This window comes from Glutamicibacter soli (assembly GCF_052322135.1).
GTDB lineage: Bacteria > Actinomycetota > Actinomycetes > Actinomycetales > Micrococcaceae > Glutamicibacter > Glutamicibacter soli.
Window position 1 is genome coordinate 2963997 of record NZ_CM125969.1, and the last position, 892740, is coordinate 3856736.

At 63.9% G+C, this 892740-nt stretch carries 838 protein-coding genes, 1 tRNA gene, 7 pseudogenes and 6 riboswitches (1 of these 852 cut by a window edge); of the genes and pseudogenes, 338 read left to right on the plus strand and 508 right to left on the minus strand.

Annotated features, from left to right (window positions below):
• Positions 1–261, plus strand: the 3' portion of a protein-coding gene (locus ACTX90_RS14055; protein ID WP_443444060.1) for an RNA-binding S4 domain-containing protein. 12 nt of this gene lie to the left of the window's left edge; only the last 261 of its 273 coding nucleotides appear in the window; its start codon lies off the left edge, out of view; it ends in the stop codon at positions 259–261.
• A gap of 18 nt (positions 262–279) precedes the next feature.
• On the opposite strand, the gene ACTX90_RS14060 is transcribed toward ACTX90_RS14055, so the two are convergent.
• Entirely contained in the window at positions 280–2235 is a 1956-nt protein-coding gene (locus ACTX90_RS14060; protein WP_443442270.1) for a S9 family peptidase, read from the minus strand.
• A 74-nt stretch (positions 2236–2309) separates the two neighbouring features.
• Here ACTX90_RS14060 and ACTX90_RS14065 point away from each other — a divergent pair, with 74 nt between their 5' ends.
• Both ACTX90_RS14065 and ACTX90_RS14070 read left to right on the plus strand, forming a co-directional pair.
• Positions 2310–2849, plus strand: coding sequence for a DUF1697 domain-containing protein (locus tag ACTX90_RS14065; protein WP_424572838.1), 540 nt, complete (start codon positions 2310–2312; stop codon positions 2847–2849).
• Between the two features lie 67 nt (positions 2850–2916).
• Positions 2917–3573 (plus strand): trimeric intracellular cation channel family protein, encoded by a 657-nt coding sequence (locus tag ACTX90_RS14070; RefSeq protein WP_053798706.1) that lies wholly within the window; start codon positions 2917–2919, stop codon positions 3571–3573.
• A gap of 19 nt (positions 3574–3592) precedes the next feature.
• Here ACTX90_RS14070 and ACTX90_RS14075 read toward each other — a convergent pair whose 3' ends face one another.
• On the minus strand, positions 3593–4849 hold the full coding sequence (locus ACTX90_RS14075) for an MFS transporter (RefSeq protein ID WP_047119990.1): 1257 nt from the start codon (positions 4847–4849) through the stop codon (positions 3593–3595).
• Positions 4850–4867: 18 nt separating this feature from the next.
• Entirely contained in the window at positions 4868–5422 is a 555-nt protein-coding gene (locus tag ACTX90_RS14080; protein ID WP_047119991.1) for a TetR/AcrR family transcriptional regulator, read from the minus strand.
• A 129-nt stretch (positions 5423–5551) separates the two neighbouring features.
• On the opposite strand from ACTX90_RS14080, the gene ACTX90_RS14085 reads away from it, so the two are divergent.
• The 3 genes from ACTX90_RS14085 (at position 5552) to ACTX90_RS14095 (ending at position 8683) form a co-directional block, all read left to right on the plus strand.
• A complete protein-coding gene (locus ACTX90_RS14085; RefSeq protein WP_443442271.1) occupies positions 5552–7069 on the plus strand; it encodes an MFS transporter in 1518 nt (505 codons plus the stop codon).
• Positions 7070–7362: 293 nt separating this feature from the next.
• Positions 7363–7566 carry a cold-shock protein gene (locus tag ACTX90_RS14090; RefSeq protein WP_028268826.1) on the plus strand — a complete coding sequence of 68 codons (204 nt, stop codon included), beginning with the start codon at positions 7363–7365 and terminating at the stop codon, positions 7564–7566.
• 115 nt (positions 7567–7681) lie between these two features.
• Entirely contained in the window at positions 7682–8683 is a 1002-nt protein-coding gene (locus ACTX90_RS14095; protein ID WP_443444026.1) for an LLM class flavin-dependent oxidoreductase, read from the plus strand.
• Here ACTX90_RS14095 and ACTX90_RS14100 read toward each other — a convergent pair.
• On the minus strand, positions 8670–8963 hold the full coding sequence (locus ACTX90_RS14100; protein ID WP_286163663.1) for a hypothetical protein: 294 nt from the start codon (positions 8961–8963) through the stop codon (positions 8670–8672). The genes ACTX90_RS14095 and ACTX90_RS14100 overlap by 14 nt on opposite strands.
• Before the next feature lie 193 nt (positions 8964–9156).
• A complete protein-coding gene (locus tag ACTX90_RS14105) occupies positions 9157–10413 on the minus strand; it encodes an MFS transporter (RefSeq protein WP_047119994.1) in 1257 nt (418 codons plus the stop codon).
• A 221-nt stretch (positions 10414–10634) separates the two neighbouring features.
• Between ACTX90_RS14105 and ACTX90_RS14110 the strand changes: the two genes are divergently transcribed.
• The 4 genes from ACTX90_RS14110 to ACTX90_RS14125 all read left to right on the plus strand — a co-directional run bounded on the left by ACTX90_RS14110 (position 10635) and on the right by ACTX90_RS14125 (position 13568).
• Positions 10635–11111: an Lrp/AsnC family transcriptional regulator gene (locus ACTX90_RS14110; protein WP_047119995.1), complete on the plus strand. Its 477-nt coding sequence runs from the start codon at positions 10635–10637 to the stop codon at positions 11109–11111.
• 131 nt (positions 11112–11242) lie between these two features.
• Entirely contained in the window at positions 11243–11506 is a 264-nt protein-coding gene (locus tag ACTX90_RS14115) for a hypothetical protein (protein ID WP_047119996.1), read from the plus strand.
• A gap of 46 nt (positions 11507–11552) precedes the next feature.
• Positions 11553–12458, plus strand: coding sequence for a LysR family transcriptional regulator (locus tag ACTX90_RS14120; RefSeq protein ID WP_113606932.1), 906 nt, complete (start codon positions 11553–11555; stop codon positions 12456–12458).
• Positions 12459–12506: 48 nt separating this feature from the next.
• Entirely contained in the window at positions 12507–13568 is a 1062-nt protein-coding gene (locus ACTX90_RS14125) for an enoyl-CoA hydratase/isomerase family protein (protein ID WP_443442272.1), read from the plus strand.
• On the opposite strand, the gene ACTX90_RS14130 is transcribed toward ACTX90_RS14125, so the two are convergent.
• The 3 genes from ACTX90_RS14130 to ACTX90_RS14140 all read right to left on the minus strand — a co-directional run bounded on the left by ACTX90_RS14130 (position 13565) and on the right by ACTX90_RS14140 (position 18945).
• Positions 13565–15364, minus strand: coding sequence for an FMN-binding glutamate synthase family protein (locus tag ACTX90_RS14130; RefSeq protein ID WP_424572832.1), 1800 nt, complete (start codon positions 15362–15364; stop codon positions 13565–13567). The two genes, ACTX90_RS14125 and ACTX90_RS14130, sit on opposite strands and share 4 nt — an antisense overlap.
• A 68-nt stretch (positions 15365–15432) precedes the next feature.
• Positions 15433–17211 (minus strand): amino acid ABC transporter ATP-binding/permease protein, encoded by a 1779-nt coding sequence (locus tag ACTX90_RS14135; protein WP_443442275.1) that lies wholly within the window; start codon positions 17209–17211, stop codon positions 15433–15435.
• Positions 17212–18945 carry an ABC transporter ATP-binding protein/permease gene (locus ACTX90_RS14140; protein ID WP_161447324.1) on the minus strand — a complete coding sequence of 578 codons (1734 nt, stop codon included), beginning with the start codon at positions 18943–18945 and terminating at the stop codon, positions 17212–17214.
• A gap of 85 nt (positions 18946–19030) precedes the next feature.
• Here ACTX90_RS14140 and ACTX90_RS14145 point away from each other — a divergent pair, with 85 nt between their 5' ends.
• Together ACTX90_RS14145 and ACTX90_RS14150 are read left to right on the plus strand one after the other, a co-directional pair.
• Complete coding sequence (locus ACTX90_RS14145; RefSeq protein WP_237562179.1) at positions 19031–20044, plus strand: acyl-CoA thioesterase; 1014 nt, start codon at positions 19031–19033, stop codon at positions 20042–20044.
• Positions 20041–20655, plus strand: a complete 615-nt coding sequence (locus ACTX90_RS14150; RefSeq protein ID WP_113606937.1) for a phosphoribosylanthranilate isomerase — start codon at positions 20041–20043, stop codon at positions 20653–20655. The genes ACTX90_RS14145 and ACTX90_RS14150 overlap by 4 nt, the downstream gene beginning before the upstream one ends.
• On the opposite strand, the gene ACTX90_RS14155 is transcribed toward ACTX90_RS14150, so the two are convergent.
• Positions 20652–21203, minus strand: coding sequence for an acyl-CoA thioesterase (locus tag ACTX90_RS14155; RefSeq protein ID WP_047120003.1), 552 nt, complete (start codon positions 21201–21203; stop codon positions 20652–20654). The genes ACTX90_RS14150 and ACTX90_RS14155 overlap by 4 nt on opposite strands.
• Before the next feature lie 151 nt (positions 21204–21354).
• Between ACTX90_RS14155 and ACTX90_RS14160 the strand changes: the two genes are divergently transcribed.
• The 5 genes from ACTX90_RS14160 (at position 21355) to ACTX90_RS14180 (ending at position 26183) form a co-directional block, all read left to right on the plus strand.
• Entirely contained in the window at positions 21355–22722 is a 1368-nt protein-coding gene (locus ACTX90_RS14160; protein ID WP_047120004.1) for a sensor histidine kinase, read from the plus strand.
• Positions 22719–23375, plus strand: a complete 657-nt coding sequence (locus ACTX90_RS14165; RefSeq protein ID WP_047120005.1) for a response regulator — start codon at positions 22719–22721, stop codon at positions 23373–23375. The genes ACTX90_RS14160 and ACTX90_RS14165 overlap by 4 nt, the downstream gene beginning before the upstream one ends.
• Before the next feature lie 82 nt (positions 23376–23457).
• A complete protein-coding gene (locus tag ACTX90_RS14170; protein ID WP_424572830.1) occupies positions 23458–24339 on the plus strand; it encodes an ABC transporter ATP-binding protein in 882 nt (293 codons plus the stop codon).
• A complete protein-coding gene (locus tag ACTX90_RS14175) occupies positions 24336–25508 on the plus strand; it encodes an ABC transporter permease (RefSeq protein WP_161447323.1) in 1173 nt (390 codons plus the stop codon). The genes ACTX90_RS14170 and ACTX90_RS14175 overlap by 4 nt, the downstream gene beginning before the upstream one ends.
• A 90-nt stretch (positions 25509–25598) precedes the next feature.
• Positions 25599–26183 carry a hypothetical protein gene (locus ACTX90_RS14180; protein ID WP_443442276.1) on the plus strand — a complete coding sequence of 195 codons (585 nt, stop codon included), beginning with the start codon at positions 25599–25601 and terminating at the stop codon, positions 26181–26183.
• 1298 nt (positions 26184–27481) lie between these two features.
• On the opposite strand, the gene ACTX90_RS14185 is transcribed toward ACTX90_RS14180, so the two are convergent.
• Positions 27482–27805 carry a MerR family transcriptional regulator gene (locus tag ACTX90_RS14185; protein ID WP_113606940.1) on the minus strand — a complete coding sequence of 108 codons (324 nt, stop codon included), beginning with the start codon at positions 27803–27805 and terminating at the stop codon, positions 27482–27484.
• A gap of 127 nt (positions 27806–27932) precedes the next feature.
• Between ACTX90_RS14185 and ACTX90_RS14190 the strand changes: the two genes are divergently transcribed.
• Both ACTX90_RS14190 and ACTX90_RS14195 read left to right on the plus strand, forming a co-directional pair.
• Positions 27933–28367 (plus strand): Hsp20/alpha crystallin family protein, encoded by a 435-nt coding sequence (locus ACTX90_RS14190; protein ID WP_443442277.1) that lies wholly within the window; start codon positions 27933–27935, stop codon positions 28365–28367.
• A 934-nt stretch (positions 28368–29301) separates the two neighbouring features.
• Positions 29302–29805: a hypothetical protein gene (locus ACTX90_RS14195; protein WP_120990871.1), complete on the plus strand. Its 504-nt coding sequence runs from the start codon at positions 29302–29304 to the stop codon at positions 29803–29805.
• 273 nt (positions 29806–30078) lie between these two features.
• On the opposite strand, the gene ACTX90_RS14200 is transcribed toward ACTX90_RS14195, so the two are convergent.
• Positions 30079–33537 (minus strand): proline dehydrogenase family protein, encoded by a 3459-nt coding sequence (locus tag ACTX90_RS14200; RefSeq protein ID WP_113607221.1) that lies wholly within the window; start codon positions 33535–33537, stop codon positions 30079–30081.
• Positions 33538–33835: 298 nt separating this feature from the next.
• Here ACTX90_RS14200 and ACTX90_RS14205 point away from each other — a divergent pair, with 298 nt between their 5' ends.
• The 5 genes from ACTX90_RS14205 (at position 33836) to ACTX90_RS14225 (ending at position 41138) form a co-directional block, all read left to right on the plus strand.
• Positions 33836–34792, plus strand: a complete 957-nt coding sequence (locus ACTX90_RS14205) for a LysR substrate-binding domain-containing protein (protein WP_047120012.1) — start codon at positions 33836–33838, stop codon at positions 34790–34792.
• A gap of 141 nt (positions 34793–34933) precedes the next feature.
• Positions 34934–36439 carry a sodium/proline symporter PutP gene (gene putP / locus ACTX90_RS14210; protein WP_424572827.1) on the plus strand — a complete coding sequence of 502 codons (1506 nt, stop codon included), beginning with the start codon at positions 34934–34936 and terminating at the stop codon, positions 36437–36439.
• A 190-nt stretch (positions 36440–36629) separates the two neighbouring features.
• Entirely contained in the window at positions 36630–38030 is a 1401-nt protein-coding gene (locus ACTX90_RS14215; RefSeq protein ID WP_052772480.1) for an NAD-dependent epimerase/dehydratase family protein, read from the plus strand.
• Positions 38031–38293: 263 nt separating this feature from the next.
• The gene (locus tag ACTX90_RS14220; RefSeq protein WP_424572826.1) at positions 38294–39916 is read left to right on the plus strand and encodes a biotin carboxylase; all 1623 of its coding nucleotides are present in this window, start codon (positions 38294–38296) and stop codon (positions 39914–39916) included.
• The gene (locus tag ACTX90_RS14225) at positions 39900–41138 is read left to right on the plus strand and encodes a serine hydrolase domain-containing protein (protein ID WP_443442278.1); all 1239 of its coding nucleotides are present in this window, start codon (positions 39900–39902) and stop codon (positions 41136–41138) included. The genes ACTX90_RS14220 and ACTX90_RS14225 overlap by 17 nt, the downstream gene beginning before the upstream one ends.
• A 71-nt stretch (positions 41139–41209) precedes the next feature.
• Here the strand turns inward: ACTX90_RS14225 and ACTX90_RS14230 are convergent, their stop codons facing one another.
• On the minus strand, positions 41210–43945 hold the full coding sequence (locus ACTX90_RS14230) for an aminotransferase class I/II-fold pyridoxal phosphate-dependent enzyme (protein WP_443444028.1): 2736 nt from the start codon (positions 43943–43945) through the stop codon (positions 41210–41212).
• A 267-nt stretch (positions 43946–44212) separates the two neighbouring features.
• Positions 44213–45178, minus strand: coding sequence for an Lrp/AsnC family transcriptional regulator (locus tag ACTX90_RS14235; RefSeq protein WP_047120016.1), 966 nt, complete (start codon positions 45176–45178; stop codon positions 44213–44215).
• A gap of 240 nt (positions 45179–45418) precedes the next feature.
• On the opposite strand from ACTX90_RS14235, the gene ACTX90_RS14240 reads away from it, so the two are divergent.
• Genes ACTX90_RS14240 through ACTX90_RS14250 form a run of 3 tightly spaced genes read left to right on the plus strand, consistent with a single transcriptional unit; the run spans position 45419 to position 48147 of the window.
• Positions 45419–46165, plus strand: a complete 747-nt coding sequence (locus ACTX90_RS14240; RefSeq protein WP_443442279.1) for a DUF5058 family protein — start codon at positions 45419–45421, stop codon at positions 46163–46165.
• Positions 46166–46174: 9 nt separating this feature from the next.
• Complete coding sequence (locus tag ACTX90_RS14245) at positions 46175–46894, plus strand: hypothetical protein (RefSeq protein WP_120990881.1); 720 nt, start codon at positions 46175–46177, stop codon at positions 46892–46894.
• 44 nt (positions 46895–46938) lie between these two features.
• Positions 46939–48147 carry an amidohydrolase gene (locus ACTX90_RS14250; RefSeq protein WP_047120019.1) on the plus strand — a complete coding sequence of 403 codons (1209 nt, stop codon included), beginning with the start codon at positions 46939–46941 and terminating at the stop codon, positions 48145–48147.
• A 6-nt stretch (positions 48148–48153) separates the two neighbouring features.
• Here the strand turns inward: ACTX90_RS14250 and ACTX90_RS14255 are convergent, their stop codons facing one another.
• From ACTX90_RS14255 to ACTX90_RS14270, 4 genes are all read right to left on the minus strand, one after another.
• Positions 48154–48969, minus strand: coding sequence for an HAD family hydrolase (locus ACTX90_RS14255; RefSeq protein WP_443442280.1), 816 nt, complete (start codon positions 48967–48969; stop codon positions 48154–48156).
• Positions 48970–48997: 28 nt separating this feature from the next.
• Positions 48998–49786, minus strand: a complete 789-nt coding sequence (ppgK, locus tag ACTX90_RS14260; RefSeq protein ID WP_443442281.1) for a polyphosphate--glucose phosphotransferase — start codon at positions 49784–49786, stop codon at positions 48998–49000.
• 78 nt (positions 49787–49864) lie between these two features.
• Complete coding sequence (locus ACTX90_RS14265) at positions 49865–50935, minus strand: ROK family transcriptional regulator (RefSeq protein WP_082123975.1); 1071 nt, start codon at positions 50933–50935, stop codon at positions 49865–49867.
• Positions 50932–51624 carry a tyrosine-protein phosphatase gene (locus tag ACTX90_RS14270; protein ID WP_047120023.1) on the minus strand — a complete coding sequence of 231 codons (693 nt, stop codon included), beginning with the start codon at positions 51622–51624 and terminating at the stop codon, positions 50932–50934. The genes ACTX90_RS14265 and ACTX90_RS14270 overlap by 4 nt, the downstream gene beginning before the upstream one ends.
• A 50-nt stretch (positions 51625–51674) precedes the next feature.
• Between ACTX90_RS14270 and ACTX90_RS14275 the strand changes: the two genes are divergently transcribed.
• Positions 51675–52706 carry an alcohol dehydrogenase catalytic domain-containing protein gene (locus ACTX90_RS14275; RefSeq protein ID WP_443442282.1) on the plus strand — a complete coding sequence of 344 codons (1032 nt, stop codon included), beginning with the start codon at positions 51675–51677 and terminating at the stop codon, positions 52704–52706.
• Positions 52699–53037, plus strand: coding sequence for a CHY zinc finger protein (locus ACTX90_RS14280; protein WP_342352849.1), 339 nt, complete (start codon positions 52699–52701; stop codon positions 53035–53037). Before ACTX90_RS14275 ends, ACTX90_RS14280 begins: the two co-directional genes overlap by 8 nt.
• Here ACTX90_RS14280 and ACTX90_RS14285 read toward each other — a convergent pair.
• From ACTX90_RS14285 to ACTX90_RS14305, 5 genes are all read right to left on the minus strand, one after another.
• Positions 53034–54398 (minus strand): mycothione reductase, encoded by a 1365-nt coding sequence (locus tag ACTX90_RS14285; RefSeq protein ID WP_443442283.1) that lies wholly within the window; start codon positions 54396–54398, stop codon positions 53034–53036. The genes ACTX90_RS14280 and ACTX90_RS14285 overlap by 4 nt on opposite strands.
• A gap of 3 nt (positions 54399–54401) precedes the next feature.
• Complete coding sequence (locus ACTX90_RS14290; protein ID WP_053798736.1) at positions 54402–54845, minus strand: universal stress protein; 444 nt, start codon at positions 54843–54845, stop codon at positions 54402–54404.
• A 45-nt stretch (positions 54846–54890) separates the two neighbouring features.
• On the minus strand, positions 54891–55796 hold the full coding sequence (locus ACTX90_RS14295) for a P1 family peptidase (RefSeq protein ID WP_443442284.1): 906 nt from the start codon (positions 55794–55796) through the stop codon (positions 54891–54893).
• Between the two features lie 2 nt (positions 55797–55798).
• The gene (locus tag ACTX90_RS14300) at positions 55799–57007 is read right to left on the minus strand and encodes an NAD(P)/FAD-dependent oxidoreductase (protein ID WP_424572818.1); all 1209 of its coding nucleotides are present in this window, start codon (positions 57005–57007) and stop codon (positions 55799–55801) included.
• A 93-nt stretch (positions 57008–57100) separates the two neighbouring features.
• Positions 57101–58690: a sialidase family protein gene (locus ACTX90_RS14305; protein ID WP_047120028.1), complete on the minus strand. Its 1590-nt coding sequence runs from the start codon at positions 58688–58690 to the stop codon at positions 57101–57103.
• Between the two features lie 164 nt (positions 58691–58854).
• Here ACTX90_RS14305 and ACTX90_RS14310 point away from each other — a divergent pair, with 164 nt between their 5' ends.
• Together ACTX90_RS14310 and ACTX90_RS14315 are read left to right on the plus strand one after the other, a co-directional pair.
• Positions 58855–60039, plus strand: coding sequence for a S8 family serine peptidase (locus ACTX90_RS14310; protein ID WP_047120029.1), 1185 nt, complete (start codon positions 58855–58857; stop codon positions 60037–60039).
• Between the two features lie 4 nt (positions 60040–60043).
• A complete protein-coding gene (locus tag ACTX90_RS14315) occupies positions 60044–60265 on the plus strand; it encodes a hypothetical protein (RefSeq protein WP_443442285.1) in 222 nt (73 codons plus the stop codon).
• Positions 60266–60371: 106 nt separating this feature from the next.
• On the opposite strand, the gene ACTX90_RS14320 is transcribed toward ACTX90_RS14315, so the two are convergent.
• Both ACTX90_RS14320 and ACTX90_RS14325 read right to left on the minus strand, forming a co-directional pair.
• Complete coding sequence (locus ACTX90_RS14320) at positions 60372–61418, minus strand: L-idonate 5-dehydrogenase (protein ID WP_047120031.1); 1047 nt, start codon at positions 61416–61418, stop codon at positions 60372–60374.
• Positions 61408–62178, minus strand: coding sequence for an SDR family oxidoreductase (locus ACTX90_RS14325; protein ID WP_047120032.1), 771 nt, complete (start codon positions 62176–62178; stop codon positions 61408–61410). The genes ACTX90_RS14320 and ACTX90_RS14325 overlap by 11 nt, the downstream gene beginning before the upstream one ends.
• A gap of 739 nt (positions 62179–62917) precedes the next feature.
• Here ACTX90_RS14325 and ACTX90_RS14330 point away from each other — a divergent pair.
• Positions 62918–64276 (plus strand): trimethylamine monooxygenase, encoded by a 1359-nt coding sequence (locus ACTX90_RS14330; RefSeq protein WP_047120033.1) that lies wholly within the window; start codon positions 62918–62920, stop codon positions 64274–64276.
• Positions 64277–64721: 445 nt separating this feature from the next.
• Here the strand turns inward: ACTX90_RS14330 and ACTX90_RS14335 are convergent.
• Positions 64722–64794 (minus strand) — tRNA-Ala (locus ACTX90_RS14335).
• A gap of 192 nt (positions 64795–64986) precedes the next feature.
• Here ACTX90_RS14335 and ACTX90_RS14340 point away from each other — a divergent pair.
• Positions 64987–65412 carry a VOC family protein gene (locus ACTX90_RS14340; RefSeq protein WP_047120034.1) on the plus strand — a complete coding sequence of 142 codons (426 nt, stop codon included), beginning with the start codon at positions 64987–64989 and terminating at the stop codon, positions 65410–65412.
• Here ACTX90_RS14340 and ACTX90_RS14345 read toward each other — a convergent pair whose 3' ends face one another.
• Complete coding sequence (locus ACTX90_RS14345; protein WP_443442286.1) at positions 65413–66693, minus strand: MFS transporter; 1281 nt, start codon at positions 66691–66693, stop codon at positions 65413–65415. It abuts the gene before it with no gap.
• An 84-nt stretch (positions 66694–66777) separates the two neighbouring features.
• Between ACTX90_RS14345 and ACTX90_RS14350 the strand changes: the two genes are divergently transcribed.
• On the plus strand, positions 66778–67719 hold the full coding sequence (locus ACTX90_RS14350; RefSeq protein ID WP_147407272.1) for an endonuclease/exonuclease/phosphatase family protein: 942 nt from the start codon (positions 66778–66780) through the stop codon (positions 67717–67719).
• On the opposite strand, the gene ACTX90_RS14355 is transcribed toward ACTX90_RS14350, so the two are convergent.
• Positions 67716–68384 carry an alpha-ketoglutarate-dependent dioxygenase AlkB family protein gene (locus ACTX90_RS14355; protein WP_047120036.1) on the minus strand — a complete coding sequence of 223 codons (669 nt, stop codon included), beginning with the start codon at positions 68382–68384 and terminating at the stop codon, positions 67716–67718. The two genes, ACTX90_RS14350 and ACTX90_RS14355, sit on opposite strands and share 4 nt — an antisense overlap.
• A 182-nt stretch (positions 68385–68566) precedes the next feature.
• Here ACTX90_RS14355 and ACTX90_RS14360 point away from each other — a divergent pair, with 182 nt between their 5' ends.
• Both ACTX90_RS14360 and ACTX90_RS14365 read left to right on the plus strand, forming a co-directional pair.
• A complete protein-coding gene (locus ACTX90_RS14360; protein ID WP_047120037.1) occupies positions 68567–69475 on the plus strand; it encodes a carbohydrate kinase family protein in 909 nt (302 codons plus the stop codon).
• 93 nt (positions 69476–69568) lie between these two features.
• A complete protein-coding gene (locus ACTX90_RS14365; protein ID WP_047120038.1) occupies positions 69569–70243 on the plus strand; it encodes a FadR/GntR family transcriptional regulator in 675 nt (224 codons plus the stop codon).
• A gap of 119 nt (positions 70244–70362) precedes the next feature.
• On the opposite strand, the gene ACTX90_RS14370 is transcribed toward ACTX90_RS14365, so the two are convergent.
• From ACTX90_RS14370 to ACTX90_RS14400, 7 genes are all read right to left on the minus strand, one after another.
• Positions 70363–71346 carry an ABC transporter substrate-binding protein gene (locus tag ACTX90_RS14370; RefSeq protein ID WP_047120039.1) on the minus strand — a complete coding sequence of 328 codons (984 nt, stop codon included), beginning with the start codon at positions 71344–71346 and terminating at the stop codon, positions 70363–70365.
• A gap of 80 nt (positions 71347–71426) precedes the next feature.
• Entirely contained in the window at positions 71427–72470 is a 1044-nt protein-coding gene (locus ACTX90_RS14375; protein ID WP_443442287.1) for an ABC transporter permease, read from the minus strand.
• Positions 72467–73975 (minus strand): sugar ABC transporter ATP-binding protein, encoded by a 1509-nt coding sequence (locus ACTX90_RS14380; protein ID WP_047120040.1) that lies wholly within the window; start codon positions 73973–73975, stop codon positions 72467–72469. The genes ACTX90_RS14375 and ACTX90_RS14380 overlap by 4 nt, the downstream gene beginning before the upstream one ends.
• A gap of 89 nt (positions 73976–74064) precedes the next feature.
• On the minus strand, positions 74065–74925 hold the full coding sequence (locus ACTX90_RS14385; RefSeq protein ID WP_443442288.1) for an amidohydrolase family protein: 861 nt from the start codon (positions 74923–74925) through the stop codon (positions 74065–74067).
• On the minus strand, positions 74922–75929 hold the full coding sequence (locus ACTX90_RS14390; protein ID WP_047120042.1) for an aldo/keto reductase: 1008 nt from the start codon (positions 75927–75929) through the stop codon (positions 74922–74924). Before ACTX90_RS14390 ends, ACTX90_RS14385 begins: the two co-directional genes overlap by 4 nt.
• Positions 75922–76260, minus strand: coding sequence for an L-rhamnose mutarotase (locus ACTX90_RS14395; protein ID WP_047120043.1), 339 nt, complete (start codon positions 76258–76260; stop codon positions 75922–75924). Before ACTX90_RS14395 ends, ACTX90_RS14390 begins: the two co-directional genes overlap by 8 nt.
• A 5-nt stretch (positions 76261–76265) precedes the next feature.
• The gene (locus ACTX90_RS14400) at positions 76266–77579 is read right to left on the minus strand and encodes an L-fuconate dehydratase (RefSeq protein ID WP_047120044.1); all 1314 of its coding nucleotides are present in this window, start codon (positions 77577–77579) and stop codon (positions 76266–76268) included.
• 174 nt (positions 77580–77753) lie between these two features.
• Between ACTX90_RS14400 and ACTX90_RS14405 the strand changes: the two genes are divergently transcribed.
• From ACTX90_RS14405 to ACTX90_RS14415, 3 genes are read left to right on the plus strand one after another with little or no spacing between them, the layout of a single operon-like run.
• On the plus strand, positions 77754–78644 hold the full coding sequence (locus tag ACTX90_RS14405) for a fumarylacetoacetate hydrolase family protein (RefSeq protein WP_047120045.1): 891 nt from the start codon (positions 77754–77756) through the stop codon (positions 78642–78644).
• 8 nt (positions 78645–78652) lie between these two features.
• Entirely contained in the window at positions 78653–79417 is a 765-nt protein-coding gene (locus ACTX90_RS14410; RefSeq protein WP_220124889.1) for an SDR family NAD(P)-dependent oxidoreductase, read from the plus strand.
• A 52-nt stretch (positions 79418–79469) separates the two neighbouring features.
• Positions 79470–80255, plus strand: coding sequence for an IclR family transcriptional regulator (locus ACTX90_RS14415; RefSeq protein WP_047120046.1), 786 nt, complete (start codon positions 79470–79472; stop codon positions 80253–80255).
• Between the two features lie 109 nt (positions 80256–80364).
• Here the strand turns inward: ACTX90_RS14415 and ACTX90_RS14420 are convergent, their stop codons facing one another.
• Together ACTX90_RS14420 and ACTX90_RS14425 are read right to left on the minus strand one after the other, a co-directional pair.
• Positions 80365–80874, minus strand: a complete 510-nt coding sequence (locus ACTX90_RS14420) for a Dps family protein (protein ID WP_047120047.1) — start codon at positions 80872–80874, stop codon at positions 80365–80367.
• A gap of 217 nt (positions 80875–81091) precedes the next feature.
• Positions 81092–81322: a hypothetical protein gene (locus ACTX90_RS14425; protein WP_047120048.1), complete on the minus strand. Its 231-nt coding sequence runs from the start codon at positions 81320–81322 to the stop codon at positions 81092–81094.
• Between the two features lie 335 nt (positions 81323–81657).
• Here ACTX90_RS14425 and ACTX90_RS14430 point away from each other — a divergent pair, with 335 nt between their 5' ends.
• From ACTX90_RS14430 to panD, 3 genes are all read left to right on the plus strand, one after another.
• Positions 81658–82230, plus strand: a complete 573-nt coding sequence (locus ACTX90_RS14430) for a DUF3060 domain-containing protein (RefSeq protein ID WP_047120049.1) — start codon at positions 81658–81660, stop codon at positions 82228–82230.
• A gap of 107 nt (positions 82231–82337) precedes the next feature.
• Entirely contained in the window at positions 82338–83888 is a 1551-nt protein-coding gene (gene hutH / locus ACTX90_RS14435) for a histidine ammonia-lyase (RefSeq protein WP_443442289.1), read from the plus strand.
• A gap of 100 nt (positions 83889–83988) precedes the next feature.
• Entirely contained in the window at positions 83989–84411 is a 423-nt protein-coding gene (panD, locus tag ACTX90_RS14440) for an aspartate 1-decarboxylase (protein WP_120990905.1), read from the plus strand.
• A gap of 72 nt (positions 84412–84483) precedes the next feature.
• On the opposite strand, the gene ACTX90_RS14445 is transcribed toward panD, so the two are convergent.
• Positions 84484–84879, minus strand: coding sequence for a hypothetical protein (locus ACTX90_RS14445; protein WP_047120052.1), 396 nt, complete (start codon positions 84877–84879; stop codon positions 84484–84486).
• Positions 84880–85185: 306 nt separating this feature from the next.
• Between ACTX90_RS14445 and ACTX90_RS14450 the strand changes: the two genes are divergently transcribed.
• Positions 85186–85677 carry a DUF6328 family protein gene (locus ACTX90_RS14450; RefSeq protein ID WP_047120053.1) on the plus strand — a complete coding sequence of 164 codons (492 nt, stop codon included), beginning with the start codon at positions 85186–85188 and terminating at the stop codon, positions 85675–85677.
• Here ACTX90_RS14450 and ACTX90_RS14455 read toward each other — a convergent pair.
• Together ACTX90_RS14455 and ACTX90_RS14460 are read right to left on the minus strand one after the other, a co-directional pair.
• Positions 85662–86507: an oxygenase MpaB family protein gene (locus ACTX90_RS14455; RefSeq protein WP_120990909.1), complete on the minus strand. Its 846-nt coding sequence runs from the start codon at positions 86505–86507 to the stop codon at positions 85662–85664. The two genes, ACTX90_RS14450 and ACTX90_RS14455, sit on opposite strands and share 16 nt — an antisense overlap.
• A gap of 68 nt (positions 86508–86575) precedes the next feature.
• A complete protein-coding gene (locus ACTX90_RS14460) occupies positions 86576–87472 on the minus strand; it encodes a ribokinase (protein WP_047120054.1) in 897 nt (298 codons plus the stop codon).
• Positions 87473–87660: 188 nt separating this feature from the next.
• Between ACTX90_RS14460 and ACTX90_RS14465 the strand changes: the two genes are divergently transcribed.
• Entirely contained in the window at positions 87661–88344 is a 684-nt protein-coding gene (locus tag ACTX90_RS14465) for a metal-dependent transcriptional regulator (RefSeq protein ID WP_047120905.1), read from the plus strand.
• 61 nt (positions 88345–88405) lie between these two features.
• On the opposite strand, the gene ACTX90_RS14470 is transcribed toward ACTX90_RS14465, so the two are convergent.
• Both ACTX90_RS14470 and ACTX90_RS14475 read right to left on the minus strand, forming a co-directional pair.
• Positions 88406–89095 carry a phosphonatase-like hydrolase gene (locus tag ACTX90_RS14470; protein WP_443442290.1) on the minus strand — a complete coding sequence of 230 codons (690 nt, stop codon included), beginning with the start codon at positions 89093–89095 and terminating at the stop codon, positions 88406–88408.
• A gap of 21 nt (positions 89096–89116) precedes the next feature.
• A complete protein-coding gene (locus ACTX90_RS14475) occupies positions 89117–89887 on the minus strand; it encodes a GntR family transcriptional regulator (RefSeq protein ID WP_047120906.1) in 771 nt (256 codons plus the stop codon).
• 168 nt (positions 89888–90055) lie between these two features.
• On the opposite strand from ACTX90_RS14475, the gene ACTX90_RS14480 reads away from it, so the two are divergent.
• Genes ACTX90_RS14480 through phnE form a run of 4 tightly spaced genes read left to right on the plus strand, consistent with a single transcriptional unit; the run spans position 90056 to position 93862 of the window.
• The gene (locus ACTX90_RS14480) at positions 90056–91252 is read left to right on the plus strand and encodes a TIGR03364 family FAD-dependent oxidoreductase (RefSeq protein ID WP_047120907.1); all 1197 of its coding nucleotides are present in this window, start codon (positions 90056–90058) and stop codon (positions 91250–91252) included.
• Positions 91253–91298: 46 nt separating this feature from the next.
• Positions 91299–92228, plus strand: a complete 930-nt coding sequence (locus ACTX90_RS14485) for a phosphate/phosphite/phosphonate ABC transporter substrate-binding protein (protein ID WP_047120056.1) — start codon at positions 91299–91301, stop codon at positions 92226–92228.
• Positions 92229–92990: a phosphonate ABC transporter ATP-binding protein gene (locus ACTX90_RS14490; RefSeq protein ID WP_047120057.1), complete on the plus strand. Its 762-nt coding sequence runs from the start codon at positions 92229–92231 to the stop codon at positions 92988–92990.
• Positions 92987–93862 carry a phosphonate ABC transporter, permease protein PhnE gene (gene phnE / locus ACTX90_RS14495; RefSeq protein ID WP_082123979.1) on the plus strand — a complete coding sequence of 292 codons (876 nt, stop codon included), beginning with the start codon at positions 92987–92989 and terminating at the stop codon, positions 93860–93862. Before ACTX90_RS14490 ends, phnE begins: the two co-directional genes overlap by 4 nt.
• Before the next feature lie 110 nt (positions 93863–93972).
• On the opposite strand, the gene ACTX90_RS14500 is transcribed toward phnE, so the two are convergent.
• The 7 genes from ACTX90_RS14500 to ACTX90_RS14530 all read right to left on the minus strand — a co-directional run bounded on the left by ACTX90_RS14500 (position 93973) and on the right by ACTX90_RS14530 (position 101479).
• Complete coding sequence (locus tag ACTX90_RS14500; protein WP_438590683.1) at positions 93973–94839, minus strand: metal ABC transporter permease; 867 nt, start codon at positions 94837–94839, stop codon at positions 93973–93975.
• Positions 94840–94844: 5 nt separating this feature from the next.
• Complete coding sequence (locus ACTX90_RS14505) at positions 94845–95600, minus strand: metal ABC transporter ATP-binding protein (protein ID WP_443442291.1); 756 nt, start codon at positions 95598–95600, stop codon at positions 94845–94847.
• Positions 95597–96487 carry a metal ABC transporter substrate-binding protein gene (locus ACTX90_RS14510; RefSeq protein ID WP_161447518.1) on the minus strand — a complete coding sequence of 297 codons (891 nt, stop codon included), beginning with the start codon at positions 96485–96487 and terminating at the stop codon, positions 95597–95599. Before ACTX90_RS14510 ends, ACTX90_RS14505 begins: the two co-directional genes overlap by 4 nt.
• Positions 96488–96816: 329 nt before the next feature.
• Positions 96817–99381 (minus strand): SH3 domain-containing protein, encoded by a 2565-nt coding sequence (locus ACTX90_RS14515; RefSeq protein ID WP_443442292.1) that lies wholly within the window; start codon positions 99379–99381, stop codon positions 96817–96819.
• Between the two features lie 140 nt (positions 99382–99521).
• Positions 99522–100178: an aminoacyl-tRNA hydrolase gene (locus ACTX90_RS14520; RefSeq protein ID WP_053798759.1), complete on the minus strand. Its 657-nt coding sequence runs from the start codon at positions 100176–100178 to the stop codon at positions 99522–99524.
• Positions 100179–100240: 62 nt separating this feature from the next.
• Positions 100241–100591 carry a cupin domain-containing protein gene (locus ACTX90_RS14525; protein ID WP_052772483.1) on the minus strand — a complete coding sequence of 117 codons (351 nt, stop codon included), beginning with the start codon at positions 100589–100591 and terminating at the stop codon, positions 100241–100243.
• Between the two features lie 57 nt (positions 100592–100648).
• Positions 100649–101479 (minus strand): hypothetical protein, encoded by an 831-nt coding sequence (locus tag ACTX90_RS14530; protein ID WP_120990924.1) that lies wholly within the window; start codon positions 101477–101479, stop codon positions 100649–100651.
• A 475-nt stretch (positions 101480–101954) separates the two neighbouring features.
• Between ACTX90_RS14530 and ACTX90_RS14535 the strand changes: the two genes are divergently transcribed.
• Positions 101955–102743: a MerR family transcriptional regulator gene (locus ACTX90_RS14535; RefSeq protein ID WP_047120063.1), complete on the plus strand. Its 789-nt coding sequence runs from the start codon at positions 101955–101957 to the stop codon at positions 102741–102743.
• A 48-nt stretch (positions 102744–102791) separates the two neighbouring features.
• On the opposite strand, the gene ACTX90_RS14540 is transcribed toward ACTX90_RS14535, so the two are convergent.
• Positions 102792–102992 carry a helix-turn-helix domain-containing protein gene (locus ACTX90_RS14540; protein ID WP_047120064.1) on the minus strand — a complete coding sequence of 67 codons (201 nt, stop codon included), beginning with the start codon at positions 102990–102992 and terminating at the stop codon, positions 102792–102794.
• A 225-nt stretch (positions 102993–103217) separates the two neighbouring features.
• Between ACTX90_RS14540 and ACTX90_RS14545 the strand changes: the two genes are divergently transcribed.
• Positions 103218–103706: an Lrp/AsnC family transcriptional regulator gene (locus tag ACTX90_RS14545; protein WP_047120065.1), complete on the plus strand. Its 489-nt coding sequence runs from the start codon at positions 103218–103220 to the stop codon at positions 103704–103706.
• A gap of 42 nt (positions 103707–103748) precedes the next feature.
• Here ACTX90_RS14545 and ACTX90_RS14550 read toward each other — a convergent pair whose 3' ends face one another.
• The 5 genes from ACTX90_RS14550 to ACTX90_RS14570 all read right to left on the minus strand — a co-directional run bounded on the left by ACTX90_RS14550 (position 103749) and on the right by ACTX90_RS14570 (position 109435).
• Entirely contained in the window at positions 103749–104984 is a 1236-nt protein-coding gene (locus tag ACTX90_RS14550) for an MFS transporter (RefSeq protein WP_443444031.1), read from the minus strand.
• Positions 104972–105379: an arsenate-mycothiol transferase ArsC gene (locus ACTX90_RS14555; protein ID WP_047120911.1), complete on the minus strand. Its 408-nt coding sequence runs from the start codon at positions 105377–105379 to the stop codon at positions 104972–104974. Before ACTX90_RS14555 ends, ACTX90_RS14550 begins: the two co-directional genes overlap by 13 nt.
• A 74-nt stretch (positions 105380–105453) precedes the next feature.
• Positions 105454–106968, minus strand: a complete 1515-nt coding sequence (locus ACTX90_RS14560) for an APC family permease (protein ID WP_244910839.1) — start codon at positions 106966–106968, stop codon at positions 105454–105456.
• A 156-nt stretch (positions 106969–107124) separates the two neighbouring features.
• Positions 107125–107997: a universal stress protein gene (locus ACTX90_RS14565; RefSeq protein WP_047120068.1), complete on the minus strand. Its 873-nt coding sequence runs from the start codon at positions 107995–107997 to the stop codon at positions 107125–107127.
• A 4-nt stretch (positions 107998–108001) separates the two neighbouring features.
• Positions 108002–109435: a flavin monoamine oxidase family protein gene (locus ACTX90_RS14570; RefSeq protein ID WP_113606970.1), complete on the minus strand. Its 1434-nt coding sequence runs from the start codon at positions 109433–109435 to the stop codon at positions 108002–108004.
• 108 nt (positions 109436–109543) lie between these two features.
• Between ACTX90_RS14570 and ACTX90_RS14575 the strand changes: the two genes are divergently transcribed.
• Positions 109544–110197: a TetR/AcrR family transcriptional regulator gene (locus tag ACTX90_RS14575; RefSeq protein ID WP_082344834.1), complete on the plus strand. Its 654-nt coding sequence runs from the start codon at positions 109544–109546 to the stop codon at positions 110195–110197.
• A complete protein-coding gene (locus tag ACTX90_RS14580; protein ID WP_047120070.1) occupies positions 110194–110433 on the plus strand; it encodes a LapA family protein in 240 nt (79 codons plus the stop codon). Before ACTX90_RS14575 ends, ACTX90_RS14580 begins: the two co-directional genes overlap by 4 nt.
• Here ACTX90_RS14580 and ACTX90_RS14585 read toward each other — a convergent pair.
• From ACTX90_RS14585 to ACTX90_RS14635, 11 genes are all read right to left on the minus strand, one after another.
• Complete coding sequence (locus ACTX90_RS14585) at positions 110430–110618, minus strand: hypothetical protein (RefSeq protein WP_047120071.1); 189 nt, start codon at positions 110616–110618, stop codon at positions 110430–110432. The genes ACTX90_RS14580 and ACTX90_RS14585 overlap by 4 nt on opposite strands.
• A 168-nt stretch (positions 110619–110786) precedes the next feature.
• Positions 110787–111215 (minus strand): hypothetical protein, encoded by a 429-nt coding sequence (locus ACTX90_RS14590; protein WP_113606972.1) that lies wholly within the window; start codon positions 111213–111215, stop codon positions 110787–110789.
• 201 nt (positions 111216–111416) lie between these two features.
• Positions 111417–112115 carry a potassium channel family protein gene (locus tag ACTX90_RS14595; protein ID WP_244910840.1) on the minus strand — a complete coding sequence of 233 codons (699 nt, stop codon included), beginning with the start codon at positions 112113–112115 and terminating at the stop codon, positions 111417–111419.
• A complete protein-coding gene (locus ACTX90_RS14600; protein ID WP_113606973.1) occupies positions 112108–113478 on the minus strand; it encodes a TrkH family potassium uptake protein in 1371 nt (456 codons plus the stop codon). The genes ACTX90_RS14595 and ACTX90_RS14600 overlap by 8 nt, the downstream gene beginning before the upstream one ends.
• A gap of 281 nt (positions 113479–113759) precedes the next feature.
• Entirely contained in the window at positions 113760–113993 is a 234-nt protein-coding gene (locus ACTX90_RS14605) for a hypothetical protein (RefSeq protein ID WP_152666887.1), read from the minus strand.
• A 206-nt stretch (positions 113994–114199) separates the two neighbouring features.
• On the minus strand, positions 114200–114688 hold the full coding sequence (locus ACTX90_RS14610) for an Lrp/AsnC family transcriptional regulator (RefSeq protein WP_047120075.1): 489 nt from the start codon (positions 114686–114688) through the stop codon (positions 114200–114202).
• Between the two features lie 67 nt (positions 114689–114755).
• Positions 114756–115256: a DedA family protein gene (locus tag ACTX90_RS14615; RefSeq protein ID WP_113606974.1), complete on the minus strand. Its 501-nt coding sequence runs from the start codon at positions 115254–115256 to the stop codon at positions 114756–114758.
• Between the two features lie 2 nt (positions 115257–115258).
• On the minus strand, positions 115259–116515 hold the full coding sequence (locus tag ACTX90_RS14620; RefSeq protein ID WP_113606975.1) for an MFS transporter: 1257 nt from the start codon (positions 116513–116515) through the stop codon (positions 115259–115261).
• Entirely contained in the window at positions 116512–117654 is a 1143-nt protein-coding gene (locus ACTX90_RS14625; RefSeq protein WP_113606976.1) for an NAD(P)/FAD-dependent oxidoreductase, read from the minus strand. The genes ACTX90_RS14620 and ACTX90_RS14625 overlap by 4 nt, the downstream gene beginning before the upstream one ends.
• Positions 117655–117972 (minus strand): bifunctional 3-phenylpropionate/cinnamic acid dioxygenase ferredoxin subunit, encoded by a 318-nt coding sequence (locus ACTX90_RS14630; RefSeq protein ID WP_047120077.1) that lies wholly within the window; start codon positions 117970–117972, stop codon positions 117655–117657. It abuts the gene before it with no gap.
• Positions 117973–118070: 98 nt separating this feature from the next.
• Positions 118071–118985, minus strand: coding sequence for an N-acetylglucosamine kinase (locus ACTX90_RS14635; protein WP_047120078.1), 915 nt, complete (start codon positions 118983–118985; stop codon positions 118071–118073).
• Positions 118986–119242: 257 nt separating this feature from the next.
• Between ACTX90_RS14635 and ACTX90_RS14640 the strand changes: the two genes are divergently transcribed.
• Complete coding sequence (locus tag ACTX90_RS14640; protein ID WP_047120079.1) at positions 119243–119686, plus strand: MarR family winged helix-turn-helix transcriptional regulator; 444 nt, start codon at positions 119243–119245, stop codon at positions 119684–119686.
• A gap of 90 nt (positions 119687–119776) precedes the next feature.
• Here the strand turns inward: ACTX90_RS14640 and ACTX90_RS14645 are convergent, their stop codons facing one another.
• Positions 119777–123001, minus strand: a complete 3225-nt coding sequence (locus ACTX90_RS14645) for a DEAD/DEAH box helicase (protein ID WP_443442293.1) — start codon at positions 122999–123001, stop codon at positions 119777–119779.
• A 149-nt stretch (positions 123002–123150) separates the two neighbouring features.
• Positions 123151–123272: riboswitch (SAM riboswitch) on the plus strand.
• Between the two features lie 32 nt (positions 123273–123304).
• Between ACTX90_RS14645 and ACTX90_RS14650 the strand changes: the two genes are divergently transcribed.
• From ACTX90_RS14650 to ACTX90_RS14660, 3 genes are all read left to right on the plus strand, one after another.
• On the plus strand, positions 123305–123856 hold the full coding sequence (locus tag ACTX90_RS14650) for an OsmC family protein (protein WP_113606978.1): 552 nt from the start codon (positions 123305–123307) through the stop codon (positions 123854–123856).
• Between the two features lie 544 nt (positions 123857–124400).
• Positions 124401–124673 carry a cytochrome P450 family protein gene (locus ACTX90_RS14655; protein WP_231735896.1) on the plus strand — a complete coding sequence of 91 codons (273 nt, stop codon included), beginning with the start codon at positions 124401–124403 and terminating at the stop codon, positions 124671–124673.
• A 77-nt stretch (positions 124674–124750) separates the two neighbouring features.
• Positions 124751–125815 (plus strand): hypothetical protein, encoded by a 1065-nt coding sequence (locus tag ACTX90_RS14660; protein WP_113606980.1) that lies wholly within the window; start codon positions 124751–124753, stop codon positions 125813–125815.
• An 86-nt stretch (positions 125816–125901) separates the two neighbouring features.
• Here ACTX90_RS14660 and ACTX90_RS14665 read toward each other — a convergent pair whose 3' ends face one another.
• The gene (locus ACTX90_RS14665; protein WP_047120081.1) at positions 125902–126609 is read right to left on the minus strand and encodes a FadR/GntR family transcriptional regulator; all 708 of its coding nucleotides are present in this window, start codon (positions 126607–126609) and stop codon (positions 125902–125904) included.
• Between the two features lie 28 nt (positions 126610–126637).
• Positions 126638–128314: an L-lactate permease gene (locus ACTX90_RS14670; RefSeq protein WP_113606981.1), complete on the minus strand. Its 1677-nt coding sequence runs from the start codon at positions 128312–128314 to the stop codon at positions 126638–126640.
• A gap of 146 nt (positions 128315–128460) precedes the next feature.
• On the opposite strand from ACTX90_RS14670, the gene ACTX90_RS14675 reads away from it, so the two are divergent.
• The 5 genes from ACTX90_RS14675 (at position 128461) to ACTX90_RS14695 (ending at position 133180) form a co-directional block, all read left to right on the plus strand.
• Positions 128461–129225, plus strand: coding sequence for a (Fe-S)-binding protein (locus tag ACTX90_RS14675; protein ID WP_047120083.1), 765 nt, complete (start codon positions 128461–128463; stop codon positions 129223–129225).
• Between the two features lie 17 nt (positions 129226–129242).
• Positions 129243–130694: a LutB/LldF family L-lactate oxidation iron-sulfur protein gene (locus ACTX90_RS14680; RefSeq protein WP_113607227.1), complete on the plus strand. Its 1452-nt coding sequence runs from the start codon at positions 129243–129245 to the stop codon at positions 130692–130694.
• Positions 130691–131323 (plus strand): LutC/YkgG family protein, encoded by a 633-nt coding sequence (locus ACTX90_RS14685; protein WP_047120084.1) that lies wholly within the window; start codon positions 130691–130693, stop codon positions 131321–131323. The genes ACTX90_RS14680 and ACTX90_RS14685 overlap by 4 nt, the downstream gene beginning before the upstream one ends.
• 144 nt (positions 131324–131467) lie before the next feature.
• Positions 131468–132637 carry an MFS transporter gene (locus ACTX90_RS14690; protein ID WP_244910841.1) on the plus strand — a complete coding sequence of 390 codons (1170 nt, stop codon included), beginning with the start codon at positions 131468–131470 and terminating at the stop codon, positions 132635–132637.
• A 117-nt stretch (positions 132638–132754) separates the two neighbouring features.
• Complete coding sequence (locus ACTX90_RS14695) at positions 132755–133180, plus strand: DUF4190 domain-containing protein (protein WP_113606983.1); 426 nt, start codon at positions 132755–132757, stop codon at positions 133178–133180.
• Between the two features lie 120 nt (positions 133181–133300).
• Here the strand turns inward: ACTX90_RS14695 and ACTX90_RS14700 are convergent, their stop codons facing one another.
• The 5 genes from ACTX90_RS14700 to ACTX90_RS14720 all read right to left on the minus strand — a co-directional run bounded on the left by ACTX90_RS14700 (position 133301) and on the right by ACTX90_RS14720 (position 137953).
• Positions 133301–133858, minus strand: coding sequence for a YceI family protein (locus ACTX90_RS14700; protein ID WP_047120086.1), 558 nt, complete (start codon positions 133856–133858; stop codon positions 133301–133303).
• Positions 133859–134354: 496 nt separating this feature from the next.
• Positions 134355–135332, minus strand: coding sequence for a glycine betaine ABC transporter substrate-binding protein (locus ACTX90_RS14705; RefSeq protein ID WP_443442294.1), 978 nt, complete (start codon positions 135330–135332; stop codon positions 134355–134357).
• Complete coding sequence (locus ACTX90_RS14710) at positions 135329–136057, minus strand: ABC transporter permease (RefSeq protein WP_047120088.1); 729 nt, start codon at positions 136055–136057, stop codon at positions 135329–135331. Before ACTX90_RS14710 ends, ACTX90_RS14705 begins: the two co-directional genes overlap by 4 nt.
• On the minus strand, positions 136054–137256 hold the full coding sequence (locus ACTX90_RS14715) for an ABC transporter ATP-binding protein (RefSeq protein ID WP_053799472.1): 1203 nt from the start codon (positions 137254–137256) through the stop codon (positions 136054–136056). Before ACTX90_RS14715 ends, ACTX90_RS14710 begins: the two co-directional genes overlap by 4 nt.
• Positions 137257–137311: 55 nt before the next feature.
• Positions 137312–137953, minus strand: coding sequence for an ABC transporter permease (locus ACTX90_RS14720; protein WP_053798780.1), 642 nt, complete (start codon positions 137951–137953; stop codon positions 137312–137314).
• A 214-nt stretch (positions 137954–138167) separates the two neighbouring features.
• Here ACTX90_RS14720 and ACTX90_RS14725 point away from each other — a divergent pair, with 214 nt between their 5' ends.
• On the plus strand, positions 138168–139028 hold the full coding sequence (locus ACTX90_RS14725) for a fumarylacetoacetate hydrolase family protein (protein WP_113606985.1): 861 nt from the start codon (positions 138168–138170) through the stop codon (positions 139026–139028).
• A 423-nt stretch (positions 139029–139451) separates the two neighbouring features.
• Positions 139452–140960 (plus strand): alanine/glycine:cation symporter family protein, encoded by a 1509-nt coding sequence (locus ACTX90_RS14730; protein ID WP_053798782.1) that lies wholly within the window; start codon positions 139452–139454, stop codon positions 140958–140960.
• A 175-nt stretch (positions 140961–141135) separates the two neighbouring features.
• Here the strand turns inward: ACTX90_RS14730 and ACTX90_RS14735 are convergent, their stop codons facing one another.
• Positions 141136–141981: an HpcH/HpaI aldolase/citrate lyase family protein gene (locus ACTX90_RS14735; protein WP_047120092.1), complete on the minus strand. Its 846-nt coding sequence runs from the start codon at positions 141979–141981 to the stop codon at positions 141136–141138.
• A 203-nt stretch (positions 141982–142184) separates the two neighbouring features.
• Here ACTX90_RS14735 and ACTX90_RS14740 point away from each other — a divergent pair, with 203 nt between their 5' ends.
• Positions 142185–143672 carry an amino acid permease gene (locus ACTX90_RS14740; RefSeq protein ID WP_424678251.1) on the plus strand — a complete coding sequence of 496 codons (1488 nt, stop codon included), beginning with the start codon at positions 142185–142187 and terminating at the stop codon, positions 143670–143672.
• 323 nt (positions 143673–143995) lie between these two features.
• Entirely contained in the window at positions 143996–144763 is a 768-nt protein-coding gene (locus ACTX90_RS14745; RefSeq protein WP_113606986.1) for a 2-keto-4-pentenoate hydratase, read from the plus strand.
• Between the two features lie 212 nt (positions 144764–144975).
• Here ACTX90_RS14745 and ACTX90_RS14750 read toward each other — a convergent pair whose 3' ends face one another.
• The 3 genes from ACTX90_RS14750 to ACTX90_RS14760 form a co-directional block, all read right to left on the minus strand.
• A complete protein-coding gene (locus ACTX90_RS14750) occupies positions 144976–145383 on the minus strand; it encodes a DUF4262 domain-containing protein (RefSeq protein WP_161447255.1) in 408 nt (135 codons plus the stop codon).
• Between the two features lie 39 nt (positions 145384–145422).
• On the minus strand, positions 145423–145866 hold the full coding sequence (locus ACTX90_RS14755; protein WP_146955948.1) for a hypothetical protein: 444 nt from the start codon (positions 145864–145866) through the stop codon (positions 145423–145425).
• A gap of 230 nt (positions 145867–146096) precedes the next feature.
• Positions 146097–147278 carry an NAD(P)-dependent malic enzyme gene (locus tag ACTX90_RS14760; protein ID WP_113606988.1) on the minus strand — a complete coding sequence of 394 codons (1182 nt, stop codon included), beginning with the start codon at positions 147276–147278 and terminating at the stop codon, positions 146097–146099.
• 380 nt (positions 147279–147658) lie between these two features.
• On the opposite strand from ACTX90_RS14760, the gene ACTX90_RS14765 reads away from it, so the two are divergent.
• The 3 genes from ACTX90_RS14765 to ACTX90_RS14775 all read left to right on the plus strand — a co-directional run bounded on the left by ACTX90_RS14765 (position 147659) and on the right by ACTX90_RS14775 (position 150573).
• On the plus strand, positions 147659–148057 hold the full coding sequence (locus ACTX90_RS14765) for a helix-turn-helix domain-containing protein (RefSeq protein WP_443442295.1): 399 nt from the start codon (positions 147659–147661) through the stop codon (positions 148055–148057).
• Positions 148058–148212: 155 nt separating this feature from the next.
• Complete coding sequence (locus ACTX90_RS14770; protein ID WP_113606990.1) at positions 148213–149454, plus strand: aminotransferase-like domain-containing protein; 1242 nt, start codon at positions 148213–148215, stop codon at positions 149452–149454.
• 114 nt (positions 149455–149568) lie between these two features.
• Complete coding sequence (locus tag ACTX90_RS14775) at positions 149569–150573, plus strand: intradiol ring-cleavage dioxygenase (protein ID WP_443442296.1); 1005 nt, start codon at positions 149569–149571, stop codon at positions 150571–150573.
• Between the two features lie 71 nt (positions 150574–150644).
• Here the strand turns inward: ACTX90_RS14775 and ACTX90_RS14780 are convergent, their stop codons facing one another.
• From ACTX90_RS14780 to ACTX90_RS14795, 4 genes are read right to left on the minus strand one after another with little or no spacing between them, the layout of a single operon-like run.
• Positions 150645–151088 carry a hotdog fold thioesterase gene (locus ACTX90_RS14780; protein ID WP_443442297.1) on the minus strand — a complete coding sequence of 148 codons (444 nt, stop codon included), beginning with the start codon at positions 151086–151088 and terminating at the stop codon, positions 150645–150647.
• Positions 151089–151129: 41 nt separating this feature from the next.
• On the minus strand, positions 151130–151900 hold the full coding sequence (locus tag ACTX90_RS14785; protein WP_443442298.1) for an IclR family transcriptional regulator domain-containing protein: 771 nt from the start codon (positions 151898–151900) through the stop codon (positions 151130–151132).
• 18 nt (positions 151901–151918) lie between these two features.
• Complete coding sequence (locus tag ACTX90_RS14790; protein WP_443442299.1) at positions 151919–153769, minus strand: bifunctional sugar phosphate isomerase/epimerase/4-hydroxyphenylpyruvate dioxygenase family protein; 1851 nt, start codon at positions 153767–153769, stop codon at positions 151919–151921.
• Positions 153769–154641, minus strand: a complete 873-nt coding sequence (locus ACTX90_RS14795) for a shikimate dehydrogenase (RefSeq protein ID WP_443442300.1) — start codon at positions 154639–154641, stop codon at positions 153769–153771. Before ACTX90_RS14795 ends, ACTX90_RS14790 begins: the two co-directional genes overlap by 1 nt.
• A gap of 157 nt (positions 154642–154798) precedes the next feature.
• On the opposite strand from ACTX90_RS14795, the gene ACTX90_RS14800 reads away from it, so the two are divergent.
• Complete coding sequence (locus ACTX90_RS14800; RefSeq protein ID WP_113606993.1) at positions 154799–156133, plus strand: MFS transporter; 1335 nt, start codon at positions 154799–154801, stop codon at positions 156131–156133.
• Positions 156134–156217: 84 nt separating this feature from the next.
• On the opposite strand, the gene ACTX90_RS14805 is transcribed toward ACTX90_RS14800, so the two are convergent.
• Positions 156218–156976, minus strand: a complete 759-nt coding sequence (locus tag ACTX90_RS14805; RefSeq protein ID WP_047120105.1) for a 3-hydroxybutyrate dehydrogenase — start codon at positions 156974–156976, stop codon at positions 156218–156220.
• Positions 156963–157892 carry a 3-hydroxyisobutyrate dehydrogenase gene (gene mmsB, locus ACTX90_RS14810; protein ID WP_053798794.1) on the minus strand — a complete coding sequence of 310 codons (930 nt, stop codon included), beginning with the start codon at positions 157890–157892 and terminating at the stop codon, positions 156963–156965. Before mmsB (ACTX90_RS14810) ends, ACTX90_RS14805 begins: the two co-directional genes overlap by 14 nt.
• A 146-nt stretch (positions 157893–158038) precedes the next feature.
• Here mmsB (ACTX90_RS14810) and ACTX90_RS14815 point away from each other — a divergent pair, with 146 nt between their 5' ends.
• Positions 158039–158971, plus strand: a complete 933-nt coding sequence (locus ACTX90_RS14815; RefSeq protein WP_053798795.1) for a LysR family transcriptional regulator — start codon at positions 158039–158041, stop codon at positions 158969–158971.
• 91 nt (positions 158972–159062) lie between these two features.
• Here ACTX90_RS14815 and ACTX90_RS14820 read toward each other — a convergent pair whose 3' ends face one another.
• Positions 159063–160451: an MFS transporter gene (locus tag ACTX90_RS14820; protein ID WP_425323562.1), complete on the minus strand. Its 1389-nt coding sequence runs from the start codon at positions 160449–160451 to the stop codon at positions 159063–159065.
• Between the two features lie 233 nt (positions 160452–160684).
• The gene (locus ACTX90_RS14825; protein ID WP_443442301.1) at positions 160685–161608 is read right to left on the minus strand and encodes a LysR substrate-binding domain-containing protein; all 924 of its coding nucleotides are present in this window, start codon (positions 161606–161608) and stop codon (positions 160685–160687) included.
• 71 nt (positions 161609–161679) lie between these two features.
• Between ACTX90_RS14825 and ACTX90_RS14830 the strand changes: the two genes are divergently transcribed.
• On the plus strand, positions 161680–162711 hold the full coding sequence (locus ACTX90_RS14830) for a YeiH family protein (RefSeq protein ID WP_443442302.1): 1032 nt from the start codon (positions 161680–161682) through the stop codon (positions 162709–162711).
• Between the two features lie 9 nt (positions 162712–162720).
• Here the strand turns inward: ACTX90_RS14830 and ACTX90_RS14835 are convergent, their stop codons facing one another.
• A complete protein-coding gene (locus ACTX90_RS14835) occupies positions 162721–163125 on the minus strand; it encodes a VOC family protein (RefSeq protein ID WP_443442303.1) in 405 nt (134 codons plus the stop codon).
• 198 nt (positions 163126–163323) lie between these two features.
• Here ACTX90_RS14835 and ACTX90_RS14840 point away from each other — a divergent pair, with 198 nt between their 5' ends.
• A complete protein-coding gene (locus tag ACTX90_RS14840) occupies positions 163324–164031 on the plus strand; it encodes an NUDIX hydrolase (RefSeq protein WP_443442304.1) in 708 nt (235 codons plus the stop codon).
• Between the two features lie 18 nt (positions 164032–164049).
• Here ACTX90_RS14840 and ACTX90_RS14845 read toward each other — a convergent pair whose 3' ends face one another.
• Positions 164050–165186, minus strand: coding sequence for an acyl-CoA dehydrogenase family protein (locus ACTX90_RS14845; RefSeq protein WP_443442305.1), 1137 nt, complete (start codon positions 165184–165186; stop codon positions 164050–164052).
• Between the two features lie 316 nt (positions 165187–165502).
• Here ACTX90_RS14845 and ACTX90_RS14850 point away from each other — a divergent pair, with 316 nt between their 5' ends.
• From ACTX90_RS14850 to ACTX90_RS14860, 3 genes are read left to right on the plus strand one after another with little or no spacing between them, the layout of a single operon-like run.
• Complete coding sequence (locus tag ACTX90_RS14850; RefSeq protein ID WP_053798801.1) at positions 165503–165880, plus strand: YidH family protein; 378 nt, start codon at positions 165503–165505, stop codon at positions 165878–165880.
• A gap of 4 nt (positions 165881–165884) precedes the next feature.
• Entirely contained in the window at positions 165885–166214 is a 330-nt protein-coding gene (locus tag ACTX90_RS14855) for a DUF202 domain-containing protein (RefSeq protein ID WP_120990972.1), read from the plus strand.
• A 1-nt stretch (position 166215) separates the two neighbouring features.
• On the plus strand, positions 166216–167145 hold the full coding sequence (locus tag ACTX90_RS14860; RefSeq protein WP_424572789.1) for a LysR substrate-binding domain-containing protein: 930 nt from the start codon (positions 166216–166218) through the stop codon (positions 167143–167145).
• Between the two features lie 57 nt (positions 167146–167202).
• On the opposite strand, the gene ACTX90_RS14865 is transcribed toward ACTX90_RS14860, so the two are convergent.
• The 3 genes from ACTX90_RS14865 to ACTX90_RS14875 all read right to left on the minus strand — a co-directional run bounded on the left by ACTX90_RS14865 (position 167203) and on the right by ACTX90_RS14875 (position 170104).
• A complete protein-coding gene (locus ACTX90_RS14865; RefSeq protein ID WP_443442306.1) occupies positions 167203–168540 on the minus strand; it encodes an MFS transporter in 1338 nt (445 codons plus the stop codon).
• A complete protein-coding gene (locus tag ACTX90_RS14870) occupies positions 168537–169577 on the minus strand; it encodes an MBL fold metallo-hydrolase (protein WP_120990977.1) in 1041 nt (346 codons plus the stop codon). The genes ACTX90_RS14865 and ACTX90_RS14870 overlap by 4 nt, the downstream gene beginning before the upstream one ends.
• Positions 169578–169720: 143 nt before the next feature.
• Positions 169721–170104, minus strand: a complete 384-nt coding sequence (locus ACTX90_RS14875) for a winged helix-turn-helix transcriptional regulator (protein WP_047120119.1) — start codon at positions 170102–170104, stop codon at positions 169721–169723.
• A gap of 81 nt (positions 170105–170185) precedes the next feature.
• Here ACTX90_RS14875 and ACTX90_RS14880 point away from each other — a divergent pair, with 81 nt between their 5' ends.
• From ACTX90_RS14880 to ACTX90_RS14910, 7 genes are all read left to right on the plus strand, one after another.
• Positions 170186–170794, plus strand: a complete 609-nt coding sequence (locus ACTX90_RS14880) for an NAD(P)-dependent oxidoreductase (protein WP_047120120.1) — start codon at positions 170186–170188, stop codon at positions 170792–170794.
• Positions 170795–170942: 148 nt separating this feature from the next.
• Positions 170943–172604 (plus strand): ABC transporter substrate-binding protein, encoded by a 1662-nt coding sequence (locus tag ACTX90_RS14885; RefSeq protein ID WP_113606999.1) that lies wholly within the window; start codon positions 170943–170945, stop codon positions 172602–172604.
• A gap of 7 nt (positions 172605–172611) precedes the next feature.
• Positions 172612–173544, plus strand: a complete 933-nt coding sequence (locus tag ACTX90_RS14890; RefSeq protein WP_424572786.1) for an ABC transporter permease — start codon at positions 172612–172614, stop codon at positions 173542–173544.
• Positions 173541–174338 carry an ABC transporter permease gene (locus tag ACTX90_RS14895; protein WP_424572785.1) on the plus strand — a complete coding sequence of 266 codons (798 nt, stop codon included), beginning with the start codon at positions 173541–173543 and terminating at the stop codon, positions 174336–174338. The genes ACTX90_RS14890 and ACTX90_RS14895 overlap by 4 nt, the downstream gene beginning before the upstream one ends.
• Positions 174335–175945 (plus strand): dipeptide ABC transporter ATP-binding protein, encoded by a 1611-nt coding sequence (locus tag ACTX90_RS14900; RefSeq protein ID WP_443442307.1) that lies wholly within the window; start codon positions 174335–174337, stop codon positions 175943–175945. The genes ACTX90_RS14895 and ACTX90_RS14900 overlap by 4 nt, the downstream gene beginning before the upstream one ends.
• A gap of 105 nt (positions 175946–176050) precedes the next feature.
• A complete protein-coding gene (locus ACTX90_RS14905) occupies positions 176051–176356 on the plus strand; it encodes a hypothetical protein (RefSeq protein ID WP_047120125.1) in 306 nt (101 codons plus the stop codon).
• Positions 176357–176390: 34 nt separating this feature from the next.
• Positions 176391–176780: a hypothetical protein gene (locus ACTX90_RS14910; protein ID WP_424678263.1), complete on the plus strand. Its 390-nt coding sequence runs from the start codon at positions 176391–176393 to the stop codon at positions 176778–176780.
• 88 nt (positions 176781–176868) lie between these two features.
• Here the strand turns inward: ACTX90_RS14910 and ACTX90_RS14915 are convergent, their stop codons facing one another.
• On the minus strand, positions 176869–178557 hold the full coding sequence (locus ACTX90_RS14915) for a long-chain-fatty-acid--CoA ligase (RefSeq protein WP_047120127.1): 1689 nt from the start codon (positions 178555–178557) through the stop codon (positions 176869–176871).
• A gap of 153 nt (positions 178558–178710) precedes the next feature.
• Between ACTX90_RS14915 and ACTX90_RS14920 the strand changes: the two genes are divergently transcribed.
• On the plus strand, positions 178711–179697 hold the full coding sequence (locus ACTX90_RS14920; protein ID WP_443442308.1) for a DNA topoisomerase IB: 987 nt from the start codon (positions 178711–178713) through the stop codon (positions 179695–179697).
• 28 nt (positions 179698–179725) lie between these two features.
• On the opposite strand, the gene ACTX90_RS14925 is transcribed toward ACTX90_RS14920, so the two are convergent.
• Positions 179726–180721 (minus strand): Lrp/AsnC family transcriptional regulator, encoded by a 996-nt coding sequence (locus ACTX90_RS14925; protein ID WP_443442309.1) that lies wholly within the window; start codon positions 180719–180721, stop codon positions 179726–179728.
• 111 nt (positions 180722–180832) lie between these two features.
• Here ACTX90_RS14925 and ACTX90_RS14930 point away from each other — a divergent pair, with 111 nt between their 5' ends.
• Both ACTX90_RS14930 and ACTX90_RS14935 read left to right on the plus strand, forming a co-directional pair.
• Positions 180833–182302, plus strand: a complete 1470-nt coding sequence (locus tag ACTX90_RS14930; protein WP_443442310.1) for an MFS transporter — start codon at positions 180833–180835, stop codon at positions 182300–182302.
• 3 nt (positions 182303–182305) lie between these two features.
• A complete protein-coding gene (locus ACTX90_RS14935) occupies positions 182306–183508 on the plus strand; it encodes an amidohydrolase (protein WP_443442311.1) in 1203 nt (400 codons plus the stop codon).
• 143 nt (positions 183509–183651) lie between these two features.
• On the opposite strand, the gene ACTX90_RS14940 is transcribed toward ACTX90_RS14935, so the two are convergent.
• From ACTX90_RS14940 to ACTX90_RS14955, 4 genes are all read right to left on the minus strand, one after another.
• The gene (locus tag ACTX90_RS14940) at positions 183652–183882 is read right to left on the minus strand and encodes a hypothetical protein (protein WP_443442312.1); all 231 of its coding nucleotides are present in this window, start codon (positions 183880–183882) and stop codon (positions 183652–183654) included.
• Between the two features lie 306 nt (positions 183883–184188).
• Entirely contained in the window at positions 184189–184494 is a 306-nt protein-coding gene (locus tag ACTX90_RS14945) for a nuclear transport factor 2 family protein (RefSeq protein ID WP_047120131.1), read from the minus strand.
• A 135-nt stretch (positions 184495–184629) separates the two neighbouring features.
• Positions 184630–185010 (minus strand): cupin domain-containing protein, encoded by a 381-nt coding sequence (locus tag ACTX90_RS14950; protein ID WP_047120132.1) that lies wholly within the window; start codon positions 185008–185010, stop codon positions 184630–184632.
• The gene (locus tag ACTX90_RS14955) at positions 185007–185279 is read right to left on the minus strand and encodes a hypothetical protein (protein WP_443442313.1); all 273 of its coding nucleotides are present in this window, start codon (positions 185277–185279) and stop codon (positions 185007–185009) included. Before ACTX90_RS14955 ends, ACTX90_RS14950 begins: the two co-directional genes overlap by 4 nt.
• Positions 185280–185352: 73 nt before the next feature.
• Between ACTX90_RS14955 and ACTX90_RS14960 the strand changes: the two genes are divergently transcribed.
• A complete protein-coding gene (locus ACTX90_RS14960) occupies positions 185353–185646 on the plus strand; it encodes an immunity protein CdiI family protein (RefSeq protein ID WP_161447228.1) in 294 nt (97 codons plus the stop codon).
• 106 nt (positions 185647–185752) lie between these two features.
• Here the strand turns inward: ACTX90_RS14960 and ACTX90_RS14965 are convergent, their stop codons facing one another.
• Together ACTX90_RS14965 and ACTX90_RS14970 are read right to left on the minus strand one after the other, a co-directional pair.
• A complete protein-coding gene (locus ACTX90_RS14965; RefSeq protein ID WP_443442314.1) occupies positions 185753–185947 on the minus strand; it encodes a hypothetical protein in 195 nt (64 codons plus the stop codon).
• A 71-nt stretch (positions 185948–186018) separates the two neighbouring features.
• Positions 186019–186339 (minus strand): hypothetical protein, encoded by a 321-nt coding sequence (locus tag ACTX90_RS14970; RefSeq protein ID WP_443442315.1) that lies wholly within the window; start codon positions 186337–186339, stop codon positions 186019–186021.
• Here ACTX90_RS14970 and ACTX90_RS14975 point away from each other — a divergent pair.
• A complete protein-coding gene (locus ACTX90_RS14975; RefSeq protein ID WP_443442316.1) occupies positions 186339–186647 on the plus strand; it encodes a hypothetical protein in 309 nt (102 codons plus the stop codon). The two genes, ACTX90_RS14970 and ACTX90_RS14975, sit on opposite strands and share 1 nt — an antisense overlap.
• A gap of 76 nt (positions 186648–186723) precedes the next feature.
• The gene (locus ACTX90_RS14980) at positions 186724–188448 is read left to right on the plus strand and encodes a nuclease-related domain-containing DEAD/DEAH box helicase (RefSeq protein ID WP_424572774.1); all 1725 of its coding nucleotides are present in this window, start codon (positions 186724–186726) and stop codon (positions 188446–188448) included.
• 32 nt (positions 188449–188480) lie between these two features.
• On the opposite strand, the gene ACTX90_RS14985 is transcribed toward ACTX90_RS14980, so the two are convergent.
• Positions 188481–189581, minus strand: a complete 1101-nt coding sequence (locus ACTX90_RS14985; protein WP_443442317.1) for an alanine racemase — start codon at positions 189579–189581, stop codon at positions 188481–188483.
• Positions 189582–189691: 110 nt separating this feature from the next.
• Positions 189692–190480: an IclR family transcriptional regulator gene (locus ACTX90_RS14990; RefSeq protein ID WP_161447223.1), complete on the minus strand. Its 789-nt coding sequence runs from the start codon at positions 190478–190480 to the stop codon at positions 189692–189694.
• Positions 190481–190595: 115 nt separating this feature from the next.
• Between ACTX90_RS14990 and ACTX90_RS14995 the strand changes: the two genes are divergently transcribed.
• From ACTX90_RS14995 to ACTX90_RS15015, 5 genes are all read left to right on the plus strand, one after another.
• Entirely contained in the window at positions 190596–191063 is a 468-nt protein-coding gene (locus tag ACTX90_RS14995) for a VOC family protein (protein ID WP_443442318.1), read from the plus strand.
• Positions 191064–191229: 166 nt separating this feature from the next.
• Positions 191230–191934: a CoA transferase subunit A gene (locus tag ACTX90_RS15000; protein WP_443442319.1), complete on the plus strand. Its 705-nt coding sequence runs from the start codon at positions 191230–191232 to the stop codon at positions 191932–191934.
• Between the two features lie 2 nt (positions 191935–191936).
• Positions 191937–192581, plus strand: a complete 645-nt coding sequence (locus ACTX90_RS15005; protein ID WP_113607013.1) for a CoA transferase subunit B — start codon at positions 191937–191939, stop codon at positions 192579–192581.
• 2 nt (positions 192582–192583) lie between these two features.
• Positions 192584–193753, plus strand: coding sequence for an acetyl-CoA C-acyltransferase (locus tag ACTX90_RS15010; RefSeq protein WP_113607014.1), 1170 nt, complete (start codon positions 192584–192586; stop codon positions 193751–193753).
• Positions 193754–193917: 164 nt separating this feature from the next.
• Positions 193918–195639, plus strand: coding sequence for an alpha/beta-hydrolase family protein (locus tag ACTX90_RS15015; protein WP_443442320.1), 1722 nt, complete (start codon positions 193918–193920; stop codon positions 195637–195639).
• Between the two features lie 82 nt (positions 195640–195721).
• Here the strand turns inward: ACTX90_RS15015 and ACTX90_RS15020 are convergent, their stop codons facing one another.
• Positions 195722–196282, minus strand: coding sequence for a histidine phosphatase family protein (locus ACTX90_RS15020; protein WP_120991045.1), 561 nt, complete (start codon positions 196280–196282; stop codon positions 195722–195724).
• 48 nt (positions 196283–196330) lie between these two features.
• Positions 196331–197149, minus strand: coding sequence for a metallophosphoesterase family protein (locus ACTX90_RS15025; RefSeq protein ID WP_113607017.1), 819 nt, complete (start codon positions 197147–197149; stop codon positions 196331–196333).
• A gap of 248 nt (positions 197150–197397) precedes the next feature.
• Here ACTX90_RS15025 and ACTX90_RS15030 point away from each other — a divergent pair, with 248 nt between their 5' ends.
• A complete protein-coding gene (locus ACTX90_RS15030; RefSeq protein ID WP_047120146.1) occupies positions 197398–198348 on the plus strand; it encodes a beta-ketoacyl-ACP synthase III in 951 nt (316 codons plus the stop codon).
• A 269-nt stretch (positions 198349–198617) separates the two neighbouring features.
• Entirely contained in the window at positions 198618–200339 is a 1722-nt protein-coding gene (locus ACTX90_RS15035) for a thiamine pyrophosphate-dependent enzyme (protein WP_443442321.1), read from the plus strand.
• A gap of 250 nt (positions 200340–200589) precedes the next feature.
• Here the strand turns inward: ACTX90_RS15035 and ACTX90_RS15040 are convergent, their stop codons facing one another.
• Positions 200590–200793 (minus strand): DUF6480 family protein, encoded by a 204-nt coding sequence (locus tag ACTX90_RS15040; RefSeq protein WP_047120148.1) that lies wholly within the window; start codon positions 200791–200793, stop codon positions 200590–200592.
• A gap of 55 nt (positions 200794–200848) precedes the next feature.
• The gene (locus tag ACTX90_RS15045; RefSeq protein ID WP_047120149.1) at positions 200849–201403 is read right to left on the minus strand and encodes a type 1 glutamine amidotransferase domain-containing protein; all 555 of its coding nucleotides are present in this window, start codon (positions 201401–201403) and stop codon (positions 200849–200851) included.
• Between the two features lie 527 nt (positions 201404–201930).
• Between ACTX90_RS15045 and ACTX90_RS15050 the strand changes: the two genes are divergently transcribed.
• From ACTX90_RS15050 to ACTX90_RS15070, 5 genes are all read left to right on the plus strand, one after another.
• Positions 201931–202635, plus strand: coding sequence for a FadR/GntR family transcriptional regulator (locus ACTX90_RS15050; protein ID WP_047120150.1), 705 nt, complete (start codon positions 201931–201933; stop codon positions 202633–202635).
• A complete protein-coding gene (locus tag ACTX90_RS15055) occupies positions 202632–203618 on the plus strand; it encodes an asparaginase (RefSeq protein ID WP_443442322.1) in 987 nt (328 codons plus the stop codon). Before ACTX90_RS15050 ends, ACTX90_RS15055 begins: the two co-directional genes overlap by 4 nt.
• Positions 203619–203650: 32 nt before the next feature.
• Positions 203651–205063: an aspartate ammonia-lyase gene (locus tag ACTX90_RS15060; RefSeq protein WP_047120151.1), complete on the plus strand. Its 1413-nt coding sequence runs from the start codon at positions 203651–203653 to the stop codon at positions 205061–205063.
• Positions 205064–205074: 11 nt separating this feature from the next.
• Entirely contained in the window at positions 205075–206529 is a 1455-nt protein-coding gene (locus ACTX90_RS15065) for an amino acid permease (RefSeq protein ID WP_443442323.1), read from the plus strand.
• Between the two features lie 147 nt (positions 206530–206676).
• Complete coding sequence (locus ACTX90_RS15070; RefSeq protein ID WP_443442324.1) at positions 206677–208734, plus strand: S9 family peptidase; 2058 nt, start codon at positions 206677–206679, stop codon at positions 208732–208734.
• Positions 208735–208936: 202 nt separating this feature from the next.
• On the opposite strand, the gene ACTX90_RS15075 is transcribed toward ACTX90_RS15070, so the two are convergent.
• The 8 genes from ACTX90_RS15075 to ACTX90_RS15110 all read right to left on the minus strand — a co-directional run bounded on the left by ACTX90_RS15075 (position 208937) and on the right by ACTX90_RS15110 (position 220355).
• A complete protein-coding gene (locus ACTX90_RS15075) occupies positions 208937–209482 on the minus strand; it encodes a hypothetical protein (protein WP_113607023.1) in 546 nt (181 codons plus the stop codon).
• A gap of 317 nt (positions 209483–209799) precedes the next feature.
• Entirely contained in the window at positions 209800–211200 is a 1401-nt protein-coding gene (locus ACTX90_RS15080; RefSeq protein ID WP_443442325.1) for an FAD-binding oxidoreductase, read from the minus strand.
• Between the two features lie 191 nt (positions 211201–211391).
• Positions 211392–213947, minus strand: coding sequence for a DUF5129 domain-containing protein (locus ACTX90_RS15085; protein ID WP_443442326.1), 2556 nt, complete (start codon positions 213945–213947; stop codon positions 211392–211394).
• On the minus strand, positions 213944–215491 hold the full coding sequence (locus ACTX90_RS15090; RefSeq protein ID WP_443442327.1) for a hypothetical protein: 1548 nt from the start codon (positions 215489–215491) through the stop codon (positions 213944–213946). The genes ACTX90_RS15085 and ACTX90_RS15090 overlap by 4 nt, the downstream gene beginning before the upstream one ends.
• Positions 215492–215584: 93 nt before the next feature.
• Positions 215585–216997, minus strand: coding sequence for a dihydrolipoamide acetyltransferase family protein (locus ACTX90_RS15095; protein WP_443442328.1), 1413 nt, complete (start codon positions 216995–216997; stop codon positions 215585–215587).
• 9 nt (positions 216998–217006) lie between these two features.
• Positions 217007–217981, minus strand: a complete 975-nt coding sequence (locus ACTX90_RS15100; RefSeq protein WP_443442329.1) for an alpha-ketoacid dehydrogenase subunit beta — start codon at positions 217979–217981, stop codon at positions 217007–217009.
• Positions 217978–219117 carry a thiamine pyrophosphate-dependent dehydrogenase E1 component subunit alpha gene (locus tag ACTX90_RS15105; protein ID WP_053798836.1) on the minus strand — a complete coding sequence of 380 codons (1140 nt, stop codon included), beginning with the start codon at positions 219115–219117 and terminating at the stop codon, positions 217978–217980. The genes ACTX90_RS15100 and ACTX90_RS15105 overlap by 4 nt, the downstream gene beginning before the upstream one ends.
• 122 nt (positions 219118–219239) lie before the next feature.
• Positions 219240–220355 (minus strand): histidinol-phosphate transaminase, encoded by a 1116-nt coding sequence (locus ACTX90_RS15110; RefSeq protein WP_120991075.1) that lies wholly within the window; start codon positions 220353–220355, stop codon positions 219240–219242.
• Positions 220356–220436: 81 nt separating this feature from the next.
• Between ACTX90_RS15110 and ACTX90_RS15115 the strand changes: the two genes are divergently transcribed.
• Entirely contained in the window at positions 220437–220823 is a 387-nt protein-coding gene (locus ACTX90_RS15115; RefSeq protein ID WP_443442330.1) for a phage holin family protein, read from the plus strand.
• A 22-nt stretch (positions 220824–220845) separates the two neighbouring features.
• On the opposite strand, the gene ACTX90_RS15120 is transcribed toward ACTX90_RS15115, so the two are convergent.
• Together ACTX90_RS15120 and ACTX90_RS15125 are read right to left on the minus strand one after the other, a co-directional pair.
• Positions 220846–222213: a hypothetical protein gene (locus tag ACTX90_RS15120; protein WP_443442331.1), complete on the minus strand. Its 1368-nt coding sequence runs from the start codon at positions 222211–222213 to the stop codon at positions 220846–220848.
• Positions 222214–222215: 2 nt separating this feature from the next.
• Positions 222216–222488 carry a hypothetical protein gene (locus ACTX90_RS15125; RefSeq protein WP_047120159.1) on the minus strand — a complete coding sequence of 91 codons (273 nt, stop codon included), beginning with the start codon at positions 222486–222488 and terminating at the stop codon, positions 222216–222218.
• Between the two features lie 160 nt (positions 222489–222648).
• Here ACTX90_RS15125 and purB point away from each other — a divergent pair, with 160 nt between their 5' ends.
• Positions 222649–224058 (plus strand): adenylosuccinate lyase, encoded by a 1410-nt coding sequence (gene purB / locus ACTX90_RS15130; protein WP_047120160.1) that lies wholly within the window; start codon positions 222649–222651, stop codon positions 224056–224058.
• A 130-nt stretch (positions 224059–224188) separates the two neighbouring features.
• Here the strand turns inward: purB and ACTX90_RS15135 are convergent, their stop codons facing one another.
• Complete coding sequence (locus tag ACTX90_RS15135) at positions 224189–224548, minus strand: nuclear transport factor 2 family protein (protein ID WP_052772495.1); 360 nt, start codon at positions 224546–224548, stop codon at positions 224189–224191.
• A gap of 202 nt (positions 224549–224750) precedes the next feature.
• On the opposite strand from ACTX90_RS15135, the gene ACTX90_RS15140 reads away from it, so the two are divergent.
• The 3 genes from ACTX90_RS15140 to ACTX90_RS15150 are packed head-to-tail and all read left to right on the plus strand — an operon-like array spanning position 224751 to position 229732.
• Positions 224751–226127 carry an MFS transporter gene (locus ACTX90_RS15140; protein ID WP_113607031.1) on the plus strand — a complete coding sequence of 459 codons (1377 nt, stop codon included), beginning with the start codon at positions 224751–224753 and terminating at the stop codon, positions 226125–226127.
• A 1-nt stretch (position 226128) separates the two neighbouring features.
• Positions 226129–228252, plus strand: coding sequence for a molybdopterin oxidoreductase family protein (locus ACTX90_RS15145; RefSeq protein ID WP_443442332.1), 2124 nt, complete (start codon positions 226129–226131; stop codon positions 228250–228252).
• Positions 228245–229732: an FAD-dependent oxidoreductase gene (locus ACTX90_RS15150; RefSeq protein ID WP_047120163.1), complete on the plus strand. Its 1488-nt coding sequence runs from the start codon at positions 228245–228247 to the stop codon at positions 229730–229732. The genes ACTX90_RS15145 and ACTX90_RS15150 overlap by 8 nt, the downstream gene beginning before the upstream one ends.
• A gap of 265 nt (positions 229733–229997) precedes the next feature.
• Here the strand turns inward: ACTX90_RS15150 and nirD are convergent, their stop codons facing one another.
• Positions 229998–230363 carry a nitrite reductase small subunit NirD gene (gene nirD / locus ACTX90_RS15155; RefSeq protein ID WP_113607034.1) on the minus strand — a complete coding sequence of 122 codons (366 nt, stop codon included), beginning with the start codon at positions 230361–230363 and terminating at the stop codon, positions 229998–230000.
• A gap of 274 nt (positions 230364–230637) precedes the next feature.
• On the opposite strand from nirD, the gene nirB reads away from it, so the two are divergent.
• The 3 genes from nirB to ACTX90_RS15170 all read left to right on the plus strand — a co-directional run bounded on the left by nirB (position 230638) and on the right by ACTX90_RS15170 (position 235548).
• Positions 230638–233220, plus strand: coding sequence for a nitrite reductase large subunit NirB (gene nirB, locus ACTX90_RS15160; protein WP_443442333.1), 2583 nt, complete (start codon positions 230638–230640; stop codon positions 233218–233220).
• A gap of 214 nt (positions 233221–233434) precedes the next feature.
• Positions 233435–234451 (plus strand): uroporphyrinogen-III C-methyltransferase, encoded by a 1017-nt coding sequence (gene cobA / locus ACTX90_RS15165; protein WP_047120166.1) that lies wholly within the window; start codon positions 233435–233437, stop codon positions 234449–234451.
• Positions 234448–235548 (plus strand): uroporphyrinogen-III synthase, encoded by a 1101-nt coding sequence (locus ACTX90_RS15170; protein ID WP_047120167.1) that lies wholly within the window; start codon positions 234448–234450, stop codon positions 235546–235548. The genes cobA and ACTX90_RS15170 overlap by 4 nt, the downstream gene beginning before the upstream one ends.
• 4 nt (positions 235549–235552) lie before the next feature.
• Here ACTX90_RS15170 and ACTX90_RS15175 read toward each other — a convergent pair whose 3' ends face one another.
• Both ACTX90_RS15175 and ACTX90_RS15180 read right to left on the minus strand, forming a co-directional pair.
• Positions 235553–236542, minus strand: a complete 990-nt coding sequence (locus tag ACTX90_RS15175; RefSeq protein ID WP_113607037.1) for an aldo/keto reductase — start codon at positions 236540–236542, stop codon at positions 235553–235555.
• A 66-nt stretch (positions 236543–236608) separates the two neighbouring features.
• Complete coding sequence (locus tag ACTX90_RS15180) at positions 236609–237289, minus strand: GntR family transcriptional regulator (RefSeq protein WP_424678293.1); 681 nt, start codon at positions 237287–237289, stop codon at positions 236609–236611.
• A 169-nt stretch (positions 237290–237458) separates the two neighbouring features.
• On the opposite strand from ACTX90_RS15180, the gene ACTX90_RS15185 reads away from it, so the two are divergent.
• Complete coding sequence (locus ACTX90_RS15185) at positions 237459–238826, plus strand: FAD-binding oxidoreductase (RefSeq protein WP_443442334.1); 1368 nt, start codon at positions 237459–237461, stop codon at positions 238824–238826.
• Here the strand turns inward: ACTX90_RS15185 and xdhC are convergent.
• From xdhC to fdhD, 6 genes are all read right to left on the minus strand, one after another.
• The gene (gene xdhC, locus ACTX90_RS15190) at positions 238785–239612 is read right to left on the minus strand and encodes a xanthine dehydrogenase accessory protein XdhC (protein ID WP_443442335.1); all 828 of its coding nucleotides are present in this window, start codon (positions 239610–239612) and stop codon (positions 238785–238787) included. The two genes, ACTX90_RS15185 and xdhC, sit on opposite strands and share 42 nt — an antisense overlap.
• The gene (gene xdhB / locus ACTX90_RS15195) at positions 239602–241950 is read right to left on the minus strand and encodes a xanthine dehydrogenase molybdopterin binding subunit (protein WP_443442336.1); all 2349 of its coding nucleotides are present in this window, start codon (positions 241948–241950) and stop codon (positions 239602–239604) included. The genes xdhC and xdhB overlap by 11 nt, the downstream gene beginning before the upstream one ends.
• Positions 241947–243422 (minus strand): xanthine dehydrogenase small subunit, encoded by a 1476-nt coding sequence (locus ACTX90_RS15200; RefSeq protein WP_443442337.1) that lies wholly within the window; start codon positions 243420–243422, stop codon positions 241947–241949. The genes xdhB and ACTX90_RS15200 overlap by 4 nt, the downstream gene beginning before the upstream one ends.
• 388 nt (positions 243423–243810) lie before the next feature.
• On the minus strand, positions 243811–245289 hold the full coding sequence (locus tag ACTX90_RS15205; RefSeq protein ID WP_443442338.1) for a nucleobase:cation symporter-2 family protein: 1479 nt from the start codon (positions 245287–245289) through the stop codon (positions 243811–243813).
• Between the two features lie 220 nt (positions 245290–245509).
• A complete protein-coding gene (locus ACTX90_RS15210; protein ID WP_443442339.1) occupies positions 245510–247831 on the minus strand; it encodes an FdhF/YdeP family oxidoreductase in 2322 nt (773 codons plus the stop codon).
• 59 nt (positions 247832–247890) lie between these two features.
• Positions 247891–248721, minus strand: a complete 831-nt coding sequence (gene fdhD / locus ACTX90_RS15215) for a formate dehydrogenase accessory sulfurtransferase FdhD (protein ID WP_443442340.1) — start codon at positions 248719–248721, stop codon at positions 247891–247893.
• Between the two features lie 104 nt (positions 248722–248825).
• Here fdhD and ACTX90_RS15220 point away from each other — a divergent pair, with 104 nt between their 5' ends.
• Positions 248826–249623: a GNAT family N-acetyltransferase gene (locus ACTX90_RS15220; protein WP_443442341.1), complete on the plus strand. Its 798-nt coding sequence runs from the start codon at positions 248826–248828 to the stop codon at positions 249621–249623.
• A gap of 1 nt (position 249624) precedes the next feature.
• Here the strand turns inward: ACTX90_RS15220 and ACTX90_RS15225 are convergent, their stop codons facing one another.
• Positions 249625–250335: a VOC family protein gene (locus tag ACTX90_RS15225; RefSeq protein ID WP_052772497.1), complete on the minus strand. Its 711-nt coding sequence runs from the start codon at positions 250333–250335 to the stop codon at positions 249625–249627.
• A gap of 277 nt (positions 250336–250612) precedes the next feature.
• Here ACTX90_RS15225 and ACTX90_RS15230 point away from each other — a divergent pair, with 277 nt between their 5' ends.
• Positions 250613–252154, plus strand: a complete 1542-nt coding sequence (locus tag ACTX90_RS15230) for a long-chain-fatty-acid--CoA ligase (RefSeq protein ID WP_244910844.1) — start codon at positions 250613–250615, stop codon at positions 252152–252154.
• Here the strand turns inward: ACTX90_RS15230 and ACTX90_RS15235 are convergent.
• A complete protein-coding gene (locus ACTX90_RS15235) occupies positions 252151–252990 on the minus strand; it encodes an enoyl-CoA hydratase/isomerase family protein (protein WP_146955958.1) in 840 nt (279 codons plus the stop codon). The genes ACTX90_RS15230 and ACTX90_RS15235 overlap by 4 nt on opposite strands.
• 17 nt (positions 252991–253007) lie before the next feature.
• On the opposite strand from ACTX90_RS15235, the gene ACTX90_RS15240 reads away from it, so the two are divergent.
• Positions 253008–253508, plus strand: a complete 501-nt coding sequence (locus tag ACTX90_RS15240; protein ID WP_113607046.1) for a DUF456 domain-containing protein — start codon at positions 253008–253010, stop codon at positions 253506–253508.
• Here the strand turns inward: ACTX90_RS15240 and ACTX90_RS15245 are convergent.
• The 4 genes from ACTX90_RS15245 to ACTX90_RS15260 are packed head-to-tail and all read right to left on the minus strand — an operon-like array spanning position 253505 to position 256927.
• Positions 253505–254110: a response regulator transcription factor gene (locus ACTX90_RS15245; RefSeq protein ID WP_443442342.1), complete on the minus strand. Its 606-nt coding sequence runs from the start codon at positions 254108–254110 to the stop codon at positions 253505–253507. The genes ACTX90_RS15240 and ACTX90_RS15245 overlap by 4 nt on opposite strands.
• Positions 254107–255261 carry a sensor histidine kinase gene (locus tag ACTX90_RS15250; RefSeq protein ID WP_181728073.1) on the minus strand — a complete coding sequence of 385 codons (1155 nt, stop codon included), beginning with the start codon at positions 255259–255261 and terminating at the stop codon, positions 254107–254109. Before ACTX90_RS15250 ends, ACTX90_RS15245 begins: the two co-directional genes overlap by 4 nt.
• Complete coding sequence (locus ACTX90_RS15255) at positions 255258–256013, minus strand: ABC transporter permease (RefSeq protein WP_113607049.1); 756 nt, start codon at positions 256011–256013, stop codon at positions 255258–255260. Before ACTX90_RS15255 ends, ACTX90_RS15250 begins: the two co-directional genes overlap by 4 nt.
• Positions 256010–256927, minus strand: coding sequence for an ABC transporter ATP-binding protein (locus ACTX90_RS15260; RefSeq protein ID WP_113607050.1), 918 nt, complete (start codon positions 256925–256927; stop codon positions 256010–256012). The genes ACTX90_RS15255 and ACTX90_RS15260 overlap by 4 nt, the downstream gene beginning before the upstream one ends.
• 367 nt (positions 256928–257294) lie before the next feature.
• On the opposite strand from ACTX90_RS15260, the gene ACTX90_RS15265 reads away from it, so the two are divergent.
• The gene (locus ACTX90_RS15265) at positions 257295–257966 is read left to right on the plus strand and encodes a DedA family protein (RefSeq protein ID WP_113607051.1); all 672 of its coding nucleotides are present in this window, start codon (positions 257295–257297) and stop codon (positions 257964–257966) included.
• A 5-nt stretch (positions 257967–257971) separates the two neighbouring features.
• Here the strand turns inward: ACTX90_RS15265 and ACTX90_RS15270 are convergent, their stop codons facing one another.
• Positions 257972–258328: a DUF2695 domain-containing protein gene (locus tag ACTX90_RS15270; protein ID WP_082344844.1), complete on the minus strand. Its 357-nt coding sequence runs from the start codon at positions 258326–258328 to the stop codon at positions 257972–257974.
• 235 nt (positions 258329–258563) lie between these two features.
• Here ACTX90_RS15270 and ACTX90_RS15275 point away from each other — a divergent pair, with 235 nt between their 5' ends.
• The 4 genes from ACTX90_RS15275 (at position 258564) to ACTX90_RS15290 (ending at position 263474) form a co-directional block, all read left to right on the plus strand.
• Positions 258564–259331 (plus strand): helix-turn-helix transcriptional regulator, encoded by a 768-nt coding sequence (locus ACTX90_RS15275; protein ID WP_053798863.1) that lies wholly within the window; start codon positions 258564–258566, stop codon positions 259329–259331.
• 143 nt (positions 259332–259474) lie between these two features.
• Entirely contained in the window at positions 259475–260929 is a 1455-nt protein-coding gene (locus tag ACTX90_RS15280; RefSeq protein ID WP_244910845.1) for an aminopeptidase P family protein, read from the plus strand.
• The gene (locus ACTX90_RS15285) at positions 260926–262143 is read left to right on the plus strand and encodes a metal-dependent hydrolase family protein (protein ID WP_443442343.1); all 1218 of its coding nucleotides are present in this window, start codon (positions 260926–260928) and stop codon (positions 262141–262143) included. Before ACTX90_RS15280 ends, ACTX90_RS15285 begins: the two co-directional genes overlap by 4 nt.
• Positions 262140–263474 (plus strand): alpha/beta fold hydrolase, encoded by a 1335-nt coding sequence (locus ACTX90_RS15290; RefSeq protein WP_443442344.1) that lies wholly within the window; start codon positions 262140–262142, stop codon positions 263472–263474. Before ACTX90_RS15285 ends, ACTX90_RS15290 begins: the two co-directional genes overlap by 4 nt.
• Before the next feature lie 250 nt (positions 263475–263724).
• Here the strand turns inward: ACTX90_RS15290 and ACTX90_RS15295 are convergent, their stop codons facing one another.
• The 4 genes from ACTX90_RS15295 to ACTX90_RS15310 form a co-directional block, all read right to left on the minus strand.
• A complete protein-coding gene (locus ACTX90_RS15295) occupies positions 263725–264480 on the minus strand; it encodes an RES family NAD+ phosphorylase (RefSeq protein WP_443442345.1) in 756 nt (251 codons plus the stop codon).
• Positions 264477–264875 (minus strand): hypothetical protein, encoded by a 399-nt coding sequence (locus tag ACTX90_RS15300; protein ID WP_082344847.1) that lies wholly within the window; start codon positions 264873–264875, stop codon positions 264477–264479. The genes ACTX90_RS15295 and ACTX90_RS15300 overlap by 4 nt, the downstream gene beginning before the upstream one ends.
• A gap of 440 nt (positions 264876–265315) precedes the next feature.
• On the minus strand, positions 265316–266512 hold the full coding sequence (locus ACTX90_RS15305; RefSeq protein WP_443442346.1) for a pyridoxal phosphate-dependent aminotransferase: 1197 nt from the start codon (positions 266510–266512) through the stop codon (positions 265316–265318).
• A complete protein-coding gene (locus ACTX90_RS15310; protein WP_424678308.1) occupies positions 266512–266952 on the minus strand; it encodes a carboxymuconolactone decarboxylase family protein in 441 nt (146 codons plus the stop codon). Before ACTX90_RS15310 ends, ACTX90_RS15305 begins: the two co-directional genes overlap by 1 nt.
• 318 nt (positions 266953–267270) lie before the next feature.
• On the opposite strand from ACTX90_RS15310, the gene ACTX90_RS15315 reads away from it, so the two are divergent.
• Complete coding sequence (locus tag ACTX90_RS15315; RefSeq protein WP_113607057.1) at positions 267271–267789, plus strand: hypothetical protein; 519 nt, start codon at positions 267271–267273, stop codon at positions 267787–267789.
• Here the strand turns inward: ACTX90_RS15315 and ACTX90_RS15320 are convergent.
• The 5 genes from ACTX90_RS15320 to ACTX90_RS15340 all read right to left on the minus strand — a co-directional run bounded on the left by ACTX90_RS15320 (position 267786) and on the right by ACTX90_RS15340 (position 272466).
• Positions 267786–268061 carry a hypothetical protein gene (locus ACTX90_RS15320; protein ID WP_047120192.1) on the minus strand — a complete coding sequence of 92 codons (276 nt, stop codon included), beginning with the start codon at positions 268059–268061 and terminating at the stop codon, positions 267786–267788. The two genes, ACTX90_RS15315 and ACTX90_RS15320, sit on opposite strands and share 4 nt — an antisense overlap.
• A 65-nt stretch (positions 268062–268126) precedes the next feature.
• On the minus strand, positions 268127–269425 hold the full coding sequence (gene rlmN, locus ACTX90_RS15325; RefSeq protein ID WP_231735894.1) for a dual-specificity RNA methyltransferase RlmN: 1299 nt from the start codon (positions 269423–269425) through the stop codon (positions 268127–268129).
• 61 nt (positions 269426–269486) lie between these two features.
• The gene (locus ACTX90_RS15330; protein WP_443442347.1) at positions 269487–270641 is read right to left on the minus strand and encodes an FAD-dependent oxidoreductase; all 1155 of its coding nucleotides are present in this window, start codon (positions 270639–270641) and stop codon (positions 269487–269489) included.
• The gene (locus tag ACTX90_RS15335; RefSeq protein WP_120991131.1) at positions 270638–271339 is read right to left on the minus strand and encodes a methyltransferase domain-containing protein; all 702 of its coding nucleotides are present in this window, start codon (positions 271337–271339) and stop codon (positions 270638–270640) included. The genes ACTX90_RS15330 and ACTX90_RS15335 overlap by 4 nt, the downstream gene beginning before the upstream one ends.
• Positions 271339–272466 (minus strand): type III polyketide synthase, encoded by a 1128-nt coding sequence (locus tag ACTX90_RS15340; RefSeq protein ID WP_443442348.1) that lies wholly within the window; start codon positions 272464–272466, stop codon positions 271339–271341. Before ACTX90_RS15340 ends, ACTX90_RS15335 begins: the two co-directional genes overlap by 1 nt.
• Before the next feature lie 249 nt (positions 272467–272715).
• Between ACTX90_RS15340 and ACTX90_RS15345 the strand changes: the two genes are divergently transcribed.
• Positions 272716–273228, plus strand: a complete 513-nt coding sequence (locus ACTX90_RS15345) for a DUF3253 domain-containing protein (RefSeq protein WP_120991134.1) — start codon at positions 272716–272718, stop codon at positions 273226–273228.
• 96 nt (positions 273229–273324) lie between these two features.
• On the opposite strand, the gene ACTX90_RS15350 is transcribed toward ACTX90_RS15345, so the two are convergent.
• The 3 genes from ACTX90_RS15350 to ACTX90_RS15360 all read right to left on the minus strand — a co-directional run bounded on the left by ACTX90_RS15350 (position 273325) and on the right by ACTX90_RS15360 (position 275680).
• Positions 273325–273513: a CsbD family protein gene (locus tag ACTX90_RS15350; RefSeq protein WP_047120197.1), complete on the minus strand. Its 189-nt coding sequence runs from the start codon at positions 273511–273513 to the stop codon at positions 273325–273327.
• A 192-nt stretch (positions 273514–273705) separates the two neighbouring features.
• Positions 273706–274890 (minus strand): hypothetical protein, encoded by a 1185-nt coding sequence (locus tag ACTX90_RS15355; RefSeq protein ID WP_146955960.1) that lies wholly within the window; start codon positions 274888–274890, stop codon positions 273706–273708.
• A 46-nt stretch (positions 274891–274936) separates the two neighbouring features.
• Entirely contained in the window at positions 274937–275680 is a 744-nt protein-coding gene (locus tag ACTX90_RS15360; RefSeq protein ID WP_082123997.1) for a sulfite exporter TauE/SafE family protein, read from the minus strand.
• 237 nt (positions 275681–275917) lie between these two features.
• Here ACTX90_RS15360 and ACTX90_RS15365 point away from each other — a divergent pair, with 237 nt between their 5' ends.
• A complete protein-coding gene (locus ACTX90_RS15365; protein ID WP_443442349.1) occupies positions 275918–277093 on the plus strand; it encodes an FAD-dependent oxidoreductase in 1176 nt (391 codons plus the stop codon).
• A gap of 56 nt (positions 277094–277149) precedes the next feature.
• Here ACTX90_RS15365 and ACTX90_RS15370 read toward each other — a convergent pair whose 3' ends face one another.
• From ACTX90_RS15370 to ACTX90_RS15380, 3 genes are read right to left on the minus strand one after another with little or no spacing between them, the layout of a single operon-like run.
• Positions 277150–278670, minus strand: coding sequence for an APC family permease (locus ACTX90_RS15370; RefSeq protein ID WP_443442350.1), 1521 nt, complete (start codon positions 278668–278670; stop codon positions 277150–277152).
• Between the two features lie 30 nt (positions 278671–278700).
• Positions 278701–279723, minus strand: coding sequence for an agmatine deiminase family protein (locus tag ACTX90_RS15375; protein WP_443442351.1), 1023 nt, complete (start codon positions 279721–279723; stop codon positions 278701–278703).
• Complete coding sequence (locus tag ACTX90_RS15380) at positions 279716–280693, minus strand: nitrilase-related carbon-nitrogen hydrolase (RefSeq protein WP_443442352.1); 978 nt, start codon at positions 280691–280693, stop codon at positions 279716–279718. The genes ACTX90_RS15375 and ACTX90_RS15380 overlap by 8 nt, the downstream gene beginning before the upstream one ends.
• A gap of 141 nt (positions 280694–280834) precedes the next feature.
• Between ACTX90_RS15380 and ACTX90_RS15385 the strand changes: the two genes are divergently transcribed.
• On the plus strand, positions 280835–281443 hold the full coding sequence (locus ACTX90_RS15385; RefSeq protein WP_443442353.1) for a TetR/AcrR family transcriptional regulator: 609 nt from the start codon (positions 280835–280837) through the stop codon (positions 281441–281443).
• 38 nt (positions 281444–281481) lie between these two features.
• Here ACTX90_RS15385 and ACTX90_RS15390 read toward each other — a convergent pair whose 3' ends face one another.
• The 7 genes from ACTX90_RS15390 to glsA all read right to left on the minus strand — a co-directional run bounded on the left by ACTX90_RS15390 (position 281482) and on the right by glsA (position 286929).
• Positions 281482–282609, minus strand: a complete 1128-nt coding sequence (locus tag ACTX90_RS15390) for a signal peptidase I (protein ID WP_443442354.1) — start codon at positions 282607–282609, stop codon at positions 281482–281484.
• A gap of 1 nt (position 282610) precedes the next feature.
• Positions 282611–283186, minus strand: a complete 576-nt coding sequence (locus ACTX90_RS15395; RefSeq protein ID WP_047120204.1) for a SipW-dependent-type signal peptide-containing protein — start codon at positions 283184–283186, stop codon at positions 282611–282613.
• The gene (locus ACTX90_RS15400) at positions 283183–283848 is read right to left on the minus strand and encodes a hypothetical protein (RefSeq protein WP_047120205.1); all 666 of its coding nucleotides are present in this window, start codon (positions 283846–283848) and stop codon (positions 283183–283185) included. The genes ACTX90_RS15395 and ACTX90_RS15400 overlap by 4 nt, the downstream gene beginning before the upstream one ends.
• Complete coding sequence (locus tag ACTX90_RS15405) at positions 283845–284414, minus strand: signal peptidase I (protein WP_047120206.1); 570 nt, start codon at positions 284412–284414, stop codon at positions 283845–283847. The genes ACTX90_RS15400 and ACTX90_RS15405 overlap by 4 nt, the downstream gene beginning before the upstream one ends.
• A complete protein-coding gene (locus ACTX90_RS15410; protein WP_443442355.1) occupies positions 284411–285001 on the minus strand; it encodes a hypothetical protein in 591 nt (196 codons plus the stop codon). Before ACTX90_RS15410 ends, ACTX90_RS15405 begins: the two co-directional genes overlap by 4 nt.
• 24 nt (positions 285002–285025) lie before the next feature.
• Positions 285026–285577, minus strand: coding sequence for an alternate-type signal peptide domain-containing protein (locus ACTX90_RS15415; RefSeq protein WP_052772504.1), 552 nt, complete (start codon positions 285575–285577; stop codon positions 285026–285028).
• 326 nt (positions 285578–285903) lie between these two features.
• A complete protein-coding gene (glsA, locus tag ACTX90_RS15420) occupies positions 285904–286929 on the minus strand; it encodes a glutaminase A (protein ID WP_047120938.1) in 1026 nt (341 codons plus the stop codon).
• A gap of 266 nt (positions 286930–287195) precedes the next feature.
• Between glsA and ACTX90_RS15425 the strand changes: the two genes are divergently transcribed.
• Positions 287196–287618: an acyl-CoA thioesterase gene (locus ACTX90_RS15425; protein WP_082123998.1), complete on the plus strand. Its 423-nt coding sequence runs from the start codon at positions 287196–287198 to the stop codon at positions 287616–287618.
• A gap of 189 nt (positions 287619–287807) precedes the next feature.
• Here the strand turns inward: ACTX90_RS15425 and ACTX90_RS15430 are convergent, their stop codons facing one another.
• On the minus strand, positions 287808–288014 hold the full coding sequence (locus tag ACTX90_RS15430) for a hypothetical protein (protein ID WP_443442356.1): 207 nt from the start codon (positions 288012–288014) through the stop codon (positions 287808–287810).
• A gap of 70 nt (positions 288015–288084) precedes the next feature.
• Here ACTX90_RS15430 and ACTX90_RS15435 point away from each other — a divergent pair, with 70 nt between their 5' ends.
• The gene (locus ACTX90_RS15435; RefSeq protein WP_443442357.1) at positions 288085–288507 is read left to right on the plus strand and encodes a VOC family protein; all 423 of its coding nucleotides are present in this window, start codon (positions 288085–288087) and stop codon (positions 288505–288507) included.
• Here the strand turns inward: ACTX90_RS15435 and ACTX90_RS15440 are convergent, their stop codons facing one another.
• Positions 288508–289353, minus strand: a complete 846-nt coding sequence (locus ACTX90_RS15440; protein WP_443442358.1) for an SGNH/GDSL hydrolase family protein — start codon at positions 289351–289353, stop codon at positions 288508–288510. It abuts the gene before it with no gap.
• Positions 289354–289467: 114 nt separating this feature from the next.
• On the minus strand, positions 289468–289953 hold the full coding sequence (locus ACTX90_RS15445; RefSeq protein ID WP_113607070.1) for a 2'-5' RNA ligase family protein: 486 nt from the start codon (positions 289951–289953) through the stop codon (positions 289468–289470).
• Positions 289954–290058: 105 nt separating this feature from the next.
• On the opposite strand from ACTX90_RS15445, the gene ACTX90_RS15450 reads away from it, so the two are divergent.
• The 3 genes from ACTX90_RS15450 to ACTX90_RS15460 are packed head-to-tail and all read left to right on the plus strand — an operon-like array spanning position 290059 to position 292864.
• On the plus strand, positions 290059–291336 hold the full coding sequence (locus ACTX90_RS15450) for a sensor histidine kinase (protein ID WP_047120211.1): 1278 nt from the start codon (positions 290059–290061) through the stop codon (positions 291334–291336).
• Positions 291324–292013, plus strand: a complete 690-nt coding sequence (locus ACTX90_RS15455) for a response regulator transcription factor (protein ID WP_047120212.1) — start codon at positions 291324–291326, stop codon at positions 292011–292013. Before ACTX90_RS15450 ends, ACTX90_RS15455 begins: the two co-directional genes overlap by 13 nt.
• The gene (locus ACTX90_RS15460) at positions 292010–292864 is read left to right on the plus strand and encodes a hypothetical protein (protein ID WP_443442359.1); all 855 of its coding nucleotides are present in this window, start codon (positions 292010–292012) and stop codon (positions 292862–292864) included. Before ACTX90_RS15455 ends, ACTX90_RS15460 begins: the two co-directional genes overlap by 4 nt.
• Before the next feature lie 68 nt (positions 292865–292932).
• Here ACTX90_RS15460 and ACTX90_RS15465 read toward each other — a convergent pair whose 3' ends face one another.
• Together ACTX90_RS15465 and ACTX90_RS15470 are read right to left on the minus strand one after the other, a co-directional pair.
• A complete protein-coding gene (locus ACTX90_RS15465) occupies positions 292933–293184 on the minus strand; it encodes an alpha/beta fold hydrolase (RefSeq protein ID WP_443442360.1) in 252 nt (83 codons plus the stop codon).
• A gap of 266 nt (positions 293185–293450) precedes the next feature.
• Entirely contained in the window at positions 293451–294281 is an 831-nt protein-coding gene (locus ACTX90_RS15470; RefSeq protein WP_443442361.1) for a PspA/IM30 family protein, read from the minus strand.
• Between the two features lie 217 nt (positions 294282–294498).
• On the opposite strand from ACTX90_RS15470, the pseudogene ACTX90_RS15475 reads away from it, so the two are divergent.
• Positions 294499–295515: pseudogene (locus tag ACTX90_RS15475) on the plus strand (proline racemase family protein).
• The gene (locus ACTX90_RS15480; RefSeq protein WP_443442362.1) at positions 295512–296453 is read left to right on the plus strand and encodes an ornithine cyclodeaminase family protein; all 942 of its coding nucleotides are present in this window, start codon (positions 295512–295514) and stop codon (positions 296451–296453) included. The pseudogene ACTX90_RS15475 and the gene ACTX90_RS15480 overlap by 4 nt, the downstream one beginning before the upstream one ends.
• A 1-nt stretch (position 296454) precedes the next feature.
• Here the strand turns inward: ACTX90_RS15480 and ACTX90_RS15485 are convergent, their stop codons facing one another.
• Positions 296455–297174 carry an AAA family ATPase gene (locus tag ACTX90_RS15485; RefSeq protein ID WP_443442363.1) on the minus strand — a complete coding sequence of 240 codons (720 nt, stop codon included), beginning with the start codon at positions 297172–297174 and terminating at the stop codon, positions 296455–296457.
• Positions 297175–297288: 114 nt separating this feature from the next.
• The gene (locus ACTX90_RS15490; RefSeq protein ID WP_047120216.1) at positions 297289–299199 is read right to left on the minus strand and encodes an FAD-dependent monooxygenase; all 1911 of its coding nucleotides are present in this window, start codon (positions 299197–299199) and stop codon (positions 297289–297291) included.
• 188 nt (positions 299200–299387) lie between these two features.
• Here ACTX90_RS15490 and ACTX90_RS15495 point away from each other — a divergent pair, with 188 nt between their 5' ends.
• Positions 299388–300065, plus strand: a complete 678-nt coding sequence (locus ACTX90_RS15495) for an IclR family transcriptional regulator (protein WP_047120217.1) — start codon at positions 299388–299390, stop codon at positions 300063–300065.
• 82 nt (positions 300066–300147) lie between these two features.
• Here the strand turns inward: ACTX90_RS15495 and ACTX90_RS15500 are convergent, their stop codons facing one another.
• On the minus strand, positions 300148–300288 hold the full coding sequence (locus ACTX90_RS15500) for a hypothetical protein (protein ID WP_181728092.1): 141 nt from the start codon (positions 300286–300288) through the stop codon (positions 300148–300150).
• Between the two features lie 262 nt (positions 300289–300550).
• Between ACTX90_RS15500 and ACTX90_RS15505 the strand changes: the two genes are divergently transcribed.
• Complete coding sequence (locus ACTX90_RS15505; protein WP_113607076.1) at positions 300551–301321, plus strand: DUF2786 domain-containing protein; 771 nt, start codon at positions 300551–300553, stop codon at positions 301319–301321.
• Positions 301322–301450: 129 nt separating this feature from the next.
• Here ACTX90_RS15505 and ACTX90_RS15510 read toward each other — a convergent pair whose 3' ends face one another.
• From ACTX90_RS15510 to ACTX90_RS15525, 4 genes are all read right to left on the minus strand, one after another.
• Positions 301451–301981, minus strand: a complete 531-nt coding sequence (locus ACTX90_RS15510) for a type II toxin-antitoxin system RelE family toxin (RefSeq protein WP_443442364.1) — start codon at positions 301979–301981, stop codon at positions 301451–301453.
• Between the two features lie 32 nt (positions 301982–302013).
• A complete protein-coding gene (locus ACTX90_RS15515; protein ID WP_160309102.1) occupies positions 302014–302322 on the minus strand; it encodes a type II toxin-antitoxin system Phd/YefM family antitoxin in 309 nt (102 codons plus the stop codon).
• A 174-nt stretch (positions 302323–302496) separates the two neighbouring features.
• Positions 302497–303744: a CynX/NimT family MFS transporter gene (locus ACTX90_RS15520; RefSeq protein WP_443442365.1), complete on the minus strand. Its 1248-nt coding sequence runs from the start codon at positions 303742–303744 to the stop codon at positions 302497–302499.
• Positions 303745–303828: 84 nt separating this feature from the next.
• Entirely contained in the window at positions 303829–304287 is a 459-nt protein-coding gene (locus ACTX90_RS15525) for a GatB/YqeY domain-containing protein (protein WP_113607078.1), read from the minus strand.
• A gap of 101 nt (positions 304288–304388) precedes the next feature.
• Here ACTX90_RS15525 and ACTX90_RS15530 point away from each other — a divergent pair, with 101 nt between their 5' ends.
• Complete coding sequence (locus tag ACTX90_RS15530; RefSeq protein WP_443442366.1) at positions 304389–305780, plus strand: DUF4232 domain-containing protein; 1392 nt, start codon at positions 304389–304391, stop codon at positions 305778–305780.
• Here the strand turns inward: ACTX90_RS15530 and ACTX90_RS15535 are convergent.
• Together ACTX90_RS15535 and ACTX90_RS15540 are read right to left on the minus strand one after the other, a co-directional pair.
• On the minus strand, positions 305777–307051 hold the full coding sequence (locus tag ACTX90_RS15535; protein ID WP_113607080.1) for a carboxylate--amine ligase: 1275 nt from the start codon (positions 307049–307051) through the stop codon (positions 305777–305779). The genes ACTX90_RS15530 and ACTX90_RS15535 overlap by 4 nt on opposite strands.
• Before the next feature lie 14 nt (positions 307052–307065).
• Positions 307066–308208, minus strand: coding sequence for a lipid II:glycine glycyltransferase FemX (locus tag ACTX90_RS15540; RefSeq protein WP_047120225.1), 1143 nt, complete (start codon positions 308206–308208; stop codon positions 307066–307068).
• 96 nt (positions 308209–308304) lie between these two features.
• On the opposite strand from ACTX90_RS15540, the gene ACTX90_RS15545 reads away from it, so the two are divergent.
• The 3 genes from ACTX90_RS15545 to ACTX90_RS15555 all read left to right on the plus strand — a co-directional run bounded on the left by ACTX90_RS15545 (position 308305) and on the right by ACTX90_RS15555 (position 311334).
• Positions 308305–308634: a metal-sensitive transcriptional regulator gene (locus tag ACTX90_RS15545; RefSeq protein ID WP_047120226.1), complete on the plus strand. Its 330-nt coding sequence runs from the start codon at positions 308305–308307 to the stop codon at positions 308632–308634.
• Positions 308635–308695: 61 nt separating this feature from the next.
• Complete coding sequence (locus ACTX90_RS15550) at positions 308696–309016, plus strand: heavy-metal-associated domain-containing protein (RefSeq protein WP_047120227.1); 321 nt, start codon at positions 308696–308698, stop codon at positions 309014–309016.
• A 38-nt stretch (positions 309017–309054) separates the two neighbouring features.
• Positions 309055–311334: a heavy metal translocating P-type ATPase gene (locus ACTX90_RS15555; RefSeq protein ID WP_443442367.1), complete on the plus strand. Its 2280-nt coding sequence runs from the start codon at positions 309055–309057 to the stop codon at positions 311332–311334.
• Between the two features lie 88 nt (positions 311335–311422).
• Here the strand turns inward: ACTX90_RS15555 and ACTX90_RS15560 are convergent, their stop codons facing one another.
• Positions 311423–312577: an RsbRD N-terminal domain-containing protein gene (locus tag ACTX90_RS15560; RefSeq protein ID WP_161448789.1), complete on the minus strand. Its 1155-nt coding sequence runs from the start codon at positions 312575–312577 to the stop codon at positions 311423–311425.
• A gap of 190 nt (positions 312578–312767) precedes the next feature.
• On the opposite strand from ACTX90_RS15560, the gene ACTX90_RS15565 reads away from it, so the two are divergent.
• The 4 genes from ACTX90_RS15565 to ACTX90_RS15580 are packed head-to-tail and all read left to right on the plus strand — an operon-like array spanning position 312768 to position 318759.
• Entirely contained in the window at positions 312768–314090 is a 1323-nt protein-coding gene (locus ACTX90_RS15565; RefSeq protein WP_374189840.1) for an MFS transporter, read from the plus strand.
• Positions 314091–314136: 46 nt separating this feature from the next.
• Positions 314137–315777, plus strand: coding sequence for a thiamine pyrophosphate-dependent enzyme (locus ACTX90_RS15570; RefSeq protein ID WP_113607084.1), 1641 nt, complete (start codon positions 314137–314139; stop codon positions 315775–315777).
• Positions 315774–317435: an amidohydrolase gene (locus tag ACTX90_RS15575; protein WP_120991192.1), complete on the plus strand. Its 1662-nt coding sequence runs from the start codon at positions 315774–315776 to the stop codon at positions 317433–317435. Before ACTX90_RS15570 ends, ACTX90_RS15575 begins: the two co-directional genes overlap by 4 nt.
• Before the next feature lie 43 nt (positions 317436–317478).
• Positions 317479–318759 (plus strand): M20 family metallo-hydrolase, encoded by a 1281-nt coding sequence (locus ACTX90_RS15580; RefSeq protein WP_443442368.1) that lies wholly within the window; start codon positions 317479–317481, stop codon positions 318757–318759.
• A gap of 78 nt (positions 318760–318837) precedes the next feature.
• On the opposite strand, the gene ACTX90_RS15585 is transcribed toward ACTX90_RS15580, so the two are convergent.
• The gene (locus ACTX90_RS15585; RefSeq protein ID WP_113607087.1) at positions 318838–319881 is read right to left on the minus strand and encodes an FUSC family protein; all 1044 of its coding nucleotides are present in this window, start codon (positions 319879–319881) and stop codon (positions 318838–318840) included.
• Positions 319878–320330, minus strand: a complete 453-nt coding sequence (locus ACTX90_RS15590) for a MarR family winged helix-turn-helix transcriptional regulator (RefSeq protein ID WP_047120230.1) — start codon at positions 320328–320330, stop codon at positions 319878–319880. The genes ACTX90_RS15585 and ACTX90_RS15590 overlap by 4 nt, the downstream gene beginning before the upstream one ends.
• 266 nt (positions 320331–320596) lie before the next feature.
• Positions 320597–320695, plus strand: a riboswitch (glycine riboswitch).
• A riboswitch (glycine riboswitch) is annotated at positions 320696–320804 on the plus strand.
• Between the two features lie 213 nt (positions 320805–321017).
• On the opposite strand from ACTX90_RS15590, the gene cycA reads away from it, so the two are divergent.
• On the plus strand, positions 321018–322511 hold the full coding sequence (gene cycA, locus ACTX90_RS15595) for a D-serine/D-alanine/glycine transporter (RefSeq protein WP_424572723.1): 1494 nt from the start codon (positions 321018–321020) through the stop codon (positions 322509–322511).
• 88 nt (positions 322512–322599) lie between these two features.
• On the opposite strand, the gene ACTX90_RS15600 is transcribed toward cycA, so the two are convergent.
• A complete protein-coding gene (locus ACTX90_RS15600) occupies positions 322600–324129 on the minus strand; it encodes a GMC family oxidoreductase (RefSeq protein ID WP_443442369.1) in 1530 nt (509 codons plus the stop codon).
• 231 nt (positions 324130–324360) lie between these two features.
• Here ACTX90_RS15600 and ACTX90_RS15605 point away from each other — a divergent pair, with 231 nt between their 5' ends.
• The gene (locus ACTX90_RS15605) at positions 324361–324924 is read left to right on the plus strand and encodes a dihydrofolate reductase family protein (protein WP_443442370.1); all 564 of its coding nucleotides are present in this window, start codon (positions 324361–324363) and stop codon (positions 324922–324924) included.
• A 95-nt stretch (positions 324925–325019) separates the two neighbouring features.
• Here ACTX90_RS15605 and ACTX90_RS15610 read toward each other — a convergent pair whose 3' ends face one another.
• A complete protein-coding gene (locus ACTX90_RS15610; RefSeq protein ID WP_443442371.1) occupies positions 325020–326468 on the minus strand; it encodes an APC family permease in 1449 nt (482 codons plus the stop codon).
• A 420-nt stretch (positions 326469–326888) separates the two neighbouring features.
• Between ACTX90_RS15610 and ACTX90_RS15615 the strand changes: the two genes are divergently transcribed.
• Positions 326889–327215 (plus strand): 4a-hydroxytetrahydrobiopterin dehydratase, encoded by a 327-nt coding sequence (locus ACTX90_RS15615; protein ID WP_053798906.1) that lies wholly within the window; start codon positions 326889–326891, stop codon positions 327213–327215.
• A 9-nt stretch (positions 327216–327224) separates the two neighbouring features.
• On the opposite strand, the gene ACTX90_RS15620 is transcribed toward ACTX90_RS15615, so the two are convergent.
• Complete coding sequence (locus ACTX90_RS15620; protein ID WP_443442372.1) at positions 327225–328196, minus strand: EamA family transporter; 972 nt, start codon at positions 328194–328196, stop codon at positions 327225–327227.
• 129 nt (positions 328197–328325) lie between these two features.
• Between ACTX90_RS15620 and ACTX90_RS15625 the strand changes: the two genes are divergently transcribed.
• Together ACTX90_RS15625 and ACTX90_RS15630 are read left to right on the plus strand one after the other, a co-directional pair.
• Positions 328326–328874 (plus strand): CGNR zinc finger domain-containing protein, encoded by a 549-nt coding sequence (locus ACTX90_RS15625; protein WP_443442373.1) that lies wholly within the window; start codon positions 328326–328328, stop codon positions 328872–328874.
• Between the two features lie 97 nt (positions 328875–328971).
• The gene (locus ACTX90_RS15630; protein ID WP_146955966.1) at positions 328972–329280 is read left to right on the plus strand and encodes a hypothetical protein; all 309 of its coding nucleotides are present in this window, start codon (positions 328972–328974) and stop codon (positions 329278–329280) included.
• Positions 329281–329296: 16 nt separating this feature from the next.
• Here ACTX90_RS15630 and rraA read toward each other — a convergent pair whose 3' ends face one another.
• The 6 genes from rraA to ACTX90_RS15660 all read right to left on the minus strand — a co-directional run bounded on the left by rraA (position 329297) and on the right by ACTX90_RS15660 (position 335136).
• On the minus strand, positions 329297–329773 hold the full coding sequence (rraA, locus tag ACTX90_RS15635; RefSeq protein WP_047120237.1) for a ribonuclease E activity regulator RraA: 477 nt from the start codon (positions 329771–329773) through the stop codon (positions 329297–329299).
• A gap of 88 nt (positions 329774–329861) precedes the next feature.
• A complete protein-coding gene (locus ACTX90_RS15640) occupies positions 329862–331283 on the minus strand; it encodes an amino acid permease (protein WP_161448917.1) in 1422 nt (473 codons plus the stop codon).
• A 181-nt stretch (positions 331284–331464) separates the two neighbouring features.
• Complete coding sequence (locus tag ACTX90_RS15645; protein ID WP_047120238.1) at positions 331465–331764, minus strand: hypothetical protein; 300 nt, start codon at positions 331762–331764, stop codon at positions 331465–331467.
• A 38-nt stretch (positions 331765–331802) separates the two neighbouring features.
• On the minus strand, positions 331803–332417 hold the full coding sequence (locus ACTX90_RS15650) for an HdeD family acid-resistance protein (protein ID WP_160309103.1): 615 nt from the start codon (positions 332415–332417) through the stop codon (positions 331803–331805).
• Positions 332418–332536: 119 nt separating this feature from the next.
• Positions 332537–333766 carry an alpha-hydroxy acid oxidase gene (locus tag ACTX90_RS15655; protein WP_113607093.1) on the minus strand — a complete coding sequence of 410 codons (1230 nt, stop codon included), beginning with the start codon at positions 333764–333766 and terminating at the stop codon, positions 332537–332539.
• A 56-nt stretch (positions 333767–333822) separates the two neighbouring features.
• Positions 333823–335136, minus strand: coding sequence for an MFS transporter (locus ACTX90_RS15660; protein ID WP_443442374.1), 1314 nt, complete (start codon positions 335134–335136; stop codon positions 333823–333825).
• Between the two features lie 150 nt (positions 335137–335286).
• Here ACTX90_RS15660 and ACTX90_RS15665 point away from each other — a divergent pair, with 150 nt between their 5' ends.
• Positions 335287–335985 (plus strand): GntR family transcriptional regulator, encoded by a 699-nt coding sequence (locus tag ACTX90_RS15665; protein ID WP_443442375.1) that lies wholly within the window; start codon positions 335287–335289, stop codon positions 335983–335985.
• Here ACTX90_RS15665 and ACTX90_RS15670 read toward each other — a convergent pair.
• A complete protein-coding gene (locus ACTX90_RS15670) occupies positions 335938–337287 on the minus strand; it encodes an MATE family efflux transporter (RefSeq protein WP_443442376.1) in 1350 nt (449 codons plus the stop codon). The two genes, ACTX90_RS15665 and ACTX90_RS15670, sit on opposite strands and share 48 nt — an antisense overlap.
• A gap of 298 nt (positions 337288–337585) precedes the next feature.
• On the opposite strand from ACTX90_RS15670, the gene ACTX90_RS15675 reads away from it, so the two are divergent.
• Positions 337586–338284, plus strand: coding sequence for an MBL fold metallo-hydrolase (locus ACTX90_RS15675; protein ID WP_443442377.1), 699 nt, complete (start codon positions 337586–337588; stop codon positions 338282–338284).
• Between the two features lie 50 nt (positions 338285–338334).
• Here the strand turns inward: ACTX90_RS15675 and ACTX90_RS15680 are convergent, their stop codons facing one another.
• Positions 338335–339522, minus strand: coding sequence for an MFS transporter (locus ACTX90_RS15680; protein ID WP_443444034.1), 1188 nt, complete (start codon positions 339520–339522; stop codon positions 338335–338337).
• Positions 339523–339528: 6 nt separating this feature from the next.
• Positions 339529–340299, minus strand: a complete 771-nt coding sequence (locus ACTX90_RS15685; RefSeq protein WP_047120245.1) for a CPBP family intramembrane glutamic endopeptidase — start codon at positions 340297–340299, stop codon at positions 339529–339531.
• 231 nt (positions 340300–340530) lie between these two features.
• Between ACTX90_RS15685 and ACTX90_RS15690 the strand changes: the two genes are divergently transcribed.
• From ACTX90_RS15690 to ACTX90_RS15710, 5 genes are all read left to right on the plus strand, one after another.
• Complete coding sequence (locus tag ACTX90_RS15690; protein ID WP_053798911.1) at positions 340531–341814, plus strand: MFS transporter; 1284 nt, start codon at positions 340531–340533, stop codon at positions 341812–341814.
• 379 nt (positions 341815–342193) lie between these two features.
• Positions 342194–343576: an ABC transporter substrate-binding protein gene (locus ACTX90_RS15695; RefSeq protein ID WP_443442378.1), complete on the plus strand. Its 1383-nt coding sequence runs from the start codon at positions 342194–342196 to the stop codon at positions 343574–343576.
• 4 nt (positions 343577–343580) lie between these two features.
• Entirely contained in the window at positions 343581–344531 is a 951-nt protein-coding gene (locus tag ACTX90_RS15700) for an ABC transporter permease (protein WP_231736047.1), read from the plus strand.
• The gene (locus ACTX90_RS15705; RefSeq protein WP_443442379.1) at positions 344524–345375 is read left to right on the plus strand and encodes an ABC transporter permease; all 852 of its coding nucleotides are present in this window, start codon (positions 344524–344526) and stop codon (positions 345373–345375) included. The genes ACTX90_RS15700 and ACTX90_RS15705 overlap by 8 nt, the downstream gene beginning before the upstream one ends.
• Positions 345368–346909: an ABC transporter ATP-binding protein gene (locus ACTX90_RS15710; protein ID WP_443442380.1), complete on the plus strand. Its 1542-nt coding sequence runs from the start codon at positions 345368–345370 to the stop codon at positions 346907–346909. Before ACTX90_RS15705 ends, ACTX90_RS15710 begins: the two co-directional genes overlap by 8 nt.
• 163 nt (positions 346910–347072) lie before the next feature.
• Here the strand turns inward: ACTX90_RS15710 and aqpZ are convergent, their stop codons facing one another.
• The 18 genes from aqpZ to ACTX90_RS15800 all read right to left on the minus strand — a co-directional run bounded on the left by aqpZ (position 347073) and on the right by ACTX90_RS15800 (position 365793).
• Complete coding sequence (aqpZ, locus tag ACTX90_RS15715) at positions 347073–347837, minus strand: aquaporin Z (protein WP_443442381.1); 765 nt, start codon at positions 347835–347837, stop codon at positions 347073–347075.
• A 141-nt stretch (positions 347838–347978) separates the two neighbouring features.
• Entirely contained in the window at positions 347979–349265 is a 1287-nt protein-coding gene (locus ACTX90_RS15720) for an SH3 domain-containing protein (protein ID WP_443442382.1), read from the minus strand.
• Between the two features lie 169 nt (positions 349266–349434).
• The gene (locus tag ACTX90_RS15725) at positions 349435–350493 is read right to left on the minus strand and encodes an FUSC family protein (RefSeq protein WP_443442383.1); all 1059 of its coding nucleotides are present in this window, start codon (positions 350491–350493) and stop codon (positions 349435–349437) included.
• 120 nt (positions 350494–350613) lie between these two features.
• The gene (locus ACTX90_RS15730; protein WP_047120252.1) at positions 350614–351525 is read right to left on the minus strand and encodes a LysR family transcriptional regulator; all 912 of its coding nucleotides are present in this window, start codon (positions 351523–351525) and stop codon (positions 350614–350616) included.
• A gap of 126 nt (positions 351526–351651) precedes the next feature.
• Positions 351652–352590, minus strand: coding sequence for a cytochrome b/b6 domain-containing protein (locus ACTX90_RS15735; RefSeq protein ID WP_443442384.1), 939 nt, complete (start codon positions 352588–352590; stop codon positions 351652–351654).
• 17 nt (positions 352591–352607) lie between these two features.
• A complete protein-coding gene (locus tag ACTX90_RS15740; protein WP_443442385.1) occupies positions 352608–353582 on the minus strand; it encodes an electron transfer flavoprotein subunit alpha/FixB family protein in 975 nt (324 codons plus the stop codon).
• A 12-nt stretch (positions 353583–353594) separates the two neighbouring features.
• Positions 353595–354365 carry an electron transfer flavoprotein subunit beta/FixA family protein gene (locus tag ACTX90_RS15745; protein ID WP_443442386.1) on the minus strand — a complete coding sequence of 257 codons (771 nt, stop codon included), beginning with the start codon at positions 354363–354365 and terminating at the stop codon, positions 353595–353597.
• A gap of 214 nt (positions 354366–354579) precedes the next feature.
• Entirely contained in the window at positions 354580–355224 is a 645-nt protein-coding gene (locus tag ACTX90_RS15750) for a PaaI family thioesterase (protein WP_113607103.1), read from the minus strand.
• Positions 355217–356392 (minus strand): lipid-transfer protein, encoded by a 1176-nt coding sequence (locus tag ACTX90_RS15755; protein ID WP_053798923.1) that lies wholly within the window; start codon positions 356390–356392, stop codon positions 355217–355219. The genes ACTX90_RS15750 and ACTX90_RS15755 overlap by 8 nt, the downstream gene beginning before the upstream one ends.
• Positions 356389–356838, minus strand: a complete 450-nt coding sequence (locus ACTX90_RS15760; RefSeq protein ID WP_443442387.1) for a MaoC family dehydratase — start codon at positions 356836–356838, stop codon at positions 356389–356391. The genes ACTX90_RS15755 and ACTX90_RS15760 overlap by 4 nt, the downstream gene beginning before the upstream one ends.
• Positions 356835–357287, minus strand: coding sequence for a Zn-ribbon domain-containing OB-fold protein (locus ACTX90_RS15765; protein WP_052772516.1), 453 nt, complete (start codon positions 357285–357287; stop codon positions 356835–356837). The genes ACTX90_RS15760 and ACTX90_RS15765 overlap by 4 nt, the downstream gene beginning before the upstream one ends.
• Positions 357287–357805 carry an FAS1-like dehydratase domain-containing protein gene (locus tag ACTX90_RS15770; protein ID WP_052772517.1) on the minus strand — a complete coding sequence of 173 codons (519 nt, stop codon included), beginning with the start codon at positions 357803–357805 and terminating at the stop codon, positions 357287–357289. Before ACTX90_RS15770 ends, ACTX90_RS15765 begins: the two co-directional genes overlap by 1 nt.
• Positions 357802–359514, minus strand: a complete 1713-nt coding sequence (locus ACTX90_RS15775; RefSeq protein WP_443442388.1) for an AMP-binding protein — start codon at positions 359512–359514, stop codon at positions 357802–357804. Before ACTX90_RS15775 ends, ACTX90_RS15770 begins: the two co-directional genes overlap by 4 nt.
• Positions 359515–359516: 2 nt before the next feature.
• The gene (locus ACTX90_RS15780; RefSeq protein WP_053798927.1) at positions 359517–361025 is read right to left on the minus strand and encodes an MFS transporter; all 1509 of its coding nucleotides are present in this window, start codon (positions 361023–361025) and stop codon (positions 359517–359519) included.
• On the minus strand, positions 361022–362158 hold the full coding sequence (locus ACTX90_RS15785; RefSeq protein ID WP_443442389.1) for an acyl-CoA dehydrogenase family protein: 1137 nt from the start codon (positions 362156–362158) through the stop codon (positions 361022–361024). Before ACTX90_RS15785 ends, ACTX90_RS15780 begins: the two co-directional genes overlap by 4 nt.
• Positions 362155–363336: an acyl-CoA dehydrogenase family protein gene (locus tag ACTX90_RS15790; protein WP_443442390.1), complete on the minus strand. Its 1182-nt coding sequence runs from the start codon at positions 363334–363336 to the stop codon at positions 362155–362157. Before ACTX90_RS15790 ends, ACTX90_RS15785 begins: the two co-directional genes overlap by 4 nt.
• A gap of 813 nt (positions 363337–364149) precedes the next feature.
• Positions 364150–364755 carry a TetR/AcrR family transcriptional regulator gene (locus ACTX90_RS15795; protein ID WP_424572712.1) on the minus strand — a complete coding sequence of 202 codons (606 nt, stop codon included), beginning with the start codon at positions 364753–364755 and terminating at the stop codon, positions 364150–364152.
• Between the two features lie 150 nt (positions 364756–364905).
• The gene (locus tag ACTX90_RS15800) at positions 364906–365793 is read right to left on the minus strand and encodes a MaoC family dehydratase (protein WP_443442391.1); all 888 of its coding nucleotides are present in this window, start codon (positions 365791–365793) and stop codon (positions 364906–364908) included.
• Between the two features lie 369 nt (positions 365794–366162).
• On the opposite strand from ACTX90_RS15800, the gene ACTX90_RS15805 reads away from it, so the two are divergent.
• The 3 genes from ACTX90_RS15805 (at position 366163) to ACTX90_RS15815 (ending at position 368084) form a co-directional block, all read left to right on the plus strand.
• The gene (locus ACTX90_RS15805; RefSeq protein ID WP_443442392.1) at positions 366163–367044 is read left to right on the plus strand and encodes a hypothetical protein; all 882 of its coding nucleotides are present in this window, start codon (positions 366163–366165) and stop codon (positions 367042–367044) included.
• A gap of 78 nt (positions 367045–367122) precedes the next feature.
• On the plus strand, positions 367123–367509 hold the full coding sequence (locus ACTX90_RS15810) for a phage holin family protein (protein WP_060616989.1): 387 nt from the start codon (positions 367123–367125) through the stop codon (positions 367507–367509).
• Positions 367506–368084: a DUF3618 domain-containing protein gene (locus ACTX90_RS15815; protein WP_424572708.1), complete on the plus strand. Its 579-nt coding sequence runs from the start codon at positions 367506–367508 to the stop codon at positions 368082–368084. Before ACTX90_RS15810 ends, ACTX90_RS15815 begins: the two co-directional genes overlap by 4 nt.
• 69 nt (positions 368085–368153) lie before the next feature.
• On the opposite strand, the gene ACTX90_RS15820 is transcribed toward ACTX90_RS15815, so the two are convergent.
• The 14 genes from ACTX90_RS15820 to ACTX90_RS15885 form a co-directional block, all read right to left on the minus strand.
• Positions 368154–368441, minus strand: a complete 288-nt coding sequence (locus ACTX90_RS15820) for a hypothetical protein (protein WP_047120262.1) — start codon at positions 368439–368441, stop codon at positions 368154–368156.
• A gap of 387 nt (positions 368442–368828) precedes the next feature.
• Positions 368829–369263: an Hsp20/alpha crystallin family protein gene (locus ACTX90_RS15825; RefSeq protein WP_443442393.1), complete on the minus strand. Its 435-nt coding sequence runs from the start codon at positions 369261–369263 to the stop codon at positions 368829–368831.
• Between the two features lie 825 nt (positions 369264–370088).
• A complete protein-coding gene (locus ACTX90_RS15830; RefSeq protein WP_443442394.1) occupies positions 370089–371576 on the minus strand; it encodes an MFS transporter in 1488 nt (495 codons plus the stop codon).
• Between the two features lie 116 nt (positions 371577–371692).
• Entirely contained in the window at positions 371693–373159 is a 1467-nt protein-coding gene (locus ACTX90_RS15835) for an aldehyde dehydrogenase family protein (RefSeq protein ID WP_443442395.1), read from the minus strand.
• Positions 373156–373590 carry a Zn-ribbon domain-containing OB-fold protein gene (locus ACTX90_RS15840; RefSeq protein WP_047120267.1) on the minus strand — a complete coding sequence of 145 codons (435 nt, stop codon included), beginning with the start codon at positions 373588–373590 and terminating at the stop codon, positions 373156–373158. Before ACTX90_RS15840 ends, ACTX90_RS15835 begins: the two co-directional genes overlap by 4 nt.
• Before the next feature lie 17 nt (positions 373591–373607).
• Positions 373608–374813, minus strand: a complete 1206-nt coding sequence (locus ACTX90_RS15845; protein WP_047120268.1) for a thiolase family protein — start codon at positions 374811–374813, stop codon at positions 373608–373610.
• 45 nt (positions 374814–374858) lie between these two features.
• Positions 374859–375671 (minus strand): VOC family protein, encoded by an 813-nt coding sequence (locus ACTX90_RS15850; protein ID WP_443442396.1) that lies wholly within the window; start codon positions 375669–375671, stop codon positions 374859–374861.
• Between the two features lie 49 nt (positions 375672–375720).
• Positions 375721–376326, minus strand: coding sequence for a TetR/AcrR family transcriptional regulator (locus ACTX90_RS15855; protein WP_443442397.1), 606 nt, complete (start codon positions 376324–376326; stop codon positions 375721–375723).
• Between the two features lie 82 nt (positions 376327–376408).
• Positions 376409–378562, minus strand: a complete 2154-nt coding sequence (locus ACTX90_RS15860) for an acetate--CoA ligase family protein (protein WP_443442398.1) — start codon at positions 378560–378562, stop codon at positions 376409–376411.
• Between the two features lie 109 nt (positions 378563–378671).
• Positions 378672–380879, minus strand: coding sequence for an acyl-CoA dehydrogenase family protein (locus tag ACTX90_RS15865; RefSeq protein ID WP_443442399.1), 2208 nt, complete (start codon positions 380877–380879; stop codon positions 378672–378674).
• Between the two features lie 287 nt (positions 380880–381166).
• On the minus strand, positions 381167–383275 hold the full coding sequence (locus tag ACTX90_RS15870) for an ABC transporter ATP-binding protein (RefSeq protein ID WP_443442400.1): 2109 nt from the start codon (positions 383273–383275) through the stop codon (positions 381167–381169).
• Positions 383276–385009, minus strand: a complete 1734-nt coding sequence (locus ACTX90_RS15875; RefSeq protein ID WP_424572700.1) for an ABC transporter ATP-binding protein — start codon at positions 385007–385009, stop codon at positions 383276–383278.
• A 203-nt stretch (positions 385010–385212) separates the two neighbouring features.
• On the minus strand, positions 385213–386103 hold the full coding sequence (locus ACTX90_RS15880; protein ID WP_443442401.1) for a cytochrome c biogenesis CcdA family protein: 891 nt from the start codon (positions 386101–386103) through the stop codon (positions 385213–385215).
• Positions 386103–386852 carry a DsbA family protein gene (locus tag ACTX90_RS15885; protein ID WP_443442402.1) on the minus strand — a complete coding sequence of 250 codons (750 nt, stop codon included), beginning with the start codon at positions 386850–386852 and terminating at the stop codon, positions 386103–386105. The genes ACTX90_RS15880 and ACTX90_RS15885 overlap by 1 nt, the downstream gene beginning before the upstream one ends.
• 167 nt (positions 386853–387019) lie before the next feature.
• Here ACTX90_RS15885 and ACTX90_RS15890 point away from each other — a divergent pair, with 167 nt between their 5' ends.
• The 5 genes from ACTX90_RS15890 (at position 387020) to ACTX90_RS15910 (ending at position 393109) form a co-directional block, all read left to right on the plus strand.
• Positions 387020–387394: a BlaI/MecI/CopY family transcriptional regulator gene (locus ACTX90_RS15890; protein WP_424572697.1), complete on the plus strand. Its 375-nt coding sequence runs from the start codon at positions 387020–387022 to the stop codon at positions 387392–387394.
• Positions 387391–388374 carry a M56 family metallopeptidase gene (locus ACTX90_RS15895; protein ID WP_120991261.1) on the plus strand — a complete coding sequence of 328 codons (984 nt, stop codon included), beginning with the start codon at positions 387391–387393 and terminating at the stop codon, positions 388372–388374. The genes ACTX90_RS15890 and ACTX90_RS15895 overlap by 4 nt, the downstream gene beginning before the upstream one ends.
• Before the next feature lie 225 nt (positions 388375–388599).
• Positions 388600–390150: an alkaline phosphatase family protein gene (locus ACTX90_RS15900; RefSeq protein WP_443442403.1), complete on the plus strand. Its 1551-nt coding sequence runs from the start codon at positions 388600–388602 to the stop codon at positions 390148–390150.
• 114 nt (positions 390151–390264) lie between these two features.
• On the plus strand, positions 390265–391506 hold the full coding sequence (locus ACTX90_RS15905) for a Fic family protein (RefSeq protein ID WP_443442404.1): 1242 nt from the start codon (positions 390265–390267) through the stop codon (positions 391504–391506).
• A 97-nt stretch (positions 391507–391603) separates the two neighbouring features.
• Positions 391604–393109: an AAA family ATPase gene (locus ACTX90_RS15910; protein WP_424572695.1), complete on the plus strand. Its 1506-nt coding sequence runs from the start codon at positions 391604–391606 to the stop codon at positions 393107–393109.
• Positions 393110–393203: 94 nt separating this feature from the next.
• On the opposite strand, the gene ACTX90_RS15915 is transcribed toward ACTX90_RS15910, so the two are convergent.
• Together ACTX90_RS15915 and ACTX90_RS15920 are read right to left on the minus strand one after the other, a co-directional pair.
• Positions 393204–393764 (minus strand): hypothetical protein, encoded by a 561-nt coding sequence (locus tag ACTX90_RS15915; protein ID WP_113607125.1) that lies wholly within the window; start codon positions 393762–393764, stop codon positions 393204–393206.
• A gap of 53 nt (positions 393765–393817) precedes the next feature.
• A riboswitch (SAM riboswitch) is annotated at positions 393818–393931 on the minus strand.
• 149 nt (positions 393932–394080) lie between these two features.
• Positions 394081–394731 (minus strand): 4a-hydroxytetrahydrobiopterin dehydratase, encoded by a 651-nt coding sequence (locus ACTX90_RS15920; protein ID WP_443442405.1) that lies wholly within the window; start codon positions 394729–394731, stop codon positions 394081–394083.
• 181 nt (positions 394732–394912) lie between these two features.
• Between ACTX90_RS15920 and ACTX90_RS15925 the strand changes: the two genes are divergently transcribed.
• From ACTX90_RS15925 to ACTX90_RS15935, 3 genes are read left to right on the plus strand one after another with little or no spacing between them, the layout of a single operon-like run.
• The gene (locus ACTX90_RS15925; RefSeq protein WP_047120282.1) at positions 394913–395449 is read left to right on the plus strand and encodes a hypothetical protein; all 537 of its coding nucleotides are present in this window, start codon (positions 394913–394915) and stop codon (positions 395447–395449) included.
• Positions 395449–395904, plus strand: coding sequence for a DUF421 domain-containing protein (locus ACTX90_RS15930; RefSeq protein ID WP_443442406.1), 456 nt, complete (start codon positions 395449–395451; stop codon positions 395902–395904). The genes ACTX90_RS15925 and ACTX90_RS15930 overlap by 1 nt, the downstream gene beginning before the upstream one ends.
• Positions 395901–397217, plus strand: a complete 1317-nt coding sequence (locus ACTX90_RS15935) for an APC family permease (RefSeq protein ID WP_424572690.1) — start codon at positions 395901–395903, stop codon at positions 397215–397217. The genes ACTX90_RS15930 and ACTX90_RS15935 overlap by 4 nt, the downstream gene beginning before the upstream one ends.
• 106 nt (positions 397218–397323) lie before the next feature.
• On the opposite strand, the gene ACTX90_RS15940 is transcribed toward ACTX90_RS15935, so the two are convergent.
• The 4 genes from ACTX90_RS15940 to ACTX90_RS15950 are packed head-to-tail and all read right to left on the minus strand — an operon-like array spanning position 397324 to position 398745.
• Positions 397324–397656 (minus strand): hypothetical protein, encoded by a 333-nt coding sequence (locus ACTX90_RS15940; RefSeq protein WP_443442407.1) that lies wholly within the window; start codon positions 397654–397656, stop codon positions 397324–397326.
• A 10-nt stretch (positions 397657–397666) separates the two neighbouring features.
• The gene (locus ACTX90_RS15945; RefSeq protein WP_443442408.1) at positions 397667–398263 is read right to left on the minus strand and encodes a cysteine hydrolase family protein; all 597 of its coding nucleotides are present in this window, start codon (positions 398261–398263) and stop codon (positions 397667–397669) included.
• 3 nt (positions 398264–398266) lie between these two features.
• Positions 398267–398473, minus strand: a complete 207-nt coding sequence (locus ACTX90_RS18655) for a metallothionein (protein ID WP_082124008.1) — start codon at positions 398471–398473, stop codon at positions 398267–398269.
• Between the two features lie 47 nt (positions 398474–398520).
• The gene (locus ACTX90_RS15950; protein WP_047120287.1) at positions 398521–398745 is read right to left on the minus strand and encodes a hypothetical protein; all 225 of its coding nucleotides are present in this window, start codon (positions 398743–398745) and stop codon (positions 398521–398523) included.
• Positions 398746–398886: 141 nt separating this feature from the next.
• On the opposite strand from ACTX90_RS15950, the gene ACTX90_RS15955 reads away from it, so the two are divergent.
• A complete protein-coding gene (locus tag ACTX90_RS15955) occupies positions 398887–399186 on the plus strand; it encodes a CBS domain-containing protein (RefSeq protein WP_443442409.1) in 300 nt (99 codons plus the stop codon).
• Between the two features lie 76 nt (positions 399187–399262).
• Here the strand turns inward: ACTX90_RS15955 and ACTX90_RS15960 are convergent, their stop codons facing one another.
• From ACTX90_RS15960 to ACTX90_RS15970, 3 genes are read right to left on the minus strand one after another with little or no spacing between them, the layout of a single operon-like run.
• Positions 399263–399508 carry a hypothetical protein gene (locus ACTX90_RS15960; RefSeq protein ID WP_443442410.1) on the minus strand — a complete coding sequence of 82 codons (246 nt, stop codon included), beginning with the start codon at positions 399506–399508 and terminating at the stop codon, positions 399263–399265.
• A gap of 34 nt (positions 399509–399542) precedes the next feature.
• Entirely contained in the window at positions 399543–399716 is a 174-nt protein-coding gene (locus ACTX90_RS15965) for a hypothetical protein (RefSeq protein ID WP_157359272.1), read from the minus strand.
• Between the two features lie 18 nt (positions 399717–399734).
• On the minus strand, positions 399735–400001 hold the full coding sequence (locus ACTX90_RS15970; protein WP_047120290.1) for a Rho termination factor N-terminal domain-containing protein: 267 nt from the start codon (positions 399999–400001) through the stop codon (positions 399735–399737).
• 317 nt (positions 400002–400318) lie between these two features.
• Between ACTX90_RS15970 and ACTX90_RS15975 the strand changes: the two genes are divergently transcribed.
• Positions 400319–401215, plus strand: a complete 897-nt coding sequence (locus ACTX90_RS15975) for an SDR family oxidoreductase (protein ID WP_443442411.1) — start codon at positions 400319–400321, stop codon at positions 401213–401215.
• 68 nt (positions 401216–401283) lie between these two features.
• Here the strand turns inward: ACTX90_RS15975 and ACTX90_RS15980 are convergent, their stop codons facing one another.
• The gene (locus ACTX90_RS15980) at positions 401284–402306 is read right to left on the minus strand and encodes a hypothetical protein (RefSeq protein WP_235359945.1); all 1023 of its coding nucleotides are present in this window, start codon (positions 402304–402306) and stop codon (positions 401284–401286) included.
• A gap of 325 nt (positions 402307–402631) precedes the next feature.
• On the opposite strand from ACTX90_RS15980, the gene ACTX90_RS15985 reads away from it, so the two are divergent.
• Together ACTX90_RS15985 and ACTX90_RS15990 are read left to right on the plus strand one after the other, a co-directional pair.
• Positions 402632–402796 (plus strand): hypothetical protein, encoded by a 165-nt coding sequence (locus ACTX90_RS15985; protein WP_157359271.1) that lies wholly within the window; start codon positions 402632–402634, stop codon positions 402794–402796.
• Between the two features lie 55 nt (positions 402797–402851).
• Positions 402852–404024, plus strand: a complete 1173-nt coding sequence (locus ACTX90_RS15990; RefSeq protein ID WP_047120292.1) for a zinc-dependent alcohol dehydrogenase — start codon at positions 402852–402854, stop codon at positions 404022–404024.
• 7 nt (positions 404025–404031) lie between these two features.
• Here the strand turns inward: ACTX90_RS15990 and ku are convergent, their stop codons facing one another.
• Complete coding sequence (gene ku / locus ACTX90_RS15995; RefSeq protein ID WP_047120293.1) at positions 404032–404994, minus strand: non-homologous end joining protein Ku; 963 nt, start codon at positions 404992–404994, stop codon at positions 404032–404034.
• A 7-nt stretch (positions 404995–405001) separates the two neighbouring features.
• On the opposite strand from ku, the gene ACTX90_RS16000 reads away from it, so the two are divergent.
• Positions 405002–407626 carry an ATP-dependent DNA ligase gene (locus tag ACTX90_RS16000; RefSeq protein WP_443442412.1) on the plus strand — a complete coding sequence of 875 codons (2625 nt, stop codon included), beginning with the start codon at positions 405002–405004 and terminating at the stop codon, positions 407624–407626.
• Between the two features lie 37 nt (positions 407627–407663).
• Complete coding sequence (locus ACTX90_RS16005; protein WP_047120295.1) at positions 407664–407921, plus strand: DUF4235 domain-containing protein; 258 nt, start codon at positions 407664–407666, stop codon at positions 407919–407921.
• Between the two features lie 68 nt (positions 407922–407989).
• On the opposite strand, the gene ACTX90_RS16010 is transcribed toward ACTX90_RS16005, so the two are convergent.
• The 4 genes from ACTX90_RS16010 to ACTX90_RS16025 form a co-directional block, all read right to left on the minus strand.
• Positions 407990–409366 carry an NAD-dependent succinate-semialdehyde dehydrogenase gene (locus tag ACTX90_RS16010; RefSeq protein ID WP_047120296.1) on the minus strand — a complete coding sequence of 459 codons (1377 nt, stop codon included), beginning with the start codon at positions 409364–409366 and terminating at the stop codon, positions 407990–407992.
• Positions 409367–409506: 140 nt separating this feature from the next.
• Entirely contained in the window at positions 409507–410271 is a 765-nt protein-coding gene (locus ACTX90_RS16015) for a glycosyltransferase family 2 protein (RefSeq protein ID WP_181728082.1), read from the minus strand.
• Positions 410264–411637 carry a PIG-L family deacetylase gene (locus ACTX90_RS16020; RefSeq protein ID WP_443442413.1) on the minus strand — a complete coding sequence of 458 codons (1374 nt, stop codon included), beginning with the start codon at positions 411635–411637 and terminating at the stop codon, positions 410264–410266. Before ACTX90_RS16020 ends, ACTX90_RS16015 begins: the two co-directional genes overlap by 8 nt.
• Positions 411631–412686, minus strand: a complete 1056-nt coding sequence (locus tag ACTX90_RS16025; RefSeq protein ID WP_146955974.1) for an acyl-CoA dehydrogenase family protein — start codon at positions 412684–412686, stop codon at positions 411631–411633. The genes ACTX90_RS16020 and ACTX90_RS16025 overlap by 7 nt, the downstream gene beginning before the upstream one ends.
• Before the next feature lie 190 nt (positions 412687–412876).
• Between ACTX90_RS16025 and bcp the strand changes: the two genes are divergently transcribed.
• Positions 412877–413389: a thioredoxin-dependent thiol peroxidase gene (gene bcp, locus ACTX90_RS16030; protein ID WP_082124010.1), complete on the plus strand. Its 513-nt coding sequence runs from the start codon at positions 412877–412879 to the stop codon at positions 413387–413389.
• Between the two features lie 178 nt (positions 413390–413567).
• Positions 413568–414953 carry a cryptochrome/photolyase family protein gene (locus ACTX90_RS16035; RefSeq protein WP_047120301.1) on the plus strand — a complete coding sequence of 462 codons (1386 nt, stop codon included), beginning with the start codon at positions 413568–413570 and terminating at the stop codon, positions 414951–414953.
• Here ACTX90_RS16035 and ACTX90_RS16040 read toward each other — a convergent pair.
• Positions 414950–415606, minus strand: a complete 657-nt coding sequence (locus ACTX90_RS16040) for a cyclodeaminase/cyclohydrolase family protein (RefSeq protein WP_443442414.1) — start codon at positions 415604–415606, stop codon at positions 414950–414952. The genes ACTX90_RS16035 and ACTX90_RS16040 overlap by 4 nt on opposite strands.
• Before the next feature lie 693 nt (positions 415607–416299).
• On the opposite strand from ACTX90_RS16040, the gene ACTX90_RS16045 reads away from it, so the two are divergent.
• Positions 416300–416629: a hypothetical protein gene (locus ACTX90_RS16045; protein ID WP_231735887.1), complete on the plus strand. Its 330-nt coding sequence runs from the start codon at positions 416300–416302 to the stop codon at positions 416627–416629.
• A gap of 165 nt (positions 416630–416794) precedes the next feature.
• Here the strand turns inward: ACTX90_RS16045 and ACTX90_RS16050 are convergent, their stop codons facing one another.
• The gene (locus tag ACTX90_RS16050; protein ID WP_443442415.1) at positions 416795–417040 is read right to left on the minus strand and encodes a hypothetical protein; all 246 of its coding nucleotides are present in this window, start codon (positions 417038–417040) and stop codon (positions 416795–416797) included.
• Positions 417041–417197: 157 nt separating this feature from the next.
• Between ACTX90_RS16050 and ACTX90_RS16055 the strand changes: the two genes are divergently transcribed.
• Complete coding sequence (locus ACTX90_RS16055; protein ID WP_113607136.1) at positions 417198–417674, plus strand: pyridoxamine 5'-phosphate oxidase family protein; 477 nt, start codon at positions 417198–417200, stop codon at positions 417672–417674.
• A 314-nt stretch (positions 417675–417988) separates the two neighbouring features.
• On the opposite strand, the gene ACTX90_RS16060 is transcribed toward ACTX90_RS16055, so the two are convergent.
• The 4 genes from ACTX90_RS16060 to ACTX90_RS16075 all read right to left on the minus strand — a co-directional run bounded on the left by ACTX90_RS16060 (position 417989) and on the right by ACTX90_RS16075 (position 423817).
• On the minus strand, positions 417989–419362 hold the full coding sequence (locus ACTX90_RS16060; RefSeq protein WP_424572677.1) for an NAD-dependent succinate-semialdehyde dehydrogenase: 1374 nt from the start codon (positions 419360–419362) through the stop codon (positions 417989–417991).
• A 49-nt stretch (positions 419363–419411) separates the two neighbouring features.
• Positions 419412–421070 carry a thiamine pyrophosphate-dependent enzyme gene (locus ACTX90_RS16065; protein WP_047120306.1) on the minus strand — a complete coding sequence of 553 codons (1659 nt, stop codon included), beginning with the start codon at positions 421068–421070 and terminating at the stop codon, positions 419412–419414.
• A gap of 85 nt (positions 421071–421155) precedes the next feature.
• Entirely contained in the window at positions 421156–422796 is a 1641-nt protein-coding gene (locus tag ACTX90_RS16070; protein ID WP_443442416.1) for an amidohydrolase, read from the minus strand.
• A gap of 100 nt (positions 422797–422896) precedes the next feature.
• The gene (locus tag ACTX90_RS16075; protein ID WP_160309106.1) at positions 422897–423817 is read right to left on the minus strand and encodes a LysR family transcriptional regulator; all 921 of its coding nucleotides are present in this window, start codon (positions 423815–423817) and stop codon (positions 422897–422899) included.
• 185 nt (positions 423818–424002) lie between these two features.
• Between ACTX90_RS16075 and ACTX90_RS16080 the strand changes: the two genes are divergently transcribed.
• Positions 424003–425331: an MFS transporter gene (locus ACTX90_RS16080; protein WP_443442417.1), complete on the plus strand. Its 1329-nt coding sequence runs from the start codon at positions 424003–424005 to the stop codon at positions 425329–425331.
• 888 nt (positions 425332–426219) lie between these two features.
• On the opposite strand, the gene ACTX90_RS16085 is transcribed toward ACTX90_RS16080, so the two are convergent.
• Positions 426220–427764: a helix-turn-helix domain-containing protein gene (locus ACTX90_RS16085; protein WP_443442418.1), complete on the minus strand. Its 1545-nt coding sequence runs from the start codon at positions 427762–427764 to the stop codon at positions 426220–426222.
• 210 nt (positions 427765–427974) lie between these two features.
• On the opposite strand from ACTX90_RS16085, the gene ACTX90_RS16090 reads away from it, so the two are divergent.
• The 3 genes from ACTX90_RS16090 to ACTX90_RS16100 all read left to right on the plus strand — a co-directional run bounded on the left by ACTX90_RS16090 (position 427975) and on the right by ACTX90_RS16100 (position 433668).
• Positions 427975–430029 carry a hydantoinase/oxoprolinase family protein gene (locus tag ACTX90_RS16090; protein WP_443442419.1) on the plus strand — a complete coding sequence of 685 codons (2055 nt, stop codon included), beginning with the start codon at positions 427975–427977 and terminating at the stop codon, positions 430027–430029.
• A gap of 1 nt (position 430030) precedes the next feature.
• Complete coding sequence (locus ACTX90_RS16095; RefSeq protein ID WP_443442420.1) at positions 430031–432022, plus strand: hydantoinase B/oxoprolinase family protein; 1992 nt, start codon at positions 430031–430033, stop codon at positions 432020–432022.
• Positions 432023–432306: 284 nt separating this feature from the next.
• Positions 432307–433668, plus strand: a complete 1362-nt coding sequence (locus tag ACTX90_RS16100; RefSeq protein ID WP_443442421.1) for a purine-cytosine permease family protein — start codon at positions 432307–432309, stop codon at positions 433666–433668.
• Between the two features lie 92 nt (positions 433669–433760).
• Here the strand turns inward: ACTX90_RS16100 and ACTX90_RS16105 are convergent, their stop codons facing one another.
• The 6 genes and pseudogenes from ACTX90_RS16105 to ACTX90_RS16130 all read right to left on the minus strand — a co-directional run.
• Complete coding sequence (locus ACTX90_RS16105) at positions 433761–436913, minus strand: DEAD/DEAH box helicase (RefSeq protein ID WP_443442422.1); 3153 nt, start codon at positions 436911–436913, stop codon at positions 433761–433763.
• 235 nt (positions 436914–437148) lie between these two features.
• Positions 437149–438441, minus strand: a complete 1293-nt coding sequence (locus ACTX90_RS16110; RefSeq protein WP_443442423.1) for a 5-methylcytosine restriction system specificity protein McrC — start codon at positions 438439–438441, stop codon at positions 437149–437151.
• A complete protein-coding gene (locus ACTX90_RS16115) occupies positions 438438–439550 on the minus strand; it encodes an AAA family ATPase (protein ID WP_443442424.1) in 1113 nt (370 codons plus the stop codon). The genes ACTX90_RS16110 and ACTX90_RS16115 overlap by 4 nt, the downstream gene beginning before the upstream one ends.
• Before the next feature lie 580 nt (positions 439551–440130).
• On the minus strand, positions 440131–442269 hold the full coding sequence (locus tag ACTX90_RS16120; protein WP_443442425.1) for an Eco57I restriction-modification methylase domain-containing protein: 2139 nt from the start codon (positions 442267–442269) through the stop codon (positions 440131–440133).
• The gene (locus ACTX90_RS16125; RefSeq protein ID WP_443442426.1) at positions 442266–443423 is read right to left on the minus strand and encodes a DNA adenine methylase; all 1158 of its coding nucleotides are present in this window, start codon (positions 443421–443423) and stop codon (positions 442266–442268) included. Before ACTX90_RS16125 ends, ACTX90_RS16120 begins: the two co-directional genes overlap by 4 nt.
• Positions 443424–443723: 300 nt before the next feature.
• Positions 443724–444751, minus strand: a pseudogene (locus tag ACTX90_RS16130) (IS256 family transposase); the annotation flags it as partial.
• Positions 444752–445009: 258 nt separating this feature from the next.
• On the opposite strand from ACTX90_RS16130, the gene ACTX90_RS16135 reads away from it, so the two are divergent.
• On the plus strand, positions 445010–445636 hold the full coding sequence (locus tag ACTX90_RS16135) for a helicase associated domain-containing protein (protein WP_443442427.1): 627 nt from the start codon (positions 445010–445012) through the stop codon (positions 445634–445636).
• A 489-nt stretch (positions 445637–446125) separates the two neighbouring features.
• On the opposite strand, the gene ACTX90_RS16140 is transcribed toward ACTX90_RS16135, so the two are convergent.
• A complete protein-coding gene (locus tag ACTX90_RS16140) occupies positions 446126–446269 on the minus strand; it encodes a hypothetical protein (RefSeq protein ID WP_443442428.1) in 144 nt (47 codons plus the stop codon).
• A gap of 644 nt (positions 446270–446913) precedes the next feature.
• Between ACTX90_RS16140 and ACTX90_RS16145 the strand changes: the two genes are divergently transcribed.
• Both ACTX90_RS16145 and ACTX90_RS16150 read left to right on the plus strand, forming a co-directional pair.
• Positions 446914–447171, plus strand: a complete 258-nt coding sequence (locus ACTX90_RS16145; RefSeq protein ID WP_047120321.1) for a hypothetical protein — start codon at positions 446914–446916, stop codon at positions 447169–447171.
• A 12-nt stretch (positions 447172–447183) separates the two neighbouring features.
• Positions 447184–448047: an FHA domain-containing protein gene (locus tag ACTX90_RS16150; protein WP_443442429.1), complete on the plus strand. Its 864-nt coding sequence runs from the start codon at positions 447184–447186 to the stop codon at positions 448045–448047.
• Positions 448048–448650: 603 nt separating this feature from the next.
• Here the strand turns inward: ACTX90_RS16150 and ACTX90_RS16155 are convergent.
• Positions 448651–450312 carry a formate--tetrahydrofolate ligase gene (locus tag ACTX90_RS16155; RefSeq protein WP_443442430.1) on the minus strand — a complete coding sequence of 554 codons (1662 nt, stop codon included), beginning with the start codon at positions 450310–450312 and terminating at the stop codon, positions 448651–448653.
• Between the two features lie 291 nt (positions 450313–450603).
• Here ACTX90_RS16155 and ACTX90_RS16160 point away from each other — a divergent pair, with 291 nt between their 5' ends.
• Positions 450604–451521, plus strand: coding sequence for an LLM class flavin-dependent oxidoreductase (locus ACTX90_RS16160; protein WP_443442431.1), 918 nt, complete (start codon positions 450604–450606; stop codon positions 451519–451521).
• Between the two features lie 76 nt (positions 451522–451597).
• Positions 451598–452278, plus strand: a complete 681-nt coding sequence (locus ACTX90_RS16165; RefSeq protein ID WP_443442432.1) for an HD domain-containing protein — start codon at positions 451598–451600, stop codon at positions 452276–452278.
• A 10-nt stretch (positions 452279–452288) separates the two neighbouring features.
• Here ACTX90_RS16165 and ACTX90_RS16170 read toward each other — a convergent pair whose 3' ends face one another.
• Entirely contained in the window at positions 452289–452756 is a 468-nt protein-coding gene (locus ACTX90_RS16170; protein ID WP_113607154.1) for a hypothetical protein, read from the minus strand.
• A gap of 238 nt (positions 452757–452994) precedes the next feature.
• Between ACTX90_RS16170 and ACTX90_RS16175 the strand changes: the two genes are divergently transcribed.
• From ACTX90_RS16175 to ACTX90_RS16230, 12 genes are all read left to right on the plus strand, one after another.
• Positions 452995–453810 (plus strand): IclR family transcriptional regulator, encoded by an 816-nt coding sequence (locus ACTX90_RS16175; RefSeq protein ID WP_443442433.1) that lies wholly within the window; start codon positions 452995–452997, stop codon positions 453808–453810.
• Between the two features lie 135 nt (positions 453811–453945).
• Positions 453946–455247: a cytochrome P450 gene (locus ACTX90_RS16180; protein ID WP_443442434.1), complete on the plus strand. Its 1302-nt coding sequence runs from the start codon at positions 453946–453948 to the stop codon at positions 455245–455247.
• 2 nt (positions 455248–455249) lie between these two features.
• Positions 455250–456338, plus strand: coding sequence for a PEP/pyruvate-binding domain-containing protein (locus ACTX90_RS16185; protein ID WP_120991315.1), 1089 nt, complete (start codon positions 455250–455252; stop codon positions 456336–456338).
• A gap of 86 nt (positions 456339–456424) precedes the next feature.
• The gene (locus tag ACTX90_RS16190; protein WP_443442435.1) at positions 456425–458290 is read left to right on the plus strand and encodes a PEP-utilizing enzyme; all 1866 of its coding nucleotides are present in this window, start codon (positions 456425–456427) and stop codon (positions 458288–458290) included.
• A gap of 138 nt (positions 458291–458428) precedes the next feature.
• Positions 458429–459175 (plus strand): SDR family NAD(P)-dependent oxidoreductase, encoded by a 747-nt coding sequence (locus tag ACTX90_RS16195; RefSeq protein ID WP_053799003.1) that lies wholly within the window; start codon positions 458429–458431, stop codon positions 459173–459175.
• A 36-nt stretch (positions 459176–459211) separates the two neighbouring features.
• The gene (locus tag ACTX90_RS16200; protein WP_443442436.1) at positions 459212–459532 is read left to right on the plus strand and encodes a 2Fe-2S iron-sulfur cluster-binding protein; all 321 of its coding nucleotides are present in this window, start codon (positions 459212–459214) and stop codon (positions 459530–459532) included.
• Positions 459533–459534: 2 nt separating this feature from the next.
• Positions 459535–460827 carry an NAD(P)/FAD-dependent oxidoreductase gene (locus ACTX90_RS16205; protein ID WP_443442437.1) on the plus strand — a complete coding sequence of 431 codons (1293 nt, stop codon included), beginning with the start codon at positions 459535–459537 and terminating at the stop codon, positions 460825–460827.
• A 29-nt stretch (positions 460828–460856) separates the two neighbouring features.
• Entirely contained in the window at positions 460857–461525 is a 669-nt protein-coding gene (locus tag ACTX90_RS16210; RefSeq protein WP_443442438.1) for an HD domain-containing protein, read from the plus strand.
• A complete protein-coding gene (locus ACTX90_RS16215; protein WP_443442439.1) occupies positions 461522–463024 on the plus strand; it encodes an aldehyde dehydrogenase family protein in 1503 nt (500 codons plus the stop codon). The genes ACTX90_RS16210 and ACTX90_RS16215 overlap by 4 nt, the downstream gene beginning before the upstream one ends.
• A 178-nt stretch (positions 463025–463202) precedes the next feature.
• A complete protein-coding gene (locus ACTX90_RS16220) occupies positions 463203–464435 on the plus strand; it encodes a glutaminase (RefSeq protein WP_443442440.1) in 1233 nt (410 codons plus the stop codon).
• A 251-nt stretch (positions 464436–464686) separates the two neighbouring features.
• A complete protein-coding gene (locus ACTX90_RS16225) occupies positions 464687–465535 on the plus strand; it encodes an excalibur calcium-binding domain-containing protein (RefSeq protein ID WP_286163597.1) in 849 nt (282 codons plus the stop codon).
• A gap of 269 nt (positions 465536–465804) precedes the next feature.
• Positions 465805–466347 (plus strand): HNH endonuclease family protein, encoded by a 543-nt coding sequence (locus tag ACTX90_RS16230; RefSeq protein ID WP_424573487.1) that lies wholly within the window; start codon positions 465805–465807, stop codon positions 466345–466347.
• Between the two features lie 104 nt (positions 466348–466451).
• Here ACTX90_RS16230 and ACTX90_RS16235 read toward each other — a convergent pair whose 3' ends face one another.
• The 6 genes from ACTX90_RS16235 to ACTX90_RS16260 form a co-directional block, all read right to left on the minus strand.
• Positions 466452–466847, minus strand: a complete 396-nt coding sequence (locus ACTX90_RS16235; RefSeq protein ID WP_047120335.1) for a hypothetical protein — start codon at positions 466845–466847, stop codon at positions 466452–466454.
• Between the two features lie 390 nt (positions 466848–467237).
• Positions 467238–468287 carry a hemolysin family protein gene (locus tag ACTX90_RS16240; protein WP_120991331.1) on the minus strand — a complete coding sequence of 350 codons (1050 nt, stop codon included), beginning with the start codon at positions 468285–468287 and terminating at the stop codon, positions 467238–467240.
• Entirely contained in the window at positions 468284–469630 is a 1347-nt protein-coding gene (locus ACTX90_RS16245) for a hemolysin family protein (protein ID WP_053799010.1), read from the minus strand. Before ACTX90_RS16245 ends, ACTX90_RS16240 begins: the two co-directional genes overlap by 4 nt.
• 290 nt (positions 469631–469920) lie before the next feature.
• On the minus strand, positions 469921–471102 hold the full coding sequence (locus ACTX90_RS16250; protein ID WP_443442441.1) for an NAD(P)/FAD-dependent oxidoreductase: 1182 nt from the start codon (positions 471100–471102) through the stop codon (positions 469921–469923).
• 202 nt (positions 471103–471304) lie between these two features.
• On the minus strand, positions 471305–471601 hold the full coding sequence (locus ACTX90_RS16255) for an antibiotic biosynthesis monooxygenase family protein (RefSeq protein WP_161449838.1): 297 nt from the start codon (positions 471599–471601) through the stop codon (positions 471305–471307).
• A 117-nt stretch (positions 471602–471718) separates the two neighbouring features.
• On the minus strand, positions 471719–473620 hold the full coding sequence (locus ACTX90_RS16260; protein ID WP_443442442.1) for an acyltransferase family protein: 1902 nt from the start codon (positions 473618–473620) through the stop codon (positions 471719–471721).
• A 188-nt stretch (positions 473621–473808) separates the two neighbouring features.
• On the opposite strand from ACTX90_RS16260, the gene ACTX90_RS16265 reads away from it, so the two are divergent.
• The 7 genes from ACTX90_RS16265 to ACTX90_RS16295 all read left to right on the plus strand — a co-directional run bounded on the left by ACTX90_RS16265 (position 473809) and on the right by ACTX90_RS16295 (position 480412).
• Positions 473809–474432 (plus strand): hypothetical protein, encoded by a 624-nt coding sequence (locus tag ACTX90_RS16265; RefSeq protein WP_443442443.1) that lies wholly within the window; start codon positions 473809–473811, stop codon positions 474430–474432.
• Positions 474429–475139: a response regulator transcription factor gene (locus ACTX90_RS16270; protein WP_443442444.1), complete on the plus strand. Its 711-nt coding sequence runs from the start codon at positions 474429–474431 to the stop codon at positions 475137–475139. The genes ACTX90_RS16265 and ACTX90_RS16270 overlap by 4 nt, the downstream gene beginning before the upstream one ends.
• Positions 475140–475162: 23 nt before the next feature.
• Complete coding sequence (locus tag ACTX90_RS16275; protein ID WP_443442445.1) at positions 475163–476404, plus strand: ATP-binding protein; 1242 nt, start codon at positions 475163–475165, stop codon at positions 476402–476404.
• A 302-nt stretch (positions 476405–476706) separates the two neighbouring features.
• Positions 476707–477246, plus strand: a complete 540-nt coding sequence (locus ACTX90_RS16280) for a hypothetical protein (protein WP_443442446.1) — start codon at positions 476707–476709, stop codon at positions 477244–477246.
• 21 nt (positions 477247–477267) lie between these two features.
• The gene (locus ACTX90_RS16285) at positions 477268–477750 is read left to right on the plus strand and encodes a hypothetical protein (protein ID WP_443442447.1); all 483 of its coding nucleotides are present in this window, start codon (positions 477268–477270) and stop codon (positions 477748–477750) included.
• Positions 477751–478046: 296 nt separating this feature from the next.
• Complete coding sequence (locus tag ACTX90_RS16290; protein WP_443442448.1) at positions 478047–479033, plus strand: YeiH family protein; 987 nt, start codon at positions 478047–478049, stop codon at positions 479031–479033.
• 1217 nt (positions 479034–480250) lie between these two features.
• On the plus strand, positions 480251–480412 hold the full coding sequence (locus ACTX90_RS16295) for a hypothetical protein (protein ID WP_443442449.1): 162 nt from the start codon (positions 480251–480253) through the stop codon (positions 480410–480412).
• A gap of 218 nt (positions 480413–480630) precedes the next feature.
• Here the strand turns inward: ACTX90_RS16295 and ACTX90_RS16300 are convergent, their stop codons facing one another.
• The 9 genes from ACTX90_RS16300 to ACTX90_RS16340 form a co-directional block, all read right to left on the minus strand.
• A complete protein-coding gene (locus ACTX90_RS16300) occupies positions 480631–481005 on the minus strand; it encodes a hypothetical protein (RefSeq protein WP_443442450.1) in 375 nt (124 codons plus the stop codon).
• Positions 481006–481491: 486 nt separating this feature from the next.
• Positions 481492–482370, minus strand: a complete 879-nt coding sequence (locus tag ACTX90_RS16305; protein ID WP_443442451.1) for a hypothetical protein — start codon at positions 482368–482370, stop codon at positions 481492–481494.
• Between the two features lie 78 nt (positions 482371–482448).
• Positions 482449–482847, minus strand: coding sequence for a hypothetical protein (locus tag ACTX90_RS16310; protein ID WP_443442452.1), 399 nt, complete (start codon positions 482845–482847; stop codon positions 482449–482451).
• Positions 482848–482953: 106 nt separating this feature from the next.
• Positions 482954–483481, minus strand: coding sequence for an ASCH domain-containing protein (locus ACTX90_RS16315; protein ID WP_443442453.1), 528 nt, complete (start codon positions 483479–483481; stop codon positions 482954–482956).
• A gap of 12 nt (positions 483482–483493) precedes the next feature.
• Positions 483494–485386 carry a sigma-70 family RNA polymerase sigma factor gene (locus ACTX90_RS16320; RefSeq protein WP_443442454.1) on the minus strand — a complete coding sequence of 631 codons (1893 nt, stop codon included), beginning with the start codon at positions 485384–485386 and terminating at the stop codon, positions 483494–483496.
• Positions 485387–485851: 465 nt separating this feature from the next.
• On the minus strand, positions 485852–487636 hold the full coding sequence (locus tag ACTX90_RS16325) for an SdrD B-like domain-containing protein (protein WP_443442455.1): 1785 nt from the start codon (positions 487634–487636) through the stop codon (positions 485852–485854).
• Between the two features lie 4 nt (positions 487637–487640).
• Positions 487641–487793, minus strand: a complete 153-nt coding sequence (locus ACTX90_RS16330; RefSeq protein WP_443442456.1) for an SdrD B-like domain-containing protein — start codon at positions 487791–487793, stop codon at positions 487641–487643.
• Positions 487794–488028: 235 nt separating this feature from the next.
• Complete coding sequence (locus tag ACTX90_RS16335; protein ID WP_443442457.1) at positions 488029–488523, minus strand: hypothetical protein; 495 nt, start codon at positions 488521–488523, stop codon at positions 488029–488031.
• Positions 488516–490063, minus strand: coding sequence for a sodium/proline symporter (locus ACTX90_RS16340; protein WP_443442458.1), 1548 nt, complete (start codon positions 490061–490063; stop codon positions 488516–488518). Before ACTX90_RS16340 ends, ACTX90_RS16335 begins: the two co-directional genes overlap by 8 nt.
• Positions 490064–490291: 228 nt before the next feature.
• Between ACTX90_RS16340 and ACTX90_RS16345 the strand changes: the two genes are divergently transcribed.
• Positions 490292–491896, plus strand: a complete 1605-nt coding sequence (locus ACTX90_RS16345; RefSeq protein ID WP_443442459.1) for a PucR family transcriptional regulator — start codon at positions 490292–490294, stop codon at positions 491894–491896.
• A 198-nt stretch (positions 491897–492094) separates the two neighbouring features.
• On the opposite strand, the gene ACTX90_RS16350 is transcribed toward ACTX90_RS16345, so the two are convergent.
• From ACTX90_RS16350 to ACTX90_RS16400, 11 genes are all read right to left on the minus strand, one after another.
• Entirely contained in the window at positions 492095–492961 is an 867-nt protein-coding gene (locus tag ACTX90_RS16350) for a hypothetical protein (protein ID WP_443442460.1), read from the minus strand.
• The gene (locus ACTX90_RS16355; protein ID WP_443442461.1) at positions 492958–493710 is read right to left on the minus strand and encodes a hypothetical protein; all 753 of its coding nucleotides are present in this window, start codon (positions 493708–493710) and stop codon (positions 492958–492960) included. Before ACTX90_RS16355 ends, ACTX90_RS16350 begins: the two co-directional genes overlap by 4 nt.
• Positions 493711–493796: 86 nt before the next feature.
• Positions 493797–494459 (minus strand): zeta toxin family protein, encoded by a 663-nt coding sequence (locus ACTX90_RS16360; RefSeq protein WP_443442462.1) that lies wholly within the window; start codon positions 494457–494459, stop codon positions 493797–493799.
• Positions 494460–495152: 693 nt separating this feature from the next.
• Positions 495153–495953 carry a cytochrome c oxidase assembly protein gene (locus ACTX90_RS16365; protein WP_443442463.1) on the minus strand — a complete coding sequence of 267 codons (801 nt, stop codon included), beginning with the start codon at positions 495951–495953 and terminating at the stop codon, positions 495153–495155.
• The gene (locus ACTX90_RS16370) at positions 495950–496411 is read right to left on the minus strand and encodes a DUF2243 domain-containing protein (RefSeq protein WP_443442464.1); all 462 of its coding nucleotides are present in this window, start codon (positions 496409–496411) and stop codon (positions 495950–495952) included. Before ACTX90_RS16370 ends, ACTX90_RS16365 begins: the two co-directional genes overlap by 4 nt.
• Before the next feature lie 6 nt (positions 496412–496417).
• Positions 496418–497542, minus strand: coding sequence for a YihY/virulence factor BrkB family protein (locus ACTX90_RS16375; protein ID WP_443442465.1), 1125 nt, complete (start codon positions 497540–497542; stop codon positions 496418–496420).
• 165 nt (positions 497543–497707) lie between these two features.
• The gene (locus ACTX90_RS16380) at positions 497708–498649 is read right to left on the minus strand and encodes a zeta toxin family protein (RefSeq protein ID WP_443442466.1); all 942 of its coding nucleotides are present in this window, start codon (positions 498647–498649) and stop codon (positions 497708–497710) included.
• 149 nt (positions 498650–498798) lie between these two features.
• Positions 498799–500181 carry an allantoinase AllB gene (gene allB / locus ACTX90_RS16385; RefSeq protein ID WP_047120347.1) on the minus strand — a complete coding sequence of 461 codons (1383 nt, stop codon included), beginning with the start codon at positions 500179–500181 and terminating at the stop codon, positions 498799–498801.
• A 143-nt stretch (positions 500182–500324) separates the two neighbouring features.
• Positions 500325–502118 (minus strand): glyoxylate carboligase, encoded by a 1794-nt coding sequence (gene gcl, locus ACTX90_RS16390; RefSeq protein WP_443442467.1) that lies wholly within the window; start codon positions 502116–502118, stop codon positions 500325–500327.
• 322 nt (positions 502119–502440) lie between these two features.
• Entirely contained in the window at positions 502441–503340 is a 900-nt protein-coding gene (locus tag ACTX90_RS16395) for a 2-hydroxy-3-oxopropionate reductase (protein WP_113607217.1), read from the minus strand.
• Between the two features lie 39 nt (positions 503341–503379).
• Positions 503380–504177, minus strand: a complete 798-nt coding sequence (locus tag ACTX90_RS16400) for a hydroxypyruvate isomerase family protein (protein WP_161449862.1) — start codon at positions 504175–504177, stop codon at positions 503380–503382.
• Between the two features lie 480 nt (positions 504178–504657).
• Here ACTX90_RS16400 and ACTX90_RS16405 point away from each other — a divergent pair, with 480 nt between their 5' ends.
• From ACTX90_RS16405 to ACTX90_RS16415, 3 genes are all read left to right on the plus strand, one after another.
• A complete protein-coding gene (locus tag ACTX90_RS16405; protein WP_272926293.1) occupies positions 504658–504783 on the plus strand; it encodes a hypothetical protein in 126 nt (41 codons plus the stop codon).
• 131 nt (positions 504784–504914) lie between these two features.
• Positions 504915–506444: an NCS1 family nucleobase:cation symporter-1 gene (locus ACTX90_RS16410; protein ID WP_443442468.1), complete on the plus strand. Its 1530-nt coding sequence runs from the start codon at positions 504915–504917 to the stop codon at positions 506442–506444.
• A gap of 9 nt (positions 506445–506453) precedes the next feature.
• Complete coding sequence (locus ACTX90_RS16415; RefSeq protein ID WP_047120352.1) at positions 506454–507203, plus strand: aspartate/glutamate racemase family protein; 750 nt, start codon at positions 506454–506456, stop codon at positions 507201–507203.
• 815 nt (positions 507204–508018) lie between these two features.
• Here the strand turns inward: ACTX90_RS16415 and ACTX90_RS16420 are convergent.
• The gene (locus ACTX90_RS16420; RefSeq protein ID WP_443442469.1) at positions 508019–508312 is read right to left on the minus strand and encodes a hypothetical protein; all 294 of its coding nucleotides are present in this window, start codon (positions 508310–508312) and stop codon (positions 508019–508021) included.
• A gap of 184 nt (positions 508313–508496) precedes the next feature.
• Between ACTX90_RS16420 and ACTX90_RS16425 the strand changes: the two genes are divergently transcribed.
• The 3 genes from ACTX90_RS16425 to ACTX90_RS16435 all read left to right on the plus strand — a co-directional run bounded on the left by ACTX90_RS16425 (position 508497) and on the right by ACTX90_RS16435 (position 510745).
• On the plus strand, positions 508497–508733 hold the full coding sequence (locus ACTX90_RS16425) for a hypothetical protein (protein WP_146955994.1): 237 nt from the start codon (positions 508497–508499) through the stop codon (positions 508731–508733).
• 243 nt (positions 508734–508976) lie between these two features.
• Positions 508977–510074: a fatty acid desaturase family protein gene (locus tag ACTX90_RS16430; protein WP_443442470.1), complete on the plus strand. Its 1098-nt coding sequence runs from the start codon at positions 508977–508979 to the stop codon at positions 510072–510074.
• 467 nt (positions 510075–510541) lie between these two features.
• On the plus strand, positions 510542–510745 hold the full coding sequence (locus ACTX90_RS16435) for a cold-shock protein (RefSeq protein WP_047120355.1): 204 nt from the start codon (positions 510542–510544) through the stop codon (positions 510743–510745).
• A gap of 180 nt (positions 510746–510925) precedes the next feature.
• Here the strand turns inward: ACTX90_RS16435 and ACTX90_RS16440 are convergent, their stop codons facing one another.
• Positions 510926–511606 (minus strand): SDR family oxidoreductase, encoded by a 681-nt coding sequence (locus ACTX90_RS16440; protein ID WP_047120356.1) that lies wholly within the window; start codon positions 511604–511606, stop codon positions 510926–510928.
• Positions 511607–511802: 196 nt separating this feature from the next.
• Between ACTX90_RS16440 and ACTX90_RS16445 the strand changes: the two genes are divergently transcribed.
• A complete protein-coding gene (locus ACTX90_RS16445) occupies positions 511803–512018 on the plus strand; it encodes a hypervirulence associated TUDOR domain-containing protein (RefSeq protein WP_047120975.1) in 216 nt (71 codons plus the stop codon).
• Between the two features lie 3 nt (positions 512019–512021).
• Positions 512022–512552 carry a DUF488 domain-containing protein gene (locus ACTX90_RS16450; protein WP_053799028.1) on the plus strand — a complete coding sequence of 177 codons (531 nt, stop codon included), beginning with the start codon at positions 512022–512024 and terminating at the stop codon, positions 512550–512552.
• Here the strand turns inward: ACTX90_RS16450 and ACTX90_RS16455 are convergent.
• Entirely contained in the window at positions 512542–513138 is a 597-nt protein-coding gene (locus ACTX90_RS16455) for a GNAT family N-acetyltransferase (RefSeq protein WP_113608096.1), read from the minus strand. The two genes, ACTX90_RS16450 and ACTX90_RS16455, sit on opposite strands and share 11 nt — an antisense overlap.
• 301 nt (positions 513139–513439) lie before the next feature.
• On the opposite strand from ACTX90_RS16455, the gene ACTX90_RS16460 reads away from it, so the two are divergent.
• The 4 genes from ACTX90_RS16460 to ACTX90_RS16475 all read left to right on the plus strand — a co-directional run bounded on the left by ACTX90_RS16460 (position 513440) and on the right by ACTX90_RS16475 (position 517285).
• On the plus strand, positions 513440–514426 hold the full coding sequence (locus ACTX90_RS16460) for a siderophore ABC transporter substrate-binding protein (protein ID WP_443442471.1): 987 nt from the start codon (positions 513440–513442) through the stop codon (positions 514424–514426).
• 87 nt (positions 514427–514513) lie between these two features.
• Positions 514514–515494: an ABC transporter permease gene (locus ACTX90_RS16465; RefSeq protein WP_443442472.1), complete on the plus strand. Its 981-nt coding sequence runs from the start codon at positions 514514–514516 to the stop codon at positions 515492–515494.
• 55 nt (positions 515495–515549) lie between these two features.
• Positions 515550–516533 carry an iron chelate uptake ABC transporter family permease subunit gene (locus ACTX90_RS16470; RefSeq protein ID WP_443444036.1) on the plus strand — a complete coding sequence of 328 codons (984 nt, stop codon included), beginning with the start codon at positions 515550–515552 and terminating at the stop codon, positions 516531–516533.
• On the plus strand, positions 516530–517285 hold the full coding sequence (locus tag ACTX90_RS16475) for an iron ABC transporter ATP-binding protein (protein WP_113608098.1): 756 nt from the start codon (positions 516530–516532) through the stop codon (positions 517283–517285). Before ACTX90_RS16470 ends, ACTX90_RS16475 begins: the two co-directional genes overlap by 4 nt.
• 3 nt (positions 517286–517288) lie before the next feature.
• Here the strand turns inward: ACTX90_RS16475 and ACTX90_RS16480 are convergent, their stop codons facing one another.
• The 3 genes from ACTX90_RS16480 to ACTX90_RS16490 form a co-directional block, all read right to left on the minus strand.
• Complete coding sequence (locus tag ACTX90_RS16480; protein ID WP_231735879.1) at positions 517289–518473, minus strand: ATP-binding protein; 1185 nt, start codon at positions 518471–518473, stop codon at positions 517289–517291.
• Positions 518474–518746: 273 nt separating this feature from the next.
• Entirely contained in the window at positions 518747–519949 is a 1203-nt protein-coding gene (locus tag ACTX90_RS16485) for an MFS transporter (RefSeq protein WP_443442473.1), read from the minus strand.
• Entirely contained in the window at positions 519946–521124 is a 1179-nt protein-coding gene (locus ACTX90_RS16490) for an ROK family transcriptional regulator (protein WP_443442474.1), read from the minus strand. Before ACTX90_RS16490 ends, ACTX90_RS16485 begins: the two co-directional genes overlap by 4 nt.
• Before the next feature lie 87 nt (positions 521125–521211).
• Here ACTX90_RS16490 and ACTX90_RS16495 point away from each other — a divergent pair, with 87 nt between their 5' ends.
• The 4 genes from ACTX90_RS16495 to ACTX90_RS16510 are packed head-to-tail and all read left to right on the plus strand — an operon-like array spanning position 521212 to position 525930.
• Positions 521212–522474, plus strand: a complete 1263-nt coding sequence (locus ACTX90_RS16495; protein ID WP_047120361.1) for an ABC transporter substrate-binding protein — start codon at positions 521212–521214, stop codon at positions 522472–522474.
• A 9-nt stretch (positions 522475–522483) separates the two neighbouring features.
• Complete coding sequence (locus tag ACTX90_RS16500; protein WP_047120362.1) at positions 522484–523407, plus strand: carbohydrate ABC transporter permease; 924 nt, start codon at positions 522484–522486, stop codon at positions 523405–523407.
• A 5-nt stretch (positions 523408–523412) separates the two neighbouring features.
• Positions 523413–524273 (plus strand): carbohydrate ABC transporter permease, encoded by an 861-nt coding sequence (locus ACTX90_RS16505; RefSeq protein ID WP_443444038.1) that lies wholly within the window; start codon positions 523413–523415, stop codon positions 524271–524273.
• Positions 524274–524283: 10 nt separating this feature from the next.
• Positions 524284–525930, plus strand: a complete 1647-nt coding sequence (locus tag ACTX90_RS16510) for a glycoside hydrolase family 13 protein (protein ID WP_113608101.1) — start codon at positions 524284–524286, stop codon at positions 525928–525930.
• Positions 525931–525977: 47 nt separating this feature from the next.
• On the opposite strand, the gene ACTX90_RS16515 is transcribed toward ACTX90_RS16510, so the two are convergent.
• The gene (locus tag ACTX90_RS16515; protein ID WP_443442475.1) at positions 525978–526427 is read right to left on the minus strand and encodes a hypothetical protein; all 450 of its coding nucleotides are present in this window, start codon (positions 526425–526427) and stop codon (positions 525978–525980) included.
• Positions 526388–526633: a hypothetical protein gene (locus ACTX90_RS16520; RefSeq protein ID WP_443442476.1), complete on the minus strand. Its 246-nt coding sequence runs from the start codon at positions 526631–526633 to the stop codon at positions 526388–526390. The genes ACTX90_RS16515 and ACTX90_RS16520 overlap by 40 nt, the downstream gene beginning before the upstream one ends.
• A gap of 66 nt (positions 526634–526699) precedes the next feature.
• Between ACTX90_RS16520 and ACTX90_RS16525 the strand changes: the two genes are divergently transcribed.
• The 6 genes from ACTX90_RS16525 (at position 526700) to ACTX90_RS16550 (ending at position 532592) form a co-directional block, all read left to right on the plus strand.
• Positions 526700–527332: a TetR/AcrR family transcriptional regulator gene (locus ACTX90_RS16525; RefSeq protein ID WP_113608103.1), complete on the plus strand. Its 633-nt coding sequence runs from the start codon at positions 526700–526702 to the stop codon at positions 527330–527332.
• Positions 527329–528924: a carboxyl transferase domain-containing protein gene (locus tag ACTX90_RS16530; RefSeq protein ID WP_443442477.1), complete on the plus strand. Its 1596-nt coding sequence runs from the start codon at positions 527329–527331 to the stop codon at positions 528922–528924. Before ACTX90_RS16525 ends, ACTX90_RS16530 begins: the two co-directional genes overlap by 4 nt.
• Before the next feature lie 2 nt (positions 528925–528926).
• Positions 528927–530900: an acetyl/propionyl/methylcrotonyl-CoA carboxylase subunit alpha gene (locus tag ACTX90_RS16535; RefSeq protein ID WP_443442478.1), complete on the plus strand. Its 1974-nt coding sequence runs from the start codon at positions 528927–528929 to the stop codon at positions 530898–530900.
• Positions 530893–531393, plus strand: coding sequence for a MaoC family dehydratase (locus tag ACTX90_RS16540; RefSeq protein ID WP_120991378.1), 501 nt, complete (start codon positions 530893–530895; stop codon positions 531391–531393). The genes ACTX90_RS16535 and ACTX90_RS16540 overlap by 8 nt, the downstream gene beginning before the upstream one ends.
• Positions 531390–532187 (plus strand): HpcH/HpaI aldolase/citrate lyase family protein, encoded by a 798-nt coding sequence (locus ACTX90_RS16545; protein WP_443442479.1) that lies wholly within the window; start codon positions 531390–531392, stop codon positions 532185–532187. Before ACTX90_RS16540 ends, ACTX90_RS16545 begins: the two co-directional genes overlap by 4 nt.
• A gap of 249 nt (positions 532188–532436) precedes the next feature.
• Positions 532437–532592 carry a hypothetical protein gene (locus tag ACTX90_RS16550; RefSeq protein ID WP_181728191.1) on the plus strand — a complete coding sequence of 52 codons (156 nt, stop codon included), beginning with the start codon at positions 532437–532439 and terminating at the stop codon, positions 532590–532592.
• Positions 532593–532655: 63 nt separating this feature from the next.
• Here the strand turns inward: ACTX90_RS16550 and ACTX90_RS16555 are convergent, their stop codons facing one another.
• From ACTX90_RS16555 to ACTX90_RS16595, 9 genes are all read right to left on the minus strand, one after another.
• Positions 532656–533093 (minus strand): DUF6069 family protein, encoded by a 438-nt coding sequence (locus tag ACTX90_RS16555; RefSeq protein ID WP_113608108.1) that lies wholly within the window; start codon positions 533091–533093, stop codon positions 532656–532658.
• Positions 533094–533243: 150 nt separating this feature from the next.
• Complete coding sequence (locus ACTX90_RS16560; RefSeq protein ID WP_047120374.1) at positions 533244–533672, minus strand: DUF6069 family protein; 429 nt, start codon at positions 533670–533672, stop codon at positions 533244–533246.
• Positions 533673–533789: 117 nt separating this feature from the next.
• Entirely contained in the window at positions 533790–535520 is a 1731-nt protein-coding gene (locus ACTX90_RS16565) for an HNH endonuclease signature motif containing protein (protein WP_443442480.1), read from the minus strand.
• A gap of 57 nt (positions 535521–535577) precedes the next feature.
• Entirely contained in the window at positions 535578–536795 is a 1218-nt protein-coding gene (locus ACTX90_RS16570; protein ID WP_443442481.1) for an acyl-CoA dehydrogenase family protein, read from the minus strand.
• A 49-nt stretch (positions 536796–536844) separates the two neighbouring features.
• The gene (locus ACTX90_RS16575) at positions 536845–538050 is read right to left on the minus strand and encodes an acyl-CoA dehydrogenase family protein (protein ID WP_443442482.1); all 1206 of its coding nucleotides are present in this window, start codon (positions 538048–538050) and stop codon (positions 536845–536847) included.
• A gap of 51 nt (positions 538051–538101) precedes the next feature.
• Positions 538102–538192: riboswitch (SAM riboswitch) on the minus strand.
• A gap of 192 nt (positions 538193–538384) precedes the next feature.
• Positions 538385–539218 (minus strand): alpha/beta fold hydrolase, encoded by an 834-nt coding sequence (locus ACTX90_RS16580; RefSeq protein WP_113608112.1) that lies wholly within the window; start codon positions 539216–539218, stop codon positions 538385–538387.
• A gap of 108 nt (positions 539219–539326) precedes the next feature.
• Positions 539327–540493, minus strand: coding sequence for a glycerate kinase (locus ACTX90_RS16585; RefSeq protein ID WP_047120378.1), 1167 nt, complete (start codon positions 540491–540493; stop codon positions 539327–539329).
• A 9-nt stretch (positions 540494–540502) separates the two neighbouring features.
• Positions 540503–541579, minus strand: coding sequence for a sugar diacid recognition domain-containing protein (locus ACTX90_RS16590; protein ID WP_424573517.1), 1077 nt, complete (start codon positions 541577–541579; stop codon positions 540503–540505).
• Between the two features lie 640 nt (positions 541580–542219).
• Entirely contained in the window at positions 542220–542408 is a 189-nt protein-coding gene (locus ACTX90_RS16595; protein WP_443442483.1) for a hypothetical protein, read from the minus strand.
• A 94-nt stretch (positions 542409–542502) separates the two neighbouring features.
• Between ACTX90_RS16595 and ACTX90_RS16600 the strand changes: the two genes are divergently transcribed.
• Positions 542503–543987 (plus strand): SulP family inorganic anion transporter, encoded by a 1485-nt coding sequence (locus ACTX90_RS16600; RefSeq protein ID WP_053799046.1) that lies wholly within the window; start codon positions 542503–542505, stop codon positions 543985–543987.
• On the opposite strand, the gene ACTX90_RS16605 is transcribed toward ACTX90_RS16600, so the two are convergent.
• Complete coding sequence (locus ACTX90_RS16605; protein WP_443442484.1) at positions 543984–544907, minus strand: GGDEF domain-containing protein; 924 nt, start codon at positions 544905–544907, stop codon at positions 543984–543986. The two genes, ACTX90_RS16600 and ACTX90_RS16605, sit on opposite strands and share 4 nt — an antisense overlap.
• A 239-nt stretch (positions 544908–545146) precedes the next feature.
• Between ACTX90_RS16605 and ACTX90_RS16610 the strand changes: the two genes are divergently transcribed.
• The gene (locus tag ACTX90_RS16610) at positions 545147–545842 is read left to right on the plus strand and encodes an EAL domain-containing protein (protein ID WP_443442485.1); all 696 of its coding nucleotides are present in this window, start codon (positions 545147–545149) and stop codon (positions 545840–545842) included.
• On the opposite strand, the gene ACTX90_RS16615 is transcribed toward ACTX90_RS16610, so the two are convergent.
• The 4 genes from ACTX90_RS16615 to ACTX90_RS16630 form a co-directional block, all read right to left on the minus strand.
• Positions 545804–546025, minus strand: coding sequence for a hypothetical protein (locus tag ACTX90_RS16615; protein WP_244910938.1), 222 nt, complete (start codon positions 546023–546025; stop codon positions 545804–545806). The two genes, ACTX90_RS16610 and ACTX90_RS16615, sit on opposite strands and share 39 nt — an antisense overlap.
• Before the next feature lie 2 nt (positions 546026–546027).
• Positions 546028–547458 carry a glycosyltransferase family 2 protein gene (locus ACTX90_RS16620; RefSeq protein WP_047120383.1) on the minus strand — a complete coding sequence of 477 codons (1431 nt, stop codon included), beginning with the start codon at positions 547456–547458 and terminating at the stop codon, positions 546028–546030.
• Between the two features lie 123 nt (positions 547459–547581).
• Positions 547582–549198: an AMP-binding protein gene (locus tag ACTX90_RS16625; RefSeq protein ID WP_113608116.1), complete on the minus strand. Its 1617-nt coding sequence runs from the start codon at positions 549196–549198 to the stop codon at positions 547582–547584.
• Between the two features lie 151 nt (positions 549199–549349).
• On the minus strand, positions 549350–549691 hold the full coding sequence (locus tag ACTX90_RS16630) for a DUF1801 domain-containing protein (protein WP_244910939.1): 342 nt from the start codon (positions 549689–549691) through the stop codon (positions 549350–549352).
• 294 nt (positions 549692–549985) lie between these two features.
• On the opposite strand from ACTX90_RS16630, the gene ACTX90_RS16635 reads away from it, so the two are divergent.
• Both ACTX90_RS16635 and ACTX90_RS16640 read left to right on the plus strand, forming a co-directional pair.
• On the plus strand, positions 549986–551374 hold the full coding sequence (locus tag ACTX90_RS16635; protein ID WP_425323575.1) for an MFS transporter: 1389 nt from the start codon (positions 549986–549988) through the stop codon (positions 551372–551374).
• A gap of 15 nt (positions 551375–551389) precedes the next feature.
• On the plus strand, positions 551390–551806 hold the full coding sequence (locus ACTX90_RS16640; RefSeq protein ID WP_113608117.1) for a DUF1801 domain-containing protein: 417 nt from the start codon (positions 551390–551392) through the stop codon (positions 551804–551806).
• On the opposite strand, the gene ACTX90_RS16645 is transcribed toward ACTX90_RS16640, so the two are convergent.
• From ACTX90_RS16645 to glyA, 7 genes are all read right to left on the minus strand, one after another.
• Positions 551803–552912, minus strand: a complete 1110-nt coding sequence (locus ACTX90_RS16645) for a hypothetical protein (RefSeq protein WP_424573522.1) — start codon at positions 552910–552912, stop codon at positions 551803–551805. The two genes, ACTX90_RS16640 and ACTX90_RS16645, sit on opposite strands and share 4 nt — an antisense overlap.
• A 73-nt stretch (positions 552913–552985) precedes the next feature.
• A complete protein-coding gene (purU, locus tag ACTX90_RS16650; RefSeq protein WP_047120388.1) occupies positions 552986–553846 on the minus strand; it encodes a formyltetrahydrofolate deformylase in 861 nt (286 codons plus the stop codon).
• Positions 553847–554185: 339 nt separating this feature from the next.
• Positions 554186–554797 (minus strand): sarcosine oxidase subunit gamma, encoded by a 612-nt coding sequence (locus ACTX90_RS16655; RefSeq protein WP_047120389.1) that lies wholly within the window; start codon positions 554795–554797, stop codon positions 554186–554188.
• A complete protein-coding gene (locus ACTX90_RS16660) occupies positions 554790–557693 on the minus strand; it encodes a sarcosine oxidase subunit alpha (RefSeq protein WP_424573523.1) in 2904 nt (967 codons plus the stop codon). Before ACTX90_RS16660 ends, ACTX90_RS16655 begins: the two co-directional genes overlap by 8 nt.
• Positions 557690–557986: a sarcosine oxidase subunit delta gene (locus ACTX90_RS16665; protein ID WP_047120391.1), complete on the minus strand. Its 297-nt coding sequence runs from the start codon at positions 557984–557986 to the stop codon at positions 557690–557692. The genes ACTX90_RS16660 and ACTX90_RS16665 overlap by 4 nt, the downstream gene beginning before the upstream one ends.
• 11 nt (positions 557987–557997) lie before the next feature.
• Positions 557998–559215 (minus strand): sarcosine oxidase subunit beta family protein, encoded by a 1218-nt coding sequence (locus ACTX90_RS16670; protein ID WP_443442486.1) that lies wholly within the window; start codon positions 559213–559215, stop codon positions 557998–558000.
• A gap of 2 nt (positions 559216–559217) precedes the next feature.
• Positions 559218–560534, minus strand: a complete 1317-nt coding sequence (gene glyA, locus ACTX90_RS16675) for a serine hydroxymethyltransferase (RefSeq protein WP_443442487.1) — start codon at positions 560532–560534, stop codon at positions 559218–559220.
• 154 nt (positions 560535–560688) lie between these two features.
• Here glyA and ACTX90_RS16680 point away from each other — a divergent pair, with 154 nt between their 5' ends.
• Positions 560689–561348: a GntR family transcriptional regulator gene (locus ACTX90_RS16680; RefSeq protein ID WP_443442488.1), complete on the plus strand. Its 660-nt coding sequence runs from the start codon at positions 560689–560691 to the stop codon at positions 561346–561348.
• Positions 561349–561363: 15 nt separating this feature from the next.
• Here ACTX90_RS16680 and ACTX90_RS16685 read toward each other — a convergent pair whose 3' ends face one another.
• On the minus strand, positions 561364–562869 hold the full coding sequence (locus ACTX90_RS16685; protein WP_053799057.1) for a PucR family transcriptional regulator: 1506 nt from the start codon (positions 562867–562869) through the stop codon (positions 561364–561366).
• Positions 562870–563336: 467 nt separating this feature from the next.
• Here ACTX90_RS16685 and ACTX90_RS16690 point away from each other — a divergent pair, with 467 nt between their 5' ends.
• From ACTX90_RS16690 to ACTX90_RS16715, 6 genes are all read left to right on the plus strand, one after another.
• A complete protein-coding gene (locus ACTX90_RS16690) occupies positions 563337–564071 on the plus strand; it encodes a creatininase (protein ID WP_244910883.1) in 735 nt (244 codons plus the stop codon).
• A gap of 1 nt (position 564072) precedes the next feature.
• Entirely contained in the window at positions 564073–565785 is a 1713-nt protein-coding gene (locus ACTX90_RS16695) for a BCCT family transporter (RefSeq protein ID WP_443442489.1), read from the plus strand.
• 230 nt (positions 565786–566015) lie between these two features.
• Positions 566016–567272 (plus strand): aminopeptidase P family protein, encoded by a 1257-nt coding sequence (locus tag ACTX90_RS16700; protein ID WP_047120397.1) that lies wholly within the window; start codon positions 566016–566018, stop codon positions 567270–567272.
• A gap of 337 nt (positions 567273–567609) precedes the next feature.
• A complete protein-coding gene (locus ACTX90_RS16705; RefSeq protein ID WP_047120398.1) occupies positions 567610–568974 on the plus strand; it encodes an MFS transporter in 1365 nt (454 codons plus the stop codon).
• A 246-nt stretch (positions 568975–569220) separates the two neighbouring features.
• Complete coding sequence (locus ACTX90_RS16710) at positions 569221–570564, plus strand: MFS transporter (protein ID WP_047120399.1); 1344 nt, start codon at positions 569221–569223, stop codon at positions 570562–570564.
• 76 nt (positions 570565–570640) lie between these two features.
• A complete protein-coding gene (locus tag ACTX90_RS16715; RefSeq protein ID WP_053799059.1) occupies positions 570641–571453 on the plus strand; it encodes an IclR family transcriptional regulator in 813 nt (270 codons plus the stop codon).
• Between the two features lie 75 nt (positions 571454–571528).
• On the opposite strand, the gene ACTX90_RS16720 is transcribed toward ACTX90_RS16715, so the two are convergent.
• From ACTX90_RS16720 to ACTX90_RS16755, 8 genes are all read right to left on the minus strand, one after another.
• Positions 571529–574396, minus strand: coding sequence for an exo-alpha-sialidase (locus ACTX90_RS16720; RefSeq protein WP_443442490.1), 2868 nt, complete (start codon positions 574394–574396; stop codon positions 571529–571531).
• Between the two features lie 241 nt (positions 574397–574637).
• On the minus strand, positions 574638–575327 hold the full coding sequence (locus ACTX90_RS16725; RefSeq protein ID WP_443442491.1) for an N-acetylmannosamine-6-phosphate 2-epimerase: 690 nt from the start codon (positions 575325–575327) through the stop codon (positions 574638–574640).
• A complete protein-coding gene (locus ACTX90_RS16730) occupies positions 575327–576274 on the minus strand; it encodes an ROK family protein (RefSeq protein WP_443442492.1) in 948 nt (315 codons plus the stop codon). The genes ACTX90_RS16725 and ACTX90_RS16730 overlap by 1 nt, the downstream gene beginning before the upstream one ends.
• An 11-nt stretch (positions 576275–576285) precedes the next feature.
• On the minus strand, positions 576286–577227 hold the full coding sequence (locus ACTX90_RS16735) for a dihydrodipicolinate synthase family protein (protein WP_443442493.1): 942 nt from the start codon (positions 577225–577227) through the stop codon (positions 576286–576288).
• A 74-nt stretch (positions 577228–577301) separates the two neighbouring features.
• A complete protein-coding gene (locus tag ACTX90_RS16740; protein ID WP_443442494.1) occupies positions 577302–578108 on the minus strand; it encodes an ATP-binding cassette domain-containing protein in 807 nt (268 codons plus the stop codon).
• Positions 578105–580123 (minus strand): dipeptide/oligopeptide/nickel ABC transporter permease/ATP-binding protein, encoded by a 2019-nt coding sequence (locus ACTX90_RS16745; protein WP_424573258.1) that lies wholly within the window; start codon positions 580121–580123, stop codon positions 578105–578107. The genes ACTX90_RS16740 and ACTX90_RS16745 overlap by 4 nt, the downstream gene beginning before the upstream one ends.
• A 12-nt stretch (positions 580124–580135) precedes the next feature.
• A complete protein-coding gene (locus ACTX90_RS16750; RefSeq protein ID WP_443444041.1) occupies positions 580136–581041 on the minus strand; it encodes an ABC transporter permease in 906 nt (301 codons plus the stop codon).
• Positions 581042–581207: 166 nt separating this feature from the next.
• Positions 581208–582827, minus strand: coding sequence for an ABC transporter substrate-binding protein (locus tag ACTX90_RS16755; protein WP_443442495.1), 1620 nt, complete (start codon positions 582825–582827; stop codon positions 581208–581210).
• 246 nt (positions 582828–583073) lie between these two features.
• Here ACTX90_RS16755 and ACTX90_RS16760 point away from each other — a divergent pair, with 246 nt between their 5' ends.
• The 5 genes from ACTX90_RS16760 to ACTX90_RS16780 all read left to right on the plus strand — a co-directional run bounded on the left by ACTX90_RS16760 (position 583074) and on the right by ACTX90_RS16780 (position 588301).
• Positions 583074–583697, plus strand: coding sequence for a FadR/GntR family transcriptional regulator (locus ACTX90_RS16760; RefSeq protein ID WP_237562386.1), 624 nt, complete (start codon positions 583074–583076; stop codon positions 583695–583697).
• A 243-nt stretch (positions 583698–583940) separates the two neighbouring features.
• Complete coding sequence (locus tag ACTX90_RS16765; RefSeq protein WP_047120414.1) at positions 583941–584717, plus strand: electron transfer flavoprotein subunit beta/FixA family protein; 777 nt, start codon at positions 583941–583943, stop codon at positions 584715–584717.
• 13 nt (positions 584718–584730) lie between these two features.
• The gene (locus tag ACTX90_RS16770) at positions 584731–585711 is read left to right on the plus strand and encodes an electron transfer flavoprotein subunit alpha/FixB family protein (protein ID WP_047120415.1); all 981 of its coding nucleotides are present in this window, start codon (positions 584731–584733) and stop codon (positions 585709–585711) included.
• Positions 585712–585713: 2 nt separating this feature from the next.
• Positions 585714–587540, plus strand: a complete 1827-nt coding sequence (locus ACTX90_RS16775) for a cytochrome b/b6 domain-containing protein (protein WP_443442496.1) — start codon at positions 585714–585716, stop codon at positions 587538–587540.
• A gap of 110 nt (positions 587541–587650) precedes the next feature.
• Positions 587651–588301, plus strand: a complete 651-nt coding sequence (locus ACTX90_RS16780) for a class I SAM-dependent methyltransferase (RefSeq protein WP_443442497.1) — start codon at positions 587651–587653, stop codon at positions 588299–588301.
• A 132-nt stretch (positions 588302–588433) separates the two neighbouring features.
• Here ACTX90_RS16780 and ACTX90_RS16785 read toward each other — a convergent pair whose 3' ends face one another.
• Complete coding sequence (locus tag ACTX90_RS16785; RefSeq protein WP_443442498.1) at positions 588434–590200, minus strand: plasmid pRiA4b ORF-3 family protein; 1767 nt, start codon at positions 590198–590200, stop codon at positions 588434–588436.
• A gap of 183 nt (positions 590201–590383) precedes the next feature.
• Entirely contained in the window at positions 590384–591184 is an 801-nt protein-coding gene (locus ACTX90_RS16790) for an IclR family transcriptional regulator (protein WP_443442499.1), read from the minus strand.
• 254 nt (positions 591185–591438) lie between these two features.
• Between ACTX90_RS16790 and mhpD the strand changes: the two genes are divergently transcribed.
• From mhpD to ACTX90_RS16815, 5 genes are all read left to right on the plus strand, one after another.
• A complete protein-coding gene (mhpD, locus tag ACTX90_RS16795; protein ID WP_047120418.1) occupies positions 591439–592254 on the plus strand; it encodes a 2-keto-4-pentenoate hydratase in 816 nt (271 codons plus the stop codon).
• Positions 592254–593228: an acetaldehyde dehydrogenase (acetylating) gene (locus ACTX90_RS16800; protein WP_183043248.1), complete on the plus strand. Its 975-nt coding sequence runs from the start codon at positions 592254–592256 to the stop codon at positions 593226–593228. Before mhpD ends, ACTX90_RS16800 begins: the two co-directional genes overlap by 1 nt.
• Positions 593225–594232, plus strand: coding sequence for a 4-hydroxy-2-oxovalerate aldolase (gene dmpG / locus ACTX90_RS16805; protein ID WP_443442500.1), 1008 nt, complete (start codon positions 593225–593227; stop codon positions 594230–594232). The genes ACTX90_RS16800 and dmpG overlap by 4 nt, the downstream gene beginning before the upstream one ends.
• 32 nt (positions 594233–594264) lie before the next feature.
• Positions 594265–595446, plus strand: coding sequence for a flavin reductase (locus tag ACTX90_RS16810; protein ID WP_443442501.1), 1182 nt, complete (start codon positions 594265–594267; stop codon positions 595444–595446).
• Between the two features lie 355 nt (positions 595447–595801).
• The gene (locus ACTX90_RS16815) at positions 595802–596242 is read left to right on the plus strand and encodes a hypothetical protein (protein WP_047120420.1); all 441 of its coding nucleotides are present in this window, start codon (positions 595802–595804) and stop codon (positions 596240–596242) included.
• Between the two features lie 28 nt (positions 596243–596270).
• Here the strand turns inward: ACTX90_RS16815 and ACTX90_RS16820 are convergent, their stop codons facing one another.
• From ACTX90_RS16820 to ACTX90_RS16850, 7 genes are all read right to left on the minus strand, one after another.
• Positions 596271–596519, minus strand: a complete 249-nt coding sequence (locus tag ACTX90_RS16820) for a hypothetical protein (RefSeq protein WP_047120421.1) — start codon at positions 596517–596519, stop codon at positions 596271–596273.
• Positions 596520–597170: 651 nt separating this feature from the next.
• Positions 597171–598472: a TetR/AcrR family transcriptional regulator gene (locus tag ACTX90_RS16825; protein WP_047120422.1), complete on the minus strand. Its 1302-nt coding sequence runs from the start codon at positions 598470–598472 to the stop codon at positions 597171–597173.
• A 209-nt stretch (positions 598473–598681) separates the two neighbouring features.
• Positions 598682–600040, minus strand: a complete 1359-nt coding sequence (locus ACTX90_RS16830; protein ID WP_082124023.1) for a cytochrome b/b6 domain-containing protein — start codon at positions 600038–600040, stop codon at positions 598682–598684.
• Positions 600040–601029 (minus strand): electron transfer flavoprotein subunit alpha/FixB family protein, encoded by a 990-nt coding sequence (locus tag ACTX90_RS16835; protein ID WP_424573166.1) that lies wholly within the window; start codon positions 601027–601029, stop codon positions 600040–600042. Before ACTX90_RS16835 ends, ACTX90_RS16830 begins: the two co-directional genes overlap by 1 nt.
• Position 601030: 1 nt before the next feature.
• A complete protein-coding gene (locus ACTX90_RS16840; RefSeq protein WP_443442502.1) occupies positions 601031–601816 on the minus strand; it encodes an electron transfer flavoprotein subunit beta/FixA family protein in 786 nt (261 codons plus the stop codon).
• A gap of 55 nt (positions 601817–601871) precedes the next feature.
• Complete coding sequence (locus ACTX90_RS16845) at positions 601872–602678, minus strand: MaoC/PaaZ C-terminal domain-containing protein (protein WP_053799075.1); 807 nt, start codon at positions 602676–602678, stop codon at positions 601872–601874.
• Positions 602675–603577, minus strand: a complete 903-nt coding sequence (locus ACTX90_RS16850; RefSeq protein ID WP_047120426.1) for an SDR family oxidoreductase — start codon at positions 603575–603577, stop codon at positions 602675–602677. Before ACTX90_RS16850 ends, ACTX90_RS16845 begins: the two co-directional genes overlap by 4 nt.
• 107 nt (positions 603578–603684) lie before the next feature.
• Between ACTX90_RS16850 and ACTX90_RS16855 the strand changes: the two genes are divergently transcribed.
• The 5 genes from ACTX90_RS16855 (at position 603685) to ACTX90_RS16875 (ending at position 608111) form a co-directional block, all read left to right on the plus strand.
• A complete protein-coding gene (locus ACTX90_RS16855) occupies positions 603685–604431 on the plus strand; it encodes an enoyl-CoA hydratase family protein (protein WP_113607375.1) in 747 nt (248 codons plus the stop codon).
• 2 nt (positions 604432–604433) lie between these two features.
• A complete protein-coding gene (locus tag ACTX90_RS16860) occupies positions 604434–605279 on the plus strand; it encodes a CoA transferase subunit A (RefSeq protein WP_047120428.1) in 846 nt (281 codons plus the stop codon).
• A complete protein-coding gene (locus tag ACTX90_RS16865; RefSeq protein ID WP_443442503.1) occupies positions 605272–606039 on the plus strand; it encodes a CoA-transferase subunit beta in 768 nt (255 codons plus the stop codon). Before ACTX90_RS16860 ends, ACTX90_RS16865 begins: the two co-directional genes overlap by 8 nt.
• Complete coding sequence (locus ACTX90_RS16870) at positions 606036–607127, plus strand: NAD(P)H-dependent flavin oxidoreductase (RefSeq protein WP_113607373.1); 1092 nt, start codon at positions 606036–606038, stop codon at positions 607125–607127. Before ACTX90_RS16865 ends, ACTX90_RS16870 begins: the two co-directional genes overlap by 4 nt.
• Before the next feature lie 567 nt (positions 607128–607694).
• Positions 607695–608111 (plus strand): hypothetical protein, encoded by a 417-nt coding sequence (locus tag ACTX90_RS16875; RefSeq protein WP_146956025.1) that lies wholly within the window; start codon positions 607695–607697, stop codon positions 608109–608111.
• A gap of 8 nt (positions 608112–608119) precedes the next feature.
• Here the strand turns inward: ACTX90_RS16875 and ACTX90_RS16880 are convergent, their stop codons facing one another.
• Together ACTX90_RS16880 and ACTX90_RS16885 are read right to left on the minus strand one after the other, a co-directional pair.
• On the minus strand, positions 608120–608398 hold the full coding sequence (locus ACTX90_RS16880) for a hypothetical protein (protein WP_443442504.1): 279 nt from the start codon (positions 608396–608398) through the stop codon (positions 608120–608122).
• 159 nt (positions 608399–608557) lie between these two features.
• Positions 608558–609007 (minus strand): MarR family winged helix-turn-helix transcriptional regulator, encoded by a 450-nt coding sequence (locus ACTX90_RS16885; RefSeq protein ID WP_443442505.1) that lies wholly within the window; start codon positions 609005–609007, stop codon positions 608558–608560.
• A gap of 82 nt (positions 609008–609089) precedes the next feature.
• Here ACTX90_RS16885 and ACTX90_RS16890 point away from each other — a divergent pair, with 82 nt between their 5' ends.
• On the plus strand, positions 609090–610538 hold the full coding sequence (locus ACTX90_RS16890; RefSeq protein WP_443442506.1) for an MFS transporter: 1449 nt from the start codon (positions 609090–609092) through the stop codon (positions 610536–610538).
• A 153-nt stretch (positions 610539–610691) separates the two neighbouring features.
• Here the strand turns inward: ACTX90_RS16890 and ACTX90_RS16895 are convergent, their stop codons facing one another.
• From ACTX90_RS16895 to ACTX90_RS16905, 3 genes are read right to left on the minus strand one after another with little or no spacing between them, the layout of a single operon-like run.
• Positions 610692–611843: an acetyl-CoA C-acetyltransferase gene (locus ACTX90_RS16895; protein ID WP_053799081.1), complete on the minus strand. Its 1152-nt coding sequence runs from the start codon at positions 611841–611843 to the stop codon at positions 610692–610694.
• Positions 611844–611855: 12 nt separating this feature from the next.
• Entirely contained in the window at positions 611856–612659 is an 804-nt protein-coding gene (locus tag ACTX90_RS16900; protein ID WP_443442507.1) for an SDR family oxidoreductase, read from the minus strand.
• The gene (locus ACTX90_RS16905; protein ID WP_443442508.1) at positions 612656–613825 is read right to left on the minus strand and encodes an acyl-CoA dehydrogenase family protein; all 1170 of its coding nucleotides are present in this window, start codon (positions 613823–613825) and stop codon (positions 612656–612658) included. Before ACTX90_RS16905 ends, ACTX90_RS16900 begins: the two co-directional genes overlap by 4 nt.
• Before the next feature lie 151 nt (positions 613826–613976).
• Between ACTX90_RS16905 and ACTX90_RS16910 the strand changes: the two genes are divergently transcribed.
• The 5 genes from ACTX90_RS16910 to ACTX90_RS16930 all read left to right on the plus strand — a co-directional run bounded on the left by ACTX90_RS16910 (position 613977) and on the right by ACTX90_RS16930 (position 618770).
• Entirely contained in the window at positions 613977–614828 is an 852-nt protein-coding gene (locus ACTX90_RS16910; RefSeq protein WP_047120435.1) for an enoyl-CoA hydratase, read from the plus strand.
• Positions 614829–616007: an acyl-CoA dehydrogenase family protein gene (locus tag ACTX90_RS16915; protein ID WP_113607371.1), complete on the plus strand. Its 1179-nt coding sequence runs from the start codon at positions 614829–614831 to the stop codon at positions 616005–616007.
• The gene (locus tag ACTX90_RS16920) at positions 616004–616990 is read left to right on the plus strand and encodes an acyl-CoA dehydrogenase family protein (protein ID WP_443442509.1); all 987 of its coding nucleotides are present in this window, start codon (positions 616004–616006) and stop codon (positions 616988–616990) included. Before ACTX90_RS16915 ends, ACTX90_RS16920 begins: the two co-directional genes overlap by 4 nt.
• Positions 616991–616998: 8 nt before the next feature.
• Positions 616999–618114, plus strand: coding sequence for an acyl-CoA dehydrogenase family protein (locus ACTX90_RS16925; RefSeq protein ID WP_443442510.1), 1116 nt, complete (start codon positions 616999–617001; stop codon positions 618112–618114).
• Between the two features lie 194 nt (positions 618115–618308).
• A complete protein-coding gene (locus ACTX90_RS16930) occupies positions 618309–618770 on the plus strand; it encodes a DUF3817 domain-containing protein (RefSeq protein WP_443442511.1) in 462 nt (153 codons plus the stop codon).
• Positions 618771–619030: 260 nt separating this feature from the next.
• Here the strand turns inward: ACTX90_RS16930 and ACTX90_RS16935 are convergent, their stop codons facing one another.
• Positions 619031–619762, minus strand: coding sequence for a hypothetical protein (locus ACTX90_RS16935; RefSeq protein WP_146956022.1), 732 nt, complete (start codon positions 619760–619762; stop codon positions 619031–619033).
• A 615-nt stretch (positions 619763–620377) separates the two neighbouring features.
• Between ACTX90_RS16935 and ACTX90_RS16940 the strand changes: the two genes are divergently transcribed.
• Positions 620378–621250 carry a CoA transferase subunit A gene (locus ACTX90_RS16940; RefSeq protein WP_047120441.1) on the plus strand — a complete coding sequence of 291 codons (873 nt, stop codon included), beginning with the start codon at positions 620378–620380 and terminating at the stop codon, positions 621248–621250.
• The gene (locus ACTX90_RS16945) at positions 621243–622010 is read left to right on the plus strand and encodes a CoA-transferase subunit beta (RefSeq protein ID WP_443442512.1); all 768 of its coding nucleotides are present in this window, start codon (positions 621243–621245) and stop codon (positions 622008–622010) included. Before ACTX90_RS16940 ends, ACTX90_RS16945 begins: the two co-directional genes overlap by 8 nt.
• A gap of 55 nt (positions 622011–622065) precedes the next feature.
• On the opposite strand, the gene ACTX90_RS16950 is transcribed toward ACTX90_RS16945, so the two are convergent.
• From ACTX90_RS16950 to ACTX90_RS16960, 3 genes are all read right to left on the minus strand, one after another.
• Positions 622066–622608 carry a DUF1016 N-terminal domain-containing protein gene (locus tag ACTX90_RS16950; protein WP_443442513.1) on the minus strand — a complete coding sequence of 181 codons (543 nt, stop codon included), beginning with the start codon at positions 622606–622608 and terminating at the stop codon, positions 622066–622068.
• 274 nt (positions 622609–622882) lie between these two features.
• A complete protein-coding gene (locus ACTX90_RS16955) occupies positions 622883–624103 on the minus strand; it encodes an acetyl-CoA C-acetyltransferase (RefSeq protein ID WP_443442514.1) in 1221 nt (406 codons plus the stop codon).
• Positions 624103–624918, minus strand: coding sequence for an SDR family oxidoreductase (locus tag ACTX90_RS16960; RefSeq protein ID WP_190264262.1), 816 nt, complete (start codon positions 624916–624918; stop codon positions 624103–624105). Before ACTX90_RS16960 ends, ACTX90_RS16955 begins: the two co-directional genes overlap by 1 nt.
• Positions 624919–625249: 331 nt before the next feature.
• Between ACTX90_RS16960 and ACTX90_RS16965 the strand changes: the two genes are divergently transcribed.
• The 3 genes from ACTX90_RS16965 to ACTX90_RS16975 all read left to right on the plus strand — a co-directional run bounded on the left by ACTX90_RS16965 (position 625250) and on the right by ACTX90_RS16975 (position 628461).
• Positions 625250–625699 carry an acyl-CoA thioesterase gene (locus ACTX90_RS16965; protein ID WP_443442515.1) on the plus strand — a complete coding sequence of 150 codons (450 nt, stop codon included), beginning with the start codon at positions 625250–625252 and terminating at the stop codon, positions 625697–625699.
• Positions 625700–625748: 49 nt separating this feature from the next.
• On the plus strand, positions 625749–627185 hold the full coding sequence (locus ACTX90_RS16970; protein WP_443442516.1) for an MFS transporter: 1437 nt from the start codon (positions 625749–625751) through the stop codon (positions 627183–627185).
• Between the two features lie 64 nt (positions 627186–627249).
• Positions 627250–628461: an NADH:flavin oxidoreductase/NADH oxidase gene (locus ACTX90_RS16975; RefSeq protein ID WP_443442517.1), complete on the plus strand. Its 1212-nt coding sequence runs from the start codon at positions 627250–627252 to the stop codon at positions 628459–628461.
• Positions 628462–628685: 224 nt separating this feature from the next.
• On the opposite strand, the pseudogene ACTX90_RS16980 reads toward ACTX90_RS16975, so the two are convergent.
• Positions 628686–630158: pseudogene (locus ACTX90_RS16980) on the minus strand (IS3 family transposase).
• A 553-nt stretch (positions 630159–630711) separates the two neighbouring features.
• Positions 630712–631485 carry a DUF4184 family protein gene (locus tag ACTX90_RS16985; RefSeq protein ID WP_443444043.1) on the minus strand — a complete coding sequence of 258 codons (774 nt, stop codon included), beginning with the start codon at positions 631483–631485 and terminating at the stop codon, positions 630712–630714.
• On the opposite strand from ACTX90_RS16985, the gene ACTX90_RS16990 reads away from it, so the two are divergent.
• A complete protein-coding gene (locus ACTX90_RS16990; RefSeq protein WP_285675599.1) occupies positions 631434–631598 on the plus strand; it encodes a hypothetical protein in 165 nt (54 codons plus the stop codon). The two genes, ACTX90_RS16985 and ACTX90_RS16990, sit on opposite strands and share 52 nt — an antisense overlap.
• A gap of 538 nt (positions 631599–632136) precedes the next feature.
• On the opposite strand, the gene ACTX90_RS16995 is transcribed toward ACTX90_RS16990, so the two are convergent.
• The gene (locus tag ACTX90_RS16995) at positions 632137–632562 is read right to left on the minus strand and encodes a MarR family winged helix-turn-helix transcriptional regulator (protein ID WP_443442518.1); all 426 of its coding nucleotides are present in this window, start codon (positions 632560–632562) and stop codon (positions 632137–632139) included.
• 58 nt (positions 632563–632620) lie between these two features.
• Here ACTX90_RS16995 and ACTX90_RS17000 point away from each other — a divergent pair, with 58 nt between their 5' ends.
• Complete coding sequence (locus tag ACTX90_RS17000; RefSeq protein WP_053799095.1) at positions 632621–632992, plus strand: VOC family protein; 372 nt, start codon at positions 632621–632623, stop codon at positions 632990–632992.
• 446 nt (positions 632993–633438) lie between these two features.
• Here the strand turns inward: ACTX90_RS17000 and ACTX90_RS17005 are convergent, their stop codons facing one another.
• The 3 genes from ACTX90_RS17005 to ACTX90_RS17015 are packed head-to-tail and all read right to left on the minus strand — an operon-like array spanning position 633439 to position 636316.
• Positions 633439–634248, minus strand: coding sequence for an AAA family ATPase (locus ACTX90_RS17005; protein WP_430267896.1), 810 nt, complete (start codon positions 634246–634248; stop codon positions 633439–633441).
• A 2-nt stretch (positions 634249–634250) separates the two neighbouring features.
• On the minus strand, positions 634251–635708 hold the full coding sequence (locus tag ACTX90_RS17010) for a TnsB C-terminal domain-containing protein (protein WP_443442519.1): 1458 nt from the start codon (positions 635706–635708) through the stop codon (positions 634251–634253).
• Between the two features lie 41 nt (positions 635709–635749).
• Positions 635750–636316, minus strand: a complete 567-nt coding sequence (locus ACTX90_RS17015; RefSeq protein ID WP_443442520.1) for a recombinase family protein — start codon at positions 636314–636316, stop codon at positions 635750–635752.
• Positions 636317–636582: 266 nt separating this feature from the next.
• Between ACTX90_RS17015 and ACTX90_RS17020 the strand changes: the two genes are divergently transcribed.
• Positions 636583–637452, plus strand: a complete 870-nt coding sequence (locus ACTX90_RS17020; RefSeq protein ID WP_443442521.1) for a DUF6602 domain-containing protein — start codon at positions 636583–636585, stop codon at positions 637450–637452.
• On the opposite strand, the gene ACTX90_RS17025 is transcribed toward ACTX90_RS17020, so the two are convergent.
• The 3 genes from ACTX90_RS17025 to ACTX90_RS17035 form a co-directional block, all read right to left on the minus strand.
• The gene (locus ACTX90_RS17025; protein WP_443442522.1) at positions 637436–637948 is read right to left on the minus strand and encodes a DUF4411 family protein; all 513 of its coding nucleotides are present in this window, start codon (positions 637946–637948) and stop codon (positions 637436–637438) included. The two genes, ACTX90_RS17020 and ACTX90_RS17025, sit on opposite strands and share 17 nt — an antisense overlap.
• Positions 637949–637950: 2 nt before the next feature.
• Positions 637951–639120 carry an ImmA/IrrE family metallo-endopeptidase gene (locus tag ACTX90_RS17030; protein ID WP_443442523.1) on the minus strand — a complete coding sequence of 390 codons (1170 nt, stop codon included), beginning with the start codon at positions 639118–639120 and terminating at the stop codon, positions 637951–637953.
• A 473-nt stretch (positions 639121–639593) separates the two neighbouring features.
• Positions 639594–639752 (minus strand): type II toxin-antitoxin system YoeB family toxin, encoded by a 159-nt coding sequence (locus ACTX90_RS17035; protein ID WP_443442524.1) that lies wholly within the window; start codon positions 639750–639752, stop codon positions 639594–639596.
• Between the two features lie 320 nt (positions 639753–640072).
• On the opposite strand from ACTX90_RS17035, the pseudogene ACTX90_RS17040 reads away from it, so the two are divergent.
• Positions 640073–640326 (plus strand): annotated as a pseudogene (locus tag ACTX90_RS17040) (transposase); the annotation flags it as partial.
• Between the two features lie 385 nt (positions 640327–640711).
• On the opposite strand, the gene ACTX90_RS17045 reads toward ACTX90_RS17040, so the two are convergent.
• The 3 genes from ACTX90_RS17045 to ACTX90_RS17055 form a co-directional block, all read right to left on the minus strand.
• Positions 640712–641023, minus strand: a complete 312-nt coding sequence (locus ACTX90_RS17045) for a putative quinol monooxygenase (protein ID WP_443442525.1) — start codon at positions 641021–641023, stop codon at positions 640712–640714.
• Positions 641016–641579 carry a type 1 glutamine amidotransferase domain-containing protein gene (locus tag ACTX90_RS17050; protein WP_443442526.1) on the minus strand — a complete coding sequence of 188 codons (564 nt, stop codon included), beginning with the start codon at positions 641577–641579 and terminating at the stop codon, positions 641016–641018. The genes ACTX90_RS17045 and ACTX90_RS17050 overlap by 8 nt, the downstream gene beginning before the upstream one ends.
• 566 nt (positions 641580–642145) lie before the next feature.
• Complete coding sequence (locus ACTX90_RS17055) at positions 642146–644791, minus strand: excinuclease ABC subunit UvrA (RefSeq protein ID WP_443442527.1); 2646 nt, start codon at positions 644789–644791, stop codon at positions 642146–642148.
• A gap of 551 nt (positions 644792–645342) precedes the next feature.
• Between ACTX90_RS17055 and ACTX90_RS17060 the strand changes: the two genes are divergently transcribed.
• Entirely contained in the window at positions 645343–646536 is a 1194-nt protein-coding gene (locus ACTX90_RS17060; protein WP_443442528.1) for an alcohol dehydrogenase catalytic domain-containing protein, read from the plus strand.
• A gap of 916 nt (positions 646537–647452) precedes the next feature.
• Here ACTX90_RS17060 and ACTX90_RS17065 read toward each other — a convergent pair.
• A complete protein-coding gene (locus ACTX90_RS17065; protein WP_443442529.1) occupies positions 647453–648448 on the minus strand; it encodes a DsbA family protein in 996 nt (331 codons plus the stop codon).
• An 8-nt stretch (positions 648449–648456) separates the two neighbouring features.
• Between ACTX90_RS17065 and ACTX90_RS17070 the strand changes: the two genes are divergently transcribed.
• A complete protein-coding gene (locus tag ACTX90_RS17070; protein ID WP_443442530.1) occupies positions 648457–649923 on the plus strand; it encodes a type IV secretory system conjugative DNA transfer family protein in 1467 nt (488 codons plus the stop codon).
• Between the two features lie 200 nt (positions 649924–650123).
• Here ACTX90_RS17070 and ACTX90_RS17075 read toward each other — a convergent pair whose 3' ends face one another.
• The 11 genes from ACTX90_RS17075 to ACTX90_RS17125 all read right to left on the minus strand — a co-directional run bounded on the left by ACTX90_RS17075 (position 650124) and on the right by ACTX90_RS17125 (position 662340).
• Positions 650124–651233 (minus strand): 1-phosphofructokinase family hexose kinase, encoded by a 1110-nt coding sequence (locus ACTX90_RS17075; protein ID WP_443442531.1) that lies wholly within the window; start codon positions 651231–651233, stop codon positions 650124–650126.
• The gene (gene tal / locus ACTX90_RS17080) at positions 651230–652444 is read right to left on the minus strand and encodes a transaldolase (protein ID WP_443442532.1); all 1215 of its coding nucleotides are present in this window, start codon (positions 652442–652444) and stop codon (positions 651230–651232) included. The genes ACTX90_RS17075 and tal overlap by 4 nt, the downstream gene beginning before the upstream one ends.
• A 78-nt stretch (positions 652445–652522) precedes the next feature.
• Complete coding sequence (locus ACTX90_RS17085; RefSeq protein WP_443442533.1) at positions 652523–654010, minus strand: aldehyde dehydrogenase family protein; 1488 nt, start codon at positions 654008–654010, stop codon at positions 652523–652525.
• 31 nt (positions 654011–654041) lie between these two features.
• Entirely contained in the window at positions 654042–654923 is an 882-nt protein-coding gene (locus tag ACTX90_RS17090; RefSeq protein ID WP_443442534.1) for a sugar phosphate isomerase/epimerase family protein, read from the minus strand.
• A gap of 10 nt (positions 654924–654933) precedes the next feature.
• On the minus strand, positions 654934–655716 hold the full coding sequence (locus ACTX90_RS17095) for an SDR family NAD(P)-dependent oxidoreductase (RefSeq protein WP_443442535.1): 783 nt from the start codon (positions 655714–655716) through the stop codon (positions 654934–654936).
• A gap of 102 nt (positions 655717–655818) precedes the next feature.
• Entirely contained in the window at positions 655819–656796 is a 978-nt protein-coding gene (locus ACTX90_RS17100) for a sugar ABC transporter substrate-binding protein (RefSeq protein WP_443442536.1), read from the minus strand.
• 71 nt (positions 656797–656867) lie between these two features.
• Entirely contained in the window at positions 656868–657797 is a 930-nt protein-coding gene (locus ACTX90_RS17105) for an ABC transporter permease (protein ID WP_443442537.1), read from the minus strand.
• A 61-nt stretch (positions 657798–657858) separates the two neighbouring features.
• Entirely contained in the window at positions 657859–659394 is a 1536-nt protein-coding gene (locus tag ACTX90_RS17110) for a sugar ABC transporter ATP-binding protein (protein WP_443442538.1), read from the minus strand.
• Entirely contained in the window at positions 659391–660461 is a 1071-nt protein-coding gene (locus ACTX90_RS17115; protein WP_443442539.1) for a zinc-dependent alcohol dehydrogenase, read from the minus strand. The genes ACTX90_RS17110 and ACTX90_RS17115 overlap by 4 nt, the downstream gene beginning before the upstream one ends.
• A gap of 35 nt (positions 660462–660496) precedes the next feature.
• On the minus strand, positions 660497–661462 hold the full coding sequence (locus ACTX90_RS17120; protein WP_443442540.1) for a transketolase family protein: 966 nt from the start codon (positions 661460–661462) through the stop codon (positions 660497–660499).
• A complete protein-coding gene (locus tag ACTX90_RS17125; RefSeq protein WP_443442541.1) occupies positions 661462–662340 on the minus strand; it encodes a transketolase in 879 nt (292 codons plus the stop codon). The genes ACTX90_RS17120 and ACTX90_RS17125 overlap by 1 nt, the downstream gene beginning before the upstream one ends.
• Positions 662341–662847: 507 nt before the next feature.
• On the opposite strand from ACTX90_RS17125, the gene ACTX90_RS17130 reads away from it, so the two are divergent.
• On the plus strand, positions 662848–663360 hold the full coding sequence (locus ACTX90_RS17130) for a MarR family winged helix-turn-helix transcriptional regulator (protein WP_443442542.1): 513 nt from the start codon (positions 662848–662850) through the stop codon (positions 663358–663360).
• A 2-nt stretch (positions 663361–663362) separates the two neighbouring features.
• Here ACTX90_RS17130 and ACTX90_RS17135 read toward each other — a convergent pair whose 3' ends face one another.
• The 3 genes from ACTX90_RS17135 to ACTX90_RS17145 form a co-directional block, all read right to left on the minus strand.
• The gene (locus tag ACTX90_RS17135; protein ID WP_443442543.1) at positions 663363–663590 is read right to left on the minus strand and encodes an MFS transporter; all 228 of its coding nucleotides are present in this window, start codon (positions 663588–663590) and stop codon (positions 663363–663365) included.
• A 193-nt stretch (positions 663591–663783) separates the two neighbouring features.
• A complete protein-coding gene (locus tag ACTX90_RS17140; protein ID WP_443442544.1) occupies positions 663784–664797 on the minus strand; it encodes a PDR/VanB family oxidoreductase in 1014 nt (337 codons plus the stop codon).
• Between the two features lie 39 nt (positions 664798–664836).
• Positions 664837–665931 (minus strand): aromatic ring-hydroxylating dioxygenase subunit alpha, encoded by a 1095-nt coding sequence (locus ACTX90_RS17145; RefSeq protein WP_149597683.1) that lies wholly within the window; start codon positions 665929–665931, stop codon positions 664837–664839.
• A 164-nt stretch (positions 665932–666095) separates the two neighbouring features.
• Between ACTX90_RS17145 and ACTX90_RS17150 the strand changes: the two genes are divergently transcribed.
• Positions 666096–666677: a PadR family transcriptional regulator gene (locus ACTX90_RS17150; protein WP_443442545.1), complete on the plus strand. Its 582-nt coding sequence runs from the start codon at positions 666096–666098 to the stop codon at positions 666675–666677.
• A gap of 509 nt (positions 666678–667186) precedes the next feature.
• Entirely contained in the window at positions 667187–667699 is a 513-nt protein-coding gene (locus tag ACTX90_RS17155; protein ID WP_443442546.1) for a hypothetical protein, read from the plus strand.
• A 242-nt stretch (positions 667700–667941) separates the two neighbouring features.
• Here ACTX90_RS17155 and ACTX90_RS17160 read toward each other — a convergent pair whose 3' ends face one another.
• From ACTX90_RS17160 to ACTX90_RS17220, 13 genes are all read right to left on the minus strand, one after another.
• The gene (locus ACTX90_RS17160; protein WP_443442547.1) at positions 667942–668379 is read right to left on the minus strand and encodes a DUF4913 domain-containing protein; all 438 of its coding nucleotides are present in this window, start codon (positions 668377–668379) and stop codon (positions 667942–667944) included.
• Positions 668376–669467 carry a hypothetical protein gene (locus tag ACTX90_RS17165; protein ID WP_443442548.1) on the minus strand — a complete coding sequence of 364 codons (1092 nt, stop codon included), beginning with the start codon at positions 669465–669467 and terminating at the stop codon, positions 668376–668378. Before ACTX90_RS17165 ends, ACTX90_RS17160 begins: the two co-directional genes overlap by 4 nt.
• A 15-nt stretch (positions 669468–669482) precedes the next feature.
• Complete coding sequence (locus ACTX90_RS17170) at positions 669483–670961, minus strand: relaxase/mobilization nuclease domain-containing protein (protein ID WP_443442549.1); 1479 nt, start codon at positions 670959–670961, stop codon at positions 669483–669485.
• Positions 670958–671350 carry a plasmid mobilization relaxosome protein MobC gene (gene mobC / locus ACTX90_RS17175; protein ID WP_443442550.1) on the minus strand — a complete coding sequence of 131 codons (393 nt, stop codon included), beginning with the start codon at positions 671348–671350 and terminating at the stop codon, positions 670958–670960. Before mobC ends, ACTX90_RS17170 begins: the two co-directional genes overlap by 4 nt.
• 403 nt (positions 671351–671753) lie before the next feature.
• Complete coding sequence (locus ACTX90_RS17180) at positions 671754–672020, minus strand: hypothetical protein (RefSeq protein ID WP_443444045.1); 267 nt, start codon at positions 672018–672020, stop codon at positions 671754–671756.
• Positions 672021–672345: 325 nt separating this feature from the next.
• Positions 672346–673653 (minus strand): NAD-dependent succinate-semialdehyde dehydrogenase, encoded by a 1308-nt coding sequence (locus ACTX90_RS17185; protein ID WP_443442551.1) that lies wholly within the window; start codon positions 673651–673653, stop codon positions 672346–672348.
• Between the two features lie 75 nt (positions 673654–673728).
• Positions 673729–674907 carry a fumarylacetoacetate hydrolase family protein gene (locus ACTX90_RS17190; RefSeq protein WP_443442552.1) on the minus strand — a complete coding sequence of 393 codons (1179 nt, stop codon included), beginning with the start codon at positions 674905–674907 and terminating at the stop codon, positions 673729–673731.
• Positions 674907–675356 carry a VOC family protein gene (locus ACTX90_RS17195; protein WP_443442553.1) on the minus strand — a complete coding sequence of 150 codons (450 nt, stop codon included), beginning with the start codon at positions 675354–675356 and terminating at the stop codon, positions 674907–674909. The genes ACTX90_RS17190 and ACTX90_RS17195 overlap by 1 nt, the downstream gene beginning before the upstream one ends.
• On the minus strand, positions 675356–675811 hold the full coding sequence (locus ACTX90_RS17200) for a cytidine/deoxycytidylate deaminase family protein (protein ID WP_443442554.1): 456 nt from the start codon (positions 675809–675811) through the stop codon (positions 675356–675358). Before ACTX90_RS17200 ends, ACTX90_RS17195 begins: the two co-directional genes overlap by 1 nt.
• 2 nt (positions 675812–675813) lie before the next feature.
• Positions 675814–676734, minus strand: coding sequence for an ABC transporter permease (locus ACTX90_RS17205; protein WP_443442555.1), 921 nt, complete (start codon positions 676732–676734; stop codon positions 675814–675816).
• A 3-nt stretch (positions 676735–676737) separates the two neighbouring features.
• A complete protein-coding gene (locus ACTX90_RS17210; protein WP_443442556.1) occupies positions 676738–677856 on the minus strand; it encodes an ABC transporter permease in 1119 nt (372 codons plus the stop codon).
• Entirely contained in the window at positions 677853–679397 is a 1545-nt protein-coding gene (locus ACTX90_RS17215) for an ABC transporter ATP-binding protein (RefSeq protein WP_443442557.1), read from the minus strand. The genes ACTX90_RS17210 and ACTX90_RS17215 overlap by 4 nt, the downstream gene beginning before the upstream one ends.
• A 4-nt stretch (positions 679398–679401) precedes the next feature.
• The gene (locus ACTX90_RS17220; protein WP_443442558.1) at positions 679402–680433 is read right to left on the minus strand and encodes a BMP family lipoprotein; all 1032 of its coding nucleotides are present in this window, start codon (positions 680431–680433) and stop codon (positions 679402–679404) included.
• A gap of 230 nt (positions 680434–680663) precedes the next feature.
• Here ACTX90_RS17220 and ACTX90_RS17225 point away from each other — a divergent pair, with 230 nt between their 5' ends.
• From ACTX90_RS17225 to ACTX90_RS17240, 4 genes are read left to right on the plus strand one after another with little or no spacing between them, the layout of a single operon-like run.
• On the plus strand, positions 680664–681620 hold the full coding sequence (locus ACTX90_RS17225; RefSeq protein ID WP_443442559.1) for a C-terminal binding protein: 957 nt from the start codon (positions 680664–680666) through the stop codon (positions 681618–681620).
• 19 nt (positions 681621–681639) lie between these two features.
• On the plus strand, positions 681640–682386 hold the full coding sequence (locus tag ACTX90_RS17230) for a FadR/GntR family transcriptional regulator (RefSeq protein WP_443442560.1): 747 nt from the start codon (positions 681640–681642) through the stop codon (positions 682384–682386).
• Positions 682383–683192, plus strand: coding sequence for an SDR family NAD(P)-dependent oxidoreductase (locus ACTX90_RS17235; RefSeq protein WP_443442561.1), 810 nt, complete (start codon positions 682383–682385; stop codon positions 683190–683192). The genes ACTX90_RS17230 and ACTX90_RS17235 overlap by 4 nt, the downstream gene beginning before the upstream one ends.
• Before the next feature lie 58 nt (positions 683193–683250).
• On the plus strand, positions 683251–684822 hold the full coding sequence (locus ACTX90_RS17240; RefSeq protein WP_443442562.1) for an aldehyde dehydrogenase (NADP(+)): 1572 nt from the start codon (positions 683251–683253) through the stop codon (positions 684820–684822).
• A gap of 221 nt (positions 684823–685043) precedes the next feature.
• On the opposite strand, the pseudogene ACTX90_RS17245 reads toward ACTX90_RS17240, so the two are convergent.
• From ACTX90_RS17245 to ACTX90_RS17255, 3 genes and pseudogenes are all read right to left on the minus strand, one after another.
• Positions 685044–685618, minus strand: a pseudogene (locus ACTX90_RS17245) (transposase); the annotation flags it as partial.
• Between the two features lie 516 nt (positions 685619–686134).
• Positions 686135–687406: a hypothetical protein gene (locus ACTX90_RS17250; RefSeq protein ID WP_443442563.1), complete on the minus strand. Its 1272-nt coding sequence runs from the start codon at positions 687404–687406 to the stop codon at positions 686135–686137.
• 391 nt (positions 687407–687797) lie between these two features.
• A complete protein-coding gene (locus ACTX90_RS17255) occupies positions 687798–688607 on the minus strand; it encodes an NADP-dependent oxidoreductase (protein WP_443442564.1) in 810 nt (269 codons plus the stop codon).
• A 392-nt stretch (positions 688608–688999) separates the two neighbouring features.
• Here ACTX90_RS17255 and ACTX90_RS17260 point away from each other — a divergent pair, with 392 nt between their 5' ends.
• A complete protein-coding gene (locus ACTX90_RS17260) occupies positions 689000–689413 on the plus strand; it encodes a winged helix-turn-helix transcriptional regulator (protein WP_443442565.1) in 414 nt (137 codons plus the stop codon).
• An 835-nt stretch (positions 689414–690248) separates the two neighbouring features.
• Positions 690249–691446 (plus strand): annotated as a pseudogene (locus ACTX90_RS17265) (IS110 family RNA-guided transposase).
• Positions 691447–691477: 31 nt separating this feature from the next.
• Here the strand turns inward: ACTX90_RS17265 and ACTX90_RS17270 are convergent.
• From ACTX90_RS17270 to ACTX90_RS17280, 3 genes are all read right to left on the minus strand, one after another.
• Positions 691478–691921: a hypothetical protein gene (locus ACTX90_RS17270; protein ID WP_147407324.1), complete on the minus strand. Its 444-nt coding sequence runs from the start codon at positions 691919–691921 to the stop codon at positions 691478–691480.
• A 211-nt stretch (positions 691922–692132) separates the two neighbouring features.
• The gene (locus ACTX90_RS17275; protein ID WP_443442566.1) at positions 692133–692594 is read right to left on the minus strand and encodes a DUF4913 domain-containing protein; all 462 of its coding nucleotides are present in this window, start codon (positions 692592–692594) and stop codon (positions 692133–692135) included.
• The gene (locus ACTX90_RS17280; RefSeq protein WP_443442567.1) at positions 692591–693379 is read right to left on the minus strand and encodes a hypothetical protein; all 789 of its coding nucleotides are present in this window, start codon (positions 693377–693379) and stop codon (positions 692591–692593) included. Before ACTX90_RS17280 ends, ACTX90_RS17275 begins: the two co-directional genes overlap by 4 nt.
• Before the next feature lie 483 nt (positions 693380–693862).
• On the opposite strand from ACTX90_RS17280, the gene ACTX90_RS17285 reads away from it, so the two are divergent.
• Positions 693863–694984, plus strand: a complete 1122-nt coding sequence (locus ACTX90_RS17285) for an IS110 family RNA-guided transposase (protein ID WP_443442568.1) — start codon at positions 693863–693865, stop codon at positions 694982–694984.
• 346 nt (positions 694985–695330) lie between these two features.
• Here ACTX90_RS17285 and ACTX90_RS17290 read toward each other — a convergent pair whose 3' ends face one another.
• Both ACTX90_RS17290 and ACTX90_RS17295 read right to left on the minus strand, forming a co-directional pair.
• Complete coding sequence (locus ACTX90_RS17290) at positions 695331–695777, minus strand: nuclear transport factor 2 family protein (protein WP_443442569.1); 447 nt, start codon at positions 695775–695777, stop codon at positions 695331–695333.
• Entirely contained in the window at positions 695774–696541 is a 768-nt protein-coding gene (locus tag ACTX90_RS17295) for a hypothetical protein (protein ID WP_443442570.1), read from the minus strand. The genes ACTX90_RS17290 and ACTX90_RS17295 overlap by 4 nt, the downstream gene beginning before the upstream one ends.
• A 210-nt stretch (positions 696542–696751) precedes the next feature.
• Here ACTX90_RS17295 and ACTX90_RS17300 point away from each other — a divergent pair, with 210 nt between their 5' ends.
• Complete coding sequence (locus ACTX90_RS17300) at positions 696752–697936, plus strand: thiolase family protein (protein ID WP_443442571.1); 1185 nt, start codon at positions 696752–696754, stop codon at positions 697934–697936.
• Positions 697937–698036: 100 nt separating this feature from the next.
• On the opposite strand, the gene ACTX90_RS17305 is transcribed toward ACTX90_RS17300, so the two are convergent.
• Together ACTX90_RS17305 and ACTX90_RS17310 are read right to left on the minus strand one after the other, a co-directional pair.
• The gene (locus ACTX90_RS17305; RefSeq protein WP_443442572.1) at positions 698037–699515 is read right to left on the minus strand and encodes an MFS transporter; all 1479 of its coding nucleotides are present in this window, start codon (positions 699513–699515) and stop codon (positions 698037–698039) included.
• A 218-nt stretch (positions 699516–699733) separates the two neighbouring features.
• Positions 699734–701200, minus strand: coding sequence for an MFS transporter (locus ACTX90_RS17310; RefSeq protein ID WP_443442573.1), 1467 nt, complete (start codon positions 701198–701200; stop codon positions 699734–699736).
• 287 nt (positions 701201–701487) lie between these two features.
• Between ACTX90_RS17310 and ACTX90_RS17315 the strand changes: the two genes are divergently transcribed.
• The 4 genes from ACTX90_RS17315 to ACTX90_RS17330 all read left to right on the plus strand — a co-directional run bounded on the left by ACTX90_RS17315 (position 701488) and on the right by ACTX90_RS17330 (position 705313).
• The gene (locus tag ACTX90_RS17315; protein ID WP_113607357.1) at positions 701488–702246 is read left to right on the plus strand and encodes an SDR family NAD(P)-dependent oxidoreductase; all 759 of its coding nucleotides are present in this window, start codon (positions 701488–701490) and stop codon (positions 702244–702246) included.
• A 132-nt stretch (positions 702247–702378) separates the two neighbouring features.
• Entirely contained in the window at positions 702379–703566 is a 1188-nt protein-coding gene (locus ACTX90_RS17320) for a 3-ketosteroid-9-alpha-monooxygenase, oxygenase component (protein WP_197413501.1), read from the plus strand.
• 85 nt (positions 703567–703651) lie between these two features.
• Positions 703652–703930 (plus strand): hypothetical protein, encoded by a 279-nt coding sequence (locus ACTX90_RS17325; protein WP_047120458.1) that lies wholly within the window; start codon positions 703652–703654, stop codon positions 703928–703930.
• 123 nt (positions 703931–704053) lie between these two features.
• Positions 704054–705313: an NADH:flavin oxidoreductase gene (locus tag ACTX90_RS17330; protein WP_443442574.1), complete on the plus strand. Its 1260-nt coding sequence runs from the start codon at positions 704054–704056 to the stop codon at positions 705311–705313.
• Between the two features lie 40 nt (positions 705314–705353).
• Here the strand turns inward: ACTX90_RS17330 and ACTX90_RS17335 are convergent, their stop codons facing one another.
• Positions 705354–706469 (minus strand): PrpF domain-containing protein, encoded by a 1116-nt coding sequence (locus tag ACTX90_RS17335; RefSeq protein WP_443442575.1) that lies wholly within the window; start codon positions 706467–706469, stop codon positions 705354–705356.
• Positions 706470–706539: 70 nt separating this feature from the next.
• Positions 706540–707520: an alpha/beta hydrolase gene (locus tag ACTX90_RS17340; RefSeq protein ID WP_113607354.1), complete on the minus strand. Its 981-nt coding sequence runs from the start codon at positions 707518–707520 to the stop codon at positions 706540–706542.
• 227 nt (positions 707521–707747) lie between these two features.
• Between ACTX90_RS17340 and ACTX90_RS17345 the strand changes: the two genes are divergently transcribed.
• Positions 707748–708335, plus strand: coding sequence for a TetR/AcrR family transcriptional regulator (locus tag ACTX90_RS17345; RefSeq protein WP_204676051.1), 588 nt, complete (start codon positions 707748–707750; stop codon positions 708333–708335).
• Here the strand turns inward: ACTX90_RS17345 and ACTX90_RS17350 are convergent.
• Together ACTX90_RS17350 and ACTX90_RS17355 are read right to left on the minus strand one after the other, a co-directional pair.
• Positions 708332–708832 carry a GNAT family N-acetyltransferase gene (locus ACTX90_RS17350; protein WP_443444047.1) on the minus strand — a complete coding sequence of 167 codons (501 nt, stop codon included), beginning with the start codon at positions 708830–708832 and terminating at the stop codon, positions 708332–708334. The genes ACTX90_RS17345 and ACTX90_RS17350 overlap by 4 nt on opposite strands.
• Before the next feature lie 35 nt (positions 708833–708867).
• The gene (locus ACTX90_RS17355) at positions 708868–709218 is read right to left on the minus strand and encodes an ArsR/SmtB family transcription factor (protein ID WP_204676052.1); all 351 of its coding nucleotides are present in this window, start codon (positions 709216–709218) and stop codon (positions 708868–708870) included.
• 188 nt (positions 709219–709406) lie between these two features.
• Here ACTX90_RS17355 and arsB point away from each other — a divergent pair, with 188 nt between their 5' ends.
• The 5 genes from arsB (at position 709407) to ACTX90_RS17380 (ending at position 714825) form a co-directional block, all read left to right on the plus strand.
• Positions 709407–710402, plus strand: a complete 996-nt coding sequence (arsB, locus tag ACTX90_RS17360; RefSeq protein WP_443444048.1) for an ACR3 family arsenite efflux transporter — start codon at positions 709407–709409, stop codon at positions 710400–710402.
• Positions 710403–710405: 3 nt separating this feature from the next.
• Positions 710406–710813, plus strand: coding sequence for an arsenate reductase ArsC (locus ACTX90_RS17365; RefSeq protein WP_047120465.1), 408 nt, complete (start codon positions 710406–710408; stop codon positions 710811–710813).
• A gap of 8 nt (positions 710814–710821) precedes the next feature.
• The gene (locus tag ACTX90_RS17370; RefSeq protein WP_443442576.1) at positions 710822–712246 is read left to right on the plus strand and encodes an FAD-dependent oxidoreductase; all 1425 of its coding nucleotides are present in this window, start codon (positions 710822–710824) and stop codon (positions 712244–712246) included.
• 250 nt (positions 712247–712496) lie between these two features.
• Positions 712497–714152, plus strand: a complete 1656-nt coding sequence (locus ACTX90_RS17375; protein WP_443442577.1) for an AMP-binding protein — start codon at positions 712497–712499, stop codon at positions 714150–714152.
• Complete coding sequence (locus ACTX90_RS17380; RefSeq protein WP_047120468.1) at positions 714145–714825, plus strand: enoyl-CoA hydratase/isomerase family protein; 681 nt, start codon at positions 714145–714147, stop codon at positions 714823–714825. The genes ACTX90_RS17375 and ACTX90_RS17380 overlap by 8 nt, the downstream gene beginning before the upstream one ends.
• Before the next feature lie 190 nt (positions 714826–715015).
• Here ACTX90_RS17380 and ACTX90_RS17385 read toward each other — a convergent pair whose 3' ends face one another.
• On the minus strand, positions 715016–716572 hold the full coding sequence (locus tag ACTX90_RS17385; protein ID WP_443442578.1) for an FAD-dependent oxidoreductase: 1557 nt from the start codon (positions 716570–716572) through the stop codon (positions 715016–715018).
• A 253-nt stretch (positions 716573–716825) separates the two neighbouring features.
• On the opposite strand from ACTX90_RS17385, the gene ACTX90_RS17390 reads away from it, so the two are divergent.
• Positions 716826–717866: a 3-ketosteroid-9-alpha-monooxygenase, oxygenase component gene (locus ACTX90_RS17390; RefSeq protein WP_152666914.1), complete on the plus strand. Its 1041-nt coding sequence runs from the start codon at positions 716826–716828 to the stop codon at positions 717864–717866.
• Positions 717866–718138, plus strand: a complete 273-nt coding sequence (locus ACTX90_RS17395; protein WP_047120471.1) for a hypothetical protein — start codon at positions 717866–717868, stop codon at positions 718136–718138. Before ACTX90_RS17390 ends, ACTX90_RS17395 begins: the two co-directional genes overlap by 1 nt.
• A gap of 644 nt (positions 718139–718782) precedes the next feature.
• Here the strand turns inward: ACTX90_RS17395 and ACTX90_RS17400 are convergent.
• Together ACTX90_RS17400 and ACTX90_RS17405 are read right to left on the minus strand one after the other, a co-directional pair.
• Entirely contained in the window at positions 718783–719838 is a 1056-nt protein-coding gene (locus ACTX90_RS17400) for a ferredoxin--NADP reductase (protein WP_047120473.1), read from the minus strand.
• Positions 719835–720737 carry an alpha/beta fold hydrolase gene (locus tag ACTX90_RS17405; protein WP_047120474.1) on the minus strand — a complete coding sequence of 301 codons (903 nt, stop codon included), beginning with the start codon at positions 720735–720737 and terminating at the stop codon, positions 719835–719837. The genes ACTX90_RS17400 and ACTX90_RS17405 overlap by 4 nt, the downstream gene beginning before the upstream one ends.
• A gap of 233 nt (positions 720738–720970) precedes the next feature.
• On the opposite strand from ACTX90_RS17405, the gene ACTX90_RS17410 reads away from it, so the two are divergent.
• The 4 genes from ACTX90_RS17410 (at position 720971) to ACTX90_RS17425 (ending at position 724293) form a co-directional block, all read left to right on the plus strand.
• On the plus strand, positions 720971–722155 hold the full coding sequence (locus ACTX90_RS17410; protein WP_113607344.1) for an acyl-CoA dehydrogenase family protein: 1185 nt from the start codon (positions 720971–720973) through the stop codon (positions 722153–722155).
• Positions 722156–722185: 30 nt separating this feature from the next.
• Entirely contained in the window at positions 722186–722416 is a 231-nt protein-coding gene (locus ACTX90_RS17415; protein ID WP_047120476.1) for a hypothetical protein, read from the plus strand.
• 65 nt (positions 722417–722481) lie between these two features.
• Positions 722482–723411, plus strand: coding sequence for a VOC family protein (locus ACTX90_RS17420; protein ID WP_047120477.1), 930 nt, complete (start codon positions 722482–722484; stop codon positions 723409–723411).
• A gap of 126 nt (positions 723412–723537) precedes the next feature.
• The gene (locus ACTX90_RS17425; RefSeq protein ID WP_231735871.1) at positions 723538–724293 is read left to right on the plus strand and encodes an ankyrin repeat domain-containing protein; all 756 of its coding nucleotides are present in this window, start codon (positions 723538–723540) and stop codon (positions 724291–724293) included.
• Between the two features lie 4 nt (positions 724294–724297).
• Here ACTX90_RS17425 and ACTX90_RS17430 read toward each other — a convergent pair whose 3' ends face one another.
• The 5 genes from ACTX90_RS17430 to ACTX90_RS17450 form a co-directional block, all read right to left on the minus strand.
• A complete protein-coding gene (locus ACTX90_RS17430) occupies positions 724298–724849 on the minus strand; it encodes a hypothetical protein (protein WP_443442579.1) in 552 nt (183 codons plus the stop codon).
• Positions 724850–725188: 339 nt separating this feature from the next.
• Positions 725189–726022: a bifunctional allantoicase/(S)-ureidoglycine aminohydrolase gene (locus ACTX90_RS17435; protein WP_047120479.1), complete on the minus strand. Its 834-nt coding sequence runs from the start codon at positions 726020–726022 to the stop codon at positions 725189–725191.
• Positions 726023–726033: 11 nt separating this feature from the next.
• A complete protein-coding gene (locus ACTX90_RS17440; protein WP_047120480.1) occupies positions 726034–727290 on the minus strand; it encodes a DUF6986 family protein in 1257 nt (418 codons plus the stop codon).
• Positions 727287–728918: a malate synthase A gene (gene aceB, locus ACTX90_RS17445; RefSeq protein ID WP_443442580.1), complete on the minus strand. Its 1632-nt coding sequence runs from the start codon at positions 728916–728918 to the stop codon at positions 727287–727289. Before aceB ends, ACTX90_RS17440 begins: the two co-directional genes overlap by 4 nt.
• Positions 728919–728998: 80 nt before the next feature.
• Positions 728999–730384, minus strand: coding sequence for an NAD-dependent malic enzyme (locus ACTX90_RS17450; RefSeq protein WP_047120482.1), 1386 nt, complete (start codon positions 730382–730384; stop codon positions 728999–729001).
• A 217-nt stretch (positions 730385–730601) separates the two neighbouring features.
• On the opposite strand from ACTX90_RS17450, the gene ACTX90_RS17455 reads away from it, so the two are divergent.
• Positions 730602–731375, plus strand: a complete 774-nt coding sequence (locus ACTX90_RS17455) for an IclR family transcriptional regulator (RefSeq protein ID WP_424573230.1) — start codon at positions 730602–730604, stop codon at positions 731373–731375.
• Positions 731376–731465: 90 nt separating this feature from the next.
• Here ACTX90_RS17455 and ACTX90_RS17460 read toward each other — a convergent pair whose 3' ends face one another.
• Positions 731466–732626 carry a hypothetical protein gene (locus ACTX90_RS17460; protein WP_060616985.1) on the minus strand — a complete coding sequence of 387 codons (1161 nt, stop codon included), beginning with the start codon at positions 732624–732626 and terminating at the stop codon, positions 731466–731468.
• Positions 732627–733025: 399 nt separating this feature from the next.
• Between ACTX90_RS17460 and ACTX90_RS17465 the strand changes: the two genes are divergently transcribed.
• Entirely contained in the window at positions 733026–734747 is a 1722-nt protein-coding gene (locus tag ACTX90_RS17465; protein ID WP_047120485.1) for a 3-ketosteroid-delta-1-dehydrogenase, read from the plus strand.
• A 152-nt stretch (positions 734748–734899) separates the two neighbouring features.
• Here ACTX90_RS17465 and ACTX90_RS17470 read toward each other — a convergent pair whose 3' ends face one another.
• Positions 734900–736753: an ABC transporter ATP-binding protein gene (locus ACTX90_RS17470; RefSeq protein ID WP_443442581.1), complete on the minus strand. Its 1854-nt coding sequence runs from the start codon at positions 736751–736753 to the stop codon at positions 734900–734902.
• A gap of 455 nt (positions 736754–737208) precedes the next feature.
• Here ACTX90_RS17470 and ACTX90_RS17475 point away from each other — a divergent pair, with 455 nt between their 5' ends.
• On the plus strand, positions 737209–739380 hold the full coding sequence (locus ACTX90_RS17475; RefSeq protein WP_443442582.1) for a copper-translocating P-type ATPase: 2172 nt from the start codon (positions 737209–737211) through the stop codon (positions 739378–739380).
• A gap of 35 nt (positions 739381–739415) precedes the next feature.
• Positions 739416–740039, plus strand: a complete 624-nt coding sequence (locus ACTX90_RS17480; RefSeq protein ID WP_160309110.1) for a TetR/AcrR family transcriptional regulator — start codon at positions 739416–739418, stop codon at positions 740037–740039.
• Positions 740040–740146: 107 nt separating this feature from the next.
• On the opposite strand, the gene ACTX90_RS17485 is transcribed toward ACTX90_RS17480, so the two are convergent.
• Together ACTX90_RS17485 and ACTX90_RS17490 are read right to left on the minus strand one after the other, a co-directional pair.
• Positions 740147–741112, minus strand: coding sequence for an ROK family protein (locus ACTX90_RS17485; protein ID WP_443444050.1), 966 nt, complete (start codon positions 741110–741112; stop codon positions 740147–740149).
• A 60-nt stretch (positions 741113–741172) separates the two neighbouring features.
• Positions 741173–742423 (minus strand): low temperature requirement protein A, encoded by a 1251-nt coding sequence (locus ACTX90_RS17490; protein WP_443442583.1) that lies wholly within the window; start codon positions 742421–742423, stop codon positions 741173–741175.
• A gap of 549 nt (positions 742424–742972) precedes the next feature.
• Between ACTX90_RS17490 and ACTX90_RS17495 the strand changes: the two genes are divergently transcribed.
• On the plus strand, positions 742973–744442 hold the full coding sequence (locus ACTX90_RS17495; RefSeq protein WP_443442584.1) for an amino acid permease: 1470 nt from the start codon (positions 742973–742975) through the stop codon (positions 744440–744442).
• A 253-nt stretch (positions 744443–744695) separates the two neighbouring features.
• Here ACTX90_RS17495 and ACTX90_RS17500 read toward each other — a convergent pair whose 3' ends face one another.
• The gene (locus ACTX90_RS17500) at positions 744696–745958 is read right to left on the minus strand and encodes an MFS transporter (protein ID WP_047120490.1); all 1263 of its coding nucleotides are present in this window, start codon (positions 745956–745958) and stop codon (positions 744696–744698) included.
• A gap of 353 nt (positions 745959–746311) precedes the next feature.
• On the opposite strand from ACTX90_RS17500, the gene ACTX90_RS17505 reads away from it, so the two are divergent.
• The 4 genes from ACTX90_RS17505 (at position 746312) to ACTX90_RS17520 (ending at position 750190) form a co-directional block, all read left to right on the plus strand.
• The gene (locus ACTX90_RS17505) at positions 746312–746926 is read left to right on the plus strand and encodes a helix-turn-helix domain-containing protein (protein ID WP_047120491.1); all 615 of its coding nucleotides are present in this window, start codon (positions 746312–746314) and stop codon (positions 746924–746926) included.
• Between the two features lie 42 nt (positions 746927–746968).
• Complete coding sequence (locus ACTX90_RS17510) at positions 746969–747871, plus strand: EamA family transporter (protein ID WP_237562314.1); 903 nt, start codon at positions 746969–746971, stop codon at positions 747869–747871.
• A gap of 53 nt (positions 747872–747924) precedes the next feature.
• Positions 747925–748611 carry an SDR family oxidoreductase gene (locus ACTX90_RS17515; protein WP_120991714.1) on the plus strand — a complete coding sequence of 229 codons (687 nt, stop codon included), beginning with the start codon at positions 747925–747927 and terminating at the stop codon, positions 748609–748611.
• A gap of 553 nt (positions 748612–749164) precedes the next feature.
• Positions 749165–750190, plus strand: coding sequence for a DNA-3-methyladenine glycosylase 2 (locus tag ACTX90_RS17520; RefSeq protein WP_443442585.1), 1026 nt, complete (start codon positions 749165–749167; stop codon positions 750188–750190).
• Between the two features lie 170 nt (positions 750191–750360).
• On the opposite strand, the gene ACTX90_RS17525 is transcribed toward ACTX90_RS17520, so the two are convergent.
• Positions 750361–751308 (minus strand): patatin-like phospholipase family protein, encoded by a 948-nt coding sequence (locus tag ACTX90_RS17525; protein ID WP_443442586.1) that lies wholly within the window; start codon positions 751306–751308, stop codon positions 750361–750363.
• A 267-nt stretch (positions 751309–751575) separates the two neighbouring features.
• On the opposite strand from ACTX90_RS17525, the gene ACTX90_RS17530 reads away from it, so the two are divergent.
• The gene (locus ACTX90_RS17530; RefSeq protein ID WP_047120494.1) at positions 751576–752370 is read left to right on the plus strand and encodes a carbon-nitrogen hydrolase family protein; all 795 of its coding nucleotides are present in this window, start codon (positions 751576–751578) and stop codon (positions 752368–752370) included.
• 123 nt (positions 752371–752493) lie between these two features.
• Here the strand turns inward: ACTX90_RS17530 and ACTX90_RS17535 are convergent, their stop codons facing one another.
• Positions 752494–754074 carry an APC family permease gene (locus ACTX90_RS17535; RefSeq protein ID WP_443442587.1) on the minus strand — a complete coding sequence of 527 codons (1581 nt, stop codon included), beginning with the start codon at positions 754072–754074 and terminating at the stop codon, positions 752494–752496.
• A 107-nt stretch (positions 754075–754181) separates the two neighbouring features.
• The gene (locus ACTX90_RS17540) at positions 754182–754871 is read right to left on the minus strand and encodes a TetR/AcrR family transcriptional regulator (RefSeq protein ID WP_053799122.1); all 690 of its coding nucleotides are present in this window, start codon (positions 754869–754871) and stop codon (positions 754182–754184) included.
• 101 nt (positions 754872–754972) lie between these two features.
• Between ACTX90_RS17540 and ACTX90_RS17545 the strand changes: the two genes are divergently transcribed.
• A complete protein-coding gene (locus ACTX90_RS17545; RefSeq protein ID WP_443442588.1) occupies positions 754973–756589 on the plus strand; it encodes an amidohydrolase in 1617 nt (538 codons plus the stop codon).
• Positions 756590–756656: 67 nt separating this feature from the next.
• The gene (locus ACTX90_RS17550) at positions 756657–757130 is read left to right on the plus strand and encodes a hypothetical protein (protein WP_443442589.1); all 474 of its coding nucleotides are present in this window, start codon (positions 756657–756659) and stop codon (positions 757128–757130) included.
• A gap of 85 nt (positions 757131–757215) precedes the next feature.
• Here the strand turns inward: ACTX90_RS17550 and galE are convergent, their stop codons facing one another.
• The 15 genes from galE to uraD all read right to left on the minus strand — a co-directional run bounded on the left by galE (position 757216) and on the right by uraD (position 774335).
• Complete coding sequence (gene galE / locus ACTX90_RS17555) at positions 757216–758175, minus strand: UDP-glucose 4-epimerase GalE (RefSeq protein ID WP_047120498.1); 960 nt, start codon at positions 758173–758175, stop codon at positions 757216–757218.
• Positions 758172–759356: a galactokinase gene (gene galK, locus ACTX90_RS17560; protein WP_443442590.1), complete on the minus strand. Its 1185-nt coding sequence runs from the start codon at positions 759354–759356 to the stop codon at positions 758172–758174. The genes galE and galK overlap by 4 nt, the downstream gene beginning before the upstream one ends.
• Complete coding sequence (gene galT / locus ACTX90_RS17565; protein ID WP_047120500.1) at positions 759356–760462, minus strand: galactose-1-phosphate uridylyltransferase; 1107 nt, start codon at positions 760460–760462, stop codon at positions 759356–759358. Before galT ends, galK begins: the two co-directional genes overlap by 1 nt.
• A 42-nt stretch (positions 760463–760504) precedes the next feature.
• Positions 760505–761434: an aldose 1-epimerase family protein gene (locus ACTX90_RS17570; RefSeq protein WP_047120501.1), complete on the minus strand. Its 930-nt coding sequence runs from the start codon at positions 761432–761434 to the stop codon at positions 760505–760507.
• Positions 761435–761445: 11 nt separating this feature from the next.
• On the minus strand, positions 761446–762627 hold the full coding sequence (mmsB, locus tag ACTX90_RS17575; protein ID WP_047120502.1) for a multiple monosaccharide ABC transporter permease: 1182 nt from the start codon (positions 762625–762627) through the stop codon (positions 761446–761448).
• Positions 762624–764162, minus strand: coding sequence for a multiple monosaccharide ABC transporter ATP-binding protein (gene mmsA / locus ACTX90_RS17580; RefSeq protein WP_047120503.1), 1539 nt, complete (start codon positions 764160–764162; stop codon positions 762624–762626). The genes mmsB (ACTX90_RS17575) and mmsA overlap by 4 nt, the downstream gene beginning before the upstream one ends.
• Before the next feature lie 87 nt (positions 764163–764249).
• Positions 764250–765419: a multiple monosaccharide ABC transporter substrate-binding protein gene (gene chvE / locus ACTX90_RS17585; protein WP_047120504.1), complete on the minus strand. Its 1170-nt coding sequence runs from the start codon at positions 765417–765419 to the stop codon at positions 764250–764252.
• Positions 765420–765663: 244 nt separating this feature from the next.
• Complete coding sequence (araA, locus tag ACTX90_RS17590) at positions 765664–767175, minus strand: L-arabinose isomerase (RefSeq protein WP_047120505.1); 1512 nt, start codon at positions 767173–767175, stop codon at positions 765664–765666.
• A 7-nt stretch (positions 767176–767182) separates the two neighbouring features.
• Positions 767183–767899 (minus strand): L-ribulose-5-phosphate 4-epimerase, encoded by a 717-nt coding sequence (locus ACTX90_RS17595; RefSeq protein ID WP_113607326.1) that lies wholly within the window; start codon positions 767897–767899, stop codon positions 767183–767185.
• An 11-nt stretch (positions 767900–767910) separates the two neighbouring features.
• Positions 767911–769524 (minus strand): xylulokinase, encoded by a 1614-nt coding sequence (locus tag ACTX90_RS17600; RefSeq protein WP_443442591.1) that lies wholly within the window; start codon positions 769522–769524, stop codon positions 767911–767913.
• A 164-nt stretch (positions 769525–769688) separates the two neighbouring features.
• Positions 769689–770750 (minus strand): LacI family DNA-binding transcriptional regulator, encoded by a 1062-nt coding sequence (locus ACTX90_RS17605; RefSeq protein WP_443442592.1) that lies wholly within the window; start codon positions 770748–770750, stop codon positions 769689–769691.
• A 139-nt stretch (positions 770751–770889) separates the two neighbouring features.
• Positions 770890–772425 carry a nucleobase:cation symporter-2 family protein gene (locus ACTX90_RS17610; protein WP_161448966.1) on the minus strand — a complete coding sequence of 512 codons (1536 nt, stop codon included), beginning with the start codon at positions 772423–772425 and terminating at the stop codon, positions 770890–770892.
• Between the two features lie 77 nt (positions 772426–772502).
• Positions 772503–773426 (minus strand): factor-independent urate hydroxylase, encoded by a 924-nt coding sequence (gene pucL / locus ACTX90_RS17615; protein ID WP_047120510.1) that lies wholly within the window; start codon positions 773424–773426, stop codon positions 772503–772505.
• A 4-nt stretch (positions 773427–773430) separates the two neighbouring features.
• Positions 773431–773787: a hydroxyisourate hydrolase gene (gene uraH, locus ACTX90_RS17620; protein ID WP_047120511.1), complete on the minus strand. Its 357-nt coding sequence runs from the start codon at positions 773785–773787 to the stop codon at positions 773431–773433.
• 53 nt (positions 773788–773840) lie between these two features.
• Entirely contained in the window at positions 773841–774335 is a 495-nt protein-coding gene (gene uraD, locus ACTX90_RS17625) for a 2-oxo-4-hydroxy-4-carboxy-5-ureidoimidazoline decarboxylase (RefSeq protein ID WP_047120512.1), read from the minus strand.
• Between the two features lie 320 nt (positions 774336–774655).
• Here uraD and ACTX90_RS17630 point away from each other — a divergent pair, with 320 nt between their 5' ends.
• Entirely contained in the window at positions 774656–774838 is a 183-nt protein-coding gene (locus ACTX90_RS17630; RefSeq protein WP_047120513.1) for a hypothetical protein, read from the plus strand.
• Between the two features lie 89 nt (positions 774839–774927).
• Here the strand turns inward: ACTX90_RS17630 and ACTX90_RS17635 are convergent, their stop codons facing one another.
• From ACTX90_RS17635 to ACTX90_RS17645, 3 genes are all read right to left on the minus strand, one after another.
• Positions 774928–775263 carry a cupin domain-containing protein gene (locus ACTX90_RS17635; RefSeq protein WP_047120514.1) on the minus strand — a complete coding sequence of 112 codons (336 nt, stop codon included), beginning with the start codon at positions 775261–775263 and terminating at the stop codon, positions 774928–774930.
• Between the two features lie 159 nt (positions 775264–775422).
• A complete protein-coding gene (locus ACTX90_RS17640; protein WP_052772551.1) occupies positions 775423–775947 on the minus strand; it encodes a hypothetical protein in 525 nt (174 codons plus the stop codon).
• A 45-nt stretch (positions 775948–775992) separates the two neighbouring features.
• Positions 775993–776652, minus strand: coding sequence for a TetR/AcrR family transcriptional regulator (locus tag ACTX90_RS17645; protein ID WP_047120516.1), 660 nt, complete (start codon positions 776650–776652; stop codon positions 775993–775995).
• A gap of 125 nt (positions 776653–776777) precedes the next feature.
• Between ACTX90_RS17645 and ACTX90_RS17650 the strand changes: the two genes are divergently transcribed.
• The gene (locus ACTX90_RS17650; protein WP_443442593.1) at positions 776778–779063 is read left to right on the plus strand and encodes an ABC transporter permease; all 2286 of its coding nucleotides are present in this window, start codon (positions 776778–776780) and stop codon (positions 779061–779063) included.
• A 161-nt stretch (positions 779064–779224) separates the two neighbouring features.
• The gene (locus tag ACTX90_RS17655; RefSeq protein WP_047120518.1) at positions 779225–779989 is read left to right on the plus strand and encodes an SDR family oxidoreductase; all 765 of its coding nucleotides are present in this window, start codon (positions 779225–779227) and stop codon (positions 779987–779989) included.
• 33 nt (positions 779990–780022) lie between these two features.
• Here the strand turns inward: ACTX90_RS17655 and ACTX90_RS17660 are convergent, their stop codons facing one another.
• From ACTX90_RS17660 to ACTX90_RS17670, 3 genes are all read right to left on the minus strand, one after another.
• Positions 780023–780463: an SRPBCC family protein gene (locus tag ACTX90_RS17660; RefSeq protein ID WP_047120519.1), complete on the minus strand. Its 441-nt coding sequence runs from the start codon at positions 780461–780463 to the stop codon at positions 780023–780025.
• 54 nt (positions 780464–780517) lie between these two features.
• The gene (locus ACTX90_RS17665; protein ID WP_047120520.1) at positions 780518–780778 is read right to left on the minus strand and encodes a hypothetical protein; all 261 of its coding nucleotides are present in this window, start codon (positions 780776–780778) and stop codon (positions 780518–780520) included.
• A 97-nt stretch (positions 780779–780875) separates the two neighbouring features.
• The gene (locus tag ACTX90_RS17670; protein WP_443442594.1) at positions 780876–781328 is read right to left on the minus strand and encodes a MarR family winged helix-turn-helix transcriptional regulator; all 453 of its coding nucleotides are present in this window, start codon (positions 781326–781328) and stop codon (positions 780876–780878) included.
• Between the two features lie 169 nt (positions 781329–781497).
• Here ACTX90_RS17670 and ACTX90_RS17675 point away from each other — a divergent pair, with 169 nt between their 5' ends.
• Positions 781498–782499, plus strand: a complete 1002-nt coding sequence (locus ACTX90_RS17675) for a pirin family protein (RefSeq protein WP_443442595.1) — start codon at positions 781498–781500, stop codon at positions 782497–782499.
• Positions 782500–782523: 24 nt separating this feature from the next.
• Positions 782524–782856 (plus strand): GNAT family N-acetyltransferase, encoded by a 333-nt coding sequence (locus ACTX90_RS17680; RefSeq protein WP_053799510.1) that lies wholly within the window; start codon positions 782524–782526, stop codon positions 782854–782856.
• Positions 782857–782866: 10 nt separating this feature from the next.
• On the opposite strand, the gene ACTX90_RS17685 is transcribed toward ACTX90_RS17680, so the two are convergent.
• Together ACTX90_RS17685 and ACTX90_RS17690 are read right to left on the minus strand one after the other, a co-directional pair.
• Positions 782867–783055, minus strand: a complete 189-nt coding sequence (locus tag ACTX90_RS17685; RefSeq protein ID WP_047120523.1) for a helix-hairpin-helix domain-containing protein — start codon at positions 783053–783055, stop codon at positions 782867–782869.
• 13 nt (positions 783056–783068) lie between these two features.
• Entirely contained in the window at positions 783069–784313 is a 1245-nt protein-coding gene (locus ACTX90_RS17690; protein ID WP_443444052.1) for an MFS transporter, read from the minus strand.
• A 144-nt stretch (positions 784314–784457) separates the two neighbouring features.
• On the opposite strand from ACTX90_RS17690, the gene ACTX90_RS17695 reads away from it, so the two are divergent.
• On the plus strand, positions 784458–785165 hold the full coding sequence (locus tag ACTX90_RS17695; protein ID WP_443442596.1) for a hypothetical protein: 708 nt from the start codon (positions 784458–784460) through the stop codon (positions 785163–785165).
• 128 nt (positions 785166–785293) lie between these two features.
• Here ACTX90_RS17695 and ACTX90_RS17700 read toward each other — a convergent pair whose 3' ends face one another.
• The 50 genes and pseudogenes from ACTX90_RS17700 to ACTX90_RS17945 form a co-directional block, all read right to left on the minus strand.
• Positions 785294–785632 carry a hypothetical protein gene (locus ACTX90_RS17700; RefSeq protein WP_147407318.1) on the minus strand — a complete coding sequence of 113 codons (339 nt, stop codon included), beginning with the start codon at positions 785630–785632 and terminating at the stop codon, positions 785294–785296.
• Positions 785633–785634: 2 nt separating this feature from the next.
• A complete protein-coding gene (locus tag ACTX90_RS17705; RefSeq protein WP_443442597.1) occupies positions 785635–786972 on the minus strand; it encodes an N-acetylmuramoyl-L-alanine amidase in 1338 nt (445 codons plus the stop codon).
• 83 nt (positions 786973–787055) lie between these two features.
• Positions 787056–787472 (minus strand): hypothetical protein, encoded by a 417-nt coding sequence (locus ACTX90_RS17710; protein WP_188947685.1) that lies wholly within the window; start codon positions 787470–787472, stop codon positions 787056–787058.
• Positions 787465–787947 (minus strand): hypothetical protein, encoded by a 483-nt coding sequence (locus ACTX90_RS17715; protein WP_188947684.1) that lies wholly within the window; start codon positions 787945–787947, stop codon positions 787465–787467. The genes ACTX90_RS17710 and ACTX90_RS17715 overlap by 8 nt, the downstream gene beginning before the upstream one ends.
• A gap of 5 nt (positions 787948–787952) precedes the next feature.
• The gene (locus tag ACTX90_RS17720) at positions 787953–788291 is read right to left on the minus strand and encodes a hypothetical protein (protein WP_443442598.1); all 339 of its coding nucleotides are present in this window, start codon (positions 788289–788291) and stop codon (positions 787953–787955) included.
• A gap of 75 nt (positions 788292–788366) precedes the next feature.
• Positions 788367–791741 carry a hypothetical protein gene (locus ACTX90_RS17725; RefSeq protein ID WP_443442599.1) on the minus strand — a complete coding sequence of 1125 codons (3375 nt, stop codon included), beginning with the start codon at positions 791739–791741 and terminating at the stop codon, positions 788367–788369.
• A 5-nt stretch (positions 791742–791746) separates the two neighbouring features.
• Complete coding sequence (locus ACTX90_RS17730) at positions 791747–793222, minus strand: hypothetical protein (RefSeq protein WP_443442600.1); 1476 nt, start codon at positions 793220–793222, stop codon at positions 791747–791749.
• An 8-nt stretch (positions 793223–793230) separates the two neighbouring features.
• Positions 793231–794232 carry a hypothetical protein gene (locus ACTX90_RS17735; RefSeq protein ID WP_443442601.1) on the minus strand — a complete coding sequence of 334 codons (1002 nt, stop codon included), beginning with the start codon at positions 794230–794232 and terminating at the stop codon, positions 793231–793233.
• Between the two features lie 10 nt (positions 794233–794242).
• Complete coding sequence (locus ACTX90_RS17740; protein ID WP_120991691.1) at positions 794243–795097, minus strand: hypothetical protein; 855 nt, start codon at positions 795095–795097, stop codon at positions 794243–794245.
• On the minus strand, positions 795094–798705 hold the full coding sequence (locus ACTX90_RS17745; RefSeq protein ID WP_443442602.1) for a peptidoglycan DD-metalloendopeptidase family protein: 3612 nt from the start codon (positions 798703–798705) through the stop codon (positions 795094–795096). Before ACTX90_RS17745 ends, ACTX90_RS17740 begins: the two co-directional genes overlap by 4 nt.
• A gap of 27 nt (positions 798706–798732) precedes the next feature.
• Positions 798733–799086 (minus strand): hypothetical protein, encoded by a 354-nt coding sequence (locus ACTX90_RS17750; protein WP_120991689.1) that lies wholly within the window; start codon positions 799084–799086, stop codon positions 798733–798735.
• Positions 799087–799127: 41 nt separating this feature from the next.
• A complete protein-coding gene (locus ACTX90_RS17755) occupies positions 799128–799490 on the minus strand; it encodes a hypothetical protein (protein WP_120991688.1) in 363 nt (120 codons plus the stop codon).
• Between the two features lie 102 nt (positions 799491–799592).
• Positions 799593–800216, minus strand: coding sequence for a hypothetical protein (locus ACTX90_RS17760; protein WP_120991687.1), 624 nt, complete (start codon positions 800214–800216; stop codon positions 799593–799595).
• A 58-nt stretch (positions 800217–800274) separates the two neighbouring features.
• A complete protein-coding gene (locus ACTX90_RS17765; RefSeq protein ID WP_443442603.1) occupies positions 800275–800655 on the minus strand; it encodes a hypothetical protein in 381 nt (126 codons plus the stop codon).
• Between the two features lies 1 nt (position 800656).
• On the minus strand, positions 800657–800968 hold the full coding sequence (locus tag ACTX90_RS17770; protein WP_120991685.1) for a hypothetical protein: 312 nt from the start codon (positions 800966–800968) through the stop codon (positions 800657–800659).
• A 123-nt stretch (positions 800969–801091) separates the two neighbouring features.
• Positions 801092–801421 (minus strand): hypothetical protein, encoded by a 330-nt coding sequence (locus ACTX90_RS17775; RefSeq protein WP_443442604.1) that lies wholly within the window; start codon positions 801419–801421, stop codon positions 801092–801094.
• Complete coding sequence (locus tag ACTX90_RS17780; protein ID WP_443442605.1) at positions 801418–801852, minus strand: Gp19/Gp15/Gp42 family protein; 435 nt, start codon at positions 801850–801852, stop codon at positions 801418–801420. Before ACTX90_RS17780 ends, ACTX90_RS17775 begins: the two co-directional genes overlap by 4 nt.
• Positions 801853–801866: 14 nt before the next feature.
• A complete protein-coding gene (locus ACTX90_RS17785) occupies positions 801867–802244 on the minus strand; it encodes a hypothetical protein (protein ID WP_443442606.1) in 378 nt (125 codons plus the stop codon).
• Positions 802245–802247: 3 nt separating this feature from the next.
• Positions 802248–803156, minus strand: coding sequence for a phage major capsid protein (locus ACTX90_RS17790; protein ID WP_120991681.1), 909 nt, complete (start codon positions 803154–803156; stop codon positions 802248–802250).
• 20 nt (positions 803157–803176) lie between these two features.
• Positions 803177–803536 carry a capsid cement protein gene (locus tag ACTX90_RS17795; protein WP_443442607.1) on the minus strand — a complete coding sequence of 120 codons (360 nt, stop codon included), beginning with the start codon at positions 803534–803536 and terminating at the stop codon, positions 803177–803179.
• Positions 803537–803538: 2 nt separating this feature from the next.
• On the minus strand, positions 803539–804837 hold the full coding sequence (locus ACTX90_RS17800; protein ID WP_443442608.1) for a head maturation protease, ClpP-related: 1299 nt from the start codon (positions 804835–804837) through the stop codon (positions 803539–803541).
• The gene (locus ACTX90_RS17805) at positions 804794–806104 is read right to left on the minus strand and encodes a phage portal protein family protein (protein WP_443442609.1); all 1311 of its coding nucleotides are present in this window, start codon (positions 806102–806104) and stop codon (positions 804794–804796) included. The genes ACTX90_RS17800 and ACTX90_RS17805 overlap by 44 nt, the downstream gene beginning before the upstream one ends.
• Before the next feature lie 11 nt (positions 806105–806115).
• Complete coding sequence (locus ACTX90_RS17810) at positions 806116–807951, minus strand: terminase large subunit domain-containing protein (protein WP_443442610.1); 1836 nt, start codon at positions 807949–807951, stop codon at positions 806116–806118.
• Positions 807893–808546 carry a phage terminase small subunit P27 family gene (locus ACTX90_RS17815; protein WP_443442611.1) on the minus strand — a complete coding sequence of 218 codons (654 nt, stop codon included), beginning with the start codon at positions 808544–808546 and terminating at the stop codon, positions 807893–807895. Before ACTX90_RS17815 ends, ACTX90_RS17810 begins: the two co-directional genes overlap by 59 nt.
• On the minus strand, positions 808513–808980 hold the full coding sequence (locus ACTX90_RS17820; protein ID WP_443442612.1) for a hypothetical protein: 468 nt from the start codon (positions 808978–808980) through the stop codon (positions 808513–808515). Before ACTX90_RS17820 ends, ACTX90_RS17815 begins: the two co-directional genes overlap by 34 nt.
• Before the next feature lie 8 nt (positions 808981–808988).
• Positions 808989–809342 (minus strand): hypothetical protein, encoded by a 354-nt coding sequence (locus ACTX90_RS17825; protein WP_424679098.1) that lies wholly within the window; start codon positions 809340–809342, stop codon positions 808989–808991.
• Between the two features lie 162 nt (positions 809343–809504).
• The gene (locus ACTX90_RS17830) at positions 809505–809804 is read right to left on the minus strand and encodes an HNH endonuclease (RefSeq protein WP_443442613.1); all 300 of its coding nucleotides are present in this window, start codon (positions 809802–809804) and stop codon (positions 809505–809507) included.
• 124 nt (positions 809805–809928) lie between these two features.
• Positions 809929–810504, minus strand: a complete 576-nt coding sequence (locus tag ACTX90_RS17835) for a hypothetical protein (RefSeq protein WP_443442614.1) — start codon at positions 810502–810504, stop codon at positions 809929–809931.
• A gap of 148 nt (positions 810505–810652) precedes the next feature.
• Positions 810653–810994, minus strand: coding sequence for a VRR-NUC domain-containing protein (locus ACTX90_RS17840; protein WP_443442615.1), 342 nt, complete (start codon positions 810992–810994; stop codon positions 810653–810655).
• Positions 810991–812244 (minus strand): HNH endonuclease, encoded by a 1254-nt coding sequence (locus ACTX90_RS17845; RefSeq protein WP_443442616.1) that lies wholly within the window; start codon positions 812242–812244, stop codon positions 810991–810993. Before ACTX90_RS17845 ends, ACTX90_RS17840 begins: the two co-directional genes overlap by 4 nt.
• Before the next feature lie 84 nt (positions 812245–812328).
• Positions 812329–812649, minus strand: a complete 321-nt coding sequence (locus ACTX90_RS17850; protein ID WP_443442617.1) for a DUF7352 domain-containing protein — start codon at positions 812647–812649, stop codon at positions 812329–812331.
• A complete protein-coding gene (locus ACTX90_RS17855; RefSeq protein ID WP_443442618.1) occupies positions 812646–812912 on the minus strand; it encodes a hypothetical protein in 267 nt (88 codons plus the stop codon). Before ACTX90_RS17855 ends, ACTX90_RS17850 begins: the two co-directional genes overlap by 4 nt.
• Positions 812909–813349, minus strand: a complete 441-nt coding sequence (locus ACTX90_RS17860) for a hypothetical protein (RefSeq protein WP_443442619.1) — start codon at positions 813347–813349, stop codon at positions 812909–812911. The genes ACTX90_RS17855 and ACTX90_RS17860 overlap by 4 nt, the downstream gene beginning before the upstream one ends.
• Positions 813342–813659: a hypothetical protein gene (locus tag ACTX90_RS17865; protein WP_443442620.1), complete on the minus strand. Its 318-nt coding sequence runs from the start codon at positions 813657–813659 to the stop codon at positions 813342–813344. Before ACTX90_RS17865 ends, ACTX90_RS17860 begins: the two co-directional genes overlap by 8 nt.
• 12 nt (positions 813660–813671) lie before the next feature.
• Entirely contained in the window at positions 813672–814292 is a 621-nt protein-coding gene (locus ACTX90_RS17870) for an HAD domain-containing protein (RefSeq protein ID WP_443442621.1), read from the minus strand.
• A 6-nt stretch (positions 814293–814298) separates the two neighbouring features.
• Positions 814299–814610 carry a hypothetical protein gene (locus tag ACTX90_RS17875; RefSeq protein ID WP_424679088.1) on the minus strand — a complete coding sequence of 104 codons (312 nt, stop codon included), beginning with the start codon at positions 814608–814610 and terminating at the stop codon, positions 814299–814301.
• A complete protein-coding gene (locus tag ACTX90_RS17880) occupies positions 814588–814731 on the minus strand; it encodes a hypothetical protein (RefSeq protein ID WP_183043231.1) in 144 nt (47 codons plus the stop codon). Before ACTX90_RS17880 ends, ACTX90_RS17875 begins: the two co-directional genes overlap by 23 nt.
• On the minus strand, positions 814728–814973 hold the full coding sequence (locus tag ACTX90_RS17885; protein ID WP_443442622.1) for a hypothetical protein: 246 nt from the start codon (positions 814971–814973) through the stop codon (positions 814728–814730). The genes ACTX90_RS17880 and ACTX90_RS17885 overlap by 4 nt, the downstream gene beginning before the upstream one ends.
• Entirely contained in the window at positions 814970–815275 is a 306-nt protein-coding gene (locus tag ACTX90_RS17890) for a hypothetical protein (protein WP_443442623.1), read from the minus strand. The genes ACTX90_RS17885 and ACTX90_RS17890 overlap by 4 nt, the downstream gene beginning before the upstream one ends.
• Positions 815272–815607, minus strand: coding sequence for a glutaredoxin family protein (locus ACTX90_RS17895; RefSeq protein WP_443442624.1), 336 nt, complete (start codon positions 815605–815607; stop codon positions 815272–815274). Before ACTX90_RS17895 ends, ACTX90_RS17890 begins: the two co-directional genes overlap by 4 nt.
• Positions 815604–816389, minus strand: a complete 786-nt coding sequence (locus ACTX90_RS17900; protein ID WP_443442625.1) for a BRO family protein — start codon at positions 816387–816389, stop codon at positions 815604–815606. Before ACTX90_RS17900 ends, ACTX90_RS17895 begins: the two co-directional genes overlap by 4 nt.
• A 94-nt stretch (positions 816390–816483) precedes the next feature.
• A pseudogene (locus ACTX90_RS17905) lies at positions 816484–816657 on the minus strand (DNA translocase FtsK); the annotation flags it as partial.
• A gap of 884 nt (positions 816658–817541) precedes the next feature.
• Positions 817542–817871: a WhiB family transcriptional regulator gene (locus tag ACTX90_RS17910; protein ID WP_443442626.1), complete on the minus strand. Its 330-nt coding sequence runs from the start codon at positions 817869–817871 to the stop codon at positions 817542–817544.
• On the minus strand, positions 817865–818320 hold the full coding sequence (locus tag ACTX90_RS17915) for a hypothetical protein (RefSeq protein ID WP_443442627.1): 456 nt from the start codon (positions 818318–818320) through the stop codon (positions 817865–817867). Before ACTX90_RS17915 ends, ACTX90_RS17910 begins: the two co-directional genes overlap by 7 nt.
• Positions 818320–819792, minus strand: coding sequence for a ParB/RepB/Spo0J family partition protein (locus ACTX90_RS17920; RefSeq protein ID WP_443442628.1), 1473 nt, complete (start codon positions 819790–819792; stop codon positions 818320–818322). Before ACTX90_RS17920 ends, ACTX90_RS17915 begins: the two co-directional genes overlap by 1 nt.
• Before the next feature lie 94 nt (positions 819793–819886).
• The gene (locus ACTX90_RS17925) at positions 819887–820114 is read right to left on the minus strand and encodes a hypothetical protein (protein ID WP_443442629.1); all 228 of its coding nucleotides are present in this window, start codon (positions 820112–820114) and stop codon (positions 819887–819889) included.
• On the minus strand, positions 820114–820422 hold the full coding sequence (locus ACTX90_RS17930; protein ID WP_443442630.1) for a hypothetical protein: 309 nt from the start codon (positions 820420–820422) through the stop codon (positions 820114–820116). The genes ACTX90_RS17925 and ACTX90_RS17930 overlap by 1 nt, the downstream gene beginning before the upstream one ends.
• A 10-nt stretch (positions 820423–820432) precedes the next feature.
• Entirely contained in the window at positions 820433–820735 is a 303-nt protein-coding gene (locus ACTX90_RS17935) for a hypothetical protein (protein WP_443442631.1), read from the minus strand.
• A gap of 147 nt (positions 820736–820882) precedes the next feature.
• Entirely contained in the window at positions 820883–821269 is a 387-nt protein-coding gene (locus tag ACTX90_RS17940) for a hypothetical protein (RefSeq protein WP_443442632.1), read from the minus strand.
• On the minus strand, positions 821266–821562 hold the full coding sequence (locus ACTX90_RS17945; RefSeq protein WP_443442633.1) for a helix-turn-helix domain-containing protein: 297 nt from the start codon (positions 821560–821562) through the stop codon (positions 821266–821268). The genes ACTX90_RS17940 and ACTX90_RS17945 overlap by 4 nt, the downstream gene beginning before the upstream one ends.
• Before the next feature lie 207 nt (positions 821563–821769).
• Between ACTX90_RS17945 and ACTX90_RS17950 the strand changes: the two genes are divergently transcribed.
• From ACTX90_RS17950 to ACTX90_RS17965, 4 genes are all read left to right on the plus strand, one after another.
• Complete coding sequence (locus ACTX90_RS17950; protein WP_443442634.1) at positions 821770–822384, plus strand: hypothetical protein; 615 nt, start codon at positions 821770–821772, stop codon at positions 822382–822384.
• 70 nt (positions 822385–822454) lie between these two features.
• The gene (locus ACTX90_RS17955; RefSeq protein ID WP_443442635.1) at positions 822455–822856 is read left to right on the plus strand and encodes an ImmA/IrrE family metallo-endopeptidase; all 402 of its coding nucleotides are present in this window, start codon (positions 822455–822457) and stop codon (positions 822854–822856) included.
• A 91-nt stretch (positions 822857–822947) separates the two neighbouring features.
• Positions 822948–823115, plus strand: a complete 168-nt coding sequence (locus tag ACTX90_RS17960) for a hypothetical protein (RefSeq protein ID WP_443442636.1) — start codon at positions 822948–822950, stop codon at positions 823113–823115.
• Positions 823112–824521: a recombinase family protein gene (locus ACTX90_RS17965; RefSeq protein WP_443442637.1), complete on the plus strand. Its 1410-nt coding sequence runs from the start codon at positions 823112–823114 to the stop codon at positions 824519–824521. The genes ACTX90_RS17960 and ACTX90_RS17965 overlap by 4 nt, the downstream gene beginning before the upstream one ends.
• Here the strand turns inward: ACTX90_RS17965 and ACTX90_RS17970 are convergent.
• The 7 genes from ACTX90_RS17970 to ACTX90_RS18000 all read right to left on the minus strand — a co-directional run bounded on the left by ACTX90_RS17970 (position 824502) and on the right by ACTX90_RS18000 (position 830330).
• Positions 824502–824996 (minus strand): hypothetical protein, encoded by a 495-nt coding sequence (locus ACTX90_RS17970; protein WP_120991649.1) that lies wholly within the window; start codon positions 824994–824996, stop codon positions 824502–824504. The two genes, ACTX90_RS17965 and ACTX90_RS17970, sit on opposite strands and share 20 nt — an antisense overlap.
• A gap of 49 nt (positions 824997–825045) precedes the next feature.
• The gene (locus tag ACTX90_RS17975) at positions 825046–825525 is read right to left on the minus strand and encodes an ImmA/IrrE family metallo-endopeptidase (protein ID WP_443442638.1); all 480 of its coding nucleotides are present in this window, start codon (positions 825523–825525) and stop codon (positions 825046–825048) included.
• A 195-nt stretch (positions 825526–825720) separates the two neighbouring features.
• Positions 825721–825897 (minus strand): hypothetical protein, encoded by a 177-nt coding sequence (locus ACTX90_RS17980; protein ID WP_443442639.1) that lies wholly within the window; start codon positions 825895–825897, stop codon positions 825721–825723.
• Between the two features lie 53 nt (positions 825898–825950).
• Entirely contained in the window at positions 825951–826691 is a 741-nt protein-coding gene (locus ACTX90_RS17985; RefSeq protein WP_047120524.1) for a ZIP family metal transporter, read from the minus strand.
• 61 nt (positions 826692–826752) lie between these two features.
• Positions 826753–828108 (minus strand): replicative DNA helicase, encoded by a 1356-nt coding sequence (gene dnaB / locus ACTX90_RS17990; protein ID WP_113607317.1) that lies wholly within the window; start codon positions 828106–828108, stop codon positions 826753–826755.
• Positions 828109–828709: 601 nt separating this feature from the next.
• A complete protein-coding gene (locus ACTX90_RS17995) occupies positions 828710–829210 on the minus strand; it encodes a flavin reductase family protein (RefSeq protein WP_047120525.1) in 501 nt (166 codons plus the stop codon).
• A 97-nt stretch (positions 829211–829307) separates the two neighbouring features.
• Positions 829308–829424: riboswitch (SAM riboswitch) on the minus strand.
• Between the two features lie 351 nt (positions 829425–829775).
• Positions 829776–830330 (minus strand): helix-turn-helix domain-containing protein, encoded by a 555-nt coding sequence (locus ACTX90_RS18000; protein ID WP_047120526.1) that lies wholly within the window; start codon positions 830328–830330, stop codon positions 829776–829778.
• Between the two features lie 142 nt (positions 830331–830472).
• Between ACTX90_RS18000 and ACTX90_RS18005 the strand changes: the two genes are divergently transcribed.
• A complete protein-coding gene (locus ACTX90_RS18005; RefSeq protein WP_443442640.1) occupies positions 830473–831297 on the plus strand; it encodes a DMT family transporter in 825 nt (274 codons plus the stop codon).
• Positions 831298–831386: 89 nt separating this feature from the next.
• Here the strand turns inward: ACTX90_RS18005 and ACTX90_RS18010 are convergent, their stop codons facing one another.
• Positions 831387–833177 (minus strand): NAD(P)-binding domain-containing protein, encoded by a 1791-nt coding sequence (locus tag ACTX90_RS18010; RefSeq protein WP_443442641.1) that lies wholly within the window; start codon positions 833175–833177, stop codon positions 831387–831389.
• Between the two features lie 1028 nt (positions 833178–834205).
• Here ACTX90_RS18010 and ACTX90_RS18015 point away from each other — a divergent pair.
• Complete coding sequence (locus ACTX90_RS18015) at positions 834206–834715, plus strand: protein kinase family protein (protein ID WP_047120528.1); 510 nt, start codon at positions 834206–834208, stop codon at positions 834713–834715.
• 410 nt (positions 834716–835125) lie between these two features.
• Positions 835126–835560: a hypothetical protein gene (locus ACTX90_RS18020; protein WP_047120529.1), complete on the plus strand. Its 435-nt coding sequence runs from the start codon at positions 835126–835128 to the stop codon at positions 835558–835560.
• A 979-nt stretch (positions 835561–836539) separates the two neighbouring features.
• Here the strand turns inward: ACTX90_RS18020 and ACTX90_RS18025 are convergent.
• Entirely contained in the window at positions 836540–837712 is a 1173-nt protein-coding gene (locus ACTX90_RS18025; RefSeq protein WP_047120531.1) for a helix-turn-helix domain-containing protein, read from the minus strand.
• A gap of 243 nt (positions 837713–837955) precedes the next feature.
• Here ACTX90_RS18025 and ACTX90_RS18030 point away from each other — a divergent pair, with 243 nt between their 5' ends.
• The 3 genes from ACTX90_RS18030 (at position 837956) to ACTX90_RS18040 (ending at position 841398) form a co-directional block, all read left to right on the plus strand.
• On the plus strand, positions 837956–839560 hold the full coding sequence (locus tag ACTX90_RS18030) for an AMP-binding protein (protein ID WP_047120532.1): 1605 nt from the start codon (positions 837956–837958) through the stop codon (positions 839558–839560).
• A 78-nt stretch (positions 839561–839638) separates the two neighbouring features.
• On the plus strand, positions 839639–840217 hold the full coding sequence (locus tag ACTX90_RS18035; protein WP_053799233.1) for a dihydrofolate reductase family protein: 579 nt from the start codon (positions 839639–839641) through the stop codon (positions 840215–840217).
• Between the two features lie 29 nt (positions 840218–840246).
• Positions 840247–841398 carry a PQQ-dependent sugar dehydrogenase gene (locus ACTX90_RS18040; RefSeq protein ID WP_443442642.1) on the plus strand — a complete coding sequence of 384 codons (1152 nt, stop codon included), beginning with the start codon at positions 840247–840249 and terminating at the stop codon, positions 841396–841398.
• 79 nt (positions 841399–841477) lie between these two features.
• On the opposite strand, the gene scpC is transcribed toward ACTX90_RS18040, so the two are convergent.
• Positions 841478–842953 carry a succinyl-CoA:acetate CoA-transferase ScpC gene (gene scpC / locus ACTX90_RS18045; protein WP_113607399.1) on the minus strand — a complete coding sequence of 492 codons (1476 nt, stop codon included), beginning with the start codon at positions 842951–842953 and terminating at the stop codon, positions 841478–841480.
• A gap of 309 nt (positions 842954–843262) precedes the next feature.
• On the opposite strand from scpC, the gene ACTX90_RS18050 reads away from it, so the two are divergent.
• The 4 genes from ACTX90_RS18050 to ACTX90_RS18065 all read left to right on the plus strand — a co-directional run bounded on the left by ACTX90_RS18050 (position 843263) and on the right by ACTX90_RS18065 (position 845724).
• Positions 843263–843736, plus strand: coding sequence for a hypothetical protein (locus ACTX90_RS18050; protein WP_120991637.1), 474 nt, complete (start codon positions 843263–843265; stop codon positions 843734–843736).
• Between the two features lie 99 nt (positions 843737–843835).
• Positions 843836–844441 carry a DUF305 domain-containing protein gene (locus tag ACTX90_RS18055; RefSeq protein ID WP_053799236.1) on the plus strand — a complete coding sequence of 202 codons (606 nt, stop codon included), beginning with the start codon at positions 843836–843838 and terminating at the stop codon, positions 844439–844441.
• Positions 844442–844455: 14 nt separating this feature from the next.
• Positions 844456–845097: a CueP family metal-binding protein gene (locus ACTX90_RS18060; protein ID WP_443442643.1), complete on the plus strand. Its 642-nt coding sequence runs from the start codon at positions 844456–844458 to the stop codon at positions 845095–845097.
• 261 nt (positions 845098–845358) lie between these two features.
• Positions 845359–845724, plus strand: a complete 366-nt coding sequence (locus ACTX90_RS18065) for an SPW repeat domain-containing protein (protein ID WP_047120537.1) — start codon at positions 845359–845361, stop codon at positions 845722–845724.
• An 86-nt stretch (positions 845725–845810) separates the two neighbouring features.
• On the opposite strand, the gene ACTX90_RS18070 is transcribed toward ACTX90_RS18065, so the two are convergent.
• From ACTX90_RS18070 to ACTX90_RS18100, 7 genes are all read right to left on the minus strand, one after another.
• Positions 845811–846065: a helix-turn-helix domain-containing protein gene (locus ACTX90_RS18070; protein WP_443442644.1), complete on the minus strand. Its 255-nt coding sequence runs from the start codon at positions 846063–846065 to the stop codon at positions 845811–845813.
• Positions 846066–846287: 222 nt separating this feature from the next.
• The gene (locus tag ACTX90_RS18075; RefSeq protein ID WP_443442645.1) at positions 846288–847130 is read right to left on the minus strand and encodes a bifunctional hydroxymethylpyrimidine kinase/phosphomethylpyrimidine kinase; all 843 of its coding nucleotides are present in this window, start codon (positions 847128–847130) and stop codon (positions 846288–846290) included.
• Positions 847131–847256: 126 nt separating this feature from the next.
• Positions 847257–847715, minus strand: coding sequence for a 50S ribosomal protein L9 (gene rplI / locus ACTX90_RS18080; protein WP_047120539.1), 459 nt, complete (start codon positions 847713–847715; stop codon positions 847257–847259).
• Positions 847716–847733: 18 nt separating this feature from the next.
• On the minus strand, positions 847734–847973 hold the full coding sequence (rpsR, locus tag ACTX90_RS18085) for a 30S ribosomal protein S18 (protein ID WP_013350683.1): 240 nt from the start codon (positions 847971–847973) through the stop codon (positions 847734–847736).
• Positions 847974–848035: 62 nt separating this feature from the next.
• Positions 848036–848596, minus strand: a complete 561-nt coding sequence (locus ACTX90_RS18090) for a single-stranded DNA-binding protein (RefSeq protein ID WP_047120540.1) — start codon at positions 848594–848596, stop codon at positions 848036–848038.
• A 55-nt stretch (positions 848597–848651) separates the two neighbouring features.
• Positions 848652–848948 (minus strand): 30S ribosomal protein S6, encoded by a 297-nt coding sequence (gene rpsF, locus ACTX90_RS18095; protein ID WP_047120541.1) that lies wholly within the window; start codon positions 848946–848948, stop codon positions 848652–848654.
• Between the two features lie 199 nt (positions 848949–849147).
• A complete protein-coding gene (locus ACTX90_RS18100; protein WP_052772554.1) occupies positions 849148–851214 on the minus strand; it encodes an acyltransferase family protein in 2067 nt (688 codons plus the stop codon).
• A gap of 180 nt (positions 851215–851394) precedes the next feature.
• Between ACTX90_RS18100 and lhgD the strand changes: the two genes are divergently transcribed.
• The gene (gene lhgD / locus ACTX90_RS18105; RefSeq protein WP_113607311.1) at positions 851395–852603 is read left to right on the plus strand and encodes an L-2-hydroxyglutarate dehydrogenase; all 1209 of its coding nucleotides are present in this window, start codon (positions 851395–851397) and stop codon (positions 852601–852603) included.
• On the opposite strand, the gene ACTX90_RS18110 is transcribed toward lhgD, so the two are convergent.
• From ACTX90_RS18110 to ACTX90_RS18120, 3 genes are all read right to left on the minus strand, one after another.
• The gene (locus tag ACTX90_RS18110) at positions 852600–853148 is read right to left on the minus strand and encodes an LURP-one-related/scramblase family protein (protein ID WP_052772555.1); all 549 of its coding nucleotides are present in this window, start codon (positions 853146–853148) and stop codon (positions 852600–852602) included. The two genes, lhgD and ACTX90_RS18110, sit on opposite strands and share 4 nt — an antisense overlap.
• A 94-nt stretch (positions 853149–853242) precedes the next feature.
• Positions 853243–853581, minus strand: coding sequence for a hypothetical protein (locus ACTX90_RS18115; protein ID WP_443442646.1), 339 nt, complete (start codon positions 853579–853581; stop codon positions 853243–853245).
• 364 nt (positions 853582–853945) lie between these two features.
• On the minus strand, positions 853946–855208 hold the full coding sequence (locus tag ACTX90_RS18120; protein WP_443442647.1) for a M18 family aminopeptidase: 1263 nt from the start codon (positions 855206–855208) through the stop codon (positions 853946–853948).
• 247 nt (positions 855209–855455) lie between these two features.
• On the opposite strand from ACTX90_RS18120, the gene ACTX90_RS18125 reads away from it, so the two are divergent.
• A complete protein-coding gene (locus ACTX90_RS18125; protein WP_443442648.1) occupies positions 855456–855941 on the plus strand; it encodes a LapA family protein in 486 nt (161 codons plus the stop codon).
• Here the strand turns inward: ACTX90_RS18125 and ACTX90_RS18130 are convergent, their stop codons facing one another.
• The 7 genes from ACTX90_RS18130 to ACTX90_RS18160 all read right to left on the minus strand — a co-directional run bounded on the left by ACTX90_RS18130 (position 855942) and on the right by ACTX90_RS18160 (position 863847).
• Positions 855942–856637 carry a response regulator gene (locus tag ACTX90_RS18130; protein ID WP_047120544.1) on the minus strand — a complete coding sequence of 232 codons (696 nt, stop codon included), beginning with the start codon at positions 856635–856637 and terminating at the stop codon, positions 855942–855944. It abuts the gene before it with no gap.
• A 3-nt stretch (positions 856638–856640) separates the two neighbouring features.
• A complete protein-coding gene (locus ACTX90_RS18135; protein ID WP_443442649.1) occupies positions 856641–857936 on the minus strand; it encodes a sensor histidine kinase in 1296 nt (431 codons plus the stop codon).
• A gap of 25 nt (positions 857937–857961) precedes the next feature.
• Complete coding sequence (locus ACTX90_RS18140) at positions 857962–858816, minus strand: ABC transporter permease (protein ID WP_424678574.1); 855 nt, start codon at positions 858814–858816, stop codon at positions 857962–857964.
• Positions 858817–858822: 6 nt separating this feature from the next.
• Complete coding sequence (locus ACTX90_RS18145) at positions 858823–859749, minus strand: ABC transporter ATP-binding protein (RefSeq protein WP_047120547.1); 927 nt, start codon at positions 859747–859749, stop codon at positions 858823–858825.
• Positions 859750–859904: 155 nt separating this feature from the next.
• Positions 859905–860930: a YdcF family protein gene (locus ACTX90_RS18150; protein ID WP_443442650.1), complete on the minus strand. Its 1026-nt coding sequence runs from the start codon at positions 860928–860930 to the stop codon at positions 859905–859907.
• Positions 860931–860941: 11 nt separating this feature from the next.
• The gene (locus tag ACTX90_RS18155; protein WP_047120548.1) at positions 860942–862369 is read right to left on the minus strand and encodes a phytoene desaturase family protein; all 1428 of its coding nucleotides are present in this window, start codon (positions 862367–862369) and stop codon (positions 860942–860944) included.
• The gene (locus tag ACTX90_RS18160) at positions 862366–863847 is read right to left on the minus strand and encodes a glycosyltransferase family 87 protein (RefSeq protein ID WP_443442651.1); all 1482 of its coding nucleotides are present in this window, start codon (positions 863845–863847) and stop codon (positions 862366–862368) included. The genes ACTX90_RS18155 and ACTX90_RS18160 overlap by 4 nt, the downstream gene beginning before the upstream one ends.
• A 286-nt stretch (positions 863848–864133) precedes the next feature.
• Between ACTX90_RS18160 and ACTX90_RS18165 the strand changes: the two genes are divergently transcribed.
• The 7 genes from ACTX90_RS18165 (at position 864134) to ACTX90_RS18195 (ending at position 872358) form a co-directional block, all read left to right on the plus strand.
• The gene (locus ACTX90_RS18165; RefSeq protein ID WP_443442652.1) at positions 864134–865330 is read left to right on the plus strand and encodes a cytidylyltransferase domain-containing protein; all 1197 of its coding nucleotides are present in this window, start codon (positions 864134–864136) and stop codon (positions 865328–865330) included.
• Positions 865331–865341: 11 nt separating this feature from the next.
• Positions 865342–866235 (plus strand): N-acetylneuraminate synthase family protein, encoded by an 894-nt coding sequence (locus ACTX90_RS18170; RefSeq protein WP_443442653.1) that lies wholly within the window; start codon positions 865342–865344, stop codon positions 866233–866235.
• A gap of 102 nt (positions 866236–866337) precedes the next feature.
• Positions 866338–867336: a glycosyltransferase family 2 protein gene (locus ACTX90_RS18175; protein WP_424678579.1), complete on the plus strand. Its 999-nt coding sequence runs from the start codon at positions 866338–866340 to the stop codon at positions 867334–867336.
• Positions 867333–868685: a polysialyltransferase family glycosyltransferase gene (locus ACTX90_RS18180; RefSeq protein WP_113607279.1), complete on the plus strand. Its 1353-nt coding sequence runs from the start codon at positions 867333–867335 to the stop codon at positions 868683–868685. Before ACTX90_RS18175 ends, ACTX90_RS18180 begins: the two co-directional genes overlap by 4 nt.
• A 35-nt stretch (positions 868686–868720) precedes the next feature.
• A complete protein-coding gene (locus tag ACTX90_RS18185) occupies positions 868721–869737 on the plus strand; it encodes a hypothetical protein (RefSeq protein WP_113607396.1) in 1017 nt (338 codons plus the stop codon).
• 1 nt (position 869738) lies between these two features.
• Positions 869739–870977 (plus strand): DUF6716 putative glycosyltransferase, encoded by a 1239-nt coding sequence (locus tag ACTX90_RS18190; protein ID WP_113607278.1) that lies wholly within the window; start codon positions 869739–869741, stop codon positions 870975–870977.
• 295 nt (positions 870978–871272) lie between these two features.
• The gene (locus tag ACTX90_RS18195) at positions 871273–872358 is read left to right on the plus strand and encodes an inositol-3-phosphate synthase (RefSeq protein WP_053799275.1); all 1086 of its coding nucleotides are present in this window, start codon (positions 871273–871275) and stop codon (positions 872356–872358) included.
• Positions 872359–872607: 249 nt separating this feature from the next.
• Here the strand turns inward: ACTX90_RS18195 and ACTX90_RS18200 are convergent, their stop codons facing one another.
• On the minus strand, positions 872608–872730 hold the full coding sequence (locus ACTX90_RS18200) for a hypothetical protein (protein WP_272926284.1): 123 nt from the start codon (positions 872728–872730) through the stop codon (positions 872608–872610).
• Between the two features lie 585 nt (positions 872731–873315).
• On the minus strand, positions 873316–874764 hold the full coding sequence (locus ACTX90_RS18205; RefSeq protein WP_443442654.1) for a CCA tRNA nucleotidyltransferase: 1449 nt from the start codon (positions 874762–874764) through the stop codon (positions 873316–873318).
• Positions 874765–874888: 124 nt separating this feature from the next.
• Between ACTX90_RS18205 and ACTX90_RS18210 the strand changes: the two genes are divergently transcribed.
• From ACTX90_RS18210 to trxA, 5 genes are all read left to right on the plus strand, one after another.
• Positions 874889–875428, plus strand: coding sequence for an NUDIX domain-containing protein (locus ACTX90_RS18210; protein ID WP_047120557.1), 540 nt, complete (start codon positions 874889–874891; stop codon positions 875426–875428).
• Positions 875412–877169 carry a murein biosynthesis integral membrane protein MurJ gene (gene murJ / locus ACTX90_RS18215; RefSeq protein WP_443442655.1) on the plus strand — a complete coding sequence of 586 codons (1758 nt, stop codon included), beginning with the start codon at positions 875412–875414 and terminating at the stop codon, positions 877167–877169. The genes ACTX90_RS18210 and murJ overlap by 17 nt, the downstream gene beginning before the upstream one ends.
• A 129-nt stretch (positions 877170–877298) precedes the next feature.
• Complete coding sequence (locus ACTX90_RS18220) at positions 877299–878963, plus strand: hypothetical protein (protein WP_443442656.1); 1665 nt, start codon at positions 877299–877301, stop codon at positions 878961–878963.
• Positions 878964–879063: 100 nt separating this feature from the next.
• Positions 879064–880032, plus strand: a complete 969-nt coding sequence (gene trxB, locus ACTX90_RS18225; protein ID WP_047120560.1) for a thioredoxin-disulfide reductase — start codon at positions 879064–879066, stop codon at positions 880030–880032.
• Between the two features lie 24 nt (positions 880033–880056).
• Positions 880057–880380: a thioredoxin gene (gene trxA, locus ACTX90_RS18230; protein ID WP_047120561.1), complete on the plus strand. Its 324-nt coding sequence runs from the start codon at positions 880057–880059 to the stop codon at positions 880378–880380.
• Positions 880381–880513: 133 nt separating this feature from the next.
• On the opposite strand, the gene ACTX90_RS18235 is transcribed toward trxA, so the two are convergent.
• The 9 genes from ACTX90_RS18235 to rpmH all read right to left on the minus strand — a co-directional run bounded on the left by ACTX90_RS18235 (position 880514) and on the right by rpmH (position 892221).
• Complete coding sequence (locus ACTX90_RS18235; RefSeq protein ID WP_443442657.1) at positions 880514–880927, minus strand: hypothetical protein; 414 nt, start codon at positions 880925–880927, stop codon at positions 880514–880516.
• A gap of 5740 nt (positions 880928–886667) precedes the next feature.
• On the minus strand, positions 886668–887816 hold the full coding sequence (locus tag ACTX90_RS18240) for a ParB/RepB/Spo0J family partition protein (RefSeq protein WP_443442658.1): 1149 nt from the start codon (positions 887814–887816) through the stop codon (positions 886668–886670).
• A gap of 187 nt (positions 887817–888003) precedes the next feature.
• Positions 888004–888933 carry a ParA family protein gene (locus tag ACTX90_RS18245; RefSeq protein ID WP_082124035.1) on the minus strand — a complete coding sequence of 310 codons (930 nt, stop codon included), beginning with the start codon at positions 888931–888933 and terminating at the stop codon, positions 888004–888006.
• A 175-nt stretch (positions 888934–889108) separates the two neighbouring features.
• Positions 889109–889750, minus strand: a complete 642-nt coding sequence (gene rsmG / locus ACTX90_RS18250; RefSeq protein ID WP_053799281.1) for a 16S rRNA (guanine(527)-N(7))-methyltransferase RsmG — start codon at positions 889748–889750, stop codon at positions 889109–889111.
• Between the two features lie 45 nt (positions 889751–889795).
• Positions 889796–890323, minus strand: a complete 528-nt coding sequence (locus ACTX90_RS18255) for a Jag family protein (protein WP_443442659.1) — start codon at positions 890321–890323, stop codon at positions 889796–889798.
• A 2-nt stretch (positions 890324–890325) separates the two neighbouring features.
• On the minus strand, positions 890326–891291 hold the full coding sequence (yidC, locus tag ACTX90_RS18260; protein WP_047120567.1) for a membrane protein insertase YidC: 966 nt from the start codon (positions 891289–891291) through the stop codon (positions 890326–890328).
• On the minus strand, positions 891291–891668 hold the full coding sequence (gene yidD, locus ACTX90_RS18265) for a membrane protein insertion efficiency factor YidD (protein WP_047120568.1): 378 nt from the start codon (positions 891666–891668) through the stop codon (positions 891291–891293). The genes yidC and yidD overlap by 1 nt, the downstream gene beginning before the upstream one ends.
• The gene (gene rnpA / locus ACTX90_RS18270; RefSeq protein ID WP_443442660.1) at positions 891668–892018 is read right to left on the minus strand and encodes a ribonuclease P protein component; all 351 of its coding nucleotides are present in this window, start codon (positions 892016–892018) and stop codon (positions 891668–891670) included. Before rnpA ends, yidD begins: the two co-directional genes overlap by 1 nt.
• Positions 892019–892083: 65 nt before the next feature.
• Positions 892084–892221, minus strand: a complete 138-nt coding sequence (rpmH, locus tag ACTX90_RS18275) for a 50S ribosomal protein L34 (RefSeq protein ID WP_082124037.1) — start codon at positions 892219–892221, stop codon at positions 892084–892086.
• Positions 892222–892740 lie beyond the last annotated feature (519 nt).

Sequence of the window (892740 nt, forward strand, 5' to 3'; positions counted from 1 at the left end):
GCCGCGCAGCCGGTGGTTCCGGGCGACCGCGTGCGTGTGCGCAAGAACGGCTTCGATCGCGAGCTGGAAGTCGTCGGCCTGATATCCAAGCGCATGAGCGCCTCCGTGGCCGTGAAATGCTACATCGACCACAGCGAACCGCGCGAGAAAATCATCGTCCCGCAGGTTCCGATGCGCGAACGCGGTGCAGGCCGCCCCACCAAGAAGGACCGCCGCGAAATGGATCGCCTGAGGGCCTCCTGGATCGACCCCGAAGACTAGGCCGGGTCATCCGCCGCGCTACGACAGCTCGATGGCCGGGGCATCGGTTTCGAAGCCGAAGATCTGCGCGTAGAAGGCCAGCGAGCTTTCCAGGGCGCTGATGATGTTCTCCGATTGGCGGAAACCGTGCTGCTCCCCGGCAAACAGGATGTAGGCATGGGGAATGCCGCGGGCGGCGAGCGCGTCAGCCACGACCTGCGACTGCGACGGCGGAACCACCAGGTCCTCGTCCCCCTGCAGCAACAGGACCGGACAGGAAATCTTTGACACGTGGTTGATCGGCGCGCGCTTCTCATACAGCTCCGCGGCTTCGGGGTATGGCCCGACCAGCGAGAACATGTACTGGGACTCGAAATCATGGGTGTCCTGCACCAGGGCGACCAGGTCCGAGACGCCGTAGCGGCTGATCCCGGCGCGGAACACCTCGGAGTTGGTCAACGCGCTGAGCACCGTCCATCCGCCGGCACTGCCGCCTTCGATGCCCACGCGCGCCGGATCCGCGATCCCGCGGGCCACCAGCGCCTTGATCACCGAGACGGTATCCGCAACATCCACGACGCCCCACTGGCCGCGCAGGCGGTTGCGGTAGTCGCGGCCATATCCGGTGGAGCCGCCGTAGTTCACGTCCACCACGCCGATGCCGCGCGAGGTGTAGTAGGCGATGGTTGCATTGAGCGTGGCCGCGGCCTGCGCGGTGGGCCCGCCGTGCACGAAGGTGACATAGGGCGGCAGCTCGCCGTCCAGGCCGGTCAAGCCGTCCTGGCGCGGGCGGTACAGCAGCGCGTGGACCGATTGGCCGGCCACGTTCGTGCACTCGAATTCCTCGACCTGCGGCAGCATGGCCGGATCAGGAAGCCGCGCGATGGAACCGGCCACAGCGCGGTGCTCCAGGGTGTCAAGGTTGACCAGCGTGATCTGCTCGCCCTGGGTCATCGAGGAGGTTCCGGCCAGCAGCCAGCCGTCGCGCACCTGCAGCGGGCGCACCCGGGTGAAGGGCAGCGGCAGGTCCTCCAGTCCCCCGGTCAGCGCATGGACCCGTGCCAGCTTGGTGGTACCGGTGCCGTAGGAGCACAGCAGGGTGCGCTGGTCCTCCAGCACGTACCAGGCACTTCCGACCTGCCACAGCGGTCCGGCGAATTCCGCGGCGCGGTCCACCAGCCGGGTGGCGCGGGCGGAGCTGACCTGGTGGATGTAGGGATTCCACCAGCCGGATTCGTCGCTGACGTACGCGATGCGGTCCTCGTCCACCCATTCGGGCTGCATGATCGAGATGTCTTGGGCCCCGGCGATCACGGTGTCTTCCAGCTGCCCGTTGCCTGCCACCTCGGCCAGGTGGAGTTTGGTGCCGTCCCATGGCATGTTCGGGTGTTCCCAGCTGATCCAGGTCAGCATCTTTCCCGAGGGGCTCAGCCGGGGCGCGGCCACGAAGCGGGCCGGCGCGGTGAGCACCCGGATACGGGTGGCGTCCTGGGCCGCGGAGCCGTCCAGCGGGATCTGCACGATGTGGCGCACCGGCTCGGAGCGCAGGTCTTCCATGATGGCCAGCACGCTGCGGTTGGGTCCGTCGATGAACTCCGCGAAGCGCAGCTGCGGGTTCCCGCCGGACATCGAGTCCGGGGTCAGTGCGATCGGGGTAACCTGCCCGAGCTGCTGCAGGTACACCCGCTGGTCGGCGAAGTTGGTGAAGACGATGGCGTCCTGCAGGCGCCCGGTGACCAGCTTCCAGCTGGCACCGCCGTACTCGTGGACCCGTGAGCGGACGTTGTAGGGCTTGCTGATCAACTCGATTGGTTCACCCGGCTGATCCAGCGGGTAGCTGACCAGGGTGATGCGTCCGCCTTCTGCGGGGCGGCCTTCCTGGACGATGACGTTCTGCCCGTGGAAGCATGCACCGCCTAGTGGTTTGGTCCCCGCGGCGACGTCGTTCGCGGAAATAGTCGAGGGCCAGGATCCGTAGGGCAGTTTCGAAGGCATGATTCGATCCTAACCAGATTTTTGATGCCAAACGACCCTCGACAAGTACAAAGATGTTCGGCTTGGATTAACTCATGACAACTTTTGCGGTCTTTCTGCGCGGCGTGAACGTGGGCGGGGTCAAGGTCCTGATGAAGGATTTGGCCTCGTTGCTGACCGACGGCGGCTTCACCGAGGTGCGCACGCTGCTGGCCAGCGGCAACGTGGTCCTCGAATCCGAGCTCTCCGAGGCGCAGGCGGTGCAGCGGCGGTGCAACGAGCTGCTGGAGGAGCGCTACGGCCGGAGCATTCCCACACTGGTCTATACCCGAGAGGAGATCCTCCAGCTGGCGCAGCCCTTCGTCCTGGAACTGCCCGAGCCCGCGGCCGAGCACCACGGATACCTCACCCTGTGCGAATCCGCCGCCGATGCGGCGGAGCTCTGCGAGCTGGCCCGCGGCCTTGATCCGCAGCCGGCGGTGGACGTGCTGGGCAGGGCTCTGTGCTGGATCGTGCGCAAGGGGCAGAGCACCACCGATCCGCTGGCCAAGCTCACCACCGCCCAGGCCCGCAAGCGGGTGATCACGACCCGGAACCACAACACCTTGGTGAAGCTGGCGGCGATTATTCGCTGAGCGCCTTCACGGGCAATAATTGAGCGTTGCGCTTTTTTGCCGTTGGATCCTCAGTGAAAGTCCGTGAATGCTGACCCTTATCGAACTCGTTGGTATTTTCTTTTTTGCCGTCTCAGGATCGCTGATGGCGGCGCGGCGAGGATTCGACATGCTCGGATCGGCGTTCCTCGGCGGCGTCACCGGCCTGGGCGGTGGCGTGGTCCGCGACCTGATCCTGAACCAGTCCCCCGCCACCTTCGCGCATCCGGTGTATTTCCTGCCGCCGGTGCTGGCAGCGCTGTGCGTGTACGCCTTCACTCCTGCGGTACAGAAGCTGCACCGGCTGGTGCAGATCTTCGACGCGGCGGGATTGGGGCTGTTCTGCATGACCGGCACCATGAAGGCGCTGGAGAACGACGTGAACCCGGTGACCGCGGTGCTGCTCGGGGTGATCACTGGCGTGGGCGGCGGCATGCTGCGCGATGTCATCTCGAACGTCACCCCGGATTTGTTCAACCCCCGCGACGTCTACGCCCTCCCGGCCATCCTCGGCGCCACCGCCACCGCGTTCGCCTGGCACTTCGATGTGCTGAATATCGCGGTTGGCACTGGCATCGCCGGATTGACCTTCGTCTTGCGGCTGGCCTCGATCCGGTTCGGCTGGAGCGTCCCGCTGGCGGCCGGCCATTGGCACCGGCAGCCGAACATCCCGAACCACGGCGACGGGCCACGCCGGAACTTCTAGGCCACGGGCGCCCGGGAACCTACCCGATGCGTTCGAGCCGGCCGGCTTTCTCGGAGCCTTCCACGCTGTCCTCGATGGTGCGCGACGGGTTGATGATGATCGCGCCGATGAGCATCACCAGCACACAGGCCCCGAGCATCGCGAAGGCAGGGCCCCACGAGCCGGTGGACTTCTGCACCACGCCGAACAGCAGCGGAACGATGCCCGCGCCGGCGTAACCCAGGCCCTGGGCGAATCCCGAAAGCACGCCGGATCCGTACGTGGTGCGCGAGCGCAGATTCATCATGAGCAGGGCGATGGCAAAGGTTCCCTGGCCCAGACCGGCCAGGCAGACCCACAGCACGGTGCCTTCGGTGGGAGACAGGTAGATGCCAAGGTGCCCCGAAACCCAGCAGGCGGTGAAGATCAGCACAGCGATGATCGGATTCTTCAGGCGCGGAACCCACAGCGGCACCAGGAGGGAGACCGGCAGGCCGAGGATCGCGAACAGGGCCAGCATGTTGCCGGCGGACAGCTCGCTCAGCCCGCGGTCCTGCAGGTACGGCGGCAGCCAGGTGAAGTACACGTAGGTCTGCGCGGAATTGCCGGCCAGGAAGATGGCCAAGCCCCAGGCGACCTTGGACTTCCACGGATTGATCTTCGCGATTGGCTGCGCCGCGCCGACCGCCTGCACCGGCTGGTCCGGGCGGTCCACATTGCGGTCGGCCACCAGCTGGATGATCCACGGCACCAGGACGATCATCGACAGCAGCGCCCAGGAACCGATGGAGATCTTCCAGTCGCTGGCGTTGGCCAGCGGCACCGAGAACTGCGGGGCCATCCAAGTGCCTACCGCAAGCATCGTGACGTAGCCGCTGGTCACCAGTCCGATGCGGTCGGGGAAGTATTTCTTGACCAGCGGCGGGAGCACCACGTTGCCCATGCCGTATCCGGCCAGCGCGATGATCGACAGCGCCAGGAAGGAATAGACCTCGGGCATGAAGACGCGGGCCACCTGCCCGACCACGGCCAGCGCGATGGCGGTGATGAGGGTCTTCTCAAGCCCGAAGGAGCGGATCAGGCGCGGCGTCAGCAGGCCGAAGCAAGCGAAGACGATGGGCGCCAGGGTGGCGAGCAGGCCGATGGTGAACTCGGTGAATTCGATGTCGACCTGGATCCGGGCCAGCAGCGGCGGCACGGAAACGACCGCTGCGCGCAGGGACAGGGCCATCAGCAGAATGCCCAGCAGTGCCCCGATTCTTCCCTTGAGTGAGGTTTTCGGGCTGGCATTCGACATCGATTGGTTCTCCGCTGACTACTGGTTGTTAGTTCCCAACTTTTTCAGTTGCGGAACCAACTCTAGTAAGTGAGACAGGTTACCTTCAAAATGGCGGGCGTACCAGGTGCCCGGAGTACCGGAGAAAGCATAAAGCCCCTCGCTGACCAGCATCACCAGATGGGCGATATCCTTGTCGCCGATTTCCTCCATGAGCGCGGCCAGCCAGCGCTCGTTGATGCTTTCCATCTGCGCGGTGGCCGCTTCAACCCCCGAATGCGCAAGCCTATGCAGGGCCACCAGCAGGCGGTCCAGTTCGGTGTTCACCTCGGCGCTGGTCCGGATGAAGTAGGCGGCGGGCCCCTCTTCGGCCTGGGCCATGTCCTTCAGGTCGATCAGGATCAGTTCTTCACTTAACTTAATAACCGCATCGGCCAGGGCTTCCTTCGAGGCGAAGTGGTACAGCAGCCCGCCCTTGGACACCCCGGCCAGCGCGGCGGTCGCTTCCAGGGTTGCTGCACGCTCGCCTTCCTCGCAGAGCAATGAGATGTATGCGTCCAGAACCTTGACGCGCGCTGCCGCCGGCCTTGCCATTGGACTCCATTCGATTAGTTGAAGTGATGGATACAACCATACCCAAGAATTGTAACTATACCGTCCAGACGGTATAGTTACGAATTGTTCAGGCATTCAGCCCCGTTAACGATCATCAGGATGATACCCATGAGCCCACTGCTCTCCGACCACACCTCAACGCTGTCCAAGCCGCGACGTTGGGCGGCGCTGGTAGCGCTCCTCTTCCCGGTGCTGCTGATTTCGGTGGACAACACCGTGCTCACCTTCGCGGTTCCGGCGATTTCCGAAGCCCTCTCCCCCAGCGGCGCGCAGCTGCTGTGGATCATCGACATCTACCCGCTGATCCTCGCCGGTTTGCTGGTGCCGTTCGGCTCGCTGGGCGACCGCATCGGACGCCGCCGGCTGCTGCTGATCGGCGCCTCGGGTTTCGCCATTGTCTCCGCGCTGGCCTCGTTCGCCACCGACGCGAGCCAGCTGATCGGCGCCCGCGCCCTGCTGGGCATCTTCGGCGCGATGCTGATGCCTGCCACGCTGTCGCTGATCCGCAATATCTTCACCGAGGACACCGAACGCCGCACCGCGATCGCTGTCTGGGCCTCTGCCTTCTCCGGCGGCTCGGTGCTCGGCCCGATCGTCGGCGGCCTGCTGCTGGAACACTTCTGGTGGGGCTCGGTCTTCCTGATCGCCGTCCCGATGCTGCTGCCGCTGCTGATCGGCGGGCTGATCCTGGTTCCGGAGTCCAAGGACCCGAACCCGGGACGCGTGGATCCGGTCTCGATCCTGCTGATCGTGATGACCCTGCTGCCATTCACCTACGCCATCAAGTCCTTCTCGAGCAGCCCGTGGTACATCCCGCTGGGCGCCCTGGCACTGGCGGTGGTGTGCGGCGTGACCTTCGTGCGGCGCCAGCTGGGCTCCGACAAGCCGATGATCGACGTCCGCCTGTTCAACAACGGCCGCTTCTCCGGCTCGCTGATCGTGAACCTCATCGGCGTGTTCTCGCTGGTCGGCTTCATCTACTTCGTCTCCCAGCACCTGCAGCTGATCGCCGGCTACAGCCCGATCGAGGCCGGACTGTTGATGACTCCGGGCCTGATCCTGACCATGGGCTTCGGCCTGCTCTCCGTCCCGCTGTCCAAGCGCTTCGGTTCGCCGAACATCATGATCCTGGGCCTGCTGTTCTCGGCCACGGCCTACACCATGGTGATCGTGGCGGGCAGCAACCCGAACGTCGTGCTGCTCATGGCAGCCTTCTGCGTGCTGGGCATCGGCATCGGCATGACCGAAACGCTGTCCAACGACATGGCGCTGGCCGCGGTGCCGGCTTCCAAGGCCGGGGCTGCCTCGGCCATTTCCGAGACCGCGTACGAGGTCGGCGCCGTGCTGGGCACCGCCGTGCTGGGCACCATCCTGAACACTGTCTACAGCTCGAACCTCAAGGTGCCGGGCAGCATCTCCCCCGATGCGGCGGCCCAGGCGGGCGAAACCCTCAGCGGCGCTCACCACGTGGCTGCGGGTCTGGACCCGGCCTCGGCGCAGGCCCTGATCGAATCCGCCGCGCAGGCTTTCGACCACGGCGTGCTGTTCACCTCGGGCATCGCCGCGGTGCTTTCGCTGATCGCTGCGGTCATGGTCGTGAAAATCATCAAACCAGCCGTGAAGTGAAGCTTTCGCGACGATATCTCAAATTTTCGATAAATTGCTGCAAAGTTATTCAAAAGTCGACTTTGACCACGTAGGCTAGGCAGTGTAGTTCCAAAGTAATTCGCGAAGTACCCTTTAGAAGTTTGTGAATGTCGGACCATCCTTGGTTGGCGCGAACCCCTTCTAGACGTGAAGTGAATGACTTGGCTGCTTCGCAAGTTCACCTCGCGCAACCAGCGTGGAACTTGCGTGGATACAACCAAGCTCGCCGCACAAACCATGGCGAGAAACGTCTGAAAGGACCAAATAAGAATATGGCAACCGGAATCGTCAAGTGGTTCAACGCTGAAAAGGGCTTCGGCTTCATCGCTCCAGACAGCGGCGATCCAGACGTCTTCGCACACTTCACCGCAATCCAGACCCAGGGCTTCCGCACCCTGGACGAGGGCCAGAAGGTTGAGTTCGAAGTAGTTGAGGGTCCAAAGGGTCTGCAGGCTGCAGACATCCGTGCTCTCTAAAGAAGGTCTTTGGCACTAACGCCTGACTTCACCCGATGGGTGGCTATCCGCAATGGATAGCCACCCATCGGTTTTTCCGTGCCCGCCACGGAATAGACGCAGCCGGCCCATGGTTATGCACAAGGTGAAGCTATCGATTTTGGACCTCGCCCCGGTGTCTCCCGGCGGCTCAATTGCAGACTCATTCAAATCATCCGTCAGGCTTGCGCAAACTGCTGAACGCCACGGCTACGAACGCATCTGGTACGCCGAACACCACAACATGCCGAATATCGCCTCCAGCGCGACTTCCGTGCTGATTGGCCACATCGCCCACCACACCGAGCGCATCCGTTTGGGTTCCGGCGGCGTCATGCTCCCGAACCACTCGCCGTTGGTGATCGCGGAGCAGTTTGGCACCCTGGCCACGATTTTCGGCGACCGCATCGACCTGGGCCTGGGCCGCGCCCCGGGCACCGACATGACGACCCTGCGCGCGTTGCGCCGCGATCCGTCGGCAGCGGACTCCTTCCCGCACGACGTGCTGGAACTGCAGGCGTACCTCGCCGGCAAATCCCGCATCCCCACGGTGCAGGCCATCCCCGGCGCCGGAACGAACGTCCCGCTGTACATCCTGGGTTCCTCCTTGTTCGGGGCGAAGCTGGCAGCCCAGCTGGGCCTGCCGTATTCCTTCGCATCGCACTTCGCCCCCGCGGCCCTGCACCAGGCGGTGAAGCTGTACCGCGAGGAATTTACCCCCTCCGAGCAGCTCTCCGAGCCATACGTCATCGCAGGCGTCGGCGTGCTGGCGGCGCAGACCAGCGAACGGGCCCATGAACTGTTCAATGTCGCACGCCGCCACCGCGTGGCCAGTTTCCTGGGCCGCGGAGCGAACAAGGAGTTCACCGAGGCGGAAATCGACATGCTCATGGGCACACCGCAGGCCCAGCAGATCCTGGACATGATGCGGTATTCGGCGGTCGGCACCGGCGAACAGGTCACCGAGTACCTCGCGCATTTCGCGCAGACAGCCCAGGCTGATGAATTGATCACCGTGCACTACCCGACCGACGAGCAGGCCCGCCTGGAATCGGTCATGATCACCGCCGACGCCGCCGAACTGGTCAGCGCGCGCTGATCGTCACCCAGCGCCTGACCGCCATGACCAGCAGCACCGCCAGCGTCACGGTCAGCACCCCTTCGGCTCCGATATAGGCGCAGTGCCACAGCGATCCGCCCCCGAAGTTCCCGGACAGCACCGCATCGGTGCGGCGGGACGAGCCGGGGCGGATCGCTGCCTTCTTCAGCAGCAGCACGAGGCCGGCAATCCCCACGCCCCCTTTCCAGGCCGTGTCGGTGCCGCGCCTGGGCGTGCCGAGCAGCAGGGCGATGAACAGCAGGATTCCAACGATGTTCACTCGCAAAGAAGACCAGGCGCCCGATGCCCGACCCCAGCGGAATGGTGATCCCCGGGGCGGTGAATTTCAGCGGTGCCTCGATGAAGGAAATACCGGTCACCAAGCCCAGCCGCAGCGCGGGAGCAAGGACCTGGCTGCTGCGGCCCACAGGGCGGCGCGGTCGGTGCACGTAGGGCCGAAGCGCTCATGCCCCCTACACTACGCGCGAGGGGCCGCCAGTCCTGCGCAGGGACAGCGCCGACCATACCAGCATCAGCAAGGCAGCCGCCGCACCGGCAATGCAGAACACCATGATGCTCGGCAGCTGCCCGAAGCGCCCCGCGGCCCAACCCAGCACGATCACCGGCAGCGCGCTGCCCAGATAGGTGACCAGGTAGATGCTGGAGACGGTCTGCGCATGGGACGCAGGGCTGACAGCATCCACGCACAGGCCGAATGCCGTGCGGAAGGCGATGCCCTGGCCCAAGCCGAGGACCACCATGGCCAGCACCCCGAGCCAGAGCCAGCCCAGGGTGGCGCCAACGAGCAAGGCAAGGGTCCCGGCGGCCATCAGCCCCAAGCCCAGCGGCAGCAGGATCTTTCCGCCGCGCACCACGATCTGCGACAGCGCGGCGATACCCAGCGGCAGCCCGGCAACCAGCCCGACGGCCCACAGGGACTGCAGCTCGAAGGCGCCGGCCAGGTAGCCCGGTGCCAAGGACAGCACGAAACCGAAGATCGCGAAGCTGAGGAAACCGACAAGCGAAGCCATCCAGAACTCGGTGCGGGCGTTGGACGGAATGCCCACGCGGCGCGGAGCCAGCGCGCGGCTTCTTTCACCGCGGTTCGCCATGGCAATGGCCGGGCGCGCTTGCAGTGTGCCCAGTGGAACCAGGACGACCAGCAGCAGGACGGCCTGGATCAGGAACACCGTGGAGCGGCCTCCCGGAAGGCCCGCCAGCGCGCCGCCGATCAGTGGTCCGAATGCCACGCCTCCCGACGAAGCCAGGAGGGTGAAACGCGAAGCCCATTCGGGTTTGCTCGGCAGCAGTTCGCGCAGCGCCGCGGCGCTGGCCCCGGTGGCCAGGGCGACTCCAGCGCCCTGCAGCCCTCGTCCGAGGCACAGCTGCCACAGGTTCCCGGCCGCTCCGAACGCCAGCGTACCGAGCAGCGAGACCCCGACGGCCAGCACCAGGGCGGCGCGGCGGCCCACATGGTCCGACCAATGCCCGACCACCAGCAGGAAGAACATCAGGGAGCAGACATAGGAGGCGAAGGCGATCGTGGTGCCCATGGCGCCCAGGTGCAGGTCGGCCTGCAGCTGGGGATACAGCGGCGTTGCCAGGTTCGCGCCGACCAGCAGCGTGAAGCTGACCAGGATGGTAATGGCCAAGCGGGTGGCGGTGCCGGGGTTCCATGACATCATGCGCGGCGTGCCGTGCTGCATACGCAGCTCACTGATGACGGACATTGGCGCTCCCGCGGAAATAGCTGTCGGCAGGGGAAAAATTTTTACCGGTGGGGCCACTCGCTGCCCCACCGGTTGTTTGAGCGTTCTGCTTGCGTTTGTCTACTACAACAGATCGTTCTCTCACAAATATCCGCCCTCTGATCTCACCAAGGATTGTTTATTGATAGAATTTGAGCAATATGGTCAAATTTAGGGCCTATGGCGGTATCGGGAGTGAGCAAATGGTGCGGTTGGACGACGTTGACCTGAAGATTCTTCTGGCCCTGATCCGGGATCCACGCATCCAGGTTTCAGAGCTTGCCGACGAAGCCGGGGTCGCCCGCAACACCGCGCAGTCCCGCCTGCGCCGGCTGCAGCGCTCCGAGGTGCTGCGCGAAGGCGGGCGCGACATCGACCTGGGTGTGCTGGGCTACGACGTGCTGGCCTTCGTCACCCTGGAGGTGAACCACCGGGAGCTGGACGCGGTCATCACCGCGCTGCGCCAGATCCCGAACGTGCTGGAAATCCACGAGACCTCCGGGCGCGGAGACGTCTGGGTCCGCCTCATCGCCACCGACACCCACCAGCTGCAGTCGGTGCTGCGCCAAATCCTGCGCATCAAGGGCGTGACCCGCTCGGAAACGACCTTCGCGCTGCACTCCCACCTGGCCTATCGCACCGCTCCGCTGCTGGAGCACTACGCCGAGCACGACCACTGATCGCAACCACCCGCGACACGCAATTACAAGTCTTTTGTTCAGGTCATAAGGGTTCTAGGCTGGAGCCAAGAGAAGTCACGAGGTATGTGCCCGACTTCCGGCAGATCCTCGTCCAATCGAAGGAGCACGCCATGAGCCGGGACTTTGAACCCACCGACTTCGCCCCCGAATACGGCAACGACATCTACGAGCCGGACGACGGCCGCGACTCGCAGGCCTACGAGGGATCCAGCGACATGCCCGAAACCATGCGCAACATCGACCCGTTGGCCCAGCGCCACTACCTCTATGACGATGACCTGGAAACCGAAGACGAGCTGGACAACGAGTTCAGCGAGGACGGCCAGGACGACGACGAGGATTCGGAGGACGGCGAGCGCGAAGATGAGGACTAGCTCACTGACTAAGCGAAGGTTGGGCTGAAGGTCTTAGACTTTAGAAGTGATTAATCCAGTTCACTTGCGTACCCTGCTCGAGGTGGTTGCACACCGTTCATTCGCGACCGCCGCGACCCGCTTGGGCTATACCGCCAGCGCCGTCTCCCAGCAGATGACCGCCCTGGAACGCAGCACGGGCACCACCCTGTTCGTCCGCGGCGCCCGTTCCATCACCCCGACCGCCGGAGCGCTGCGCATGGTGCGCCACGCGAAACGTGTCCTCACGGATCTCGACGCCCTCATGGCGGACGTCGCGACCATCTCCACCGATTCGGCGGAGAACGAGGAAATCAAGCTCGGCATCTTCCCGTCGCTGGCGACCTTCGCGCTGCCGCAGATCCTCACCGCCGAGGACTGGCCCTCGCTGGGCATCAACCTGCGCCTGTGGATCGGCGAACCACAGCAGACCGTGGCCGGGCTGGGCAGCGGCGGCGACCTGGACCTGGCGCTCATCTTCCAGGTGGGCCCCGGCGGCCTGTCCTGGCCAGCCTCCCTGGAACGCACCTGGCTGGGCGACGACCAGTTCCGCGTGGTCATCCCTTCCTCCTGGCCGATCGCCGAGGACGCCCGGCTGACCGTGGACCAGCTGGCCGAATGGCCCTGGATCTTCCACCACCCCGGCACCTCGGACGCGACGCTGATCTCGCGGCTGTTCGCCTCCTACAACATTCATCCGCAGGTCTCGGCCTACTGCGACGACTTCAACGCCTCGCTGAGCCTGGTCGCCTCCGGGCTGGGCGCGGCGCTGGTGCCCGACCTGGCCATGGCCAACGCCCCTGAAGGCATCCGCATCGTCGACGCCCCGGAAATCCGGCTGGCCCGCTCCATCTTCGCGCTGAAACCGGAGAATTCGAAGAAGCCGAAGGCTGACCTGGTTTTGGACCGCCTCGCCCAGGTGCTGGCCCACTAGGCTTAAGCCAACAACACTCGTTCAAGAACTCAGCAGGGCAGGTACTTCGTGGCGCACGACAGCAATACTCCGGCAGAACCATTGGTCATTTCGACGGTCTACGGCGCATTGGGCCATCTGGAACTGAACCGCCCCGCGAAGCTGAACGCACTGAACCTCCAGATGCTGCTGGAGCTGCACCGCGTGCTCAAGGCCTGGGCCGAGGACCCGAAGATCTCCACGGTGCTGCTCACCGGGCGCGGATCGCGCGGATTCTGCGCCGGCGGGGACATCGCCGACTTCCACGCCGCGGTGACCACCGGACGCCACGAGGACTTCCTCAACCTGCTGTCCAACGAGTTCGACACCGACCAGCTCATCGCCTCCTACCCCAAGCCGCTGGTCACCCTGGCGCACGGCATCACCATGGGCGGCGGCATCGGCCTGGCCAGCCATGCGCCGGTGCGTCTGGTGACCGCCGGGGCCCGCATGGGCATGCCGGAGGCCAAGATCGGCTACACCCCGGATGTCGGCGGCAGCCACCTGCTGGCCAACATGCCCGGCCACTTCGGCGAATACTTCGCCATGACCGCGGACTCCTTCACCGGCGCGGACGCCGTCTACCTGGGCTTCGCCGACGTCGTGGTCTCGGAGGAGTTCGCCGCAAACATCCTTGACCACCTCGACGAATACATGGGCCTGAACGCCGGGGACCTGGCCGCGGCGATCGAGGTGATGCACGGCGCGGCGGAATCCCACCGGCTTGAACTGGACCAGGGCTGGGTGGACCACGCCTTCAGCGCCGCCAGCCCGGAGGACGTCGTGCAGCGTCTGGAGCAGATGGTGCACCCGCATGCCAAGCAGGCGGCCGCTCTGATCGCCCAGAACTCCCCCACCTCCGTCGCCTCGGCGTTCCATGCGGTGCGCGCCGCCCGCGCCGAGGACAACCTGCGTTCGGCGCTGGACCGCGAGCTGCGGCTGGCCGCGCACCTAATGCACCGGCCCGACCTGGCCGAGGGAATCCGCGCCCAGGTCATCGACAAGGACCGCAACCCCTCGTGGACCCCGGGCACCCTGGAAGCCGTCGACCAGGACGCGCTGCTGGAGCTGATGGACCCGGCCGACGCCTAGGGCTGCTGCGGCTCGTGCTGCTGGTCCACGATCTGGTTCCCGGGCTGCCCTTCGGGACGCGTGACGTCCTGGTGCACCGGATGCACTTTCGTGGAGTTGCGCGGCTCCACGCGCGGTGCGCTGACCGCGTCGGCCGGTTCCTCTTCCCGCCGGGGCGGTTCGATGCCCACCCCGCGCGGCACCCCGTAGGGCACCGGTACGAATTCGCCGAAGTGGTCCGGATCCGCTTCCTGCCAGTCCTGGACCCAGGAAGCCGGCGGATTCTCCAGCAGCTCGTTGGGGCGCAGCCAGTGGAACAGCTCCGCATAGGAACGGGTTGATTGCAGGTTCACCCGGCGGCGCAGCATCCGCGTGTTCAGCTGCTCCGGACTGGTCAGTCCCATGGAGGCCATCAGCTGGCCGGCTTCCGTGACCGTGAGCCGGTGGTAGTTGTACACGCGGTGCCCCTTGTCCTGGACGTCCAGCGCGCGTTCCAGGCGCTTGTTCTGCGTGGTCACGCCCACCGGGCAATGGTTGGTGTGGCACTGCTGGGCCTGGATGCAGCCGGTGGCCATCATCATGGAGCGGGCGGCGAAGGTGAAGTCGGCGCCCTGGATCAGCCGCTTGACGATATCCGAGCCGCTGGCCACCTTGCCGGCGGCCGCAAGCCGGATCTCCTCGCGCAACCCGGTGCCCACCAGGATCGTGTGCACCAGCATCAGCGCCTCCGTCAGCGGGGTGCCTACATGGTCCTCGTACTCGATCGGCGCCGCACCGGTGCCGCCTTCGGCGCCGTCCACGGTGATGAAGTCGACCAGGGTCCCGGTCTCCAGCATCGCCTTGCAGATCGCCATCACGTCGGTGCGCGAGCCCACGCAGAACTTGATGCCCACCGGCTTGCCGCCGCTGAGCTCGCGCAGCAGGGCCACGAACTCCAGCAGCTCGCGCGGGGTGGAGAATTCAGGGTGGCTCGCCGGGGAGATACAGTCCTGCCCCATGGGGACGCCGCGCGCCTCGGCGATCTCTTCGTTGATCTTCGCCGCCGGCAGCACGCCGCCCAAACCGGGCTTGGCGCCCTGGGAGATCTTGATGGTGATGCCCTTGACTTCCTCGCGGCTGGCCTTGGCGCGGAAGGTTTCCGGCGCGAAGCGCCCCTCCTCGGTGCGGCAGCCGAAGTACCCGGAGCCGATCTCCCAGAAAAGGTCTGCGCCGTACTCCAGATGGTATTTGGTCAGCCCGCCTTCGCCGGTCTCCTGCACGAATCCGCCCATGGAAGCGCCCTTGTTCATCGCCATGACCGCGTGGGAGGACAGCGCACCGAAACTCATCGAGGAGATATTCAGCAGCGAGATGTCATAGGGACGGGTGCATTGGCTGGAGCCGATACGGACCTTGTGCTGCTCGGAGGGCGGCGCCACCGGCGCGGTGGAGTGCACCAGGTACTCGTGCCCCACCCGGTTCACGTCAAGCTCGGTGCCGAAGGCCTTGTGGCTGTCCACCCCCTTGGCGCGGGCGTAGACCACCGAACGGGTATCCCGGCTGAATGGCTTCCCATCGGTGTTTCGCTCGATGAAGTACTGCTGGATCTCTGGCCGGATGAACTCGAACAGGTAGCGTGCATGGCCGACGATCGGGAAATTGCGCAGGATCGCGTGGCGTTTCTGCACCAGATCGTGGATGCCCAGGGCCACCAGCAGGCCGGTCAGCCCCACTAGGATCCACCAGACCCACTCCCCGGAGGTTCCCGCGAGGATTGCCGTGATGACGAAGCCCGCCACCAGCACAGCTAAAAACAGGAGGACAACTATGCGCATCATGTGGCGAGCCTAACCCCGCACGGGGTTCCCTGTCAGGTGCGCCGGGGAAATAGTCGCCTTGCGCCAAGCTAGTTCGCAGGTTCGATCCGGTCGGCTTCGCGCACTGCCATGCGGCTGAACAGCGAATCCGGCTGGGCCAGCAGCTGCTCAGGGGTGCCGGATTCGGCAACCTGCCCCTCGCGCAGCACCACGATCCGGTCGGCCCCGTGCAGGATGGAGATCCGGTGGCTGATCATCAGCACCGCCATTCCCGCGGTGCGCCGGGCTTCGACCGCCGCGAGCACCAGCTGCTCGCTGGCGGCGTCCAGCGCGCTGGTCGACTCGTCGAGGATCAGCACCTTCGGGCGGCGGATCAGCGCGCGGGCCAGAGCCAGACGCTGGCGCTGCCCGCCGGAGAGCCGGGTGGCACGGTCCCCCAGCCTGGTGTCCAGGCCCTGCTTCTGGCTTGCCAGCCAGGTTCCCAGGCCCAGCTCTTCGAGCACGGCGACCAGCTCGTCGTCCTCGATGTGCTCCAGGCCCAGCAGCAGGTTCTCGCGCAGCGTGCCGCGCACCATGACCGCCTCCTGGGACACCAGCAGCAGGTGAGAGCGCACCTCGCGCAGCGGCGCGCTCTCCAGCGGGATTCCGCCATAGGAGCATTCACCGGTGCTGGGCACCGCGCGGACCAGCGCGGAAGCCGCGGTGGACTTGCCCGATCCGCTGTCTCCCACCAGCGCCACCAGCTGCCCGGGAGCCAGCTGAAGGTCCAGGCCGGAAAGCACGGTGTCCTTCCCGTAGGCCACGGAAAGGCCCCTGACCGACAGCGTGCCTGATTCAGGCAGCAGCCGCGGCATATCAGGTTCGGCCACCTGCGGCTCTCCCAGCGCCATGGCATGCAGCCGCTTGGCGCTGGCCAGCGAGTCCTGCAGCCCCAGTACGAAGCCGTCCACCGCGCGCACCGCCTCATAGGAAGGCACCGCGATCACCGTGAGCACCAGCAGCGCCCCCAGTTCGTGGTCCCGGGCCGCGACCACCAGCAGCGCGAGCAGGCTGCCCCAGATGACCGCCTGGGACAGCGCGGCGCGCAGGCCGGTGATGCGTCCGGCGCGCAGGGTGTCCGCCGTGGAGGGCTTGGCCGTTCCGTTGAAGCGGGCGAGCATCCGCGGCCCCGCCTCGTAGCCGTGGACCACGTCGATGCCGTTGAGCAGCTCGGCCAGCTGCTGGTTCTGGATGCCGCGCACACGCGCCTGCCCAGCGGCGGCCCGGCGCAGCGTCGGGATGCCCAGCGCCGGGATCACCAGGCCCAGCAGCACGTAGCTTGCCAGCAGGACCACCGCAGCAGCGCTGCCGAAGGACGACCAGGTCCACCAGGTGACGGCGCCGCTGACCACCACGGCTGAGACCGCCGGCGGCAGGGTGTGGGCGAAGAACACCTCGACCCGGTCCACATCGCGGGTGGCGACGGCCAGCAGGCCGCCGGAATTCCGGCTCCGCGCGGCGAAGGGCGCCTGGTGCTCGGCGGCCGCATACAGCGTGTTGCGCAGCCGCGACAGCGACAGGAACGCCACCTTGTGCCCGACGTACTGCTCGCCGTAGCGCAGCGCCCCCTTGGCCAGGCCGAGCGCGAGGATGCCCAGCGCCAGTGCGGTCCAGGACGCGGAGATGCCGAGCACCTGGATCCCGGCGGCCTTGGCCACGCCCAGCGCGGCGACCAGGTAGATGCCCAGCGAGGCGAAGCGGGTCAGGCAGGAAAGCAGGCAGGCCAGGGCCAGCGGCGGCAGCAGGTCGGAGGTGGCCCCGACAAGCCAGCGCAGCGTGGCGGCGGTCCCGGGCTTCGGCGCGGCGGGGGCGGTTGGCTGGGGCCTCATCTACTTGTCCCTTCCGCTGTGGGCGGTGCGCAGCCCGCGGGCGCGCTGCGTGAAATGTTCCATGGCGCGTTTCAGGTAGCCGTCTTGGGCCAGCAGGGCCTGCCGGTCCCCGGATTGGATGATCCGCCCGCCGTCCATCACGATGACCCGGTCGTAGTCGGCCAGCAGGCCCAGCCGGTGGGTGACGGTGACGGTGGTGATGGAGCGATCCAGGCTGCGCAGGGTCGCCAGCACCTCTGCCTCGGTCTGCACGTCCAGCGAGCTGGTGGGCTCGTCGAGCAGCAGCAGCGGGCGGCCGGCCAGCAGCGCCCGGGCCAGCGCCAGGCGCTGGGCCTGGCCGCCGGACAGCCGCGCCCCGGATTCGCCCAGCGGCTCGTCGAGCCTCCTGGTCGCCTGATCGCCCAGCCAGCCGCCGAGCCCTGCCTGCTCCAGCGCGTGGATCATCTGGGCATTGGTGGCCAGCGGGGCGGCCAGCTGCAGGTTCTCGCGCAGCGTCAGGGCGAAGAGCGTCGCGTGCTGCTCCACCACCGCCGCGTTGTGCTTCAGCGTGGCGGGCCCCATGCCGTGGCGGCCGTCGTGGATGATGCCCTCGTCCGGTTCCAGCTGCCCCTGCAGCACTCGCAGCAGCGTGGTCTTGCCGCTGCCCGAAGGGCCGATCACCGCGGTGCGCGAGCCGGCCGGGAACACCGCGTTGACGCCACGCAGCGTGCGGTGCTCGCCGTCGTAGCTCGCGCCGACGTTCTCCAGCACCAGATCCCCGGTGTGCAGGTCGATATCCAGCGGCCGGGCGACTGACTGGTGCACCGGAATCTCTTCGATCTCGGCGATCTTCTTCTCCGCGCTGCGCCCGGTCAGGCCGATGTAGAAGAAGCTGCCCACGTAGTTCACCGGGGCGAGCATCAGGAAGCTGAGGATGACCAGCGCGGCCGCTTCGCCGGTGGTGAAGGCCCCGCTGCCCAAACGCCACCAGGCCAGGATCGAGGCGGTGGACAGCAGCAGGATGGCGAAGCTGGCGTCGATGACCAGCAGCACGATCTGGTTGCGGGCCAGCAGCTTCATGACCTGCCGGCGCACCCGCTCGGAGGCCCTGGCCACCCGGCGCCCCATCCAGCCTCCGGCGCCGTTGAGCTTGAGCATGCCCAGCGAGCGCAGCGCGTCGAGGAAGGTCGCCGTCAGGATGCCCTGCGCCCGGCGGTATTCGCCGGAGGAGGCGCTGAACAGCTTCTGGAATCCGAGCACGATCAGCGGGACCAGGGCGGTGGGCAGCAGCATCAGCCCCGCGGAGAGCGGGTCGATGAACAGCGCGATGAACACCAGCACCAGCACCGGGGTGGACACCGCGGCGATCGCCGGGCCCATGAAGGCGGTGCGGTACTTGACCGAGCGGTCCACCGAGTCCATGGCCGCCTGCACCAGCTCGCCTTCCCCGGCGCGCCGCACGGCCAGCGGGCCGATGGCCAGGTAGTGCTGCAGCAGCCGGGTGCGGTGGTGCTCGGTCAGCTGACGGCCCGCCTGCGCGGCGAGCACCGGAACCAGCCAGGCGCACACCGCGACGGTGAGCAGTTCGCCGACGGCGCCGAGGTACCAGCCGGCATCCGGCATGCCGCCGGCGGCGACGACGTCGATGGCGCGGCCGATGAGGACCGCCAGCCCCGCGGTGCCGGCCGCTCCGAGCAGGCTGAGCGCGACCACCAGTGCCGTGGACGCCGAGAAAAGACCAAAGACCCTATGCACAGCTTCAATCCTAGGCCAGCGCCCGCGGCGGGGCCGGGATGTCACAGATTGCCCGCAGGGTTTCGCATCAGTCAGACTTGAACGCATGATGAGTCCTGCACCTGCCACCCGACCGAATTCGGTGACCCTTCGCTTCCTGGCGGCCCCGATGGATGTCGGGGTGGCCGGCACGGTCTCCGCCGGCACCGTGCTGGAATGGGTCGACAAGGCCGCCTACGCCGCGGCCGTGGGCTGGTCCTCCAGCTACTGCGTCACCGCCTACGTGGGGAACATCCGCTTCGAGGATCCCATCAGCTCCGGCGACCTGGTGGAGGTCACCGCTTCGGTGGTCTACACCGGCAGCACCTCCATGCACATCCGCACCGAGGTCTCCTTCTCGGATCCGCGCGAGCTGCGCCCCACCATGTCCACCACCTGCCTGGTGATCTTCGTGGCGGTGGACGGCAACGGCAAGCCCACCGCGGTGCCGAACTACGTTCCCGAATCCCTGCGGGAGATCGAGCTGCGCAACAACGCGCTGGCCCGCATCGAGGTCCGCAACCAGATCGTCGCCTCGATGAAGGACCAGGTCTACTCGAACGCCGGCACCGCCGAGCGCGTAGTCCTGCGCTTCATGGCCTCGCCCACCGACGTGAACTGGGGCGGCAAGGTGCACGGCGGCATCGTGATGAAGTGGATCGACGAGGCCGCGGCACTGTGCGCCTCGCGCTACTGCGGGCTGGACACCGTCGCGGTGTTCTCCGGCGGCATCCGCTTCTACCGCCCGTTGTTCATCGGGGACCTGGTGGAGGTCGAGGCCCGCCTGGTCTACACCGGCACCAAGGGCATGCACATCGCGGTGCACGTGCGCTCGGGCAACCCGAAGACCCGCGAAATGAACCTGACCACCTACTGCCTGACCATCATGGTCACCCGCGACGAGACCGGCACCGCGGTGCCGGTCAAGCCATGGATCCCGGTCACCGAGGAGGACCACCGCCTGCACGACCACGCGCTGGAGCTGCTGACCATCCGCGCCAACGCCCCCGGCGGCTACACCCCGACCCACCTGGCGCACGATCCGGGGCAGGCCGGCGCAGCCCAGGAGCAGTCCAAGTGAGCGCTTCGCCCTTCGTGAAGGTCTGCGGGCTGTCCACCGCACAGGACGTCGCGGCCGCCGTGGCCCACGGCGCCGACGCCCTGGGCTTCGTGCTGACCCCCAGCCCGCGCGAGGTCTCCCCCGCCCTGGCCGCCGAACTGCTCTCCGCTGTTCCCGCCGCGGTGGCCACGGTGGCGGTATTCCGCTCCGAGGACGCGGACACCGCGATCCGGCTCTCCCGGCAGGCCGGCGTCGGCTGGATCCAGCTGCACGGACGGCGCACCCCTGAGGACATCGCCGCGGTCAAGGCTGCTGGATTCCATGCGATCCGCGCCGTGCGCATGGATGCCGGAGCAAGCGAGTTCGAGGACTGGGGCGAGGACTTCCTGCTGATCGACGCAGCCGTTCCCGGCAGCGGCGAAAGCTGGGACTACGCCGCGGTGCGCGAGCTGGCGGCGGGGCGCCGCTGGCTGGTGGCCGGGGGGCTGCATTCCGGCAACGTGGCCGGCGCGCTGGAGCAATCGCAGGCCTCCGGCGCGGATGTCTCCTCCGGGGTGGAATCCTCGCGCGGGGTCAAGGACCCGCAGCTGATCGCCGCGTTTCTCGACGCCGCGAAGACCATAGCCGGCTAGCCCAGCCAGTTGTGCGGCGCGGGCTTGCGGGAGCCTGGCAGCGCGCCGTTTTCGCGCCAGTCGTGCAGCCACTGCGGGACCACACGGTCCGCGGGAACCTCCAGCCCCACCGCCTGCATGATCTCCTCGTTGGACACCGCGCCCTTCTTCGAGGTCATGCGGGTCGCGATGTAGGCGCGGGCGTAGATCTCCCCGTCGACCACGATGCGCTGCTCGAAGTAGATGCATTTCTCGTCCAGCCCCAGCAAGCGGGTTTCCTGGGAGAACTTCTTGCCCAGCTCGACGGATTTGCGGAAGGTGATGGTTTCGCACTGCACCACCGGGGTCCACTTCTTCTTGCGCAGGATGTCCCAGACGCCCGAGCGGAACATCAGGTCGAAGCGGCCCAGGTCGAAGATCGAGAAGTACATGCCGTTGTTGATGTGGCCTGCGAAGTCGATGTCGGTCAGCGTGGCCCGCATGCTCACCGAGCCGGTGTCGAACATCGACAGCTTCGGTGCTTTCTTGCTTTTGAAGAACACCATCAGGATTCGAAAAATCATGTGCATACCATCACATTACCGTTCGGTAACTTGTTTTCCCAGTTGTTTCCTCCGCTCTCAACCTTTGGCCTAATCCTGCCGGATCACGCGTTTTCCCCTCGCCGCCCGCTAAAGTCGAAAGCGACTTTTGAACGACGCACTTGTCCAAGGAGCCGCCATGCGCCGACTGACCGACTACGTCCACCGGCGGCTTCCTTCCCTCCCGCCCGCCGACTGGGAACGCCCGGCCCCCGACAAGGCCGGCCTGCGCCGCGACATGTTCGCCGCGCTGGGGCTGCTGGCCTTCGCCATCGTGATGCAGCAGCTGAGCCTCTCGCTGACCGAGGTCGAGCACGCCCCATCTCAGGGGGCGTCGCTGGCAGTGCTGTCGGCGATGATCCTGCCGCTGATGTTCCGCAGGCGCTGGCCGATTTCCATGATGCTTCTGGGCTCCGCCGCCTTCATGGTCAGCGGCACCTCGGAGGCCTACATGGTCACCATGCAGATCTGCGCGCAGCTTGCCTACTTCCTGGGCCTGTACACTGCCGTCACCTGGTCGCGGAACCGCCGCGCGCTGTGGAGCATCTTGAGCATCGTGCTGCTGGCCATGGCCGTCTGGATCATCATCGACCTGTTCACCTCGGACCTGATGAAATCCATGGACGTCAGCATGGTGGACAACCCCGCCGGCGACATCCCGGCGGATATCGCCTTCCCGCTGTACACCTTCCTGATCAACCTGCTGTTCTTCGGCGGCTCCATCTTCCTCGGGCTGGTCAGCTGGTCCAATGCCTACGCCAACGAACTGGTCAAGACCCAAGCGCAGCGCATCGCCGACCAGTCCCAGCAACTGGCGGACCGCGCGGTGAACGAGGAGCGCCTGCGCATCGCCCGCGAGCTGCACGACGTGATCGCCCACCACATCGCCTCGGTCGGGGTCCAGGCCGGCGCCGCGCGCATGGTCCAGCGGCGCGACCCGGAAAAAGCCGCCGAGCTCATGAAGGGCATCGAGGACTCGGCGCGCAGCGCCGTGGGCGAGACCCGCGCGCTGCTCGGCGTGCTGCGCGAAAGCGGGGGCGACATGCTGCCTGATTCCGGCGGCGACGCGCGCCGGCCTGAACCGTCGATGAAGCAGCTGCCGACGCTGCTGGCGGAGAACCGCGCGCAAGGCCTGGCCGTCGAGCTCTCCCGCGCCGAGCACACCCCCGGCTACCTGGACTCGCTGCCCGCCGGCGTGTCCCTGGCCCTCTACCGGATTTGCGGCGAGGCCCTGGCCAATGTCCGCCGGCACTCCACCGCCCGCCGCGCCACCCTGAGCCTGCGCTCGGGCGTCGACGAGCAGGGCCCGTGGGTCGAAGCAGAGATCACCGACGAGGGAACTACGCTCCCTGACAGCTCCGGCAGCGGCTTCGGCTTGCGCGGCATCCGAGAGCGGGCCAATCTGCACCACGGTCTGGTGGAGATCGGCCCGCGCGTCCCGCACGGCTGGCGCACCCGGGCGCGGCTGCGGGTGGTGGCCGGCGCGGAAACTACACTGGTGCCATGAGCAAGATATCCGTCGTGATCTGCGACGACCAGCCTCTGATCGTCTCCTCGCTGAAGCTGATCCTGGAAACCGACCCGCAGATCAGCGTGGTGGGCACCGCTGAGAACGGCGAACAGGGGGTGGCGCTGGTCACCGAGCTGAATCCAAGCGTGGTCCTGATGGACATCCAGATGCCGCAGCTGGACGGCATCGCCGCCACCTCCCGGATCAGCCGGGACACCGACACCAAGGTCGTGGTGCTGACCACGTTCAACCGCGACGACTACCTCTTCGACGCCCTGGACGCCGGGGCCAGCGGCTTCCTGCTGAAGAACACCGACCCGGAAACGCTGATCACCGCAGTGCACCAGGTCGCCGCGGGCCACGGCCTGCTCTCCCCCGAGGTCACCCTCAAGCTCATCCGCCACCGCTCCGCCCCGGCCGAGGCGGCGCCGGACGCGGACGGGCAGGACCTGCTCTCCGCCCTGACCGAACGCGAGCTGCAGGTGCTCACCGAGCTGGCCAAGGGCAAGAACAACCAGGAGATCGCCGCGGTGCTCTCCCTGTCGGAGGCGACGGTGAAGACCCACCTGTCGAACCTGCTGGCGAAACTGCATCTGAGGGACCGGGTCCAGGGTGTGCTCTTCGCCCACCGCGTCGGACTCATCCAATAGTTTCAGCCTGCAGAGTGAGCCCCGCCGCCGCCTGGATTCCTAGGCTAGGAGGTAGACAAGGCACAGCAGCTAAAGGATGACCATGCTAGAGGTACACAACGTGTCGCGTTCCTTCGCGGAGCGGCTTGTGTTGGACGACGTCAATTTCACCGTGCCGCGCGGCGCGCTGACCGGCTTCGTCGGCGCCAACGGGGCCGGCAAGACCACCACGATGCGCATCATCATGGGGCTGCTGAAGGCCAGTTCGGGCACCGTGAGCCTGGACGGGAAGCCGCTGGAGGGCGATACCCGCCCCCACTTCGGCTACATGCCCGAGGAGCGCGGACTGTATCCCAAGCAGCCGATCATGGACCAGCTGGTGTACCTCGGCCAGCTGCATTCGCTCTCCCGGTCCGAGGCCCGCCGCCGCGCCATGGAGCTGCTGGCCCGCTTCGGCCTGGACGACCGCGCCAAGTCCAAGCTCGAATCCCTCTCGCTGGGCAACCAGCAGCGCGTCCAGGTCGCCGCGGCGCTGCTGCATGAGCCGGAGGTGTTGATCCTCGACGAACCCTTCAGCGGCTTGGACCCCATTGCGGTGGACTCCATGAGCTCCATCCTGCGCGACTACGCTTCCCGCGGCGTCCCGGTGCTGTTCTCCTCCCACCAGCTGGACCTGCTCGACGTGCTGGTCGACCACCTGGTCATCATCCAGGACGGCCGCATCCTGGCCAACGCCTCCGCCGAGGACCTGCGAGCATCGCAGGCCACCCGCCACAAGCTCTCGCTCGGCGCGGACGCCGGATGGCTGCGCGACGAGCCCGGGGTCGAGGTGATCGACATCTCCGGCTCCCGGGCACTGGTGAACTTCCAGACCGAGACCGACTCCCAGCGCGTGCTGCGCGAGGCCCTGTCGCTGGGCACCGTCACCGAGTTCGCGATCCACCGCCCCGCCCTGGCCGACATCTACCGGGAGATCATCAAATGAACACCACCTCCGCCCCCTGGCTGATCGTGGCTCTGCGCGAAGTCGAGACGAAGCTCAAGGACAAGGCCTTCGTCATCTCCACCCTCGGCACCCTGGCGCTGATCATCGGCGCCGTCGCGCTCACCGGATTCCTGGGCAGCAAGTCCGCGGACTACTCCGTGGCCGCCACCGACCCGCTCAGCTACCAGGTTCTCACCGAGGCCCAGGACCAGCGCCCGGAGAACATGAGCCTTGCCATCTCCCAGCTCGACCCCGGACAGGCCCGTGACCAGGTTCAGTCGCAGGACATCGACGCGATGCTGGCCTCCTCCGCCGACCAGCGCAGCATGACGCTCACCGGCTTCGACGAGCTCGACGCCGATCTGGAACAGCTGGTCTCCACCGCGATGCGCACGGTGCTCACCGACCAGCTATTGTCCGCCCAAGGGCTGGACGCCTCCGCGCTGCCGACGGCGGATGACCTGGAAACCGAGCAGTTGCAGGGAGATTCCGAACGCAGCTCGATGATCCGCGCGATGGCCTTCATCTTCTCCTTCCTCTTCTACATGGCGGCGCTGATCTTCGGCATGCCGATCGCCAACTCGGTGATCGAGGAGAAGCAGAACCGCGTGGTCGAGATCCTTGCCAGCACCGTCAGGCTGCGCCAGCTGCTGGCCGGCAAGATCATCGGCAACGTCATCCTGGCCATGGTCCAGCTGCTCCTGTTCCTCGGTGTCGGCCTGCTGGCGGCCTACCTGGCGCCCGGCGAGATCCCGTTCCTCGGCGTGGTCTCCACCGTGGCCGGATGGTTCGTTGTCTTCTTCCTCGGCGGGTTCATGCTGCTCGCGGGCATCTGGGCAGCGCTGGGCGCACTGGCCACCCGCACCGAGGACCTGCAGCAGTCCAGCGGCCCGATCATCGGCGCGCTGGTGGCGGTGATGTTCATTGGCATCTACGCCAAGGGCGGCTTCCTGGTCCTCGCCTCGTATATCCCGATCGCCTCTTCGGTGGCGATGCCCATCCGCATGCTGTCCGGGGACGTGGCCCTGTGGGAACCGCTGCTGTCGCTGGCCGTGCTGCTGGCCGCGTGCTGGGCCGTGCTGCTCTTCTCCGAACGCATCTACCGCCGCGCGGTCATGCACACCGGCGGGGCACTGACCCTTCGCAGGGCCATGAAGCTCGAGCTCTAGCGCCAGCTGCCGGAAAACCGCACGTCGCGGATCAGCCGGTGCACAGGCGGGGTCGCTAAAATCATTCGGGTGCGAGAAGAGAAACCCCTTGTGAATTTGTCCGCCCGGCTGATCGTCGTTTGGCTGGTGGCCCTGAGCGGAATCATCGGCTCAACCATCCTGGCCACCGCGCACTACGTCTTCGATACCGGCGTGCTGTCGGTCATCGCCCTGTGGGCCCTCCGGGTTCTCGTGCTCGCAAGCTTCTGGCTGCTGCCGCTGCCGCGGGACACGAAGATCTTCGGCATCGGGCTGGTGCTGCTGTCTTTGGTCCTCGACGTGCTGCTCAAGTTTCCGGTGCTAGGTTCGGTGCAATACGCGGACTGGTTCCTGGTCTCGGCACTGGACCTCACCGGCGCGTACGCCGGCTACTTCACCGTCTGGGGCCTGCTGCTGCCGGTGCTGAGCATGACCGGTTGGTTCATCCTGCGCCAGCGCCGGCTGGCTGGCTGGCTGGTCGGACTGGCTTCCACCCTGGGCATGGGCTTCGCGGTGCAGGCTGTCTCCCGATCCGGGGACGGAACCTTCACCCTCTTCGCCGTGGTCACCGTCGCCCGCTACATCGTGCCTGCCGCACTGGCGGCTCTGGCCGATTTCGCTGTGGCACGCTATTCGGCGCGGGTGCTCCCGCGCTGATTGCCGAACATGCCGGATCGCTGGCAACGGATCCCGGGGAATCCCGGCAGGCGGCGAGGGCGCAAGACAGGCCCTTATGGAACTGGCCAAGCAGGCTGCGGACGGCACCGCCAGCGCTGCGAGAATCTTTACCCGCCCTGCCATTTGCCAGGCCCCGGAATCCGGGCTTTTCCACGACTTCAAGGGTTCAACGACCGGCGCGTTATTGCGCAGCTGGCATGCGGGAACGAGAACTACCTGCCGGGGGTTCGCAGCCGAACGCAGTTGCCTCCCAAGCTAGGGCGAGACGGAGGGCACTGTAGTTTCACTTCCTTCCCCGCTGGTTGATGCCTGCACGCCGCCTTCGTCTGCTTGAGATGTGCTTGCTGGCGCGTGGAACCGGCTGTCCCATCCCGCCACCGGGATCCAGGGGAACGCGCTGCACGGAGCCTACGGGTCGAAGAGCCGTCAGCCGCCAAGGCCAGGGCATGCCAGAGGGCTGGCTCGTGCCGCAGGCGGACCCGCGATTCGCAGAGGCTGCCGCGCAATTATTTGCGGACGAATCGTCAACGAGGTGATTCAGGGATTCCCAAGAAGGCAGGGAACAAGATGAACCGAGATCGAGTGGACGCTAGTCCCGAAGAAAAATGAAGTACTTAGCAAGGAGACCAAAGAGGAAGAGGAGGCCCTGGCCCGCGAGTGGGAGAAGGAATCGTTCCCGGCCTCGGATCCACCGGCAGATTACTAAGAGTGCGGAACTCTTGCCCATGTCCTTCGAGTGGATACTCCCAGATAGCGTCAAAACGCTCGTGAGGTGCCCTTTGCGGATGCGTGCTTTCGTCGAGTAATTTTCCACGCATTTGCGTATGCAGATCTGGAAGGGCAGTACCGTGGGCAACGGATCCCGCGCTGCGGTAACTTTTGCGAGGAAGCATCCCATTGCCCAATGGGATGTTCCTCCTTTTAAGAGGCTTCGTCCGCTTGCTCTGTCTCTGCTGCTTCCTCTCCAATGCCGGCAAGCAGGCATGGCAGTCACGTTGCCTGGCGGAGCACAGCACCGGCAGATCTTGGCCAACGGTCCGCCCTGCCCTTTTTCGAGCTGCTGGTGAATCTGCGCGCAGAGTCCGGAAGACCATCGGGACACAGGACGCGCATGGCCCGGTCATCTCGATCGCCGCTCAAGCTCGACGTCCCAGCGTTCTTGGCGATGGCTCTCTCGTTGATGCACGGCCACGGCAGCAAACCCCCGACTGCACATTCTCCCACGCAGGAGAAACGCATCCCTGGCCTCCGGGCCTTGGCGGATGGCGGATCAAGGCTCATTCCCTGATGCGCTCATTCGTCCCCTCGGCAGACTGTTCGGCAAGCTGCTCCCGTAGGCCGATATTTTCAGCTTCCAGCTCCAAGATGATGCCGATGCCGGCCAGATTCACGCCCTGCTCGATCAGCTCAGATATCTGCTTCAGCCGGGCCAAATCTTCCGCGTGGTACCTGCGCGTGCCCCCGCTGGTCCGTGCTGGGGTGATCAAGCCTCGCACTTCATAAAGCCTGACAGTTTGCACGCTCACCCCCACGCTCTGCGCAGCGGTGGCAATGGAATGCGTTCGAGAGGCACCTTCTGGGTGTGCAGAATTTTTTGACATTTTTTACCTTGCGTAGCTTGCGTGATCTCTGATTCCCATGCTATAAAATCTACATCGTTAGGTATAGATCTAACGGAAAGTGAATTGCACCATCATAGAGTGTCACACCAGAAAGGAATGAGTTCAGATGATGCAGACCGAGGTACTTCGCGATTTCGACCGCTTGGTACAGCGAGCTTTCAACACCCAACTCAGCTCTGAGCCCGTCCACCCGATGCCAATGGAGGCATGGCGGGACGAAGACGGATTCCATGCTGAATTCGATCTACCAGGCATCGATGCCGAGCAGATCGACATGGCCGTGGAAAAGAACATCTTGACCATCCGCGCCGAGCGCACCAAGCCGGAAGGCCGTCAGTACGTGACCGGTTCGGAAAGACTGTGGGGCCACTTCACCCGCGAACTGGTGCTGGGGGATCATTTGGATACCGAGAGCATCCAAGCCTCCTATGTCGATGGCGTGCTGAGGCTGGATATTGCTGTGGCCGAAAGTGCCAAGCCCCGCCGTATCCAGGTTGCGGTCAACGGCGGCGGGAAAGACCCCAAGGAATTAACCAGCTAGTCAAGGATGCCCCTGAGGGGCATGCGCGGAGATGATGTGTCATGTCTGCCTTCATTGATCCGGTGTTCCACCCGTTGGTCATTGATGACGAGTTGCTTCTGGCCATATACGAGCTCGAGCTATCCACGGCACCACGTCAGGACCAGCCGCCGCGAGCGCGCCGACGAACCGCGCTCGACGGTGTTCCGCGGCCCAGTCAGCGGTGTCCGGAAGCAGAGAACGATACCCGAGTGAGTGAAAGGTCAGTACGCGCCATCGGACCTGCAAGGGTTTATTCGCGTTCACCACCGGTAGCCGGTGAGCCTGGCCGAAGAACCTGAACAGAGTGGTCGACAGGGGTGCGTCCGAACCGAAGACCGGGCGCACCCCTTCGGAACGAGCAGCAACGGTTCGCACCAAGAACGACCCGTTGGCCAGAATTCGTTCAGCGGCGCGCAGATGCCTGAACCGACCCAGGACCGCGAGAAGCGAAGCGGCCTCGTCCGGCTTCCTTGGCCTATGGCCAAGAAGGACGCATCCACACCGGGGACACTGGATCAACCCCAAAGACCGATCCGAGTTGAACGAACTGATCGTACGGGAGGACGGCTCCGGGTGCCGACCGCGACCAGGGCGCATTGCAGTGCCGATCCCCAGCGGCATGCAGTCATCGTCCTAGGCCGGCATAGTGCCCCGCTGGCGGCTCCAGCCCACCTTGAGCGGTACCGGAGAAGCAATCGATTTGCTGCCGGCGAGCGGATGTCCCGACCCCGCCCGCCGCCCGCTAAATGGTTGGAAGCTGTGAATCAGGCGGAATCGCCGCGACAAGAATACGCAGGGCCTATGATTCGTGGTGACTCAGCTACCGACATAGAACACAGATTAGCTCTCGCACTTGGCGAATACCTGAGATTGCAAGGACTTGCTGCGGACATGAACGACAGGAGCACATGCGATGTTTCACCAAGAATTGCGGACCCACACGGCCGAAGAACTTAGGAATCTGTTGACGTCACCCCATGCGCAGGAGCACCTTCGCCGCTATGGTTGGCAGCCTGCGATGCCCATAGTCATCACTGCACCCTACGAAACGCTGGACACCGCGATGGGGCTGGTATCCACCTACAACTCGGCGGTCCTTATCGGATGTTATGACCCGTATTCGGACGAGCTCACCCTGTGGCAAGTTTCCGGGCCGGAATCCACCGAGCATCCCGAAGACGGCGTTGAACTCAAGCGCAATGAAGCGTACACCTTCCGGGAAATGTGTCAGAAAGCGATGCAGAGCCCCGCAGTGCGCTTCCGGCCCAAGGGATGGAACCATGATGTCCGCGTTCGAGAAATTCCGCTGTTTGCCCGCAGTGACCGCCTAACGTGCAGCCGCGAACAGATGATCCATTCCTCCCGGAAGCACACGCGCCCACTCGAACATATCCCCCTGGGCACTTCTGGTACCTAGCTTCGAGCGTTCCGCTCCTTCCGCGTGGCCTCCCAGAGGCGGCACGGGAAGATCGGCATCGAGGATATGGGACAACACGACGTGCCCTGCTCCGAGGCCCCATGCTTGCCGGCCAAACCAGCAATGCTCGGCCAGGCATCGCCGTGGCCTTGGCAGCGCATCGCGCGTTCATGCCCACTGGTCAGTGGACCTCGATTAAACCCGCAGGCCGCGGCGAGCTCCCCTTGTCGGGGAACTCACCGCGGCCTGTCTTCGACCTGGTGCTGACGGCGCCTAGATCAACGAGTCGCTCAGGTGGTTCGGAGTGCCGAAGCGGTGGGCGGTGATGGACACTGCCTGCTCGTGCAGGAACGGGAGCAGCTCCACACGACCGGCGCCGGTGACGTTCGAGGCGTAGATCGCCACGTCAGGCTTGCCGTTGGTGGCCTCTGCAACTTCGGAGAGCGACCCGCCGATCAGGCGGATGCGGGCCGAGGACTGCGGACCGGTCTTGGCTGCCAGCTTGGCGGCGCGGGCCGCGAAGCCCGCTGCGTCTTCGCGCACCACGGTGACCGAGTGCTCGGCCAGCAGGTTGCGCACGCCGCGCGGCAGCTCGACGTCAGCGGAGAACACCACGCGCGATCCCGCGGTCACGCCGGCGGCCAGCACGCGCAGCGCCTCGGCAATGCCGTGGCCGCTGGTCTCGTTCTCGTAGCGCACGGTCACGTCCACCGGGCGGTAGCGGAACACGTTGCGCTCGGCCTGCAGACCTGAACGGTCCTTGGCCTGGTTGAACTCGGTGTTCCACCACAGCTTGTCGCTGCCCAGGGCTGCGGACAGCCACTGGGTGTCGGCCTCGTCCAGACCCGCGGTGATCAGCAGGCGCTCATCGAAGGTGGACAGCGCGGCGGTCTCGGTGACCGGCGCATCGGTCCACGAACCCATGCCGACCAGGTAGTTCGGGCCGCCAGCCTTGGTGCCGGCGCCGATGGCCGACTTCTTCCATCCGCCGAACGGCTGGCGCTGCACGATGGCGCCAGTGATGCCGCGGTTCACGTAGATGTTGCCGGCCTGGATGTTCTCCAGCCAGTAGGCCAGTTCGTCCTGGTCCAGCGAGTGCAGGCCCGAGGTCAGGCCGTAGTCGATCTCATTGACCATGGCCACTGCTTCTTCCAGGGTCTCGGCAGTCATCACGCCGAGGATCGGGCCGAAGTACTCGGTCAGGTGGTACTCGCTGCCGCGCTTCACGCCGTAGCGCACGCCCGGGGAGTACAGCTTGCCCGAGTCGTCGAGCTGCTCGGGCTTCAGTTCCCAGCGCTCTCCGGCGCCCAGGGTGGTCAGGCCGCGCTTGAGCTTCTCGCCCGGCTCGCCGATCAGCGGGCCCATCTGCGACTCGGGGTTCCACGGGTAGCCGACCTTCAGCGACTTGACCGCGTCGATCAGCTGGCTGTTGAAGCGGCGCGAGGTGGCCACCGAGCCGACCAGCACGACCAGCGAGGAGGCCGAGCACTTCTGGCCTGCGTGGCCGAAGGCCGACTGCACCACATCCTTGGCCGCCAGGTCGAGGTCCGCATGCGGGGTGACGATGATGGCGTTCTTGCCCGAGGTCTCCGCAAGCAGCGGCAGGTCCTTGCGGAAGGAGCGGAACAGCTCGGCGGTCTCGTAGCCGCCGGTCAGGATCAGGCGGTCGACGCGGGCGTCGGAGACCAGCTGGGTGCCCAGCTCGCGCTCACCGACGAAGACCAGCTGCAGCACGTCCTTCGGCACGCCGGCGTCCCACAGGGCCTTGACCATGACGGCGCCGATGCGCGCGGCCTGGCTGGCAGGCTTGATGATGACGGCGGAACCCGCGGCGAGGGCCGACAGGGTGGAGCCGGCAGGGATCGCCATCGGGAAGTTCCACGGCGGGGTGACCACGGTCAGCTTGGACGGCACAAAGGTCGCACCGTCGACGGAGTCCAGGTCGCGGCCGCGCTGGGCGTAGTAGTGGGCGAAGTCGATCGCCTCGGAGACTTCCACGTCGCCCTGGTCGATGGTCTTCCCGCACTCGGAGCCGAGCACCTCGAGCATGGTGGCGCGGCGCTCTTCGAAGAGCTGGCCGGCGCGGTGCAGGATCTCGGCGCGCTTGGCCGAGCCCAGTGCCTGCCAGCCGGCGGCGGCGTCCACGCCCATGGCGATGGCCTCATCCAGTTCCGAGGAGGAGTGGATGGTGTGCGAGGAGACCAGGTCCTTGCCCAGCGACGAGTCCTGCATCTTGGCCAGGATCTCGCGGCCCCAGGCGCGGTTCTGGGCCAGGTCCGGATCGGTGTCCGGGGTGTTGAAGAACCCGGTGGTGCCCTCGATCAGGCCCTGGACCTTCCCGGCCAGCGCCTCGTCCTGGATCTGGCGGTTCTGCACGCGGTGCGGAGCCGGGACCTGCTCGCTCATGGCCTCCAGGGAAGCCAGGAAGCGGTCCTTCTCGCGCTGGAACAGCGCCTCGTTCTTCTCCAGCTCGAAGACCGCGGACATGAAGTTCTCCTGGCTGGCGCCCTCTTCGAGGCGGCGGATCAGGTAGGCGATCGCCACGTCGAATTCTTCCGGGTGCACCACCGGGGTGTAGAGCAGCAACTCGCCGACCTCGCGGCGCACCGCCTCGGCCTGGCCGGTGGCCATGCCCAGCAGCATCTCGAACTCGATGCCCTTGGTGACGCCGCGGGACTTGGCCAGCAGCCAGGCCAGGGCCACGTCGAACAGGTTGTGGCCGGCCACGCCGATGCGCACGTTCTTCACGTGCTCCGGGCGCAGCGCGTAGTCGATGACCATCTTGTAGCTGGTGTCGGAGTCCTGCTTGGTGTGCCAGGTGGCCAGCGGCCAGCCGTGGATGTCGGCTTCCATGGTTTCCATCGGCAGGTTCGCGCCCTTGACCACACGCACCTTGATCGGTGCGCCGCCATCGGCCACGCGGGCCGAGGCGAAGTCCTGCAGCTGGATCATGGCGCCCAGGGCATCCGGCAGGTAGGCCTGCAGCACGATGCCGGCTTCCAGGTTCTTGAACTCGTCCATGGACAGGATCCTGGTGAAGACCGCGATGGTCAGCTCCAGGTCCTTGTACTCTTCCATGTCCAGGTTGATGAATTTCTTCTTGGAGCCGCGGTTGGCCAGCTCGTAGAGCGGCTTGAGCTTCTCGATGATGTGCTCCACCGCCTCGTCGAAGGCCCAGTGGTTGTGCGGGGCCACGGTGGCGGAGACCTTGATGGACACGTAGTCCACGTCGTCGCGGGCCAGCAGCTTGGTGGTGCCCTCCAGGCGGCGGGCTGCTTCGCCCTCGCCCAGGATGGCCTCGCCCAGCAGGTTGACGTTCAGGTTGACGCCTTCGCGCTTGATCTTGGAGATCGCGCCGCCCAGCTTGGCGTCGGAGGCGTCGATGATCAAGTGGCCGACCATCTCGCGCAGCACCTTGCGGGCCGCCGGTACCACGATCTGCGGCACGATCGGCGCCATGACGCCGCCCAGGCCAACTGCCTTGCGCATGTACCACGGCAGGAAGGCCGGCACCTTCGGGGCCAGGGCCTTGAGGTTGGCGGCGGCGACGTTCAGGTCCTCGGGACGGATCACGCCGTCGACGAAGCCGACGGTGAAGTCCAGGCCGTTGGGGTCCTTGAGCACTCCGGCCAGGCGGGCGGCGGAGGCGTCGGTCGGGAACTGCGCGGCTTCGGTGAGCCAGCGGCGGACCAGCTTGATGGCGTCGTCGGCCAGTTCGGCCGGGGTGGTCATGGTGTTGCCGGCGGCGTCGACGGCCGGCGGCACGAGGTGCTGGGTGTTGGTGGAAGACACTTGTGGTCCCTTCGATGCGGTTCGTACATGGGGGTTCGGCACCGAACGCTCAGGTCGTTTTTGGGCTGTGCTGGCCGCCTGCTCCGGTCAGGAACCACGCGCCACGCGAAGCTGTGTGCAAGATTGAGTATGACCCTTTTGCGGGTTAAGCAAAAGTGAACAAAACCGAAGGATTTCATTCGGGTTTGCTAATGTTTCCACAGGGTCTGAAATTCACCGGAAAACGCGGGGGTAAACCATGCTTGAACTGCGCCGATTGCGGCTGCTTCGGGAATTGAGCATCCGCGGCACCATCGCGGAGGTCGCCGACGTGCTCAGCTACTCCCCTTCCTCGGTTTCGCAGCAGCTCACCCAGCTGGAGGCGGAAGCGGGCGTGGAGCTGCTGCGCCGCACCGGACGCACGCTGCAGCTGACCCCGCAGGCCCAGGTCCTGGTGGCCCACACCGAGGAACTGCTTGGCTCCATGGAGCGGGCCGAAGCGGCGCTGGCCGCCACCTTGTCCACGGTCACCGGTACCGTGCGCCTGGCCGTGTTCCAAACCGCCATGCTGGCCCTGATGCCGCCGGTACTGCGCGAGCTGCGCACCACCTACCCGCGCCTGCGGGTGGAGATGAGCCAGCAGGAGCCGGCCGAGGCGCTGCACGAAACCAGCAGCCGCAACTTCGACCTGGTGGTCGCCGAGCAGTACCCCGGGCACGCCGCCCCGCACTATGAAAACCTCGACCGACGAGTGCTGACGCACGACGCCATCCGGTTGGCGCTGCCGGCCCGGGGTGCGGCGGGCAATGCCGAATTCGACCGGGTCGCCACCTTGGAGCACGCCGCGCACCTGCCCTGGGTGATGGAGCCGGAGGGTGCGGCCAGCCGCCACTGGGCCGAGCAGTCCTGCCGGCTGGCCGGCTTCGAGCCGGACGTGCGCTACGAAACCGCGGACCTACAGGCCCATCTGCAGCTGGTGGCGTCCGGCAACGCGGTGGCGCTGCTGCCCGCACTGGTGCTGCGCACCGATTCCGGGACGCTGCGCGCGGTCGAGCTGCCGGGCGCGCCGATGCGCACCATCTTCACCGCCATGCGGCATTCCTCGACCCAGTCCCCGGCCATGCAGGCGGTGCGCTCGCTGCTGCACCGGCAGCCTGGAATGATCGACGAGCAGGGTTCGGCCGACCCGCCGCCGACCAAACGGCTCCTTCGATGAGTTGGGTCACATTTCAGTAACAACGCTCCGGGCGGAACGCGACAAACCGTCCAATTGGTGCCATAGTGGTGACTCGCACCACAAGACCCGCGTCCTGCCCCGGTACATCATCGCGGCGGGCAGAACAGGTTATGAGGAAACATGTCCGACCAGACTTTTCAGATGATCGCGATCGCGATCTACATGGCCGCCATGCTTGGCATCGGCTATATCGCGTATCGCCGCACCAACAACATCGATGACTACATGCTGGCCGACCGCGGCCTGAAGCCCTGGGTGGCCGCGCTGTCGGCTGGCGCCTCGGACATGTCCGGCTGGCTGCTCATGGGCCTGCCCGGTGCCATCTACCTGGGCGGCATGCACGAAGCCTGGATCGCCATCGGCCTGCTCATCGGCGCCTGGCTGAACTGGAAGTTCGTGGCCCCGCGCCTGCGCTCCTACACCGCCATCGCGCAGAACGCGATCACCATCCCGAGCTACTTCGAGAAGCGCCTGAAGGACGGCACGCACATGCTGCGCATTGCCTCCTCGATCATCATCCTGGGCTTCTTCACCTTCTATGTCTCCTCGGGCATGGTGGCCGCCGGCAAGTTCTTCGACTCCACCTTCAACTGGCCGTACATGACCGGCCTGCTATTCGTCGCCGGCATCACCCTGCTGTACACGCTGTTCGGCGGCTTCCTGGGCGCCTCGCTGACCGACATGGTCCAGGGCCTGCTGATGTTCGCGGCCCTGGTCGCGGTGCCTATCGTGGCAGTCCTGCAGGTCGGAGACATCAATACCCTGGGCCAGCGCATCACCGACGCCAACCCCGTGGCCTTCAACCTGTTCTCCTCCTTCGACGGCAACGGCACCTTCCTTGCCATCGTCGCGATCTTCTCCACCGCAGCCTGGGGCTTCGGCTACTTCGGCCAGCCGCACATCCTGGTGCGCTTCATGGCGCTGCGCACCCCGGCCGAGGCCAAGAGCGCACGCCGCATCGGCATCGGCTGGATGTTCCTGACCACCCTGGGCGCGGTGTGCACCGCACTGATCGGCATCGCCTACTTCGCCGACACTCCGCTGGACAAGTCCAGCAGCGAGACCGTCTTCCTGCTGCTCAGCCAGGTCTTCTTCCACCCGCTGATCGCCGGCCTGGTGCTGGCGGCGGTGCTGGCGGCGATTATGTCCACCATGTCCTCGCAGCTGATCGTCTGCTCCTCCGCGCTGGTGGAGGACCTGTACAACATCGCCGGCCGCAAGGCCTCCCCGAAGGCCCTGGTGAATCTGGGCCGCGCCGGCGTGCTGGTTATCGCGGTCATCGCCGTGCTGCTGGCGCTGGACCCGAATTCATCGATCCTCAAGCTCGTATCGTTTGCCTGGGCTGGCTTCGGCGGCGCCTTCGGCCCGATTGTGCTGCTGAGCCTGTACTGGCGCAAGCTGACCGCCATAGGCGCCTTCGCCGGCATGGTCTCCGGCGCCGTGGTCGTCTTCGTCTGGGGCAACATCCCAGATCTTTCGAATGCAATGTATGAAATCGTTCCTGGCTTCGCCATCAACCTGCTGGTTGCCTGGCTGGTGTCCCTGGGCACCTACCGCCACAACGAGCAGGTGCAGGAAGAATTCACCGAAATGGAGAACGAGCTCGGCGTCAAGGTCACCGCCTAAGCGCCGCCCGCGCCAACCTGCATATGGCTCCCGCCATCCCCGGACCCAGGGGACGGCGGGAGCCTTTGTTTTCCTCGAACAGCAGATCGCGTAACAGTCCGAGCACACGTCCGGTTCCTGCCCACCGAACAGCCTTCCACCAAGTAGCCTTGGGATAAGCCGCAAGCTCCACGACGCAGGGGGAATCTCGATGAGCAGCACCAAGAAGTTCACGCACTGGCAGCGCACTGAGTCGCAGTTCCTGGCGGCGGGCGCCGACGCCGTGTATTCGATCGTCGGAAACCTCTCGCAGACCGGGCACTGGATGAAGCAGCTGGGCTTCACGGTGCATGACGACCAGCGCGGAGTCGGCACCAAGGTGGACCTGCTGCCTCCGGGCAAGGTCTTCGGCCCGTTGCACCGGGCCACCGCGCCGTCCGGCTCCATCACCCGCCGCAACCAGGCCGCACGCATGGTCGAGTTCACCCAGCCTCAGCCCGGCGGTTCCATGGTGCTGCGCTGGCGCGTCGACGAGCACGAAGGCGGCTGCATGCTGCACTTCACCGTCGAGCTGCACGGACCGGGCACCACCGCCTTCAAGTTCACCGTGGGCAAGGACCTGTGCGAGGACTTCGCCGTGTCCGCAGCCCGGCTCTACCGGCTGATCGCCCACACCGCGCACATCAAGCTCAACGCCCATGTGGTCATTGCCGGCGGGCGCGGGTTCCTGGGCCGCAACCTCGCCGCGGACCTGGTCTGCCGAGGTGCCTCGGTGGCGGTGCTTTCGCGCACCCGCGAGGCTGATTTCCCCGCCGAACAGTACATCTGGGATGGGCAGCACCAGGGCCCGTGGACCGGTGCCTTCGCCAGCGACCGACCGGTGCACCTGGTCAACCTGGCCGGCGAGCGCGTGGACAAGCGCAACACCGCCCAGAATATCGCCGAACTGACAGATTCGAGGGTGCGCACCACCCGTACGCTGGCCGAGGCCACCGCCAAGGGCTCGAAGCTGGCCACCTGGATCCAGTCCAGCACCACCGCGATCTTCTCCGATGCCGGCGAAACGGAACTCACCGAGTCCAGCCCCATCCCCACCGGCGAGCAGGCGCTGCCCGAGATGACCGGTGTTGCCGCCGCGTGGGAGAAAGCGTTCACCCAGGCTCAGGTCAATGCGAAGCACCGCTACATCCTGCGCACCTCCCTGGTCATGCATCCGGACGCCCCGTTGCTCGGCCCGCTGAATCTGCTGGCGAACACCGGGCTGGGCGGAAAGCTGGGCCACGGCAAGCAGTGGTTCAGCTGGATCGGCATGGAAGATTGGCTGCACGTCATCCGTTGCCTGCTGCGCCTTGAAGCACCTGAAATCCCCGACGGAATCGTGCACGCCACGGCCCCGAATCCGCTGCGCAACGAGGAAGTGATGACAGCCCTGCGCTCGCTGGCCGGGATGCCCGGTGTGCCGACCGGGAGCCTAATTCCCACGGTGGGCGCGGCGGTCATGGGCACCAATGCCCGGGTCATCCTGACAGGACGCAAGGCGACCAGCACTGTCCTTCGCGACGCAGGTTTCGAATTCAAGGAGCTGGATTTCGCGGCGACCGTTGGTCGCTAGCCGGATCCGGGATAGGTCGGTGGATCTTTCGTAGATCCTCCGGCCTTCGCCATGTCATTTTGGGTCACAAAAGCTCAGGCCGAAGCGCTGCCCGCAGCTTCGCGCCATGTCACCGGGCGGCAGTGGGCGACACCGGCCAATGTTCATCGGCCGTTCACCGCCCGGTGTTCCGGCGCTCACCGCAAGCGCTGAGCATGAAACTGTCACACCCCGTGCGCGCAGTGACCTGCCTCTTGACCGTTTGAGAAGGACCGACTACCGACATGGCCAATATTCTCGAAGCTTCATCCCACATCACACGTCCACGAATCCCGAAGCCCAGCGAGCTGTCCAAGCTGCGCCATCAGGTCCAGGCCACCGAAGGCTTGAACGCCAATGTCGCTACCGACGCCGCCTACAACGACGAGCCCCATCCCGAAGCGGCCCCGCGGGTGCTGCCTTTCGGACGGCAGCTGAAGAACATGAGCGAGGTGCGCCATTTCTTCCGGACCAATCAGACGCCGATCTATTTCATTGGCGCGACCCCGGTGAACCTGCTGGGGCTGGACCGCTGGGTTCGAAAGTTCAGCTACATCACCTATTACGACGGGTGGGACGGACAACATCCGCGCGTCTTCACCCCCAGTGAGAAACCCTATGTCGAATTCGACAGCGCCGAGGAGATCAACAACTGGCTGCTGGAGAACTCGGAGGTCCGCGAATTCATCGACTCCCAGCGCACCGTCGGCGGGCCGAAGCCCAAGGTCGCCATGGTGTTTTTCAACGAAGAGACCGAATCCATCTGCGAAGAGCTAGGCTACGACCTGATCCTTCCCCCGGCTGCGCTGCGCACCGAACTTGATTCAAAAATCGTCACTACCAAGCTGGGCAACGCCGCCGGAGCTCCCTCGGTGCCCAATGTGCTGGGCACCGCTTCCAGCTACCACGAGCTGATGGCCTTGGCGCGCAAGGGCAAGCTCGGAAACGACCTGGTGGTGCAAACCCCCTACGGCGATTCGGGCAAGACAACATTCTTCATCGCCAACGAAGAGAACTGGAACCAGTATTCGAAGTACATTCTCGGCGAAGACCTTAAGGTCATGAAGCGCATCAACAACCAGCCGGTGGCCGTCGAGGCGGTCCTGACCCGCTGCGGCACCGTGGTGGGACCGATCCTCACCGAACTGGCCGGTTACAAGGAGCTCACTCCCTACAAGGGAGGGTGGTGCGGCAATGAAATGCACCCAGATATCCTCACGGACTCGCAGCGAGCGCGGGCCATTGAGCTGGTGCGAAACGTCGGCAGCGGCCTGCAGAATACCGGGTACCGCGGCTTCTTCGAAGTCGACGTGCTGGTGGACACCGACACCGATGAGGTGTACCTGGGCGAATTGAATCCGCGCATCTCAGGGGCCAGCGCAATCACCAATGTCACCGCCGGCGCCTACGCGGACGTTCCGCTGTTCCTCTTTCACCTGCTGGAGTACCTCGACGTGGACTTCAAGCTGGACGTGGACGAGATCAACGAACGCTGGCAGGAGATGTCCGGGGCTGACGTATGGAGCCACATGATCATCAAGGAAACCGACGACATCCTCCAGTACCTGACCCACGCGCCGCGCACGGGCAACTACTACCTCGATTCCCGCGGCAAACTGCAATTCTCCCGCTCGGCCCTGGACTGGCACCAGCTTCAGAACCACAAGGAAGCGTTTTTCCTGCGCATCTACGGCGAGCACGACTACCGTTGGAAGGGAGCCGATCTTGGGGTCCTGGTCACCAAGGCCAAGCTTCAGTACGAAGGCAAAAAGAAAACCAAACTCACCATCGATGCCAAGCATTTCATTTCCTCCATCCGCTCCCAGTACAAGGGCATCGACGTTCCTCCCAATGACAATGGACATTGATTCGGCGGGCCCTCCCGGCGATGGCGTCCTTCCCGCCCGGCCTGAACCCGCAGGCGCCCTGTCCATCGCCAACTGGCAGGCCCCGCAGAACGTCAAGCGCTCGTTCCAGAACATCGCACGCATCCACCCGACCGTACGGGTCTCCCGCGGCGATGGGCCGATCGTCAAGCTGCCGCTGGCCGAGGAGAAGCTCGGCAAGCTCGAGGTCGCCAAATCCAGCTTCACCGATCCAGCCCTGACGGTGCGAGGAGTCATCCACGCGACGAATACCGACGCGGTGCTCGTCATCCACAACGGACGGATCCTATGGGAGAAGTACTACAACACGATGACCGCGCAGAGCGACCATCTGCTGATGTCGGTGAGCAAGACGCTGGTGGGCACCTTGGCCGGCGCACTCGCCGATGCCGGGCTGCTGGATGTGTCCCGGCAGGTGTGCAGCTACGTTCCGTCGCTGGCGCGCAGCGGTTATGCCGGGGCCAGCGTGCGCGACATCCTCGATATGCGCTCGGGCATCCAGTTTTCGGAGGAGTATCTGGATCCCAACGCCGAGGTGCGTCTGCTGGAAGAGGCCATCGGCTGGGCGCCGGAGCGCGGATCAATCGGCCCGGTCGGGATGTACGACTTCCTGCTGACGCTCAAGGCCAAGGGACCCCATGGCGGACCGTTTGAGTACCGGTCCTGTGAAACCGACGTGCTGGGCTGGGTCTGCGAGGCTGCTGGCGGAGCTCCGATGCAGCAGCTGCTCTCCGAATACGTGTGGTCGAAGCTCGGCGCCCAGCAGGATCTGCTGATGGGTGTGGACCAATTCGGGACCGGAATGTTCGACGGCGGCTTCAACACCACGCTGCGGGATCTGGCCCGCTTCGGGCACCTCTACGTCAACGGCGGCCGCGCACTGACCGGGAAAGCGGTGCTTTCTCCGGCGTGGATTGAGGATACCTTCCGGCAAAGCGATGAGCTGTTCCAGGCGTTCGCCCAGTCGCCGGGAGAGAACCTGATGCCCGGTGGCCGGTACCGCAACCAGATCTGGTTCCCCAATCCCGCCACGAATGCGGCGGTGGCGCTGGGCATCCACGGGCAGATGATCTACATGGATCCCGCGGTGAAGCTGGTGGCGGTCAAGCTCTCCAGCTGGCCCTTGCCGCAGGATGCTTCCAAGCTCTTCCCCACCCTGCGGGCGTTCGAGGCCGTGGCACGGCACTTGGGATGCCCGGCCTGAACCCGTAGGCCGCAAAGCAACGCCCCGGCCGCTCTCTGGCAGCGTCCGGGGCGTTGCGGCGGGCTGCGCCGCTAGCTGTCGGCGGCGAATTCGCGCAGCGCGCGGTTCGTAAAGACCTGGTAGCCCAGGTCCGGATGGTATCCGTGGATCTCGCGGGTATCGAGCACGTCCATGTAGCGCATGATCTCCATGGTGACGACCTGCCCCGGCACCAGCACCGGGAAGCCCGGCGGGTACGGCGTGACGAACACCGCGGAAACCACCCGTTGCCCGGCGCCGATGCGCTCCTTGATCTGGGCCGAGGAGAGGAACTGGGTGGCCGGGTCCTGATACGTCAGGTAGTAGGCGGCGCGCATGTTGCCGCTGCCGCCACCACCGGCGAACTGCGGGGCAAATGAGCTGAAATCGGGAAGCGGGATCTGTCCCGGCCCCTCCACGGTGCCCATGGCCAGCACGCGGCCGTCGATCCGGCTCTGGCGTTCCAGGCCCTCGGCGATCTTCACCAGCACCTCGATCAGGTGCGCCGCGGCCGAACGGGTCGTGCCGATATTGGTCATCAGCAGCACCGAGCTGCGGCTGGTCTTGTTGACCTGAATCGAATGCCCGTCCATCAGGTAGGTGTGCTTGAACGTGTCCCCGTCCACTCCGGTCCGGCTGATGTCCAGCGTCAACCGCGACGGGTCGACCACCAGCTCGTCCTGCTGCCAGGATTCGTCCCAGACCGCCAGCCCGTCCCGCACCGGATTCGCCGTCCGCGTGCAGCGGTATTCCTCCGGGATCAGGTCCGCGGTGTTCAGGATGCGGAAGTACTTGCTCAGCAGCTTGTTCCGGCTGACTGCCCTGGCGATCGACTGGGCGAGGTCCACCTGCCGCTGGACCAGCGCGTAGCCTTCAAGTTCCGCCTGCCGGCGCCCGATATCCAGCGAAGCGAGGATCTGGTAGTTCGGCGAGGTCGAGATGTAGGTCATGTAGGCTTCGCGGAACGTATTCAGGTTCCTGGCCGCGAAATCCTGGTCGTAGATGTGGATCATGGATCCCTGGCGCAGGGAGGTCAGGGTCTTGTGCGTCGATTGGGTTGAATACACCCGCAGGCGGACGGCCTCGGGATCCGGAATCAGCCGGGTGCGCAACCAGGCTTCGTCGTTGGCTGGATCCTGCGCGGTACCGGGCTCGGGCAGCGCGGCGGCCTGGGCCGCGTAGCGCTCCTGGTACTCTACGGTCTCCATTTGCGCTTCCATACGGGCCGCGGCGGTCATGCCGGTGCGCTGGCGGTAGACCGGATGGAAGCCGGCGAAGGCGAACCAGGCCTCGTCCCAGAGGAACACGAGGTCGGGCTTGATGGCGAGGCATTCCTCCATGACCCGGCGCGGATCGTAGATGATGCCGTCGAAGGTGCAGTTGGTCAGCGTCAGCATCTTGACCTTGTGCAGCAGCCCCTCGCGGCGCAGCTGCAGCAGCCGGCCCTTGATTTCCTGAAGCGGCACCGCGCCGTACATGGAGTGCTCGTTGAGCGGGTAGGCCTCCAGATAGCTCACGTTCGCCCCGGCCAGCACCAGCGAATAGTGGTGCGACTTGTGGCAGTTGCGGTCCACCAGCACGATGTCCCCCGGGGCGAGGATCGACTGGTGCACGATCTTGTTTGCGGTCGAGGTCCCGTTGGTGACGAAGTAGGTGCGGTGGCTCCGGAAGGCCCGGGCCGCCAGTTCGTGGGCCTTCTTGATGGAGCTCTGCGGGTCCAGCAGCGAGTCCAGCCCGCCGGAAGTCGCCGAGGTCTCGGCCAGCAGCAGGTTCTTGCCGTAGAAGTCCACCAGGTCGCGCGCCCACGGCGAATTCTTCACCGAGGCGGCCCGGGAGATCGGCAGCGCGTGGAAGACCCCGCCCGGGCGCTTGGCGTACTTCTGCAGCGCGGCGAAGAACGGGGTGTCGTAGCGGTCGGTGATCTCGGCGAGGATCGACAGATGCAAATCCATGCGGTCATTGCGCGAGAAAATGCGGCGGAAGCGCCCGGTGATCTCATGGGCGATGGATTCAAGCGCAACCCCGGCGATCAGGTACACCGGCAGCTCGGGGCGCAGCTTCTCCAGGATCTGTTCCAGGTCCAGCAGCCCCTGGATCTGGCGCCGGGAGGTGAAGTATCCCGCCATCCGCCCGGCGATGAAGTTCTGCAGCGTGGAACTGAGCCGGCGGCTGGATTCCAGCGAATACCTGGCCGAAAGCACCACCGACTGGATCGAGGGGTTGATGACGATCGCCGCCAGCGCGTCCTCGACGCTGGGAACCACCACGAAGTTGTAGTGGAACGGATCGGTGCGCTGGCGCTGCTCGAGGATTTCCTCCTTGAAGCGTTCGATTTCCTCCGCCGGGCCATTGTCCACCAGCAGGATCTCGACCTGCGGAACCGTGCGCGCGCCGTGCTGCTGGGGGCTGCCATGGGAGGCGCCTCGTTCAGCAGGCTCGGGCGCGACGCTGTCATGGCCATCGGCATCGAAGTACTGGGTCTGGGTCCGGAAGGTCTGGTTGGCCTGGTAGACCAGATGCATGGCGTCCTCGTAGTGCCCGTCGGACATCAGGGCGGCCACGCGGTTGAAGTATTCAAGCCCCGGATTGGCCCAATAGGGTTCGATCGCGGACAGCAGCCCGAGCAGCCGCCCGGCTTCCTGTTCGTTCTCCCGTCGTCCGGCTTCGTCGACCGGGATGGAGGCGATCTCGCTGAGTACGTAGCCCAGGTGTTCCCACGCGTCTTTGCGTTTTCTCCACGCGCTCTCCGGCGTCGCGATTGCCTGCTTGTTGCTCTTGGCTAACCTCATCGTCACGGTTGCCGTTGTCCTCTCAGCTCTGCAGCACGAACCGATGCTCGATCGGTGACGGAAGCGTCCTGCGCTGCCTTCTAATCGAGACAATAGGCGAAATCTTGCGCCCTTTTGAGGCGCAGAAGCGCATATGACGGATTATGATCGGCTATCAGCCAAGAATTCTCCTGCCGTTAACCGGCTTCGCGTTCGCCGCAGCCGGGCTACTGCGCTGGCCTCGCCAACGGGACCTATCGGGTCCTGTCGGCTGCCGGGTGCGTCAGGCTACCGTCCGCTGGCCGTGGAGACGAGCCGTCCTCCGCGCTTGCGGGCACCGAGCACCACCGAGGTGCGCAGCTGTACCATCTGCCCCCAGTCGGTCTGCGCGATGAAGCGGTACAAGTCCTGCTGGGAAGGCACCGTCACGTCGACCAGCAATTGCGCGTCCCCGGCGATGGCCGCCAGATAGCGCACCTGCGGCAGCTGGCTCAGGCGCTGGCCCAACTCGTCGATGCGCTCCGGGGAGACCTGCACCCATAGCAGCGCTTCGACCGGAAGTCCCAGCAAGGCAGGCTCCACCAGCGTGCGGATGCTGATGTGCTCCCCGCGCAGCAGCGCCTCCACCCGGCGCGATACCGACGATTCCCCGAGTTTCACCTGGCGGGAGATCGCCTCGATGCTCGCCCTGCCGTCGCGGCGCAGCGCATCGATGATCGTCAGGTCCGTTGCGTCCAGCGCCTCGGTCGGATGCCATTCGGTGCGTTCGCCCCCGACCTCCGGCTCCAGCATCCGCAACTGCGCGGTGCTCAGGTTCCCGGCCCTCCAGCCCCTGATGGTCTTGAAGAATTTCAGGATCGGATACACCTGGATCTGGCTCAGCCCCGGGGTCGCCGGCAGCTGGAGGGTCAGGATGTCTTCCAGTCCCCCGTCGTAGTGCAGTTCGCTGACCACGTCGCTCTGCCCCGTCACCATATAGGTGAAGCTCGTGTCAGCTCGGGCCGACAGTGCCTCGCTGGCCACCGGAACCGTGCCCGGAACGCAGTTCAAGGCCGCGATCACCGCTCCGGCACGATGGCGGATGGCGGCGATGTTCACCTTGCCGTCCTCCAGCAACGCGGCCCCGTGCCGCGCCACCGTGCGTTCTGGCTCGTCCAGGACCTTGGCGATCTTGCGCCAGGTGGCCCGGCCGTCGACCTGGAGGGCCATGACTATGCGTTGCTCGAGTTCGCCCAACTCCTGAAAATCAACCATGACTTCAACTTTCGGGCTAATGCGACCGGGGCGCAACATTCGTCCGTCGGCTGACCGGCAGATGACGAATTCAGTTGCCAATTGCCCTATTGAACGCCATCTGGACCCTCGAAATGCGGGAAATCGTCAGAAACTTGGCAAGAATCCCCATTTCTTGCCATCGATGGGCATGCTCGGTCACCGTTAAAGCTACGAGATCCACCTCACACCGCACCTCGACCTCCCCCGCAAGGAACCACCATGCAAACGCCTTTAGCAGTGGCAGCCGCCGACCCGAGCTCGACGAACATCTGGGCCATCGCCAACACGCCGTTCCTCTGGATCTGTATCCTGGGCGTCTTCGCCGTCATCTTCGTCCAGACAGTGCTCTACGCCAAGGCCGCCACGGCCGCCGCACCGCACATTGAGATGCCGGTCCGCGAGTTGAAGGAGGCGTTCCGCGCTGGCGCGGTGGCCTCCATCGGCCCGTCGCTGGCAGTGGTGCTGGTCGCCATCGCGCTGCTGGCGCTGTTCGGCACCCCGGCGGTGCTGGTGCGCATCGGCCTGATCGGCTCGGCCGCCGCCGAAACCGCCTCGGCCAGCATCGCCGCCGGAACCATGGGCGCCTCGCTGGGCGGGGACAGCTACACCCAGCAGGTCTTCGCCGTCGCGTTCATGACCATGAGCCTATCCGGCGCGATGTGGATGCTTTGCACGCTGATCATGACCCCGCTGCTGAAGAAGGGCGGCAAGTCGCTGGCCAAGCGCAACCCGGCGGTCATGGCCCTGATTCCCACCGCCGCGCTGCTCGGCGCGTTCTCCGCGCTGACCATCGCCGAACTGCCGAAATCCAACGTGCACCTGTTCCTGGTCGGGATTTCAGCCGCCGCTATGGGCCTGTGCCTGTACCTGGCCAAGGCCCTGCACCAGAAATGGCTCAAGGAATGGGCGCTGGGAATCTCTATCGTCATCGCCCTCGTATCCGCCTACTACCTGCACACCGCCTAAGGATTGACCATGAGCGCAACCTCGCTTTCCGCCAATGCCGCAGCCTCCATGGAGCGCTTCGACCGGCAGACCAGCCGCTACGGCTCCATCACCATGGCTCTGGGGTTGATCCTCTCGCTGGCCGGCCCGATCTACATCGCGTTCTTCAGCGGCATGGAAGTGACCGCCAGCATGGTCTGGGTGGCGCTGCTGGCAGTGGCCGCCACCTTCGGGGTGCTGTGGGTGGTCGAGCCGCTGACCTACTTCCCGATCCTCGGTTCCGCCGCCATGTACCAGGCGTTCATGATCGGCAACATTTCCAACAAGCTGCTGCCGGCGGCCATCGTGGCCCAGTCTGCCATTGACGCGAAGCCGGGCACCAAGCGCGGCGACCTTGCCGCGGTGATGGCCATCTGCGGCGCCGCCACCGTGCACCTGACCAGCCTGCTGCTGTTCGTGGGCGTGCTGGGCACCTGGCTGGTGCACAACATCCCCGCCGAGGTCATCGAGGTCGCCCGCCTGTACATCCTGCCTTCGCTGATGGGCGCGGTGCTGGTGCAGTGCATCGTCTCCATGAAGGCGCTGCGCCCGACCATCGTCGCGGTCGTCGCAGCCCTGCTGGTGAACTTCGTGGTGGTCCCGCTGGCCCCGGCCACCGGCGCCTTCGCCACCGCTTTGGTCGTCATCGCCTCCATTGTCTTCTCCTGGGTGCTGCGCAAGCGCACCACCCAGGCTTCCTCCGAGCACTAGCTGCCTTCCGCGAACCAGCCACTACAAGGAACCAGGACCCCGCCATGAGCCACTCCCTCAAACCGACCGCCGACATCCAGGCCGCCGTCCACGCTGACTACCTTCACCTGCACGCAAACCCCGAGTTGTCCATGCAGGAGCACCAGACCGCCGCCTACATCGAATCGAGGCTGGCCGCGCTGGGCATCGAGCACTTCCGCTGCGGCGGCACCGGGGTGGTCGGCGTGCTGCGCAACGGGCCAGGCCCGGTCATCGCCTTCCGCGCCGACTCCGACGGGCTGCCGATCAAGGAAGCCACCGGCGCGGAGTACGCCTCCACCGCGGTAGGCCAGCTGGCTGATGGCACCGAGGTGCCGCTGATGCACGGCTGCGGGCACGACACCCACGTGGCCAGCGCGCTGGGCGCCGCGGCGGTGCTGGCGCAGGGCACCGAAGGCTGGTCGGGCACCGTGGTCTTGGTGTTCCAGCCCGGCGAGGAGACCGGCGCCGGGGCGGCGGCCATGCTGGCCGACGGGCTGTGGGACAAGGCCCCGGTGCCCGAGGTGGTGCTGGGACAGCACGTTTTCCCCTTCGCCGCAGGCACCATCCACTTAACCCCTGAATCTGCCATGGCGCTGGCCGATTCGCTGGAGATCACGCTGCACGGCACCCAGGCCCACGGCTCCCAACCGCAGGACTCGATCGACCCGATCGTGCTCGGTGCGCACATCATCACCCGGCTGCAGACCATTACCTCGCGCGAGCTGGATCCGCGGGACGCCGCGGTGGTCACCTGCGGCTCCTTCCACGCGGGCCTGAAGGAGAACATCATTCCCGACCGGGCGGTGTTCACGCTGAACATCCGCACGCTCACCGAGGCGGTGCGCGAGAAGGTGCTGGCGGCGGTGACCCGCATCGTCACCGCGGAGGCGGCCGCCTCCGCCGCGCCACAGCCCGAGATCACCACGCTGTACCGCTTCCCGCGCCTGTTCAACGACCCGGAGCAGACCGGCAATGTCGCCACCGCGCTGGCCAGCGAGTTCGGCGAGGACCGGGTCAAGCTCGTGGCCCCGCTGATGGGCTCCGAGGACTTCGGCGCGCTGGGAGACGCCATCGGGGTGCCGAACGTGTTCTGGATGTTCGGCGGCGCGGATCCGTCGGACCCGGCGCCGGCTGGCAACCATTCGCCATTCTTCCTGCCCGAGTACCGCGGCGCCTTGGACACCGGCGTACGCGCGGCACTGGCGGGCATCGGGCACTACGTGGGCTGCTAAGGGCGGCTACAGGCTGCTGCGCCCCTCCAGGTAGGCGCGCAGCACCTGCAGCACCCCGTGTTCGGTGTTGGCCGGGGCGGTGAAGTTCGCCGCCTGCGCCACCTGCGGGTGCGCATTGGCCATGGCGAAGGAATAGCGCGCCCGGCCCATCATCTCCAGGTCGTTCGGGTAGTCCCCGAACACCGCGGTCTGCTCGGCGCTGATCTGCAGCGACTCCTGCAGCCGGCCCAGGGCCAGGCCCTTGTGCACGCCCTGGTTCATGGCATCCACCCAATGGCTTCCGGAAACCACGACCTGAAGCGGGACATCCAGCGCCGCGGCCATCTGCGCGACCTTGCCGGTGCCCACGTTCACCGCCATCTTGATGATGTCATCCTGCACCAGGTGCAGGTCCTGGACCACTTCCACCGCGCGGTAGTAGGGGGCGATGGCCCGGGCGAAGGCCGCATCGCAGCGCTCCACGTAGGCGGTGCGCCGTCCGCACAGCACCAGTCCCGCATCCAGCTCCCGCTGGCCGCGCACCGCGTCGACGACCGCCGCCACCGGCTGCGGGTCGATGATGTTCGAATACACCTCGGTCTGCCCGCGCATCACCACGGTGCCGTTCTCCGCGATGATCGGGATCGCGCCCAGCCGGGCGAACTGCTCGCTGAGGGTCGCGTACTGGCGGCCCGAGGCGGGTACGAAATGCACTCCGCGCTCCTGCAGGTCGGCAATGACCTGCCAGGCCTCGTCGGGGATCATCCCTGCCCCGTCCAGGAAGGTGCCGTCCATGTCGACGGCGACGAGCTTGAGGCGGGCGTCGGGGTCAATGGTATGCATCGGTTCCTATTTCGGCGGCGGGTGGCCGCTAGTGGTTCATCGCCCGGTGCGCGGCTCCAAGCACTCCGGCGGCGTTGTTGTACTGCGCCGGCACGATGCGTGCGCGCAGTTTCAGCTGCGGCATGAATTTCTCGTGGTCCGCCGAGACCGCCCCGCCGATCACGATCAGGTCGGGGCTGCACAGGAATTCCACGTGGGCCAGGTAGCGCTGCAGGCGCTGGACGTACTGCTCCCAACTCAGGTTCTCCTCGCGGATCACCCGGGCCGCGGCGCGGGATTCGGCATCCGCCCCGTCGATTTCCAGGTGGCCGAATTCGACGTTGGGGAACAGCAGTCCGTCGCGGAAGAACGCCGAGCCGATGCCGGTGCCCAGGGTCAGCACCAGGGTGCTGCCGGCGCGCGGCCTCCCGTCGAGGCTGCCTGCGCCGGCGAAGACCTCGGCCATGCCGGCGGCGTCCGCGTCGTTCAGCACGCTCACCTCGCGGCCCAGCACGCTGCCGATCAGGGCGACCGCATCCAGCCCGATCCATGCGCTGTCGATGTTCGCTGCGGAGTGCACCACCCCGCCGATCACGATGCCCGGCACCGTGACGCCCACCGGCACGCCGGCCAGGTCGCTGCCTGCCTGCTCCTGCAGGCCGGTCACAATGTCCGCCATCGCCTGGGCGACGGCGTCCGGATGCGCGCCGGCAGGGGTGGGCGCGTGGCTGAAGGTGCTCTCGACGAGTTTTCCTTCGGAGTCCACCATGCCGTACTTGATGGACGAGCCGCCCATATCCAGGCCGATGGCTGCATAGGGCGAGGCGGAAGCTGGCATGAGAACTCCATTCAAAATATTTAGGACTCTTTACAATATCTAGCGCCCGGCCTGCGGTCAATGGTGCGACGTGGCGGCTCACGCGTGGCGGTAGGCGCTCCACAGCTCGGCCAGCGCGCGGCGGCGCGCGGCGGCCAGGGCCCCGTCCAACGCCCCGGTCCCGCCCTGCGGCGAATACTCGATGTCGGGACCTGCCAGCGGCACGATGCCGCGCAGCCGCTCCGCCAGCTTCTCGGTCAGCGCGGCGCTGGCCCCGGGGCCGGTGACCACCAGCGCGTCGGGATCCAGGTAGCCGAGCAGGTTGCCCAGCACCTGCCCCAGCGGCTCAAGCAGCGCCGGCCACATCTGCGGGTCGCTCAGCTTCTCGAACAGGACCCTGGTTCCCACCAATCCCCCGGAGTCCAGGTGCTCCAGCAGGGTGCGTCCCTGCAGCCGCTGGGTTTCCAGCTCGCCGACCAGGCCATGGCGCCCGCGGTACACCCGGCCCTCGATCACCAGCGCGGAGCCGAGACCCGCGCCCAGGTAGAGCAGCAGCATGGAGCCGGCGCGCCGGGAGTATTCGGCCACCGCCATCCAGTTCACGTCGTTGTCCAGCAGCGTGGCAGGCGAATCGAACAGCCCGGCCAGATCGGCGCCGGACGCCGCGAAGATCGGGGTGGGCACCACCCGCGTGGTGCCGTCCTCGCCGTGCAGCACCGGGGCGGCCTGGCTGATGCCCGCGGCCAGCCGCGGCGAGCCGAGCTCGGCCTGCAGCTCGTCGCGCAGCGCCCGGGCGGTGTCCAGCAGCTGCTCTGCGCCGGTGGAGGTCTGCACCGGGCTGATGCGCTCGGCCAGCACGGTGCCGGTCACGTCGCTCGCACGCAGCGCCAGCCGCTCGGCGCTCAGATCCACCCCCAGCACGTGCCCGTAGGCGGTGCGCAGGGCGTAGCGTTCGGGAATGCGACCGCGCTTGCCCTCGGCGCTGGAACGACCCTCGGACACCAGCCCGAACTCCTGCAGGCGCAGGATCGACTGCGACGCGGTGGGCTTGGAGATGCCAAGCCGCGCGGAGATCTCGGTGCGCGTGGCAGGGGCCTGGGCCAGCAGCCCGAACACCCGTTCGTCGGTCAGCGCCGCCAAGGCCCGTGGACCCGCGTTCTCAGCGCTCAACTGGCCACCACCAGCTTCTCGCCCAGGGTTTCGAGCTGCGCGCGGCCAAGCCCGTGCAAGAGCAGGTAGTCGGCGATCGACCCGGTGCGCCGGGCCGCGTCCAGCGCCTTGTCCAGTCCGGCCACGGAGGTGCCGACCAGCAGCGTGCGCATCTGCTCGGTCATCGCCACCCCGTGCTCGCCCATGCGCCGGGTCATGGCCGCCAGCCAGTCCCCGGACAGCGCCGCGGTGGAGGCGGCGTAGTCTTCCATGACCGCGTCCTTGTCCGCGCCCACCGCCATCAGCACCATGGCCACGCCCACGCCGGTGCGGTCCTTGCCGGCGGTGCAGTGCACCAGGGTGGCGCCGGATTCGGCGATGCCCGCGGCCAGCGTGGCCCAGGTGGGGCCGTGCAGCTCGACCAGCGGCTCGTAGATCTCATCCAGCGTGGACAGGTGGCCCACCGCGCCTTCCAGCAGCGGCAGGTGGGTGCGGATGGTGCCGGCGAAGCTGGCAGGGAAACCGGGCAGGTATGCGGTCTCCTGGGTGCTGCGCAGGTCGTAGATGCGCTCGATGCGCTGCTGCGCCACCCAGTCGGCCAGCTGCTGGTCGACCAGATGCGGGGCGGCGGAGCGGAAGAGCACCCCGGCGGCGATGCGCCCGCCCGCGGCGGGCATTCCCCCTGCTTCACGGAGGTTGGAAAGGAACATGCTCACATCCTAGGCTTGAACCAGCAACCCATGCCAACGCAAGGAGCATCATGCGCGCCACCTATCTGCTCGGAGACTACACGGTTGAACTGCGCGAGGTGCCGGATCCGGTGCTGCTGGAGCCGACCGACGCCCTGGTCGACATCACCGCAAGCTGCATCTGCGGCTCGGACCTGCACCACTACCACGGCCCGGCGGTCGCCGCCCGCCCGATCGGCCACGAATTCGTCGGCCGGGTCGCCGAGGTAGGCTCCGCAGTGTCCACTCTCAAGCCCGGCGACTTCGTGATCGCCCCCTTCACCATCAACTGCGGCAGCTGCGAATTCTGCCTGCAGGGGCTGACCACTTCCTGCCTGCGCGCCGGCTCCTGGGGCCGCACCAACTCCCGGGACTCCGCCTGCCAGGCCGAGGCCATCCGTGTCCCGCTGGCCGACGGCACGCTGTTCAAGGTCGACGCCGCCGTCGACGACGCGCTGCTTCCCAGCCTGCTGGCGCTGTCCGACGTCTACGGCACCGGCTACCATGCAGCGCGCAGCGCCGGGGTCCGCGAAGGCGACACCGTGGCGGTCATCGGCGACGGCGCGGTGGGGCTGCTGGCGGTGCTCGCTGCCAGCCAGCTGGGCGCCGAGCGCATCATCCTCATGGGCCGGCACGCGGACCGCACGGATCTGGGCCGCGAGTTCGGGGCCACCGACGTGGTCTCCGAGCGCGGCGAGGAAGGCATCGCCACGGTGCGCGAGATGACCGGCCACGGCGCGGGCAAGGTGCTGGAGGCCGTGGGGCTGCTGCCGGCCTTCGAGCAGGCCATCGGCATCGTGCGCCCGGGCGGGACGATCTCCCGGGTGGGTGTGCCGCAGTACGCCACCGGGCCGGTGGGCCGCGAGTTCTTCGGCCCCAACGTGACCCTGACCGGCGGGGTGGCCCCGGTGCGCAGCTACATCGGCGACCTGCTGCCCGGGGTGCTGGAAGGGCGGGCCAACCCCGGCCGTGTCTTCGACAGCGTGCTGCCGCTGGCCCGGGTGGCCGAGGGCTATGCGGCCATGGAGGCGCGCACCTGCCTGAAGGTCATGCTGCGTGGCTAGCGGATCCCGGCAGGTGCGCGGGGTGGACATGGATTCGCAGACCCGCTGCGCGCACTACCGCCAGCTCATCGACGTCATCGCGCTGCGCCATGCCTGCTGCGATGCCTGGTACCCCTGCCACCTGTGCCACCGGGAGCTGGCCGACCACCCGGCGGTGCCGTGGCCGGCGGCGCGCGGGACCGAACCGGCGGTGCTCTGCGGGGTGTGCGGGCACGAGATGACAGCGGCCGAATACCTGGGCACCGGGTCCTGCCCGGCCTGCCAGGCGTTGTTCAACCCCGGGTGCAAGGCGCACGCCCCGCTGTACTTCGAGCCGCCGCTGCGGCCCTAGAGCCTTCCTGACTCCGGGACCTCCAGCCCCAGCAACGCGTTCTCCGCGACTTCCATGAGCGCCGGGTGGATCCAGTACTGCCCGCGCGCCAGGGTGTGCGCGTCGATGCCCAGGTTCATGGCGGTGATCAGCGGTTGGATCAGGTTCGCCGCCTCGTAGCCGAGCACGTGGGCGCCCAGGATGCGTCCGTCGCGCTTGTCCGCGACGACCTTGAACAAGCCCTGCTCGTCCTCCATGGCCCAGCCGTAGGCGGTGTCCGCGTACTTCTGGGTCTTGGCCGTGGCATGCTCGCCGATTTCGGCGCGGGCCTGGGCCTCGGTCAGCCCGATATGCGCGATTTCCGGGTGGGTGAAGACCGCGGCGGGGATGTCGGCTTCCGAGACTTCGCGCAGGTCCCCGGGGTGCTCCAGGTTGTGGGCGACCACGCGCGCCTGGTGGTTGGCCGCGTGCTTCAGCTGCTGCTCGCTGCTGATATCTCCCAGCGCGTAGAGGCCGGGGACCGGTTCCCCACTGCGCATCACCCGCTGGAACTGGTCCACCTGCAGCCGGCCGTCCGGGTGCAAGTCAAGGCCCGCCGGCGCGGTGAACTCGGTGTTCGGGCGGCGTCCGGTGGCGACCAGCACGGCGTCCGCGGTGAAGGTCCCGGCCTCGGTGCGCACGCTCAGCCCTTGCGGCCCGGCGGCAATTGACCGCGGCTCCGCATGCAGCTTCACGTCCCAGTCAACCTGGGTATTAAAAGCCTCGCAGATTTCCTCGTCCAGGTATTTGAGCAGCTTGTCCCCGCGCACCAGCTGGGTCACCTCGGTGCCCAGCCCGGCGAAGATCGACGCGAATTCGCAGGCGATGAATCCGGCGCCGATCACCAGCAACCGCCGGGGCTGCTCGATGCGCATGATGGTGTCCGAGGTGTGCACCCCGGGAAGGTCGATGCCCTCGATGTCCGGCAGCACCGGGGAGGATCCGGCAGCCAGCACGATCTGCTCCGCGTGGATTTTTTCGCCCTCCTCGGTGAGCAGGGTGTGCTCGTCGAGCAGCTGCACGCGGCCCAGCAGCCGGACGTTGTCCGCCTGCTGGCGGTAGTCCAGCCCGCCGGCGGAGATCGGGTCGATGCGCGCGAAGATGCGGTCGCGGATGGCGGCGAAGTCGGCACGTCCCGGGGGCAGCTGGATCCCGAGCTTCTCGGCTTCCTGCCAGGTGCGCGCCAGCTGGGCGGGCCTGACGAACATCTTGGTGGGGATGCATCCCACGTTCAGGCAGGTGCCGCCGAAGACGCCGGATTCGGCGATCGCGACCTGCTTGCCGTCCCAGAAGGGGGTGAGCAACGAGTTGCCCGAGCCGGAGCCCACGATCGCCAAATCCACGGCCTAGGCCTCCGGCAGGTTGATGATCTGCTGCGGGACGACCAGCACCGGGCGGGTCTGCTTCTGCGCCAGCGCCACCGCGATCGAGCCGTCGATGAACTGGGCCAGCTTGTTGCGGATGCCCGGGCGGCGGGTGCCGATCACGATCATGCGGGCGTCGACCTCCTCGGCCACTGCCATCAGCACCTTGGCGGGATCGCCTGGCACGTTGTGCAGCTCGTAGTCCACGCCGGCCAGGTGCTCGGCGACCAGTTCGGCCAGCTCGGCCGGGAAGTCGGCTTCTGCGGTGCCCAGCACGTTGCTTTCCGGAAGGCGTTCGGTGACGTACCGGCCGGAATCCGCGTAGATCACCTGGACCTTGGCCCTCAGGTCCGCGGCGATCGACGCGGCGGTGGTCAGGACGGATGGGGCTTGGCCGGGTTCGATGCCGACTACAACAGTGCTCATTGGCGCTCCTTCGTTCTGACTACCAAATTACCCTGTTCCCCGCCATCAGGCATCTTTGCGCGCCGCGCAGGCGATGGCGCGGGCGGTGGCAGAAAGGGCCAGCAGGCGCACCGTGTCCACGTCCGCGTCCACCCGTCCGGTGGCGGCGGCGATGAACGCGTCCCCGTCCAGCCTGGTGTGCGGCGGCTGCAGGGCGCGGGCCAGGCCGTCATGGGCGCCCTGGGCGATCAGGTGGCAGCCGGTTTTGTCCAGCTTCGCATTGGTGAACACCACCCCGATGGTGGTGTTGGTGCGCGGGGGCTGCGCCCCGCCGCTGCGGGCCGCCGCGGCCAGCGCCTCGAACACCGCTACGGAGTCCAGGGACGGCTCCTCGCCCGGAGCCAGCACGTCGCCGAAGGCGTTGACCGCGCACAGCGCGCCGACGACCAGCTCGCCGAGGCGCTGCTCCGCGTAGACCAGCCCGCCCGGGTAGGAGTCCTCCCGGCGCCAGCGTCCGGCGCGGGCCCCGGTGCCGGCGCCCAGCGCCCCGACGGCGACCCTCCCGGCGGATTCGGGCGCGGCGGCGGCCGCGGCGGCCAGGTAGCCGGACTCGGCATCCGGCCGCGCGGTGCCCTCGGCCAGGTCGAACAGGCCCAAGGTGGGCACAATGGGCACCCGCCCGGCGGGGGTCTGCACCCCGCGCCCCTGTTCCTGCAGGAAGCGCATGACCCCGTCCGCGCTGGCCAGCCCGAAGGCCGACCCGCCGGTGAGCAGCGCCGCGTCGACCTGCTGCACGGTCATCAGCGGGCCCAGCACATCCAGCTCGCGGGAGGCAGGGGCCCCGCCGCGCACCTCCACGGAGGCGACGGTGCCTTGGTCGAACAACACGACCGTGCACCCGGTGCCCTCGGTGCTCCAGTGCCCGATCGACACCCCGGGGACGGTGACCTCCAGGTCGCCTGGGGCCGGCACGCCTACAGGTCCCCCAGCTCGATGGCCGTGTCTTCCAGCCGCGCCGGATCGATCTGCCGGCCCACCAGCCCGCGCAGCGTGTCGTTCACATCCCAGATGTTCACGTTCGCGGCGGCGGTGATCCGGCCTTCGCGCAGCCAGAAGATGATGAACTCGTTCTCGGAGCCGCGCAGCACGGTCTCGTCCCCCGGCGCGGCGTCCCCGACGTACTCCATGCCCAGGTCGTACTGGTCGGTGAAGAAGTAGGGCAGCCAGTCGTAGGCCTGGTCGGCCCCGGTGAGCGTGGCGGCCGCGAGCTTGCCTTGGCGGATCGCGTTGTCCCAGTGCTCCACCTGCAGCTGGCGGCGCAGCCGGGTATTGAACGCCTGGGCGACGTCCCCGATGGCCAGGATCTTCGAGTCGCTGCTGCGCAGCGAGGCGTCCACCACCACGCCGCGGTCGACGTCCAGCCCCGCGGTTTCGGCCAGCTCCACGTTGGGCACCGCGCCGATGGCCAGCAGCACCACGTCGGCGCGGCTGCTGCCGATGTCGGAGATGACCTGCAGGTGCCCGTCGGCCAGCTCGATGCCTTGCACCCGGGTGCCGGTGCGCACATCCACGCCGTGGCCCTGGTGCAGCTCCAGCAGGTGGTGGCCGAAGCGTTCGCCGAAGACCTTGGCCAGCGGCACCTCGTCCGGGGAGTAGACGGTCACCCGCGCCCCGAGCGAGCGGGCGCTGGCGGCGACTTCCATGCCGATCCAGCCCGAGCCGACCACCGCGACCTGCTTGCCCTGGGTGATCTCGGTTTTCAGCGCGTCCGCGTCCGCCAGGCTGCGCAGCGTATGCACCCCGGGCAGGTCGTGCCCGGCCATCGGCTCCTCCCCGCCCAGCCGCGAGCGCGCGCCGGTGGCCAGCACCAGCGCGTCGTAGTCCAAGGTGGTGCCGTCGGCCAGCACCACGTGCTGGTGCTTGCGGTCGATGCTGATGGCGTGCGTGTCAAGGCGCAGATCCACATGGTTTTCCGCGTACCAGGCGGCGGTATTCACGGTGAAGTCCTCCACCGTGTCGCTGCCCTGCAGGTAGCCCTTGGACAGCGGCGGGCGTTCGTAGGGCAGCGAGGCTTCGTCCCCGATCAGCCGCAGCACCCCGTCGTACCCGCGGGAGCGCAGCTCGGAGACCAGGGTGGCCGCGGCCAGCCCCGCGCCAATGACAACAATCGTTTCCGGATTCATCGATCGCCTTTCACGCGTAGGTGTCCTTCGATCCTCACATGTCGGCGCACCGCTGGCAATCACTGCGGCCGGCTCCCAGCGAAGCTCCGGTGCTCAGCGCGCCGGAAGCGACCGGATGGTGCCGGCGGCGGTGTCCACCTCGAACTCCTGGCTCCAGCTTCCTGAGCCGCCGCGGACCTCGAAGCCCACTCTGGCGCGGCCGGCGCGCAGGTCCTCGGCGGTCACGGTGTAAGTGGGGGTGAAGAACAGCCGCTGGCCGCCGGCCGGTACGCTGGCGGGCCCGAATCCTGTGCCGGGGGCACGGTCGTAGTTCCCGAGCAGTTCCACCTCCAGAGCCCGCTCGGAGGAATTGACGAACCGCCCGGTGAATGCCAGCATGTCCCCGGCGCGCAACCCCGGCAGCACCGGGCCATAGTTGGTCAGTTGCGCTTCGCGGGATCCCAGGACCTGCACTCCGTCCTGGTACCCCTGGCCGATTTCCTTCCAGGTGTGCCCTGCCCAGTCCCCCGCCGTGGCGCTGATGACGTGCTCCTCGCCGATGCTGGTCCAGCGCTCGGGCCGTGCCGGGGTGATGGAGCGCAGCACCATGGTGAACTCGCTGCCCGGATCCTCCCGGTACCGCGCGGCGGCCTCGGCGAGCGCGGTCGGGGCAAGACTCCCGGGTTCGAGCTTGGTGAAGACGATGTCCTGGTAGCCGTCGCGTTCGAACAGCACCCCCAGCGAGCCGTCGGCCAGCAGCGCGGCGGTGGAGTAGGCGCTGCTGCCGGGGCAGATCGACTGGACCGGGCTCCAGTGGTCTCCGTTGTCGAAGGACACACTCAACACCGTGTTGCGGCGCAGGGCCGCGTCGCGGTTGTTCGTCAGCAGCAGCAGCTGCCCTCCGTCGGAGGGAAGGGCGCAGATGCTTCCGTTGTCCCCGGGATCCGGCAGGTCAGTCACGGGCGCAAGCTCGCCGTAGCGGTGCCCGCCGTCGGTGGACACCGCTTGGAGCCGCTGGTCCGGAGCCCGGGAATTCATCAGCACCCGCCCGTCGGGCAGCTGGACCGCTTTGTTCTCGTTCGCTTCGGCGCTTGTAAGCTCGCCGAGCCGCCAGCTCTCGCCGTGGTCGTCGGAGTAGGCCGAGGCGGCGCGGATCCGCCCGTGGTACAGCACCACCATCTGCTGCAGCAGGCGTCCGGCGTGCCGGCCGGTGCGCAGCTGGATCCCCGCGCCGGCGGCGGCGAAGATGCCGGTGATGCCCGGCCGCTTCAGCTGCGCGGTCAGTCGGCGATGCGACCAGGTCCTCCCGTCGTCGTCCGAGTAGGAGAGGTCCACGTGCTGCACCTCGTCCACGGGCTGCGCCCCTTCGGCGGATTCGAAGAATCCCGCGCGGGTGCCGGCGGCGTGGAAGCAGAAAATTCGCGAGGTGTCGGCGTCAACCAGCAGGCTGGGATCACCGAAGCCTTCAAGGCCGGAACCGGTGCGGATCACCTGCTGGTTTTCCCAGGTTTGTCCGTGATCGGTGCTGCGTCGCAGCAGCAGGTCGATGGTGTTGGGCAGGTCGTCCAGGTTGGGGCGGCCGTCATAGGCGGCCAATACGGTGCCGGCGGTCGTGACCGCCAAAGCTGGAATGCGGTACTGGCGGTAACCGTGGTGGCCTCGGCGTGCGAGCGTCTGGAAGCTCAGGTTTTCTGCGGCGGTCATGGGATCAAGTATTCCCGATTCTGGAGCTTTCGTTGTTTCCGCGCCAGACCATGCCGATGGTTATCCGATGGCCTTGATCGGCTGGACCAGCGAGCGTGGGCCAACCCCTTTATCTGTCGGTGCACTGGGGCTACAGTGCTAAGTACCCGAGCGAGGAGTGCGTCATGATTACCCCAGAAAGCCAACCCACCGCGGAAGTTCCCGGCCGCTACGTCCTGATTTTCGATTCGCCGACAACTGCCCATTCATCCACCCTTGGTATTGCAGCCCTTGAAGACAAGGTGCCCAACTTGCTGTCGGCCGCCGGCTACGAGACAACGGAATATTTTCCGCGTCTGGGCATCGCCGTAGTGGATTCTCCCCCGGAGCAATTGGATGATTTTTCAGCCCGAGTGGCAGGCGAGCACATGCCTGCCCGCGTGGTCCCGGAGCGGATCTACCGGATCCTCGCTGAAGCCGATGACGAACCCACGAGTTATGCGGACAACGACGAGTTCACCTGGGGGCTGCAAGCGGTCCAGGCCGCGAATTCGCAGTACACCGGCGCCGGCATCAAGGTTGCGGTGCTGGATACCGGCTTCGACACCCAGCACCCCGATTTCGCCGGGCGCAGCGTCACCACCAAGTCCTTCGCGGCCGGCGAGGACGCCGCGGACGGCCACGGCCATGGTACCCACTGCATCGGCACCGCTTGCGGGCCGCGCGCAGTCGAAGGCGGCCGCGGCTACGGGGTCGCCTCCGGCGCGGAAATCTTCGCTGGCAAGGTGCTGGGTTCCAATGGGTCCGGCACCGACTCGATGATCCTGGCCGGCATCGACTGGGCGTTGCAGAATGAATGCCACGTCATTTCCATGTCCCTCGGCGCGGACGTGCGCGAGGTGCATCCGCCTTATGTCACCGCCGGGCGCCGCGCGCTGGAACAGGGAACCCTGATCATCGCCGCGGCGGGCAACAACGCGAAACGCGCTTCCAACGATCCCGGATTCGTGGGTGCGCCGGCGAACAGCCCGTACATCATGGCGGTCGGCGCGCTGGACTCCGGCCTGCAGATCGCGCCGTTCTCCGCGAGGACACTTCCGGGCCGCGGCGGACAGGTGGACATTTCCGGTCCCGGCGTCAAGGTCTATTCCTCGTGGCCGGGCGCGCAGCGCTACAACACGATCAGCGGCACGTCGATGGCCACCCCGCACGTGGCCGGCGTGGCCGCGCTGCTGGCCGAGGCGACCGGGTACCGCGCCCGCGAGCTGTGGGCCGAGCTGGTGCAGCAGGCCCGGCGTTTGGAGCAGTTCTCCGTTGACGTGGGAGCGGGCCTGACCAGGTCGCCGGAACCGGCGCAGGAGAAGGCCTAGCATCATGGCTTCCCAGCGCACGTTCATCGTGACGATTTCCGAGACCTACACCAGCAACATGCCCGCCGCGGTGACCCAGCTGGAGTCCCATGGGCTGCAAGTCCACCAGGTACTGGGCATGCTGGGGCAGGTGATCGGCCAGGCTGCGGATGAACGGGTTAAGGAGCTCAAGGGACTTGACTGCGTGCAGTCGGTTGATTCCGAACAGCAGTACAAGGCGCTCTAGGCACGGGGCAGGGCCGGCGGCGAAGCAACCGCTGGCACTGGCAGGCTGACTGGGATACGCGATGGCCCGCGGCAGGATCATGTCGCGGACCGTTGCGTTGCGATGTCTACCGGAAGTCCAGCAGCACCTTGCCGGAGACGGAAGCATCCTTGGCAGTTTCGAAGGCGGCCAAGGCCTCGGACGCGGGGAACTCATGGGTGACCGCGGCGCCGATCTGCAGCGATCCATCGGCCAGCGCCTGCAGCACCTCGTCGATTTCATCGTTGAAACGGAAGGATCCGACCAATTCCAGTTCCCGGGTGATGGCCAGCGAAATGAGCGCCGGCTGCTCGCCGGAAGGCAGCAGCCCCACCATGACCACTCGCCCGCCGCGGACCGCGCCGCGCACGGCCGAGGCCAGCCCGCGGTAGTTCCCGGTCGCTTCGATGACCACGTCCGCGTGGATGCCGGCGATGTCCCCGGCTTCCGGGGCACGCAGAGTGCGGGTCGCGCCAAGCTCGGCGGCGACGTGCAGCGGCGCATCGTACATGTCCACCGCGATGATGTCCCCCGCGCCGGCGCGCTTGAGCACGGCGACGGCCAGCGCGCCGATGGGGCCTGCCCCGATCACCAGGACGCGTTTACCGGCCACCTCCCCTGCCCGGGAGACTGCATGCCAGGCCACCGCGGCCGGCTCGGCCAGTGCAGCGTCGCGCAGGGACAGCCCGGCGGGAAGTTCGCGCAGCATGCGCGCGGGCAGGTTCACTTCGGTGGCGAAAGCTCCCTCGGTGTGCGGGAAGCGGGCGGCCGAACCCAGGTAGGTGCACCCCGGGGACAGGTTAGGGCGGCCCTCCGGATAGGGTTCCCCGGTGCCCGCAGGGGTCGCTGGATGGACTGCTACCTGGGCACCGGCCTGCGGACCGGTGCCGTCGGCGGCGGCCTGCACCACGGTGCCGACGATTTCATGCCCGAGCACCATGGGCGCCTTCAGGATGGATTCGCCGGCGGCGCCGTGGCTCCAGTAGTGCAGGTCCGAGCCGCAGATGCCGCCGTAGGCAATGGCGACGCGCGCCTGGTCCGCGGTGGGAGCGGGCAGGTGGATCTGCTCCACCCGGAGGTCTCCGGCGGCGTGGGCCACCACTGCCAAGGTTTGTTCGTTCAGGTTAGACGACAACGCTCATGCCTCCATCGATGAAAATAGTTTGCCCGTTGACGTAGTTGGATCCCTCGGACGCCAACCAGACCGCCGGCCCGGCCAAGTCCGCGACCGTGCCCCAGCGCCCGGCGGGGGTGCGGCCCAGGATCCAGGAGTTGAATTGCTCGTCGTCCACCAGGTTCTGCGTCATTTCGGTATGAATGTAGCCCGGGGCGATGCCGTTGATCTGCAGCCCGGAGCCGGCCCATTCAGCGGTCATAGCGCGGGTGAGGTTGCGCAGTCCGCCCTTGGCCGCGGTGTAGGCGGCAATCGTCGGTCGCGCCAAATCGGTCTGGACGGAGCAGATATTGATGATTTTCCCGGCGCCTCGCTGCACCATGCCGCGGGCAACGGCCCGGCCGACCAGGAAGGCGCTGGTGAGGTTGGTGTCGATGACTCGTTGCCAGTCCGCGACCTCGAGCTCAAGCAAGGGGACGCGGTGCTGGATTCCGGCGTTGTTCACCAGGATGTCCAGAGTGCCGATGCCTTTCTCAATGTCCTCGATATTGGCACTGACCGACTCGTCATCCGTCACGTCGAAGCAAGCAGAGTGGATACGCTCTCGCCCATAGAGCTCGGTGAATTCGGCGACCGTGGTTGCCAGCCGGTCGGCGTCGCGGCCATGCAGGACGATGTCGGCACCCGCGTCTGCCAAGGCCCGGGCCAGTTCCCTGCCGATACCCCGTGATGATCCGGTGACCAAGGCCAGTTTGCCCGTGAGGTCGAATAGATTGCTCATGCTTGCCCGCTTCCCTGTTCTGACGGCAGCAAGCTGCCATCATATGTCAGATGTCGTCGGCGGACGCTCCCGCCGACCAGCAAGCAGCTGCGTCACAGAGGGCCTCGTCGCCACGCCCAATATAACAGACTTAACAAGCTAAACGCGATAATAAATATGTTTTTAAAGATCCGATCTCGCCATCTTTGCTACGTTGCACCCGCCCAGGGGCAACCCTCCAGAAGCAACGGCGCACGAAAGGTGCAACCAGCAAGGCGCGCCCCTCCGCGCGTGAGGTGAATCCAGGTGTATTTCAGCGGAATATCACGTCGGGAAAAATGCGAATTGATCCACAAAACAAGGGGCTTTTCAGGCTTGAATAGACCGCAATTCGACCCGGTGCACAAGGGTGCCAGTTGGACAGCGGATGCCACCCTGAGCTTGTCATCTTATTTCACTCCATAAGTTTTATTCGCAGCAAAATACTCGTTGATTTGGGACTTTACGATCCAGTGCATCGACGATCTGCTATACTTGATCCATCGCACTCGATTCCTGACGAGATTTACACCCGGCGCGTGGGAGCTTTTTCAGCGTGACCCGCCGGGTTTCGGCTGGTGCTTATTTGGGGTTCAGCGTGGCGCAGCCCAGTCGATTTTGAACATTTTTTCGCCGCGCAAGGAGTAACTTATTAGGCTGAAATGCCGGAGAGGTACGCTTGTCACAACGCGTTGCAATCATCGGAGCAGGACCCAGCGGAATGGCTCAACTGCGAGCCTTCGAGTCGGCGCGCACAGCCGGTCGTTCGGTCCCGGAAATCGTCTGCTACGAAAAACAGGATGACTGGGGTGGCCAATGGAATTTCAGCTGGCGCACGGGCATCGACAAGTATGGTGAGACAGTCCATTCGAGCATGTACCGCAATTTATGGTCCAATGGTCCCAAGGAGGCCTTGGAGTTCGCCGAATACACTTTTGATGAGCACTTCGGCCGTCCGATTTCCTCATATCCACCTCGTGCGGTGCTGTGGGACTACATCAACGGCCGCGCCGAGAAGTCGAATGTCAAGAAGTACGTCCAATTCTCGACCGTCGTGCGCTGGGTCCAGTTCGATGAAGGTACCCAGAAGTTCACCGTCACGATTGAAAACCTGAAAACCGGTCAGACGGAAAGCAGCGAATTCGATAAGGTCGTCGTCGGGTCCGGCCACTTCAGCTTCCCGAATGTTCCGGACTTCGCCGGAATCGAAACCTTCCCGGGAACGCTGATCCACGCCCATGATTTCCGCGGTGCGGAACGGCTGGCCGGCCGCAACGTCCTGTTGATCGGCGCCAGCTACTCCGCCGAGGACATCGGCATCCAGGCATTCAAGATGGGCGCCAGCTCGGTGACCATGAGCTACCGTACTGCCCCGATGGGCTACGACTGGCCCGAGGGCATCCAGGAACGCCCGCTGGTCCAGCGGTTCGAAGGGAGCACCGCCCACTTCGCCGACGGAACCGAGCGACAGTTCGACGCAGTCATCCTGTGCACCGGATACCTGCACCACTACCCGTTCCTGCCATCGGATTTGGCGCTGTCCTCTCCCAACAACTTGTACCCCAAGTCCCTGTACCGCGGCGTTGTCAGCGAAGCGAACAACAACTTGTTCTACCTGGGCGCCCAGGACCAGTGGTTCACCTTCAACATGTTCGATGCCCAGGCCTGGTACGTCCGCGATGTCATCCTCGGCGATGCGAAGCTTCCTTCTGAAGCCGAGCAGAAACTTGACATGGCGCAATGGACACAGCGCTTGGAGAATCTAGGCAGCGCAGCAGATGAAGTCCGTTTCCAGGCCGACTACATTCGAGACCTCATAGAGCAGACCGACTACCCGATGTTCGATCTGGACGAGGTAACCCGCATCTTCTTGGCGTGGAAGAACGACAAACAGCACAACATCTTGAACTACCGCGACCAGGTCTATCGTTCGGTCATGACCGGCACCATGGCCTGCGAGCACCACACCCCGTGGCTTCGCGAGCTGGATGATTCATTGGAGCGCTACCTGTCCCAGCCAGAAGAGGACGAGCTGGAGCGTATGGTCCGCGGCAAGGACAGCTCCGCCAGCCCGGCCTAGTTGTAATACACCTAGTTGCCGGAGCAAACCGCGTAAGCAGCCTCACGACTGATAACCACGCGGACAGCGGGTCGAGATCCGGAATCTCGACCCGCTGTTCCACTAAAGCCCCATCGGAAAGCAGAGGCACCTGCATAGAAAGCGCAGAGTCTACTCCGAGCAGGTAGCGCACGAATGCCTTCACGGCGCGATTAATGCTGACGCCGGCCGTCCACGTGGCGTATTCCTGGACTCCATGCGGCAGAGGCGGCATCACGGCTCCACGCGTGCTTGATACCGCAAGAACCTTCTACGGAACAAGAATTTTTGGTGCTGGCGTCGTTTACAACGGCGCGGGTCAGAGAACATCCTGGAGTTTCGCACGTTCAGTCGTGGGTTGGCGTCAGAAGTGCAACCGGAAAGAAAAATCTCGGGCGCCATAAGTCACCCGAGATTATTTATCTTGTGGAGGTAAGGGGATTCGAACCCCTGACCTTCTGCATGCCATGCAGACGCGCTACCAACTGCGCCATACCCCCAAAAGGATGCGGTTTCTTCGGTTTTTTCGACCTCTGAACCGAGATAAAACTCTACCGGACGTGTTTAGAAAACACCAAATCGGCGTCCGGAGACGCTGGTCACAGGATGCTATTCACTTTGTCGGTTGCGGGTGGCAGAATCTTCCACGTGGATCGATCGGTCCCGAGAACATAGTCGAAAGGCGCACTTCCATGAGCATTGGACTGACCCCGTACCTGCGTTTCGCCGGCGATGCCCGCGCAGCCATGGAGTTCTACCACTCCGTATTTGGTGGAGAACTGTCGATGATGACCTTCAAAGAAGGAATGAATGACGATCGCCCGGCAACCACCGACCAAATCATGCATTCATCGCTGTTCGTGAGTCGCGGCGTGCACCTGATGGCCTCGGACACCCCGCCCGAAATGAATCTCATGCCCAATGGCACCGTGTCCTTCAGCAGCGACGGCACGGACGATGCGGACTCGGTGCCGCTGCAGAAGTGGTGGGATGGACTATCTGCAGGCGCGCGCATCGATGTTCCGTTGGCAACAGCTCCTTGGGGAGACTCTTTCGGTCAGCTCACCGATAAGTTCGGCGTCACCTGGATGTTCAATATCTCTGCGGTGCGCACGTAGCTATTTCAGCTCGGCCTGTTCGCGGGAAGCGACCGCTTCGCTGCCCACGAGCAGGCCGATCTTCTTTGCCCGGATTTGGGTTGCCCAAGCCAGCAGGAAGCCGAGTACCGCGAGCCCCGCTCCGACGATGGACGGCGCACGGTAGCCGAAGCCCGCGGAAATCACCGCAGCACCCAGGGCGGCCCCCAACGCGTTGGCCACGTTGAGCGCGGAATGGTTCAAGGAGGAGGCCAGCGACTGGGCGTGGGGTGCCGAATCCATCAGCAAGGTTTGCAAGCTCGGGATCAATAGCGAGCCCACCGCGCCCAGCACGAAGACCATGACGAGCGTGGGGATAATCCAGCTGGTCACGGCGGCGAAAATCAGCATGGCCGCCACCATGATCAGGTTGGTCAGCTTGATGGAACCGAAAATCGACCAGTCGGCCAAGCGTCCGCCGGCCAGCGAACCGACGACCATGCCCAAGCCATAGAGCGCCAGAGCCCAGGGAACAAGATTGATGTCGAGCCCTGCTTCTTCGGTCAAGGTCGGTGAAATGTAGGAGTACACGGCGAAGAAGCCGCCAAACCCCACGATGCCCGTCCCCATGGCCATCCAAACCTGGATATTCTTCAGCGCCGAGAGTTCGCGGCGCATGCTCGCTCCGGGTTCAGCCTTGTGCCACGGAACGAACAAGCTGATCATCAGCATCGTGATCAGGCCAACCACAGCGACAACAACGAACATCGCTCGCCATCCAGTCAGCTGCCCCAAACGGGTGACCAGCGGAACACCGGCGACGTTGGCCACCGAGAGCCCGAGCATCACCCATGCGATGGCGCGCCCGCGCATGCTTCCGGGCACCAGCGAACCAGCCAGGACTCCGGCCAAGCCGAAGTAGGCGCCATGCGGCAGGCCGGCGAGGAATCGGGTAGCCAGCATGGTTCCGTAATCCGGGGCAAAGGCCGATGACAAGTTTGCGACAGTGAAGAACAGCATCAGCAGCAAGACCGCGCGCTTGCGCGGAATCTTGGCGGCAAGTGCGGTCAGCACCGGGGCGCCAACCACGACGCCGATGGCATAGGCGCTGATCATCAGGCCCATCTGGGAATTGCTCACCGAAAGGTCGGCGGCGCCCTCCTGGAGCAGCCCCATCAGGGTGAATTCGGTGACACCGATGCCGAATCCGCCCATGGACAGGGCGAGAATCGCCAACAGCAGCCGGCCGCCGGACAAGTATTTGCTGGGCGCAGAAGTAGTCACGTTTGGATCCTCGGGAGTTTGGAGATGGCACGGCTTCATCGACGCCTGACTTCCATCGTAGTTGCAGGCACGGCTGAGGAAAATTACGATTCCCACAGTTTTCTGTGGCACTGTGGAAGTCCAATGTCCAAAGCATCACCTCGCCGGTTGTCGGCATCACGAATCCTGGCACGAATCACGGTCATCCTCTTGTGCCTTGGCCTTGCCGTGCTCATGGCTTTCCACCAGCAGATTCCCGACGTCGCGGGACTGGGGCTCATACTTGACAATTTAACCCCTTGGCTCGGCCTGGGCATACCACTGCTGCTGCTCTTGACCATCGTCCTCGGCGGCCGCGCAACCTACGTTGCGCTGCTGGTGCCAACTGTTGTCTGGGGTGTTCTTTTCGGGTCTGCGGCCTTGCCCTCCGCGCCCGTCGATAGCCAGGATCCCTTGGTAGTCGCTTCGCAGAACGTCCACCAGGATGCGGTGACCTCGGCCCGCTCCCTGGCCGAATCGGGAGCCGAAGTCATCACGCTCCAGGAACTGGGCGAGGGCCAGATTGATCTGGTGACGGACGCCCTGAAGCGGAGCCATCCGTACTACTACTCAGTGAGCACCGTGGGCCTATGGAGCAGCTACCCGCTGTCCAACCCCGAACCGCTGGACTTGGGTCTGGGCTGGGACCGCGCACTGCGCGCCGACGTCGACACCGAATCCGGGCCGGTCCGCGTGTACGCGGTCCACGCCGCTTCGGCGCGCCCGACGGGCCATGATGAGCGCGACACCATGCTCGCGTCCCTGGCGGACTACGTGGCCAAGGATCCTTCGTCCAAGGTCATTGCCGCCGGCGACTTCAACGCCACCTCGACGGACCGCCACTTCGCCCCGGTCGCTGACCAGCTGGACGATGTGCACTATAGCGCCTGGGGTCTGGCGATGACCTGGCCGCGCACGCCATTCGCCATGCTCGGCATCGACCACGTCATGGTCCGCGGCGTCACCGGCACCTCTCTCGACCGCATTCCTGCCGGCGATTCCGACCACTACGCCCTGCGGGCGTCCGTGGACCTGGCCGGCGGCTAGGACAGGCCGGTCTGGCGCAGGGTGATATTGATGCGTCCGCCGCCCAGCTCGCATTCTTGCGGTGCCGTCCCCGGATGGATCTTCGTTACCGCGTGATAGGCGAAGCGCGCCGGCCCGTCGAAGACGAACAGGTCTCCCGAGGCGAGGCGCACCTCCTGCCAAGGCTTGTTGCGATGCTCCGTGTTACCCAGTCGAAAGGTCGCGGAATCGCCCAGGGACAGCGAGACCACCGGCGCATTGATCCGTTCTTCGGCATCCTGGTGCATACCCATCGTGGCATTGACGTTGTAGTAGTTCACGATGGCCGCGTCCGGTAGATAAGACTGCGCCTTGGCCTGGTCCCCCGTCGCGTCGTTGACCGCACGGCGCCCGAGCTCCACCAGCCAAGGTTCCATGGGCGCCACCGGCTCCCCATTGATGTCGTCGGCCGTGCGCGAATAGCTGTGGGGGCTCCAATGCCAGCCCAGACACAGGCTCTGCACGCTCATCGGGTGCCCGTTGACCAATGTCTGATGCGGCGGAACCGGCCCGTTTCCCCATTCGAAGAACCGGTTGATGATCCAGGACTGCATTTCAGGCGAAAGCCAGCCGGGCACATGCCAGGCGCCGGGACGCAGTAGCCTCGGCTCGCGCGGCAGCGCGCTGTCATCGAAGAGAAAGTCCATGGGTTCCCTGCCTCTAGTCTGCGAATTATCCGTCCCGCGGCGGCTGTCGTGCCGCCACCGACTGTAGCATCCGGCCCCGGCAAGCCGGACGAACACGGTTTATATGTGCTCTGGACAACCTTCTCCCACGCCAAGGCGGAGTTAAGAGGACTTTCGAAGCATCCGTACGTAGGATCATTGGCATGGCATCAATACAGGTTGCAGGCGAGGCATTGGTCGACATCGTCAATGGGCTCGCATATCCAGGCGGATCCCCACTGAACGTGGCCGTGGGACTGGGACGTCTGGGGCATGAAGTGACACTCCAGACCGGAATCGGCGGCGATGAGCACGGCCGCGCCATCATCGAGCACTTAAATGCGTCAGATGTCCTGCTCGGCCCTGATTCGGTCACGGAATCGGCCACCAGCACCGCCACCGTGTCCCTGGATTCCACCGGCCAGGCCACCTACGACTTCCAGCTCGATTGGAACTTAGAATCTGTGGTCCCCACCGATGCGCAGATCCTCCACACCGGTTCCATCGCCGCCTTTGCCGAGCCGGGCTGCTCGCGGATCCATGAAGTCTTCGCGGCCTCTCCGGCGCATCAGCTGCGCAGCTATGACCCCAATCTCCGTCCCGCCTTGGTGGACAAGCGCCGTGCCGTGATTTCCCGCATCGAGAAGCTGTGCGCCTTGAGCCATGTGGTCAAGCTCAGCGACGAAGATGCCCTGTGGCTCTACCCAGGTTGGGATACCGCACGGGTGCTCGGGCACCTGCTGGCGCGCGGCGCCAAGCTCGCGGTCATGACCTTCGGGGTGCGCGGCTGCGAAGCACGCACCGACCAGCTTGAAGTCTCCATGCCGTCTTTGCAGGTCAGCGTCGCAGACACCGTGGGCGCCGGAGACGCCTTCATGTCCGGGCTGCTCCATGCAATCGGCAACGGCCCGCTACTGCAGGCGCTGGTGTCCAACGAGAATCTGGACGAAGACGCATTGGAGTCAGCGCTGCGCACCGCTTCGCTGTCCGCGGCGCTGACGGTCCAGAAAATCGGAGCCAATCCCCCAACTCTCGTCGAGCTCGAGAGCTGCCTGTCGTCCGTCGAGTTCTAACGACCGGTTGATGCTCCACACGCCCAGCGGATATGCCACGTTGTGTGCCACAACATATTCCCCCACAAACATCGGATGTCTATGATGGTAAGTATGGCTGTTACAGACGCGGCGATCACGCACATCAAAGAGATGATCCTCAACGGGGAGCTCTCCCCCGGCGATCGTTTGCCGCCCGAGAAGGAACTTTCGGAGAAGCTCGGACTATCGCGCTCTTCGCTGCGCGAAGCTGTCAAGGCCTTGGAACTGATCCGGGTGCTGGATGTTCGCCGCGGCGACGGTACCTATGTTACGAGCCTGGAGCCGGGATTGCTGGCGGAGGCCATGGGGTTCGTGGTGGATCTGCACCGGGACAGCTCCGTGCTGGAGCTGCTGGAGGTCCGGCGGATCCTGGAGCCTTCGGCTGCGGGTCTGGCTGCCCAGCGTCGGGACGAGGAGCATCTGGCAGCCCTTGAGGAATCCATTTCCCATGTCAATGCCGGAACAGAGCTTCCGGAACTGATCGAGCATGATCTGCAGTTCCATTCGATCATCGCCCAGTCAGCCAAGAACTCGTATCTGGAGACCCTGCTGGATGCCCTGTCCAGCAAGACCGTACGCGCCCGCGTGTGGCGTGGACTCACTCAGGACAACGCCGTGCAGCGCACGCTGGACGAGCACCAGGCCATCCTGGCCGCGATCCGCAACGCCGATGCCGACCTGGCCCGAGCCCTGGTGACCGCTCACATCTCCGGGGTCGAAACCTGGCTGCGCCGCGCAACGACCTAGTCTTCCGAACGACCATCGGAGCACAGCCGAAACCCCCGGGCATCATTTGATCTCCGGGGGCTGTTTGTACCACCTCCCGATGCCAAGCCCACACGGTTGGCATCGGGAGATGGAAGCTTCTACTCGTAGAGGTTCGCGGCGATTTCCTCGTCATCGATGTTCTTGGCGTCGTACCACATGGCGCCGGTATCGATGACCTTCTCCACGCTTTCGCCCTTGATCGCCTGGGCGGCAGCCTTCACGGTCTGGTAGCCGATGTCCACCGGACTCTGGGTCACGGCTCCCGCCTCGACCCCGGAGCGGATGGCGTCCAGCTGGGCCTTGCCCGAGTCGAAGCCGACCACGGTCAGCTTGTCCTTCATGCCCAGCTCCTCGACCGCCTTGACCACGCCGATGGCAGAGCCCTCATTGGTCCCGTAGATGCCCTTCAGATCCGGGTTGCCGTTGATGATGGTTTTGGCCAGGTTCGCGGACTCGAGCTGGTCGCCGCCGCCGTACTGCACGGTGACGATCTCGATGTCCGGGTACTTCTGCTCGATGGCTTCGACAAAGCCGTCGCGGCGGTCCTTGCCGGAGGTCGAGGTCTGGTCGTGGGCCACGATGGCGACCTTGCCCTTGCCCCCGATCAGCTCTGCCATGTGCTCGGCGGCAATGGCCGCGGCGCCCTTGTTGTCCGTGGCTGCGGTGGCGATCGGGATGTCCGAATCCACGCCGGAATCGAAGGCGATCACCGGGATGTTGCGGGACTTCGCTTCCTCCAGAGCAGGCGTCGCTGCCTGGGAATCCAGGGCCGCGAAACCGATTGCATCGGGATTCTTGGACAGCGCAGTGGTCAGCATCTCGATCTGCTGGGCCACGTCCTTTTCGGTGTCCGGGCCTTCGAAAGTGACCTCGACGCCGAATTCCTCGCCCGCCCGCTCGGCGCCGGCCTTGACCGACTGCCAGAACTGATGCTGGAAGCCCTTGGAGACCACCGCGACGTAGGGCTTCTCCCCGCTGTCCGCGTTGGCGTCCCCGGCCGGAGCCGTGGATTCGCAGGCGGTCAGTGACAGGGCCATCAGCGCGGCTGCGGCGGACAGTGCGAGTGCTTTCTTGCGGAACATCAGAGTACTCCTTGTGGGGTGATTGCGAGTTGATAGTGCAGAGGTTGGTGGTGCGAAGACACGTCCGGCAGCCGAACGGGTCATTTTCCTTCGGAGGTGTCCTTTCGACGGAGCATGTCGACGTAGACGGCCAGCAGGATGACGCAGCCGATAGCCACGGACTGCCACTCCTGCGGAACATTGATGATGCGCAGGCCGCTGGTGAGCACGGACATGATCAGCGCACCGATCACGGTTCCGGCGATCGATCCCTTGCCGCCCTGCAATGAGGTGCCGCCGATGACCACCGCAGCGATTGCCTGCAGCTCGTAGCCCGCGCCCTGCCCCGGCTGTGCCGAGTTCAGCCGCGAGGCGATGATGACGCCGGCCAGGCCGGTGAACGAACCGGCCAGGGTGTAGATCCACATCTTCCAGCGGCGCACGTTGATGCCCGACAAAGCGGTGGCCTGCTCGTTGGAGCCGATCGAGTAGGTGTAGCGGCCGATGAGGGTCTTGCTCAGGATCACTCCCGCGATCACCGCGGCGATGAAGAAGATGAACACGGCATTCGGGATGATCAGCCCCGGGATGCTCTTGCCCAAGGCCAAGTTGGAGAATCCAGGAGTTTCGTTGAAGTAGATCGGCTTGGTTCCCGAAATCACCAGCGCCAGCCCCTGGGCCACCATTATCATTGCCAACGTGGCGATGAAGGACGGGATACGCAGGTAGGACACCAGCAGGCCGTTGACCAGGCCCATGACGGCGCCGGCCAGCACACCGGCCAGTACGCCGACCGCCAGCGGAAGGCCCAGGTAAGTCAGGGTCACGCCGACCATCACGGAAGTCAGCGACATTCCGGTGCCCACCGACAGGTCGATGCCGCCGGTGATGATCACGAAGGTGGCGCCAAGGGCCAGCAGGCCGATCACCACTGTTGACAGGAGAATGTCGGACAGGTTGTTCGGCGTCAGGAACAAGGGGTTAATAAGACCGAAGATGATCACCAGCACCACCAGGGATGCCAAGGCCATCAGCTGCTGCATGCGCGAGCGCAGGCGCAGTACGAACTCCGAGGAAGCGGTCCCGCCGGAGTCCGGCTTCGGAGCCAGGTCCTTGGTTGGACGCTCTGTGGTCGTGTTGCTCATACTGATACCGCTCCTCGATTGCTGCGGGTGGCAAGGTCCATAATTTTTTCTTGGGTGGCTTCGTGTCTTTCCAGGAAACCGGTGATGCGCCCTTCGGACATGACCGCGATGCGGTGCGACATACGCAGCACTTCGGGCAGTTCTGAGGAGATCATGATGATCGATTTGCCGCTGGCGGCCAGCTCGTCGAGCAGGTCGTAGATTTCTTCCTTGGCGCCCACATCGATGCCGCGCGTGGGCTCGTCGAAGATCAGCACGTCGCAGTCCTTGACCAGCCACTTGGCAATCACGATCTTCTGCTGGTTGCCGCCGGACAGGTTCTTCGCGGCCTGGTGCATGGACGGGGTCTTGATGCGCAAGCGCTGGATCTGCTCCCCGGCGATGTAGTTGAGCATCTTGTCCCGCATGAAGCCGAACTTGTTCAGCTTTCCCAGCGTGGAGAGCATGATGTTCTGGGAAATATCCGCTTCAAGCATCAACCCCAGATGCTTTCGGTCTTCGGAGAGGTAGCCGATCCCCAGTTCCGCAGCCGTGGCCGGGTTGGAAATCTTCACTCCCGCGCCGTCCAGGGTGATCGTGCCTGCGCTGATTCGGTCCGCCCCGACGATGGCCCGGGCGACCTCGGTTCGCCCGGCACCCATCAGGCCGGCGAAGCCGAGGATCTCCCCGCGGCGGAGATCGAATCCTACGTCCTTCAGCAGCGCCTTGGTCGACAGGTCTCGCACCGACAGCCGTACCTCGCCCAGTTTCGGAACCGGCTTCATCTGTATCTGCGCTGCCACCTTGCGGCCCACCATCCGCGAAATGACCTCCGGCATGGTGGTCTGCTCGGTGTCCAGGGTGTCGACGTACTCGCCGTCGCGGATCACGGTGATGCGGTCGGAAATGGCCTTCAGCTCGTCCATGCGATGGGAAATGTAGATCGCGGCGGTTTCATCGGTGATGAAGCGGCGGATGATGGCGTGCAGCGTGGCCACCTCGGAATCGTTTAGCGCCGCGGTCGGCTCATCCAGGATCAGCAGCTTCGCGTCGAAGCTCAGCGCTTTGGCAATCTCCACCATTTGCTGCCGGGCAACGGTCAGCTCGCCGACTTTCTGTGCCGGGTCGAGGTTAACACCGATTTTCTCGAACAGTGCGCTGGCCTGGCGGTTCAGCGCTGCGTCGTTGATGAACGGACCGAGCATCGGCTCGCGGCCGATGTAGATGTTCTGCGCGACGGTCAGGTCCTGCATCAGGTTGAATTCCTGATGAATGATGCTGATCCCCAGTTCCTGGGCGATTTTGGGTCCCGTGATGTCGACGTTGCTGCCGTCGAACCGGAAGGATCCCGAGTCGGGGGCGTAGATGCCCGACAGCAGTTTCATGAGTGTTGACTTTCCCGCGCCGTTCTCGCCCACCAGGGCCAGAACTTCGCCGTGGCGCACGGTCAACTGCATATCGGCCAATGCCCGGACTCCCGGGAAGCTCTTGTTGACCCCATCTACTTCAAGCAGCAAATTCTCCACGCCACACCTCCTAACATCGGATGTTTAGATTGAAATTACCCGTCTTTGGGTTGCTCTGCAAGACTTTTTCGCGGAATTGTTCAGATCAGTCAGATGATTTCTGCGTTGCTCCGGTTGCGGCCATAAACCCGTTTCCAGGTCCCCGACCAGATGCTTTCCCGCTCAGCCAGCGAAAGCTCGTCCACGGCAGAGGAAATGGCCCGCAGATTTTGCCCATAGCCGTGACCGGCCACGGTCATGGGCCAGTCTCCGCCATACATCAGACGTTCCGCGCCGAAGCAGTCAAGCGCCACCTCGATGGCGACGCGCACCGACTCGGCGCTGAATCCGGGGCCGAAGTCAAGGCCGGAGACTTTCGATGTCACCGCCGGATACGCTGCTATCAGGCGCAGCATCCGTTCCCAGTCCGCCATGGCTTCAGCCCCTCGGATGAACGGTGGCTTAGCGAGGTGGTCGATGACAAGACGCAGCCCGGGGACAGCGTCCAGCAGAACCGGCGCCTGGTGCAGGTGCCGCGGGTACGCATCGGGGATGTCCAGTGGGACCCCTGCCTCGGCCAGCAGGCCCAGCGAATCACGCACCGCCGGGCGCAGGATGAAGGCCGGATCAGGCTCATCGTGGATCAGATGGCGCACCCCAACCAGCATTCCTCCGGGAAGCCAGCGCTCCAATTGAGCTTCCGCGGCACGCGGATCCGACAAGTCGACCCATCCGACCACACCGGCTACCCAGGCATGGGTTGCGGCGGCGGCCAGCAGGTATTCGGTCTCAGCCTCCGAATCGGAGGCCTGCACAAGAACTGCTCCGTCGATCCCGTGCTCGCGCAGCACGTCGCCGGCCTGAACGGCCGGGAAATCCGCATGCAGCTTGCCCAGTTGCGGGCCGAGCCACGGGTGCGGCACCGGCCCGTCCAGTTCCCACAGATGCAGGTGCGCGTTGATTCGCATCATGGGGCGCACATTTCCAGCGCGCTGGCATCGAGCAGGCCACGGGCTGCCAGCGCGTCCCATACCGCAGGGTCAACGCTTCGCTCGTAGCGCCGGGCATTTTCCACTGCCTGGCCTGCGCTGGAGGCCCCCAAAACCAGGGCGACGACCGCCGGATGCGATGCGGCAAACCGCACCGCCACGGTGGGCAGGTCGGTGCCGAAGTCGCTGGCGACCGATGCGATGGCCCGCGCGCGGTCCAGCAGTTCCTGCGGCGCCTGCGAGTAGTTGTAGTTGGCGTGCTCCGGCACCTGGGCCCGGGCCAGCAGGCCCGAGTTGTAGACTCCGACGTTGACCACGCCCACCTCGCGACGGGCGCAGTCGGCCAGCAGCTCCGCTCCTGGCTGTTCCAGCAACGTGTAGCGTCCGGCCAGCATGACCAGATCGATATCTGCGGCGGCAAGGCAAACGCCTGCGGCCTGCGCGCTGTTGGTTCCCACGCCGACCGCCGCGACGAGCCCCTCGTCGCGCAGCTTCAACAGCGCGGGCAGCCCCTGCTCGATCCCCTCCCGCAGGTCATAGGCATCGGGGTCGTGCAGGTAGGCGATATCCAGCTGCTCGATGCCCAGCCGCTCGAGGCTCGATTCGACGCTCCGGCGAATCCCGGCTTCGCTGGGATCCCAGCGGCGCACGGTGTCTGCCAGCACCGCGAATCCCTGGTCATCCAGCGCACCCTGCGGGTTGTCCCGCGGTTCGAGCAGACGGCCGACCTTGCTGGAAATCACCAGTTCCCCGCGCGCGCCGCTCTCCCGCAGCCACGCGCCGAGCCGACGTTCGGAGAGTCCCAGCCCGTAGTGCGGGGCGGTGTCGTAGTGCCGGGCGCCGGCGTCGTAGGCCGCCTGCAGGGTATCGAAAGCTTGGAAGTCGGAGACCTCACGGTACAGGTTTCCGATTCCTGCCGCGCCGAAGCCGAGTCCGCGGCCCGTTCCCGGGTCCGCGAAACCCAGCGCGGTCAGTGCCTCACGCATCGATGCTCCGTTCGTAGTCGGTGGCGAAGTCCCACACCTGGCCAAGGCCCCGGTCGTCTCCCGAATAGTCGTCCTGGACCTCGAGGTATTGATTGATTTCTTCCTGCCACGCCAGGTTGTGCGGATCCTGCGCCAGCTGGCGCCGCATCCGGGCATAGTCGTCGACCTCGATGAGGTGGAACAGCTCCCGTCCGCTGCGCCAGATCCGCCAGTTGCACACCCCGGCTTTGGCCATCGCCGCGTTCAGCCGCGGCGCCAGGCTTGCATGCGCGGCGTCGTAGCCGGTCTCGCAACCGGGCTTAATCCTCGTGTGCAGGGCAATTTCTTCCATCGGTCTCAAGCCTCGACGCTCTGCGGCTGCCAGACCATGCCAATGGGAAACTCGTAGTCGCTCAGGGTCCCGGCAGTGATTTCGTAGCCGGCTCCCGGCAGCTTGGGCGGCCAGTAGGCGCCGTCATGCACGTCGATCGGTTCCAGGAAGTGCTCGTGCAGGTGGTCCACGAATTCGATATAGCGGTCTTTGCGCTGCCCGGAGACTGCAAGGAAGTCGAACATCGACAGGTGCTGCACCGCTTCGCACAGCCCGACGCCGCCGGCATGCGGGCAGACCCGGACACCGAACTTCGCGGCGAGCAGCAGGATGGAGATGTTCTCATTCACCCCGGCCACCCGCGACGCATCAAGCTGCAGCACCTGCAGCGCATCAGCCTGGAGGAATTGCTTGAACAGGATGCGATTCTGGCAGTGCTCGCCGGTCGCCACCGGAATGGGGGCGATGGCCTTGGCAATGCGGGCATGGGCCAAGACGTCGTCCGGGCTCGTCGGCTCCTCGACCCAGGCGATGTCGAATTCGGCCAGGGCCTTGACCCACTCAACGGCCTGCTCCACGTCCCAGCGCTGGTTGGCGTCGATGGCGATCTTGATGTCGGGCCCTACCACCGCGCGGGCAGTGCGCAGGCGCCGGATGTCGTCGTGCAGATCCGCACCCACCTTCAGCTTGATCTGGCTGAACCCCTGTTCCACCGCTTCGGTGGCCAGGCGCGTGAGTTTGGCATCGGAGTATCCCAACCAGCCCGGCGTGGTGGTGTAGGCGGGGTAGCCCTGTTCCAGCAGCAGGGCACGGCGCCCCTGCTTGCCCGGTTCTGCGGCGCGCAGGATCTCCAGCGCCTCCTCGCGGGTCAGCGCGTCACTCAGGTACCGGAAATCAACCAAGTCGACAAGTTCCTCCGGGGTCATCGCGGAGAGCAGTTCCCACAGCGGCAGCCCTGCGCGTTTGGCCTTCAGGTCCCACAGCGCATTGACAGCGGCGCCGATTGCCATGTGCATGACGCCCTTTTCCGGGCCGAGCCAGCGCAGCTGCGAATCATGCACAAGATCGCGCCAGGTCTTCCCCATATCCCCCAGCACCTGCTCGACATCCAGCCCGACCAGAAAGGGCTCCAGCGCCTGGATCGCGGCGGCCTGCACGTCGTTGCCGCGCCCGATGGTGAACACGAAACCGTGTCCCTCCAGGCCATCGGCGTCATCGGTACTGATCACCAGGTAGGCGGCCGAGTAATCCGGGTCGGGATTCATGGCATCCGACCCATCCAGCTCCCGTGACGTGGGGAATCGAACGTCAATCGTCTTCAAGCCGGTGATTAGGCTCATGGGTCCTCCCGAAGGCTAAGTCCAGATATCTCATCTGTCGAGCTGTGATGCAACCGGTGCATCAATGTATCTTCGATCACAGCGTAAACATCATATGTTTATCTTGTCAAAGTCTATTTTTTGACTAAAGTTGTGAACCACAACGCATGAATGATCGGATGCTTGGAGGCATTGATGAAGTTTTTGAGAGTGGGAAACCCCGGGGAAGAACGACCGGTAGTGCTCGATGAGTCACTGCGCGCCTACGACCTGGCATCCCTGACGGCGCAGATCGACGGGGCGTTCTTGGCCTCCGGAGGCATCGAGCGCACCCGTGCCGCACTGGCCGCCGGCGACTTGGAGGACCTGGGCTGGAAACTTGAGGACCCCGGAGCCGAAACCACCCCGAACGGCGAGCGCATCGGCACGCCGATCAGCCGGCCTGGAAACATCATCTGCATCGGCATGAACTACGCGGCGCATGCACGTGAATCAGGCGCCGAACCGCCGCAGATTCCGGTGGTGTTCCTCAAGCCCGCCAACACCTTCGCAGGCCCGTACGACAGCGCCCCGATTCCGCCGGACGCGCAGAAGTACGATTGGGAAGTCGAGCTTGGTTTCGTGATTGGGCGGGAAACCAGCTATGCGGCTTCCCGGGAGGAAGCAGCGGCAGCGATTGCCGGCTATGTCGTGGCCAACGACCTCTCCGAACGCGCCTACCAGCTGCCGGGCGAAGCCGGCCAGTGGACCAAGGGCAAGTCGTTGCCGGCTTCCACGCCGGTGGGCCCTTTCTTCGTCCCCGCCGATGAGGTGGACGGGCACGATCTGGCCTGCAGGTCCTGGATCAACGGCGAGGTGCGACAGGATTCCAGCACCTCGGATTTCATCTTCGATCTGCCCTCCATCGTGGAACACCTGAGCCAGTACATGCTGCTTGAGCCCGGGGACCTGGTCCTCACCGGCACCCCTGAGGGCGTCGCCCTGTCCGGACGGTTCGACTATCTCAGCCACGGAGACATCGGGGAATTCGAGATCGAGCACCTGGGCCGCCAGCGCCAGGACTACTTCCAGAAAACCGCACGCTAAGGAGCGCGATGAATCAGCATATTCAAGACTTGCAGGGCCTGCGGGCCATCGTGACCGGAGGGGCCTCGGGTATCGGGGCCGCGGTCGTGGAGGAACTGGCTGGCCGCGGCGCGTCGACTGCCATCCTCGACCTGGATATTTCCTCGGTACCGGAGGGGCAGCTGGCCTTCCAGTGCGATGTCGGCGAGCGCGCCTCGGTGGACGCAGCGGTCCAGGCCGCAGCGGCCGCGCTGGGCGGCATTGACCTAGTGGTCAACAACGCCGGCATCGGTGCCCAGGGCACCGTGGAGGCGAACGACGATGACGAATGGGCCCGGGTGCTGAATATCAACGTCACCGGCATCGCCCGCGTCACCTCGGCGGCCTTGCCGTTCCTGCGGGATTCGCAGGCGGCCGCCGTGGTCAACACCTGCTCGATCGCGGCTACTGCGGGCCTGCCGGAACGGGCACTGTACTCCGCCTCGAAGGGCGCCGTGTACTCGCTGACGTTGGCTATGGCCGCGGACCACATCCGCGAAGGCATCCGCGTCAATGCGGTCAACCCGGGTACCGTCGACACCCCCTGGGTGGGCCGGCTGCTGGATTCGGCGGCCAATCCCCAGGCCGAACGCCAGGCGCTCAACGCCCGGCAGCCGCACGGACGACTGGTCTCCGCGAAGGAAGTCGCCACCTCGGTGGCCTACCTGTGCAGCCCGCTGTCCTCCTCGACCAATGGCGTTGCCCTGGCGGTTGACGGCGGAATGCAGGCATTGCGCCTTCGCCCGGTGGGTTGAGCCCGGCATAGGTTGCTAGAGTTCGGATGCAGGCATTTCGCATCATTCGACCATGGAGGCAGTAGTGGGCAGCAAGGTCCCGGCAGCGGACAACACCTTGAGGATTCTGGGTTTGCTGGCGTCCCGCAAGGCCCCGACGCCCGCGGCGATGATCGCCAGGTTGTTGGACTTGCCGCGTTCCAGCGTCTACCAGCTGCTGACGGTCATGCACGAACACGGCTTCATCGCGCACTATCCGGAGGACAAGTCCTACGGACTGGGGGTTGCGGCTTTCGAGCTCTCCAGCGCCTACACACGGCAAGAGCCGCTGGCCCGGCTGGGCGCGCCACTGGTGGCCCAGCTGGTGGACAAGGTCGGCGAAAGCGCCCATCTGGCGGTGCTGCACGGCTCGGACGTGCTGTATATCGTGGAGGAACGAGCCAAGGGCCGGCCCTCGCTGGTGACCGATGTCGGCGTGCGCTTGCCCTCGCACTTGGTCGCCTCCGGACGCGCCATCCTAGCCGCCCTGCCCAAGTCCCAGGTGCGGGCGTTGTATCCGACCCCTGCGAGTTTTTCGGGCCGCGAGACGCAGAGCACGATTTCAAGCTATGCACAGCTGAGGCGCGAATTGGACCAGAGCGCGCAACGCGGTTACGCGATTGAACGCGGGGACCTCACCGCCGATTTCAATTCGCTCGCGGTGGAGATCCGCGACGCGAGCGGATGGCCGGTGGCTGCCGTCGCGGTGACGTTCCTGGGCGACCGGATACCGGAAGACCAGTGGGAAAAACTGCTAGAGCCCATCCGCGCCACCGCGGCCCAGCTGACTGCCCGGCTGCATGGGCACCGCAAGCAGTAGCGGTCCGGTCCATGCTCCCCCGTAGACAGCAGCGGGCCGGCCGAATACCACACGATTCGACCGGCCCGCTGGCCTGGTTTCCCGGCATATTCCTCCGGGTCGCTGCGCGCTAGGGGCGGCGCGTTTCAGCACTCAGGAACCACGCCTGCTGCTCCAGCTCTGCGATGTACTGGTGCAGGATGTCTGCGGTGGTCGGGTCATCCTCATCCACCGGGTCATGGACTTCGCGCATGACATCCACGGTGGCTTGGACAGCCTTGACCATGATGTCCACGCCGTCAGTGGTCAGCACCTCGGTGTTGACCGGCTGCTCGATGCGCGTGTACTTGGCAATGGTGGACGCGAGGCCGTCGGGAGTGGCGTGCAAGGCGCGCATACGTTCGGCGATTTCGTCCGAACCTCGGCGGGCAATGGCCACCACTTCATCGATGTTCAGGTGCAGGTCGCGGAAATTCGGTCCCACGACGTTCCAGTGGATCTGCTTGCCGACCAACTGCAGGTCCAGCATGTTCACCAGAACAAGCTGCAGCGAATCACGCAGCACCTCCGTTGCCACAAATCCATGTTCCGCATTCTCCAGCGAAGTCTTGCTTGCAGGCGTACTCTTCTTGCTCGACATACATGATCTCCTTTGCAGACTCAAGGGTCAATCCTGCCGGGTTTCCCCAGCTTACATTCCGCACGCTACCCTCATTGCCTTCAGCACTGAAGCCCGGCCTGGAAGCACACGGGAGACATTCAGGATTCATGAAGAAAGGGTGACGGAAAACTCCGCCACCCTTCATTCAGTTGTATGGGGCGTCCGGGTCGGACGCGCCGCGCTTCGTGCTCCGCGTCTAGGAGCCGGCATCGGTTCCGCCGTGAAGATGGTCCAGCTTGCTGGGTCCGGCGGCCAGCCGGAAGATTCCCCAGAGCATGGTCAGCATTGCCCAGATCGCTCCGAGCCAAAGGGGTGCAACATCCGCGGAAGATCCGTGGGGCACCACATAGATAAACGAGAGGAATAGTGCTGCCACCAGCGCTCCGCCGACGACCAGCCCGATTCCCAAGTGCTTCTTGTGCGGCATGGCTTCTCCTTCGTTGGTGCTGCCCGCCGTACGTGGGCAGATTCAGTGAGCGGTGATTGGGTACCTGTCCAAATGTCCTCCCCTGCATTGCTGCGTTCGGCCACGGGCTTCCCCATGGTGCAAACAGCATAGTCCCTTGCCTCCGAATTGTCCCGGATGCACCGTAAACCCCGGGGCCTCACCTAGGAAACAGGAGCCATTGATCCTATCGGTTCCCGTAGGCAAGACCGCTGCCCCAAGCCACGGGCTGGAAGCTTCCGTGCAGTGGAACAGGACATGAGCCAGCGAATCGGCCAAGATGGAAGAAACGACCATTCAACCGAACAAGGAACAGCATGCCAGCGCCACGTACCAAACGCACCGTTTCGACCCTCGCCGCGCTCATGCTGGCAATCCCGCTGGCCGGCTGTGTGAGCATCCAGCCGCAGGAGGAAAGCCCCGCGCCGACCGCCTCGGCCGTTCCCACCGCGACAGCCTCCATCCAGGGCACCGCGACCCCGCTGCCCAAGGATCCCACCAGCACCGAAGGCAGCCTGGGCACCGTGCCCAAGGAAACCGCCGGCGACAGCTTCCAAGCGGGATTCGACAAGATCCTGGAACACGCGCAGAAGAAGAAATGCTCGCAGGATACCGATATTTCCGAGGACGGCCAGATTCTGCTGCTCGTCGGAGACTGCAAGGATGTTGCGATCACTGGCACTGGCAATATGATCGTGGCCAACAACGCCCGTTCCGTTGCCATCAGCGGGGCGGGGAACATTGTTGCGATCAAGAGCCTGCGCCAGGTGGAGGTCAGCGGCGTCGGCAACGTGGTGGCATGGCGCAGCGGCGACACCCACGTCACCGACAGCGGCCAGAGCAACTCGCTGGGCCGCAACGCGCTGGACGGCGTGGAGCTGGCCTTCTAGACGGCTTGTCCGGCATTTCAGACAGTACGGGTGGATTCGCGGCCTTGCGCCGCTGAAACTGGCGAACAATGGGAAACAAGAACACTCCTCCCACCGATTGGATTCCCATGACCGTGAAGCTTTCGACCACTGTCACCCTGCAGCGCTTCGGCGCCACCGCCGCCGATGTCATCGCCGTGGCCCGCCACGACGCCCGCATCGAGATCTCCCCCGAGGTCCTCGACGAGCTGGCCAACGTCCGCGCCCACATTGATGCCCTGGCTTCTTCGGATACCCCCGTCTACGGAATTTCCACCGGCTTCGGCGCCCTGGCCACCCGCCATATCGCGCCCGAGGACCGCGCCAAGCTGCAGCGTTCGCTGATCCGCTCGCACGCCGCCGGAATGGGCGCTCCGGTGGAGCGCGAGGTCGTGCGCGCACTGATGTTCCTGCGCGCCAAGACCCTGGCTTCGGGACGCACCGGCGTGCGCCCGGTCGTGCTGCAGACCATGATCGACCTGCTCAACGCCGGTATCACCCCTCTCGTGCGCGAATACGGCTCGCTGGGCTGCTCGGGCGACCTCGCTCCGCTGTCCCACTGCGCCCTGGTGCTCATGGGCGAGGGCGAGGCCACCGATGCCCAGGGCAACTTGCGCCCGGTCCCCGAGTTGCTCGCCGAAGCCGGCATCACCCCGGTCCAGCTGGCTGAGAAGGAAGGCCTGGCGCTGGTCAACGGCACCGATGGCATGCTCGGTCAGCTGCTCATGGCGCTGGCGGACCTGGACGAGCTGGCGGACATCGCCGATGCCACCGCGGCCATGAGCGTCGAGGCCCAGATGGGCACCGACCAGGTCTTCCGCCCCGAGCTGCACGAGCCGCTGCGCCCGCATCCGGGACAGGCGCGCAGCTCTGCAAACATGTTCGCTTTCCTCTCCGACTCCCCCGTGGTCGCCTCGCACAAGGAAGGCGACGGGCGGGTGCAGGATGCCTACTCGCTGCGCTGCTCCCCTCAGGTCACCGGCGCGGTGCGCGACACGATCGCGCATGCCCGCATGGTCGCAACCCGAGAACTGGCCGCGGCCATCGACAACCCGGTGGTGCTGCCCAGCGGCGAGGTGACCTCCAACGGCAACTTCCACGGCGCCCCGGTGGCCTACGTGCTGGACTTCCTGGCCATTGCAGTCGCTGACTTGGGCTCGATTGCCGAGCGCCGCACCGACCGCATGCTGGATCCAGCCCGCTCGCGGGAGCTGCCGGCGTTCCTGGCCGATGACCCGGGAGTGGATTCGGGCATGATGATCGCCCAGTACACGCAGGCCGGGTTGGTTGCCGAGAACAAGCGGCTGGCCGTGCCGGCCAGCGTAGACTCGATTCCTTCCTCGGCCATGCAGGAAGACCACGTGTCCCTGGGGTGGCACGCGGCACGCAAGCTGCGCACCGCGGTCGCGAACCTGCGCCGCATCCTGGCCGTGGAGATGCTCATCGCCGGCCGCGCGCTGGATCTGCGCGCGCCGCTGCAGCCTGGCCCGGCCACCGGTGCCGTCTTGGAACTGCTGCGCACCAAGGTCGCCGGCCCCGGCGAAGACCGCTTCCTGTCGGCTGAATTGGAGGCCGCGTGCGAGCTGCTGGAATCCGGTGCCGTGCACGAGGCGCTGCAGCCTTATCTTTCCCGGGGATAGCCGAAGCTGTTGGTTTCCCGACATTTCCGCCCGAACGGCCCGGATTGAGCGTAAACTTGATTGTCGGGAAACGGCATCCAAACCACGAAAGAAACATCGTATGCAACGGACCATGTTCAAATCCAAGATCCACCGGGCCACGGTCACCCAGGCGGACCTGCACTATGTCGGGTCGGTCACGGTTGATTCCGAGCTGCTTGCGGCCTCGGACATCCTCCCGGGCGAACTGGTCAGCATCGTGGACATCACTAACGGCGCTCGGCTGGAAACCTACACCATTGCCGGCGAGCCGGGCAGTGGCGTCATCGGCATCAACGGCGCGGCGGCGCATCTAGTCCACCCGGGCGATCTGGTCATCTTGATCAGCTACGCGCAGATGGAAGACGCAGAAGCCCGCAGCTACGTACCTAGCGTGGTGCACGTCGACGCGGACAACAAGATCATCCACCTGGGCGACGACCCGGCGGTGGCCTTGGGCGATGACGTCCAGACTCCGCCGTTCGCGCTGGTCACCGGGCGCTGACCCCCGGGGATCGCTTCAGGCACCAAGCAGGCCGCCGGCATCAGCCGGCGGCCTGCTGCGCGTTCCGGGAGCCTACGAACCGTCGCAGTCGAATTCGGGGCAACCCTGCCAGCGCTTGGAGAAGTAGCCGATGATGTCCAGGGCGCTGACCATCGGATACCGCCTGGCATGCCGGCCGTACACGCGGTCGATGGCGTCATCGACGGCCATCCTGAAGAAGCTGCACACCTCGTCGTAGCGCCAGACTTCCATGACCAGCTCGAAGAGCTCCGCGTAGCTCAGCTCGCGGCGGCGCTCCAGGCCTAGCTGGCGCGAGATGCTCCAGATGATTTCCCGGTTCAGCTCGTGCCCCTCGCCGCACTCGCACCACCTCATGCCGGTGGCCGGCATGGCCCACACCCACGAGGAATCTCCGGGCGGGCCGCCGCCCACATCGTTGAATCCGATCTCATTGCCTGCTGCGCTCATGAGGCTCCCCGCTCCCTTCCGCTCTGCTCAGATCCAGGCCCGGTGGATTCCGCAGCCTGCCGGGCTTTCCGCCAGCCCGTCCGCGCCGAATCCCTTCCCCAGCACTCCGCGAAGCAATTCGAACATATCTAGACTCTACTCTATTTATTAGTACATATGTTCTATTCTTTAGAACTTCCTGCCGCCGGCAACGATCGTAATTCCGAAGCCTGCGGTGCGGATCCCGCCGCGGCAAACAGTCGCTGAGTAGAATCAAACGCTAGGTGGCCGATCTCAAAATGCTCGGGTGCGAGAGAAGGAGAAGCAATGTCCAATAACGTCCATCCGGATGACTCCCCCGAGGCTCCGCATCGCCAATGGAACGAAATCCTCCAAGAAACCCGCGTCATGCAGACCGGGGTTCAGATTCTGGCCGCGTTCCTGGTGATCCTGCCGTTCCAGGCGCGATTCACCATGCTCACCGATGTGGAGGAAATCCTCTACGTCATACTGCTCGTGTTCTCAGCCTTGCTGATCGTGCTGATGCTGGTGCCGGTGCTGGTCCACCGCTACCTCTTCGGCCAGCGCCTGAAAGCGACGACCGTGCTGCTGGGCCACCGCGTGGTCAAGGTCGTGGGTATCAGTGCCGGACTGCTCGTGGCGGGCAGCGTCTGGTTCGTTATCCAGGTGCTGGTCGGATGGCCGGTCTCGGTGTATGTCGGGGGCGGCCTGATGCTCGCAACATTGTTCCTGCTGGTACTGCTGCCACGGCTGCTCACTCCCCGCGGCAGCATGCCGGAATCCTACGACGAGGGCTGAGACCGAGTCTTCATGCTGGCCGCCATGCGGTCCACATGGCGCAGCATGAGCTTCATGGGCAGGTGCCGAATGGCCTTGGGGAGGACGCGGGAGGCCGCCCAGGCGGCTCGCACCATCATCCGGTTGCGCAGCTCGACCTTGCGGGTCAGCTCGTATCCGAACTGCTCGCGCACCGGGGGCGGCAGCTGCGCGATGGTCACGTCGCGCATCAGCGGCAGCGCCACCCTGATCCACCACGGTGCGCGGGAACCGGCAAACAGCTCATCGGCCAGCGTGCGGATCTGCTCCGTCACCTGGAGGTCCGCCGTGATCCCGGCGAAATAGTCGTTGAACCGGGCTTCGCTGCGCGGCCAGAAGTCGGTGGGCATCTGCAGCGCATCACCCAGCCGGGCGTACTGCAGGTACAACTCCGCGCTCGCGTTCTTATCCCACGCGGGAAGGACCTGCGCGCCGATCACCCGAGCCGAGTCGAACAGCGTGGCGGCAACCCACAGCTGCAGCCGCGGATCCAGCGCCGAGTAGGCGGGCGCGCCGGTGGTTTTGTCCCGCGTCCCGTGCACGGGACGGTGCGCCTCATCCACATAGTCGATGATGGTGCGCTGCTGCTCGGCGGTACCGTTGCTCAGCGCGTAGATGTAGCCCAGGGTGTGCAGCAGCCGGGAGAGCGGGTTGGAGGCGAAGTCCGAATGCTCCGCGATGGCCCGGCCGATCTGCGGATGCGCCAGCTGCAGCAGGATCGCCCGGCCGGCGCCCAGCAGCAGCGCGGATTCGGGGGCGGCCTTGGCCAGCTGGTCGCGAGGAAGCGGCTGCGGCTCGGGTTGGGGATTCACCCTTCGAGCCTACGGGGCTCACCTGTCAGCGTCCTGATAACACCCTCCGCTTCACGTCGGTGCCAAGCCTAGAGGTTCTCCAGGCTGCGCGGGTATGAGGACTGCGCGCCATGGGCTTGCACCGTCAGCGCGGCGAACTTGCCAGCGAATTCGGCCGCTTTCACCAGGTCGTCGCCTTGGGAAATCCTGGCGGCGAGCGCACCGGTGAAGGCATCTCCGGCTCCGGTGGTGTCGACCGCATCCGCCTTGACTGCGGCAAGCTGCTCAATCCCTTGTCCCTGCGCAACCAGGCACCCCTGGGCGCCGAGGGTCACCACCACGGAGGAGACCCCGTGGTCGATCAGTTTCCGGGCAATCACCGGTTCGCTCTCGGTGCTTACTTCGCTGGTGCCGTCAAGCAGTGCCAGCACCAGCGCCGCCTCGTGCTCGTTGACTACCAGCGGGTCCGCGGCCAGCAGGTACTCGCGCGGCAGCTCGATGACCGGTGCAAGGTTCAGCACCACGCGGTCGCTGGCGGCATCCATGGCCGCGGTGATGCCGCTGGCAGGGATTTCACCCTGGAGCACGAGGATTCCGCGCAGCTCGCCGAGGGAGGATACGGCATCGCCGGTGACCTGGGCATTGGCCCCTGGCACCACGGCGATGGAGTTCTCCGCGGCAGCGTCGACCTGGATGATGGCCACCCCGGTCGGGTGGGTCGTGCGGGCCACGCGGTCCAGCAGCACACCGGCCTCTGCCAGTTGGCTCAGCGCCACCTCGGCATGGGCATCACGGCCGACGGCACCGATGAATTCCGTGGTCGCGCCGGCCAGCCGGGCGGCGAGCGCCTGGTTGGCTCCCTTGCCGCCGGGGGTGAGCTGGTAGGAATCCGCCAGTACCGTTTCCCCCGGCCCGGGCAGTCGAGCCATCAGCGCGGTGATGTCCACATTGCTTGAACCGACGATCGTGACCTGTGGATGTTGCATGGTTGCCTTGCTCTTTCAGCCGTTCCCGGGGGCCGTCGTGGGCCCCGCCACCAGAAAAATTCGCCGCCAGGATGCAGCATGTGACACTCAAGCCTATGACCGGTCCGCGGCGGTGTCGAACCGGACCGCGCGAATGGCTGCCCTAGGATCTTGGCCGTGACGGCCGAGCGTTGACTATCATGGGAAGCGTGTCGGTAAATCAGCTTTCGGACAGCGCGCAGAACTATCTCAAAATCATCTACGGCCTGGCCGAGTGGTCCCAGGAGCCGGTGACCGCCAGCGTCATCGCCGGCAAGGCGGGCATGAAGCTCTCGACGGTCTCCGGGGCCCTGTCCAAGCTGCGCCAGCAGGGGCTGCTGGACCACGCCCCCTACGGCGCGGTGAACCTCACCGATCTGGGGCGCGACTACGCGGTGACCATGGTGCGCAGGCACCGCCTGATCGAGACCTTCCTGGTGCAGATGCTCGGCTACCGCTGGGACCAGGTCCACGACGAGGCAGAACAGCTGGAGCACGCGGTCTCCGACTTCATGATCGCGCGGATCGACGAGCTGCTCGGCCATCCATCCCGCGACCCCCACGGGGATCCCATCCCCACCGCGGAAGGGCAGATCAGCATCCCGAAGGCGGTCTCGCTCACGGAAATCACCGATGGTTCGCAGGTGCAGGTCGAGCGGATCTCGGATGACGATTCCCAGCTGCTGCAGTACTTCTCCGACCACGGGATCACCGTTGGCGCACGGCTGTCCATCCAGCCGGGAGACGCCTTCTCCGACACCGTCGAGGTGGCCTCCCCCAAGACCGGGGCCCCGCTGCGCCTGGGCCAGCGGGCCACCAGCGCCGTCTGGGTCTCGGTGATCGGTCGAGCTTAGCGGAGCGGCGGCCGGGGAACCGCAGATGGTTCCCCGGCCGCCGCGCTCCGGCTGGCGAAGTCTAGGCCTTGACCTCCAGCTGGGCGATGAACTGCGGAAGCTGGGCCACGCCGTCCAGGATCACATCGTGCTCGTGGACCTCGAGGTCCTCGCGCCCCAGCTTGCCGGTCAGCACGCCCACGGCGATGACGCCGGCGTTCTTGGCTGCCTGCAGGTCGTTGACGGTGTCGCCGGCGGCGATTACCTTGCGCACGTCGCGGATTCCAGTCAGTTCCATCACGCGGTGGATCATGTACGGTGCCGGACGGCCGGCGGCCACTTCGTCCGCGGTGACCACTGCGTCCAGCAGTTCGCCCTCGCCTGCGGCCCAGCCCAGCTGCGGCAGGATCACCGATGCGACGTCGCGGGAGAACCCGGTAGTCAAGGCGATCTTGACGCCCTGGGCGGAGAGCTTCCGGAAGGCTTCGACAACACCCGGCAGCGCGACCGGCGGATTCTGCTCGTAGTAGGAGAACAGCAGCTCGCGGAAACGCTCGAAGGTGGCGTCGACCAGCTGCTTCTCGGGCACGCCGCCGCCCAGGGTGATCAACGCGGTGATGGCTTCGCGCTTCTCGGCGCCCATCCAGGTCTGCAGGTTCTGCGCAGTGACCTCCGCCCCGGTTTCGCGCACGCTGTTCTCCAGCGCACGGTAGACATCGGCGTGCTCATCGATGGTGGTTCCGGCCATGTCGCAAACGATCAGTTCAATCACGGTGTTTCTCCTTGGGTTGGGTTAGAAGCTCTGGAAAGCCATGCTTGGCGCGCGGGTGAATGCCGCGCGTTCCTCGCTGGTGTTTTCTATGGTGAAATTTGCAAGGTGGGGCAGGTAGCGGTCATCGGAATATTCCTTGACCTCGCCTGACCCGGATGAGGTGATGCGCCGTTCGCGCAGCAGCGGCGTACCGGCAGGCACTTCCAACAGCCTGCTGTCCTCGCCGTCGGCGGCCACCGCATCGATGATGTGCTTGCCGCGGCTCAGGTCCACACCCTGCCCGCGCAGGTAGTTGAAGATCGACCCGGAATCCGTGTCGAAGTCGAAAAGCAGCCGTCCGGCGTCGGGGGCGAAGCTGGTGCGTTCGATCATTGCCGGGGTGCCGTCCAGCAGGCGCAGGCGCAGCACCTGGACGATCATCGTGCCCGGGGCGAGCCCCAGCTGCCCGGCCGCTTCGTCCCCGGCGGGGCGGCGCGCCAGTTCCAGCGTGCGCTGGCCGGGAACGCGTCCCACCGAATGCGCCCATTCGGTGAAGGACATGAAGGTGCTGAAGGACTGCGAGCGCACCGCATGGGCAACGACCGGGGGCTTGCCCTGGCCGCCTGCGATCAAACCTTCGGAACGCAGCGTAGCCAGGGCGTGGCGCACGGTGCCCCGTGAAGCGTTCGCCAGGGCGCACAGCTCCGTCTCGCTGGGAATCGGGTCCCCTTCCAGCCATTGCCCGCAGGCGATCCGCTCACGCAGATCCGCGGCCAGCACCTGGTGCTTGGGTTGGTTCTTTTTCTGGATCACCACTTGATCATACAAGTGGATCCGGCGTGAAATCAGTGGTTTTTCCGGCTTCGGGGTGAAGCTTAGGTTAACGAAAATTAACCAAGTTGAACACTCGGGAAACTTGTCTGAACAAGTGCCAATCTGGCTTGAAATCGCCCGGCCAGGCCACGGATGATCAATTCCGTGATGAACGAAAACACTTCCCTCCCCACCGCTTCCCAGCCGATCCAGACCGACGTCCTGGTGGTCGGCGCAGGCATCATCGGCCTGGCCCACGCAGCCCGCGCACTGGACGCCGGCTACACCGTCACCGTCATCGACCGCGACCACCGCTCCGTCGGCGCTTCGGTGCGCAACTTCGGGCACGCCTGCATCACCGCGCAGTCCGGCGACCTCTACGACATCGCGCAGGCGGGCCGTCCGCTATGGCTCGACTACTCCCGGCGCGCAGGCTTCTGGGCCGCCGAGGCCGGGGCCGTCGTGGTGGCCGCGACCTACACCGAGCTGCAGGTGCTCAGCGAGCTGGCCGCGGTGCGCGAGTCCGGGCAGATCACCCTGCTCTCCGCCGACGAGGTCGCCGGCGTGCTCGGCCGAGACACCACCGAGGGAATCGCCGGCGGCGCCCGGCTGCGCGACGACCTGCGCGTCGACCCGCGCACCACCGTGGCGAAGCTGGCCGCCTGGCTGGATGCTCAGGAGCGCGGATCGGTGCTGTGGAACACCGCGGCACTGGGCTTCGGCGCCGGCTCCGCCCGCCGCGCCCGCATCGAGACCAGCCGCGGCCCCATCGAGGCGGACCAGGTGTTCGTCTGCGTCGGCCATGACGTCGACTACCTCTTCCCGCAGCTGGCCGAAGACCACAAGGTCCGCCGCTGCGCCCTGCAAATGGCACGTTCGACCCCGGACCAGCCGCTGGACCTCGGCCCGGCGGTGCTGACCGCCACCTCGATGCTGCGCTACGAGGCGTTCACCGAGGTCCCCTCCGCCGCCAAGCTGCGCGCGGAAGTCCGCGAGAACCAGCCCCACCTGCTGGAGGTGGAAGCCAACGTCATGTTCACCCAGCGGCCGGACGGCTCGCTGCTGCTGGGCGACTCGCACACCTACGACCTGACCCAACCCCCGTTCCTGAAGGAGACCACTTCGACCTCACTGCTGCAGAGCATCGAGAAGATCCTGAACACCCCACTGGAAATCGAAGAGCGCTGGCAGGGCGTCTACGCCTCCAGCGAAGTCGGCCCGCTGCTGATCGCGGACGTCGTCCCCGGCGTCACCGTGGTCTCGGTGACCGCAGGCGTGGGCATGACCCTGTCCTTCGGCCTGGCGGACCGCAATGTCACCGACCGTCTCACCGCCCGACAGCCGCTGGCTGCCGCGGCCCGCTAAGCACCACCCCACTCGCAACAGACTTTTCTTATACAGGAGCATCCCCATGAAGCTTTCCCGCGCACTTCCCCTGGCAGTTGTCGCCGTCGGTCTGCTGGCCACCACCGCCTGCGGCGCTTCCGAGGCCAACGGCAGCACCAGTACCGAGGCCTCCGGCGCCCCGGCCTACTGCGCCGACGGCCCGATCAACTTCGGCATCGAGCCGTTCGAGGATCCGGCCAAGCTGGAACCGGCCTACGGAGTGCTGGCCGACGCCATGGAACGCGAACTCGGCTGCGAGGTCGAGGTCCAGGTTGTGGAGGACTACTCCGCAGAAGTCCTGGCCATGCGCAACGGCAAGCTGGACCTGGGCCAGTTCGGCCCGGTCGGCTACGTGTTCGCCAGCGAGCAGGCAGGCGCCGAGCCGATGGTCTCCTTCGGCACCGCCGACGGCAAGCTGAGCACCTACACCGCGGGCATCTGGGTCCCGAAGGACTCCGACATCAAGACCGTGGACGACCTGCGCGGCAAGGACCTGGCCCTGGGCGGGGTCGGTTCCACCTCCGGCGACGTGCTCCCGCGCTACGCGCTGAAGACCGCGGGCATTCCGGAAGACGAGCTGAACATCAACTACGCCGGCGGCCACCCCGAGGCGCTGCTGGCCCTGGTCAACGGGACCGTGGATGCGGCCCAGATCAACACCCAGACGCTGGCCACCGCCAAGGCCGAAGGCACCTTCAACCCGGAGGACTTCCGCCAGGTCTGGACCTCCGAGCCGATCCCGAACGACCCGATCACCGTGCGCCCGGACGCCGATCCGGAACTGAAGAAGGCAGTCAAGGACGCCCTGCTGAACCTGCCGAAGGAAGACATCGAGCAGGTCGGCAAGTTCCTGGACGTGGACCCGGCCGGACCGCTGCTGGAAGTCACCAAGGAAACCTACAAGCCGTTGTTCGACCTGGCCTCCGAAATGGGCCTGACCGAGAAGGACATCTAAATGGAACAGGCAGCACTGAAGGTCAGCTCGCTGGCCAAGTCCTACAACGGGCGCCGCGTCCTGGACGACGTGGACTTCGAGGTCAAGCGCGGCGAGCTGGTTGCCTTCCTCGGCGCCAACGGCTCGGGCAAGTCAACCACGCTCAAATGCGTGGCAGGGCTGGCCGAACCGGATGCCGGGCGCATAGAGCTGGAGGGCGCCCAGCTCTCCGAGTTCAGCGGACGCCAGCTGCAGCTGGCCCGCAGCAAGGCCGCCATGGTCTTCCAGAAGATCCATCTGGTCCCGCGCCGCACCGCGCTGGACAACGTCTGCGCCGGAGCGCTGGCGCGCGTCAACTCGCTGGCCTCGGTCTCCCCGCTGTTCTTCTCCCGCGAACTGCGTGAGGAAGCCATGGGCTGCCTAGAACGCGTAGGCATGGCAGACCGTGCGCTGGACCGCGTGGGACGCCTCTCCGGCGGACAGCAGCAGCGCGTTGCAGTGGCCCGGGCCCTGTGCCAGCGCGCCAGCGTGCTGCTGGCCGACGAGCCGGTCTCCGCGCTGGATCCGAACGCCGCCGAGCACGTCATGGAGCTGCTCGCCGAGCTGGCCCACAACGAGAACCTGGCGGTGGCCGCGGTGCTGCACCAGCCGGATTTGGCGCTGCGCCACGCTGACCGCGCGATCGGCCTAATGCACGGGCGCATCACCTTCGACGGCCCGGTCGCCTCCCTGAACCAGAATGTGCTCGACACCCTCTACTCCCCCGAAAGGAACGCGGCATGAGCATCCAGACTCCTCCCCGCCCGCTGGACACCGCCTTGGAGTCCGCTTCCGTCCGCACGCCGGCCCCGGCCAAGCTGCCAGTTCCCGCCGACCCGCACCGCGGGCGCAAGGCCATGCTGTGGGGCACGGCCACCGCCGTGATCGTGGTGCTGCACCTGCTCGCGGTGGCCGGCACCGACTTCGACCCGACGCTGCTGGTCGACGGCTGGCAGGGCATGGCCCGCTTCGTCTCCGGCGCCTTCCCGCCGAACCTCGACTGGGAAGAAGTCATCAAGCCCGGCCTGGACGCCACGCTGGTGACCCTGTGGATCGGCCTGCTGGGCACCACGCTGTCCATCCCGAGCGCGCTGCTGCTGGCGGTGCTGGCTTCGCGCACCACCTCCCCGCACCCGGTGGCCTACCAGATCTCCCGCGCCATCCTCTCCTTCTTCCGCGCGGTGCCGGACATCGTGTTCGCGCTGATCTTCGTGACCGCCGTGGGCCTGGGCCCGTTCGCCGGCGTGCTGGCGCTGATCTGCCACAACACCGGCGTGATGGGCAAGCTCTGGGCGGAGTCCATGGAGGAAACCGACCAGGGCCCGCAGGACGCGCTGGCCACCGCGGGCGCCTCGCGCCTGCAGCAGATCACCCACGGCTCGCTGCCGCTGGTCATCCCGCAGTTCGTCGGCCTGCTGCTCTACCGCTTTGACGTCAACGTCCGCTCCTCGCTGGTCCTGGGCCTCGTCGGCGCCGGCGGCATCGGCCTGCTGATCAACCAGGCCATCAAGTCCTTCCAGTTCGACACCATGCTGACCCACATCATCATCGTGCTGATCCTGATCATCGTGGTCGACCAGGCCTCCGGTTTCATCCGCCGCAAGCTGGCCGTCTAACCGTCGGCACCTGCCGGAACAACGCAGCGCCGCCCCCGAACTGGAACGAGTTCGGGGGCGGTGCTGCGTTGTGCTGGGCGGGAGTAGACACCCGCAGTGCGTTTGCCGAACTAGCCGGCCGTCGACAGCGCCTTGCGCCGGCGCAGGATCGCCAGCCGCGAGGCGACCAGGCCCTGGCGCGGGCTGAAGAGGTAGACCGCAACAAAGATCAGACCCTGCGCCAGCACCACCATGCCGCCGGTGGAGGCGTCCAGGTAGTAGCTCACGTAGACGCCGAGCACCCCGCCGGACGCGGCCAGCACGGGAGCGATCACCAGCATGGTGCCGAAGCGGTCGGTGAGCAGGTACGCGGTGGCACCCGGGATGATGAGCATGGCGACCACCAGGATCACCCCGACTGCCTGCAGCGCCACCACCGAGGTCATGGCCAGCAGGCCCAGCAGCACCGCGCCCATGAGCTTCGGGTTCATGCCCAGAGCGTGCACATGGGTGGGGTCGAACGCATAGAGAGTGAAGTCCTTGCGCTTGAGGAGCAGGATCATGAAGGTGATGGCACCGATAATCAGCACCTGCCACAGGTCCGCAGCTGAAACGCCCAGCAGGTTGCCGAAGATGATGTGGTTCAGATCCACCTGGCTCGGCGTCACAGAGATCAGCACCAGGCCGAAGGAGAACAGCGTGGTGAACACGATGCCGATGGCGGCGTCCTCCTTGAGCCTGGAGGTATCGCGCACTCCTCCGATCAGGGCGACGGCGAGGAAGCCGAACACCAGGGCGCCCAGCGCGAAGGGAGCCCCGACGATGTAGGCCAGCACGACGCCTGGGAGCACCGCATGGGAGACGGCGTCGCCCATCAGCGACCAGCCGATGAGCACCAGCCAGCAGGACAGGATGGCGCACAGCACCGCGGCGATGATCGTAACGGCCAGCGCGCGGAGCATGAAAGTGTAGGTCAGCGGTTCGACCAGCAGTTCAATCAGGTTCACTGTCCGCCTCGTTTCATCGGGTCCAGGCCGAAGGCCATGGCCAGGTTTTCGGGTTGCAGCACGCGGGTGGGGTCCCCGTGCATGAGCACCCTGCGCATCAGCAGGATGGCTTCGTCGGCCAGCTGGGGCAGCGCGTGCAGGTCATGGGTGGAGACCAGCACCGTTCCGCCGTCGTCCGCGACGTCCCGCAGCAGCTTGGTGATGGTCGCCTCGCTGCGCTTGTCCACGCCGGCGAACGGCTCGTCAAGCAGCACGATGCTGGCTTCCTGGGCGATGCCGCGGGCCACGAACGCGCGTTTCTTCTGCCCGCCGGAGAGCTGGCCGATCTGCCGCCCGGCGTAGGCTGTCAGCTCGACGCGATCCAGCGCTTCGTCGACCGCCCGCTGGTCGGCCTTGCGCGGACGGCGGGTGAAGCCCATGTGCCCGTAGCGGCCGGTCATCACCACCTCCCGCACGGAGATGGGAAAGTCCCAGTCCACCGCCTCGTTCTGCGGGACGTAGCCGATTATGCCCTTCTTCCGCGCCTGCTGCAGATCCTGTCCATTGATCTGGACGCTGCCGGTATCCGGCTTGATCTGGCCCATGATCGTCTTGAAAAGCGTGGACTTGCCGGAGCCGTTCATGCCCACCAGCCCGCAGACCATACCCCGTCCCAGCTGCACGGTGGCGTGGTCGAGCGCCTGGACCGGGCCGTAGTGGACGGTGGCGTTCTGGACGTCGATGGCCCATGGATGCTCCGCTTGGCTGCTCATGGCAACTCTCCCTTCAATGCGCGGGCGATGGTGCGGGTGTCGTGGGTGATCAAGTCGAGGTAGGTCGGCACGGGCCCGTCGGCGGCCGACAGCGAGTCGACGTAGAGTGTCCCGCCGTAGACGGCGTCGGTGGACTCCACCACCCGCTGCATGGCGGCGTCCGACACCGTGGATTCGCAGAACACCGCTGGCACCTGCCGTTCGCGCACGGCGTCGATGGCCGCGGCCACCTTGCGCGGAGTGGCCTGCGATTCCGCATTGACCGCCCACAGGTACTTCTCCGTCAGCCCGACATCGCGGGCCAGATAGCTGAAGGCGCCTTCGCAGGTCACCAGGGTCCGGTGGGATTCGGGGATCTGCGCGAGCGAGGCGGCCAGCTCGTCATGCACAGCCTGGAGCTTGTTCTGGTACTGCGCGGCGTTGGCGCGGTAGTCAGAGGCGTGTTCCGGGTCCAGCTCGCTGAACGCCTCGGCAATGCGCCCGGCGTACTTCTGCACGTTCAGCGGACTCATCCAGGCGTGCGGGTTCGGTTTCCCCGAGCCTTCCTCGTCCGCGATGTCGATGACCTCGACGCCGTCACTGACCGTGACGTGCGGGGCGGGGTTGTCGGCCACGAATTGCGCGAACCACGCTTCGAGGTTCAGCCCGTTGTCAAGGATCAGGTCAGCGCGCGAGGCCCGGCGCAGGTCGTCCGGGGTCGGTTCGTAGCCGTGGATCTCGGCGCCCAGCCGGGTCACCGATTCCACCCGCAGGTGCTCCCCTGCCACGTTCTGCGCGATATCTGCCAGCACCGTGAACGTCGTCAAGACCACCGGTCGGTCATCGGGCTCCACTGGCTGCGGTTCGGCGGCGGTGCCGCCGGAGCAGCCCGCGAGAAACAGCAGCATCAGCGGCACAATCCCGAGGCGCCGCAGCAGGCCCTGGCCCCGCCGCCGGCGCGAGTGAGTTTTCACCAACAACCCTCGAATCCTTTTCCCTGCGCTCGCACGGCCTCGTTGCCGCGAAAGAGGGGCTCACGTTCCACCCCCTCATAGGATAATGTTTGAGGGGTCAAACATTCAATTCGACTGCGCTGACTGGCAACCCTCCACGCGAACCGAGGCCACCCGGGCAAGGGAGCCAGAGAAGAAAAACAGGCCCCGGAACGCGCGGCTGAAGCGGCGTCGTTCCGGGACCTGTTCACGTTCCATCCCCAGCGTGCGGGCTGCGAGGCCCGCTAACGCAGGGCGCTGAGGTCCAGTGGCTTGTTGTTCGCGGCGTTGCCGTAGACCTCGACATGGACGTGGTCCATGTGGCGGGTGGTGTCGTTCCAGTTGCCGGTGAACTGGTTTCCGTACTTGCCGGAGGTCGAGTAGGCAGTCCATCCGGTGGTTGGAAGCCAGATCTCGTCCTGCCAGATCAGGTAGGAGACGCCCAGCTGGTCGCGGTTATCGAGCAGGAACTGCGCGATCTTGTCGCCGTTGGCCACACCCGCGGCGGTCTTGTAGTTGCGGATCATCAAATCGGCGGCCTTGCCGCTGCTGTGCCCGATCGAGCCGCTGCGCAACGTATAGATGGCGCTGATGCTGTCTGCGAAGCGGTCCTTGACCGCGTTGATGACCTTCTGGGTGTCGGGCTGCACCGAAACGGTGGCCTTGGTGCTCAGGTAGTCGTCCTTGATCCATCCGCTGCCCAGGCTGGTGACCACGTTGGCCCAGCCGTTCGAGGTCTTCAGGTAGGTGACCTTTTCGCCCAGCGCCACGACGCCCTTGGACGCGTACTGGGTGCCCGCACCGGTGCGCAGGTTGACGCTGGCGGTGGTCCAGCGGTAGCTGGCGTCGGGAGTGGCTGGCGGGTCCGATGGCAGCGGCAGGCTCGGCTTGGATGCCGAGAGGTAGGCTCCCGACACCCAGCCGGTTCCGAGCCGGCTCTTCACGCGGATCCAGCCGTTGGCCGAACCCAGGGCGGTGACCTTTTCATTCGTGGACAGCACACCCAATGACTTGGTGTTCACCGAGTTTCCGACGCGCTGGTTCACGTTGGTGGTGGCCCAGTACGGCTTGCTGGCGATCACGGCGTAGGCCGAGTTCGTCAGCGTGGAGGTTGGAACCCATCCGGTGCCCTTGGAGGTCTTGACCTTCGACCACGAGCCGCTGGTTGCGTAGAGGCTGAGCTTCTGGCCGGCAGGTATGGTGCCCAGCGACTTCGCGGAGGACGAGGCCGTGGTGCGCACCGCCGTTGCGTCCATGCTCCAGCGGGTGCCGATGACCTTGTCCACGACCGGGGCCTTGGAGCTCAGGTGTTTTGCCGGAACCCAGCCGGTCCCCTTAGAGGAATTGACGCGGGTCCAGCCGTTGGCGGAGCCGATGGCGGTGACCTTCTGGCCCTTTGCCAGGGAGCCCAGCGACTTCGAGCTGCCGGTGTTCGACGCGCGCAGCGTGGTGCCGGAGGTGGCCCAGTAGGACTTGCTGGAGATCGGCGTGTAGGCCGTGGTGACGAGCGAGGAGGTGGGAACCCATCCGGCGCCCTTGGCGGTCTTGACCTTCGACCACGAGCCGCTGGTCGAATACAGGCTCATCTTCTGGCCGGCGTAGGCGGTACCCAGGGACTTGGCCTTGGTCGAGGCGGTGGCGCGGACGACGGTCTTGTCGATGGTCCAGCGCGAGCCGATGACCTTTTCGACCACCGGGGCCTTGGCCAGCAGGTTCTTCGACGGCACCCAGCCGGTGCCCTTGGAGGACTTGATCCGGGTCCAGCCGTTGGAGGTGCCGATGGCGGTGACCTTCTGCCCCTTGGCGATGCTGCCCATACTCTTGCTGCCAGAGGAGTTCGCCGACTTTAAGGCGAGATTCGCCCCGGCCCAGTAGGACTTGCTGGCGATCGGCTTGTAGGCGGTGGCCACCAACGCGGAGACCGGCACCCAACCGATTCCCTTGGAGGTCTTGACCTTGGCCCACGAGCCGCTGGTCGAGTACAGACTCAGTTTCTGGCCAGCCGGGATGCTTCCCAGCGACTTCGCCTTGGACGACGGGGTCGCGCGGACAACGGTGGTATCGATGCTCCAGCGCGAACCGATCACCTTCAGCGGTGCGGTGGCGCCCAGGTGCTTGCTCTGGATCCATCCGGTCTTACCCGAGACCGACACCGAGCTCCAGCTGCCGTAGTTGCGCAGCCACTGGACCTTTGCGCCGGCGGCGAGGGTGGCGACCTTGGCGGAACTGGTCGAGGTGCTCTTGTAGATCGGCTGCTTGGTCTTGGCCCAGCGGTAGGCAACAGCCGGCGCGCTGCTCTTGAGCTGGTTCGTGGGGACGAATCCGGTCTTGCTGCCGGACTTGATCTTGGTCCAGGAGCCTGAGGTGCCCAGGCGCTCGACCTTGGTCCGGCGCTGCAGCGCTCCGAGCGACTTCGCCTTGGACGACGGGCTCTGCCGCAGCACCTGGTAGGAGCTCAGGTAGCGGTAGGTCTTGGTCTTCGAGGTGGAAGCTGCTGGAACGTTGGTGAGGAACTTTGCCGAGACCCAGCCGGTTTTGTTGCCGTAGCTGGTTTTCGACCATCCGTTGCTCGTGGCGCTGACCTTGACAGTGGCGTTCTTGGGAATCACCAGCAGCGATTTGGACGAAGCGCTGGCGCTCTGCCGCAGGTTCAGGTTCTGGATTGTTTTCTTGCTGACGGTTTTGACCGCGGCGGCAAGTGCTACTTCCTGGGCGGGAGCGATGCTCGGCGCGGCGGCGGCCGGGATCACGGGGCTCAGGCATAGTGACAGCGCCAAGGCAAGGCCTAGCGCGCGAGTGCGACGGGGCATCTGGGTTCTTTCGGTCAGATCCTCACTGATCGGTGAGGTCGGAAACTGGACGACAGCTGCCCGTCGGTAGTCCTCCAGTTACGGCTGCCACTCCTAGAATGACATACCCAGAGAAAATACAGTATTTGCACACTCGAAATTCACTTAGTTGTTTTGATGTATACAAACGCGGTTTCCGAACCGGGCTCGATTTCCGTTCGCCCTGCATCCTGGATCACCGGTCCCGCGGCTTGTACGCGGAGCCGCTCGAAGTCTTCATCGGACAGGTGCTGGATCCCGACCGGCGCATGGGCGGACAACCAGCGTTCGATGCGCTCGCCTTGTTCCTCGGTCAGCCAGGCGAACAGCGCGTGCGCGCTCTGCGCCGCAGCCTTGCCGGTGGACATCTGCAGTGATTTTCTGATGCCGATATTGACCTCCGCGACCAGCACCTCGTTGCTCTTGGGCAGTTGCGTGCCGGACACCTGTAGTTTGGCGATGAGTTTCGGCAGGTCGTTCGCCGGCAGCGGCGGCAGGCCCACGGCTTGGGCCTTGCCGACCTGGCTCACCATCGCTTCGGGGAACACCTCCAGCACCTTGGAGAACATCTTGGGATTGGCGCGCCGCACCGATTTGGCAAATGCCTGCTCCGACCAGGTCTGCCATTCAGGTTCATGCGGCGAGCGGAGGTAGGCGATGACAGCTGCGCGGGCAACTGCTGAGAGGCCCTCGTCCTCGGTGGACGGATCTTCCTTGTCGATCCGCAGGATGATCGCTTGGACCAGTTCATCCGGATCGCGTTCGCGCAACTCACTCATGGAATCATTCTATTCAAAGCGCGCGGGGCCTCTCACCGTCACCGGTTGCAGGGTCCCCGACCCTAGCTGCTCAGGAACGTGACCGTAATGCGCGCCTGCTGCGCGGCGTAGACCGCATGCAGGACGTTGGCTTCAACGAAAATGGAGCCTCCGATGCCCAACGTGGAGGTTGCGCCGCCAACGGTGAAATCAACTTCGCCGCTGATCACCTGGACGATGATCGGTGTGCGCGCCATGTGGTCCGGAAGCTCCACCCCTGCATCGAAGGCGATTTCGGTGATCTGGGCCTTCTCCCCCGCGAAAATGCGCTTGGCGGCGTACTTGCCGGGCTTGATCGGATTCCGTTCGGCATAGTCCTGGATTGTCCGGGCGATCAGCACCGAATCGCTCGCATCCGACGTATTCTGGCTCATGGCTAGTTCCTTCCGTAATTCATGGTGCGCAGGGAGATAATCATCCGACGAGATCGGCTAGTACCTTCGTCCCCTGACCTTGTGGACAATCAGCAAGACGACGCTCGTCAGCATGGCAGTAGCGAGGCTGACCAGAACAGGGATCTGCCATTCTTGCTTAACTAGGGCATCGGAAGTGCCGCTCACGAGCGCGCCGAGAATGCTCCCGACACCGCGCTCCGCGCCTTGGCCGACCGCGGCGACACTCTCGAACAGCGCGGGCGTGATCCACTGGATCACGAGCGAGAGAATCCAGATCAGCAAATTGGCGGCCTTCAGGAACCCCAGGACTCCCAGCACCAGGCCGAGGACTACCGGCCCGGCATACCAGAGATATTGCGCGTAGGACTGCGCTCCGGAAACCAGGGAAGCCACGACCTGCAGCCAGTAGCTGACGCCCACGGCGATCAGCGCAACCAGCGGGGCCGCTCCAATGAGCTTGAGCTTGACGATCAGGTAGTACAGCGCTTGGAACACGGCAAACAGGGTGCCAAGGAAATACAGGTGGCGCACCGAGTCCGCAGAGATCTCCCCGTCGAATAGTCCCGGTTCGAGCACGTACGTCGCTTGGAACGCCAGCGCGATAAACCCGAGCACCACGCCGACATCGGTCACCACGGCGAATTTAGTACCGCCGTGCCCAACCCTACGGGCGAAGAATGCGCTGAGCAGGGTCGCCATGGAGAAGACGAGCAGCAATCCGAGTGCGTCGTTCGAATTGTAGGGAAGAATTGCTTGGTCTTCGTAGCCGATCCACAGCCACGGAAGGACGGCGAACGCCACGATCAGCAGCCCGGCCACCAGCTGCATCCACCAGCTTTGCCAGACGCCTGCGGTTGATCTCAACATTGCTCCTTCGAGTCCCCAAGTGTTCCTCTGGACTCATTCTTCCAGAGCTCAGGGCAACCTGTAGGGCTTCAGGCCAGCGTTTCGCGAGCCCCGGAGCAGGAATGGCAGGACAAACGAGCGGCTCGGAGGCATTCCCTCAAGGGTGGAATACCTGCGAGCCGCTCGCGAATTCTATTCACCATGGTTCGATACGGGTGGTCGAAGCGCACGACAACGTTACAGATGACTTTGGTCTGGAACGTGCCGGTGAAAGTCGTTCTCGGCGGTAGCTCTTGACGACTTCAACTACGTTTATTCAACTACAGACCAGTCAGGGTGTGCAATACGCATCATCATGGTTGATCAATATGATCAATCTCGGCCCATCTCGTTTGCGTCGATCCGTCACTTTGCCGGCACTGCTCGAAAACCCTCCCGGAAGGTGCGTTCCGAACGGTGTTGACCTTGACGTAACGTCAACCTATAGCGTTTCCATATGGATAAGATTCGCCGAGAGAAACACCCGGACACGAGTTACAGCATCTCCGAGGTAGCCAAGTCGACCGGGGTGACCAGCAGAACCTTGCGGCACTACGACCACATCGGCCTGCTTCGTCCGGCATTCGTGGCTGACAACGGCTACCGGCATTATGGCCAGCACGAGCTGGTCCGCTTGCAACGGATCCTGCTGCTGCGCCAATTGGGCCTGCGGCTGGACACCATCTCCGAGGTGCTCGATTCCAAAACGGAACAGATCCAGGCGCTGGAAATCCATGTCAAAGACCTGGATCGGCAGCGGGAAAACATAGACCGTCAGATCAAGGCCCTGCGCCACAGCATTAGCGCACTATCGAAAGGGGAAACAGTGAATCTCGATTCGGCCTTCGAAGGGTTCAACGAGCAATACAAGGAAGAAGTCGTCGCCCGGTGGGGCTCGGAAGCCTACGAGCGTTCCGATCAATGGTGGCGCTCGAAGAGCGGCGCCGAGCGAGCCGACATGATGGAACAGGTCAAGGAGCTGAACCACGCGTGGGTACAGGCTGGCGAAGACGGAATCTCCGCCGACAGCGACGCCGCACGCCTGCTGGCTTCCCGGCACGTGCAGTGGCTGGCGTCCATACCGGGCACCCCGGCCGCTTCCGGCGACCCGGCGCAGTTGCGCGCGTACGTGCTGGGACTTGCCGACATGTACGTCGCTGATGAACGCTTCGCCAAGAACTATCAGGGGCACGCACCGTTCGTCCGCGATGCCCTGCATTCGTTCATGAATGAAGAGGAGCACTAGCAATCAGGTGCTTCGGCATACGTCTCGAAGACTCTGCCGGAGCGCCCGCTATGATTCCCTCTCGATTTCCTCGCGCGCTTGGGCATAGCGAGTCTGGATGTATTCCTCCAGCTTTTCGCGTTCCACGCGCCACACTCCCCTGCCTCCGATTTGGATGGCTGGCAGCTCTCCACTCTTGATCAACGCGCGGATCTGCGGAAGCTTGACGTTCAGCTCCTCGGCAACGTCTTCTAATCGCAAGAACCTCATGGCATCAGATTACTGTCATTTGCTGAAGTTAGATCTGATTCGACGCAACCTGTGCATAACGTGTTCCCTACGCCACAATTTATGCCGTTGCTGCCCCTGCGAGCACCGCGCACGCAACAAACCGGTCAGTCCGTGCAACACGCTTGGGAGATACTGGTCATTTTGACTAAAATCTATTTGTAGCACTCGCGATCTTCACGCACACGCCGTCATAGGAGACCACAGATGAATTCGGATACGTATCAGCTCGATGAAACCGACCGACGTATCCTTCTGGCCCTCGATGCCGATCCGCGTGTTCCCATCATGATGCTCGCCCAGCAGCTTGGACTGGCCCGAGGCACCGTGCAGTCCCGTTTGGAGCGGCTGGCGAACTCCGGCGCCCTGCGTCCGAATACTGCGCGTATTCTGCCGGCGGCCATGGGCCGCGGCGTCAGCGCGTTCGTCAGCGCGGAGCTGGACCAGGCCCGCCTGAACGAGGCGATCGCGGGACTGCGGCAAATCCCAGAAGTCCTCGAGTGCGTGGCTCCTGCCGGCGATACCGACCTGCTGATCCGCGTAGCCGCCACGGACCCCGACGACTTGTACCGGGTCAGCGAGGAAATTCGCCTCTGCCCGGGCATCACCCGCACCTCGACGTCAATGATCCTGCGCGACGTCATTCCGTTCCGCACCACCGAGCTGCTCAAGAAGTTGAGCGGCGAAAAGCACTAAGCCCGCATCTTTCACAACGGCCAGGCACCGCGTGCCTGGCCGTTAGTCTGTTACATGCTGGGGGATTCGTCCGGGCAGGTATTTCCGGGCCCTGAATACCTGGACCATGGAGGCGGCGCAGCAGATGGCGAGCAGCCCGATGAACAGCGCCGGGTGGGCCATCGGCCGCCACAGGGCGAACAGCGTGGGGAACGTGAAGCCGATGAAGCAGCACATGTAGAACCGTCCGGTCAGCTTGCCCAGATCCGCGGGACCTGCCAGATCCAGCACCTGGCTCAGCCCTGCGACCAGCAGGATTCCGTTCGCGGCGCCAGACACGACCGATGCCGCCATGCCCACGGCTTCGGAGCCGGTCAGCGAAACCACCAGCATCAGCAACAGGCCCGCCAAGGCGACGCCCAGCCCCCAGAGCAGCAGGCCGACCCGGCTGACATCGTTGAAACGGCGGATCAGCGGCTGGATTGCTGCGCCCATGCCCATCGTGACCACCACGGTGATCGTGGAATACAGCAGGCTGGATTGGCCCGGTTCGGCGGTCAGGGCGGGGACCACCGCGAACCCCGTGGCTGCCATCCCGAAGACCCAGGGGGCTGCGGGCAGCACCAGCCGGGTGAACCGCTTCATGTTCGCCATGCTGGTCCGCATCTGGTGCGCGGCAGGGGCAGCATCCGCCGGATCCACCTGGCGCAGGACGGCTGGCTGTTCCTCCTTGGCGGTGAGCATCAGCAGCAACCAGGCCAGCGTGGCGACCGCGTGGACAGCGTAGGCGAGTTCCGGGCTTTGGCTGGATCCGACAATCGCGCCGGAGATCGCAGGGCCGATGGCGAAGCCGGCCGAGGTGCACAGCGCCGCCCGGGTGGCGCCTGCCGGCCCGGGGCTGATCAGCTTGACCCAGCTGGTGACTGCCACCATGGCGAGCCCTATGCCCAGCCCGGTGAAGACGCGTCCGAGGTACAGGCCCGCTTCGGTGTACCAGCCGCCCATCAGGGCCAGGGATCCGAGCACCGAGAATGCCAGGGCCGCCAGCGTGAAGGGCTTTCGCCCGAAGCGGTCAGTCAGCGGGCCGCCGAACATCAGCGCAGGGATCATGCCGAGCAGATAGCTGCCCATGACCAGCATGGCTTCGAATTCGCTCAGCAGCCGTTGCTGCTGGTACCAGCTGATCAGGGAGACATACTGGTTGGCGCACCAGCCGGTGAGGATCAGGCAGATGCCGGGAAGCCACCACGAGGTGGTGCGGCGTGCGGTCTTGGAAAGTGCGATGCCTACTTCTCCAATTCGTGGAAAAGGCTGCGTACCCGGTCGGCGATTTCATCGCGGATCATGTTCATCCGTTCGGCGCCGGTGATGCCATCCTCGCTCGGCTCGTAGGTGACCCAGCGTTCGGTCTTCACCTGCGGATCGAAGCTCGGATTGGCGTCGGTGCCGAGGATAACCACCCGGTCCACCGAGGCGGCCAGCGACGGATCGATGGGCTTGGGTTCGCCCTGGGCCATGTCCGCGCCGCACTCGGCCAGCGAGGCGACCGCTTCGTGATTGATCGAGGCACCGGGGTTGGTGCCGGCCGAATAGCTGGTGACCTTGCCGTCTGACACGTAATCCATCAGTGCCGCGGCCATCTGCGACTTGCCGGCATTGCGTGAGCAAATGAAGAGAACCGAAGGTGTAGTCATGAAAACAATTGAACCACCCAAAGCGCGCTTTGGGTGGTTCAATGTGCAACAGTGACGCCGGGGCGCCTGGATTCTCAGAGGGTCAGGTTCTTGCCGGTCTTGATTGTCTCGCCCTTGAAGAACGCCGGGTGGCGGATGCGGCTGTAGAGCATGACCAGCACGCCCAGCAGCAGCACGCCGACACCGAGGATGAAGACCATGCCGATGCCGCCGATCTCCGAGCCCGAACCGTACTCCGGGTTCATCGAGTCGACCGCGGTGACGAAGAACATCACCAGCAGGATGACACCGCCCACCAGTGGAGCCAGGAACTTGAAGAAGAAGTTCCGGGCGTTGGAGAACAGCTCGCTGCGGAAGTACCAGACGCAGGCCAGCGCGGTCAGGCCGTAGTAGAAGCAGATCATCAGGCCGAGGGCGGTGATGGTGTCCCACAGGGCGTTTTCCGACAGCAGGCGGGTGACGACGTAGAACGCCGCGGCGGCTGCCGCCGAGACCACGGTGGCCACCGACGGCGACATGTAGCGCGGGGAGATCTTGGCGAAGCTGCTTGGCAGCGCCTTGTAGTAGCCCATGGCCAGGATGGTGCGCGCCGGGGAGACCATGGTCGACTGCAGCGACGCCGCAGAGGAGGACATGATGGCCAGCGACATCAAGATGGCCAGCGGGCCCATGACCGGTCCGGCCAGCACCGCGAAGATGGATTCCTGGTTGTCCGGGTTGCCGGCGCCCAGTCCGGTGGTTCCGACGCCGGCGAAGTACAGCACGGCGGTGGCGACGGCCAGGTACAGCGCTATGATGATCAGCACCGTCCAGGTGGCGCCGCGGCCCGGGACCTTGTTGGGGTCGGTGGTTTCCTCGTTCATGGTCAGGGTGACGTCCCAGCCCCAGAACACGAAGATGGACAGCGAGATGCCGGCGGCGAAGGCGGTGAAGGATTCCACGCCCGCCGGGTTGAACATGTCCCAGGTGATCTGGGTCGGATCGTAGGGAGTATCCGAGGTGAACGCCATGATGGCGAACAGCAGCAGCACACCCACCTGGAAGCCCACCAGCACGTACTGGAAGACCTTGGTCGCATTCATGCCCCGGTAGGAGATGTAGGCGGCGATGGCGATGAACACCAGCGTGGTGGGGATGTTGATCCACAGGTTCTTGGTCAGCGCCGCGATCCATTCCTGGCCGGTGAGCTGTGCGATGAGGATGTAGAAGAAGTCCACCGCCACCGCGGCCAGGTTGGAGAGCACGATCACCGTGGCGGCGATCAGGCCCCAGCCGCCCATCCAGCCGATCATGGGCCCGAAGGCCCGGGTCGCCCAGGTGAAGGAGGTGCCCGAGTCGGGCATGGCGTTGTTCAGTTCCCGGTAGCCGAGGGCTACGAGAAGCATGGGGATGAAGCCGGCGATCAGGATGGCCGGAAGGCTGGTGCCCACCTCGGCGACGGTCGCGCCGAGCCCGGCGGTCAAGGTGTACGCCGGGGCAATGCAGGAGATGCCGATAACGATCAGGCCCAGGACACCGACGGTGCCCTTGGACAGACCTTTTTCATGAAGTCCCGAATCGTTCGTTTCGGGAAGGCTATCCCGCCTCATTTCTTGTGACATTGTCAAAAACCTTTGGGAGTGTGCTCACCGTTGAGCCGCGGCAGTGCGCGCCGCCCTGGACGCTGTGTCAGGTATGCGGCAGGGCGGTCGACGGTGAGTGCGTTTTGGAGAGGATCCAAGGGATACGAATTTTTGATCGGCTTTCTACCGTGTTGATGGCAAGTGGGGAATGACGCCCATGGGGACGTTGAGGTGGCCGAGGATGCGATGCGCCTTCGGGCCGATGAACAGGCGGCGATGCGCCGCCAGGCGGGCCGAGCCGAGCAGGGCCAGATCTCCGGGCTGCCAGGACAGCTCGTTGATCGCGGTGTCGATGCTGCCGCTGGCGATGACCTCGACGCTCGCTTCGATGCCCAGTTCCTTCACCAGTTCATCGAGGTATTCGCGGATCCCGCGCACGTGGTCGTCGATTCCGGCGGAGCCTTCGGACACGTCGGCGTGGGCCACGAAATTTGCCACACGCAGCTTGATATTGCGCGCGTTGGCGACGCGGGCGGCCAGGGAGATGATCTCCTCGGCCCCGGGGCGGTCTCCGACGAACGCGGTCAGCCGGGTGATCTGCCCGCCTGCTTCGCGCAGGTTCTCCAGAGAGGCCGGTGAGGTCATGAAGACCGGCAGCGGCGAGGAGTGCAGCAGGGCGTTGGCGATGGCCCCGGGCATGAAGAAGCCGCCCAGATGGCGCTTGCGCCCTCCGAGCACGATTCCGTGGACTTCGAACTCTTCGCCGAGTTCGATCAGCCCTTCAGCGATGGACGACACGGAGCGCGCCACAACGCTGGCGCCGATTCCCTCGGGAACCAGCGCCAGTGCTTCGGCGGCCCACCGGTCCACCTGGGCGGAGAGAATGGTTTCATAACCATGGTCTCCGCCCGGGTAGACGGCGGTAAAGGGTGCGGCGGCCGGAAGAACGATGGCAATCTGCACGAATGCATCCTTCGTTCCGGCCACCACTGCGCTGGCCAACTCAATGGCCTCCGCGCCGCGTTCGTCGGCGGTGTAACCTACGAGCAGTTTCATCGTCTTAGACGGTGATCTTCGAGTCGGCCGGAGCGGTCAGGGTAGCCACGCCGTCGTAGGACTCGTCGTAGGAGGTTCCGTCGAGTTCCGCGAGAATGCGGGCCGCGTTGCGGCGGCCCATGCGTACTGCGCCGTCAACGTGCTGGTAGCCTTCGCCGGCCAGGTCCGAGGAGGAGAAGTAGATCGGGCCGACGTTCTCGTTCTGGCTCGGGCCGAAGCGGTACAGGCCGCCCAAATCGTAGCTGGTGGCGTAGGCGCCACGGGTCCACTCTTCGGAGCCGAAGTCGGAGAGGTAGAAGACCTTCGGATCCAGGGTCTTCTCGCCCAGGAACTCGGCCATGGCCTTCAGGATGGCTTCCTTGCGCTCGGCGTCGGTGTCCATGGCCCAGATCTTGTCGGCTTCCAGATCCGAAATGAAGCCGACGAGGGTGCCGGTGGATTCGCCGTCGAAGGTGTTGTCGTAGATTTCCTGGACCAGGTGGTTCGGGCCGAAGCAGGTGCCGGACAGGCCCTCTTCACGCCAGAACGGGGTGTCATAGACCGCGTGCACCTTGATGACCAGGCCCATGGACTGGTGCTGGTGGGTGACGTGCTGCCAGCGAGGCAGCGGCGGGAAGTAGCTGATGCGGTTGTACAGGTTCGGCGGAACTGCCAGCACGGCCTTCTGGGCCTTAACGGTGACGTCGGCACCGTGGGCCACCACGCCGTCTTCGGACCATTCGAGCTTGAGCACCGGGTTCTCCAGGAACAGGGTGTCTTCCGGCAGACGGCCGGCCACGGCGATGGACACGCCCTGCATGGAGGTCTTCATGCGGCGGTCCAGGATGAAGTCTTCGTCGACCAGGTTGTCGAAGGAGCCTGCGGAGGAGGCCATGAGCACTGCCTGCAGCGCGGAGAAGGTGTGGGCCGGCTTGGTCAGCATGCCGCCTGCGATGAACAGGCCGATGTTGTTGCACGCCACCTCGTCGGAGGAGTTCTCGCGCAGGAAGTGGTGGAAGGAGATCTTGTCCAGCTCCTCGGCCTGCGGGTGCTCCCACGGCTTGTCCGGGTTCATGCCGGCGGCCAGCTCGTTCATGATCGAGATGAGCTTGTTCATCTCGGCCACGGTGGCTTCGCCGACCGGGAAGTCCTCGCCTTCGTAGATGATGGCTTCGCCGGCCTCGGTGCGGTAGACGCTCTTGCCCTGCTTGTAGCGCTCGAAGGTCTCGATGCCCAGTTCCTCGATCAGCGAGTACAGGCCGGTCTGGTCCGGGCTGATCCACTGGCCGCCGATCTCGATGGTGGCGCCGTCCATGGTGTCGGTCCAGGTGCGGCCGCCCACGCGGTCGCGTGCTTCGAGCACCGCTACGGACTTACCGGCCTTGACCAGCTCGTAGGCGGCGGTCAGGCCGGAAGGACCTGCACCAATGACAACGACATCGCGTTCGAGATGTTTCATGACTGCTCTCCTAGAACAATAAAATGAATTCAGTTCATTTATCTTTCCTATAGCATAGGGTACGAACACGATCTTGTGAAGTAACCCACGTCAGCTAGGGGATCATCAATGAGCGAAGAGGCGCCTCGCCGTGCGGGCAGACCGCGCAGAGCCGTGCTCACCCGGGAACGCATCACCAGCCACGCGCTGGAGCTGGCTTCTGCAGACGGCTACGAGGCCCTGACGATGCAGCGCCTGGCCAAATCCCTGGGCGTTGCCGCCTCGGCCCTGTACAACCACGTGTCCTCTAAGCACGACCTGCTGCAGTGGGTCCAGGAACTGGTGATGACCGACGTGGACACCTCGGTCTTCGACACCCTGGAGATCTCCGAGGCGCTGGTTGAATGGGCCACGAGCTACCGGAATGTCTTCGCCCAGCACATTCCCCTGGTTCCGGTCATTGCGGTGCTCCCGGTGTCCGATTCCCCGCGCACCTTGAAGATGTATGAACGGGTCGCCGAGGCTTTGCGCGACTACGGGTTGAAGGACGAGGCAATCATCCCCACCATCGTGGCGCTGGAATCATTCATTTTCGGCTCGGCCATGGATACCGCCGCCCCGCACGACATCTTCGACGCGCGGGACCACAAGGATGCCACCCCGAACTTCACCCAAGCAGTGTCCGATCAGCGTGCCACCGGGCGGAACACCAGCGACGACTCGTTCCAGCGCGGCCTGCAGGCCATGGTCGCAGGCCTCCTGGCGGCAGGGAGCAAAAAATGACTCAAGCCCACGACGCCGACGGGCCGCAGAAGAAGTCATGGCTGGCACGTATCACCGGCAAGCAGTGGACCTCGGTGGCGCTGGTCATCGTGGCCTTGGTGTTCATCTTGCAGAACCTGAATATCGTGCGCGTCGAATTCTTCCTGTTCCACACCGCCGCTCCGTTGTGGGCGATCCTGCTCATCACGCTGGCGGCAGGCTATGTGATCGGAAGATTCTCCAAGCGCCGGGACTAGTCGTCCAGGATCGCCCACTCCCCGACTTCCTCGTTGTCGGAGTCGAAGACGTCTTCCTGGGCTCCGGGAACGAGCGGATACATGGTGATCTTGGTGGACCAGTCACGCAGAATCTTCTGCAGCTCCTCCAACGGCTTCAGCTGCATGTTCTCGGTGTCGAAGTTGACTTCCAAAACAAAGCGCATGGTGCACTCCCATCCCTCGCGTTGCGGCAATCCTATGCCCTGATTCGCTGAAATACGAGACTTGACAAGGGCTGGACAATGACTGACCCGCAATGGGTGAAATCTGCACGTTAATGGCAGAAGCGGGGCCCCAAAGGGACCCCGCTTCGCACGGTGAAAGTTATCCGATTACTGCATCGTGGTCATCGTCGCGATGGAGTCAAAGGCTTCGGGGCCGCCGACCTTGTACAGGGCCAGCAGCAGGCCGCCGAAGACGGTGCCCATGATCGCGCTGAAGCCCAACGAGATCTTGGCCAGCGAGCGGACCTCGTCACGGCTGATGGCGCTTTCGTTGTTCAGGTACCGGGCTGCGCCGGCGCTGATGCTTGCCGCCGGGGTTGCAGGCTTCTCCGTTGCGGACTGGGCCTGCGCCGATGCAGTCTGGGAGATGGCAGGGGCTACTGCCGGTGCCGCCATCAGGATGTTCGATGCGGTGTCGATCTCTCCGCCACGCAGGTAGGCGACGGTCGAACGGTGCTTGCGGTCCTGGCGGAGCTTGACAATGTTCGAGCCATGTCGTGCCAACAGAATATCTTCGCCAAGTGGGATCGTGCCCATCGATAACCGCTCTCCTAAGTAAATTCAAACACCGTACTTCCAGTAAACCCCACGAATTTTCGCTACCTGTTAAATACTTGTCTATTTGTTCACAAACACACATGCCCCTGTGATGCAAACGGCATGATTTCAGCGTTAAACGCGCCTACGTCACACCTGGGTGGGCCTCCGGGCGGCGTTCAGCCGCCTGTGGGAACCCGTTCAATCGGGCAGCTGGCCGAAGGCTTCGGTATCCGAAATCGGGCCGAGCACCAGGATGCGGTCACCGGGCTTGAGCACCGTCTGGGCATCGGCATGCTGCCAGCGGCCCTCGTCATTGGTGCGGGCCGCCACTGTTACCCCGTAGTGCTTGCGCAGGTTGCTGTCGCCGAGTTTCAGCCCCTGCAGCACCTTCGGCGTCGTCATTTTCACCATGGCGAATCCACGATCGATTTCGAGGTAGTCCATCATCGATCCGCGCACCAGGTGGGCTACCCTTCGGCCCATGTCCTTCTCCGGGTAGATGATGTGGTGCACGCCGAGCTGTTCGAGAATCAGGCCGTGCTGGTCATCCAGCGCCTTGGCCCAGACATGGGGAATGTCCATGCTCAACAGCTTTGAACAGGTGAGGATCGACGCCTGGAGGTGGTTTCCGATGGCCACCACAACCCTGTCGAATTCGTTGAGCGAGAGCTGTTCAAGAGCTTCGCGCTTGGTGGCGTCGGCCCGGACCACTTGGGTGAGTTCCCCGTTGAGGGACTGGACGATATCTTCGTCCAGGTCGATTCCCAGCACGCTGGTTCCCGAGCTCATCAGCTCCAGAGCCAGCGAAGCTCCGAAACGTCCCAAGCCGATGACTGCGACGGAATTTGCATGGGCAATTTTCTTGGCCGCACCGCGGCCGCCGGAGAAGTTAACCAATTGCTGGCCTTTCCTTAGGAAGTTCGAATACTGCTTTCTTGTCGCGCAGGGCAAGCGCCGATCCGAGCGACAGGACGCCGACGCGTCCCAGGTACATCAGCGCGATCAGCACCGCTTCGCCGGTCGCGGGCAGCTCGGGGGTGATGCCGGTCGACAGCCCCACCGTGGCGAACGCCGAGGTCGCTTCGAACAGGCATTCATCCAGGGTGAATTCGGTGATCACCAGCAACGCCATAGTTCCGGTGAAGACCGCGGCCACCGCGACGAGCGCCACCGTGATCGCTTGGCGGTGCACCGAGCGGGACAGCCGCTTGCCGAAGATGTTCACTGCGGCTTCCCCGCGAAGTTCGGTGAGGATGATGAAGAACAGGACCGCGAAGGTCGTGATCTTGATGCCGCCACCGGTGCCTGCCGGGCCAGCGCCGATGAACATGAGCAGATCCATGCCCAGCCAGGTGGCCGAATGCATGTCCCCGATATTGATCGAGTTGAACCCTGCGGTACGCGTCTGCACGGATTGGAAGAATCCTGCCAGCAGCTTGTCCTGGACGGACATGGGCCCCAATGTGTCCGGGTTGGCCCACTCCATGGCGGTGATGAATACGGTGCCCAACAGCAGCAAGGCAACGGTGCCTACCAGAACGATCTTCGTATTCATGGACCATTTCAGCCTGTTCCGCGCGTATCGGCGGATCTGCAGGATGACGGGGAATCCCAGGCCGCCGAGGATGATCGCCGCGGCAATAGGAATGCAGATCCACGGGTCGGATGCGAACCCCACCAAGTTGTCGGAAAAGAGTGCGAATCCTGCATTGTTGAAAGCGGAGATCGCGTGGAACCCTCCGTAGGCCAGACCTTCCCCGAACGAATAGCCGTACCCGAGGATGAATCGGGCAGCCAGCAGCACCGCGATGATGCCCTCGATCGTGAACGTCACCTTCACGATCGACAGGGCGGCGTTCTTCACGTTTGGGCCTTCGACGGCCTTGGCCTCGGTCTGCGCAGTGATTTTTGCGCGCAGGCTGAGTTTTCCCAAGATGCTCAGCGAGAACAGGGACGCGACGAGCATGATGCCCAGACCGCCGGCCTGGATCAAGGCGATGATCACGATTTTCCCGAAAACGCTGAAGTGCGTCGCGGTATCGAGCACCGCGAGGCCCGTGACGCAGACTGCTGAAGTTGCGGTGAACAGCGCATCGATGAAAGGCGTCCACTGCCCGGTGGAAGAGGAAAGAGGGGACGCGAGAAGCAACCCGCCGGTCAGGATCGTGATGGCGAATCCCGTAGCCACCGTGCGGGCCGGCCGCGCCACCACGGTTGATCCGGAAACATGAAAACGGTGCTTTCGCTGGAGTTTGCTCATAGAATCCGAATTCGTAGTGCCTGCCGTCTACATGTTGTAGAAAAGCCTTACGAATGGAAAACAGTACACCTGCTTCACCGGCTTGCCAAGAGGGCAATTTTCCCGCGGCCGATCCCCCGCTGTCTGGTGGGTGACCAGCGACAACGAGGTAGCTCGGGCATCCCCGCGTGCGCGGATTCGTTGGTGCCGAGGGCATTTGTTTCGGCGTTAACGGACAGGGCGCAAAAAAGCGGAGGCAGGATCCTGCCTCCGCTTTTCATTCGGATCGTAATCCGAAGCCGCTATGCGGTTTTGATGTTCCGATGCTTGCGCGCGCGCTTGGCCGCGCGGATCTGCACCGTCAATTCATTGTTCGTCATGTCATCGGGTGATGCGATGTCGTAGTCATGCGCCTGCTTGAGCAGACCCTGACGAATTTCCGCGTGATGGTTGCGGTTGTATTTGCGCACCATGACGACCGTTACGATTGCCAGCACCGCCAGGGTGACCAGGGCAGTGAGCATTGTGGTTTCCACGTTCATTGTCTTCTCGACCCCCTTTGTCTTCAAGTTGAGGATTCCGCAGCCCGCGATCCCAGCTAGGAGCTGTGTTCAATTCAAACTTCCCGGACGCTTCATTCTCCTGTACAGAGGAACAACAAGTTTAGCAGATTTATTCGAATTACTGAATTGGGGTATCGAATCGACGCGTAATTGTCACTCGGTTCCGCCGCTTGGATCCGCTAGAACTCGCCGGTACCATGGCTGTGCTCGAAGACCAGCGACGTCTGCGTGGTCGCCACGGCTGGATTGGCTGACAAGTTGTCCAGTACGAACTGGCGTACATCTGACGAGTTGCGCACGGCCACGTGCAGCACGAAGTCGTCAGCGCCGCCCAGGAAGAAAAGCTGGCGCACCCCGGGTTTGTCGCGCATCTGCGTGGCGAAATTCGCCATCAGGTGGCGGGCTCCCGGGCGGATGCGCACGAAGATCAGGGCTTCGAGCTCCCTGCCGAGCACCTGCGGGTCCACCTCGATGGTGAACCGGGAAATCACTCCGGAATCGCGCAGGGCGTTGAGCCGTGCCAGGCACGTCGATGCAGCGATGCCCAGCTCTTCGGCCAGCGAATTATTCGTCCGCCGGGAGTTCTTGGAGAGCAGCTCCAGCAGCTTGCGGTCTAGTTCATCAAGCTGCGCCGTGGGGCCGCCCGAGGCGTTGGTTCCATTGAGCATCGTTTGCACACCTGCTTTCAATGAGTCGTGGTGCTTCCATTGATCTTACGGAGGGCCGCTGCCGGCGTTACTGCGGCGGGATATTGTCCGGGGCGTCGTGCGCTATGCGGCGCTTGCGCATCCGGAGAATGACTACGGCGGCCAGCGCGATCACCAGCGCCCCGCCGACGAGCCACGGCCAGTCCAGGGCCAACCACGCATAGAATACCGCCAAGCCGATCGTGGTGTAGAGCAGCGCCCAGGCCATGGCGCCCACCGCCACCGCCGGCAGGTAACGGCGCACTGGCATCCGGCTGACGCCTGCCGACGTATTCACCGCGGACTGGATGCCCACCGTCAGGAAGCTCAGTGGAACCGCCAGCATGCCCCACCGGGCGATGAAGCGCTGGGCGCGCTGGTAGGCCCGACCATGCAGGTGCCGCTCAAACCTCGTATGCTCCACGCCCTTGGCGATGCCGCGACCGACCCAATAGGTGGCATTCCCGCGGGCGAACGCCAGGCAGAAGAAGAATACGAAGGTGATGGCAAATGGTGCGTCGTTGGTGAGCCATGAGATGGTTTCGGACATGCTTACGGAACGCTCTTGATCTGGCGGACCAGCGCTGCGCCGACCAGGCTGATCACGGCCGAAATGAGGAACAGGGTCGGGTAGCCGCCGAACCAGGTCACCGACAGCCAGGCCACCAGCGGTGCAACCACCTGCGGCAGCGAGTTGGCAATGTTGATCATGCCCAGGTCCTTGCCGCGCGAATCGGCGTGCGGCAGCACCTGGGTCAGCAGAGCGAAGTCGACGGCCAGGTAGGCGCCGAACCCAATGCCCAGCAGCACCGCGGCGATGACGGCGGTCGTGAAGTTGGAGGCGAAGGCCAGCACCCCGGCGGCAAGGGCCACGATGACCGAGGAAATGATCACGAATTTCTTTCGCTTGCCGTCGCGGTCGGAGATCTTTCCGGAGATCACCGAGGAGAAGATCACGCAGAATGCGTAGATAGCGGTCAGCACCAGCACGCCCTGGGCCGGGTCCGGATGGCCCAGCTGGTCCTGCAGGAAGAACAAAAGGTACACCAGGCACAACTGGCAGCCGAGATACAGCATGAAACGGGTCAGCCACGCCCAGCCGAAGTCCTTGTGCTTGACCGGGTTGATCCAGAAGCTCTTGAGGAATTCGCCCGCTTTCAGCGCCGGCAGCGCACCCTTGGGCAGCGGAACATCCTGGCGCATCATGACGTACGGGATGGAGCACAGCGCCACTGCCACCGCGACGATGGCATAGCCGAAGACCAGATCCTGCGCGGCATACATGCCGATGACCGCGCCGATCAGCGAACCGCAGGTCTGGCCCAGCGCCACCAGGCCGCCCACCATGCCGCGCTGCTCCACCGGGACCTTGTCCGGAATGGCAGCGAAGATCGCGGCCAGCGCGGCATTGCCGGCCGCCTGCATCAGCGCCCAGCCAAGCACCAGCAGGCTCACCGTCTGGGCCGTGGACATCAGCAACAGCGAGAGCGCGCCGGCGAGCGTGCCGAAGAAGACCCATGGGATGCGCCGGCCGAACTTCGAGGTGCTGCGGTCGCTCAGCGCTCCGAACAGCGGATTGGCCACCAGCGAGACGGCCGCGCCCACGCCGGTGACCAGCGAGAGGATCGCATTCTTCTGGCTGGCATCCAGCTGCTGGGCATGCAGTCCCAGCAGCACCTGGATGGGCGCGAAGAAACCGACGTTGATGCCGATATGCACGATCACCAGGGCAGTGATCCAGGCGGCGCCTACGCGCCGGGTGGGAACCTGCAATGCGGCAGGGATGCTTCCCGGGGCTCCAGGGCTCATGGGGCGGGTCGTCCTAACTCGCGGGGACCGATCTGCGGGTCCTCAAGCTGTTCAATGCCGGGGGTGATGCCGCGGGTGATCAGCTTGCGCACTGCCTTGGACATCAGTCCCCCATCGATCATGGAGGCCGCCACCAGCGTGCCGGATTCGTCCAGGCCGAATACCGTCTGGATCTTGCCGCGGCGGCTGTACCGCTTCACGACGCTGGCAACCTTGGAGAAGTCCCCCACGGTTTCCACGTGGGCATCGTGGCGGTCGGACCAGAACCACGGGACCGACCGGCCGGGCGCCGGGGTGCCGAGAATGGTGGAGGCGGCAATGGCCGCGTCCTCCATCGCTGCTTCCCAGTGCACCGCACGGGGGCGCCCTGCTTCGCGGGCCGCGTCGCCCAGGGCCAGCACCTGCCGATGGCTTGTCGAGCGCTGTCCGGCATCGACCAGGATTCCGTTCTCCACGTCCAGGCCTGAGCGTTCGGCGAGCGCGGTATCCGCTTCGACGCCGATGGCCGAGACAATGATGTCCGCGTCGTGGCGCTCGCCGGAGACGATAGCGTAGCCGGGGCCCAGCTCGGTCACCGTGCCGGTGATCGTGGTGACGCCGTGGGACTGGTGCTCCGCATGCAGCTGCTCGGCCAGATCCTCGCCCAGCACGTGCGCCAGCGGGGCGTTGGAGCTGGAGACCAGAGTGACCTGGGCACCGAACATCCGGGCGGTGGAGGCGAATTCGGCGCCGACCAGGCCTGCCCCGATGACCAGCACACGCTGGCCGAACATCCCGTCTTCCAGCTCGCGGGCCAGATGCTGGGCGTCGGCCGCGGTGTGCAGGCTGCGCGCGAATTCCGCGCCGGGCACGTCCAGGGTGCGCGGGATGGTGCCAGTGGCCAAGACTACCCAGTCGTCCTCGGCCGTCGGCACCTGCAGTTCCGTGATTTCTTCCTGGACCAGGTTGATACGGTTCTCGCGGTACCAGGAGACCGGCGCGAAGGGCTCGACTTGCAGGGCCTTGCTCAACGGCGGTCGGTCGTAGGGAAGCCCCTGCGTATCGCTGATGCTGATGGTTCCCGCATAGTTCCGGCTGACCAGTTCACGGGCCAGGGTGTAGCCGGCGACTCCTGCCCCGATGATGTGTACGGAGGACATCTAGATGTCGAGCTCCAGGTTGCCGTCCACCACGTTGACCTTATAGGTGCGGGCGTCCTTGGTGGCTGGCATGCACAGCACCTTGCCGGTGCGCAGGTCGAAGCTGGAGGAGTGCAACGGGCACTCTACTTCGCAGCCGTCGATCCAGCCTTCGGAGAGCGACGCGACTTCGTGGGTGCATTCGTCCTGCAGCGCATAGAAGTTACCGTCTTCGGCGTGGAACACCGCGATGTCCTCGATGGCTCCACTGTCTTTTGCCTCTACCAGCAACGCTTCGCCTTCTGGCAACTGGTCTGCTGGACCGACACGGTAACTCACAATGACTCCTTTGGTGCGCAAATAGTTCTGAACCTATCTTGTCACCTAATTAGGCGATGCACATATTAGCGGTGTCACCTCCAAGCCCTCTGGATGGTTCAAACAGAAGAAATCATGGATCTCAGCGGATGGTTCGCCGTCAGCCCGCCCATCAGCCGGATGCCGTCCAGCCCGTTGCCGGCCGGTTCGACCAGCCGCGCTCCGGGAACCAGCGAGGCCAGCTCTGCCGTGAAGGCCGAGCGTACCCGGGCACCGGCGAATACTCCTCCGAGGCAGGCAACACTTGCCTGCGAGGCATCGGCTTGGCCTGTCCGGCGCAATGCGGCGGCCGCCGAATGGGCCAGCTCTTTGCCCGCGAGATCGCAGATCAGGGCAGCGACCGGATCGGTCTGGGCGTAGCGGGAGACTTCCTTCCCGAAGGAGGCCACCACGGCGATCTTGTCGGGCGCGGCCTGGAGCTGGATGTAGGCTTCTTCTAGCTCCGGCCAACGTTCTTGGACCGGGCCGGTCAACGCTGTCTGCGGTCCGCGGCCATCGTGCGCGCGCATCACCGCGGATAATGCCTGCTGCCCCATCCAGTAGGCGCTGCCGGCATCCCCCATGATGTTGCCCCAGCCGTCCACGCGGGCCGTGTTGTTGGTTCCGACGGCGAGGGTGACCACGCCGGTTCCGGCGGCAACGACCGCCCCGGGCCGGTCTCCCAGCGCGCCCAGATAACTGGAAACTGAGTCATGGGCAAGGTTGAGACCCGAGGCCACGCCTGGCTGCAGCATCGCCCTGAGCGCCCCGGCGTCATGCTCGGCCTTGGTCAGCCCGGTGGTGCCGATGGAAACGACGTCGAATCCGGTACCGCGGATACTTGCTGCGTGCCCGATAGCGGCCGCCAACTGCGGCAGTACCGGCAGATGCGTCTGGACCCCAGGCAGGCGACGTTCCGCGACGTAGCCCTTGTCGATAATCCTGAGTTTTATTTCGGTTTGACCGCCGTCGACCGCCAGTTGCGTGTGGAACATGATGATTAGATCTCCCTGTCGTCATTCATAGGCTATGTTCAACCTGCGGATCGATTCCCCGTGACATGCGGCCGTGATGACGGACGGTTTTTCAGCCTGGTCGGAGTTCTGGGCCTCAATGGCTCCGTGGAAAACCCGGCAATTGGCGAAAAAACAGAATCGGCCGAATGCAATTTACGAATGGCGCGCGATTAGTTCTTTGAGCGAATTGTGCCCAATCACGTCATGGAACCGCAAAAAATCTTAGAATAGAAAACATGCAAGAAGAACAGCTGATGCAAAAGGTGGAAGACGAATTCACCGCCCTGTTGTTTCGTGCGCGCCAGATGCTGGTTCGCCGCGCCAAAATCATCCATCCTGAACTCCAGGACCAGGGTTACCGGCTTCTCGCAGTCGTCATCCGCGAAGACGCCCAGCAGCAGGGTGTGCTCGCCGAAAAGCTCCGCCTCGACAAGGCCACAGTGTCGCGGTTAGTGCAGCACCTGCAGTCCATCGGGCTGGTCTCCCGGGTTCCGGATCCGCGGGACGGCCGGGCTCAGCTGGTCTCCGCCACCGATGAGGCCCGCGAGAAATGGAGTTCCAGTGGCGACATGCTGCGCCAGCAATTACGAAACCACCTCAGCGACTGGAACCACGACGATCTGGAAGAATTCGGCATTCTCATGCACCGGCTCAACTCGACCTTTGACGACATCGTGTAGGCGCTCCGGACCCTGAACACGCGAAAGGCGGATTTCTGATCAAATTTTTTGATCAGAAATCCGCCTTTCGCTGTACAGCAGCAAAACGACCTACTGCATCAAAGCCAGGAAGTCATCCGCGCTCAGCACCGAGGACTGTGCCGCATCCGTCTGCTCGCCCAGTACGTCGTTGAATAGTGCTGTCTTTTTTGCCTGCAGGGCCAGCACCTTGGATTCGATGGTGTCCTTGGCAACCAGCCTGTAGACGTACACCGGCTTGGTCTGGCCGATGCGGTGCGCACGGTCGATGGCCTGCGCTTCGGCCGCCGGGTTCCACCAGGGATCCAGCAAGATGCAGTAGTCGGCGGTGGTCAGATTGATGCCGAAGCCGCCGGACTTCAGCGATATGAAGAAGACCGGGAATTGCCCGTCGGTGAACCCGTCAATCATGTCCTTGCGATTGGGACCGCTGGTCGCGCCGTCCAGGTAACCGTGGTCGATTCCGAGTTCCACCGCAATGTCTTTCGCCTTGCCCAAGAAGCTGGTGAACTGGCTGAAGACCAAGATCTTGTGCCCCTCGGCGACTGCGTCCGCCATGAGCTCGCGCAACATCTCCAACTTGGCGCTGGGAGCATTTCCCTCATCAACCAGGGAAGGGTCAAGCGCCAGTTGCCGGAGCAGGGTCAATGACTGCAGGATCTTGAACCGGTTGGAATCCACGTCATCCACCAGTCCCAGCACTTCCTGGCGCACCCGCTGGAAACGGCGGTCATAGGCCTTGCGGTGCGCCGGTTCCAGCTCGACTTCCAGTACTTGCTCGGTCTTGGCGGGAAGCTCCGGGACTACCTGTTCCTTGGTACGGCGCAGCACAAACGGGCGCAACCTCTTCTTCAGCCGTTCCAGCCGTTCCGAGTCGCCGTCGGAAATCTGCTTCTGGTAGTTGTCCTTGAATGCCTTCTGGCCGCCAAGCAGACCGGGCGCAGCCAGCGAGACCAGGGCCCACAGCTCCATCAGGTTATTCTCCATCGGGGTACCGGTCACCACCAGCTTGCACGGAACCGACAGCTGGCGCGTCTGCTTGTATCCCTTGGACGTGTGGTTCTTCAGCTGCTGCGCCTCATCGAGAATCAGCACGGAGAACCCTGCCTCCTCGAATTCTTCGAATGACAACCGGAAAATGGCGTAGCTGGTGACCACCAGTTGGGCATCGCCGATTTGCTCGACAATGCTCTTCCCTGCCTTTTTGGCCGTGGAGGTGATGGACTGGACCCGCATCTGCGGGGTGAAACGATGCGCTTCGTTAACCCAGTTGCCAACAACAGAGGTCGGAGCGATCACCAGGAACTTCTGCTCCGGGTTCTCGGTGCGGGCCTGTTCGAGGCCTGCCAGCAGCTGGACGGTCTTACCCAGGCCCATGTCGTCCGCCAGCACCCCGCCCAGCGAATGCGTGCGCAGGAAGTTCAGCCAGGCGGCGCCTTGCTCCTGGTACGGTCGCAGTTGCGCCGTGAACGAGTCGGGGAGGTCGATCTTCTCCAGCTGCGCGCCATTGGTCAGTTCAGACATGGTCTGGAACCACTGGTTTTCCTGGGCTTCGATGATGCCCAAGTCCACCAATTCCTGCCACCAGTCGATGCTCAAGCGGTGGATTCGGATGCTGTTGCCGGACACGGTGCCCAGTTCCCCGGCTTCCTGGACCAGCTGGCGCAGCTGGTGGAATTCCGGTCCGTCAATCGGAATCACCGTCATGTCCTCAAGGACCAGATACTCGTCCCCCATGGTCAGTGCGGAAAGCAGTTCGGCGAACGGCACCTTCAGCCCGTTGATGGACACCTCGACGGCCAGATCGAACCAGTCTCCGGTGCTCTCCCCCGCTTCGATGCTCACCGTGGCCGGTTCGGAATTCAGTGAATAGCTCGGCAACTGCTCGTGGCCGGTGATGAGGATATCCGGGTGTTCCTCAAGCAACGGAAGGAGGTACATGACGAATTCAATGGCTTGGCTCTTGGAGAGTTCTTGTTCTGGGAAGACACCGTTCTTGGTCGTCTGGCCCAGTGGTTGGTCCCCGCCGAGCTTGTCGTTCACCGAGCTGATGATCTCGCGTTCAACCGACTTCTGGCGTGGCGATTTGGGCGGATATTTCCACGCAAAGCTCATGGTCAAACCAGTGCCAGTTTCAGTCAGCTGAAGCTGGAGCACCGGGCGTGCCGGCTGGGGAACCCTGTAGCTGGCATCTTCGCTGCGCACCGGTGCCACCTGCCGAAGGGAGTTCAGGTACCCACTTTCGAAGTCCTCGATGTCTTTGGTCGGAACCATCATTGCGCCGGCGCTGATGAGATCCCTCAGCTCCGGCCCTACCGCGTCTTCCAGCGGTGCCAGTGAAAGATTTTTCGCCTTGTCCAGCGGTTTGTCGGCAAAGGCAATCATGGACGGCGGGTTGCCCAATGCCAAGACGTTATCCGTTTCGCCGTTCGGACCGCGGAAAATGCCTTCAATGGTCAGGCCGCTGTCGTTTCGCCGCAAGTCGAGAAAGGCTGAACCGGAAAGATCCGCAAAAGACACCTCGCTGCGGTTGCTGGCGTTGCCGTTGACAATGTGAATTCCGGTTTCATGGATCAGGTCGAAGGCTTCGCGCAGGTCTTTTCCGGGCAAGTTGTTCAGGATGATCCAGTCGGTCGCATCCCAGACATGGCCATATTGGTCATGCTGGGATCGTTCGTTGAGCATGACCAATTCGTTGGCGGCGCGGCGCTGCTCCTTGGCGAACCTGTCGTCAAATGGCAGCTTACGCCAAGATACTCCGGTCTGGACCCAGGGGCTGCGGGTTCCCCTGCGGGCCGGACGCGCGTTGAGGTTCAAGGTCGGCCGGCCAAATCGAGTGGCGGGGATGACTTTGAGGATCAGTCCCAGTGGTTCCTCTTCAAGGTCGTTTTCGTGCTCAGCACCGGCAGGCACCTGCGGAAGCAGCCGCTTCAGGGTCCGTTCCCATTGCGGGGCCTGCGGAGCTTTCCAGGTGTCTTCTGCCCTGACTACATCCGAAACTGCGAAGCCGCCGCTGCCGATCTGGGTTGCTTCCACGAGCAACGCTGCGACATCCGCGCAGGAATATTCTTCCGGATGCGCATCGCAACGGCTGCTGAAGCTGATGCTCGTGCCCTCGATGGAAAGCTGGACCACGACGAAGGCCCGGAGAACCCAGCCGGAAACGATCGAACGACCGGGCATCTGCCGACGGTCTGAAATGGTCACCTGCCCGGAATTGGCCATCAGCCACCCTTGGCTGTACTCGCCTTCGGTGACCAGGGTTTGAGCGGCGACGGGGGTCAGCTGGTATTCCATGCTCACAACTTCTCGGGTAGGAGGCCGCGCCGTAACTGCGCGGAGTTCGTGATCAATTCTATCGACGCAATGGACAGTTCTTCCTGTGACGAAACATGAAGAAAGCTATTTACCAACCACGAAGAAACCCGGTAGAAAAGTAACTACTGAATCACGAGTTCCAATCACACAAGCCCTGGCTGGTTGGACGGCAACCCTATTCGCGTCATTGTGCGGGGTGCTCCAGGTGATGATTCGACGGATCTGAAAGACAGGTTCGTAAGCGATGGCGCCCCTTTGCGCCAGAAAGGGGATTATTTCCTCATGTCTACCGCAGCTTCCACCCTTTCCGTTGCCGAAGATCGTTCAGCCCGCCTACAGCAGGCCGGCACCGGCTGGGGAGAACGCATCTCCGCTGCTCCGGACAGCGCCAAACTGACCTTCACCGTTCAGGGCGAGGGCTTCGGCTCGGTGGCCAGCAACATCGTTTCGGGCCAACACACCTTTACCGTCGACGAGCCAGCTGCTCTGGGCGGCGACGATCTGGCAGCGAGCCCGGTCGAATACGCGCTGGGCGCATTGATCTCCTGCCAGGTCGTTGTCTACCGTCTTTATGCAGAGCAGCTGAACATCCAGGTCGACGACGTGAAGATCGTGGCCAACGGAAACCTGGACGTGCGCGGCCTGTTCGGCATCGACAAGTCGATCCGCCCCGGCTTCACCTCGGTGGATCTCGATGTGCAGATCACCGGCCCGGAAACCGCTGAGCGCTACGACGAATTGCGCCAGGCAGTCGACGCCCACTGCCCGGTTCTGGATCTGTTCGCCAATCCGGTGCCGGTGAGCACAAAGATCTCGCTGGTTTCCAACAACTAGCTGATCAGCATGGCGTTGCCCGCTTCACGGGCGACGCCATGCTTTACACAGAGCCTTGTTTCCACGGCGTGGCACTCATAGGCTGACTGCGAAGGCTAAGGACCGGAAGAAGCTGCCATGTCTGCGCCGAAAATTGTCCAGTGGGACCCAAGGATCCCGAGGCGTCTCGGCAGTGTTGCGACCGGAGAGCAGAACCGCACGGCCATGAAGCAAAACGCCATCGAGATCGGCGGCTACATCCCGCTGAGGGACTGGTGCTGTGCTGGGGAAACGCGTCAACGGATCTGACCACCTGTCTGATGAATGAGTGGGTCTACGACCGCAAGATGACCGATGAAGGAACTGGTCAGCCTGCTGAGCAATTGGACAGTAAGCGAACTAACCACAATTACGACCAGACTCGGCATCCCTGCGAGTCTGCTTCACGCCTGGTCGATGCCGTTTCCGACGGATACTGTGCTCCCCTGCACCGCTAGTTTCCGACCGGCTGGTCGCTATAAAGGATGTAGAGATTTCTAGGGTACGTATTCCTGCCGGCAAACGTGTGAGCACCATGGGGGCGTCGGCCAACCGCGACGAAAGCGCTTTCGGAGATCCCGACGACATCCTCCTCGACCGGCATCCCAGCCTGAACTCGCTTTACGGGGCAGGGATCCACAACTGCCCCGGTGCGCCCCTGGCACGGCTGGAACTGCGGGTATTGATCGAAGAACTGATCTTGCGCGTCCACCGGCTGGTGTCCATCGAGAACGATCCGCCGGTCCGCGCCCACTTCCCCGGCAGTGGATTCAGCAAGCTTCCGCTGATCATCTGGTAGTTGGTCGCCAATTTGTCGGAAGAACCGGATAGATTCTAGTCAACAATTAGCTCATCGCACCGGGGAGTCCTGACCTAATGACCGACTACCGCTCTTTCGACCGCACACAACTGATTTCCCGCTACGGCCAGTTGACGTCACCCGAGCAGGCTTGGGCCTGCATGGATATGACTCGTCAGAAACTAATCGACATGATTCACCAGCATGAGCCATTCGAGGAACAGCTTAGGCCCCATTTCCCACCAAACGCGCTGCTGAACCGCCAGCGCAACGAAATCGGTGCCGAGATGCCCTTCACGCTGGGATCCGAAAAGAAGTTGTACTTCTGCTGGGAGCCTGACGCGATCGGTGCCGCAGCCTACCTCGATGTGTCCAGGATGGATCAACGCGTCTGGAATATCGGGGAAGAAATTTCGGCAGGCACCATGGTACTTACCGTCCTTGCCACGACGCCGCCGTTGGTTATGGCATTGGAAACTGTGAAATCATTAGAAGGGCGAACCTACGATGTCCGCCGTGAGGCAACATTCGCCCAGCCGATTTCGTTGCTGGACCTCGAACAGCTGTGCGATTCCGGGCTGCCTCGATCTTCGCAGGCGCTCAATCCCCAGCTCGCGGAGCGCGTTCTCAACGCGTTGACCGGGCTCGTTGAAAATCCGCGCCCGTTGTACCTCGATGCGGGAGCCTGCGGGGTCGATAGCGAGTCGGAAGCTACAGCCACGGTGCATGCCTTGGCCCTCGCGCAGCGACATGATTCAGAAACCGACTACTGCGACGGCTGCCAGACTAATATCAAGGGCAGGAGTACGGTTCACTTCTTCCGCGATCGTCATGTCGATCTGCATTGGGACATCCAGGACCATGTTGATGACGCAGCGTTGCTATGCGCCGATTGCCACCGGCTGATGCACGCACCCACGCTCAAGCATCTCCAGAGAATGCTCGTTGCCTGCCCGGGCTGCGGAGCCCGGAATCCGAAGGAATATTTCTGGGGTATGCCGGCCTTCCCGCCTGATGAAGAGGAATACGTCGTTGGCGGCTGCGCCATTCCGAACCCTCCGGTGCCGAGGTATTCCTGCCGCAACTGCGAACTGAGCTTCGGTGAGCATCCCCATTGGGTGTCGGAACGATTGGCCGACTGATTCCTAGTCTTGCCCAGTGACATGCAGACGCAAAAAGCCGAGGCCTTCAATCCATTCTTGGATCGAAGGCCTCGGCTTTGGTCTTGCTATCGGGTTTGCGAGTAGAACCAGTTGATGTGTTCTTCGAGCAGCTGGGCCGCGCGCTCGCGCTGGTCCGTGGCGAACGCGTGGTGGATCGCCTTGTGCTGGCGGCGCAGCGTGCGCACGATCGGCTGCCAGGACTCGTCATCCGGGATCGACGCGGCCACGTAGTCGCTGATCGAGTTGCGCAGCGACTCCATCATGGATTCGACCACCGCATTGCCTGCCGTGGAAGCCAGCAGCACGTGGAACTCCGCATCGATGCGGTGGAACTCGTCGCGCGAAAGCTGCGGGTCGTCCATGCGCATGATCAGCACGGCGGTGCGGTCCAGGACCTGCTGCGCGTACACGGTGTCCCGCGGGTGCATCTGCGCGGCCCAGGTTTCCAGCAGGATGCGTGATTCCACGATCTCGCGCACATTGATCCCCTTGGCCGCCACGTGCAGTCGCAGCGCCTGGGAGATCCCGGCCGACGGCTCGGAAATGATCACCGCGCCGGAGTTCGGGCCCGAACCGGTAGAGGTCCGCACGATCCCCATCACGTCGAGGATGCGGATCGCGTCGCGCACCGAAGCGCGGGAGATACCGTGCTGCTCGGCCAGGGCCCTCTCACCGGGGAGTTGGTCCCCCAGTGTGAGGACTCCTGACCGCAGGTCGTTCTCAATTGCGGTGAGAACTACTTGGTAGGCACGTGGAGCTGGATTTACTGACATCTAGACCCAATTTTAGCCCGGATTCGGGCTACGGCAGCATCCAGGAGAGGACCGGGGTGGACTGCAGGTAAACCAGCACGCACAGCACCATCAGCATGCCCACGGACCAGCCGGCAACCTTCTTCAGGATGACCGACTCCTGGCCTTCCATCTTCACCGCGGTGGCGGCGATGGCCAGGTTCTGCGGGGAGATCAGCTTGCCGACCACGCCGCCGGAAGTATTAGCGGCCACCAGCAGGGTCGGATCGATGCCGGCGTTCATGCCGGCGGTCTGCTGCAGCTTGGCGAACAGCGCGTTGGCCGAGGTGTCCGAACCGGTCACCGCGGTGCCGATCCAGCCCAGGATTGGCGACAGGAAGGCGAAGAACGCTCCGGTGCCGGCAAGCCAGGTGCCCACGGTGATGGTCTGGCCGGACAGGTTCATCACGTAGGCCAGGCCCAGCACCGACAGGATGGTCAGCGCGGCGTAGCGCATGTTGTAGACGGTGTGCCAGACTTCGGCCATGCCGCGGCCGAAGGTCATCTTGTACTTGCCGCCGCCGTCGTTCATCGAGTAGACCAGCGCCACGATGGTGCCGGTGATCAGCAGCAGGGTGCCCGGGGAGGACAGCCAGGAGAAGTTGTAGATGGTGGAGGACACTGCCTCGCCGTTGGCGTTGACCACAGCTCCATGCAGTCCCGGCCAGCCGAACTTAATGTCGGTGCTGGCAAGCCATGCGGGAATGTCCACGCCCAGCTTCCAGAGCTTGGCCACGCCGAAGATCAGGATGACCAGCAGGTAGGGGAACAGCGCCATCCAGGTGTTGGAAGGGTTCAGCTTCTTGCCGTGCTCGATCGGCAGCGCGGCGGCCTCGGCGGTCAGGATGCGGCCGCGGGCCTCGCCGGCGCCCTTAGGGGTCCAGAAGCGAAGCAGGATCACGGCGGCGGCCAGGCCGACCAGCGAGGCGACGATGTCGGTCAGCTCGTAGGAGAAGTAGGTGGCGCACAGCCACTGGGCCACGGCGAAGGAGAAACCGATGAACAAGGTGGCCGGCAGGGTCTGGCGCATGCCGCGCCAGCCGTCGATGACCAGAACCAGGATGGAAGGAACGAACAGTGCCAGGATTGGCGACTGGTGGCCCACCACGGCGCCGATCTCGGCTGACGGGATGCCGGTCAGCGCACCGGCGGTGGTGATCGGGATGGCCACGGCGCCGAAGGCGACCGGGGCGGTGTTGGCGATCAGCACGGCGCAGGCGGCGCGCAGCGGGGACAGGCCCAGGGCCAGCAGCATGGTGGCGGTGATGGCCACGGGGGCGCCGAATCCGGCCAGCGCTTCAAGCAGGCCGCCGAAGCAGAAGGCGATCAGCACTGCCTGGATGCGGACATCGCCGCCGCCAATTACGTCGAAGACGCGGCGCAGGTCGTCGAAGCGCCCTGAGACCACAGTGACCTGGTAGAGGAAGATCGCCATGACGACGATCCAGACGATCGGGAAGGCACCGAACACCATGCCCATGACGCCGGAGTTCAGCGCCATGCCCACCGGCATATGCCAACCGAAGATGGCAACCAGGATTGCGACGGCCAACGAGCCGAGACCCGCCACGTGGGCCTTGGTTTTAATAACCGCAAGGAGGATGAAAAATGTCAGCAATGGCACGAGAGCGACCAGAGCCGAGATGGCAACGCTGCCAGCTATGGGATCTGTTGTGGGGGTAAACACGGTGTGGGCGTCCTTACTTGTGATGGTCTGACCATACGTGGTCCGACCACCAAGTGTACGAGGTGAGAGCCATCACAACAAGTCTTGACTATCGAGAAAGTTCCGACGTAGTATGGTCAGACCACACTTCGAAAGAGATATTTAGTATGCGGATCGCTCTCTTTGCCACATGCATCGTCGATGCCATGTACCCCGAAACAGCCAAGTCCACGGTGAAAATCCTGGAACGCTTGGGTCATGAGGTCATTTTCCCCAAGGCGCAGGCCTGCTGTGGGCAAATGCACATGAATTCCGGATACATGCCCGAAGCCCTGCCGGTGGTTGAAAACCATATCAATGCCTTTGACACCGACGACTACGACGTTGCCGTGGCCCCTTCCGGCTCCTGCGTCGCCTCGGTCAAGCACCAGCACCCCTACCTCGCCGAGCGCTTGGGCAAGCCGGAGCTGAAGGAACGCGCAGTGGCCGTTGGCAAGCGCACCTACGAGCTCTCGCAGCTGCTGGTCGACGTCCTGGGAATCACCGATGCCGCGAAGCAGCTGGGCAGCTACTTCCCCGAGACCATCACCTACCACCCGTCCTGCCACGGCATGCGCTCGCTGCAGCTCGGCGACCGCCAGCTCGACCTGCTCAAGACCGTCGGCGGCATCACCGTGAACGAGCTTCCGGAGGCCGACCAGTGCTGCGGCTTCGGCGGCACCTTCTCGATCAAGAACGCCGACGTCTCCTCCGCCATGCTCGAGGACAAGGTGAAGAACATCTGCTCCACCGGCGCTTCGGCCTGCTCGGGCGGCGACGCTTCCTGCCTGATGCACATCGGCGGCGGCCTGTCCCGCACCGGCGCCAAGCCAAAGACCCTGCACCTGGCCGACATCTTGGCCAGCACCATGGAAGAGACGGTGAAACTGTGAGCCAGGTATTCCTCGGCATGCCGGCCCCGGGAATGGGCAACCTGTTCGAGCAGGAGCCGTTCCCCCAGGCCGCGCACCGCGAACTGGGCAACACCCAGATGCGCAAGAACCTGCGCCACGCGACGCACACCATCCGCGACAAGCGCCTGCGCGTGGTCGGCGAACTGCCCGACTGGGAGCAGCTGCGCGATGCCGGCAGCGCCATCAAGAACTCCTCGATGATCAATCTTGAAGAGCGCCTGCTGGAATTCGAGAAGAACTTCACCGCCCGCGGCGGCGTGGTCCACTGGGCCCGCGACGCGGATGAGGCGAACAAGATCGTCACCGACCTGATCAAGGAAACCGGCTCCACCGAGGTCGTCAAGGTCAAGTCCATGGCGACGCAGGAAATCGGCCTGAACGAGCACCTGGAAACCCAGGGCATCGAAGCCTTCGAGACCGACCTGGCCGAGCTGATCGTCCAGCTGGGCCACGACAAGCCGAGCCACATCCTGGTCCCGGCCATCCACAAGAACCGCACCGAGGTGCGCGACATCTTCCTGAAGGAGATGCCGGTCGTGGATCCGGACCTGACCGACGAGCCGGCCCGGCTCGCGGAGGCCGCCCGCAAGCACCTGCGCAAGAAGTTCCTGGCCGCCAAGGTCGCCATCTCCGGCGCGAACTTCGCGCTGGCTGACACCGGAACCCTGGGCGTCGTGGAGTCCGAGGGCAACGGCCGCATGTGCCTGACCCTTCCCGAAACCCTGATCACCGTCATGGGCATCGAAAAGGTTCTCCCGAAGTGGGAGGACATCGAGGTGTTCATGCAGCTGCTGCCGCGCTCCTCCACCGGCGAGCGCATGAACCCGTACACCTCGCTGTGGACCGGCGTGAGCGAAGACGACGGACCGCAGAACGTGCACATCGTGCTGCTGGACAACGGCCGCTCCCGCGTGCTGGCCGACAAGTTCGGGCGCTCCGCGCTGAACTGCATCCGCTGTTCGGCCTGCATGAACGTCTGCCCGGTCTACGAGCGCACCGGCGGCCACGCCTACGGCTCGACCTACCCTGGTCCGATCGGCGCGATCCTCTCGCCGCTGATGACCGGCATCGAGGCCGAGGACAACGGCTCGCTGCCGTATGCCTCCTCGCTGTGCGGCGCCTGCTACGAGGCCTGCCCGGTGAAGATCAACATCCCGGAGATCCTGGTGCACCTGCGCGGGGACGACGTGGACGCGAACCGTGGCAAGCGCAAGATCCCGACCCAGATGGACCTGCTCATGAAGGGCGGCTCCTGGGCGCTGGGCAAGGGCAAGAACATCGGCCTGCTGGAGAAGGCGCTGCCGCTGGGCCGTCTGGCCGCCGGCAAGAGCAAGAAGATCAAGAAGCTTCCGGGCATCGCCGCCGGCTGGACCCAGTCCCGCGACATCCCTGCCCCGCCAAACAAGTCCTTCCGCGACTGGTGGAGCGACGAGAAGGAATCCAAGTGAGCGCCAAAGAAGAAATCCTCGGACGCATCCGTTCGGCCCTGGCCGACGCCCCGGCCGCCGAAGACATCCCGCGCGAGTACCGCACCAGCTCGGAGATGAGCGAAGAGCAACTCATCGAGATGCTCGTCGACCGCTTGGTCGACTACAAGGCCGGCGTGGACGTCATCGACGCCGCGCAGATCCCCGCCCTCGTGGCCGCGAAGCTGGGCCAGGCATCCTCGGTGGTCTACCCGCATGGGCTGGACACCGGCTGGCTGTCCGCGCTGCCGCAGGGCATCGCCCGGCGCATCGACGAGCCGGGCGCCCGGCTGAGTGTCGCCGAGCTGGACGAGACCAGCGCGGTGGTGACCTCCTCGGCGGTGTCCATCGCCGAATCCGGCACCATCATCCTTGACGGCGAGCCGGACCAGGGCCGCCGCGCGATTTCGCTGGTTCCCGATCACCACGTGTGCATCGTGCCGGTCTCCACGATCGTGCAGCTGCTGCCCGAGGCCATGCCCCGCCTGACCGTGACCCGGCCGTTGACGTGGATTTCCGGCCCGTCGGCCACCAGCGACATCGAGCTCGAACGCGTCGAGGGCGTGCACGGCCCGCGTGTGCTGGACGTTTTGCTGGTGCGCGGTCTGTAGCCGAATCGTACAAGGCCATCGCAGCCGGTTCCCACTCCTAACCTCCAGGGAACCGGCTGCGAATTTTTATGCCCGCGGGCTATCTGTTTTGATTGACGAGAAGCTTTTCGCGGCACCAAGCGCAGCACGATGGAGGACCGGCACGTGGGCACCAAGGACACACAGCGGGCGGCCCCGCGCGGACTGCCTGACGCCGCCCTGCGGTTCATCGGCTTCCTGTCCTTCTTCGACCGCTACGGCACCGCACCGATGCTGCTCATGCTGTCGGCCGGAACCGAGCTCTCCTTCGCCCAGGCCGTTGAGCTGATTGCCGCCTATGCCTTGCTCTACGCGGTGGGCCAGCCCTTCTGGGGATTGGTCAGCGACAAGTTCGGCAGGCTCACGGTACTGCGCTGCTCGCTGGTCGGCGCCGCGCTCGGCTCCATTGCCAGCGTGCTGTTCACCGCCTACCTGCCGTTGCTGCTGGCCCGGTCCTTCACCGGCCTGATGTTCGGGGCCATGTATCCCACGCTGCTGACCCTGCTCGGAGATACGCGCAAGGGCATTGAACGCGCCCGTGGCCTGTCGGACCTGCAGATCTATTCGTCCCTGGGCACCACGCTGGCGACCCTGGCCGCGGGACTGCTGGCCGCCTACCTCGATTGGCGGGTGGTCTTCATCCTTCCCGCCCTGGGCGCGGTTGCCGCGCTTGTGTCGCTGCGCGGGGTGCTGGAGCCGGCCCGCGCACACGCCACGATGAAGCTCGGGGCCGCAGTGCGGCCGTCCAACCTGCTGCTTTATGCGATAGTTTTCGTTGAAGGCGCGCTGCTAATGGGGTTGCTGACCTATATTGTTCCCGCCTTGCAGCAGTCAGGGGTAGGCGTCGGGCTCTCCGGTCTGCTCGGCTGCGGCTTCGCGCTGGGCGTGATCCTCGGGGCCCGACTGATGCGGCGGCTGGTGGCCCGATTCTCGCGCACCTGGCTAATCGGTATCGGCGGGGCGGTGCTGTTCCTGAGCTTCGTTCCCTCAGCATTCATCCCCTCCCCCGCCTCCTTCACCTTCACCGGGTTTTTCCTCGGTGCGGCGAACGCGATCATGCATTCATCCATGCAGGGCTGGGCCACCGACATTGCCCCTGAGGCCCGTGCGACAACCGTCTCGCTGTTCGTGTTCTCCCTGTTTTTCGGAGCCTCCACAATGACCTACCTGACCGCGGATCTTGCGGCCGCTGCCGGCTACGCACAGATTTTCGGCTACGGGCTTTGGCTCGGGATCGCGCTGGCAATCATCGCCACGCTGGCGCATGCCAGGTGGAGAGCCGCGAATCCCGCCTAGCTGTGCGTGATGAACTTCTCCGGCTCGTGGCGTATTTCCTCGCGTCTGTACGGTGCATCCTCCGGATTTCTTGGTTCAATAGACTTATCAATCGCTTTGAGGAAAGGCATCGGCCAGATGACCACGCCAAATAACGAACCCAACAATCCCTATTCTTCGGGCGGCAACCAGAACTGGTCGCAGCCAAGTTCCTCGTACCAGCCGCCGCAATACCAGGCCCCGCAGTACCATGGCCAGAACCAGCAGCATTTGGGCAACCAGCCGGGCTACGGCTATCCCATGGTGCATCCGGAAGGTGCGCAGCTGGCCCAGACCTCCATGATCCTGGGCATCATTTCCCTGTTCGTCGTGGGGATCGTCCTCGGCCCGATCGCAATTGTTAAGGCGAACAGGGCGGAGCGCGAATTCAACACTTCAGCCACCGTCGGCAAGGTCACCGGGTGGATTGGCACCATCTTTGGAGCGCTGGGGTTCTTGTACATAATCTTCATAATTCTCGCGGTCTTCGTATCCTTCCCCGTCGCCGGCGGTTTCGACTACTGATCTCATTCGGCCCGCGCAACCCGATCTAACGACAAAACCTCCGACCCACGCAGTGCGTGATTCGGAGGTTTTGCCGGTATCGGCCCCGTGCCGCCTTCCCCAAGGCGGCAGTCGAGAAAACTATTCTGCGGTCGGCAGGACGAACGAGGCGTCGATCTCGATCTTGACCTTGTCGCTGACCAGTACGCCGCCGGCTTCCAAAGCGGCATTCCAGGTGATGCCGAATTCCTTGCGGGAGATGGTGGTCGAGGCAGAGAAGCCTACGCGGGTGGCGCCGAAGGCATCCACAGCCTGGCCGCCCAGTTCGGTTTCCAGCTCAACCTGCTTGGTGACGCCGCGGATGGTCAGGTCGCCGATGAGCACGAACTCGTCTGCGTCGCCCTTGGTTCCGGTCGACTTGAAGGTCATGGTCGGGAACTGCTCGGCATCGAAGAAGTCGGCACTCTTCAAGTGGGCGTCTCGATTGGCATCCTTGGTGGAAACCGAAGCGATCTGGACGGTGGCCTCCACCGAGGAATCAGCCAGGCTCTCGCCGATGGTCAGGGTTGCATCGAATTCGGTGAAGCTGCCGCGGACCTTGGAGATGCCTGCGTGGCGAACCGAGAAGCCCACCTCGGAGTGCGAGGCGTCCAGGTTCCAGGTACCTGCGGTCAATGGCGAAGTTGCTGCTGCAGTCATGATCAATTCCTTCCGTCAGCACCTACTGGATTAGTTGATGCTTCAATTTGTTTTGCTGATATCAGTATTGCACCAATCAAGTTGAACCGTCAACCACTTATCGGTGAAATGTTGTCAAACTTCGACACGCAAACCATAAAAAACGCTATTGACTAGTCCATTCATTTTTCAAACTTTTTTGCCAGCCATGTTGCGCCAAGCAGGATTCATGGACAGGCGGGTCGCGTGAGTATCGAGACCCAGGAAACCCGTTATCGCGGAACAGGAAGATGAACTCGCTGCCGACCTGGAAGAAATCTGGCAGGAGGGGTCCACCACCACGGCCGCGAGCACCGAAGCCGCAGACGAGGTTGATGGACAACTTGAAACCCGAAACCAAGTCTGAACCCTCGTTGCGGTGGCCTTGGACGCTATCAATGATTAATACACAAGAGGTGTGTTCAGGGAACGTGCTGTTCCCGGAACACACCTCCGGTGCGTTGGATGGCGCCCAGCCCTATGGCTTGGTCACCAGCCCTTGGTCGACCATCCATTCGAAGGCGACATCCGAAGGTTCGCGTCCAACGACGTCCACCTGGTAGTTCATATCCATGAGAGCTTCATCAGTCAGCAGCGGAGCGATCTGCTCCATGATGTCCATTGCCTGCGGGAACTCGCGGATGAAATCACCGTTGAACGCCGGAGCGGCGTTATAGCTCGGGAAGTACTTCAGGTCGTCTTCCAGCACCGTCAGATCCAGCGCCTTGATGCGGCCGTCGGTCGTGAAGACTTCGCCGAAGTTGCAGGCCCCGTCGGCTGTGGCCTGGTAGATCGCACCGACATCGTACAGGCCGATGTTGTCTTCAGAGACGCCCTTGCCGCGGTCGATGTCATAATGCTTGAGCATCGGGGTCAAGCCGTCGCGGCGGGAGTTGAACTCGGGGTCAACGCAGAAGCTAAGTTCCTTCTTGTCCAGCTCTTTGAGCTGCGACAATTTGGTGATGCCCAGACGGTCCGCAGTCTCACGGTTCATGGCCATCGCATAGGTGTTGTTCAGCGGTGCCGGGTTTCCCCATACGATATTGTTCGCCACGTCCTCATCATGCACGGCCTGCCACTGCTTCTGCTCACCGGCAACCGGTTCTTCGTGACCGAGATAGGTCAGCCAGGCGGTGCCGGTATATTCCCAGAGCGCGCTGGCATCGCCGGAGAGCAGCAACTGGCGTGCGGGCTGCGAGCCGGGCACGTTGGTCAGGTCGGTGACGTTGAACCCTGCGACTTCCAGAGCAATCACGGTGATCTTGCCGAGCAGCAGCTGCTCGGTGAAGGACTTCGAGGTCACGGTGGCCTTGGCATCCTCCGGAAGGTCCGGGATGGGCTGGATGCTTCCCGGCGCCGATTCCGGCACATTGCCGGTGGAAGGGCTCAGTCCGCAACCGGTCAGGCCGATCAACGCGGCGAAGGACAAAGCGATGAGTTTCGATGTTCTTTTCATGAAAGTCCCTTCGGTCGTGCCAGCTGTTCAACCAGGCGACCTATCCAGTCGACGGTCAAAGCCAGCAGCGCCACCAGCAGCGAGCCGGCAATCAGCACGACGTTCAGGTTCAGGTTCACGCCAGTGGTGATCAAGATGCCCAGGCCGCCGCCGTTGATGAACGTCGCCAGCGTCGCGGTGCCCACGAGAAGCACCAAGGCGGTGCGGATTCCGGACAGCATCACGGGTACGGCCAGCGGCAGCTCGACCTTGAACAAGACGGCCAGCTGGCTCATGCCGATGCCGCGTCCGGCTTCCACCAGCCGCTGATCGACCTGTTGCAGGCCAACGATGGTATTGGACAGCACCGGCAGGATGGCGTAGATCACCAGCGAGATCACGGCGGTTTTCGGACCGAATCCCAGCCAGAAGGCCAGCAGGACGATCACGCCGATGGCCGGTGCGGCTTGGCCGAAGTTCGCGATGGCCCGGACGGCGGGAGCCGCCTTGCGCAGCGACGGGCGGGTGAGCAGGATCCCCAGCGGGATGGCAATCAGCAGCACGATCACGGTGGAAATCAGCGTGATCTGCAGATGCTCCTGCGTATATTTCCAGATCGTTGCCGGATCCAGGGTCTGGCGTTCGGTCTCGGTCAGGTCAGCGGTCACAAGCCAGATGACCAGCGCGGCGAATGCCGCGCCGATCGCCACCAGCTGATAAATCAGCCCCTTGGTCTCTTTGCTCATGCCGGCTCCCCACCGCGCTCCGCGGGCTCGACCTCGATATCCACCACGTTGATGGCGCCGGAATTCAAACCCACCGGAGCTTCGTGGTGATCGTCGGACGCGGAATTCGCCGCGGCGATCGCCTCCATCACCGTCTGCACCGTAATGATGCCCTTGAAGACATCGCGGCGGCCGGTCACCAGGGCGTATTCGGCACTGGCCACCAACATGGTGTCCAGTGCGTCGTTCAGCGTGGCCTGCTCGCCAACCACCGGAAGACCAGGGTCATAGGTGCCCTCGATGATCTCCATGCGGGAGAGCTGGCGGCGGCCAAGTCGGCGCAGCGGACGGCCCCTGGAGTCGAGCACCACGGCCAGTTTCCGCCCTGCGCCCTGCAGCTGCGAGAGCACATCCGAGGCCCGCTTGCCCGGGGTGGTGGTAATTGCATCCACCAGATCCACCTCGTTCACACGGGTCAACGTGAGCTGCTTCAGCCCTGCGCCGGAGCCGATGAAGTTCTCCACGAATTCGCTGGCCGGGTTGGCCAGGATGCGTTCAGGAGAATCGTACTGCTCCAGCTGCGCGCCCTCGTTGAAGATGGCGATCCAGTCCCCCAGCTTCACCGCTTCGTCGAAATCGTGGGTCACGCAGACAATGGTCTTCTGTACCTCGGACTGGATGTTCAGCAGCTCGTCCTGCAGGCGTTGGCGGGTGATCGGGTCCACCGCGCCGAAGGGCTCGTCCATGAGCAGCACCGGAGGATCGGCGGCCAGCGCGCGGGCCACGCCCACGCGCTGCTGCTGCCCGCCGGAGAGCTCCTTGGGGAAGCGGTCGCGGTACAGCTCGGGATCCAGCGAGACCAGTTCGAGCAGCTCGTCGACGCGGGCTGCGATCTTCGCCTTGTCCCAGCCGAGCATCTTGGGAACCATGGCAATGTTGGCCGCCACGGTCATATGCGGGAACAGGCCGCCGGCCTGGATCACGTAGCCGATGCGGCGGCGCAGCTCGTCGCCGTTCATCGTGGTGACGTCTTCGCCGTTGATGACGATCTGCCCGCTGGTCGGCTCGATCAGGCGGTTGATCATCTTCAGCGTCGTGGTCTTGCCGCAACCCGAAGGGCCGACGAACATGACGATGGATCCCGCCGGGATCTCAAGGGTCAGGCCACCCACGGCGGACTTCTTCTGCCCGGGGTAGGTCTTGGTTACTTCTTCGAGCATGATGGAAGCGCCGGAGACGGTGTGCTCCGAGACGCCGGATGCGGAATTTTTTGAATCAGACACGGATACCTCGCGGGGTAGTCAGTCGGCCGATGCCGAGCAAGATCAGGTCAAGAATGAGTGCCAGGATGACGACGCCGACTACTCCGACGACCACCGACTCAAGCGCATTGGCGCCGCCAAGCCGGGAGAGTCCGGAGAAGATGAATCCGCCGAGTCCAGGGCCCAGGGCGTATGAAACGACCGCGGCCACACCCATCACCATCTGGGCTGAGATGCGCACGCCGGTGAGGATGACCGGCCAGGCGATGGGGATTTCAACGGATACGAGCGTCTTGAGCCGGCTCATGCCAATCCCGCGAGCGGATTCGACGATGGTCGGCTCAATATTGTTCAGGCCCACGATCGCATTGCGCAGGATGGGCAGGGCGGCAAAGAATGTCACCACGATAACGGCGGGCGTCACGCCGAAGCCGAAAGGCACGATCAACAGACCGATGAGCGCAAAGGATGGAACGGTCAGGCCGACGGCACTGACTCCGTTGGCAATTCCCGCTAATGCTTTGTTCCGATACACCAGAACGGCGATCAAAACCGCGATGAACGTCGCCAGGATCAGGCACTGCGCGACCAGCGAGAAGTGCTGCCAGGAGGCGAAAAGTATTTGGCGAGATCGCTCGCCAATGAAATCTCCCACATTAAAACCTACTTCACTTTAGTTTCGTATTTAGCAGTGCAACCGAGTGCTGAGCCAGCCTCAGTTTCTTCCCACTTTAGTCCCGCTTTCAGGGCGAAACTAGTTGGGTTTCCCGTATACAGCATTTGACTAGGTTGTATTTATTGAGGCAGGCCTTGTTTCGAATGTCCGGATTACGGGTGCGCAGTCGCGGGAAATGTAGTTCGATAGGTATATGAAACTAGCTACCCTTCGCCTGGCCAGCGACCCCGGCCATACGACCGCAGCAGTCATCGAGGACGACCGGATTTACTACCTGGAAAATCTGGACACCGTGCAGCGCTTTCTGCGCCTGAACGATGCCATCCAGCAGGAAGTTCTGGCCCGCGCCTTGGTCGGCGATTCGATCGCCGAGGGTGAAGCCGACTACGCCCCGGTCATCCCGAATCCCAGCAAGGTGTACTGCATCGGGCTCAACTACAAGGCGCACGCAGCGGAGGTTGGCAAGGAGCTGCCGGAGTACCCTTCGGTGTTCGCGAAGTTCGCTTCCACGCTGTGCGGCGCAAACGACGACATCGAAGTCCCACCGGAGGACCACCGCCTGGACTACGAAGCCGAGCTGGCCATCATCATCGGCAAGCCCGGGCGACGCATCGCCGCCGAGCAGGCAGAAGAGCATATCGCGGGATACGCGGTCAGCAGCGACGTGTCGCTGCGCGGCTACCAAGGACGCACCTCCGAATGGCTGCAGGGCAAGGTCTGGGACAGAACCACTCCGTTGGGCCCCTGGCTCGTGACCCCAGACGAGCTCAAGCCCGACGCGCGCATCACCAGTGTCGTGAACGGCGAGACCGTCCAGGACAGCACCATTGACGACTTGATCTTCTCCGCGGCGGAACTTGTTGCCTATCTGTCGGTCATGAACGAGCTGCAGCCTGGCGACGTCATCCTCACCGGCACCCCCGCGGGTGTTGCCCTGGGCCGGCGCAACGAGCACAACCGCCACCCCTGGCTCAAGGCCGGCGATGTCCTGGAAACCAGCATCGAGGGGCTTGGCACGTCCCGGGTGACCTTCAAGGCAGCCGCCCCGGAATAGCGCGCTCCACGGACGATTCCACTCCCGCATTCATCACGTCGAATGCGGGAGCGGAGTTGTCCGGAGACGAGAATTTTCGACATAAACGTGACAGTTATTGCCGTTCATCGAAAATTCCCACGCCTCTGGCGCACGTTGCTGGATCGGAATTTTCTTCACTGGGATCTTATTTTCACCGCAGAAGAATCCGATCTCAGGCACTTTTCGCCTGCTTGAATGTCGAAAATTCGGCTGGATCCCCGCGAAATCCCATAGTCCAACCCGCGCATCCGACCCTCACCTGACAAGGCGGCACATCGGGGAACCCTGGCCAAGGTTACCGTTTGTGACATCCGTCTCAGCTTCCTATAAAGTGAGTCACAGCAAGCAATCCGTCTACATCAACGGACTGCATACTCTTCACTCGCACGAAGGAACTTTTCTATGGATGCCTTGGCCACCACACTTGGTGACATCTCCTCGGTAATTTGGGGACCGTTTGTCCTCATCCCGCTTTTGCTGGGTACCGGTTTATACCTGACCATCCGCCTGGGCGGCCTGCAGCTAGTCAAGCTTGGGGCCTCCCTGCGCTTGGGATTGCTCAAGCGCAAGGACGCGGGAGCCGAAGGCGACATCTCGCAGTTCCAGGCCCTGACCACGGCGCTGGCCGCAACCGTCGGCACCGGCAACATCGTTGGTGTTGCCACCGCCATCGGCATTGGCGGCCCTGGCGCCCTGTTCTGGATGTGGGTTACCGGCCTGCTGGGCATGGCCTCGAAATACTCCGAAGCTTTCCTCGGCGTCCGCTACCGCGGCACCGACGCTGCCGGCGAAAAGTCCGGTGGTCCGCAGTACTATCTTGAACGCGGCATCAAGGGCCCGTTCGGCAAGTTCCTGGCTTTGTTCTTCGCCATTGCGGCAACTCTTGCCTGCTTCGGCATCGGCAACATGACCCAGGGCAACTCGATTTCCGCCAACATGGAAAACTCCTTCAACGTGGCTCCGTGGGTCACCGGCCTGGTCCTGACTGTGCTGGCCATGGCCGTGCTGGTCGGCGGCATCAAGTCCATCGGCAAGGTCACCGCCGGCTTCGTCCCGGTCATGATCATCTTCTACGTTGCCGCAGCGCTGTACATCCTGATCGCCAACGTCGGTGGAATTCCCGCCGCTTTCGCGCAGATCTTCACCGATGCTTTCACCGGCACCTCGGCAGTCGGCGGCTTCGCCGGTTCGGCCATCATCATCGCCGTGCAGTTCGGTGTGGCCCGCGGTATCTTCTCGAACGAGTCGGGCATGGGTTCGGCAGCTATCGCAGCAGCGGCTGCGCAGACCACCCACCCGGTACGCCAGGGCTTGGTCTCCATGACCCAGACCTTCATCGATACCATCATCGTGGTCACCTGCACCGGCCTGGTCATCATCACTACCGGGGTGTGGAACATGACCGATCCGGAAACCGGGGAGCAGATCTCCGCAGCACTGATGACCGGCCAGGCATTCAGCTACGGCTTGCCGGGCCAGTGGGGCCACTGGATCGTGACCCTCGGCCTGGTCATGTTCGCCTTCTCGACCATCCTCGGCTGGTCCTACTACGGTGAGCGCAATATCGAACGCCTCATCGGCCGCCGCGCCGTCATGCCGTTCCGCGTGGTCTTCTCGCTGATCGTGTTCGTCGGCTGCACCACCGAGCTGACCGCGGTCTGGAACTTCTCCGACATGATGAATGGCCTGATGGCTCTGCCGAACCTCATCGGCTTGCTGATCATGTCCGGACTCATCGCCCGCGAAACCAAGTGGTACCTCAAGAACGACCCGAAGCTGGAAGCCGACAAGGCCCAGATCGAGGACTTCATGGCAGGCCGCCCAGGCTGGGCCGAGTGGAAGTCCGGCGATGTCGTGGGCTCGTCGCACAAGTACGGCGGCGACGTCCAGGAACCGGATCCAATCCGCTAATTCGAAACGCGGACTCCGTCCCTGCGCCCTCCCTGATTCACGGATCAGGGAGGGCGCTGTTTTATTCTCCGAAACGCAGTCCAACCCAGTCGGCGGCCCAGGCCACCAGCACACCAAAAAGCATCCCTCCCGGCGAGCCGCCGGGAGGGATGCAACGGTGCTGTGTATCAGATGCCTAGGCGTTCCACAGGCCGTAGGAATCGGCCAGATCGGCGATTTTCTGTGCTCGGGCCAGTCGTGGCAGGTAGGAACCGTCGCCCACCGAGGCGCCCGCCGCGTGGGCTTCGAGCAGCTCCATGGCCCAGGACAGCTCGTCCTCGCTCGGTGCAAGCCCTGCGTTGATGCCGTCCACGTGGTCGCGCGAAAGCGACAGCTTTCCGGTCATGCCCATCGATGCGGTCACCAGGGTCTCCTCGGTGACCTTGGCTCCGTCGGAGCCTGCAGGAGGCGGGCCGTCGATGGCGCCAGGCAGCTTGCCCACGCGGGATGCGACCACGAGCTTGCCGCGGGCGTAGGCCAAGGCCAGCGGGTCGTCGGAGACGCCGGTGTCCTTGCGGAAGTCGTTCACGCCGAAGGCCAGGCGGAAGGTGCCGGGAGCCGAGGCAATGGCAGTAGCATTCTCGATGCCGACTGCTGATTCGATCAGCGCCAGCACCGGGGTTCCGGCACGAAGGCGCATCGCGGTGTAGGTGACCTGTTCAGGTTTTTCGGTCATGGCCAGCATGACGCCGCGCAGGCCGGGAGTGGCCGACAGAGCTGCCAAGTCATCGGACCAGTAGTCGGTGTCGATGCCGTTGACACGCACCCAGGCGGTCATGCCGTTGGAAAGCGCGTGGACCACCTTGTCACGGGCTTCTGCCTTCTTGTCATCGGGCACCGCGGCTTCCATGTCGAAGATGACTGAGTCCGCTTCCGAGGCCAGGGCCGGGGCAAAATCTTCGTCCTTGGCCGCATTAACCAATAGCCAGGATCGGGACAACTTTGCCGGGAGAGCCGCTGCTCGACGATTTCGAAATGCCATGATCCAAGACTACTCATTGACCCGTCATCGGCACTAATGAGCTCGAACACAATTAACTCTATTCCCACCTCTGGCATTGCACTTCCCGCGGAAATTCGACTATTGAACGAGATTCGGATGCTGTAATGTCACTCACTGGGCTCGTATGAGCTCGCACCAGTACGACCGGCGTCCCGCGGGGCGATGCACGAAAGGGGCACCACGTGGCGCACGAATCCACGGATACTGCCAGCGAGAACGGACCGGAGCTCCAACGCGCCCTGTCCAACCGACATATCCAGCTGCTTGCGATTGGCGGTGCCATCGGCACCGGCCTGTTCATGGGCTCCGGCAAAACCATCTCAGTGGCCGGCCCATCGGTCATCCTCGTCTACATGATCATCGGCTTCATGCTGTACTTCGTCATGCGGGCCATGGGCGAACTGCTGCTCAGCCGCAGCAGCTACCGCAACTTCTCCGACTTCGCTGGAGACATCCTCGGTCCCTGGGCCGCGTTCTTCACCGGCTGGACCTACTGGTTCTGCTGGATCGTCACCGGCGTGGCCGACGTGATCGTGATTGCCTCGGTCTACGTAACCTTCTGGCTGCCGCTGATCCCGACCTGGATTCCTGCACTGGTTGTCATCGTGGCGCTTATCGCGCTGAACCTCCCCTCGGTGCGGGGATTCGGCGAAACCGAATTCTGGTTCGCGCTGATCAAGATCGCGGCCATCGTGCTGCTGATCGTGATCGGCCTGGTCATGGTGTTCACCGGCTTCGAGCACGACGGCGCCCGGGCTTCCTTCCTTAACCTGTTCAACGTGGGTGGTGGCTTCTTCGGAGGCGGGCTCATGGGCTTCATCATGGGCTTCCAAATCGCGGTCTTCGCGTTCGTGGGCATCGAGCTGGTGGGCACGGCGGCGGCGGAAACCAAGAACCCCGAGCACAACCTCCCCAAGGCCGTTAACGCCATTCCGGTCCGCGTACTGCTGTTCTACGTCGGCTCGCTGGCTGTGCTGATGTCAGTGGTTCCGTGGGACCGCTTCGATGCGGACAACTCCCCGTTCGTGATGCTGTTCTCCCTGGCCGGGTTGGGCGCCGCTGCGCACATCGTCAACATGGTGGTGCTGACCTCTGCCATGTCCTCCGCGAACTCCGGCATCTATTCCACCTCGCGCATGGTGTTCGGCCTGTCCACGGACGGCAACGCCCCCAAGGCGTTCTCCAAGCTGACCAGCCGCCAGGTTCCGCGCAACGCGCTGTTCCTCTCCGGCGTGGTGCTGCTCAGCGCGATCGTCCTGCTGGTCTTCGGGCTGGGCGAGTCCAAGGGCTTCACCATCGTCACCACGATTTCCTCGCTGTGCTTCATCTTCGTCTGGAGCATCATCCTGATCAGCTACATCGTCTACCGCAAGCGCCGCCCGCAGGCCCACGACGAGTCGATCTTCAAGGTCCCCGGCGGCACGTTCATGCCGTGGGTAGTTTTGGCCTTCTTCGTGTTCCTGCTGTGGGCCTTCACCCAGGACCCGGACACCCTGTTGGGGATGTACGCGGCCCCGATCTGGTTCGCGCTGGTCGGTCTCGGATACCTGCTGCTGCGCAAGAATCCGAAGCACCAGCAGCTGCGCCGGGACCACGAGGTGCGCATCGCCCAGGAGAAGCGCGATGCAGCCGCCTATCTCGAGGCCAAGGGCTCGCGCTTGTCGCACTAGGCGAGGTGCGCCAGGGACGATCCCCCATACGGAGAGGGCCGTTGGAACCAGTTCTGATTCCAGCGGCCCTCTCGTTCTTTCGCTGCGGCATGGGCCGCCGAAAGGGCCTTCGACCTCTCACCGAAATATGACTTTTTTTCGTGTAATGAAATTTATTTTCCACTATGCGATTTGCCATGCTGGTACTGTAGCTCGGAAAAATCCCGACGAAGACGCCTCGCCGGATCCGTAAACCCAACGGTCCCCTCAGTGCCCCAACGAAAGATCCAACAGGCTGCTAAAGCTCCGCAGCCAGTGGATTGTTCGTCCTATCGGAGGAAGATATGGAAGCGTCAAACATTCATGCCGTCGCCCGCGATCTGCGCCACGCCACACGCTGCGGCTCACCACTCACGCCTGCCGGATTCGAAGCCCTGGATCTCGAGCTCGCCTGCGAAATCGCTGCCTTGGGCCGCGAACTTGCACTAGCTGACGGCGACCGCGTCGCGGGCTACAAAATCGGCCTGACCGCAGCGTCCGCGCGCGCCTCATACAGGTACGAATCCCCGGTCCACGGATACGTTTTGGAAAGCACGCTGTCGCCCTCCGGTAGTTTCGTCGAGACACAACAGCTCAGCAATCCGATGGTGGAGGCGGAAATCGCGTTCACCATCGGTTCGCCGCTCGACGACCCCGCCACTTCGGTGCAAGACGTCATCGAGGCCACCGAGTCCGTGGCCCCTGCGTTGGAAATCATCGACAGCCGCTGGTCCGGAGGAGCTGCAAGTCTCCCGCTGCTCGTCGCCGACAACACGAATGCGGCCGCGGCCGTGGTTGGCGAACCGGTCCGGCTACCTGCCGATATCGCCGACGCGACGAGCCTGCTGACAGTCGGCGGGGCGCAGCATCCCGGCTCCACCGACTCCGTCCTGGGCAACCCGCTCGAATCCGTCGCATGGTTGGCCCGCCACCTCGCAGCGCTGGGTTCGGGATTGAAGCCGGGCGACGTCGTGCTCAGCGGCTCCATGAACGTACCGGTGTCGCTGGGCAATGCTGCCGCAGCGTCCGCCCAAATCAGCAGGCTGGGTACCGTGCATGCCTCATTCCGCTAATCCCGGGTGCAATTCCGGCCGGAGCCCCGGCGAAGAGTCGCTCCGAACAGGAGCGCAGCAACCGAATCCCGGTACTCGCTGCCCGGGCCTGTTCCATTCTGGTAGCGCAGGTCCATCAGTCTCGTAGTGGTAAGCCCAAACCGGCTCTTCAGGATTCAGAGTGTAACCGCCTAAAACCAACACCCCGGAGCAGTTCCCGTCCGGCCTCCAGCTTAGTTCTTTCGCGCGGCGAGCACGCTGTACGGAACGTCCTCCCCGACGAAGCTGATCTCCAGCAGCCGGGTCCGCTGCGCGTACCGCGAGTAGGCTGCCGGAATCAGCAGATGGAGGCGGCCGGACACCGTGCTGAAGAACAGCAGGCTGCCATCCTTCCAATTTGCGGTGTGCCCCTGCCCGAACTTCTCGCCGCGCGACAAAACGCTTTCCGAGAAGCCGTTGAGCATCTGCATGGTGTCCTCCGGGCCCATGCCCCGAACCAGGAATTCTGGATGGCCAACCTTGCTCAGCCCAACTGTGTAACCGTAGGATCCGCTGGTTGCATCTGCTTCGACGTAGACAATGGATCTGCCGTATTCCTGGATGTGGCGGTTCGTTTTGGCATTGACTTGTTCCCTGGTCATGCCATTGCACATATCGCACATGTCATTTCCTCTCCGTGCTCAGCGCACCGAAGTGCTGTCGGCAGGGGCGCTATCGAGTGCGTGTTTCGGTCGTACTCCGAACACCCGCAAATCCTCGGCGTCGAGCAATTCATCGTAGATACGCAGCCCAGCCAAGGGGTCGGTGATGTCCACGACCTCCAGCGAGGGGAAGAACGGCGTCGACGTGATCCCTTCCCGGAAGGCCTTGCCGCGACGGAGCACCTGCTCGATCAGGTGGAGCAGGAAACAGCGCGCGGACTCTTCGCAGTCCGCGGTGACCACGAGTTCCGGATGCCCGTAGCTGCTGAGCCCGATGGAAAATGCCGCGAAGGTCCGGCCGTCGTCGGGAAGGTACGCCACCACCGCGAATCCCGCCTCGTCCAGTTCCCGCGCGATCCTGTACATGAAATCTTCATCGGGTGTGCTGCTTATGAAACTTAAGGTTCCTCCGGACGTTTCCATAAGTGTCCTCCCTAGGTAGTGAGCCGAGATATTCCCAGTCTCAGCGCGCTTCCGGGGGACCAGCGCGGTGCGGTGCGACATGTGGACAACGGATGCCGCCCATTCCGGATCATCGCGGTGAATCCCGCGGCAACGAAAAACGCCGTCCCGAATCGAATGATTCGGAACGGCGAATTCCGGTGGCGGCAGCTCTCCAACTGCCGCCTATGAGCTCCCTCGCAGGGGAATCTTTACAGCGCGCCCGACGCCTTGGCAGCGGCGCCAACGGCTGCAGCAACGGCCGGCATCACACGGTCGTCCAGCGCCGAAGGAATGATGTAGTCGGCGGCCAGGTCGTCGCCGGTGAGTTCGGCGATGGCGTGGGCGGCTGCGACCTTCATTTCCTCGGTGATCTTCTTGGCGCCAGAATCCAGCGCGCCGCGGAAGATGCCCGGGAATGCGAGCACGTTGTTGATCTGGTTCGGGAAGTCGCTGCGGCCGGTGGCGACCACTGCCGCGTACTTGGCGGCGACATCCGGCATGACTTCCGGGGACGGGTTAGACAGGGCGAAGATGATCGCGTCCTTGTTCATCTTGGCCAGCGCTTCCTCCGGGAAGGTCGAGGAAGACAGGCCGACCACGACGTCCGCGCCGTCCAGCGCCTCGGCCAGTCCGCCCATCACGTCGTCGCGGTTGGTGCGGGCGGCCAGGTCTGCCTTGAACTGGTTCAGGTCGTTGCGCTCGCGGTGGATGGTGCCGCGCGAGTCGAGCACGATCACGTCGTCGACGCCGGCGGACAGCAGCAGGTTGGTCACGGCGACGCCGGCCGAACCGGCACCGGAGACGACAACCTTCATGGAGCTGATGTCCCGCTTGACCTGGCGTGCTGCACCGATCAGGGCCGCGAGGACCACCACGGCGGTTCCATGCTGGTCATCGTGCATGACCGGAACGTCGAGTTCCTCGATCAGTCGGCGCTCGATCTCGAAGCAGCGTGGGGCGGAGATGTCTTCCAGATTCACTGCGCCGAAGCTTGGCTGCAGGCGGACGATCGTCTCGACGATTTCATCGACGTTCTTGGTATCCAGCACCAACGGGATGGAATCCAGGCCGCCGAATTCCTTGAACAGGGCGCTCTTTCCTTCCATAACCGGAAGCGAGGCGGCGGCGCCGATGTCGCCAAGGCCCAGCACCGCGGTGCCGTCGGAGACCACGGCGACCAAGCGGGAGGCCCAGGTGTGGGTGGCGTGTTTTGCCGGATCATCCGCGATGGCCTGCGATACCTTGGCGACACCCGGGGTGTAGGCAATGGACAGATCGCGCTTGGAGGTCAGCGGCATCTTGGACTGGACGCTCAGCTTGCCGCCGAGGTGGGAGTCGAAGATTTCGGTGTCGGTGATGGTGGACAGGTCTTTAGTGGATTCAACAGACATTGAATAGCTCTACTTTCAAGAAAGTTCTGAATGACGAAAACGCAGTACCCACGAAACTTGTGGAATAGCGTAGGAACGCGCATGACCATTCATCCGACCGCAATGGATCTTGAGGCTGCGCAGTTAAGGCAGGTATCAAGCGTCCATGTGCACAGTTCCCCGAGCGAAGCAGCCTGGTAAGGCGAAGCGTTCCCCACGGTGTGCCGGAAGATGGCTGGTCAGTACTTTCTTTAGACCTACGATTTCCACCATACGGGAACCGCTGGTCGCTAGACAACCCCCATTCGTCGCATCACCGTCATAAAGTTTCATAATCGGCATCTGGAAGGCCTCGGTCACCAACCGTGCGGCCAGGGCGGTTCTCAGGCAAAATGAGACCTATGGCAACTCCGACTTCCGCGCTGGGCAAGGTGCGCACCTTCGAGGCACTCGATGAAAAAACCACCGCGAGGCTGCGCCGCGCGCTGGCCGAATCCAGCGACACGACGGTATTCGTCAACGGCACCGCCCTGCAGATCCCCAAGGATGCCCACGACGCGTTGATCGAAGTGCTCTCGCGCTTCGCCGCCGGGGACTCGGTCACCATCGGCACCGCCGAACTGCTGCTGAACACCTCACAGGCGGCCCAGATGGCGGGGATTTCCAACAGCTATCTTCGCAAGCTCGCGGACTCCGGAATCATTCCGGTGGAATACCGGGGCACGCATCGCCGCATCCGCCCCAGCGCCATCCAGGCTTGGCTGGACTCCCGCGAGAGCCCGTCATCCAGGGCGAACTGACAGCGAAATTGCGGTTTTCGGGGCCTAGGATCTTGCCAAGCACCTGTTTTCCTGTTGGAATACCAAAGTATTCTATTTGAAAACTTTTCTGCGCCACTGAACGTCGCAGTCGCCGCGCTCCCGCTACCGTGGGGCCGGCCGATCCAGGAGGACCCATGTCAACCGATCAGCGTTCCATCCAGGACGTGCAGGAAGCGCTCTTCTCCCGGCGCGCCGCCGGAATCAAGCAGTCGGCGGTCCGCGACGTGTTCGAGCTGTCGCTGGATCCTTCGCTGGTTTCGCTGGCCGGCGGCAACCCGTACCTACAGCTGCTGCCGCTTCAGAAAGTCGGCGAGCTGGCCCAGCGCATCATCGTCGAGCAGGGGCCGGTGGCCCTGCAATACGGCTCCGGTCTGGGAACCCCCGAGCTACGCGCGCAGATCATCGAAGTCATGGCTGCCGAGGGCATCACGAACGTGGGTATCGAGGACGTGGTGGTCACCAACGGCTCGCAGTCAGCCCAGGACATGGCCTGCAAGGTTTTCTGCGACCCTGGCGACACCGTCCTGTGCGAAGATCCCACCTATGTGGGCGCGCTGAACACCTTCGAGGCCTACCAGGTCAAGGCCCGCCCGGTGGGCACCGATGAGAACGGGCTCATCCCCGACGCGCTGCGCGCCCGCATCGCCGAGCTGCGCGCCGCCGGCGAGCGAATCAAGTTCCTCTACACCATTCCGAACTTCAACAACCCCTCGGGAATCACGCTGGCCGCCGAGCGCCGGAGCGAAATCGTCGAGATCTGCCGCGAGGCCGGCATCCTGATCCTCGAGGACAACCCGTACGGCATGCTGCGCTACGAGGGCGAGGCTGCCCCGACGCTGCGCAGTCTGGATGCGCAGAACGTCATCTACATGGGTTCCTTCTCCAAGATCTTCGCCCCGGGCCTGCGCATCGGCTGGGCTGCGGTGCCCACCAACCTGTTCCGCCGCTTCTACCTGGCCGGCGAGGCCGTGGCGCTGTGCCCGCCGACGTTGAACCAGATGATCATCAGCGCCTACTTGGACGAGCATGACTGGAAGGGCCAGATTGCCAAGTACAACGATTTGTATCGTTCGCGCCGCGACGCCATGCTGGCCGCGCTGGGCGAGCATTTGCCGGCGGGGATCACCCATACCCATCCGGAGGGCGGATTCTTCATCTGGCTGACGCTGCCCGAGGGCATCGACACCTACGAGCTACTGCAGCAGGGTGTGAAGGCCGGGGTCATCTTCATTCCGGGGGCGGCGTTCAGCCCTTCGGGAGAGGCCAGCAACAAGCTGCGGCTGGCGTTCTGCTCGGTGGACGAGGAAACCATCGCCGAGGGCGTGCGCCGTCTCTCGCTGCTGCTCGAGCAGGCCATCGCCTCCAAGGGAAGCTAGCCGCCAGCCCTTCTCAGAAAACCCACAGTGCCTCCTGTGATGGGCCATGATCCGTGCGTCTACGGTAGTGAACACGGCAATCAATCCCATGTCACCTGCTTCAAGGAGCGCGCTATGAATCCCCCACCACGCTGGTTCGGACACCGACAGTTGCCCCGGCCCGAAGAAGATCTTGAGGACCAGGGTCTGTCCTTCGACGTCGGCACCCTGATCGAGCGGCGCAAGGTCCTGGCCGGGATGGGAGTGGGCACGCTCGCGTTCGCCCTGGCGGCCTGTTCCCCCACCGGCACCCAGGGTTCCCCTTCCCCGTCCACCGCCGCAGAGATCCCTGACGAGACCGCCGGCCCGTACCCGGGCGACGGGTCCAATGGGCCCGATGTGCTGGAGCAAAGCGGAATCGTCCGCAGCGACATCCGCTCCAGCTTCGGCACCAGCACCACCACGGCTGAGGGCATCCCGATGACCCTTGAACTGAAGATCGTGGACATGGCCAACAACAACCAGCCCTTCGAGGGTGTGGCCGTGTACGTGTGGCACTGCGACCGGTCCGGGGAATACTCCATGTACTCCAGCGGTCTGGAAAATGAGAACTACCTGCGCGGGGTCCAGGTGGCCGATGCCGAGGGTCTGGTGCGCTACACCAGCATCTTCCCTGCATGTTATGCCGGGCGCTGGCCGCACATCCACTTCGAGGTGTACCCGGATACCGGGTCGATTACCGACCACACCACGGCGATCGCCACCTCGCAGGTCGCCTTGCCGCAGGAAACCTGTACCGCGGTGTACGCCACCACCGGCTACGAGCAGTCGGTGAAGAACCTGCAGGGCGTGAGTCTGGACTCGGACAATGTCTTCGGCGATGATTCGGGGGCCACCCAGCTGGCGACCGTCACCGGAGATACAAGCGCCGGCTACACCGTGCGCCTCACGGTCAATGTGAATACGAACACCGAGGCTACCGGCGGAGGAGCCCCGGGAGGCGGCGGTGCTCCAGGCGGCGCAGGGGCCCCAGGCGGCGGAGGGGCCCCAGGAGGCATGCCTAGCGGGCGTCCTCCTGCACTGCCCGATGGGCAGCAACCTGGCACCGACCCGACTGCTTCAGCGCCGGCCGGCTCGTAGTGGCCGAGGGCCGCAATGGCTCGGGCGCAGGGCCCTGTCGGACTCCGAGTTGGGCAGGCGATCGCCCGGACCTAGCTGCGGTTGGGGATGGTGCGCGAACGCCCGCGCATATGGATCAGGTGGGTGGTGCTGCCGTCCTGGTTGTCGCGGGTGACCTCGATGTCGAACAGCCCGCTGCGCCCGGCATGGCCCACCAGCTTGGCGGTGGCGGTGGTGGTATCCCCGGAGAATCCCGGATTCATGAAGTTCACGTCCACCCTGGAGGCCACGGTGATGGTGCTTGCATCGCTGTGGGGGTCGTTGCAGACCAGGGCGAAGGCGGTATCCGCGAAGGCGACGATCATGCCGCCCTGCGCGATGCCGTAGCCGTTGAGCATGTCATCGCGCAGCCGCATCTTGATCACCACGTCGCCGTAGTCAGCGCGCAGCACCCCTGCGCCCAGCCACTGGGCGGACTTGTCGTTGGCGAATGCCGGGTGCTCGTGCGGCGCCACGGCCGCCTTGCCTGTGCTCATGCAGGACAGCCTACGCCGTCGCGGCGCAACCGAGCGGCTTGTCAGGCCAGCCGTCCCCCGAAGTCGTCGGCGATGTCCTGCGCGGCCCGGCGCAGGCGCGGCACCAGCTGCTCGGTGATGCTCTGCAGGTCCGCGCGCCCGCGCTGCACCGAAATGTTCAGCGCGCCCAGCAGCTGGTCTCCCCGGTACACCGGCACGGCCAGCCCGCGCAGGCCCTCGTCCAGTTCCTGGTTCACCAGCGACCAGCCCTGCTCCTTCACCTGGGCCAGCTCCGCGCGCAGCTGCTCCAGGTTCGCCACGGTGTGCTCGGTGTAGCGCTGCAGGTCGATCTGCGCCAAGAACTCCTTCTGCTCTGCGTCGCCCAGCTCGGCGATCAGCACACGGCCCATCGAGGTGACCCAGGCAGGAAGCCGGTTGCCGATGGACACGTTCATCGAATACAGCCGCGGCGAGGACACCCGCTCGATGTACAGGATGTCCTGGCCTTCCAAGACGCACAGTGCGGCACTTTCCTCCAGCTCGCGGGCCAGGCTTTCCAGGTGTAAGGTGGCGGCCTTGGGCAGCGTCAGCCCGGAAAGGTAGGAGGCTCCCAGGTCCAGCACGCGCGGGGTCAGGCGGAAGTTCGCTCCGTTGGCTTCCAGGTAGCCCAGGTCGGTGAGGGTCAGCAGGAAGCGGCGGGCGGAGGCGCGGGTCTGTTCGGTGGCGGCGGCGACCTGGCTGACGGTCATCTCCGGGTTTCCGCCGTTGAAGGCGAGCAGGACGGCCAGGGTCTTCTCCGTGGATTTAACAAAGTAGTCCGGCCGCTGCGTCACAGTCGATTCTCCCCGTGGCTAGTGTCTGCTCCAGCGGTTGCGCTCGAATTGCGCGGCCAGCCGGATCGGGGCATTGGGCGCCCCGTACCCATCGTAACCATCGCGGCGCTCAACTACTTCAAAGAACATGTTTCCAATGGTCTCGGTGTAGAAATGCAGGAACTCCCCGTGCTCGTCCCGGTCGTACAGCAGGTTCAGCTCCTGCAAAGTCTGGAGCAGCTGCGGCTCCAGGTCGAAGCGCGCGGCGAGGTCCTCGTAGTAGTTGGCCGGGATGTGCAGGAATTCCATGCCGTCGGCCACCGCGTTGCGGGCCAGGGTGATGATGTCCCCAGTGCGCACCGCGATGTGCTCGGGGTACTCGTGGTTCCTGTCGATGGCCTCTTCCAGCCCGTGCGGAACGATGTTCAGCGCCAACCTGACCGCATGGTCCCCGGTGGCCAGCACCTGCGAGCGGACCAGCCCCATGGGGCTGGGAACCTCGGTGCCGGGCAGCGCCTGGAGGTTCAGCGCGCTGGTGTAGAACAGCACGGATTCGTCGAATGACTGCCAAGGCTGGGCGAGGTTCAGGTGGTCGATGCACTGGATCAGCGCGGGGTGCCCCGCCGCGGCTCCGGACTCGTGGACCCCGAATTCGGCTTCCCAGCCCCCGGCGTCCCCGGTGGCTCCGAAGAAGACCTCGGTGTTGTCCGGGGCGTTGAAGCCGGGCAGGTCCGCCTCGTTGCGCAGGTGCTGGCGCGGGACCGGGCGGGCCAGCAGCTGCACGGCGCGCTCGCCGGCCGCGGCGGGGTCCGGGACCTGCACCCCGAAGCCTGACACCGCGGCGGTGACCCCGCGGCTGCGCTGCGAGTTGATGATGATCCGCGCCCCGCCGGCGCTGAACAGCTGCACCGGCTTGCGCCGGTGCTGGCCGCGGAATTCGAAGCCCAGCTGGGCCAGCAGCCGGGCCACCGGTTCGGGGTCCTCGGTGCGGATTTCGGTGAAGTCGAAACCGTTGGCCTTCTGCCCGCCGGGCAGCGCCTGCAGTGCAAGAGCGGAGCCGATGCCCTGCGCATCGAGCAGCGCGGCGGTTTGGGACTGCAACAGGTTCAGCGAGCGCAGCCCGTCCACCGCGGTGCGCTCGACATTCGACTGGCGGAAGACGTCGTTGAAGATTTCCAGCGAAATGATGCCGGCATAGCCCGAACGGGCGATGGCGCCGAGGAACTCGTCCAGCTTGAATCCGCCCTGCCCCGGGAACACCCGGTAGTGCCGCGACCAGGACAGGATGTCCATGGACAGCACCGGGGCGTCGGCCAGCTGCACGAAGAAGATCTTCTCCCCCGGGATCTGCGCGATCGCCTCGGGGTCGTCCCCGCGCGAGAGGATGTGGAAGCTGTCCAGGCAGATGCCCACGTTCTCGCGGTCCGCCTGGCGGGCGATCTCCCAGGAGTGCTGGTAGGTGTTCACGTATGTGCCCCAGGCCAGCGCCTCGTAGGCGATGCGGATCCCGTATCCGGCGGCCAGGTCCGCGAGCTGGCGGATCTGGGAGACGAACAGCTCGTCGTCGTTGATCGTGGCGGTGCCGACATTTGAGCACAGCAGCATCACGTCCATGCCCAGGCGCGTCATGAGCTTGAACTTCGCCTCCGCCCGGTGCAGATTCGCCTGCAGCAGCTGCGGCTCGACGCCTTCGAAGTCGCGGAAGGGCTGGAACAGGTCCAAGGTGAGCCCCAGTCGCGCGGCCAGCGCCCGGACCTCCTCCGGGGACATCGGGCTGACCAGAAGGTCCTGCTCGAAGATCTCGATGCCGTCGAATCCGGCCTTGGCGCAGGCGAGCATCTTCTCTTCCAGCGTGCCCGAGAGGCATACGGTGGCAATGGAGGTACGCATTACAGGCCCGCCTCCAGCATTTCCAGCAGGTGTGCGCGCATGCGCGCGGCATCGGGCTTGATGCCGGTGAAGATCTCGAAGGAGTCCACGGCCTGGCCCACCGCCATGTGCCCGCCGTCAAGCACCCGGCAGCCGCGGTCGCGGGCTGCGAGGATCAGTTCGGTGTCGACCGGGCGGTAGATGCAGTCGGCTACCCAGTGGCGGGATTCGAGCCCGGCCAAATCCAGCGGCAGGCCCGGGTGGTGGTGCATGCCGATCGGGGTGGCGTTCAGCAGCCCGTCCACCGCAGGCAGCAGCTCGGGAACCTGGTCAGGGGACGCCGCGGTGACCGTGGCTTCAGGGAAAAGCCGGTTCAATTCCGCGGCCCGCTGCCCGGCGCGCTGCGCGTCCGGGTCCACCAGGAACAGCTGCTCGGTTCCGGACGCCAGCAGCGCATAGGCCACGGCGGATCCGGCGCCGCCGGCTCCCAGCTGCAGGACCTGTTGCTGGTTGGCTCCGGGCAGCCCTTCGGCGAAGCCGCGGCCGAATCCTGAGGCGTCGGTGTTGTAGCCGTGGAACTTCCCGTCGCGGATGACCACCGTATTCACCGCGCCGATGTCCCGCGCGTTCTGGGAGATCTCATCAAGGTGCTCCAGGACCAGCTGCTTGCACGGATGGGTGATGTTGAAGGCATTGAATCCGAGCTGCTCACCGGCCTTTAATAGAGCACCCACATCGCTGCCCGGGCGCTCCAGCACGGTGAGGTCGATGGGACGGTACAGGTAGCGCAGGCCCTGCGCATCAGCCTCCTGCTCGTGCATTCCGGGAGTCAGCGACGGCATCACCCCGTCGCCGATCAAGCCCACCAAATAGGATTCGGTAGTTGTACTCATCGCAGGTCCTCGCATTCAGTCATCGATGCAACAGGTATTGCTTCGTCTGTGATTTGCATCTACTCTAAACCAATGAACACATTCCGAACAAGTGGTCGCATAGCGAACATTTGAAGGAATGAGGCCAGAACATCGCCACCATCTAGGGAGTAACCCGATGACCACGACACCGAAGCCGTCGGCATCTGAAGACAACGGAGCCGGGCAGCGCACGCCGGTCAAAGCCGCGCTGGCCAGCTTCATGGGCAGCGCCGTCGAATACTACGACTTCTTCATCTTCGGCTCCGCCGCAGCCCTGATCTTCCCGCACATCTTCTTCCCCGACGCCGACACCAACGCCGCGGTCATGTCTCTGGCGACCTTCGGCTTCGCCTACATCGCCCGCCCCATCGGCGCGATCATCCTGGGCCACTTCGGCGACCGGATCGGGCGCCAGAAGGTCTTGATGTTCACCCTGGTGCTCATGGGAGCCTCGACCTTCGCCATCGGCTGCCTGCCCACCTTCGACCAGGTCGGCTGGCTGGCCCCGATCCTGCTGGTGGTCGCCCGCCTGATGCAGGGCCTGTCCGCCGCCGGCGAGCAGGCCGGAGCCTCCTCCATGTCCCTGGAGCACGCCCCGGATCACCGGCGCAGCTTCTTCACCTCCTGGACCCTGACCGGCACCCAGGGCGGCCAGATCCTGGCGGCCTTGATCTTCATTCCGGTAGTGGCACTGCCGGACGAGATCAAGTTCGGCATCGGCTGGCGCATCCCGTTTTGGCTGTCCGCCGTGGTTGTTGTGGTCACCTTCTTCATCCGCCGCTCGCTGCATGAGACCCCTGAATTCGAGAAGGCCAAGAAGAACAACGAGATCGCCAAGCTGCCGCTGGCGGTGCTGCTGCGCTTCCATTGGAAGGACGTGCTGCGCGTGGTGCTGTGCGCGTTCATCGCCGCGGTGTCCACCGTGTATGGAACCCTGGCCATCTCCTACGGCAAGACCATTGGCAACATGGACGAGTCCATCACCCTGTGGCTGGTCGTGGCAGGCAATATCGGAGCGCTGCTCACCCAGCCGCTCTTCGGCATGCTGGCCGACAAGATCGGCCGCAAACCGGTCTTCATCTACGGCGCGCTGGCTTCCGCCGCGGTCATGCCCTTCTACCTGCGATCCATGGAAACCAGCAACACGCTGCTGCAGTTCGGGCTCTCGCTGCTGGTCTTCTCCTGCGCCTACGCGGCGGCCAACGCCGTATGGCCGAGCTTCTACGCGGAGATGTTCTCCTCCCAGGTGCGCTTCTCCGGCCTGGCCATCGGCACCCAGTTGGGCTTCCTGATGGCTGGCTTCGCCCCGTCCATCGTCGCCGCCCTGGGCGGACTGCAGCCCGGCGGCTGGGTGCAGATCAGCCTGTTCACCGCGGCCATCGCCCTGATCGCCTCGCTCTCCGCGCTGACCGCCCGCGAAACCTACCGCGTGCCGACCAGCCAGCTGGGGCACCACGTAGCAAAGGCATAAATACGGCCGAGAAACGACGGCGGGCAGGCGCCGGGAAGTCCATTCCCGGCACCTGCCCGCTGTTTGCCGCGGCGGGTTCAATGGCTATTGCGCCGTCCAGCCTCCGTCGATGGCGTAGCTGGCTCCGGTGGCCATCGCAGCACTGTCCCCCGCAAGCCAACCGGCCAGCGAAGCGACTTCCTCCGGCTCGATGAGCCGCTTGACCGCCATCTCGGTCAGCATGATCTTTTCCATCACTTCGGATTCGTCGATGCCGTGGGCCCTCGCCTGGTCGGCGATCTGCGCTTCGACCAGCGGGGTGCGCACATATCCGGGATTGATGCAGTTGCTCGTCACCCCGCGCTCCGCTCCTTCCAGCGCGGTCGCCTTCGACAGGCCCTCCAGTCCGTGCTTGGCCGACACGTAGGCGCTCTTGAACGCGCTGGCGCGCAGGCCATGGGCGGAGGAGATGTTGATGATGCGCCCGAACCCCCGCTCATACATCCCCGGCAGCGCCGCGCGGATCAGCAGGAACGGCGCTTCGAGCATCAATCGGTGGATCAGGCGCCAATGATCGGGTTGGTATTCATGGATCGGTCCCACCCGCTGCACCCCGGCATTGTTGACCAGGATGTCGGCGTCGAGGGACAGCTCCTCCAGACCCGAGGTGTCGGACAGGTCCACCACCCAGGCTTCCCCTCCGACCTCGGCCGCCGCATTCCGCGCCGCCTGCTCATCCAGGTCCGCCACCACGACGCGGACTCCCTGGGCGGAGAGCTCGCGGGCGCAGGCCAGCCCGATGCCTCCCGCGCCGCCGGTGACTACCGCCCGGCGCACGGTGCGCCGGGTGTCACCGGCTTGCATGCTCTGCCGCTCCGTAGCCGCGCACCTGCCCGCCTGGCACCAGGTTCTTAACGATCAGCGAGCAGTCCTTGTCTTCCAGTCCTTCGGAGATCAGCTCGTCGAAGTGCTTGCTGACCAGTTCCGCGGCGGGAAGCGAGATGCCTGACGTGGTTCCCGCATCCAGCGCCAGCCCTACGTCCTTGCGCGCCAGGTCCACGCGGAAGGTCGCGTCAAAGTTGTTGTTCGCCGCGGCGGTCTCGACGATGCCGGGAACCGGGTACCAGGTCTGCTGCGCCCACGAACGGCCTGAGGATACCGACACGATCTCCCAGAACACTTGCGGATCGAGCCCCAGCTTCTCGGCCAGCTGCGATCCCTCGGCGCTGGCCATGAGGTCGATGAACAGCATCATGTTGTTGCAGATCTTCGCCGCGATGCCCATGGACGGGCCGCCGGCGACGATGGCTCGCGCTGACATCGGCGCCACCAGTTCGCTGGCCCGTTCCATAAGTTCCGGCGCCCCGCCCAGCATGATGGCCAGAGATCCGGCCGCCGCTCCCGAGATGCCTCCGGAAACCGGGGCGTCGACGAACTTCAGGCCGCGGGCCGCGGATTGCTCGTGGATGTAGCGGGAGGTCTCGATGTCCACGGTGGAACAGTCAAGCAGCATCATCGAGTCGGTGGCATGGGCCCAGATGCCTTCGGGGCCCTCGTAAACCGCGCGGACGTGCTGGCCCTTGGGCAGCATGGTGATCACCGCATCCGCCCCCTCCAGTGCCTTGGCCACGGAATCGACGAGGAGCACACCGGCTCCCGCCGCCGCGGCGCGGGCCTGCTCGTTCAGGTCGACGCCGCGCACCTCGTGCCCGGCGGCGACCAGGTTCGCCGACATGGGTCCGCCCATGTTACCCAGTCCGATCCATGCATATACGCTCATTGTGCTGTTCCTTCCACGCGCCGACAGGTGCTTGATACTTCGGGTAATCCCGGATATGGCCAGCGTAGGTGCGCCACATCACTTCCTCAATGCACAAAGACCCGAGAAAATTGCAACACCGCTGTGCGCTGGCGCACACTGGGAGCATGCAGCGTCCCATCGATTACCACCATCTCGAGTCCCTGATCGCCTTCCTGACCGTCGCCCGGCTGGGCAGGTACACGGCGGCCGCCAACGTGCTCGGGGTGAACCACTCCACGATTTCCCGGCGCATCGCCTCGCTGCAGCAGGCCATGGGCGGACGGCTGCTGACCCGCTCGGCGCAGGGGTGGGAACTGACCGACCTCGGGCGGCGCGCCATGGCCTCGGCCGAGGCCATCGAACGGGCCGTCGCCGCCATCGGCTCCGCTGACGAGCCTGGACAGGTGACCGGCCACGTGCGCGTCGCCGCACCGGACGCCTTCAGCGCCCATCTGGCCGCGCCGACCCTCGCGAAGCTGCACGAGATCCACCCGCAGCTACTGTTCGACCTGGTCTCGGAAACCACGCGGGCACGCCAGGGCCGCACCGGCATGGACCTGGAAATCGTCATCGGCCAGCCCCAGGTGCGACGCGCGGTCTCCCATCTGCTGCTGAAATACGAGCTGCGGCTCTACGCCACTAAAAGGTACCTGGACCTGCATGGGACCCCCGGGAAACTGGAAGACCTGCGCGAGCATGCGCTGAACTACTACATCGACACCGCGCTGACGGTGGACAAGCTCGACGATGCCACCAGCGGGCTGCCGCCCATGCGCCGAGCCATCTCGTCCAACAGCATCGCGGTGCAGTACTCGGCGACCATGGGCCATGGCGGCATCGGCCTGCTGCCGACATTCCTCAGCCGGCACTACGAGGCACTGGTTCCGGTGCTCCACGACCAGTTCACCTACGAATCGGAATACTGGCTGGTCGGGCGTGAGGAAGCGCTGCGCAATCCGGCGGTGCAGCTCACCGCCACGGCGCTGCACGAAGCCGCCGAGCGCGGGGACTGGCATTTGGCGCCCTTCGCCCCGGTGTCCTCCGCGGCCAATTCCTGAAGGGACACCACAGCCGGGCCGGTGCCGTTTAACTGCCAGAGTGCCGCTCCCCGGTGCGGGATGCGGCACTCTGGCAGTAGCGGCCTGACAGCTAGCGCGTCAGCTTGCTTTCGGAGTCCAGCACCTCGGTGGACAGGCCGTTGCTGATGCGGTCCTGCTCGTCGATGTCGCCGAGGTCCACTCCCTTGGATTCACGAAGGAAGTAGACGGCAACCAGCGTCACCAGCGCGGCGAAGACGATGTATCCGGCTACCGGCACCCAGCTTCCGGACGCCCGCAGCAGGGCCGCCGCGATGATCGGAGCCATCGACCCGGCGACGATGGAGGTGACCTGGTAGCCGAGCGACACCCCGGAGTAGCGCATGCGGGTCGGGAACATCTCAGCCATGATCGCCGGCTGCCCCGCGTACATCAGCGCATGCACTGCGAGTCCTGCAACGATGGCCAGCAGGATGATCGCGTCGTTGCGGGTGTTGAACATCGGGAAGGCGACCACAGCCCAAACGATCATCAATCCGGCGCCGGCGGCGTAGACCGGGCGGCGGCCCAGGGTATCGGTGAAGCGTCCAACCAGCGGAACCACGATGGCGTGGAAGACGTGGGCCAGCAGCATCAGGGTGAGGATGTTGGAGGTCTGCATGTCCAGCTGCACGCTCATGTAGGTGATGGAGAAGGTCACCACCATGTAATAGAGGATGTTTTCCGCGAAGCGCAGGCCCATGGCGGTGAACACCCCGCGTGGGTAGCGCTTGAACACTTCGGCCACGCCGTAGCCTGCCGCGGCATTGGCTTCCATTTCGGCCTTGGCCTCGTGGAAGATCGGCGCGTCGGAGACCTTCGTGCGGATGTAGTAACCAACGCCCACGATCACTACAGAGAGCCAGAAACCCACGCGCCAGCCCCATGCGAGGAATGCCTCGTCGCTGAGGGTGAAGGACAGCACCAGCAGCACAATGGTCGCCAGCAGGTTGCCGATCGGCACCGCTGCCTGCGGCCATGAAGCCCAGAATCCTCGCTCGCGGTTGGGCGCGTGCTCGGCCACCAGGAGCACGGCGCCGCCCCACTCGCCGCCAACGGCGAAGCCCTGCAGGAAGCGCAGGACGATCAACAGGATCGGGGCCGCGTAGCCGATCATGTCGTAGGTGGGCAGGCAGCCCATGAGGAACGTGGTCACGCCGACCAGGATGATGGCCACCTGGAGCAGGTGCTTGCGACCGTACTTGTCGCCGAAGTGGCCGAAGACGATGCCGCCGATCGGCCGGGCGATGAATCCCACCGCATAGGTGAGGAATGCCTTGATGATGTTGTCCAGGTCGTTGCCCGAGTCGGGGAAGAAGACCTTGTTGAACACCAAGGTGGCCGCGGTCGCGTAGAGGAAGAATTCGTACCACTCGACGATAGTGCCCGCCATCGATGCCGCGACGACCCGTCGCAGCCCCTTGCGTTCGGTTTTATCAGAAATTCCCGATGCCACTGCCAATCCTTCCGATGCCGCAGGTCCCCCATTGGACCCGTCCCGTAGCACCCGAGTATGTCGCAGCTCACACTGCTTTGAAAGGTTTACCAGTCTTGTTCGAGGGGCCGATTGCGCACACCAAGCGTGCATTGTTGCACAGCGGACCCCGCAGCATGCGCCCGTCACTGCACGGGCTTGCTTCCATCGAACAGCGGCTGCGGCCGAGGTTATCCGAGGTCAGCCTCCCTCTTGGAGGGTTAGGACGCGGATTCCGCGGCGATTTCCAGCAGCGCCTGCTCGGCGGCGCCGGGGACGTGGTCCACCGACCAGATCGCCCGCAGCTCGCGGACCAGCGCCGGGCCGTCGAAGGGGATCTCCACCAGCGTCCCGAGCTTCAGCTGGCTTTCCACGGCCAGCTGGCTGAGCACCGCCGGGCCCATGCCGGCGGCCGCGCATTGGCATATGGTGGCGTTGCTGTTGAACTCGGCCAACGGCTTGGGGCGGTCGGCATGTGAAATGTAGTCGAGGAAGGCCCGGGTCCCGGAGCCCGCCTCTCGCTCAATCAACGCGGTGTTCTGCAGCTCGTGCAGGGTCAGTGCGCCGCCTCGTTGCGCCCACGGGTGATCCGGCGCGGTGACGATCAGCATTTCGTCGCTGTAGACCTGCTGGCTTCTGAGCCCCATGGGGATGTGCGGCGTCTCGACGAAACCAAATTCCAGCTCGCCCTCCCGGACCGACTGGATCACGTCCTGCGAGTTCATGATCCGCATCCTCGGCTTCACCAACGGCATCTTGCGGTGCAGCGCCCCGATCCAGCTGGGCGCCAGGTACTCCGCCACGGTCATGCTGGCCCCGAAATCCAGCTCGCTCTGGCCCGGGTCTGCCAGGGACCGCGCGCCGGCGGCGAAGGTCTGCAGGCATTCGAGCACTTCGCGCGCCCACTGGACGGTGAGCACGCCTTCCGAAGTCAGAGTCGACCCCGTGGTCTTGCGATCCACCAGCTGGTATCCGAGCCGGCGTTCGAGGGTTTTCAAGGCGCGCGAGGCATTCGGTTGGGCGATGCCGGCTGCCCGGGCTCCGGCGCTGAGGCTGCCGTGGTCGGCGATGCCGACCAGCAGGGAAAGCGAGGAGAACTGGATCCAGTGCGCAATGCTGTTCAGTGATGACGGGTCTTGATCCATATCAAGAGCATATGCCTCCAATAGCTACGGGACGAATACCGCCGAAACCGTGACGGGAGAAGACTGAAAACATGCAATCGACAGACCAGACACAAACAACTTCCCCGACATCAACCCGCGCAACGCTGCGCACCCTGTTCCCCGGACTGGCGGTCTGCCTACTGGCCGGGGCCCTGTGCATGGTCATCAGCCGATTCCTCGACGGAGTCAGCGCACTGCTGCTGGCCATCGTGCTCGGCGCGCTGTGGCGAAACATCGTTCCGGTTCCCACGGCCCTGGAACCAGGCATCGCCGTCTCCGGCAAAAAGCTGCTGCGCCTGGGCATCGTCCTGCTCGGTCTGCAGCTGTCCCTGGGTACCATCCTGGGGCTGGGCCCCGGGGTGCTGCTGGTGGTTTTCCTCTCCGTCGGAGTGACCTTCTTCGCCACCTTGTGGATCGGCTCCCGGCTGGGCATGGATCTGCAGCAACGGCTGCTGATCGCCGCCGGGTTCTCCATCTGCGGCGCGGCCGCGGTGGCTGGGGCAGAGAACGTGGTGCGGGCCAAGCAGAGCGAAGTCGCCACGGCCGTCGGACTGGTGGTGCTCTTCGGAACCCTCATGATCCCTGCCATGCCTGCGCTCGGCGCGCTGCTGCAAATGGATGAGCGCAGCATCGGCATGCTGGTGGGCGCCTCGACCCACGAGGTCGCGCACGTCGTGGCGGCCGGCGGGTCGGTGGGAGCGGCCGCCCTCGAGGTGGCGGTGACCGTCAAGCTCGCCCGCGTGGTGCTTCTGGCGCCGATCATCGCCGGCGTGGGCATGTTCATGCGCCGCCGCCACGCGGTAACCGGCGGCAAGAACCCGCCGCTGGTGCCGCTGTTCGTGCTCGGATTCATCGCGGCGATGCTGCTGCGCACCAGCGGAATTGTTCCCGTCTGGGCCCTTGACGCAGGCCAGATGCTGCAGACCCTGCTGCTCTCGTCAGCCATGTTCGCTTTGGGGCTCGGAGTCCACCTGCGCAGTATCGTGAAAACCGGCGGCAAGTCGTTGCTGCTGGGACTGCTGGCCACGATAGTCATCACGGTTGTTTCGGTGCTCGGACCCCTCGCCTTCCCGCCGCAGTAGTCCCGCCGCTCACTGGGATGGTTGTTCGTAGCCGATCAGCCAGATCAGCCCGAAGCGGTCGAGGACCTGGCCGTCGCAGGCGCCCCAGGGCTTGGCGGCCGGCGGGTCGAGCACCCGGCCTCCCTCAGCCAGCGCCTCGAACCACCCGTACAGCACGGGTGGTTCCGCCGCGCCCAGCAAGGAAAGCATGGCGCCCTGGATCTGCACCGGGTTCTCGCCCGGCGCCGCATCGGCCGCACCCAGCGTCACGTCCCCGCTGAGCATTCCATGGGCGATCGCCGTGGGCGGCCCGTCGCTCCGGTTGAACTCCGCATAGGAGTACAGGGCCAGGTCGCCGCCGAACACCCCTGCATAGAAATTCAAGGCTTCCCGCGCCGTACCGGGGAAAAGGACATAGAGCTGCGGACCCTTCACGCGAGTTCCTTCTTTCAGCAGACGTCAGGCCACCGAGGCCCCGAGGTACGCCGGGAACGCAGAGGCCCTAGCGTGCGTCACACTCTATGCAGGCAGCTGCGTACTGGCAAGGAATCCTGCAGCGATAGCTGGGCTCGATGACGCCTGAAAGTCCGTGCCGTTGGCTCCGCGCGGCAAATACAGGACATACTGGGGTTCATGACGACGAAGCCCATTTTCGATCCGGCCGTAGAAGTTCCCATCCGACGCGCCGCCAGCGTGCTGTTGCTACGCGCAGCGGACACCGGGTTCGAGGTGTTCATCCAGCACCGGGTCAGCACCATGGACTTTGCCGCGGGTATGGTCGTCTACCCCGGAGGCCGGGTCGACGCGCAGGACGCTCAGCTGGTGCGCAGCGGAGCCCTCGATGCGCGGCTGCTCGCCGAACAGGCTCAGCGCTGGAAGCACTCCACCGTCTGGGACGAGGGTGAGCAGCAGGCCTCCTTCCACGCCGGGGAAATGCTGGCGGCCGCCCGCCGCGAGGTATTCGAGGAAACCGGTCTGCTGCTGGATCCCGAACAGCTGCTTCCCTGGGCGAACTGGGTCACCCCGGTGGGCTATCCCAAGCGCTTCGATACCTACTTCTTCATCGCGGTGCTGCGCGAGGACCAGGAACCACGCCACCAGACCTCCGAAGCGGCGATCTCCAATTGGATCCATCCCGAAGCGCTGTTCGCGGCGCTGGAGCGCAAGGAAATCAAGATGATGCGCCCCACCCAGCGCACCTTGCTGGATGCCATGGAGCTGGGGTCCATCGCTGCGTTGCGGAGTTTCGACCGGGAGATCATCCCGGTGCATCCCACCGGGAAGGACACCAATACCTCCACCCCGGTTCTCGATGTCGAGCTGCGCCCGCGGCACGGCTGAGCCGCGGGCGCCCGGCAGCTACTTGTCGACCAGGCCGCGGCCCACGATCAGCGACATGATCTCGTTGGTGCCTTCCAGGATCTGGTGCACCCGCAGGTCGCGGACGATCTTCTCCAGACCGTAGTCGCTGAGGTAGCCGTAGCCGCCGTGCAGCTGGATGGCGCTGTTCGCGGCCTCGAAACCTGCATCCGTGGCGACCTTCTTGGCCATGGCGCACAGCCTGACCCGGTCAGGCGCCTTCGCGTCCAGCGCGGCGGCGGCCCTGCGCAGCAGCGACCTGGCGGCTTCCAGCCCCATGTCCATCTCGGCCAGCTTGAAGACCAGCGCCTCCTGGCGGGTCAGCGGCCCGCCGAAAGCCTGGCGTTCCTTGAGGTATGCCGCGGACTGCTCCAGCGCATGCTGCCCGCCGCCCAGCGAACAGGCAGCGATATTCAGCCGTCCGCCGTTCAGCGCCTGCATGGCCATGGAGAATCCCTGGCCTTCGGCGCCGAGCAGGTTGCCGGCCGGGATGCGCACGCCGTCCATGATGACCTGCCGGGTGGGCTGCGCCTTCCAGCCCATCTTCTTCTCGTTCGGGCCGAAGCTCAGCCCTGCGCTGTCCCCCGGAACCAGGAAGGCGCTGATGCCGCGCGAGCCGGTGTCCTCGGTGCGCGCCATGACGATGTAGAGCGCCGAGGTGCCGGCTCCTGAAATGAACTGCTTGACCCCGCTGAGCACGTACTCATCCCCGTCCCGGCGCGCGCGGGTGGTCAGCGCCGCGGCGTCCGAACCGATCCCGGGTTCGGTCAGGCAATAGGATCCAAGGTTCTGCATGGTGGTCATCTCGGGCAGCCAGTGGGCGCGCTGCTCGGTGGTTCCAAAACTGTCGATCATCCACACCACCATGTTGTGGATGGAAATGTACGCTGAAATCGTCGGGCAGGCCTTGGCCAGTTCCTCGAACACCAGGATCGCGTCGCTGCGGGTCAGCGCCGAACCGCCGTACTCCTCGCCGGCGTAGATTCCGCCCATGCCCAGCTGGCCTGCTTCGGCCAGCACGTCGACGGGGAAATGCTGGCGCTCATCCCAGTCCAGTGCATTCGGGGCGATCCGGGTGGTGGCGAAATCGCGGACCATTTCCGCGAGCGCCTTCTGGTCTTCAGTAAGTTCGAGCATGTTTGGCTCCTGACTCAAGCAGGCGTCATCGGTGTGGACGCCCGACCGCTACATATGTGACTCACACTACACCGATTCGGGTTCTCGGCGCGGGCTGGCGCCCACGGTTTCGCGCACCGCCGAACACACGGGAATTCCGCGGAATTCCACGGCCCGGCAAGCCGTCGCAAACATGATTTCGAAGGGGTTTTGGACGTAGTCTTGGAAGAGCAGTAAACCCCGCGGCGGCCAGTGTCGGCACGGGGTCGGATCTGAAGATTTTCCGCGGCCAGCACCGGCGTTTTCCGGTCGGAGGCCGCCGCGCGCAAGGATGCCCATGACCCAGAATGACCGCAGCAAACTCGCCCGGACGCTGTTGCCCGAAGGCAGCGAGCCCGATCCGCGGTTCACGCTGGCCAACGAACGCACCTTTCTGGCCTGGATCCGCACCTCGCTGGCATTCCTGGCCGGAGGCATCGCCCTGGAGGCGTTCACCGCCGGGGCGTTCCCGGGGCCGGTGCGCACCGTGCTGGCGTTTTTCGTCATCGGGGTGGGCATGCTCATCGCCCTGGGCGCCGGTGTGCGCTGGGTCCGGGTCGAACGCAGCATGCGCACCGGGAAGCCGCTGCCGCTGCCCGCCATCGTGCCGCTGCTCAGCCTGGGCGCGATTGCCGGGGCCATTGCCGCGCTCGCCATGGTCCTGGTGGGAAAGTAGCGGAATGAAACAGGATTTCCCGGTCACCGACCCGGGCCTGCAGCCCGAACGCACCGTCATGGCCTGGGCGCGCACGCTGGTGTCATTCCTCGTGGTCAGCGGCGTGTTCCTGCGCTGGGCTCCGCACTACGGCACCGGGGTGCTGGTCCTGGTGGGCATCGCGGTCTGCGCCGCCGGCGGCATCTACCTCTCGCAGCGCCGCCGCTATTCGAGGATGGCCCACGGCGTGCAGAACGAACGCATCCACGCGGACGTGGTGGCGGTGCTGGTGATGACCGGCGCGATGCTCGCCCTGGGCGGCAGCGCCATCGTGCTGGTGGCGGCGGGGCTCTGAGATGGTCAACTACACGCTGCGCCAGCTGCAGTACTTCGTCGCGGTCGCCGAGGCCGGCTCGCTGTCCGCGGCGGCCGTGGCCTGCCACATCTCCCAGGCCGCGATGAGCCAGTCCATGGCTGATCTGGAACGCGTGGTCGGCAGCCAGCTGCTGGTGCGCAGCCGGGCCCGCGGCGTGGTGCTCACCGCGGTGGGCACCGAGTTCCTGCACGATGCCCGCTCGCTGGTGCGCCATGCCGAGGAGATCCAGGGCCAGATCATGGAGCGCCAGTCGGCGCTCGCCGGCCCGTTGGTCATCGGCTGCTATTCCTCGCTGGCCGCCTTCTGGGTCCCGGTGATCTGCGAGCGGTTCACCGCACCGAACCCGGGGCTGCAGGTGAAGATCATCGAGGGCGATGCCGCGCAGCTGCAGCAACGCATGCTGCAGGGGCACCTGGATGTCGTGCTGACCCACACCCGGCACCTGCTGGAGGACGTGGAGCACCGGGTGGTGATGTCCGGGCGCCCCTACGTGCTGGTCGCCGCCTCGCATCGCTTCGCCGAGCGCGGTTCGGTGAAGCTGGCCGAACTGGCCGAGGACGACTTCGTCTCCCTGGATCTGCCTACGGTGCGCGACAACCAGCTGGTGAACCTGCGTTTATCTGGCTTGGATCCGAAGATCCGCTGGAGCTCGCAGAGCTTCGAGGCGGTGCGCGGCATGGTGGCCCGCGGGCTGGGCTACACCGTGCTGGTGCAGCGCCCGCCGGTGAACGTGAGCTACGACGGGCTGCCGCTGGCGATGCTGGAGATCGACGGACCGGTGGGCTACAGCGACATCTGCGTGGCCTACACCGCGACCAAGCGCCCCAGCCTGCGGCTTCGTGCATTCCTGGATTTCTGCGAGCAGGTCGGCGCCGAACGCGACAGCCGGGCCGCCCAGGAGAATTCCTGAACGACCCGGCTGATTCGGGGTGCTGGCGGCGATGTCCCTTGACGGGGCGCCGCGCCCCTAGATGTCCTGCGCTTCCAGGTCGGCGTCCTTGCCTTCCTTCATGCCACGCATGGCCAGCGCGGCGATGATGAATGTCGCGGCCCAGACCACGCCGACCAGCCACAGGTTGCCTCCGGCGACCAGCACCAGGCCCGCCACGATCATCGGGGTGAAGCCGGCGCCCACGGTGGAGGAGAGCTGGTAGACCAGCGAGGCTCCGGTGTAGCGGATGCGGGTCGGGAACAGCTCGGCGGTGAATGCGCCGAAGGGTCCGAAGATGCTGGCCTGGATAATGCCGTTGGCGATGAACAGGGCAATGGCGAAGATCCACAGCTGCCCCAGTTCCAGCATGAACATGATCGGCAGGGCCAGCAGCGCACCGGCCAGGATGCCGACCATCATGACCGGGCGGCGGCCGTACTTGTCCGAGTAGCGGGCGGCGAACCAGATGCCCACCACGGTCAGCGCGGCGCCAATCGCCTTGATGTTCAGCACGCTGGTGCGGTCCATGCCCAGGTCGTCGACCACGAAGGAGATGGCCCAGACGGTCATCAGGCCCTGCACGGTGTAGGAGCTCATGCCCACCAAGGTGTCGCGGACGACGGACTTCGGGTATCGGGTGAGCACTTCGCGGATCGGGGTCTTGCGCTCCTCGGCCTTCTGCTCCAGGGACAGGAACAGCGGGGACTCAGTGACCTTCAAGCGGATGACCAGGCCGATGCCGACCAGCGCGATGCTCAGGATGAACGGAATGCGCCAGCCCCAGGCCAGGAACTGCTCGTTGGGCAGCAGCGAGACCGCGGAGACAGCCAGGGTGGCCAGGACCGCGCCGGCCGGGCCGCCCATGTTGGCGAAGCTCGCCGCGAAGCCGCGGCGCTCCTTCGGCGCGTGCTCCAGGGCCATGAGCATCGCTCCGCCCCATTCGCCGCCGACCGCCAGGCCTTGCACCACACGCAGGATGATCAGCGCGATGGGGGCGAGCATGCCCACCTGCGCGGTGGGAGGAAGCAGGCCGATGAGGGTCGAAGTGCCGCCCATCATGGCCATCGAGGTGATCAGCACGCCCTTGCGGCCGATCTTGTCGCCGAAGTGGCCGAACACGATGCCGCCCAGCGGGCGGGCCAGGTAGCCCACGGCCAGCGTGGCGAAGGAGGCGAAGATCGCGACGCCCGGGGTGAGGTTGGTGAAGAAGATCTTGTTGAACACCAGCGACGCCGCGGTGGCATACAAGATGAAATCGTAGAATTCGATGGCGCTGCCCAAAAAGCTCGAAGCCAGGATGCGCCGCATTTCAGGCGACGAAAGGCTGGGAACTCGCAGGCCCGGGTCTTGCTCGTGCTTCACAGTGTTACTCATGCTACTGCCATTTCAGAGGTCTTGCGGGCGAAGGAGATGACGTCCAGATCATTGGGGATGAGGAATCTGCCGGAGAACTGGCCGGCGTGTGCATGCCAGACCGAATCCGGGGTGGTTCCGGGAACCAGGTGGTGCAGCGCGAGGGTGGCCGCGCCGGCGCGTTCGGCGATGTCGATCGCCTGCAGCGCCGAGGTGTGGGACCGGCGGTGGTGGTCCATGGAGGCCTCGGCCTCCTCGGTGCCCAGCGAGCCGTAGGCGCGCTCGACCCAGTCGAAGTCGATGGCTTCGTGCAGCAGCAGGTCGGTGCCGCGGGCCAGCCGCACCAGGTTCTCGCAGGGCGCGGTGTCCCCGGAGATGGTCACCGAGCCTTCGGCCGTGTCGAAGCGGAAGGCGAAAGCCGGAGCGATCGGCGGGTGCTCGACCAGCGTGGCGGTCACCGTGACCAGCTCGTCCCGGTAGATCTCGAAGGGCTCGAAGTCCTGCGGGGTCGGGTTCTGGTTCGGGTGGTATCCTCCGGCGGCAGGGATCTTGATGTCGCTGGCCTGGAAGTAGTCCAGCGGCGAGGGACGCAGGGCGTCGATCACGCGGTCGTTCAGGTCCGTGGCATAGGCCTGCATCAGCGCGGAGAACATCGACGCGGTGCCGGGGGTGGGGTTTGCCGGGAACAGCGGCTGCGGGGCCACGACGGCGCGCGGCGAGACCGGTGGAAGCTCGCCGCGGTCGCCGGGGCCGATGATCCGCACCGGCTGCTTGTCGCGGGCCATGGTGAACAGGCCGAAGATCGCCAGCGACGCCAGGTCGATGGTGTGGTCCGAGTGCAGGTGGGTGAGGAAGATGCCGCGTAGGTCCCCGGGGGTGAACCCCGCCTTCATCAGCTGGCTGCCCACGCCGGTTCCCGCGTCGACCAGGTATACCGCGGAGCCGACGACCACAGCGGTGGCGATGCCCGAGCGGCGTCCGGCGTTCTCGCCGGTCCACCAGCGCGGTCCGCCGGCGGTCCCCAGGGTGACAACGCGGGGGGAGAGATGTTCGGACACGGGATTCGCCCTTTCACGATCTGACTGCTGACTCTTTCAATCATCGTGAGGACGGTTACATTCGTAAAACTGTTTTTATCTACCAAGAACCATAGTTTTACTTATGAAGTGGGCTGTGGGTCCGAAATTGCGGCGATCCTGGGCTACAGGGTGGCATCGTCCCGGGTGCGGTCGAACTCCTCGCGGGCGCGCAGGACGCTGGGCACATGTTCCTGCGACCAGAGCCGGATGGTCTCCATGGGACCCAGCAGGCTGCGGCCCAGGTCACTGAGTTCGTAGTCCACGCGCACCGGCACCTGGGCGGTGACGGTGCGCAGCAGCAGGCCGTCGCGCTCGAGGGTGCGCAGCGTGCTGGTCAGCACCTTGGGGGTCACCGAACCGATGCGTTGGCGTAACGCGGAGAAACGTTGCGGCCCTCCGGCGAGCGCGAGCAGCACCAGCGGAGTCCACTTGTCGCCCAGTCGCTGCATGATTTCACGCGAGGGGCAGCCCTGCACGAACACGTTGAAATCCCGGTCGCTTTCCATGGGGAAACCTAGTTTCGTTGTAGTAGCCAGTATCTAAAAGATACCATTGAGCTGAATTCACCAGCAACGAAAGGACTCTCCATGAAGATCGCAGTCTACGGAGCCACCGGCATGGTCGGCAGCCAGATCATCGCCGAGGCCGCCACCCGCGGCCACGAGCTCACCGCGGTCACCCGCTCGGGCAAGGAAGTTGACGGAGCCACCGCCGTGGCCGCCGACCTTGGCAACACCTCGACCTACCGCCAGCTGGGCAAGGAAAACGACGTCATCGTCATTGCCGTGCCGCCATCGCGCACCGGCGGGGACCACCAGGACTACCTGGACGCCTTCGAGGAAATCACCGAGACCCTGACCGACGCCCGGCTGATCGTGGTCGGCGGCGCCGGCGCGACCGAGGTCGACGGCGTGCGTCTGGTCGACACCGACGGCTTCCCGGAAGAGTACAAGGCCGAGGCCCTGACCTGCGCGGAGGTCTACGACATGTTCACCTCGGTCTCCGGCATCACCTGGACCGTGGCCGCCCCGGCACCGGTTATCGCCCCGGGCTCCCGCACCGGCAGCTACACCCTGGGCACCGATTCGCCGGCCGGCGACTTCGTCTCCACTCAGGACTTCGCCGTGGCGATCTTGGACGAGATCGAGACCCCGGCGCATGCTAACCGCCGCATGACCGTGGCCAGCGAAAAGTAGTTCGCGGCCGCGACCGCCTGCCGCCCCGGGGTGTGAACTGGATCGCATTGGCCGGTTCACCCGTCACCAGAAGTGTCGCCGATAGGCCCGGGTGGCTAGGGTGGTAGATGGTCATCTCCCATCCACTTAATGAGGTAAGTTTCAGCCCATGCAAAGAAACCAGCGCGCCCGCCGCCTGCTCTCCAGCGCCGCGGCCCTCGGCATCGCATCGATCGTCCTGGCCGGATGCTCCTCCACAGCGGGAACCGAGTCCACCCAGGACGCCACCCCGGTGGCCGGCGGCACCCTGGTCTACGCCTCCGGCGACGCGGAGCCAAGCTGCCTGGACCCTCACGTCGGCGGAAACTACCCGCAGGCCCTGGTGGCCAGCCAATACTTGGAGTCCCTGTTCACCAAGGACTCCGAAGGCAAGATCATCCCATGGCTGGCCGAATCCACCGAGGTCTCCGAGGACGGGCTGACCCGCACCATCACCCTGCGCGAGGGCATCAGCTTCACCGACGGCACCAAGCTGACCGCCGAGGCCATCAAGGCCAATATCGAGCACCTGCAGGACCCGGACACCGCCTCCTCCACCGGCTACCTGGCCGTGGGCAAGGTGGACCAGATCAAGGTCGTCGACGAGCGCACCGCCGAGCTGAAGCTCTCCGCCCCGGACAACGCGCTGCTCGAATCGCTGTCCATGCCGTGGACCGCCATCCAATCCCCCACCGCGCTGGAGCGCGACCAGGCCACCAACTGCGCCTCCCCGGTGGGCACCGGACCGTTCAAGGTCGAATCCTGGGAGCACCAGCAGGCCGTGAACCTGGTGCGCAACGAGGACTACGTGCCGCCGGTGGCCGATGCTTCCCGCACGCAGCCCACCGCCTACCTAGACGGCATCACCTGGCGCTTCATCCCCGAAGCCGCCACCCGCTACGCGGCGCTGGCCTCCGGCGAGGTCGACGTGATCGACAACGCCCAGCCTGACACCATCGCCACCGCCGCGCAGGGCGGCCCGCTGGGCCATCTGGACGCCCCGCGTCCGGGCGCCTCCAACCGCATCGAGCTGAACAGCTCCAAGGCCCCGTTCAACGATGCCAAGGTGCGCGAGGCGTTCATCCGCTCGGTGGACGTCAACGCCGGCATCACCTCGCTGTTCTTCGACACCGCCAAGCGCAGCTACTCGCTGCTCTCCAGCGTGGAACCACTGGGCATCTCCGATCAATCGCTATTCACCACGGATCCGGCCAAGGCCAACTCCCTGCTCGACGAGGCAGGCTGGACCGAGCGCGACTCGGCCGGCTACCGCTCCAAGGACGGCAAGCGCCTGTCAGTGGTCTTCCCGGTATCCACCAACCAGTCGGTCCCGGCCGAGCAGTCGCTCTTCGAGCAGTTCCAGGCTTCGGCGAAGGCCGTGGGCTTCGAAGTGAAGATTCAGCTGCTGGACCTGTCCAGCTGGTACGGCGCGCTGGCCGAGCACAACTACGACCTGGTCTCCGCCCCGTACACCAAGGTCGGCCCGTCCGTGCTGCGCATCCTCTACCACTCCGACTCCACCGTCCCGGCTCCCTCCGGCTACTTCGCCAACAACGCCCAGGTCAAGAACCCTGCACTGGACAAGCTGCTGACCGACGCCGAGCAGACCAACGACGAGGCGCAGCGCGCGGACCTCTACGCCCAGGCGCAGAAGATGGTGCTGGAAGGCTACTACGTGCTGCCGCTGTACGACCAGCAGAACCACTTCCTGTACGGTGCGCAGGTCAAGAACATGGGAGCCACCACTTCGGTGTCATCCCCGGTCTACACCGACGTGTTCCTGGCCGAGTAGCACGCGAATGGGAACACTCGGCTGGGCCGTCCGGAAGATCGGCGGGGCGCTGGTGGTGCTGTGGCTGGTGGCCACCGCCATCTTCATCGGCATCCGCCTGATCCCCGGCGACCCGGCCGAAGCCATCATGGGCGGGCCCGGCTCCCAGGCCTCGGCCGAGGCGCTGGCCGCCGCCCGCGCCGAGTTCGGCCTGGACCAACCGGTGCCCGTGCAGTACCTGATGTTCCTGGGCAAGCTGGCCCAGCTGGACTTCGGCACCTCCTACGCACTCAAGCGCCCGGTGCTCGACGTGATGGCCGAGGTGCTGCCCAAGACCATCACCCTGGCCCTGCTGGCGCTGGCAGCCGCCTGGCTGCTGGCGCTGCTCTTCGCCGCGCTGGCCATGCGGGCCAACCGCTTCGGCGCCTGGCTTGGCAGCATGGTGGAGATCGTAGCAGCCGCCGTCCCGCACTTCTGGCTCGGCGCGGTGCTGATCATGGTTTTCTCCTCCGCCCTGAGCTGGCTGCCTGCAGTGGACAACGGCACCAGCGCCGGACTGGTGCTGCCGGTGCTGACCCTGGCGCTGCCGCTAGCCGGATTCCTCACCCAGCTGATGCGCGACTCCCTGGCCACTGCGATGTCCAGCCAGTTCGCGCTGGCGGCCCGGGCCCGCGGCGAAAGCCGGCTGGCGGTCTTCTGGCGCCACGGTCTGCGCCATGCCTCGCTGCCGGCGCTGAACCTGACAGGATGGGCGTTTTCCTCCCTGCTGTCCGGCGCGGTGGTGGTCGAGGTGATCTTCGCCCGCCCCGGGCTGGGACGCTCGCTGCTCTCCGCGGTGCTGGCCCGCGACATCCCCATGGTCACCGGCCTGGCGCTGTTCTCCGCGCTGGTCTACATCCTGGTCATGGCACTCACCGAAGCAGTGGAGCGCGCCATCGACCCGGCGGGAGCCGCCTCATGAGCCGGCCGTCAAAGATCCTCGCCTGGCTGTTCATCGCGTTCTGGGCGCTGACCGCCTTGGCCCCGCAGCTGATCGCTCCGGGCGACCCGCTGGCCATCAACCCGGCGCAGGCATTCCAGGCTCCGGGCTCCGAGCACGTGTTCGGCACCGACGAATCCGGGCGGGACATCTACACCCGCGTCATCCACGGCGCCGGAGACTCGCTGTTCATCGGTCTGGCCGCCACCGCCGTGGGTATGGGTCTGGCCATCGTGCTGGGCACCCTGGCCGCCATGGCGCCGCGCTGGCTGGACGGCATCATCCTGCGGGTGCTCGAAGCACTGTACTCCATCCCCTCGCTGCTGCTGGCGCTGCTGATCATCGCGTTCACCGGCCCCGGCGTGGGACCTGCCATCATTGCGGTGGGCTTGTCCACCGCACCGGGCTACGCGCGGCTGGTGCGCAGCCAGATCCGTACGCTGAAGAATTCCGAAATGCTCGAAGCTGCCACCGTGCTGGGCCGCGGCACCTGGCTGAAGATCCGCAACCACCTGGTGCCCAACGCACTCAAGCCGCTGCTCGCCCTGGTCACCCTGGGTATCGGCCAGGCCGTCATCTGGGCCGCGGCGTTGTCCTTCCTGGGGCTGGGAACTCCCCCGCCGGCACCCGAATGGGGCGCGATGCTCTCGGCGGGGCGCACCTACCTGCACCTGGCGTGGTGGATGAGCTTGTTCCCGGGTCTGGCCATCGTGGTAGTGGCCGCCGGCGCCACCCTGATCGGCCGAGCCCTGGGCGGAAAGGCCAGAACCATATGAGCACCCGTGATTCCGCACCGCTGATCACCGTATCCAACCTCTCGGTCAGCTTCGGCGCCGACGGTGCGGTGCAGGACGTCTCCTTCACCCTGTCCGCGGGACGCGCCCTGGCGCTGGTCGGCGAGTCCGGGTCGGGCAAGTCAGTGACCGCGCGCAGCCTGCTGGGGCTGTCCGGCGGAACCGTCACCGCCAAGACGCTGCGGATCTGCGGCCACGACGGCCTGGCGCTGCGCGACCGGGAATGGCAGGGCATTCGCGGCAACGCGGTGTCCATGATCCTGCAGGACGCGCTGACGGCGCTGGACCCGTTGCGCCCGGTGGGCCGGGAAATCGGCGACGCGTTGAAGGTCCACGGCTCGAACTCCCGCGCCGAGCGCCACGCCAGGGTCATCGAGATCCTTCAGCGGGTGCATATGCCGGATCCCGAACTGCGCGCGCGGCAGCGTTCCACCGAACTGTCCGGCGGCATGCGCCAACGCGCGCTGATCGCCCAGGCGCTGATCGGCAACCCGCAGGTGGTCATTGCCGATGAGGCGACCACCGCGCTGGATTCGAAACTGGCCGCCCTGGTGCTGGAGCAGCTGCGCGAGCTGAAGGAACAGGGCCGCGCGGTGCTGATGATCAGCCACGACCTGGCCCAGGTCGCTCACCTTGCCGATGAGATCGCGGTGATGCGCCGCGGGAAGATCGTGGAGCACGGGCCCGCCGCCCGGGTGCTGGAAGATCCGCAGCACGAGTACACGCGCACGCTGCTGCGGGCGGTTCCCTCTGGAATCCCGCGCTTTGTCCCGCTCTCCGCTTCCTCGGCTCACGCCGCGCCCGCGGCCGCTGCCGTCAATGCCGAGGACCCGACGCTGGCGTTGCGCGCGCACAATCTGGGTAAGTCCTTCGGCAGCCACCAGGCCGTGGACTCGGTGTCCTTCGAGCTGCCCCGCGGCACCACGCTGGGCATCGTGGGAGAATCCGGGTCCGGGAAAACCACCACCGCACGCATCGTGCTGGGACTGCAAAAACCCGACTCCGGGCAGGTCCAGCTGCTGGGCCGGGACTTCGCCCCGGGCAAGGAATCCGAGCGCCGGGAGCTGCGCCGTGCCATGGGCGCGATCTACCAGAACCCGCTGGGCTCCTTCGACCCCCGCTACACGGCAGGCCAGCTGCTTACCGATGCCCTGAGCGAGGGCAAGTCCAAGCGCGCGGACGGCGGATACCGCGATGGGGTGGAGCAGCTGCTGGAGCAGGTGGAACTTGATCCCGCGCTCGCCTCGCGCAACCCGCGCGAGTTGTCCGGCGGCCAGCGCCAGCGCCTGGCCATCGCCCGGGCGTTGGCTCCCAAACCCGCGGTGCTGGTGCTCGACGAGCCGGTATCCGCCCTGGACGTGTCGATCCAGGCGACGGTGCTTGACCTGCTGGACCGCATCCAGCAGGAAACGGGAACCAGCTACCTGTTCATTTCCCACGACCTGTCGGTCATCGAGCACATGAGCGACCGGGTCGCGGTGATGACCCGGGGGCGGATCGTGGAGCAGGCAGATACCGCGCAGATCTTCGGGGACCCTCAGCATGAGTACACCAAGTCACTGCTCTCGGCAATGCCGCGGCTTCGCTAGCGGGTTTCCGGCCGCCCACTTGCGCGGCGGCATGTGGAGCTAGCCATAGGAGAGACATGAGTTCTAGCTGCTTGGCTTCGGCCAATCAGGAAAGGAGATCGAACGATGAACGATTCAATCGCAATCAAATTCTGCGTCACGGCCCTGCGCACAGATCAGGAACAGCTGGACGTCGCAAGACGCCTGATCGATTTGGTGCAGCGTTCCGACCTGGATGACCATGTGGGAGTCTGGATGCAGGGCACCGCGCCACAGCTTAGCGTGCATGCCCATTCCGAGCCCGGATACACCCCCGAAATCCACCGAGACTGGATTGACGACATCGAAGAACAGCTCAGCGAGCTGACAAGGAGCCATATTCCACATGCTGAATTCGTTGCGCACATTGCTCCGGAAAGCCTCATCTGCTGAATACCCTTCCCCCACAGCTCGGATCGAAACAACCATGCACACCTCCACCAGCGCTGATGGAACGACGATCTATCGAGGGTTGGACATCAGTTCTTCCTCGTACCGCTGGGACAGCATCACCGCCGAGCACTTGGGCTATTGGATCAATCGATTGCCCCACCTGCGAACCCCGTTCCTGACCATTGCTAAGCCCCGGCCGGGAGTGGAGCACCCGGAATTCGTGCAAACCTACTGGGAGTCCGGTCAGGAATTCACCTTCGAGTGGTGGAACTACTCCCGACCCGGCCTGCATCGCGTGTGCACCGTAATATCGGCACAACGGCTGGTCCAGCTGATCCACAGCTGGCTGGATGGCGATGACAGCCAGCTGGAGAGCGAGCAGTGGGCCGAAGAATACTTCAAGGTCAAGATCCGTAAGCGCTGAGCTGCCAAACCAGCCTGCGGCTGCTGGAGGGATAGCGCAGCAGGACCGCAGGGTTGCTGCTCTTGGCTATCCCCTCGATGGGCCTGCCTCAGATGGAATCGACCAGACCGTCCTTGACCTGCTTGCGCAGGATCTTGCCCAGCATCGAGCGTGGCATCTCGTCGATGGCGAGGATGCGCTTGGGAACCTTGTAGGCGGCCAGCAGCTCGCGGCAGTGCTCGCGCAGCGCGTCCTCGTCCAGGGCCGCGCCCTCTTCCAGCTGGACGGCGGCAACTACCATCTCGCCACCGCGGGCCAGCGGCTTTCCGAAGGCGGCGGCGTCGGCGACGTCCGCATGCTGGCGCAGCGCGATTTCAACCTCGGTCGGCGACACGTTGAAACCGCCGGTGATGATCAGTTCCTTGGCGCGGTCCACCATTGTGGCGAAGCCCGCCTCGTCCACCGCGACCACGTCGCCGGTGTGCAGCCAGCCGTCCGCCGTCAGGGTTTTCGCGGTTTCCTCCGGGTTGTTCCAGTAGCCCCGGAAGACCTGCGGCCCCTTGATCAGCAGCTCGCCAGGCTCGCCCTGCGCCACTTCGCGGCTCGGGTCGTCCACGTCGACAACCTTCATCAAGGTGGAGGGGAACGGCACCCCGATGGTGCCGGCATGACGGCTGGGGTGGAACGGGTTGCCCATGGCCACCGGCGAGGACTCGGTCATTCCGTAGCCCTCGACCAGCAGGCCGCCGGACATCGATTCCCACAGCTCCACCACGTGGTCCGGGAGGTTCATCGCGCCGGAAATGCAGTACTTGGCGCTGGCCAAGGACATGCCGCGCTCCTTGGCGGCCAGAGCGGTGCGCTCGTAGATCGGCGGCACCGCGCAGTACACGCTGGCCGGGGACTTCTTCCACGCGTCCAGGATCATGTCCGGGTCGAACTTCGGGAAGAGCACCAGCAGGCCCTGCTTCTTGATGCCGAAGGTCAGGTACAGGGTCATCCCGAAGGCATGGAACATCGGCAGGATGGCATAGAGGATTTCCTTGCGCTCCTGCGCCCCGTGCATCCAGGCTTCGCCCTGCAGGGCGTTGGAGTACAGGTTGAAGTGGGTGAGCATGGCGCCCTTGGGACGCCCGGTGGTGCCCGAGGTGTACTGGATGACCGCGAGGTCCTGGACCTGCGGGTACGGATGCGCCGAATCCAGCGGCGAGGCCTTGAGCAGCTCCTTGAAGGCGAGGGTGCCGCGGGTGCGGGTGGTCAGCGAGTTCCTGGTGTCGCGCAACTTCTTCACCGGAAGGTGCAGCGCCAGGCGCTTGACGGCAGGGAAGGCCTCCAGCAGGTTCACCGCGACGATCGCGTCGATCTGGATGTCCTTCGGGAATTCCTGGACATGCTCGACCACCTTGTCCCAGGCGATGACCACGCGCGCCTGGTGGTCCTCGAACTGGTGGCGCAGTTCGCGCGAGGTGTACAGCGGGTTGTGTTCGACCACCACGGCTCCCAGGCGGAGCACCGCATAGAATGCGATGACGTGCTGCGGGCAGTTGGGCAGGATCAGCGCCACCCGGTCCCCGGCGCGCACGCCGAGATTCCGCAGCCCTTCGGCGGCCCGCTGGACCTGCTCTCCGAGTTCCTTGTAGCTCATCCGCCGGCCGAAGAACTCGGTGGCCGGGCTGGACCCGGCTTCGAGCACCGAGTGTTCGAACATGTGGCTCAGCGATTCGGTGGGCAGCTTGATTTCGGCGGGAACGCCGGGCTGGTAGTTGGCGGTCCAGGCAGGTGCGGATGAATTCTCCATGCTCCCATCATGCCTTGTCCCGCATCCGCCGGAAACTTCGGCAGCGGACGCAGTCCCCGTCCCGCCTTGGAATTCGCCGAGCCGCGTACCGCCGGCATTCGTGATTTTCCTAGGGTAGTGCCAAGTGCAGGAACAACATTGAGGACGGGGCGCATGGCACGCAAGGATCGGCTCCCGATCATCCGCAAGGGTGCAGGCCGCGGCTTCTACTACGAGCTGGACTCGCAGAGGATTACGGACCAGCAGGAGCTGGACCGCATCAAGGGATTGGCCATTCCACCGGCGTGGAAGCAGGTGCGGATTGCACGCAGCACGCGGGCCAAGGTGCAGGCCGTCGGTGTGGATGCGGCAGGACGCACCCAGTCGATCTACAACCCGGTGTTCAGGGCTCGTCAAGACGAAGCGAAATTCGCCCGGATGCTGGAGTTCGGTACCGCCCTGCCGCAACTGCGCGCCCAAGTGCGCAAGGACCTCCGTCGGCGTTCGGCCAACGAGCAGAAGGTTGCGGCGGCGGTCATCGCGCTCATCGACGAGCATCTGCTGCGGGTCGGAACGCCGGCCCGCTCCGGTGCAGGCGTCTCCTTCGGAGCCACGACCCTGCGCCGCAAGCACGTCAAGCCGGCCCGCGCATCCTTGAAGCTGGAGTTCACCGGAAAATCGGGGCAGCCCCAGTCCATTCGCGTGAGCAATCCCAAGTTGATGCGCATCCTCGAGGAATTGAAGAACATGCCAGGCCACGAGCTCTTCCGATTTCTCGATGAGAACAACCATGCGCACCGCATGGATGCCGATCGGGTGAACAGCTACCTGCGCCAGGCCATGGACGGGCCTTTCACGGCCAAGGACTTCAGGACCTGGGGCGGCACGAGCTGCGCACTGCAGGCGCTGCTCGAGGTCCCGGGCGCCGATGCCCAGGCACCGGAGCAGCTGGCCAAGCACGCGGTGGAAACAGCGGCCGCGAAGCTCGGCAATACGCCGACGATCGCCCGGGAATCCTATATCGACCCAAGGGTCCTGCTGTTGTGCGAGGAACCCGAGCGGCTGGACCGGCTGCGCCGTTCGTACCGGCAGCTGAAGACCCGACATCACCTGGATCCTGCCGAACGCTGCCTGCTGCGGGTGCTGCGCACGGAGCCCTGAGCGATCTGCAGCTGCCCGAGGTCCCGCGCTAAAGACGACTGCGCCCCATCGAGCGGCCCTGGTCGTCGAGAATCTGGCCCATCTGCTTGACGGTGCGCAGCACCACCGACCGGTCGCTGATGGCCAAACCGGACAGGCGGATTTCCAGGGCCTGCTCCAGCCGCTGCACTTCGCCCAGGTCCTTGAGCCAGACGTCCATGATCACATCGTGCGGCCCCACGGTGTGGGACACCAGACGGACCTCAGGGAGGTTTTCCAGCCTGCCGGCGATTCCCTCCAGCTTGGTGGCCGGGACGCGCATGAAATGCCAGGCGCTGACCGGCCATCCCGAGCGTGACCTGGCCAAATCCGTGCGTTGGATAAGCGATCCGCTGCGTTGCATCAAGGCCAGCAGCTCACGGATATGCCGCGGGTTCTGGTCCAGTTCGGAGGCGATCCTGGTGGCGCTGGCTCGGCCGTCCCGATTCAGCAGGGCCAGCATTGCCCGTTCGAGCTCCGGGTTGCGGGTCGCGGAACGGCTGGTGGCAGGCAGCGGAAGGCCCGCAATGCGCGCGCTTTCGTGGGCGTCCAGTGCGCGCACCCGCCATGATCTTCCGTCGATGAGGGTGCGGGCGATGGGGTGGCTGCGCACCGAGGCCACGGAGGGTACCTTGGGCAGCTCGTCGAGCAGGTACTTTCCCAGCGCGTGCGAATCACGCGCCGCGACGGTTGCCACGATGTCGCGACCGCCGGCGGTCAGGTCGACCGCGATGGCTTCCGGGGATTCGGCCAGCGCGAGCGCGACCTGGGTGTTGGCTCCGGAGTGGCAGTTGATCTCCACCAGCGCCGCCGCTTCCCAGGCGTTCCAGTCGAAGGTGGTGATCCAGGCGAGGCCATGGTCGGCCAGCTGCTGCCAGCGCCGGTTCAGCGTCGCGGCATCCGCGCCGAGGATCGGGGCAAGCTGGGTCCACGGGGCTCGCGGGCGGATTTGCAGGGCGTTAATAATCCGCAGATCGAGGGCATCAACCAAATAATCCTGCAACATGACTCCTATATCGTCTACTTTCAAGCATAGTGCTTAGAAATTCGGCAGGTATTTATAGCTTTATCTCGGCTCGAACAACTCGCTGCCTTCATTGAAGTATCGGATCATCAGATGTCATCAACAACTCGCACCACCAGGAAGGTGGCCGGCGGAGCCGTCGGCTTCCTGATCGTCATGGAATTCGGTTCCGGCCTGCTGCAAGACTGGTTCCCTCCCCTGCTCTCCCGTATCGGCTCGGATTTCGGTGTGGAAGCCGCGGCCCTGAACTGGGTCATGGTCATCTACTTGCTGATGACTGTTGCGTTCGTGCCCATCATCGGCAAGCTCGGGGATCTGTACGGGCACAAGAAGATGCTGCTGATCACGGTCTGCCTGGTCGCGGCCGGTTCGTTGCTGGTGGCTTTTGCTCCGAGCTTCACCTGGCTGTTGGTTGGCCGCGCGCTGCAGGCCCCGCTGGGCGCCTTCCTCCCGCTGGAATTCGCGATTGTGCGCAGCCGCGACGAGGAGTCGGCCGGGCGCTGCATCGGCAAGCTCGTGGGCGCTTTGACCCTGGGCGGCGCGCTGGGCGCCATGTTCTCCGGCGTACTGCTGTCCGCTTTTGACGACTTGACCCTGGTGCTGCTGGCGCCGGCGCTGTTCCTGGTGTTGTGCATCCCGGTGGTGGCCTGGCTGGTTCCCGAGTCCAGCACCCGCACGGCCGGAACGATCGACTGGGCCGGCGCCGTGCTGCTGACCGCGGGCCTGCTGTCCGCCCTGTTGGGCATTTCCAACGCCGCGACCTGGGGCAGGGATTCGGCCGCCACGTGGGGCACCATTATCGGCGGCCTGGTCTTGCTGGTGCTCTGGGTGCGCGTGGAAGGCCGCGTGGCCTACCCGCTGATCGACCTGAAGGTGCTCACCGGCACCGGCATCGGCCTGCCGATTGTCGCCGCGGCGTTCTTCGGCGCCCAGATGTTCGGTTCGCAGACCGCCGGGTCGCTGTTCATCATGACCGACCCGAACACCTACGGTTTCGGCCTGGGGCTGGGCAGCTCGGCCATCGGCCTGCTGTTCCTGGTGCTGGCGCTGATGACGTTCATCGGCACCACCCAAGCCGACCGCATCGGCTCGAAGATCGGTGCGCGTGCCGCGATCATCGCCGGCTCGGTGCTTTCCGCATTGTCCTTCGGCGGCATGATCCTGATGGCGGACAACGCCACGGCCTTCATGGTGTCCATGGCCATCGGCGCCTTCGGCAACGGCCTGATCCTCGGCCTGCTGCCGGCCATCGTGGTGCGCAAGTCCCCGGCTGATTCGGTGGCTATCGCCTCCGCGCTGTACAACACCACCCGCACCGCCTCCGGCTCGGTCTCCGGCGCCGTGTTCGCCCTGGTGATGTCCTCGGCACTGGTGACCGTCACGGTGGACGGCACCTCGAGCACGGTGTCGGCCGACAGCACCTACGTGGCCGTCTGGATCATCTGCGCCGTGCTGTCCCTGGGAGTGGCCCTGCTGGCCCTGCGCTTCCGCGACACCCCCACGCCCGCTGGCGCCCCGGCGGAGTCGACCCCCGTAGCGGCCGCAGCGGCCGAAGGAGAATAACCCATGGAACTGGCCCCCGCTTCATCCACCGCACAGCGCCTGCAGCAGGCCGTGGCAACACACAGCCAAACCCTGCTGGGCCTGTCCGCGGCCCTGCATGCCGACCCGGAAATCGCGTTCAACGAACACCGCTCCGTGGCCCGCGTCGCTGCCCCGCTGGAACAGGCTGGCTTCAATGTGCAGCTCGGCGGCTTCGATCTGGAGACCAGCCTGCGCGCTGAATTCGGCAGCGGTTCGCTGACGGTGGGCATCTGCGCGGAATACGATGCGCTGCCTGGCATCGGGCACGCCTGCGGGCACAACATCATCGCCTCCGGCGCCGTCGGAGCCGCGCTGGCGCTGGCGCAGGTGGCCGAGGAGCTGGACCTGCGTGTGGTGCTGCTGGGCACCCCGGCCGAGGAAGACGGCGGCGGCAAGGAACTGATGCTGCGCGCCGGGGCCTTCGACGACGTGGACTTCGCCATCATGGTGCACCCGACCCCGGGCATGGACATCGACTGCACCGGCACCTCCTCGCAGGGCTGCGACCGCTTCAAGGTCCACTTCACCGGCACCGCCTCCCATGCAGCGGCCGCACCCTCGCACGGGGTTAACGCCTCCAATGCCGCGACCCTCGCCCAGGTGGCCATCGGCCTGCTGCGCCAGCAGCTGCCCGACGGCATCCGCATCAACGCAGTGGTACTACCCACCAAGGCCGTGACCAACGTGATCCAGGCGCAGGCCAGCCTGGAGATCGAGGTCCGCGCCCACGACGCCGCGCTGCAGCAGGAGGTCAAGGACAAGGTGCTGCGCGCCTGCCACGGCGCGGCGCTGGCCAGCGGCTGCGAGATGGACTGGGAGCAGTCCTGCCCCGCCTACCTTCCGGTGCTGCAGGACGAGCGCATCCTTTCCCGCTGGAACAACTCCCTTCGTGCCACCGGCAGGAACCTGCTGCAGCTTCCGGCAGGCAGCACCGGCGGAGGCTCCACCGACATGGGCAACGTGTCCCAGTACCTGCCGGCGATCCACCCGGTGATTGCCGTGCTGGACGCGGTCGGCATGCCGCACACCGCCGCGTTCGCCGCGGAGACCTGCTCGGCCGGCGCCGACCAGGCGGTGCTTGACGCCGCGGTGGCGCTGGCCGGCACGGCAGCGGATGTCGCTGCCGATACCGAGCTGCGCCAGGCGCTGCTCCAGGAACGTCGGGAGCGCAAGCCCCGCGCCTGATCTTCCCCGCATGTGCCCCACCATCGTAGACCCCCAACTGCCGTGGTGGGGCACTTTTTGGTCGCCCCACCCTCGGCATGTTTCAGCAACAACTCAACAGGATTGACAATATCGCTGTCCTGGAAGTCGATGGGAGCCTAGCCTCAGGCAGAAAGGACTTGATTCTCCGCTTTTCCCCGCGAATTCGACTGCACCATCTGACCGCAGCCATGGCCGCCGAGCCCTTCCGCATCAAGGAACTGTCTCCTGTTGAACTGCTGGATGCCGTGGTGCAGCGTACCGTCGAGGTCGAGCCGACCATCAATCTGGGCGGATACCCGTGCGGCGGCAAACGCCCTGCGCAATTCCGGTGTCGTGCCCGAAGAAGTGTCCACCGGCGTGCAGATCGGGGGACGCACCTACTATGAGTCATGGTCTTCGCCCTGGGCTTCGCACTGGAAGCCGAGCTTGATTTGTGGACCCAGCCTTCATGGTGGCCGCAGGTGGTGGCGGCTAACGCCTAGAGCACCCCATGAGTCTGACCGGGCTGTTGTCTCCTCCGACGGCCCGGGCATCTCATTGTCCGCAGTAGTCCGCAGCGAATGAAGTGCGCGTCCTACTCCTGCACAGCATTTCAAGAGCCATTTGTAGTCGTTCTCCTCAAGGTTGATCACGAACGCACGGCGCTCGCAGATCAGCCCCTAGCGCATGACGAAGACCTCTCCCATGGCCCTGCGCAACTGCTCTCCATTGGCTCGGTGGGTTTCACCGTGGATCTCCGCCATGGCTGTGTCGTCCTCCTCGACCAGGCGCACGATGCGCAGCACCGGATATCCGGTGAAGTCCTCGTTCTCTATGGCGGCGTCATCGGCTTGTTTGCCGGTGAGTCGGAAATGCCCGAAGACGGTCCAGACGATGTCCTCGGTCAGACAGGCCAGGATCTGGGTATGGTCGTTCTTGTTGAATCCGTCGATGTATTTTTGGACCGTTTCCTTGTTCACTGACATTTTCCCGCTCCTCAACACCGGCAGGGATTTCAGGCTAGATCCGTCGGCCGCGTTTGGGAATGCCGAAAAAGCAGCAGGCGGTGAAATGAACAAAATTTTTGTTCATTTCACCGCCTGCTGCGGGTCTGGCGGAGGTTACTTCGCCAGGTACATCTTGCGCAGCGGTGCCTCAAGCACCCAGGTGGTGTTCATTCCCTCGCGCAGGTGGCAGATGCTGCCCGGAACCAGGTTCACGGTCTGTTCCTCGAAGCCATTGACCGGATGGATCGTGACGCTCGCGGTGCCCGACAGCACGATGAACAATTCTTCGGCCTCGACATCGCTCATCGTGCCGGCGCTCATCTCCCACAGGCCGAACTCGGCGCCGAAGATCTCGCCCAGCGATTCGGCGGCGGTGGTCGGGTCCCCGGCCAGCGACTGCTCCGCAGGCACCGGCTCGTGGGCCAGTTCAACGGACAGTGCGTCGACGCTGCGGGTGTTCGCCCCGATCTCGAAGACGGTGGTGTTTTCGCTCATGAATCAAATCCCATTCCAATAGCATCCATGGTTCGCAGGAGCAGTCCCCGCTTGCCTTCGCGGCGATCAGCGCGCAACATGGCCCAAGTCATCATCTTAACCCCTAGCCAAGCCGCCGGTTCCGGAGGGAACGGCAGCGGCTTCTTCTTGGCCATTTCCAGGACGGTCAACTCGGGCAGCTTGTGCAGCATATCCCAGCCGATGGCCTCGCGCTGCTTTTCGGTCAGGGCGTGGCCGGCGCAAGGGTGATCCTCGAGAGCGCCAAGCATCTTGCCTCAGCATCCCCCTGACCGGGAGCATTCTGTCACTCCTAGTCACTGTCGGCCAGCGTACGCTTTGGAGATGAGTAACCAAATACCCTGCGAGGACCAAAGGCTCCTCCGGATCTTTTGCGATTACGGTGCCGAATGGCCGCTGTGGGAATGCGGCATGCAGGTCCCGGAGGACTACGGCCTGTCCGACACCCTCTGCGCCAGGCTTTCGCAGTGGAATACCCAATTCCAGGAGCACATGCATTGGGATCACGGCTGGCGCATGGGATTCGACGTTCGGCGGTGGACACAGACCGGCCATCGACTGGCCAAAGACGTTCAACGCGAAGTCGGGCCCTCTATCACCGTCCGCTACTGGCAGTGACCCGCAATCCGACTCGCATCGAAAGCAGCAGCCTGCCGGATTCGTGCGGATCCGGAGGCTGTTGCTAATCCATTTCCTATCGGTGCCCGATGCTGCTTGGCGACGACTACCACGGCATCCAGGGAATGTACGCGTAGGTGGTTTTCTGCGCTTCTACTGCCCTAATGAAACGCTCCCAGAATCCATCGCGCCCAGAATCCATCGCGCCCAGCGGCTTGTTGACGATGCCATCTAATTCAGGGACCGACCGGTTGCCGTAGTTCGAGAGGTTATCGGTGCGCAGGATCGAGAACGTCCCCATCGGGTTCCCACTCGACACGTACCAGCTGGTGTAGAACAGATTGCTTCCCTTGCGGGCACCCGGGTCGGAGATCAGCGCGGGTAAGGCGCCCCGGGGTGGCGGTGTTGGTCTTGGTCTTCAGCCCTATTTATTCGGCCGCCGCTGCAGTTGCCTGAGATCAACGCGAATTCGTTTCCCATCGGCCCGGTGGTGACGGCGATTTCCTCGCGCTTCATGCTGTGCTCTTCGATAAGTTTGGTCATCGCTTCCAAGGCGTACGGGTAGGCCGGCAGGTTCGCGGAGGCGTCTTTGCAGGTGGTCTCGCCGTCCGGCCCCACGCCGACTCGATGGTGAATGAATCGTTTGGCTTGCCATAGCCCGGACAGCCGCCAGCACCACACCGTCGCGATCAATGGCCATCAGCAGCGACTTGTCCGAGGAATGCAGCCCATCGATTGCGTTGGCCGGAACCACCCAACCGTCGTCGACCTCGCCTAGCTTCATAGCGTTGCTGCGGGCCACGGGGACGGGCATGGCGGCCGCTGTGGTCGCAGGCTGGGGCAAGCCGGTCGCGGCGTTCCTGATCATCATCCTCTTCGTCACCGGCGCGCCGATCCTGGCGGTGCTTATCGGGGTCGGGATCGGCTGGGTGGCCATCACGCTGCTGCCGCTGCCGGAACCCGAAGCGGACCCGGAGCCCGCCGCGGCGACATCTGAATGACAAATCTCCACTGATCTGCCTAAACTTCCCGTAGGACGGCCGTCTTCGCGCCGTAGAACATCACACGGGGGAATCAATGGCACGGTGTTATCCGCAGGATCCGGAGTTCACGGACAAGGGCGGAGCGGAGAAGGCGGTGTTCGAGGCGCTGCGCGACGCGCTGCCCGAGGATGCCCTGCTCTTCCACTCGGTGCAGCTGCGCGATGGCAGCGCCGAGCACGAGATCGACCTGCTGGTGCTCTGGCCCGAGGTGGGCATCGCCGCCATCGAGGTCAAGGGCGGCCTGGTCTCCAGCTCGGAGGGCTGCTGGTACCAGTCGGATGCCAAGGGAAAACACCGGCTCAAGCAGAGCCCCATGGCGCAGGTGCAAAGCTCCGCCCACGCCTTGAAGGAGGTGCTCTACCCGCTGATGGGCACCCGCGTCACCAGCCGCATGGCGCACATCGTAGTCCTGCCCTACACCCCGTGGCCTGCTGACTACACCTCGGTGGGATTCCCCCGCGAGCTGATCATCGACCGCGGCCAGATGCCGCAGATCGCCCAGCACGTGCGCAGCGCCATCGAGAACCAGGGCGGAGGCCTGGCCGGGCTGACCCTGGACTTCGCCGAACGCATGGTCAAGCACCTGACCTCCTCCACCGGCCCGCTGGGCGGGGACCAGGCCGAGGTCGACTACGCCCAGGCGCTGGGCAACGAGCAGGTCCAGGAGACCCTGACCGCCCGCCAGCAGATCCTGCTCTCGGCCACCCGCTCGCTGCCGCGGGTGCGCTTCATCGGCGGCGCCGGCAGCGGCAAGACCTGGATGGCCCTGGCCAAGGCGCGCGAGCTGTCCAAGCAGGGGCTGCGGGTTGGCCTGTTCTGCTACAACAAGGGCCTGGGCCACTACCTGAAATCCGAGGTCGGCACTTGGCGGCAGAACAAGCCGGTGCACACCGGCGAATTCCACGAATACGCGCGCAGCCTGGGGGTGCCCGACGGCAGCGGACAGGAATACTTCGACGTGGCCATGCCCGCGATGCTGCGCGAGATCGGCCCGGGGCTGGACGCCGGACTGAAGCTGGATGCGGTGATCGTGGACGAAGCCCAGGACTTCGCCCCGGACTGGTGGGAGGCGCTGCTTTCCTGCACTGTGGATCCCACCGGCGGCCGGGTCTACGCCTTCATGGACAGCCGGCAGGATGTCTACCGCCGCTGGGATGGCGAGGCAGTGGGCGAGAGCTTCGGCCCGGCCGCCGCGCTGGTTCCCATCCATGTCGACGACAACCTGCGCAACACGCGCAGCATCGCGCAGACCTTCAAGGGATTCATCGACCAGGCCAGCAAGCTGCGCGGCGGCGACGGGATCCCGGTGCGCTTCGTGGCAAGCAGCACCGAGGACAGCATCGACACCGCCTCGGACTGCGTGGACGCGCTGCTTGACGAGGGCTGGGCGAACAACCAGATCGCGCTGCTGACCACGAACAAACGCCACCCCGTCCACCAGGGGCATTTCGAGGACGGCACCGTGGACAGCGAGTACTGGCCCGAGTTCCACCGCCGCGACGGCGAGTTCTACGGGCACGTGCTCGGCTTCAAGGGCCTGGAGCGCAGCGTGGTGATCCTGTGCGTGAACGGCTTCAAGGACATGGGCCGCGCCGCGGAGATGCTCTACGTCGGCTTCTCCCGCGCCCGCAGCCTGCTGGTGGTGGTCGGCGACCCCGACCTGCTCGACGAGGCCTGCGGCCACGAGCTGCCGCAGGCGCTGTCCAAGGCGCAGCTATGGGACCCGCACGCCACCCAGCAGCTGGAGCCGGCGCCCTGAGCCGCTGGCCATAAGCCGTCAGCCTTGGGCCCTTAGTAGTTCAGCCCGCGGGCGTTGACGTCCCAGCGCTCGACGGCGCCATCCGGGTGGATCGCCAGCACGGAGTCCACCAGGTTCACCGCCACGCAGACGTGGTTCGGGATGATGCGCAACTGCTCGCCGTAGCCGGGCAGTTCCCGGTCCTCGGGCCAGTCGACGGTTGCATGGTGTTCGGACAGCGCGGTGATCGAGGCTTCGGGGCATTCCATGACCCGGCCGTAGCCGCTGGCCCAGGCCGGGCGGTCCGAGCCGAGAACCTTGCTGCCGGCGTCCACCACGATGCGCCGCGGGATGTCCGCGGAGCCCTCGTGGCGGCTGATGACGGTGGAGGCCACGCTCAGCGCGATGTCGTTCCATCCGGTGCGCCCCAGCTCGAACTGCTGGGCGTCGCCGAAGACGTAGACCCCGGGGCGGACCTCGGTCAGCACCGAGTTGTCGCTCAGTTCTGCGGTGGGAGTGGAGCCTCCGCTGATCCGCTTGACCTGGTGCCCGGCCTTGCGCAGCAGGCAGGCTGCCTCGGCGAGCGCCTTGTGCTCCTGGTTGACTGCCTCGTCGATGGCGTTCGGGGCGTAGCTGTGGCCGGGGAAGGTGAACACGCCATGCACGCGCAGTCCGGCGTCGCGGGCGGCGTCGGCGATCTCCACGGCCTGAGCCGGGGCGACGCCGCTGCGGTGGTGGCCGCTGTCGATCTCGATCATGAGCTTGACCTTGGGCGCCTTCTCCCCCAGCATTTTCGCCATCTGCTGCACGGCGGCGACCGAGTCGGTGCCGATGCTCAGCTTGGCCCGCTTCATCAGTTCAAGGATGCGCTCGGCCTGGGATTCGTTGATCCACAGGGGGTAAGCGATGAACAGCTTCGGCACCCCGTGCAAGGCGAAGTTCAGCGCCTCGCCGACGGTGGCGACGGTCAGGCCCGCGGCCCCCGCGGTGAGCTGGCGGTCGGCGACCTCCAGCATCTTGTGGGTCTTGGCGTGGGGGCGCAGCTTCAGCCCCTGGCTGGATACCCGCTGGGCCACCCGGGCGATATTCCGCTCCAGTTTTTCCACGTCCACCAAGATCTCAGGCGTGTTGATGCCTGACGGAATATTGCCCACAAATACCTTCCAGAGCTCGAGCCGACGTCTTCGCCGCGAACACGTCCGGAGCACAGACTACCGCAGGAAGTTGTGATCATGTGAGTCGCCGGATGCCGGGAACAGGAGGTCTACCGGGTGATCGCTCCGGGACTGCGGCGCAGCTGCGTGGACAGTTCATGCGCGTGGTGCAGCAGCAGTTGCCCCAGCTCCTTGCGGCGGGCCTCCTCGAAACGGCTCTGGATGCCGGTCAGGCTCAGCGCCCAGGCCGGCTGGCCTGTGGCGTCGAAGACCGCCGCTCCCATGCCCCAGCTGCCCTCGACGATCAGCCCCGGGTTCACCGAATATCCCAGCGTCCTGGTTTCGGCGACCTTGGCGCGCAGTGCCTCGGCCGAATGGGCCTGCCCGTATTCGGGTACCAGATCGTGGGACTGCAGATAGTTCTCCACCGTGGATTCGGACAGGAACGCGAGGATCGCGATCCCCGCCGAGGCAACACCCAGCGGGAAGCGCCGCCCCTCGTAGAGGACGAAGGAGCGGATGGGAAAAGCCCCGTCCTGGCGCAGCAGGCAGACCGTCTCATCCCCGCGCCGGGCGGAGAGGAACGCGCTCTCGCCGGTCGCCTCCGCGAGCGCCGCGACATGCACCCGGGCCAGTTCGCTGATGTCGTAGCGTTCGGCGGCCACCGCGCCCATCAGGTAGAGCTCCGGGCCCAGCAGCCAATGTCCGGTGGCGTTGTCGTGGTCGCAAAAGCCTTCGGCCACCAATGCGGTCAGCAACCGGTGCACCGTGGGCCTCGGCAGCCCCGCCTGCCGTGCGGCCTCCGTGGTGGTGATGCCCTGCGGCATGGAGGTGCTCACGGTGCGCAATACGGCTGCCAGGCGTCCGACAACCTGTGCCCCGGCAGGTGTTGTACTCATGCCCACATTATGGACGATCGGCGCACACGGCCGGAACTTGTGACGGTGCACCAGCCTCCTGGATGGCAGCCGCCAGGCCGGCGCCTTCGCACCGCGTCTCTGCCATACTGCTGGCATGGAGACGACACCGGAGATGACCATGCAGCTGACCATCGACTGCGCGCACCCGCAACGCATGGTGGAGTTCTGGGCCGAAGCGCTGGGCTACGTGCCGGAACCTCCGCCCGCCGGCCACGCCAGCTGGCGCGCCTACTGGCAGGACATGGGAGTTCCCGACGTCGAACTGCCTCCAGGCTCTGGCGACCTCCCCGAGTCCATCATCAATCCCACCGGCCGAGGGCCTCGCATCTGGTTCCAGCAGGTTCCCGAGTCGAAAACCATGAAGAACCGCTGGCACTTCGACCTGCAAGTCGGCGGTGGACGGGGTGTTCCGCTGGAGACCCGCGTCGAGCGTGTGCGTGCCACCGCCGAGCGCTTGGCCTCCCGCGGAGCGGCCATCCTGGGCATCCACGACGAGCCGTCCATGGGCCATTATGCGATCGCCATGCAGGATCCGGAAGGCAATGAATTCGGCGTCGTCTAATCTCGTGCAACATTCGTCCATATTATGAACGCTGTGTCCACGATTCCCCATGATCTGAGCAATACCGCTCCAATGCGGCACCGCCTATTGATTGCCTACCTGCGACTACGTAGGTTTGGAGGTAATCAGAACTGCACTCCACATCGTGGACGGCATGGAGGAATCGATGACAACGAAGTATCGCGACGACGCGGCGGCCGCGCTGGCCGAGGTCGTCAAGGACGGCATGACCATCGCCGTGGGAGGCTTTGGCCTGAGCGGGAATCCCACCCGGCTCATCAAGGCGCTGCGGGACTCGGGCGCGACGAACCTGACCATCGTCTCCAACAACATGGGAGTCGACGGCAAGGGCCTTGGCCTTTTGCTGGAGAACAAGCAGGTCTCCAAGGTCCTCGCCTCCTACGTCGGGGAGAACAAGCTCTTCGCCCAGCAGTTCCTCGACGGGGATCTTGAGGTCGAATTCTGCCCCCAGGGCACGCTGGCCGAGCGCCTGCGCGCCGGAGGCGTGGGCATCCCGGCCTTCTTCACCCCCACCGGCGTCGGCACCCCGGTGGCCGAGGGCAAGGAAGTCATGGAGTTCAACGGCAAGCCGGCCATCCTTGAACTCGGCATCTTCGCTGACATCGCCTTGGTCAAGGCCTACGAGGCGGATGCCGAAGGCAACCTGCGCTACCGCATGACCTCCAAGAACTTCAATCCGCTGGCGGCCATGTCCGGCCGCCACACCTTCGCCGAAGCCGAGCATATCCGCGAAGACTTCCTCGACCCGTCGCTGGTGGAAACCCCGGGCATCTTCGTGCAGACGCTCGTCCAAGCCGACAGCACCAAGGACATCGAACAGCGCACCGTGCGCAGCAGGCAGGAGGGCTAGCCATGTGGACCCGCGACGAAATGGCGGCCATCGCCGCCAGCGAGCTGACCGACGGCCAGTACGTGAACTTGGGCATCGGCATTCCGACCATGGTGGCCAACCACCTGCCCGAGGGCGTCTCGGTCAAGCTGCAAAGCGAGAACGGGCTGCTGGGCATGGGGCCGTTCCCCTACGAGGGAGAAGAAGACGCAGACCTGATCAATGCCGGCAAGCAGACCGTGACCATCCTGCCCGGCGGCAGCTTCTTCGACTCGGCCACCAGCTTCGGGATGATCCGCGGCGGGCACGTGGCCACCGCCATCCTCGGCGCGCTGCAGGTCGCCGCCAACGGCGACCTGGCCAACTGGACCATCCCCGGCAAGCTCGTGAAGGGCATGGGCGGAGCCATGGACCTGGTGGCCGGCACCCCGCGCGTCATCGTGCTCACCGACCACGTGGCCAAGGACGGCACCAGCAAAATCGTTGAAAAATGCGACCTGCCGCTGACCGGCGTCGGGGTCGTCAACCGCATCATCACCGACCGCGCCGTCTTCGACATCGAAGACGGGGCACTCATCCTGCGGGCCTGCGCCCCGGGCGAGAGTGCAGCAAGCATTCAAGAAATCACCGCGGCGAACTTCGCCGTGGACATCCAGGAGGACCAGTAAGAATGACCGTCAAGATCGTAGGCTACGCCCGCACCCCGTTCATGAAGTTCAACGGAGCCCTGGCCTCCGTGCCGGGAACCGCGCTGGGCGCCCATGCCGCCAAGGCCGCGCTGGAGCGTGCAGGCGTTGACCCCGCCGAGGTCCAGCGCGTCGTCGCAGGCCAGGTGCTGCAGGGCGGTGCCGGCCAGAACCCGGCCCGCCAGTCCGCCGTCGGAGCCGGCGTCCCGCTGAACGTCCCGGCCATCGCGGTCAACGCGGTGTGCCTCTCCGGCGCCGAGGCCGTGGTGGCCGGCGAGCGCCTGATTGCCAGCGGCGAGGTGGACGTGGTGCTGGCCATCGGCCAGGAGTCCATGTCGCTGGCCCCGCACGTGCAGCGCGCCCGCGCCGGCACCAAGTACGGCGCGATCGAGCTGATCGACACCCTGGAGTACGACGGCTTGACCGATGCCGCCGAGCAGCGCTCCATGGGCGCCTCCACCGAGGAGCACAATGCCAAGCTGTCCATGACCCGCGAGTCCCAGGACGCCGTGGCCGCCGCATCGCATCAGCGTGCCGCCGCCTCCCGCGAGTTCCTGGCCGGGGAGATCGCTCCGTTCACCATCTCCACCCGCAAGGGCGACACCGTGTATTCCGAGGACGACGGCGTGCGCGAGTCCACCACCATCGAGTCCCTGGGCGGGCTGCGCCCGGCCTTCGCCAAGGATGGCACCATCACCGCCGGGAACTCCTCGCAGATCACCGACGGCGCCGCGGCCGTGGTGCTGGCCAGCGACGCCGCAGTCGAGCGCCTGGGCCTGACCCCGATGGCGGAGATCGTTTCCCACGCGTTTGTCGCCGGACCTGACCGCACGCTGCACGAGCAGCCGTCGAACGCCATCCGCGCCGCGCTGCAGCGTGCCGGCGAAAAGGCCGAGGACTTGAAGGTCGTGGAAATCAACGAGGCCTTCGCGGCCGTAGCGGTGCAGTCCACCGCGGCGCTGGGCATCGACCCCGAGATCGTGAACCCGCACGGCGGCGCGATTGCACTGGGCCACCCGATCGGCGCCTCCGGCGCCCGCATCGTGGGCACCCTGGCACGCCAGCTGCAGGAATTGCCGGCCGGTTCGCTGGGTGCCGTGGGCATCTGCGGCGGCGGCGGCCAGGGCACCGCGGTGCTGCTGCGCTCGCTGTAGCCCCTAAAAATCAACGAATGCCGGCGGCGGGAGATGAGACCCGTCCGCCGGATTTCGTGCATCACAAGTCATACTCGCACGAAATACGCCGAAGCCCCCTAGACTTCAATTCCAGGAGCTGGACGGCAACACCGCAGGCCGGCCCGGACCTACGGAGGCACCACATGGCCGAGCGGCTGGCGGTTCTCAAACCCTGGCGCATGCACTGGATCCCTGCGTTGGGCGCGCTGGCACTGGCGCTGCTTTCGCTAACCCCGTCCATGCTGCCGCGCACCGCGGTATTCCAGGGAGTGCTCTGCGCCCTGGCCGCGCTGCTGGGATATGCGGCAGGAGCGCTGATCCGGTGGCTCTTGGTCTCTTCGAAGAGCGCGTCGCAGGAACCCCGGGCCGCTGGGCAGCAGGATGCCTCGTCGCCGGAGATTCATTCCGAAGCGCCGCAAGCGAATCCTGCCCCGCGTACCGCAGGGAAGGCCGCCGCAGTGCTCGGCGTGGTGCTGTCGGCCGCCGGGCTGGTGTTCTACCATCTCTGGCAGAACGACCAGCGAGAGCAGTTGGCGATGCCGCACCAATCTGCGTGGTCGCTGGTGTACGTCGTGCTGGTGGGTGTGGTTCTCCTGGCGCTGCTGCTGATCATCTGCCGATTCATTCGCAAGATTTCCCTGGCACTCATTGAAATCGTGGACAAGGTATTGCCACGGCGCGTCGCGGCGGTCATCGTCGTGGCGGCCATGGTGCTGGGGTTGGCGATGGTCGGCAACCGGGCAGTGGTGCAGCGCGTCGCCGGATCGTTGGACAACCTGTTCCTGTCGATCAATGACGAATTCCTCACCGACCTGCAACCGCCCCATAATCCCGAACTGTCTGCGGGGCCCGGGTCTTCGGTCAGCTGGGCCGATTTGGGACGCCAAGGGCGCCTATTCATTTCCAACACCCCCAACAGCTCGTCGGTGGCGGCGTTCTCCGGCAAGGATGCCAAACAGCCCATCCGTGTCTATGCCGGGGCCGGAAAGGACGGCAACACGGAGCTCGCGGCCCAGGCCGCGCTGGCGGTTGAGGAGCTGCGGCGCACCGGCGCATTCAACCGCGCGGTGCTCAACGTGGCCACCGGCACGGGACGCGGCTGGGTGAACGAGAACCAGATCCAGGCGCTGGAGTACATGTGGGGCGGCGATACAGCGACGGTCAGCATGCAGTATTCCTACCTTCCCAGCTGGATGTCATTCCTCATGGACTCCTCACGGGCACAAGACGCCGGACGCCTGCTGTTCGACGCCGTGTATCGGCACTGGGTGCAGCTGCCGACCAAGGAACGCCCAAAACTGGTGGTCAGCGGGGAATCGCTGGGGTCCTTCGGTGCGGAGGCTGCCTTCAGCGGCGCTCAGGATTTCGCGACGCGCACCGATGGTGCGCTCTTTGTCGGCCCAGCCGCCGGCAACCGGCTCTGGCAGCGCTTCACCGATGAACGCGATCCGGGCAGCCCCGCGGTCCTCCCTGTCTACGAAAACGGGGACATTGTCAGGTTCTCCGCCGACGGGGTCCACTGGCCGGGTTCTGGCACGTGGGGCGAGAGCCGGATCGGCTATCTCCAGCATTCCAACGACCCCATCAGCTGGGGAGATGTCGAAGTCTTCATTTCCAAGCCGGACTGGCTGCGTGCCGGCCAGCGGCCGGGGAATATTCCATCGGCAATGGTTTGGATTCCCGTGGTGACCGGTCTCCAGCTATTGCTGGACCAGGTGGCCTCCGGGATACCCGATGGCCAGGGACACGAATTCGGGCAGGTGCCGGTCCGAGCATGGGCGCAGATCCTTCCCTCTGGCCAGTGGACCGACGGGGACACCGAACGCTTGGTGGAACTCTTGAAACAAAGCCAGCCAGCACGATAGCAAAGCCTGCAGAGCATTCATGCAGAGCGGCAAAGAACGATCCGAACCGAGTTCGAGAACCCGAACCCGTTGAGTCCGGCAGCTAGTGCCACAACGGCTCTCGCGCGACAAAGTTGCCCAACAGCGCAGGATCGAGCTCGATCATCTGCGCATTGGCCAGCGGCGGATGCGCTTCACCGCTCAGCGCGGTCAGCACCGAGCCGATCCAGGCCCCGTGGCTGACCACCAGCACCCGCTGCTGCGGATGCTGCACTGAAATCTTGAACAGGGCGTTCACCCCGCGCTGCACCAGATGGTCCTCGGGTTCGCCCACCTCCATGAGCAGGCGGCGCTGTTCATCATCCAGGCCCTTCACCAGGCGGCCCTCGGACTCGCCGAAGTCGCGTTCCATCAGTTCCGGGTTCTCCTGGACCTTGGCGATCCCCAGCGCATCGGCCAGGATCTGCGCGCTTTGGCAGGCCCGGAACAACGGCGACGAATAGACGGCATCCCACGGACCATCGCAGGACAATTCGGCCGCCAGCGAGTGGGCCTGGGCGATGCCGGTGGCATTCAACGGCAAGTCGCTGCGGCCGTGCAGCCGCTGCGCGCGGTTCCATTCGGTTTGGCCATGGCGGATCAAGACGATCGTTGTTGCAGTCATTGTTCTTCCTTCGTGGGCGCTTTCGGGGCAACGCGGTTTGTCGTAGGTTCAGCGGCCCCGCAGGGCGAGATAGGTTTCGGTTCGTTCCTGCGACGGGCGCATCTGCTCGGTGGACGCAGGCACCGACACCACGCATTGGGCACTGATGCGCAGCACCGAGAACCAAGCGCAGTCCTCCTGGACGACCTCCGTCGGGGCGAAGGGGTTCATGTTGTAGGAGGTTGCCGGCGCCATGAACACCGGGGTGTTCAGCAGCTGGCTGGCTCCACTCTGGTGGTAGTGCCCGCACAGGATCGCGCGCACGTCGCTTCCCGCGACCAGTGCTGCCAATGCTTCGGGATTCTCCAGCCCGCGCCCGGCCAGGGCGGCGGAGAAGGATTCCAGTGGCGGATGGTGGAGCAGCACAACCGTTCCCTTGGGTGCGGCGACGGACAGCAGCCGATCGAGCCAGGCCCGCTGGGAGGCATCGATCCGGCCTTGGGCCTGCTGGAATCCGCCGCTGTCCAGTCCGATGATGCGCAGCCCGTCGATGTCGTGCACGGTATTGGCCGGATGCGGTCCGGTGGACAACCTCGTGGTGTTGAACAGCGGGCCGATCGATCCGGCGGGATCGTGGTTCCCGGGAATCGTGATGATCGGGCAGCCCAGCAGGTACTGCGCCTCGGCCAGGATCCTGGCCGCATCCGAGTGGATCGCGGCTCCGCGGTCGGCCACGTCCCCGGTCAGCACCAGCGCGTCGGGTTTCAGCTGCTCCGCGGCGCCAAGTGCCCGGGCCAGCCGGCGCCACGGATCGATTGTCCCGTACAGCAGCCGGGCATTCCCGGTGAGATGGGTGTCGCTCAGGTGCACAATTGTCAGTTGATCCATTTTTCTACCCTCCCTCCGTACTGCTTTCCCTCCATTGCAGCGGCCGCCGCTGACATCCGGGTGAACTCCACGTCGACGACATATGAAGAGGCCCGGAATGCTTGGATTCTCGTATAACGAACGATAAGCGCCAATTTCCCGCGAATTTTCGCAAAATATATGCCATCTTGAGCATGTGAACGGCAAGTAGCGTGCAAAACGACTAACCTTAATGGAGGCAGCATTTAATCCACCAAGGAGCAACATCCATGACCGGCAGCAAAGTCGTCGCTTTTGGCCACTTCCAGCCAGAGCGCATCGTGCCAAACACCGAGCTGGAAAAGCTCGTGGAGACCAGCGACGAATGGATTGTGCGCCGCGTAGGCATCGAGGAACGCCGTTGGGGCACCGGAGTCGAGACCGTCGATTCCATGGCCGTCAAGGCCGCCAAAATGGCGCTGGATAATGCCGAGGGCATCACCGCCCAGGACATCGACATGATCGTGCTGGCGACGTGCACCGCGACCGACCGTTCGCCGAACATGGCCGCCCGCGTCGCCAACGCCCTTGAGATGAACCAGGGTCCAGCCACGATGGACATCAATGCTGCCTGCTCGGGCTTCACGCACGCTGTGGGTCTGGCCCAGGGTGCCATCGCCGCAGGCACCGCGACCAACGTCCTGGTCATCGGCGCGGAAATGCTGACCGATTACACCGACTTCACCGACCGCACCACCTGCGTGCTGACCGCCGACGGCGCCGGCGCGTTTGTCGTGACAGCTTCCGAGGAGAATGCGATTTCCCCTGCGGTATGGGGTTCGGTGCCTTCGCTGTCGGATGCCGTGCGCATCGAAGCCGAGAACGACATGAAGTTCGCGCAGAACGGCCAGAGCGTCTACCGCTGGACCGTGACCCAGCTGCCGAAGATTGCCTCGCAGATCATCGAGCGCGCCGGACTGCAGCCCGAGGAAATCGACGGCATCATCCTGCACCAGGCCAACTTGCGGATCATCGAGCCGCTGGCCGAGAAGATCGGTGCGCCGAATGCCCGCGTAGCCACCGACATCGTCTACTCCGGCAACACCTCGGCCGCTTCGGTGCCGCTGGCGCTGTCCAAGCTGATGGCTTCGGACGAGCCGCTGCCTTCGGGGTCCAAGGCCCTGTTGTTCGCCTTCGGCGGCGGTCTGGCCTACGCCGGCCAGGTCATCACCATTCCATAATCGACGCCTAAATCAGAAAGCCTGTCGCCATCGGCGGCAGGCTTTTTTGTACCTTCCGCAGCTTTCGCCCGGCCAGTATGTGGAAAGGCTGAACGCACCTGCGACCCGCGGATCGTTGTGCCACGATGAAATTGGTGGATACAGCACAGCTTCCCTGAAAAAGAGGTCTTCGGTCCGTCGGGAAGCAGACAAGAATCGGAGTTTTCCGAATCTGTCCCAGACTGCGGCTATCCATTGTCCACGTTGTCCTTGTTGCGGAAAGGAAAGACATGAAGACAGTCAGTAAAGCTATTGTCGAGTCCCTCGCGGAATACGGTGTCACCCACGCCTGGGGTGTTGTCGGCGATGCTCTTAACCCGCTGACCGACGCAATCCGTGAAGAACCTTCCATGGAGTGGGTTGGCGTACGACACGAGGAAGCCGCTGCGTTTGCAGCCGGTGCGCAAGCCCAGCTGACAGGGCGTCTTGGGCTGTGTATGGGAACGGTGGGCCCGGGATCGATCCATCTGCTCAACGGCCTCTATGATGCCAAGAAGTCCCATGCCCCGGTCCTGGCCATTTGCGGCCAGGTACCTACCTCGGAAATTGGCAGCAGTTTCTTCCAGGAGGTCAACAACGATCTTCTATTCAGCGACGTAGCGGTCTTCGCGCAGACAGTCACCTCGGCCGACCAAATGCCGCAGCTTCTGGAACAGGCTGTCAACGCCGCCATCTCGAACCGCGGTGTGGCCGTGCTGACCGTGCCGGGGAACGTGGGCGGCATGAAGCTCGAAAAGAACGTCCGCCCGGCCAAGTTCACCCCGCAGGCGGCGCAAGCCGCTGCGCCACTGCGACAGATTGATGAGGCCGCCCAGGTATTGCAGGATGCCCAGAAAGTCACCTTGCTGGTCGGGATGGGTGCGCGCGAAGCACGCGCCGAGATCCTCGAACTTGCCGAACGCTTGCAAGCTCCCATGGTGCTGACGCTCAAGGCCAAGGAAAGCTTGGAATCGGAGAACAAATATCAGGTAGGGCAGACCGGCCTGATCGGCAACCCCGCAGCGGCCGCTGCATTGGACGAAGCAGATGTAGTATTCATGATCGGAACCGATTTTCCGTACAGGGACTGGTACCCCAGCGGGAAGACGGTCATCCAGCTGGATATGCGTGCCGAGCACATTGGCCGTCGCACCCAGGTTTCGCACGCGATGGTCGGGCATGTCGAGCCGTCCTTGAAACAACTGTTGCCGAAACTACCAGCCGGACGCGCGGACAAGCATCTGGCATCGATCCGCAAGCAATACGAGCGCTGGTTGGAACGCCAGGGCAGGATCACCGACCCGGATCGCGACCGCGGTCTGGTGGGAAAAGTCCGTAGCCTGGTGGAGAACCCGGAGGAGTTCATTCGTCCGGAAGCAGTCGCTGCCCAGCTGGACCAGAAAGCAGCCCGCGACGCGATATTCACCGTCGACACGGGAATGTCGACGGTTTGGTTGTCGCGGTTCATAGAGATGCGGGGCGAACGGCGCCTGCTTGGGTCCTTCAATTTGGGCTCCATGGCCAACGCCATGCCTCAAGCTCTAGGGGCGCAGGCGTTGGATCGTTCGCGGCAGGTCATCGCCAACTGCGGCGACGGCGGACTGATGATGCTGCTCGGAGATCTGCGGACAGCCGTGACCTACAAGCTCCCGGTGAAGTTCATCGTCTACAACAACGGCCGTCTGGGAATGGTCAAGCTTGAGCAGGAACAGGGCGGTCTCGAGGAATTCGGCACGGAGCTGGACAATCCCGATCTCTCCCAAGTCGCACGTGCAATGGGCATTAATTCCCAGCTGGTCACGAAGCCCGAAGACATCGCGGCTTCCATTGATGCAGCGCTTGCCAGCGATGGACCGTATCTGCTCGACATCCGTACCAATCCTCAGGAGATATCCTTGCCGCCGAAGACGACTGCGTCTGATGCCTGGGGGTTTGCGATCGCCAAGTCGAAGGAAGCAATCGAAAGCCCTTGAACCGGCACTGCCCATAATCGCATCTGGTCTGGATAGCTCGAACGCATCCCTTGGCAGACTGAGCCTCGGGGCAAGTCTTGACTTGCCCCGAGGCGCAGTCTGCAATCTCGAAGTCTGCCTCGTCACTGCCACTCAGAGACACAACGGACTTCCGCAGGAGAAACACCCCTGCGTTCGGGGAAGCGTTTTCTCCTGGCAACCGGACCGTGAGGTGTCCGAAGCTGCTGGAAGGTCGCAGTCCCCGAAGTGTCTACTCTTCGTGCCCTTGGTCCCCGCTCATCGATCCTTCTGCCGGCGGTGTTTCTCCGGGCGGCACTCCGCCACCCGGTTCCAAGCCAGTGATCGTCTGTTCCAGAGGGTCGGGGTTAGAGGAAGCCGCCTTTTCCTGACTTGCTGCCTCACCCGCGGCGTCCTTCTCTGTTTCGCTTTGTTTGTCGAACTTGTTGTTCTTCATTGAAAAGTTCCTTCGGGATTTCTATACCTTGCTCGCGTTAGTTGTCCAGGGCCGATTAAGCACCGAGCTCCTCGATGATCGCGGCATTGAACGCTTCCAGATCTCCAGGGTTGCGCGAAGTGATGAGAACGAAATTTTGAGCCGAGCACCGGAAAACTTCCTCGTCCACCCACTGTCCGCCAGCGTTGACCACGTCTGTCTTAATTGACTTATACGAAGTCAACGTCTTGTCCCGGACAAGCCCGGTTTCCACAAGCAGCCACGGACCGTGGCAGATCGAAGCCACCGGCCGTCCGGTGGCGGCGAAGGACTGGACAATGCGCTGCGCCTCGTCGTCAAGACGCAGATTATCCGCATTGAGCGTTCCCCCAGGGATCAGCAGCAGGTCGAATTCCTGCTCGTCCACGGTCTCCAAAGCCATGTCAGCTTCGAGAATCTTGCCCTGGTCCCAATCTCCCACCAAGGTTTGGATCTTCTCCTTCCTGGGAGCAGCGACCTTGACGTTTGCTCCGGCAGACCGAAGCGATTCGACCGGACTGGTCAATTCGTCTTGCTCAGCGCCACGATTGGAGACCAGAACGAGAACCTTTTTACTGGACAAATCAGCCATCGGCTTTTCCTTTCCTCTAGGTGTTCACAGCCAACACTGCTCTGCCAGCACGGGTGGCACAAGAAGCGGTCAGGAAGTCCTCAGGCGCGGTCCCCAGCGAGAGTGCTTCACTTGTCTCGCCCTTCGTTTGATTTGCCCAGCTCTCTCCGCGGCGCGAAGATCCTCACCGGCGTCTGTCCGGAACGCGGTACGGAGCACTTAGCTTATGGTCACGGCATTGCAACACCGGTCTTCGACGTGCGGTGTGATGTCCATCAATGCTCATCGGACAAAACGCAAGTCAGGGCGGTGGACCCGTTTCCTCCGGATAGAACATCCGTACGGGTATCCCAAAAGCTGCTCGAAGATACTAAGCTGTAGATGCCCGAGCGCCTCGAACGTGAGGGACGAGGACCGGTGTCCCCCAAGTACCGATCCACGTCGGCGATGCTGCAGTCCCCCATGCGCAACATCGCCCCTCGGGTATTCAGCAGCCCGCCAAGAGCGGCTCCTTGACTCACGAGCTCTACACTGCAAGACTCGTACTCGTGAACCTGTCAGACAGCTGGACACCCGGACAGCAACCCATTGAACGCCGCTCCGCTGCGGAAGCAGTTTTCCTCTCCCTGCGCGCGGCCATCGAAGCCCAGGAAATCCCGCTCGGCACCAAGCTGGGATCCGAGGCGAGCCTCGCCGCGGACTACGGCGTGAGCCGATCGGTCATCCGCGAAGCCCTGCGGTCCTGCGCCACCCTGGGACTCACCCGCACGGAGACCGGGCGCGGCACCTTCGTGATCTCCCACCGCCCCACCCGCGAGCTCAAGCTAGGCACCTTCTCCTCGGACGACCTGCATGAGGCCCGCCCGCACATCGAGATCCCCGCCGCGTCCCTGGCCGCCAGCCGGCGCACCGCCGAAGACCTCGAACGGCTGCGCGGGCTGCTGGACCAGATGGAGCACGAAGACGATCCGGCAGCCTGGGTCGAGCTGGACGCGGCGTTCCACGCCGCCATCGCCTTGGCCAGCGACAACTCGGTGTTCACCAAAATCGTCAGCGACATCCGCGAAGCCATGTCGCGCCAGTCCGAGACCGTCAACCTGGTTGCCGGCCGCACCGGCCCGTCCAACGAGGAGCACCGCCTCATCGTCCAGGCCATCGCCGACCAGGATCCGGACGCCGCCGCGCAAGCCATGAACGGACACCTCAGCGCCGTGCACCACGCCATCACCACCATCGTCAGGAGCAGCAAGTGACCCGCATCGAAACCCAACTGCCGGACCTGCATGCGCTGGCCGCCCACGGCCTGCCGCAGCACGTCCCCCTGGTAGCTGCCACCCGCGGGGACGCCATCGAATCCATCCACTACGGCTCGGCCGTGGTGCTGGGCCCCGACGGCTCGGTGCTTGAAAGCCGCGGCGACACCCAGGCGCTGTACTATCCGCGCTCGGCGCTCAAGCCGCTGTTCGCCGTGGGCCTGCTGCGTGCCGGCCTGGAGTTGAGCGACGAGCAGATCGCCCTGGCCGCCGCCAGCCACTCGGGCTCGCAGCGCCACCAGGACGTCGCCCGCTCCACCCTCGAAGCGGCCGGGCTGTCCCTCCAGGCCCTGGGCAACTCCACCGACCTGCCCTACGGCACCGCCGAGCAAGCCGCTTGGCTGGCCGCCGGCGGCTCCGCCACCCAGCTGGCGCAGAACTGCTCCGGCAAGCACGCGGCGCTGCTGGCGCTGTGCAAGCTCAAGGGCTGGGATCTGGAAAGCTACCTCTGCGAAGGCCACCCGCTGCTGCAGCTGTTGCGCGAAACCGTCGAGGAGCTCACCGGCGAGGACATCACCGGGCAGAGCACCGACGGCTGCGGCACCCCGGTCTACCTGCTCTCACTGCCGGCGCTGGCCCGCGGCTTCGCCCGGATCGCCACCGCCGCGCAGGGCACCCCGGAGGGCCGCGTCGCCGCCGCCATGCGCGCCTACCCGGAGCTGGTGGCCGGCGAGGGCCGCGACGTCACCGCGCTGATGCGCGAGGTTCCCGGCGCCATCGCCAAGGACGGGTTCGAGGGCATCCAGGCCGTCGCCCTGCCCGACGGCACCGCGCTGGCAGTGAAGATCGCCGACGGCGGCGACCGCGCCCGCATGCCGGTTACCGCGGCCCTGCTCGCAGCGCACGTTCGCGTGCCCGAAGATCTGCTTTCAAGCCCCGCCCTGGGCGGGGGAAAGCCCGTCGGCCGCCTGGCCGCACTCTAGAAACACCCATCCATCACAGGAGAAATATCCCCATGATCCAGTCTCAGCTCGCCGCCACCCGCGTAGAGCATGATCTGATCGGCGACCTCGACATCCCAGCCGAGGCCTATTGGGGCGTGCACACCCTGCGCGCCAAGCACAACTTCGACATCACCGGGACCCAGCTCTCCGGCAACCCGTACCTGATCCGCGCACTGGCGCGCGTGAAGCAGGCAGCGGCCCGCGCGAACCACGAGCTGGGGCTGCTGGACGCCGAGCGCGCCGCGGCCATCGACGCCGCCTGCGAGCGCATCGTGGCCGGCGAGCTGCACGAGCAGTTCATCATCGACCCGATCCAGGGCGGCGCCGGCACCAGCACCAACATGAACGCCAACGAGGTCATCGCCAACCTGGCGCTGGAAATCATGGGCCATGCCAAGGGCGAGTACCAGTACCTGCACCCGAACGACCACGTGAACCTCTCGCAGTCGACCAATGACGCGTACCCGACTGCTGTCAATATCGCCACCCACTTCGCCACCCAGCCGCTGCTGGAAGCCATGAAGGTGCTGCAGGATTCCTGCCTGGCCAAGGCCGAGGAATTCCGCACCGTGGTCAAGATGGGCCGCACCCAGCTGCAGGACGCGGTGCCGATGACGGTGGGCCAGGAGTTCGGCGGCTGGGCCGTCACCCTGGGCGAGGACCGGGCCCGCCTGGCCGAATCGCTGTCGCTGGTCACCGAGATCAACCTGGGCGCCACCGCGATCGGCACCGGGCTGAACGCCCCGGCCGGCTATGCCGAGGCCGCCTGCCGCCACCTGCGCGAGCTGACCGGCCTGCCGCTGACCACCAGCCCGGATTTAATCGAGGCCACCAGCGACGTGGGAGCCTTCGTGCACCTGTCAGGCGTGCTCAAGCGCGTGGCGCTGAAGATCTCCAAGATCTGCAACGATCTGCGCTTGCTCTCCTCCGGTCCGCGCGCGGGCCTGAACGACCTGCACCTGCCGGCTGTGCAGTCCGGCTCCTCGATCATGCCCGGTAAGGTCAACCCGGTGATCCCGGAGGTCGTGAACCAGATCGCCTACCAGGTGGTGGGCCACGATTTGACCGTGACCATGGCGGCCGAGGGCGGCCAGCTGCAGCTGAACGCCTTCGAACCGGTGATCGCGCATTCGATCGGCCTGTCGCTCAAGCACCTGACCAACGGCTGCCTGACCTTGGCCACCCGCTGCATCGACGGCATCACCGTGGACGAGGACGCGCTGCGCCGCGAGGTGGAGAACTCCATCGGCCTGGTCACCGCGCTGAACCCGCGCCTGGGCTACTCCGCATCCACCGCCATCGCCATGGAGGCGCTGCACACCGGCCGCGGCGTGGCCGAGCTGGTGCTTGAACGCGGCCTGCTGTCCGCCGAAGACCTGAACGAGCTGCTCTCCCCAGAGCGTTTGGCCAACCTCTCCGACTAAAAAGGAACCCTATGGAGAAAACCACCCCCGAGGCGGCGCTGACTGCCGGCGACTCCGACTACCACAAGGGCTTGTCCCCGCGGCAGATGCAGATGATCGCCATTGGCGGCGCCATCGGCACCGGCCTGTTCATGGGCGCCGGAGGGCGCCTGGCCCAGGCCGGTCCCGGCATCGTCATCAGCTACGCGGTCTGCGGCTTTTTCGCCTTCCTGATCCTGCGTGCGCTGGGCGAGCTGGTCATGCACCGGCCGTCCACCGGATCGTTTGTGTCCTACGCCCGCGAGTTCTACGGCGAGAAGGCGGCCTTCGCCACCGGCTGGCTATACTGGCTGAACTGGGTCATGACCGCCATCGTGGACATCACCGCCGTCGCGCTGTACATGGCGTTCTTCGGCAAGTACGTGGAATGGATCGGTTCGGTCCCGCAGTGGCTGTGGGCGCTGGCCGCCCTGGCCTTGGTGCTGACCATGAACCTGATCTCGGTCAAGGTCTTCGGCGAGATGGAGTTCTGGTTTGCCCTGATCAAGGTGGTCGCGCTGGTCTCCTTCCTGGTCATCGGCTGCTACTTCGTCTTCTTCGGCACCCCGGTCGACGGCCACGAGGTCGGCTTCTCGATCATCTCCGAGAACGGCGGGCTGCTGCCCAACGGGCTGCTGCCGGTGCTGGTGCTGATGCAGGGTGTGGTTTTCTCCTACGCGTCCATCGAGCTGATCGGCACCGCGGCCGGCGAAACCGCCAACCCGGAGAAGGTCATGCCCAAGGCGATCAACACCGTGATCATCCGCATCGCAGTGTTCTACGTCGGTTCGCTGGTGCTGCTCTCGCTGCTGCTGCCGTACACCGCCTACTCGGCCGGGGAGTCGCCGTTCGTGACGTTCTTCGGCTCCATCGGGGTGAAGGGCATGGACGTGGTGATGAACCTGGTGGTGCTCACCGCGGCTTTGTCCTCGCTGAATGCCGGCCTGTATTCCACCGGCCGCATCATGCGCTCGATGTCTCTGAACGGCTCGGCTCCGCGCTTCGCCGGACGCATGAACCGTTCCGGCGTCCCGTACGGCGGCATCGTGATCACCGCTGCGGTGGCAGTGCTCGGCGTGGTGCTGAACGCTGTGGTTCCGGCCGCGGCATTCGAGATCGTGCTGAACTTCGCCGCCGTCGGCATCATCGCCTCCTGGGGCATGATCGTGCTGTGCCAAATGGCGCTGGTGAAAAAGGTCCGCGCCGGCGAAATGCAGCGCCCGAGCTTCCGCATGCCATTCGCTCCGGTCTCCGGCTGGGTGACGCTGGCGTTCCTTGCCGCGGTGCTGGTCATGATGGCCTTCGACAACCCCGTGGGCACCTGGACCATCGCTTCGCTGGTTGTCATCATTCCGATGCTGATCGGCGGCTGGTACCTGTGCCGCGGCCGCATCAACCAGCTGGCTTCCGCCCGGCTGAACGCCGAGGCGCAGTCCGAAAAGGTCTAGCCGCTTCGCAGCTGTTCCACCACCGATGGCCCGGGATTCTTCCCGGGCCATCGGTCGTCCCCTCGCATCGGGCGCGCCGATCAAGGGTAGTTGGCCTCCGACATGATCTGGGTTTCCAGTAGTGTAAAGGGCACAGATAGTGGCATGATGTGTGAGGTGAAACACTCTAAGCATTCATTTCAGGAATTGGACTCCTACGTCGCCATGCCGCGGATCAGCGGCATGGCGCTCTCCCCCGACGGGCGCCGGCTGGTCACCACGCTGAGCACCTTGAGCGAGGACGCCACCAAATACACCAACGCGCTGTGGGAAATCGACCCGGCCGGCAAGAACCCGGCCCGCCGGCTGACCTACTCGGAGCACGGGGAGTCGAGCCCCGTCTTCACCGCCGACGGCGACCTGCTGTTCACTGCCAAGCGCTCTTCCAAGGACGACGCTGTGGCCGAAGGCTGGCTGCTGCCCGCCGCCGGCGGCGAAGCCCGCTCGGTCATCACCCACCCGGCAGGCGTCGAATCGCTGGCCACCTGCGCCAAATCCCCGCAGACCGTGCTGGTGCGCTCCTCGGCACTCAGCCGGGCCACCGACCTGGAGCACGAGGCCAAGCTGCGCGCGGCCCGCAAGGAGAAGAAGGTCTCCGCCATCCTGCACACCGGCTACCCGGTGCGCTACTGGGACCACGACCTGGGTCCGGCCACCCCGCACCTGTACGCAACCAGCCTGCCTGCCGGGCAAGAGCACAGCGAGCTGACCGACCTGACACCCGGGATCGGCGGCAGCCTCGTGGAGGCAGCCTCTGATGTCGCGCCCAATGGCGACTTCCTGATCACCGAATGGATCGTCCCGGAAGGCCACGGCGACCAGGCCGTCGGCCTGATGCGCATCGACATGCATACCGGCGCCCGGGAAATGCTGCTGGCCCCCGACGAGACCTACGAATACGCCATGGGCAAGATCAGCCCGAATTCAGCCAAGCTCGCCTACGCGCGCTGGCGCCGCTCGACTCCGGATTCAGCTCCGGCCTGCGAGCTGTTCGTCATGCACCTGGCCAGCGGCGAGTCCTACCAGATCGCCGTGGGCTGGGACCGCTGGGCCACGGAGATCGTGTGGGTCCCCAACAGCATGTCGCTGCTGCTGGTCGCCGACGAGGACGGGCACGGCCCGGTCTTCCACCTGCGTCTGGAAAACGACCGCGTCACCCGGCTCACCGACTCCGGCGCCTTCACCAACGTGCTGGTGAGCCCGGATTCCCGTGCCGCCTATGCGCTGCGCGCAAGCTATGAGCACCCTGCCGAGCCGGTCGCACTGGACCTGACCCACATCGGCGACCTGGAAGCCGGCGACTACGTCCAGGTCACCGAGCTGCCCTCCCCCGCACCGCGTCCGCAGCTGCCGGGCACCCTGGAAGAGATCAGCACCGAGGTCGACGGGGCAACGGTCCGCGCCTGGCTGGCGCTGCCCGAAGGCGCCAGCGCGCAGAACAAGGCTCCGTTGCTGCTGTGGATCCACGGCGGACCGCTGAACTCCTGGAATGCGTGGAGCTGGCGCTGGAACCCTTGGCTGCTGGTCGCGCAGGGCTACGCGGTGCTGCTGCCGGATCCTGCCCTGTCCACCGGCTACGGCCAGGACTTCATCCAGCGCGGCTGGGGCAACTGGGGCCAGGCGCCGTACACGGACCTGATGGCGATCACCGACGCGGCCGAGGCGCGCGCCGACATCGACGAAACCCGCACTGCGGCCATGGGCGGATCCTTCGGCGGCTACATGGCCAACTGGGTGGCAGGTCATACCGACCGCTTCAAGGCGATCGTCACCCACGCCAGCCTCTGGGCACTGGACGGCTTCGGGAAGACCACCGACGCCTCGTTCTACTGGACCCGCGAGATGAGCCCGGAGATGATCGAGGCGAATTCGCCGCATCATTCGGTGGACAAGATCGTCACCCCGATGCTGGTCATCCACGGCGACAAGGACTACCGGGTGCCGATCGGCGAAGGACTGCGCCTGTGGTACGAGCTGCTGTCTTCCTCGGGTCTGCCGCAGCAGGCGGACGGTACCACCGCCCACCGTTTCTTGTACTTCCCGGACGAGAACCACTGGGTGCTCGCCCCGCAACACGCGAAGATCTGGTACCAGGTGGTCACCGGATTCCTGGCCGAGAACGTGCTGGGACAGGAGCCGGGCGAACTGCCTGAGCTGCTGGGATAGCCCAGCTTCTTGATGGCGGTATTGAAACCCACCAGCGCCCGGCGTGAGCCAAAGGGCTGGTGGGTTTCCCCGTTGATGGGCACGATAAACAGCGCCACCACTGACGCAGGTGCCGGCCATGACACACCGATCCGGTACTGCTGTTGTTGGAACCAAGGACCAGCCGAGTGCGCCGCTTGCAGCTTTCTAATGCACGAGGCGTCTAGTGACGAGCAGACCATTCAACGAACAAGTCGCGAACTTCGTTGATTGCCCCAAGGTCACCGGACTCGTCAGTGCCGATATTCTCCTGAATCCATTCGAAGTAGCGCTGGGCTTCATCCAGCATCCCCGGGATGAAATCCTTCGGATCCACCACGTTCGTCTGCTCATCTACGGTGAACAGTGTCGAACGGCCTTTTGAACGCAAGTGAATCGGCACTGGAGAACCGGGGAATAGTCCTTCGCCCTCGCCCGTTTGAAGGAACGAATCGATGACTTCGACCAGATCCATCCACAGGCTTGCAACGTTATCCCAGAGGGACGCTGAAATCAGGTCGATTCCATAGTAGGCCACCTGGAGCAATCCTTCTCCGCCATAGGGGTTTCGCTTGAGCCGATTGCGCCAAATGTCGGCAGCGCGTTCTGGTGCCTCGTACATGTCCACCAGATACTTGTCGGGGTTCTCCACGAAATCATCGAGGTCCTCCACGGTGTGTGGAACCAGAATGTAGGCTTCGCTGTGCACCGCTTTTGGCGTATCTTCCATCCGTGGATCCTGACTCTAAGCGCGGGCAGAGCCTAACGACTCGACCCTTGTCAAAGGTTATTTTGTATTTGAACCTATGATAGCTTCCAGCTCAGCGGGTGCTCTTCGCATCTTTCACGGACGTGTTCTGATCGAGCAAAGTCTGCTTATCCGTTAGTGACTTCCATCTTCAACAAATACCCGGGGCAGACGCTGCCCGCGACGGCCTTCAAGGCGCTGGTACCCCCCGGCACGGCTGGCGCGTGTCAACGCCCCGGGCCGTGCCCGGACAGTGGGGCATCTTGAGCCGGCTTCCCGTGATGCGCCACGGGCTGGGGTCAACCCGTGACCTTGATGTTGTGGTTCAGGCGCAGCTCATTGTGCGGATCATAGCGCCGCTTCAGTGCCGCCAGCCGAGCATACTTTTGCTCCCCATACACTGCCAAGGCGTCGAAGCCGCCGGTCGTCGGGGCATCGGTGCTGGAGAAGTTGAGGTATTCGCCGCCTTCGGCCACTGCACTCATGTCCCGATGGAATCCGCGGATGAATTCCCGATGGTGTGCGTCTTGAGCCTGCTCCTTCCAAAATCCATAGATGTTGATCCAGAAGGCCGAGGAGCGGTCGGGAAACGCGGTGGCTTCCTCCGCTACCCGTCCCATGGCCCCGCCCATGACATGCAGATCAAAGGCCGTGCCCGGCCATGTGAGCTGAGTGGCCTTGTCTACCAGCAGTGCGATGGTGTCGTCGTCGAGGGAATCAAAACCGGTGTTCTTCCAATAGGCGCGAACGCCCTTGGGAAAGACGTCATCCATGGATGATTGCCATTCAGGCCAGGAGATTGCCGCGACATCCTGGACATCCGGCGGTGCAAGTTCCGTAAACCGCTCCACGCATGCGCTTCCGGCGGCATGATCCGGATCGGCCCAGACGAAGCCGACCGCGAGGATCGTGTCAGTGCCCAGTTCCCATTCCTCCGGCGGGACCAGAGCTGTCGCAATGACCGTCATTGCATCAGGCAGGTTCGCGGCCCAGTCCCGCAGTGCATGTAATGCTCCACGCCAATGCGCTGCCCGGTAGATCAGGTTTCCGGCCAGCACCGTTTCCGGAAGCGTATGCGCGGAGAAGGTAAAGTCGGCCACGATCCCGAAGTTGCCGCCCCCGCCGCGCAGGCCCCACAGCAGCTCGGGATTTTCCCGGGCATCGGCACGGACTTTTTCGCCGCTCGGCGTGTACATCTCCGCGGCAATGAGGTTGTCGACGGTCAGGCCATGGGCTCTGGTTAGCCAGCCGAATCCTCCGCCCAGGCAAAGTCCTGCGATTCCTGTCCGCGAGATCACCCCGACGGGAACGGCAAGTCCGTGGGCGCTCGTGGCTTGGTCGAGTTCGCCAAGGAGGGTTCCCGGGCCGGTGCTCACCTGTCGCAGAGACGGATTGACCATTATTTTGTTGCAAGCACGCAAGTCGAGGACGAGGCCCCGGTCAACGGTGCCGTGCCCTGCCACGTTGTGCCCGCCTCCGCGAACGGCGAGCGGCAGGTGATGGCTTCGGGCGAAGTCAAGGGCGAGCGGAATGTCTGTGAGCTCTCCGGCCCTGATAATCAGCTCGGGCCGGCGGTCGATCATGGCGTTCCACAGGGCGCGGGCATCGTCGTACTCGTGGTCTGCTGCCGTGACAAGGGTTCCGCTGAGGGAAGCACCCAGCGATCTGAGATCGGCTATTGAGATTAGTGGATTGTTCATGATGCGCGCGCTCCTTCGGACAGATCGCATCGGAACTTGGGTGTGGGTAATTCTCCTCCCGCATTTTGCATGGAGCAATGGGCATGATCGTGCGATTTTCGGCTCAATTTCATGGTTCAAGCCCCAAAACCAGAGGACAGGACTGAGGCATCCGCAAAGCTTTCACGCCCAGTCGGACTTGTCATCCCTCGCTAGGCTTTCATCGGGTGCAGTCCCGGCAACTTCACCCCGCCAGGAGTATCTCCACCGGCTCCGCGTGTGGCCTCGATCAATCTCTGGGCACGGCGAGCGACATCTGCGTCGCGCTCGGCCAAGACATCGGCCAGGTGGTCCAGGTGCTCAACGCGGGCGCTGAACTCACGGCGCAGTCGTTCGTTCAACGGCGTGGCGTCCAGTTCCCGTTCTTCCCGCAGCGCCATGGCCAGAGCACGTTCAAAGAGCCTCTGGCCTGCATCGTCGGCGCGGCCGTTGCTGCCGCTTGACCCAAGAACCGCCACGGCGTTGATCTGGGATTCGTCCAGTCCCAGGAGCAGGCGCGCCAATTTCTTCTTGGCCGAGCGCAACGAGGCGGTCCCGCGCCCGAAACGTCCCAGACTTGACATGGCGGTGAGCAGGAACCGGATGACCAGGACGATGTTCACCACGGTGAAGAAGAACAACATGGTCAGCAGCCAGAACAGTCCCCCGAAGCTGATCGAGGTATCTTCTTCGAAGCCGTTGCGTTGGATGCCTTCGGCATAGTCGTCCACCACGTTGGCGATGGTGATATCCGGATACGTGCTTTCGTGGATGCTCCCGTGCTCCCAGTTCGAAGTGCCGCCGAGGGTGTATTGACCCGTGCTGATTTCCGGGCTGATCAGGCCGGGGGCGATGGTTGTCCCTTCGTCCGTGGAGAACACCGGGATGATGGCTTTGCCGTCCTTCAATTCCTTCGTCATCGGGTCGAGCAGTTCTGGAAATTCCTGCTTGATGCGGTACAGGGACGTCAGCAGGCTCAGGGGCTCTGCCGAGCGGTATTCAGATCCGGGAGGATCAGTCCTCAGGTCCAGGTAGGCTTCGGCGTCGCGGACGGCGATCACCATGCTGGTCGGCACCGGGAAATCGGTGTCCATGTAGCGGATGATTTCGGTATCGGACAGCTCTCCGCTGGGGTCGTCGATCTCCAGCTGCGCACCGCGGCCGGTGCCTTCCCTGTCGGGGAACGGGTCCTCAACCACGTTTGCGGCAGTGATGCCGGCCGGAATCATGCCGACCAGCAGCAGGGCGGTGAGCATCACGGCCAGCCGCGGCCCACTGGGCCGGTAGGCCGATTCAGTGCGCTGCCTTGCCGTCGTCTTCCGGTCTGACTCAAGGGTTTCACCGGTGATGGATTTCGCCAGCGCATCCAGGTAGGCCGCGTTCGCGTAGCCGTCCCTGCCGGTCGAGGCGTCCAGTCCCAGCGAGGTTTTCAGCTCCCGGTATTCCTGGGGCGCGCCAGCTGGTGCGGCGACCTTGCCGTGCGGGTACCGGGAGATCTTCTTTTTCTGCTTGGTCAAAAGCTCGACCAGATGCTGCTCGGCCCGCTGCCACTTTTCGACGGCCTGCAGGTTCTTCGGATCCCCGGCGGCTGCGTCCAGCAGCTGTCCGAGGGCCGAACGCAGCTGTTCGATGTCGCCGTTGGCGACCATTCGGCCGGGTGCCTGCTCCAAGCGGATCAGCAGCGTCGTCATGGCATCGTTGATCGGCGCGCTGAGCCGGTCGAAGGTCGTCCCGGTCCCGACCAAGCGCGCGTGCACGGAGCCTGCGCCCATCAACGCGTCGGACAAGCTGGTCAGCTTGCGGGCGGACGCCTCGAATTCGACGAGTTGCTGCGCGGTTTGCGCCCTGAAGGCGGTTTTGCGCGAATAGACCCGCTCGGTCAGCGAACTTTCGGACCTGGCCAAGTCCAGAGACAGTTTCTGCAGCTGGAGCCAGGATTTCCGGAAGCCCTGTGGGCGCTCGGTCTCCGGCGCCGCGTAGAAGGTCGCTTCGAGCGCTTCGAGGTCCAGCACGACGCGGGCCAGCTTGCGCTGCGCCGCGACGAGACGGCGGTGTTTTGCTTCCCATCGCAGGTTGTAGCGCAGGGCCATCAGCAGGAAAACCGTGCTCGCCGTGGCGGCCAGGGCGATCAGCGAGATCCAGAAAACCGGGTTGGTGTTGGGCGGGTCGTAGAGCACCACTGCCGCGCGTTGGGCGGCGGCCACAACGGATTTCGGTCCGTGGCCCAAACCCAGATTGTCACGGAACGCATTGTCGATCTCGAAACGGATATCTGTTTCGTCGTACGCCTTGCGGTCCCGTCCCTCCAGCAGGTCCGCGCGTACCGCGGTGCCTTCGAAACGCTGCTGGATCTTGTGGTCGTCGGTTTCGAGGTTCTCCAGCTGGGTGCTGAGCAGGATGTCATGATCCGGGACCACGCCGCGCAGCAGCTCGTCGCCGGTCAGGAATCGATCCGTAACGGTCAAGGTGAGCGGTCGGTGCGCGAGGATCGGACCTCCGGCGGCGGCATCCACGGTTTCCTGACTGATGTTCCAGTCGTGTGTGCCTTCCACCACGATCTTCACCTCGTGCTGGGGAGTGTTCTCCTGCCCGTACGCGACGTAGGTGGACAGACCCATCCCGGCAATCACTGTGGTGGCCAGGGCCATGAGCACTGCCGGGATCAGCGCCAGCGAGTGCGGACGGCGCAGCTTGCGCCCGTGCGAGTCGAAGGCCGTGAACCGGCTCATGCCTTGTCCCCCGGGTGGTCATCCATCCAGCGCTGCACCTGCCGCGACGCCTGTTCCAGGGTGGCCAGGTCATCAAGCCTCCGTGTGCCGCCCTCTGGACGGTCGGCGCGGTGGACGGCAAGCTCGTGCGGGACCTTGATCCGCTTTCTCGTTGCCTGTTCCAGCAGCTGATCCAGATCCGAAGCCAGCGCGAGCCGCAGTTCCCAGAGCCGTTCCAGCATGTCAACCGGCTCTGCTCTTCTGGACATCGGCTTATCCAGCCACTGCTGGGCTTCATCCAGGGCGTCCGTATCGGTCACCAAATGCGCACGCACGCTCGAGGCGGCCTTCAGTGGCGCGACGTCCACGCGGTCGAGGAACTGCGCGCATTCATCCAGCAGCTGCCGGTGCGCGGAGATAATCGAGCCCCAGCGCTGGCGGCTTGGATTCGAGTTGCCGAGCAGCCCGTTGAGCGCGGTGCATGCCGACACCAGTTCTTTCTGGCACCGGCTGATCACTTCCAGCCGTTCAAGTTCCGCGCGGCTGACTGCAGTTGCCGCCGAGACCCGGTGCACCGCTTCCTGCCCTGCCTTCGCGAGCGGTGCGATGGCCCGTTCCAGCAGTTCGGCGCGCTGCTGGATGACGCCCCCGGCATCCGCGCTGAGGGCTGGCAGCTTGCAGGATTCAAGGTCGCGCAGTTGTTGCGGCAGCTGCTGGACCAGCTGTGCTGCGCGTGCGCTGCGCTCCGTGGTTGCCTGACGCTGGCGCTTGCGGATGCCGCGGAAAACAACGTAGGTGGTGAGCGATGCGCCCAGCACACCCAGGACCACGAAAAGCACAGTCCGATTGCCCTCTGAACTGGCCGGCAGCAACGTGCCGAGGGTGTTCTTGGGCGCTTTCAATTCCTCGGTGGTGATGCGCACCGATTCGATAACTGCCTGGGTGTAGTCTTCCTTGTCCATCATCGGCCGCAACGCGGCAACGCTGTTGGACAGGGCCGCTGAGCGGTCCCCGGTCACATTCCAGGCCTTGTCGATCGCGATCTCCGCGCCCTTGCCGTCCTTGTCCGGAAGCATCAGGCCGATGACGATCCAGCCGTCTTGGATGTAGCCCTTGGTGTCGGTGCTGTCTGGCCAGTCGTCGTGCAGGAGCAGGTAAGAGGTGGGACCGAACAGGGTCAAGGCACGGATGAACTGGGCTGCCCCGCCTTCCATCGCATTGTCGGCGGCATCGACACCCACCACGATGTTGGCGTTGGTCTGGCCCATGGTCTCGCGGACCGCGTCCAGGACTTCCTGGTTGTCGATCTGCGACTGCACCGAGTCGATGACCGCCAGGTGGAAGTCCCCTTCTTCGGCGACCAGGTCCGGGACGCGGATCGTGCCTTTGCCCTTGTCTTCGTCTTGGCCTTTCGACGGTGCGTCGCTGGGGCCCACCGGGTAGATCGGCTCGTAAATCTGTTCGTCCGCCATCACGGGCGCCGCAAGAAATCCCCCGAGCACCAGCAGAAGAAGCACCAGCAGGGCCGTCGCGATTCGCCGGGCGGTCGAAAGCAGATAACTCATAATCCAACGATTGTATCAACAGCTGCTTTTCTTAACTGCCAAGGCCCCTTTGAATCAAGAGGATTCAAAGGGGCCCTGGCTGCGGGCCGGGAACTAGTCCAACAGCATCGCAGGTTCCTGCAGGATCGAGGCGACGTCGGCCATGAAGCGGGCCGACAGGTCCCCGTCCACCACGCGGTGGTCGAAGGATCCGCCCAGCGTGGTGATCCAGCGCGGGACGACCTCCCCGTCCACAACCCACGGCTTCTGGCGGATCGTGCCGAAGGCGACGATCGCGACCTCTCCCGGGTTGATGATCGGGGTGCCGGTGTCGATGCCCAGCGCACCGATGTTGGTGATCGACAGGGTGCCGCCGCGCATGTCCTCCGGGGAGGTCTTGCCGGCACGGGCGGTGGTGGCCAGGTCGTTCAACGCGACCGCCAGTTCCTTCATGTTCAGGTTCTGGGCGTCCTTGATGTTCGGTACCAGCAGGCCGCGCGGGGTGGCGGCCGCGATGCCCAGGTTCATGAAACGCTTCTGGTGGATCTCGGCGCCCTGCGGGGTTTCCACCCAGCTGGCGTTCACGCTCGGGTTGCGGGCCGCGGCCCAGATCACGGCGCGGGCCAGCACCAGCAGCGGGGAGACCTTGATGCCCTCGAAGTCCCGGGACTTCTTCAGGCGGGCCACGTACTCCATGGTGCGGCTTGCATCCACGTCCACGAAAATCGACACGTGCGGGGCGGTGAAGGCGGAGTCCACCATGGCCTTGGCGGTGGCCTTGCGCACGCCGCGCACCGCGGTGCGGTCCACGCGGGCGTCGGCCAGCTGGCCATGGGCCCAGTAGGTCGGCGCCGCCGCGTGCTCGGCCTCGCGCTGGGCCTGGTAGCTGTTGACGTCCTCGCGGGTGATTTCGCCCTGGGTTCCGGTGCCCACGACATCGTTGATGTCGATGCCCAGTTCCTTGGCCAGGCGGCGCACCGGCGGCTTGGCGAGCACGCGGTCGACGAAGCTTGCCATGGCAGGCTTGGCGCGGTCGACCTCGCGGGTCACCGCGCTTCCCAGCGAGGCGGCGCGGCGGGAGATGGTGTCGGCAATGGCCGAAGCGCGCACGGCCGGACGGGCCGCCGCCGGCGGAGCGGAGGGCGCCGGGCGGTTGGTGCGCGCGCGGCGCACCGAGGAGTCTGCGGTCGGGCCCGAGCCCACCAGCGGGCCGGGCTCCTCGCTGGCCACGGGCGCCGCAGTGGCCAGCGCCTCGGCCGGTTCCGGGGTTCCGATCGGGGCCGGCTTGTTACCCTCCTGGTCGATGGTGATCAGCGGGTTGTCCACCAGCACGGTCTCGCCCTCGGCGGCGTGCAGGGCGGTGACCACCCCGGCGAACGGGCTGGGCAGCTCCACCAGGGACTTGGCGGTTTCGATTTCCACGAAGACCTGGTTGACCTCGACGGTGTCGCCCACGGCGACCTTCCACGAGGCGATGTCGGCTTCGGTCAGGCCTTCGCCCACATCGGGCAGGTTAAAGACGGTCATGTTCGGCTCCTAGTAGGCGAAGGAACGGTCGAGCGCTTCGAGCAGCTTGTCGATGTCTGGCAGGTACTGCGATTCGACCTTGGAGATCGGGTACGGCATGTGGAATCCGCCCACGCGCAGCACCGGGGCCTCCAGGGACAGGAAGGCGCGTTCGGAGATGCGCGCGGCGATCTCCCCGCCCAGCCCGCCGAAGGTCGGCGCTTCATGGGTGACAATCAGCCGGCCGGTCTTCTGCACGGACTCGGTGATGGTGTCGAAGTCGATCGGCGAGAGCGAGCGCAGGTCGATGACCTCGATGGAGCGGCCCTCCTCGCGGGCGGCCTCCGCGGCGGCCAGCGCCACCGGCACCAGCGGGCCGTAGGCCACGATGGTGGCGTCGTCGCCGCTGCGCACCACCTGCGCCTTGAACGCGTCAAGGGCCGGGGTCTCGGTGTCCACCTCGCCCTTGAGCCAGTAGCGGCGCTTGGGTTCGAAGTAGATCACCGGGTCCTGGCACGCCGTCGCCTGCTGGATCATCCAGTAGGCGTCGTTCGCGTTGGACGGGGTGATGATCCGCAGGCCCGCGGTGTGCGCGAACAGGGCTTCGGGTGATTCGGAGTGGTGCTCGATGGAGCCGATGCCGCCGCCGTACGGGATGCGGATGACCACCGGGACGGTCAGCCGGCCCTCGGAACGGGCGTGCATCTTGGCAAGCTGCGTGGTGATCTGGCTGTAGGCCGGGAACACGAAGCCGTCGAACTGGATCTCCACCAGCGGGCAGAAGCCGCGCAGGGCCATGCCCACCGCGCTGCCCACGATGCCGGCCTCGCCCAGCGGCGAGTCGATCACGCGGTGCGCGCCGTATTTGTTCTGCAGTCCGTCGGTCACGCGGTACACGCCGCCGAGCTTGCCGATGTCCTCGCCCATCAGCAGCGCCTTGTCGTTGGACTCCAGCACCTTGTCCAGGCCGGAGGTGATGGCCTTGGCCAGTGTCATGGTGCTCATGCGTTCTCTCCCGAATCTGCGAATCCTGCTTCGTACTGCAGGTGCCAGGCCAGTTCTTCCTGGATCAGCGGGTGCGCCTCGGCGTACACCTGCTCGAAGGACTTGGCCAGCGGCGGCACCGGGAAGGCCATGGCGTCCTCGCGCACGGTGGCGGCCATCTGGTCCGCGTCCTTGGCCAGCTGCTCGAAGAAGGCGTCGTCCACGATGTTGTTCTCGCGCAGGTAGGTCTCCAGGCGGATCAGCGGATCGAGCGGCGCCCAGGCGGCTTCTTCCTCGGTCATGCGGTACTTGGTGGGATCGTCCGCCGTGGTGTGCGCACCCAGCCGGTAGGTGTCAGCTTCGATGAACACCGGGCCCTTGCCGCTGCGGGCGTGTTCCAGCGCCCAGCGGGTCACTGCCAGCACTGCCAGCACGTCGTTGCCGTCCACGCGGATGCCAGGCATGCCGTAGCCTGCGGCACGCTCGACCAGCGGCACCTTGGACTGGACCTCGAAAGGCACCGAGATGGCCCACTGGTTGTTCTGGCAGAAGTAGACCACCGGGGCGTTGAAGGAGTTGGCGAAGACCATCGACTCGTGGGTCTCGCCCTCGGTGGACGAGCCATCGCCGAAGTAGGCGAGAACCGCGTTGCCCTCGGCGGCGAGCTTTTCCTCGTCCCAGCCGCGCTGCTCCATGCTCAGCGCCATGCCGTAGCCGGCCGCGTGCGGCAGCTGGGCTGCGAGCACCATGGTGTACATGTGGAAGTTGTTTTCCCGCGGGTCCCATCCGCCGCCGGAGATGCCGCGGAACAGACGCAACATCTCGGAGAAGGAGACGTTGCGGGTCAGCGCGACGCCGTGTTCGCGGTAGGTCGGGAAGATGTAGTCGCTGGGGCGGGTAGCGCGTCCCGAACCGATCTGCGCCGCTTCCTGGCCGCGCAACGGAACCCAGAGGCACAGCTGGCCCTGGCGTTGAAGGGCGGTCGCCTCCTGGTCGAACCGGCGGGTCAACGCCATGTCGCGGTAGAAGCCGCGCAGCATGTCCTCGTCCACGTCGCCCAAATAGGCGTCATAGATCTCGTGGGGCAGGCGCTGGCCGTCGGGGGTCAGGATCTGCACCGGATCCTTCGGCCCGACCTCGGTCGCAGCAGGCGTCATAAATCTTCCTCCGGTAATAAATATGCCCCACACGGAATACATTCCGCATGGGACATATAGCGGCTTGTCTAATTTCCAAGCCTATAGCGTTTGCCTGTAAAAACGCGAGAAAACAGCGCCGCTCAGCTCTGCGCCAAATCGAGAGACTCTGCACAAAGCTCGATGAAGCGGTCGTTGGCTTCCGGCTCCGCAATCGAGATGCGCACGCCTTCGTGAGCGAAGCCGCGCACCGACAATGCCCTGGCTTCAGCACGTTCAACGAACTGCGTGGTCTTCTCGCCCAGTGGCAGCCAGACGAAGTTCGCCTGCGTGGCCGGGAACTTCCATCCCTGCTCCACCAGCGCAGCCACCACGCGTTCGCGCTCAGCGACGAGTGAATCCACCCGTTCGTACACCGCATCGATATGCTTCAGCGAGGCGATCGCCGCGTCCTGGGCCACCGAGGAGACCGCAAACGGGGTTGCGATGACCCGCAGGTTGTTGGTGATTTCCGGATGGGCCACCGAGTAGCCCACACGTAGGTTCGCCAGGCCATGGGCCTTGGAGAAGGTGCGCAGCAGGACCACGTTCTGGTTGGCCTTGTAGGTCTTCACCCCATCCACGGACTGCGGATCGCGCACGAACTCGATGTAGGCCTCGTCCAGCACAATCAGCACATTGCGCGGCACCCGGGAAATGAAGTCGTCAACCTCGGCCTGCGTGAGGATCGGGCCGGTCGGGTTGTTAGGAGTGCACAGCAGGATCACCGAGGTGTTCTCGTTGATGGCCTCGATCATGGCTTCAAGGTCATGCCGCCCATCGGCAAGCACCGGAACCGGCACGGGAAGCGCGCCGGCAGTCTGCACGAGGATCGGATAGGCCTCGAAGGAACGCCAGGCGAAAATGACCTCGTCCTGGATGCCGTCCTCGTTCTGCCCGGCGAAGGTGTTCAGGATCTGGACCAGCGCACCGAGCGAGCCCGCGCCGGTGACGATGTCATCGGCCGGGACGTCGAGGTAGTCCGCCAATGCCTCGCGCAGCTTGGTGCTCAGCGGGTCCGGATAACGGTTCAGCGCATCCTGGTCGAGGACCGCCTGGCGCACCTGCGGCAGCGGGCCGAAGGGAATCTCGTTGGAGGAGAGTTTGAAGGAGCTCAGCCCCTGAATCTGTACCGGCGGTTTTCCGGCGGCGTACTTGGGCAGGCGGGCAACGATCGATCGCGGCTGCACCTGGTCTTGGGGCACAGAATTCTCAGTCATAAATCCCAGCGTAGCCCCGGAAGTGGTGAAAGGTGATTTAGTTTTCATCTACGACCCAGCTTTATGTGCGAAGGTTTTATCATGAGTTTCCTGATTCGAGTCATCGTAAATGCGCTGGCACTAGCAGTTGCCGTCTGGATTGTGCCCGGAATCCATATCTACGCCGTTGGCGATGACACCTTGGGCCTCGTGGTGTCATACCTGGTGGTCGGCCTGATCTTCGGTTTGGTCAACGCGCTGGTCCGCCCGATAGTCAGCCTGCTGTCGCTGCCCATCACCTGCCTGACCTTGGGGTTGTTCACCATCGTCGTGAATGCGCTGATGCTTGCGCTGACCGGCTGGCTCACCCGGTTCATCCCGGCGGAGCTGATCATCGACCGCTTCTGGTGGGACGCGATCGCGGGCACCATCATCATCTCCATCGTCTCCGCGGTGCTCGGATTGTTCGTCAGCAGCGACCGCCGGTAGCACCCGTCCGTCGTCCCGCCATTTAGTGCGGCGGGGCGATCTCGTGGTCCAGCGGCTTGCGCTGTTTCCCACTGCCGCGCGGCTCCTGGCCGCGCGGTTTTTGTTTTGGAAGGGATTTCCGTTCCAGCTTGAATCGGCGGAACGTCAACGGACCGGGAGGCAGCATGAATGCTTCCAATTGCTTGCGCACGTCTGGAGCTGGATTTCGTTGAAGTTCACGCAGGTGGTCTTCGTAGTTCGGAAGGGAATGCGGAGGCCCGAAAACGCCGCCCTGGGGCAGGGCGTCCTCGACGTCCTTGCGCGGCCCGTCAAAGGTCACCGTCATCTGCCTGGGCGAGGTTCGGTTCTGCCGTCCATCGGTTCCGGGAACCATGTCCTTGGAATCTTCCACCGACAAGGTTCTCACTTCTGATGGCACCGGAATGCCGCCAATCGGCGAGCCCAAGGTCAGCGCACGGGTCATGGTGAATTTCTTGCGCATCAACTTGTTCTTCAACAGGTTGGCAACATGGATGCCGCCCTGGGAGTAGCCGGTGAGAATCACCTCGTCACCGGGCCCCGCCCCCGAGTATTCCAAAGCCTGGGCAATCGGTTCGGCAAAGTTTTCCGAATCGCGGCCGAATCCGTCGACGATGCCCATCGAGTCGAAGGGATTGGCTCCCCCGAAACCGTCCTGGGTTCCCGGCAGCACCAGAACAAAGGTCTTCGAATCAAGCTGCGCGATGACGAATTTGCCCTGTTCCTCGGCCCCGCCGTCGTATAGCAAACGGTGCAAGGTGGCGTAGTCGTCCAGATTTCCATTGGCCTGCAGTTGCTCGGGCGGCTGCTCCCCTGTCAGTTCCAGCCGGCCGTCGGGGTCCATGGTGCCGACCGCTTCGCCCAGCTGCTTGGTGGTTTCGGTGACCAGTGCATCCATGCCGGCTTCGGGCCGCAAGATATTCCACGGGTTGGCGAGCATCAGCAATTGCAGCATGGTTTCCATCTGCTGCGTCGGTGGCCTGTTGCCGTTGCCCGATGTCTCTTGGAGAAATCTCGTCACGACATGCAGCCAATTCGCCGCGAGCAGCATTTTCTCCGTCACTTGCTCTGCTGACTCGTAATTCTCGATGGCCGCACGCACCCGTTCATCCAGGCGCCGCCCGGCGATAACTGCCTCGGTCGCATGCAGGTAGCCGTTGCGCAGGTGCTCCGCGAGCAGCGCAAGATTGTAGCCACGGGCCGCCACTCCCGCGATGCTGCATTGGAGGTTGACGTCGTCCTGGCACTGCGCAGCCTGCTGCGCGGCGCGCAGCAGGCTCAATTCCATCTGCTGCAGCCGGGTATAGACATCGACGCAGATGGCTCGGGAATCCGCGTAATCCACGGCGTTGTAATTGACGTCATATCCCATGCTCAGGACGCCATCCGCTGCTCGTTGATCTGGGCTTCCAACGCATGGATTTCGTTCGTGGCCACTGCCAGATAGGCCTCGGCATCCACCAGCACCCCGGCCAGCACCTGGAGCCGTCCGCTCAGCTCCCCCACCTGCGCAGCGAAAGCCCTGCCCGCTTCAGATCTCCAAGTCAGCCCGCTGATCTGGGACAACTGGCCAATAGCGAACCGGGTGGTGTCCTTGGCATCGGAAAGCTGGAATGCCACCGAATCCAGCGTTGCCTGAAACATCATCGCGCTACTCCCGCCTCGTGGGCCGTCCTCTGCACGGCAGGCCCGTGAGCCTTCAGGATGCCCGTATCCGCCGTCCCGGGCAGGCGCTGGCCCGCGGAATGTGGATTAGGCCCGAGCGTAAAAAGTATGCCGCGGTGCCAAGGGATGAAAGAATAAGAGCATGGTTGAGATTGCGCGCACTTCCCTTGCTAATGAACCCCTGGCGTTGACCGCCCTCGACGGACGCTACCGCGCGGCCGTCGCCCCGCTGGTGGACTACCTGTCCGAGGCGGCTTTGAACCGCGATCGCATTCACGTTGAAGTTGAATGGCTGATCCACCTGACCGACAACTCCGTGCTTCCGGGCACCTCGCCGCTCACCGCTGAGCAGAAGGCTGCGCTGCGAAAGATCGTCACCGACTTCAACGCCGATTCCGTGCAGGAACTGGCCGAGATCGAGGCAGTGACCGTCCACGACGTGAAGGCCGTCGAGTACTACATCGCCAATCGCCTTGAAGGCATCGGCATTGCCCAGCTCAAGCCGCTGGTCCACTTCGGCTGCACCTCTGAAGACATCAACAACCTGTCCTACGCGCTGGGCGTGCAGGGTGGCGTGCAGCAGGTCTGGCTGCCGGCAGCCCGCGACCTGGTCGCGCAGCTGACCAAGATGGCCGAGGAGTCCCGCGACGTGCCGATGCTCTCGCGCACCCACGGCCAGCCAGCCACCCCGACCACCCTGGGCAAGGAACTGGCCGTGCTTGCATGGCGCCTGACCCGCCAGCTGGACCGCGTCGAGAAGACCGAGTACCTGGGCAAGATCAACGGCGCCACCGGCACCTACGCCGCCCACTACGCTTCGGTTCCAAACGCCGACTGGCAGCAGATCTCCCAGGGCTTCGTCGAGCACCTGGGACTGACCTGGAACCCGCTGACCACCCAGATCGAGTCGCACGACTGGCAAGCAGAGGTGTACGCGGACATCGCCCGCTTCAACCGCATCCTGCACAACCTGTGCACCGACGTGTGGAGCTACATCTCCATCGGCTACTTCGCGCAGATCCCGGTGGCCGGTGCCACCGGCTCCTCGACCATGCCGCACAAGGTCAACCCGATCCGCTTCGAGAACGCCGAAGCGAACCTGGAAATCTCCAACGGCCTGCTGGACACCCTGGGCGCAACCCTGGTCACCAGCCGCTGGCAGCGCGACCTGACCGATTCCTCCTCGCAGCGCAACATCGGTTCGGCTATCGGCCACTCGGTGCTGGCCATCTCCAACGTCGCCAAGGGCCTTGACCGCCTGGACGTTGCCGAGGCAGTGCTGGCCGACGACTTGGACCACAACTGGGAGGTCCTCGCCGAGGCCATCCAGATGGTCATGCGTGCCGAGGCCATCGCCGGTGTCGAGGGCATGGACAACCCGTACGAGCGCCTGAAGGACCTGACCCGCGGCCATCGCGTGGACGCGACCCGCCTGAAGGAATTCGTCGGAGAGCTGGGCCTGTCGGCCGAAGCCGAGCAGCGCCTGCAGTCGCTGACCCCTGGCACCTACAACGGCATTGCTTCCCAGCTGGTGGATCACCTGAAGAAGTAGTCGTTTTACCTTTCCGGCTTGGTCCCGTCACCCTATGGTGACGGGACCAGCTTCGTTAATGGACGCGGTGGAACAGCGGCACCGTTAACGGACAATTACGCAATGCTTGGACTCCAATGAATCAACTGGATCATTCCTTGGCGATGGGAGTGCCCTGGTGATATCTCAGTACGGGCCCCTCCAGCTCCCATAACGAGGAATGCCTGCTGGCCGTCGCGTGCTTCTGAATCCGATAGGTCACCAGCACCAGTCCGGGACCTACGGGGTTGAAAAGCCATTCAGAAGTCTGCGGCAAAATGCCCGCAGGCTCCGACTGCAGCGCGGCCACGAGGTCCTTGCGCACCCACCGACGACCTGACCTGCCGATCTCGGCGAAGTCGGGTGCGAGGTAGGACTCTGTCAGCTGGCTGTCATGTCGCACCTCAGAGGAAAGCAGCGCCAACTCGGCCTCATACACATCCCGATATTTTGAGATATCCGATTCCCACATGCATCAAGCCTACGGTCCGGATCCTTCAACTTCCCCTGTGGAACGTTCAGTCCGCTCTCGTTTCCAACAGGTTACCGGCCCCTCTCGCCACGGCCTTGGAGAAGTGACCCCGAATTGCCACCGAGGCAACAACAAACGCATGCCGCTGAAACCTCGCTCTGGAATGCTCAACAGCATCCACAAGTGAAAGGCATCGAGTCGCATGAGCACGCAATCCCGCCAACTACGTCCCGCCGTTGACCAGCTGGAAATCACCCGGGGTCGTTGGGTCCACAACTGGGACGCGGAGAATCCTGACTTCTGGCAGTCCGTGGGCCGGCGCACGGCCGGGATAAACCTGCGCTGGTCGATCTTCGCGGAATTCCTCGGCTTCGCTGTCTGGCAATTGTGCGCGATCCTCGCCGTGTACCTGCCGGCCGCCGGATTCGATTACAGCACGAGCCAGCTATTCTGGCTGATCTCCATGCCCAGCCTGGTAGGTGCCACCCTGCGCATCCCGTACACGTTTATGGTCGCCCGCTTCGGCGGGCGGAACTGGACCATCATCTCCGCGCTGCTGCTCCTGATCCCGGTCACCGGACTGGCGCTGGCCACGGCGAACCCCGAGACGCCTTTCTGGATCATGCTGACCCTGGCCGGGCTTTCGGGTTTCGGCGGCGGCAACTTCGCCTCCTCGATGGCCAACATCACCTACTTCTATCCCGCGGCCCAGAAAGGCTGGGCCCTCGGGCTTAACGCGGCCGGAGGCAACCTGGGTGCGGCCATCGCCCAGCTGCTGGTACCGATCGCAATCACGATCTTCGCTGCGGGAACACTGCAGCTTCCCATGGCCGGCCTGATCTGGATCCCGCTGATCCTGGCCGCAGCGGCCGGCGCGGCCAAGTACATGCACAATCTCTCCAACGCCCGCAGCGACGTGCGCGGTGCGCTGGCCTGCCTGCGCGAGAAGCACCTGTGGATCATCGCCGGGCTCTACATCGGCACCTTCGGCTCGTTCATCGGTTTCTGCGCGGTATTCCCCAAACTGCTGGCCGATACCTTCACCGAGTACTCCTCGCTTCAATTGGGCACCGCAGTCGTTTCCCTGGCCTTCCTCGGACCGCTGGTCGGGTCGCTGGCACGACCCTACGGAGGACAGCTGGCCGACCGCTTCGGCGGGGCCCGCATCACCCTGGCAGCCTTCGCGGTAATGGCCGCGCTGACTCTCGCGCTGATGCTGAGCCTGGGACAGGTGGACTTCCCGGTCTTCCTGGGATTGTTCCTCGCCCTGTTCACCGCGGCAGGCCTCGGCAACGGCTCCACCTACCGCATGATCCCGGCAGTCTTCGCCCTCTCGGGACGTCGCAGCGGCCGTACCCGAGCCGAGCAGGCGCGCAGCGCCGCCGCGGCCCTGGGCCTGGTTTCGGCCATCGGCGCCTACGGCGGATTCCTGATTCCGCAGGTGCTGGGCTTGTCCCTGTCGAAGCTGGGTTCCTACGTGCCAGCCTTCGGAGTGTTTGTGGGACTCTACGTGCTGCTGCTGGCGGCGACCTGGTTCTGCTACGTACGCCGCGGTTCGGGTTTCGCGGGGAAGGCCTGAGATGGCGGTCGCGACGCACTGCCCCTACTGCGCGCTGCAGTGCGGGATCACCCTTGATGCAGGCACCACGCCGGTGGGCTTGAGCGGACGGAACTTCGAAACCAACGGCGGGGCGCTGTGCCGCAAGGGATACAGCGCCGCGCAGCTGCTGGACCACCCCGAACGACTGCATTCCCCGCTGGAACGCGGGGCCGACGGCGTGCTGCGCCCGGTGAGCTGGGAGCGGGCGCTGGAACTGGTGGTGCACCAGGTGCGCACTGTGCAGAAGGCCCACGGGAAGGACGCGGTGGCGGTATTCGGCTCCGGCTCGCTGACCAATGAAAAGGCCTACCAGCTGGGCAAGTTCGCGCGGCTGGCACTGGGCACCTCGCGCATCGACTACAACGGGCGATTCTGCATGTCCTCGGCCGCGGCAGCCGGCAACAAGGCTTTCGGACTGGACCGCGGGCTGCCCTTTCCGCTGGCGGACCTGGACCGGGCAGGCACCATCATGCTGCTGGGCTCCAATGTCGCTGACACCATGCCGCCCTTCGTCAGGCATCTGGAATCCGCGCGGGAGAACGGCGGGCTGATTGTCTCCGACCCGCGCTGCTCGGCCACGGCGGAATTGGCGGACATCCATGTGCAGCCGGCGCCCGGCACGGACCTGCAGCTGCTGCTCGGCCTGGCCCACGTGCTGCTGGCCGAGGACCTGGCCGATACCGGCTACCTGGCAGCCCGCGTTTCCGGGCTGGACCCGCTGCGTACTTCGCTAGCGGCCTGGTGGCCCGAACGGGTGCAGTCGCTCACCGGAGTCCCGGCCAGCGTGATCCGGCAGACCGCGCGCGCTCTGGCTTCCGCGGCCCAAGCAGCCCATGCCGGCGGCAAACCCGTGTACATCCTCACCGGGCGCGGGGTGGAACAGCATGCCAACGGCACCGCCACGGTGTCCGCTGCGATCAATCTGGCCCTGCTGCTGGGATTGCCAGGAACCCTGGCCGGGGGTTTTGGCACCATCACCGGACAGGGCAACGGGCAGGGCGGGCGCGAACATGGGCAGAAGGCCGACCAGCTGCCCGGCTACCGCAAGATCACCGACCCGGCGGCACGCAGGCATGTGGCGGGCGTCTGGGGCGTGGATCCTGACATCATCCCCGGGCCGGGCATCCCGGCGGCGCAGCTGCTGGCAACCCTGGGAGAACCTGGCGGGGCCCGGATGCTGCTGATGCACGGCTCCAACCCGGTCATCTCCTCCCCCAATGCCAACCGCACCGCCGCGGCGCTGCGCCGGCTGGACTACCTGGTCGTGTCCGACTTCTTCCTCTCGGAGACCGCCGCGCAGGCGGACCTGGTGCTGCCGGTGCTGCAGTGGGCCGAGGAAGAAGGCACCATGACGAACCTGGAGGGCAGGGTGCTGCGCCGCCGCGCCGCCTTGGCCGCCCCGGCCGGGGCGCGCAGCGAGCTGTGGCTGCTGGCCGAACTGGCCGACCGGCTGCAGGCCCCGGCCTCCTTCAGCGCGGACCCGCGGGAGGTCTTCGCGGAACTGGGCCGGGCCTCGGCCGGAGGCATCGCCGACTACTCTGGGGTGGACTACAACAGCCTCGATGCGGGTGCGGCGGTCTATTGGCCCTGTCCCGCCGGCACACCGATCAGCCAGCTGCCCGGCGAACGCTCGGGCACCCCGCGGCTGTTCCTTCAGCGCTTCGCCCACCCCGACGGCAAGGCGCGGCTGGAACCGGTCTACCCGCAACCGGCTGCCGGCGTTCACGCCGGCAGGAAGCCCGGGAGCATTTCGCTGGTCACCGGGCGGCTGCTGGAACACTACCAATCCGGGGCGCAGACCCGCCGGGTGGCCGAGCTGCACCGGGCCGCGCCGGCCGCCCTGGCGGTGATCCATCCGGACACCGCGCTGGCCCGCGGCATCAGCGACGGGCAGGACGTGCTGCTGGAAAACACGCACGGACGCGTCGAGGCGAGGGCCCGCCTGGATGCGGGAATCCGGCTGGACACCGTGTTCCTGCCCTTCCACTTCCCCGAAACCCAGAACGCCAACCTGCTCACCGGCGACGCGGTGGACCCGGACAGTTCAATGCCCGAGTTCAAGCACGCGTCGGTGCTGCTGTCCCGATCGGAGCGAGATGAGTGAACGACTGGTAGTCATCGGCTTCGGGCCCGTGGCCTCAAGCCTGGTCGAGGGCCTGCTGCCCGCGGTCAGGTCGAAGGAACTTGATCTGACGGTGCTGGGCGCGGAAGAGCGCGCCGCCTACAACCGCGTGCTGCTGGCCGAAGTCGCCATCGGGGCTGCCAAGCCCGAGCACCTGGGCATGGCCGACGAACCCCGGCTGCGCGCGGCGGGTGTGGACTTGCGGCTGGGCACGGCCGCCACCGGGGTGGACCGGGCCCGGCGCGTGGTGCACACCGCCGACGGCCCGGTCCCCTACGACCGGCTGGTCTTCGCCACCGGCGCCCGCCCGGTGATCCCCTCGCTGGCCGGGCTGAATTTCGACCCGCATGCGGACACCGAGCTGCCTTCCGGCGTGCTGGTATTGCGCACCCTAGATGATGCGCTGCAGCTGCAATCGGTGCTTCGAGAAGATGGAAGGGTGCTGGTGCTCGGCGGTGGCATCCTGGGTTTGGAGGCGGCGCTGGCCATGGCATCCGCCGGGTACCGGCCGGTGCTGGTGCACCACGGCCCGGCGCCGCTGGGACGCGTGGTGGATGCCGACGGCGGCACCCTGCTCATCCGGCAGCTGGAAGCAGCCGGGGTTCAGGTGTTCTCCGGGGTGCGCGCCACCGGCGTGCAAAAGCAGAACGGACGCTTCCATGCGCTGGCCACCGAAACCCACGGGCTGCTGCATGCCGATGCCCTGCTGGTGTCCACCGGGGTGCGTCCCCGCACCGAACTGGCCGAAGGCTGCGGCTTGGCCGTCGGGAGCGGGATCGCGGTTAACGAGCAGCTGATGGCGGATTCCAGCGGGCGCCTCTTCGCCGTGGGCGACTGCGCCGAGGTGGCCGGGCGTCGTCCCGCGGGATTGCTTGCCCCGGGCTGGGCGCAGGCCGGTTGGCTGGCGGACTACCTGCTCAGCCATCCGGCGCCGCACCCTTCCGCTCCCGCCCCGGACCTGGGGTGCATGCAAGGTCCCCAGGCCCAGGGCGGCGAGATCCTGATGCTCAAGGGGCAGGGGCTGGAACTCACTGCTGCCGGCACGGTGCAGGCCGGATTCTTCGACGACCCCGCACAGCAGGTCACCGTGTATGCGGATCCAGCCTCCGGACGCTATCTGAAGATCGTGGCGCGCCACGGCGTACCCACCGGTTTCCTGACCCTGGGCCTGCCGCGCACCGGGGCCGAGCTGGCCTTGGGTTTTGAGCGCGGCAGCGCGCTGCCGGTTGACCCTTCACTGTTGTTGCGGCTGGATGCGCCATTCGAGGATGCGCAGGCACCCGCCGGGGCCGACGACCAGTTGTGCCGCTGCTCGGGCGCCACCTACGGCCAGGTGGCCCAGGCGGTCCAGGCTGGTTGTTCCACCGTCCAAGAGGTGGGCGCGAACTGCCGTGCCGGCACCGGCTGCGGCGGCTGCAAGGAGCGTATCGAGGAAATGCTCAGGCTCCCGGCCCGGATCTAGCCCGGCGGCGGGAGCCTGCCGGTTCCCGCCGAAGCCCGGCCCGGTCATTGAACCAGCACATTAAGCCAGCACACGCCGCCAGGTTTTCCTAGCGGCGTGTGCTGTGTTGCGTCGATCTGCGTATTGACTTGAAGCTGGACTTGTTGGAGCGTGACTGGTCATCTGGGGCTGCTGGCCAGTGGATCCGTGTTCACCTCCTACCAGCCGAACCATGCGCTGTGTTCAAGGTCAGCCACGTCCTCGCCCTTGATGTCAGCGTGCCTGCTCATTTCGAAGCCTCGATCCATAGCCGACCGTCGAGTTCCTGCACCCCGAACACCTGCAGCGCGGTGCCCTGCGCGCTCAGGCAATCTCCGGTGTCCAAGCGGTAGATCTCCTTGTGCAGCGGGCAGGCGATGGTGGCCACGCGGTGGCCGTCCACGGTGGCATCCCCCAGGATGCCGCGGGCCATGACCTTGGCCCCGGTGGAAGGGCAGCGGTGGGAGCTGGCGTAGAAGCCGGAGTGCTCCGTGCGGTATACGGCGATCTGCTTACCTTCCAGCCAGGCGGCTTCGCCCCAGCCCGTTTCCAGGTCGTCTGCGAAGCAGAGTTCGGACAGTGCGGCCGGTGCGTCAATCAGTTGCGTGGTCATCGGTGGGTCCTTTCGCTGGTGTTCCGATGCTTCGAGCCTAAAAGCGCAATGTTTCAGCCGCCGTCCCACCCCGTTGCCGGTCGGTAAAGCCCGATTCACAGCCCCGCGGCGGAACTGTGCTACGAACATGTTTCAAATCCCTCACCGCCGTAGGGCGCGGCTGCTGGAGAAAATTGCGCCCGGTGAAACACCGGGGTAACTGCGGGGCAAAATCCGTTTCCTAGGCTGGTGCCAGACGCTCCACACCCCGTGGGTCCGCCAGCGAAAGGGCATCATGAATACCTCCAGCGAACAGCGACACATCCTCGTGATCGGCGGCGGTCCGGCCGCGCACCGCTTTGCCGAAGCCATGGCCACCCGCCGGCCGGCAGGCACCCGACTGACAGTGCTCACCGAAGAGGCCCACCTGCCCTACGACAGGGTGGCCCTGTCCAAGGCGCTGACGGATCCCGGCGTGGACCTGACCCTGGGCGAGGCGGAACTATGGGAGCAGGAGCACCTCACCCTTGAAACCGGGGCCCGCGCGGTGGCCTTGGACAGCGCCGCCCGCGTGGTGCGCACCGAGGACGGGCGCGAATTCGGCTACGACGAGCTGGTGCTGGCCACCGGCTCCAACGCCGCAACCCTGCCGATCCCCGGCGCCGAACTGACCCATGTCTACCGCACTCTGGAGGACGTGCGGGGCATCGCCAAGCAGGTGCGCACCCTGGCCGCAACGCTGGGACGCACCCCGGTGGTTGCCACCATCGGCGGGGGCCTGCTGGGGCTGGAAGCCGCAGCCGGGGTGCAGGCCCTGGGCGCGCAAGCGCTGATCATCGACGGCGGGAACTGGCTCATGGGCACCCAGCTGGACCAGGGGGCCGGGCAGGCGCTGGGGCGCCTGATCGCCCAGAAGGACCTCACGGTGCACGGCGGGGTGTACCCGGAAAAGATCCTCTCCGAGAACGGGCAGGTGACCGGCGTGCACATGGCAGACGGCAAGGTCATCGCGGCTGACATGGTGATCGTCTCCATCGGCGTGCGCCCGCGCGACGAACTGGCCCGCACCCACAACGAGGCCCAACCGGAGGACGGCGCGCGCTTCGGCATGGGACCGCGCGGCGGCATCGTGATCGACAGCGGCTGCGCCACCGAGGTAGAGCACGTCTGGGCCATCGGCGAGGTCGCCAACTTCGGCGGGCTGTGCGTGGGTCTGGTCGCCCCGGCCAATGCGATGGCGGAAGTAGCCGCCGACCGGCTGACCGGCGGGCAGGGGGAATTCACCGGGTTCGACACCGCCACCAAACTCAAGCTCTCCGGGGTGGACGTCGCCTCCTTCGGCGATGCCTTCGCCCGCTCCGAAGGCGCGCTGGAAGTTGTCTACGCGGATGCGGCCCGCGGGCTGTACCAGAAGCTGGTGGTCTCCGAGGATGCCACCACCTTGCTCGGTGGCATCTTCGTGGGCGACGCGAGCCCGTACCAGGCGCTGCGCCCATTGCTGGGACGCGAGCTGCCCGCGGAGCCCGGCGCTTATCTCGCCGCCGCTGGCGGGCAGGCGCCGGACACCGAGCTGCCCGATGACGCGGTGGTGTGCTCCTGCAACAACGTGGACGCCGGGACGGTCCGCGGCGCGGTGGGTGGCGCTTGCGCCGGCTGCGGCCCGGCTACCACGGTGTCTGGGCTGAAGTCCTGCACCAGGGCCGGTACCCAGTGCGGATCCTGTGTGCCGATGCTCAAGAAACTGCTGGAAACGGAAATGGCCAACAACGGCATGGAAGTCTCCACTGCCCTGTGTGAGCACTTCAGCCTCTCCCGCCCGCAGCTTTTCGAGGCCGTGCGCCTGGCTGGGCTGGGCACCTACCCGCAGATCATGGCGCGTTTCGGCACCGGCAGCGGCTGCGACATCTGCAAGCCGACCATCGCTTCCATCCTGGCCAGCCAGACCAACGTGCACCCGATGGACGCCGGTCTGGCAGGGGCACAGGACACCAACGACCGCGTCATGGCCAATATGCAGAAGGACGGCACCTATTCGGTGGTGCCGCGTATCCCCGGCGGGGAGATCACCCCGGAAAAGCTGGGGGTCATCGCCAGTGTGGCGCAGAAGTACGGGCTGTACACCAAGCTGACCGGCGGGCTGCGCATCGACATGTTCGGCGCCCGGCTGGAGCAGCTGCCCCAGATCTGGCGCGAGCTGGTGGACGCCGGGTTCGAGTCCGGCCAGGCCTACGGCAAGTCGCTGCGCAATGTGAAAACCTGTGTCGGCTCCACCTGGTGCCGCTACGGCATGCTGGATTCGGTGGGCATGGGCATCGACATCGAGCTGCGCTACCGCGGGCTGCGCGCGCCGCACAAGTTCAAGATGGGTGTCTCCGGCTGCGCCCGCGAATGCGCGGAGGCCCGCGCCAAGGACGTCGGGGTCATCGCCACCGCGGAAGGCTGGAACCTGTACGTGGGCGGCAACGGCGGAGCCAACCCGGCCCACGCCCAGTTGCTGGCCGGCGGCGTGGATGACCGGACGCTGCTGCGGTACATCGACCGATTCCTGATGTACTACATCCGCAGCGCCGAACGCCTGCAGCGCACCGCCCACTGGATCCAGGAACTGCCCGGCGGCATGGACACCGTGCACAGCGTGGTGGTCGAGGACTCGCTCGGGCTGGGAGCGGAGCTCGAGCAGGCTATGGAACGCCATGTCTCCAGCTACCAGGACGAATGGGCGGCCACGCTGGCGGATCCTGAGAAGCTCAAGCGTTTCCGTTCCTTCGTGAACGCACCCCAGATCTCCGACACCGAGCTGGAATACGCCAGCGAACGCGGCCAGCGCCACCCGGTGGACCTGGGCGCGAGCATCCCCGTGCGCCCGGCAGCCAACTGAGAAACGAATGAATCGACAAGTTATTGCCGGTGAAACAATTGCGAAATTTCCAGGCAAAAAGACCTGGATAGCATGTGAATCAAGCCGAAACAGCGAGCACCCTGGAGCGTATCCCCATGTCACAGAATCATCCACGCAGTCTTGCAGCAACTCTGGGCACCGTGTGCCTCCACGCCGAGGGCCGCACCGCCCTGTTGGCCCGGGAGAGTGAAAAATGATCGGGGCGCACATCGAGCTGGGCGGCTGCACGGTCCTGCTGGCGGCGGCTCCGGGAACCTCCGCCCGCGCCGCGCGGTACCTGCAGGCGCAGTTCGTCGACACCCTGCTGCAGGCCAGCACGCCGTTGGGGGCCGCGGCACTGCTGGGACAGGCAGACATCCTGGCCCTGTGTTCCGGGCAGTCCCTGAAATTCGCCGCGCTGCGCCAACAGGCTGTGGCCCAAGGCATTCCGGTGGTCGAGCTGGACCCCGGCGCAATGGGCGGCCGCATCACCCTGGTCGGCGGAGGACCCGGCGCCCTGGACCTGCTGACGCTGCGCGCGGCCGCCGCGCTGGCCAGCGCGGACGTGGTTTTCTGCGACCGGCTGGCGCCCGGTGAATTCCTGGACCGCCTCGCGCCGCAGGCCCGCGTCGTCGACGTGGGCAAGCGGCCCGGGCACCACAAGATCGCCCAGGAGCGCATTGAGGACCTGATGCTGCAGGAGGCGCTGCGCGGCCGCCACGTGGTGCGGCTCAAGGGCGGGGATCCCTACGTGTTCGGCCGCGGATTCGAGGAACTGCGCACCGCCAGCGCCGCCGGGATCCCGGTCGAGGTGGTTCCCGGGCTGTCCTCCTGCATCACGGTGCCGGCCGCGGCCGGCATCCCGGTCACCGCTCGCGGGGTCACCCGCGCCTTCACCGTGATCTCGGGCCATGATCCCCTGGAGGAGCACCAGCTGCGCCAGCTGGCAGGCCTGGGCGGAACCATCGTGGTGCTGATGGGCATGGGAACCCTGGAGCATACCGCGGCGGGGCTGCGCCGCTGCGGGCTGGCGGCCGACACGCCCTGCGCCGTCATCGAGTCGGGAACCACCGGCACCCAGCGCACCACCCACGCCACCTTGTCCACGCTGGCCGCGGCGTCCCGGGCGGCCGGCTGCGCGAACCCCGCGGTGATCGTCATCGGACAGGTCGCGGCGCTGCCGCTGGCCCTGGACGCGATGCCGCCGCTGAGCCTGGGAGCCACCGCATGAACGGCGCGCAGCAGCTGGCAGGATTCCGCATCGCGGTGACCAGTGACCGGCGCTCCAACGAACTCATCGAGGCCCTGGAACGCCGCGGGGCCGAAACCGCCCACACCCCGCTGCTGCGGCTCGCTCCGCTGGAGGACGAGCAGTTCCTGCTCGGCCAAACACGCAGGGTCATCGCCGAACGCCCCTCAGTGCTGGTGGTGACCACCGCCTACGGGCTGCGCCGCTGGTTCGACACGGCGGAGGCCGCCGGCCTGGGCGACCAGCTGGGACGGGCGCTGGAGACCTGCCGGATCTTCACCCGCGGGGCCAAGGCGCTCGGCGCGGTGCGGGCGCTGGGCCTGCCGGTGGCTGGAAGCGCCGCGGCAGGAACCAGCGAAGCGCTGCTGCAGCTGCTGCACGGCGAGGTGCAGGGGGCCAGCGTGGCGGTGCAGATGCACGCGGACAACGACCGCCCGCTGGCCCGCGACATCAGGGCGCTCGGCGCCGCGCACGTGCTGAAGATCGAACCCTACCGCTGGCTGGAGAGCAGCGGCGCCCCGCACATCCTCACCCTGCTGGACGGCATCTGCGCCGGCCGCTTCGACGCGGTGACCTTCACCAGCGCCCCCAGCGTGCACTCCTTGCTGACCGCCGCGGCCTCCCGCGGCATGCTGCCCACGCTGATCCGCTCATTCAACGAACGCGTGCTGGCCGCGACGGTGGGGCCGGTGACCGCCGAACCCCTGATCCAGGCCGGGGTGCGCAGCCCGCTGGTTCCGCAGCGCCACCGCATGGGCGCCATGGTGCTGCAGCTGGCCACCGCCCTGGCCGACCAGGGCACGCTGAGCGTGGATACCTCCCGCGGCCTGTGCCAGCTGCGCGGGCGTACGCTGTCGCTGAATGACGAGGACTGCACGCTCACCCCGCTGCACGCCGAGATCCTGCGCTGCCTGCTCCAGGCCGGCGGCAATGTGGTCTCCCGCGATGAGCTGGCCACCTCGCTGAGCACCCTGCCTTCACGCCATGCGCTGGACATGACGCTCAGCCGGCTGCGCAAGAACCTGCCCGATCCGCAGCTGATCACCACGGTCATCAAGCGCGGCTACCGCATCGCCTGAGCCTTCACCAGCGCGGGTGGATCTGGGCGCGCAGCTTCCGGTCGTAGAGATCGCGCACGGAAGCGGAGAATTCCCCGGAGATCCGCAACGACCCTGCGGCGGCGTTGGCCAGTGCCTGCGCCGTGGAGCGGGCTCCGGGGATGACGGTGCTGATCCCGTCCTGCGCGGCCAGCCAGGCCAGGGCGACCTGGGCGCTGGAGGCGCCGGGCGCCTCGGCGGCGGCCAGTTCCGCGAATTCCCGTGCGGCCTGCAGCCCGGTGGCGTAGTCGACCCCGGAGAAGGTCTCGCCCACGTCGAAGGCTGACCCGTCGCGGTTGAAGTTCCGGTGGTCGTCGGCCGCGAACCGGGTGTCCTCGGTGTAGCGGTTGGCCAGCAGGCCGCTGGCCAACGGGACGCGGGCGATGACGCCCACGCCTGCCTCGCGCGCGGCGGGCAGCACCTGCTCGATGGGCTTGTGCCGGAAGGCGTTGACGATGATTTGCACCGTGGCCACGTTCGGCCGCGCGATGGCGGTCAGCGCTTCGTCCACGGTTTCCACCGACACGCCGTAATTGGCGATGCGCCCCTCGGCGACCAGGGTGTCCAGCGCATCGTAGACGGCGTCGTTGGAGTAGACGGCGGTGGGCGGGCAGTGCAGCTGCACCAGGTCTAGGGTGTCCATTCCGAGGTTCTCGCGCGAGCGGTCGTTCCAGGCGCGGAATGCTTCAAGCGTGTAGGCCTCGGGTACCTGCTCCACACGGCGGCCCATCTTGGTGGCGACGGTGACGCCCGCCTCCGGGTTGGCCTTGAGCCAGCGGCCGATCAGCTGCTCGCTGCGTCCGTCCCCGTAGACGTCGGCGGTGTCGAAGAAGTCCACACCCCCTGCGTGGGCGGCGTCCAGCACGGCCAGCGCGTCGTTCTCGTCCACCGAGCCCCAGTCGGCGCCGAGCTGCCAGGTGCCCAGCCCGATCACGGAGACGCTGCGCTGTGTTCTTCCTAGTTCACGATGTTCCATAATCCGAGTCTAGTCCGCGACCGGGTGCCGGCCGGGGGCACCCGCCGGCGCTCCCACCGTGCAGTGCTACAGCAGCCGGCTGCGGTGCCCGGTCCTCGCTTCGAGGGATTTCAGCACATGCCGGCGGGCGGCCTGCTCGATCTGCGCGCTGGGCACCGAGCCCCGGATGAGATCCAGCAGTTCCCCGTGCTCTTCAACGGATTCGCGCGCGCGGTCCCGGTCCACGGCGGCGCCGGGCCCGCGGATGCTGGAGAACTTCTTCCATTCGGACCGGGCCAGTTCCAGGATCCTCTCGTTGGGGCAGGCCGAATACAGCACCTCGTGGAATTGCGTGTTGAGCTCCTCGAAGAGTGCGGGATCGAAGTCATCGAGCATTGACAGGATGCTGCCGTTGATCTCTTCGGCCCGCTCGATGTCGGCCGCGCCCAGCTGGCCGGCGGCCAGCGACGTGGCAGTGCCGTCGAGGACGGCGAGCGCTTCCATGCCTGCCCGGTAGGCATGGTCGTCGATGACCGCGACGCGGGCCCCGACGTTGTGCACGATCTGCAGCAGCCCCTCGGCGGCCAGGCGCTGGATGGCTTCGCGCACCGGCACCCCGCTCACTCCGAGCTCTGCCGCGATGGGAGCTGCCAGCACCCGCTGGTAGGGCTCGAAAGCTCCCCGCTCGATCTGCTCCTTGATGTGGGCGTATGCGGTGTCCGCCTTACTTTGCGCACCGCGCCGCCGTGGCTCCGAAGTAGGCACCATCCCCCGCTTCCGTCGTCGCACCGCTGGCCTCGAGTATCGCGGAAGATGTTTGCTCCCACCCCTGAAGACTATCGCACCGGCGGGGATCGGCCCGTTTCCTTGACCCGCAGATTTTATAATATAAAGTAAGTTGCGTAGCTCACTCACTCGCACCAGATCGAAGGACCCCATGCACGCAAGCACCCCGACCGCCCCTGCGACCAATGAACTCCAGGACCTCTTCGGCGACCGGTTCATAGCCGGAGGCTCCGAGCTGGACCGCGTTTCGCGGGACGAGTCGCGCTACGAGCCCCAGGGCCCCGCGCTGGCTGCGGTGTTCCCCGAATCCACGCAGGAGGTCTCCGCCGCGCTGCGCTGGGCCAACCGGTACGGGGTGAAGGTCTCGGTGCGCGGCACCGGAACCGGTCTGAGCGGCGGGGCGCTGGCCTATGCCGGCGGGCTGGTGGTGTCGCTGGAGCGGATGAACAAGATCGTGCGGATCGACCCGGTCAACCGGCTGGCAGAGGTCCAAGCCGGCGTCATCAACGCGGAGCTGAACCGGGCGGCCGCGGAGCTCGGGCTGTTCTTCGCCCCGGATCCGGCCAGCGCCGAGATCTCCAGCATCGGCGGGAACATCGCCACGAACGCCGGCGGGCTGCGCTGCATCAGCCACGGGGTCACCCGCGACTCGGTGGCGGCCCTAGAAGTGGTGCTGGCCGACGGCAGCATCCTGCACACCGGCGCCCGCACCCTGAAGAACGTCGTGGGCCTGGACCTGACCAGCCTGTTCGTCGGATCGGAGGGGACCCTGGGGGTCATCACCGCCGCCACGGTCAGGCTCAAGGCGATCGCCCCGGGCACCCCGCGCACCTTCCGCGCCAGCTTCACCTCCATCGAGGACGCCGGGCGCGCGGTGACGGCGATCGTGAACGGCGCGCAGACCCCCGAGGTGCTGGAGCTGCTCGATGCCCGCAGCGTGCAGATCATCGAGGCCTACAAGCCCTCCGGCCTGCCCTCGGACGGCTGCGCCCTGCTGATCGGCCAGTTCACCGGGCTGCAGGCGGAGCAGGCCGCCAACGACACCGCAGAACTGTGCCGCGGCTACGGCGCCGCGCAGGTGGTGATTGCGCAGGACGACAGCCTGCTCGAAGCACGCCGCCTGGCCAATCCCGCGTTGAACGCCCAGGGGCTGCGGGTCTCCTGCGACGTCGCGGTGCCCGTCGGGGAACTGGCGGAGGTGTTCCGCGGCATCGAGCGGATCGCCGAAGCCCACGGGCGCACCATCTCCGTGGTGGCCCATGCAGGCGATGGCAACCTGCACCCGACGGTCGAGGCCGAGGACACCCCGGAGGGCTACGCCGCCGCGGAGGTCGTCATCGGCGACATCACCAGGCTGGCCCTCAAGCTGGGCGGAACCATCAGCGGCGAGCACGGCATCGGCCTGGTCAAGCAGGCCGAGCTGCCCTGGCAGCTGGACGAGGCCACCTTGCACACCCAGCAGATGATCAAGTACGCGCTAGATCGGAAGAACATCCTGACTCCGGGGCGCGGCATCTAGGGCAAGCCGGACCAGCAGGTCCGCGGCCACGGACACCGCGATGGCCGCGGGCTGCTTGCCGGGAATGCCCGGCAGCCCGATGGGGCAGGTGATCCGCGCGATATCCTGCCGCTCGTGGCCGGAATCGGCCAGCTTCTTGGTGAAGCGCGCATATTTGGCGGCCGAGCCGATCAGCCCCACATAGCCAAGGCCCGGGCGGCGCAGCGCCGCGTCGCACAGGTGGAAGTCCTCCGCGTGGTCGTGGGTCATGATCAGCACCAGCGACCCGTCGGGCAGCTCGGCCATGACCTGTTCGCCGAGCACCGCGTGCTGCCGGCGGATCATCGCCGGCGGGGCAGAGGCCGCCAGCGCATCCAGCTGCGCGAGCTGCTCGGCGCGCGCGTCGCAGAGCACCAGTTCCACGTCGTGGCGGGCCAGGATGTGCGCCAGTTCCAGGCCCACATGGCCGATGCCGAAAACGGCGATGACCGGCCGCGCCGGCACCGGTTCGAGCAGCACCACCGCTTCTCCCCCGCAGCACTGCCTGCCGAAGTCCGCCGCGGCCTTGTCGTTCAGCCGCAGCACCAGCTGTTCCGGCGACCTGGCCGAGGAGGCGAGCATCTGCCTGGCGCGGGCGGCCACCAGCATCTCCATGTTCCCGCCGCCGATGGTGCCCAGTAGCTCGCGGTCGGTGACCACGAATTTCGCGCCGGCTTCCCGCGGGGTGTGCCCGCGCACCGACACCACGGTGGCCAGCACCGCAGGTGTGCGCTGGGCGCGCAACCTGGCCAGGTCCTCAATCCACACGTCCGGCGCCTTCCCAGGCGTCCCGGGCTTCCTGCACCGCCCAGAACACCGCTTCCGGGGTGGCGGGGGACGCCAGCTTCACGCGGTGCCCGGCCGGGCCGAAGGCGGCCACCGCCTGGCGCAGCGCCTCGCGCACGCTGAAGGCCAGCATCAGCGGCGGCTCGCCGACCGCCTTGGAGCCGTAGACCACGCCGTCCTCGTGCGCGTCGTCCAGGAACTCGACGTTGAACACCGGCGGCATCTCGGAGAAGCTGGGCAGCTTGTAGGTGCTGGCGCTGGCGGTGGCCAGCCGGCCCCGGTGCGGTCCCTTGGTTTCCCAGCGCAGGTCCTCCAGGGTGAGCCAGCCGGCGCCCTGGATGAAGCCGCCCTCGATCTGCCCGCGGTCCACCAGCGGGGACAGGGATTCGCCCACGTCGTGCACGATATCCACGCGGCGCAGCTGGTAGGAGCCGTCGAAGCGGCTGACTTGCACCTCCGAGACGGCCGCCCCGTAGGCGAAGTACTTGAACGGCTCCCCGCGCATGGTTTCCAAATCCCAGTGCAGGCCGGGTGTGCTGTAGAACCCCGCGGCCGAGAGCTGAATCCGGCCGAAGTAGGCCTTGGACACCAGCGTTTTCCAGTCCAGCCACCGGCCGCGGGCATGGGCCGCCCCGTCCCGGAAAACCACATCCGAGGCTTCGGCGTCCAGCTCCGCGGCGGCCAGCACCGCCAGCCTGGCAAGGATTTGCTCGCAGGCGTCTTTCACGGCGGCGCCGTTCAGGTCGCTGCCGGTGCTCGCCGCGGTGGCTGAGGTGTTGGGCACCTTGTCCGTCCGGGTCGGAGCCAGGCGCAGGAAGGACAGCGGCAGGCCCAGCGCCGTGGCGGCCACCTGCAGCACCTTGGTGTGCACCCCTTGGCCCATTTCCGTGCCGCCGTGGGTGACCAGTACCGACCCGTCCTTGTAGACCAGCACCAGGGCGCCGGCCTGGTTGAAGGCGGTGAAGTTGAATGAGATGCCGAACTTCACCGGGGTGATGGCCAGGGCGCGTTTTGCGTGCGGGTGCGCGGCATTGAAGGCCTCGATCTGTTCCCGGCGGGTCGCGAACTGCGAGGAGTCCAGCACCTGCTCCCACACCCGGTGCAGCCGTTCGGCATGGCGCACCGGCTGGTAGTACGGGGTGTCCTGGCCGGGGACGTAGAAGTTGCGGCGGCGCAGCTCCTGCGCGCTGAGCCCCAGCTTCGGGGCCACCTCACCCAGGATGTTCTCGATCACCAGCATGCCCTGCGGCCCGCCGAAGCCGCGGAAGGCGGTCTGCGAGGTCTTGTGGCATTTGGCCACCCGGCCGCGCACCTGGATGTTGGGGATCCAGTAGGCGTTGTCGATGTGGCACATGGCGCGGGTCAGCACCGGCTCGGAGAGATCCAGGCTCCACCCGCCGTCGCTGGTCAGCTGCGCGGCCAGGGCCACAATCTTCCCATGCTCGTCGAAACCGATCTTCCAGGAGGCGTGGAAGCCGTGGCGCTTGCCCGTCATGGTCAGATCCCGGGCTCGTTCAAGCCGCACGCGCACCGGCCTGCCGGTGAGCACCGCTCCGAGGGCGGCGACCGCTGCATAACCGTGCGGTTGCATTTCCTTGCCGCCGAACGCCCCGCCCATGCGCAGCGCCTGCACGGTCACCCGGTGGGCGTCGACCCCCAGCACGTGGGCTACGATGTCCTGGGTTTCGCTGGGGTGCTGGGTGGATGCATGCACCATGATCTGCCCATCGGATTCGACCTGCGCCAGCGAGCTCTGGGTTTCCAGGTAGAAGTGCTCCTGGCCGGCGAATTCGAATTCCCCGGAGAACACGTGGGGCGCGGCGGCCAGGCCCGCGGCTGCCTCGCCCTTGTCGATCACCGGCTGGATGCCGTGGAAGCTGTTGGCGGCGATGGCCTCGCCCAGGGTCACCAGCGCGTCCAGCGGCTCATAGTCCACCTCCACCGCGGCTGCCCCGGCCTTGGCAGCTTCCAGGTCCTCGCCCAGCACCCAGGCCACCGGCTGGCCGTGGAACATGACCTCGCCCACCGGGAGCATCGGCTCGTCGTGCTTCGCGCCCTGGTCATTGACCCCGGGGATGTCCTGGGCGGTCAGCACCAGCCGCACTCCCGGAACCTGCAGCGCGGCGGAGGTGTCGAGCCTCAGCAGCTTGGCATGGGCGTGCGTCGACTGCACGGGATAGGCGTGCAGCACCCCGGTCAGGGCCCCTGCCAGGTCTTCGGTATAGTGCGCTTGGCCGGTGACATGGGCGTAGGCCGATTCATGCGGGATGGCCCGCCCCACCACTGAACCCTGCGGGCGCTGGTTGTGCTGGATGCTCATGCTCCTGCCCCCGTTCCGCTGTCCTGCTGCGCGAAGAACCGCTCAAGCGCGGAGCCCAGCATCGCCTGCCGGTAGGCGGCGCTGGCGCGGTGGTCGTCCAGGGGCGTCCCCTCGGCGGCCAGGATCCCGCCGGCACCCCTCATGGTTTCCTCGCTCCAGGCCTGTCCGACCAGTGCCTGTTCGGCGGCGGTAGCCCGCAGCGGGATCGCCGCCACCCCGCCCAGCCCGATCCGCGCGCGGGAGATCAGCCCGGCGTCGACCTCGAAGGCCAGCGCGACGGCGGTGCTTGAAATATCGTCGAAGCGGCGCTTGGCGACCTTCTGGAAGGACACCAGCCCAGCCAGCGGCAGCGGGATGCGGACCGCGGTGATCAGTTCCTCGGGCCGGCGCACGGTCTGCCGGTAGCCGGTGAAGTATTCATCCAGCGGCACCACGCGCTCCCCGGCACTGCAGGCCAGCACCAGCTGCGCGTCCAGGGCCAGCAAAACCGGTGGCGAATCCCCGATGGGCGAACCGGTGCCGAGATTCCCTCCGAGCGTCGCCGAGTTGCGGATCAGCCGGGAGGCGAAGTTCGGCCAGAGCAGCGACAACAGCGGAACCCTCCCGGCCAGCACGCGCTCAAGTTCGCTCAGCGTGCAGGCGGCCCCCAGTTCCAGGCAGTCATCGGTCTCCACCACCCGGCGCAGCTCCTGAAGCCGGTCGATGGCCAGCACCGACTGGGCCCGCGCGAACCTCATATTCACCTCGACGCCCCAGTCGGTCGCCCCGGCCACCACCCGGGTTCCCGGTTCTTCGGCCAGGATCCGCAGCGCTTCGGCCAGCGAGGCGGGCCGGCGGTAGCGTCCGGGATCTCCTGCCGGGGTATCCGCCCTGCCGTAGTCGGTGGCCGCGGGGGCCGTCGCCGGCGCTTGGGCCAGCTGGTCCTCAGGCTCTGGCATCCCGAGCGCGAAGGCGGCATCCCTGATGGGCCGGTAGCCGGTGCAGCGGCACAGGTTTCCCGACAGCGCATGCAGGTCGAAGCCGTTGGGCCCTCCGGCATGGTGGCCCGGGGCCTCGGCGACCTGCTCCTCGGCGCGTTCCGGGCGGTAGTATTCAGCGGCCATGGCGCAGATGAACCCAGGGGTGCAGTAGCCGCACTGGGATCCGCCGCGCTCGGCCATTTCGCGTTGCACCGGGTGCGGCTCCCGAACGGTGCCCAGCCCCTCGGCGGTCAGCACGTGCTGGCCGTCCAAGGCGGCGGCCGGCAGCAGGCACGCATTCACCGCGGTCCAGCGCGGGCGCTCTCCGTCGGGACGCGCCACCAGGATGGCGCAGGCGCCACATTCGCCTTCGGCGCAGCCTTCCTTGCACGAGGTCAGCCCGAGCCCGCGCAAGAAGTCCAAGGCGTTGGTATGCGGCGGCCCGGTGAATTCGCGGGCTTGCTGGTTGACGGTGACGGTGCACCCGGGCGTTCCCGCAGCTTCCGAAACCACAGTGCCTCACCTCCTGCGCCCTGCGCGGGCGCATAGTGAAAGAAGTTGAACGATTTGTGCATGCTCGGCCGGGAGCTGGCGGACTCAGCCTCGGGGCGGGAGAAATTCCCGCCCGGAGCGGAACTGAGCACCATGCAGCCGCGGCCCGCGGTTAACACCCGTGGGCGATCTGGCCCTTCCCCCAAGCCAAGGACCCGCCCATGACGCGCCTCCCGTGGTTGTTGCACCGAACTTCATTCAATTATTGAAACTACCACACTTAGTGTGCTCCAGCTCACACCCGGGCGCATCGAGTGCTTCCCACTGCGCGGGATTCCGCCGTATAGCCACGGAAAAAAGAACGCGCGAACCGGATGCGGTTCACGCGTTCTGCAGAATTCTCACCGAATCAGAGCGGCATAGGCCTGTCGCCCGCTTCGCCCTGCTCCTCGGAGATCACCTTGATTTCCAGGCCCTTGCTGTCATAGAGCTTGCCGTCGATCAGCCGGTCGCCGTCCTGCAAGCCGGTCAGCTGGTACTTGTAGACGGTGCGGCCCGAATCCTCCTTCTTGCGCCAGGTCAGTTCGTTGAAGATGATGTTCAGCAGCACAGCCATGATGGTGGCCGAGGAAATGCTTGACTGGAAGATGGTGCCGACCCAGGTCGGGAAGTGCTCGTAGAAGTCGGGCTTCACCATCGGGATGCAGCCGAAGGCCAGCGAAGTCGCGATGATCAGCATGTTCATGTTGTCGTCCTTGGCCTTGGCCAGGGTGCGGATGCCGGCTGCCGCCACGGATCCGAACAGCACGATGCCGGCGCCGCCGAGCACCGGGGTCGGGATGGAAGCCACGACGCGCCCGAGCACCGGCAGCAGGCCCAGGATCACCAGGATGCCGCCGCCGGCGGCCACCACGAAGCGGCTCTTGACGCCGGTGATCGCCACCAGGCCCACGTTTTGCGCGAAGGCGGACTGGGTGAAGGTGTTGAACACCGGGGCGACGGTGGAGGAAAGCATGTCGGCACGCAGGCCGTTGGCGATGCGCTTGGCATCGACCTTGGAGCCGGTGACCTCGGCAACCGCGAGCATGTCGGCGGTGGTTTCGGTGTAGGTCACCAGGATCACGATCATCATGGAGATGATCGCGCCGAGTTCGAAAACCGGCAGGCCGAAGGCGAAAGGCGTCGGGAACGCGAAGATGTCCCCGTCCAGCACGGTGGAGAAATCGGCCAGCCCCATGAAGGCGGCCACGACGGTGCCCAGCACGATGGACAGCAGGATCGACAGGCGCGAGAGCGCAGGGACTCCGGACTTCGACAGGGCCAGCAGGATCACAAGGGTGATGGCGGCCAGCGCGATGTTCTTCAGCGACCCGTAGTCCTCGCCCGCGGTGGCGCCGCCCATGGCCCAGTCGGCGGTGACCGGGAACAGCGACATGCCGATGATGGTGATGACCACGCCGGTGACCACCGGCGGGAAGAATCTGAGCAGCTTGGCGAAGAACGGGGCGATGACGATGCCGATGGCGCCGGCCGCCAGCACCGCACCGAATACCGCAGGCATGCCTCCGCCGCCGTTGAGGATGGCGATCATGGTGGCCACGCCGGAGAAGGAGGTGCCCTGCACCAGCGGCAGCTGGGCGCCGAAGAACGGGATGCCCAGGGTCTGCAGGATCGTTGCCAGGCCTCCGATGAACAGGCAGCTGGCCACGAGCACGCCGATTTGCGCGGTGTCCATGCCAGCGGCTCCGCCCATCACCAGCGGCGGCGCGATAATTCCGCCGTACATGGTCAAGACGTGCTGGAAACCGTAGGCGATGGTGCGCCCCGGGGGCAGGCGTTCGTCTTCGGGTCGGGTGCTGGTGGCTGCGTTGCTGCGGGCCGCGCTCATAGGAAGATCCTCATCGATGGACTGTAGCGGCTCCTCTGACCCGGGAGCCGGACACCTTATATTGTGTCGCAACAATACAGCCTCTTCCGGGGGCAAGCGCTTGACGTGATGCACTTTGCATCATCCAGTCCCTGCCCGCGCGGCCCGTTTTCCGCGGGAACGAGCACAGCCCACGGACGGAATTCAGTTCGAATCCCGTCCGTGGGCTGTTGTTTAGCGCTCAGCTGTCCAATGTCGGACCCGGATCCTCGGTGTGCTCCACAAAGCGCACCATCATTGCCTTGAATCCCGGGGTGTTGGACTCGCGGGCCACCAGGTCGCGGTGCACCAGCGCGTTGGCCTCCGGGAAGTAGGCGGCGACGCAGCCCTTGGCCGTCGGGTAGGACACCAGCCGGAAGCGGTTCGCCCGGCGTTCGGTCCCGCGGAAGGTGGAGATGACGTCCACCAGGTCGCGGTCCTTGAAACCGGCTTCCTGGAGGTCCTCGGGATGGATCAGGATGACGCGGCGCCCGTCCTTGATCCCGCGGTAGCGGTCATCCAGCCCGTAGAACGTGGTGTTGTACTGGTCGTGCGAGCGCATGGTCTGCAGGATCAGGTGGCCTTCCGGGGCTTCGAGCGCCTCGAATTCGGAGACCGTGAAGCGGCCCTTGCCGATGTCGGTGGCGAAGGAGCGCGAATCGCGCGGCGGGTTGGGCAGCACGAACCCGTTTTTCTCGCGCACCCGGCGGTTGAAGTCCTCGAAGCCGGGCAGCACCCGGGAGATGTGGTCGCGGACCACGTCGTAGTCCTCGGCCATCGCACGCCAGTCCACCGCATGGTCGTCGCCCAGGATGGCCTGGGCCATGCGCGCGACGATCACCGGCTCGGAGAGCAGGTGGTCGGACACCGGGTTCAGCCGGCCCTGGGTGGAGTGGATGACCGACATGGAGTCCTCCACCGACAGGAACTGGGCGCCGCCGGGGTGCTTGTCGTCCTTGTCGGTGCGGCCCAGGGTGGGCAGGATCAGCGAGGTCTGCCCGTGCACCACGTGCGAGCGGTTGGGTTTGGTGGAGATGTGCACGGTCAGCTTGGCGCGCTGCATGCCGGCTTCCAGCGCTTCGGTCTCCGAGTTGGCCAGCGCGAAGTTGCCGCCCATGGAGACGAACACATCGATCTCGTCCTTCTCGAAGGCGTGCAGCGCCTCGGTGGAGTCGTAGCCGTGCTTGCGTGGCGACTCGATGCCGAATTCCTCATCCAGCGAGGCCAGCAGCTTCTCGGTTGGCTTCTCCCAGATGCCCATGGTGCGGTCGCCCTGCACGTTGGAGTGGCCGCGCACCGGGCAGGCGCCGGCGCCGGGTTTGCCGAAGTTGCCCTGGAGCAGCAGCAGGTTGATGATTTCCTTCAGCGTCGGCACCGAGTGCGGCTGCTGGGTCAGGCCCAGCGCCCAGCAGATGATGGTCGCCTTGGACTTGGCCAGCAGCCGGGCGACATCCGTGATTTCGGCGCGGGTCAGCCCGGTGGCCTTTTCGGTGGCGTCCCAGTCGATGGAGGAGCGGGCCTGCTGGTAGGCCTCGAACCCGTCGGTCACCGAGGCGATGAACTCGTGGTCCACCACGGAGCCCGGGTTCTCGCCCTCGAACTGCAGCAGCAGGTGGCCGAAGGCCTGGAACAGGGCCAGGTCGCCGCCGACCTTGATCTGCAGGAAGTCGGTGCAGATCGGCTCCGCCTTGCCCAGCATGCCCTTGACCGTCTGCGGATCCTTGAATCCGAAGAATCCTGCTTCAGGCAGCGGGTTGACCGCCACGATGCGCGCCCCGCGCTTGCGGGCGTCGGCCAGCGCGGAGAGCATGCGCGGGTGGTTGGTGCCGGGGTTCTGGCCGACCACGAAGATCGCCTCGGCATGCTCGAAGTCCTCCAGCGAGACGGTGCCCTTGCCGATGCCGATGGTCGGGTTCAGCGCCGTGCCCGAGGATTCGTGGCACATGTTGGAGCAGTCAGGCAGGTTGTTGGTGCCCAGCGAGCGGGCCAGCAGCTGGTACATGAACGCGGTTTCGTTCGCCGTGCGCCCGGAGGTGTAGAACACGCAGCGGTCCGGGGCGGTGGCGTTGACGTGCTCGGCGATCGTGGAGAACGCTTCGGGCCAGCTGATCGGGCGGTAGTGGGTCTCCCCCGCGTGGATGATCATCGGGTTGGTGATGCGGCCCTGGGAGCCGAGCCAGTACTCGGTTTTGTCCTGCAGCACGGAGATCGGGTGCTGGGCGAACCACTCGGGGGTCACCGTGCGGGCGCTGGCTTCCTCGGCGATCGCCTTGGCGCCGTTCTCGCAGAATTCCGCGGGCTTGCGGGCGCCGGTAATCGATTCGGGCCAGGCGCAGCCCGGGCAGTCGAAGCCGCCGCGCTGGTTGATGCGCAGCATGGAACGCAGGGTCCGCGAAGGGCCGGCTTCGGAGAAGCCGCGTTCCATGGACACCATGACGGCCTTGAGTCCCGCGGCCGCGTGTTCGGGCTCGGTGACCTTCAGGTCGTCCTCGTTGATGTCTTCCTTGGGAGCCGGGCGATGCATGTCAATCCTCCGTCTGATGCCTGCCGAAATGCTGTGGCGCCAGCCACACACCTACCACGCTACGCGTTCAGGACGCGATGCGCATGCGTATAAAGATTTACGCTGTGCCCGCGCGAGAAGGCGGCCAGCGTCAGCCCCGCATCCTGGGCCAGGTCCACGGCCAGGGAGGAGGGCGCGCTCACCGCGGTGAGCACGGGGATGCCGGCCATGGCCGCCTTCTGCACCAGCTCGAAGGAGGCGCGGCCGGAGACCTGCAGCACGGTGTCGGACAGCGGCATGCGACCTTCGCGCAGGGCCGCCCCGATTACCTTGTCCACCGCGTTGTGGCGGCCCACATCCTCACGCAGAATCAGCAGATCCCCGCGGGTGGAGAACAGGCCTGCCGCGTGCACGCCGCCGGTGGAGGAGAACAGCTTCTGCGATTCGCGCAGCGTGTCCGGCATGGACAACAACACGTCCAGGTCCACATGGCCGCAGTCCTCGCGCAGCTCGAAGGTGGACTTCTTGCGCACCTCGTCGATCGAGTTGGTGCCGCAGATGCCGCAGGCCGAACTGGTCACCACGTTGCGCGCGGCGCTCAGCTGAGGGGGTACGGCGCCGAAACCCAGCTGCACCTCTATGACGTTATATGTCTGGTTTCCGTCCTCGTCGGTGCCCAGGCAGTAGCGCATCGCCACCAGGTGCTCGGACTTGGTGACGATTCCCTCTGCCAACAGGAACCCTGCCACGAGGTCGAAGTCGTCCCCGGGGGTGCGCATCGAGGTCGTGAAGGAGGTGTGCCCGAAGCGGATTTCCAGCGGCTCTTCGCCGGCCAGCTTCTCCTCGCGCACCCGGGTGGTCCCATCCGACATGGCTCGGATGACGCGGCGCCGGATGATCTTGCGTCCCATGGTGCTCCCTGTTTGTTCTTTGGCTGCCTCGTCCGAGTGTGCCACCGACCCGCGGCTCAGGGCAAAGCGCCGCGCGCCGGGCCGGTTGACCCTAGAATTTTCACATGGCCAACCCCGCCGGCAGGCTCTTGGATATCTACGATTCGCAGCTGCGCACCGACGCGGAGATGCAGGGCGCCCTCCGGGTTGGCCGGCTGGGTCCGCTGTATCTGGCGGTCTTCCCCGGCGGCCAGGGCTTCATCACCTCGCCGCGGTTCACCGGCGGCGAACCGGCACCGCTGTCCGCGTTGGTTGGCCCGGCGCTGGAGTATTTCACGGCGCGCTCCGGAATCACCGAGGTGGAGTTCAAGACCCGCGGCCACGACCACGCCCCGGGACTGCACGAGGCCCTGCTGTCCTGCGGATTCAGCGCCGGACAGCCGGAATCAGTGATGCTCGGCCGGCTTGAACACCTGATCAGCGGCCTTCCTGCTCCGCAGGGTGTGCAGGTCCGCCGAATCAGCACCCCCTTGGAGGTTGAGCAGATGTGCGCCATGTCCGCCGAGGCATTCGGCCAGCCGCCTTCCCCGGGCCTGGCCCGGGAGCTGGCCGCGCGCATGGACCTCGCCAACGGCCTCGAGCTGTGGGTGGCCTGGGCCGGGGCCCGCATGGTCGGTGCCGGCAGGCTGGAGCCCGTAGCCGGCACGGAGGTGGTCGGCCTGTGGGGCGGCGGCGTGCTCCCCGCCTACCGAGGCCGCGGAATCTACCGGGCGTTGACCGACGCCCGCGCCCGGTCGGCGAGGGCCGCCGGGCACATTTTTGCGCACAGCGATTCCACCGAGTACTCCCGCCCGATCCTGGAGCGCCAGGGCATGGTCAAGGTGACGACCACAACCCCGTACACCTGGAAGCGTTCCGGATAACTCAGGCCGGTACGGTTTGGATGATGGAGAACTCCGCCCCGGTGGGATCGGCGAGCACCGCCATCCTCCCGAAGGGCGAATCCTGCGCCTGCTTGAGGACTTTCGCCCCCAGATTCTTCGCTAGCGCGAGCGCCTTGTCCGTATCCGTCACCGCGAAGTAGGTCCGCCACCCGGGCTTCGGATCCGGTTGGCCGGAAATGTCGAAGATGCCCGCTTTGGCGTTCGGCCCCTGCCCGTAGCTCTGGTACCGGAACTCGTCGGTGTCAGACAAGCTGAGCAGATCCCATTCCAGCGCATCGCGGTAGAAGTGGGTGACCTTCTCGAATTTGGTGGTGTGCAATTCATTCCAGATCCGGGTCCCGTGTCGCCCGGAGGCCTTGGTCAGCCCCCTGACAGTGGAGGACTGCCAGAGCCCCACACCGATACCGGTGGGGTCGCCAATCATGGCCAAGGTGCCCTGCCCCTGGATTTCCAGCGGCTGCAGGAAAACGCAGCCGCCGTACATCCCGGCCGAGTAGCTGGCCGCGTGGGCGTCTGCCACATTCAGGTAGGTGACCCATGCATCGCTGCATTCGGAGCCTGAATCGTTGTTCAGGAATCCGGCTACGAGTTCGTCCCCCAAGTACATGTCGATCGAGTCTTCCGTGCCGGAATTCCCGCCGCTCGTTTTCCATCCGAAAAGCCGCCCATAGAAGTCGACGCTTCGTTTCATATCACCGGTCAGTAAATCTACCCGGCACGGTTCCGCGCCGGGCTGCCCAAGTTCCTGCATCATTTCCCCATTTCAAACATGATCCAGTTGCTAGGGCGAGTCTAGGCTTCGGGCCGCCTCGCGGCAACGATATGACTTTCAGGCTCCAGAAGCTTGGCACCGGGTACCTGCTCCCGGTTTCCAGTTCCATTATGTTAGGTTGTGACACAGCACACACTCGCATTTCGCGCTGATCTCCGGGAGCCTTTCCATGCTTTCTTCCTCGCCAAACGCCACCATGTCCGTTGCAGCAATCCCCGCCGAGGGCGCCGCCCGCCATGGCGAGTTGAACGCGATCACCGTCAACGGGCAGAGCACCAGCTACCGGCAGCTCTGGGACGAAACCCGCGCCTACGCAGGGGCTTTGCGGGAGCGCGGCATCGGCGAAGGCGACCGGGTCGCGGTGCTGATTCCGAACGTCACGGACTTCGCCCGCGTCTACTACGCGGTGCTGGCACTCGGCGCGGTTGTCGTGCCGATCCACGCGCTGCTTAAACGCCACGAGATCGCCTATGTGCTGGAGGATTCCGGAGCACGCCTGCTGGTGTGCGCGGCTCCGCTGCTGGGCGAGGGCGCCGCTGGCGCAGAGCTCAGCGGCGTCGAGACGATCAGCGTGCTGGCTCCTGAAGAGCTGGGAAGCATCCGTCTGGAGGACCTCGCCGCGGCGGCCACCCCCATCGACACCTACTTGCCGCGCCGTCCCGAGGACATCGCCACGATCCTCTACACCTCCGGCACCACCGGCAAGCCCAAGGGCGCGCTGGGCACCCACGTTGCGCTACTGGAGCAGGCGAACACCCTGCTGCTGGACACCATCGACATGCGCCGCGGCGACAAGGTCTTCGGCGGCTTGCCGCTGTTCCACACCTTCGGGCAGACCACGGTGCTGAACACCGGGCTGCGCATCGGCGCGGAAATCATGCTGCTGCCCAAGTTCACCGCCGTCGGCGCGCTGGACCTGGTGCTGGATGAAGACATCGACCTGTTCTTCGGAGTACCCACGATGTACGTCGCCATGCTGGAGGCGGGCAAGCAGCGCGAGGGCAAGCCATCCCGCCTGCGCTTCGGCGTCTCGGGCGGAGCCTCGCTGCCGGTGTCGGTGCTCACCGCCTTCGAAGAGCGTTTCAGCGCGCCCATCTACGAGGGCTACGGCCTGACCGAGACCTCGCCGGTGGCCTGCTTCAACCATGTGGGACGCAAACCGCGGCCGGGAACCATCGGCACCCCGGTGTGGGGCGTCGAGGTGGAGATTGCCGACCCGGCGCATCTGGACGAAATCAGGCTGCTGCCGCGCGGGGAGATCGGCGAGCTGGTGGTCCGCGGGCACAACCTGTTCGCCGGCTACCTGAACCGTCCCGAGGCCACGGCCGAGGCGATGGTCGACGGCTGGTTCCGCACCGGGGATTTGGGCACCAAGGACGAGGACGACTACCTGCGCATCCTGGACCGGACCAAGGACATGATCCTGCGCAACGGCTACAACGTCTACCCGCGCGAGGTCGAGGAGGTGCTCATCAGCCATCCGGAGATCTCCAACGCCGCGGTGTACGGCGTGCCGCACGAAACCCACGGCCAGGAGATCGCCGCGGCCATCACACTGGAAGCAGGCTCCACCTTGGACGCCGAGTCCATCGGAGCCTGGGCCAGCGAGCAGATGGCGGCCTACAAGTTCCCGCGCCACATCGAGATCGTGCAGGAATTCCCGCTGGGCCCCAGCGGGAAGATCCTCAAGCGCGAGCTGGTGGCGCAGTACGCCGAACAGTCAGGGCAGCCCTCCTAGGCATCGCCGTAGCGCGGCGCGCGGCGCTCGAGGAACGCCCGCCGCCCCTCGGCGAGCTCGGGATTCTCCCCGTTCTCTTCCCAGAGCCGCGCCCACCAGGATTCGTAGTCAGCTGCCGCCGGCTCCTGCCCATGGGCGGCGATGGCCTCGCGGGTCCGCGCGATGGAGTACGGGGAGTTGCCCTGCAGCGCCTGCAGCAGCGATTCGACTTCCCCGTCCAGCTGCGCGGCCGGGTGCATCCGGGTGAACATGCCCCAGTCCAGCGCTTCGGCCGCCGGGATGCGGGCTCCGGAATACAGCAGGTACTTGGCCCGGCTTTCGCCCACCGTGCGCACCAGCCGCTCGATGCCCGGACGCGGGAACACCAGCCCGATCTTCGCCGGGGTGATCGCCAGCTTCACGTCATCGGCCGCCAGCTGGATCTCGCAGGCCGAAGCCAATTGCCAGGCCCCGCCGAAGCAGTTGCCCTCCACCACCGCGATCGTGGTCTTGGGGCAGCCGGTGATCGCCCGGTCCACCAGATCGAAGTGGTTCAGCAGCTGCCCGTCGGCGTCCTTGTCGAAGAGCACCTGGTCCATCTGGTCGATGGCGATCCCGGCGCAGAAGTTCCCGCCGGCGCCGCGGATCACGATCGCGGACACCGCCGGATCCGCGGACAGCACGGCGAAGGCGCCCAGCAGCTGCAGGCACATGTCCTTGGTCAGGGCGTTGAACTGGCGCTCGTTTTCCAGCAGCACCACGGCGGTGGAACCCTGGATCTGCACGCCGACCCGTGCCTTGTTTTCCCCGGACATGAGGACCTCCTGTTTTCCGGTCTGCGCTGCCGTCTTGCTCACCGTGCCACACTAGGCATGTGGATCTACAAATTCTTTACACGATTCTTGCCGGCCTGCTGCTGGTGGTTTCAGCGCTGGGAACCATCTTCCCGATTCTTCCGGGATCACTGCTGGCCATCGGAACGCTGCTGGCCTGGGGCTGGCTGCTGGGCAGCGGCGCTTCCTGGTGGGCCGCGGGGTTGGGCATCGCCATCGCGTTCCTCGGCTGGTCCGCATCAGCGGTGCTCACCGGCCGCAAGCTCAAGCAACACGCAATCCCGAAGGGGTCCATCCTCACGGCCCTGATCGGCGCGATCGCAGGGGCCTTCCTGATCCCGGTGGTCGGCTTGTTCGTGGGCTTCGCGGTGGGCTTGTTCATCGGCGAGGCGCTCCGCCGCGGCGAAACCTCCGGTGCCCTAACCTCATCCTGGGCGGCGCTGAAGGCCATGGGGCTGGGCATCGTGATCGAGCTGGGCTGCGTGCTGCTGGCGTCCTCGGTGTGGATGATCGGGGTCATCACCCACTTCGCCACCCGCTAGATCCAGCCCATTTCCCGCGCGGTGCGGGCCGCCTCGATCCGGTTCGAGGTATTGGTTTTGCCGATGGCGTTGGACAGGTGGTTGCGCACCGTTCCGGCCGACAGGTGCAGGGAGGCGGCGATCTGCGACACAGGTCCCCCGCCGGCGGCCAGCGCGAGGATTTCCCGTTCCCTCTCGGTCAGCGGGTTGGAGCGGGTTTCCACGCTGAGCATGGCGCGCTGCGGGTCGACGACCTTCCCGCCCGAATGCACCCGGCGGATGGCGGCGACCAGTTCCGCCGGCGGGGAATCCTTGACCAGGAATCCGCTGGCCCCGGCTTCGAAGGCCTGGCGGAAGTATCCGGGGCGGTCGAAGGTGGTCACGATCAGGATCTTGACCTCGGGATGGCTGTCGCGCAACAGCTGCGCGGTGCGCAGCCCGTCCAACCGGGGCATCTGCACGTCCAGCAGCGCGACCTGCGCCCCGCTGTCATCCAGCGCCTGCGCGACTTCGTCGCCGTCGGCGCATTCGGCGACCACCTGGATGTCGTCCTCAAGATTGAGCAGGGCGGCCAGTGCGCCGCGCACCAGGTGCTGGTCGTCCGCGATCAGCACCTTGATCATGTGTCCCCGTTTCCCGCGCCGAATGCCACCTGCAGGCTGGTTCCTCCCAGCCTGGATGCTCCCACTGTACAACTGGCGCCGAACAGCCGGGCGCGTTCCTGCATGCCGCGGATGCCGTGGCCGCTCTCACCGCCCTGGATGCCGTCGCCGTCGTCGTCCACGCTGACCCCTGCGGCGCCCAGCCGCACCGCGACGGATCCGGCGTGGGCGTGGCGCAGCACGTTGGTGACCGCCTCGCGCAGGATCCACGCAATGTGCGACCGCCAGGCCACGGGGACGTCCTCCACCGTGCCCAGCACCGTGAATTCCAGGCCGTTATCCGTGCAGGCCTGGTGCAGTTCCTGCAATTCGGCCTCAAGGTTCTGCCGGTTGAGCCCGTGCACCGTGGTGCGGACCGAATCCAGCGCGGTGACTGCCAGGTCGCTGAGCTGCTCAAGCTCCCGGCGGGCTTCCTTGTAGCTGCCGGCGTCCATGAGCCGCAACGCCAGCTGGGCCTTGAGGTTCAGCGCGGTCAGCGAATGGCCGATGCCGTCGTGCACGTCGCGGGCCATGCGTTCCTGTTCCGCCACCACCAGGTAGTCGGCGCGGATCTGTTCCGAGACCACCGAGCGGGTGATCGCGGCGACCGTGATGGCGTACACGACCATCAGCACCAGGTTCAGGCCGATCAGGAACAGCAGGTCGATGAATTCCCCGTAGATGATCGGCAGGACGAAACACAGCACGGCGACGGCGACATAGGTGGCGATCGTGTAGCGCTTGGTGAGCAGGAAGGCGGAGTAGGAGGTCAGGAACGGGAAGATTCCCATGACTGTCAGCCCGATGACCGGCAGCCCCGCCAGCACGATGACCCACAGGATGGCGAAGTAGGCATAGGCCCGCGGGTGCCTGGTTCCGCCCTCGCCGACCACCCTGCTGAATTCCGCGTAGGCCCTGAGGTAGACCACCGCGAAGACGACCACCAGGATCAGTCCGATGATCCTGGTGGGCAGCGAATAGTCTTCCAACAGCAGGTCCAGGATCGGGAAGATCAGGAAGATGATCCAGACCCCGGCAACCAGCCAGCCCCACTTGTCCCAGAAGGCAGTGCCTTCGTCGACTTCGCAGCCGGCCTGGCTCATTGCCGTGGGATTGCTCCCTGAATTATTCACTGGCGCGCCTTGGCCTTCCGGGTTGCGAAGACCGCGAAGAGCGCGAAGATGATTGCCCATGCAACCACACTAGTCACTGGAATCCACAATGGATCCGGCGCCATGTCGCCTCCTGCGGGAATTGAGTGCAGCATCGGGTAGCGGGCTAAGGCCACATAGCCGAACATCGGGGTGAAACGGGCTGCGTCGAGCATGCCGCCTTCCAGAGGCATGAACACGTTGCCGAAGAAGGCGAAGAACACCATCAGGCCCGAGGCCAGCCCCAGCGCGGATTCCGACTTGAACAGCATGCCCACGCCGATGCCGTAGCAGGCGAAGATCATCGCTCCGGCCAGGATGATCAAGTAGCTGACCACCCACATCCAGCCGTCGGTGACCCGCGCTCCGGTACCTGCGCCCAGGGCGAAGACCAGCGCCGCCGAGGCTGCCGCCACCGTGGCCGCGACAATCATCTTGCTGGTGACGAAGGAAGCCGGTGTCATCCGGGTCAAGGCGATCTGCCGGCCCCAGCCCTGCATGGTTTCGGTGGCCACCGTGCCGGCAATGGCCACGGTGCTGACGGCCGCGCCGTAGGCTGCCATGGAAACCATCAGGTAGAACTTGACGTTGCCGCTGCCGACCTCGGCATCCGTGTAGCTGGGGATGTTGCCGAACAGGAAGTACATGGCTGCCGGCAGCAGCAGCGCGAAGACCAGGTTGTAGCCGTCGCGGAAGTGCCGGGCGAATTCAACGCGGATATAGGTGGCAATCATTGGGCGTCCTCGGTCAGTTGGATGAATGCGTCTTCCAGGCTTGGCGCAGAGATTTCAAGGTCCCAGGCGCCCAGATCGGTCAACAGGGTTTGGGCGAAGCGGTCGGAATCGGCGCATTTGAAGGAGATGCGCTGTCCATTGCGTTCGGCAATGCTCACCGAGGCGTCGAAGGCTTCCGCCTGGGAGATCGCCTGCTCGGTGGGCAGCGTGGCGCTGACGGTGCGTCCGGAAATCAGCTTGCGCAGTTCCTCGGTCGCCCCGTCCGCCACGATGCGCCCGTGGCTCATCAGCACGGTGCGCTCAGCGAAGTTCTGCGCTTCTTCCAGATAGTGGGTGGCAAAAATGATGGTGCGTCCGCTGGATGCCTCCGAGCGCATGTTTTCCCAGAAGTCGCGGCGGGCCATCACATCCATGCCGGCGGTGGGCTCGTCGAGGATCAGCACGTCGGGGTCCGGGAGCAGGGCCAACGCGAATTTGATGCGCTGCTGCTCGCCGCCGGAGCACTTTCCGACCCTCCGCTTGGCGATGGCGGTCAGCCCGGTACGGTCCATGACTTGCGTAACACGGCCGGCCTGCCCGTGCATGGTGGCAATCACCGTGATGGTTTCGCGAACGGTCATGTCGCGCAACAGCCCTCCGGTCTGGAGCACCGCCGAAACCCTGCCGGAGGTCACTGCCCGGTGCGGGCTTAGGCCCAGGACCTCGACCGAGCCGGAACTCGGCTGGGTCAGACCCAGGATCATGTCCACGGTGGTGGTCTTGCCTGCGCCGTTAGGGCCGAGCAGGGCAACGATTTGGCCGGCTTGGATGCTCAGGTCGACTCCGCGCACGGCTTCGACCTTGGTGCGTGGTGTCGTGAAGGTCTTGCGCAGACCCGTCAGCGATACTGCTTCGGTTCGGTTCAGCGTTTCCATAGTTCAATTTTTCGCGGAAAAGGCCCGCCGGCGAAGAGCAGAATGTCATGACTTGAACATGACCGTTGTCATGGGTCGACAGCGAGAATTTAGTTGCCGCATTTCAACTGTCGTTTCGGGGACGCGTCAGCGGATGTGAGCTTGGCTACTCCGGCGGGTTCATTCGTCACCGCGCCCGCACAGTACAGCAAGATCCCGGCATCGAAGTCTTTACCGGTCAGCCCGGCCAAAATGCCATTCCCACATCGATTTACCGCAGTGATCTGCATCTATGCACGGGCAAACTCACAGCGAAATCCCGTAGGCTTTTCTCGTGCTAGATCATTCTTCATTTCTTTCGATAGTGACCGAACTTGGGTCGCCCACCATGGGTGCGGCTTTCCTGCCAGACTGGCTGAATCCCGCGGTCTTCCTTAACGACCCGGCTTTGGCGCCATGGGTCGTCCTGATCGTTTGCGGCATCGTTTTCGCGGAAACCGGCCTGCTGGTCGGTTTCTTCCTGCCCGGCGACTCAATGCTCTTCACCGTGGGCATGCTCATCGCCACCGGCACCATCCATGTCCCGCTGTGGCTGTTTGCCCTGTGCATTTTCGTCTGCGCCTTCGCAGGCGACCAAACCGGTTACATGATCGGGAAAAAGACCGGTCCCGCGATTTTCAAGAAGCCGGATTCACGCTTCTTCTCGCAGAAGAATGTCGAGCACGCCCACAGCTTCTTCGAGCGTTTCGGCGGCCGCGCGGTCATCCTGGCCCGCTTCGTTCCCGTGGTCCGCACCTTCGTTCCGGTGATCGCCGGTGTTGCCAAGATGAACCACAAGACCTTCGTCTTCTACAATCTGATTGGCGCTCTGTTGTGGGGTGTCGGCGTCACCTTGCTGGGCTTCTGGCTCGGACAGTTCAGCTGGATCGAAGAGAACATCGACCTCATCTTCATCCTGATTGTTTTCATCTCCGTGATTCCGATCGGCGTGGAACTGCTGAAGGCTTTCATGTCCGGGAAGAAGAACAAATCCACTTCCAACGGGAGCTTGGAAGACTAGATAATCTAAGCACTCCGGGAGCGGAACTGGCCTCCGCCCCACTGCACGCCGCGGCGCATCATCCACTGTTCGCAGGGTTGAATGCTGCCGCGGCGTGTTCCTTTGCAGACCATGTCCAGCCCCTCGTCCACCGCGCGCGCAGCCTCATCGGTAATGGGCCGGAAAACGTTCAGCAGCACCTCGCAGTCGCAGAAGCCGCCCAGCAGCTTGATCTTCCGCTCCAGGGCGGTAGCCCGCGGGGCCGAATAATCGCGGTAGTGCATCAGCGCGCGCAGGTTCGCGGCACAAGGTTCGGCGCCTGCGACTCGATATAGATAGCACGGCAGGCATTCACGGTCGACGGGATCCGGCAGTGACGGCATGGTTTTCTCCTCAACTCTGGGATGCGGTTCCGGCGGCCCGTTGCGGCTGCCTGCTCCCACTGTCAGTCACGATCCGCAAGGCTTCGCAACTGCCTGGCGAACTGTGGAGAACTGCTAACGCCCACCGGCATCCGGGATCCTGTCCGATGAAATGTGCCATGATTCAACTGTCCCCGTGCTGCCTTGTCCGGGGCACGGACTGTACCCCGTCACACATCACTAAGGTCGTACACGCATGGATGCCGATACGCTCACCTCGATTTCGCAGCAGCTGGCCGCATTGGCCGACGACATGCGCCGCACCGGGGTACCGACGGACGGAGCCCACGTGCATCGGGACGGCCTGTCCATGCGACTGATCTACTCGCGCCAGGATCTGGTGGACACCTTCAACGACTTCCAGGACCGGGCGGTGCATTCGATCGATGCGCTGGACCGAGGCGGCAGACCCGCGCATGCAGAGTCCCAATCGAAGTCCCAGCCCGCCGCGCTGGCCCGCGGGGTGCGCTTCCGGGTGGTCTACGACCCCTCGGTATTCGAGCGCGGAGACCTCACCCGGGCCATGCTGAACTCGGTCCGCCAAGGCGAGGAAGCCCGGGTCTCCACGAATGTCTCGACGCGGCTGCTGATCCGCGACCGCGAGGAGTTCATCATCCACACTTCGGAAGCCTCCGCCGCATCGCATCTGGCCGTGCAGCTCACCTCCCCGGTGCTGGCAGATTTCATCAACGATTCATTCACCAAGGTCTGGGAAACCGCCCTGCAGGTCAGCAACCGGAAGTTCGAGTCCGGAACGCTGCTGGAGGATGACGAGATCCAGATCCTGCGACTGCTGGCCGCCGGGCAGAAGGACGAGTCGGTGGCCCGTGCGCTGGGAGTCAGCGTGCGCACGGTGCAGCGCAAAATCCAGACCCTGCAGCGCGGATTCGGCGCAGCCAGCAGGTTCCAGCTCGGCGCCATCAGCGCCAGGCACCTGATCGTGGACCGCGAATCCGCAGACTGAATCAGCAGAGACTGATTAACGACGTGTCGGTTTTACGACACCGTTTTATGTCGTAGGCGCGGCGGATCCGTGAAAAGCTTGAATGACCGGGGCGCTAAGCCCTGCCATCCCAACAGTTCTCGTTTCACAGGAGCACCACGTCGATGAGTGAGAAACTCCCCAAGTCAATGCCGGTACCAAGCAGCGGGGAGAATGTAATTCCCCGGCTGGCGAACAGCCAGCCCTTCGTGGACTTCATGGCCAAGGGCTGGGAATCACCCCAATTGCCTGCCCCTGTCGATGCCGCGGCGTCGCAGGCCGCAGCCAACCACCGCGAGAACCTCTCGGCGGCCTTCGCCGGCCAGGGCATCATGGTGTTCGCCGGCCACGCACCGGTGCGGGCCAACGACAACTTCCACGAGTTCCGCGCCCACTCCGATTTCATGTACCTGGTCAATGCCCAGATCGAGACCGCCGTGCTGCTGGGCCACCCGACCAGCGACGGACATGACTTCGAACTGTTCCTGCCAGTCCCCTACGCGCCGGGCACCGCTGACTTCTTTTCCAATGCCATCCACGGCGAACTCTGGGTCGGCCCTAGCCACAAGCCGCTTGACTGGCAGCGCGCGTTGGGCATCCCGGTTCGCCCGATCCAGGAACTCGAGTCCGCCGTGCGTGCGGGCCGGTTCCAGGCCGCCGGCGCCGTGGACTCCAGCGAGCTGGACAAGCTGAACGCCCAGGATTCCCCCGCCTTGAAGCGGGTCCTCTCCCAGCTGCGCATGGTCAAGGACGCGTGGGAAATCGCCGAGCTGCGCGCTTCGGTGGACCACACCATTGACGGTTTCCGCCAGGTGCTGGCCGAGATCCCGCAGGCCATCACCTCCGGCGGCGAGCGCTGGCTGCAGGGCACCTTCGACCGCGCCGCCCGCACCTACGGCAACGGCCCGGGCTACGCCACCATCATCGGCGCCGGCATCCACGCGCCCACCCTGCACTGGACCCGCTGCGACGGCCCGGTTCGCGAAGACCAGCTGCTGCTGCTGGACATGGGTGTGGAGGAACGCTCCTGCTACACCGCAGATGTCACCCGCACCTTCCCGGTGGCCGGAGCCTTCACCGACGCCCAGCGCCAGGTCCACGACCTGGTGGAGAAGTCCCACCGCGCCGGACTGGCCGCGCTGGCTCCGGGCAAGCCGTACAGCGACTTCCACTTCGCCTGCATGGAGGAAATCGCCAAGGGCCTGCACGACTGGGACCTGCTGCCGGTCTCGGTGGACGAGGCGCTGTCCCCCATCGGCCAGCAGCACCGCCGTTGGCTGGTGTGCGGTGTGGGCCACCACCTGGGCCTGGACGTGCATGACTGCTCGCACTCGCACTACGAGGACTACCAGGGCGCGCTGTTGGAGGAAAACATGGTGCTGACCGTGGAACCTGGCCTCTACTTCCACGCCCACGACGCCATGGTCCCGCCGGAGCTGCGCGGCCTGGGCGTACGCATCGAGGACGACCTGCTGATCACCGCCACCGGCTACGAGAACCTCTCCGGCGAACTGCCGCTGGACGCCACCGGCCTGGAGCAGTGGATGGCCCAGGCGATGAACCTGGCGGTGCGCGCATGAGCACCCTGACCCTGTGCAACGCCACGGTTTTCGACGGCGAACGCTTCCTGGACGAGCCGGCGAACATCACCCTGGTCGACGGGACCATCACCGCTGTGGGCGCCCAGCGCGAGGGAATCCTGGTCGACGCCGCCGGGCGCACCGTGCTGCCCGGGCTGATCGACGCGCACTTCCACGCCTACGCCGTGGCCCTGCAGGGCCTGGACAACGAGCTGGGCCCGCTCTCCTACTCCGCGCTGGCCGGCTCCCACCGCCTGGCAGCCGCGCTGCGCCGCGGCTTCACCACCGTGCGCGACGTAGCCGGCGGCGACTTGGGCCTGGCCCGCGCCATCGAGGAGAAGCTGTTCGACTCGCCGCGCTACTACTTCACCGGCCCCGCCTTCAGCCAGACCGGCGGGCACGGCGACCCGCGCGAGGCGCACCTGGACACCTGCTTCAGCCACGGGCACATGTGCCAAATTGTCGACGGGCCCGACAACCTGCGCGTGGCAGTGCGCAATGCCTTCCGCACCGGGGCACACGCCATCAAGATCATGACCAGCGGCGGGGTCATCTCGCTGACCGACCCGCTGGAAATCCCGCAATACTCCCCCGAGGAAATCCGCATCATCACCTCCGAGGCGGCCCGCCGCGGCTCCTATGTCTGCGCGCACGCCTACTCGGTGCCGGCGATCCGCCACTCGGTGGAAAACGGGGTGCGCAGCATCGAGCACGGCAACCTGCTGGATGCCGACACCGCCAAGCTCATGGCGCAGCACGACGCCTTCCTGGTCCCCACCCTGGCCGCCTATGCGGCCATGGATTCGCGCGGCGAGGAACTTGGCCTGGCTGCGGTGTCCCAGGAGAAGAACCGGATTGTGCTCGAGCGCGGGCAACAGGCGGTGCGCCATGCGCTGGATGCCGGGGCCAAGGTTGGATTCGGCAGCGATTTGATGGGCGAGTTGGGCGACGAGCAGCTCAATGGGCTGGCCCTGCAGGCGGCGGCTTCCACCGTGGAAGACCTGCTGCGCTCGGCCACCAGCGTGAATGCGCAGCTGATTGGCAACGAGTCCATCGGTTCGCTGGCCGCCGGCAAGACCGCGGACCTGCTGGTGCTTGACGGCGATCCGCGCCAGGATGTGGACTTCCTGGTGTCCGAGGCCAAGGGCCGCACCGTCATCCAGGCCGGAGCCCCGGTCTTCGATTCGCTGGGACTGCTGGAGGGCGCTAAATGACCGCGCTGGCACAGGCCGTGCAGAACCTGGATGCGGCCCCGCGGCTGCTGGAAACCTACGTGGCCGGCGGACGCCGCTTCCGCGACTACGTGCTTCAGGTGCCGCTGGACTGGAACAATCCGGGCGGCCCCGCCATCGAGTTGTTCTACCGCGAAATGGTGCGTGCGCACCTGGACGGGCAGCAGCTGCCGCTGATGGTCTATCTGCAGGGCGGGCCCGGCGGGCAGGGACCGCGCCCGGTGGGCGGTTCCGACCGGTTGGATACGGCGCTGGAACGCTACCGCGTGATCCTCATGGACCAGCGCGGCACCGGCCGCTCCACCCCGGTCACCGCCCAGGTGATCTCCGGATTCCCGGACGGCGGCAGCGGCGCGGCGTACCTGGAGAACTTCCGCGCGGACTCCATCGTGGCCGATGCTGAGGCGATCCGCCGGCGCGGCTACCAAGGCCGCAAATGGGCCACGCTGGGCCAGAGCTACGGCGGGTTCCTGACCCTGAGCTACCTGAGCTACTTCGATAACGCGCTGACCGCCTGCTTCATCACCGGCGGGCTGCCGAGCCTTGAGCCGAGCGCCGCCGGGGTCTACGCCCGCACCATCCACCGGGTGCGTGCCAAGAACGAGCAGTTCTACCGCATGTACCCGCAGGACCGCGCCCGTGCCGCCAATCTGGCCCGCACGCTGGCCGAACGTGAGGTGCTGCTGCCCGACGGCGACCGCTTCACGGTCCGCCGGCTGCAGTCGCTGGGCATCGACTTCGGCATGGGTCCGGGCTTCGAACGCCTGCACTGGCTGCTGGAGCAATCCGGCGACGGCACCGAGCTCAGCGACTGCCTGCTGCAGGAGGTCCAGGCGCGCACCAGCTTTGCCGGGAACCCGTTGTTCGCGGTGCTGCAGGAGGACATCTACGGCAACGGGGCCAACGGCCCCAGCGCCTTCGCCGCCCAGGCGGAGCTGGAGCAGCACGCGGATTTCGCCACGGATGCGCCCACCTTGCTGTTTACCGGCGAAATGATGTTCCGCTGGACTTTCGAGGAGACCCGGCTGCTGCGCCCGTATATCCCGGCAGTCGAGGTGCTGGCAGCGCGCGGCACCCACCGGAAGATCTACGACCTTCAGAAGATCGCGGCGAACCGGGTTCCGATGGCCGCCGCCGTCTACTACGACGACATGTATGTGGATGCCGGCCTGTCGCTGGACACCGCGAAAAAGGTCGGCGGCCTGCAGGCCTGGGTCACCAATGAGCACGAGCACGACGGGATCAACGACCCAGCGGTGCTGCGCAGGCTCTTCGCCATGGTGGACGAGGTCGGCGGTCCGCTGGCCAGTTGAATCATCACAAAACCGTATTGACCATGCGTGAAGAGAGGCGGGCACGGATCATTCCGTGCCCGCTTCTTCGCATACCGCGAGTTCCAGTCCTAAGGAGTTCGAACCTGCAGGAACGAATTTGGGATCATGCGCAATGACTCAGAAGGTTGAATCAGGGATTCGGCTTATTGGCCTTTCCGATTCACCGAAGCCGCCACGGCACACCGTTCCTTTTGCTGGACGCGTGGTGCCGTGCGCACGTTCTGGGCAATCAGCCTTCATGCCATTGCAGACCAAAGCGGGCAAATGCCTCTTGCAGCTCGGGAAGGTCGGGCGGCACCGGGAGAGGCTCCATCACAGGTTGGATCCGAGGACTGACAGCCAAGTCATCGGCACGTTGGGACACCGCCCAGACACGGATCTCATCACCGTGGCGGGAATTAAACCTCACACCATCGACGACAGGCTCGCCCGCTGTCTCTTCGTGCAGGTCGTAAAGCCATCTGGCGATGGATCTAGTGAGCACGCGGTCTCGGGCGTCCTTCAACAGGGCAGTATCGACGTCGGCGAGGGAAATATCATATCGGTCGAAGGGGTAGTGGATGCTCAACGCGGCAATACTGCGTGAGTGGGTGACGTAGCAGTATTTGCCGCTTTGGCGTGCAGAACCGTACCGCCGGTCTTCCAACCATGAGTAGCCAATGGCGCATTGGGGAGCTTCGGGGTAGCTGCCAATGCTGCCGTCGTCGTCGATAATCTGGTCAAGCCCGGCGACCAGCTCGGGACTGGGACGGAAGAGGGCAAGCAGCTCGAGGAAGCATCCAAGAAGGCTTTCGGCAGTGTAGATGGTACGAAACTCGCCAAGCTGGTCATCCCAACGTCCACTGAAAAGTCCGTCGTCACCGGCGAACGTCCAAGGCGTCCAAGCCCAAAGTTCGGGTGAGAATCCGACGCGCCAAACATGGAGGGGTTCATCTGGGCACTCTATTTCAAGGTCCACGCTGTTTCCATGTTCGGGATTCATCATCGGCCGTAAGCGAATGATTTAGCGGCGACGATCACGTCCCGAGAACCAACTATCGGGTCAGACTCGCGCAGGACCTGGGCGGGTGCGTCATCATTCAAGCCGGGATTCATCCCCTTGAACCAGGACTGCACAGTTATAGCGTCGTAGCGATCCCGCAGAAGTGCCGCGGCATGAAAAGCATGACGAAGTCGTTCTTGGTCGACTTCGCCGGGAACGGATGAGCCATCTGCCCAAGTCGATACCGATCTGGAGGACTTCACCCCACCGATATAGGCAACCAGGCGCACACCCAATATCTCCCGCAACTGCGAAATGAGCTCATGAAACGGAAGACCGACGGAATCCTCGTACGCGCGAAGTCCCGGACGCTGATCAGGTGACACTGCTGCTTTCATGATTCGATTGTACTCTGGAATGCATGCTCAACCCATAGTAAAAATGCACCCAAAAACGCACCACAAAGCCTCATCAAGCAGCTCGAAAGGCGCAGATTTCAGCTATCGGAGTGTGCACGTTTCCGGGGTTTTGCCACACCGGACACAACAAGATCTACCCATCCTGATAAGGGAGAATACGGCCCGCATTATGTGGAACAGCAGGCGTTCCCCGGCCCGAACTCCGACGTCGTGCACACGCATCGCCATAGTGGATGCCCAAAGGCAGGCGGATCAGGACGCGGCGGTCCTGAAAGCGCCTAATATGTCATCGGCCGCTTGGCGTCACGACTGTCGCAGGATGGTTGGTTTCAAGAAGCTCAACATCGAAATTGACCACAAGGTTCGTGCGGAACCGGCGGTGCAGATCACCCAAGTTTCTCACCACCGATCCACGAGTCCTATACCCCGGACAGCGTCTGGCGCAAAAACGCTTCCACCCGCTCCAGCGCCTCGGCCACCCGTTCGTAACCGGCGGCGAACGACAGCCTGATGAACAGGTGCCCCTCGAACGGGTCGAAGTCGCCGCCCGGGGTCAGCGCCACCTGTGCATGTTCCAGCACCTGCCGGCAGTACTCTCCGGCGGTGCCGAAGCGGTCGAGCACACGCTCGCTGAGCCGCCCGTAGAGATAGAACGCGCCGTCGGCCGGCGCTGCCTGCTCGATGCCCAGCTTTCTGTAGTTGGCCAGCACCAGGTCGCGGGTCTTCGCGAACTCGGCGACCCGCTGCTCCGCCTCGGCAAGGCTCGACGGCTCGAAGGCGGCGATGACCGCACGCTGGGCCGGAGCCGGCGCGCACAAGGCGAGGTTCGAGGCCAGGGCGTCCACCGCGGCCAACATGTCGTCGGGGACGATCATCCAGCCCAGGCGCCACCCTGTCATGCCCCAGTACTTGGAGAAGGATGAAACCACGATCGAGGAGCGGGAGAACTCCCAGGAGGTGCGCCCCTTGCGCTCCGGGACGAATTCGATGCCATGGTAGATCTCGTCGCTGACCAGCCGCACGCCATGGGCGTCGCACCAGCTGCACAGCTCTTCGAGTTCCTCGGCGCTGAACATGGTGCCGGTCGGGTTGTTCGGCGAGGCGATGACCAGGCCGTCGAGCCTTCCGTGCTCGGCCAGGGCCTGCTCCAGCAGCTGCGCGGTCGGCTGGAAACGTTCGGCTTCCCCGGTGGGGAGGTCCACCACCTGCAGGCCCAAGGCTCCGAGGATGTTGGCGTAGGCAGGATAGCCTGGACGGGCCAGAGCCACCACGTCCCCGGCGTCGAAGGCCGCGAGGAAGGCCAGCTGGAACGCCCCGGAGGATCCGGTGGTCATGACGAAGTTCCGCGCCGGGATCTGGACGCCGTAGCGGGCCAGGTAGTGCGCGGCCAAGGCCTCGCGGGTCTCGGCCAGCCCGGCGGTCGGGGTGTAGCCGAAATCCGCGTTCTGCGCATGCAGCTGCGCGGCGAGCTCATTGACCGCGGCGGGCGCTCCCCCACCGGGTTCCCCGACGCACAATGAGATCACGTCGCGGCCGGCGGCACGCAGGTGCGCGACTTCCTCGACGATCTGCATGACTTCGAACGGCGGGACTTCTCCGCGCTTCGACACCTTCACTACTTTGCGCCTTCAGCCAGGGTGCGTTCCTTGACCGGATGCCGGGAGAGCACCGAGATGCGATTGAACGCGTTCATCGCCACGGCGATCCACTGGATGGCCGCCACCTGCTCATCGGAGAACACCAGACGGGCCGAGGCCACAGCTGCAATGCGTTCCTCGGGGGTGGGCAGGTTGGTTGCTGCTTCGGCGATGGCCAGCGCCGCGCACTCTTCCTCGTCGAACAGTCCGCCGCATTCGTTCCACGTGGACAGCAAGTTGATACGCTGCATCGTCTCCCCTGCGTCGATGGCCTTGCGGGCATGGAGGTCAAGGCAGTAGGCGCAGCCGTTGATCTGCGAGACCCGCAGGTTCACCAGTTCGGCCAGCCGGTCGCTGATGCCTGCGTCCTGGTAGGACTTGGTCAGCTGATTGGCGAACTTCCCAATAGAGTTCCACAACTCCGGATTGGATTTATCAAGGAAAAGAGGATCTGAGACAGCCATATCTGAACCATACCGCCCGGCGCTTGCAACCTCCTAGTTCGCTTCGGGCGCTCAGCCACCGACTATGGGACAAGACCCTCAAGTCCCTGTTCGTGCCCTTCAGGACAATATATTGCGATGTAGCAACAAAAGCTGCAGGTTACGTGACGGCGGCGGCGAGACTGCCGCATTCGATAGCAACCCATCAGGATGCTTGCCCGTTGCCCTACTGGCCTGCTGGATTCGCGCATAGAATACCGGCATGATCTGGATAGGCGGCGGCGAGGTGGCGTGATGCAGATTCAAACGTGCGGGCAACTGGATTCCAAGGACCTGGTCCAGCTATGCGATTTCATGCGCGAGAACATTTCCTCGCTGAGCCTGACCCCGTGGACCACCGCGATTCTCGGCCTGCTCACGGGTCTGGCCATCACCTGGGTGACGGTGCTGGGCAACCGCAGGGCGCAGCGCACCGAACGCCGGAACACCGCGCAGCTGCGTGCGCTGATCGCGGTCCAGGATGTGGCCTTGGAGCTTCGCAGCAAATGGACGGCGCATCTGGACCACCTGCAGTCGGGCTCCGGAGGTCCCGATCCCTTTCCGGCGCTGGCCCAGGCCGCGTTGCAGGGAGAATTCCGCACCGCGGCCAGCCGCATCGACAACAACGAACTGCGGGAAGAGTACGCCCGCTGGGAGACGTACGCGGAGTTGTTCTTCAACAACTCGGGCAGGCAGCAGGGTTATGAGGAGCAGAAGCTCTGGGACACCGTGCTGGAGCGCTCGGGGAAGAACATCCGCTGGATCGACGCCTAGTCCAGCGACTGCACGTTGATCTGCACGTCATGGGTGGCCCCGGCGGCCCGAATGGCGTCCTGCCATTCGGGGCTGCCACCGAGCACCTCGAAGTGCACGATGTTCCGGTTGCGCAGCTCGGTGGCGAGCTGGCTGGCGAAGTCCTCGTTGTTCACGACCATCCAGCGCCCGTCGAGCACCACCGGCTCGTCGGCTTTCACCTCGTCGGCCCAGACCAGGTCCTTGGCCAGGTCCCGGGAGACGGCAATCCTCGGAAGCCGAATCGTGCTCATGAGCAGTCCTCCCTCTACTTAGGTCTTAGCCAAAGTATAGGCTTCTCTGCCCGGGGTAGCGGTGGCTACTTGTCGCCGTCGGCGGCCAGCTGGCCGCAGGCGCCGTCGATTTCCTTGCCGCGGGTATCGCGCAGGGTGGTCGGCACACCCAGCTCGTCCAGGCGGCGCACGAACTTCGAGGTGATGTCCGGCTCGCTGCGGGTCCAGATGGAGCCCGGCACCGGGTTCAGCGGGATCGGGTTCACGTGCACCCAGCCGCGGCCGCGGGCGTTGAGCTTCTTCGCCAGCATTTCGGCGCGCCACTCGTGGTCGTTCATGTCCTTGATCAGCGCGTACTCGATGGAGACGCGGCGTCCGGTCTTCACGTAGTAGTCGTAGGCGGCATCCAGCGCCTCGTCGACCTTCCAGCGCGAGTTCACCGGGATCAGCTCGTCGCGCAGCTCGTCATCCGGTGCGTGCAGCGATAGCGCGAAGGTGACCGGCACGTCCTCGTTGGCCAGCTTGCGGATGGCAGGAACCAGGCCGACGGTGGAGACGGTGATGCCGCGAGCGCTCATGCCCAGGCCCTCCGGGGCTTCGGCGACCATGCGGTGCACGGCGTTCATGACGCGCTTGTAGTTGGCCAGCGGTTCGCCCATGCCCATGAACACGATGTTGCCCACGCGCTCGTCGGGGTGCTTCTGGCCGCCCAGTCCGCCTTCGGCGATGACGCGGTTGGCCTGGACGATCTGGTCCAGGATCTCTGCGGTGGACATGTTGCGGGTCAGGCCTGCCTGGCCGGTGGCGCAGAACGGGCAGTTCATGCCGCAGCCGCACTGCGAGGAGATGCACAGGGTGATGCGGTTCGGGTAGCGCATCAGCACGGACTCGACCAGCGAGCCGTCGAACAGGCGCCACAGGAACTTGATGGTCTTGCCGTCGTCGGTGGTCAGCCGCTTGACCTCGGTCAGCAGCTTCGGGAACATCGCGTCGACCAGTTCCTCGCGGCGGTCCTTGGGCAGGTCGCTCATCTTGGCAGGGTCGGTGGTGTAGTGCTGGAAGTAGTGCACCGAGAGCTGCTTGGCGCGGAATGCCGGCAGCCCCAGTTCCTTCAGCTTCTCCTGGCGCTCGGCCAGGGTGAGGTCAGCCAGGTGGGTCGGCGGCTGGGAGACGCGGCGCTTGGTGGCGAACTGCAGTTCGGGGCGGCCGTCGGCGCCCATCTCCTGCTTCCATCCCTCGGCGGTCGGAATGACCTGCGCACGGCCTTCGGCCTGGGCGCGGGAGGTGGAGATACGCAGCTGCTGGGCACGCTGGGCGGCGGCCTGCTCCTGGCGCAGGGCCTTGCGCTCGTCAGCGGAAAGTGTGGTGGGGTTGCTCGAAGTCATCACCATCCATTGTTTCACGTATCAGCTGGGTGCAGGCGGTGAGTTTGGGCACGCGCGGCATTCAGGTCATGGTGAAGCTGCGGGCCACCGTATCGCGCACCGTGCGGTTCCCCGCCGCGGCGCTGAACAGCAGGTTGCGCGCCGGCAGCAGCCACGGCGCCACCGGCCGGCCCAGCGCCATGTTCAGGTGCGCTTTCAGGCCAGCCTGCCGGGCGGCTTTCAGCTGCCGCGCCTGGAACTGCTGCAGCTGCCCGTCCTCCGGGCCGGCGCCGGAGGCCAACAGCTCCGCGAGCTGCGCCGCACCGATCAGGCCCAGGCACATGCCCTGCCCGCCGATGGGGCTGATCTGGTGCGCGGCATCGCCCAGCAGCACCGCCCGGCCTTCCACCATGCGGGTTGCCCTGCGGTTGGCGGTGGCGAAGCTGCTGCGCATGGTGCAGGCTTGGGCGTCCAGCCGGTGGCCGGTGCGTGCGCGGATCAGCGTCGGCAGGTCCGTGTCCACCGACTGCCGGCGTCCGAGTCTGGCCACCCAGCGGCGCAGGCCTTGCGGCAGCGGGAAGGACTCGACGATGCCCTGCGACTCGATGAACAGCGCGGCGGTCTGCGACCAGCCGGTGGATTCGGGGAAGTCGCCCATGAGGTAGCGGTCCGGCAGCTGCCTGCCGCGAAACCCCGCTCCGAGCTCGGCGCGCACCGCCGACTGCACCCCGTCGGCGCCGATCAGCCAGGAGGCTTCCCGGGTCTGCACTCCCCCGGGCCCGGCCACGGTGAAGCGGATGGATTCGCGCGACTGTCCCTCGATGCCATGGAATTCATGGCCTTCGGCCAGGGCCTGCGGATCCAGTTCGCGCAGCCGGTCCCGCAGCAGCGTCATGGTCTGGTGTTCCGGCAGCGCCAGCACGTACGGGTAGGGGCCGGGCAGCGAGGAGAAGTCCAGCTCGGCGATCTGCCGGCCGTTGCTGATTCCCACTCCCCGGCGGATTGCGGTGCCCTGCTCTGCGAGCTGCGCCGCCAGCCCGGCGCGGGCCAGCACCTGCTGGGCCGGAGGGTGCAGGCCGATGGCCCGGGAGTGCGCGGAGATTCCGCGGCGGCGCTCGAAGACCCGCACGGTCCACCCCTGCTGGGCCAGGAGCACCGCCAGACCCAGCCCCACCGGCCCGCCGCCGATGATCGCCGCGCCATCCATGATTTTCGCCCCCTTTGCCTTTGCGGTCATGCCCAGGCCGGCCGGTAGGCCAGCAGGTTCCTGAACGGCTTGGCGGTATGCACCTGCCATCCGGCAGGCACGCGGCGGACAAGTTCCACCGGGGTGTAGCTGCGGCGGATGGAGGCCAGCCCGTCGCGGCGGATCAGCGAGGTCCTTGCCAGTGGCAGCGTCGCCGCGCCGAACAGCAGCGAAGCGATTCGGGAGCGCCGGATGTCCGCGTGCAGCCCCAGCCCGGTGGCCAGGGCTTCGGTGTCGGCCAGGATCCCGCGCAGCTGGGCATCGTCCAGGTGGTGCAACAGATGATTGGAGATGACCACGTCGAAGACCTCTCCGCCGCGCACCAGGTCCGCGCTGGTGCAGCGCAAGAATTCGATCTTCCCGGCCGGCAGGACGCTTTTCGCCGCGGCCTGCCGGGCGAAGGCGATGGCCCGCTCATCCGGGTCGATGCCCAGCACGCCCAGCTCGTAGCCGTCGCGCAGTGCCCAGCGGGCCAGCTGCAGGGCGATGTCTCCCCCGCCGCAGCCGATGTCCAGCAGGCGGGCCGGTTCGCCGGAGGCCAGCAGCGGGGCGATCTGCTGCGCGTAGATCCCCTTCCATCCGCCGACCGCCCTGTTTACCAGCGGGAACTGGGCGTAGGTCCGGTTCAGCAGCACGGGGTCGCAGTCCGGATGGTCCATGGCCTCCAGCTCGTCGGGACGCCGCCGCATCAGCTGGTTCCGGAAACCGTCGCCACCGTGAACAGGCCGGTTTCCACCGTGAGCCCGGGGCCGAAGGCCATGGCGCAGATGCGTTCTCCGGCGCCGGTGCTGCCGGCTTCGAGGATTTCCTTGAGCACGAACAGCACGGTGGAGCTGGACATGTTGCCGTAGTCCTTGAGGATCCGGCGGGCCGGGTGCAGCTGCGTTTCGGAGAGCTGCAGCCGGTTCTGGATCCGGTCCAGGATGGCGCGGCCTCCCGGGTGGATGCCCCAGTGGGTGATCTGCCCGATCTCCAGCGGTCCCTCCGCGTCGGCGTCCAGCAGCGGCGTGAGCGCGTCGGTGATGTGGTCGTCGATGATGTGCGGGACGTAGGTTCCCAGCACCATTTCGAACCCGTGGTCCCCGATGTTCCAGGCCATCGATTCCTCGCCCACCGGGGTCAGCGTGGTCTTCAGGTCGTCGATCTGCAGCCCCTCGCCGCCCCGGGCCACCACCGCGGCGGCGGCGCCATCGGCGAAGATGGCCGAGCCCATGATGGTGTCCGGGTCGTTGGAGCTGTGCACGTGCAACGTGCACAGCTCCACGCAGACCACCAGCACGGTGGCGTTCTCGTCGGCCAGGCAGAAATCCCGGGCCGCGCGCAGCGCCGGGAATGCTGCATAGCAGCCCATGAATCCCAGATGGTGGCGGACGGTCGAGGGATTCAGCCCGAGGCTGCGCACGATCTGGTAGTCCGGGCCGGGGTTGTAGAAGCCGGTGCAGGACACCGTGATCACGTGGGTGATATCCGCAGGTTCGAGCCCCGGGCAGGCGTCCAGCGCCCGCCGCGCGGCCTCGATGAACAGTTCGCCTGCGTGCTCCACGTAGACCCGGTTCCGCTCGGCGGTGCTCGGCGACTTGAGCAGGCCGGAAGAACGGTCATAGAACATCGGTTCAGCCGGTTCGGGCAGCTCGGTGTTGAATTCCGAAACGCAGCTGTAGCGGGTGTCGATGTCCGCGGAGTTGAAGGAGGTCGCCACCAGCCGCTGTCCCAGCCGGCTGAGGTCGGGCTGTGCGGCGAAGACGTCCCTGACGTCGTCCTGCTTCAAGACTGTCGAAGGTACGGCGGTCTGGATCGTTCTGATCATCACTGGCATGACCCGAGCCTAGGACCTGCGCGCGACCGGTGTAAACCATCGCGCGCAACTGCCAGGAAACCAGGATCGGCCGCCAGCGCCGCGGGAGCACGTGCCAGCTCTCCACTCGTCGTCGCGTGCCACGACGGCTGGCAGCCGTCTGGAACCCCTCGCAACGGCAGCGTGAAATGTCCTACCCTGAAACCCCGTCATGCATGCACCGCAGGCAGCATGGGAACAAGTTATGGGTGAGGCGGAATAAAGGCAACCATGAGCAATGAAGACGCAGTGGAGCGAACGGAAGACGGCAGATATCTGGTCATTTCCGGCCGGAAGTGGCGTGCGAGCGATCCCGGGATCCCGCCGAAGCTCCGACAGGAGCTCGTCGACGAACTGATGAACGCCCGCCGTGAGATAGGACGCGGGGACGAAGAAGCCCGCGCCAGGGTCCACGAGGCGAAGCTGGCTCTGGGCGAGCGCGGACAGCCGTGGTGGGAAGAAGCCCGCGAGGACAAGCTGGATGAACGCATCCGGGCGGCGATCTTCACCCTGCTGCGCAAGAGGCAGGGGTCCTCGATCTGCCCCAGCGATGTCGCACGCATCGTCGACGGCGGTGGCGAACGCTGGCGGTCCCGGATGGAACGCGTCCGGCAGGTGGCCGCTTCCCTGGCCGCAGACGGCGCGATTAGGGTGACCCAGAAAGGGCATGACGTCGATGCGCACAATGTCCGTGGTCCCGTGCGACTGCAACTGGCCCGAATGGACCCGCGGGAGCAAGATTAGGCCGAACGGACAATGGCTTGCACGAAACTGGAGGAGCGGCCCTTGGACAGGCCAGTGGCCCCGTCGCAACGACGGGGCCACTGGCGTGATCGACTTCTACTTGTTGTCGGTTGCGTCCTTGAACGCGTCCTTGGCCTTTTCGCCAGCCTGCTTGGCATTCGCGGCAGCCTGATCCTTGACGCCTTCGGCCTGCAACGACCTGTCGTTCGTCGCCTTGCCCGTGGCTTCCTTGGCCTTGCCAACAACTTCTTCTGACTTGTTCTGAATCTTGTCTCCGAGACCCATCTTGCCCTCCTCAGTTATTCGGTTGAAACGACACCCATTACGCTACAGAAAATGTTGTCCGCTGGTCTCGCCGCTGGATAATTCCAAGGAAACGTCAAGGATGCATGTCAGGCAAGTGCAGGAACACTGCCCGGAACGGGGCACTACGAACCGGGCCCATGCGCGGCTACCGGCCGAGCAGCGCGGCACATTTCAGACGGCAGGCTTTTCAGTCCTTGGCGCCGGATCGCGGTGGACGCTGCGTGTGCCCGGGCCATGCGTGCTGCGCGGCTGCTGCCGATCGCGGATCATCGCCGCGGTGGTGCGGATGAACACGGAGATCCACGTGAAAAGGATCGCCACGGCCGACAGCTCGAAACCGGTCAGGTTGTAGTAGGACCATGAATCCCAGAGCAGGAACGCCACCCACAGCGCACCCACGGCAGAGAGGGACATCATGTGGAAGACCGCCGGATACCCCGGCAGCAGGACCATCGTTCCCAGCAGCAGGATGATCATGGCGGCGGAGGCCAGCTGGACGAACGCCGAATGCACCCCGAGGGACAGGTTCATCGGGACGCTGCCCACGCCGATGATTCCCACGGACACCGCGACCAGGCACCAGCCCACCACCCGGGGGCGCGGGCGCAGCTTGCGAATCAGCGGGTAGCGTTCGAGGTTCGGACGGCAGCGGTAGGTCCGCGACAGCACGTCCAGGTCCCTGGTCAGGAACTCGGTGAACGAGATCAGCACCAGTCCGGAGATGATCATGGTCGTGTTGAACGTCCAGAAGGAGCCCATACCGGATTGCGAGGTCCCCAGCCGGGAGAACATCCCCTGCCACCAGCCTTGGTCCTCGGCCAGCAGCATGCTGATCAGCACGCCGGCGGCCATGTAGATGCCCAGGACCACCGACAGGTTCTCGGCACTGGTGCGCGCCGTAGCCACCAGCGCCAAATAGGCGCTCAGCCCGGTGATGCCGCTGACGGCCAGCGACCCGGCCAGCACATCGAGGCGCAGGCCGATGAACGCTTGCTGGAACAGGTGCGTGGCCACCAGGATCATCATCACGGTGCTGGCCACGTGGACCAGTACCAGGCCGAGGGCGGCAACATACTGGCGCCAGGCCGGGATGCGGCGCAGCCACGGTTCACGCTGGCGCAGCAGGCTCCGGAACGCATAGGCGCTGGACAGCCCCGCCGAGACGCCGCCGGTCACCGAAGCCACGGAACCCACCGACAGTCCGCCGAACAGCGCGGGGCGCTCGCCGGCGAAGATGATCAAGGCCGTGGCCATCCCGAACAGCGCGCAGAACAGTCCCGACCACAGCGCGTTCCGCTCGATTTCGAGTTCGGTCACGCGCTTGGGATTCGTCGGTTCGGGGAAGTGGAGAGGCACGACATCCATTGTTCCATGAACAATTCAGGCAGTGCCGGGCAGGCCGTTAGACCAGTTCCGTGATGCCGTTGACCAGCAGGCCGACCGCTCCGGCAAGCGCGACTAGCACCACGAAGGCACGGCTGACTTTCGCCGGGATCTTCGGCGCCAGGAAATTGCCCAGCACGATACCCAGCACCATGGCCACCAGGCAGGCGGTCCACTGGATCCAGTCAAGCTGCGGCATGCCGCCCTTGGCGACCAGCGAGGACACCGCAAGGACCAGGAAGTAGAGCTGCACGGAAATCGCGAATTTCGCCTGCGGCCAGCGGCTGGCCACCGCGTAGCCGGCGATGGCCGGGCCGGAGACGCCGGCGGTGACCGACATGAATCCGGAGATGGCGCCGGCGCCGATGGCCAGCCCCTTGCTTTGCGCGGCCGGCAGATTGCGGACCAGGAAGCTGGCGCCCAGCGCGAGGATCACCATGATCGAGATACCGATGGTCAGCCAAGGACCGCCGAGCAGCGTGGCCACCCACGCACCGGGGAAGGTCATGATCACCGCGGGCACCAGCAGCAGCGCGATCTTCTTGTATTCGACCTGCCGGAAGACCTGGGCGAAGATCAGCAAGCTGCTGCACGCTCCAAGGAAGTTCACCAGCATGATGCCTTCGAACGGCCCGAGCACCAAGACCAGGAATGGAGAGGCTACCAGCGCAAAACCCATACCGGAGATGCGTTGCGTGGATGCCCCGGCGAACACCGCTGCCGCCAAGCCGATCAACGCACCGAGTTGCACTGTTTGCTCCACGCGGACTCCGCTCCTGGTTGCTTGTCATGGTTTGCCGAGGCGCGGCGTTCTTGGGAAGGTGCGGGAAGACCAGTCCCCGAAAATGCACATTCGACCTCTGTATTCGACGATACACGTCAACAAGGCCTGACTTGAACCATTCCCGGCCTCCGCACCAATCCGGTAACGGCGCCGTCCGACCCGCAATATTACGACCCCGGCGTCGGCCCGGCGAGTCACCGGGCCTAGGCTGAAGAGATGAGCACCGACGTCGATTTCCTGGTCATCGGGGGCGGAGCCATGGGCTCGGCCGCCGCTTTCTCCCTTGCCGGCCAGGGACACCAGGTCCTGTTGCTGGAGCGTTTCGCCCGCGGACACCATGAGGGCGCGTCCCACGGCAGCACACGCAACTTCAACCCCGCCTACGCGGATCCTGCCTATGTCGGGCTCCTGCGCCGCGCGAACCAACTGTGGGAAGACCTTTCGCAGGCCGGCAAGGTCAAGCTGCTGAACCGGACCGGGCTGGTCAATCACGGCGACGAACCCGGCCAGCAGTCGATCCACAGGACGCTTACGGCCGCCGGCATCCAAAGCGAACTGCTGGACGCAGCCGAGGCCGGCGAGCGCTTTGCCGGCATGAGGTTCCAGACGCAGGCTTTGCATATTCCCAGCGGCGGGCAGCTGAATGCCGACCTGGCCGTGGCCACCCTGCAGCGGCTGGCAGCCGCCGCCGGAGCCGAGATCCGCCACCGGCACCGGGTGCTCCAGCTGGAGGTCGTCTCGGATGAGCTGGTCAAGATCCACGTGGATGACGGCCGGCGCACCGGCACGCTGTCCGCACGCCATGTCATCCTCACCGCTGGTGCGTGGACCCGCACGCTGCTGGGACCGGGCTTCGAGCTGCCGCGCCTGCACGTCACCGAGGAGCACCCGGTGCACTTCGCCCGGCGCGGGGAATCCGCCCACTGGCCCGGCTTCAACCACACCCTCGCCCCGGGAGACCACGACGGCCTGAGGATTTTCGCTCCGGTGTACGGCATGCACACCCCGGGCGAGGGCATCAAGGTCGGCTGGCACGGATCGGGCGAAGTCATCGATCCGGACCGCCGCCCGCACCGGCCGGTCGCCGAGCAGCTCGACGCCCTGCAGGCCTATGCCCGCCGCTGGCTTCCGGGCACCGATCCTGACAGCTTCGAGCCGGTGTCCTGCACCTACGCCAACACGGAGGACGAGCATTTCATCCTCGACCGGCTGGGGCCGGTCACCGTGGGCGCAGGGTTCAGCGGCCACGGCTTCAAGTTCGTGCCCGCCATCGGCGAGCACCTGGCCCAGCTGGCCACCGGGGCGGCCGGAACGATCCCGCGGTTCGCGGCCAGCCGTCTAATCGACACCCCGGTGTTCCTCGAACGCCGGAGCCGGGCCGGAGTGTCCTAGCCCCAGCGCACGCGCAGCCCGGCCCTGCGGAAGGGCCGGGCTGCGCGCTGCGGGAGCTAGGAAGTTTCCTGCTTCACGTACCTGGTTTCCGGACGGGATTCGTAGAACGCCGCACGGCGCTTGCGGGCCCCGATCAGGAACACCGCGCCGAGCACCAGGATTCCCACCCCGACCACGAACACCAGGCCCATGCCCGCCACGTGCGTCCCGGAACCGTACTCCGGGTCCAGCGAGTCCACGGTGGTCTGCAGGAACACCGCCACCAGCGCCAGCCCGCCCAGCAGCGGAGCCAGCCCGCGGATGAGGAAGTTGCGCGCCGAGGCGAGAAGCGTGTGGCGGAAGAACCAGACGCAGGCGAATGCAGTGACCCCGTAGTAGAAGCAGATCATCATGCCCAGCGCCAGGATGGTGTCGTTCAAGACGTTGGTGGAGACAAAACGCATCATCGCGTAGAAGCCGGTGGAGACCACCGCCGCCACGATGGTGGAGAAGGCAGGAGTGCCGAACTTCAGGTGGATCCGGGTGAACGCCTGCGGCAGCGCCCCGTGGTGCCCCATGGCCAGCATCGAGCGGGCCGGGGAAATCATGGTGGACTGCAGCGAAGCCGCGCAGGACGCCAGGGTCGCCAGCGACAGCAGGATGGCTGCCGGCCCCATGACCGGGCCGGCCAGGGCCGCGAACACGTTGCCGATGTTCTCCGGATTCGCCAGGCCCAGACCTGAATCCCCCACCCCGGCGAACACCGTGGCCGCCACGGAGGTCAGCAGGTACACGGCCAGCACGATCACCGCGGTGAACCCGGCGGCCAGACCGGAGGTGCGCTCGCCGTTCTTGGTTTCCTCGTTCATGGACAGGCAGACGTCCCAGCCCCAGAAGGCGAAAATGGACAGGCTCAGTCCCACCGCCATGGCGGAGAAGGAATCGATGCCCAGCGGGTTGAACCACTCGGCGGAGAACTGCACCGCCGGGGCCGCCTTGTCCAGGGCCGCGATGGTGAACCAAAGCAGCACCACCACCTGGAAGCCGACCAGCAGGTACTGCACCAGCGAGGCGGCGTGCAGCCCGCGCACCGAGATCCAGGTGGCGCCCAGCATGAACACCAAGCAGGTGGCCACGTTGATCCACGGGTTGGACGCCAGCTCGGCCAGCTGTTCCTGCCCGGTGGCCTGGGCGAGGAAGAGGTAGAAGAAGTCCACCGCCACCCCGGCCAGGTTGGAGAGCACGATGATGTTCGCCGCGAGCATGCCCCAGCCGCCCATCCACCCGGCACGCGGCCCGAAGGCCTTCCACACCCAGGTGAAGGTGGTGCCGTTGTCCGGCATGGCCCGGTTCAGCTCGCGGTAGCCCAGGGCCACCAGGAACATCGGGATGAACCCGACGATGAAGATGGCCGGCAGGTGCGTGCCCACCGCTTCGGCGGTGGGGCCGAGCGTGCTGGCCACCACGTAGCTGGGCGCAATGGTGGATACGCCGATCACGATGGCCGTGAACAGGCCGATCTGGCCTGCAGTCAGGCCCTTGCCTGTTTCGGTGACCGGGCTGGTGCTCAGCCGGCTGGGTTTCGTCTTGTCTTTCATCGCACTGGATCCTTTACCGGGCGGGGTGTTCTATCGCTTCGGAACCTGCTGGGTGATGCAGTGGATTCCTCCGCCGCGGGCATACAGCTCGGTGGCGTCCACCGCGACGACCTCGCGGCCCGGGTAGGCCTGGGCGAGGATCCGCGCGGCCTGCGCATCGTTTTCATCGTTGAAGCAGCAGGCGATGACTCCCCCGTTGGTGACCAGGTGGTTGATGTAGGAGTAGTCCACCCAGCCTTCCTCGTCCTTCAGCGTCTTGGGCGCCGGGACGGGGACCAGGCGCAGCTTGCGACCCTTGGCGTCGGTGGCCGCCTCCAAGAGGCTGCGCACCTCGGCGGAAATCGCATGGTCCGGATGGGCCGGGTCTTGCTGGTCGTGGTAGAGCACCACACCGGGTTCTGCGAAGCAGGCGACGATGTCCACGTGGCCGCGGGTGCCGAACTCCTTATTGTCCCGGGTCAGCCCGCGCTCCAGCCAGATGACCTTCTGCGCGCCGAGCTGCTTGGCGAACTCGGCCTCGATGTCCGCGGCGCTGGCTTCCGGGTTGCGTCCCGGGTCCAGCTGGACGCTGCGGGTGGCGAGCATGGTGCCCTCGCCGTCCACGTGGATTCCGCCACCCTCGTTGGTGATCGAGGACTGCACCCGGGCGGTCTGCTCCAGCTGCGCGACCTGGGCGGCGATCTTCGAGTCCTTGCCCCAGGAGGCCCAGGACTGGGCACCCCAGCCGTTGAAGTTCCAGTCGATGGCGGCCAGTTCGCCGGAGGCGTCGCGCACGAAGGTCGGCCCGATGTCCCGCATCCAGGCGTCGTCCAGCTCGCGCAGCGCGTAGCTGACCTCCTCGCCCAGGTGGCGGCGGGCGTCCGATTCGGCCTGCGGGTCCACGACCATGGTCACCGGGGTGAAGCGGGCGACGGCCTTGGCCACCGCGGCCCAGGTGCTGCGCGCGGCTTCGGCCTCCTCGGCGGTGTCGCCCAGGGTGTAGCCGCCGGAGGGGAAGGCCATGTAGATGCGTTCGTGCGGACCGGTTTCCGCGGGCATGAGGAACTCAGACATGGGAGCTCCCCATCTCTCCCAGACCGGACTCGGCACGGGCTTCGGTCAGCGCGCCGTAGGTTTCCGGGCGGCGGGTGCGCAGGAACGGGAAGAGCGTCAGCCAGTCGCGGCGGGCGTCCAAATCCAGGGTTGCCACCAGGACGGCGGATTCGTCGCGCGGAGCGCGCGCCAGGATGCGGCCATACGGATCCGAGATGAAGGAGGAACCGTAGAAGGTCAGTGCGCCTTCGTCGCCCCAGCGGTTGGGGACCACCATGAACAGCCCGTTGGCGATGCCGTTGCCGATGATGGTCTGGCGCCACAGCGGTTCGGTGTCGAAGTCCGGGTGGTCCGGTTCGGAGCCGATAGCCGTCGGGTAGGCCACCAGGTCCGCGCCGGCCAGCGAGTAGATGCGCGGCGGCTCGCTGAACCATTCGTCCCAGCAGGTGGGCAAGCCCATGGCCAGGCCATTCAGCTCCTCGAGGCGGTGCACCGGGTAGGGATCCTCGCTCGGGCCTTCGCGGAAGTACTTGTCCTCGTAGTAGCCGGCGGTGCGCGGAATGTGCAGTTTGTTGGTCAGCGCGACGATTTCGCCTTGCGGCGACACGACCACGGCGGTGTTCAGTCCCAGGCCGTCCTCGGCCGGGGCCTTGCGGAACAGCGAAATGTGCACATGAATGGAGTATCGCGCGGCCATGTCGCGGGCGAAGGCGACGGTCGGCCCGCTCTCCAGGTCCTCGGCGGACTCGTCGGCAGCGTCCGGGTTCGGCACCACGAAGGCCGGGTACTTGCTCAGCGTCAGCTCCGGCAGGTACACGATCTTGGCCCCTCGGGAGGCCGCGCGGCGGATGCCGTCTTCCAGTTCGTCGCGCAGTGCCTGCGGGCTTTCGTGCCAGCGGTGCTGGACCAACGCGACCGTCAGTTCCCCGCGCTCGGCGGCGTCCACGCGGGCCGGAGAGGCCGGCGGGGTGAGGGCGAGTATTTCTTTCATGGCTATGCTCCATCGCTAAAACGAATGTGATTCGTTTACAGGATAAGCAGTGCCCGCGTCACACGCAAGGGGTAACGAATGATTTTCGTTTAACTCGGATATGCTCGGGTGGAAGGCCCCGACAGGAAGGCAGTAGACGCCATGGCACGCCCCTCCAAGCCCAAGCTCAGCCCGGATGCGATTGCCTCCGCGGCGTTGGAACTGGTCGACAAACACGGCGAGTTCACGCTCCCGCAACTGGCCAAGGCCCTGTCAGTGACGGCGTCCTCGCTCTACAACCACGTGGCGGGCAAGGACGAGATCATCGAGCTGATGCGCGGCCGCGCCATGTCGGCGATCAGCCTGCCGGACGGCGATTCGGGCCGCTGGCAGGAAACCGTGCGGCAGATCGCCACGTCCTACTGGGAATCGTATTCAAAGCACCCGCGGCTGATCCCGTTGCTGACCAGCCATACCGTGCGGGACCGCACCACCTTGCGGGTCTACGATGCGTTGGCGCAAACTCTCGCGCAGGCGGGGTTCCCGCCGACGGACCGATTGCACGCGATCACCATCATCGATTCATTTGTGCTCGGCTCGGCGCTTGATGCGGCTGCGCCGGAAATTGTCTGGGAAGCTAATGATTCTTCGGGGCATGAATTCAAGGAGGCGCTGGACGCCGGTCTCCAGCTGGAACAGCGAGCGCGACTGACCTTTCACAAGGGACTTGAGCTGATTCTCCTCGGCTTAGGCAATATTCGTTCCAGTTAGCCTGCCGGCACGGATCGTTGCATCGTGCTCGATAGTACTCACGAGCAGTGCAGCGATCTGACCACTCCAAGTAATCCGATAGAGCCCTTCGCTTTCGAATGGACGATGGGAGCGGCGGTCCATCCGTTGTCATACATCGCATACACGCGGAAGTTCACGTCAAATTTCGACCCAAAGAGGTTGCCCAGAAGGTCTATCAGGAGCGACAGCAACCCGCCCGAAGGGGAAATATCGACAGAGTATGTGGTGGTAGACACAGGCAGGGGGTCGGAGAATTTCTCTTCACTGTCGTTGACTTGGACAGATACCTTGTATCCCGTTAATTTCGAACCCTGGGCTGCTGGAGCTTGCCATGCGAAGTTGATGACATTGTTACCGGATAGCGAGGATTTATCTTTGCATGAAAGATTCTTGGCCGGTTGCATAACGGCGCCGTGCAACGTACCCCCGGCTTTCGCCGTGGAAGTGAAAGCAGCCTGCGTCGATTCGACCGCAGGGCGAAGTTGCAACGAAGCGACCGCCGTCGAAAGAACAAGCACCATGCACAAAAGGCGGGATATGCCAGCACGAGGCAAGTCCACCCGCCCAGGGGATCCTGCACAAGCATCGGCATCAGTCTCCGAATTGCGTTTCTGGGTAGAACTTCTCGGGACGGATTCACCAACTGCTGGCTGCGGGCTACGCGAGAATGCGAGATAGAGCAGGTAGGCGCACAACAACCCGCCTAGGAAATACGCCCATGGCTGGGACAGCCACGTCATCAGGTACCCCAAGCCCGGAAAGCTGACCAGAAGCTTGTCGGCGCTGTCCACCGCATACGGTTGCAGGTCCGCGACGGGATTGGCATCCCCCTTGAGGATCAGGCCTGCTTCGGTCTTGTCGGCTACCCGGTGCGTCACCCGAACTTCGTTGCTGGTGACCACCGAAACCACGTCGCCTATGGCAACTTCCACAATCGGGGTGGGAACAGCCAGTCCCAACGATCCGGTGGGGATGCCGGGTCCCATCGAGCCGCTGGCAAAAACCAGCGGTTTCACCCCAAACAGCACAGCCGCAAGCGTCATGAGCAGGCACAAGGATCCGAGGATCGCCCCGGCATTCAGCGCAAGGCGCTGGAGCGGGTTGCCGTTGCGTGCATCGGATTTGATCCGTTCCTGGTTTCCCACCTTATGACCCCACCGTTCCGGTGAAGACCAGGTCCAGCTTCGTGGTGGCGCCTTGCAGGTTGTTGGCCGCGGTCACGGGCAGCGAGTACTGCACGCAGAGTGTTTCCGAAGCGCCTGCGGCCAGTGTCGATACTTCAACTGACCCGCCGAAAGCTGATCCAGCTTTCTTATCTACGATGGCCGCTGTGCCGGAACAAGTCGCGCTCGGTGCGGTGCCGCTGACCGTGGATCCGGTCTTCACCTGTACCTGCATGGCCTTGCCCAATTCGACGCCGCCGCTGTCGGTGATGCTGCCCCTGATGGAATACGGCAGCTCGACCGTGCTGGTGTTCTTCACGACAACTACCGCTGCGGCGCTGGCTCCCGGGTACCAGTTCACCGACGAGACCGGCACGGTGTAGCTTTCGGAGGTCGCGCTGGAGGCCGTTGCTCCGACCCCGAGCGATACCTTTGCGGCGGTGATGCTGGTGGTCGCCGTGGCGGTTCCGGTCCAGGCCGCCAAGGTGGACACCGAGCCGAGGCCTACCAGGATTCCCATCGACAGGATCGCCTTGACCTGTACAGATCGTCTGCTCATTGAGATGCTCCTTGGGGTGCCTGCGCCTGGGCGCCGTGTTGCTTCGAACGTAGATATAGCGTTGCGCCGGCCCCGGCCATGCCTAGCGCCAGCGGGATCGCCCAGCCGCTGAAGCCGGTGGATCCCAGCTCGTCCGGCGGACGCTCCCCTTCCACGTCAGGAGAATGGGGACTGCCCGGCGGCTGCGGGGCCTCCGGCGATTCGGGTTCCTGCGGGATCCCGCCGGCGACCTCGATCGCGCTGATGTCCAGGCTCAGCGACCGCTCCCGGTCCTGCGAGGAATTTCCGGCAGAAACCGGCAGGCTTGCCTCCAAGGCGAAGTTTGCGCGCTGCTGCGGATCCAGCCGCATCGTGGGGTTTCCCGCCACCGCGAACTTCAGCCCGGCGGCGGGGGCCGAAACCACTGGTTTTACCGTGACTTCGATGGGATGGGGCCGGTCATTGCGGATGGAGAGCTCTCCGGTCAGCCGGTCTCCGGGAACGAGCCGGATTTCTCCGCCGAACAGTTCGCCCGGGCTTTCCCGGAATTCGCCGCCGTCCACGCTGTAGCTCAGGCCCCGCGGGTCATCTCCGTCCCCGTGCGCTCCGGGGGTCCCCGCGCCCAGCAGGCTGCCCGCGAGCACCACTGACAGCATGGCCCTGGTTGGCGCCGCGAACTTCATGACGCCTTCTTCCCGCGGTGCTCCCGCCATGCCCCGGTGAACATCACCAGCGAATAGGACAGCAGTCCCCCGATGGCCAGCCAAGTCAGCCAGGTCCGCTGCGAAGCGCTGAGCGCTGAATTCAGGTAGCCGAGCCATGGCAGCGAATACCAGAGCTTGCCGCGCACCTGTTCCGCGACGATCGGCGCATCGTCGGTGTTGTTGGCGTCTCCGCGCAGCACGAACTGCCGCTCGCCGGAAAGCGACGAGGCCACCGAGACAACGCGATGGGTCACCACGCCGGGTTCCCCGGATTCAAGCTGGTAGGTGAGCACGTCTCCCACCTCGATGGCTTCAACCGGAACCGGTTTGACCACGACCAGCCGGCCCGGAGGGAAGTCCGGCCGCATGGATCCGGTCAGCACGGTGTAGGCGGTGGCCCCGCCGAGCCGGGGAATGACCACCATGACGGCAAGCAGGCAGAGCACGATGAAGAGCGCCAGCCAGGACAAGACCTGGCCGGCCCACCAGAACGGCCCGGTTTTCTGTTCTTCCCGACGCCGTTGCGCCCGCGTCAGCACCGTCATTTCTGCTGTCCCGTGAAGCTGAGGGTGGGCGCCATCCTGCCTCCGGCCGCGGCCTGCGAGGTGCCGGCCGGAAGGCTGAGCCTGACGCACAGCGCTTCGGAGGCCGACGGGGTTCCTGCGGCCGAAAACTCGCGCGGGCTGGCGAAGGCCGCGCTCGCGTTAAGCGGGCCCGAATAGAGCAGCTGTCCGCTGATCTGCTGCGTTCCCGTGCAGCTTGCAGGCGGCACTGCCGCATAGATGCTGATGGTTCCTGCACCCGCCAGCGCCTGGTCCTTGGCGCTGCCTGATGCGGTTCCCGTGGTGATTCCCGCCAGCCCGTAAACCAGCGGCGTCGTTCCGGCGTTGGAGATGGTCAACGGAGCCTGCACGAATGACCCCGGCAGCAGATTCTGGGAATTAAGCTCGGCGAAGACGTAGTCTTTCGCCGCCGAGCTGCCGTTGCCCGCCAGCAGGCTCAGCGAACCGGTCCGGACTTGCCCGGCATCGATCTGCCCTTCGGCACGCCAAGCAGCGACCGTGGTCTGGGTGCTGAGTCCCAGCACCAGCACCACGGCCGCCGCCGCAGCGAACTTCAGGGGTTTCGGCATGCCGGTTCGTGAGTCCACCAACCGCTAGCTGCGAACCTGGTCCAGCGTCAGCGTCAGTGCGTCCAGATCGATTGGCTTGTCCATGGTGTCGGTTGGCGTGGATGCAGCAGTTCCGGCTGGGAAGGTCACGGTGATTTTAACCGGCACCTGGTATACACCCTGCTCCGCAAAGGAAATCACGTTGCCGGCCTGGGTCAGGCCTTCGGCCGTGGCATCGATTTCAAGGCCGAGATCGATTTCGTCTTGCAGCTCCGGCGGCAGCGCCTGAAGCGTGCCCACCGACAGCGCGCCTTCGATGTTCTTGCCCTTAGCGTCAATCCGCACGGTCTGCGTGTAGGCCACTACGTCGCCGGGAACGATTTGCTCGGTGGTCGGATCGAACGGCACGCCTGCTCCGCCGTCGCTGATGTCGGTCCAGACGCCGTTGTCGTCCACGGTGAGCGTCAGGTGGCCGGTTTCAACGGTTCCCGCGTCGACGGTTTCGGTCTGTTGCCACAGCGCGGCGGTTCCCGCTCCGGTCACCAGCAGGACGCCGGCGGCGGCTGCGGCAATGGTCGCCTTGGTTGTCTTCTTCATGATTCAAATCCTCAAAATTTCCGAGCGCTCCCCGCGCACTTACTTTCGAGTGAATCCGGATTCCCACACGGGCACAACATGCACTCGGTCACCACCCAAAGCACCATGGCATCGACAGCCCACCCGTTCGCCAACCGGCTATTTCGAGAACTCCCAAACAGGCATATAAAGCCACCTTGACTAGCCCGTATGGGAATGCCGATGGATGCCGTAAAAGATTACGCCAGTCGTTTTTCCAGTTGGCCAAGCACGGGCTGCGGGTCGACAAAAAAGACTGGCCGACCGGCCAAGGTACATGGCCGATCAGCCATGCGGAATCGTGGCGGCTACCTGGCGGAGTCAGGCGCCGAGGCGAAGAGGTTCAGACCCAGCGCACGGGAAAGGTGGCCGATGGCCAGCTGGCCGCGGACGGAGTTGCCCGCCATGTCGAGGCGCGGCGAAAACGCGCCGATGGCGCCCTTGCCCGGAGCCACCGCGACAATGCCTCCCGAAACCCCGGACTTGGCGGGGATACCGATCTCGAACAGCCAGTCCCCGGAACGCTCATACAGCCCGTTGGTGGCGACGGTGGCCAAGGTGTCACGGCAGACATCCGCGCTGACCACCTGCTGGCCGGTCACGGGGTTGATGCCGCCGTCGGCCAGGGTCGCACCCATGACCGCCAAATCGTGCGCCGTGACGTTCAGCGAACACTGCTTGGTGTAGATGTCCACCGCGTTGTTCGGGTCTCCGTCCAGCTGACCGTAGCTCTTGAGCAGCCGCCCCAGCGCCTTGTTGCGTTCGTTTGCCTCGGATTCGGATTCGTACACTTCGTCGTCCAGCGTCAGCGGGCGGCCTGCAAAAGCCGAAAGCCCTTCGCGCACGTTCTCCCATTTCTTGGCGGCGCTCTTGCCTGCGATCATTTCGGTCGTCGCGATGGCCCCGGCGTTCACCATCGGATTCATCGGGTGCCCGTTGTTCAGCTCGACCGCCATCACCGAATTGAATGGCATGCCGGTATTGTTGACGCCGATCTTCTCATGGACAACTTCGTGCCCGTGCTCTTGCAGCACCAGGGCGTAAACGAACATCTTGGAGATGGACTGGATGGAGAATTGGTGGTGGCAATCGCCCACCCCGTGCACGGTGCCGCCGACGTGCGACATGGAAATGGCGAAGGTTTCCGGCTCGACCTGCCCCAGGACTGGTATGTAGTGGGCGAGCAGGCCCTCGTCAACGTCCGAATAACGTTCATGTGCTTCGAGCAGCAGCTCGTCGATGCGTTGATGGGCGAGAGTACCGGTGGATACCTGCTGGACAACGTCATCAAAATCGGTAGGAATGCTCTCATTCCCGTCCGAGGTATAGGTCATGATCACCTTGCTCTTCGTCGAAGAAATCGAATTCTGGCTTCGTTCAGAGACTATCAACAGCTCAGGTTGTTGGCACGTGGCACCCTGAAGACCTCCAGCCGGCGCGTTCGACGTACTTTGGCATTCCCGGCATGACGCCCGCGGCGTTTCCCCCAGGTGGTCCGCGTCTCCATCGTCTTGCCGCACGCCGCAAATGCGTGTGTTTTCACCTACATTGTGCAGCAACTTACAGCGAACAGCCCCCGACCTGACCTAGCATTTTGAGTATGGCTAAGGGTATTACTTTTCATACGCGCAAGTGGGTTCGCCCAGAAGACTTGAACGCAAACGGCACGCTCTTCGGCGGCAGCCTACTGCGCTGGATCGACGAGGAAGCGGCGATCTACTCGATCATCCAGCTCGGCAACAAGCACGTGGTCACCAAGTTCATGTCTGAAATCAACTTCATCGCTTCCGCCAAGGAAGGCGACCTGATCGAGATGGGCCTGACCGCCATCGATTTCGGACGCACCTCGATCACCCTGCGTGCAGAGGTCCGCAACATCTTCACCCAGGAATCGATCCTGACCATCGAAAAGCTGGTGTTCGTGAACATGGGCTCGGACGGCAAGCCCGAACCCCACGGCTACGACCAGATCACCTACACCCGCGATCGTATCCCGCTGGAAATCACCAAGGCTCTCATCTAGGTTTCCGCACGATACCCGCAGCCATTTCCAGGTTGTTGGTCCACGAATCCGCCGTGGCTTCCGCGCTCCACCAGCGCCGGGGCCGCGGCGTTTTCCATTGCCCGAATTGTCGCCCGGGAACCGGCTAACGATCCGTTTTCCGGGCTTGGCGCATGGCTACCGCCATCCAGACCGCCGCCAACGCAAACATTACTCCGCCCTGCCAAGGCTGTGCATCGAGCGCACGCCAGATTCGATGCTGGCGAAGAGCGCGGCAACAATCAACGCCGCCCCTGGTGAGATGCTGGTTTTCCACATGATCCCAGTCTCGTGCCTGGCCACTTTGAGGACCGGGATCGACATGCCAAATTCATGGTTTCCCGTTTGCCCGGGATATTCGCCAAAACCATTGCGCATGGGCCTGTCATGCGGAAGAGTACTGTGACGGAATTGCCTTGATCCCATCCAATATCGAAGAGAGACTCCCATGAGCCGGATGATATTCGTCAACCTTCCAACCTCGGACCTGACGCGGGCCGACAAGTTCTACGCAGCCTTGGGCTTCACCAAGAACGACACTTTCTCGGACGAGAATGCCACCTCATGGATCATCGCAGAGAACATTCTGGTGATGGTGCTGCAAGAAGAGTTCTTTTCGAGCTTCTTGGTGGGCGAGGACAAGCTTGCCCTAGGGCCGGGCCATCGCGAATGCCTCAACGCGTTGTCGGCGGATACCCGCGAAGAAGTCGATGAGTTCGTCGCCAATGCTCAGGCCGGCGGCGGTGCCATCTACCGGCCCGCAGATGAGCCGTTCCCCGGGATGTACCAGGCCGCGGTGCAGGATCCCGATGGCCATGTCTGGGAAATCGCGTGGATGAGCCCCGAAGCCATGGAGAATCCGGGAACCTAGTCAGCGCACAGACCCTTCGGCATCGCCGTGCAGCAGTTCCGCAGCCGCCCGTTGGCGTCTGCGGAACTGTTTTTTCATGCCTTTCGCCGGATAGATCGGTGTTTCCCAGCGCGGTTCGAGGCTGTCGCCCAAGGTGATTCCACGCAGCCGTCTGCCGAACATCGGCAGCACCCACTGGCGTATCCATTCGATGTCCCGCTGTAGAAGCTGGACCTGGCTCAAACACCTTATGTCTTCCAGCGGTTGGAATTCGAGCTGGTGCTGGGATCCGAGGATCTCCAGGATCCTGATGGCCATGTAGCGGTGCCCCGCACGGTTCATGTGCAGCTTGTCGGTGTCCCACATGCGCTGGTCGTGGTAGATGTCCCAGGCCCAGTAGTCGACTAAGGTCACGGTATCCGGATGCTTGCGGGCCAGCTGCCGGACCCTGTCGTTGAACTTCCAGTTCCGGTGCTTGAACGGGACCAACGCAGGATGCACCGGGATATCGAATCCGGTGAACAGCAGGATCTGCGCCCCGGATGAGGCCAGGCGGTCCACCGCCGCTTCGTAGCGGTCGAGCAAACAGTCCATGTCCTGCCGCAGTTCCAGGATGTCGTTGCCGCCGGCGTAGAAGCTGATGACGTCCGGCTTCAACGCGATGGCGGCGTCGATCTGCTCGTTAATGATCCGGTCCAGCCGCCGGCTTCGAATGGCCAGGTTGGCGTATCGCCAGCTGGGGTCCGCCTTGGACAGCTGTTTGGCCACGCGGTCCGCCCAGCCGCGAACCCCGTTGGGCAGCCGGGGTTCCCAGTCCCCTACCCCTTCGGTGAATGAGTCGCCCACCGCAATAAATAACCTGCCCATGGGAGCCAATCTAGGTTCGGCGGTTGGCCGGTTGGTGGAGCCGGCGCTAACACCAGATTAATTCCCCGCCGCGAAGTACGCAGGAACGGTGCGGGGGCGCCTACCGTGCCCTGCTCAGCTGTTCTGCTGCACCAGATGCAGCACCTGGCGCCACGCGTGGTCTGCGCCCGGGGCCATGTCCACCAGAGCGATCCGTTCCAGCGCAACGGCATCCCCTTGCGCGCGGCTGCGCCCGTGGTGATGGGTGATGTGCGGACGATAGCCCGGGCCGGTGAAGCGGACCGAGGCAATGCGCCCCCGGTTTTCCAGCACGATTTCGCACAGCCGCTCGTGCAGCAGCTGCAGGGCCGGATCGGGCTCCACCAGCGACACCAGCAGGTTCTCCTGGCGGCCGAACCAGGCCTGTCCGGCGACTTCCAGCCCGACGCCCAGCGCGGGACGGGCGGCCTCCGACAGCTGTTCGGCAAAGCGGTCCAGGACTCCTGGAGCCTCGGGCAGGTCGAAACGCAGCAGGGTGATGTGCAGCGGCCAGTCCTCGCGCCGGAAGTACTGGTCGGGGGCCACCGGTTCAACGAATACTGCTGCCACCAGATTGTGCATGGCATCAGTCTGTCATCTTCGGCGGGCACGCATTCGGGTTTTCCCTACCAATGTTCTCCGGTTCCCTCGGTGTTGCAGCAAAACCCTGCTCAATAGGATTGAGTCATGACTTCAACACTGCAGACCCAATCGGGCGTGCTTCCTGCTCGTCCCCCGTTGCGACTTGGCTTGACGCTGTTGCATCTGGCAGCCCTCGGAACCCTCGGCGTGGTTGTCCTCCCGCTGGTCATTGCCTGGTTTGCCGCGGGCGTTGGGCTGACGTTCCTGCTCGGCTTCGGGCTCCTTGTGCTGACAGGTTTGCTCTACGCGCTCTTCGGCCTGGCACGGTTCGAGATTCGTCGGGTTTCCGACCTCTACGACCTTCGGGTCGAGCCGCTGGTTTGGCGCCCCCGCCAGCACCCCGGATTCGGAGCCTATGTCCGCTCGCTGGGACACAATCTGGCCAGTGGCCGGATGTGGGCGGCCTTCGGTAGCTTCGTGATTTCATGCTTCGCCGGCGCCACCATGCTCAGTGGATTGGAATGGATGATCCGACTGTGCGTCACCGCTTTCGCCCCGCTGACCCAGGCTGAAATCGTCCCCGGTCCCTTCGGCATGGATATCCCCGCCGGCCAGGCTCCCTGGATGCTGGTCGTCGCGTTGCTCGGCGCGGCGCTGGCCGTGGCCATGATCTTCATGCACCGCGCGGTCACCGTGGGAATCATCGGATCCACCGCTCGGGAAACCGAACTGACCGAACGCGTGCGCACCACCGCGGTGCAGCGCGAAGGCGCGATGCGCGCCGCGGAGCTTGAGCGCACCCGCATCGAACGCGACCTGCACGACGGGGTCCAGCCCCGCTTGGTCTCCGTGGCCATGACCCTCGGCCTGGCGCACCAGCAGATCGACAGCAACCCCGAGCAGGCCAAGGCCCTGGTGGCCGAGGCGCATGCCTCCACCAAGTCGGCCATCACCGAGCTGCGGCAACTGACCCGGGGCATCTACGCCTCGGTGCTCGATGACCGCGGGCTGGACGCGGCGCTGTCCGCCATCGCCGGACGCTCGCACATCCCTGTACAGCTCGATGTCCAGCTCACCGGGCGTTACGCCCGGCATGCGGAGGCGGCGGTGTATTTCGCCATCGCCGAAGCGTTGACCAACGCGGCCAAGCACTCGCGGGCCTCGAACTGCCGGGTCACGGTGCGCGAACGCGCCATCGGACAGGAGCAGCCGATGCTGTGGGCCCGCATCGAGGACAACGGCACCGGCGGCGCCCGCATCATCCCGGGCGGCGGACTGGACGGCATCTCGAACCGCGTGGTCGCGGCAGGGGGAACCATTACGCTGGACAGCCCGCAGGGCGGTCCCACCGCGCTGGAGGTGAACGTGCCATGCGCGTCTTGATCTGCGAAGACTCGGTCCTGTTGCGCGAGGGCCTGGTCCGCCTGCTGGCCCACTCGGGCCACGAGGTCGTGGCCGACCTGCCGGACACCACCGGACTCATGGGCTTCCTTCAGACTGCGGAACCGGAGAACTTCCCGCAGATCTGCATCCTGGACGTCAGGCTTCCGCCCACCTACACGGACGAGGGCATCCGGGCGGCGCTGGCAGTCCGCGGCCGCTACCCCAACCTCCCGCTGCTGGTGCTTTCCCAATACGTGGAGGAGCGTTACGCCTCGGATCTGATCGCCACGCAGTCCGGCGCCCTGGGCTACCTGCTCAAGGACCGGGTGGCGGATGTCGCGGACTTCATCGCCTCCCTGGAGCAGATCGCCTCCGGCGGCACCGTACTGGACCAGGAAGTGGTGGCACAGCTGTTGACCCGGCGAAACCATGATTCAAAAATGCAGCAGCTGACCGACCGTGAACGCACCGTGCTCGCAGCCTTGGCCGAGGGCAAGTCCAACCAAGCCATTGCCGCGCTGCTGTTCCTCTCCGAGGCCAGCGTCGAAAAATACATCACCTCCATCTTCCAGAAGCTCGGACTGGAAGCCGACGGAATGGGCAACCGGCGTGTGCTGGCCGCCCTGGCCCACATCGAAACCCTGGGCACCAACCGCACAGACAGGACGAACCCATGAGCACCCAGACCCTGAACCCCCTGCCCCCGCAGGAACCCGCGCCGCGGGGGTCCGCCACGGCGCTGAACATCATCCTGGCCGTGATCGGCGTGCTGGCGCTGCTGACCGTCGGAATCGGTGCGGCACGCAGCGCGATGGCCACGCTGAACAGCAGCCACGTCGTGCAGACCGCGGATGCCAAAGGCATTACGGCGCTGGATATCCAGGCGAACTCCGGCAGCTTCGAGCTGCAGTTCACCGACATGACCGAAGCGGTGCTGGAGGTCCGCAGCACCTCGGGAAGCGCTTGGGCGCTGAACCGGTCGGGATCGACGTTGCAAGTCCGCCCACCGGCGGGCTGGAACGACTTCTGCTTCTTCGGCTGCACCAAGGCCGACAATGAGATCAAGCTGACGCTGCCGGAAGAACTGAACAACGGAACCCTGGATGCGAAGTTCGAGCTCGGAGCCGGCGAATTCCGGGCCAACGGCAACTTCAACGATCTCGGGCTGGACGTCAGCGCAGGCGAACTGAATATGCTGGGATCGGCGCATACGGTGGATGCAAAGCTCGGTGCAGGATTCGCCGGCCTGGTGCTCAGCGACGTGGACACCGCGACCCTGGAAGTTTCGGCCGGGCGCATGTCGGCCGAGCTCGACGGGACCGCGCCAAGCTCCGTCAATGCCCGGGTCAGCGCCGGCTGGATGGACTTGGTTGTCCCGGACACCAGCTACCACGTGGTGTCGGATGCGTCAGCGGGATCCTTGGAGAACAACCTGGATAATTCCAGCAGCTCCAAGCATCAGATCAGCGTGGAAGTATCGGCTGGCTCCGCGGTGCTGACCCCGGGAACTGAAGCCAGCGGCGAATAGAAAAAAGAAGCAGCCAGGGAGTGCGCCGGCAGAAGCCGGTGCACTCCCTTTGCGGGTCCCTTGCAGCGTTAAACGTGGTCGAGATGCACGCGGACGAGCCGTACGAACCCTTCCGGGTCGGTGGCATGCACCAGATGTCCGGTGTCCAGGGATTCCACACGGCAGTCAGGCATGATGCGGCCGAGTTGTTCAACGTGTTCGGAGGGGACGAAGCTTTGCGGCCCGCCTCCGATGGCAAGCGTGGGGATGGCAATACCCGCGAAGGTGCTCGGCCACGCTGGATCCGGCTGGTCGATCTGCGGACGGATCTGTTCAACCATGGCCCAATCGAATTCCAGCGACTCATCCTTAATGCCGGGCACTCTGAATGCGGCAAACCCACGTTTGCGAGCAGCACGCGGGATATTCGGCGAAATCAGCGCTCGGGCACGGCGACCGTCACCTCCAACGGCGCGCACCGTGGAGCCCTGCTTCTCGATTTCCCTTCGAAACGATTGAACCACCGAGCATCATTGCCTGCGTCCGCCGGGACACCCCGCACGATATGCAGACCCGTTGCCCGGGTTTTCGTGCGTTCGGTGAGGTTTTAGGCCTGGTTTTTCTTCATGGCAGCCAGCCGCGCCTCGATTTCCGACATTTCAGGGGCGGAGGCCTCCAGCTGCGCCGCGCCGTCCGCTTCTTCCAGGATCTCGGCGGCCGGGGCATTGGCAGCCTTCATCGCGGCCAAGCGCGCGTCGACTTCAGTGGCGGCACCCAGATCCTCGAGCTGCGCGAACTGGGAATCCAGGGAGGACGCCGCGAGCTCGGCCGCACCGCGGACTTTCGCTTCGTCCTGGCGGATCTTCTGCTCGAAGCGGCTGATCTCGCTGCTCGGGTCGTTGATATCCAGAGCCTTGATGGTGTCCATCATCTGGTTCTGGGTCTTGGCGTTGCGGGCGCGGGCCACCAGCTCGTCGCGCTTGGAAACCAGCTCCTGGCGCTTGGTCTGCATGGTGTTCAGGCCAGCCTTGAGCTTGTCAACGACCTCGCTCTGGGTTTCCACGGTGGAAGCCAGCGCACCGGCCTTCTTCTCCGAGGCCATCTGGCGTTGGATCGCTACAGTAGCCAGCTGGTTGAACTTCTGCTGGTTGGCGGCATCGCCTGCGGCGGCGAATTCCTCGGCCTTGTTCGAGGCGGCCAGGGCCTTGGAACCCCACTCTTTCACTTCGTTCCGCGCCTTGGCCAGGTCTTCCTCGGCCATGCGCAGGTTGCCGATGGTCTGGGCCACCGCCTGCTCAGCTTCGGCAATGTTGTTCGTGTAGTCGCGGACGGTCTGGTCCAGCATCTTCTTGGGGTCTTCCAGCGCGTCGATTGCCGCGTTAGCGTTCGCCTTGCCGATACCGAAAATTCGAGCCCAAATTGATTGTTTCTTGGCCACGTGCCATCCCTTCGTCTACCTCTTTAACCTTAGGGGAAGCATGGATGGTTCCCGAATCTGCGAATTGTTTCAGCGATGCCGCCCACCCTGTCAAGGGATTGGCCGCTCCCCGCGACGCCACAGGAGAAGTAATATATTACATAGCACTGGTCTTCCTGTACTGGAATCAGAGATCACGCACGATTCCATTTCATCCAGACCCCGACGGAGAGCCTGAATGCCACCCGAAAAGTACACCAGCATCGACTACCACACCGCGGGCGAGCCGTTCCGCATCGTAGCGAACTTGCCCGTGGCCCTCGAAGGTCCCGATGTTCCCTCCAAGCGGGTCTTCGCCATGAATTCACCCCAGGTGGAGCGGATCCGCCAGATCCTGTGCTTCGAGCCGCGCGGGCATGCAGACATGTACGGCGGCTTCGTCACCGCCCCGAACGACGACGGCGCGCACTTCGGCGTGCTGTTCTGGCACAAGGACGGGTTCTCCACCGCCTGCGGCCACGGCACCATCGCGCTGGGCGTCTGGGCCCTGGAACACGGCATCGTGCAGCCGGATCCAACCGGCGTGACCGACGTGGTCATCGACGAGCCGTCCGGCCGGGTCGTCTCCCGCGTCCACACCGATGCCCACGGTGCGGTCACCCACGCGGATTTCATCAACGTGGCCAGCTACGTCATCTCCAAGGACGTCGCAGTGCAGACCGCGCGCGGGGAAGTCACCGTGGACGTCAGCTTCGGCGGCGCCATCTACGCCCAGCTTGATGCGGCCTCGGTCGGACTGAGCGTCACGCCCGAGAACTATGGCGAGATCATCGCGATCGGCCGCGAAATCAAGTGGGCCCTGAACGATTCACCCCACGCCCAGCACCCGAGCGATGCACGACTCAGCGGCATCTACGGGACGATCGTGTTCGAGGATCTCTCGACCGGTGACGAGGTGATCCAGCGCAACGCCACGGTCTTCGCCGACGGAGAGGTGGACCGCTCCCCCTGCGGGTCGTGAACCAGCGCACGCATCGCTACGCTCACCAACCGCGGCATCCTCGCCGAAGGCCAGCTGCTGGAGCACGGCTCGATTGTCGGATCGCAGTTCCGGGCCGTGGTGCTGGAGCACCAGCAGGTCGACGGGTATTCCGCGGTCATCCCGCAGGTCACCGGCACCGCCTACCAGGCCGGCGAGCACACCTTCATCGTGGACGCGAGCGATGAGCTGACTCCGGGATTCGTGCTGCGATGAGCATCTCGATCCCGTTTCTCACCGCCCAAGAATTCTACGACCGCGTCAGCCCGGTCCGCGCCGTGCGCGCACTGCGCGACACACTGCGCGCGGGCTTCGACCCCGCCGCAGACCACCAGCGGATCAGCAACAAGTTGAGCTCCGGCGAGTTCCTGCTCATGCCCTCGGAAGCCGGAGAGATCGCCGGCATCAAGGTGCTGTCCGTCGCCCCGGACAATCCGGCGCGCAACCTGCCGCGCATCCAGGGAACCTACATCCTCTTCGACTCCGAAACGCTGACCCCGCGCCAGCTGATCGACGGGGTCGCGCTGACCAATGTGCGAACCGCCGCGGTCTCGCTGGCCGCCGTCGAAGATGCCCTGCTTGAGCGTGAAGGCCCGCTGCGCGTGGTGCTCTACGGCGCAGGGCAGCAGGGCATGTCCCACCTGTTGACCCTGCGCGCGGTGCTGGAAGGCCGCCGGGAGATCGAGTCGGTGACCGCCGTGGTGCGGTCGACGCGGAGCTACGCGCACCTAGAGGACATTGAGGTGGCGGCAGCCGGCAGCGCCAGGGCTGAAGAAGCCACCGCGGCAGCCGGGCTGGTCATCTGCACCACCACCGCCCGCCAGCCGCTGTTCGATGCGCAGCTGATCAACCCCTGCGCCGTGGTGGTGGCCGTGGGCTCCCACGAGCCGGACGCCCGCGAGCTGCCCGCGGCCCTGCTGGGACGCTCCACCGTGGTGGTCGAGGATATCGCCACCGCGCTGCGCGAATGCGGGGACGTCGTCATGGCCATCGCCGAGGGCGAGCTGTCAGCGCAGGACCTGGTGCCGATGGCCCGCGCGGTCCGGGAGCCGCAGCTGCTGCGCGGGAACGGGCCGGTGGTCTTCAAGAGCTCGGGCATGGCCTGGGAGGACCTGGTTCTGGCCGGGGCGGCGGTTGAGGCCGAGTCGGAATGACTCAGTTCTCGAAGTGCCGCAGGTAGCGCCCCGGCGCATCGAGGAACAGCCGCCAGTTGCGCACCATCTCCAGGTCGTCGTAGGTGCTTTCGCGCAGCCCCCACTCGCCGATCTCGTAGAGCCTTGCCTGGGGCAGGGAGGCGAGGATCGGCGAGTGGGTGGACATGATGACCTGGGATCCGGACCTGAGCAGGTCGCTGATGTGCGAGAGCAGCATCAGGCAGCCGTTGAAGGACAGGGCCGACTCCGCTTCATCGAAGATCCATAAGCCGTTGATCCGCGAGCGGTCGGTGAAGAACTCGATGAAGGATTCGCCGTGGCTCTGGAAGTTGTGCATCCCGGCGGAGCCGATGGAATCCAGGTAGGCGAAGTGCCCGTGCATGGTTTCGGCACGCAGGAACACCCCTGCCCGCGAAGCCCCCGCGCTGCGCACCAGCTGCAGATGCCCTGAAAGCCGCGATTCGGTGGGCTGGGTCTGGTGGCGCGCGTTGATGGTGCCGCCCTCCGCGTTCAGCCCGTAGGCGGCGGCGATGGCTTCAACGATGGTGGATTTCCCCGAGCCGTTCTCCCCCACCAGCACCGTCAGCGGCGCCAGCTCCAGGCCGTCGTCGAGCAGCTGCGCCACGGCGGGGATGGTGGCCGGCCAAGCACCGCGCGGCATCGGGGCCAGGGAATGCTCGGCCACGCGCCGCACCGGTTGGAAGTCAAGGAATCCGCTCATGCCCCGACGCTACCAAACCCACCCCCCCGGAACAGGCTCCCGCACGCAACACGGCGGCAGCCGGCGGCCCCGAGGGACCGCCGGCTGCCGCCGATCTGTGTTCAAGCGGCCAGGCTAGGCCTTGATGCTGTTCTTGACCGGAACCATGTTCCCGGCGAAGAAGTCAGCGATCTCCGCGCGGGCGGTCAGTGGGAAGATGCCTGCCACGTACTGGTCCGGGCGGACCACCACGATGGCGCCGTCGGTGCTGATCTCGCGGTCGCGGAAGATGTCGCGGCCGTGGCCGGCGCAGAACACCTGGTTGATGTCGTGCAGGCCGAAGGGAACCTTGACCGGCTGGAACGCCTTGGGCACGTCGTGCAGCTCCACCTCGGTGTAGTCCTGCTGGTAGACCGCCTTGAGGTCGAAGACAGCATCCTCATCGCCCCCGGCCGGGGTGTACAGGTTGCGCGGCGAGGCTTCATCCTGGCTCCACCAGGCGGCGAAGTCAGCCATGGCGGTGCCTTCCAGCGCCGGGGCGGCCTGGTCGGCAAAGGCGTAGACGCGCCAGCGGCCGTCCGCCTCGTGCAGGTGGCCCAGGTGGCGCCAGCGGTTATCCGAGCGGCGGATGACCTCGGCGGATTTGAAGCGCTTGCCCACCGGGAAGCCCGCGGCCAGCGCCTGGTGCTCGGTGCCGGTGGTGATGGAGGATTTGGTGTACTGGGTCATGAAGCCGGCGGGGAACTCCATGGTCTTGGTGTAGTACTTCTCCAGCTCGTCCGGATCTTCCCAGTCGTCCACGGACTTGGCCATCAGGGTGGACCATTCCTTGTCGAAGTCGATCAGGTTCTGGGCGATGACCTTGCGCTCTTCGGCGTAGGAATCCAGCAGGGATTCCGGGGCGCGGCCTTCGAGCACCGCGGCCAGCTTCCAACCGAGGTTGAAGCCGTCCTGGATGGAAACGTTCATGCCCTGGCCGGCCTTGGCCGAGTGGGTGTGGCAGGCGTCGCCCATGATGAAGGCGTGCGGGGTGCGGGAGCCGCGCTCGTCCTCGGAGACGTCGTCGAAGCCGTCGGTGATGCGGTGGGCCACCTCGTACACGGAGAACCAGGCGACGTTCTTCACGTCCATGGTGTACGGGTGGATGATGCGGTTTGCGGTCGCAACGATCTCTTCCACCGGGGTTTTGCGGATGGCGCCGGCGTCCTCGGCAGTCAGTTCGCCCAGGTCCACGTAGAAGCGCACCAGGTAGCCGCCCTCGCGAGGGATGAGCAGGATGTTGCCCGCGTCGTGGGACTGGATGGAGCACTTGACCTGGATGTCCGGGAAGTCGGTGTTGACCATGACGTCCATGACGCCCCAGGCGTGCATCGAGGCGTCGCCGTGCAGCTTGTGGCCCAGGGAGCGGCGCACGGAGCTGCGGGCGCCGTCGCCGCCGACCAGGTACTTGGCCTTGACGGTGCGCTCCTCGCCGGAACGCTCGCCGGCGCAGTACTTGATGCGCGCGGTGACCGGGTACTCGGCTTCCGGGTCGATGTCGCAGTCGAGGAACTCGACTCCGTAGTCCGGGACGATCTTGCCCGGGGCGCGCTCGGCGTCACGCAGGAAGTAGTCCAGGATGCGCGACTGGTTCACGTAGATATGCGGGAATTCGCTCATGCCGGTGGAGTCATCGGCCGCGCGGGAGTGGCGCTTGATGTTGGCTGGATTCTCCGGATCGGGGGTCCAGAAGCACATTTCAACGTTGCGGTAGGCCTCCTCGACAACCTCGTTGGCGAAACCGAAGGCTTGGAAGGTCTCCACCGAACGAGCCTGGATGCCGTCAGCCTGGCCGACGTCCAGACGGCCCGGACGCAGCTCGATGGCGCGGGCGTTGATGCTTGGGAAGCGGGACAGCTGCGCGGTGACCACTGCGGCGGCCGGGCCGGTGCCGACAATCAGCACATCCATCTCATCAGGGATTTCCATGGAACGGTCAATGCCATAGCCCTCGGCAGGCTTGACGCGTGGATCTCCGGAGACGTAGCCCCTGTGGTGAATCTGCATTATTTGGCTCCTCGAGGTGTCACACAAACATCTTTGTCTCTATATTTGCGACACGGTTGTAACTATAGATACAAGAGTAGCTTTCAAGTACGCTGTCTTCAAGACGTAGGTCACAAGCGTTGTCGACCTGCGTCACTTCCGATACGTGAAAATGCGGTGCTCCACGCCCGCAATGAAAAGATTGTTCAATGACCAAAACCTCCAAGGGCAGCATTGAAGGCGGATCCCAGACCCTGGGACGCGGGCTGGAAGCACTGACCCTGATCGGTGAATCCACGCGGCCGCTCAGCGTTCCCGAACTCGCCGAGGCACTGGGCATCCACCGATCGATGGCCTACCGCTTGGTGAAGACCTTCGAGCAGTACGGGTTCGTCGAGCGTATGCCCTCCGGAGACCTGGAACTCGGCGCCCGGCTGGGCGCCCTGGCCCGCAACGTCGCCAAGTCCCTGCAAGCCGCCGCCGCCCCGCATCTAGCCACGGTGTCGGACCAGCTGCAGATGACCGCCCTGCTGGTGGTTTTCGACGGCGAAGCCGCCGTCACACTGAGCACCGCCGAACCCCGGCTGGCCGATGCCACCGTGGCCCAGCGCCCGGGCACCCGGCACCCCATCGACAACGGGGCTCCGGGACGCGTCATCCGTTCCCAGCTCCATCCCGAGCAATACCCCGCCAAGGACTTCGAATTCAGCCACGACGAGGTGATCCCGGGACTGACATCGATCGCCGTGCCGCTGTTGCTGCCACAGGGCAAGCCGGCCGCCATCGCGGTCATCTATCCCCCGCGCGATCTGGACGAACAGCATATCGCCTCGGTGCTCGCCGAAGCCTCCGTGCGCATCTCCTCCACGCTGGGCCTGCGGATCTAGGACGATTCCGCTCAGACGGCAAGAGCCGGGAAAACTGCGTGAACAGTTTTCCCGGCTCTTGCCATTGCCGCAGCTCCTCGAGCTAGGCGGTGCAGGCTTCGTTGGAGCAACCGGCATCGCGCGGCTTGTAGCCGTTGGTGCCTTCGACCTTTTCCCAGACCACATGGCGGTGCTGCCCGCAGCGTTCGCAGGGCGGAGCAAGGTAGGTGGCGCGTTCTTCCATGGTGTATGTCCGAAAATCTCCCATGACAACCTCTCGGAGTTCACTTGGGGTCCCTGAACCAAAAACCACAGGACCAGTTGGGTGCCTTCACTCTACGCGCGGTTCCGCAAACCGGCTAGAGGCGATTTATGTCCGTTTCAACTGGTACAAAGTAGTTATCCACATCCCTGTCAGCCGACTTTCCTCCGTCGTGCCACACTGGGCCTGAGAACGCCCCGCCGGCTTCATCCGAAGCCTGCTCGCCACCGCCAAGGAAAGCATCATGAAGAATTCAGAACACAAGCTCCAGCGCCTGAAGGAGCGCATCACGCTCCTGCTGAACAAGGCTGAAAACACCAGCTACCCGCACGAGGCCCAGGCCTTCCAGGAACATGCCGAGCGGCTGATGGTGCGCTACGGCATCGGCAGGGCGGAACTCGATGCGCAATCCGCGCACCAGGGCAAGAAGCAAGAAGCCATCATCGAGGAACACTTCGAGATGCACGGCGTTTATCGGCTGGGACAGCGCGACGGCCTGTCGCAAGTTGGGCGAGCGTTCCGCACCGTCACGCTCCTCCAGACCAACTACTCGAATTCATGCAGGCTCTACATCATCGGCCACGAATCCGATGTGGCAACCGTAAAGACGCTCTTTTCATCGCTGGTCATCCAAGCAACCCTTGCCATGACCCATTGGTGGGATACCGAGGGGAAATTCCAGTCAGCGCTTTGGACCGATTCGGCAAAGCAGATCGAGCGGCGGGAATTCCAGCGCAGCTTCTACGTGCAGGTCGCCATGAGGATCCAGGGGCTCTACCAGGAGGAAAGCGCCCAAGCCGGAACGGGAACCGACTTGGTCTTGGTGGACCGCAAACACCAGGTCGACGAGTTTGTCAGCGACAACTACCCGTACCTGCGCGCTTCCAGAAACCGGGCGAGCAGGGGCAGCATGGGAGCCGTGCTCGCCGGGCAAGCGGCCGGGCGACGGGCGGACTTGGGAATCGGCAAACACGTGGACGGGTCCAATGAGGCTCCGGATGCCATTGCCGGCTAAATCGTGGATCCGCTCATTCCGCTTGCGAAGCCGTCAAATTGCTTGCCCGCCGATCTCAGACGGGTCCGGGTTCCCGGTCCGTTAGCCAACAGCAACTGGAATTCTTGAGCACCATGTTCGACACGCTGGCTAGTTGCCTCGATTCTGGGACCAGTGCTCCATCAGCTTTTGCTGCGCTTGATGTTCGGTAAGTAGCGAGATGGCTTGCTTCGAAAGATGCAACTGTTCCTTCAATGCGGTTTCCATCCATTCCGGGAGACCAGTTCCTTGCTGGGGTTCGGGCGTAGCTTCGATCGATTCATAGAGTCTGCCCATTTGAACAATGACGTCTTTGAGTGGCTGAACCCGAGGATCATCGCCCATGCGTGCGACCCGCCGGGTCAGCTCGTCATGCACTTCTCCGTCCGAGCGGACACCGACTGCCCACACTTCAGAAATATCGAGCACTGGTACGCCGGACGCATCTTCGGTGACGCGCCAAACAATTCTCCAGTCCCTGTCTCCCACGACGAGTTTACGAAAACCAATCAGGGCACCAAGCAAGGGCTCCCCCGCACCGGGTGACTTTTCCAATAGGAGCATCTTCTTGAAAACGGCGCGTACGATCCTGGGATCTTTCCTATGCAGTCGATAGAGGTCAGCTACCGCGTCTTCGGTCAACCGGACGATGCACAACCGTTCCCCGGGCTGATTCACGAATTCTCAGGATCGGCTTCGCGAGCGTTCTCCGCTTCGAGCTCCGCACGATTCAAGTTGAAGAACTCCATGGCTTGATCCAGATCGGTACGCACCCCGCTATCTGTTGCGAAGCGCGCCATTACCAGAGCAGCATCCCGAAGGGTTTCGCGATCACGGCGTAATTGCGCGATCTCCCTAGCTGACACGATTTCAGCCACAACCTTTCCGTGGCGTGACAAAGACGTATCTTTGCCTTCTTCAGCAGCGGTTACCAATGCCGAAATTCCCGCACGGGATGCGTCTGTAATACTCATGGTGGCCATAAAAAAACTATATAGATTTCTGCCTAGATTTTCTAGGCATGGTCGACGCTACCCGTTCGGGCTAGGCTGACAGCGAGCTGGAGGTACGCCAAGCAGCTCGCACTCGTTTGCTTGGGTGCAACCGTTTCATGGGCCGCTAAACGCGTTGCACGAGATGCCAACGGCAAATTGGTATCAACGCACCTGCGTGCGCTGCTGGTCTTCGATATAGCGCGGGCGCCCGGCCATGATTCCGGTGTAGGTCTGGAACACGATCAACGCCGCGATAAGCCAGATGGGGGAGGTCCATGACCCGGTGACCTCATACAGCGCCCCGACGGCGAACGGACCGGGGAACGCGATCAAGTAGCCGGCCGACTGTCCGAAGGCCGAAAGCTTCGCTACCCCGGCGGCGCTGTGGGCTTTCAGCCCGATCATGGTCAGGGCGAGCGGGAAATTCGATCCGCAGATGCCCAACAGGATCACCCAGAGATAGGCGCCTTCCAGCGGGAAAGTGAGCATGCCGGCCACCGCGATCAGCCCGGCCACGCCGTTGATGATCACCAACGGCCCTTGGTGGGTGAACCGCGCGGCCAGCGCTGGCATCACAAATGACAACGGGACACCCACGCCTAGCAGGATCGCCAGCAGCGCACCGGCTTCGATGGGATCCATGCCCAAATCGGCGAAGATCTTCGGAGCCCAACCCATGAAGATATAGGCGACCGAGGACTGCCCGGCGAAGAACAAGGCAACCCACCAGGCCGTCGGATTTTTGTACATGGGGCCTATGGTTGCGGCCTGGACATGGTTCCGTCCGAATTCGCCATGCTGCGCGGCGATCTGGGAGCGCAAGCCGAGATAGACAACAAGCCAGACCGCCAGGGCCAGCAGCGCGGGCAGCGCCCACACCGCCAAACCGATGCGCCAGTGGCCGCCGAGCATGTCATTGACCGGGACGGCCACTCCTGCCACAGCCGAGGCGCCCAGCGCCACCGCCGTGGTGTATGCCCCGGTGACCACGCCGATCTTGTGCGGGAACCACCGCTTGACCAGCACCGGCATCAGGATGTTGCCCACCGCGATTCCGGCCAGCGCCAACGCGGTGCACAGGAGGAATGTCCAGGTTTCCGGCGCGGCCGACCGAAGCAGGATTCCGGCGAGGATGGCGCCCATGGCGGCGATCACGACCAGTTCCGGCCCGCGCTTGCCTGTCAGGCGCGGGGCCAGCGGTCCCAGCAGCGCGAAGCACAGCGGAGGGACTCCGGTGATCATGCCTGCGATGAATCCGTTCATATGCAGGTCCTCGATGGCCGGATCCAGCAGCGTCCCGAGCGAGGTGACTGCAGGGCGCAAGTTGATCGACGCCAAGATGATGGCCAGGACCAGCAGGACGCCGAATCCTTTGGGCAGCGCAAGGCGGGGCGGGGAAAAATCAGACATAGTAGGCACAGACTATCGGGCCGGGCGCTCCCGGCCTATCCGGCGCCGCTTGGTCCCCGCGCCGCCCACAGGCAACGCCGTTGGCTAGCCGAGTTTCGCGCGCACCATCTGCGAAACGGCCTTGCCGTCGAAGCGGCCGGCGATCTCGGCACCGACCAGCTTCATGGCGTTGCCCATGTCCTTCATGGTCAGCTCGTGGTCGGCCGCGAGCTCGGCCATGATCCGGTCCACAATGCCCTGGGCTTCGGTCTCGTCGAGCATCTTCGGCAGGTAGGTGGAGATGAAAGCCGCCTCGGCCAGTTCCCGTTCGGCCAAATCTGCGCGCCCGTCCTTGGCGGCGAGCGCGGCGGTTTCCTCGCGGTTGGCGACCTCCTTGCGCAGCAAGTTCTCCACGTCCTGGTCGCTCAGCTCGGTGGGGTTCTTCCCGGACTTCTCACGGGTCCCGATGGTGCTGATGATATTGCGCAGCGTGGTTTTCTCCATCTCGTTGCCCGCCTTCAGGTGGGTGATGCTGTCCTCGTGCAGGCGCTCTTTCAAAGTCATGTGATTCTCCTTCGTCGTACGTCTTCTCATCCACCCCCGACTTTACTCGCTTGCGGCATGGTGGCCGCGGGCCGTGAACGGCGTTTGGTAGCTTGAGCCTTATGAAACGCAGATTGCTGATCGCCGTGCTGGCAGCTCTTGCCGTCACGGCGGCGGCAGTGGCGCTGTGGGACCCGTGGGATCGCTGCGACGCACCCGAACCGGTGTGCACCGCGCTGGGCGAGATCGGTGAGCTGGACAATGTCCTGGACACCGAGGTGGATTACGATGCGGGGTCGTCCGCCGCCAACGGCTCGGGGCCGGTGCTGGTCCTGTGGACGTTCCGCCTGCCTGAAACGCTCAGCCCACAGCAGGCGGCAGAACTTGCGGCCAGCGCTGCCGAACAGGCCCAGGCCGTCGTGGTTGGCAATGTCGAACTCCAGCATGCAGTCAGCATCGTAGCCGGTATCCCGCAGGAATCCCAGGTTCCCGGCATGGAAACCTACCCGCTGCAGTTGATGCTGGGAGACCGTCCGAGGCAAGAGACGGCGCAGGCTTTCAGCTTCTGGCAGCAAGGAGCAACGCAAGTGGGCAACGGATCGGTGTCCGCCCCGAACACCGAAGCACTGCTTGAATTGGCGCAGCTCGCGCGGAGGCTGGACTACGAACCCACGCTTGAACTCCCCGACGGCTCGATTCGCTACACCCCCAACGGGGAATTCAAGCTGGAGCAGGTGCAACTGGCAGTCGAAGCCGCGCAGCAGCCGAACGTTGCGAACGCCATTTTCGGTTCGGGCTCGTTGTCCGTGTATTCGAGCGCTGCGGACGACTCCGAGCAGACGGCCGACATCAAGCGGTGGCTCGACGCGCATGAACCCCTGTCGGAGCCGACAGCCTATACCCTGTCCAGCCCGGACGTCGGAACGATCTTCGACGGCTGGATCGGCCGGGAGCTGCCCGATCATCTCATGGCCAAGCCGCCGGTGCTGCCCGAGGGCGTCACGGCCTGGCCTGGCGATGCGAACGCCCCGACCTGCACCCAGGACGACCTCAAGCTCTCGTTGAGCAGCCCGGATGCGGCGCTCGGTTCACGATTCCTGTCTCTCTACGCGCACAATGTTTCCGCAAGCGCCTGCTCCCTGCAGGGCTATGCGCAGATCACGTTCCTGAATGCCGACGGCGACGTGCAGGATGATGCGGTCACCCGCCCGGAAACCCATGTGAGCGCGGAGCGGATCGTGGTTCCTTCCGGGGAATACGCCATCTCCACCCTGAATTGGAAAGCCATGTCCACCAGCCAGGATCCCGATGAGACCACCGACCTGAGCGTGGCCGCACTGCCAAACCTGGAACCAGTGGTCTTGACCCCGATGCATCAGGAACGTCCGACGTCCTTGGATATCCTCGACGGGGCACGGGTCGATCTGGGCCCCTGGGTGCAGGCCGCCGAGGGCTGGTCGAAGCCCGGGGAGTCCAGCGGATCGGGCGAACGCCCCGGCAGCCGGGCACCCTAGATGCTGCGCGGAGGGAACTTCTTGTACTTCACGTAGTGGTTGACCGCATTTAGCACCAGGTAGACCCGGCGGCGCGGGTGCTTTTCCGGGGCGAACTTCAGCGGGTTGGAGACCTTGCCGGATTTCAGCAGCACGGCCGCCTTGCGTCCGGTACCGCTGTCCAGGAAGCGGCGCAGCAGGTGGTGCGGCAGCACGGTGAACAGGTGCTCGCGACTCAGTTGCAGCACTCCCGCCTCGGTTTCCACCACTGCGGTGGTTTCCACGCTGGCCGAGTCGAACTCGGCGCCCAGGAATTCGGTGACGTAGAAGCGGGCGGGGTTCACCCCGGCGGCGGTGAGGTAGAAGTGGTTGCGGCCCAGGCGCGGATTGATCTCGAAGAACTTGATCTGCCCGTCGCGGTGGTCGTACTTGGCGTCGATCATGGCAATGCCGCGCCAGCCCAGTTCCTCCAGCATGCGCGCCCCGTCGGCGGCCATCGCATCATTGCGGCCGGTGACGATGGCGGCGGAGTTGCCCAACACCAACGGCGCGTGCTCCTCGATGACCACCTCGCCGTAGCCGGCGAAAATGACCTTGCCCTCCTTCGTTGCGAAGTAGGTGCACAGGCGCATCACGTCGTCGCCGCCGGGTACGTATTCCTGCAGGATGTAGCCCGAGGTGTAGCCGCTGGCATCGATCTTGGACACCAGCTCGGCCAGCTGCGCGAAGTCCTGGATCGTGTGGATCTTCTGCTTGCCCTCGAACTTCGCGGCGATCCAGTCTCCCGAGCTGGACGGTTTGCCGATCAGCGGGAAGGTGAAATTGCCGGCGAGGGCTTCGAGGTCGGCTCCCGGGCGGTACACGGCGGTGCGCGGGTGGGCGATGCCCAGCCGGTCGGCGAGCGCGTAGAAGTTCTCCTTCAGCGCCGCGGCCTCGATGACCTCGAGTTCCGGGTACGGGATCACGTAGTGCTCTTCGAGCGCCGCACGGTGCTTGGCGATGAGCATGATGTGGAAATCCAGCGAGCCGAAGAGCATCAGCGGCCGGTCCCCGGAGGCCTTCAGCTCCGCGGCGAGTTCCAGCAGCGCCTCCACGACGCGTCCTTCGTCGGCCATGGAGCCGATGGGGCGCAGGTCGATGGCCACCGAGTGCTCGATGACGCCGTTGCCGGCGGCCGGCAGCACCACGGAGCGGACCTGGTAGGCCTCGTAGAATTCGCGGGCGAGCGTGTAGGTGCCGATGTCTCCGCCCAGGATCACCGGGACGAAGCGCTGGGTTGGATCAATTTCCATGGGGGTTGCGGTTCCTACTTCTTGCGCCAGTTCATGTACTTTTCAAAGGCCCACGCCAACGGCTTGTTCAGCGCCAGGTCCCATTCGCCGTTGGTCTGCACGATATCGCAGCCGGTGTTGGTCTTGAACTTGGTCAGCCCCGAAAGGTGGTGGTCCTTGTCCAGGGTTGCGCTCACGCCGCCCTGGTCCAGGTAGCGGCAACCGGCCTCGATGGAGTCGCTGATCATATGGTGCATGATGGCCTTCGGCGCGAAGAGCTTGCGCTGCTCGGAGGACGAGGCGCCGTAGAGGTACCAGGCCAGGTTGGAGGAGCGGATCATGATGGACGCTGCCAGGTCCACGCCCTCGTTGCTGGCGATGTACAGGGTGCAGGAGCCGGGAACTGCCTCGTTGAGCACGGTGTGCATCTTCTCGAAGTAGCTCAGCGGGCGGCCGGTGAAATCCTGGCGGTCGGCGGTGTGGTTGTACAGGGCATGGAATCGCGCCATGTCCTTGCACTCGCCCACCTCGACCTGCAGGGTGCTCTTCAGCGCCTTGCGGGTTTCGTTGCGGGTTGTGGAGGAATAGGAAGCCATGACCTTCTCGGTGTCCAGCTGGTTGCCCTCGGCATCCTGCAGGGCCACGCGGGCCACGTACTCGGGCTGGCCGGCGGCGAAGTCCAGGCCGACGTCTTCCTTGGTGAAGCCCAGGGCGCCCAGCGCGTCGTTCAGCGCGAGCGCACTGTCGGACTGCGACTGCACATCGAGGTCGGAGAGCTGGGCGAAGCCTTCCTTGCCCAGGTTCTTGCGCACGGCGGCGGCGCCCCAGGTGCGCACCGCACGTCCCGGGCCCATCTTCAGCTGGAAGGAGCCGCGGTTCTTCAGGTAGGCGGCCAGCGGCTTCAGCACCGCGTCGGCCCCGTAGGCTTCGAAGTCGATGACCGGCCCGTCCGGTACATAGGCGAGGGTCTTCTTGATGACCGGCGCGCTGCGGTGAAGCACCAGCGCAGTGCCGACCAGCGAGTCGTTGTCGAACCAGCCCAGCGATTCGCCGCGCCAGCCGCCCTTGACGCGCGCCCATTCGGGACGCTGCAGGAAGCTGACGTCTTGGGCGGTAGCGAGGAAGGATGAGTGTTCGGTGCTGGAAATAGGACGCACGTGAAGTTCGTTGTGGCTCACGAATGAAATCCTATCGCGACCAAGCTGGGAATTACGTGACCAATCATACCCCTGGAGGGTATTTGACTTCATACCCCTGAGGGGTATTATCTAAATATGAACACGACACCAGCCCCTGCTGCAGACGCCCAGCACCACGGTTACCACGCGGACAAGGATGCCCTGGCCCGGCGCTTGAAGCGCATCGAGGGACAGGTGCGCGGCGTGGCGAAGATGATCGACGAGGACAAGTACTGCATCGACATCCTCACCCAGGTTTCCGCCATCAATGCCGCATTGCACAAGGTCAGTGTGCAATTGGTCGAGGACCACATCGGCCACTGCGTGGTGGACGCTGCCAAGACCTCCATCGAGACCGGCGATGAAAGCTACGTCAACGACAAGGTGACCGAGGCTTCCGCGGCCATCGCCCGCCTGGTGCGCTAGTTCAATGGATTTTTCCCATTCCCGGGGCGCTGTCCCCGGATACCCGAAAGAGAGCAAGATCATGAGCCACAACTGCAACTGCGGATGCTCCTCCAACAAGGCCGAGAACGGCAACGACCTGCTGCAGATCGTGCCCCGCCCGGACGCCGCGCCGGCCATCGCCCGCACCGAGATCCAGATTTCTGGCATGACCTGCGGCCACTGCGTGGCATCGGTGACCGAAGAGCTCAAGGAGATCGACGGCGTCAACGACGTCGAAGTCATCCTGAACGCCACGGGCATCTCCACCGCCACCGTCAGCTCCTCTGCGGCCTTGAGCGAAGAGACCATCAAGAACGCCATCGACGAAGCCGGATACACCGTCGAGGCAATCAACGCGTAATTGCCCGATCTCGGGCAGGAAAGTACAGGGTTACCCCCATGACTTCCGAAACCGACACCCCCTCTCCCCTGGACCTGCGCACTGTCGACCTTGAGATCCAGGGCATGACCTGCGCGTCCTGCGTGAACCGCGTGGAACGCAAGCTCGGCAAGCTGCCCGGCGTGAGCGCCGTGGTCAACCTTCCGCTGGAAAGCGCCAAGGTCCAGGTCCCGGCCGAGGTCACCGACGAGACGCTGATCGAAACCGTCAAGGCCGCCGGCTACTCGGCGAATCTCAAGGCCCCGCTGCACCCGGAGCCCCGCTCCCCCGGGAACACCCCGGAGCATTCGGGGCACGACGAAGGCTCCGGCGGAGGGCACGAGCACTTGGTCCCCAACCACCTGCTGCGCCGCCTGGTCGTCTCCGCGATCTTCACGATCCCGCTGTTCGTCATCTCCATGATCCCCGCAGCGCAGTTCCCGCACTGGGGCTGGGTCACGTTCGCGCTGGCCACCCCTGTCGTGCTCTACGGCGCTTGGCCGTTCCACAAGGCCGCCGCCGTCAACGCCCGGCATCTGGCCTCCACCATGGACACCCTGGTGTCCCTGGGCGTGCTGGCCGCCTACCTGTTCTCCGCTATCCAGCTGATCCTCGATCCGATGATGACCGCCCATGTGGGCATGAAGATGAGCGAGCATGCGCTGTACTTCGAGACCGCCGGCGTGGTCGCCACGCTGCTGCTGCTCGGACGCTACCTTGAGCACCGGGCCAAGTCCTCGGCCAGCGATGCGCTCAAATCCCTGCTGAATCTCGGCGCCAAGGAAGCCGTCGTGCTGCGCGACGGCGCCGAGGTGAAGATCCCGGCCGACCAGGTGCAGGTGGGAGACCAGTTCGTGGTCCGTCCCGGCGAGAAGATCGCCACTGACGGCGTGGTGGTCGACGGGGCCAGCGCCATCGACACCTCGCTGCTCACCGGTGAATCCGTGCCGCAGAAGGTGGCCGAAGGCGACGAGGTCACCGGAGCCACGCTGAACACCTCCGGCCGCCTGGTCATCCGCGCCACCCGCGTGGGCGCCGATACCACCTTGGCCCAGATGGGCCGTCTGGTCTCAGAGGCGCAGTCAGGCAAGGCCCCGATCGCCCGGCTGGCAGACCGCATTTCCGCGGTCTTCGTGCCGATCGTGCTGGGTATCGCGGTGCTCACCTTCCTGGTCTGGTGGTTGGCCACCGGCGACAGCTACGCGGCGTTCACCGCCTCGGTGGCAGTTCTGGTCATCGCCTGCCCGTGCGCCCTGGGCTTGGCCACCCCGATCGGACTGCTGGTCGGCACCGGCCGCGGCGCCCAGCTGGGCATCCTGATCCGCGGACCGCAGGTCCTGGAGGACACCCGCAAGCTGGACACCATCGTGCTGGACAAGACCGGCACCGTCACTACCGGCGTGATGACCCACGTCGGCACCCGTGCCGTCCACGGCGTGCACCCGGATGAGGCACTGGCCCTGGCCGGCGCCGTGGAGCACCATTCCGAGCACCCGATTGCCCAGGCCATCGCCGCCGCGGCCGCGCAGCTCGGCCCGCTGGCCCAGGTGTCGGACTTCGATTCCGATCCCGGCGGCGGCGTGAAGGGCGTGATCGACGGCCGCACCGTGGTTGTGGGACGCTACAGCTGGCTGCAGTCCCAGGGCACCGAACTGGACCAGGCAGCGCTGGACATGCTGGCGGAGGCCGAGCAGGCCGGAGCCACCGCCATCCTGGTCTCGGTGGACCACCAGTTCCAAGCAGTGATCTCCGTGGCCGACAAGGTCAAGGAGACTAGCACCAAGGCGATCTCCGAGCTGCAGCAGCGCGGGCTGCGCGTGGTGCTGCTGACCGGGGACAACAAGTCCGTGGCGGCCAAGGTGGCCGCGCAGGTGGGCATCAAGCCCGAGGACGTCTTCGCCGGGGTCTTCCCGGCGGACAAGGTCAAGGCGATCTCCGGCCTGCAGGCCGAAGGCAAGGTCGTGGCCATGGTGGGCGACGGCGTCAACGACGCCCCGGCTCTGGCACAGGCGGACCTGGGCATCGCCATGGGCTCGGGCACGGATGTGGCCATCGAGGCTGCGGACATTACTCTGATGGGCAACGACCTGTATCAGGTCGCCCAGGCCATCGCGCTGTCGGAGAAGACGCTGTCCACGATCAAGATGAACCTGTTCTGGGCCTTCGCCTACAACACCGCGGGCATCCCGATCGCGGCGCTGGGCCTGCTGAACCCGATGATCGCCGGCGCGGCCATGGCCGCCAGCTCGGTGCTGGTGGTGCTGAACTCGCTGCGGCTGCGCAACTTCGGCAAGAAGTAGCCCAAAGCACCAAGCCGCCGGGTGGGAATCCATGAACTGAATTCCCACCCGGCGGCCAATTTTCATTCCACAAACTAGGCGATCTCGATTACGACCAACCGACAACCAATCTAGCGGCCTGTACCGGGATCGTTGGATCTACACCAGTCAACTGCGCGAACCGCTTTAATCTGTTCATCAAGGTATTTCGGTGACAATAAAGTTCATCGGCAGATCGCGCTATGCTACCGGTCCGCATGTAGGACTGCACAGCCTCTCGTAACCGACGCTGTTCCGCAGCCGCACAGGTACTCAAGGCCCGATCAACTTCTTCAATGCCAGGAGCACCCACCTTGCTCATTTCTCGCCTAGCCATGCGAGCCCACCCTCGTGCCCATGTCATGGCACCTTGTTCCCCGTCAACCAGAAGCTCCGCCAGAATAGTTGCGACATCAGCACTATGTGGCACATGCTCCAATGTGCATCCTTCGGCGAGCAAGCCGCAGTTGAGATTTCCGAGCCGAACGGTGAGCTTGTGAAAATTAGAACCAGGCGAAGCGTCCAGTGGATAAAAAACGACTAAGGCATCAGCAGTCGCAAACGTAACCACTCCGGTAGCTTCGTGAAAATTGGCCAAGATGAGCCTCAGGGAAGGTATATGTTCCCAAAGTGCTACTGCCACCACGAATTCAGTGTCTGGACGGTGCCCAAGAACAACGGAAATTCCTTCTAGAGCAGCCGGGGTCAAATTGCGCCCGCTGAATAAGGTCGCGAGGTGGCTTTGGCGCAAACCTGCGGTTTCGGCTTGAACGCGCGCCAGCTCTTCGACGTAGATACTTTCCGTCGCGCCGGCATACCCATCCACGACTTCCCAGACTCGAGCCGTGCGTTGCACGATAAGTTGAGCGTCCCCAGGCTCAGCAATTTCGGCAATCGCCTGCCAGATTATCGAGAAGTCCAAACGTATCGCAGTCATCAAGGCTTCGACGGGAACTTGCGCTCTCGCTCTAGAAACCCCAACTTCCAAAGCAATTGCGTCTCGCTCGCGAAGATAGCCCGGGTCATCATCATCTGTTCTCATAGCAAGAATCAACGCTTCGAATGATGCCTGGCCAGTGCGCCTAATTTCACTGTTTGGAAGTGGCGACTCAGCATAAATGGGAATCGATTCCAGACGTTTCAAGAACTTGTCAGTGAGTTCCAACGTATCTAGTTGATCCAGCAACTCATTCCAACGGCGTGAATCAACATCCTGAGAATTCATTAGGTTCCTATCCAGTTTTTTCAGCCAACTCGTACATTTTATGTGCTTTTGCACTGTTTGTGATCTGGAACGCGTTGCAAATCGTTGGTCACCAAACTCCGCTTTATTGAAAAGATGGACTACATCATGACAACCGAATGAGCCTTACGCATAACCGGCTCATCCCTTTCCGATCAGGATGATGTTTCCCATGACACACACCGCAACCCAAGAAGCCGGTGCTACCCATCAGCTTTCCGATAAGGAAGCAAACAAGGTAGCAATCGGCGCACTCATCGGCACCGCCATGGAATGGTACGATTTCTTCCTTTTCAGTGCTGCCGCTGCGCTTGTATTCAATGTCCAGTATTTTGATAGCCAGAATGCGACAGCTGCCGCCATGGCTGCCTTCGCGACATTTGGCGTGGGCTTAGTCGCCCGCCCTGTCGGTGGCATGATCTTCGGAGTCATGGGCGACAAGATCGGCCGACGCAAGACATTGATGATCACCATCGTCGGCATCGGTCTGATCACAGGACTCATCGGAATGTTGCCAACTTACGCAGCCATCGGTATCGCGGCACCAATTCTTCTAGTACTTCTCCGTGTAGCTCAGGGGCTCTTCGTGGGTGGTGAATGGTCCGGTGCGATGACGATTGTCGTAGAAAATGCGCCACTGCATCGACGGGCTCGCTACGCTGCGCTGCCACAGATCGGCTCCCCTATCGGCACTATCCTTTCATCAGGTGGATTCTTCTTGATGACCGTGTTCGTTTCGCAGGAAAGCTTCGATGCCTGGGGCTGGCGCGTACCGTTCCTTGCAGCAATTCCAATGCTTCTGATCGCTCTTTACATTCGAAGCCGCTTGGATGAATCACCGGTTTTCAAGGAGCTGGTAGAAAACGGAGAAACCGAGAAAACTCCGATCCGCACTACGCTGATCCAGTCGTGGAAGCACATCATCATCGGCATGGCGGCAGGTCTACTCGGTGTAGGTGGCTTCTACCTGGTGACCGCATTCATGGTTTGGTACGGAGTAAACGTACTTAATTACGAGCCCTCACTGATGCTACTTGGTGGGATCGTTGCAGCGGTCCTGGAGATTCCAACATTGATTCTCGGTGGCCGTCTTGGCGAGCGCTTCGGAGCGTCAAAGGTGATTACCTACGGTGGCCTGCTATCTGCAGCAGTCGCATGGCCAGCATTCCTGCTCGTTGAATCCGGAGACCCTGTAGTCGTAATTCTCGGTATGTCTCTGGCTGTGTGCACCCTGTCTTTGCCTTACGCGGCCTCCGGCACTGTGCTTACCGGATTATTCCCTGCGGCAACTCGCTACACCGGAGTCGGATTTGCTCAGAACGCTGCCGGAATGATTTCCGGTTTTATCCCGCTGGTTGCCACCGCATTGGTCGCTTCCGCAGCGAATCACTGGTGGCCCGCAGCAGCCATGTTGGTCTTCTTGTCATTGTTCACCGCAGTAGCTGGCATTCTGGCCCCTAGGATGAGCGTCAGCCTCCCCGGCTTCAAGCACTAGTTTCATCGCTGATCTGATTTTTTCACCACAAAGGACCAACCGAACCATGACTATGTCTGCCGGACATCTGATCGTAAAAACTCTCGAAGCACATGGAGTGGAACGCGTATTCGCAGTTCCCGGCGAAAGCTACCTAGACGTATTGGACGGATTGCATGACTCGCCTATCAATACGGTAGTCACCCGTCACGAAGGCGGAGCCGGATTCATGGCTTTGGCCGAAGGAAGGCTAAGTAGTACTCCAGGAATCGCCATGGTAACCCGTGGCCCCGGAGCCGCGAATGCGATGATCGCAGTTCACACGGCTTGGCAAGATGCCACGGCTCTTGTCTTGTTCGTAGGCTTGGTTCCGTTGTCTGACCGAGGTCGTGGTGCATTCCAAGAATTCAGCCTGGAAGGTTGGTTTTCCACTACTTCCAAAGCCGTCTACCAGTTGGACGATGAGAATCAGGCTGGCCAAGTCGTAGCCAGAGCCCTGCGGCTGGCATCGTCTGGACGGCCAGGACCGGTAGTCGTGGGTCTTCCAGAAGATGTACTGGTTCGACTCACATCGTCTCCGGTGCCAACACCACAACCCCTGCCGACCGCGGCACCTGATTCCGAGTCGCTTTCCATCATCACGAGCTTGATTGCAGACGCAGACCGGCCTGCCATCGTCGTCGGTGGTGACGGTTGGGATACGAACTCCTCTGCGATACTAGGTGAGTTCGCTGTGGCCGCCAGGATCCCGTTGTTTGCTGATTGGCGAGCCTACGATGCAGTCGATCACGACTGCGAAGCTTACGCCGGCTGGCTCGGGTACGGCAGGTCTGACCATGCAGCTGTGGCACTTGGCGAAGCCGACCTGTTAGTTTTCTTGGGATGCAGCCGAACCGATGTTCTATCTGAGGGCTACACCGCCGCGATGAATACCCCGACAATTGTCGTGACTCCGGATGCTTCATTGGAAGGGCATGCAGGTCGTCTAGACATACATGTAGGAGTTTCGCCTATATCTTTCATCTCGGCCCTGCCCTCTTCCGATTCCGTCCGCGGAAAACGCGAAGCTACGTGGATGCAAAGGCTTCGTGCGGAACAGGTGGCCTTCACCAGGCCTGGCCGCGATGGTGGAGTTGGTGTTGATTTGGCGGCAGCATTCGAGACCCTTGAAGAGGTTTTAGACAGCAACCGGATCATTTCTTATGGTGCAGGAAACGCGACTCTTTGGGGCCATCGGTATCTCAGCCACCACGGTCCAGGAACTTTGGTTGGACCCCGCAACGGGGCAATGGGCTTGGCAGTACCGGCGGCGGTAGCCGCTAGCATCAGCAATCCAGGACGCCAGGTGGTGGCGATCTGCGGGGATGGAGATTTCTTCATGAATGCTCAGGAGCTTGCTGTCGCTTTTGCCCAAGGCGCTTCGCCAATAGTCATCGTTGTCGACAATGGGATCTACGGAACGATTGTGCAACATCAAAAACTTCACTACCCAGGCCGGCCGTCTGGAACAGACATGGTGAACCCGAACTTCGCACGGTGGATCGAGGCATTTTCCGGACATGGTGAGTACGTGGATCAAACAGAGGATTTCGCTCCAGCTTTGCGCCGCGCGTTGGCCCATGGTGGTCCTGCATTGTTGCACTTGAAAACTGATCCCGAAACTATGGGGCCAGGAACCGTTGCGCACAGCCAGGAGGTCTCGGCATGATGCTCGATCTTCTGGTGCGAGCCAAGACCATCCTAACCATGGATGAGGACCGTCCTACAGCACAATGCATGGGTATCTTCGCTGGACGCATTCTAGGATTCGACGAGCAGATTCAGGGCCTCTCAGCCACGCAAACCATTGATTTTGGTTCCGCCGTCATTACTCCAGGATTCATTGATGCCCATTGCCACACCGCATGGTGGGGCTTGGGGTTATCCGCCGTGGATCTGTCCGGAGCTCGTGGTTTGGAGGAGCTTTATGCCCTATTAGAAGCGCAGATGCACGAGTTAAAGGATCAGCCAGGTGTCTGGCTCAACGGCACTGGTTTCAATCAGAAAGACCATGACGGTCAGTTTCCCGACCTCCGCCGCTTAGACGAGATCACGGGCGACCGACCAATGTACTTGCGACATGTTTCCGGACATGCGTCTATAACCAATAGTGCCACTTTGAAACTCGCAGGTGCTTTTGAATCCGATTTCCAAAATCCTATCGGTGGTGCCATCGTCCGGGATGCCTCTGGACAGTTCACCGGTGTGGTGGAGGAATCAGCACAATCGTTGGTGCAGCGCTTGGTCCTGCCCTATTCGATCGAACAGCTGACGGCGGCTATTGATGAAGCAACCTCCCGATATGCGGCCTGCGGAATTACTTCATTTACCGAAGCGGGTGTTGGAGGAGGTTGGATTGGTCATTCTCCTATTGAGGTCACCGCGTATCAACAAGCACTAGCAGAAAAGCGTCTTCATGCCCGCGCACAGCTGATGCCCGCGCTGGATGCTCTGCGTGAGCAGGATTCTCATGTCTCGGACGCACATGGCACAGGGCGTGGACGAGGGCTGGACCTAGGCGTCTTAGCCGGATTCGGAAATGAATTCGTCTCCTTCGGTCCAGTGAAAGTATTCATGGATGGTTCTCTGCTTGGTGCTACGGCTGCGGTGACAGAGGACTACTGCGGGCATTCGCATAACACTGGATACCTGTTGAACACTCCCGAGGAATACCGAGAAAGCGTTTCCGCGGCGTACCGGGCCGGCTGGCCTGTAGCGCTTCATGCAATTGGCGATGCGGCCATCGATCTGGGCATAGAAATCATTGCGGAGCTACAGGAACGCTATGGCCTTAACGCATTGCCGAATCGCATCGAACATTTCGGCATTGCTAGGCCCGATCAAGTCTCTGCTGTAGCTAGCCACGGAATCGTAGTGACACCGCAGGCATCATTCATCGGGCCGCTGGGCGACCAGTTCGCAGCATTAGTCGGACCGGATCGCGAGAATTGGCTATATCGCGGCCAGTCGTTGTTGGACGCTGGTGTACTGGTTGCCGGCAGTTCAGACCTTCCTGTTGCAGATAACAACGTGCTTCGAGCAATTGATTCCGCAGTGACGCGGCGAACCGACAAGGGACTGGTCCTCGGAGGATCCGACGAATGTCTCTCGCCTCTGGAGGCCTTGCGCCTGTATACCGTCAATGCTGCAAAAGGTACTGGACAGTTCGAGGATCGAGGATCGCTTTCCCGAGGCAAGCTGGCCGACTTTGTCGTGCTCTCGGAATCGCCGCTGGAGGCTGACGAAATCGCAGCCATTGAGGTACTCGGGACTTACGTCGGAGGCCGATCAAGCTTCACCAAGTCAGAAATTCCCGCCCATGTGTAGACCCACAGGGTGCAGGTCAATAGATTAAAATTCAGGAGAGAAGATGAAAATCCATCACGAATCGTTCTTGGCAGACTTCGCTTCAATGAGCCGCAACGGTGCCACACCTGGTGGTGGCGTTGACCGACAGGCAGCTACGACGGCAGACGGACAAAATCGAAACTGGTTCCGTGGGCTAGTGGAGGGCCACGGGTTCTCCGTCCACTATGACAACGTGGGCAACCAGTTTTCCCTACTGGAACTATCTCCAGGAGCTCCATGGATCGCTGTGGGATCGCACCTTGATTCACAGCCATTGGCAGGGCGTTTCGACGGCGCGTATGGCGTTTTGGCAGGGGCCCACGCTGCATTACGCGTGCGTGAAACCATACAAGACAACGAATCAGCGAAATTCAATATTGTTGTCGTCAACTGGTTTAACGAAGAAGGCTGTCGTTTCAAGCCATCCATGATGGGTAGCGCAGTTTTTACGGGTAAGCTTCCAGCCCCGCAGGTTCTGGCAACAACTGATCCTCACGGTGTGAGTGTTCGCGAAGCTCTCGAATCAATTGGAACCATAGGTGATTTTGAGATCGAGGTGGTTGCATACGTAGAGATCCACATTGAGCAAGGACGCTCTATGGAAGACCAGGGGCTAGACATAGGGCTGGTCGAATCGACCTGGGGTGCAAACAAGTACGAATTCATAGTTCACGGGGAGCAAGCGCATACCGGAGCTACCATCATTGCAGACCGACAAGATGCCTTGCTTGGTGCCAGCGCGCTCGTCGTCGCTGCGCGAGAGGTCGCTTTGGAACATTCCACCGATGAACACATGGTAATCACCTCCTGCGGCGAATTCTCCGTGTACCCCAACTCGCCCGTGGTTGTAGCTAGTCGTGTAAATCTTCTGGTGGATCTTCGATCTACCGATGCTGACGTACTAGCCGCAGCGGATGCGGATCTGCGCTCCCGTGTGAAGCGAATCGAAAAGCTGGCAAATGTCAGCATCGAACGGGGTGCTGAGCATGTCTGGGCTGCAAAAGCCTACGATCAGGCGGGACTCAAGCTGGCTGCCGACGCAGCGCAATCCCTGGGCCTCCGGCATGGGGTAGTCCGGACACTGGCCGGGCACGACTCAACGAATATGAAAGACATTGTCCCAACCATCATGTTGTTCGTCCCCAGCGTGGAGGGTATCAGCCACAATGAACGCGAGCTGACACACGACAAGGACATGCTAGCTGGACTAGATCTTCTCGCCGAAGTACTTCATCGCGTTGTACAAGGCCAATTCGTTCCAGCGGATGCGCTCCTTGTCTCTGCAACCGGGCAGTCTCAGTAGATCATGCTCGGCGACGAATATTGGCGCCCTTAAACTCGTTTTTGGGGCGCCAATTGGAATGGCTTCTCCCACGCGGTCTTAGTTCTGCTTTTGCTCGACGTGCTTCTGCTGACCCACGACGATGCCGATCGCCACGCTCAGCGCCGCACCGGTGGCCGCCCCGAGCACCGTCATGGTGACCCGGTCAACCAGCAGCACCATGGGATCCTCGGGGCTGGCGAGGTGCACCATGAGCAGCGCGACCATGGTCATGAAGACCATGCCCACCGCGTAATTGCGCAGGATGACGACCTCGATGCAGAACTGGCCGACCAGCGCCACCGCAAGCAGCACCCAGAGATTGGGTTCGAAGACGAACACCGCCCAGGTCAGCAGCACGCCGATGCAGGTTCCGACGCAGCGTTGCAGGGCCCGGGCAACCCGGCTGTGGACGGTTGCCCCCATCACCCCGGAAATTGCGCCAAGGCTCGCCCAGTACCAGTGGTCTCCCCCAAGAAGATAGGCCACGACACCGGCCAACAAGACGGCGATGCCCATGCGCACGGATTCATGGACCGATTTCTCGGTCGGCGCCCAGGTGGGTTCCGCCTTCAGCGCGGCCGCCAGTCGGCCGCGTCGGGCCGACAGCCCGAGCATGACCAGCAGGCTGAACAATGCGGTGCCCGCACCGACCAGCAGCACCCCGATGAAGCTTTCGCCGCTTGCCGGAACCGAGAGGCAGGCACCGCCGGCGAACACCGCGAAGATCGGTCCCGGCGGAAGCCAGCGCACCCCGCGCGACACCAGATTGGAGCCGAAGGCGATCACGGCCAAGACAAGTGCATCGACGATGAACGGCGTCTGGAGAAAGGAGAACAGCGTGCCCAGCAGCATGGATGCTACCTGCACCGCGCCGCAGCTGAGCTGCTGCCAGAAGCGGACCGCGTAGTTGTCGTAGCGGCCGAAGACTGCGCAGAAGGCGCCGAACCCTGCATACATCGCCCAATCCATCCGTCCCAGGCTGGCGAGGATGAGCAGCGGCACCGCCAAGCAGAACGTGGCCCGGGCCGCGGGCCGCAACGCCGGCATGCGCGGGGCGACGGCAACGCTGTGCTTCCAGATCTGTTGTGCGTGGGCAATCACGGGCGAGCTTCCTCCTCGCTGGCGACTACCAGCTGCAGCAGGCCGCGCAGCTGGTCGCGCTGGGCCGCATCCAGCACGCTGTAGATCTTCTCCTCGCCTTCGCGGGCCGCTTCGACGGCACGGTCCGCAAAACGACGCCCTTCAGCGGTCAGCTCGATGAGCCGGCGGCGGCGATCCGCCGGGTCCACGGTGCGCTGCAGCGTACCGTGCGCTTCCAGCCGGTCGAGGTAGGCGACCATATGGCCGCGGTTGATATTGGCCCGGTCGGCCAGGTCGTTCTGGTACATCGCGCCGGACTCTTCCAGTGCGCTGATGATCGTGAAGTGGTGGCGCGTCAGCCCCTCGGCGTCCATGAGCGCACCGAGCGCCGTGGTACCCACGCGCCCAACCCGGGTCGCCAGATAACTCAAGGAGTTCCATTGGAATTGGGGCGGTTTCTGTTCATTCACCCACCGAGAATATCATTTCACGATGAAATGATTTCATAGCGGTACAGATTGCCGCCCCGAACGCGACCCAGGGGCGGGAACCTGGGGTCTCATATTAAGCGTTGCGCCGTTTCAAACTTTAAGCCACAAGACGGAATTGAAACGCACTTGTCAATAAGGATTTTCGAAAGGACCTTTTGAGGCTTTACGACGATTTTCCGGCAGATTCAATTTGCATCGCTTCACGTTTCCAAGGCATACTGTGATGGCAGTCACCAAACAGCCATTGATGCGTGGCGGGAGAGCCCCGTCCTGAACCAAGGGCGGGCGCCGTAGGAGCAATTCCTCCCCGGGAAACTCTCAGGCCCCCGTACCGCCACGAACAGGCACATCTGGAAAGTAGCGCGATGAAGGTCGCGCTCACCGAAGGAGCAGGCTTCGCCCAGTATTCGGCGCGAAGTGAAAACTCTCAGGTACGCAAACAGATTGGGGAGGAACATCAGAACAGTGCCGCACTCGCGGGCACGCCCATGATGCTCCCCCGTGGTCGCGGCAGGCACTTGCTTTGAGCGCTTGAGCCTTATGCGGCCGAAAACAGGAGAACACCACGATGCGCGTGTTCGAAGGTAGCGCTGTCCGCGGACAGGCCCACCGGCTTGTCCCGGATTGCGTCGGGTGCGGGATCCCCCACTCCCGGAAGGCGCCTGAATGAGCTCAACCAGCTCTGCCCCCAAGCTCGAACGCGGACTCTCCAATCGCCATATCCAGCTCATCGCAATCGGCGGCGCCATCGGCACCGGCCTGTTCATGGGCTCCGGCAAGACCATCGCCGTCGCCGGCCCCTCGGTCATCTTCGTGTACATGATCATCGGCTTCATGCTCTTCTTCGTCATGCGCGCCATGGGCGAGCTGCTGCTGAGCAACCTCAACTACAAGACCTTCGCCGACTTCGCCGGCGACCTGCTCGGCCCCTGGGCCGCCTTCTTCACAGGCTGGACCTACTGGTTCTGCTGGGTTGTCACCGGCATCGCGGATGTCGTGGCCATCGCGCACTACGTCGCCTTCTGGTGGGGCGACCTGCCCCTGTGGATCCCGGGCCTGGCCTGCATCGTCCTGCTGCTGGTGCTGAACCTGAGCACCGTGAAGGCCTTCGGCGAAACCGAATTCTGGTTCGCCCTGGTCAAGATCATCGCCATCGGTGCGCTGATCGTGGTGGGTCTGGCCATGGTCATCACTGGATTCCAGCACAACGGCATCAGCTCTTCCTTCTCCAACCTCTGGGCGCATGGAGGTATGTTCCCGAACGGCGCCATGGGCTTCGTGGCCGGCTTCCAGATCGCAGTGTTCGCCTTCGTGGGCATCGAACTGGTCGGCACCACCGCGGCCGAGACCAAGGACCCGGAGAAGACCCTGCCCAAGGCGATCAACTCGATCCCGCTGCGCATCCTGTTCTTCTACGTCGGCGCGCTGCTGGTGTTGATGATGGTCGAGCCGTGGACGCTGTTCTCCGCCGAGGAATCCCCGTTCGTCGGCATGTTTACCCTGGCCGGGCTGGCCGGCGCCGCGGGCATCATCAACTTCGTGGTGCTCACCTCCGCCACCTCCAGCGCCAACTCGGGCATCTACTCGACCTCGCGCATGCTGCGCGGCCTGGCATTGGAAGGCGACGCCCCGAAGAAGTTCGAGCGGCTCTCCTCCCGCAAGGTGCCGCGCAACGCGCTGATGTTCTCATGCATGTTCCTGCTGGCAGGCGTCGCGCTGCTCTACAGCGGCGACTCGGTGATGGCGGTGTTCACGCTGGTGACCACCATTTCAGCCCTCTGCTTCATGTTCGTCTGGTCGATCATCCTGCTCAGCTACCTAGCTTACCGGGCCCGCCGCCCGCAGCTGCATGACGCCAGCGCCTTCAAGATGCCCGGCGGACGGTTCATGCCGTACGTCGTGCTGGCATTCTTCGTCTTCATCCTGTGGGCTTTGACCACCCAGGCCGACACGCTGGTCGCGCTGATCGCCACCCCGCTCTGGTTCATCGGGCTGGGCATCGGCTACCTGGGGGTCCGCCGCGATCCGAAGCACGAGGCGCTGCGCCTGGCCCACGCCGGCAAGGTCGCCCACGAGCGCCGCGAGGCGGCCGCCTACCGCAGCACCGTGTCAGCCGGCGCAGCCCAGGCCGAGAAGGCCAAGGAAAGCATCGACAGCTAGCGCCTTTGGGCAACCATCGAGGGCCTCGCAACGTCACGGGATGACGGTGCGAGGCCCTTGGCGTCAGCACGGGAGAACAGGCCGGCGGCTACCGGCTCGCGGCCAGGTCTTCCAGCAGGAACTTCGCGCCGAGCTCACCGATCAGCACCGCCGGGGCGTTGGTGTTGCCGGTGGTGATGCGCGGCATAATGGACGCGTCGATGACCCGCAGGCCCTTCAGCCCGTTGAGCTTCAGCCGCGGATCCACCACCGCCTGCGCGTCGACGCCCATACGGCAGGTGCCCACCTGGTGGTGGTAGGTCACCACGTTGTTGCGGATGTAGTCCTCCAGCGCCGCGTCGTCCTGCACCTCGGCGCCCGGATAGACCTCCACCGCTCCCCAGTCCCCAGCCAGCGCCGGCTGCGCCATGATGTCGCGGCACTGCTTGATGGAGAACAGGAACGCGTCCATGTCCCGCCGGTCATCCAGCGCGTTGAGGTCGATGCGCACCGGGTCGTCCAGCGACGGCCCGGACAGCGTCAGCTCGCCGCGGCTGTGAGGGGCAATGATGCCCGAGTGCAGGGTGAATGCCGTGCCTTGAACCGGTTCCATGCCCGGCGAGTACATCGGCACGGAGAAGAAGATCGGCTGGGTGTCGGGCACGTCCAGATCCTCCCGCGACTTGGCGAACAGGTGGGTCTGCGACACCGAGATGCCGGTGCGCGGCGCCGGGATGTCCTTGGCAGTGGTCTGCCCGATCACCGGGGCCAGCAGGTGGTCGTGCAGGTTCTTGCCGACCTGCGGGGCATCCAGCAGCGGAGCGACGCCGGCGGCCTCCAACTCCGCCGAGGGGCCGATGCCCGAACGCAACAGGATCTGCGGGGAGCCCAGCGCGCCGGCGCTGAGCACCACCTCGTCCGCGCGCAGCTCGTGCAGCTGCCCGCCGCTGCGGTAGCGCACGCCCACCGCCGCGCCGTCCTCGACCAGCAGCGAGTGCACCTGTGCGCCGGTGATGATCCGCAGCTTCTCGCGCACCGGCTTCAGGTAGGCCTTCCAGGTGTTGATGCGTTCGCCGTTGACGATGTTCACCTGCTCCTGGGAGACGCCTTCCAGGGATTGGCCGTTGTAGTCCTGGTTGTGCTCGACGCCGGATTGCACTGCGGCCTCGATGATCGACTGGTGGATCTCGTCCAGCGGGTACTTGTCGACCACGGGAAGCAGGCCCGCGCCGCCGCGCAGCTCGCTGGCGCCTCCGGAGAAGTTCTCGATGTCCTTGTAGACCGGCAGGACGTTCTCCCAGGCCCAGTCGGGGCTGCTGACGCTGGCCCAGTGGTCGAAGTCCTGCGGGGCGCAGCGCACCCAGATGGTGGCGTTCAGCGCATGCGAGCCGCCCATGACCTTGCCGCGCGGCAGGTGCATCGGCTTGCTGGCGGTGCCGTTCATGGGCGCGGTGTAGTAGTCCCAGTCGTCCTCGCTGTGCCACAGCTCCCCCATGCGCGAGAGGTCGTGGATGGCGGGGTTGGTGTCCTCGTTGCCTGCCTCGAACAGGGTGACGCTGGCTCCGGCGTCCACGAGCCGGCGCGCGACCACCGATCCGGCCGAACCTGCGCCTACGACAATGACGGTTTTGTTCTCCACAATTCCCCTTTTCTCCCGTGTAGGCCAGCGCCGATGTCGGCTCCAGGTGTTGGCCGTGTCACACATATCGAACCTAGTCTGCTACGGATTCGGGATTTAGGGATTGGCCTGCAGCGCACGCGGGTTGGCTTCCAGCGCAGGACGGGTCCCATGCTGGCAGTGCGCTGCAGGCCCTTTCCAGCGCGCCCAGCGGTGCGTACCGTGGAAGCAACTTCGAAAGAGGCGGCGGCAATGCGCAAGGTTACCTATTCAATGTCCATGTCCATGGACGGATTCATCACCGGTCCGGATGGCGGAATCGACTGGAGCGTTCCGGGTGACGACATCTACCAGGCCTCCATCGACGAGGCGAAGAATCTCGGTGTCCAGCTCATGGGGCGCAAGCTCTACGAGGTCATGCTGTACTGGGAGACCGCCGCGGACAACCCGGAAAGCACAAAGCTGGATCTGGACTGGATCGCACTGTGGAACCCTCTGCCCAAGGTCGTGTTCTCCCGCACGCTGAATGAAGTGCAGGGCAACGCCCGGCTGGCCACCAGGTCCCTGGGCGAGGAGATCCAGTCGCTGAAGGCGCAGGGAGGCGACACGGAGATCGCCATCGGCGGGGCGGCCCTGGCCGCCCAGGCGGCGCGGCTGGGACTGATCGACGAATACCGGATCAACCTGTTCCCGATAGTGTTGGGCGGCGGGACCCCCTACTTCGCCCCGGGCCTCGCCCGCACCAATCTGGAACTGCTCTCCGCCCAGGAGCTCAGCGGCGGGGTCATGCGTCTGTGCTACGAGGTCAAGCGCTAGGAGCCGCGCACACCCGAGCGCCGGGAACTGCGCATGAAATACGTGCAGGGCGCGTCCGCGAACGGACGCGCCCTGCACGCAGTGCCAGACAAACGCTACTTCTTGCGTCGTGCCCTGACGACTTCGAGCACCTTTTCTTCGGCGTCGACACCAGCGGGGATGCCGCCGGGGACCTTGAAGAAGAACAGCGCGCCCATGGCCCACCAGATCGCGAAGATCAGCCACGGCTGCCAGGTCAGCTGCGCCGGCATGCCGGGCATGTAGAGGCTGAATAGGCCGAAGGTCAGCAGCACCGAGGCCCAGCCGATGACCTCGCCAAAGCGGCCTTCGCCGCCCACGCGCAGCGGGCGGTCCATCTGCGGTTCCCGGCGGCGCAGCAGCAGGAAGGTCACGGACACCAGGAAGTAGGCGATGATGATGCTCGGGGCACCCGAGTCCACCAGCCAGCCCAGCATGCGTTCGCCGAAGAACGGGGCAACCAGCGAGATGCCGCCGATGAACAGCAGCGCATTGTGCGGGGTCTTGTACTTCGGGTGCAGGCGGGCGAACCAGTCGGGCAGCATGCCGGAGCGGGCCAGCGAGAACACGAGACGGGACGCGCCCAGCAGCAGGGAGTTCCAGGAGGTCAGGATGCCCGCGATGCCGCCGGCGATCAGGATCTTGGCCATCAAATCCGAGTTGAACAGCGCGCCGAAGGCGTCGGCGGTGGCGATGTTGGTGTTCGCCAGATCCGCGGCCGGCATCGCCGAGGCGGTGGTCAGCACCACCATGACGTACCACAGGGTCGCCATGATGACAGCAATGACCACGAGCTTGCCGATCTGGCGCGAAGGGATCTTGACCTCTTCGGCGGACTGGGGGATCACGTCGAAGCCGATGAACAGGAACGGCACGGCCATCAGCACCGTGAAGAAGCCCTTCATGCCCGGGGTGAACCATGGCTCCATGTTGGCGGTTTCGCCGCCGGTGACCGAGCCGAAGATCATCAGCAGGCCGATGGCCAGCAGGAAGATCACGGTGAAGGTCTGGACCACGCCGGCCTGCTTCACGCCGCGGATGTTGATCCAGGTGATCAGGATGCCGGCCAGGACGCCGACCAGCGCCCAGGTCAAGTGGACCTCGAAACCTGCAATGGTCCACAGCGGGATCTGGCTCATGCCGGGGAAGATGTATTCAACGGTGCGCGGGAACGCCACGGCTTCGAAGGCCACGATCGTGACATAGCCGCCGGTGATCGCCCAGGAGCCGATGAAGGATGGACGCGGGCCAAGCGCACGCAGGATGAAGTTGTGCTCGCCGCCGGCCTTGGGCATGGAAGCGGTCAGCTCGGCGTAGGTCAGGCCGACCACGGCCATGATGCCGCCGCCGACCAGCACAGCGACGATGGTTCCCAGGGTTCCGGCGCTCGAAAGCCAGCCGCCGGTGAGGACCACCCAGCCGAATCCGATCATTGCGCCGAAGCCAAGGGCCAGGGCATCCCAGTTGCCTAGGGTCTTGGCCAGGGACACCTGTCCCGGATCCTTATTTGTACGTGTTGTGGACAACTTCGTCCCTTTCAGTCAAGCATGTGATGGCGTTGGAACACCGCCAAGAATCATCCCGTGGCCGATACACCCCAATCGGCCGAAGTCACGGATTATTCGCCACCAAGCGACCAGCGGTACAAAAGAATCGGTGAGCGGGCCGATGTATTGGCCATGGAACGACACCAGAATTGGCCAGCCGTCGATCTCATGAGAGAATATTCGTCACTCATTTGTACTCATCCTGAGTCAGGCCCGGCGCGCCGGCCCCGGACGGCGGCAGCAGCCGTGGTTTTCCGGCACCCGAATCCCGGTGCACCCGCTTCGTCCTGTGCAATGTCTGACACCTGTTGGCTTCCGGGGTGGACCCATGCCACGATGACCCGAAAAAGGGGCGTCGCGGCTCCTTGGATCAGCGACATTGTTTTCGGAAGGATCGCCATGACGGAAACCGGGCCGTTGCCACGCGTGCAGGTGTGGCAATTGATGGATGAACTGCAGGATTGGGAACTGGGCGAAAGCTCGCTGGCTGTCAGCTATCGGTTCGACACAACCGCCACCGCGCTGGAATTCATCGCGGTCATCGGGCTGGCCGCCGAACAGCTCAACCACCACCCGACCGTCGACTGGCGCTACGAGTCCGTCCACGTGGGGATCTCGCTGCGCAGCGTCCACGGCATCGCGAAGCGGGACTTCGACCTGGCCGCCCGGATTTCCGAGGAAGCCGCAAAGCTCGAGGGGCTGGCGGTCGACGCCGCCTCCCGCTGACGGTTCGGGCTACAGCCGGGCGCTGCGCAGCTCGTCGACGCGAACCAGCACCACGCCGCCGACAATCAGCAACCCGCCCATCAGCTGCACCGGGCCGGGAAGCTCAGAGAGCAGCAGCCAGGCCCACAGCACCGCGAATAGCACCTCAGTCAGCGAGATGAAGCTGGCGACCTTCGAACCCAGCGCCCGCGCCGCCATCACGCCGGTGGTGTAGGAGAAGACCGTGGAGATCAGGATCAGGCCGGTGAGCGCGAGCCACCACGGGGTTTCGTAGCCGGCGAATGAACCGGTGCCGGTGGAGAACTCCATGGGCAGGATGCCGAAGGCGGCCACCGCGACCATGGACAGGGCCCCGATCGCCATGCCTCCGGCGGAGAGCATGATCGGCGGCAACGCTCCATCCACCCGGGCGCTGATGAAGAAGTACACGGTCAGCCCAACCGCCGCGCCCAGCCCCCACAGGACGCCGATCGGGTCGATGTCCGAGGTGCCGGTCAGGTCCAGCACCGCCACCAGGCCGCCCAAGGCGAGCAAGGTGCCGGCAATCGTGGCCACCGACGGGCGCTTCTTGTGGCGCACCCACAGCACCAGCACGATCAGCACCGGAGCCAGGTACTCCAGCAGCAGTGCCACGCCGACATCCAGTCGCTGCACCGCCAGGAAGTAGCACAACTGGCAGGCGCCCACGCCGAACAGGCCGAACAGCAAGATCGACACCCAGTTGGTGCGCAGCAGGGTCCAGCGGCCGCGCATAGCCAGCATGGCCGGGATCGCCAGCACCAGTGCCGCGCCCGCCATGCGCGCGGTCACCGCGGCGACCGGCGACCATCCAGCTTCGAAGAGCCCGCGGGCGAAAGTTCCGGAAATGCCGAACGCCGCCGAGGACGCCAGCGCAATCCAGACTCCGCGGGCGGAGTTGGAAACGCGCGGGGCAGCCGTGCGCAGGGCAGGGGAATCCAGCGGTTCCTCAGGGTGAGTCATCAAGTGTGCGGTGCTTTCAAAGAACTTCCGCCGGCTCGATGTCGATCCGGCGGAGATGGGACATATGTTCCAGACGATACGGTTAGGCTTGAAGCACAGTCAATCCGCTAGCTCGTTCAGGACTGAATTATGACTTTTACGCCCGATATCGAAGCCTCGTTGAAGGTCATCGTGAACCTCTTGAACACCGAGGTGCAGATCGTTGACATGCTTTCCAGCGTGGCTGACCTGGACGAATTCCTGGACTCGCAGCATTTCACCGCGGACCGCGCCCACAACCAAGCGGAGCTGCGTTCCATCCGGCAACTGCGCTCGCAGCTCAAGAGCATCTGGACGGCCTCCGAGGAAGATGCGGTGTTCCGCGTCAACCAGATTCTGCGTACCGCTAACGCCCAGCCGCAGCTGATCAAGTCCCCTAGGCGCGGCTACAAGCTGCATGCGACCACCATGAGCAGCCCGCTCTACGACCGCTTCGCGGTGAACGCCGCCATGGCCTTGGCCGAGGTCATTCTCGCCGGCGGGCTGGAGCGCCTGCGCATCTGCGCTTCCACCGACTGCAAGAACGCCTTGCTGGATCTCTCGCGGAACCGTTCAAAGCTGTACTGCGATGCGGGAAACTGCGCCAACCGGGAGCACGTGCGGGCCTACCGCGCCCGCAAGGCTTCCGTCGGCAAATAACTTCGAAATTTGGGGATCCCTATTCGCCTTTGGCGATGCCGAACTCTAAGATGAAGACATACCCGGCACGCCGAGTGTCATGTCGAAAGGACAGGTCATGACCGAAGAAACACATGCATCCTCCGGCTTCGAGGCACGTTTGGAAGCCGTCAAGACCGGCCCGTTGCGGGCCGCAGGACGCTGGGTCGTGGCCCTGGCCTCCGCCACCTTGGGCGACGCCGAATTCGAAGCCAATGAACCGCAGGTAGTTGTGCATTCCCGGTTGGATGATTCCGTGCTGCTCAGCCTGCATACCTCAAGCCTAGAGGAAGCCGAACGGCTGATCGTCCAGATCCGCGAGGACCTGGATTCGATGACCATCGAGGAGTTCAAGAACGAGTGGCTCCCGGCCAACGACGACCACTGATCGGCCCGGCCACGTCCTAGTGCTGGACGAGGATTCCGTCGATGTCGGCGTAGACCATGGCTCCGGGGCGGATCTTCACGTCCCCGATGCTGATGGTCTCGTCCACGGTACCGTGGCCGCGCTTCACGGTCTTGCGCGGGTTGCTCCCGATCGCCTTGATACCCAGCTGCAGGCCGGCCAGTTCGGCGCGGTCGCGCACTGCGCCGTGGATGATGATGCCCGCCCAGTCGTTCGCCTCGGCGTTCTTGGCGATCATGTCGCCCAGCAGCGCAAAACGCAGCGACCCTCCGCCGTCCACCACGAGCACCGCGCCGTTGCCCGGGAAGCTCAGGGTTTCCTTGATCAGCCCGTTGTCCTCATGGCATTTGATGGTGCGGGCCGGGCCGTGGAATGACAGTCTGCCGCCGAAATCCTGGAACTGGACAGAGATCGACTGCAGGTCGTCCCCGTGCTGGTCGTAGAGGTCTGCGGTGCTGACTGGATCTTGATGCATGGGGTCCTCCCGGGCAAGGAAACGTAGGTATCCGACACCTGACAGCCTAGCCGCAGTTGCCCCGAAGCGCGGGGGCGGCCCCTGCGTGTTACTTCAGGCGGTGTTCCGCCTTGTAGTCGACCTCGGTCAGTCCGCCGAGCCGCGAATGGCGGCGTCCGTAGGCCAGGTAGATCAGCGCGCCGATGAGCATCCAGATGCCGAAGACCACCCAGGTAATGCCGGCCAGATTGAACATCAGGTAGAGGCAGGCCGCAATGCCCAGCAACGGAACCACCGGGTACAGAGGCACCCGGAAGGTGCGCGGGGCGTCCGGCTGGGTGCGGCGCAGGTACATGACCGAGACGCCCACCAGGGCGAAGGCGAACAGTGTGCCGATGCTGGTCGCTTCGGCCAGCTGGCCCAGCGGAATCAGCGCCGCGGTCACCGCGACCACCGAACCGGTCACCAGGGTGCCGACCACCGGGGTGCGGGTTTCGGCGGACACCTTGCCGAAGAAGCGCGGGATCAGCCCGTCGCGGGCCATGGACAGCAGGATGCGGGTCTGGCCGTAGAGCACGGTCAGCACCACCGAGACGATCGCGACCACCGAGGCGAGCGCGAAGAAGAACGCAAGCCACGGCCGGCCGGTGATCTCGGAGACGATCTGCACCAGGGCGGCTTCGGATTCGCCGAACCATTCCCAGTTGCGCGCGCCCACTGCGGCCACGGCCACCAGCACGTAGATGGCGGTCACCAGGGCCATGGCGATCAGGATGGCGCGCGGCAGGTCGCGCTGCGGGTTCTTCGCTTCCTCGCCTGCGGTGGAAGCGGCGTCGAAGCCGATGTAGGAGAAGAACACCATCGAGGCGGCGCCGCTGACGCCGGCGATGCCCATGGGCAGCAGCGGTTCGAAGTTTCCCGAGTCGAAGGCGGTGAAGGCGACGATGACGAAGAAGATCAGGATGGCGATCTTGATCATCACCATGACGGTGTTGGCCAGGGCCGACTCGCGAGCGCCGCGCACCAGCAGGAAGGTCGCAAGCACGACAACCAGCAGGGCTGGCAGGTTGACCAGCCCGCCATCGGCCGCACCGGCGGAGAGGTAGTCGGGCAGGGACAGGCCGAAGATCTCCAGCGTCTGGTTGACGTAGGCTCCGGCGCCGACCGCGACCGCCGCGGCGGAGACCGCGTATTCGAGCACCAGGCACCAGCCGCAAATCCAGGCGATGCCCTCGCCGAGCGTCACGTAGGAATAGGAATAGCTGGATCCCGAGACCGGGACCATGCCTGCCAACTCAGCGTAGGACACGGCCGAGAGCAGTGCGGTGAGCCCGGCGATCACGAATGCGATCCAGGTGGCAGGACCGGCCTTGGGCACCGCATCTCCCAGGATCACCAGGATGCCGGTGCCGAGGGTCGCTCCCACGGAGATCATGACCAGCTGGAAGACGCCAAAGGTGCGTTTGAGCTGACCCATGCCTGCGTTGTCCGCCGCGTCTCTGGTCATTGCGGCAATGGACTTGCGTCGCATCAACTGGCGCCCCAGTGGGGTGCCGTCTTCGGACGTGCTCTTGCTGGTACTGCTCACTTGATTCCTTAGTTAGTGCACTGCACGTGCGCCGGGGCACGCTCGGCTCCACCAAACGACAAAGCGCCGGGACTTCCTCAGACGGACAGTCCCAGCGCGTCGCGACGCTTGGTCAAGTTTATTATCAGTCTTTTTTAAACTTCTTGTCCGGGTTGGCCGAGGATCGATTCACCCCGGTGCCCTTGCCCAATTCCGGGTCGTTTTCCTTCGACGCCATGGTCAAGACGGAAATGACCAGCAGGCTGGCGACAAAGGCGATGCCGAAGCAGGCCAGTCCGACATCCAGTCGGATCTCGTTCTGCGATCCACCGGTCGAGGTGATCATGCCGACGCCGCCGGCGACGAGGGCCAAAATCAAAGAGAAGCTCAGCGGGCCCTTGATGGACTGGCTCCACGGCTGCTTCTTCTTCGGGTTGTTTCCCACCGGGAACTCCGTTTCTACTTTTGCTGAGGTCGTCAAGGCTAGTTGGTCCCGTCGGTGCCGGGATTCGAGGTGCCGCCGGTTTCCAGGCCGTCAGCGGCCTCGGGGGCTTTCATTTCATGTCGATGGCCGAAACCGGCGATCAGGACGAACACGGCGAGCACGATGGCGCCGCCGCCAATGACGCCGAACATTGCGTGGGCGTCCATGTTGAAACCAAAAATCGTCGCAGCGGCCAGAATCAATCCGACCACGCCGGTGACCAGCTGGTTGCGGAATGGCGGGAACTGGGCGCGCAGGGTGAAGAAGACGTACAGCTCGACCAGGCCGGTGACCAGGAAGGCGAAGGCGGCCAGGAGGCCGATCCACATGGTGGTGGTGGCGAAGATGGTGGCGATGCCTGCCATCAGCATCAAGCCGGCGCCCAGCGCGTAGGGGCCGCGCGACTTCTCGGGAGCGCTGTCCACGGTGACGTACTGCCACATGAACACGCCGGTGACCACAAGGAACGCCGCCGTCGAGTAGGACAAGACCTTCTCGTCGGCGCCCACCCAGAAGATGGACAGCAGCGCGTAGATCGCCGCAGTCAGGCCACGCAGCAATACGGGGCGGAAAACATCTTGGGCTTGAACTTGAGTGGTTTTTGGTGCTGGCACGCTTTCCATTCTACCGCCGATAGAACTATCCGCCACTTTGGCCGGGCTTAATCACACCGGCCCGCGAACCGTCCTTCCAAGGGGAGGTTCGCGGGCCGGCGACGCCGAGGCAATGCCCGCTAGCCGACGGTGGTGCGCCGGCGAATCAATTCGGGGGTGAGGTCCTTGATGCTTGCAGCTCCCATCAACTGCATGTTGACCTCTACTTCCTTGGCCAGCATCTCAATGGCGCGGGTGACACCCTGTTCGCCGCCGGCCATCAGGCCGTACAGGTAGGCGCGTCCGATGAGTACAAAATCCGCTCCGGCGCACAGGCTGGCCACGATATCGGCACCGGACATGATGCCGGAGTCCATGATGATCTCCATCTCCTCGCCGACTTCTGCGCGCACCTCGCTCAGGGCTTCGAAAGCGATCGGCGCCCGGTCCAACTGGCGTCCGCCGTGGTTGGAAACAACCAGGCCGTCCGCGCCGGCGGCTTTCGCCTTGGCGGCGTCCTCGGCGGTGAGCACTCCTTTGACGAAGAGCTTGCCTTTCCACAGCTCGCGGATCCACTTCAGGTCCTCGAAGTCCAAGGAAGAGTCGAACATCGAGTTGATGATGGTCGGCAAGTCCGCCGAGGTATCGGACAGCGAGGCGAATTTCAGCGAATCGGTGGTCAGGAAGTTGAACCACCACTCCGGACGGTAGGAGGCATCCAGCACGGTTTTCAGGGTCAGCTCCGGCGGAATCTTCATGCCGTTGCGGGTGTCGCGGAAGCGCTGCCCCGCCACCGGGGTGTCCACGGTGACCAGCAGGGTGTCGAATCCTTCGGCGGCGGCGCGCTCGACCAGCGCTTTCGACTTCTCGCGGTCCTTCCACAGGTACAGCTGGAACCACTTGCGCCCCTCAGGGGCCGCGTGGGCGACCTCCTCGATGGAGCGGGTGCCCATGGTGGAGAGGCTGAAGGGGATCCCCGCCTTCATCGCCGCACGCGAACCACCGATTTCGCCTTCGGAGTGCATGAACCGGGTGAAGCCAGTCGGGGCGATGCCGAAGGGCAGGGCCGAGTGCCCGCCGGCGATAGTGGTGGACAGGTCCGAATGTGCGGTGCCGTGCAGGATGCGCGGCAGCAGTTCCACCGAGTCGAAGACCCGGCGGGCCCGGTCCGCGGTGATCTCGCGGCCGGCTGCGCCATCCACGTAGTCGAAGGCCGCGGTGGGCGTGCGGCGCTTGGCGATCTTGCGCAGGTCCCAGAGGTCGGCGGCCGCTGCCAGGCGGACCGCGCGGCGGTCGGTGGATGGAACCTTGAACCTCATCAGGCTCACCAGTTCACCCAGATCCGGCAGTTGGCGCTTGAGGTTTCCCATGTCGTTGTTCCTTAGGTAGTACTCGTGGTTGGCAATGGTGGCGCGCGGGCGCCAGCCTAGTACAGCTGGCGTTTGGCCGCGCGGGTCCCCAGGTAGATGGCGATGACCGAAGACAGGCAGCAGGCGGCCAGGTAGGTGGCGGGCAGGGTGATCGAGCCGTTGCCCAGTTCCAGCAGCGCCGCGGCGATCAGCGGGGAGAGCCCGGCAACCAGTGCCCCGTTCAGCTCACGGGCGATGGCGATGCCGGAGAAGCGCACCTTGACCGGGAAGAGTTCGGTCAGGAACGCGCCCTGCGCACCGGAGGTGCACGGGATGATCAAGGCGTAGCCGGCGGCCACGGCCAGCAGGCCGAGCACGAACTGGTCGGTTGAGAACATCCAGAAGATCGGGAACGTCAGCAGCACACCGGAGATGTTGCCGGCCGCCAGCACCTTGGAGGCCCCGAAGCGGTCGGCCAGCCAGCCGCCCACCGGGGTCAGCAGCACCGAGACCAGCGAGCCGAGGGTGACTGCCAGGAGGGCCGACGAGCGATCCATGCCGGAGGAGACCATCAGACTGATCGAGAAGACCGCGATGATGTAGTTGACCGCGTTGTGCCCGGTGATGGCGAAGAACCCAAGGACGACCCGCGGGGTGTGGGATTCGAAGACCTCGCGCACCGGCAGCTTGGCGCTGTCGGCGTTCGCCTTCGCCGCGGCCATCGTCTTGGCGTATTCAGGGGTTTCCTCGAGCTTGTTGCGGATGTAGATGGCCACCACGAACAGCAGGGCTGAGATCAGGAACGGGATGCGCCAGGCCCAGCCCAGCAGCACCTCTTCGCCGGGAAGCGACACCGCGAAGAAGCAGATGGTGGCCAGCGCGATGCCCAGCGGAGGGGTCGAGAGGACCAACGAGGTGTAGAAGCCGCGCTTCTTGGGTTCGGCGTATTCGGCGACCAGCGTCATGGCGCCGGTCAGCTCTGCGCCCGCGCCGAATCCCTGGACCAGGCGGAAGAACACCAGCAGCCCCACGGCCCAGGCGCCCCAGGTCTGCGCAGTGGGCAGCAGCCCGATGCCCACGGTCGCGACGCCCATCAGGATGATCGACAGCAGCATCGCCGGGCGGCGCCCGTAGCGGTCGCCCAGGTGCCCGATGACCACACCGCCCAGCGGGCGGGCGACGAAGCCCACGGCGAAAGTGGCAAAGGCCGCAATGGACGCGGCGGATTCGCCGGCCCCGGAGAAGAAGAGTGGGCCGATCACCACGGAGGCGGCGGCGCCGTACAGCGCATAGTCGTACCACTCGATGGCGGTTCCGAACACCGAAGCGAAAAGTGCCCTGCGGCGGTTTCGCTGCGTCTGGGCGCTTGCAACGTGCTGAAGTGTGGTCACGGAAGTGGTCTCCTTCGTCCGGATTTCAGCTGTGAGATTCCTGAAATATATTTCAATCCAGACTAAGGTGTTCTCGGGATCAAAAGTGAACTGGATCCCAAACATTACAAAAATTCCGGTCGCTGCGGGCACCGAGAAAAATGGGGACTCATGGCAGGTTCTATCTCCGAGCGACTGACCGTCACCTTGCGCGAGCGTATCAACAGCGGCGTCCTGGCTCCCGGCTCCATGCTCATCGAACCCGCGCTCGCCCAGGAATTCAACGTTTCCAAGACCCCGGTGCGCGAATCGCTGCGCCAGCTGACCAGCGAGGGACTGCTGCAGATCCTGCCGAAGAAGGGCTATCTGGTCCGCGCCATCTCGATGAACGACGTCTACGAAGTGCTCGAAATGCGCCTGCTGCTCGAACCGCATGTGTGCAGCCAGGTGGCCCGGATGCACAGCGCCCAGTTGATCCAGAGCCTGCAGGGGCTCCTGGACGACCAGGAGCGGCTCGCGGTCAGCGACCCGATCGCCTCGATGCATGCCGCCCGGCTCTTCCACAGCGAACTGAGCCATGCGGCGCGCAACTCCCGGATCCTCGCGGCGCTGGACACCTGCTTCGCGCAGACAGCCCGCGCCCATTACGTCCTGCCGGCCATGCAGCCCTACATGTCCCAGTCGGAAGAAATCGCCGAGCACCGCGCGATCCTGGCCGCGCTGGCCCGGGCCGATGCCGACGGCGCGGCGCAGGCCATGCGCTCGCACCTGGCTTCGATCCGCTCCGCCATGCTGGGCCTGCCCAGATCTGAAACCGCGGGATCAGGCGCCCAGGCGCATCCATGCGGTGCCGCGCGAACGCACGAATAGCGTCACGCCGCGCGACGCCATGTAGCCCAGCGAGAAGGCGATCCAGATCCAGACCAGCGCGCTGTGCGGGCCTTGGGCAAAGCGGTGCACCGCCCAGAGCATCGGCGCGTAGACGGCGAGGTTCAGCGCGCCGACCAGTCCCAGGTAGCGGGCGTCCCCCGCGCCGATCAGCACGCCGTCCAGCACGAAGACCAGCCCGCACAAAGGCTGCGCGAGCGCCAGCACCCACAGCCCGACGGTGGTCAGCGAGCGGATCTGCTCGTCTGCGGTGAAGACCATCGGGAACACCCATGAGGTCGCCAGCAGGAATACCCCGGTAGCGAGGCCGAAGTAGATGCCCCAGCGGCTCATGATCCCGGTCAGCTTGCGCACCTGCTGCGCGTCCCCGCGGCCCAGCTCCTTGCCGATCATCGCCTGCGCGGCGATGGCCAGCGCGTCCAGCGCGAAGGCCAGGAACGAGAAGACCGTGAAGACCAGCTGGTGGGCGGCCAGGGTCTGCTCCCCGGCACTGGTCGCCACCACCACGGTGAGCAGCAGGGCGGCGCGCATGGTCAGGTTGCGCAGCATCAGCCACGAGCCGACCTGCCCGGTGGAGATGAAGCCGGACCAGCTCGGGGCCAGGGGCACGTTTTCCCGGCGGATCCTCGGCATGATCATCCACAGGTACACCAGCGCCATGATCCACTGGGCGATGGAGGTGCCCAGCGCGGCGCCGGCCACGGACAGGTCCGCGCCGTAGACCAGGGCGAAGTTCAGCACGATGTTCAGGCCGAAGCCCGCGGTGGCGACCACCAACGGCGTTTTGGTGTCCTGCATGCCGCGCAGGATGCCGGTGGCCGCGAAGACCAGCAGCATGGCGGTCAGCCCGGGCAGCGAATAGCGGATGTAGTCGACGGCGAACTGCGCGGTCGCCCCTTCGGCGCCCATGCCGCGGACCACCGCCTCGGCACCGAGATACCCGGCAATCGTCAGCAGCACACCCAGCGCAACAGCGAACCACATGCCGTCGCGGCCCGCGGCCATGGCCCGGGCAGGCTGCCCCGCACCGAGCGCCCGCGCCACGGCTGGGGTGGTGGCGTAGGCCAGGAAAATCATCAGGCCCACCGCGGTTTGCAGCACCGTGGTGCCCAGCGCGGCGCCGGCCAGCTCGGCGACACCCAAGTGCCCCACGATGGCCGAATCGGCAATCAGGAACAGCGGTTCGGCGATCAGCGCGCCCAAGGCGGGCACTGCCAGCGCCAGGATCTGGCGGGAAATGCTGCGGTTGGGTTCAACGGGCGTAGGTGAGCTCACCTGCTCCACTCTACGAAGCCCCACCCCCAAGTCGCCATTCGGCGTCGCGACGCTACGCGATTCCCGCGGCATGGCTATTCCGCCGGCGTCCGTCGCTGGGCATACTGGGGAGCACCGAACACTGCACCTGGCGAAAGGCAACCCGGTGATCCGAGATATTCCAGCGAGCGCTGCGCCCAGCGGTTCCGTACGGCATTGGCAGTGCGCAGGCTGCGCCGTCGAGTTCCCGCCCGGTCGCGAACCTGCCGGCCAATGCCCCATCTGCGCCGATGAACGCCAGTACATCCCGGGCGGAACCCAACGCTGGGTGAGCACCGAGGATCTCGTCGCGGCGGGCCACGACCTTGAGTTCACCACGCTGGAACCTGGCCTGACCGCGGTGACGGCGCCGGAGGTGGGCATCGGCCAGAGTGGCCTGCTGCTGGAAACGGCAGCGGGGTCGCTGCTTTTCGACGTCCCGGGAATCATCACCGACGAGGCGGTCCGGCGGATCTCGGAGCGCGGTCCGCTGCGGGCCATCGTCGCCAGCCACCCGCACATGTACGGGGTGCAGCAGCAGTACAGCCAAGCCCTAGGCGACCCGCCGATCTATGTGGCCCGCAAGGACGCCGGGTGGGTCCAGTATTCCTCGAACGCAGTTGTCGAATGGGACGAACCCTTCGAAGTGCTGCCTGGAGTCTGGCTGCACCAGGTCGGCGGGCACTTCCCCGGAAGCACGGTGGCCCTGTGGCCGGCGGGAGCCGGAGGCCGGGGCGTCCTGCTGGCGGGAGACGCGATTTTCCCCGTGGCCGATGGCAACGTGACGTTCCTGCGCAGCTACCCCAACCGCATCCCGCTTTCCGCCGCGGTGGTGCGCCGGCTGGCGGCCAAGGTCGGCGAGCTGGAGTTCGACCGGCTGTACAACAACTTCTCCAGCGTGGTGCCGCGCGATGCCCACCGCATCGTCCAGTTTTCAGCCGAACGCTACGCGCGCTGGGTTGGCGGGCACTTCGACCACCTGACCTGAGCGGGAAGAATTTTATATTCTTTTCATGGAATATAATGGATTCCTGCTGGTCACCGCGATCTCGCGGGCCTCAGGAAGGAGGCCAGGAGCATTGCCGCCAGCTGCAGTCCGCCGACGCAGAGCACAACCAACGGCCAGCCGTGGCCTATGAATGGGATGCCGATCAGCCAGCCGAGCAGCGAGGATCCGATGTAGTAGAAGAGGTTGTACAGGCTGGCTGCCTGCGCTCGGGCCTGCGACGCGAGAACCGGCACCCAGCCGCTGGCCACCGCATGGGCGGCGAAGAAACCCGCGGTGAAGACCAGCAGCCCGGCGATGATCACGACCAGACTCCCGCTCAGCGTGGCGATCAGGCCGAGGACGCTGGTGAAGATGCTGCCCAGCAGGGTGTTTTTCCTGCCGAACTTGATGACCAGCTTCCCGCTGGCCACCGAGGTGTAGGTGCCGGAGAGATAGGCCAGGAACACCAGGGCGGCCAGCGAGGTTGGGATCAGGAACGGCGGGGCTTCAAGCCGGAATGCCAGGTAGTTGTACACGGCGACGAAGCCGCCCATGAGCAGGAAGCCCTGCGCGTAGAGCAGCACCATCCGTCCCCGCAGCGCTTGGGCGAACTTCGCTCCGATGGACCGCAGGTTCCGGTTGCGGATCGGTGTGAAGCCCCGGGCCGCGGGCGCCTTGGCCAGGAAGAAGAGTGTCGCCAGCGCAGCCATCAGGCTGACCGCCGCGACGCCCCAGCGCCACCCGGCAGGTTCGCCCGCGAATCCGGCCAGCAGGCGCCCGGCCAAGCCTCCGAGGGTCGTGCCGGAAATATAGGTGCCGCTGGCCACCGCCACGGTTTTCGCGCTGACCTCGTCCACCAGATAGGCCAGGGCGCTGCCGGGCACCCCGGCCAGCGCGATCCCTTCGAGGAAGCGGATGGCCACCAGCCACTGAAAGCTCGGAGCCGCGGAGCTGAGCAGCCCCAGGACCACCGAGGCCACCAACGCGATGGCGATGACCCTGCGGCGCCCGATGCCGTCGGAAATGATGGCCCAGGGGGTGACTGCCAGCGCAAGGCCGAGGGTCGCGGCCGAGACCGTGAGCGCCGCGTCCGAGGAGGAGACCGCAAAGTACTCGGCGATAACCGGGAGCAGCCCCTGCACCGCGTACAGCTGGGAGAAGGTGGCGACACCGCTGGCAAAGAGCGCCAGCAGCATGCCCCGATAGGCGGGGGTGCCGGGTTCGTGGCCGCTGAACACCAAGAGCTAGATTCCCTGCGGCAGCAGCGGGTAGACCAGGTAGACCATCAGCAACGCGATGGCGTTGTTGATGACATGCAGCATGTAGGAGTAGGCCATTGATTTCCCGGACAGGATATAGGCCACCGACATCATCACGCCCAGCATGATGTAGGGAAGGATCTCGGTCCAATTCCCGATGCCGGAACCGACGAAGTGGATGCTGGCGAAAGCCACCACGGAAATGACCGCGCAGACCCAGACATTGAGCTTGCGCGAGAGCTTGCCGATCAGCAGATGCCTGAACAGGTATTCCTCCACGAACGGACCGAACAGCGCCGTCACCACCAGCATGACCGGCAGCGGCACCGCGTTGGACATCTCTTCGAGCATCGCCTGGTTCTCGCTCGTGGCCATCTGTCCTACGAACAGCGAGACGATCGCGGTGGAGAAGATGGTGATGATCCAGCCTCCGGGCAGCATCAGCCACTTGGCCCACGGGTAGTACCGCATGGTCTTGAACGAGTCGAAGAACTGCGGCCCGCACTGGATCATCGCCAGCACGAAGAATGACACGTAGAGGATCAGGTTGATGCCGAAGAGCGCCTGCTGCTCGGTTTCGAAGGCGCCGATGTAGCCGGGGATCAGCCCGATCAGGCTCGCCCCGCCGAGCACGAAGAACACGATGTAGGCCAGCACGGTGAACAGATCGCCGCGGGTGAACCGCCCTGCGTCGAATACACGCTGTCTGCGTCGGGGAACAACAGGATAGTTCGGGTAGTCAGGCAGCTGGTGCATGTTTCCTAGCCTATCCGCCCCTGCTGTGGATCCGCAGTGTTCGAGCAGGCCGCCGTGATCCCGATAGGCCGCGGATGGCACGTCCGAGCCATCAGGAATCCACGCAGGCACGTGCGAATGAGCTCGTGCCCACCGAAGAGTTCCGAAGAATCAGGACCCTACCCTTGGCGCGTCATTTGGCTAGAATCTAAGAAGCCTGCGTTGCAGGAGAGATCACTGTTATCGAGGTCCATGAAAACCAGCTCCTCCCGTTTCGAGGTTTCGGTGCTTCTTGGCACCCAAACACTCTTCAATATCGGTTTCTACGCAGTAGTTCCCTTTCTCGCGGTAGTTCTGGCCAAGGACTTCTTGCTTGCCTCTGCCGCGGTAGGGCTGATTCTCGGTATCAGGACCTTTGCCCAGCAAGGCCTCTTTTTAGCCGGCGGCAGCCTCGCGGACCGCTTCGGCGCCCGGATCATGATTTTGATTGGCTGCGCGGTGCGCGCTTCGGGCTTCCTCATGTTGGCGGCTTCCCTCTGGGGTAGCAGCCCAATACTCTGGCTGTTCATCCTGGGGACCTTGTGCACCGGATTCGGCGGGGCACTTTTCTCCCCGGGTCTGAATATTCTGGTGGCGAATGCCCAGAAGGCACTCGATCAGCAGCGGGCCGCCGAAGCCAAACGCGCTACGCTCTTCGCCTGGTTGAGCATCACCGGCGAAATAGGCGCCGTCACCGGACCGCTGGTCGGTGCCGCTCTGTGGGGATGGGGTTTTTCGACGGTTGCCGGTTTTGGATCTGCCTTTTTTGTCGCCATCGGCATCTTCCTTGCCGTGGCCCTGCGCAAGCCGGCAACCACCGACGTCCCGAACCAATCCGCCAATTATGTCCCCGTGCCGCCTCCTCGCAGCGGAAGCCTGCGGCAGTGCCTCAAGGACCGGAGGTTCCTGGCATTCTGCGGACTGCACGCGGCAGACCTTCTGGCCTACAATCAGCTCTACCTCGCCATCCCGCTCGAGCTCGAACGGCTGAATCATCCGGCCCAGTGGCTGGGGGTGCTCTTCGCGTGGATTTCCATCCTGACCTTGGCCCTCCAGCTTCCAGTTTCATGGGTTGCCGCTCGCATCGGCGCCGAGGCCACCTTGCGCTGCGGATATTTGCTCAGCGCCTTGGGATTCGGCGTGCTCGCATTTGTTCCAGCCTCGGCCTTCGAACCAGACGCGGGGTTGCTGCGGATTCTCTGTGCCATCACCTTGCTGACGTTGGGGCATATGAGCGTGCATCCGACAGCGCTCTCGCTGGTTCCCCAATTTGCCGGCGAACGGCCGACCGGTTCCTACTTCGGATTGCTCGCCAGCTGCGGAGGTCTGGCGGTGCTGCTGGGAAATGTCCTCATCGGATGGTTGGCGACCCAGGCGGGCCAGCTGGTAGTGCCAGGCTTCCTGCCGTGGATGGTGCTGATCCTGCCTTTGCTGCTGGCTTCCTGGCGGGCCGCCGGCATTGCCCGCGGCGTGGGCACAGCGCCAGACAGGACGTGAACTGCAGCACACTTGGTCAACGGTGTACAGAACTTCCAAATTCCATAGCAACTCCCCCCTACTCAATGTGATTTTTGAGCGAACCCGTGATGGAAGCATGTTTTCCCAGGAGCCTCGCTCGCGGTCACACCGCCAAATATTCCAGGCGATTAGGATACGCTTACCAAGGCTCTATTGCATTAGAAGCTAATTCATCACGTAATGCCGAAGGACTTCCATGAACCTTGGACGACTGAGCGCAACCGCAGTATTTGCGGCTACTGCCCTCGCCTTGACTGCCTGCAGCGCTTCCACCCCGAGCCCTACTTCGGCACCGTCCGTGGACCGAGAGGCCCGCGCGGTGGTAGCTAATTTCCGGGCCCCGGTTTCGAACTGGGCCTTGGAAAGCGATGACGCCTATGTGCTTTCCATCGCCGGCTGCTTGGAGACCTTGGTCAAGTACGACTCCACCACGCAAAATATCGAGCCGATGCTCGCCGAGTCATGGAAGCAGTCCTCGGACACCGCCTGGGATTTCACCCTGCGTCAGAACGTCAAGTTCCAAGATGGCACCGCCCTGGACGCCAAGGCCGCTGCCGCTTCGCTGAACCACGTGCTCAAGGCGACCGCTCCGGCCCGTGCCGTCAATCCCAAGACCATCTCCAAGGTGAGTGCAGTTGACGCCGACACCCTGCGCGTCACCACCCCTGCCGCCGATCCGCTGCTGCCCTACCGCATGGCCAGTGTGAACGCCGGCATTCTGGCGCCTGCGGCCTACGGTGCCGACGGCATCGACCCCTTCGGCCACTGCACCGGCCCGTTCATCCCAGTCTCCGAAAAGGCCGGGCAGTCCCTGAGCCTGGACCGCAACGAGAACTACTGGGGCGGTGACGTCCAGCTCGCCGGCGGCGAAATCCGCTACATCACCGAAGGTCCTACCCGCGCCACCCAGGTGCAGACCGGCGAGGCGGACATCTCCATGTCCATCCCCGCCACCAGCCTGGCCACCCTCGAAGCCGACAACTCGGTGAAGGTGCTCAAGGCCGATTCCCCGCGCACCGCAACCCTCTACCTGAACAACTCGCGGGCGCCTTTCGACAACTTGAAGCTGCGCCAGGCCGCCACCATGGCGCTGGATCTGCCGGCCATCGCCGCCAGCGTCTACGAAGGTGCCGCGCAGCCAGCCACCGGCCCCTTTGCTCCGAGCGAGAGCTGGGCCAACCCGGACCTGCAGGTACCGCAGGTGAATCTCGAAGAGGCCAAGAAGCTGGTGGCCGATTCCGGCTACCAGCAGGACAAGCCGCTGGAAATCATCGCCATCACCGAGCGCGCGGAGTTCGCAGGGGTGGGCGCCATCATCCAGGAGCAGTTCAAGCAGATTGGCCTGCAGGCAAATGTTGTCACGAAATCCTACGGCTCGGTGGAGCCCGAGGTGCTGGCAGGCAACTACGACATGATCCTCAGCCAGCGCAACCGCATGATCGACATTGCCGATCCCATCGGCTTCCTGCAGTCCGACTACACCTGCGACGGCGGCTACAACCTGAGCCACTACTGCAACAAGGACTTCGACGCACTGATCGAGAAGGCGCTGCCGGAAACCGACCAGGCCACGCGCCATGATCTCTACCGCCAGGCAGGCGACGTCCTGGCCGCGGACGCAGCCAATGTCTGGCTGGTCAACGAGCAGGCCATCGACGCGCTCGGCAGCACCGTTCAGGGGTACGTCCAGGACCCGCTGACCCGATACGTGCTGACCAAGGACCTGGCGAAGACCAAGTAAATTGGTGCACTTCGCCACCGCGCTGCGCCGGGTCCTCGGGCTCGGCGCAGCCGTCCTGCTTTCATCCTTCGCGGTCTTTTTGGTTCCCTTCGTCTCCCCCGGGGATCCGGTGCGATCCATGTTGCGCGCCCGCATGGACGTCGGCGCCATGGACGAGGCCACCGTGCAGGCCTATGCCGAGCAGTTCGGGCTCTACGACCCGCTGTTGCTGCAATTCGGCCGCTGGCTCGGCCGCTTCTTCCGCGGAGACATGGGAATCTCCTATATCAGCGGCACTCCGGTCGCCGACCTGGTGCTGCCCGCCATCGGCGTTACCCTCTCGCTGGCCGGAACCGCCTTGCTGGTGGCGGTGCTGGTCTCCATCATGCTGGGAGTTGTCGCCGCGGTGCGGGCCGAAGGATGGCCGGATCGGGTGATCACCTCGGCCACCCATGCCCTGATCGCCATCCCTGAATACGCGTTGGCGCCGTTGCTGGTGCTGCTCTTCGCCGTGCGCCTGTCCTGGCTGCCTTCGGCGGGCTTCGACTCCCCCGCCTCCATGGTGCTGCCGGTGCTGGTCCTCTCGCTGCGCCCCATCAGCTTCTTCACCATCGCCGTGCGCTCGGGCATCCTGCAGGCGCTGGACTCCGAACATGTGCTGGCTGCCCGCGCCCGCGGGTTGGGCGCCACCCGCACCCTGGTTCGCCATGTCATCCCGCACGGGCTGCTGCCGCTGTGGACCATGGTGGGTGTGTGGTTCGCCGGCCTGCTGGGCGGCTCGGTCATCGTCGAGGTCATTTTCGCCATCCCGGGCATGGGCCGACTGATCTTCGACGCCATTGTCGACGCGGACATCCCGGTAGCCCAAGGCGGGGTGGTGGTAGCGGTGGCCTGCGCGGTGCTGGCTACCGGCATCATCGACCTCCTGCACCGCCGGTCAGATCCAAGGGTACGGATAGGAGCCAGCCGTGGCTAGGAAAATGCTGCGTTCGATCTTCGTCAGCTGGCCGGCGGCCATCTTGCTGCTGGTGCTGCTCATGACCCTGCTGGCTCCGTGGATTTCCCCCTACGACCCGGATGCCCAGTCCCTGGCGGACAGGTTGCAGCAGCCCAGTTGGGCGCACCTGCTGGGCACCGACGCCCTGGGCCGCGACACCTTCAGCCGCGTCCTGCACGGCGGACGCTTCTCCTTGTCGGTAGCGTTCATCACCACGCTGTTTTCGCTGCTGGTGGGCACCGTTCTCGGCCTGCTCAGCGCGCTGCGCGGAGGCTGGCTGGATGAACTGTTCCTGCGCGCCAACGACCTGCTGCTGGCGCTGCCGGAGATCGTGATTGCGCTGCTGATCATCGCCGTGATGGGGCCGGGATTTTCCACCATGGTGCTTTCCGTGGGAGTGGTGGCATGGACGCCTACCGCCCGTCTGGTGCGTTCCATGGCGTCCCAGGCCCTGTCGACCCACCATGTCGAGGCTTCCAGGCATGCTGGCGCCTCGCGCTGGTTCGTTCTCCGCCACCATGTTCTGCCCTATCTGGCGGGGCCGGTACTGGCCCAGACGGCCCTGCGTTTCGGCCTGTTGCTGGTGCTGCTGGGTTCGCTGTCTTACCTGGGCATCGGTGTCCAGCCCCCGCAGTCGGATTGGGGCTCCATGCTGGCCGAGGCGCAGCCGCACGCGTTGCGTGCTCCCTGGGGCCTGGTCGCTCCCGGCGCCGCGATCTTCCTGGTGAGCTTCTGCGTCACCCTGTTGGGCAACCGCATCACCCGTGCGCTGAACGGGCAAGACGTGCTGGCCACCGAGACCAAGGCGGAAGCCAATGACTGAATCACTTGAATTCATCGATCTGTCGGTGCGCAGCAGCGGGAAAACCCTGCTCACTGCCATGTCCGGGGCTATCCGCTCCGGCGAGCTGGTAGCCGTGGTGGGCCGTTCCGGCTCTGGAAAGACGTTGCTGACCAAGGCAATTATCGGGTTGCTCCCGCCGCAGCTGCAGGCCGAGGGACAGATACTGCTGGATGGCGAACGCATCGACCAGCTGGAAGGAAAGGCCATGGATACGGTGCGCGGGCGGCGCATCGGCATGCTCTTCCAACAGCCCAAGCGGGTGCTGAATCCGCGCATGAGCATTCGCTCCCACCTCTTGGAAGCACTGGGAGTCTTCGGCCCGGGCAAGGCCAAGAAACACGAGGCAAAAGTCCAGTCCCTGTTGGAAGAGGTCGGGCTCTCTCCCGCCGCCGATATCGCCGGCAAGCGCCCGGACCAGCTCTCGGGCGGAATGGCGCAGCGGGCCATGCTTGCCATCGCCCTGGCAGCCGACCCGGAATTCATCCTCGCCGACGAACCGACCTCCTCGCTGGACTCCATTCTGAAAGCGGAAACGCTGCAGCTGCTGCGCAGCAAGCAGCTTGAACGCGGCCTAGGCGTCCTATTGATCATCCACGACATTGCCAGCATCCAGCACATCGCCGACCGCGTGCTGGTGGTCAGCGATGGGGCGATTGTCGACCATTGCCTGACATCCCAGCTTTTCGCCAAGGACAGCCACGCCAAGCGGCGTGAATTGATCGAGGCCGCGTTGCCGGCCGCGCACGCGCCAAGGGAATTTGCCGCCGGTTCCCTGCTTCAAGTTGTGGGCGCGGGAAAGAATTACACACGCAAGGCCAAGGGGCCCGCCGCGCTGCAGGCCACCACCGTGAGCTTGCATGGTGGCGAAGTCCTGGGCGTCGTCGGGCGTTCGGGCTCGGGGAAGAGCACTTTCGCCAGATTGCTCGCAGGCTTGGAAAAACCCACGGAAGGGCAGATCCTGAGCCCCGAACGCGACGGGAAATCTGCCGCCGTCCAGCTGATCGCTCAGGAGCCCTTCTCTTCCTTTGATCCGAGGCTGCCGTTGCGTACGAGCTTGCTTGCTGCCGTGCACCGGCTGCCTGCCGACCAAGCCTCGGCGGAGATAGATGCGGCGCTGGACCAGGTGGGGCTGCAGGTCGAACTACTGGATCGAAAACCAGGCCAGTGCTCCGGCGGCCAGCTGCAACGCGCGGCCATCGCCCGGGCATTGCTGGCCAAGCCGCAGGTGCTTGTCTGCGATGAATCGACATCGGCGTTGGATTCGGTAGCGCAGCGCCATATTCTCGATCTCTTGCTGGGGCTGCGCACCCGCCTGGGTCTGTCCTTGGTAGTGATCTCCCATGACATGGGCGTAATCCGCTACGTCAGCGACAATGTCGCGGTGTTCTACGAGGGGCGGCTGGTGGAACACCGACGGCTCGACGATTTCCTGTCCAGCCCGAAGCACCAGCACAGCAAGGACCTGGTGGCCGCACTGGACATTCCCGCCCCGGTGAAAGCCGTGCTGAACTAGGTCTTTCCACCGCCGGCAGGCTCCCAGCCTCGGCTCGCGCTGAGCGCCCTCACCCTGAATGCCCTGGTGAAGCCCGTCATCACAGACGGCAAAGGGCCTTGGAAGATCCACACAGGTGTGAAATATTCCAAGGCCCCATGAGGCCGCCTGGGCTATGGCCGGTTTACTTCGGGTCGAAGCCCTCGCGGGTTGCGGCCTTCACGGATGGCTCAAGCATCTTGTAGCTGGCGCCGGCGATGATGGCGCCGATGAGCGGCGCCACGATGAACAGCCAGACCTGGCCCAGCGCCTCGCCGCCGGCGAACCAGGCGACGCCCAGCGAGCGGGCCGGGTTGACCGAGGTGTTGGTGATCGGGATGGCGACCAGGTGGATCAGGGTCAGCGACAGGCCGATGGCCAGCGGGGCGAAGCCCTTCGGAGCACGGCGGTCGGTGGCTCCCAGGATCACGTACAGGAAGATGGCGGTCAGCACGATCTCGGCCACCAGCGCGGCCAGCATGGAGTATCCGTCCGGTGAACGGTCGCCGTAGCCGTTGCTGGCGAAACCTGATTCGACGGCGTCGAAGCCGTCCTTGCCGCTGGCGATCCAGTACAGCACCGCGCCGGCGGCCGAAGCCGCGACGATCTGGGTGATGATGTAGGTCGGGACGTCCTTCCATGCGGTGCGGCCCGCGACGGCGGTACCCATGGTGACGGCCGGGTTGAAGTGGCCGCCCGAGATGTGGCCCACGGCGTACGCCATGATCAGCACGGTCAAGCCGAAGGCCAGGGCAACACCCAGGAAGCCGATGCCCATATTGACCGTTTCATCGGAAATCACCTTGACTGCGAAAATCGCCGAGCCGCAGCCGCCGAAGACGAGAACGAAGGTCCCCAGGAATTCGGCAGCAATCTTGGCGCCGGTTGTCGGCGCGGACGTATCTGACATGTCTTGTTCCATTCCTCAAAAGATGAAGCGAGTTCCACGACAGCGTGAGCCGTGCCCTAAGGCTACTGGGAGATCTCTCTATTGAAAAGATTTCCGACATTCATTCTCAAGAAAGATTTGTTGCCTGTCATGACATGGGAATTATTTGCCGACGTATTCGAAGTGCCATGCTTCGGCGTACGGATTTCGGCTTCCGTTGGACCGGAATTCTTCCAGATTTTTCCGGTGGATCCAGTTGTACTTCTTCGAATTGGCCTTCAGCCACTTGTAGTACTTGCCCTTGAACGAGTAGTTGTAGGTCTCCGGGACGTCGATGGCCAATCCCCAGCCGTGGTTCGAGGTTCCCGGCTTGGCCGCGATGTAGGAGCCGAGCTCCTGGTAGAGGAATTTCTGCGTGTCCAGGGTGCGGTAGACCAGATCGATGTCCAGGTTCTTCCCGAACTTCTTCTTGAAGGCCGAATTCAGCCGCCCCAGATCCGCGGCGGCCGGGGCGGCGATGAGGGTTTTTTCCTTGTCCCAGCTCAGGGCCACCAGCATCGACTCGGGCAGCTTCCCGTTGGCCTGCTTTTGCACCTTGCTGCGGGTGATCTTGCTCGTGTTGCTGGTTTTGGCGCTGGTGCTGCGCTTCAGCGCCGAAGCCTTCATCCAGCCGTCCGCTCCCTGGGTGCGCACGTAGTACCAGCCGGAGACCGGGCCGGCCTTCTTTTCCCATGCGGCGTCCCGGTAGACGATCGAATTCTTCGGGATGTCGCCGATGCGCTTCTTGCCGTTGACCGAAGCATGCAGGTCTGCGCCGGAAGACTTGGTGAAGTAGCGGTCCGACAGGCCAGCGCGGTTGGTGGTGTACGGGCCTGCGTCAATGGCGCAGCCCTTGGAGCAGGTGGTGACGTAGGCGCCGGAGACCCATCCGGTTTTGCCCTGGGTGGAAATCTTGTACCAGCCGTTGGCGGTCTTGGAGCTTGCGTAGGCCGGTTGCCCCTTGCTGAGCTTGCCGACGACCGCATGCCCGGTTCCCGCGCCCTTGCGGATGTTCATCGTGGATTTCGGGGTGACCCACAGCTTCACGCTCTTCGCACTGCTCGTCGTTCCGCCGGTGGCGGCGGTTTTGGTGACCTTGGCGTATTTATTCGAGATCCACCCGGTCTTCTTGTTGTACGTGACCTGGTACCAGCCGTTGGAGGCTTGGGACTTGACCGCTACTGTCTTGTTCTTCGGGATGGTCAGGATCACGCGGGAGGCGGTGCTGGAACCGGAGCGCATGTTCAGGTTGCTGGTGGTCTTGATCTGGGTCACCCGCTTGGCGGCGGCCGCCTGCAGTGTTCCGGGTGCCGCGGCAGGCGCGGCAGCCGGGAGCGGCTGCGCCGCGCTGGCCGGCACCAAACCGCCCAGGGCCAGCGAACCGGCCAGCAGCACGCCGGCGGTTGACACGGCGAATCGTCGAGATGAACTGAAATGTGTTTTCACGGCAGTGGAATCTTCCGAGAGGCGCGGGCTTGACTGGTGTCCTGCGCAAAGCCGTTCCCGGTGCGAGCGAGATTGCCGATTCGACGCCTGACATAGTTAATCATGCTACGTCCAGGCCGAATCCGGGGCATCGTCAGCGGGGTTTGCGATCGAAGAGCAGCGCTCCGAGGATTCCTGCCAGCACGCCCAGCAGGTTCCCCGCGGCGCGTTCCCACAGCACGTCCGCGTTGACGCTCGGGTCGGCGAGCTCCAGCATCAGCATTATCAGCGGGGTGAAGAAGCTCAGCGCCAGCCCGTAGTTGCGCGTCATGTAGCCCTCGGCGGGGAACATCAGCGCGATGATCACCATGCCCAGGGCCAGCTCCGGCAGCTGCAGATAGTAGATGCCCAGCAGGACAACCAGCCCCGCCACGGTGCCTGCCACGCGGTGCACACCCCTGCGCAGCCTTCCGCGGGCGTTGCCGGCCGCCAGCGGCACCACCGCTCCGGCCATGACCCATTGCAGGTGCTCCAGTTGCAGGCCGATGGCCAAGGTGCCGGCCAGCAGCACCACGCTGGCGTAGCAGGCCGAGCGGCGCAGCGCGTCGGGCCAGCCGATCGGCTCGTGTCCGGGAAATCCCCGGGCCGCGGCACCGAAGCGGGCGGTCTGCCCCAGAACGATGCAGAACAGCGCGGTGAGCACAAATGCAGCCAGCCCCGCCGTGGACGGCGATTGCCCCACCGGGAGGCTGGCCAGCGCCCCGAAGGCGAAGACCGGGAAAAACGAGCCGCCGGGCTTCAGGCCGTAGCGGTCGGTGGTCAGCGAGCTGGCGCAGGCCCAGAAGATGCCCCCGGCGACCAATGCCCAGCCGTCCGGCCCCCACGGCGCGATGACGATGCCTGAAATTCCGGCGCATAGCATCATGGTTCCAGCCAGGACCTGGTCCTTGAGGCGCTGCAGCCGGTGCGGGCTGCGTCCGTACATCCCGACCACCGAACCGAAGACCGCGTAGACCATGAGGTCCACGTGCCCCAGGAGCATCAGTGCCGCACCGGGGATCGCCAGCCCGAAGCCCACGCGCAGGGCGGGGCGGATCTCGGGGCTGTGGGAGAGCACCAGGCGCTGCCACGCCGCGGCGGCCAGCGCCGGGGTTGGGATTCGGGATGTCGGGGCGCTGGCCTGCTCGGTTGGCGCATTCTGGAAGTTGGCCATGATCGCTCCTCTGGTTCGCGCAGCTTCCTGCGGAAAGGAACGGTTCTGCCTTTTCAGAGTTGCATCGAGAGCTTGATCATGTCCAAGTATTATTTTTGATGTTTCAATCGGAAAAACATATCAAGCCAAGTCAAAATCGTTTGTGACGGACGGATATACGTCGCCCGTCGCAGAGAGTAATGCGCGTAATAAGAGCGGCAGCGGCTGGTGCTCGGGGATGACCAAGCTGATCTGGCTGGTGATCCGCGGACTGACAAGGGGCGTTTGGACCACGCCGGGCAACTCGCCCAGGGGCGCGAGCCACTGCTTCGGGACCACGCTCGCCCAGCGGCCGGTGGCCACCTGCGCCAGCAGCGTGATCATCGAGTCGCACTCGATGCGCGGCTCGGCGCTGCGCCCATGGGAGGCCAGCACCTCGTCCAGCAGCTGGCGGCCGCGCATGGAGGAATCCAGCAGGCACAGCGGCAGCGAGAGCACCTCGTCCACGGCGGTCGGCTCCCCCGCACTGGCGAACATGCCCTCCTTGGTGAGCAGCACGTGCTCCTCGCGGTACAGCGGCAGCGCGAGCAGTCCGCCAAGTTCCGCCGGGTCCGCATAGACCAGCCCCGCATCGAGTTCGAAGCTGCGGATCTGGGCAATGATCTCGGTGGAGCGCAGGCTGCCTTGGACATGGACCCGGGCCTTCGGGTTGGCGCGGGCGAAGGCGTCACAGAGCTGGGCCACCGTGGAGGACGCGGCGGGCACCACACCCAGGCGCAGCGTGCCGGTCAGTCCGGACTGCAGCGCCGCCACCTCCTGGGTCAGCGCATCGCGGTCCGCCAGCAGGCGTTGGGCCCAGCGCAGCACCGTCTCGCCTTCCGGGGTCAGCCCCTGGAACGCGTGGCCGCGTCGCACCAGCGGCACCCCGAGACCGGTTTCAAGTTTCCTGATGGATTCGGAGAGCGCCGGCTGGGAAATATTGCATTCCTCGGCGGCCCGCGCGAAATGCTGTTCCCTGGCCAGCGCCACGAAGTATTCCAACTGCCTTAACATCACCTGTCCATTGCACCACGCGCCGCGGGTCACCACGTCGGGGCATGCGAAAACCGGCGCACCGCGGGATCGCAATCCTGCGGTGCGCCGGTTCCGGCGAGCGAGCGCACGGCCCGGGGCGGGCAGCTACTTGGAGATCTTGCCCGACATTCCCGCCAGGGCCCGGATGACCACCGGCTTGCAGGCGAACCAAGCTCCGGCGGTGACCGCGACGGCCACCACGAACATGATGACGCCCAGCCAGCCGTCGTCGCTGCGGGCGGCGAACATGTGGTTCAGGTTCGCCCGCGCTCCGGTGAGCAGCACCAGCAGCACGTGCATCACCAAGAAGCCGACAAAGAACAGCATGGCCGGGAAGTGCACCTTGCGGGCCGCTTCCATGGGCAATGCCTTGTCCAGCTTGGCAGGCCAAGCCGGGGACATGCGCAGCCCGGTGATGGCGGAGACCGGGGCGGCCAGGAACACGATCGCGAAGTAGGCCAAAACCTGCAGCGCGTTGTAGTTCAGCCAGCCGTTCTCGGCAGGCCAGTCCAGCGACAGGTACTGCACGCCGGCGCTGAGCGCGTTCGGGAAGATGTCCCAGCTGGTCGGCACGATACGCATCCACGCGCCGGTGGCGAACAGCAGCACGATGAACACCACGCCATTGACGATCCACAGCACGTCCAGGCTCAGGTGCAGCCAGATTTCCAGGCTGATCTTCTTGGGCTTGGTTTTGGTTTTGAACAGCCCGGTGTTGTTCCGGGTCCAGTAGGCCTTCGGCCGGGCGGTGGTGCGGATCAGCCAGCCGGAGCGGATGATCAGCACCATGAAGAAGGCGTTCAGGAAGTGCTGCCAGCCCAGCCAGGCCGGGATGCCGGTGGGCGCGTTCTGCGGCAGCGCGGAGTGCCCCGGATAGGCGGCCAGGAACTGCTCCCCCGCCGCGGTTCCGCGCCACCAGCGGGCGGCCAGCACCAGCAGGCCCAGGACAAGCACCACGCCGACGGCGATCCAGATCTTCTTCAGGGCCGGGTTTCCCGCCGCCTTGTCGGCGGTGCGGGCACCCTCCTTGGTTGTCAGCGACATGGAAATGACCCCCTGATCTAGCCGGCGGTGACTGGCTGCTTGGCCTCCAGCAGCTGCGTGAGCTGCGGGAGGATCTCGAACAGGTCGCCCACGATGCCGAAGTCGGCGATGTCGAAGATCGGCGCGTCCTCGTCCTTGTTGATAGCCACGATGCGCTTGGCGGTCTGCATGCCGGCCAGGTGCTGGATGGCGCCGGAGATGCCCACTGCAACATAGAGGTCGGGTGAGACGCTGACGCCGGTCTGGCCTACCTGGTGGCTCTGCGGGATGTAGCCGGAATCCACGGCGGCGCGCGAAGCGCCAAGGCCTGCGCCCAGCGAGTCGGCGAGCGCCTCGACCAGCGAGAAGTTCTCCTTCGAGGCCAGGCCGCGGCCGCCGGAGACCACGATCTTGGCGGCGCGCAGCTCCGGGCGGGAGGACGCGGCGGCCAGCGGGGTCACGGATTCGATTTCAGCCGAGGCGGCGGTGGCCACCTCGATGGCGGCGGTGGCCAGCTGCGGGGTTGCTGCAGACAGCGGCTCGGCACCGCTGGAGGCCACGGTGACCAGCGGGATGCCGGCGCCCGCGGTGGATTCGGTGACGTAGGTGCCGCCGAAGACCGAGTGCGAGGCGGCGATGCGGCCGTCGCGCTGCTCAAGCTCAACGGCTTCGAGCACCACCGGGTTGCCGGTGCGCGCCGACAGGCGGCCGATGACCTCGCGGGCCACGGCGCTGTTGGAAGCGAGCACGGCGGCCGGGGCGTAGGCCTCGATGGCAGCCTGCAGGGCGGCGACGGCGCTGGCCGCCGGGTGGGCGGCGGCCTGGGCGGTTTCGCCGATGAATACCTGCTCGGCGCCCTGCCCGCCGATGGCGGCGGCAGTGGCGGCGGAGTCGGCTGCGGTGGCGACGGCCACCGGGGTGCCCAGCTTGGAGGCCAGGGCCAGCAGGTGCGCGCCGCTGGCGGTCGGGGTGCCGTCTTCGGCCAGTTCGATGTGTACCAGGATGTTAGTCATGTCATTCGTTCCTTAGATCAGCTTCTCGGCGGCCAGGTACGCGGCAAGTTCCTGCGCGGCCTGTCCCTCGTCGATGATTTTGACGCCGGCGGTGCGGGCGGGGCGGGCGGCGGAGGCCAGCACCCGGTTGCCCGCGGCGTGATCCGGCGCGCCCAGGCCCAGTTCTGCGGCGCTCTGCACGGCGACAGGCTTGCGCTTGGCGGCCAGGATGCCCTTGAACTTCGGGAAGCGGGCCTCGCCCATGGCCTCGGCCACGGAGATGACTGCCGGGATGGAAGCGCGCAGCGCGGTGGCGCCCGAGGCGTCCGAGCGGGTGCCGCGCACGGTGCCGCCGGAGATCTCCAGGGTGCCCAGCGGGCCGAGGAACGGAAGGTGCAGCAGTTCGGCGACCATGGCGGGGACCACGCCGCCGCGGCCGTCGGTGGACTCGTTGCCTGCGACGATCAGGTCGGTCTGCAGGCCCGAGAGCGCCTGGGCCAGCGCCCGGGCGGTGGCCAGCGCGTCGGATCCGGCCAGTGCGTCGTCCTGGACGTGCACCGCCTTGTCGGCGCCCATGCTCAGTGCCTTGCGCAGCGCTTCATTGGCGGCGGCCGGACCCATGGTCACCACGGTGATCTCCACCGACTTGTCAGCGTCCTTCTGCTTCAGCGCGGCTTCCAGCGCACGTTCGGTGATCTCGTCGATCACGCGGTCGCTGGCGTCGCGGTCTGCGCGTCCGTCGGAGGTGAGGTGGCGGCCTTCTTCGGTGTCCGGCACCTGCTTGATCAGCACTGCAATCTTCATGGTTTGCTCTTTTCTTGGTTCGGTTCCGCACCGCCCGGCTCCTCCGCCGGGTTGGGTGCGTTCACGGTGTGGCCGCGGGCGCTGCCCGTGCGCCGCCGCGCTTTCGCGTGGCGCGGGTCACGTTTCTGAAATACTATAACTAGATTCTAGTTTTTGTCTAGGGCAGGGAGTGGACGAAGTTCCGCTTCGCCCGCACCCCGCCCTGCCCGGCCGCTCAGTCCTGCGGCGCCGGGCGGTTGCGCGGCGGCAGCCACAGCCCGCGGGCCTGGGCCACGACCTTGCCGCCGGCCTCGATCTGGCCCCTGACCCAGATCTTGCGGCCGTCGATTTCCTCGACCCACGCGGTCAACTCCAGCTCTTCGAACAGCGGGACCGCGTGGTCGTAGTCCACGGTCAGCGACCGGGTGAAGATCCACTGGTCCACGGTTCCAGCGGCGAAGCCCATCACGTGGTCCAGCAGCGTGGCCACCCAGCCTCCGTGCACCCGGCCCGGAGGACCCTGGTAGGGCAGGCCCAGCCGGGTGGAGGTGCGCACGCCGTTCTCCCCGTCCATGCGCAACGACACCGGCGGGGCCATCGGGTTCAGCGCCCCGGAGACCGGCGAGCGGTCCATGTAATCGCCCTTGCGGTCCTTGAAGAGGTCGGGAACCATCGCGCTCTCCGGAGCGATTTCCACGCGCAGCAGCTCAAGCACCTCGTCCAGGCGCTCGACCAGTTCAGGGGCGGCCGGGGTGCGCACATCCAGCCGGACCATGGCATCCAGCAGCTCGCGCACCTGACCGGCGGCTTCCAGCAGCTTCTCCCCGCCGGCCGCGCGGACCTTCTCCCCGCCGTCCGGCAGGGCCACCTGCCTAGTCATTGCCCAGGATCAATGCGCTCGTCGGTACGCCGGTGCCGGCGGTGACCAGCACGTTGCGGGCGTTTTCCACCTGGTTCACCGCGGTGCCGCGCAGCTGGCGCACACCCTCGGCGATGCCGTTCATGCCGTGGATATAGGCCTCGCCCAGCTGGCCGCCGTTGGTGTTGATCGGCAGGCGGCCACCCAGCTCGATGGCGCCGTTCTTGATGAAGTCCTTGGCCTCGCCGCGGCCGCAGAAGCCGAATTCCTCCAGCTGGGCCAGCACGAACGGGGTGAAGTGGTCGTAGAGCACCGCGGTGTCGATGTCCTCCGGGCGCAGCCCGGTGTCGTTCCACAGCTGGCGTGCCACGTTGCCCATCTCCGGCAGCGGGCGGTCGCCGTCCTTGCGGTAGTAGCTGACCATGGTGTGCTGGTCGTAGGCAGCGCCCTGGGCGGCGGCGCGGATGGTCACTGCCTTGCCCGGCAGGTCCTTGGCGCGTTCCGGGGTGGTGATGACAAACGCCTGGCCGCCGTCGGATTCCTGGCAGCAGTCCAGCAGGTGCAGCGGATCGGCGATCCAGCGCGAGTTCTGGTGGTCTTCCAGGGTGATCGGCTTCTCGTAGAACCAGGCCTTCGGGTTGGTGGCCGCGTGCTTGCGGTCGGCCACCGCCACGCGGCCGAAGTCCTCCGAGGTGGCGCCAGTCAGGTGCATGTAGCGCTGGGCGAACATGCCCACCCAGGAGGCCGGGGTCATCAGGCCGAAGGGCAGGGTCCAGGCGTAGGCGGCGGCGCGGGCGTCCGGGGCCATGCCCGCGGTGCTCATCGCCTGCCCGAAGCGGGCGCCGGAGCGCTCGTTGAAGGCGCGGTAGCAGACCACGGTCTTGGCCACGCCGGTGGCCACGGCCATCGCCGCGTGCAGGATGGTGCCGGCGGCGGCGCCTCCCCCGTAGTCCACGTGGCTGAAGAAGTTCAGCTCCTTGCAGCCCAGGCCGCGGGCGACCTCGATGGCGGGGTTGGTGTCCATGGAGTAGGTGACCATGCCGTCCACGTCCTGCGGGTTCACCCCGGCGTCGCGGCAGGCGGCCAGGGCGGCCTCCTGGGCCAGCTGCAGCTCGGAGCGGCCGGAATTCTTGGAGAACTCGGTGGCGCCGATGCCTACGATGACTGCCTTATTCAGCAGGTTGCTCATGCCGATTCCCCTTTCGATGGGATCACGATGCCTACGGTGCCCGTCACGTGCGGGCCCAGAGAGTTGGTGCCGACCACCTTCACCACGACGTTTTCCCCGTCCACGGAGTCCACGGTGCCGGTGAAGACCATCTCGTCGCCCGGGAAGTTGGTGGCACCCAGGCGGATGTTGATGCGGCCCACGCGGGCGGCCGGGCCGGCCCATTCGCCCACGTAGCGGTTGACCAGCGCATTGGTGGTCAGGATGTTCATGAAGACGTTCGGGGTGCCGGCGGCCTGGGCGACGTCCTTGTCGTGGTGCACCTTCTGGAAGTCGCGGGTGGCGATGGCCCCGGTGACGATCAGCGTGGCGGTGATCGGGATGCGCAGCTCGGGCAGCGCCTCCCCGGCCTGCACCTGCTCGGCGGTCAGCTGCCCGGCGCGGGCGGCGGTGTCGACGGTGCTCATGCGGCGCCCCCTGCCGGACGGGCTACCGGGAGGACCAGCTCGGCGTCCATGCGCTCTGCGGCGATGTGCAGCGGCATGCCGATCTGCACGTCTTCGCGGGCCACGCCCTCCAGGTTCATGACCACGCGGACGCCCTCTTCAAGCTCCACCACTGCCACGATGTAGCCCGGCTCGAACGGCGGGACGATCGGGTGGTACATGACCACGTAGCTGTGCAGGATGCCGCGGCCCGACATGGTCTTCGGCGACCAGTGCAGCGAGTTGCACTCGGGGCACATCGGCACCGGCGGGTGGCGCAGCTCGTTGCAGTCGTCGCAGTGCTGGATGCTCAGCTCGCCGCGCTCGTTCAGGGACTCGAAGAAGAAGGCGTTGTCCAGGTTGATGGCCGGGCGGGGACGCAGGGCCTGGCTCTTGGCCGTGGCCGGGGTCTCGGTCAGCGTTTCGCTCATTACGAGTTCCTCTTTTCAGGGTTGTACCACAGGGTGCGGAAGCGCATGGTGCCCACGCGGTCGCCCTGCTGGTCGGTGTAGGTGGTCAAGGTGGTGATGAAGTAGCCTTCGCCCAGGCCCGTCTGCTTGGGGCCGACGAAGGATTCGACCTTCTCGCTGGCGGTCAGCAGGTCGCCCGGGACCAGGTAGCGGTCGTATTCCTGGTCGCAGTTCACTGCCACGACCTTCGGGTAGCCGCACTCGGCCAGGTGGGCATAGGCGCGGTCCACGTCGGATTCGATCTCCGGGTCCGAGGGGTTGATCATGTTCCAGACCTGCAGCGCCGAGGGCGGGGCCACGACGTCCGGGTGGCCGGCGGCGCGGGCGGCCTCCGGATCCAGGTAGATCGGGTTGGTTTCCTCCATCGCGTCGCACAGGTGGTGGATCATGGGCCGGTTGACCTCGTCGCGGGCGACGCTGATCCTCTCGTTGCCGGCGGCGATCATCTCGCCGATCAGGACATTGGGATCCTGGCTCATACTGTCTCCTTAATGGTGGTTTCGGCGGGCTTCAGCGGCAGCAGGTGGGCGCGGCCGTTCTGCTCGAACAGGGCTTCCAGCTGCGCCAGGGCGGATTCGTCCAGCACCTCGAAGGCGATCTCCCGCCCCGGGCGGTGGAAAACGTTCTCGTTGACCAGCCAGGCCTCGCGGCGCAGGCTGGGCTTGTTGATCTTCTGGGTGGCGGTCACCGGCACGTCGGAGACCACCGAGAGGAAGCGCGGGGCCCACTTGGTGCCCAAGTCCGGCTGGGACTCCAGGAACCGCGCGAAGTCGACCGGGTCGAAGGACTGCGGGTCATCGAACTGCAGCGTGGCCATGACCTGGTCGCCGGTGCGGGCGTCGGGCACCGGGTAGACGGCGGCCAGGGTGACCCCCGGGTAGCGGGAGAGCACACGCTCCACCGGGGCGGCGGAGAAGTTCTCGCTGTCCACGCGCAGCCGGTCCGAGGTGCGGCCGGCGAAGTAGAAGTAGCCCGCCTCGTCGCGGTAGGCCAAATCGCCGGTGAGGAACGCGGTGCCGCGCACGCGCTCGGCCACGGCTTCCGGGTTCTTATAGTAGCCCTCGAACAGGGCCGCGCCGGTGAGGTTCACCAGTTCGCCGATGGCCTCGTCCGCGTTCAGGATGCGCCCGTTCTCGGAGAAGATCGCCCGCGGGCACTGCTCCATGGTGTCCGGGTTGACCACCGCGGCGTCCATGCCCTCGGGGGCTGTGCCCAGCGCGCCCGCCGGGCTGTCGTCCGAACGCTTCAGGGTCAGCCCGCCCTCGGAGGCCCCGTAGCTTTCGGTGGGCCAGACGCCGTAGCGGCGGTGGAACTCGGCCAGGTCGAACTCGCTGGCCTCGGTGCCGAAGCAGGAGCGCAGGTAGGTGTCGGCCTCCGCGGCCTTCTCCGGCTGGGCCAGCACGTAGGACAGCGAGCGTCCCACGTAGTTGAAGTAGGTGGCCTTGTAGCGCATCAGATCCGGCAGGAAGCCGGAGGCGGAGAACTTGCGGGCCAGCGCGAAGGTGCCGCCGGTGTACAGCGGGTTGGCCCAGCAGGCGAAGATGCCGTTGCCGTGGAACAGCGGCATGGAGTTGTAGCTGACATCTTGGCGGCCCAGGCCCATGTGCTGGAATTCCGCAGTGCGGAACAGCCGCCCGGTGGTGCAGATGACCGCCTTCGGGTCCCCGGTGGAGCCGGAGGTGAACAGCAGCAGCAGCGTGGTGTCCGGGTCCCCGGCCGCCGGAGCCTCCGGGCGCGGCAGGTGGCGCAGCGAATCCAGCTCGCGGGCGTACTCCGCGCTCTCGATGTAGCGGGTCTGCGCGGCCGGCACCCCGGAGTCCACCCCGTTGAAGTAGCCTTCCAGCTCGTGGGTGGTCAGCAGGATCTCCACGTCGGTGTACGCGATGTCGCGGGCCAGCTCCTCGCCGCGGCGGGTGAGGTTGATGCCCACCACGGTGGCGCCGGCGTAGGCCGCGCCGCCGATGGCGAAGATGTATTCGGGGTCGTTTTCAAGCATCACGCCCACGTGGAAGGGCTTGCCTTCGTCGTGCATCGAGAGCAGCAGATGCGCGCGGACCTTGCATTCTGCCACGACTTCCGCCCAGGTCCAGATGCGCCCTTCGAAGAGCAGGCCGGGGTGGTGGTCCTCGGCTCGCAGGTCAAGTAGATCTCTGGTAGTTTGAAGTTTCGTTTCGAGAACGGTGTTCATTGTCAATCCTTAAGGGTGAGGTTGGAGACCTGTGGCTTGCCGCTGGCCGCGCCTGCCGGCTTCGTCGCTGGAATGAAAAGGACCACGACGATGGTCAGCAGGCAGGTGGCGATGAGCACACCCACGACGAGCAGGAAGCCGGTCATCGAGACGAACGTGTTCTCGCCTGCTGCAACAGGCGAGAACACGAGCAACAGGCCCACGACCGAGGCGGCAACCGCCTGGAAGGCCGTACGGGTCACTGCATTGACGCCCGTGGCGGTGCTGGTCTGTTCCGGCAGCACGCATTCGACGATCACTGTCGGCATTCCCGAGTAGAGGAAGCCGGTTCCGAAGATCACCACCACCATGCCGGAGATGACCACCGCGATGCTGGTCGGGTCGATGCACACGATCAGCAGGCCGATGATGGTCAGCAGCGAGCCGATCATCAGGCCCATGCGGGCCCCGAAGCGGCTGGAGATCCGGCCGATCAGCGGCGAGATCGCAAACGCCGCGGCGGCGGTGATGAAGCCGAGCAGGCCGGTCACGGAGGCGCTCAGCCCCAGGCCCACCGGCAGCTCCATGACGCTGCCGTCCGCCAGCGGGATGCTGTTCGGATTGCGGTACAGGGTCACGGTGAGGATATTCGTGGTGCCGATCGGGCCGATAGCGATCAGCGCGGTGGCCAGCATGCCCAGGGCGAACTTGCGCTGGGCGAACATCCGCACGTCGATCATCGGCTCGCGGGTGCGCAGCTCCCAGCGGACCCACAGCGCCAGCAGCACCAGTCCGCCGACCAGGAAGAGCAGCACCTGCGGGTTGGTGAAGCCCAGGGACTTGCTCAGGGTCAGGCCGTACAGCGCGCCGGCGATGCCGATGCCGAACATCAGGCCGCCCGCCCAGTCCACGTGCACCGCGGAGGCCAGCGAGGACTTCGGTTCGCGGGTGATGCCGAAGTGCACCAGCGCCGCGGCCACGCAGGCGAAGATCGCCGCGGTCCAGAAGATCCAGTGCCAGGTGGCGTAGTCGAGGAACAGTCCGCCGCCGAGCATGCCGCCCGCGCCGGCGATCAGCGCGGAGGTGGAGACCACCGCGATGCCGGTGCCGATCTTGTGCTCCGGGAAGGTGGAGCGCACCATGCCGATGGCCAGCGGCAGCACCGCGCCGGACACGCCCTGCAAGGCGCGGCCGGCAACCAGGATGCCGAAGGTCGGGGCGATCGCGCTGATGACCGAGCCCAGTGCCGAGAGCAGCAGCACCCAGACCAGGATCTTGCGGCGGCCGAACTGGTCGCCCAGGCGTCCGACGAAGCTGGTGGCCAGCGCCGCGACCAGCGAGTAGGAGGTGACCACCCAGACCAGCTGGGAGAGGTCGGAGGTGAAGAACTCGCCCGGCGTGTACAGCAGCTGCACCGCCATGGAGGTTTCGAAGGCCGCGACGACCTCCGCGATCACCAGGATCGCCAGTACTGCCGCCACGCTCTGTCCGGCGTGGGTGCGGGCCTTGCCCGCTGCTGCTGGCGTGCTCACGCGGTGTCTCCGTCCAGGATTGCTGCTGCGAGTTCTTCGGATACCTGCCCTGCGGTGCCCCAGAGCACGTCGAGTTCGCGCATCCACAGGAAGAAGCGGTGGATGTGGTTGTCCAGGTCGGCGCCCATGCCGCCATGCAGGTGCTGGGTGGTGTGGACCACGCGGAAGCCGGCCTCGCGGGCCAGCCAGGACGCGCCGAAGGCAGCTTCCACGCCGTCGCCGTCGTTGTCCAGCTGCCAGGCGGCGTCGATGGTGGACAGCCAGGTGGTTTCGGTGTCGATGAACGCGTCCGCCGCACGCAGGGCCACCCCCTGGTTAGTGGCGATGGCGCGCCCGAACTGCTTGCGCTCGTTCGTGTAGGCGGCGGTGCGGCGCAGCGCCTCGGCTCCCACGCCGGAGATCAGCGCGGCGGCTGCGGTGAGCAGGCGCGGGCGGATCCAAGCGGAGACCGCGTCGGCCGGCTGGTCGGCGCCGATCAGGTCGGCTGCCTCGATCTGCACGCCGGTGAAGGACAGCTCGGCGTGCTGCTGGCGGGACAGGCCGCGGTACTCGTCCACCGCGATGCCTGCGCGGTCAGCCTCGATGAGCGCGGTCAGCTGGCCGGATGCGGTGTGGAACTGCACCATCAGGTGGGTGGCCGAAGGGACCAGGTAGCCCAGCTCGATGCCGCCGTCCAGCACCCAGCCGGTGCCGGCGGCGGTGCCGTTGACGCGGCGGCGCACCTCCGGCTGCAGCGCGGCGATGCGCACCGACCCTTCGGAAATGCCTTCGAGCAGCTGCTCGTGGCCGCCGAATTCGGCGATGGCCAAGGCGGCGACTGCGGTGGTGATGAACGGGATGCGGCCCAGGGTGCGGCCCTGTTCACGGGCGACAAGCGCCAGCCCGGCCATGCCCAGTCCCGGCTCCTCCTCGTCCATCGGCAGCAGTGCGTCGATCAGTCCGGATTCAACGACCTGGCCCCACAGGGCCTCGTCGAAGGCGGCGCCGGCCTTTTCGCCGGCGGTGTACAGCTCGTCGGTGCTCAGCGAGGAGAAGATCTGCGCGGCCAGGTCGGTCAGGCCCTGCTGCTCCTCGTCCAGCGAGAACTCCATGCTCGGGGCCTCGATGGTGTTGTTAATGCTCGCGGTGCTCAACGTGCGCTCCTTGCCATGCCGAGGGTGGTCCAGGCGACGATTTCGCGCTGGATTTCGGCGACTCCCCCGCCGAAGGTGTTGATCTGGGCGCCCAGGTTCATCAGGGCCAGGCGTCCGGTGTCGAAAGTCCATGGGGCGTCCGAGATGCGGGTGGCGGTGCCGCCCACGATCTCCAGCAGCGACCGGTACACGTCGATCACGGTTTCGGTGGCGAAGACCTTGGCGGCGGAAGCCGAACCCGGATCCAGCGATCCCTGGGCGGTGGTCTCCACGAGCTTCCAGTTCAGCAGGCGCATGGCGCGCAGCCGGGCGGTGGAGGTGGCCAGCAGCGAGCGGACCCAGGGCTCGTCGCCCAGCGGGGTGCCGTCGGCGGTGACCTGGTCCTTGAGCCATTCGCGGACCTCGTCCAGCTGGGCTTCGCAGATGCCGCTGAAGGCGGCCAGGCCCACACGTTCGTGGTTCAGCTGGGTGGTGATCAGCTTCCAGCCTTCGTTTTCCTTGCCCACGACGTTGGTGACCGGAACGCGGATGTTGTCGTAGTAGGTGGCGGTGGTGCTGAAGCCGCCCACGGTGTGGATCGGGGTGGCGGAGAAGCCGGGGTCGGTGGTCGGCACCAGGATCAGCGAGATGCCCTTGTGCTTCGGGGCATCCGGGTCGGTGCGGGCGGCCAGCCAGATCCAGTCGGCGCCGTCGCCGCCGGAGGTGAAGACCTTGGAGCCGTTGACGACGTACTCGTCGCCGTCGCGCACCGCGCGGGTGGTCAGCGAGGCCAGGTCGGTGCCCGCCTCCGGCTCGGTGTAGCCGATGGACACGACCAGCTCGCCGGCCAGGATCTTGGGAAGGAAGTAGTCCTTCTGCTCCTGGCTGCCGTGGCTCATCAGGGTCGGGCCCACGGTGGTCATGGTGATCATCGGGATCGGGGCGTCGGCGCGGTAGGCCTCGTCGTAGAAGACGAACTGCGCGGCTGGGCCGCGGCCTTGGCCTCCGTACTCGACGGGCCATCCGATGCCGAGCCATCCGTCCTGGCCCATCTGTCGCTGCACTGCGGAGTGGACCGGGCCCCCGGCCTCACCTTCTTGCTTCAAGCCCGCGCGCACCTCGTCGGTGAGGAGCGTTGCGAAATAGGAGCGAAGCTCCTCGCGGAGAGACTGGATCTCCGTGGAAGAACGTAAATGCATTACGTTGCCTTTCGTCTTTGACTAGGCGTTTACCGAAAATAACGGTGGAATGTGATTCAGATTACTTACCGGCCGGCAAGTAGTCAACGCCTTGCGCGCTGAACGTTGTTCGGCTACCCGGAGGAATTCCCTAGGGATAAATATTTCTTTTCGCAAAGCCCTCTTCGCGGGGCGCAACGACCCCCGCTGCGAAGAAATGCGTTTCTTTCCACCGAACCAGAGCCCACCGGCGCCGAACCGTCATCCGCGAATCTGTTAGCCAGGCTCCGCGTCGCAAAGTGGCAATGGATCCTGGCTGAACAAAAATTGGAATCTTATTGCAGTTCAACGGGGGGGATCCAGCGGATGCAGGTGACCCAAGCGGCACTGGGCGCCGGACGGCACAGGGACCCGGGCCGCAGTGGGCCGGTGAAGCCGCCCCCGGACGGCCACGAATGCCGTCCGCAGCAAGAAATGATGATTTTTCATTCCCGCTGCATCGCGGAGCTTCGGTAGCGAGCAGCCAATGGCTCCTGTGAAAATCCAGCAGTCCCGGCCACTGGGACGAAAAATCCCCCGGAAATTTTTCCGGGGGAAGATCGGTGGCAGAAAACTGCCGAAATCAAGCAATCGACGGGGGCTCTCCTCGTAATAAACCCGTCGATTCGAGCCTTCGGAAGGTGGTCCGTATTGCTCCTCGGACGAACGCCTGCCGCTGGTTCCCGCTGGTCGATCAAGCGCGGTGCCCTGGACTCATAGTCCGCGCGCCGGCCAGCGGTTCGGCAGTTTCATTCCAGCGGAAACCCGGACGCGCAACGCAGCCCTGGCATGGAGTCAGTGGGCGGAGCTGGTCGCGTCGAGCACCTCGTGGATGAACGCATAGACGATCTCGCGGCGGCGTTCGGGCGTCATCCCCGGAACCACCATGCGGTCATCGGTGAAAACGATCTCCCGGTGCAGCATGTCCATGATCAGGATGGCCTTGACCTGGTCCTCGTCGCTCATGTCCGGGAGCATTGCCAATTCCATGGTGCGGCGGCGGTGGTACTCGATCCGTTCCTTGATCTCATCCGGCAGCCAGGTATTGCTGCTGTTGATGGCCAGCACTTCCACCGCGCGCGAGTGCGAGAGCAGGACTTGCGAATAGGTGTAGAGGAATTCCCAGCGCTGCTGCGCGTCGGGGAAACGCTCGGGAGCCTGCTCCAGCAGCTCGTCAATGGTGTCCAGTAGGGGCGAGAGGATTCCGGAGAGGATATCGACCTTGCTCTTGAAGTGGTAGTACAGCGCGGCCTTGGTGAAATCCAGTTGCGCGGCGATGGCGCTGAGCGGGGTTCCTGCATAGCCGTGCTCGACAAACAGATCGGTAGCGACATCGAGGATCTTTTCGCGGCTGCCCTGCTTCTCTCCGGACGGCTTCATGGGGCGTTGCTCAGTCTTCACGTTCTTGATTCCTTAGCTGTGGACGCTAAACCCGATCATATCCGGTGCGCGGGAATGACACTGAGTCGCCGTTTGCCTGCAAAATAATTCGCCGCACCCGGCTGGCCTTTTCGGCAGCCCGGTGCGGCGCATGGGTCGATCAATTGCCGGCTACTTCACGGCAGCGTCCTGGAGCTCAACGGAACCTTTCGCGGCAGCCGCGGCCGTGGCGACTCCGCGGTCCAGCACGATCTTCCCGTCGGCGAGCACCTGGAACAGGGCGCCGTCGCTGGTGTTCCAGATGCGGGTTTCCAGCATTTGCCCCGGGAAGACCGGAGCGGCGAAGCGGGCGTTGATCGAGCCCAGGCCTCGTTCGGCCAGCAGCCGCGAGTTGCGCACCAGCGCAAGGGCCGCCATGCCGTAGGTGCACAGGCCATGCAGCACCGGGCGAGGGAAGCCGACCTTGCTGGCCATCACGGGGTCGGAGTGCAGCGGGTTGCGGTCGCCGTTCAGGCGGTACAGCAGCGCCTGGTCGACGCTGGTCGCCTGCGTGATGACTGCGTCAGGTTCGGTTGCCGGATCGGTCCAACCGCCAGCTCCTTCCGGTCGCGGCCCATAGCCGGTTTCGTCGCGGATGATCATGGAGGTCACTGTCGTGGCGACCAGCTGGTCTTCAGGGTCCACCAGATCGGTGGTCAGCTCGATGATTGCGTTCTTGCCTTGGTCGTAGACGGCGCTCATGTAGCTGCGCGGGGTGAGGGAACCCTGCGGGGCGAGTTGCCGGTGCAGTACGAGCGACTGGCCTCCGTGCAGGATCTGGTGCAGCTTGAAGTCTCCGAGGTGATCCATGGAACCGCCACTGCCGCCGAGGACGACAGGGAAGGTCGGGAAGACCTTTTGGCGGACCCCAAAGGAATTCTCGGTAGTGTATTCGATGCCTTCGGCTGCATCGGGACGCCCGGCGCCGATGCTCAGCGCATAGAGCAGGGCTGCATCGCTGTCCCAAGTGACGGGTTCTCCTACGGTGACCTTGCCGATATTCTCAGTAAAAATTGCCATGATCTTGCCCTTCCATCCCGCAATCTTATGATGCGAGTCACTTATCTCCACCAAGACTATAACTAGATTCTAATTTTCGTCTAGGGCTTCCCCGCGCAAAATCTGCTTTGGGTCCTTGCCTCAGGGATTGCCCAGATCAAGAACGGGAAGCTGCCTGCCCATAGCAGAGCCATAGGCCAGCTTTTGGCATTGCTGGCAATGAACACCCCTCGAACCTGAGAGAAACCTCTTGATTCTCGAAGATGCCTCCTTGCCCGAAGACCCACTTCTAAGCTCAAGGGCATACAGGGTCGCTCTGTATAGATCCATGGCAACCGAACGTCGGAATGCGCATCCGACTTCACGTACGTCCCTAGAGAAAGGCGTGACATGAGCAACGAGAACTTTCCCAACACCAGCCCGTCTCCCGATCTGTCCGAGCCGGCCAACGGGACGGGAGTCCCTCCCCAGCCACGGGTGGCCCCGGCTCCGCCAGTTCCTCCAATGAATGACCAGTTCCTCCCTGAGCACGTGGAAACCGACTCTGCATCGCGCGTCGGCGCTGCCCACGGCGGGGAGGACGAATCCAAGCTAGCCCAGGCCGGCGAGGCGACCAAGGACCTTGCCGCCGAGAGCCAGCATTCGGCAGCCGAAGTCATGGACACCGCGAAGCAGGAAGCCACCCTGGTCGCTGGCCAGGCCAAGGAACAAGCTGCCCACCTCTTTGAAGAGCTCGGCGCGGATTTGCGCGAGCAAACTTCGCTGCAGCAACGCAAGGTTGCCGAGAACCTTCGAGATATCAGCAACGAGTTCCGCTCAATGCTCGACCAATCGCAGGCCACCGGCACCGCGGCTACGCTGGTGGATCAGGCGTCCCATCACAGTGGCCGCGTCGCGGACTGGTTGGACCAACGCGAACCCGGCGATCTGGTGGACGAGGTCAAGGATTTCGCCCGCAAACGCCCCGGCGCGTTCTTGGGCATCGCCCTGGGCGCTGGCTTGCTGGCGGGTCGAATCACGCGCAACGCCAGCGCCTCGAAAGAACGTCAGCGGCAGTCGCCAGAGGCAACCGCCAATGCCCCGGCGGGCACCAGCTATCCTTCCGAGCGACCGCACGCCGAACCGCTGAAGACCGCTCCCCGTGTCACGCCGCCACCGGTGGGGCAGGCCGATCCATCGGCGCTTCGCACCGGCACGACCGAGGACGAGCTGAACGACAATCCACTTCAGAAATACCCAGGGCTGAACCCGCGCCCTGAAGACTACCGGTAGGAGGCACCGATGAGTCATTCTGCTCCAGACTACGAACCTCATCCAGAGAACCCCGATACCCGCCCCCATAACCCCCGGATGGAAGAACCAAACACTCTGGGAACCCTCTTCAGCGACCTGACGCAGAACGTTTCGGTCCTGGTCCGGCAGGAAGTGGAGCTGGCCAAGACAGAGCTGAAGGAGTCCGCGAGCAATGCGGGCAAGGGGGCCGGGATGTACGCCGGAGCCGGGATCGCAGCGCATTTCGTCCTGCTTTTCCTCTCCGTAGCCGCATGGGTAGGAATCGGCCAGTGGACTGGCCATGGCTGGTCCGCGGTGATCGTCGCGGTGATCTGGGCAGTCATTGCCGCGATTCTCGCGGTCGTGGCGCGCAAGCAGCTCAAGTCAGTCAAGGGCATGCCGAAGACCGCCCAAACAGTGAAGAAGATCCCGTCAGCTTTCAATCCGAAAGAGGAAACCCGATGAGCAAGGATTCAAATGAACTTCGAGCAGACATCGCGCAGACCCGCGATGAGCTGCGCAACGATGTCGATGCGATTGTCGACAAGGTCAGCCCCAGCCACATCGCACACCGGCAAACCGCCAGAATCAAGGATTCGGTGAGCAGGGTCAAGGAAACAGTCATGGGACGGAGTGAAGACGTGAGCGAACGAACCCAGCAAGCAGCGCACGATGCCAGCGACGCAGTCCATGAAGCACCGCAGAAGGTCGCAGAGCAGACCCGCGGCAACCCCCTGGCCGCCGGGCTCATCGCTTTCGGTGCGGGGCTGCTCGCCTCGTCCCTTATTCCGGGAAGCCGCCAGGAGGAAGAGATGGTTCAACGCTTGAAGGACAAGGCCGAGCCGTTGACGACTGAGCTTAGCGATGCGGCCAAGCAGGTGGCTGAAGACATGAAAGAGCCGGTGTCGGCCGTAGTGGATGACCTCAAGGACACCGCTCAGCAGTCCGTGGATCGGGTGAAAGCGGAGGCCGTGAGCGAATCCGAGCATCTGAAGCAAGAAGCCAAGAGCAGCGTCCAGGACTACAAGGACCAAGCCTGACGAAAACCGATTAGCGCCAGGGCCGGCATCCCTCACAGGATGCCGGCCCTGGTGCGCGACGCGAGCGAGTCACGACAGGAGCATCGGCGTCCCCTGCTGAGCGGGCAGGGTCTGCTCCGATACGCTGGGCGCATGGGGTTGGATCCCGTATAACGATCGATTGATCTGGTCGATGAGATCTTGGAGCGATGCGACTTTCCCGCGCCAGAACGCATCATTCTCCCGAGCCCGGAATCCCTCGTACCCGTCATTCGACTCAATCAGCTCAACAAAGTGATCGCGATAAGCGCAAAGCGCAGCATTCAGCTCGGCGATTTGATCATCGTCGAGGTGGATGTTCAATAACGACCCTGACATTTCAGACCTTCCTTGCATCCCGGGGTGGGCCTGACGGCTTTGCCAGGCACACACTTCGAACAACTACTTAGGCCCTACCAGAAATTTCCCGCTACGACAGCGGAAATCGTGAATAAGGCCGCCACTGCATATCTCTCCGCTTCGCTGTTTCGCGCAACTGCGAAGCACCTTGTGCTTCTTGGCAGCGCATACCGAGCCTCGAAGCTTACCGCGGCGAAATGGACCCGTGTGGGGAAAGTGCCTGATCTCGACATGCCTCAGCGGCCAATCCAAGCCCGCACATTACCGAGAACAACGCGCCATCGACAACCAGCGGTTCATGAATCAGGCCAGCGGCACTGCGATGGCCGCTCGCCTCGGCTCTCGTCCCAATTGCTGTGGCTAGGGTCAACTCGCTAGTTCCTTGGGAGCCTCGCCCTTTGCCGCCGTTGAAATCTTGATGCGACGCGGCTTCGCGGCCTCAGCCACCGCGATGTCAAGGCGCAGGACACCGTCTGCGTAACGAGCTTGGATGGATGCCGGATCGAGATGGTCGCCAAGCACCAGCTCTCGGCTGAACTGGCCCCAAAGGCGCTCGGAGCCCGCGATATATTGACGGCCTTCCGGCTTGGCGCGTTCGGCACGAATCGTGAGAATGCTTTTTTCCACAACCATCTCGATTTGCTGGGCGTCCACGCCCGGGAGGTCGAACACCGCGTGGAAGCCCTCCTCGTCCCGCCACGCCTCCATCGGCATGGCGTGGACTGGCTCGGAGCTGAGCTGGGTGTTGAAAGCGCGTTGGACCAAGCGGTCGAAATCACGAAGAACGTCGGTTTGCATCATCGAAACTCATTCCTTTCGAAGCTGACATACGGTGATGGTGCAATTCACATTCCGCCAGATCTATGTCTGACGATGTAGATTTTATAACACGGCCTCGTGGCGGTACGCAAGATGCCTCGGGGAGTGTTTTTCGGGAAATGCGGAGAAACTTGGGCAGGCGCAGGCCTCGCCTTCGACGGCTGCCGATGCCCCGGCATGACCCCACAGTGAATAGTAGAAGCCGCATCCGTTGCCATCCGGCAAAGCAGCGGCACTGGAGTTCAAGCTTCACGGAATGCAGGCAGCTGCTTCACCACCGGCTCCGAGGCGTCGATGTTCCTGGAGCATAGTTCCCCGCTGTCCACCGGGCCTCGGCAACCGGGCGTCGTGATATCGGTGCACCCGGTTCAGGGGAAGCCCCGGTTTGTCCCAGCGGCCCTGGGCTCCTACGCATCCCGTACCCTTCCGCTGGGCGGGAGGAGCCCTTTGCCGACCAGAACCTGCAGGTGCCTCCGCGCGGGGGCACTGAGATGCCCTGGATAATTCTTGAGCTGTTCCGCCGTGGGACGTGATACTGGTGGGTTCCCGGCAATGGCGTAATCGCACGACATCAGGAATCCAAATGCGCAAGAAGGCAACGCCGCTGGCGGGATGCTTCCTTGCTGCATCCCGCACCTTGTCCGCGCGGGCACGCGAACCTGAGCCAGCTTTTCTTGGAAATGATTCTTGCCCAGCGCCGATTCGAGGGGAGTTTGCGCAGGATGTCCGCAGGGACAGTTCACACGCCAAAGGGTGCAGCACCCCCCGGCGGGCTCCGGGGAGTGCTGCACCCTTTGGCGTGTTGCCCTAAATCAAGTCGCCAGCCGGTTCGGCCTTGACCGGCGTCACCATGGCGGCATCCTGCGGTACCCAGACCTTCGGGGTGCGGCTGAGCATGAATGCGATCACCAGGGCGGCGAGGCCGAAGACCGCGACGAAGCCGAAGGCCTCGAAGACGCCCTGCTCCCCCACCGCGGTGGTGACCGGGTCCTGGTGGCGGGCCAGCAGGTAGGCGCCCACGGCGGTGGCCACGGACTGGCCGATATTGCGGACCATGGTGTTGGTTCCGGCGCTCTCCGAGGTATGCGTCTCGGGAACCGCCTCGATCAGCACGTTCGGCAGGGCGCCGAAGGTCAGGGCGATGCCCACCGCGTTGACCGACATGGCCACCAGGAAGACCAGCATGTTGCCCAGGGTGAACATGATTGTTGCGACAGCGGCGAGCATCAGCAGCAGGCCGGTGATGAACACGAAGCGCGCGTTGAACACCTGGGCGAGCTTGCCGCCCAGCGGGGAGAAGAAGTAGCCAAGCAGCGCGGTGCCCCCGCTGAAAAGGCCCGCGGCCGCGGCGGAGAAGCCCAGGCCGAAGCCCATTTCCACCGGGTACTGCAGTACGTACTGGCTCGGCACCGACATGCCGCCGATCGGCCCGACCGCAGCCAGGAAGGTGGCGGTCATGACCAGGGCGATCTGGCGGTTCTTGAACATCTTCAGGTTCACGATCGGGCGTTGGGAATGCAGTTCCCACCAGACCCATACGGCGACGATTACCAGACCGGCGATCAGCAGTCCGCCGCCGCCCAGCGAGGCCCAGCCGGCCTTGGCGCTGTTGGACAGGCCCAGCAGGATGCCGGAAGCACCCAGCGGCAGCAGCAGCGCGCCGGCGACATCCAGCCGGCCGGAAGTGGTTTCGCGGGGCTTGTCCTTCGGAAGCACCACGAGCACGGCGATGACCGCCAGCACTGCCAGCACGCCGGCGAATAGGAAGATTCCATGCCAGGAGAAGGAGTCGATCATCAGGCCGGCAATCAGGGCGCCGCCGGCGCCGGCGATCAGCGCGGAGGCGCCGATCATGGAGACGCCCACGGGCAGGCGCTTCTCGTCGAGGTGCTCGCGGGCCAGGCCGAATGCCAGACCCATGACGGCACCGGCCGCACCTTGGATGCCGCGGCCGAGGATGATCATTTCAAGGCTGCTGCCGACCAGGGAGATCAGCGAGCCGATGGCGGCCAGGGCTAGCACCACCACCATGACCCGGCGCCTGCCGTACAGGTCGCCGAAGCGTCCGCCGAGCAGCGCCGCCGACGCGGACACCAGAAGGTAGATGGTGACCACCCAGGCCACGGCATTCGCATCCACGTGGAAGTCCGCCATGAGCGTCGGGAGGGTTACGTACATCATTGAAAGCTCGAACGCTGAAACAATCTCTGTCAGCACCAAGACCGCGACTACCGCCACGAATCCCGGAGCCGATGCACGCGTCGCACTCAGCTTTGGGGGTCTAGCCTGAGACATCTTTGTCCTGCCTTACCGCGCCGTTTCGGCGCTCTGAGGGGTCACCTAGGCACCCTCCGGACAGGACGCCCGGGCAAGGCCATGCGGTGATGTTCTTGCCCGAGCGGGCAGCTGTTCTAGTGGGTTGCGATACCCACCGACTTGGTCCAGAAGAACTCTTCCAGACCTTCAAGTCCGCCTTCGTTTCCGATGCCTGAGTGGCCGATGCCGCCGAAGGGGCGTTCGGCCGTGGCATTGAAGGCGCCGTTGACTGCGATCTCGCCGGTCTCCATCGACTCGGCCAGCCGCAGCCCGCGTCCCAGATCAGAGGTCCAGATGTACCCCGAAAGTCCGTAATCCGTGCCGTTCGCGATGTCCAGCGCATGCGCTTCATCGCGGAACGGAATCACCGCCAGCACCGGGCCGAATACCTCGTTCTGCGCCAGCGATCCATCCGGCTCCACGTCGGCCACGATGGTCGGCGGGTAGTAGAAGCCCTCGGCCAGATCCCCGCCCAGGCGCTGCCCGCCGGTGACCAGGCGTCCACCTTCTTCCAGCGCGTCGCCGAGCATCGAGTCGATGCGGTCGATCGCGGCCTGGTTGATGACCGGTCCGCACATGGTGTATTCGCCGGCCGGATCCCCGATGGGGAACTGCGCCGCGGCCTGCGCGACCTTTTCGATGAACTGCTCGTACACCGATTCCTGCACCAGCAGGCGGGTCGGCAGCGCGCAGGCCTGGCCGCTCATCATGCCGAAGGCGAAGAATGCCGCGTGGCCGGCGGCCTTGTCCAGGTCGGCGTCTTCGAAGACCAGGTTGGCGGACTTGCCGCCCAGTTCCAGGATCATCGGCTTGAAGGTCTTGGCGCAGGAGGCGGCGATGATTTGCGCGGTGGCCGGTCCCCCGGTGAAGGTGATCTTCTTGACCAGGCGGTGCTCGACCAGTGCGGCGCCGGCCTGCGGGCCGCCGGGAACGATGTTGATCACGCCGTCCGGGATCCCCGCCTCGCGGGCCAGGTCCGCGAAGACGGTCGGGGTGAACGGGGTCAGCTCGCTGGGCTTGATGACCACGGTGTTGCCGGCGGCCAGGGCCGCCGGGACCTTCATGGCCAGGGACATCAGCGGCGCGTTCCAGGTGATGATGGCGCCGATGACGCCGTAGGGCTGGCGCAGCGTGTGGCCGAAGGATCCGCCGGCCCCGCCGTTGCTGGTGATGCGGCCCAGCGGCAGCTTGTCCGCCCAGCCTGCGTAGTAGCGGGTCCATTCCACTGCGGCGCCGACCATGTTCCCCGCGGTGATGCGCGGGGCGCCGTTGTCCGCCATGCCTGCGGCGGCCAGCAGCTCGGTGTTCTCCTCCATGAGCTCGGCGAGCTTCATCAGCTTGCGCGAGCGCTGGCTGGCGGGCAACGCGCGCCATTCCAGGAAGGCGGAGTGGGCTGACTGCACGGCCTGGTCGATCTGTTCCGTGGAGGCCATGGGCACCAGGCCGTTGACCTTCCCGGTGGCAGGGTCGATGTGCTCGTGGGTGGTGTCGCCCTGAAGGATCACCTGCGCACCGATGCGCAGGGACGGGGCAGGCAGCTGGATGCCAGTTTCGACGCTCATGAGTTGGTCTCCGGTTCGTAGCGAAGCATGGTGATGTCTCCCTCGGGGTGGTCGCAGAAGACCGGGCGGACGCGCATGCCGATCTCCAGCTGCGCCGGATCGGCGTTGACGATTTCGGTGGAGAACTTCGGTCCCTCGTCCCACTGGACGATGGCCAGGATCATTTCCCCGGCCGAGGCGAAATGGGCGGCTGGCGGGCGGGTGGCCACGGTGTAGGTGTACAGCGTGCCGGCGCCGGAGATCTCGCGCCATTCAAGGTCGTCGGCCAGGGTGCGCGGGGCCAGCGGGCGCGGGTAGAAGATGTACTCCCCCAGGGACGGCGAGTACTGGATGCGGATCTTGCGCTCGGCAAGGGCGTCCCAGAACGGGCGGGTCAACGGGGTCGGAACCGGCAGCGGCCGGGACAGGGTTTCCGGGGTGTAGGTGGTCATTTTCTGGTTTTCCCTTTCTAGTCGCCCTGCAGGATCAGCGCGGTCTGCTCGCTCATGATGCCGCCGTTGCCGCTGACGAACGCGCGGTTGCAGTCGGCCACCTGGGCGGCGTTGGCGCGGCCCATGATCTGGCGCGCCCCGTCGATGACGTGGTGCATGCCGCCTGCCACACCGGCCTGGCCGAAGGACAGCTGCCCGCCGGCGGTGTTCATCGGGAAGTCCCCGCGGAAGGTCAGATCGTGGTTGGTCACGAAGTCCATGCCCTTGCCCTTTTCCGCGAAGCCCGCGTCTTCCAGGCTCATCAGCACGGTGATGGAGTAGCAGTCGTAGATGGAGACCATGTCCACCTCGGAGCGGGTGATGCCTGCCATGGAGAACGCCTGCTCGGCGGCGTGCACCATCGGCGAGGTCATCAGGTCGCGGGCGTAGGTCGGGGTCTTGTAGGGCACGCGTTCACCGAAGCCGGTGATCCACACCGGGCGGTTCTTGGACTTGCGGGCCAGATCCGCGTTGCCCACCACCACTGCCGCGCCGCCCTGGCAGGGCATGACGATTTCAAGCATGTGCAGCGGGTCGGCGATCATCGGCGAGTTCAACACGTCGGCCACGGTGATCGGCTGGCCGTGGAACACCGCCTCCGGGGTGGCACAGGCGTTGGTGCGCTGGTCCACGGCGATCTTGGCCATGGCCCGCTCGTCGTAGCCGAACTCGTAGCCGTAGCGCTTGGCGATCTGCCCGTAGGGGCCGTTCTGGCCCAAGTTGCCGTAGGGGATCTCGAACTCGGCCTGTGGGGAGCCGAAGGCGTTGGAGGAAGCCCCGAAGTGCATCTTGTCGTCCATCACGAACGGCTTGCGGTCGTCCATCGGGAAGTGGTGGGTGCCGGGGAAGGTCACCAGCACCGCGTCGCACAGGCCCAGCTCCACGGCGGCCGCGGCGCGCCAGATGCCGGCCGCGGATCCCGCGCCGCCCAGGTCGACGATCTCCGCGAAGTTCGCGTCGATGCCCAGGTATTCGGTGACGGTGGATGGAACGAACATGTCCGCCTCCCCGATCAGCGGGGTGATCACGCCGTTGACGTCCGTGGCGGACAGTCCGGCGTCATCCAGCGCGGCCTTGGACAGCCGGGCCCACTGCTCCAGGTTGAACGACGGTTCGCGGGTGAGCTTTCGCTGCGGTGGAAGTTCGCAGTAGCCGAGGATGGCGGCTTCGCCTCTCAGTCCCATGGGGTGACTCCTTAATGCTAATTCTTTGATGGTGAAGTTCGTGTGTCAGGCGGCGGGCGCGTGCTGGCCGGCGAGGATGTCCAGGCCCAGGGCCTCGAACCTGCTCCCGGATTCGCGCAGCGCCTGCAGCTGGCCGGCGTCCATGATCGGTGCGGGCAGCGCGGGGTCGGTGAAGGACAGGGCCTGCAGTCCCGGTTCGGCCTGCTCGTCGACCTGGAGCACCAGGCTGGAGCCCAGCGGCCAGGAGAACATGAGGGTCTGCGGGTCGTCTTCCAGGTTCATCACCTGGGCGCCGAGCACCGTGCCCAGCACCAGCCGGGCCTGGGCCGCGGAACGGATGCGGCCGGCGATGAAGTCCAGCCGCTGCGGCGGATTCTGCGCCCGGGGCTGTTCGTCCCAGGGGCAGTCGACCGCACCGGGCGCGGTGATCTCGTCCTGGCCGTCCAGGGTCAGCTCGGTCTGCACCAGCTGAACCAGGAAACCCAGTCCGGTGTCCTTGGGGTGGAGGAACAGCTCCTTCCACCACTGGTTGTCCAGGTTTTCAAGGATGGTGCGCACCCCGGCCGCGCGGGCGAGGGTCATCGAGGCATGGATGTCCGCCACCTTGAAGGTGATGTGGTGCGGGTTGGCTGCGCCGTGGCTGCGGGCCAGGTGCTCGGCGACGAAACCGCCGCCGTCTGCCGGAGGCTGCAGCAGTTCCAGGCGCATGCCCTCGGCCAGTTCCAGCTGGCAGGGGCTGAAGGCACCCTGGTGGAATCCCGAGACCCAGCGGGCGCCGAGCGCGCGGTGCACGCTGTCCCCGGCAGTGCGCCAGGAAGGCACGGCGAAGGCCACATGGTCCAGTTCGAGGGCGCTCATGAGACACCCCCGAGACGGGAGATGGAACTGGAAGGGAAAGGGCTGCGGCCTAGGCTTCGGCCTGCTCCAGACGGTGCTGGATCAGCGCCACGAAGCGGTCGAGCACCCCGTAGGCCTGTTCCATGGTCTTGTCCTTCAGAATCACCCGCGAGACGACGTCCAGCAGCAGCGCCCACACCATCACGGTGATGTCCGCGGCTTCCGCATCGTCCAGAGCGCTCATTGCCTCGCGGATCGGTGCTTCCAGCACCTCGCCGAGCCGGGCCATGACCGGGGCGACGTCCTCCGCGGTGCTGCTGCGCAGCTGCAGGATCGCTTTGTAGAAGTACGGGTGCTTCTCGAAGCTGCTCAAGGCATTGCGCAGCCTGCGGGAGATCACTTCCGTGGTGCTCAGCCCGGCATCCGGAGCCGCCGTCCGCTGGGCGAAGGGCAACGCCCAGTCGTAGACCACGTTCGCGTACAGGTGTTCCTTGGAATTGAAGTACCGGTACAGCGTGCCCAGCGCGACGTTCGCTTCGGAGGCCACGTCGCGGATCTGGATCGAGTCGTAGTCCTGCACCCGCAGCAGGTCCTTGCCCGCATCGATGATGCGCTGGCGCCTGACGACCTGGTAGGCCGGGAGCTCTACCTGCTCCGTGGAAATGGTTCCTGCCATGATGTGCCTCGTAAGTGGTGTGTGCCGTGGATTCCCACGGTATCACCAAGTTTTGGGCGAATTGCCTATCTCCGGTATTCATTTACCGGTCCTTCCAGCGGATCAGGGCGTCCAGTGCCTCGATCTGGTTTCCGGCAACCCGCAGCGGATTGATTTCAAGTTCTTCAAGATCCTCACCCAGCCCCTGGGCGACCTGGGTGATCTGGAAGATCACCTGGGCGAGCTCGTCCAGGTCGGTGGGTTCGCTGCCGCGGAAGCCCTTGAGCAGGTCGATGCCGCGCAGCGATTCGAGCATGCGGCGGATCTCCGCCGGGCTGACCGGCAGCAGGCGCAGCGCGGAATCCTTCAGGATCTCCACCAGCACGCCGCCGAAGCCGACGGCCAGCACCTTGCCCCACTGCGGGTCGGTGATGATGCCGACCAGCAGCTCGTTGCCGGCAGGGCGCATCGGCGAAACCGCCACACCCTGGACCTGCGCGTCCGGAGCCAGCCTGGCCACGGAGTCCACGATGAATTCATAGGCCTCGGACACCTCTTCGGCGTCCTTGAGCATCAGGCGCACGCCCCCGACCTCGGTCTTGTGGGCGATGTCCTCGCTGGCGACCTTCAGCACCACCGGGTAGCCGATCTCCTGTGCGGTAGCCACGGCGTCCGCGGCGGAGGTGACAACACGTCCCGGCACGTAGGGCACACCCTGTTCGCGCAGGAAGTCGCCGGTCTCGATTTCGGTCCAGTGCTCGGCGCCTTCTGGCTTGGCGATGGCGGCCGGAGCCTCCAGCTTCGGCTCGGCGGACAGCTGCGCGGTGCGCTGCCCCCACCAGAAGCTGTGCCCGGCGGCTTCGATGCCGCGGTCGAAGGAGTCCGAGGCGTGCGGCAGACCGTGCTTGGCGGCGAAGCTGCGCGCGAACTCGTTGACCTCGGTGGGCAGGAAGCTCATGGCCACCACCGGCTTGGCCGAGCCCTTGAGCTGGCGGTGCAGGCCCTCCTGGGTCGGCTTGCCCAGGTCCACCATGAACTGGTTGTTCGGCCAGGAGGTGTTCAGCACCACGAAGTCGAAGTTCTCGTCGTTGATGAACGCGTCCCCGGCCTTGGTGAGGATGGACGGGTCCACGGAAATGTAGCCTGTGGTGTCCATCGGGTTGTTCACCGCGGCGAATTCAGGCAGGCCGTCTTCGCGCAGCTGGCGCACGGTGGACTCCGCGGGGGCGGGCAGCTGCAGGCCGGCGGCCTCGGCCTTGTCCGCCACCAGCGCGCACATCGCGCCGGAGCCGGTGACCACGCCGAAGCGCGGGCCGGGCAGCGCGCCGTAGGATTCGAGGATGCCTGCGGTGGCCACCAGGTCCTCGATGTTCGCCACCCGGATCACGCCGAATTGCTTGCAGACCGCGTCGAAGATCTTGTCGTCCCCGGCCAGCGAGCCGGTGTGCGCGGCGGCGGCCTTGGCGGAGGCCTCGGAGGCGCCGGCCTTGAATAGCACGATCGGCTTGCCGGCCTCGCGGGCGCGGCGGGCCACGTCCAGGAACTGCTTGGTGTCCGTGACCTGTTCCAGGTAGGCGGCGATGACCTTGGTGTTCTCGTCATCCACCAGCAGCGACATGACGTCGATGGCGGAGATCATGGCTTCGTTGCCGACGGTTACGGAAATCGAGGTGCCCACCCCGCGGCTTGCCATGTACGGCAGCAGGTAGATGGCCAGTGCGCCGGACTGGCTTGCCACGCCGACCCCGCCGGCCACCAGCGGCAGCTCGGTCATATGGGCGAAGGACGCGACCTTTGCATGCGCGTTGATGAATCCCAGGTTGTTCGGGCCCAGGATCAGCTGGTCGGCTTCGCGGGCGCGGTCCACCAGCTGCTGCTGCAGCGCCTGGCCTTCGGCCCCTGCCTCGCCCAGCCCGGAGGCCAGCACGATCAGGTTGCAGATGCCGCGGGCGATGCACTGCTCCTGGATATCCGGCAGCGAGTTGGTGCCGGTGAGCACGATGGCAAGTTCCGGGGCTTCGGGAAGCTCGGCGATGCTTGCGTAGGAGGCCTGGCCGTGGCATTCTTCGGCGCGGCGGTTGACCAGGTACAGCTGCCCGGTGAAGCCGGCGGCCAGGAGGTTCGAGTGGGCGAAGTGGGACCAGGTGGACTTGCTGTTCGCCCCGATGATCACAATCGAGCGCGGTTCAAGCAGTTCCCGCAAACGGCCCGGGGTGACGGGGCCTGCGGTGTTGATTTCATTGGTCACAGCGGTCATGCCTTAGTTGTCCTTTCACGGCGCGCTCCGTCATCGTCGGCGGGCGCATTTCGGGCTGGGGGCCCGGAGGAATACTGGAGGGTCGAGCTCTGGGTACTGCAAGGGCGGGTTAGCTGCGCGGCAGCCCCAGGATCCGCTCGGCAATCACGTTGAGCTGGATTTCGATGGTGCCTCCGCCGATCAGCGCCGCCGGAATGGTCAGCTGCGAATTGACGGCGGCGGCCGGCGCGTGGGCGAAGAGCGCCGCGGGGCCGGCAAGCTTCAGCAGGTCCCCGGCGGCTTGGCGGGCCAGGCGGCCGTGGGCCACCTTGGCCAGCGAGGAGCCGGCCCCCGGCTGCAGGCCGTTGACCTGGCGCAGGGTTTCGCGCAGGTTCATCGCGCCGATGGCGGTGCTGATCGCGGCGGCGCGGCCCAGCACCTCCAGCGCGTTCTCGCGGGTTCCAACGAAATTGTCGCCGGAGATCAGTTCGCGCAGCCCGTCCTCGGTGCCGACCGAGACGCCGGAGGAAATCTGGGTGCGCTCGTTCTGCAAGGTGGTGGCGGTGATGCGCCAGCCCTGGCCAGGCTCCCCCAGCAGGTAGTCGTCCGCGACGAACACGTCGTCAAGGAAGACCTCGTTGAATTCGGCTTCTCCGTTGGACTGGCGCAGCGGGCGCACGTCCAGGCCGGGAGCTGACATGTCCACCAGGAAGTAGCTCAGGCCCTTGTGCTTGGCGACCTCGGCGTCGGTGCGGGCCAGGCAGATGCCCCAGTGGGCTTCGTGGGCCCCGGAGGTCCAGACCTTCTGGCCGCTCAGCTTCCAGCCGCCGTCGACCTTGACGGCGCGGGTGGACAGGCCTGCCAGGTCGCTGCCGGCTCCGGGCTCGGAGAACAGCTGGCACCAGATCAGTTCGCCCTTCAGCGTGGGCAGCGCGAACTTCTCCTTGATCTCTTCGGAGCCGTAGGCGAGGATCGTGGGCATGGCCCATTCGCCGATGACCGAGGATGGCTGCAGCATGTCGCGGCGTGCGTATTCCTGGGAGATGATGACCTGTTCGGCCGGGCTGGCGCCCAGTCCGTAGGGGGCCGGCCAGTGCGGAGCGGCCAGGCCGTTCTCTGCCAGGAAGCTGCGGCGCGAGCCGCGGGAGTACCAGCGTCCTGCTTCGTGCTCGTTGCGCAGGCCTGCCGCGGTGTCCAGCAGGGCGGCGATGCGGGTGCGGAATTCTGGGTCCTGCTCGTCCAGCTCCACCTCGATCTTGCGTTCGGTGTGCAGCGCGGCTTCGCCGGCCGCCGCCAGTTCGCCGGACAGCGGCGCGTTCAGCGCGTTCAGGCTGATGGCGCGGCGCCAGTACAGGTGGGCGTCGTGCTCCCAGGTGAAGCCGATGCCGCCGAGGATGGTGATCGCTTCGGTGACTGCTTCAATGGATGGGACAATCGCTGCTTCCAGCGCGCCGGCGGCGCCCAGGTGCTGCTGGGCTTCGTCCTGGCCGACCGACACGACGGCGGACCAGGCCGCAGAGGTGGCCATTTCGGCGGCGATCGCCAGGTTGGCGCACTTGTGCTTGATGGCCTGGAAGGAACCGATCGGGGTGTCGAACTGTTCACGGATCTTGGCGTATTCGGTGCTTTCCTCGCTGGCCCAGCGCATGATGCCGGCGGCTTCCGAACCGGTGAATCCTGCGTGCAGCGCGGCGATCCTGCTGGCGGTGGCGTTGCCCAGCACCGCATCAGCGGGGATGACCACGTTGTCCAGGACCAGGGTGGCTGCGTCGCGGCCCAGGTCGGTGCCTTCGGCCGGAACCAGGGAGACCCCGGCGGCCTGAGCTTCGATCACCGCGTAGCGCACGGTATCCGCGACGGTGAATCCCAGCACCAGGTACTTGGCGGCAAGTGCGCCGATGACCTGCAGCTGGCCGGCAACGGCCCAGCCTTCGGCGATCTGTACGACCTTGAGCTGTTCGGAAGCCAGCACTAGGGTTCCGGTGGCGCCTTCGGCGAAGTCCGCGAGGATTGGCTGGTTGTAGCCGTTTGGTTCGGCCAGGGTGACGGCGGCGCTGGCCAGCATGGTCGGCAGGAAAGGGCCGGAGACATAGCGGTGGCCGAATTCCTCGATGACGATGGCGGTTTCCACCAGCGTTCCGCCCTGGCCGCCGAGCTCCTCAGGGATGTGCAGGGCGTGCAGACCGGTCTCCAGCATTTCGGTCCAGAAGCTTGGCAGTGCACCGGTAGCCAACTTCTCGTGCTCGTCCCGAGTGGTCATCGTGTCTACGCTGCGGCGGGTAAAGTCAACCACTGCCGACGCGAGATCAATCTGTTCCTCGGTCAAGGATAAGGCCATTTCCGGTGCTCCAATCAGGGAACTGCATAACCCCGGAATCAGTGTGATCGGGATTACCTATTGCTAATAACTGAAACTAGACTCTAGTTTACGTTTGTGATTCAGGCAACACCCCGAGCGAGGAAAAGTGAACAAAAATTTTGATCACTGCGCGCCCTCGAAAAAATTTTTATGTCAACCATTTTCCCTGCCGGGATTTGAGTCCAAGCACCCGGAGGAACAGCGGAAGCCGTGGTTGCGGAGGACGAAAATCCTCCGCAACCACGGCTTCCATTTATGCCGGGTTGCTACGAATCCAGGCCTTGGCCGGCTTCCGGAGCCGGCGCGCCGAGCACTGGAATTCCTCCGGTGGCGGGGATCGCCGACGCGTCCGGATTGGCGTCGACCTCCTCTGCCGGGCCGGAGAACTGCGACTGGTACAGATTGTAGTACGCGCCCTTGGCCGCCAACAGTTGCTCGTGGTTGCCCTGCTCCACGATGCGGCCGGCTTCCATCACCAAGATGGTGTCGGCGTCACGGATCGTGGAGAGGCGGTGGGCGATCACGAAGCTGGTGCGGTCGCTGCGCAGCGCAGCCATGGCCTGCTGCACCAGCAGCTCGGTGCGCGTATCCACGGAGCTGGTTGCCTCGTCCAGGATCAGCAGCGACGGGTTGGCCACGAACGCGCGGGCGATCGTGATCAGCTGCTTCTCGCCGGCCGAGACATTCGTGCCTTCCTCGTCGATCACTGTGTCGTACCCGTCGGGCAACGCGCGCACGAAGCGGTCCACGAAGGTCGCCTTGGCGGCCTGGATGACCTCCTCGTCCGTGGCGTCCAGCCGGCCGTAGCGGATATTCTCCATGATGGATCCGCCGAACAGCCACGCATCCTGGAGCACCATGCCGACCTTCGAGCGAAGGTCCGCGCGGGAAAGCTCGGTCACGTCGCGGTCGTCCAGGAGGATGCGCCCGGAGTTCAGCTCGTAGAAACGCATCACCAGGTTCACCAGCGTGGTCTTGCCTGCGCCCGTCGGCCCCACGATGGCGACAGTGTGCCCCGGGTCGGCCTCGAAGGACAGGTTCTCGATCAGCGGCTTTTCCGGGGTGTAGGAGAAGGTCACGTTCTCGAAAGCAACGTGCCCGTCGGTGCGTTCTGGCAGCGTGGCAGACGCCTGGTCCGGCTCCTGCTCCTCGGCGTCCAGCAGCTCGAAGGTGCGCTCGGCCGAAGCCACGCCGGACTGCAGCATGTTCGCCACGCCGGCGATCTGGCCCAGCGGCTGGGTGAACTCGCGCGAGTACTGGATGAACGCGGTGGCGTCGCCCAGGCTCATGCTGCCCGAAGCCACACGCAGGCCGCCGACCACGGCGATGCCGACGTAGGCCAGGTAGGACACGAAGTTCATGACCGGCATGATCATGCCGGAGACGAACTGGGCGCCGAAGCTCGCCTTGTACAGCTCCTCGTTGCGCGCGGTGAAGCGGTCGACCATATCGTCCTCGCGGCCGAAGACCTTCATCAGCTCGTGGCCGGAGAAGGACTCCTCGATCTGGCCGTTCAGCGCGCCGGTGTTCTTCCACTGCGCGGTGAACAACTTCTGCGCCCGGCTGCCGATGATGCCGGCGGCCGCGGCGGACAGCGGCAGCGCCACCAGGGCGATCAGCGCCATCTGCCAGGAGACCACGAACATCATGATCACGATGCCGATCACGGTCATGACCGACTGCACCAGTTGGCTCAACGCCTGCTGCAACGCATTCTGGATATTGTCCACGTCGTTGGTCACGCGCGAGAGCAGATCGCCGCGCTGGCGGGTGTCGAAGTAGTTCAGCGGCAGCCGGTTGAGCTTGTCCTCCACATCCTTGCGCAGCTTGTAGACCACGCGCATCACCAGGCGGTTCAGCAACCAGCCCGAGGCCCAGGAGAAGACCGAGGCGATGAAGTACATGGACAGCACGATCAGGATGTACTGCGACAGCTGGGTGAAGTCGATGCCTTGGCCAGGCACGAAGTCCACCTTGGACAGCATGTCAGCCTGGGTCCCTTGGCCGGAGTCGCGCAGCTGCTGGATGATGGCATCAGCTGGAGTCCCGGCCGGGATGTTCTTGCCGATCATGCCGGCGAAGATCACGTCCATGGCCTTGCCGAGTACTCGTGGGGCAACCACGGAGAGCACGACGTACACCGCGATCAGCGCGAACACGACCACCATGCCGAGCTTGTACGGCGACATCAGCCCGATCAGACGCTTGGCCGACGGCCAGAAGTGCTGCGCCTTGCGGACCGGCGCGCCGCCGCTCCAGTCGTCCGAGCCGGCTGCGGCGTCGAACTCGTCGACTGCCGCCAGCTCGGCGTCCAGGTCCGCCATGGTGTCGGTGCTGTTGGTAGCGGATCCGCTCTTGTTCTGCTTCTTCGCCATTTAGGCCACCTCCTCCACGCTGAGCTGGGACGTCACGATTTCCTGATAGGTTTCCGAGGATTCAAGTAGTTCCTCGTGGGTTCCCCGCGCCACGATCTCGCCGTGGTCGAGGACCAGGATCTGATCCGCGCCGGTGATTGTGGAGACGCGCTGGGCGACGATGATGACCGCCGCGTCCTTGGTCGGCTCGACCAGTGCCGCGCGCAGCTTGGCATCGGTGTTGACGTCCAACGCGGAGAACGAGTCGTCGAACAGGTAGGTCTTCGGCTTGGCGGCCAGGGCGCGGGCGATGCACAGGCGCTGGCGCTGGCCGCCGGAAACGTTGGTTCCACCCTGGGATACGCCGGATTCCAGCTGGCCTTCGCGTTCGAGCACGAAATCCTCGGCCTGGGCCACGCGCAGCGCATCCCACAGGTCGTCCTCGCTGGCGTCCTGCGCGCCGAAGCGCAGGTTGCTGGCGATGGTTCCGGAGAACAGGTACGGGCGCTGCGGCACCGCGGAGATGTTCTGCGAGATGGTCTCGCGTCCCAGCTGCTTCAGCGGCATGCCGCCCACCAGGATTTCGCCCTCGGTGGTGTCGTAGAGCCGCGGAATCAGGTTCAGCAAGGTGGTTTTCCCGGAGCCGGTGGATCCGATGATCGCGGTGGTCTGTCCCGGCTTCGCGGTGAAGGAGATGTTGGACAGCACCGGCGCTTCGGCACCCGGGTATCCGAAGGTCACGTTGCGGAACTCGACGGTGCCCGGCTCAGGCAGCAGGGTGTCGTGTTCCTGGGCGTCGCGCATGCTCGGATCGGTATCCAGCACTTCGCTGATGCGGTCTGCCGAAACCATGGCGCGAGGAACCATCATGGCCATGAAGGTACCCATCATGACGGCCATCAGGATCTGGAGCAGGTACTGCAGGAATGCGGTCAGCGCGCCGATTTCCACGTCGCCGTTGTCCACGCGGTGTCCGCCGAACCACAGCACCGCCGCCGTGGACAGGTGCAGGATCATGGTGATCGCCGGGAACATCAGCACAAACAGGTTGCCGACCTTCACGCCGAGGTCGGTCAGCTTCTGGTTGGCGTCGGCGTAGCGTTCGGTTTCATGCTTCTCGCGGACGAAGGCGCGCACCACGCGGATGCCGGTGATCTGCTCGCGCAGCACGCCGTTGATCCCGTCGATGCGAACCTGCATGTCGCGGAACAACGGCATGAGCTTGATGACCAGCAGGCCGACGACAATCAGCACCACCGGCACCGAGACCCAGACCAGCCAGGACAGCCCCGGATCTTCCCGGATCGCCATGATGACGCCGCCCACGGACATGATCGGAGCATTGATCATGAAATTCAACGCCATCAAGGTCAGCATCTGGATCTGCTGGACGTCGTTGGTGCCGCGGGTGATCAGGGTTGCCGCACCGAACTTGTTGACGTCCTGGGCGGAGAACGTGGAGACCTTCTCGAACACCGCCTGGCGGATATCTCGCCCGATACTCATCGAGGTCTTGGCGCCGAAGTACACGGCGGCCACGGCGGTGGCCACCTGGACCAAGGCCACGATCAGCATCAGGCCGCCGGTGCGCCAGATGTAGTCGATATCTGCGTTGACCACGCCGACGTCGATGATCTTGGCGTTAAGGCTTGGAAGGTAAAGCGTGGCCATGGTGGTGGCCAACTGCAGGATTACGACCGCTGTAATCCATGCCGAATAAGGTTTTGAATGTTTCAGGATGAGCTTCAGAAGCATCGGGTTTGTCCTCGCTAGCATCGGGCTCCATGACGCCATCTCCCTCCGGGTTAGGGGCATGGCGAAATAAGAGCGATTGCTAGTCTAACCCCCGCAATCGACATGTGAAGTCATCCTTGCGATTGATTTTTACCAATTAGTGAAATCCCGCGGAATTCCGGGAAAAATCACACCAGAATTTGCCGTGCGTTGGGTCACGGGAATTACCCCTGTCGACCTTCCCGTTCGGCTTCGTCGAGTGCGGAATTTGCCTGCTCGGCAGTCTCCCGTTCAGGGCTCCTGCCGCGTCGAAGCCACAGCCAGAATACGACGGCGGCCAGGACCGCCAAGGCCGCGACATCCACCAGCGGGCTCGACAGCGCGGCGCTGTTTTGCTGAAGCCAGTCCTGCACCTCGAGCGGCACCAGCTGGGGAGCGGATATCAGGCCATTGGTCAGCCAGAAGACCACCCCGACCACAATCAACAGGATGCCGGTGGCCATCGAGATCACGTGCAGTTCACGCCCGAAGATCTTCACGGTGCGTCCGCGTAATTTGCTGCGGCCGCCCGCGTCGAGCCGGTTCCAGATCCGCGCCAGGATGAACATCGGCACCACCATGCCCCCACCATAAACGGCCAGCAGCACGCCACCGGAAACCGCATCGCCCTGGACCGCGGCGAGGGTGAGCATTGCCCCGAGGATCGGTCCTGCGCAAAAACCGGAGACGCCGCCGACAGCGCCCAAGGCCAACGTCTTCAGCATGCCCTTGCCCCCGCTGGCCCGATGCTGGAGCTTGGACATGCCCGGAATCCAGCGGGCCAGGTCGAAACCGACGCCGAAAAAGTACAGGACACCCATGATGATGAGCATCAGCGAGACAATGAGGACAATCAGATCTCGTTGGGTCGCGAGGAACAGCCCCACCGCGCCCATGCCCAGGCCTGCGGGAACCAGCACCACTGCGAGGCCGAGGTAGAAAACAAGCCCGTGAATATACAGGCGCGGCCCGCTGCCGACGGTGGAAGCGAAGAACGCCGGCAGCAACAGCGCACTGCATGGGCTGAGCAGCGCCAGCATCCCCCCGAGGAACGCCGAGAGCAGGCCGATATCCATTAGTTGGCGTCCTGGGCAGCCAGCGCGGACTCGATCTTGTCGATGAACACGTCCTTGGGTTGGGCGCCCATGACCGGCTCACCGTCAATCAGGAATGCAGGGGTCGAGTAGACGCCCAGCTGCAGCCCGAGCTGCGCATTGCCCTCGATCACGGTTGCGGCTTGTTCCGACTTCAGGTCCTTGGCGAATTGTTCCGTGTCCAGGCCGAGTTCGGCCGCGAGCCCGGTCAGCGACTTTTCGCTCAGCTCCGCGCCCTTGCGAATGGCGCTTCCGGCAAACAGTTCGTCGTGGTATTCCCAGAACTTGCCCTGTTTGGCCGCGGCGTAGGAAGCCAGCGATGCCCGTTCGGAATCCTCGCCGAAGATGTTGACGTCGCGCCATTCGATGCGGACCTTGCCGTCCTTGGCGTAGTCCAGGACCTGCGGGAGGGTTTCGGTCGACCACTTGGCGCAGAACTTGCACTGGTAGTCGGAGAAGACCACGATCCCCACCGGCGCGTCTACCGGTCCGGCGGCCAGCAAATCGTCAGCTGCACGCAGCTCGAACTGGGTCAGGTCCGGCATCTCCTCCGTTGCGCCGGTCTGCTCCCCCGGCTGCTGGACGGCCGGCTGGTCATTCGGTGCGGCTTGTCCGTCGGAATTGATATTTCCCAGATTCAAGGCCACGAAGACCAGTGCGGCGATGGCCACCAAGGCCAGGACCAGGCCGGCCCACCGGCGTTTCGGCTTTGCCTCAGTCTGGTTTTCCATGAGCTCTCCTTGATGTCCAGGTCCCGCGGAGCCTGCGTCGGCCATAATTTACTATGAAGCATAGTCGACTATGTGTCATAGTAAAGAAACGGCGGCCAGTCGCACCGATCAATGGGTGCTATCGTCAACCCTCAGGACAACGTGAAATTCTCTCGGATTGGAGCGCAATGACTAGCGAGCCCCAGCGGCTGGGACCACTTGAATCCCAGGTTCTCGACGTCCTGTGGCAGGCAGGCTCGTGCACCATTCGGCAAATCATCAATCACCTTGAACGCGACCTGGCGTACACCACGATCGCCACCGTGCTGGGAAACCTAGAACGCAAGGAACTGGTCGCGCCGTTGCGTGGCCAGGGCAAATCCGTGAGCTACCGGGCCGTTGTAGGCCGTGAAGAGCATGCGGCGAGCGTGATGTCCCATGCGCTGGAGACCGGCGGGGATCGTGTAGCCTCCATGCGCTTTTTCGTTCAGTCGATGTCCGCCGAGGAAATCGAGCTGCTCCGGGGATTCCTCGACTCGCCCCAGCCGGGGACCGACGCATGACGGCGCTGGTCACCGCCCTGGTCCTGGCCGCCGGTCTGATTGCGCTTGGCGCATGGGGACCGAAGCTCGTTCACGCCGCCGGACCGTCGTTCAGGCGCCGACCCCGGATGGCCGTCGGGCTGCTGGGAACCGGAATATTCCTCTGGATCGCCGCCGCCCTGTCACTGGCGCCGCTGCTGGTCTGGGCAGGCACCGGCCCGCAGATCCTCTCGGACCGAGCTTCGCAGATCTGCGTCAGCTGCCTGCAGGCAACCAACCCGTTCGCGTCCGCCCAGCTGCCTTGGGCCCCGCCGGCGTTGCTGACCATTTCTTTCTCGCTGCTGGCCTTGGCTGGCTTGATCGCCATCGGTTTGGTGCGCTTGGTCCGCACCGAGCGCAGCACCGAACAGTTATCTCGGGATCTACACGCCCAGGGAGAGTCCCGAACCATTGCCGGAGCCACGGTGCTCGTCGTCCCGGATTCCCGCCCGCTGGCCTTCACCTTTCCTGCACGCAGGGGTGGAATAGTCCTCTCCACGCAGACGTTGCATCAGCTCAACGAGAACGAACTTGCCGGGGTGCTTGCCCATGAAAAAGCGCACCTGTCCCAGCGGCACCATCTCACCAGCCAGATCCTCGAGGCATTGCCGCTGCTGGTACGTCGCATCCCACTGGTTTCAGCCACGCTTCAAAGCATTGCGGAACTGCAGGAGATCGCCGCTGACAACGCCGCCCAGCGTGAGGTCGACACCGCCACCTTGGCTTCGGCACTGCTGAAAATGGGTGGCGGTTCCGCTCCCTCCATGCCAGCTGAACGGCAAGGCGTGGCAGTGCTTAACGCTGCAGGATCCGGACGCATCCAGCAGCTAGTCGGCGCGCACGCTGGGAAGACGAATTTCCGGCCCGCGCTCGCACTGACGCTCTGCTTCGCGCTGCTCGGCGCCGCATGGCTGGCCATCTGCACCCCCTACCTCCAAGCACTGCTCCAAGGCTGCTGGTAGGCAACCTGTTCATATAAGGTTAACCGCCGCTCACAAGGACAATCGGGAAACGGCAGGTAGATTCAAAGCGCCTTGAATGGACAAGGTCTTAACTTAAACGGAACTTGTTTGAACAAGCCCCATTTCACGTTGTCACCGAGCTTGAAGTGGCTTCACTATGGTTTTGGCTCGCCGGGATGCCGGCGGTCAAATCCCCCATTTTCATAAAATCTGGAGAACATCACAGTGAAGTCATCCTCGCGCGTCCGTGCTGCAATCACCGCTTCGGTACTTGCCCTGGCAGTTGTCATTCCCACCGCGGCCACTGCCTCGCCTTCGCCTGCACCGGAGCCTGCCCCGGCGGCGGCAAAGAAGTCGACCCCGGTCTACGAAGGCCTGCCGTCGGGTGTCAACAAGAAGAAGACTCTCGTCATCGGCCTGGACGGCGCCGCCATGGCGCAGATCAACAAGAAGAACACCCCGAACATGGCCAAGCTGATCAGCGAAGGCATGGTTTCGGAATCGAACCTGTACGCGAACCCGATGGCCCCAACCGTCTCGGGTGCAGGCTGGTCCAGCATCGCCACCGGTGTCTGGCCCGACAAGCACAAGGTGCCGGACAATTCCTTCTCCAACCCGAACTACGACCAGTACCCGGATTACCTGACCCGCATCGAGAATGCCCGCGCCCAGAGCTCGACCCTCGTGGTCGGCACCTGGTCCCCGATTCCAGACAAGGTCTTCGCCAAGGGAGCGGACCTCAAGCTGCGCGGCGGCAATGATGCAGGCACCACCGCCAAGGCCGTGGACTATCTGTTGAACGGCAACCCGGACAGCACCTTCGTGCATCTGGACGAGATCGACGGCGCCGGGCACAGCAACGGCAGCGACTCGATCGCCTACACCCGAGGCCACAAGACCGCCGACCAGCAGATCGGCCAGATGCTCCAGGCCATCGAGCAGCGCAAGACCTATAACAAGGAAGACTGGGTCGTCATGGTCACCTCCGACCATGGCCACACCCCGGGTGGCGGCCACGGAGGCAGCAGCATCCGCGAGCGCGCGACCTTCGTCATTGCCAACGGCAAGCAGTTCAAGGCCGGCACCGAGCGCCACGATGTCAAGATCACCGACATCGCCCCTACCGTGCTGAAGCACCAGGGCGTGCGCGTCGAGGACGAGTGGAACCTCGACGGCAAGAACATCAACTCCATCGCCGCCGACGAGTTCGATACCCTGCGCCCGCACCTGAAGAAGGCCAAGGACGAGGCCAAGCTCAGCGCCCAGACCAAGGGCTGGACCACGACCGCACCGAGCGGTTGGACTATCGACAACTCTGCCATGCCCAAGGGCGGCGTGCGCGAGTGGCGCGGCTGGTCCTTCACCACCGACGAGTTCTGGACCAACACGGATCTGAACCAGGGCCGCGAAACCAGCGTCCACAACCGCAACGTCTTCGCCGTTGCCGACTCGGACGAGTGGGACGACAAGGCGCACGATCCCGGCCAGTTCGACTCCACCCTGATCAGTCCGGAGTACAAGGTCAAGGGCGGCCAGAGCGCCACCCTGAGCTTCGCTTCGAACTACAAGATCGACGGCCCGCAGTCCGGCGAAGTCTTCGTCAGCTTCGACGGGGGCGAGCCGGTATTGGTGAAGTCCTACGACAAGAACTACAACGGCGTGGAGAGCATCGCCATCGATGTTCCGAAGAAAGCGAAGAAAGCACAGGTCTCCTTCCGCTACACCGGCACCAATTCCGCATTCTGGTCCATCGACCAGGTCTCGCTGAAGAAGTAGCCAGCGGCCGCGAACGCATGGAACTAAGTGATAGTAAGGAATTTCCTTACTATCACTTAGCGGTTAAGTGATAGTAAGGTGGATCAGTAACTATCACTTAGGAAGTGCGAAACCATGGAGTCCAAAGAGAGCAACAGCTTCGTGGAGATTCCTGCGCTTGGCTCGGAAACACATCACTGGCGGCCGCAACAACCCCAAATCTTTTCAAATGCACAAGTCTCCAGGCAGACAGGCGAATACCAATCGGCAGTGGTTCCATCGATCGCCAACTGGTCACCCGATTTTTCATCATCCCTGATGTCCGAACTCGAGGAAGCAAACGATGCATTGCGTCTCTTCGATGCCTATACGTTCTTATTGCTGGGGCAAGAGAACCCTGCGCTCGCACCCATGTCGAGCATTCTCTTGCGCACGGAAAGTGCCTCCAGCAGCCAGATCGAGCAGCTTTCCACCTCCGCCCGGCAACTTGCGCTCTGGGAAATCAACGAAAGTGAAAAATCCAATGCTCGCACGGTAATCGGCAACGTACGCGCAATGGAAGCCGCATTACAGCTCTCGGAAGAACTCAACGTCACCAGCATCTTGTCCATGCATCACGAATTGTTGCGGCATCAAGACGACCTTGTCGAAGAAGCAGGAAAATTCCGGCAAGAACTCGTATGGATCGGTGGCAAAGATTCCGCCGGCCCCCGTGGCGCCAGCTATATCGCGCCCCAGCATGAACTGATCGCGGGGGCATTGGCTGATCTTGAAACGTTCATTCACCGTCAAGACCTGCCTGCCCTCATCCAGGTTGCCATCGCGCACGCCCATTTCGAGAGCATCCATCCCTTTGTCGACGGGAACGGCAGAACTGGACGGGCCCTTGCCCACGCAATGCTCCGCCATCGCAAGGTGACCACTCATTCGACCGCGCCCATTTCAGCAGGCATCCTGCGGGATACCACCGGTTATTTCGATGCACTCACCGCCTATCGGCAGGGAAACGCCTACGGAATCATCAAGATCTTCATCGATGCTTCGATCTACGCAGCGACAACGGGGCAAGTGCTGTTGCTGGCTCTGGCAGATGCATTGGAAGATTCACGCAGGCAGCTGGATGGACTCCGGTCGAATTCGACTGCGTTCAAGGTACTACCGCTGCTGATAGCGCAACCCGTCGTCAACGCCAGCTACTTGAAGAACGCCCTGAGCGTTACCGACGCAGTCGCTCATCGCGCCATCGCAACCTTGAGCGATCGCGGGGTCCTGAAAGAGAAGTCTGGTTTGCGCAGAAACCGCGTCTGGCAGCACGACCGAATCCTGAAGATTCTGGATGACTATGGGGCCACGATTCGCCGGGACTCGGTGCGCTAGGCGCAGGCACCCGCTCTGGCCAAGCACTCCGAGCAGGCTGGCTGACTGCCTGTAATTTTCGTACCCACTAGGAGACTTTCACTGCTAGGCTCTGCTCATGGATGCAGAATTACGTGCCTTTATGATGTCCTTCAACAAGCTGGCGGACCTCGCTGAAGAATTCCGCCAGAAGCCCAATGGTGCTCAGCTGGCACCCGTGTTGGAAAAACATCTGAAAGTTTCGCCTAGCTCGCTTCCGCTGATCACCGAGGCTTTCGGCTCCCACCGGCTCGCGGATGCGAATATCGTTCTCGACCGCATTGCCGGCAGTGATCCCTCCGCCAAGATCGTCGGTATCGCCGGGCAGCAAAGGTACCATGCGGATCTGGCCGATCTGCTGATGCCGGAGAACCACATGGGTATTGTGGGTGAGCCTTCCTACGCTTCACTTGCCGTGGGCCCGGACCAGCAGCGTCGATTCCTGACACTGGGAATCCACCTCTTCCATTACCACTCCAGCCCGCTGGCAGTTTTGATCCGGAAGGCCAATCCGGAGTACGGGAAGCCCGAAGCTGCATTGGAGATCCTGTCCCCCGACGAACAGGTGACCGACGCATTCCTCAAGGAATTTCGCAACGGGTTGCGCACCTCGAGCATCTTCAAGGGCCAGGTCATCTCGTTCAAGGGCAACGAGTACCAGGAATCGAACGCCGGAGTCGCCTTCCACCGGCGCGAACCCTTCCCGCGCGAACAGCTCGTGCTGCCCGACGGCCTGCGTGAACGCATTGAGGAACAAGTCCTCGGCGTCGGAACCCACCGCGATGTCCTGACTGCGCTCGGTGCGCATCTCAAACGCGGTGTCCTGCTCTACGGCCCGCCGGGCACCGGGAAAACCCACACCGTCAGGTATCTGGCCTCGGCGGCTGAAGACCACACTGTCATCCTGCTCAACGGCGATTCGTTGGCCTACATCTCCCAAGCCGCCGCCATGGCGCGGGCGCTGCAGCCATCGATCGTCGTACTGGAAGATTGTGACCTGATCGCCGAAGACCGCAGCTTCAGCCACGGCCCCCAGCCGCTGCTTTTCGAAGTCCTCGACACCATGGACGGCCTGGAACCGGACGCGGACGTCACCTTCCTGCTGACCACGAACCGCGTGGATTCCCTGGAGCGCGCCTTGGTGCAGCGCCCCGGGCGCATCGATCTTGCAGTGGAGATTCCACGCCCGGATCTCGAAGGACGTATTGCCCTGCTCGAACTATACGCAGCCAAGCTGAAGCCCAGCTCCGACACCGTGCAACAGCTTGCGCACCTTGTCGATGGAACGACTGCCTCGTTCACCAGGGAATTGGTTCGCCGATCCATCCTCAACGCGGCAGTCGCGAACCAGGCTCCGGGTGACGCCCATCTGCTCGAAGCCGCCGCGGAGCTTATGGGCGATGCGGCCACTCTCACGCGAAACTTCCTCGGGGGAACCAACGACCCGGATCTTGACGAGCCGGAAGAATTCAGCGAAGACGCATCCTTCGGATGGTTCCCCGGGGTGGCAGGGAGCTACGAAGCGCCCAGCGGATTTGGACAAGATCCGGAAGCTGAACAGGACGGCGGCAGCAAGGGGTTGTAGGCCGCGCCTTCCTCCTTGCCGGGGAGGAATATCCCCCTGCTGCGCCAGCGCACCGCATCGTTGCCGCTTGAAGGCGTTCCTGCCGTGGGGCGATTCAGTTGGTGATCCCTTGATGGAGCGGGTCACCGTAAATAAACTGCTGAAGCGCGGCAGATGGCCGGCCGAAGAGCAACCGTTGCGGAAACTCCGCCCATTCCTCCGGTTCCAGCTGCACAACATGCGCCGGGTAGCAGCGGTCCACCAGAACCGCCCCACCCCGCTCATCGCGTTGCAGTTCCTTGTAGAGCTGCCCTGCCCTCGGGTTGGGCGCCAAGATGCCCAGCCGTCTCATCCGATCTTCGAGGCGAAGCAGGTCCTCCGGACTCTTGCAACGCCGACGTGCGTGCGCTGCTGCTTCCCTGATTCCCAAACTGACGGCCCAATACAGTTCAGGTGTGAAGCCTGCGGCGATCCAGCGGAGGATGTAGTTCTGCAGGTGTTCCGGCGTCTCGCTGAGCTTGCCGCTGGCGAATTCCCCGCTGCGGGTTGCCTGCCGGTAAGCCGACTGCTCGACCGGACGTTCTCCGAAAAATGGGTAGTCCATGACCACGCTGTTCCACAGCCGTTCCTGCAGGGTGCCTTCTGGGTGATTGATCGAGAATTCTGGGTTCTGCATTGTTGTTCGCTCCTGCTCAGGGAGCCGGCCGAGCACCTATTGTGCCGGACTGGCCCACCGACTTACCCGGGACTTTTGTCCGGGTCGGTTCTTCCCCTGGGGCACCCCGCTCGATGAGGAGGGTTGCCGTGCGACCAGCCAGGTACTTTGCGTCGCAGCTCTTGAACTTGGAATCCAGCCTAACCCGCAGCTACCGACAGTATGGCCGCGGCGCCGGATACAGCAGATCCGGTGCCCATGCCTTCACAGGTACGGACACCGGATCAGCCATCGACTCTGGTGGACAAGTCCACCTTTGACTGCAGTTCGCTCGGTGCTAGCGGTCGACCTCGGTGCAGATGCAGAAGCGATTGCCCTGGGCGTCGGTGATGACGGTGAAGGACGGCACGGCATCGCCGTCGGAGTGGGCGCCAACTTCTTCCAGCTTCGTGAGCACCGGACCGCTTTCCGAATACGGAACCCACACGTCCAAGTGCAGCCGGTTCGTATTGGGAGTGTCGGTTTTCTGGAACCAGATCGCCGGGCCGCGACCGTGGGGATCGGCGATGCTGCCGTCCTCCAGCGACTTGTACCCAAGCCCGGCGGCCCATTGCTCCGCGATCTCCTGGGGCTTGTCGGTGTCGATGGCAATCTCCACTGCGCGGATCAGGTCGACGCGGGGTTTGGCCCTGAGGGCCGCGGCCCGCTCGGAGATCTTGCTGGCCAGCGCAATGTCGCGGGTGGTGACCTGGCCGCCGGCGTCATGGGAGGTGGTTGTCACGAACACGCGGTTGTAGCGCCAGTCCACGTCGGGGTGGTGGTTGTCCATCTCTGCGGCGCTTGCGATATCGCTGAAAAGCTCGATCGCGGCCGCGGAGGTCTTGGTCTCGAAAACCGCGGCAATGGCTCCGGGGATCTGGCGCCACTGCGGCATCCCCTGGAGGTATTCGTTGAGCTGGTCTTGGGCAATTACGTCCTGTGCAGGCATGCGTTTCTCCTTTCTCCGGCAACCTTCCCACCCGAGGGGGCGAAGTTCAATGGACCTGCGCAGACTGCCAGAAACAACGGACGGTTGCGGCGTACTGGATAACTGCTGTGAACATCCGTCTTCCGTGGAGAGCGGCACCGGCCGCGGCTAATCTCGGCAAATATGGGCACAAGGAGTTTTGATGACTAATATTCACAACGCCAAGGTCTCTGATTCAACGTTGGACGATGTCATTGACGAGACTGCTCACCGCACGCGACGCATCGTGAGCCGGATCATCATCCTCATCGTCGCAGCCATCGTCGCGGCCGCGGCGCTTGGAGCGTTCGATGTGGAATCCAGCACCGACCAGTCCGAGGACCGTATGCAAGTCCACGTGCGCCACCCGTTGGTGGCGCGGGCAGGCAATGAGGTCGAGCTGGAAATACTTGTCAGTTCCGACGAACCGCTGCCCGATACCTGTAAGCTGCGCCTCGCCGAGGACTACCTGTTGTTCTTCGAGGACTTGGCGGTCTTCCCGGACCCGGAATCGCAAAGTTCCGACGCGGCCGGTGCGGTGGAATTCGAGGTTGCTCCCCAACCCGGGGCCACGCAAATGCTGGTTCGCATCACAGGCCGGGCCTCTGACCAGTGGGACTTGCGCACCGACGGGAACCTCGAGGTCGAAGTCGGCGCTTCCACCGTCAACGTACCGTTCACCACCTGGAGGGTTCCCTAATGGAAATTGTCATTCGCGCCGCCATCGCCTTCGTGGTCCTGTGGCTGGTGACCCGTGCCGCAGGCCGTTCCACCCTGGGCGAGCTGAGCTCGTTCGAGTTGATCCTGTTCGTCGCCCTCGGGGACCTGGTGCAGCAGGGCATCACCATGGAAGACCGGTCGCTGACTGGAAGCCTATTGGCCGCGCTCACCATGATCGTCCTGGCAGTGGTCCTGTCCTATGCCAATATGCGCTGGCCCAGGATCGGAAAACTCACCCTGGGCCGGCCCATCGTGCTCGTGCGTGACGGCGTGATCGACCGGCGGGCATTGAGCGGGGAACGCATCGGCCTCGACGAGTTGAGCATGCTGGCACGCCATGCGGGGATCGAGGAATACAGCTCGATCAGGCTCGCCATCCTGGAGTCCAACGGAAAGGTCTCCTTCTTCACCAAGGAAGCAGAGGCCAAGCCATGAGCGTCAATACCGAAAGCAAGTTGAAGAAGGGCATCACCGGCCCCCTGCTGTACCTGTTCATCCTCGGCGACATCCTGGGAGCCGGCGTGTACGCGCTGGTGGGCGAGGTGGCCGCGGAAGCAGGCGGAGCCATTTGGGCCCCGTTGCTCGTCGCCTTGATTCTGGCGCTGCTCACGGCCACCTCCTATGCGGAGCTGGTCACGAAATATCCCAGGGCGGGCGGTGCGGCCATTTTCGCCGAGCGGGCCTTCAAAAAACCTGTGGTGTCCTTCCTTGTGGGCTTCTCCATGCTGGCGGCCGGCGTCACCAGTGCGGCGGGCTTGAGCATTGCATTTGCCGGGGACTATCTTTCGGTGTTCTTCGATGCACCCGCCATTCCTGTCGCAATAGCCTTCCTGGGTTTGGTCGCGCTATTGAATGCACGCGGCATCAAGGAATCGGTGCGGGCGAATGTCGGGATGACGGCAATCGAACTGTCGGGATTGCTGCTGGTGATCGTCGTGGCGGCCATATTCCTGGGCGACGGCAACGGGGACGCGTCACGTCTGGCCCAGTTCCCCGAAGACACCACGCCGGTTGCCGCGATCTTCGCGGGCTCGCTGTTGGCCTACTACTCTTTTGTCGGATTCGAGGTCTCCGCCAACGTCGCGGAGGAAGTCGTGGACGTGCCGCGGGTCTACCCCCGGGCGCTGTTCGCCGCACTGCTCACCGCCGGAGTGGTCTACTTAGCGCTTGGCGTGCTCACCTCGATCGCCATGGATCCCAAGGAGCTGGCAGGATCTTCCAGCCCCCTGCTGGATGTCGTGCAGGCCACCGGGGTCGGGATCCCCAGCTGGCTGTTCAGCCTGGTAGCCCTGGTGGCGGTGGCCAATGGCGCTTTGCTGACCATGATCATGTCCAGCCGGCTGGCGTTCGGGATGGCGGAGCAGGGGCTGCTGCCGCCTGTCCTGGGGCGCGTCCTGCCGCATCGCCGCACCCCGTGGGTGGCGATCATCGGAACCACGGCGATCGCCATGCTATTGACGCTGACCGGTGATCTGGCGACCTTGGCCAAGACCGTCGTGCTGCTGCTGCTCTTCGTGTTCACCAGCACCAATCTTGCCGTCATCGTGCTGCGGCGGGACCGCGTGGAGCACCGGCATTTCCGGGCTCCGATCATCATTCCGTATCTCGCGCTGGCTTCCTGCGCTGTGCTGCTCGTCCAGCAGGATGGCGGGATCTGGCTACGCGGGCTCGCGTTGCTCGCCTTGGGTGCGGTCCTGTATTTCGCAACCCGCTGGATCACCTCCCGGTCTACGAAGCGCCCCTCTTAGGCCGCGTCGCAGCCACGGGCGGCGGCCTCGCGGAACGTCGAGGAAAGCCGCGGGCCTTGCGGATGGATTGCCGTCCGCAAGGCCCGCGGCCGCTTGAGGTCAATGTTCAGAGCTGGTCGGGACTCTCACGCTGGTCGGGGAGGTTCACCCGGCGCTCGTGGTCGAGACCGATATCCGCTGCATCATCGGCTTCGTCGTCGGGCTCGACCGCGCGATCTTCATCCAGCGGCTCGGGAAGCAGCGTTTCCGGGTTCAGCTGCAAGGGGTCAGCGTCGCTTTCATCCAGGATCCGGTCCGGCCCGCGCAACGGATCCTCGGCGTCCAGCGACTGCGGGGCGTCCGAGGAACCTGCGGCAGGCTGGCTGTCGCGGCCGTCGAATGGCTCATCCGCGTCCTCGTCGCGTCGCACATCGTCGAATTCGGCATTATTCAAGGTCATGTCCTTCTCCTTAATTCTTCGTGGCGGCGGCACCGCCAGGGAGCTGTGCTATCAGTTGTTCACTGCTGAGGATCCGCTGGCGGTAGTGCTCCTCCAGAAACTTCAAGGTCACATCCTCGAAGTCCGGGTCCGCGGAAGCCAGGGCGTCTCGGGCAAGGAACACCGGCAAATTGGCGCTGAAGGCGTCGGTCGCGGTGGCGGCAATGCAGGTTTCCGAGGAGACCCCGGCCAGGATGAGGGAGGCAACCCGGTGCTGCAAGAGCAGCGTCAGCAGCTCCGTGGCCCAGAAGGCGCTGTCGCGCCGCTTGATCAGCTCGATGCTTCCCGCCAGATCCAGCTCTGGCAGGATCCGCGCTTGGCCGGTCCCCTCGAAAAGGTAACCCTGGTCGTCCTCCAGCATCTTCAACGTCCAGGTGGACTTGTCTTTCTTGTGCACGGTGCGCACCACAATGACCGGCAGCCCGGCCTTGCGCGCCGCGGCGGCGAGCTTGTTGCACGCGGATGCCAGCCGAGCGCGGTGCTGCGCCAAGTCCTCGGTTTCAAAAAATCCCTCCTGCATGTCGATCAACAACAGCGCCGGGCTTTGAAGGGATCCCGTCGCGTCCATGGCTCAGCTGCGTCCCGAGCAGTGTTCGCAGCAGTACGGCGCTTCTCCCGCATATACGGCATGGCCCAGGATCACGCAGTCGCAGTGCGAGCAACGCTCGGCCACATCATGAATGGCGCACTCGAAGCTGTCATAGATTCCCGACTTGCCTTCGAAGTCCACGCTGATAGGGCGTTGCGCCGGTGCTCCGCAAGTATTGCAGTTCTGCATTGTTCGACTTCCTTCCGCTCGATGGCCTGCGCGCTAAGTTGTGCTGCCTAGTCCTTGTCGTATTGGTCGTCGGTTGAGTTATCCAGCTCCGGATCGGTGCCCTGGATGGGATCGAGATCCAGCTCTGGATCGGTGACAGCCTCTTCTCCGATCCCCAGGTCCTCGGGTGTTTCACCTGCCGGCCAGTTGTTCTCAACTACGTCCTTGTCCGGGTCCTTGATGCGCTCGGCGGCGTGGCTGATGGCATCCTTGGCCTTGTCCAGAAAACCCATGGTGCTGCTCCTTTCGGTTGCCGTCGCCGGTTGGCAACGTCCTCGGTTCTACCGATTATCACTTGGCGCCAACGTGAGTACAGGATTAATCGGGACCTGTCAGGATGCTTGCCACCGGGCCTTTGAGGTCGCTGGGAACGCTTGAGCGCCAGCGGCAATGCAGACAGCGGGGAAAGGGCCCGAATCGTCGTGGGCGCGCTGGCCAGCGGCGTGGAAACGTCCAAGGCCAAGGTCGTGGAGCATGCCCAAGGCAAGCCGATCACCATCGGCGCGGACGATACCCTCGAAGAGCCAACCCGAATTAGGCAACAGCATCAGGTTCACCGCCTGCCCGTGATCGGCGGCCACAAGCTCGTGGGAATGCTGTCGCAGGCCGACACCGCCCGGCACGCCGACGAGCACCGCACCGGCGAGATGGTCTCGGAAATTTCCGAGCCCTAACCGCTTGCCGTGCACCCAGCAGATGGCCGCCTCCTTGCCGGAGGCGGCCATTGCGCATCTCGCGCGGAAAACCTTGCTAGCGCCCGTTGGCGTCCGTTCCACCGCGCCGGTGGTCCAGGCTGCTGGGTCCCTTCACGACCCGGTACAGTCCGTAAAGGAAAACCAGGACACCCCAGCCCACAACGATCCACAAGGGACCGGGTGAACTGTCCGGAGAGGCGAGAAGTGCGAAGATGGCGAATCCCACCGCTAGCAATCCGCCGATGAGCATGAGCCAGATTCCTGGACGTTTCTTGCGTGGTGCTGCTTGACCGTAGGACATGGGGACCTCCTTGTTGTTCCTTGATACCTGCTAGTTATCCTGCGTCGAACCGTTCGTCATCCTCGTCGTGGCTTTCCGAGGTCGAGGTGGTCTGCGAAATCCGGCCCCGCTGGGCTACCTGCTCGTCCTCGGTATGCTCCCGGGGCTCCGTTTCCTGGTCCGGTTGAGTAGTGCGTGCCGATTCGTCCCGGCTTCGTTTCTGGGTCATCTTGATCTCCTTGAGAGACTATGAATTGCGCAGGGCTTCGATGAGCTCGCTCTTGCGCATCTTGGAGCGCCCATTGATACCGACTTCACGGGCTTTTTCCATCAGTTCGCTGACGCTCCAGTCCTCATAGCTGCCCGACTTGCCGCCGCGCTTTCCAACAGCCTTGCGTCCATCCCTGGCTGCCGCGTTGGCGATCCGTGCGGACTTCTGCTTGGAATTGCCTTCTTCGCGGAGCTCTTCGTACAGTTCTTCGTCCTTGATACGACTGCTAGATTTCTCGGCCATGAAAATCCTCCGTTTCCGAGCCTCGATCCCCGGATGCGTTGCGGATGGCATCCGGCTGTTCAGCCCACGCTAGCCGCCTGGGCCGAGGACCGAAAGGAACTGGTTCCCGCTTTGCGGGAAAACCCAGACTTCGACCCCTAGCACATATCCCGCCAGCATCGGCGGTTGCTGAGTCGAATCCGTGAAAATGCTGGTTCCCACCGCTAAACCCTCTGCAAAGGTTTATCGACGGTGCGCCTGGTCGAACACTGGGCTTGTACCGCGCGACGCCCGACCTAGACCGGTCCGGGTGTCTTGGAACTCTGGAAGGAATCTTCATGACCGAGAAATCTCAGCCAGAACACACTGAACCCGTGAACAAGGAGCGCATCAGTCCTCCCGAGCAGCGCCAGCCCGAGCCGGGGCTGGACAGCGAGCTGAAGCCGCAGGCCGATCACGGTGAGCGCAGCTATCAGGGTCGCGGCCGGCTGGAGGGCAAGCGCGCGCTGATCACCGGCGGCGATTCCGGGATCGGCGCCGCCGTGGCCATCGCCTTCGCCCGTGAAGGCGCCGATGTGGCCCTGGCTTATTTGCCGGCAGAGAAAAGCGATGCCGTGACCATTGCCTCGGTTCTGGAGGACGCCGGGGTCCAGGTGCATCATCTGCCCGGCGACCTGCGCGACCGCGAATACCGCGACAAGCTGGTCCACGAAGCCGCCTCCGCGCTGGGCGGCCTGGACATCCTGGTGAACAATGCGGGCAAGCAGATCAGCGTGGACTCGCTGGAGGAATTGAGCGATGACCAGGTCGAGGCCACCTTCGACGTGAATATCTTTGCGATGTTCGCCCTCAGCCGGGCCGCGCTGCAGGTGATCGGAGAGGGAGGCGCGATCATTAACACGACCTCCATCCAGGCGTTCGATCCCTCGGCGCACCTCATGGACTACGCGGCCACCAAGGCGGCCATCAGCAACTTCACGAAGTCGCTGGCCGAACAGGCCGCATCGCGCGGCATCAGGGTTAACGCAGTAGCTCCCGGGCCCATCTGGACCCCTTTGCAGCCTTCGGACGGCCAGCCCATCGAGGCGCTGCCCGAGTTCGGGCACGACACCTGGCTGGGGCGCGCTGGCCAGCCGGTCGAGGTCGCCCCGGCGTACGTTTTCCTCGCCAGCGACGACGCCTCCTACGTGGTCGGGTCCACCGTGCATGTCAACGGCGGCAAGAACCAGCCGTAGGCCATACCGGCTGAAGACAAGGTGCGGGTGCCAGCCAATGAGCTGGCACCCGCACCGTTTTGCGCGTCCTACAACTCGTCCGCGTCATCCAAGCTGAGATTGCGACGCTCGTATTCGCGTTGGCTGAAGGTCGCTCGCTGCACAGATTGCACGTCATCGAAGCTCGAACCGATGGCACCGCCCAACGTGCCGAGCGACGCCGCGAGCCAGGCAAGGTTCAGGTATTCGGACATCGACACCTCGTGGCCCAGCTGGGAGGCGAGGAACTCCTGGTCGATAACCACCAGCGACGCCACGAGCAGCGCCAGGAACAGCAGGAGGTACATGGCGGCTGCGGCCGAGGCCACCGTGAGCACCGTAGCTACGTTGTAGATGAGCAAGCGCTCCTTGCGCCGGTGTCCGCGCGGTTTTTCCCACAGCCTGTTATGGAAAAGCAACCACAGCGAAAGCATGAGGATGCTGGCGAGCGTGATGAACGCAAGCCTCGAACTGGCCAGGTAGTCGGCCATCGACCAAATGCTCGTGTAGAAGACGCCGAAGGCACCGGTCGCCGCTGCGCCGGCCATCGCGGAAGACAATTGCGGCACCAAGCGCCACGGCCGGTTGATGCGGATCATCCCCATGGTCAGCAGCACCCGGCCGCGAAAACCCTCGATGCTGTCGATGCGCGAGGGGGTGTCCTCGTCGCTGCGCATGCTGCCGCGCACGCTCAGGGCTTTACCGAGGGGAGACGGGGACGGCTCCGGCAGATTCCCGGTGGCAAGCTCGGCCAGAACCTCCTCAAGCGCTCGGGCAACGCTCCCCGCGGTCACCAGTCCGAGACTGGGCAGGCTCAGCGTCGCCGTGCCCTGTTCCGGGCTGAGCACCGATCGCACCGGCCGCCCCTGTTCGTAGTGGGGTGCGTCGGTGAGGTAGATGATGTAGTCCCACGTGTATTTCTCCCTCAATCGAGGGACATTCTCGTTCAAGATCACGCTTCCCGACTCGCTCAGGGGAAGGCTGAGCGGATCGATCATGATTTCCCAGTTGAACTGCCGCTCCGCGTCGCTGTTGAGCTTCTTCTCCAGCTTCTGGTGGACCTTGTTCGCCATGCCCTGGGCGATCCCCGGGTCGGCAATAAGTCCAACCACCCTGGAAGGTCTGGGCTGCGCCTCCCGATGATCTTCCACGCAAAATCCCTCCCTATCACTTGGAATCCGGCCTTTCGCATCACCGTAGGCAGTCACGAAAGCCCTTCCAAGCTGTGTCCAGCTTGCTTGCAGGTTCCCGGACCAACAAATGCTGGAAATCCGCGGAATTCCGGGGTTCGGCATTCCCAGCAAACGCTTATGCGCAATCTCTTGAAGACCCGCAACGCATGTGGAATGGTCAGGATCGCAATGCTCCCCGCCCCATTTCCAGGTAAGGAATACATCTATGAACCACTCAGAGCCTTCGCAAGATGCCAACGAACCATCGCAGGATCAGCAACTGCCCGAGCAGGAGGATACGCAGTCCGCATCGCAGCAGCGCTCCCGGAGGGAAAAAGCCAAGGAGCAGGATCCGGACCAGGAAGAGACCGCCCAGTTCAACACGGACTGACATCAGCGCACCAAGCATTGGGACGCACTCGGAAACAACGAAGACTGGAGGGAAAATGAAGGCACTCACTTGGCAGGGCAAGCGGAAAGTCGAGGTCAGCGAGGTCCCGGATCCCCGGATCCAGGAACCGACCGACATCGTCATCAAAGTCACCTCAACCGCGATTTGCGGTTCCGACCTGCATTTGTATGAGCTCTTGGGTCCTTTCATGCACGCAGGCGACGTCCTGGGGCATGAAACCATGGGCATCGTCCAAGAGGTCGGCTCCGCAGTCACCTCCGTGCAACCCGGAGACCGGGTTGTCATCCCGTTCAACATCTCCTGCGGGCACTGCTGGATGTGCACTCGTGGGCTGCAATCGCAGTGCGAAACCACCCAGGTGCGCAGCCATGGCAAAGGCGCGGCGTTCCTCGGCTACTCGGAACTGTATGGCCAGGTTCCCGGCGGGCAGGCTGAATACCTCCGGGTCCCGCACGGGGACTATGGTGCGATCAAGGTGGGTTCGGACCTGCCGGACCACCGCTATCTGTTCCTCTCCGACATCCTGCCTACCGCATGGCAAGGCGTACGGTATGCCGACGTCCCCGAGGAAGGATCGTTGGCCGTCTTCGGCTTGGGCCCGGTAGGCCAGCTCGCGGCACGCATCGGCAGGCATCTGGGGTATCGCGTCCTCGGCATCGATCCGGTCCCCGAGCGCCGCGCCATGGCTGCCCGCCATGGCATTGAGACCCTGGACTTCACCAAGGAGACAGCCACTGCCCTGCGGGATCTGACCTCCCGCGGCCCGGACGCGGTGCTCGATGCCGTGGGGATGGAAGCGCATGGCTCCCCTACCGCGGCCTTGCTCCAGCAAGCCACCGGCCTGCTGCCGGATCCTGCCGCCCAGCAGGTCATGCAAACAGCCTCCATGGATCGCAATATCGTGCTGACCGCCGCCACGGACGCGGTGCGGCGCGGAGGCACGATCTCCATCAGCGGCGTATACGCCGGTGCGGCCACACCGATGCCGATGGTCAAGCTGTTCGACAAGCAGATCCAGATCCGCCAAGGACAGTGCAACGTGAGGTCGTGGACCGATGAGCTGCTGCCGCTGACCGAGGACTCCAAGGATCCGATCGGCCTGGATGACTTGGTAACGCATACCAAGCCCCTGTCCGAAGGGCCCGAGATGTACAGCACCTTCCAGAAGAAGCAGGACGGCTGCATCAAGGTGGTCCTGCAGCCCTAAAGCCGACTCAGGCGGACTTCTCGGCGTCCGAGGAAGCCTTCTTCTTGCTCGCCGAGGAGGAGGCTTTCTTCTTTTTCGCTGTCCCGGATTTCCCGGCTTTGTTGGCGGAAGCCGTGGATTTCTTGGGTGTCCTGGTCCCGGAAGCACGCCCGGATGGCTTGCCCGCAGATCCCTTGCCGGCGGACTTGCCGTTGCCTGCAATGCTGCGCTTGAGCGCTTCCATCAGATCAAGGACACCTTCCTCGCCATCCTGCGAGGAGGCCGCTCCGAAAGTCGCTTCGGTATCAAGGTCTTCACCCTGCTCGATTTTGGCATCGATCAGCTGCTGCAGCTGGATCTGGTAGTCGTCGCTGAAGTCCTCGGGCGTGAAGTCCCCGCTGTAGGATTCCACCAGCGTGGCGGACATCTTCAACTCCTGCGCGCTGATCCGGGCGGTCTTCTCCGGTTCGGCAAACCCGGCATCCCGCAATTCATCGGCCCACATGATCGACTGGAGCACCATGGCCTTCGACCGCACCCGCAGCACGCCCAGCCGGGTCTTCTGGCGCAAGGCGAAACGCACCACGGCCAACTTGTCGGTATCCTCCAAGGTCCGCCGCAGCAGCTCATAGGCTTTGGGCGATTTGGAATCGGGCTGGAGATAGTAGCTTTTCTCCAGCATCAGCGGGTCCAATTGGTCAGCCGGGATGAACTGCACTACCTCGATCTCGCGGCTTCTCTCCGCGGGCAACGCGTCCATATCTTCGTCCGTCAGCACCACGGTGCGCTCGCCGTCATCGTAGGCCTTGTCGATGTCCTTGTATTTGATCTTCTTGCCGCAGATCTCGCAGCGGCGTTCGTATTTGATCCGGCCGCCGTCCGCGGAGTGGACCTGGTGCAGGGAAATATCGTGGTCCTCGGTCGCGCCGTAGGCTTTCACCGGTACATTGACCAGCCCGAAGGCGATTGATCCAGTCCATATAGCTCTCATAGGCCCAGTGAAGCACCGCTTCCGCCACAGGCATAGAGCGAAACCATGCTTGCCAGCCCGTTTCAAGGTCATCGATGGTGCCCCTGCAGCCCAATCGCAAAAGTCCCTAGGAAAGGTGGATTTGCCGGGCACAGGCAGGGAGAGTGTTGGTCAAAGCCTACGGAAAGGGGTGGATATGGCTCGCAGGGAACAAACGGTCACCGTTGATGGCCGCACCCTGAAGGTCAGCAATCTGGATAAGGTGCTGTACCCGGAAACCGGGACGACCAAGGGCGAAGTCATCGACTACCTGCAGCGGGTGGCCCCGGCGCTGCTGCCGCATGCGGCATGGCGCCCGGCAACCAGAAAACGCTGGGTGGACGGGATCGGCACGGCACAGAACCCGGGAACCGTGTTCTTCCGCAAGGATCTGGAGGATTCGGCCCCAAGCTGGATTCCCACAGCCCGTCTGGAGCACAAAACCCATTCCAATACATATCCCCTGGCCAACGATGCGGCAGTACTGGCATGGTTCGGGCAAGTCGCAGCGTTGGAGATCCACGTTCCCCAATGGCGTTTCAATGCGAGCCTGGAACAACAGCATCCCGACCGGCTCGTGCTGGATCTGGATCCCGGTCCCGGCGCAGGCTTGGCCCAGTGCGCCGAAGTGGCTTTGCTATGCCGCGAAATCCTTGAAGGCATGGACCTGCGGCCTTTTCCGGTGACCTCCGGATCCAAGGGAATCCACCTTTACGCCGGTCTTGACGGCACGGCAACCTCCGACCAGGTCAATGAGGTGGCCAAGGAACTCGCCGCCTCGCTGGAACGCAAGCACCCCCGGCTTGTGGTGGCAAATATGAAGAAATCCCTGCGCGAGAACAAGGTGCTGGTGGATTGGAGCCAGAATAACGCCGCGAAAACCACGGTATGCCCGTATTCGCTGCGCGGGCGTTCGCGTCCCATGGTGGCCGCGCCTCGCACATGGGAAGAAATCGAGTCCCCCGGTCTGGAGCACCTAGACTTCCACGAAGTATTGGACCGGCTGTCCGACGGCCTTGATCCCTTGGCGGCCCTGGCGCCTTCGGCTGCGCAGGGCACGGATCGGCTCGCGGTCTACCGCTCCAAGCGCGATGCAAAGCTCACTCCAGAACCCGTGCCCCACCCGCCCGCGGTCGGGAAAACCGCGCGGGCTGCGGCTCCGGATTCGGAAAAATCCGTGTCTTTCGTGATCCAGGAGCACCATGCCCGCAGGCTGCACTGGGATTTCAGGCTGGAACACGAGGGGGTCCTGGTCTCCTGGGCCGTCCCGAAGGGGCCCCCGCTCCAGAGGGGGATCCAGCGGCTGGCTGTGATGACCGAAGACCATCCCTTGGACTACGGAACCTTCGAAGGAACGATTCCCAAGGGCCAGTATGGCGCCGGAGAGGTGTCGATCTGGGATGCCGGTGAATGCACCATTGAGAAATGGCGGGATGGCAAGGAGATCATCGCGGTGCTGTCCGGACGCGAAGACGGAGGGCTCGGCGGCATTCCGCGCCGCTTCGTGCTGATCCAGGCTCGCGGCATGGGAGACCAGGACAATTGGCTGCTGCAGCTCACCAAGGAGCAGCCTTCCGAGGATTCGACGGTTCCGGAAGACATCCCTGAATCCAGCCTGCTGGACGAGGTTCCCAAACCCATGCTGGCCAGCTCCGGGGTGCCGGAGGACATCATCGAAGGCGACGACTGGTGCTTCGAAATGAAATGGGACGGGTACCGCGCCCTGGCCAAGGTCGAGAACGGGAAGGTGAAACTGCTCAGCCGCAACGGCAACGACATGACCGAAGATTTTCCCGAGCTACAGGAACTTGCGGTGCTTGCACCCGAGGGCGCGATCGTGGACGGCGAAATCGTCGCCCTGGACGGTTCGGCGCGCCCGAGCTTTTCCCTGTTGCAGCAGCGCATCTCGCATCGGCGCAAGAACCGGCTCCGGCAAGCGCAGGCCATTAAGCTCAACTTCATGCTTTTCGATGCCCTGCAGCTTCCCCGGAGCAAGGGCGGAAAGCCCGAGAACCTGATCGGTGAACAATATGTGGATCGCCGCAAATACCTTGAACATGCGGTCTCCGACGGACAGTACATCAAGGTACCTCCTGCTCATATCGGACCCACCTTGAAGGCCGCGTTGAAGACAAGCCTCGAGCTGGGATTGGAAGGGGTGCTGGCCAAGGAATGCACCGGCGACTATGAACCGGGCCGGCGCAGCGGCAGCTGGGTGAAGATCAAGCACCTGCTGGATCAGGAGGCCCTGGTTATCGGATGGACCAAGGGACAGGGAAACCGCGCGTCAAGTATCGGCTCGCTGCTGCTGGCCGTCCCCGCCGGCGATGAGTTGGAGTTCATCGGTCGGGTCGGCACGGGGTTCTCGGATCTGCAGTTGAAGGAGATCCGCGAACGTCTGGAGAAGATCGCGCGCAAGACTCCCCCGGTCAAGCACATCCCGGCGCAGTTCCAGCGCGATGCGCACTGGGTGACCCCGAAATACGTGGCGGAGGTCCGTTACAGCGAACTGACAAAGGACGGGCGGCTGCGGCATCCGGTCTGGCGCGGTTGGCGAGATGACAAGGAGCCCGCTGAGGTGCGCTGGGAACACCCCGGCAGTCTCATGAAGTAATCCAACGAGCAATGCACGTCAACGGAAGGTATGAACAATGAAAATTCTGGTCAAGCTCTTCGGTACGGTGGTTTCCCTGGCTGCCGGGTGGGTCGGAACCAAGCTGGTCAGCACGGTGTGGAAGAAAACTACCGGCGACCTCCCGCCCACGCTGACCAACCCCGAGCAGCAACAACAGGAAAAGCTGGGCAAGGTGCTTTCCTTCGCCGTGATCTCCGGTGCCAGCGCTGCGGTAATCCAGGCAGTCACCAAGCGCTGGACGCGCGGCTTGGAAGCCAAGGTCCGCTCGCACTAGCGGCGGCAGACTCATGGCGGCGTTCCCCTCCGGGAGCGCCGCCATGCGCTTAAGATGCACAGTCCGGGTCAGCGGCTGGAGACCTTCACGAGCTTGCGGTTGATGAATTCTTCCATGCCGTACTTGCCTAGCTCGCGTCCGATGCCCGAGCGCTTCACGCCGCCGAACGGCAGCTCTGCGGCCGAGCCGGAGGGCTCATTGATGGAAACCATGCCCGCCTGCAGCTGCGCGGCGATGCGGTGCGCACGCTCCAGATCCTGGGTGTGGACGGACGCACCCAGCCCGTAGTCGCTGTTGTTGGCCAAGGCGATGGCTTCTTCTTCCCCGTCCACCTTGTACAGCACTGCCACCGGGCCGAACAGCTCCTCGGAGAACGCACGCATATCCGGGGTCACATCGGCAAGGATGGTCGGTTCGAAGTAGGCGCCGTCGCCAGCCACCGGCTTGCCGCCAGCCAGCACTGTCGCACCCTTGGAAATGGCGTCTTCCACCTGGGACGCCAGCCCCGACTGCGCAGAGGCCGAGGACAGCGGGCCGAGGAAGGTTTCCTTCTGCGTGGGGTCCCCGGACTTGATGCCGGCGACCTGCTCGGTCAGGGCCTGGGCGAACTGGTCGTAGACCGAGGAATCAACAATGAAGCGCTTGGCCGCGTTGCAGGCTTGGCCGGTATTGCCGAAGCGCGCCCGCATCCCGAGCTTCGCGGTGCGGTTGATGTCCGCGTCCGGAAGCACCACGAAGGGATCGGAGCCGCCGAGCTCCAGCACGACTTTCTTCAGGTTGCGGCCGGCAATTTCCGCCACCGCAGAGCCTGCACGCTCGGAGCCGGTCAGCGAGACGCCCTGGACGCGGCGGTCGGCAATGACGTCTGCAACCTGGTCATTCGTGGCGAAAATGTTCACGTACAGCCCCTGGGCGGCACCTGCGTCCTTGAAGATCTGCTCCATGGCCAGGGCCGATTCCGGGCACTGCGGGGCGTGCTTGAGCAGGATCGTGTTGCCGATCATCAGGTTCGGAGCCGCGAGCCGGGCCACCTGGTAGTACGGGAAGTTCCACGGCATGATGCCCAGCAGCACGCCCACCGCTTCCTTGCGGACTACTGCGGTGCCGCCGCTGGCGACCTCCAGTTCCTCGTCTTCCAGGAACTTCGGCCCGTTCTTGGCGTAATAGCGGTAGATGGAAACGACCAGCCCGATCTCGCCCAGGGACTGGCTGATGGGCTTGCCCATTTCACGGGTGATGATGGCGGCCAGCTCCTCGGCGCGCTCCTCGTAGATGTCCGCGACTTTCTCCAGCAGCGCCACGCGTTCGTCCAGCGTGGTGCGGGACCAGTCCGCATAGGCGGCATCTGCGGTGGCCAGCGCTTCTTGGATCTGTTCATCGGTGGCAGTAGGGTAGGTTGCCTCGACAACTCCGGTCGCGGGGTTGGTCACTGCGTACTGGCTCATGATGCTCCTTGCTGACGTTCGGCTGCGCTCGGATTTCTGCGCGATGTTCCACATCCAGCGTTCCATGTTCGGGCAGGAAGAGACAGCGCTTGAAGCAAATCATCATCTCTGTTCGCAGCCAATGAAATCCCGCTGCCGCTTCAACCGGCTCTGATGGTATCCAAGGAGTTGTCAGCGCAGGTTCCAGTTTCGCCGGCGAGCGCGGAAAGATAATCCGCGAAACCGGATTTCAGCCGCCCTTCTAAGCGGCCTGAGGTGACCGCATGCAATTGGTCCGTGGCGACCACGCGGTATCCGCGACGCCTGAGTCTGGCCACGAGCTCAACGTCCTCATGGGCTGCCAAGGTCTTGAAACCCCCGACCTGCAAGTACGCCGTGGCGCTGACCCCGAGGTTTGCCCCGTGGATATGCGGATGGTGGGGCGCCAGCACGTAGCGTTCCCGCCACTGCCGGTACAGTTGCGGGGCCAATTCGACCCGGTCGGGTTCCACAGTGCCGGTCACCGCATCAGCTCCCCCGAGATAGGCCACGGCGAATTCCTTCAGCCAGTTCTCTGGAACCCTCGTGTCGGCATCGGTGCAGGCAATCCAGGTTTCTGATGTCCCGTGCGGCCCCGGCAGTCGGTTGAGCCCTTGGGCAATACCGAAGGCGCGGGTCGCTCCGACATTACCGAAGTTCACGTGGTGGGCAAAATAGCCCGGGTGTGTGGCCGCGAAGTCGCTGGCACGCTGCGCAGTGCTGTCCGTGCAGGTGTCCAGCACCACCATGGTGTGCACGGCGATGCCTGGGCAAACCGCTTGCAGGTTCAACTTCGACCGGTCCACGGCTTCCAGGCAGTCGAGGATGTACCGCTCTTCGTTATGGGCGGGAATGACAACCAGTATTGTCCGCAGTCTTCTAGCCATCCAACTGCCCGGGTTTGCGAAGGATTTCCAGCAAGAAGTCCCGCTCTTCATGCATCACCAGACGGTCCCACCGCCGGCGGTGGGCAATCCGGTGAACAGCCTGCCCGTCCAGAGGCCATCCCTCGATGGGGTGGAGCCAGTGGCAGAGCAGCAGTTCACCGCCGGGGGCCAAGACAGATTCGCACAGGCCTAGGAGTTCTTCAAGCTCGTCGGCGGCCAAGAAGTAGCCGATCTCGCTGATGACGACCAGATCGACCGTGCCATGGGCGAGTTCCGGCCATTGCTCGGGAAGCAGACGCTGTTCCAATCGCACGTGCTCGAAGCGCGCGGTTTCGCGCTGCGCTTGCTCCAGCGCGGTTCGGCTTGAGTCAATCGCCACCAGAGACGTACAGCGTTCAGCCAATGCCGAGGTTTGGATTCCAATGGAGCACCCAAGTTCCAGCACCGTGCCGTAGTGCTTCCGGGGCAGGGAGCTGAGCAGTATTCCGCGTTTCCTTTCCTCGTACCCGCTGTCCCTGTAGTTCCACGGATCAGGTTGATCCAGATAGAGATCTTCGAAAACCGAAGAGGTCATGGCGGTATCTTTCTCTCCGGAACGGGTCAGCCGGAAGATCTCCTGGGACTGCAGGAAGTGCTCCATGACTTCGGCACTGAGCATTGCCTCGTCCCCGGGCTGGTCGGACAGGGGCTGCGTTTGCGACTGGTGCGCGGATAAGGCTTTTCGCTTGGCATCCAGCGCTGCCGAATCCAGTTCGAGCCTGTTCCAATGCCACCATCGGCCGTCCTCGAGCGGTGAGGCCCAATGCCAGTACCAAATGGGGAACTCCAGGTGGAAGAGCGACAGTTGCTGCGCGATGCCCGCGGCGACGAGTCCGAGGACATCATGATCCGTATGGGCATCTGCCCGGTAGGTGCTGGCCAGCACGCACGGTGCTTCCTGTGCACGGTCAAGCAGGGCTTCGTGGAGTTCTGCGCGATGTGCGGCCAGCTGTCCGTCGGGAAGACCCAGCCTGCGAACCGTGATCCCGGGGCCGGTGCCGCTGTCCCGGCCAAGCTGCATCATGGCTTGGGAGACTTCCCCTGCACGCAAGCGGGCCAGCTGCTGTGCGGAGTGGGTCGAGGAGCCAGGATGGGAAGCTTCCCCGTCGGTGCAGAGGAGCACCTCCACGGTGATGTTGCGCCGCAGGGCTTCCTGCATCAAACCGCTGGCGCCGAGCGTTTCGTCGTCGGGGTGGGCTGCGAGAACCAGCAGCCCTTGCGCTGATTCGAAGACCTGGTCCAACGGCAGAACCTCCAGATCCTCGATTCCGCAGTCACGCCAAGCTTGGGCAGAGGTTCCTTGCTGCAGATGGCTGAACGTCACCATGGTTCTTGTTCCTTACTCCGGTCCTCCAGAAGCATCCGTCCCAGCGCGGCATCATCGCGTGTGGCATGGTGCTGGCGAATGTATATCGAGAGATCTGCAACCCGGCGGGCATGCTCTTCATCCAAGGCCAACGGCCCGGGCCCAGTGGCATGGCCGCTGATGTGGATCATGCGTTCACAGATCCGGGCGATTTCTCCTCTGGTCTGCGCGGCTTGACGCGGGCCGAGCTGTTCTCGATCCGCAAGCTCCGCAGCGCGTTCGAGCATGGCGGCCCCGGAGGCGAGGAGCCTGTCGGCCTCCCCCAGCCAAGCCAAGGCCAGCTGGTCTGGTTCGCGCGTGCGCGCCGTGCCCAGCAGGTGCCGGAACAACCCGACGGCCCCGCCGAACCAGCACGCCGCGACGCCAACGCCTCCCACGGCGAAGCCGGAGCGTTCAAGATACCAGCCGGCTTCCCCCACCGGTTGCGCCGGAGTATCCATGCACCGAAGCGATCCGCTCGGGACATCTTGCAATCCCCGGCTGACCCAGCTGCTATCGGCAAGTTCCGTTTCCGGCCCACCCAGCTCGATCATGAACAATTGCCGGCCCTGCGAGGTGTGCGCGCTGATCAAGGCATGAGTCAATTCTCCCGCCAGGGAACACCAAGGCTTGATTCCAGTCAGCGTCCATTGCCCTGAGAAACGGCTGGCTTCGAGCCGCTGGCCAGGCGCCTCCGCGGCAAAAACACCCCACGTGGTCGCTTGGGGCCACGGCATGTCAGCCTGGTGCAGTATTGCGGCGGCATCAAAATGCGGTTCGAGCGTGCGCGCTGCGACGAGATCCAGGGCCGCGACCGAGGCGAAAAATTCCCACAACTGCCGCGTCGAGCCGTTGCCCGGCACCGGCAGCTCTCCTTCGATCTGTTTCAGCGCATGCAGGATGGGGGTGGCGTGGCCTTTGCACCCGGCGGCCACATCCAGCAGATGAGGCGCGCTGGCCCACCATGTGCCCTCTTGATCTGCGGCATCAGCCCTATCGCCACGCGAAAACATAACTGGTGTCGATTCCACTGGGGCTCCTCTCTGTCGTTGCCACTCAGTGTAAGTCAGCGGCATGGAGCCCCCAGGCAATCTGAAAATTTCCACAAAACGAACTCGGTGCGGCAGTCCCTACATGCCCTTGAGGTGCTGTGCACTATTGCTGAAGCGCTCGAGTTCTTTTCGGGCTTCCCCCTAGCAGGGGAGACCGGAAACACCTAGAATGAAAAGAAATTACCGTAATACGAAAGTTGAGATCGTGGCTGAACATTCCGCTCCCCTGGCCGTGGGCCAGCAGGCCCCCGCATTCTCCCTGCGCAACACCGAATCCGAGGTTGTTTCGCTTTCCGACTACGCTGGCAAGAATGTCATCGTCTACTTCTACCCAAAGGCGGCAACCCCGGGCTGCACGACCGAAGCCTGCGACTTCCGCGACAACCTGAATTCGCTGCACGCTGCTGGCTATTCGGTTTTGGGCATCTCTCCCGACGAGCCGGAAGCCAATAGCCAGTTCGCTTCGGATGAGTCCTTGAACTTCCCGCTGCTCTCCGATCCGGACAATGCCGTGGCGAAAGCCTACGGATCTTTCGGCGAAAAGACCTTTGGGGACAAGACCTTCGTGGGCACGCTGCGCTCAACGGCAGTGGTGGACCCTGAAGGGAAGATCAGCCATGTGGAGTACAGCGTGGATGCCAAGGGCCACGTGGCCCGCCTGCGTGATGAGCTGGGTATCTAAAGCCCTTGGGCCCAGGCGGCCCTCCTGAATTCGGCCGAGGATGGGCGCAGGAACCGAAGGTTCCCGCACCCATCCTTTTGCGTCCGCACAGTCGCCATCTGATACTCCGCACCATAGTGGACTTTTGCCGGGCTAAAAGTTAGCTAAGCTAGCATTATTCCCAAGCCAAAGGAACTGCATGCCTCGCACAACCGCCCCGCTCCAGCTTGTCTGGTTCCGCGACGACCTGCGCACCGCAGACCATCCGGCGCTGACCGCCGCCATGGCTGCAGGTCCGGCCATCGCCGTCTACGTCTTCGACGAGCAATCCCCCGGACTGCGGGCGCTTGGCGGCGCCGCGCGCTGGTGGCTCCACCACGCTTTGCTCAGCCTCCGCGAATCACTGGCCGAGCTGGGTGTTCCACTGGTTCTGCGTAGCGGACAGGCAGCGGAAATCATCAACACGCTGGCCGAGGACTGCGGAGCGCAGGGCATCCATTGGACCCGCCGATACTCGGAAGCCGAACGAGAGGTCGATGCGCTGGCCAAGGCGAAGCTTCGCGGCGCGGGACGCGAAGCGCACAGCTACGCAGGCTCATTGCTGCACGAGCCTTGGCAACTCCAGACCCAGGAGGGCAACTCCTACAAGGTCTTCACCCCGTTCTACAACAAGCTGCGCGATGCCGAGCTGCGCCCGGTCCTGCCAGTCCCTGAACCGCAGGAAACCGTGAACAGCCTTCCAGACAGCGAGGACCTGGAGAGCTGGGACCTGCTTCCCACCAACCCCGACTGGTCCGGTGGGCTGGCCGCAAGGTGGGTCCCTGGAGAAGCCGAGGCGCACTCAAGATTGGAGGAGGTCGCCGAATCCATCGCCGCCGACTACCCGCAGCATCATGACCGGCCGGACCTGGACGGGACCAGCGCGCTGTCCCCCGCCCTGCGCTGGGGGCACCTCAGTCCGCACCAGGCCTGGGAAGCTCTGGGCCGGCAGTCAGCGTCGAATCCTGGCGCGTCCGAGGGCGTCGCCGCGGTCCGGCGCCAGCTGGCGTGGCGCGATTTCTGCTGGCATTTGCTCTACCACCACCCTTCACTGCCCACGCAGAACCTGCGCGGCGAATTCGACGCCTTCGACTGGGCGTGGCCGGACGACGATCCGCAGGCCGCGGCCCACGTTGCCGCCTGGCAGCACGGCGAGACAGGCTTCCGCCTGGTCGACGCGGGCATGCGGCAGCTCTGGGAAACCGGCTGGATGCATAACCGCGTCCGCATGGTGACGGCCAGCCTGCTGGTCAAGAATCTAGGAGTGCACTGGAAGGTCGGCGAGCAGTGGTTCTGGGACACCCTGGTGGACGCCGACCTGGCCAGCAACAGCGCCAATTGGCAGTGGGTTGCCGGCAGCGGCGCAGATGCTGCCCCATATTTCCGGGTGTTCAACCCCGAGCTTCAGGCGAAGAAATTTGATCCGCAGGGATCCTACGTGGCGCGGTTCGCCCCGGTGGCCCACGAGCCCATTGTGGATCTGAAATCCTCGCGAGCCCAGGCCCTTGAAGCCTACGACCATATGAAAGCCCGCCACAAGGGCTAGTCGTCTGACAGGCGCTCCCTGATCCGGGCATCGATGTCGGCGGACAGTTTATCGATGCTCGCCAGTGCGCGGTCCAGCTGTTCAATGGTGCCATACAGGCCTGCGGCTTCGCCCTCGGGTCGCCCAGAGTCCCGGTGCGCTTGCAGCGTCGACAAATCAAAGCAGACGTTGGCACGGCACCCGGAGATCGAGGCCCGCAGCGCTCCCAAGGCGACGACCACGTCGGCAACCAGGGCCTGGTTTCCATATTCGGCCAGCCATCGGATGTCATCAACCGCCGCCGCGGCCCGCTTCCCGATGGCGGCCGAGGACCGGGCAGCTTGCAGTGCCGCACCACAAATCGCCGCCGACCGGGCGGCGTCTGCCGGAGCATGGAAAGCCGCGCCGAAGGATGCAGAGCAAGCAGCGTCCTCATCCGCCAGCTGGAGGGATTCGTTGCGCAAGATTTGCCCTCGTCGCCTAATGCGCCCCGCTTCTCCCTCAGCCTCTGCATCCTCGCTGTAGCCGGCGGCCATGCAGATCAACGCCGCTGCCACGGACAGCATCACTCCGCTTCCCGCTCCCCCGCCAGGCACTCCGGTGGTCTGCGAAAGCTTCTCGGTCCATTGCGCGACCGTCAGCTGCTGCGTGGATACGGATTCCGGTTTTTCCATGCCACCAGTGTGCGCGCAGACCGCCGCAGGCCAGCGCTTCCTGAGTGGCCCCTGAGTTCCGCCAACTGCCTTCCCGCACCGAAACCCCATTGACCGCCGCGCGCGGCAGTTCCGCAACTGCCGGAATGACCTGCATGGCGACATCGGGTCAGGCAGCCGCACACGGCGCGATTCGATGCCCTCGAATCCCCGGGCGGCAAAACATGCAAGTGCAACTAAAGTGACCCCGGCTACACAAAACCTCAAAGTTCCCCGAGAAGTCTTGCTTTGCTGGGCACTTGGTAATTCAGGTGGTCGCTTGCTGAAATATAACCATATTTCATTAATTGACTAGGCCGTTTTTAACTATCCACGGTGATAATAATTCATCTAAAACGCAATCTGACATGGAAATTTCTGAGCTCGCTCCCTGGCGAACTGGACTTTCCTTCATGTTTCGAGACAACCAAGTCCAATTAAGATAGAACTCCTTAAGTGACGTAAATGCAGTGGATTTCGTGCAGTTCGCAAGCTCAAGCCAGAGCTGCACGAAGTTCCAAGAACAACGGGATCACCCGGACAGTTACGAACAAGGTGGAGGTCAAACAGATGCCAGGACGTATAGTCAGGACGAAAACGGCCGAGCGAGTCTCGGAACTTCTCGGGTCACGTGAAGGCCGCAAGCACTTGTCCGAGTACGGATGGGCCCAGGGCATGCCAATCGTGATGACGGTGTCAACGGAATCCGTCAACGACGTGATGGGACTAGTAAGCATGCATGGCCGCTCAGTTCTGGTCGCAATGCTCGATCCCCGGACGGACGAGCTGAAATTCCTCTATGTGGCTACGCCTAATCCGGCCTTGGAGACCGTGGGATGCGAAAAAGATTCAACCCCGATTTCGGATCTCTTCGAGCGCGCCGAGTTGCAGGGCTTGGTGACTTTTCGCTCGAAGTACTGGGAATGCAGCACGGTCACGCACCCAGTCCCCGTTTTCCACGGTGCACCCGAAGTGAAGAGCTACGCCCAGCATTTCAATAGTTGACGAGGATTTTGCACGGTACGTATTCCGGCGCTTGGCTGCTGGGCAAAGACCAGTAATCGGTCGCCCAGCGGCCGGGCCGCCGAAGAACGTTCTGTGGGGCAGGCATACAAGTGATGTCATCGGGAGCCTGGAATCCCGCAGGGACGGAGGAACACCCGCAACGGGTTATTCCGCCCCATCGCCACGAGCACAATGCCGGACCGCGTCGATCAGCTCTTGGATCTCATTCACCCGTCCATCCCAATAGGGGTTGCCAAGGCCAAAACCGTTCGCCGCTTCCTCGCTCAAGCGTCGGAGACAATCCCGGTGGCTCTCCAAGGCGCTGATGAGATCGTCGAATTGGTCAACGTTGAGATTCAGATGCAGGTGCTTGCGAGGTCGGCGGTTCATCGGCAATTTCTGTAGGTTCATTGGCTCCACGTGGGTTCGACCTTACGCCTGCCGCTCCTGCCGCAAGGGGGTTGCCAGGGTTTTAACTGAAACTCACAAGTTGGCATCTCGTCTCAAAGCGCATCCCAACCAACTAAAACAGCCCAAGCAAATCCAATACTTCTTTTTGGAGGAACACATGAGCACCAATGACGTAGAAAAAGTCGTCAAGATCATCGAGGACATCAAGGTGGGCATGCTGACCACCCGGTCGGGAGAGAACCTGCTCAGCCGGCCCTTGACAGCAGTTCAAGTCACCGACGACGGCGACCTCTGGTTCTTCATCGCGACAGAATCCGAAATCGCCCAGGAAGTGGCGAAGGATCGCAACATCAACATCTCGTTCTCCGACAAGACGAGCTGGGTCTCCGTCCGCGGCACCGCTGAGATCGTGCGCGATGTCGGCAAGAAGGAGGAACTTTGGAACCCTGCGGTCGAGGCATTCGCCCGCGGCGGAGCCAAATCGCCGAATGTCGCGCTGCTGCATGTGAGTTCCGAATCCGCCGAGTACTGGGAAAATCCGGGAGGGCCGGTCAGCCTGGCCGCCAGCTGGGTCAAGCACAAGCTGACCGGAGAGCAGGCGCACCCCGGCGATTCTGGGGTGGTTGACCTTTAAATTCGCGCGCGCCGACTAGTGACGCGTGAGTCAACTAGTCAAGAGATTGAATGCAACCTCGACATGAAGCAATAAGAGTCACGTCTGTTGGAGCGTTCAACACTGCACAGTCGGGAACGTACCAAGTTTAGGAGTGGCCCAGCTAGACCTCAAGTTCAGAAAGGACATATATGAGCCTACGCCAACGAGCATGTATAGCAAGGGAACGTGCCACATGCCTCTCTACTGCAGACCCCCGCCTACTTCCAAGGAATTCGGGAAGTAGGCGGGAGCGGAACTATCTCTAGGCAACCGCGGGCGCATGATCGTGCGCGCTAGCCTGGAAATTTCACCAGCTTGTGGTTCACGAATTCGGCCATCCCGAACTTGCCCAGCTCACGACCCACTCCAGAGCGCTTCACGCCGCCGAAGGGCAGCTCCGCGGCGGTGCCGGACGGCTCGTTGATGGAAACCATGCCGGTTTCCAGGCGGGCGGCAATGGCCTGCGCACGCGCAGGATCCTGGGTCTGCACCGAGGCGCCCAGCCCGTAGTCCGAGCTGTTGGCCAACTGAACCGCGGCGTCGTCGCCGGAGACCTTGTAGAGCACTGCCACCGGGCCGAACAGCTCTTCCGAATACGCACGCATGTCCGGGGTGACGTCGGCCAAGATAGTCGGAGCGTAGTATGCGCCTGTGCTTTCGATCTTGGCTCCGCCGGCGAGAACCGTAGCGCCTTTGTCGATGGCATCCTGCACCTGCGCGGCCAGGCCGTCACGGGCCGCAATCGAGGACAGCGGGCCCATGAAGGTGTTCGGGTCGGTGGGGTCGCCCACGATGATCCCGGCCACCGCGTCGGCGAAGTTCGCGGCGAACTCGGAGTACACCGACTCGTCGACGATGAAGCGCTTGGCCGCGTTGCAGGCCTGGCCGGTGTTGCCGAAGCGGCCGAATAGGCCCTGCTTCGCGGCGGCCGGCACGTCGGCGTCATCCAGCACCAGGAACGGATCCGAGCCGCCCAGTTCCAGCACCACCTTCTTCAGGTTGCGTCCGGCGATCTCCGCCACCGCGGAACCGGCACGCTCCGAGCCGGTCAGCGAGACACCCTGGATGCGGGCGTCGGCTATGACGTCCGCGACCTGCTCGTTGGTCGCGAAGATGTTGACGTAAGCGCCCTGTGGGGCTCCTGCGTCCAGGAAGATCTGTTCCATGGCCAGCGCGGATTCCGGGCACTGCGGGGCATGCTTGAGCACGATGGTGTTGCCGTTCATCAGGTTCGGCGCGGCGAAGCGGGCCACCTGGTAGTACGGGAAGTTCCACGGCATGATGCCCAGCAGCGCGCCGACCGCTTCCTTGCGGACTACTGCGGTGCCGCCGCTGGCGACCTCCAGTTCCTCGTCTTCCAGGAACTTCGGCCCGTTCGCCGCGTAGTAGCGGTAGATCGAGACAACGATATCGATCTCAATTCCAGACTGGAAGATCGGCTTGCCCATCTCGCGGGTGATGATCGCGGCCAGCTGCTCGCGGCGTTCGGCATACAGGTCCGCGACGCGGTTCAGCAGGTCCACGCGGTCCTGGATGGCGGACTTCGACCAGGTGCGGAAGGCCGCATCGGCCTGCGCGACGGCCTGGGCGACCTGCGCATCGGTGGCCGTATCGTAGCTGGCCTCCACGCGCCCGGTGGCGGGATTGGTGACTGCATAGGTGCTCATTGACGTGCTCCTTGGAAAAGTTGGGATGTTCTCGGCGGACCGGACTGCGCTAGGGCAGGGCGATGGCCTGGTCGGTGACCACGTGGATCAGGGCCGGGCGGCCTTCGGCCACGGCGGCCAGCGCACGCTGCACGGCCTCGGCGGCCTGGGCATCGTCGTCAACGTATTCGCCATGCCCGCCGAAGGCACGGGCAAAGGCGGCGAAGTCAGGGTTCTGCAGCTGGGTGCCGGAGACGCGGCCCGGGAAGTGGTGCTCCTGGTGGTCGCGGATCGTGGCAAACTGGCGGTTGTCCATGACCACGGCCAGGATCGGGGCGCCGAACTGCGCCGCGGTGGCGAACTCCTGGCCGTTCATCAGGAACTCGCCGTCGCCGCACACGGCCACCGACAGGCGCGCCGGGGCCTGCTTGGCGGCCACCACGGCGGCCGGGATGGAGTAGCCCATGGAGCCGTTGCGGGTGGACAGCGCCGAAGGGAAGACGTTGGTCGGCATGTACCACTGGGCCCAGGCGGTGTGGTTGCCGGCGCCCACGGAGTTCACCACGTCATCGGGCAGGCGCGAGATCAGTTCGCGCATCACCACGGACATGCGGGCGGTGCCCGGGGCGGTGGCCGGAAGCTGCTCGTCGCCCGGGATGGTGGAAACCTTCACCTGGGCCTCGCGGCCGGCGGCGCGCCAATCCTCCCAGCGTTCACCGGCGCCCAGCTCGATGCCTTCCAGCGCGGCGGCGAAGGCCACCGGGGAGGCCAGCACGTGGGCGCTGAGGTTGCCCGAGCGTCCGCGCAGCGTGGTGTCGGGGCTGATCACGTAGTTCACGGCGTCCGGGTCCTGGCGCAGGGTGTAGCCGTCGGAGGAGACATCACCCAGCACGCAACCGATGCTTACTAGCACGTCGGCGTCGGCGAGCATGGTGGCCGCGGCGGCCGAGCGTCCGTAGCCCAGCGAGCCCATGTTGACCGGGGAGCCGAACGGGATGCGGTCCGCGGCGTGCCAGTCCTGCACCACCGGGATGTTGTTCTTCTCGGCGAAGGCGGTGACCTGGGCGGCGGCCTGTGCGCTCCAGCGCTGCCCGCCGACCATCAGCAGCGGACGCTGCGCGCCGTCCAGCGCCTGGGTGATCGCCTCGAGCTGCGCGGCGTCCACTGCGCCCTCGGCAACCGGGATCGGCGCGGTGAGCGCGGCGGTGAATTCCTTGGTGATTACGTCTTCGGGCAGGCCCACGACCACCGGGCCGGGGCGCCCCGAGGAGGCGGCGAAGAAGGCCTCGGCCACGACATCGGAGGCGCGGTTCGGCTCGTCGAGCACGAAGACGCGCTTGGTCTGGGTGCCGAACCAGGCGTAGGGGTCGAATTCCTGGAAGGATTCGCGCATGCGGTCCGCCACCGGGATCAGGCCCACGAACAGCACCATCGGGGTGCCGTCCTGCCAGGCGGTGTGGATGCCCACGTAGGCGTTGGAGGCGCCGGGGCCGCGGGTGACCATGGCCACGCCGGGACGTCCGGTGAACTTGCCGTAGGCCTCGGCCATGTAGGAGGCGCCGCCTTCCTGGCGGGCGATCACGTTCTCGATGTTCGCCCCGTGCAGGCCGTCGAGCACGGCCAGGTAGGACTCGCCCGGGACGGTGAAGACGCGGTCGACCCCGTGGAGGGCCAGCGAGTCGACGATGGCCTGTCCGGCGTGGGTGGGGTTGCTCGGGGAGTTGCTCATGGGGTTGCTCCTGTGTGCTGCTGTGCGGTGTGCGGGGATGGAATCGGTGGGATGTGCGGGGGCGGCCGGTGCGGCCGCGGCCGAGCTAGAGGTCGCCATAAACCAGCGCCCCGCCCACCACGGTGGCTTGCACGCGGGTTTCGGCAATCTGCTCGGCGTCGATCTCGTAGAGGTCCTGGGAGAGCACTACGAAGTCTGCCAGCTGTCCGGGGACCAGCTTGCCCTTGTAGTGCTCCTCGTGCACCGCGTAGGCGCTGCCCACGGTGTAGGCATGCACCGCCTGGGCCACGGTGAGCTTCTCTGAATCGGTGAAGGGGGCACCGCCCTGCGTGGTGCGCTGCACCAGCGAGGCGATGTTCAGGATCGGATCCGCGCTGACCACCGGGGCGTCGGTGGAGCCGGGGATGACCAGGCCGGCGTCCAGGAAGGACTTCACTCGGTAGGCCAGCGGCTGGCGTTCGGCTCCCAGCGCGGTGGCCACCCCGTCGCCCAGCTCGTGGATGAACCGGCCCTGCGGGACCGGGACCAGTCCCAGCTGGACCATGCGGGCGATCTGCGCGTCGGAGGCCATCGAGGCGTGCTCGATGCGGTGGCGGGCGTCGGTGCGCGGAAGCAGCGACTGCGCCTCGGCGACAATGTCCATCACCACGTCCAGCGCGGCGTCGCCGATGGCGTGCACGGCCAGCTGCCAGCCGGCCAGGTGGGCGCCGATCAGCTTTTCGCGCAGCGTGTCCTCGGGAAACTGCAGCAGCCCGCGGTTGCCTTCGTCGATGGCGTAGTCGCAGCACATGAATGCGCTGCGCCCGATCAGCGAACCGTCGGAGAGCACCTTGGTGGGGCCCAGTCGCAAGAAGTCGTCGCCCAAGCCACTGCGCAGGCCCAAATCCAGGCCGTAACGGGTGTGTCCGTCAACCTTGTCGGTGTCCAGCTGGTGCAGGGTGGTCAGGTAGGGCATCAGGGTGGCGCGCACGCCCAGCTGGCCGCGCTCGCGGGCCAGCTGGTAGCCGGCCAAATCCACGGTGCTCTGCCCGATGTGGTCCGGGGCACCCACGCCGGGCTCGGTGATGGAGGTGACGCCCAGCTTGAGCATTTCCTGCGAGCCGGCCGCAACCAGCTCGGCCACGTCCTCAATCGTTTTGGCCGGGATGTGGTCCAGCACCAGGCTGCGGGCGGTTTCCTGGAGCAGGCCCAGGGCCAGGCCGGCGGAATCCTTGGGCACCGCGCCGCCGTCGGGCACCGGCACGTTGCGGCGTTCCGGGTAGCCGGAGCGCTCGAAGGCGAGGGTGTTGGCCACGGCCATGTGGCGCGAAACATGCCAGAGGAAGACCGGGTGGCCGTGGCTGACCGCGTCCAGCGCCAGCGCGGTGGGGTGTGCATCGCCAAGGAAGTTCTGGTCGTAGCCAGTGCCGATGACCCAGGCACCATCGGAGGCCTCACGAGCCGCGGAATCCACAGCGGCCAGCAACTCGTCCATGGTCTTCACTGCCTGCGGACGAAGGTCGACCTGGCGCAGGGCATCCCCGATGAAGGTCAGATGCAGGTGGGCGTCGTTGAAGCCGGGAACGACTGACGCGCCGCCGAGGTCGACCACCTGCGCGAAGTGGCGGGTCTCCACTTGGTCATCCAGGCAGATGATGCGTCCTTGATGCACCCCCAGTGCCTTTGCCATCGGACGTCGCGGGTCTTGAGTGTGGATGGTTCCGTTGGTGTAGAGCACGTCGAACATGGGTCCTCCTGCGTCGAGCTTGAAGTGATCTGCCTCAAGTATCCGCACGCAAAGTCCATGCTGTCTAATGCATAAAAGATCTATTTAACATGCTCAAAAGTTATGCATCGCGCCCTGGAACATCCCAGGACTCCTGCCGCCCTCCCACCATTTCCATCAGCCCTGAGGCCAGTTCGCGAAGCTTCGCTTCCGCGTAGTGGCCTCGACGCCAGGCCATGTACATGTGAAGCGTCAACGGACTGGCATCTGGCACGCCTAGTTGCTCGAAAAGGGGTATTCCGCGCACCCCGAAGGCAGGATATTCGGTATTGACCGCGATGCCGCGGCCGGAGGCGACCAAGGCGTGGGAAACCAACCCGTCGTCGCACACCTCTGCGCGCTCAATCCGCAGCCCTTGGCGTTCGAGCGCTTCAGAAAAAATCCGGCGACTGACCGAGTGTTCCGGAGAGAGGATCAGCGGCTGGTCAACCAGCTCCGAGAGTTCGATCCCTCGGCGGCTTTCCCCCAGCCAGCGGTGCCCTGCTGGCACTTGGGCGCGGATCGGCACATCTCCCAGCATGACGGTTGCCAGATCGCCAGTGGGAATAGTCGGGGTGATGATGAAGTCGAGGTCATCGAGCAGGGCCGATTCCAGCTCGAAGTGCCCCGTTTCCCGGGCCACAATTGTCGGCTGGTCCGGCCCGAGCTCGGCAATGAAGTTCGACAAGAATCCACGCAGAGAGGCCGTCGTTGCCGCGCAAGAGAGACGCTGAACCTGGCCCGTACGCAGAACCTGAACGGCCGCGTCCAAGTCACGGGATTCGGCCAGCAGCTTGCGCGCCATGGGGACGAAGGCCCTCCCGCTGTTGGTCAGCACGAGCCGGTTGCCCGCAGACTGGAAAAGCTCGATGCGCAATTCGCGCTCCAGGGTCTTCAGCTGTCGACTCAGGGCCGGTTGGGCGATATGGAGGACCTCCGCGGCGGCCGTCACGGTACCGTGCTCGACAACGGCGATGAAATACTGCAGTCGGCGAATGTTCATGCTTAAGAAGATAGCAACATGGCGACCAGTGCAATCGAGAATCCGACAATCCATAACCAAACGGCATGATGTCACTTCCTATCTGGTCTTAGACGCAGACAGCACGGCCCGGCAATACTGAAAGTGACGCAAATCTATGGCGCGGCTCACTTGAACAAGAACGCGCATCACCCAAGGACAACCGCATGAAAACATCTCGCTCCCTGACGCCCCAACAGCGTCAAACCCGGGCCACCGCCGGCGCCTTCGTGGGCACCGCCATCGAGTGGTACGACTTCTTCATTTTCGGCACCGCCGCAGCACTGGTCTTCGGAAAGGTGTTCTACCCGGACATCGCCCCGGGCGCCGGCATCATGGCCTCCTTCGCGACCTTCTGGGTCGGCTTCCTGGCCCGTCCGCTGGGCGGGGTGCTCTTCGGACACCTGGGCGACCGTTTTGGGCGCAAGAACGTCTTGGTGGCCACCCTGTTCCTCATGGGCAGCGCCACTACGCTGATCGGCCTGCTTCCGGGCTATGCAACCATCGGGGTCTTCGCCCCAGTCGCCCTGGTCGTGCTGCGTGCGCTGCAGGGCCTGGCGGTGGGCGGCGAATGGGCCGGTGCCACGCTGATGGCCACGGAGTCCGCCAGCGAGAAGAAGCGCGGCATGGCCGGCGCCTGGGTCCAGCAGGGCTCCCCCGCCGGCGCCATCATGGCCACGCTGATGTTCCTGCTGGTGGGTACGCTCGATGACGCGGCCTTCCTGTCCTGGGGCTGGCGCGTGCCGTTCCTCTTCTCCGCGGTGCTGGTCATCGTGGGCCTGGTGATCCGCGCCAAGGTCGAGGAGTCCGCCGACTTCACCGAGTCCCGCGCCGCCCACGAAGTGGTCAAGGTGCCGCTGGTGCAGGTCTTCAAGACCGCTTCCTCCTACGTCTGGTTGGGCGTGGCCGCCTCGGTACTGGGCATCGCGATTGCCTTCTTCAACAACACCTTCCTGCTGTCCTGGACCACCACGTCCGTGGAAAACGGCGGCATGGGCATGAACCGCCAGGTCATCCTGAACATCCTGCTGGCCATGGCCATCTTGCAGTTCATCTGGCAGCCCATTGCGGCCAAGATCGCCGAACGCATCGGCGGGGTGCCGGTCATGCTCTGGGGCCTCTTCCTGAACCTGCTGATCATCGTGCCGCTGTTCCTGGCCATCATGAGCGCCAACGCCGTGGCCATCTCCCTGGTGCTGGGCGTCTCGATCCTCGGCGGCACCGGCTACTACGCCATGCTCTCCTCCTTCCTGTCCCAGGCCTTCCCGGTCAACGTGCGCTTCACCGGCGTGGCCTTGGCCAACGGCCTGTGCGCTTCGCTGATCGGCGGCTCGACCCCGCTGATCGCCCAGGCGGTCCTCGGCTCGCTGGGTCCGTGGGGCGTGGCCGGGTTCTACGCGATCATCGCGCTGGTCACCATTGGCGGCGTCTGGGGCCTGCACCGCAAGATGAGTGCGCGCGATGCCCGCGCCTCACAGGTGCCAACCTCCTCCTAGTCCCGGGGAATCCGGGACCTGTCAAAAAATCAGGGCGGCTCCACCACCACATCCGCGTCGTGGTAGAGCCGTCCTTTGCCAATGCTCGCTGGAAGTTGTGACAACTGGATAGATGTGGGCCAACACCCTGCAAGCTCACCCGAACGCGTCGAGTGGCCGCCCCATAAACAGGACCATGAACGCACCGACCCGAGGGCAAAGGACGGTGGCGAAAGCGCACCATGGCCGTGGTGCTCGAACCGGCACGACCACTGCCAACCTTGGGGTTTTGAAAGACATCAAGAAGTTCCTCGAACACAACGCGTACTTGGTAGACGCGTGATGTGGACATCCAGAAAACGAGCGAGTGGCCGCGGAATTGCGGGCTTTGGTGGGAACAACAGGTTTCTGGAGCTGGCAGCATGCCGAGGTGATCTGCTTCTGGCGCTGCGAAATCCCTAACTCCGATTTCGGTAGCGGGCCACGAAATCGGAGAGGGCCATGGCATGGATCTGCTAGACGGCCACCCTGGGATGCACCCACACCCAAATGGCTTTCCGAGCACTTCTAACTTGCGCACTAATCGTGATCCTTCAACTGTCCAACACCCCGGTCTGGACGGACCCTGCGGATCTTTAGTTCGCATGAACTTTCACCCATCGTCACAAGGCTCGCACGGCGGTAGCGCTCCCTGTGCGATGCCGGATAGTCCTACAGAAATATCTACCTTCAGCAATATGGTTCGCACCCTCAGATGACCTAGTACCAGAATTGTCTCTAAGCTACGTATGCAGGGGCCCAATGATCGCTGGCGTACCTTCACAACCCTTCATTACTTCCCTTGCTTCAGGGAATCCGCCCATAACCTCCAAGGATTAGGAGCCGGTCGGAAGGAACCAACTTGCAGGTTTACTTATACTTGTCCGTGCGCTGCCGATTGCGGGTCTCGGTAATCTGCCGCTCATAGGACAGGTACAGGCTTGCCACCAAGCGCACCTCGGCCATGCTGCCGCCGAGCAGCTCGGCGGCCTTCTTGATCCGGTAGCGCACGGTGTTCTGGTGCACGAAGAGCGCCGCCGCCGCCCGTGAAATGTCCTGGTCCAGCGCCAGATAGGCGATAAGCGTCTCCTCCAGCTCCGGCTCTTCGCGCAGCGGGGCGATGAAACGCACCAGCCGCTGCCGATCCAGCGGGCTGTCCACGCGGGCCAGCATCCAGGTGGCCGGGTCCAGGTCGTCCGCTCGCAGCAGCAGGCCTTCGGTGCCCGGTTCGTGCTCGGTGTCGCGCAGCGCCACCTTGGCCGCGAGCTCCGCCCCGCGCAGCAGCTCCGGGATCCGCGAGAGCGACCCGGAGGCCTCGCCCAGGCCGATGGCCAAGTTCTCCCGCTGCTCCGCCAGCCACCCGACCGCCTGTTTGGTGTCAGGGATCAGCGCGTTGAATCCCGCGCGGATGTCATTGCTGCGCCCGTTTTCCGCGAACAGCAGCGGCGCCCCGGCGCGTTGCGCGGAGCTGAGCAGGGTTTCCACCCGGCGCGGGCCCAGGCTGCCCTCATGCAGCACCACGGCCGCGACGCTGCGCACCGGCTGGTAGGCCTCGAAGCCGAAGGGCTGCAGCAGCTCCCAGTAGCGCAGTTCGCGGGAGACCTCGATGCCGTCCTGCAGGCTGGTGAGCAGCTGCGAATTCTCGTGGCGGCGCCGCGAGGCATCCAGGTGCTGCAGCCCCTTGATGGCGCCGAGCATCTTCTGCGTGGTGTCCAGCAGGATGTCCCCCACATCGCCCAGCACCTGCTCGTTCCGGCTGGCAATGGCCAGGTGGTAGCCGCGCCCGCGCATCACGATGGTGCGGTACATGACCTGCCAGCGGCCGATGCTGATCTTCTCGTAGTGCACCCCGTGGTTGGTGATGGCCTGCAGCACCAGGTGCACCGGGCCGTCGCCGCTGGACTCGACCAGCTTGCCGGTGTCCTCGTAGAGCATCGCCGCGCCGCGGCAGTTGGCCGCCACGCGCTGGATCAGCGAGGCGATCGGCTGGTCGGAGGCGATGGAATCGAGCAGGTCGTTGGTCAACCACATGGCGCGCTTCATGCCGTAGTCCTCGGCCACCGGGCCCAGCGCATTGACGTACTTCTCCACGTGGCTGAACGGCACGTCCCGGGCCACGGTCAGCAGGTTCACGTCCGCCCGCTGGCAGGCCTCGATGAGTTCCACGGGAACCGCCTCGAAGTAGATGCCCAGCCCGAAGCACAACGCGGAGACCCGCGCCCGGCGCAGCGCGGCGGCCAGGCCCGCGGCGGCCGCCTCCAGGTCCTGCTCGCCTTGCAGGCGCAGCCCGGTGGTGAGCATGATGTTTCCCGGATCGAACCAGCGCCCGGGGTCGTGGATCTCGGAGGTGTGCGCCCCGCTGACCTCGATTTCGGGGTGCGGCAGCACTTCCGCGTGCAATCCCAGTGACCTCACGTGAAGCAATTCCTGCACCGTCAATGGCTCGCGCTCGCCCACCGCACCAACTTTCTTGTCCCGGCCGGCCCTGATTCCCGCGGAACTCCGGGGCCGTTGTAGAAACTACAATCTACGCGCGCCGAGCTTTGAATTCCACCAATGACAGAGATGTGGGTCACACATCACAGTGGATACCACAAGTTCCAAGCGTCACCACGAGGAGAGATCATGGCCAACCTAAGAGTCGCCGTAGATGTTGGAGGAACCTTCACCGACGTCTGCATCTTTGATGATGAAACCCAGAGCATGCGCGTCACCAAGGTTCCCTCCACCCCGCATGATCCGATGGAAGCGGTGATGAGCGGCGTGCGCCGCGCCGAGGTCAACCTGGCCGACGTCTCGCTGTTCTCGCACGGCACCACCGTTGCCACCAACGCGCTGATCACCCGCCGCTTCCCGAAGGCCGCCATGGTCACCACCCGCGGCTTCCGCGACGCCATTGAAATCGGCGACGGCACCAAGGACGATTTGTGGGACGCCTACAATGACGTCTCCGGCCCGTACATCCGCCGCCGCGACCGCTTCGAGGTCACCGAGCGCACCGACTACGCCGGCAACATCATTACCGAACTGGATGAGACCGAGGCCCGCCAGCTCGCAGCCCTGCTGCGCAAGCGCGGGGTCACCACCGTGGCGGTCTGCTTCCTGAACTCCTATGCCAACCCGGCCAACGAGATCCGCATGCGCGAGATCCTCGAGGAGGAGCTGCCGGACACCGCGATCTCCGCTTCCGCGGAAATCCTGCCCGAGATCTTCGAGCACGACCGCTTCAACACCACCGTCTCCAACGCGGTGCTCGCCCCGCTGGTCACCGGCTACGTGGACCGCCTGGCCACCGAGCTGAAGGCCGGCGGCTACGCCGGCGACCTGCTGCTGCTGCACTCCGGCGGCGGCTCCATGACCCCGCGCATGGTCAAGCGCTACCCGGTCCGCCTGGCGGCCTCCGGCATCGCGGCCGGCGCCATCGCCGCCAAGCACGTCGCCGCCCAGTGCGGCTTCGAGAACGCGGTGGGCCTGGACATGGGCGGCACCTCCACCGACATCTGCCTGGTCTCCGGCGGCGAGCTGCGCATCACCAAGGAATGGCAGGTCGAATACGGCCACCCGATCGTCTTCCCGTCCATCGAGGTGCTGACCATCGGCGCCGGCGGCGGCTCGCTGGCCCATCTGGACATCGCCGGCTCGCTGCGCAACGGACCGCAGTCCGCGGGCGCCGCCCCGGGCCCGGCCTGCTACAACACCGGCGGCGAGGCACCGACCAACTGCGACGCCAACGTCGCGATGAACCGCCTGGGCACCACCCTGGCCGGCGGCGCCCGCGAGCTGGACCGCTCGCTGTCGCTGGAGGCCATCGACCGGGTCATCGGCAAGCCGCTGGGCATGAGCACCGAGCAGGCGGCGCACGCAATCGTCCAGGTCGCCAACGCCAACATGGCGGACGCGGTCCGCCTGGTCTCCATCCGCCGCGGCTACGACCCGCGCGACTTCGCGCTGATCGCCTTCGGCGGCGCCGGCGCCCTGCACGGTGCGGAGGTGGCCCGCGAGCTGTCCATCCCGACCGTGGTAGTCCCCGCCAACCCGGGTGTCACCTCGGCGCTGGGCTGCCTGCTGGTGGACATCCGCCACGACCTCTCGCTGATGTACAACGCCCCGGCCAACCAAGTCGACCCGAAGGACGTGGAAGCCGAATTCGCCGCCCTGGAAAAGGAAGCCACCGCCCGCCTGCGCCACGAGGGCGTGGCGGACGAGGACGCCATGCTGCAGCGCGAGATCTCCATGCGCTACGCCGGCCAGTGGCGTTCGCTGGCGGTGCCGATGGGCCAGGGCCCCGGCGCCCTGCAGCAGGCGGTTCAGACCTTCCACCAGCAGCACGAGAAGGAATTCGCCTTCAGCCAGGAAGACCAGCCGGTGGAGATCTACCAGCTGGGCCTGAGCGCCATCGGCAAGACCCCCAAGCCGGGCTTCGTGCCGGCCACCGAGCTCACCGCGGACCCGGGCGCACCGGCATCCCGCCGCGAGGTGTACTTCGGCGCCGAGGGCTGGGTGGACACCCCGGTCTACGAGCGCAGCCTGCTTCCCGCCGGCGCCACCTTCGAAGGCCCTGCCATCATCGACCAGCTCGACTCCACCACCGTGGTCCCACCGCACACCACCGCCGAAATCGACGGCTGGGGCAACATCCGCATCCACCTGCACAACCTAGAGAATTCTTCGGAGGTCTAAAGTGACTCAGATTATCCAGACCCCAGCAGTCCGCAGCACCGGTCCGGCGCTGGACCCGGTCACCTTCGAGGTGCTGAAGAACGCGTTCGCCACCTCCGTGGACCTGATGAGCGAACAGATCCTGCGCACCTGCTACTCGTTCGTGATCTACTCCCGCGACTTCTCCTCCGCCCTGTGCGACGCGCAGGGCAACACGGTGATGCAGGGCTCGGGCGACATCGCGGTGCACGTGGGCACCCTGCACTTCCAGTGCAAGGCAGTCCTGGAACAGTTCGGCACCGACATCCACGACGGCGACGTCTTCGCCATCAACGACCCGTACCGCGGCGGCACCCACTTCAACGACGTCTCCTTCATCCGCCCGATCTTCTCCGGCGGCGAAATCATCGGCTTCGCCCAGAACAAGGGCCACTGGGCGGATATCGGCGGGAACGTGCCCGGTTCCTTCGACGTGAACGCCAAGGAGCACTTCGGCGAGGGCCTGCGCATCACCCCGGTGCGCGTCTACTCCAAGCACGTGTTCCTGCACGACGTGGCGCAGCTGCTGGTCTCCAACACCCGCGCCCCGGAACAGGCCATGGGAGATTTGCACGCGCAGTCGGAGGCCACCGCGGTCTGCGAACGCGAGGTGCTGCGCCTGGTGGACAAGTACGGCAAGGACACCGTGGTCACCGCGATGCAGGAGACCCAGGACTACGTGGAGCGCATCGTGCTGCGCCAGCTGCAGGACCTGCCGCGCGGCACCTGGGAAACCACCGACTACCTGGACGTGGACCCGGGCAAGGGCGAAGGCCTGGTGCCGATCAAGATCAAGCTGACCCTGGACGGGGAGGGCATCCACTACGACCTGTCCGAATCCGCTCCGGCGGTGGCGACCTTCCTGAACTCCGGCTACGGCACCAGCCACTCGGCCATCTACGCGGGAACCAAGACTTTCTTCCCGGAGGTTCCGCTGAACTCCGGCTTCTACGCCGCGGTCCAGGCGGAAATCGGCAAAGAGGGCTCGGTGGTGAACGCCGGCTGGCCGCACGCGGTGACCGGCTTCTGCTCCGGACCGTATGAGAAGATCATGAACGGCATCTTCGAGCTGTGGAGCCAGATCATGCCCGAGCGCGCCATGGCCTGCGCCTTCAACCTGGAATACCTGCTGGTGGGCGGCCGCGATGCCCGCACCAGCGAGGACAACTACTTCATGTGGTACGACTGGATGGCTGGCGGCTGGGGCGGACGCTCCTCCAAGGACGGCGCTTCGGCCACCGCACCGGTCTTCGGTCCGGGCCTGGCGGTGCAGCCGGTCGAAGGCCAGGAACGCCTGTCCCCCGTGCTGACCACCAAGCACGAGATCGCCATCGACTCGGCAGGACCGGGACGCTTCCGCGGCGGCCTGGGCATCGAAAAGGGCGGCATGCTCACCGATGCGCACTCCACCGTCATGAGCTACTGCTGCGACCGCTCGCGTTCCATCACCTGGGGCATCGAGGGCGGCCTGCCCTCCATCCCGCACGGCGTGTGGCTGAACCAGGGCACCGAGGACGAGCGCTTCCTGGGCTCCATCTTCTCCTCGGTTCCGATCCAGCCAGGCGATGTCTTCACCCGCCCGTCCGCCGGCGGCGGCGGCTTCGGCGACCCGCTGGAGCGCACCGCGGAGGAAGTGCTGGAAGACGTCATTGACGGCTATGTCTCCATCGACCGCGCCGCGGCCGACTACGGCGTGGTCATCGAGGAAGTCGACGCCGAACTGGACGACTACCGCATCCTGGCCGAGGACACCGAGGCGCTGCGCACCCAGATCCGCGCCAACCGCCGCGGTTGGCTGGAAGAGGATGCCGAAGCGGTGGCGGCACGCTACCGCGAGGGCAAGGTCGGAATGCTGGATGTCATCCGCCGCCACGGCGTGATCCTGCACTGGGGCACCGGCGAACTGCTGGAGAACTCCACCACCGAGTACCGCCAGCTGATGCAGCGCCGCTCGGCCGCCCACTGGGACGCCTAGTCCCGGCAGAGCACGCAACATTGCACCACCCATTGCACCATTAGGTGCAGCCCGGGCGGTGCGGGGAAGATCCCACGAAGATCGTTCCCCGCACCGCCCTGTTTCACCCGCCGCCACCTGCGGCTTTTGTTGGACACGCTTCACCCGGTGAGCCCGCCCGGACGTTCTCTGTTCCCCGCCGGCTCCGGCAGTTTTTCCTTGCACCACCCACATCAGGCCCAGGCCATACTCGCGCACTCGCTTCGGGATGTGATGGCTCACGCCATATTCAAAGGAGAAGTTCTATGTCAGCAAACTCGTCCACGGATCTTCCCGAGATGGAGCAATCCGCCTCGACGAAGATGAGCGCAGGCTCGCTGTCCATGGCCTGGTACGGACTGGTTTCGGCCATGTTCTTCATTTACATCGGGGCATCGCTCGCCCAGGCCTACGGCACCATCGATACGCTCATCGGCCTGGCCATCACGATTGTCATCTACGGCGCCATCAACCGCATCCTCGCAGGCTACGCGCTGCGCAGCGGGCTGACGGTCGCCCAGTTCTCCCGCACGCTGCTGGGCCGCAAGGGCGCGGTCCTGGCCACCCTGATCTTCGCCGCCACCGCCATCTACTATGCGGTCTTCGAAGGAGCCATCCTGGGCTACGCATTCCAGGCGCAGTTCGGCGGACCGATTCAGCTTTGGTACGCGCTGGTGGTGCTCTACACCCTGCCGCTGATTGCCGGAGGCATCCAGCGCTGGCTGGACAAGATCAACGGCTGGCTGCTGCCCATCTACTGGGGCGGCCTGCTCACCGCGGTCATCTGGGCATCCATCGCCCACCCGGGCGGCAGCTCCTGGTTGACCCACTCCACCGGTCCCCTGCCCTTCACTGCCGGCGGCCCCGGCTGGCTGGCCACCTGCGCAGCCTTCATGGGTGTGTGGATCCTGATGATGTACACCGTGGACTTCGCCTCGCTGGGACGTGCCAAGGACATCAAGGTCCACGAGCGCTACACCTTCGGCTGGCTGTTCTACACCCTGGCCTTCGGCGCCAACTCGCTGATCGGCATCTACCTGACCTTCACCATCCCAGGTGCCGAAGCCACCGAAACCGGCGTCGCCGGTGCACTGGTGCAGCTCATGGGCCCGCTGGGCCTGCTGGTTATCTTCGTTTCACAGACCCGCATCAACACTGCGAACTACGCCCTGGGCATTTCCAACCTGAAGGAATTCGGCGCCCGGGCATTGGGGCTGAAGCTGCCGAGCCTGGCCTGGGTGTTCATCGGCGCAGTCATCATCTACCTGCTCATGCTGCTGCCTGTCGTGCAGTACCTGCTGCTGGCGCTGTCCTGGCAGGGCGCATTGGTCACCGGCTGGGTCGCCATCGCCCTGGTGCACATCCGCTACGAGAAGAAGTTCTCGCTCCAGCCGGACAGCCCGAACCTGCCTGACCGCACGTTCCCGGCATTCAACGCCGCCGGCGTCAGCGCTTGGGTCATCTCCGCAGCGGTGGGCATCGCCATGGTCCAGTCGGGCAGCGCATGGGGCGCGAACGTGGGTGTCTTCATCACCCCGGTCTTGGCCGCCACCATCTACTTGATCTGGAATCCGGGTGCGCGGGCCATGCGGCACCACGATGCATTGGCATCGGTGAAGCAGCTGTAGGAAACACACGAGTGGAGAAGTCGGTGTCGTGTGGTGCGTTCAATGATTGCACCCCACGGCACCGTTTTGGTTCTAACGCAATAGTTTGATCATCAACGTGCGACCGCGTTTGCCGCTGTGAACACGCTGACCGGCATTTCTCGCTGTAGTTTCCAGGTGATGGCTATCGGTTTGCTTCCTTGATGATTGACGTAGTCAACGCTGCCCAAGCAAGTGAATGGGACGACCAGCCCATCTTCCTCCGCAACATCACGGGTAAACAGCAGAATGTGCGATCCATGCGACTTTCGATCTAAGTAGCGCTTACCCGTCGGGCTGGTAGGCGCCGTCGCATTCTGCGATTCCCAATGAAAGATCCGCGGGCTTATCGCGTAGTCCTTGTACAGCGTATTCGGGTTATGGACCGCTTCATTTTTGTTCAGGGTTACGAATAGGACGTCTGTACTTGTCTGGCGGCACCAGGCAACGCCTTCACGGTGGTTGTTGACACCTTTTCCTAGTTCTAAGGAACCATAGCCTAGTGCTGCGAGCACCTCCGAGCGCCAATACGTTGCATGGGAGCAGAGAGGAATCTGTTGCAACCCCAAAGGCAATCCCTTCGGTGCATGCGGGCTCCGGGAGACGCCACGCTTAAAAGCCGCACGCAGTTCTCGAACGAGATACCCATAGGCTCGGATTCGATCCAGACCCTCGTCATAAGAGGCATGTCCTCCTCCATCGTCCCAAAACATGAAAAAGAGCATTCTGGCAAAAGTCTGATCCCGCTCGCTCAGTTGTTCATAGCGTGGTGATTCAACAGACAGCAGTTCGGAATACGCTTTAGCCCGTTCTGCATCATCAACGTGGAGCAAAGACGTTACCCTCTTCAGTAACTCCTTTTCTTCATCTTGTTGCGCGGGACCGAAATTATCTAGATCGTCTTCCCACGGTGAGCGACCTGCTACCAGTCCCGCACGGCGGACAAGAGCCGTCCAGGAATCCCCCGTCTTACGGTAGACATCCTTGAGATCCCGGCCCGATGCTTCGAGGTAGTCGTCTACCTCGAGCAGTCCGTAAGACTTGATTTCTCGAACCAGTGCTGGCTTGTTGAGCTTAAGTTGGGAACGAATGTTGTCCAGCACGATGGTGCGCGCGACCCTATCAAGCATGAGTTGACATCCCGAGGGCAGTCCCGGTGCACCATCGTCAATGACACGTTCCAGCTTCTTGCGCGTAACGTCCAACAGGGCACGGTATTTGACGTCGAAGCGGAACTCCCTGCGTTGCTGGCCAATGAAGTCCAGCACAGTAAGCACGGCCTTGTCGTCGGCTCGGCGCAGGCCCCGGCCTAGTTGCTGAAGGAAGATAGTTGAGCTTTGAGTGGGGCGTAGAAGGAGGATTGTGTCGATCTCTGGCACATCCAGTCCTTCGTTGAAAAGATCGACGGCGAAGATACAGTTCAGTTCGCGGGCACGCAACTTGGCCAATGCTCCCTCACGTTCGTCGGTTCCTGAGTTTCCGGAAACCGCTACCGAGGGAATGCCGGCCTCGTTGAAAACCTTCGCCATGTACTGCGCGTGTTGTACAGAGACGCAGAAGCCCAGCGCGCGCATCATTGAAGTACTGAGCACCTTATCGCGAAGCTCGTTAATAATCTTCAATGCACGCATGTCGTTGCCCGTGTAGATGTTGCTCAGCTGATCCAGGTCATACGAGCCGCGCTTCCATTCGATCGCACTGAGGTCAACATCATCCGCTACTCCAAAGTAGTGGAAGGGAACTAAGAGGTCTGCGTCCAGGGCATCCCACAAGCGCAGCTCGGAAGCTATCCGACCGTCGAAGTAAGTGTCCGCAACATTGACACCATCACCACGTTCGGGCGTTGCTGTCAGCCCTAATAGCTCAACGGGTTCCAAGTGTTCAATGAGCTTGCGGTAGGAAGAAGCCTCTGCATGATGGAATTCGTCGATCACTACAACGTCGAATGCACGAGAGTCGATCTTGTCGAGTCCGAGTGCAGCCAGTGATTGGACACTGGCAAATACGTGTTTCCATGCAATCGGCTTTTGGCCATCGACAAACATTTCACCAAAGGAGCCCGTGCCCAAGACCTTGCGGTATGTTTTCAGCGATTGTTCGAGAATTTCCTTGCGGTGTGCCACGAACAGGAGCGTGAGTTCCCGACCTGCGGCTTCGCAGAGTCGCTTGTAGTCCAGAGCTGCCAGGACTGTCTTGCCGGTTCCCGTCGCGGCAACCACCAGGTTTTGATGCTCGTTGCGGTTGGTACGGGCAGCATCGAGTTCTTCAAGCATTTCCTTCTGGTGCAACAGCGGGGTCACTTCTAACCCTGTGGAGCCGAGCATGCGTTCCGCCGTTGTTCCGCCGGCACGACACAACGCTGCATCCAGGCGTTCAGCGTCGGTATCTGGGTTGTAGGGAACAAAAGCGTTGTTTTCCCAATAGCTGTCAAAAGTCAGCGCAAACTTTTGTAGCAGTCCAGGTGTCGCCACACCTGAGAGCCGAACATTCCATTCGAGCCCGTCGAGCAGTGCAGGCCTGCTGAGGTTGGAGCTTCCCACATATGCAGTATCAAAACCGGAATTTCGGTGGAACATCCAAGCCTTAGCATGTAACCGCGTCGCATTGGTCTCATAGTTGATTCGCACTTCCGCGCCGAATCTACGCACGAGCTCGTCGATTGCATAGCGTTGGGTCGCTCCCATATAAGTAGTGGTTATAACGCGAATAGGAATGCCGAAGTCTTTGAGCTCTTGAAGCGACTCGGAAAGTAGCCGCAGTCCTTCCCATTTGATAAAAGCACATAAGAGGTCCACCCGATTAGCTGAGGACAGCTCGGCCCGTAGTTCGGCGGCAAGTTGTGGATCCTCACGGCTGTTCGTGAGCAAAGCCGCAGCACTCAGCGAAGTTTGCGGCCGCTTAAAAGTTCGCATGCGGATGCCAGAATCCTTCTTGAGCTCCATCAGTTTCTGAGGGCCGGATAATACATTGTCGGTGTCCCCGACTATCTCAAGGATCTTATTCGACATCGCGATCATCTGACTCGGCTTCAACGCACCAAGCCGGGCTTCGATCGCACGTCCAAGGTACCGAGCCAATTCAGTCGGGGCTTCATCCTCAGCCACGGGTTCGACTAACTGACTGTAACCGATCAGTTCTTGGATTTGTTTAGCTAAGCTATTGGTAATTAAACTTTCGAAAATTCCTTCACCGAAGTCAAAATTGCTACCTACGCCGCAGTTATCCATCTAGACAGGCTACCCGACGTCAACGACACTTTCGGATAATGTAACGTCAGATTGTTATCGTGCCTAGAATTAAATGCGAGTTATTCGCCGATGTATGATTGCTGCAAGTATGGATAGCTCTAAGAATTATGACAGCAGAAACATTTACTTGATCGTTGACGTTCGAACTAAAAAGTCACCAGTTTCCTCAACAGATTTGAACTCTCCTTCAACGATAAGACATGATCTCTTAGCGCTAGGTTAACGGAGCGCAATCTGCGACGAGGGCCCGCCGCGCCCCTGCAACTATCTCCTCGAAACCTCTACGACTAGAGATTCCCTGAATTTGAACTTCGAAACCTCTAATCACACTTTTACCCACTGTGACTCTGTCGAATTCAGACCATTCTCCGAGTGGTTGATCAACAACAGACTGAGTAGAAGGGTATAGGAGCATGATGTCGTCAACGTTTGCCGCGGTAAGAAACGCCAGCGACTCATACACATCACTTGAATTGATGCTGGGGTTTTTTCCGACCCGTGTCTTGTATTTCGCGTCGAGAAGAAACTCTACTGTTCTATCTTTCAACGGCGAGATATCCGGGGTGGTATAGATAGGTTCTTTACCTTCATCTCCGCGATGACCGAGCAGCCAGCGCTTCTGCCCAACTACTTTGTGGTCGATCAATGCCCTTTTGGCCACTTCCTCGCACAGAGATTGCCACGCTGACCAAGTTGACAACACAAATCCGGGTCCCGTGAATGTCCCCCCTTTGAGGTCCAGGCCGAGACCTTCCACAACAAGTCGCGCCAGATCGTACGCATGTTGCATTGAGCTATGACGCTGTGGAAGCGGCGGAAAAACAGCTGGAGGTGGGAGCTGTTTCCCTAAGGTGTGGGACAGCATCTTCAACTGTGCCTGTGTGTCGCCGTCCGCGACCTCAGGGATGAGTATCCTCACCGCTGCGGCGAGAACCGCATTATAGGGGTTTTGCTGAACTAGTTCCAGCCTCGACATCCGAAAGCCATCAGGTTCAGGCAAGAAGAGGGATTCCCATTCGACATCACCATCAATGGCATAGTCGGCCTGTTGCACACGTTTGTAGCCGCGTATTGGCCGACGCTGGTATTCGGCGTAGAGGTTTAGGAATGATCGCGCGATCAGCGTCGCAAGGTCCCCACGGTCTTGTGCTCCAGCAGAGATATCGTCATGCACTAGTAGATGCCCGGTTTTAACTAAGACTGCGAGAAGGAAAAAATCCAGACGCCATGAAGCGTTTAAGGGCTCTAGGAACTTGGGCACGACCTCAAGCTCGACCTGCGAGTTGAGACGCAAGAGTCCTGCTATACCGTCCACTCTCCAAGCGCCGTTTGAGGATACGGTGATCGGGTCCTTTTCATATCCTAGGAGTCTTGTGATGTGGGTGTTAAGATCACGAAGTTGGAGCATGACCCTATCACTCGAAATATTGCAGAGTTTCGCGATCTCGGCAGTCGTATTGGGGCGCACCCGTAGTTCCTGAAGAACGATCCGTTCGATTTTACTCACTCTTTGGAGATGAGATTTAGCAGCTTGTAGAGCTGATCAGCTGTCGGCCGGGTGGGGCCGTTGATTCGTCTCACGGTCTGCCCAGCAAAGAGCTCCTCTTCCATCGAGTATGGGCTCTGTGAGTTCTCTGCCTGAAGGACATCTGATATAGCACGTGTATTCCCGAAGAAAACCTCATCAATGTGTGCTCGCAATGTCGCCCATGCCGCGGCAATGTACTCCTGTGCAAAGCCAACCGAGTTTAGGTCTACTTCTGCATGCATTAGAGCACCATGTCCAAGTTGGTACGCCTGCCCTCGACCTAGAAGAATCTGCCTGTTGATCTTAGGAAATGCCTGAGCAAGTGCTTCATAGTAGTCCTTAGCGCTAGTGGGCGCCGATGGGAGGACTCCCGGGGTTGTAGGAAGACCGAGGTGCGCTCGAAGTGTTCCCAGATCAGGTTCAAGACGGTGTAGGTGAAAGCGTCGAAGAAAAGCAACGTCAAGTGGCTCGACACTCGTGTCGGCTTCATTCATGGCTGCAAGCACATACAAGTCATGGGGAAGAGCAAAAGCTTCATGCTCGCCGGCGTCACCCAGTATCTCAAAGTATTGCGTGCTTGGCGTGTCATTACCATTGGTGGGGATACGCTTGTCTGCCTCGAGCCCAACAAGAGCACTGCCGAAGGCCGCGACTGCGGGGCCTCGGTTTATCTCGTCGATTATTACGAGAGCGGCCTGGCCAGCCACTTTGGCATGCAAGGATGCCCTATAAAAAGTACCTTTGGTCACCTCAAAAACACCGGGTTCCGAAACTTTGGGCACAAGGCCGCGCATAAAGTCACGGTATTTTGTATTTTGGTCAAATACCGTCTGAAACACTACCCGATCGTCAATTTGGTTAGGACTCGGGAACCATGCCGGGATAGGGCCTCGGGCTGGAGGGAGCGGGATTCGCGCGGCAGGTGCCGAACCTGTCGTCCCCTGGTCCCACGTGAAAAGTTCTCGAACCAGATTAAGTAAGCGTGATTTGCCAGTTCCGGGTGGGCCGGCAATAATCACGTTCTTACGTGTAGCCAGGGCCTTCAATACTGCTTCGGCGTCGGCCTCGATGTTACTTTGAATCTGCATGACAGTACCTCGTCCCGTTGCTGAAGTCATAATAACCCAGTGCTGGAGCCTGCAGCTTTGACCTCGTTCTGTTCTTGTCATTGGTAGAGGACGAACAGCCAAGGACCACTGACTTAAGTTCCGGGGCCCAGACGTTAGCCTTGAGGTCGTTTTCGTAGGCATATTCGCAGCGGACGATTCCATCGCTGAACTGTATTAGTAGAACGAACACCCTACCGCTGTCGGTTCGAGGCAGCTGTCCACCAAGGGCAGGACTCTTGTGAATCTTAGAGATTCTACTTTCGGTCCTCCGTGAAGCGGTCGGAGGCCAATACTCAAGCTGTGTTTTCTGCAGTCGTTCATTTGAATCGAGATACATGACGTCCCCGATCCTGATATCCTTTCCACCGCGCCCGACAGCGTCTTTGTTAAATATCTGTCGCAGGACAGCGTCGAATGCCCTCGCAGGGAATCGAAGGTCCCGTGCACCTCCCCCTGTTTGCGCATCATTAGATTCCGCGAGCAATTTGCGCATATCACCGTCGACAATTTCCTTGAATACAACAAGGATCGGGCGTGGTTCTGTTGTCAAAATGCTCCTTTATACGTACTCAGCTGGGATATATGGCATAGCGCCTTGTTCCTGAGCATATTTTAGACGGAGGCCACTGGCATGTTGGACTTCGTGAAGTTTGGCCAGTTCAGCAAGTACGGAATCCTGTGTGATGGTGGATTTATCCTCACCAAATAGAGGCGGTTGGCCTCGGTCGAGAAGAGGGAAATCCCGGAGCACGACTTCCATGTCCTCGAGACTAAGCGACCAGACCGAAGCCACGAGGGCATCAATACGGGCTCGCCGCTGTCCGAGATCCCAAAGACTAACTTCTGGGTCACCTTCAGCGGCTGAGATGCTTCGTGCTAGTTGCACTAGTTCTTTACCAATCGCTGAATCCTCATCCAGCTTCGGTAACGGGAGTGAGTTAAGGAGGAAAAAGTTGACCGTCGTCGTCACGAGGCGCCGCATCATCCAGTCCACAACGAGAGAATTTGTCAGTGCTAGAAATAGGTCTTCCCGATCGGCGTTTCCATCAGCAAACACGAGCGTTGGGACCTTGTTTCCGCAAGAGACCCCAGCCGGAATTCTGGCTAGAAGCAGGGATCGTTCATTCGTTTGTCCTGTTATGTCACAGAATCCGATCCTGCTTCGGGCAGCTCTCTCCGCGGACGCTGGGTGGATCGTGCTCGGCTGGATGTACCATTGGGGCTTTAGTGTGGCTTTCCCGGTTGGTTCAGGTCGCCAAATCGCGGCACGCCCTTCTCCACTCTGATAGGTTTTGGCACGCCATCGGTAATGGGAAATGTGACGCCCTTCCAAGAGCGGGAGGGATTCATTGTCCGGTGTGCGCTTGAACTTCTTCTTATCGAGCGTCATATCGACTTCACGTCGGTACGTCGGGCGCCAAGGCCCAGTCGGGTCACCGATGGAGATGGAATTCTTAGCTAACCGAGCAAACAATTCCCACTCGTCTGAGGTCCTAACCTCGGGAATGGATAGGTCGTTACGCACAGCGTGGAGCTCGGATCTAGAAATACTGACCGATTCGTTAGGCAATACCCCAGTCCGGTCAGCAACCTTGAGATTGATCGGCAGGTGGTTATCCCCACCGACACGTGCAACCATGGTCAAGAACTTAAACCGCGTATCGATAGCAAAATGGCGCGCACGATTCTCAATGACAGAGATAGACAGCTCGCGTGCCGATCGGATGAGTTCACGTCGTAATGTCTCGGTCCCCTGCGATCGGATAAGTCCAGCGGGGAGTATCATTGCAAGAATGCCGTCTTCGGCAGCAAGCGCCAAGCCAAGTTCAAGGAATAACTTGTACAGGTCATGCTCGCCCTTACCTTGAAAGCGAGTTCCCATTGCAACTTGCTCGATATAGGAGAGTAGGTTAGCTCTCGAGTGGGTCAGGTCAATCTCGTCTTTGTAGCGTTGGCCATAGTGCCGAACCTGGCCAAGCTCCGTCGCGAGTTCGTGACGTGAAACCTTCAGTTTCTCCCATGGTGGGTTCCCGATGACTAGCGCTGCACCCTTAGGTACCAGCTCTGCCCAGGTATTACGACTTCTCAGACTATCCTGCCGGAATAGACGACTAGCAAAACCGTATACAGCGTCAAGGTCCGCGGTGAGACTCGCGACAGAGAGAAGTGCACCTCGGAGCGCTCGGGCTGAGAGATCAGCCCCTGTCAGTTGCTCGCGGATAACGTGGTTACGTTTCGCGCCTGGTTGCAGTGTCATAGCTGCTGCCGCCAGGAGCACACCAGAGCCGCATGCAGGATCAATCCAAAGCCCGTCAGTGCGAACCATTGGGACGCTCTGAGCGGCAAGCTGTTCCGCTAGCCTCCAGTCTGTGTAATATGCTCCGCTTTTTCGCTGCTGAGCAGACGGGAGTACTTCACGACTTAGTGCCGACAGCGCCAACGAGACTGGAATTGGAGTGGCAGCGATACTGGCGCGCAGCTTGTCTGCCCATGGATGAGGGTCGCTATGAAGCTCAGGACGGCTTTGCTGGTTACGCTCCCAAAATTCTTCTAGGTTCCAGCCACCTACTGCTGAGGCCACGGTCTCGAGTATTGTCAGGCGAGCATCGCTCAGTTCCGCGGAGGGACAGACTTCAGTGGCAGCCTGGTCTAGCAATGTATTCGCAAAAAGTAGGTGGTTCTGTTCCAGACTTCTCACGCAGAAACCGCCGAATTATTCTCAAGAGGACCCACCATGTTCAATTCAAGGGGGATAATTTCTATAACGTACTCGTCGACAGTATTCCCCGACGCCGAGGCTTGCGCATTCGGACGGTAGCGACCAATGGTCTTGATCTCATGCACGGTGACTTGGCCAGCCTCAGATAGAGAATTCACTAGACGGTCTTTGGCTACATGGCCTTCCGTACTATAGCTCAAGAGTATCCGCCGGGCTCTAGTTCCAAGGATAAGGCTAGTTAGAGCATCTAGGGCTCGCGTCTTATAGCAATAATCAGAAGCTTTTTCCTGCCATGGACGGAGCCCAGTAACTCCAGAGACCTCAGGTTCATCACCAGCGTGAATGGTTTCCAGTAAATGGTAGTACGCGCCGTACTGGCGCTTAGTATAGGGTGGATCATAATAAACAGTGTCTAGCTCTGTTGTTTGGAGTTCAGAAACGTCTCCAATAACGGCCTTGAAATCTGTATTTCGCGAAGGAAGTTTACGAGGCTTTACAGTCACTGCTTTGAGAGCAGACGGTGTCCATCGTTTAAGGAAGCATCCGTACGTTCCTGAGATATTAGCCACGCTGTTCGCTGCTTGCATCAGATCAGCAAGCAGGAGTTGTTGTTCCGTCCAAGTGAGCATGCCATCGTTAGACCACTTCCGGATTTGGTTCCGCATCGAGTCTAGGCGTACAGCGTTCGTTTCGGTGAAGTAACGGCGCTCTACGTCCCCGAAAATCCCTGATGCGGGACTATATTGGGCGTGAATGAAGCCTGGAGTTTCTTTAGCCTCATTGAGGCAAGCCAGAGTCTTGTTATATCCACCCAGTGAAGCAAAAGGTACATTTTGGCTGCCGACGATTGCTCCCACACTCATCGCCACGGCAGATGGAAGAGAGTCGTTGACAGTTACATCCCAGCCTCTATCAGCTGCCGCCGATGCCACTGATCCGGTTCCGCTGAAGGCATCAACAAACCGTCCAGATATCTCGTCTCCCGCGAGATCCAAAATGGTTTCCGCAACACGTGCTTTGCTCCCGATGTAGCGAACGCCCACGCACTCCTCCTCTGTTCCTGCCGCTCGAACATCTCTGATTGAGAAATTGAGGGCAACGTCTAGTTTATCGCTCAGCAGTTCTTGTCCCACCCTCCACGCTACTGAGTGGACGTGTAGAGGCTCACTAAGAGAACCGAAATCTTGTTCCCTCTGTCTTATAGGTTGCCAGTCTTCTCCGACAACTTCACCCAAGGATGCCTCCCGAGACTTCTGGCAAGTAGTCTTATACGGTCACACGGGCATCTTTGATTTGCAACTGCAGTGCAGGATGCCGTCCTGAAAAATATTCATCGTTCAGTGGAACCGAAGAGTTTTCGGAGTTTCGTGTGTCTTACTTGTCGGCATCTATGATCTTTGTTGGTTTATCGTGTAAATGATCTTGCAAAGCTATGGCGAAAACTCCAGGAACGGGGTGAACCGTTCCCACGCGTTGCGCCACGTCTCCACCGCCGACGGATACTTCTGCCCCAGCTTGGACGCTTCGAAATCATCCAATGCCTTGCGTGCTGATTCGATGTTCGGTGCTGTGCAAGTACATTTCAGCTACGCACTGACGACCTCGCGGTCGCCGTAGGAAGCGAACCAGTTAGCCGCGCGGACAGGTGTACCACGCAGGTCTGCACGGTCATCCTTGAGTAGCTCGATTCGATCGTCTCCGGGAAGCCAGTAAGGCTGTCGTTGCTTGCGATCAATGCGTCTTTAACACCGCAGTTGGCCAGTTGTGCACAGACTTGCGCCCAAAACTTCGCGCCTTCATTATCCGTTGGCGCGGCTTTGTTGCACATCTATTGTCTGCCATGAATCTTGGCCAAGAGCACAACCAAATACAGGATAGGGCATAACTCTTCGAACTGGCGTTCCAGCTATGCGGAGGCTTCTTTGAGCACTTCGTCTATGATCTTGCTGATGGTGTCGTGTAACAGCTGGGTGCCAACCGTGGTTTCCAGGTGATTGGCGATATCCCGGACGGTCATGCCGCCGGCATAGATATAGATGATCATTTCATTCGGGTCACCGGTGCGAGGCAGGCCTTTGAGGCAGCAAGATTCGCGTGAAGGTGCCAGCCCGGTCATGTGGAACCTGCAGATCGGAGTCCCCTTCCGATCGCGGGCACGGATGGCGGATAGGACTCATTGCGGGAGCTTGGGAGGAACCTACCGTGGCCTTCGACTTGCTCATGGCCCAGGTGGCTGCTCAGCTCGGATTTCAGGCCGCGTTCCAGGCCTGCGCGAATAATCAGATGAACGAATCCCATCATTGACTTCAAGCTGGACTTCGCTATGGATGCTAAGGCCTATCAGCCCATCAAAGGACCCCGCGCCATTGACGGCGCCCATGGAGCTGTGAATAGCGATCTTCTCGACGAAGTCAGGGTTGTTTTTCACGCTCTGTTCAACCGGCTCTTTCTGGGTAGCCATATCAAGTTTTCCTAGTCTCTTTCTCCCAATAGATTAGGGAGCTTGCACAATCAATTCGGCACACTCCTCTCGGATCCAACCCAGTTCGATCTCAATGAACGGCGCTGAGAAACGTTTCGTGATTCGCCCATCTCAAGATCAAGAGAGTCGCTGATCGTAGTTACTTTTCAGAACAACTTGCCACTGTGACCCGCAACATCACTAACTCAGAAATGACTAGCACTTCAGATCCAGAGCTATGTATATTAGCGTTTACTCATGACTGGTTGGGACATCTCAAGGCACCCAGAGTGGGACATGATGTACGCAGCAGGACTCACTGCGCGGGAGATTGCTGATCTATGCCATCAGAGCGTAGCCACTGTACATGTACATCTGCGGGTAAGAGAGAAATATACTCCAGGCTTTAAAGCTACGCACCAAGCCGCTCTCAATGAACGCGACCCCGATAGGCCGTCGGCTCGATGGCGAACAAGGCTTAATGAAGTCATTAGCTTTCAAGCGACCCACGATCAGCTACCAAGTCGCGATGGAGACGAACATGAAAAGGCGCTTTTTCGCTGGGTCGCTGTACAACGTCGTGCGTACGAAACAGGACGCATATCTAAGACCAAGGTTGAATTGCTTAAAGATCTTGCCGGCTGGACCGTCAATATTCACCAGAATGAACTTGACGAACTCTGGAAGACGAACCTTGCGAACTTACAAGACTTCATATCGGAGTTCGAAACGATGCCGCGTTACAAAAACTTCACTACAGAACATGAACACACACTTGGTGTATGGCTTCATTGCCAACATCAAAGAAGAGCCGAGCAAAGACTCATTCAGTGGCGGCTTGATGCACTGGATGAGGCCGTTCCAGGGTGGCGAAGCATGATGTAACCACTTGTGAAAAACCATTAGTCAACTAGCTCGGGCATTTCACGAAAATAGGTAGTCATAAGTGGCTTTATCGAAGAGAACGTAACCTGAACGGGGAACATAAGTGTTGCTGGCTCCCTAGATCTCCACCCCCGAAGATTAACTTTTGCAAGCCGATCTACCAACGTTTCTCCGCTATTGAGTTCAATCTCAATCGGTAGGCCCGAGGCTCTCGCACACAAAAATCGGCGGCACCAGTTTCCCATATACGCTAGACTCTTAGCTGAACTGCAGACTTCACTTACCGCGGCTGGTGCGCGCCACAGCGACTCACTGGACTTCAAAAGCTCTCGACTAAATTTTCCATCGAAGTGTCAACGTTCTATTGCGGCGCGTTCGTCGGAGGACCTGGCTACGGCGGTATGTCCCTTGACGCCATCAAGCAAGATCAACTCACGACGGTGACTTCGATCGCCTGCACTCGTGAAAACAGTCGCCCCATTCCCAGCGCTATTGACGATCTGCAAGAACTGCGGACGGCCCGCACTCACTTTCCAGCAGCACGACGTCCAGACACCGATCCAAAGCGATCCCTGAGCCGAGACGCAGTCCCGACACTTGATACTTGACGTCGAAGGTTTTGCGGTTGCTCATGTACGCGGGTTTCAACGGTCAGTGTATGCACGCCGGGCATCACAATGTCTAGGCCCTCGATGGTCCCTAGTTATTAAATTTCGGTGCGACCACAACCGACACTTCCTCCCCACAGCAACTTTGCCGACGGTGTTGTGGTTGCGTCGCCTCGCCGGTAAGTAAGTACTACGGAATGGAGGATAACTCGGCTTGCAAAGAATCTTGGCCAATCCTTGCATGAAGCGCGTTGACCATCCTTGCGCCTCAGAATTCGCAACCGAATAGTCTTATTCCAAATATTTAAATTATCGAGAATTCAGTTATACGAAACGCCTAAATTCGTAAATCTCGATTTTCTAGATAATTTTTCAAGAAACACCGGATTCCCGCTCCATTATGCGTCCACCACCCTTACCTACCCACATAACGACATCCCGCCAAGCCAAGAAAACTCCGAACTTGACTTGTGGATATACATCAAATCCTAAGGTGCGTGACCTCGAACAACATCCGATAAAATCACCCGCAAGATTGGTGACTTTGAAATTTAGATTAATCATTTACCTGACCGCGCGTAGCGGGTAATCTATTTCACACTGGGCCTGGATCCCGCAGCTTCATCCAGTTTTTATGATCATTCTCGATAGCAGAGGAATGTGGGTAGAGTGGACAATTTTAATACGAATAAAGATTTGCCAGTGGAGGATCTGCAAATTGCCGATTGGTCTGATCTCGGCCAACAATTGTGGTCCTACCTGACCGGGCGTGGTGCAGCTGTGAACTACACACTTGTGGACATGATGGTTGAAGTACCGAGAGACATCGGTCCAGATGCACCCCGGGCTACATGGAAGTTCAACGGCACGCTGAGGGTCACTACGAGCGATGACCACTCACTGGGTTCAGATCAGTACCGCGAGTGAACGGGTAGCCTGATGCGCTTCGACATTGACCTGAATTTCACGGTCGACCAGCCACTCGAGGGCACTGATGACTCGGAACAAGTACATGGAACTGTCAAGGCCGAAGGCCGGATCATCCATATCAAAGCCGATTCAGACTCAATATTCCGAGTTTCTAGAGGTGCCAGCCGTCCTGCCCTAGGCCAGCTTGCGCATCGCCTCAAGAACTCTGGAATCCAGATTGTGATTGATGGGCCGAATGGGAATATCGCCACGCTCGGTGACGTCAAGCCCAATTTAACCGGTCGCCTCGCGATGAAATCGAACGCCGTGCGGATTGGTTCAATGAAAAACGTCAAAGGGCTGCTGCAGAAGGATCGAAGGAATGGAAGTCTGGGCATTCCAAGCACCCTGTTTCCGCTGTTCCCCACCTTCCAAAGGAACCAGCGCATGCGGCCTACCACCACGCATTATGCCGATCGCGGCGGTAGGCCGAGGCTCATCTTCGTCAAGGACAGCGAGTCTTGGGATGGGAAAGCGCCGAAGGTGCTCAACCTCGTTGACGACGTCGTGGTCATTGGCAGTGCCCAGGATAGCGGACTGATATTAGAAGGCCTGGAACCTGTCCATGCACGAATCGTCAGGGACGACCTCGACGAATACGTCCTCCAAGCAGTCCATAGGGTTGGGGGAAGCGCAGGGTTGAATGCTGGCCAAGAGTACGTCCTGCGAAGCGGGGCGAGAATCGAGCTTGGAGGCTGGCGGCTGGTTTTCTACCGGGAAGAGTACGCCGATCACGGCCGGCCTTATGGCGGGCGCAATGGCGGAGAACTGGCCTACCAGAGGCCTCAGGTGAATCCGCGTACCGGCATTATCGAGCGCGACTCCACCGATTAGTCGGTCGCAGGCTGCCGCAGATTCTGCGTGGTGTGCGGGAATCCGAACGGCCCGTAGACCAGTCTTCGGCCAACCCGCTGAATTTTGAATGCTCGGGTGGAAACCGCGGCGGCCCGCACAGGCGCGCCGCCGCGGTGCTTCAGAGATGTGATCCATCCATGAAGCGTTGGATACCTGCACGCCGGGCTAGGAATCCGCAAACGGAAACGATGGGAATGGCGTTCGAATTTCTCCGTGTTAGCCAGCTCGTGGCGGTAACAGAAGCACGGGTCAAGAAATCTTCAATGAACGGCTCCCCATGAATACCGAGGTGCTGGAGTGGATGTTTCGGAAGGCTAAGTCAGGGCCAAGCCGTCAGGTAGCTAATGGGTTGATGACTGGCGCTGCCTAGCGGAGACTTGGTCTCCCCCACGAAGTCACCTAGCCTCCAGCACTCGACCAAGTATGCAATCCACAATGATGGGCACAGCAGACGGTCATCGGCCACCCTTGTTATTCACGCTCCGCGCTGCGAGCAACAGGCTATAAGGTCTTTCACCGGCACAGCTAGCTGGTGCAGGATGATGGTCACCCTTGCACAGTGTGGGCTTTGCCAGCACCGGTTTAGGACAGGCCGACCGCGTTTCCGTTCTCGTCCACGTCCATGTGCATGGCGGCAGGCACCTTGGGCAGCCCCGGCATGGTCATGATGGCACCGGTGATCGCCACGATGAACCCGGCTCCGGTCTTCGGAATGAGGTCGCGAACCAGCAGCGTGAAGCCTTCGGGCGCGCCCAGCAGCGTTGGGTCATCCGAGAAGGAGTACTGCGTTTTGGCCATGCACACCGGCAGGTTGTCCCAGCCGTTGGCATGGATCTGTTCCAGCACCCGCTTTGCAGCGGGAGTGTAGTCCACTTCCGCCCCGCCGTAGATCTCCTTCACCACGGTGAGGATCTTCTCCTCTACCGGTTTCTCCAACTCGTACAGCGGGGCGAAATCGCTCGGCGCGTCGATGGCCCGCAACACCGCTGCTGCCAGGTCCCCGGCTCCGGCGCCGCCCTGGCCCCAGACATCTGCCACGGCGCATTCAATGTTGTTTTCCGCGGCCCATTCCGTGACCACGGCCAGCTCGTCCGCGGTGTCCGTGGCGAACTTGTTGACGGCGATGACCGGATGGATCCCGAATTTCCTGACGTTGGAAGCATGCCGGGCTAGGTTCACCATGCCGTCGCGTACCGCTTGCACGTTCTCGCCCTTGAGCTGGTCCTTGGCTACTCCTCCGTGCATTTTCAAGGCACGGATGGTGGCAACGATGACCACGGCGGAAGGGTCGCAGCCGGCATAACGTGCCTTGATGTCCATGAATTTCTCCGCGCCCAGGTCCGCGCCGAAGCCCGCTTCGGTGACCACGACATCGGCCAGCGAGCGTGCGGTGTTGGTGGCGATGGCCGAGTTGCAGCCGTGGGCAATGTTGGCGAACGGCCCGCCGTGGATGAATGCCGGGGTGCCGCCGATGGTCTGGACAAGGTTGGGCTTGATGGCGTCCTTGAGCAGCATGGTCATGGCCCCGGCCGCGCCCAGGTCGTCAACGGTGACCGGCTTCTTCTCATAGGTGTACCCGATGGTCATGCGTCCCAGCCGGTCGCGCAGGTCTTCCAGCCCGGTGGCCAGGCAGAACACCGCCATGACCTCCGAGGCCACGGTGATTTCGAATCCTGCTTCGCGCGGCACGCCCTCGGTCGGGCCGCCCAGGCCGATCACGATATTGCGCAGGGCGCGGTCGTTCATGTCGATCACGCGCTTGAAGGTGATCCTCCGAGGGTCGATCCCCAGGGCGTTGCCGCGGTGCAGGTGGTTGTCGATCAACGCCATCAGCAGGTTGTTCGCGCTGGTGATCGCATGGAAGTCGCCGGTGAAGTGCATATTGATCTCGTCCATCGGCAGCACCTGCGAATACCCGCCGCCGGTGGCACCGCCCTTCATGCCGAAGATCGGGCCCAGCGATGGCTCGCGCAGCGCAATAAGCGTCTTGGCTCCTGCCAAGGACAAGGCGTCGCCAAGTCCCACCACCACGGTGGACTTTCCCTCGCCGGCCGGGGTCGGGGAGATTCCGCTGACCAGGACCACCTTGCCGAGCGCGGCATTGCGGGCAGGAAGATGGGATGGGTCGATCTTGGCCTTGTACCTGCCGTAGGACTCGACAGCTTCTTCCGGGATCCCTGCGGCTTCGGCAATCTGCGCAATTGGCTTGAGCACCGCACGCGAGGCAATAGCAAGATCGCTCATATCGATTTCTGTCGTCTCTGACATCGTGTCCAGCCTGTCTGTCTTCCAATAGTCCGGCAGCTGAGGAAGGCCAAGTTCCTTGGGTATCCTCGATTAATCTTCAAGCTATCATCACTGGGGCTGCAGGTGCTGTCATGGCATGGTGGCGGGTGCCTGACTGTGGTGTCCCTGCCGCGGATGCGGTGGCAACAGGGAGACACAGGTATGCTCATCCACGGACCGGGCGGCCGTGCAATGACCCTTCATACGGCTGTCGAATACAACGAAGAAATTGGCAGGACACAGCGCGGTATGAGACTTTCAATCCTCGATCAAGTTCCGCTCACCGAGCATGCCCCTGATAGCCCTGCCGCGCTGACGAGCGGCTTAGCTCTGGCCCGAGATGCCGATGCGCTGGGATACCACCGCATCTGGTTTGCCGAGCACCACAATTCCCGCTCATTCGCCAGCGCCGCACCTGAAATGATGACTGCGCTGGCGCTTGAACGTACAAGCAGGATCAGGGTCGGTACCGGTGCGATCCTCTTGCCGTACTACCCGGCCCAAAAGGTCGCCGAAACGATGGGACTGCTCTCGGCGGTGCATCCGAACAGGGTCGACACCGGCTTGGGACGGGCGGCGCTGTCAGACCCGAACTATGCCGCAAAGATCGCTGCGCTGGTGCAGGAATTCGGCACGAACCACCCGCAGCCGGACAGCGAACCTGTTGGAGGCGTGTGGGTGCTGGGAGCCGGCGGCTCGTCCGCACCGCTGCCCGGCACGCTGGGCGCCGGATACGTCCATGGCCATTTCCTGCGTCCTACCGGCGGGGAGGTTGCTACCCGCGCCTATCAGGAAGCGGCCGCGCAATCCGGACACGCTGCCCACACCGTCCTGGCGGTCCGCTTCGTCACGGCTGAAACAGAGGAACGGGCCCAGGAACTGGCCGAGGCCCTGCTGCTCTGGCGGGTGCGCAAGGATTTCGGGCACGACGGTCCGATCCCCTCGACCGCCGGCGCCGGGAGCTACCAGTGGAGCGCCCCGGAACGAGCCCGGGCCCAGGAACGCAGCCAAGCACTGATCGTCGGCACCCCGGACAAGGTTTGCGCCCGGCTTCTGGCCTTAGCCGAATCCCACAATGCCGACGAGCTAATGCTCAACACCCTCGTCAGCGACCCGGAGGATCGGCTGAACGCCTACCGGCTGTTGGCAGACCGCCTGATCGGCTGAAACGCCTTGCATCAGGCATCCACTGGATGGAAGGATATTCTTCCCCCTCACGGTTTCTGCTGGCACGATGAGCCCCATGACCAAGCTGCAGCCCCTGGCAAACCACTACGGCCACGATGTCAGCGGATTCATTCCGCCAGCAGAACCCGGCGTCTTTGAACAATTCCCCGTGCTGGAAAGGCTCTGGGAGAAGGCCAAGACCTATCTTGCGGTGCGCAGCAATGACGCCCACACCCTGTATTCGCTTTCGCTCGCTCAGTCGCTGCTCAAGCACCACCCGCAGGCGGATCCGCTGGTGGTGTTGCCGGCCATTCTGCTTCATGACATCGGCTGGTCGCAGGTGGATCCGCAGCTGGTGCTGTCTGCCATCGCGCCGGGAGCCGGCGACAAGGAGTTGGTGCTGCAGCACGAGAAGTTGGGGGCGGAACTCGCCCGGGAACTGCTGCAGGCAGAGGAATTCGATAACAAACGCAGCGAGCGCATCACTTACATTATCGATGGCCATGATTCACGCAAGGATTCCACCAGCTTGGAAGATTCGCTAGTGAAGGACGCCGACAAATTGTGGCGCCTGACCCCGCATGGCGTGGACACCGTGATGGATTGGTTCGGCCTCACCCGCTCCGAAGCCTTCCAGCTGGTCGAGTCCCGGGTCAGCAACCATCTGTTCACCGACGCCGCGCGGTTCATGGCCAGCGCCTTGGTTGCAGTAGAAAGCGCCAACCTCTTCGAGCAGAGGCTGGCGCTTTCAGACTGATCTTAGGCTGCTACTTGGAGAAGGCTGGGGTGGTGACTGCGCAGTCTACGCGTTCACCCGGCTTCGAGGTTTCAGCGGCAATTTCCTTGACGCCGTCAAGCAGGATTCGGCAGGTGGCGGTAGAGCCCTTGCCAGGAACCGCTGAAATAGCTGCGTCCTTTTCAGCGGTCACAATGCTCTCAAGGCTCCAGACTGCCGTGCCCTTGCCCTCGGCCGTCGTCTTTCCCGAAGGCAGCGAAAGTTCGGTGCCGGCTTCGCCGCGCTTTTCCGATTCAAGGTACTTGATGTCGGTGATCTTGCTGGTATCCCCACCGGTGACCGATACCTCGTAGGTGACAGCCCAGGAATCCGAGGTTGACTTGTTGAAGTCTTCAACCGCGCTGCAACCGGTTGCCCCTGCCGCCAGTGCCAGCGCAGCACCGCCCAGGATCATTTTCTTGGCAAAAGATGCGCGAATTCCGGTGGCTGCTGCCGACATTAGATGTTGCTCCTCAAGTAGCTGTTGTCATGCGGTGACTTCGTTCTTGTTGTCTCCAGCCTACTGTTTCCCCCAATTCCTGACCTCGCTCCGTCGGCGTAAATCCCCTGGCTCCGACCTCAGTCCTGGGTTGTAGGTGCTGCGTCACAGTTCCGGCTGTGCCGGGGCCGCGCCGCTCGCCCTTGAACCGGATACCCTTGTCTTCAGCTGGCAAAGACACCGAGACTTGGGAGAACACATGGCCGGAGGAAGCTCGCAACCCGGACGCAGCGTCACGTCCAAGATCCTGGCGATACTCTCCGCCTTCGAAACCTCGCGCCGGGCGCTGAACCTCACGGAGATCTCGAAGGCCGCAGACCTTCCGCTGTCCACCACGCACCGGCTTGTCGGTGAACTCGTGGATGAGGGGATCCTCAGCCGCACCGGCAACGGCGGAATCCAGCTCGGGCTGCGGCTGTGGGCCATCGCCCAGAACACCGGACGCCAGCTGCGCGACACCGCGCGACCCTTTGTCCAAGACCTCTTTTCACTTACCGGGGAGACCAGCCAGCTGGCCATCCGCGACGGCAACATGGCGTTGTACATCGACCGCGTCTATGGCACCAAACGCATCGCGCGGGCTTCACGGGTGGGCGGCCGACTCCCCCTGCATGCCACCGCCGTGGGCAAGGCCATCCTCGCGTTCTCGGAAGACTGGGTCATGGACGCCTACCTCGAACAGCCCTTGGAACCGCTCACCCCGCACACCCGCAGCAACCCCGTGCAGCTGCGCAATGAGCTGAGCCGGGCACGCCACAACGGGTACGCCATCACCCGGGAAGAAGTCCGGCTGGGAACCTGTTCGATTGCCGTTCCGGTCTATCACACCGGCCGTTTGGGCTGTTCCATCGGCCTGGTCATTCCCACTTCCCATGCAGCGAACATGGAACGCCACCTTCCGGTGCTCTACGGCATCTCCAAGCGCATCGAAGCAGCCACCGCGCATATTCCGCTGGAAACGCTGCTGGGCATCATTTCCGGGCCTGACATGAATGTGCCCGGGAGGGAGAACTAATCACCGCTAGAAATTAGCCTTCCACTGGATGGAAGCGTTAGCTTCCCATCCTGCTGCGCCATGGACAACACTAGGGATCGATCAATGTTGCACGGATCACACCGTGACTCATCGACTTCCCAAGGAGCAGATTCCATGACCAGCACACCAGCCGTATCCGGCGGATGCCCAATGGGCTTCGGAGCAGAAGCCCCGGCAGACCACCACGGGTATGAGCCGTTCGCTATGGAGAACCCTTTCCCCGCTTACGCAAAGATGCGCAGCGAACAGCCGGTGATGTTTGACGAGCGCACCGGGCTGTATGTCATCACCCGATATGACGACGTGAAGTCGGTTTTCGAAGATTGGGAGACCTTCTCCTCGGAGAACGCCCAGGCTCCGGTGCGCAAGCGCGGCCCCCAGGCCACCGCAATCATGACCGAGGGCGGATTCACCACCTACTCGGGCCTATCCGCCCGCCGTCCGCCGGAGCACACCCGCATCCGCGCCGTGGCGCAGAAGGCTTTCACCCCGCGCCGTTTCAAGGCCCTTGAACCAATGATCCGCCAGAACGTCAAGGACTCCATCGCCTCGATGCTCACCAAAGGCACCAACCACGCGGAAATCGTGGCAGACCTGGCCTATGCGCTGCCGACTATCACCATCCTGACCCTGATCGGCGAAGACGTGACCATGGTCGACACCTACAAGCGCTGGAGCGACTCCCGCGCTGCCATGACCTGGGGAGACCTCAGCGACGAGGAGCAGATCACCCACGCGCACAACCTGGTCGAGTACTGGAAACGCTGCCAGGCCCAGGTGGCCCAGGCCCACGCCGCCGGCGGCGACAACCTCACCGCGGACCTGGTCCAGGCCCAGAAGGACGGCGCGGACATCACCGACCACGAGATCGCCTCGCTGCTCTACTCGCTGCTCTTCGCAGGCCATGAAACCACCACCACGCTGATCTCCAACTGCGTGCGCGTGCTGCTGGAGCACCGCGAAGCCTGGGACGCCGTCGTGACGGATCCCAAGCAGATCCCCAAGGCCATCGACGAGGTGCTGCGCTACTCGGGCTCCATCGTGGGATGGCGCCGCAAGGCCCTAGCCGCCACCGAGGTCGGCGGCGTGCAGATCCCGCAGGGTGCGGAACTGCTGCTGCTCATGGGCTCGGCCAACCGCGACGAATCCCGCTTCGAGAACGGCGAGGACTTCGACATCACCCGGCCCAACGCCCGCGACCACCTGTCCTTCGGCTTCGGCATCCACTACTGCCTGGGCAACATGCTGGCCAAGCTCCAGGCCAAGATCGCGCTGGAGGAACTGACCAGTGCGCTGCCGAACCTTGAACTGGTCGACGGCGGTGCCATCACCTTCCGGAAGAACCTGTCCTTCCGCGTTCCCGACTTCGTCAACGTCGAGCTGAATGCCGACTCCACTTCCCGATCTGAGGCTTAACGATGAGCAACAACGACTTCATTGAATTCTTCGACGGCGGCAAGGAACCCACCCTGGACAGCCTGGGCGGCAAGGGCGCCTCGCTGGTCACCATGACCGCCGCCGGCATGCCGGTCCCTCCCGGCTTCGTGGTGAACACCGCCGCCTTCCGCGCCTTCATGGGCACCGGACTGGAAGACAGCATCAACGCCCAGCTGGACGGCCTGGACCCGGAGGACATCGCCGCGGTGGACGCCGCCAGCGCCGCCATCCGCGAGCTGATCACTTCCCGCCCGGTTCCCGCCGACCTGCGCGAGGTCACCCGAGCCGCGTACGACGCCTTGCAGGCCCGCTTCGATTCCGAGGCCCCGCTGGCCGTGCGCTCCTCCGCCACCGCAGAGGACCTGCCCGATGCTTCCTTCGCCGGACAGCAGGACACCTACCTGTGGCTGACCGGGTTCGATTCGGTCGGCGAGCACATCCGCGCCTGCTGGGCCTCGCTGTACACCAGCCGCGCCATCCTCTACCGGCTGAAGAACAACATCCCAGATGACGGGCTGTGCATGGCCGTGGTGGTGCAGAAGATGGTCAACGCCAAGACCGCCGGCGTGGCCATGACCCTGGATCCCACCAACGGCGACCGCTCCAAGATCACCGTGGACGCCTCCTGGGGCGTGGGCGAGATGGTGGTCTCCGGAACCGTCACGCCGGACAACATCCAGCTGGACAAGGTCACCCTGGCGGTAATCACCGAGCACATCGGCGACAAGCATGCCGAAATGATCCCCGACCCGGCCACCAACACCCTGGTGGAAAGGGATGTCCCGGAAGAGCGCCGCACGGTGCGCTGCCTGAGCAACGACGAGCTGTCCGCCGTGGCCCAGCTGGCCAAGCGGGCGGAAAAGCATTACAAGTCCCCGCAGGACATCGAGTGGGCCATCGACGCCGACCTGCCCGACGGGGAGAACCTGCTGCTGCTCCAGGCCCGCCCGGAAACCGTGCACTCCTCCAAGCCCGCGGCGCCCAAGGCCTCCGCCGGAGGCTACGCCTCCTCGCTGGGATTCGGCGGCGTCTCCTCGATCACCGCCTCCCTATCGAAGATCGTCAGCTGACCCACGTATCCACGCTGTTTCCACGCTCCACCCCACACCTCGGCCACTCGCAAAGTGCCGAACCTTCTGAGAAAGGGTGCACGACCATGACAATGAAGTCCTTCCCCAAGCCATCCGACCTGCCGGTGCCCGCCGGCGCCGAAGGATGGGAAGAGATCTACCCCTACTACCTGGTGTTCCAGGACGCACTGAAGGAGCAGGAAGACGCCAAGTTCTGGTTCTGCGATTCGCAGCACTGGCCCACCGTCTTCAAGCCCTTCGAAACCATCGGCGGCGAATTCGCCGTGAAGTGCCTGGGCCAGTACAACGCCCGGCACCTGATGATCCCCAACGCCAACGGCATCGACTTCCGCATCCACCTGGGCTACCTGTACATGTCCCCAATCCCGGTCCCCGAGGAGCAGATCGCCGCCCGCGTGCCGGACTTCGAAGCTCGCATCGGCCACTACTTCGCCAACTGGGAGAGCAAGCTGGCCAACTGGCATGTGAAGGTCAAGGGCACCATTGCGGACATGGAGGCGCTGTCCTTCGCACCGCTGCCCGAGAAGGTCCCCTTCGAGGACATCGAGAACGGCATGGGCAAGGACGGCTCGGAAGTCCTGTTGGAGAACTACGACCGGCTGATCCAGCTGGCCTACCAGAACTGGCAGTACCACTTCGAGTTCCTGAACCTGGGCTACATCGCCTATCTGGACTTCTTCAACTTCTGCAAGGAAGTTTTCCCGAACATCCCGGACCAGTCCATCGCCACCATGGTGCAGGGCGTGGACATGGAGCTGTTCCGCCCCGATGACGAGCTCAAGGCGCTGGCGCTGCTGGCCATCGAGCTGGATTTGGACGAGCACTTCGCCAACACCGATGACCCGGCCACCACCCTGGCGTCCATCGCCGCAGCCGCCGGCGGCGAGCGCTGGATGGCGCAGTGGGAGCAGGCCCAGGACCCGTGGTTCAACTTCACCATCGGCAACGGCTTCTACGCCCACGACAAGTACTGGAACGTGAACCAGGAGATCCCGCTGGGCTTCATCGCGGACTACATCCGCCGCGCCCGCGGCGGCGCGCAGATCCTGCGCCCCACCGAAAAGCTCATCGCGGAGAAGGAACGCATCGTGGAGGAATACCGCGAGCTGCTGGATCCGGAGGTCGCCGCGGTCTTCGACGCCAAGCGCACGCTGGCGGCCACCGCCTACCCGTACGTGGAGAACCACAACTTCTACATCGAGCACTGGACCATGGGCGTCTTCTGGCGCAAAGTCCGCGAGCTCGGCCGCATGCTCGCCGACGCCGGGCTGTTCACCGAGGCCGAGGACATGCTCTACCTGAGCCGCAACGAGGTCCGCGACGTGCTCTTCGACCTGGTCACCAGCTGGGGCGTCGGCTCCGGCGCGCCGATCGGCGCGGTGGTGCTCCCGGAGAAGATCGCCCACCGCAAGGGCATCGTGGACGCGCTGCAAACCGCCCGACCGGCCCCGGCGCTGAACACCCCGCCGCAGTCGATCACCGAACCGTTCACCCGCATGCTCTGGGGCATCACCACCGAACAGGTGCAGCAGTGGCTGGGCGCGGACGAGACCCAGGACGGCAGCACGCTCAAGGGCATGGCGGCCTCCCCCGGCCAGGTCGAGGGCCCGGCCCGCGTCATCATGCACGCGGACGAGCTCACCCAGGTGCAGCCCGGCGAAATCCTGGTGGCTCCGGTCACCGCGCCGAGCTGGGGCCCGATCTTCGGCAAGATCAAGGCCACCGTCACGGATATCGGCGGCATGATGTCCCACGCGGCCATCGTCTGCCGCGAATACGACCTGCCGGCGGTCACCGGCACCGGCAGCGCCTCCACCACCATCAAGACCGGAGACCTGCTGCGGGTTGACGGCACCAAGGGCACCGTGGAAATCCTGGGCGCCGAGCCGGCCCTGACCGGGCCGGGAGCCCACAGCCACTCGCACGCCTGATCCCCGGGCGCCGCAGACCGGTTCCGGAGGTTCCCCCAAGCTTCCGGAACCGCAAGGGTGCCGGCCGGTTCCTTTCCCCCCGATTCCCGGCCGGCACCCGCAACACCACAGTTCTCCACCACTTGAAAGGCACATTCCATGAACAGCTCTCCTACGGTGCTCATCACCGGCGCCGCCGGCGGCCTGGGACGGGCCTTCGCCCTGGGCTTCGCGGCCCGCGGCTACGCCATCGCCGCCGCGGACATCGACACGGCCGGCACGCAGGAAACGGTCCGTCTGGTGCGCCAGGCCGGAGCCGAGGCGGCGGCCTTCACGGTGGATGTCACCGACACCGCATCCACCGACGCGCTGGCCAAGGACGCGGCGGAGTTCGCCGGCGGCGGCATCGCGGTGCTGATCAACAACGCCGCCATCTACGCCACCGTCACCCGCACCCCGTTCGAGGAGATCAACCCGGACGAGTGGGACAAGGTCATGAATGTGAACCTCAAGGGCCCGTGGATGGTTTCCCGCGCGGTCTCCCCCTTTCTTGGAGCGGGTTCCCGGGTCATCAACCTGGCCAGCGCCACCGTCTACTCCGGCTCCGAGCAGTGGGCCCACTACGTGGCTTCCAAGGGCGGGGTCATTGCGCTGACCCGCGTCATGGCCAAGGAGCTGGGACGCCGGGAAATCACCGTGAACACCATCGCCCCGGGCTTCACGCTGACCGAGGCCAGCCTGGGGCTCATGGAGAACGCCTCCAGCTACGGCGTGGACCGCGGGGCGCTCAAGCGCGCCAGCCAGCCGGAGGACATCGTGGGCGCCGCGCTGTTCCTGGCCAGCGAGGACTCCTCGTTCATCACCGGTCAGACGCTCGTCGTCGACGGCGGACGCCAGTTCATCTAACCCAGCTTTACGCCTAACCGTTCAGGAGGAACCATCATGGCGACTATCAACTTCACCGACTTCGAGGGCCAGACCCGCACCGTGGACGCCGCCGCCGGCGACTCCGTCATGGAAACGGCGGTCCGCAACGGTGTCACCGGCATCGTGGGCGAGTGCGGCGGCTCCCTGTCCTGCGCCACCTGCCACGTGTTCGTGGCCCCGGAAGACTTCGAGTCGCTGGATCCGATGGGCGAGATGGAGGACGAGATGCTCTACGGCACCGCCGTGGACCGCGAAGAGAATTCCCGCCTGTCCTGCCAAATCAAGATGTGCGAGGGCCAGACCCTCAACGTCGCCACCCCAGAAACCCAGGTCTAGCCATGAACACCGCAACACTCCCCTCCACCGGCGGCGCCCCGGCCCCCGCGGCGGGCACCGCCACCGGGCTGCTGATCATCGGCGCCTCGCAGTCCGGGGTCCAGCTGGCCATCTCGCTGCGCGCCCTGGGCTACACCGGGCACATCACGCTGCTCGGGGACGAGGACCACCGCCCCTACCAGCGCCCGGCGCTGTCCAAGGAATTCCTGCAAGACAAGGTGGGCAGCGAATCGCTGATCTTCCGCTCCAACGACTACTGGATCGAGCACAACATCACCCTGGTCAAGGGCGAACGCATCGAAGACATCGCCTCCAACCCGGACGGCTCCGGCGTGGCCACCGGCCGCAGCGGGGCGCGGTACCCCTACACCAGGCTGGCGCTGACCGTCGGCGCCCGGCCGCGGGTGTTCGAGGTCCCGGGCAGCGAACTGGACGGCGTGGTCTACCTGCGCAACGCCGACGATGCCCTGAAGCTCAAGGAGCTGGCCCCGGCCGCCACCGACGTGGTGGTCATCGGCGGCGGGTTCATCGGATTGGAGGCGGCCAGCTCCCTGCAGGCCATGGACAAAAAGGTCACCGTCATCGAATACGGCCCGCGCCTGGTGGGCCGCGCCGTCGGCGAGGACACCAGCGCCTACTTCCTTGAGCAGCACCGCGCCCGCGGCCTGGACATCCACCTGAATGCCAGGGTTTCGCGCATCGTCGGGGACGGCGCGGTCTCCTCCGTGCACCTGGAATCCGGGGACATCATCCCCGCGCAGATCGTGCTGGTGGGCATCGGGGTCATCCCCAACACGCAGCTCGGCGAGCAGCTGGGACTTGAGGTCGACAACGGCATCGTGGTCGACGAGGCGGCCATCGCCTCCGACGGGCACACCCTGGTGGTCGGGGACGTGGCGAACATGCCCAACCCCGTCCCCGGCGCCCCGGACGGCGAGCGCATCCGGCTGGAATCCGTGAACAACGCGGTGGAGCACGCCAAGGTCGCCGCCTACGCCCTGATGGGCCAGCGCGAAGCCTATGCCGGCATCCCGTGGTTCTGGTCCAACCAGGCTGACATGAAGCTGCAGATCGCGGGCCTGTCCATGGGCTTCGATTCAACGGTCAAGCGCGAGGTCCCGGAGAAGGGCAAGTTCACCGTGCTGTACTACCGCGGCGGGCAGGTCATCGCCGCGGACTGCGTGAACGCGCCGCTGGACTTCATGGCAGTGAAGCAGGCCCTGGCCGCCGGGAAGAACATCGACCCGGCCGCGGCCGCCGACACGGACACCATGCTCAAGACACTGATTTCCTAAGACATTGATTGCAAAGGCCTGAGGACACCATGACAACCCTGAACGACGCCCGGCCGCTGCCGGCCACCGGCACCATCAACACCAGCCCCATCTCCCTGGAAGTACACGCGGACGGCGAGCTGGAGGCCCTGTGGGCGGCGGTGGTCCCGGAGACCCGCGCCCGCGGCAACGACATCCACCTGCCCATCTCGCTGTCCTTCGCCCGCCGGCTGTGCGACGCCTACCCGGAGGCCGACCGCACCTTGGTGCTGGTCTCCACGCTGCTGCACGACACCGGCTGGGCTCACGTGGACCAGGAGAAAATCATCTCCGACGCCTTCCGCGGGGACTGGCGCAAGGCGGACATCCGCTACGAGCACGAGCGCGAGGGCTGCCTGGTGGCCCGCCGTGTGCTGCCCCCGCTGGGCTACGACGGGCAGTTCATCGACGAGGTCTGCAAGATCATCGACGGGCACGACACCCGCCCCCACGCGTACACTCTGGAGGACGCGCTGATGCGCGATGCCGACAGGCTCTGGCGCTTCGACCACGCGGGCATCGCACTGGCCTCGGGCTGGTTCGGGCAGGACCCGGCCGCCTACACCGACCGGCTGGAAACCGAGATCATCCCGGAGCTGATCACGCAGGCCGCCGTGGACATGGCCACCGCGGATCTGGCCCGTTCCCGCGCTCTGCTGCGCACGGCGGTGCTGCGATGAGCACGCGGGCAGGCGCCGCGGCCCGGCGCCAGGAACTCCTATTGCCCTACCGCCACGTGGACACGCACTTCATCGACGGCGGGTGGACCGCCTCGCAGGGCACCGGCCGCATCGAGGTCACCGACCCGGCCACCGGCGCCGTCTGGGGTTCGGTCCCGGCCGGCACCAGCCAGGACGTGGACACCGCGGTCCGCGCGGCCCACCACGCGCTGCATTCATCCCCGTGGAAGAACACCACACCCTCCGAGCGGGCGGCATTGCTGCTGCGCATCGCGCATCAGATCGAAAACCGGGCCGGTGAACTGTCGTTGACCAATACGCTGGAGAACGGCTCGCCGGTCTCCGAGACCGGCGGGGCCGCCGCCAACGCCGCCGGCATCTTCCGCTACTTCGCATCCCTGGCACCGCTGCTGGAGCAGGAGGACCTGCGCCCGTTCCCCAACGGCGCCGGCGAAACGCTGGTCCGCCGCGACCCGGTGGGTGTCTGCGCGCTGATTGCCCCGTGGAACTTCCCGATCAACCTGATGGTCATCAAGCTGGCCCCGGCGCTGCTGGCGGGCTGCACCGTGGTCATGAAGCCTGCATCCCCCACCCCGTTGTCCTTCCGCATCATCATGGATGCGCTGGACGCCGCCGGGGTCCCGGCGGGCGTTGCAAACCTGGTCACCGGCCCGGGACGGATGGGCGACGAACTGGTGCGCCACCCGCTGGTGTCCAAGGTGGCGTTCACCGGCTCCACCCCGGTGGGCCGCACGATCGCCGCGGCCTGCGGCGAGCTGCTGCGCCCGGTCACCCTGGAGCTGGGCGGCAAGTCCAGCGCGCTGGTGCTTCCGGACGCGGACCTAGACCTGTTGGGTTCGAGGCTGATCCGTTCCTGCATGCGCAACACCGGGCAGACCTGCTACATCTCCACCCGCATCCTGGCCCCGGCCGAACGCTATGACGAAGTGGTGGACGTGGTGGCCTCCACCATTGCCGAGGCCCCGCAGGGCGACCCGCTGGATCCTGCCACGGTCTTCGGGCCCTCTGCCAACCGCAGCCAGTACCAGACGGTGCTGGGCTACCTGGAAGCCGGCCATGCCGAAGGCGCCCGCGCGGTCACCGGCGGCGCCACGGCGCAGCTGGCCGGAGACCTGGCGGACGGGTTCTTCATCCAGCCCACGGTCTTCGCTGACGTCACCCCGGACATGACGATTTCGCGCGAGGAAATTTTCGGTCCGGTCATCACGGTGCTGAAGTACGATTCCGAGAACGAAGCAGTCTCCCTGGCCAACAACACCGAGTTCGGCTTGGGCGGGCTGGTCTTCGGCGCAGACGAGGAACACGCCCTGTCCGTGGCCGAGCGCATGGACACCGGCAGCGTCGGGGTGAACTTCTTCGCCTCCAACCACGCGGCGCCCTTCGGCGGACGGCACGATTCGGGACTCGGCACCGAGTACGGGCCGGAAGGACTGGCCGCCTATCTGAGCTACAAGTCGATCCACCGGCAGGCGCGGTAGATCAGGCTGGTACATACTTGAAGGCGTTCATCCGGAGTTGTGGCCGGATGGACGCCTTCATTATGTTCCGCTGTACAGACCTGCGCGCGAACACCTAGGTTGGAAGTGCGAGCCAAAAAACGTACTACCGGGCGTCAACGCACCAGTGACGTGGAACAACAGCGACGAAGAACAATCCATGAAAACCCCGATTCCTGACTACCTCGACGAGGTGCTCGACAGCCTCCGGAACGACACCAGCGGAAATACCGCCCAGTACATTCCCGAACTGGCGCAGGCCAACCCGGATCTTTTCGCCCTCTCCGTCACTACGGCTACCGGCAGCACCTATTCCGCCGGGGACCACCTCGAAGAATTCACCATTCAATCCATCTCCAAGCCGTTCGCCTACGCGGCGGCCATCATGGACCGGGGCTTGGACCGGGTGCTGCGGTCCGTCGGGGTCGAAGCCTCGGGCGAGGCCTTCAACGAACTGTCACTGGAAGAAGGGACCCACCGGCCGAAGAACCCGATGATCAATGCCGGAGCCATCATGACCCACGGTCTGCTGGTCGCAGAGGATGCCAGCACCGAGGCCCGCGTGGCCCGCGTGCTGGAACTGTTCTCCCAGTTGGCCGGACGCGAACTGCGCATCGACGAGAGCGTGTACGCCTCGGAAATGGAGACGGCTGACCGCAACCTCGCCACGGCCCATATGCTGCGCAGCTACGGGATTCTCGGCACCGACGCGCATGAGGTGGTCTCGGGATACACCCGCCAGTGCTCCATCCTGGTCACCGTCGAGGACCTGTCGCTCATGTCGGCAACACTGGCCAACGGCGGCGTGCAGCCACGCACCCGCGAAAGGGTGCTGAGCGAGGGCATCGCCCAGCAGGTCATGTCGGTCATGGCGGTGGCCGGCATGTACGACGGGGCCGGCGATTGGCTCACCCGGGTGGGAATCCCCGCCAAGAGCGGCGTGGCCGGAGGACTGGTCGGGGTGCTTCCGGACCAGGTGGGCATCGGAGCGTTCTCGCCGAGGCTCGACGCCCACGGCAACAGCCAGCGCGCGGGCCGGGCCTTCGAGCGGCTGTCCACCGACATGGGCCTGCACCTGTTCGCACCCAGCAGCGGCCAGCTGGACGTGGTGGACGTCCATCAGGAAGCCGCCCGCGAGATCTTTGTCCTGCAGGGCAACGTGCAGTTCACCGCCGCCTCCGAACTGCTGGATTTGATGGCGGCCTCCACCTCGCGCACCGCGGTGCTGGTGGATATCTCCCGGGTCTATTCCTTCACCACGGTGGCCCGCCGGATGGCCTTGGAAGGACTGCGCCGGCTGCGTCTGAATGGACGCAGGGTGTTCCTCAACGACCCTCTGCAGGTTCTGGCCAATCCGGACCTCGGCGATGGGACCTACCCGGAAACCCCCTGAACAGGCAAAACGCGCGGCCTTGGTTCCGGCGTTCATCCAGCCGCGAATCGGTTCGAAAATTAGCCATCCAATCGCTCTGGACTGATGCAAACCTGGGGAGCGGTTAGCCCGGCACTGATCATAGTCTCATCGCATGTTTTTGAGTATCAATTTCGAGTCGTTACATCCTTACGAAGGACGCGAATTGCCTTTATCGGTGCGGAACCACAGAATTATCTTCGGTATTCATTCGCACGTTTGAGGAATTTAGTATGTCTGAACTTGGGTCACCCTTTTCACCCGGCAATTCTGAGCCGCCGAAAAAGCCGGGCCGCAAAGTATGGTGGATCATTCTAGGGGTTTTTGCAGTACTCGTCGCACTGCTTTTCCTAATCCCTGAGCTGTTCGCAATCATTGCCTTCGTAGGCCTGATTCTAGGAATTATCGGACTCGTAAAGGGACGCGTCCCTTGGCTCGGCATGCAAGGAAAAGGCAAGGCCGGCGGGCTCACTGCCGCGATGGTAGTCCTGATGGCCATCACGGGCGCAATCATGGGCCCGGCAGAGACCGCGCCCACGGTCGCGTCACAGCCACCCTCGCCAATTGTGACAAGCAGCGAGTCGCCCACCCCTTCCCAGTCAGAGTCCCCTTCACCCACGGCCATTGCAGACTTCGTTGGTGAGGAATGCGACGGCGACGAGCTCGTCATGGAACAGGGAGCCGACAAGCTCTACTGCGACGGAAACGCGTCGAAGGTCTTCGTTTGGACTACTCAGGACGATCACGACAAGGCGATCCTTGCCGCCAAGAAGGCCGAAGAAAAGAAGGTTGCCGAGGCGAAAGCCGCGGCTGAGAAAAAAGAAGCCGATGCCAAGGCCGCTGCGGAGAAGAAAGCAGCAGAAAAAGCCGAAGCCGAGAAAAAGGCAGCCGACAAGAAAGCCGCGCAGGAAAAAGCAGAACGTGAGGCCTACACTCCCCCACCGGCCAAGGCTCCAAGCAGCACATACTACGCCAACTGCAGCGCAGTTAAGGCGGCGGGTGCCGCACCGATTTACAGTGGTGACCCGGGTTATTCGCGCAAGCTCGACCGTGATGGGGACGGCGTAGCTTGCGAAAACTAAACAACGCCGCGGTAGCCTGGCTAGCGGCTCTGGCTCTGTTGCTTTCTGGATGCGGTGCCACGCCGGCGACTACCCAGGCTGCAGAGCCTTCGGCGACAGCGACGCCGTCGGCGCCTCCCATCGTGATCCGGTCGGAAGCTCCGCCGATCACTATCACGACCGAGTCGCCGACGGCTACGGCCACCACGCCAGCGGCGACCAAACAGCCTTCTTTGACACCAAGCGCAGAATCCAAAAGCCCTTCAACAGGCGGGACAACGGCCAGTACGATGCTCGAAGAAATCCCCATCAAGGGGCGCGCCCCGAAAACAGGGTACGAGCGCAGCATGTTCGGCAGCGGTTGGGGCGACACCGACCACAATGGTTGCGACACTCGAAATGACATCCTGAACCGGGACTTGACGGTGACATCGCACAAGGCCGGCACCCGGGATTGCGTCGTGCTGACTGGTTCCCTGGATGATCCTTACACCGGGGAGACCATCGAATTCCAGCGAGGCCAAGGCACGAGCAACGATGTGCAGATTGACCATGTTGTGGCGCTCTCAGATGCATGGCAAAAGGGAGCTCAGAAGCTTTCTGCTGAGCAGCGTCTCGAGTTCGCGAACGACCCCCTCAATTTGCTGGCGGTTGACGGCCCCACCAACGGGTCCAAGGGAGATGGAGACGCGGCTACATGGCTTCCCCCTAACAAGGGCTTCTGGTGCGACTATGTGACGCGTCAGATCGAAGTCAAGCACAAATACGATCTTTGGATGACGAAGGCTGAGGCTGAGTCCAGCCGCACCGTTTTAGAAGAGCGCTGCGTCTAGGCTAGCCCAGATTGAAACTGGCCGACTATGCGACGTCGCGATCCACGAGCAAGGCCCGGGCGAGGAATTTACGATTCCTCGCCCGGGCCTTGCAGTTCCTAGAGCTAGTTGATTTCGCCGAAGGTGACTACCGGCGTGTAGCCATCGAGGTCAATCGCGTCCGGAACAATGACGAGCTTGACCTGCTCGGCGGTTTCCTCCGGGCTGGTCTGCACGAAGTCCTTGCGGAGCGTGTAGGCCTCGACCCCAAAGCTGGGGAGGCGGTCTCCGTACACGTGGAGCCTGTACCGGTCGAATGCTTCCAGTGCTTCTTCGGTCGAGTTGGCTCCGATGGCGCGGATAGTGCCTCCGTCGGTTTCGCTGATGACAATCCCGAGGATTGCGGGTGCAGAGCCGGCTGTGCGGCAGTTGTCGAGCCCGGTGCCGGTGCGGACGTAGAGGTTGAATGCGGTGGTGTCGTGCTGGATCTTGCTGTTGCAGTTGCTGCAGAGTGCGAACACGATCTGCCCTTTCCCTAGGGGTGGCCTGTGGTGGCCATGGATGACCGGAAGGATTTTCGTCTACTAGGGATGTGTAGGTCACCGCTTTTACAGTTCACGGAAATCAGCCCATTTCAGAATGACCTTCGTCACTATTGCCCGAAATGGGGTCGAACACCGCAAAATCAGCCCCATCACAACCGGCGCACTCCCCCGCGGCCGTATTTCCCAGACGCCCGGCATTTCTCGTTCAAGAGTTACTTTGATGGTTTCCCAGCGCTCGGCCAAGTGCGCTCAGGCTGGAGACGCGCCGGTTATGCGCGGCAACAGTGGCCGAAGCGCAGGCACCTGCTTCATCAACAGGGCGCACTACCGGAAGTCCGCCGGATGGGAATACGCTGGGCCATATCGCTAGGCTTCCCAGCTCGCCACCGTGGTCTGGTCGCGGATCTGGCCGACCAGCTCGGCGAGCATGTCCTCAAGTGTCACGATGCCGGTGACCTTGCCGGTGGCGGCGTCCTTTACCAGCGCCAGGTGGGCGCCGCTGCTCTGCATCTGCTGCAGGGCGGTGCGCACCGGCTGCTGTGCGGTGAACTCGGGCAAGGCGCGCACCGCAGCCTGCTCCAGCGTCTGGGAGCGCTCGGCGGCCCCGCGTCCCAGCACGTCCTTGATGTGCACGTAGCCCACCGGCTTGCCGTCCTCGATCAGCGGGAAGCGGGAGAAGCCCTGCGAGGCGGCCTGCTCCACTTGGGCCACCGTGCTGCTGCGTGGCAGGGTGCGGACCTTGCCGAAGTCGATGGCCACCGACTCGATGCTGTGCGCGTCGAAGTTCAGCGCACCCATCAGCAGCTGCTCGTCATGGTGGTCAAGCAGTCCGCCGGAGCGCGACTCGGCCACCATGTCCGCCACCTCGTTGCGGGTAAACGCGCTGGCCACCTCGTTCTTCGGGGTCACGCCCATCAGGCGCAGGAACAGGTTGCCCAGCGCGTTCATGGTCCACAGCACCGGGCGCAGGATCTTCACCAGCACCACCATGCTCGGGCCGAGGATCAGCGCCATGCGCTCCGGTCCGGCCAGGGCCATGTTCTTTGGCACCATTTCAGCCAGCACCACGTGCAGGTAGGTAACCAAGATCAGGGCGATGGCATAGGACAGCGGATCGATCCACGACACCGGGACGCCCATGGCCTCGAACGGCCCGGCCACCGCGTACTTCACCAGGGGCTTGGTCACGTAGCCCAGCGCCAGGGAGCAGACGGTGATGCCCAGCTGCGCGCCGGCCATCACCAGGGAGACGTTCTCGATGGCCCACAGCGTCATCTTGGCGCTGCGGCTGCCGGCCTGCGCCTTGGGCTCGATGATGCTTCGGCGGGCGGAGATCAGCGCGAACTCCGCGCCGACGAAGTAGAAGTTGGCGGCCAGCAGCAGGACTGTCAGGATGATTCCGGTTAAATCGCTCATCGGTTCTGCTCCTGTTCATCCAGTTCCACCGCGGTCAGTTCCACCGTGGCGATCCGCGAGCCGTCCATTTCAATGACCGTGAAACGCAGTTCCTTCTCGGGCTGCCCCGGGAGGCCAGGGACCACCAGCGTCGCCTGGTCTCCGACTTCGCCGAGCTTGCCCAGCTGCAGGGTCACCAGGCCTGCCAGAGTTTCGTAGTCAGCGTCGCGCGGGATCTGGCAGCCGACCAGTTCATTGGCTTCGTCCGGCCGCAATGCCGCATCGAGGATCCACGAGTTCTCGCCTAGCACCTGCACGGTGCCGTCTTCCGGGTCGTGCTCGTCGCGCACTTCTCCGACGATTTCCTCCACCAGGTCCTCAAGGGTCAGCAGCCCGGCGACGTCTCCGGTTTCGTCGATCAGCACTGCCATCTGCAGGTCCTCGCGGCGCAGCTGGTCCATCAGCTCGTCCAGCTCCACGGTGTCGGGAACCAGCGTGGCTTCCTCGGCCAGGGTGCCCACCGCGGTGGTCTCCCGCCGCTCATAAGGCACGGCCAGCAGGGTGCGGATGCGCACCAGGCCGTCGACCTGGCGGCCGTCGTCGCTGAGGATCGGGAATCGCGAGTGGCCGGTGTCGGCGGCCAGCGCAAGCACTTCCTGCACACTCTGCTCGGCGGCGATGCTGACCATGCGCGAGCGCGGGGTCATGGCGTCGTGGCCGCGGCGGTTGCCGAAGGCCACGGTGCGGCGCATCAGTTCCGCGGTCTGCGAGGGCAGCACGCCTTCGCGGGCCGAGTGGCCCACGAGCGCCACCAGTTCCTCGGAGGAGCGCGTCGAGGCCAGCTCTTCCTGCGGTTCGATACCGAAGCGGCGCACGATCCAGTTGGCGTTGCCGTTGAAGAACACCAGTAGCGGCTTGGTCACGGCGCTGAATCCGCGCTGGAAGCCCACCACTGCCTTGGCGGTAGCGAAAGGCTTGGCGATGGCGAGGTTCTTGGGAACCAGCTCGCCGAAGACCATGGTCAGGATGGTGGCCAGCACCAGGGCGATGGCCACGGAGACCGAACGCGCAAGCGTCGGATCCAGCCCGGCGTCCTGCAGCGGCCCCACCACCAGGGCGGCGATGGCCGGCTCGGCCAGAAAGCCGATACCCAGGTTGGTCAGGGTGATTCCAAGCTGGGCTCCGGACAGCTGTGTGGACAGGGTGCTCATGCCCTTAAGCACGCCGGACGCGCGGCGGTCACCGGATTCCGCGGCCTGCTTGACCTGATTGCGGTTAACCGTGATCAGGGAGAATTCTGCGGCCACGAACAGGCCGCATCCCGCGATCAGGACGATGGCCAGCAGCAACGATATCCACTCCATTATTTACACCCCCTGCCGCAATGCGTCTGAACGGCATTCCTACCGGGCAGAGGGTTAGGCCTGTGACATCTACTGTCGCCTGAAGCGTCCATCGTTCCCTTCCGATCGGAGTATCTTCCTCCGATCCACATCATGTGAATATTAATTATGCGGGGTCTGTGGGCCCCGAAAAGACCGAATTCCGAAGAGTTTGCCAGATCCCCTGCCCGCTCACAGGAATCTCAAAACTTCGTTCCCTGCCGGGGAGCTGGAACGCGCCAACGGGGCGCAGTGAAGGCTGTGCTCCGGGTCTAGCGGCGAACCGCTATCCCTGCCGCAAGCCTGCCGCTGGCCAGGGCGCCCTGGATCGAGGGCTGGGCAAAGTCCCCGGCCAAGGTGATCCCGGGAAGCTTGGTATCCAGCGGTTCCTGTCCCGGGGCCAGGGACGGCAGTGCGTCGGGAATGTCGTGGCGGACCAGCAACCGCCAGTCCCTGCGGGTCTCGCCGAGCAGGTCGGCGGCCTGGTCCAGCGCCGCCTCGTCATCCAGCCCGTGGTCCCCCACGGCCGTCGCCTCCACCAGGTGCCAACCTGCCGGGGCGTAGGAGGGCGCAACATTGGAGATCACCGCGGCATGCGCGAGTGCCGCGCCCTCCCGGACGTCTACGTGCAGGAACGGAAGTTCCGAGGGACGGTGCGGCGTGGCAAACCACCAGGTGCTCAGCGAATTCGTGGGTGGTTCCGGTTGCCCAGAGAGCCTGGCGCTGTGGCGTGGGCCGGCGGCAATGATCACGTGGTCCGCCACGAGGTCGCGACCCGACTCGCAGCGCACCTGCACCTGGCCGGCCGCATCCACGGCAACGGAATCCACGGGTGCAGACAGCTGGATGTGCTCGCGCAGGGGTTCGGCGAGCTGGTGGGCAAGAGCCGCCATACCCTGGGCCGGGAGCGCAGGACGCCCAATGGCGAAGTACCACGAGAGCGTGCGGGCCAGCGCGGCTGGCACCTGCAACTGGGAATCGGCAACGACCCCGGAGAAGAATTTCTCGACGACCTTCCGGAACTGGGCGGAGAACCCTGACCGCTCAATGGATTCGCGCAGCGTCAGCGAAGAGTTGCCGGCCAGGCGGACCCAGCGCCAGGCAGCCGCCAGATCCGGTGCCCCCACGGATCCGCCGAACAGATGCGCGGCGCGTACGGGGTGGTGCAAGGGATCGGCCAGAACCTCCAGCGAGGATTCGCCGCGGACCGCTACCCCTTTGCCGAAAGGATGCAAATCCAAACTTCGCAGGGACGCAGTGCGTCTGGCTTCCGGATAGCTGGGGTTGAGCAGCTGGAAACCGCGGTCGCAGCGGAACCCGTCAATGATGTCGGTGGCCACCCGGCCACCGACCGTCTCAGCCGCTTCAAGCACGGTGACGTCGTGCCCCTGCTCGAGCGCCACGCGGGCTGCCTGCAATCCGGCGAGCCCCGCCCCGACAACTATCAGCTTCACGCGCATCTCCCTTGCCCAACGACCCGTACTGCCACCCTGCGCGGAGCAGCAATGGCCCCGCGGTTGCTCCAAGGGTATCCACGGGCCGTTCCCACGTCACCTCCCATGCAAACCAACCCAGCCCACGCCAAGGATTACGTGCTCGTGATGGCAAACGCCCCAGCACCATCAGGTGCCGGGGCGCAGTCAGGGGATGCCGTGCCTACAGTTCCACGACCTCGAACTCCATCAGGTCCGCGCCGCTGGCTACCGGCTTCTTGCCGTCGTTATGCGCGTGGGCAGCTTCGGAACGCTTGTTGCGCCAGTTCTCGAAGTCATCGCGGGTGGCCCACTGGGTGTAGACGAAGTAGCGGTCCTCGCCGTTCACCGGACGCAGCAGCTGGAAGCCTTCGAAGCCAGGCTCCTGGTCAACCGAGTGCTTGCGGGCAGCGAAGCGCTTTTCCAGCTCCGGTCCTGCTTCGCCGGGAATCGACAGGGCATTAATGACAACAATCGACATGTCTCACCTTTCGTGACCCGGCAGATTCCGGGGTTGAATGCTACATTTCCCAGCCTACGCGCGAGCACCCTGATCCGGGCGGCGTATGACGCCGCAACAGGCCAGCGCACTGCGGTCTCAGAGCCTCGCTACCGCCTGAGCGAGCAGTTTTCCGTAGGCGGCGCTGCCATGCGGTCCGGGATGGATCTTGTCCCGGGCAATGTCGTCAATACCCTCCGCGGTTCCGGCCCAGTCGACCAGATGGGTTCTGGAATCGGCTTCGGCGGCCGCGTGGAGTTTGCCGTTGACGCTGCCGATCCACTGCCGCGGAGCGTACGCCGTGACCAGCAGCAGTTCGCGCTTCGGTCCGAGGATCCGCCGGACTTCGTCCAGGGTTCCCGCCGGCAGGTCCCCATTGGTTCCAAGGCCAAGCACCACCACTTGGCGCAACTTACCAGCGCTTTTCAACTCCCGCAATTGTGCAGGCGCGTCCCAGATCTGCGCTCCGACCGAGGCATCAATAGAAATCCCCGGCAGCCTCTTCAACAGCTGCTGTGAGGAGGCGAGCATCACCGAATCCCCCAACGCCGTGACATCGCTTCCAGTGAAGTTCCGTGGGCTGCGCGCAGGTTTTCGCGAATCATTCGTCGATTCATGGGCAATTGCGCCAGGAGGCGTCGCGTCGTTTGATTCCGGAACCCGGGCGGATTCTTGCTGTTCCGCCAAAACATCTTGGGCTTGGGCCAGCTGCTGTTCCAGCTGGCTTTGCTCCGGAGACGCAAGGAGCACGGACACAGCGCATGCCGGGACCAGCACCAAGGCCAGCAGCGGCAGCACCGAGGCGAAGCTTCCCGTCGTTCCGTTCCACACCCGTTTGACCCGCTCGGCGATGCGCCCGGACCAGCCAGCCACGGCGGTTTTGAAACCGTAACGCAGAATCGGCTCCTCGACGAACCGCCAGGACAGTTCGGCGGCCAGAATCACCAGCGGGATAGTGCACAGCACCGCTGCCGTGGCCGCCTGGGGCGGGAATACCGTTTGGGCCAGCAGCAGCAGGGGCCAGTGCCACAGGTACACCCCGTAGCTCCGGTTGCCCAACCAGCACAGGCCTTTTATGCTCAGCATCGCCCGTGTCAAGGTCCCGGATATCATCAGCGTGAGGATCAGCAGCGTTCCGAGCAGGCTGAACAGCGCCATGCCGCCCTGATAAGCCGCGGCAGAAGTGTCCGGAAGGAAAAAGAATCCGCCCAGCATCGCCAGCAGCATCAGGACCTGGGACAGCTGGATGAACATCAGCTTCCGGCGCGGCACCGTCGCGTCCGCAGGTTTTCTGCTCACACTGGCTGCGGCGCCCGCGGATCCGAGCAACAGGCCGAAACCGTGCGTCCAGGTTCCGAAATACAGCACGCTTGAATCCTTGGACGGGTCGAAGCCCCAGGCCATACTCGCCGCGGAGGCAATGGCCAGGACCAGGATTCCGAGCATCAAGGCCCGGCGGCTTCGCAGCAGCCACGCCAGCGCGGCCAACACCAGCGGCCACAGCAGGTAGAACTGCTCCTCAACTGCAAGTGACCAGAAGTGCTGGAAATACGCCGGTTCCATCGACGCGAAATAGCTGTTGCCGTGGGCAATCTGCATCCAGTTGCTGGTGTAGGTCAACGCGCCGGCCCACTGCCAGCGCAGCCCGGCTGGAAGCTGCCCCGCAGCCAGCAGTGCCAGCGCCGTTGAAACCACCAGCACCAGAACCATGGCCGGCAGCAGGCGCCTGGCTCGTCGGCTCCAGAAGGCGCGCAGGTCGGGGAATCGTCCGGCTTCCGTGCTCCGAAGCAGGCCGCCGGTAATGAGGTACCCGCTCAGGACGAAAAACAGGTCAACTCCGAGGAACCCTCCGGGAAAGGCCGCAGGCCAGAAATGGTAAACGAGCACGGCAAGCACCGCGATGCCGCGCAGTCCGTCCAGGGCGAAATTGCGGGTCGGTGTTTCGCGGATGGGCGTGGCCGCACCCGGTGGTGGAGCTGCGAGGGAGACTTGATGATTCACGGTTAAGATGCTTCCAACACGCACCGACTGCCAGCTCCCGACCACCTATCGGCAATCCATCGGTTTTGTTACACAATCGACAGATTGGTCGACGGCAGTTTCAGGCGTTTTCACGGACTGCCGCGGGCATAATTGGCAGTGCCGGTCAGCGCTCCGCACACTTCCGGCAGACAATCGAAAGGGATCCCGTGGCTTTACGGCGTGCACTCGGCATGCTCTGCGCACTGCTGCTATGTTGTGGAACCAGTGCCTGCAGCACCAACGATCCGCTGCGGATCGAATCTCCGGCGCTCCCGACCACGCCTGCCGCGCGGTCCTCCGCACCATCAGTCAACGACGAAGGGGCTTGGGAACGGCCTTTCTCTCCCGCGCAGGTCAGGCAGGTCCTGCTGGCCACCGACCTGGACGCCGTGAGCACCCAGGAGAACTCCGAAGCGGACGTCCGCGAGTATCTAACCGAGTGCGACAAATGCTTGGTCGCGATGCCCGCCTACGAAACTGCAGGCGAAAAGTTTCAGATCTACTCCGTGAGCACCGCCGGGGACGCCTACAGCTTCGCTTCCTTCGCCATCCGTGATGCCAAGGGCACACCGGAGGTCGCGCTCGCCGTCGGAGGCTCCGACGTGTACCTGAGCGCGGGCAAGGAAGGCAGCCTTGTCGCGCAGGAAGCTGTCTACAGACCCGATGACCCCATGTGCTGTCCCTCGGGCTGGTCGGTACGCATGTTCCGCTACCAGGATGGGCAGTTCATCCAAGGCGACTCCTTCTCCAGCCCGGTCGATCCGGCCCAGGACCAGAGGAGGGAACAGTGAGGGCCGAAGGCGTCCGAGTGCTGATGATCGAGGACGACGCGGTCATCCGGGAGGCAACAAGCATCGGCCTTGAGCGCCTGGGCTACCACGTTCTGGGAGCCGAGGACGGCCTGGAAGGCCTTGAGCTCTTCCGGCGGCTGCAGTGCGAGGACCCGGTGGACGCGGTGCTGCTGGATGTCATGCTGCCGACCATGAACGGAACTCAGGTCTGCCGCCAGCTGCGCAGCTTCAGCAACGTACCGGTGATCATGCTCTCGGCCCGTGGCGAGGGTCTGGACATGGTCACCGGGCTGGACGCCGGGGCGGATGACTACCTGGCCAAGCCGTTCGACCTGCAGGTGCTCGACGCCCGGTTGCGGGCGGTGCTGCGGCGCACCGCGATGCCGCAGGCCAACACCGTTGCCCATGGAGAACCGGTGCCGGACGCGAAGGGGCTGGACATCGATCCGCACCGGCTGGTGGTGACGCTGGATGCGCGGGAGATCCACCTGACTCCCACCGAGATGAAGATCCTGCTGATGCTCAGCGAGGATCCGGGGGTGGTCGTCTCGCGCAGCGATATCCTCTCCGAGGTCTGGGGCTACACCTGGGATGCCGACCACCGCGTCATCGATGTCCATGTCCAGCGGCTGCGCCGGAAGATCGGAGCATCGCGCATCGAGACAGTCCGCGGCTTCGGCTACCGGCTGCAGGACGAAGCCCCATGAGCCTTCGGTGGAAAATTACCGGGATGACCATCCTGTCGGTCCTGCTGACCTTGGTGATCTCGGCGCTGCTGGTGCGCCAGATGATCACGATTTCCGAGGAACAGCGGCTGCGCGACGAGGCCACCGGCTCGCTGAAGCAGGCGGTGCGGATCCTGGATGAGACGGGAATCAGCATCCTGGGAGCCAAGGTCAACGATCCGCAGCTGCCGGCCGAGGCCCGGGATGCCGCCAAGGCAGGCCAGTACATCACCTACCGCGCGAGGCTCGACGGCCAGGACATCATCTACGCGGCAGCCCCGGTCAGCCTGGGCACGCAGCCGGCAGTCCTGTCCCTGTCGGTGTCCTGGGCCAACAGCCAGCAGATGCGGCACAGCGTTGACACCGCCCTGCTCTGGGCAGGTGTCGCGACGCTGGTTCTGGTCTCGGCATTGGGCACGCTCATCGTTTCCCGCCTCGTCCAAAGGCTGTCCAAGGGCTCCCAGGCGGCGCGCGCCATCGCCTCCGGCGAGCGCCGGGTGCTGGTGGAAGACGCGATCGGCAAACCCTTCGGAGGCAAGGACGAAGTCGACCAGTTCGCCGAGGCAGTGGACGCCATGGCCCAGAAGCTGAACGCGAAGCTCGCGGCCGAGCAGCGTTTCTCCGCTGATCTCGCCCATGAGCTGCGCACCCCGTTGACCGGGCTGGTCACCGCCGCCAGCCTGCTTCCCGAATCGCGTCCCACGCAGCTTGTCCAGGACCGGGTCGCCAAGCTGCGCAACCTCGTCGAGGACCTGCTCCAGGTCTCGCGGCTGGAGTCAGGCGTTGAAACCGCCCAGCTCTCGGAGCTGGACCTTGATTCCTGCGTTGCCGACATCATCGGGCGCATCTGCGAACGGCGGCCCGAGCAGTGCGCACATCTCGAGCTTCAGCTGCAATCCGGCGGCAGCACGGTGCTGGTGGAACCCAGGCGTCTTGAGCGCATCCTGGAAAACCTCGTCAGCAACGCGTTGACCCATGGCTCCGGGGCAATCCTGGTCGGCACCCGGGGCACGAGCGTCAGCGTGCTGGACCACGGGCCGGGTTTTCCGCGCAGCATCCTCGACACCGGTCCTGAACGCTTCGTCTCCAAGGGTGGCGGCATCGGGTTGGGGCTGACCATCGCCAGCGGACAGGCGCAGGCCCTGGGCGCCACGATGAAACTGTCCAACCACGGCGGCGCCCGGGTGGAGCTCACGCTTCAGGCGCGCACGGCAACAGCGGCAGCTCCCAGATCTCCCAGTGCCTGAGCGCTTGGCGGCTATCGTGCATGCCCCGGCAGGGCAGGCAGGCTGCGGTGGCAGGCGGCCACTCCCGCGCGAATATGTCGTAGGGTCTGTCTGGCGCAACTGAGCAGGCCACCGGGAACCGGGTACTCGACGTCACGGCAACGCACCCGACGCACATTCCGAACATTCGCTGAGGGCAAGTTCTCTATTTAGCTTTGACCCAAGCGGTAATAATCCAACTTATAAGATTGAAGTTGGGCATTTCGTTCGTTGGTATCGCTTGGCAGTTGCGCTATTCATCGAAGAATGGAAATTAGTGTCTAATGAGCCAACGCCGCGGCTTCAGGCGCTTTGTCCTGCCCATTTCCTGGCTGCTGACCGGTTCGGTGATCGCCGTCAGTCTTGTCAGCCTCGCCTTCACCGGCAGCAGTTCGGCCAACGACGATCAGCTGGATCCCACTGGTGAAGTGCCGGCGGAAACCGTCACGGTCGGCAAGGCCACGGTGGAGAACACCCTGGCCATTACCGGGACCATCAAGCTCGATGAAGCCCAAACGCTCAACGCCCCGGTGGACGGCGTCGTGAACTGGGCCTTCGTCAAGCCCGGCGACAAAGTGAGCAAGGGCGCCCGGATCTTCCAGATCCGTGCCGAAATCCAGCCCGAGGCCACGGACACCGCCAGGTCCGCTGACAACGGCTCGAAGTCCGCGGACGAACAACACCAGACGCCGGCCAAAGCCGTGGTGACGTACCACGACGTGCGCGCCACAGCCACGGGCAAGGTCGGCAAACTCGCCATCGCGCTCGAGGACGAGGTCACCAAGGGCGCAGCCCTGGGCAAGATGCAGCCGGAGAACTTCTAGGCAGTCGGCACCATCAACCCGTTGGACCGCTACCGGCTCACGGAACGCACCCAGAGCGCCGAGATCTCCATCGAGGGAGGTCCCGAACCATTCGATTGCAAGAACCTGTCCGTAGCGGACTCCGCCTCGGAAACCCTTGAGGCGGCGCCGGGCTCCGAGCTGGAATCCGACTCCACGATCCAGGGCATCGAGCCGGGCATGGGCTCCTTGGACGACGGAGGGCAGCCCGACGGTGGGTCGGGCAGCGAAATCTCCTGCGACGTCCCCGAGGATGGGGTGGTCTTCGAAGGTCTGTCCATGTGCATGGACATCGCTGCCGGATCGGCCGAGAACGTGCTGACAGTGCCGGCCACCGCGGTGGCCTGCGGGCTCGAGGTGCTGATCTCCATGGCAATCGTCAGCAATCCGAAGCTGATCGATTCGGTGCTGGCCACCGGCCTGGACGAAATGCCGGGCTTCCTGGTCAATGCCCCCTGCTGGGCATGGGGGTTTCCGTTGCGGTAGGCGCGCTGACAGGTGTGATGCCGGCACGCGTGCGGATCGTGGACGCGATCCGCGTCTAAACCGTCTAGCGCTTGCGGGACCGGCGGGCATCGAGACTATTCCTCGGTGCCCGCCGCCTGCAATTAACGTCCCATATGAGTGCGATATGACCGCGATAGCGATATAGGCATCACCGGCAGGAGCCGAATCATGGCAAAGTCAATTACATGGCACCTGATGAACCCAAGCGAACAAATATGTCGGCGGACCCCGCTCCCGCCCCGGCACGCGATGATGCGCAGCCGAAACCTTCCGTCATGACACGGGTCAGCGGCTTCCTTCCCGGTATCATTCTGTGCCTGGCAATGGGCGGCGTGTCGCTTGCCGCGGCCCGGCTGGTGCCGGGCATGAGCGCGCTGCTGATCGCGATCCTGCTCGGCGCGCTGTGGCGCAACCTGGCGCCCGTGCCCGCAGTCTTCGGCCCCGGGGTCACTCTCTCCGGGAAAAAGCTGCTGCGTACCGGCATCGTGCTGCTGGGCTTCCAGCTCTCGCTGGGCGCCATCCTGGCCCTCGGCCCGGGCGTGCTGGTCATCGTGGTCCTCTGCGTGGGCGTCACCTTCCTGGCTACCGTATGGATCGGCGGACGCATGGGCATTGAGCTGCCCCAGCGCCTGCTGATCGCCGCCGGATTCTCCATCTGCGGCGCGGCCGCCGTGGCCGGCGCCGAGGGCGCCACCCGGGCCAAGCAGGACCAGGTGGCCACCGCCATCGGTCTGGTGGTGCTCTTCGGCACCCTGATGATCCCGCTGACCCCCGCGCTGGGTGCGCTGCTGGGCCTGAGCGAGACGAACATCGGTGTGCTCATCGGCGCCTCCACCCACGAGGTGGCCCAGGTGGTCGCCGCCGGCGGCGCCGTGGGCGCCACCGCGCTGAGCGTGGCAGTCACGGTGAAGCTGGCCCGTGTGGTCATGCTCGCCCCGATCATGGCCGGGCTGTCCCTCTACATGAGCCGCAAGCACAACATTGAAGGCGGAAAGAAGCCGCCGCTGGTCCCACTGTTCGTGGCGCTGTTCCTGGTCGCCATGCTGATCCGCACCAGCGGCATCCTGCCCGAGTCGTTCCTGTCGCTGGCTTCCACCGCGCAGACCATCCTGCTGGCCGCCGCGATGTTCGCCCTGGGCCTGGGGGTGCACCTGAAGTCGATCGTGAAGTCCGGCGGACGCTCGCTAGTGCTGGCGCTGCTGTCCACGCTGGTCATCCTGGTCATCGCCGTGGTCGGCGCGCTGCTCTACAGCCCGATGTAAATATCCAAGCCAGGCGGATCCACCGCAACCGGAAAGGCCGTAGTGGATCCGTTTTTCCCTGCGGACCGGTCGGTTTCACCGCGGAACAGTCCCGAAATCCTGATCACGCCGGCGGCACCTCCCGCTTGGGCAAACGTTGTGACTTGATACTGCGCATTGGGCGATAAACTGTCGTTTTACTCGCGCTTCCATGGGGTACTTCATGGCATCGACATGGGACTTTCCCGTCGAGGCGGCAATTCTGCATCATGGAAACGCGTTCCCTCAACAACGTGAGTCTTTTCGCCGTCGTTCTCAAAACCACGAATGAGAATGCGTAGTGATGCCGTTATTTCGTTGTCCGGGCAGCGCAACAATATGAATTCTGGATCACTAGCTCAGATTCTTTCATTTATCCAACAACTTTCCACCCATAAAGCGCGATGATAGTTGTAATAGGTGGTGAACAAGGATATTGACGTTGTTTCGCTCCTACGAGAGCTGGATTCCAGTATTGAAGAAAGAACGAGTGCGCGTTCGTGGCTGCTACGCTCAACGGAGAACGACATCTTCTCGGTGGTGGTGCCGTCGGTTTAGCACGTCCTTGCTCGTACGGTTCGCATCTTCACCTTTCATCAGGGTTCTCCGGTACGCCCCTTGTTTGTAGGCCGCCCGGCCACCGCTGGTGTGCTTGAGCAGGCCATGTCGCGGCACGTGGATGTGCTCACACAGCGGCCGCTACAACTGATTACCAAAGACACAATTTTCACTCCCGGCGTTGAGCATCCGGCTCCTACTCTCAGAAAAGCAACCTCCGGAAAGAAAGCATGAAGACGTTGGGCCATCGCGCGGTGCCTTCTACTGGTGGATAGGCCGGTGCACCAATCAGAGTTCGCTAGGGGTGAGTCAGCAGATGGTCTCTCGTGTTTGCAAGCAGCTTCGCCCCTTAGCCACTCACACCGTTGATGGCGTGGAAACCCACGAGCCGGTAAAGCTACAGGAACGGTGGCCAGAAAATTATCCTGGGGCGGGTGGGCAGCAATTCGGAAGGTACAGCTTGGACCCCATCGTTCAACAAACCTTTATAGCCGTGTGCGAAGTGCAGCTACTCGACGTGCATCCTCTGGTCAGCGAGGATATGGCTACGGATCGGTTCATAGCCCCGTCGACCTTGCCGGCTGCGGCATGGGACCCGTCCCTTTGGAGGAGGCCACCCTGGTATCCCCAAGAGCCCCAATGTGTGGCGGTTGACTGGGATCGGCGCCTTCTTCCTCAGCGAGAACCTGAAACTTGCTGATGCCACCATGGTCTACTGGGACGTTTTGAACAGCAGCGATATCGAGACCCTAGATGCAGCAGAACACCTCGCCGCTCTGATCATCGCAACCCTTTCGCTATGATCATTCCGCCCAAAATCTATACCTTAGCCACAAGCGTCGCAGACGACTTGGGACTGGGGAGTGTAGGTTCAGCCACTAAGGCAGGACTCACGACGGCCTTGTTCGGCGCGAAAGCTCCTCCGTTGCCTGCTGATTTCAGCCCCGTGGTTGCGTTGTTGCGCACTATTCGATCCTCTATTCGCAAAGTTCAGAGTGCGGGGCTAGCCCTGCGCGTGCAGCTAGGCGCAGAGCCTGCCTCGCTTAAAGCAGATCTTCCGGACATCGAGCTCCAGATCGTCGAACCCAACCTGGCGAACCATCTGCCCGGCATGGTTCCGGTATTCGTAGACCGTTTGCGGCAGCACCACCCCGGGCGCTGCTCCAGTCACTGCCATGACCATCGAGAAGTCTTCACCCTGGGGGGGGGGGAGCCCGCCCCAGCCGCCGGCGGCGCGCAGGACTTCAGCTAGGACCATCAGGACTTGAGTCGACATCGGGAACTCGCCAGCCGGCTCCGACCAGAGCGCATGGATCTGACCTGGTAGGTAGTGCGCTGGTTGTGCGGGGCTAGCCCAGTGGCCGATGAGTTGGTTGGCATCGTCAATGTTGGCCATCTGTCCGCCGCACCACCCGATTGAAGGGTTGGCTTCGGGTTCTTCGGCCCGGGCGATCAGGCCGCGGCCGGCACACGGTCGTCGTCATCGGCGCTTGTGATGTACTCACGGTGGTGTGCAAAAGTCCGATGTTGCGTGCCAGGACTTGGCCGAGCGGCCGGCCCGTGAAAATCACCTCAGCGCCCCACTGCGGGAGCTCAGTTTTGGCGCCGTCCACGACGACGACGTACTGGATGTCTGGGAGCTGCAGCTGCTCGTTGAGCTCGTCGAGCCACTTGACCCGGTGGGGCTGCAGGTTGGTGGCGGTGATGACAGAAATCTAGGGCGTGACAGCCCTTCCGGTTTCCCACTCTCATGCGCACATTTTCCTTTAGTGCGGCCGAACAGCGTGGCCGGTCAGGGCTTATAGTGATGACCACCGATCTGGCGCGACAACAAGATCGATGGTCATCAGTGCTGGACTCGAGACGTTGCCGTTGGGGTGGCTTAGAACGGCGAGTTTTCCATCTCTAGCACGTCCTTGCCGCCCTTGTCCCAGGCGGTAATTGAACCTGTGTTCCAACGCAGTCCGTCTACCATCCACTTGCCATTGATCTTTGCCATGGTGATCTGTACGACGCTTGTGGCCTCTCCTCCATGATCATCAGCCAGCTTGTAGCGATCCACCTCGGTGAAGTTGAATTCCAAGATCTTGTGGCCGGTGCCGTCAGCGCGGCCAGCTACGAAGTCGAGCCCCTGGAAGCCAATGGACTGCTCTTTAGTCGTGTCGATGAGGAAGTACTCATGATCGCTGAGGTCCGAACCGTCCTGGGCCCACAGCCACTCGGACAGCACGAAGTGGTAGGGGACAAAATTGAAAAGGCCATCTTTTGCGAAGGCCTTTTTGGCGTCAGAAACCAATGCCGGACTCAAGGTCTTGTACTTGCTGAGAGCCTTTTCGTCGCTCTTGGTGTTTCGAGTTGCACGACTGAACTCCGGGTCGGTCCGCAACTTCAGATAGGTGGCCATGCCTGCCTTGTATGCCTCCTCAGCTTCTTTAGCGCTGAACGTGACGGTTCCGTCGTCGGAGACAACCTTGGCGAACTCAACCTCATTGCCATCCATGGGAAGCATGCCGTAAGGGTCATCGCTGGTCGCGCGTTCGACGCTGAACTTCATGTCGTGCTTCGCGTAGTCCAGATGCGTCGTTGGCTTTGTCGGTGTGGGGCTTGGTGTCGGCGTAGCTTCTGCCTGGGCGGTGGTGGTTACCGAAGAGCTTGCGGGTGTTTCGGCGTCGGCAGCGGCTGAACAGCCGGTTAATCCGGCGACAGCCAGTGCTAAGGCTGCGATAGACGCGACTGTTTTGGCGCGCATGATGGTCCCCATTTTTGTCCTTTGTTGCGAAATTGATGTGAGCGAATTAGACGGAACAAGAGTATCTCTTACGGCTTCGGAGTCCGACATTTATTCCATGATGCTGTTAAAAAGACGGCCGGTGAGATAGCAGTTCTCCGAACCCTGTTGCACCTGGAAATGATGGCAACGCCCGAGAACAGCGCTAAGGTCGAGCGTGAATGTGCCAGGTGCGATGCCAGAGGAAATACCAAATTCGCTGTCCGTCGACAGAGCGGTCAGCGCCGCAATGGAAGCCATTTCGAGATGCTCGGCGATCGTAGCCATGCTCGAACGGTCGACAATCGATCTGCTGAGCACTAATGTCGCGCCATCTGGCTCGAACGTAAGCCTTAAGGCTTGTTCTTCAGGAGCGACCGTCAAGGTCCGAAAGTCGGCATATCGCGCGGTTACGCGAGCGAGGGTCTTCGGCCGTGAACTGGGCGCCGCCGGCATCGCGAAATTCTTCAACAAAAAACTGATCCGTACCCCCGCCTAACCGGACCCGGCCAGCCCGATCCGGATGCCTGCACCTCCTTGCACGCACCCTGGCCGGGCTCGCCGTTTTAACTGTTTGTCACACGCCCGGCGCATCCGCGAATTCCGGCGGCCAGCAGATTTCATCGCGCTCCAGCAGCAGCTCCTCGCCCGGCTGCGTGGTCTGCTCCGGCGTCCAGTCGCTGCCGTTCTCCGCCTGGGTGCGCGTCCAGTACTCCCGGTGCACCCGGCGCCAATATTCCAGCGAGAGATCCCCTTCGCCTTCGGCGGCGGCGAACTCGGCGGGCACGTCGAAGAAGCTGGATCGCTGCACAGAAACCACACGCTGGATGATCCTAGGTTCTCCCGAGCCGTCGCATACCACCCAGTGGTCCCCCGCCATGGGTTCAGCTTCGCCGTGCTGCCTGTATTCCTTGGCCAGCGATGAGGTGGCACGCTTGGTTCCGTACATGACCTCGTGCAGCAGCTCTTCGGCCAGCTCGGCGCTGTCCCCGTAGCATTCGACCACATAGCCCGGAGCGTCCTCGGGCGCGATGGAGCGGGCGGACAGGTACGCGCGCCACATCTTCTCGGCGGCTTCCAGGTTCAGCTCGGGCAGTTCGCTCATTGGACAATCGTACTAGTCGCCCAGCTCGAACTCCTTGTAGAAATCGGGGTTGGACGGCATGGTAAACCGAATCGACTGGCCGTCGTGCACATGGATCAGGTTCACCCGCAGGACGGCTTCGCCGACGCAAGAAATCGACATTCCGCTGAGGCTGTATTCCTTCACCCGGCAACTGCTCGTCGGATCCGGCCAGATGACGTCCGCATGCTTGCATCGCAGCTTCAGGTCGTATTTCTGCGCAGGGTCCGCGGGGGTAGTCACGAAGTCATAGGCGGGCACCGATTGCCCCTCGACGCGCTGCATCGAGATCTGAACCGTTTCCCTGTTCAACTCATCTTCCGGCTCGTCTGAAGGGATCGGAGCAGGCGTTGGGGTAGGCGTCGGAGTTGGCTCCGGAGCCGGTTCCGGCGTCGGGGTCGGTTCCGGCGTCGGGGTTGGTTCCGGTGTCGGCGTTGCAGTAGGTGTCGGAGTCTGCTTTGACTCCGGCGTCCTGGATGTCTCGGGAGTTGGCTCGGACGACGGAGTCAGGGTCGGCTTTGGCTCAGGGGTGGAGACCGGGGCCTTGGTTGCCTCGGGAGTTGGTTCAGGTGGCGGGGGAGATATGGGCGACGGTTCGACAGTGGGCACCATGACCGGCTTCGGGGATGGTGATGGCTTTACCGGCGGTTCCGGGACCGACGTGGCGGATGGCTCCGGTGCCGGAGGCTCGGCCGAAGGCGCCGGAGATTTCTGAGCGACCGGAAGCTCGGTCTTCGGCGCGTCCGCGACGATGTACTTTTCGAACGTTGCACGGTCACCGAACATCTGATGAGGTTCGATCTTCGGTGACGTGGTTACCGCGGTAGCGCTTGGAGCAGGAACGGCCGGGGCCTCCTGGACAGCGACCTTCTCCTGCTTGTCATCAGCGGCGATCGGCGGGATCAAGCCAGCCGCCGACGCAGCAACGGCCACGGTAGTCAGGCCTACGCCAACCGCGGCGACACTGCCGGCGGCGAAGCCCGATCCCACACCGCCCGCGGCCGTGGTCGAGGCTGCCGCCGTCTCTCCGGTCGCCATGCTGAAAACTGTTGTGCCGCCGGCGACGGCGGCGGTGCCGGTTGCCACCCCGCCGACCGCGGAAATGCCCAGCGCAGTAGCTCCGCCGACGACAAGCGGAAGCACATAGGCCCGCAGTTTCAGGCCAACCTGGCTCAGCTCGCCGAAGACGGACGAGCAGTCCTCGCAGACCGCCAGGTGGGTCTTCACCATGCGCTGGTCTCGGTTGCTCGCGTTTCCGCGGATCAGCGAGGGCAACAGCTTGCGGGCGTCGGAACACGTCGGTGCAAGATCGATGTGCTTGTTCAGGTGTGCCGCCAGATACGCTTCGCGGAGGCCCTCGCGTGCGCGTACTGCAAGCGCGGAGACGGCATTGGGCGTCAGGCCCAGCAACGGCGCGATTTCGCGCGGGCGCAGATCTTCGATTTCGATATGCCAAAGGACAGCACGCCAGCGTTCAGGCAAAGACTTGAATGCGCTGATGACAAACGATGCTTCGGCACGCTTCAGGGCTTCGTCGGCGTGGGGATCCCCCACCTCGAATTCCTTGACGTCATCGGTGACTACGTGTTTCGAAGCGGCCTCGTTCCTCGAAAAGGCTTCACGAGAAACGACAGTCAGAAGATAAGCACGGAAGAACTCGTCGGGTCCGAGCCCGCGGCGAAGCGCGTCGAAAACCCTGAGGAAAGCCTCGGAAACAACATCTTCCGCTTCCGACGGAGTATCCGTATGCCGATAGGCAACGGCCAGCGCCAGCTGCTTATGGCGTTTAAATAGCTGAGCTTCAGACTCGCGATTCCCGTTGCGAACCCCCAGAATCAGGTCTGCATCGCTGACCCCAGCAAAACGATCACTTGAATCTATCGTCATAACGCCCCAATCACTTCTATTGCCTCAACGCACCGCGCTTCTGGAAAGAAGAGTTTCTGGCCTTCTGCTTTCCATCCCCCCCAAAAAGCAGATAAGTCCATTTTCGAAGACTATAGCGAAAATCCAGCGAACGTACGAAACAACGGATTCACCCGTTATGCACGTCACCAGATTCCGGCGATGTAGCCCTCATCGCTGTCATCGGCATCACGCCCTGCATCAACATGGATTGATGCATTCCGTTCAACCGCTCCAACGGCTCCTACCAGTGCGCATGGTCCGTGCAGACATCACAAAAGCGGGTTCCCTCCAGATGGCCACACTGATTAAGAGGAAGGAATGCGGCTTTCATGACGCCAATAATTGAAATTTCCAGAAAATTTTTTGGTGGAAGAAAGAGCGCCGGATGTCCAGGCCCCAAAAGGGTACCTGTGCATCCGGCGCTCAGTCAGCCGTTAGCTGCGTTTAGCTGTGGCGTCCGCGGTTGCGACGAGTGATCATCACACCGGCAGCAGCCAGCAAAAGCCCGGCGACCAGAACAGACAAGGCCGTGAAGCCCGTGCTTGCCAAGTCGTCCTTCTCCTCGTCCTTCGGATCTTCAGACGCACTAGGCTTCTGCGAATCCGCAGTCGAGTCGGTGGAGTCGGCAGGCTCAGACGGTTCCGGGCAATCCGAAGGTCCGGCCGGTTCGGACGGGTCCGAAGATTCGCCCGGCTCGGACGGATCCGATGGCTTCGCTGATTCAGACGGCGCTGGGCACGTCGGTTCAGTTGGCTTGCTCGGCTCTGAAGGATCAGCCGGCTCCGTCGGAGTCGTAGGCTCAATCGGGGTCCATGGCAATGGCTTCTGGAAACCGAAGTCCAAGGTTGGATCACGGTCCCCGTCCTTAGTTAGGCCCTCCGACTTAGCTTCCCAAGTCGACGAATCCTTATCACGATCACCGCGGTTCTCCGGAGTCGGCGCGTAGTCCTTCAGCGCGTCCTTCGAAGCTTCCTTGTCGATCTTGACGGTGTACGACACGCCGTCCTTCAGAACCGGTAGGTTCTCGAAGGTGTACTTACCGTTTTCATCGGTAGTGACTGGGCCGACAGGGTTGCCGTTCACATCGGTGACAGGCTCGCCATCCGGGCCAACGACGATCAGTACGACATCCTTGATGCCATTCTCATCGTCATCCTGAATGCCATCCGCATCCTCGTCGAACCATACGTAGTCGCCCACGGAAACCTTCGGCTTCACGAAGCCGAAGTCCAGGGTGCCGTCGCGCTGGTCGTTCTCGGTAAGTCCTTCAGACTTGGCTTCCCAAGTTGAAGAGTCTTCGCTGCGGTCGCCCTCGTTTTCACGCGTCGGAATGTACGGAGCAAGTGCTTCTTCCGACGATTCCTTGTCGATCTTGACCGTGTACGACTCGCCGTCCTTAAGAACTGGCAGGTTCTCAAAGGTGTACTTGCCGTTTTCATCAGTGGCGACCGGGCCAACCGGTTCACCGTAGATATCGGTGACAGGCTCGCCGTCCGGACCAACGATGGTCAGAACGACATCCTTGATGCCGGGCTCGCCGTCATCCTGCTTGCCGTCTCGGTTGGTATCAACCCAGACGTAGTCGCCAACCGAAACCTTCGGAACGATGAAGCCGAAGTCCAGGGTGAGGTCTTCGTCTCCGTCCTTGGTCAGGCCCTCGGTGGTGGCCTCCCACACCGACGAGTCATTCTCACGGTTGTCATCGGTCACGATCGTTGGCACGTACGGAGCCAGCGGTTCCTTCGACGCTTCTCGATCGATCTTGACGGTGTACGAATCGCCATCCTTGAGAACCGGAAGGTTCTCGAAGATGTACTTGCCGTTCTCATCGGTCGTCACCGGGCCAACAGGGTTGCCGAAGACGTCGGTGACAGGCAGTCCATCTGGGCCGACAATGGTCAGAACGACATCCTTGATGCCCTTCTCGCCCTCGTTCTGGATACCGTCGCGGTTCTCGTCGACCCACACGTAGTCGCCCACGGTGACCTTTGGCAGCACGAAACCGAAGTCCAAGGTGAGGTCTTCGTCCTCATCCTTGGTCAGGCCCTCGGTCTTGGCTTCCCAAGTCGAGGAATCCTGATCGCGGTCGCCATCGGTTTCGATGGTCGGGATGTACGGAGCCAGGGCTTCTTCCGAAGCTTCCAAGTCGATAGTGACCGTGTACGACTCGTTCTCGCCCAGAACCGGGAGGTTCGGGAACAGGTACTTGCCGTGCTCATCGGTGGTCACCGGGCTAACCGGATTGCCGAAGACATCGATTCACAGGATTGCCATCCGGACCTGCAATGGTCAGAACAACATCCTCGAGGCCCTTCTCGTCAGCATCCTGGATACCGTCACGGTCCTCGTCAACCCAGACGCAGTCACCCAGAGCCGGATCAAGCAACCATTAATGCCGAAGTATCAAACGAAGTACCGTTGAAGTTGCAGAATACGGCAATCACAATCGCAACGTACGAGTCATTGCCGGGCCCTTCACCCTGCTTTGGTGACGGGTGGCTATGGCAGCTTTGGGCGAGCGCCTGTGGCTTGAAGTCTTGTTGTGCCCGTCCCCGTTGACACACTGATACCCCGGACTCAACATTTCGATTCCGTGGCACCAGCCATTAAAAACTTTTGGGTCAAGACTCGATGAAGAAATATCCGCCGTTTAGGCCATCCACGATGACCCGGTAGTTTCTTCCCTGGATCCGGACGTCCAGAATCCAGTTGGGTTTCCAGACTTTTTCTACGGAAGCAGTTTCCTTCACGCCGCCTTTCCACGTGAGACGGGCCTTTCTCAGCGCAGCCGTGGACAAGAGTGCCTTCGCACGCTGGCGTGCTGTTTCAAATGAAATACTATTCCAGCTTGGGTCGGAGACCGCTTCCACGTCGTCGACTTCAAGGACTGGATCGCTCTCCCAGCGATCGCTGATAAATGCCTTGCCGGAATAGTAGTCCACCAAGGCGCGGGCAGTTTCCCCACGACCTGCGAGCGCAGGTACGTGGAACTCAAACCCGGCGAAGGGGTGACGTCTCAGGCTGGCCGAAACAACCTCAAGGTCCGGTGCCTTGGCCTGAAGAACTTTCGCAGCGTGCTCAGCGTCGACAATGGTCTTCAGCAGAATTTCATTCATGACGCCCAGCCATTTCAGCCTGCCCTGCAAGCAGCTGGTCCTGACCCAGCAGAAGCTTCGCCGGGATACGGCCGACCTTGGCGGTCTCGTCCAGGGCGCGGACAATACGCTCCGGAACTGGATGGGATTTTTGCGATGTCAACGAGCCGATGATCATGGCTGCGGTCGATGCAACGATACCCGTCACCATCGGGTCGATGCCCGTAGTATCCGGCAGACCGGAAACCTGCCAGAAGACGGAAACCAAGGTACCGGCAATCATCGACGAAATCGCGCCAACAGTATTGGCCTTCTTCCACCAGACCGCGCAAACATAGGACGGCACAAACGCGCTGCCAAGAACGGTGGTGGAGAAGATCACGACGGCGGCAACAGCTGGCGGATCGAAAGCTGCAATTCCGTAGCCCACCAAGGCCAAGGCCAACACCGTAATGCGGGAAACCCACACCATCTGGCCATCGCTCATCTTCTTGTTGATGAACCTGGCGTAGATATCCTGGCTGGCAATAGTTCCAGCCTGCAGGAGGAGCGCGTCCGCGGTAGACATGATCGCTGCCATGATCGCGGCCATCACGATGCCCACGGCAAAGGTCGGCAGTACTGCATCTGCCACCGCAAAAATCGCGGTTTCCGGGTTCGCCAGATTAGGCAGCAGGATCAATGCGAACATGCCCACCAGATACGGCCCCGGGATGAACAGCAGGTTGAAGATCACCGAGTAGACACCGGCAGTTCGGGCCACCGAGGGCTTCTTCATCGCCATGTGGCTGACGACTACGTGCGGCCACCCCATGTAGCCGATGGAGAACACGAGCAGTGCGCCGAGAATGACACCCCACTGGCCCTCGAAACCGAGATCGGCTCCCCACATGGTAAGCATGTTCGGGTTGATTTCACCGATGGCATTGTTTCCTGCGGTAAAGCCGCCGATGGCGATCAGGGTCGCAATGAGGATCCAAACCATGCCGATCACCATGATGATTGCCTGCACGAAGTCGGTGTAAGCCACAGCCAGGTATCCGCCCATGAAGGTGTACAGCACGATGACGCCGATGGCGATGGCCAGGGCCACCGGGAAGGAAACGCCGGAGACCATCTCAAGTCCTCGCCCGCCGGCGATGAACTGAGCCAGCACGTAGAAGAACATGCAGAACAGCGCCACTGGTGCCGCGATGAGGCGGATCCACTTTGACGGGTAGCGGTGCTCCAGGTATTCGATCGAGGTGATGGAACCCAGGATCTGCGAGAGCTTGCGCATCCTTCGGCCCAGAACGGACAGGTTCAGGATGCCACCACCAATGTCGCCCAAGGCGTACCACATGCCGAAGTAGCCTTGGGTGTAGCCGAGCGATCCGGCACCCATGAACATGTAGCCGGACATCGAGGAGCTCTGCAGGCGCAATGCGGTCACTCCGGGCCCAAGGCTGCGGCCTCCCAGGAGGAATCCTTCAGAATCCGCATTGCCTCGCTTCATTGCCCAGAACCCGATCCCTGCCATGGCGAGGAAGTAGATGATCAGGAAAACAATTTCAATGCTCACAGTTCATCCTTCGCATCTTCTCGTTTCCAACCACGGCTCAACCACATGAATCCGGCTGTATATAGGACCCACGCGGCAGGAACCGCAAGGATCACAAAGGTCGTGAATGCTGGTAACCCGAACATGACGACGTACCTCCTTGTACATCAAACACTCTGTATCATGTGAAGCAGATCACTGATGAATCTAGTGATAGCAAGCTTTCCATAGAGCAGGAGGTCCCGAACAGTGGCAATCCGTGAGGATTTTTCGGCTTTCCATACAGTCTGTCCGGAAAGTTCCATGCTTACCGTTGAACAGCTGCTTCGTATGCCTTCCGTGCTAGTTGGTAGGCCACAGGTTTTTGCGACACCGGATGAACTTCTGCGCACCATTGGATGGGCCCACATTCTGGAAAACTTCGAAGCAACTGAATTCCTTCGTGGCAATGAGCTAGTCCTGACCACTGCGATTGGTTGGGACGAAGATCCGGACTTCGAACGCTACGCGGCGAGCATGGCTCAGCTGAACATAGCGGCACTGGTTCTGGAACTCAGCGAACGTTTGCCCGCTGTTCCCCAAGGATTGGTGGACGCCTGCAATAATTTCGCGCTTCCCTTGATCGTGATGCACAGGCCAGTCGCCTTCGTCGAAATTACCGAGGCGATCCACCAATGGCTTTTCGCCCAGCAAACCCAAAGGGTCAAAGCCGGTCGTGAAATTACCGAGCACTTCACGAAAAGCATGCATCAAGGCACTCCGACGGACGCCATTCTCATGGATTGCGCACGAATGCTATCCAGTACCGTGCTCCTTGAGGATTCCGGTTACAACATCCAGAACTATGCTTCCGTGGACATCCTGCCCAGGAATTACTTTGAGCAGTGGCAGCATCGTTCACGGGCATCCCACAATTCTGGCAACTCGGACAGGCATGCTGTTCCCATCCGAATGCACGGAAAGCTTTTCGGTTCGCTCATCTGCCCGAAGGAGGCTGCGCACCCAGCCGGTATCGAACACGTACTGACCATGGCCGCCACCGCCATTGGTGCAGACCTCCTGCGGCGTCCGGAATCCCGGCTGTGGAGCTTGGGCACCGGCAGAGGGCTCCTCGAAGACCTGCAAAGCGGAATGGAAAGCAATCTGGAGTTCGTGCACGGACGGTTGGAAGCTGCTGGCCTGCCGATTGATGATTCGGTGCTGCAAGGCTTCGCCATACGGCTATCTGCAGGCCACGACATCCAGCGTGCGGCGCAAGAACTCGAAAGGACTCTCTGCCCCCTGGCGAGCTGTCTTGTCGGGCTGATTCATGCACCTCATGCCAAGCTTTTCGGTCTGCTCTCCCACAAGCAGGATTCCCGGGGTCCGCTCGATGAAGCACCACTGCGAGAAATTCATTCGGCGCCCCATTTCGAGGGCGCGCTCTACCTGGGGCCGGCCGCGGTCGGACTTGCGCAGGGGCAAGCTTCCATGAACCAAGCCGTTGCTGCGTGCGAGCTAGGACTGAATACCCAAGATGAGCTCGTCAACGCAGGAGAGTATCCTTTGGCTTTGCTAGCCCATGAACTTCGCCATGAGCCGTCAATGCAACGGCTGCCGCAAGAACAGCTTGCAGGCATTCTGGCACTTGAATCGTCTCGCCGGTTTGAATACCTGCGGGTGCTGGAGGCCTGTCTGGCCTCGCCGACCAACAGATCCCAGGCCGCGTCATTAAGCCATTTGTCCCGCTCCGTGTTCTACCAGCGGCTGGCAACGCTTGAGCAGTTGCTTGGAGCAGATCTCAACGACGCACAGACGCTGACGATCCTGACCCTGAGTCTGCTCATCTACCGCCAAAGCCATCAGGATACCTAGCCGTCCCATCAGCAAGCGCTGCCTCTGCCCCGTTCAAAGCCAATTTGATGGTTATGCTCAAGCATCGATTGGGATCCAGCCAAGGAACATTTCATTGGTTGCTGGCTTCGGGAAACCGAGTTCTCCGAATCAGGCAGCCACTGCTCAGCTCCTGAAATGCCCGAACCGTCCACCAGTCCCCCCGGATCAGCAACGTCATCAGCGGTTGTCTCTCACGAAGTCGAACCGCACATCAGGATTATCGTCACGCAACGACATCACCACGCCGAACTCGCGGCTCCACCCATCGTGGATCAGGAAATATTGCCCACCGACGTGCTCAAGCAGCCTCAATCCGTCGTAGCGGTAACCGTATCCCTTGTCAGAAATTCTGGTGAGTTCCACGCAGGGTGCATCAAGGTTCAACGCCGTGGTGCTATGCACCACTACCCCAGGCAACAGCGGGACCTGTGCTTCGAAATTCCGCGCCAGCTCCGTTCCCTCGACAGTCGCATAATTCGAAGCCGAACTGAATAGCGCGATGCCGATCAGCACCGCCGTCCCGGCCCGCAGCAGACCACCGTTGTCGGCAGACAGGGACGGCACTTTGCCAGCAGCGCTCCGGAGCCCGAACGCGTACAGCAGAAGCAGCAATCCGGCCGCGCACAGCAGTGGAAAGGCAATGTATGCCGTCGCAGGAAATCGCCCGCGGAGCACCCATCCGGCCAACGGCAGAACGATGATCGCTACGGGCAGCAACCTGCACGTCCACCGGTAGATCCGGTCGTTCGCGCCGCGGCGCCGCAATCTCATGGACAACAGCTGGTCCATGAGCACCCAGACCAGAACGGCCAAGGCCACCACCAGCATGAGCACCAGCACTGGCCGCACGCTGCGCAGCAGATAGTCGCGGGTGCTCATGTTCAGGATGCTCTCATCGATGCCCAGCGCCTTGGCCTGGACTTCGCTGCGTACCCAGCCGAAGTACACGAGCAGCGCGGTGAACACACCAACGTTCCCGATGACCGCGGCGATCCTGCGCATGAGCTCGCCGCGGTCGTGGGATTCCACAGGTTCGGTGCTCATAGCGTTGGCGATACCTGGCCAGAGGTATCAGGGAGGGATTGCGTCGGCTCGGTACTCTCCGCAGGGCTCTCGCTGCTCGAGGTCTCGGTTGCCGTCGTCGGCGTTCCCGGATCTTCGGTCGGAGTCGGGGTGTCCGTGGGCTGGCTCTCGTCGAAGTCCATGGTCAACGGGTCGTCAACCAGTCCCGTGGGACCGACAATGTTCTCCGGCGGCAGGCCTCCGGGGCAGGGAAACGCGGTGCGCGGCTGCTGTTCAAGCACGCTGCGCACCGACTTGTAGAGTTCGCACTCGGGTTTGCCCTCGGGCAACCCCGACAGGCCGTAACGCTGGGTTCCATAGGCGTACAGTTGCCCTGCGCCAGCCACGTCGCCAGTGCAGAGTTTCAGCCCTGCTGCAAAAAGCACCACGTTCAGCGGGCTACGGAAACCATATCCGTCGGGCGCCACCGCATCCAGATAGGCCTGGCCTTCGGCGCAACCGTTCTGCAGCGCTGCATAGGCCGGCCCGTCGTTCCCGGCCACGCTGGTGTCGCTGGCCGGCAGCCCCCACGAGTAGCTCTGCGCTTCAGATCCATTCCCAGCGGAGGAGGATCCGTTGCCGCTCTGTGTATTCTCGAAGGAGCTGGTCGCAGCGGTCGACGGCGCTGTGCTGGAATCGTCTTGCTGCCCCGGGTTCGCACAACCTGACAGGACCAGTGCCGCAACCAGGCTGAGCATGGTCGACCCCATGGCTTGCCGGTGATTATTCATCTTTGCGCCCCGTTCCGTGCGTGGCGGGCGGTTGAGGATTTCACCGTTGGATACCCGCACCGTGGGGTCAGTATGGACCTTCGGCATTACCTTGGCGTTACAGCAGACGGCTCGCTCCGCCTGCTATGGGGTTTCCACCAGCTCCGCGCCGTAGCCGGATTTGGGCATGTCCACCTCCAGCACACCGATATCGTCCGCATCCGCGGTATCGCTGTCGGCCGTGCGGCACGCGCGGTAGCGCAGCCCCTCCGGGAGACTCGAAAGCCAGTTGCTCTGCAACAATCTCCGGCTTGGACTTGTCCCCCCGGCGCGTCGAAGACCTTGCGCGCAAACTGGTAAGGGGCACAGCGAGCACCCAAGTCGTCCCGCGGTTCCAGCGAGGCTGCAAAGGCTTCTTTCGAGCGCTGGGTGATGCGTTGCTGCGAAACGTCGAAAGGCACCCGAACCTCGATGGTCTCCACGCGGTATCCCGCAGCGTCGAGTTCGCCGATGGGTTGCCGGGCGCCGTCTGCTGAATGCAACACCTTGTCCACGACGATATTCAGTCCCTTGGCAATGCAGTCGCTGCGCAGGGCTGTCGACAGCTGGGAGGATTCCTCCGGCACTAGCGTCGCCAGCTCCACCGGGAAGAACTCCTCCCCCGCAACCTCGCGCCGCTTGATCTCATTAGGCTTGATCTCGGCTTCATAGTTGCCGTTCGCCTGCGCTTCGCGTAGCAGAAGCTCCTTGAATTCATCGGCGTCCAGCACCAGGTAGTCCTCGAGGTGCTCCCCCAGCAACTCCGTGAGCAGTGTGCTTTCCCGGCCCCCCCGGGTGCTCCGGTCAGAATCATCGCGCGCCGATGCCTTTGTGCGTGCGGCCAGTGGCCCCGATACTCCTTCTTAAGCGGTTTGCGCAACTCGCGACGCTGCGGTTTCGGCTTCATGGATCCGCTGCCGGCTTGGTAGAACTCTTCAGGATTGCGCACCGTGATGTTCTCGGAATCCTGCGCCAGCGCCTGCCCCGGATGGGACAAGCGATCCACGCTGCTTAGGTGGTGTTCAATCTTGTCGTTCTAGCTTTTCGATTCCTCCAAGGTCCCTCATCAGCCATTTATGATGTTGAGAGTCCCCGACGAGTGGGATCGCAGGGACCTTCGACCTACCAGCCTGGGCATGGTGGTTTGCCCCTGCTATCCGGTCAACAGCGCCCATCACGGCCGGCAACGAACTCGGCGCAAACGCCAGAATCAGGCGTTCATCGCGCGGGTCCATCGGATGTTGACTGCGTGGCGCGTCATCATCCGAGCTGGAGCGCATCACGAGGTTCCAGTGCTTGACGAAATGCCTTGGAGCGCCCCATCATCGACACCACCTAGAACAACAAGCAGAACGGCGAGTTTCCACAACTTCTTAGATGCAGCCGAGTTTTTCCTGCGGCTGGAGGGTGTGGGGATGCCTATCTCAGAGCTGGCCAGCGGTCTTCCTGCGATGTGTCTTCGCCCGGTTACCCAGGATCCACGGCAGGCAGAGGCCAATGAGGAGAGTGATCTCGACGGGCATGCCGGCGTAGTACATGATCTGCGCGCCCGTCTGGGCGTCGGCTACTTGCAGGCCTGCAGGAGGCATCGCGTAGAGGCTTTTGGCCAAGATGTTGTGGGCAGCAATGGCCATGACCATCACAGCCGCACGTTCTCCGGGGCTTCGCCGGTGTGGCGCGGGATCCGGCCCGCCGAGAATTGCATAAGCGAACAGATAACCCGCCAATAGCACGTGCAACTGGATGAAGGCACCCACCAGCAGGTTGTGGTGCATCAGTTCGAACAGCGGCGATCTATAGATCAACCAGAGTCCGCCGACATTCAAGATCGCCGCCACGAACGGGTTCGCCACGAAACCAGCCGCTTTGCCGGAAAGAAGCCGTCCAAGCCGTCGGGCGGTGGCATGCGGCAACGCCCGCAGGGCCAGCGTGACCGGCGCTGCGAGCACCAGCAGCAAGGGGGCCAGCATTCCCAGTAACACGTGGACGACCATGTGCACGGGGAAATCGTGGTGCGCAAGCTCGGCCAGAGGACCATACACGGAAACCAACACCAGCAGGCAACCGGCAAACCAGGATACCGTACGGTGCGCTGGCCAAGTGCTCCCCTGTTCCCGAAGCTTTTTATGCGCCAGCCCGTAGAGCACCATGGCCGACATAACTGCCGCCACCCAGATGAGCTGCGCGGGATCCGTGGCCCACGTTTGATCCACGGCCTTAGTCACGATTCGTGCCTGCGCTGCATTCGACTCGTCATGGCCCGGAGGGCAATCCCGGCTGCGAGCATCACGGCGGCGACCACGTTCCACACCACATCATAGGGAAGCAGCGGAACTCCATACCTGATTTGGTGCAGGCCCAGCAGCTTATGCTGGACCAAGCCGTCATACAGCTGGAAGAATCCCGCTCCGGTGAGCATGCCGGCGGCAAATGTCAGCTTGGCGAACTTGGCATCGCGGACCAGCCCCACCATCATCAGCAAGCCCGCGACGGTCGCAAACCAACTGAACGCATGGAATAGCCCGTCGGACACCAGACCCATGGAACTGCTGGACTTGTCGTAGAAGTGGTGCCAACGCAACAGCTGGTGGAACACCACTTCGTCCAGGAACGCTACGCTTCCGAGCCCCAGGAACACTCCGGCGGACAGGTTTCGGCCACGCGCTGTGACGGGAAGATCCATCGGCGCTCACTCCCGGGGGGTGCCGGTATCCGGCTTCGAGCCGTCGTAGGCCTCGTCCAGGTCTTCCTCGCGTTCCAGCTCTGCAGCGATCCGCAGCTGCTTGCCCTCGCGGATGTCCTTCTCCTCCTTGGACAGCTGCTTCTCGCTGGCCTTGATGTCCCGCGGAGGAAGCTGGATTGAGCTCTCTGCGGCAATCCCGGACTGAAGCTGCCGGGCGCGCTCCACTTCCGAATCGAACACGACGCCGAAGAGCAACGACAGATTGCCGATCCAGATCCACAACAGGAGCACGATTACGCCGCCAATGGCGCCGTAGGTTTTGTTGTAGTTCGAGAAGTTGGCGACGTAGAAGAAGAATCCAAGGGTGGCAATGGCCAGGATCAGCAGTGCAATAGCCGATCCGAGGCTGATCCAGCGGAATTTTGGTTGCCGCACGTTCGGCGTCCCGTAGTAGAGCAAGGCGATCATGAGCACCGCCGCCAGCACAATCACCGGCCATTTGGCGATATTCCAGACCATGATCGTGGTTTCCCCGAGCCCGACGACATCTCCGATGGTCTGGGCCACTGGTCCCGAGACGACGAGCAAGATGATCAGCAACGCCGCGCACAGGAGCAAGACCAAGGTCACCAGCAGCATGATCGGCTTCAGCTTGTACGCCGGGCGGCCTTCCTGCACGTCGTAGATCTGGTTGATGGAACGGCCGAATGCCCCCACATAGCCCGAGGCGCTCCACAGCGCACCGATCAAACCGACAGCAAAAGCCAGTCCGGCCGACGGCGCCGCTGACAGCTGTTCAATCGGTTGCCGGAGCGTCTCAACCACTTGATCGCTGGCAAACCGATCGAGAATATCGATCATGGCCTTGGTGGTGGTTTCGGCTTGACCCACCAATCCCAGCAGCGAGACCAAAGCCAGCAGGCCGGGGAAGATGGAGAGCATCGCGAAGTAGGTCAGTGAGGCGGCCAGGTCCGTGCACTTGTTGCGGGAGAACTCGCTCAGCGAACGCTTGAAAATGTACTTCCATGAATTGCCGTGAAGCTGGACCGGGGAATCCGGTTTCGAGTCGTCCTCCGGTTCAGGGGCATTCTTGTACTTGCGCCGCGTATCCGTGGCCGTTCCTTCATCCACGTCCGGGCGACCTTCAAACGGGTGACCAGATGCCCCGGTTGACTTGACCATTTCCAAACCTCCGCGAGATCTTCGACTGCTCGTGTCCTTTTGCCGACATTGAAGCAGGATCCGGTGAAGCGCATCAATGGCATTGCCGAAATACTCAGGAAGAGTGGCGCGCGGCTAGGGTTGCGGCGTGGCTGCCAGTTCCGCTCCGTAACCGGATCTGGACATGTCCACTTCCAGTGAGCCGAAGTCATCAGCATCTGCCGTGTCGCTGTCGGCAGTGCGGTACGCGCGGTAGCGCAGCACCGCAGGCGACTGGAAGGCCAGTTTCTCGGCAATGATCTCGGGCTTGGACTTGTCCCCCGGGGCGTCGAAGACCTTGCGCGCAAACTGGTAGGGAACCCAGCGGGCGCCCAAGTCATCCTCGCCGTGCAGCGAGGCCTCGTAGGCTTCCTCCCAGCGCTGGGTGATGCGTTGCTGCGAGACCTCGAACGGCACGCGCACCTCCACGATCTCGACACGGTAGCCTGCCTCGTCCAGCTCGGCCATCAGCTGATTCGCTCCATCCGCCGAGTGCAGCACCTTGTCCACCACGATATTCACTCCCTCGGCAATGCACTGGCTGCGCAACTGGGTGGAGAGCTGGGAGGATTCCTCATGCACCAAGGTCGCCAGCTCCAACGGGAAGAACTCTTCCCCCGCCGTCTCACGCCGCTTGACCTCATCGGGCTTGATCGTCGCTTCATAGCTGCCGTCAGCCTGCGCTTGGCGCAGCAGAAGCTCCTTGAATTCATCGGCGTCCAGCACCAGATAATCCTCCAGATGCTCGCCGAGCAGCTCCTTGAGCAAGGTGCTCTTCCCCGCCCCCGGAGCGCCAGCCAGGATGACAGCACGCCGCTCCTGTTTGGCCCTGGGCCATTTGCGGCGATAGTCGGATTTCAGCCGTTCGTGCAGCTTGCGGCGCTCCGGCTTGGGCTTCATGGTGTCGCCCCCGTCTTGGTAGAACCATTCGGGATTGGACACCGTGATGTTCTCCGAGTCCTGCGCCAGCGCCTCGCCCGGCCGCGACATGCGATCCACGGTGCGTCGGTGGTGTTCAATCTCCTCTTTTGCCGCCATGTGCCGTTCCTTCCTTTTCCTCCACCGTAGCGGGGCGGATTTCCGGGTGCGAGAACGCGGCCCGGAATTCCAGCCGGTTTCCAGCAAAAACACCCCAGGATGCCGCCGGCCACCGGCGGCATCCTGGGGTGTTGCGACTCTCTGCGGTTCTAGGCTTCGCCGCGGCGGATCAGCTTCCCGCGGGGGGTCGCGAAGTCCACGTCGTTGCCGGCGATGATCGAGCGGCGCACCACGCCGGCCAGGGTCTTGCCGTGGTACGGCGAGATCGGGTTCTTGTGGTGCAGCTTCTCCACGTCCACCACGAAGGCGTCCTCCGGGGCGAACAGCGCGAAGTCCGCATCATTGCCCAGGGCGATGGAGCCCTTGTGCTTCAGGCCCGCCAGCTCGGCAGGCTTCACCGCCATCCACTGCACAACCTGTTCCAGGGCGATGCCACGCTTCTGCGCTTCGGTCCAGATGAGCGGCAGGCCCAGCTGCAGCGAGGCGACGCCGCCCCAGGCCACGCCGAAGTCGCCGTTCTCCACGTCCTTCAGGTCGATGGTCGAGGGCGAATGGTCCGAGACGATGCAGTCGATGATGCCTTCTTCCAGGCCCTTCCACAGCAGCTCACGATTGGAGGCCTCGCGGATCGGCGGGCAGCACTTGTAGGCGGTGGCGCCGTTCGGGATCTCCTCGGCCAGCAGCGTCAGGTAGTGCGGGCAGGTTTCCACAGTGATCTTCACGCCGTCCGACTTCGCGGTCTTGATCATCGCCAGCGCATCCGAGCTGGACAGGTGCAGCACGTGGGCGCGTACCCCGGTCCAGCGGGCGCGCTCGATCACCTGGGCGATCGCCACGTTCTCCGCGCCGCGCGGACGCGACTTCAGGAAACGGTCGTACTGGTCGCCCTGGGCTTCCGGGGCGTGGTCGATGGCGCTGGAGTCCTCGGCGTGCACGATCATCAGCGAGTCGAAAGACTTCAGGACCTCCATGTCCTCTTCCATCTCGTCCACGGTCAGCGACGGAAACTCGTCGACGCCCGAGTGCAGCAGGAAGCACTTGAAGCCGAAGACGCCGGCGTCGTGCAGCTCGCGGAGGTTCTCCTTGTTGCCGGGGATCGCCCCGCCCCAGAAGCCGATGTTCACGTAGGCCTTCGGCTGCGCCGCGGCCTTCTTGATCTCCAGCGCTTCCAGATTCACCGTCGGCGGGATGGTGTTCAGCGGCATGTCGATGATGGTGGTGACACCGCCCGCGGCGGCGGCCTTGGTGGCGGACTCGAAGCCCTCCCACTCGGTGCGGCCCGGCTCGTTCACGTGCACGTGGGTATCGACCAGGCCCGGGAGCAGCACCTCATCGGCTCCAACGTCGATCACGCGTTCGCCCTGCAGGTTGTTGCCCAGGGGTTCGATCGCGACGATCTTGCCGTCGCGCACGCCGATTTCCCGCGCGGAAATCCCCGCGGTGGTCAAGATGCGTTCTCCGCGCAGCACCAGATCGTACTGGGCCTGTGCGGATGAACGTGCGTCGTGTTCAACAGCTTCGTTGATGCTCATGAGGCGTTCCTACTCGTTTGAAATCTGTACTTCGTGATTCAGGCTCTAAATGAGTCTAATTGGTTGTGGCGCGGGACACACCCTTTTGGTGAACCGGTGTCCCGCGCCAAACTTCGTGGTGACTAGGCAGTGACGACTGGCCTTCAGGCATCCACGGTGACACTGCCGCCCAGCGGCACCAACGCGGTTGGCGCATCGCCAGGCTCCAATGCCAGGTCCTCGAATTCATTGACGGCATCCAGCTGCGCGCCCATCGCGATGTTGGTGACCTTTTCCAGGATCACTTCCACCACCACCGGCACCTGGTGCTCGTCGGCCAGGTCCTTGGCCTGGGCGAAGCCCTCGGCCAGCTTGGCAGGGTCCTGAACGCGCACTGCCTTGCAGCCCAGGCCCTCGGCGACTTTGACGTGGTCCACGCCGTAGCCGTTGGTCTCGGGGGAATTGATGTTGTCGAAGCCCAGCGAGACGTGGTAGTCCATCTCGAACGGTCGCTGCGACTGGCGGATCAGGCCCAGGTAGGAGTTGTTCACGACCACGTGCACGTACGGCAGCTTGAACTGCGCGCCCACGGCGAGCTCCTCGATCATGAACTGGAAGTCGTAGTCTCCGGAAAGGGCGACCACGCGCTCGCCCGGCTTGCCGCGCACGACGCCCAGGGCGGCCGGTCCGGTCCAGCCCAGCGGGCCGGCCTGTCCGGCGTTGATCCACTTGCGCGGACCATAGACGTGCAGCATCTGCGCGCCGGCGATCTGGCTCAGGCCGATGGTGGACACATAGGTGGTGTCCTGGCCGAAGGCCGCGTTCATCTCCTGGTACACGCGCTGCGGCTTGATCGGGATGTTCTCGAAGTTGGTCTTGCGGTGGCCGGTGCCCTTGCGGGCGGTGGCCGCATCGGCCCACTGCGAGTAGTCCGGGAGCGATCCGGCGGCCTTGCGCTCGCGCACGACCTCCAGGATCGCGTCGATCGCCGCGCCGGCGTCCGAAGCGATGCCCAGGTCCGGGGAGAACACGCGTCCGATCTGGGTGGACTCGATGTCCACATGGATGAACTTGCGCCCCGCGCGGTAGGTGTCCAGCGCTCCGGTATGCCGGTTGGCCCAGCGGTTGCCCAAGCCCAGCACCACGTCGGACTCCAGGAAAGTGGCGTTGCCGTACTTGGTGTGGGTCTGGATGCCGACCATGCCCGACTGCAGGCGGTGGTCATCCGGGATGGCGCCCCAGCCCATCAGGGTCGGGGACACCGGGATGTTCAGCTCTTCGGCCAGCTCGACCAGCTTCCCGGACGCATTGGCGTTGATCACGCCGCCGCCGGCGATGATGATCGGCTTGGTGCCGCTGGTCAGCAGGTCGACGATCTTCTCCGCCTGGCCGCGGGTGGCCTTGGGCTTCTCAACCGGCAGCGGCTCGTAGGCGTCGATGTCGAAGTCGATTTCCGCCAGCTGCACGTTGATCGGCAGGTCCAGCAGTACCGGGCCGGGGCGCGAGGAGCGCATGACTTGGAAGGCCTTGGCGAAGGTCCCCGGAACCAGGCCCGGCTCCAGGATGGTGGAGGCGTACTTGGTGACCGGCTTGGCAATGGACTCGATATCCACTGCCTGGAAGTCTTCCTTGTGCAGCACGCTGGTCGGCGCCTGTCCGGTGATGCACAGCATAGGGATGGAGTCGGCGATCGCGGCGTACAGGCCGGTGATCATGTCGGTGCCGGCAGGGCCGGAGGTGCCCAGGCACAAACCGATCTTGCCGGTGGCCCGCGAGTAGCCGTCAGCCGCGTGGCTGGCACCCTCGACGTGGCGGTGCAGGGTGTGGCGGATGCCGCCATGCGCCTTCATCGCCGAGTACAGCGGGTTGATCGCGGCGCCTGGCAGGCCGAAGGCCTCGGTGGCGCCTTCCTTTTCCAGAATCAGCACAATGGCGTCTACAGCGCGCATTTTTGCCATGGGTTTCACGTCCTAAGAATTTTCGGGTGCCCGGTGCCGGCGGAACTGAGCGGGAACGCCGGCGGCGGGTCTTGGAGAGAGGGAGAGGTAGTGTCCTGCGGCGGACACCCGGGCGCATGAGTCACCATGACTTCGCGCCCTTGAGCATCGGAATCCGGCACTGAACTGGAACAGAGCTCAGTGCGCGCCGCTGATGTTTTCTCGTGCGGTGCCGTGTCATCACCGGCAGCAAGTCAGCAGCATCTGTGGGATCGGCGCGCGGCCGGATATCCGAGGGATTGAAGGTGCCCGGCGAGTCCGCCGCAGGAAGTTTTTCGGTCGGCTAGGCGCCGACGGTTTCCTCGACCTTGCCCGACAGGCGCTGTACGCCGCGGAAGAGGCCCGAGTGGTCCAGCGCACCGTCGCCGCTGGCCACGGTGGAGGTCACCAGCTGGGCGACGAGTGCGCCGAGCGGAAGCACCACGCCGGCCTCGCGGGCGGCGGAGGTGACGATGCCCATGTCCTTGTTGTGCAGGGCCAGGCGGAAACCCGGGGCGAATTCGCGGTCCAGGATCTTCTGGGCCTTCTGGTCGAGCACAGCCGAGCCGGCCAGGCCGCCGCCGAGGACCTTGATGGCCGCGTCGGCGTCCACGCCGTAGGCCTCGAGGAAGACCACTGCCTCGCTCAGCGCCTGGATGTTAGCGGCGACGATCAGCTGGTTGGCGGCCTTCACGGTCTGGCCGGAGCCCGACGGGCCGACCAGCACGATGGTCTTGCCCACCGCGTCCAGCACCGCCGCGGCGGCATCGAAGTCAGCCTGCTCGCCGCCGACCATGATGGACAGCACGCCGCCGATCGCGCCGGCTTCGCCACCGGAGACCGGGGCATCCAGCGGACGCAGACCCGCGGCGCGGGCGTCTGCGGCCAGGCTGGCCGAGACGTCAGGGCGGATCGAGGAGGTGTCGATCCACAGTGCGCCGGCCTTCGCGTTGGCGAAGACGCCGTCCTTGCCGGAGACAACGGCTTCCACGTCCGGGGAGTCCGGCACCATGGTGATCACCACGTCAGCGTCCTCCACGGCCTCGGCGACGGATCCGGCGCCCTTGCCGCCGGCGGCGACCAGGGCGTCGATGGCCCCCTGGCTGCGGTTGAAGCCGGTGACGGTGAAGCCGGCGTTGACCAGGTTCTTCGCCATTGGCAGGCCCATGATTCCCAGGCCGATGAATGCTACGTTCTGCGACATGTTTCTACTCCAAAAAATTTGCGGTGGTGCGATGGGTGCTTAGGCGCTGGCGGAAGCGGTCTTCAGCCAGTCGAAGGCGGTGGCGGCGTCCTGCTTGTATTCCAGGGAGACCTTGCCCGCGTAGCCCAGCTCGCGGGAGCGGCTGATCCAGTCCAGCAGAGGCAGATTGCCGGTGCCCGGAGCTCCGCGGCCCGGGGCGTCGGCGATCTGGATGTGGCCGAAGTCCTTGGCGTGCGCCTCGATGACGGCTGCCACGTCGTCGCCGTTGACCGCCAGGTGGTAGAAGTCGGCCAGCAGGGCGATGTTCTGGCCGCCTGCCACCTTGACCGCGTCCACCACAGCGAGTGCGTCCGCGGCGGTCTTCAGCGGGTAGGCCTCGGTGCCGGAGACCGGCTCGATCAGCACGGTGCCGCCGATCTTGGCGACTCCCGAGGTGGCGGCGAGCAGGTTCTTCACTGCCAGCTCGTCCTGCTCCGCCGCGGTGAAGCCGTCCAGGCGGTTGCCGTACAGGGCGTTGAAGGAGGTGCAGCCGGTGGCTTCGCCGATGGCGGCGACCACTTCCACATTGTCCTTGAACTCGCCGCAACGTCCCTTCCAGGAGACCAGGCCGCGGTCGCCGGCAGGCATGTCGCCGGCGAAGAAGTTCAGTCCGTCCAGCTGCACGCCGGCGTTCTTGATGGAAGCAACGAATTCGTCGACCTGCTTATCGGTCGGCACGGCCTCTGCGAAGGGCCACCAGAACTCGACGCTGTCGAAGCCGGCAGCCTTGGCTGCGTCGGCGCGCTCCAGGACTGGGAGTTCGGTGAGCAGGATCGAGCAGTTCAGAGTGTACGACACTGGTTTTTCCCTTCGAGACCGTGCCCCAAGATTCCGCTTTATGGAATTTGGGTTTTGCTTTATGAAAACTGTAGGGCGAGATCCGCGTCACTGTCAAGCGCTACCCGGAACCCCGCGAAACATCGCGGGCAGCCGGCGCTAAATAAGTCTCCGTGCACCTCCGAACCGCCCGGGCCGACGCGCGAAAAAACTGATTTTTTTCCACGAGGCGAACAAATTTCTCCGAGATTTTTCCAAATTTGGCCCGCAGCACGAGGGGGCCGATGGCACCCCTCAGCCCGACCTGATGAATTTCTTGCATCAGGGCGCCGCGCCCCCGCGCCCCTCTAGTGCGAAACGAAATATTTCACCCGCGTCCAGTTATCTCGCATTGCGGAATCTGTATTTTTTATTGCGGTAATGTGACCCATCACATACAGTTAATTCACCAAGCACGATTGGCACATATCTCGGAGTCAGATTCAATACTCAGGAGCAGCCATGCAGAATCACTTCAGCACGGAGCACAGCATGAACCCGGTCGGCGAAACTTCGCTTCCGGTCCTGCCGTTCTCCGGCACGCCGGCAGAGTTCTATTCGAACTTCGGCATGCCGATCTACCCGTAGCGCCCCTCCCGCCGCCGTCGAACCCACGCGTTCAGACCCGCCGCGCACGCCTACCAGTAGATCCCGCCGCCCCGCCATCATCCAGGCACTTCCCGCCTTCCGGCCGCGGCCCCTGTTAAAGGATGTCCATCATGGCGCAGAATACGCCTCAAGCTTCGTCTGCCCTTGCGGCAGAAACCGGGCACAACCGGTCGGGAATCGACCCCGCCAACCCCTATGAGCTCAGCCCCTCGCTCTACAACCAGGATCTCGCCCCGACCACCCGGTCCGGACGCACCTGGAGCGCCTACAGCATCTTCACCCTGTGGGCCAACGACGTGCACTCGCTGGGCAACTACGCTTTCGCCATCGGGCTCTTCGCCCTGGGCATGAGCGGCTGGCAGATCCTGGGCGCGCTGGGCATCGGCGCGGTCCTGCTCTTCGCGCTGCTGACCCTCTCGGGGTTCATGGGCGAGAAGACCGGCGTCCCGTTCCCGGTCATGAGCCGCATCGCCTTCGGCATCAACGGCGCCCAGATCCCTGCGCTGCTGCGCGGGGCTGTTGCCATCGCCTGGTTCGGCATCCAGACCTTTCTGGCCTCCCAGGTGCTGTCCGTCATGGTTATCGCCCTGGCGCCCGGCGCCGCAGGCCTGACCGAGACCAGCTTCCTCGGCCTGAACACGCTGGGCTGGATCTGCTTCGTGGCCCTGTGGGGCATCCAGCTGGTCATCGTCAGCTACGGCATGGAGATGATCCGCAAGTACGAGGCATTCGCCGGCCCGATCATCCTTGTCACCTTCCTGGCGCTGGCGATCTGGATGCTCTTCGAATCCGGATTCAACGTCTCCATGCACACCAGCACCCCCAAGTCCGGGCTGGACATGTGGGTCGGCATGTTCGGCGCCGCCGCCCTGTGGGTCTCCATCTACGGCACCTTCGTGCTGAACTTCTGCGACTTCACCCGCGGCGCGGTCTCCAAGAAGGCAATCGTGCGCGGCAACTTCTTCGGCATCCCGCTGAACATGCTGTTCTTCGGCGCCATCGTCGTGGTTCTGACCGGCACGCAGTTCTCCATCAACGGGGACATCATCAGCTCGCCGTCCGACGTGGTCGAGGCGATCCCGAACACCTTCCTGCTGCTGCTGGCCTCCGGCGCGCTGCTGGTGCTGACCATCGCGGTGAATCTGATGGCGAACTTCGTCGCCCCGACCTACGCGCTGACCAACCTGTTCCCCAAGCACCTGGACTTCCGGAAGGCGGCGCTGATCTCCGGCGCGATCGGCCTGGCCATCCTGCCGTGGAACCTGTACAACTCGCCCGAGATCATCAACTACTTCCTGGGCGGCCTGGGCGCGCTGCTCGGCCCACTGTTCGGCATCATCATGGCGGACTACTGGCTGGTGCGCCGTGCGCGCATCAACGTCATGGACCTGTACCGCTCCGAGCCGGACGGCACCTACTACTTCACCCGCGGCTTCAACTTCCGCGCGATTGCCGCCCTGGCCATCAGCTCCGTGATCGCGTTGCTGCTCGCGTTCGTCCCGGCCCTGCACGTTCTCGGCGCCTTCGCCTGGTTCCTGGGATCGGGCGCCGGCGCGCTGACCTACCTGGCCTTGGCCAAGCGCCACCAGAACCTCGTCGACCTGGACGGCGAAGCCATCGCCGTCACCCCGAAGCACTAGGAGCCGACCATGCGCATTCTTGTACTGAACGTGAACACCACCGCATCCATGACCCACGCCATCGGCGACTCCGCCCGCCAGGTCGCCTCCCCCGGCACCGAAATCGTGGAGCTGACCCCTGACTTTGGCGCCGACAGCTGCGAGGGCAACTTCGAAAGCTACCTGGCCGCGCTGGCCGTCATGGACAAGGTCGCGAACTACACCGAGCCCTTCGACGCGGTCATCCAGGCGGGCTACGGCGAGCACGGGCGCGAGGGCCTGCAGGAGCTGCTGGACGTTCCGGTGGTGGACATCACCGAGGCCGCCGCGTCCACCGCCCAATTCCTGGGCCACAAGTACTCTGTGGTCACCACCCTGGACCGCGCGGTGCCGCTGATCGAGGACCGGCTGAAGCTGGCCGGGCTCACCGACCGGCTGGCCTCGGTGCGCGCCAGCGGGCTGGGGGTGCTGGAGCTGGAATCCGACCCGCAGCGCGCGGTGGAAGCCATCGTCGAGCAATCCCGCGCCGCCGTGGAGCAGGACAAGGCCGAGGTCATCTGCCTGGGCTGCGGCGGCATGGCCGAGCTGGAGGAGCAGGTCGCTGCGGCCACGGGCGTGCCGATCGTCGACGGAGTCCGCGCCGCGGTCACCATCGCCGAATCACTTGTCCGCATGGGGCTGAGCACCTCCAAGGTACGCACCTACGCCCCGCCGCGTCCCAAGCAGATCACCGGCTGGCCCATCACCCGCCAGCCGGCCGACGCCGGGACGCGCGCCTAGCAAACAGGGAGTCCCAGCCTAGTTGCCGCACAGAATCCCGTCCTAGACTCGTAAGTACCTCATGAAGGTGCGAGTGATGACATGGAGATCCCCGCTGCTGATGCAGCGGGGATCTCTTCACGTCAGCACTAACAGATAAAAGAAATCAACGCGCAATTGTCACGATGTGCGGGTTTCCAAGTCCAACCTAACCCCACCGGGCAATCCCTCCAATCGGAGCGATCCGCGAATTGAACGGTAGATATGGCCAATTATGTGTGCAGCTAGAAGTTTGCTGGATATCAATTCCTACATTCCGCGGGGATTGCGCCCATCACTGTCTTCTCGGGCCGCCCAGTAGATCGAAAAGGCGTCGACGTTGGCTGTATCATCGCCTGACCGAACCAGCACAGGTCTCCCGGTCTTGAAGTGCCGCTCCATCTCAGCTACCAATGAGCAGTGCAGATCGAGGACCCTTCGAATGCATACTACGAACTTCCCAAGGCACGGGACTAGCTATCCGAGCTAGTCACGAACTTGGATATCAGGACCAAGGCCGAGTTCTGCCAGCTGGCCTTCGTTGAATAGCGGAGCGCAAGAAGTCACGTCATGGCCGCGGCTTCATGAGCTGTTCATTTGCACCGGCGAAAACAAGGCTCGAATGATTGATGGAACGATCAGGTCCGCCATTCGTGTCATGGTTCTTCTCAAGCCGGTCCGAGAGACCCGAATGGCGGCCTCAAGACGACTGGCAGCTCCATTGCAAACTTCAGAATGCAGCGATGCCCTACCTCTGTCTCGATCTCTTACAGGAGTGATGCAGTGCTGGCGTGGATTCATTCATGGTAGATGACGTCCTCGGCGAAGCACCAGATGCCAAAGAACTCATCCTTGTCGTCTGTCGTAAGGACATAAACCAATCCCTGGGCCCGTTTGGTCGCTCTTGCTTCCAAACATACATTGGCTCCCAATATCGGCAGAGTTGCTGAAACTTGCTTAAAAGGTGAGTAGTAGACCGTTTTAGCGTTCCTGTTTGGATTGAAGCGCAACACATCGTAGGTGGCTCCGCGGTAATTGAACTTGCGACCTGAGGGGTCTTTAGTAGGGGGCGGCTTCTTTGATTCACTCACTTCTGGAACTTTAGACCCAAAAGCAAATATTCGACTGCACCACGGAGGCACCACACAGGTCCGCCGCGGGGAAAACACGAGGATTTGCAATCCTCAATACCCTGTTAGGCTCAAGTAGCCGCTGACGTTACGCCGCAAGTACTGAAGAATCATCCGGTTTCATCTTCACTGACAGGAATATCGCATGGGCAACAGCCCTGAAGCAGCATTAGGCATCGCCTTACTCACCTCTCTCGTTCGCCAAGACCGAGAAGCATTCCTGATCATCGCTTCCGAGCTCAAAGGCGGTAATGCACAAGCCGTGGCTATCCTTGCACGACTCGGAGAAGCAATGGTCGGAATGATCGCTGAGTTGCTCCAAGTTAGCAATGAGGAAGCCCTCACGCGCATTGCAGCATCCCTCGCACTCAACGCTGAATAGATTCCGAAGAACCAGGTGGCCGGACATGCTCTGACATCAAAAGAGAAACGAGCGTAAGCACCTGCCGTGGATAGTGATTCGGTTAGCAACTAACCACTTCTACCAAGCACTTTCCCGAGGAAGAATGAAAACTTTGGAGCTGTCGTTGAAGGCACTGTAAAGCCGAGTAGACTTTTGAACTACAGGCTCGGTCTGGTAGCACACCTCCACGACATAGCGAGCACTTTCAAACAAGGACATTATTTGCCTCGTAGTTCTCTGCTGGTATCTCCAGCTCCCACCGTGAAACCCGGTGATCCTCAAAGCTTTTTCCACGTCAAGAAACTGGTCGGCGATGCCGGGCTGATCCGGCGCCGGCCCGGGCATTACCTGGGCATCGGCATCGTGCTTGCCGCGTTGCTGGCGGGCACCGTGGCAGGCATGCTGCTGCTGGGCGAGAGCTGGTTCCAGCTGCTCATGGCCGCCGCGCTTGGCCTCTTGCTCACCCAGTTCGCCTTCCTGGCCCACGAAGCAGCACACCGCCAAATCCTGGCCTCCGGCAAAACCAACGACAAGCTCGGCCGCTTCCTGGCCAACTTCGTGGTCGGCATCAGCTACCAGTGGTGGATCAACAAGCACAGCAAACACCACGCCACCCCCAACACCATCGGCAAGGACCCGGACATCGAATGGGACACCATCTCATTCCAGCCCGCCGACGCCCAACGCCAACGCGGCCTGCTCAAATGGATCACCCAGCGCCAAGGCTACCTGTTCTTCCCGCTGCTGACCTTGGAAGGGCTGAACCTGCATCTGCAGTCCATCAAGTACCTGTTCGTCGGCCAGCGGGTGAAGCACCGCCGCCGCGAACTGATCTCGATCGGCCTGCGCATTGCCCTGTACCTGGGCGCCATCTTCTTCCTCTTGCCGATAGGCATGGCCTTCGCCTTCCTCGGCGTGCAGCTGGCGATCTTCGGCATCTACATGGGCGCCTCGTTCGCGCCCAACCACAAGGGCATGCCCCTGGTGCCCACGGACGCCCGCATCGACTTCTTCTCGCGCCAGGTGCTCACGGGACGCAACGTGTTGGCTCGCTCCAGCTTCGGCAACAGCGTGCTCTCGCACGTCTACGGCGGGTTGAACTACCAGGTGGAGCACCACTTGTTCCCCTCGATGCCGCGCGCCAATCTGGCAGGGGTTTCAAGGATCGTGCGCAGCTACTGCGCCGAGCACCGGATCCCCTACACCGTGGCCAGCGTCCGCGAGTCCTACGCCCAGGTCATCTCCTACCTGAACAAGGTCGGGCTTTCGGGCCGCGACCCGTTCGAGTGCCCCATGATTTCCGGGTACCGGCTCTCGTAAACAGCATTCGTTCAGCAGGTGAAACGCTGAAGATGGCTCCAGGCATGCTCACCGAATCCGCCTAACCGCCGACCTGAATGAGTCAACCGCGCTAAGCATGGTAGGCTCACTCGTGGATGCTATGCCGCTAAGCAAAAGTTGTATCGCCTCTTTTTTGGATTTTTAATAAGCGCCTCCTCGGAAGAAACTTCCATATGAGCGAGTCGCGTCTCTTGAAATATTCGTCCCGACTTCTTATGTCGGGCATTCGGTTGGACACCTGGTTTCTATAGGACCTATCCGACCGCTCACACATGCATCTGGATCGAAGTTTCTGTATACCCGGACTCAGAATTCGATGTTCTGGTCGAAGAGCCCACTTGGGCTCGATGAAAATTCATTTGATGCATCCCAGACTTACTGCGTGCTGCCCAGGCGGCACATGCTTAAACCCCGGTCTCACCGCTGGCAAAGATTTAGGAATACACATGGCTACTGGCACTGTTAAATGGTTCAACTCGGAAAAGGGCTTTGGCTTTATCGCTCCTTCAGACGGATCCGCCGACGTTTTCGCACACTACAGTGCGATCCAGAGCTTCGGCTTCAAAAACCTTGAAGAAGGCCAAGCCGTTGAATACAAGCTTGAAGCTGGCCCTAAGGGTCCTCAGGCTACCGAGATTCAGACGCGCTAAACGCATCTAGCAATTACCAAATGAGTCTGGGTGGGCATAAAGCCCACCCAGACTCGTTTTTATTAAGGTGTCTCGTCGCTCATCATGAAAATTCGAGAAGCACAGCAGCGGACGGAGGATTTTCCTGCGGCTTCGCGAGGAGGCCTAGGAGTTTATCAGCTCTACCTGGCTGCAAGGGCGCTAGCTCCAGGCTTCCTCCATCGGTGTCTGCCCGTCGAAGAAGTTCGCCGTCTGGCGAATGAGCAGGCCCTTGCCGATCACCAGCGCGATCGCCTCGGCGACGTTCTCGCGCGAGGTATCGGCCGAGGCCGGGTCGCTGCCATCGATCTTGCCCGACGCGTCGGCGACATCGACCTTGCCCGTCGCCGGACCCAAGGTCAGCGTTCCGGGGCCGAGAATCGTGTAGTCCAAATCCGAGTCGCGCAACGCTTGGTCCGCATCGTGCTTGGCGCGGGCATAAGGGTAGAAGGAATGCGCAGGGTCGAGGTTGTCGACATCGACCAGGGCGCGCGAGTAGGACACCATGACAAATCGCTTTACGCCGCTTTGCTGGGCCGCGCGGATCGCCCGCGTTGCAGCTTCGAAGTCCACGGCGTTGGTGCGCCGGGGGTTGCCTCCGCCAGCGCCTGCCGAAAAGACGATGGCCTGCGCACCGTTGAACACCTCGGCCAGCTCGTCCATCCCCGCACGTTCGATGTCGAGCACCACGGGGTTGGCCGATGCGGCCTCGACATCCGAGGCATGTTCCGGGTTCCGGATCAGCGCGTCCACCGCGAACCCCTTGGCCTTCAATTTGGGGGCGGCCAGCAATGCGATCTTGCCGTGGCCGCCAATGATGACTACTCGTGGTGATTCGGTCATAAACCTTCCTTCCTGCTTGGTCTCCACTTCGCATAACCTCGCGATTCGGCCCACTATTCCATGGACCTGGTGGTGCGCGGCGCACCTCGGGCCGAACTCCCGGCTCCTGTACGGACTGCATCTGGGCAATCCTCATGAACGGTTGCTGCCTCCGTGCCCGGCTGGTTCAATGGCCGTAACCACCAAGGAGGTTCCCATGGCACGCACATTCAAGGTCGGCGACCACGTTTCGTGGAATTCCGAGGCAGGACGCGTCTCGGGCCGCATCGTCAAGGTCCACCACCGGGACTTCGACTACAAGGGGCACACCCACCGGGCGTCCTCGGAGGATCCGCAATACGAGATCAAGAGCGACAAGACCGATCACATCGCGGCGCACAAGGGCCAGGCGCTTCGGCTGCTCGACGACTAGATCATGGCCGAACCAACGATCCTGACCATCGGCCATTCGACACGCAGCATCGAGCAGTTCATCGAACTGCTGCGCGCCAACGAGGTGCAGACCGTAATCGACGTGCGCAAGCTTCGCGGTTCGAACAGATACCCGCAGTTCAACGCCGACGCCCTGGGCGCCTCGCTGGCGGAATACGGCATCGGGCTGCGCGCCGATCCGGCCTTGGAGGGACGGCGCCCGGTGAGCACAACGGTGCCGTTCGAGACCAATGCCTGGTGGGAGAACCGCAGCTTCCACAACTACGCGGATCATGCGCTGGGACGGGAATTCGACGCCGCCGCGCGGGATCTGGTGGCGCAGGCAGGCTCCGAGCGCATGGCGCTGATGTGCTCCGAGGCCGTATGGTGGCGCTGCCACCGGCGCATCATCGCCGACCACCTGATGGCCCGCGGTGCCAGGGTGCTGCATATCGTCGAGTCGGCTACGGAAGCCGAACTCAGCCCGGGCGCGGTGATCGGCCCGGAATGCCAGGTGACCTACCCTAGGCGGTGACCAGTTCTCCCCACTCGTCGGCCAGCATCGCGTAGACCACGCCGTCCATCCACTCGCCGCTGCGGTGCAGCCCGTTGCGGCGGTTGTAGGACTCGCGGCGCATGCCGACCCGTTCCATGAGTTTCCAAGACGGGTCGTTGGCCGCGAAGCTCTCCGCGACAACGCGGCGCAGCCCCAGCGCGCCGAAGCTCAGCTCCAGCACCGCCCGGACGGCCTCGGTGGCGTAGCCCTTGCCTCCGTAGGCAGGGTCGAAGCTCCAGCCGATCTCCGCTTCGACGTGGCGGGTCTGGTCAAGGATTTCGCTCTGTCCCCAGGCATCATGCACCTTGAGCATGACCGTGCCGATCAGCACCTTGCTGCCGTCGTCCTCGGTGACCTCGACTGCCACATCGCGCTCCACCCGGCCTTCCTCGTGGAAATACACGCGGTACTCCTCGAGGGTTCCGGGAGCGGAGGTGATCCATCGGGTCACTTCCGGAAGCTGGCGATACCGCCAGGTGGCCTCCAGATCCTCGGATTCGAGCCTGCGCAGGGTCAGGCGTTCGGTGGCTACGGGCCAGGCGACTTTATTCAGAGAATCTTCCATACCAAGAAGCTTATTCCATGGCGTTTCAGCCGGCCTGAGCCAGAATTCGGCCCATTGGTCGCCACGGCAAGTCACAAATAGCTAACTTTTTTCGGTTGCAATTATCAACCATGAATCTTAGGTGCGTCTATTAATGCCCGGAAAACCGGGGTTTTCGCCCGAAATTAGCCAATGCAGGCCTATTTTATGTGTCCCACACAACAGGACAACGGCTTAACGTATTTCCTGCAGCTAAGGCTAAGCTAATACTTAGATCACTTGTTCCAGCAACCTTTACGGTTGCTTCGACACGAAGGAAACCATGGCCTCCATGAAGCTTCGCGCAGCAGCCTTGCTGAGCATCGCAGCCCTGTCCCTGACCGCCTGCGGTTCGACCACCTCGGCCGCTTCCGACGACACCGACACCGCAGCCAAGACCGTAACCATCACGGACAACGAGGGCGAGAAGAACATCGCCACTCCGCCGGCCTCCGTCGTCGCCACCGACAACCGCACCTTCGAGACCCTCTCCGACTGGGGCGTGGAGCTGAAGGCTGGCGCCGTTGCGCTGATGCCGGACACCATCGCCTACACCAAGGACGAGAAGATCGTCGACCTGGGCAGCCACCGCGAGCCGAACCTGGAAGCAGTCGTCGAGGTCCAGCCCGATCTGATCATCAACGGCCAGCGCTTCACCCAGCACGCCGACAAGCTCAAGGAACTGGCCCCGAAGGCCACCTTGGTGAACCTCGACCCACGCGACGGCGAGCCGCTGGACGCCGAGCTGGAGCGCCAGACCACCGTGCTGGGCGAGATCTTCGGCAAGCAGGACGAAGCGGCCAAGCTGGTCGCGGACCTCCAGGCCGCCGAGAAGCGCGTCACCGACGCCTACAACCCTGAAGACACCGTCATGGGCCTGATCACCTCCGGCGGCGAGTTCGGCTACTCCGCGCCGGGCACCGGCCGCACCGTCGGCCCGCTGTTCGACGTGCTGGGCCTGACCCCGGCGCTGAAGCTGGACGAAGCTTCCACCGGCCACGAAGGCGACGACGTCTCGGTCGAGGCCATCGCAAAGTCCAACCCGGACTGGATCATCCTGATGGACCGCGACGCAGCCGTGGAGGCCGACGCCGAGGGCTACAAGCCGGCCAAGGAACTGCTGGAGAACTCCGAGGCGCTGAAGAACGTCACCGCCGCCAAGGAAGGCAACGTCGTCGTCATGCCGGCGGACACCTACACCAACGAAGGCATCCAGACCTACACCGAGTTCCTCAACGAATTCGCCGACGCCCTGGAAGCGGCGAAGTAATCCAACCGCGCATCACAGCGTAGAAGTGGCGGGCCCGGCGACGGTCCCGCCACTTTGCACCACCACCACACTTTCATCGGCGGCTTCATGACTACCACGTTGTCCACACCTCGCACCAAGGGCAGGCTCTTGAGCTGGCAGCTGCTCCTGGGCATCATCGGTGTGCTCATCCTCCTGGCGTTCTCCCTGTTCACCGGCGTGTACGACGTCTTCGGCGCGCAGGACGGCGCCGAGATGTTCGCCATCACCCGCATCCCGCGCACCATCGCCCTGGTGCTGGCCGGCGCGGCGATGGCGATGAGCGGGCTGGTCATGCAGCTGCTGACGCAGAACCGGTTCGTCGAGCCGACCACCACCGGCACCACCGAATGGGCGGGCCTGGGCCTGCTGGTGATGCTGGTGCTCTTCCCGCAGGCCTCCATCCTCTCCAAGATGGCAGTGGCGATCGTCTTCGCCTTCGCCGGCACCATGCTCTTTTTCCTCTTCCTGCGCCGCGTCTCGCTGAAGGCCTCGCTGACCGTGCCCATCGTGGGCATCATGCTTGGCTCGGTGGTCGGGGCGTTTTCCACGTTCCTGGCGCTGACCACCGACAAGCTGCAGTCTCTGGGCATCTGGCTGGCAGGCTCGTTCACCTCGGTGATCCGCGGGCAGTACGAGGTGCTGTGGATCGTGGCCGCCGTGGCCGTGGCGATCTTCATCGTCGCTGACCGCTTAACCGTGGCGGGCCTGGGCGAGGAGATCGCCACCAACGTGGGGCTGAACTACCGCAACGTCATGCTGCTGGGCACCGCGCTGATCGCGGTGGCCACCGGCGTGGTGACCGTGGTGATCGGCAACCTGCCGTTCCTGGGGCTGATCGTGCCGAACCTCGTGTCCATGGTGCGCGGCGACGACCTGCGCAGCAACCTGCCGTGGGTGTGCCTGCTGGGCATCGCGATCACCACCGCGTGCGACCTCGTGGGCCGCACCATCATCATGCCGTTCGAGATCCCGGTGTCGCTGATCCTGGGTGTGGTCGGCGCCGTCGTCTTCATCATCATGCTTCTAAGGCAGCGCAAACGTGGCTAATCTGATTTCACTGCCGGAACTTGCCGGCCACAACTCCTCCCGGGCTTCCGGAGCGATGCCCACCTCCAAGGTGCGCAAGCGCTACTGGATCACCTTGGGGATCATGATCGCGCTCGCGCTGGTCTTCGGGTTCGGGCTACTGGCCTGGGACAATCCCATGCCGGTGGGCTCCGAGGGTTTCTGGATCATCGCGAAGATGCGCGCCGGAAGCATCCTGACCATGGCAGTGGTCGCCGCCTGCCAGGCGATCGCCACCGTCTCCTTCCAGACCGTCACCAACAACCGCCTGCTCACCCCGTCCATCATGGGCTTCGAGGCGCTGTACCGCGTGGTGCAGACCGGCGCGGTGTTCTTCCTCGGCGTCGCCGGCATCACCTTCTTCACCGGCGTCGGCCAGTTCGCGCTGCAGGTGGCGATCATGGTGGCGCTCTCCGTGGCCCTGTACGGCTGGCTGCTGAGCGGCAAGCTGGGCAACATCCAGATCATGCTGCTGGTGGGCATCATCATCGGCACCGGGCTCGGCTCGGTGGCGACATTCATGCAGCGCATGCTCACCCCGAGCGAGTTCGACGTGCTCACCGCGCGCCTGTTCGGCTCGATGACCAACGCCGACATGAGCTACATGCCGCTGGCCATCCCGCTGATGCTCGTCGCCGGCAGCTACCTGGTAGCCAGCTCCAAGAAGCTGAACATCCTGGCCCTGGGCAAGGAAACCACCATCAACCTGGGCATCAACCACCGCCGCGAAGTCATGGTCACCCTGTTCTTCGTCTCCATCCTGATGGCTGTGAGCACCGCCCTGGTCGGCCCGCTGACCTTCCTGGGCTTCCTGGTCGCGACCCTGGCCTACCAGCTGGCCGACACCTACGACCACCGCTTCATCTACCCGATGGCATTCCTGGCCGGCTTCGTGGTGCTGGCCGGGTCCTACTTCATCATGAAAAACGTCTTCTACGCCCAGGGCGTGGTCGGCATCATCATCGAAGCCGTCGGCGGCATTACATTCCTCATCTTCATCCTGCGAAAGGGCCGGCTGTGATTACCCTCAACGACGTCCAGAAGAAGTACTCATCCGAGGTCTCGATCGGCCCGGTCACCTTGCAGATCCCCACCGGCGGCATCACCGCACTGGTCGGCCCGAACGGCGCCGGCAAGTCCACCATGCTGACCATGGTCGGACGCCTGCTGGGCATCGACTCGGGGTCCATCGAGGTCGCCGGCTACGACGTCTCCAAGACCAACTCCAAGGACCTGGCTAAGATCGTCTCGATCCTGCGCCAGGAGAACCACTTCGTCACCCGCCTGACCGTGCGCCAGCTGGTGGGCTTCGGCCGCTACCCGCATTCCAAGGGCCGGCTGACCATGGCGGACGAGGAGATCATCTCCCGCTCGATCGACTTCCTGGACCTCTCCGAGCTGGAAGGCCGCTACCTGGACGAGCTTTCCGGCGGGCAGCGCCAGCGCGCCTACGTGGCGATGGTGCTGGCACAGGACACCGACACCGTGCTGCTGGACGAGCCGCTGAACAACCTGGACATGAAGCACTCGGTCATCATGATGCGCCACCTCAAGCGCGCCGCCGCGGAGCTGAACCGCACCATCGTGATCGTGCTGCACGACATCAACTTCGCCGGGCACTACGCTGACTACATCTGCGCTATGAAGCAGGGCAAGGTCGTCGAGTTCGGCACCCCGGAGCGCATCATGGATGACGAGATCCTCACCAACGTATTCGAGACCCCGGTGCGCGTGATCGCCGGGCCGGAGGGACCGCTGGCGGTGTACTACTGACGATCAATCCTCGAGGAGTCTGCGATAGCGTTCAATAAAGTTAGCCATCCCCGGAACGGTGTAGGCGATGAAGCTTCGTTGCGGCGAATAGATAATACCCTTGGTTATTAGCGAAGCCCTGACTGGCGCCAGCGCTTGCGGGGTTTTCGAGAGCCGGCTGGCAACGTCGGAGCTCCGTGAACCTGCGTCACCATCCAAGGCCATTGCCTTCATATAGTCTCGTTCCGCCGGGGTTGCCCGTTCCCAACGAGCAGGAAAGAAACCAGAATCAAGTTTCGCCCGACCTAGAGCAGTAGCAGCTTCGGCGTTCTGCGATGTGAACGGCGATGCCGTTGCCACCGTCCACATTGCACTACCGAATTCTTGCAAGAAATAAGGGTAGTTCCCTGCTTCGGCTACCAATATGTCGAGCGCCTCATCGGTATAAGTTTGCCCCATCTGGCGAGCTGGTCCTGCTAAGGATTCTCGTGCTGCTGCGTCATCGAGCTTTCCAATCCCCCGATATTCGAAGAGCCTTTCGGCATAGCTTCTTGAATCAGTCAGCTTTGTTGGCAGGTTAGGAAGTCCAGCGCCTATGACATAGAACGGAAGCTCTCTTTGCAAGGCAAAATGCTGGGCGGTGAGTAGCGATTCCAAGAGCTCACTGTCCAACTCTTGCATCTCATCAATGAAGATCATCAATGCGCTTCGCTCGTTTCGAAGCAAACGCGAAATGTCTTCGATGGTGTCCTGGAGGTCAAGATCGATTAATCCGCTTGACGCACGCGTTACGTCGCGTTCAATTCCCAGAGAGACCCCTTCAATGCCAAGGCTCACGGAAAACGAAGAAACGGTTCCAAGCATGCGTTTGACCAAGTCTTTCGATATCTGAGAGCGAAAGCGTGCGGAGATTTTCACAAAGCCTGCGGTCAATTCCCTGCGTGCAGCCTTGCCACCTGCATCGCCAGGCCTAGCCTCGAATTGAACAACATGAAAACGGTGATGCTCAGCGAGACTTCGAACTCGATTAAGCAGGACCGTCTTGCCAACGCCGCGCAACCCACTGAAAATAATGGGACGTACGGGTGAGAAACGTTTCGCTCGTGCGATGAGAGCGTCAAAAGCATCGATGTCACCGCTGCGACCAGCCAAAACCCTAGGCACCATCCCCGCGCCCGGATGATAAGGATTGAGCTCCGCTTCCATCATTCACATCCCTAGTATAAGAAAATATATACATGTATAACTTTTCACTATACTTCACTATATTTCCCTATACCCGAGCACCGAAGATACACGACGTCACCTTGTCGGGTTCCTTGCACAGGTGCGTGAACTGAGCATGGACCAGTATCAAAGCATCGAGGGCTTACACCATGACGAGACCCTTACCGATTTACCCAACGCCTCGAGTCGCTTCGTCCGTGAGTCCAGGTCACATACTTCAAGTCATGTTGCCACAACAGCCAACGGTATCTGCCACTACCGTCGGCCCTTCGATCGGCGCGCATTCAGCACCGGCGAGCACAAGAGCACGATCACCCCGGCGGCCGGCACCACCAGCAGGCCAGCGCGCAGCGAGAAGGCCTGCGCGATGAAGCCCACCAGCGGCGGGGAGAGCAGGAAACCCAGGCGCATCAGCCAGGAGACCACGCTCAGGCCCGTGCCCGGGGCCAGGCCCGGGATCTTGTCGGCCTGCTCCATGGCCGCCGGCACCAGCATGGCCACCCCGAATCCGGCGGCAGCGAAACCCAGCAGGCTTCCGGGGATGCTCGGGAAGGCCAGCGCCAGGCCCATGCCGCCGGCCACCAGCACCGCACCGAGCTGCGCGACGAGCCGCTGGCCGAAGCGGTGCACCAGACCATCACCCAGGATGCGGCCGATGAATTGGGCCCCGACCAGCGCGATATAGCCCGCGGCGGCCAGCGCGGACGGCGCGCCCAGGGACCCCAGGTACAGCGTGGCCCACGAGTTGCCCGCGTCCTCCACCATGATCCCGGCCGAGGCGATCAGCACCAGCGCCGCGATCGCCACCACGATGCGGGCGCGGGTGAAGACCCGCACCGGCCCGGCGTCGGCGGCCTGCTCCCCGACCGGTTCGACGGGCCCGCGCGCCGGCAGGCAGAACTTGAACGCGGTCAGCGCCACGGCGGCGAAAAGCAGCGCGGAAATCGTGAAGTGCGCGGCCAGCGGCAGGCCCAGCGCCATGGCTCCGGCCGCCATCAGGCTGCCGAGCACCGCGCCGACGGACCACAGCGCGTGGAAGGAGTTCAGGATCGGTCGGCCGTAGCGCCGCTGTATCTGCAGGCCGTGCGCGTTCTGCGCGACGTCGGTGATCGCGTCCATGGCCCCGCCGACGACGAAGGCCGCCGCCACCAGGACCAGGCTTCCTGCCGAGCCTGCGCCCAGCACCGCCAGCCCGGTGGCCAGCGTGCCGAACACCGCGACCGCGGCCGATCCGAACCTCCGGATCAGCGACCCGGCGGCCAGCCCGGCGATGATCGCCCCGGCCGGCCAGGCGGCGACCAGCAGTCCGTAGGCCCCGGCGTCCAGCCCCAGCTGCGCCTTGAACTCGGGCAGCCGCGGCGCCATGTTGGCGAACAATGCCCCGTTGGTCAAAAACAGCGCGGCGACGGCCCCGCGGGCACGGCGGTTCTCACGGGTGGGCGCGGCCGGTGCGTTCACTTGGCAAAGGGGGCGGCGCGACGCACCAGGTCCAGGGCGTTGGCCAGCGCGCCCTTGAGGGCGACATCCGCGCCCAGACTGGAGGCCGCCAGCTGCACAGCGGCCAGCTCGGGATCCTTGGCCAGCTCGCGGTGCGCGATGCACAGCACCGGGTCCAGGTATTCGGCCATGGCCCCGCACAAAACGATCCTTTCCAGCCCCAGGAATCCGGCGGTCACCGCAGCGATCCGGGCCAGCCGTTCGCCCAGTGACTCCAGGATTTCCCCGGCCAGCAAGTCCCCTGCGGCGGCCACGCGGAAAACCTGCCGCGCGTCCAGGTCCTCGCGGCGCAGGGTGCTCACGCGCCCATTTTCCAGTGCCTCCCGTGCTTCCTTGCGGGCCAGGTATCCCAGGCCCAGCGCGTTGCCGACCCCACTGACGTAGGACAGCGCGCGCATTTCCCCGGCAAAACCCTGGCCTCCGCGCAGCAGGGCGCCGTCCACGACAATGCCCGCGCCCAAGCGTTCTCCGACCATCAGCGCAGCGAAGGAGCCACTGGCGCCGGCGCGCATTTCCGCGACCGCGGCCAGGTTCGCGTCGTTGTCCACCGCCAGCAGCTGGGCGTAGGGCTCCAGCGCTGTAATCCAATTCGGGTTCATCCGCTGCCAGAAGCCTTCAGGGTGTTCCGGCGAGCGCCCAGCGGAGTCCACGGGGGCGGGCACGGCGATGACCAGGGCGGCGAAGCGCTGCACTCCCAGACTGCCCAGGGTGCGCTGCAGCAACCCGATGACCGCTGTGATGCGTTGTTCGGCGCCGGCCTCCGGATCGGTGCGGACCTCCTCGCGCAGCAGTTCAGCGCCGGTGAGGTCGGCCAGGGCCAGGGTGATGCGATGCTGGCCGGCGTCCAGGCCGGCGATCAGCCCAAAACTGTCGTCCAGTTCATAGCGCAGGGCAGGGCGTCCCTTGGAGTACTCGCCAGCACTGCGGGTGTCGGCGGCTTCGCGCAGCCATCCGGCGGCGACGAGCTCCTTGGCCTGGTTCAGCACGGTGGCGCGGGTGAGCCCGGTGGCTTCAATCAGCTCGCTGGCGGTTACCGGACCCTGGTCCCAAGCGGCATGCAGGATCTTTCGCGAGTTGCTCCGGCGCAGCTGGTGGGCGCCGGGTTGCTGGGCTATTGGTGCATCGCTGGAATTCACAATCTCGAGTATAGACTCGACTTTATTTAGATGCTAAATTTATATCCGATCAGCATGTGAACCACATCACCCCACCCGGAGGAGCCCATGAGCATACCAAGGCATTTCGGCCGCCGCACCTTCCTCGGCGCGCTGGCCAGCACCGTGGCGCTGGCCGGATTACCCGGGTGCAGTCCGGCCCAAGCGCGCTCCACCATCCGCTTCAACCAGTCCAAGCCGGAGGTCGTCACGCACTTCCGCACGCTGCTGGAGCAGTTCAACACCTCTCAGGACTCGATCACCGCGGTCCACGAAGTCACCGCGGGGCTCTCGGCGGCGTTCGCCCGCCAGGATCCGCCGGATCTGGGCTGTCTGAACTACAACTTCGAGATGGCCCGCTTCCAGGAGCGCGGCGCGCTCAGCGACCTGTCTGACCTGCCGCAGGTGAAGATGAACGCGCCGTTCATCGCGGAGTTGCTGGCCCTGTACCCGGACTACCCGGGTCGCACCTCGGTGCTGCCGTATTCGATGATGGGCGCCGCGGTGCTCTACAACAAGGAGATCTTCGCGCAGCACAATCTGCCGATCCCACAACGGTACTCGGAGCTCGTCGAGCTGTGCGAGCAGCTCAAGGACCTGGGCATCACCCCGATCTATTCCACCTTTAAGGACGCGTGGACCGCCAGCCAGGGCTTGGCCGACTATTCGCTGGGTGGCGCGGTGGACATCGGTGCGTTGTTCGCCGCGTTGCGCGAGGCCGGGGCGGATTTCACCCCGGGCTCAGAGCTCTCCTTTTCCGCCTTCTTCGCCGAACCGCTCACCCGGATGCAGCAGTTGGCCCGATACTCCAACGAGGATGCGACCAGCCGCGGTTACGGCGATGGCAACCTCGCCTTCGCCCAGGGCAAGGCAGCGATGTACCTACAGGGCCCCTGGGCGCTGCCGGAAATCGCCAAGAGCAACCCGGACGCGTCCATCGGCACGTTCCCGCTGCCGATGACCGAGGACCCGGCGGACCTGAAGGTCCGCGCCAACATCGATTTGGCCCTATGGATCCCGGAGCAGTCCGAGCACCAGCAGGAGGCCCGGGCCCTGTTGGAGTTCCTGTGCCAGCCCGAAATCCAGAACGCCTACAACGAGCTTGCCCTGGGCTTCGGGGTGCGCAGCGACTCCCCGCCGGCTACCGACGAGCGCCTGGCGCAGATGCAACCGTACATTGATGCCGGCCGCATCTACCAGGGCGTGTCCACCGCCATCCCGCGCACCATCCCCTTCGAGAACTACATGCAGTCGGTGGCCACCGGCGGCAACGTGCACCAGACCCTGGCCACCCTCGACGCCGACTGGGCCCGGCTGGCCCGACGCAGTTAGGAACGCACCATGGCACTAATTGAATCCCCGGTCAGCGCGCCTCCGGCCGCAGCGCCCCGCCCGCCCCGCCCGGCCCGTCCGCGACGCCGGCCCAGCATGCACCTGCTGTTCCTGCTGCCCGCTCTGGCCTGCTTCACGCTGGCGATTACCGTGCCGGCGATCATGGGCATCTTCTTCAGCTTCACCGATTCGGTGGGCTTCGGCGAGTTCGAGATGGTGGGGCTGCGCAACTACGCGGCTCTGGTCACGGATCCCGCTGTGCTCGGCGCTTACGCCTTCACCATCGGCTTCTCGCTGATCACGGTGCTGTTGACCAACGCCCTGGCCTTCCTACTGGCACTCGGGCTGACCGCGCAGATCCGCGCCCGAGTGGTGCTGCGCACCGTGTTCGTCATGCCCATGGTGATCTCCGGCATCGTAATCGCCTACGTGTTCAACTTCCTGTTCTCCAACACGCTGCCCGCCGCCGGCCAGGCGATGGGACTGGAAACGCTGGGCAGCTCGATCCTGGCCAACCCGGATCTGGCATGGATCTCGATCGTCATCGTCACCGCTTGGCAGGCGATCCCCTCGGCCATGCTGATATACATCGCCGGGCTCATGGCGATCCCCTACGACCTCTACGAGGCCTCCGCGCTGGACGGCGCCGGTGCCGTGGGCCAGCTGCGCCACGTCACCTTGCCGTTAATGGCCGGGTATATCGGCATCAACATGATCCTGGGGTTCAAGAACTTCCTCGCCGCGTATGACATCATCGTCGGCCTGACCAATGGCGGCCCGGGTGTTGCCACCCGCTCCATCGCGATGACGATCTTCACCGGGTTCGAACGCGGCGACTACGCCTACCAAATGGCCAACGCCACCGTCTTCTTCCTCATCTCGCTGCTGATCGCGCTCATCCAGCTGCGCCTGACCTCCAAGGAGTCCAAGTGAGTACCCTGCAACAGCGGTTGACCCGTCCCTCCCGCGCCCGCATCGGCCGCGAGAAGACCAACTGGCTAGCCACCGCCATACTGGCCGCCTGCGCCTTCAGTGTGTTGATGCCGCTGTTCGTCACCGTCTCCATGGCGTTCAAGTCCGCCGGGCAGGCAGTGGACGGCAAAGCCTTCTCCTGGCCCGACCCGTTCTCCGTGGAGGGCTTCACCGCGGCCTGGGAGCTGGTGAACTTCCCGCGGGCATTCACCATTTCCTTGTTCATCACGCTGATCTCCGTCTGCGGCGGGGTGCTGGTGGCCTCCATGGCCTCCTACGCGATCCACCGCAACTGGAACCGCAAGTTCTACCGCTACAGCTTCTACTACCTGCTCGGCGCAATGTTCCTGCCCTTCCCGGTGTTGGCTCTGTCCCAGGTCAAGCTCACCGGCCTGGCCGGGCTGGACACCCCCTTCGGCGTGGCGATCCTGCACGTGATGTTCGGGCTGTCCTTCAACGTGCTGCTGTTCACCGCATTCATGCGCGGGCTGCCCGCCGAGCTGGAGGAAAGCGCCCGCATGGACGGGGCCAGCACCTGGACCGCGTTCTGGCGCATCATCTTCCCGCTGATCGCCCCGATGAGCGCGACCGTCGCGATCTTCGCCTTCCTAGGCTCCTGGAACGACTTCATGATGCCCTCGCTGATCATCGCGGAACAGGCCAACCAGACCCTGCCGGTGGTCCAGCAGCTATTCCAGACCCAGTTCTCCAACAACTACCACGTCTCGTTCGCCTCCTACCTGCTGGCGATGGCTCCGAGCATCATCGCCTACCTCTTCACCCAGCGCTGGGTCATGTCAGGCCTGACCCAGGGCGCCATCAAGTAAAGGAAAACCCATGACCATGCAGGAAACCGAAAAGCACTCCGCCATCGACGCCAGTTGGTGGCGCCAGGCCGCCGTCTACCAGATCTACCCGCGCAGCTTCGCGGACTCCAACGCCGATTCCCTGGGCGACCTGCCTGGCATCACCTCGCGCGTGCCCTACCTCAAGGAGCTGGGCATCGACGCGGTCTGGCTCTCCCCCTTCTACCCCTCGGCACTGGCCGACGGCGGCTACGACGTGGACGACTACCGCAACGTCGACCCGCGGCTGGGCACCTTGGAGGACTTCGACGCGATGGCCGCCGCCCTGCACCAAGCCGGCATCAAGGTGATCGTGGACATCGTGCCGAACCACTCCTCCAACCGCCACAAGTGGTTCCAGGCCGCGCTGGCCTCCCCCAAGGGCTCGCCGGAACGCGAACGCTACATCTTCCGCGACGGGCTGGGGGCCAACGGGGAACTGCCGCCAGCGGACTGGGAATCGGTCTTCGGCGGCCCGTCGTGGGCACCGGTGGGCGACGGTCAGTGGTACCTGCACCTGTTCGCCCCCGAACAGCCGGACTTCAACTGGGCGAACCCTGAGGTCCGGGAGGACTTCCTCACCACGCTGCGCTTCTGGTCGGACCGCGGGGTGGACGGCTTCCGCGTGGACGTCGCCCACGCGCTGACCAAGGACATCGCCGAGCGCGACCTGCCCACCAAGGCGCAACTGGACGCCATGCCGTGGGACGGAAGCCACCCGATCTGGGATCGCGACGAGGTGCACGAGATCTACGCCGAATGGCGCGCGCTGTTCAACGAGTACACCCCACCGCGCATCGCCGTGGCCGAGGCCTGGACCGACGCGGAACGCCGCCCGGCCTATGCCCGCTCCACCTCACTGGGCCAGGCGTTCAACTTCGACCTGCTGCAGGCCGATTTCCTCCCCGAGGCCTTCAAGAACATCATCACCTTCAACCTCGACCAGGCCGCGGCTGCAGGGTCCTCCACCACCTGGGTTTATTCGAACCACGACGTGGTCCGCCATGCCACCCGCTACGCACTGGAACCCGCCGGCGATCCGGAGGCCGCCCGCAAGTGGCTGTTCCGGGGCGCCGATGCCTCGGTGGCGGACACCGCGCTGGGCCTGCGCCGCGCCCGCGCCGCCACCTTGCTGCAGCTGGCTTTGCCCGGCAGCGCCTACCTCTACCAGGGCGAGGAGCTCGGCCTGCCGGAGGTGCACGAGATCGCCGACGAGCAGCGCCAGGATCCCACCTTCTTCCGCAACCGCGACGTGGATCTGGGGCGCGACGGCTGCCGCGTACCGCTGCCATGGGCAACTACCGGAAGCTCGCTGGGCTTTGGCGGTGGCGGGACGCACCTGCCGCAACCGGCCGTGTTCGCAGGCCTGTCGGTCGCCGCCCAAGACGGGGTGCCCGGCAGCACCCTGGAGCTCTACCGTTCCGCACTGGCGCTGCGCCGCGAGCTGCAAAGCGGCGAATCGCTGGCCTGGCTGCCCTCCGCACCGGGGGTGCTGGCATTCAGCCGCCCGAACGGCTGGACCTGCATCACCAACTTCAGCGCCGAGCCGCAGGAACTGCCCTCCGCGCCCTTGCTGGCTAGCGGGGAGCTGGTGGACGGCAGGCTGCCGGCTGCCACCACCGCGTGGCTGCGCGGCTAAGCGACTGACAGGGCGCCGGGACCTCGAGGGTTCCGGCGCCCTTCGCGCTATTCCTGCCAGCGACGCCCTTCGCGGCCGGAAACCCAGGCAAAAATTCGGCGCAGCACGATGTTTTCCGGGTCGTCCTTGGGTACCTGGCGCCACCCGGGCCGTGACAGATAGGCCTCGATCTTCGCCAGTGCCCGGTCGTACTCGGCGCGCGCGAAGACCAGCTCCTGCGGCATGAGTTCCAGCGGATTCCCGGGCACAGACTCCTCTGGTTCCTCAGGCTCGTCGTCATCAGCCGCCCAGTGCGGCCGCGACCATGTCACTTGCTCCGGGCCGAGGTCCAGATCGACCGCCAGATTACCGCATCCCAGATCGCCGCAGGCGCAGCAGACGTGGAGTTCGATTTCGCTCCCGCTCATCCGGTCATCACGACGACTGAAGTCCGCGCGGTAGGTCGCAAGCGTCTCCTTCAGCGGCCTGCGCAGAAATCTCCGGGCAAAGGGCGACACCCCCAGGCGCGCTCCGGGTCGACGATCTCCTCCAGGCTGCGCCCGTCGACCACGAGTTCTGCGCATTGTTCGCGCACGTTCCACCGCACGTCGATCCGGTTCATTCGCCCTCCCGAAGCCAGCCGCGGTACGGCCACCGCCAACGTTGTTCCATGGGCTTCAGCATATTCGCTGTCAAGAATCGTCGCTTCAACAGCAAAACCCAATCAAGTGATTGACATCACGTGGCGGCGTGCGGTGTACTGGGGGTCAATCGATCGATTGGGAGCGGCATGCAACTGGGACAGATCCACAAGGCGGCGGTGTCCTGCTTTGCGCGGCAGGGGTTCGCGGCCACCGGGATCCGGGAGCTGGGCGCCGCGGTCGGGCTGAATTCGGCGACCCTCTACCACTACGTCGGCGGCAAGCAGGAGCTGCTGCTGGGCGTGATCCGCAACTGCCTGGACGCGATGATCGACGGCGCGCAGGACGCCATCGAGGACGCCGACCCCGCGCAACGGCTGGCCGCGCTGGTCGCCTTCCACGTCGGCTTCACCGCCACCAACCCGCAGACCGCGCGCGTGGCCGAATACGAGATGCGCTCGCTGTCCGGCGAGCACCGCGCTGCCATGCAGGCCCTGCGCGACGAATACGAGCAGCTGTTCACCGACGCGCTGGCCGACGGCGAGCGCGCGGGCCTGTTCCATGCCCCGGATGCGGGCATGGCCCGGCTGGCCATCATGGAGATGGGCACCGGCGTGGCGCACTGGTACCGCCCCGGCGGGCGGCTGGCCCTGGCCCAGGTGCAGCTGAACTTCATCCAGATGGCCCTGCGCATCCTGGCGGCCGACCCGGCCGTCCCTGAAGAGCTGCCGGTTCCCGCCCGGCTGGACAGCGAACCGCACGACCCCGAAGGAGCACGATGAAGACCCTGCCCACGCACGTTGACGCGGATTCCGAGGATTTCGCCCGCCGCCGCGGCGAGTACAAGCCGCTGGTCGACGAGCTCCATGAGCGCCTGGCACGGGCCGCGCGCGGCGGCTCGGAAAAGTCCCGGGCGCGTCACGTTCAGCGCGGCAAGCTGCTGCCCCGCGACCGGGTGGACCGGCTGCTGGATGACGGCTCGCCCTTCCTGGAGGTCGCGCCGCTGGCCGCGGAGGACATGTACGACGGGGCCAGCCCGGGCGCGGGAATGATCGCCGGCATCGGGCTGGTGCACGGCCGGCACGTGATGGTGGTGGCGAACGACCCCACCGTCAAGGGCGGCACCTACTTCCCGATGACCGTGAAGAAGCACCTGCGCGCGCAGGAGATCGCGCTGGAGAACAGGCTGCCCTGCGTGTACCTGGTGGATTCGGGCGGCGCCTTCCTGCCGATGCAGGACGAGGTGTTCCCGGACCGCGAGCACTTCGGGCGCATCTTCTACAACCAGGCGAACCTCTCCGCGTCCAAGATCCCGCAGCTGGCGGCGGTGCTCGGCTCCTGCACCGCCGGCGGCGCCTACGTGCCGGCGATGAGCGACGAGACGGTGATCGTGCGCAACCAGGGCACCATCTTCCTGGGTGGCCCGCCGCTGGTGAAGGCCGCGATCGGCGAGGTGGTCACCGCACAGGAGCTCGGCGGCGGCGAGCTGCACGCCAAGACCTCCGGGGTGGTGGACCATCTGGCGGACAACGACGAGCACGCGCTGCAGATCCTGCGCGACATCATCTGCACCCTGCCCGAGCCGGAGCCCCGGAGCGCCGTGTACGCCGAGCCGCTCTACGACGCGGCCGAGCTGGCGGGCATCGTCCCGGTGGACGTCAACACCCCCTACGAGGTGCGCGAGGTGATCGCCCGGCTGGTGGACGGCAGCGGGTTCCACGAGTTCAAGGCCGAGTACGGCACCACCCTGGTCACCGGGTTCGCGACCCTGTACGGGCACCGCGTGGGCATCATCGCGAACAACGGGGTGCTGTTCTCCGAGTCGGCGCTCAAGGGCGCGCACTTCATCCAGCTGTGCGACCAGCGCGGCATCCCGCTGGTGTTCCTGCAGAACCTCGCAGGGTTCATGGTGGGCCGCGACTACGAGGCGGACGGCATCGCCAAGCACGGGGCGAAGATGGTCACCGCGGTGGCCACCGCCCGGGTGCCCAAGTTCACCGTGGTCATCGGCGGCTCCTTCGGGGCTGGCAACTACTCCATGTGCGGGCGGGCCTACTCCCCGCGCTTCCTGTGGATGTGGCCTGCCGCGCGCATCTCCGTGATGGGCGGGGCGCAGGCCTCCAGCGTGCTGGCAACCGTCAAGCGCGACGGGCTGGAAGCCGCCGGGCAGGACTGGCCCGCACAGGACGAGGAGGCCTTCAAGGCGCCGATCCGCGAGCAGTACGAAACCCAGGGCAGCCCCTGGTACTCCACCGCCCGGCTGTGGGACGACGGGGTCATCGCCCCGGCCGACACCCGCCGCGTGCTCGGCCTGGCGCTGGACGCCTGCGCCGGGCAGCTGCCGGACACCACCTTCGGCCTGTTCAGGATGTGAGCATGTTCAACACAGTACTTGTCGCCAACCGCGGGGAGATCGCCGTGCGCGTGATCCGCACCCTGCGCGCGCTGGGCATCCGCTCGGCCGCCGTCTACTCCGACGCCGATGCCGGCTCCCCGCATGTGGCGGCCGCCGACTTGGCGGTGCGCCTGGGCCCCGCCCCGGCCGCCCAGAGCTACCTCGACATCGACGCGATCCTGTCCGCCTGCCGGGCCGTGGGCGCGCAGGCGGTGCACCCGGGCTACGGTTTCCTCTCGGAGAACGTGGACTTCGCCCGCGCCCTTGAGGCCGCCGGCATCACCTTCATCGGCCCGCCGGTTCACGCCATCAACCTGATGGGCGACAAGATCCGCGCGAAGAACCACGTCGCCGCCCACCGGGTGCCGACCACCCCGGGCATCGCCGAACCCGGGCTCGACGACGCCGCGCTGTCCGCCGCCGCGGCGGGCGTCGGCTACCCGCTGCTGATCAAGCCCTCGGCCGGCGGCGGCGGCAAGGGCATGGTTCAGGTCCACTCCCCCGGGGCCCTGCCCGAGGCGCTGGCCAGCGCCCGGCGCACCGCTGCCTCGGCGTTCGGCGACGACACCCTGTTCCTGGAGCGCCTGGTCCCCAGCCCCCGGCACATCGAGGTGCAGGTCCTGGCCGACGCCCACGGCACCGTCCTGCACCTGGGCGAACGCGAATGCTCGCTGCAGCGCCGGCACCAGAAGGTCATCGAGGAGGCGCCCTCCCCGCTGGTTGGCCCCGGGCTGCGGCAGAAGCTGGGCGCCGCGGCGGTCGCGGCCGCCGCCTCGGTGGGCTACGTCGGGGCCGGCACCGTCGAGTTCCTGCTCAGCGACGCGAACCCGGACGAGTTCTACTTCATGGAGATGAACACCCGGCTGCAGGTCGAGCACCCGGTCACCGAGCAGGTGGTGCGCGTGCGCGGGCAGAAGCTGGACCTGGTCGCCTGGCAGGTGCGCATCGCCGCCGGCCAGCGGCTGGACTTCAACCAGGAGGAGGTCGGCCTGCAGGGGCACGCGATCGAGGCGCGGCTCTACGCGGAGGACCCGGCCGCCGGGTTCCTGCCCTCCGTCGGCACCGTGGAAAAGCTGCGGCTGCCCGGCGCCGTGCGCGTGGACGCCGCGCTGCGCGAGGGCCAGCAGATCAGCCCGCACTACGACCCGATGCTCGCCAAGGTGATCGCCGACGGGCCCGACCGCGCCGCCGCGCTGCGCGCCCTGGACCGGGCGCTGGCGCACACCGTGGTGCTGGGCGTGAAAACCAACATCGAGTACCTGCGCCTGCTGCTGGCCGACCCCGACGTCGTCGCCGGCAAGCTGGACACCACGCTGATCGAGCGCCGCAGCTTCGAGTTCCGCCGGCCCGGTCCGGCGCAGCTCGCGCTCGCCGCGCACCTGCTCAGCCCGGCGCCCGGCACCGGCCCCTGGGCGGCCGACGGCTGGCGGCCCGGCGCCCCGGCACCGCGGCGGATGCAGCTGGAGGCCGGGGACCGGGTGCACGAGGTGTCGCTGTCCGCCGGCACAGCGGTGGTGGACGGCGAGGCCCACGAGCTGCTCGACACCCCCAACGGCGTGCAGCTGGACGGGCAGCTGGCCGACATCTCCTGGGCGCGCGAGGGCGACACCCTCTGGCTGGGTTCCGAGGGCTGGAGCACCGCGGTGCGCCGCCTGGGCCGGCGCGAGCAGATCCGCCAGGCCGACGGCTCCGCGAGCATCTCCCCGCATGTCACCTCCCCCATGCCCGGCACCGTGATCGCGGTGAGGGCGGCCGACGGCGACGCGGTCGCCGCCGGGCAGGTGCTGCTGATCGTTGAGGCGATGAAGATGGAGCACCAGCTGGCCTCGCCGGCCGACGGGATCGTGCGCATGCCGGCGCTGAAGCCCGGCGATCTGGTCACCACCAAGCAGACCCTTGCCACCATCGAGCCGAGCGCCGATGATGAGCATACGCGAAAGGACGAAAATGGCTAACCGCATCGTGCAGCGCGGACTGTACCTGGACGAACTGAGCGTGGGCGAGCTCTACGAGCACCGGCCCGGACGCACGATCACCGAGTCGGACAACGTGCTGTTCACGACGCTGACCATGAACAACCAGGGGCTGCATCTGGACGCCGCCTGGGCTGCCACGCAGCCCTTCGGCAAGCCGCTGGTCAACTCGCTGTTCACGCTGGGCACCATGATCGGCCAGTCGGTGCCCCAGCTGACCGAGGGCACCATCATCGGCCAGCTGGGGCTGGACACGGTCAGCTTCCCCCACCCGGTGTTCCACGGGGACACCCTGTACACCGAAACCGAAATCGTCGAGGTCCGCCCCTCGAAATCCCGCCCCGGCCAGGGCATCGCCACCATGCGGCACACCGGGCGCAACCAGGACGGGGTGGTCGTCGCGACCGCCACCCGCACCTGCCTGATGTGGACCAAGGCCGCCCACGAGGCGGCACTGAGCAAGGAGGAGCAATGAAACTCGGACCTGCGATCCTGTTCTGCCCGGCCGACCGGCCCGACCGCTACGCCAAGGCCGCCGACCGCTCCGACACCGTCATCCTGGACCTGGAGGACGCCGTCGCCCCGGAGCACAAGGAGTCCGCCCGGCAGGCGGTGCTTGAGAGCTCGCTGGACCCCGAACGCACCATCGTGCGCGTGAACCCGTTCGACACCAACTACATCGTCGCCGATCTGCGCGCGGTCAAGCAGGCCGGGTACACCCGGATCATGCTGCCCAAGTGCGAATCCGCCGAGCAGGTGCTGAAGCTGGATCCCTTCGAGGTCATCGCGCTGTGCGAAACCGCCCGCGGCATCAACGCCGCCGCGCAGATTGCGGCGGCCGCCAACGTCTCCGCGCTCATGTGGGGCGCCGAGGACCTGACCGCCTCGCTGGGCGGCACCTCATCGCGCCACCCCGACGGCAGCTACCGGGACGTCTCCCGCTTCGCCCGCGCGCAGGTGCTGCTGCAGGCCGCAGCGCACGGCAAGGGATCCATCGACTCGGTCTACCTGGACATCGCGGACCTGGACGGGCTGCGGGTCGAGGCCGCCGACGCCGCTGCCAGCGGCTTCACCGCCAAGGCCAGCATCCACCCCAGCCAGATGCAGGTCATCCGCGAGGCCTTCGCTCCCTCCGCGGAACAGCTGGATCGGGCGAGGCGGCTGCTGGCCGCCGCCACCGGGAACTCCGGCGCCTTCACCTTCGAAGGGCAGATGGTCGACGAGCCGTTGCTGCGGCAGGCCCGGGCCATCGTGGAGGGCGGAAAGTGACGGCCTGTTAAGCACACCGGGCAAGCGGGCACCGTGCTGGCCTCCGACACCGACCGCTGAGGGTTTGGCGGCCCATGGCGCCTGCGCCTAGCGTTGATAATGTGCCGCCTGGACAGGCCATGCGCTTCGAACGCTCAAAGGTAGTTCGCCTCTTCCAGTCGCAAACCCGGCTACGACACCCTGGTCTTTTTCTGGTGCGCCATCATCCTCTGGGCTCTGGGCATTGCATCCAACAGTGCCAACGCCTACTTGACGCTGAACGGTGCAATCACCATCAACTCATGGGGGCTGACGGTGGCCTCCATGTCGGGCATCGGCCTTTTCCTACTGGCCGGAATCTTCTCCATCGTGGTCCTGCACAAGATCATCGCGATGCTGATCCATCTGGTCCACCGCCAGCCGTAGTCGCCCCGGGATGCAAAATCGGCACCGGAGAAGACCTCCGATGCCGATAGTTTCAACCTGTCACTAGGCGATGGCGAGTGCCTGCGCTTCGGTATGCAGCTTCTTGTTTCCGTAGTGCACGGCGAAGAACCACGCCACACCGGTCATGATGTGGATGAGGCTCAGGGTGATGGCGGTGGCGGCGTCGGCGGAATTCATGATCGGGAAGGCGATCGACGCCACGGCGATGATCAGGCCGATCCACTGGGCCACCTTGGTGATGCCCTTCTTGGCGCGGCCGAGCAGGAACACCACGAAGCCAAGGACAATCACCGAAGCCCAGGTGTAACCCAGAACCTGGGCGAAGTGCACGACATCGTGCGAAGTTTCACCGATCTGCATGGAGGCTCCGGCCGAGCCGCCGATGAAAAAGATGATGACGTTGAGGTACCCAGCGCCGAGCGCGGCGATCGCTACCTGGATGAAGTTGAATGGGCTATTTGGGGTTCCCTGCGGGGCCATTGACGTTCCCTAAGATATCGTTGACAGTTCTCAACGATTCTATAGTCGAACACATCCAGCCAAAACCCTTGGGCCGGGTGACTTCTACAACACCCGTCCCGCACAGAAATATCCGCAAATTGACACGCCCCCAGAACGTGCCAAGCCCAATCACCCTGCCATGGCTCGCTCGTTGGCCCTCCTGTTGGAGTTGTTCACCGCGATGTACCAGCTGGCGCCGACGATCACGTGCATGACGGCGACCGCAACCGCGCTTCCTGCATCTTCGGCGAAGAACAGTTGCGTCACGGCCGAGAGGAGCAGCAGGGCAAGCCCGATCACCTGGGCGACGCGGCAGAAGCCCGGACGGCCGCGTGCGATGAGGAAGGTCAAGAAGCCGAGCACCACGATCGGAGGCACGGTGAACCGGATGACGTGGATGAAATCGAGGTTTCGGAACATCCCGTCGGAGAATTTCATGGATGCCCCGGCGGCCTCCGCGATGAAGAACGTGAGCACGCTCAGGGCCATGGCGCCAAAGGCGGCGATCAACACCTGGACGAAGTTAAACGGCATTTTGAATTTGACGTCAGCTTGCATGGCTGGACATCTCCTTTGATGTGAAAAACCGAATACCCGTTCTTTCACTGTACGCCCGAAAACAACCTTTGAACCCGACGATTTTACGGCTCGCAGTTTCGATCGCCCGAGATGCGCTCAGGCCTCGGCGATGGTCACTTTCAGCTTTCCGGATTTCCAGAGCTGGGTCGCTTCGGCGGCCCAGGCCAAGGCGCGTTTCGACTCGGCAGGCGTGAGGAAGTGCGTGTTGATGTGAAGCCGCTGCTCGGGGTCCACGCTCTTGGGCAGCAGCACCATGGGCCTGCTGCCTTCGACCTTGACTGCATGGAACAAGCCGCAGTGGCGCCCGATGTGGTGCACCGTGCAGTAGAGGTCGCCGCGGTCGATGTCCGTCCGGCCTCCCTTTTCCCATGCGTCCAAATGGTCGAGTTCGCAGCGTTCGGCGGGCATGGTGCACCCCGGGAAGGCGCAGCCGCGTCGTGCGGTGCGCAGGGCCTTGGCCTGGCTCTTGGAAAACAGCCGCTGCGAGCGACCGAGGTTGAGGATCCGGTCGCGCCCGTTCAGCACCACCGGGTAGATGCCGGCATTGCAGACCGCGGCCCTGGCTTCGCCTGCGGAAATCGGCTTGCCCGTGATGGTCACCGCGAAGTCCTGCCCCGTTTCGACCATCTTGTCGTAGTCGATGATGATGCCGACCTCGGTGGCAGAGCCTCGGCGTTTGCCGGTTCCGGCGGATCTTAGCGTCGCAAGCAGGCCCATCAGGTGGCGCAGTTCGGGCCGCATGTCCTCGAAGGGAACCAGCAGCTCGGCGGCTTCAGGGTCTGCCGGCGGTGTGTCCTCGGCGGTTTCTCTGTCGACGTCGAAGCCTTCATGATCAGTGCGGCCTGTATCCAGATCTTCGTGGTCCGGCTCTTCAGCGGCCGCGTCGTCGGCTTCCTTGGGGTCCTGCGCCCAATCCGGCATGGTCTCGGAATCGTCCCAGTCCGGCGGGGCGGGGTCGCCGTTTTCAGCGGCCAGGTCCTCGGCGGCCTGGCGGTGGAGTTCTTCGCGGTTGCCGGTCTCGGTTTTGGGGTTGTCCACCTTGCGCAAGTGCGCGTCGACCACTTCGGCCTGCGAGGGCAGCACCCGCAGCAGGTAGTGTTCCAGCCCCTTGCGGCGGCCGAGCTTGAACAAGCCGATCTCGGAGAGCAGCGCGCCCAGCGGCCGCTTGCCGTACTTGAGCTGGTGGATCAGGTCGGCGACGTGCTTGCGGGCGGTTGCGGGCTGTTCGCGGATCAGCGCGACGGCCTCCGCCTGGATGTTGGCGCGCGCTTTCTGCCCGGCGGGGCCGGGGCCGAAGTCCTTCTGGGCGCCGTGGATCAGCCGGGAGGCGGAAAGCACCAGACGCGGGTCGGAGCGCGGGGCGGTGAATTCGGCGGCCAACTGGGGCAGCAGCGGCGCGGCGCGGTGCCCGGCGGTGGTGACCTGGGCGATGAGGCAGTCGGTCTGGGCCAGGCGGTCGCGGGCGGTGCCCAGCGGGATGCCCAGCCAGTTGTGCAGCAGCCCGGCGGTGTTCTTGTAGGGGGTGCGGCCCATGGTGGTGCGCCCGGCAGCGCGGGCGAGGTCCTCGGCGGAGGGGTGCTCGCCGGCGTCGGCGATGGCCTGGAAGGAGTCGGCGTCCAGCTGGTGGGCGCCGGTGCGGCGCAGCAGGTCGGCGGCGAAGAGCTGGGCGCGGGCGAACTCCTGGCCCAGCTGTTCGACAAGCAGCGCGAAGTAGGCGGCGTGGCCGGCGGGGAGGTCCGCGTCGGCCACGTCCGCCCAGGCCGCTGCGATGAGGCTGCGGGCCTCGGCCAGTTTCCCGACCGCTTCGGTGCTTGTGGAGGTCTGCATGTCCCCAGCGTGCGGCGGGCGCCGGGAGGGCCGGCCGCCGCAGCTGCGGATTGTGGATTACTTCGAGGCGCCGATCGCCCAGACGCGCGGCAGCTGCGTGCCGTTGACCGCGAGGTCGCCGATCAGCCGCGCCTTGAACACCCACGGATTGTGGTTGCCGGCGGTGCGGGCGTTGCGCCAGTGGCGGTCGAGGTTCTTGGACACGCTGGTGGCGGAGGCGGCCAGCGCGTCGAAGGCGTGGGTGAGCGCGGTGAGCACCAGCGGGGTCAGCACCACCTGACCCTGGGCGGAGGCGAGCTCGGCCGCGTCGTTGGCGGCCTCGTCCTCCTGGATCGAGCCGCCGGAGTGCAGCGCGATCGCCGACTCGTAGGCGCCCTGCAGGGCGTGGGAGACGCGTTCCACGGTGGCCGCCGCGGCGAAGGCGGCCGCGGAGACCTCGCCGATGACCTGCAGCAGCTGCGGATCCTGCCCGGCGATGTTGGCCGCGGCGTGGCTGAAGGTGCGCTTGCGGGCCGCCAGCTGCGCGGCGAACTCGCGTTCGGCGGCCTTGGCGGAGCCGGCGAGCACCGCCAGCAGCACCTGCTGGTAGAACGCGGTCTGGTACTTGAAGCGGGTGTCGAACTCGATCAGCTCCTCCACCGCCGCGCCGGTGAAGGTGGAGGTGCCGGTGCCGGTGGTGCGCTGGCCGAAGCCGTCCCAGTCGTCGGCCAGGGCCACGCCCGGCTGGTGTCGGGAGACCGCGGCGATGACGCGGGTTCCGGTGTCGGTGCGCTGCGCGTAGGTGTCAAGCCAGTCGGCGAAGATCGATCCGGTGGAGTAGTACTTGGCGCCGGTGATCGTGAAGCCGCCGGAACCGTCAGGGCTGACCTTGGTGGCCACCTCGCCCACTGTCACCGCTCCGACCTCCGTCCAGGAGTTGCCGGCCAGCTGGCCGGCGGCGAAGCGGGCCAGCCAGGTATCGCGCGCCGGACCCGGGGCGGCGACCAGCCGGTCCTCCACGAACGCGAAGTGCGCGCGCAGCGCCTGGGCGATGTTGGAGTCGGCGGCGGCCAGGTCGGTGAGCAGTTCGAACAGCTCGGGCAAGGTGGCGCCGGCGCCGCCGTGGGATTCCGGGACGCGGATCGCGCCGAAACCGGCGGCGGCGAGGTCGGCGACCTCGCGGTAGGGCAGTTCGCCGGTGCGGTCGCGGTCGGCGGCGCCGTCGGCGATGGCCTGGAAGTGCGGGGCGAAGCGTTCGCGCAGCCCCGCCAGGCGGGATGTGGACAGGGCGATCATCTGGTGTTCCAATCGGTGTTGCAGGCAGGGTGGCGTAGGCGTCCAGTGTCTAGGTGTACAGCGAGAGCGGCTGCGATTCGCCGCGCAGGAAGTAGGCGCCGACCTCGATCTTCTTGTAGTCCACCGGGTCGTGCAGCGAGTGCGTGCGCACGTTGCGCCAGAACAGGTCAAGCCCGACGTCGCTCTTGGTGGAGGAGGATCCGGTGACCTCGAAGATGCGGTTGGCGACCTCCACGCCGGCCTCGCTGGCCACGACCTTCAGCTCCGCGATCGCCACCGCCAACTCGGCGCGCTGCGGCTGGCTGACTGCCCCGCCCAGCACCTGATCGAAGCGGCGGCCCAGCTTCTCCGCCAGCGCGGCCACCGCGGCAGTGCGGGCCTTCAGCTCCCCCACGGTGCGCTGGAAGACGACGTCCTGCGAATAGGTTTCGGCCTGCGAGAGGAACCAGGCGTTGGTGCGCCCCAGCAGAATCTGCCGGCCCCGCGCCAGCGCGCCCTCCGCGATGCCCAGGTAGAAGTTCGCGAAGGCCAGCTGGATGCCCGGGGTGAGCAGGGTGGCCACCGGCTCGTCGGTGACCGGGCCCAGCACGTCGGACGGCTCGATGCGCACGTTGCGGTACACCAGCGAGTTCGAGGCGCTCAGCCGCTGGCCCAGATAGTCCCAGTCGTCGACGATCTCCAGCCCCTGCGCATCGCGCGGGACCACGAAGGCCAGCAGCTCGCCGGTGCCTTCGACCTGGGCGTTGACGACGATGACCTCGCCCACCCCGGAGCCGGTGGAGAAGCGCTTGGCCCCGTTCAGCCGGTAGCCATCGCCCTCGCGGGTCAGCACCAGGTTCGGGTCCACCGGGTTGACCGAGTCGCCCCACAGCCAGCTTCCCTCCACGGTGCGCCGCCACCAGTCGGCCTGCGCCTCGGCCGGGGCGTAGAACGCGATGGAAGACTGGTTGATGTAGTGGTAGGCCAGCAGCTGGGAGATCGACCCGTCGGCGGCGGCCAGGATGCGGATGACCTCGAAGGCGGTCTCGAAGTGCCCGCCGGCTCCGCCGAACTCGGCAGGGACCAGCAGCTCCAGCAGCCCTGCCTCGCGCAGCAGCTTCACCTCGGCGAAGGGCTGCGCGTTGGCGCGGTCGCGGGCCAGCGCGTCGGCGGCCAGGGTGCCGGCAACCTGGCGGGCGACGGCGCGCCAGCGCTCCAGTTCGGCCTCGCTGGCGGTGCCGGTGTACGGGACGCGGGGCAATGCGGTGACGGTCATGATCGGGCTCCTTGGAATTGGACTTCCGAGGGATACCGGGACGCGGCCCGGGCTCCATCGAACCTGGCGTTAGCACTCCCTGCGGATTGCAGGCTTGCTGCGGCGTCGCGGAGCCAGGTCTCTCAGCCGCTCTGGATGGTGTGCACCGATTCAAGCACGCCGCCGAAGCCGGAGGGAACCGCCCCGTCACGCGGCGGAACGCACCGCAAAACTGCGTCATATTGGGAGTTTGGAACCCGCGCCGGGCCCAGATCGCGACGGCGCGCGGCAGCATCCAGCCGTCGCACGACGTCATATTGGCGCACGCAGTGCCCGGGCCCGGCGGGCCTTGCTGCTAGCGGGAGAGGAAGCCGAGCAGCAGGTCGTTGACCTCCTTGGCGTGGGTCCACAACAGCCCGTGCGGGGCGCCATCCACCTCGTGGTACTCGGCGGCGGGCAGCGCCTCGGCGAAGCGCCGGCCGGTGACGTCCACGGGCAGGATCCGGTCGGCGGTGCCGTGCACGATCAGCGCGGGCACGTCGATCTTCGGGATGTCGGCGCGGAAGTCGGTGGTCCAGGTGTACTGGGCCGCGACCGAGGCGTAGGGCGAGGCGGCATAGGCCAGGGCCTTGTTCGCGGCCAGCGCCTCTTCGCTCAGCCGGTTGCCCAGGAAGGTCTCGGTGTTGAAGAAGTTCTCGAAGAAGCTGCTGAAGAACGCGTAGCGGTCGGTTTTGGCGGCCTCGGCCATCGGGTCCAGCGCATCCTGCGGCACACCCTCGGGGTTGTCATCGGTTTGCAGGATGAACGGTTCCAGCGAGCCGAGGAAGGCGGCCTTCGCGACGCGGGCCGAGCCGTAGGTGGACAGGTAGCGGGCTACCTCGCCGGTGCCCATGGAGAAGCCCACCAGCACTGCGTCCTTCACGTCAAGCGTTTCCAGCAGCGTGTGCAGGTCGGCGGCGAAGGTGTCGTAGTCGTAGCCGACGGCCGCCTTGGAGCTCTTGCCGAAGCCGCGGCGGTCGTAGGTGATGACCCGGTAGCCGGCGCCGAGCAGCGCCGCGGTCTGCAGCTCCCAGGAGGATCCGTCCAGCGGGTAGCCGTGGATCAGCACCACCGGCTGCCCGGAGCCGTGGTCCTCGTAGTACAGCTCGATATCGGTGGTGTTCTCTTCTCCGACTTTCACGGTTGCCATGCTGGCCCTTTCTCCGACGAAGGTCGCGGCGGTTGCCGCGCTGCCTCCCACGCTAGGCATCGGTCCTCGACGGTGGCAAGGGTTTTGCGCAAAGCGACAGCGAGCGCTTCAGCGCAGGTAGGTCCGTGCGACGCTGAACGCGGTGCGCTCCAGCAGCTTCAGCGCGTCGGCGGACAGCTCGGCCAAACTCGCCGGGCCCGGAGCGATCGAGTAGGCCGCGAGGATTCCGGCGTCGGCCAAAACCTGGTCTTCCAGGCTGACCGATCCGGCGATCACGATAACGTCTCCCCCGGCGGCCTGCAGTACCCCGGATACCACCTTGCCCTGCAGGGACTGCGAGTCCAGCCGGCCCTCGCCGGTGATGACCAGATCCGCGCCGCCCATGATGCGGTGGGCGTCCAGCACCCGGGCGACCAGCTCCCACCCGGGGACCAGGTCGACCGCGAAGTAGCTGCCCAGGCTGAAGGCCAGGCCTCCGGCGGCGCCCATGCCTTCTCGGTCGCGCAGCACCCGGCCGGTGGCGGTTTCCAGCACATCGGCCAGCCGGCCCAGCCCGGCGTCGAGGGTTGCGACATCCTTCAGGGAAGCACCCTTTTGCGGCCCGAAGATCGCTGCGGCGCCGTTCTCGCCCAATAGCGGGTTGGTGACATCGCAAGCGATCTGCCACACTACCCCGGCGGCGCGCGGATCCAGCCCGCTGACATCGATGCTGTGCAGCTCGTTCAACGGGCCGCCTCCCGATTGCAGCTGGTTGCCGTCGGCGTCGAGGAACTTGGCGCCCAGAGCGGAAAGCAAACCGGTGCCGCCGTCGGTGGTCGCGGAGCCGCCCAGGCAGAGGATGATTTGCTCGGCCCCGAGGTCCAGCGCCTTGGATACCAGCGCGCCGAGCCCGTAGGTGGTGGCCGACAGCGGCTGGCGCGGCGCATCGGCGACCTGCGGCAGGCCGGCTGCTTCGGCTGCTTCGACCACCGCGATCTTCCCGTCGGCAGACAGCCCCAGCCGTGATTGCACCGGTCTGCCTAAGGCATCAGCGGTTTGCACCGGAACCGGTTCGGTGCCCCACGCGTCGATCAGCGCTTCCAGGGTTCCCTCGCCTCCGTCGGCGAAGGGCACCGCGGTCACGGAGATTTCACGGCCCAGGCTGCCGGCACCTGCGAGGAATCCGGTCCTGATGGCTTCGGCGACCTCGCTGGCGCGAGCGCTGCCTTTGAAGGAATCCGGCACCACGGCGATTTGCAACCCAGTGGCCGGCGAAGAGTTCGGTGTTGAGGTCATGCATTAACCCTATGGAGATTCCTCCACAAGTCCTATAGGCCGAAGCCCATACTTCAGCTGCTTCGAATACTGGAATATGTGCATTTCGCCCAGCCGGACCCGGGCGTAGATGGAGTTGAGCAAGGCCATCAGCTCGCCGGGAACCCGCGGGTCGCTGCCGGTGACCTGCTTGATCCGGTCCATTCGTTGGATCAGCGTATTGCGGTGGACCGTGAGCCTTGCGATGGCTTCGGACTGCGTCGAACTGGCGGCCAGCGCCAGCAGCGTGAACGCATGCTCCTCACTGATCTGGGCCGTGCGCCGGGCCAGCGAACGGCAGTACGCTTCCGGTGCTCTGGCCGCCGACAGCGCCATGTCCTCGTTCCAGAGCTCGCGAAGTCCGGCAGCCGGAACCAGCGCGGGCACCGCGCCCAGGGTCCGCAGGTTCTCGGCGTCGACCAGAAGGTCGCTGGGCTGTGTCCGAGGGGGCCCGAGGATCGCGCGGGCAGAAGCAGGATCCTCGATTGGACCGGAGGACAGCACCCATCGGGCATTGTTAATCGTCAATGCTGCTTCGTACTGCTCAGGCCCGTCCTCGTCGAGCAGCAGACTCAGCGACCATGGCGCGCTCAAGCCCAGCTGCTCGAGCTGCTCAGCCAAGGCTTCGTCGCTCGCGGATCCCGACACAAGTCCGGAGAGCATGTCACTAATCTGGGTGGCGCGCACCGTGCTTCGGACATGCTCCTCGTGCTGGGTAAGCAGCAGCTGCACGGTCAGCGAAATCAGCTGGGCCAGCGACGCAACCTCCTGCGGTGCCCCTGTCACCCCCACGACACCCTGCACGACGCCGTCCGCATAAAGTGGCACGTTGACGCCCGGCAGCTGCCCGGACACCGGGTCGGCCTGGGCGGTGACAATTGTGCGGTTCTCCGACAGGGCCCTGAGCGCGTCCGGATGCGGGTTCCCCAACCGTTTAGGGTCGGACGAAGCGATGATGATCCCGCGCTCGTCCATGATGTTCAGCGGGTAGTCGACGCGCGGGGCGATGGTTTGGACAACACGCAGCGCCACCGTGTGGGTGAGTTTTCCTGTTGCCTTCTGCGCCATGCTTGGTAGTCTACCCACCATCTGACCACGCGTCTTTTGACAACGTGGAGGCTGAGCCAAGCTTCTGCACAGAGTCGGGCAGTAATGTCGTAGACACCTCCTTGAGGTGCGAGTGATGATCGTAAACTCCCGCCGGCTTCAGCCGGCGGGAGTTTTCACTTTCCTGCGTCCCATGGCTGATGCAGACTCTTTGCCTGCGCCGGGCTCGGGCAAAGCCGAGGCATAGCCTTGCTCCCTAAAATGGAAGTTACCTTCCTCAAAGGTGCGAGTGATGATGTAAGTCTGGCTCCGTTGCGCACGGCAACGGAGCCAGTATTTTTAAGAAACCTTCGAGCGCCGCATCACCGATGCGCCGGCATTCTCCAGATGGTGTCCAGGCCCGGCATAGGAACCGGAAGTGCAGTGAAGATAACTCAAAAGGTGCGAGTGATGATCGAGAACCCTCCAACGAAATGATTTCGGTGGGGGTTTTGAGTTTAACGTCCGGCCAGCTGCGTGGACACCGCAGAAATGCTTAGCTTGCGGCTCGGAATTCCAAAGCTCCGGCACAGGGTGCGTTCCTAGAATTGAAGTACCTCATAAAGGTGCGAGTGATGATCGTGAAGTTCCCGTTGGATTTCCTCCCAACGGGAACTTTTCTTTAACCGCCCTGGCCTCCGATATGCCAGCCTTTGCACTGTTCGCATGCGTAGGTGCCCAGCTGCTTGCCAGCTACCGTGGAATGCCTCAGCGCGGCCTTGAGTGCGATCGCGTTAGTGCGGTACCGCTGCTTCCCCGCGGCTTCACAGATATTGATGGTGCGTTTGGTGGGATCCTTCAATATGGCCATGGCAGTAATCTAACAGCCAAGCGCAGTGCTGGAACCTGCCGGGCAACTAGAATACATAGGTACGGAATTCGGCGAGCCAAAGAACAGGTCCACCATGGCAACGGCGGCATTGACCCCCTTAGAACGGCAGTCGGTGTGGCGAACCCTCAAGTCTCCCCGATTGCTGAAAACCGAGCTGCTCGCCGGGCTGGTGGTCTCGCTGGCGCTGATTCCGGAGGTCATCGCGTTCACCGTGATCGCCGGGGTGGATCCGCGGGTCGGCATTTTCGCCTCGTTCACCATGTCAGTTGTCATCGCCTTCACTGGCGGACGGCCGGCAATGATTACCGCGGCGGCTGGAGCGGTGGCCTTGGTGGTCGCTCCATTGGTGAGGACCCACGGCGTGGAGTACCTGTTCCCGGCCGTGATCCTGGCCGGAATCATCCAGATCCTGCTGGCCGCGCTGGGCGTGGCCAAGCTGCTGCGGTTCATACCGCGGCAGGTGATGATCGGCTTCGTGAACGGCCTGGCCATCTCGATCTTCCTGGCACAGATGCCCGAGCTGGTCGATGTGCCGTGGGCCGTGTATCCACTGGTGGCAGTCGGGATCGCGATCGTGTACCTGTTCCCGAAGCTGACCAACGCGGTTCCGGCGCCGCTGATCGCCATTGCGGTGCTCACGGCGGTGACGGTGTTCGCGAAGATCACGGTGCCCACGGTGGGCGACCAGGGCGAACTGCCCGAGTCGCTGCCGGTCTTCACGCTGCCCACTGTCCCGATCGACATGGAAACCCTGCGGATCATCGCGCCGTTCGCGGTGGCGGTGGCGTTCGTCGGCCTGCTGGAGTCGCTGCTGACGGCGAAGCTTGTCGACGACATCACCGACACGCCGTCGAACAAGACGCGCGAGTCCTGGGCGCAGGGGGCCGCCAACGTGGTGACCGGCTTCTTCGGCGGGATCTGCGGCTGTGCGATGATCGGCCAGACCATGATCGGGGTGAAGGTTTCCGGCGGGCGCACGCGCATTTCCACGCTGTTCGCGGGCGTGTTCATGCTGGTGCTGGCCGTGGCGTTCGGCGACGTGGTGGCGCAGATCCCCATGGCCGCGCTCGTCGCGGTGATGGTAGTGGTCTCCGCCGCGACTTTCAACTGGCACAGCATACGGCCTTCCACGCTGCGGATGATGCCCAAGAGCGAAACCTTCGTCATGCTCGTCACCGTGGTGCTGACCGTGGCGACCAGCAACCTGGCCATCGGGGTAGGCGCCGGCATCCTCACGGCGATGGTGCTGTTTGCCAACCGAGTGGCGCATTTCGTGACGGTCGACCGCAGGGTGGACGGGGACACCGCAATCTATACGGTGACCGGCGAACTGTTTTTCGCCTCGTCCAACGACCTGTACACGCAGTTCGACTACGCGCAGGATCCGCAGCAGGTAGTGATCGACCTAAGCGCCTCGCACGTGTGGGACGCCTCGACCGTGGCCGCGCTGGATTCCGTAGCCGCCAAGTACGCCGGCTACGGCAAGAGCGTCGAGGTCCGCGGGCTGAACGAGCCCAGCGCCAGGTTCCGCGACCGGCTCAGCGGCAACCTGGATTAGTCGCGCTGCTCCGCCCGCTCGCGCTTGGAGATATACATGGCGCGGTCCGCACGCAGGATGACCATGCTCAGGTTATCGTCCGGTTCCGCGGTGGCCACCCCAAAACTCCAGCTGTGCTCGGAGGATTCGTGGACGCGTTCCATGAGCTGCTGGGCCTGGTCGTATCCGGTCTGGGGCAGCAGGAGCACGAATTCGTCGCCGCCCAGCCGGGTGATCACATCGTTCTTGCGGGTCGCGCGCTTCAAGTGCCGGACCAGCCCGCGCAGCACCTCGTCGCCGGCCGCGTGGCCGAACTGGTCGTTGATCTGCTTGAAGCCGTCCATGTCCACCAACGCGACGCTGACCGGCTGGTTCTGCCGGCGCCCCTGGGCCAGGGCGGCATCGCCCATCCGGCCCAGCGCCCGGCGGTTGTAGGCGCCGGTGAGCACGTCGATTTCCGTCTGCTGCTTGAATTTGCGTTTCACGAAGCTGCCGACAAACATGCCGACCACGGTGAAGAACACCAGGCTCAGGACGTTAAGCAGGCCGTTCTGGTGCTCGGTGCCCACCGCCGGGCCGAACAGCAGCGAATAGGTGAGGGTGAAGACGAGGATGGGATAAATGGTCATCCGGGAGATCACCGAAGGGAAGAGCCACGCCATGTACAGCGCGATCAGCGGGAATTCCTGGAGCCGGAAAACGAACTGCTCGTGGTCGACGGTGAAGCCCACAAAGTAGACGAAGGCCGTCAGTTCCGCCAAGGCGCCGAGGTAGGCGAGCCACAGCGGGAACGCGTCGCGCAGGATCACCACCAGCGTCACGACACCCAGGGCCCCGGCAAACCGCCCTACGGCCACTAGCTGCAGCGCTTCCGAAGGGAAGGTCCTGAACAGGTTCAGGCCGTAGAAGACGGACAGGAAGCAGGCGACGATGCCGGTCACCGCGATCTCCATACTGGTGATGGCGCGGACTCGCGCGGGAAGCAGCCTGGAGCGCCATGAAATACCCGTCTGACTTCGCCGCTCTACCTGTTTTTCCAAGCCCCGCCACCCCATTGTCTACAAATTGTTCAAAAACGGACCGCATCGGATCGGCCGGATGTGTAAAATCTGCTTCGGGCGTAAGCTCCGGCTGACCTTGGCCAGACGCAACGTACGGTCCCTCACCCGTTAGGCAAATAGTGAAGTTCGTTTTCCAGCCCCTCATTGATCTTCGAAACAAAACTCTACTGGGTTTCGAGGCACTGACCCGATTCGACGACGGCCGCGGCCCTCAAGAGCATTTCAGCGAAGCCCGCGCCGAGGGCCGGATCGTCGAGCTGGAGCTGGAGGCCATAAAGGGAATCCTCGACGCCAGCCGCCGGCTGCCAGACGAGTACCTGGTCACGCTCAATGCCTCGGGCCCGACCATCGAGGCCTTCGCCGCTTCCGCGATGAAGCTTGATGGGCGGCTGGTCTGGGGGCTGGAGCTGAATGAGGAATCTGAGCCCTGCAGCTCCGGCCGCGCCCGGCAGTACGCCGATACCCTTGGCTGTCTGCTGCTGATCGACGACGCGGGCGTCGCCTACGCGAACCGCGAGCGCATCGAATGCCTGCATCCCGACATCGTGAAGCTGGATCGCAGCATGATCATCAACTACGAGTCCTCCGCCGAGGTACGCGGCATGGTCGCCAACCTGCTGGAGGCCGCCCGGGAGACCGGGGCCCGGACCCTGGCCGAGGGCGTCGAGACCCCGGAGCACATCGAGCTGGTCGACCGGCTGGGCTTCAGCTACGCCCAGGGGTTCTACTACAGCCGGGGCCTGCCCGCCGCGGAGCTTGCAGATGCCATGCGCGAGTTAAACCGGCGCGTCGGGATCGATACTCCGGGTTTCTGAGCGCCGCTCGCGCCCCTTGGAGCCGCCGAAGCGGATCGGCGGCAGGATCTTGGTGATGCCCAGGATCAGGTAGATCACCGTGTTGATCGCGACGAACGACGCCAGCACGCTGAACCACTGCGCGTAGAGCACCGACTCGGGAAGCAGTATGCCTCGCGGGACATGCATCGCTAATTCCATCATGACTAGGCTTCCTTTCGGGCCGGTGCGTGCTCGACGTGCTTCCAGTCGGCGCTCTTGGCAAATGCGATGTCCCAAACGCCCTTGAGGAACGCCAGGTCCAGGAAGGCGTCGTAGACCAGCTCCGGCAGCACCAGCGCCGCCAGGAGCCGGGCCTTCCAGCCGCCGCTCCAGGCGGTGACCACGCGTTCAACCGCGAAGACCAGGCCGAGCAGCATCCAGAACGGGAACCACACCCAGGTGTCCATGGAAACAAGCATCAGCACCATCAGGAAGAAGTAGCTGAACAGGGCGATGACCCCGTAGCCGATGCCGATCTGCTGCGACCAGTAGCGCACGGTCTGCGGGGTGACGCCGTAGGCGCCCAGGTTCTCCAGCGCCCCGCGCTGCCAGCGCAGGCGCTGCGCCCAGAGCATCTTCCAGTTGGGCATCAGCTCGGTGACCACGGTGCACTCGTTCGGGGAGGTGATCAGCGCGCCCAGGGACTTCAGCGCGATGGTCAGCTCATTGTCCTCGGTCAGCGCCGCGGTGTCGTAGACCTCGCCATGCTTGCCCGGGATCGTGGTGCCGCGGGCGGCGGCCACCTCGCGCAGCGCGGTGGCGCGGAAGACCGAGGCGGTCCCGGTGAGCACGAAAACGCGGCCGTCGCGGCGGGCGATCTCGCGCTGGTAGCGGGCGTATTCGTTGCGCTGGAACTGGCCCAGCACCCCGTGGCCCTCTTCGCCGTGGAACAGCCCGCCCACGGACATCAGCGCGCGGTCGGCGGTGAAGCGGTCGCGGGCGGTGGCCAGGAAGTCGGTGCCGATCTGGCTGTCGGCATCCATGACCATGACGCAGTCGTTGTCGCCCATGCCGGGCAGGATCTGCGCCAGCGCCTGGTTCAGCGCGCCACCCTTCTTGTGCTTGTTGTCCACGGATTCGAACACGTCGACGCCGTGCGCTCGGGCGACGTCCACGGTGCCGTCGGTGCAGTTGTCCGCGACCACCAGGATCCGGGCGGGCAGGAAGCTCTGCTGCTTCAGCGCGTTGATGGTGTGCCCCAGCGAGGTTTCCTCATTGTGCGCGGGAATCAGCACGGTGACGGTAACCGGCCCGGCGTACACGCCGCGGGTGCGGTCCATGATGCGCTTGGGCGCCAGCGGCCGGGAGGACTTCTGGATCGGGGTGCGGCGGTAGCGCAGGGTGACCACGCGTTCGCCGACCACGACGAACAGGATGAGGACCAGGGCGATGAGCACCGCGCCAATGAGGATCGACAGGTCGGGCAACTGGGTGCTGTAGAACGTGGACCAGATGCCGCCGAGCTGCACCTTGACCGGGTGCCACATCTGCGGAGTCGTCCCGCTGGCGCTCAGCACCCACCAGAGCAGCAGCGCTGCCAGCACGACGATGACGATGACGGCGATACCCACGAGGCGACCGAAATGCTTGTGCATAACTATCTTTCGGAAATAGGCAAAATATTCAGCTGTGGGACCCCAGCTAAAACCTATCCCATCACCTCGGAGTTCGTACAGGACTCGCCGTGCGGTGCACCCGGAATCCGCAGCTTTGCGCGCCTAGGAAAGACGAAGCTGCTGCGCGGCGTCCTCGCGCAACTGGTTCTTGCGGATCTTGCCGGTCACGGTGGTCGGGAATTCCTCCAGGATGCGCACGTAGGCGGGGATCTTGTAGTGCGCCAGATGCCCTTCGCAGTAGGCGCGAAGCTGCTCGACATCCAACGGTTCGCGCCCGGTTTTCATCCGGATGCAGGCGCAGATGGCCTCGCCGAATTTCGGGTCCGGCACTCCGATGACCGAGACGTCCTCGATGTCCGGGTGCTTGTAGAGGAATTCCTCGATCTCCGCCGGGTAGATGTTCTCCCCGCCGCGGATGACCATGTCCTTGATGCGCCCGACGATGGTGCAGTAGCCATCCTCGCGCATGACCGCCAGGTCCCCGGTGTGCATCCAGCCCTCGGCGTCGATGGCGGCGCGGGTTTTCTCATCGTCGTCCCAGTAGCCGAGCATCACGGAGTAGCCGCGGGTGCAGTATTCCCCGGTTTCGCCGCGTTCCAGAGTCTCGCCGCTCACCGGATCGATGACCTTGATTTCCACGTGCGGATGGACGCGGCCGATGGTGCTGGTGCGGTGCTCGAAGTCGTCGTCGCTGCGCGTCTGGCAGGAGACGGGGCTGGTCTCGGTCATGCCGTAGGCGATGGACACCGCGCTCATGCCCATGTCTTCCACGCAACGGCGCATGACCTGAACCGGGCAGATGGATCCGGCCATGATGCCGGTGCGCAGCAGCGAGAGGTCGTAGTCGGCGAAGTTCGGATGGTTCTGCATGGCGATGAACATGGTGGGTACCCCGTACAGGCCCGTGCACTGCTCCTCGGCGACCACCCTCAAGGTGGCTTCCGGGTCGAAGCCGGGCGCCGGAATGACCATGGCGGTGCCTCGGGCCACGCAGCCCAGATTTCCCATGACCATGCCGAAGCAGTGGTAGAAGGGCACCGGAATGCACAGCCGGTCTTCTTCGGTCAGGTCGATCATGCCGGTGACCTGGTGGCCGTTGTTCAGGATGTTGTGGTGGCTGAGCACCGCACCCTTGGGGTAGCCGGTGGTGCCGGAGGTGTACTGGATGTTGATGGCGTCCCCCGGTGAGGTGGCTGCCAGCCGCTCGGCGAGCGCCTGGTCCGTTACGGATTCTCCCTGCGCCAGCAGCTCGTCCCAGTCCCCGGTGTCCAGGTAGACCACGCGCTCTAGGCTCGGGGTGTCGGCCGCGGTGGCCTGCACCATGCCCCGGTAGTCGCTGGTCTTGAACTGAGTGAGCGTGATGAGCATGCGCATCCGGCTGTGGTTCACGGCATAGGCGTATTCGTGGGTGCGGTAGGCCGGGTTGACGTTGACCAGGATGACGCCGAGCTTGGCGGTGGCGAACTGGGTGAGCACCCATTCGGCGCAGTTCGGCGCCCAGATGCCCAGCCGGTCCCCCGCGTGCAGCCCGGCGGCGAGCAGCCCCTTGGCCAGGCGGTTGACGTCGGCGTCCAGTTCCGCCCAGGTCCAGCGCCGGCCGGCGGCGGCGTCGACAAGCGCCTCGCGCGCCCCGAAGCGGGAAGCGGTGTCCTGAAGCGTCGCGCCGATGGTCTTATCGAGCAGCGCTGGTTCGTTCTCGCCCTTGGCATAGGCCTTCATGCGTGTACTCCCTGGGTCTTCAGCGGATGGGCGGCAGCGGCGCCGTGGTGTCCGGCGTCACATTCCACACCCTAACGCGCGGCCCGTGTCCAGCCAAGCAGCGGCGGACCCTGTGCCTGTCCACCGACGCTTCCCGCCATCGGGGTCGGAGCTAGCCGGCCGCCTTGGCCACCAGCTCCCGGATGCGCTGCTCCGTGGCATCGTCCAGCGAGGTGAGCGTCCAGGCTACTGGGTGCATGTGTGCGCCCTGTTCGAAGGCGGGGTTCGCTACCTCGCCGAAGCCGAAGACCAGGTAGTCCTTGTCCGGCTTGATGTAGCAGACGTCCTCGCCGTCCTTGACATAGAACGGCAGGCCCCAGCGGAGAACGGGCTCCAGGCCGGGCGCGGTCTCGCGGATGATGGCGTGAAGGCGTTCGGCGATCCCGCGGTAGGGTTCCGGTGCCGAGGCGAGCTTGGCGAGGACCGCGTCGTCGCCCTTTTTACCGAAAATCATTGGCTGGCTCCTTCAGGTGGCCGGTGGATGTCCACGGGGCAGGCTTAGATGCGCCACGCCCCGCCTGCAATTCTAGATCCTGCCTCCGGCGGCATGCAGAAGAATTTTTTTCGCGTCTGAATTCGCCGACAGCGGCCAACTGCCGCTTCCTTCCGTACAGGTCAGCACAGGATCAGACAGGTTGCGGCAACCGTTGGAGCAGGCAGGGATTCGCGCAGCGCCTGCTGACTCTGTGGGTGGGTGTCCGTATCCTTTTCACTACCGATATACGCTGCACCGACCCGAGGAATCGACATGAGCGAGATCCCGCAGGGAAGCGATGTTCATGATTCGAACCCGCAGGTTCCGGAGCATGGAATGCGCTCATTCCTGCATATCCTGATCAATACCGCCGTGGCCAACCTGACCACGAGCTACCTGTGGTTCGCGCTGACCTTCTGGGTGTACCTGGAAACCGAGAACGTCATGGCCACCGGCATCATCGGCGGTGCCTTCATGCTGCTGATTGCGCTGTTCTCCATGGTTTTCGGCACCATCGTGGACCAGCACCGCAAGAAAATCGTATTCGTCTTTTCCGCCGCCGTGACCGCGGTGATGTTCACGCTGGCGGGGCTGCTCTACCTGTGGCTGCCCACCGAGCGAATCCTGGACATCGACGGCTGGGAATTCTGGCTGTTCTGCATCGTGATCCTGCTCGGCGCCATCGTGGAGCAGATGCGGGGCATCGCGTTGTCCACCACGGTGACGCTGCTGATCCCGGTGGAACGGCACGCGAACGCCAACGGCCTGGTCGGCACCGTGCAGGGGCTGGCGTTCATCGTCACCAGCGTGTTCTCCGGGCTGTCGATCGGCTTGCTGGGCATGGGCTGGACGCTGGTTATCTCCATCGCGCTTGTGGTGCTGACGATGCTGCATCTGGTCACCATCTCCATCCCTGAGGACAAGCCGCAGGCCGACCCCGAGGTTTCGGGCGGGAAGACCGCGCACCTGCGGCTGGGCTTCACCACGGTGATGGCGATCCCGGGGCTACTGGCGCTGATCATCTTCTCGATGTTCAACAACCTGATCGGCGGCATCTACATGGCGCTGATGGATCCCTACGGGCTGACCGTGATGTCGGTGGAGGCCTGGGGCATCACCTTCGGTCTGGCCTCGACCGGCTTCATCGTCGGCGGCGCGCTGGTGGCGAAGTTCGGCTTGGGCAGGAATCCGATCCGCACGCTGCTGATCCTGGTCGCCTGCATGGGCTTCCTGGGCGCGGTCTTCACGGTGCGCGAATGGGTATGGCTGTATATCGCGGGCATCTGGCTGTACATGTGCCTGATTCCTGCCTGCGAGGCGGCCGAGCAGACAGTGATCCAGAAGGTCGTGCCGTTCCGGCGGCAGGGCCGCGTGTTCGGCTTCGCCCAGATGATGGAGGCTTCCGCGGCCCCGATCACCGCATTCCTGGTCGCCCCGCTGGCCCAGTACCTGATCATCCCGTTCATGAAAAGCGCCGAGGGCGACGCCGCCTTCGGCTGGCTGGTCGGGCAGGGGCAGGCGCGCGGGATCGCGCTGATCTTCCTGGTCGGCGGCCTGGTCATGATCCTGGCCGCGCTGCTGGCCATGACCACCGGGCAGTACCGCAAGCTGTCCGCCATCTTCCTTTCGGACGAGCCGACGCCGGCCGCCGAAGCCAGCTAGAACCAGGAGCCCGCCATGGCCAGTGCACCCAAGACCCAGCCCACCGATGCCAGCGTCGAGGAGTTCCTCGCCGCCGCCACCCCGGCCAAACGCCGGACCGACGGCGAGCAGCTGGCCCGGATCTTCGCCGAAACCACCGGGGCCGACCCGGTGATGTGGGGGCCGTCGATCGTGGGCTACGGCCAGTACCGGTATGTCTCCCCCGCCAATGCGCGCACCACCGGCATCTGGCCCAAAACCGGATTCTCGCCGCGCAAAACGGCGCTGTCCATCTACGGGCTCAAGGACCTGCCCGCAGGCGCAGCGCTGCTCCCGGAACTCGGCACGTATACCGAGGGAGCAGGCTGCGTCTACGTGAAGAAGCTGGATGACGTCGACGAGTCGGTGCTGCGCAGGCTCATCGCGATTGCGTTTTCACGCGGGGATGACTAGACGGCTTCCTCGAAGAAGGCTTCCACCTCGCTGATGCCGGCGGAGACCACCGGGACCAGGCGTTCGTCGATGCTGTAGGTTTCCCCGTCGCGCTGCAGCAGGCCGAAACCTGCCAGCGAGGCCATTGCCTCGGTGGCCTCTGGCAGCACCGAGTCGTAGATCTTCGCGCCGACATTGCGGCGCAGGCCTTCCAGGTCCCCGTCGCGTCCGGTGGACGCGGTGACCAGCAGGTTGCGCACCACCAGGTAGTGGGCTTCGTCGCGCAGGCTGGTGTCCATGGTCGGGTTCAGGTGCGCCTGCACGCAGGCGACGGCCATCTCGAAGAGCAGCTGGGCGCTGTCGGCCTGCTCGCCGTCCAGGAATTCGGCGAAGGCTTCCTCGTCGCGCACGATGCTGGTTTCGGTGGTGGTCACCACGGACATCATCGCCGCGTTCCAGATGTAGTTGAAGCGCAGCGGGGCCGGGGCGTCGGCTTCCACGGACTGCGCGTCGATGCCCATGGCCTCGAAGACCTGGGCCCGCGAGGAGCTGGCGGAATCGGTGAAGTCGTTGGTCGCGATGCCGTCGCCGATGGCCACCGCGAAGTTCTTCACGGCGTCGAAGAGCGGGGTGGCGCGCAGCAGGGCGCAGATTTCCGCATCGCCTTCAGCGAAGCCGTCCAGGGCGTCTTCCAGCATCTCGCGCACTTCCTCGAGATTCTCCGCGCCGCCCTGCCACAGGCTGGTGTCCTCGGCGAAGCTGAAGAAGTCCAGCCAGGTGGAGAAGATCGGCTCGGGCGCCACGTTGTCCGGCAGGTTGACCAGGAAGTCGGCCAGGGCCTGGCCGAAGAGCTCCGGGTCCAGGTCGAACAGGTTGGAGCTGCGCGCGGTTTCGGCGTACTCCCCGCCGATGGTGCGGATGACGTCCAACTGGATCTCCGCGGCCTGGGCTGCGTCCGCCGGGGAGAAGGCAGGAACCTGGGCGGCGACCCAGGCGACGTACTGGCCGCGCAGCGCGTCAACCGACAGCTCGGCCTGGATCTTGTGCACGCTGCGGCCGCGCTGGGCCGCCTTGGCAGGGTTTCCTGCGCCGGAGTTCTTTTTGCCTTGACGCTTCTTGCTGGCCATGAGCCGTCCTTCGCTTATGTGGAGGTTTGCCATTAAGCCTACGGGCAACGGCTGGCCTCCTGCGACCCGGATGCTAGCGCAGCACCACGGTGCGGTTGCCGTAGAGGAACACGCGCCCTTCGCAGTGCCAGCGCACCGCGTTGGACAGCGCCTTGCATTCCGAGTCGCGGCCGGCGGCCACCAGGTCCTGCGGGCCGTAGGTGTGGTCCACCTCCACCACCTGCTGGGCGATGATCGGGCCCTCGTCGAGTTCCGAATTCACGTAGTGCGCGGTGGCGCCCACCGTTTTCACGCCGCGTTCCCACGCCTGGTGGTAAGGCTTGGCGCCCTTGAAGGATGGCAGGAACGAATGGTGGATGTTGATGGTCTTTCCGGTCAGCTCGCTGGCCAAGTGGTCGGAGAGCACCTGCATGTAGCGGGCCAGCACCACCAGCTCGGCGCCGGTCTGATCGATCAGTTCAAGCAGCGCGGCCTCGGCCCGCGGCTTGGTGTCCTTGCTGATCGGGATGTGGTGGAAGCCGATTCCGTACCATTCCACCAGCGAGCGGTGGTCCGGGTGGTTGGAAGCAACCCCGACCACCTCGATGGGCAGGTCCCCCGAGTGCATGCGGAAAAGCAGGTCCTGCAGGCAGTGCTCGAACTTGGAGACCATGATCAGCACCTTGGTCTTCTGGCCGCGCTCGCGCAGCTGCCAGTCCATGTCGAATTTCGCGGCGACCTCGGAGAACTCGCTGCGCAGGGCGTCCAACAGATCCGGGGCGGAGTCGCCGGCGAAATCCACGCGCAGGAACAGGCGTCCGGCGCTCATGTCGTCGTACTGCTTGAGCTCCACGATGGTGCGCTGGTGCCGGACCAGGAAACCGGTCACCGCGTGCACGATGCCGATGCCTTCAGGGCACTGAAGGGTCAAGACGTGCCGAACCTGTTCGCTCATGATCCACTTCCATTCAGGTGTCTGGGGCGGAACACGCACTCGGGGCGTGCTCCGCGAAAAAGTTTGTGTCTGGTTTCTTCGCCCGGGGTGCTCCCAGGCTACTCCCCCTCGGCGGGCTGAACCGGTGAAGCCCCGGTGCCCGGCGGGAACCATCAACCCGCCGGGCAGGGACCGCTCAACGCTCCGCCGCCGGACCTCCCAATGCGGCGGCGAGGCGCAGCCCATCCCGGCTGAGCAACGCCGGCGCCGGTCGCCACCGACCGGTTCCCGGCACTGGACGTGGCGGGAACCGGTCGGGCCGCAAACCAGCCAGCGCCCGGAATGGAGGACTACGCCGCGCTAGGCGACCGGCTCCGAGGCGAATTCGCTCATCGCGTCGATCAGCCAGTGCACGGTGTGCTCGGTGAACGAGGCGCGCGGCAGGATGTACCAGGACTGCTCGCCGGTGCGCCACAGCAGCACCGGGATGTTCGCCAGCGTGGTGGTGATGGCGCGGTTGACGCCGAAGGCGCGCGGGTGCAGGTCCGCCGGGCAGCTCTTGCGCAGCACCAGCGGCGCGGCCGGTCCGGACAGTTCAAGCACACTGCGGTTGGCCGACAGGTCGACCACCTGGCCGGGCTCGTCCCCCAGCGCCGCAACCAGCTCTGCGGCAAGTTCCGCGCCTTCCGGCGCGATGGCCAGGAACTCGTCCGGTCCGAGCCAGAGCACCGCGGTGCCCTCCACGGAGCCTGCGACCTCCCCGACCTGCTGCGGCAGCCCGGTGCCGACGGCTTCTGCCAGCGCGGCGAATCCGCCGCTGCCAGGCACCGCGCGCACGCCGACCTGGGTGGCGAAGGCGATTTCCCGCAGCTGGACCGTGCCGGCGGTGGAGCCCTGGGCCATGGCTTCGGCCAGGTGCTCGGCCGGGGAACGGCGCACGGAGGTTGATTCAATCAGGGTGTTGCTAGCCATCGCGGCGGCTCCCTTCCGGGTCGAAAAGTACGAGATCGGAGACGAGGACATCGACCAGCTGGCCGTTGACCGGGGTCTTGAGCACTTCGCCGATGCGGCTGCGCCCGTTCTTAATCAGTGCCAGGCCGAAGGTGCGGCCCAGCGCCGGCGAGTTGTAGGAGCTGGTGACCCAGCCTTCCATCGGGGTGCAGCCCTCGGTTTCCACCGCGCCGTCGGCGACCAGAGCGGCGCCCTCGGCCAGCCGCAGCGCGGTGTCCACCGGCAGCACGGAGACCAGGTGCTTGCGATCCTCGCGCAGATTGTCTTCCCGCGAGAAGGAGCGCTTGCCCACGAAGTCCTTGAACTTGGAGACCACCCATTCCATGCCGGCGTCCTGCGGGGTCACCGTGCCGTCGGTGTCCTGGCCGACGATGATGAATCCCTTTTCGGCGCGCAGCACGTGCATGGTTTCGGTGCCGTACGGCGTGATGTTGAATTCCTGCCCGGCGGCGTACACGTCTTCCCAGACGCGCAGGCCGTGCCAGGACGGGATCGCGATCTCGTAGGCCAGTTCGCCGGAGAAGGAGATGCGGCTGATGCGCGCCTCGATGCCCGAATCCAGGGTCACGTCCTGGAAGGACATGAACTTGAACGCGTCGTTGGAGACGTCCAGCCCGGTCACCAGCTTGGCCACCACATCGCGCGACCGCGGACCGACCACCGCCACGGTGGCCAGCTGCTCGGTCACCGAGGTGCAGGTGACATCCAGCTCCGGCCATTCGGTCTGCAGCCATTCCTCCAGCCAGTCCAGCACGCCGGCGGCGCCGCCGGTGGTGGTGTGCATCAGGAAGCGGTCCTCGGCCAGGCGCAGGGTCACGCCGTCGTCGAAGACCATGCCGTCGGCCTTGCACATCACGCCGTAGCGGGCCATGCCGACCTTCAGCTTGGTGTAGCCGTTGGTGTAGATGCGGTTCAGGAACTCGGCTGCATCCGCGCCGCGGATCTCGATCTTGCCCAGAGTGGTGGCGTCGAGCATGCCCACCGACTCGCGCACCGCTGCGCATTCGCGGTAGACCGCCGCGTCCATGTCTTCCCCGTCCTGCGGGAAGTACCAGGCGCGCTTCCACTGGCCCACGTCCTCGAACTTCGCGCCCTGCGCCAGGTGCCAGGAGTGCATCGGGGTGATGCGCGCCGGGTCCAGCAGCTCACCGCGGGTCCGGCCGGCCAGGGCGGCGAAGGCGACCGGGGTGTACGGGGCGCGGAAGGTGGTGGTGCCGATCTCGGCCGGGTTCTCGATGCCCAGCACCGCGGCGATCACGCCGATGGCCGCGACGCCAGAGGTCTTGCCTTGGTCATTGGCGGTGGAGATCGAGGTGTACCGCTTGATATGCTCCACCGATTCCAGGCCTGCGCCGGTGGCACGCAGCACGTCGGAGACGGTCTGGTCGCGCTGCAGGTCGACGAAGTGGGTGGTGTAGTTCGTTGCCTGGTCGCCGTTCAGCGAGGGCACCAGCCAAACCGGGCGGGTTTCCCCGGCCGGCACCGGCAGCGCCTGCGGCACCTGGGCGATGCGCTCGAAGCCCGCGGCGGTGGCCGCCGCGGCCCCCACCGCGGCGCCGGTGGACAGCGCGCTGGCGGTGTCGAACAGGCCGGTCAGCGCGCCGGCCAGGTGCTGGTTGGCCACTGCCGCGTCAGGGACGAAGGCGTGGATCGAGGTGTCCCACACCAGCTTGCCCTGGCGCTGTGAGTGCAGGTGCACCACCGGGTTGAAGCCGCCGGCCACTGCCAGCACGTCGGCCTCGAAGCGCTGCGGCTCGCCCAGGTCGCGGTCCTCGCCCAGCTCGGCGACGATCACTGCCGACAGTTCGCCTGACTCGTTGGCTTCGGTGTCCACGACGACGGAGCCAGTGATGACACGAACCCCGGCGCCCACTGCTTCCGCCGCCGCGGCGGACACCGTGGTACGGGCATCGATGACGGCGACTACTCCACCGCTGGCGGCGAGGTCCGCAACCAGCGGGTAGGCGGAGTCGTTGGTGGTAGCCACGACGATCTGCGCCCCGGCGCGCACGCCGTAGCGGTTCAGGTAGCTGCGCACGGCGCCGGCGAGCATGATGCCCGGGCGGTCGTTGTTCTCGAACACGATCGGGCGCTCGTGGGCGCCGGTGGCCAGCACCACCTGGTTGGCGCGGATGTGCCAGATGCGTTCACGCGAGACGCCGGCGCCGGAAGGCCTATCCAGGTGCACGGTGCGACGCTGCACGGCGACCACGTAGTTCGCGTCGTAGGAGCCGAGCACTGTGGTGCGCTGCAGGTGGGTGGTTTCCTCGGCCGCTGCCAGCTCGGCGACGGTCGCATCGATCCACGCTGCGGCATCCTGGCCGTCGATCTGCTCGCCGGCGGCATCGCGCAGCGAGCCTCCGGCTTCGGCGCGCTCATCCAGCAGCAGCACACGGGCCCCGGAGCGGGACGCCTCGCGGGCGGCGGCCAGGCCGGCAGGGCCGGCGCCTACCACCAGCACATCGGTGTGCACGTGCACGTGGTCGTAGTAGGCCGGATCGGTGCTCGGGTCCAGCACGCCCAGGCCGCGCAGCAGCGTGGCGCTCAGGTTGGCGGTCACCGGAACGGTGGTGGCGGCGAGCATCGACTCGTTGATGTCCTGCTCGTGGCGGGCCTCCACGGTCACCAGGGCGTTGGGCTCCTCGACGCCGGCGGAGAAGATACCGCGCGGGCGGTCCAGGTACATCGAGTTGCCGCAGGCGCGCTGGCCGTTGGCGAGCATGGCGCTGGCTACGGTGTCGCCACGGAAGGCTTCCAGCTGCTTTCCGTCGACCGTCAGGACCAGGGCTTCTCCGCGGTCGATCCGGGCGGCCGGGGACTGCTCGGCCGGCAGCCGGTAGGACGTGTTCTGGCTCATCGGGATCCTCCCTGGGTGTTCAGTTCCGGACGCGGTTCCCCGGCCCGGTAGACGGCCTTGAATTCATAGGTTGCGGTATCGCGCAGGGCGTTGAACCACTTGCGGCATCCGCCGGAGTGGACCCAGCGTTCGGCGAAGATCCCCTTGGAGTTCTCGCGGTAGAACAGGTAGCGGGACCATTCCTTGTCGCTCAGGGCGTTCGGGTCCTCGGGGTAGGCCACATGGGCCTGGCCGCCGTAGGAGAATTCGGTTTCGTTGCGCGGCCCGCAGTTCGGGCATTCAATCAGCATCATGGTGGCTGCTCCTAGTGGGCCACGGCTGCTGCGCCGTGTTCGTCGATCAGGTGGCCGGTTTCAAAACGTTCCAGGCTGAACGATGCGTTCAACGCGTGGGCCTCGTCGTTGGCAATGGTGTGCGCCAGGGTGAAACCGGCGCCCGGGGTTCCCTTGAAGCCGCCAGTACCCCAGCCGCAGTTGACGTAGAGGTTCTGGATCGGCGTCTTGGAAATGATTGGCGAGGCGTCCATGGTGGTGTCCACGATGCCGCCCCAGGTGCGCAGCACGTGCGCCCGGGCGAAGATCGGGAACAGCTCCACCGCGGCGGCCATCTGTTCCTCGATCACGTGGAACGCGCCGCGCTGGCCATAGCCGTTGTAGCTGTCGATGCCCGCGCCCATGACCAGTTCGCCCTTGTGGGCCTGGGAGACGTAGACGTGGATGTGGTTGGACATGACCACCGTCGGGTGGACCGGTTCGAACAGCTCGGAGACCAGGGCCTGCAGCGGGTGGGACTGGATGGGCAGTTCGAAGCCCGCCAGTTCCGCCAGCACCGAGGAGTGCCCGGCACCGGCCAGGGCGACCTTGCCGGCGTGGATGGTGCCGCGCGTGGTCTTCACGCCGGTGACCTTCTCGCCGTCCTTCAGGAAGCCGGTGACTTCGCAGTTCTGGATGATGTCCACGCCCATTTCGTTGGCCTTGCGGGCGAAGGCCCAGGCCACGTGGTCGTGCTTGGCGATGCCGGCGCGCGGCTGGTAGGTGGCGCCCATGACCGGGTAGCGGATGTCGTCGCCGATGTTGATGATCGGGCAGACTTCCTTGACCTGTTCCGGGGTGAGCCACTCGGCGTCGACTCCGTTGAACTTGTTGGCCTCCACGCGGCGCACTGATTCGCGCACATCTCCCAGGGTGTGGGCGAGGTTCAGCACGCCGCGCTGGGAGAACAGGAAGTCGTAGTCCAGTTCCTCGGGCAGCTGCTCCCACAGCTTCAGGGACTTCTCGTAAATGCCCGCGGATTCGTCCCACAGGTAGTTCGAGCGGATGATGGTGGTGTTGCGGGCCATGTTCCCGCCGGCCAGCCAGCCCTTTTCCAGGACGGCGACGTTGGTGATGCCGTGGTTCTTGGCCAGGTAGTAGGCGGTGGCCAGGCCATGGCCGCCGCCGCCGACGATGACGACATCATAGGACTTCTTCGGCTCCGGGTTGGCCCAGAGGAATTCCGGGTGCTCAGGCAGCAAATCAGCCATGGCTATTCTCCGATCTTTTTCAGGTTTGGGTACAGTGGGTGGGCTGCGGCCAGCTCCAGAACCCGGGCCTTCAACTCCGGCAACACCCCGGTGTTGCCCTCGGCCCCGGCAATCAGGGTCTGCGCGATGATCTCCGCAACCTCGGCAAAAGCCTCCTCGGAGAACCCGCGGGTCGCCAACGCCGGGGTGCCAATCCGCAACCCGCTGGTAGTCATCGGCGGACGCGGATCAAACGGCACCGAATTGCGGTTCACCGTGATCTCCACCTGCGCCAGCAGATCCTCGGCCTGCTGCCCATCCAGCTCGCTGTGGCGCAGGTCCACCAGCACCAGGTGCACATCCGTGCCGCCGGTCAACACGCTGATGCCCTTGGCGGCCACGTCGGCCTGGGTCAACCGCTCGGCCAGGATCCGCGAACCGGCCAAGGTGCGCTGCTGGCGCTCCTTGAACTCCGGCGAGGCGGCGATCTTGAACGCCACCGCCTTGCCCGCGATCACGTGCTCCAGCGGGCCGCCCTGCTGGCCAGGGAACACCGCCGAGTTCAGCTTCTTGGCGATCTCCGCATCGTTCGACAGGATGATGCCGCCGCGAGGGCCTGCCAGGGTCTTGTGCGTGGTCGAGGTGACCACATGCGCATGCGGCACCGGCGACGGGTGCAGCCCGGTGGCGACCAGGCCGGCGAAGTGCGCCATGTCCACGAACAGGTACGCACCGACCTTGTCCGCGATTTCGCGGAAGCGGACGAAGTCGAGCTGGCGAGGGTAGGCCGACCAGCCGGCCACGATCATCTTCGGCTGGTGCTCGATGGCCAGGCGCTCGACCTCGTCCATGTCCACCAGGTTCGTCTCCTCGTCCACGCCGTACGGGACGATGTTGAACAGGCGGCCGGAGAAGTTGATCTTCATGCCGTGGGTCAAATGCCCGCCGTGGGCCAGGTTCAAGCCCAGCACGGTATCGCCCGGACGCACCAGCGCGTGGTAGACCGACGCGTTGGCCTGGGCCCCGGAGTGCGGCTGGACGTTGGCGAACTTCGCGCCGAACAGTTCCTTGACGCGCTCGATGGCCAGGGTCTCGATGACGTCGACCTCTTCGCAGCCGCCGTAGTAGCGGCGGCCCGGGTAGCCCTCGGCGTACTTGTTGGTCAGCACCGAACCCTGCGCCTGCATCACGGCCTGGGCCGTGTGGTTTTCCGAGGCGATCATTTCCAGGCCGCGCTGCTGGCGGGCCAGCTCAGCATCGATCCGCTGCGCGACCTCCGGATCCAGCTCGACCAGGGACTGGGTCAGCGATTCAGCAGCAAGCGTTTGAGTTTGAAGCACCACATTCTCCCTAAAAGTATGAATTGCCGACAACTGATATATCAATGTCTGCGTCTTAGCGTATGATGTAAGCCACACCCCGTCAATGGGTGGGACGAAGATTTCTTTACCGGCCCTGCCCGCGGCAGAATAGACATCAACAAGGGAGCGTGAAATGACAAGCTTGACCAGAGTAATCACTGGCACCGAATCCATGGCGGAACGCTCGTATCGCATTTTGCGCGACCGGCTGATCATGATGGATATCGCTCCCGGCGACCCGATCAACGAGGCGCAGCTGGCGGTCGATCTGGACATGGGCCGCACGCCGATCCGCGAAGCGCTCAAGCGTCTGGAGGTCGACCATCTGGTGGTTTCCTACCCCCGGCGCGGGACTTTTGCCACGGGCGTCGACATCACCGAGCTGGCCGCGATCTCCGAGATGCGCCTGGTGCTCGAGCCCTTGGCCTCGCGCCGTGCGGCCGAACATCGCGGGGGCGCCTATCGCGGGGAACTCGAACGCACCATGAGCGCGATCCTGTCCTTGGACCTGAGCGGCGACCGGCGCGAATTGATGGAATACGACCTCGAAGTGCACCGGCTGATCTACCGCGCGGCGCAGAACCAGCATCTGCAGGAGACGCTGGTGCGCCTGGACAACCTGGCGACCCGCATCTGGTGCATGGTGCTTGACCGGCTGCCAGATCTCCACGGGCACATTGCCGAGCATGCAACGCTGATCAAGCTCATTCTGGACGGGGACGCCGACGAGGCGGAACAGCTGGCAGCCAAGCACGTCATCGGTTTCGAAAAAACCATCCGCAGCGTGCTTTAGCGCGCTGCACTGCTTTTAATCCCGCAGCGCCAGCCACGCCGCTAGATGCACGGGCAGTACCCTGCCATTGACGCGCGGGTCTCCCCCGATCAGCGCGAAGATCTTCGCCAGGCGCTTGTGCAGCGTCTGGCGCTCCACGTATAACCGCGCCGCAGTCTCCGTGGCGTGGCAGCCGCTGGCCAACCAGGCTTCAAGCGTCTTGAGCAACTGCCCGTCCTTGTCGCGGTCCGCGTCAAGGAGCTCCCCGATCTGCTCTGCGATGAATTCCCGCAACTTCTCGGGTTCATCCAGCTGCGCCACCAGGCGCTGCAGGGCGTAGTCCAGCGCATCCCGCACCGTGCCTTCGTCCCCGCTGGCCGCGCCCCAGGACTCGATGGACTCCGCCTGCGTCAGCGACCAGCGCGCGCGGGAAACATCCAACGCAATGGGGCCGACACAGCATTCCAGCTGTTCGCCGCGCAACGCCGCGCGCAGGCGCTGGACCAGTTCGGCCCGGGAACGACGGGGCGCGACTGGATCCAGGATGCACAGTGCATACAAGCGGTGGCCCTGCACATAGGTGAACACCCGCTGGCCGCCGGCGCGCAGGTGGCGTGCAAGTTCCGCACGATCCCGCGACACGTCCACGCCTTGCAGCACCAGCATGCACAACGGCGCCCCCGCGGCGATCTGCGCCTCCGCGGCCCGGTGCACCACGTAGTTCTCGCCTCCCGCGTTCACGATCGACTGCAGCAGCGCCAACGTGGCAGCCTGCTGGGCGCTGGGTTTGTAGTGCTGGGAGAATGCCAGCGTCACAATGCTCCCAAGCCTGTCCGCCACCAGCTCCAAGCGCTGCTGATGATGTTGCGCCTGCGCATGCAGCACCAGCCGCGCCGCGGCATCGCCGCCGATATACAGGTTCACCGAGACATCGAACTGTCCAGACTTCTCTTCCTGCAGCCTATGCAGCACCGCCCGCTGCGAGGCGGCGATCACCGCTCCTTCCTGATTGACGATCTCCGCACCCAGACGCAGCTGGTTGTCGATCATCTCCAGCAGCGGCACCAGGGCCGGACCGGCCACCGCCAGATGCTGGGCCAGCTGCTGGGAAATGGCATCGGCCTGCTGCAGCGCCGAAGCCTGCTCGGAAACAATCCTGGTATTGATCTTTTCAGCCAGAGCCACAAAGGGCACCGTCGCCTGCAGCTGGTACAGCGGCAGTTCCAGCTCTGCCGCCGCCTCCACGAACTCCTGCGCCAACTGCTTTTCCGGCCCGACGCGTTCAATCACGAGCGCTGCGACACGGCATTCAGCCAGCATCGCCAGATATTGCCGCTGCTGCTCGAAGGGAAGCTTCAGCACCGACTCGCCGGTAGTCAGCAAGAGCTCCGCGCCGTGGATAAGCCCGGCAAGCTGCACCACTTCACTGGTATGCACCCAGCGAACGTACACCTCGCTCTCCACCGTGCCCGCTGCCAAAAGCCGCGGCCGGGCCGACCGCATCAACGGGTCGGCCATGATTTCAGACAGGGTAACGAGCATGGCTTCCTCCCGACGGCGCGAGTACTGCACAGTAACTCTCAAATATTGGAGCACAAGTGACTCTTTGTCACTCAGAACCTCGTATATGACGACATTTTGCATGTATCAGCCATCACACTACGCTCCCTATGCTTTGAGTCAACGCACTTCCCTCACTTCTTTTTCGCACGAATCGAGGAGATATGAAAAGTCTGCGAACGACAGCATCCCGGCATTCCATCCGCGAGGATGACGCCAACCAGCAACTCAGACTCGGTGGCGGGTAAGCCGGAAACCGCTTTGCCGCTCGCGGCGCACCGGCCGCGGCCGTCGGGCCCGGATCCAGACAGCTTGATCCAGGGCCATGGCGGCGGCGAGTAACCGAGGACTTCCCCGCACCCCACCACCTGCTAGTCAAGGAGAGAACGTTGCCTTCTGTTTTCCTAGAAGAAATCGATGCCCAGAGTTACGCATCCTACGTATCGCGCATGGATTCCACTGTCATCATCCCCACCGGAGCCACCGAACAGCACGGCCCGCACATGCCCCTGGGAGTCGACGCCATGCTGTCCAAGGCCATCGCCGGACAGGTTGCCCAGCGTATCGGCGCGCTGGTAGCCCCGGTCTTCAGCTACGGCTATAAGTCGCAGCCGCGCTCCGGCGGAGGAAACCACCGGGTGGGTACCACCAGCCTGGGCGCCGGCACCTTGATCGGCAAAATCGAGGAGATCGCCGCGTCCTTCATGGCCCAGGGCTTCAAGAACGTCGTGGTGCTCAACGGGCACTTCGAGAACTACCAGTTCCTCTACGAGGGCCTCGACAAGGCCGTGGCTGGCGCATTGCAGGCCGGTTCAACCTCGCGGGCGGTGCTGACGTCCTACTGGGATTTCGTGGACGAGCAGACCCTGGAGCAGGTGTTCCCCGAGGGGTTCCTGGGCTGGGACATCGAGCACGGAGGCGTGCTGGAAACCTCGCTGATGCTGCTGCTGCATCCCGAGCTGGTGCAAATGGACCGCGTGGTGGATCATCCCCCTGCGACGCTCACCTCCTACGACGTGTTCCCGGAGGATCCTGCACGCACTCCGGCCAGCGGGTGCCTTTCCAGCGCGAAAAACGCCACCGCCGCCCGCGGCCAGCTGCTGCTGGATGCGGTGACCTCGGCCCTGGGCGCTTCACTGGGCCAGGAGCTCAACCTTTCAAACCAGATGATCGAGGTGGACTAGCATGTCTACCGATCACGTGCCGATGCGCACCGACAAGGCAAAGAACCCGCCGGTGGAGCTGCCGCGCTTCATGGGCCGGCATATCCCGCCGCTGGACCGGCTGCTGATCCGCATCATCCCGCCCATCCTCATCGTGGCGGTGATCATCTGGGTCCTGCTCAACCCCGACGGCGCCTCTGCGGTCATTTCGGACCTGCGCACCTTTGTCACCGGGAAGTTCACCTGGTTGTTCATCCTGTATTCGGCGTTCGCGCTCGTGGTGTGTATCTGGCTGGCTTCCAGCAAGGTGGGCAAGGTGCGCCTGGGCGGCCCCAAGGCCAAACCCCGGCACAGCAAATTCGCGTGGTACTCCATGCTCTTCGCCTGCGGACAGGGCATCGGCCTGATCTTCTGGTCGGTCGCCGAGCCAATCATGCTGCGCAACGAGAACCCGGTGATCCCCGCAGGACCCGAGGGGGCGTCCGAGGGCGGGATCATCTGGACCTACTTCCACTGGGGCCTGACTGCTTGGGCCATGTACTGCGTGGTCGCGGTCTGCCTGGCGTACTCACACCACAATCTCGGCAAGACCTTGACCTTCCGCGAAGCCACAGTCGACATCCTGCCGAAATGGTCCCAGCGCGGGGCCGGAGTGGTGGTGGAGCTGCTGGCGATCATCGCCACCGTCCTCGGGCTGGCGACGTCCTTCGGTTTTGCCACAATGCAGTTCAGCTCCGGCCTCACCTCGTTCCTGGGCATCGAGGCATCTCCGATGATGTGGATGATGGTCATCGCGGTGTTCACCGGCATTACCGCCATCTCGGCCATCGTGGGCATCAACAAGGGCATGGCGCGGATCTCCAGCCTGAACTCGATCCTCAGCATCGTGCTGGTCGGCGCTGTCTTCATTTTCGGTCCGACCCTGTACATCGTTTCCACCTTGTCCCAGACCTTTGGCGGCTTCATGGCGAACTTCGTCAACATGAGCCTGTGGACCGACGCGGGAATCACCGCGCAGTCGCTGGAATCCTGGCAGGACAGCTGGAACGGCTGGTGGACTGTCTTCATCTGGGGCTGGGTCATCGCCTTCTCGCCCTTCGTTGCCGGATTCATTGCCCGCATTTCCCGCGGCCGCACCATCCGCGAGTTCGTCATCGGCGTGACGGTCATCCCGACGCTGATTGTGATGACCTGGATCGGCGTCATCGGCTCTGCCGCGATCTACTACGACGACCAGAGCAATCGAGGCATCAGCGAGGCGGTAGCCACGGATACGTCAGCCGGCCTGTTCGCCATGCTGGAGCACATCCCGTTCGTCGGCGCCATCCTGCTGGTGGTCTCCACGATCCTGGTGGCCACGTACTACGTGACCTCCCTCGATTCGGGAATCTACGCTCTGAGCGAGTTCGTTTCCGCGCCGAACAAGTCCGGGCCGGTATTCCGTGTGGTCCTGGTGGTCAGCATCGCCACGGTTGCCACCGTGCTGCTGACGCTGGGCGGCACCGCAGTGGTGGACACGGTCCAGACCGGCACCATTATCGGCGCGTTCCCGTTCTCCTTCGTGATCCTGCTGATGATCGTGAACCTGATCCGGCGGCTGCTTAAACGCGACAGGGCAATTAAGCAGCTGGAAAAGGACATCAACAACCCGGATCCGTCGCTGCTATTCGTGCCCGACCCCAACGGGACGGGCGCAATCAGCAAGAAAATCACCGATGACATCGGCGAATCCTAGATTCGCCGGCACTGATTTCGCAGCGCTTACAAGGCGCCGCGTGGCGGATGCTCAACATTCGGCATCCGCCACGGAACGGTCCTTGGCCTGCATCCAAAAGATTCTTCAGGCACCCACTTGACAGTGACCTGAAGCACAAATACGCTGAGTGCAACGGTGTTGCAATGAATGCAACTTAATTGTTCCCAGCTTTCTAAACACCTCAAACAACTTCCAAAAGGAGTCAAGCAATGACCACTTCCTCGAACATCGCCACCAACGTCTCCGAGTTGGCCCGCCTGAAGACCCTGCATAACGGCACCAAGGAACAGCTGACCTTCTCGGACGCGGAGTTCGAGCGCCGCTTGGCCGGACTGCGCCAGATCATGGCAGCGAAGTCCCTGGACGCAGTCATCCTGACCAGCTACCACGGCATCAAGTACTACTCGGACTTCCTCTACACGACCTTCGGCCGCAACTACGCGCTGGTGGTCACCGCAAAGAACTCAACCACCGTCACCGCGAACATCGACGCCGGTATGCCATGGCGCACCAGTTACGGTGAGAACATCGTGTACACCGATTGGAAGCGCGACAACTTCTACTACGGCCTGCAGGAAGCCCTGAAGCGCGACGGAGTGAAGGCCTCGCGCATCGGCGTCGAGGACGACTTCCTGCCAGGCCTGACCCGTCAGAAGATCCAGGACACCTTCGCAGGCGCCACCCTGCTCGACGTTTCGCAGGACGCCATGCGCCAGCGCATGATCAAGTCCGCCGAGGAAATCGAGGTCATCAAGCACGGCGCCCGCATCGGAGACCTGGGCGGCGAGGCTATCAAGGCGGCGATCCGCGAAGGCATCTCCGAGTACGAGGTCGCGCTGATCGGCACCGAGGCTATGGTGCACGAGATCGCCAAGACCTTCCCGCACCGCGAAGTGCGCGACACTTGGGTCTGGTTCCAGTCCGGAATCAACACCGACGGCGCCCACAACTGGGCCACCACCCGCAAGCTGCAGCGCGGAGACATCCTGTCGCTGAACTGCTTCCCGATGACCTCGGGCTACTACACTGCCCTGGAGCGCACCTTGTTCCTCGGCGAGCCGGATGCCCGCAGCCTGGAACTGTGGAACGTCAACGTCGAGGTCCACAAGCGCGGCCTGGAACTGATCAAGCCGGGCGCGGTCTGCAAGGACATCGCCGCGGAGCTAAACGAAATCTACATCGCCCACGGCCTGCTGCCGAACCGCACCTTCGGCTACGGCCACTCCTTCGGCGTCCTGTCGCACTACTACGGCCGCGAAGCAGGTCTTGAGCTGCGCGAGGACATCGATACCGTGCTGGAGCCGGGCATGGTCGTCTCCATGGAGCCGATGATCACCATCATGGACGGCGAGCCGGGCGCCGGCGGCTACCGCGAGCACGACATCCTGGTGATCAACGAAGACAACACCGTTGAGAACATCACCAAGTTCGGCTTCGGTCCGGAAAACAACATCATCGACGCCTAGGCCGATCCGCCCCGGGGCCCGGATGAGCGATTCCTGCGCTCGCCCGGGCCCCGAACGCGGCTTTCGCCGCTTTTATCTTGAACCGCAGCGGAGCAGACTCCGCTCCGAAGAAAATAGCTTTTCAGCATCCACAGGGCATTGCAGGCCCCAGCCTGCCGAGAATGCCAGCGGCCAGCCAGGCCGCACCGCTGCAGGGCCGGCCACGCCGCCCGCCAGGGATTTCACCGCGGCAACTCAGCCTGCGAACACTCAATGGCGATGAACTTGCGCCATCCGTTTATTAAACACCTCCACGCCGCAGCCGCTGCGGCGCAAAACAAACATGGTGGTACACCCAATGACGAACGAAAACTCATCATCAGGAAAAGGGATTGCTCCCAAAATCGATTTGGGGCCAACACTCAGCGGCCAGAACCGGCCAAACCCCGAAGGGGTCGGCTCGGCAACCCGCCGCAAGGTCGTAGCAGCCAGCTTCATCGGCAACTTCGTCGAATGGTTCGACTACGCGGCCTACGGATACCTGGCTGTCACCATCTCGGTGGTGTTCTTCCCCGAATCCGCACCGGAAACCGCGCTGCTGCTGACCTTCGCCCTCTTCGCAATTTCCTTCCTGGTCCGCCCGCTGGGCGGCTTCGTCTGGGGGCATATCGGAGACAAGATCGGCCGACGCGAAGCGCTTTCCTGGTCCATCCTGCTCATGTCGGGCGCGACCTTCTGCATCGCCCTGCTTCCCGGCTACGCCACCATCGGCCTCGCGGCTCCTCTATTGCTGCTGCTTCTGCGTCTGGTCCAGGGCTTCTCCGCTTCTGGCGAATACGCCGGCGCTTCGGCCTTCCTGGTGGAATACGCCCCGGCCAACAAGCGAGGCCTGTACGCGGCCGTCGTGCCGGCCAGCACCGCCACCGGCCTGCTGCTGGGTTCGCTCATGGCGGCGCTGCTCACCGGCCTGCTAACCGCCGAGGACATGCAGTCCTGGGGCTGGCGCATCCCGTTCCTGCTGGCCGCTCCAATGGGTCTGATCGGCCGCTACATCCGCACCAAACTGGAGGATTCGCCGGTCTTCCGCGAGCTCTCCCAGGAAGACGAAGTCATCAAGGCACCGGTCAAGTCCCTCTTCCGCGACCACTGGCGTCGCCTACTGCTGGCTGCGGGCGCGGTATTGCTGAACGCTGTCGGTTTCTACGTGATCCTTTCCTACATGCCCACATACCTGTCCCAGGAACTCGGCCTGGATGCAACCGCCTCCTATGTGGCCACCACCGTGGCGCTGGTGACCTATATCGGCTTCATTTTCCTCACTGGCATGCTTTCGGACAGGTTCGGGCGCAAGCGCGTGCTGATCAGCGCGTCCATCGCGTTCGTCATCGCAACGGTTCCCGCATTCATGCTCCTGAACACCGGGAATTTCCTGGTCATCGTCCTGGTGCAAATTCTGCTTGGCGCGATGCTGACCCTGAACGACGGAACCTTGCCGAGCTATCTGGCTGAAATGTTCCCCACCAAGGTCCGCTACTCCGGATTCGCCGTATCCTTCAACCTGTCCAATGCGCTATTCGGCGGGACCGCGCCCTTTGTCGCGACCCTGCTCGTCGCCACCTCCGGGAACCTGCTGGCTCCGGGTTGGTACCTGATGGGCGCGGCAGTGATCTCGCTGATCGCAGTGGCTTGCTCGGTTGAAACCAGCCGCAAACCCCTGGACTGAGCGCCCTCAATAGAACCGCAACTTCGGCAGGTGCACGTCGCATGAGGCAATCGCGATGTGCACCTGCCGTTGTGCTTGAACCCCAAGTCAGCGCCCCCCCGGAGCCCCGTGCGGCGGTTCCACCGAGGGCCGGCTGAAAACTTTCCCCGAGCCCCTTGACTGTGAACTGGAGCACATCTAGCATTAAGCAACACGGTTGCGTTGATTGCAACTGCCCGAATTCCCTCCAACCGACGGCGGTGGACCATGACCGAGCATGACCAGTCCCAAGGCTCGCAGACCCGGCTGCTTCCGGCAGCACCCGGCGCAGGCACGGCGCAGATCGACCCAGGTGTTCGCCGCAAGGTTGTCGCGGCCAGCTTCATCGGAAACTTCGTCGAATGGTTCGACTACGCGGCCTACGGATACCTGGCCGTCACCATTTCCGCAGTCTTCTTCCCGAGCGAAGACCGCCAGCTTGCCCTGATGATGACCTTCGGCGTCTTCGCCATCTCGTTCCTGGTACGCCCGCTGGGCGGTTTCATCTGGGGCCACCTGGGCGACAAGATCGGCCGCCGCACCGCCCTGTCCTGGTCGATCCTGCTGATGACCGGCGCCACCTTCTGCATCGCGCTGCTTCCGGGCTATGCCGCCATCGGCGTGGCCGCGCCGCTGATGCTGCTGGCGCTGCGCCTGGTGCAGGGCTTCTCTGCCGCCGGAGAATACGCCGGGGCCTCGGCGTTCCTGGTGGAATACGCTCCAGCCAACAAGCGCGGCCTGTACGCCGCGGTAGTCCCCGCCAGCACCGCCACCGGGCTCCTGCTCGGTTCGCTGATGGCTGCGGTGCTCACCGGGGCGCTGAGCGCCGACCAGATGGAAAGCTGGGGCTGGCGCATCCCGTTCCTGCTGGCCGCCCCGATGGGCCTGATCGGCCGCTACATCCGGACCAAGCTCGAGGATTCACCGGCGTTCCTCGAAGCCTCCGAGGAACCGTCGCAGGACAGCTCCCCGGTGCGCGACCTGTTCCGCAACCACTGGCGCCAGCTGCTCCAAGCGGCCGGTGCAGTGCTGCTGAACGCCGTGGGCTTCTACGTGATCCTCTCCTACATGCCGACCTACCTCTCCGAGGAGCTGGGACTGGATGCGACCCGCTCGTACCTGGCCACCACCGTGGCACTGGCCACCTATATCGGATTCATCTTCCTGACCGGCATGCTCTCCGACAAGTTCGGCCGCAAGCGCGTGCTGATCTCCGCGTCGATCCTGTTCATCGTGTTCATCGTCCCGGCCTTCATGCTGCTGGAGACCGGCAATTTCCTGGTCATCGTGCTGGTGCAGATCCTGCTCGGCGCGATGCTGACGCTGAACGACGGAACCCTGCCCAGCTTCCTAGCCGAGATGTTCCCGACCAAGGTCCGCTACTCCGGATTCGCCGTCTCCTTCAACCTGTCCAACGCCCTGTTCGGTGGCACCGCACCGTTCGTGGCCACCCTGCTCATTGCCACCTCCGGCAACCTGCTGGCCCCGGGCTGGTACCTGATGGGCGCCGCGGTGATCTCCCTGGTCGCGGTGGCCTGCTCCGTGGAAACCAGCCGCAAGCCGCTGAGCTGAAACAACCCAAGCTAGCCGGGCGCACCTGCCGCCCGGCTAGTATCTTTTAAAGGACGAAATGATCCAAGGAGTTCAGATGACAGCGGTAGAACATGACGAGCGACAGAACGCCCGCGCCGACCAGTCCGGCGAGTCGCGCGGCGCCTCGGTGATCGTCAATGTCATCGACGTGCTGCGCTGCTTCAGCGTGGAACGCCCGGTCCTGGGCGTCACGGACATCGCCGCCGAGGTGGGGCTGCACAAGTCCAGCGTCTCGCGCATCCTGGCCACCCTGGAGCAGGAACGCATCGTCGAGCGCAACGAGCAGACCCGCAAGTACAAGCTGGGACTGGCGCTGATCGCGATCGCCGGCCCGCTGCTGGCCAATCTGGATGTCCGCCAGGTCTCCTATCCGCTGCTGGAGGAGCTGCGCGACGCCAGCGGGGAGAGCGCCATCCTGAGCATCTGGGATGGCAGCGAATCCGTCTCGGTGGAACAGCTGCCCTCCACCCGGCTCGTGAAGCACACCTCCGTGCTGGGAAGCCGCTACCGCACCGGGCTGAGCGCCTCGGTGCAGATGTTCCTGGCCCACCAGCCCGCGGAGACGGTGCGCTCCCTGCTCGACGGCGGCAGGATCGAGTTGCCCCAGGTCATGGCTGTGGAGGACTACCTCCCGCGGCTGGAGGCCGTGCGGCGCCGGGGCTACTCCATCAACTACGGCGAAACCTCCCGCGACGAGGTCAGCGTCGCCGCGCCGGTCTTCGACCACCGCGGGGACGTCGTGGCGGCGGCCATGATCGCCGCCCCGTACTACCGCGTCTCGGCGACGGACCTGGACGAGCTGTGCACCCAGACGGTGCGCACCGCGAAGCAGATCAGCGCCCGTCTGGGGTACCAGGAACAGGCATAGCGCCCAGCCCGCCGCGAGCCGCCCTTAACCGCGAGGGGCCCATCCAAGTTTCCTTGGACGGGCCCCGACGTTTGGCTACTTCACGCGGACGGTGCGAACCTTGCTGCTCGATTCGCCTGCGTCGTTGCTCAGCTTCACCTGGTACTCATAGCTCCCCGGCGTGCGGTCGCGGAGCACCGTCGCCACCTGCTGGGCGGCCGGCGTGGCCGCCACCAGGTCCTGCGAGTCGATCAGCTTGCCGTTCTCGAACAGCTGGTATCCGGTCGCGTTGGTGCCCCACCACATGTCGGTGGTCAGCGTCAGCTCCCCTGCTGCAGAGCCGGTCCTGGCGCTGAGCACCGGGGTGCCCGGGTTCGCGTCCTTGACCTTGACCTTGAGCATTTGGGTCTTGGTGCTTCCGGCCGCGTTGACCAGCACGCCCTGGTATTCGTAGGTGCCGTTCTTCTTGCCCTTGACCTGAACCCGGGCCTGCTGCGCCGCCGGGGAGGCGGACACCAGGTTCTGCCGGGAGATCTCCCGGCCGTCCTCCATCAGGATGAACTGCGAGGCGTTGGAGCCGTGCCACAGGTTCATGGTGACGGTGTAGTCCCCGTCTTTCAGGCCGGTATCGTGCCCGTTGTCATCGGAGAGCACCGCTTTGGCAGGCTTGGCGGTCGCGTCGTCCTTCGGCGCCACATTCAGCTTCAGCTCGGACAGCTTCAGCTCCGCGCTCGCCACGCGCAGGCCATTGAATCCCTCGACGGTTTCCGTGCCTGCGGCCAGCACGCCGGCCTCGATGTGCGCGGCCGTCAGCGTGCGGGTGATCTTCACCGTCGAGCTGCCGCCTGCGGCGAGTTCCTCCGCTTCCCAGCCGGCGCCTTGCAGACCGGTCAGGCGGACGTTGCCGCTGTTGCGCACGCTCGCCTCGTAGGTGACGGTGTCCCCGGCCGACGCGTAGCCGTCGGCATCCAGGTCCTTGAATACCGGGTCGGAGGCCTCGGCGGACAGCGACGGACGCCGCTCCAGCACGTCGACCTCGTCGGAGGTGATCACGTAGTCGTTGAGCACCTTGGCGTGGTCGTCGAGCTTACCGGCGGTCCAGGTGGTCTTCGGGACGAAAAAGCCGTCGGCGAGCTCCGCCTCGGTCACGGTGTGGCGAGGGGTGGCGCAGCTATAGGATGTGCCGGCCGCGAGGTTCGAATAGCGGCAGTTGCCCGCGTCGCTGGGCTGCCCGACGGGCCGGGCGGCGAACGGCGCGAAGTTGCCCTCGGTCGGAACCACCCACTGGTTGACGTTGCCGGCGTTCTTCACGGTGAAGGTGTAGGGCAGCTTCTCACCGGCCTGGTACGGGGCGGCCGCAAGGTCACGTCCCGCATCGGCCCGCTCCCCGGAGATCTCCAGCCCGGTCACTTCCTTGCCGGCGATCTCCGCTTCCACGAGAGCCTGCGACATCTTGCCGCCGGCCTCGGTGAACTGCAGCTGCAGCCGCTGCTTGCCGTTGGCCACCACGGAGGCGGTGACCGGAAGCTGAATGCTGCGCTGCTCCTTGGCTGCGAGCTGCTCAACGGCGACCGGCTCGGAGGAGACCTGGCTGCTCTGCTGCACCTGCAGGATGCCGCTGATCGCATGGTTTTCCTGGTTGGTGATCGTCACCTCCATGGTGGCGCTCTGCCCGGCGTCCAGGGTGAGCTTCGGCGCGGACATTGGTGCGCACACGTAGTTCAGCCATTCCTCGTCGAAGGAGGCGTACATCATGGAGTCGGTGTAGTTGCCTTCGTAGAAGACGCCGAACTGGCCGTCGGCCTGGGCGGTTGCCACCGAATAAGCGGAGAACCCGCGCCGGATGGTGCGCAGTCCCGGCCAGGTCTGCCCGTCGTCGCAGGAGACGCGGGCCGAGACGTTCTCGCGGCCGGTCTGCGAGTTGGCGCCGGTGTAGAGCAGCTTCTTGGCCTCATCGCTTCCCGCGGCGGCGTCGGGGAACATCTGGGTCAGGTGCGCGTTGTTAGTCGGATCGGGCAGCTGGCGGTCCTGGCTCACCTTGGAGTAGCTGTGCCCGCCGTCTTCGGAAATGGCGACCTTGCGGAAGCCGCCTCCGGCGGAATCGCGCGAGTTGAGCATGATCCTGCCGTCGGAGAGCTCCACGATCTTGTTCTCGTCCATGGAGGTTCCGGTGAATTCGCCGCGCTGCCAGGTGGCCCCGTGGTCGTCCGAGTACACGGAGTACGCCTGGTAGGTCCGCGAGCCGTTGGCCTGCATCACGTCGCCGGCGTATTGCTGGATCAGTCGGCCTTTGTACTCCCCGCGGGTGACCTGGATACCGGCGCCGGAGGTGGCGAAGGTGCTGCGCACCGCGCCCGGCACGGGACCGTCCCCCGGCTTGGCGACGTCGGTGATCAACCGCGGAGCGCTCCAGGTTTCGCCGCCGTCCGTGGACTCGATCACGGCGGCGCTGATGACCTGGCGGTTGGCGTCGTCATTGCCCCAAGTGCTCCCGTGGAAGCCCTGGTCCTTGGAGTAGACGAAGAAGTTGAAGATCTTTCCGGATTCCTCATCGACGACATAGCTCGGGTCGGAGTAGCCGTATTTGCCTTCGCTGACGCTGCCGGTGAAGCCCGCAGCCACGGTGGTCATCGGTCCCCAGGTCTTGCCGTTGTCGACGCTGCGGCGCTGGACGATGGTGTTGGGGTTGGGGGCATCGGCGGCGCTGCCCGGGCGCACGTCCCAGGAGGCCAGCACGACGCCGTCGCCCACGTGGGCCAGAGCCGGGATGCGGTAGAAGAAGTTCGCCTCGGTGCGGTCCTGCCCGAGGTTGACCTCTGAGAACTGGCCGGGTGCGTCGGCGGGGTTTGGCGTGCTGAGCGAGCCGGAGGCATTGGCTGCCGGCATCATCGACAGCGGCAGAGCCAATGAGACTGCCACGGCCAGGGCAATGGATCGGCGGCGATGACGATCGGGGAATTTCATCGGGGCTGGTTCCTTTCACTCGGGAAATGGGGGTTCCGAGTTTCTTCAGATGTACGACGTGGGACGTCACACCCAGCTTATGTGTTCGGCGTTACGTTTGGTAGTTAAATTATCAATATTTTGAATATTTAAATACTAGTCAAAAGCGAACTTACAACTTAAATATGCGTAGCCCGTGCAGCGCGCCGAGGGGCTCGGCCCGCCGCACGGGTGGGGTGTTCGACGCGGTGCCGCTGGCAACTCAGTCGGCGGCCAGCGCGTCGCCGAACCAGGAGGCGATGGTTGCCGGGTGGGTGATGGCGGTGCCCACTACCACCGCGAAGGCGCCGGCGTCCACGGCCGCGCGGGCCTGCGCCGGGGTGTGGATGCGGCCTTCGGCCACCAGCGGGCGGTCCAGCCCGGCCGCGGCGATCTGCCCGATCAGTTCCAGGTCCGGGCCCTTGGTCTTCGCGCGTTCGCCGGTGTAGCCGGCCAGCGTGGTGCCGATCAGGTCGGCTCCGGCCTCGGCAGCGGCCAGCGCGTCGCTCAGCGAACCACAGTCGGCCATGACCAGGGCGCCGGAGCGCTCGTGCACGGCGCGCACGGTCTGCTCCAGACTCAGCCCGTCGGGCCGCTCGCGGCGGGTGCCGTCCAGCGCCACGATGTGTGCCCCAGCCTGGGCCACGGCCAGCGCGTGGTGCACGGTGGGCGTGATGAACACGCCCTCGTGGCCGTCCTTGAATAGGCCGATGACCGGAACTTCCACCGCGGAACGGGTGAACTGGATGTCCGCGAGCCCCTGCACGCGCACCGCGGCCGCGCCGCCGACGACCGCCGAGGCGGCCACCTGCGCCATGGTCTGCGGCAGCCGCATGGGTTCGCCGGGGTAGGCCTGCGCGGACACAATAAGTTTGCCCCGCAGGCTTTCAAGTTGGGCTGGGGTCAGCAGCATCAGGGAGTTGTCCTTTCGGGGGTCCAGAACAGGCTGGCGGCGCCGTAGAAGGCGGCGCTGGTGCCCAACTTCGCGGGCACCAGCTGCGTGCCCTGCAGCGAGTCGATCGCGGAAGCCGCGTAGCCTTCGCGCAGCCACTGCCACCAGGCGGGCCCGGCGTGCGCCATGCCGCCGGAGATGATGACCAGCTCGGGGTCCAGGATGTTCGCCAGCGATCCAGCGGCCCTGCCCGCGGCCAGGGCCCCGGTGCGCAGCGCCGTCACCGCAAGTTTGTCGCCGGATTCGGCCAGCTTTGCCACCGCGCGGGTATCGACAGCCTCCGGGTTTCCGCCCAGCCGCAGGTAGTGGCGGTGGATGGCAGGCCCGGCGGCGATGGCTTCCAGGTGCCCGGTGCGTCCGCAGGAGCACCGGATCCCTGCGGCTAGCGGGGAGTCGATGTGGCCCATGTGCCCGGCCACGCGGTGGGCGCCGGTGTGCGCCTGCCCGTCAATGAGGTGGGAGCCGCCGATGCCGGTACCCACGGCCAGCAGCAGCACCTCGCGGGCGCCGCGGCCCGCGCCGAACCGGGCTTCGCCCAGCCCGTGCGCGTGCACGTCGTTGACCGCACGGGTCTCAAGACCCGTGCGCTGGAACATCTGGCCGGCAAGGTCGGTGCCCGCCCAGCCGGAGATGGTGTCGGTGGCCGAGAGCACGCGGGCGGTGGCCGGGTCGATGACCCCGGCCGCGCCCAGGCCCAGGCCGTCGATGCCGCACCGGGCCCGGGATCGCAGGTCGGCGACCAGTTTGGCCATGGCGTCGAGCACCGCGTCGGCGCCCTGCGTGGCAGGGGTGGGCAGTCCGCCCGAGGCTAGGATGCCGGCTTGCGGGTCCATGACGGCGCCGGCGATCTTGGTGCCGCCCAGGTCCAGGGCGATCACCGCACCGGCGCCGCGGGGGTTGTGCTGCATTCCGGGCGGACCTACTTGGCGCCCAGCAAGCCGGTCTCGGCCAGGATTTCGCGGATGGCGGCGGCCTCGGAGTCGTTCAGGTCGGCCATCGGCGCGCTCATGGTGTTGCCGGCGATGACGCCCATCTCCACCAGGGCGGTCTTGAAGGCGCCCAGGCCTGCGGCGCCGCCGGAGACGCGGGAGGAATCAGGAGTGTAGACGATGTCGAAGACGCGGGCCAGGCGGTCCTGCTCCTTGGCGGCCTGCGCCCAGTCGCCGGCCACGGCGGCGTCGAACAAGCGGCGGTAGCCGGCCGGATCCACGTTGCCCAGGCCCGGAACCACACCGTGCGCGCCGCCGAGCAGCGCGCCGTCGACGACGACCTCGTGGCCGGTGAAGACGGAGAATCCCTCGATGTGGCTGGTGGCCAGCAGCAGCTGGCGGAAGGAGACGTCATCGCCCGAGGAATCCTTGACGCCGGCAATGACCCCGTCGGTGGCCAGGCGGATCGCCACGTCCAGCGGCAGCTTCACGTGGGTGCGCACCGGCACGTCGTAGGCGAAGATGTCGATGTCCAGGGCTGCGTGGATGATGCGGAAGTGCGCCTCGATCTCCGCGGCGTTGGACAGCGCGTAGTACGGGGTGGTGACGACCAGCGCCTGGGCGCCGAGCTCGATCATGCGGCGGCCCTCCTCGATGACGCGCTGCGTGGTCTGCTCGTTGGCGCCGACGATCAGCGGCACGCGGCCGTTGTTGGCCTCGGCGATGGTGGAGACCGCCAGCTCGCGTTCGGCGTTGGTCATGTAGGGGACCTCGCCGGAGGAGCCGAGCACGAACAGGCCGGTCACTCCCCCGGTAACCAGGTGCTCCACGACCGAGCGCAGGCCCGGCACGTCGATGGCGCCGTCGGCGGTGCGCGGGGTGACTACCGGCGGGATGACGCCGGTGTACTTGGGGTTGTTCGCAAATGCCACGAAACTTGTTCTTTCTACTGATGATCCGGCGGACGCCGGGTCGAATTCTTCTGTGCCCGCAAGGATGCCAGCGGCTAGTGCTCCAGCAGCGCGGGGGCGGCGCCGAGCAGGGTGCGGGTGTAGTCGTTGGTCGGGGTGTCGAAGACCTGCGCCGCGTCGCCCTCTTCCACGATCTGGCCGGCGTTCATCACGCAGATGCGGTCCGAAACGTAGCGCACGGTCTGGATGTCGTGGGAGATGAACACCATGCCCAGGTCCAGCTGCGACTTCAGGTCGGTAAGCAGATTCAGCACCTGTGCGCGCACTGAGACGTCCAGCGCGCTGGTCGGCTCGTCCGCGACGATGACTTCGGGCTCAAGGGCCAGCGAGCGGGCGATGGCCACACGCTGGCGCTGGCCGCCGGAGACCTGGCTGGGCAGCGCGGAGGCGGCCGAGGGCGGCAGGCCCACCACGGAGAGCAGCTCCAGAGCCTTGGCCCGGCGGCTGGCAGCGGTGCCTATGCCGTGCACGCGCAGCGGATCGGTGAGCGTGTCCATGATGCTCATGCGCGGGTTCAGCGCGGTGGACGGGTCCTGGAAGACCACGCCGACCGAGCGGCCGAAGCTCTTGCGCGCGGCGGCGTTGCGCCGGCCCACCGGCTCGCCCTGGAACAGGACGGTGCCGCTGGTTGGCTCCTGCAGGCCCACCAGCACGGAGGCCAGGGTGGACTTGCCACAGCCGGACTCGCCCACGATGCCCACGGTTTCCCCGCGGCTCACCGAGAAGTCCACGCCGTTCACCGCCTTGACCAGCCGCGGCGAGAAGAGCTTGCCGCCGCGGATCTTGTGGTGCACGTGGATGTCCTTGAGTTCGATGACCGGACTCTGCACGGTGTTACTCATCGCGCTGCTCCTGACTGTTCTGCAACCGGGGTGTCGCCCGCGCCGCGGTGGCTTGCCCAGCGGTGCTCGCTGCCGGCGGACACCGGCACGAAGGCCAGGTGCGCATCCGGGTCGGCATCCGGGCGCTGGGAGCGCTCGGCAAAGCGGTCGCCGTCGGCGAAGTCGTACGGGCTGGGGACGGTGCCGGGGATCTGGTGCAGGCGGTCGGCCTGCGATTCGATGGAGAGCACCGCGCCGAGCAGGCCGCGGGTGTATTCATGGTGCGGGGCGATCAGCACGTCGCTGATCGGCCCGGATTCGACCACCTGTCCGGCGTACATTACGGTGACACGGTGCGCCAGCGAGGCCACCAGGGCCAGGTCGTGGGAGACGAAGACCATCGCGAAGCCCAGCTGCTCGCGCAGCTCGTTGAGCAGGTCCACGACCTGCTTCTGCACGGTGACGTCCAGCGCGGTGGTCGGCTCGTCGCAGACCACCAGCTTGGGGCTGCGCGAGAGGGCCATGGCGATCAGCACACGCTGGCGCTGTCCGCCGGAGAGCTCGTGCGGGTAGGACTTCATGGTCCGCGCCGCATCCAGCTTCACCAGGGTCAGCAGCTCCTCGGGGCTCTTGCGCCCGCCGCGGCGGGTCAGCTGGCGCAGCTGGTCGCCGACGAGCATCGAGGGGTTCAGGCTGGACAGCGCATCCTGGTAGACCATGGCGATCTGCTCGCCGCGCAGGCCCTTGTAGACCTTGTCGTCCCCGGCCAGGGTTCCGCCGTCGGCGGTGGCCGGCAGCAGCTCGCGGCCCTCGAAGGTGATGGAGCCCGACAACTTGGCGCTGGGGCCCAGCAGGCCCATGATGGCCAGCGAGGTGATGGACTTGCCGCAGCCGGATTCCCCGACCAGCGCCATGGTCTCGCCCTCGCGCACCGAGAATGACACGTTCTGCACGATCGGGGTGTCCTCGTAGCGTTCCGGGAAGCGGATGGACAGGTTCTTGACCTCGAGGATGGTGCGCGGGGCCCCGGAGGACTCGTCGAGCACCAGGCGGTCGGTGCGCGCGGCCTCGGTGCGGGCCAGCGCGGCGAGTTCGGCTTCCAGGCGTTCGGCTTCGGCGGTGTCAGCTGCCTGCTTGGCAACCTGCGCCTTTTCCTCGCCGGCGGCCTTCTTCTTGGCCGAGCCCTTGACGTTGACCAGCGCGTCGGTCATTCCTTCGGCCAGGATGTTCAGCGCCAGCACGGTCAGCAAGATGGTCAAACCGGCGAAGGTGGTGGCCCACCAGGCGCCGTTGAGCACCAGGGTGCGGCCGTAGGAGATCACGTTGCCCCAGCTCGGGGCCGGGTCCTGGATGCCCGCTCCGAGGAAGGATAGCGAGGCTTCGAGGATGATCGCGTCGGCGACCATCACGGTGGCGAACACCAGCACCGGGGCGGCGCAGTTGCGCACCACGTGGGTGATGAGGATGAAGAAGCGTCCGGCGCCGATCACGCGTTCGGCGCGCACGTAGTCCTCGCCCCACTGGGCCAGCACGTTGGCGCGCACCACGCGGGCGATCTGCGGGGTGTAGATCACGGCGATGGAGATGATGATGACCGGCAGGGTGTTGCCCAGCGAAGCCAGCAGCGCGGCGGCCAGGGCGATGCCCGGGAACGCCATGAGCATGTCCATGATGCGCATGATGGTCTCGTTGGCCCACTTGGAGCCGGTGGCCGCCAGCGAGCCGAGCAGGCCGCCGGCCAGCAGGGCCAGCGCTACCGAGCCGAGGCCCACGAGCAGCGAGGACTGGGCGCCGTAGAGCAGGCGCGAGAAGATGTCTCGGCCCAGGCGGTCGGTGCCGAAGGGGTTCTCGGCGCTGGGCGGCTGGGCGGGGATTCCGGTGGCCAGCGGGTCGTGCGGGGCGATCAGCGGCGCGATGACCGCGATGATGCCGATGACCAGCAGGAAGGCCAGGGCGATTTTCGAACCCAGCGTCAGTGACTTGAAGCGTGCGCCCGAGTCGCTCAGGCGCGCCACGAGCTTGTTGCGCGGTGCCATGATGGTCATTTGCTACACCGTCCTAATACGCGGGTTGATCAGCAGGTAGAGCAGGTCGACGACGATGTTCACCAGCACGAAGGTGATCGCGATGGCCAGCACCACGCCCTGGACCAGGTTGGTGTCCTGGTTGGTGATGCCGTTCATGATCAGCTGGCCCATGCCGGGCAGCGAGAAGATCATTTCGATGACCACCGCACCGCCGAGCAGGTAGCCGATGCGCAGGCCCAGCACGGTCACCGGGGTGACCAGCGCATTGCGCAGCACGTTGCGGCTGATGACCTCGTTGCGCGGCACTCCGTTGCCGATGGCGGTGCGGACATAGTCGCGGTCCAGCTCCTCCACCATCGAGGTGCGCACCACGCGGATCAGCGAGGCGGAGACCGGGATGGCCAGCGCGAGGGCCGGCAGCGCCATGTGCTGCAGCCAGGTTCCCGCACCGGATCCGGCCGGGGCCGCGCCGCCGGAGGGGAACAGCGGGTTCTCACCCAGGGCCAGCCACTGGATCAGCAGGATGCCAAGCCAGAAGGACGGGGTGGCAATGGCCGCGATGGAGAAGATGCGCACCAGCTGGTCCGGCCACTTGTCGCGGTACAGCGCGCCGATGACGCCGAAGATGAGGGAGATGACCACGGCGATGATGACGCCCAGGAAGGTCAGCTGCAGGGTCAGCGGGAACGCCTTGGCGATCATCTCGGAGACCGGCTGGGCCGGCGGAGTGGTCACGCCGAAGTCCAAGCGGATCAGGCGGCCCAGGAAGGAGAAGTACTGGATGAATAGCGGGTCGTCCAGGCCGCGCTCCTCGCGGTAGGCCTCTTTGGCCTCGGCGCTGGCGCCTTCGCCCAGCGCGCTGGTCGCCTCATCGCCGGGGGCGAGTTTGAGGATGATGAACACCAGCAGCGAGATGCCCAAAATCATCACCGGCAGCGCCGCCAGGCGGCGCAGCAGCAAGTTCAGGAAATTTCCCACGCAATGACTCCGTTGGGTTTTGGGGAAGAATATTTCGGCGGGTGTGCAGGGCGCCGCACCCGGGTGCGGCCGGACGCGGCGCCCTGCACGAGGCCTTCATCGAAGCAGGAAGGCGCTAGCCCTTCGGTGCAACTCCGACGAAGGAGATTCCGGTGGTCGGCAGCGGCTGGAAGGCATCGAGCTTGGCCGAGTCCCAGGCCGTTGGCAACTGGCGGTGCAGGATCGGGTACAGCGGCACCTGCGCGGCGACCAGGTTGATGGCCTTGGCCCAGGCGGCCTTGGCGCCGGCCTCGTCCTTGGCCTTCACCGCGGCGTCCAGGTTCTTCTGCAGTTCCTTGTACTCGGCGGTACCGGTCCAGCGGAAGCGGTTCTTCGGCCAGACGTCGCCGCGGTAGAACCAGGACAGCAACAGGTCCAGGTCGTTGCCGAAGACCGACGGGTCGCCCGGGGCGGCCACCACGGTGAACTTGCCGGCGTCCACGTTATCCGCGTACAGCGCGCCGGACTGCAGGTTCTGCATGGTCACGGTGACGCCCGGCAGCTTGTTCCAGGATTCGAGCATCAGCGGGGCGATGTCCTTGACCCAGGAGGTGTCGGTGGTCAGCAGCTCGAAGTTCAGCGAGGTGACGCCGGCTTCCTTGAGCAGCGACTCGGCCTTGGCCGGGTCGTAGGTGTAGACGGTGTCGGCTTTCACGTACTGCGGATGGGTGTCCTGCACGTAGGAGGTCGCGGCTTTGGCGTTGCCCAGCAGCGCGGTCTTGATGATCGATTCGGTGTCCAGCGCGTAGTGCAGGGCCTGGCGGACGCGGACGTCGGTGAACGGCTTCTGCTCGCAGTTGAACATCAGGAACAGCAGCCCGAAGGACTGCACGGACTCGACGTTGACCTTGGACTTCAGGCGGTCTACGTCCAGGTACGGCACGTCCTCGATGGCTGCGACGCGGCCGGACTCCATGGCGGTCACGCGGGCCGCGGCGTCCGAGAGCAGGAACCAGGTCATGGTGTCGGCCTTGGCGGCGTACTTGCCGTTGTAGTCAGCGAACTTGGCGAACTCGATCTTGTCGTCCTTGGTCGCCGAGACGAACTTGTACGGGCCGGAGCCGATTGGCTTGGCGTCGAAGCCTGCCTGATCTTTGGAGGCAACGGCCTTCGGGACGACCTTGACCACGGAGATGCGGGTCGGGAACAGCGGGAAGGCGTAGTTCAGCGTGAAGGTCACGGCGGAATCTCCCTTGGCCTTGACCGACTTGATGAACGGGATGAACTGGGCGAACAGCGAAGCGTTCTTCTCATCCAGCACGCGCTCGAAGGAGTAGACCACGTCGTCCACGGTCACCGGCTCGCCGTTGTGGAACTTCGCGTCCTTGCGCAGTTCGACTTCCCAGGTGGTGTCGTTGACCTGCTTCGGATCGGCCGCGGCGAGGGCCAGGTACGGCTCGCGGGTTGCCGGGTGGAGGTCGACCAGGCCTTCGAAGATGTGCATGTTGGCGGCGAACGGGGTCGCGCCCGACGAGGTCATCGGGTCGAAGCCGGTCGACAGCGCGTAGGAGATGCCGGCGGTGAGCGCCAGAGACCCTGCCGCGCCGCCGGCATCAGCGCCGGTGCTGGTGCCGGTGTCGCCTGAGGAGCAGGCGGCGAGGGTCGACGAGAAGACCGCCGCGGCACCGATCATGCCGCTGATCTTGAGAAAATTTCGACGTTCCATGGATTTGTTTGCCACGTCCTTGATCGGCATTGTTTTCCACCTCCGAGAGAAAAATGTCTGTTCGTCGGACGTGGGATGTCCGATCTATGGATTAGACTGTAATAGGAATCACGCAATTTCGTCAACAGCGTCACATTCCGCACCGAAGCCCCCAGAAAGGAAACCCGAAATATGAGTACAGCCACTCGGCGATCCGACGCCAGATCTCGCCTTCGCGCTCTGACGAACGACATCACGGGGATCATTCTGGATCGCAACCTTGCTCCGGGCGATCCCATGCCCACCGAGCAGGAACTCATGGCCGAGCTGGGCGTCGGACGCAACTCCCTGCGCGAGGCGATCAAGGTACTCCAGGCCCAGGGCATCATCGACACCCGCCACGGCTTCGGCATGTTCGTCGCCGAGGAAAATCTCAGCGCCCTCTACGACACGCTGTCCTTCCGCGGCCAGATGTCGCTGCGCCAGAACGGCCAGAGCGCCAGCGAACTGGTTGACGTGCGCCAAGCCCTGGAAACCGGACTGATCGGCATCGCCATCGCCTCCGCCACCGAAAGCCACCTGCAGCGCTTGGGCGACTGCGTGCAGCAGATGGAGCAGCACGCCGCCGCCGGCGAGGGATTCACTGAAGCGGACCGCCAGTTCCACCAGATCCTCTTCGAACCGCTGGACAACCGGCTGCTCTCCAACCTGATGGGCGTCTTCTGGGACGTCTACCACTCGATCCACGATTCAATCAGCAACTTCCCGCACGACCAGGAAATACTGGTCGAGACTGCCCGCGGCCACCGGCGCATCCTGGATGCGGTCATCGCTAAGGACGTCCAGACCGCCCAAGCGCTGATGGCACACCACTTCGACGGCATCCGCACCCTGCTGGAACAGCGTTCCGCGGCGACCTAAAGAAGCTAGCGGCTCCGAGCCCCGCGCACCCCTCCTCCCCCTGCCGGCGATTCGCGCTTCACCTCGCCTTTTCCATGACATGACGGTGAACCACGACCCGCAATCCGACACCAGGCGGCATTAATCAGTATTGTGTTTTACAACACATGCTTCATTTGGCGGTCGGCATCCTCGACCGCCCGACAGCGGCCCGACAACCACCGGGCTGCGTGCAGCGCGTGGCGATTAGCTGAGGAGAGATTGATGAAGATCGCTGTTCTGATCAAGGAAGTCCCCGACACGGGGGCGGACCGGCTGCTGAATCTGGAAACCGGTTTGGCGGACAGAGCGGCATCCGAGGCAGTCCTCGATGAAATCGGCGAGCGCACCCTGGAAGTCGCGCTCAAGTACGCCGACGGCACCCCGGGAACGGAGATCACCGTGCTGACCATGGGCCCGGATTCCGCCCAGGCAACCCTGCGCAAGGCCCTGGCCATGGGGGCCGCGTCCGCAGTGCACATCAGTGACGAGCAGCTGCTCGGCGCCGACCTCCTGCTCACCGCAGACACCTTGGCCGCCGCGCTGCGCCGCGGGAACTACGATCTGGTCCTGACCGGCAACATGTCCACCGACGGCGCCGCCGGGGTGCTTCCCGCCATGCTGGCCGAGCTGCTGGACCTGCCGGCCGCCACGGGACTCTCCGAAGTCCGGATCAGCCCGGAGGCTGTGGAAGGATCCCGCGAATTCGACGGTGTCCGCGCCCAGATCAAGGTGCCCCTGCCGGCCATCGCCTCCATCACCGAGTCCCTGCCCGATGCGCGGTTCCCGAACTTCAAGGGCATCATGGCCGCCAAGAAGAAGCCGATCGAGGCCCTCGGCCTGGCGGACCTGGGCATCGACCCGCTGCCGGCGGACACAGCGAGGACCATCATGCTCTCGGTGGCCAAGAAGCCGCCACGCGAGGCCGGCACCGTCATCACCGATGACGGCGAGGCGGGCAACGCCCTGGCCGATTTCCTGGTCAAGAACAACCTGGCGTGAACGGAGAACACTCATGACAACTTTTGCCACCGATTCAATTCTCGTTCTCCTGGAAACCGCGCCGGGTCCCGCCTTGGCCAAGAACCATGCCGAGCTGCTGGGCGCCGCGGCGGCCGTGGGAACCCCCGTGGCACTGGTGTCCGGGCCGGCGCAGGCCCTGCCCGCGCTGGCGGCGCAGGCCAGCTCCTCCGGGGCCGTCCAGGTGCTGACGGTGCCGTTGGAGGGCCGGCCGACCGTCCCGCTGGTGGATGCCCTGCAGGCAGCCGCCGCTCTGGTCCAGCCGCAGGCGGTCCTGGCCGGCCACACCGACTCCAGCCGCGAGGTCGCGGCCCGTTTCGCCGTGCGCGCGCGGGCCTCGCTGAGCGTCGACGCCGTCGGAGTTTCCCGGGATGACCAGGGTGTTGTCGCATCGCATGCGATCTACGGCGGAAGCTTCTCCACCACCAGCGCCCCAACCTTCGGCGCTCCGGTGATCACCGTGCGGGTGGGCAGCATCGAGGCCCGCGCCGACGCGCAGCCGGAGCAGTCCACCGCATTGGAGGTCGCCGCCAGCGGCAAGCCGGACATCGAGGTCACCAACCTGGAGACCATCGAGTCGACTTCCTCTCGCCCGGAACTGCGTTCTGCGGACCGGGTGGTCTCCGGCGGCCGCGGTCTGGGCAGCGCGGAGCAGTTCGCGCTGGTGGAGCAGCTGGCCGATGCATTGGGGGCCGCCGTGGGCGCATCCCGCGCCGCAGTGGATGCGGGCTTCGTTCCCCATGCAGCGCAGGTTGGCCAGACCGGCGTCTCGGTCTCCCCGCAGCTGTATGTGGCGCTGGGAATTTCCGGGGCCATCCAGCACAAGGCGGGGATGCAGACCGCCAAGACCATCGTGGCCATCAACAAGGACGCCGACGCACCGATCTTCGACATCGCCGACTTCGGCGTGGTCGGCGACGTGTTCAAGGTGGTTCCGCAGCTGATCGCGGCGCTGGAAGCCGCGAAGGGCCGGTAGCCATGAGCACCCCGACTCGTCTGCCGCGGCAGGGGCTGCCGCGCATTCCCGGCGGCGAACCGTGGCCTCCTGCCAAGTTCCTGGCCGCGGCCTCCGAAGCGCTCCCTGCCGATCCCGGCCAGCTCGATGCCGCGCAGCCATCCGCCACGGCTCCCGCTGTCGAAGGTCCCGCCGCCGAAAGTTCCACTGTGGACAGTCCTGCGGCCGGGAATCCGGTGGTTGAGGCTCCTGCGCCACCGGTGCAGTCCGCTTCCCCGGCGGCTGCAGTAGCAGGCACCCTGCGTCGCGGTCTGCCGCGTGTGCCGGGCGGGGAGTCTTGGCCTCCGGCGGAAAGGTCCGTGGCGTCGGCCGGTTTGGCCGATGCAACCGAAGCTGCCTCCCTGCCGGCGGAAGTCGCGCCCGCCGCAGAACCGGCCGTCGCCGCGTCAGCTGGCACGGTAGCTTCCGAACCATCTGCCCCTGAGGTCCAGGCATCGGCCGATCCGGCCGCTGAATCCGCTCCGGCGGAGAAGCTACGCCGCGGGCTGCCCCGGACACCCGGCGGCCAGCTATGGCCTCCGGTCTCGGCCGCTCCGGCCCACTCGGCTCCGGCGACTCCTGCCCCCAAGAGCACTGTACCCGCACAGCCCGCAGCCCCCGCTGCGCAGGAACCCGTCGCACCGGCAACGCCGACCAAACCTGCCGCGGCACGTGTGGCGAAGCCCGAAGCACCTGAACCCCAGGCTAAGTTGACCCAGCCCGTTGCGGCGGCGGCCTCGGTTGCCGAGCCCGCGCCAGCGCCTGCCCCAGCGGCGGCCGCATCGGCCAAGCCGACTGCGGCACCACAGCCGCGCAAGCCGCTCGCCCCGGCAACTGCCCCAGCAAGGCCTGCCGCGGCTGCCACGGCGGCACCCAGGAAGTCCGAGCCGAAGCGCCACGGCCCGCTGACCACCAGGCAGTGGGTGCTGGCCGGGGTGCTGGGCGCCTTCTGCGCACTGGGCATGGCCACCGCGGTCGTCCTGCTGGCCCGCTGGTTCGTCGGGTTCGACGCGATCTCCAGCTTCATCGCCCGCTACCCGGGCGAATACCACCTGCCCGAGTCGGCACCCGTGGGAATCCCGGGATGGCTGGCCTGGAACCACTTCTTCAACCTGTTCCTGATGGTCTTGATCATCCGTACAGGGTTGCAGGTCCGGCACCAGCGCAAACCGCCTGCCTATTGGTCCTCGAAACGCAGCCCCAAGGTGAGCATCAACCTGTGGCTGCACCAGAGCCTGGACCTGCTCTGGCTGGTTAACGGCCTGGTGTTCGTGGTCCTGTTGTTCGCTTCCGGGCACTGGATGAGAATCATCCCGACCTCCTGGGAAGTTTTCCCGCACGCCATCTCCGCCGCACTGCAGTACATGACGCTGGATTGGCCCACGGAGAACGGCTGGGTGAACTACAACGCGTTGCAGCAGCTGGCCTACTTCGCGACGGTATTCATCGCCGCGCCGCTGGCAGCCGCCACCGGATTCCGCCTCAGCGCGTTCTGGCCCAAGAACGCGACGGCGCTGACCAAGCGCTATCCGATCGAAGTGGCCCGCGCGCTGCACTTCCCCACCATGCTCTACTTCGCGCTGTTCATCGTGGTGCATGTGGCGATGGTGTTGTCCACTGGGGCCCTGCGCAACCTGAACCACATGTTCGCAGCCCAGGGTTCCACGGATCCGACCGCGTTCGCCGACAATTGGACCGGTCTGTGGCTGTTCGCCGTGGCCATCATGGCCACCGCGGCCGCCTGGGCTGCCTGCCGGCCGATGATCCTGGCGTCCATTGCCCGGCTCTTCGGAAAGGTCAGCGCACGGTAGGCAACGTATGGGTTTTTGCCGGTGGCGCAAACTGCCTCGCCCGGCCCGCCGCCTGCGCCTAGGATCGTTGATGAGGACCCATCGGATAGGAACTAAAGGGGAATGCAGGCATGGACCACCATCACGATACCGAGGAGCTTCGCGGAGTCGAGTTCTGGGAGAAGCACTACGGCGGCTCCGAGCGCGTCTGGTCGGGCAAGGTCAACCAGGTCATCGAGCGACTGGTCACTCCGCTGGCTCCCGGAACCTCCCTTGACCTGGGCAGCGGCGAGGGAGGCGACGTGATGTGGATGGCCTCCCGCGGGTGGCAGGCCACCGGTGTCGACATCTCCCCGACCGCCGTGGAGCGCGCCCGGCAGGACGCGGCGAAACACGGCTTCACCGAGCCGCGGGCCACTTTCATCGCCGCGGACCTGTCCGAGTGGAGCACCTCCCAGACCTTCGATCTGGTGACGCTGAGCTTCTTCCAGGCGCCGTTCGAGTTCGCGCGCGCTGAGATCCTGCGCAAGGCCGCGCAGCTGGTGGCCCCCGGCGGGCATCTGCTGGCGCTGTCCCATGCCGCACGGCCTTCCTTTGCCCCGGCCTTCGATGGCGAGGTTCCCGCCTTCCCGCAGCCGGATACCGAGCTCGAAGCGTTGCAGCTGGATTCCGATCAGTGGAGCGTCCTGCAGGCGGAAGTCATCGAACGCGAGATCACCGATCCCAACGGGAACCCGGCCACGCTTGAAGACACCGTGGTGTTCATCCAGCGCAAGCAGTAGACGCCAAAACCAAAGATCCCCTTGGACCTTCATGACAGCAGGTCCAAGGGGATCTTTTGCCGGCCTGAATACCGGGTCGCAACGCGGCCCAAGGGAAGTTGGGCGCTGCGGGGCCAACGACGGCTTGGAGTCTTAGAACTCCGCCATCAGCCGTTCGTTGACCGATTCAATGGTGAACTCCGCAGGATCCGGGATCTCAAAATACGTGTCGGCCAGCCACTCCTGGACTTCCTCGTGTTCCGGATGCCCAGCGTCCCGGATGATGTCCATTTTGGCGTCCCACCCCTCGGTTCCGCCCGAGTTCTCCAGCGGCGAGAAGCGCCGGCCTCCGGTGCACCGCGGCAGGAATTCCCCGTCCCCGTCGAGGACCTTCTCCACGTCGATGCGCACCCGCCAGTCGTCGCCGAAGTCGTAGCTGTACTCCAGCCTGTCCTTCTCGGCCTTGAGCACCTCCGAAACCAGGGCCGCGGTTTCATCGACGTCGACTTCCAGCTCGGGGATGTCCGCCCCGTAGCTGGTTCCGTCGTAGAGTCCGGTGCGGAAGATGTGCAGGTGGGTGTTGTCCCAGTCGAAGGCGGCTTGGATGATGTCATGCAGGTCGCCGAGGTGCAGGTCCATGGGCACCAGCACCCGGCGCCAGATCGGCGGCTTGGTATCCCGCAGTCCGAGCTTCAGCTGCAGGACCTTCCCGGTATACGGCTCGGTGCGTGCGGGGCGGAACAGCTCTTCTTCCTCCCAGTCCGCGGCGTCGCCGTAGAGTGATTCCTCGTCGTCTTCGGGGCCCAGATCCTCGTCTTCCAGGTCTGCCAGAATGGTCTGCACCATGGGCGGCACCGTGTAGTAGTCGCCGGATTCGACGATTCCCAGATCAATCATTTCCCGCATTCGTGCGTGGGCCTTCGCCCAGACTTCCTCGCTGCGGTCCGGGTACCGATCTTCCGCCACCAAATGGGGCTCGCCGTCCTGGGCTGCGGTAAGCCAGCCCAGCGTCAGATCCCAAACTTCGTCGGCTTCCTCGTTGCCTTCTTCCGGCGTCGCGATCAGCAGCTGGACCATCGAACGCACCAGCAGATAGGTGGCACCCAGGCCCACGTCACCTTCGGCCGTCGCGAATCCCTCGGCATTCTCCATGAGCTGCGGCTGGCCGAAATCGAGGCTCAGCACCCCTGCCATAACCAGGCTCATGAAGACATAACCCATGATGATCTCACGGCGTTCGCCGGTAATTCCGGAGGGAATTGATGCTTCCAGCTCCTGCATGGCGGACTGGATGAAAGGCTGCGGATCATTGGAGTCCCACCGGCGTTCCGGCGATTGGGCAACCCACGCGGCCATCGCGTGCCCGAGCGCGACTACCGGCATGGCATCGAACTGCGCTTTCGCAGCAGCCTCGCGCTCTTCCGTGCTCAGCTCGGCTTCTTCCTCGAAGATCCCGCCGATTCCAGGACCCCCGTTGAACGAAAACTGCGTGCTGTGCAGGCCGTCGCGCAGCATCTCCAGCTCTCTGGCGTGATGCTTCCAGAGTCCGGACTCCTCGAGGAACAGGCTGTAGGAAATCCAGGCCTCGGACAGGATCATGCCGAGGTGCTTCTGGTCCTCGCGGTGCTCCTCGCGCTCAACCAAGCCGTGGACAATGGCCACGATTGCCTGGGGATCGAAATCCGTCACCGAATCCAAACCAACGAGATCCGCGTAGAAGCTCAGCGAATCGCGCACCGCCATCAGATCCATTTCCACCGCACCGGTGCCCTGGTAGGTCTGCTCGTACCACCGCACGTAGTCCGGCGTCAGCGCGTCGAGACCCCGCTTGACCTTTGCATGGGCCAGCGACATCACGTTGGCGTTGACCTTCGCCGGATGCCCCTGCTTGCGTTGCGGCTTCTTCTTTTTCTTGGCCATGGGGACCACCTCTTTCCAGCGTCACCTTGCTTTCTTCAAGGTTACGGTGGTTCGCGTCCCGTTATCGCCTTATTGCCCGCGCAAAATACCGAACGACTGGAAATGCTGCCAGACTTCCGTGGAGCAGGGGCTGGCAGCATACATGCGATGCCGGTCAACGAGCGGAGCGCCGCCGGGTGCGATTCAGGCGGTCATGGAGGCCGGAGCGCTCAGCGCTTCGGAGATTCGATGCGCAGTCTGCTGGACCAGCGGAGCCACCAGCTCCATGGAGTCGCGGCCTCGCCCCACGAGCGACAAGGCGGCAACCGGCTTGCGGCGAACGCGGATGGCCGCTGCCACGCAGGTGATACCCTCATAGCTCTCGCCGGATTCGTAGGCCAGTCCCCCACGGCGTCGAATGCGGGCGAGTTCCGAGTACAGCAAGGTCGAGTCGGTCAGCGTCTTGCCGGTGACCCCGGGCAGGCCGTTGGCGAAAATCTCGTCCAGGTCCTCCGGATCCATCCACGCCAGCATCGACTTGCCCAGTGCGGTGCCGTGGGCAGGGTTGACGCCGCCCACGCGGGACGGGATGTTCACCGCGGTCGGGCCGCCCAGCTTATCCAGATAGCGGATGTTCACGCCCTCCAGCACCGCGAGGTGCACCACCTTGCCGGTGCGGATCTGCAGATCGTGCAGCAGCGGCGCAGCTTCAGCGCGGATGCGGCTGCTGATCGAGTCGTTGTTGCGGTACTTCAGCGAGCGCCACCCCATGCCATAGCCGTCGGGTGCGTGCTCCAGCCATCCGAGTTGCACCAGCTGGTCGAGGATGCGGTGGGTTGTGGACCGCGGAAGGCCGGCACGGACGGTGATCTCGTCCAGAAGCAGGCGAGCATCCTGCGGCTCGAAGGCCTCCATGATCATCGTCATCCGGGAGACCATGGACGGTGCCTGGGTGGTGGCCTGAACGGTCGGGACAAGGGTTGGGGCAGAGGTCAGAACGCTCATTTGGAAACCTTCCTGGGAAAAGGGATTCAAGTCTTCTACTGCGCTTCGCTGCGCAGGCCATGCTTGTGTCCACCTCGCGGAAGCTGCTGCAAAACTTCCATGTGATGTGAACCACGTCTTCGTTTTCATTCACTGTACACGTCACTACAGAGAAAAACTAGAACTAGTTTCAATTTATTTATCCCGCTCTCTGAGACAACAGAATCACGCCCCGAAGCGAGCTGTAGATACTGGAGTTTCACTTTGGAGGACGGATGACTACACACACTCAAACGGTTCGCGCACAGTCCACGGCACTGGCGGATCTCGCCCTGCGTCTGCGCGAGGCTGAACTCAACGGCGTTGCCATCAGCCCCATCCGCGACGAGCTGGCAGCCGGCGGCATCGAAGCCGCCTACGAGGTCCAGCGCCTGAACGAGGACCACGCGATCAGCGCCGGGCGCCGTGTCGTCGGCCGCAAGATCGGACTGACTTCGCCGGCCGTCCAGGCCCAAATGGGTGTGAACCAGCCTGATTTCGGGGTGCTGTTCGCAGACATGTGCCTGGCCGACGGCGAGCCGCTGGCCGCCAACGCGGTGCTGCAGCCGCGGGTCGAGGCGGAAATCGCGCTGGTCCTGAACAAGGACCTGCCGCACCCGGACACCACCATCAACGAGCTGATCTCCGCGGTGGACCACCTGCTTCCGGCCATTGAAATCGTCGGCTCCCGCATCGAGAACTGGGATATCTCGATTCTGGACACGATTGCGGACAACGCCTCCTGCGGGCAGATCGTCACCGGCACGGTGCCGGTGCTGCCCACGGCGCTGGACCTGTCGGCCGTCGGCATGGCCATGGAAGTCAACGGCAAGGTCCGCTCGGTCGGATCCGGCGCCGCCTGCCTGGGCCACCCGTACCGCGCCGCGCTCTGGCTGGTGCGCCGCATGGCTTCGCTCGGCCGGCCGCTGCGCGCCGGAGAAATCCTGATGACTGGGGCGCTGGGCCCCATGGTCGACTTCCCCGCCGGAGCCAACGCGGTGGCAACCATCCAGGGCCTGGGACAGGTCCGCATCACGCACGAGGAGAACTAATGGAACAGCACAATCGCTGGCCGGTGGCCATCATCGGCTCCGGCAACATCGGCACCGATTTGATGATCAAGGTCATGCGCGGCTCGACGCGCCTGGAAATGGGCGCCATGGTCGGCATCGACCCGGAATCCGACGGCCTGCGCCGCGCGGCCAAGTTCGGGGTGGCCACCACCGCCGAGGGCATCGACGGGCTGCTGGCGCTGCCGAACTTCAAGGACATCAAGATCGTTTTCGACGCGACCAGCGCCGGCGCGCACCGCGCCAACTGGGAGAAGCTGAAGGACACCGGGGTCCGCGTCCTTGACCTGACCCCTGCCGCCGTCGGCCCGTCCTGCATCCCGGTGGTCAACCTGGAAGACCACCTGGATGACTCGAACCTGAACATGGTCACCTGCGGCGGCCAGGCCACCGTGCCGATGGTCGCGGCCATCAGCGCCGTCGCCCCGGTGCGCTACGCGGAAATCGTTTCCTCGGTCTCCTCGCGCTCCGCAGGCCCGGGCACCCGCGCCAACATCGACGAATTCACCGAGACCACCTCGCAGGCGCTGGTGGACATCGGCGGCGCGGGCCGCGGCAAGGCCATCATGATCCTGAACCCCGCCGAGCCTCCGATGCTCATGCGCAACACCGTCTACGCGCTGGTGGAGGGCGATCCGGACCTGGGCCGGATCGAATCCTCGATCCTGGAGATGGCCGCCAAGGTGCAGGGCTACGTCCCGGGCTACCAGCTCAAGCAGGCGGTGCAGTTCGAGACCTTCACCGAGGAGAACCCGCTGCACCTGCCGGAATCCGGCAACTTCACCGGCGTGCGCGTCACCGTGATGCTCGAGGTCACCGGTGCGGCGCACTACTTGCCGGCCTACGCGGGCAACCTGGACATCATGACCTCGGCCGCCATGGCCGTGGCCGAACGCTGGGCGCAGCACCACTCAACCACCGCAGAAAACCCAGAACTCCAGGAGGCCCGGGCATGAGCAAGCTCTACATCTCAGATGTCACCCTGCGCGATGGCATGCACGCCATCCGCCACCAGTACAGCGTCGATCAGGCGGTCGCCATCGCCACCGCCCTGGACAAGGCAGGGGTCGCCTCCATCGAGGTGGCCCACGGCGACGGCATCAACGGCTCCTCCTGCGTCTACGGCTTCGGCGCCCACACCGACCTGGAGTGGATCTCCGCGGTGGCCGCCGCGGTGAAGAACGCCAAGGTCGCCACCCTGGCGCTGCCGGGCATCGCCACCATCACGGATCTCAAGGCCGCCAACTCGGCCGGCGCCACCGTAGTGCGCATCGCGACCCACAGCACCGAAGCCGACGTCTCCGCGCAGCACATCGCCGCCGCGCGCGAGCTGGGCATGGACACCGTCGGCTTCCTGATGATGTCCCACATGACCGAGCCGGCCGAGCTGGCCCGCCAGGCCAAGCTCATGGAAAGCTACGGCGCGACCTGCGTATACGTGGTGGACTCCGGCGGAGCGTTGACCCCGAAGGGCGTGGGCGAACGCGTCGACGCCTTCCGCCAGGTGCTGGATCCGGCCACCGAGATCGGCATCCACGCCCACGAGAACCTCTCGCTGAGCATCGCGAACTCGCTGAACGCCGTGGAGCACGGCGCGAACCGCGTGGACGCGTCGCTGGCAGGCATGGGCGCAGGAGCGGGCAACGCCCCGCTGGAGGCGTTCATCGCCGCCGCGGACAAGTACGGCTTCGAGCACGGCTGCGATTTGCCAACCCTCATGGACGCCGCGGACGACCTGGTCCGCCCGCTGCAGGACCGCCCGGTGCGCGTGGACCGCGAGACCCTCTCGCTGGGCTACGCCGGGGTGTACTCCAGCTTCCTGCGCCATGCCGAAGCCGCCAGCGAGCGCTATGGCATCCCGACCACCGACATCCTCATGGAACTGGGCAAGCGCCGCATGGTCGGCGGCCAGGAAGACATGATCGTGGACGTCGCGCTGGACCTCATCGGCCAGAAGTAGCTGCGCCAGCGAAGTACTGAAAGGAAAAGACCGTGAATGCAGTAGCACTGGGGGCACAGACCCCGCCCGTCTCAGATCCGATGGCGTTCCGCAATGTCTTGGGACACTTCCCGACCGGCGTCGTGCTGATCACCGGCATCACCGAGGCCGGCGAACCGGTCGGCATGATCGTCGGCTCCTTCACCTCGGTGTCGCTGGATCCGCCGCTGGTGGGCTTCCTGCCCACGGTGGCCTCCTCCACCTTCAAGAAGCTGCGCACCGCCAGCTCCTTCTGCGTGAACGTGCTGGCCGCCGACCAGGAAGAGCTGTGCCGCCGCTTCGCCGGCCGCGCGCCGAACAAGTTCGAGGACATCGAGTGGACCCCCGCTCCGTCCGGCGCCCCGGTGCTGGACGGCGCGGTCGCCTACATCGACTGCACCTTCGAATCCATCACCGACGCAGGGGACCACTACATTGTGGTTGGCGCGGTGCAGGAATTGCAGGTCTGCTCCCCGGTGCCCCCGTTGCTGTTCTTCCAGGGCGGCTACGGCCGCTTCGCCCCGCTGTCGCTGCATGCGCCGTTCGAGACCGACCTGATCCGCGGGGTGCGTCGCGCGGAGCGCCACAGCGCGAAGATGGAGCAGCTGGCGACCTCGCTGGACGCGGATATTTCCATCATGGCGGTTATCGGCGATGAAATGGCGGTGATCGTCTCCGGCACCGGCGAATTCCATGACGGACAGCGCCTGGGTGAACGCATCCCGCTGATGCCGCCGATGGGCGAAATGTGCCTGGCCTGGGAGGACGAAGAAACCATCGAACGCTGGCTGGCTCGCGCCCTGCCGGCGGACGAATGCACCCCCCAGGACTACCGTGCCCGCCTGCAGGTGGCCCGTGATCGCGGCTGGTCGGCTACCATGCGCGGGGACTACGCGGATGACGAGGTCTACTCGGTGCTACGCGAATACTCCTCGGGCCTGTACACCCCGGCCCAGGAGCGTAGGCTGCGCGAAATCATCGCGCAGACCTCCTCCGGCTACGCCCCGGTGGATTTCGTTGACGAGCGCAGCTACGACGTGGATTCGCTGATGGTTCCGGTCCGGGACGCCGCGGGCAAGGTCCGCCTGGTGCTGCGCGCCTCGGACCTGCCTCAGGGCGTTTCCGGCGCAAAGGTGCTGGATTGGGTGCAGGAGCTGGCGCGCACCGCTGAGGAAATGAGCGGCACCGAAGACTAGGCTGATTCGGCCTTTAGCCTGCGCGGACCCCCGGCGGATATGCACTTCCGCCGGGGGTCTGCGCGTCACGGCTCTTTGCTGGAGGCTCACGCTCCGAGCCTGCGGGACATTCCTCTGCCGGGCTTGAAACGACGTTCCTGAAGTTAGAAAATTCTCGACCTCGCGAGTATATTGGCCGTCATTTAACTCGACTGTCGAATATGTTAATCGGGATTATGGGCGTATTCTCGGAGGAACACTCCACGATGATCACCGATCGCCATTGGCGACACCCGGGGATTCCAGCTGGCAACCAACTGCAGCGGGATTTCGTGGGCAATCACCTTTCGGAGAGCTGCCATCAGCGGAGGAACATATGGACTATCCTGAGCTGCGATCACGCACCACCCAACGCGTCAGCGAGCTTCTCAGCTCGCCGGAAGCCAGGCGCCATCTGGCCAGCTATGGCTGGGTCGAGGGCATGCCGGTCGTGCTGGCGGATCGCAACGAGCTGCTGGAAGACGTGATGGGGTTCGTCTCTATTCACGGACGCGCCGTTCTCCTGGCGCTCTGCGAAGCGGAAAGCGACAACTTGGAACTGTGGCACGTCACCATTCCCAGCCCCATTTTCACCAGGGTTGCTCCGCTTCCGCCTGAAACCACCCTGGGCGACGTGTGCGTCAGGAACCGGCTTAGTCGGCTCTCGCCGTTTCGAGTTTCCTTCTGGGCTCACAGCGCCGCAATCCACGAGGTGCCGTGTTTCGTCCGCACGGACATGAACTTCACCAGATCACCCGCTCCCGTGCAGCCGCGCTAGGCCAACAGCCCCTCCTGGCGCCATTCAGCTAGGATTCTTCATGGTCCGCCGCGCGCGACTCGACGTTTCCTTCCTCGGCTAGGCGATGCACGGTGTCGAGCAAGCTCTGGACGTCGACCGCCCGGCCGTTCCAATAGGAGGCGTCCAGCCCGAAGCCGAGTTTCGCATCTGCAGCCAGCTTCGTGAAGCTATCGCGGTGCGCTTCCAGCCCGCTGGTGAGATCGTCCAACTGGTCGTGTGTGAGCGACAAGTGGATGTCTTTGCGCCGGTCCATCATGATCTCCTCGGTAATCCAATAGATTCATGTTCCTTCGTCCTTGCGCACTGTCGTGCTCAAGAATCGCGACCGGTGGTGGTTTCCTCGAGCCGCTCCGCGTGGAGGATCGCTAGAGCAGTCTGCGTTTCGTTTCATGTCGTAAGCTTAGCGGGGAATATGAACGCTGTTTCATTGAGTATAAACGCCTTGAATAGCCCACTGCATATCGTTGGTTCTCCGTCCCCTAACATGGTGCGTTTGACGGGGAGTGGAACTGGACGAAAACTGCGTTTCACTGCGGTCCCAAGGAAGCGGTTCAATGGGCGAGAGCAAAATTCGCCGGCGGCTGCACGCTCGGATGCCTTTCTGATCGCCGCCAGATCAGCGCGCGGTTCGTTAACGGCCTCCCGTGTTTTTGGCCGATGCGGAGGAAACGGTGGGCTTCATCGTTTTCGCCATGGCACGGGCTCGCATCCGTTGTTCCGAACGCCGCAATTTTCCAGTGCCATCTTCGGGCAGCGGTGCTGCGCACCTGACAGTCCTGGCAACCGGCAGAAGCACGCCAGCACACCGCATCCGCAAGGGGCCGGTGGACAAATGCCCGCGCGACAATTCGGCTCGCGAACCGAATACCGGCTGGTTTCTTCGGCGAATTATTCCCGGCGCCCAGGCTCAGGCGGCTTGGGCGTCCCGTTGCGCAATCTGGACGATGGCGTTGCTGATCAACGTTGCCAGCAGCTGCGGATCATAGAACTGCTCGTCGACACGGCGTCCGATGAGCATCCCGTCAAGCATGCGGAACAGACAAACGGCAACGTCCTGGGCATGGCGTCGTTGAGGCCCGGCTACGGAGCCCAACAGCGCGGAGAACCAATCGACGGTCGCTTCGAAGGTCTCCTGCAGGACTTCCTCGAGCTCGCTGCGACCCGTTTGAATATGCTCGGCTCGTTGCAGGAGCAGCAGCAGGCTCATCGGCACCGCGCCCTGGCCGTGCTCCGCGTCCCTAAGTGACGGCAGGATGAACGTGCGCATTTGTTCGGCCCAGTGCTCGCCCGGGGGCAGACCGAAGTCCTTTTCACGCAGTTGCTTCCACCCTGCACACGTATTGGAAATCACGGCGGAGAGCAGCTCGTCCTTGTCCTTGAAAGACCAGTACAGGGAGCTGGCGGGAAGTCCTGCGCGTTCGCACACCTTGGAGATGCTTACTCCATCATATCCCCATTGTTCGATGGCCTCCTGGGCCCCCCGCAACAAGGCCTCACGACCCGATTCCGCATCGTCGGCGGATGCCAGTACCGCCATCTGCGGCGGGGTCGGCGTAGATGGAGCGAGGTCGTGGACCTCGGCCAGTACCACCAGCTGTTCTGCCACCGCGTCCAGGGCGGCTGCTATGATCCGGGTCAACCGGGCGGTATCGGTGGTCCGCGGGCCACGCAGCTTCAGGAAGCTGCTTTCACGCTCGGCGACCGTGAAGTTCCCCATGAGCCGGGCCGCTGCACGGCGCTGCGGCATGTTTTCCGGCAGCGTGCGCTCCCACCAGTCCGCCGTCCATTCGATGGCTTCCCCTCGAATTTGCAGGAAGCGGTCGCGAGCCGGAACCGGTTCTTCGGGTTTGGTCAGAGCCAGCTGCAGGCCTACACGCCAGTACCCCATTTCGCCTTCGCCGTTGGGCGAGTGCATGAGATGCGAGTACAAGTCGTTGGCGCGCGAGGAGGACGGCGGGGTGTCCAGCCAGTTCGGCAACCGCTGGGCCTGGGAGCGGTAGGCGTGCTCGAGTGCGGCCGCGACCAGCTCCTCCTTGCCCGAATAGTGCCAGTAGATGGAGCTTGCGGACAAGTTGCAGGCTCTGCGCACCATGCTGAGGCTGGTTCCGGAGTATCCGTGGACCGCGACCAGCCGCATGGTTTTTTCAAGAATTCTGGTTCGGGTTTCTTCGCCCTGCAGGTTCTTTCGTTCTGTCTTGCGCTGCGCCAAACGTCTGCTCGTTTCTCAATCCTGCCCGGTCCCCAACCAGAAATGATGGACTCTCAATAATCAAGTGAACCCTGCACAACGGAACCGTGCAAGGCCAGTCCCGCTTTCGCACTCTCAAAGATCAAATAATTCCTTATCATCCAGTGGGAAACCACGAAGGACCGCCCCGTCGCAAAGATGCGCGGAGCGGTCCTTCCAGAGTGCAGCAGCTAGCGCCCGACCTTGCCGAACAGCGAGGCCAGCGGGGCCAGCAGGATCGGCCGGGCGGCGAACCAGCCGCCGACGATGACCAGCAGCGAAGCGAAGAAGATCCAGAATCCGGTCCAGTTCACCGCGTCCTGCGCCGCGTACATGTGGTTCAGGTTGCGCAGCGCCCCGGTGGAGAAGACCAGGGCCACGTGCACCACGATGAATGCCACGAAGTAGAACATCACCGGCAGGTGGATCGCCCGGGCTACCTCGATCGGGTAGGCGCGCGACAGCTTCTCGGCCCTCGTAGGCCAGGCCCCGGACATCCGGAATCCCGTGATCGCGGCCAGCGGCGCGGCCAGGAAAATGGTCGCGAAGTAGGCCAGCACCTGCAGGCTGTTGTAATTCACCCAGCCGTTCTCGGTCGGCCAGTCCAGGGACAGGTACTGCAGCGCGGCCGAGAGCGCGTTCGGGAAGACTTCCCAGCTGGTCGGCACCACGCGCATCCACTGGCCGGTGGTCAGCAGCAGGATGACAAACACCGCGCCGTTGACCAGCCAGAGGATGTCGAGGAATTGGTGGAACCACAGGTTGATGCTGATCTTCTTGGGGTTCTTGCCGAATTTCGCGGTCCAGCTGGCTGGCGGGCGGCGCTGCGTGCGCACCTGCCATCCCGAACGGATGATCAGCACCATCAGGAAGATGTTGAAGAAGTGCTGCCATCCCATCCACGCCGGCAGCCCGACCGGAGCTCCTTCGGGCAAGTGGGTCTCTCCCGGGTAGCGGGCCAGGAAGGATTGCACCGAGTCCAGCGAGACCAGCCAGCGGGCAGCAAGCACCGCGGCGCCCAGCAGCACCAGCAGTCCCACGGCCAGCAGCAGCGTCTTGCCGCCGGCGGTGGCCCAGAGCTTGGCCAGGGCGCCGGGCTCGCTCGGAGCCGGCTTGGCCGGAGCCGCAGACGGCTTGACGGCAGGCTGGGCCTGAGTCTTCGCCGCTGCGGGTTGCGGCGCGGCAGGGACCTGCGCTTGCTCCTGAGCCGGTGCAACAGGCGCGGCGGGTGCCGATTCCGCGGCGGCCGGGGTGCTCGCGGCACCCGGGCGCGGAAGCCCGCGACGTCCGGACGTCGCGGCCGGCGGCGTGGCCACCGGTTCGGCGACCCGCTCAGCCTGTTTAGCTGTCGCCGAAGCGGCCGGCTGCACCGGCACTTGGTCGGCCGCCGCCTGCGCGGAGCCTGGACGCGGCAGCCCGCGGCGCACGCCGCCCGAGGCCGCGGCGGCAACGGGCTCGGCGGCCTGCTGAGGCTGTTCGTTTTCCTGCACCGGAGCCGGAGGCTGGGCCGGGGCGGCTCCGGGGGTTCGCGGTAGTCCCTGCCGTGCCATCAGTTAGCCCGCTTCCCCTCAATAGCCTCGACCAGCTGGGGAACCACCGTGAACAGGTCTCCGACCACGCCGAAGTCGGCGACGTCGAAGATCGGCGCCTCCGGGTCCTTGTTGATGGCGATGATGGTCTTGGAGGTCTGCATGCCGGCCCGGTGCTGGATGGCACCGGAGATTCCCAGTGCGATGTACAGCTGCGGGGCGACGGTGACGCCGGTCTGGCCCACCTGCATGGTCTGCGGCACGTAGCCGGCGTCCACCGCGGCGCGGGAGGCGCCAATGGCACCGCCCAGGGCGTCGGCCAGCGACTCGACCAGGGAGAAGTTCTCCCCCGAGCCCAGCCCGCGTCCGCCTGAGACCACGATGTCAGCTCCGCGCAGGTCGGGGCGCGAGGACTCGATAACCGCTTCTTCGCGGGAGGTGATCACGGCGTCCGGCGCGCCCGAGGACTGCACGGCCAGCAGCTCGAGCTGGGCCGGCTGCGCGGTGGCGCGGGCATCGCTGGAGCCCTGACGCAGGGTGATGACCAGGGCGCCGGTGGTGGCTGCCGAATCAACCAGGTAGGCGCCGCCGTACACCGAGTGGTGCGCGATGATGCCCTCCTCGTCGCGGTCGATGCCCACGGTGTCCACTGCCAGCGCCAGGCAGGCGCGGGCGGCGAAACGCGCGGCGGCGTCGCGGCCGCGGATGGAGTTCGGGGCCAGCACCGCCTCGGGCTGCACCTGTGCGTAGGCGGCGGCCAGCGCATCTACCAGGGGCGCGATGACCGCGTTGCCGGCGGCCGCGGAGTCGGCGACCAGTACGCGCGTCGCGCCCAGTTCAGCCAGCTCCTGCGACAGGCGCTCGCCCTGTGCGGCGGGGGCCAGGGCCAGCGCCACGGCGCTGCCCACCGAGGCGGCCGCGCCGAGCAGTTCGCCCGCGCCTGCGCGCAGCTGCCCCTCCGGCGAGGTGTCCACCAGGACCAGGATCGGGTTCCCGGAATTGCTGCTCATCTTAGTGCCCCTTGATCAGTTGGTTCTTGGCCAGGAATTCGGCGATCTGCTCGCCGGCGTCGCCTTCGTCGACGATCCGCGTACCGGCGCTGCGCGCCGGGCGGGCGGCGGCGGAGATCACGATGGACCGCGCTTCCTCTTCGCCCGGGGCCATGCCCAGGGCTTGCAGGTCCAAGGTCTCGAACGGCTTCTTCTTGGCCGCCATGATGCCCTTGAAGTTCGGGAAGCGGGCATCGGGCAGCGCCTCGGTGATGGAGATGACGGCCGGCAGGTCAGCGCTGGCTTCGTAGCGCTCCACGTCGGTGTTGACCTGGCCTGCCACGGTCAGCGCGTCGATCTGCACGCTGGACAGCGTCGCCAGCCCGGCCACGCCGAGCAGTTCGGCCAGCATGGACGGCAGTGCGCCGCCTCCGCCGTCCGTTGACACGTTGCCGGCGATCACCAGGTCGAACCCGATCTGCTTGGCCGCGGCGGCGATCACCTGGGCGGTCTGCGTCAGGTCCGCGCCGAGCAGCGCCGGATCCTGCACGTGCACCGCGCGGTCCGCGCCCATGGCCAGGCCCTTGCGCAGGGTGGTCGGCAGGCTGCCTTCCGGACCCACGCTCAGCAGCACCACTTCGGTGCCCGGCTGCGCTTCGCGGTGGCGCAATGCCACCTCCAGCGCGCGCTCGGTGATCTCGTCGAGCACCGGCTCGGCGTCCGCGCGCTTCAGCAGCCCGGTTTCCAGATCTATGGCGCGTTCGCCGTAGGTATCCGGGACTTCCTTCATCAAGACGATGACTCTCATGTGTTCCCTCTATCTAGCTGTCGTGGCGCTGCCGCGCCCCGGTCTGCGGCTGTGCTTAGCCGAAGACCGCCAATCCGTCGGCGATTACCGTACGGTCGGCCACTGCGGCCTCGAATCGTCCGTTGTCCCAGGTCTTGACCTCGATGCGGTCCCCGGGGAAAACGACCCCGGAGAAGCGTCCGCCGAATTGAACCAGGTCCGCCGGGTGCGCCCCGGCCAGTTCGGCCAGCGGCAGCGTGGTTGCGGCCAGCGAGGACAGCCCGTGCAGGATCGGGCGGTCCTGCCCGATGCGCTTGGCTGCCTGCGGATCGATGTGGATGTGGTGCTTGTCCCCCAGCAGCCGGTAGAGCGCTGCCTGGTTCGGCGCGGTCTGCATGCTGGCGGTGCCCGTGGCCGGGGTCTCGGGGGCGGCGGCGCGGGCCGGGCCGCGATCGCCGTCGAAACCGCCGAAGCCGGGGGCGAAGATCTGCCAGGTGGCCTGGAAGTAGTCGCATTCGACGATGATGTTGAAGACGGCGGCGCCGCCCTTGTCCCAGACCTCGCCCACGCGGGCGTTCAGCGCCAGCTCCCCGCTGCGCGGCAGCGGCTTGGAGACCAGCAGCTCCTGGGCCCCGTGCACGGCGCGGTTGTCGAAGGCGCCGCGGTCGGCCAGCAGGTCCGGGGCCCACTGGGCCAGGGTCAGGCCGAAGGACGGCAGCACGCGCAGCCGGTCCTCGAAGATCAGGTCGAGGTCGGTGGGCCGGGCGCCGACGGCGAGCGCGTACAGGATCGCCTGGTCCTGGGTGTAGCCGACGGTCTTCTCGCCCAGATGCTGGCCGGCCCAGGCGCCGGCGGTCATCGGGTCCACTGCTGCGGTGCTCATGATCCGTACACCGGTTCCGGGACGGCGGCCTGGGCCAGCAGCTGCTCGATCTGGGCGCCGACGGCCGCGGCCTCCCAGCGGGCTCCGGAGTCGACCTGCGGGCCGTGGTTCCAGCCTTCCTCGATGCATACGCGGCCGCCTTCGACCTCGATGACGCGGCCGGTGACTTCACTGCCGGCGCTGGCCAGCCAGGCCACGACCGGGGAGACGTTGGCCGGGTTCATGGCGTCGAAGCCCTCTTCCGGGGCGGCCATGGTCTCGCCGAAGGCGTCTTCGGTCATGCGGGTGCGGGCGGCCGGGGCGATGGCGTTCACGTTGACGCCGTAGCGGGCCAGTTCGTGGGCGGCGACCAGGGTCAGGCCGGTGATGCCCGCCTTGGCCGCCGAGTAGCTGGCCTGTCCGACGCTGCCCTTCAGGCCTGCGCCGGAGGTGGTATTGATGACGCGGGCCTGCGGGGTGCGCCCGGCCTTGGCCTCGTCGCGCCAGTACTTGGAGGCGTGGCGCAGCGGGGCGAAGTGGCCCTTGAGGTGCACGCGGATGACCGCGTCCCATTCCTCTTCGGTGGTGTTCACCAGCATGCGGTCGCGCACGAATCCGGCGTTGTTGACCAGGATGTCCAGCCGGCCGTAGGTGTCGATGGCCTGCTGCACCATGGCGCCGGCCTGCTCGAAGTTCGCCACATCGGCTCCGTTGGCCACGGCCTGCCCGCCCTCGGCGCGGATGGCCGCGACCACTTCGTGGGCCGGGTTCGCCGGGTCGATGGCGCCGCCCAGGGTGGTGCCGAAGTCGTTGACCACGACCATCGCTCCCTGGCGGGCCAGTTCTAGTGCATGTTCGCGTCCGAGTCCGCGGCCTGCGCCGGTCACGATGGCGACGCGGCCGCTCAAAATGCCAGTCATGGGCTTTTTCCTTTCGTCGATGTGGTGCTTATGGATTGCCAGTGTACCTGAAACCAAGCAAGTGCTAGGGTAACAAACAAGCAAACGTTTGGTACAGGGAGGTCCCAATGTCGATCACTTCAGCAATGCACTCCAACGGAGTCCGCGTCATCACCATGAACTACCCGCCGGTCAACGCGCTGCCGGTCGCCGGATGGTTCGGCGTCGCGGACGCCATGAACGAAGCCACCAAGGACGCCAAGACCCGCGCGGTCATCCTGCGCGCCGAGGGCCGCGGCTTCAACGCCGGCGTGGACATCAAGGAAATGCAGTCCACCGAGGACTTCAACGCCATCCTCGGCGCCAACCGCGGCTGCTTCGCCGCATTCAAGTCCATCTACGAGTGCGCGGTGCCGGTCATCGCCGCGGTCAACGGCTTCTGCCTGGGCGGCGGCGTGGGCCTGGTGGGCAACGCGGACACCATCGTGGCCAGCGACACCGCCTACTTCGGGGTGCCGGAGGTGGACCGCGGCGCGCTGGGCGCAGCCACCCATCTGGCCCGGCTGGTCCCGGCCCACATGCTGCGCACCTTGTACTTCACCAGCAAGAACATCAGCGCCCAGCGCCTGGCGGAGCTGGGCTCCGTGGCCGAGGTGGTCAGCGCCGACAAGCTCGACGAGACCGCGTTCTCCTACGCCAACGAGATCGCCGCCAAGGACCCGCGCGTCATCCGCGCGGCCAAGGAGGCGCTGAACTGCATCGACCCGATCGACGTGAACCGCAGCTACCGCTTCGAGCAGGGCTTCACCTTCGAGCTGAACCTCGGCGGCGTCGCCGACGAGCTGCGCGACGACTTCGTCGCCACCGGAGCCTAGGCATGACCGGCAAGGTCATCGCGGCGCAGTCGCTGCAGGGCTTGTTCCAGGACGGGATGACCATCGGCATCGGTGGCTGGGGGTCCCGGCGCAAGCCCATGGCCCTGGTTGCCGCGCTGGTGCGCTCCGGAGCCAAGGACCTGCGCATCGTCAGCTTCGGCGGCCCGGACGTCGGCACGCTGTGCGCCACCGGGCAGGTGCGCGAGGTCGTCCACGGGTTCGTCACCCTGGATTCCATCGCAGTTGACCCGCACTTCGCGGCCGCCCGCCAATCCGGGGCCATCGCCACCACGGAACTTGACGAATCGATGCTGGTCTCCGGGCTGCGCGCGGCCGGCCGGCGCCTGCCCTTCGAGGTCACCCGCACCGGACTGGGCTCGGACGTGCTGACAGTCAACCCGCAGATCCGCACCATCACCTCACCCTACGAGGACGGCGAAACGCTGGTGGCGATGCCTGCGGTGCCGCTGGATCTGGCGCTGATCCACCTGAACCGCGCCGACGCGCTGGGCAACGGGCAGTGCCTGGGCCCCGACCCCTACGTGGACGATCTGTTCGCCCGGGCCGCCGCGCGCACCGTCCTCAGCGCCGAATCGGTGGTTAGCACCCGGGAACTGACCGAGGGCGCGCACCCTTCCACGCTGCTGCTGAACCGCACCATGGTGGACCACGTCTACGAGGCCCCCGGCGGCGCCCACTTCACCACCTGCCTGCCGGCGTACCCGCGCAACGAGGAGCTGCAGCGCGAGTACGCCCGCGCGGCGTCCGATCCCGCACTGTGGGAGCGCTACCGCGCCGGGTATCTGGAAAATGAGACCATCTGGCGGAAGGAGGCCGTACATGCCTGAGACCCTGAGCACCGCCACCCGCGCGGAGATCGCCGTGGCAGCCTGCAGCGACCTGTTCCGCGGGCAGCACGACATCCTCGCCAGCCCGGCCGGCATCATTCCCACGCTTGGCGCCCGGCTGGCCGCGCTGACCCACGCGCCCTCGCTCATGCTCAGCGACGGCGAGTCCACCATCTACGGGGACGTCCCGGCCCTGGGCGGGGTAAGCGAGTTCAGCGCCGGCTACCTGCCCTACCGCGAGCTCTTCGAGCTGATCGCCGCCGGCAAGCGCCATGTGGTGATGGGCGGAGCGCAGATCGACCGGGAGGGAAACCACAACTTCTCGGCCATCGGGGACCACTTCCAGCCGCACCGCCAGCTGCTCGGCTCCCGGGCCGCGGCCACCAACACCATCAACCACGCCACCAGCTACTGGATCGCCCGGCAGTCCACGCGCAGCTTCGTGCGCGACGTCGACTTCGTGACCGGGGTCGGCGCGAACCGCGCCAAGGCCGCCGGCCCCGGGGCGGCGCGCTTCCACCACGTGCACCGGGTGGTCACCAACCTCGGAGTCTACGACTTCAGCGGGCCGGGCGGCACCATGGCGCTGCTCAGCCTGCACCCCGGGGTTCCCCTGGACGAGGTGCTGGACGCAACCGGCTTCGAGCTGCACGTGCCGGAAACGATCCCTGCCACCCGCCTGCCCGACGAGCAGGAGCTTCGACTGATTCGCGAGGTCCTGGACCCCGCCTACCGCAGAGAACAAGAGGTCAGCCCTTGAGCACCACGAACCGCATCCGCACCTCCCTGACCGAGCTCACCGGAATCCAGCACCCAGTGGTGCAGACCGGCATGGGCTGGGTCGCCGGGCCAAGCCTGGTCACCGCCACCGCCGAGGCCGGCGGCCTGGGCATCCTCGCCTCGGCGACCATGACCTACGACGAGCTTGAAAAGGCCATCGTGGAGACCAAGTCCCGCACCGACAAGCCCTTCGGCGTCAATCTGCGCGCCGATGCGGCCGACGCCATGGACCGGGTGAATCTGCTGATCAAGTACGGCGTGAAGGTGGCCTCCTTCGCACTGGCGCCCAAGCGCGAGCTGATCGACAAGCTCAAGGAAAACGACGCGGTGGTCATCCCCTCGGTCGGCCTGCCGCGCCATGCGGAAAAGGTCGCCTCCTGGGGGGCCGACGCGGTGATGATCCAGGGTGGCGAAGGCGGCGGCCACACCGGCGCCACCCCGACCACCCTGCTGCTGCCCACCGTGCTGGATGCGGTGGACATCCCGGTGATCGCGGCCGGCGGGTTCTTCGACGGGCGCGGCCTGGCCGCCGCGCTGTCCTACGGCGCGGCCGGCATCGGCATGGGCACCCGCTTCCTGCTCACCAGCGACAGCGCCGTGCCCGAGCACATCAAGAAGCGCTACCTCGAATTCGGGCTGGACGGCACCGTGGTGACCACCAAGGCCGACGGCATGCCGCACCGCCTGCTGCGCACCGAGTTCATCGACAGCCTGGAATCCGGCTCGCCGCTGGGCCGAATGCTGGGCACCGCGCGGCGCACCCTGCAGTTCAAGGAACTTTCCGGGCAGACCTGGCTGGGACTGGCCCGCGACGGACTGCGCATGAAGCGCAGCACCGGGCGCAGCTGGGGCCAGATGATGCTCGCCGCCAACACCCCGATGCTGCTCAAGGCAGGTCTGGTCAATGGCGATACGCAGGCCGGCATGCTGGCTTCCGGACAGGTAGTCGGCGTCATCGACGACCTGCCGACCTGCGAGCAGCTCGTGGACCGCATCATCGATGACGCTGTTGAACGCCTCTCGGTGCTTCCGGGCTTCGTGCAGAACAGCAAGGACGCCCTCGCGTAGGACAGTCCCTCAGGCCATGCAGCCCGCCGTGCGGGCAGCGAGTTATCGCTGCCGGCACGGCGGTTTTTGCGTGCCGCCGCGTCCGCGCGGCAGTTCCAGCGACCGGACCGCGGGATGCGCGCTCTGGAATCACTCGAATTCTGGCAGGGCCCGATAGTTCTTGCCAGGCGATTCGACATGTTTGCGCCAGTGCAGCGCACCCTGGATTCGAAAAACAATTACCAGCCCGCTGAGGGAACCAGTCCGACTTTGTCGCGAAGCTCCGGGCGCTTTGCATGGGAAATCCCCGGCGCGAACTTCACCGTCCACCGGAACATTCACGTGGGGCTTCGCGCAAGTTCCTCGAAAAGTGGACTACTTTTTCCCATGGTATTTCTTGGACACTGCGCAGCATCGCGAATCCACGCCGAAACCTGCGTTGGCGAGGTGTGCGCCGTGACTGATGTGACCGCTCGGAAAGATACAAACAAGGTGGAGCCAGTACACATGCCGGTTGCCATGATTGGAGCCAAGGAATCCGTCACCGATGCCATGGGCCTGGTGTGAATGCGCGGGAAAACGGTCCTCGTGGCCATCATCGACCCAGCTTCCGATGAGCTCAAGCTACTGAGTTGCCAGGCCCAATCAGGCATTGAAACCGTTGACGTTGAAGCGGATGCCATGCAGATCGGATCGCTGTTCGCGCGAGCCGAGCTCGAAGTCATGCTCACCTGCCGGGTGAAGTATTGGAAGCACAGCGCAGTCGCGCATCTGGTCCCGAGTTTCCGGGTACGCCGGCACCAGGATGCCGCAATACGTGCGGCGGCTCGCCATCTAGTCCGACACGGCCATTGCGGAGCGTCGGTACGCCGCCCGCGCATGATTGAGGCCGTTCCATCAAGATGGAACGGCCTCAACTCTTGTGCCAAGCAATCCTGCTCCGGAAAGCTCGGACGCCGCGAATACAGCTGGCAACTCGAATCGCCCTTTCGACTATCAATATGAACTGCCCGTCATTTCGGAGGGAAGCGCCTCGACGAATTACCTGAAGCATCATTGACTCCGGAGGAATTTTCGCCTTTCGCAAGCCGGCGCACACAGCTCAAAAGCTCCTGGACTTCCTCGGCCCGCCCATTCCAGTATCCGGAACCCAGACCGAAGCCGTTGGCGGCTTGGCCGGCGATGCGGCGCAAGCCGTCACGATGCGCTTCCAGCGCGGTTGTCAGGTCGTCATATTGATCCGTTGTCAGGGACAGTGACAAGTTGTAGTTTTTGCTTTCGCATCCATCCATTGTTCACTCCTCGCTGGTCCAAACGTTCAACGGTCGTCCCGAGACTACGCTTCAATACACCGATCTTCGATGCATCCAAGGTTTCATTCAGACTTCGTGCCCGTCTGGCCATGGTCGAGATGGCAGCTGGAAAAGCCCCGCACGCGACTACCGCGGGGGTCAACGTGAATTCTTGACGTCCCGGAACTCCTCGATGGCCCCGTTGTAGCGCCGCAGCAGTTCGGCAAAAGTGTTGACGTCCTCCGCCGACCAGTCTGCAGTGATGGCGTCGAGGTCCTGGATATATCCGTCACGATCGGTTTCCAGCATGTCGCGGCCATGCGAGGTCATCGTCAGCTTTCGGGCGGCGCTTCCGTTCGGGTCCAAGCCCCGCTCCAGCAACCCGTCGCGCACAATCGCGGCCACTTGCCGCTGCAAGGTCGAGGCGTCCAGACGCAGCGCGGAGCTCAGCTCGCCGATCGTCATCGGCCCGCGCGCATCGATGTGGCTCAGGATCAGGTACGCGCTGCGGTCCAATCCGTCTCCCCGCCGATGCTGCGCCACGAAATAGCGGCTGAGAAGCATCTGCTCGTACTCGATATCTGCAGTGTGTCGCTTGATGGTATTCACGCCCTTTCAGGCCTTCCATCGTACCCCGGAATGTGTATTATGAATACTGTATGTATCTTACACATCACCCTGAAAGGACCCCTTGACGCATCGCGCCAAAAAATCCGCCACTCCTCCGGGAACCGCCGTCGGCATCCTGGCAACTGCCGGCATCGCTTCTGCACTGACGCAGACGATGGTTGCGCCCCTGATCCCGCAACTGCCCGAGATCTTCAATACCTCCGCCGACAACACCGCCTGGATCGTGACGGCCACGCTGCTCGCCGGAGCGGTGGCCGTCCCGATTTCCGGACGCCTGGGTGACCTCTTCGGCAAGCGCCGGATGATCCTGATCCTCGCTCTGCCTTTGATTCTCGGCGGATTGGTCTGCGCCTTCGCCCCCAACGTCACGATCATGATCATCGGCCGCGCCCTGCAGGGCTTCGGTTCGGGCATGATCCCGCTGGGCATCGCCATGCTGCGCGACCTCGTGCCCAAGGAACAGCTCTCCTCCGCCATCGCCACAGTCAGCGCCACCCTGGGAGCTGGCGGCGCCATCGGGCTGCCGATTTCCGCCGCGGTCATCGAATTCTCCGATTGGCGCGCATTGTTCGTCGGCGGCTCCGTGGTCACCTTGATCGTCGCATTGCTGATCTGGAAGTTCATCCCGGGCATGAAGGCCGGAGCCGCCGGCCAGCGCTTCGACTGGCTCGGCGCCATCGGCCTGTCCACGGGCATCCTGGCGCTGATGCTGGCCATCTCCAAGGGCTCTTTCTGGGGCTGGGCCTCGCCGCTGACCCTGTGCCTCTTCGGCCTGTCGCTGCTGGCGCTGGTCTTCTGGGGCTTCTGGGAGCTGCGGACCACCGACCCCCTGGTTGACCTGCGCACCGCGGTCATCCCCCGCGTATTGCTGACCAACATCGCCTCGATCTTCGTCGGCTTCGGCATGTACGTCAGCATGCTGCTCATGCCGCAGATCCTGCAGCTGCCATCCAGCACCGGATACGGCTTGGGCCAGTCCGTCCTGGCCGCCGGTCTGTGGGTCGCCCCAGCCGGCTTCATGATGCTGATCCTCTCCCCGGTGGGCGGCAAGCTCTCCGACAAGCTGGGCGCCAAGTTCACGCTGATGCTGGGCATCTCTATCCTGGCCGTCGGCTACGTGGTGGGCCTGTGGGGCATGGGAAGCACCTGGGGCCTGCTGCTCACCGCGACCCTGGTAAACAGCGGCGTGGCCTTCGCCTACGGAGCCATGCCGTCGATCATCATGAGCTCGGTGCCGCGCAGCGAAACCGCCGCGGCCAACGGCTTCAACACGCTGATGCGTTCGCTGGGCACCACCGCCAGCGCCGCGGTCATCGGCCTGGTGCTGGCCCAGATGTCCACCGACTTCCATGGCGCCATGATCCCGACCGAGCAGGGTTTCCGCACGGCACTGCTGCTCGGCGCCGGGTTCTCCGTGGCCGCCGTGATCCTGGCCGGCTTCATTCCGAAGAACCCGCCGCATGGCGAGCTGGAGCCTGTCGACGTTCCGTTGTCGGCCAACGCGAAGTAGTTCCCCGGGCAGTGCCGATGCCCTGCATAGGGCAGGCACAGTTCCGGGCCCTACAGTTATAGGTACCTCATAAAGGTGCGAGTGATGATCGAAAAGATCCCCGCCGGGTTTACCCGGCGGGGATCTTTGGTTAATGGGCTTGCGGGCCGAAGGCTAGAGCCGCTCGATGATCGTGACGTTGGCCTGGCCGCCGCCCTCGCACATCGTCTGCAGGCCGTAGCGGCCGCCGGTGCGTTCCAGCTCATTGAGCAGCGTGGTCATCAGCCGGGTGCCGGTGGCGCCGATCGGGTGGCCCAGGGCGATGCCGCCGCCGTTGACGTTGACCTTCTCGCGGTCGATGCCCAGCTCGTCCATCCAGGCCAGCACGACCGGGGCGAAGGCCTCGTTGCATTCGAACAGGTCGATCTCGTCCACGCTCATGCCTGCGCGCTCCAGCGCATACTTCGTTGCGCGGATCGGGCCGGTGAGCATCCACACCGGGTCGTCGGCGCGCACCGACATGTGGTGGATGCGGGCACGCGGGGTCAGCCCGTGCTCTTCCACCGCCTTCTTGGAGGCGATCAGCACGGCGCTGGCGCCGTCGCAGATCTGCGAGGCCACCGCGGCGGTCAGCCGGCCGTCCTCGGTGAGCGTGTTCAGCGTCGCCATCTTCTCCAGCGTGGTGCCGCGGCGGATGGTCTCGTCCTGCTCCAGGCCGTTCAGCGGAACAACCTGCGAGTCGAAGCGGCCCTCGTCCACGGCGGCGGCTGCGCGCTCATGGCTTTCCAGCGCGAACTGCTCCATGCGCTCGCGGGTGATGTCCCACTTCTCGGCGATCATCTCCGCCCCGCGGAACTGCGAGACCTCCTGGTCGCCGTAGCGGGCGACCCAGCCAGGGGACTCGGCGAAGGGCGTGGTGAATCCGAACTCGGCGCCGGCGATCATGGCCGCAGAGATCGGGATCTTGGACATGTTCTGCACACCGCCGGCGATGATCAAATCTGCGGTGCCGGACATGACGCCCTGCGCCGCGAAGTGCACCGCCTGCTGGCTGGAACCGCACTGGCGGTCGATGGTCACGCCCGGCACATGGTCCGGCAGCCCGGCCACCAGCCATGCGGTGCGGGCGATGTCGCCGGCCTGGGAGCCCAGGGTGTCGGTGCATCCGAAGATCACGTCGTCCACCGCGCCGGGGTCGATGCCGGTGCGCTCGACCAGCGCCGAGATCACGTGGGCGCCCAGGTCGGCCGAGTGGATTTCGGCCAGCGAACCGCCGCGGCGGCCCACCGGGGTGCGCACGGCGTCAATAATGTAAGCCTCAGTCATCTGTTCTCTCCTTTAGGCCTGCTGGCTGCTGACGGGGACCACTTCACCGGTCATGTACGAGGAATAGTCGCTGGCCAGGAAGACCATGACGTTGGCGATTTCCCAGGGCTCGGCGGCGCGGCCGAAGGCCTCGCGGGAGGTCAGCTCTTCCAGCAGCTCGTCCGAGGTGACCTTGGCCAGGAACGGGTGCATGGCCAGCGACGGGGCGACCGCGTTGATGCGGATGCCGTGCGGAGCCACGTCCATGGCTGCCGAGCGAGTCAGCGCCATGACGCCTGCCTTCGCGGCGGCGTAGTGGGCCTGCCCTTCCTGGGCGCGCCAGCCGATCACCGAGGCGTTGTTGATGATGACGCCCTTGGTACCGTTCTTCACCATGCGCTGGCTGGCGGCGCGCACGGAGCGGAAGGTGCCGGTGAGGGTCACGTTCACGACCTTCTCCCACTGCTCGTCCTCCATGTCCAGGATGGAGGCGGTGCCGCCCAGCCCGGCGTTGTTGATCATGACGTCCACGCCGCCGGCTTCCTCGGCGACGTCCAGCAGCGCCTGGATCTGCTCCTCGTTGGTCACGTCGCAGACGGCGAAGCGCACGCGCTCGGCGCCGAATTCCGCGCCCAGTTCACTGGCGGAAGCCTCGAGCCGGCCGGCGTGGGTATCGCCCAGCACCACCAGGTCCGCACCTTCCTCCAGGCAGCGGCGTGCCGCCGCGGCCCCAATGCCGGCTCCGGCTGCGGCGGTCACGACAACGCGTCGTCCGGCGAGCAGACCATGGGCGGGAACGTATTCTGGCGCCGGCTGTGCGACGCGCTGGATGGTCATACTCGTGCCTCCTTGGGCAGGCCGAGCACGCGCTCGGCGATTACGTTGCGTTGGATTTCGTCCGATCCCCCGTAGAGGGTATCGGCGCGGCTGAAGAGATACAGGGCCTGCAGCTCGTCGAGCTCATACGGCGCCTGCGCGACGGTCAGCCCGCCAGCGCCGGCTACGGCCATGGCCAGCTCGCCCAGCGAGCGGTGCCATGGAGCCCACAGCAGCTTGGTGATCGAGGCCTCGATACCCTGCTCGCCGCTGAGCGTGCGCAGCCCGTGCATGCGAAGCATATCCAGCCCCATCTGGGACTTGACGATCTGGTCTTGGATAATGGGATCCTCGATCGCTCCGTTGGTGCGCGCCAGGTCGATGATCAGCTGCAGCTCGCGCTGGAAGGCGATCTGCTGGGCGAGCGTGGAGACGCCGCGTTCGAAGCCCAGGGTGCCCATGGCCACCGACCAGCCCGCGCCGGGCTCGCCCACCACCAGGTCCTCATCGGTGGTGGCGCCGTCGAAGAAGACCTCGTTGAACTCCGAGGTTCCGGTCAGCTGCAGGATCGGGCGGATCTCCACGCCGGGCTGGTCCATCGGAACCAGCAGGTAGGACAGGCCGCGATGCTTCACGGATCCCGGCTCGGTGCGGGCGATGACGAAGCACCAGTCAGCGGTGTGCGCCAGCGAGGTCCACACCTTCTGGCCGTCGACAACCCACTTTCCGTCTTCCAGCCGGGCCTTGGTCTTCACCCCGGCCAGGTCGGAGCCTGTTCCCGGCTCCGAGTAGCCTTGGCACCACAGTTCCTCGACCGCGATGATCTTGGGCAGGAACCGGGCCTGCTGCTCGGGAGTGCCGAAGGCGATCAGGGTCGGGCCCAGCAGTTCCTCGCCCAGGTGGTTCACGCGAGCCGGCGCATTGGCCCGGGCGTACTCCTCGTGGAAGATGACCTGCTGCTGCAGGCTCAGCCCGCGGCCGCCGTGCTCCTTGGGCCAGCTGACGCAGCTCCAGCCGTGGGCGGCCATGTGCTGGTTCCACTCCAGGCGTTCCTCGAAGGCTTCGTGCTCGCGCCCCGAGCCGCCCAGTCCGCGCAGTGCGGCGAACTTGCCGACGAGGTTTGCTTCAAGCCAAGCCCGGAATTCCTGACGAAACGCGTCATCTTCCGCCGAATAATTCAGATCCACGACATCTCCCTCACTCTCGATATCCATTGGTCTCTCGGTTGATCTTCGCTTATGCTAGCAAACCAAGCACTTGTTTGGTTACTGTAGTCCCAAGCAAGTTTTCACGGCTGGGTTCCCAGCCGAAATGCGACACAGGATAAGGAGGCCCGCGATGACTCTGAACGACAGTGACGGCGTCGTAACCTACGAAGTGCGCGGCACCACGGCGATCATTCGACTGAACCGCCCCGAGTACCGCAACGCACAGAACTCGAAAATGACCTATGCCCTGGACGCCGCGTTCACCCGCGCCGTCGAGGACGACGCGGTCAAGGCCATCGTGCTGGCGGGCAACGGCAAGCACTTCAGCGCAGGCCACGACATCGGCACCCCGGAGCGCGACGCCGACCAGAGCTTCGAGCGCAAGGCAGTGGTCTGGTGGGACCACGTCGGCGCCGAGGGCGTCGACTCCCGCTTCGCCCGCGAATCCGAGGTCTACCTGGGCATGTGCCGCCGCTGGCGCGAACTGCCCAAGCCCGTCATCGCCATGGTCCACGGCGCCTGCATCGCTGGCGGCCTGATGCTGGCCTGGTCTTGCGACTTCATCGTGGCCAGCGAAGACGCATTCTTCTCGGACCCGGTGGTCCGCATGGGTATTCCCGGCGTGGAATACTTCGCCCACCCGTGGGTCACCAACCCCCGCGCGGCCAAGGAAATGCTGTTCACCGGCGACCGCTTCACGGCCCGCCGCGCCTACGAGCTGGGCATGGTCAACCACGTCGTTGACCGCGAACTGCTCGAGGAGCACACGCTGAATTTGGCCGAGCGCATCGGCGCCATGCCCCGCCTCGGCCTGGCCCTGGCCAAGAAGGCGGTCAACCAATCCGAGGACCTGCAGGGCCTGCGCGCCGGCATGGACTCGGTCTTCGGGCTGCACCACGCAGCCCACGCACACAACGCAGAGGTCGGCAAGGATTCCCTGGCCGGCATGGGAGCCAAGAACATGGCGGAGGCGGCAAAATAAATGGATCTTGACCTGACAGAAGAGCAGCTCGCGTTCGCTGCCGAAGCACGCGCTTGGCTGGCCGAAAACGTGCCGGCCACCCCGCTGCCCTCCATGGACACCGAGGAGGGCTTCGCCGCCCACCGTCAGTGGGAAGCCAAGCTGGCCGAAGGACGCTGGTCCGTCGTCTCCTGGCCGGAGGAATACGGGGGCCGCGGCGCCGGGCTGATCGAGTGGGTGCTCTTCGAGGAGGAGTACTACCGCGCCGGAGCCCCGACCCGCGTGGCGCAGAACGGCATCTCGCTGCTGGCCCCGATCCTGTTCGGGCACGGCACCGAGGCGCAGCATGAGCGCTTTTTGCGCGACATGACCGACGGCACCCTGATCTGGGCCCAGGCCTGGTCCGAGCCGGGCGCCGGCAGCGACCTGGCCTCCATCCGCAGCACCGCCAAGCGCGATGACGAGCGCGGCGGCTGGATCCTGAACGGCCAGAAGACCTGGAGCTCGCGCGCCCCGTGGGCCGACCGCGGCTTCGGCCTGTTCCGCTCGGATCCCGAGGCGCAGCGCCACCGCGGCCTGACCTACTTCCTGTTCCCGCTGGATGCGCCGGGCCTGACGGTCCGCCCGATCACCCAGCTGGATGGCACCACCGGGTTCGCGGAGCTGTTCTTCGACGACGTGTTCGTCGCGGACGAGGACGTGCTCGGCGCCCCGGGCGACGGCTGGCGCGTGGCCATGAGCACCGCCGGCAACGAGCGCGGCCTGTCGCTGCGCTCCCCCGGCCGCTTCTGCGCCGCCACCGACCGGCTGATCGACTTGTGGCAGCGCAACCAGGAGCAGGATCCATTCGCCCAGGATGCGGTGGTGGATGCCTGGATCAAGTCCGAGGCCTACCGCCTGTACACCTGGGGCACCGTCAGCACGCTGCAGGAAGGCGGCGACATCGGCGCCGAGGGCAGCGTGAACAAGGTCTTCTGGTCCGAACTGGACATCGCGATCCACCAGACCGGTCTGGATCTGCTCGGCCCGGCCGCGGAACTGCGCTCTGCCTCCGCGGAGGCCGGCGGACGCTGGGTGGATGACTACATCTTCGCCCTGGGCGGCCCGATCTACGCGGGCACCAACGAAATCCAGCGCAACATCATTGCAGAACGCATACTTGGCCTGCCACGCGGCGGCGACGGACGGAAGGCGTCATGAAATTCGTAATCAGTGAGGAACAGCGGGCGCTGGCCGAGGCCATCGACCAGGTCATCGAATCCGTGGGCGGCACCGCCGTGGCCCGCGCGGCCTCGGAAGGCGATGCGGCTCCGGCCCGCGCACTGTGGGAGCAGCTTGCCGAGCTCGGCCTGCTGGGCCTGTGCATCGACGAGGCCGACGGCGGCATGGGCGGCACCCCGGTGGACCTGATCGTCGCCTTCGAGCGTCTGGGCTACCACGCAGCCCCGGGCCCCTACCTGGAATCCGCGGCGCTGCTGCCGGATCTGGTGGATCCAGCGCTGCGCGAATCCCTGGCCGACGGCTCGGTGATCGCCACCGCCGCGATCCCTGACTTCGTGCCCTACGCGCTGGATGCGCAGCTGTGCTCGCAGCAGTTCATCGTCACCGAGGATTCGATCACCCCTGCCGAGGCAGGGGAAGGCCAGGAGTCCATCGACGCGGCCCGCACCCTGCATGAGCTGGTCCCTGCCGGACCGGCCGCCGCGCTGGATCCGCAGGCCGTGGCGCTGGCCATCGACCGCGCCACTCTGGGCAGCGCCGCCATGCTGCTCGGCGCCGGCGAACGCCTGCTGGAAGAGGCAGTGGCCTATGCCAAGCTGCGCGAGCAGTTCGGCCGCGTCATTGGCGAATACCAGGGGCTGAAGCACCAGCTGGCCAACGTCCGCGTGGCGCTGACCTTCGCCCGCCCGCTGCTCAAGGGCGCGGCCTTGGATCTGGGCACCCCGGCCGGCGAACGCAGCGTGTCCGCCGCCAAGGTCGCCGCCTCGGACGCCGCCATCCTGGCCGCCCGCACCGCACTGCAGGTGCACGGCGCCATCGGCTACACCCAGGAGCACGACCTGAGCCTGTGGCTCACCCGGGTGCACGCGCTGGCTTCGGCCTGGGGCACCGGCCGCTACCACCGTTCACGCATCGCCGCGTCGATCCTGGCTCCCGCCGCGATCCTGTCGCCTGCCAGCTAGAGGACATCATGGACTTCTCATTAACCGACGAACAAAACGAACTGGCCAAGACCCTGCACGCGGTACTGGCCCGCCATGCCGACCCGCTGGCAGTGCGCAGCGCGGCCGAATCCGAGCGCGGCTACGACCCGCAGCTGTGGCAGGTGCTCGCCCAGGAAATCGGCGTCGCCTCCCTGGCAATCCCGGAGGAATTCGGCGGGGCAGGCTGCGGCTGGCTGGAGACCGGACTGGTCCTGGAGACCCTCGGCTACCACCTGGCTCCGTCCCCGCTGCTCTCCTCGGCCGTGCTGGCCACCGCGGCCATCCTCGAATCCGGGAACACCGAGGCCTGCGAGCGACTGCTGCCGGGCATCGCCGAAGGCGAAACCCTGGCCACGCTCGCCTGGGCGGACTCCAAGGGCCGCTGGGATCCCGCATCCAACGACCTTGCCGCCGCCCCGCAGGGCGAGGACTGGGTGCTGAACGGCGAGGCAACCCTGGTGATCGACGGATTGGGCGCCAACCTGATGCTGGCCGTGGCCCAGACCGAGAACGGACCGGGCATCTTCGAGATCCTGGATCCGGAAGCGATCGGGCGGATCTCCACCCCTGCGGTGGACACCACCCTGCGTTTCGCCACCTACACCCTGGACCAGGTGCCGGCCCGCGCACTGGCCCTGGACGCCGAAGCCGCCCTGGCCAAGGTCCGCGACATCGCCCTGGTGTCGCTGGCCTGCTGGCAGGCGGGCACCGCCCGGCGCGGACTGGACATGACGGTTGAATACTCCAAGCAGCGCGAGCAGTTCGGACGCGCCATCGGATCCTTCCAGGCGCTCAAGCACCGCATGGCCGACATGCTGGTGCAGGTGGAGACCGCGCGCACCGCGGCCTGGGCCGCCGCATGGTCCGCCGGCACCGGAGCCGACGACCTGCCGCAGCGTGCGGCATCCGCCGCGGCCTGGTGCTCGGACGCGCTGGACCACATCGCCGCGGAGTGCGTGCAGCTGCATGGCGGCATCGCCATCACCTGGGAGCACGATGCCCAGCTGGTCTTCAAGCGCGCCCATGCCACCAGCCAGCTCTTCGGGCAAGCCCGGACGCACCGCCAGCGTCTCGGCGAACTGCTGGGCCTGACCGCGGCCTAACCGCATCGGCCTCGCAGCAGCCATCCCGTCCGCCGCAGATTCTCGGCGGACGGGATGGCGTCTTTTTTTGCCTCATGCCGGAGCCATAGCCGGCCCATCGTTCAAATTGTGCACACAGGAGCACCCGTTAGACTTTGGTGGGTTCTAAACGGAGAACCGACTTATTCGCAATCCCGAGGGACAGAAATCAAGTTATGTCACCACGCACCCTATTCCGCATCGTTGCCCGGGCCGAGGCTGTCACCTGGACGCTTCTGATCATCGCCATGCTGTTGAAGTACGTCGTGAAGGTGGGCGACTGGCCGGTTTCCATTGCCGGATTCATGCACGGTTTCGTGTTCCTGTCCTACGTTGCCACCGGCGTGCTCGTCGGCATCAACCAGCGCTGGACCAAGCGCTCCATCGTGCTTGCCGCAGCCACCTCGATCGTCCCTTACCTGACGATTCCCTATGAACGCCGCTTGGAGAAGCAGGGACGCCTGGAAGGCGAATGGCGCACCACCAAGAGCGATCACCCGGACGATGACAAGTGGATTGACACCCTGTTCCGCTGGATGGTCGGCCGCCCAATCCTGACCGCGGTGATCGCAGTCGTGAGCGTCGCACTGATCTTCACCGTCATGCTGATCCTGGGCCCTCCAGAAGGCCGCGCCTAGCCCCGGCTTTCCCCGGCAACAGCGCCTCTAACTACGACAAAGCCCCGTCATTTGGCGGGGCTTTTCGTTATGCAGTTCTTGGTCCGGGAGGAACGTAATTTGCCAGGGCAATAATCGCGTCGCTTGGCCTCTTACCGTCCAAGGTAGCCAGTTGGTAGGCTGACTTCGCCCCGTCCGTTATGTATCGAAAGCTGTCAGCGGGATACCTTGCAGTCAGTGGCTCATTGTTCTGGCCGAGCACAATGTAATTATCCCCAAGTTTAACCACGCGAGCCTTGGTCGTCAGCTGAATATCCGTATCCGTCGCCTTCTTTTTTGGGCTCATCTGCTACCTCCTCTCCCATGCTCATTCTACGGCCGGACCCATGATTCGGCTGAGAAGTTTTGTTTTTGGCAGTTGACGTTTCTATCGTCGCATCACTTGGATCGGCGTTCTCCAACTGGGCGGCACACGATCTCTTACCCTCTTTCTCCTTAGCTTCTAATTCTTCGAGCTCCTTGTCGGTCAGGGAGTCCGGTGCGCTCCCTTCCAAAGCTCTTTGAAGAATTCGATTCAGCATCTCTTTCTCATCCTCCGACACCCGCCATCCGTAGGCTCCAGCTCGCTTGCGCGCTTTCCTTGCCTTTTTCACCGGGGCACCGTCCTCGGCGTTTTTGAGCCAAGGACCGAGAAGCGTCTTGATGAGGTCACTCCCCGCAGCCTTCTGCGCGGCAGTCCCGTGAACCAGATCGATTCCGTATTGCGCTCGTTTCCACCACTGATCCGCGTCGTCAACACGGGTCCTGTAGCGAAGTGTTCGATAAGCGAGGAATGATGCCGTGCCTACAGCTACCAAGGTGCCAATGGGTGCGACCGCCGCCAATGCCTGAGCACCGGGGTGCATCCATTGGAACACCCCGTTTACATAGTCGGCAGGCCTCGTAAAAAACCAAAACAGCCCACACACCGTCAGTGTTCCTGCCACCAGCCAAGCAATTTTTCCTCTGCCCATGCGCAAATCGTAGTTTGTTCTCCGTCATGCCGGCTGCACTCTCCACAGGCAAAACACGCAACCGTCGGCCAGATAATTTCGGCAATTGGCCTACTTCTCGTGGTCAGCCACGCAGCGATGCAATCTACGGAGATGAATACAACGGAGCACCCAAGAGAATGAACCGCAGTGCAGGAAATGAACCCACTCTTGGGCAAAAGCGGATTATGTTCGCAATTCCGGATCCGTCCCGCACAGAATGCCCAGCTCGGGCTCGGCAGAAATCGTCCGGGACATGCCAATACGTTTTCACGGGCGATGACGTGCCAAATCCTTCGATCCAGCCGTTCGGCCTGCAGATCGCTTGGCCGACCCAACCAACGTTGGAATGTCTACTCGGGATTCAAGCACCGCTTGGTACCTTGCTAGCGCTTGCCGCAGCTGGCCAAACTGGGGCAACTACGTTGCGACCGCAGGCTTCACACTGATGCGAACCTCATGAACCATGAATCAAGTCAACATGCATCACGGTTGCTGACCGATGGGACTGCCCTGACTGATTCATTTCATTCATGCTAGCCTTACAACCAAGCGAGCGCTAGGTTTATTATTCGGTGAAGAAATGAGGGAAACCCAATGCCTGACAAGCGATTGGAACTCAGTGACGCGGTAGCGTCCATCAAGTCTGGAATGACCATCGGCATCGGCGGCTGGGGCTCGCGGCGCAAGCCCATGGCCTTCGTCCGCGAACTGTTGCGGACCGACGTCAAGGACCTGACCGTGGTCTCCTTGGGCGGCCCGGACGTCGGATTGCTGGTCGCAGCCGGCAAGGTCAAGAAGCTGATCTACGGCTTCGTCACCCTGGACAGCATCCCGCTGGATCCTCTGTTCACGGCAGCCCGTGAACGCGGCGAGCTGGAGCTGCAGGAATACGATGAGGGCATGTTCGTGACCGGCCTGCGCGCCGGCGCCGCACGTCTGTCCTTCCTGCCAACCCTTGCAGGTCTTGGCTCCGATGTCCTGCCAGCCAACAAGCATCTGAAGACGGTCAAGTCTCCGTATTCGGACGACGAGTACGTTGCGGTTCCGGCCATCCGCATGGATGTCGCGCTGATCCACGTCAACCGTGCCGACGCAGCCGGCAACGTCCAGTTCCTGGGCCCGGACCCGTACTTCGACGACCTCTACGCAATGGCCGCCGACCGCACCTTCGTGAGCACCGAGAAGATCGTTCCGACCGAAAATCTGCTCGATGAAGGTTCGTACCACACGTTGATGCTCAGCCGCATGTACGTCACCGGCGTCGTCGAGACCCCGCGCGGTGCGCACTTCACCACCTGCGAGCCCGACTACGGCCGCGACGAAGTCTTCCAGAAGCACTACGCTGCATCCGCCAAGGACCCGGCGGCGTGGGATGCCTTCACCGCAGAATTCCTGGCAGGCGACGAGGCGGCATTCCATGCAGCCGTCGAGCGCTTCCACGCAGAAAAGGAGAAAGCCAATGTCTAACGACGTCACCATTGCTGAGATCTGCGTTGCAGCCTGCTCGGACATCTACCGCGAGTCCGGTGAGCTGCTCGCCCATGCGGTGGGCATTGTCCCATCCATTGGCGCACGCCTGGCCAAGCTGACCCATTCGCCGGACATCATCCTCAGCGACGGCGAAGCATTCATGATGAGCGAGGCCTCCCCGCTGGGCAAGCCGGCCGCTGCTGGCGGCGTCATCGAGGGCTGGGCCCCGTTCCGCCGCATCTTCGACATCGTGGCCACCGGCCGCCGCCAGAGCATCATGGGCGCCAGCCAGATCGACCAGTACGGCAACCAGAACATCTCGCTGATCGGCGCCTGGGACAAGCCAAAGCGCCAGCTCATCGGCGTGCGCGGCGCTCCTGGCAACACCGCCAACCACCGCGTGGACTACTGGATCGCGCGCCACGGCGCACGCCTGTTCGTCCCTTCAGTGGACATGGTCTCCGGCGTGGGCAACGACCGTGCGAAGGCCGCAGGGCTGAAGCACCACCATCTGGGCGTGATCATCACCAACCTCGCAGTGCTCGGCTACGACGAGAACGGCCGGGTCAAGGTGCTGTCGGTCCACCCGGGCGTGGATCCGCAGGAAGTCACGGACAACACCGGGTTCGCGTTGGATGCCTCCAACGCGCCGGAAACGCGCCTGCCAACCGACGAGGAGCTGCGTCTGATCCGCGAGGTCATCGACCCTCGCGCGCTCCGCAACCGCGAGGTTCCGGTACCGCAGCCAGTTGGCTAACCTATAGAATCGCGAAGCCGGGCCGGGAAGCTGTTTCACAGTTTCCCGGCCCGGCTTATTTAGGGTCCCAACATTCCTTGTCACGAAAAGAGCCGGCCCTTCCCAGCAAGGCACAACTCCTCTTGGACGGGGATGGAAATCTCTGCTTGGTGTGAATTTGATGTTCGAGGGCTGCCGCCGAGCAACCATGCTGAACGGCACGTTGTGCGTTCCATTGCCACAGGTCCTGCTTATCAAGTTCGCTCAAAAGAGCGACATTCTGGCTCCAACTCGATTGTCCAGACGGTGTCTGGACAATTGATTTTTCACCAATCCACGCTGCTGCGAGAGCCCGCATGCGGTATAGGTTCGTTCGTGAAAACCCCTTCATATTCAGAAATTCGTTGCGCAGATCTCGGGTGACCTTGTCGAGCACATTGCTTCCCCACGGAGGATCAGCCTGACGTTCCAGGATGATCTTCCCTATGCTCCAATAGAGTTCAACCAGAGCTATATTAACCGTGCGCTGAGCACGATGTTGCGCATCATGGATCAAGGATTTCAAGGTTGCCAGAGCATCAGTGTATCCATCGGGAAAATCACGTTGAATCAGGGACATGCACCAACCATAAAGGCCGAAAATGCAGTGTGCCGATCATTCCCAACCGCAAGTGGACAATACCGCTGCCAATAATTTTGCGGCATGATTCCAGACAGGTTCCCATAAGTACTCGATTTTAATATGGTGATGACTCTGCAACGTGACGGTGACGCCTCGCCGTTGCCCCGGAACCCTTGGTGAGACGTAGATTATCTGCCGGCAATTGCAAAGCGCACGCTCCCGGAGCTATTTCCGGAAGCGTGCGCCAAACTGCCCACTATCGCTGCTAGTACTAGTTCAAACGCTCCAGCACCAGTGCCATGCCCTGGCCACCGGCCACGCACATGGTTTCCACGGCGAACTGCTCGTCGCGTTCCTGCAGCGCGTGGATCGCGGTGGTGGTCATGCGGGCGCCGGTCATGCCAAACGGGTGACCCAAGGCGATCGCGCCGCCGTTGACGTTGACCTTGTTCGGGTCGATGCCGATGTCGTCGATGGACGGCAGCACCTGGGCGGCGAAGGCCTCGTTGAGCTCCATGATGTCCATGTCCTTGATCGACATCTTGGCGTTGGCCAGGGCGCGCTTGACTGCATCGACCGGCCCCAGGCCCATCAGCTCGGGAGTCATCGCGGCCACGCCGGTGGACACAATGCGTGCCAGCGGCTTCAGGCCCAGTTCCTTGGCCTTGGTGTCGCTCATGATCACCAGTGCTGCGGCGCCGTCGTTCAGTGGGCAGCAGTTCGCGGCGGTCACGGTGCCGTGTTCGCGGAACACCGGGGCCATGGTGGCGAGCTTCTCCAGCTTCACGCCGGCGCGCGGTCCGTCATCGGTGGACACCACGGTGCCGTCGCCCAGGGTGACCGGGGTGATGTCCTTCTCCCAGAATCCGCGCAGCCCTGCGGCCTCGGCGAGGTTCTGGCTGCGCACTGCCCATTCGTCCTGGGCTTCGCGGGAGACGCCGCGCAGCTGCGCGACATTCTCTGCGGTGTCGCCCATGGCGATGTAGATGTCCGGCAGCTCGCCCTTGGCACGCGGGTCGCTCCAGCGCGAGGAGGTGTCCTCGTTCAGCGCCTTGGTGCGGTCCATGGCTGCGAAGAATGCAGGGTTCTTGGTGTCCGGCATGCCGTCGGACTTGCCCAGTCCGAAGCGCGATACGGTTTCCACACCGGCGGAGATGAAGACGTCGCCTTCGCCGGCCTTGATGGCGTGGAATGCCATACGGGTGGTCTGCAGCGAGGACGAGCAGTAGCGGTGCACCGTGGTGCCCGGAACCGAGTCCAGGCCCAGCTGCATGGCGACCATGCGGGCGATGTTGTAGCCTTGCTCGCCGGCTGGCTGCGCGCAGCCCATCATCAGGTCGTTGATGGTGTGCGGGTCCAGTTCCGGCACCGCACTGAGCGCTGCCTGCACCATCTGCGCCGCCAGGTCGTCGCCGCGCATTTCGCGCAGCGAGCCCTTGTAGGCTCGGCCGATCGGCGAACGCGCCGCTGAAACAATAACTGCCTCTGCCATTAGAGTGCTCCTTCTACTTCAAGTTCAAGTGGTTTCAGTTCATCGGCATTCGGGGTGTGCGCCAGGAAGGCCGGCCATTCCCCGCCGCCGTCCACGTCCAGCACCGCGCCGGTGATGTGGGATGCCATGTCCGAAGCGAGCATGACGCAGGCCGCGCCGATCTCGCTCGGGGCAGCGAGCTGCCCGCGCGGGATGGTTGCAGCTACGCGTGCGAAGCTTTCCTCGTCGCCGTAGTGGTCCACCGCGCCCTCGGTGGCGACCAAGCCGCAGCTGACCGCGTTGACGCGGATATGCGGAGCCCACTCCACGGCGAGGCTTCCGGTCAGGCTCTCCAGTGCCGCCTTGGCCGCGCCGTACACCGCGGTGCCCGGGCTCGGACGACGGGCACTGATGGAGGTGATGTTCACGATGGAACCCTTCTCCGGCTGGCGCATCATCACCGGCAGCACAGCACTGGCGACGTGCGCGGCCGAGAGGAAGTTCAGTTCCGTAATCGCCTGCAGGTAGCGGGCCGAACCCTTTTCGAAACGCCCGAAAGGCGAACCACCGGCATTGTTGACGGCAACGTCAATGCGGCCGCGGCGGCTGTGCACGTCGGCAACCCAGTCCTGAACCTGCTCTGCGTTGCGCACATCCAGCTGGGTGAAGTGTACCGAAGGATGTTCGCTGATTCCGTCGGCCGCCGGGAGGCTGCGGCCGCAGATCTCCACGATTGCCCCGGCGTCGAGAAATGCCTGGGTGATTCCGGCACCGACTCCGCGGGCGCCGCCCGTAACGAGCACCACCCGATCCTTAAGGTCAATAACGACTGACATCGTTTTCCTGCCCTTCTTCTCAACAGCGGTGCCGCTGGGATGACCAGCCCACCGTGTGCCGATAGTTGTTTGCGTGTGATGGTTCGCGGGGACGAAGCCGGGCTCCCGAGACGGCTCGGTCATCGAGAATGGCCAGATAGCCGTCGATTCGCCGGTAAGCCGGGGTGGATCCGAGGTTTGCTTCCCCTGCGGCGAACCATCAACCTAACGCTTGCTACATTGAGCATAAAGGCTTAATCTCTCAATACCAAGCATGCGTTTGGTTGGTTGGGAAAATTTTGCAGATCACAGCACCTCCCACGACAAGCAATTCAAGGGGATCCGCAGGCATATGCAGACCAATTCCGACACATCAACTACGACACTCAAACCCGTGCACGAGCACACCCAGCGCCTGAGCTACGCGGACACCGACCCTGCCGGGATTCTGTACTACGCCACCTGGTTCCCGCGCATGGAAGCCTTGCAGACCGAGTGGCTGCTGCTGAACGGATTCCGCCAGGACACCTTGCTGGAACGCTTCGGCTGGTGGACCGTCTCACGGGCCACCCACTGCAACTACCTGCAAGCGGCGCGGCTCTTCGAGGAAATCACCATCGAGCTGCGGGTCGGTGAAATCGGGAATTGCTCGGTCCGCTTCGACTTCCAGATGTGGAGGCGCAGCGACCAGACCTTGGTTGCGACCGCCTCCAATTGGCTGGTGACCGTCAGCCCCGAACAGAAAGCCATCCGCCTGCCGGAAGTCTTCCGCACCTTCCTTGAATCCGGCGCCGCCCAATGACTTCCATTGCCGTTGCCAGCCCAACCGCCGGCGAGCGCCGGTTGCTGCCATGAGCGCTACCCACAGCTTCGAAACCGGCGAGCCCCAGGCCAAGTGGGCCGCCGCCCGGTGGCCCACTGTCCTCCTGCTTGCCGTCAGCGGCATGCTCTCCTCTATGCAGTTCACGCTGATCGTCCCGTCGCTGCCCAGCTTCTCCGAAGACCTCGGGGTCTCGGCGGAGGATGCTTCGTGGCTGGTGACGATTACCCTGCTCGCCGGGGCCGTGGGCACCCCGGTGCTCTCGCGCATGGCGGACATGTACGGCAGGCGGCGCCTGCTGCTGGCCGCCTTGGGACTGCTGGTGGCCGGTTCGCTGACGGCCGCGGTGGGGCCGGGCTTCGGCTGGGTGCTGGCGGGCCGTGCCCTGCAGGGCTGCGCCTCCTCCATTGTTCCCATCGGCATCAGCCTGCTGCGCGACATCATGCCGGCGGGCCGTGCCGGTACCGCGATCGCCGTCATGAGCGCCTCCGTCGGACTGGGGTCGGCCGCCGGGCTGTTGCTCTCCGGGATCCTTGGCAGCAGCGCCCTGGGCACCTCGGGGATCTTCGTATTCTCCGCCGCCGGAGGGCTTCTGGCCATGGCCGGCGCACTGGCATTGGTCCGCGATGCGGGCGCCTACCCCGGCGGACGGTTTGACGTGCTCGGTGCGCTGGGATTGTCGGTGGTGCTGGGCAGCGTTCTGTTTGTCCTCTCGAAGTCCGGCTGGTGGGGCACGCATCCGCTGCCGCTTGCGGTGATTTCAGGCCTCGGGATCCTGGCAGCCTGCCTGTGGATTCCGCAGCAGCTGCGCAGCGCCCGCCCGGTCGTCGATCTGCGCACCGCCTTCCGCCGTCCGGTGCTGCTGACCAACATCGCCACCTTCTTCGCCACCGCCGGAATGTTCGCCAACCACCTGCTGACCGCCCACGAGGTGCAGGCCCCGGCGGGCCTCGGCTCCGGGCTGGGCCTCAGCCCGGTGGACGCCGGGCTGGTCATGATCCCGGCATCGCTGACCATGGCCGGGCTTTCACCGGTGGCCGGCATGCTGCTCAACCGCATCGACGGCCGCAAGGTGCTGGCCTTGGGCGCGCTGGTCATGTCGCTGTCCTTCGTCTTCCGCCTGTTCACGCACGGCTCGCTCACCGCCATCGTGGTTGGCACGGCGCTGGTGGGCGTGGGCACGGCACTGAGTTTCGCGGCCATGCCCGCACTGGTCATGGGGTACAGCCCGGCGCAGGATGCCGCGGCGGCGAACGGCATCAACTCGCTGATCCGCACCTTCTCCGGGGCCGCCGCCAGCGCCCTGTTCGCCGTCCTGCTCTCCGGCTTCGCGGTGTCCGCCGGAGGGTCGCAGTTCCTGACCCAGGCCGGCCTGGCGCTTGCCTTCGCAGCCGTCGCCGCAAGCTGCCTGTTCGCCTCGGTGCTGGCCCTGCTGCTTCCTTCGTCGCGGGACACCGCACGGCGCTGAGCTGGCGGTTCCGGGAAATGGGACTGGCGGCCCGGGCCGCCCGGCTGCTCGGTAGAGTGCTGGCATGACTATTGACGCGTGCACAGCAAACCCCGAGGAGCGGGCGCTCTTCACGCCCCTGACCATCCGCGGCACCACGCTGCCGTTGCGGGCCGGGGTCTCGCCCATGTGCATGTACGCGGCTGTCGACGGCTTCGTCAGCGACTTCCACCTGGCCCATCTGGGGCGCTTCGCCCTGGGCGGCGCGGGGCTGGTCATCGTCGAGGCGACGGCCATCGAGCCGCGCGGCCGCATCTCCCATTTCGACCTGGGCTTGTGGGATGACGCCCACGTGGAGGGCATGGCCCGCATCGCCAACCTTCTGGACGCCCACGGTTCGGTCCCCGGAATCCAGCTGGGCCATGCAGGCCGCCGCGCCTCGGTGCGCGAGCCGTGGCATGCCGGCGCCCCGCTGGACGAAACGGACGCCCAAGCGGGCAACCCGCCATGGCAGACCGTCGGCCCCTCGGCCTTGCCGGCCGGCCCGAACTGGCCGGTACCGACCGAGATGAGCGAGGCGGAGATCGCCGAGTCGGTCGCCCAGTGGGCGGCCGCCGCGCGCCGCGCCGCCGAGGCGGGCTTCCGCTACATCGAGCTGCATGGCGCCCACGGCTACCTGCTGCACTCCTTCCTCTCCCCCATCTCCAACACCCGCACCGACGGCTACGGCGGGGACACCGCCGGGCGCATGCGCTACCCGCTGGAGGTCATCCGCGCCATCCGCGAGGTGGTCGGCGACGAGATCATCCTGGCCTACCGGGTGTCCTCGGTGGACGGCGTGCTGGACGGCGGCCTGGGCATCGAGGACATCGTCGAGTTCTCCCGGCACGCGAACGCCGCCGGCGTGGACGTCATCGACACTTCCTCCGGCGGCATCACCACCGACCGTTCCAGCGACACCCGGGTGCGCCGCGGCTTCGGATTCCACGCCGACTTCGCTCGCGCCATCAAGGCCGGCACTGATGCGCTGGTGGCCTGCGTGGGCTTCATCGTGGATCCGGAGCAGGCAAGCCGGATGATCGAAGACCAGGACGCGGACATCGTGCTGCTGGGACGCGAGATGCTGGACAACCCGAACTGGGTCCACCACGCACGGCGCGCGCTGGCGGCCGACGAGTTCGACCACTGGGACATACGCTTCGGAAGCGCCCTGGGCCCGCGCCTGTCCACCCTGCAGCGACTGGCGGAGTCCGGGGAAACCCCGCTGACGCGCTCCGAGCAGTACACCGGCGCCTAGCGAAACTCGGCTAATACTTGTGATGCTCCTGGAAAACCAGGAGCATCACCTGCTTGGTGCCAATGCCTGTCGTTGAGTGTCTCTGATAAACCTATGCGGTGGGCGTAACCCGTGGCCCGCGTGCTCACGTGGGCACCGTCTATGTGCATAACGTGCAGGACCTCATCAGAGAAGAACCGTCTTGGTGGTTCGGAAATTTTCAAGTCAAGTGAGACCAAAGGATGCTAAGCAGCGAGCATCTCTTCACCTTCCTCCTGCTTCACCGGTTCGTTGATCCACGCGGCCTCAGGCATCTGTAATTTCTTCGGCATGCGACGCTGACCGAACCGTTCGGGATGCGCGTCCCACGCCTTCTGCAACGCCATCAGCCGCTGGTCCTCAACATGCCCAGTCATCCCGAAATGCACGTCCGCAGGCGTATGGAACCCGATCCCCGAATGCCGGTGATGACCGTTGTACGCCTTCACGAACCGGTCCATGAATTCCCGGGCATCGGCCAGCGAACCGAACCGCTCGGGGAACACCGGAAGATACTTCAAGGTCTTGAACCAGCTCTCCGAATACGGATTGTCGTTGCTGACCTTCGGCCGCGAATGCGATTTGAGCACGTCCAGATCCGCCAGCAACGCCGCCACCGGCTTCGAGGTCATCGACGTGCCACGGTCAGCATGGACCACCTTGGGGATCTGGTCGGTGGCGAATACCTGCGCGATGAACTCACGCGCCAATTCCCCGGATTCACGGGCATGGACCTAGCAACCGACGATGTAGCGCGAATAGATATCGATCATCACGTACGCGTCAAAGTAGGTCCCCTTGGCCGGCCCAGCGAGTTTCGTGATGTCCCAGGTAAACACCTCTCCAGGCTGGTACGCCACCAGTTCCGGGACCTTTCGGGCTGGATGCCGGGCCTGCCGGCGGCGTTCGGCCACCTGCTTCTCACGACGCAACAGCCGATACATGGCCGAGACCGAGCCTAAATACGTTCCTTCAGACAACAAGGTGGCGTAGATCTGCTCGGGTGCCTGATCGATCAACCGCTCGCTGTTCAGCGTCTCCAAGATCAGGGCTTCCTCCTGCGCGGTGAGCTTGTTCGCCGGTGCCGGACGCGGCGCCGTGGACGCTGATTTCGGGGCCCGCGCGGCACGCTGGTGGCGGTGCATGGTCGCCCGGCTGACCCCGGACAGGGCGCTGGCCTGCCGGGTGGGTACCCCGCCGCCGAGCAGCTGCTGGTAGGTGTCGGTGAGCAGGCTGCGTACTTCTACTTGGAATCCGCGCTCTTTTCAGATTTGTTCCAAGAGCGCGTGCGCTTTTCCCATGATGTCCAGGGCGGTCTGCGTGGTGGCCAGCTTCTGCTCGCTGGTGGCTAGCTGCTTTTTCAGTCGGGCGATTTCCGCTTGCTCCTTGCTCAGCTTGCCCGTCCTGCTCCCGGTGCTGGAGGTGGTGTTCCCGTCGAGGATTCCCGCGTCGCGCAGCCTGCGCCATTCGACGATCTGCGAGGAGTACAGGGCGTTGGCGCGCAGGTAGCCGCGGCCTTCGCCGGTTTGGATGGCTTGTTCGTAACCGTGCAGGTAGGCGAGTTTCTGGGCCGGGGTGATGGTGCGGCGCTGCGGTTGCTCCGGGCGGGGCTGGGTGGAATCCATGGTCCTATTCTCCGGCATGGTCCCGGTGGCTGGGTGGATGGAGGCGATGCTCATGGTGGAGGTTGGTCCTGTTCTCGCCCTGTCTGGGGAGGGTGGTTTGCTATGAACCGGTGGTCTCACTCAACCCTGACAGACAGGGCGGTGACCTCCAGGCCCTGTCGGTGGGCCAACTCCACTGTGTGCCCCCCCCGACCCCGCCGGCCGCGCCAGCGGACGCCCATTTCTTCCAGGCCCGGGCCTGGGCATGCAATCAGTCTCAAGGGATCAGGATGCAGTGCATGCTGAAGAGACTGGCACTTACGCAGTGAAAGAGCTGCTTAGCAGATCGAACGCTTAGCGGTGACGAATGCTTCTTCGCCTGGCGCAATCAGTACAATCCGTTACGGGACAAGACGCGCGGTTAATGAACGATGAGGTAAGCCTCGTCGCAGAGTTCCTCTGCATGGGCATAGTGCTTGCGGTGGCTGTATTCTCTAGGAAGATCCTGTCAGGTTGCTTGCGCAAGTGACTATGGAAGTATCGATGCGGACTGGATCGTTGGCTTGAATTTTTGCGCCTGTATAATTCCGCGGTCAAGAATAATATGCAAAAAAATCGATGTCACCGATTACTCCAGAGCTGTTTGGACCTTCGCTCGATTCATAATCTTCAGAGCGAGGCGTACTGCATGCCATATGACTGCATAGATTACGAGTAAGACGGATGCCGAGGATATCCCGCTTTTTACAAATACAGTGATTACCGATGCCCACTCGAGAGAGGATTCACCCGTAAGGGTTTGAGCGATACTCCTCACTGATAATGCGATACTCACCAGAGCGATCGATGAGGCTATGAGGATGCGCGTCATGAGTGTTTTGGGCGCAACCCGCATTTTGCTCGACGATCGCTCCGCTGATTTCAGCCGTCGTGCGCCCCAGAACGCCAGAAAGAAAACGCCGAGAATGCTACTCGCATGTTGCAAGAAGCGGTTGACGGGAATATTGAAGATCATGGGTGCTTGCAACACTTGGATTCGGCTTACGAGCCAACTATCTCCGTGCGTAAAAGAGTCCCACACCACGTGAGTAAGAATCCCCAATATTACAGAAACAAGCGTCCATAGCACGTGGTGCGTGAGGGGGCGCATCTCAGAAGTTCCATGTTCGCTCCGGCCAGCTAGATACTTGAGAGGTCGCTTGAGGAACCGCAGGAGTAGAAAGATCAATAGCGCGATTGGCGCGGTGGCTGTGATCATTCCTGCTAGTGAATGGGTGTAAGTTGCGTTCACGAATGGTTCGTACCAGTCTTCGGCCGCAACAGGAATCCTCATAAAGTAAGGAAAATCTGGTGCAACTGCCCCCGCGACGAGGGCTGCTGGAACAAATGGATACCTCAGCAAAGGGAGTATCGCTGCTGGATGTGCAAATGTGGCTGGCAAGTGAGCTCTCTTATGAAAATGATGACAGAATGGAGCCGAAAATTGACAGTGCTTCGCCCTGGCGGGCAAAGTAAGCTAATCCTTTTCGGCAATGCTAGGAATATTCACTATAGAGCCGGGGCGCAAGCCCTGATAGCTCGATCCCCGTCCGCTGCAACCGTATCCACTGAGGGGTGGACATTGTTGTCACGACCATCAGCACGGCTTCGATTCGGGCTAGAGATCTAATACCGTTGGTCGTTTCGTCTTCAGCGAAATCTGAGGCGTGGATTCCCGAGACCTGGTGAAGAAAAACCGCGGGAGTATGACGCGCTCCCATAGTTTGAGAACTGGATCCGAGTAATCCACGCAGATCCACGATAGGTGTCGTCTCCTCTCTTGAAATGAACGTATGGGAAGTCGAACTTCCGGTTGGCGGTTCTCCTGAACTTCAGCCCATAGCCCATAGACGGGATTCGCAACGAGCTCACGGTGCAATACGTAATAAACCAGTCCCACGCCCTTGGCCACACCGGCCTGCATCCACTAGGCACTACCCGCTGCGGAACTTCAAGCGCTGCCCCATGGTGATGATTCGTTGCTGCTTTCGCGAAGCCTGATTTGCCTGCAAACTCAAGCTCTGAGCGCATTGATGCATAGGTTCAGCCCATAGCCGAGTGACTCTAAATCCGAAGGTTTGAGTCCCGAGAGCATTCGCTGCTCAACTTTGTCCACTTCGGCTTGTGCAGCGGAAAGAAGCGTCGCACCCGCCTCTGTGAGCGCAGCGGGCAACGCACGGCCGCCCGCCGATGGCTTGGAGCGTTCAACCAGCCCGCGTTCTAGCAGTTGCTGCAACATTGTGCCCATTGATTGGCGCGTCATGAACGTGGCTCGAGCCAACTCTGCAGCGGAGATGCCCGGATCGCGAAGAAGGCTGTGCAGGCATGAGTACTGTGACACGCTGAGGTCCATTGGACGCAACGCGTCTTCCATGTGAATGCGAAGTAATGACTGTGCTTGCTTAATCAGATACCCGACCTGAGGTTGATGTTTGCTCATGTAAGAATTCTGACATAGAATTTTCATGTAAGAAAACTGACATATAAGGAGAATCATCATGTCCGTCACAGGCCCCGATTTCATTGCCCTGCAGGTACGTGACCTTGAGAGGGCCGCAGCCTTCTACGAGAACACAGTGGGCCTGACCCGCGCACCATTCTCGCCCCCGCACGCCGTCGTCTTCGACACCCAGCCAGCCTTCGCTGTCCGCGATCCTGAGCCTGGTGCGGATCTCGATTCCGGAAAGCCAGGACTTGGCGTCGCGATCTGGCTCCATGACCCTGAGGCAGTTGCTATGCATCGCGCACTGGTGAGCGCGGATGCAACCATCTTGCGTGAACCATTTGAAGGACCCTTTGGGACGACCTTCGCCTTTCAGGATCCCGACGGTTACACAGTTACTATTCATGACCGCGCCACACGCGGCTAGCCCAACATAAAGCGGCACAGTCCCCATGTGGCAAGCGGTTGCTTGCAACGACGCTCTCGGCCGGAAGGTTCGCCCGTGGATTCGTTCAGCGCAGCCTGCGCACATTAGTTGACAACGTCCCGTAAGCCGCTCGACTTACGGGACGTTGTGAACTATTGACTTGATTGTTTCAGGAACTTCGAACCCTCAATTTTTCGGATGTACAGATATTCGCCCGAGAAAATGCCCAGTGAAGTTACGGCGCACTTTGACGCCATCCGACGCAACCGCATCGCCAGAAGATTGATGCGCCAACTTCAGGGGCTCTGGACACAGAGAATGCCGAATCACAAACGGTCGTTATTGACACCCCCATCCGCTGACTTGCCCGAGAATCTTCGACAGCTGAAAACTCAACATGTGACTGTTAGTTTAGTTTGGCGGTTATTTGCAGCAAAGATGGCGGTCTATGCGTGGCCAATGACAAGCGTTGAACGAGCGGCCTCTACGACTTCATCAGTGATCGTCGTGAGCTCATTGATCTTCATAACCCGTTCTATTTGAGCGAAGAGCCGGATGATCAATCGGAAATTCCCACGAGTCAGTCGGAGAATAGCCCCTACCGCTTGCGCATCGGTGAAATCATCCATGTTGAGCGTCAGGCCAAGTTTGGTCCACCACCGTTGCAACACAAAAACTATTTCATCTTGCCCAAGTGCCTTGTACTCATGGGCGAACCCGATGCGACTATATAGTTGCGGATAGCGGCTGAACTGCTTTTCCATCCCAGGCATGCCGATAAGAATCAGCGCGATTTGGGTCCGGTCATGAAAGTCTCTCAGATATTCCACTGCAACAGCGTTCAGGCGTTCGCACTCGTCAACGATTATCAGCTGAACGTTCCCAGGTCGGTCGTGGGGTGGTGAGCTACGGTTGTTTTGGCTGATCAAATGTTCATCAACGCAAATGCTAAATCTCGTGGATACGAGCCGTAATTCGGATTTGAGCAGTTTGGCTGTGGTCATGACTTGAGGGTTGTAGAACACTGTACGTTTTCGATTACATGCCGCATACATACGCTCGTCGTTGTCGCTACGTGGCCCCCACGCTTGAAGAAATGGCTCTAGCTTGTCCCAGCTCGCATAAACCCGAGCTGAGTTCGTTTTTCCTACACCTGCCTGCCCAAAGCAAATACCGATGGTTTTCTGTCTCCTGACCGAATCCGCAAACTCTATAAAGCGACGATGTTCTTTGGTGACGATGAGTTTCGAGCTCACTATTAGCTTCCCTCCTGATACGTACGCAGCTTCTTTCTGGCTGATGGTGCAGCACTCGTCAGTGGCGCTTGTTCCGAATCTGTGTTCGCCTCGGTTGGGGATCCAAGTGACAGTTTGAGATTGATTTGATTCCGCAGTTCGCGCTTGCGCGCATTGCGTGCGGCTTGAATATCTTTGAGCGTCACCGTACTTGACTCATGTTCAGGATCGACCGCTTTACAAATAAAGGAGTCTCGGTAGAACACTCGGATCTCCGAAATATCTCTAGGGTCATACCGAATAGTGACTTGTTCCCGCACGTATGCTGCTAGCAAGGGCGAAATGTAGCGAAGCCCTTGGAAATGCACTCCATCTCGGTGCACCATTCGAGATTTAGCAACGGTGAGCAACAGCAGATTAAGATCATCAATGGACTCAGGGATGCGCGGGAGCCAGCCTTGACTGAGCCATGCTGCTGTGGGCGCCACTTTAGTCTCCGGGTGTGTTCGCTGGTGATAGTCCTCAGTAATGAAAGACTCGATTTTGCTGTCGAGCTCTTTAAGGGTGAGCTTCGGTGACGAAGATGGTTTACCGCGAATGAGATGGCCAGGCAATGTCGGTAGCAGCTCAGTATTGACCGTTCCGAAGATCCGTTCAATCTTCCCTCGTCCTTGTGGACGTGCAACCGCTGAATAAACGATCTCGAAGTTCAGATCCTTAGCAACCTGAGATAAATGCAAGCTGGTGAAGTCAGTGCCGTGATCAACGTACAGACGATCAGGTATCCCGCACATCGGCCATACTGGGTCACCAGAGGGCCAAATAGCATCTCGAAGGGCCAGCGCTGTAAAGATGGCAGAAGGCGCACCGAGGAAAACCATGTATCCACAGACCGCGCGCGAGTAGTCATCCAGAATCACTGTCAGCCATGGCCTGGCTGGTTTCTGATTCGCATCAAGTATGAGAATGTCCAGTTCGGTGTGATCAGCTTGCCAGACTGCATTTGGTGCCTCTGCACGGTGCCGCCACACCAACTCATATTTATCTCGATAAGCGACTGGACCTTGAAGTGCTAGCGTTCGCATTGCTGGATCTAGGTTTTGCACGATTGAACGGACGCTGCCATAGGAAACTGTTGGCCACCCATTCTTTTCAGCTGCACTGAGGGAATCTCGATAAATTTGAGCGATGCTCAGTACCGGTGTCTGCAGCGCGCATCGCTCAATGAAAGCTACCAATTGCGGGTGGATTTTCGAATCTCGTCGGGCCGGCCTGGCAGGCAGTAATCCGGCGATCCCATCGTGGGCGTAGGCATTTTTCCATCGCTGCAATGTGCGCAGCCCTACGCCGCTTTCATTGGCTAGCTCAACGAGAGTTTGTCCACCGTTGATATGCCGGGCAAGGATGTCCCATCGGTTGGCGGCTGTTTCTTCGCGTGCCTGATGACTTGCTGGTTCAGGCCGTGCACCGTTCGAAGGCATGGCTACATTCTGAACCTTGGCATGGTCTGAGGTCGAGGGTTTTATTCTTGCGCTGTTTTCGACAATGCACGATAGACGGTGCTTCGACTAACTCCTAGTACTTCGCCAATTTGAGTGAGGGTCATTTCCTGCTGCTCATAGAGTTGTCGGGCGGTGCGCAGCTTATCAGCCGTGAGCAAGGCGGGACGGCCGCCGACTTTGCCACGCGCACGAGCAGCCTGTAGACCGGCTTTTGTTCGCTCTCTGATCAGATCCCGTTCGAACTCGGCCAAGGAGGCAAAAATATTGAAGACTAACCGTCCTCCCGAGGAACTGGTATCAATATTCTCCTGCAACGAACGAAACTCAATACCCCGTTGCTGCAAAGCATCAAGGTAGTCAATCAAGTGCCGGATGGACCGACCTAAACGATCGAGCCACCACACCACCAAAGTATCGCCTGGACGCAGCTGGTCTAATACTGCGTCTAGTTCGGGGCGAGACTCTAGAGCACCTGACGCGGTATCGGTGAAAATTCGATAGCACCCGGCAGCAGTGAGCGCGTCGTGCTGCAACCGCGCGTCTTGATCACCAGTAGACACTCGCGCATATCCAAGAAGATGTCCCATGCCATGAAATGTATCAAAACTCGTCAAACATCAATAGAACTGACCCATAGAATATGGAACTGGGTTTTGAACCCCTGTGCGAAAAATTGACCCTTGAATTTTCAACTGAAATGGCGTGATGCAAATCCTTCAGTTTCAGGGTGTCAAAAACGAACGTTTTTGAAGCGCGGTAGCTCGGTGGAGAATTCGACGACACAACGAGGTTCTCCATACTCTGTTTCGAAGTCGGAAATACAAGAGGTTCGCGCCCGTTTAGACTCTCTACTATGACTTCATCAAAGCGCTCTGCTCCTCCAGCGGTACAGAAGTATTGGAACGCTGTTTCCAATATTTTGCGTATCGAATCTCAAGAAATTGCCGGCCTAGTTAATCACATTGGGACCAGAGGAACAGCCGACGAGAATTCTATAATTAAGGTGCTGGAAAAGGTGTTGCCACCGTCGACTCGGGTTTCCAACGGGGAAGTCCTTGACTCAGATGGTCAAATATCCGCGCAGATGGACGCACTTGTGCTGTCGAATACCTCGCATCCAATTCTCTTTGGCCAAACACCTGACGAGTTGATTTTCCCCGTCGAATCAGTACTTCTGGCCATCGAGGTCAAAGGAAACTTGAGCAAGACCGATGTTCAAAATGACATTGTGGAGAAAGTCCGGAAGCATCATGCACTGAACAGCCACCAACACCCACGACCGGTTTTTGCGGTTTTTGCGCATGAGGCAACGTCTCATCCCAAAACTGTTGCAAAATGGTTCTACGATTTGCCTGAGAATGCCCGACCAGAATTCTTTCTAGTAAATGATGCAGCCTTATTCGGGACTCTTGATCCCCGCTCAGCTGACGGATACGAAATTCTCATGCCTTTCGCACCGAAAGCCGGGGAGAAAGATTCAAAGCCACTTGCAGAGCTCGGCGGCTTAGAACCAGGCTTCTGGAGGCCTTATAACCTACCCATGGGTGAACAAGTGCGGGTCGATCATGGGACAGGGATGTTGTTATTCATCAAGGCCGTTCTGGACGTCCTTAGTGCAAGAGGGTTTGCCGATGTGGCCTGGCTGGATCGCTATCTGGACAAGGTGAGCACCAAGAGAATTCGATATGCTAAAAATCATGATCCTGTCATGGAGCTATCGTAACAAGCGTGATGGCTTCCTGGTCCAAGAATTCCTCCACCATGCAGCAGTCGATTCGAAGGAAGTTGCAGGCTTCGGGCACAGTGCATCGATCCTCTGTCGTCCATTCCTCATTGGAGACGACCGTGACGTCGTAGGTCGCCGTCAGCTGTTGAGCCAAAGCGATCGTAACGATGGCTTGCTGCTGGTCGGTTTCCTCGTTATTAATATCCAGAATGTGTTGTTGGGATGGATCCAATCCAAAATCAACGCACACCGAATGGACACTTTGGTAGCGGACTTCCGCTGCGTCTTTCAAACTCCGCCAGCCAGAGGCAGCCCATATAGTTACAGGTTCGCCCTTGGCATACTGCTGCCGTTCATTTTTTGCCGCCTCACAGTAAATGATGCGGGATTTATCTCGCAGATCTGTGAGTTTTTCAGTGAGTGTGACATCATGCGCTGCTAGCTTATTCAAAGCCTGCAAAGCCGAGCTGTCGAGTACATAAATCTGTGTCACCTCTACACGGCCTCCCGGCCCAATGTAAGGAAACTACGGAGCTCATTTTGAGACTTAAGATTGAGGCTCTTTCGTACTTCAATCTCAGAGAGATTAGTGCGTTCAAGAGCCTCACCAAACAGCCGGGCTATGCCGGTGCCATAGGCAGCAATCCGCTTCTGCGCCCGTGTCTGTCCTCCACGCGCAAATCCGTCTTGCTCGGGCTCTACAAAACCGCCTGAAACTGCATTTACGAGGCCACCGTTTGCGAGTCCGAGCTGCTTCAAGCGGATAGCCACACTAAAGTAACTGCAGTAGAAGTACCCAGCAATGCGTCGAACGGAGTCGATGTCGTCGTCTTGAATAAATTCCTTCTTCAGGTATTTACCCATGTAGGCGCTGAGTTCCTCCCTCGGCATGAGAAAAGCCGCAGCAAAGCGGTTGCACCAGGCTTCTTCGCTTGTACGAGACTGCAGGTCATGCTTATCACATGCCTTATCGATCCCCCGTAACAGATGTGCGAGTTCGTGCAAAAGCGTGAAGGAACGAGCCGCGGGGTGTTTTACAGCAGAATTTACGAAGATTAGCGGCACGTACTCATGGTGGAGAGTAAAGCCCCGAAGGGAGTCGCCTTGGATCGGCAACAGGTTCGTCATCACGCCTTGGCCTTCTAAGGCATCCCGGATCGCTACAAACAACTGGGACTTGCTTTTTATTCGCCTGCGACGGGTACCTACATCCTCCCATTGCAGCCATGTAGCAATCCTCAGTGCTGCTTGCTCAGGGTTCGAGTTAGTACCAATAGAGGGGAATTGAACCTTGGCGTGTCCTAGTTCCGTGCTTATTTTTGCGGCGGCTTGCTGGCGCCGCTTCGCTTCTCGGAGCGCAGCACGTTCGTCCGGGCTGAGTGTCCGGGCTTGGCCGGAGTGGGACATAGGCGCCCGGAAATTCGCATCCACCGAATGCCGGCTAGTTGTGGGGGGAACAGGAAGAGCAAAGAAATAGACCGAGCGCCGCGTTGCCTTCGCAATGTATTTCAGGTCTTCTTCGTCGATGGTGACAGGGCCGGAAAGATGTGTAGATTGCCCCGCAGTCGCACTAAGTCCAACTGCTTCCAGGATCTCGACCCTATTTACCCCAGCATCCTCCAATGCCCACTCAAGAACAGCTCCTTGAACGGTGGCAGTAGTCATGTTGGCAATCCTAGGATATTTCAGACTTTTCTAAGCTAAGCGGGTCGCTTCCAATACGGACAGTCGCGGTGGATGTTGTTAATTCTACCGGTCGGACAGACAATTAGGGACAAACCGAACGAGCCGAAGCGCAGATTCCACCTTGGGCAATTTATTTGGTGAGAATCTACATAGCCATTTTTGTCGTAAGCCGACTGGGGCCTGGCGCACTCCTACAAGTTATATAAAGACTCATGACAGGGATAACACTCACTGACAAGCTCAGAAGATGTCGCAAACCTGACGGACCCGATTACTGATAAACCTCAGTCCAAGCCAGAGTGGGGATCGATGCGAGGCTTTACCCGAAAGTTCATTATGTGCAGTAGAAGCAAATAAGGTCTTTTCAATTTTACATAACGTCGGTTATCGGCCAAAAACTCCGCTTAGGCGAGTAGGTCTTAGTAACAGCGTAAGAACGATAAAAGGTTATGTTAGTACTGATATTTTGATTGGAGAATCGTCACCCCGCGGTCCTCAGAGATATACACCATGCGATTGACATCATCGATGCGTCGCGGCCAGACGTCAGCCAGTGCGTGCTTCAAAAGTTCAAGCTTTCCGAAACCTTCAATTAGATCGTCTCGTGGCACGTCCTCGATCAGCAGTTTAACGCGCTTGAGTGTTTTTACGGCCTTAGGTCTTCCAGTGCGCGGTCAGCGAAGTCAGTGACCATTTCCGGGGGCAACATCCTTGGAGGGCAGCAGCAATGCTTCCGCAAAGGGTTGTCGGCACCGACGTTAGAGATTTGACGAGGGTAACTGGAAATCTGGGCGATGCCTGCTCTCCAGCTATCCTCAACGTTGCTCTACTTCACTGCTGCTTTCTGGGTGTGCCGCACAAGAAACACGCCCAGACCTGCCAAGAACCATTAGAGATGTTGTGAGACACGCGTTCGTAGGAGAATGAGTGCATGTCCACACGTCAGAAGTTCACCCCCCGGGGTTCCGTGCCGAAGCAGTCGAACTAGTGATCTCCTCCCAGAAGAGCCTGGTCGAGGTCGCAGCCTCTCTAAGCATCAACGAAGGAACCCTGGGCAACTGGGTCCGCACTTACCGCACCGAGCACCCCGAAGCGGAAACCGAGGAACGCGGGCCGGTGGAATGGGCCCAATACGAGAAGCTACGCAAGGAACTGCTGGAGGTGAAACGGAAGAACGACTTTTTTCTGAACCGCGGCGATTTGCTGCCTGCCCCAGACGCTGATAGCCCGCGACGATCGCTCCTAGACCAGCGGCTTTACTTCCCTCCGAAACATCGTCATGCGGTAACCAACCCGCTGATATCAGAATCGACCACGTCGTCGGTGAAACACAGCACGAGTCACGACCCGGCCTGCAGATCGAGGTCCACTGGAACCATTAAGGCGACCCCGCACCCTTTCGGATGCGGGGTCGCCTTGCCATGCCCACCTTGACAAAATTAACTACATATCATTTGCGGGGGAACCCTATGCCCAGCTCGGGATTACTATGTGCCGTCAGCTGACTTCCCGGTGTGGGTTAAAGCAGACCATGAAGAGCACACCCGGTAAAAACACTACAATTAGTCCTCTACACGCTTTCACCGGGTAGCTTATATGCAAGCACATCGACGTTCTCAATGTTCGGGTCTACGCTGAACAGATCTGCTCCCTGGGCAGCGAGCGCCTGACCAACGCCTCCAGACAAGTGAGTCTGGCGGGCCTCGTCGTCTGGGAACACGTCAAAGATCCCGAAGGTCGATGCATTGAACTTCAAGGCGAACCAGGCTCTCGTGCCTTCTTCTTGCTCGACAATGGAGCGCGCGCTACGGAGAAACTCCGCGACTTCCTCTTCTTTGCCTGGCTTGGCTCGCAGTACTACTGACAACGCAACCTCAATCATGGTCGCCTCCCTTGTCCTCGCTGAGCTGTTCTACGATCGCGGAGCAAAAAGCCGGAAGATCGTCGGGCCAACGACTGGTGATGAGATTCCCATCAACTGCTACCTCTTGATCCACGACATTCGCACCGGCGTTGCGCAAGTCGGTGCGGATGCTCGGGTAGGAAGTCAGCGTCCGACCGTTCGCGACACCGGCTTCGATCAGCGTCCATGGGCCGTGGCAGATCGAGGCGACCAGCTTGCCGGTGGCCGCGAAATCGCGTACAAAACCTACCGCATCGGCATCCAACCGAAGCTGGTCCGGGTTGACCGTGCCACCAGGAAGCAGCAGTGCATCATAGTCATCGACCGAAACTGATTTCACTAGGGCATCTACCGAGAATGTCCCCGCTTCATCCAGGTCATTCTTTCGGGCTTTGATCTCGCCCTCGTGCAGTGACAGCAACTCAGTCGTGGCGCCGGCATCAAGTAGAGCCTGTCTCGGCTGTTCCAGCTCGACGCGCTCCACGCCGTCTGCGGCAAGGATCGCGACCCGCTTGCCTTTCAAATCGTCTGCCATTTTGCGCTCCGTTCTGTAAGAGGTGGTGACCTGCCTGTGTAGGCGGGTCATCAGCTGTCCATAAAGGACAACATAATCTAGGTGCAGCACTCCCCTGGGCCAGTCGTCAGTGTACTCATCGAAGTTCCAATAGGCATCAGCCCGCCTGCCCAAGGACAAGGCCTAGGTGACTACCTGATGCGACTTTGTCTTGTCGCCAACGATGAGATCCCTGTGTCGACTGTTTTACTTTTATATCAGGGCCAAACTTGCGATGACGACTGGCCCTTCAAGCAGTGCAAACCGTCAAAGAACCACTGCATATGGCAATCCCGGGTGCTTTGACTTTCCTTTCTCATCTGATCCGCCCCAGGGTTTTGAGGCATAAAACGCCTGGCATCTGATGCCACCAGTGAACTGCATCAACTGCACCAGACGATTCAGGGAATTTTGTCCGAACATCCCACCGGCTCATCGTCAATGCCTGCGCCACAAGCACGCAACCTGGATTCCATATCAGGCAAAGCACATACTCTTTTGATGTGCTCACCAGTCGGGCCAGCTCCCTCCGCGAAGCCCACCGGCACTCACCCGCGGGAGGCGGCCTCATGGAATGCCGTCTTGAGGTACGGTGCCGACGCGCCGACTCCGCGCGAGGCGACTTCCTCGGGAGTTCCTTTGGATACCACTGTGCCACCGTCCTCACCCGCGCCCGGGCCGAGGTCGATGACGTAGTCGGCCGCTGCGACAACGCGCATGTCGAGCTCGACCGCGACAACAGTATTTCCTGCTTCAACGAGTGTCTGTAGGTGAGCCACAAGCCGGTCGGAATCTGCACAGTGGAGCCCTGAGGTAGGTTCGTCAAGTACATAAAGAGTGTCTCCACGCTGGGATCGTTGAAGCTCAGAAGCAAGCTTGACTCGTTGCGCCTCACCTCCGGACAGCTCGGTAGCCGGCTGTCCGAGCCGCAGGTACCCGAGACCGACGTCGATCAGCGCCCTGAGCGAGCGCATGATATCGAACTCCCCATGGAAGAAATCGTGGGCCTCTTCAACACTCATGGCGAGAATCTGCGCGATGTTGCAGCCGCGCCAGATGATCTCCAACGTGCTGGATTGGTAGCGGGTACCGTGGCAGTCAGGGCATTCGGTGTACACCGAGGGCAGGAATAGCAGTTCTACCATCACCGATCCTTCCCCCTTGCAGGTTGGACAACGGCCACCAGCGACGTTGAAGGAGAATCGACCCGGTTTGTACCCGCGTGCACGAGCCTCGGGCGTTTCGGAGAACCTCCGTCTCACATGATCAAACAGCCCGGTGTAGGTGGCGACGTTCGAACGCGGGGTACGTCCAATAGGCCTCTGGTCAATGCTTACGACGCGGCGCACCGCAGAGAGGTCTCCACGGACCGATCCTTTGACCTCCTCGGGTTCATCCGACAGCAAAAGCTCGTCATCTTCGGGCGTGTTAGTATCCTCCGCCTGCGCAGTCCGACCCAGTCGTTCGCCGATCAGCGCCGGTAGTGCCTGGCTGACTAGGCTCGACTTGCCTGATCCTGAAACACCGGTGACAGCGGTGAACACCCCGAGCGGAACGGATAACGACACATTGTGCAGATTGTTACGGGTGACTTGCTCGAGGCGCAGCCATCCCTGTGGCTGGCGGGGCGTCCGCTGAAGCAGTCCGCTGCTCTCGAACAGATACCGGCGGGTGACGGATTCCTCCACCTCTGCGAGCCCTTCGGTAGGCCCGCTGTAGACGACGCGACCGCCGCGCTCTCCCGCGCCGGGTCCGATGTCAACCAGCCAGTCAGCATGGCGCATCACGTCCACCGAATGTTCGACGACGAATAGACTGTTGCCTCGTCGCTTGAGACCGTCCAGAATGCCGAGCAGCGCGCTGACATCCTGCGGATGCAATCCAGCGGAAGGTTCATCGAGAACGTATACCACCCCGAAGAGTTCAGAGGTCAGTTGGGTCGCCAGACGCAGTCGTTGCAATTCTCCGCCGGAGAGTGTGGGAGTGGTTCGCCCCAGGGAAAGATACCCCAGCCCTAGGTCAATGATGGGCCGTAGCCTATTGACGAGTTCTGCGCCAAGCCGGGCTGTGGCGGCCAGCCTTCCCGCTGAGTGGTTCGCTTCCCTGACATCGACGCGCTGCTGCGCTGCATCTGGTTGGGCTGCGTCGTCTGTTGTGTGACTTGCTTTCTCGATCCCGTCGAGATCAGCGGTGGCCTGCTCGACTGCTTTTTCGATCAGCACCGAGAGTTGTGCCAGCGGCAGGCTGGAGAGTTCTGAGACATCTAGGCCTTCGAATGTCACCGATAGAGCCTCCGGCTTGAGCCGTTTACCATGGCAAGCGGGGCAAGGAGCGACTGTAAGGAACTGCGCCACACGCCGCTTCATTGCCTCGCTCTTGGTACTCGCGAACGTGTCGAGTACGTACCGGCGAGCACCCACGAACGTTCCCGAGTAACTAGGTTCGACACCCCGCGCGATTGCGGCCCGCGCCTCGGCGAGAGTCAGCCGCGAATGGACCGGGACATACGGAGTCTGATCTGTGTAAAGGATCCAGTCACGCTCTTCCTTTGGCAGATCCTTCCAGGGGACGTCCACGTCGTACCCGAGGGCGACAAGCACATCGCGCAACTGATGACCGTGCCAGGCCTTTGGCCACGAGGCGATAGCCCGCTCGCGAATCGTTAGCGAGGGGTCGGGCACCATCTTGTCTTCAGGGACTTCGTACACCCGGCCTATGCCGTGACACTCCGGGCAGGCTCCCTGCACGGTGTTGGCAGAGAAGTCTTCGGCGTAGAGCATCGGCTGATCATCAGGATAGTGTCCGGCCCGGGAATAGAGCATGCGCACTAGCGAAGACACCGTCGTGATGCTACCGACCGAAGAGCGAGCGCTACGACCTCCACGTTGCTGCTGAAGAGCAACGGCCGGCGGCATACCTGTAATCGAATCGACGTCCGGAACGCCAGCCTGGTCAATCAGACGACGCGCATAGGGAGCGACCGACTCTAGGTAGCGGCGCTGGGACTCTGCGAACAGCGTTCCAAAAGCCAGAGAGGACTTCCCCGAGCCAGAGACCCCGGTGAAAACCACCAGCGCATCACGGGGCACCGTGAGATCGATATTTTGAAGGTTGTGTTCACGAGCGCCTAAAACACTCACATTTGGCTGAACGGGCAAGGACTGCGCTGACGCGGGCACGGATGCTTTGACCATATTCGCGATACTAGCAACTACTAGCGACGCGTTTCCCCAATCTCGCAGGCTCGGGGACTGAATTTCTGACGGTTCACGTGTCTGTGGCACGCTTTGTGAGCGCGAGGAACGACCGATCCGCTGGGCGTGGCTTTCTACCTTTAAGGCGGTCCTCATGTAATTCAAGAACAGACCAACCAAGGCCTCGTCGCAAAAGGCGTTTATCCAATGCTTATGTCTATGCATTGACCCGATTCATTTATGGCCCGACCAGCATGGCTAAGGAACCGAAACCCATGGATTTCTGAATTTCACACCGCGCGATCAGTCTCTGACACGCGTCGCACGACCTTGCAACGATACCAAACCGAAAGAGAACACCACCGCCAACCTGGGTTCCAGCGCCTAAGCGACCTGTAAATCACCTAGCAACGTGCCACAGCAATCCAATAACTCTTGATCTGAATTTCTTGCAGGTCTACGCTCGGCAATAGCTAGAGTCGCGGAGCACGGACTCCTAAATAATTAGGGCACCGTCGCGCTCAGGCCATCCACCAATAAAGGAGATCGTCATGGCAAGTAGCAATCGCGCCGTCGTGTTCGACGGCGTTGGGAACATGCGCGTCGAATCCCTTGACTTTCCGAAGCTCGAAATGCCGAACGGCAAGAGAGCGCCTCACGGAGTCATCCTTAAAATCGTCGCCACTAATATCTGCGGATCCGACCTGCACATATACCGTGGCTCCTTCCCCGTCCCGCAGGGCATGGTGATGGGTCACGAAATGACCGGGGAAGTCATCGAAGTCGGCGCCGACGTCGAGTTCCTCTCCGAGGGTGACCTCGTCTCAGTCCCCTTCAACGTCGCCTGCGGTCGCTGCCGCAACTGTCGCGCCCGTCGAACCGACGTGTGCGAGACCGTAAACCCCGACACGGCCTGCGGCGCGTACGGGTTCAACTTGGGTAACTGGCAGGGTGGACAGGCTGAGTACATGTTCGTCCCCTATGCAGACTTCCAGCTGCTCCGCTTCCCCGACAAGGACCAGGCTATGGAGAAGATCCGTGACCTCGCCCTGCTCTCGGACATCCTGCCAACCGCGTTCCACGGCCTCATGGAAGCCGGCGCCAAACCCGGCTCGACCGTCTACATCGCCGGCGCAGGACCCGTCGGCCGTTGCGGGGCAGCAGCAGCACGGCTATTAGGTGCCTCATGCATCATCGTTGGCGACTACCATCAGGACCGTCTGGACCTGATGAAGAACAACGGCTGCGAGACCATCAACCTCAACGAAGATGTGCCCTTGACCGACCAGATCGAGGCTATCCTCGGCGAACCCATGGTGGACTGCGCTGTCGACTACGTTGGTTCTGAAGCCCATGGCATTGGCCGTGAGTCAAAGGATATGAACCCTGCGTACGCCATCAACCAGGTCATCGACGCTACCCGTGCCGGCGGCGCCACCGGCATCATCGGCGTCTACGGCCCCGACCCGTTGGCCACGTCCAAAGCCGAACAGGAAGGTACATTCCCTCTCGACTTCGGCAAAGCGTGGATCAAGTCCCCTAGAATTTCCGGCGGCCAAGCCCCGATCATGCACTACAACCGCGACCTGATGATGTCGATCCTGTGGGACCGGATGCCCTATCTGAGCAGCATGCTCAACACCAAGGTCATCAGCCTCGACGAAGCTCCGGAGGCCTATGCCACCTTCGATAGCGGCGTCTCGGAGAAGTTCATCATCGATCCCCACGGTATGATCCCATCCTGATCCTTGCCCGTGTTCCCCGCTCGGAGCTGTTCTAAAACCAGGTCCGTGCGGGGCCGACCCCACCTCTGCTAGCCTGATGCATCGCTCACCTCGGAATACCACATGGGTCGATGAGATTGATTACTGGCGACAGACCCGCCGAGAACCGTGCGTCTTGTTCAGGATAGATCCCATCGCCGCCGGGCTCGGAAGGGTGAACTGACGAGGCTAGAACGCAGACTTTTATCTATCCACCGAACGGAGCTGCTCGCAGGATGTACTGCGCTACCGTTTCTACAACGACCTGGCGATGTTCAAGGTGATTTCCATTTCCTGTTTCAGATCTCCGCGATCTGCTCGGCCGTCAGCTCTGAAGCGAAGCACTCATTTTCTCGAGCTTGCTCGTCATCTAGGACAGCGCGCTCCCATCACCGTTGCAGCTGGGGGTTACTAAGAACAAGTAGTGTTCGTTCTCCCGACGAAGCGTTCGCTCTACAGTCGTCGTGGACAGCAACAACTTTCGTTGGGCGAAGCATTTCGGATTGGTGGTGTGAGGAGATCAGTCGCTGCTTTCTCGACGAGCCTCGCCCTCCGATCCAGGGTGGCGATCTCTCCGGAGCGAACCTACTCCCTCAGACACAGGGGTTGGCCCGGTCCCCTGATCATCGACCTCCACTCCAAAAAGATTATCGACGAGTGTCTCGCTCCGCCCACTCCTAGAAGGATCGACGACAGACCTTTGAAAGGTGGCACCGTCTTTCGGCGCCGGCCCGCGCAGCGGACATCTGCAGTCAAAGGCAGCACTGGATCAACCGACGTCGCAAACTCGGCAAAAGAACGCGCCTGCATCATCACCGTCTTCAGCAGCTGAGGAAAGCCGGGCAGGGAAATCGATCGAACTCCCCGCCCTACCTTGTTTCAGGCTTGATGGTCAGCATCAAGCTTGGCTCTCCTTGGTGCGTGCCCCGCGACGGCTGGATTCCAATGTCGCGGTCAAGGTGCGTGCATCATAGCTTCCCGTCAGCCGGCAACCATCAACGAAAAACGTCCGGGTAGCATGGGCGCCACTTGCCGCTGCGCTTGCCATATCCCGCTCGACCCTCGCGGCAACTTCAGCGCTGTCCAGGTCCTTAATGAACGCCTCGACATCGAGACCGAGCTCGGCCGCATAACCGATAAGATCCTCGCGTTCGAGAGCATGCTGACGAGCGAAGACAAAATCAAGCCAAGGCCAGAACATGTCCTGCTTCGCAGCCGCTTCTGCTGCCCGTGCCGCAAGCGGGCCGTGAGGATGATGAGGAAGATGCCTCACGACATAGCGCAAATCGTCCCCGAAACGCTTGTGCAGATCCTCCCACGAACCGGTGGCATGCGCACAGTACGAACACTCAAAGTCCACGAACTCCACCAAGGTGAGCTGGGCGTCCTCGGAGCCGCGGATATGGTCCACCTCGGGATCCACTGGAGAGTCAAGCGTCATCGGCAGATCCGCGGTCTCTTCTCCCCACCGACGGGCCGCGACCTTGAAGATCGTCCAGCCCAGAACGGTGGCGAGCGCCATCGCCACAAGAACACCCACAGTCGCCTGACGCCCAAGATCTGAGGAGGCGTCGAAAGCAAGGCCGATGATCAGCAACGACATGGTAAAACCGATCCCAGAAAGAGCTGCCCCGCCAAACACGCTACCCATACCGACTCCCTCCGGAAGTCGGCCTGCACCCATCCGAACAGCGAGGAACGTCGCGATCCCGACTCCGAGGAACTTGCCCAGCACGAGCCCCGCGATAACACCCCACGTCACCGACGAGCCCAGGGCTTCGGCCATCACGCCACCGCGCAGGTCAACCCCGGCATTTGCCAAGGCGAAGATCGGCACGACCACCAACGCCGTGGGTAAACGAAGATACTCGTGGGCTGCTGCTCCTGCTGGCAATCATCGTCATGCTGGTCGTGGTGTGGCGGCGCAGCCGAGGCACCAGCTCACGCATTGATCATCTGGCCAAAGAGATGGGCCACGCCAAAGACTTCAAGGCCCTGGAAGAACCCGCAGCCCGGGCGGATGCTGAACGCCTCGGCGCCACCAAGGCCGGCATCGGGGTTCCGCTGGCCAAGCTGGTCAACAACCGCAAGTCCTTATTTGCTTCCTATGAGTGGGTGCAGATCTGGTTGATGGGGCCACGCGCCGGTAAGACCTCCTGCGTGTGTGTCCCGCAGATCCTGGAAACCGGCGGGCCGGTACTGGCCACCTCCAATAAGCGCGACATCGTAGACATGACCCGTGGCCCCCGCGCCCGCGTCGGCGCCGTCTGGGTGCATGACGTGCAAGGCATCATCGGAGAAGAAACCTCCTGGTGGTGGAATCCCCTCTCCTTCGTCACCGATATGGAAACCGCTGAAAAACTCGCAGACGCGTTCTTAGCTTCCGCCACCGACGCGGGCGCCAAACAGGACGCGTATTTCGAGTCAGACGGTAAACGCCTGCTCTCCCACCTATTCTTTGCCGCCGCCGTAGGCCGGCGCCCGATCACTGACGTGTTCGCATGGGCGCAAGATCCCGAGGATTTCACGGCCCGCGACCTGCTCAAAGACCACGGCCACCTGCCTCTAGCGAACTCCTTGGAGCAGATCCAGAAGCTCACCCCCAAGCAGCGTGACGGAGTGTATGGCACAATGCGCCCATGGGTGAACGTGCTCTCCTATGACAAGGTAATCCCGTGGATTCGGCACAATGGGACCAACCGTCCCGAGTTTGATCATCGCAAGCTGGCCACCGGCACCGACACTCTCTATCTCATCTCCAAGGAAGGCGGAGGATCAGCCCGCGCGATCACCGCCGCCCTAGTCATGGCCGTCATGACCGAAGCGGAGAAAACCGCTGCCAGCCAGCCCGGAGGCCGGCTGAAAACCCCACTGACCGCTGTTTTGGATGAGGCCGCAAACGTGGTGCGCTGGCGCGAACTGCCCGACGTATATTCGCACTATGGCTCGCGGGGCATCGTGGTGTCCACGTTCTTCCAGTCCTACAGCCAAGGAGTGGAAGCCTACGGAGAGAAAGGTATGAACAAACTCTGGGGCGCCGCCAACATCCGCGTTGCCGGCTCCGGACTCTCAGATGACAAGTTCTTACCGTTCCTTGCTCAGCTCGTCGGCGAACGGGACGTACTCAAACGCTCCTCCAGCACCAGTGCCCGCACCGGGCGCTCAGTGTCTAGCTCGATGCAGCGCGAGAGGATCTTGGACGTGGCGGACTTGGCGGCGTTGCCTCGGGGTCGCGCGATTCTGACCAGCTCGGGCCTGCCCGCCGGATTGATCGAGCTACAGCATTACTCGACCAAACCGTATGGGGAAGATGTGAAACTCTCACAGGAATACTATGAATCAGCTTCCTCGCACGATCGGTCTGTGTGATGGAAATTTTTCTAGGCTTTCTTCAAAAATTCCCTATCCGGCTGTTCCATGCTCTTGCCTCCGTGATTGCTCTTTCGGTCTTCATTTCAAGCATTCCAGAGTCAGAGTCCCTTAGACCATCGCTGTACCGCACCGGGTAAGCCATTCATCTTCCTCTACTAATGGTTTGTTTCACAGCGTGTCGCGGTCGGAATCGCGCCCTACGTGAGGCAGGCAAGTTCATGCTCCCACACGGGTGGTCCAACCCAAACCTCTGAATCGTTAGCAGCAAGATTCGCCAGAATTGTCGTATCTTGCTGGGCTGCCAATGCCCCCCACGAGACGGCGCGGCGAAGCCCTGCGTGGGACCTCTGATGTTGACTCTGACTAAGGGGGACGCTGAGATAGCCAGCTAATGCGGCATCTCCGGCGCCAGTCGTGTTGACAACAGTAATTTTCGGGCCTCTGGCCCACTGAATCGAATCCTCTGTGACCTGCAATATTCCATCGGAACCAAGACTTGCCAAAACAGTGCCGATGCCACGGGTCCTTAACACGTTGGCTGCCTGAACCACGTCTCCCAGAACATGGATTGGCGTTCCCGTCATAGTTGAGAGCTCAGCGACGTTCGGTTTGATCAAATCCGGTTGGCAATCCTCAACCCACGTCGACCAGCTTTTCTCAATGCTCGAATCAATGCAAATCAAGACTCCGCGTGAGCGTACGGCGCTCAGAAGCGCACTGATATCAACCGTCCTACCGGTATCTGCATCAGTGGGTAGCGCTCCGCCAAGAACGAACCAGTCTGCGTTGATCCTTTCGACCTCCTCTATCGCCGATTGGCAAAGCTTCTCCCACTGGGACGATTTCACCGGTGCAGGTAGGGAATTGATATTCGTGGTCATGCCCGATTCGTCTGCCAGTACCACGTTAGTGCGAATTTCGTGCTCCACATCCACACCGCAAATCGCCTCCTTAAAATCCTCCTCGCCTCTAATCTGTTTCAGGCCTTCGCGCCCTACGGGAATGACTGCAGAAACCACGTTTCCGGCCAAGCGTAGGCTTCTGGCCACGTTGACGCCGTTTCCGGCAAGATAGGATGCCATCCGTTTAGCCCGGTTTACCTCTCCCTGACGAACCTTTTCCAGGAAAAAAACCTGGTCAACCGAGGGCGCCGGGGTGAAAGTAACCACCCGGGGTATTCTCATCATGGCATCGGATCCATCGTTCACTCGAAGCGCTCCACGGCTTCGAGGATCTTGGGACGTGTCGTGTCTCCAGCTGCGAAGCACTTCAATGCGTTCTTGTGCCGTTGGCTGATTGACGATCATAGATGCTCCCTTCCTCCATTTACGGGCAGCGTGTCGGCAGGGATGGTTCCTGCCGCTTCCATGAGGTCCGGAAGTCTCTCGGCTGGATCCGGCCTACAATGCCCCAGCCGTTCAATGGCTGTGGAAACCGTGTCTAGCAGTTCATTCCAAGACGCTTTGAATTTCTCGATGCCCTGTTCCTCCAGCAGAGCAGTGGTATCGCGGTAACTGATGCCTACCTTGGAGAGCGCCTCCATGATTTCGGCAGCCTGCGCGTAACCGCTCTCAATGGTGTTTCCACGCACGGCTCCCTGTCGGAAAGTGGCTTCAAGCGTGTATTCCGGCATGGTGTTCACAACACCCGGAGCAGCAAGTTCAACAACGTAAAAAGATTCCGGAACGGCAGGGGCTTTTACGCCTGTGGAGGCCCAGAGCAAGCGCTGTATGTTCGCACCGGATTCCAGCAGACGCTTGGCCCTTTCGGTGTGGAATTCCCTCACGTGCACTTCATGAGCAAGTCTGGCGTTGGCAACGCCGGCCTTGGTCCGTAGTTCATGTGCCTCATTTGTGCCGATTGCTACCAGTCTTTCATCGATCTCCGTGTCCAGGCGAGAGATGAAGAAAGAAGCAACCGAATGGATCTTTGAGAGTTCCAGCCCTGTGGCTTGCGCTTTTTCGAGTCCTGTGAGGTACGCACGAACCACTTCTCGGTAGCGCTCTATCGAGAAGATCAGCGTGGCGTTAATAGAGATTCCGGCAGCTGTCAGAACAGTGATGGCTTCCAGTCCCTCGGCCGTGGCGGGGATCTTGACCATCATATTTTCACGGTCGACCTTTTTATACAGGGCCTTGGCCTGCTCGACGGTGGCCAAGATGTCGTAGGCGAGGCTGGGATTCACCTCAATGGAGACACGACCGTCAAATCCGTTGGACTTCTTATAAATTGGCTTAAGGATGTCGCATGCCTTAGCAACGTCATCGGTGGTAAGTTCCACTACTGCCGCTGCCGGACTTGCACCGGCTTCAGCCAGGGTCTTGAGCTGGCCATCGTAAGCGTGGCTTCCGGCTACTGCCGCGGCAAAGATCGTGGGATTTGTCGTCACGCCCACGACATTCATCTCTTCAATGAATTTGTGCAAGCCACCGGATTCGATGCTCTCGCGGTTGAGGTCATCGAGCCAGATGCTGACGCCTAGGTCGGATAGCTCTTGGGTGGGATTGATCGCCTTCATCGCTTGTGTCTCTTTTCAGTAGAGGGTAGGCCACCCCCCAAAAAACCGGTGCTTAAGATTTCGGGGGATGGCGGGCCGTTAGAGCGGGTAGGAGCCGGGTTCCCGTCGCATGGTGATCCAGCGGGTCTCTGTGAAGGCATCGATGTTCGCCTGCGCACCGCCATGGCGAGATCCGGTGCCGGAGGCACCCACGCCGCCGAAAGGTGCATTCGCTTCGTCGTTGACCGTTTGATCGTTGATGTGCACGATTCCTGTCGGAATGCGACGTGCCATTTCGAGCCCCGCCATCACATCGTTTGTCACGATGCCCAGCGATAGCCCGAACTCGGTATCTGCGGCTAGTTCGACGGCCTCATCATCGGTAGAGTACTTCACCACTGAGGCGACCGGTCCGAACACCTCGTCGCAGTATGCAGCGGCCCCGCGCGGTGTGTTGGCTAGCACCGTTGGACGGTAAAATAATCCCTCGTATGTGCCACCGGCGCGCAAGTCGGCACCTTGTGCGATGGCATCCTGCACTAGGTTGTGCACTCGGTCACGCTGCGTTTCATCGATCATCGGACCCAAGTGCACTTGTCCCGTTGCCGGGTCCCCGACGTGCATCGACTCCGCCTTCGTCGCGAGCTTTGCAACATATTCCTCATACAGGGACTCATGGACGATATGGCGCCCTACGGTCATGCAGATCTGCCCTTGGTGCAGGAACGATCCCCAGGTGGCCAGGTTGACTGCCTTGTCAACGTTGGCATCATGGCGTACGACGAACGCGGAGTTGCCGCCCAGCTCGAGGTGAGCCCGGGTCAGGTTCCGGGCGGCCAATTCACCGACGCTGCGGCCAGCACGTGTGGAACCGGTGAAGGCGATGACGCGCACGCGTGGGTCGGCGATCATTGCCTCGCCAACCTCTGCACCGCCGGGAAGCAGTTGTAGCAGCCCCGGTGGAAGTCCTGCCTCCTCGAAGATGCGTACCATTGCAACACCTCCAGTAATGGTCGTGCGCGGGTCCGGCTTCAACAACACCGCGTTGCCAAGCGCTAAGGCCGGTGCGACGGCCCTTATGCCCAGAATCAGCGGAACGTTAAAGGGCGAGATCACGCCAACAATACCCACCGGAATCTGTTCTGCCAGCGACAGCCGCGGTTCCGCACTGGTAAGCATGCTGCCCCGCGGTGCCGAGGGAAGGGCTGATGCTTCATAGCACTCGGCAGCGGTGACGTTGAGCGCAAACTGGGCAAGGGGAGGGATTGCCCCGACTTCTCGCGTATTCCAGGTTGCGATCTCCGCGGTGTGCTTCTCCCACAGGTCCCCGGCCCGACGCAGCACCGCAGCCCGTGTCGAGTGAGGCGTAGTTGCCCACTCCTGCTGGGCACGCGCGGCACCCTCTGCGGCCCGCGCTACGTCGCTGGAATCTGCGACGCCCACGATAGCGAGAGTATTGCCAGTGGCCGGTTCGATGGAAGCAATTGTTCCGCCTGCCCCGGCAACCCATTGGCCGTCCAAGTAAATTCTTCCGGCAAACGTTTCCTCGTCAATGAGCGTTTGGTTCTTTTGCATGGTTGTGGTCATGGTCCTGCCTTTCAATATGTATCTTGGATGGTTAGATATCAGCGGTGGTGGTGGATTCAACCAGTGCCGCTTTGATCAGGTGAGCGGCATCGTGTGCAAGAGCGGCCCCGTCATGGAAAGGGGAACGCCAGATGGAGAGCGTGTCGGCGGCGGCACTGTCCAGCGTTGACCGGGCAAATGCCTCGATTCCCCAGCGTCCTTCATAGCCATCCAAGAGGGCTTGGCGGATGATTGCAGGAATATCGAGCACTCCACTACCCAGCGGTCCCCGCGAGGACTGCCCGAGTTCGAGAAAGCCGAGCCGGGGCAGTGCTGTGCGAATAGCAGCGGATAAGTCCGCCTCTTCGAGGGCCATGTGAAAGGTGTCAAGGTGAATCATCAGATGCTCGGATCCGCTTGCCGCAGCGAAGTCCATTGCCTGTGCCGCGGTATTGACCATAGAAGTCTCGTAACGGTTGAGCACCTCGAAGCTCATCTTGATGCCGTGATGGTGTGCTTCCTCGGCCACATGCCCCACCGCCAGTGCTGCCCGTTCAAATCCCGCGCGGTCGATGGGAGCGGTAGGGTGGCCAAAAACGGCGTACGGGACACCGTTGAGCTGATCCGCACCGATTGCGAGCGTGAGCTCGAGGCTCTTGCGAAGCAGTTCGGTTCCGGCCCGGCGCACCTGCGGGTTTGCCGAGGAAACGTCGGCTGAACGCGTCTGGCCCGCAATGGTGATCGGAGCCAGTCCGTGTTCTTCGAGCAGTTCTCGCAGTGCCGGAAGATTGACGGCATCCGGTTCTAGCGGAGGCAACACTACCCGCCTGTACCCGGACGCGGCAATGGCCGCCAGAGCCTTAGGCAGACGTGAGAACGACAGATCCGGAACAAGAACATTCAGGTGGCAAGCCACGTCCAGTTGGGTATGCACGGTTCCTTCCTCAGAATACCGGCAGGTTGAAACGCTGCTTAAAACTCGAATACCCGTCATCGACGCGCACCACGGTTCCGTTGATGACGTTCGATTCATCGGAGGCGAGGAATGCCACCACATTGGCGATTTCCTCGGGTTCGGTCATCACCCCACGCAGCTGTTCCGCAGCAAAGGTGCTTTTGAGATCGTCGCTGAACTGATTGATGATTGGGGTTCCCACCCGGCCCGGGGTGATTGCCACAGCACGAACCCCGTACTCTGCAAGTTCGAATGCCGCCGAACGGGTGAAGGAAATGACAGCTGCCTTCGCGGCGCTGTAGGAGAATGCCAGCTCCGCGGCCTGTTCACCATAGATCGACGAGGTGCTAATGATGACTCCTCCCCCACCCTGGGCGCGAAACTGTCGACCCGCAGCAAGGATGCCGTGGTAGACACCGTCCTGATCAATGCGGATCATTGGTGCGTAGTCAAGCTCAGGATCGTGCTCAAGTAGCGGCTTGCCACCGGCGATGCCTGCGTTGTTGAAAATGACGTCTAGTCCTCCAAACAGCTCAACGGCGCGCGCGACGGTGGCTTCCACTTCCGCAAAATTCGACACATCGACCTGGGCTGCGGCCGCGGCGCCTTCGAAACCCATGGCGCTTACTTCGGCGACCACTTCCTCAGCCTGCTTCAGGTTGATATCGGCGACCAGGACCCGTGCGCCCTCACGCACGAACTTGAGTACGGTCGCACGTCCGATTCCGCTGGCGCCGCCGGTGATGATGGCGGCTTTTCCTTCCAATCTCATGGTTCTTCTCCTCCGTGCCATTCTGCTGTCGGGCACTGTTGCTAGATTTTGGTATGTGTTTTTAGGTGTGGACAGACGGTACAGGTTTCCCCGCAACCCGCATCAATCGGTTGGCTGGATGTCTTTGACATTGGTGCGGTCCACGAGCGTTACATCGGTCTCGACGAAGTTTGTGGCCGGCTTGGTCCCGTTTTCGGCGTAGGCAGCCATGTCGTCCATAACAAGTTCCAGTACCTTGGGCCAGTCTTGTACGACGGTTGCGTAGAAGGGTCCGTTTTTCTTGATTTCGGCGAGTGCGATACCCACCGCGTCGACACCGGTGACAAAGATGTCGTTACGACCCGCCTCGTTGATGGCCTGCACGGCACCCATCGCCGCGTGGTCGAATCCGACCCAGACCCCGTCAAGCCCCTTCGGGTTTGCCTGGAGGTAGTCGGTGACAAACTTCAGCGACTCCTCATGCGCGGTCCCCGGGTTGAGCACCTGCTTAATTTCGCCACCGGCAATGTTTGCCCCGGATTTCTTGAGAATTTCCTCGGCCATGTGGCTGCGCGTCATGATACCAACGTGCGGGTCGTGGCCAATGACCATGACGTTTTTGCCCTGCAGCCCGCCCATGGCTTCCTCAAGAGATGCGACGGTGGCGTCAGCGATCTGCTGCTGGTTTGAAGTCACGTCGACGATGAAGTCGTCATTTGGTTCCACCCCACCGTCGATCGAAAAGATCGGGATGTCTGCATTCTTAGCGGCGTTGGCCAGCGGAGCTATCTGGCGCGGATCGGGGAACCCCGCCAGGATTGCGTCAACACCTTGGGTGATGGCGCTGTTTACATCTGTGTTGATCTTGTCGTAGTCAAACTCGCTTGTGTACAGCCGGACGTCCCAGCCTCGTTCCTTGCCCTCTTGGACGAATGAGTCTAGTGTTGCCTTTCCTACCGGAGTTCCGTATCCGGCGGTGAAGGCAGCGACCTTGAATGACTCTGATCCTCCTTCGCTGGCGGCACCTGCACCAGAGCATCCGGTCAGTGCCAGTGCCGAAACGAGTGCCGTGGCGAATAGCGACGTCATCCTTTTACGCATGGTTTACTTCCTAAGGGTGTGTGGGTTTCTATTTTGGGTCGATGTTGTGATTCGGCCCCGTGTCGGGGCCACTACGATTCGCGTGATTTCAGCGCCGAGAGGGTCACTGCCGCGATGATAATCAAGCCGGTGAGCACCTGCTGGATATAGGTGTTGACACCGATAATGTTCAGGCCGTTGCTCATGACGCCGATGATGCCCACGCCCACCAGGGTGCCTCCGGCGTTTGCCTGTCCGGACTTGAGCAGCGTCATGCCTAGGAAGACCGCGGCAACGGCCAGCATCATGTAGTTGTTGGCGCTGGCCGAACTTGCGCTACCTAGGCGGCTGACCAGGATGATGCCGCCGATCGCCGAGGCTAAGCCGGCGACCACGAAGGCCAGAAATCGGGTCCACCGGACGTTTACGCCTGAAAGACGGGCAACCTCGGTGTTGCCTCCCACCGCGTACCAGCGCCGGCCCAGTGTGGTGTAGCGCAGCGTGATCCACAGGACGGCGGCCACGACGAGTGCAAAGAAGATAGGCATGGGAATTCCCAGTGGACGACTCTGGCCGATCCAGAAGAAGCTTTCGGGCATCCCGTAAAGAGTTGTGCCTTCGGTAACGATGAAGGCAAGGCCGCCGACGGTTGTCATAGTTGCCAGGGTTGCAACGAATGCGGAGAGCCTGAGGAACGCTACTAGGTATCCGTTGACGACGCCGACAAGTATGCCGACCGCCAGGGCTGCCAGAACCGCGAGTGGAACCGGGGTACCTCCGATCATCAATGCCGCCGCCGTTGCCCCGGAAAGGGTGGCATTGGTGCCCACCGAGAGGTCAAAGTCGCCTACCACCATCACTACGGTTTGGCCCATGGCGATTATGGTGAGGATGGCAATTTGCTCAAGGATGTTACGGATGTTGCCGAAGCTGGGGAACACATCTGGACGCATCATGGTGAAGAAGCCGATGAGCAGAACCAGTGCAATAATGGTGCCGCCCTGCAGGAACAGCTGTGTCAATGGGGTGCGCCCGGGTGCCCTGGGCGTCGTAGCCGGGGCAAGGGTAGTTGTCTTGGTCATGTCAGTTGACCCTTCCGTAGCAGTAGGAGAGGAGTAGTTCATCGTCGGCGTCATTGGCCTGCACTTCGCCCGAGATTCGCCCCTCATGCATGATGATGATGCGGTCGGACATGCCGATCAGTTCGGGCAGTTCCGAGCTCACTGCCACGACGGTGGTGCCCCCGGCTACCAGCTCCCTGATGAGTCTGTAGATCTCGGCCTTGGTGCCGACGTCGATTCCACGGGTTGGTTCATCCATCAGCAGCACCTTGGGCTTTCGAGCAAGCATCTTGGCAAGAACAACCTTTTGCTGGTTGCCGCCGGAGAGTTGGCCAACTTCCTGTCTTGGCCCGCGTGCCTTGATGCGCAGGTCGGCGAGCCTCCACTTAGCTAGGTTCGCAATGCGGCGGTCCGAAACCCAACCCAGCGAACTAACGCTGCCCAGATTGGCAAGGGCAATGTTGTCTTCGATCGGGGCGCTGAGGATCACGCCTTGGCTACGCCGTTCCTCGGGAACTAGTGCAATTCCCATGTCGAGCGCTTGAGCCACACCGACGGCGTGGGGCATTCTCCGACCGCTGACGGAAATGGCACCGGAGGAGGACTTCTGTGCGCCCGCGAGTAGCCGCAGCAGCTCGCTTCGACCTGATCCGGCCAATCCCCCGATACCCAGTACCTCCCCAGCATGCGCTTTGAACGAGACATCCTTAATCCGGCGACCGTTCAGCCCCTCGACGTCCAGTACCACCTGGTCGGTCGCGGTTCCGGAGGCCGGGAAGAGATCCCCAGCGGGACGTCCAACCATAGTGGAAATGACCTCGTTGACGTTGCTCTGAGCAACTGACTTGGTAAGCATGGTTTCGCCGTTGCGCATAATGGTCAGCCTGTCGCAAAGCTCGAACACCTCCTCGAGCCGGTGTGAAACATATATGATTGCCACACCTTCGTCGCGCAGTGCCCGCAGAACCGCGAACAGGTCGGTGATTTCCAGGTCGGTTAGTGCCGCGGTTGGCTCGTCGAGGATCAGCACACGGGCATCAGTGGCCAACGCGCGAGCGACGGCAACCATTGTCTGCTGCACCGGTGAGAGATCTCCGGCGAGTTTTCCCAACGCGATCCGCTGATTCAAGCGATCGAGTTGTTCCTTGGCCCGTTTGCGCATTCGATTCCACATCACCAGCCCGCCGCGGCTCGGCGTCTGTTCACCAAGCAGGATGTTCTCAGCAACGCTGATGGTCGGGATAATCGATAGCTCCTGGTACAGCGCCACCACCCCGGCTTTGTGTGCGGCCTGCACGTTTGCAAATTCGATCTGTTCACCGTTGCGCAGGATCGTTCCGGAGTCCGGAGTGTAGAGTCCGGTAAGGATCTTGATCAGCGTTGACTTGCCCGCACCGTTCTCTCCCAGCAAAGCATGGATCTCGCCCGGTTTCACAGAGAGTTCCACCCCGTTCAGCGCGTGCACCCCGTCAAAGCGCTTGACGATATTATGGGCTTCGAAAGCTGCAGCGCCTTCAGCCAAGTCGATCTCGGTTGCGGGGGGATCTAAGGTTTTCATCTGGGTTCTCCACCGTCTTCAATATCGTTGCAACGGATCACGATTTTTGGATGATCACCACTGATGTGCGCCGAGAATGCCTCTTCCGCATTCTGGAGATCGAACACCACATTGGTCAGTTCATCGACCCGGAGGTGCGGCAGGATCTGCAAGGCGCGCGGGAAGGCATACGGGGATACGAAGACCCCCGTGAGGGTGAGCTCCTTGAGGTAGAGGTAATCTGATATATTCAGCGGCATTTCGTAGTCGTGCGGGTACATAGCACCATAAACAACTGTTGCCCCCTTGCCGGCAATGTCCAGCAACCCGGCGACTGCATGCTTGGCACCGGAGGCATCAATCACCACGTCGAAACCGACGCCGTCCGTAAGCTCCATTGTGCGTTGGTGTTGGTCCTGCGTGAACGGGTCGATCACCGCATCGGCACCATTTTTCAATGCCATCTCACGACGCTTCGCGATCGGTTCGATGAGGGTCAGCGACGTCGCTCCGCTCATCTTCAGCACTTGCAATGCCAGTTGCCCGATCGGTCCTCCCCCGCAGATGGCGACACGGTCACCGACTTTGATATTTGCCTTGTCGGCAATCCGCACTGCAACAGAGGTTGGTTCCAACAGGCATCCCTTGAGAAGGGAAACATTATCGGGCAACTTGTAGACCTGAGACTCGTGCCAGGTCACCGTCTCTGCCATCCCGGGACGGTTATAGTCCTGGATATGTTCGCAGAACTGCTGGTGGCCCCCGCGGCACGGTGTGCATATCCCGCAGAAGCGCAGGAAATTCCCCGCTACGCGATCGCCGATCTTCAGCCCGTTGTACTGCGCTTTCCCACCGAGTGCCTCCACCACTCCCGAAAGCTCATGGCCAAGTCCGATTGGTACGTCAGTGCCGAAGAAGCCCTCGGCTAGGTGGGGGTCTGACCCGCAGATCGCGGAATACGCAACACGGATGCGCACGTCTTCGGGGCCCAGTTTCGGCTCCGGGAACTCGACCAAGCCAATGCGCCCTCTGGAATCGGCATTCGGATCGCGAAGGCTTCCGATCTTGGTAACAGCTACTGTTTTCATTCGTTTCTCCGTTGAACGATTGACCTATTGAGCGATCAAGGTTTAGTTGCGATTACACGTTGGGTGGCAGCGATCGTTGCGCCCAGTCCATAGCCGTGCTTGTCGCGCAGCTCCTCGTCCTCCCCGAAGCCTGCGTAAACCTGAGGAATTCCAAGGCGTTCAAACGCGGTGAGGTGAATGTTGCGGTCGGCTACGACATCGGCAATACGTGAGGCAAGACCCCCATAGGACAGGTGGTCTTCAACGACGACGAATTTGCCGTTCGTTTCTTCCGCACTCCGCAGGATGAGATCCTCGTCGATCGGCTTAAGGGTGAACATGTCAACGACTCGGACCGAGAATCCGTCCTTCGCAAGTTCTTCCGCTGCATCCAGGGCCTGGGCCACCACGGTGCCGTGTGTGAAAATCGTAGCGTCGGTGCCTTCACGAGCAACGATTCCCTTGCCAATGCGAACCTCATGCCGGCCGGGCTCATATAGCACCTTGTCTTTCTTACCGACGGCGAGACGAATGTAGATCGGCCCCTGCATGTGCATCGACTGGCGGATAACTTCGCCCACCATTGCAGGATCTCCGATAGAGGTAACCGTCATGTTCGTTAAGGCGCACATGAGTGCAAGGTCTTCAACTGCATAATGCGTAGAACCACCGTTGCCAACCAGACCGCCATGGGTTCCGATGATTTTCACAGGCAGGTTCGGATAGCAGACATCGCTGCGAACCTGCTCCAGTGCACGCATGCTCAAAAACGGCAGCATTCCGGATACCACCGGAATGTTCCCGTCGTAGGCAAGTCCTGCGGCGATCCCAACACAGGCTTGTTCCGCAAGGCCCACGTCGAGGAAGCGATCTGGGTATTTGTCACGGAATTCCACGAGCGTGGCACCGATATCAGGGGTAAGGACCCACAAGTTTTCGTGCTCTTCGCCGAGTTCTGCCAGAGTCGTTCCGATGACAGAACGTGCGGAGAGCATTTCTCCGAAGGTAAATGTTGCGGGCATTAGACGGATTCCTTCTCTCGGGATGCTTCAAGCGCTTCCATTGCTCGTTTGAGGTCTTCGGCACCCAGTGAGCCGGCATGCCATGCAAGATTGCGCTCCATGAAGTCGATGCCCTTACCCTTGACCGTTTCGCAAATGACCACTGTCGGGCGATCCGAATCAACCGCGGGCAGCGAATCGAGCGCGTGGACAAGTTGGCCCATGTCGTGTCCGTCGATGTTGACCACGTTCCAGCCGAATGCCGCCCATTTATCCGGGTAGGGTTCAAAAGCAACCCGTTCCTCAGCAAAACTAGTCATCAGCTGACGGTTTCGGTCTACGAATGCGATCAAGTTGCCAAGGTTGTTGCTATACGCGGACATCGCGGCCTCCCATACGGATCCTTCGCCGGTCTCCCCGTCACCCAGAAGACAAAAGACACGGTGGGATTCACCGCGGCCTTTTGCACTCATAGCCATTCCGACGGCAAGCGGGAGACCATGCCCCAGCGATCCGGTCGAACATTCAACTCCGGGCAGCTGCACCTTGCATGGGTGCATTCCGTAGGCCGAATCGAGTTGGCCGTAGGTCTCAACAATTTCTTCGTAAGGGAAAAATCCACGCATGGCCATGGCGATGTACATGCATACCGCAGCGTGCCCCTTACTAAGCACAAAACGATCTCGATCGGGATTGGCGATGTCGGTGGGGTCGACGTGTAGGCCGTAATGGTAGAGCACCGTAAAAATATCCGCAGAGGAAAGGTCCCCGCCGATATGGACTGCCCCCTCGTAGGTACCGCACAAATGCAGAAGCTTTGACCTCAGCTCAAAAGCAAGATCTTCCAGTTCCTCGACGGTGCGCGTGCCGGCAACTGTCGGCAAGCTCTTTTGGCTCATCTGTTGTCTCCTCATTGATGGACATGAACGTCGGTCCAACGTGATATTCCTGTACTTGACCTCTGTTTTTCCTGGGGTTTATCGTTTCCGCGGGATTCCTCGAAACCGGCAACCTTTGGCGGTAATGTGACGAGCCTAACAGTATCTCGTTTATATGTAAACAGGTTTTTAACTAACCTTATTCTTGGTAAGGTAGGAATCTAATGGCACGTGGAATAAATCAACCAGAACAAGCAAGATGATGTGGAATCGGTCAGGGGATCATTGAAGACATCCTTCGTTGGACACCAACAGCGATTGTCCTGGCTACCCTCGGGTGCGCGAAAACGGCAAGGGGCGAAATAAGTTCCGAACAAGTCACATTAGTAAGATTTGACATCAGTCAGGCAGTGCCAAACTGAATCCTGTCAGCTCTGCTGTTAGAGTGCCGGAAGCGACGCCGCCACCCGACACTCCCCCAAATATCAACAGTGGTGGTCGGAAACCCGAGCTGCCGTAAGGAACACCATGTCAAAAAAGGACAACCAGAGGTCGCGAGACCTGGCACCTCCCGAAGCAGTCACAGACCCCCTCCCTGGCTCACTTGACCCTGAGAACTTCACTCCACGGTTACTTCACCTACTCTCCAATGCGCTCGTGTGGCGTGAGTCCCATGAACTGCGACGCAAATTCCAACTTGGAACCAACGATTGGCGGGTTATCTCAGCCTTGGCCACGCGCCCTGGTGTCGCCGCAACCGAAATATCGGATTTCCTCGCACTCAACAAGGCAATTGTCTCCAAAAGCGTAAATGTCTTGCTCGAACGCGGGCTTGTGCTGATGGTCGACGGGCCCCGGGGCTCCCGCCCCATATATCTGACCCAAGCGGGCGCAGAAATGCATGACTCAATGCTGCCAATCTCGATGTGGGGACAGAAGATCATTCAGGAAAGCCTTGCACTCAACGATGTCGATGAGTTCAATGGATTACTCCGTCGCATGCTCCAGAAGACCCGCGAGGAAAATCCAGGCGGGAACTAGCCTTACCAAGTCGGTGCCGTCCCGCTTGGTGCGGTAGATGAGAGGAACATGGCCGCCGCGGCGAGCGCGGTGGTGCCCAGCAACATCGGCCTGCGTCCGAACAAGTCGGCAAACGGGGCTAGGAACAGCGAGCCGGCGGCCATGCCGAACAGGCCGGCGCTGAGCAGCACGCCCAGCTGCGCTCCGTTCAAGGCGAATTCTCCGGAAACCTGGTTCGCGGTAAACGCCATTGCCAAGACGTCGAAGCCGTCGAGGGCGTTGAGGAAGGTGCAGGCTGCGACGACCAGCCATTAGAAGGCCGACATCGGCGAATTCTCGATTCTCTGCTTGATGTCCATGGGGAGCTGTCTCCAGTTTCGGGGTGCACCGAGCCGCCCGCGAGCCCGTAATTGCGCGGGCGGTGGTGCCAGGATGGATGTTCGGCTAGTTCGGTTCGATGGTCACCACGGCGGGACCGCTGCCGGTGGCGGCATCGGCCTTGGCACCGGTCGGTGAGGTGATAGCGCGTGAGACGCAGCAGTTCATCTTGCTCGACTGGCGTTTCTGCCGTTCGGAATAGAACACGTCACGGTGGTCGATGCGGCCCAAAAGCTCGGTAATCCTCACTTCGCACAATCCGCACTCGCCCTTGCGGCAGTCGGACATCATGTCCGCACCGGCATCTTCCAGGGCTTCGAGCATGGAACGGCCCTGGGGAACGGTGACTTCCAGATCCAGCTTGGGGACCCTGACGATGAATTCCTCCGGGTCATGCCAGCCCGAGTTGCCGAAGGTTTCATAGCGCAGCGCCGAAGGTTCCAGCTCGCGTGCGAGCCAGCCCCGGCGTACCGCATCCATGAGCCTGATCGGTCCGCACATGTACAGTTCGGTTTCTTCGCCGGCGCGGGCAAGCAGCTGATCGACCTGCAGCGAGGTGCCTTCGTCATCGACGTGCACCTCCAGCCGGGAACCGTGCTCTGCCTGCAGTTCCGGAAGGTAGGCCATGGCCGAACGCGCGCGTCCGGCGAACACCAGGGTGTAGTCGGCGTCCAGCCGTTTGAGCACCGACGCCATGTTCACTATGGCGGTAATGCCGACCCCGCCAGCCAGCAGCAGATAATGCCCGGCGCCCACGCGCAACGGGAAGTTCTGCAAGGGCTGGGTGATCTGCAGCCGATCCCCCACCTCCAGCTCATGCATGTACGACGAGCCTCCGCGGGACAGCGGTGCCTTGAGCACGCTGATCACCAGGGTTCTCCCGTCGGCGCTCGATTCGACCACCGAATAAGAACGCTTGGCTTCGTCGCCGTTGATCCGCACCATCAGGTCGATATGCGATCCCGGTTCGGCACGCTTAGGCAGCTGCGGGGCGAGCTCAATGCGCTTGATCCCGTCGGCCACCTCCACGATGCGGGTGACTTCTGCCTCCTGCCAGACTTCAATATTTGTCGCTGCCATGGTCGAGGCACCAACCTTTCATCTCGAGGGAGGGACGCGCTAGGCCTTGGCCGGCTGATTCGCCTCGGCGGCGATCATGGATTCGAGGATCCGGCGCACCCACATGCCGCCGGCATCGATGTTCAGGTTGTAGAACTCGTAGTCCGGGTTCGCGTCAATGGCTTCCTGCTGGGCCTTGAGCATCGCTTCGTCTTCGCCGAAGACGCCATGCACGCCATCGCGCAGCTGGGTGGTGATCAGCTGGCTGTCCAGGCAGTAGTTGCGCATGAAGGCCCAGAAGTAGTGGGAGGAGCGGTCGGTTTCCGGGGTGATGGTGTTCATGACGAAACCGTTCACCCCTTGGCTGCGGTCGCCTTCCGGCGCCCCGGTCCCGGCCTTGGCGACGCCCACGTCGATGGTGATGGTTGCCGGTGCCTCGAAGTGGATAATCTGCCAGCGGTCCACTTTGCCTTCGAAGCCGGGGAACTTGTCGCGCATGTTCTTCAGCCAGAACGGCGGGGCGTCGATGTTGTGCATCCAGCGGGTCACGGTGACCTTGTTGCCCTCATGGGTGGTGATGAATTCCGAGTCGCTGAGCTCGTCCTGGCCGATCGAGGAGGAATGCACGAATTCCTCATGGGTCAGGTCCATCAGGTTGTCGAGGATCAGCTGGTAGTTGCAGTCAGCGGCGATGGTCATGCCGTCGCCGGCCCACTGGTCGGAAGTCATCTGGTGCATGTCCGGGACCAGCTGCGGGTCGGCGAGGGTCGGGTCGCCCATCCAGACCCACACGTAGCGGTAGCGCTCGACCACGGGGAAGGAAGGAACCGTTGCCGAGGGGTTGATGGTTTCCTGGGCGGGCATGGAGACGCAACGACCGGCGGAGTTGTAGACGATGCCGTGGTAGGGGCACTGCAGCCCGTCCTTGCCTACGGTCTTGCCCATCGACAACGGAGCCAGGCGGTGCCAGCAGGAGTCGGCCAGCGCGACAGCCTTACCGTCCTCGGTGCGGTACAGCGCCACCGGGCGCTTGGCGATGGTGCGGGACATCGGCTTGCGGGTGACCTCGTGGTCCCAAGCGGCGACGTACCAAGCGTTCAACGGATGGCCCATGATCTTGGCGGTGGTGGTGCTCTTGGCTGCAACCTCTGTCATGACGGTCCTCTCGGTCATGGATCCGGCAGGGCTCGGCTGCGGCAGATCCAGCGTGTGAATTAGGGTGAATTACGGGAAACTATCTATGTGCATAGATAGTTTGCACGCCATTAGACTAGCTATACAGATAGTGATGTGCAATACATTTTTGGAAAGAGGCGGATTTGAGTCTTCGCAACGCGCTGCTTTCGTTGCTCACTGTTGAGCCGATGACCGGCTACGACTTGTACAAAGTCTTCGAATCCTCGGTAGGCCACGTTTGGCACGCCCCGGACTCGCAAATCTACCCCGAGCTCAAGCGCATGGAATCCGAAGGCCTCATCACAGGCCAAGACGTGCCGTGGGGCCAGCGTGGCAAGAAACGCCAATACACCATCACCAACGAGGGCATTGCCGAATTTAAGGGCTGGATGAACACTCCGCTGGAGTACGCGCGCACCCGCGACCCCGCCCACCTCAAGGCTGCCTACCTGGAATGGGCCGAACCTGAGGCGGCACGCGAGCAAATGCGCGGGCATATCGCCCATTACCAATCCCTGCTCAAGCAGTGGCAGGAGCGGATTGATGAATTGGAACAGGGAACGAACTCCATGCTTGCCAAGCGCCTGAACAGCACGCCGCACAAGGATTGGGAAGCCACCATCGCTTATAAGCGGTTCACCTATGAGGGCCTGGTTTCCCGGGCAGAGGCCGAAATCCAGTGGGCCGAGCGAGGGCTGGAACTCATTGACCGCTTAAACGCGTAGAAGCTGCTGACGGGCACGAGCAACTCGGTGAACCGTGGCAACGCCCCGTGTTGACTCATAAAAACCTCCAGCACAACATCTCTTGCTTCTCGGACTCTACGGGTATCTGCTCAGCACCATGGGGCTGACAATGAGCGCATGCAAAGAAGTCATCACACGACTCGCCCACCGATACCAGCGCGCGGACAAGCCCGGAAAATCGCAGATCATGGACGAGCTGACCGACTGACAGGCTGACACCGCGACTACGTCCGCGCCGCCCTGCGCCAAGCGCTCCAACCACCCAAGCCCCGCATCGTGCGAGCCGGCCGGAAACCCACCCACCTAAGCAGACCTACAACCAGCACTGATCCTGTGCTGGGCGGTGTTGCCCGACCCGGCGTCCAAACTCCTGGCGGCCTCCATGCCCTACCTCGTGCCCATGCTACGCACCGAGAAAGCTTTGGACGTCACCGACGAGCAAGCAGCTCTGCTGCTGAGGATAAGGCGCCTCGACCATAGACCGCAGGTTGACGAACGAACGGAGAAAGATGGTTCTTCGAGGCCGCTCGCACACCAAACCCGGTTCCCTGTTCAAGTCCCAGATCCCGGTGCGCACCTGGACCGAATGGGATGACGCCGTGCCAGGCTTTGTGGAGATCGATCTGGTCGGCTACGAACGCGGTAACAACCGTGACGAATTCTGCTTCACCCTGACCGTTACCGATATCGGCACCGAATGGACAGTGAACCGCTCGGTGCGCAACAAAGCCCAGAGGCACGTGTTCGCCGCCTGGATACATGTCATGGAGGTCTTCCCGTTCCCGATCATCGGCATTGACTCGTATAACGGCAGCGAGTTCATCATCCAACAACTGCTGCGCTTCTGCCAGGAGCGGCCGATCACGTTCGCCCGTTCCCTGTCAGGGAACAAGAATGATGGCGCGTGCGTGGAGCAGAAGAACTGGTCATGGGTTCGGGATCTGCTCGGCTATCAGCGCTACGACAGCCCAGAGGAGCTGGAGCTACTCAACCAGATTTAGGAGCTGGATCGGATCTTCACGAACTACCTTCTGCCGCAGCAGAAGCTGGTTTCGAAGACCCGTCATGGCGCGAAGGTCACCAAGGTCCATGACCGGTCAGCCACACCGCATTAGCGGGCGATAGTGCATCCGGCGGTGCGGAAGATGCCGGTGATCCGGACGAACGCGGCGTTCAAGAAGAACCGGATGATGCCCAGTTGGCTATTCTCCTCTCCCTTAATTCATGTCCCCCAGCGACTGGCTCACTCTGCTTGGGGAAAATGTCCCTTGGGCGCGTTATACACCGGGAACGGTTCGGGCAGTTCTGGGCGCATCACCTTGTCATACGCATGGAACGGGCCGTCCTCGCTGGTGAGCACATTCATCAGCGGGTAGAAGTAGTCCCGGAAATACACCAGCATCGCCTGAACGCCATCGAGCCGCGATTGTTCCCAGTACTCCCACAACAACTGGATCAGGGTGTCTGCCTCGGGGTAATCGAACCAGTTCGGTGCCCACCGGTGGCCAGCTCCGCCCAGCTTGCGCAGGTAGTGCGGTAGCGCCAGCTCCTGCAACCAGTGCTCAGCATCCCGATACACAAACTCCGGCTGCGGATCAGATGCGGGCGCCTCGGTGGATGGTGCCGGCGGTTCTTCGTTCAGTGCGCCAAAATCATCGGCGTGATCATCAGGCATTTTCATCGCGACAGCCCCTGTTCCTTGCCTCGGCCTTGGGTTTGCCCGACCAGGATTTTCGGGCGCTTCGCTGAGGTGCCGGACTTGGAATGCTCCAGCGTGGGCGCCTGGGCCAGCGAGGGATTATTCGCTCCCCCGGATTTCTCCCGCCACACCGACAGAATGCGTTGGGACGCATCACTGTGCTGGGTCAACGGCACAGTGCCCGCGTCCTCCGGCCCAGCCCCAGCCTGGGGTGGGGTGCGTACTTCCTTAGCTTCGGCAGTGTCCGCGTTCGCCCGGTCAAGGTGCTCTTCGCCCTCGGCTCGTTCAGCTTGTCCCAGATGCGTGGCTTCGTCTTTCTGGGCTTCTGCCGCCTCGCCAGCAGTGCTCTCCGGCGGCAGCTTCGCACCCTTGGGCACTAGGTGCGGGAATTTCTCGGCAATCGCCCGGTCTACCTCATCGTCATGCCCATACCAGGACGGAACAAAACTGATCGTGTCGCGCCCGCCAATAGATGGGTCACGCACCGTATCCGCCGGCATCAGCTCCAAGCGCCGTAGCGCTTCCTCTTTGCTGATCTCCACATGGCGTTCCAGACCATCGTTGTAGTCATAATCCCGGAACGTTCCCTGCGGCTGCGCGAACCATGGCTCCTGGCCCATGGGTGGTGGCTCGGCCGTGGCTCGCTGGCCGGCTAAATAGTCGTCCAGGGCATCACGCAACGCGCGGTGACGGTCGGTGGCTGCCGTGGGATGATCCCGGTTCAGATCCTCCACATTGATCCCGAACTGGTTGCGGATACGATCAGCACCGGTCATGAACGCGCGAGCTGCTTCACTGCTCGCACCGTGCTTGGTGGCCAGCTCCAAGGAAAGAGTCATGCGGTCGGCAATAGCTTCGGAACCGGCAGAACGCCAGAACTTGTCGGAGGCAAAATCTTTGCCGATCATCTGAGCGACGCCGCGTTCCTTGGCTTCGTTCATCGCTTGCTCTTGGGCGCGCATCGCAGCTCGACGCTGTGCCTGTTCAACAGCTTGCAAGCCCGAACCCATGACCGTTCGCAGCATCTGTCCGAAGTCCTGCATGATTTCAGATTCTTCATTGTCGTTCATGGTGCTCACTCTCCTTTAGCGTTCGTACCCTGGATCTCGTGGCGTCCTGCCCTGCCCGGTGCCAGCCAGCCCGCGAGCTGGCGCCGTGTGAGACTGTTCTTGTTCGATCTTGCGCATCTCAGCGCGCACAATACTCTCGGCATCGTTGAGCAACCGATCCACACTAGCGGTGAACCGTGGCCTATCGGTACGCAAGTTGTTTTCCAACATCAGCCGGCCCAAACGTCCTGCCTGCTTGGCAACTGCCACCCAACCGCGACCGTTGCCCGCCGCGAACCTTTGATTCAACCGGGCAGCATACCGGGCGTTACCCATCCCCTGGGTAGCGCGGGCATAAGACATGGACAGTTGATGCAACGTTCCAGGCTTATTGCGTTCCCATTGCAACGACAACCGCGCGTAAATGTTCGCCAGCGTGTCCGGGCCGGTCTTATGGCTCATCATGCGTTCCAGTTGCGCCACCGATAAGGCGTGGCCCTTCGTGCGAGTTTTCATTGCCGGGTTATTCGAGGAATGCAACGAGACAAGGTACGCGTCAGCAGCCGCTTGACCCTGTGCCCCGAACCGCTGGTTAATGTCAGGCCAACCTAGCGTTCGGTCAATCTTTGACGGTGCGTACCAAACAGCCTTTCCGTCCGTGGCGCTATGGCCAAAGCTCACCCGGTAGCCGCGCACTTCCGTGTTTGATCCTGGTTTGAAGCTGGGCGCGATATGCACCCCGTGATCCTGAGCATGGCGTAAGTATTCTTCGGCCGAATTCGCGGTCGCCAATGCTGCTCTGAGGCGGCGTTGCAACTCGAACTTATCCGACAAGGCCATGTGGTTTCGGTCGGCCCTGGCACGTTCTGCCGGCTTCTCCCCCGCCAGTCCCTGCCCGTGTTCCTGGGACTCCAACCGTGGCAACCCGTACTCAACTTCCAGTTCACGGCACGCCACCTGGGCGCGGTGAAAATCATTATGTGTGCTCGCCTTGGTGCCGTCCTCACGAACCATCGACACCACCAAGTGAATATGGTCATTCCCGTTCTTCGACGCCCCATGATGCACCGCAACCCAGCGCGAAGATTTCGCGCCGTCCGGGTCAATGAAACCCATCTTCTCCACGAACGATCCGGCGATCTTCGCCCACTGCTCATCCGGTACCGAACCATACCCAGACTCAACGGCCAAAGAACAATGCCACACGTGCGCATCCTTCGAACCGGTACGGATCTTCTTACCGTTCTCGTCCGTCAAAAATGCGCCGGTTTCCTCGTCTTTCGCATACACCGGCTTCGTCACAGACGTGCCGTGCAGCTTGCGCGGTGCATCCAAGATTTCGGCAATCTCAAACGCATCATACTTCGACAACTCCACACCCGGAGCGTAAGCAAAAGTCACCCGGTCATCACCGGCGATCAGCCGCTGATTCTCGTGCTCGTTCGCACGACCCGGCCCGACCAAGTAGTTCATCAAACCAGCCATGCGACCACCGCGCACCACGTTCGGGATCATGCCGGCTCCCCCACGATCTTCAACGACTCCAAAACGTCATCAATGCGCTTCACCGTTTCGCGCAGATGCTCCAAAGAATCGTGCAGCTCGTCCTTGACTTCACCGGTCGCATTCGCCACCCTGGCGATCTGATTGATGTTGTTCCCCGCAGCGGCAAGGCCACGCTGCAACAAGAACAATGAGGTAATCAGCTCGTGACGTTCGGCAGCAGTCTCACCACGAGACTGCGACAACGTGGACTCCACCAACAACCGAGGAACCGACACGCCACCCTCGTCGGCCATGACCTGCAACGCCAAGTTCTGCTCCACGGTCAGCTTCACCTCGCGACGCACCGAACGGCCACCGGCCGCGTTCGGCTGGCGCTTGCGCGAATCAAAACGAGCCATGCGAACCAACCTCCCGCCCAGTGCAACGCCAATCGACCTAACAAGGTCAATTGTCCCACCCGCCAAATCGAAGATCAAGGACACAGGCCACTTAGCCGTGCTAAGTGTATAGCTTGCTCCGCTGTCAACAACGTGAACGCGCTACCCTGCGAAGTATCGGAGCTTCGCTCCGCTGTCAACAACGTGAACGCGCTACCCTGCGAAGTATCGGAGCTTCGCTCCGCTGTCAACAACGTGAACGCGCTACCCTGCGAAGTATCGGAGCTTCGCTCCGCTGTCAACAACGTGAACGCGCTACCCTGCGAAGTATCGGAGCTTCGCCGGTCGGACCCGCTGAGACGGCGAAGTTCCGCTGGAAGGCTTGACTCATGGGTGACGCAGCAACCCGGATTCTTGAACAGCTTCAAGCACAAAATAATCTGCGCATGGAAGCGGCCAACGACATTGCCCAGGCCGTCACGAGCGTGTTCGGATCCGCGGGCGCCAGCCTGCTCCAGGTGTTGATTACCTGCACCAGCCGTTCGTGGTCGGCTAGCGCTCGAAGTTTCATCTCCCGCATGCCCTCGCGTGACCCCCATAAGTGCGCCGGAGCAGTCAAGCTGATCTTGGATTCCATCTGGAAAAGCACTTCTCGCAAGGTGGCGTTATGCGCAGCCTTACCGATGGCCAGGTGGAAGCGTTCATCAGCTCTCTGAGATTCCGAACCCGTGTCCGCCTGGCGGTAAAGGTCTGCGACAAACGAAGTGTCATGGTTTCTTCTATAGCGTGCTCTTGTGCTTCTTCCGTGATCCCCGGGAAATCAAAAATGAGAGGATCTTTAGCAAGTTCCCTCGCCAGGTCACTGCCTTGGCTTGGCGGACTAGATTCAAGATTGTTCGGAGCTGCACTTTCTCTAGCAAACCTTGGTACCGAGCAGAGCGGCGGGTGACATCCTTCGCATAGAGGGACACCACCCGCCGTTCTGTGGGAAATTTACAAGTGCAGGTTGTTAGCTTTTAGAGTCGAACAATCTTCTTGTTCATGAATTCCTCCATACCAAGGGGGCCCAACTCACGACCCACGCCGGAGCGCTTGATGCCGCCGAAGGGCAGATCTGCCTGCGAACCGCCGGCTGCGTTGATGTAAACCATCCCGGCCTCAATGTGCTCACCTACGCGGCGGGCACGCTCGAGATCGTCGCTGAAGACTCCCGAACCGAGTCCGTAAACCGTGTCATTGGCGAGCTCGATGGCTTCCTCCTCACTGGTGGCACGGTAGATAACTACGGCGGGGCCGAAAAGCTCCCCGTAGTAGGCGTGCATGTCCTTGGTGACCCCGGTCAGCACCGCTGGCGACACATACGCGCCCGGCCCTTCAATGTGCGTTCCGCCAGTGTGGAGTGTGGCTCCCTTGGCAACCGCATCGGTGATCTGCTCAACGAGTTCGTCTGCCGCGGCTTGCGAGGAGAGCGGAGCCAGCGTGGTGCTGGGGTCTGCCGGGTCCCCAGGCTCGAAGGCGGACATCCTCTCGGTCATTTTCGCAACGAACTCGTCGTACATCTCGTCCATGACGATCATCCGCTTCGGTGCGTTGCAGGCCTGGCCGTTGTTTCCCATGCGAGCGTCGATGGCAATCCCGACGGTTTTGTCCAGATCCGAGCTATCGAGCAGCACCAGCGGATCCGACCCACCAAGTTCCAGGACTACCTTCTTAAGGTTTCGTCCCGCCTCCATGGCCACGGCCGAGCCGGCCCGCTCGCTGCCGGTCAACGAAACGCCTTGGATCCGGGGATCTGCAAGCATCGAAGCAACTTGTTCGGCCGACGCATAGACATTAATGTAGGCGTCTGCGGGAATGCCGGCGTCGTGCAGGACCGACTCGATCGCCGCCGCCGATTCCGGGCAGTTGCGGGCATGCTTGAGAATGATGGTATTACCAAGCACCAAGTTCGGCGCCGCAAAACGGGCTACCTGGTAGTAGGGGTAGTTCCACGGCATGATGCCGATCAAAGCGCCGATTGGACGCTTCTGAACCACAGCGTTTCCGCCCTGGATCGCCAGCGCCTCATCGGCAACCAACGCGGGACCGTTCTCTGCATAGTAGGTGAAAATTTCTTGGACGATCTGCAGTTCTCCCCGGCTCTCATCGATCCGCTTACCCATTTCACGGGTGATGATCGCGGAGAGCTCCTCGGCGCGCTCACCGAAGATCTCTGCAGCGCGCTTGACCCGGCGGGCTCGTTCTTTGATGGGGGTCTCGCGCCACGAGAGGTAGGCCTCGTGGGCACGACCGACCGCATCAGTGATCTCGGCGTCGGTCGCCATGGGGTACTCGGCGAGGAGCTCTCCGGTGGCGGGGTTAATAACTTGGTACACGGTAAATAACCTTCCTTTGATGTTTTAGAGTAGGCCGCGGGCGCTCAGGTTGCGGGCAAAATCCCAAATCCCCTGAGTCCATGGTTCGGCCTCTTCGGCGTACTTGACGGTGTTGCGAAGCATCCCCAGTTTGGGGTTGGAAATCGAGACCACATCGCCGACTTCATGGGTGAAACCGGCACCCGGCGCGTGCCGGTCCTGTGTTGGAGAGAACAACGTTCCGGTGAAAAGCACGAAACCATCGGGGTATTGATGGTGCTTGCCGTGGGCGTGGGTGATCAATTCTTCGGGGTCGCGGCTGATCTTTTTCATCGAGCTCGTGCCATCCATGGAGAACCCGTCAGGACCGGTAACCTGGAGCGCGATGTCCAGTTCGCGCACGTCGTCCATAGAGAAAGAATCATCGAACAGTCGGATGAACGGGCCAACCGCACAGGAACGATTGTTGTCCTTCGCTTCGGTCAGCAACAACGCGCTGCGGCCTTCAAAGTCGCGCAGGTTAACGTCGTTGCCAAGCGTTGCGCCGACTGCCCGACCATCTGAGCGAACCGCAAGAACAACCTCGGGCTCCGGGTTGTTCCAAGTAGAACGGGAGAGTACACCGATGTCGGTGGCGGTGCCCACGGAGGACAAGACCTGGGACTTGCTGAAGATTTCGGGGTCCGGGCCGATTCCAACTTCAAGATACTGGGACCAGAGCCCTTCGGACTGCAGGATCTCTTTGACCTGCACAGCCTCCGGGGAGCCCGGCTTGACCGAAGAAATCGCGCCACCGATCGCAGCAGAGAGACGCTCGCGGATGGCCAAAGCCTTGGAGGAATCCCCCTGAGCGCGTTCCTCGATGACGCGTTCCAGCATGCTCTCCACGAATGTGACACCGGCTGCCTTAATCACCTGGAGATCGATCGGGGAAATCAGGTGGGCCTGGGTGGCATCGCCCGCGGCCGAGGCGTTAACGAGGTCCTGGAGATTCCAGCGCCGGCCACTGAGATCCTGCTTGACGGCGTCTGTGACATCGTTTCGTTCCAACAGAGTCGACACCGTGGGTTCTACTGCGGAGATGTCCACGGCCTGGTTTCCCACGACGACCACGACGCAGGGACCGCCAACAGCCGGGTCAAAGACGCGGCCAACTAGCGATGCCTTTTCCGCATCCAGCGGCAGCAGATCGGATATCAAGAGTTCCATTTTTTCCTCATTCATTAGAGTGATACCGACTTCTGGGCGGAGGGCGCATCGACGGCACCCGGCTCTCCACCGTCGTACCAGGCAAAGAATTCCCAGAGTTCCCCGCAGGGGCCCGCAAGGTAGAGGCAACGCGCGTTCCAGGGATAGTCTGCCGGTGCGTCATAGAAGTCAACGGAGCGGGCCAGTAGGTCATCGTGCATGCGGTCGATATCGTCGGGGGAATCAAGCTCGACGGCCAGCATGACGTTGTGGCCTTGGGGTTCCTCGCGTTGGGACACCACACCCGTGGTCTTCTGGATGTGTTCGGCATCCCAGAGGGCCAGGATCACACCTGGCCCGGCGAAGTCCGCAAAGCCCGGCATACGGTGCTTAAGGGTGTAGCCAAGCTTCTCCGTGTAGAAAGCGATCGATCGGTCTAGATCGCGGGTAATGAGGCAAATATCGGTGATGGTTGGCTTCTGCATTAGTTCGCTTTCTTTGCTGCTATGGGATCTTCAACGATCCAGTTGTTTTCATGCGGGAAGAGCCACCGTTGTGGCATGAGATCTGGGGCCGGGACCTTGCGGACAGCACCGTTGTAGTCGATGACCACCTTGGACTCAAGGCAATACGTGCCCATGAGTTCACGGCAGACTCCGCACGGGTTGGTGACAATGGCCCGTCCGTCGTCGCTCAGGCAAAGTGCCACCATGGTGGCGATCTGGTGGTCTTCGGCCATTTCCGCGTTGGCGATGGCGGATGATTCGGCGCACACGTTCACCCGCCGGGAACCCAGGTGCAGGCCCAGATAGATCTCGCCCGAAACGGTTCTTACCCCGGCCGCGACAACATGTTTTACCGGATCGTGTCGGGCCAACAGCAACTCCTTGACCTTGTCGAATAGCTCGATGTCGCTGTGGTTTAGTTCTTCTATGTGCACGGCTAAGACTCCATCGTCGGTGTGGCGATTCTGACTCCGCCGTCCTTGGACGTACGGGCCAGAACCACTAGGCCCACGAAGGCGATCAGGTACGGGAGCATCTGTGCGATTTGCGGCGGCATGACCGAATCGTTGACCTGAATGGCGACGGCTGATGCCAAGCCGAAGACAACGCTCATGAGTGTCAGCAGCAGGACGCGTCCGCGGCAGAAGATCACGGCAGCCAGCGCAACAAAGCCCAGGCCGTTGGTCATTCCTTCGGTGAACAAGGTCAACTGGCCGATGCTCAGCTGGGCCCCGGCAAGTGCACACAAGGAGAAACACCAAACCTGCGCAAGGATCCTCATGCGCTGCACGTTTCCACCTGCCGCGGCTAATGCGGCGGGGTGTTCGCCAGCTGCCTTGAGATGGCGCACCAGTACGGTGTGCTTGACCGCGAACAGTGCCCCGACGACGATGGCCCAGCTCAGGTAGGTGAGTACCGTGTGCCCCGATAGCAGCGGTCCCAGTACCGGGATTTCATCGATAAGCGGAATCCGGTAGGTGGGGAGGGATGGAATGCCCGGGGCACTGAGGGTGCCCTTGACGCCAAATAATGAGCGCAGCAGGTAGACGGTCGCGGCGCCGGCAAAGATGTTCAGCACGATCCCGGCGATGAACACGTTGACATTCAGTCGGGTAATCAGCCAGCCGAAAATCATGCCGCTGAGCGCTCCGGCGGCAATGGTCAGGGTGACGGCCGCGAATCCGGAGCCGAAAGTCAAACCGAAAACCACGCCCCCGAAGGCGCCGAAGAGCATGGCGCCTTCCAACCCAACGTTGAGGTCCTTGGTCCATTGCGTGGGCAGGCATGCCAAGGCGGCCAGAAGGATGGGCGTTGTCAGCCGCATCCCGGATCCTAGAAAGGAATCAAGCAGTTCCATTGGTTACTTACCTTCCGAACGAATGAGGAGTTTTTTCAGCTCGGCGACGCGGGAGAACAGTCCTGCTCTTGCAGTTGCAGCAATGATGATGCCGGAGATAAGGATGAGGGAAAGTTCCGAAGGGACGGTGGAGACCTGCTCGATACCCCGTGCTGCAGAACGCATGACGCTGTATACCAGAACCCAGACGACGGCCGAGAGCGGCCTGGCCCTGGCAATCATGGCCAAAAGCACCGCGTCCCAGCCGATGCCGGTGCCAATCTCTGTCCAGAAACGGCCTTGGGATGCGGTCACCAGAAGCGCGCCGGCGATTCCGCACAACGCCCCGCTGACTCCCATGGATCCGATGCGTGAACGGCGGACATTGATGCCCACGGCGGCGGCAAAAGCAGAACTTTCCCCGGTCATCCGCCAACGGTAACCCGTGACAGAACGTTCGCTGAGCCACCACGTGGCGGCGCACAAGACGATAACCACGAAGAGCGCGGAGGTCAATTGCGTCTGTGGGATGAGCTCGGTGAACATCGCGGTGTCATGTACGGCCTTGGTGGTTCCGCTTTGACGTGCGGGGTCCCGCAACGGGGCAGTGGCCAGGTAAGCGCAGAAGAGCATGATGATGTAGTTCGACAGCAGTGTGGAAAGCACTTCATCAACGTTCCAAACGGCACGCAACCAACCCAAGCCTGCGGCAACTGCCCCACCGGTGAGCGCGGAGACCGCTAGGCACAAGAACAGGTGTAGCCCGGTGAACATGGGGCCAATGTAGGCGCCTGTCAGCGCCGCGGCCATGGCTCCGGCATAGATCTGACCCTCGGCACCGATATTGAACATTCCAGAACGGTAAGCCAGCGCAACACCCATGGTGGCAACGAACAATGGCAACCCCCACGCGAGGGTTCTGGCGATGCTCGTGGCATCCCCGATGGCATAGTCAAGACCAGCAAGGATGGTCGGCAGCGGCTGGTAGCCCTGGGCTTGGATCAACGTGACAGCCAGCACCAGGCCCACAGCCAGAGTGAAGAACCCCGGACCCATCCGTTTTACCAGCGAACGGGCAAACGATGCGGTTGAATGTCGTTCGCGGTGATTGGCCTTTGGAACAGTCTTCAGCGAGGTATTCATGCTCGTTTTTCCACCTTCATTGTCTGGGCTCCCACCATGTACATGCCCAGTTCTTCCCGACTGGTCGCTTCGGTCTGTTGTTCGGCGACAATCGCGCCCCCATACATCACCAGCACGCGATCGGAAAGGCGCAAAATTTCGTCCATGTCAGCGGAGATGAGGACCACCGCGCAACCGGCCGCGGTGGCCTCTGCCACCTGGTTGTAGAGGAATTCGATGGCGCCGAGATCCACGCCGCGGGTTGGCTGGGCGAGAATGATGCAATCCGGCTTGTCTTCGAGCTCGCGGGCCATGACGATTTTTTGCTGGTTGCCACCGGAGAGCGTGCTGCATTTGGCCCCGGGCCCGGAGGTCTTGATGCTGTACTTCTTGATCATGTGGGTGGACCAGTGGCGCACGGTGCGGGGGAACGCCAGCCCTAGGCCGCCCGGGGAAGAATCCCGCCGGATGAGGCCGGCACTGATGCCTTCCAGCACCGTTCCGTTAAGCGGAATCCCTTCCAGATGCCGGTCTTCGGCAACGTAGGAAAGACCTTTAGATCGTCGTTGGGCGACGTTGAGCCCGCCGAGCTCGAAATTCCGGAGGCGAATGGAGCCCGCATTCAGGGGCTGGATGCCAATCAGCGTCTCTGCGAGGGTGCTCTGGCCATTTCCCTCAACACCCGCAATGCCCAGGACTTCACCCGGACGGACGCTGAAGGTGATCGATTTCAAAGCTGCATCCGCGCCGGGCTTCCCGGTTTCCAGTCCAGTAACTTCCAGCACCGTCCCGTCCGTGGGCACGGTGCGTTCCACCCGGCCCAGATTCACATCGGTGCGCCCCGTCATGGCAGCTACAACGCTGGCCGCATCGGTCTGCGCGGCGTTAAAGGTTTGAATGGTCTGACCGTTGCGCAACACTGTGATTCTGTCGGCCACCGCAAACACCTCGCGGAGCTTGTGCGAAATGAAGATGACGGAGGAGCCGTCGCTTGCCAGCGTCTTGAGCAGAACGAAGAGCTCCTCGGTTTCCTGCGGGGTAAGGACCGCGGTGGGCTCATCCAGGATAATGATTTTCGCGCCACGGTAGAGGACCTTGATGATCTCAAGTTTCTGTTGGGTGGCCACGTTCAGCGTCCCTGTTATCGTCTCCGGATCAAGCCTGATGCCTAGGCGTTTCATGGGTTCGACCAAAGAATCATTGGCTGCCGCGTGATCGAAGAACCCGTTGTGCCGAGGCTCGGCTCCGAGGGTGACGTTTTCGGCCACTGTAAACCCCGGAACGAGCATGAAGTGCTGGTGCACCATGCCAATCCCGTGGTTGATGGCATCCATGGGCTTCTTGAATCCAACGGGCTGCCCATCCATGACGATGTTGCCGCCATCGGGTTGATACATCCCGTACAAGATGCGCATCAAAGTGGTCTTGCCCGCGCCGTTTTCTCCCACCAGAGCGTGGATTTCCCCGGCTTTGAGATCGAAATCAACGTCCTTGTTGGCCACGACCGGCCCGAAAGTCTTGGTAATGCCCCGCAGCTCCAAAACGGGCTGGGCGTCTTGCACTGCGCTACTTAGCATCGAGGCTCACCGCACCACTGACCAGATCCGCTTGCAGGGCTTCGAGCTTCTGGATGCTATCCGCAGCAACCAACTTCTCGTCGTAAAGCATTTCCCAGCCGTCTTCGGCAAAGCCGTAGCTGCGCTGATCACCATGTGTCAGTTTGCCGTCGACGAAGTCCTGGGTCATAGAGGTGATGACCTTGTCCACCCGCATGATCAGGCTCCCGGGGACTTTGCCCGGAGCGAGGGCGCTCTTGTCTGCCACAATGCCGATAGGGGCAATGTCGCTGCCGGATTTGGCGACGTCGAACGCACCCGCACCGGACAGTCCGGCATAGGCGAAGACGCTGCGTACCCCGCGGGTCTCAAGTCCCAGGGCAACTTCCCGGCCCTTGCTCGGATCAGTGAAGGAACCGACATACTGCGCGAGCACCTTCATGTCCGGTGCGATGTTAGCGGCCCCGGCAGTAAAGCCGTCCTCACAGTTCTTCACCACTGGGGCGTTGACGCCACCGATGAATCCGGTCGACGACGCCGAAGCTTCTGCACCCACCACAGCAGCAAGGGCACCAGCCATGAAACAGCCCTCAGCCGTGCGGAACTCGGCGGAGAGAGCCTCCGGGCTGTCTACCTTGCCATCTACGAATACGAAGGTGGTGTCCTTGTTGCGATCTGCAACGCCGGTCATCGCATCAATGGCTTCGAAACCAAGGACAAAGACCAGCTCGTTCGCATCAGCAGCATCCTGCAACAGCGGCGCAAAGTTCTGTGCCTGAAGCTGGCCCTCATAGGTCTTCACCGCAGCACCGAAATCGGACTCGAGTGTTTCAACTGCAACACCGGCCTGGTCGAAGAAATCCCCATCGCCGAAGGCGTTGTCTACGAAAATGCCCACCTTTAAACCCGAATCGCCAGCCGCGCTGGAAGCGGGAGCCTGCCCTCCGCAGGCGCTGAGGCTGAGGGTGAGCCCAAGGCCCAGGGTCAAGGCTGAGAAGACCGATTTCTTAGACAATTGAGCGATGGTGGGAATCGATGCCATGCTGTGCGCCGCCTTAAAGTATGTTTGCAAGTTGCGAATTTTTCCGAGCCTGTTGGCTGCTGGATATGGGTCACGAGGAACCTATGTGCGATAAATCCCACTAAGACTTGTGATGACCATCATGGTCTAACATATAATCATCATATGATCCGAACAAGCGATCAATGAAATATTTCTCCGAAAAATCAACGAACGCGGTCCCCAGGGCCCGCCGGATGGGATACCAACTAATGAGTCAGCGAGTAGTGGTAACGGACCACGCGTTCCGTGACGTGGAATTTGAGAAGGCCGTCTCGGCCAAGTATGGGGCCGAGTTCGAGTGTTTCTCCTGTGTCGAAAAAGATGAAACTATCCAGGCCATCCAGGATGCGGATGTCGCTTTCGTAAATTTCGCGCCCATGACTCGCGAAGTCCTGTCCCGGTTTAAACCCGGCGCGACAGTAATTCGCTACGGAATCGGCTACGACAATGTGGACATCGAAGCTGCACGGGAATTGGGCGTGGCAATAGCCAACGTTCCCGACTATGGAGTGGAGACCGTCGCAGATCACGCCGCTTCCAGCCTGCTGTCCCTCCTGCGGCGACTGCCGGTGTACGACGCCCTGGTCAAGGCCAACGGCTGGGCTAAGCCCGCCGAGGTCGGGCGGCTTCGGGGATTCAGGTCCGCCACCATAGGACTGGTGGGACTGGGGCGCATCGCCCAAGCCGTGCATCGCCGTCTCGAACCCTTTGGCTTCCGCTTCGTCGCCTTCGATCCATACTGCAGCCCCGAGGTCTTCAAACGGTTAAACGTCACTCCCGTCAGTCTCCAAGAGCTCTCGGAACAAGCCCACGCCGTGTCGCTGCATGCGCCAAGCACGCCCGAAAACCACCATCTGATCGGGCCCAACTTCCTGGCCAGGATGCAACCCGGAAGCGTCGTGGTGAACACCGCACGGGGGCCCTTGGTCGATTTGGATGCCTTGGCCGAAGCAGTACGCGACGGGCGCGTGGCTGGTGCTGCCCTAGATGTCACCGATCCCGAACCGCTACCGGCTAACTCGCCGCTACGCGGGTTCCCCCAGGTCGTGCTGACGCCGCATGCCGCCTTCTATGACGACGATTCTCTGGCAAACCTACAGCGTCTGGCCAGCGAAGAAGCCGGGCGCGCTCTTAGTGGCCAACCTCTACGCTGCCAAATTGCCTAGAAACTAGGACACTTGAACCATGGACAACGAAAACCATTCAACAATGGCATTGCTTTCCACTCCCAAGCCGAAACGCAACAGGCTCTCTGAGCAAGTTGCCGATCAAATCACCGCCGACCTTATCGGCCGCGGCCTGAAGCCGGGTGATCGGCTGGAAACGGAGCCGGTACTCGCTGAGTACTACGGTGTCAGCCGATCCGTGATCCGCGAAGCAGGTCGGATCCTAGACGAACGCGGGTTGGTGGATATCCGTCCCGGGCGGGGCATGGTTGTTGCACATTTCGATGGATCCGGCATTTCCCGGCAGTACGCGCTCATGCTCGAGCTCACCGGCGGAACCTTCCGGCAACTCATGGAAATGCGTCTGGTGATGGAGGTCGGAATGACCGAGCTGGCCGCACTGAACCACACGGATGAGGACGAAGCACGGATCAGGGAGACCCTCGTAGGCTACAACTCCGCCGGCACCGACCAGCAGACGGCGTTGGAATGGGATCTAGCCTTCCACCGGGCCATTGCCATCGCCTCCACTAACCCATTCTTCGTGCATAGCGTCGAGCCAATCAACGAGTACTTGCGCAAGACCTACAAAAAAAGTTTGGGCTATGTTGCCGAGCAACACGCTACCTTGAACGAACACACGGCCATCGCCGAGGCAATCTTTGCTCGCGACGGCAGCAAGGCGGCGACAATGGCCCGCGCCCACCTGGAGCGCGTCCTCGCCGCCAGCGAACACCTCACGACAACCAAGAAAGACAACCCATGAACACGGCAAGTAAAGAACAACAGGCAAGGGACACGCTAGCTTGCCTGCCCAGCAGCTTCAGCCTGGCAGGAAAACACATCCTCGTCACCGGAGCCGGCCGAGGTCTGGGACAGGGCATGGCCTTGTCGGTGGCAGCCTGTGGCGGACGCGTCACTGCGATCTCCCGTTCGGCCGACGAACTGACCCAGACGGCAGAACTGGCAGCGGAACGTGGCGGGGAATGCGCCATTTTGCCCGCAGACCTGTCGGACGTGACCGGGATTGACGAGATGGTCCGTGCTGCGGCAGAGAACGGACCGATCGACGGAGTGATCCATGCAGCAGGCGTGCAATTGCGCAAGGATGCCGTGGACATCACCCCGGAAGACTGGGACTTTGTCCAGACCATGAATCTGAAGGCACCGTTCTTCATGAGCACTGCCATTGCCCGGCTGCAGAAACAGGAGAAGCGTGGAGGCTCACATGTATTCGTCGGCTCTCTCAACAGCAGCATCGGGTTGCCACGTATCGCACCATATGTCGCAACGAAGACTGGGATCGTCGGTGTCGCCCGCTCATTGTCGGCCGAATGGGCCGCGGATGACATCCGGGCCAACGTCATCGGCCCGGGCTACTTCCGTACCAAGCTCACCGAGGACCTGCTGGCACAACCGGAACAACACGCACGGATCATGGGTAGGATTCCCATGCGTCGCCTGGGCGACCCGTCCGATCTGGGCGGCATGGCCGTCTTCCTGCTCTCCGACGCTTCGAGCTACATCACCGGACAGCTGATGAATGTCGATGGCGGCTGGCTGGGAGCCTGAGCACCGCCCGGGCATTCCGCCGGCACACGAACAGTACAAGACTCACAGGAGGAGAACCATGACATTGGTCGCTAGTTCAATCATTGCGGGACATCCCGTCACTGGCAACGCAGGACAGGTGTGTGGCGTTAACCCGGCCACCGGGGAAATCCTGGAACCCACGTTTACATTCGTTGACGAAGTCGCCGTAGACCAGGCAGCAGAAGCTGCATGGCGGTCCTTTGACACGTATCGCGGCACTTCGCCCGAGCAGCGCGCTGCATTCCTTGAGCTCATTGCTCAGCACATCGAGGCTGACAAGGATCGCATTGTGGAACGGGCCGGACTGGAAACCGGTCTACCGCAAGGACGCCTGACCGGAGAACTGGGTCGGACCACCGGGCAACTGCGTCTCTTCGCCGAAGAATTGCGCATCGGTGCACATCAAGAAATACGCATCAACAGTGCACGGCCAGACAGAAGCCCAGCACCAGCCCCGGACCTGCGCCAGCGGCAGATCCCGTTGGGTCCGGTTGCCATCTTTGGTGCAAGCAACTTCCCCTTGGCCTTTTCCACGGCAGGCGGCGACACCGCTTCCGCGTTGGCTGCGGGATGCCCCGTCGTCGTCAAGGCCCACAATGCCCACCCCGGCACCGCGGCACTGGTTGGCCAAGCCGTCACCCGGGCCGTCACCGAAGCGGGCTTGCCTGCCGGGGTTTTCTCACAGCTCTTCGGGGCTGGTTCCAGCGTGGGACAGCGCCTGGTAGCCCACCACCGAATCAAGTCCGTTGGCTTCACCGGATCGCGCGGAGCGGGGATTGCGCTCATGAAAACCGCTGCAGCACGCCCAGAGCCGATTCCCGTCTATGCGGAAATGTCCAGCATCAACCCAGTGGTTCTTTTCCCAGGTTCCCTCTCAAACGGCGCCCAGGACCTCGCGGCCGGTTTTGTTTCGTCCCTAACTATGGGATCAGGTCAATTCTGCACCAATCCCGGACTGATCTTCGTTCCGACCAAGGATATGGGCTTTATCGCTGCGGCAGGTAGCGCATTAGCATCCGCCGAGGGGCAGACAATGCTGACCGCCGGCATCTGTGCTTCCTACCTCGATGGGGTCACCCGGCTTTCCGAAACCCCGGGGGTCGAGGCCGTTTCCGAAGGAAAGGAACAGTCGGGCAGGAACGCACCAGCACCGGCGTTGTTCCTTACCAGTACCGATACCTTTCGTAGCATTCCGGAACTGCAAGAGGAAATCTTCGGATCAGCGGCACTGGTAGTGCAATACCAGGACGAAACAGACCTGGCCTCGGCCCTGGAAACCCTGCAGGGCCAGCTGACTGCAACGGTGCACGCAGTTGAGGAAGATTCTTTGAAAGTCCAGGCCATCCTTCCTGTTCTGGAACGCAAAGTCGGACGGATCCTTTTCAACGGCTGGCCCACCGGAGTGGAGGTCAACGATTCGATGGTGCACGGCGGCCCGTTCCCAGCCACCTCCGATTCACGGACAACCTCAGTAGGGACTCTGGCTATCTACCGTTTCCAACGGCCAGTGAGCTACCAAAATATTCCGGCGAACCTGTTGCCGGAAGCACTACAGGATGCCAACCCTTGGGGATTGCCCCGCCGCGTTGATGGTGTGCTGCATAGCTAAATAAAACCCAGGCGCATATCTGAGAACCTTATGGGTTAGTAAAATGTCGTACGCTAGGGCCTTGCCTGCCTTAGCGTACGACATGACTATGTTCGGGTCTTCCCGGCAAGGACGACCACTCTCAAGTCCCCAGCCGCGAAACGTGCCAGTGCTGCTTTGGCGCGTTCGGGGATCAGTGCGCGTTAGAGCCAGGTGTAAGCGGCCATGAAAAACTGCCCATAGGCGGCCACCGTTTTCAGATCAGCCCGGCTTCCCTCGCGGGCCAGCTGAGCAGCCACCCGCGGGGCTCCGTAAACCTGGTGCGAGTCGTTGAAGATCTTGGCGATCTTCGCATCCCTTTCCCGCTGCGCGGCGGCCCTGGGCGACGGGCCGGCGCTCTGGCGATGCCGCCAGGCGTAGTAGCCGGACTTGGAAACCTGAAGCAATGCCGCCATCCGGGTCAAGGCGAACTCATCCTTCAACGCGTGCATCAATTCGAACCGTTCGACCGATGTTGCTTCGACGCGAAGAAGGACGCTGCTTTTCCCAAGAACCGATTATCCTCGCGCAGATCGAACACTTCCTTGCGCAAGCGCTTGAGTTCCTCACGTTCGGACTCGTCCAACGCTCCAGTCGCCTCACCGTCGAGGCCGCGGCGGGATCGTTCCTTCTTCACCCAGGTGCCCAGTGTTTGCTCCCCGAGGTTCAGCTCTTTGGCGACCGCCTTGATAGTGCGTCCGGTGTCGATAACCAGACCGGCGGCTTCCCTGCGGTACTCCTCGGTGAAAGACCGACGTTGCTTTTTCATATTGCTCATTAGTGACATCCTCTCAAATGCGAGATCGGCTGATCCCGCTTATTCGGGTGTCCACTAATTCAGGCTAACCCCAAGCTCGAATCGTTCTCATGCTGGATGATCAACGACCAGAAAATCTAAAGCGGCTACAGCTGCAAGCCAAACTTCACCAAATCAACAAAATCGCATCCCGTTCCTTGTCTGTTACACACGAGGCCCCGCTACAAATTTCCCATGACTTAGCCAGTCCAAATGCTACGCATCAGCCTTTATTCGAATACGTCCAGGAGACTAAACGGGTACACATTCTCGAACCCTACCTGGCATTTGCGCTTAGTTATGGATCCGATGATCTATTGTCGTAGAGTTTACTGCTCTATAACTCCACGACCTACCAATGGGTTGCAAGACGTCTCACCGGCGCAGCTAGCCTTATGGATCCTCAAAAGCGTCTGCTTTAGCATCAATAAGTTCGCGAATCGTCGCGATCTTGCGCTGACGCCGCACCGACGGCGTTGTCCGCATTGTTACACAAACCTACATTCGGTAGTACACATCCGGTTCAAGGTCCGGCTTCCACCCTTGGTTTTTGGGGTGCGTGGACAACCACCGGACCAGCTCTCTGAGCAAGTCGTTCAGTTCCTCGAGCAGTACGATTTGACGATGCACGAAGGTCTTGTCTGTGATGTTATTGCGAAGGGCGTGGGCTGGCCTCTGTCTGGCCTGGCGGACCTCCCGTAGCGGCCGCATAAAATCCTTCACGACGGTCGCTTCGATACCCCTGTCCTCCTCCAGATAAGCAGCTAACCGGGTCAGTGTGCCGAGATTCTGGTTGTTTTTATCCTTGCGTCGCGCACCGGCTGCGTCCAGACCGTCGTGACGGATATTGTCCGAGAGCAGCTTATCGAGCTGGACGATGAACTCGTCCCACTCACGCTGCGAAGGACGCAGGAGCCAACCAAAATCCAGTGGTCGGTCGGTGTGCTTGAACAGGGTTTCACTGAAGGCTCCAGTCCATAGTGCGTTGAGGCTCTTGAGTTCAAGGAACAGATGGTCGAACGGGCCGATGCCGTCTTCCCAGTGGCCCATCTGAGCACTCCACCACGCTGGGTGCGGTTCGAGACAGTCGTCTTTCACCTGATATGAATGCCATCGCTGCTGGTGCTCAGGAGTGAGTTTGGCCAGGTCTCCGTAAAACGCAGCGACGCGGCGCACGATCGGCGTATTACCGTCAGTTCGGTCATAACTGGAGAGGTCGTAGGCGAACCCGATATGGCTCAGCGAGACCTTGTCCCTATCGAGCTCGGTCTCATCGAGATAAGCATCGTCGCCAATGCCCATCTCGACGCCGAAGTCCCAATATCGGAAGTGATAGCGCGGATCGTTTCGATACGGCTCGAGCACGTCGAAGCTGAAATAGGCCAGTTCGAGCGCCCCACGTCCCTTCGCCAACGCCGAGCCGAACGGTTGCCCCTTTAGGCGAGCAGGAACGCGCACACTTTTCAATGCAAGCGGCGTTGGGTAGAGCACCACGCCGTATCCCTCGCTGGCTATCCCGTCGAGCGAATCGCTCTGTGATTCGATTGTGCGCCGCGAAGGCCAAGGACGGATGTGTGGGTTCGGGTAGTCAACCTCCGACACCATTACCTGGAGATTGCCGTCAATGACCAGTCCCTTCGCTACCTCCACAAGAGCGGGATCGACATCCGTATAGAGGTAGAGTCCGTTGAAGTCGCCGGATTTCAAGTACTGTCCCACGACGGCATTCATCAAGTCATCGGGTACGGGATCGATTCTAGGATTGGTCATGGGGTAATTAAAACGCACGCAACATTCCCTGTGAAACGCCCGATCAGGAATCTGACTAACCGACGCAAGCATGGTGCCGTCGGATTCGTACGTGTGTGTCACAACACACGAACGTCTCACAACCCATAGGTTGCAAGACGTCTCACCGCACGCCACTCCCTGGCAAAAAATCCACAGAATCTCAACGGTCCAAAATTCTCACAACTATGTATCGCAACCAATGGCGTAAAATCATGTCTGCACCATTAGTTGCGAGACACTTCTTGAAGGACCGATGACTAAACTGATCGGCTACGCCCGCGTATCCACCAATTCGTTCGTTGGGGTCCATGGATGTCCCGGGCCCCGGGTTGCTCGCCGTGGTGGTGGGGATGGGCATCGGCCTCCTGAGTCAGGGGATGAGGACGAGCCGTCCGCGCAGGCTACCTTCAGCCAACCTGGCGTGGGCTGCCGTTACCTCATCGAGCGGGTAGGTCTGTGCGACGCGGGCCCTAATTTCACCTTGGTCGGCGAGGCGGGAAAGCTCGGCGAGCTGGGCGCCGTCGGCCCGCACGTCGAGCGCATCGACACGGACGCCGCGTTCCGAATCCGGTTCCTGTCCCGGCCACAAGCCGACGTAGGAGCCACCGTCCCGGACTGCGGCGATCGCCTCGTTCCCCAGGCCTGCGGCGTCGAGCACACCGTCGAAGCCGGCAGGTGCAAGGTTCGCCCCGCGGGTCAGGAAGTGGTTGGCGCCGCGAGAGACGAGGAACGGTATGTCGCCGGCGGAGGCCAGCACGGTGACCTCCAGGCCCTGTCGGTGGGCCAACTCCACTGTGTGCCCCCCGACCCCGCCGGCCGCTCCCGTGACGAGCAGGCTTTGCCCCGGCCGCACCGCCAGCAGGCCCAGGGCCTGCGCTGCGGACAGCGCGTTCAGGGGCAGCGCCGCGGCATGGACATCGTCGAGGGAGGCAGGGGCCGGGGCGATGGCTTCTGCGTCAAGCACGACGTAATCGGCATGTGTGCCCAGCGGCTCATTGTGGCCCGTGGCCAGGCCTATGACCCGGTCCCCGACAGGCCAGTTGACCCCGGCCCCCACGGCATCAATCGTGCCGGCAACATCCCAGCCGAGGCCGATCCGTTCCCCCTCACCGCCGAAGACCCCCGAACGCATGGCAGCGTCCACCGGATTCAGCGCAGCCGCGCTGACCTTGATCCTCACCTGCCCGGGTCCCGGTACAGGTACCGGGACCTCTGTGATCTCGACTGCCTCGGGTCCACCGAAGTGGGAAACTGTTGCGGCGCGCATGAACATAGCCTTCCTATGGTTTGGGTGTGGGCGGTCGTTTCTGCCGCATCGGCTGAACCTTCCGCTGTTGGGTGCGTGCGAAGCCGAACGTCAAACGTGACGGCCCGGGGTGATGGTCTCGACCGTGCAGGTCCTGTCGGTCTCGGCCAAATGATTGAAAACGAAGATGGCCATTCTTTTCAAGTGCCTTGGTCGGATGGCCCTAAACCGGTTTCTTACACATGGTGCGTAACTCCATAATGGGACAGTATTGAATTCGATACAAAAGGCACACGCGTGTGCGTAACAGGAAGGGCAGGTGCGCCATGAAATCCGACCCGAGCATCCGGCAGGCTGGGGCACTGTCCGGGCCGTGTTCCCGCTGGCCGGCGGAACACGGGGAAACCATCCGGCAGATCATCGAGCGGGCGGGCAACAAGTGGGCCGTGCTCGTGGTCAGTTCGCTTCAGGGCGGGCCCCTGCGCTACACCGACTTGCTTCACTCCATCCCGGGTCTCTCCCAGCGAATGCTCACCCACACCCTCCACCAGCTGCGGCGTGACGGTCTCATCACCAGAACCGCCTATCCCGAGGTGCCCCCACGGGTGGTGTATGCACTGACTGATCTGGGCACCACCCTGCTCATCGCCATCACCACTCTGATCGACTGGGCCGGAACCCACCACGACGAGATCCAGGACAACCGCATCCGATTCGACACGGCAGAGGCCATCACCTGACGCCCCGTGCCGGCCGGACACCAAAAGCATGCAGGGCAAGGCCGATCGGGGGCAAGAGGGCACTTCCTTATCTACCACCGGAGTCCGCGTCCGCCCGCGCTCCATGGACCCGTCGGGATACAGACAACCCGCCGCGGAGCCGGCATCACCGGACCAACCCGTCACCTATTATCGGCTGTAGGCCGACCTGAGGCACCGGCCGCTGCCCTGAAGAGCTAACAGGATCGCCTCCAAAGCAGGAATGCCAGGGCTGGCTCGCGCCAGGTGCTCACGACCAACCAGCCACAGCCGGGTCCGAGACAGCGCAAGAGTACAGTCCATTAGAATAACGGCTGATACCAGTACTAAGCCCGGGACCGGGCCCCTGTCTGTCAGGGTTTGAATAGAGGGTCAGCAATCACCGGGTAAGTATTATCTGAACTGTGTTCGACCTTCTGGACTACGAGATTGTCTCTGATCTCATAAGTAGTCCGAACTGGGCGTCCAGCACTGTCTACAGCCCAGGGTGCTGCAACAGTTCCATAAATTTCTTCGTTCGCATCCTGAATAAGGACATGCTCTTCGAGAATCTCAGCAGACCCGTTACCTTGTTGATAGCTCCCTCACCCGAGGATGATGGGAGCTGTCGGCCGGCCAATCCCGGCACGGTGTCTTGCCCCTGCATATCCAATAGTCCGGGGGGGTGTTGCCACCGGGATTGGATGGCAGCGAGGTGATTGCTAATCAGGGGCACGGCGCCAGGAACACTGGACGCCAGTCGTAACGTGGGTGTAAGGCTTTGCTACCGACGGTTGGTCGACCGTGAACAAATCATCGGTTCAAAGGAGCACCGGTCATGAACACCACGGAAATCGATATTTTCCTCGGGCTCGACGTCGGAAAGACCGACCATTGGGGCTGCGCCGTGACGGTGGAGGGCACCACCATCTGGAATAAAACCCTGCCCAACGACGAAGCAAAGCTCACCAAGGTCTACCAGGCTCTCAGCGCCCAAGGCGCCGTACTGGTGGTCGTGGACCAGCCTGCGACCATCGGTGCCCTGGCCGTCGCGGTCGCCCAGCACCTGTGCATCACCGTGGCCTACCTGCCCGGGCTGACCATGCGACGGATCGCGGACATGTATCCGGGCACGGCCAAAACCAACGAAAAGGATGCGTTCATTATCGCTGCCGCGGCCCGCACCATGCCGCATACGCTGCGCAGCGTGCGGGTCTCGGATGAGGAAGAAGCCGCCTTGGGCATGCTCACCGGCTTCGACCTGGATCTCTCCCGCCAGATCACCCAGACCAGCAACCGGATCCGCGGGCTCTTCACCCAAATCCAGCCCTCGCTCGAGCGGGTGGTCGGTCCGTGGCTGGAGCATGATGCGGTGCTCTAAGTCCTCGCCGCTTGGCCTATCCCAGCAGCGTTGAAGCATGCCGGCAAGGCCAGGATCGATGCGAACCTGACAAAGCACGGAGCCCGCCGGCACACCGCCTGGGCCGGCGCCATCCTGGACGCGGTGGATGAGCAGACAGTGGTCGTGGTCGGCACTGAGGCGGCCGGGCTGGTCATTCCCCACTTGGCCCGGCAGCTAATCGCCCTGCATGCCCAGCGAGCCGACGTAGCCTCCCATCTTGAAGCTATGGTGGAGTTCCGCCCTCTTTGCCCGGTCCTGACGTCCAGGCCAGGGGTTGCGGTCAGGACCACTGCAGTATTCATTGCTTCAGACCTCCGGCAAGACCTTTGATAGTGCCGCCGCCTTGGCTTCCTATGCTGGGTTGGCGCCCGTCACCCACCAGTCGGGCACCTCGATCAAATCCGAACGCGTCAGCCATTCAGGCAACAAGAGATTGAAGCGAGCGTTGTTCCTTTCGGCGTTCGCGTCCATCCGTTTCGACCCTGCCAGCCGCGCTTACTATGACCGGAAACGGGCCCAGGGAAAACGTCATAACCAGGCGCTCATCGCGTTGGCCCATCGCCGGCTGACGGTGATGTTCGCCATGATCCGGGACAGGTCGCTTGACGATGCTCCGGTGGTGGATGCTGCTTGACAAAATACATAGGGGCACCCCCCATCAGGGATTAGATCGTAGAAAATTCCTGGGGCTGTGAAGCATCTGTAATCGCTACGGATAACCGAACCGAAGCATCTTGCAGAGGTTGAGCAATCAGCCTCGTTCCGTCTTCAACTTCATAATGGACAGAGCCCTCCGATGATTCTTTACCCTCGGAGAGACTCTTATTGGGCAGAGGAACTAATCGGGCCGTTCCGCTAGAGTCAGTAATCTCAATTTTTGCAGATGATCCTGAATCGATAGCCACCTCAGTGCGGTCAATTTTCGCCTCGAATCGGCCACTTTCCATATCCGTCTCAGCCATCGGTATCTCTTCAGGAGCATAATCAGTGATCAGTTGCTCTAAGGAGCTGCTTGGTGTTTCTTCACTCGCGTATGCCGGGAAAGCAAGTGTCGAACTACACACGATACCGAGCACAGTTACAGAAGAAATATGCCGCCAGAGTCTCATGTCACCTTTACTTTTGAATTGATGAAGAACTTCAACAAAGAAGCAATACACTGCTTCTGTCTGAATAAATTAAATCAAACAGTAGCATGTATAAACTTCACTTCGGCAAACGAGGAAGTTGAGCCTGCATTAATTGTGCTCCAGCGCTTCTGCACTAGCTATTGAAGCAGTTTCCTTATCTTCCCGTTGGTTCGTTCCTGCGACAACAGCCCTATTGCACGGATGACCGGAAGTACCCCTCCGGAGCCTCAGCCACAGGGAACATCTCCGGTAGCTGCGGGTGCATGACCTTGTCATACGCGTGGAACGGGCCATCCTGCGCGGTGAGCCGATCCATCAGCGGGTAGAAGTAGTCCCGGTAGAACACCAGGATCTGCTGCGGGCCGTCCCACCGCATCTGCTCCCACGTCTCCCACAACGCGGTAATCACCGAATACACTTCAGGGTACTCATACCAGTTCGGCGCCCACGCACGCCCCGAAGGCCCATACTTCCGCAGGTAACGCGGCAGCGCGTAGCCGCGCAACCTCTGCTGCGCATCCTCATACGCGAAAGGCCGCTCCGGCTCCGCGTGCCCGGTGTCCCGCGACGGGGCCGCTGGCCGTGCCGTCGGCTCCTGGGTCTCGTCGCCGTCCAGATCCAGCTCATCGTTATTCGGTGGGATGCCGATCATCGCGACAGCTCCTGTCCTTGGATTCGAGCCGGGGCCGCCGCGGACACAACGCGTTTGCGGTGCTTCATCGCCGGCTGCGGATTCTGCGTGCTCGGCGGCAACGGGAAATCAGCATCCTTACCACCCTTCTGCTTCCACACAGCGATCACCCGTTCAGAGGCGGCACTGTGCCGATCTAACGGCAGCTTGCCCGCATCCTCCGGGCCAGCCCCAGCCGGGGCCGGCTTACCGGCTTCTTCGGCTTCGGCAGTTTTAGCGTTCGCCCGGTCAAGGTGTTCTTCGCCCTCGGCCCGTTCGGCTTGCCCCTGATGAGCGGCCTCATCCTGCTGGGCTTCCGCCGCCTCGGCAGTAGCGGTCTGCGGTGGCAGCTTCGCGCCTTCGGGCACCAGGTGCGGGAACTTCCCGGCAATCGCCCGGTCTACCTCATCGTCGTTCCCATACCAGGACGGCACATGACTGATGGTGTCGCGTCCATTAATAGACCGGTCACTCACCGTATCCGCTGGCATGCTATCAAGCAGACGCAACGCTTCCTGCTTGCTGATCTCCACATCACGTTCCAGAGCGTTGTTGTAGTCGTAATTCCGGAACGTTCCCTGCGGCTGCGCAAACCACGGCTCCTGACCCATGGGTGGCGGCTCCGCGGTGGCTCGCTGACCAGCCAAATAGTCGTCCAGGGCATCATGCAAAGCCCGGTGCCAGTCAGTCGCCGCCGTGGGATGATCCCGGTTCAGATCCTCCACATTGATCCCGAACTGGTTCCGGATACGATCAGCACCAGTCATGAACGCGCGACTGGTGCTATTGTTTGCGCCGTGTTTAGTAACCAACGCCAAAAGAGTCACCTGTCCAGCACTTGCCTCAGAACCGGTTGCATGCCAGAACTTATCGAGTACTGATTCATTGCCGGTTATCTAAGTTACGGCGCTTCAGCCTTCGCTCCGTCTTGTGTCAGCACGGAAAAACTGAACGCACCACAGTGTCATGAATGTAGCAAATACAACTTGGTTAAATCGATCGCTTCGAACCCTCGTCTCGGCTCATGCCGCGATAGTTCCCATGTCTGCCGCATCACGAGCACCACTAGACGATATGAGGTGTAGGGCTCGGCAGGTCTGGTCAGGGCTGGAACCTCCGCTTCATAATGATTGAACGCTCTACGGCGTAGCGTGGATCACCAACACCATCACCACGAACCCGTGGATTTCCTCGGGTCGGTGGCGCCACTGTTGTGTTGGTGCCAACAGATGAACGAGGAGGTTCCAGCTATGTACCAGCGTACTTTCATCGGCATGGACGTGCATGCCCGTAGCGTGAAAATCTGTGCCATCACCCCGGAAACCGGCGAAGTGCAACGCGCAGCCTTGGCCATGGACGCAGCCGGTGTCCGCCACTGGATCCTGACCCATGGTGGTGAGATTTCCACCGTCCGGGCTACCTACGAGGCCGGACCGACAGGGTACGGACTGGCCCGCACCTTGGCTGCGGCCGGGATCGCGTGTGTCGTTGCGGCCCCGTCCCGGTTGATCCGGCCTTCCGGAGAAAGGATCAAGACCGATGCCAGGGATGCCGAGCACCTGGCCCGGCTGCTCTCCTTGGGCCAGGTCACCGAGGTGCGGGTCCCGGACCTGGACGAAGAAGCGGCCCGGGACCTGGTACGGCTGCGCGAAGACGCCCGGATGGATTTGATGCGTTCCCGGCACCGCCTCTCGAAACTACTGCTGCGCCACGACTTGCTCTATCCCGGCGGCAAAGCCTGGACCGCGGACCACCGGGCCTGGCTGGAGGCGATCAGGTTCGATATCCCGCCCCTGCAGATGACCCTGCACGAGTCCATCGGGATGGTCGACACCGTCATCGAACGCAGGGACCGACTCGATGCGCAGATCGAGCTGATGGCCACGACCAGCAGTTATGCGCCGGTGGTCACCGCGTTGGAGTGCCTGCGCAGGGTCGGCCCCCTGACCGCGTTTGGCCTGGCCGTGGAGATTGGGAACTGGACCCGGTTTACCGGGAACAGCATCGGCGCTTATCTGGGCCTGGTGCCCAGTGAGCATTCCTCGGGGCAGACCCGCTCCCAAGGATCGGTGACGAAGACCGGGAACAAGCATGCACGCCGGCTGCTGGTCGAGGCTGCCTGGCACCATGCCCGCCCGTACTACGAGCCCAGCAGCACCCTACGCCGGCGATGGGATGCCGCGACACCGGAAACCAGAGCCCTGGCGCACCGGGCGAACCAGCGGCTGCACCAGCGATGGGAAGCGTTTGAGGAACGCAAGAAGCGCCGGTGCGTGGCGAACGTCGCGATCGCCCGTGAACTGGCCGGCTGGTGCTGGGCACTGGCCGAACCCCAGCAACGCACCACAGAGGACACCGTCATGGAGTCCTGAACCTTCTCCCCCGGACTTCCCGTGAACCCCTGACTCGACGGAGAGGTTCGTGACAGCGTGGAAGCAACCCGCGTCGCAACTATGAACCGCGGCGATTTGCTGCCTGCCTCAGGCGCTGATAGCCCGCGACGTTCGCTCCTAGACCAGCGGCTCTACTTCCCGCCGAAACGTCGTCATGCGGTAACCAACCCGCGGATATCAGAATCGACCACGTCGTCGCTGAAACACAGCACGAGTCACGACCCGGACTGCAGATCGAGGTCCACGGGAACCAGTAAGGCGACCACGCACCCTGTCGGATGCGGGGTCGCCTTGCCATGCCTACCTTGACAAAATCAACTACATATCAGTTGCTGAACAACTGTCGCGCCCATTCGCTGCCGGTCAGCAGCCGGTTCTCGCGCTTGGACACTTTCCAGCCCTCGGCGGTGCGGACGAACTCCCAGCGGTTGGCGCTGACGCGCTCGGCGGTCCACGGCTCGCCGCGGCGGGCGAAAACCAACGAGTGGTTCGTGGCCACTGCGGCGTCCCCGTCGATGCGCAGCGACGGCGCGGTGCCGACGTGCGCGCATCCAGCGGCCATGAAGTCCTTGTGGGTGTCGAATTCGACCAGCCCTGCCAGGTCTTCGTACTGCAGCGTGATGGTGTCGAAGGAGTAGGTCCCGCCTTCCGCCCAGAGCCTCTCGATGGCCTGGCCGTTGCCAGAGTCGGCGAAGGGGCCGTAGCTTGCGATCAAGTCCAGGATTTCAGCCCGGTCTTCCAGCGCCTGCAGGCGCTCTTCGATGTTTTTCACCAGTCCCTCCAAGGAACGATTGTGCTCAGTGTCGAGGAGAAGAGGACTTCTCCGGCCTTTGGCACCGAGGGTTCGGCGGCAAGTTGCTGTTCGGCGCCGCGGATCGCTGCACCGGTGCTCTCCGGTTCCCCGTCCACGTACAGCAGCCGGATCCGCAGTTCGCCCGGCTGGTGGCTCACGGTGTCCGCGAAAGGCAGCGTGCTGTGCTTCTGCGCGTGGCTGAAGGAGAAGGTCCAGCCTCCGGCGACCCCTGGGACTTTCAGCAGTTCCGGCATCAGCTCGGTGTCTTCCCAACGGAAGCTGTCGTGTGCGTCCAGACCGTGCGGTTCCGGGTAGCGGGTGAGCGTGATGTGCATGCCCTGGTTCGGGCGGAACGGCAGCACGTAGGGGCTGACCAGCGCGTGCGGCGCGGAGTAGCCCTTGACCGGGCGGAAGAATGCCAGCAGCTTGCGTTCAACCCCGGGAATGATGGGCCCGCGGCCCCACTGGAATGACGCTTCGCCCAGGCGGTCCCAGGCATCGACGCTGTGCTCCACTGGATCCCGGAACCAGTACATCGCCACGAAATCGGTGTCCGCGAACGCCGAGTCGGCGGCGTGCGCCGGATCCTCTTCACGGACCCGGGCCCAGCGGTCTCCCCAGGCCACGCCGGGCAGGGCCAGGTTCTCGGGGCGGTGATCCAGCTGGTGCCAGCGGTTGTACGCGCCATGCAGCGAGTCATCGTCTAGCTGGACGAAGGAGAAGAACGCCAAATCGGAGAACATGAAAATCCTTGCTCCGGAAGCTTCCGGGTCGCCGCGCGGACCCGGTGGGGGTCCCCGCCCTCCATGCTCGCGCAACGGCGGCGGGCGCTGCCGGAAGGATCCCGGAGAACGGGATCATCCCAGGCCCGCCACTAGGACTTTTTTGTAACGTGGCAGGCATGTGGCATGGCCGTGGGCCTGCATTAACTACCAGGATCTAAGGAAGCCGACTTGTCTACAGAAAAGATCGCCATTCTCGACGGCGCACGCACCCCCGTAGGCCGCTACGGCGGGAGCCTGAATTCGGTGCCGGCCCATGAGCTGGGCCAGATTGCCGCGCGCGAGGCGCTGTCCCGCAGTTCGGTCGCCCCGGAACAGGTCGACGAGGTCATCATGGGCTGCGTGGGCCAGGTCGGCCCGGACGCGTATTTTGCCCGGCGAGTGGCCCTCGGCGCGGGGCTGCCCGAATCCACTCCCGCGTTCACCGTCAACCGCCTGTGCGGCAGCGGGCTGCAGGCCATCTGGTCCGGTGCCCAGCAGCTGGCCTGGGGCGGCTCGCAATTCATCCTCGCCGGCGGCGCCGAATCCATGTCCCGCATGCCGTTCCTGGACTACGACTCCCGCGGCAACTCCCGGCTGGGCAACCGCACCGTGCTGGATGGCACGGTAGCCATGCTCACCGACCCGTTCTCCGGGCAGCACATGGGCGTCACCGCTGAAAACGTGGCGGACAAGTACGGCATCAGCCGCGAGCAGCAGGACGAATTCGCCGCCGAAAGCCAACGCCGCTCGGGCACCGCCGAAGCCTTGGCCGCCTTCGCCGAGGAGATTACCGCGGTGACCACCGGCGGGCGCAAGCCGGCCACGGTGAGCGTCGACGAGCACCCGCGCCCGGACACCACCGCCGAAAGCCTGTCTTTGCTGAAGCCCGCCTTCCGGGCCGGTGGCAGCGTGACCGCAGGCAACGCCTCGGGCATCAACGACGGCGCCGCCGCGGTGCTGCTGGCCAGGCAGCAGACCGTGCAGGAGCTCGGCCTGGGCTCGCTGGCCACCTTGGAGCATGTCACCACCGCCGCGCTGGATCCTGCCTACATGGGCTACGCCCCGACGCTGGCCCTGCACAAGCTCTTCGCCGAAACCGGCCTGTCCCCGCAGGACATCGACACCTTCGAGGTCAATGAGGCCTTCGCCGCGCAGGCGCTGGCAGTCATCCGGGACGCGAAGCTGGATCCTGCACGCGTGAACCCCTACGGCGGCGCCATTGCCCTGGGCCATCCGATCGGCGCCACCGGCGCCATCCTGCTGCTGCGCGCGGCCAAGGACCTAGTGCGCCGGGACCTGGACCACGCGGTGGTCACCATGTGCATCGGCGGCGGCCAGGCGCTGGCCGCGCTGATCAAGCGCACCGGCGCCTGATCCGCGCCGCACCCCGCGCACGGCACAGAGGCCGGGGAGGGACACCGATTACTGGGTCCCTCCCCGGCCTCTTGCCTGTGTTGCCTGCTGCCCGCTGGGCTTAGCTTTCGACGGCTCCGACCAGATCCTCGTTACCGGCGGCAGCAGTGCCGGCGGCACGCTTCCCGTTCTTCCGGTCGCGGATCAGCCAGGAAACCACGAAGCCGATCAGGCTGGTGGCCAGGACGATCGTGTAGGTCAGCGTGTAGGCGGATTCCGACGGAACGCCAACGCCCTCCACGGTGGAGGAGGCCAGCGCCATGGTGGTCACGGTCGTGCCCACGCCCATGAAGATGGTTCGGGTGACCGTGTTGATGCCCATGCCCTCGCTGGTGTTCTCCACCGGCACCGACTCGGCGACCAGGTTCGGGAACGCGGTGTAGGCGAACATGGTGCCGATGAACACCACGTTGATCGCGATGATGTAGCTCAGCACGCTGTACTGCGCCCAGAACAGCGCCCCGTAGCCGATCACGCAGATGACCACGCCGATCAGCAGCGAACGGCGCGCACCCACCTTCGCGGCGATCTTCCCGCTGATCGGCGAGCAGATGAACGCCACGGACGCGGCGCCGAAGATGACCAGTCCGCCCATGGTCGGCGACAGACCCAGGCCCACGCCGAAACCGGCCGGGGAGAGCATGATCATCGGGCCGATGATCTGCGCGGCGACCAGCGGGCCCACGCTCAGGATCGCGGTGGCCAGCTGGGTCAACGCCATCTTGTTGGTCTTCAGCAGGCGCAGGTTGATCATCGGGTTCTGGACCCGCAGTTCCCACCAGATCCAGATCGCGGCGAGGGCCAGGCCGCCGAGCACGAACTGCAAGGTGCGGGCGCTGGTGATGCCCCAGGCGGCCGCGTTCGAAACGCCGTAGAGCACCAGTGCCACGGCCGGGGCGAAGAGCAAGCCTCCGATGTAGTCGATCCTCCGGTCGTCCTTGCTCAGTCCGGTGGAACGGTCAAGCATGGTCATGGCCATGACCGCTGCGATCAGGCCCAGGATGCCGGAGACCATGAACAGGCCGTGCCAGTTGCCCAGGTCCAGCAGCACGCCGGCGACCAGGCTGCCGCCGGCGCCGGCGATGAAGGATACCGCGGCGACCAGCGCGATGGCACCGGGGACCTTGTCCTTCTCGATGCCCGCACGGGCGATGCCCAGGCCCAGCGGCAGCGTTGCGCCCGCCGCGCCCTGGAATGCGCGGCCGATGATGACCCCGATGATGGAGCCTGCCGTGAAGCTGATGATCGAGCCGACCACCGAGATGCACAGCACGATCACCAGCATCTTCTTGCGTCCGTAGATGTCTCCCAGGCGGCCGCAGATCGCGGCGGAGGCCGCGGCGACGAGCAGGAAGGAGGTGGCCGCCCAGCCGGCGGTGGCCGCGTCCGTCTGGAACTCGGCCATTAGGCTGGGCAGGGCGATGAAGATCATCGCGGATTCAAAGGTGCCGACCAGTTCCGTGGCGATCAGCACGGTGATGATCTTTGCATAGCTTGACCGAGTGGTCGCGGCTTGCTGCTTGTCTAGAAACGACGCCATCGTGTTTCCTTTGCTGTTGTCAGTGCATGGTTGCGACAGCGCCCGGGGAACCGGGCGCTGGGTAATGCGTACTGAAAGAAAGTCCGGAACGGCGCGCGATATTTGGGATGCGCCACCGGCGGACGGGTCCCCGCCCCGGACCGGTCGATACGTCGAGCAAGCCGGGGCGGGTGGAATATGGCGGGTCCGGGTGGTGCCGGACCCGCTGCGCGCGGGGCCTAGCGTCCCTGGACGCTCAGGGTGGAATCCTGCGGATCCGCGGCGTCGGTGCGCGGCGCATCCTTGATGCGTAGCGCCAGCAGGAAGCCGATCACGCAGGAAGCGCAGATGATGATGTAGGCGGTGTTGAACGCTGACTCGGTGGAGACCATGGTTCCCTCCACGGTGGAGGAGGCCAGCGCGACGGTCAGCACCGTGGTGCCCACGGCCATGAAGATCGTGCGGGTCACCGTGTTGATGCCCATGCCCTCGCTGGTGTTCTCCAGCGGCACCGATTCGGCGACCAGGTTCGGGAACGCGGTGTAGGAGAACATGACGCCGATGGAGATCACGTAGGTGTTGATGATGAAGGTCAGCAGGTTGTTGTCGGCCCAGAACATCATCGAGTAGCCAATAAAGCTGATCACGATGCCGATCAGCAGCGCACGCCGGGCGCCCACGGCCGCGGCGACCTTGCCGCTGAACGGGGAGCCGACGAAGCTGAGCGTCGCGGCGCTGAAGATGATCAGGCCGCCCACGGCAGGCGAGACGCCCAGGCCGGCCGGGTCGGTGGCCGGGGCCAGCAGGATCAGCGGGGTCAGGATGCCCACCGCCACCAGCGGGCCGATGCCCAGCACCGCGGTGCACAGCTGGGTCAAGGCCATCTTGTTGGCCTTGAGCAGGCGCAGGTTGATCATCGGGTTGGAAACGCGCAGCTCCCACGCGACCCAGAGGGCCGCCACTGCCAGGCCGCCGAGCACGAAGCTCAGGGTCCGTCCGCTGAATACGCCCCAGGCGCTGGCGTTGGTCAGGCCGTAGAGCACCAGGGCCACGGCCGGCGCGAAGAGCAGGCCGCCGACGTAGTCGATGCCGCGGGCTTCGCCGCGGGCCACCGGGGAGGTCTTCAGCATGGTGATGACCATCAGCGCGGCGATCAGTCCCATGGCGCCGGAAACGATGAACAGCGCCTTCCAGTTGCCCAGTTGCAGCAGCACGCCGGCAATCAGGTTGCCGCCGGCGCCGGCCAGGAACGAGGACCCGGCGATCAGCGCGATCACGTTCGGCACCCTTTCCTTGGGCAGTTCCTGGCGGGCCAGGCCCAGGCACAGCGGCAGCGTCGCCCCGGCCACGCCCTGCAGCGCACGGCCCAGGATCACGCCTTCCAGCGAACCGAAGGTGAAGCTGATAATCGAGCCGACCACGGAGATCGCCAGCACGATCGCCAGCAGCTTCTTGCGCCCGTACATGTCGCCCAGTCGTCCGCAGACCGCGGCGGAGGCGGCGGCCACCAGCAGGAAGGCCGTCGCGGCCCAGCCGATGGCGGCTGCGTCGACGTTGAACTCGTGCATCATGCTGGGCAGCGCGATGAAGATCATCGCTGATTCAAAGGTGCCGACGAATTCGGCGACCAGCAGGACGCTGACAATTTTCGCGTAGCCAGGGAACTTGGCCGTTTTCGGTGAGGCATGCTGCCCGGAGGACGCCATGGCGCTTCCTTTTCTGTGCGGTGTGAGTGATGTACGCCCGCGGTGCATCGGTGGTTCCCGGGGCTTCCTTCCCGGGAGTGCGCGGATCGCCAAGCGTCCTGCGCGACGCAGTTAACTGCGTGGATCGGGGGCCGGATGCCGGCCGCCCTGCGCGAGCGTGAAATCAGTATGTTGCCGATCCGAAAACCGCTCCGCGCAAAGTCCCAGACAGTGGGATAAGAGGAGATCCTCGTCACATCCGCTTGGCACACTGAGTGCTGAAGCGTTGGCAACGAATAGGAGCAGGCATGGGTGTACTCGACGGCCGGGTGGCTTTGATCACCGGAGCGGGGCAGGGCGTAGGCCGCGGCATCGCCCGCGCATTGGCGTTCGAAGGAGCGCGGGTAGCGCTCGCCGGACGCACCGCGCAGAAGGTGGAAGACACGGCCGCCCAGATCCGCGCGGAAGGCGGAGACGCCCATGCGTTCACGTGCGACGTCATCGACCCGGAACAGATTGAAAAGCTGGTCGGGGACGTGGTGGAGCATTTCGGCTCCCTGTCCATCCTGGTCAACAACGCGCAGACCACCGTGCACGGACAGCTGCTGGACCTGGCGGAGCAGGACTACCTGCGCGGCATGGAATCCGGCCCGCTGGCCACCTGGCGCTTGATGCGCGCCTGCCACCCGCATATGCAGGGCAATGACGGCGCCATCGTGAACCTGGGTTCGGCCGCGGGCGTGCGGTGGAACCCGACCGGCTACGGCGGCTACGCGGCCGCCAAGGAAGCGATCCGCGTGCTGACTCGCACGGCCGCCTGCGAATGGGCAGCCGACGGCATCCGGGTCAACGCAATTCTTCCGCTGGCCACCTCGCCCTCCCTTGAGCATTGGGAGCGCATCAACCCGGAGGAAGCCCGCGAGTACATCGCGACGATTCCGCTGGGGCGCATGGGTGACACCGAGAAGGACATCGGCCCGGCGGTCGTGTTCCTCTGCTCGGAAAACTCCCGCTACATCACCGGGCATTCCCTGCCGGTGGACGGCGGGCAAGTGCTCATGCGCTGAGCAACCCTGCAAGACCCCCAGCTCGCTGCACCAAACAGGCCTTCACCGATGATGGCCCTGCCATCGGTGCGCAGCTACCCTTCGGCGGCACCTTACGGATCGCCGGCACCACACCAACGCAAAGGAGAAGCCATGTCCATTGACATGACCGAAATCACCGATTCCGAGCAGTTCGACGAAGTCCGCCTGATCGACGCGGGCAGCAACCCGACCCGCTTCGCCCGCGGCTGGCACTGCCTGGGCCGCTCCAAGGACTTCCGCGACGGCAAGCCGCACACCATCAAGGTCTTCGGCACCAAGGTCGTCATCTGGGCCGACACCAAGGGCAAGCTCAACGTGCTGGACGCCTACTGCCGCCACATGGGTGGCGACCTGTCCAAGGGTGAAATCAAGGGCGACGAGATCTCGTGCCCGTTCCACGACTGGCGCTGGGGCGGCGACGGCAAGTGCAAGGACGTGCCGTACGCACAGCGCGTGCCGCTGCGCGCCCGCACCGCCGCCTGGGAAACCATGGAGGTCAACGGCCTGCTGTTCGTCTGGAACGACCCGCAGGGCAACCCTCCTCCGGCTGACGTGACCATCCCGGAGATTCCGGGCTTCGGCACCGACGAGTGGAGCGACTGGTCCTGGAACACCTTCCTGGTCGAGGGCTCGAACTGCCGCGAGATCGTGGACAACGTGGTGGACATGGCGCACTTCTTCTACGTGCACTACCAGATGCCGCAGTACTTCAAGAACATCTTCGAGGGCCACGTCGCCGCGCAGCACATGCGCTCGACCGGCCGCGACGACATCCACACCGGCGTGCAGCTGGACATGCCTGACTCGGAGACCATCTCCGACGCCGCCTACTACGGCCCGTCCTTCATGCTGGACACCGTGTACACCGTTGCCGGCGACACCACCGTTGAAACCAAGCTGGTCAACTGCCACTACCCGATCTCGCAGGACTCGTTCGTGCTGATGTTCGGCACCTCGGTGCACACCATCGACGGCGTCACCCAGGAGCAGGCCAACGCCATGGCCGACATGTTCACCGAAGGCGTCGAGACCCAGTTCAAGCAGGACGTGGAGATCTGGAAGCACAAGACCCGCATCGAGAACCCGCTGCTGACCGCCGAAGACGGCCCGGTCTACCAGCTGCGCCGCTGGTACGAGCAGTTCTTCGTGGATGTCGAGGACATCACCGAGGACATGGTCGCCCGCTTCGAGTTCGAAGTGGACACCACCAAGGCACTGGAAACCTGGAAGGTCGAGGTCGCTGAAAACGTGGCCAAGGGCATCGTTCCGGAACAGGATCCAACCAAGGCCAAGGCCTAGCCTTTACCGACTAACCACGCACCCGGCGCATCGATGCAGGGGAAAAGTACTATCGGCCCGGAAACGGGCCAGCGAGGAGCACCTCATGAAACAGATCGATTGCCAGCAGTGCGGGACCGCCGTCCTGGTGGAGAAGTTCAGCATCCCGCACACCAGTGTGCAGTGGGTCAGCGATGCGGCGACCTCGTGCCCCCGCTTCGCCGAAGCCACGGCCGATGCCCGGGACAGCGTGTGCGGCACCACCGCACTGAGCTGCTCGTCATTGAGCCAGAGCATCGATGACGCGGTGCGCGAGGGCCGCCTGCCTATCAAGTCCCGCGTGGAGCCGGTCATCGGCGACGCGCTTGTCGCCGACGCCCTCTAGGAATTTCGGCGGCGCACCCGGCAAAGGGGCTCCCACCACGGTCCGCACCATGGTGGGGGCCCCTTGTCTCTGTTTGTTATCCCCTATCCCACCACCCGGCCTCGTGCCGCGAAAAGGATGAGCATGACCACGACAATTCCCGATCCGTTCGCCCCGGTCACCCTGGGCCCGGTGACGCTGCGCAACCGCATCATCAAGGCCGCCACCTCCGAGGGGCGCTCCCCCAAGGGCCTGGTCACCGACGACCTGATCGACTTCCACCTGGACTTCATCCGCGGCGGCGCGGGCATGACCACGGTGGCCTACTGCTGCGTCTCCCCCGAGGGCGCCTCGGCGCCGGGCCAGATCCTGATGAGCGAGAAGTCGCTGCCAGGGCTCAAGCGGCTCACCGACGCGATCCACGCCGAGGGCGGTGCGATCTCCGCGCAGCTGGGCCACGCGGGCATGGTCGCCTCCAAGAAGATCACCGGCGTGACCTCCATGGGACCGAGCAAGTTCGTGAACCCCTCCTCCATGGAATACTGCCGCGCCATCCGCCGCGAGGAAATCGCCATGGTCATCGAGCAATTCGGGGCGGCCGCCCGGATCGCGGTGGAAGCCGGCTTCGACGCCGTGGAGCTGCACTTCGGGCACAACTACCTGCCCAGCTCCTTCCTCTCCCCGCTGCTGAACCGCCGCAAGGACGAATACGGCGGCAGCATCGAGAACCGTTCGCGCTTCGTGCGCGAGATCGCCCAGCGCGTGCGTGCGGAGGTCGGGGACAAGATCGCGGTCATCGCCAAGATCAGCATGGACGACGGGCTGCCGGGCAGCATCTGGCTGAACGACTCGATCCGCACCGCGCAGCTGCTGGACGAGGACCGCAACCTTGACGCGATCGAGCTGACCCAGGGGTCCTCGATCATCCGTCAGATGTACCTGTTCCGCGGCGACGTGCCGGTCTCTGACTTCGCGGCGGTGGTGAAGGAACCGATGAAAACCGGCGTGCGGCTGTTCGGCAAGTTCGCCCTGGGCAGCTTCCCGTACAAGGACCTGTACATGCTGGACGCGGCGCGCCAATTCGTGCCGGTCATGAGGCACACCAAGCTGATCCTGCTCGGCGGCATCAACAACCGCGAGCACATCGACACCGGCATGCGCGAGGGCTTCGACTTCGTGGCCATGGGCCGCGGGTTGCTACGCGAGCCCGACTTGGTCAACCGCATCCGCGAGGATTCCACGGTCACCAGCCGCTGCATCCACTGCAACAAGTGCATGTACACGGTCTACGGGCGCACGCACTGCGTCATGGAGCCGAGCAGCCACCACGGTGCGCTGCCGGAAGCCGACTCGCCGTACGCGGCGGACCGCGAGCGGCTGCTGCCGCTGAGCAGCGTCGGCTAACCGTCCGCTCCGAGAGCATCGTGCGGCTGCCGCGGCATTCCTACCGCGGCAGCTGCACGAAGCCCTTCATCAAGACCCTCGCGGTGCGCAGCAGCGAGGTGTGCTCCAGCGTTCCGGCGCTGTCGAAATGCGCGGCGGCGGACACCGAGCCGGACGGCGTGCCCAGACGGATGGCTTCGCCCTGCCGGGCGCCGGCCAGCGCGGCGGGGATGCTGCCGGTAACCTGCGCCGCGGCCGCCAGGCACATGGCCCCGGTGCCCGGAACCGCCTTGTGCGTCTGCCCCATGGAAATCACCCGGATCACCAGGTCCGACTCCGCGGCATCGCTCAGCGTCCCGTCCAGCAGCGTCGCGGGAGCCGGGGCCGAGGCGAGCACGATCTTCGGCATCACCAGCGCGGCTTCCTCCGGCGTTGCGCACAGCCCCATGGCCGCCGCGCCGGCCCGGCGGATCTGCTCCAGCAGTTCCATCACGGGCTTGTTTGCGTCGATCTGCTCCGGGCTTTCGGTGCCTTCCAGGCCCAGCCGGGACGCCTCGATCACCACCGTGGGCAGCGCGGCGTCGACCAGGGTGACCGGGTAATCGTGCCCCGCGACGCGCAGCGTGTCCACCGGGTTGCCGGTGGGCAGCAACCCCGCGCTGCGGCTTCCCGCCGGGTCGGGGTAGCGCAGTTCAATGGGCGCGGCGGTGCCGTGCACCCCGGGCAGCGACAGCTCGCCGCCTACCGCGGCGCGCCCTTCGATGACAGTGAGGACCACCCGGACGATTTTCGCGGTATTCGTGTTATATAGCGTGAATTCCCGCCGACCGTCCCGGGCTTTGACCAGCCCTGCTTCCAGGGCGAAGGGAACCACACCGGAGGACAGGTTGCCGCAGTTCCCGGCGTAGTCGGTCTTCCCGGTATCCACCGCGACCTGCCCGAAGGTGTAGTCCAGGTCCACACCCTCGCGCTGCGAGCGGGAAACCACCATGACCTTGGACAGCGAGGAGATCCCGCCGCCCAGGCCGTCCAACTGGCGGCCGAAGCGGTCCGGGGAGCCCAGCGCCTCGGCGAAGACCCGGTTCCGGTCGGATTCATCCTCCGGAAGCCAGTCCTGAGCGAAAAACAGGCCCTTGCTGGTTCCGCCGCGGACGAATGCCGCCTCAATCCACTGCACGCAAACTCCTCATTGCCGTCCTCGCAGACCGCAATGCGGCCCCTGCGGCAATTCTAGGTGCGCTTCAGCCTCAGGCGTTCACCCGGTCCATGTCGTGCAGGAATTCAAGGAACTTGTCGGTGACCTGCGCTGCGCGCTCCATGGCGATCAGGTAGCCGCCCCCGGGCACGGTCTGCACCGAGCGCACGTCCTCGTGCTGTGCGTCGAGCTGCGCCTGGATGCCGTCGCCGTACTGTTCGGCCAGCTGCAGGTCGGTCTCCGAGCCCAGGAAGTAGTACGGGACATTGGTGCGTCCGGCGGCGCGGGCATTGCGGTATTCCCAGTTCAAATCCGCCACCCGGTACCAATTGATGCCGCCGCCGAAACCGCTGCGGGAGAAGTCGCTGACATAGGTTTCCAGTTCCCATTCATCCAGCCAGGACCAGGGCAGGGCCGGCGGCTGCGGCAGCGCCTGGCGGTAGGGGGTTCCCGGCGGGTTGGCGTACACCGCGCCGAAGTCGCCGTCGGTGGACAGCACGTGGAAGATCTTGGCGATGATCTCGCGCGGGTTCGCGTCGTAGTCGGCTCGGGCGCCCTGCGGGTCCACGTGGTAGTAGGCCATGTGGTTGAAGGCTTCCTTGCCGCGCTCGATTTCGGTGAGCGAAGGCAGCGCGTCGTAGTGCGGCAGGCCGGCGTATTGCAGGCCGATCAGCGCGCGCACCCGTTCGGGGTGTTCGGCGGCCAGGTCGTAGGCGGCGAACATGCCGTAGTCGATGCCGGAGACCACCGCTTGTTCCTCCCCCAGGTGGTCCAGCAGGCCCACCAGGTCCGCGGTGATGACATCGGCCCGGTACGCCGCAAGCTCTTCGGGCGCCTCGGTCTGGCCCATGCCGCGCAGATCCGGAGCCACCACGCGGTAGCCGGCCTCGGCGAGCGCGGTGATCTGGTGCCGCCAGCTGAACCAGGTGTGCGGGAAACCGTGCAGCAGCAGCACCAGCGGGCCCTGGCCTTCTTCCACGTAGTGCATCTGGATGCCGTTGATCCGGGCGTAGTGGTGGGTCCAGTTCCTCATGGGCTGCTCCTTCGGGGAAAGAAATCGACGGCGGTTACTTCGCGCCGCCCACCATTACATCCCGGCGCCATGGCGGGCCGAGCGGTGCATCCCGGTGGCCGGGACGCGCCCCGCGCCAATAACGAGCGCTTGGTTAGTTGTTAGGATGGAATTCGACTCCGCAGCGCCCGGCGCGCGGTGAATACCCGGAACCTCCTACACCTGCACCTTCTGCGAAAGAGCGACATATGGCTGAAAAGACCGCCCCGGCCCGACGGACTGTCATCCTCGACAACGCTGCCCGGCTCTTCGCCGAGCAGGGCATCGGCGGCACCTCGGTGCGCGAAATCTCCGCCTCGGTGGGCATGCTTTCGGGCAGCCTCTACCACCACTTCGCTTCCAAGGACGAAATGGTCGAGGAGATCCTGACCGAGTTCCTCGAGGAGCTGCAGGGCCGCTACCGCAGCGTCACCGATTCGGGCACCGAACCGCGCGAGGCGCTGAACCAGCTGATCCGCATCACCCTGGAAATCATCCGCGACTTCCCGTACGCCACGCAGATCTACCAGAACGAGGTCGCGTACATCCAGAAGCTGCCCAAGTCCACCGGTGCGCGCGCCATCAGCAGCGACATCGCCAAGCTCTGGGTGGAAGTCATCGAGCAGGGCATCGCCTCCGGCGTGTTCAAGAAGGACCTGGATGCCCACGTGGTGCACCGCCTGATCCGCGACGCCCTGTGGCTGACCGCCCGCTGGTTCTCCCCGTCCAAGAAGTACACGCTGGACCAGCTGACCAAGGACTGCAGCGCGCTGTTCCTCGACGGAATCGTGGCCTAGGTTTCCGCTGCTGCGCCCGGCTCCAGGCGCAGCTCGTACAGGACCGTGTCGATCCACTGGCCCGCCAGCGGGCCTGCCGGCGCCTGGGCAATGCGCTCCCGGCAGCCCACTTCGCGGAATCCCGCCTTGCGGTGCAGCGCCCTGCTCGCGTGGTTCTCCGCGAAGATGGCGCACTGGATCGTCCAATAACCCCGCGCCCGGGCCCGGGCGCCCAGCGCTCCGAGCAGGGCGGTGCCCACGCCCCGGCCCGCCTGCGCGGCGTCGACGTATACCGAATGCTCGATCACGCCGCGATAGGCCCAGCGTGCGGACACCGGCGACGCGGCAATCCACCCGATCACGGCACCGTCCCGGTCGACCGCGACCAGGCCCAGCTGTGCAATTTTTCGCGCCGAGAAGTCCTCCCAGGAAGGGACGGCGCTCTCGAAGGTGGCCAGCCCGCCGGCGACGCCCTGGCGGTAGATGCGTTCCACCCCCGGCCACTGCCCAGCGGCCATCGGGCGCAGCTGAACACCGGCGGGCGGCGTCACGCTCAAAGCTCCGAGATCAGCGCGGCGGCCTTGTCCAACGACCCCGGAACCAGGGTGTAATAGGCCCAGGTCCCGCGCTTCTCGCGGGCGAGCAGCCCGGAATCAACCAGGATCTTCAGGTGGTGCGAGACCGTGGGCTGGCCCAGCTGCAGCGGTTCGGTCAGATCGCACACGCAGGTGCCGTCCGCGGGCCCGTGCTTGACGATGGACAGCAGCCGCAGACGGTTCGGGTCGGCAATCGCCTTCAGCAGCCGCGCGGCCTCGCGTGCCCCGGCTTCGGCCAGCGCCGGCGCGGCACAGGCGGAACAGCAGGCCGCGCTCGCGGCGTCGTCCGCCACCGGGGTTGCCGTCATCTGGAGCACCTACCTAAATTGACATTCTTCGATATAAGTCATCATACTCGAACCGGAAACCTATATCGATGAACATCAATATTGCCTAAGGATGCTTCGTGCCACCAACGACAACTCCCGCTGCGCGCCGGGCTCCGGGGAAGCTCTCCACCCTGGACCGCTACCTGGCGGTCTGGATACTGCTGGCCATGGCCCTGGGTCTCGGCCTGGGCCGGCTGGTCCCGCAGCTCGGCCAGATCGTGGATTCCATCCAGGTCGCCGGCGTCTCGCTGCCCATCGCGCTGGGACTGCTGGTCATGATGTACCCGGTCCTCGCCAAGGTCCGCTACAACGAAACCGGGCGCGTGCTGGCCGACAAGAAGCTGATGATCACCTCGCTGGTGCTCAACTGGCTGCTGGCCCCGGCCTTCATGTTCCTGCTGGCCTGGCTGTTCCTCCCCGACCTGCCCGAATACCGCACGGGACTGATCATCGTGGGGCTGGCCCGCTGCATCGCCATGGTGATGATCTGGAACGACCTGGCCTGCGGCGACCGCGAGGCCGCCGCCGTGCTCGTTGCGGTCAACGCGATCTTCCAGGTGGTGGCCTTCGGCGTCCTGGGCTGGTTCTACCTGCAGGTCCTCCCCGCCTGGCTGGGCCTGCCGACCACCAGCGCGGAGTTCTCCGTCGGCGCGATCACGCTCTCGGTCCTGGTGTTCCTGGGCATCCCGCTGCTGGCCGGATTCCTCACCCGCACCGTGGGCGAAAGGGCCAAGGGCCGCGACTGGTACGAGGGCGCCTTCCTTCCCAAGATCGGCCCGTGGGCGCTGTACGGGCTGCTGTTCACCATCGTGCTGCTCTTCGCGCTGCAGGGGGACGCGATCATCAGCAACCCCTGGGACGTGGCCCGCATGGCCCTGCCGCTGCTGATCTACTTCGTTGTGGTGTTCGGCGCCGGGATGCTGATCGGACGCGCCCTGAAGCTGGGCTACGAGCGCACCACCACCCTGGCCTTCACCGCCGCCGGCAACAACTTCGAGCTGGCCATTGCGGTCGCCATCGCCACCTTCGGCGCCACCAGCGGCCAGGCCCTGGCCGGGGTGGTCGGCCCGCTGATCGAGGTGCCGATCCTCGTGGCGCTGGTCTACGTGGCGCTCTGGTCGCGCAAATTCTTCCCCGCCGCATCTTCGCCGCTGAAAGGCTGACCCATGAATACCAAGCCCTCGGTGCTGTTCGTCTGCGTCCACAACGCGGGACGCTCCCAAATGGCCGCCGCCTACCTGCAGCACCTGGCCGAAGGCCGGATCGAAGTCCGCTCGGCAGGTTCGGCCCCGGCCGACCAGGTGAACCCGGCCGCCGTCCAGGCCATGCAGGAAGAGGGCATCGACCTTTCCTCCCAAACCCCGAAGATCCTCACTACGGCGGCCGTGCAGGCCTCCGACGTCGTCATCACCATGGGCTGCGGGGACACCTGCCCCATCTTCCCCGGCAAACGCTACGAGGACTGGACGCTGGATGATCCAGCAGGCCAGGGCATCGAGCCGGTGCGCAAGATCCGCGACGAGATCCGCACCCGCATCGAACATCTCATCAGCGAACTTCTCCCACAGCGTTAGGAACCCCCGTGAACAACAGCCATCCCATCGTGATCATTGGCGCAGGTCCCATCGGACTGGCCGCCGCCGCGCACCTCAGCGAGCGCGGAGAGCAGTTCCTGGTCCTCGAAGCAGGCGAAGCTGCCGGGGCGTCCATGCATGAATGGGCGCACATCAAGCTGTTCTCCCCGTGGAAATTCAATGTCGACGCGGCCGCCCGGCGGCTGCTGGAAACACCGGCGGGAAGCTGCCTGGGCGACTGGGACATGCCGCGGGAAACCTCCCTGCCCACCGGCGGCGAACTGGTGGAGCACTATCTGTTGCCGCTGGCCGCGCACCCCGCCCTGGCACCCTCGATCCGCTATCTGCACCGCGTCATCGGCGTTTCGCGCGTCTTAGACGACGGGATCGGCCTGGACAAGACCCGCACGGCAGGTCGCGACCAGGCGCTGTTCCTTGTCCGCACCCAGTCCCCCGAAGGCATCCGTGACGTCACCGCCCGTGCGGTGATCGACGCCTCCGGCACCTGGAATACCCCCAATCCCGTCGGACGCGCGGGGCTCGAAGCCCCGGGCGAGGCAGAAGCCCGCTCCCGCGGCGCCATCACCTCGCCGCTGCCCGATCCGCTGGGCGCGGACCGGGACGCCTTCGCAGGCAAAACGCTGCTGGTGCTCGGCGCCGGGCATTCGGCGGCGAACACCCTGATTTCCTTGGGCCGGCTGAAGAGCGCCCAGGCGGACACGAAGATCATGTGGGGACTGCGCGGAACCGCCAACCCGGTCAAGCTCTACGGCGGAGGCGCGGCGGACCAGCTCCCGGCCCGCGGGCAGCTGGGCACCAGCCTGCGCCGCCTGGTCGATACCGGGCAGGTCGACCTCATTGAAAACCTCTCCATCGTGCGCCTGGAAAACGGCGAGCGCACCCTGGTCGTGGGCGCCGACGGGCGGGAACTGCACGTGGACTACATCGTTCCGGCCACCGGCTTCCGCCCGGATCTGTCGATCCTCTCCGAGCTGCGCCTGGAGATGGACCCCGCGGTGGAAGCCCCGCGCGAACTCGGGCCGCTGATCGATCCGGAGTTCCACAGCTGCGGCACCGTCAGCGCGCACGGGGAGCGCGTGCTGTCCCACCCGGAGCCGAACTTCTACATTGCCGGCATGAAGAGCTACGGCCGCGCCCCGACCTTCCTGATGGCCACCGGCTACGAACAAATCCGGTCCATCGCCGCCCATCTGGCCGGCGACCTGCAGGCCGCCGCGAGCGTCCAGCTCTCCTTGCCGGAGACCGGGGTCTGCTCCACGGATCTCGGCGGATCCTGCGATGCCCCGGCCCAGGACGCCTCGGGCTGCGAAACTGGCCAGCCGGAGCCCGAATCCTGCTGCGCGTCGCCGCAACCGGTCACCTTGGGTTTCCCGACCGGCACCCTCCACGGAAACAAGGGCCTGGTGAAGTAGGTCCGCTCTCCGAAGCTCCGCTGGATGAACCATCGGCCGGCATTGCTTGCACAGCCGGACCGCGGTTTGCCCGACTCCCGCCCACCGGGACAGCTCCCGCGTTGCATTCCCAACCTCAGTAGCCTCAAACTATTTCCCCCGCGCACGCCCCGACAGGCTTGCCCGGGGTGAAGTTCCAGCTGGATTACGCCAATACAGAGCGTCCCAACAGTTGAGGACGGTGCTGCGAAAAGACAAGGGAGCCACGTGCATGCAGAGCCATGAGCAACCGCAAACCATCCCCGCCCTGGTGGCCTACGCCGCCGAGCATTTCACCGACCGGGAAGCACTGGTCGACGGGCCGGTGCGCCTGAGCTTCGCCGAGCTGGCCGAGCAGGTCCGCCGGACCTCCGCGGCGCTGATCGCCAGCGGCGTGAAGCACGGGGACAAGGTCGCCATCTGGGCGCCGAACACCGCACGCTGGGTGATCGCCGCGCTCGCGGCCACCAGCGTGGGAGCGGCCATGGTTCCGCTGAACTCGCGCTACCGCGGCATCGAGGCGCACCAGATCCTCTCCCGGGCCGAGGCCCGGGTCCTGTTCGTGGCCGAAGGCTTCCTGGACACCTCCTACACCCGGCTGCTCGTCGAGGGCGCCGCACAGCTCGGCTACACCGACGAGGCCCACGTGGTCCCGGGCCTGCCGAAGCTGAAAACCCTTGTCAGCCTGCCAGCTGGGGAGTCCGGCGCCCCGGTGGACACCGCGGTGCTCCCGCTGTCCGGCTGGGACGACTTCCTGGCGGCCGGCCTCGGCGCGGACCCGGCCCTGGTGGCCGAACGCGCCGCGCAGGTTACCGCGGAGGACATCGCGGATGTCATCTTCACCTCCGGCACCACCGGGCGCAGCAAGGGCGTCATTTCCGCGCACCGCCAGTCCCTGGGCGTCAGCTACGCCTGGGCCGACCACGCGCAGATCACCGAAGAGGACCGCTACCTGGTGGTCAGCCCGTTCTCCCACACCTTCGGCTACAAGGTCGGCATCCTGGTCTGCCTGGCCACCGGCGCGGCCATCTACCCCATGGCGACCTTCGACCTGGATGAAACGGTCCGCCTGCTGCGCGAGGAGAAGATCAGCGTGATCCCCGGCGCCCCGACCATCCACCAGTCGATCCTCGACCACCCGAACTTCCCTGCCGCCGAGGAAACCAACTGGCGCCTGGCCGTGCTCGGCTCCGCCATGGTCCCGGACCGGCTGCTTGAGCGCCTGCGCACCGAGGCCAGGGTCCAGCAGCTGACCACCGCCTACGGGCTGAGCGAGGCCGTGGTGGTCACCATGTGCCGTCCGGGCGACAGCGCGCACACCGTCACCAGCACCGCAGGCCGGCCCACCGCCGGCTTCGAGGTGCGTGTCGTGGACACCGCCGGACGCAACGTCCCGGCGGGCACCGCCGGCGAAGTCCTGGTCCGCGGCGAGAACGTCATGCTCGGCTACCTGAACGACCCGGAAGCCACCGCCAAGGCCATCGACGCCGATGGCTGGCTGCACACCGGGGACATGGGCAAGCTCAACGAGGACGGCTACCTGAGCATCGTGGACCGCATCAAGGACATGTTCACCGTAGGCGGGTTCAACGTCTACCCGGCCGAGGTGGAGAACACCATCGGATCGCTGGACGGGGTCTCCGCCTGCGCAGTGCTCCCCCAGCCCGACGACCGCATGGGCGAGGTCGCGCACGCGGTGGTCGAGGTGCTGCCGGGCTCGCAGCTCACCGAGCAGGACGTGATCACCCACTGCCGCAAATGGCTGGCCAACTACAAGGTGCCGCGCAGCGTGGAAATCACCGCCCAGCTGCCGCGCAACGCGGCCGGCAAGATCCTCAAGCGCAGCATCCGCCCGCTCGCACCGGCCTCGGCAGGTGCCCGTGCCTAGCTTGCGACTCATTGGCACCACCGCCGTGCTGGATCTGGGTGCGGATCAGAACCGCCAGGGCGTCATCTGGCTGCAGGAAGTCAACGACCTGCTCGATGAGGTCCTCGCCTCACCGGCCACCTCGCTGGTGACCACCGGCACGGGAAAGTTCTATTCCAACGGCCTGGACGTGGCCGAGGCCGAGGGCCCGGTGGAACTCGACCCGGACTACGTCCGCCAGCTGCAGGCGGTGTACCGGCGCGTGCTGACGCTGCCCATGCCCACCGCGGCGGCCGTCAACGGCCACGCCTTCGGCGGCGGGGCGCTGCTGGCCATGGCCCACGACTACCGGGTGATGCGCACCGAGCGCGGCTTCTTCTGCTTCCCCGAAGTGAACATCGGCATCGCCTTCACCGAAGGCATGGCCGCCCTGGTGCAGTCCAAGCTCAGCGCGGCGCAGGCGCGCGACGCCATGCTGACCGGGCGCCGCTTCGACGGCGACCAGGCCGCGGCCGCCGGACTGGTGGACGAGGCAGTACCGGTGGATCAGCTTGTCGAACGAGCTGTCCAGCTGGCCTCCGCCCACGTACCGGCCCACCCCCAGACGCTGGGCGCCGTCAAGGAAATCATGTACGCCGACGCGGCGTCCGCGCTGGAACGTGGGCACCGCCCCGCCGGAGCGCTGGCGGGCTAACGCAGCCAGCCGCCTGAACGGGCGCGAGGAGGACCGGAATCCACAGGGATTCCGGCCCTCTTCGTTGGTGCGCCCGCCGCCGTTGCACCGGCCAGGTGGCGCATTCGACAGGCATGCCGAAGGCCGGGGCCGGCGGGAACACCATGCTGTTCCCGCCGGCCCCGGCCCTCATGCTGCACGGTTCCGGAGGCTAGCCGACCTGCGCCTGGACCGGAGCCTTCAGGGTCTGGGCCGCGCGGTAGGCGAAGACCATGCCCGAACCCAGCGGGGTGCCCGGACCCGGGTAGAAGCCGCCGGAGAAGGAAGCGCTGGTATTGCCCACCGCGTACAGGCCCTCGACGGCGGTGCCGTCCTCGCGCAGCACGCGGGCGTCCACGTCGGTGCGCAGGCCGCCCTTGGTGCCCAGATCGCTCAGGACCATGCGGGCCGCGTAGAACGGCGCCTGGTCGACCGGGATCAGGGTCGGGCCCGGGCCGTAGGCCGGGTCGGCGAAGAACTGGTCGTAGGGGTTCTCGCCGCGGTGGAAGTCCTCATCCACGCCGGTGACGGTGAAGCCGTTGAAGCGCTCGATGCTGGCCTGCAGCGCGTCGGCCGGTAGGCCGGTGGCCGCCGCCAGCTCGTCGAGGGTGTCTGCCTTGACCCAGGTGCCGGAGTCCAGGTGCTCCTGCGGGGTGGTGTTGAACGGGCGCATAATGCCCGGCAGTTCGCCGCCGAAGCGCGAGTCGAAGATGAACCAGGACGGGATGCGCTCCGGCGCGGCGGCCAGCACGCGGCCCATCTGGTCGTACGGCAGGCATTCGTTGGCGAAGCGCTGGCCGTTGGCGTCCAGCCACACGCCGCCGCGGAAGCCCAGCGCGAAGGCCGCATTGCCCTTGGGCTGCGCCGCGCCCGGGCACCACCAGGCCTGGTGCAGCTGCTCAACCACGCCGCCGGCCTTCTGGCCGGCGCGGATGGCGGTGCCGGTGTTGGCGCCGGCGGGGGCCATGGTCCAGCCGGAGTTGCCCGGGGTGCCGTTCAACGTGCGCAGGTCCTGATTGGCCTCGAAGCCGCCGGCACCCAGGATGACGCCCTCGGTGGCGCGGATGCGGCGGGTGCCCTCGGCGTTCTTGACGATCGCGCCGGTCACGCGGCCGTCCTCGGAGACCACGTCCACCAGTTCGGTCTCCAGCTGGATGGTGCCGTTGCCGGTGTTGGTCAGCGCCAGCAGCAGGCGGCCAATCAGCGCCTGGCCTGCGGTCAGCGGTCCGTCGGGATGCGGCTGGTTGTAGCGGTCGTATTCGACCAGCGGACGCACCAGATCGGCGAGCTCGCCGATTTCCTCGCGCGGCAGGTCCACCGGCATCATGGAGCGGCCCAGCGGCTTGCTCTCATGGGCGTTGAAGTAGTCCGGGAATGCGGTCCAGTAGAACTCGATGGCAGGATCCGACTCGAAGAATTCAACCAGTTCCGGGGCGGTGTCCACAAACGCCTCGCGGCGTTCAACCTCGTGGTCACCCATGACGGCCTGCAGGTAGGCCTTGGCGGACTCGCCGGAGTCCTCGACATCCGCGCGCTGCTGCACTTGGGTGCCCGGCAGCCAGCAGGAGGCGCCGGAGTAGGCCGAGGCCCCACCCAGAAGGTTGGTCTTTTCCACGAGCAGGGTCTTCAGGCCGCGCCGTGCCGCCGTGTAGGCGCCGGCCAAGGCCGCAGCGCCGGAGCCGACAACTACGACCTCGTATTCATCGTCCCAAACCTGATTGTTGGACATAGTTTCTCCTTTGTCGTCCACATGGGTGTGAGCGCTACCCAATCAGACCCGGCAGGATGCGCGGATGGCGCATCCCATCCAGTAGGACAATTCGGGACAAACCCAAGCCGGCGGTTTTTGTGACGTCCCGCACACCGGGATTCACCGTTTCCAAAACGGAAATTTATGGCTAGATATAGATTTACGCCTTCTCCGGGACCAGGTCTCCGGAGGAGCGTCTCCAGGTCAGGTGTGACGAAGGAATGGGATGCACATGGTTCGGGTCGATCCGCAGCCGCTTGGCGATCAGCCGCCGAACGCTGTTCCCGCGCGCTACGCGCGAGGCTGGCACTGCCTTGGCCTGTCCCACAGATTCCGCGACGGCGGCGCGCACCGCCTCGCCGCCTTCGGCGCAACCCTGCGGGTGCAGGCCGATGGCCAAGACCAGTTGGCGGCCCGGCTGGAGACCGAACAGTCCCCGCAGGAGCTTTCCTGCCTTGAGCAGGACGGCCTGTTCTACGTGTGGCACGACCCGCAGGGCAATCCGCCGCCGCAGAACCTGGCGATCCCCCGCCTGCGCAGCGGTACTGGCGCGGAGGATGACGAGGACCTTGAATGGTCGGCTTGGGCGTGGAAGGAAACCACCCTGGCCGCCAGCACCGGCCAGGTCATGGAGCACGTGGTGCATCTGGCCGATTCGCCCCACGTCACCAAGGGCGAGCAGCTGTACTTCAAGAACGTTTTCGAAGGACAGCTGGCCACCCAGTACTTCGAGGGGCCGCTGCACCACAGCTACCAGCTGAAGGATCCGGCGCCCAACGCCGCGGCGATCCAGCTGGCGGACTCGGTGGCCAGCTACTACGGGCCGGCCGTCATGATTGCGCAGCTGGACTATGTGATGGAAGACCGCAATCTCGATGCCATCGTGCTCACCGCGCACTACCCCATCGATGAACAGCACCTGGTGCTGATGACCGGGGTTATGGTCCGCACCGAGCAGCCTCCGGCCCCTGAATTGAAGACCGCCGCCGCCGGGCACGCCACGCAGATCCTGCGCTCCATCACCGGGGCCGTGCGCGCGCAGCTGGACGACGCAGCCGCAACGGGCTGCCGGGCCGCACGCGGGGCTAGCAGCCCCGTCGCGGCACTGCACCGCTGGTATTCCCAGTTCTTCGTCGACGAGCAGGATGTCTCCCCGCAGATGACCGAGCGCTTCGAATACGAGGTGGACACCACCATGCCGATGGACCTGTGGACCAGGTCCTCGGCCCGCAACCTGATCCTCCGCCGAGTCAACGGAAAGCAGCTGGCGTAATGTCGAACCTCGAGCAAGAAAAAGACGCCGCAGTGCAGCAGGTGCGCTGCATCGAATGCCTGGCCAAGGTTCAGGTGCGCAAGAGCGCGTGGGAGCAGACCAGCGTCCAGTGGAACGACGAGGCGCTGGACCTGTGCCGCGAGCGCCCCGCCCGCTCTACGGGCAACCTGCCGCGTGACCAGTTCGTGGGCTGCGAGACCCTGCGCGCGGCGGTGCGCGATGAGACGGTGCAAGGCCACCTCAAGCTCGCAGATCGGGCCGCGGCTTCCTGACCGGGCCCGGCTGCCGCGGTTGCCGGGGGATGCCCCGGCCTGCGCCTGCGGGCTCACTGTAGCCCGAAGTCATACCACCAGCTCCAGTGCCGCCTTCTGCCTGGCGACGGGTCGCGGTTCCCTCCCCTGGCGAGCCACTGCGCCGGAGTGCAGCGCTGCCCTCCTGCCACCAGTTCCGTATTCTCCGATGTGAAGAACCCTTCGGTTGCCTGCGGATGGATTCCCACCGGGAGTGGCGCCATCACGTAGGAGAGCCCCGGCTGCGCTGCAGCGCCTAACCGCGGCCAGGCCAAGCAGCTCGGCTGTTTCCCGGGCCGAGAGGGTGGAGTTCAAGAATTGGGCGCGAGCGACGACATTCCTTGCAGATGCCCGCGCAACGTCGAGTTTTATGCCGCGAAGCCCCTCATCCCGAACTTTCCGCTCCTCACGGTCAAACCCTGCGGTGTCGATGCGACCCCCGAGGGTCCCGGCATCATCACGAATCTTCTTTTCGACCGCATACAGCGCGTGGGGCATCGAGGTCATTGGAACCCTCCACTTGCATGCCCTGCACAACAGCGGGGAATGTTGCGGGAATCCCGATAGAAGAATTTCAGCCAAAAACAGCAGATGCCCCGCCATTGGCGGGGCATCTGATGGTGGTTCTAGCCTTCGTAGGTGATCTTCACCTTCGGGCTCAGCGCCTTGGCCTGGCAGGCCAGGATCAGGCCCTCTTCCAGGTCCTGCGGTTCGAGCACCTCGTTGCGCTCCATCTCCACTTCGCCTTCCAGCACGATGCAGGTGCAAGCGCTGCAGGCGCCCTCGCGGCAGGAGAACGGGGCGTCGATTCCCGCGTTGAGCAGGACGTCGAGCAGCTTGTTGCCGGCAGGCCAGGCAACGTTGCTGGTCTTGCCATCCAGTTCCACCTCGACCTCGGCCGTTTCGCCATCGGCATCCACCACCAGCGGATCCACCGGGGCGAACGGGTTCGCCTCCAGCGAGTTGAAGCGCTCGATGTGGATGCGCTCCGGGGCGGCGCCCAGGTTCTGCAGCACTGTCTCGATGCAGTCCATGAACGGGCCCGGGCCGCAGATGAACGCTTCGCGCTGCGCGTAGGGCTTGGCCAGCGCGGTCATCGAGGCGAGGTCAGGGATGCCCTGGACGCTCTCCAGCCAGTGGATCACGTGCAGGCGGCCCGAGTAGGCCTTGGTCAGCGCGACCAGCTCGTCCTTGAAGATCACGTTCTGCTCGTCGCGGTTTGCGTAGATCAGGGTGATCGACCCGGTGCCGGCGATCAGCGCGGACTTCAGGATGGAGAGCACCGGGGTCACGCCGCTGCCTGCAGCGAACAGCAGGAAGTCGGTGTCCAGGGAGGACGGGACGAAGGTTCCGGCAGGCTTGAGCACCTCAAGCACGTGGCCGGCTTCCACGTTGTCACAGATCCAGTTCGAGGCGTACCCGTCGCGAGTGCGCTTGATGGTGACCTTCAGGCGTTCGTCCTGCTCCGGGGAGCTGCACAGCGAATAGCAGCGCGCGGCGTCCTGGTCGCGGTCGCTGGGGATGCGCAGGGTCAGGAACTGGCCCGGGCGGTAGCGGAAGCTGTCGGCCTGCTCGGCCGCAGGCTCCAGCACCAGGGTGTGGGCGTCGTGGGTTTCCTTGATGACCTCGACGACGCGGGTTTGCAGCGCGGTGATCCGCGGGGTGCTGACGATGCTGGTCATGACGTGCTCTCCTCACGGTTCAGGAATTCAACGACAACGCTTTCGAAGGCGGCCTTCTGCTCGATCATGGCCCAGTGCCCGCACTTCGGGAACACGTGCAGTTCCACGTCCGGGATGGTGCGCATCGGGATCAGCGAGGCGTCCATCGGGGTGACGCGGTCATCGCGGCCCCACAGGATCAAGGTCTTGGCCTTGACCTTGTGCAGCATGGACCATGCCGGCGGATCATCGGATTCGGCCTGGGCGGCGATCTGCGCCTTCATGGCGGCGGAGCTGTACATGCGGCGCGCGCTTTCCAAGGTCTTCGGCTCGGTGGCCAGGGCCCAGCGCTTCTCGATCAGTTCCTCGGTGACGGTTTCCTCGTCGAACACCATGGAGCGCAGCCACTGGATCAGCCGCTCGCGGGTCGGGTCCTCGGTGAAGGCGATCAGCAGGTTGATTCCCTCGGCGGGGAACGGCGCGAAGGCATTCAGGCCCAGGCCGCCCACGGTCACCAGGCGGCGCACGCGCTCGGGGTGGCTCATGGAGAACAGGGTGCCGACCATGCCGCCCATGGAGTTGCCGATGATGTCGACCTTGTCCAGGCCCAGCCCGTCCAGCAGGTCGATGACCGCCTGGCTGGCCGCCGGCATGGGGTGCTTGTCGGTGGGGTCACTGACGCCGAAGCCCGGGAATTCAATCACGTAGCAGTGGAAGTGCTCGGCGAAGGCCGGCAGCACGTCGCCGAAGTTCTGCCATCCGCTGACGCCCGGTCCCGATCCATGCAGGAACACCAGGGGGCGGCCCTGGCCGGCTTCCCAGTAGCGCAGCGTTCCCTGCTCGGTGGGCAGTTCACGCAGGATTGCGTCGGCGCCGGCTGCAGGCGATCCGCCCGGCGCATTGCGAAGTTCCGTAGTCATCTGATTGGCTCCTCGATCTGCGGATACAAATTGGTCTTTGGTGAACCTTATTGCGGTGGAGCGAGCCAAAACAGGGCGGATCCCGATGACCGGGATGCCGCATTCCAGCCCGGGAAATCGAGTCGAAATCGACAATCCCGATGGCTGAGACATAGGTCACGTTAAGCCGATTCTTTGCCTAGATTTTAGCCAGCAGCAAAGTTTGACGAGCTTGATTAGGAAGCGAGAATTCCATGACGATTACCACCGTGAGCGACGTCCTCACCACCCGTGCCGATGAGCTGCGCGCATTGGCCTCCGTCAACGAAGAACTGGGCAAGCTCAGCGACGAGACCGTGCAGATCATGCGCGAGTCCGGCGTCATGAAGCTGCTGGCTCCGGTGGAGTACGGGGGAACCCGCGCCCACCCTGTGGAATTCGCCGAAACCGTCATGAAGCTCGCAAGCCTGGACGGCTCCGCCGGCTGGGTTGCCGGCGTGGTCGGCGTGCACCCGTGGGAACTGGAACTCATGTCCCCGAAGCTGCAGGAAGAAATCTGGGGCGAAAGCGACGAAGTCTGGGTCTCCTCGCCATATGCACCGATGGGCACCGCGACCCCAGTCGAGGGCGGCTACCGCTTCTCCGGCCACTGGCAGTTCTCCACCGGCACCGACCACTCGGACTGGGTCATCCTGGGGGCCTTCCTGGGCGACTCCGAGGGCAAGCCGGTCCAGCCGCCCCGCTTCCTGCACGTGGTGGTTCCGCGCAAGGACTACACCATTATCGATGACTCCTGGAATGTCGTGGGCCTGAAGGGCACCGGCAGCAAGGACGTCGTCATCGATGACGTCTTCGTTCCCGAGTACCGCGCCCTCGACCAAGCCGAGCTGTTCGCGGGCGAAGTGGCCCGCAAAGCGGGCAAGACCGAGCCGATCCACCGCCTGCCGTTCTACAGCATCTTCCCGGTAGGTCTGACCTCCGCCGTCATCGGCATCGCCGAGGGCGCGCTGCAGGCCCACATGGACTACCAGCGCGAGCGTGTGCAGATCAACGGCTTCAAGTCCGTCGAGGATCCGTACACCATGTACGCGGTCAGCGAGGCGGCCGGCGAGATCAGCGCTTCCCGAGACACCCTGCTGGCCAGCATCAACCGCCTGTACGACACCGTGGCAGCCGGCGGCGAGATCAGCTTGGAGCAGCGTGCCGTCGCCCGCCGCACCCAGATCCAGGCTGCATGGCGCGCCACCAATGCGATTGACATGATCCTCTCCCGCTCGGGTGGCAACGGCCTGCGCCTGAACAACCCGGTGCAGCGCTTCTGGCGCGACGCCCATATGGGCCTGGCCCACGCGATTCACGTCCCAGGCCCCAGCTACCACGGAGCAATCCTTACAGAGATCGGTGTGGAACCGGCGGCCAACCTGGTCTGGGCAGTCTAGCCATACAGCCCGCAAGCGAAAGGAGACGCAATGGCACGCAAAGCCAGCTGGAGCCAGTTCTCGGGCAAACACGTGGAACTGCGCAAAGATGGACAGTTGGTCCGTACAGGTTTCGTCAAGGATGTTCTTGACTCGGACGAAGCGCTTTGGTTGGAAGCGGAACGCTTCCAGCAGCGCATTCTGATTGATAAGAGCATGGGATTCACCATTCGCCCGATTGCCGACCCGCCAATGAACTTAAGGTTGCCCGCGGCAGTCTAGGACCAGATCACCAAGAGCACCGGGCGACGCCCGGGAACTCACTAGATACAAACAAGGAACAGACAATGACTCACATCCGTGGACTTGGATACCTGAAAGTTCAGACCCAGCACATTGCCCGCTGGCGCGAACTGACCGTCGAGGCCCTGGGCTTCGCAGAAACCGTCGGCCCGAACCCTGACGGCTTGTACCTGCGCATGGACGAGCGCGAAGCCCGCCTGATTGTGCTCCCGGGCGACGTAGACCAGGTTGTCGCAGTGGGCTGGGAGGTCCGCGACCAGTTCGCCCTGGCCGCCGTGGCCAAGGACGTCGAGGCCGCAGGCATCGCGGTGACCTGGCTGACCGAAGAGGAAAACGACGAGCGCGGCCTGGAGCAGGTCATCACGTTCACCGATCCAGCCGGCCACCCGGTGGAGATCTTCTTCGGCCCGCGTATGGACCACACCCCGCTGATCACCGGCTACGCGCAGAAGTTCATCACCGGCGCGCAGGGCATGGGCCACGTCGTGCTGCCGACCACCAAGATGGAGGAGACCACCTCCTTCTACACCGAGGTGCTCGGCTTCCTGCCGCGCGGCGCCGTCCGCCTGGGCCCGGAGCGCCCGGCCACCCGCTTCCGCTTCTACGGCTGCAACCAGCGCCACCACTCGCTGGCCATGGGCCCGGCACCGCACGGCGAGGCACCGGGCCTGGTGCACCTGATGGTGGAGGTCGAGGACCTGGACACCGTGGGCCGCGCCTACGACAAGGTGCGCCAGATGGACTTCAACATCACCGCATCCCTGGGCCGCCACACCAACGACCACATGGTTTCCTTCTACGTCCGCGCACCGGGCGGCTGGGACATCGAGTACGGCACCGACGGCATGCTCGTCGACGAGTCCTACTACACCGCCGAGGAAATCACCGCTGAGAGCTACTGGGGCCACTCGCACGAGGGCGCCGAACCGCTGGCGGCCTTCATGCCGCCGGCAGCAGTCGCCGCGGCAAACTAGTCGCAGACGCGCATGACGCTCCCCGGTGCCTGGTTGGAAACAGCCAGGCTCCGGGGAGCGTTTTTCTGTCCGGGACGACCCGTGGGGCGGATGCGCAAGACCGCTGGATGCTGGCAAGGTGGAGGCATGAAAGAACACGGACCGCGCGGCGGGTGGTTCCACCGCTCCGCGATGCGCCCCTGGCTGGCGCCGGCGGCACTCGGCTCGGCGCTGCTGCTGGGCGCCTGTTCGAACACCGAGCCCCCACCACCGACCGAAAGCGGGCAGCATACCGTGGACACCGAAGACCAGACGGCAGCGCTGCAGGCGGCGGTGGACTCCGGAAATCTGGCGGCAGCGCAGGCGGCCATCGCGGGCGGAGCGGATGCCAATGCCCGCTACGCCGACCGGATGCCCCTGCTGGTGCGCGCGGTGAAGAACGAGGACACCTCGCTGGCCGCGGCGTTGATTGAAGCCGGCGCTGACGTGAACGCAAAGGATCCGATCGAGGACTCGGCATTCCTCTATGCAGGTGCCGAAGGCCTGGACAACATCCTAGAACTCACCATCGCGCACGGCGCCGACGTCGCCAGCACCAACCGCTACGGCGGAACCGCGCTGATTCCTGCCTCGGAACACGGCTATACCGAAACCATCAAGATCCTGCTGGCTGCCGGGGTGCCTGTGAACCACGTCAACGACCTGGGCTGGACCGCGCTGCACGAAGCCATCGTGCTCGGCGACGGCGGCCCGAAGCAGGTCGAGTCGGTACGGCTGCTGCTGGACGGCGGGGCTGACCCGGGCATTCCTGACGGCAATGGTGTGCTTCCCCGCGAACTGGCAGATCTGCAGGGGTATACCGAAATCGTCAACGTGCTGGATGAGCACCTGGCGGAGCATTGAACCGCTAGTTGCTGGCCGCCGACTCCTGCTGGCGCTCCTGTTGGATCTTTTCCACCGTAGCCACCGCATCCGGGGCGAAGGCGTAAAGCTTGCCGTCGCTCTGGTGGACCCAGAAGCGTCCGCACAAGTCGGTGGTGCGGGACTGCGCTCCGTCCGGCCACCAGTCGGCTTCCAAGGTCCGCGTTGCTGAAATCTCTTCCGGGTCCATGCGCTTGACCCGCTCATCCGTGGCATAGGCCGCGGCAAGTTCCTTGCCGCTCGGCTTGCCCGGTGTTTTCACCGGGGTGCAGGACTTGCCCGGAAGTTTCCCGGCATAGTCCATGACGAAGATCCGTTCGCTGCCGGTGTTGCGCTGGACCAGTTGGACGTTGCTTCCGCCGGACGGGACCCAGCCCGGCAGGATGCCGTCCTTGACGGCCTGCTCAGAGGTGGCCGCGTTGCGGGTGGTCGACTTATCGGCCTTGTCCTGCATCAGTTCGCCGACATCGCAGCCGGTCAACGCCGCGGCGAGGGGCAGTGCCAGCAAGCTGGCCATCACATACTTTTTCTTGGGCATGCTTCAACCCTATGAATTACCGCCGCGGCGAGCATCAACGCAGGGGCGGAACCATCCCGGATACGTCTCCTACCCTGGGTGGACTCGATGCGGGACGGTTTCCGCACCGGCCCCGGTTTGGCTTCGTATCTCGGTTCGGCTGCCTACTGTTGGCGCGCCAGCCGAGAACGCTCTTCCGGAAGGGCAAAAAACCGGGGCCAGCGCCCGGCGATAACCCGTACGCCAGTTCACCACGTCCGAGCAAAAAGAAACATCACTGGAACATGAGGTGGACATGGTGCGCCGACGTACGGCGGGTTCTCGCGGGCTCCGGCCCCGGAGCTCTAGGTGGAGATCAAGCTACAACGTGATCTGCCGGTTCTGGTCCTTGTACAGCAGGTAGCGGAAATTGCTCGGTCCGCCGGCGTAGCAAGCCTGCGGGCAGAAGGCGCGCAGCGCCATGTAGTCGCCGGCTTCGACCTCGACCCAGTCGTCGTTCAGGCGGTAGACTGCCTTGCCCTCCAGCACGTACAGGCCGTGCTCCATGACGTGGGTTTCGGCGAACGGGATCGATGCGCCCGGCTCGAAGGTCACGATGTTCACGCCGAAGTCGTAGGCCAGGTCCTGCGGATCCAGCATGCGGGTGGTGCGCCACTTGCCGTCGGTGTCCGGCATGTGGCCCGGCTCGATGTCCTTCTCGTTGCCGACCACTGCCTTCGGGGCCGGCACGTAGTCCAGCGCCTCGTAGCGCTTGCGGATCCAGTGGAAGGTCACGATCTCGGACTCGTTGTTCTTCAGCGACCAGACGGCGTTCGGCGGAACGAAGGCGAAGCCGCCCTCGTCCAGCACATGCTCTTCGCCATCGAGCGTCAGGGTCAGCGCGCCGCCGACGACGAACAGGAAACTGGAGACCCCTGCCTGAGGTTCCGGCTTGGCGGCGCCGCCGCCCGGGGCGATCTCCACGATCACCTGGGAGAAGGTGGTGGGGCCGCCGGCGACCGGGCGGTTCAGCACCCAGGCGCGGGTGTCGGTGAACTCCGGGAACACGCTGGTGACGATGTCGCGCAGCACACCCTTGGGGATCACGGTGTAGGCCTCGGTGACGATCGCGCGGTCGGTCAGCAGGTCGGTCTGCGGCGGGTGGCCGCCGTAGGTGTTGTAGTACGGGCTCTTCACCTGGGCTGGAACGGTCATGGGAAAATCTCCTAGTTTGCGTGGGAGCGATTCAGCGCGATCGCTTCCAGTTCGGCAAGTGTAATTTGGGCAAGATCGGTGACTTCCTGCGCGCCCACCGCGCCGCAGGCCACCCCGCGGTGGATGTAGCGCGCCAGGGCACGGGCGGTGGCGGGCTCGTCCATGATGGCCGATTCGATCTTGTGCACGTAGTTGCGCAGGCGGGTGCCGGCCGCTTCCAGCCCTTCGCGGAAGAAGGCGAAGGTGGCCAGGTAGCGGGTCACCAGATGGTTTTCGTGCATGTCCCAGCCCTGGTAGATGCCGCGGGTGAGGTGGCGGGTGACCAGGCGGGCGTGCAGCGCCCAGGCGGCGGCGACGTTCTCCGGGTCGCCGGCCGGGATGATGTTGGTGGAGCCGTCGGACAATTCCACGCCGGTGCCGGCCACGGCGACCTGCATGACGTCCTTGGCGAAGTCGGCCACCGGATGCTCCATGGACTGGTAGCCGGCGGCCACCCCCAGCGAGGCCGAGTAGTCATAGGTGCCGTAGTGCAGAGAGGAGACCCGTCCCTGGCCGGCGTGGATCAGGGCGGCGACCGGGTGGCTGCCGTCCGCGGCGATGATCACCTGCGGGGTCTCGACCTGCACCTCGAAGCGGATGCGCCCGTTCTCCAGGCCGTGCGCTTCCTCCAGCTTTTCGGCCAGGAAGACCATGGCTTCGACCTGGTCCACGGTGGTGACCTTGGGCAGCGTCAGGCGCAGCCCCTCGGGAAGGGGGCCGTTGGCGAGAAGCCGCGAGATAAACAGGTCCAGGGTGCGGATGCCGCGGGCCCGGGTGGGGGCCTCGAAGCACTTGAAGCGGATTCCGATATAAGCCGGGGCCTTGCCGGCGGCTACGGCGGCGGATACCGAGTCGGCGGCGGCCAGGGCCGCTGCATCCTCCTCGGCATCCGGCCGATTGCCGTAGCCGTCTTCAAAGTCCAGACGCAAATCTTCGATGGGTTCGCTCGCCAGCTTCGCGGCCACCAGCTCGCCCAGGCGCTCCGGTTCGGCCAGGTTCAGCTTGGCTGCCAGCTTGGCCAGCCCCGCGGCGTTGCCGGCGGCGGCCAGGGCGTTGGAGCCCCAGGCCTCCGGCAGGCCGATGGTGAACTTGTCCCCCGGCACGTACACGGTGTGCACGGGCTGGCGGACGCCGGTATCCCCCGGGTAGGCGGATTCCAGCAGCTGGTCGGTAGCGGCCAGCTTGGCTTCTACCGCGGCGAGCGTTGACTCATCGAAGACGTTGCTCATGGCTTGGTCACGTATTCCTTTTCCAGTAGTTCGTAGGCGCCGGTGGTGAGGAAGTCTGCGAAGTCCTCGTCGCGTCCGGAGACCAGGGTGCCGATCAGCGTGGCGGCCGGCTCGTAGTACTTCGCGAAGCGCTCGGCGTCGTTGACCTCCCCGCGCAGCTTCTCTACCTCTTCGTCCAGGATGCTTGCCACCAGTTCGGCGGTGATGGTGTTGCCGGTGTCGGCGGCCACGACCTTGTTGCGGATCTGCTGCCAGATCTGCGAGCGGGAGATTTCCGCGGTGGCGGCGTCCTCCATCAGGTTGTGGATTGCCACGGCGCCGTTGCCCGAGAGCCACACGGCGGTGTAGGCCACTGCCACGTAGAGGTTCAGGCGCACGCCGGCCTCGGTGACCGAGCCCGGGGCGCTGGCGATGTCCAGCAGCTGCTCCGCGGTGACCTCGACCTCCGGACGCTGCTTGTCCAGCTGGTTCGGCTTGCTCCCCAGCACGGAGTCGAAGACCTCCATGCAGGTGCCGACCAGGTCCGGGTGGGCAACCCAGGAGCCGTCGAAGCCGTCGTTCGCTTCGCGGGTCTTGTCCGCGCGCACCTTCTCGAAGGCCGCGGCGGTGACTTCAGGTTCGCGGCGGTTCGGGATGAAGGCCGCCATGCCGCCCATGGCGAAGGCGCCGCGCTTGTGGCAGGTCTTGACCAGCAGTTCGGTGTAGGCGCGCATCATCGGCGCGGTCATCGAGACATCCGCGCGGTCGGGCATGATGAACGCGTCGCCGGCTTCGCGGAAGGTCTTGATGATGGAGAACAGGTAGTCCCAGCGCCCGGCGTTCAGGCCCGAAACGTGGTCGCGCAGCTCGTAGAGGAACTCGTCCATCTGGAAGGCGGCAGGGATGGTCTCGATGAGCATGGTGGCGCGCACCGTGCCGTACTCGATGCCCAGTTCGGCCTGCGCGAAGGTGAAGACCTCGTTCCACAGGCGCACCTCCAGGTAGTGCTCCATCTTCGGCAGGTAGTAGAACGGTCCCTGGCCGGATTCGGCGAGCACCTTCGCGTTGTGGAAGAAGTGCAGGCCGAAGTCGACCAGCGCGCCGACGCCCGGCTTGCCATCGATCAGCACGTTGTTCTCCGGCAGGTGCCAGCCGCGCGGGCGGACCACCACGGTGGCCAGCGGCGCATCGGTGCGCAGTGCGTAGGACTTTCCGGTCTTCTCATCGGTGAAGGCCAGCTTGCCGCGGGCGGCGTCCGACAGGTTCTTCACCGCGTCGATAACGTTGTTCCAGCTCGGGGTGGAGGCGTCCTCGAGGTCCGCCAGCCACACCTTGGCGCCGGAGTTCAGTGCGTTGATTGCCATCTTGGCGGGGGTGGCCGGGCCGGTGATCTCCACGCGGCGGTCCTGCAGCGCTACAGGCGCCTCGGCGACCTTCCAGTCGCCGTTGCGGACCTCTTCGGTGGCCGGGTCGAAGTCGATGGCCTTGGCATCGGAGAACTGCTTGCGGCGCACGTCGCGGGCGGCCAGCAGCTCGTTGCGGGTTCCGGCGAACTTCTGGTGCAGCTTCTCGATGAATGCCAGCGCGTCATCCGAGAGGATGTCTGCCGCGCCGTCGAACTCCGGAATGCGGGATAGTGAAATGCTCATGTGGGTTGCTCCTTAACCTCTGTGCTCTGTTCCAGTGATGCGGCCCGAAAGGGCCAGGGGTGACTAGCCCCGGGTTGTGGTTAGTCCTTTGCCGCGGCGAGTTCCACCGCGACGGCCACGTCGGTGGCGACCTGCGGGTCGAACACCGAAGGGATGATGAAGCCGGGGTTCAGCTCATCGTCGGTTACCCGGGCGGAAATCGCGTCTGCGGCGGCCAGCAGCATCTCATCGGTGATGTCTGCGACGCCGGCATCCAGCAGGCCGCGGAAGAAGCCCGGGAAGGCCAGGACGTTGTTGATCTGGTTCGGGAAGTCACTGCGTCCGGTGGCGACCACCGCCGCGTGACGACCTGCAACCTCCGGATCCACCTCTGGATCCGGGTTGGCCATGGCGAAGACGATCGCTCGCTCGTTCATTGCGGCGATGTCGGCTTCGTCCAGGACATTCGGGGCGGAGACGCCGATGAAGACGTCGGCGTTGACCACGGCTTCCTTCAGCGATCCGGAGAAATTCTCGGGGTTGGTGTTCTGCGCCAGCCACACGCGGTGCTCGTCGGAGTACTGCTCGTCGCGGGTGATCGCGCCGTTGCGGCCGCAGGCGATGATGTTCTTCGCTCCGCGGGCCGCCAGCAGCTGGATGATGGCGTTGCCTGCGGCGCCCACGCCGGAGACCACGATGCGCACGTCCTCGATCTTCTTCTCGACGACCTTCAGCGCGTTGGCCAGGGCGGCCAGGGTGACGATGGCGGTGCCGTGCTGGTCGTCGTGGAAGACCGGGATGTCCAGTTCCTCGCGCAGCCGGGCTTCGATCTCGAAGCAGCGCGGGGCGGCGATGTCTTCAAGGTTCACGCCGCCGTAGACCGGGGCCAGCGCCTTGACGATCTTGACGATTTCGTCGGTGTCCTGGGTGTCCAGGCAGACCGGCCAGGCGTCGACGTCGGCGAACTGCTTGAACAACGCGGCCTTGCCTTCCATGACCGGAAGGGCCGCCGCCGGGCCGATGTTGCCCAGTCCCAGCACGGCGGAGCCGTCGGTGACCACGGCGATGGTGTTGCGCTTGACCGTCAGGTTGCGGGCATCGGCGGGGTTCTCCGCGATGGCCATGCAGACGCGGGCCACACCCGGGGTGTAGGCGCGGGAGAGGTCGTCGCGGTTGCGCAGGGCGACCTTCGGGACGACTTCGAGCTTGCCGCCAAGGTGCATCAGGAAGGTGCGGTCCGAGACGTTGCGGACGTTGACGCCGTCCAGCCCGTTGAGCGCGTCGCGGACCTTCTCGCCGTGGGCGACATCCATGGTGTTGCACGAAACGTCGACCACCATGTGGGTGTGGTGCGATTCGGTCACGTCGAGGGCGGTGATGTGGGCACCAGCCGAGCCAACCGCTGCAGCCAGTTCGCTGGTCGCGGTAATCGACGCTGGGGTCTCTACGCGAAGCGTCAATGAATATCCCGGGCTAGGTGCTGCCATGAGGTCCTCCTGTAAAAGTTTCCGTATAGTGGATACTAATATCCTCAAAATGAAAACGCAAGGCCATTTTGTGCAGTATGACACAACTTTTCTCACTAATATTTCTCGCATCATGGAATCCTTGCTCGTCATGGGGCTATTCTTAGAGAAAAGATTTCGCATCGCAGAAGTTAAGTGCCGACAACTTCCACGATTCAGAGGCACCGAGGAGTCGTATATGACGCAGACAACCAGCAAGTCGACCACCGGCGGCGTCCAGTCCGTCGAGCGCGCCTTTGAATTGCTCGAAGTCATCGCCCGAGCCGGCGGCGAAGCCGCGCTGAGCGAATTGGCCGCCGACACCCCGCTGCCGCTGCCGACCATCCACCGCTTGCTGCGCACGCTCGTGGGCGTGGGCTACGTGCGCCAGCTGCCCAACCGCCGCTACTCGCTGGGTCCGCGCCTGATCCGCTTGGGCGAGGTCGCCAATCGCCAGCTGGGCGCCCTGGCCTCGCCAGTGCTCAAGGAATTGGTCTCCAAGCTGGGCGAATCAGCGAATATCGCCGTGCTGGACGGCGACATGGTCACCTATATCGCCCAGGTGCAATCCCCGCACTCCATGCGCATGATCACCGAGGTGGGGCGCCGCGCCATGCTGCATAACTCCGGCGTCGGCAAGGCGGTGCTCTCGGTGCTGGACGACGAGCGCGTCCAGCGCCTCGTGGCCCAGGCCGGCATGCCGCCGAAGACCGCCAACACCATCACGACCCTGGGCAAGCTGTTCACCGATGTGGAGGCTACCCGCGAGCGCGGCTACGCCATCGACGAGGAAGAGCAGGAGCTGGGCGTGCGTTGCATCGCCGTTCCGGTGCCCGGAGCGCCAACTCCGATGGCCATCTCGGTCTCCGGCCCCGTCACCCGCGTCGACGAGGCATTCATGCAGCATGCGGTCCCGGAACTGCAGGAAGCCGCGCGCGAGCTCGGCCGCCAACTGGTGGCCGCCGCCGACTAGCCATTCAAGCCCTGCTGCCCCGGGCCGCCGGCATGTCATCATGCGGCGCCCGGGCAGTTTCTTGTTAATAGGCGTGGAGCTTGATGCGCGCTATTCGAGGATCTCGCTGGCAAAGCTCACTGAGCCCGAGCTGGTCTTGGTGCTCCACGCCAAGGCCTTGTCGTTGCCGAAAATATTCTCGAAGTTGTTTTCCGGGCTGAAGGCGAACAGCTCGCCCGTCGACGCATCGAGAGCTACCGCTTCGTTGCCAAGAGACCCCAGTTCCTCCATCTGCTCCGCAGACCAGGCAATGAAGGAGTAGGATCCCGAGGTTGACTGCCCGAAGGGGATCCGGCCATCCGGTATCTCGATGAGCCAAGCCTGCTTGGTCTCGAAATTCAGCACGGCCACGTTGAAGCTGTTCTCGCCCCTGTCAAGGTTGAAGCTCAGGGTGGAACCGCCATTCATGATCGGCCTCGGGCTATACGGATCGCCGCTGAATCCACCCAGTTCGAACTCTTCCGTGGCGTGGAGCAATTCAGTGCCGTCGAGCAGCTGCACGCCGCCGATCTGGTTCATTGTGTCCTCGGATTGAGGATCTTCCTGCGTGAGCACGGCGACACCCCGGTCGGTGCGGTAGACGGCCCCCGCGTTCTCTGCTTCCACTTTTTTGCTTCCGCCGGCCAACGGGATCGATACCACCCGGCGGCTCTTCGCGTCCGCTTCGCTCCAGTACACCTTGCCGCCGTCCAGAACGAGGGACTCGCTGTTCGAGTCGCTGGCCTTCTGGAAGTCCTTGATCTCCTGGATCCCGTCCTTGTCGTCGTAGGCCATCAGGGTGGTTGCGCTTCCGCCGTCGACTCCGCGGACCGTAGCCACCACGGTATCGCCTTGGATGGACCAGGAGGTGTCGTCAGTGGCGGCGTCCCGCTTGGAATCGGCCCAGTACAGCGAGTACTTCCCTGTTTCGTCGACGGTGTACGGCAGGCCCTTGCTCAGTACGACGGGTCGGGCATCACTCAAGACGCCCAGCAGTTGCTCCCCCTCGGGAAGATCGTGCGCTGCGCGATCGGAGATGGCGTCGCCGGGCGGCTTCACCGCGTCCCCCACTGAAACAACTGAAGCCTCAACCGTCGTGCCATCCGCCCAGCTCAGACCCTCGATCTGGCGCCGCCGTTCCGCCGCCGGCTGGCTGGCATCCTCCGTCGTCGAGGTGCCCGAAGCGCTGGAAGAAACGCGCGGAGGATTCGAGGCTTCCGCAGACTGCTCCACGCCACTTACTCCGCTGGAGCAGGAGGCCAGGACGAGTCCAAGTCCGCATATTCCTGCGATAACGGTCGGAGGACGGATTGTTCGAGTCGATGGTGGCATGGATGGATTACCTCCATAAATATCGGATTAGGTCCGTTCCGCCCATGGTTCATTAATCTATCGATGTTTACAACCCCTGGCCGGGAATCGTGATCTTCGCGCTACCGCACGTTAACCAGTCCCCGGCCAACAAGCCAGGTCCCCGCCGGGGAAGCGCCGCCGCACCCCTATAGGACAGTTCCCCGGCCATCAGGCTGCAGATCCCTGTTATCGGGACTGCGCGACGGACAGGGCTGCGGCTTGGCTAGCATGATCTAACTCAGGACCCACTTCCCGGCGTCGTTCATAGGAGACCGCTTCATGGCATCGAAAACCGTTCTTGCACCCGTCAAAATCGATCAGCTCGAAGTCGACCTGCTGGTCATCGGTTCCGGCACCGGGCTGGCCACTGCGCTGGCCGCCAAGGAGCTCGGCCTCAACGTTGCCGTGGCCGAGAAAACCAAGTACGTGGGCGGCTCCACCGCCCGCTCGGGCGGCGCCTTCTGGATTCCCGCCAACACGGTGCTCAAGCGCGACGGCGCCGTCGATTCCCTGGACCGCGGCGAGAAGTACATCGAATCCGTCGTGGACGGCTCGGGCCCGGCGGAGCGCTGGAAGGCCTTCCTGGAATACGGCGACGAAACCGTCAAGATGCTCGAACGCATGACCCAGCTGAACTTCTTCTGGTCCAAGGGATACTCCGACTACCACCCCGAAAAGCCGGGCGGCAGCGCCGCCGGACGCTCGGTCGAATCGCGCCCCTTCGACCTGAACAAGCTCGGCGACCAGCTCGGCCGCTTCCAGCCGGCCACCATGGCAGCGCCCATGCCAATGCCGGTGACCGGCGCCGACTACAAGTGGATGAACCTCATTGCCAAGGCGCCGCACAAGGCATTCCCGCTGATCGCGAAGCGCCTGATCCAGGGCGCCGGCGGACTGCTTCTCGGCCGCAACTACAGCGCCGGAGGCCAGGCCATCGCCGGCGGCATGTATGCCGGGGCCCTTGATGCCGGCATTCCCGTCTGGACCGAAGCGAAGCTGGTCGACCTTGAATTCACCGATGGCGTTGTCACCGCGGCGGTCCTGGAACAGTCCGGCGAACGCGTGAGCGTGCGCACCAAGTACGGCGTGGTGCTGGCCGCCGGCGGCTACGACCACAACATGAAGATGCGCCAGGAGCACCAGAGCCCCTCGCTGGTCGAGGACCTGAGCCTGGGCGCCAAGGGCAACCACGGCGATGCCATCGAATTGGCGCAGAAGCACAACGCCCAGCTGGCAAGCATGCAGCAGTCCTGGTGGTTCCCGGCCGTGTCGCCGCTCAAGCCCGGCGGCTCAGCCAAGATCCTGCTGGCCGAGCGTTCGCTGCCCGGATCGTTCATGGTGGACCGGTCGGGACGCCGCTTCATCAACGAGTCCACCGACTACATGAGCTTCGGCCAGGAGATCCTGCGCCGCGAGGCGGACGGCGATCCGGTGGGCGAGATGTGGCTCATCTTCGACCAGACCTACCGCGACAGCTACATCTTCGCCGGGCAGTGCTACCCGCGCATGGCCCTGCCCGAGTCCTGGTACAAGGCGGGCATCGCCCACAAGTCGTCCTCGATCAGCAAGCTCGCGAACAAGATCGAGGTTCCCGCGCAGGCGCTGGAACAGACCCTGTCGGCATTCAACGAGGGCGCCGGAACCGGCATCGACGACCAGTTCGGCCGCGGCGAGTCGGCCTACGACCGCTACTACGGCGACCCGACCCAGAATCCGAACCCGAACCTGCGCGCGCTGGACGGCAAGACCTACTACGCGGTGAAGATCGTGCTATCGGACCTGGGCACCTGCGGCGGCGTAATGACCGACGCCCAAGGCCGCGTGCTGGACAATTCCGGCGACGTCATCGAGGGGCTCTACGCCCAGGGCAATACCGCCGCGAACATCTTCGGCAACGTGTACCCGGGTGCCGGCGCCACGATTGGGCAGGGGCTGGTCTTCGGCACCATCATCGCCACCCATGCAGCGCAGAAGGCCCGCGAACTGGTCCGCAGCGCCTAGCCTTCGTTACCTTCCGAGACCGCGGCCGCGCCGGCTGGACAGGCAGCAGTGAACACCGGATCCTTCGGATCCGCCCACTGCCGCCGCCCCAGCCTGGCGCGGCCGTCTGTGTCTAGGAGGAACCGTGCACCGGTCCACCACGGTGCCTGCGGCTACTGGGCGAACTGCGTCTCGTAGAGTTCGGTGTACTTCCCGCCCAGGCCCAGCAGCTCGCTGTGCGTTCCGCGCTCGATGATGCGCCCGCCCTCGACCACCAGGATCTGGTCCGCAGAGCGGATGGTCGACAGCCGGTGCGCGATGATCAGCGCGGTGCGGTTCTCCAGCGCCTCGGTCAGGGCCGCCTGGACTGCTGCCTCGTTGGCGGAGTCCAGCGCGGCGGTGGCCTCGTCCAGGATCACGACCTGCGGGGCGGCAAGCAGCAGCCGGGCGATGGTCATGCGCTGGCGTTCGCCGCCGGACAGCCGGTAGCCGCGCTCGCCCACCACGGTGTCCAGCCCGTCGGGCAGGGCGGCGATGACCGGCTTCAGCCGCGCGCGTTCAAGCGCTTCCCAGATCTGCGTATCGTCGGCCCCGGGTCGGGCGAGCAGCAGGTTGGAGCGGATCGACTCGTGGAACAAGTGCCCGTCTTGGGTGACCATGGAGACGGTTTCGCGCAGCGAGTCGAGCTTCAGCTCGCGGATATCGGTTCCCGCCAGCTCGACGGCTCCGGAATCCACGTCGTAGAGCCGGGCCAGCAGCGAGGCGATGGTCGACTTTCCGGCACCCGAGGAGCCGACCAGGGCGACGGTCTGCCCTGCCTTCACCTCGAAATCGATGTCATGCAGGACTTCCTGCCCGCCGCGGGTATCCAGCACCGCGACCTCTTCCAGGGACGCGAGCGAGACCTTGTCAGCGCTCGGGTAGGAGAAGTTCACGTGGGAGAACTTCACGGGCACCGGCCCGGGGTCCAGGCGGCGGGCGTCGGGCGCATCGGTGATCAGCGGCTGGAGGTCCAGCACCTCGAACACGCGGTCGAAGCTGACCAGCGCACTGGTGATTTCCACGCGGGCATTGGCCAGCGCGGTCAGCGGAGCATACAACCGGGTCAGCAGCATACCCAGGACCACCACGTCGCCAGCGGCCAGGTCGCCACGCACCGCATACATGCCTCCAAGGCCATATACCAAGGCCAGCGCCAGTGCTGCGACCAGGGTCAGGGTCGCGACGAAGTAGTACTGGCGCATGGTGACCTTGATGCCGATGTCCCGCACGCGGCCCGCGCGGAGCGCGAACTGGTGGGATTCGTCCTTGGGCCGGCCGAAGAGCTTGATCAGCGTCGCTCCGGGCGCCGAGAAGCGCTCGGTCATCTGCGTCCCCATTGAGGCGTTCAGATCCGCGGATTCCTTGCGCAGCAGCGCCACCGACTTGCCGAAGTGCCGCGCCGGCAGCAGGAAGACCGGAAGCAGCACGAGCGCAATGGCGGTGACCTGCCAGGAAGTCGTGAACATGACCGCCGCGGTGAGGATCAGGGCCACGGTGTTGGACACCAGCCCGGACAGGGTCCCGGCGAAGGCCGCCTGCGCGCCGATGACGTCGTTGTTCAGGCGGCTGACCAGCGCCCCGGTGCGGGTTCTGGCGAAGAATGCCACCGGCATCTTCTGCACGTGGTCGAACACCGCGGTGCGCAGGTCGTAGATGATTCCCTCGCCGAGCTTGGAGGAGAACCAGCGGACCACGACGGAAACGATCGCGTCCAGCACCGCCACCAGCGCGATGACCAGCGCCAGGTTGACGATGATCCGGATGCCGCTGCGGGCGACGATTTCATCCACGATCCGGCCGGCGAGCACCGGGGTGATGACGGCAAGCACCGCCGAGCAGATGGAGAAGAGCACGAAGATGAGCAGCCGGGTCTTGTAGCCTGCGGCGAATTGCAGAACGCGTTTGGGTGTTGTCGGCGCGTAGGCCTTGCCTTTGTCCCCCGACAGCTTCCAGAGGGAATGCCAGGCGGCATTTTCCATGCTCATTGTGTCTTCTCGCGTTCCTACTCGGGCGAATGCTGCAACCTACCTGCCCATGGTGCCAGCTGGCAGGCAGCTGATTCCAGCTAGGGTCAGCTTAGGCGGCGGCCCTCGCCTCCAGAACCGTTACCGGCCGAGTTTCCGGACGTCCCGCAAGCCCGGAGCCTCCGCCGCGCAGCATGGTACCTCGAAGGCAATCCGTCCGACCTGCTGGATTCCGCCGCATGGCGAGGCCAATTGCCAGCACCCCCGGAGCAGCACCCTGGACTGCAGTCCCCCGCGCGCCGCAGCCTCCCCTACGCCGCCCGGATTGCCGATCTCGAATCTTGACCTCTCCGGAAAGATCGGCATACACCCTAGACTTATACCCCCGGGGGGTATATTCTCGATGCTGAACGGCGGATCCGAGCACCTCTCGGAATTTGCCGACCCATCCGAAATTACAAGCAAGGGAGGACATCATGAGTACCCAACGGCATTCAGGGCATCCCGTGGAGCACGACCAGCACCCCGGACATGAGCATCCAGCGCCCCGGAAGCACGGCGCATCCCATGGGCACGGAACACCCGCAGGCCACGGGGAGCACCAAGGCCATCAGATGCACGAAGATCACTCCGCGCATTCCGGCCACGCGGGACACGGCGGGCACGGCGGTCATGCCGCCGCCTTCCGGAACAAGTTCTGGCTGAGCCTGGTCCTCGCGCTGCCCGTGGTGTTCTTCAGCCCCATGGTTTCGCACATGCTCGGCTACCACCTGCCTGAAGTCCCGGGCGCCGCCTGGATTCCACCGGTCCTCGGCACCGTCATCTACTTCTACGGCGGCTGGCCGTTCTTGGCCGGCGGCGTTTCCGAGATCTCCTCGCGCCGGCCAGGCATGATGCTGCTGATTTCCATGGCCATCACCGTGGCGTTTGCGGCCTCCTGGGTGACCAGCCTGGGCATCGGCGGGTTCATGCTGGACTTCTGGTGGGAGCTGGCGCTGCTGGTGGTCATCATGCTGCTGGGCCACTGGATGGAAATGCGGGCGCTCGGCCAGGCCTCCGGGGCGCTGGATGCGCTGGCAGCGCTGCTGCCCGACGAGGCCGAACGCGTCACCGAGTCCGGCACGGAAACCGTCTCGCTGGGCGAGCTGGCCGCCGGCGACCTGGTGCTGGTCCGCTCCGGCGCCCGCGTTCCGGCCGACGGCACCATCGAGCAGGGTGGCGCCGAATTCGATGAATCGATGATCACCGGCGAATCCAAGACCGCCGCGCGTTCGGCCGGGGACAAGGTCGTGGCCGGCACCGTGGCTACCGACAACGCGGTGCGCATCCGGGTCGAGGCGGTGGGCGAGGAAACCGCGCTGGCCGGAATCCAGCGGCTGGTCTCCGAGGCGCAGTCCTCCTCCTCCAAGGCGCAGGCGCTGGCCGACCGTGCCGCCGCCTGGCTGTTCTGGTTCGCGCTGGGCGCGGGCGTGATCACCTTCATCACCTGGATGCTGCTCGGCGCCCCGGATGATGCCGTCATCCGCACGGTCACCGTCCTGGTCATCGCCTGCCCGCACGCCCTGGGCCTTGCCATTCCGCTGGTCATCGCGATTTCCACCGAGCGCGCGGCCCGGGCCGGCGTGCTGATCAAGAACCGCATGGCGCTTGAACGCATGCGCACCGTCGACGTGGTGCTATTCGACAAGACCGGCACCCTCACCGAGGGCGCCCACGCGGTGACCGGCATCGCGGCCGTCGCGGGCATGCCCCGCACCCGGCTGCTGGCGCTGGCCGCAGCAGCTGAATCCGACAGCGAGCACCCAGTGGCCCGCGCCATCGTCCGCGCAGCGAACGAGGATCCCGAGGCGAAGTCCTTGGGCCTGGCCGGACGCGATTTCAGCTCGGCCACGGGCCGCGGCGTGCGCGCCGAGGTCGACGGCTCGCTGATCGAGGTGGGCGGCCCGAACCTGCTGCACGAGAAACAGCTGCAGCCTCCGGCCGAGCTGGCCGGGCAGACCGGGCAGTTCATGCAGCGCGGAGCGGGCATCCTGCACGTGCTGCGCGACGGGGAAATCATCGGTGCGCTGGCGCTGGAGGACCAGGTGCGCCCCGAATCCCGGGCCGCTATCCGGGAACTGCACGCCCGCGGCGTGAAGGTGGCGATGATTACCGGCGATGCCCACCAGGTGGCCGAGGCAGTCGCCGCGGACCTGGGCATCGACGAGGTCTTCGCCGACGTGCTGCCGCAGGACAAGGACTCCAAGGTCCGCGCCCTGCAGGAGCGCGGGCACAAGGTGGCCATGGTGGGCGACGGCGTCAACGACGCCCCGGCGCTGGCTAGAGCGGAGGTCGGCATCGCCGTCGGCGCCGGCACCGACGTGGCCATGGAATCTGCCGGCGTGGTGCTGGCGGGCAGCGATCCGCGTGCGGTGCTCTCCATGATCGACCTGTCCCGCGCCAGCTACCGCAAGATGCTGCAGAACCTGGCTTGGGCCACCGGCTACAACGTGCTCTCCGTGCCGCTGGCCGCGGGCGTGCTGGCGCCGGTCGGCTTCGTGCTCTCCCCGGCGGTCGGCGCGGTGCTGATGTCGCTGTCGACCATCGTCGTCGCGCTGAACGCGCAGCTGCTGCGCCGGGTGGAGCTCGACCCGCGGCAGCTGGCTTGAACCACGGCGCACTGACTCTGGATAGACTGATGCGGGTGAGCGACGACCAAGAATCCAGCACTGGCGCACCGGCCCCCGCCAAGCGCGGCCGCCCCCGGCAGGCGGGGAAAAACGAGCAGATCCTGGGCGCAGCGCAGCAGCTGCTGGCCGAATGCGGATTCGCGGCATTCACCATGGACGCAGTGGCAACCCGCGTCGGGGCGTCCAAAGCCACGATTTACCGCCGCTGGTCATCCCGCACGCAGCTGCTGGCCGAGGCCATCAGCACCCTTGAGTGGTCCGCAAAGGCACCGGACACCGGGAGCCTGCGCGCCGACCTGATTGCGCTGGCCGACGTATGGTTCGCCGAAGACCCACAGCGCGATGCGATCTTCGTGAACCTGCTCGCGGCGCTGCCGCAGGACGATACGCTGCACGAGCTCTACATCTCCAAGCTCGCCGGACCGCGGGCCGAATTGGTGAAGCAGGTCCTCGACCAGGCGGCGGCCCGCGGCGAGCTGGCCACGACGGCCGCCGTGGAGAGAACCCGCGGCATCATCCCGGGACTGGTCTTCCACCGTTTGGCGGTCGAACGGCTGCCGGTGGACCGCGCCTACATCACCTCGCTCATCGACCACGTCGTCCTCCCCGTGCTGCAGCGCTGCGCCATCAACGCCTGAGATTCCAGCAAGCGCCGCGAAACCCCGTTGCCAACAAGTCGCTGACAACCGCACAAGCCGCGCGCCGAGACCCATGTTCCAGTTCGCTACGGAGTCTCGGCACGTTTTCATGCCGCTGAAGCAGCAACCCGAGCCAGGTCCGCAGCCCCGATAAGTCCCGCCGAAGGCCCCAGTTGTGCGCGGCAGACCTGCGCGAAGGGGCGGTATCCGCGCCCGGACAGCGTGCGCCGGTAGTGCGCTTCGGCGACGGCCAGCAGCTCGGTCTGCGCGGAGCCCAAACCGCCGCCGATGACCACCATGCCCGGATCCAGCACTGAGACCAGATTCGAGATGCCCAGGCCCAGCCACTGGCCCATCTCCTCGATCAGGTCGCGGCAGGCCGAGTCCCCGGCTGCTGCCAGCTCGGTGACCAGCGCGCCGGTCACCGCTGCAGGGTCGTCGTTGCAGGCCTCGCGCAAGTTGTGGGCGATGGGCGACTTGGAACGCACCAGCTCCGCGCCGTCGCGGCCCAACGCATTGCCGGAGGCGTATTGCTCCCAGCAGCCGCGGTTACCGCAGGCGCAGCGGTGCCCGCCGGGCACGATCACTTGATGGCCGAATTCGCCGGCGATGCCCGAGTTCCCGCGGTACATTTCGCCACCGAGGATAATCGACCCGCCGATCCCGGTGCCAAGGGTCAGGCAGACCACGTCGTTGACTCCGCGGGCGGCGCCGAAGCGGTATTCGGCCCATCCCGCCGCGTCCGCGTCGTTGACCAGGGTGACCGGCCGGCCCAGCTGGCTTTCCAGCCGATCGCGCACCGGCTCGTCGCGCCAGGACAGGTGCGGGCTGAACAGCACCCGGCTTGAGTCGCGGTTCATCCAGCCGGCGGCGCCCACGCCCACGGGGCAGTGCAGGCCGCCGTGGTCCAGCTCCCGGACGAGCTCCACGATGGCCCGCTCGGTGGCGGCCACGTCACGGGCGGGCGTGGGGCGGTGGATCTGCCTGGTGACGGCGCCGTGGGCGTCCACCAGTGCAGCCAGGATCTTGGTTCCGCCAATGTCGACGCCGATGGAAGGTTCGGAGGGTTGCATAGTCACACAGCATAAACCCGGCCGCGGCCATCCCGGAAAGCGGAGGACGTTCTTGATGCGCTACCCGGCCGCTGGGGCCGTGCCGGGCTCCTCCTGTTCGCGGACCCCGGAGGCCTCGATCAGCACCACCAGCAGCACCATGACGGCCGCGGCGCCCAGCACCGAGATCACCGCAATCTGCACGTCGGATTCGGCGGTGGGCGTCAGCTGCGCCAGCAGCGGAGCGCAGCCGATCAGCAACGCGCCCACGGGGAACAGCCACTTGTACGCGCCGCGCAGGCACAGTCGCAGGATCAGCACCCAGACGCCCAGGAGGAAAACCGACACCGGAATGCTCAGCGTGGCCACCGCCGCGGCGGAGCTCAGCCCCGAGCTGCCGGCCTCGTGGTCGAGCAGCACCTTGACTCCGGCGGAAAACGCGCCGGCGGCGGCGAAGACAAAATAGTGGCCGTAGCCGAAGATCATCGGCGCCCGGCGCCTGCGCAGCCAGGCACTGGCGTTCGAAGAGAAGTACACCCACCACAGGCCGGCGGCCAGGATGAATCCGCCCACGCCAAGCAGCGAAAACTGGAGCAGCTGGTTGGCGTTCTCGACGGCGTTGGCCGCCGCGATGGTGGAGGCCAGCACCGATTCGCCCAGCACGATCAGCGTGAAGCATCCGTAACGGTCGGCGATGTGCTCCGGATGCCATGGCGTCTGGCCGCTCCGTTCGGCGATCAACGGCACCAGCAGCTCCAAGGCGACCAACAGGAGGAACATCGGTACGGCCCATCCGGCGGGAGCCAGCGGATAGCAGACCCAGAACACCTGCACCACTGCGATGCCCACCGCGTAGCGCAAGGCGGTGTTCCGCAGCCCGGCATGGCTGCGCGAGGCCCGGATCCACTGCACGACCAGCGCCAGGCGCATCACCACGTATCCGGCGATGATGAGGTGGAAATTCCCGTCGGCCATCGCCGGGGTGGTTCCCACCGCCAGGATCACCACGCCAGCCATCTGGGTTAGCGCCAGCACCCGGTAGAGCCAGTCATCCGCGTCGAAGGCGCTGGCGAACCAGGTGAAATTCATCCAGGCCCACCACACCGCGAAAAATACCATCAGGTAGGCCCGCAGCCCGCCGGCGATATCGGCGTGGGTTTCGGCGGCCACCAGCTGGGCGGAGGCCAGCGAGACGGATACCGCGAAAATCAGGTCGAAGAACAGTTCCAGCGGACTGGAAGACCTGAAGATCTCCGAGGGATCCCTCGGGCGCATGCGTTTCACCCGCAGTTTGCCCGGGGCGTAGGGATGGTTGTCCTGCACGGCGACCACGCTTCGTTCCTGAGTCTAAAAAGTATCTGTTGCTCAAGAATACGAAGCTCGGCGGCAAATATTCCACGTCCGGTGTGGAAAACCTGTGTTTGGTCCGGCCGCCTTGGCCGCGTGGGATGTACAATTTTTCCGCCCCGGCGAGCGCAACGACGCTGCTCTGCCAAGGTGGTCTGGCGTGGAGCATTGCTGGCGGCTTTGCGGACAAGGACTAAACCCTGCCTCATCAAAATGCAGGCCGTGCTTGTGTGGGCGAGTGTCCATCTGCAGCAGCCCTGTCTCGCAGGGCTTTCCGGTGCTCGGGAAACAGTGATCCCTGCACCTGTCGCGAGATCGGTGCCTTCCCTGGCTTCCGAGGCCGGCCGCCTGCGCTCCTGATCGACCGCACTGGAAAAACCGGCGTCCGGCATGAGTCGAGTCACATGGCCGCTTGTCCGGTCCGCCTTTCACCACACCGTGCCGACGTCCTGGATCGAATCACCCGCCAAATCACGACTAGGGTTGTTCGATGTGCATGAAAACGGAAAGCACCGTATACCAAAGGAGAGCTCCGTGGCCCCGGAATCACCCAAACCACCGCAGCAGGACCATTCTGCGGTGCCCGAGGCATCGGAAGAAATGCGGCGCGGACTGAAAAACCGCCATCTTCAGCTGATCGCCATTGGCGGTGCTATCGGCACCGGCCTATTCATGGGTTCAGGCCAGATCGTATCGGTGTCCGGGCCTTCGAGCATCTTCGTCTACGCGATCATCGGCTTTTTCGTTTTCCTGGTCATGCGCATGCTCGGCGAGCTGCTGTTGTCCAATCTCCACTACAAAACCTTTGGCGATATTGCCAAGGATTTCCTCGGGCCTTGGGCCGGCTTCTTCGTGTCATGGAACTACTGGTTTTCGTGGGTGGTTGCCTGCGTCGCCGACATTACCGCCATCGTTGCCTACACCCAGTTTTTCTGGGAAGAAGTGCCCCTTTGGCTACCGGCCCTCGCCGCGACCCTTTTCCTGCTGGTGTTGAACCTGCAGCCCGTCCGCTGGTTTGGCGAAATGGAATTCTGGTTTGCGATCATCAAGATCGTCGCGATCCTGGCCTTGATTGCAGTTGGCGCGGTATTGATCTTCACCGGGTTCACCCATGATGGATTCCAGGCTTCAATCACCCACCTCTGGGACCAAGGGGGCTTCTTCCCCATGGGGATCAGCGGCTTCGTGCTCGGTTTCCAGATGGGCGTATTCTCGTTCATCGGTGTTGAACTGGTGGGCACCGCCGCCGCTGAGGCTGAAAACCCGCGGAAGAATCTGCCCAAGGCCATCAATTCGATCGTGGTCCGCATTCTTGTCTTCTACGTCCTCTCGCTCTCCGTGATCATGAGCATTTCGCCGTGGACAGCGCTGGAAGCGGGCAAGAGCCCATTCGTGCAGACTTTCCTGCTTGCCGGATTTGTCCCGGCCGCGCTGGTGATCAACCTCGTGGTGCTCAGCTCCGCGGCATCCAGCGCGAACTCCGGCGTCTACTCCGGAACGCGTATGCTGTTCGGCTTGGCCAAAGACGGCCACGCTCCACGCAAGATCGCGTTCACCGATTCACGCGGCGTTCCACGTCGGGCCGTATTCGCTACCGCGGTGCTTCTGTTCACCGCAGTCCCGCTGCTTTACGCTGGAGACGACGTGGCAACGGCCTTCGGGTTCGTCTCGACGATGTGCGCCACGATGGTTTTGTTCACTTGGGGTTCGATAGTCGTCAGCTACATCGTTTTTCTGAAGAAGCATCCGCAACGCCACCAGGAATCAAAGTTCCGAGTACCCGTCGCCCGCTTGGCGCCCTGGGTTGTTCTCGTATTTTTTGTATTCCTAATTTGCACGTTCCTCTACAGTGACGGCACCCGCTGGGCCACATTGGCGGCCCCGGTGTGGTTCATTATCCTGGCGGTCTTCTGGCACCTGCGCAAGCGCGCGCTGCTCCGCGAGGGGAAGCCGTTGGCGGGCACCGTTTCAGAGCTTCCCCACCCGTTGGATGAGGCCAAGTAGCAAGCGATAGTACGTAGGCAGGCCCTCATTACATGGTGCGGCCCGCGTCGAGTCCGGAGCTGAGCCGCCCACCCAACGTGGGAACTGCGCTCAGGTGCTCGACGGCACCGGGTGCTGGGATGGCAGAATCGCACAAAGGTCTGCAGCTTCTGCCGGCCCCTGCGTGGACTGCCCACCGAGGTCCTCGGAGTGCGGCCTCCACGCCAGTGTTCCGATACGCCGTGAATCCATGACAGTCAGCCAGCAGAACGCACTAGGCTTCGCCGAGCAGCACGTCCTCGGCGATCTCCTGCGGCGTCTCATGGGCAGCGCCGATGTGGCTGAGCTTGTGCCCCGCGAGAGCCAGCACCAGGATCGACACCACTACCGCCCCGGCACCCAGCCAGTACGGGGCGGCAGCGCCCAGTGCGGCGGCCAGCGGACCCGCGACAGCAGGGGCCACCGCACCACCCAGGAAGCGCACGCCGGAATAGGTGCTGCTGGCGACATTGCGCGGCAAGTCGGTGGCTTCCATGACCGCTTCGGTCAGCGCGGTGTTCATGACGCCAAGCACCAGGCCGGCGACGACGACCAGAATGATCAGGACCTTCAGTTGCTCGTGGAAGACCGCCATCGCACCCAGCAGCACGGCCAGCAGGCCCAGCATGGTGAATAGCACCGGACGCAGCCCGAACGTGCGGGTCGCAGGCGGCGCCACCAGCACCGAGGTAATCGCCAGCGCCAATCCCCAGCCGAAAAAGACAAGCCCGAGTTCGGTGGCGCCGAAGTCCAGCCCCGCCGCATGCGCCGCGGCCTCCAGCGGGAAGGGAGTGTAGGCAAGCAGGATGAAGAAACCGAAGTTGTAGAACACTGCCGTGACGGACAGGGCCAGCAGGGCCGGGTTGCGCAGCGCCTTGAAGCTGGCAGCGATGGAGATCTTGGCCGGCGCCGGCGCCCCGGCCGGGAGCTTCAGGAAGGCGAGGATCGCCACCAGGGCAATGGCCATGAGCACCGCGGTGCCGAAGAACGGTCCGCGCCACGACAGATTGCCCAAGACGCCGCCAACCAGCGGCCCAACTGCCATTCCGACACCTAGCGCGGCTTCATAGAGGACGATGGCCTGCCGGCTTCCGCCGCTGGCGGCGCCCACGATGGCCGCCAAGGCGGTGGAGATGAACAGGGCATTTCCCAATCCCCAGCCGGCGCGGAAGCCCAGGATCTCGTTGACGTTGGAGCTGGCACCGGCAAGCGCGGCGAAGGCGACGATGAGGACCAGGCCGATAACCAGGGTCTTCTTCACACCCAAATGCCCGGAAACCCAGCTGGTGAAGAACATCGCAATGCCGGTGATGAACAGGTAGCTGGTGAAGAGCAGCATGGTTTGGGACTGGCTTGCCTCCAGCGCTCGGCTGATGGCCGGAAGGATGGGGTCGACCAGGCCAATGCCCATGAAGGAGACCATGCAGGCAAAGGCGATGGCCCAGACCGAGCCAGGCTGTTTCAACAGCGATGTCTGTACGTTTCCGGCTTGCGTCATTCGATCGTTCTCATTCCTTGCTGGTGCGATGTTTTGTGCGTAGTCTGCGCTCTTCGTAGATACTCGTGGCAAACGCCTGTCCTCCCGCGATGCGGCCACGCCGAACGGATGCCCCGGGGGGACGATCCGGCCGCGCGATCGCTGCAATCCGCTTGGCAGCTTCACGGTGTTCGGGGATCTGCAACTCGCAGGAGCACTCGGTCCCACGCGTTATTGCATAGTCCCACTATACATTTATTTACATAGGTTTGCTATGTAAATTTTGGCAGACGCACGGAAATGCCGCACGTCCGCAGCGATCGAGCACGCTAGGCGTGTAGAACGGTGCACCACTAGTGCACTATTATGCATTTGTGGACGAAAATACCCAGATCCTTGCACATTCCATCGGCGCGCGGGTCAAGCAGGAGCGGTTGGGCCTCCAATGGACCTTGGATCAGCTGGCAGAGCATGCCGGGATCAGCCGACGCATGCTGGTCAACGTCGAGCAGGGAGCCGTGAATCCCAGCATCGGCACGCTGCTTCGGCTCAGCGACGCCCTCGGAGTCGGCCTCCCCGCGCTGGTCGAACCGCCGACCGCCAAGGCCGTCAAGATCACCCGCCGGGGCGAAGGCGCCGAGCTATGGAGCGGGAAGCACGGCGGCCGGGGCGTGCTACTGGGCGGCACCCGCTCCCCCAATGTCATCGAACTGTGGGACTGGACGCTCAAGCCGGGCGAACGCCACGGCAGCGACGCGCACGTCGCGGGCACCGAAGAACTCCTCCAGGTGCTGGAAGGCGAACTCACGGTCCAGGTCGGCGCAGAAATTTACGCGCTGTCCGAGTCCGACGCACTGTGTTTCCCGGGCGATGAGCCCCACTCCTACGAGAACAATTCAGATGCGCCGCTGCGTTTCACGCTGGCCGTCTTCGAACCGGGCGTCGGAACGTCCCACCGCCAGCTGGAATCCGATGCTCCAGCCGACTAGCCACACCCCGGCTTCAGCCCAGAACCACCCAAGGAGACCCCAATGACGGCCCGCCTCACCGGCACCAGCCTTCCTCCATGGACCATGGCCATCGCGGCCATGCTGTCCATCCAGCTGGCCAACGCCCTGTCGGTGGGAGTGCTGCGCGAAGTCGGCCCGGCGGGCACCGCATGGCTGCGCCTCTGCTTCGGAGTGGTGTTCCTCTGGATCATCTCCCGTCCGGCGCTCCGGTCCATCCGCCGCAGGGATCTCCCCTCGCTGCTTATCCTCGGCATGGTCACCGGCTTCATGACAGTGTTCTTCCTGGGCGCCGTGGAGCGTATTCCACTGGGCACCGCGGTAGCCATCGAGTTCCTCGGTCCACTGATTGTCGCCGGCCTCATGAGCGGCAACCGCAGGGCGCTGATCTGGCCTGCGATGGCCTTGGCGGGCATCGTCCTGCTGACCGAACCCTGGTCCGGATCCTTCGACCCCATCGGCGTCGGGCTGGCGCTGGCAGCAGGCGCATGCTGGGCCTCGTACAACGTCCTCACCCAGCGTGTCGGCGACCGTTTCGCCGGCATCAGCGGCCTGTCGCTGACCATCCCCATCGCCGCACTGGCTACCATGCCCGTCGGGCTCCCCCAGGTGATCAACGGCAACCTCGCTTGGTGGGTCCTGCCTGCGGCAGCCGGCATCGCCTTGATCACCCCGGTCATCGCATTCGGGCTGGAGATGCTGGCCCTCAAGCGCATGAACCACACGGCCTTCGGCACGCTACTGTCAGTCGAACCGGCCTTCGGCGTGCTCATCGGACTTCTGGTCCTCGGCCAAGCCCCGTCGGTCTTCCAGGCTGTCGGCGTTGTCATCGTCGTGACCGCCGGCGCCGCGGCCCAATGGGACGGAGCGCGCAAGACCAGCGGCAACCTCACCGAAGTCCCCGCTCCCGAGCAAAGCACGCAGTAGCGCTCGTTCCCTGATCCCTGATTCGAACCGAGCAGACAAGCAAGGATGACCACATGACACCCAGCGCACTGATTACCGGAGCCACCGGCGGCATTGGCCGCGCCATAGCCGAGGCCTTGGCGCCAACCCATCACCTATTTCTGGTGGGGCGAAACTTCGAGCCGCTGCAACGCGCCGCAGAAGGTTTTCGATCCGCCACGCCGCTGCTCGCGGACCTTGGGTCCCCCGGCCGCATGGGCGACCTTGCCGCGCAGATCCCCGCACTCGATGTTCTGGTGCACAGCGCCGGCATACTCCGCATGGGCACCGTGGAGGAGACGAGCCAGGAGGATTGGGCACAGAGCATGCAGATCAACGTGTTGGCTCCGGTGGAGCTCACCCGCGCCATGCTGCCTGCCTTGCGCCGGGCACGTGGCCACGTGTTCATGATCAATTCAGGTCTCGGGCACCGCACCATTGCGGGATCGGGCGCATACAGCGCCAGCAAATTCGCCATGAAGGCATTCGCCGACGCCCTCCGGATCGAAGAAGCTTCGAACGGCATCAAGGTCACTTCCATCCACCCGGGGCGCGTTTCCACGCCGATGCAGGAACAGCTGCACTCTTGGGAAGAGAAAACCTACGATGCGGAAAACTGGGTCCGCCCCGAACAGATTGCCGAGGCTCTAATGACCGCGCTTTCCCTGGGTGACCGCGCGAACTTGGATTCGATCGATATCAACCCTTCACCGCAACCATAGGACTGAGGCCGCCATGCGAAGTTGAACAAAAAATTTGTTCATCCTCTCATGGTTCCTGGCAGTCTCCCCGCATTCATTTTCTTGATGCCCGGCAAGACCCGATCGGCAAATTGATCAAAAAATTTGTTCAGATGAGACCTCACCGGGTCACCCACAGCTTCCACGGGCGGCAGTATCGCGAGCGCTCGGGTACCGTCGCGCCGAACGATAGTCTGCGGAAAAATGATCAAAAAACTTGTTCAGTTTCAGTTTCCGCTTGCGGATCTCCACTGCGAATGAGACTTCCACGAGCTCCACGAGAAGAGGCGTTCTACGATCAATAAATTTGTTCATTTCAGGTCGTTCGCGAGACCGGCAGGTGCCATGGACGGAATTTCGGTCACGTCTAATGCGAGCAGCTTCTTGCGTATGCTGAATTCAGAACGGACGAGTATGCTTCATTCTGAATTTTCATCTAATTTCTAGTGGCGCTTTCGCGTCAGAATCAGTCTTTCGATCAATTAGTTACACTCAAGGTGACTTCGAAACTTCGTCGGATGATTGGGGCGACAACATGAGTGCAGGAAGCAACCAGAAGCACCCAAGTTCACCGACTCCTTTCGGGACGCGATGTTTCGGCAAACAGTCCCCCATAGTTCTGAACATCGACTTGCCGATCCAGCACCCCTTTGACGCCCAAGGCATTTTCTCGTTTCTGGAAGCAAGGGCGATTGCCGGTGTAGAGACGACAGATCTCTCGCAGAAAGACAGGCTCATATATGCCCGAACACTCATGTTCCCAAGTGGGCCAGGGGCTATTAGGCTTATCGCTCGTAACTATGGATCCGCCAGCTGGGTCCTGAAAGCTCAGCTTGAACTCCAAAATTTGCGCGATCAAGCTGCCGCAATTTTCCGGATACGGCGCTTCTTGAATCTGGACGCCGACTCAAGCGCCATCGATCTCAACCTGTCCAGAGACCCGGCACTGGAAGCGAGTATCCTTCGAACCCCGGGCATCCGGGTGCCCGGCGCAGTCGACCCTCATGAGCTGGTCATCCGGGCCATCATCGGCCAGCAGATTTCGGTCAAGGCCGCTCGAACCCATCTTTCCCGACTCGTAGCTCAGGCCGGAGCCGCCTACACTTCGAGCTTTACCGGTCTGGACAGGATCTTTCCCGCTCCGGCGGACATCATTGAAACCGTGCACGACCCCGGAGCAGATCTACCGCTGGATCCCGATCGCGTCCTGAAGCTCCCCCGCCGCTCGATCTCTACGCTTCGAAGTGCAGCCATTGCACTTCAGAGCGGTAAACTGGAGGTCGGCTTCGAGAGCAATCCCCAGCTGCTGCGGGAGAGCCTGCTCCGAACACCTGGAATCGGGCCTTGGACCGCCGCCTACCTCGCAATGCGCGTGCTTGGTGATCCCGACGCTTGGATGCGCAGCGATGTTGCATTGGTCTCCGGAGCAGTGCGGCTCGGCATTCTGGAGCCGCAGACCTCGAAAAGCGCCAGTCACCGTTTGCTCGAAGAGTACGCCCGGCGCTGGTCCCCTTGGCGCTCCTATGCCTCCATGCACCTATGGCAGGCAGCCTCCGGCTGATCCTCTTCGTATATCGACGACTTGCCGCGCAAGATGACCCCGTCCATCCAACGCCTCGGAAACCCGGACGCTCGCGATCCGGATGGATGGCGAGTGCCGGAAGGACACCTGGTCAGCCGTCAGGGACCGCGAGGAGAATCAGCCCGCACGGAGCAGGAAACCGCGACGGATCAACGCCAAAACTCCCGGATCTCTCCGACCTGTTCCCGGCCTTGGCGGAATCCCTCGCGGGCGGCCGTCGAGCGCAGGGACTGGTTCATGGCGTTGACGCCCACGTAGGCTTCGGCGGCGGCATCCGGCACGATGATCTGGATCTTGCTTCCGGACGCGCGAAGCTGGTCCGCCTGCGCCGACAGCTGCATGCCCCAGCTCTCCGGGTGCAGGCTCCGACCGCCCAGCGGAGACAGCACCAGCACCTTGTCGTATCCCTGCGCCAGATCTGCGTTTTCATTCCGGCGGTAGCCGCCGTCGATGTAGGCGCGCTCCCCGAGCCAATACGGCGGGCCGCTGGAACAGCTGGCGGCCACGGCATCGACCAGCGGAACCCCGCTGGAGTTGTCGAAGACCACCGACTCGCCGTCCTGCGCCTGCACTGCGGTGAGATAGACCAGCCGCTGCGGCCAGTCGGCCTGCGCCATGCGTGATTGCACGATGGATCTCCACCGGGCGCTCAGCTCCCTGTCCCAGGCACCGGGCAGATCCAGCGCGGCGGCAACCATCCTCCGGTGCATGTCCCCCGGTCCGGAGGAAGCGGAGCTGATGGACCTGATGCGGGACAGCTGGTCGGGAACTCGGGCCGCAGCCGGTGCGGTTGCAGGTCGAGGGGCAGCCGCCGGAGGCGCCGGTGCGGCGATGACCGCTTGGTAGAGCTCGGTCGGGGTGGAGCCGACAAGCTGGGCGGCCGCGGTGGCGCCGGCGGAAGTTCCCACCGTCAATTGCGGCGCGCTGACGTCCAGGCCTTCGGAGGCCAGCCCGGCGAGCACGCCGATCAGCCAAGCGTTCCCCGTGGCTCCTCCGCCGCCCAGCACCAGGGCTCGGGCGCCGGTGGTTTTGGGCAGGCCGGAAAGATAGGGATACGCCGTGCTGGCGCGGGAGGTCGGATAGGAGGATGAGTTCATGGCGGGTGCCTTTCGGAAGAATTCCTCGGGCTCACCCGCAGGCCGGCTAGGAGTTCCGGGCCGTCGTACGGGACAGGGGTGCGCCCACGGTCGATCGTGCGGACATCGGGTACCACCTCCCTGCAACGGGTTTGAACTGCGTGCATTCATCATAAGGCCGTATCAGACGCATGCGACCGGCCGCATTGCCATTTTTTGGCCCGCCTACGTAGAGTCGACGTAGATGCGGCGTACTCCACGCGCCGCCGGCGAAGGGACGGGAACATCATGAAGATCGCGCTGGCACAGGTATTGAGCACCGGCGATCCCCAGCGCAATCTGGCGATCATCCGCGACCATGCCAAGCAGGCCGCCGAGGCTGGCGCATCGCTGATCGTCTTCCCCGAAGCCATGCAGGTTGCCTTCGGCAACCCCGTGGAAAAGTTCGCCGAGCCGGTCAACGCCCGCTGGGCCGGGCTGCTGCGCCAGCAGGCCCGCGACCTGGGCATCGCCATCGCGGCGGGCATGTTCACCCCCGGCGAGGGCGGCCGGGTGCGCAACACCCTGCTGGTCGTGGGCCGCGGCGTGGACACGCACTACGACAAGATCCACCTCTACGACGCCTTCGGCTATCTGGAGTCGGAGGCCGTCACCCCTGGCGACACCCCGGTGCAGTTCGAGCTGGATGGAGCCACCATCGGCATGGCCATCTGCTATGACCTGCGCTTCCCGCAGCTGTTTGTGCGCCATGCCCGCGCCGGCGCCCAGATCAACATCGTGACCGCGTCCTGGGGCGGCGGCGAGGGCAAGGCCGAGCAGTGGAAGGCGCTGGCCCAGGCCCGCGCACTGGACACCACCACCTTCGTGATCGCCGTGGACCAGGCCGATCCCGAAAGCGTCGGCCGGCCGCTGAAGGGTGCCGCTCCGCTGGGTGTGGGCTACTCGATGGCCGTCGACCCGCTGGGCCGCGTCATCGCTCAGGCAGGACCCGCGCCCGAGTTGCTCATCGTGGATTTGGACCTGGGCCTGATCGAGGAAGCCCGCAGGAAGCTTCCGGTGCTGGCCAACGCCGTCGACCTCTAGGCTCGCTCGCTCAGAACCCCTGGACAACACCGCGGAGCGGGCACCGGCGATTGCCAAGTGCCTGCTCAATAGCGCTGCATGGATCCCCGGTCTGGCCTTACCCGGGCAGGCGATGCGCTCCCGCTACTCGGATAGATCCAGCATTGGCGCCTTGCGCTTGAATCCGCCGGTGACGTAGCCGAGGTAGGCAAGACCCAATACAATCCACGCCAGGCCGATCTGGAGCGACAACGGGCTCAGGCTGGTCCAGAGCCAGATGGTCAGGCATAGGCCGACCAGCGGCAGCAACAGGTAGTTCACGGTCGACGCCAGACCTCGCTGACGGTGGGCTAGGAAGTAGTACTTGATCACGGCAAGGTTGACTGCGGAGAATGCCACCAAAGCGCCGAAGCTGATCATCGCCGACACCATTTCCAGGCTGGCGAACAAGGACGTGAGCGAAATGAGCGAGACGATCAGGATCACGTAGGTCGGTGTCTTAAATCGCGGGTGCAGATAGCCGAACACCTTGCGCGGCAGAACTCCGTCCCGGCCCATGCTGTAGAGAATACGCGCCACCGATGCCTGCGAAACCAGGGCGGATCCGAGTGCGCCGCAGATGAATCCTGCCGTGAAGAAGATGGCCAGGAAATCTCCGCCCGCCGCGAAAATCACCTGGATCGATGCGGAGTCAGCATTTGCGAATTCGTGGCTGGGGTATACCAAGTGAGACAGGTAAGCCAGGCCCACGAACATTAGTCCGCAGATCAATGTGGTCAGCAGAATTGCCCGCGGCATGTCCCGTTTCGGGTTGCGTGCTTCTTCGGCGAAGGTCGTGATGGAGTCGAACCCGAGGAACGACAGGCACAAGATCGCCGCTCCCGCAGCCAGTGGCGCGAAGCCGCCGGGCTCTCCGTTCCCCCGGAACGGTGCCCAGAGATCCACGGAGACCTGCTCCTTGAGGTAGGCAACCGAAAAAATGACGAACAGGATGATGAAGAGAAACTGGAAGCCGATGATCACGATGTTCGTCCGCGCCACGGAGACAATTCCAACGACGTTCAGCACCGTCACCACGACCATTCCAGCCAGCATGAACGCCCATGGTGGGATCGCCGGGAAGAACTCATGCATGTAGATCCCGAGCAGCAGGTAATTGATCATCGGCAAGAAGAGGTAGTCCAGCAGCAGCGCCCAGCCGGCCATGAACCCTATATTCGGGCCGAAGGATCGCTGCGTGTACACATATGCCGACCCGCCCACCGGGAAAGCCCGCGACATCAGCCCATAGGAGCGTGCGGTGAAGATCATCGCCACCATGGTAATCAGGTACGCCAGCGGCAATCGCCCACCGGTAATCTCGGTGACGATGCCGTAGGTGCTGAAAATAGTCAACGGAACCATGTAGACCATGCCGAAGAGCACCAGATTGGGCAGGCCCAGGACCCGGTTCATCTGGTCGGTGGCAAGCACTGCGCCACCCGGTGGCTTGAGTGGAGATTTCGACATGATGGGCACCTTTCCGTCCGCTACCCGGCATAATCCACCTGCCAGAGGTGCAGGGGCTGGAAGCCAAGGGCCAGATTTAAATGAAGAACGTTCACTAAAGGTAGTGACTGGAGTCACTTGGCGCAAGGGGTGGGCTGGCGCAACCGCCAGCGCAAAGGCGCCGAAAAGCCCGCCCGGCATCGCGAGCAAGGCTTTAATTGCAAGGAAAAAGAGCACCCCACTAGGCGAAACATGGGATTGTTGATATTCGAACCGGCCGATGGACATCGAATGTTCGGCCGCAAAAGAAAATTTATATTGTTAATCTCCACGCAACATTGGTGTTACATGCCTACGTGATCACGCTGTCCCACTTCTCGCTCTACGGCCGCGATGATGGCGCGCAGCCCGAAGTCGAACGATTGCTCGCTGACTGTCGAGCGCGCTTGCCGCGCAAATTTCTCCCCCAGCTCCAGGACTTCCACATGGCGGGTCTGGCGGGCCCCCGAATCCCCCTCGGGCACCACGGCAACATGGGCTCCGGGAGCCACGATGTCCAAGGCTGCGCCAACCACGAGGGACTCAAAGGCAATCATGATCATGAGGATCCGGGGAACAGCCACCCCTGCCCGGCGAAGGATGCCGCCCAGCTCCTCATAGATGAGCCCAGATTCGGATTCTTCCGTGATCGGCGTGGCCACGATCAGCTCGACGGCCGCAGGAACCCGCAGCAAGGCGTCACGGAACAGTTGGCCGAAATGGAACAGTGCTTCTGGCCACGGGAGCTCGGCGATCAGGCTCTGGTCAATGGAGCGAATCATGTCGCGACGCATGAGGTTAACCAGGTGCTGCCGGTTGTCCACGTGGTTATAAAGCGCCGGAGTCCGCACGCCCAGCGAACGGGCGAGCTTACCCATCGAGAAGTCTTCGGCCCCACCCTCATCGAGCAGCGCGAAGGCGGCCTCGACGATGCGTTGCTGAGTGAGGATCGGCTTGGCCGGGCGTCCGGCAACACGATGCGGCGTAGAAGACATGCACTAACTCCCTTGGTTATTTCCTATCCAATCATGGACAGTAGAGGGCCCAGTGGTTAGACTCAACGATAATTAACACTATTCATTTAGGAGTCGAGCTGATGCAGACGCCCGAAACCGTGATCTTCGCGGACACCATTCACAGCCTGGACGGCGAAAAGCAGTACTCCGCCATGGGCATCACCGCGGGAGTAGTGACGCACCTCGGCTCCCGCTCCGAGGCAACGGAGTGGTCAGGACCGGATACCAAGGTGATCGACCACGGGACGGCAACCATCACCCCAGGCCTCGTCGATGCGCACATTCATCCGATATTCGGCCTGTCGGTCGCCCGCGGGGTATTCCTGGGTGATGCCAAGGACCTGGACGACGCACGCAAGATCTTCGCCCGCCATGCCGAGTCACAGCCTGCAGATGCACCGGTGCTCGGCTACGGACTGAACGTAGCGGTCTTCGGCGAAGCCGAACCCCACGGCGGGCTGCTCGACGAGGCAGCTCCCGGCCGGGCCAGCTACGTCACCTGCTTTGATGCACACTCGGCGCTGGCTTCGCAGCCCATGCTGGCAGCAGCCGGCATCACCGGCACGGAGACGTTTGACGACGCCTCCAGCATCGTGGTGGATTCCGAGGGCCGGCCTACGGGTTTCATCCGCGAATTCTCCGCCATGGCCCTGGTGGAAGAGGCCCTGCCGCCGCTGACCATCGAGGGCAAGGTCGACGGACTGGAACGCCTGTTGCGCGGCATGGCCGCCAGCGGCCTGACCGGTGGTGAAATGCTGGATTTGGCGGATCCCGACTCGCTGGAGATCCTGCGCAGGCTCGAAGAACGCACGGAACTGCCGATCAAATTGCGAGTCGCTCCCTGGATCATGGCCAGCGACGCTCCCGAACAACTGCGGCATCTGATCGAGCTGCAAGGACAGCACGGCAGGCGCTGGCAGGTGCGGGGCGTGAAGCTGATGATCGACGGCACCGTCGACAACGGCACCGCTTGGCTTTACGAACCGGACACCGAGGGCGAGTCCACGGAGTCCCTGTACTTTGAGCCCCAGCGGTACGTCGACAACCTGCGGACGCTGGCCGCAGCCGGCATCACCACCACGACCCACGCCATCGGCGACCAAGGCATCGGGTTCGTCATCAAGGCCATCAGCGAGCTGCCTGGGAACGGGGTCCTGCACCGGATCGAGCACCTGGAGGAAATGAACGACGAAGACTTCACCGCGCTCAAGTCCAGCGGCGCCACGGTGAGCATGCAGCCGACCCACTGCACCCACTTCGTGCGCGCCGACGGCTCCGACGCCTGGTCCCGCCGGCTGGGCGGCCACCGCGCGTCGTTCGCCTTCCGCCTGCGCGATGTGCAAGACGCAGGCATGATCCTGGCCCTGGGGTCCGACTGGCCCATCGCGCCGTACGATCCACGCCTGATCCTGGCCGACGCCCAGACCCGCCGGCGTACCGAGGTGCCGGGCAGCGATTCGGCCCAGCCTCGCCACAAGCTCAGCGCACGCGAGGCCCTGGAGGGGTACACCGTGAACGTGCACGCCAGCACCGGTGCTGTTGGCGGGCGGATCGTGCTCGGCGCGCCTGCGGACCTGACAGTTTTCGCGGAAGATCCGCTCTCGCTGGCTCCCGAGCAGCTGTGCACGGTCGACGTGCTGGGAACGTACCTCGACGGGCAACCGGTCAACGCCGGCGACCCGCTGCTGACCGCCTGAGCAACGGCAGGCAGGCACCCTCCCGGCGAGCGCGCATCGCGGAGGCGTGATGGCCTAGTCTGGGCAGATGACCCGCCTTCGCCTGACGCATCCTTCGGAGCTGCTGTTCGCGCTCTTGACCCGCGGAACCATTGCCGGTGTTGCCGTCGCTGTGTTGTGCATCGTGATTCTTGAGTTGCGTGAGTATACCGTCATCACATTCCTGTATGGCGTGCCCTTCGGTGCGCTGTACGGACTGCTGGTTGCCGGTGGGATCTACGCCGTGCTCGCCTTCGGGCATCGGCGCAGGCCCGAGGGCGTCATGCAGCGGCTGGTTCCGATAGCCGCCGCAACTGCGGCGGTCCTCTGCATTCCTGCGGGTCTGATGACGACCGGGCTCGCCGGCTGGGAAGGCGCAGGGTACCTGCTGCCGGCCGCGGCGCTCGTCGCCTTGGGCTCAGCGGTCGCCGCTTGGTGCATGCAACGGGCGATACGCGCTACCGGGCAAAAGCTGAACGCCGGTCGCCCGGACCCGATTCCTCCTCGACCGGCCCGAGGCTAAATGGTTCCGGACCCTTCGAGCACCTCGATGGAATAGTCCACCGCAGCCTTTGCCCGGCCGGTAAGCCCCGGGGCGGGCCGCGTGCCTACCGGGCGCGCGAAGCCCGCCAGGCGCTGTCCACCATGTCCTGCAGGCTGTGGCGCATTCTCCAGCCCAGGTCCCGGGCGGCCAGCGTGCCGTCGGCCACGATGCGCGCGGGGTCCCCAGGGCGCCGCGGCTCGAGCAGCGGGGTGAATCCGATGCCGGTGACCGCTGCGACCGCATCCATGATCTGGCGCACCGAGGCCCCGTCGCCGGAACCCAGGTTGTACACCGGCTCCAGCCCGGATCCGGCCGCCAGCTGCTTCGCCGCCTCGACATGCGCCAGGGCCAGGTCCGCGACGTGCACGTAGTCCCGCACGCAGGTGCCGTCCTCGGTGTCGTAGTCGGTGCCGAAGATCTTCGGGGCCTGGCCCGAGTTCAGCGCGCGGAATACCAGCGGAAACAGGTTATGCGGGCTCGTATCGAACAGCTCCTCGCTGCCCGAGCCGACCACGTTGAAGTAGCGCAGCGAGGTGTGCTTCAGTCCGGCGGCCACCGCTTGGTCGCGGATCAGCCACTCGCCGATCAACTTGCTCTGCCCGTACGGGGACTGGGGGAAGGTGCCGGTCTGCTCAGTGACCAGCGCTTCGCCCGGGGTTCCGTAGACGGCGGCCGAAGAGGAGAACACCATGCGGTCCACGCCAGCCCGTTCCATGGCGGCCAGCAGCCGTGCGGTGCCGGTGGCGTTCTGCTCGAAGGCCAGCAGCGGATGCGACACCGACTCCCCCGCGTACTTGTAGCCGGCCAGATGGATCACGCCGGCCACCTGGTGCTCGACCAGGAGCGCGGTGAGCGTGTCCTCGTCGAGGATGCTCGCCTGGATGAAGGGCACGTGGTCCGGGACGAATTCGCGCAGCCCGCTGGACAGCGAGTCCACCACCACCGGGGCCAGCCCCGCGGCATCCAGCGCGCGGACCACGTGGGATCCGATATATCCGGCGCCGCCGGTCACCAGCCAGCTCATGCCCTGCCCGCCCCCTCGTCGGCGCTGACGGTGAAGATCGACGGCCGCTGGAAGCCGGCCCGGCTGAACGCCCGGTACACCGCCTCGCTGGTTTCCTGGATTTTCCCCCGGTCGATCAGCGCGATGGCGCTGCCGCCGAATCCCCCTCCGGTCATGCGCGCCCCGACGGCGCCCGCGGAACGCGCCGCCTGGACCGCGACGTCGAGCTCGGGCGCGGAAATCTCGTAGTCGTCCCGCATGGATTCGTGGGATTCGTAGAGCAGCCGGCCCACCTCCTGCAGATCCGAGTCCCGCAGCGCGGCCACGGCATCCAGCACCCGGCGGTTTTCGGTGACGATATGCCGGGCCCGGCGCTTGACCAACGGATCCAGCCCTTCCAGCTCCGGCACCGAGCTGATCTCGCGCAGCGAGGCGACCCCCAGGGCGGCGGCTGCCTGCTCGCAGCTGGCGCGGCGGGCCGCATAGCCCCCGTCGATGTGCGAGTGCTCCACCCGGGTGTCGATGACCAGCACCACCGCATTCCAGTGCTCCAGCGGCAGCGGCACCGCGGTGGATTCAAGGCTGCGGCAGTCGAGGAACAGCGCGTGCTCCGCATGGGAGATCAGCGAGGCGCTCTGGTCCATGATGCCGGTCGGGGCGCCGACGAACTCGTTCTCCGCGCGCTGGGTCAGCCGGGCCATGCCGGTCTTCTCCAGCTGCAGCCCAAGCAGGTCGTTGAGCGCCACGATGGTCCCGACCTCCAGCGCATGGGAGGATGACAGCCCTGAGCCGACCGGAACGTCCGAGTCGACCAGCAAGTCGAACCCGGTCAGCTCGACGTTTTCCTGCTGCCCCAGCACCCAGGCCACGGAGGCCGGGTACGCGGCCCACCCCGGCACGGCCCCGGGGGCGAGGTCTTCGAGCCGCACGCTGGTCACCTGCCCGCCGCCGAAGGTGGAGGCGAACTGCAGCAGCTGCGGATCCGCGCCCTGCGGATCGCGGCGCCGCACTGCCACCAGGGCGTTTTTGTCGATGGCGAAGGGCAGCACGAAACCCAGGTTGTAGTCGGTGTGCTCGCCGATCAGGTTCACGCGCCCCGGCGCGCGCCACACGCCCTCCGGTTCCTGGCCGTAGATTTTCGCGAAGCCGGCGCGCAGGGCCTGGATGCGCACAGCGGTCCGGCGGGAGTTGCTGGCGCTCACTATCCCACCTCGCGAAGCCGTGCGGCGGTCTGCTCTGCAGGTACGTCGTTGATGAACGCACCCATGGCCGCTTCGGAGCCGGCCAGGTACTTGAGCTTGTCAGCCGCGCGCCGCGGGCTGGTCAGCTGCAGGTGAAGCCGCGACGCCTCGCGGGCGCCGTCGACCAGCGGGGCCTGGTGCCAGGCGGCGATATAGGGGGTCGGAGTCTGGTACAGCGCGTCGAAGCGCCGCAGCAGGCCGCGGTACATGAGCGCCAGCTCGTCCTTTTCTTCCTCGGACAGCGCCGCGAGATCCGCGACGTGGCGGTGCGGCACCAGGTGCGCTTCCAGCGGCCAGCGGGCCGCGTAGGGCACGAAAACCGAGAAGTGCTCGCCCTGCTCGACCATCCGTGAACCGTTTTTTTGTTCAAAATCCAGGATGTCGCCCATCAGGGTGCGGCCGGTTTGCGCCAGGTGCGCCTGCGCCTGCTGCGCCATCTTGTGAGCGGTCGGGGTGAGGTACGGGTAGGCGTAGATCTGGCCGTGCGGGTGGTGCAGCGTCACCCCGATGTCCTGCCCGCGGTTCTCGAAGACGAAGACCTGCTTGATTCCTTCCATGGCCGTCAGCTGCGCGGTGCGCTGCGCCCAGGCTTCCACCACGGTGCGGGCGCGCCGCTCGTCCAGCGAGCCGAAGGATCCTTCGTGGTCCGGGGTGAACACCACGACCTCGCAGCGCCCGACCGCGGCTTCGGGCACGGCGGCGGAGGCTTCCGGCGGGATCTGCCCCAGCAGCGGCCCGAGCGACGGGAAGCGGTTTTCGAACACGACGACGTCGAACTGCTCGGCCGGGATTTCGCTCAGCCTTCCGCCGGTGCTCGGGCACAGCGGGCATTCTTCCTTCGGCGGCAGGTAGGTCCGTGACTGCCGGTGCGCCGCGACGGCCACCCAGTCCCCGGTCAGCCGGTCGTAGCGCAGCTGGCCCGGTTCGCCGCGCGGATCCAGCGGGCGCAGGTCGTGCACCTGGCGGGGCGGCAGGTTTCCGGCATCGGCGAAGAAGATCGCCTCGCGGCCGTCGGCCAGGTGGTGGACGCGGTGGTGGTGTTCGTGAGGTGCGGTGCCCTGCGGCATGGCGTGTTCTCCCATTGACGGTGCACGGTGTGGTGGCGGTTCTCAGCGCGGCTGGACCGGGCCGATGAGCCAGGATGCTTGGTGGCTGGCGCCGGGTTCCAGCGCGATGAGGTGCTGGTGGCTGTTGAAGGCGTCAGGAGGGCAGGTCATCGGTTCCAGCGCCAGTCCCGTACGGTCCAGTTCCGGCTCCGGGCGGTCGGCGGTATGCACCTGGACCCACCGGCAGGCCTCGTCCCAGGTGATCTGGGCGCCGACCCCCTGGGCGTCGGTGACGCTGGCGTGGAAGAGGCCGGAGGAATCCGCCTGCAGGCGGGTATAGGCGTGGTCGATGAAGGTCTGCCCCAGCGCCCGCGGCGCGCGGAAATCCAGCGCCCCGTGATCGAATTGCTCCACCGGCACCAGCCGCCCGGGCAGCAGCCGCTCGCCGCGGGTTTCCTGCACGGCGGCGGCGGGCAGCGTAAGGACCCAGTCCTCCGGCCGGCCGGGGGCGAGCAGGTAGCTGTGCGACCCCCAGCCCAGCGGCGCGGTGTCCCGGCCGATGTTGGCGGCGGTCACCAGCGTGCGCAGCCCGTCCTGATCCAGCCGGAATTCGACGGCCAGCTCCAGCGCGAAGGGGTATCCCTCCTGCGCCGGGAGAAGCGCCGCAAGCCGCAGGGACGAGGCGTCCTCGGCGGTGACGGTGAAATCGGTATTCGCCGCCAGCCCGTGCAGCGCATGCCCGCGCGCCGGCTCGGTCAGCGCCAGCTGGTGTTCGCGGCCCTGCCAGCCGTAGCGCCCATCGACCACCCGGTTGGGCCAGGGGGCCAGCAGCGCCCCGGAGTAGACCGGGCGCGCCCTATCCGTGTCGAAGGGGCGCACCAAGGGCCTGCCCCGGAATTCCAGGCCGGCCAAGGCGGCGCCCACGCTGGCGATGCGCGCGGTGAACCCGTGGGCTTCCAGCGTGGCGATTTTTCCGTTCGCGGTGGTGCGCATGGCGTCCGGGCTCAACTGCCCTGGCCCACGCGGCGCTTGTTGTAGATGTCGAAGGCGACTGCCAGCAGCAGCACGATGCCCTTGACGATCTGCTGGGCGGAGGCGCCCACGCCCATCAGCTGCATGCCGTTGGAGAGCACCGCCATGACCAGGCCGCCGACGATCGCGCCGGTCACGCGGCCCACGCCGCCGGTGGTCGAGGCGCCGCCGATGAAACAGGCGGCGATCGCGTCGAGCTCGAACATGTTGCCGGCGCCCGGCTGGGCGCCGTTGGAGCGCGAGGAGAACACCACGCCGGCCACGCCGGCGAGCATGCCCATGTTGATGAAGATCCAGAAGTTGATCTTCTTGATGTTCACGCCGGAGAGCTTCGCCGCGGACAGGTTGCCGCCGATCGCGTAGACATGGCGTCCGAACACGGTCTTGGTGGTCAGCACGTGGTACGCGATGATGAGCACGCCCAGGATGATCAGCACGATCGGCATGCCGCGGCTGGTGGCGATCTGCCAGAAGAACCACAGGATGATCGCCGCGGAGAGCAGGTTCTTGCCCAGGAACATCGCCATCGACTCGACCTGCTGGCCGTACTTCACGCGCCCCTGACGGGTGCGCCAGGCCGAGACGACCAGGCCGGCCACCGCGATCACGCCGATGACCAGGGTGAAGGTGTCGAAGCCGTAGCCGCCGAGCAGGCCGTTGAGGAAGCCGCCGGCGATCTTCTGGTATCCGGCGGGGAACGGCGAGAGCGAGATGTTGTTCAGCACCTCGTAGGTCAGGCCGCGGAAGAGCAGCATGCCGGCAAGGGTCACGATGAAGGACGGGATCCCCACGATCGCCACCCAGAAACCCTGCCACACCCCGCACAGCGCGCCGGTGAGGATGCCGGCGAGCATGCCGACCCACCAGGGCATTCCGCCCTTGATGACCAGCACCGCCGACACCGCGCCGGTCAGCGCGACCAGCGATCCCACCGACAGGTCGATGTGCCCGCCGACGATCACGATGATCATGCCCAGCGCGAGCACCAGCACGTAGGAGTACTGCAGGACGATGTTGGTGATGTTCGTCGGGCTGAGCAGCAGCCCGTTGGTCAGCACGGTGAACAGCAGCACGATCAGCACGAAGGCGATGTAGATGCCCGAGGTGCGCAGGTTCTTGGTGAAGATGTCTTTCAGCTCGGATGAGATCGTCATCGGGCGCTCTCCCTCTCAATGGTCATGAGCTCCATGAGGCGTTCCTGGGTGGCTTCGGCTCGTGGCAGCTGGCCGGTCATCCGGCCGTAGGCGAGTGTGTAGATGCGGTCGCAGATGCCCAGCAGTTCCGGCAGCTCGGAGGAGATGACCAGCACCGCCTTGCCGGCGGCCGCGAGTTCGTTGATGATCGTGTAGATCTCGTATTTGGCCCCGACGTCGATGCCGCGGGTGGGCTCGTCCAGGATCAGCAGCTCCGGCGCGGTGTGCAGCCATTTGCCCAGCACGACTTTCTGCTGGTTGCCGCCGGAAAGGTTCCCGGTCTTGGCCATGACGTTCGGGGTCTTGATCCGCATGGACTTGCGGTAGTGCTCGGCGATCTGGATTTCCTTGTTGCCGTCCACGAATCCGTTGGAGGAGATCTTTGCCAGTCCTGCCGCGGTGGTGTTCACGCGGATGTCCTCGATGAGGTTCAGGCCGAACTTCTTGCGGTCCTCCGAGACATAGGCGATGCCTGCCTTGATCGCCTTCCCGACGGTGGAGGTGTCCACCTTCCGGCCGTCCATGTGGACCTCGCCGGTGATGGCGCGGCCGTAGCTGTGCCCGAAGACGCTCATCGCCAGTTCGGTGCGCCCGGCCCCCATCAGCCCGGCGATGCCGACGATTTCCCCGGCGCGCACCTGGAGCGAGGCGTTGTCCACGACCTTCCGGTCCTGCTGGGTCGGGTGGTACACCGACCAGTTCTTGACTTCGAAAACGACCTCCCCGATCTGCGGGGTTCGGTCCGGGTAGCGGGCGGAGAGCTCGCGGCCGACCATGCCGCGGATGATGCGGTTCTGGGTGGAGGCCGGGTCCGACATGTCCAGGGCTTCCACCGACTGGCCGTCGCGGATGATGGTGGTGGTGTTCGCGATGTCTTCGATCTCCCCGAGCTTGTGGGAAATGATGATCGAGGTGATTCCCTGCTCGCGTAGCCCGCGCAGCAGCTGCAGCAGGTGGGCGGAGTCCTCGTCGTTCAGGGCCGCGGTGGGCTCGTCGAGGATCAGCAGTTTCACGTTCTTGCTCAGCGCCTTGGCGATTTCAACGAGCTGCTGCTTGCCTACGCCCAGCTGGCCGACCGGGGTGACCGGCAGTTCGTCCAGTCCCACGCGGGCCAGCAGCTTGGCGGCGCGCTGGTTGGTTTCGTTCCAGTCGATGAAGCCGCCGCGCTGGGTTTCGTTGCCCAGGAAGATGTTCTCCGCCACGGACAGGTAGGGCACCAGGGCCAGCTCCTGGTGGATGATGACGATGCCCTGCGCTTCGGAATCCTTGATGTTCGACGCTTTCAGCTCCTGGCCCTCGAACAGGATCCGTCCCTCGTAGCTGCCGTGCGGGTAGACCCCGGAGAGCACTTTCATGAGGGTGGATTTCCCGGCGCCGTTTTCACCGCAGATGGCGTGGATTTCTCCCTGCTGCACGGTGAGGTTGACGCCGTCCAGCGCCTTGACGCCGGGGAAGGTCTTGGTGATGTCCTGCATCTGCAGGATAGTGGTGTCCATGGGTACCCAGGTCCTTGCTGTGATCTTTGGTCGATGCGTCGGGTTGGCGGGCCGTGCCGGCCCGCCAACCCCCAGCCGGTAGGAGCGCTACTTGCTCTGACCGGACTTCACTTCGTCCGCGGTGTAGTAACCGGAGTCAACCAGCAGCTTCTGGATGTTGTCAGCAATCACGATGTCCGATTCCAGCAGGAAGGAAGGAACTGCCTTGACGCCGTTGTTGTACGACTCGGTGTCGTTGGCGGTCGGCTCGCCGCCGCCGGCGTAGGCCTTGACCGCGTCGACGGCCTGGCTGGCCAGCTTGCGGGTGTCCTTGAAGATGGTGGAGTACTGGACTCCGTCATCGATCAGCTTCACCGAGGCGATTTCCGCGTCCTGGCCGCTGACGACCGGCAGCCCGGCCTTGATGTCCTTGCCGTAGCCTGCGTTGCTCAGGGCGGTGATGACGCCGCGGGAGATGCCGTCGAATGGCGAGAGGACGCCGTCCAGCTGGGTCTTGCCGCCGGCGTAGTGCGCGGTCAGCAGGTCTTCCATGCGGCTCTGGGCCTCTTCCTGGCTCCAGCGCAGGGTGGCTGCCTGCTCGATCTTGGTCTGCCCGGACTTGACCACCAGGGTCTTGTCATCCAGGTACGGCTGCAGGGTGTCGATGGCGCCCTTCCAGAAGAAGTGGGCGTTGTTGTCGTCCAGCGATCCGGCGAACAGCTCGATGTTCAGCGGACCCTTCTTGTCGGTCTTGTTGCCGTCGGCATCCAGCAGGCCCAGGCCGGTCAGCAACGAGGTCGCCTGCTGCACGCCGACGTTGTAGTTGTCGAAGGTGACGTAGAAGTCGACGTTTTCCGTGCCGTTGATCAGCCGGTCGTAGGAAATGATCGGGATGTCCTGGTCCGCGGCGGCCTGCAGCTGGTTGGACAGCGCCGTGCCGTCGATCGAGGCGACAACGAGGATATCCGCGCCCTTGGTGATCATCTGGTCGATCTGCTGCTGCTGGGTCGGGATGTCGTCGTTGGCGAACTGCAGGTCCACCGAATAACCGGCTTCCTCCAGCTGCGACTTCACGGCATCGCCGTCGGCGATCCAGCGTTCCGAAGTTTCGGTGGGCATTGCCACGCCGACCTGGATGTCCTCCGGTGCGGTGGATTCTCCGCTGCCGGCTCCGGCGCCGCCGCCTGCACCGCTGCCGCCGCATGCGGCGAGGGTCGTGACCAGTGCGACGGATCCGAGGGTTGCCGCAGCCTTGCGGGCCCAGTTATTCCATGCCATTTTTCCTCCTTGAAAAGTCCGCCTCGCCCGGAAATGGGACCCGGCTCACACTATGTTAGCGCTAACAAGTGATATGAGCCACCCTTCCTTACAAAAATATCTTTCCGGGTTCGAGGCAACGAATGTGATCCACGACATTACGCGCAGGTCGTGGAGCCCAACCATCTCGTGACCTGATGTTACTGTCGCGTAATGCGTAGCGGTGATTGCCGGTAGCCGGGAATACCGGATGCCGCCTGAAGTTTCAGAAACCTTGGGCCAGCCGGAAATACGCCTGGTTAACCCGGATCTGCTGGGCGAAGTTGCGCCGGGTGGTTTCCTCGTCGATGACCAGCAACTCGGTGCCCGCGATCTCGGCGAAGATTTCGAACTCTTCAATTCCCGCACCCGTGGACATGACGGTGTGATGCGCTCCGCCGGCAGCCAACCAGGATTCGGTCGAGGTATTGAAGTCCGGACGCGGACGCCACACCGCCCGTGCCACCGGCAGGTTCGGCAGGTCGGCCGGCGGCGCGAGAACGTCCACCACATTTGCCGTCAGGCGGAAGCGTTCTCTCATGTCAGCCATTGATACGACCACCGCTCCCTCGGTTGCGCCGGCGTTGAAGACCATGCGCACCGGGTCCTCGCGCCCGCCGATTCCCAGCGGGTGGATTTCCACGCGGGGTTTTACGGTGGTCAGCGAGGGGCAGATTTCCAGCATGTGCGCACCGAGAATCAGTTCCCTGCCCGGGGTCAGGTCGTAGGTGTAGTCCTCCATGAGCGAAGCGCCGCCGGGAAGCCCTGCACCCATGACCTTGGCCGCGCGCACCAGCACTGCGGTCTTCCAGTCGCCTTCGGCGCCGAAGCCGTAGCCCTTGGCCATCAGGCGCTGCACCGCTAGGCCGGGCAGCTGCCGCAGCCCGCCCAGGTCCTCGAAGTTGGTGGTGAAGGCCCAGGCGTTGGCCTGGCGCAGGAATGTTTCCAGCGCGATCTCCTGCGCCGCGGCATAGCGCAGCGATTCATGGCGCGCGCCTCCCGCACGCAGCTCCTGCGCGACGTCGTAGTCGCGCTCGTATTCAGCGACCAGCGCGTCGACCTGCGCCTGGTCCACCGCGGCCATGGCGTCGACCAGGTCGTTGACCGCCCAGCTGTTCACCGACACCCCGAAGCGGATCTCCGCCTCGGTCTTGTCGCCCTCGGTGACCGCGACATTGCGCATGTTGTCGCCGAATCGCACCAGGTTCAACCCCTGCACCGCATCCCATCCGGCGGCGCCGCGCACCCAGGCGCCAACACGCTTGGCCACGGCCGGGTTGGATACGTGGCCCACCACGGTGGTGCGCGCGGCGCCCAGCCGGGTGGCCAGATAGGCGTACTCGCGGTCGCCGTGGGCCGCCTGGTTCAGGTTCATGAAATCGAAGTCGATCGATTCCCAGGGCAGCTCGACATTTGCCTGCGTGTGCAAGTGCAGCAGCGGCTTGGCCAGCGCCTTCAGGCCGGTGATCCACATCTTGGCAGGGCTGAAGGTGTGCATCCAGGTGATCACGCCCAGAACATTGTCATCCGAGTTGGCGTCGAGCATGGCGCGGCGGATGGAGTCGGAGTCCTTGAGCACCGGCTTCCACACGATGCGGGCGGGAACCTGGGCCGAGGCGTCCAGCGCCTCGGCGACTTCGGTGGACTGCTGCGCCACCTGGCGCAGCGTCTCCTCGCCGTAGAGGTCCTGGCTGCCGGTGAAAAACCAGATCTCCTTGGTGTCATAGGCCTTGGTCATGATGTCCTTACTGTCCGTAGACGTTCTGGTAGCGCTCGTAGAGCGAGTCGATATGGCTGGCGTCGAGAGGCGTAGGTTCGCCCAGCTGGAGCGAGATGTGGACCGTGCGGGCCACCTCCTCGCACATCACCGCGGCCTTGACCGCGGCGCGGGCATCCGGGCCGATGGTGAACGGCCCGTGATTGGCCATCAGCACCGCGGGGCTGCGCGAGCCGGACAACGTGTCCACGATGCCCCGGCCGATGGAGTCGTCCCCGATCACCGCGAAGGGGCCCACCGGGATGGGTCCGCCGAATTCGTCGGCCATCATGGTCAGCACGCACGGGATCGGTTCCCCGCGGGCAGCCCAGGCGGTCGCGTAGGTGGAGTGCGTATGCACCACGCCGCCCACGTGGGGCATGTGCCTGTAGGTGTAGGCATGGGCCGCGGTGTCCGAGGACGGGGCCCGCGTGCCGTCCAGCAGCTGCCCGTCCAGCGTGCAGACCACCATTAATTCCGCGGTCAGCTCGTCATAGGAGACCCCCGAGGGCTTGATGACGAACAGGTCCTGGCTGCCGTCAGCCACCTGAGGGTGGCGCACGCGCTGGGAGACGTTGCCGGCGGTCCAGACCACCAGTTCGTAGCGCGGCAGCTCGGCGTGCAGGCCCGCGACGACCTCCCTCACGCGCCGCACCTGATCGCGCATGGCCTCCGGGTAGTCCTGGAGGGTACGGCTTGAACTCATCGATGGCTCCTTCAGATGGCGTGGATGGCGGCGCGCTCGACGGACAGCCCGTCGACGTAGGCGCGCAGGTAGGCGGCGTAGCCGGCCACGTCCGTTGGGTCGGGCAGGACGGTGTTGACTGCGGCACCCGCGAAAACGCGGTCCGCGAGATAGTCGGACAGTTCCAGCTGCGGCTGCTCCGCGCGGGCCAGGCGGTAGGCTGCGAGTACCGCGATGCCCCAGGCACCGCCGTGTCCGGCGGTGCTCCCCACGGCGACGGGGACGTCGAGTGCCGCCGCCAGGAAACGCTGGGCCACGCCGGCAGTGCGGAAAATGCCACCGTGGGCATACATTTTTTCAACCGCCGCGTGTTCGGCAGCCAGGATCCGCATGCCCAGGCTGAGGGTGGCGAAGACCCCGTAGATGTGGGCGCGCATCAGGTTGCCCAGGTTCAGCGAAGAATCCGGGGTGCGCAGGAGAAGCGGACGGCCCTCCTGAAGCCCGGTGACCGGCTCCCCGGAAAGGTAGTTGTAGGCCAGCAGTCCCCCGCCGTCCCGGCAGCCTTCCAGCGCGGCGGCGAACAAGGTCGAGAACACCTTCTCGGAGTCCGCCGGGGAACCCAGCGCGGCCGCGAATTCGCCGAAGACCCCTGCCCAGGCCGCCAGTTCGCTGGCGCCGTTGTTGCAGTGCACCATGGCCACCGGATCCCCGGCGGGGGTGGCCACGAGGTCGATCTCCTGGTGCGGGAAGGCCAACGGGGCATCGAGCACCACCATCGCGAAAATGGAGGTGCCGGCCGAGACATTGCCGGTGCGCGGGGCCGTGGAATTGGTGGCGACCATGCCGGTTCCGGCATCGCCCTCCGGAGGGCAGAAGGCGGCCCCTGGCTGGAGGGTTCCGGACGGATCCAGCAGCCTCGCCCCTTCGGGGCTCAGCCTCCCCGCGTCCTGCCCGGCGGGCAGCACCTGCGGAAGCAGGTCGAACAGCCGCCCGCTGGCTCCGCTGGCTGCAGCGAGTTCGTCGAAGCGCCGCCCCAGCGCTGCATCGTAGCCGCCGGTCGCGCTGTCGATCGGGAACATCCCGGACGCGTCGCCGACCCCCAAGACCCGGCGACCTGTCAGCTTCTGGTGGACGTAGCCAGCGAGCGTCGTCAGGTGCCCGATGCGCGAAGTGTGCTCCTCGCCATCCAGCAGCGCCTGGTAGTAGTGGGCCACCGACCAGCGCAGCGGGATATTCACGCCGAAGGCTTCCGTCAGGGCCGCCGAGGCCTGCCCGGTGGAGGTGTTGCGCCAGGTGCGGAACGGTACCAGCAGCTCGCCGGCCTGGTCGAAGGCGAGATAGCCGTGCATCATCGCGGAAATGCCGATGGCCGCGAACTGCTGGGGTCGTACGCCATGGCGCTTCTCGGCGTCGGCCAGCAGCATGGCAACTGCCTCCTGGAGTCCGGAGGCGACAGCTTCGAGCGAATAGGTCCAGGTGCGCTCCACGTACTGGTTTTCCCAGGCGTGGCTGCCGCTGGCCAGTTGCTCATGGTCCGCCCCGATGAGGCTCGCCTTGATGTTGGTGGATCCGAATTCAATGCCCAATACGGCCTGCCCGGCGGCAATGCAGTCGCGCGCGGCGCGATCGGTCGGCACAACAGCCATGGGTACTCCATCCTCGGCCCCGGTGCGGGGCAGCGTCTTTACAGCGTCAACCCCTCGGGAGCGAAAACGGGGGCTGACGGGAACTTGGACTTAATGTTAGCGCTAACAAAATGAGATGCGCAATACATTCGGAGCTATTCTGCTCAGACCGCGGCGGCTGGAACCTATGCGGAGGGAGGCGGTGCGGTGCTCGCCCTGATCACCATGGTCGGGGCGGTCACGCGCTGCAGCGAATTCCCTTGGTCGGGGCTGAGCAGCTCGTTCAGGGCCGCCTGGCCGACCTCTTCGAAGGGCTGGCGTACCGTGGTGAGCGCCGGAATCAGGTAGTTGGATACCTGCAGGTCGTCGAACCCGGCGACCGACACGTCCTGCGGCACGTTCACGCCGCCCTCCCAGAAGGCGCGCAGCAGGCCGATGGCCAGGTAGTCGTTGGCGGCGAACACCGCTGTCACCTCGCCGGCGCGCACCTGCTCCACAAGGCGCTGGCCGGCTTCATAGCCGCTGGGAGACAGCCATGATTCGGCCGGAACCTCGATGGCGGGGGCCTTCGCGGCGGACATCTCCTCGCGCCAGCCGATCTTGCGTTCAACCGCATCGAACCATCCGGTGGGGCCCGAGACGTGGGCGATCTTCCGATGGCCCAGCGCCAGCAGGTGGCGGGTGGCCTGCCGGGCGCCCTCTCGCTGGTCGACGTACACGTAGCGCGCCGGGTCGTCGTCCGGAACGGAGGTGCGCGCGGCCACCACGACCACTGGCACCTTCAAGTTCGCTGCATCGATGGCATCGGTGATCTTCTCGAACGGCGCAACCACGACGACCCCGTCCACCCCTTGGTCGATCAGGTGGTTCAGCGCTGCCATGGAGGTACGCACGTCGTAGCGGTCCAGCGCGGTGACGGTCACGAAGTATCCCTTGCTGCGGGCGGCCGCCTCGATGGCCAGCACCGTGGACTGCGGTCCGAAGAACTCGCTGCCGACCGTCAGGATCCCGACGATGCTCGAATGGGAGGTGGCCAGCGTGCGGGCCGCGCGGTTGCGGCGGTAGCTGAGCTGCTCGATGGCTTCCAACACGCGTTCGCGGGTTCCCTGGCGGACGTTGGGGTGGTCGTTCAGCACCCGGGAGACGGTTTGATGGGATACCCCGGCCACCGCCGCGACGTCGGCCATGGACGGCGGACGGTGCGCGGCTGGCCCTTCAGTGGGCTGAACAGTATTCACATCCGTCATTATTGCAAACCATTCCTCCCGCCAACATGGGCGAACGCCCGCAGGCGCATGGCCTGCGGGCGTTGAGCCCGCTCAGGATGGACCCTTGTCCATCTCTTCGCGGTCGTTCTTGTTTTGTTCGGGATCCCCCGGGTCAGACTCAGTGCTCCGAGCTCCCGGCGAGCCTGGGTGCAGGCATCTGGATCGCTCCGGTCTGGATCTTCTCGTAGTCTTCGGAAGTGACCACGGGAATCTCGTAGCCGTCCTTGTCGATCAGCTTGCCGCCCTCGAAGTGGTCTCCTTCGATCAGGCCGCAGACTTCCTCTTCCTTCACCATGCGCGGCGGGGCCGCGGCAAAGACCGAGTTGTCCTTGGTGTTGCCGGCCTGCAGGACGTTGAATAGCAGGTTCAGCAGCACCGCCATGACGGCGGCCGAGGAGATCCCCGAGTGGAAGATGGTCTGGAACCACACCGGGAAGCTCTCGTAGAAATCCGGCTTTACGATCGGCACGCAGCCGAAGGCGATGGAGGCCGCCACGATGATCAGGTTCTTGCCGTCGTACTTGACCTTGGACAGGGTGCGGATGCCCGAGGCGGCCACGGTGCCGAACAGGACGATGCCTGCGCCGCCCAGGACCGGGGTCGGGATCGCGGCCACCACGCGGCCCAGGACGGGCAGCAGGCCGAGGACCACCAGGATGCCGCCGCCGGCGGCGACCACGAAACGGCTGGTGATGCCGGTGATGGCGACCAGGCCGACGTTCTGCGCGAAGGCGGACTGGGTGAAGGTGTTGAAAATTGGAGCGATTACGGAGGAGGCCATGTCGGCACGCAGGCCGTCGGCGATGCGCTTGGAGTCGACCTTGGTATTGGCGATTTCACCGACGGCCAGGATGTCTGCGGTGGTCTCGGTCAGGATTACGAGCACCACAATGGTCATCGAGATGATGCCGCCGATTTCGAAGATCGGCATGCCGAAGGCCAGCGGCTGCGGGAAGGCGAAGATCGAGCCGTTGCCGACCTTGGAGAAGTCCGCCATGCCCAGCAGGGCGGCGGCGACGGTGCCGATGACGATCGCCAGCAGGATGGACATGCGGGAGATCGCGGCATTGCCGACCTTCGAAAGCAGGATGACTACCAGCAGGGTGCCGGCGGCCAAGCCGATGTTGGCCAGCGACCCGTAGTCATCCGCCTTGGCATTCCCGCCCATGGCCCAGTTGGCGGCCACGGGAGTCAGGGAGATTCCGATCATCGTGATGACCGTGCCGGTGACGACCGGCGGGAAGAATCTGATGACCCTCGCAAAGAACGGGGCAATGAGGAAGCCGATGAGCGACGCCACGAGAACCGCGCCAAAGACCGCTTGGATGCCGCCTCCTCCGTTGACGATGGCGACCATGGTGGCCACCGAGGCGAAGGACGTGCCCTGCACCAGCGGGAGCTGCGCGCCGAAGAACGGGATGCCGATGGTCTGCAGGATGGTGGCCAGGCCGCCCACGAACAGGCAGCTGGCGACGAGCAGGCCGATTTCCTCGGGTGATAGACCGGCTGCGCTGCCGATAATCAGCGGCGGTGCGATGATGCCGCCGTACATGGTCAAGACGTGCTGCAAACCGTAGGCAAAAGTCTTGCCTAGTGGTAACTTGGCATCTTCGGGACGCGTCCCTTTGATAGATTCATCTTGTGTAGCGCTCATGGCTGACCTCCTAAGTCAGTCGCTGCCAAGGGTGTGCCGATGTGTCCGCATCGGCACACCCTCGCCGCTTATCAAAATTAGATAAATGCTGGAATGTTCGACCAGATCGGGTGCTTGGCTGCGCCGCCCTCACGGGTCACGGTGGCTTCGATCAGGCCGTATGGACGGTCCGCGGCGAAGAACACTTCATTCGGGTTGTCCTGGCCGAAGACCTCGAGGTCCACCAGGAAGTGGTGCTTGTTCGGCAGCGAGAACTTGATCTCGGCGATCTGCTCGTTGGCCTCCAGCGCGGCCTTGCCCATCTCGAACATGGTGTGCTGCAGCGCCAGCGAGTGGGTGTTGGCGAACAGCGTCAGCAGCTGCTCGCGCACCGAGGCATAGACCGCGTTGAAGTCGATGCCCGCCTCGATGGCTTCCGAGGTGTAGCGCCAGCGGGCGGTCACGTCGGTGGCCAGGATGCGGTCGCTGGTTTCCTTCAGGGTGGTGTAGCGGTCGACCGGGAAACCATGGAACTCGGAGCCGGTGGACTTCAGGACGGTCAGGTCCTCCAGACCGGCGACGATGCTCTTGGAGCCGTCTTCAGCGATTTCCAGCACCGCGGTGCGGACCTCGTTCTTGTTCTTCGAGAAGGCGTGGTCGTGGTCGTTGATGCGGTCCCAGAAGTACTGCTGGGCCGCCCAGCGGCCGCCGGTGATCCACTCGAACTCGCCGGTGAAGTGGGCGCCCAGGCGGAGCAGGAATTCCTCCGGGCTGTTCACACCGTCGCGGGCCAGGCCGTAGACGGTGTTCTTCTGGGTGTCGGTCGGGACGACCTTGCCGTTGTCCCCCTCCAGGTGGGCTTCGGTGAAGTCGCCGTGCAGCTGGCTGGTGACGTTCAGGTCTTCGATCTGGTGGCGGGCGGTGTCGCGGGTGATCTTGACCAGGCGGACCTCGGCCTTGCCGTACTGGTTCTCGCCAAGGACGATTCCGGTGGATGCTGGGGCGGTGATTTCGGTAGTCATTGTTCTAACTCCCTCGGTACGTGGAATATGCAAACGGGCTGATAAGAAGAGGTACGTGGTAGTGCTCATCGACGTTGTTGACGTAGAAGTCGATGGTTACCCCGGGGAAGAAGCTTTCCGTTCCCTGCTTCCCGAAGTAGTCCCCGATTTCGAATGAAACCCGGTAGTGGCCTGCTTCAACCTGAGTCGGGCCGAGGTTCTTGATGCGGCCGTCCGCATCGGTGATCCCCGAGCCGATTTCTTGCCAGCCGGATGCCGTCTTGGCTTCCAGCGTGGCCTTGACACCGGAGGATGGCCTCCCGGTCCCGGTGTCGAGAATGTGGGTGGTGATGTGGCTGCGCTCTGCGCTGGCATCTGCCATGTGTTCGTCTCCTGACTAATGAGTCGGTCGCTGGAGGGAAGGTGCTCTGGAAGTTAGTTCTTGACCGCGTCCTGCAGTCGCAGCAGGGCAATTTGGCGCAGCTGGTCGGCTACTTCGGCCAGCTCCGCCTCGTCGGTGTTTTCCAGTCGTCGCTGGCATTCGGCGAGGATTTCCTCGCTGCTTCGCCCGGCGGCGCGGATGAGGAAGACGCGGTCGAAGCGCTGTTCATAGGCCCGGTTGGCCGCGGCAAGGCGTTCGATGATGTCCGCATTGAGGTCCAGGGCCGCCTGCTCTCCGCGGGAGAGGGTTGCTTCCTGGCTGTTTCCGCCGGCTCGTTCTCCGATGCGCGGGTGATGAGCCAAGGCCGCGGCGATTTCGTCGCGGTTGAATGGTGCGGCGCTGCGGGTTGCGGACTCGTGGAGGGCAGCCAGCGAGGAGAAGGGGCGAGCAGAAACCAGATCATTGATCCAGCGCTCAACATCGATGCACGGACGCAGAATTTCGGCCGCTTCGGCGGCGGAGACTTCATTGAATACGTTGAGGTGCATCGGGTGCTCAGCTCATTTCTAGCTCAAGGGTTAACCCAGGGAGCTTTAGCTGAACACCCTTACCACCGAAAAATTCGGCTTCGACTAGATGTTGGCTCCGTGGAACTTGTTCACCACTGTAAGCCAGTTCACACCATGGCCGTCAAGTCGTGTTCCAAAAAAACTTGGATAAGTCAGACTTTAGGGTTTTTTCCGCACCATGGATAAGTTTTTTTGCCCGGGACTATTGCCATCAGTGCAGTGAGACCCCCATACTAGTTTCGTAAAGCAAAATAAAACTTCCATAATTCGGAAGTTGAACCATCTGAAGGAGGGTCGCAATGACCGCTATCAATCCAGCCAACTTCAACTGCTCACCGGAGGGACAGCGTCTGGTCGCGGCCACCGAGGCACTGCGGACAGGGCTCTTTCAACCGATCGAGAACCTGGACCCCGACATCGCTCCGCGCATCCGCATCACCCCGCAGGCGCCGAGCATCTGGACCAAGCTCTTCGGCCGGTAACCAGCACTGCACCTAGGTGCACCCACAAACTGCGTAGAGACCATTCTCCTGAGGCGTCGGGCATGGTCTCTGCGTTATTTAACGGGAAGTCACCGCCCGTTCTTGGCCACGCTCAAGAGAATGCTCGATTCCTCCAGCGCGGTGACCTGGATGCGGCCGTCGGGAAGGACCAGCAGGTCCTGGCTGCGCCCTTCCCACTGCTCGCCGCCCGAGCTGATGCGGATCCTTCCGGAAATCACCAGAATGGTGGCCTCGCCCGGGTTTTCATGCTCCTGCAGCTCGGTGCCCCGCGCCAGAGCCATCACCGTTTGCCGCATGACGTGCTCGTGCCCGCCGAAGACCGTGCGCGCCGCACGACCGTTGCTGGCGTTCACTGCTTCGCGCAATTCAGTGCGCGCAATGGCCGCAAGTGAAAATTTCTTCATGTCATCCCCATTCCGCAGGCGATACTGCCGTCAATGCCCCGAGCAGGTCAGACTCCGCCCGGCACCTTGGCTTACAGCATGTCCTGCAGTTCGGTGCTGGTCAAGGAATTCACGCCGATCCACCCTCCGGACACCGAGACATATCGCACCCGAGTGCGCCTAGGAATGGGCCAGCAGCTGCAACGCGATGACCACGACGCCGACCAGGACGAGCACGAGCATCAGCCACAGGGTGCGCCAGAAGCCGAGCTTGCTCCGGCGCAAAGAGAGCCAGGCAAAGAATGCCAACGCCGCCACGAGCATCCACTGCCCCCCGATCAGCGCCGTGGACGTGGAGAAGACCCCGAGCGCGCTGAGACCCAACAGGATCAGCGGACCGACAATGGCTCCACCAGCTCCCCACGCGACTTCCAGCTGGTGGCGCAGCTCTGCGCGTGTGGGCAGCGACGCGTGGACCGTCGAGTGGGAAATCAGGTCGGCAACCAGTCCTGCCATCAGGATCGCGGCCACGGTCACCAGCAGGCTCACGGCCGATGCCCCGGGTTTCGGGTCATGGCTGTGCAGGTTCATGGCCAGCAGCACCGCGAGCGCGGTGAAGGTCACGTAGACGCGCTCCTTCAGCCTGCTGGCCATCTCCTGGGGCGAGGGCTGGTCATCGCTTCGGGATTTTCCGTTGCTTTTCATGGTGTCCTTCGATACGTCGGTTGATCTGCGGATTGTCCTCGGCTTCTATCCGCGGGATGGCCCGCCGAAATCGAGGAACTCGGATTTCGCGGTGCTCGGGGCGGCGACCATGCCCACGATGGAGTCGACCAGGAAGTAGCCGAGCTCCTCCCAGGTCGCCGCATGCTCCCCCTCGGCCACCTGGCGCTCGAACTCCGCGCTGATCCCGAGCACCATATAGCCGAGGATTCCCGCGCGGGCTCGGAGCACCGAAGCGGGAATGCCGCGCAGTTCGTGGCGCGTCCTGCCCACCAGATCGGCCTGCAGCTCATCACCACGGAGCATTTCTGCGCCGATTCCGGACAGGCCCGGGTAGCCGCGCACCTGATAGAGGAACTGCGCCCGGCAGAATGGCTCGGGTTGGGCGGCCAGGTAGTAGATCCACGGCAGCACCCGATGGGTTACCACTTCGCGCAGGCCGCCGTCGAGGTCCTCGCTGACCGGCAGGGCCTCCCGGAATTCCGAAACTTCGGTGATGGCGCGGCGGATCAGCGCATTGAGCAGGTCGTCGCGGGTCCCGAAATGGTACTTGATCGCCGAATGGTTCGCCGTGCCGGCATGTTCGGTGATCTTCCGGTTCGAGACGCCATCGATTCCATGGATGGCGAAGAGTTCTTCCGCCGCATCCATCAGCGCCTCCCGCGCCTTGTCGCTATGCCTGCTCATGCCCGTACGACCCTTCCTCCGTGCCGCTTGCTTCGGTCGCCAAGTCTATCCTCATGACCTTCACAGGTAATTTTACGCCATGTGGCGTAAATTAGTTGATAGACTGCAACGAAGGCATTTTTCGAATGCAGTTTAAACAGATCAATATCGAGGAGCACGACAGCTTGAGCAACCACACCACCGGCCCCGGACACCAGGCTCCGCCCCGGCGGAAGTCCAGGACGGAGGGGGAACCCCTCGATCCGCAGGCACTCGCGGCCAAACGCGCCAAGGCGGAGAAGATCGGGCGCACCGCGGCAGTTTTCATCATGCCGCTGCTGATCGTCGGCATGATGATCTGGGGTTACCTCGGTGCCATGCACCACCAGGAGGCCCGGGACATGCCGGTGGCCATCGCAGCAACCAGCACCGCTCAGGCCGAGGACTTCGCCGCCGCGCTGGAGCAGGCCAACGCCGAGGCAGTGGAAATCAGCATTGTCGACTCCCAGCGCGAGGCCCGCGACGAGGTCTACGACCGCGACGCCAGCGCCGCGGTCTTCCTGGACGGGAAGAACGCCACCTTCTACACCGCCGGCGGTGCCGGCGTATCAGCCGCCTCCTCCATCCAGGCAGTGATCACCCCGGTGATGCTCGAGCAGGACCTGAAGATCTCGGCCGAGGATGTCGCCCCGCTTCCGGCGAACGACCCGAGCGGCATGGGCGCGATGTTCCTGGCCACCGCGATGGTCACCGCCGGCTACATGCCGTGGTCGATGGCCTTCTCAAACTCCCCCGAGCTGCTGCGCCGCCGCCGCGCCTTGCCGCTGCTGGCGGGCTGGTCCCTGCTGATGTCCGCGCTGGGCGCGCTGATCGCCGGACCGATCCTGGGTGTGCTTGACGGCGCGCAGAGCGTGCAGGTCATGGGTGTGCTTGCGCTCGGCGTATTCGCCGTGGGCGCCGGTCAGCTGCTGCTGACCCGCCTGTTCGGCGCGATGGCGGTGATTCCGGGGATGTTCCTGTTCATGGTGCTCGGCCAGCCGGCCTCCAACCTGGGCATGTCCATCCACGTGCTGCCCGAGTTCTACACCTTCCTGCACCAGTTCCTGCCGATGCCCGCCCTCGGCGAGGCCCTGCGCTCGGTGATGTACTTCAACGGCGACGGGGCGGCAATCCACCTGCTGATCCTGACCATCGGCGCCGTAGCCGCGCTGCTGCTGACCCAGGTGATCGACAACGCCCGCACCGCCAAGGGCAAGAGCACCATTCCCACCGAGATCAACGTGGCAGGCCTGCACGGCGGCCCGCGCCCGAAGAGCAATGCCTGGCGCTACATCACCCTGGGCGCCATCCCGCTGGGCATGGTCGGCGTCATGTTGACCTTCATGCTCGGCGCCATGCAGTCCCCGACCGTGCGCGACATGCCGGTGGCCGTGGTGGGTTCCACCATCGAGCAGGCCGAGCAGACCGCCGCGGGACTGGAAGGCGACATGGAGGGCATGTTCGACTTCACCGTGCTGGATGACCCCGAAGAGGCCAAGTCCCTGATCTCCCAGCAGGACCTGGCCGGCGCATTTGTGCTGCCCACCGCGGAGAACCCGCAGGCCGTGCTGTACACGGCCCAGGCCTCGGGCAACTCCAACGTCCAGGTGCTGAGCACCGTCTTCGGCCAAGTGGCCGGCGCGCAGCAGCTGCCGCTTGACCACCAGGAACTGGCTCCGCTGCCCGAGGGTGACAATGTCGGCATGACCGCCATGTACCTTGGCATGGGCTGGATCATGGCGGGCTTCATGGTGATCATCGTCGGCGACACCGCCGCCCCGCACGCCCGCCGGCTGAAGAACCTGCTGCCGCTGCTGGCAGGCTACTCGGTCTTCATGTCCGCCGTGCTCTACCTGATTGCCGGCCCGTTCACCGGTGCGGTCCACGGGCACTTCTGGGCCCTGCTGGGCACCGGAGCACTGGCCATCTTCTCGGTGGCGCTGTTCAGCACGATCTTCAGCCGCCTGATGGGCATGCTCGCCATGCTGCCGATCCTGGCAGTGGTGATGTTCCTGGGTGTTCCCGCCTCCAATGCGTCGCTGTCGATCTACATGGTGCCGCAGGCCTTCGGATGGCTGCATGAGATCCTGCCGATGCCTGCCGCCACAGAATCCATCCGCTCGATCCTCTACTTCGATTCGGTCGGCGTCGGTTCCCACCTGATCACCCTGGCCCTGTGGGGCCTGATCAGCCTGGCCGTGGTCATGGTCCTGGACCAGATCAAGCCGGTTCGCGGCCACATGCATCCGGTGCCTGAGGAGGTGCTGGCCGAGCTCAGGGGCCAGACTCCGGCGGACAAGGCCGCCCTGGCCGCCGAATCCGCCAATGAGATCGATGATGAGGCCAGCCACCTGGCCGATGACGAGCTCGAGAAGGACGCGCTGGGCGTCTAGCCGCCTCAACGCCAGCCGTGCCCCGGGGACTTCCCCCGGGGCACGGCCGTCTAACCGGACGGGCGAAACATCCCGGGCGTTTCTGGGAGCTGGCCGCCGCGGTTCCTAGGATGGGAGCAGACGCCTCACCAATGACCCGCTGAATCTTCCAAGGAGAATTGATGACCTCGGCACCTGAGAACCCGTCGGCCGCCCGCACCATCGTGATTACCGGCGCCGGATCCGGCATCGGCAAGGCCACCGCGCAGCTGCTGCTGGCCCGCGGATGGAATGTGGTGCTCGCCGGGCGCACCGAAGCGACGCTGGCCCAAGCCTCCGACGGCCATGACAAGGCCCTGGTGGTTCCCGCCGATGTCACGGACCCGGATGCCGTCGATGCGCTCTTCACCCGGGCGGCGCAGCGCTTCGGCCGGGTGGACGTGCTGTTCAACAACGCCGGGGTCTTCGGCCCCGCGGTGCCCATCGACGAGCTGTCCCCTCAGGCATGGGAGGAGGTCTGCAGCATCAACCTCACCGGCGCGATGAATGCGGCGAGGGCCGCCTTCGCGCACTTCAAGCTGCACGGCGGCGGACGCATCATCAACAACGGCTCGATCTCCGCGCAGGTTCCGCGGGTGAATTCGGTCGCCTACTCGGTGACCAAGCACGCGATCGCGGGCCTCACGAAATCTCTGGAACTCGACGGGCGCCCGTACCGCATCCGGGCAACCCAGCTGGACATCGGGAATACCGCCAGCGACCTGCTTGATGATTTCGGGGCGACGCAGGGGGCATTGCAGCCCAGTGGCCAACGCCTGGTTGAACCGACCTTTCCGCTGGCCGAAGCGGCGGATGCAGTGGCCTACATCGCGGGCATTCCGCTGGGAACCTCGATCAACCAGTTCACCATCACCGCCGGCGGCATGCCGTACATCGGGCGGGGCTAGCGCCACGGCCTGCCTGGTCCGATCCGGCGCGGCCTAGAAGAACTCGGACAGCAGGTTCTCGAGCTTGGAGAACGCGGAATTCCAGGCCTTGGTGCTGGATTCGATGACCTCGTAGGGCAGCGGGCTCTGCGTCAGCGTGATGCTTGTTTTCCCGGCGAATTCCTGGAAGTCGACACGGGTGGTGATCACCAGTTCAAGTGTCATTTCATGCGGCCCGTCGTCGCTGACTAGGCAGGTGTACTCGTCAAAGGCGGTGATGACCGCCTTCAGCGGGACCTTGGCTTCCGGGTTGTCGACCTGGACCATGGTCAATTCATGGCGGCCGCCGACCATGGGCTCGAAGACAATCGAGTCCTCTTCGATGGCCCAGCCGTGCGGGCCCCACCACTGGGAGATGATTTCCGGTTCCACGAATGCCGCCCAGACCGCGGTGCGCGGTGCGGAAAATTGGCGGGACATAACCAGTTCAGTCATCGAATCCATGCCTAGTAGATTATCGCGTCCGGGCCGCCCGGGTCGATGTGAGATCTACTGCTGCGGACGGCGGCGCGGTTCCATGCGGCTGGCGGTATAAACGGTCAACTCGTCAGCCTGGGTGCCGGCCGCCTCATGGGCTTTGAGCACCTTGTAGGCGCGGTCCCACTTGTGGCGTTCGCGGGGGCTGTCCTTGAGGTTGCGCTCCGCCGGGCCGAAGATGCTCAGGCCGAGGTACTTCAGGCGCCACAGTGCCCGATAACCCAGCCCCAGGCCAGTGGTGTCTTCGATGATGGGCAGCGGTGACTCATCCATGATGGTCTTTCCTCTTCGGTGTTATCGGACATGCAGTCGGCATCCCCTGGTAACCCCAAGTCTACGATATTAGTTGGTGCACCAACTAATTAATGATTCAACCCTTCGGCGCGGCCGAACCGGCGGCAATCATCCGGTCCAGGATCGTGCGGAGCTCCACCGCGTCCTCCCGGCTCAGGTTCAGGCGCTTCATCATTTCCTTCGGCACCTTCACGGCCTCGGTGCGCAGCGCCGCCCCCTGCTCGGTGGTGGTGATGACAATGGCCCGCTCATCCTGCGGATTGCGGGTCTTGACGATCAGGCCGGCTGTTTCCAGGCGCTTGAGCAGCGGGGAAAGCGTTCCCGGATCCAGGTGCAGCTGGTCGCTCAGTTCACGCGCGCTCATCGGCGCGAATTCCCAGAGCGCCAGCATGACCAGATACTGCGGATGCGTCAGCCCCATGGGGTCGAGAACCGGCTTGTAGGCCGAGATCACCGTACGTGAGGCTACCGCCAATCCGAAGCACACCTGCTTCTCCAGCTGCAGCAGTTCTTCGTCTTGCAGATTCATGCTCTCCACGGCCCCTACTTCTTCTCGTCGCAATGCTGTCCTCCTATTGATCGTACGCTGTTGCCGGACTTTGGCGGCCGAGGGCTTTCCTCGCCGGCGACCGGCTTCATCCGCCACGCCGCCGCGGAATAGGTAGCGAAACCCGGTTGCACTGCATAGCCTTGTGCCTATGAGCAACCTTGAGCAGGCGCCGGCAGAAATCGACTGCTGTGCGGGTCAATCCCCCTCCGAAATTGAGATCCTCGAACCGCGCGAGGTCCCCTTGGGCGGATTGAGGGCCATGACCGTTTTCCGCACGCTCCCCCAGAAGCAGCGCAGCCTCATCGGCGCCTGGTGCTTCCTCGACCACTACGGCCCCGACGACATCACGATCACCGGAGGCATGAACGTCCCGCGCCATCCGCACACCGGGTTGCAAACCGTCTCCTGGCTGTTCACCGGGGCCATCAACCACCTTGACTCGGCAGGCTTCGCGGCCACCGTCCGCCCGGGCGAAGTGAACCTGATGACCGCAGGTCACGGCATCAGCCATTCGGAGATCCTCACCGAGGGCACCACGATCCTGCATGGCGCCCAGCTGTGGACCGCGCTGCCAGAGGGCGCGCGCGACATGGAGCCGACCTTCGAGAACTACCGCCCGGAGCCGATGCACGGCGATGGCTGGTCGCTGTCGGTCTTCCTGGGCAGTCTCGCCGTCGGATCGCAGAGCTCGACCTCGCCGGTCAAGACCCACACGGAGCTGTCAGGCGCGGAGCTGCGCCTTGCACCGGGCGCCGAGATCGAGATCGTGGTTCCGAAGCATCACGAACACGGCGTGCTGCTGGATTCCGGAAGCCTGGAAGTCAACGGGCACCAGCTGGAGGCTCGCGAATTGGGCTACGTTCGGGCCGGCGGCAGGTGCCTGCGCCTCAAGGCCGGGAATGAACCAGTCCTCGCCCTTGTTATCGGTGGTGAACCGCTGAATGAAGACATCTTGATGTGGTGGAATTTCGTGGGACGGTCCCACGAGGAGGTCCTGGCCTTCCGCGCCCAGTGGCAGGCGGAAATCGGCGCCGAACCCGGCGATGCCAGCGAAGACCGCTTCGGGCCGTTCCCTCCGAACACCCCCGCGGCGCTGCCGGCGCCAGCGCTGCCGACCGTCAAGTTGCGCCCGCGCGTCAACCCGTCCTAGTACATCTGCAAAGGAAACATGAACATGAGTGAGATCAAGCCGGTATTCCTCCCCGAGCGCCAGCGCTTCTCCCTGGACGACAACGGCAAGCGCATCGGCGCGGCCCACTACCGCGACTACGACGGCACCGACGGCGTGGAGCGCATTTTCTTCCACACCACCGTGGACGAGGAGTACGGCGGACAGGGCTTGGCCAGCGTCATGGTGAAGTTCGCGCTGGACAACACCATCTCCAGCGGCGCGAAGATCGTGGCAGTCTGCCCGTACGTCAAGGGATATGTCGCGAAGCATCCGGAATACCAGGCGCATCTGGTGCAGCCGACCCCGAGCCACTTGGAAATCCTTCCGCGCAGCTGAACCGGGGATTTCAGGGTTTCATCTCCAGGCCGCGCGCGGCCAGCTCCTCGCGGAGAATGCGAATGGCTTTCGGTCCGATGCCGTGCAGCGCGAGCAGCGCTGCGGCGCCGGCCTGCCCCGCCTGCTCGAGGCTGGTGATGCCGGCCTGCTCGAAAGCCCTGGCGGCGGGCTTGCTGGTCTTCGGAAGCTGCGTATCCATGCCCCCAGCGTAGTCAAGCCGCTGGCCGGGCAACAGGCTTGGTGCGCGGCGAAACGATGATGAGGACCAGCGCCAGGGCCAGGCAGAAGCTGAACACCGAGATGAAGCCCCACCCTGCGGCCACCGTGGCGAAAATGACGCCGCCCAGCGCCGTGGCGCCGGCGGTGCCCAGCGAATCGGCCAGCGTCATGGCCGAGGAGTTGAATCCCTGTTCATGCTCGGCTGAGAGCTTGAGCATATTCACGTTCTGGCGCGGGTAGATCATCCCCATGCCGAAGCCGCCCACGGCCCAGCCGCAGATCAGCACCGCCACCGGCGGGTGGTACACCGCGGTGAGCAGCGCCGTGGAGATCGCGACCGTGCTGGCCAGGGCTCCGAGGGTGATGCTGTGCGAATTCGAGAGCTTGTCGCCCAGCTTGCCCTGCAGCCACGAACCCACCGACCAGCTCAGCGCCGAAGCGGTCAGCACCAGTCCGGCCCGGTCCGGGCTCAGCTGGTAGTCCTCGCGCAACAGGTAGGGCAGGTACACCTCGACACCGAAGAACGCGCCGGCGACCAGCGTGCGTGTGCTCATGGTGGCGGGCAGCCCGCGGCGCACGCTGAAGGTACCCTTGGGCAACAGCGGGCGGATGGTCAGCAGCGCCAGCAGCAAGGCCGCGAGCAGGGCTGGCAGCGACCAGGCGCCGCCGCTGTTGCCCAGCAGGTTCATCGCGATGACAGCCGCTCCGGCCAACCCGGCCAGCAGCAGGCGTTTCCAGGAGACCGGGCCCAGCTCGGAGTGGGACTCCCGAGGCAGCCGGTCCAGCGCCGGGATGATGGCGCAGAAGGCGAGGGCAACCAGCCCCATGACACCCAGGAACACCCAGCGCCAGCCGATGAACGTCGCAATCAGCCCGGCCAGCCAGGGGCCGATCAGCGCGGGCAACACCCAGGCGGTGGCGAAGAGCGCGAAGATCTTCGCATGCAGGCTGCCGGGGTACGCGCGCGCGATGAGCACGTAGATCGCCACGGTGATCGCGCCGCCGCCGATGCCCTGGAGGATGCGCCCTGAAATCAGGATCTCCATGCTGCCCGCGGTGCCGCACACCAGAAGGCCCGCCAGGAATACCGCCACCGAGGCGAACAGCGGAATCTTCGGCCCCCAGCGGTCGGTGATTTCGCCGGCCGCCACCATGCCCAGCATGCCGCTGGCCATGGGCGCAGCGAAGGACAGGGCGAACAGCCGCTTCCCGTCCAGCACCTCGCTGACCAGCGGCATCACCGTGGTGACCCTTCCACAGGTGTGGTTGGGAAACCAGTTAGCGTTGCAGATCAGATTACATTTAGATCTTTCGAGATAGTATCTCTTTAAACTCACCATTTATTGGCCAAAGAGCCACTAATAATCAAAGGCGGCACAATCTTGCGCAAGTCTATTTTTCTATTGCCCGCGCTGGCCCTGAGTCTGGCGCTTGCTTCCTGCTCCGGAGGCTCCGAACCCGCGCCTGCACCAACACCTAGCGAAGCACCCGCGGCGAGTGCGGCGCCGGTAGAATCGTCTGCCTCGCCCTCGGCATCAAAACCCGCGGATGAGTCAGGTGTGAAGGAGTACGCTTTCGCCACCGGAATGACCTTCGGCAAGGTCGCCACGTCCGGCAAGCCCAGCCCTGAACTGGATGCCTTCCTCGATGCCGCCGGCGAAGATGCTGGCGATGCCTACGAGGACGACTTCACTTTCTGGACCGTCACGATCGACAACCGTGAAGGACATGCCGAGGCATTCCCTTACGAGTTCCGCGCCTATGACAAGGACGGCAGTGAGTACATTTTCAAGCGGACCCTAGATTTGGTCGAAGCCGTGCAAGAGCAGCTCCCTGATGCTCCCGATGCCACCGAGGACAGCCCCGAGTGGAAGGCCTACGAGAAGCGATTCGACCTCTACGAGGCCGCGTTCGAGTCCGAGAGCGTCGTGGCGAATCCTGGAGCGTTGAAGAAATTCACGGTGGTTACCGGAGATGACCTTCCAGAGGAATTTACGCGGATGAGCATTGACCTAGGCGGGCTCGTTGGCGAAGCGGAGGTCATCACTTTGGAAGACGCCAATTCACAGGGTTACCCGATGGACTTCTAAAAGTCTCGTCGTAACGCAGAAAACCGCCCCACCCTCGCAATGAGGGTGGGGCGGTTCGTCGTTCAGGTGGGAACGCGCGCGAGCTGAATTCCCAGATATGGCTCTCTGTGGGAATCCAGCGGACTGGTTTATTCGGTGGTGCCCTCGGTGTCGATCACGATGTCTGCCGGCAACGGTTCTTTTTCGACGCCGGTGCCGAGGCCGATCTTCGCGAGGAAGTCCTGCGCCTTGGCCAGCGCCATGAGCCTGGTGATCAGAGTGGCGAGGGCAACGAGGAACGCCACGGCGGCGGTGATCCACGCACCCCACGATGGAGGCAGGTATTCGCCCATCACTTCCTGGAGGATCGGCAGGGCCGCGGCCAGGAAGCCGATGGCCGCGAGCAGGTACGCCACACCTGTGCGGGCGGTCGCTTGCCATGGGTGCGCCACCTGAGTCGGGACGCCAGTTGCAATATGCTTTGCCATGATTACCATGCCTTCACTTTCTTGAGGTTGGAGATGTACTTCTTGGTGAGGTAGCCGTGGGGGTTGTTCCACCCGTTGCGGCCCGAGGTGTAGGCGGCCCATTTCTTCGAGGTCACGCCCCAGTAGCCGTCGGATGCCCAGTTGTCCGGGACGCCCTTCATCTTCTTTGTGGCGTTCTGGGCGCGGACGACTTCCTGGTACTTCGCCTCGGTCTTGGCCAGCCACTGCCCGTCCGGGACCAGCCCGTGCCATGCCTGGTAGGCCTCGACGTCGTTGGCATCGAGGTTCTTGTAGCCCATGGCCTTGAGCTTCTTCTTCACGTCTGTCGGCACGCTTGGCTTGGCGGCAGGCTTGGACGGCTTGGAACCGCCTCCGGCAGGCTTCACCGGCGCGATGCTCGTGCGATCCGGGGCGGAGCCGATCTTGACGCTGAACTTCTCGAACGCAAGTTCCGGCGCGTAATCAGAATTGGAATTGCGCCAGTCCGCCCACAGTTCGAAGTGAAGGTGCGGGCCGGTCTGGGTGCCGGAGCGGTCGTTGTAGCCGAGCAGCTGCCCCGCGACAACCTTATCCCCCACCTTGAAGTGATCCAGCGGGCGCATGTGGTTGTAGCCGTTGCCCTCGCCGTCCGGGTTGGAGATCAAGCCACCGTTGCCAGTGCGGCGCGGTGCCCAGGTTGAGGACTTGTTGCCAGGCTTGGCGTTGCGGACGATCTCCTGCCACGTGCCGGCGAACGCCGCGTAGACGGGCATGCCGACCTGGCCAGGCTTCGGCGGTGCGATGTCCAGACCCTTATGCCCCGGGTAGCCGTCGCGGTCGTTGTGGTGGCCGGTGAGCCGGCCTTCGAATGGGTTGATCATTCCCACTGGGTTCTCCTTCTGGTTGGGGTCGGTGAGGTCGAGGAATTCTTTCCAGCGGCCTGCAGCGCGCATCTTCGACGGGCAGTCCTTGCCGGTCCAGTGCGCGTGGTCGTACACCTTCGAGCGGCCGATGCCATGCTGGCGGCGCAGATCGCGGACAACCCTGGCCGCGTTCTTGAACGCCTGGTCGTAGTCGCCGTCCGAGTTGACGCAGATCTCCACCGCGATGGATGACTCGGCAGCTTCGCGGGTGCCGCCGTGCCAGCACTGCGCGGTGTCCGGGTAGGAGCGGATCGCTTCGGTGTCGTCCACGGTGATGTGCCAGGACGCTTGCCGGACGTTGCCGGAAGTTTGCAGGTTCGCGTGAGCCTGGGCGTCGGCGCCCTTGGAAGTGTTCGCGGTTTCGTGGACCGTGATAGACGTGCACCGGTTGGTGCCGCCGTAGATCTTGTCTTTCTTCTTGACCAGCTGCTCGCGCATAGGCCAGCCCTTTCTTTCGGGTATGGGTATGCCCGGGAGCGGCGTGCCCCCGGGCATGAAAAAAAGCCACCGTTCCGGGTGGCTTAGTCGATGGTGATGTTCGGGCGTGCCGGCGGGTGCTCGGATGCCCGGTAGTGATGCCAGCGGTGCGTGAGGTCATCCCAGGCGGCGTTGAACGTCCGGACTGCTTCGCGCAGCCGTTGGATCGTCCGGTTCTGCTCCCGGATCTGTGTTTCCAAGGAGTCCACCCGGCCGGCCAGCTTCTGGCGCTCTTCGCGTTCGGAGTTCAGGTCCGTGCGCAAACGGCCGTAGTCCTCCCGCAAATCGTCGGCGATGGCCATGGCCATCTGCTGCGACTTCTCCGCCACTGCGATATCCGCATCACGCTTGCGCACTGGCGCTTCTTTTCGGAATTGCTTATGCCCCCAGTAACCTCCGCCAACAGACCCAACGAGGGTTAGTACGCCGAGGATGATCGCGACAATGGAGGTTTCACTCATGCTGGTGTCCTTCCACCTCGGCCAGAGTCCGACGCACAGACCGTTCGATCATGATGATCGACACCGCCCGCACTACCGATCCGATGCCTAAGGCCAGTGGCACGCCCCAGGCGAAAGCGCTGCCCGGGTAATGCCAGGAGACGGACAGCGCGTAGGTGGCGAAGCCGCCAGCGGCCATCCACCATCCCAGCTGTTCCATGGCCCAACCGGTCGAGACCTTGTCACCCCACCAGTTCAGGCCGGTGAGCGCGAGCAGTCCCCCGGTGCCGAGGAATCCCGACACTAGGATGACGATGGGCCACGGCATCTTGTCCATGCTCTTGGACGGGATGAAGTCCGGGACGATCAGCGACAGGACAACGAGCACCCCGAAAAGCACGGCGACAGCCGCGACCGTGGTATCCATGGGGTGGACCAGTAGCCGGTCCCACCAGCGCGGCGGGTTCCGGGTCGGCTTGAAAACATGCGTCGGCATAGCGATCACCCCAGCGGATTCGTAGGGTACTTCGACGCGACCAGAGGCCACGCGGTGCGGACACGAGCGAGAATCAAATCATCCGGGACCGAGGAAGTATCTACGGACTGGCCATCCGGTGAAACTTGTATCGCCTTCGCGATGCCCTCGTCCACCAGAACTAACGCCATCATGGTGGCGTCCAGTGTCTGCGGGTCTAGTAGCGCCGCAATAGCGTAGTTCGTTTGGTTCCCGTTGTCGGATAGCAGTGTTTGGGCGTGGAAAGCGACAGCGGCGCGGATGCGCTGCTTGATCGCGAAGTCATCCATGGCGCGAGCAGCCGCCAGGAACAGTGAGGTAGACAAGAGTCGACTCCTAATGTTGGGACACAAAAGGGAAGGCCCGCGTGCGTGACGCTGAGCCTTCCCCGTTGGGTTCGATTACTTGGTGTACTTGATCCTGATTCGCGTACTGGACCCGCGAGCGTAGCCGTATTGCGCGGTGGTGGTGCCGCCCAGCCCGACGCCGGTGTAGTCGCCGTTCTTGAAACCATTCCAGAACTGGGATGGGATCTTCACCCATCGCCCTGATCCCGGTTTCCAGTTACCGGACTGCACTGCATAAGTTTGCGGGGCGATGGTGTCATTCACTCCGCCCACGTCGCTGTGCAGGTGGATTCGTGCGGTGCCTCCTTGCGGGTAGTACCAATGGTCGAAGTAGAAGTGCGCTTCGACGCTGGTAATCGTCGCTCCGGACAAATCGCTAATCATTGACGGGAACACCGCATTAGACCGAAGCGCTCCAACTGCTGGCGAGTTGCCTTGGTACATGCGACTCGTCTGATAGTTATACGTACTCCCGTCCGACCTGTAAGACCGCCAACCGTTCGCCTCGTATGTTTTGGTGTAGTTTTTCTTCTCCGGTGCAGGCGGAGGTGGAGCAACGATGACACCGTTCTCGTCCGAGTCGTTGCGATCGATTCCTACTTCACCGAAGATTGGACCAATGTCGGTGACGACGATCCTCAGGTTCGCGGCTGCTGCCTGGTTGAGGATCGTGGTTGTCTGATTCCCGGTGAATAGGGCGACGAGCACTCGCCTCCGTCCCGTTCCGTAGGCATTGTGCAGGAATGTCCCGCCGATTAGCGTGGTCACCGTTCCTCCGGCGGCAAATCGATACCATTCTGACGAGCTGAACGTGGGCTTCCCGGGCGAAGTTCCCACTTCGGAGAACAGCCGTAGCAGTGAGTTCGTATTGATCGTGCTGGTGATCGGGACAGGTTGTACAGTGACTTGATAGGAACGCCCGGCTACCTCATCGAACGAGAATTCCAGCAGTGCCCGGTTGCCGTTCGAGCACTTAATACCTGCGACGTTTCGGGCTGCGTAGGCTACGTTTCCGCGTGGCAAGTAGTCCAAGATGCCCGGCTGGTCGCTCTGGAACGCGTCTGGCGTGGTGCTCCCGAGAAGGGGCATGCCCATAAACACCGGATCTTGCGCAATGTCCAGCGCCTGGCCAGCGATACCGCCGTCAGCACCCATAGTCGCCAAGGTATCGCCAGTGGCAGGGTCAGTGATTGAGTACACTGTCCCGCCGTCAGCGCGGATCTCCGTGACCGGTTCACCACCTTCCGGTCCGTAGGCGCGGAAACCGGTGCTGTCGATTTTCAAGCCGACGTTATCCAAAGGACTGGTCCAGAAGTAGGATCCTATGAACTTGCCGCCGAAGAACTCCTTACCTACGAACATCTCCGACTTCACGATGCGGGCCGTCAAGTCAGCGATAAAACCGGTGTTGGCTGCGAGATCTTCGACATCAATCTGCTTCGATTTCAGAGACCCATCAACGATCACTTCACCACCGAAACGCCGCTTCACGGAGAGACCCGCAATGCTGACAGTAGCCCCACGTTCCGTCCCGGCCGTGTGGTTGAAGTAAATAGCTCCGATACGAACCTGGCGCACCCCGGCCTTAGGCACCAGTCGGGCACGCCATTTAGTCCAGGAGGTCGGCACGAGAGCCGAATTCACAGGATATGAGGAGTTCCCCCAGAACAGGTCCGCATCGTCAATGCGGGTGGCCACCATAGCGTGAGCACCGCTCTGATCTCGCATTTCTATATACATGCGGGAGTTGGGTTTATCAGCTTTTACCCACACAACAAATTCGTACTCATCGCCCGGGTTGACGTCGAAGAACGTGGACGTGGAAGCCTTGGTACCTTGGCCGGCACTGGAACTGAATGCTACGGTCAACCCTTCCGGAACATCTGCGAAGTCGGGAGTGAGATCCTGAGCCCAGTCGATTGCTTCGTTATTGAACCCTAAGCCAGTTGCCAAGTAGTTCTGAAAATCGCCAACCGCCAACATGCTGAACGCGGCTTTGCGGGACATCACCACATCGGCATAAAGCTTGTTGATGACCGCTTCGGCCATCGTGCCAGTGGTGACAAATAGGTTCTTCACGTCAACCGTCTGGAACGCCGCCGTGCTGGCCGCGATGGACTGCGCCACCAGATCAGCGATAACGCCAGTCCCAACAGTCAACTTGCCAACATCGAGGTTCGCGATAGCCGAGGTAGTGATTTGCGAGGACACCCACGCCGAGCCGGACCAGTACCACTCACCGATGACGTTCTTCGAGCCGTCCACGCGCCGCCACAGGTCGCCTTCAGCGGTGCCGGTGCCGGACGGGGTGGAGGTGCTGTAGAACACCTTGCCTTTAGTGCCGGCCATCGTCAGTGCGTTGTCAGCGGTGTTCTGCGCTGAACCTGCCGCCGTCTGAGCGTTAGCCGCTGCTTGAGCTGCCGCATCAGCGGCAGACTTGGCGTTAGCCGCCGCCGTTGCCGCGTCCGTAGCCGCCTTGTCGGTGACCGCCACCCAGGCCTTTGCGGTGGCATTGTAGGTGTGCGGCTTGTTGTCGGTCGTGCGGATCCACAGGTTGGCCGGGTTAGCTCGTGTTCCAGTGGGTGCGCTCAGCTGGTAAATCACTTCACCCTTGGACCCGGCCAGGCCAGCCGCCGCCAGGGCATCCGCTGCAGCCTGGTCCGCTGCGGACTTGGCCGTGTCAGCTTGGGTCTGCGCGGTAGCGGCCGCCGAAGCTGCCGCCGTGGCTTTGCCGTCCGCCGTGCTGATCTGGACGAAGGCGTCCGTGACCCGTTGCTCAGCCGTCCCCAGCCGGCCCGCGTGAGCTGTGAGCTCCTGCTGCGCCTGGTCCAAACGATCACCGAGGTTCCCCGCTTCGATCTGCAGCCCACCGGTCACTTCGTCGAAACGAATCAGCTCGTCTTGAATATCCACCGGTGAAGGGTAATCGGGTACATCCACCGTGACCGTCTCAGACATTTCCGACCACTTGCCAGCCTTCGATACCGCCACCAGAGCGAACGACCACTCGCCCGGCTCCAGCAGCACCACGGCCACGTCTCCCAGCTCGCCTGTGATCGTGGCCAGCTGCGTCTCATTTGACGGGGTGAAGACCTCCAAGCGGGAAGCGTGCAAAGCCACATGGGATAAATCCATCGGCGACAACGCATCGCCAGCGAACTTCCCCGACCAGCGGGCCTCCACGCTGCCGATCCCTGCGGTGATCGCGGGTGCTGAGGGTTCAGGCGGTACTGGACCGTTCACGGTGACCGGGGTATGGGTTCCGTCGTGCTGCTCCCCGACAATCTGCACCAGTGTGCCGTCCTGGTCGTACTCCTCTATCCGACCTGCTTCGATAGCCGAGTTCGCCAGCTGCGGGCGTCCGTTAGCCGAAGCCATGCGCTTGGCTTCGGCGATCTGTTCGACCAGCCAGGCGGCGTCATCATTCAATCGATTCAACTGCTGCTCACTTTCAGAATAATTTGGCCCGTCGGGCAGTCAATTTCTATCTCCCGGACCCGCACCCACTGGTCCAGCTGCACCCAGCCCGCATCACCGGTCAAGTACAACCAATCGCCAGCATCGAAAGAGCCATATGGGCACATGTCGTGGTCCACCAGGGAAAGGCTGTCGAAGGCCCAATCCGAGGTGCGAGCATCAAGCTCATTTCGTGCTTCCCGGCCTGTCTGCGCTGTTTTCGTGAATTCCTTGCGTTCAACCACGAGCGCACGTCGCAAACGTCCCGAATCTCGCACTGCCGTGGAACGGACCATGCTGCGGCCCTCGCCTGCGCCCAGGACCATGACTTCCGAAGCGTAATCGCCTTCGACCAATGGTGGCGGAGCGGTGACGTTCACACCGATTTCCAGTCTCAAATGCTCACGTCTGACCCCGAACTCCGGGTAACCGATCCGGAGTCGATGCGCTAATGCGTCGTCACCGTCCCATGTGGTTTCTTCTCGGTAGTCAAAAGGTGTCTGTGTCGCCAGGTCCGTGATGATGGACCCCACATCAGGGGTATCCCACCACGAAAGGGTGTACGGTTCGGCCTTCTGCTCCGAGAACTCGCTGACCTTGGACTTGGCGGTGTTGAACTCTTCCTTGGTTTTCGTATGCATCGCCTTGGAGTCCTTGAGGACTTCCTTTTGGTCCAGCCATTCAAAAAACCAGTCGCTGGCCGAGTTGAACTTCGACGCCGAAAGCTCCACCCATTTCTTGCCGTTCCACGTCGACGCCGAGGTAAGTCCTTCGGCGTTGCCTTTGAACCAAAGGTTTCGTTTCGATCTCTTGTCCCCCGTGGGTTCGCTCGTGGAGCGAATCAACAATCCACCGGCCGGGAGCCCCGCTGCAGCGAGCGCCTTGGTCGCGTACTGGTCAACCAGTTTCGCATCCTCTTCAGCCTGCTCCTTGGTGTAGTCCAGCTGCTCCTGCATGTACGCCTGATGCTGTTTGGCGGCCGCGAGCTGGGCCCCCTCTGGCTTCCCCAGAAACTGTCCGGATTTCACAGTGTCCACGGCGACCTGCAGATCTCCCGACGGCTTGTTCTGTAGATTCGTCCAGATCAAGCGAACGACGTCCAAAGGATCAACACGGGTCGCGGAGAACTCCTTATCGACCCACGGCATCCCCGTCGGGTAGGAAGTGAATCCTCCTGCTGCAACGTTCAGCCAGTCCCCATCGGTAGTCAGACCGTCAACTATGGCGAAGACCGGGTCTCGGCCTTCCTGCTCAGCAACGATGGCCGATCCCCATTCGGTGAGTGCCCGCTGCCCGGAGGGAGCGTTGATCATCCGGTAGCCCAAGGGCAGACGGCCAGAGATGCTATCCGGGCGAGAAAGCCCAACAGTCACCTTCGCTCCCTGTAGCTGCAGGTCTCGATCGACCCACACCCTGTCAGGGAGTGTCAACAAGTGAAAACGCCAGTCGGACATCACGCCTCCTAATCAGCAGCCTCGATGAACTCCAACTGCACCACCACAGCTGTTCCAGAATCCGAGGTCAGGCGCGCCGCGGCCGACGACTCACTCAGCACGTTCCCCGACGGATATAACTTCTGGGACGTGCCACGCAAACCGGCCGGCACATACTTCTCATCCGCGGCAACCATTGTGGTCCGCTGAGTGTTCGTGCTGTTCGGGCTGTCATATTTGACCGCCTGAGTGATGATCCGGTCAGGGTTGGCATTGGCTCCGATCTGTGCCCACACCCAACCCACCACGTTGCCCGGCGGGACCTTCACGCCGGCCCACGTGACTATGACCTTCACACGCGTTGCCCACGCCGGAACCTCGAAATCAGCCATCGCGTTAGCTGATTCCAAAGGCCACGTGGACTGTGTGGGGTAAGCGCCCTTATTTCCGAGCGTGTGCCCTTCGCCAGATGTCAGGTTGTAGGTCCGCAGCACTGTCTCTCGACGCGGGATGGCGACTCTGCGTAGATCCGTGATCATCCCGTTCGTGATCGTCCCGGTGGATGCCGGGATGGTGATCTTGGCCAGCAGGATCGCGGGGTAGGTCAGGCCGAGCTGGTTGATGCTCGAAAGGTTTGCTGGGACGCTGGCGATCCGCTCCAGTCGGGCGTAGTTGAACGTCACCGGGTCACTGGGCACTGCCCCCTCGTACTGGGGGTCCAATACTCGGGCGATGATAGCGTCCGTGCGGCCGCCGGTGGATCCGGTGGCCGGGATCGTCACCGAGGTAGACGATGGGTTGCGCAGTACGTAGGTCTGCTGGGTGCCGCCGGCATACCGGTTCAGGATCAGAGCTGCGCCGGGCCGGACGGCTACTGTGCCGTTCGGGGTGGACTGGGCCTTCACCGCCAGCGATGCGGGTTCCACGATGCCCTCCGCGCCGGAGGTTGCGGCGTATGCGAGCAGGCGTGCTACCTCCGGAGAGTGCTGGGCGCCGCCGCCCACGAACCAGGGCGTGAGATCCAAAGCCACAAGGGCCTCCTTAGATTGAGTAGTAAGCGTTTCGCCAGCGCAGTTCGACCAGCGCGGTGCCGGTTGGATCCACACCGCCGAACGTCAGGTCAGAGATCCCGACCGGCAGCACTGCGGAAGACAACCGGGTTTTGCGGGTGAGCATGCCACCCACCGGAGCGGACCCGCGCAGGACGGTGCCGGCGAAAGAATCGACGGTGACTGACTGGCCAGGCAGCAGTGTCCCCTTCAGGGCGATCTCCCACCCGGCCGCTGCGCGCACATACGGGTCAGTGATCGGCCCCTTGAATACGGCTTTCAGTGGCGTCGCCGCAGTGCCCTTGTTGTCCACGTACCCGGCGCGCGGTGCCGACGAACGGACCGTGGACAGTGGCCCGACAAGCGGAGCCATCAGGCCGCCTGTCGAGGCCGGGACGATCGGAAGCGTCAGCACGGTTTCGGACTCATCGAAGTGCCGGCTATCCATCAAGCGGAAGTCGCAATCGATGCGTGCCCCACCCTGTTGCGCGCGGATGTCTCCGTTGGATCCGGAGAACCGGTCCGGCCGCCCGTACACTCGTCGCCACCGGCCGTCCAGCTCGTAGGACAGTGGGGACATCGTAAGCGGTGTCAGTCGGTGCTTTGGGTCGTGCCAGCGACTGGCCAGCGCGGATTCCAACGAAATCGCGCTGGCCAGGTCTACAGCATCGGTTGTGAGGCTGATGCCCCACGTTTTGCCACCCAGGAAGTCGCGACCGGGAATTACCCCATCGCGCTGGGAGCGTTCAGCATCACCAATTCGCAAGCTGGATGTGCCCGAGTTGAAGCTTGTGTTGACCAAGGCCGTGTCCGTGCCGAATGTCAGCCCGTCAAACCTGAACTTCACTTCTTCCCTCCTCGGTTATTCCGACGTCGATGGTGATCCAGTGCGGAGAGGAAGTCATCAACATCAGCATCCTTAGGCAGTTGCATGGTGATCTGATCCCCTCCGTGCTGCACCTGCTCCGCTCCGCGAGCCGCCAGGTTATGAATCGATCGCCACTGGGCCCCGTTGAAAACAGGCTCCGGCGAGCGCGAGGCGTTCATTACCTGGGTTTGTCCCGGTTGCACGTATCCGCCTTGGTCGTACAGGTATGACCGGTAGTTGAACGGTGTGCCGTTGCGCCACAGCTCCGCGTGAAGGTGCGGTCCTGTGGAGCGTCCGGTGTTGCCCGAGCGTGCGATGACGTCGCCGGCTTTGACTCGTTGGCCGGGTTTTGCCGACCATCCTGAGAGGTGGCCGTAGTACGAGGACAAGCCGTTGGTGTGGTCCATGACTGTGCCCTTGCCGGTGCGGCCGGTGACGGCGTTCCATCCGGTTTTTCGGATGATGCCGTCGTACATGGCTCGTACTGCGGATCCGATCGGCACTGCGAAGTCGATGCCCGCGTGGGGGTATCGGCCTCGGGAGGTGCCGAAACCTGAGGTGATGGGGCCGCTGGCTGGCTTCGCGAATTTTCCGAGTGGACCGTCGTAGAACATTGCTCCGCCGTCGGCGACTTGTGCCGCGGCTTTCGCGTCATCTTTCTTGACGGCCCATCCGGTCATGGAGTCGATCAGCTTGTGGCCGGCTCCTCGGATCAGCTCGTTGATTCCTTCTCCCGGGAGCATGGCAGTGATTGAACCCTTGATGGGTTCAGTCAGCGCCCGTACGCCCGCGGCGATGGTTCCAACGGCCCAGTCCTTCACCGCGCCGACGGTGCCTTTCACACCGCCCCATACGTCGGACCAGAAGCCGCCGATTGGTAGTTTCGAGTTCCGCTCGTCGTGACCGCCGGTGAGCGTCGGCAGGGATTCCATCGGAGCCTGCTTTTTGCCCGCCAGCATCGCTTTGGTTTCCGCTGCGGTGTAGACGTACCCTGGACCGGTGTTGATCAGCTCGGGGCCTTCCTCGCCAACGAGTTTCCAGCCGTGCGCCATTTGGCCGCCGTCGGCGAATGCTGGGAGTGAGGCAACGTCTGGCAGCTTCCATCCGAGGCCGAGCTTCTCGGCGATGCCGTTGAACATGGCTTTCAGACCATCGTTGTACACCGTGTTCACCACGAAGTTGATGGGCTTTCTTACGATGTTCGCTACGGAATCCCAGATCCCTTGAACTGCTTCCTTGCCGGATTTGAAAGCGGCAGGGAAGTCGCCCTTGAGCAGGTTCGCGATCGTGTCGAATACGGGCTTTCCCCATTTATCCCATACGATCCCGAAGGCTTGCGTCAGGGAGTCCCACCCGGATTTAATCCAGCCGAAGGCAGGCTTGAGCGCATTATTCCAGAGCCACGAAGCGCCGGAGGACACCGCGTCCCAGGCTGGTTTCAGGATGTTCGTCCAGGCCCAGCCGATCCCTGTGGCCAGTACGTTCCAGCCAGCGCCGATCCAACCGAATACGGGTTGCAGGATCGAGGTCCAAAGCCAGCCTGCGGCCACGGCGAGCGCGTCCCAGGTTGGTTTGAGGATGTTGTCCCAGGCCCATTTGGCGTTGTTGGTCCAGTTGGTCCAGGCTTCGGAGATCCAGGTGAAGGTTGGCTGGAGGATGGTTGTCCAAAGCCAGCCCGCTGCGGCTGCTATGCCGTCCCAGGCCGGTTTGAGGATGTTCTCCCAGGCCCAGTTCATTCCCGTCATGAGCCCGTCCCAGGCTGGTGCGATCCAGGCGAGGAAGGGTTCGAGGATGTTGGTTTGCAGCCAGCCCATGATGGTGCCCCAGTTGGCGACGGCGACAGCGACAAGTGCTGCGCCGGCGACGATTGCAGCGACGACCCAGGTGATGGGGTTGGCGAGCATGGCCGAGTTCGCTGCCCATTGGGCCACGGTGTAGATTCCCCACGCGGTGGCCAGGCCGCCGAGCCCGATGCCCATTGCTTCCATGACCCCCGGTGTCTGGGTAACCCAGTTGAGGACTTCTTGTGCCGGTCCTAGGAAAGGCTGGATTCCGTCGGCGATGAGGCCTTGGAATCCTCGGCCGAGGGATTCGAGCGATGCGGTTGGTCCCGAATTGATGGCGTCTGTCATCTGCTGGGCGGCGCCTGCGGTGCTATCGAAGGCGTCACCCATGGGGTCGATCATGCCGAGGAAGTTCGGGATCTGGTCAGTGCCGAGGTCTTCGAGTGGTGTTCCGAAGAGCGCGAGGCTGGCCGCGGCTTGTTCGCCTGGATCCTTGATTTCCTGGAGGCCGTGAACGATTTGCGCCATGGCGCCTTCTGCCCGGTCGCCGCCAGCCAGAAGATCGTTGGTCATGGTCGTCATGTCCAAGCCGAGCGCGGAGTATGCGCCAGCGGTGCTCTTGGACATGTCTGTCGAGCGGATCGTGAACTCTTTGAGCGCGTCGCCCATTTTGTCCATGCCGATCGCGCCGTCCTGCGAGGACGCTACGATGATGCCCATGGCGGTGTCGCCATCGATGCCGAGCTGCGCAAAGTGCTTGGAGTACTCGTCGAAGACCGGCAGGATTTCCCCGCGCATGGCTTGGGGTACTTTCTGCATGGATCCGGCAAGCATGTCCATGGCTTGGTCGGCGTCCTTGGCCAGACCGTTCTTGATCAGGATGCCGGCGGTCGTCGCGGATTCTGCGACTCCCACGCCCATGGCCTTTTCGAGGCTTAGGGCTTTGGCGGTGATGGATTCGATCTGCTCCTCGGAGGCATTGCGCATCCCCTGCATGGAGGACACGACGGCGTCCACGGCACCCGTGACGCCTTCCATGGAGTCGCCGAAATTGTCAGCGTAGAGATCGCCGGCGACAGCTCCCCATTTTTGGGCTTCTGCCGGGGTGGCCCCCAGCGAAGCTCCGAGTACCGCGGCGCCATCGGCTTCACCAACTGCGCTCGTGAAGCCGCTGGCCACCAGTGCGGTGGCGCCGGCGACGGCGGTGAGCTTCGTAATGAGCCCACCCATGCCGCCTGTTGCCGCTTTGAATGAATCGTTGGCTGAGCCTACAGAGGACTTGACCTTGTCCCATTTGCTGGGTGCCTTACCTACTTCGGCGGTCTGCTTCTTCTGGGCCTCGGTCAGCTGTTCGCTGATCTTGGCAGCGGCTTTTGATTCTTCCTGAAGCGCAGCTTCTGCGTTCTCGTACTTCCGAGTCGCGTTCTCTGCTTTCTCCTTGGCCGCGGCCAGCTTCAGCGTTGCCGACTGGGCCTGTGCCGATTCGCTACCGTACTTGCTGATCGCGTCGTTGAGCTTTACCTGCGCGTCCAGCTCGGCGGCTTCGGCTTTGTTCTTCGCCTGTCGAGCGGTGGAGATCTCCTGCTTGAGCTTGCCCAGGGCGGCTTCGCTCTTCTTTGCGGAGATCTCCAGCTCTTTGACGAGCCCGTCCGTGGCTCCGGCGGAGTTGTCGGCCATGGCCCTGGTGAATTCATTGCCAGCTTGCCGGCCGGCATCGCGGGCGACCTGGGTAGCTCCGCGCTTGAATCCTGTAGCGAATGGCGACATGTTGGCCAGTACGTCGACCCATACTTCGTCGGCCACAGTGCGCCCTCCTTTCTCTGAAATGAATCAGTGAGGGTTTGGGCGCGCCAGGACTTTCAGAAGGTTGTCCTGCATCTGGTGCTCTGCGGCCTTTTCGAGTTCCTGGTGTTCGCCGGTGCCGGCTTCGGGCCGTGGCAGATACTCCGGTTCCAGTGCGGCACTATTTCCGCGGAACAGGTTATGCAGCTGGATGGAAAGATCGCGGAGCCGGCCGCTGATGTCCCACAGCATCCATTCCTCATCGCCCCACTCGCCGGACACGGCCCGGGCAACGGGGTTCTTCGGCGGGAGGTTTTCCACCATGACGCGGAATTTGCGGAGACTGATCTTCCCGGAGAAAACATCACTGAGCGGGTCGCGCCCGGGGTACGCCTGCAGCAATGCCGCCTCGTACGCCTCGGGCTCGGCCCCAATCAGTTCAGCTATCCCCTGTACCGGAATTTTCCCAGCGAGTCCTTGTACTCCTGGGTTTCAGCTCCGAAGACCAGTGCCAGGTCATCGGTGGTGTAGCCGGCGGCTTTCCACTTTTCCAGCTGCTCTTCACTCGACAGGTCCGGGTGTTCACCCAGGATGACCATGGCGGATTCGTCGCCCGGTGAAGCAGTCTGCAGGCGCTTCATGAAGTCCTGGAAATCTGGGGTGTCCTCGACCTGGAAACCGAGGCGGATGAACACGCGCTCGTCCTTGCCGATTTCAATTGGCAGCAGCTCGTCGGTTCCGACGTTCTCTGCCAGCTGCCTCTTGAAGCGGTCCATGCGTACGACGCGGCGGGTTGGTTCAGCCATGATGATGGCTCCTTTCGTGGGGAATCTGGGGAATCAGCTAAGTGGTTGGGGCTGGCAGGATTCCCCTCACTGCCAGCCCCAACCGGTTCGGGGGTCGCCCGGTTATGGGACTTGGTGGTAGAACGGTCCGTCCTGCAGCCGCGAGTACGACTTCTTAGCGACGGCATCGCGGAAGAGGCCCCAGGTGCACGAGTAGGTCTCCGCAGCGTTGCGCGCCAGCTTACGGGCGCCCTTCGCGGTGATTGCAGCTCGGTAGGCGTACTCGTAGCGGTAACGAGCCATGTCGCCTACCCCGTCAATTGCGATCACGCCGAGCCGCATGTACGGGTAGTCGGAGATGGCGCCGTCGTGGTAGATCCACGGGCCTACGCTGGTTGCCGGCCAGTCTTCGACCGGCACGCCGTGCCACAATGCCTGGACGTAGGCATTGTCTTCGCCCAGGTTCGTGAGGAGGGTCTTCTCGATACCGGTCAAATCGCGACGGACAGGTTCGAGGGCCTGGTCCATCTGGGTGTTTTCCGAGCTGACCGAGTCTTCCTGGTCGATGCCGTCGGTCGTGATGAATCCGAAGATCTTCGCGTCTGCGGGCAAGATCGGCAGGTGGTCTTCCACCCCGAAGAAGGTGGTAGGTGGCGCGGAAGTCATCGGCTGCACAAACAGCAACTTAGACCCCCACTTGCGGACGTTAGTATCCACGTTGGCCTGATCCAGATCGATTTCTGGCATGATCGCGGCCCCTTTCTAGATATAGAAGAAGGGCCGCATCTGCAGCCCTCGACGGTGGTTATGGTTTCGGTCGGAAATCGACAGTGTACGAAGCGGTTGCCTGGTGCAGGTCCTTGTTTCCATATGGTTCGGCTGTCGGGTGGAAAGCCAACCGCACGTCGTCGGCGTAGCCGTCTGCTGTTCCCTGGCATCGGAGCTTGCGCATCCGATAGTCAGCTTCATCGAGCAGGTCCAGAGCGTCGCCGCGACCTACGGCATAAGCGCAGATCTCGACTGTCGGCGAGCGAGTTATATCTTGCTCGCCGCCGCCGACAACCTGCACCTTGTAGGCTGGAGCGGTTATCTGCAGGTTTTCATCGGTCTCAGTGAAAATGGGTGGATCGAGCCCGGCCCGCAGCCAGCCAAGCACAAACGCTTCAGCCTTCGGGTAACGGCTCATGCTAGGCATCCGTGGCCCGCCTGAGGATCTGCTGCCGAGTCAAACGGCCGTACCCGTCGATCTTGCGCATGTCTTCGGTGACCGTTGCTTCGACTCGCGCAAAGGAGCGAAGCAGACCGCTGGGTGACCCGGTGCCAGGACGCGTCCCTTGCCGGACTTTCAGCGCCTGCGCAAACTGGCGCTTGCCATCCTGCAAGGCGATCGACTTCGCCCGGGGAAGAACCCGCTCAGCTTTTGCGGCGAGCGCTGCCCGGACCGCCGGTGACTGCATCGCCTGGTTCAGCTTCTCGGTACTGAGGTTCGGCTGTTTCAACGGCCACCTCCTTTACCGGTGCAATCAGGCCCAACGCGATCGCGTCGGCTTGGCTGTACTTGTTCCCGCGGAAGTCGACACGACCGTCTTCTTCCAGGGATGGTTCATGCTGTGCCATGGTGTCTAGCCTTTCTGATCAATGAGGTTGAGTTCGGTATGGTCGAGGCTTCCCGAGGCGAAGTGCTTGGGTTCGGCTTTCACCTTGTAGTGGTTCCCGGCCACGGTGATGATCGACCCGGCGGTGATGCGTGGGTCGAGGGGCCCGCTGATGAAGTACTCCCCGGTGACGGTGTGCTTTCCGGCTCGGTCCTCGGTGGATGAGGCGGGCTGGAAGTTGCAGGGCCCCCAGTCGATCCGGGTTCTGGTTTTGGCTGGTGTGCCGTCCGGTGCCGGAGTAGTTGCCCCGGTCGGCACTTCTGCGGTGACCATGACCTGGTGCAGTGCGTCGGTCATTCGTACACCTCTTTCCAGTCCGGGAAGATCCGGTTCAGGCCGTAGGCCTTGGGGGCTTTGATCTGGGGCAGCGGTGTGGATGCCGCGGTCCCTTCGAAGATCTCCACCATCCACTCTTCGAAGCTGAGCCGTTCGTCGCCGCCGGAGGAGTCCAGGGTGATGGCCCTGGACTCGGCTCCGGCGGCGACGGCTACGGATTTCACTCCGTTGTTTTCGATCTTCGGAAGGACTGAGAGCACCATGCTCACGACGACGTCGGTGACGTCTTCGATTTGCAGTGTTCCGGCGGCGATCCGCTGGTCTACGTCTTTCCAGCGGCGTCGGATCTTTCGGGATGCTGCTCCGATCCAGTACTCGACTCGGGTGGATTCGACCGGGGTCAGCGGGCGCCATGCGTTGACGATGTCTTTGACCTGCGCAAGGTCAGCCATGGCTACCCGCCTTCCTATTTCGTGCCGGTGGCCTTGGACGCCGGGGCCTTGGCCGTGGCCGGCTTGTTGTCAGCGTTGGCGGCTTCGAGCTGCTCGTTCGCTTCGGCCAGCTTGCCGTTGGCTGCGGCAGCTTCTGCCTTGGCTGCTTCGGTGGCAGCCTTGGCTTCTTCCAGCTGGGCCTTGAGCGCTTCGACCGGGTTCTGCGCCGGTGGCTGCTCGGTCACGGTGACCTTCTCGATCAGCTTGCGGCTGACCAGGTGCTTCAGCTGTTCCTCGTCTACGCCTTCGGGGATAATCCCACCGGCGCGGACGATGCGGGCAACACGGTTGCCGCTTGGCGAGCCCACGGCGACCTTCACGACGGAGGCCTTGGCCTTGTACAGAGTTGCCATGGCTTAGGCCCCCGTTCCGGTCATGTAGATGCCAGCCAGCGGGTTGGTGACGACTGGCACGTGCGGGTTGCGGGCCTGCAGGCGGGTTTTGTCCGCCTTGCTCTCGCGGATGGATGCAACCTCCACTCCGGTGTCGTTGCCGACCGGGCGGTACTCCGGCGACGGGATCGACTCGCGGGCGATGCCGCCGAGCAGACGGCGGTCCAGGAACAGCGGGTCGGTGACTTCGCCACCGTCTGCTGCCACCCAGGTGATGCCGCCAATGGTCGGGAAGGCACCGGTCTTGGCTGTGTCGTCGCTGTCCGGCAGGACGTCCAGCAGCTCGGACACGATCTCGGCGTGCTGGATGCCGTCGAGCACGACGGTGTCGATGTCGTAGCCCAGCTTCAGCGCGCGGACAGTGGCCTTGGCGCGCATGGCATCCTTGAGGATCTGCTTGCCGTTGGTCCATGCGCCGCCGGCGATGGTCTGGGTCACCGAGGACTGGATGACGCCCAGTGCCGCATCGTTGGCGCTGAACACCAGTTCGGTCTGCAGGAGCAGCAGCGCGTCATCGATTGGCTGGCGCAGGAGCCGGCCCACCTGTTCGTCGGTGACCTCGGTGGCGATGCCTTCCTTCAGGGCAGTGTACAGCTCGTACTGCTCGGCGCTTAGCGGGGTGAGCTTGTACTCGGCGCCCGGGGCGACGGTCTCGGCGCCGCGGTCGGTGCGGATGATCTCCTTGGACGGCACCATGATGGCGCCACCGCTGACCTGGTAGCGGCCCTGCAGCAGGAAGTTGCCGAGGAACTGCTGGGACGTGAGGATGTCCCCCAGACGGCGGGCAAGCAGAGCAGGAGACTTGATGAAAGCCAGCAGGTCCGCGGCGCTGGCGTTCTCCGTCTGGCTCGGGGTGAATGGGTAGGTAATCATGTCTGGATGATTCCTTTCTTCTAGCGCTGGAGAACCTGGACCAGCTTGCCGTCAGCGGCAGCGGTCAAGGCCAGACCGATGACGGTCCCGGTCGTAGCGGTGCGGACGGCTCCTGCGCCGGCGGCTTCCAGGCTTGCGCCCAGAGCCACTTCGCCGGAGGCCTTCAGCTCGTGGATCACTTTGCCGACTTCCACGGTGACCTTGTCACCGATCGCGGCGTCGTGGCCTGCAATTCCCACGTAGGAGGTGCTGGCGGCCGCGGCCGGAGCCACGGAACGGTCGGTCGCGCCGACCTGGACAGGCTGGCCACCGACTACTGCGGTGGTGACATCGAAGGTGATGGTGTCACCCGGACGATGGATTGGCAGGTACTGGCCCATGGTTAGGACTCCTTCTGGGTCTCAGCGGTCGCGAAGACCTTGCTGTAAACGGTGTCTTCATCGGTGGCTTGGTCCACGCCACCGGTGTAGCCCTTGGCTTCGACCGGCACCAGGCCGGGGGCCAGCGCGTTCAGGCTTTCCTCGGCGCCCGGGTCGGCCTTCAAGGCCTTGATCCAGTGTTCGCGGCGTGCCGGTGGGATGCGGCCCGATTCGATCGCCGAGTCCACCACCCGGTTGCGGTGCTCCTCGATCTGCTGGTTGCGGGCGTCGCGGCCGGCCGAGGCGTCATTGAGCAGCTGCGAGTACTGCGCCTCGTCGAGCACCACGGTGCCCGGCGCAGGCTGCTGGGCGGACGAGGAGGCGGCAGTATCCTGCGAGTCCTCGGCACGCTCGGCGAGCGCTTCGTCCAGTTCGGCCAGGACCGCTTCCTCGGAAACGTCGGTGGCCTTCGGGTCGATCCCCAGACGCTTGATCACGCCCTGGAGTAGAGAGTCCGACATGTCGGCTCCTTCCTTTGTGTGGGGCTGGTTCGGGGATTCCGTTTCAGCCAGATCGTTTCGCCACTGGCCGGCGACGGCGAGCGCCTCGTCCAGGTGGGCTTGGATGTCGCGCCGGGCTGGCGTGGCATTGGTCGGTGTGGGTGCCGGTGCGGCGCGGCGGCCGGCGTAGGCGAAGACGCTGAAGTCCAGGCGGTTCTTCAGGTCTTCGGCTTCGGTTTCCGCGGTGCCGACGATGCTGTCGGCGAGTCCGGCGGCTACGGCTTCCTCGGCGGTGTACCAGGTCTCGGCGACCATGCGTTCGCGCCATTCGTCGCGGGTGCCGCCGGCGCGGTCGGCGTAGACCGAGGCGATGGTGTTGGAGATGCGGTCGAGGAAGTCGGCGGCTTCGCGGAAGTCGGCTGGGTTGCCGATCGCGATGGTGAGCGCGTCATGGATCATGATTTCGGCGCCCTTGCCCATGACAATCTCGTCGGCTGCCTGGATGATGAAGCTGGCGGCGGAGGCGGCCAACCCGTCCACGGTGGCGATGACCTTGGCCTTGTGCCGCTTGAGCGCATTCATGATGGCCACCGCGTCGTAGACGTCGCCGCCTGGCGAGTTTACGCGGAGGTTGATCGTGTTCGCGGTGACGCCGGAGAGATCCTGCACGAACTGCGATGCTTCGACTCCCCACCATCCGCCGATCTGGTCGTAGATGAAGATCTCGGCCGCGTCGGATTCGGTGCTGGCTTCCATGCGGTACCAGCTGGTCTTGTTCTCAATCCGCGGGGTCCGGGGGTTCTTCTGCTTCTGGTGCGGCATCGGCGGGTGCTCCTTCCGTGGTTAGCTTGGTGCGCGCCGTGGTGTTGTCTGCCGGGGGCAGACCGTAGACGGTGCGCAGGTAGATTTCGAGCGGTTCGTCTACGACGATGGCGCCGCAGTCGATGAGCGCCTTGATTGCCTCGGCTGTGGGCTGGTGGCGTGAGCCGATCTCGTCGAAGGTCACCAGCGGGGCTGGTTCGTCGGGGCCGAAGTTCAGGTCGACCAGGTCTTCGACGATGTGCTGCGAGGCGGTCTCCGCGATATAGCCGGCGAACGTCTGCAGGGACAGGGTGAAGAAGTCCGCGAAGGTGCTTCCCAGCGCCCAGGAACCGGTCTCGGTGCCGAGGTTGAGGAAGTGGGCCAGTACTGCGCGGGCGATCTGCTCGTCGTAGTAGCGGATGGGGGCTTCCGCGTCCGGCAGCTGCCCGGTGACTCCGAGCAGCTCCAGCTTGGCGGACGGCGGGATGGAGGAGCCGGCGGTCTCTCCGGAGCGCACGCCGCGGGCGATGGCCAGGCCAGCGTCCACCTGCTGCTGCATTGCCGCCTGGTACTCGGCGACGGGCATGTTCTCCGGCAGCTCTCCGGCGGTGTACACCGGGAAGCCCATGCCGTTACGGTCCACCGACTGCAGCTGGACCCGGAGCATGCGGTCCTTGAGCAGCCAGAACTTGTATGCCGGGCGAAGCAGCGACTGGCCGAGCCAGTTGCCGCCCTCCCGGTCGAGCACGTACGCGACCAGACGCTCCACACCCATGCTGGATTTCTTGCCGCTCGGGTCGCCGAGCTGGTGCAGGGCCTTGAGCCCGCCGTCGGCGTCCACGTCGATCTGCGAGATGGTGCGCTGCGGGCGGAAGCCCAGCTTGCGGAGCCGCGCGCGGCCTTGGTCGTCGATGCGGTAGACCTGCTCGAAGTACGCGTGTCCGAAGGGAAGCATCAGCAGCGCGAGGCGCAGATGCTCTTTCCAGGAGAACCTGTCTCGGGAGCGCGGCGCGGTGACGGCCGGCTGGCCTTTGATCGGCAGGCCCAGATCCTCGGAGACCAGCTGCACCACCTCGGGGCGCGCCCCGTTCGGGTCGATGCGCCATTCGGTGCGGATAATCGGCAGGGTCACTGCCCGGAGCACTGACATGACCTGCGCGTCCTGCCGTCGCATCTTGTCGTACACCTCGATGTTGAGGGGCCAGCGCAGTTCCGGGGTCTCTTCGTCCTGCTCATAGCCCCAGAAGCTGGAGGCTTGATAGCCTCGCTCGTCTTGCGGTGCGGCCATTGACCCTCCTCTCAAAATCCGATGCTTCCGATGTCCGAGGTGTAGCCCTGCCCGCTGTCATAGCTGGTGTGGCTGTCCTGGACGTGGGTCGCAACGTCGCTGGTCTTCACCGCGGCCGGGGCCGGCGGCGGTGGCAGTTGTCGGTCTTCCTTGCGGGTCAGCAACCACAGCGCGGCCACGGCCGCCATGAGCGGTGCCGTATCGGATGGGGAAGCCTTGTCATCGGGCAGCGTCGCGCCGCCGCTGAACTTCTTCAGCACCGCGGTAGTCGCCGCCAGATCCAGCGGAGGCTGCTTATGGTGGCGCAGGCTCTTGCCGGTGACCTCGTCCATGAATCGAGACCAGCCGTTGGTGAGGTCGGTTCCCTGCCACGGGATCACCGGCACGTCGAAGTCGTTCTCCGGGTCATCCTTGGCTTCGGCCAGATCCTCGATCAATGCGGAAACCTGCGCGCCCTTGGACTGGCCTGTGACGGACTTGATGCGCCCGCGGCGCTTGGAGTTCATCAGGTATCCGCTCGTCCAGCTGGTGCCGTGCCTGGCGGCTACGATCTCCACCTGCGGGCGGCCGTCGGTGCGGTGCCCGGCGAATGCCATGTACACGTACTCGCGGTCGCTGGACTGGGCCAGCCCCACTGTCACATCAGAGACGATCCTGTCGGCTTCCGCGATCTGCGGCATGCCGTCCGGGCCGATCTCCGGCTTGTTCTGTCCTTCTTCCCACACACCTGGCGGGAACGGCCCTTCAAGCACACCGTCCGTCCACTGGCACAAGCACTCGGTACGAAATACCCATTCGGGGTCGGTCTTGCAGGCCGCGGCCAGCGTGCGCTCGGTGAAGCCTGGGTTCCAGCCCACCGAGGGGTTAGCCTGCGCCCAGCCCTCGCGGTCCCACTTCGAGCACCCGGGAGGAGCTGACCATTCGAACAAGCCGAGGGTGTCAGGCTCCTGCTCCCACTCGTCGTCTTCCTCGTACTCCTCGTCATCATGGTCATCAGCGGACTCCATGCCTAGATCGATCACGTCGGGCAGCAGGTCTTCACCGGACTTGCAGATGCCGTCCGGGTCCCCTGCGCCCTCGTGGCCCATCTGGCGAAGGTAACGCAGTACGATGCTGGTCACGTCGCCGGCGTTGGACAGCGCGAGGATCAGCGCTTCCAGCTGGGCCATGGTGGTCTTGGTGATCGCGCCCCAGGCATCCCAGTTCTGATGCTCGCGCAGCTCGTCGAGCAGGATCAGGTTTCCGGTGAAGCCGCGGCCCGCCTTGCGGTTGGCCGCCTTGACCTTGTACCGGGTCTTGACCCGCTTGGTCTGCTTGAAGCTCTCGACGTCACGGATGATCTCCAAGGCCTTCTTGCCGTTGACCTTCACGACCTTGTCGATCAGCGGGGCCAGCTCTTCGGACTCCTCGACCATGTCGACGGCGCCCTGCCAGACTTCCTCCGCGGTCTCCAAGTCCTGCGCGGTACCGAGCACCAGCGGCCAGCCCCACACGCAGATGATCCATAAGGCGAGCACCTGGGACAGCGTGGACTTGCCGTTCTGTCGGGCAATCAGCACCACGACGGTGCGGAAGCGCAGCTGGCCATCTTCCAACAGCTCCAGCATGTGCACCAGCAACCACTTCTGCCACGGAAACAGGTTCACCTTGAGAACCTGCTCCGCGAAGTCGATCACGTCATAACCGAGCGTCCACTCCTCCGCCTCCGGCGAGCGCGGTTCAAGCTGATGCAGCGGCGGGGTGTAGACGCGTGGCTTTTCCTTGCCGTAGAGCTTTGGTCGCTTCTTCCTATCCGGCTTGGCGGCGCTTGTTTGCCCGTTCCTGGAAGCTTGAGACGTTGCTGCCACCGCTTACCCCCTTGTCCTGCTTCGGAGGCTTTGGCGCGGCTCCTGCGCTCAGCGCGGCGGGAGTGATCTGGAGTTCGGAGCACGTCTTCACGTACTGCGGGAGGATCTTCACAACCGCGTCGTTCAGGGCTTCCATGGAGTCGCGCTGCGCTTCGTCGATCATCCATGCCTGGGTGCGGGCCGCGGCGATCAGGCCGGTGTACTTCTTGCCGGCGTCGCCCTGCAAGTGCGGCGAGTTGGCGATGGCCGCGGCGGTGGCGTCGGCCATGTATCCGCGCTTGCGGGTCGGACGGACGAGCGGGGCGAAGCGGTCGCCCCAGGTGCGGACCTGCTCGTTGAGCTTCCGGGCGACTTCCAGAGCGGGGTGGGCTTGGACTTTGCCGCGGGAGTCGCGGACGACCATGCCTTCCTCGTCGATTCGGCTTTCAGCTTCGCGGAGTCGGGAGACCAGGAAACAGTAGGCTTCCAGCGCCTGCCGGTCCACGGTGCCGGCAATGTCGTTGGTGGCCACGATCTCGTCCCAGACTTCCTTGACCTTCTCGGGTAGCCGGTCGGGCGCGTTCAGGCGTGGGTCGCGTTCTTCAGTTCCGTCCACCAGGTCACCTCCTGCGCGGTCAGTTCGCGCGCTTGGATGTCGGCGATGCCGAGCAGCTTGAGCGGCTGGAAGGTTCCCGCGGTGATCGTTTCCAGCTGGGCCGCGGCGATGCCGTTGCCGTCGGTGGCTTCGGAGTCGGCGCGGTCGATGTACTCCGGTCGGAGCCGGGCGACCAGGTCGGAGAGAGTGCGCCGGGATTTGCGCCAGTCCACCATCGTGGCGATGTCCGGGACGCTCATGTGAGGGTAGTCGGCCAGCACGTCGCGGACGGCCGGCTCGAATTCCTCAGTGGCGTTCGGTCTCCAGTACTCCATGCGCGCGTCCTCGGCGAGCGCCCTGCGAACTGCGTTGCGGGACACCTCGTGGTCTCGGGAGATCTCGCGGATGCCTCGGCCGTCGGCGTGCAGCTGGATGATCTTGGGACGGTCACGCATGACGGCTGCTATTCGAAGTGGACGATCGGTTCGGTGGAGGTGGCGACGATCGGCGTCAGCACTTCCATCTGCTCGTCGGTCGTCGAGTCATGCACGTAGAGGATGTCAGCTACAGCGCCGCGGCACTCGCACGAGTTCGCGGCCAGGACGCGGATGCTTCCGCCATTCTGAAAGTTGATGAGACGTTTGCCAGGGACTCGCGAGATGCGCGACGGGTCCAAGTCCAATGCTGGATCAATCAGCGCGTCCAGCCCGATCTTGGCGCTCTGAGCACCGGGGAATGCAATGGCCACGCGCTTGCCCAGCGCGGCTTCGGTGAGCACCGCCTGCAGCGCTCCCTTGGTTGGAATCACGGTTTTCACGATGGGGACCTTTCGCTCATACAGTGAGGCGGGTTCACTTTCACCGCCATATTGCCTTGTCAACCCTAAAAATGGTTCCGAAATCCTCAGGGGGGAGAGGGAGGTAACCGGCGCGACTTTCTCCCAGCTCGGGGTGCTGGATTTTATTGGGCCTCGACCCGTTTACCAGTCATCCTTGAGGCCCAGACCGGTCTGGACGTTCGGGCCGGCGGACTTGTTGCAGTCCAGATGCGCCGGCGCCCAGTTGCTCTTGTCCCAGGTGAGCTGTGGAAAGAGCTTGCGGGGCTTGACGTGCTGCACACTGCACGACTGCGGATGCGGATACTCCAACGAGTAATCGATGGTGAGCTCACAGATCACGCATGGTGTCTTCGCTCGTCGGCCCTTGGCCTTGACCTGACGCAGCGCTTCGGACGCAGCGCGTCCGCTCCACGGCTTGACCGGCATCTGACTCAGGCTCATGAGCTGATCACCTCCTGAGTCCGGACACAACGAAGCCCCGAACCTCTGAGAGATTCGGGGCTTCGATTGAGCCACTAAGGCCATTCAATCAGTAAATTTACGGTGCTATGTCAAGTCCGTCAAATCAAGCCAACTTCTTCGATAGCCTCGGTCCTCTCCGCTTCTGCGCACCCATGGACTTGAGCATGTTCGTCCAGGTGTCCCACTGCACCGCATGCCCTGCATTACTGGAGCACTGCACGATGTGAGCACCTGCCCTGTTCTCCACCACAATCAACTGAGCACCACAGCCCGGGCGCTTGCAGAACTGGTCCGGCAGATCAACCTTTGTCTCAGACCCATGCGTTGCCGTGACCGTCCAGCCCGCCGCGTCCCGGATCCACCAGTAGGCATTCTTCGTGAACGTCTTGTCCGCGGCCCCCGCGATCTTCACCGCCTGGCTCCGAGACAACCACTCCGCCAAACTGCCGGTGTCCTGGTACACGGGCAACTGCACACCATGGTCATCGACCAACCGCAGCACCACAGACCAGATGTTGTCCCTCACCACAAGCAGTGCATCTGACACCGCCACGTTGATCGGCACCGGCGCCTCGATCCGCTGTGCATGGCGCTCACTGCCACCACCACCGAACCCGGCATGCAACGCTTCCTGCGCATCATCCCATCGAGCGGCCACGAACCTCAGGTCGGCAATCATCTGGTCATTGCACTCACCGCACAAGCTCAGCCCAGGCAACGAGGCCGGGGGCCAACTATCAGGGTTATCCAGCAGATGAACCACGCACACCCCCGCCGCCTTCCGTGCCATCTGGATGCAACCCCAGCACCCGCAATACGGCGACTCCCTATGCTCTCCCAACAACAGCACCCCCTCGCAGCACTCGAATGATCTGACCCGACACGTAATCGATCGGGCGCCACACCTCGGCCGTCGCGCCACCACGACGCAAGCCGTTGATCCAGGACTCCTGATCCGGGCTCACCCGACCGGTCTGGGTCTTCAGCTCAGCGAACACGATCTTTCCGGACCTGCCGTGCACGAGCACCAGATCTGGGAAGCCAGGATTAGAGCGCCGGCTATCGGCGGTGTGATAGGTCAGCGTGTATCCCAGCGTCTTGGCCAGCTGGATCACCTGAGATTGGAAGGTTGCTTCGCTCCACAACAGAGCAGGATGGTTCTTCATCATGAGTTCTTTCTCTTACGAGGTCTTCTACGTCTTGAGCGGTTGGCAGGAGGGCTTGACGGTTTAGGAGATTCAGGGTGGGAAAGATCGCGTCCCCCGCCCCTACCCGTCACGTCCCGGCCCGACCCGTCCCGACCCGTCCCGGCAGATCTAGATCCGACACCCTCAGGTTTCTTGATGATCAATTGATTATTTTTTGATTCGGAGTTGATCGGAGCCGGTGCGTGGGACGAGCCGGTGGTTACCGTTGCGTCGTCGCCAGCTGGAGTCTCACCCTGGTGGGGAGTCTCGACAGCCTCGCTGCCCAGTGCTTCGAGCATCTCCGAGTAGTCGTGGAGCCCTGCGTCGATGTCCGAGAAGGACACGCGCTCTTTCCTGGCCGGTTGCACCGTTGCCTCGGAGTGCTCAACCACGGGCGCTGCCGTTGCTTCCTGATCGGTGCGGGCGGACGAGCCGGTGGTAGCCGTTGCGTCGTCGTTTGCCGTTGCCTCAGCCGAAGCTGTGGCCGGAGCCTGCGCCTTTTCAGGTGCCGGAGCGGTTGTGGGAGCGTGCAGCTCAACACGTTCGGTGGAAACCTTAGCCAGGATGCCCGCCTTGTCGCGCAGCCACGCGACGGTGTCGGCGGTGAAGTACGGCGTTCCTGGTGCCGGTCTGAGTTCCTTGTCCCAGTACTCACCAGCCTTTCTCTTTGAATTGCAGGACTTGCAGGAGACCACGAGCCGTTCGATCGGCGTCGGGTCGGAATTGTCCAGGTCCTTCGGGTCGAGGTGGTCAATCTCCCCGGCCCGGATGGACTTGCGGTCATTGTTGAATGTGACCAGGCGGCCACACCAGCGGCACTCGGCGCCATCACGCTTGATGATGGCGCCCTTCTTGGCCATGTCGTAGGTGTCCGCGCGACGGTTCTTCTCGCGGTCCTTGTCCGACTTGAGGATCATGTGGAAGAGATCTTCATCCTCCACGAGCTTGAGTACCCGGCGCATACTGCCGTTCTCCTCAATCTCCTTCTCTTCCAGAATCCCGCAGTACAGCGCCGCGCCGAGCAGGTCCTTGTACCTGCTCAGGCCGGCGAGCTGCTTGGCCGTGCCGATCTCCACGATGTAGTCCCGGTCAAACGCGGCCGATTGCGTGGCGCAGCGGTTGGCCCAGCCGTACATCTCATTCAGGAGACGATCGTCAACCTCGTCCAGCTCCAGAACACGCAGCACCAACGGGTGATTCGCCGATACGTCCGACTGCTTCAACCACGACATGCTTGTTCCTGTTCGTATCTCTCGCACACGGCAGCCTGAAGGCTACGGCGAGCGCTGGTGGGTGGTGTTTGGTGTTTCTGTGGTTTAGCACTGGTTCGCGCCTGCTGGAGGCTCTGGGAGGCGGTAGAGGTGCCAGACGAATGAGCCGGCCAGGCAGCTGGCGAGGTGCTCGGCGCCGTCGGGGATGCTTTGCCCGGTGCCGAAGATCTGGACCCGTTGGCGGCCTATGGACTTGGCGAGCGTGTGGTCTGCTACCAGTTGGGTTTCGACCCAGACTTCGACGCGATCCTTCTCATGGGTGATGTGCTTATTCCGGTATTCGGTGAAGTGCACGATCTTCCCGGCCGGGATCTCGTGCGCCTGGTCGTTGACCTTGAGTTCGTGTCGGTAGATTCGACGGTTCATGGTGTGGCCTCAATTCTGATGATGTGTTCGGGGTGGGCTTTGGTCTCCATCTGCTCGCCGTTCCACTTGACGGTGAGCTTGCTGGAGAACTCGCTGTGCGAGGTGAAGACGATCTGGCCGTACATCATCTTGTTTCCTGGCAGCGGGACGCGTGCGTGAAGTCCGTGGTGGAAGGAGTTGATCTCTCCGATGCGGATCTCTTCCATGTCGTGGAGCGGGTGGAGCAGCTGCGGCGGTCCCTGGTGCTCGTGGTCTTCGGTCATTCGGTCTTGGTCTCCTTCCTGATCTGTGCGGCGCGGGTACGGATTATCCGCATGATGTGACGCCCAGCAGTCATCTGGCCGTTTCCCCGATCGCTCCCAGGCATGTCTGCTTCGAGAACATGTGCCATTTCTTCGAGTGCTTCGGCGCGTACGTTGGCCAGTACCCTGTCGAACTTCGCTGGGTCTAAGCGCACCTGCCCGCCCCACTCGAAGTGTGTACGGAGCGTTGAAACTGTCCACCGACCGCTGGGCGACCCCGGCAGGGCAGCCGCGAAGTACCCGCCGACGAGCTCTGCAACCTTGTCGATGTACTCGGCGCGAATTCGGGGGTGCAGGTGCTCCCAATCAGCGTCCCAGTTGCCCTTTCCGTACTGGTTGTAGAGCTTCTTCGCCGTCGATTCGATCGCGAACGGGTCGAGCCGGGGCTGTTCAGGCATTGATCTCGTCCTCCCACTGAGCTCCTACCGATGGGCCTCGTTCGGGCATCCGCAACGGAACCCGAATTCGGTACGTGCGGACCTTGATCGGCAAATACGATCGCCCGTTCCTCTTCTTGTGAGCCCACTTCTGGTTCTTCTGCCCGATGCGCTCAATGGCGAAGGTCTCCACGGTGAACTTGTTCCCGGTGATCACCATGCGGGATTCAAGTGGCACGTAATGCCGCACGCCATTCGCCGTCGCCCATTCGAAGAGCACATCTCGCTGTGCCTGGTTCAGCTTCGCGAGGTTGATGATTCCTGGCTTCATGGTTACCTCCTCCTAGTTGGTTCCGGCGATGCGTGGTATTGCGATGTGTGTTGGTTCGGCCTGTCGGGTGGCCGGTGCCGGCGGTGCGGTCGGGGCTTCTGGTTCTACGTCCGGCATGCGCAGGGCTGGGCCTGGGCTGTCGCCGGCGTAGAAGTGCTGCATCTGGATGAGCATGGTTGGGGTGATTCCGGTCCAGACGCTCGGGACGATAGCCCGGGCGCCGAACTCGTCCATCCACGGGTTCAGGGACTCGGGCTTGTATTCGTCCTCGGCCCAGATGATCCGGTCCCCCGCGCGGCCAACGTCGGCCAAGTACTCGCCGATGGCCGTGGACTTGTGGAAGGTATCGTTCCGGCCCAGCTTGAGCCATGGCCACAGGCCCGCGCCCTGCAGGCCGATCTTCTCCCCGAAGGTTGGGGCTTGGCGTTGCCAGGAGCTGGACCAGATGACCTGCACGTCGTAGTCGTGGATGAGCTGGTTCAGGCCGGCGATCATCCGCGGCGAGATGATCTCGCCCCACTGCTTGCCGTCCACGCGCGTGAAGTCAGCCCAGGCCTGCTTGTGTTGCGGGACGGTGTAGGCGCGCCATGCGTTGAGCACGCCGTCGATGTCGAGAAAGAGGTAATTCGTCATCTCGTCTCAGGCCACCTTCGCGACATCTGACTGGCGGATGTTCTGCGCAGTGGCAACTGCTCCGAAGATCTCATTCACGGCAGCGAGAACGGCGTCCCAAATGAGGCCACCAGCGTCAGCGAGATCCTCGCCGAGGTACTGAAACGCCCGAAATGGGTTGGCCTGGATACGTGCAGTGCGGATCTCCTGCTTGACCTGGTGGAGCGTCTGGCGCAGGTTCTTCTCGTACAGGGCTGTCATGCGCGGCTGCCCGGTCTGCCGGCAGTGCTCTGCGCGCTTGGCCAGGTCGATTGCTCTAGCGATGCTCGGGCTGCTCATGATCGGCTTTCCTTTCGTTGTCGATGGAGGTTCGTAGGAATCTGGCGAGGATGTAGGCGGTGATTGGAGACTGGAAGACGAGCAAGCCGATGCCCAGCACCAGCCAAGACCAGGCGCTCATTGCCCGGCCTCCGGCGAGCGCTTGCCAGCGATGCTGATTTTGGTGCTGGGGGTCAGTGCGTATTCGCCGGTACTGGTCGTGATCTTGACGGCCTTGAACTCCATGGGAATCAGGTTGCCGTTGTCCTCTTCGACCTCGACCTGCATCGTTCCGTGCGAGACGCTTTCCAGCGTTCCGAAGGTTCCGATGGTGCGTCCGAGGTCGGTGCCGTTGAGGCGGCGGGCTTCGATTGTGACGCTCATGCTGAGACCAGGTATCCGTGGAAGGCTTCGTGGTCGTCGCAGACGTCGGCGGCTGGGTACAGGCGCGAGCGTTCCCAGACGTTGCCGTTTTCGTCGAGGTTGCCCCAGGCCCACCAGTGGTTCTCGTGGAAGGTGAATTCCACGAGGTCGGCGGCGTCGAGCAGGGCTTCGATGGTTTCGCCGGTGACGTTTTCGACGTGCTGGCGGATTGCTTCGTCCGCGCTGTGTGCGTCGGTGGTGCCGGTGACCAGCCACTGGTCTCCGTCTTCGCCCATGTCTCTTACGGTGATGGTCTCGTTCATGGCTGGAGCCTTTCCTTGAGCTTCATGATTTCGGTTGGCTGGTAGCCGAACCAGGTGTGGGTGTCGTCGGTGCTCGCGTCGTAGACGACGACGCAGGGAAGTTCGCCGGTCACGCCGAGGAGCTTGGCTTCGCGCTTCAGCTCGTCGATCAGGGTCTTTTCTTCGTCGTGGACCAGGATCTTGTTGAAGGGAATGCCTTCTTTGTCGAGCTTCCGCATGGTTGCCTTGCACGGCTGGCAGCCGAAGGGCTTCGCGTACACGGTGACGCGCAGCGGGCTCGGGGCCTGCGAGACGTCCTCGGCGAGCGCTTCGGTGGTGGTCTGCTGGGTCATGAGGCCACCCCGCTGGATTCGAGGAAGTCGGCGGATCTTCTCAGGCTGGCCAGCAGGCGGGCGATGGCAGCGGCGCCGGCGGCGGTGACCTTGAGGGTGTGCATGACTTCGCCCTTGAAGCGTGGTGCGTCGTGGGCGAGGACGGCTTGGAAGTACTGCTTCTTGTCGGCCATGGCGCTGTAGCGGTACAGGGGGACGAGCTTCTGGGCTTTCTCGGACCAGCGGGTGGAGGTTTGCTGGTAGATCCACTTTTTGGAGATCAGCAGTGCGCGCAGCTCTTGTTCGCCTACCTTGAGGTCGGACGCGATGGTGCGCAGGGTGAGGAGGTCTTCGTCGGCGACGAAGGTTTCCACGTACTCGATCTTCGGGCGGGCGGCTTCGAGCTGGCGAGCCTGCTCGTCTACCTGGGCTTGCAGTTCGCCCATCAAGGCCATGGTGCGTTCGGCCAGGGACATGGGGCGCTGGTACTGGCCGGTCTTGCGGATGGCTGGCAGGACTTCGTGCGTCAGCCAGCGCTTGAAGGCTTTGGCTTCGGGCTTGCGGGAGCGCAGGACCAGTGAGTACATGCCGGCTTCGGTCACGTAGGCCATTTGCTGGGCTCCGCCAAGGGTGTCGGCAGTAACGACACCCTTTTCGTCTTCGTCCAAAGTGGATACTGCATCGCGGGCGTTGCGGATTTCGAGCACGTCGCATAGGTCGTTCGCGATGAAGCAAGGCTCGCCATTGATCAGCAGGGTGCGCACTTCCTCGTCTTGGTAGATCCAAGTTTCGATTGCGGTCAAGGTTTCCTCCTTACAAAGGTTTTCGGTTGTTATTTGTGAAACAAGGTTTCACGGTGGCTGGTTAGCCTGGGGTGGGTGCGTTGAGGTCGTGGCGGGCCAGCAGCAGGGGCAGGTCTTCGGGCTTGACCAGCACGTCGCGGGCTTTGCTTCCCTCGTGAGGCCCGACGATGCCCAGCTTCTCGATTTCATCCATGAACCGCATGGCTTTAGCGAAGCCGATGCGGAGCTTGCGCTGCAGCATCGAGACGGAGCCGAACTGGCTGGACACGATCAGGTCGATGGCCTCGCGCATCAGCTCGGCCTCGTCCGGGTCATCCGTTGGCGCCGGGGCCACGTCGATGGTCACCGTGTTTCCGTGGATAGAGGCCACGTTGCCCAGGTGCTCGGCCGCGGATTCCACGACGGCGGACATCAGCGCGCTGGTGGTCTCCGGACGAACTCCGCCGCGTTCCTTGAGCGCGTAGGCCAGCGCCGGCAACCTGCGGGTCCAGCCCTCACGGGAGGACGCGAGCTTCACGGCCAGCTCGGTTCCTTCCTCGGCACTGACCGGCATCAGCATGCCAATGAACGACTCACCGCAGCTGATCAGCATGCGGGTCTTGGTGCTGGTCGGCTCAATCGCCAGGGGCTCCTTATAGGCGGCCGAGGCGTGGGCGAACAGCTGCAGCAACTTGCCGTTGGCCATGATGCGGGCCGGCACGCGCTTCTCCGAGGAGACAGCGTCCAGGAACAGGCGTGGCAGGTTCGGGAACACCTCGGAGCTGTTCCCGTTCGGGACGATGTAGGTCTTGCCCGGGAACAGGCCGGAGATGTCCGTGAAGGTCAGCTCCTTGCCGGTCATCGTGATGCGCAGCGAGTCGCCGATCTCGTCCTCCGGCTGGTTCTTCGACGTCTTGAACACGGACAGCAGCTCCTTGACCACTGTCGGATCCAGATCGAAGCAGTCCTCCTGCGGGTCTCCCGTCAGGCCCTCGGCCTCCCAGACACTCACGATCGCCAGCGCGGCCGACGCGGTGTTGGTTGCCTGGACGTAGATGTGGCCATCGTCCGCGGTGAAGTGCACAACGTCCAGGCCGGTGCTCGCGTCGTTGTGCACGTGCGGCTGCACCGACACCAGCGCGTGTCTCAGGTCTGCGGTATTGATCGTCAAGATCATGATGTGGCCGCCTTTCTCTTTCGTCTCTGGTCTGCTTGTCTTCTCTTGAAGTTCTCCCGCTCCTTCGCGGTCATGCCGCCCAGGGTGCCGTGCTGGATGTTCGCGGTGAACGCGTAGTCCCTGCAGGTGAACTGAACCGGGCAGCTCGCACAGATGCGCTGGCCCTCGATCGCGGCGGCCGGGGCCTCGCTGACCGGGAACCACGGGTCGGGCTGGCCCTTCTCGAACTTGTAGCTCCGGCAGACAGCCAGGTCTCGCCAGTCGGTCGCGTCCGAGTGCGTTGCCGGCTGGTGCCGGACGGTGCTTGCGCTACTCCTGGTCAGCACGGTGGCTCCTGCTCCGGCGGAGTACCCGCCAGGCGGAGCCGGCCGCGTTTTGACCAACGCAACTCCTTGACCCGCTGTCCGGCCTCACGGAGCACCTGGTCACGGTCGTGGCCACTTAACGCGAGCAGCTTCCCGCCGTGGTCGCGTGCCGGCTGGCCCGGGGCTTCCCAGATCTTCGCGCCCCACACCAGCTCACCCGCGGCCAAGCCCGGGCTGCAACGCACCACCGCGCGCGGCCATTCCACCGCCTCCGGGTCCTTGTTCTCGAACTCGGCGTACATACGGCCGCGGTCGATCACGCGCGGCGCCGGAGCGGCCGCAGCAGGATGCACCGAGCTGCTCCGGTTGCGGTCCACATCGGCCAACGTGATCTTGCGGTTCCGGCGCAGCGACCCGGCGCCACCGGCCGGCGGGACAGCCTGCTCGTCGGAGGTCTGATGCCACGGCATTAGTTGGCCTCGCCTTCATCCGGAGCGCAGCCGGTGCAGATGGTCGCGCCGGTCGGCTCGAACGGCTCCGTACCGCAGGACTGGCAGGCATCGTCCGGCACCTCGACCAGGTCCAGCTCGCGGTTACGCTGAGGCTCCTTGGCGGCGGAGTACTGCATTGCCTCCACTTCGTCCAAGTCGAGCTCGTACCCAAGCTGCTCCATCAAGAACAGGTAGTACTCGCTGGTGCGAATCCACGCACCCCGGAAGTTCTTACCTTCGTACCGCGAGCGTTCGAAGCCCTTGAGCTTGCCAATGGCTTCTTCGGCTCTGATCAGGCTGCTGAACGCGAGCATGCGACCAAGGTTGGCCAGAGTGAAGCGGCTCAGATGGTTCGTGACACGCTCCGACCACTGCTCACGCGCTTCCACCGATCCGGGGTTCTCGGCATCAACCTCCGGAACCGGCAGGCCGATGATTTCGCCGAGTACCTCACGGCCATCTTCGTCGTAGCGGATGTTTTCAAAGATCTGCTCGGCGATGGCCTGCTTGGCGAACGCCTCGTCCGCCTTGGTGCTCTGGAATGCTTCGGCAATGAACGCGCGGCGGGTGCGGGACACGATGGACAGCATGCTGTTGAGCTTCGACTGGGTCTGCTTTTCCAGCTTCTCGGCTTCGGACAGCTCAGGCTTGGCCTTCTTCTCCTTGGCATACCAGGTCGGCTCCGCGTCCCGGTAGGCGAAGTGGTAACGGTGGCCGGCTTTCACGTGCTCCTGGTCGGACATCTCGTCCTCGACCTTGGCCCACGCGCTGCTGTAGGTCATCTCGTAGTTGCCCTCGATGGCCTCGGCTGCTTCAAGCTCCGCCTTGCGCTCGTCGCGACGGATCGAGACTTCAGTTTCGGCGATGATGCGCTCGACGGTTTCGACGCTAGCGCCGTTCGGCATCCCCTCGATCTTTTCCAGCGAACGTTCATAGAGGCCAGCGACACCGGACTGGTCTTCGAGGTCCTGCAGGCGCTGCACAGCGTCCAGACCCAACCGACCGGAGGTGTAGGCCTTGGACAGCCCATCATTGCGCTGGGCCACCTTGGCGCGGGTCAGGACTTCCTTGCGTGACATCTTGGCCTTCTTGCCGATGGTCGTCACGTCCTGGCCAAGGTCGAAGTACCGCTGGATGCCGTGCGAGACTTCGGCATCGCTGGTGCGCTTGTGGGTTCGCCCGGTGGTCATGGCCATATCCACGTCCGCGACCTGGTCGCGGTCGGTGGCCGGCTTCACGATGCACGGGACTTCCGTGATCTGGGCCTTGAGCGACGCGAGGTAGCGGCGGTTTCCGTCACGCACGATGTAGTCGCCCTCGATCTGCGGATGCGGGTACACCGTTAGCGGCTGCTGCACGCCGAACTGCTTGATCTGCTCGGCCAAGAACTCAAGGTCACCCATGTCCTCACGGATGTTGTCCTCGTTCTCGTGCAACGAGCTGATAGGCAAGACTTCGAGTCTGCCGACGAATTTAGGCAAAGAAATACACCCCTAGGTGAGAAAAGAATGATTGGTTGGCCGGTTCCTCCGGCCGAGGTGCCAGCTAGTGGCCAGCGGTGGCGCTCAGCGCCTGGTGTCCTCGCAGCTCGGAGCTGGCCCAGTCCACAACGGCACCGAAACAGGTCGCCGTGAACAACAACATGGTCAGCAGGCCCAGCCCGTTCGGCAGCGGAAGGACGAAGTACAGTGCGAGAGCCAGGACGGCGACGGTCGGAATCCAGATGCGCCACATGCGGCGCGAGTTGGCCTGGTAGATCTGATCGGCGCTCACTAGAGTCCACCCCCAAATAGGGACTCTGCCGGCACCGGCTCAGGAACGACCACGGTCGAGAAGTCGGCGACCTCCATGCCGTTCACATGGATGTGCCCGGCACCCTGCTCGCCCTCGGAAGTGAGCGAGCCAGCTTCCACGAACACGTTGCATCCGCGGTATTTGTTCTTAGCCCAGGACTGCACGGCGGCCACGGCCTTCTTCGTACGGTCCGACTTCGGGTAGTCCAGCCAGGACACATGCAACGTCGCCGACGGGCGACCGGAGCCTTTCGGGTTGATGACCACGCGGCCTTCGATTCTCGGCACGACTAATCCCTTAGCTGTTGTTGTTCGGGCGGATCGGGCAGTTCGGGTTCTCGCAGTTCGCGGCATGATCCCCGGCAGCCGCATCGAAGATTTCCTGGAACGAACTCCCGGAAGCGAGTTTGCGGCCCATCTCATTGGCCGACCGGCCCATGGCCTCCATGGCCTTCGTCTGGGCCTCGGCAGCCTTAGCCGTAGCGAGGTTCCGGCGGCGCAAGCTACGCACCAAGCTGATGCCCTCGATGGCCAGCCAGTTCGCAGAGAACGCCAGCGACAACGCAGCACCGGCGAGCGCGGTGGTGATGATGTCGTTCATGCTGCTGCTCCTGCGGTGGTTGCTGGGCGGGTTGCGGTTTCGGCGCGCCAGCTGGCGTAGACGGCGGCTGCGGCGCGGAGGCACTGGGCCCGAGTTGGTCGAGGTGCGGGCGGCTTCGCCGTGACGTTATTTTGTGGGTTCGATACACTAGGCATTGGAATCACACCTTTCTTGCTTACTGGTTTTGGTTTCGCCGCTCCCAGCAGGTGCAACTGCTGGGGGCTTTTCGTTTTCTGCAGCTTCCTCCGTGCGGATGATCTCTCCGCCGAGGCTCACGCTTTCCGCCCATTCCTGGAATGCCAAGCCGTACGCGGCCGAGGCCTGGACGAACAGGATCTGCGCGTCGTCCGCCTTCGCTTTCGCCGCCTTGTAGACAGCTAGGTCAAGCGGGTCATACCGGTTATCGCGGACCAAACGGTCGGCAATGTCTCGTGCAGCCAAATCAGCAACTCCCCTGGCTTCCGCCGCGTTATGGCGCGCCTTCGCCACGACCACCCTCGCTTGGTCGCACTTCAGTCCAAGTTCTGCACTCATGCCGTCTCCTTCTTCTTGACTTCACGTTCAGGAAAATCTGACACGTGAGTCAAAAAGAGATCTTCGACCCCAACGCCCAAGAACTTTGCGATTCGCAACGCCGGCTCGGGCTCCAAGGTCTTCACTTCTCCTTTTACTAGCCGATTCATGTAGCTGTGCGAGCGCCACCCCGCGGCCTTCGCGAGGGTGCGATTGGAAACGTCCTGCACGATCATGAGTCGCTGGAGCATCTTTCTGTCCCGGAGTTCCATCCAAAGACCTCCAATTGCTCGTGGGTTCTTGACGATGTTCACTGTACCGCCTTTCGTTACTGTGTGTCCAGTGAAACTTTACTTTATGGATTCTCCGGTGTCCACCCCCACCTGCGCCCGAACCCCCTAATCCGCGCCAATCTAGGGGAATATTGCCAAAAAATGATAAGTTTCTAGTGTCCAGTTTGGCTGTACTAATGGTGTCCGCGTCGCTTGTGCCAGCCACTCCGTCTAGTCCAAGGTTGCTTCGTGAACGAAATCCACGCCCTAGGGGCACTGCTTCAAGAAGCCATGGACCGCAACGGGTGGTCACTGCGCGCGTTGTCAGCAAGGGCCGACGCCAGGGGGTTCAAAATGAGCCACTCGAATTTCGGGCGACTCAAGGATGAACCAGTGACCAGCATGAAGGGAGAAACAATCAAGATGCTCTCCCAGGTGCTTCAGGTTCCCGAATCCCGCGTAGCAGCCGCAGCCCTCGCCTCAATGAACATCGACCTACCCACGGTCGAAGATCAGCGCCCCCTACTGGATCTCGTTCTCTCCTCAAATGAACTAAGCGCACGCGATCAGCGGATACTCCTATCCGTAATTTCCGCAATGCGCGACGACGAGAGCGGAACCGATGGACAACCTGACCCAGAAGCACCAAACGCATCGAAACCTCCACGCCTCCGAGCCGTGGCGCCCACGAGTGACTCTGGCGCTGGACAGAAGACTGGGCTTACCGAAGCTGAGGACAAAGTAACCCCACCTCCCATCGAGCAGCTCGCTGCGCACTTCCCGTTCGAAACCGAGCACGAGAAGTTCGAGCGCCTACACGGCGAGCGCGGTGAGGAGAATCAGGATCCGGGGTCTGATTTTTAGGTTCCTGGTTTAGTCGGGTTCGTTTTTTCATATTTGGTAGTTGTCGGGCTCTACCCATATATTCGAACGTATGTTCGATGTTTTGGGCAAGTTGAGCACGCTTGTCACCGCCGCGGTTGAGTTCACACGCCCGCACCCTTCCGTACCCGCAGCCACTGACGGGCGGAGGATTTGGGTAGATCCCAAGTTGAAACGCGCTGAGCTGCGGTGCGCGCTGGCTCATGAGGCTATGCACATCAAGCACGGGCACACCTCATGCCAGGGACCAGCCAAAGAGCGGCAGATACGCTTGGAGGTCGCTCAATTCTTGATCCCTTTTGAGGACCTGCAGCGCGTGGCAGGCTGGGCGCGCTGCCCCGAAGACATGGCGGAAGAACTGGACGTGCTGACGGAAGTCGTGATCGATCGCCTGCAGACGCTTGATGGCGATCAGATCCAGCAGCTCTGGCCGGCCAACGAACATAGCGCTTAGCGCTTATCCACACACCGTACTTTCTTGTTCTCCGCGTTCCTACGCGCTTAGAGACTAGAAAGTATCACCGATATACACAGGAGAATCCACAGTGACTACGAATGAACTTCCGACCAACGATGTGCCTTTCGAGCTGCCTGCCACCGCTTTCGGATGCGCGCCAAGAGAAGTCACCGCCGAGGAGGACAATCTCCTGAAGCTACTCATCGGCCGCCTGGATGAGCTGACCCGCCCGAACCGGCCAGGGAGGTTGAAGTGACCAACACAGCACGCCCTCGGGCAATCCTCTACCTGCGTCAGTCCATCTCTCGCGAAGACTCCATCAGTTTGGAGCTGCAGGAGGAAGCCGGCCGACAATACTGCGCACAGCGCGACTACCAGGTGGTCAGCGTAGAAGCGGACCCGGGCATCAGCGGGCGCACCTGGAACCGGCCCGCCGTGCAACGCACCATGGCCAGCATCGAGAACGGTGAGGCGGACGTCATCGTCCTCTGGAAATGGTCACGGCTCTCCCGCGCACGCAAAGACTGGGCCCTGGCCATCGACAAAGTCGAATCCGCCGGCGGCCGCATCGAATCCGCTACCGAACAAGTGGACGTCACCACCTCCACCGGACGCTTCGCCCGCGGCATGCTCGCCGAATTCGCCGCATTCGAATCCGAACGCATCGGCGACACCTGGAAGGAAGCACAGCACCGCCGCATCACCCAAGGAAAGCCCGCCAACGGCCGCAAACGCTTCGGATACACATACACCCGCGAAACCGGTTTCACGCCCCACCCAGACGAAGCGGCGGCTCTACGGGAGCTATACAGGATGTACCTCGTCGGGCACACCACGCGAGAGCTCGTCGAATACCTGAACAGCACCGGCATCAAGCCAACCCACAAGTACAGCAGCGTCGTCGCGGAAACCTGGTCAGGCGACACCATCATGCGCATCCTGGACAACCCTTTCGCCACCGGACGCTTCCGGCACGGCGGCCAAACACACCAGGGAATCCACGAACCAATCATCGACGAAGAAACCTGGGCCGAATACCAGGCACGTCGCCGGGACCGGGTGAAACGCTCACGCGCCGAAAGCTCGCAATACCTGCTCACCGGCATGCTCTATTGTGCGATCTGCGGCAGCAAGGCCTACGGCGGCCGACACGCCCCCACCGGCCGCGTCGCCTACTCCTGCAAGCAAGCCAGTTACTACAAGCTCCACCGCGGCGGCTACGTCAACGAGGACAAGATCCTGGAGCACCTGCTCCCCTGGCTGGAAAATCTTGCCGACGAAATCAACGCACTTGCCGACGCGGAACCCGCACACGTTCAGGTCGCCGACCCCGCGCCGGCTATTCGGCGAGCAATCATCAAGCTGGACAGCCGTCGCGATGCGTTGACGGACAAGATGCTGGATGGGCTAGTTCCGGATGATGTGTACCGGCGGAAGCTGGCAGAGCTGGATCAGGAGAAAACGCAACAGCAGCAGCGGCTGCAGGACATCGAGGCAGCACAGAAAGTTGGAGACCTCCACCTGACCGCGGACCTCATCCGAGACTGGCCCAGCATGCAGCTCAGCGCACGGCGCGAGCTGCTGTCTAGGCTCGTCTCACGGATCGAGTACACCGCTCAGCGGCCGAACCTCGATGTAGAGGTCATTGCGAAGTGGTCTTAGAATCTTGTTTTTCCATAGGGGCAGGGAAGAGGTACTTGGCGATGATGTGCATGATCGCGATAACTTCTGCCACAACCGACACCAGCCAAGCGGATAGCACCAGATGATGCGCAGCCCCATTGGTTTGGGCGATGTACACCAGAACCCCCATATTGCTGCAAACCAGAACGAAGAATGCCATAGCTACAGCAACACTAAAGAAGCTAGAACGCAGCTCGTTCTCCTGCTTGGCTTTCTCCTGAACATGCTTTCGCATCTCATCGCGATGTTGCGCATTGTTCAAGAAACTTTGCCGTTGGCGCTTCTTGTAGTCTTCTTCTCCCGAGTCGTTCTCAGGGGCTAAGCCCGGCTTGCCGCTTTGGTCTCCTGCCGGAGGCCCGCCAACCGATTGATCCATCCCGGGGAGCTGATCTTGAGATATTAGAGCCTCCGCGGACTGAGTGCGAAGAACATCGACATTCTTCAGATCAGCCATGCTGGCAGAGAAGGGAACCTTCTTACTGCCAGCATTCGGCTTCTCCGGGTTAGATGAGCCCAAGCTTGTTGATCCTCATTTGAGCAGCCGATTTCGAAACAGCAAAGTACTCCGCAACCTGCGATGCGTCCGAAGTCATTTCGTACACGGTACGAAACTCGAATTCCGGCATCAGTAAGTTCGCTGCGTAGGTGTCTGCATAGAGCTCATGGAGGGAGTACCCGTTGCCACCGCGGCGCTCAACGAAAGAATACTCCGCGTCTCCAGCGATAACGCGTTCAAAGTAGTGACCCAGTTCGTGAGCAATAGTGAATCTCTGTCGCGTAAAGTCTTGGGTCTCTTCCACCAAGATGGTTACGTCGCCAGGGCGAGCCACGATCGCACCGGAAATATCTTCAAGCAAGCGGGCAAATTCAACCTTGATACCCTGCGCTTTTGCAAGCTTGCGGGGATCAATTGGGAATTCGCCATCCCATAGTTCACGGAGAGTTTGCTCAGCAGCTTCTGCTGCGGCATCCTTGACAAGCATCAATACCCCCTATGGTCGCAATCTTGTTATCCACAGATTCTGTGGATAACAATGTTGACAGTTACATAGTATCTATGTATCTATCCGAACAATAGACACTACAGAAAAATTGCACCTGTTGCGAATTGTTATAAATGCTCCGTAACGAGAATCGCATCGTTGCAAAGTGATTAAACGTGTGCATGCTTTATCGGTTCATGATTGCAAGATTGCGAACCACACATAACGCGCAGTAACAGTGGTCACCGCCATGGCCTCGAACGCGACCAGGAACACCAGGATGAACATGCCCAGAGTCGTGGACAGGTACTGCGGCGCGTAGATGGTCTCGACGCCGGGCGCACCGGTACGAGAGCTTTTGTTCTGGGGCATGGAATCATTCTCGCAGAACCGCGGCGGCTTCAGTCCACCCGTGGGATCGGCGGCTATCCGCCCAGTGCGTGCAGCGAAAAGGCGCTGAGGAATCCGGCGGTGACCAGCAGCCCGGTGTAGTCGTGGTCCACCGCGTAGGCCTCGGGAATCATGGTGTCGGCGATCATCGTGAGGATGCCTCCCGCGGCCACGGCGGTGGTGAAGGCCAGCACCTCGGCAGGCATGCCCTCCAAGGCAATCGCCCCGATGAAGGCGGCCAGACCGCTGGCCAGCACGATCGAGCCCCACAGGGCGAAGATCGACCGGCTACTGCGCCCGGAGGCCTTCATATCCGCCGAACTAGCCAGCCCCTCGGGAATGTTGGAGACGAAAATGGCGATCAGCATGGTCGGATTCACGCTGGCTCCCGCGACAAGCCCCAGGCCCAGCGCCACGGATTCCGGGATGCCGTCGATCAGCGCGCCGACGGCGATGGCTGATCCGGAGGAGGATCCGGAGCTGCCTGCCTGGGTGCGGCTTCTCTTGCGGCTGCGCCTGGCCAGCAGCGCGTTGGCGCCGAAGTAGAGCAGGGCGCCGGCAGCGACCCCGGCGGCCGTGGCCGCCAGCCCGCCCATGGTGAAGGCCTCCAGCACCAACTCGAAGCTCAGCGCGCTGACCAGCACGCCGGCGCCGAACGCCATGACGGCGCAGACCCAGACCCGGGGAATTCGCAGCCACCAGGCCGCTACGGCCCCGATCAGCAGCGCTGATCCGGCCACGGTTCCCCAGAGCAACGCTTGGAGGGAGACGAACATGACACCCACTATAGTTGGCGGTCAGCCAACCCAGTAGGTGCCCTGGAAATGCCGGCCGGGGCTACCCTTCCGAGGACATGTTGCTGAAGCGCGAGTAATGTCCCTGGAATGCCACGGTGATGGTCTTGGTGGGACCTGCACGGTGCTTCGCGATGATCACGTCGGCTTCGCCCGGACGGTTCTCCTTGTCGTACACATCGTCGCGGTGCAGCAGGATGACCATGTCGGCGTCCTGCTCGATCGAGCCCGATTCGCGAAGGTCCGAGACCATGGGCCGCTTATCGGTACGCTGCTCGGAACCACGGTTCAGCTGCGACAGCGCAATCAGCGGCACGTCGAGCTCCTTGGCCAGCAGCTTGAGGTTACGCGAGAACTCGGAGACTTCCTGCTGGCGCGATTCCACACGCTTGCCCGAACTCATCAGCTGCAGATAGTCGAGGATGATCATGCGCAACTCGTTGCGCTGCTTCAGGCGTCGGCACTTGGCGCGGATTTCCATCATGGACATGTTCGGCGAATCGTCGATGAACAGCGGGGCCTCGTTCAGCCGGCCCATGGTGGTCGCGATCTTGGTCCACTGCGCGTCCTCCACCGAGCCCTTGCGCAGGTCCTGCAGCTGGATGGATGCTTCCGCCGAGAGCAGGCGCATTGCGATCTCGTTGCGGCCCATTTCCAGGGAGAAGAACACGGTGGCCATGTTGTGCTTGATGGCCGCGGAACGGGCGAAGTCCAGCGCGAACGTCGACTTGCCCACGGCGGGGCGGGCCGCGATGATGATCATCTGGCCGCCCTTCAGGCCCTGGGTCAGCTCGTCGAACTCGTAGAAGCCGGTGGGCACGCCGGTGATGCCGTCGCCGGCGTTGGCGGCGTTCTCGATCTCGTCGACGGTACCCTCGATGATTTCGGACAGCCGCACGTAGTCTTCGCTGCCGCGGTTCTCGGAGACCTTGTAGACCTCGGCCTGCGCCTCGTTGACGATGGCATCCACCTCGCCGTCGGGCGAGTAGCCCATCTGGACGATACGGGTTCCGGCGTCCACCAGGCGGCGCAGCACGGCGCGTTCGCGCACGATTTCCGCGTAGTAGCCGGCGTTCGCGGCGGTCGGCACCTGCTGGATCAGATTGTGCAGGTAGGCGGCTCCGCCGACGCGAGCGATCTCGTTGCGCTTGGTCAGCAGGTCGGCCACGGTCACGGCATCCGCGGGCTCGCCGCGGCCGTACAGGTCGATGACCGCCTCGTAGATTGCTTCATGGGCGGGACGGTAGAAGTCGGTGCCGCGAAGGACTTCGACGACATCGGCAATGGCGTCCTTGGAGAGCATCATGCCGCCAAGAACCGACATCTCGGCTTCGATATCCTGCGGCGGCTTGCGCCCCGCATCCGATGCTCGCTCTTCGTAGATCGGCTCTGCGCTCATTACAGACACTTCCATCCCCTATGTACCCGCCGGGAAACCACTTTTGCCATGTCGGCAACTGTCCATCGTGTCAGCACCAACCGACAGTTGGGCCCGGAGCCCTTGTGGATAGTCTTTCCCAGTGCCAACACTAGGTGGGTTATTAACAGAGGTAAACCCTGATATCCACAGAATATGTGGATAACCTACAACCTCCTGTGGATTCCCCTGTTCACTACGTGGGGATAATCCTGTGGATTACCCCACTTAAATGCCGGACATTAGAACTTGACTTGGGTATTTATGTTTTCACAGCTGTGGATAGAGAGTTAATTTTTTCCACTGCACACAGGCTCCGAAAACGTTATCAACAGCCAAAATCCCGGAATCAAGGTGTTTTTCACAAGTTATCAACCCCAATCAACAGGCTATCCACAAAGCTGTGGATAGTGCTGTGGATAGCAGCTCCGTCATAATCGCGTGATGAGCGGTGGAAACCCGCAGGTCGGCGAACTCCAGTCCATGGATACCGGGCATCCGGGCCCGGAGCTGCGCAGTTTGGAATTAAAAACGCTGCGGCGCGAAGGATGATTCTTCGCGCCGCAGCGTCTGGTGATGTCAGTTAAACGAGTTCGGGCACTGGCAGTGAGTGAAATCGCGAATCGTGGAAGATCTGCGGGGAATGGTTGGAGAAGTCATGACCGTGGACCTCCAGGAAGATCACCCAATGGTCGCCGGCTTCCACTTCGTTGTAGATCGAGGTCTCCAGCCAGAGGGTGGATTCCTGGATGAACAGGGCGGCTTGCTCAGTCTCATGGGTATCTACGCCGGCAAAGCGGTCGCCGTGCTTTGAGGCGATCTGCCCGCAAATCCCGTCGTTGCGCTCGCTGAGCACCGAGACGCCGATACGCTCCGCGGCACGCAGCTTGGGCCAGGTGTTGGAGGTTTTCTGCACCGCGAACATGACCAGGGCTGGCTCCAGCGATACTCCGACGGTAAAGGACGACGCGACGAGGCCGGTTTTCTCCCCGTCAATGACGGCGCAGAGTGCGGCGACGCCTGATGGATGCTGCGCGAAAACCTTGCGCAGGGTCAGCGGGTCAAGATCCTGATTCAAAGACATGGCTCGATTCCTTCGGGTCGTGCCCAACGAGCGGGAACGTCCGGCAACAGCCCGTGGAGTTCACTTCTGCGCGCTGCCAGATGTTTGCACACTCGATGTGCGGTACTTGTGCCACGCGTTCTTGCGTGGGACCGAATCCTCACCTGGAGCACCCCACTACCGTTGAGAGGGTTGCCGGCCAGCAAGCCAGGGCTTATAGCTGACGCTCTTGATTCTGGTTAAAACCATATTGCTCGTTACGCCGCACGGTCAAACATTTCACTTCTCAAATCGCAATATTCAAGAAATTGTTCGACTTCTTCGGTAATTTCCGTGTTCCGATCATCCTTTTATTCGGAAGTTTCAGTCATTTTGCACGCATCTCCAGCCAACTTGTGCGGTTTGATTTCAAAGAATGCAGCGGGCCAAGGCAATCAAGCCGCTGGCTTCGTACATCTGCCATGCCGAGGGCAGGCGTCGCCCAAGCCCCCACAGACTTGCAGAACCCGACTCCCCGGACACCCCCGGGCGGTCCACAGCGATTCTTCCGCCAGAAGTACCGCCGCGCTGGCGGCCAGCCCGCCCGTCACGAAATGACGTTTCGAACGAACTTCACCGGTTCCGCGCCGGCATTCACGTAGGAATAGGACTGCGAACTGGGGTAGGTTGCATGTTCCCCCGCGTTCAGGTCCAGGACCGTCGAGGCGAACTCAATGAGCAGCTTGCCGTGAACTACCAAGATCATTTCCGACCAGCCTTGGGGATCGGGCTGGGCGTCATATCGTTCGCCGGGCGCAAGCACCCACGTCCACAATTGCACCTCTTCGCTGGCGGGGGCCGACCCCAGCAGCATCGCCCGACTCTGCGGACTACTCCCCTTCCACGCCAGTTCATTGATTTCGGAACGGGCCGCAGTAGGCGCGGTCACCAGATCAACGAAGCGAATTCCCAGCGCTTCCGCCAATTGGTCGAGTCCCGCCAGGCTGATATTCGCCTCGCCGGCTTCGAGGTTGATGATCGTGCGTCGGCTGACCCCCGAGCGCTGCGCAAGAATTGCCTGGCTCAGTCCCGCGCGTTTTCGGAAGTCGCGGAGATTGGATCCAACGTTGCGGAGAACCGGAGAGTCACTGGAATCTTGCATGTGCACTATTCTGCACTATATGATGTGCAGAATGGTGCACATTTCTGCCATACGGGAAAATTTTTCACTCAGCAGGCAAGATGCCGCCCTCCTTGCCATCACGTCCGTTTGGGGCGGAACTTTCCTGCTGATTCACTTGGCCATGCGCCACAGCGGACCGATGTTCTTTGTCGGCGTCCGATTTGTCATCGCAGGCTTGGTCGCCGCGGCCATTTTCTCGAAGTCGCTCCGCAGGATCACCGGCAGGGAGTTATGGGCCGGAACGGCCATCGGCGTGATGATCTTCCTGGGTTATGGGCTGCAGACCCAAGGGCTTCAAACCATCAATAGCAGCACTTCGGCGTTCCTGACAGCGCTGTACGTGCCGATGGTTCCGCTGTTGCAATGGCTGGTCTTTCGCCAGCGCCCCCACACGATGGTTTTGCTCGGGGCGGGTCTCGCCTTTGTCGGACTACTGCTGCTGGCTGGACCGGGTGCCGTCACCCTGGGCTTGGGCCCTGGAGAGATCGCAACCTTGGCCAGCACCCTGCCCATGGCCGCAGAAATCCTGTTGATTGGCTTCTACGCCGGCAAGGTCAACCTGGGCAGGGTCACCGTCATCCAGCTGCTTGTTGCCGGCGGCCTCGGATTCTCCGCCATGCCGGCAGCCGGTGAATCCGTCCCCGAGTTCTCCTGGCTCTGGGCCGCCCCTGCCATTGGTCTGGGAGCCGCAAGTTTCCTGATCCAGGCGACCATGAACTGGGCGCAGAAGTCCGTCTCCCCCGCCCGGGCCACCATTATCTATGCCGGGGAACCGGTCTGGGCCGGAATCTTCGGCCGCATGGCCGGTGACCGGATGCCTGCCTTGGCCTTGCTCGGCGCGGCGGTCATCGTGGCCGGGACGTTGCTCAGCGAGATCCGACCGAGACCGGGGGACACGACACGGGATCAGGCTCAGGCTCCGAATCAGGACGCCCTGACCGAATAAGCCCGCAGACCTTTGGCACGCAGCCCTCGGCCCGCCCGGTCGCACCATCGAACCGGGCGGGCCGAGGACCCTCCAGACGCATCCCCGCGTCAGAGCCGGTGGAAGCTTTCGGCGAGCGCGTACACAGGAGTGTCCAACCCCTCGTAGCGTGCCTTGAGCTGCAGCCCCAGATACTTGGAGTAGTGCCGGGACTGGTGCAGGTTGCCGCCGTGGAACCACAGGTTCTTGACCCTGGTCGGCTTCCACATGTTGCGCAACTCCCCCTCCCACGGCCCGGGATCCTTGGTGGTGCCCGAGCCTAGGCCCCAGCATTTGCCCACTTCGTCGGCGACTTCCTGGGAGATCAGCTGCGCGGCCCAGCCGTTCATGGAGCCGTAGCCGGTCGCGTAGACCACCGCGTCGGCGGGCAGCTCGGTGCCGTCGGCCAGCACCACTGAATGTTCGGTTAGGTGCGAGACCTCGCCCTTGGCCAGCGCGATGGACCCGTCGGCCACCAGCTCCGAGGCGCCGATGTTGATGTAGTAGCCTGAGCCGCGGCGCAGGTACTTCAGGAACAGCCCCGAGTCGTCGTCGCCGAAGTCCAGGTCGAACCCGGCGTCGGTCAGCGACTGGTAGAACTGCGCGTCGTCCTCCCTGATCTGGGCGAAGGCGGGTTTGTGGAATTCGGGCAGCACCTTGTACGGGATCGAGGCGAAGATCAGGTCCGCGGTATCGGTATCGATCCCGTTGGCCAGCGCCTCCTCCGAGTACAGCGGCCCGAGCACGGTTTTCATCAGCGATTCGGAGCGCACGATGTGCGTGCTGGAACGCTGGACCATCACCGGCTTGGCGCCGTTGTGGACCAGGTCCGCGCAGATGTCGTGAGCGGAGTTGTTCGCGCCGATCACCACGACGTTCTTGCCACGGTAGGACTCGCCGCCCGGGTGGGTCGAGGAGTGGTTCTGCTCCCCGGCGAAGATCTCCTGGCCCGGGTACTGCGGAAGGTTCGGGATGCCTGACATGCCGGTGGCCATGACCAGGTGCGTAGGGCGCAGGGTCAGCGGCTGACCGTCGCGGAGAACCTGGACGATCCAGCCTTCGGACTCGGGGTCCTTGCCCGCGCTGACGGCCTCGGTCAGGGACCAGTAGTCCAGTTCCATGAGCTTGGTATAGCACTCCAGCCAGTCCCCCATCTTGTCCTTCGGCGTGAACACCGGCCAGTGGTCGGGGAACTCGATGTACGGCATATGGTCGTACCAGACCGGGTCGTGCAGGGCCAGGGAGTGGTAGCGCGAACGCCACTGGTCGCCGGGCTTGGGGTGCTTGTCGATGATCAGCGCGGGCACGCCCATGCGCTTGAGCCGTGCTCCCAGGCCGATGCCGCCTTGGCCGCCGCCGATGACCAGCACGTAGGGCTGCTCGGTGACGCCCAGGGACTGCTGCGCCTTCTTTCTCCGGTCAAGCCAGTTCTCCGAGACCATGGCCGCGCCGTGGTCCGCGCCCAGTGTGCGGCGCGGGCCGGAGGGTTCGGGGAAATCGCGCAGGCTCTGAGCGGTGGAAAGCATGGTCCAGCCCAGCGAGTCGCGCAGCCGGAACAGGCCCTTGCCCTGCATCGCGTTGTTCTCGAAGGTGTACCACGCCTCGATGATGCCGTCGGCTTCCGAAGCTCCGGTGACCTGCAGGTTGCGCGGCCAGGCGCCAGAGTCGATGCCCAGCAGCATGGATTGGATGCCGTCGCGCCCCTCGGCGGTGTGCAGATTCCAGGTCAGCGCGGTCAGATCGCGCCAATAGGATTCCTCGCCGAACAACTGCGCCGCGGCGGCGGAATCGTCGGCCTCCAGCGCCTGCTGCAACTTGGACAGCCATGCTTGCGCCTGGACTTCCGGGGAGTTCTCAGCCATCGTCATCACTTCATTTCTTCCTGGAACCATTGGGATGGTGCGGCGCCAGCTGTGCCGCGTGGAATCCAGAATATGAGGTGGATCACAATTCGAAAGGGTTGCAAAAGGTTGCAACCGCGCCGAAGGGCTCTCGTTCGCGACCATTGGCTTCATGGATGGCAAATCGTTGGCCTCGTTCAAGCGCAGAAAACCATGCAGCCAACGACGCAGCACCGACGGGTCGGGTACAGGGCACCCTAGATCCATCAAGCAGTTTCCTGCTCGTCGGCGGAGCGCGAACACCGCCCGCGGGGCCAGTGTTGCCCCGCGCAGTGACCGCGATGCTGCTCGTCGTTTGGCCGCACAATCATGACACCAGCAGTCGCGTGGCTCCTCCGGCCAAAACGATGGCCACGCCAAGGATTCAAGGACTTGGAAAAACCGGCAGTACTCGCGGATGCTGAATGCCCCGGGGCCGCCAGAGCCGGTCTCGGCTTACTTTCCACAGCCAACTGGCGCCCCTGGCCGGGCGCCAATCTGACTCCGGCGGATCCACGGTCTGCCCCAAGCAACGTGACGGCGCGCAGGAAACCGCAAGAGCGTGGATCAGGGCGCTCGCCCACGGGATTTCAGCCCTGGCTTCGCCGGAATGACCATCTCGCCCGGACGGAGTTTGATCATCGCAAATACGCCGCCAGCACTGATACCAGAAATCCAGGGCCCGAAGAGGGCGCAGGCACAGATCATGCAATCATCGCGGGCCACGGGGTGACGGTGATGGAGTCTGCCGAAAGACCCCTGCCGCGCTGCCAGCTGAGGCATTGAAAAATTCCGTGATAGCCGCGCTGGACACGGTCGGGGACGGGGTGCACAGATGGCAACTACGCCGCGTGTATTCTCGCTTCGGCCTGCGTGGCATCGTCACGTCGCCACCGCCCAGTATTACAGGAAAGGACGGAGCCCTACGGGCAAGACGGCATAGGTGATTCACCAGGGCGTGGTATCTCATTTTATAAACTTAAGCGGTACCCTCAGAGAGAAACTCCACGATGATCACCGAGCGCCGAAAAGCGAAACACGGGGAACCTTTCCGCAACTTCACAGCGGACTTCGTGAACGACCACTTTCTCGGCAAGCTGCCGTCGGCGGAGGAACAAATGAATATCCCAGAACTTCACACCCCTGCTGCCCAGCGCATGCAAGAACTCTTCGGATGCCCCGAAGCCAGGAGGCATCTCACCTCATATGGATGGATGGAAGGCATGCCAGTAGTTTTCGCCCACGCCTGTGAACGTGTGGAAGACATCATGGGGCTAGTCTCCGTGCACGGGCGCGCTGTACTTCTGGTACGCATTGATGGCCAAAACAATGATCTGCAGTTATGGCACATCAGTGTCCCGAGTCCGATCTTCACGCGCGTGGAGCCGGTCTCTCCTGAGTCGACAATTCAAGACCTTTGCGTCAGACATCCCAAAAGCCGGCTCACTCCGTTCCGGGTGGCATTCTGGTCACACAGTGCTGCCATCCATGAAATTCCACTCCATCCCTATACCAATTGACATGACTTGCGGAAATTAATTTCGTCTTATCACAATTAGATTACGAAGAACGAAATCATTCCTAACCTGCGCGAATCCTGATAAGGGTTGCGCCGCGTAAGAATGGTAAAAACACACCCCTAATCCGTAAGCCTCTCATATTCTGAAGTATCTACTGACTAGGCGCTACGCGCGTCGATCAAACCAGGGACTCCTCCATTCTTAAAGCGGTATGGCCACGGAAGATCCTTGGCGCATTCACGAATGCTTATTAAGCGATAAAGCCGAACTATCCTTCAGTGGCCTAATCTTTTAGGGTAGAAATAACACCGCAAACAGGCAGGATGAAAGGTAGCCGGTTTGCATGGTGACTTGTTCCAAGTTGATGGGGATCACTCGGAAGACTCAAGAACACAGTGGAGGTAGTACCAATGCCAGGACGTATCGTACGCACCAAAACCGCCGAGCGCGTGAGTGAACTGCTCGGTTCCCGCGAGGGGCGCCAACACCTGACGAACTACGGATGGGTCCAGGGAATGCCAATAGTGATGTCGATTCCCACGGAGCCTCTCAATGATGTTATGGGCCTAGTCTCCATGCACGGCCGCCCGGTCTTGGTAGCCATGCTCAGTGCCAAGCTCGATGAGTTGAAGTTCCTCTACGTCTCGACCCCCAACCCAGCCCTGCGAAACGCCGCGGTCGAGAAAGATTCGACCCACATCCAAGATCTGTTCGAGCGCGCCGAAGAAGATGGGCTAGTCACCTTCCGAGCCAAGTACTGGGATGCGAGCTCAGTGGCGCACCCGATCCCTGCGTTCCGTCCGGCCACCGAGAGCCCCACCTACGCACACCGTTTCAGTGGTTAGTCACCAAGGCAGTTAAAAGCCTGCAAACTGCGACACTTATGCCTGCGGACATCAAGACTTGTTATCGGTTCTGCCATGGCAATTACCGCGAGGTGCTGGAATGCCGGCCCCATGCGCTACCCCCTCGCAGCTTTGCAGGCTGGCTGGCGGTAAGTATTCCCCGCCACCGTCCTTAGCCTCTAGCCTTGCGGGCCGATCTCGGTCCCGGAATCCGGACTCGCGTGCTTGGTCGCGTTTTCTTGCGCCTCGTGCCTCACGACCTCCGGATTCGCCCCCAGGGCCAGCCGGCGAACTGTATCAAGCAATTGTTGCACCTCGGTAACCCGCTGAGTCCAATACGCGGTATCAAGATACCCAAATCCGTTATTCGCGTCGGTAGCGAACTGCTCAAAGCTGTTCCTCTGTGTTTCTAAGGCACTAGTCAGATCGTCATATTGGTCGCCAGTAAGGGAAAGATGGATGTCTTTACGAGGTCTATTTGTCATAAGTTTCAGGATTGTTCACTAGATAGCAAGTCCCTTCGACCCTACTCCTCGGCAATGGGTATAGGTCAAGGATTTCAGGATTTACCCAGCACCATCCTATAAGCAAGCGATCCCCTAGCAGTCTAAGGAAAAATACGCCGATTTCTGCTGCAACCAAATGTCTTCCATGATTGCGAAACCCTGTGACCAGCCCCCGAGCCGACGACGGATCCACGCTCCGCGGCGTTCGCCCTCAGGACCCAACGCGCGCCGCGATGCGGCCTCAAAACACCGTAGCTGCTTGCTACCCGTTGCCGATAAGACGGAACGCGTCACTATCAACCGCTGCGAACGCCAACAGGTAGACATCTTGTTCCCCCGGTTGCGGCCCATGCCCAGATAGCCAGCAGTTTCGTTGGCCGACTTGCGAGCCGGTCGGAACCGGCTCTCCCGCGCCTGAAGCGACCACCCATCCGATCGCGGCCGCGGCTGGCAGGTACGATCCCAACTTCTTCTCAACCAGGTAAAACCACTGGAACGGTCAGCCGGTAAGGGCGCGCGGCGATGATCCCGCCGAGCTTGGCCCGCAGCCGCGAGACCTCGGCACGCACGGTTACCGGGGTTACCGGTTCCTGCCAGAGCTGGCGCAACCCGGCCGCATCCACCCCCTGCTCCCGGCGGGCCAGAAGCTGCAGGATCCGCCAATGCCGGGAGTTCAGCGGCACCTCGGTACGCTCTGATCCCACCCAGATCACCGCGCGCGGCATCGGGCTGGGACACAATTCCAAGACGGTTTGCTCGGCGATGGGGCGCAACATCCATCCGCCCGGCACCGGTGCCGCGTGCATGGCGCCCAGCCCGCGCACCCAGACGCTTCCCTCGTGCAATCCGCCGATCGCCGAAAGCCGCACCGGGCAGTCGAAACCACGGCTGGCAGCTACCGCGTACTGCTCGTCAACCAGCACGTAGTTATCGGCCGGCTGGTCCACTGCGTCGCGCAGTTCGTTCAGCTTCAACTGGTGCACGCGCAGCAGCTCACCCTCCGCCTCGCGGGCGGTCGCGGACACCAACGCGAGGGTGTGCGGGTGCGCAGTGCGGAATGAACCGGCTAGTGTGACGGTGGCAGTGAGCATTCCGGTAGCCGGGCTGACGATCGGCGCCGAGGTGCACACCCAGGCATGCTGTTCCTCGCGGGCGTGCTCCGGGCCGAAAACCTGCACGGGAATCCGCTCGGCCATGGCGGTGCCGATGCCGTTGGTTCCGACATCCGCTTCACGCCAGCGCGCGCCAGCCACGAATCCGATCCCATCGCTCTGCCTGCGCACCGCGCGGGGTCCGAGCACCGTGAGGATGTAGCCCTCGCCGTCGGCGATGACCAGCTGGTTCTCTGCCTGACCCGCCATCGGCAGCAGCCGGTCGCTCAGCAGCTCGCCGAGGATCGACAGCTCATTATTCTCCCGTTGGCGCGCTGCCAGCTCGCCGCTCGGCAACGGGCGGGATTCGCCGCCGCGGCCCTGCGCCCGCTCCCAGGAGCGCGCGATGACCGGGCGAACTTCGCGCTGGATGCGCGCTCCTTCGGACCAGCTGCGGTGCAGCGGCAGCAGCTGGCGGGCGTAACCCAGCGGATCCACGCCGGCGCCAAGCGCTGCCTGAAGGCTCGGAGCGGCCGGAGGGCGGGCAGGTGTCATTCATAGAGGATGACACGCATTCATGCGCAGGAAAAGACTTGTTTTTCGGCGCGGCATTGCTTCCATAGCGCCCAGAGCGCGGTGGTGCGTTCGGCGCGGCATTGCCTCCGCATACCGACATGAAACTACGTTTCTTGAATTGAACCTGCGTTTCATGCCACGATATTTGTTGGACGTGCGCCAGCTCACAGGATCGCGGGCGGTGCTACGTGACAGGTACAGAGATCAAAGGACGTCACCCCCATGGCCATGACTCACGCTAACCACTCCGAGCTGACCCCGCTGCGCTTCCTGGAGCGCTCCGCCGAGGTCTACCCGTCCAAGCAGGCAGTCCTGCACGGTACCCGCAGCTACACCTACGCGGAACTCGAAGCCCGGATCCATCGTTTCGCCCAGGTCATCCGCGAGCGCATCACCCCCGGCGACCGCGTGGCCGTGCTGGCCCCCAACACCCCTGAGATGCTCATGGCGCACTATGCCGTGCCGTTGGCCGGGGGCGTGCTGATCGCCCTGAACACCCGGCTGTCCGCCCACGAGCTGCAGTACATCATGGACCACTCCGAGGCGAAGCTGCTCTTCGCCGACACCGAGCTGCTGGGCAACACCAAGATGCTGCGCGCCGAGAACCCCACGCTGCAGGCGCTGATCGAGCTCACCGACGACCAGTTCACCGGGCGGCGCCCCGACGTGGCGGTGGACGCGGTGCTCGACGAGCTGCTGGCGGAGGCCAGCGAAGTGAAGCTGCCCTATTCCGTCGAGGACGAGCGCGCGCCGATCACGCTGAACTACACCTCCGGCACCACCGGCAAACCCAAGGGCGTGCTCTATTCGCACCGCGGCAGCTACCTGAACTCGCTGGGCGAGGCCATGCACCAGGGCATGAACTCCGCCACCCGCTACCTGTGGACCCTGCCGATGTTCCACTGCAACGGCTGGTGCACCCCGTGGGCGGTCACCGCCGCCGGCGGCACCCATCTGTGCCTGCGCGCGGTGCGCGAGGACTCGGTGTGGGACGCCATCGAGAACCTGGGCACCACCCACCTTTGCGGCGCCCCGACCGTCTGCTCGATCATCGCCGACGCCGAACGCGCCCACGAGCTGGCCGAGCCGCTGCGCATCACCACCGCCGGGGCCCCGCCCTCGCCTGCCATCATCTCCAAGCTGCAGAAGCTGGGCATCGAGGTGGTGCACGTCTACGGGCTGACCGAGGTCTACGGCCCGTACACCATCTGCGAATACCAGGACGCCTGGGACGAATTGGCGCCGGCCGAGCGCGCCGAGCGGCTCTCCCGCCAGGGCGTCGGCATGATCACCGCCGAATCCGCGCGCGTGGTGGACCTGGACATGAACGACGTGCCCGCCGACGGGGAAAGCATGGGAGAAATCGTGCTGCGCGGCAACAACGTGATGATCGGCTACTACCGCGACCCGCAGGCCACCGAGCAGGCCTTCGCCGGCGGCTGGTTCCACACCGGGGACCTGGGCGTGATGCACCCCGACGGCTACATCCAGGTCCGCGACCGCGCCAAGGACATCATCATCTCCGGCGGGGAGAACATCTCCACCATCGAGGTCGAGCAGGCGCTGGCCGCACACCCCGAGGTGCTGGATCTGGCGGTGGTCGGCGTGCAGGACGAAAAGTGGGGTGAACGCCCGGTGGCCTACGTGATCCGCGCCAGCGGCTCGCAGCTGGATGCCGAGGGGCTGATCAGTTTCGCCCGTGAGCGCCTGGCCGGATACAAGGTGCCGCGCACCATCGTGTTCCCGCAGGATCTGCCGCGCACCTCCACCGGCAAGGTGCAGAAGAACGTGCTGCGCGCGCAGGCGCTGGAAGAGGCCGCCGGATAAGCCCCGGCGGGGTTCCGCGGCGCACCGCAACGGCGTAGAGTTGGCGCACCGCATAGCCTACCGGCCGGAAGGTCCGCCATGCCCGCAACCTATACCTTCGACGTCTTCAGCTCCCTGGACGGCTTCGGCAGCGCCGGCGGCGACTGGGGCGGCTACTGGGGCAAGCAGGGCCCCGAGCTGCTCGAGCGCCGGCTGCAGCTCTACACCCCGGCCTGCCGCATGGTCTACGGCGCCAACACCTTCCGGCTCTTCGAGCGCTTCTGGAACGAGATCGCGGACAACCCGGAAGTCGAGGACCCCTGGGGCATCGCCATGCACGAGCAGCCCGCCACGGTCATCTCCACCACCCTGTCCGAGCCGTTGGACTGGCCCGACGCGGTGCTCGAACGCGAGGACGCGCTGTGCGTGGTGGCCCGGCTCAAGGCCGAATCCGCGGTGCCGCTGCGTTCCCACGGTTCTCTGGCGATGAACCACTCGCTGCTGGCCGCCGGGCTTGTGGACTTCATCCAGGTCACCGTGTTCCCGGTGCTCACCGGCCGCAACGGCGCCTCGCCGGTGTTCGCCGGGGTGGACGACTACGACCTGGAGCTTGTCGACTCCCGGCTGCTGGATGGCAGCATCCAGGAATTCACCTACCGCCCGACCCGGCACGGCTAGCCGCCCCCGGCGGCTGAGAGGAGGTCCAGGTGGCCAGGAAGGGCGCACCGGCGCACCGCACGCGTTCCACGCTTTCCCTGCGCGCCCTGGGGCTGCTAGCGGCCGGGGCGCTGGCGCTGGCCTCCTGCTCGATTCCCAACAACCCGGCGCCGGCCGGCCCCGTTCCCACCAGCGATGCACCCACCAGCGGCTCGCCCTCCGGGGCGGAAAACACCCAGGGCGCAAGCTTCCAAACGCTGGCCTCGAATCTCAACGCTCCGTGGTCGGTGGCGGATGCCGGGGATGCGCTACTGGTCAGTGAACGGGACTCCGGGCGCGTCCTGGAGATCCTCGATTCAGGCGCCGTGCGCGAGGTCGGCCGGCTGCCCGATGTGGACTTCGGCGGCGAGGGCGGGCTGCTGGGCCTGGCCTTCAAGGCCCCGGACCGGCTCTACGCGTATTCCACCGGCCCGAACGGCAACCGGATCCAGCGTTTCACGCTGGCCGGGGCGGTAGGAAGCTATTCGCTGTCCGAGCCCAGGACGCTGCTGGACGGGCTGCCTTCAGCCTCCAACCACAACGGCGGGCGGCTGGCCTTCGGACCGGACGGCATGCTCTACGCCAGCGTCGGGGATGCGGCGCGGCCGGCGAGCGCGCAGGACCTGGGCAGCTTGGGCGGCAAGATCCTGCGGATGGACGCGGAGGGAGGCGTTCCGGCGGACAACCCGTTCCCGGATTCCTACGTGTACAGCTACGGCCACCGCAACGTGCAGGGGCTGGCCTGGGACGCGGACGGCGCCATGTACGCCAGCGAATTCGGGCAGAACACCTGGGACGAGCTGAACAGGATCACCGCGGGCGGCAACTACGGCTGGCCGGAAGTGGAAGGCACCGGCGGCACCGGGGAGTTCACCGACCCCGTCGCCCAGTGGAGCACCGACCAGGCCAGTCCCAGCGGCATCGCGATCGTCGATTCCGTGCTCTACCTGGCCAACCTGCGCGGGCAGCGGCTGCGCGCGGTGCAGCTGGACGACCCGGAAATGCAGCGGGAGCTGCTGGTCAACGAGCTGGGCAGGCTGCGCGACGTGGTCCCGGGGCCGGATGGGCGGCTGCTGGTGCTGACCAACAACACCGACGGGCGCGGCGACCCGGGCCTGCAAGACGACCGGCTGATCTCCCTCCCGCCGTCAGGGACCGGATAGAGGGCTTCCACCCTGCAGACGCCGACGGCCGGCACCGCCCCGTCAGGGGAAGTGCCGGCCGCCGAGATGACCTCGGGCGCTACTGCGCTGGGCGCATGTCCCCGGTGGTGCGGAAGCGCTCGTGCCAGGACAAGGCCTCGCCCAGCAGGTGCGGGGTGTGCTTGCCGTAGCTTTCCTTGCGGGCGCGGTCGAAGTAGTCCTGCAGCAGCGGACGGTAGTCCGGATGCGCGCAATTGTCGATGATCATCTGGGCACGCTGCTTCGGCGACAGGCCGCGCAGGTCCGCCAGGCCCTGCTCGGTAATCAGGATCATGGTGTCGTGCTCGGTGTGGTCCACGTGGGAGGCGAACGGGACGATGCCCGAGATCTTGCCGTCCTTGGCGGTAGACGGGGACATGAATACCGACAGGTAGCCGTTGCGGGCGAAGTCGCCCGAACCGCCGATGCCGTTCATGACGTGCGAGCCGAGCACGTTGGTGGAGTTCACGTTGCCGTAGATGTCGGCTTCGATCATGCCGTTCAGGGCGATGCAGCCCAAGCGGCGGATGATCTCCGGGTGGTTGGAGATCTCCTGGGCGCGCAGCAGGATGCGGTCGCGGTAGTGGTCAACGTTCTTGTTGAACTCGGCGATGCCTGCCTCGGACAGCGAGAAGCTGGTGGCGGAGGCGAACTCGATGGTACCGTCCTTGATCAGCTGGAGCATGCCGTCCTGGATGACCTCGGTGTAGGCGGTCAGGCCCTTGTAACCGCCGCGGGCCAGGCCCGCGAGCACGGCGTTGGCGATGTTGCCCACGCCTGACTGCAGTGGCAGCAGCTTCTCGCTCAGGCGGCCGGCGCGGATCTCGTAGTCCAGGAAGCCCAGCAGGTGGTCTGCGATCTTCTCGCTGGTGGCGTCGACCGGGGCGAACGGGCTCAGGCGGTCCGGGGCGTCGGTCTCCACGACGGCGACGATCTTGTTCACGTCGACGTTCAGGTACTTCTGGCCGATGCGGTCGCGCACGGTGGTCAGGTCGATCGGCTTGCGGTGCGGAGGCAGGGCGGTGCCGTAGTAGACGTCGTGCATGCCGTCCATGGCGGCGGACTGCTGGGAGTTGACCTCGATGATGACCTTGTCGGCCATTTCCAGCCAGGTCTTGTTGTTGCCCACGGAGGAGGAAGGGATCAGGTCGCCCTCGGCGGTGACGCCGACAACCTCGACGATGGCCAGGTCGATCTTGCCGTAGAAGCCGAACCAAGCGTGCTGGGCGACATGGGACAGGTGGATGTCCATGTACTCCATGTTGCCCTCGTTGATACGGCGGCGGAGCTCCGGGTCGGACATGTACGGCAGGCGGAGGTTCATGCCCTCGGCCTTGGCCAGTACGCCGTCCAGTTCCGGAGCGGTGGAGGCACCGGTCAGAACGTTGATCTTGAAGTCTCGGCCGGCGTCATGCTCGTCGCCGATGAGCTTTGCCAAAGCGCCTGGCACGGCTTTCGGGTAGCCGGCGCCGGTGAAGCCGCTCATGGCCACGGTCATGCCCGGCTTAACGAAAGTGGCAGCCTGTTCTGCGCTCATCAGTCGTTCGGTGAAGGCGCGATGGTGGATACGCTGGTGCAAAATAGCCCTTTCTCACTTCTTTGTGATCCACGTCTGTAACGAGTATCTCAACCTACTACTCTAGTGTCGCTTTCGACCTTCCGGGGCCAGCTTCTAGGCCCAATGCCGAATAAAGCAGGGGCAAAGCGCTGACCTGTCCAGAGTTTGCGGTGACCGGTCGCCGGAAATTCACCGCGTGCGACTAATATTCTCCCGAACACCGTGCGCGGTGCAGTTTCAACCTCGTTCTAAGTCCATTGACAGGCTCGGTGGCTAGGTTGGGTAGTGATGACTACAGCACGAGCCGCCGCACCCCGGCACCGCCTCACTGCGGCGCTGGTCCTGTTGCCGCGCGCAGTGCTTCTCTCCCTGCTGCTGATTCTCGGCCTACTCTTGATGCACGGGATGAACCTGCACAACGAGCATGCGGCCGGTACTGGCGCCGCGGCTCCCGCCCAGAGCGCCCACGGGCACGCGGCAGGACCCCTGGCGCCGGGATCGGGACTCGTCGCCACGGGAACCCAGCATCTTGTCGGCCAGCCGAACGCGCTGGCCTGCACCGACTGCGATGAGCAGGGCGCGCAGGCGGCCGCCGCCGGATGCGTCCTCGCGTTCATCCTCTTTTTCCTGCTCTTGCCGCGCCGCGGCAGCGTACTGGTCCGCCGGGTCTTCCCGTCGCGGGCCGGGCCGCGACGTTCCCGGGCAAACTGGAGCGTGCTGCGCGCGCCGAGCCTAATCAGCCTGTGTATTAGTCGCACGTGATGACCGGTGGCGGCCGGAAGCGTTTCGCCGATTCCCTGGCCGCCTCCCGGTAATCCGGCGCGTTTTGCGCGCCCTCGACAACAACACAGGAGATCTTCCATGAAGTCCACCCCTCTGACTCTCAGCGCCCTCGGGGCGGCGGCTGCGCTGGCCCTGGCAGGCTGTTCCGCGCCAGAACCAAACGACCCGGCGGAGCATTCAACCCACGACATGAGTGCCGCCCCGCCTTCGAACGAATCCGTGAACGCCGCGCAGAACGAGGCCGACGAGATGTTCGCTTCGATGATGGTGATACACCATGAACAGGCCATTGAGATGAGCGACATCCTGCTGTCAAAGCAGGGACTGGCCCCGGAAATCCAGCAGCTGGCGCAGGACATCAAGGAGGCTCAGGGCCCAGAAATCCAGACTCTGCGAACCTGGCAGGAACAGTGGAACGTCCCGTCGGACCAGCCCCATTCGATGGGCGAGGATGACGGAATGGTCAGCGACGAGAATCTGGAGAAGCTGCGCCAGGCCACGGCAGCGGAAGGCACCACGCTGTATCTGGAGCAGATGATCACCCACCACGAAGGCGCCGTTGAGATGGCAGAACAAGAGCTCTCAGAAGGACGTTACGCCCAAGCCAAGGACATGGCCCAGCGCATCGTCGACACCCAAACCGCAGAAATTGAGCAGATGAATGATCTGCTTTCCGCACACTAAGCCCGAAGGAAGCAATGAACTCCACCGAAAAACCAAGCGTCTGGAGCCGCCAGGCGGTGCGGCTCGCCGCTCCGTTGGCCATGCTTGCCATGGTGCTCAGCGGCTGCTCGCAGGCACCGGCCCCAACACCTGCTCCGGCATCCCAGTCCGACGCCGAATCTACCGCAGATTCAGGCGAACTGCTTGAACGGTTCGGCCTGCAGGGATTGGACGCGGCGCAGATCATCTATCAGCTGGAGCAGCTGCCGGTTGCCGAACGCCCGGCCAATCTGATGGCCTCGGTCCGTCCCGGGCAGCTGGTGCTCAGCGACGAAGCCGGTCGCCAGGCCGCCATGCAGCTGCCTGCGGACAAATTCTACCTTTCCGTCGCTCCCTACGAGAGCCAAACCCACGACTGCCATTTCCACAGTCTCACCACCTGCCTCGGGGAGCTACAGAATGCTGACGTCATCGTCGATTTCACGACAAACGATGGCACGAAGGTCCTGGACGGCATGCAGCTGGCAACCAATGACAACGGCTTCGTCGGTCTCTGGCTGCCCAGCGGAGTCACCGGTGAACTGACGATCACCGCCGGCGGCAAAACCTCGACGCAGTCCATCTCCACGGCAGGGTCCGAGGACGCCACCTGTCTGACGACCATGCAGGTCGTCTAGGACCGGCTTCCCTTCACCTGGTTCGGCACGGCAGTACACTGCGTGCCGAACCGGTGTGGGCATGGGCCCATGAACGTCGCCACGCCCGAGTTCCGGAGCTTCGAGACGCTCGCTTGGTGCGAAAATCGCCAAATTCCTAAGGAAATCTGGCTGTTACCGTTTTGTCCCCGAATTGCCGTTGACCCGTCATGGGGTCGCTCCTACATTTAAGGTGACTCCCGTCGGGGCCCTCTGAAAATTCATGTTGGAGGTCGGATTCAAATGAAGAAATGGACTCGGTGGCAAGACTGGGTCGGTGTCGCGGCAGGTCTGTATGCCGCAATCGCATCTATCTGGCTCAATGGAACGACAACATCCATGACGCTGATGATGGTCTTCGGTTTGCTGATGGTCGTCACCGCAGTGTGGAGCGTTGCGATGCCGCGTCTCGTTTCGATGGAATGGGCACTTGCCATTTCCGGTGCACTGCTTTTTGCCTCGCCGTGGATGGGACAGTTCACCAGCTACGCCATGAGCACATGGGTGTCATGGATTTGCGGTGCCGTTGGCATCGCAGCGGGCTTGATGGCCTTGGCCCCGGCCATGGAAATGCGCCACGCAACAGGCGGCTCAAGCACCGCACACTAGATTCCTCGTGAAAGACCAGTGCATTCACATTGCCTGGGCTCCGGATGATTGGCGATCCGGAGCCCAGGCAATGGTTTTTTAGTTGTTCAGGTGCCAATTGGCTCGCCCAGCTCCGTGAGATGTCCCAGCGCTGGGATGCACCCGAACCAGCCGCTTAGTTGAATGCCGCGTGGGGTGCCTTCGGCGACGTAGCGCAACTCCAAGCGGCAGCCGATGGCCTCCGCATGCCGAGGCAGGGTTGCCAACTGGACGCGGTCCAGATCTCCTGATTCAAGTTTCTTGACCCGGTCGGCGCTGACCTTAAGGCTTCCGACGAGATCCTTGGTGCTCAAACCTGCCACTTCGCGAAGCTGCGCCAGCTAGGTATATCCGTCGCAATCCTTGGGAAATCTGGCACGCCTCTTCTGGGATTCCTTAGCCAGATTTTCGATCATTCGGGGATAACGGTACACAAGAGATTCGGCTTTCTCGATGCACGCGAACTATCAACAAGGCCACGGGAGGAACCAACGCTTGCTAGCTTCGGCAGCTGGGCAGGATGATCCGTGATGTCCGTCGTGCTTCTAAATGCGGCCGATTCGGCGCGCTTCAAGCCGTCGGCGTACTGCGGATCCGGCTTGTTCCACGGCGTCGGCGATGCCCAGACCTTGGTGCAGCCCTGCCACGATCGAGGCGGCCATGACGTCCCCGGTTCCCTTGACACGCACGTCCAGGCGCTCGTAGCCGATGGCGGCGACCTCATCTGCTGTCACGACGAGATCCTCGCCGTGCTGCCTGTCCTGCCCCTCCAAGCCGCTGGCAACCACCCATTGGCAGCGTCCGGACAGCAGTCGGCGCGCGTCCTTGATGATCTGGTCGACGGGTTGCTCGCGCGCCGGGGGGCTTTCAAGCAGCTGCTGCAGTTCAAAGAGGTTGGGAACGATCCCGGTAGCCAGCGGGAGCAGCTCCTTGCGCAGGGCAGCGGCGACCTCGGGATCGGTGTAGGCGCCCACGTCGTAATCCCCAAGCGTGGGATCGACGACGACGCGCAGCTGCGGGCGGCGTTCGAGCAGCATGCGAAGCCAGCTGGCTACGGCGACCACCTGGGCCGGGCCGGCGAAGTACCCGGTGTAGACGGTGGAGACCTCATCTGCGATGCCGAGCGCGGTGAGGTCATGCAGCGCGTCCGCAACCCATGGGCCCGACAGGTCGGCGGCGTGCACCTGCGGGTAGTGCGGCAGGTTGCTGAGCATGGCGGTGGGCAGCGCCGCGACCTTCAGGCCGCGCTCCGTCAACACCGGCACCGAAGCGCTCAGGCCGACCGTGCCGTAAACCACTTGGGATCCGATGGCAATGATATCCACCGGGCAGGAATCCAGTTCCCACCGTTCACGCGACAATGCGCTGTTTTCATCCTGTTGTTCCACACCCATATCTTAACGAGAGGGAGCCCCTGCCGTTCTTTCGGAGTGCTTTGATTAAACGCCAACGGGTGGCGCGCTCCCCTCGCGGAGAGTGCCCCACCCGTCGGACAGGAAGCAGGTCTGGAGGACTTACTTCTTTGCAGCAGCAACAACCTGCAGGCGCAGGTTTGCAACAACGTCCTCGTGAACGCGAACGGTTGCGGTGTAGTTGCCAGTCGACTTGATGTGGTCGCTGACCTCAATGTTGCGCTTGTCGATCTTGCCCAGACCAGCGTTTGCAACAGCAGCAGCAATGTCTGCGGTCTTCACGGTGCCGAACAGGCGGCCGTTAGCGCCAGCCTTGACGGTAACCTTGACCGGCTGGGACTTCAGCGATGCTGCAAGAGCCTGAGCTTCCTCAAGGTTTGCAACGGCGCGAGCAGCGCGAGCAGCCTTGATGGAATCAACCTGCTTCTCACCACCCTGGGTCCAAACGATTGCGAAACCGCGTGGCAGCAGGTAGTTACGGGCGTAGCCGTTCTTTACCTCGACAATATCGCCAGCAGCACCGAGACCGGATACTTCGTGAGTCAGAATGATCTTTGCCATTTTGCTATCCCTTCTTCCTTAGCCTCGGCCAGCGCCGGAGTAAGGCAGCAGGGCAACTTCACGTGCGTTCTTGATTGCCTGTGCGATCTTGCGCTGTTCCTGCACGGAAACGCCGGTCACACGACGAGCGCGGATCTTACCGCGATCGGAGATGAACTTGCGCAGCAATGCGGTGTCCTTGTAGTCGATGACGGTGATGTCAGCGGCCTTCAAGGGGTTGGACTTTGGTTTGGGCTTACGGATTTCAGCCTTAGCCATCGTGGAGCTCCTTTAGTTTGGGAGCCCGCAGATTATTCTGCGGGATGGTGAATAAATAGTGGTTAGAAAGGCGGTTCGTCGTTGCCCGGGTTGCCCCAGCCGCCACCGTTGTTTCCGCCAGTGCTCCACGGGTCGTTGGCTGGAGCGTTCCAGCCACCACCCTGCTGCGGCTGCTGTTGCTGCGGCTGCTGTGGTGCATTTTGCTGTGGTGCGTTGGAGAAGCCTCCACCGCCAAATCCGCCGCCGCCACCGCCGGAGCGCTGGGTGCGGGTTACCTTGGCGGACGCAAAGCGGAGCGACGGGCCGATTTCGTCGACCTCGAGCTCCATAACGGTGCGACGTTCGCCTTCCTTGGTGTCGTAAGAACGCGAGCGCAAACGACCCTGGGCGATGACGCGCATGCCCTTGGTCAGCGTTTCTGCAACGTTCTCTGCAGCCTCGCGCCATACCGATGCACGCAAGAACAGGGCTTCCCCGTCCTTCCATTCATTGGTCTGGCGGTCAAAGGTGCGAGGAGTCGAAGCGATCGTGAAGTTCGCTACGGCTGAGCCGGACGGCGTGAAACGCAGCTCCGGATCGGCGGTCAGGTTTCCGATAACGGTAATAACAGTCTCGCCTGCCATTGACTCTCCTTAGAAAAGTTTGAACGTTTGTCCTACGACGGAAGTACTTGCGTAATTAAACGCGAGCCTCTTCCGGACGGGTGACCTTGTGGCGCAGGATCAGTTCGTTGATCTTGAGCTGACGCTCAAGCTCAGCCGAAGTAGCTGGATCTGCGGTGTAGTTCACCACGATGTAGGTGGCTTCTGCCTTCTTCTTGATCTCGTAAGCCATCTTGCGACGACCCCAGACATCAACCTTGTCGATGGTGCCACCGTGGGAGCGAACAACCTCGAGGTACTTCTCGATGGTTGGCTCTACGGTGCGGTCATCGACCTCTGGATCGATGAGGACCATAAGTTCATAAGCACGCATGTGAACCCACCTCCTTTGGGCTAAACGGTCGCGGCCTTTCCGCAACAGGAGGTTCTTGCGTTGCCTGAGCCGGACACACCCAAGTTTCGGGCGTGCGGTAGCACAGACCTTCCAAGCTTACCCGAGGGTGCCCGCCTTGTAGTAGTCAAGGTGTCGCAGATCATGAAATGCGCTCCGCGCTCGCGACCCGTACCTAATATTAGCCCTCCAGGTCGCGGTCGATCAGCGGTTGGATCCGGTTGATGAAGTCCGGGGCAAGGGTGCGCATGTAGGTGTCTGAGACATGGTGCTTGTCCCGGTACACCAGAACGTTGCCCACGAGCGACGGGCAGGTTTCCTCGGTGCAGAATTGATCGGTGAGATCCAGGACCTGCACACGCGGCTCCAGCTTCCCTGCTTCTCCGGTGACATCCCCCGGCGGCAGGGCCTTGTCCCGCGGGGTGACGCACCGTTGGGGATTCTCGGGATTCTCGGCCAGGCAGTCCCTGGCGTAGCCTTTGAGCGCCGGACGGGGTGTGTCCACCAGCGAGATGACGTCAATCCCCGCATCTTCGAGCTCCGACCAGGCCTCGGCAAATCCCCGTGCAGCGTCCGAAGTGTAGGACGGTTCGGCCCAATTGGCAGTCAGCACCACGTCGATGTCGCCGCGCTCGGCCAAACGCCGCGCGGTTTCCCTGTTCGCCTCGCTGCAGGAAATCGACCCGTCGGCTTCCGCTGTGCGCTGCGCCTTGGAGAACGGGCAGGAGTCCTTCAGATAGGTAACCAGCTTCCAGTCGTTGGCATCAGCCAGCGCCTGCACGGCCTGGTACCAGTGCGTGGCGTGCGAATCGCCGACCAGCGCAATGGTGGTCTTTGCTGACGGGTTGCCGAATTCGCATTCCTTGGCCTGCGTGGACTGGGGTTTTTGCACGCAGTCCCCGAGCTGCGGAAAATCACCGCTGGCTTCGCTGAGCGTGGGAACAATCTGACGGTTCTCGCCCAGATAGGCCGGCATGCCCTGCGCCAGCGAGGCGGCGCCGAAACCGGGAGGCGGGTTGCTGGTCAGTTCGGCCGCCTGCTTGTTCTGCTTCTCAGCGAGGGCGGACTGCGCCTGCTGCGGGACGAATCCCAGCGTCGCGACAAGACCTACGGCAGCTGCCCCGGCCAGCACGGTGCGGCCGGCTCCGCGCGACAAGGTCGGCCAGCGGCGCACCGGATTCTCGACATAGCGGAAGCTGAGCTGCGCCAAAAGCAGCGACAGGGCAAGCAGGCCCACGGATTCCAGCGGGCCGGGATCACCGCCGGTAAGCTGCGCGGCAAAGACGATCAACGGCCAGTGCCACAGGTACAGGGAATAGGACACTGCGCCGACCCACTGGATCGGTCCGCTGTCCACCACCGGGTGCAGCGACAGCAGTCCTTCGGTGCGCTCCGCGGCGATGATCAGCACCGTGGAGAGGACCGGGACCAGGGCGGCAACACCGGGGAAAACGATATCCCCGCTGTATGTGAATGCCGCGCCGGCCAGCGCGGCCAGCGCAAAAAGCACCAGGACATTGCGCAGCACGGCGGGAATTCCTTCCAGAATCCGCCGTCCGGTTTGCGCCCGCTGTGCGGCAACCAGGGCCAGCAGACCGCCAGCCGCCAGTTCCCAGACCCGGGTGGTGGTGACAAAATATCCGCTGGGATCACCTGAGAAACCCAAATAGGCCGAATAGGCCAGCGAAGCCAGCGCGGTGGCCGAGAAACCGATCCACAAGGCGCTGGTTCTCCAGCGGCGAAGCGGTCCGGCAAAGGCGGCCACCACCAGCAGCGGCCAGAAAAGATAGAACTGCTCCTCCACACCCAGAGACCAGAAGTGCTGCAGCGCGCTCGGGGCTTCCTCGGCTGCGAGATAGTCCACCGACGACGCGGCCAGCACCCAGTTCTGCACCGACAGGGCGGAGGCTACGGCCTGGATGCCGAGCGATTCCCACAAGGTGCTGGGCAGGAGCAGCAGCGTTCCCGCCACGACCACCACGATCACCAGCAGCGCCGCAGGCAGGATTCGCCGCACCCGCCCGGCGTAAAAGGACAGCAGGTCGATGCGGCCGGTGCGGTCGGCTTCGCGGAGCAGATGGGAAGTGATGAGGAACCCGGAGATGACAAGGAAAATATCCACCCCGATATACCCGCCGGGCAGGATCCGCGGTTCCAGATGGTAGACCACCACCAGCAGGACCGCCAGTGCGCGCAACGCCTGGATTTCGGGCCGGAAGTTTCTGATCGGGGCGGCAAACGAACTCATAGTGCTTGATCGAATCAGCCCCGGGTAAACATCCGGTGAGCGCCAATCAACGGGCGCAGAAACTGCGCGTCTGAAATGACTGAAAAGGCTGGCGTAATTCAATTGTTTCGCAAGCCGTTCATCGGTAGCGTTTCCAGATGTTCCCGTGATCTTCCGCGCTGCCCGACGTTAGGACCCGCAATGCCCCAAGCCAAGTCGTTTGCAGTGGTAGGTGCCGGGATCATCGGCGCCGCGGTGGCCCGGGAGCTGCTGGCCAGATATCCCGGATCGAGCGTCACCGTCGTGGAGAAGGAACAGGCGGCAGCCGGGCACCAGACGGGGCACAACTCCGGGGTAGTCCACGCCGGGCTCTACTACGAGCCGGGAGGCCTCAAGGCCAAGCTGTGCCGACGCGGCGTTGAACTGCTCCAAGACCTTGCCCAGGCCAGGTCTCTTCCCTATGAGCAATGCGGCAAATTGGTGGTGGCGCTGGAAGCCGACGAGGAACAGCGGCTGAAGAACATCTTCGAACGGGCGCAAGCCAACGGTGTTCCCGGGGTGGGGATGCTCGGTCCGGATGGCATCAAAGACATCGAACCCAACGCGGTGGGGCGGATGGCCCTGCACTCCCCAGGTACGGCGATCATCAGCTATGCCGCGGTGACCGAAGCCCTGCTCGACGAAGTGCGGCTGGCAGGCGGAGAAGTGCGTTTCGGCTGCGCCGTCGAGCGTATCGAGGAACTAGCCACCGGGGTGCGCCTTCATACCAGCACCGGGCAGTTCCTTGCAGACCACGTCATCGTGTGCGCAGGATCCCAGTCCGACCGGCTGGCCCGCGGTTCCGGGGCCAACGCCCAGCCCAGTGTTGTGCCGTTTTTCGGCCAGTATTTCCAGTTGGAGGAAAGCTACCGCACCATCCTCAACGGGCTCGTCTATCCGGTCCCGGATCCGAAATACCCTTTCCTCGGCGTCCACCTGACCAAGCGCGTGGATGGCCAGATGATGGTCGGACCCAATGCCTTCCTCTCCCTGTCGCGGGAGAAGTACCACGGCCTGGGACTGGATTTCAAGGATCTCGGGGAGGTCATGGCCAACCCTGGTTTCTGGAAGTTCGCGTCGCGGAACTTGCCCACGGCTGTCCGCGAGATCCGCACCGTGGTCTCGGAACAGTTTTTCCTCAGGGAAGCTGCGAAGTACGTTCCGTCGCTGGAGGGAGCCAAGGCGACCCGCCTCACGCGCGGCATCCGGGCGCAGGCCATGGACGCCGACGGCAAGCTGCTGGACGACTTCGCCATCGACTACCGCGATCATGCCACGCATATCCGCAATGCGCCGTCTCCCGGCGCCACCAGCTCCCTGGCCATCGCCGAGTACATCGTAGATTCGCTGGTCTCCAGGAGCATCGCCTAACCGCGGGACTGCTTCTCCCGGATCAGGTCCAAGGCCAGCACCGCGCCGACGGTCATCAGGCGGTGCCCCGGGCTGAGGTTCGGTGCGAGCCGCACCGCGTAGGTGGACTTGCCGATCAGCGCGTTGCCCAGGCCCGACCAGCTGCGCGAAACGGTGGCGATGACCTGGCCGCGGGCGCTGATCTGGAATTCGAAATCCCAGAGATTTCCGTCCAGGTCGATCTCTTCGCCTTGGAAATCCACGGTGACCTTGGTCTTGAAGAAGGTGATCCGCTTGACGAGGGTCGCGATCTGGTTGCCCTGGCCGTCCATGATCTCCATGCGGTCGCGCCCCACGCTCATGGTGTCCTTCACCTGGAGTACCGGGTTGTCCGGTCCATCGAACACCGTCAGCTGCCGGGACCCGGCGAACATGCGGCCCAGCGCGCTTCCGCCGGTCTCTACATGGGCGACCTGCACGCCCTCGCCGTTCAAGATGGCGAAATCGTTCTTCATGAGGTTCTTGGTCTGCTGGATGACCAGCACGTCAGATTCGAAGATCGTCATGCCAGCGATTATGCCATTTGCGGCTTGCCGTCCCCGGGCCATCGAACGCGATTCAGCCCAGGAATGTGCGGTCCGCCTTGGACAGCGGCACCGTTCATCCAGCTTCGGATCCAGTCTGAGGCGGAAGGGGATCCAGTTTGAGGCGGAAGGCCGCTTCCAAGGCCAGCCGCCCGGCACCCCAGCACACCGGGATCACCAGCCATACGTGCCATCCCCAATGCATGGTCAGGGCGAGGATGGGAGTAGCAAAGAGGACCGCAATCCCCAGACCCCGGGAGATCAGCTCCACGCCCTTGGTGTAGGAGTCGCGCTGCTCAGCAACTCGGTATTCCAGCCCATCGACCGAGGCTTGGAACTGCGGCGTTTCCACGCTGGCAAACAAGTCTCCCACCGGCACTTGCAGAGCGGCGGCGATTTTCGACAGCGTGTCCATGCTGGCGTCCTGGCCGGCTTCCAGACATTGGACTGTTCTGACGGTGACCCCGCTTTCGTGGAGAATCGTTCCTGCGTCTACCCCATGGTGCGGCGTATTTCCGATATGCGTGATTCGTTCATGCAGATCACACTAGCCATTGAGGACACGACAACACCACGACTTTCTGCCGACAGCTACCCGACAATGTCACGTCATCGCGCATTTTCGGCTTCATGAGACCCGTGGCTACGTTTTCAGGAAAGCTGCTCGGAACGGTGGAACTTCGCGCGAATTGCATATACCTGATACTGCATATGCGATACATTCGAAGGCCGCGACCGGACGTCCTCCCTCTGAGATTCCGGCCGCGGCCTTGGGTCAACTACTCGCCGAAGAAGACGCGGGCCACCTTGGACAGGTACCACGGGTCGTCGACGCCGCACATCTCGCGGGCCGAGTGCATGGACAGCAGCGCCACGCCCACGTCCACGGTGCGGATGCCGATACGGGTCGCGGTCAGCGGGCCGATGGTCGATCCGCAGGGAACCCGGTTGTTGGAGACGAATTCCTGGTACGGCACCCCGGCGGCGGCGCACCAGCCGGCAAACGCGGCGGCGCCCACGGCATCGGTGGCATACCGCTGGTTGGCGTTGATCTTCAGCAGCGGGCCCGCATTGACCTGCGGGCGGTTCGCCGGGTCGTGGCGCTCGGCGTAATTCGGGTGCACGGCGTGGCCGGCGTCGGCCGACAGGCACACGGAGTTGGCCAGCGCGCGGGCGGTGTCTTCCACCGTGGCGCCGAACGAGGCCTGGATGCGCTGCAGCAGTTCCTCCAAGAAGGGGCCGCTGGCGCCCGAACGCGACTCGGAACCCAGTTCCTCGTGGTCGAAGGCCGCCAGCATGGCGATGCGCCGGCCCTCTGGCTTGCGCGCGTAGTCGGTCAGCGCGATCAGGCCGGCGTGCACCGAGGACAGGTTGTCCAGGCGCGAGGAGGCGAAGAAGTTCTTGCCTTCGCCGAACACCTCGCCGCGCTGCGCCGGAGCGGTCAGCACGTCGTAGCCGGCGATCTGCGCCGGATCCACGCCGGCCGAGGCGGCCAGCACTGCCAGGATGTCAGCGTCAGCCAGGTCTCCGGCACCGAAAATCGGGTTGGTGTGGGTCTGGCGGTCCAGGCTCAGTCCGTCGTTGACCTGTCGGTCCAAGTGGATGGCCAGCTGCGGGATACGCAGCAGCGGCTCGGTCTGCGCCAGGTGCACCGATCCGTCGCGCAGCACCAGACGGCCGGCGAGCACCAGCTCGCGGTCCAGCCACGAGTTCAGCAGCGGTCCGCCGTAGACCTCCACCCCGACCTGCCACCACCCGTTGGATCCGGTGGTCGGCTTCGGCTTCAGCTTGAAGCCGGGCGAGTCGGTGTGTGCGCCGAGGATGTGGAAGCCAGTGGTGGCAGCGGCCCCTTCGGGCTGCACCCAGGCGATGACCGCGCCGTCGCGCACCACATAGTAGGCGCCGGCCCCGAGGGTCCATGCCTCGGCTTCGTCCAGCGCCGTGAACCCGGCGGCATCCAGCCGCTTCGCCGCGCTCGCGGCGGCGTGGTAACTCGACGGGGAGGTCGCTACGTATTCGGCCAAATCTGCAATGTGTGCCATTGCCGCGGCTTGTGCCATGACTGGATGCTCACTTCTTTCGCGATCGATTGTCATCAAGTGCTGCTGCCGGCGGGATCTGCCGGGTTGTCTCCAGCTTAGTAGTCTGCGCCGCGGATTGGGTCCGGCGAAGTGCGCGGGCGACCCAGGCGGGGAAATGCCCGCGAATTGCGCGACCGGACTTGACGCGGATCGCGGACGGCGTAAATGCTGTGATCAGGCCTACGCCGACCAAGAAAGCGAGTACATCATGCCAAAGACCAACCGCACGCCCGAAGATTTCCCGGAGCACCGTGATTCCCTCGAGCCGCAGTCGGAGACCAAGGCCGGAGTAGACCCTGAGCAGGTCGATGGGCTGGGCACCACGCTGGATTCCAGCCCGGCATCCGTTGAGACCGAACCCTATGTTCCGGCGGAGCCGGATCCCGAGGGGCTGCGGCCGCTGCCCGTGGAGGACTCCGAGGACCGCGCCCACTCGACCAGGCTCGCCCGGCTGTGGACGGCGACCGTCATCAGCGTGCTGCTGCTGATCCTGCTGATTGTTTTCATCGCGCAGAACCAGAACCCTGTCACCGTGCTGTACTTCGGGCTGCGCGGCGAGATCAGCCTGGGCCTGGCCCTGTTCATCGCGGCGCTGGGTGGCGCGCTGGTGGTCGCAGCCATCGGCGCGGCGCGCGTCATCCAGCTGCGCGCCTCCGAACGCAAGAAGCGCCGGGCCGAGCGCAAGGGCCGGTAGCTAGAAGTCCAGTCCCTGCGAGGGGATGACCAGCCCGGTCTCGTAGGCGTAGACCACTGCCTGCACCCGGTCGCGCAGGTGCAGCTTGGTCAGGATGCGCCGCACGTGGGTCTTCACCGTCGCTTCCGAGAGGAAGAAGCGATGGGCGATCTCCGCGTTGGACAGGCCTTCGGCGAGCGCGCGCAGCACCTCCTGCTCACGCGGGGTCAGGTCGTCCAGCAGCGGGTCGCGCTGCGGGGCGGCGGTGCTCGCCGGGGCCTGCCCCGCGTTGCGCACATAGGTCTCAAGCAGCCTGGCGGTCACGCGCGGCGCCACCACGGCGTCGCCGGAGGCCACCAGGCGGACCGCGGAGACCAGCTCCTCCGGGGCGACGTCCTTGAGCAGGAAGGCGCTGGCGCCGGCCTGCAGCCCGGAGAAGGCGTATTCGTCCAGGTCGAAGGTCGTCAGGATGATGATCTTGGTTTCCGGGTGCGCCTTGGCGATGCGTTCGGTGGCTTCGATGCCGTCCATGTTGGGCATGCGCACGTCCATGAGCACCACGTCCGGGTGCAGGGCCGCGGTCTGGGTCAGCGCTTCCAGCCCGTCGGCCGCCTCGCCGGCGATCTGGATGTCCGCCTCGCCTTCGAGGATCAGGCGGAAGCCCATCCGCAGCAGGGGTTGGTCGTCGACCAGCAGTACCTTGATGTTTTCGTCCATGTCCTACCCCTTTGATGCCTTCTGGTTACCATTCTTCGCGCTGCACTCGGGCAGCTGCAACATCGCCTTGACAATCCATCCGCCGCTGGCCACGGGGCCGGCGTCCACCGTGCCGTCGAACAGCTCGGCGCGCTCGCGCATGCCGCGCAGCCCGCGGCCGCTGCCCACGCTGGGCACCCGGGTGGCGTCCCCGTTGTCCAAGATCTCCAGCCGCACCTGGTGCCTGCCGCGTTCCAGGCGGACCTGGACGTCGGTGACGTTGCGCGCATAGCGCAGCGAGTTGGTCAGCGACTCCTGGACGATGCGGAAGATGGTCAGCGCGAACGCCTTGTCCTCCGGCAGCGGCTCCCCCACGTAGGTGTAGGTCAGCGGCAGCCCGGCGGCGCGGAAGCCTTCGAGCAGGTTCTCCATGCTGCCGCCGGTGGGCTGCGGCGCCAGCTCCCCGCCCTCCCCTTCACGCAGCACGCCGAGCATGCGCCGCATGTCCGCCAGCGCGGCGCGTCCGGTGCCGGACAGCTCCGCGAGCACCTCCTCGGCGCGGTCCTGGTCCCGGCGGCCCACCACGCGGGCGCCTTCGGCCAGCGCGATCATCACCGACAGCGAGTGCGCCACCACGTCGTGCATCTCGCGGGCAATGCGGTTGCGTTCCTGCACCTGCGCCAGCCGGGAGACCTGCGAAGCCCAGTGGTTCAGCTCCGCCTCGTGGATGCGGGCGTTGCGGATGTACACGCCGATGGCGGCGGCGGTGACGTAGAAGCCGATGAGGAACGCCGCCAAGACCCCGATGATGATCACGGCCAGCGTGGATTCGCTGATCCCGTCCGAGGTGTCGAGCTCCATGCCGCTCATGTCGGGGAAGCCGACCAGCACCATGAGGACCATCTGGAAGCTGCCGGCCAGGATGGCCAGCGGAATCGAGCGCTGGGCCGAGTAGCTGGTGGCCACCATGTACAGGGCGAGCATCATGCCCAGGCCCTCGGTCCCGTAGACCGAGCCGACGTCCAGGATCGAGATGCATTCCAGGGCGAACACGATGCACAGCACCGTCATCGGCGCCCGGCGGCGGAACAGCAGCGTGCCGGCGGTGGCCAGCGTGACCAGCAGCAGCGCCAGCTCGTTGCTGGCCTCCATATCCGCCATCAGCAGCACCCCGGGCAGGGTTCCGAGCAGGTAGAAGACCACGACGCCGATGGACACCAAACGCGGATGGGTCCTCAGGTACCTGCGTACCCGGCCCATCCGCTTGGCGGCCAGTTCGTCGAAGGAGGCTAGCGACTCCTGCTGCGAAAGGTTGCTCATGGTTTCCAGTCTAGTTTTCCAATTCCTACTTGATGTCGCGGCTCTTGAGCAGGATTCCCGCCAGTAGCAGCGGGAGCACGATCCATCCGGCCACCCCGACCAGCTGCTGCCAGGTTTCCAGCGTGCTCGGGTAGCTCAGCGGCAGGGCCAGCGACAGCCCCAGCTGGTCCGGCATGAACCGGGCGTAGTCCTTGAACCAGTCGGTGACTGCCATCAGGATCTGCGCGATCATCGGCAGCACGAAGAACAGCGCGACCAGGCTGGTGATGCCGCCGGCGGAGTTGCGCAGCAGCAGGCCCAGAGCTAGGCCGATCAGGGAGGCCATCACCACGGCGAGCGCCCCGTACCAGAGCACCCGCTGGAAGGCCTCGCTGCCCAGGTCCAGGGTCATCGAGTAGTTCTCGGCCAGCGGCCGGCAGACCAGGTAGGCGGCCAGCGTGGACACCAGCTGCACCACCGCGGTCAGCGCGGTGATCAGGATGATCTTGGCGGTCAGCACCCGCAGGCGCTGCGGGCTGGCCAGGAAGGTGCTCACGGCCGAGCCGGTGGTGAATTCGCCGCTGAACAGCAGCACACCCAGCACGCCGAGGATCAGTTGGGAGAACATCAGGCCGGAGGCCATCGTTTCCACGGCGAAGTCAGCGGTGCCCATGCTTTCGGTGCCCGGGATCTGCCCGAGCTCCGGGCTGCTGCTCATGAACGATCCCACGCCCCACACGCCGATCGCGGCGATGCCGATGTACACGGCGATCGAGACCAGGACCAGGATGCGGGTGGAGTTCAACGAGAAAAAGCGGATCATTTCGCTGCGCAGCACGCCGCCCAGGGTGACCCTGCCGTATCCCCGCGCCGCCGCGCGGGATGCTAGTTCGGTGCTCATGGTTTCCTACTTCCCAGCCTCGTTGTCGGTGGACACCTGCGAGCGGTACTCGATGGCGTCGCGGGTCAGTTCCATGTACGCGTCCTCCAGGGTGCGCTGCAGCGGACGCAGTTCGCTGAGCACGATCCCGGCCTCCAGCGCGCGGCGGCCGATCTCCTCGGACTGAGGTCCGGTGACCTCCAGCGTGGCGGCGTCAAGCCGCCGCAGCTGCACTCCCTCGGCCGCCAGGGAGTTCATCAGCACCTCGATGTCGCGGGCGCGGACCACGGTCTGGGCCAATCCGTTGTCGATGAATTCGCTGATCGGGGCGTCGGCCATGATGCGGCCGCGGCCGATCACAATCAGGTGGTCGGCGGTCTGCGCCATCTCGCTCATCAGGTGCGAGGAAATGAACACGGTTTTCCCGGCGGCCGCCTGCTGGCGGGCCAGGTTGCGGACCCAGGCCACGCCTTCGGGGTCCAGCCCGTTGACCGGTTCGTCGAGGATGAGCACCTGCGGGTCGCCCAGCAGGGCGGTGGCGATGCCCAGCCGCTGCCCCATGCCCAGCGAGAAGCCGCCGACCTTCTTGCGCTGCACCGGCGCCAAGCCGGTCAGCTCCAGCACCTCGTCCACCCGGGACGCGGGCAGGCCGGCGGTGGCGGCCATGGCGCGCAGATGCGAGCGCGGGGTCAGCGACTTGTGGACCGATTTGGCCTCCAGCAGGGTGCCGACCTCGGTCAACGGGTGGGTGGAGGACTTGAAGTTCTTCCCGTTCACGAGCACCTGCCCGCCCGTGGGGTTTGCCAGTCCAACGATCATGCGCATGGTGGTTGATTTGCCTGCGCCGTTGGGGCCGAGGAAGCCGGTGACGATCCCCGGTTGAACCGTGAACGACGCATTGTCGACCACGGTTTTTGCACCGTATTTCTTGGTCAATTCCTGTACCTGGATCATATCTCCAGCATAGAAAATCATCCGGTTGGGCGAACCGCCCGGAATGCTGATCTTGCACCTCCCTCGAAAGGTGGATCAACGAGCGGCGGCCGCGCAGTCATATGCACCCGAAGGTGCATGCGACGGCGCGGCCGCGGGTTCTGCAGGTGCAGCTGCTAGGCGACGGCGGTGGCCACGAACAGCGCGCCGACCACCATCACCGCGAAGGGCAGGGCCAGCACGATCATGAATTTCAGGTTGTCGCGCACGATCGCCACGCATTCGCGCAGGAACGCGCTGGGACGGTAGTAGGCTGCGGTCTTGCCGCCGAAGGCGCGGGCATCCAGCCCCAGCTGCCGCGAGGCCAGCCCGGCGCGCAGCGCATGGTAGTCGCTGGTCACCAGCCACAGGCGGCCGTCGGTGCGCTGGGCGCGCACCAGCTGGTCGGAGAACTTCAGGTTCTCAATGGTGTCCTTGGCCCGGTCCTCGATGAGGATCTGCTCCTGCGGGATGCCCTGCTCGGCCAGGTAGCGGGCCATGCTCACGCCTTCGGGCTCGACCTCGTCGCGGCCCTGCCCGCCGGTGGGCACCACCAGCGGCTTCGGGTTTTCCTGCGTGCCGTAGAGCTCGATGCCCTTGTCCAGCCGCCCGCGCAGCAGCGGGGTGACCTTGCCGTCGATGGTGCGGGCGCCGAGCACCACCACCGCCGCCCCGCGGCCCTTGGCAGGGAACCGTGCGTGCACCCACGAGTACAGCAGCAGCATGGCGAAGACGCTGGCGCTGAACACGGAGGCGAAGAACATGATGAATGCCAGGGACAGGCTCCACCACTGGGAGATCACCACCAGTCCGAGCGCGGCCACCGGCAGCGCGAACACCAGGATCCCGGCGATCAGCGACAGCAGGTTGGGGATCCGCGCGCCTTCGCGGCGCCACATCAGGATGCCGTTGTAGATCAGGGCGGCGCCGAACACCACCAGCATCAGCGGCGTGAGCACCACCAGGATCGCGACCAGGAAGCCGAAGCCAGGCACGAAGCTGGTGAGCAGTTCGGAGAGCGTGGACAAGCTGGCCAGCACCAGCGGCAGCAGCGCCGCGGCGAGCACCAGCCGGCGCGGTTCCCTGCGGTACAGCAGGATGAAGGCGGCCCACAGCGCGGCGAGCAGGGCCAGTGAAATGAGGTCGTAGCCGAAGTCTTCCATCAGGATCAAGCCTAGACGGCGTTCCGCCGGGAAATGCCGAATTCGCGCTCCAGCATGGACTTGGCACCGAGGAAGCCGCCCATGCCGTGGACCGACGGGCCAGGCGGGACCGCCGAGGAGACCAGGTACAGGCCCTTGCTGCGCAGGTACCAGGGGTCGGTGGACACCAGCGGCCGGCGGACGCTGCCCAGCAGGTCCATGGTGCCGCCGGACAGGTCGCCGCCCACCAGCGCGGCGTTCTGCTTTTCCAGCCCCTGCGCGGTGACCACATGGGATTCGAGGACCAGGTCGCCGAAGCCCGGGGCGGCGGCCTCGATCATCGAGCGGATCCGCCCGCTCATGTCCGCCGGGGAGCCCAACGGCACATGGCAGTAGGCCCACAGGACCTGCCGGCCCTGCGGCGCGCGCGATCCGTCGAAGACCGAGGGCTGGGAGACGATCATGAACGGCTTGCCCGGCGCGCGGCGCCTGGCTTCGCGCTCCGCCCGGCCCACCTGCGCGGCCGTCCCGCCCAGGTGCACGGTTCCGGCCTGCGCGAGCACCGGGTCCTTCCAGGGCACCGGTTCGGAAAGCACGTAGTGGACCAGGCAGCTGCCCGGGGACCTGCGGGTCTTGGCCAGCGCCGCGGAGAGCTTCTGCGGCAGCCGGTTCCCGGCGATCCGCCCCGCCATCTCCGCGGAAGTGTCGAACAGGACGATGTCCTCGGACAGCTGCCCGAGGCTGGTGATGCGCCGCCCGGTGTGCAGGCGCCCGCCGTGGGCCCGCACCTGGCCGGCGAGCGCATCGGTAATCGCCTGGGATCCGCCGCGCGGGATGGGCCAGCCCTTGGCGTGCGCCGCGGCCGCCAGGAACAGTCCGGCGCCGGCGTTAGCCGGGCCGCGCGATCCCCCTGCCACGTGGGCGGAGCAGCCGGCGTACAGCGCGGCGGCGCGTTCGTGCTTCGCGGAGAACAGGTCCTTGAGCCCCATGCCGCCCAGGGTGCTGGCGCCGAAGGCGGCCAGCGTCGCCGGGTGCGGGGGGACTTTCAGCAGCGGGTTCAGCAGGGTGTCGCCCAGCTCGTCCATCCGCTGCACCAGGAAAGAGAGCAGCCGGGAGTACAGCTCCCCGCTGGCGCCCAGCTCCTGCGCGGTGCGCTCGAGGTCCCGCCAGGCGTAGGCGGTGCGGTCATCGAGCACGTGGGCGAAGGACAGCTCGGGGATGATGAAGTCCACCTCGTCCAGCACCCCCAGCTCGCGCATCGCTGGCGACTGCAGGGCCATGGGGTGCACCGCGCTGCCCAGGTCGAATCGGGCTTGGGAACCGTCCAGCGGCTGGGTGCGCGCCGCCCCGCCGAGGGTGTCGTTGGCCTCGTATACGGTGACGTCCAGCCCCGCGCGGGCGGCAACCGCGGCGGCGGCCAGCCCGTTCGGGCCGGAGCCGATGACCGCTACGGCGCTCATGCTTTGGCCTCCGGGGCCGGCGCGTTCGCCGCGTGCTCGGCGTGCTGCGGGGCGCTCGGCTTCAGGCCGCGCAGGGTGAAGGCGTCCGGCGCGCCGGCGAACGGGCCGGCCAGCGGGTCCTCCTGCCCCACCGCGCGGATCGGGTCGCGGCGCGGGTCGAGCACCGAACGCGCCACCAGATACATCAGGTACCCCAGCATCAGCATGTGGGCGAGGACCAGCACAATGTACCCGGTCTCGGGGAACACCTTGTGGATGTCCTCGGCGCCCAAAGAGTCCAGGTAGAACCAGAGCCCGTAGAAGTGGGCGACCTCCACCAGCATCCAGACCACGAACTCGCGCCACCTCGGCAGCGCCAGGGCGAACAGCGGGATCAGCCAGACGATGAACTGCGGCGAATACACCTTGTTGACCATGACGAAGGAGGCCACGATCAGGAAGGCCAACGAGCCCAGCCGCGGGGTGCGCTTGGCAACCAGGCCGAGCACCGCGATGCCCGTGCAGCACAGGAAAAAGAGGACCAGGCCCCAGAAGGACATCTGCTCGGCGTTGACAGGCTCGAGCACCTCGGACTTGCCGGCCAGCAGGTTCCAGACGTGCCAGAAGCTGGAGAAGCCGGCGCCGCGCTCGGAGGAGAAGGCGAAGAAGTGCTTGAACGAGTCCGGGTAGGCCAGCGCATAGGGCAGGTTGACCAGAGCCCAAGTCAGCGCCGCGGTGCCGCCCGTGACCCAGAAGGGCTTGAGCTTGCCGGTGCGCACCGCGATCACCAGCACCGCGCCGAGCACGAAGAACGGGTAGATCTTCATGGCGGCGCCCAGGCCGATGAGGATGCCCGCCAGCACCGTGTGCCTGCGCGCGAAGCTGAGCATGCCCAAGGCCAGCAGGGCCACTGCCCACATGTCCCAGTTGACGCTCCCGGCCAGGATGATGCCCGGGGCAATGGCCACCATGGCGGCGTCCCACGGGCGGCGCCCTCCCATGCGCAGGGTGCAGACAACGGTGACGATCCACAGGATCGCCACGAGGACCAGGTTCATGTCGAAGTAGATCAGCGAGCGGTTGGCGGCCCCCTCGGGCACCAGCCAGGCCACCGCGGAGGCGACCGCGCTCATCAGCACCGGATACTCGAACTGCGCTTGGGCCGAGAACGGCACCCACGGGTTCTCAGCGAAGCCGCGGGCCCCGAACAGCGGCACCCAGTCGCTGTAGCAGGCGTAAAGATAGGGATTGCTGCCGCCCCAGCCGTTGACGCGGCAGGGGTTCTTGGCCAGCAGCATCAGCAGCGATGCCGCGATGGTCATCAGGATCAGCACGCGTTCCACCGTGAAGAATCCGGGGTTCACCCGTCCGGGGTCGCTGTGCCTGCCCAGCGGCCCGCCGATCACGGCGGTGAACTGGCGCAGAAACCCGTCGGCCCTCGAGGGCACGGTGATCCGCAACGGGCCCCGGGTGGACTGTGGCTGCTTAGACTCGCGCATACCCTCCAGCCTAGTAGCTGGGCCTATTTGAACGGTGCCGCCAGCCCATGTTTCATCACTTGGGTTCACAAAATTACGGCCGCCGCGGTCCACGCGCCGATGCGGGGCCGCGAAATACCCCGACGGATTCCCCGGTGCGGCCAGGCCCCCGGAAGGTCCGGAGACATGGCACCGAAGAGGGGACGGCAAGGCCTCCAGGGAACCAACAGGTAATTAAACCCGCACTTCACCCTGCGTTTACCTCAGCGCACCCGTGTGGTTAACTCGGGTGTTTAACGTCGAATTCGTGAGCAACACCAATCAGCCGCAGGTCCTGGCCATCATCCCCGCACGGGGAGGATCCAAGGGCATCGAGCTTAAGAACCTCCGCCGGATCCACGGCAAGTCCCTGCTGGGACGCGCCATCGAATCCGCCCAGGCCGCAGCCTCAGTCAGCGATGTTGTGGTGAGCACCGACCATCCCGGGATCAAGGCCGAAGCCTTGGCCTACGGGGCCCGCGTGGTGGACCGCCCGGCAGAAATCGCCGGCGACACCGCCACCAGCGAATCGGTCCTGGTCCACGTGCTTGAACGCGAACCGGACCTGCCGCAGGCCACCGTCTTCATCCAATGCACCAGCCCGTTCATCGATCCGGCGGATCTGGACGCGGCGGTCAACCGGGTGCTGCGCGGCGAACTGGACGTCAGCTTCGCCGCCGTCGCCGACCACGGCTTCCACTGGTCGCTGGATGCCGCTGGGCTCGCCCAAGCGGTAGGCCACGACATGTCCGTCAGGCCCCGCCGGCAGGACCGCGAACCGCGCTTCCGCGAAACCGGCGCGTTCTACGCCATGGACTCGAAAGGCTTCCTGGCCGCGAACCACCGCTTCTTCGGACGTGTAGCGGTGCATCAAGTCCCTGCCGAGCACGGGATCGACATCGACACCGAAGCGGACCTGCTGCTGGCCTCCCTGCAGGAGGAACAGCATCTTGACCCGGTGCTGGTGGACGCGGTGGTCACCGATTTCGATGGGGTGCACACCGAAGACACCGCCTACGTCGACCAGTTCGGCACCGAAGCCGTGCGGGTATCCCGCTCGGACGGCATGGGCGTCGCCCGGCTGCGCGCCGCCGGGGTGAAGTTCCTGATCCTGTCCAAGGAAGCGAACCCCGTGGTCGCGGCCCGCGCCGCCAAGCTGAAGGTCGAGGTGGCGCACGGCATCGATAACAAGGCCGAATACCTGGCCCGCTGGCTGGCCGACGAATCCATCAACCCGGCCCGCGTGGCCTACGTCGGCAACGACGTGAACGACCTGGGCGCCATGTCCCTGGTCGGCTGGCCGGTGGCCGTGGCAGACGCCCAGCCGCAGGTGGCCCAGGCAGCCCGGCTGACCCTGGCCCGCAACGGCGGGCACGGAGCGGTGCGGGAACTGGCCGAGCTGGTGCTCGCAGCCCGCGCCGAAACCGGTGCGGCAACCCAAGAATTTACACATTTCACCCACTGAAAGGCAGTACCATGACCTCGATTACCACTGACATCAAGCCGGTAGCCATCGGCGAGAACCTGCTCGGCGCAGGACAGCAGGTCTACGTGATCGGCGAGATCGGCATCAACCACAACGGCGACTTGGAGATCGCCAAGCAGCTGATCGACATCTCCGCCGAGGCCGGCGCCAACGCGGTGAAGTTCCAGAAGCGCACCCCGGAGATCTCCACCCCGCTGGACATGCGCGACAAGATCCGCTCCACCCCGTGGGGCGAGATGACCTACCTGGACTACCGCTACCGCGTGGAGTTCGACGCCGCGCAGTACAAGGAGCTGATCTCCTACGCCGCGTCCCAGGGCCTGCACGCCTTCGCCTCCCCATGGGACGTCCCGTCCGTCGAATTCATGGAGGAGCAGGGCGCGGTGACCCACAAGGTCGCCTCCGCCTCGGTCACCGATGTCGAGCTGCTCACCGCCCTGCGCGAAACCGGCAAGCCGATCATCCTGTCCACCGGCATGTCCACCATCGAGCAGATCGACAAGGCGGTGGAGACCCTGGGCACCAGCAACCTGGTGCTGATGCACGCCACCAGCACCTACCCGCTGCCTCCGGAAGAGGCCAACCTGCGCATGATCGAGACCCTGCGCGACCGCTACCAGGTGCCGGTGGGCTATTCGGGCCACGAGCGCGGCCTGCAGATCTCGCTGGCAGCCGTCGCCCTGGGCGCGGTGACCGTGGAACGCCACATCACCCTTGACCGCACCATGTGGGGCTCGGACCAGGCCTCCAGCCTCGAGCCGAAGGGCTTCGCCTCGCTGATCCGCGACATCCGCATCCTGGAAGAAGCCATGGGCGACGGCGTGAAGAAGGTCTTCCCGGGCGAGCTGGCCCCGCTGTCCCGCCTGCGCCGCGTGGACGGCTAGGCAGTTCCCGCACCGCAGTCCCCGGCGGCCGGACCATCCCGGTCCGGCCGCTTAGGTGTTATCCACCTCCACCAGCACCGAACACAAGGAAGCCGAGCAGCAATGACGAGCTTGACCCCCGGCCGCATCTCCGTGGTCATCCCGGCCTACAACCAGGAGGCGTACATCTGCGATGCGCTGGCCTCGCTGGCCCGGCAGAAGCTGGGCCGCTGGGACCTCGAGGTGCTGGTGGTGGACGATGCCTCCACCGATGCAACCGCCGCGCTGGTGGAAAGCTTCAACGACTCGCTGCCCAGATTGCGGCTGGTCCGGCTGTCGCAGAATGCAGGGGTTTCCGCGGCCCGCAACGCCGGGCTGCAGCTGGCGACCGGCGAGTATTTCACCTTCCTGGATCCCGACGACTGGTACAGCCCCGAGCACCTGGCCGTGCTGGCCGACGCGCTGACCGGGCTGCACGTGGACTTCGTGCGCAGCGACCACGTGCGCGTCACCGGCACCAACCGGGTCATCCACCGCGCCCCGCAGGCGTTGCGCGGCATGCCGCTGAATCCGGCGGACGACATCGAGCCGATCGATTCGCCCTCCATGGTCGACTACGCGTTCGTCTGGGCGGGCATGTACCGCACCGAGCTGATGCGCCAGCGCGGCCTGTTCTACTTCGACGCGGACCTGAGCAGCGCCGAGGACCGGCTGTGGCTGTGGAAGGTGCACCTGGGCACCACACGCTATGCCGTGGTCTCCTCCCCCAGCGTGTTCTACCGCCGCGGGCTGCCCGGTTCGCTGACCCAGGTATTCGACGAACGTCAGCTCGGGTTCATCCCCGCCTACGAGCGGATTCTGGCCGCCGTGCGCAGCCACCCGGACGCCGAGCGCCATCTGCCCAAGGCGCTGCGCCAGTTCTTCGCGATCGTCTGCCACCACGAGAAGCGCGCCAAGCACTACCCGCCGGCCGTGCGGCTGGCCATGAAGCAGCAGCTGCGCCAGGTCTTCACCTCGATCGACCCGCAGTCCGCCCTGCAGGTAGCGCTCGAGATGGATGTGGCCCGCCGCCGCCATATCCTCTCCTTCCTGCAGCCCGGAACGATCGGAGCCGCCAAGTGATCGCATTAGTCGAGGCCAGCAGCTATTTCCAGCTCGCTTCCCTGGCCGCCATGGCCGATGCAGGCCTGCTCCCGGCCGCTGACGAGCGCATCCTGGTGCTGGCCAACGGCTCCCAGGTGCCGGAGCTGACCACACCCTTGCAGGACTCCCCCGGCTTCGAGCAGCTCGCCGCGCGCTTCGACCGCGTGGTCGACTACGCGCAGCTGATGGCCCCGCGCCGCCCCGCGCAGTTCAACCCGCGCGAGGACGAGCTGATGGTCTTCGAGCGGCTGCTGCGCGACGCCTGGGACCTGGACGACGAGCCGTTGCTGCTGGTGCTGGAATCCATCCAGGTCAACCCGTCACAGGCGCTGGCCAGGATCTTCTTCGACGCGGAGATCTGGGTGCACTCGGACGGGCTGATGTCCTACGGGCCCACCCGCAACCGCCTGGCCATGCCGCTGCGCCAGCGCATCACCCGCACCCTGCACGTGGACCTGGTGCCGGGGCTCGAGCCGGCGCTGCTGGCCGAGCTGAACCCGCTGCGCGAGGTGCTGCCAGCCTCCGCGCTGGCCGTCGTGTTCGAGCAGCTGGCCGCGCAGGCAAGACTCGAGCTGCCGCAGGGCGCGGCGCTGGTGCTCGGGCAGTACCTCGGCTCGCTGGGGCTGCTGGATTCCGAGGAGGAATTCGAGCTGCACCTGCAGATGCTGCGCGAGGTCGGCGCCGCGGGGCTGGACACCGTGCTGTTCAAGGCCCACCCCTCGGCCAGCCCCACTGCCGCAGTCCGGCTGGCCCAGGCCGCCGCGGACCTGGGGCTTGAATTCCGGCTGCTGCGCACCGACCACCTGGCCGAAACCGTGATCGCGCTGGCCCGGCCGCAGCTGGTGGTCTCCTGCTTCTCCACGGGCCTGGCCACCGCCCGCTACATCCTGGATACCGAGGTGCGCGCCGTGGGCACCGGCATGATGTTGCAGGCGCTGGCGCCGTACGAGAACTCGAACCGGATCCCGCTGTCGATCATCCATGCCTTGTTCGTCCAAGACCTGCCGGTCCCCCGGGACAGCGGGGACTTGGCCGGGCAGGACATGCTCTCGAGGTTGCTGGCCGCGGTTTCCTTCTGCATGCAGTCGGCCCGGGTCCCGCACCTGCGTGATCAAGCGTCGGCCTTCCTGGAAGAGCACTATGCCGAGTTCTCGGCGCATTTCAAGCGCCGCCGGATCACCAAGCTGGGGCTCCCGCCGCTCTGGGCCCATCTGCCGGCCCGCCGTAGCCTGCCCTCGAAGGTCCGCGGGGCCTCGCGCCACGTGCTGCGCCGCGGCTCCAAGGGGCTGGATTCCTTGTCCAAGTCGCTGAGCCGCCTGGCCCAATGACCGTCGCCGTCCGCAGCGAAGGATTCTCCCGTTCCATGTCCATTAATCTGTCCCGCCACGACACTTCCGAGGTGCCGCGCCCGCGCTTCGGCGCGGCCTCGGTTTGGGTGGAGTCCCCGCTGCAGCTGCTCTCCGCGGTGGAGACCCACGCGGCCGGCCTGCTGGGCCATGAGGTGCGCATCGTGCCGCGGCAGGGTATGCCGTTGGAAGCCACGACTCAGGCCCTGTTGGCCCAGGCGCCGGCCGGTGTGGAATTCGTGCAGGCTGCGCGGAAGCCGCCGGCGCCGAAGTCCTCCACCGACCGTTTCGTCGCCGGGGACGCCTACTCGGGCAAGGTCCAGCGCGCGCTGCTGGCCGGGGTGAAAGCCAAGGAAGTTGTCATCATCGACGACGGCCTGGCCACGTTGGCATTGATCAACCAGCTGGTGGCCGAGGAACCAGCCCCACTGGTCCGCGCTCGTGCCAGGAATTCCGCCGCGCGCACCGCCATGGGCCTGGCCATGTGGCATCGGCTGCGCCAGCTGGCCCGCGAGGGCCGGTTGCTGATCGTCTCCGCGCTGCTGGTCTCCCCCGACACCCAGCGCCGCATGGCCGAGCTGGGCATCAAATTTGCGCAGCATAAGTTCGAATGGCTTTCGACCCAGCCGGTGGCCGAACGCTTCACCGAGCCGACGCTGCTGATAGGCTCCGCCATGGCGGCCGACGGCCTGATCCATGAGGAGCCCTATCTCCAATGGATCAAGTCCATCGCCGCAGACGGTCCGGTCGCGTATTTTCCGCACCGCCGCGAAACCGCAGAATTCCTGGAGAAGATCAGCCAGATCAGGAACGTTGTGCCCAAGCAGCACACGGTTCCGATCGAGATGCGGTTGCGTGTGCTGCGTCCCGGCCAGGAAATCCGCGCACTGCCTTCGACAGTCATCCCGTCCCTGCGCCTGCTGCTGGGCAATGACGCGCGGCAGCTCTATCCCCAAGCAGTCCCGGAATCATGGTGGACTGAGTCAACCCCGGTGCCGCTGCGCGAACACCTTTCCAGCTCTTTGAAGGTTTGACATGTTCGTGAATCCATCCATTCTCGCCATCGCCGATTCTGATTCCTACCTGAAGCTGGCAGTGACTTTCCTGGACCGGCTCGGCCCTGCGTGGGACCGTCGGGTTGCCCTGGTTCGCACACCGGTGATGCCTACCGAGGAACAGATTGCCGCGGCGTTCGCCGGAACGAGCTTGGACCAGCGAGACCTGCAATTCATGACGCTGCATCAGCTGAATGCGGATTCGATCCCCGAGGACATCGTGTTCGCCGCGGCCACCGGGCCGGTGGTCGCCGAAGCCTATTCGCGGATCCTGCGCTCGGAGCCGGCGCAGGCGCGCCGTACCGCCTTGGTCTCCGCGCTCCCCGGTGTCGCCTACCCGGCTACTGCGAAGGGATGGAACTACCGCCGCGCCGGGGATGCGTTCATCTGCCATTCGCACGCCGAGGCCCGGGATTTCTCGTTCATGACGGAGGAACAGCCGGGTCACCATCCGACCATCATGGTCAGCAAGCTGCCATTCCTGTATTCGGCCGGGTTCCCGCCGGTGACCCATGGCGAGATCCGGAGGGTCGTTTTCGCTCCGCAGGCAAAAGTTCCCTACACCCGAGAAGATCGCGAAAAAATCCTGCTGGCCCTCGAGCGGGCCGCACGGCTGAACCCAGGTCTCGAAGTGGTCGTCAAGTTGCGGGCCCGCGCAGGAGAACCGCAGACGCATCTTGAAGCATTCCCCTATGATCAGCTCTGCGACGAGCTTCAGGCCGCCGGCAGGCTGGGGCCTCATTCCCACCTGAGATTCGAAACCGGCACAATGTCCAACGCGCTGACGCCCGGCAGCGCGCTAGTGACAGTATCGTCGACTGCCGCGCTCGAGTCATTGGATCGAGGACTGCCAACAATGATCCTTTCGGATTTCGGTGTGAACGAACAGATGATCAATGAGGTTTTCCGCGGATCGAACATTCTCGGCACCATGGATGAGCTCGAAGCTCTCAATTTCCCGGTTCCCGCCAAGGCCTGGTTAAGGGAGAATTATTTCCACCGGATGGACGGCAGTGTTCACGAGTCGATGTCGATCTTGGCTTATCAGGCCCGTCAAGGCCGGCTGGTGACCGACGCTGAAATTCTTGCGTTGGTCAGGAACCAGCCGATGCGTCAGCGGCTGCGCACAGCGCTTCCCACGCCCGTAGTGCGCATACTGCAGAAAATTAGAAGATTCCTGAACAACGATGGCCGGCAAGACCTCAAGTCTTCGTCATGAGCAAAATTCGTTTTGATACTGATAGTTATCTATCGCTGACAACATGGTCATTGTCATTATCTAAAAGATTTACACACCTGTACAAAATGCCAGTTATCTAATGTCATGGGCAATCCTTGCATTGCTCGAATCAAGCCCGTATTCGGACATTCGAGCGCCAACTACTGCATTTACCGGCATTTCCGGGAATGTTTCCGGGCCCCGAGGACTTAAGATCAATAGGGGCATATCTCTGTGCCGCGTCTTCTGCGCGCCCAGTTGCCCGGAGGTTTATACATTTCAATAAGGAGTTCATGTGTCGGCGAACCCGATTCGCGTTGCCATCGTTGGCGTAGGCAACTGCGCCACTTCACTTATCCAAGGTGTCGAGTACTACCGGAATGCCGATGCAGATTCCACCGTTCCCGGTTTGATGCATGTGCAGTTCGGCGAATACCACGTCGGCGACGTGCAGTTCGTCAGCGCCTTTGATGTCGACGCCAAGAAGGTCGGCCTCGATCTGTCCGAGGCAATTCTCGCCAGCGAGAACAACACCATCAAGATTGCCGATGTCCCCACCACTGGCGTGACCGTCAAGCGCGGCCACACCCTAGACGGCCTGGGCAAGTACTACCGCCAGACCATTGAAGAATCGGCATCCGAGCCGGTCGATGTTGTCCAGACCCTGAAGGACGACAAGGTCGACGTGCTGGTCTGCTACCTGCCGGTTGGATCCGAGCAGGCCGCGAAGTTCTACGCACAGTGCGCCATTGACGCTGGCGTTGCCTTTGTCAACGCCCTGCCGGTGTTCATCGCAGGTACCCCGGAGTGGGCCCAGAAGTTCACTGATGCAGGCGTTCCGATCGTGGGCGACGACATCAAGTCCCAGATCGGCGCCACCATCACGCACCGTGTGATGGCCAAGCTGTTCGAAGACCGCGGCGTGGTGCTCGACCGCACCTACCAGCTCAACGTCGGCGGCAACATGGACTTCAAGAACATGCTCGAGCGCGATCGCCTGGAATCCAAGAAGATCTCCAAGACCCAGGCCGTCACCTCCAACACCTCGGCCGAACTGGGCGAGGACGACGTGCACATCGGCCCGTCGGACTATGTTGCTTGGCTTGACGACCGCAAGTGGGCATTCGTGCGCCTCGAGGGCCGCAACTTCGGCGATGCCCCGGTCAATCTCGAATACAAGCTGGAGGTCTGGGATTCCCCGAACTCCGCTGGTGTCATCATCGACGCCGTGCGCGCCGCCAAGATCGCGCTGGACCGCGGTATCGGCGGACCGATCCTGTCGGCATCCAGCTACTTCATGAAGTCGCCACCAGAGCAGTACGACGACGAGAGCGCCCGCCAGAAGGTCGAAGCCTTCATCCGCGGAGACGTCGAGCGCTAAGCTTCGCCAATTCAACAGCCGGTGCTGAAATCCTTGATTTCAGCACCGGCTGTTGTTGTTGCCGCAGTATTTGATTCAAATCCGAGATGGGGCCTTGTTCGTTCCGATTCCGACGGCCATCCGCATCTATCCATTAATGCGGGAAGCCCGCCGGCTTGCAGGCCGGCGGGCCTCTGAGAATTGATCGGCGAGTTCATAACGTACTCCTTGGTTCGATGGTGCTGATAACGGTAATGGCGCTATCAGTACTTATCGAATGCGGAAGTACATTTCTGGCGGCACGTGGTTCTTCAACTCACGCTGGCGCATGTTACGGCTGAATTCGGCGCTATCAAGGTATTTGTTCTTGCGCTTGTCCTGGCGTCTTGTCATTTGCTTTCCCTCCCTTCGCGCATGGTCAGAGGTGAAGGAAGATCTTGACGGGTTGTAGAGATTGCACGAGCCTTCAGGCTTTCCGGTCCAGCGAAGATTAGTTCCGAGGTCCGAACTGCGCGTTGGGCTGCCGTGGCGAAAAGTGGAGCAGACATGAAAAAAGTTCCTAAGGTGTGAGTCGATTACTGACTTTCAACCTCAGGAACTATGTCGTGATGCCTAGATGATTTTAGGAATCCGCTGTTCCGGAGGTTGGGGAGACGAAGCGATGGCCATTGGGCGCAGAAATGCCATTGCCGGATCGCACCGGGCGATCGGTCACAAAGGTCTGATTCATATTCATCGTGTCCCACCTCCTAAAATCTGCTCTGAGTCAATCGCGTTCAACGCGAGACTGTATTTGGATAACTTTTCGATTCGGAATTCTCATTGAGACTTCCCAATCACAGTATTCAGCATACATGGGCAAATGCACCTACGCCAGCTATTTCAATATTTTATTTAAGCAAATTTCAGCTGGGAACACGGAGAGCCTGATTTCCCGCAGGGAATCAGGCTCTCCGTTATCAAACTAGTCAGACGCTACTATTCAGTAATGCTCGGTTGGGACTCCGGCTGCTGCGCCCACCATTGGCGCAGTCGCTCGCTGGCGATTTCCTCACCCAGCACGCCTTCGTCAAGACGCAGGTTCAGCATGAACTTGTAGGCTCGGCCTACTACCGGGCCCGGGCGAATTCCGAGGATAGCCATGATCTGTTCGCCGCCCAAGTCCGGGCGGATCGAATCAAGCTCTTCCTGCTCGGCAATGGCAGCGATACGCGCCTCGAGGTCGTCGTAGGCGAAGGCGAGCCGTTCTGCCTTCCTCCGGTTGCGCGTCGTGACGTCCGAGCGGGTCAGCCGGTGTAGCCGCTCCAGCAGACTGCCGGCATCCGTCACGTAGCGGCGCACCGCCGAGTCGGTCCATCCGGCGTCTCCGTAGCCGTAGAATCGCATGTGCAGCTCGACCAGGCGAGCCACCGCCTTGGTGGTGTCCTTGTCGAAACGCAGGGCGCGCATGCGCGCCTTGACCAGCTTGGAGCCAACCATGTCGTGATGGCGGAAAGATACTGCGCCGCTAGGCTCGAACTTCCGGGTCGCCGGCTTTCCCACGTCGTGCATGAGCGCGGCGAAGCGCAGAATGAAGTCCGGACCGGGCACAGCGCCTTCCGCATCCGTTTCAAGTTCCACGGCCTGCTCGAGCACCGTCAGCGAATGCTGGTACACATCCTTGTGGCGGTGGTGTTCGTCGATTTCCAGACGCAGGGCAGAGACCTCGGGCAGAACACGATCGGCAAGGCCGGTATCCACCAGCAGATCGATGCCCGCGCGGGGATCCGCTCCGTTGATCAGCTTGACCAGCTCATCGCGCACGCGCTCGGCGGAGATGATCTCGATGCGATCGGTCATTTCGCTCATGGCCCGACGTACTTCCGGGCTCACTTCGATCTTCAGCTGCGAGGCGAAACGTGCCGCGCGCATCATGCGCAGCGGATCGTCGGAGAAGGAGATGTCCGGCGAACCGGGAGTGCGGATCTGCTGGTCGGTCAGCGACGAGACGCCGTCAAATGGGTCAACCAGCTCCAGCTCCGGCAGGCGCAGCGCCATGGCATTCATGGTGAAGTCGCGGCGGAAAAGGTCATCATGCAGGTTGTCGCCAAAGGCCACCACCGGCTTGCGGGAATCCTTGTCATAGGCATCAGCGCGGTAGGTCGTGACCTCAAGGGTGTGCTCGCCCTTCTTGAAGGCGATGGTGCCGAACTCCCGACCCACATCCCAGGTATTGTCCGCCCAGCCGGAAACAATCTTCAAGGTTTCCTCGGGCCGTGCGCTGGTGGTGAAGTCGAGATCGGGCGAAACCCTGCCAAGGTACAGGTCGCGGACCGGACCGCCCACCAGGGATAGCTCATGACCTGCCCGGACGAATCGGTCGGCGAGCTCAAAAATGACCGAAGGCAGGATTTGACGCAGCGCGTCATGAGTGGGGAGTGCATGCATAGTTCCTTAAGCGTGCCAGAAATCCCGCGAGTTTGCTTCAAAAATCAGTGACATTGCCAGCGAGATCACTTACTTGCCCACGTCGATAAGGCGAAGGAGGGCACTTTCTAGATAGAGTGGATTCATGAACCGACCGATCCCGTCTGCCCCAAAGCGCACGCCGTTGACTGCGTCAATGGCCCGCGCGCAGGCAACTGGCGGTCACACGAGTCTGCCAACCGTCGAGGAAGTCTCCTCCGGAGGCATCGTCATCGACTTCGAGAAACCGGATTTTCCGGTGGCGATCATCGCGCGCTACAACCGTGGCGGACGCCTTGAATGGTGCCTGCCCAAGGGCCACCCGGAAGGCGAAGAAACCAACGAGGAAGCGGCCATCCGCGAAATCGAGGAGGAAACCGGCATCGCCGGGCAGATCCTCGCACCCCTAGGTTCGGTTGACTACTGGTTCACCGTGACGAATTATCGGGTGCACAAGACCGTGCACCATTTCCTACTGGAAGCCACCGGCGGGCATCTGACCATCGAGAACGATCCCGATCACGAAGCCGTGGATGTTGCCTGGGTGCCGCTCGATGCCCTGGGCAAACGCCTGTCCTTCCCCAATGAGCGCCGGATTGCAGAACTGGCACGCGAGGTTCTAACGAAGTATGTCTCAGGTTCCTAATTCCTTTCAGGGCTCCGACCACCCGGTAACCGGAGCTTTGGAAATGGTTCCCGAACCGGCAGCCAAGACCCCGGCCGCCTCCGGCGGTTCCAGGTCGAAGGTCTATGCCCTGATGGCCTCGGGCACCCTGGTGTCCCGAATCCTGGGCTTCGTGCGCACGGCGCTGCTGGCCATGGCCATTGGCTCGGTGACCTCGGTGGCGGACATCTTCGAGAAGGCGAACGTCATCCCGACGATCATCTTCATGCTGCTGGCCGGCGGCATCTTCAACGTGGTGCTGATCCCACAGCTGATCAAGGCCTCCAAGGCCGCGGACCGGGGCGCCGCCTACACCTCCAAGCTCATCACCCTCACGATGGTCGTCATGGGCGCGATGGCCGTGATCCTCACGCTGTGCGCCAGGCCCCTGATCGTGGCATTGACCCACAACTGGACCGAGCCGATGATCGTGCTGGGCACGGCCTTCGCCTACTGGTCGCTGCCGCAGGTCTTCTTCTACGGCCTGTACGCGGTGCTCGGCCAGGTGCTCAACGCCAACGGCAGGTTCGCGGCGTTCATGTGGGCCCCTGCGGTCAACAACATCATCCAGCTACTGGTCATCGGCGCATTCATCATCACCTTCGGTGCCTACTCCTCCGGCGACCCGATGGATACCTGGACCACCGGCAAAACCATCTGGCTGGCCGGCGGAGCGACGTTGGGCATCGTGATGCAGTCGGTTGTGCTGCTGTGGCCCCTGAAGAAGACCGGGCTGAAGCTCAAGCTCGATTTCTCTTGGCGCGGCATGGGACTGCGACACGTGGGCAAGCTGGCCATCTGGACCTTGGCCGCCATGGTCATCGGCAACGTCTCCTCGCTGCTGTACTCAAAGATCGTCTCCGCCGCGACCGCGGCGCGTACCGAGCTGCCTCCCGAACAGGCTGCCTCCGTGGCCGGCGAGTACGCGCTGAACACCTCGCAGCTGATCACCGTGCTGCCGCACTCGCTGTTCGCGCTGACCGTCGCCACCGTGCTGTTCAATGACTTCACCCGCGCCTTCCACGAGAACCGCCGCAAGGACGTCGGCGGCCTGCTCAGCCAGGGCATGCGTTCGACCGCGATTCCCATCGTCTTCTGCACGCTGGTCTTCATCGTGCTCGCCGGCCCGCTGGGACGCCTGTTCGCCGGCAACTCCGAATACGCCGCGCAGGCCGCCGGTGCGCTGGGCCAGCTGCTGGTGCTGACCGCGCTGGGCCTGCCGTTCAAGTCCCTGCAGTTCTTCATGCTGCGCGTGTTCTTCGCCGACGAGGACACCCGCACCCCGATGCTGATCCAGACGGCCACCGCCGCCCTGGGCCTGGTGCTCGCGTTCACCGCGGCCGCCGTGGTCGACCCGCTGCACATCGCCTCCGCCATCGCGTTCATCTACGGCCTGACCAACGTGCTCGGCGCGATCGGCACGCACTACCTGGTCAAATGCCGGTACGGCGACTACGGCGTCACCGGGGTCATCGACACCTACGTGCGCATCGGCTGGATGGCCACCGTTTCAGCCCTGGTGGGCTGTCTGGTGCTGTGGCTCATGGGCGGTTTCAACTTCGGATTCGCCTACGACTCGCTGATCACCGCCATCATCACGGTGGTCGTCGTGGGCGGCGTCATGGCCGTGGTCTTCATCGGTTTGCTCTACAAGACCAAGGTTCCTGAACTGGACGGGTTCCTGGGCCCCCTGCTGCGCCGAATCCCGGGACTCAAGCGGTAGCGCAGACACCGCGAAGAACCACGGTGATTCTGCCCGAATAGGCACCAATCCACGGACCTCGGCAGGTAACATGGCAGATGGCGGTGCCTCACTGCCATCGAACCGCAAACCAACCCCTTGGAGATGCACGTGTCGCAGCCAATCGATGTCGGCTCCGTTCTCAGCGGCCGTTACCAGGTCACCGAGACCGTCTTGTCGTCCGCAGAAGGCGATCTGGTCCTGAGCGGCATCGATCAGGTGCTCAACCGCGCGGTGAGCATCATGGTGGCATCGGTTCACAATTCCTCCCAGCTGGCCACCAGCGCCCGTGAAATCGCCATGGGCGAACGCACGGCCAACGTCCAGGTCCTGGATTTGGGCATCACCGATTCGAATCAGACCTATTTGGTCGCCAACGTGGCCCGCTCCTCGGACATGCTGGACCTGGTGCTGGAAACGGACGACGCCCCGTACGTAGAACCGTTCTTCACCGATACCCTGGGCACCGAGATCTTCGGCGAATCACGCCAATCCGTCCCCCAGACTTACGAAGACGACGCCGAGTACTACGAGAACCTGCGCTACGAGGACGCTCCCGAGCAGCAGGGCAAGGTCGGCACCGCGCTGTCCAACGGTTTCGCCGGTTTCAAGAACCGCTTCGGCAAGAAGAACCAGCAGCCTGCCGAGGACGTCTACGACGACTCGGACTACCAGCAGGACGACTACCAGCAGGCTGAGGCGCCGGCAGAAGCCGACGACCAGACCGCTCCCAACGCCCAGGTGCCTCCGACTGCCGCCACTCCGATGGCTCCGGCGCAGCCCGGGGCTTCCAAGCCGAAGGTGACCCGGCTGGATGACAAGGACGAGCCCAACGTCACCGCGACAGCTGCCTTGGCCGCCGCGGCACAGTCCAAGGGCCAGGCTTCCAAGACCAAACCTGAAGAATCCAGGCCCCAGCAGCAGAAGCAGCAGCCTAAGGCCCAGCAGCCCAAGCCTGCCGCCGCCTCGAACGACGCCAAGAAGAAGGCCGCAGCGGCGGCTGCCGGCGTCGCAGCCGGTGCTGCTGCATCCAAGGCCTCAACCTTCCCGGCAGCGGCCAAGAACGCCCCGGTGCAGAATCAGGACGTCGAGCAGGTGGACGACGAGGAGAGCACCTCACGCGGCACCCGCCTGCTGGTCGGCGCCGTACTGGCGATCGTCCTGGTCATCGGTGTGGTCTTCGCCTTCAACTTCCTGGGTGGCGACAAGGACAACGTGGCCGAAAACAACGGCGCCACGACCACCAGCGAAGCTCCAACCACCCCGGGTGAGTCCAAGACCCCTGAGGAATCCGAGGCTCCATCGCTGCCGGCACCGGCCATCGCCGACGTCTCACGACTGGTTCCGGGCAACCAGGAATTGAACTCGGCAACCGACGATACCTTGTCGAAGATGACTGACGGCAACGCCTCGAGCAGCTACAAGTCCTTCTCGTACACCACAGGAAACTTCGGCGGATTCGCCTCGAACATGGTTTTCATCCTCGAACTTGAAGAGAAGTCGGCTGTTTCCGAGATCTCGCTGGACGGCCTGAACGCCACCGGTGGCGCCTACGAAATTCTCGTGGGCAGCTCGGATGATCTGGGCAGCGCCACGTCCGTGGCCAAGGGTTCCTTCTCCGGGCCGTCGGTCACCGTACCGGTCAAGGATGGGGACAAGGACTTCATGGAAGGCCAGTACATCTTCCTGAATGTCACCGATCTGCCTCGGCGGGCCTCGGGAGCCAATCCTGATCGTCCGTACGGCCTGCAGATCGGCGAGTTCTCCGCCAAGTAACACGCGCGGAATTTTTTACCAAAGCAATGCGTTGAGGTGGATAGTGAGGTAAGCCCTCGCTATCCACCTCGCATTATAAGAATGAAAGGGTTCTACCCCCGTGACTTCAGTACAGAACGATGAAATCCGCGACGTAATCATCGTGGGTTCCGGCCCTGCCGGTTACACCGCTGCGATCTACACCGCGCGAGCAAACCTGAATCCCCTGGTGATTGCAGGTTCCGTAACCGCCGGTGGCGAGCTGATGAACACCACGGACGTGGAGAACTTCCCGGGCTTCCCGCAGGGCATCATGGGCCCGGACCTGATGGACAACATGCAGCAGCAGGCTGAGCGCTTCGGCGCCGAGATCCTCTTCGACGATGTGACCGAGATGAATCTCGAGGGCGAGATCAAGACCCTCTCGCTGGCCGACGGCACTGTGTACCGTGCCCGTGCCATCATCGTTTCCACCGGATCCGCTTACCGCGAGCTGGGACTGGCGGACGAGAAGCGCCTGTCCGGACACGGCGTTTCCTGGTGCGCTACCTGCGATGGCTTCTTCTTCCGCGAACAGACCATCGCCGTGATCGGCGGTGGCGACTCAGCCATGGAAGAGGCGCTGTTCCTGACCAAGTTCGCTTCCAAGGTCATCGTCGTGCACCGCCGCAGCGAACTGCGCGCTTCCAAGATCATGGCTGACCGTGCCCTGGCGCACGAGAAGATCGAGTTCGTCTGGGACTCCGAGGTTGTCGGCATCAACGGCGAGGACAAGGTCAACGGGCTGGTTGTCAAGAACCGTAACACCGGAGAAGAGTCCACCTTGGACGTCACCGGCGTCTTCGTAGCCATCGGTAACGACCCTCGCGTGGATCTGGTCAAGAACCAGCTTGAGCTAACTGCAGAGGGCACCATCGCCGTCGACGGACGCAGCTCCAAGACTTCGCTGCCAGGCGTGTTCGCCGCAGGCGACGTCATCGACTCCACCTACCGTCAGGCCATCACTGCTGCCGGCTCCGGCTGCGCAGCAGCGCAGGATGTCGAGCACTTCCTGGCCAACGTCAAGACCCCGGCAGAAGCCGCAAACTAATTCCTCAGAAAGGGGTTGCATCTCATGAGCAACGCTAAAGCAGTTACCGAAGCAACGTTCCAGGCAGAGGTTCTGGAATCCGACAAGCCGGTCATCGTGGACTTCTGGGCAGAATGGTGCGGTCCATGCCGCCAGCTCGGCCCGATCCTGGACCAGATCGCTGAAGAGCACGCTGAAAAGGTCACCGTCGTTAAGCTGAACATCGACGAGAACCAGGCACTTTCCGCCAAGTACGGGATTACTTCCATTCCGGCCATGTTCGTGTTCCAGAACGGCGAGCACGTAGCGTCCTCCTTGGGTGCCAAGCCTAAGGCTGTCATCGAGAAGGAATTTGCAGCCTACCTGTAGCCAGTACTCGGCATCTTGAGTGGTGCGGCGGGATTTGTTCCCGCCGCACCACTTTTTTGTTCAAAGGGTTCGCAACTGCCCCTACCTCTTGTTAGAGTCGACATGGTGTTCGATCCTGGACGCGTTCTGCGCATCATTGCAGATAAACATATTCATGCGATTGTTTTTGATTCAGCGACACCAAAATGTTCGTGGAGCTCGCGTTGGTGTCCTGCCAACTGTTCATAACCGTAAGCGGTTGGGGCAGGCTTTCACCAAAGGCGGCCAGAACTTCATCCGTCAGTTGCGCAGGACGTTCTGGTCGTCGGCTGCGATACTCAGGTAACCGAATCCACGAGAATCGCAATGTTCTGGTCGCGAACCGGCAGGATGCCGATTGCGCTGGATCGGATAGTACTGGAGGCCGCGAGCTATCAATTCCCATCACGTTGAGACGATGCCCCGTCCAGCGACGTGAACGATCCGTATCAATGCCTTCCTGCCGCCATTCCCGGCGGCAATGATCCGAGGCTCCAAGGCCGGCCCGTACACCAGCTAACGACTTCATCCAACCACACTAAGCCGTTGCGCCGGCCTCGACAGCCAACCTGCACCACCCCATATCGCTGGAACACAATTGAAAGAAAGCGGGAACTCTTCAGTCGGCAAGACGAAATCGTTCTGCACCCGGAACTTGTTAACGTTGAGCATGCGCTACCGAAGCTTAGTCATTCATGGCGCGGCCAAGCCTGGAATCCTCAGCGTAATTGCGTCGGTACCTGATGACTCAACGCCGAGTTCACATACTTGGCACCCCGCAGCTCGTCGGACCGAAGATTGCCCGATGCGCCCGTCGAGCGGTGGCAAAGATTTGTTCTGGCCCGGCGACGCGTGCAGAATGCAGGCTTCATCAGCACACAGCATTTTTGGTAAAGACAATTGCCGCCCAAGAGTTCACGGCCGCCCCGAAGTGAAAACTTGCTAGTCCTTCGCTGTTCTCCTCAATAAACGCGAACGCACTTGCATCCCTGGCCAGCGCCCCATGGGGGTTCCGGCACCTGTCGCCAACACCGTTGCAATTCCAGGCTCAACGGCACCCGCATAGCCACCTTGCCGGCACCTTTCATCAATCAATCTATTCAACCGGACGCAAGTTCCTACCTGCTGCTCGAACATAGTCGTCACTGCGAAATATCGAAATCGTCGTTGAGTTCCTCTTCAGCACGCTGGCATACTCGCAGCGACAGTGGTGCAGTTGGAGTAGGTGGATTCGTTCGCTGTACTAATTCACGGCTCACTGCTGAAAGGCGTTTCTAGCCATTGGCATGGCATTCATGCTCGCGAATACCACCCATTCCTCTCTGCAGCCCAGGCGTGTGGCTTTACGCCGCCAGGAGGTAGTTCATGGTTGTCCTGCGTTCTGCGACTCGTAGACTGGGCTGCAGATACGCGTTTCTTCGGATACTGCCCACTCCCCTGATTGACGCTCGCACTTCGCATCATTCACATATTTCAAGTGTTCGCAGGAGCGAGTCGAATGCATCTGTGCGTGTTGACCGGACCCCTTTTCGTTCCCACCGACAGGCCATTCCCCATGTACTGTTTCACGTGAAACATGATCGCGCACGATACCCTATTGGTGCATGAGGCCTACACTCGACGAAGCTGCTTCCGTGGATCTGTTTCACGTGAAACATGAGTCGAAACAGACCGGTGCTACAGCACTGGTGATGTTCCACGTGAAACTTCGCGCCGAGGGCTAGCCTGCACTGGCACTTCGCCGCGTTGTTTCACGTGAAACATGCTCTGCTCCCAACAACGACAGAGAGCCTGCGTTCGGAACAGTGGCCAGTGCCGAGCAGCGCGAGTGAATGCCACGGGGATTAGGAGTGGCCCGGCGAAGGTCAACCGCTCCCCCGATCCCTTAAAGAAGGGTGTCGAGACGAACTGCATGTGCAAACCGCGCCGGGGACGCCTCACAAGCTTCACGTACTGCGCAGGCAAAATCACGAGCCCCAACTCCGTCCCGCTACCGACATTCAAAGACATCGTTTCAGGGGCAGTCCATCGGCCCCTCAAGGCTACGCAGCCGCCGGCAAGCTGCTGGGTCCCTCCTCACGCGTTGCCGTCGGGTGCAGTCGCCAATACCACCGCAGCTGCGAAGACGTCGCGGAGCCAGCCGCATGGTGGCTTGCAGATCCCTTGCATAGCAGAGGGCAACCAGCTTACAGTCATTAGTGGCCGCTCGGAAAGATCCAATCTTATGACCTCCGGTGAGCAAGACCGTTCAGTGTGGAAGCATTCGTCCCACGGACTTGACCTACCGTACACAGCCGAAGCCAGCCGCATGGACCATAGGTACCGTCTACTCCTTGAAGCAGAATTCCCCTATCTTTGACCGAACCAAAAAATGATGCCGAATCGAATGGAATCCGGAAATTACCCACAGGAATAACAACGGAGAGCTCCACGTAGGTCGACTTCCGCAGCAGCTGCCTCAGCTTGCCTGTGTGCCTTTCTGCCGGCATTTCAGACTCCATTGCCAGTGGAACAGCTGCTGAAGCACTCAGGCGTCGCAGATCGCTCTTCACGAGCCTGTGCGTGCGACAAGGAACATTGAGGGCAAAACTATTGAGCACGAACGGGATACGTTGGGGTTCAAATATGCATGGCAAGTAGATCCGATCTAGACCGTTCTGGCTTCGTTCCTTCTGTTCATAGTCCATCTCAAATCAGCACCCGCCTGGCCACCGAAGCTCATATCTAAAGTCGTTCCCCGACCCAACATCAAGATTCGGTGGCATCACTTTCGTATTAGAAACTGCCAAACTCAAGAACGAACCCGTACAAGCAATGCGATCGGCACCACGTTGCAGTCTTCATGGTCTTTTCCTCGAAGAAGCATGGGCACGATAATTATCGAGTCGGGCGAATTCAGCAGGCGATGCCCGCTCGACGATCCGGGCAATTGATAGGCCTCCACCCGGAATCACTTTAGCGGCAATCATGCACTGCACATTCTGGTTTTAGGTTGGGCAGCAGTACGTAAAGCAAACCTCGAGTGGCCGATAGTAGAACTCGCTCTGACCGATTCAGAGGCAGGATTAAACCAAGGCGCCAGTTCTTCCCCCGCGATTCAGTTGGCTGAATGCGGTCGGAAACTTCGTGGCCAGAACTTGGTAGAGTTCGTACCTCCAGATGCCTGGACATTCGCGGACACGTTGAATGACAGCCCGAAGAAGATCGGCCATCTCATTTCCAGGATTCTCGTCGTTTCCCTTCAGCAACTGAAGAATCAATTTCCTTCGGTGGGGCATCATTCATCGGGTGGCAACCAATATGCGTTCATGCTTCCGGCTCAATGGAAGATGCACATCATTTCCATTCTTCGGGGCCACTATCGCAAGCATCAACGCCATCTTCAGGGCAGAGGTAATCCTCTATCGACGGATTCGCGAAGTGGCAAAGTTGCACGCGGAAATCCGACATACAGCGCATCGCAACACACCTGATAGACCAAAAGCATTAAATTAGCAAAAGGACGTCCTTGAATTACACATCGCAATCTATCAGAGCTCTTGGTTCTGTTAATACCAGATTATTTGGTGTTCACGGATAGGAATCCAACCCCGAAAATACACAGATGAACTTCTGGAGGTCCTTTGCTTCAGCAGTCTCTACGGATGTGCACCGCAACGCTTGGCTGCTCAGGAATTGAACATGGCGCAGGCTCTACTACCAGCGTGCGTGGGAAAGGATCCCGCTGGCGCGGACGAGAGATTGCATACGTTGAGCAGCTGGCGGTGCTTGATGACGCTTGCAATTACCCCGTCGGGTAATTGTATGAGGTGCAGAATGCGTCGAGGTGATCGTGCCAGACTATTCCCCCTTCTGCCGGTATATTCCTCCTGAACTTCCTTCAATATGTAGGAGCAACGCCGCTACGCACGGTGTTGTACACACCAAGTACGGCAGATGCTGCTGTAGGTGATTCACTTTGAAGATCGTGTTCACCCGTGTCGTAGTTGCATCAATACCCGATCAGGCTGACCTTCTCTGCATCCAGGGCGAACGTTTCCAGCGAATAGGTTGCCTCTAGCCGGGGAGAGTTTTGGAGACGTACTCATGGCCGAGAGGACCAGTCTCTCTACTGCGTCGACGCTAGCTTCGTAGTTCACTGTAGGGACCTATCCTCCGGGGAAGAACCCAGAAGACTCTACTCATCTAGAAATTGACCGTTGTGGTTGTGCAGCTAGAATTTCTGCTTGTGTTGATGCCAATTTGATCTTCATCCGTGGCCCGATTGCGTCGAATTGAACATGAAACTGGGCAGCCCAAAGCAGGGTGAATAATCGGAGGTTTAGGAGCCACCGCTATTCCAATTCAGTGCCGCCTGCCAGGTCACCGCGCCGGCAGGCGGCACCGAGAACGCATCCCGCCAGTTCGATGCCCCGTCTGGAATGCCGCACCGGGTGCCCCGACTTTGCCCGTTTCTTCGGGGGCAGGATTTCCAAGTTGGCGTCAACCTGGCCGACTTCTTTGTGGAGTGTGCGCTAATCCAGTTACGTGAACACGCTCTTGTGCTCGTTGCGGCCAAGGAATAAGAACTGTCGGTACACCATTCTCCCTGTCAGCTCCTTCCACTCGTCCCAGCCGCTTGAGGCAACATTGGCCGCATTCAGGACTGAGGCGGCACTATTGCGGGACACCGCGAGCCGACACGATGTGGCGTCCCGGGAGCCCCTCGACCTGAAGCTGGAGTATTCGCTTCGCTTTGTTCTTTTATGGCATTGGCAACGGCTTCTTCCACCACACATCCAGTTGCAAGGCGGGGAGGAATTTTTGCATGGCGGCGCTGGAAGAGAATAACGCGGCATCCGGCAGGTGGTTCTCGAAGAGTCGAATATTCGGCACGGTCCCAAGAATCTCCGTAGTCAGTTCTGCGCCATCTTAGTGGTGAATTGGAACAGCGTCAGCGATACCCAGAATTGATTGAATCAGACGATCCCCTAGCGCCTTCCAGCTGAGCGACAACGCCGGGGGCGACGTATAAGGGCGGCGACACCATGCTGCGCGCCTCAGGAGGCCTCTGAGAGCCCATGGATCGCCTCAGGGGCGGGGTAGAGCCATATAGCGGGCCTGAGAGGCGCTGTGTACGGTTCTAGCGGCCAGCAGGGACGATCTTGGCAGCAACTTATCCGAGCTTCACTACATGGCAACGGTGCCATAGGTGAAAGATTGGTCCGGGCACCCACATTCATTGCCAGTGACGCTGTAATTCCCAGATTTATCGCTCTGGTCAATCGACGAGCCAACCGTAGCCACTCTCCCTTGGCTGATCCGAGCTAAATATCTTTCATGCGGGCCGGCGCTCCAATGGCAGTTGGGACTTCATCCAAGGACTCTGTTGTTGATCCACAGACTTTGTTGCCAGCTACAGTGCGCTCTTCGATTCCCCCGCTGCGGACTGATGTTTGACGGAAAATCCAGTGCGAGGAACAGCATCTGTTTCGGTCCGGATGGCAGGCCTCAAGCATAGTCCATGCAACTAAGCGCCCCAAGGAAAAAGTCCTGCACCATCGACACTGAACGTGCCCGCATCGCCGCTCCGATAGTTAGGACAGATTCGGACAGGTGCAGTGAATCAGGCTCGGCACGAGAAGCATGTTCGACTCTATGGTGATGCTGTTTGCCCTTGGCAGCATCTAAGAATTATTCGTGGCCATGTTCGCAGGTATCCCCCAATGCAGTACACCATTCGCAAGATCATGCTCTTCGAGCTATCCGAGTCGTGGGTGCGGACCGATTCGCCGGATTGGTCTCCGGAAACAAACTGGGTAATGACATAACGTTCGCACTAGCCATCAACAATGGAAACAAGTAGCCCCGGACTGCGCCCGATACCTCAGCTTCAGGATCAGTATTATTGCCCAAGCGGTCTATTGGCCAATAGGATTGTTGTGACCGCAGTATCCGGAGTTTTGCGTGTGACAATTGCATTGTCCGCTGTAGCAACTACCAGGGTCGGTTCCGGTCCATCATGTCCACTGCTCCGAAGGTCAAAGGAAGCGTTCCCAGATACCTTGGCAATGCGTCCTCTTGAGTCCTGGTTTTGTAGTGCATTTTCTTATCGATCCGGGTGTTGAAGCAGGAATTTCAAATCAATCGTCCATCATCTCGTCTCCCCAAATCAGTCCCTTCGACAAGTCGAGAGGTGTTTCACGTGAAACACGGCTCGTGCGAAACGCAGTTAAGGCAAGCAGGGTGCATGTTTCACGTGAAACATGCACCCTGAAGGGATGGGACTATTAGGATTTCATATTCGGATCGAGAACTTCCATGATTCGATTCAAATCTTCGACAGAGGCGAATTCGATACTGACCTTGCCTTTGCGACTGCCCAGCTGGATCTTGACGTTTGTATCGAGCCTGTCTGCAAGTGATGTCGCGATAAAGTCGAGCCTCTCATTCCGCTGCGCCTCGCGTACCTTCCGCCCCTTAGGTTTTGGCTTGTCATCGCTCAGGGCAACTGCTTCTTCGGTGGCGCGCACAGACAGGCCTTCGCTAATGATGCGCTGGGCGAGCTGCTCAATCGCCTCGTTATTGGAAAGCCCAAGAAGAGCGCGGGCATGACCTGCAGAAAGCACACCGGCGGCAACACGACGCTGCACCAGTGCCGGTAGCTTCATGAGGCGGATCGTATTGGAAATCTGCGAGCGAGAGCGCCCGATTCGATCCGAAAGCACTTCTTGAGTGCAATTGAACTCTTCAAGTAGCTGTGCGTATGCAGCCGCTTCTTCCAAGGGGTTGAGTTGCGAACGATGCAAGTTCTCCAAAAGTGCGTCGCGCAGGAGATCCGTATCTTGCGTATCCCGAATGATCGCAGGAATTGTCGAAAGTCCTGCTTCCTGGGTTGCCCGCCAACGGCGTTCACCCATAACCAGCTCATATGGTGCGTCGTTCTTTTCACGAGACGGACGCACGACGATAGGTTGCAAGAGACCGATTTCGCGGATCGAGTGGATGAGCTCATCCATATGTTCTTGGTCGAAATTGGTACGCGGCTGCTTGCGGTTCGGATGGATAAGCTTGACGTCAAGCTCGGCGAACTGTGCTCCAGGAACATCGACGAGCCCGTCAGTTTCAACCTCGACAATGGGTTCCGCGGGCTTCGGCTTGGTCGACGCAACCGTGGAAGTGAGTCCCGGCATAGTTGCTCGCGCCTTCTTGCCGGAACGCGATGAAGTGCTTGTAGACGCCGGAGAGGAGGATTTTCTCCCCGGTTCGAAGAACATGTCTACGGGGCGAGCTGGTTTGGCTTTAGACGGCGGAGGGGTCGTTTCCGGCGACGTTGTTTCACGTGAAACATCCGTTTTTTCTTCTGGAGCCGTCGCTGCTGGCGAGCTGGAAATCAGCGCACCTAGTCCCCTGCCCAAGCCACGTTTCTTCTCGGCCATTTAATGCACGCCCTTTCGTCCAGAATCTCAGCCCACGACTAGTCTACTGTTACCTGCGATAGGAGTTGGGACGCGTTGCACTAGTAATCCGGGTGTTTCCATCACTTCCGGAATTTGGTACAAATAATCCGCCTTAAACAACCAAAAGAAGAAGTTTTCCTTCTCTTCGTTGCTGAAATGCTTCGAGCTAGGCTTTGACTCCACGGTCAGCTATTTCCTGTGCTGCCTCCGAGTACGAAAGAGCTCCTGTGGAGTTCGGATCGTATGTGATCACGGTCTGCTGGTAGCTTGGCGCCTCGGAAATTCGAACTGAACGAGGAATCACGGCCTGGAGCACCTGCTCGGGGAAATGCTCGCGAACTTCGTTAGCAACTTGAGCGGCCAGGTTGGTTCGTCCGTCATACATGGTCAGCAAGATGGTTGATACTGTCAGTCGGGAGTTCAGGTGTTTCTGAATCATCTCGATGTTCTTCAGCAACTGGCTCAGGCCTTCCAGGGCGTAGTACTCGCACTGGATCGGGATCAGGACCTCGCGTGCTGCAACGAAAGCATTGACTGTCAGCAGTCCGAGGCTCGGCGGGCAGTCGATGAACACGTAGTCCAGACGCGGCTGTCCCAAGCGCTGTCGGGTACGCGCGTAGTCGTCTAATGCGCGTTGCAGACGCTGTTCGCGGGCTACGAGGGAAACGAGCTCGATTTCTGCGCCTGCCAGGTGGATGGTAGCGGGCGCAACCTGAAGCGAAGGCAGATCAGGGCAAGTAGCTACCACATCTGCCAGCGGTACGTCGTTAATCAGAACGTCGTAGATGCTGTCTACCTCGGCGTGGTGCTCAATGCCCAGCGCGGTCGAGGCGTTGCCCTGCGGATCGATGTCGATCACCAGGACATTCAAACCTCCCTTGGCCAATGCAGCAGCCAAGTTGACGGTCGTAGTTGTCTTTCCTACGCCACCTTTTTGGTTTGAGATAGTGAAGTATCGGGTCTTGTCAGGCTTGGGCACCTTACGGGCCTCCAAAGCTTCGCGTCGACGATGTTCGCTCGCCAGCTGGCTAGCTAACGGCGAGGAAGAGTCGTTGAAGTCAAAAGCGCTGCTCGACGAATCCTTGGTCTTAGACAAGGTTAAACTCCTCCTCATGGAATGATGCAGTCGCACTTTCTGACTGTCATCGACAATGTTTCACGTGAAACATTCAAAACAAGTCTTTAAGTTTGCAATCAGCTTTTTATGTCGAATTCCTTCAACATAACCGCGTCTGGCGCACCTAGAGCTGTTTCAAGCCTAACTCGTTGGACTAGCCAACCTTGATACGAACCACCGTAGTAGGTTCGGCGAGGAGTCCTTCACCGATCACCATAACTTCGGTTTCCTTACCGCCCAGCTTGCGGATGGCCTTCGAAGCCTTGTCGATTTCCTCGGCGGCAGAGCGGCCCTTGATGGCGATGAGCTCGCCCTCACCGTGCAGCAATGGAATCGTCAGTCCGGCAAGATTAGTCAGCGCCGAGACAGCGCGTGCGGTCACGTACCGGGCATTGACGACGTCTACCATCTGCTCGGCGCGGCCACGCATGACGGTGACGTTGGTCAGGCCCAAGTCATCGATGACTTCGGAAAGCCAGATGCAGCGGCGCTCCAGGGGCTCGATCAGCGTCAGGTTCAGGTCCGGGCGGGCGATGGCCAAGCAGAGCCCTGGCAGGCCGGCACCGGAGCCCACATCGGCTACCTCGGCGTCCTTCTCCATGACCGACTCGATGACCGCGCAGTTGAGTACGTGACGGGACCAAAGGCGGGGCACCTCACGCGGGCCGAGCAGGCCGCGCTCGATGCCGGAGGTAGCCAGATGCTCTACATAGCGCTTGGCAAGATCAAGACGGTCCCCGAAGATCTTTTCGGCGGCGAGCGTCTCTTCTGGGGTGAGGCTGAGGTCCTCAGTCATTGCATGGTCCTTTGGTTGTTCACGTACGCTTTCGGCCGGCGCGGATTAGTTGTCCAGCATTGACACAACGATGTGCCGGCGGCCCGACTCACCCTCGGATTCGGAGTGCAGTCCAGCGTCGGCAATGACGTCGTGGACCAGCTTGCGCTCATAGGCGCTCATCGGCTGCAGGTGGACGTCCTCACCGGTCTCTCGGGCCTTGTGAATCGCTTCGTCGGCGATGGCACGCAACTGCTCGGCTCGATCCGAACGGTAACCGGCGATGTCCAGAACCAGCCGCGAACGCTCTCCGGTAGCGTTTAGGACAGCCAGGCGGGTAAGTTCCTGAAGTGCGTCCAGGACTTCGCCATCCTTGCCGACAAGGCTGCTCAGATCGGCGCCTTCTTCCTCAGTCACGATGGAGATGTACGTGCGGCCACCGCGGATTTCGATGTCGATGTCGCCATCGAGGTCCGCGATATCCAGGAGCTCCTCAAGGTAGTCGGCGGCGACGTCGCCCTCGTCCAGAACTTCCTGTTCGGAATCGACCTGGTTTTCCAGATCGTTCACTTCAATGTTTTCGGCTGCAGTCATGGCTATTTCTTCTTCCGGCGGTTCTTACGCTGCGGCTGCTCGCGCTGGCCCTTAGGCTGCTCGATGACGGGCTGCTCAGCTTCTGCGTTCTTCTTCTGGCCAACTGGTGGCAGGCCCTTGGCGGCGCGTCGGGCGTTGAGCTCACGCTCTGCCTCGGAACCCGGAGTCGGGTTGTTGTGGATGACCCAGTACTGCTGGCCGAGGGTCCACAGGTTGGTGGCGGTCCAGTAGATCAGCACACCGATTGGGAAGTTGATGCCGCCGATGCCGAAGACCAGTGGCAGGATGTACAGCATCATCTTCTGCTGCTGCATGAACGGGCCCTGCAGGGCTTCTGCGCTCATGTTCTTGGTCATCAGCTGGCGCTGGGTGAAGAACTGGGAAGCGATCATGGCAAGGATCATGATCACGGCGACGATGACGACGGCCCAGTTGGTGTTGCCGGAGTTGAAGGTGCCCAAGAACGTCTCGGACAGTGGCGCGCCGAAGATGGTTGCTGCGTCGAAGCTGCGGATATTCTCAACCGACAGGGCGCCGACGGACTGTCCGGACTCGCTTGCATGGGAGGCGTTGTTCAGCACGCGGAACAGCGCGAAGAAGAACGGCATCTGGATCAGCAGCGGGAGGCAGGAAGACAGCGGGTTGGTCTTGTGCTTCTTGAACAGCGCCTGCTGCTCCTGCACCATGGCCTGACGCGACATCTGGTCGGTCTTGCCCTTGTATTTTGCCTGCAGCTTCTTCAAATCCGGCTGCAGGGCCTGCATGGCGCGCTGCGACTTGATCTGCTTGACGAATACCGGAATCAGCAGGGTACGGATCAGCAGCACGAGGAAGATGATGGACAGAGTCCAGGTGACACCCGAGTCGGGATTCATGCCGATGAGCGTGAACAGTTCGTGGAAAGCCCACAGAACCCAAGACACCGCATACGTAAACGGAGTCAATATCGTGTCTAGGAAGTTGTTCATCAGAGGTCGCGCTCCTTGCGGCCGCTATCCGCGGCGTCTTCATCGTCGGGAATCACAGGATGATTCAAAACTATGATCCTCGGCAGTTTACCTTCTGGCCAAATCCTCGGTCCCTCAGGAACGTGGTCGACGCCTCCGTGGGACCACGGATTGCACCGGAGGATCCGCCATGCGGTTAGCCCGACACCTTTAACGACGCCGTGCTGGGTGACTGCTTCGAGCCCATAGGCAGAACAGCTGGGGAAATATCTGCACACATCGCCGTACAACGGCGAAATGATTTTTCGGTAGATCTTGAGCAAGCCGATCAGGATATTGCGTGGAATGTCGATGACGAACCACAACACTCCTGTGCGGGGTGCTGAATCTTTGCGCATCAGCGTGCCTCGGTCTTTCGAACTGCCGAGGCAAATGCCGAGGAAACCTGCGAATGGAGTTCGTCCCAGGAGATTTCTGCAGCTCCAGGGAGCGCACGTACGACGATGTCCAGATTTCCATCCGCACGCCGAAGCTCATGGGCTATTTCGCGCATTCTCCGCTTGGCAAGGTTCCTTTTAACGGCAATACCTACAGCCTTGGACACAATGAATCCAAACCTGTCCCCCGATTTTTCATCAATCCGGGGTCGTGCATATAGCACGACGTTCCGGCGTCCGCTTCGGACGCCGGAACGTACAGTGGCTGTAAGGTCCTGCGCTAGGCGCAGTCGCTGATTCTTTGGCAACATGAGATTTCTTCGTGACTCTTAGCCGAGTCCAGGAAAACTACGCTGCCAAGAGCTGTGTCGCAAATTTATGCGGACAGCTCGCTGCGACCCTTGCTGCGGCGTGCCGACAGGATGGCACGACCCGCACGGGTACGCATACGAAGGCGGAAACCGTGCTTCTTGGCACGACGACGGTTGTTTGGCTGAAAAGTCCGCTTGCTCACGGTGATACTCCAAGACGTTTAGTGATACGCCCTACCCGTTGCTAGCTAGCTGGATAACAACTTGATGGCGCACATTTATTTTTTGAAAAACGCGAGGTTCGGCGGGCTCTTCTAAAACTGAGCAGGTCGCAAAACGCACGCATAGGACTAAATAACAATAGAAAAAACTGCGCGACAGGTCAAATTGGCGCACCTGTGGCTCCCCGTTTGATCTAACAGGGCAGTGCCTGTGAATAATCTACCCCAAACTTGTGGATTATTGGTGGACTCAACGAAAGAAAGTTCACATCCAAACGCGTACTTCCACGTCATCCTGTGCTTGAAAACGCTTGATTTCAAGGGAAAAGTAGATTTCCACAACCAAAACTCCGAGTTTTTCCACCGAGCTGTGCATAACCATGTGGATGACGGATAGAATCAAGGGGGATGATGCCCGATTCGGCACCACCTTAGACACCCATTCATGGGGTGTTAAGTGACCAAGATTGCATTAATTCGACGGAAAGCGGGGCGCCCTTA

Bases quoted from the DNA above. Each gene is read 5' to 3' on its own strand.
- ACTX90_RS14060 (WP_443442270.1), bottom strand. From the start codon at position 2,235: ATGCCTTCGAAACTGCCCTACGGATCCTGGCCCTCGACTATTTCCGCG.
- ACTX90_RS14065 (WP_424572838.1), top strand. From the start codon at position 2,310: ATGACAACTTTTGCGGTCTTTCTGCGCGGCGTGAACGTGGGCGGGGTC.
- ACTX90_RS14070 (WP_053798706.1), top strand. From the start codon at position 2,917: ATGCTGACCCTTATCGAACTCGTTGGTATTTTCTTTTTTGCCGTCTCA.
- ACTX90_RS14075 (WP_047119990.1), bottom strand. From the start codon at position 4,849: ATGTCGAATGCCAGCCCGAAAACCTCACTCAAGGGAAGAATCGGGGCA.
- ACTX90_RS14080 (WP_047119991.1), bottom strand. From the start codon at position 5,422: ATGGCAAGGCCGGCGGCAGCGCGCGTCAAGGTTCTGGACGCATACATC.
- ACTX90_RS14085 (WP_443442271.1), top strand. From the start codon at position 5,552: ATGAGCCCACTGCTCTCCGACCACACCTCAACGCTGTCCAAGCCGCGA.
- ACTX90_RS14090 (WP_028268826.1), top strand. From the start codon at position 7,363: ATGGCAACCGGAATCGTCAAGTGGTTCAACGCTGAAAAGGGCTTCGGC.
- ACTX90_RS14095 (WP_443444026.1), top strand. From the start codon at position 7,682: ATGCACAAGGTGAAGCTATCGATTTTGGACCTCGCCCCGGTGTCTCCC.
- ACTX90_RS14105 (WP_047119994.1), bottom strand. From the start codon at position 10,413: ATGTCCGTCATCAGTGAGCTGCGTATGCAGCACGGCACGCCGCGCATG.
- ACTX90_RS14110 (WP_047119995.1), top strand. From the start codon at position 10,635: ATGGTGCGGTTGGACGACGTTGACCTGAAGATTCTTCTGGCCCTGATC.
- ACTX90_RS14115 (WP_047119996.1), top strand. From the start codon at position 11,243: ATGAGCCGGGACTTTGAACCCACCGACTTCGCCCCCGAATACGGCAAC.
- ACTX90_RS14130 (WP_424572832.1), bottom strand. From the start codon at position 15,364: ATGATGCGCATAGTTGTCCTCCTGTTTTTAGCTGTGCTGGTGGCGGGC.
- ACTX90_RS14135 (WP_443442275.1), bottom strand. From the start codon at position 17,211: ATGAGGCCCCAGCCAACCGCCCCCGCCGCGCCGAAGCCCGGGACCGCC.
- ACTX90_RS14145 (WP_237562179.1), top strand. From the start codon at position 19,031: ATGATGAGTCCTGCACCTGCCACCCGACCGAATTCGGTGACCCTTCGC.
- ACTX90_RS14155 (WP_047120003.1), bottom strand. From the start codon at position 21,203: ATGCACATGATTTTTCGAATCCTGATGGTGTTCTTCAAAAGCAAGAAA.
- ACTX90_RS14160 (WP_047120004.1), top strand. From the start codon at position 21,355: ATGCGCCGACTGACCGACTACGTCCACCGGCGGCTTCCTTCCCTCCCG.
- ACTX90_RS14165 (WP_047120005.1), top strand. From the start codon at position 22,719: ATGAGCAAGATATCCGTCGTGATCTGCGACGACCAGCCTCTGATCGTC.
- ACTX90_RS14170 (WP_424572830.1), top strand. From the start codon at position 23,458: ATGCTAGAGGTACACAACGTGTCGCGTTCCTTCGCGGAGCGGCTTGTG.
- ACTX90_RS14175 (WP_161447323.1), top strand. From the start codon at position 24,336: ATGAACACCACCTCCGCCCCCTGGCTGATCGTGGCTCTGCGCGAAGTC.
- ACTX90_RS14185 (WP_113606940.1), bottom strand. From the start codon at position 27,805: ATGTCAAAAAATTCTGCACACCCAGAAGGTGCCTCTCGAACGCATTCC.
- ACTX90_RS14190 (WP_443442277.1), top strand. From the start codon at position 27,933: ATGATGCAGACCGAGGTACTTCGCGATTTCGACCGCTTGGTACAGCGA.
- ACTX90_RS14195 (WP_120990871.1), top strand. From the start codon at position 29,302: ATGTTTCACCAAGAATTGCGGACCCACACGGCCGAAGAACTTAGGAAT.
- ACTX90_RS14200 (WP_113607221.1), bottom strand. From the start codon at position 33,537: ATGACCACCCCGGCCGAACTGGCCGACGACGCCATCAAGCTGGTCCGC.
- ACTX90_RS14205 (WP_047120012.1), top strand. From the start codon at position 33,836: ATGCTTGAACTGCGCCGATTGCGGCTGCTTCGGGAATTGAGCATCCGC.
- putP (WP_424572827.1), top strand. From the start codon at position 34,934: ATGTCCGACCAGACTTTTCAGATGATCGCGATCGCGATCTACATGGCC.
- ACTX90_RS14215 (WP_052772480.1), top strand. From the start codon at position 36,630: ATGAGCAGCACCAAGAAGTTCACGCACTGGCAGCGCACTGAGTCGCAG.
- ACTX90_RS14220 (WP_424572826.1), top strand. From the start codon at position 38,294: ATGGCCAATATTCTCGAAGCTTCATCCCACATCACACGTCCACGAATC.
- ACTX90_RS14225 (WP_443442278.1), top strand. From the start codon at position 39,900: ATGACAATGGACATTGATTCGGCGGGCCCTCCCGGCGATGGCGTCCTT.
- ACTX90_RS14230 (WP_443444028.1), bottom strand. From the start codon at position 43,945: ATGAGGTTAGCCAAGAGCAACAAGCAGGCAATCGCGACGCCGGAGAGC.
- ACTX90_RS14235 (WP_047120016.1), bottom strand. From the start codon at position 45,178: ATGGTTGATTTTCAGGAGTTGGGCGAACTCGAGCAACGCATAGTCATG.
- ACTX90_RS14240 (WP_443442279.1), top strand. From the start codon at position 45,419: ATGCAAACGCCTTTAGCAGTGGCAGCCGCCGACCCGAGCTCGACGAAC.
- ACTX90_RS14245 (WP_120990881.1), top strand. From the start codon at position 46,175: ATGAGCGCAACCTCGCTTTCCGCCAATGCCGCAGCCTCCATGGAGCGC.
- ACTX90_RS14250 (WP_047120019.1), top strand. From the start codon at position 46,939: ATGAGCCACTCCCTCAAACCGACCGCCGACATCCAGGCCGCCGTCCAC.
- ACTX90_RS14255 (WP_443442280.1), bottom strand. From the start codon at position 48,969: ATGCATACCATTGACCCCGACGCCCGCCTCAAGCTCGTCGCCGTCGAC.
- ppgK (WP_443442281.1), bottom strand. From the start codon at position 49,786: ATGCCAGCTTCCGCCTCGCCCTATGCAGCCATCGGCCTGGATATGGGC.
- ACTX90_RS14270 (WP_047120023.1), bottom strand. From the start codon at position 51,624: ATGTTCCTTTCCAACCTCCGTGAAGCAGGGGGAATGCCCGCCGCGGGC.
- ACTX90_RS14275 (WP_443442282.1), top strand. From the start codon at position 51,675: ATGCGCGCCACCTATCTGCTCGGAGACTACACGGTTGAACTGCGCGAG.
- ACTX90_RS14290 (WP_053798736.1), bottom strand. From the start codon at position 54,845: ATGAGCACTGTTGTAGTCGGCATCGAACCCGGCCAAGCCCCATCCGTC.
- ACTX90_RS14300 (WP_424572818.1), bottom strand. From the start codon at position 57,007: ATGAATCCGGAAACGATTGTTGTCATTGGCGCGGGGCTGGCCGCGGCC.
- ACTX90_RS14305 (WP_047120028.1), bottom strand. From the start codon at position 58,690: ATGACCGCCGCAGAAAACCTGAGCTTCCAGACGCTCGCACGCCGAGGC.
- ACTX90_RS14310 (WP_047120029.1), top strand. From the start codon at position 58,855: ATGATTACCCCAGAAAGCCAACCCACCGCGGAAGTTCCCGGCCGCTAC.
- ACTX90_RS14315 (WP_443442285.1), top strand. From the start codon at position 60,044: ATGGCTTCCCAGCGCACGTTCATCGTGACGATTTCCGAGACCTACACC.
- ACTX90_RS14325 (WP_047120032.1), bottom strand. From the start codon at position 62,178: ATGAGCAATCTATTCGACCTCACGGGCAAACTGGCCTTGGTCACCGGA.
- ACTX90_RS14330 (WP_047120033.1), top strand. From the start codon at position 62,918: ATGGCTCAACTGCGAGCCTTCGAGTCGGCGCGCACAGCCGGTCGTTCG.
- ACTX90_RS14340 (WP_047120034.1), top strand. From the start codon at position 64,987: ATGAGCATTGGACTGACCCCGTACCTGCGTTTCGCCGGCGATGCCCGC.
- ACTX90_RS14345 (WP_443442286.1), bottom strand. From the start codon at position 66,693: ATGAAGCCGTGCCATCTCCAAACTCCCGAGGATCCAAACGTGACTACT.
- ACTX90_RS14350 (WP_147407272.1), top strand. From the start codon at position 66,778: ATGTCCAAAGCATCACCTCGCCGGTTGTCGGCATCACGAATCCTGGCA.
- ACTX90_RS14355 (WP_047120036.1), bottom strand. From the start codon at position 68,384: ATGGACTTTCTCTTCGATGACAGCGCGCTGCCGCGCGAGCCGAGGCTA.
- ACTX90_RS14360 (WP_047120037.1), top strand. From the start codon at position 68,567: ATGGCATCAATACAGGTTGCAGGCGAGGCATTGGTCGACATCGTCAAT.
- ACTX90_RS14365 (WP_047120038.1), top strand. From the start codon at position 69,569: ATGGCTGTTACAGACGCGGCGATCACGCACATCAAAGAGATGATCCTC.
- ACTX90_RS14370 (WP_047120039.1), bottom strand. From the start codon at position 71,346: ATGTTCCGCAAGAAAGCACTCGCACTGTCCGCCGCAGCCGCGCTGATG.
- ACTX90_RS14375 (WP_443442287.1), bottom strand. From the start codon at position 72,470: ATGAGCAACACGACCACAGAGCGTCCAACCAAGGACCTGGCTCCGAAG.
- ACTX90_RS14385 (WP_443442288.1), bottom strand. From the start codon at position 74,925: ATGATGCGAATCAACGCGCACCTGCATCTGTGGGAACTGGACGGGCCG.
- ACTX90_RS14390 (WP_047120042.1), bottom strand. From the start codon at position 75,929: ATGCGTGAGGCACTGACCGCGCTGGGTTTCGCGGACCCGGGAACGGGC.
- ACTX90_RS14395 (WP_047120043.1), bottom strand. From the start codon at position 76,260: ATGGAAGAAATTGCCCTGCACACGAGGATTAAGCCCGGTTGCGAGACC.
- ACTX90_RS14400 (WP_047120044.1), bottom strand. From the start codon at position 77,579: ATGAGCCTAATCACCGGCTTGAAGACGATTGACGTTCGATTCCCCACG.
- ACTX90_RS14405 (WP_047120045.1), top strand. From the start codon at position 77,754: ATGAAGTTTTTGAGAGTGGGAAACCCCGGGGAAGAACGACCGGTAGTG.
- ACTX90_RS14410 (WP_220124889.1), top strand. From the start codon at position 78,653: ATGAATCAGCATATTCAAGACTTGCAGGGCCTGCGGGCCATCGTGACC.
- ACTX90_RS14415 (WP_047120046.1), top strand. From the start codon at position 79,470: ATGGAGGCAGTAGTGGGCAGCAAGGTCCCGGCAGCGGACAACACCTTG.
- ACTX90_RS14420 (WP_047120047.1), bottom strand. From the start codon at position 80,874: ATGTCGAGCAAGAAGAGTACGCCTGCAAGCAAGACTTCGCTGGAGAAT.
- ACTX90_RS14425 (WP_047120048.1), bottom strand. From the start codon at position 81,322: ATGCCGCACAAGAAGCACTTGGGAATCGGGCTGGTCGTCGGCGGAGCG.
- ACTX90_RS14430 (WP_047120049.1), top strand. From the start codon at position 81,658: ATGCCAGCGCCACGTACCAAACGCACCGTTTCGACCCTCGCCGCGCTC.
- hutH (WP_443442289.1), top strand. From the start codon at position 82,338: ATGACCGTGAAGCTTTCGACCACTGTCACCCTGCAGCGCTTCGGCGCC.
- panD (WP_120990905.1), top strand. From the start codon at position 83,989: ATGCAACGGACCATGTTCAAATCCAAGATCCACCGGGCCACGGTCACC.
- ACTX90_RS14445 (WP_047120052.1), bottom strand. From the start codon at position 84,879: ATGAGCGCAGCAGGCAATGAGATCGGATTCAACGATGTGGGCGGCGGC.
- ACTX90_RS14450 (WP_047120053.1), top strand. From the start codon at position 85,186: ATGTCCAATAACGTCCATCCGGATGACTCCCCCGAGGCTCCGCATCGC.
- ACTX90_RS14460 (WP_047120054.1), bottom strand. From the start codon at position 87,472: ATGCAACATCCACAGGTCACGATCGTCGGTTCAAGCAATGTGGACATC.
- ACTX90_RS14480 (WP_047120907.1), top strand. From the start codon at position 90,056: ATGAACGAAAACACTTCCCTCCCCACCGCTTCCCAGCCGATCCAGACC.
- ACTX90_RS14485 (WP_047120056.1), top strand. From the start codon at position 91,299: ATGAAGCTTTCCCGCGCACTTCCCCTGGCAGTTGTCGCCGTCGGTCTG.
- ACTX90_RS14490 (WP_047120057.1), top strand. From the start codon at position 92,229: ATGGAACAGGCAGCACTGAAGGTCAGCTCGCTGGCCAAGTCCTACAAC.
- phnE (WP_082123979.1), top strand. From the start codon at position 92,987: ATGAGCATCCAGACTCCTCCCCGCCCGCTGGACACCGCCTTGGAGTCC.
- ACTX90_RS14505 (WP_443442291.1), bottom strand. From the start codon at position 95,600: ATGAGCAGCCAAGCGGAGCATCCATGGGCCATCGACGTCCAGAACGCC.
- ACTX90_RS14510 (WP_161447518.1), bottom strand. From the start codon at position 96,487: ATGCTGCTGTTTCTCGCGGGCTGCTCCGGCGGCACCGCCGCCGAACCG.
- ACTX90_RS14515 (WP_443442292.1), bottom strand. From the start codon at position 99,381: ATGCCCCGTCGCACTCGCGCGCTAGGCCTTGCCTTGGCGCTGTCACTA.
- ACTX90_RS14520 (WP_053798759.1), bottom strand. From the start codon at position 100,178: ATGAGTGAGTTGCGCGAACGCGATCCGGATGAACTGGTCCAAGCGATC.
- ACTX90_RS14525 (WP_052772483.1), bottom strand. From the start codon at position 100,591: ATGAGCCAGAATACGTCGGATGCGAGCGATTCGGTGCTGATCGCCCGG.
- ACTX90_RS14530 (WP_120990924.1), bottom strand. From the start codon at position 101,479: ATGTTGAGATCAACCGCAGGCGTCTGGCAAAGCTGGTGGATGCAGCTG.
- ACTX90_RS14535 (WP_047120063.1), top strand. From the start codon at position 101,955: ATGGATAAGATTCGCCGAGAGAAACACCCGGACACGAGTTACAGCATC.
- ACTX90_RS14540 (WP_047120064.1), bottom strand. From the start codon at position 102,992: ATGAGGTTCTTGCGATTAGAAGACGTTGCCGAGGAGCTGAACGTCAAG.
- ACTX90_RS14545 (WP_047120065.1), top strand. From the start codon at position 103,218: ATGAATTCGGATACGTATCAGCTCGATGAAACCGACCGACGTATCCTT.
- ACTX90_RS14555 (WP_047120911.1), bottom strand. From the start codon at position 105,379: ATGACTACACCTTCGGTTCTCTTCATTTGCTCACGCAATGCCGGCAAG.
- ACTX90_RS14560 (WP_244910839.1), bottom strand. From the start codon at position 106,968: ATGAGGCGGGATAGCCTTCCCGAAACGAACGATTCGGGACTTCATGAA.
- ACTX90_RS14565 (WP_047120068.1), bottom strand. From the start codon at position 107,997: ATGAAACTGCTCGTAGGTTACACCGCCGACGAACGCGGCGCGGAGGCC.
- ACTX90_RS14570 (WP_113606970.1), bottom strand. From the start codon at position 109,435: ATGAAACATCTCGAACGCGATGTCGTTGTCATTGGTGCAGGTCCTTCC.
- ACTX90_RS14575 (WP_082344834.1), top strand. From the start codon at position 109,544: ATGAGCGAAGAGGCGCCTCGCCGTGCGGGCAGACCGCGCAGAGCCGTG.
- ACTX90_RS14580 (WP_047120070.1), top strand. From the start codon at position 110,194: ATGACTCAAGCCCACGACGCCGACGGGCCGCAGAAGAAGTCATGGCTG.
- ACTX90_RS14585 (WP_047120071.1), bottom strand. From the start codon at position 110,618: ATGCGCTTTGTTTTGGAAGTCAACTTCGACACCGAGAACATGCAGCTG.
- ACTX90_RS14590 (WP_113606972.1), bottom strand. From the start codon at position 111,215: ATGGGCACGATCCCACTTGGCGAAGATATTCTGTTGGCACGACATGGC.
- ACTX90_RS14600 (WP_113606973.1), bottom strand. From the start codon at position 113,478: ATGAGCAAACTCCAGCGAAAGCACCGTTTTCATGTTTCCGGATCAACC.
- ACTX90_RS14610 (WP_047120075.1), bottom strand. From the start codon at position 114,688: ATGCTCAATGGAACCAACGCCTCGGGCGGCCCCACGGCGCAGCTTGAT.
- ACTX90_RS14615 (WP_113606974.1), bottom strand. From the start codon at position 115,256: ATGTCCGAAACCATCTCATGGCTCACCAACGACGCACCATTTGCCATC.
- ACTX90_RS14620 (WP_113606975.1), bottom strand. From the start codon at position 116,515: ATGAGCCCTGGAGCCCCGGGAAGCATCCCTGCCGCATTGCAGGTTCCC.
- ACTX90_RS14625 (WP_113606976.1), bottom strand. From the start codon at position 117,654: ATGTCCTCCGTACACATCATCGGGGCAGGAGTCGCCGGCTACACCCTG.
- ACTX90_RS14635 (WP_047120078.1), bottom strand. From the start codon at position 118,985: ATGTTCCACACGCAACTGGCGGTCGACGGCGGTCAAACCGAAATAAAA.
- ACTX90_RS14640 (WP_047120079.1), top strand. From the start codon at position 119,243: ATGCAAGAAGAACAGCTGATGCAAAAGGTGGAAGACGAATTCACCGCC.
- ACTX90_RS14645 (WP_443442293.1), bottom strand. From the start codon at position 123,001: ATGGAATACCAGCTGACCCCCGTCGCCGCTCAAACCCTGGTCACCGAA.
- ACTX90_RS14650 (WP_113606978.1), top strand. From the start codon at position 123,305: ATGTCTACCGCAGCTTCCACCCTTTCCGTTGCCGAAGATCGTTCAGCC.
- ACTX90_RS14660 (WP_113606980.1), top strand. From the start codon at position 124,751: ATGACCGACTACCGCTCTTTCGACCGCACACAACTGATTTCCCGCTAC.
- ACTX90_RS14665 (WP_047120081.1), bottom strand. From the start codon at position 126,609: ATGTCAGTAAATCCAGCTCCACGTGCCTACCAAGTAGTTCTCACCGCA.
- ACTX90_RS14675 (WP_047120083.1), top strand. From the start codon at position 128,461: ATGCGGATCGCTCTCTTTGCCACATGCATCGTCGATGCCATGTACCCC.
- ACTX90_RS14680 (WP_113607227.1), top strand. From the start codon at position 129,243: ATGCCGGCCCCGGGAATGGGCAACCTGTTCGAGCAGGAGCCGTTCCCC.
- ACTX90_RS14695 (WP_113606983.1), top strand. From the start codon at position 132,755: ATGACCACGCCAAATAACGAACCCAACAATCCCTATTCTTCGGGCGGC.
- ACTX90_RS14700 (WP_047120086.1), bottom strand. From the start codon at position 133,858: ATGACTGCAGCAGCAACTTCGCCATTGACCGCAGGTACCTGGAACCTG.
- ACTX90_RS14705 (WP_443442294.1), bottom strand. From the start codon at position 135,332: ATGAAAAGAACATCGAAACTCATCGCTTTGTCCTTCGCCGCGTTGATC.
- ACTX90_RS14710 (WP_047120088.1), bottom strand. From the start codon at position 136,057: ATGAGCAAAGAGACCAAGGGGCTGATTTATCAGCTGGTGGCGATCGGC.
- ACTX90_RS14715 (WP_053799472.1), bottom strand. From the start codon at position 137,256: ATGCTCGAAGAAGTAACCAAGACCTACCCCGGGCAGAAGAAGTCCGCC.
- ACTX90_RS14725 (WP_113606985.1), top strand. From the start codon at position 138,168: ATGAAACTAGCTACCCTTCGCCTGGCCAGCGACCCCGGCCATACGACC.
- ACTX90_RS14730 (WP_053798782.1), top strand. From the start codon at position 139,452: ATGGATGCCTTGGCCACCACACTTGGTGACATCTCCTCGGTAATTTGG.
- ACTX90_RS14735 (WP_047120092.1), bottom strand. From the start codon at position 141,981: ATGGCATTTCGAAATCGTCGAGCAGCGGCTCTCCCGGCAAAGTTGTCC.
- ACTX90_RS14745 (WP_113606986.1), top strand. From the start codon at position 143,996: ATGGAAGCGTCAAACATTCATGCCGTCGCCCGCGATCTGCGCCACGCC.
- ACTX90_RS14750 (WP_161447255.1), bottom strand. From the start codon at position 145,383: ATGACCAGGGAACAAGTCAATGCCAAAACGAACCGCCACATCCAGGAA.
- ACTX90_RS14755 (WP_146955948.1), bottom strand. From the start codon at position 145,866: ATGGAAACGTCCGGAGGAACCTTAAGTTTCATAAGCAGCACACCCGAT.
- ACTX90_RS14760 (WP_113606988.1), bottom strand. From the start codon at position 147,278: ATGTCTGTTGAATCCACTAAAGACCTGTCCACCATCACCGACACCGAA.
- ACTX90_RS14765 (WP_443442295.1), top strand. From the start codon at position 147,659: ATGGCAACTCCGACTTCCGCGCTGGGCAAGGTGCGCACCTTCGAGGCA.
- ACTX90_RS14770 (WP_113606990.1), top strand. From the start codon at position 148,213: ATGTCAACCGATCAGCGTTCCATCCAGGACGTGCAGGAAGCGCTCTTC.
- ACTX90_RS14775 (WP_443442296.1), top strand. From the start codon at position 149,569: ATGAATCCCCCACCACGCTGGTTCGGACACCGACAGTTGCCCCGGCCC.
- ACTX90_RS14780 (WP_443442297.1), bottom strand. From the start codon at position 151,088: ATGAGCACAGGCAAGGCGGCCGTGGCGCCGCACGAGCACCCGGCATTC.
- ACTX90_RS14790 (WP_443442299.1), bottom strand. From the start codon at position 153,769: ATGCGTACCTCCATTGCCACCGTATGCCTCTCGGGCACGCTGGAAGAG.
- ACTX90_RS14795 (WP_443442300.1), bottom strand. From the start codon at position 154,641: ATGAGTACAACTACCGAATCCTATTTGGTGGGCTTGATCGGCGACGGG.
- ACTX90_RS14800 (WP_113606993.1), top strand. From the start codon at position 154,799: ATGACCACGACACCGAAGCCGTCGGCATCTGAAGACAACGGAGCCGGG.
- ACTX90_RS14805 (WP_047120105.1), bottom strand. From the start codon at position 156,976: ATGCAAGCCGGTGACACCCGGCGCACCGTGCGCCGGGCGGTAGTCACC.
- mmsB (WP_053798794.1), bottom strand. From the start codon at position 157,892: ATGAGCGTATATGCATGGATCGGACTGGGTAACATGGGCGGACCCATG.
- ACTX90_RS14815 (WP_053798795.1), top strand. From the start codon at position 158,039: ATGCAGCGTCCCATCGATTACCACCATCTCGAGTCCCTGATCGCCTTC.
- ACTX90_RS14825 (WP_443442301.1), bottom strand. From the start codon at position 161,608: ATGGATCAAGACCCGTCATCACTGAACAGCATTGCGCACTGGATCCAG.
- ACTX90_RS14830 (WP_443442302.1), top strand. From the start codon at position 161,680: ATGCAATCGACAGACCAGACACAAACAACTTCCCCGACATCAACCCGC.
- ACTX90_RS14840 (WP_443442304.1), top strand. From the start codon at position 163,324: ATGACGACGAAGCCCATTTTCGATCCGGCCGTAGAAGTTCCCATCCGA.
- ACTX90_RS14845 (WP_443442305.1), bottom strand. From the start codon at position 165,186: ATGCTCGAACTTACTGAAGACCAGAAGGCGCTCGCGGAAATGGTCCGC.
- ACTX90_RS14850 (WP_053798801.1), top strand. From the start codon at position 165,503: ATGACCCAGAATGACCGCAGCAAACTCGCCCGGACGCTGTTGCCCGAA.
- ACTX90_RS14855 (WP_120990972.1), top strand. From the start codon at position 165,885: ATGAAACAGGATTTCCCGGTCACCGACCCGGGCCTGCAGCCCGAACGC.
- ACTX90_RS14860 (WP_424572789.1), top strand. From the start codon at position 166,216: ATGGTCAACTACACGCTGCGCCAGCTGCAGTACTTCGTCGCGGTCGCC.
- ACTX90_RS14865 (WP_443442306.1), bottom strand. From the start codon at position 168,540: ATGAGTAACACTGTGAAGCACGAGCAAGACCCGGGCCTGCGAGTTCCC.
- ACTX90_RS14875 (WP_047120119.1), bottom strand. From the start codon at position 170,104: ATGGAAAGCGACCGGGATTTCAACGTGTTCGTGCAGGGCTGCCCCTCG.
- ACTX90_RS14880 (WP_047120120.1), top strand. From the start codon at position 170,186: ATGAAGATCGCAGTCTACGGAGCCACCGGCATGGTCGGCAGCCAGATC.
- ACTX90_RS14885 (WP_113606999.1), top strand. From the start codon at position 170,943: ATGCAAAGAAACCAGCGCGCCCGCCGCCTGCTCTCCAGCGCCGCGGCC.
- ACTX90_RS14890 (WP_424572786.1), top strand. From the start codon at position 172,612: ATGGGAACACTCGGCTGGGCCGTCCGGAAGATCGGCGGGGCGCTGGTG.
- ACTX90_RS14895 (WP_424572785.1), top strand. From the start codon at position 173,541: ATGAGCCGGCCGTCAAAGATCCTCGCCTGGCTGTTCATCGCGTTCTGG.
- ACTX90_RS14900 (WP_443442307.1), top strand. From the start codon at position 174,335: ATGAGCACCCGTGATTCCGCACCGCTGATCACCGTATCCAACCTCTCG.
- ACTX90_RS14905 (WP_047120125.1), top strand. From the start codon at position 176,051: ATGAACGATTCAATCGCAATCAAATTCTGCGTCACGGCCCTGCGCACA.
- ACTX90_RS14910 (WP_424678263.1), top strand. From the start codon at position 176,391: ATGCACACCTCCACCAGCGCTGATGGAACGACGATCTATCGAGGGTTG.
- ACTX90_RS14915 (WP_047120127.1), bottom strand. From the start codon at position 178,557: ATGGAGAATTCATCCGCACCTGCCTGGACCGCCAACTACCAGCCCGGC.
- ACTX90_RS14920 (WP_443442308.1), top strand. From the start codon at position 178,711: ATGGCACGCAAGGATCGGCTCCCGATCATCCGCAAGGGTGCAGGCCGC.
- ACTX90_RS14925 (WP_443442309.1), bottom strand. From the start codon at position 180,721: ATGTTGCAGGATTATTTGGTTGATGCCCTCGATCTGCGGATTATTAAC.
- ACTX90_RS14930 (WP_443442310.1), top strand. From the start codon at position 180,833: ATGTCATCAACAACTCGCACCACCAGGAAGGTGGCCGGCGGAGCCGTC.
- ACTX90_RS14935 (WP_443442311.1), top strand. From the start codon at position 182,306: ATGGAACTGGCCCCCGCTTCATCCACCGCACAGCGCCTGCAGCAGGCC.
- ACTX90_RS14945 (WP_047120131.1), bottom strand. From the start codon at position 184,494: ATGTCAGTGAACAAGGAAACGGTCCAAAAATACATCGACGGATTCAAC.
- ACTX90_RS14950 (WP_047120132.1), bottom strand. From the start codon at position 185,010: ATGAGCGAAAACACCACCGTCTTCGAGATCGGGGCGAACACCCGCAGC.
- ACTX90_RS14955 (WP_443442313.1), bottom strand. From the start codon at position 185,279: ATGCTTGGCGCTCTCGAGGATCACCCTTGCGCCGGCCACGCCCTGACC.
- ACTX90_RS14960 (WP_161447228.1), top strand. From the start codon at position 185,353: ATGAGTAACCAAATACCCTGCGAGGACCAAAGGCTCCTCCGGATCTTT.
- ACTX90_RS14965 (WP_443442314.1), bottom strand. From the start codon at position 185,947: ATGGGGACGTTCTCGATCCTGCGCACCGATAACCTCTCGAACTACGGC.
- ACTX90_RS14975 (WP_443442316.1), top strand. From the start codon at position 186,339: ATGGCCATCAGCAGCGACTTGTCCGAGGAATGCAGCCCATCGATTGCG.
- ACTX90_RS14980 (WP_424572774.1), top strand. From the start codon at position 186,724: ATGGCACGGTGTTATCCGCAGGATCCGGAGTTCACGGACAAGGGCGGA.
- ACTX90_RS14990 (WP_161447223.1), bottom strand. From the start codon at position 190,480: ATGAGTACAACACCTGCCGGGGCACAGGTTGTCGGACGCCTGGCAGCC.
- ACTX90_RS14995 (WP_443442318.1), top strand. From the start codon at position 190,596: ATGGAGACGACACCGGAGATGACCATGCAGCTGACCATCGACTGCGCG.
- ACTX90_RS15000 (WP_443442319.1), top strand. From the start codon at position 191,230: ATGACAACGAAGTATCGCGACGACGCGGCGGCCGCGCTGGCCGAGGTC.
- ACTX90_RS15005 (WP_113607013.1), top strand. From the start codon at position 191,937: ATGTGGACCCGCGACGAAATGGCGGCCATCGCCGCCAGCGAGCTGACC.
- ACTX90_RS15010 (WP_113607014.1), top strand. From the start codon at position 192,584: ATGACCGTCAAGATCGTAGGCTACGCCCGCACCCCGTTCATGAAGTTC.
- ACTX90_RS15015 (WP_443442320.1), top strand. From the start codon at position 193,918: ATGGCCGAGCGGCTGGCGGTTCTCAAACCCTGGCGCATGCACTGGATC.
- ACTX90_RS15020 (WP_120991045.1), bottom strand. From the start codon at position 196,282: ATGACTGCAACAACGATCGTCTTGATCCGCCATGGCCAAACCGAATGG.
- ACTX90_RS15025 (WP_113607017.1), bottom strand. From the start codon at position 197,149: ATGGATCAACTGACAATTGTGCACCTGAGCGACACCCATCTCACCGGG.
- ACTX90_RS15030 (WP_047120146.1), top strand. From the start codon at position 197,398: ATGACCGGCAGCAAAGTCGTCGCTTTTGGCCACTTCCAGCCAGAGCGC.
- ACTX90_RS15035 (WP_443442321.1), top strand. From the start codon at position 198,618: ATGAAGACAGTCAGTAAAGCTATTGTCGAGTCCCTCGCGGAATACGGT.
- ACTX90_RS15040 (WP_047120148.1), bottom strand. From the start codon at position 200,793: ATGAAGAACAACAAGTTCGACAAACAAAGCGAAACAGAGAAGGACGCC.
- ACTX90_RS15045 (WP_047120149.1), bottom strand. From the start codon at position 201,403: ATGGCTGATTTGTCCAGTAAAAAGGTTCTCGTTCTGGTCTCCAATCGT.
- ACTX90_RS15060 (WP_047120151.1), top strand. From the start codon at position 203,651: ATGATCCAGTCTCAGCTCGCCGCCACCCGCGTAGAGCATGATCTGATC.
- ACTX90_RS15065 (WP_443442323.1), top strand. From the start codon at position 205,075: ATGGAGAAAACCACCCCCGAGGCGGCGCTGACTGCCGGCGACTCCGAC.
- ACTX90_RS15070 (WP_443442324.1), top strand. From the start codon at position 206,677: ATGTGTGAGGTGAAACACTCTAAGCATTCATTTCAGGAATTGGACTCC.
- ACTX90_RS15075 (WP_113607023.1), bottom strand. From the start codon at position 209,482: ATGGAAGATACGCCAAAAGCGGTGCACAGCGAAGCCTACATTCTGGTT.
- ACTX90_RS15080 (WP_443442325.1), bottom strand. From the start codon at position 211,200: ATGAACAATCCACTAATCTCAATAGCCGATCTCAGATCGCTGGGTGCT.
- ACTX90_RS15085 (WP_443442326.1), bottom strand. From the start codon at position 213,947: ATGAGCCGGTTCACGGCCTTCGACTCGCACGGGCGCAAGCTGCGCCGT.
- ACTX90_RS15090 (WP_443442327.1), bottom strand. From the start codon at position 215,491: ATGAGTTATCTGCTTTCGACCGCCCGGCGAATCGCGACGGCCCTGCTG.
- ACTX90_RS15095 (WP_443442328.1), bottom strand. From the start codon at position 216,997: ATGACCGTCTTTAACCTGCCCGATGTGGGCGAAGGCCTGACCGAAGCC.
- ACTX90_RS15100 (WP_443442329.1), bottom strand. From the start codon at position 217,981: ATGAGCACCATGACACTGGCCAAGGCCATCACCTCCGGCCTGGACAAG.
- ACTX90_RS15105 (WP_053798836.1), bottom strand. From the start codon at position 219,117: ATGACGCCTGCTGCGACCGAGGTCGGGCCGAAGGATCCGGTGCAGATC.
- ACTX90_RS15110 (WP_120991075.1), bottom strand. From the start codon at position 220,355: ATGACTGAGAATTCTGTGCCCCAAGACCAGGTGCAGCCGCGATCGATC.
- ACTX90_RS15115 (WP_443442330.1), top strand. From the start codon at position 220,437: ATGAGTTTCCTGATTCGAGTCATCGTAAATGCGCTGGCACTAGCAGTT.
- ACTX90_RS15120 (WP_443442331.1), bottom strand. From the start codon at position 222,213: ATGGGATATGACGTCAATTACAACGCCGTGGATTACGCGGATTCCCGA.
- ACTX90_RS15125 (WP_047120159.1), bottom strand. From the start codon at position 222,488: ATGATGTTTCAGGCAACGCTGGATTCGGTGGCATTCCAGCTTTCCGAT.
- purB (WP_047120160.1), top strand. From the start codon at position 222,649: ATGGTTGAGATTGCGCGCACTTCCCTTGCTAATGAACCCCTGGCGTTG.
- ACTX90_RS15135 (WP_052772495.1), bottom strand. From the start codon at position 224,548: ATGTGGGAATCGGATATCTCAAAATATCGGGATGTGTATGAGGCCGAG.
- ACTX90_RS15140 (WP_113607031.1), top strand. From the start codon at position 224,751: ATGAGCACGCAATCCCGCCAACTACGTCCCGCCGTTGACCAGCTGGAA.
- ACTX90_RS15145 (WP_443442332.1), top strand. From the start codon at position 226,129: ATGGCGGTCGCGACGCACTGCCCCTACTGCGCGCTGCAGTGCGGGATC.
- ACTX90_RS15150 (WP_047120163.1), top strand. From the start codon at position 228,245: ATGAGTGAACGACTGGTAGTCATCGGCTTCGGGCCCGTGGCCTCAAGC.
- nirD (WP_113607034.1), bottom strand. From the start codon at position 230,363: ATGACCACGCAACTGATTGACGCACCGGCCGCACTGTCCGAACTCTGC.
- nirB (WP_443442333.1), top strand. From the start codon at position 230,638: ATGAATACCTCCAGCGAACAGCGACACATCCTCGTGATCGGCGGCGGT.
- cobA (WP_047120166.1), top strand. From the start codon at position 233,435: ATGATCGGGGCGCACATCGAGCTGGGCGGCTGCACGGTCCTGCTGGCG.
- ACTX90_RS15170 (WP_047120167.1), top strand. From the start codon at position 234,448: ATGAACGGCGCGCAGCAGCTGGCAGGATTCCGCATCGCGGTGACCAGT.
- ACTX90_RS15175 (WP_113607037.1), bottom strand. From the start codon at position 236,542: ATGGAACATCGTGAACTAGGAAGAACACAGCGCAGCGTCTCCGTGATC.
- ACTX90_RS15180 (WP_424678293.1), bottom strand. From the start codon at position 237,289: ATGGTGCCTACTTCGGAGCCACGGCGGCGCGGTGCGCAAAGTAAGGCG.
- ACTX90_RS15185 (WP_443442334.1), top strand. From the start codon at position 237,459: ATGCACGCAAGCACCCCGACCGCCCCTGCGACCAATGAACTCCAGGAC.
- xdhB (WP_443442336.1), bottom strand. From the start codon at position 241,950: ATGAGCATCCAGCACAACCAGCGCCCGCAGGGTTCAGTGGTGGGGCGG.
- ACTX90_RS15205 (WP_443442338.1), bottom strand. From the start codon at position 245,289: ATGAGCGCGGCCCGCAGCAACGCAGCCACCAGCACCCGACCCGAAGAC.
- ACTX90_RS15210 (WP_443442339.1), bottom strand. From the start codon at position 247,831: ATGCATCGCCCGGCTCCCAAGGAAGACATCAACGAGGACGACCTGAAG.
- fdhD (WP_443442340.1), bottom strand. From the start codon at position 248,721: ATGGGACGCAAGATCATCCGGCGCCGCGTCATCCGAGCCATGTCGGAT.
- ACTX90_RS15220 (WP_443442341.1), top strand. From the start codon at position 248,826: ATGGCCAACCCCGCCGGCAGGCTCTTGGATATCTACGATTCGCAGCTG.
- ACTX90_RS15225 (WP_052772497.1), bottom strand. From the start codon at position 250,335: ATGAAACGAAGCGTCGACTTCTATGGGCGGCTTTTCGGATGGAAAACG.
- ACTX90_RS15230 (WP_244910844.1), top strand. From the start codon at position 250,613: ATGTCCGTTGCAGCAATCCCCGCCGAGGGCGCCGCCCGCCATGGCGAG.
- ACTX90_RS15245 (WP_443442342.1), bottom strand. From the start codon at position 254,110: ATGATCAAGGTGCTGATCGCGGACGACCAGCACCTGGTGCGCGGCGCA.
- ACTX90_RS15255 (WP_113607049.1), bottom strand. From the start codon at position 256,013: ATGATTGCCACCTATATCCGCGTTGAATTCGCCCGGCACTTCCGCGAC.
- ACTX90_RS15260 (WP_113607050.1), bottom strand. From the start codon at position 256,927: ATGGAAACGCTGAACCGAACCGAAGCAGTATCGCTGACGGGTCTGCGC.
- ACTX90_RS15265 (WP_113607051.1), top strand. From the start codon at position 257,295: ATGGGTGCGGCTTTCCTGCCAGACTGGCTGAATCCCGCGGTCTTCCTT.
- ACTX90_RS15270 (WP_082344844.1), bottom strand. From the start codon at position 258,328: ATGCCGTCACTGCCGGATCCCGTCGACCGTGAATGCCTGCCGTGCTAT.
- ACTX90_RS15275 (WP_053798863.1), top strand. From the start codon at position 258,564: ATGGATGCCGATACGCTCACCTCGATTTCGCAGCAGCTGGCCGCATTG.
- ACTX90_RS15280 (WP_244910845.1), top strand. From the start codon at position 259,475: ATGAGTGAGAAACTCCCCAAGTCAATGCCGGTACCAAGCAGCGGGGAG.
- ACTX90_RS15285 (WP_443442343.1), top strand. From the start codon at position 260,926: ATGAGCACCCTGACCCTGTGCAACGCCACGGTTTTCGACGGCGAACGC.
- ACTX90_RS15290 (WP_443442344.1), top strand. From the start codon at position 262,140: ATGACCGCGCTGGCACAGGCCGTGCAGAACCTGGATGCGGCCCCGCGG.
- ACTX90_RS15295 (WP_443442345.1), bottom strand. From the start codon at position 264,480: ATGATGAATCCCGAACATGGAAACAGCGTGGACCTTGAAATAGAGTGC.
- ACTX90_RS15300 (WP_082344847.1), bottom strand. From the start codon at position 264,875: ATGAAAGCAGCAGTGTCACCTGATCAGCGTCCGGGACTTCGCGCGTAC.
- ACTX90_RS15315 (WP_113607057.1), top strand. From the start codon at position 267,271: ATGCAGATTCAAACGTGCGGGCAACTGGATTCCAAGGACCTGGTCCAG.
- ACTX90_RS15320 (WP_047120192.1), bottom strand. From the start codon at position 268,061: ATGAGCACGATTCGGCTTCCGAGGATTGCCGTCTCCCGGGACCTGGCC.
- rlmN (WP_231735894.1), bottom strand. From the start codon at position 269,425: ATGACTTCGAGCAACCCCACCACACTTTCCGCTGACGAGCGCAAGGCC.
- ACTX90_RS15330 (WP_443442347.1), bottom strand. From the start codon at position 270,641: ATGACCGCAAAGGCAAAGGGGGCGAAAATCATGGATGGCGCGGCGATC.
- ACTX90_RS15335 (WP_120991131.1), bottom strand. From the start codon at position 271,339: ATGCGGCGGCGTCCCGACGAGCTGGAGGCCATGGACCATCCGGACTGC.
- ACTX90_RS15340 (WP_443442348.1), bottom strand. From the start codon at position 272,466: ATGCCAGTGATGATCAGAACGATCCAGACCGCCGTACCTTCGACAGTC.
- ACTX90_RS15345 (WP_120991134.1), top strand. From the start codon at position 272,716: ATGAGCAATGAAGACGCAGTGGAGCGAACGGAAGACGGCAGATATCTG.
- ACTX90_RS15350 (WP_047120197.1), bottom strand. From the start codon at position 273,513: ATGGGTCTCGGAGACAAGATTCAGAACAAGTCAGAAGAAGTTGTTGGC.
- ACTX90_RS15365 (WP_443442349.1), top strand. From the start codon at position 275,918: ATGAGCACCGACGTCGATTTCCTGGTCATCGGGGGCGGAGCCATGGGC.
- ACTX90_RS15370 (WP_443442350.1), bottom strand. From the start codon at position 278,670: ATGAAAGACAAGACGAAACCCAGCCGGCTGAGCACCAGCCCGGTCACC.
- ACTX90_RS15375 (WP_443442351.1), bottom strand. From the start codon at position 279,723: ATGTCTGAGTTCCTCATGCCCGCGGAAACCGGTCCGCACGAACGCATC.
- ACTX90_RS15380 (WP_443442352.1), bottom strand. From the start codon at position 280,693: ATGAAAGAAATACTCGCCCTCACCCCGCCGGCCTCTCCGGCCCGCGTG.
- ACTX90_RS15385 (WP_443442353.1), top strand. From the start codon at position 280,835: ATGGCACGCCCCTCCAAGCCCAAGCTCAGCCCGGATGCGATTGCCTCC.
- ACTX90_RS15395 (WP_047120204.1), bottom strand. From the start codon at position 283,186: ATGAGCAGACGATCTGTACAGGTCAAGGCGATCCTGTCGATGGGAATC.
- ACTX90_RS15400 (WP_047120205.1), bottom strand. From the start codon at position 283,848: ATGAAGTTCGCGGCGCCAACCAGGGCCATGCTGTCAGTGGTGCTCGCG.
- ACTX90_RS15405 (WP_047120206.1), bottom strand. From the start codon at position 284,414: ATGACGGTGCTGACGCGGGCGCAACGGCGTCGGGAAGAACAGAAAACC.
- ACTX90_RS15410 (WP_443442355.1), bottom strand. From the start codon at position 285,001: ATGCCGAAACCCCTGAAGTTCGCTGCGGCGGCGGCCGTGGTGCTGGTG.
- ACTX90_RS15415 (WP_052772504.1), bottom strand. From the start codon at position 285,577: ATGAAGAAGACAACCAAGGCGACCATTGCCGCAGCCGCCGCCGGCGTC.
- glsA (WP_047120938.1), bottom strand. From the start codon at position 286,929: ATGACCTATACCTCGGACGGGAATGAGAGCATTCCTACCGATTTTGAT.
- ACTX90_RS15425 (WP_082123998.1), top strand. From the start codon at position 287,196: ATGGCTAAGGGTATTACTTTTCATACGCGCAAGTGGGTTCGCCCAGAA.
- ACTX90_RS15430 (WP_443442356.1), bottom strand. From the start codon at position 288,014: ATGCGCAATGGTTTTGGCGAATATCCCGGGCAAACGGGAAACCATGAA.
- ACTX90_RS15435 (WP_443442357.1), top strand. From the start codon at position 288,085: ATGAGCCGGATGATATTCGTCAACCTTCCAACCTCGGACCTGACGCGG.
- ACTX90_RS15440 (WP_443442358.1), bottom strand. From the start codon at position 289,353: ATGGGCAGGTTATTTATTGCGGTGGGCGACTCATTCACCGAAGGGGTA.
- ACTX90_RS15445 (WP_113607070.1), bottom strand. From the start codon at position 289,953: ATGCACAATCTGGTGGCAGCAGTATTCGTTGAACCGGTGGCCCCCGAC.
- ACTX90_RS15450 (WP_047120211.1), top strand. From the start codon at position 290,059: ATGACTTCAACACTGCAGACCCAATCGGGCGTGCTTCCTGCTCGTCCC.
- ACTX90_RS15455 (WP_047120212.1), top strand. From the start codon at position 291,324: ATGCGCGTCTTGATCTGCGAAGACTCGGTCCTGTTGCGCGAGGGCCTG.
- ACTX90_RS15460 (WP_443442359.1), top strand. From the start codon at position 292,010: ATGAGCACCCAGACCCTGAACCCCCTGCCCCCGCAGGAACCCGCGCCG.
- ACTX90_RS15465 (WP_443442360.1), bottom strand. From the start codon at position 293,184: ATGGTTGAACAGATCCGTCCGCAGATCGACCAGCCGGATCCAGCGTGG.
- ACTX90_RS15480 (WP_443442362.1), top strand. From the start codon at position 295,512: ATGAGCATCTCGATCCCGTTTCTCACCGCCCAAGAATTCTACGACCGC.
- ACTX90_RS15485 (WP_443442363.1), bottom strand. From the start codon at position 297,174: ATGAGCGGATTCCTTGACTTCCAACCGGTGCGGCGCGTGGCCGAGCAT.
- ACTX90_RS15490 (WP_047120216.1), bottom strand. From the start codon at position 299,199: ATGCAGATTCACCACAGGGGCTACGTCTCCGGAGATCCACGCGTCAAG.
- ACTX90_RS15495 (WP_047120217.1), top strand. From the start codon at position 299,388: ATGACCAAAACCTCCAAGGGCAGCATTGAAGGCGGATCCCAGACCCTG.
- ACTX90_RS15500 (WP_181728092.1), bottom strand. From the start codon at position 300,288: ATGGAAGAACGCGCCACCTACCTTGCTCCGCCCTGCGAACGCTGCGGG.
- ACTX90_RS15505 (WP_113607076.1), top strand. From the start codon at position 300,551: ATGAAGAATTCAGAACACAAGCTCCAGCGCCTGAAGGAGCGCATCACG.
- ACTX90_RS15515 (WP_160309102.1), bottom strand. From the start codon at position 302,322: ATGGCCACCATGAGTATTACAGACGCATCCCGTGCGGGAATTTCGGCA.
- ACTX90_RS15520 (WP_443442365.1), bottom strand. From the start codon at position 303,744: ATGTCTGATTTTTCCCCGCCCCGCCTTGCGCTGCCCAAAGGATTCGGC.
- ACTX90_RS15525 (WP_113607078.1), bottom strand. From the start codon at position 304,287: ATGACTTTGAAAGAGCGCCTGCACGAGGACAGCATCACCCACCTGAAG.
- ACTX90_RS15530 (WP_443442366.1), top strand. From the start codon at position 304,389: ATGAAACGCAGATTGCTGATCGCCGTGCTGGCAGCTCTTGCCGTCACG.
- ACTX90_RS15535 (WP_113607080.1), bottom strand. From the start codon at position 307,051: ATGGAAATTGATCCAACCCAGCGCTTCGTCCCGGTGATCCTGGGCGGA.
- ACTX90_RS15545 (WP_047120226.1), top strand. From the start codon at position 308,305: ATGAACACGACACCAGCCCCTGCTGCAGACGCCCAGCACCACGGTTAC.
- ACTX90_RS15550 (WP_047120227.1), top strand. From the start codon at position 308,696: ATGAGCCACAACTGCAACTGCGGATGCTCCTCCAACAAGGCCGAGAAC.
- ACTX90_RS15555 (WP_443442367.1), top strand. From the start codon at position 309,055: ATGACTTCCGAAACCGACACCCCCTCTCCCCTGGACCTGCGCACTGTC.
- ACTX90_RS15560 (WP_161448789.1), bottom strand. From the start codon at position 312,577: ATGAATTCTCAGGATGTTGATTCACGCCGTTGGAATGAGTTGCTGGAT.
- ACTX90_RS15565 (WP_374189840.1), top strand. From the start codon at position 312,768: ATGACACACACCGCAACCCAAGAAGCCGGTGCTACCCATCAGCTTTCC.
- ACTX90_RS15570 (WP_113607084.1), top strand. From the start codon at position 314,137: ATGACTATGTCTGCCGGACATCTGATCGTAAAAACTCTCGAAGCACAT.
- ACTX90_RS15575 (WP_120991192.1), top strand. From the start codon at position 315,774: ATGATGCTCGATCTTCTGGTGCGAGCCAAGACCATCCTAACCATGGAT.
- ACTX90_RS15580 (WP_443442368.1), top strand. From the start codon at position 317,479: ATGAAAATCCATCACGAATCGTTCTTGGCAGACTTCGCTTCAATGAGC.
- cycA (WP_424572723.1), top strand. From the start codon at position 321,018: ATGAGCTCAACCAGCTCTGCCCCCAAGCTCGAACGCGGACTCTCCAAT.
- ACTX90_RS15605 (WP_443442370.1), top strand. From the start codon at position 324,361: ATGCGCAAGGTTACCTATTCAATGTCCATGTCCATGGACGGATTCATC.
- ACTX90_RS15615 (WP_053798906.1), top strand. From the start codon at position 326,889: ATGACGGAAACCGGGCCGTTGCCACGCGTGCAGGTGTGGCAATTGATG.
- ACTX90_RS15620 (WP_443442372.1), bottom strand. From the start codon at position 328,196: ATGACTCACCCTGAGGAACCGCTGGATTCCCCTGCCCTGCGCACGGCT.
- ACTX90_RS15625 (WP_443442373.1), top strand. From the start codon at position 328,326: ATGACTTTTACGCCCGATATCGAAGCCTCGTTGAAGGTCATCGTGAAC.
- ACTX90_RS15630 (WP_146955966.1), top strand. From the start codon at position 328,972: ATGACCGAAGAAACACATGCATCCTCCGGCTTCGAGGCACGTTTGGAA.
- rraA (WP_047120237.1), bottom strand. From the start codon at position 329,773: ATGCATCAAGATCCAGTCAGCACCGCAGACCTCTACGACCAGCACGGG.
- ACTX90_RS15640 (WP_161448917.1), bottom strand. From the start codon at position 331,283: ATGCGACGCAAGTCCATTGCCGCAATGACCAGAGACGCGGCGGACAAC.
- ACTX90_RS15655 (WP_113607093.1), bottom strand. From the start codon at position 333,766: ATGGGAAACCTCAAGCGCCAACTGCCGGATCTGGGTGAACTGGTGAGC.
- ACTX90_RS15665 (WP_443442375.1), top strand. From the start codon at position 335,287: ATGGCAGGTTCTATCTCCGAGCGACTGACCGTCACCTTGCGCGAGCGT.
- ACTX90_RS15685 (WP_047120245.1), bottom strand. From the start codon at position 340,299: ATGCACCAGCTGCCTGACTACCCGAACTATCCTGTTGTTCCCCGACGC.
- ACTX90_RS15690 (WP_053798911.1), top strand. From the start codon at position 340,531: ATGAAAACCAGCTCCTCCCGTTTCGAGGTTTCGGTGCTTCTTGGCACC.
- ACTX90_RS15710 (WP_443442380.1), top strand. From the start codon at position 345,368: ATGACTGAATCACTTGAATTCATCGATCTGTCGGTGCGCAGCAGCGGG.
- aqpZ (WP_443442381.1), bottom strand. From the start codon at position 347,837: ATGTCAGATACGTCCGCGCCGACAACCGGCGCCAAGATTGCTGCCGAA.
- ACTX90_RS15725 (WP_443442383.1), bottom strand. From the start codon at position 350,493: ATGGCCAACTTCCAGAATGCGCCAACCGAGCAGGCCAGCGCCCCGACA.
- ACTX90_RS15730 (WP_047120252.1), bottom strand. From the start codon at position 351,525: ATGTTAAGGCAGTTGGAATACTTCGTGGCGCTGGCCAGGGAACAGCAT.
- ACTX90_RS15735 (WP_443442384.1), bottom strand. From the start codon at position 352,590: ATGTCGCTGACAACCAAGGAGGGTGCCCGCACCGCCGACAAGGCGGCG.
- ACTX90_RS15740 (WP_443442385.1), bottom strand. From the start codon at position 353,582: ATGACTAACATCCTGGTACACATCGAACTGGCCGAAGACGGCACCCCG.
- ACTX90_RS15745 (WP_443442386.1), bottom strand. From the start codon at position 354,365: ATGAAGATTGCAGTGCTGATCAAGCAGGTGCCGGACACCGAAGAAGGC.
- ACTX90_RS15750 (WP_113607103.1), bottom strand. From the start codon at position 355,224: ATGACTAGGCAGGTGGCCCTGCCGGACGGCGGGGAGAAGGTCCGCGCG.
- ACTX90_RS15755 (WP_053798923.1), bottom strand. From the start codon at position 356,392: ATGAGCAACCTGCTGAATAAGGCAGTCATCGTAGGCATCGGCGCCACC.
- ACTX90_RS15760 (WP_443442387.1), bottom strand. From the start codon at position 356,838: ATGAGCACCGTCGACACCGCCGCCCGCGCCGGGCAGCTGACCGCCGAG.
- ACTX90_RS15765 (WP_052772516.1), bottom strand. From the start codon at position 357,287: ATGAGCGAAACGCTGACCGAGACCCCGGCCACGGCCAAGAGCCAGGCC.
- ACTX90_RS15770 (WP_052772517.1), bottom strand. From the start codon at position 357,805: ATGAGCCAGGATCCCAATGTCCTGATCGGCGAGATGATCGCCGCCGGC.
- ACTX90_RS15775 (WP_443442388.1), bottom strand. From the start codon at position 359,514: ATGAACACCGTTCTCGAAACGAAACTTCAAACTACCAGAGATCTACTT.
- ACTX90_RS15790 (WP_443442390.1), bottom strand. From the start codon at position 363,336: ATGCATTTACGTTCTTCCACGGAGATCCAGTCTCTCCGCGAGGAGCTT.
- ACTX90_RS15800 (WP_443442391.1), bottom strand. From the start codon at position 365,793: ATGGCAATTTTTACTGAGAATATCGGCAAGGTCACCGTAGGAGAACCC.
- ACTX90_RS15805 (WP_443442392.1), top strand. From the start codon at position 366,163: ATGAGCAACGAGAACTTTCCCAACACCAGCCCGTCTCCCGATCTGTCC.
- ACTX90_RS15810 (WP_060616989.1), top strand. From the start codon at position 367,123: ATGGAAGAACCAAACACTCTGGGAACCCTCTTCAGCGACCTGACGCAG.
- ACTX90_RS15815 (WP_424572708.1), top strand. From the start codon at position 367,506: ATGAGCAAGGATTCAAATGAACTTCGAGCAGACATCGCGCAGACCCGC.
- ACTX90_RS15820 (WP_047120262.1), bottom strand. From the start codon at position 368,441: ATGTCAGGGTCGTTATTGAACATCCACCTCGACGATGATCAAATCGCC.
- ACTX90_RS15825 (WP_443442393.1), bottom strand. From the start codon at position 369,263: ATGATGCAAACCGACGTTCTTCGTGATTTCGACCGCTTGGTCCAACGC.
- ACTX90_RS15830 (WP_443442394.1), bottom strand. From the start codon at position 371,576: ATGTCTCAGGCTAGACCCCCAAAGCTGAGTGCGACGCGTGCATCGGCT.
- ACTX90_RS15835 (WP_443442395.1), bottom strand. From the start codon at position 373,159: ATGAGCGTCGAAACTGGCATCCAGCTGCCTGCCCCGTCCCTGCGCATC.
- ACTX90_RS15840 (WP_047120267.1), bottom strand. From the start codon at position 373,590: ATGACCACCTACACCCCGGAAACCCTGTCCCGGCCGCTGCCGGTTCCG.
- ACTX90_RS15845 (WP_047120268.1), bottom strand. From the start codon at position 374,813: ATGGGACTGAGAGGCGAAGCCGCCATCCTCGGCTACTGCGAACTTCCA.
- ACTX90_RS15850 (WP_443442396.1), bottom strand. From the start codon at position 375,671: ATGAGCGCCCTCGAACTGGACCATGTGGCCTTCGCCGTGCCTTCCTGG.
- ACTX90_RS15855 (WP_443442397.1), bottom strand. From the start codon at position 376,326: ATGGCAGGAACCATTTCCACGGAGCAGGTAGAGCTCCCGGCCTACCAG.
- ACTX90_RS15860 (WP_443442398.1), bottom strand. From the start codon at position 378,562: ATGACCGCTGTGACCAATGAAATCAACACCGCAGGCCCCGTCACCCCG.
- ACTX90_RS15865 (WP_443442399.1), bottom strand. From the start codon at position 380,879: ATGGCCTTATCCTTGACCGAGGAACAGATTGATCTCGCGTCGGCAGTG.
- ACTX90_RS15870 (WP_443442400.1), bottom strand. From the start codon at position 383,275: ATGGCGAAGAAGCAGAACAAGAGCGGATCCGCTACCAACAGCACCGAC.
- ACTX90_RS15875 (WP_424572700.1), bottom strand. From the start codon at position 385,009: ATGCTTCTGAAGCTCATCCTGAAACATTCAAAACCTTATTCGGCATGG.
- ACTX90_RS15880 (WP_443442401.1), bottom strand. From the start codon at position 386,103: ATGGATATCGGCCTGCTCTCGGCGTTCCTCGGGGGGATGCTGGCGCTG.
- ACTX90_RS15885 (WP_443442402.1), bottom strand. From the start codon at position 386,852: ATGGAAAACCAGACTGAGGCAAAGCCGAAACGCCGGTGGGCCGGCCTG.
- ACTX90_RS15890 (WP_424572697.1), top strand. From the start codon at position 387,020: ATGACTAGCGAGCCCCAGCGGCTGGGACCACTTGAATCCCAGGTTCTC.
- ACTX90_RS15895 (WP_120991261.1), top strand. From the start codon at position 387,391: ATGACGGCGCTGGTCACCGCCCTGGTCCTGGCCGCCGGTCTGATTGCG.
- ACTX90_RS15905 (WP_443442404.1), top strand. From the start codon at position 390,265: ATGGAGTCCAAAGAGAGCAACAGCTTCGTGGAGATTCCTGCGCTTGGC.
- ACTX90_RS15910 (WP_424572695.1), top strand. From the start codon at position 391,604: ATGGATGCAGAATTACGTGCCTTTATGATGTCCTTCAACAAGCTGGCG.
- ACTX90_RS15915 (WP_113607125.1), bottom strand. From the start codon at position 393,764: ATGCAGAACCCAGAATTCTCGATCAATCACCCAGAAGGCACCCTGCAG.
- ACTX90_RS15920 (WP_443442405.1), bottom strand. From the start codon at position 394,731: ATGCCTGCACAGGACGTAATTGCCCAAGACCAGCTCAACGAATACCTC.
- ACTX90_RS15925 (WP_047120282.1), top strand. From the start codon at position 394,913: ATGACTAATATTCACAACGCCAAGGTCTCTGATTCAACGTTGGACGAT.
- ACTX90_RS15930 (WP_443442406.1), top strand. From the start codon at position 395,449: ATGGAAATTGTCATTCGCGCCGCCATCGCCTTCGTGGTCCTGTGGCTG.
- ACTX90_RS15935 (WP_424572690.1), top strand. From the start codon at position 395,901: ATGAGCGTCAATACCGAAAGCAAGTTGAAGAAGGGCATCACCGGCCCC.
- ACTX90_RS15940 (WP_443442407.1), bottom strand. From the start codon at position 397,656: ATGACCTTGAATAATGCCGAATTCGACGATGTGCGACGCGACGAGGAC.
- ACTX90_RS15945 (WP_443442408.1), bottom strand. From the start codon at position 398,263: ATGGACGCGACGGGATCCCTTCAAAGCCCGGCGCTGTTGTTGATCGAC.
- ACTX90_RS18655 (WP_082124008.1), bottom strand. From the start codon at position 398,473: ATGCAGAACTGCAATACTTGCGGAGCACCGGCGCAACGCCCTATCAGC.
- ACTX90_RS15950 (WP_047120287.1), bottom strand. From the start codon at position 398,745: ATGGGTTTTCTGGACAAGGCCAAGGATGCCATCAGCCACGCCGCCGAG.
- ACTX90_RS15960 (WP_443442410.1), bottom strand. From the start codon at position 399,508: ATGTCCTACGGTCAAGCAGCACCACGCAAGAAACGTCCAGGAATCTGG.
- ACTX90_RS15965 (WP_157359272.1), bottom strand. From the start codon at position 399,716: ATGACCCAGAAACGAAGCCGGGACGAATCGGCACGCACTACTCAACCG.
- ACTX90_RS15970 (WP_047120290.1), bottom strand. From the start codon at position 400,001: ATGGCCGAGAAATCTAGCAGTCGTATCAAGGACGAAGAACTGTACGAA.
- ACTX90_RS15975 (WP_443442411.1), top strand. From the start codon at position 400,319: ATGACCGAGAAATCTCAGCCAGAACACACTGAACCCGTGAACAAGGAG.
- ACTX90_RS15980 (WP_235359945.1), bottom strand. From the start codon at position 402,306: ATGGCGAACAAGGTCCACCAGAAGCTGGAGAAGAAGCTCAACAGCGAC.
- ACTX90_RS15985 (WP_157359271.1), top strand. From the start codon at position 402,632: ATGAACCACTCAGAGCCTTCGCAAGATGCCAACGAACCATCGCAGGAT.
- ACTX90_RS15990 (WP_047120292.1), top strand. From the start codon at position 402,852: ATGAAGGCACTCACTTGGCAGGGCAAGCGGAAAGTCGAGGTCAGCGAG.
- ku (WP_047120293.1), bottom strand. From the start codon at position 404,994: ATGAGAGCTATATGGACTGGATCAATCGCCTTCGGGCTGGTCAATGTA.
- ACTX90_RS16005 (WP_047120295.1), top strand. From the start codon at position 407,664: ATGAAAATTCTGGTCAAGCTCTTCGGTACGGTGGTTTCCCTGGCTGCC.
- ACTX90_RS16010 (WP_047120296.1), bottom strand. From the start codon at position 409,366: ATGAGCCAGTACGCAGTGACCAACCCCGCGACCGGAGTTGTCGAGGCA.
- ACTX90_RS16015 (WP_181728082.1), bottom strand. From the start codon at position 410,271: ATGGCTAGAAGACTGCGGACAATACTGGTTGTCATTCCCGCCCATAAC.
- ACTX90_RS16020 (WP_443442413.1), bottom strand. From the start codon at position 411,637: ATGGTGACGTTCAGCCATCTGCAGCAAGGAACCTCTGCCCAAGCTTGG.
- bcp (WP_082124010.1), top strand. From the start codon at position 412,877: ATGAAAAGAAATTACCGTAATACGAAAGTTGAGATCGTGGCTGAACAT.
- ACTX90_RS16035 (WP_047120301.1), top strand. From the start codon at position 413,568: ATGCCTCGCACAACCGCCCCGCTCCAGCTTGTCTGGTTCCGCGACGAC.
- ACTX90_RS16040 (WP_443442414.1), bottom strand. From the start codon at position 415,606: ATGGAAAAACCGGAATCCGTATCCACGCAGCAGCTGACGGTCGCGCAA.
- ACTX90_RS16045 (WP_231735887.1), top strand. From the start codon at position 416,300: ATGCCAATCGTGATGACGGTGTCAACGGAATCCGTCAACGACGTGATG.
- ACTX90_RS16050 (WP_443442415.1), bottom strand. From the start codon at position 417,040: ATGAACCTACAGAAATTGCCGATGAACCGCCGACCTCGCAAGCACCTG.
- ACTX90_RS16055 (WP_113607136.1), top strand. From the start codon at position 417,198: ATGAGCACCAATGACGTAGAAAAAGTCGTCAAGATCATCGAGGACATC.
- ACTX90_RS16060 (WP_424572677.1), bottom strand. From the start codon at position 419,362: ATGAGCACCTATGCAGTCACCAATCCCGCCACCGGGCGCGTGGAGGCC.
- ACTX90_RS16065 (WP_047120306.1), bottom strand. From the start codon at position 421,070: ATGAGCAACTCCCCGAGCAACCCCACCCACGCCGGACAGGCCATCGTC.
- ACTX90_RS16070 (WP_443442416.1), bottom strand. From the start codon at position 422,796: ATGTTCGACGTGCTCTACACCAACGGAACCATCCACACTCAAGACCCG.
- ACTX90_RS16075 (WP_160309106.1), bottom strand. From the start codon at position 423,817: ATGAACATTCGCCGACTGCAGTATTTCATCGCCGTTGTCGAGCACGGT.
- ACTX90_RS16080 (WP_443442417.1), top strand. From the start codon at position 424,003: ATGAAAACATCTCGCTCCCTGACGCCCCAACAGCGTCAAACCCGGGCC.
- ACTX90_RS16090 (WP_443442419.1), top strand. From the start codon at position 427,975: ATGGCCAACCTAAGAGTCGCCGTAGATGTTGGAGGAACCTTCACCGAC.
- ACTX90_RS16100 (WP_443442421.1), top strand. From the start codon at position 432,307: ATGTCAGCAAACTCGTCCACGGATCTTCCCGAGATGGAGCAATCCGCC.
- ACTX90_RS16105 (WP_443442422.1), bottom strand. From the start codon at position 436,913: ATGGATAACTGCGGCGTAGGTAGCAATTTTGACTTCGGTGAAGGAATT.
- ACTX90_RS16115 (WP_443442424.1), bottom strand. From the start codon at position 439,550: ATGCAGATTCAAAGTAACATCGAGGCCGACGCCGAAGCAGTATTGAAG.
- ACTX90_RS16135 (WP_443442427.1), top strand. From the start codon at position 445,010: ATGACTGGTTGGGACATCTCAAGGCACCCAGAGTGGGACATGATGTAC.
- ACTX90_RS16140 (WP_443442428.1), bottom strand. From the start codon at position 446,269: ATGAGCAACCGCAAAACCTTCGACGTCAAGTATCAAGTGTCGGGACTG.
- ACTX90_RS16150 (WP_443442429.1), top strand. From the start codon at position 447,184: ATGCGCTTCGACATTGACCTGAATTTCACGGTCGACCAGCCACTCGAG.
- ACTX90_RS16155 (WP_443442430.1), bottom strand. From the start codon at position 450,312: ATGAGCGATCTTGCTATTGCCTCGCGTGCGGTGCTCAAGCCAATTGCG.
- ACTX90_RS16160 (WP_443442431.1), top strand. From the start codon at position 450,604: ATGAGACTTTCAATCCTCGATCAAGTTCCGCTCACCGAGCATGCCCCT.
- ACTX90_RS16165 (WP_443442432.1), top strand. From the start codon at position 451,598: ATGACCAAGCTGCAGCCCCTGGCAAACCACTACGGCCACGATGTCAGC.
- ACTX90_RS16170 (WP_113607154.1), bottom strand. From the start codon at position 452,756: ATGTCGGCAGCAGCCACCGGAATTCGCGCATCTTTTGCCAAGAAAATG.
- ACTX90_RS16175 (WP_443442433.1), top strand. From the start codon at position 452,995: ATGGCCGGAGGAAGCTCGCAACCCGGACGCAGCGTCACGTCCAAGATC.
- ACTX90_RS16180 (WP_443442434.1), top strand. From the start codon at position 453,946: ATGACCAGCACACCAGCCGTATCCGGCGGATGCCCAATGGGCTTCGGA.
- ACTX90_RS16185 (WP_120991315.1), top strand. From the start codon at position 455,250: ATGAGCAACAACGACTTCATTGAATTCTTCGACGGCGGCAAGGAACCC.
- ACTX90_RS16190 (WP_443442435.1), top strand. From the start codon at position 456,425: ATGACAATGAAGTCCTTCCCCAAGCCATCCGACCTGCCGGTGCCCGCC.
- ACTX90_RS16195 (WP_053799003.1), top strand. From the start codon at position 458,429: ATGAACAGCTCTCCTACGGTGCTCATCACCGGCGCCGCCGGCGGCCTG.
- ACTX90_RS16200 (WP_443442436.1), top strand. From the start codon at position 459,212: ATGGCGACTATCAACTTCACCGACTTCGAGGGCCAGACCCGCACCGTG.
- ACTX90_RS16205 (WP_443442437.1), top strand. From the start codon at position 459,535: ATGAACACCGCAACACTCCCCTCCACCGGCGGCGCCCCGGCCCCCGCG.
- ACTX90_RS16210 (WP_443442438.1), top strand. From the start codon at position 460,857: ATGACAACCCTGAACGACGCCCGGCCGCTGCCGGCCACCGGCACCATC.
- ACTX90_RS16215 (WP_443442439.1), top strand. From the start codon at position 461,522: ATGAGCACGCGGGCAGGCGCCGCGGCCCGGCGCCAGGAACTCCTATTG.
- ACTX90_RS16220 (WP_443442440.1), top strand. From the start codon at position 463,203: ATGAAAACCCCGATTCCTGACTACCTCGACGAGGTGCTCGACAGCCTC.
- ACTX90_RS16225 (WP_286163597.1), top strand. From the start codon at position 464,687: ATGTCTGAACTTGGGTCACCCTTTTCACCCGGCAATTCTGAGCCGCCG.
- ACTX90_RS16230 (WP_424573487.1), top strand. From the start codon at position 465,805: ATGCTCGAAGAAATCCCCATCAAGGGGCGCGCCCCGAAAACAGGGTAC.
- ACTX90_RS16240 (WP_120991331.1), bottom strand. From the start codon at position 468,287: ATGAGCGATTTAACCGGAATCATCCTGACAGTCCTGCTGCTGGCCGCC.
- ACTX90_RS16245 (WP_053799010.1), bottom strand. From the start codon at position 469,630: ATGGAGTGGATATCGTTGCTGCTGGCCATCGTCCTGATCGCGGGATGC.
- ACTX90_RS16255 (WP_161449838.1), bottom strand. From the start codon at position 471,601: ATGTCGATTGTTGTCATTAATGCCCTGTCGATTCCCGGCGAAGCAGGA.
- ACTX90_RS16275 (WP_443442445.1), top strand. From the start codon at position 475,163: ATGACCATCCTGTCGGTCCTGCTGACCTTGGTGATCTCGGCGCTGCTG.
- ACTX90_RS16280 (WP_443442446.1), top strand. From the start codon at position 476,707: ATGAGCCAACGCCGCGGCTTCAGGCGCTTTGTCCTGCCCATTTCCTGG.
- ACTX90_RS16290 (WP_443442448.1), top strand. From the start codon at position 478,047: ATGACACGGGTCAGCGGCTTCCTTCCCGGTATCATTCTGTGCCTGGCA.
- ACTX90_RS16300 (WP_443442450.1), bottom strand. From the start codon at position 481,005: ATGGCCAACATTGACGATGCCAACCAACTCATCGGCCACTGGGCTAGC.
- ACTX90_RS16305 (WP_443442451.1), bottom strand. From the start codon at position 482,370: ATGGGGACCATCATGCGCGCCAAAACAGTCGCGTCTATCGCAGCCTTA.
- ACTX90_RS16315 (WP_443442453.1), bottom strand. From the start codon at position 483,481: ATGAGCGAACTGCCCGAGCTGAACCTGGAAGCCGCCGAGAAGATGTGG.
- ACTX90_RS16320 (WP_443442454.1), bottom strand. From the start codon at position 485,386: ATGACGATAGATTCAAGTGATCGTTTTGCTGGGGTCAGCGATGCAGAC.
- ACTX90_RS16335 (WP_443442457.1), bottom strand. From the start codon at position 488,523: ATGAATGAAATTCTGCTGAAGACCATTGTCGACGCTGAGCACGCTGCG.
- ACTX90_RS16350 (WP_443442460.1), bottom strand. From the start codon at position 492,961: ATGAGCACCGAACCTGTGGAATCCCACGACCGCGGCGAGCTCATGCGC.
- ACTX90_RS16355 (WP_443442461.1), bottom strand. From the start codon at position 493,710: ATGAATAATCACCGGCAAGCCATGGGGTCGACCATGCTCAGCCTGGTT.
- ACTX90_RS16370 (WP_443442464.1), bottom strand. From the start codon at position 496,411: ATGGATCTTCCCGTCACAGCGCGTGGCCGAAACCTGTCCGCCGGAGTG.
- ACTX90_RS16380 (WP_443442466.1), bottom strand. From the start codon at position 498,649: ATGGCGGCAAAAGAGGAGATTGAACACCACCGACGCACCGTGGATCGC.
- allB (WP_047120347.1), bottom strand. From the start codon at position 500,181: ATGAGCATCAACGAAGCTGTTGAACACGACGCACGTTCATCCGCACAG.
- gcl (WP_443442467.1), bottom strand. From the start codon at position 502,118: ATGGCAAAAATGCGCGCTGTAGACGCCATTGTGCTGATTCTGGAAAAG.
- ACTX90_RS16395 (WP_113607217.1), bottom strand. From the start codon at position 503,340: ATGTCGCAGAACGTAGCATTCATCGGCCTGGGAATCATGGGCCTGCCA.
- ACTX90_RS16405 (WP_272926293.1), top strand. From the start codon at position 504,658: ATGCAGAATCACTTCAGCACGGAGCACAGCATGAACCCGGTCGGCGAA.
- ACTX90_RS16410 (WP_443442468.1), top strand. From the start codon at position 504,915: ATGGCGCAGAATACGCCTCAAGCTTCGTCTGCCCTTGCGGCAGAAACC.
- ACTX90_RS16415 (WP_047120352.1), top strand. From the start codon at position 506,454: ATGCGCATTCTTGTACTGAACGTGAACACCACCGCATCCATGACCCAC.
- ACTX90_RS16425 (WP_146955994.1), top strand. From the start codon at position 508,497: ATGGGCAACAGCCCTGAAGCAGCATTAGGCATCGCCTTACTCACCTCT.
- ACTX90_RS16435 (WP_047120355.1), top strand. From the start codon at position 510,542: ATGGCTACTGGCACTGTTAAATGGTTCAACTCGGAAAAGGGCTTTGGC.
- ACTX90_RS16440 (WP_047120356.1), bottom strand. From the start codon at position 511,606: ATGACCGAATCACCACGAGTAGTCATCATTGGCGGCCACGGCAAGATC.
- ACTX90_RS16445 (WP_047120975.1), top strand. From the start codon at position 511,803: ATGGCACGCACATTCAAGGTCGGCGACCACGTTTCGTGGAATTCCGAG.
- ACTX90_RS16450 (WP_053799028.1), top strand. From the start codon at position 512,022: ATGGCCGAACCAACGATCCTGACCATCGGCCATTCGACACGCAGCATC.
- ACTX90_RS16455 (WP_113608096.1), bottom strand. From the start codon at position 513,138: ATGGAAGATTCTCTGAATAAAGTCGCCTGGCCCGTAGCCACCGAACGC.
- ACTX90_RS16460 (WP_443442471.1), top strand. From the start codon at position 513,440: ATGGCCTCCATGAAGCTTCGCGCAGCAGCCTTGCTGAGCATCGCAGCC.
- ACTX90_RS16465 (WP_443442472.1), top strand. From the start codon at position 514,514: ATGACTACCACGTTGTCCACACCTCGCACCAAGGGCAGGCTCTTGAGC.
- ACTX90_RS16470 (WP_443444036.1), top strand. From the start codon at position 515,550: ATGCCCACCTCCAAGGTGCGCAAGCGCTACTGGATCACCTTGGGGATC.
- ACTX90_RS16480 (WP_231735879.1), bottom strand. From the start codon at position 518,473: ATGATGGAAGCGGAGCTCAATCCTTATCATCCGGGCGCGGGGATGGTG.
- ACTX90_RS16495 (WP_047120361.1), top strand. From the start codon at position 521,212: ATGAGCATACCAAGGCATTTCGGCCGCCGCACCTTCCTCGGCGCGCTG.
- ACTX90_RS16500 (WP_047120362.1), top strand. From the start codon at position 522,484: ATGGCACTAATTGAATCCCCGGTCAGCGCGCCTCCGGCCGCAGCGCCC.
- ACTX90_RS16510 (WP_113608101.1), top strand. From the start codon at position 524,284: ATGACCATGCAGGAAACCGAAAAGCACTCCGCCATCGACGCCAGTTGG.
- ACTX90_RS16525 (WP_113608103.1), top strand. From the start codon at position 526,700: ATGCAACTGGGACAGATCCACAAGGCGGCGGTGTCCTGCTTTGCGCGG.
- ACTX90_RS16530 (WP_443442477.1), top strand. From the start codon at position 527,329: ATGAAGACCCTGCCCACGCACGTTGACGCGGATTCCGAGGATTTCGCC.
- ACTX90_RS16535 (WP_443442478.1), top strand. From the start codon at position 528,927: ATGTTCAACACAGTACTTGTCGCCAACCGCGGGGAGATCGCCGTGCGC.
- ACTX90_RS16540 (WP_120991378.1), top strand. From the start codon at position 530,893: ATGGCTAACCGCATCGTGCAGCGCGGACTGTACCTGGACGAACTGAGC.
- ACTX90_RS16545 (WP_443442479.1), top strand. From the start codon at position 531,390: ATGAAACTCGGACCTGCGATCCTGTTCTGCCCGGCCGACCGGCCCGAC.
- ACTX90_RS16555 (WP_113608108.1), bottom strand. From the start codon at position 533,093: ATGGCCCCGCAGGGAACCCCAAATAGCCCATTCAACTTCATCCAGGTA.
- ACTX90_RS16560 (WP_047120374.1), bottom strand. From the start codon at position 533,672: ATGCAAGCTGACGTCAAATTCAAAATGCCGTTTAACTTCGTCCAGGTG.
- ACTX90_RS16565 (WP_443442480.1), bottom strand. From the start codon at position 535,520: ATGCAGACCTCCACAAGCACCGAAGCGGTCGGGAAACTGGCCGAGGCC.
- ACTX90_RS16570 (WP_443442481.1), bottom strand. From the start codon at position 536,795: ATGATCGCCCTGTCCACATCCCGCCTGGCGGGGCTGCGCGAACGCTTC.
- ACTX90_RS16575 (WP_443442482.1), bottom strand. From the start codon at position 538,050: ATGACCGTCACCGCATTGCCCCGCGTCCCGTACACCGGCACCGCCAGC.
- ACTX90_RS16580 (WP_113608112.1), bottom strand. From the start codon at position 539,218: ATGGCAACCGTGAAAGTCGGAGAAGAGAACACCACCGATATCGAGCTG.
- ACTX90_RS16585 (WP_047120378.1), bottom strand. From the start codon at position 540,493: ATGACCTCAACACCGAACTCTTCGCCGGCCACTGGGTTGCAAATCGCC.
- ACTX90_RS16590 (WP_424573517.1), bottom strand. From the start codon at position 541,579: ATGGCGCAGAAGGCAACAGGAAAACTCACCCACACGGTGGCGCTGCGT.
- ACTX90_RS16595 (WP_443442483.1), bottom strand. From the start codon at position 542,408: ATGGCCATATTGAAGGATCCCACCAAACGCACCATCAATATCTGTGAA.
- ACTX90_RS16600 (WP_053799046.1), top strand. From the start codon at position 542,503: ATGGCAACGGCGGCATTGACCCCCTTAGAACGGCAGTCGGTGTGGCGA.
- ACTX90_RS16615 (WP_244910938.1), bottom strand. From the start codon at position 546,025: ATGATGGAATTAGCGATGCATGTCCCGCGAGGCATACTGCTTCCCGAG.
- ACTX90_RS16620 (WP_047120383.1), bottom strand. From the start codon at position 547,458: ATGCACAAGCATTTCGGTCGCCTCGTGGGTATCGCCGTCATCGTCATC.
- ACTX90_RS16625 (WP_113608116.1), bottom strand. From the start codon at position 549,198: ATGAAGGCCTATGCCAAGGGCGAGAACGAACCAGCGCTGCTCGATAAG.
- ACTX90_RS16630 (WP_244910939.1), bottom strand. From the start codon at position 549,691: ATGATTTTCGGTAAAAAGGGCGACGACGCGGTCCTCGCCAAGCTCGCC.
- ACTX90_RS16635 (WP_425323575.1), top strand. From the start codon at position 549,986: ATGAGCGAGATCCCGCAGGGAAGCGATGTTCATGATTCGAACCCGCAG.
- ACTX90_RS16640 (WP_113608117.1), top strand. From the start codon at position 551,390: ATGGCCAGTGCACCCAAGACCCAGCCCACCGATGCCAGCGTCGAGGAG.
- ACTX90_RS16645 (WP_424573522.1), bottom strand. From the start codon at position 552,912: ATGGCCAGCAAGAAGCGTCAAGGCAAAAAGAACTCCGGCGCAGGAAAC.
- purU (WP_047120388.1), bottom strand. From the start codon at position 553,846: ATGAGCGAACAGGTTCGGCACGTCTTGACCCTTCAGTGCCCTGAAGGC.
- ACTX90_RS16655 (WP_047120389.1), bottom strand. From the start codon at position 554,797: ATGGCTAGCAACACCCTGATTGAATCAACCTCCGTGCGCCGTTCCCCG.
- ACTX90_RS16660 (WP_424573523.1), bottom strand. From the start codon at position 557,693: ATGAGCCAGAACACGTCCTACCGGCTGCCGGCCGAGCAGTCCCCGGCC.
- ACTX90_RS16665 (WP_047120391.1), bottom strand. From the start codon at position 557,986: ATGATGCTGATTGAATGCCCGAACTGCGGGCCGCGCAACGAAACCGAA.
- ACTX90_RS16670 (WP_443442486.1), bottom strand. From the start codon at position 559,215: ATGGCTGATTTGCTGCCTGAGCACCCGGAATTCCTCTGGGCCAACCCG.
- ACTX90_RS16680 (WP_443442488.1), top strand. From the start codon at position 560,689: ATGACAAGCTTGACCAGAGTAATCACTGGCACCGAATCCATGGCGGAA.
- ACTX90_RS16685 (WP_053799057.1), bottom strand. From the start codon at position 562,869: ATGCTCGTTACCCTGTCTGAAATCATGGCCGACCCGTTGATGCGGTCG.
- ACTX90_RS16690 (WP_244910883.1), top strand. From the start codon at position 563,337: ATGGATTCCACTGTCATCATCCCCACCGGAGCCACCGAACAGCACGGC.
- ACTX90_RS16695 (WP_443442489.1), top strand. From the start codon at position 564,073: ATGTCTACCGATCACGTGCCGATGCGCACCGACAAGGCAAAGAACCCG.
- ACTX90_RS16700 (WP_047120397.1), top strand. From the start codon at position 566,016: ATGACCACTTCCTCGAACATCGCCACCAACGTCTCCGAGTTGGCCCGC.
- ACTX90_RS16705 (WP_047120398.1), top strand. From the start codon at position 567,610: ATGACGAACGAAAACTCATCATCAGGAAAAGGGATTGCTCCCAAAATC.
- ACTX90_RS16710 (WP_047120399.1), top strand. From the start codon at position 569,221: ATGACCGAGCATGACCAGTCCCAAGGCTCGCAGACCCGGCTGCTTCCG.
- ACTX90_RS16715 (WP_053799059.1), top strand. From the start codon at position 570,641: ATGACAGCGGTAGAACATGACGAGCGACAGAACGCCCGCGCCGACCAG.
- ACTX90_RS16720 (WP_443442490.1), bottom strand. From the start codon at position 574,396: ATGAAATTCCCCGATCGTCATCGCCGCCGATCCATTGCCCTGGCCGTG.
- ACTX90_RS16725 (WP_443442491.1), bottom strand. From the start codon at position 575,327: ATGCTGCTGACCCCAGCCCAACTTGAAAGCCTGCGGGGCAAACTTATT.
- ACTX90_RS16730 (WP_443442492.1), bottom strand. From the start codon at position 576,274: ATGCAGCACAACCCCCGCGGCGCCGGTGCGGTGATCGCCCTGGACCTG.
- ACTX90_RS16740 (WP_443442494.1), bottom strand. From the start codon at position 578,108: ATGAGTAACACCGTGCAGAGTCCGGTCATCGAACTCAAGGACATCCAC.
- ACTX90_RS16745 (WP_424573258.1), bottom strand. From the start codon at position 580,123: ATGGCACCGCGCAACAAGCTCGTGGCGCGCCTGAGCGACTCGGGCGCA.
- ACTX90_RS16750 (WP_443444041.1), bottom strand. From the start codon at position 581,041: ATGATTTTGGGCATCTCGCTGCTGGTGTTCATCATCCTCAAACTCGCC.
- ACTX90_RS16755 (WP_443442495.1), bottom strand. From the start codon at position 582,827: ATGCCGATCAAGGACGTGGCAAACAAATCCATGGAACGTCGAAATTTT.
- ACTX90_RS16760 (WP_237562386.1), top strand. From the start codon at position 583,074: ATGCCCACCGAGCAGGAACTCATGGCCGAGCTGGGCGTCGGACGCAAC.
- ACTX90_RS16765 (WP_047120414.1), top strand. From the start codon at position 583,941: ATGAAGATCGCTGTTCTGATCAAGGAAGTCCCCGACACGGGGGCGGAC.
- ACTX90_RS16770 (WP_047120415.1), top strand. From the start codon at position 584,731: ATGACAACTTTTGCCACCGATTCAATTCTCGTTCTCCTGGAAACCGCG.
- ACTX90_RS16775 (WP_443442496.1), top strand. From the start codon at position 585,714: ATGAGCACCCCGACTCGTCTGCCGCGGCAGGGGCTGCCGCGCATTCCC.
- ACTX90_RS16780 (WP_443442497.1), top strand. From the start codon at position 587,651: ATGGACCACCATCACGATACCGAGGAGCTTCGCGGAGTCGAGTTCTGG.
- ACTX90_RS16785 (WP_443442498.1), bottom strand. From the start codon at position 590,200: ATGGCCAAGAAAAAGAAGAAGCCGCAACGCAAGCAGGGGCATCCGGCG.
- ACTX90_RS16790 (WP_443442499.1), bottom strand. From the start codon at position 591,184: ATGAGCGTTCTGACCTCTGCCCCAACCCTTGTCCCGACCGTTCAGGCC.
- mhpD (WP_047120418.1), top strand. From the start codon at position 591,439: ATGACTACACACACTCAAACGGTTCGCGCACAGTCCACGGCACTGGCG.
- ACTX90_RS16800 (WP_183043248.1), top strand. From the start codon at position 592,254: ATGGAACAGCACAATCGCTGGCCGGTGGCCATCATCGGCTCCGGCAAC.
- dmpG (WP_443442500.1), top strand. From the start codon at position 593,225: ATGAGCAAGCTCTACATCTCAGATGTCACCCTGCGCGATGGCATGCAC.
- ACTX90_RS16815 (WP_047120420.1), top strand. From the start codon at position 595,802: ATGGACTATCCTGAGCTGCGATCACGCACCACCCAACGCGTCAGCGAG.
- ACTX90_RS16820 (WP_047120421.1), bottom strand. From the start codon at position 596,519: ATGATGGACCGGCGCAAAGACATCCACTTGTCGCTCACACACGACCAG.
- ACTX90_RS16830 (WP_082124023.1), bottom strand. From the start codon at position 600,040: ATGGCACGGCAGGGACTACCGCGAACCCCCGGAGCCGCCCCGGCCCAG.
- ACTX90_RS16835 (WP_424573166.1), bottom strand. From the start codon at position 601,029: ATGAGCAGCAATTCCGGGAACCCGATCCTGGTCCTGGTGGACACCTCG.
- ACTX90_RS16840 (WP_443442502.1), bottom strand. From the start codon at position 601,816: ATGAGAGTCATCGTCTTGATGAAGGAAGTCCCGGATACCTACGGCGAA.
- ACTX90_RS16845 (WP_053799075.1), bottom strand. From the start codon at position 602,678: ATGAGCACCGCAGCAGTGGACCCGATGACCGCCGGCGCCTGGGCCGGC.
- ACTX90_RS16850 (WP_047120426.1), bottom strand. From the start codon at position 603,577: ATGACTGGCATTTTGAGCGGCCGCGTCGCCATCGTGACCGGCGCAGGC.
- ACTX90_RS16855 (WP_113607375.1), top strand. From the start codon at position 603,685: ATGTCGATCACTTCAGCAATGCACTCCAACGGAGTCCGCGTCATCACC.
- ACTX90_RS16860 (WP_047120428.1), top strand. From the start codon at position 604,434: ATGACCGGCAAGGTCATCGCGGCGCAGTCGCTGCAGGGCTTGTTCCAG.
- ACTX90_RS16865 (WP_443442503.1), top strand. From the start codon at position 605,272: ATGCCTGAGACCCTGAGCACCGCCACCCGCGCGGAGATCGCCGTGGCA.
- ACTX90_RS16880 (WP_443442504.1), bottom strand. From the start codon at position 608,398: ATGGATGGATGCGAAAGCAAAAACTACAACTTGTCACTGTCCCTGACA.
- ACTX90_RS16895 (WP_053799081.1), bottom strand. From the start codon at position 611,843: ATGACTGAGGCTTACATTATTGACGCCGTGCGCACCCCGGTGGGCCGC.
- ACTX90_RS16900 (WP_443442507.1), bottom strand. From the start codon at position 612,659: ATGACCATCCAGCGCGTCGCACAGCCGGCGCCAGAATACGTTCCCGCC.
- ACTX90_RS16910 (WP_047120435.1), top strand. From the start codon at position 613,977: ATGACTCTGAACGACAGTGACGGCGTCGTAACCTACGAAGTGCGCGGC.
- ACTX90_RS16915 (WP_113607371.1), top strand. From the start codon at position 614,829: ATGGATCTTGACCTGACAGAAGAGCAGCTCGCGTTCGCTGCCGAAGCA.
- ACTX90_RS16920 (WP_443442509.1), top strand. From the start codon at position 616,004: ATGAAATTCGTAATCAGTGAGGAACAGCGGGCGCTGGCCGAGGCCATC.
- ACTX90_RS16925 (WP_443442510.1), top strand. From the start codon at position 616,999: ATGGACTTCTCATTAACCGACGAACAAAACGAACTGGCCAAGACCCTG.
- ACTX90_RS16930 (WP_443442511.1), top strand. From the start codon at position 618,309: ATGTCACCACGCACCCTATTCCGCATCGTTGCCCGGGCCGAGGCTGTC.
- ACTX90_RS16935 (WP_146956022.1), bottom strand. From the start codon at position 619,762: ATGGGCAGAGGAAAAATTGCTTGGCTGGTGGCAGGAACACTGACGGTG.
- ACTX90_RS16940 (WP_047120441.1), top strand. From the start codon at position 620,378: ATGCCTGACAAGCGATTGGAACTCAGTGACGCGGTAGCGTCCATCAAG.
- ACTX90_RS16945 (WP_443442512.1), top strand. From the start codon at position 621,243: ATGTCTAACGACGTCACCATTGCTGAGATCTGCGTTGCAGCCTGCTCG.
- ACTX90_RS16950 (WP_443442513.1), bottom strand. From the start codon at position 622,608: ATGTCCCTGATTCAACGTGATTTTCCCGATGGATACACTGATGCTCTG.
- ACTX90_RS16955 (WP_443442514.1), bottom strand. From the start codon at position 624,103: ATGGCAGAGGCAGTTATTGTTTCAGCGGCGCGTTCGCCGATCGGCCGA.
- ACTX90_RS16960 (WP_190264262.1), bottom strand. From the start codon at position 624,918: ATGTCAGTCGTTATTGACCTTAAGGATCGGGTGGTGCTCGTTACGGGC.
- ACTX90_RS16965 (WP_443442515.1), top strand. From the start codon at position 625,250: ATGCAGACCAATTCCGACACATCAACTACGACACTCAAACCCGTGCAC.
- ACTX90_RS16970 (WP_443442516.1), top strand. From the start codon at position 625,749: ATGAGCGCTACCCACAGCTTCGAAACCGGCGAGCCCCAGGCCAAGTGG.
- ACTX90_RS16975 (WP_443442517.1), top strand. From the start codon at position 627,250: ATGACTATTGACGCGTGCACAGCAAACCCCGAGGAGCGGGCGCTCTTC.
- ACTX90_RS16995 (WP_443442518.1), bottom strand. From the start codon at position 632,562: ATGAGCAAACATCAACCTCAGGTCGGGTATCTGATTAAGCAAGCACAG.
- ACTX90_RS17000 (WP_053799095.1), top strand. From the start codon at position 632,621: ATGTCCGTCACAGGCCCCGATTTCATTGCCCTGCAGGTACGTGACCTT.
- ACTX90_RS17010 (WP_443442519.1), bottom strand. From the start codon at position 635,708: ATGCCTTCGAACGGTGCACGGCCTGAACCAGCAAGTCATCAGGCACGC.
- ACTX90_RS17015 (WP_443442520.1), bottom strand. From the start codon at position 636,316: ATGGGACATCTTCTTGGATATGCGCGAGTGTCTACTGGTGATCAAGAC.
- ACTX90_RS17020 (WP_443442521.1), top strand. From the start codon at position 636,583: ATGACTTCATCAAAGCGCTCTGCTCCTCCAGCGGTACAGAAGTATTGG.
- ACTX90_RS17030 (WP_443442523.1), bottom strand. From the start codon at position 639,120: ATGACTACTGCCACCGTTCAAGGAGCTGTTCTTGAGTGGGCATTGGAG.
- ACTX90_RS17045 (WP_443442525.1), bottom strand. From the start codon at position 641,023: ATGATTGAGGTTGCGTTGTCAGTAGTACTGCGAGCCAAGCCAGGCAAA.
- ACTX90_RS17050 (WP_443442526.1), bottom strand. From the start codon at position 641,579: ATGGCAGACGATTTGAAAGGCAAGCGGGTCGCGATCCTTGCCGCAGAC.
- ACTX90_RS17055 (WP_443442527.1), bottom strand. From the start codon at position 644,791: ATGGTCAAAGCATCCGTGCCCGCGTCAGCGCAGTCCTTGCCCGTTCAG.
- ACTX90_RS17060 (WP_443442528.1), top strand. From the start codon at position 645,343: ATGGCAAGTAGCAATCGCGCCGTCGTGTTCGACGGCGTTGGGAACATG.
- ACTX90_RS17070 (WP_443442530.1), top strand. From the start codon at position 648,457: ATGCTGGTCGTGGTGTGGCGGCGCAGCCGAGGCACCAGCTCACGCATT.
- ACTX90_RS17075 (WP_443442531.1), bottom strand. From the start codon at position 651,233: ATGATCGTCAATCAGCCAACGGCACAAGAACGCATTGAAGTGCTTCGC.
- tal (WP_443442532.1), bottom strand. From the start codon at position 652,444: ATGAAGGCGATCAATCCCACCCAAGAGCTATCCGACCTAGGCGTCAGC.
- ACTX90_RS17085 (WP_443442533.1), bottom strand. From the start codon at position 654,010: ATGACCACAACCATGCAAAAGAACCAAACGCTCATTGACGAGGAAACG.
- ACTX90_RS17095 (WP_443442535.1), bottom strand. From the start codon at position 655,716: ATGAGATTGGAAGGAAAAGCCGCCATCATCACCGGCGGCGCCAGCGGA.
- ACTX90_RS17100 (WP_443442536.1), bottom strand. From the start codon at position 656,796: ATGCGTAAAAGGATGACGTCGCTATTCGCCACGGCACTCGTTTCGGCA.
- ACTX90_RS17110 (WP_443442538.1), bottom strand. From the start codon at position 659,394: ATGAAAACCTTAGATCCCCCCGCAACCGAGATCGACTTGGCTGAAGGC.
- ACTX90_RS17115 (WP_443442539.1), bottom strand. From the start codon at position 660,461: ATGAAAACAGTAGCTGTTACCAAGATCGGAAGCCTTCGCGATCCGAAT.
- ACTX90_RS17120 (WP_443442540.1), bottom strand. From the start codon at position 661,462: ATGCCCGCAACATTTACCTTCGGAGAAATGCTCTCCGCACGTTCTGTC.
- ACTX90_RS17125 (WP_443442541.1), bottom strand. From the start codon at position 662,340: ATGAGCCAAAAGAGCTTGCCGACAGTTGCCGGCACGCGCACCGTCGAG.
- ACTX90_RS17130 (WP_443442542.1), top strand. From the start codon at position 662,848: ATGTCAAAAAAGGACAACCAGAGGTCGCGAGACCTGGCACCTCCCGAA.
- ACTX90_RS17135 (WP_443442543.1), bottom strand. From the start codon at position 663,590: ATGGCGTTTACCGCGAACCAGGTTTCCGGAGAATTCGCCTTGAACGGA.
- ACTX90_RS17140 (WP_443442544.1), bottom strand. From the start codon at position 664,797: ATGGCAGCGACAAATATTGAAGTCTGGCAGGAGGCAGAAGTCACCCGC.
- ACTX90_RS17145 (WP_149597683.1), bottom strand. From the start codon at position 665,931: ATGACAGAGGTTGCAGCCAAGAGCACCACCACCGCCAAGATCATGGGC.
- ACTX90_RS17160 (WP_443442547.1), bottom strand. From the start codon at position 668,379: ATGAAAATGCCTGATGATCACGCCGATGATTTTGGCGCACTGAACGAA.
- ACTX90_RS17165 (WP_443442548.1), bottom strand. From the start codon at position 669,467: ATGAACGACAATGAAGAATCTGAAATCATGCAGGACTTCGGACAGATG.
- ACTX90_RS17170 (WP_443442549.1), bottom strand. From the start codon at position 670,961: ATGATCCCGAACGTGGTGCGCGGTGGTCGCATGGCTGGTTTGATGAAC.
- mobC (WP_443442550.1), bottom strand. From the start codon at position 671,350: ATGGCTCGTTTTGATTCGCGCAAGCGCCAGCCGAACGCGGCCGGTGGC.
- ACTX90_RS17185 (WP_443442551.1), bottom strand. From the start codon at position 673,653: ATGGCGACCGACGCCGAGATCACTGATGCGGTCGGTCGTGCCCACGAG.
- ACTX90_RS17190 (WP_443442552.1), bottom strand. From the start codon at position 674,907: ATGAATGAGGAAAAAATGGAACTCTTGATATCCGATCTGCTGCCGCTG.
- ACTX90_RS17195 (WP_443442553.1), bottom strand. From the start codon at position 675,356: ATGCAGAAGCCAACCATCACCGATATTTGCCTCATTACCCGCGATCTA.
- ACTX90_RS17205 (WP_443442555.1), bottom strand. From the start codon at position 676,734: ATGGAACTGCTTGATTCCTTTCTAGGATCCGGGATGCGGCTGACAACG.
- ACTX90_RS17210 (WP_443442556.1), bottom strand. From the start codon at position 677,856: ATGAATACCTCGCTGAAGACTGTTCCAAAGGCCAATCACCGCGAACGA.
- ACTX90_RS17220 (WP_443442558.1), bottom strand. From the start codon at position 680,433: ATGGCATCGATTCCCACCATCGCTCAATTGTCTAAGAAATCGGTCTTC.
- ACTX90_RS17225 (WP_443442559.1), top strand. From the start codon at position 680,664: ATGAGTCAGCGAGTAGTGGTAACGGACCACGCGTTCCGTGACGTGGAA.
- ACTX90_RS17230 (WP_443442560.1), top strand. From the start codon at position 681,640: ATGGACAACGAAAACCATTCAACAATGGCATTGCTTTCCACTCCCAAG.
- ACTX90_RS17235 (WP_443442561.1), top strand. From the start codon at position 682,383: ATGAACACGGCAAGTAAAGAACAACAGGCAAGGGACACGCTAGCTTGC.
- ACTX90_RS17240 (WP_443442562.1), top strand. From the start codon at position 683,251: ATGACATTGGTCGCTAGTTCAATCATTGCGGGACATCCCGTCACTGGC.
- ACTX90_RS17250 (WP_443442563.1), bottom strand. From the start codon at position 687,406: ATGACCAATCCTAGAATCGATCCCGTACCCGATGACTTGATGAATGCC.
- ACTX90_RS17260 (WP_443442565.1), top strand. From the start codon at position 689,000: ATGAAATCCGACCCGAGCATCCGGCAGGCTGGGGCACTGTCCGGGCCG.
- ACTX90_RS17270 (WP_147407324.1), bottom strand. From the start codon at position 691,921: ATGAGACTCTGGCGGCATATTTCTTCTGTAACTGTGCTCGGTATCGTG.
- ACTX90_RS17275 (WP_443442566.1), bottom strand. From the start codon at position 692,594: ATGATCGGCATCCCACCGAATAACGATGAGCTGGATCTGGACGGCGAC.
- ACTX90_RS17280 (WP_443442567.1), bottom strand. From the start codon at position 693,379: ATGACTGGTGCTGATCGTATCCGGAACCAGTTCGGGATCAATGTGGAG.
- ACTX90_RS17285 (WP_443442568.1), top strand. From the start codon at position 693,863: ATGTACCAGCGTACTTTCATCGGCATGGACGTGCATGCCCGTAGCGTG.
- ACTX90_RS17295 (WP_443442570.1), bottom strand. From the start codon at position 696,541: ATGTTCTCCGATTTGGCGTTCTTCTCCTTCGTCCAGCTAGACGATGAC.
- ACTX90_RS17305 (WP_443442572.1), bottom strand. From the start codon at position 699,515: ATGGCGTCGTTTCTAGACAAGCAGCAAGCCGCGACCACTCGGTCAAGC.
- ACTX90_RS17310 (WP_443442573.1), bottom strand. From the start codon at position 701,200: ATGGCGTCCTCCGGGCAGCATGCCTCACCGAAAACGGCCAAGTTCCCT.
- ACTX90_RS17315 (WP_113607357.1), top strand. From the start codon at position 701,488: ATGGGTGTACTCGACGGCCGGGTGGCTTTGATCACCGGAGCGGGGCAG.
- ACTX90_RS17320 (WP_197413501.1), top strand. From the start codon at position 702,379: ATGTCCATTGACATGACCGAAATCACCGATTCCGAGCAGTTCGACGAA.
- ACTX90_RS17325 (WP_047120458.1), top strand. From the start codon at position 703,652: ATGAAACAGATCGATTGCCAGCAGTGCGGGACCGCCGTCCTGGTGGAG.
- ACTX90_RS17330 (WP_443442574.1), top strand. From the start codon at position 704,054: ATGACCACGACAATTCCCGATCCGTTCGCCCCGGTCACCCTGGGCCCG.
- ACTX90_RS17340 (WP_113607354.1), bottom strand. From the start codon at position 707,520: ATGAGGAACTGGACCCACCACTACGCCCGGATCAACGGCATCCAGATG.
- ACTX90_RS17345 (WP_204676051.1), top strand. From the start codon at position 707,748: ATGGCTGAAAAGACCGCCCCGGCCCGACGGACTGTCATCCTCGACAAC.
- ACTX90_RS17350 (WP_443444047.1), bottom strand. From the start codon at position 708,832: ATGGCCGCTGGGCAGTGGCCGGGGGTGGAACGCATCTACCGCCAGGGC.
- ACTX90_RS17355 (WP_204676052.1), bottom strand. From the start codon at position 709,218: ATGACGGCAACCCCGGTGGCGGACGACGCCGCGAGCGCGGCCTGCTGT.
- arsB (WP_443444048.1), top strand. From the start codon at position 709,407: ATGGCCCTGGGTCTCGGCCTGGGCCGGCTGGTCCCGCAGCTCGGCCAG.
- ACTX90_RS17365 (WP_047120465.1), top strand. From the start codon at position 710,406: ATGAATACCAAGCCCTCGGTGCTGTTCGTCTGCGTCCACAACGCGGGA.
- ACTX90_RS17375 (WP_443442577.1), top strand. From the start codon at position 712,497: ATGCAGAGCCATGAGCAACCGCAAACCATCCCCGCCCTGGTGGCCTAC.
- ACTX90_RS17385 (WP_443442578.1), bottom strand. From the start codon at position 716,572: ATGTCCAACAATCAGGTTTGGGACGATGAATACGAGGTCGTAGTTGTC.
- ACTX90_RS17390 (WP_152666914.1), top strand. From the start codon at position 716,826: ATGGTTCGGGTCGATCCGCAGCCGCTTGGCGATCAGCCGCCGAACGCT.
- ACTX90_RS17395 (WP_047120471.1), top strand. From the start codon at position 717,866: ATGTCGAACCTCGAGCAAGAAAAAGACGCCGCAGTGCAGCAGGTGCGC.
- ACTX90_RS17400 (WP_047120473.1), bottom strand. From the start codon at position 719,838: ATGACCAGCATCGTCAGCACCCCGCGGATCACCGCGCTGCAAACCCGC.
- ACTX90_RS17405 (WP_047120474.1), bottom strand. From the start codon at position 720,737: ATGACTACGGAACTTCGCAATGCGCCGGGCGGATCGCCTGCAGCCGGC.
- ACTX90_RS17410 (WP_113607344.1), top strand. From the start codon at position 720,971: ATGACGATTACCACCGTGAGCGACGTCCTCACCACCCGTGCCGATGAG.
- ACTX90_RS17415 (WP_047120476.1), top strand. From the start codon at position 722,186: ATGGCACGCAAAGCCAGCTGGAGCCAGTTCTCGGGCAAACACGTGGAA.
- ACTX90_RS17420 (WP_047120477.1), top strand. From the start codon at position 722,482: ATGACTCACATCCGTGGACTTGGATACCTGAAAGTTCAGACCCAGCAC.
- ACTX90_RS17425 (WP_231735871.1), top strand. From the start codon at position 723,538: ATGAAAGAACACGGACCGCGCGGCGGGTGGTTCCACCGCTCCGCGATG.
- ACTX90_RS17430 (WP_443442579.1), bottom strand. From the start codon at position 724,849: ATGCCCAAGAAAAAGTATGTGATGGCCAGCTTGCTGGCACTGCCCCTC.
- ACTX90_RS17435 (WP_047120479.1), bottom strand. From the start codon at position 726,022: ATGACCGTTCCAGCCCAGGTGAAGAGCCCGTACTACAACACCTACGGC.
- ACTX90_RS17440 (WP_047120480.1), bottom strand. From the start codon at position 727,290: ATGAGCAACGTCTTCGATGAGTCAACGCTCGCCGCGGTAGAAGCCAAG.
- aceB (WP_443442580.1), bottom strand. From the start codon at position 728,918: ATGAGCATTTCACTATCCCGCATTCCGGAGTTCGACGGCGCGGCAGAC.
- ACTX90_RS17450 (WP_047120482.1), bottom strand. From the start codon at position 730,384: ATGGCAGCACCTAGCCCGGGATATTCATTGACGCTTCGCGTAGAGACC.
- ACTX90_RS17455 (WP_424573230.1), top strand. From the start codon at position 730,602: ATGACGCAGACAACCAGCAAGTCGACCACCGGCGGCGTCCAGTCCGTC.
- ACTX90_RS17465 (WP_047120485.1), top strand. From the start codon at position 733,026: ATGGCATCGAAAACCGTTCTTGCACCCGTCAAAATCGATCAGCTCGAA.
- ACTX90_RS17470 (WP_443442581.1), bottom strand. From the start codon at position 736,753: ATGAGCATGGAAAATGCCGCCTGGCATTCCCTCTGGAAGCTGTCGGGG.
- ACTX90_RS17475 (WP_443442582.1), top strand. From the start codon at position 737,209: ATGAGTACCCAACGGCATTCAGGGCATCCCGTGGAGCACGACCAGCAC.
- ACTX90_RS17485 (WP_443444050.1), bottom strand. From the start codon at position 741,112: ATGCAACCCTCCGAACCTTCCATCGGCGTCGACATTGGCGGAACCAAG.
- ACTX90_RS17500 (WP_047120490.1), bottom strand. From the start codon at position 745,958: ATGACGCAAGCCGGAAACGTACAGACATCGCTGTTGAAACAGCCTGGC.
- ACTX90_RS17510 (WP_237562314.1), top strand. From the start codon at position 746,969: ATGACGGCCCGCCTCACCGGCACCAGCCTTCCTCCATGGACCATGGCC.
- ACTX90_RS17515 (WP_120991714.1), top strand. From the start codon at position 747,925: ATGACACCCAGCGCACTGATTACCGGAGCCACCGGCGGCATTGGCCGC.
- ACTX90_RS17520 (WP_443442585.1), top strand. From the start codon at position 749,165: ATGAGTGCAGGAAGCAACCAGAAGCACCCAAGTTCACCGACTCCTTTC.
- ACTX90_RS17525 (WP_443442586.1), bottom strand. From the start codon at position 751,308: ATGAACTCATCCTCCTATCCGACCTCCCGCGCCAGCACGGCGTATCCC.
- ACTX90_RS17530 (WP_047120494.1), top strand. From the start codon at position 751,576: ATGAAGATCGCGCTGGCACAGGTATTGAGCACCGGCGATCCCCAGCGC.
- ACTX90_RS17540 (WP_053799122.1), bottom strand. From the start codon at position 754,871: ATGTCTTCTACGCCGCATCGTGTTGCCGGACGCCCGGCCAAGCCGATC.
- ACTX90_RS17545 (WP_443442588.1), top strand. From the start codon at position 754,973: ATGCAGACGCCCGAAACCGTGATCTTCGCGGACACCATTCACAGCCTG.
- ACTX90_RS17550 (WP_443442589.1), top strand. From the start codon at position 756,657: ATGACCCGCCTTCGCCTGACGCATCCTTCGGAGCTGCTGTTCGCGCTC.
- galE (WP_047120498.1), bottom strand. From the start codon at position 758,175: ATGAGCTGGCTGGTGACCGGCGGCGCCGGATATATCGGATCCCACGTG.
- galT (WP_047120500.1), bottom strand. From the start codon at position 760,462: ATGCCGCAGGGCACCGCACCTCACGAACACCACCACCGCGTCCACCAC.
- ACTX90_RS17570 (WP_047120501.1), bottom strand. From the start codon at position 761,434: ATGCGCACCACCGCGAACGGAAAAATCGCCACGCTGGAAGCCCACGGG.
- mmsB (WP_047120502.1), bottom strand. From the start codon at position 762,627: ATGACGATCTCATCCGAGCTGAAAGACATCTTCACCAAGAACCTGCGC.
- mmsA (WP_047120503.1), bottom strand. From the start codon at position 764,162: ATGGACACCACTATCCTGCAGATGCAGGACATCACCAAGACCTTCCCC.
- chvE (WP_047120504.1), bottom strand. From the start codon at position 765,419: ATGGCATGGAATAACTGGGCCCGCAAGGCTGCGGCAACCCTCGGATCC.
- araA (WP_047120505.1), bottom strand. From the start codon at position 767,175: ATGACCAAGGCCTATGACACCAAGGAGATCTGGTTTTTCACCGGCAGC.
- ACTX90_RS17595 (WP_113607326.1), bottom strand. From the start codon at position 767,899: ATGAGTTCAAGCCGTACCCTCCAGGACTACCCGGAGGCCATGCGCGAT.
- ACTX90_RS17600 (WP_443442591.1), bottom strand. From the start codon at position 769,524: ATGGCTGTTGTGCCGACCGATCGCGCCGCGCGCGACTGCATTGCCGCC.
- ACTX90_RS17605 (WP_443442592.1), bottom strand. From the start codon at position 770,750: ATGACGGATGTGAATACTGTTCAGCCCACTGAAGGGCCAGCCGCGCAC.
- ACTX90_RS17610 (WP_161448966.1), bottom strand. From the start codon at position 772,425: ATGAGCGCTACACAAGATGAATCTATCAAAGGGACGCGTCCCGAAGAT.
- pucL (WP_047120510.1), bottom strand. From the start codon at position 773,426: ATGACTACCGAAATCACCGCCCCAGCATCCACCGGAATCGTCCTTGGC.
- uraH (WP_047120511.1), bottom strand. From the start codon at position 773,787: ATGGCAGATGCCAGCGCAGAGCGCAGCCACATCACCACCCACATTCTC.
- uraD (WP_047120512.1), bottom strand. From the start codon at position 774,335: ATGCACCTCAACGTATTCAATGAAGTCTCCGCCGCCGAAGCGGCCGAA.
- ACTX90_RS17630 (WP_047120513.1), top strand. From the start codon at position 774,656: ATGACCGCTATCAATCCAGCCAACTTCAACTGCTCACCGGAGGGACAG.
- ACTX90_RS17635 (WP_047120514.1), bottom strand. From the start codon at position 775,263: ATGAAGAAATTTTCACTTGCGGCCATTGCGCGCACTGAATTGCGCGAA.
- ACTX90_RS17640 (WP_052772551.1), bottom strand. From the start codon at position 775,947: ATGAAAAGCAACGGAAAATCCCGAAGCGATGACCAGCCCTCGCCCCAG.
- ACTX90_RS17645 (WP_047120516.1), bottom strand. From the start codon at position 776,652: ATGAGCAGGCATAGCGACAAGGCGCGGGAGGCGCTGATGGATGCGGCG.
- ACTX90_RS17650 (WP_443442593.1), top strand. From the start codon at position 776,778: ATGCAGTTTAAACAGATCAATATCGAGGAGCACGACAGCTTGAGCAAC.
- ACTX90_RS17655 (WP_047120518.1), top strand. From the start codon at position 779,225: ATGACCTCGGCACCTGAGAACCCGTCGGCCGCCCGCACCATCGTGATT.
- ACTX90_RS17660 (WP_047120519.1), bottom strand. From the start codon at position 780,463: ATGACTGAACTGGTTATGTCCCGCCAATTTTCCGCACCGCGCACCGCG.
- ACTX90_RS17665 (WP_047120520.1), bottom strand. From the start codon at position 780,778: ATGGATGAGTCACCGCTGCCCATCATCGAAGACACCACTGGCCTGGGG.
- ACTX90_RS17670 (WP_443442594.1), bottom strand. From the start codon at position 781,328: ATGAATCTGCAAGACGAAGAACTGCTGCAGCTGGAGAAGCAGGTGTGC.
- ACTX90_RS17675 (WP_443442595.1), top strand. From the start codon at position 781,498: ATGAGCAACCTTGAGCAGGCGCCGGCAGAAATCGACTGCTGTGCGGGT.
- ACTX90_RS17680 (WP_053799510.1), top strand. From the start codon at position 782,524: ATGAGTGAGATCAAGCCGGTATTCCTCCCCGAGCGCCAGCGCTTCTCC.
- ACTX90_RS17685 (WP_047120523.1), bottom strand. From the start codon at position 783,055: ATGGATACGCAGCTTCCGAAGACCAGCAAGCCCGCCGCCAGGGCTTTC.
- ACTX90_RS17690 (WP_443444052.1), bottom strand. From the start codon at position 784,313: ATGCCGCTGGTCAGCGAGGTGCTGGACGGGAAGCGGCTGTTCGCCCTG.
- ACTX90_RS17700 (WP_147407318.1), bottom strand. From the start codon at position 785,632: ATGGCAAAGCATATTGCAACTGGCGTCCCGACTCAGGTGGCGCACCCA.
- ACTX90_RS17705 (WP_443442597.1), bottom strand. From the start codon at position 786,972: ATGCGCGAGCAGCTGGTCAAGAAGAAAGACAAGATCTACGGCGGCACC.
- ACTX90_RS17710 (WP_188947685.1), bottom strand. From the start codon at position 787,472: ATGAGTGAAACCTCCATTGTCGCGATCATCCTCGGCGTACTAACCCTC.
- ACTX90_RS17715 (WP_188947684.1), bottom strand. From the start codon at position 787,947: ATGCCGACGCATGTTTTCAAGCCGACCCGGAACCCGCCGCGCTGGTGG.
- ACTX90_RS17730 (WP_443442600.1), bottom strand. From the start codon at position 793,222: ATGTCCGACTGGCGTTTTCACTTGTTGACACTCCCTGACAGGGTGTGG.
- ACTX90_RS17755 (WP_120991688.1), bottom strand. From the start codon at position 799,490: ATGGCTGAACCAACCCGCCGCGTCGTACGCATGGACCGCTTCAAGAGG.
- ACTX90_RS17760 (WP_120991687.1), bottom strand. From the start codon at position 800,216: ATGCCAGAAATCGATCTGGATCAGGCCAACGTGGATACTAACGTCCGC.
- ACTX90_RS17765 (WP_443442603.1), bottom strand. From the start codon at position 800,655: ATGAGCCGTTACCCGAAGGCTGAAGCGTTTGTGCTTGGCTGGCTGCGG.
- ACTX90_RS17775 (WP_443442604.1), bottom strand. From the start codon at position 801,421: ATGACCGACGCACTGCACCAGGTCATGGTCACCGCAGAAGTGCCGACC.
- ACTX90_RS17780 (WP_443442605.1), bottom strand. From the start codon at position 801,852: ATGGCTGACCTTGCGCAGGTCAAAGACATCGTCAACGCATGGCGCCCG.
- ACTX90_RS17785 (WP_443442606.1), bottom strand. From the start codon at position 802,244: ATGGCAACTCTGTACAAGGCCAAGGCCTCCGTCGTGAAGGTCGCCGTG.
- ACTX90_RS17790 (WP_120991681.1), bottom strand. From the start codon at position 803,156: ATGATTACCTACCCATTCACCCCGAGCCAGACGGAGAACGCCAGCGCC.
- ACTX90_RS17795 (WP_443442607.1), bottom strand. From the start codon at position 803,536: ATGGGCCAGTACCTGCCAATCCATCGTCCGGGTGACACCATCACCTTC.
- ACTX90_RS17800 (WP_443442608.1), bottom strand. From the start codon at position 804,837: ATGCCGCACCAGAAGCAGAAGAACCCCCGGACCCCGCGGATTGAGAAC.
- ACTX90_RS17805 (WP_443442609.1), bottom strand. From the start codon at position 806,104: ATGGCCGCACCGCAAGACGAGCGAGGCTATCAAGCCTCCAGCTTCTGG.
- ACTX90_RS17820 (WP_443442612.1), bottom strand. From the start codon at position 808,980: ATGCGTGACCGTCCCAAGATCATCCAGCTGCACGCCGACGGCCGAGGC.
- ACTX90_RS17830 (WP_443442613.1), bottom strand. From the start codon at position 809,804: ATGAGCCTGAGTCAGATGCCGGTCAAGCCGTGGAGCGGACGCGCTGCG.
- ACTX90_RS17835 (WP_443442614.1), bottom strand. From the start codon at position 810,504: ATGATTGCCGACCTGAGGTTCGTGGCCGCTCGATGGGATGATGCGCAG.
- ACTX90_RS17840 (WP_443442615.1), bottom strand. From the start codon at position 810,994: ATGATGAAGAACCATCCTGCTCTGTTGTGGAGCGAAGCAACCTTCCAA.
- ACTX90_RS17845 (WP_443442616.1), bottom strand. From the start codon at position 812,244: ATGTCGTGGTTGAAGCAGTCGGACGTATCGGCGAATCACCCGTTGGTG.
- ACTX90_RS17850 (WP_443442617.1), bottom strand. From the start codon at position 812,649: ATGAACCGTCGAATCTACCGACACGAACTCAAGGTCAACGACCAGGCG.
- ACTX90_RS17855 (WP_443442618.1), bottom strand. From the start codon at position 812,912: ATGACCGAAGACCACGAGCACCAGGGACCGCCGCAGCTGCTCCACCCG.
- ACTX90_RS17860 (WP_443442619.1), bottom strand. From the start codon at position 813,349: ATGCCTGAACAGCCCCGGCTCGACCCGTTCGCGATCGAATCGACGGCG.
- ACTX90_RS17865 (WP_443442620.1), bottom strand. From the start codon at position 813,659: ATGAAGCCAGGAATCATCAACCTCGCGAAGCTGAACCAGGCACAGCGA.
- ACTX90_RS17870 (WP_443442621.1), bottom strand. From the start codon at position 814,292: ATGACGAATTACCTCTTTCTCGACATCGACGGCGTGCTCAACGCATGG.
- ACTX90_RS17875 (WP_424679088.1), bottom strand. From the start codon at position 814,610: ATGAGCAGCCCGAGCATCGCTAGAGCAATCGACCTGGCCAAGCGCGCA.
- ACTX90_RS17880 (WP_183043231.1), bottom strand. From the start codon at position 814,731: ATGAGCGCCTGGTCTTGGCTGGTGCTGGGCATCGGCTTGCTCGTCTTC.
- ACTX90_RS17885 (WP_443442622.1), bottom strand. From the start codon at position 814,973: ATGAGCGTCACAATCGAAGCCCGCCGCCTCAACGGCACCGACCTCGGA.
- ACTX90_RS17890 (WP_443442623.1), bottom strand. From the start codon at position 815,275: ATGAACGAGACCATCACCGTAAGAGACATGGGCGAAGACGGAGACCAG.
- ACTX90_RS17895 (WP_443442624.1), bottom strand. From the start codon at position 815,607: ATGACCCAGCAGACCACCACCGAAGCGCTCGCCGAGGACGTCTCGCAG.
- ACTX90_RS17915 (WP_443442627.1), bottom strand. From the start codon at position 818,320: ATGCCGTGGCATCAGACCTCCGACGAGCAGGCTGTCCCGCCGGCCGGT.
- ACTX90_RS17935 (WP_443442631.1), bottom strand. From the start codon at position 820,735: ATGAACGACATCATCACCACCGCGCTCGCCGGTGCTGCGTTGTCGCTG.
- ACTX90_RS17940 (WP_443442632.1), bottom strand. From the start codon at position 821,269: ATGAGTGCAGAACTTGGACTGAAGTGCGACCAAGCGAGGGTGGTCGTG.
- ACTX90_RS17955 (WP_443442635.1), top strand. From the start codon at position 822,455: ATGTTCGATGTTTTGGGCAAGTTGAGCACGCTTGTCACCGCCGCGGTT.
- ACTX90_RS17970 (WP_120991649.1), bottom strand. From the start codon at position 824,996: ATGGCTGATCTGAAGAATGTCGATGTTCTTCGCACTCAGTCCGCGGAG.
- ACTX90_RS17975 (WP_443442638.1), bottom strand. From the start codon at position 825,525: ATGCTTGTCAAGGATGCCGCAGCAGAAGCTGCTGAGCAAACTCTCCGT.
- ACTX90_RS17980 (WP_443442639.1), bottom strand. From the start codon at position 825,897: ATGCCCCAGAACAAAAGCTCTCGTACCGGTGCGCCCGGCGTCGAGACC.
- ACTX90_RS17985 (WP_047120524.1), bottom strand. From the start codon at position 826,691: ATGTTCGTCTCCCTCCAAGCGTTGCTCTGGGGAACCGTGGCCGGATCA.
- dnaB (WP_113607317.1), bottom strand. From the start codon at position 828,108: ATGAGCGCAGAGCCGATCTACGAAGAGCGAGCATCGGATGCGGGGCGC.
- ACTX90_RS17995 (WP_047120525.1), bottom strand. From the start codon at position 829,210: ATGTCTTTGAATCAGGATCTTGACCCGCTGACCCTGCGCAAGGTTTTC.
- ACTX90_RS18000 (WP_047120526.1), bottom strand. From the start codon at position 830,330: ATGCAAGATTCCAGTGACTCTCCGGTTCTCCGCAACGTTGGATCCAAT.
- ACTX90_RS18005 (WP_443442640.1), top strand. From the start codon at position 830,473: ATGCGCCACAGCGGACCGATGTTCTTTGTCGGCGTCCGATTTGTCATC.
- ACTX90_RS18010 (WP_443442641.1), bottom strand. From the start codon at position 833,177: ATGGCTGAGAACTCCCCGGAAGTCCAGGCGCAAGCATGGCTGTCCAAG.
- ACTX90_RS18015 (WP_047120528.1), top strand. From the start codon at position 834,206: ATGATCACCGAGCGCCGAAAAGCGAAACACGGGGAACCTTTCCGCAAC.
- ACTX90_RS18020 (WP_047120529.1), top strand. From the start codon at position 835,126: ATGCCAGGACGTATCGTACGCACCAAAACCGCCGAGCGCGTGAGTGAA.
- ACTX90_RS18025 (WP_047120531.1), bottom strand. From the start codon at position 837,712: ATGACACCTGCCCGCCCTCCGGCCGCTCCGAGCCTTCAGGCAGCGCTT.
- ACTX90_RS18030 (WP_047120532.1), top strand. From the start codon at position 837,956: ATGGCCATGACTCACGCTAACCACTCCGAGCTGACCCCGCTGCGCTTC.
- ACTX90_RS18035 (WP_053799233.1), top strand. From the start codon at position 839,639: ATGCCCGCAACCTATACCTTCGACGTCTTCAGCTCCCTGGACGGCTTC.
- scpC (WP_113607399.1), bottom strand. From the start codon at position 842,953: ATGAGCGCAGAACAGGCTGCCACTTTCGTTAAGCCGGGCATGACCGTG.
- ACTX90_RS18050 (WP_120991637.1), top strand. From the start codon at position 843,263: ATGACTACAGCACGAGCCGCCGCACCCCGGCACCGCCTCACTGCGGCG.
- ACTX90_RS18055 (WP_053799236.1), top strand. From the start codon at position 843,836: ATGAAGTCCACCCCTCTGACTCTCAGCGCCCTCGGGGCGGCGGCTGCG.
- ACTX90_RS18060 (WP_443442643.1), top strand. From the start codon at position 844,456: ATGAACTCCACCGAAAAACCAAGCGTCTGGAGCCGCCAGGCGGTGCGG.
- ACTX90_RS18065 (WP_047120537.1), top strand. From the start codon at position 845,359: ATGAAGAAATGGACTCGGTGGCAAGACTGGGTCGGTGTCGCGGCAGGT.
- rplI (WP_047120539.1), bottom strand. From the start codon at position 847,715: ATGGCAAAGATCATTCTGACTCACGAAGTATCCGGTCTCGGTGCTGCT.
- rpsR (WP_013350683.1), bottom strand. From the start codon at position 847,973: ATGGCTAAGGCTGAAATCCGTAAGCCCAAACCAAAGTCCAACCCCTTG.
- ACTX90_RS18090 (WP_047120540.1), bottom strand. From the start codon at position 848,596: ATGGCAGGCGAGACTGTTATTACCGTTATCGGAAACCTGACCGCCGAT.
- rpsF (WP_047120541.1), bottom strand. From the start codon at position 848,948: ATGCGTGCTTATGAACTTATGGTCCTCATCGATCCAGAGGTCGATGAC.
- ACTX90_RS18100 (WP_052772554.1), bottom strand. From the start codon at position 851,214: ATGAGTTCGTTTGCCGCCCCGATCAGAAACTTCCGGCCCGAAATCCAG.
- lhgD (WP_113607311.1), top strand. From the start codon at position 851,395: ATGCCCCAAGCCAAGTCGTTTGCAGTGGTAGGTGCCGGGATCATCGGC.
- ACTX90_RS18110 (WP_052772555.1), bottom strand. From the start codon at position 853,148: ATGACGATCTTCGAATCTGACGTGCTGGTCATCCAGCAGACCAAGAAC.
- ACTX90_RS18115 (WP_443442646.1), bottom strand. From the start codon at position 853,581: ATGGACACGCTGTCGAAAATCGCCGCCGCTCTGCAAGTGCCGGTGGGA.
- ACTX90_RS18120 (WP_443442647.1), bottom strand. From the start codon at position 855,208: ATGGCACACATTGCAGATTTGGCCGAATACGTAGCGACCTCCCCGTCG.
- ACTX90_RS18125 (WP_443442648.1), top strand. From the start codon at position 855,456: ATGCCAAAGACCAACCGCACGCCCGAAGATTTCCCGGAGCACCGTGAT.
- ACTX90_RS18130 (WP_047120544.1), bottom strand. From the start codon at position 856,637: ATGGACGAAAACATCAAGGTACTGCTGGTCGACGACCAACCCCTGCTG.
- ACTX90_RS18135 (WP_443442649.1), bottom strand. From the start codon at position 857,936: ATGAGCAACCTTTCGCAGCAGGAGTCGCTAGCCTCCTTCGACGAACTG.
- ACTX90_RS18140 (WP_424678574.1), bottom strand. From the start codon at position 858,816: ATGAGCACCGAACTAGCATCCCGCGCGGCGGCGCGGGGATACGGCAGG.
- ACTX90_RS18145 (WP_047120547.1), bottom strand. From the start codon at position 859,749: ATGATCCAGGTACAGGAATTGACCAAGAAATACGGTGCAAAAACCGTG.
- ACTX90_RS18150 (WP_443442650.1), bottom strand. From the start codon at position 860,930: ATGGAAGACTTCGGCTACGACCTCATTTCACTGGCCCTGCTCGCCGCG.
- ACTX90_RS18155 (WP_047120548.1), bottom strand. From the start codon at position 862,369: ATGAGCGCCGTAGCGGTCATCGGCTCCGGCCCGAACGGGCTGGCCGCC.
- ACTX90_RS18160 (WP_443442651.1), bottom strand. From the start codon at position 863,847: ATGCGCGAGTCTAAGCAGCCACAGTCCACCCGGGGCCCGTTGCGGATC.
- ACTX90_RS18170 (WP_443442653.1), top strand. From the start codon at position 865,342: ATGACCTCGATTACCACTGACATCAAGCCGGTAGCCATCGGCGAGAAC.
- ACTX90_RS18175 (WP_424678579.1), top strand. From the start codon at position 866,338: ATGACGAGCTTGACCCCCGGCCGCATCTCCGTGGTCATCCCGGCCTAC.
- ACTX90_RS18185 (WP_113607396.1), top strand. From the start codon at position 868,721: ATGTCCATTAATCTGTCCCGCCACGACACTTCCGAGGTGCCGCGCCCG.
- ACTX90_RS18190 (WP_113607278.1), top strand. From the start codon at position 869,739: ATGTTCGTGAATCCATCCATTCTCGCCATCGCCGATTCTGATTCCTAC.
- ACTX90_RS18200 (WP_272926284.1), bottom strand. From the start codon at position 872,730: ATGACAAGACGCCAGGACAAGCGCAAGAACAAATACCTTGATAGCGCC.
- ACTX90_RS18205 (WP_443442654.1), bottom strand. From the start codon at position 874,764: ATGCATGCACTCCCCACTCATGACGCGCTGCGTCAAATCCTGCCTTCG.
- ACTX90_RS18210 (WP_047120557.1), top strand. From the start codon at position 874,889: ATGAACCGACCGATCCCGTCTGCCCCAAAGCGCACGCCGTTGACTGCG.
- murJ (WP_443442655.1), top strand. From the start codon at position 875,412: ATGTCTCAGGTTCCTAATTCCTTTCAGGGCTCCGACCACCCGGTAACC.
- trxA (WP_047120561.1), top strand. From the start codon at position 880,057: ATGAGCAACGCTAAAGCAGTTACCGAAGCAACGTTCCAGGCAGAGGTT.
- ACTX90_RS18235 (WP_443442657.1), bottom strand. From the start codon at position 880,927: ATGAAGTCGTTAGCTGGTGTACGGGCCGGCCTTGGAGCCTCGGATCAT.
- ACTX90_RS18240 (WP_443442658.1), bottom strand. From the start codon at position 887,816: ATGGCCGAGAAGAAACGTGGCTTGGGCAGGGGACTAGGTGCGCTGATT.
- rsmG (WP_053799281.1), bottom strand. From the start codon at position 889,750: ATGACTGAGGACCTCAGCCTCACCCCAGAAGAGACGCTCGCCGCCGAA.
- ACTX90_RS18255 (WP_443442659.1), bottom strand. From the start codon at position 890,323: ATGACTGCAGCCGAAAACATTGAAGTGAACGATCTGGAAAACCAGGTC.
- yidC (WP_047120567.1), bottom strand. From the start codon at position 891,291: ATGAACAACTTCCTAGACACGATATTGACTCCGTTTACGTATGCGGTG.
- yidD (WP_047120568.1), bottom strand. From the start codon at position 891,668: ATGCGCAAAGATTCAGCACCCCGCACAGGAGTGTTGTGGTTCGTCATC.
- rnpA (WP_443442660.1), bottom strand. From the start codon at position 892,018: ATGTTGCCAAAGAATCAGCGACTGCGCCTAGCGCAGGACCTTACAGCC.